Source organism: Pseudomonas sp. RT6P73 (assembly GCF_054897715.1).
Genome location: NZ_JBUBUV010000002.1, coordinates 794,755 through 1,710,327, shown reverse-complemented (window position 1 = coordinate 1,710,327; position 915,573 = coordinate 794,755). Strand labels below are relative to the sequence as shown.

Genomic DNA, 915,573 nt, shown 5'->3' with positions numbered 1-915,573 from the left:
TGAGAGGCCCAGCGAAATTCGGTCGAGCGCCGCAGCTCATCAAAGGCCGCCGTATCGAGGTTGAAGAAATACGGCTGTGCCTTGGGGTCTTCCGGTTGGATGATCAGCAGGTGCGGAAACGGCTTCACCGCCTCCGGTGCCGGTGTCTGATCCGTGGCAAAAGCCCCCGTGGGCACGATGTTGGCCAGCGACGGACTGACCTTGCCGGCGATCTTGTTGATCGCCGTTGCGGCCTTACCCGCCTGCTCCTTTAACACGCCCATGCGTTCATCAATTTGCGACAGCGCCCGGGTGGCCTTGTTGTAGGTGGCCACCACTTGCCCGACTTTGGCCTGAGCCGCATTTACCCCGCGCATGACGCGCTGAAGCTTGGCCCCAACCGCTGGACCGACAAAGGGCAAACCCTCCAGCTCGGAAGCCGCGCCGGTGATTTCCCCGATCGCGCCATTCACCGGTCCCAGCATGCCGTCCAGGCTGCGCCGCCCGGTTTCCCCTGCCGTGGCCAGAAACTTCAGCCCGGACTGTAATTGCTGCAATGCAGTCTTTTCCTGATCAGACATACGCCCTCCTGATTAAACGTGCGGCGCGTCGTAGAGCTTGCTGCTCTCTACGCGCTGGGCAATGTCGCGTTGATGCTGATCGAGGAATGGCTTGAGCTGGGCGTATAGCTGCGCGCCGTCCTTCACATCGCCGTTGACCGTCAACGAAAACGGCGCCTGAATATCCACCTTCGATTCAATTTTTGGCGCCTCTTTCGCCGCCATCGGCTTCACCAACGCCCCCGCCGCTGCATCCGCACTGGCCGGCGGCAACATCATGGCTTTAGCGGCTTCACCTGGCTGCGGTGCGGGATCTTCCAAGCCCGAGCGAATGACCTTGGGCCGACGCAACTCAGAGCCCGGAAAGCGCACCTTGTTGGCAAAGTGCGGCAGCAACATGGCGTCTTTCGAATTGAGGTCACGCGGGTCATATGACACCGGTGGTGATGCCGGGGTGAGCGCTTCGGGCGCCAGCGCGATTGGTGGCGACGCAATGCCCTTGCCGGGATTCGCCATCATTAAAGGCCCGGTCACCGGCGGCGCGAACGACTGGGCGATGCTGCCCAGCACCGGCGGAATGTCCTTACCGGCGCTGGTCATCATCAGCGGGCCCGCCGCCGGCATCCGCTTCAGCTCATCATCGGTGCCAAACATCGACTTACCAACCACGCCGCCCAGGGCGTCACCGCCCATGTAGCCGAGGTAACCGCCGATCAAACCGCCGATGATGTTACCAATCACCGGCACGGCGGTACCGATCGCCGCACCCGCGGCTGCGCCGGCCAACGTGCCCGCCAGCCCACCCGCAGCTTGGCCATAGCCTTCGGCTTTTTCGTCCTGCGTCACCGCATTGTCATAGGTGTCCTTGGCTTTCAAACCGGCCTCAACGACCGCGAAGATTGCCGGACCTTTCACCCCCGTCGCCACGGTCCGCCCGAAACTTCCGGCAGAACGTCCGACTGCACTGGCGGCGCTGGAGGCATTGGCCGTGCCGCCTTTACCACCCCGGACGCCCTTCTTGCCTTTCTTGTCGCGTTTGCCGTCGTCGTCCAGATCGCCGGCATCCAGAACACTGCCCCCACCGCCACCGCCCACCACAATGACCTTTTGCGGGATGTTCGGATTACCCATCAGCGAACCGCGCCCGAGGTTCATCAAACCCTTGGCAATCTTGAAGGTACTCATGGCGCTCTGAAAGGCGATTACGGCCGCGACGGCCGCGCCGATCCCCGTCACCACCTTGGGCGATTCATCCGACAGTTTGCTCAGCCCTTGGGTGACGTAGGTCAACCCGTCCGCCACCTTGTCCGTGACTGGGCGGAACGCGTCGCCGATCGCCCGCATGGCCTCATCCATGCCTTGCGCCATTTCCGACCACTTCTGCGCCGAAGACTGCCGGCGTTCCTCCAGGTTCTTATCCAGGATTCCCGTGGCGTTGGCCGAGTCCTTTTTCAGTTGGTTGTAAAGGTCCTTGTTCTGCATGTAAGCGGTCAACGCCGCCTTGACCTGCATGTCGGCGAACAGATCGCCGGTACGCAAAGCCTGCTCAAGGGACGCAATCATGGCCTTGGCTTTTTCCGGATCGGCCTCCTTGCTGATCTTGGCCGTGGCTTCGGCCATGGCGGCGGCCTTCTTCGGATCGGTTGCCGCGATGTATTTTTGGGCCAGCTCGAAGCTGGATTCCAGGGTTGATTTGCCGTTCTGCAGGCCGGTGTTCATCGACGCCTGATAGTCGATACCGGCCTTTTTGTAGGCTTCGACTGTGTCGCCAGAACCGATCTTACCCATCCAGTTCTTGAGGTTGTTGGCCGCTTCGTCGGCGCCGCCGGCTGTCTTCATCTGCACCTGAAGCATTGAGCCCAGTTGGCTCACCGCATCCATGCCGGTGATATTCAGAGCGCCCATATTCGCCAGCAACTCGGGAAACCAGCGCGCCATGTCGGCGGCTTCAAAACTGCCCGCCTGCCCTTGGTAGGCGATCGCCTCCAGCGCCTTCTGCATCTGCGCCGGATCGGTGATTTTGGCGTTCTGCCCCAAGGCGTTGATCATGCGCGCCGTTTCGCCACCGTCCGAGCCCTGCCCCACGGCAAACTTGGCCGCTGTCGGGGCGTACTGAAGGGCCTTGTCCAGCTCCATGCCGGCACCCACCAGGGCATTGACCACCTCGGCCACCTGATTGCGCGCCATGCCCGTGTCCCGCGACGTGTCGATAATCTTCTTCGACAGCTGCGTTTCTTCGGGCTTGTTGGCAATGTTCGACTTGATCGCGATGTCGCGAATGATCGCGCCATAGTCCGCGCTGACCTTGGTCGGAATCGCCATCGCCGCCGTGGCGGCCGCCGCCTGACCGACACTGCTTTTCAGTTGCTGTTTGCCTTCACCGATTTGCTGGTGACCTTTGGCTTTCATCTCAGCCTTGTGTGCCGCCTGCCCCATCGCCGCATAGGCTTTGGTCAGATTGCGAACTTCCACGCCTTCTTTCTTCAGGATATTGAGATTGCGCTCAAGCTGCTTTTGCAACGCCGAGGCGTTTTTCTCACCCGCCAAATGCGCCTTACGCCATTCATCGCGCAGACGCATGGTGTCGCCGATGGTCTTTTCCAGCACCCGGGCTTTTTTGCCTTCGGCCTCCAGCTGCTTGATGCGACTGGTCACATCCTTGAACGCGGCTCCCACCGAGGAGTTGACCGCCCCGCCAATGACCAGGCCGAGCGCGAGTTTATTCGCCATGTGCGTGCCCTATACGTCGGGTAGAACAAAGGTGGCTCAATCCGTGAGCCACCACACCATCTGGTTAAACGGCATTTCCGTGATCTCGGCAGCGGAGAACCCCGTCTCCCGTGCCAAGCGTCGAGCCGCCATGTTCAGCGTGGCGGCGTTAAACGTCGTCCTCGCCGACCAGGCGAAAATAGCCGGCCTGCAAACGCAGGTAATCGACGTATTTCAGCGACAACAGCTCGGCTTCGGTGGCGGTTAGCAAGCTGCAGAACAGGTTCATTTCCATCTTTTCATAATCGCCATTAGCGGCCGCCTTGGCCGCATTAACGTCTCGCAAACACGGCGCACGCATCATCAACTTGTCGGTGGCAACACCGCTGAAATTGGCCTGATGCCGCAACGTGACAGTGACACCGTCATCGTCGATTTTCAGGAACGTCGGTACGGCTTTTTCTTGAGTTACTTGAGTCATGTGCTTTGTCCTTAAAGGCCGAGGGCCGAGCGTTCTGCGGCCAGTTGATCCACACCATCGATCACTTGAATCATGTTGATCGGGTCAATTTCGTACATCACGCGTCCGTCGATCTCGAGCTTGTAGTAAACGAGCTTGATCGCGTGTTTGATTTCCGCCTTGTCGGCCGGCTTCCAGTCGCCCATGTCGACCTCTTTGATACCGCCGCGCATCGTCACCACGGCAGGCGTGATCACGCCCTTTAAGCCCCGGAAGGCGGCCCGAAACACCACGTTGCACGCCGTCTGATCCGCCAGGCCGAAGTACTTCAACGATTCACGGCGCACGCCGTTGGTGGTGAATGCCGCCTCGAGCTTTTCCAGCCCCATGGCCATCTCGATCGGAGCCGACATCCCGCCGCCCTGATAGTCGTCATTTTTCTGAGTCAGCTTGGGCAGCGACAGGGTTGGCACGTCACCGGCAAAACTCACGCCGTCGACAAACGCGGCGCAGTTGGAGAGAACTTGAGGAATCATTGAGCGGCCCCCTTAGGCGGTTTCAAGAACTTCGGTCAGCCATTCGTTGGTGACTTCAATGAGGAAATTCGGGTTTTCTGCCGGCGGCACGTCGGTGAAGCGGATGCGCCAGTAAATTTTGCCCTGCTCGATTTGGCTGGCCGTGTTCATTTCCTTGTCTGCATAGACATCGAAGTTGATCACCGCACCGGCGTTTTTCTGGTCGCGCATGAACGCCTGTAGACCCTCGGTCACGTCCTGCACGTAGGTCTTGGTGATCGAGCGGTCGACCGCCCATTTGTGCCCGGCCTGGATCGCATCCATCAAGATGTCGCAGGTCCGCACCCGGGTGACGAACGCCCATTTCGGATCGCTGGACAGCGTGCGGTTGCCCCATAAGCGGTAACCGCCGTCCCGCAGAATCGTCGAGATTTTTGCGTTATTCAGCAGGTTGGCCCGGCAGGTTTCGTCGCCGTCCAGATACTCGATCGGGCGCGTGGTGCCGGTGATGCCGACGAACTCTTTGTTCGACGGTGACGCCCAGTAGCCGTAATTCGCGTCGGTCCAGGCGAAGAGCCCGGCGACCCATGCGGATGCCGGCGCATCGACCGTCGCGCTGGTGACGGTGTCCCAAAACTTGACGCCAGGGTCGACCAGGTAAAGGCGTTTGCTGCCGAACTCCAGGGCGTACGCCATGGCCGCCTCATCGGTGGTGTTCGGGCCGTCGATGATGGCGATCGCACGCAGCTTGCCCGCCAACGCATCCATGGCGGTCGCTACGGCTTGGGTCGACGAGTGCCCCGGGGCGATCACCAGTTTGGGTTGGGCGTTGTGTTTGCTCTTGCCGTCGAGCAGTGCTTGCAGGCCGGTACGCTGGCCAGAGGCCAGAACGCCGCCGATGATGGCAGACGTCTGCAGCGCGGGATCTTCAAGCTTGGGCACGCCGATCGCGACGATCACCGCCTTGGCGCGCACATAGATCGCTGCTGCCGCCTTGGCCATAGCGGAGTCAGCGCCAAACGCGGCAATGGCTTCGCGTTCGGACGTGAGCAACACCAGCTCGCCGGCCTTGGCCGTACCGCCGCCGAGTAAGCCCGGGGTGAAGGTGTCGCACAGGCCAATGATCGACGACGACGGCAGCGAAATGGTGCGCGCGCCGGTGTCGATCAGCGTGGTGGTGACGCCGTGAAAAAAGCCACTCATAAGGGTCAATCTCCAGAAACGAAAAAGCCCCGCACAAGCGAGGCTGTCAGGGTGGTTCGTGTTACGCGTTGCGGAAAAGAAAACGCCCCGTCAGTGCGGGGCGTTTATTTGGGCTCTACGGGAGCAGGCACAGACAACCCTTCAGGCCATCCCTCGTTGAGCATGTCAGCGCTGTATGTTCCCGCCTCAATTGCCCGCAACAATGCCAACTCACGGTCAAAACAAGCTTGAACATGCGCACGCACCGCGTTAGCGATTGCGAGAATCTGCACCGCCCCAATCTCGACAAACCCATTGGCAGTTTTGAAGTTGCAGCGATAGTCCGGGTCGATAAGTGCAGAGAGTCCGGCGCTGGCAATCAACGCCTGACTGTCACGCGTTGATTCGATGGCCAGCCCGTCGATGATGAAACCAGCCGCCTCATGCTCAAATCGGGTTCGTGCGATCAACTGCACGACGTCTTGCTCGATGTCTGGCAATGGCTGCTTGGCAATTGTCCCAGCAGCGTCAATCGTCCATTGCCCATCTGTTTCCTGTGTCAGCCTTAACCACAAAGCCTCATCCACGACCGTTGCATCTGCCGGAATCGCATGAACGCCTTCAATTAGGCGATGGTTTAGGGTGCCATCCTGATTGAACGTTACGAATTTGTCGGACACGTTCACTGCCCTCAGTTGCCAATGGTGATAAAGCCGAGCGAAATTGCCGAGCCGTTGTAGTTGTTTTGAAACTCGATCTTGTCTCGGCCAATGGGACGCATGCCGAAACCCGTGGTGTAGTTAGTGGTCATCCCCAACGTTGTGCTCTGACAGACCCCCACGAAATAGTTATTCGGGAAAGGAATGGGCAAGGCGTAGACCGCTGTCGAGCTCGCAGTGATCGGGGCGACCCCCCATTGAACAATCCAGCCGCCCAAAAAAGTCGGAAAGATGATGTAGCCATTCGTAGCCTTGAGAAACTGGAAGCCCCAACGCATTTTTTTAGGCGTTACATAGGAAGTATCTTCAGTACCCGCATCCACTTCAGGTTGCGTCGACCGACGAACCACGCCAGCAAGAACTGCCGTGGCCGGCTTCACGAACTTCTCGATGGCCTGGACCACCCTCAACATGGTCATAGCGCGGGTGTTGTCGAAATTCGTTTCCACATCGACATCTTCCTGCGTTGCCGAAGCAACGCCGTAACCCGCTAGCGTTGTGGCTTTGTCCGCTTTGCTTCCCGGGGTGAAATTTCCCGAGTGCCACAGATTCCGCCACGAACCATATGCTCCAGGCAGCGCTCGCCTGAAAGCGACCGAGTCCGAGGCAAGGTCATAGGACAGCGTGAAACCGTAATCGCTAATCGCGTGATGAAACGCACCGGACCCGGAAAACCCCAGCGGTAGATTTGGCGTGTTCGAAGCAGGGAAATTATACAAGCCTGACTTGGTCAGACCGTTGTAATCACTCCCTGCAATCGTGGTCGCAAATCCATCAGTGATGCCATAACCGGCGAGTGTGGTTGGATTGCTGCCGCTTTGAACAACACCCCGCTCATTGATCGTTACTTTTGTGAAAGTGCCTGCCGTTTTGTTCGGCGGCAACACTGAAATAATCGCTGTATCGACGTAGCTTCGAGTCGCCAAAACAATCGACGGATCGATTTTTAGCGTGATATTGCCGCTGTTCGTGACAATGAAATTCATGCGCACGATTTGCGTGCGACCCGAGCCCTGCGACAGGATCGGTTTGAAGCTCGGCGCGCAGTTGGCCACCGCCACCATGTCGCCGTCCGCGTCGTACAGGGCGATTTCGCGTATCCAGCGCCCGCCTTCATCGGCTGGAATGACCTGCTCGGCGATGATCACCGCCGGATTGACCGGATCAATCTTGAGCTGATTCAACGGTCGGCGGCGCCATTCGTTGATCAGTTTGGTTTGCGAGGCGTTGGGGATCGGGTCGGTATTGTTGGCATCACCCAAGCCCATTTCGGTGATCTTCCAGGGAATACCGAGCGCGTCGGCGTTCGCCTGTTTGGCCATCCCCACGTTCGTGAGGATCGCAAAGAACTGCGAATTCGCATCAATCATAATAAACGTCCAGGGTGTCTATGGAATGTTCGCGGCCGACCACGCCGAAGCGTCCTGTGACCTCGATGTCACGCATCACCGGCGGGTACACGTCGATTTCATCGCCCTCGTAGAGGGACACCGCAATGTTCAAATGCCCTTCAGTTTCGAGACTGATCGCCAACCCCGTGAGGTGCCGCGTGACGGGCTTGGCGTCGTCAATCAGGCGTTCCAGCTCCTGATACATTTCTTCGGTGATGCCGGTGTCCAGCACGCCCACCTTCAGCACAAAGGTGCCCGGGGGGCCTTCCGGCACCGCGTTAAACCACTCGATGATTTCAATCAGGTAACCCAAAGGCTCGACCACCCGGCGCAACGCGCCGATGGTCCCTTTGTGGGCATGGATGTAATAAGACGCCTTGATGGCTGCGCGCTTGGTTGCCTCTTTCCATCTTGGGTCCCAGCGATCGACCGACCACGCCCACGCCAGATGCGGTAGCAGATGCACCGGACAGGTATCGGCGTTGTACAGGGTGCGCAGTGGGATAATGGTTCGCTCAAAAAACGCCCGCTCCAGGGCGCGCTCCAGTTGCGTGCTATTGCTCGGCAGCAGGCTGTTCATGTCACCCCCGCCAGTTTCACGTCATACCCCACGCAATAAGCCGCCTGCGCCTTGGTTGGTACCAGATCCACCCACCCGATCAGCTCGACCCGGGAAACGCCGGCGACGTGCAACTGAGCGTCCACCCCCGAGCGTGCGACCTCGACCCCCAAGCGCTTACGCGGGTTGATCCACGCAGCCAAGCGCCGGATGGCTTCGGTCAAGCTGGCATCACCCTCGGGCCCCGCGCCTGTCATGTGCAAAATGGCGTCAATGCGATAGTCGATAATCTGCGCGCCCTGCACCGTGACCCGATCACACACCGGCCGCACATCTTCATCATTGAGCGCCGCCTTGACCGTGGCCAGCAGCTCGGCACTGGCCTCCCCTTTACCCTCGGAACTCAACACCGTAACCGTGGCGTAGCAAGGCGCCGGACTTTCGGCCGTGGCGTCCATCACCAAACCCGAGGCGTTGCGTGCATGCAGGATGTAGCTGTTACGCGGGCCGGCCGTGGTCAATCCCTCAAAAGCCAACTGGATGCGCTCGCGAAACGGGTCGTCCTGTTCCTTGACTTCCGGCACCGGTGGCACCGCCGCCAGGTCCTCGGCCTGAATCACCAGGCGTTGTAAATTGACGTTAGCGCCCAGGTGATCAAGGTCACTGTCGATCGCGTGGGCCAACAGCAACGCCTTGCCGGCATCGTTGACCCGGGCACGGTTACCCACCTTCTGATAGGCCGCCACCTCCAACAACTTAACCACCGGATCACTCTCAAGCAGCGCATTCCAGTTGTCGCCCATGTAGCTGCGAAACGTGCCCAGCCCTTCTTCGTAGGTGTCCTCAAAGTCCAGACCTTCCAGCACGTCCGGCGCCGGCAACGCCGTCAGATCCACGATGCTCATACGCTCACCTCAAACAGAAAACGGTCGCCGAGGTATTCGCCGGCAATGCTCAGGTCGATTTTTCCGCCCAGCAACGAGATAGCGCGGACACGCTCCAGCTTTACGCGCGGCTCCCAACGCCCTATCGCCCGGACCGCCTCGGCTTGCACTGAGCTTTTCCAGCCCTCGTTAACCGGCATGTCGACATATAAGGGGAGATTGCTGCCGTACTCGGGTCGGTGTCGGCGACTGCCCACCCGTGTGCCCAAGATGTCTGCGATCGACTGTCGCAAATGCTCGATGCCGGAAATGGGTTGGCCGGTGTGGCGATCCATTCCGATCATCTAGCTCACTCCCTAAACGGTTCGAATTCTTCGTTGGCTTTCAGGAAGGTCAGAGCCTCACTATCGGACGTTGCGACTTCCACCAGCCCTTTGGCCACCGGCAACGTACGGCCGGTTTTGGGGATGATCAGCGTCCGCGACGTATAGACCTTGTCGCGAAATTTCAGCCGTAGCTCTGGTACCGGGGTAGCGATTGGTTGCTCATCGCTGACAGGGTTGTCGGTGGTCTTGGCCATGATTCCTCCAGGCATAAAAAAGCCCGCACTTGGCGGGTTGTCGTGGGATGAACAATTAATGCGTGTGGTGATTGCTGTTACCACCGGCGTCGAGGATCGCGCCGGCACTGGTGATGCCCTTCGTGACGTGTAACGCGCCGTCGATGGTCACCGCTGCTTTCAGGTTGATGTTCCCGGTCGTTACGTTTACGGCGCTGTCGGTCACCACCACTTCGGTGGCGGCGACCTTGATCGTCACCGTCCCCGTCGGCAAAGTGATCGTGTAAGACTTGGCCTGCCAGTCGTAGACCAGCGAGCCGCCGTCATCAAATCGCCAAACCTCGACATGGTCGCGGTTATCCGGTGGCGCGCCGGCATTTCCGTACAACCCCGGGATAAAGGTGCCCATGCCGGCCTGTCCGCTGGGGTTAAACAACACCCCTTGCTCACCAAGGCTCGGGACGCGCCAGTGCCGTGCCTTCCCCGCTGCCAGGCTGTGCCAACGCACCCAGGCGCTCGTCCATTCGCCATTCGACACTCGCACTGCCGGGGCAACCAAGTCGACGCCGACCACCGCACACGGCATCAGCATGGCCGCGATCATGCGGTCATGCTCGGCGCTCGCGTAACTCACGGCAGGTCCTCAGGTTTGAAAAATTCGGCTTTAACATCATCGTTGATACCCAGCATCAGCGTGCCCGGTGGCTCGTCTGGCCATGGCCACTCCTCGGCGCCCAGGTAGATTTGGTGAGTCCATTCCACCAACCAGACCACGTAGCCATCCAGCTCTGGCTTGGTCCAATCCTGCATCGCCTGGACGAACACGGCCGGCTCAACCTCAAGCCCCCAGGTTTGCAAGCGCAGCAACACCGCCAACTGCGCCGCCAAATGCGCGGCTTGCTGGCAATGCTGTGGCCGTATCGGGTCGACGATAATCCGCGCCTCGAACTTGCAAATAACGGTTGTCTGACCCGTGCCAATGTCGAGGCCGGGCTCCATCTCGGCCATTTCGATGAACACCGCTGGCAGTGCAATGCGATCCTTGATATTTGGCCAAGCCGTCACCGCGTGGACACCGGGGAGATGGGCCAGCATCTGCTGTTCAATCGCCCGATAAAGCTGGTCGAGACTAAAAAGCTCATCAGGCATTGACCGTCCCCTTCAGGTACTTTTGCAGCTCGAAGTTGAACTCCTGCTGCAGGATTTCCAGTAAGCGCGCGTCGGCGCGTTTGACCCAGCTGTCGAAGTGCGGACGGGCTTGCTCCAGCGAGACCTTGGCTTTGGCCAGAGGAAAGCGATCGCCATTTTCTGCGACCCACCCCGAACTGGCGCCCCGCCCCGTCGACACTGTGCTGTCGGGATAATCCTCCGCGTTGAAGTGTTTGCTCGCGGTGCGGATCCAGATGTCGGGCTTGTTGCCATAGACCTTCTTGAGAAAGGCGCCCTGGTACCGCCGACCCGCGACCGACACACCGCTGCCAGACTGCCGCGCTCGGCCGATCCGGCTGGACTCGATGGCGTTCAAGCCGAACCACAATTTGCCGCTGGTGGCCCCGCCGGATACCGGGTAGCTACGCAAACGCTGCCGAACCGCCGCAACGGCGATACGCTCTTGCCGACTCACCGCCCGGGCGATGTGCGTGCGCAGCCAACCCAGCGTTTTGTTGATCGCTCGGCGCTGAGCCGCGGCGGCTGCTTTCGGCACCTGCTTGGCAAACTCCTCGAACGCTTGTAGATCTGCGGTCGAGGACTGGATGGAAAGCATCCCGCCACCGGCCGAGGGTTTGAAGTAGCTGCCAACACTCATGCGCGCATCCTCAGGATCAAGGCGACCAGACCGTCGCCGCTGGGCTCCAACTGCAGCAAGTCGTAGTCGCCACCGCCATCCAGCGCGGGCAGATCGATGCTGACCAGCATCCCTTGCTGCAAACCGTCCGAGTCGCTGACGCGGATCTCGAACCGGGGCTCTCGCAACCCGGTGTTGAGCTTGCCGAACTGGGGCTGCAGCCAGGGCGCCGCGAACATGCCCAACACGGGCTCCGCTCGGCCTTCGATTCGGGCGCTGTCGCCCAGGGTTTCGAACACCACCGCGTCGACGTCGGCAATCAGATCGCGAAAGCTCACGGTCAGAGCTCCAGCAGGATCTGTGCGCGAGGTCGAGTGCAGAGGTGCAGCGGGTTGGACTGTGCTTCACCGGCCATGCCTTTGTTGAACGGCAGCGGCTCGATCATGCTGTAGTACGGAATGCCCTGGGTGTTGACCGTCTCCATGTAGTCAGCAGGAGCAAACACCGAGATGTACAGATCGGGCACACCTTCAGGGACCAGCAACGCCTTGTCGTCGTGGACGAAAGACACACCGGCCACTTTGCCACGGTAGCGTTCCCAAGTGATGCCGCCAAACTCGAAACTTTCCCGGGCATCACCACGCAATGCTGCAGCTTGAAGCGTGCCTTCATAGGTCTTAACGACCGCCTTATGAGTGACCAGCTTGCTCCAGAAGTTCTTGCCGCAGAAGGCACGAGAGCTGGTACTGGTCACGCTGCCCAAAGCATCTTCTTGCATATCCAGTGCTTCGAGGCATTTAACCCGCAGCTCCGTGCTTTGATCATTCAAACCCATAGGCAGCTTTTGCCGCTGCACACCAAAGCGATCATAAAGGTCCAGCAGCACCGTCGAACCATCGGCATCAAGGATCAAACCGTTGAGTGCGCCCATGCGCTGAAACTCGTGCGTGGCGTCCAACTGGCGGCGCGCTTTAGCCAAGCGGGCATTGACCACGTCTTGTACCGCCTGCAGCTCGGTGCGAGTACCGAAGGCGCGAATACCTTGGATCTCGTCGGCCTTGATGGTGAAGCGCTCCGGCAGGTGGACGGTGTTGAACGGGATCAGGTTGCGCTTGCTGGCACCAACCACCAGGCCAGAGCTGCCCCGCTCACCGGCAGGCACCAGCGCCAGTGTGTCGCCGTCCTTTTCGATCTGTACGGTCAGGGTGGTGACACCTTCCTCGCGGAACAGTCCCAGTGCACTGATGCGTCCCGGCAGATAGGGTTGATCGTTGAGTGCCGCAGTCAGCGCGGTAACGGTAAACGCTTCGTCGTCAAAAATGGCGATCTCGGCCATGGGTTCTCTCCAGATATGAAAAACCCCGCTCAAGGCGGGGCGGATAAACGTGTCTGATGGTCTTAGCGGACAATCAGAAAATGGGTGGCCAGTTCTTTTTCAGCATCAGGGTCAAGCCCGGTCAAATGCACTTCGCTGACTTCAGCCATGCGCACGACGGCGCGTCCCCGGCGCACGATGTCCGACTCCCCCAGCGGCCCGAAGAGAATCGCGACGGCGGTCTGGGTGCCATCTTCGGCGGTCGGGTGGTAAGGCGCGAATTCACGCGTGGCCGTGACCAGACCGAGGATCTGCCCCGGGTTCAGCGCAGGACCAGCGGCGACGTTGATCGTTTCCCGCGAAATGCTCCCCGCGCCTTCGGACAGGAGAAATTCACCCGCGTGGATCGGCTCTTTTTTGATGGTCATTGTCTTGCTCCTTTTGCGCCGTGCGCGGTGCCAGATTGAGCGGCTTGTCGAGCAGCCCAGATCGAGGTGGGATCAGGTTGTTTGGCCAGCACCTTGGGTGCCGGGTCAATGTCCAGCGGTAGGCTGTTGTCGATTTCAAAGCCCTTACCGCTGCTGACGATCTTGTCGAACAGGCGCGCTCGAACCGCCGCAACATCCAGCCCCGCCGCGACGTACTCGGCACTGAACTCCGGCAAGCGCGCCGCCACGCACAGGTCATTCACGGCTTTGGCACGAGCCAAGCCAGCCAGGACGATTTCTTCGCTTTCCAGCTGGGTCGAGTTGAGCAGCGGTTCGACCAGGTTGCTGATACCCGCCGCCGTACAGCGCTGGGTGATCATCAGTGCCAACTTGGCCGAATCGACCACCGGCGGTACCAGCGGCGGCTCGTCAGGATCTAACTCCGGATCCTGCTCGGGTGGCTCGTCCAGCTGTGCCAGCAACTCAGCCGGCGCATGTTGATAACGCTGCAGCACGCTGCCTTGACCGAGACAGGCCTTGACCTTGACCCCGTCGCCGACTTCATCGGCCAAGCCCAAGGCCACGGCTTCATTCGCCGTCAGCCAGGTTTCAGCGGCAACCAACCGGCGCAGCTCGACCTCATCGATGTCGGGCGCCTTGGCCTTGTAGGCCGCGATGATTGCTTCCATGGTTTGGTCGAGCACGTCGGCCACCTTACGGAAGTCCTCGGCATCCCCAGCCGCATAGGTCCAAGGGTTATGGATCATCAACATGGCGTTGGACGCGATCACAACCTTATGCGCGCCGCACACCGCCACGCTGGCCGCACTGGCGGCCAATGCATCCACGCGGCCTGTGCAGCGCTCACCCAACCGTGACAGCGCGTTATGCATGGCGAGGCCGTCGAACAGATCGCCACCGATGCTGTTGAAGGCCGCGATCACCGGTGAGATACCGTCGTCCATAGCGCGCAGATCCTGCACGAACTGATTGGCCGTGATGCCCCAGCCGCCAATCTCGCCATAGACGAAGACTTCAATAACCCGCTCAGCGGCTTCGCCACTGGCCTGCACCGCGTACCAAGTTTTGTCCTGCAGCTGGACCTGTTTGCCAGCCCGGTTATAAACGCGCGGTCGCGCTTTCTTGCTCATGGTTGCTCCTTGTCGTCGAGCAGCTCGACGGCTTCAAGGGTTGTGTAGTTGAGGCCGAGCTTCGTGGCTCGGGCCAGGTCGGCGGCGTTTTCTGCGTCAACGGTTTCCGCGTCGTAGCCGGTGCGCAGGACCATCTCGCTGCGCGAAGCGAAGCCCGATTGCACTTCCATCCGCCGCGCCTGTACGTCCTGCACCGGCTGGATGTAGGCCCAACCTTGTGGCACCCAACGAGTCCGTAGGTAATGGCGTCGACGCTGTGCGTAGTCGTCCAGCACGAGGACTCCGGATAACACGGCCATGTCCATCCATGCCGCCCGGACTGGCCGGCAGAGTTGGTGGACATAGACGCTGAATTGCAGCTGTTCCAGGCGGCGCCGAAACTCGTTGAGCACCACTCGAAGCGCCCGGTCGTTAACCTCGCGCATGTCGCCAGTGAGGATCTCGTACGGCGTGCCCGTTCCCGCCGCAGCAGCCATCAGCTGCTGCCGCATGAAGTCCGGGTAGTTATTGCCGGCATCCGGTGGTTTGGAGAACTCAACCTCTTCACCTGGCCCCAGCTCCTGCATGGTGCCGGGCTCCAGCGCGACCATCGGCGTGAAACCGTCGCGGTCGTGATCCAAAAGCTGACCGGTGACTGGATCCCGGGGTGTATGCCCTGAGTCCGGCGCGGGACGACTGATGAAGCCGGCGAACAAGTTGGCCACCTCTTGGCGAAACAACACCGCGTCGTCGTAGTTGTCGAGACTGCGCAGGCGTTTCAGCACCGGCGACAAACGCGGTACGCCGCGTAATTGGCCGGGTTCGACCGGTTCGAAAATGTGCAGCACCTGAGAAGCCGGCACCCGCACCAACTGGTTGTAACCGGCGTTCAGCGACGATGCATCGCGCGGGTGCGACAGGTACATCCAGTACGCCACCCGCTTGCCGTCGGGGGTGAACTCGATCCCGGCGCGGACGATGTTGCCGGTTTTGGTGGTTTCGAATTTGTCATGCGGCACGAACTCCGGCGCGAGTATCTGGAGCTGCAGCGGAACGGCGAGACCTTCATCCAGGCTGCGCGGTCGCAAGCGCACAAAACATTCACCCGAGGTTTCCACCGTGCGAGCCGCCAACGCCTGCTGGCCATAGAAGTCGGTGCGCTCGTCGGCGTCCGATTCATCGACCCAATCGTCCCAGAGTTCCTGCAGCAGTTTGCGCAGGGCTTCGTCGTCGGTTTTTGGCCTCGGCGTGATGCCCGTGCCGATCAGGTTACTGACGCGTTTGTCGATCACGTTGAAGGCGTACGGATCGTTACGAACCGCTGCCCGGGAACGCGACCGCAAGTTACGCAGTGCCGGGGTGTTGATGCTGTTGATCCCGTTGTCGGGAGCATCCCAGCCAGTGGATCGGCGGCCCTCTCCGGCGCCTTCGTAACTGGCCTTGATGTTCGACGGCAGCAAGAATCCGTTACGGGTGAGCGTCGGATAGTGGCGGGCCATTAGACTCCTTTGCCTCCGTGGTACAGCCTGACCACCCGCGAGCGCGGCCCGGCAGCATTGATCAGTGACGAACGAATCTCTTCGCGCGCCTTGAGCAGTTCGTCGACGGTGCGGTACTCGACGGTGCGGTCGGTGTAGCGCACGGTTTTTTCACCGCGAGCAATGGCCGCCTCAACCGCGTCGAGGTGCTTCTGGGTAAATGACATATCAGCGTCTCTTCAGATAACCACTGGTGGAGCTGCGGCGTTGAGGTAGTGTTGCTGCGGGTCGTGATTGCACGACCGGGGCAGCGAGTTGCGGTGCCGGTTGCGGTGGTGCAGCTGGTGTCGCATGTCCGGTGTTGCTGATGCGTTCGCCTTGAACAGGTTTGATGCCGAGCGCTTCGTCAAACAATCCCGACTGCGCCAGGGACTGACGCACCCGCTCCCAGTCGTGTTCCTTGTATCGGTTAAGACCCAGGTAATGCGCCATGGCCAGGCAATACACCATCAGGTCAAGGGCTTCGTTGCGCTCGGCCTTGCCCTTGACCCACTCGATGCGCTTGTGGCCCCGGATGTAGCGCGCAACCTTGCGCTCTGCGACGCACTGGTCGAAGAAGTCGTCTGGCAGGTCATTGGCAAAGTGCAGCGCACCCGGCCCCGACTCGAATGGGTAGCGGTTGTAGATCCAGTCCTTGGCCGTGTCGGTACCGACGAACCACAGCTCGGCGCCGTTGCGTTCGGTCTGCCCTTTCCAGGTCACGTCCACCATCGACGGCCGCTGGGCAATGACCGGCTTGCCGGGTTTGCTCGCGCCCTTGATGGCGAACACGTTGCGCCAGCGACGGACGCGGCAGAACTGGTAGACCTCATCGGTGTGGTGCCCGCCGGAGTCGACGGCCACCGCGAGAATGCCGAGGCCAACGCCACACGGATGGCGGTATTTGGCCTTGAGCAATTCGTCGAGTGCCGCCCAGGTGCGTTCGTCTGCGGGGTCGCCCGCGACCACCTGAAAGTCGATGACCCAGCGCTCCATGCCGACGCCCCAGCCCATGGCCATAAACTCCAGACGATTGGCCTGAACGTCGACGGCCCCGGTGATCATCAGCACTGCTGCCGGCATTGAGCCAAGGCTGTAACTCTCCAGCCGCGCCCGTTTGCGCAGGGTGTCGGCCTTGGTTTGCTCTTGTGCGCTGTCCCAAACCTTCGCCAGACGGGTGTTGTAGAACACCTGCATGGGCTCCAGATCGCCTTTGGCCTGGGCCTTTTTGGCTTTCTCGAATTGCTTGGCCAGCGACTTCCAGTCCATCCAGCCCAGCGGCGAATACAAGGCGTTGAGGTGGAAGCCCACCGTCTCGCCGTCACCCTCGGCATGGGCGCGCCATTCGCCTTTGGCGAGCATCTCGCCCTTGTGGTACTCCTCGATCAGCACGTCACACTCAGGCCCGGCGCACTCGTAGTGCACCACGCTGTAGTCTTTCGAGTAGTGAAGGCGCTCCCATTCCAGTGTTTGCATGTGCCCGCAGGTCGGGCATGGCACGTAGTAGTAACGCTGGTCACTGCCTTCAAACAGATCGGAGATCCGCGAGGCGCCCTTGATCGTCGGCGAACTGGAGAAGTAGAACTTGGCGTTACGGCCGAAGGTGCTGCCCCGGGTTTCCGCCAACTCGATGGGGTCGCCCTCCTCGCCAATGTCCACTTCCCAGCGGTCGATCTCATCGCCGTACACGTAGCGCGCCGACAGCTCCGACAGGTTGGCCGCAGAGCCGGCGGTGGTGACGTACAGCGAACCACCCTCGAACTCTTTGGTGTCCATGGTGTTTCGCGAGTCCCGCGAGCGGCTGGACGCGACACGCTCACGCAACACTGGCGTGGCCTTGATGGTCTTGCCGATCCGCGATGACACCCGCTTGGCCAGGCCCAGGCTCGGCAGCAGGGTCAGGATGTTGGACGGCGCCATGTGGATCAGGCCGCCGATCCAGTTCAAGGCAATCTGGGTTTTCATTAGCTGCGAGGCCACCATGGTGACCACGCGTTTGCAGGGGTGAGCTGGCGACAGGCAGCGCATCGGCTCGCGGGCATACGGCGTACGCGAGGTGCGGTATTGGCCGGGCTCAGCGGCGCCGGTGTCACGCGGGATGCGCATGTACTCGTCGGCCCACTCATCGACCCAGACGTCAGGGTCAGGATGCAGCCCTCGGAAATACGCCTCGCGGTACACCTCTGCACCGTCAGGAATTTCCGTAGGCATGGGTTTAACTCGTGGTCAGGGCGTGTTCAAGATCGGCCGAGGACAAGCGCTCTGCATCCTCAAGCGAGCGACGGATAGCCGCCGTCAGGTGCTTTTCGATTTGCCAGGGGTCGGTCATGACGGCGAGCTCTGGCGCTAACTGCGGAGGCATGCCCAGCAGTTGATCGCGCAGAAGGCGGCCGGCGTTATAGGCGCCCATTTCGACGGCTTCACGCTCGACTAAAACGCCTTGTTGTTTGAGAAAGTTGTCGCGTTCTTGCAGCGCCAAGTAGTGCTCTCGAAGCGCGCGAGACTTCTGGAAGTCCGCCACCTCTGCGATTTGCGGCACCGCAGGTTCTTCGACGGCTATTTGGGCCTCGCGCTCCAAGCGAATCCGCTCATGCCGCTCGGCAACACCTGCTTTGCTTGGGTCCGCCGTCTTGGCGAGCAGCGCCTCAGTCGCCTCCAACTCAATTTTTTTGCCATCCTCAGCCAGGACCAACCGGTCCTGATTGGCCAACTTGGAAACATACGATTTGGCCCACCCTCGCCGTGCTGCAAACTCCGCTTTGCTGATTACAGTCATGATGGAATGTCCTGTTCACCTAATGAATACGGGGAGTTCACCTGTTCACCCCAGTTCACTAAGCTGGTGAACTGTCCGCTAACACTTTCCCGCGGGTTTCCGACCCCGTACCCCTCGGATAACCCCAGGGTCCCCGGCGGTTTTCGGCGCCCCGGATCGGTGCATCACCCCTGTTCACCGTTGGCGGGCGGCACTTCGCAGATGCCCAGCCGCTTGGCGGCCCAGCGTTCGTAAAGACCAATGGCAACATCGGCACCGGCCATCGCCGTCAGACAACCCAATGCGCCCGCCGTCCAGATCGACATCCCGGCTGCGATCATCAGCATCATCGCCGACACGCCGCAAACAATGCAGGCACCGGATCGCAGTGCCAGGCGCCGTAACAATGCCCAGCCTCTCGCCCCGTCTTTGTCTGCCCGCCACATCTCCCCCGACACACCGCCGACCAGAGCCAGGACGATCACTAACCAGATCGGCATCTCTGCCAGCGCTTGCTGCTCGTTCGTCATCGCCCTACCCCATAAACGCAAAAACCCGGCGCAATGGCCGGGTTTGGTGTGTGGTGCCTGCCGCTCTCTGCGGTCGCACCTATCGAAGATGACTACTTTTTACAGGTGGATTTTACTGGCAGCAACCCCACTTTAATGCCACCCGGTGAATATGTGGGTTACACGGGGTGAACGCCTAGCGAATGTCGGTGAATACACCCACTCGGCTATCTGCTCTTTTTGCGATGTCCTGCCTGTCCCACCATCACGAATCGAAGTAGGGCACTTGAGAGCCCCGCAATACGGGGCTCCGCCCTACTGTCCTACCTTATTTAACTCTTTCTCCCGTAAAGAGAGAAAACTAAAAACACGCGTGCGCGCCACAGGCGCAAATGCTCGCCCGCTACGCTCACATATGCGAGGGGATGATAAAAAGGTAGGACGGTTGGACAGCCCAAGCGTTGCTTGGCCTGTGGCTGTCCTACCTTGAAAAAGTAAGGTCGGACGCAGCCGGACAGTAGGACATCGATCAGCGGAGAACAGCCCCAGGTCACGCGGCCTTCCCCATTAACATGCCCTCAATGTAAACATGTGCCTCATGCAGACGCAAATAGTAAGTCCGTGCGCTGCACCCGCAATACAGCATCTTTTGTGAGAGAAAACTGTCGTGGTTACAGTAATGCTCGCGCACGATCACCGAAAGCTGCGGTGGCAAATGCTTGTTCACAATCAGCTCGATATCCGCCGACTCATCCAACAACACCCGACTACCCCGAGTCCCCCGTATCAGCTCACCCTTACATTCCATCAGCATGGCAATCATGTTGCCGCCGCTTGATCCGCCCAGGCCAACCGTCACGGGCGAATGCAGATCCTCAGCCCAAAGCTTGAGCATTTCATCAATGCGTTTAATCAAAGCAAGGCTCCTCTACCGCTTCCTGCTGCAAGGCAGAGGCACGCCCCCAGGTCGTAGGCTTCTGGTACGCCCATTGCCGGATACCACTTTTAGGCAATGCCGCTAGCCGCTTCTTACGCCAACCAAGACGATGCATGATCGCTCCGACACGCATCTGCTCAGGCTTGCCCCAATGGCCGTAATCAAGCTTGAGTGCCTGACTCAACAGCTCGTTGCCCGTTGTGGTCTCGCCAATCTGAGACTCCTCCAGCCAGCTCAAGATTGGTCCCTCCCATTCATCAGTCACAAAGCGCTCGTCCTGAGCCTCAGAGAACATCTGTTCCTCGTCCTTGGTAACCCACCAGATATCGCCAGCCTCATAACAAAACATCGCCTCTGCCCAAAGCTGGTCGCGGATCTCCCGAAGCTTCGCCAAGTCTACCTTGGTGCAGTAAACCGGCCAGTAACGGCGGTTACCGGTGGCGTCCTTCAGATACTCCTCTTGGTTCGTCGTGCCCACGAACACACACTGGCGTGGCACGTCGTTTGTTCTTCGGCCGTAGCTCTCGCGATAGGTATCGGTGGATGCAGAAAAGAACTGCTTGGCCTTGGTACTTTCGGCCTTGTTGAAGCTATCCAACTCTCCTAACTCGACAATCCACTTGCCACGGATAGCCTGAAAACTGTCTTTGTCACCAAGGGCAAACGGCGTATCCATAAACCAGTCGCCACCGAGAATACCCATAGCCGTGGACTTACCTTCGCCTTGCCCGCCCTCAAGAATCATCACGGAGTCAGCCTTGCAGCCCGGTCGCATAACTCGGGCCACTGCCGAGATCGGCCAACGCTTGGCAACCTTGGCCGAGTACTCGTTTGCCTGGACGCCCATGACATCGGTCAACCATCTCTCCAGACGCGGAACCCGATCCCACTCAAGCTTTTCCAGATACTCACGAACCGGGTGAAACGCATTGTCGTGTGCTACCACACTGACCGCCTCGATCACATGAGACGCCTTCACCCGCAAGTTGTATTGCTGGGCGAGCCACTTCATGACACGCATATCATCAATGTCTGCCCAGTCACCGACACCGCCGCCGTAAGGAGCCGCCCTTAGTTTGACTATCTTCGAACTGAAGACACTGAAACCAATGACGCCCCGCCAGCGCTCGTCATTACCAAGGATCAACTCAACGTTCTGCATGTGCGCGATCAACGCACCATTTTCCGTGCGGGCCAATTGGTCTTTCCAGCCACCTGCTGCCGGTGGTTTGACCACCGCCAACACCTGACGCCGGACCGCCTCCAAGCCTTCTGCAATGTGCAGATCGTTGAAGTCCGTCCACTTGTCTTCCCGCTGACCGGAGAAGGTCGGCGCAACCACCTGGCCGCCGACGATCAAGGCGGCGTTGTTCGCCTTCTCTTCACCGGGGTTCCAGGCATCACCATTGGCGCGTTTCGTCCTCCAGTCATCATCCCGGCAAACGATCAGCGGGCAACCCGGAAAGCGCTCACGCATGGCCTTGCACACTACCAACAGATTGCCCGCATCGAAGGCGATCGCTACCGTCAGCGAGGTCGCCATATGCAGGCTGGCGCCCGTGGCGTAGCCCTCACACACCAACACCGGCTCCCCCGGCTCAGGGTGAGGCCCGATCAGGTGAAAGGCGCCCTCTTTCGACATCCCGTAAGGCCAGTAGGATTTATCCCGACCGGTGTCTTCCTGCTTAGCCGGAAAGACCACCTGCAGGCCAACCATCTGGTCTCGCACGTTGCACATTGGCACTAAAAACGCGCCAGTGCGCGGCGCGTAGCGAACACCAAAACCGACGATCTGCTTTCGGTCCAGATAGTCGCTACGCCCCTTCTCAGGCATGCGTTTGAACAGCCCCGCCGCCCGATTCGCCGCTCGACGTGCCGCGTTGGCCGCAATCTCGGCGGCGCGACGTTTGGCGTCCTCTTGGCGAGCGCGCATAACCTCACGCTCTTCAGGCGACATCCGCCCCGCCTTCACTTTGATCTTCTGCGTTTCGCCCGAACGCCAGTCACCGAAGCTGCCAAAGATCAGCGTCTCGTCTTTCTCTGTGCGATGTTCATGGACTACGTACCAACCGTTCTTTTCCTTGCCCTTATCCTGAGTAGTCTTGCAGCGAGTCAGCTTGCCAAAAATCAGCGGCTGATCAGGCTCAAGGCCGTAATCTGCGAATTGCCCCAATACCTCATCGAGCATGACGGGCCTCCCGTGATTCTTCGATCGATTGGCAAGGTACGCACTGCGAACAACCGGGCTGCGCTAAGCGACGGTCTTCCGGTATAGGGTCATCACAACCTTCACAGAACAGAAATGAATGCGCCGCCGAGGCGGGCTTGGCGGCGTTACGTGCAGCGAGTGCCTGATCAAGACGCTCCTGCACCAGGTCGTTAGCGAAATCAGCAATATCAGCCACGGTCGACACCCCGCGTTGTTTGATTAACGTAGGTGGCGCGGTTGAACATCCCCAACAACCCTTGAATACCGCGAAATACCTGAAGGCGAATCGCGGCCAGCTCGTGGTCCGTTACCACCCCGTCGCCGATGCTCTTGGCCCATGTCTCAGCCAAGTCCGCGACCTGCCGAAAATACTCAGCAATGCCAGTGGTCAAGGTTTCAGGCATGTCGTTGGTGTACGCCTCGGCCAGCTCCTGCCAAGTCGTATCCCCGACCAGCGCATGCACTGCATCGAGAATGCGGCGGTCCTTGGTCAGCTCCAGGATCTCGCCGAATTCCTGAATGTTCACCGTGTGGCTGGGATGGGTTGGAGACAGCTTGTGCTGCAGCGTGGTGGCGTTTCTGCCGGTGGTGGCGGCAATTGCAGCGGCGCCGCCGGGATAGTCCCGAGCAGCATGGTAAAGCGCTAAATCGAGCGGCAGGATTTCCCGCTGCGCCCGTTCTACAGAACTCAGAGCGATTCGGCTCATGGCATTAAATCCTTAAGGTTGCCAGTGCCGCGCGACATGCAGTGGTGGTACATTTGCCGCGTGGCTTGAAAGGGCCCAAACGCCGGCTAGATCTTTCGGATCAACACCGGCACCGTGCCGAGGCGAACGATCCATCGTTCACCCCTGGCGCAACAGCTGCCCAATCTGTGGTGGAAAAGGCAGCAACACCAAGGCATCCGTGCCTTGGAAAGCGCGGTAAAGAAAGGTGGTTAGCATGTGGTGTGCCCGCCCATCTTTATCGCGACCCGACAGCGCTGTGGTGGTGCGTGCCGGGAGGAACCGGGCGGCCTTTGGGCCGCCTTTTTTCTAAGCTACTTTCTGTATATCCATCTCAGGCGGGAACACATCATCTAGCGAACAGCTGGCGCCAAGCCGGTTCAGAGCCGCAGTGATGGCCCGACATTCAGCAAGGCCGGCAGTGCGCCGTCCAGACTCATAATTGCTTATCCGCGTCTGTGTCCAACCTAGAGCCAAAACCAAGTCTCGCTGCTTGATCCCCGCCTTCTCCCGATGGCTAGCAATCCTATTCATTACAGGCCTCCAATGACTGGGAGGAACAATAAACACAGATCGTGATTTTTGCAACACGCAAAGTGCGAAAAAAACATTTCAATGCGTGGTAAAAATGCCTCATGAACACACTCGGCACGCGAATCAGAACACTCAGGAAAGCCAAAGGCATGAGCCAGAAGGATCTGGCCCTTGCCTGTGGTTGGGAATCACAGTCTCGTATTGGTAATTACGAAAAAGACGCACGCCAGCCCAATTTGGGGGATCTTGGGAAGATCGCGACTGCGCTAGATGTTTCGTTCAATGAGCTCGTCAAGGATGTTACGGGTCCTCTGCCTCACATATTTACAGATGCATTAGGAAACACGTACGACATAACCTCCCCCCCTATATTAAGGGCTCAACGAAACGATGGCTTGAGCTCTGTGGGAATGGCTAAAACAGGAAGTGTCCCAGTGGTAGGAACCGCACAGCTCGGCAATGAGGGATATTTTGAGGCTCTTGATTTTCCACCAGGTCACGGCGATGGATATCTAAACATCTACAGCGATGACCCGGATGCTTACGGTCTGAAGGTTACCGGTGACAGCATGCTTCCTAGGATCAAAAATGGTGAATACGTCCTGATCGAACCGAACAAAAGCTACTTCAGCGGAGATGAGGTCGTGGTGAGGACTACCTCAGGACGAACGATGATTAAAGAATTCATCTATCTGAGGGATGGCATGTACCGTTTTGACAGTGTAAATGCCGAACACTCCCCAATTCACATCTCAGCAATTGAAGTGATGGAGATTCACTTAGTCGGTGGGATCTTGAAATCCTCACGATTTCTACACACTTCGTGATTTTTTAATCACGATACGTGTTGACACGACAAAGCACATTGCGTGATATTTGCCTCACTCTTCCACCACAGAGCGAGGCAACACCATGCACACCACAGCAACCCTGCACGTCCACCCAGCGTGCGCCAGCGACCCAAAACTGATCAAGCAGCTGCAATCCACCACCGGCTGCTTGGTCATTCTCCACAACAAAAAACCTAAGCTCGTCGCAAAAAGCTACCAGCCCGCCCCTTTCGATCCGAACGGCGGAGGGTATGCAGCATGAGCAAGTACAAACTCGACAACCGCACCCTGCAACTGCTCAACGCTCAGGTCAACCTGACCGAGACCTTCAACCACACGCTGAGGTCGATGCCTAAGCGCGAGGCTCTGTCGTTTCGCCTGAAAGTTGAACGCAACACATCCGACACCCTTTTCACCGTTGAACTGGGCAGCGAACGCCACACGCTGACCTTGAAGAACGAAAAAAAGATGCACCTCAAGCTGGCCGAATTCATCGAAGAGATCGTCAATGGCCCCTTCGACCCCAGCAACGCCGCCGGACTGTTGAACCTCCCCCACGCCAACCGTCAATACGCTCGTTTCGACACTGCGCACAAGCAGCGGGTATTCGAGCTGGTGCGCACTGGTGGTGTGGTGAGCCTCGAGATGGGTTTTGAGCTGCCTCTCCATGTCGCATTGCATCGCACTCAAACCCGCTCTGGTGTGACCACGATCATGAGCATCGGCGAGAAAAGGCCGCGCACCAAATGCTTCACCGTGTACGGAAGCGATGTCGAGATCTACGAGAAAGTGTCCGAGTCCATCAACCACCTGGCTGCGGCAGCAACTCCTGCCGCACACGCTGCTTGAGGGGGTGTCATGGAACGCACACTCGCCCAAGCCGCAAAACACCTCGGTATGACTCGGCCCAAACTGATCGACCTCATGCGGGCAAAAGGTCTGCTCAATAACCGGAACCTACCCGCCTACCCGACCCGCGATCGCGAATACCTGCGGGTCAAGGACAGCAACTGGTACCACGAAACCGCCGGCATGCAGTACAGCCAGTCAACCCGCGTCAAACAACCCGGCATTCGCTGGCTGGCCGATCAACTGGGGCTGGATCTACCCGCCATCCCGGTAAACCACCGTGACGTGGCCTAGGGAGTACGCCCGCCAGATCGTCGCCATGCGCACACGCGAGGAGCGCAATGCCGCGCTCCTCGAAGTGCCGGAACATCTGCGGGAGCTGACCAAATGCCACTGCCTGAACGCATGGAATCACCCAAAAAGGAGAAAGCCGCATGAACAACAACCTGATTGATCAATACCTCATCGAGCTGCTGCGTATCCCGGCAGAGCAACGCACTCAGGAAAACATCGCCGAAACAATCAACCGTATCGGGTCCGCCGCCCAGCTTGATGCTTCCCCCTTGAGCCAGATCCACCAGGAGCACGCAAAACTGGTGGCCATTGTCGAGTTCCTGGCAGCAGAGCTGGGTATACAGCGGCACGACACTTCGCTCTGGATCCGTGAAGGTCATACGCAATCTCTTAGCGCAATTTTGAGTGACGCTGAAGGCCAGTACTTGATGGGCTTCGGCGAAACGGCAGAAGAAGTGCTCAAAGATTTGCACACGGTCGCTAGGAACAAGGACGCCGCATGAAGGACCTCAGCCAAAACCCATTGCGACTGATGCCCGCACCGGAAATGGCAACCGTCGAGCTACTGTACCGCACCTTCGGTGACGTGCTGATCCCGCTGGAAAAAGTCCGCGAGCAGTACTTCCGCAACCTCAACGAGCAATCGTTCGTGGCCGAGATCAATAGCGGCCGGATCCAGCTACCCATCACCACGCTGGACACCAGCCGCAAGGCGCCGAAGTACGCGCACATACGGCATGTCGCTTCGCTGATCGACATCCGCGCCTACAAGGCCGACGAAGAGATGCTGCGACCGCAGGACAATTCAACCGAGTAAGACACCTGACCCAACGGCTGCCACCACCAGCCTACGACACCACCAGGAGCACACCACATGACTGCAATTCAAATCTGCGCATTGATCGGCCTCATCATCGGCGCCGCCCTTCTCTACTGGACCGGCTACCGAGGCGGCCTGCTCGATGGCCGCATCGAGGGAATCGATGAAGGCAAAGCCATCCAACAATCCGACAACTCGGAAGCCATCCGTAACTTGGAGCACTCGCTACTTCAAGTACGCGCTGACCGCCTGCAACTGTACGGTCACTACGAGCGTGCACTGGCGGCCTCAAAACTGGGAGAGCAGGAGCGTCAATCTCTACTGGCCATCGCTGAAAAACTCAGGATCGCCGCCGAGACATTCAGCGCCTTCCGCAGCGGCAAAAAACTCGAACGCGATTCACTCGTCCTGCGCGATCAAGCGCTCTCCATGGCTGCCCTGCTAGAGCCAGCAACGCAGGAGGATGCGGCATGAATCGCGCTCCTCAAATGTTGCGCCTGACACCACAGGCAGCCGGCGCGTTGCAACAGCAGTGCACCAAAGCCACCACCGAGTTGCTGGAACTGACGCGCTTTCGCAAAGAGTTCGACCGGCAACTGGTCGCACTGGTCGGCATCGACGCCCTGCGCAAACTGAACAAAGACACCACGAACGCCCTGCTACTGGCAGACCTGGTCGAGGAGGCAGCATGAGCCAGATTTCTCACCACCATCGCAACACGGCTCACGCTTCACCAGCGCCTGATGGACTAACTCGCTATCGAACTCCGGAGCAAAGCGGCACGAAAATGGACCAGCACACCAACCAAACATCGACCGTTTTGCTCTGCAACTCCGATAGCGTCGACACACAAGAAACAAACAGCCTCTGCTGCGCAGCAGCAGGCATTATTGCCCCTATCAGCGCCACTGCCGAGGCGCTTATACCCCTCGAAAAGCTGCGCGAGGCAGCCACACCCGATGCAACGCTAATCGCTCAAATTCGCCCGCCCGCGCAGCTTGTCGAGGGGTATAAGCCCTTTTTGTGCAACGAGAGCCCCACTGAGCAGTCTGTGTTCGAACCGATTCAGATTGATGAGCGCGCAGAGTTCGAGAGGGAGTTTCCAGTGCCTGAAGGGCTGCGGTACTGCGGACTACGCGGGACGTACATTTGCACATCAGGTACGAACACATCCGACGCGTTCGCTCGCGAGCATTACGCGTATAGAGCGGGCTTTACTGGATGGTTGCGCCGATCTTGGAAGCGAAACGTATTGGATGCTGTGAGACCTGTCCAAGTCCATCTGGCGACGAAGAAATGCCAGGAGGAAGCATGAACACACTTTTTTTACTTATGGCCCAGTACGATGGCCAGGCAGTGATCCCACTGAGTCGTGTTTGCGCCGATTATATGTTTTTGACGGTCGAGAAATTCAAACTGAAATGTTTGTCGGGCGAGATAGACATACCGATTGTTCGTCTAGGCGCTAACAGTCAAAAAGCAGCTCTTGGCATCCATTTAAAAGACTTGGCAGACTACATCGACAGGCAGCGTGAGAAAGCTGCCATCGAGCAAAACAAATTAATGGGACGTGCTGCCTAAATCAAACGAACGGGGCCATTTTGGCCCCATTTTACTTAAACCCTACAACGATCAGAAATAACCGAGTATCAGATCATTTGCTTCTGCTCGCGTTGTATTTCTGACTGCCAATCCACTCTAGGATCCCCCCAGGCACTAGCAGTTCGTATTTAGCTCGGGATCCACCGGTGTATAACGCACAAATTTTCCTGTCGTACCCTAGAACATCTCCAGGCTTGATTACGCTTAACAAATCTGGAGCAAGCATGACCGAATCAAATTCGGCATTTTTTACATTTCCTACCATGCCCAATTGATAACCGCTAGGAGAGACATCATCGAGTAACAATAAAGAAATTTTAAGCTTATCTAAATCATACCCTCTAACCAACATTGCCTCAATTTTCTCAAACACTCCATTATTTATTTGAGCCTGCGCCAACGACTCCCAGGAAGTGTGAAAGAATAAAATTCTATGCTTGGGTTGCACACCACGATGAAACAGATTTATGCAATCCGTCATAAAATCGACAAACTCCTGCTTCGATCCGTGCAACAAAGCGAAACGCAGGCCCGCGTGAGACAGGCGTTGAAACCATTCGAACATCCCCCACTCCGAATCAACTAGAATTGTCGACGGCCTGTCAGGCACCTTGCCAACATCATAATAAACCACTTTAGTTCCATCATTGCTGCCGCCTTCAAAGGGCAGTTTAATTTTCGTTGGATGAGCATCAATCAAAGGATTTAAGATATTCTCCACATTCTTCCCAGCCCTCACGGAGAGTGTGATATCCCGCTGACGTATATTTTTAGACCGTTTAAATACAGGACCATTGATACACTGATATTCATCCCCCAAGGTTATGACTGCCTGAGGACTCCGATCAAGAATTTTAAGTATCGGACGAGAAAGATCATGACTCTCATCTACAATTACATGAGCAAATCTTTCAGGTATAACTTCCTCAGTTAACGACAAGTACTTAATTAAGTGATAACCCCGCACTGGAAATTTCACTTCGTAAACGGGAGGAGATATCGTCGCCTCCCAAATTCTTTCCGCATATTGAACAAGAACAGCCACATCAGCTAAAGTGACATCTTCCTTAATGTAAGGAAGGTGCCACTTGGCTATATATTTATCCCCACTTTGGCAGTACTTTTTTACAGCTCGCCTGCAAATCGCCGTAACCCTAGCGGGAGTTATCACCCCAACAGACCCTATATTCAAGACCCGTGTTACATCAGAATCTCTCAGATTAAGGTAGTCATCCGCCGCCTTTACAAGATGTGGACGTTTCGTTACCAGTAGCTCCATCGCCAACATCATGAATGTCCTTGCAACAATATGCCCCTGTTGCAAACGATAGGTTAGCTGGTACAGCTGAGCCTGGGTTTGTGCGAGCACCAACGTTGTGTATGGATCCATAAATTTTGCCAACGAAGAGATCAGATACGTTTTCCCAGTCCCGGCGTAACCCTGAATATGAATCGACTCATCTTTCTCCGCTAAAAAGGACCGAACGATAAGATCCTGCGGGGCACTTAATACCAACAGCTTGCCCTTAGGCGTCTCGACTTCCGCCTTAAATGCGGCGACTTTTTTATAGTGACGAGTTCGATACTCGAAATCCCAACTACCATCACCCAACAAATATTCACCCGCATCCACATCATCTTGGGACAACAATTCCAGTCCCGTCTCGCGCAACACATCCAAACCAGAACTCAACTTTTTCACGTCGAATAACCGCTGTACTTCCTGCTCTAAATTTCCGCCACCCTGCTTTTGCCTAACCCCCCAAGCAACCAGATTAGCTAAAAGCCGTTCAGCGGGAAAAACCATACTCCTCCCCTGATCAAAATTCGTAAGATGTTGAATCATCAGGACCGCAGCAATTTCCGCATCAGTCAAAACTTTTAACATATCAAAGGCAGCGTTGGATGCGACTAAAGCATTGGCTTTTTGCTCGCTCAGCGGGATATACAACTTATCTTCGGCACCACTTGAAAATTTACGCATCATCATCCCCACTAAACAATCAACAAAAGCAGCCAACAAGCCACAGCGCACATCAAAAACCAGACCTACTTAAAAATTGTATTTAGCGTCCCTGCGACCACTTCTTCAGTAACGCGCAGCGGCCTACGAGCATCAGTCAACAGCTTGAGCGCATTAATACGGAACGCCACAAGTGTTTTCGGGGCATCGAAGAAAATTCGCATCTCCGTGACAATTTCTGCGTACAACACTCGATTACAAAGCTGATCATCCAGGTAAATGGGTCCATGCCCACGACTTTTAAAATCTAATTTTTCCTGAAGGTGTGAGAAATAACTTAAAAATATCTGACGCGGCATCAGTAAACTCGAAGCAAACGACCTCGCCTGCCACTCCAAGCTGTTCGAACCATTAATAGATGTGCTGGGCTTCAGCCGAATATCCACATGCGAATCATAAACAACTCCTGACTCCATGAACCGGCCATGGTCCAGAGCGGCATGACCAATACAATGGGCCAGCGCCAAACGCTGCACATCTAAACTTCTGCCCACTGTAAATATAGTCACGACTGAGGTACTAAAATCGATACTTCCTAATGCTGTCGAAACGTCATTGGAAAAGATGACGCGCAGGCCCGACTCTACCTCTAGCGTCGAGCACACCTCCTCAAGACTAACTCGATCATCACGAAACCGGACGCGACGATATGATTCGTTCTCAATAAAATCCGGATCAAGAAAGGGAACAGGAATGCTTACGAGTTTTTTATTTTTCTTACGCTTTTTATCTTTTGCCCCAAGCTTCTTCATGACGCCCCCTTCTCCATGCCTCGATTAGCTGCTCAGTGGCCCATATTAAGCAAAAATACAAAAGCTGCTTCGTCTTCGTAGCTATACATCAACCAGCGTTGATCCTGTCCACCCATTTCCATCCAGCATAGGGATCACCTCGTCCTCGCAGATGTGTATACCGACGCAACGAGTTCCAATCCCGATGCCCTGAAACACTCGACACCCTCGGGATGTCCCAGTCCATCTCAAACAGTCGACTGACCCCTTCGTGTCGCAGGTCATGGAAATGCAGGTCTTCAATGCCTAGCATCGGGCAGGCCCGCGTGAAGGACGCTGACACTGATCTGGCATTGTAGGGAAAGATCTCCTTTTCCGTCTTGGGCATGGACTGCAGGATCGCCCAGGCCTCATCCGGCAGATGGCACCACACGTTGTTGCCGATCTTCTGCCCGGGGTTTTTCATATCCCGCACCAGGACAGCCTGACGGGACTCGTCCAAGTCCTCCCAGAGAATCCGCGTGATCTCTTCCTGCCGGCGGGTTGAGAAGAGCGCGAAGGCAATCAGCTTGGGCATGTCGATCTGGGCTTTGCGGCGCGCCTGCATCTCGAAGAAGTGCCCCATGAGCTTATCCAACTCTTCCAAGGTCGGCCGACGGTTGCGCTCTTTGCTCTTGCTGACCATGCCCAGCTTGCGCAACACCTTGCGCGCATCCGACATGGCCAGCGGGTCGACCTCATAACCCCACGCTGGTCGCGCCACCGATAGCACCGCGCCCAGGTGCGACAGATCGTTGCCGACCGTCTGCGCCTGGACGCCACCGCCCTCCTTGCTCATCCGCCATTGCGCGAATTCCACCAGCTTCTGACTGGTCAGCGCCGAGTCGTCGAGCTCGCCCAGCCAGGTGTCCTTGATCGCGCTCAGTGTCGCGCTCTTGGTCTTACCCAGCGGCCGGATCTTCTCGTATTCCTCCAGGTACTGCTCGATCATTTTCCTGATCGTCACACCCTTGCGGTTAGCGCGCTCAATGGCACCCGGTTCCGCCAGCTCCGTTTCCCGACGCTTGATCCAGGCCTGGGCCACCTGCTTGCGGTCGAAGGTTTGGCTTTCCTGATAAACTGTCTTCCCGTCCCGATTGATCCGTATTTGCGCCGTATAGGCCGTCGAGTTGTCCTTGCGCTTGCGTGATGTGATCGTGCCCATTTCCAGTTGCTACATTGCTGAAGTCGATTGCTACATTGTAGCAACCGACCTCGAAAAACAAGGAAAAATGGGTAAAAACCGCTGTATAAAAGATCAGTATCAATGAACTTCGAAAAACCTAAAGCGCCCGTAAACATTAGCCACACCCGTCCTGAGCCGTCCCGCCGCTTCAGTGTGGCCCCGATGATGGATTGGACTGATAGACATTGTCGATTTTTCCTACGCCTACTCTCCAAACACGCCCTCCTCTACACCGAAATGGTCACCACCGGCGCGCTCCTCAACGGCGATCACGAGCGCTTCCTCCGTCACAACGAAGCCGAACACCCGCTCGCCTTGCAACTCGGTGGCAGTGTTCCGTTGGACCTGGCCGCATGCGCCCGTATGGCCCAGGACCATGGTTATGACGAGGTGAATCTGAATGTCGGCTGCCCGAGTGATCGGGTGCAGAACAATATGATCGGCGCGTGCCTGATGGGGCATCCGCAGTTGGTGGCGGATTGTGTGAAGGCGATGCGTGATGCGGTGTCGATTCCGGTGACGGTGAAGCACCGCATAGGGATTAATGGGCGGGACAGTTACGAGGAGTTGTGTGATTTCGTCGGCACGGTTCGCGATGCCGGGTGCACGAGTTTTACGGTGCATGCGCGGATTGCGATTCTTGAGGGGTTGTCGCCGAAGGAGAACCGCGACATTCCGCCCCTGCGCTATGACGTGGCGGCGCAGTTGAAGGCGGATTTTCCGGAGTTGGAGATTATTCTTAACGGCGGGATCAAGACGCTGGAGGCGTGTCACGCGCATTTGCAGACGTTTGACGGTGTGATGTTGGGTCGTGAGGCGTATCACAATCCTTATGTGATGGCTGAGGTGGATCAGCAGCTGTTCGGCAGTACGGCGCCGGTGATCAGCCGCGCCGAGGCGCTGGCGCAGTTGCGGCCTTATATAGCGGCGCATATTGAGGCGGGCGGATCTATGCACCATATCACCCGGCATGTGCTAGGCCTGGGCACCGGGTTTCCGGGGGCGCGCAAGTTTCGGCAGTTGTTGTCAGTGGATATTCACAAGGCTAAAGAGCCTTTGGTGTTGCTGGATCAAGCAGCGGAGTTGCTTGAGGGCCGTTAACGGTCGCTTGGTTGAACCTGTGGTCTGATTTGGCATCGTATTTACCGATACCCGCGCCCCTCCTTTCAAACATCCGTTTCCCGGTTGTTGCCACCGGGGCCACCGATACGTACATGCGCCCTTGAGTGGCTGTCAGCGCTCGGGTAATGTCATTAGACCCATAGGACAGAGCACGCCCATGACTTCCAAGCTGGAACAACTCAAACAAATGACCACCGTAGTTGCCGACACCGGCGACTTCGAAGCTATCGCTCGCGTAAAACCCGTCGACGCTACCACCAACCCTTCCCTGCTGCTGAAAGCGGCGGCCATTCCCGGTTATGCCGAGTTGCTGAACGCCTGCGTTCACGACTGCAAGGGCGATGTGGGCCTGGCCAGCGACCGATTTGGCGTAGCGGTAGGCCAAGAGATTTTGAAGGTTGTACCAGGCCGTATTTCCACTGAAGTGGACGCGCGCCTTTCATTCGACACTGACGCCGTATTGAAGCGTGCGCACCGTCTGATCGAGCTGTACGACAAGGCCGGCATTGGCCGCGACCGCGTGCTGATCAAGATTGCCTCCACCTGGGAAGGCATCCGCGCCGCCGAGAAGCTTGAAAAGGAAGGCATCCAGACCAACCTGACGCTGCTGTTCTCGTTTGCTCAGGCTGCGGCCTGTGCTGACGCCGGCGTGTTCCTGATTTCGCCGTTTGTAGGCCGCATCTACGACTGGTACAAGAAAGCCAACGGCAACGACTACACCGGCGCGGATGATCCGGGCGTGCAGTCAGTGACGCGCATCTACAACTACTACAAGGCCAATGACTACAAGACTGTGGTCATGGGTGCGAGCTTCCGTAACCTGAATCAGATCGAGCAGTTGGCTGGGTGTGATCGCCTGACCATCAGCCCGGACCTGCTGGAGAAGCTGGCGGCGGACACTGGCAAGCTGGAACGCAAACTGGCCCCGGGTCATGCCGGTGAAGCACGTCTGAGCCTGAATGAAGCGCAGTTCCGTTGGTTGTCCAACGAGGATGCGATGGCGACGGAGAAACTGGCTGAGGGTATTCGTCAGTTCGCTCGCGACCAGGAAAAGCTCGAGGCACTGCTGCAAGCCAAGCTCTGATTCAGTAAGAGCAAACGCAAAAAGGGCGAACCCTTACAGGTTCGCCCTTTTTTGCGCGCGGTCGCTTATGGAGTCAGTGACGCTCTAGCGCATTCACCAGATCATGAAACGCTTCACGATTGGAGTCGTTCAGGCCCATGAGGATTTTGTGTGCCTCGAGCACTTTGATCCGCACGACTTCTTCGGACTGATCCTGGTCTGGCAGGTCGGTCAGGCATTCAGGGCACGGGATCGGGCGGTCAACGATGTTGAACACTTGCTCGAAACCCATGGACTGCAGCAGACGGGTGATGTCTTCGTGGGTGGTGACGACGGTCGGCAGCAGGCCGACTTTTTGCCGCGACAGGATCGACAGTTTGGCCAGAAGGCCAAGGGTGGTGCTGTCGATGCTGCGGGTTTCGGTCAGGTCGATCACGATCGCATTGAAGTTCAACGCGGTGAAGATCCGCTCAATAGTCGCATCCAACGCCGAACACAGGGTCAGGCGAACTTCACCGACGAACTTCAGGACGAAGGTGCCATCCTGCTCGGCGAACTGGATTCTACCGGTACTCATTAAAGATTCCTGCTCAACACCAACAGGGCGATATCATCCGGCATCTCCCCTAGCGTGGCCAATCCAAAAACCTGCCGCAGACCATCCAGGCTGCCGCCCGCTGCCTTGACCCGTTGGGGCAAAGCCGCTTCTTTTTCTTTGAGTGTAGGCTCTGGCAAAAGGTCCAGAATGCCGTCGGACATCAGCGTCAGGCTGAACGTCGGCGGCAACTCCAGCACGTGGTCTTCATAGGTGGCTTCATTGAAGAGGCCTACCGGCAGACCGCGCCCTTCCAGATAACGAACACTGTCTGGCGTGTACAACACAGGCAACGGCAAATGACCACCGATGCTATAGGTCAACAAACCTGTCTCCTCGTCGATGACTCCACCGACCATTGTGACGTGTTTACCCAGCTTACAACTGATCAGGCCTCGGTTGATATGACCAAGGACCTCTGAAGGCTTGAATTCTGGCAATGTGCCGCTGCGCTTGGATTCAAACAGCAAGCGCGTGGTCATGAACTTCAGCAGCACGGTAACGAAGGCTGAAGAGGCGCCATGACCGGAAACGTCCGCCAAGTAGAAGGCTACCCGACGCTCGTCGACCCGAAAGTAGTCCACGAAATCACCCGACAGGTACAGCGACGGGATGATCTGGTGCGCAAACTGGAACTCATCGATGGTCCAGGGACTGACCGGCAGCATGTTCATCTGCACCTGGCGACCGGCGTTCTGGTCTTCCTGGAGCAGGTTCAGGCTGGCGGCAAGCTCTCGGTTGGCCTTTTCCAGCTTCTCGCGGTAGCGCTGGTTTTCCAGCAGCAGACGCGCGCGATCCAGGGCCCGGCGCACAGAATGCTCGAGCACAGCCAGATCTTCGAGAGGCTTGATCAGGTAATCCGCCGCGCCCAAGCGCAAGGCCTCGACTGCGTCGTTCATCACGCCGGCACCCGAAACCACGATCACCGGGGTTTGCGGCGACAGCTCGGTGACCTGGCGAATGAGTTCGAGTCCGCCCATCTGCGGCATACGCAGATCGCAGATGACCAAGTCGGGCTTGTCTTGCTCGAATACCTGAAGACCCTGCTGGCCATTGCTGGCCTGCAGGACACTGAAACCACTGTCTTCCAAGTAGGCCGCGAGGCTCGCGCGCACTACTTCGTCATCATCGATTATCAGCAGCGTGGCACTGGTTTTTGGCATGTGGGCAAACGGCGCCAGAATTAGGTTGGCGTAGCAGGCAGGGGTATTGTCCCGGCTCACACTACTGGATTCGCTTTCTAGCCTCTCTACTGCACCGTTTTCGAGCGTTTGCCCTACACACAGGTACACCAGAGGTGCCCTTCTAAGGCGCAGACGGTACTCCCATCCGCGGGGCGTTTCAAGCTCACGCCGATGGTCGCTTGACGTCTTTACTTGTTAAATCACCGGGAGTTATAAGAACAGGCAAAACCGTAACCCAATGGAAGGATGAAGCCCATGAGCCAAACCGATCGGGACTACAGCGAAAAGCGCGATTTTATCCGCATGCGGGTCGATGCCGATGTGTCGCTGATTCACGAAGGCGATGAGGTGCCAGCCGTCTGCATCGACCTTTCCAGCAGTGGTATGCAGGTTGAGGCACCCCGCCTGTTCAAGGTCGGTGACCGGATCAGCGTGCGCATCGATTCCGATCACGCAGCGCTCAAAGGGCTTGAGGCCGACACCGAAGTGGTATGGGTGAAAGAACAGGACGGTGGCAGTCAGAAACTCGGGCTTACAATCTTGAAGATGAAATAAGGCCGGATCCAAACGAAAGAAGGCGGCCGATTGGCCGCCTTCTTCGTTTTACCGCTCGAGATCAAAAATCGTCTTCGACCTGGCCGTCTTTGACTTTGAACTCGCGGTTCTGCAAGTACGCATTGCGGATGAAGGTGTACTTGTCGCCGCTGATCAACTTCTCGCTCGACAGCAGGCTGGCGCGGGTGTCGACGATATTCAGGCCGAAGACCGAGTTACGCACCGGCACGTCGTTGATGTAGCGGTACGGGCCGGTGTAGCCGTCGACGTACTTGGATGGAGCATCACGCAACGTGCTTGGACCCAACAGCGGCAGCATGACGTACGGGCCGCTGCCCACGCCCCAGTAACCGAGCGTCTGGCCGAAGTCTTCGTCGCTACGATTCAGGCCCATTTGGGTGCCGACATCGAAGAAGCCCAGCAGGCCGAAGGTGGTGTTGAAGATCAGACGGGCAGTGTCTACGCCCGCGGCAGCAGGTTTGACCTGCAAAACGTTGTTGGCAAGGTTGGTGACGTCACCGACGTTGCGGAACATGTTGTGAATGCCGTCTTCCAGGAACTGCGGCGTCACGAACTCATAGCCTTGAGCGATTGGCTTCAGGGCGTAAGTGTCGACGAAGTCGTTGAACTGGAAGATAGGACGGTTGACGCTTTCCCAAGGGTCGTCTTCCGTGGCAGCCTGGGCTGCGAACGGAACCAGCAACACGCTGGCACACACACAAAGCTGAGCTAGACGATTGCTCCAGCGCATAGAAAACTCCTTGGATTGTACTGGCGAGGGCGCTTGGCCCAGGCGATAAGCTGGCTAGTATAAGACGGAAAAGCCGATTTAGGGCAGCCTCGCACGTGATGGCCTACGGATGCTTCGTCCTGATTGAGAGCACTTCACATCAGTGTCACTCAACTGTCACCGGCGGCGCATAGCCTTGTCACTATTTCAGGGACGTTGATATGCCGCACGCCGAAGCCTTGCCCCTCGCTGCACACAGCCTGACCGCCGTACTGTTCGGGCTCAGTGGTTGCCTGGTGGATTTCGGCGCCCGGATGCGCCAGCTCGATACTCACACGCCCGAGCATGCCGAGGTCACGCCCGGCGCGCTGGACAGTCTGAACAGCCTGCAACGCCAGCAGATTCCTTGCGCCTGGCTCGACGAGTTGCCCCCGGCCGTCAGCCATTCCCTGGCCGGCGCCCTGCCTGCATGGATCAAACCCTCGCAACACCCCGCAACAATCAATCCATGGCCGGCCCCGAACGCTTGCTGGCAAGCCTTGATGGCGTTGAATGTCGAACAACTCGATGGTTGCGTGCTGGTCAGCGGCGAACCGCGATTGCTGCAATCGGGATTGAATGCCGGGCTGTGGACGATCGGCCTGGCGTCATGCGGCTCGCTCTGCGGGTTGGCGCCCAGCGAATGGCAGGCTTTGAGCCAAAAGGAACGCGAACACCTGCGCGGCAAAGCGACGGTGCAGTTGTTTGGTCTGGGGGTGCATTCGGTGATCGATCATCTGGGCGAACTGGATACCTGCCTCGCCGACATCAGCCTGCGTCGACTCAAGGGCGAAAAACCCTGACCGCCGCCTCACGCCTATGAAGGCATGCAGGTTCAGCTGGAGTGGATTAATCTAAAGGCAAGCCATAGACCTTTGGCGCTCTGCTGCGGTCTATGCCAGTGCCTATCGATAAAAGGAAGAACGCCATGCCTGCCCGCGAACTGCAACAACAGCTCAATACTCTGCGCGAGCAATTGGAACAGAATCCACCGCTGACCGAAGCCGAGCGCGAAGACCTGCACGCGCTGATGCAACAGATCGAACTTGAGCTTGAACTTGAAACCAAAACCCAGGACACCAACCTCGCCGACAATGTGAACCTGGCCGTCGAGCGCTTCGAAATTGAACACCCTACCCTCGCCGGTACCTTGCGCAACATCGTGCAAGCTCTGGGCAACATGGGGATCTGAACCCGCCAGATGCAAAAAAGCCCTGCTATCGCTAGCGGGGCTTTTTCATATCTACGCCTTGAAATCAATCACCCTGTTGGAGCGAGCCTGCTCGCGATGGCTGAGTGTCAGTCAACATCAATATTGGATGTACTGACCTCATCGCGAGCAGGCTCGCTCCTACAGGGGGTAATTTATTGACGGACCAGGCGGTGGTTCGGCAGTTGCACGGTTTCGGTGCTGCGATACGGGTTGATGTCCAACCCACCGCGTCGCACATACCGTGCATAAACCGTCAACTTCTCCGGTTTCAACAACCGCTGCAAGTCGAGAAAAATCCGCTCCACGCACTGTTCATGGAAGTCCGAGTGCTGACGGAAGCTCACGATGTACTCCAGCAAACTCGCGTGATCCAGCGCCGCGCCACGGTATTCCACCGCCACGCTGCCCCAGTCCGGCTGGCTGGTGACCGGGCAGTTGGATTTGAGCAAATGGCTGTGCACGCTCTCTTCCACAATGCGCGAATCATCGCAACGCAGCAGTTCCGGACGCGGATGCTCGTAGTTGCTGACGCTGATCTCCAGGTCATCGATGCATACACCCGGCAACGCCACGACGCCTTCGGCTTCAACCTCCTTGAGGCTGCGGATCCGCACGCCAACCGGCTTGCCGGCAGCGGCCGAGAGGTCTTTCACCAACGTTGACTCAAGGGTCGCGGTGTCGGCAAACGGCGTCTGGTTCAACGAGTTCAGGTACAGCTTGAACGACTTCGATTCGATAATGTTCGGCGAATCCGCCGGGATGCTGAATTCGCCAATCGCCACCACCGGCTTGCCCGACGGCAACAACCACGACAGCTCGAAGCAGTTCCAGAAATCCACACCCTTATAAGGCAGGGTCTCAGCCGTCAGGCCCAACTCGGCCCATTTCGCTGTGCGCGGGATCGGGAACAGCAACGACGGCGTATAGGTGGCGATGTATTCGCTGGATTTGCCCAGCGGCGAGTGTTCGGCTGCGGGATGCATGGCGGAAACCTGACTGAAGAATCAGCGGATTCTACCAGCCTTTGCGTCCGCCTTAGAGTGCTTACTGACTGACAGTCAGTTTGCCGACCATGCCCGCCTGGTAATGGCCGGGAATGTTGCAGGCAAATTCCAGGTTGGTGGCCTTGGTAAAGGTCCAGGTCAGCTCGGCGGTTTTTCCCGGTTCGACGAGGACGCTGTTCGGGTCATCGTGTTTCATCATCCCTTGATCCATGCCAGCCATCGAACTGTGGTCCATTTCCTTCATACCTGTAGGCGTGAGCATGCCGCTCTGCTGCATTTTCAACATTTCCTGCTGATGTTTGGCATGCATCGCCGCATCACCCAAGTTGAATTCGTGCAACAGCTGACCTTTATTCACCAGTACAAAACGAACCGTCTCACCGGCTTTGATATCGATCGCCTTGGGCGTGAACGACATATCGCCCATCACAATCTCTACATTGCGAGTCGCCTTGGCCGCCGGGACCGGTTGGCCGAAATCATAGGTATGCGCCGGCGATGCCCACACCGGCGAGCTCAGTGCCAACAAACAGGCGGCCAGCACCAGAGGTTTGCGCAAAAACATAGTCGTACTCCAACAAGATAAGGTTCAGCCTGTGGAAAACTCTAAACTGTCACCACTGCCCGCAACCTGACAGCCAGATTACAACTTTGTCAGGTTGACCTGTATTTACGCTGCCCACGGTATAAAGCGTTCGTTCCATTTGCCTCGAGTTGCCCATGAAGCTGCTGATCGTCGAAGACCAACCGAAAACCGGCCACTACTTGCGCCAGGGCCTGACCGAGGCTGGTTTCAACACCGAGCTGGTGGCCGACGGCAACACCGGCCAACAACTGGCATTGAGCGGTGATTACGCGCTGTTGATCCTCGATGTGATGCTGCCCGGTCGTGATGGTTGGCAAATTCTGCAAGCGGTACGCGGTGCCGGTCTGGATACGCCGGTACTTTTTCTGACGGCGCGAGATGCGGTGGAGGACAGAGTCCACGGCCTCGAACTCGGTGCCGACGATTACCTGGTCAAGCCGTTCGCCTTTTCCGAATTGCTGGCGCGGGTCCGCAGTCTGTTGCGACGCGGTAGCGCTTCGCCTCAGGAAACCAGCCTTGCACTTGCCGACTTGCGCCTGGACTTGATCCGCCGCCGGGTGGAACGCAGTGGTCAGCGTATCGACCTGACCGCCAAGGAGTTCGCCCTGCTGGAATTGCTCCTGCGGCGCCAGGGCGAAGTGTTGCCCAAATCACTGATCGCCTCCCAGGTCTGGGACATGAATTTCGATAGCGACACTAATGTCATCGAGGTCGCGATCCGCCGATTGCGCCTGAAGATCGACGATGAATTCCCTAACAAGCTGATTCATACCGTGCGCGGGATGGGTTATGTCCTTGAAGAGCGCCCTGCCTGATGCGTCGACTTTCACTGAGCAGTCGCCTGGCGCTGCTGTTTGCAGCCTGTACTGCTGTGGTTTCATTGTTTGCCGGGGTGTTGTTCAGTCGCGCCAGTGAGGCGCACTTCATCGAGCTCGATCAGCAGTTGCTGGACGGTAAGTTGATCGGTTTGCGCCGGGCGCTGCACGACGTCCGGTCGAGTGAAGGCGAAGTCAAACTGGCAGATGAACTGAGCCGGCAGGCGGATCTGTCGCTGCGGATCACCGGCAGCGATGGCCAGCGCTGGTATGACAGTTCGACGCGCCTGCCGGAAAAGCTCCCGCGAAAACCCGGCTTATCCACGTTGAACGACCACGGCACCGATTATCGCTTGCTGAATGCGCCACTGTTTGTCGATCGGCCTGACTCACCGCAGCTGACCTTGCTGCTGGACATCACCCATCACCAGCACTTTCTGCAACGCATGCAGCGCCTGATCTGGCTGACCGTCGGCTTGTCGGCCCTGGCCACCGCTTTACTTGGTGCGTGGGCGGCGCGCAGTGGCTTACGCCCGTTGCGGCGCATGAGTGCGGTCGCCAGCGGCGTTTCGGCGCAATCGCTCAATGCCCGGCTGCCCGAAGAGAATATGCCGTCGGAACTCACCGAATTGGCCCACAGCTTCAACGCCATGCTCGGACGCCTGGACGACTCTTTTCAGCGGCTCTCGGCCTTCTCTGCCGACATTGCCCACGAACTGCGCACGCCGCTGTCGAATCTGCTGACCCACACCCAGGTCACCCTCACCCGCCCTCGGCCTATCGAGGATTACCGCGAAGCGTTGCACAGCAACCTCGAAGAGCTGCAATGGATGGCGCAACTGGTCAACGACATGTTGTACCTGGCCAAGGCGGACCATGGGTTGCTGACGCCCAAGCGCGAATCCCTGGAACTGGCAGAGGAAGCGGATGTGTTGCTGGAGTTTTTTGCACCGCTGGCTGAAGACGCCCGGGTGACGTTGAGCCGTGAGGGCAGCGGACGGATGGAGGGTGACCGCAGCATGTTGCGTCGGGCGCTGTCCAATTTGCTGGATAACGCGTTGCGGTTTACGCCCGCGGATGGAGAGGTGCGGGTGCGGATTGTTGATCAGGTCAACGGCTTGAGCTTGACGGTTGAGAACAGTGGGAACGGGATTGACGGCGCGTTGCTGCCGCGATTGTTTGACCGGTTTTATCGGGCCGATCCGGCACGTCAGGAAGGTAGCAATGAGCATGCGGGGTTGGGATTGGCGATTACCCAGTCGATCATCCGTGCCCATGGTGGGCAGATTCGGTGTGAATCGGATAACGGGTGGACGCGGTTTGTGATTGAGTTGCCGAAGGGGGATTGAGGCCAGCAGGACCTGCCTCATCGCGAGCAGGCTCGCTCCCACATTGGATCTGAGTCGCTCACAAATATTGTGATCGCTGAAGATCAAGTGTGGGAGCGAGCCTGCTCGCGATGACGGTCTATCGGTTTACGAATACCGCAACGCGTGAGCCGGCTCGATCTTCGCCGCACGCCAGGCCGGGTACACCGTCGCCAGGAAGCTCAGGATGAAACCTGCCGAGCAGATCAACAACACATCCCCACCCTGCAATTCCGACGGCAAGTTGCTGACGAAATACACGTCGGAACTGAAAATGTGCTGGCCACTGACCCGCTCCATCCAGCCCACCAGCTCACTGACGTTCAATGCCGCAATCACGCCGAGCACACCACCGATCAAGGTGCCGACAATCCCGATCACCGTGCCCTGCACCATGAAAATCGCCATGATCTGTCGGGGTGTAGCGCCGATGGTGCGCAGGATCGCGATGTCCGCGCCCTTGTCATTCACCACCATAATCAGGGTGGCGATGATGTTGAACGCCGCCACGGCGACGATCATCAGCAACAGCAGGCCGATCATGGTTTTTTCCATCTTCATCGCGCTGAACAGACTGCCCTGGGTGTGGGTCCAGTCGTCAGCCTTGTAAGCAGTGCCCAGCCCGCCAGCAATATCGCTGGAGACCTTCGGCGCCGCATACAAATCCTTCACCGCCAGACGCACGCTCTGTACCTGGTTCGGCTCCCAGTGCTGCATCTGCGCGGCATCGGCGACGTGGATCAGCGCCATCGAGCCATCCAGCTCGGCACCGACCTTGAACACGCCGACCACATTCAGCCGCTGCATGCGCGGGGTAATACCGCCCGGTGCGGTGCTGACTTCCGGCACGATGAGGGTGATCTTGTCACCGACATTCAGGCGGAAACGCCGCGCGGTGATCTCGCCGATCACCACGCCGAACTCGCCCGGCTTCAATGCATCGAGACGACCCTGAACGATGTGCTGGGCAACGATCGACACTTTGCCTTCCTGCGCCGGGTCGATGCCGCTGACCTGAATCGGCTGCATCGTGCCTTTATAGGAGAGCATGCCTTCCATCTCGGTGAACGGCACGGCGGCGGTGACTTCCGGATTTTTCATCGCTGCGGCGGCAACGGGCTGCCAGTCGTCGATCGGGTTCACGCCGACGATGGTCGCGTGCGGCACCATGCCGAGGATGCGCGAGCTCATTTCGCGCTGGAAGCCGTTCATCACCGACAGCACCACGATCATCGCCAGCACGCCGAGGGCGAGGCCGATCATCGAGGTCATCGAGATGAAGGAAACAAAGCGATTGCGGCGCTTGGCGCGGGTATAGCGCATGCCGATAAAGATCGATAACGGTCTGAACATTCGCTGGGGCACCGTATAAAAATAAAAGACCCGGCGTACGCTTCAGTACGCCGGGTTTTGGTCAATCAGATGGGCGTCAGGCAACCTTCCTGCAGATGCAGGACGCGATCCATCTGGCGAGCCAGGTTCATGTCGTGAGTCACCACCAGGAACGCCGTGCGCATCGAGGTGCTGAGTTCCAGCATCAAATCCTGAATGCCCTGGGCGGTGTGGGAGTCGAGGTTGCCGGTCGGCTCGTCGAGCATCACCAGCCCGGGCTTGTTCACCAGGGCGCGGGCGATGGCCACACGCTGACGTTCGCCGCCGGACAGTTCGGACGGTTTGTGCTCCAGGCGATGACCCAGCCCTACCCGCTCCAGCAACGCGGTCGCACGCTGACGCGCTTCCGGTATCGCGGTTTTGCCGATCAGCAGCGGCATGCAGACGTTTTCCAGCGCGGTGAACTCAGGCAGCAAATGGTGGAACTGGTAGACGAAACCCAGCGACCGGTTGCGCAGCAGGCCGCGATTCTTCTCGCTCAGGGCCGACAGCTCTTCGCCGTCGAGCCAGACGCTGCCCTTGGTTGGCGTATCGAGACCGCCCAACAGGTTGAGCAAGGTACTTTTGCCCGAACCCGAGGTGCCGACGATCGCCACGCGCTCACCCGGATGCAATTCCAGTTGCAGACCGGCCAGCACTTCTACCGACTCCGGGCCTTCCTCGTAGGATTTGCCCAGGTTGCGGCAGCTCAAGATTGCTTTATCACTCATACCCAACTCACTCATAACGTAGCGCCTCCGCAGGCTGGGTGCGCGCGGCACGCCAGGCTGGATACAGGGTGGCGAGGAAACTCAGGACCAACGCGGCGGCGCAGACCATCAACACGTCCTGGCTCTGCACTTGCGACGGCAGGTAATCGATGAAGTACACGTCGGCGTTCAGGAACTTGTGGCCGATCAGCCCTTCGAGGGCGGAGATCGCGGCGCTGACGTTCAGCGCGGCGAAGATCCCGACCACCGCGCCGATCAGCGTACCGATCACGCCGATGACGGTGCCCTGGACCATGAAGATGGCCATGATCTGCCCCGGCGTGGAGCCCAGGGTGCGCAGAATCGCGATATCGCCCTTCTTGTCATTCACCACCATCACCAGCGTGGAAATGATGTTGAAGGCCGCGACGGCGACGATCAGCAGCAACAGCAGGCCGATCATGGCTTTTTCCATGCGGATCGCCTGATACAGGTTGCCGTGGGTGCGCGTCCAGTCGCGGGCGTAGAAATGGTCTTCACCGAGTTGCTGGGCGATATTCCACGCCGTGCGCGGGGCCTGGAACAGATCTTCGAACTTCAGGCGGATGCCCTGGACCTGATCCGGCTTCCAGCGATGCAGCTTCGCCAGATCCTGCAGGTTGGTGACGCCCAGATACCCGTCGATCTCACCGGCGCCGACATGGAAGATGCCGACCACGGTAAAGCGTTTCATGCGCGGGAACATCCCGGCCGGGGTGACGGTGACTTCCGGCGCCACGAACGTCAGCTTGTCGCCAATGGCCGCGCCGAGCTTGGCTGCGGCCTTGTCGCCGATAACGATGCCGAAACTGCCCGGCGTGAGGTCGTCGAGTTTGCCCTGCTGCATGAAGTTATCAATGATCGAGACCTGGCGTTCCAGCGCAGGGTCGATGGCATTGAGCAGGACCTTGGAGACCTTGCCGTTGTTGGTCAGCAACCCCTGCATCTGGGTGAACGGCGCAACGGCCGTCACCTGCGGGTTCTGCTTGACCTTGGCGGCCAGGCTTTGCCAGTCGCTGATCGGCTCACTGGACTCGATGGTCGCGTGGGGCACCATGCCCAGCACGCGGGTGCGCATCTCATGATCGAAGCCATTCATGACCGAAAGCACGACGATCATCACGACCACGCCGAGGGCGAGTCCGATCATCGAGGTCAGGGAAATGAATGACACAAAATGATTGCGACGCTTTGCACGGGTATAACGCGTGCCAATAAATACGAAGAGAGGTCTGAACATGTCGGGGCTTGTTCGGAGGGAAAAGGAACGTCCTTGTGGCGGGGGTCGATAACCAGCTTTACACTCAGACCACCGCCGCTACCATGGGTTCGCCATGTCGACATTAGATGAAGAAGATCGCCGCGAATACTACCGTATCGAGGACACGATCGCACTGGAAATTCGGCCCCTGTCCGCTCCCGAAGCCGCAGGCCAGGAAGTGTTGCAGGATGCTTCCCCACTGTTCAACTTGCTCAGCGAACTGCACCTGAGTGAATTCGAGTCGCAACACCTGCTGCGCCAGATCAGTGAGCGCGACCGCAACCTCGCCGCATTCCTGAAATCCCAGAACAAACGCATCGATCTGCTGAGCCAGGTGATCGCCATCACCGTACTCGGGCAGATCGGCGAGCCGCAGCCGGTGATCATTTCCGAAGGCGGCATCGACTTTCAGTACCCGACCCCCATCGCCGTGGGCGCGCACCTGTCGGTCAAACTGGTACTGATGCCGCAGGCCCTCGGTCTGTTGCTGCGGGCCAAGGTCACGCATTGCGATCGCAAGGCTGGCGCCTACGACGTCGGCACCGAGTTCCAATACCCGACCGATGCCCAGCGCCAATTGCTGGCCCGCTACATTTTGCAGAAGCAGGCCCAGGAACGACGTCTGGCCCGCGAAAACGAATCAGGCATTTAAATTAAGGAAGAACCGTGACCCTCATCTACGGCCATCGCGGCGCCAAGGGCGAAGCACCGGAAAACACGCTGACCAGTTTTCAGCACTGCCTCGAGCACGGCGTACGCCGCTGCGAACTGGACCTGCACCTGTCCATGGACAACGAGTTGATGGTCATCCATGACCCGACGCTCAAGCGCACCACCGACCGGCGCGGCAAGGTCGTCGAGCACACCGCAAAGGACCTGGTGACCTACGACGCGCGCAAGGGTGGCCCGGGCTGGATCAAGCCCTGCCCGATTCCAACGCTGGAAGAATTGTTCGAGAAGTGCGATTTCGAGCATTGGCAGCTGGAAGTCAAAAGCGCCTCACGCACCCGCGCCGCGACGACCGTGCTGGCGATTCGTGAAATGGCTCAGCGCTTCGGCCTGCTCGACAAGGTCACGATCACGTCCAGCTCACGTGAAGTATTGAAAGCCGCACTGGACCTGGTGCCGGACGTGTCCCGCGGTCTGGTGGCCGAGTACGCGTGGCTCGACCCGCTGAAGGTCGCGCAAAGTTATGGCTGTGAGATTCTGGCGCTGAACTGGACCCTGTGTACGCCGGAACGCCTGCAGAAGGCGCAGCGTCAGGGGCTGCATGTGTCGGTGTGGACAGTCAACGAGCCCGCGCTGATGCGCAGACTCGCCGACTTCGGCGTTGACAGCCTGATTACAGACTTTCCCGGTTTGGCCAGCGCCACCCTCGAGAATTGCTGAAATCGGTCTCCCCGGCCGGCTCAGGCCACCGGCCGGAGCCACTCAAAAAAGCCGGTTGAGGCCGTCGTACGCTGCTACCCGATAGGCTTCGGCCATGGTCGGGTAGTTGAACGTCGTGTTGACGAAGTACTTCAGCGTGTTCAATTCACCCGGCTGGCTCATGATCGCCTGACCGATGTGCACGATCTCCGACGCCTGATAACCGAAGCAGTGAACGCCCAGCACTTCCAGGGTCTCGCGGTGGAACAGGATTTTCAGCATGCCCTGAGGCTCGCCGGCAATCTGTGCACGCGCCATGCTCTTGAAGAACGCCTTGCCCACTTCGTACGGCACCTTGGCCTGAGTCAGCTCCTGCTCGTTCTTGCCGATCGAGCTGATCTCCGGAATGGTGTAGATGCCGGTCGGCACATCGTTGACGAAGCGCCAGCTGTTGTTATCAACGATGCTGCCAGCGGCCGAACGACCCTGGTCATGCGCGGCACTGGCCAGGCTCGGCCAGCCGATCACGTCACCGGCACCGTAAATGTTCGGTACGCAGGTGCGATAGGCTTCGTCGACTTCGATCTGGCCACGGCTGTTGACCTTGACGCCGATGTTTTCCAGACCCAGTTGATCGGTGTTGCCAGTACGGCCGTTGCACCAGAGCAAGGCATCGGCCTTGATCTTCTTGCCGGACTTGAGGTGCAGGATCACGCCGTTGTCCACGCCTTCGACGCGGTCGTAGTCTTCGTTATGGCGAACCGTGATGTTGTTGTTGCTGAAGTGGTAGCTCAAGGCCTGGGAAATTTCCGAGTCCAGGAAGCTCAGCAACTGACCGCGGTTGTCCACCAGCTCAACCAGTACACCAAGGCCACTGAAGATCGACGCGTATTCGCAACCGATCACGCCAGCGCCGTAAACGATGAGTTTGCGCGGGGTGTGGCCGAGGCTGAGGATGGTGTCGCTATCGTAGATACGCGGGTGATGGAAATCGATGTCCGCCGGGCGATAAGGACGCGAGCCGGTGGCGATGATGATGTGCTTGGCCACCAGTTTTTCGACCACGCCGTTGGCGCAGACCACTTCGATGGTTTGCTCGTCGGCGAAGCTGCCGGTGCCGAAGAACACGTCGACACGGTTACGGGCGTAGTAGCCGGTGCGCGAGGCGACTTGTTTGGAAATGACTTTTTCGGCGCTTTTCAGCACGTCCGGGAACGAGAACCAGCGCGGCTCACCAATGGCCCGGAACATCGGGTTGGTGTTGAACTGCATGATCTGCCGGACCGAGTGACGCAGTGCCTTGGACGGGATGGTGCCCAGGTGGGTGCAGTTGCCGCCGACCTGGCGACGGCTATCGACCATCGCCACCTTGCGCCCTGCTTTGGCGGCGTTCATTGCCGCGCCTTCTCCCGCCGGGCCGGAACCCAGCACCACCACGTCGTAGTTGTAGACAGCCATGCATACTCCTCAGAACAGGCCGCGGCGCCCTCGGCACCTGCGGCTAAATCACGCCGATCTGCGGCGTGAAGGAACAATTTGGGGCCAGTGCAGAACCCGGACACAGTCTATAGAAGCGTCAACGCCGGGCACATTAACCCTTGGTCGCGTCGTAGGCTAGTTTTGCCTGCACTACAACGCCAGCCTTCAATGCGCGAATCGCTGCAATCATTCGGTTTTGCCGCCACTGAGGCGCTCAAAAGCCTGATTGGTTCGTGTGACGAAACCTGTATCGGCACGAATCACAAAAAATGCGCCGATATCGTGTTTTTCTGCGTAGTCCCAACCGCGCTCCGGGCCGAGAATCAGCAACAGCGTCGATAAGCCATCGGCCATTAACGCTGAAGGATTAATCACCGTGACTGACGCCAGTGTGTGTGAGACCGGCGCACCGGTGCGGGCATCGAAGGTGTGGGAATAGCGCTTGCCGCCCTGCTGGAAATAATTGCGGTAGTCGCCGGAGGTGGACAGGCCGTAGCCGTCGACCGCGATGATTTTTTGCGCCACTTGCTGGTCGTCACGAGGCTCCTCCAACGCGATCTTCCAGGCCGAGCCGTCGAGTTTTTTACCCGCAGCCTTTAGCTCGCCGGTGACTTCGGCCAGGAAGTTGTGGATACCCAGCGCTTCGAGTTTTTCGGCAATGGCGTCGACGGCGTAACCGGCGGCGATGCTGTTGAAGTCGACTTCGACGGCGGCGTCCTTGCACAACTGATCGCGATCGATGCGCAGATGTTGGTAACCCACCCGCTGGCGTACTTCGGCGAGCGCCTGGGCAGCGGGGACTTTTTCCTCGCGGGCCTGCGGACCGAAACCCCAGAGGTTGAGCAGCGGTTCGACCGTCAGGTCGTAGGAGCCTTCGCTTTGTTCCGAGAGCTGCTCACCGACGCGGACGAGCTTGAGGATCGACGCGGGCATTTTCTGACAGCGATTGGCCGGGAGATCGTTGAAAACCTCGATGTCCGAGTCGCTGCGGTAGGTGGACATTTGCTGGTCAATGTCGGCGAGGATCTTTTCGACCTGCGCCTGGACTTCTTCTGGAGCAGGAAGACCGGTGCTGTGCACGTATTTGATTGAATAAGTACTGCCCATGGTCGGGCCGTCGAAGCGCTCCAGGCTGTCGCCGTTGCCACAACCGGACAAAACGCCGGCCAGCACCACAAGTCCACTCCACCGTCCAGTTAACAAATCTTCATCCTCCCTCAAAACCGCGCCCGCCATTATGGGCCTCAGAGCGCATGGGAGCGAGGGCTGCCAGTGCCCGTCAGAAAGACGCAAAACCTGTGGGAGCGAGCCTGCTCGCGATGGCATAGGGTCAATCAGCATTGATGTTGACTGGCACACCGCTATCGCCGGCAAGCCGATCTCGCTCCCACAGGTCGAGCGTTTCAAGCAAGATTTACCAGCGTGAGTACCTACACATGTCTTCCAATACGGGCAAAGGCAAAGCGATTTTTCGCGTTGTCAGCGGTAACTTTCTCGAAATGTTCGACTTTATGGTCTACGGCTTTTACGCCACGGCCATCGCTAAAACCTTCTTCCCTGCCGGCAGCGCTTTCGCCTCCCTGATGTTGTCGCTGGCCACGTTCGGTGCCGGCTTCCTGATGCGTCCTTTGGGGGCGATTTTCCTCGGTGCCTACATCGACCGTCATGGTCGCCGCAAAGGCCTGATCATCACCTTGGCGATGATGGCGGCCGGTACGGTGCTGATCGCTTGCGTGCCGGGTTACGCCACCCTCGGCGTCGCCGCGCCACTGCTCGTATTGTTCGGCCGCCTGCTGCAAGGCTTCTCGGCCGGCGTGGAACTGGGCGGTGTGTCGGTGTACCTGGCGGAGATCTCCACGCCGGGTCGCAAAGGCTTCTTTGTCAGTTGGCAATCCGCCAGCCAGCAAGCCGCGGTGGTGTTCGCCGGCCTGCTGGGCGTCGGCTTGAACCACTGGCTCAGCCCCGAAGAAATGGGTGACTGGGGCTGGCGCGTGCCGTTCCTGATCGGCTGCATGATTGTGCCGGTGATCTTCGTGATCCGTCGCTCACTAGAAGAAACGCCGGAGTTCCAGGCGCGCAAACACCGCCCGACCCTGCGGGACGTCGTCCGCTCGATCAGTCAGAACTTTGGCATCGTCATCGCCGGCATGGCGCTGGTCGTGATGACCACCGTTTCGTTCTACCTGATCACCGCCTACACCCCGACCTTCGGCAAAGCCGAACTGCACCTGTCGGATCTGGATGCGTTGCTGGTGACGGTGTGCATCGGCCTGTCGAACTTCTTCTGGCTGCCGGTGATGGGTTCCGTGTCCGACAGGATCGGACGTAAACCCCTACTCCTGGCGGCGACCATTCTGGCGATCCTCACGGCCTACCCTGCCTTGTCATGGCTGGTGGCGAACCCGAGTTTCAGCCATTTGCTGATCGTCGAGTTGTGGCTGTCATTCCTGTATGGCTCATACAACGGCGCCATGGTTGTGGCGCTGACCGAGATCATGCCGGTGGAAGTGCGTACGACTGGTTTCTCGTTGGCCTACAGCCTGGCGACGGCAACGTTCGGCGGGTTTACACCGGCGGCTTGCACATACCTGATCCACGTACTGGACAACAAGGCTGCGCCGGGGATCTGGCTCAGTGGCGCGGCGGTGTTGGGGTTGATTGCGACGCTGGTGTTGTTCAAAGGCAATCGGCATGAACTGCGGACTGCGCAAGCAGCGGTAGTCGGCGGCGCCTGACAGATCGCCATCGCTAGCAGGCTAGCTCCCACACTAGATCTGTGGCGCTCACAAGCCCCTGTGGGAGCTAGCCTGCTAGCGATGAGGCCGGTGCAGGCAACAAAGATCCAACAGACACACAAATAAAAACGCCCCGACCAAAGTCGGGGCGTTTTCATGTGCAGCTAAGGCTTAGCGCGGGAATGCTGGCGGGTTTACACCGGCCATGTCTTCCATCACGCGAACCACCTGGCAGCTGTAACCGAATTCGTTGTCGTACCAAACGTACAGAACAACGCGGTTGTCTTGGGTGATGGTTGCTTCAGCATCCACAACGCCTGCGTGGCGCGAGCCAACGAAGTCGGTGGAAACCACTTCCTGCGAGTTGACGTAGTCGATTTGCTTATGCAGATCGGAGTGCAACGCCATGTAGCGCAGGTAATCGTTCATCTCTTCACGGGTGGCGGCTTTCTCAAGGTTCAGGTTGAGAATGGCCATCGACACGTTTGGCGTCGGAACGCGGATCGCGTTACCGGTCAGCTTGCCAGCCAGTTCAGGCAGCGCCTTGGCGGCAGCGGTGGCAGCACCGGTCTCGGTGATCACCATGTTCAACGCGGCGCTACGGCCACGGCGATCGCCTTTGTGGAAGTTGTCGATCAGGTTCTGGTCGTTGGTGTACGAGTGAACCGTTTCAACGTGACCATTGATGATGCCGAACTTGTCGTTGACGGCTTTCAGCACCGGCACGATAGCGTTGGTGGTGCAGGAAGCGGCGGAAACGATCTTGTCATCAGCGGTGATTTCACCGTGGTTGATGCCGTGAACGATGTTCTTCAGCTTGCCTTTACCCGGCGCGGTCAGAACAACGCGATCGATACCCGGGCAAGCCAGGTGTTGACCCAGGCCGTCGGCGTCACGCCATACGCCGGTGTTGTCCACCAGCAGCGCGTCTTTGATGCCGTACTGGGTGTAATCCACTTCAGTCGGGTTCTTCGCGTAGATAACCTGGATCAGGTTGCCGTTGGCGGTGATGGTGTTGTTGGCTTCATCAATGGTGATGGTGCCATCGAACGGACCATGAACCGAGTCACGACGCAGCAGGCTTGCACGCTTGACCAGATCGTTCTCGGCGCCCTTGCGGACAACGATGGCGCGCAGACGCAGGCCGTCGCCACCACCGGTTTTCTCGATCAGGATGCGCGCCAGCAGACGACCGATACGACCGAAGCCGTACAGGACAACGTCGGTGCCTTTACGAGCGGCAACGTTTTGCTGACCAACGACGTCAGCCAGTTCTTCGCGGACGAACTGCTCGGCAGTACGGCCATTGCCTTCGGCCTTGAACTTGACCGCAAGCTTGCCCAGGTCAACCGAAGCGGCGCCGAGCTTGAGCTCGCTCATCGCCTTGAGCAGCGGGAATGTTTCGTGGACGGACAATTCGCTGTCATCGGACTGACGATGACGAGCAAAGCGGTGAGCTTTGAGAATCGCAATGACTGAACGATTGATCAGGCTGCGGCCATAGATCGAGCTCACCACGTTGTTATTGCGGTAGAGCTGACCGATAAGCGGAATCATCGCTTCTGCGAGTGCTTCACGGTCGATCCATTCACCAAGACACTGGTCGGGCTTCTGAGTCACGGGAACCTTCCACATGTAGGGGCAGAAAAAAGGGGCTACATTATGCCGCCGAGTGCCTCCCGTAGCAATGCGCGCCTGTCGTGCGATCCGGAACAAATTCCCGTTCAAAAAAATCACGCACTGCCGCAGCCCAGTAAAACCGCAGCTTTCAGCGCAGTCAATTTTTTGGAGATACCGCTGTCTTATCCGTAACCCTCCGTAACACTCGGTCGTTTTGCCACTACATAATCATCAAATTTCAGCAAAAAACCGGCGGATTTTGTCTTTACCACTACATTTCGCCAAACCGGCGTAATAGACACATCTGCAACTGACAGGCGGCACCCGGGGCCGCTACAATTACCGACTTTGTCGCAACGCTTGGAGCTCAACCTTCCGTGCCCGTTCTGCGTCTACCGCTTCTCCCTGCCGCGGCAGGTAAACAGCACTGGGGCAACCTGCCCGGTGCCGCCCTGAGCCTGGCCATCGCCGAGGCTGCCAGCGCTGCCAAGCGCTTTACCCTGCTGCTGACCGCCGACAGCCAAAGTGCCGAACGGCTGGAACAGGAGCTGAGTTTCTTCGCCCCGGATTTGCCCGTGCTGCATTTCCCGGACTGGGAAACCCTGCCCTACGATCTGTTTTCGCCACACCAGGACATCATTTCCCAGCGCATCGCGGCCCTGTACAGGTTGCCGGAGCTGAGTCATGGCGTATTGGTCGTGCCGATCACCACGGCGCTGCACCGCCTCGCGCCAACCAAATTCCTGCTCGGCAGCAGCCTGGTGCTGGACGTTGGCCAGAAGCTCGACGTCGAGCAGATGCGCACCCGACTGGAAGCCAGCGGCTATCGCTACGTCGACACGGTGTACGAGCACGGCGAATTCACCGTCCGCGGCTCGTTGATCGATCTGTTCCCGATGGGCAGCAAACTGCCTTTCCGTATCGACTTGTTCGACGACGAAATCGAGACGCTGCGTACCTTCGATCCGGAAAACCAGCGCTCCATCGACAAGGTCGACACCGTTCGCCTGCTGCCCGCGCGGGAATTCCCGCTGCAGAAAGACGCCGTCACCCGCTTCAAGGCACGCTTTCGTGAGCGTTTCGATGTCGACTTCCGTCGCTGCCCGATCTTCCAGGATTTGAGCAGCGGGATTACACCGGCCGGTATCGAGTACTACCTGCCGCTGTTCTTCGATGAAACCTCCACCCTGTTCGATTACCTGCCCCAGGACACCCAAGTGTTTTCCCTGCCGGGCATCGAGCAGGCCGCAGAGAACTTCTGGAACGATGTGCGTAATCGTTATGAAGAGCGCCGCGTCGATCCTTCCCGTCCTTTATTGCCACCGGCCGAACTGTTCCTGCCGGTGGAAGATTGCTTTGCACGCCTGAAGAGCTGGCCACGGGTGGTTGCCAGTCAACAGGACGTGGAAACCGGCGTCGGCCGCGAGCGCTTCCCGGCGCGAGAGCTGCCGAACCTGGCCATCGAAGCCAAGGCCACTCAACCGTTGGCGGCGCTGGCCGGTTTCCTCGACGAGTTCCCCGGACGCGTACTGTTTACCGCCGAGTCCGCAGGCCGTCGAGAAGTGCTGCTGGAGTTGCTCGAACGACTGAAGCTGCGACCGAAAACCGTCGACAGTTGGCCGGATTTCGTCGCGAGCAAGGAGCGCCTGGCGATCACCATCGCGCCGCTCGACGAAGGTCTGGTACTCGACAACCCAGCCCTGGCGCTGGTTGCCGAAAGCCCGTTGTTCGGTCAGCGCGTGATGCAGCGTCGTCGCCGCGAAAAACGCACCGACGCCAACAACGATGCAGTCATCAAGAACCTTACCGAGCTGCGCGAAGGTGCGCCGGTGGTGCATATCGATCACGGCGTCGGTCGCTACCTCGGGCTCGCGACCCTGGAAATCGACGATCAGGCCGCCGAGTTCTTGACCCTGCAATACGCCGAAGGGGCCAAGCTTTACGTGCCCGTGGCCAACCTGCACCTGATCGCCCGTTACACCGGCAGCGACGATGCATTGGCCCCGCTGCACCGCCTCGGCTCCGAAACCTGGCAGAAAGCCAAACGCAAAGCCGCCGAACAGGTGCGCGACGTGGCGGCGGAATTGCTCGACATCTATGCCCGTCGCGCCGCTCGCGAAGGTTACGCGTTCGAAGATCCGAAAGCCGATTACGCGACCTTCAGCGCCGGTTTCCCGTTCGAAGAAACCCCGGACCAGCAAACCACCATCGATGCCGTGCGCGCCGACATGCTTGCGCCAAAACCGATGGATCGCCTGGTTTGCGGCGATGTGGGTTTCGGCAAGACCGAAGTGGCCATGCGTGCAGCGTTCATTGCGGTACACGGCGGTCGTCAGGTGGCGATCCTGGTGCCGACCACCCTCCTCGCCCAGCAGCATTACAACAGCTTCCGCGACCGCTTCGCCGACTGGCCAGTGAGCGTGGAAGTGATGAGCCGTTTCAAGTCGACCAAGGAAGTGAACGCCGCGGTTGCGGACCTCGCCGAAGGCAAGATCGACATCGTCATCGGCACGCACAAGCTGCTGCAAGACGACGTGAAGATCAAAAACCTCGGGCTGGTGATCATCGACGAAGAGCACCGTTTTGGTGTCCGCCAGAAAGAACAGCTCAAGGCCCTGCGCAGTGAAGTCGACATTCTCACCCTGACCGCCACGCCGATTCCGCGCACGCTGAACATGGCAGTGTCGGGCATGCGCGACCTGTCGATCATCGCCACGCCGCCGGCCCGTCGCCTGTCGGTGCGAACCTTCGTCATGGAGCAGAACAAGAGCACGGTCAAAGAGGCCCTGCTTCGCGAGTTGCTGCGTGGCGGTCAGGTCTATTACCTGCACAACGACGTGAAGACCATCGAGAAATGTGCCGCCGACCTCGCCGAACTGGTACCGGAAGCACGGATCGGCATCGGCCACGGGCAGATGCGTGAACGCGATCTCGAACAGGTGATGAGCGACTTCTACCACAAGCGTTTCAACGTGCTGATCGCCTCGACCATCATCGAGACCGGCATCGACGTGCCGAGCGCCAACACCATAATCATCGAGCGTGCCGACAAATTCGGCCTCGCGCAGTTGCACCAGCTGCGCGGCCGGGTTGGTCGCAGTCACCACCAGGCTTATGCGTACCTGCTGACCCCGCCACGCCAGCAAATCACCCCGGACGCGGAAAAGCGCCTGGAAGCGATCGCCAACACCCAGGACCTCGGCGCGGGTTTCGTGCTTGCCACCAACGACCTGGAAATTCGTGGCGCCGGTGAATTGTTGGGCGACGGTCAAAGCGGTCAGATTCAGGCCGTCGGTTTCACCCTGTACATGGAAATGCTCGAACGTGCGGTGAAATCGATCCGCAAGGGCGAACAACCGAACCTCGATCAGCCGCTAGGCGGTGGCCCGGAAGTCAACCTGCGTGTCCCGGCGTTGATTCCCGAAGCCTACTTGCCGGACGTGCATGCCCGACTGATTCTCTACAAACGCATTGCCTCGGCCACCGATGAGGAAGGCCTCAAGGACCTGCAAGTGGAGATGATCGACCGCTTCGGCCTGCTGCCGGAGCCGACCAAGAACCTGATGCGCATCACGGCGTTGAAGCTGCAAGCCGAATTGCTGGGCATCAAGAAAGTCGACGGTGGCCCGCAAGGCGGCCGGATCGAGTTCGCGGCGCAGACGCCGGTCGACCCGCTGACCCTGATCAAACTGATCCAGGGCCAGCCCAAACGCTACAAATTCGAAGGTGCCACGATGTTTAAGTTCATGGTCCCGATGGAAAGCCCGCAAGAGCGCTTTAATACTGTAGAGGCGCTGCTTGAGTGCCTCATTCCTAAAACTGCTTGAAGGACGCCGCATGCGCCTGTTTCGTTTACTGACCTTGCTGACCACCCTGGTCGCCCCTACGGCCTTTGCCGATGACCTGTATCAGATTGAAATGATTCTGGTCCGCCAGAACGCTGTGCCTGCCATTGTCAGCAAAGCCGCACCCGAAGACTGGGCTGCCGGCGCCCAGCGCATCAACCCCGACAGCCTGCGCACGCCGAGCCTGAATGGTGAAGTGGAAAAGCTGACCGCCAGCAACGAATACACCGTTTTGCTGCACAAGGCCTGGCAGCAGACCCTCGGCGAAGAAGCCAGCAAAATCGCAATCAGCGACGGCACGGAGCAGTTCGGCCAGTTCCCGATCGAGGGCACCTTGAGCCTGAAGCTGGGGCGCTTCACGGATGTGGATGCGGACTTTTGGGTCAACCAGATCGACGCCAACGGCATGGTCACTGCCAGCGAACGCCTGAAGCAGGAAAGCCACACCAAAAACGGCCAGCTGAACTTCCTCGACAACGGCCATTTGGGGATGTTGATCAAGATCACTTCGTTGACCGCCCCGGCACCTCGGCCAGTCCCCGATGAAATTCCGGACTGATTGAAGTCCTTATGTCTGCGACCCTGAGCAAACCCCTGGCACCTTCCTGGGTCAGCCGATTCAAGGAACAGAGCCTGGAGCGTGGCCGTCGCTACGCACTGGAGAACCGCGTCAGGATCGTCGAGGCCGGCGACGCCACGATCATCGCCGCCTGCGAAGGCTCTGGCGGTAACGTTTACCGTCAGACCATTCGCCTTCGTGAGTCAGCCAAAGCGACCTTGCTGATGGTCGATGCCACGTGCACCTGCCCGGTTCACGCCAACTGCAAACATTGCGCGGCGGTGCTGCTTAAGGTGCAGGAAACCCTCGCCTATCCTGCCGCCGCGCAAGACGCCGAATTGCTGGAAAAACTTCAGGCTGTGCTGGAAAACCGCAGCCCGAAGGCCCCGCCCCAAGTCCTTGTGGATAACGTGCAACCGGTGCCGCGCCTGTGGCTGGCGAGTATCGAGTTCAGCGCCTTCGAACCGCGCAACGGCAAGATGCAGCGCTACATCCAGCATCGTGCGGCGCTGTCTTTCAGCTACCTGGACGAATACGTCTGCGGACAGAAAAACGCCGACGTCCTGATTCGGCAAGAAACCCAGACACTGCGGATAAAACGCCACCCGGAAGTCGAACAGGCCTACAGGGAGCAGTTGCGAATCCTCGGCTTTAAAATCGCCACCCGCCAGAGCAAAGCCTTGCCGGAAAGTGCCGGCGATCTGTATGAGATGGTCAACGACAGCGCCTGGCTGACCTTCACCCTCAATGAGCTGCCGAAGTTGCGCACCCAGGGCTGGGAGTTGCAGATCGATGAGGCATTCGGTTTCGACCTGACCGCCGTGGATGACTGGTACGCCACTGTCGAGCAAGCGCCGGAACGCGACTGGTTTGATCTGGAACTGGGGATCATCGTCAATGGCGAGCGCCTGAGTCTGCTGCCGATCCTGTTGAACCTGATGCGTTCCCACACCGAAATCCTCAATCCGGAACGCCTCGCCCGACGTCGCGACGACGAACTGATCCTGGTGAACATTCCCAACCGCCCGAATTCCGAATACGGCCCCTTGCAGGTCGCCCTGCCCTTCGGTCGGTTGAAACCGGTACTGGCAACCCTCGGCGAGTTCTACCTGCAAGAGCCCGGCGAAACCAAGCTGCGCCTGAGCAAGGCCGACGCCACGCGCCTGAATCCGCTGGAAGGCATGCCGCTGCTTTGGGAAGGTGGCGAGCAGATCCGCACGTTTGCCCAGCGCCTGCGGGACATCAAGGACTACACCGCGACGGCCCCCGAAGGCTTGAACGCAACCTTGCGCCCGTATCAGCTGGAAGGCTTGAGCTGGATGCAGTCGTTGCGGCAACTGGAAGTCGGCGGGATTCTCGCGGACGACATGGGCCTGGGTAAAACCCTACAGACACTGGCGCATATTCTCAGTGAGAAAAACGCCGGACGCCTCGATCGGCCGTGCATGGTGGTGATGCCCACCAGCCTGATCCCGAACTGGCTCGACGAAGCCGCGCACTTCACGCCGCAACTCAAAGTGCTGGCGTTGTATGGCGCCAGTCGCAAAAAGCATTTTGATCACCTGGCCGATTACGACCTGGTCCTGACCACCTATGCGCTGCTGCCCAAGGACGTCGAACGCCTGGCGGCGCAGCCTCTGCATGTGCTGGTTCTGGATGAAGCGCAGTACATCAAGAACCCCAACAGCAAGGCTGCTCAGGCGGCCCGTGAGTTGAATGCGCGTCAGCGTCTGTGCCTGAGTGGCACGCCGCTGGAAAACCACTTGGGTGAACTGTGGTCGCTGTTTCACTTCCTGTTGCCTGGCTGGCTCGGCGACGTAAAAAGCTTCAATCGCGATTACCGCGTGCCGATCGAAAAGCGCGCCAGCGAAGTCAGGCTTCAGCACCTCAATGGGCGGATAAAACCGTTCTTGCTGCGCAGGACCAAGGAGCAGGTGGCGACGGAATTGCCACCGAAGACCGAAATCATCCATTGGGTCGAGCTCAACGAAGCCCAGCGCGACGTGTATGAAACCATGCGCCTGGCGATGGACAAGAAAGTCCGCGACGAGATCACTCGCAAAGGCGTGGCGCGCAGCCAGATCATCATTCTTGAAGCACTGCTGAAGCTTCGCCAAGTGTGCTGCGATTTACGCCTGGTCAACGATGCCGTGCTGCCGACTCGCGGCAGCACTTCGGGCAAGCTCGACAGCTTGATGGAGATGCTGGATGAGTTGTTTGAGGAAGGTCGGCGGATTTTGCTGTTTTCGCAGTTCACGTCGATGTTGGCGCTGATCGAGGTCGAACTGAAGAAACGCGGCGTTGAATATGCGTTGCTGACGGGACAGACCCGTGACCGACGGGCGCCGGTGAAAGACTTCCAGAGCGGCAAGCGTCAGATCTTTCTGATCAGCTTGAAGGCCGGTGGTGTCGGCTTGAACCTGACCGAGGCGGATACGGTGATCCACTACGATCCGTGGTGGAACCCGGCGACGGAAAATCAGGCGACTGACCGGGCGTATCGCATTGGGCAAGAGAAGCCGGTATTCGTCTACAAGATGATTGCCCGAGGCACGGTGGAAGAAAAGATTCAGCACCTGCAAAAGGAAAAATCCGACTTGGCGGCGGGCGTGCTGGATGGGCGCAAGACTGGGGACTGGAAGTTGCAGAGCGATGATATAGAAGCGTTGTTTGCGCCGTTGCCGGATAAGCTGGAAAAGCGCTGAGATCTGCGGCGCCCGGTAGATCGCTTTCGCGGGCAAGCCTCGCTCCTACAGATTTCATTTTGATCGCAAATACCGCGATCGACTCTAAACCAGTAGGAGCGAGGCTTGCCCGCGAAGGGATCGACTCGATCTCACTGAAGACATCAGGACTTAAGATTGGGCAGCGGCGCAAACAGCGCCTCGATATCACTCTGCTCAAGCTTCCAGCCGCCAGTCGTCCCACCTTCAAGCACCGCCCCGGCCAGCGCAGCCTTCTCCAGCTGCAGTGCCTGTATTTTTTCTTCCACCGTGCCACGGGCTATCAACTTGTAGACGAACACGGGTTTGTTTTGCCCGATCCTGTAGGCCCGGTCAGTCGCCTGGTTTTCGACCGCGGGGTTCCACCACGGATCGAAATGGATAACCGTATCCGCAGCCGTCAGGTTCAGACCTGTGCCGCCAGCCTTCAAACTAATCAGAAACAGCGGCACTTTACCGCTCTGAAAATCCTTGACCGGTGTGCGCCGATCCGTTGTCTCACCCGTCAACAACGAGTAGCCCAGACCACGTTGCTGCAACTCTTCCTCAATCAAGGCGAGCATCGAAGTGAACTGTGAAAACAGCAAAACCTTACGGCCTTCGCTGAGCAGCTCTTCCAGCATCTCCATCAAGCTGACCAGTTTTCCGCTACCAGAACGAAGGGCCTTGGCGGTGAGCGGCGTTTTGATCAGCCGCAGATCGCAGCACACCTGACGCAGCTTAAGCAACGCATCGAGGATGATGATTTGACTGCGCCCGACACCACTGCGGGCAATTTCGTCGCGAACCTTCTTGTCCATCGCCACGCGCACGGTTTCATACACATCCCGTTGTCCATCGCTGAGATCAACCCAATGCACAATCTCGGTTTTCGGCGGTAATTCGGTTGCCACCTGATCTTTCTTGCGACGTAGCAAAAAGGGTTTTATCCGGGCCGTCAGGTGTTGCATCCGCTCGGTGTTACCGTGCTTTTCAATCGGCGTGCGGTAGTCGCGGTTGAAGGTTTTGCTGTCGCCAAGCCAGCCGGGCAGCAAAAAGTGAAATTGCGACCACAACTCGCCGAGGTGGTTTTCCAGCGGGGTGCCGGACAGGCACAATCGCTGGCGTGCCTGGAGGTCGCGGGCTGCCTGAGCAGCTTTGCTGACCGGGTTCTTGATGTTCTGCGCTTCATCGAGAATCAGCACACTCCATTCCTGAGGCTGCAATACCTCCAGGTCCCGAGGCAGCAATGCGTAGGTGGTCAACACCAAGTCGTATTCGGCAAGGCGGGCAAAGTCTTTTTGCCGCGCGGCGCCATGCAGCGCCAGTACCTTGAGCTGCGGAGCAAAGCGCAATGACTCGTCGAGCCAGTTGGGGATCAGGCTGGTGGGCATCACGGCAAGTGCCGGACGATCAAGCCGCCCAGCCTGCTTTTCCGTTAGCAGATGAGCCAGGGTTTGCAGGGTTTTCCCCAAGCCCATGTCGTCGCCGAGGATGCCGCCAACCTCCAGTTCGCGAAGGGTCTGCATCCAGTTCAGCCCTTCAAGCTGATACGGTCGCAGTGTCGCTTTCAAACCCTCGGGCGCCGATACATGAGTATGGTTCGACTCACGCAGACGCTTTGCAAAACTGCGCAGTCGTTCACCGCCCTGCCAAATTAGCGGGATGCCTTCCAGCGCACTGAGGCGCGCGGCATCCGGCAAACTCAAACGCAATGAATCGCCTTGATGCGTCCCCAGGTACAACTCGCCCAGGGTAACCATCAGCGGTTTGATCCGACCATAGGGCAGCGCGACTTTGCCATGGGGTTTGGCACCGAAACGCCCATCACCCAGTCCAATCAGCAACAGTTCGTCATCGTTGCGTTGGGCCAGGCTTGCGGGATCCATCAACTGTGGCTGGCTACGCAGCAGATGCAGCAATATCGGCAGCAGGCTGTGACGTTCGCCGTTGACGACGATACCCAGTTGCAGATCGAACCACTGGTGCCCCGATCCTTCCTCGACTTGCGCATACCACTCTTCTACAGGCTGCACGTTGAAGTGAAAGTTATCGCTGATATCGATCAGCCAGTTTTTCTCCCTCAGCGCCGGTACTCCGTCTTGCGCAAAGGCAAGCCAGGTTGCGTCATCCGCCAGGGTGAACATTTCGCCGGGACGGTCCAGGCTGCTTTTGCGTGTGGCCTTTTTAAAACCGTGCTTTTGCAGGGCTTGGCGCAAGGCTTTTTCGGCGACGAGGTTGCGCTGGATGCGCTGGGTTTCAGTCCCCGAAAGGATCAACACCTCCGGGTTTCTATCCGACGTCGGATGGCCGTTGTAGGTGAACACCAATGCGGCGCGATGCTCTGGCTCATGCTGCCAGCGGACGTAACGCTTGCCACTGGCGAGAGTCAGGTGAACCTGAGGGAAAACGCCGTCAATGACCCGCTCCGTCAGTGTGTGAGGCGGCGGCGCAACTTGAGTTGCCGCCCTCATCCGATGACTGAACTGCATGGCCTGACGCGCCGGAATATCCGGGACCAACGAGAGGTGACACGCCAGTTTTTCATCCATCTCGCTGAACAGTGGCCCTACTTGCAGCCGCTCGCGATCCAGATAATACAAGGGCTCCAGGGCCAGGATCGTTTCCACTGGGGCTGAGTCACTGCCCCATTGCGGGCGAAAACTGCCATTGGCTTGTTCGGCCCACGCAAATTGACCCGTTCTTCTCATTCCCGGCGTCAAGGGTTGTGGCTGTTCGAGATCGAGGAAAAGGCGCGAGGTTCGCAACAACATTTCGATGAGTTCGGCGCCACTGCTGCCTTCCAGGGGGTAGCCGGAGTAATAGGCGTGGTGAGAGTGAACGGCGACTAACAGCCTGGCGATTCGAAGGTCGAGCTCGGTCAGGTAACCGGGCTGGCGTATCAGCGTGTCCGACAGCGAGTACATCGACTTGATGTCTTGCAAACGGCCGTCCTTGAGCTGACGCGCCTTGAAAATCTCCAGCGTCCATTTCCCGACGGTGGGCGTGGCCCTGAGTTTGTAAAACAGGCGCGTACTCGTCACCTGCGACGGTTCATCGGGGGGATTGCTTGCGGATGGAATACCGGCGAGCCAGCGCTCCAGCTCACTATTCAGGTGAACGGAAGCTGTACTGTCATCCACCGCCACAGGAAGGTCTTGCAGGTGATAGATAACGGTTGCGCAATGTTTGCAATCGATCACAACGGGGCATGAGCAGTTGCAGTCCAGCTCAAAAGTACCGTTGGCATCTTCGACCAGCTCAATGTGCTGTTCGTAGACGTTACCTTGGGAGCCCCTGCAGGTCGCACGAACCAACACATCATCAAGTTCGAGGATTTTTACCCGATGCTCAGGGGCATATCTGCGCGCCTTATCCAGAGCGCGATGACTGAATGCCTCCGCCCACGGCAGCTGTTGAAGTTGCTCGATGATTGTCGACATACACTCAATGCTTTTGATAATGAATGATGGTGGCGTACAACCTAGCCTTTTAACACCCGCGCCAACGTCGACTTGACCTTCCCCATCCCGTCCTGCAACGCTTGCTCGATCTCGGCCATGGTGATCACCGCCGTGGACTTGCCCGCTGCCGGGTTCACCACCAGCGCCAGACACGCATAATCCAGCTCCAGCTCACGCGCCAATGCCGCTTCCGGCATGCCGGTCATGCCGACGATGTCGCAGCCATCACGTTCCAGTCGCGCGATTTCAGCGACGGTTTCCAGGCGTGGCCCTTGGGTACAGGCGTACACACCATGACCGCTATAACCGACACCTTCAGCCGCCAATGCCGCGATCAATTGCTGACGCATTGATTCGCTGTAGGGATAGCTGAAGTCGATGTGGGTCACGTGTTCCAGGTCATCGGCGAAATAGGTGTGTTCGCGACCGCTGGTGTAGTCGATCAGTTGATGCGGCACGCAGAAGTGTCCAGTGCCCATCGCGGCATGGATTCCGCCCACGGCGTTGACCGCGAGGATCGCTTCGGCACCGGCCTGTTTCAGCGCCCAGAGGTTGGCGCGGTAGTTCACCTGATGCGGCGGAAAACGGTGCGGGTGACCGTGACGGGCGAGGAACAGCACTTCCTTACCGGCGTATTCACCGATCTGCACGTCGGCCGAAGGCGGGCCATAGGGCGTATCCACCGCCAGTGACTGACGAATGCTCAGACCTTCGAGTTGAGTCAGGCCGGTGCCACCGATAATCGCGTAAACCGTCATAACGAAAAGTCCTTATTCAATCAGTTGAGCTTCTTTGAGCGCGCCTACAGCTGCAAGCCAGCGAGGGTCTTGGCGATATTCGATGTTGGCGTACGACTGACCGCGCATCCGCGCAATGCGCTCGGACGGCTTGACCTTCAAACGCTGGGCGGCGCTCAAGGCCAGCTCCGCAGCAGCGCGGTCGTTGCACACCAGCCCCATGTCGCAACCGGCGGTCAGCGCGGCTTCGATACGGCTGGCCGCATCGCCAACCACGTGGGCGCCGGCCATGGACAGGTCGTCGCTGAAGATCACGCCATCGAATTGCAGCTCGCCGCGCAGTATGTCCTGCAACCAGCGGCGGGAAAAGCCGGCGGGCTGGGAATCGACTTGCGGGTAGATAACGTGAGCCGGCATGACGGCGGCCAGCTGCTTGCTCAATTTGGCGAACGGCACCAGGTCGTTGGCACGGATTTCATCGAGGCTGCGTTCGTCGTTCGGGATCGCGACGTGCGAATCCGCCTCGGCCCAACCGTGACCGGGGAAATGCTTGCCGGTGGCGGCCATGCCGGCGCTGTTCATGCCGCGAATGAATGCGCCGGCGAGCAGCGCTGCGCGCTCTGGGTCACCCTCGAACGAACGGGTACCGACGACGGCGCTGCGCTGGTAATCCAGGTCCAGCACCGGGGCGAAGCTCAGATCGAGGCCGACGGCCAGCACTTCGGTGGCCATGATCCAGCCGCATTGCTCGGCCAGATACTCGGCGTTCGGGTTGTCAGCGATGGCGCGCATGGCCGGCAATCGGACGAAGCCTTGGCGTAGACGCTGAACACGACCGCCCTCCTGATCCACCGCCAGCAGCAGATCGGGACGAATGGCGCGGATCGCGGCGCTCAGCTCGCGTACCTGGCGCGGGTTTTCGATGTTACGGGCGAAAATGATCAGGCCGCCCACTTCGGGCTGACGCAACAATTGGCGATCTTCGGCCGTCAGCCAGGTACCGGCGACGTCCACCATCAACGAGCCTTGCAGGCCAGCAGTCATAGAGATTCCTTGATAACGAAAAACCCGGCTCGCGTGAATGCGCCGCCTTGGGCTGTGCCCGGCAGGTCGGCGATATCAATGGGGAGCAGGTTCAGAACGAGAGTCGGCATGGGCGGCTAGCTTAGCGGATGTCAGCCGCCGCGCCCACCCGTGCGGTGTTAAACCTTGGCGGCAGCTGGGGCCGACTTGCTGCGCGGACGCAATTGCGCGGTGGCCATGGCCGCGTCGGTGACGCCGGTTTCGGCACGCATGCCCGCGGCCAGGAATGGCACCATCAGGCGCATCACTTGTTCAATGGATGTGTTGACGCCGAAATCGGTCTCGGCAATGGCCCGCAGCGCCTTGATCCCCGACATGCTGAACGCCGCGGCGCCGAGCATGAAATGCACGCGCCAGAACAACTCGATCGGCGGAATGCGCGGCGCGGCTTCGTTGACCAGCATCATGTAGCGACGGAACACTTTGCCGTACATGTCTTCCAGATAACGACGCAGGTGGCCCTGACTCTGACTAAAAGCCAGCCCCAGCAAACGCATGAAGATGGACAAATCGTTGCCGCTGCGAGGCTGCACGACGAGAGCCTGCTCAACGAGAATTTCGAGCAACTCTTCAAGGGTCGGCTTGTTTTCAGGCTTGGACTGACGCCGCTCCAGCTCTTTATCAAGGCTCAGGCAAAACGGCCCGAGAAAGCGCGAGAAGACAGCCTGGATCAGCGCCTTCTTCGAACCGAAGTGATAATTGACCGCCGCCAGATTGACCCCAGCCTTGCTGGTGATCAGACGCAACGAGGTTTCGGCGAAACCTTTTTCCGCGAACAACTGCTCGGCAGCATCAAGAATGCGTTCAACGGTTTCCGACTGGGCCATGGCTACTCCGCCTGACAAACACTTGTTTGAAACATACGTTTCAGCCTGTGCATTGTCAAGCTTGCCGGTTCGTTTTGGGAATGGTCGGTCAGCTATTTAACCATACAACGGCGACGCTTTAATCAGCAGGCTGATTGACCGTCCAGCGGCCTGCCAAAAAAGGGGCATTGCCAAGACCGTTTCACTGTATATAATCCCAGTCACTGTATAAAAAGACAGAGCGATCAATATGCTAAAGCTGACGCCACGCCAAGCAGAGATTCTGGCCTTCATCAAACGCTGCCTCGAAGACAACGGCTACCCGCCGACCCGTGCGGAAATCGCTCAGGAACTGGGTTTCAAGTCGCCCAACGCGGCGGAAGAACACCTAAAGGCGCTGGCCCGCAAGGGTGCGATCGAGATGACACCGGGCGCTTCCCGCGGCATCCGCATCCCAGGCTTCGAAGCCAAGGCCGACGATTCCACCCTGCCGATCATTGGCCGAGTGGCTGCCGGGGCGCCGATTCTGGCCCAGCAGCACATCGAGGAGTCCTGCAACATCAACCCCGCGTTCTTCCATCCGCGCGCTGACTATTTGCTGCGCGTTCATGGCATGAGCATGAAGGACGTCGGCATTTTCGACGGCGACCTGCTGGCCGTCCACACCACCCGGGAAGCCCGCAACGGCCAGATCGTCGTGGCGCGGATCGGTGACGAAGTGACCGTCAAGCGCTTCAAGCGCGATGGCAGCAAGGTTTGGTTGATTGCCGAAAACCCTGAATTCGCCCCTATCGAAGTCAACCTGAAAGATCAGGAACTGGTGATCGAAGGCTTGAGTGTCGGCGTCATTCGCCGCTAAAGGAGGCTTTATGCAGTTCCCACACACATCACAGCAAGCCCAACTGCCGTTGTTCGAGGCGTTCATGGTGCAACCGATGGCACCGATCCTGAAAGACGTGGTCGAGTCGCCCTGGGGCGCCGAGCCCGAAGTTTTCAGCGAGCTTTCACTGCGTGGTGCGGCCGGGAACTGCCTGAACCTTTTGGCGCCGATTCTCCGGGAACTGAGTCAGGATCAGGACGCGCGGTGGCTGACACTGATCGCCCCGCCCGCCAGCCTGACTCAGGCGTGGTTGCGAGACGCCGGCCTTAACCGCGAACGCATCCTGCTGCTGCAACCTCGCGGCACTCAAAGTGCTCAGCAGTTGACCTGCGAAGCCTTGCGCCTGGGCCGCAGCCACACGGTTGTCAGCTGGCTCAACCCTTTGAACACAAACTCACGGCAACAGTTGATCAGCGCAGCCCGTACCGGGGATGCGCAAAGCCTGAATATTCGCTTGGATTAACGTGTAAACAATGCGCGCAATAAATAGCGCGGGGCTTCTCAATGGATAGAGAAGCCGGATCGTAGCTATATCAGCAGAAAGCGACGAATGGGATCAGTGGAGGACCCGCGAACTCTCATCGGTATTGAATTCGCCTTCAACCAGGCGCCCTGCCATTTGAACACCGACGCTCAACATCGCCTTGGCGACTTCCACGTGCTGGCCCTGCAGGAAAGCCTTGGCATCCTCGGAGAAATCCAAAGTAACCAGAGAACCTTCGTCCTCGGCCCTGCGCAGCTCGATTCGGCCGTCTGGTAACTCGACAATTTCTAGAAAGGACGTTGGCATAAAGGTCTGTTCTCCACGAAAGGCGGGGATTATATAGGCATCGGCCAGGCTTCGCTCGGTAACTTGACCAGCAGCGCTTTTAATCGCACCGCCGGGCCTCAGTCGATCAGCACTCGTTCAAGCCTTCGCGAAACCGGATTGCCAGCGCTTTCAAATTCTGACGCCAGCTCTCCAACTCTTCGCGACTCAACTCCTCAGGCGCCTCTTCTTCATCCAGGTTAACCGCCAGAATGAGCGGCTGGGTCACGTCACCTTTTGGCTTGTGCGGAGCGCGAGGCGGTTGAAACATCGCTGCGTGAGCAGCCAGCAGCTTGGCTAGCCAGGTTTCCCGATTCTGAGCCAACTCGACCATCTCAGCCATCTCCGGGATGGCGATGGCTTCCAGCACTTCGCGAGTCAGCAGCATCTCTGCCCGAGGCGCATTGGCCTGAGGCAAACGGTAGAAGCCGGCAATTTCATGGCACAGCCCCAGCAACGCACCGTACAGGTGGAACAACGCCGACTCGCGCTCGGCCTGAATCAGCGCCAGGGAATTCATCGCCCGCCCCTCTTCGGCTCTGGCGAGCGCTTCCAGCGACAGGCCGGCGAAATAGATCTTCTGGTTGGTACGGGTATAGAGTTCGTGGGCCATGACGGCAGCCTCCACAACGAAATAATTGCTTAACGCAGGTCAGACAGTGTCGTGGATCAGCCGATCTGACCGCAAGCACAAAACAAAAAGGCCGCATGAAAACCCGAGGGTTGTCATGCGGCCTTTTGTGTACAGCCTCTTTTACGCTTTGGCTGCCGGACGCTTGTCTTCAACCGTCCATTTGCCGCCGTCGTAGTACGCCTTCCAGCCAGTCGGCTTACCGTCGACTTCAGTCTGCACGTACTGCTCTTTGGTCTTGCGGCTATAACGGATTACAGCAGGCAGGCCGTCCGGGTCTTTCTTCGGTGCTTCACAGAGGAAGTGGTACTTCGGATCGATCTCATCCTTGTGCGGCACAATTTCGATGACCAGCGGAGCACGCGTCTCGCGGTTTTTCGGGAATTGGCTGGCCGCCAGGAACAGGCCGGAAGCACCGTCACGCAGAATGTAGGTGTCGTTGACCTTTTCGCATTTCAGCTCAGGCATCTTCACCGGGTCCATCTTCGGCGGCGCCGCGTCACCGCTTTTCAGCAGCTTGCGGGTGTTCTTGCACGTTGCGTTGGTGCAACCGAAAAACTTGCCGAAACGGCCGGTCTTGAGCTGCATCTCGCTGCCACACTTGTCGCATTCCAGGCTTGGACCTTCGTAGCCCTTGATGCGATAGGTGCCCTCTTCGATTTCATAGCCTGCGCAATCCGGGTTGTTACCGCAGATGTGCAGCTTGCGTTTCTCATCCAGCAGGTAAGCGTCCATCGCCGTGCTGCAGATCGGGCAGCGGTGCTTGCCGCGCAGCACCAGGGATTCCGACTCGCCTTCATCGTCCGCAGCGATTTCGTCGCCAGGCACCAGGTTGACGGTGGCCTTGCAGCGTTCTTTCGGCGGCAGGCTGTAACCCGAGCAACCCAGGAACACGCCGGTCGATGCGGTACGAATCTGCATCGGACGACCGCACAACACGCACGGAATGTCTGTCATCACCGGTTGGTTGGCGCGCATACCGCCTTCGGCGCTTTCGGCTACTTCGAGCTTCTTCTTGAAGTCGCCGTAGAACTCGTCGAGCACGTTTTTCCAATCGCGTTCGCCCTGAGCCACGTCATCGAGGTTCTCTTCCATGCCGGCGGTGAAGCCGTAGTCCATCAGATTGGAGAAACTCTCGGCCAGACGCTCGGTAACGATGTCGCCCATCTTTTCCGAGTAGAAACGACGGTTGTGCAGTGCTACGTAGCCACGGTCCTGGATGGTCGAAATGATCGCCGCGTAGGTCGAAGGACGACCAATACCGCGTTTTTCCATTTCTTTAACCAGGCTCGCTTCCGAGTAACGCGCAGGTGGCTTGGTGAAGTGCTGGGTCGGATCAAGCTTGATCAGCTTCATCGCGTCGCCCTGGGCCATGTCCGGCAGCACGTCGTCATCGCCTGGCTTGGCGATTTGCGGCATGACGCGGGTGTAACCGTCGAACTTCAGGATGCGGCCCTTGGCCCGCAGCTCGAAATCGCCGGCACCGACGGTGACCGTGGTCGACAGGTATTGGGCCGGCAGCATCTGGCAAGCGAGGAACTGGCGCCAGATCAGCTCGTAGAGCCGCTCTGCATCACGCTCCATGCCCGATAGCTTGCTTGGCTCGGTGTTGGCGTCAGACGGACGAATCGCTTCGTGAGCCTCTTGTGCACCTTCCTTGCTGCTGTAGACATTCGGGTTTTCCGGCAGGTACTTCTTGCCGAACTCGCCTTCAATATAAGTGCGCGCCATCGTCACGGCATCGGCCGAGAGGTTGGTGGAATCGGTACGCATATAAGTGATGTAGCCGGCTTCGTATAAACGCTGGGCCATCATCATGGTTTTCTTCACGCCGAAGCCCAGGCGGTTACTGGCAGCCTGTTGCAGGGTGGAGGTGATGAACGGTGCCGATGGCTTGCTGCTGGTCGGTTTATCTTCGCGCTTGACGATGCTGTAGCTGGAAGCCTTGAGCTTCTCCAGCGCGGCCATGGCTTGGGTTTCGTTGAGCGGCTTGAATGCCTCGCCTTTCTCACGCGCCACGTCGAAGCACACGGTTGCGCCCTTGGCGGTGCCGAGGTCGGCGTGGACTTCCCAGTATTCTTCTGGGTTGAACGCGCGAATTTCACGTTCACGCTCAACGACCAGTTTTACCGCGACCGATTGCACGCGACCGGCGGACAGGCCACGGGCGACCTTGGCCCACAGCAGCGGCGAAACCATGTAACCCACGACGCGGTCGAGGAAACGACGCGCCTGTTGGGCGTTGACACGGTCAATGTCCAGCTCGCCGGGTTTGGAGAAGGCTTCCTGGATCGCTTTCTTGGTGATTTCGTTGAACACTACGCGCTTGTAGCGGCTGTCGTCACCACCGATGGCTTCGCGCAGGTGCCAGGCAATGGCTTCCCCCTCGCGATCCAAGTCGGTTGCGAGATAGATGGTGTCAGCATCTTTGGCGAGCCGGCGCAGCTCTTCGATGACCTTTTCCTTGCCCGGGAGGATCTCGTACTTGGCTTTCCAGCCATGATCGGGATCGACACCCATGCGCGAAACCAGCTGCTTGCGCGCCTTCTCTTTCGGCGTGAGCACCGGACCTTCACCCGCGGCGGCCTTGCCGCGCTTGGCGGCAGGCTCTTTGCTGGCGCTAGCCGAACCGCTGGTGGGCAGGTCTCGGATATGGCCGATACTCGACTTCACCACGTATTGGTTACCCAGATACTTGTTGATGGTCTTGGCCTTAGCCGGGGATTCCACAATGACCAGCGATTTGCCCATGGATCAGAAAATTCCTGAATTCTAGAAGTGAAAGGCGGTTGGCGCCTGACGCGGCACCGCTATATATAGTGGCTACAAGGTGAGGTCAAGCGCAGGGTCTTGCGCGCACTCAGCTTACGGCTTGGAAAAAAGGCTCGGTTCGGCTTGCACCAAAGCAAAGCGCGGCACCTGTTCGCCGTCAACCTCGACCGACTCCAGGAACATGCTCAAGGGACGCACCCAAAAGCCGTAATCGCCATACAGGGCTTGGTAGAAGACCACTTCTTCTTCGGTTTCCGAATGCCGCGCGATACTGAATACGCGGTACTGCGGACCTTTGTAATGCTGGTAGAGCCCAGGTTGTATCGGCATGGTTTGGCCCTCACTCAAATCTTTTAAAAATAAAAACAAAAAAAATTCAGAAAAACAAAAACCGGGGCACTTGGCCCCGGCTTCCATCAGCGAAACGCTTAAACGCGTTCGAAGACGGTGGAGATGCCTTGGCCGAGACCAATGCACATGGTGGCTACCCCGAAGGTGCCGCCATTCTGCTTCATCACGTTCAGCAAAGTGCCGGAGATACGGGCACCGGAGCAACCGAACGGGTGACCCAGGGCGATCGCGCCGCCGTGCAGGTTAACCTTCTCGTTCATCTTGTCGAGTACTTTCAGATCTTTCAGCACTGGCAGGGCCTGTGCAGCGAAAGCTTCGTTGAGCTCGAAGAAGTCGATATCGTTAATGCCAAGGCCCGCACGCTTCAGTGCTTTTTGAGTGGCCGGTACTGGACCATAGCCCATGATTGCCGGGTCCACACCTGCCACTGCCATCGAGCGGATAACCGCCAACGGCTGGATGCCCAGGTCCTGCGCACGCTGCGCCGACATCACGATCATGCACGAAGCACCGTCGGTGATCTGCGACGAAGTACCGGCCGTAACGGTGCCGCCCTTCGGGTTAAACGCTGGCTTCAGAGCCGCCAGGCTTTCCAGGGTGGTTTCCGGACGAATGGTTTCGTCGTAGTCGAACAGTTTCAGGAAACCGTTCTCGTCGTAGCCCTGCATCGGGATGATTTCGTCTTTGAACTTGCCTTCCAGGGTCGCCTTGTGAGCGAGCTGGTGGGAGCGCACGCCGAAAGCGTCCTGTTGTTCGCGAGTGATGCCGTGCATTTTGCCCAGCATTTCAGCGGTCAGGCCCATCATGCCCGAGGCTTTAGCCGCGTACAGCGACATATGCGGGTTCGGATCGACACCGTGCATCATGCTCACGTGGCCCATGTGCTCGACGCCGCCGACGACGAACACGTCACCGTTGCCGGTCATGATCGCTTGCGCAGCAGTGTGCAAAGCGCTCATCGACGAACCACACAAACGGCTGACGGTCTGGCCGGCAGCAGTGTGCGGGATCTGCGTCATCAGCGACGCCATGCGCGCGATGTTCCAGCCCTGCTCCAGGGTCTGGTTTACACAGCCCCAGATCACGTCCTCGACTTCGCTCGGGTCAACCTTGACGTTGCGCTCCAGCAATTTGCTGATCAGGTGCGCCGACATGTCTTCGGCGCGGGTGTTGCGGTGCATGCCGCCCTTGGAGCGGCCCATCGGAGTACGACCGAAGTCGACAATCACGACGTCTCTTGGATTCAAGCTCATAAAATTTCACTCTCGCTCAAAAGTTGGGACGCTTAACCGAAGAACCGTTGGCCGGTTTTGGCCATTTCACGCAGTTTTGCGGTCGGGTGGTACAGCGCGCCCAAATCAGCGTACTGGTCAGCCAGGGCAACGAACTCGGCAACACCGATCGAATCGATGTAGCGCAGCGCACCGCCACGGAATGGAGGGAAACCAATACCGTAGACCAGACCCATGTCGGCTTCGGCGGCAGTTTCGACAATGCCGTCTTCCAGGCAACGCACGGTTTCCAGGCACAGCGGGATCATCATCCAGTTGATGATGTCTTCGTCAGTGACTTCGCGCTGCTCGTAAACGATCGGCTTGAGCACTTCCAGCACCGACGGGTCGGCCACTTTCTTTTGCTTGCCCTTCTTGTCGGTCTCGTAAGCGTAGAAACCCTTGCCGTTCTTCTGGCCCAGGCGCTTGGCTTCGTAGAGCACGTCGATAGCCGAACGGCGATCGTCTTTCATACGGTCCGGGAAGCCTTCAGCCATGACGTCACGACCGTGGTGGCCGGTGTCGATGCCGACCACGTCCATCAGGTATGCCGGGCCCATCGGCCAGCCGAATTTTTCCATGATCTTGTCGATACGGACGAAATCCACACCGGCGCTGACCAGCTTGGCGAAACCGCCGAAGTACGGGAACAGGACGCGGTTGACCAGGAAGCCCGGGCAGTCGTTGACGACGATCGGGTTCTTGCCCATTTTCTTGGCGTAGGCAACGGTGGTGGCGACGGCCTGCTCGCTGGACTTCTCGCCACGAATCACTTCAACCAGCGGCATCATGTGCACCGGGTTGAAGAAGTGCATGCCGACGAAGTTTTCCGGACGCTTGAGGGCTTTGGCCAGCAAGGTAATGGAGATGGTCGAGGTGTTGGACGCGAGGATGGTGTCCTCTTTGACCTTGTCTTCGACTTCGGCCAGTACGGCTTGCTTGACCTTCGGGTTCTCGACGACGGCTTCAACGACCAGGTCAACGTGACCGAAATCGCCGTAGGACAGGGTCGGACGAATGCCGTTAAGCACTTCAGCCATTTTCGCCGGGGTCATGCGACCTTTATCAACGCGGCCGACCAGCAGCTTGGCGGCTTCAGCCAGGCCCTGCTCGATACCGTGTTCGTTGATGTCCTTCATCAGGATCGGCGTGCCTTTGGAAGCCGACTGATAAGCGATGCCGCCACCCATGATGCCAGCGCCCAGTACGGCAGCCTGCTTCACGTCGCGAGCGATTTCGTCGTAGGCCTTGGCCTTTTTCTTCAGCTCCTGATCGTTCAGGAACAGACCGATCAAGCTCTGCGCGGCAGAGGTCTTGGCCAGTTTGACGAAACCGGCGGCTTCGATTTCCAGCGCCTTGTCACGACCGAAGTTCGCGGCTTTCTGGATGGTCTTGATCGCTTCAACCGGTGCCGGATAGTTCGGACCCGCTTGACCTGCCACGAAACCTTTGGCGGTTTCGAAGGCCATCATTTGTTCGATCGCGTTCAGTTTCAGCTTTTCCAGCTTCGGCTGACGCTTGGCCTTGTAGTCAAATTCGCCGGAGATGGCGCGCTTGATCAGCTCCAGGGCCGCTTCCTGCAGTTTCTCAGGTGCAACCACGGCATCGACGGCGCCCACTTTCAGCGCGTCTTCAGGACGGTTTTCCTTGCCGGCGGCAATCCACTCGATGGCGTTGTCGGCACCGATCAGGCGCGGCAGACGCACGGTACCGCCGAAGCCTGGGTAGATGCCCAGTTTGACTTCCGGCAGGCCGATCTTGGCCTTGGTGGACATGACGCGGTAGTCCGCCGCCAGGCACATTTCCAGACCGCCACCCAGAGCGATGCCGTTGATCGCGGCGACAGTCGGGACGTTGAGGTCTTCGAAATCGCTGAAAATCTTGTTGGCTTCCAGGTTGCCAGCAACAAGCTCTGCATCAGGCAGCTTGAAGTTCTCGACAAATTCGGTGATGTCGGCGCCGACGATGAAGACGTCCTTGCCACTGCTGACGATCACACCCTTGATCGAAGCATCTGCCTTGATGGTGTCTACGGCCTGACGCAGCTCGTTCAGGGTTAGACGGTTGAACTTGTTAACGGACTCACCCTTGAGGTCGAATTTCAATTCGACGATGCCACTTTCAAGAGCCTTAACCGTGATGGCTTTACCTTCGTAAATCATCAACTGATCTCCACGATATGGAAGCTGAACAGTACACGTCGGACGCAGGCGAATGGCTCGGCAGGACGCTTATCGTCGATGCTAACGCCAATCCACCCGGCACACCCGCCAACGCGATAGTCGGGATTCTGTAGGAGCGGTCTGAAATACAAACGCTCAATTCATACGCCCGTTTGATTTGGGTACGCCACCTTCACGGAATTTCCGACAATTGTCAATCGCCCAAAATACGGGTGGAAACGCGACTTTGCGGTCACTTCCGTACTGCGAAGATCTTCAACACGCATCTGCATGTGAGTCCATTCATAGGATCAATAGTTAGAAAAGTCGCCCTAATTCGCTGCAGCCTTTGTTTAAAAGGCTACGCTGGCGGGAACTTGAGAAAAAAATATGAACGCTTTTGGCGAACGCCCGGCGTAAGATCGGCGGCACAAAGAATTACCGGCCTGCCTGGCCAACCCCGGCCCGATGATGATGTCGGGCTTTTTATTGCCTGTCTGTCGGAGATTTCGCGCCATTGCAGCGCGAAATGTCCGTGAATCATGCCAGCGCTTTCAGCACTGCATCGATGTCCTGCAAAATCGTCGCCTCGCCCTTCTCGCCCCAATACAGGGTGATCATCTGTTTGTCCGCCTCGACTTTGTAGACGTTGGCCGGCAATTTTTCGAAATGATTGAGCAGCAAACGATCTTCGCAAACTTCCTGCCACTGGTTCACCCAAACACCCGGCGACTTTTGCCAATAACTCCAGCACGCCGGCTGATTGCCACGGCGCGGCCGATGGTACTGGGCGCAAGGGCTCGGTGGCTCCTGGCTCAGCCAGTGCGGCCACTCCTGGGGCGCAAGCTGCATGGCCAATCCGATACGGCGCGCCTCCATGCGCAAGGCCATGCGCCCGCTCTGTCCACGGGACGGCCGCAACCACGCCAGCGGACTCAGTACCACCAGCAGGATTGACACCACTATCCAGACCGTCATATCTGTACTCCCGATTCTTGATGAGCGCTTTGAGTCACTTTGGAACCAATGCGCTTGAAACCAGCCATACTTACCAATATTGCAATCCTCAGGAGGAGCACCTCATGCCCTACAACCACATTCTGGTCGCTGTAGATCTAACCGAAGAGTGCGACCCTGTAATCCACCGCGCTCGCGAGCTGTCGGTGAGCAACGGAGCGAAATTATCCCTGGTCCACATCGTCGAGCCGATGGCCATGGCCTTTGGCGGCGACGTCCCCATGGACCTGTCACAACTGCAACAGCAGCAGTTCGATCAGGCCAAGGAACGCCTGGACCGACTGATCGTGAAGTATCCGGAGCTCTCCAAAGAATACAGCCACCTGACTTACGGCCAGCCGCGCCAGGAGATCCACCACCTGGCCAAGGAACAGACCTGCGACCTGATCGTGGTGGGCAGCCATGGCCGCCACGGCCTGGCATTGCTGCTGGGCTCGACGGCCAATGACGTGCTGCACGGTGCGCCTTGCGATGTGCTCGCGGTGCGCCTGCAAAACAAAAGCTGACAACACTTTTCCAATGTGGGAGTGAGCCTGCTCGCGATTACGATGTAACAGTCGACAATTTGTTGAATGTTCAACCGCAATCGCGAGCAGGCTCGCTCCCACAGGGGCTTTGCGACAACTCCGGATTGCATTTCATACGAAAAGCCCGGCGTTCATCACTGAACGCCGGGCTTTTTTATTGCAGGATCAATCAGGCATCCAGCTCGGCCCAACGCTCGACCATCACGTCGTGCTCAGCCTGCAACTGCTCAAGCTGAGCGATCACGGCAGCGGTCTCGGCCGCAGGACGCTGATAGAAACCGGCATCGGCCATTTGGGCCTCCACGGTAGCGATCTGCTGTTCCATGGCTTCGATCTGAGCCGGCAACATCTCCAGCTCACGCTGCAACTTGTAGCTGAGCTTCTTCTTCGACACTGGTGCTTCGACTGCCGCAGCAACCGGTGCCGCTTCGGCCGTCACGACCGCAGAGGTCAGGTCGGCTTTGCCGGACTTGCTCTCGGTCACGCCCAGCAGGCGCGGCGAGCCGCCCTGACGCAGCCAGTCCTGGTAACCACCGACGTATTCGCGAACCTTGCCTTCACCTTCAAAGACCAGGGTGCTGGTGACCACGTTGTCGAGGAATGCCCGGTCGTGACTGACCATCAGCACGGTGCCGTTAAAGGTCAGCAAGACTTCTTCCAGCAGCTCAAGGGTTTCGACGTCGAGGTCGTTGGTCGGTTCGTCGAGGACCAGCAAGTTCGCCGGTTTGCTGAACAGTTTGGCCAGCAACAGACGCGCACGCTCACCACCCGATAGCGCCTTGACCGGCGTGCGGGCACGCTGCGGGCTGAACAGGAAGTCGCCAAGGTAGCTCAGCACGTGGCGGCTTTGACCATCGATATCGATGAAGTCGCGACCTTCGGCCACGTTGTCGATCACGGTCTTTTCCAGATCCAGCTGATGGCGCAACTGGTCGAAGTAGGCCACGTCGATGCGCGTGCCTTCTTCCACTGTGCCGCTGGTTGGCTGCAGACCGCTGAGCATCAGCTTGAGCAGTGTGGTTTTACCGGTACCGTTGGCGCCCAGCAGACCAATACGGTCGCCGCGCGTCAGGACCATCGAGAAATCCTTGATCAGGAACGGGCCACCCGGGTGAGCAAAGCTCACGTTCTCGAGGACCATCACCTGCTTGCCGGACTTGTCGGCGGTATCCAACTGAATGTTGGCCTTGCCGGTGCGCTCGCGACGTTCGCTACGCTCGACGCGCAGGGCTTTCAATGCGCGCACGCGGCCTTCGTTACGGGTGCGACGGGCCTTGATGCCTTGGCGGATCCAGACTTCTTCCTGAGCGAGCTTTTTGTCGAACAGCGCATTGGCCGTTTCTTCAGCGGCCAGTGAGGCTTCTTTGTGCACGAGGAAACTGGCGTAGTCGCCGTTCCAGTCGATCAGGCCGCCGCGATCCAGTTCCAGAATGCGGGTCGCGAGGTTCTGCAGGAATGAACGGTCGTGCGTGATGAACAGCACGGCGCCCTGGAAATCCTTAAGCGCTTCTTCAAGCCAGGCAATTGCACCGATGTCCAGGTGGTTGGTCGGTTCGTCGAGCAGCAGCAGGTCAGGTTCGGAAACCAGGGCCTGGGCCAGCAGGACGCGACGACGCCAGCCGCCGGACAATTCGGCGAGGGTCTTGTCGGCCGGCAACTGCAGACGGCTCAAGGTGCTGTCGACCAGTTGCTGCAAACGCCAGCCGTCGCGGGCTTCGAGGTCGTGCTGGACGTGCATCAGCTTGTCCAGGTCGGCGTCGGTGACGATGTTCTGGCTCAGGTGGTGATACTGCGCGAGCAGCTCGCCGACACCGTCCAGGCCTTCGGCCACTACGTCGAACACGGTCCGCTCGTCGGCTACCGGCAATTCTTGCGGCAATTCGCCAATCTTGAGGCCGGGTGCACGCCAAACTGAGCCCTCGTCGGGCTTCTGGTCGCCCTTGACGAGCTTCATCATGCTGGACTTGCCAGTGCCGTTGCGGCCGATGATGCACACCCGCTCACCACGGGCGATCTGCCAGGACACCTTGTCCAACAACGGCATAGCGCCGAAAGCAAGGGACACATCGCTGAATTTGAGCAGGGTCATGAGCTTCTCCAAAAACCGGGCGCGCATTCTACCTGACTTGAGGCTTCAGAAGGCCGGCAATTTCAATGTCGAAGCACTCTGCATGACAATTGTTGCGAACTTGTGCAGAGAGGCCGGCAAAGCTTTCGCCCGTTGCTGGCAAAAGGCTAAGCTACAAACAATTCAGTGCAGGTTAAGCCTGCACTTGTCGTGATTTCTCTGCCCGGACGTCTCATGCGCAGTCGCCTTTTCAGTCTTTTATCTTGCTTGCTTCTTTCTGCCACTGCCGTTCAAACCGCCCAGGCGGTGGACCTTTCCACCCAGCGTCAATATTACGATGAAGCCAAGCGCGCCTTGGCCAAGGGCGATACCGGCCCTTACTTTCGTTATAGCCAGGCCCTCAGCGATTATCCGCTGGAGCCGTATCTGGCCTATGACGAACTGACCGCGCGCCTGAAAACCGCCAGCAATGCCGAGATCGAAAAATTCCTCGCCGAACACGGTGACCTGCCCCAGGCCAACTGGATGAAATTGCGCTGGTTGCGCTGGCTGGCGGATCGCGGCGACTGGGCGACCTTCGTCAAATACTACGACCCCAAGCTCAACTTCACCGAGCTGGACTGCCTGAATGCGCAATACCAGATCGGTCATAACCAGAAAACCGAAGGCTACGCCAACGCCAACAAACTCTGGCTGACCGGCAAATCCCAACCCGCCGCCTGCGACGCGCTGTTCGGGCAATGGGCCGCCGAAGGTCAACTGACCGAGCAAAAACGTTGGGAACGCACCAAGCTCGCCGCCCAGGCGCGTAACTATCCGCTGGCGAACAGCTTGGTCAACGGCCTGACCACCCTCGCCCCTCGCGGTCGTTTGCTGGTGGATGTGGCGCAAAAACCTGAACTGCTGAACCAGCCATCGCGCTTTACCCCGGCCGACGAACCGATGTCCGACGTGGTCAGCCTCGGCCTGCGCCGCCTGGCCCGCCAGGACCCCGACAAGGCCATGGCCCTGCTCGACGGCTATGCCAGCAGCATGCACTTCTCCCGCGATGAAAAAGTGGCGATCGCCCGTGAAATCGGGTTGACCCTCGCCAAACGCTTCGATCCTCGCGCGCTGGACATGATGACCAGGTACGACCCGGAACTGCGTGACAACACCGTCTCCGAATGGCGTATGCGCCTGCTGTTGCGTCTGGCCCGCTGGGACGATGCCTATCAGCTGACTCGCCGCTTGCCGCAGGATCTGGCGACCACCAACCGCTGGCGCTACTGGCAGGCCCGCAGCCTGGAACTGGCGCAACCTCAGAACCCGGAAGCGCAAACGCTCTACAAGAACCTTGCTCGCGAGCGCGATTTCTACGGTTTCCTCGCTGCCGATCGTTCGCAATCAGCTTACTCGTTGAACAACAAACCCTTGGTCCTGAGCCAGGCGCTGATCAACAAGGTGCGCAATACGCCAGGGGTTCGTCGCGCCCTGGAATTCCACGCCCGTGGGCAGATCGTCGACGGTCGTCGCGAGTGGTACCACGTCAGCCGTCACTTCAGCCGTGACGAAATGGTCGCCCAGGCGAAACTGGCCTACGACCTGAAATGGTATTTCCCGGCGATCCGCACCATCAGCCAGGCGCAATACTGGGACGATCTGGATATCCGCTTCCCGATGGCCCACCGCGAAACCCTGGTGCGTGAGGCCAAGGTCCGCGGCCTGCATTCGAGCTGGGTGTTCGCCATTACCCGCCAGGAAAGCGCCTTCATGGCCGACGCCCGTTCCGGCGTCGGCGCCAGCGGCCTGATGCAGCTGATGCCCGGCACCGCCAAGGAAACCGCGCGCAAGTTCAGCATCCCGCTGGCCTCGCCGCAGCAAGTGTTCGACCCGGACAAGAACATCCAGCTCGGCGCCGCTTACCTGAGCCAGGTCCACAGCCAGTTCAACGGCAACCGCGTCCTCGCCTCCGCCGCCTACAACGCCGGCCCCGGCCGTGTGCGCCAGTGGCTGCGCGGCGCTGACCATCTAAGCTTCGACGTGTGGGTGGAAAGCATCCCGTTCGACGAAACCCGCCAGTACGTGCAGAACGTGCTGTCGTACTCGGTGATCTACGGCCAGAAGCTCAACTCGCCGCAGCCGCTGGTGGATTGGCATGAGCGGTACTTCGACGATCAGTGATTGTGGTTTGACGCGCTAAAAAAATGCCCGCATTGAGAAATGCGGGCATTTTTCATGATGTTCAAACAGCTACGTCGAGTCAGTAACGCACCGCCGTTCGTTCGCCAAGCTCGGTCAGACGATACCTTTGAACCGGACTGCGAGGGGAATCGGGGTCAGTCATTTCAATTAAGCCGACAGTTAACGCAGGCTTGAGATAGTTGGCCCTGAAGGTCGCCTTGTGAGCTAGCCCAACCTCCGCCATCAGATCGTTAACCTTGAGTGGAGCACTTCCCCGCAGAGCAATTAGCAGTTTCGCTACTTGGTCGGTTACTTGGTCGGTCATAGGTTCGCTACGGGCCGCCTCGCCAAGAGCAACGCTCAACGCTTGCAGCATGAACTCGACAAAAGGCGTTGATTCAGCCAATTGATCCGCTGCAGACAACGCAGCGTAATAGGTGTCCTGCTGCTCTCGAATCACCGCCTCGACTGGCAGATAAGCCAACACCGGCCGCCACTGACTGAGTATCAAGGTTTGCCAGAGTCGCCCCATACGCCCATTTCCGTCGGCGAAGGGATGAATAAACTCGAACTCGTAATGGAACACGCAGCTGACGATCAAAGGGTGCCAATCTGAATCGCTGAGCCACGCCAGCAAATCGTCCATCAAGTGCGCAACGCGACTCGGCGGCGGTGCCATGTGGACTAATCTTTCGCCACGGTAAATACCTACACCCGCTCGGCGAAACTGTCTGCAATCGTCAATCAATCCGCCCATCAGCAACTCGTGCGCCCTTAGCAGGTCGGACCGGCTACTTGACCGCCACTCGGGCATGGCTTCATAAGCCGCAAATGCGTTACGCACTTCCTGGATTTCTCGCGGCAGGCCGAGGACCCGGCGCCCCGCCAGAACTGCGGTGACCTGTTCAATGCTAAGGGTGTTGTTCTCGATCGCCAAAGAAGCCTGAATCGTACGAATTCGATTACTGCGACGTCGTTGAGGCGCCTGTAGGCGTTCGTCCACAGCCGTCAGCTGACCGATTTGTTCGCTGATCTCGGCGATCAACGCCAACATTCTGGTGGTCAGGGTCAACGGTGGTTGATAACGGCTCATATCCTCATCCAGGCTCGCAACTGAGGCCGACATAATGCCCGAACCTTGCAGCATTCAGCAGCTCTCATTCATGCCGCTTCGTGCCCATCACTAAACTGCAATGCCGCCAACCGCGCATACAGCGCATTGCTCGCAATCAACTCCTGATGCGTCCCCACAGCCACCAGTTTTCCTTGATCCATCACCGCGATCCGGTCGGCATTTTTCACCGTGGCCAAACGGTGGGCGATGACCAGGGTGGTGCGGTTTTTCATCAGGCTCGGCAGGGCTTGCTGGATCAGGTGTTCGCTCTGCGCATCGAGGGCGCTGGTGGCCTCGTCGAGCAACAGGATGGGCGCGTCCACCAGCAGCGCCCGGGCGATGGCCAGGCGTTGGCGCTGGCCGCCGGACAACCCGAGGCCGCCGTCGCCCAGGTGGGTCTGGTAGCCGTTGGGCATTTGCTCGATGAAGTCGTGTGCGTAAGCGATTTTTGCCGCTTCCTGGACCTGCGCCAGCGTCGCCGTCGGATTGCCGTAGCGGATGTTCTCTTCGATGCTGCCGAAGAACAGCGCCGGATTTTGCGAGACCAACGCGAAGCAGCGACGCAGGTCGAGAGGATCGAGCAGGGTCAGCGGCACGCCATCGAGCAGGATCTGTCCCGAGGCGGGATCGTAAAAACGCAGCAGCAGGTCATAGACGGTGGATTTACCGGCACCGGACGGACCGACCAGGGCGAGGGTTTCGCCCGCATTGATGGTCAGACTCAAGCCATCCACGGCATAGCTTTCTGGACGCGACGGGTAGGAAAAGCGCACGTCTTGCAGCGCCAGATCGCCCTTCACCCGATCAGGCAAGGTGACCAAACCTGAGGTTGGCGCCTGGATGATGTTTTCCGAGCGCAGCAATTCGGCAATCCGCTCGGCCGCACCCGCCGCTCGCTGCAACTCGCCGATCACTTCGCTCAACGTGCCGAAGGCGCTGCCGACGATCAGGCTGTAGAAGACGAACGCCGCCAGTTCACCTGCCGAGATTCGTCCGGCGATCACGTCCATGCCGCCGACCCACAGCATCACGCCAACCGCGCCCAACACCAGCACGATCACCAGCGTAATCAGCCAGGCCCGTTGGAAAATGCGTTTGCGCGACGTGTTGAACGCCTCCTCCACCGTCACGGCGAAGCGCTGCTCGTCCTGGACCTGATGGTTGTAGGCCTGCACGGTTTTGATCTGGCCGAGGGTTTCGGAGACGTAGCTGCCAATGTCGGCAATGCGGTCCTGACTCAGGCGCGACAGGCTGCGTACCCGGCGGCCGAAAATCAGGATCGGCGCGATCACCAGCGGCAACGCCACGACCACGATGCTGGTGAGTTTGGGGTTGGTGATAAACAGTAAGACGATCCCGCCGATCACCATCAGCAAATTGCGCAGAAACAGCGACAACGAAGAACCGATCACCGATTGCAGCAACGTGGTATCGGCGGTCAGCCGTGACTGGATCTCGGAGCTGCGATTGTCTTCATAGAAACCCGGATGCAGATAAACCAGGTGGTTGAACACTTGCTTGCGGATGTCCGCGACCACGCGCTCGCCGATCCACGACACCAGATAAAAGCGCGCAAAGGTGCCAACCGCCAATCCGACCACCAGTAACATGAACAGGCCGATGGTCTGGTTGAGCAAATGCGCCGATTGGGTCATGAACCCCTGATCCACCAACAAGCGAATGCCCTGCCCCATCGACAACGTGATGCCAGCAGTGACGATCAGGGCGAGCAAGGCGCCGAAGGCTGGCCAGCGATAAGGTGCAAGAAAACGACTGGTCAGGCGAATCGCGCGGCGGTGACGGGCAGAGAGCATCGGGTTATCCAGAACGCAATTGATGGGGCCAGCCTATACCGCTTAAGTGGGGTGGAACTCTGTAAATCACAATGAGTCAGGTTAATTATGACCACAACGACTAGCGCCTAGACGCTATTGGTCTAAAGTCCGGGTAGCAACACCGCAGTATTTCTGGTGGACTGATATTGCCGCCCAGGAGAGATCGCAGGGAGTTGTCACAGCCCGGTCACCTGGCGGTTTTAAAGTAGGTACACAACCTGATGAGGAGACAGGCCATGTCCTTGCAAAACAGCAGCGAAGACAAAATTGAAGTGATCCGCACGCAGCCAAACCAGTCTCTGGGTTGCTCGATTATTGATAAGGATGGGCGCGAAGTACCGATCACTGAAAGCATGATCCAGGAAGCCTGCAGCGAACTGGAACAGCGATTGGTCAAGCCTGCCGAACAAAAGTGATATAGCCACCGTCTTCTTGACCCGGCCTTGATGGCCGGGTTTTTTATGGGTGCTTATCCGGGAATTGCGGTGCAGCTATTCGCGGGCAAGCCTCGCTCCTACAGGTCGTGCGTCAATTTCGGAGTCGCGTTCATCCTGTAGGAGCGAGGCTTGCCCGCGAAAGGGCCGACTCGGTCTCTAAACTGCCGTTGCACCCAACGCCGCCACTATCTTCAACAACTCAGGCGAACTCCCCTCAATCCGCACCGTCAACCCGTCAATCTCCCGCCGCTGCGGATAATGTTTGCGCAACGCATCAAACGCCGCACGCTGCTCGCTCACATTGCCTACAAGGCTGCGTCGGAAATCCGCATCGTCCCGGCGTGGGTCGTACACACCGCGGCAAATCATCGCCAGCGCCCAGGCCGGATTGCTTTCAGCATTCAGGGTCACTTGCGACAACCACGGCGCCGGCAGCAAATCGCTCAAGCTGACCAGGGCCGGTTGCCCGATAAAGTCGCAATACGCCTGATAGATCTGCGCTGTCCCTCGCTGCTTGCCATCGAGGCTGTAGCCGGCAATGTGCGGCGTCGCCAGCACGCAGAGTTCGGCCAGCGCCACATCGACTTCAGGCTCGCCTTCCCAGACGTCGAGTACCGCTTGCAGGTCTTCGCGCTGCAACAACACCTGGCGCAAAGCGGCGTTGTCCACCACCGGGCCACGACTGGCGTTGATCAGCCAGGTGCCCGGCTTGAGTTGGCTCAAACGACTTTTATCGAACAGATGCCAGGTCGATTGTGAGCCGTGTTTCTTCAAAGGGGTGTGCAGACTGATGACGTCGCACTGCTCGACGATCTGTTCGAGGCTGACGTAATCGCCACCTTCTGCGGCTTGCCTTGGCGGATCACAGACCAGCACGTTCCAGCCCAGGCCTTTCAAGACGTTGACCAGTCGACCGCCGACTTCGCCGGCACCGACCACGCCGTAAGTGCGTTGAGTCAGGTCAGCGCCTTCGATTTCGGCCAGGGTCAGCAGACTGCCAAGCACGTAGTCGACCACGCCCCGGGCATTGCAGCCGGGCGCGCTGGACCAGGTAATGCCGGCCTGCTGAAAGTAATCCAGATCCAAGTGATCCGTGCCGATGGTGCAGGTGCCGACAAAGCGCACCTTGCTGCCTTCGAGCAACGCGCGATTGACGTTGGTCACCGATCGCACCAGAAGCACATCGGCCTGCTCGACGGTGGCGCGGTCGATGGAACGTCCCGGCACCCGGCGGATTTCGCCGAACCCTTCGAAGAAGGCATCGAGCAGCGGGATATTTTCGTCGGCAACAATCAGCATGGCAGGCTCCTTTGGCGGATCGGCAGTGTAGGCGTAGATGACCATTGCGGGCCAGCGGGCATTGAACTCCCTTGTAGCAGCTGCCGAGCTGCGCGAGGCTGCGTCCGGCGACGCAGTCGTCGTAAACCCTGCAAACGCGGTTTCCTGACACTCCGCAGGGGATGATTTCACGACGACTTCGTCGCCGGACGCAGCCTCGCGCAGCTCGGCAGCTGCTACATGGTTGAGTCGCCACAGGAAATGTCGTCACGTTCGAAAACCGATTACAAATAGGTAACACAGGACTTTTCCTGACCACTGCGTCAAGGCGTAGAATGCGCCGCCTCGTGCATCAAAATCTTTGGACGTTTCGCCCTTGAATTCCGTGACTGACCGCCCCGCCGCTACTTCCCTCTCACGCCCGGCCCGGGTTCGCCTGGAGCTGAAAAACCTGCTCGGCCTGGCGCTGCCGATCATGATCGCGCAACTGGCGACCACCGCCATGGGCTTCGTCGATGCGGTGATGGCGGGTCGGGTCGGCCCGCGCGATCTGGCGGCCGTGGCGCTCGGCAACTCGATCTGGGTTCCGGTGTTTCTGTTGATGACCGGCACCTTGCTGGCCACCACCCCGAAAGTCGCCCAGCGCTTCGGTGCCGGCACCCACAGCGAGATCGGTCCGATCGTGCGTCAGGCGTTATGGCTGGCCTTGGTGGTGGGTTTGATGGCAACCGGCATGCTGTTCAGTGCCGAACCGATCCTGCACATAATGAAGGTCGATCCCGAACTGATCGGCCCGTGCATGCAATACCTGCACGGCATCGCCAGCGGCCTGCCCGCCGTCGCCTTCTACCATGTGCTGCGTTGCTTCAGTGACGGACTGGGGCGTACGCGTCCGGCGATGGTCCTCGGCCTGTGCGGGTTGGCGCTGAATATCCCGCTGAACTACATCTTCATCTATGGGCACTTCGGTGTGCCGGCCATGGGCGGTGTCGGTTGCGGCTGGGCCACGGCGATTGTGATGTGGGTGATGGCGCTGGGCATGGTCGGCTGGGAACGCTGGGCTCCGGCGTATCAGTCGAGCCAGTTGTTCAGCCGTTTCGACTGGCCGCAATGGTCGGTGATCAAACGCCTGCTGGGCATCGGCCTGCCGATCGGCATCGCGGTGTTCGCCGAGTCGAGCATCTTCGCCGTGATCGCCCTGCTGATCGGCAGCCTCGGCGCCACTGTGGTTGCAGGACACCAGATCGCCCTGAACTTCAGCTCGCTGGTGTTCATGATCCCCTACTCCCTCGGCATGGCCGTGACCGTGCGGGTCGGCCAGGCGCTCGGTCGCCAGGAACCGCGTGAAGCGCGCTTCGCCGCCGGTGTCGGCATGGGCACGGCGCTGGCGTATGCGTGCATTTCAGCGAGCATGATGCTGTTGCTGCGCGAACACATTGCAACGATCTACACCGCCGACCCGACGGTGATTCAGGTCGCGGCGATGCTGATTGTGTATTCGGCGCTGTTCCAGTTTTCCGACGCAATCCAGGTCACTGCGGCCGGCGCACTGCGCGGTTATCAGGACACTCGGGTGACGATGATCCTGACGCTGTTCGCCTATTGGGGGATCGGTTTGCCGGTGGGTTACGCGCTGGGCCTGACCGACTGGTTCGGCACGCCGAGCGGCCCGAGCGGGCTGTGGCAGGGTTTGATCGTGGGCTTGAGTTGCGCGGCGTTGATGCTGTCGATCCGCCTGACGCGCAGTGCACGCAAACGGATCCGCAACGGGCTGAGTTGACCCTGTGGGAGCCAGCCTGCTGGCGATTGCGGTGATTCAGTCAACAATGATGTTGAGTTTGAATCAGCCATCGCCAGCAGGCTGGCTCCCACAGTAGTTTTTTGTGGGTCAATCGGACTTCTTGCGGATCCAGTAGAGGTAGGCGCCTGCCTCTTCGTGCTGCGCAACCAGTTCATGGTCAAGAAACACGCAGAACTTGGGAATGTCGCGACGGGTCGACGGGTCGGTCGCGATCACCTTGAGCAGGCCGCCGGGTGCCAGGTCTCGGATGTGCTGGTGCAGCATCATCACCGGTTCCGGGCAGTTGAGGCCGGTGGCGTCGAGGGTGCCGTCTACCGGCGTATCAAGCATTTCACTCATGATTCACTCCTGAAACTGGCCGGCATTGTCGCGCATTGCCGGGTGTTCGGTCATCTGTTGCGTGCATCACCCCCGCCCCTGTAGGAGCGAGGCTTGCCCGCGAAGGCCGCGCTGCGGTGTATCTGTAGGACCGAGGTGTGGCCTTCGCGGGCAAGCCTCGCTCCTACAGGGGCCTAATGCTTTATCGGGATTTTGTTTTTTTCACATCAATCCGGCGCAAGTGGCAGGTTACTTCTTCACGGTCGTGATACAGCTGTTTACAGCCGATCTCGACCCGAATCCCGCGCTCCTTGAACCCCTCGGCAATGCGCTCCAGCAAGCGTTTCACTTCGGCGTAACGCTGTTTCATCGGCAACTTCAGGTTGACCACCGCTTCGCGGCAATGGCCCTCGCCAATCCACTCTTCCAGCATTGCGGCGTTGCGCGCCGGTTTCTCGACGATGTCGCAGACCATCCAGTCCACCGGCTGCCGGGGCTTGAAGGTGAAACCGTCGGCCATCAAGTGCTGCACCAGACCGGTGTCCATCAGGCTTTCGGCCATCGGACCGTTGTCGATCGCGGTCACCAGCATGCCACGGTTGACCAGTTGCCAGGTCCAGCCGCCGGGTGCGGCTCCGAGGTCGACCCCGGTCATGTCGCTGTGCAAGCGCTCATCCCACTGATCGCGAGGGATGAAGTGGTGCCACGCCTCTTCCAGCTTCAGCGTCGAACGACTTGGCGCTTCGCGGGGAAACTTCAGCCGCGGAATGCCCATCGGCCACATCGCCGAGTTGTTGGACTCGGCCAGGCCCATGAACACTTCACGGCCGCTTTTGAAGGTCAGCAGCAGGCGCGGTTTGTGCGCGTCTTCCACCAACTTGCCGGCCGCCATCAGCGCTTTGCGCAGGTGGCCTTCGAATTTCTTGCAGAAGTTCGACAGTTCCTTGCCATCGTTGGTGTCGACCATTTCCAGCCACAGGCTGCCGCACAGCGGGAAGTCCGCCATGTGGGCGAGGATCACGCTGATACGGTCGGTTTCCGGCAGGTCGATGAAGATCCCGCGGGCCCATTGGCGTGGAAAGATCAGCTCGGCGAAACGCTGGCCGCGCATCAGGCGCTCGGCGCCGTCTTCTTCGGTGCAGATGAATTCGGCGCAGGCGCTGGCGGTCTTGGCCTTGGCATAACCGGCCACATTCAGCCGTGCGGCGTGTTCGGAAATCTCGGAACAGACTTCGCCTTCGAAGCCCGGCCGGCAATGCATAAAGAGGGTGTTCATTCTTACTCCTGGGCAGTTGGCGAAGAATTCAGCCACTGCGCGATGCCCAGGCTTGCGTTGAAGCAAAGCCTGTCACGAAAACCGGCGCATGATAGCCGAGTTCGCAACCTTGGACTTGGCCATAGAGTCCAGTTATTAGCTTTAACGAATGAACAGGGCTAGGTTAAGGGCTCTGTCTGTCCCGTCAGTCCGTAGCCGTGCGGACCCAAAGGAGTCATTTCAATGCCGTCCCTCGATAGCCTGAAAACCCTTAAAACTTTAGAAATCGACGACAAGACCTATCACTATTTCAGCTTGCCGGATGCCGCCAAAAGCCTCGGCGATCTGGACAAGCTGCCCATGTCGTTGAAAGTGCTGCTGGAAAACCTGCTGCGCTGGGAAGATGAAAAAACCGTCACCGGCGCCGACCTTCGGGCGATTGCCGCCTGGCTCAAGGAGCGTCGCTCAGACCGCGAAATTCAATACCGTCCCGCGCGGGTATTAATGCAGGACTTTACCGGCGTTCCCGCCGTGGTCGACCTGGCCGCCATGCGCGCCGCCATGGCCAAGGCCGGCGGCGACCCGCAGCGTATCAATCCGCTGTCGCCGGTGGATCTGGTGATCGACCACTCGGTGATGGTCGACAAATTTGGCAGTTCCAGCGCCTTCGAACAGAACGTCGACATCGAAATGCAGCGTAACGGCGAGCGTTACGCGTTCCTGCGATGGGGCCAGAGCGCCTTCGACAACTTCAGCGTGGTGCCGCCGGGCACGGGCATTTGCCACCAGGTCAATCTGGAATATCTGGGCCGCACGGTCTGGACCAAGGACGAGGACGGCCGCACCTACGCCTTCCCGGACACCCTGGTCGGCACCGACTCCCACACCACCATGATCAACGGCCTCGGCGTGCTTGGCTGGGGTGTCGGCGGGATTGAAGCGGAAGCAGCGATGCTGGGCCAGCCGGTGTCGATGCTGATCCCGGAAGTGATCGGCTTCAAACTCACCGGCAAGCTAAAGGAAGGCATCACCGCCACCGACCTGGTGCTGACCGTCACGCAGATGTTGCGCAAGAAAGGCGTGGTCGGAAAATTCGTCGAGTTCTACGGTGACGGCCTCGCCGATCTACCGCTGGCCGACCGCGCGACCATTGCCAACATGGCCCCTGAGTACGGCGCCACTTGCGGCTTTTTCCCGGTGGACGACATCACCCTGGAGTATCTGCGGCTGTCCGGTCGCCCACTTGAAACCGTGAAACTGGTCGAGGCCTACAGTAAAGCCCAGGGTCTGTGGCGCCTGCCGGGCCAGGAACCGGTGTTCACCGACACCCTGGCGCTGGACATGGGCAGCGTCGAAGCCAGCCTGGCCGGGCCGAAACGCCCACAGGACCGGGTCTCGCTGCCGAATGTCGCGCAAGCGTTCAGTGACTTCATCGACCTGCAATTCAAACCCACCAGCAAGGAAGTCGGTCGCCTGGAAAGCGAAGGCGGTGGTGGCGTCGCGGTGGGCAATGCCGATCTGGCCGGTGAAGCTGATTACGAATACGACGGCCAGGTGTATCGTCTGAAAAACGGCGCGGTGGTGATCGCCGCGATCACGTCCTGCACCAACACCTCCAACCCAAGCGTGATGATGGCCGCCGGGCTGGTGGCGAAAAAAGCCGTGGAGAAAGGCCTCAAGCGCAAACCGTGGGTCAAGAGTTCCCTGGCCCCCGGCTCGAAAGTGGTCACCGACTACTACAAGGCTGCCGGCCTGACCCAATACCTCGATGAACTGGGTTTTGCCTTGGTCGGCTACGGCTGCACCACCTGCATCGGCAACTCCGGGCCCTTGCCGGAACCGATCGAAAAAGCCATTCAGGCTGCCGACCTGACCGTCGCCTCGGTGCTGTCGGGTAACCGTAACTTTGAAGGCCGGGTGCATCCGCTGGTGAAAACCAACTGGCTCGCCTCCCCGCCGCTGGTCGTGGCCTATGCGCTGGCGGGTACGGTGCGGACCGACATCAGCAGCGAGCCATTGGGCAACGACAAGAACGGCAATCCTGTGTACTTGCGGGACATCTGGCCGAGTACCCAAGAGATTGCCGACGCCGTGAATCAGGTCAACACCGCCATGTTCCACAAGGAATACGCCGAAGTGTTTGCCGGCGACGAGCAATGGCAAGCGATTGAAGTGCCGCAAGCGGCGACGTATGTCTGGCAGGACGATTCGACTTACATCCAGCATCCGCCATTCTTCGATGAAATCGGCGGGCCACCGCCCGTGGTCAAGGACGTCGCCGGCGCCAGGGTCCTCGCGCTCCTCGGCGACTCGGTGACCACCGACCACATCTCCCCCGCCGGCAACATCAAGGCTGACAGCCCGGCCGGTCATTACCTGCGCGAGAAAGGCGTGGAACCGCGTGACTTCAACTCCTACGGTTCGCGTCGCGGCAACCACGAAGTGATGATGCGCGGCACCTTTGCCAATATCCGCATCCGCAACGAGATGCTCAGCGGCGAAGAAGGCGGCAACACGATCTACATTCCGACCGGGGAAAGGATGCCGATCTACGACGCCGCCATGCGTTATCAAGCCTCTGGCACGCCGCTGGTGGTGATCGCCGGGCAAGAATACGGCACCGGCTCGAGCCGCGACTGGGCGGCCAAGGGCACCAATCTGCTGGGAGTGAAGGCGGTGATCGCTGAAAGCTTCGAGCGGATTCACCGCTCCAACCTGGTGGGCATGGGCGTGCTGCCGTTGCAGTTCAAGCTGGATCAGAACCGCAAAAGCCTGAACCTGACCGGCAAGGAAACGCTGGACATCCTGGGTTTGACCGGCGTGGAGTTGACGCCGCGGATGAACCTGACACTCATCATCACCCGCGAGGATGGCAGCCGCGAGAAAGTCGAGGTGTTGTGCCGGATCGATACGCTCAATGAAGTCGAGTACTTCAAGTCAGGGGGGATTTTGCATTACGTGTTGCGGCAGTTGATTGCGTCGTAACCGCCTGCTGATACAGACACCGCCTTCGGGCGGTGTTTTTGTTTGGGCCTGTTTATAATCGCGCCCCGCAAACACTGCACACTTTGTGGCGAGGGAGCTTGCTCCCGCTCGACTGCGAGCAGTCGGAAATCAAGCCGATGCGATCTGACTGAAGTTTCGGGTCACCGGGTTTGGGGCTGCTTCGCACCCCAGCGGGAGCAAGCTCCCTCGCCACAAAAGCTCTTCAGCCTCAAAGGACTAATTTATGCTCGCCCTGCCATGGACTTACCTGGCCCTTCTCTCCCTCGGCTACGCCCTCGCCCTGACCTACGGCCAACTCGGCTGGCTGGCCGGCATCTCCGTCGCGCTGCTGCTGGTCGCCGGTTTCGCGGTCCGTCAGCAAAAGATTCCCGTCGCTCGCTACCTCGGCCACGCCGTGTTCATCATCCTGGCCCTGGCCCTGGCGATGCACTGGCTGCCAGGTTTCTACAACGGTCGCGGCATCGATCCGCAACGCTTCACCGACGATGCCGTGCCGTTTTCCATGTATCTGAATCAGGACAAACCCCTGATCGGCTTCTGGCTGTTACTGGTGTGCCCGTGGATTGTCGGCCGGCGTTCCCTGCGCCTTTCAGCTTATGCCACAGCACTCGCCCTGACTTTGAGCGCCGTCTTGGCTTTGGGCGGCGCACTTGTGCTGGGTGTGATCAGTTGGGCACCGAAGTGGCCGGATCAAGCCGGGTTGTGGGTGCTGAACAATCTGCTGCTGGTGACGCTGGTGGAGGAAGCGCTGTTTCGTGGTTACATCCAGGGCGGTCTGAGCCGGCACTTCAAACACCTGCCCTACGGTGAAAACCTGGCGTTGCTGCTCGCATCGCTGCTGTTCGGCCTGGTGCATGTGGGGGCGGGTTGGCACTGGGTGCTGCTGGCGGGTCTGGCAGGTGTCGGCTATGGTCTGGCCTACCGTTTTGGCGGTTTGGGGGCGGCCATCGCCACCCACTTCGGCCTGAACCTGCTGCATTTCGCACTGTTCACTTACCCGATGCTCGCCGGCTGATGCAATGGCCGTTTTGCGACGCGCCGCTGATTATTGAAAAATAATTTCAATAAAATCCTGACGCCGCCGACAACCTCTCAAAGCCTTGCGGATTGAAAAAGCCATGCGTAACAACCAGCCCACCACACAACGCGAACGGACCTTCCCGGCTCAGCAACGGTTGATTTCCACCACCGATGCCAAGGGCGTGATCACCTACTGCAACGACGCCTTCGTCGAAATCAGCGGGTTTTCTCGTGAGGAGCTGATCCGTGCGCCGCATAACCTGGTCCGTCACCCCGACGTCCCGGCCGCGGTGTTCGCGCACATGTGGGGCACACTGAAACAAGGCTTGCCATGGATGGGCATTGTCAAGAATCGCTGCAAGACCGGTGACCACTACTGGGTTAACGCCTATGTCACACCGGTTTTCGAAGGCAATCAGGTCGTCGGTTACGAATCGGTGCGGGTCAAACCCACCGCCGAGCAGATCCGCCGTGCCGAAGCGCTCTACCAACGCATCAACCAAGGCAAGTCGGCCGTACCTTCGACAGACAAATGGTTGCCGGTGCTTCAGGACTGGCTGCCGTTCATTTTGGTCAGCCAGCTGAGCTTCATGATCGGCGCATCCCTTAACTCCCAGTGGGGCTTCGCCCTCGCCGCCGGTCTTTCGGTGCCCCTGGGCCTGTTGGGACTGAGCTGGCAACAGCGTGGCCTCAAGCGCTTGCTGCGCCTGGCCGAGCAAACCACTTCTGACCCGCTGATCGCGCAGATGTACACCGACAGTCGCGGCGCTCAAGCGCGTCTGGAAATGTCGATCCTCAGCCAGGAAGCCCGCCTGAAAACCTGCCTGACCCGCCTGCAGGACACCGCCGAGCACCTGACCGAGCAAGCGAAGCAGTCCGACGCCCTGGCCCACAACAGTTCCACGGGCCTGGAACGTCAACGGGTCGAAACCGAGCAAGTGGCCACCGCCGTCAATCAGATGGCCGCCACCACGCAGGAAGTCGCCAGCCACGTACAGCGCACCGCCGACGCCACTCAGGAAGCCAATCGCCTGACCGGTCGCGGTCGCGACATCGCCGGGGAAACCCGCGAAGCCATCCAGCGCTTGTCGGTGGTGGTCGGTGAAACCGGCCTGACCGTGACCCAACTGGCCAAGGACAGCGACGAAATCGGCGGCGTGGTCGATGTAATCAAAGGCATCGCCGACCAGACCAACCTGCTGGCCCTCAACGCTGCTATCGAAGCCGCGCGTGCCGGCGAGATGGGCCGTGGTTTTGCGGTGGTGGCTGACGAAGTGCGCCAACTGGCACAACGCACCAGCGAATCCACCGGGCAGATTCACGCCCTGATCGCCAAGCTGCAACAGACCGCCAGCACCGCGGTGCAAACCATGGAAGCCGGGCATCGCCAGGCGGAAGAAGGCGTGGCGCGGGTATTGGAAGCGGATCAGGCGCTGGTGGGGATCAGCGAAGCGGTGGCCAACATCACCGACATGACCACCCAGATCGCTGCCGCGACCGAAGAGCAAAGTGCGGTGGCTGAAGAGATCAGCCGCAACATCAGCAACATCTCGCAACTGGCGGATCAGACTTCGGAACAGGCGCAGCATTCGGCGTTGTTGAGTGAAGAGCTGACGAAGACGGCGAATACGCAGTATTCGTTGGTGGAGCGGTTTAACCGCTGATTGAATTGGTAATGCAAAAAACCCGGATAGCGAGAGCTTCCGGGTTTTTTATTGTGGCTCACCGCGTGACTACACATAGGGGCGCCATGCCCTACAAGCACGCCAGAATCCGCTGACTGGTGCACTTTTTGGGTCCGCTCTATCGTTTGCCGGTAGAAACCCAATCCCTTAAGCTGGTCAGCATGAATACATCTCCTTTGGAGGCTCCGATGGCCACCACCAGAAAGATCGACAAGCCGGTCAAAAAAGTCGTTCGCGATGAACTGACTTTTCTTGATGTCCGGCAAGCCGCGCGTGATGGGCAGAAAGCGTTCGATAAATATGTGATCACTGGCAAGCTACCCATAACAAAGTAGCCATAGATGCCAGCCGTCAAAATCTCTGCGCTTTTTGAACAAATCAGCAATTGGAAAAACTTCGCCGCTCATTTTTATAACTACAAAGTGTGCGGTGAACTGCCCGCTATTTTCGGACGAGACGAACGACTCGACCTCAGCGATATGCACCACATCCACCTGGCCAGCACCCAAGCGATCCAGGCACGATGGGCAAAAATAGACCGCCAGTATTATCGAACCGCCCTGGTTGACGATCCTGACAACGACTTCTGGCTTATCTACGCCTACGACGCTTTCCGGGATGAATACCTTTTGCTGACGATCACTGGCCCGGATGCCCATAACCGGAGTGAGTGGGGCTCATTCCTGCGCACCGTGCATTGCGAGATTGTTGAGCCATGGGTTGTGGGAAAAGTCATCTACCTGGACCTCGATGACTTCTGACCAACAGGCTGGCCAGTTCTCGGAACACGCATTGAGTGGGGTGATAACAAAAAAACCAGATAGTGAAAGCTATCCGGTTTTTTTGTTTTTGATTTGGCGTTATTCGCGGTTACTGCGGCAAACGGAGCCTGTCCAGCAGTCGATTCACCAGCAGCTCGTTCAACATAATCAGTTGTTGCAGCGCCAGCAGCGGCTTGCGCTCCGGGCCTCTCACCGAGTTGGCGATATTGCCGGCCATGGCGTTGGCTGACGACAGTGATTCACTGGCTTCGACGAGCAGCGTTTCGTCATCGAGCGTGGGATCGACCATGTAGATGGGGCGGGCCTTGGGCGGAAAGTACTTCGGAATTTCAGTGCCGAGGTAAAAGTCGAGTGCGCGGTCGGCGGCTTCTTTTGTCTTTTGAGACTCAAGCTCGGGGTCGTGGGGGATTGGGTCGACTTCTGGTGGGTTTGGTGTGGCTTTGAACATATATGAAGCTCCGTATCGAAAAATAGGAGCCATCACCCTCGCTACCAAACGGCGGGTGGCGGCCATGCGCGGGTTGGTAGACCGGTCGAATACGGAACCCGGCGCTCACGAATGAGCCCCACGCATGCCCACCATATAAAACTGAGCCGCAAAAAAGAGGCTGCATAAGGTGATGCCATACGACCGTAAACGAGCGGGCTACCAAACCCGATCACTGTTTTTCAGTGACAGGGAAACGATATAGCCCGCCCCATAGCCGTGTAAGCCGGGGGATTCTGGTGTAGGCGTAGGCAACGACGCAAGGTGTTGTAGCCCTTATGGCGTAACGGTTCGTGTACTTTAAACGTACTTACCGGAGCAATTTAATCAAGGTCAGAATCAAGCCAAGCGCTCCGATTCTGGCCTTTTCTTGGAAAAGAGCATTCACTAGGGAGCGTCTCTGAGCAGCCGTTACCGCAGCAACGGATATGTACCCAAACGAAAACCGTGTTGCAGCTGACATCCTCCCCCCTCACCCCAGCCCTCTCCCTCCAAGGGGGCGAGGGGGAAAGGGAGCCGATCTCCATGCGGTTCAGAATTTTGGTGAAGCCTTGAGAAACCCAGCAACCTTCTCCGCCGCCGAAGCCAAATGCTGCTCATGCGTAAACCCAGAAACCTTGAGCGGCTTCAAATCATGATCCCCTGCCCCCAACCAAAACACCTCAATCCCCGGCGATAACGAATACCCCTCAACCGCCTCCCGATTACCGAGAGCATCCCGCTCGCCTTGCACGATCAATGTCCGAGTCTGCAAAGAAGCCAAATGCTCGACCCGAGGTTTCTCCGGCTTACCGACCGCATAAAACGGATAACCCAGACACAGTAGCGCGTCCACTTGCAGCTCATCCGCCAAAAGACTGGCCATCCGCCCGCCCATGGACTTGCCGCCAATGGCCAAACGCCCAGTGACATGGCGTCGCACCACGGCATACACCTCACGCCAGCATTCCAAAAGTTTCGGTGCCGGATTCGGTGGACGCTTGCCCCCATCCACACGCCGTTGCGCCATGTACGGAAACTCGAAGCGCAGCACGTTGACGCCTTGACCGGCAAGGCGTTCAGCCATGTCGTTCATCCAGCCGCTGTCCATCGGTGCGCCGGCACCGTGGGCGAGGATCAGGGTTACCGATGCAGGTCCTGAGGCGGCATTCCATAACCATCCATGATCCCGCACACACCGCGCCCATTGATCCCCGTCAATACTGGCCTTGTGCTGTTTGTCCATGCTTGCCTCGCTTTTAGTCTGCCTATAACTCCAGGCGAAGGACGCGCAGCCTTTTTGTTGCAAGCGTGCTCACTTCGGCTGAACCGTGGATGGGGAACCATGAACACTTCTATCAGTACCGCCTACAACTACAAGGTGGTCCGCCAATTCGCCATTATGACGGTGGTGTGGGGCATCGTCGGCATGGGGCTCGGGGTTTTTCTCGCGGCCCAATTGGTCTGGCCGGAACTCAACTTCGATTTGCCGTGGACCAGTTTCGGCCGGTTGCGCCCGCTGCACACCAACGCCGTGATTTTCGCTTTCGGCGGTTGCGCCCTGTTCGCCAGTTCGTTGTACTCCGTACAAAGGACGTGCCAGACCCGCTTATTTGCTCCCGCAGTTGCCGCCTTCTGCTTCTGGGGCTGGCAAGTGGTGATCCTGCTGGCGGCCATCAGCCTGCCGTTGGGTTACACCAGCTCCAAGGAATACGCCGAGCTGGAATGGCCGATCGACATCCTGATCACCATCGTCTGGGTCGCCTACGCCATCGTGTTCTTCGGCACATTGGCCAAGCGCAAGACCAAGCACATCTACGTCGGCAACTGGTTCTTCGGTGCGTTCATCATCACCGTGGCGATTTTGCACATCGTCAACAACGTTGAATTGCCGGTGAGTTTCACCAAGTCCTACTCGGTGTACGCCGGTGCGACCGATGCCATGGTCCAGTGGTGGTACGGCCACAACGCCGTAGGCTTTTTCCTCACCGCCGGTTTCCTCGGGATGATGTACTACTTCGTGCCGAAACAGGCCGAGCGTCCGGTGTATTCCTATCGCTTATCCATCGTGCACTTTTGGGCGCTGATCACCCTGTACATCTGGGCCGGCCCGCACCACTTGCACTACACCGCGTTGCCGGACTGGGCGCAGTCGCTGGGCATGGTGATGTCGCTGATCCTGCTGGCACCGAGCTGGGGCGGAATGATCAACGGGATGATGACGCTCTCGGGCGCCTGGCATAAGTTGCGCAGCGACCCGATCCTGCGCTTCCTCGTGGTGTCCCTGGCGTTCTACGGCATGTCGACCTTCGAAGGGCCGATGATGGCCATCAAGACGGTCAACGCCCTCTCCCACTACACCGACTGGACCATCGGCCACGTTCATGCCGGAGCACTCGGCTGGGTGGCGATGATTTCCATCGGCGCGCTGTACCACATGATCCCGAAAATCTTCGGTCGCCCGCAGATGCACAGCATCGGCCTGATCAACGCGCACTTCTGGCTCGCCACCATCGGCACCGTGCTGTACATCGCGTCCATGTGGGTCAACGGCATCGCCCAGGGCCTCATGTGGCGCGCAGTCAACGAAGACGGCACGCTGACCTACTCCTTCGTCGAAACCCTGGTGGCCAGCCACCCAGGCTTCGTCGTGCGTCTGGTAGGCGGTGCGATCTTCCTCAGCGGCATGTTCCTGATGGCTTACAACACCTGGCGCACCGTGCGGGCCTCGCAGCCTGCCGAAGTCGCCGCTGCCGCGCAGATGGCCTGAGGAGTCCGCCATGAAACACGAAACAATCGAGAAAAACGTCGGCCTGCTGTTGCTGCTGATGGTGCTGGCCGTGAGCATCGGCGGTCTGACCCAGATCGTCCCGCTGTTCTTCCAGGACGTGACCAATAAACCGGTGGAAGGCATGAAGCCCTACACCGCGTTGCAACTGGAAGGTCGCGACATTTACATCCGCGAAGGCTGCGTCGGTTGCCACTCGCAGATGATCCGGCCGTTTCGCGCCGAGACCGAACGTTATGGGCACTACTCGGTGGCCGGTGAAAGTGTCTGGGATCACCCGTTTCTCTGGGGTTCCAAGCGCACCGGACCGGACCTGGCCCGGGTCGGCGGTCGTTATTCCGAAGACTGGCACCGCGCGCACTTGTACAACCCGCGCAACGTCGTGCCCGAGTCGAAGATGCCTGCCTACCCATGGCTGGTCACGCAGGCGGTCGACAGCAGCCACACCGAAACCAAGATCAAGGCCATGCGCACCCTGGGCGTGCCGTACACCGACGACGACATCGCCGGCAGCGTGGCCTCGCTCAAGGGCAAGACCGAAATGGACGCATTGGTCGCCTACCTGCAAGTGCTCGGCACTGCGATCAAGAGCAAGAGGTGAGCCATGGTCTTTGAGATGAGCAGTGGAATGATCCGCGGCCTCGGCACGGTCGTGGTGTTCGTGGCCTTCGTCGGCCTGACCCTGTGGGTGTTCAACAGCAAGCGCGGCCCGGAATTCGCCGAAGCGCGCCTGTTGCCGTTCGCCGACGAACCGCAACCCGACAGCACCCAAGAACCTGCAACAACAAGGAGTACCCGGCCATGACCACCTTCTGGAGTACGTGGATCTGCGTACTGACCATCGGCAGCCTGATCGGCCTGACCTGGCTGCTGATCGGCACCCGCAAGGGCGAAACCAAGGGCAGCGTCGACCAGACCATGGGCCACAGCTTCGACGGCATCGAGGAGTACGACAATCCGCTGCCGCAGTGGTGGTTCATGCTGTTCGCCGGCACGCTGGTGTTTGCCGTGGGTTACCTGATTCTTTATCCGGGCCTGGGCAACTGGAAAGGCGTTCTACCGGGTTACGAGGATGGCTGGACCGGCGTCCACGAATGGGAAAAGGAGATGAACAAGGCCGACGCCAGGTTCGGGCCGATCTTCGCCAAATTTGCCGCCATGCCCGTGGAAGAAGTGGCCAATGACCCGCAAGCGCTGAAAATGGGTGGTCGTCTGTTCGCGTCCAACTGCTCGGTGTGCCACGGCTCGGATGCCAAGGGTGCCTTCGGCTTCCCGAACCTGGCCGACAGCAACTGGCGCTGGGGCGGCGATGCCGAGATGATCAAGACCACGATCATGGGCGGTCGCATGGCGGCAATGCCGGCCTGGGGTGAAATCCTCGGTGATGTCGGCGTGAAGAACGTGGCCGCGTATGTGCGTCATGAACTGGCCGGCCTGCCATTGCCGGCAGACAGCACCGCCGATCTGCACGCCGGACAGCAAGCGTTCAGCACCACCTGCGTAGCCTGTCATGGGGCAAACGGCCAGGGCACTGAAGCCATGGGCGCGCCGAATCTGACGCAACCAGCCGGATTTATCTACGGTACAAGCCTGGCGCAGTTGCAACAGACCATTCGTCATGGCCGCCAGGGCCATATGCCGGCACAGAATGAATTGCTCGGCAACGACAAGGTGCAATTGCTCGCCGCCTACGTGTACAGCTTGTCGCACGGTCTGAGCACCGAGCGCTTGCAAGCCGAAGGCAAACGCGAATAAATCTCGACCGCTCTACTGCCGCATTCTCCCGGATGCGGCAGTTCCCTGCCTCTTTGCGACCAAGTGTCGCACCCCTCCGCTGGTCCTCCTTTCGATTCCCCGGATTCGGGTCTAAGCTTGTTCCGGTGCGAACTGGCATGAGCCGGTTCCAGGTCGACTCAACCCGATGTGTTCGACGAATCTGCTCGATGACAGGCCGCAAAGGCTGGTAGATACCGGCTGTCGTGCCAATTGCCATCGATCACCTGATCGTTGTGTTTGAACACACCCCGTAACAACTGACCTGACCCCCTCACCCTTTTCGTTCGCTGCGACATTTTGTCCAAGGCCGATTTTGTCCTTACGCGGCGCATGGAAAGGCCGCAGAATCAGCTTTTGAAAGCATTGACCCAGGTCATGGCGCGTTGCAATGACCCCCCGCTTTCTACATACTTGCGGCCGATTTTTACTCCTAATAAAACACCCAAACCGTGGAACCTTAGAATGAGCACAGCAATCAGTCCGACTGCTTATAACTATAAGGTAGTCCGCCAGTTCGCCATCATGACGGTGGTCTGGGGGATCCTTGGCATGGGGCTTGGTGTCTTCATCGCCTCGCAACTGGTCTGGCCGGAGTTGAACTTCGGTCTGGAATGGACGAGCTTTGGACGCCTGCGCCCGTTGCACACCAACCTGGTGATTTTCGCCTTCGGTGGTTGTGCACTGTTTGCCACTTCTTATTACGTCGTGCAGCGAACCTGCCAAACGCGACTGATTTCCGACAGCCTCGCCGCCTTCCACTTCTGGGGATGGCAAGCGGTGATCATCGGCGCAATCGTTACCTTGCCGCTGGGTTACACCACCACCAAGGAATACGCGGAACTGGAATGGCCCCTGGCTATTCTGCTGGCCATTGTCTGGGTCACCTACGGTCTGGTGTTCTTCGGCACCATCGTCAAGCGCAAGACCAAGCACATCTATGTGGGTAACTGGTTCTACGGCGCCTTCATCGTCGTGACGGCGATGCTGCACATCGTCAACCACATGTCACTGCCGGTCAGCCTGTTCAAGTCCTACTCTGCCTACTCGGGTGCGACTGACGCGATGATTCAGTGGTGGTACGGTCACAACGCGGTCGGTTTCTTCCTGACCACGGGCTTCCTGGGGATGATGTACTACTTCGTTCCAAAGCAGGCCGAGCGTCCGATCTACTCCTATCGCCTGTCGATCGTGCACTTCTGGGCGCTGATCACCCTGTACATCTGGGCCGGTCCGCACCACCTGCACTACACCGCACTGCCAGACTGGGCTCAGTCCCTGGGCATGGCGATGTCGATCATCCTGCTGGCTCCGAGCTGGGGCGGCATGATCAACGGCATGATGACCCTGTCGGGCGCCTGGCATAAGCTGCGCACCGACCCGATCCTGCGCTTCCTCGTGGTATCGCTGGCGTTCTACGGCATGTCGACCTTCGAAGGTCCGATGATGGCCATCAAGACCGTGAACTCGCTGTCGCACTACACCGACTGGACCATCGGCCACGTACACGCCGGTGCCTTGGGCTGGGTAGCGATGATCTCGATCGGTGCCATCTACCACATGATCCCGAAACTGTTCGGTCGCGCGCAGATGCACAGCATCGGCCTGATCAACGCGCACTTCTGGCTCGCGACCATCGGTACCGTTCTGTACATCGCTTCGATGTGGGTCAACGGCATCACCCAGGGTCTGATGTGGCGTGCAATCAACGACGACGGCACCCTCACCTACTCGTTCGTCGAAGCCCTGCAAGCCAGCCACCCTGGTTTCATCGTTCGCGCCCTGGGCGGTGCGTTCTTTGCCAGCGGCATGCTGTTCATGGCCTACAACGTATGGCGCACCGTACGTGCCTCGAACCCGGCTGAAGCTGAAGCCGCCGCTCAGATTGCTGTAGTTGGAGCTCACTGATGAAGCATGAAGCAGTCGAGAAGAACATTGGCCTGCTGGCCTTCTTCATGGTTATCGCCGTCAGCATCGGCGGCCTGACCCAGATCGTTCCGCTGTTTTTCCAGGACGTCACCAACAAGCCGGTCGAAGGCATGAAGCCTCGTACCGCCCTTGAAGTCGAAGGACGTGACGTCTATATCGCCAACGGTTGTGTCGGCTGCCACTCGCAGATGATCCGCCCGTTCCGTGCTGAAACCGAACGTTACGGCCACTACTCGGTGGCCGGTGAAAGCGTCTGGGACCACCCGTTCCTGTGGGGTTCCAAGCGTACCGGTCCGGACCTGGCCCGTGTCGGCGGTCGTTACTCCGATGACTGGCAGCGTGCGCATTTGTACAACCCGCGCAACGTAGTGCCTGAGTCGAAAATGCCGGCCTACCCGTTCCTCGTGGAAAACAAGCTCGACGGCAAAGACACCGCCAAGAAACTGGAAGTCTTGCGCACGCTCGGCGTCCCTTACACCGACGAAGACATCGCCGGCGCCAAGGATGCTGTGAAGGGCAAAACCGAAATGGACGCGCTGGTGGCCTATCTGCAAGGCCTGGGCACCATCATCAAAAGCAAACGGTGATTTAGATGGATATCGGGATGATTCGTGGCCTGGGCACCGTTGTTGTGATGGTGGCCTTCATCGGACTGGCGCTGTGGGTGTTCAGCCCCAAGCGCAAGTCGGAGTTTGAAGACGCGACCTTGCTGCCTTTCGCGGATGATCCCGAAGCCATCAAGCACGTCGAGCAAGCTTCTAGGAGTAACAAAGAATGACTACGTTCTGGAGTCTGTACGTCACAGTCCTCAGTCTCGGCACCATCTTCGCCCTGACCTGGCTGCTGCTGTCCACCCGCAAGGGCCAGCGCGCCGAGCAGACAGAGGAAACGGTTGGCCACTCCTTCGACGGGATCGAGGAGTACGACAACCCACTGCCGAAATGGTGGTTCATGCTGTTCGTGGGCACCATCATCTTCGCCCTGGGCTACCTGGTGTTGTACCCGGGCCTGGGTAACTGGAAAGGCCTGTTGCCGGGTTACAACTACCTGGACAACGAGAAGCAGACTACGTTCGCCAACGGCCAGACTGGCTGGACCGGCGTTCACGAGTGGGAAAAGGAAATGGCCAAGTCGGACGCCAAGTTCGGTCCGATCTTCGCCAAGTTCGCTTCCATGCCGATTGAAGAAGTCGCCAAGGACCCGCAAGCCCTGAAGATGGGTGGCCGCCTGTTCGCCTCCAACTGCTCGGTCTGCCACGGCTCCGACGCCAAGGGCGCTTATGGCTTCCCGAACCTGACCGACGCCGACTGGCGCTGGGGCGGTGAGGCAGAAACCATCAAGACCACCATCATGGGTGGCCGTCACGCGGTCATGCCGGCGTGGGCTGACGTGATCGGCGAGCAAGGCGTTGCCGACGTTGCTTCGTTCGTGCTGACCAACCTCGATGGCCGCAAAATGCCGGAAAGCACCAAGGCCGATCCGGTGGCCGGCCAGAAGCTGTTCGCCGCCAACTGCGCGGTGTGCCACGGTCCGGAAGGCAAAGGCACTCCAGCGATGGGCGCCCCTGACCTGACTCACCCGGCAGCGTTCATCTACGGTTCGAGCTTCGCCCAACTGCAGCAGACCATCCGTTACGGCCGTCAGGGCCAGATGCCTGCGCAAGAACAGCTGCAAGGCAACGACAAGGTTCACCTGCTGGCCGCTTACGTCTACAGCCTCTCTCACGGTGAGAAAGCGCCGGCGGAAGACGCTCAGTAAGGCACTTGCTGCAACGCAACAATAAAGGCCCCGCCAGTTCAATGGCGGGGCCTTTTTTTCATCCTCGAAAACAATATTTAACGCACGGGAACCGTTTCGATTTCCTGCTGCTCAGACCACTTGTTGTTCTTCACCAGATTGACCGTCAAGCTTTTCCAGTCTTCCGAGAAGCGGGTGGTTACGTATGTCTGGGCTGAGGCCCCGCCACTGAGAAAGACCGGAACATCACCAAAATACTTCCACTTGTTGTAATCCCACCATTCACCGCCATCCCGATGAAAATGCCCGGCAAACACCGCAGTGACCTTATAGTCCTGAATCAGGGTTCTGAACCTGTCAATCTGCTCGTCGCTGCCCTTCCAGTCATCAGGTTTGTGCATGTTCAGCATAATGATCCTGCCCTGCTGGCGGGCCTGCTTCAGATCCCGTTCGAGCCAGTCCAGGGCGTCAGTGATGGTGTAACGGGTCGGAACGCCCCAATTCCAGGCAGTAAACTCGGTGCTGTATGTCGGCTCGTTATTTAACTGCACCAGGTGCACTAACCCGAAGTTCGTTGAGTACGCCAGACTGCCACGCACGTTATTGACGATCGTCCCCTCTTTATTGACGTTCAAGTCCATCGAAGTCGGACGCGTGGCATAGTGCGCCATAAAATCCACGACACTGCCCGCCGCACAACTATTTAAAAAACAATCATCGACGTTGTTCTGATAGTCATGATTACCCAACCCGTAGTCGTATTCCTTCTGCAGGTGCTTATCAAGGACTGGCTTAATATAAGAACGCTGCCATCCGTGTCCGAACGCCGTCATATCCCCATTGATCATGACAGGTACTTTAGCGGCGCCGCCATTGGAGGCTCTGAAAGTTGCAATATCGGAATATTGGGCATCGATCAGAACTTTAGACTGCTTTTCCTGTTCACTGTCGGATTCCGGCAAGCCCAAATCGGTGGCTTCGGTCCAAGGATATTGGGGGTCCGAGGCAAAGACCAAATATTGCGGAGTAAAATGATCTGCCGCATTGGCGGATGTAAACAAGACAAAGAGCGCTGCGCCAAAACAGTGTTTGGCCATTATTAGTAATCGCATTTGAATTCCATTTCATTGTTGATAAAAGCAATGAGCTTTCTTAAAGAAGCATCAAATTTGCACGACAACGCTATAACAACGACAACACTAAAACAAACTTAAAATTCAACCAGATCGATAGCACATGTTACGACTCAACCCCCTCTTAAAAGACAACTAACAACTTAATAAAAAAGTTACAACTTCTCGAATATTCAACCCCACGATCGGCGCGTCGATCACGTGACCCGTGCACTCAGTCATTCCTTTGACCGTTCGGGTGTCGACCGCGTCAAAAACGTCCATACTTCACAAGTCAATTGATCTGAATCACGTTTTGTTACATCTGCTACACCATTCATGATTTTCCACCAACGCGACCAAAGGTCGCACCCGTTCGCTGGCGCTACCGGCGTATCATTGCGCCACTGCAACACCTCTTTTTGACCGCGGTCGGCATGTACTGACCGGGGCATTTTTCCACTGCCGTGGGATGCAATGATGAGCAATCAGATTCCGGTACACGACGTCACACCGCCCGCCAAAGACGCGAACAACAGCGTCGACCTCTACGCCTCTCGGGAAAAAATCTACACCCGCGCCTTCACCGGCTTGTTCCGTAACCTGCGGATGATGGGCGGTGCCGGGTTGTTTCTGCTGTATTTCGGCACGGTCTGGCTGAACTGGGGCGGTCATCAAGCCGTCTGGTGGAACCTGCCGGAGCGTAAATTCTTCATCTTCGGTGCGACCTTCTGGCCTCAGGACTTCATCCTGCTCTCAGGCATTTTGATCGTCAGCGCCTTCGGCCTGTTCTTCATTACCGTGTATGCCGGTCGAGTGTGGTGCGGTTATACCTGCCCGCAGAGCGTCTGGACGTGGATTTACATGTGGTGCGAAAAGGTCACCGAAGGCGACCGCAACCAGCGCATCAAGCTCGACAAGGCGCCAATGAGCGCCAACAAATTCCTGCGTAAACTCAGCAAGCACTCGATGTGGCTGTTGATCGGCTTCGTCACCGGCATGACCTTCGTTGGCTACTTCTCGCCCATTCGTGAACTGACGATCGATTTTTTCACCGGCGAGGCGGATGGCTGGTCGTACTTCTGGGTCGGTTTCTTCACCTTGGCCACCTACGGCAACGCTGGCTGGTTGCGCGAGCAAGTGTGCATTTACATGTGCCCGTATGCGCGGTTCCAGAGCGTGATGTTCGACAAAGACACACTGATCGTTTCCTACGATCCGCGCCGCGGGGAAAGCCGTGGCCCGCGCAAGAAAGGCATCGACTACAAGGCCCAGGGCCTGGGCGATTGCATTGATTGCACCATGTGCGTCCAAGTCTGCCCGACCGGTATCGACATTCGCGACGGTCTGCAGATCGAATGCATCGGCTGCGCGGCGTGTATCGATGCCTGCGACAGCATCATGGACAAAATGGACTACCCCCGCGGGTTGATCAGCTACACCACCGAGCACAACCTGTCCGGGCAAAAAACCCATAAACTGCGCCCGCGCCTGATCGGCTATGCGGTGGTGCTGTTGGCGATGATGGGCTTGCTGGCGGGTGCTTTTTTCATGCGTTCGCTGGTCGGTTTCGACGTCAGCAAGGACCGCGTGCTGTACCGCGAGAACGCCGAAGGCAGGATCGAGAACGTCTACAGCCTGAAGATCATGAACAAGGACCAGCGCGACCATACCTACGTGCTGGAAGCCTCCGGTTTGCCGGACCTGAAGCTGCAAGGCAAGCGCGAAATCAAAGTCGCCGCCGGGGAGATTTTCAGTCAGCCGGTCGAACTGTCGATCGCACCGGAAAAACTGCCGTCGAGCACCAACGAGGTGATATTCATCCTCAAGGATGCCGACGACGACAGCGTCCACGTTGAAGCCAAGAGCCGATTCATCGGCCCACAAATTCGTTGAGAGAAGTGATCATGCCCGCAGCAAACGCCGCAAGCCCTTGGTACAAGCATCTTTGGCCGTGGATCATCATCGCCATCCTGGCCTGTTCCGTGACCCTGACCTTGTCCATGGTGACGATCGCGGTGAACAACCCGGATAACCTGGTCAACGACAACTACTACGAGGCCGGCAAAGGCATCAACCGCTCTCTCGACCGTGAGCTGCTGGCCCAGACCCTGTTACTGCGAGCCAGCGTTCACCTGGATGACGTGACCGGCGAAGTCGACTTGCGCCTGAGCGGCAACAGCCAACCGAAAACCCTTGAGCTGAACCTGATCTCGCCAACCCAGCCGGAGAAGGATCGCAAGATCACCCTGGCCCGCAGTGAAACCGAACAGGGCCGCTATATCGGTCAGTTGAGTGACAAGATTGAAGGCCGTCGCTTCGTCGAATTGCTGGGCACTCAGGACGACCACATCTGGCGCATGTTCGAAGAAGAGCTGGTCAGCCATGACAAGGAATTGCTGCTGGGTGATGAACCGCTGCAAGGCGCCGAAGACCTGAAGAAGTAATTTCCGGTGAATACGGTCAACTGTGGCGAGGGAGCTTGCTCCCGCTGGGGTGCGAAGCGCCCCTGAAACCAGCAAACCGATTCTTTCAGGCATCGCGAGTTCGCAATAGCGACTGCTTCGCAGCCGAACGGGAGCAAGCTCCCTCGCCACAATGGTTCTCATGGCAACAGACATGACCACGCCAACCCCCTGCTACCACTGCGCCCTGCCCGTCCCGGCCGGCAGCCGCTTCACCGCCGCCGTCCTCGGTGAAACCCGTGAGTTCTGCTGCCCGGGTTGTCAGGCCGTGGCTGAAGCGATCGTGGCCGGTGGGCTGGAAAGCTATTACCAGCATCGCAGCGAGTCATCGGCCAACCCCGAAGCCTTGCCGGTGCAGTTGGTGGATGAGTTGGCGCTCTACGACCGTGTCGACGTGCAAAAGCCCTTCGTGCGCCACGACGGTGAACTCGCCGAAACCACCCTGTTGATGGAAGGTATCAGCTGCGCCGCTTGCGGCTGGCTGATCGAGAAACACCTGCGCGCCTTGCCGGCGGTGGCCGAGGCTCGGTTGAACCTGTCCAACCATCGCCTTCATGTGCGTTGGGCCGACGCGCAATTGCCGTTGAGCCAGGTGCTCAGCGAATTGCGCCACATCGGTTACGCCGCGCACCCGTATCAAGCCGACCGCGCCAGTGAACAACTGGCCAGCGAAAACCGTCTGGCCTTGCGCCAACTCGGTGTCGCCGGGCTGCTGTGGTTCCAGGCGATGATGGCGACTATGGCCACCTGGCCGGAATTCAACATCGACCTGAGCCCCGAGCTGCACACCATCCTGCGCTGGGTCGCGCTGTTCCTCACCACGCCGATCGTGTTCTACAGCTGTGCGCCGTTCTTCAAAGGGGCGATGCGCGATTTGCGCACCCGCCACCTGACCATGGATGTGTCGGTGTCCCTGGCAATCGGCAGTGCCTACATCGCCGGGATCTGGACCTCGATCACCGGCGTCGGCGAGCTGTATTTCGATGCCGTGGGAATGTTTGCGCTGTTCCTTCTCGCCGGGCGTTACCTGGAACGCCGCGCACGGGAACGCACGGCCGCCGCTACCGCACAGCTTGTAAACCTGTTGCCTGCTTCGTGCCTGCGCTTGAGTGCCGACGGCCAGAGCGAGCGGATCCTGCTCAGCGAACTGCGCGTCGGCGATCAAGTGCTGGTGCATCCGGGTGCGATCCTGCCGGCCGACGGCAAGATCCTCGATGGCCAATCGAGCATCGACGAATCGTTGCTGACCGGCGAGTACCTGCCGCAGCCGCGCACGCAGGGTGATGCGGTCACCGCCGGCACCCTGAACGTCGAAGGCGCGTTGACCGTGGAAGTACTGGCACTGGGTCAGGACACGCGGCTGTCAGCCATCGTCCGCCTGCTGGACCGCGCCCAGGCCGAGAAGCCACGCTTGGCGGAAATCGCCGACCGTGCCGCGCAATGGTTCCTGTTGCTCACGCTGATCGCATCCGCCTGCATCGGCCTGTTGTGGTGGGAACTGGATTCGTCGCGAGCCTTCTGGATTGTCCTGGCGATGCTCGTTGCGACGTGCCCGTGCGCCTTGTCGCTGGCCACGCCGACCGCGCTCACCGCCGCCACCGGCACCCTGCACAAGCTCGGCTTGCTGCTGACGCGCGGTCATGTGCTGGAAGGTCTGAACCAGATCGACACGGTGATTTTCGACAAGACCGGCACGTTGACGGAAGGTCGTCTGGCCTTGCGTTCGATTCGTCCTCTCGGCGCGCTCGATAGCGATCAATGCCTGGGTCTCGCCGCAGCCCTGGAAAACCGTTCCGAACATCCGATCGCCCGTGCATTTGGCCGGGCGCCGCTTGCGGCCGAAGAAGTTCTCAGCACGCCGGGGCTTGGCCTTGAAGGCCTGGTCGGCACGCAACGCTTGCGTATCGGCCAGCCGGGTTTTGTCTGCGGACTCAGTGGCGCCGCTGTACCGGTGATGCCCGACGAAGCGGGCCAATGGTTGCTGCTCGGCGACAGCCAAGGGCCACTGGCGTGGTTTGTCCTCGATGACCGTTTGCGCGCCGATGCACCGGCGCTATTGGAAGCCTGCAAAGCCCTTGGCTGGCGCACATTGCTGCTGTCGGGCGATACCTCGCCGATGGTCGCCAGCGTGGCCGCCGAGCTGGGCATCGACGAAGCCCGGGGCGGGTTGCGTCCGGACGATAAATTGCAGGTCCTGCAACAGCTGCACAAGGAAGGCCGCAAGGTGTTGATGCTCGGTGACGGGGTCAACGACGTGCCGGTGCTGGCCGCCGCCGACATCAGCGTAGCGATGGGCTCGGCCACCGATCTGGCGAAAACCAGCGCCGATGCGGTGTTGCTGTCGAACCGTCTCGATGCGCTGGTGCAAGCCTTCAGCCTGGCACGGCGCACTCGTCGGGTAATCATCGAGAACCTGCTGTGGGCCGGGCTGTACAATGGCCTCATGTTGCCGTTCGCCGCCCTCGGCTGGATCACGCCGGTATGGGCCGCGGTCGGCATGTCCATCAGTTCGTTGACCGTGGTGTTGAACGCCCTGCGCCTGACTCGCCTGCCGAGCGCGCCTGCTGCCCGCACCACGCCAGAAACCCGCCCGCTGCCGGCCTGAGCCGCGCGGGCATGGAGTCCAGATGCCAGCTCTCTACGTGATGATCCCGGCCGCGCTGCTGATCGTGGCCATCGCTGTCTATATCTTCTTCTGGGCGGTCGACAGCGGTCAGTACGACGACCTCGACGGCCCGGCCCACAGCATTCTGTTCGACGACCAGGACCCGAACCACAAGGCCGCGGTCGACGAAGCCAGCGGCCATCCGGCCAAACCGGACGACAAGGCACCTCCGCATGCTTGAGTTGGCGCCCCTGCTTGTGTCTGCGGTGATTCTCGGCCTGCTCGGCGGCGGGCATTGCCTGGGCATGTGCGGCGGCTTGATGGGCGCGTTGACCCTGGCGATTCCCAAGGAACAACGCAGCCGCCGCTTTCGCCTGCTGCTGGCCTACAACCTGGGGCGAATTCTCAGCTATGCGACGGCCGGACTTCTGATCGGCCTGGCGGGTTGGGCAGTGGCCAACAGCCCGGCGGCGATGTTCATGCGGGTGATCGCCGGCCTGCTGCTGATCGCCATGGGCCTGTACCTCGCCGGCTGGTGGAGCGGCCTTACCCGCATCGAAAGCCTCGGTCGCGGCCTGTGGCGGCATATTCAGCCGGTTGCCAACAAACTGCTGCCGGTGTCGAGCCTGCCCCGCGCGCTGCTGCTGGGCGCGCTGTGGGGGTGGTTGCCGTGCGGGTTGGTTTACAGCACGTTGCTGTGGGCGGCGAGCCAGGGCAATGCGCTGGACAGTGCGTTGCTGATGCTCGCGTTCGGGCTCGGCACCTGGCCGGTGCTGCTGGCCACCGGGCTGGCGGCCGAACGGGTCACGGCGTTGTTGCGCAAACGTAGTGTGCGGATGACCGGTGGGTTGCTGGTGATGCTGTTCGGCATCTGGACGTTGCCGGGGCCGCATCAGCATTGGCTCATGGGGCATTAGATCGGCGACACGGCCTTGTAGCAGCTGCCGAGCCTGCGAGGCTGCGTTCGGCGGCGCAGCCGTCGTGAAATCAGACTGTGCGGTGTTTCAGGTGAATTTGATACTCAGGGTTTACGACGGCTGCGCCGCCGAACGCAGCCTCGCAGGCTCGGCAGCTGCTACAGAGTGATGTTTGGTAATGACACCCGTTGATGCAAATCAAGATGCCCCAGCGTCGCACCCCCTAGACTCGCTGACACTGCCAGCCTATCCGGGGGAATGCCCGCATGATGCTCGACGCCATTCGTTGGGACACCGATCTGATCCGCCGTTACGACCTGGCGGGGCCGCGCTACACCTCTTACCCGACCGCGGTGCAATTCGACGGACAGGTCGGCACATTTGACCTGTTCCACGCCCTGCGCGACAGCCGCAAGGCCCTGCGCCCATTGTCGCTGTACGTCCATGTGCCGTTCTGCGCGAACATTTGCTACTACTGCGCCTGCAACAAAGTCATCACCAAAGACCGTGGCCGCGCCCTGCCCTATTTGCAGCGCCTTGAGCAGGAAATTCAGCTGATCGCCTGCCACCTCGACCCGGCGCAAAAGGTCGAACAACTGCACTTCGGCGGCGGCACCCCGACCTTTCTCAGTCACGACGAACTGCGCCAGTTGATGGCGCAGTTACGCAAGCATTTCAACCTGCTGGACGACGATTCCGGCGACTACGGCATCGAGATCGACCCACGCGAAGCCGATTGGTCGACCATGGGCCTGCTCCGTGAACTGGGCTTCAATCGCGTCAGCATTGGCCTGCAAGACCTCGATCCCGCAGTGCAACGGGCGGTCAATCGCCTGCAAAGCCTGGAAGAAACCCGCGCCGTGATCGACGCCGCCCGGACCCTGCAATTTCGCTCGATCAACATCGACCTGATCTACGGCCTGCCGAAGCAGACACCGGACAACTTCGCCCGCACCGTCGACGAAGTCATCGCGCTGCAACCGGACCGGCTCTCGGTGTTCAACTACGCGCACCTGCCGGAACGCTTCATGCCGCAACGGCGAATCAACGGCAACGAACTGCCGACGCCCGCGCAGAAGCTGGAAATGCTCCAGCGCACCATCGAACAGCTGACCGCTGCCGGTTACCGCTACATCGGCATGGACCACTTTGCCCTCCCCGACGACGAGCTGGCGATTGCCCAGGAAGAATCGACCCTGCAGCGTAACTTTCAGGGCTACACCACTCACGGGCATTGCGATTTGATCGGCTTGGGGGTGTCGGCCATCAGTCAGATCGGCGATCTCTACTGCCAGAACAACAGCGACCTGAACCAGTACCAGAACGCCCTCGCCGTCGCGCAGCTAGCGACCAGCCGCGGCCTGATATGCAACGCCGACGACCGCGTGCGGCGGGCAGTGATCCAGCAGTTGATCTGTACGTTCACCCTGGAGTTCGCGGACATCGAACAAGCCTTCAACATCGATTTTCGCGGTTACTTCGGTGAACTGTGGCCTCAGCTACTGACCATGGCCGATGACGGTTTGATCAGCCTCGACAACGAGCGGATCAACGTACTGCCCGCCGGTCGCTTGCTGGTGCGCTCGGTGTGCATGGTGTTCGATGCCTATTTGCAACAGCACAATCACCAGCGGTTTTCCCGGGTGATCTGATGGCCGTGAAACAGGTTTCTTGCACGATTGCGGATGCTAGCCTGACGGCCGCCGAGCGCGGCCTTTTATCGTCATGCGACAAAAACGGCACAAACTGGCCTGAATGTCCTCCCGTGAGTTACCCTTACGGCTTATGTGTGTTTTCCCACAAGGATTGAAGAAATGTCCGAGCCAGTAAAACTGCGCGCTCACAGCCAGGCCCATTGCAAGGATTGCAGCCTGGCCCCCCTCTGCTTGCCACTTTCTTTGAATCTGGAAGACATGGATGCGCTGGACGAGATCGTCAAACGGGGTCGCCCGCTTAAAAAAGGCGAGTTCCTGTTCCGCCAGGGTGACACCTTCGATTCCGTCTATGCAGTACGCTCCGGCGCCCTCAAGACCTTCAGCCTGAGCGATGGCGGTGAAGAACAGCTCACCGGTTTCCACTTGCCGAGCGAACTGGTCGGCCTGTCGGGCATGGACACCGAAAAGCACCCGGTCTCGGCGCAAGCCCTGGAAACCACGTCGGTGTGTGAAATCCCCTTCGAACGCCTCGATGAACTGGCCCTGCAACTGCCGCAACTGCGCCGTCAGCTGATGCGTGTCATGAGCCGAGAGATTCGCGACGATCAACAAATGATGTTGCTGCTGTCGAAGAAAACCGCCGACGAGCGCATTGCCACGTTTCTGGTCAACCTCTCGGCACGTTTCCGCGCCCGGGGTTTCTCGGCCAACCAGTTCCGCCTGAGCATGTCGCGCAACGAAATCGGCAATTACCTGGGCCTGGCGGTGGAAACCGTGTCCCGGGTGTTCACGCGCTTCCAGCAAAACGAGCTGATCGCGGCCGAGGGCAAGGAAATCCATATCCTCGACCCGATCCAGCTGTGCGCACTGGCCGGTGGATCGCTCGAAGGCTGACGGCAACAATTGCGGCTGAGCGAAACGGTTCAGCCGCCGTTATACTGCGACGTTTGCAGCCTGCCAGGATTCTTCGACCATGGCCTTCGACGCCTTTGACATCAAATCCCTGATCCGCCCCGTGATCGACTTCCCCAAGCCCGGCGTGATCTTTCGCGACATCACACCGTTGTTCCAGTCGCCTACGGCCTTGCGCCTGGTGATGGACAGCTTCGCCCATCGTTATGTCGAGGCGGATTTCACGCATTTCGGCGCGATGGATGCCCGTGGCTTCCTGATCGGCTCGGTGCTGGCGTATCAGTTGAACAAGCCGTTGGTGCTGTTTCGCAAGCAAGGCAAACTGCCGGCCGACGTGCTGGCCGAGGGTTATGCCACCGAGTACGGCGAAGCCTTTCTCGAAGTGCACGCTGACAGCCTGTGCGAAGGCGATTCAGTGGTGATGTTTGATGATTTGATCGCCACCGGCGGTACGCTGATCGCCGCGGCGAACCTGATTCGGCGCATGGGCGCGCGGGTTCATGAAGCGGCGGCGATTATTGATCTGCCGGAGCTGGGTGGGTCGCAGCGGCTGAACGATATGGGAATTGCTACGTTTTGCCTGACGCAGTTTGCGTTGAGCGAGAAGTAAGCAACGCCCTCACTGACGCCATCGCGGGCAAGCCTCGCTCCTACACGATCAGGGTCGTGTCGGATATTCGGCTTCGACCGAAAACCGTAGGAGCGAGGCTTGCCCGCGAAGGCGTAAGCCGACACACCGTAAGACTCAAAGCCCCATTTGCTTACTGATAATCTCGTTCATCACTTCCCGCGTCCCACCGCCGATCGACAGAATTCGGTTATCCCGATACAGCCGCTCCACCAGACTCTCGCGCATGTAACCGAGGCCGCCGAGGATCTGCACCGCATCCGTCGTAATCCGGTCAGCCGTGTCGGTCGCAAAATTCTTCGCCATGGAAATCTCCTTGATCACGCTCTGCCCCGCCGCCATTTTCGCCGCTTGACGGTAAGTGAACTCCCGTGACACCTCCAACGCCGTGGCCATTTCCGCGAGGCGGTGTTTAAGCACCTGGAACTTGCCGATGGGTTTGCCAAAGGCTTCGCGCTGACGCGCCCATTTCAGGCTTTCCTCCAGCGCCAGCTGCGCCGTCATGTTGGCCATCAGCGCCAACGCCAGGCGTTCGCTCTGGAAGTTGCCCATGATGCAGGCAAATCCCATGTTCTCGGCGCCGATCAGATTTCCCACAGGCACCCGACAATCATCGAAGAACAGTTCGGCCGTGTCCGATGCCCACCAGCCCATTTTCTTCAACTGACGGCCGACGGTGAAACCGGGCGTGCTCTTTTCGACCAGCAGCAGACTGATGCCACCGAATCCTGGTTCACCCGTGCGCACCGCAACGGTGTAGAAGTCCGCGCGGATACCACTGGTGATAAAGGTTTTGCTGCCGCTGACCCGGTAAAAGTCGCCGTCACGCACAGCGCGGGTTTGCAGGTTGGCCACATCGGAACCGCCGCTCGGTTCGGTGACGGCCAGGGCGCTGATCTTCTCGCCGGCCAGCACTTGCGGCACGACACGATCACGGACTTCAGGCCTGGCCCACTTGAGAATCGGCGGCAGGCCGATGTCCAGCGAACCGAGGCCCGCCACCAGACCGCCGGAGCCACAGCGCATCAGCTCTTCGCTGGCAGCGACCTTAGCGAACAGATCACCTTCGTGGCTGCCACCGAGGGATTCGGGATAACCAATCCCCAGAATCCCCGCCGCACCGGCCTTGAGGTAGAGCTCGCGGGGAAAGCTTTCAGCTTCTTCCCACTGATCAATGTCCGGAAGAATCTCACGCTCGACGAAACGTCTGACGCTGTCGCGGACCAATTGGTGGCTGGGATCGAAGTATTCCTGAAAGGCAGGCATCGGCGAGCTCCACTGAAGGTTCAGCGAAGTTAACCGAGCGCTTGCTTGGTTTTCAATAGAATTGTGTGAATCAGATGGACCGAGGCGCGGCCTTCGCGGGCAAGCCTCGCTCCTACAGGGACTGGGGTCATCACAGATTTCTAATCAACACCGGACACTGTGGGAGCGGGCTTGCCCGCGATGGCGTCAGTTCAAGCACTACAAGGTTATCGGCTTACGCCCCGCAAACGAATGCGCCAACGTCCCGCCATCAACCAGTTCCAGCTCACCCCCCAACGGCACACCGTGGGCGATACGCGAAGCTATCAAACCTTTATTGCTCAGCAACTGCGCGATGTAATGCGCCGTCGCCTCACCTTCCACGGTCGGGTTGGTGGCCAGAATCACTTCAGTGAACGTGCCCGCCTCTTCAATCCGCGCCAACAGCTGCGGAATACCAATGGCCTCCGGCCCCAGCCCGTCGAGCGGCGAGAGATGGCCCTTGAGCACAAAGTAGCGACCACGGAAACCGGTCTGCTCCACGGCGTACACATCCATCGGACCTTCCACCACGCAAAGCAAGGTGTCGTCACGGCGGGTATCTGAACATTGCGGGCAGAGGTCGTCTTCGGTCAGCGTGCGGCATAACCGGCAATGGCCCACCCCTTCCATGGCCTGGCTCAGTGCCGAAGCCAGTCGCAAACCACCGCTGCGATCACGCTCAAGCAGTTGCAGCGCCATGCGCTGGGCAGTTTTCTGACCGACACCCGGCAAAATTCGCAGGGCGTCGATCAGTTGGCGAATCAAAGGGCTGAAGCTCATGGGGAAACGTCCGACAAAACAACGAGACGCGGTTTATACCCGCGCCTCTGTTTAGCGTCAATTACTCAGTCCTGAGCGACCCGAACCACCAGTTTGCCAAAGTTGCGTCCTTCCAGCAGACCGATGAAGGCTTCGGGGGCATTCTCAAGGCCATCGACCACGTCTTCGCGGAACTTGACCTTGCCGTCTCGCACCCACGGCGCCATGGCGCTGACGAACTCCGGCTGACGATCACCGTAGTCGTCGAACACGATAAAGCCCTGGATTCGTACACGCTTGGTCAGCAACGTACGCTGCAATTGCGGCAGGCGATCCGGACCGGTCGGTGCTTCGTGGGCGTTGTAGCCAGCGATGAGACCACAGAGTGGAATCCGCGCCTTGGCATTGAGCAGCGGCACCACCGCGTCGAACACCTTGCCGCCGACGTTCTCGTAGTAAATATCGATACCCTCGGAGCACGCCTGAGCCAGTTCCTCGGCAAAGTTCGGGCTCTTGTGGTCGACGCAGGCATCAAATCCCAATTCCTCCACCACGTAGCGGCATTTTTCCGCGCTGCCCGCCACGCCAACCACGCGCAAGCCCTTGATCTTCGCCACCTGGCCGACCACCGAACCCACCGCGCCCGAAGCGGCCGCGACCACCAGGGTTTCGCCGGCGTTGGGCTGGCCGATGTCCATCAGGCCCATGTACGCGGTCATGCCCGGCATGCCCAGCACACCCAGGGCCATTGACGGGGTCGGCAAACCGCTCGGCACCGGAATGATGTTGCGGCCATCGCTGATGCTGTGGCTCTGCCAGCCGGTGGCGCCTACCACCAGGTCGCCTTCGTGGAACTTCGGATTCAGCGAGCGCTCGACGCGGCTGACAGCGCCACCGGTCATCACCTCGCCGATTTCTACCGGCGCGGCGTAGGACGGCGCGTCACTCATGCGACCACGCATGTAGGGGTCCAGCGACAGGTATTGAGTCTTGAGCAGGATCTCACCGTCAGTCAGATCCGGCAGTGCTTCCCGTTCCAGGCGAAAATTCTCCGGCGTCGGCGCGCCTGTGGGCCGGGACGCCAGGACGATACGTTGGTTGAGGGTCAATGCGTCTGGCATGTGAGCGTCTCCTGTGATCGATGAATTCGGCGGTATAGGGGAGCAGACCTTTGTGGTGGTGTGGCGTTCGATGTTTCGTCAGCTTTACCGATGTGACTTCTTCGCGGGCAAGCCTCGCTCCCACAGGTCACCGTTGCCTCTGTAGGAGCGAGGCTTGCCCGCGAAGGCTGCCTCACTGGCGCTACACTTCCAAAAGGCAGAAACAAAAATGCCAGGCGCGATGCCTGGCATTTTTTTGTAGCTCATCCGACGCGCTTTGGCGAATCAGAACGGCAGCTTCATCCCCGGTGGCAGTTGCATGCCAGCGGTCATGTTGCCCATCTTGTCCTGGCTGTTGGCTTCGATCTTGCGCACGGCGTCGTTGACGGCGGCAGCGAACACCGCTTCCAGCATCTCTTTGTCGTCTTCGCTCAGGCCTTCAACCAGGCTTGGGTCGATGGTCACGCGCTTGACGTCGTGACGACCGGTCATCACCACGGTGACCATATCGCCGCCGGCTTTACCGGTGACTTCGGCGTTGGCCAGTTCTTCCTGCATCTTGGCCATTTTTTCCTGCATCTGCTGCGCCTGCTTCATCAGGCCGGCCATGCCACCTTTCATCATGGTAATCACCTCAAAAGTACTTGGATTTAAACAGCGCCCGGCCCTTGGGGCCGAACGCCTTCAGTTATTAGCCCTGACTGACCAGAGCTTCGACAGGTTCAATAGTATCGTTACGGACCACCGCACCGAACTGCTGCATCATTTGCTGGATGAACGGATCACCATGGATCGACTCCTCCGCTTCGCGCTGACGGTTGACGCGGCGCCGGGACGCGGCCTGGGCCGGGGTTTCCTGCTCAGGCTTGATCAGCTCCATGGTCAGGGTCAGCGTACGCCCGTGAAACTGGTTCAACGCATCGTTGAGACGACGTTGCTGGGTCGCGTTGAACAAGGCGCTGTGGGCCGGGTCCAGGTGCAACAGCCAGTTGTCGCCATCGACAGCGATCAGGGTGCAGTTGGCGGCGATGCTGCCGGTCATGCCCGAGATCGGCAATTTCGGGAACAGCTCCAGCCATTGCAAGGCCAGACCGGTGGCGGGCATGGCGGCCGGCTCAGGCTCGGGTTCCGGCGCGGGTTCGGCGGCGTGTTCGCTGGCCAGTTCATCGAGGTAGCTGTAGGCCGAATCCATGTCCGGCTCGATGTAATCTTCGTCCAGCGGCGGCTCGTCATCCAGGTCCACGCCCGGCGTGGCGGCGTCGACGTCGGCCACCGACGGCTCCGGGATCGGCGCTGCGGCCCACTCCGGCGCGTCCGGCACCACGCTGTCTGGCGTCGGCAACGGCATGGGCGGCAGATCGGGTTGTTCGCTGGCGGTTTCCAGAACTGGCTCGACGGCGGGTTTCTGGACGGGCTCCGGCTCGACTGGGTCATTCCACGGCAGGTCGACCACTGCTTCGATCGCGACAGGCTCAACCACAGGCTCGGCCACGACAACGGGCGCAACCGGTTCAGGCTCTGGAGCAGGAACTGCCGCAGCGACGGGTTCAGGCACAGGCGCAGGGGCAACGGGGGCAATTGCCGCAGCGACTACCGGCGCCGCAACCGGCGCGGCAGCCACTGAATTTGCGGAATCAACTGTGGCCTGGCTGATCCCCACTGGCTTTAGCGGTTGCCTCGGGGCGTCCGCGGTGTCCGCCGGTCGGAACGCGAGCATCCGCAGCAAGACCATTTCGAAGCCACCACGGGGGTCTGGCGCCAGCGGCAAGTCGCGGCGGCCGATAAGGCCCATCTGGTAATAGAACTGCACATCTTCTGCCGGCAGTGCGTGGGCGAGTGCCAGCACCCGATCGCGGTCGCCTTGACCGTTGTCGACGCCTTCAGGCAACGCCTGGGCGATGGCGACACGGTGCAGCACGTTGAGAATTTCCGAGAGCACGCCGTTCCAGTCCGGGCCTTGTTCTGCCAAATGGCGAACGGCTTCGAGCAAGGCCTTGGCGTCGCTTTCGATCAGCGAATGCAGAACGTCGTAGACCTGACCGTGATCGAGCGTGCCGAGCATTGCCCGCACGTCGGCGGCCATGACCTTGCCTTCACCGAAGGCAATGGCCTGGTCGGTCAGGCTCATGGCGTCACGCATCGAGCCGTCGGCGGCGCGGCCGAGCAGCCACAGTGCATCGTCTTCGAACGGTACGTTCTCGACGCCCAGCACGTGGGTCAAATGCTCGACCACGCGCTCAGGCGTCATGTTCTTCAGGGAGAACTGCAGGCATCGCGACAGAATGGTTGCAGGAAGTTTCTGCGGATCGGTCGTCGCCAGGATGAACTTGACGTAGGGCGGCGGCTCTTCGAGGGTTTTCAACAGCGCATTGAAGGAATGGCTGGAGAGCATGTGCACTTCGTCGATCAGGTAAACCTTGAAGCGCCCGCGGCTCGGCGCGTATTGCACGTTATCCAGCAGCTCGCGGGTGTCCTCGACCTTGGTCCGGCTCGCGGCGTCGATCTCGATCAGGTCGACAAAGCGGCCCTCGTCGATTTCGCGGCACACCGAACACTCGCCGCAGGGGGTCGAAGTGATACCTGTTTCACAGTTCAGGCATTTGGCGATGATGCGCGCGATGGTGGTCTTGCCGACCCCGCGCGTCCCGGTGAACAGGTACGCGTGGTGCAGCCGCTGGCTGTCCAAGGCATTGATCAGAGCCTTGAGCACATGGGTCTGGCCGACCATTTCGCGGAACGAGCGCGGACGCCATTTACGTGCAAGAACCTGATAACTCATCGAAAACCGTCGCAACGAAGGAACAGAAGCGGCTAATGCTAGCGGAGCAAGGCCAAAATTGCATCCGGTGCGCTCGTCTAATCTGGCTAAGATGCACTTTGTGGGGCTTTTATCGGCTCAGGTTTGCGACGTACCGGAGTGTTTATGCGTTTTGCTTTGGGGGCACTGCTGTGGATAAGCCTGAACGTCGCCGCCGCCGAAGCGCCGCTAGGTTTCGTGGTGCCGACAGTTGGGCGATGCCGATGGTGCAGCTGGAGCGCGGGCAAGTGACCCAGGGCATCCTGTTCGACGTGATGCTCAGCCTCGCGACCGAGGTCGGCGTGCCGGAAACAAATCTTCTGATCAACACTGGCCCCATGTGGGAGCGGGCTTGCTCGCGAAAGCGGTGTATCAGTCGACATCAATGCTGAATGACACACCGCCTTCGCGAGCAGGCTCACTCCCACAGGGTCCAGCGGTGACCACAAGAATTCAGCCAACCTGATCCAGCACTCGCCATTGCAGCGGCGCGACAAACCCCGCGACCCACTCGGGCACTTCGGCGGGAGGCATCGGCCGGGCGATGAAATAGCCTTGGGCAACTTCACACCCCAGTCGCAACAGCAGCTCCCCGTGCTCGACACTTTGCAGCCCTTCGGCAATCACCTGCCGGCCAAACGCTCGGGCCAGTCCGATCACCGCCGTGGTCAGCGCCAGATCATCGTGATCATCCAGAATATCGCGCACAAACGATTTATCGATCTTGATGGTTTGCGTGCGCAAGCGTTTGAGGTAGCTCAGCGACGAATAGCCGGTGCCAAAGTCGCCCAGTGAAAACTGCACCCCCAGTTCCTGACAGGCCTGCAGACAGGCACTGACGTGCTGGATATTTTCGATTGCCACCGACTCGACGATCTCCAGGTCGAGCATCTGTGGCGCAACGTCGGCATGCCGGGCGAGGACGTGCCTGAGGCGGTCGACGAAATCTGCGCGCTGAAAATGCCGTGCCGCGATATTAATGCTGATCGGCCAGCCCTGCCCCTCCTGCTGCCATTGGCGCAACTGCGTCAGCACCTGATCGATCACCCATTCGCCGATGTCGACGATCAGATCCGTCTCTTCCACCAGCGGCAGAAACTCCCGGGCCGGCACCAGGCCATTTTGCGGATGCTCCCAGCGCAACAGCGCCTCGAAGCCGACCACCACGCCAAGACGCATGTTGACCTTGGGCTGGAAATGCAGACGCAACTCATCCGCGGCCAGCGCCTGACGCACTCGCTCGACCGTCTGGTGAGTGGCCTTGACCTCCTGATCCCTGGACACGTCGAACAGATGGAATCGGTTGCGACCGCGCTGCTTGGCCACGTACATGGCCTGATCGGCGTGACGCAGCAGGGTTTCGGCATCTTCATTATCGAGGGGAAACAGCGTGACGCCGATGCTGGCGAACACATTGATGTCCTTGCCATGCAAGGTGTACGGCGCCGAGATCGCCCCCAGCACCCGGTTCAGCGCCGCGCGCAATTCCGGCAGATCCCGTACGTAACGCAGCACCAGCACGAATTCGTCGCCGGCCAACCGCGCCACCACATCTTCGCCCCGCACGATGTGGCGTAATCGCTTGGCCACTTCCACCAGCAATTGATCGCCACTGGCGTGGCCGTAGCCGTCGTTGACCGCTTTGAACCCGTCGAGGTCGAGCATGCAGACGGCGAGCGGAATGTTTTCCTGCCGGGAGAATTCCAGCGCCTGGTCCAGCAGGTCCGAGAGGAACGCGCGATTGGGCAGCCCGGTCAACACGTCATGCCCGACCCGCCATTGCAGGGAATGTAATAACTGGCGTTTTTCGCTGATGTCGAAACGAATCGACAGGTAGCGATCAACCCGTCCGGTGGCGTCATTGATTACCGGCACCATGGTGCTTTCGACCCAGTACAGGCTGCCGTCCTTGGCGCGATTACAAATATCGCCCTTCCAGACGTTGCCCAGCGCGATGGTGCGCCACATGCCTGCGAAGAAATCAGCGGTGTGCACGCCGGAATTGAGGAGACGATGGTTCTGCCCGAGCAACTCATCGCGGCTATAGCCGGACACGGCGCAGAACTGATCGTTGACGTGGGTGATCCGGCCGCTCAGGTCGGTCTCGGAAAAAATGGCGGCGGCATCCACGGCCCTGCGGTATTTCTCATCCATGAATCAGGCTCGCTGTCGCTAGCGGTGGGACTGCGCAAACACGTTTTCACTCCATGACCCGCATTTGATGACTTCGCGGAACCGAAGATCGGCTAGTCTCAAAAACCTCGTGCAAGGCTGCCAAGGGAGCGCAATGCTGGCGGTTTCGCATCGCCCATTTTCTCGAAACAGGTCACCAAACACCCCTTATTGGCGGCGATTCTACGAAACGCATCACATTTTGCAAAGCAAGGTGATGGATCATGCAGTTGTCTAATGCAAAAATCTATCGTTAAGTTCTTGATTCTAAATGGGAATTGAGCGATGCAAATTTCAAGTTTGGGTCCAGCCATCCGACGCTACCGTAAGGTCGCGGGGCTTACTCAGGCTGAACTCGGCGAAAAAACCGGTTTTGACCCCAAAACCATCAGCCGCTTTGAAACCGGAACCTACACCCCCAGCGTTGAAGCCTTGTTCCTGCTTGCCGAGGTGCTGGACGTAAAGCTGAAAGCCTTTTTCGCGGATTCAGGCGATGAAGATGAACAGCGGGCGTATCTGTTCGGCGTCATTCACAAAGCCACCCCGAAGGATCTGGGAAAGCTGATTGCAGCGGTTGACCAGGCCTTGTCCAAGCCTTAGTGCCATAAATAAAGAACAATGCCGGAAATGAAAAAGGAGGCCGACGTGTCTGATATGACACATCGGCCTCCTTTCTTATGCTCATTCTGAAAATCGGAAACGGCAAAAAACCGCCTGGAACAAGCCCCATGGCAGCACGACAAATAAATATTTTCAGACAGATAACGCGAAAGAGGATTCGCGGTGCGTTATGGAGGCAACCCCACCAGCCACACCCCGGCACACAATGTTCCCGCTGTGGCTGCTTCCTTCCGGATCATGCCTAGGTCGCATGCAAGCATGCTCGGGAATCGTTGCAGACTATATGGTGTAAGGGTTTCAGGCTTTTGAGGTTGCCAAATTTCTAACGTGCAAACTAGCTGCACGGCAGTCAGAAAATCAGAGGTGCAGTCAGCATTGTTCCACTTTGCTGTTCCACTCTGGTGTTCCACTTATGACCTATATCGTCCGCCGCCAATCGGTCTATTACCTAAACCTTCGACTGCCCAAACGCCTGTTTCCGAACCGTCACACCTTGCGCATGTGCTTGAACATTCGCGAACGTCAGAGCGCCTTATTCGTCGCTGCGTCCCTTGCCCAGCAGGTGCTTGGACACCTATCCGAACACCCCCTGACAGACATCCCGACGCTGCGTAAGCTGTGTTCCGAATGGCGAGATAAATGCCCTGCTCCACCCTCAATGCATCGCCCACACCACCCCATAGCCAAGCCTGCGAAATCAATCGCTGATGGTCCGGCTTTGTCTACCCTGTCCAAGCTCTATATAGAAGAGGGAAAACGCGGCGGTACATGGCGAGAGGTCAGCACACACGAAGTTGAACGCTCATTACGAGATTTGCTTGAGCTGATGGGCGACATGCCGGCTTCTGTGTTCGACGTGCACCAAGCTCGACTGTTGAAAGATCGTCTCAGCCGTTGTCCTCAATACTTTGCACTGTTGCCTCAGTTCAAGGGCAAGACGTTGATGCAGGTGATCGACTTCGGCGGGACGTACAAAACCATCACCGCCGTGACCGTGAACAACCGTCTACGCAAGCTCTCGGCATTCATGAATTGGTGCAAGTCGAATGGTTACGTTGCCGAGAATCCATTGATGGGACTCAAGGTGATGACGGGCTCAGCTAAGGAAGCCCGACTGTCTTTTGAACAACATGACCTGAGCACCCTTCTCAATCTGGATGCGCTCAAGGCTGAGGCTTGCAAGCATCCATGGCGGTACTGGCTACCACTACTCGGTCGCTTGACTGGAATGCGATTGGAAGAAATTTGTCAGTTGCACGTTGCTGATTTCATCACGCTACAGGGAATCGACTGTATTAGGATCGACGATAGTCACGAATCCCAGAAACTTAAAAACAGCAGCAGTCGCCGGACCTTACCAATCCACCCCACGTTGATTCGGCTCGGACTGCTCGATTATGTGCAAATTCAGCGTACTCAAAACTCAGATCGTTTATTCCCAGAGCTGGAACCTGTACGTGGAAAACTAGGGCACGCACCGTCAAAATGGTTTAGTCGTTATCGGATAAAAATGGGCATTACCGATCCCAAGAAAACCTTCCATAGCTTTCGTCACACAATGATTGATGATCTTCGGGACGCCGGTGTCCAAGATTCGTTGATCAAGCGTATAGCTGGTCACGAAGATTCTGCCGTTACCTTCGGTGTGTACGGCAGCCGTATCCCGATCAAAGCAATGGTCGATGCACTGGGACATCTTTCGCTACCCAACTCCTCAATTTTGACTTTGAAGAATACAGTTGAAGAAAGTGTCACTTTAGTTGAGACGCATCTTGACAAATGAGAATCATTCATGATACCATTGCTCTTATGTGGAGTTGTATAGCATCACTTTTTATTGAATTGTCGGCACTACGGAGTATTGCAATCTATTGTCCTTCCTTCTCTAGCTCGTAAGCTTGTTATCCTCCACATCCCGAACGCTCTAATAAACCCATAATCTTAACCGGTTATGGGTTTATTTTTATCTGCTGCAAACACTTTTAACACTTCCTAATCATCTTCCACTATCAGAGGTAATCCTATGAAGCACTGCCGTGCGTGTAACATTCAATTAATCAAAAAGCGAAGTCATGCAACAACCTGCTCAAACAAATGCCGAAACAAACTTTGGAGACAATCACATATCAAGATGATACCCATCAAGCTTATGGCCAGCTTCGAACACTATGCACTATTTATGAAAGCTGCTGCTGATCGTGGCGTAACAGTAGATCGATACCTGCATGATCGTATCGCTCAAACTTTGGAGTGTTCGCAATGAAGGTCTTTCTGAATGAACAGGCTGTATTCCAACTGGAAGAACTTATGCGTCGTGCGGGCCATACAAATTATCAACACTGCCTACAGGTTTTGATTAGCACGACCAGCAACAACATCCGGCGCAGTGACGCGAAGAAAAAAGCAACAAACATCTAACACCCATTAATCCTAAATACTTTCACCAAAGTCAGAGGATACAACCATACAATAAAGGAAAACCAATGAGTAACTTCATAGTCGTACATAAACCTTCACAACTCATTCGGAGGGTGATAACCAGCCCAACACCACCAGCTACAGATAATGACCATAGTTTCATTGAAGCCTCAATCATTGTACTCAATCACTATTACAAACTTCACAAGAAGGCTCTGGTTAAAGGTGTGCAGGTGAGTGCTGGTGAACTGATGGATAGTTGTTCAAGCTTCATGGAGCGAATCAGCGCTGGTCGTGCTGGTAAAGTCCAGCTTGTTACCACGCGCATTCGTAAAGAGTGTGTACCCGTACCACCATCACCAGATGATCGTGAGACAACCATTCGTGATTGGATACATCAAAATCCTAACGCCGGCGTACATGATCTATCTGACTTGTTTCTTACTGGTACTGTGGTTGCGTCAGCATACCTAAACAAGTATCGATAGCACCTCCTGTAGTGCGTTAATACCCCCTCAATAAACCGCCACCCTGGGCTACCCCCTAGGTTGCCACTTTTGCACGTCTGCGCGCCTTGATTTATGTAGGTTGAAATTGCGATTTTGACCATACCGCAGCTTAGTTAAACACCAACAAACCACCAAAGGAAAACAACACATGAATACCGTGAAAGAACTCACAACACCAATGCTTGAGCGTCACCTAGCAGTGATTCAAACCAAGCATTACATTCATTTGCAACAGTCAGCAATTGCTACTGGTGACAAAGTTGAATATCGCAGAACCACCGATATTATCGACCATTTGACAACTGAGTACGGTGTATCTGCATTGCATCAAGCTCAGGATGAATTGCTATGAGTGCCAGTCTTGACTACTTCAGTCGTGGACTCACAAGGGCATTTGAACGACGCAAGATGCAACAACAAACAAACCAACATGCACAGACTGTACAGAAGGTTGATAGTGATGCAATCAGCACCACCACATCAATCAGTGATGAACAATACAAACAAACCATAGTAAACAAAATGATAGCCCTCATCCACAAGCAAAGGAACCAGCACAATGACTAACAAAACAAATGAACGTATCACCATCTCAGGTACAGCGCCTAAGTATGATGAACAAGAGCTAAAGCAACACCAAGCAGAACGTCATGCTGAATACCACACCAGTCGTGAAAGTCACACACATGTATTCGGTGAGCTTCCATATGACTTCTTAACCAAAGTTATCGAACTTTCTAATCATGGTTATGAACTAAGCAATAAGTTCCCAATCACCTTTGCACAAATGTCATACCATGCGTTCATGCGAAAACCGGAAAACGTAATCCAAGCTGATTTGGAAGTCATCGACGCTCAAACTAAACAGTCATATGTAGCATGGTTGGAATCTGAAAGAGAAAGCTTCAAGCAGAAGCTTACTGAACAGTTATTGCAGGCTGCTGCCTTGAAAGAGAAAAAGAAAGAGCAAGATAGGGAAGCCAAACTCTTGCGTGAGATTCAAGCAGAAGTGGATGCGACATTTGCGGACCTTGTGATCCCGGATTGATTACAGGGTAAACGTGATCCAGTGGCCGACGGCGACTACACCAGCGGCGGCGACACCATCCTGTGAATCTCCATAGCGCGTTTTGAGACCTTTCCTCATGCAACCGATCCAACGATGGCCCGGCAGATTACCCAATCTGTACGGGGCTTTTGGGTTGCTGAGATTTGCCACTGATGGCAAAAATCAAAAAAATTAATTCTAGAGAAGTCTTGCTTGTCAAGCTTTTTCTTGACGAGTGGTCGTTTTTCCTGTATAACCCTTGGCTCAATCAGAACGCGCAACACCTCGATGTGATCATTAGTCGATCCCGGCTCAGTGCATCATGTGGAATTTTTACGCGTGCGATTCACCCACACCAACTGGCAATACCCGAGGTAACGCCTATTGAAATGAACTGAACAGGAGAACCACTATGAGCAATACGCTACTACTCGCAACAACTCTTATCCACATCGATGGACTGGTGATCAATCGTGACACTGGCGAAATCTACGGCTATGACAACAAGTCTTCTGCATACGCTGGACGAATTGACTACCAGCACGAGCTTAACGCCTGCCGTAGTGTTGATGACCTGAGCGCGCTCCTGAAGCTTGTAGACCGCCGCAAGCTGCCACCACATACGCTGCATTGCCTTACCGACGCCCAGGATCATGCCCACGGTGAATGGCGACGAACAGGGACGGATTGTCGTATCACGATTCCCATGACGCGCATTTTGACGAAACTTCATGATCTGGTTCTGTACCGTAACGTGATCATCATGACTCAAGTTGACTTGGCGAAATCGCTTGGAACGGTAGAGTCAAATCTGATGAAAAAGCTGAAGCCCCTGATTGATAGCAATATGGTGCGCGTCTCCACATCTCGTACAGGCACAGGCGATATCCGCAGTGGTGAGATCAAGCTGACGATCAACCCTCGACTGATTTTTCGGGGAGGCGATTTCAGGCAGAAGCAGTACATAAAGCATTGGTATTACTCCGCTGGATACCTGCATACGGGCGCTCTTCGCCCTTTCAGTGTGGACGAATGTCTCGCCATAGCCGCGTAGCTTCACGTAACTTTTTTTAAAAAATTACGCAAGAAATGCCCTGCAAGTCTTTAAATTCAAGGGGGTCGAGAAAGTCCTATTATATATAGAGAGTGAAGCTCGACGTGCACTGCACGGACGGGTGAACCTCTTGTCCAAAGCGTAAGCTTTGAATAGGATATTCTCCGGTATTTACCGGAGGCAAAGTGTTACTGAGACAGGAAAGAAGAGAGGGGATAAAACCCCTCAAAACAAAAAGCATGATCTTGAAGAACAACTATTCTGTCGTACCGACAGAGAATATATTCTGAGTAAACTCAGGAGAAGATCAACAGCGGGTGGGCTTCGCTACTCCACCTCTTTAAAAGCATTCGCATTCGCTCACTGCTATCATCTCTTTGTATGTAGAGTTAATAACTTCTAAAGAATACTACTGATTGACAATCAGGTGTCAAGCCTCCTGTGTGTCACACACAGAAATACAACTGGTGATCATTCAGGAAGAGGAACCAAACACCAGACATCCCCTTCCACCGTTGACGGCGAATCCAGCAACTTCAACCATCTCATCAAACCCTTGATACCTAACCAGTGTCAGGTTTTTTTGTAGCTGAGATATTTACAACTTAAACATTCGTACAACACACAGTTGTCACTGGTATCAAACAGGTGGTCGTTATCAGGAATTGTATCAGGCCATCACTACTCACATTCAGTTCCGATTGGAAGACCAACATGGTCGCAAACACTGATTTTCTATGGACTCAGTGAACTATTGGTTTAAACACTGTTGCAGCTTTATCTGCAATATCGTTTGGGTTGAATGCAATTTGGTGGAAATCAGAAAAATAACCCAGAGTCAGTCGACGCCGGTTGATCATCCATCACAAACCATTGCACAACCGCCATTGCAATGTCGTCACAGGTTGTTGAACGTTGTTACACCTTATTAGGGCGAAACCCTCGATACACCCAGCGAAGTATTAAGCCAGCTCCGTATACCGCTAGACAGCAGCCCAACCAAATCGCAAATAACAGCGCAACCTGCTCGGCCTGTTTCCACGGTAAGTTCGCCAACTCATTTTTGTAGCCATCCTCGGCGTGTCGAATGGCAGACTTCACCTCGTCCACAGTGCGAAGGTGGTCTGTTCGTGCTGAATAAAGTATTCCCGGAACGGCATCATTGTTGGGGTGTTGTAAATCTTTGATCTTGGCCTGATAGCTCACCATCAATTGATCGTGGTAGTCCTGAACATCATCTGCCCTACTGATCCTGTCCACGCCGAATGCAATGACAACGACTGCCAGAGTCCCGCTGCCCAGCACCCACAACCGTTGCCAACCATTCATCCCGTTTTCCTTGTCGTGCAGTTCAAACCATTATCCATGATGGCACACGGTTGACCTGGAGCGAACGTACTATGGCTAGCTGACGTTAAATGAGGTTCACCACAAACCGGCGGTGCTTACCGCTACAGGGCGTTAGCGTTAACCATAACTGGTTTGTCGATCTCACCACAGATGCCACCACACCATCATTCAGTGCATCTCAGCAACAGTTGCACATTCACAACAGATTCCCTCGGCGCCAGCAAGTCATGTCGAAGCAAACCACTGTGTCATTACGGGTGTACATCAGGCACCACAGCATAGCTGTACATAAAATATCCAAAACAACCCCTAAAAGAAGGTGAATACTGTTGTTGACACACCCTGCGTGACACAGCAAAATGTGACACATCCTAAATGATACACAGGGGGCTTCAACATGTTTCTCCGTGCATACCTTCGGGCATCAACCTCTGGGCAAGATGCCAGCCGTGCCAAAGCAGCCCTTGTATCGTTCGCTGCTGACAATGGTCATAAAATTGCAGCCTTCTACATAGAGAACGAATCAGGCACGAAGCTGGAACGTCCTGAGTTGTTCCGTCTGTTGGAAGACAGTCATGAAGGCGACGTGCTGCTGATTGAACAAGTCGACAGACTCTCCCGCTTGTCTCCTGATGACTGGGCAACACTGAAAGCTAAGATCGCAGCCAAGAAAGTGACAGTGGTATCCCTCGATCTGAGCACCAGTCACGCAGCATTGAAACCAACCGAAGGTATGAACGACTTCACGAAGGGAATGATTGCAGCGGTCAATGGTATGTTGCTCGACATGCTGGCTGTAGTCGCCCGTAAGGACTATGAAGACCGTCGTCGTCGTCAGGCTGAAGGTATCGAGAAGGCGAAGCAGGAAGGTACGTACAAAGGTCGTCAGGTGGACACAGAACTGCGTAACCGCATCACAACACTGCTGAATGACGGCAAGAGTATTCGTACAGTTGCTGGCCTGCTGGAATGCAGCACAACCACAGTCCAAAAGGTGAAAGCTTTTCTCGCTCACAGGAACAACTACAAAGCCGGGTGAGGCAATGCATTCCCACTCGGTTAAAGCCTTCCATACGCAATCCTACGCAGTCTCAGGGGGATTCTGATAAAGCTGGACGGGGTAACCTTCCCTGAAACGGTTATCGGTTAAACCCAGGTCCTCAATATCTAGATGAACAGGGATTTTCATCAACTGAACATACGTATTCGGCTGGAAATCGAAACTCCAAAATAGGGGGATTGGAATTTCAGGTAAAAGCGGTGGCATTGATACAAATACAGCACCACCTTTCATTGATTTTGTCACTCGACTCAATGACTTTCGACTTCTACTATTTTGTACTAAGCCATTACGAGCGTTGATTGAAATTCTTTGAGAACTTTAACGACTTCGGAAGCGCACACGAATTCGTTGGTCCCTTCCGGGTCTCCAGCAGCACCGCGCCTAACCACACCAACAACATGTTGATTGGAATTGATTAATGGCCCTCCGCTATTTCCGCTATAGAGTACCTTGTCAACACTGCCGCACTCAATGGTAGACCTGACATACTTGTTGTCGACCGCAGCCCAGAACCGACATACATCAGTAGACCCAACTTTTAAGTTGGGGAAGCCTAATACGGAAACTTTGTCTTCTATTGCGACTTGCAAAGTTTCTTCCAGCCGGAAAAACTCAAATTTTTCATCCGGCTGATCTATGGATACAATAGCCAAATCACGATGCTTGTCAAAGAACAACGCCTTTGCTGCATATTTTTTTGCCCTGTCATTTACTCGGTAAACTATACAGTCATCAAACCAAACTTCGTCACAATTATGCGTATTGCCATATTCGACATCCGAGTCGATATCTAAATTCAACTTGTAGTTGAACGCATGCGCGCACGTGATCATTATATTGTTTTCAAGCATGAATCCTGTTGCTTGAGTTGACCACTTTTCATTTTCAATAACCCAGCAACGGCGTATATTTAGTTGGTTATGCTTCATTCCGGCATCTTCATAGACTTCTATCAACTTTGCCAGAGGAACTTTATATGGGGTTTCAAGTTGATTGAATCGCATTGCAAGTCGTCGATAAACGGGAGAATCTACACCTTTAACTTGATGGATAAATAACAGTCGACCAAAAACGTGCGCAGATAACTCAGTAGATGCCTCAGGCGACTTCGCTTTATGGATTAGATTTGCATTATCTACGCCAAGAATCGAAAGCGAATGAATCATGGCTGAAGTTGTACGTATGTATCGTCGATCAGTATTTACTTTCTGATTAACGACCAAACCAGTAACTACCTGTTTTTCGTCTCGTCGCTGAAGCCTGACTTTTTTAGGGTTTATGGTAAACCCTTTTTTTGAAATAATCTCGCTGAGCACGGTGCCAACTGATACTACGTGATGTGTTTTACCACCATCATTATCACCTAGCACTACAATATCTTCTGGCAAATATTGCATAGGAACATAAAAAGAAAAAGTAATATCATCTGCATATCTTGTGTAACTAGCTTTGTGCCTCTTGGCAAGAGTGCGCAACTGCGTATCTAGAGACGCGCAAATCATATTAGATATAACAGGCGAGCAGGGTGATCCTTGCGGAAGCTTTCCATCAACAGTTGCCAAGTGCGCAATAACTGTCGCAGTTTCCGGCGTTAAATTATAAGGTTGACTTATAAGCATGGCTCGCACGCGAGCAAAGGTTATAGAAGGAAAAAAATCCTTCAAATCTATATTGAATACGAAATTCTTGCGCGTATGAAAAGATGCATTGCGAACAATTGATGACTTGCTTAAAAACGCAGTAGCGCGGGGATTGGGCTTGTAGAGAAACGAAAGTTGGCGGGCCAGCCTTTTTTGAAGAACTTTTAATTGATTATCGGGTGCCAAAATCTGTCGTTTACCACCGCCTTTTTTAGGAATGGCGAACGCACTATAATGACCTACGACGCTTCTAGTGTAGTATAAATACTTAATCTTCGGATAGGTCGTACCAAGAATATTGGCCAGATCATCTACATCAGAGTCGCTAGTCAGTCTCAAACTCTCGTCGACTAAAGAGCCCTCGTCCATATTTCACCCTATTCACTTTGAGTTATCCATTCAGCGAACCATTAGCAGAACACTGAGCAGTTGCTTGTAGCATTGTTCCTTATGGTCGCATTTAATTCAACCAAGTTTAATCCCGGACGAGGGCAATCAGACGTTAGCATGAAAGCTTCAGCAAATCTAGAACTACAGAACTACCGGTAGAAAAGATTTCACTCTCGCAGAAGTCGCCACGTCGCTCCAGCGATCAGGAGCACGATGGCGTTGCTCCACCTAAGATGTTCCGGAACGACAGTGGGCCGAGACTACAGAGCACAACCCAGCCTTGAGACCCTACAACAGCTAGCACAGAGGCGACTGAACCATTTCTATATAATATATTGCTCGGTAGTCCGCCGCTGGGTTCTAGCTTGTAAACCAAACATTCTCCCTCCCGTTGTACCCATAATATTTATCTTTGAAAGCTGCAATACCTGCAACATATTGAGAAAGCATCAAGACAACATCACTATTCTGAGGAATATCATCCTCATCAAATAAATCTAGAAAATCCATTGACGCTTCTCCGACCAAAACCTCGCGCACGCGCTCAAGAAGCCTATTAACAATTTTCACCTTCCCTTTACTGAGAGCCGCCTCAGGCTTTTTCTTACTCAACTCCTTAAACTCTTCGTACATTGATTGCAACAGCGGCTTGGTAACTTCGTACAGTTCCGCCTGCTGAATTCTGATCGTCAACTCACCTTTTTTCATAATCAATCCTTAAGGTTTTTTGGTTTTACGGTGCGAATCCATATATGGCCTTTCTCATCACCTACTTCCCCTGGAGCCGCTTCCAGTCGCCAACTCCATCCACCATTGCGGAGAGCGACATTGTCTGCACGCAGCTTTTCAAAACATTGGATATATTGAGCGAGAATAAAAACCACATCACTATTCTGGGGAATGTCATCCACATCAAAGACTTCAAAATCTAGAAACGGTCTATACCTATCAGTTAAAAACACGTTACTTTCTGCTAACAATGAATTAACAAACTTCAATTTAAATTTATTCAGAGCATCGTTTGGACTCTTCTTTGAAAGAACGGACAACTCCTCATACGTACTGATTAATTGACCAGAGAGCTTTTCAAATACATCCACGTCTTTTCTATTCATAAATACTCACTTCAAGATGGGCATGCACGTCGAAATTCGATATATTTTTTCTTCAAAACATCTAGGGGGCTACGCTGCTTACTTTCGTACAGTGCAACCATTAAAGTTAGGTCGGCGTCAGTAACGGCGATAATGCACTTTCTCTGCGCTGACCATAAATCGATGGTATTTTGAAACATTACTTTGGGGAGATCATTCCTAGTTAAAAACACACCGAAAGACCCAAAGCCTCCTTGCAAATATCGATTCAGCTGGTTTATATGATCACGTTCTATTTTCGCAACGTTTTTCATTTCAAATACCAATTGCCTACTACCGAACTCCGAAAAAACCTCGTCTAAAAAATCCACATCTCTATTATTATAGAATACCAAGTCCCTCACATGTCTGCCGGACTCAGTTCTGCTTTGCTCTACCGCAAAATCCAGATTAGGGTAAAACAATGAGGCGAGGAGCTCAGAGCAGAGTTTTTCGTACCTCCAATCAGCACCATCCTCCTTACCTGATTTTAGTTTAAGTATTTCGTCTAGTTTCCTTTTTGCTGACAATACAGGTATCTGGCTAAACAAAGGATCATTAACACAGTCCGCTGACTGCCTAACTCTATTTGCTACGTAATCTTCGACCACACCATAATTGTCTCGATTGTAATTTAAAACCTGAACACGCTCGACAGCTTCGCCCGGATTAAAAATTTCATCACGAGGGCAATATGACTGGAAATAATTATCGTAATTTATCCACGGCGAAAAGCGAAGCCACCTCTTCGGAGTAAATATTATTGGCTCTTTTGTCTCAGGATTGACAGGCAAATAAACTTTTTGATTAACCAAGAGCTTATTCTCTCTGTAACCGTATATCGAATCAAGAACCACCCCCTCCAAAGGTATACCATGAACTTCACACTGAGACACCGTGTAATCAATTAGAAACGACTTGATGAAATTACAAGCTATATCACTCACCCGATCTTTTGAAACGCCACTCACATACAACTGAATAACTTCAAAATGCGTAAAACCAAACTTACTATAGCTTTCAATTCGTGAAAATAAATTAAGTACCTCTTGAGCATAGCTTCTACCCAAACGTACCCCGCGCCTATTTTTTGAAACTCCCAATCCAACCTCAGGACACTCTGAGATGTTAATTAACAGCTCTAAAGCTTCTGTTTCCTTGCCTTTCTTCAAAAGGAAGTTTAGGTGATTAAATGAGTTTACAATGGTTGTATGTAGTGATTGATCCTGCAGCGAAGGAGACTTCCACAGCAAAAACGGATCAATATAGAGAGGAATATCTTCATCAAAAAACTGAATAGCAAAATCTAATTCGGACTGCCCCTTGTAAATTCCATGATAATCCGTCAAACGTGGCCTCAACATAAACACCCCGAGCTCATTCCAACCTATACTTCCTAAAGGCAACATACTTCGTAAATCCAAACTTTATGTATGGCTTCCCATTACTCGCTTGAAACGCAACACCCACCACAATAAAATCAGCGCCTTGCAACTCATCAACATCCTTCAATCGAAAATCCTCAATGAGCTGATCTTCCAGCTCATCATCATCAATCAAAATACTTGGCTCACTTTTATAGTTACCACAGTTCAGCCAAAGAACTCCATTCTGTCGATTGACATTATTTATTCTTCCCCAAAATATTTTTGGCTCACCTAGAGGTGCGACTGATATATTGCTCTGTGAAATTATATGATCTACAAGCAGCCCCTCAAGGACAACCCTCCCGCCATCCGCAACCATTCTTACAAGTTTATCAGAGCTTGGGAAATCGGGGTCACGACCAAGGCTTGTCAGTATTTGTCGAAGTGACTTGTTTTCTGGGTAATCACCAACGCTTGAATACTTTCTAGTAACACCCCAATTAGATTCTTTCTTCGATTTTGACTGAGGCACAGCGACATCAATGGTTTGCTTACGCTGCTTATCTAAATCTATATTAATTGCAGATAAAGCACCTGGAGATGCAACACCATCATCATCTGGAATTAGGGTTATCTTATTACCACACCCATCGATATGGTGGGCTGCGAAGCAGGGCGCCCGATAATACTTTTCAGTCGTAAATCCTTTAACAAACCACGATTTTTCTTGGCAAATATCGCACGCAATATTGCCCCGATAAAGCTCAGGATTTTGTTGATACAACAGAACGGTACATTCCGTTTGATCTGGCACGTAACAAACGTATTCCACTTAGCCATCCCCGCCAAATGACGCCAGAGGCGTTCAAATTGTTACTTAAGCGGGATATGCAAATCCCTGCATAGCGCAAGGTTAACAGCTACACAGTGAAAGCGATATGCCATCGCCAGCGACGGTAGGAGGAATCTTCGATGAAAGGATAGGGTTAGTCTGAGTCGTGGGTTAGCATGTTCAGAGGTGCACCACTTAGGTGTACTTAAACGCTGTTCCACTTCAAGATTTTTTGCTGATAAATCCTTGTAAAATCAAGGACTTAGAGATAGGAGGCAACCCCACCAGCCACACCCCGGCACACAATGTTCCCGCTGTGGCTGCTTCCTTCCGGATCTGACCAGGTTCACGGGTAATCGTTGCGGGGGGACCGATGGGGTCACCATAACGACGCTCACCTGACGGCGAGCCGCGCCATTGTACCTATCTGAGACGAAGTTACAACCGTTCGATCCAGATTAAAAATATGAATCAGGTCAAGGACATGCACAGGACGCGAAACTCCACTGTCCGTAGCAGCTGTCGAGCCTGCGAGGCTGCGTTCGGCTGCGCAGCAGTCGTAAAATCAGGCAGCGCGGTTTTGCAGGTAAACCGCGAACACCGGATTTGCGACTGCTGCGCAGCCGAACGCAGCCTCGCAGGCTCGACAGCTGCTACAAATGGACGTGGGCGGCTACAGGTCTTGAAGCACCTCATCCGCCCTGCCGCCCTCTTGCTGGATCACCAGGTGGATGAAGTGCAGCTTGGCAATCACTGCCGGCGGCAGGACGAACGGGTAGAAATCCGGCTGGCCCATGCTGCGTGACAGTTCATTGAGCATGCCGGCCAGTTCGATCCATGCGTTGACGAACGACAGGAACGCCGCGCCGCCGGGATGCTGTGGATCGTAGAGCGTCTCAGACGGAAACGGCTGGTAGTCGAAATCCATCTCCCTCGCGCTCATGCCAAACCCCAGTGCCGTGTCCACCGCGTCCATCATGTGCAGGTAATGCGCCCAGGTTTCCGCCCAGTCTTCCCAAGGATGCATGGTGGCGTAGGCGCTGACGCACTGTTGCTGCCAGTCGAGCGGCGCACCTTGCTGGTAATGGCGCTCCATAGCGTCGGCGTAGCTGACACGCTCATCGCCGAACAGGCTGCGGAACGGTTCCAACCAGTGACTATTGGCGATCAACCGGTCCCAGTAGTAATGCCCGACCTCATGCCGAAAATGCCCGAGCAGCGTGCGATAAGGCTCGTGCATTTGCACCCGGACCTTTTCGCGGTGAGCGTCGTCGGCCTCCTTGATATCGAGGGTGATCAGACCGTTGGCGTGCCCCGTGGTCGGCGGCTTGCCTTCAAGGTCGACTCCAATGAAGTCGAAGGCCAGGCCGGCCTGTTCGTCGACGGTTTTGGGAATCACCTGCAAACCCAGGCTGATCAGCTGTGCGACCAGACGACGCTTGGCGGTTTCGACCTTGCGCCAGCGGTCATGGTTTTCGGCAATCGACAGGTCCGGGATGGTGCGATTCAGGCTACAGGCGATGCACAACGCATCGTGGTCATTGGCCGGCAGCAGCCAATTGCACGCAGCGGGAGAGTCGAGGTTGGCGCAGCGCCGGAACAGACCGGCTTCGGGATCGGCGTCGAGCAGCCAGGTGTCCGCCTGCATGCCTGGCTGCAGCGAGGACAGGCGGCTCTGCTCCGGCTGATAACCCAGCGCTGCCGAACAGGTCAGGCACTGGCTGTTGCGAAAGAACAGCGACTGCCCGCAGCGGCAATGCCAGACCTTGCTGTTGCGCGAACTTTCGCCCACGAAGGGCGCGGCGATGCGTGAGCTGAGCTGTTCGAAGAAACGGTACATGGCGATCTCTCCCTGGGGCTTGCCAAGACTAGATCATTCCCCAGCGAAGATCGTTCCCACGAGAACACCTGTGTGCATTGCTTTTGTGGCGAGGGGGCTTGCCCCCGTTGGCGGCGAAGCCGCCCCAAAATCGCTGGCGCGGCATGCCTGAAAGAATGACGTTTGCGGTTTTGGGGGCCGCTGCGCGACCCAACGGGGGCAAGCCCCCTCACCACAGAAGAGCTTCTTGGACACAGAATTAGTGTCAGACCGAGATGCCGTGTTTTTTCAGGAAATCGACGAACGCTTCTTCATCGAGAACCTTCAGCCCTAACTCATTAGCCTTGGCCAGCTTCGAACCTGCACCCGGCCCAGCCACCACGCAATGGGTCTTGGCCGATACCGAACCCGCCACCTTGGCACCGAGGCTTTCGAGTTTGTCCTTGGCGATATCGCGGCTCATCAATTCCAGCGAACCGGTCAGCACCCAGGTCTGGCCAGCCAGAGGCAGGCCTTCGACGACTTTCTTCTCGCTCTGCCAATGCATGCCGAAATCGCACAGCTGCTTCTCGGCGGCCTCAGCAATCTGGCGATTTTCTGCCACTGCAAAAAACTCGCGAACCGAATTGGCCTGTTTCTCCGGCAATGCTTGACGCATGTCCAGCCAGTCTGCTTCGAACACCCCTTCCAGCGAACCAAACTTGTCCGCCAACTTCTGCGCCCCGCCCGGCCCGACTGAAGGAATGTGCAGCTTGTCGAGGAAACCGCCCAGCGTGGTGCTGGCGGCGAACTCGGCCCCCAGCTCGCCCTGATCCTGAATCTGCAAACCGTGCTTGAGCAGATCCGCAATCACCTGTTGGTTATGCGCATCTTCAAAGAAGCTGTGAATCTCGTGAGCCACTTCCAGGCCGACATCCGGCAAGTATGTCAGCACTTGCGGCAACGCCTGCTGAACCCGCTCCAGCGAGCCGAGAGAACGAGCCAGCACCTTGGCCGTCTCTTCGCCGACATCTGGAATCCCAAGGGCGTAGACGAACCGCGCAAGACTCGGCCGCTTGCTGTCTTCAATGGCGCCGAGCAGGTTCTTGCTCGACAACTCGGCAAAGCCTTCCAGATCGACGATTTGCTCGAACGTCAGGGCGTACAGATCGGCCGGCGAATTCACCAGCCCTTCGTCCACCAACTGCTCGACGCTCTTCTCGCCCAGGCCTTCAATGTCCATCGCGCGGCGGGAGACGAAGTGGATGATCGCCTGCTTGAGTTGCGCACCGCAGGCCAGTCGACCGACGCAGCGATACACCGCGCCTTCGCTGACCGTCTCGCGACCCTTGCTGCGTTTGACCAGCTGCGTGCGCTCGACATGCGAGCCGCAGACCGGGCACTTCTCGGGAATCTGCACCGCACGCGCGTCGTCCGGACGGCGCTCCATGACCACCTGCACCACTTGCGGAATCACGTCACCTGCGCGGCGAATGATCACGGTGTCGCCGATCATCAAGCCCAGACGCGCCACTTCGTCCATGTTGTGCAACGTCGCATTGGCCACGGTGACGCCGGCAACCTTGACCGGTTTCAAGCGCGCCACGGGCGTCACGGCACCTGTACGGCCGACCTGGAATTCCACGTCGAACAGTTCGGTGAGTTCTTCCATGGCCGGGAATTTGTGGGCAATCGCCCAGCGCGGTTCGCGAGCACGGAAACCCAGTTCACGCTGGGACGCGATGCTGTTGACCTTGAACACCACGCCATCGATTTCATAGGCCAGACCGTTGCGGCGCTCACCGATGTCGCGGTAGTAATCCAGGCATTCATCAATGCCGTGCGCCAGTTTCAGCTCGCGACTGATCGGCATGCCCCACGCCTGGAGCTGCTTGAGATTACCGATGTGGGTGTCGGCAATATCCGCCGAAATCTGGCCGATGCCGTAGCAGCAGAATTCCAGCGGACGGTTGGCGGTGATCTTCGAATCGAGCTGGCGCAAGCTACCGGCCGCCGCGTTACGCGGGTTGGCGAAGGTCTTGCCGCCGACCTCCAGTTGCGTGGCGTTCAGGCGTTCGAAACCGGCCTTGGACATGAACACTTCGCCGCGCACTTCCAGGGTCGCCGGCCAGCCGCTGCCTTGCAGCTTGAGCGGGATATTGCGCACGGTGCGTACGTTGACGCTGATGTCTTCGCCGGTGGTGCCGTCGCCGCGCGTTGCGCCGCGTACCAATACGCCGTCCTGATAAAGCAGGCTGACCGCCAGGCCATCAAGCTTCGGTTCGCAGCTGTATTCCACCGCCGCGCCGCCGCCAAACAAGTCGCCGGCCGGCAGGTCGAGGCCTTCAGTCACCCGCCGATCGAACTCGCGCATGTCGGTTTCTTCGAAGGCGTTGCCGAGGCTGAGCATCGGCACTTCATGACGCACCTGAGTGAACGCCGACAGCGCCGCGCTGCCGACACGCTGGGTCGGCGAGTCGCTGGTGATCAGCTCCGGATTGGCCGCTTCGAGGGCCTTGAGCTCGTGGAACAACCGATCGTATTCGACGTCCGGAATGCTCGGCTCATCCAGCACGTGATAGCGGTAGTTGTGCTGATCCAGCTCAGCGCGCAGCTCTAGAATGCGGGTTTTGGCGGCGGTCATGGGTGTTCTCTCATAAAGCAAAAGAGCAGCCGAGGCTGCTCAATCTGTAAGTACGACGTAGATTCATTGTAGGAGCCAGGCTTGCCGGCGAAGGCGTATTTAAGATCGCCTTCGCCGGCAAGCCTGGCTCCTACAGGGGCGGGAGTCGCGTCAAGATCCCCCACTGGTCGCCAATATCAGCGCTTCTGGGTCAGGGCGCGACGTTCGAATTCAACGATGCGCTGACGGTAGTGTTCAATCGTCTGGGCGGTCAACACGCTGCGCTGGTCGTCTTTCAGTTCGCCGTTCAGCTCTTGGGACAGTTTGCGCGCTGCGGCCACCATCACGTCGAACGCTTGCTTCGGATGACGCGGGCCTGGCAGGCCGAGGAAGAAGCTCACCGCTGGCGTGCTGAAGTGGTCGATGTCGTCCAGATCGAAGATGCCCGGCTTGACCGCATTGGCCATGGAGAACAGGACTTCACCGTTGCCAGCCATGCTTTCGTGGCGATGGAAAATATCCATCTCGCCGAAGCGCAGACCGCTTTCCAGAATGTTCTGCAACAACGCCGGGCCTTTGAAGCCGGCCGCGTCGCGGCAGATCACGCTGATCACCAGCACTTCTTCGGCTTGTGGTTGTTCCTTGTCGTTGACCGAAGGCGAAGCCTTGGTGTCATCCGGGAAATCGTCGTCGCGACTGCTGAAGCTCGGGCCGCCGTCGAGGTCCAGGCTGAGGTTCATGTCGCCCTGGGACGGTTCGCCGTGGCCACGCTTGCCGCGCTTGGAACCCGATTCACGCGGTTCACGGGCAGGCATGCTCACCGACGGCAGATCGTGCTCGTCCAGTTGCGGTTCTTTATGATTATCCAGCACGCGGGGCGGGCCCAGCAGCTCGGCGCTGGTGTCCTCGTCCGGCAGGTTGGACAAATTTCGGTCAAGACGGAATTTCAGTTTTCCCTTGCCGCCGCGCATGCGACGCCAGCCATCGAAAAGAATACCGGCAATGACAATAATGCCGATGACGATCAGCCACTCGCGCAGACCGATTTCCATGTAATCCCGTGCCTCTATAAAAAATGCTGAAAAATAAGGGGTTTACAACTCGCAAACCGCTTTAAAACGTGGCGCCAACTCTATGTTCTGACAGGCGTTTTGCCCACGTATACGAAAAATTGACATTAAACTAGCACGACCAAAGGCTTCGCAGCTACAAGCTTTAAGCTCCAAGCTGCAAGCCGCGTCACTTGCAGCTTGAAACTTGTGGCTCGCAGCTGGCCGCTAGGCCTCGACCATTGCCATCGCCTCCTCGACATCCACTGCCACCAGACGCGAGCAACCCGGTTCGTGCATCGTCACACCCATCAGTTGATCAGCCATTTCCATGGCGATCTTGTTGTGGGTGATATAGATGAACTGCACCGTCTGCGACATCTCTTTGACCAGCCGTGCGTAGCGTCCAACGTTAGCGTCATCCAATGGCGCATCAACTTCATCGAGCATGCAAAACGGCGCTGGATTCAACTTGAAGATGGCAAACACCAAGGCCAGTGCGGTCAGGGCTTTTTCGCCACCGGAGAGCAAATGGATGGTGCTGTTCTTCTTTCCTGGCGGCTGCGCCATGATCGTTACCCCTGTATCGAGTAGATCTTCGCCCGTCAGTTCCAAATACGCGCGTCCTCCGCCGAAAACTTTTGGGAATAACGCCTGTAAACCGCCATTGATCTGATCAAAGGTATCTTTGAAACGGTTTCGGGTTTCCTTGTCGATTTTGCGAATCACGTTTTCAAGCGTGTCCAGCGCTTCCACCAGATCGTCGTTCTGCGCATCCAGATAACGTTTACGCTCGGATTGTTGCGTGTATTCGTCGATGGCCGCCAGGTTGATCGCACCGAGGCGCTGAATGCGCGCGGCAATGCGTTCGAGTTCTTCTTCGGCATCCTTCTCGCTGGCCTCAGCGGTCAGCGTGGCGAGCACGCCGTGCAGGTCGTAGCCGTCTTCCAGCAACTGATCTTCAAGGGTCTTGCGGCGCACGGTCAGGGCTTGCCATTCCATGCGCTGGGTTTCCATCTGCCCGCGAATCAACTGCGATTGCTGCTCGGCCTGGTTGCGACGTTTTTCCGCATCACGCAATTCACGGTCAGCGTCTTCCAGAGCGATCTGCGCCGTCTTGAGTTCTTCGTCGACGGTCATGCGTTTGTCGAGCAACTCTTCGAGTTTCAGGCGCAATTCTTCCAGCGGTGCTTCGCCCTCCTCCAGATTGAGGCTCAGCTGTTCGCGTTTCTCGGTCAGGCGCTCGGACTGCATCTCCAGTCGTTCCAGCGCCTGCCGCGTGGAGTCGTGTTGCGCTTTGAGCGAGCCCAGACGCACGGCCAATTGATGCGCGTGATCCTTGTGTTGCCGGGCTTCCTGGCGCACCCGATCAAGTCGCTCGCGCAGGCTGTCGCGCTGGGCCAGCAGCAACTCGCGTTGCTCGGTGTCCAGCGCCATGGCATCGAGGGCTTCCTGCAATTGCAGGCGCGCTTCGCCGATGTTTTCGTGCTCCAGCGTACGCTGCTCGGCCAGCTCGGTGAGCTCTTCATCGAGCCGCGTCCGGCGCAATGTCAGTTGTTCAACCTTGGCTTTGCCGGCAGACAACTGGGCTTTCAATTCGCCTTGCTGACGCGCTTCGTCTTGCAGCAAACGACGCAAGTGTTCGCGACCGTTTTCCTGCTGACGCTGCTGCGCCCGGAGATTCTGAAGTTGGGTTTCCAGGGTTTCGACCGTGGCCTCGCGCTCTTCGCGCTCGATGCTCAGACGCTGGATTTCCTGACCGCGGGCGAGCACGCCGCTCTCTGCTTCACTGGCCCGACGGACACGTAGAAAGTGTCGACCCACCCAATAGCCGTCGCGGCTGATCAAGCTCTGGCCGGCGGTCAGCTGGCTGCGCAGGGCCAAGGCCTGTTCGAGGTTCTCAACTGGCTTGACCTGCCCCAACCAGGGCGACAGATCGATCTGCGCTTCGACTTTATCGAGCAGGCTGCCGGGCACGCGCACGCCATCGCTCGCCGGGCTGAGCAAACGCAAATCGCCCTGGGCAAAACCGGCCAGGTCGAAATCGCCGAAGTCATCCACCAGCACCGCTTGTAGATCAGCGCCGAGTACGGTTTCCACCGCCAGCTCCCAACCCGCTTCAACCTTCAGGCCTTCGGCCAGACGCGGGCGATCCGCCAAGTGCTGTTCGCGCAGCCATTCAGCGGTGCCGGTGCCTGGATCGAGCGCGGCTTGCTGCAAAGCTTCAAGAGAGGCGAGACGACCATTGAGGCGCTGCAAATCGCCCTGGGCCTGCTGCTGATTTTGCAGGGCCAGCTGCAATTCCTGACGCAGTTGCTCAAGGCGTTCGACCTGGGCTTCTTCGCTGGCCTGCAGATCTTCTAGGGTCGCTTCGCTCGCGGCCAGTTGCTCGCTGAGCTCCATGATCGCTGCATCTTCCGGGTCCGCCGACAGCAAGGCGCGCTCTTCACCGAGACGTTTCTGACGGTCGGCCAAACGCTCCATGCTGGTTTCGAGTTGCTGAATGCGTGACTGCTGAACTTCGGACTGGCGACGCGGCTCGGCGGCCGTGAGATTGAACGTGTCCCACTGCTCCTGCCAGGCATGCATGGTGGTTTCGGATTCTTCCAGCGCGGCGGCGGCTTCTTCGGCGGCGGCGCTGGTGACTTCCTGCTCCGGCGTGAGCAAGTCGAGCTCTTCGCCGAGGGTCAGCAGCAACGTGCGGTCGTGGCCCAGGTGCGATTCGGTTTCCAGACGCGCGCGCTCGGCTTCTTTTAGATCATCCTGCAACTGGCGCAAGCGCTGCTGACCGTGCTGGATGCTCTGCTCGACCCGGGCGATGTCGCCGCCGACCGAATAGAAGCGTCCCTGCACCAGATTGAAGCGCTCTGACAGGTCATGGTGCCCGTCACGGAAGCGTTCGATGCTCGCGTCGGCGTTACGTTGCTCGGCGACCAAGGCTTCGAAGGTGACTTCCTGATTACCGATGATCGCTTCGCGCTGCCCGACCTGTTCGTTCAACGCCTGCCAGCGCAGGGCCGACAGCTGGGCCTTGAGCTGACGCTCTTCGCCTTTGTATTCCTGATACTTTTTGGCAGCCTCGGCCTGGCGGTGCAAACGTTCCAGCTGACGCTCGAGCTCGTCGCGCAGGTCGGTCAGGCGGGCCAGGTTTTCGTGGGTGCGGCGAATGCGGTTTTCGGTCTCGCGCCGACGCTCCTTGTACTTGGAGATGCCGGCCGCTTCTTCGATAAAGTTGCGCAAGTCTTCGGGCTTGGACTCGATCAGCTTGGAGATCATCCCCTGCTCGATGATCGAATAGCTGCGCGGGCCCAGGCCGGTACCCAGAAAAATGTCGGTGATATCACGACGACGGCATTTGGTGCCGTTGAGGTAGTAGGTGGTCTGGCTGTCGCGAGTCACTTTGCGGCGAATGGAAATTTCCGCGTAGGCGGCGTATTCGCCGAGCAGGGTGCCGTCGGAGTTATCGAACACCAACTCGATACTGGCCTGGCTCACTGGCTTACGGCTGGTGGAGCCGTTGAAGATGACGTCGGTCATCGACTCGCCGCGCAGGTTCTTGGCCGAACTTTCGCCCATCACCCAGCGAACGGCGTCGATGATGTTCGACTTGCCGCAGCCATTGGGCCCGACCACCGCCGCCATGTTGCTGGGGAAGTTCACCGTGGTCGGGTCGACGAAGGATTTGAATCCTGCCAGTTTTATGCACTTGAGCCGCACGCTTAAGCGTCCGTCAGGGCAGAAACCACCAGATCGCAGCTGCGCTGGGCATAGGCCGTCAGCACTTCGCGGATCTGCGGAAAGTCACGGGCCAGCACGGCGGCGAGCAAACGTTCGAACAATTCGAGGAACTCGCTCATCGACGCCTTGCGCTGATCCAGGGCGAGGAAATACGCACGGCTCATGGCCGGCTGCAAGTTCTCGACGGTTTCCTGCAAGTACGGATTGTTGGCGAACGGATACGCGGCGCGCATCACGTTGAAGCTGTCATCGACGAAGGTGCGGATGTCCTGACGCTCGTAGCTGGCGGCCAGGCGCTGCTGAATCTGCACGAACGGCGCCATATCGGCCTGGACTTGCCAGCCTTTGGCGACGGCATTGCCGAGCAGAATGTACAGCTCGCTCATCAGCGTGCACAGGCTCTGCACCTTGTGGGCGGTGAGCTCGGTCACGTGGGCACCGCGTCGCGGCAGGATCGCGATCAGGTGGCGGCGCTCGAGGATCAGCAAGGCCTCACGGACCGAACCGCGGCTGACATTGAGGGCCAGCGTGACCTTCTGTTCCTGGATGCGCTCCCCGGGCTTCATTTCGCCACGAATGATGCGTTCGGCGAGGTGGTGAGCGATTTGCTCGGCGAGGCTGTCCGGCGCCTTGAACGTCATGGTTGTCCTTCAAACTCTTCGATCTGCACAAGCGGCGCAGTGTAGCGCACATGAAGGGTCATGGCGGAGTGCCCACTCAGCGGTTTTTGGCACGAATCAAGCAAAAAGCAGGCTAACCCGCGAGGGTCAATAATGAAGGGACGAGTCGTTGATCGACAAAACGTGTTTTCCTGACCTTTAAGTCAGAAAATCATTGACCACAAAGTCAGACCTGATAAATTCGGTCCAAGTCTGTTAACAACAATAATGAGTCTGCGAGGCCTTCCGTGATCCAGTTTTTACTAAACCAGGAACTCCGTAGCGAGCACGCCCTGGACCCAAACCTGACCGTGCTCAATTATCTGCGCGACCATGTGGGCAAACCCGGCACCAAAGAAGGCTGCGCCAGCGGTGACTGTGGCGCCTGCACCGTGGTGGTCGGCGAGCTGCAAACGGATGACGATGGCCGCGAACACATTCGCTATCGCAGCCTCAACTCGTGCCTGACGTTCGTTTCGTCGTTGCATGGCAAACAACTGATCAGCGTCGAAGACCTCAAGCACAAAGGCGAACTGCACAGCGTGCAGAAAGCCATGGTCGAGTGCCACGGCTCGCAATGCGGCTTCTGCACCCCGGGTTTCGTGATGTCGCTGTTCGCATTGCAAAAAAACAGCGATGAGCCCGATGCTCACAAGGCCCACGAAGCGCTGGCCGGCAACCTCTGCCGCTGCACCGGCTATCGACCGATCCTGGCCGCCGCCGAACAATCCTGCTGCGGCAAGCAAACGGATCAGTTCGATGCTCGCGAAGCCGACACCATCGCTCGCCTGAAAGCCATCGCCCCTACCGACATCGGCGAACTCAACAGTGGCGACAAGCGCTGCCTGGTGCCGCTGACCGTGGCCGATCTGGCCGACCTCTACGACGCTTATCCACAGGCCCGGCTGCTGGCCGGTGGTACGGATCTGGCGCTGGAAGTCACCCAGTTTCATCGCGCGTTGCCGGTGATGATCTACGTCGGCAACGTCGCTGAGATGAAGCGCATCGAACGCTTCGACGACCGCCTGGAAATCGGCGCCGCAACCGCCCTCTCCGATTGCTACGAAGCCTTGAAAACCGAATACCCGGACTTCGGCGAATTGCTGCAACGCTTCGCGTCCTTGCAGATCCGCAACCAGGGCACCCTCGGCGGCAACATCGGCAACGCCTCGCCGATCGGTGACTCGCCACCGCTGCTGATCGCGTTGGGCGCGCAGATCGTTTTGTGCAAAGGCGAAACCCGCCGGACCCTGGCCCTGGAAGATTACTTCATCGATTACCGGGTCACCGCGCGTCAGGAAAGCGAGTTCATCGAGAAGATCATCGTGCCCCGCGCCAGCGCCGAACAACTGTTCCGTGCGTACAAGGTTTCCAAGCGTCTGGACGATGATATTTCCGCGGTCTGCGCGGCATTCAACCTGCGCATCGACAACGGTGTCATCGCCGACGCCCGCGTGGCATTCGGCGGCATGGCCGCGATCCCGAAACGCGCCAATAACTGCGAAACCGTGTTGCTCGGCGCGCCGTTCAACAATGCCACCGTCGAACGCGCCTGCGCCGCACTGGCCGAAGATTTCACGCCGCTCTCGGACTTCCGCGCCAGCAAGGAATATCGCCTGCTCAGCGCGCAGAACCTGCTGCGCAAATACTTCATCGAACTGCAAACGCCGCACATCGAGACCCGGGTGACCGCTTATGTCTAACCATCACGCCGTAGAGAAGACCCAGGCCGAACTGGCTGAACTGTTCGCCAAGGACCTGACCACCGGTGTCGGCCGCAGCGTCAAGCACGACAGCGCCGCCAAGCATGTGTCCGGCGAAGCGCAGTACATTGACGACCGGCTGGAATTCCCCAATCAGCTGCACGTTTACGCACGCCTGTCGGACCGCGCCCACGCGAAAATCATCAGCATCGACACCAAGCCGTGCTACGCCTTCGAAGGCGTGCGCATAGCCATCACCCACGAAGACGTGCCGGGCCTGAAAGACATCGGCCCGTTGCTGCCGGGCGATCCTTTGCTCGCCATCGATGATGTGCAGTTCGTCGGTCAACCGGTACTGGCCGTTGCCGCAAAAGACCTGGAAACCGCACGCAAAGCCGCCATGGCCGCGATCATCGAATATGAAGATCTGGAGCCAGTGCTCGACGTGGTCGAAGCCCTGCGCAAACGCCATTTCGTGCTCGACAGCCACACCCATCAGCGCGGCGATTCGGCCGGCGCATTGGCGACTGCCGAACATCGCATTCAAGGCACGCTGCACATTGGCGGCCAGGAACACTTCTACCTCGAAACCCAGATCTCTTCGGTGATGCCGACCGAAGACGGCGGCATGATCGTCTATTGCTCGACGCAGAACCCGACTGAAGTGCAGAAACTGGTGGCCGAAGTTCTGGACGTGTCGATGAACAAAATCGTCGTCGACATGCGCCGCATGGGCGGTGGTTTCGGTGGCAAGGAAACCCAGGCCGCAAGCCCGGCGTGCCTGTGCGCAGTCATCGCCCACCTCACCGGCCAGCCGACCAAGATGCGCTTGCCGCGCGTTGAAGACATGCTGATGACCGGCAAGCGCCACCCGTTCTATGTCGAATACGACGTGGGCTTCGACAGCACCGGTCGTCTGCACGGTATCGCGCTGGAGCTGGCCGGTAACTGCGGTTGCTCGCCGGACTTGTCGGCCTCGATTGTCGACCGTGCAATGTTCCACGCCGACAACTCATACTACCTGGGCGATGCGACCATCAACGGTCATCGCTGCAAGACCAACACTGCGTCGAACACCGCGTACCGGGGTTTCGGCGGCCCGCAAGGCATGGTCGCCATCGAAGAAGTGATGGACGCGATCGCCCGTCATCTGGCCCTCGACCCACTGGCGGTGCGCAAGGCCAACTACTACGGCAAGACTGAGCGCAACGTCACCCATTATTACCAGACCGTCGAGCACAACATGCTCGAGGAAATGACCGCCGAACTGGAAGAAAGCAGCCAGTACGCCGAGCGCCGCGAAGCGATCCGTCGCTACAACGCCAACAGCCCGATCCTGAAAAAAGGCCTGGCGCTGACCCCGGTGAAATTCGGTATTTCCTTCACCGCCAGCTTCCTCAACCAGGCCGGCGCGCTGGTCCACGTCTACACCGACGGCAGCATCCACCTGAACCATGGCGGCACTGAAATGGGCCAGGGTTTGAACACCAAGGTTGCGCAGGTCGTGGCCGAAGTGTTCCAGGTCGAAATGGACCGTGTGCAGATCACCGCGACCAACACCGACAAGGTGCCAAACACCTCGCCGACCGCTGCTTCCAGCGGCGCCGACCTGAACGGCAAAGCTGCACAGAACGCGGCTGAGATCATCAAGAAACGCCTCGTGGAATTCGCCGCGCGGCAGTACAAGGTCAGCGAAGAAGATGTCGAATTCCACAACGGCCACGTGCGGGTTCGCGATCACATCCTGACCTTCGAAGCGCTGATCCAGCAGGCGTATTTCGCTCAGGTTTCGCTGTCGAGCACCGGGTTCTACAAGACCCCGAAAATCTTTTACGACCGCAGTCAGGCCCGTGGCCGGCCGTTCTACTACTACGCCTTCGGTGCAGCCTGTTGCGAGGTGATCATCGACACCCTGACCGGCGAGTACAAGATGCTGCGTACCGACATCCTCCACGACGTCGGCGACTCGCTGAACCCAGCCATCGACATCGGCCAGGTCGAGGGCGGTTTCATCCAGGGCATGGGGTGGCTGACCATGGAAGAACTGGTGTGGAACAACAAAGGCAAACTGATGACCAACGGCCCGGCCAGCTACAAGATCCCGGCCGTGGCGGACATGCCGCTGGACCTGCGGGTGAAGCTGGTGGAAAACCGCAAGAACCCGGAAGACACGGTGTTCCATTCCAAGGCCGTGGGTGAACCACCGTTCATGCTGGGCATCGCGTCGTGGTGTGCGATCAAGGATGCGGTGGCAAGCCTGGGCGACTACAAGCATCAGCCGAACATCGATGCGCCGGCGACGCCGGAGCGGGTGTTGTGGGGGTGTGAGCAGATGCGGCAGTTGAAGGCGGCCAAGGCCGTTGAGGCTGAGCCGGAGTTGGCTTCGCTCTGATACCGAGGCGCGGCCAATCGCTAGCAGGCTAGCTCCCACATTTGGAATGCATTCCCCTGTGGGAGCTAGCCTGCTAGCGATGAGGCCCGAACAGACAACAGAGATGTTGAGGTGAATATGTACAACTGGATCGACGCCCTCGCCGACCTGCAATCCCAGGGTGAGCCCTGCGTGTTGGTGACCATCATCGAAGAGCTCGGCTCAACGCCGCGCAATGCCGGTTCGAAAATGGTCATCAGCGCCACCCAGGCCTTCGACACCATCGGTGGCGGGCACCTGGAATACAAAGCCATGCAGATCGGCCGCGAGATGCTCGCCAGCGGCAAGCAGGACACCCATCTGGAGCGCTTCAGCCTCGGCGCCAGCCTGGGACAGTGCTGCGGCGGCGTGACCGTTTTGCTGTTCGAACCGATGGGCCAGGTCCAGGCGCAGATCGCCGTGTTCGGTGCCGGCCATGTCGGTCGCGCATTGGTGCCGCTGCTCGCCAGCCTGCCCTGCCGGGTGCGCTGGATCGACTCGCGGGAAGCGGAATTCCCCGAACAGATCCCCCACGGCGTGCGCAAAATCGTCGCCGAAGAACCGGTGGATGAAATCGACAACCTGCCCGCCGGCAGCTATTGCATCGTCATGACCCACAACCACCAGCTCGACCTCGAACTCACCGCTGCGATCCTCAAGCGCAACGACTTCGCCTACTTCGGGCTGATCGGTTCGAAGACCAAACGGGTGAAGTTCGAACACCGCTTGCGTGACCGTGGTTTCGACAGCGCCGTGCTGCAACGCATGCGCTGCCCGATGGGCATAGGCGAAGTCAAAGGCAAGTTGCCTGTGGAAATCGCCATCTCCATCGCCGGCGAAATCATCGCCACCTATAACGCCAGTTTCGGCCAGCAAACTGCCAGCGCCGGATCATCGATCGCCAAACTGCTGCCTGCTTCACGCCGCAGCCAAGCCACGAATTGAGAAATTTTATGCCTCTGACTCGCAAAGCCTACCGCGCCGCCATCCTGCACAGCATCGCCGACCCTGCCGAAGTGGGTATCGAAGCCTCCTATGAGTATTTCGAAGACGGCTTGCTGGTGGTTGATAACGGCCAGATCAGCGCCCTCGGCCACGCCAGCGAATTGCTGCCGACCCTGCCGGCCGACATCGAAATCACTCATTATCAGGATGCGCTGATCACGCCGGGCTTCATCGATACCCACATTCACTTGCCGCAAACCGGCATGGTCGGCGCCTACGGCGAGCAGCTGCTGGACTGGCTCAACACTTACACTTTCCCTTGCGAAAGCCAGTTCGCCGACAAGGCTCATGCCGATGAAGTCGCGGACATTTTCATCAAGGAACTGCTGCGTAACGGCACCACCACTGCCTTGGTGTTCGGCAGCGTGCACCCACAATCGGTGAACTCGTTCTTCGAAGCCGCCGAACAGCTGGACCTGCGGATGATCGCCGGCAAGGTGATGATGGACCGCAACGCGCCGGACTACCTGACCGACACCGCCGAATCGAGCTACGTGGAAAGCAAGGCGCTGATCGAGCGCTGGCACGGCAAGGGCCGCCTGCATTATGCGGTCACCCCGCGCTTCGCCCCGACCAGCACCCCGGAACAACTGACCCTCGCCGGCCAGTTGCTCAGCGAATACCCGGACCTGTACATGCAGACCCACATCAGCGAAAACCTGAAGGAAGTCGAGTGGGTCAAGGAGCTGTTCCCTGAGCGCAAGGGCTATCTGGACGTCTACGATCACTACCAATTGCTGGGCGAACGCTCGGTGTTCGCCCACGGCGTGCACCTGTGCGACGACGAATGCGCGCGGCTGGCGGAAACCGGCTCGGCCATCGCGTTCTGCCCGACTTCCAACTTCTTCCTCGGCAGCGGCCTGTTCAACCTGCCGATGGCCGAGAAGCACAAACTCAATGTCGGTCTGGGCACAGACGTCGGCGGTGGTACCAGTTTCTCGCTGCTGCAAACCTTGAACGAAGCCTACAAAGTCATGCAAATGCAAGGTGCGCGCCTGAGCCCGTTCAAATCGCTGTACCTGGCGACCCTCGGCGGTGCGCGTGCGTTGCGTCTCGAAGACAAGATCGGCACGCTTAAACCGGGCACCGACGCTGACTTCCTGGTGCTGGATTACAACGCCACGCCGTTGCTGAGTTATCGCTTGAAGCAGGCCAATAACATTGCCGAGACGTTGTTTGTGTTGATGACGCTGGGGGATGACCGGACGGTTTTACAGACGTATGCGGCGGGGAATCAGGTGCATCAGCGCTAATTATTTCGGGCATAAAAAATCCCCCGGTGGTGTTCAGCCCCGGGGGATTTTTGTTGCCGGTCAGATCGCTATCGCTGGAAGGCCAGCTCCCACAGTTTTGGGGATATACAGCAGATAGTGTGGACTCCACAAATCACTGTGGGAGCTGGCCTGCCAGCGATTGGGGCACCTCGGTCCATCAGATTTTCGCTGATGAACGCCCCGGCTTCTTGGTTTGCAACAAATGCGAAAACACCGCATGCAAATCATCCGACGCGCTTTCTTCGTCGAGGTTGAGTTTGCTGTCGATGTGATCCATGTGGTGCATCATCAGGTTCACCGCCAACTCACCGTTACGCGCTTCGATGGCGTCGATCAGCTGGGTGTGTTCGTCGTAGGAACAGTGGGAACGGTTGCCGCTTTCGTACTGGGCAATGATCAACGAAGTCTGGGACACCAGGCTGCGCTGGAAGCTGATCAGCGGCGCATTCTTCGCCGCTTCGGCCAGTTTCAGGTGGAATTCGCCCGACAGACGAATGCCGGCACCGCGATCGCCACGGGAGAAGCTGTCGCGCTCGTCGTTGACCATCTGCCGCAACTCGGCAATCTGCTCGGCGGTGGCGTGCAGAACCGCCAGTTCAGTGATCGCGCGCTCTACCAGACGCCGCGCCAGAAATACCTGCCGCGCCTCTTCGACACTGGGGCTGGCGACAACGGCGCCGCGATTCGGACGCAGCAGCACGACGCCTTCATGGGCCAGGCGCGACAGCGCGCGGCGAATGATGGTGCGACTGACCCCGAAAATTTCCCCCAGCGCTTCTTCGCTCAACTTGGTGCCGGGCGCCAGACGCTGTTCGAGGATGGCCTCGAAGATATGCGCGTAGACAATATCGTCCTGGGTACCGCTGCGGCCGGCTTTGCCTGCTCGCGGTTGTTTCTTTAGGGGCTGCAACTGTTCGTTCATGGGCACTCGAGTCGGGAGAACTGCGGCGAATTGACCGTGACTGTAATACGGCACAGTGGGTCGCTGGCAAGTATCGCGTAAAAAACACCGCGATTGTACACAATGGATGGTGGCAACACGACTGTACGGCTGTTTGTCGCTTCTGCTGTATCGCAACGGTTGGTTACTTTTGAGTTTAGGCTTGATCGCAGAATCCGCAGGCTGAACACGACTTCCTGTAGGAGCGAAGCTTGCTCGCGAAGGCGTCGTATCAGTCAACGTAGATATCGACTGACACGACGCCTTCGCGAGCAAGCTTCGCTCCTACAAGGTTAAGCGTTGCTTCGACATCTTCATCTGTATAAGGAACACCGCTGTCATGAACGACGCCACGCACACGCAGCTCCGCCCGCTGGCCGATACCTCACCGTCCGCCATTGTCGCCGGGTTCATCGCGATGATGACCGGCTACACCAGCTCCCTGGTCCTGATGTTTCAGGCCGGACAAGCGGCGGGCCTGACCAGCGGGCAGATTTCATCGTGGATCTGGGCGATCTCGATTGGCATGGCGGTGTGCTCGATCGGCCTGTCCCTGCGATATCGCACGCCAATCACCATCGCCTGGTCGACCCCCGGCGCGGCGTTGTTGATCACAAGCCTGGGCGGCGTGACCTACGGCGAAGCCATCGGCGCCTACATTACCTGCGCAGTGCTAGTGACCATTTGCGGCCTGACCGGCAGCTTCGAACGCCTGGTGAAAAAGATTCCGGCGTCATTGGCCGCAGCGTTGCTGGCGGGGATTCTGTTCAAGATCGGCAGCGAAATCTTCGTCGCCGCCCAGCACCGTACCGGGCTGGTGCTTGGGATGTTCTTCACTTATCTGCTGGTCAAGCGCCTGTCGCCACGTTATGCCGTGCTCGCGGCGCTGCTGATCGGCACGGCGCTGTCGGGGTTCATGGGTTTGCTGGACTTCAGCGGTTTCCATCTGGAAGTGGCGACGCCGGTCTGGACCACGCCGCACTTCTCCCTGGCCGCGACCATCAGCATCGGTATTCCGCTGTTTGTGGTGGCGATGACCTCGCAAAACATGCCCGGCATCGCCGTATTGCGCGCCGACGGCTACACCGTGCCGGCCTCGCCGCTGATCACCACCACCGGCATCGCCTCGCTGCTGCTGGCGCCGTTCGGCTCCCACGGAATCAACCTGGCGGCCATCAGCGCGGCGATCTGCACCGGGCCGCATGCCCATGAAGATCGTAACAAGCGCTACACGGCGGCGGTCTGGTGCGGGATTTTCTACGGGATTGCCGGGGTGTTCGGCGCGACGCTGGCGGCGTTGTTTGCGGCGCTGCCTAAAGAGTTGGTGCTGTCGATTGCGGCGCTGGCGCTGTTCGGCTCGATCATCAATGGCCTGAGCATTGCCATGACCGAAGTGAAGGAACGTGAGGCGGCGTTGATCACCTTTATGGTCACGGCGTCGGGGCTGACACTGTTTTCCATTGGTTCGGCGTTTTGGGGGATTGTCGCGGGGGTGTTGACGCTGGTGATTCTGAATTGGCGTAAGGCCTGAAAAACGCAGCCTCGTTTCACTCGACAGCTGCTACAAGGAGTGCGATCCCCTGTAGCAGCTGTCGAGTGCAACGAGGCTGCGAGCTTCTGATCTTCCGGACATAAAAAAACGGCGACCCTTGGGTCGCCGCTTCTTTTATGACATCAAGCTACCGGATTGATCGGCTTTTCCGGGTACCAGACGTCGATCAGCGGGCTGACGGTTGCTTCGGTCAGTTCGCTGCGGCCTTTGAGCCAGGCTTCAACAGCAGCGCGCTGCTCTTCGGACACCGAGCCACGCTTCTGCAGGCAAACCAGACCGAAGTCGTCGCCGCCAACATAGCCCAGACCGTTGGCTTCCATGGCTTCTTTCAGGAACGCGTCGAGGAAAGCATCAATGGCTTCATCAGCCAAATCTTCTTTGAAATCCAGGTTCAGCTCGAAACCCAGCTCTTGAAATTCATCGACGCACAGTTTTTTGCGCAGACGCTGGGAACGGTTAGTCGCCATTGGAACAATCCTCATAAGTAATAACGGGCGGCACTTTAGCAGTTTAAGGCGCTGATTGCCCGTCTCTCGGCAGCTCTACAGTTACCGCCGGTAAAAAAATTGCGGATTAGAGGGCCACGGCAAGGCACAAGCCGTTACACCTTGGGGCATAATGCCGACACTTTCATGACCACTGAGGGAATTTATTTTCATGCCCTCGTCTTTTTTCCCCTCGAATGTAGGGTTTTATTTCACATGATCAAATCTTTGCGTCCATTGCTGCTGGCCGGTTTCCTTCTCCCCCTGGCCTTCTCCGTTTCCGCCGCCTCCATCAACACCGGCCTGTCACCCAACGTCGAAAAAGCCCTCAAGGCCAGCAAGCTTCCGGACAGCGCCCTGTCGCTGGTGATGATTCCGCTGAACGGCCCGGGCACCCCGACCGTTTACAACGCTGACGTGTCGGTCAACCCGGCCTCGACCATGAAGCTGGTGACCACCTATGCCGCGCTGGAAATGCTCGGCCCGAACCATCAGTGGAAAACCGAGTTCTACACCGACGGCACCCTCAGCGGCGGCATTCTCAACGGTAACCTCTACCTCAAGGGTGGCGGCGATCCGAAGCTGAACATGGAAAAACTCTGGTTGCTGATGCGCGACCTCCGGGCCAACGGTGTGACGCAAGTCACCGGCGATCTGGTGCTGGACCGCAATTTCTTCGTGCAACCGCAACTGCCGGAATTCAACGATGACGGTAATGACGAAAACAAACCGTTCCTGGTCAAACCCGACTCGCTGCTGGTCAACCTCAAGGCCCTGCGCTTTGTCGCGCGCAACGACAACGGCCGGGTCCTGGTGTCGGTGGAACCGCCGATTGCCAGCATCAACATCGAGAACCAGGTCAAAGCGATCAATTCCAAGCAATGCACCGGTGGCGTGCGCTACAACCCGGTGACCCAGCCCGATGGCAGCGTGACCGTGACGGTCGGTGGCCAGTTGGGCGATGGCTGCAGCTCGCAGACCTATCTGTCGCTGCTTGACCACGCGACCTACACCGCCGGTGCCGTACGCGCGATCTGGAAAGAACTGGGCGGCAGCATCCAGGGCAGGGATCGTCTGGCGCCGACGCCGAGCAACGCCAAGGTGCTGGCGCGGGCCTACTCGCCGGATCTGGCGGAAATCATTCGCGACATCAACAAATACAGTAACAACACCATGGCTCAGCAGTTGTTTCTGAGCCTGGGCCAGAAATTCCGCACCGACGCCGACGGTGACGACGCCAAGGCCGCTCAGCGTGTGGTGCGTCAATGGCTGGCGAAGAAAGGCATCACCGCGCCGCATCTGGTGATGGAAAACGGCTCCGGCCTGTCCCGCGCCGAACGTGTGAGTGCCCGTGAAATGGCGGCGATGCTGCAAGCCGCGTGGCGCAGCCCGTACTCCGCCGAGTTCATCAGTTCGATGCCGATTGCCGGTACCGACGGCACCATGCGCAAACGCTTGAAAACCACCGCGATGCGCGGCGAAGCCCACGTCAAGACCGGCACCCTGAACACCGTGCGCGCGATCTCCGGCTTCAGCCGAGACGTCAATGGCAACACCTGGGCGGTGGTGGCCATCCTCAACGACAAGGCCCCGTTTGGCGCATCGTCGGTACTGGATCAGGTGCTGCTGGACCTGTATCGCCAGCCGAAAGTGCCGGAAACGGCTTCGGTGCTCTAACCCAAATCCAAAGAACCCCATAGATCCAAATGTGGGAGCGAGCCTGCTCGCGATAGCGGTATGACAGTCAACATCAACGTTGAATGTCAGGCCCTCATCGCGAGCAGGCTCGCTCCCACAGGGTTTTGCATGCGACTTTAAAAAACACCCGCTCCCACAAGGGTTTTGCAGGTGGCTTTAGCTGGTTTGCGGCTCGACCCGATCCCGTCCCGCCTGCTTCGCCGCGTAAACGCCCGAATCCGCCCGCAGCAACAGCGCGTCCGCGCCCTCTCCGACTCGCCAACTGGCAATCCCGAAACTCGCGGTCACGGTCCCCACGCCTTCGATCGGTGAACTGCGCAATCCTTGCCACAGCTGCAAGGCCAGTACGTGAGCCTGTTCGCCGTCGATGTCCGGGCACAGCACCATGAATTCCTCGCCCCCCAGGCGACAGAACACGTCGGTACGGCGCAGGCGAAGACTGATGCGCTCGCACACGACCTGCAACACCCGATCGCCTACGGCATGGCCATGCAGGTCGTTGATGCGTTTGAAGTGGTCGATGTCGAGCATGATCACCGACAACTCGCCACCACCGCGCTCGACCCGGGCCATTTCGGTGGTCAGCCGCTCTTGAAAATAGCGGCGGTTGTGGATCCCGGTCAGAGAGTCGGTGATCGACAGCGCCCGCAGCTCTTCTTCCACCCGTTTCAGATCGGAAATATCGGAAATGTAGCCATGCCAGAGCACGCCGCCGCCAGGCAGTTCCTCCGGGGTCGCCTCGCCGCGAACCCAGCGCAGGCCGCGCTGAGGCAGTTGCACGCGGTATTCCTCGCGCCACGGGCTGAGCGTATCCGCCGACGCGCGGATCGAGGCCCGCACACGAGTCGTGTCCTGCGGATGAATCCGCGTGAAAATCGCTTCCGCGTTGAACAGCAGCACGTCCGGCTCGAGTTCGTAGATCTCACGGATCCCGTCGCTGGCGTAGATCACGCTGAAGCGACCGTCGAATTCCATCTTGAATTGATAAATGCCACCGGGCACATGAGCGCTGAGTTTTTTCAGTAACAGGTCGCGCGCGGCCAGGGCTTCGTGAACGCGCTTGCGTTCGGTGATGTCGATGCAGACCGCCAGGTGCCCGACCCACAGGCCTTGCTCGTCGAGTACCGGAGTCGCGAGCATATTCACCGTCAGATGGCTGCCATCCTGACGGACCAGCGTCCACTCCCGCGCTTCGTGACCACCTTCTTCTCCGCCTTCGACCAACATCGCCTGACAGGTCGGAATCGGCTTGCCATACCGCGCACTCAACTCCGCCGAGCGTGCGACCAGCTCGCGGGGAAAGTGCAGGTTTTCCAGGGTCATGCGCCCCACCACTTCAGCGCTGGAGTAACCCAACATTTGCTCGGCCCCGGCGTTGAAGGTGCTGATGACGCCACGCAGGTCGGTGGCAATGATCGCCACTTGAGTCGCGGCATTCAGCACGCCGCGCAACTGGCCGTGAGTGCCGCGCAATTCCTGCTCGCGGTCGTGCAACTCCTGGGTGCGCTGCTCGACCATCCTCAGCGCACGCTGGCGCTGGCTGACCAGCACGTAGAGCAACGCACTGAGTAGCACACTGAGCAAGCTCCCGAGCACCACCAGACTGGTCACCGAGGAATGGTTGGCTTGCAGAAACGCTTCGCTGGGCTGGATGTCGACTTGATAGTCGTGGTCGGCCAGACGCAGCAGGCGTGTCGCGGACAATTCGCTGGCAGCAGGTGAGTTATAGGACTCGTAAAGCACTTCGTGCTGATCGTCGGTGGACAGGTCGAGGATGCGCACCGAGAGATAGTCATAAGTGGACTCCGGCAACCCGTCCGCCAGCAGCTGACGCATGCTGATCACCGCCATGACATAACCGTAGGGCTTTGTGGTCGCCGTGGCCGCCGTGGACGCGTCACTCTGGCGCTTGACCGGCGCCACCAGCAGCACACCCCGCGCATAGGCCGGCTCGATGCCGACCAGATGCATCGGTTGCGAGACGGCCATGCTGCCCGAACTGTCGGCCCGATCAAGGGTGGCGCGGCGCAACGGCTGGGCGAACAAGTCGTACCCTAGCGGCGAGCCGAGCCGGCTTCGGGTCTGGCTGTAAAGCACCGCCACGTACTCATCCCGTTCGGCGGCCAATTGCAATTGGCCGTCGGCATTAAGCTCACGAAGGGTGAAGTCGCTGAAACCCTCTTCGCGCACCTTGCGCTCGAACGCCGCCCGCTCATCACGGGTCACCCGCGCAGCGAATGAATACGCCTCGGTGCGGTGCAGCAACGGTTGGGTATAGCCGTCGAACTCCTCGCGGGAGACCGACTGGGAATTGGCGAAGAATCGGCGCAGCCCGTCGAGGCGCTGCTCCTGATCTTCGAAACGTTCTTCGATACGGCTGTAACGTTCACTGGCGAGCAGCTGGAAGCGTTGCCGTAATTGATGGTGAAACAGATTCAGTGTCGACCAGGCCAGCAACCCGGTCAGAATCCCGCCGACGAGCAATACCAGCAGCGCGATCAGCCAGGCCGAGACATCTTCACTGATAAAACCCAGGATCTTGGGGCGCACGGCGTGAAACGACATAAACGCAACTCAAAACGCCAGTGCGGGAAAGCCCATTGGCCATGCGTTGAGTTATAGCTATTAGCCATCAATTTGACCAGCACAGAAAGAAGCCAAGAGCCTTTAAAAATCAAGGCTCTGTGGATCCAATCATTTATCTGTCAACGGGCCGTGATTTTCCAGGCACGGTGGATCTTGCCATTACGGGCGAAATCCGGATCGATGGTCTGGGCGGTGATTTCTTCAACGGCATAACGCTCGGTGAGGTTTTCCTCGAGCGTGAATTTGCGGAAGTTGTTGGAGAAGTACAACACGCCACCCGGCGCCAGGCGCGCCATGGCCAGGTCGATCAACTGCACCTGGTCGCGCTGCACGTCGAAGATCCCTTCCATGCGCTTGGAGTTGGAGAACGTCGGCGGGTCGATGAAGATCAGGTCGTATTCGTCACGGCAGGCATCGAGCCACGCCATCACGTCACCCTGCTCCAGACGGTTCTTGTCCGAGAAACCGTTCAGCGACAGGTTGCGACGCGCCCAGTCCAGGTAGGTTTTCGACAGGTCGACGCTGGTGGTGCTGCGTGCGCCGCCCTTGGCCGCGTGAACACTGGCGGTCGCGGTGTAGCTATACAGATTGAGGAAGCGTTTGCCGGCCGCCTCTTTCTGGATACGCATGCGCATTGGACGGTGGTCGAGGAACAGCCCGGTGTCGAGATAGTCAGTGAGGTTGACCAGCAGCTTCACGCCACCTTCGTTGACCTCGACGAACTTGCCCTGCGCCGCTTGGCGTTCGTATTGCTTGGTGCCGCTCTGACGCTCGCGGCGCTTGACCACCACGCGGCTCTTGTCGATGTTCAACGCCTGCGGAATGGCCGCCAGGGCGTCAAACATGCGCGCCGAGGCTTTTTCCGGGTCGATGGATTTCGGCGCGGCGTATTCCTGGACGTGGACCCAATCCTGATACAGATCGATGGCCATGGAATATTCCGGCATGTCGGCATCGTAGACGCGGTAGCAGTCGATGCCTTCACGCTTGACCCACTTGCCCAGGGCCTTGAGGTTCTTTTGCAGACGGTTGGCAAACATCTGCCCGCCTTCGCTCAAGCGCGGTTGCTCGATCACCGGAGCGGGTGCCGCGGCCGGTTTGATCGGGTTACCGTTTTTGTTGTACTGGCGTTCCTGCGGCTCGTTCGGCGCCTGATCGTACTCCGCCTGCTCGCGCTCGACCTGACGCTGTTCCGGGGTGCGACGCTCGCCAGTGACGAATTGGTCCGGGGTGACTTTGATCAGCAGCAGTTTGCACGGCAAGGCGCCGTTCCAGAACGAATACTGTTTGTGGCTGCGGATGCCCATGCGCTTGCCCAGGTCCGGCGCGCCGGTGAACACCGCCGCTTCCCAGTTCAGGCAAGCCTGACGCAGACGCTCGCCAAGGTTCTGGTAGAGGTAGAGCAAGCTCGCCTCGTCGCCCAGACGCTCGCCGTACGGCGGGTTGCAGATCACCAGGCCTTTCTGGTTCTGGTCCGGACGCGGCTCGAACGTGCCGACTTCGCCCTGGTAGATCTTGATCCACTCGCTCAGGCCCGCACGCTCGACGTTGTTGCGGCCCGGTTGAATCAGGCGCGGGTCGGCTTCGTAACCACGAATCCACAGCGGTGGCTTGGCCAGACCGGCGGCGGCGCGTTCGGTCGCTTCTTCGTGGAGCTTTTTCCACAGCGCCGGGACGTGACCGAGCCAGGCGGTGAAGCCCCACTGCTCGCGACGCAGGTTCGGCGCCATGTCGGCGGCGATCATCGCCGCTTCGACGAGGAACGTACCAACACCGCACATCGGGTCAGCCAGGGCGCCGCCATCGGCCGCAATGCGTGGCCAGCCGGAACGGATCAGGATCGCAGCCGCGAGGTTTTCCTTCAGCGGCGCCGCGCCCTGCTGCAAGCGATAACCGCGCTGGTGCAGGCTGTGGCCGGAGAGGTCGAGGGAGAGGATCGCTTCGCCACGGTCCAGACGCAGGTGAATGCGCAGGTCCGGGTTGAGCTTGTCGATGGACGGACGGTCGCCTTGCGGGGTGCGCAGTTTGTCGACGATGGCGTCTTTGACTTTCAGGGCGCCGAAGTGAGTGTTGTCGATGCCCGAACCGTGGCCGCTGAATTCGACGGCCAGGGTGCCGTCGTTGAGCATGTGGTCTTGCCACTCGATGTCGAGCACGCCGTGGTACAGGTCTTCGGCGTCCTTCATCGGGAAACGCTTGAGCACCAGCAACACCCGGTTCGCCAGACGCGACCACAGGCACAGGCGATAAGCGGTTTCCATGGTGGCCATGCCACGCACGGCCGAAGTGTGCTCACGCGCTTCTTCAAGGCCAAGCCCGACGGCTTCCTCGATGAGCAGGCCTTCAAGGCCTTTGGGGCAAGTGAGGAAGATTTCGAATTGATCGGACATTGGAATTTCAAAGCCTTTAGCTAAGTGAACCGGCAACGCATTGCCGGCCCGGTTTTCAATCAGGCGCTTTTCTAAAAGAGCGCCCGCGTGGCACGAAGGTGTGCCGTCCCACCCGTGCTGCTCAGGTTAGAAGAGCTTAGATGCACGGGCAGATAAAAAAGTTAATGCAACAAAATGTCATAAGTCGACCCTTCGTCGAATAGTCCTCCTGCTCAACAGGAGCCATTCTCACTAAAGGATTAACCCCATCATCCTGCGGGGGGCCGATCATACAGGGCTTTGGCCAATAAACATGGGACAAACATCGCGTTACTTATGGCCTTAGCATCTTTCTGGTTACGTTCTTATGACAAAACGATCATTCCCTCGATGTGACGCATTGGTTAGAACTCAACACAGGTTGACGTCGCAACGGCGTCAACACCTTGGCTCGCGACGCCGGCAGCGAGCCCCAACGGCAGAAGTTTTTCTGCCAGACCTCAATTGAGGTCGACGCGATAAATACAGTCAACAAGTGAGGGCAACACCCTATGAGAAGACTTAAGCGTGATCCGTTGGAAAGAGCATTTTTGCGCGGATATCAATATGGCGTTGGTGGCAAATCCCGTGAGCTTTGCCCATTTACTCTACCGTCGGTACGTCAAGCCTGGATTAACGGCTGGCGAGAAGGACGCGGCGACAACTGGGACGGTATGACCGGCACTGCGGGAATCCATAGACTCAACGAACTTCACGCCGTCGGCTAACACAGGGCACAACACTCCGACACGACAATCTGATTACGAAACGACTTACCACGCACGCCCCATCCGGGCGGCGGGCTCCGGCCCAGGGGCTCCTTCGAGGAGCCCTTTTTTATGCCTGCTTTTTGCCGAAACGCAATTCCCTTGTAGCAGCTGCCGAGCCTGCGAGGCTGCGTTCGGCTGCGAAGCAGTCGTAAAATCAAGCACCGCGGTCTTGCTCATACACCGTGCATGCAGGGTTTACGACTGCTTCGCAGCCGAACGCAGCCTCGCGGTGCTCGGCAGCTGCTACAAGTCAGCGTAGGGCGGCGATAGCGTCGACGGACTCGCGAATCAACGCCGGGCCTTTGTAGATGAAGCCGGAGTAGAGCTGCACCAGGCTCGCACCCGCGGCGATTTTCTCGGCCGCGTGCTTGCCTTCGGTGATGCCGCCCACAGCGATGATTGGCAACCGACCGGCCAGTTCGGCGGCCAATACCTTCACGGTGTGGGTGCTCTTGTCGCGAACCGGAGCGCCGGACAGACCGCCCGCCTCGTCACCGTGCTCCATGCCTTCAACGCCCACACGGCTCAGGGTGGTGTTGGTGGCAATCACCGCGTCCATCCCGGTTTCGATCAACGCCTGCGCGACCTGCGCGGTTTCTTCGTCGGTCATGTCCGGCGCGATCTTGATCGCCAGCGGGACATGTTTGCCGTGGCGCAACGCCAGTTCTGCGCGACGGGTCGCCAGATCGGCGAGCAATTGCTTGAGCGAATCGCCGAATTGCAGGCTGCGCAGCCCCGGGGTGTTCGGCGAGCTGACGTTGACCGTCACGTAGCTGGCGTGGGCGTAGACCTTGTCCAGGCAGATCAGGTAGTCGTCGACCGCGCGCTCAACCGGTGTATCAAAGTTCTTGCCGATGTTGATGCCCAGCACGCCTTTGTACTTGGCCGCCGCCACGCGGGCCAGCAGGTGATCGACGCCGAGGTTGTTGAAACCCATGCGGTTGATGATCGCTTCGGCATCCGGCAGACGGAAAATCCGTGGTTTCGGATTGCCCGGCTGCGGACGCGGGGTGATGGTGCCGATTTCGACAAAGCCGAAACCCAGCTGGGCGAAACCGTCGATGGCCGCGCCGTTCTTGTCCAGACCGGCCGCCAAACCTACCGGGTTCGGAAACTCCAGCCCCATGACGTTCACCGGCATTTTCGCCGGTGCCTTGCACAGCAAGCCGTTGAGGCCCAAACGCCCGCCCGCGCCGATCAGGTCCAGGGACAGATCGTGGGAGGTTTCCGGGGAAAGTTTGAACAACAGCTGACGGGCCAGGGTGTACATGGGTGGTTTTGACTCGAATGGCGGCGAAATGAGGCGGCGATTATAGCCGGGCATCGCGGTCGCAAGCGAGGTGCGCAACAAAATCGGCGGGCGATGGCATATGCCTTGCACCAGCAAAGGCATCAGCACTCATGCCAACGACGGGATGAGTCGAAAGACAAAGGCGTCGTCACTTGGCCTTGCCCTGGCAAGCAGCCCGGTACGGCGCTTTTTTTTGGAAGGTGTTTAGCCATGAATGAAACCACAGCGGGCCCGTTGGCCTGGGTCAATGGCAGCGATGCCCCGGAAAAGACCGAAATCAATCTTGGCTTCATGGCCCTGAGTGACTGCGCCTCGGTGGTGGTCGCGGCCACGCAGGGTTTTGCGCAGCCTTACGGCCTGACCCTGAACCTCAAGCGCCAGTCGTCCTGGGCCAACCTGCGGGACAAACTGGTCAGCGGCGAACTCGACGCCGCCCACAGCCTGTACGGTCTGATTTACGCCGTGCACCTGGGCATCGGCGGCGTGGCGCCGACCGACATGGCGGTGCTCATGGGCCTGAACCAGAACGGCCAGAGCATCAATCTTTCTCACGGCTTGCAAGCGTTGGGGGTGACCAGTCCTGAAGCACTGGACCGGCACGTGCACCAAAGTCGCCCAAAACTGACCTTCGCCCAGACATTTCCCACCGGCACCCACGCCATGTGGCTGTATTACTGGCTGGCGAGCCAGGGCATCCATCCGTTGCAGGACGTCGACAGTGTGGTGGTGCCACCGCCGCAAATGGTCGCGCACCTGCAAGCCGGGCGCATCGATGGCTTCTGCGTTGGCGAGCCGTGGTCCGCCAGCGCGGTGAAGCAGAATCTGGGCTTCACGATGGCGACAAGCCAGACCATCTGGCCCGATCACCCGGAAAAAGTCCTCGGTTGCACCCGCACCTTTGTCGAGCAATACCCCAACACCGCCCGGGCGCTGGTGATGGCGATCCTCGAAGCCAGTCGCTTCATCGAGGAAAACAGCGAAAACCGTCGCAGCACCGCGAAGCTGTTGAGCGCCCCCGAATACCTCGATGCGCCGCTCGATTGCATCGAACCGCGCTTGCTCGGCGACTACGCCGACGGCCTCGGCAATCGCTGGCAGGACCCGCACGCACTGCGCTTCCATGCGGACGGTGAGGTCAACCTGCCGTACTTGTCCGACGGCATGTGGTTCATGACCCAGTTCCGCCGCTGGGGTTTGTTGCGCGACGACCCGGACTACCTCGGCGTGGCCCGTCAGGTCCAGCAACTAGACGTGTACCGTGAGGCCGCCAGCGCAGTCGGTGTTGTCGCCCAAGGTCAGGACATGCGCAGTAGCCAGTTGATCGACGGCAAAATCTGGGACGGCTCCGACCCGACCGGCTATGCGCGCAGTTTCAAGCTGCACGCCATGAGCGACAGCTCACCCCTTCTCGCCAGCCGCTGACAGGAGACTGCGAACATGTTGCGTATCCTGCTGATCAACGACACCGCGAAGAAAGTCGGTCGCCTGAAAGCCGCCCTGACCGAAGCCGGGTTCGAGGTAATCGACGAATCAGGCCTGACCATCGACCTGCCCGCGCGCGTCGAAACGGTGCGTCCGGACGTGATCCTGATCGATACCGAGTCACCGAGCCGCGATGTGATGGAGCAAGTGGTGCTCGTGAGCCGCGATCAGCCGCGGCCGATTGTGATGTTTACCGACGAACACGACCCCGATGTGATGCGCCAGGCGATCAAGTCCGGGGTCAGTGCCTACATCGTCGAAGGCATTCACGCACAACGCTTGCAGCCGATTCTCGACGTGGCTATGGCCCGCTTTGAAAGCGACCAGGCCCTGCGCGCCCAGCTCAACGCCCGCGACCAGCAACTGGCCGAGCGCAAGCGCATCGAGCTGGCCAAGGGGCTGCTGATGAAAATGAAGGACTGCAACGAGGAAGAGGCCTACACCCTGATGCGCCGCCAGGCCATGAGCCGCCAGCAGAAGCTGATTCAGGTGGCGGAGCAGATTATTGCCATGAGTGAGTTGCTTGGCTGAAGGACGCCTTCGCGGGCAAGCCTCGCTCCTACAAGAGTAAGCGCAATACTTGTAGGAGCGAGGCTTGCCCGCGAACCGCCGCGACTCGGTCTCCGACTGTTGGCACAGATCTGGCTACGTAATCCACACAGGTAACCAACGGCGGTTGCCCCACCTACGACAAAGACGTCGCTCACCTCATTTGCCCAAGGCGAATCGGGTGGCGGCGTTTTTTCGTTTTGGCCCCGGAGATCGGGGCCGGTGGTGCGGCCGAGGCGGCGCCCCACCTGCAAGCTCCTGACTCCTTCTCGAGACTCCCTACAGCTGAGGTGCGCGATGAATTCAAGCTTCTGGAAATCCGGTCACAAGCCGACGTTGTTCGCAGCGTTCCTCTATTTCGACCTGAGTTTCATGGTCTGGTACCTGCTCGGCCCCTTGGCGGTGCAGATCGCCGCCGACCTGCACCTGACCACCCAACAGCGCGGGCTGGTGGTGGCCACGCCGATTCTGGCCGGTGCCGTGCTGCGCTTTGTCATGGGCTTGCTGGCTGATCGCCTGTCGCCGAAAACCGCCGGGCTGATCGGCCAGGTGATCGTTATCTGTGCGCTGTTCGGTGCCTGGAAACTCGGCATCCACAGCTACGAGCAAGCGCTGGTGCTGGGCCTGTTCCTCGGCATGGCCGGTGCGTCGTTCGCCGTCGCACTGCCGCTGGCGTCGCAATGGTATCCGCCGCAGCATCAAGGCAAAGCCCTGGGCATCGCCGGTGCAGGCAACTCGGGCACCGTGCTCGCCGCATTGATCGCCCCGGTGCTGGCGGCCGCAGTTGGCTGGAGCAACGTGTTCGGTTTCGCCCTGATCCCCCTGATCCTGACCATCATCGTTTTCGCCTGGCTGGCCAAAAACGCCCCTGAGCGGCCGAAAGCCAAGTCCATGTCCGACTACTTGAAGGCATTGGGCGACCGCGACAGTTGGTGGTTCATGTTTTTCTACAGCGTGACCTTCGGCGGCTTCATCGGCCTGGCCAGCGCCCTGCCCGGCTACTTCAACGACCAATACGGCCTGAGCCCGGTGACCGCCGGCTACTACACCGCGGCCTGCGTGTTCGGCGGCAGCCTGATGCGTCCATTGGGCGGCGCGCTGGCCGACCGTTTCGGCGGGATTCGCACGTTGCTGGGGATGTATACGGTCGCAGCGGTCTGCATCGCGGCGGTGGGTTTCAACCTGCCAAGTTCCTACGCGGCACTGGCGCTCTTCGTCTGCACCATGCTCGGTTTGGGTGCAGGTAACGGTGCGGTTTTCCAACTGGTCCCGCAGCGTTTTCGTCGGGAGATCGGCGTGATGACCGGGTTGATCGGTATGGCCGGCGGCATCGGTGGTTTCGCCCTGGCGGCAGGCATGGGCGCGATCAAGCAAAGCACCGGCAGCTATCAACTGGCCTTGTGGTTGTTCGCCAGCCTCGGCGTGCTCGCCTGGTTCGGCCTGCACGGGGTGAAACGTCGCTGGAGAACCACCTGGGGTTCGGCCGCTGTGACTGCTGCCCGGGTCTGAGGCCTTAATGAGCCTGCAACTGAGCTTTGCCGAAGCGAGCGCCATCGGCCCTCGCGAGGAGAATCAGGACGCCCTGCGCCTGGTCACTCCGGCCCCGGCGCTGGCGGCGAGCAAGGGATACCTGTTCGCCATCGCCGACGGGGTCAGCCAGTGCGCCGACGGCGGGCTCGCCGCCCGTTCGACCTTGCAGGCCCTGGCGCTGGACTATTACGCCACCCCGGAAACCTGGGGTGTCGCACAGGCGCTGGACCGCCTGCTGTTGGCGCAAAATCGCTGGCTGCAGGCCAATGGCGGTGGGCAACCGCTACTCACAACGGTCAGTGCCTTGGTCATGCGCGGTAGGCGTTTTACCCTGGCCCATGTGGGCGATTGCCGGGTTTATCGCTGGCACGCCGACACCTTGCAACGAGTCAGCGAGGATCACGTCTGGGACCAACCGGGCATGCAGCATGTGCTCAAACGGGCGCTGGGGCTCGATCAGCATTTGGTCCTGGATTTTCTCGATGGCGAGTTGCGGTTAAACGAAAGCTTCGTGCTGCTCAGCGACGGTATCTGGGCAGTCTTGGGCGACACCGCCATTGCGGCGATTCTGCGCGATCAACCGGACCTGCACAGTGCCGCGCAAACCCTGGTCAGCGCAGCGCATTTGGCTGGTAGCCAGGACAATGCCAGCGCCCTGCTGGTGCGGGTCGATGCCCTCGGTGAAACGAGCATTGGCGATGCGTTGATTCATTTGCAGCAATGGCCGCTTCCACCCGCACTGAAACCGGGTCAGGTGTTCGAGGGTTGGCAGGTCGAAGGGATTCTCGGCCAGAGCCAGCAATCGTTGCTCTACCGGGTTCGCGACAGCCACCAACAACCCTGGCTGCTGAAAACCTTGCCCGCTGCGCTGCGCGACGATCACCTGGCCGGGCAGGCGTTGCTGTCGGAGGAATGGTTTCTCAAACGCGTGGCCGGACGGCATTTCCCTGAAGTCCATGCCGCCAGTCAACGTCAGCATTTGTACTACGTGATGCGCGAATATTCCGGTTCTACCCTGGCGGCCCTGCACGAACAGGTCGCTGCGCTGCCGCTGGCGCAATGGCAGGATTTGGCCGAGCGCCTGTTGAAAGCCGTCGGCATGCTGCATCGCCGGCAGATCCTTCATCGCGACATCAAGCCGGAGAACCTGTTGCTGGGCGACGACGGCGAATTGCGCCTGCTGGATTTCGGTCTCGCCTACTGCCCCGGTCTGTCCGAAGATCAGCCCACGGCCCTGCCCGGAACACCGAGCTATATCGCGCCGGAAGCCTTTCGCGGTGACGCACCGACGCCGCAGCAGGACTTGTATGCCGTCGGCGTGACCCTGTATTTCCTGCTGACCGGGCATTATCCCTACGGCGAAATCGAAGCCTTCCAGCGTCCACGGTTTGGTGTGCCCGTCAGTGCCAGCCGCTACCGCCCCGACCTGCCGGACTGGATCGCCCAAAGCCTGGAGCGTGCGGTGGCGGTGGATCCGGGTCAGCGCTTTGAAACGGCGGAAGAATGGTTGCTGCTGCTGGAACAGGGTGAGCGGCGAAGTTTGAGTGTGCGGCCCAGACCGTTGCTGGAGCGCGAGCCGTTGAAGGTGTGGCGGACGTTGGCGCTGGTGATGTTGGTGGTGAATCTGGTGCTGCTGGTTGTGCTATTTCATGGCTAGCGTCGAACCCTTGTAGCAGCTGGCGAAGCCTGCGTTCGGCTGCGGAGCAGTCGTAAAACCCTGCCTGCACGTTGTAACTGTCACACCGCAGCGCCTGAAATCGCGACTGCTGCGCAGCCGAACGCAGGCTCCGCCAGCTGCTACAGAAACCGCGCCAATTGCGGGCGACGTGCATTGAATCGGTGCAAAAGCGTTCCCATCAAATGCCGAGACCACGATAAAACCCTACAAATCCGGGAACCTGAAGCACTTGGCACAACCACTGCATTACCTCTCCCAACAGACATAAAGCCCAGCCTTCAACGACGAAGGATGCGCTTCCCGAGAGAACGGGACCAGGACAAAGGCGTCCTCGCTAGGCAACTAGCGGGACGCCTTTTTTTGTTTGCGCAAAATTTGTCGAGCAAGACCTGAAAGCCTTGATGAGGCGGGTCCGAGCTCCCCGGAGAACCTGATGAAAAAATTGAAACTGGTGATGATCGGCAACGGCATGGCCGGGGTCCGTACCCTTGAAGAACTGCTCAAGCTGAGCAATGAGCTGTACGACATCACCGTCTTCGGCGCCGAACCCCATACCAACTACAACCGCATCCTGCTGTCGCCGGTCCTGGCCGGTGAGCACACTTTTGAAGAGATCGTGCTCAACGATCTCGACTGGTACCTGGACAACAGCATCAAGTTACTGCTCAACCGCAAAGTGGTGGAGATCGACCGGGTCAAACGCCGCGTCATCGCCGAAGACGGTACCGAGGCCGAATACGATCGCCTGCTGATCGCCACCGGCTCGACTCCGTTCATCCTGCCGATTCCCGGCAACACCTTGCAGGGCGTGATCGGCTATCGCGACATCGCCGACACCCAGGTCATGATCAACACCGCGAAAACCCACAAGCACGCCGTGGTGATCGGTGGCGGCCTGCTCGGCCTCGAAGCCGCAAACGGCCTGATGCTGCGCGGCATGCACGTCACCGTGGTGCACATCGGCGAGTGGTTGCTGGAGCGGCAACTGGATAAAACCAGTGGTCAACTCCTGCAAACCGCCCTGGAAGCCCGCGGCCTGCATTTTCGCCTGAGCGAACAGACTCAGGCCCTGCACGACGCCGGCAACGGCCGGGTCGGTTCGGTTGAATTCAAGTACGGCGACATCATCCCCGCCGACCTGGTGGTGATGGCCGCCGGTATTCGCCCAAGCACCGAACTGGCAGAAAAATCCGGCATCCCCTGCAATCGCGGGATTCTGGTCAATGACACGATGCAAACCTACGACCCTCGGGTCTATGCCATCGGTGAATGCGCCAACCATCGTGGCACCGCCTACGGTCTGGTCGCGCCGCTGTTCGAACAGGCCAAGGTCTGCGCCAACCACCTCGCGCAACTGGGCTTCGCCACCTACAAGGGCTCGGTGACGTCGACCAAACTGAAAGTCACCGGCATCGACCTGTTTTCCGCCGGCGACTTCATGGGCGGCGAAGGCACCGAGACCATCACCCTCTCCGACCCGATCGGCGGGATCTACAAAAAACTGGTGATCAAAGATGACGTGCTGGTCGGCGCCTGTCTGTATGGCGATACGGAAGATGGCGGTTGGTATTTCCGGCAAATCCGTGAGAATCACGCCATCGGCGAGATCCGTGATCACCTGATGTTTGGCAGCTCTTCGTTTATGGAGCAGGCCCTCGGAGACGCAGGACACTCAGGCCGGGAAGCAAGCTGATGAACCAGATCACCGCTTCCACCTGCTGCTACTGCGGGGTCGGCTGCGGCGTGCTGATCGAGCATGACGGCGAGCGCATCCTCGGCGTCAGCGGCGACCCGAGCCACCCGGCCAACTTCGGTAAGTTGTGCAGCAAAGGCTCTACCCTGCACCTGACGGGCGACTTGACCGCGCGAGCGTTGTACCCCGAATTGCGCCTTGGCAAAGGCCTGGCTCGCAGCCGCACCGACTGGGACACAGCCCTCGACCATGCGACCCATGTCTTCGCGCAAACCATCGCCGAACACGGCCCGGACAGCGTGGCGTTCTATATTTCCGGGCAGTTGCTGACCGAGGACTATTACGCCTTCAACAAACTGGCGCGAGCGCTGGTGGGCACCAACAACATCGACAGCAATTCGCGGCTGTGCATGTCGTCTGCGGTGGTCGGCTACAAACGCAGCCTGGGGGCCGATGCACCACCGTGCAGCTACGAAGACCTGGAGTTGAGCGACTGCGTGATGATCGTCGGCAGTAACATGGCCTACGCCCACCCGGTACTTTTTCGTCGCCTGGAAGAAGCCAGATCCCGCCGCCCGCAGATGAAAGTCATCGTCGTTGACCCACGTCGTACCGACACCTGCGATTTGGCTGACCTGCACCTGGCGATTCTTCCCGGGACCGATGTCGCTTTGTTCCATGGGATTCTGCACCTGCTGCTGTGGGAAGACTGGATCGACCGCGACTTCATCCAGGCTCACACCGAAGGCCTGGCCGAGCTGAAGAACCTGGTGCGCGATTACACGCCGAAAATGGTGTCGCAGCTGTGCGGGATCAGCGTCGAGCAATTGCAGGAGTGCGCCGAATGGGTCGGCACCTCCAAGAGTTTCCTGTCGCTGTGGTGCATGGGGTTGAACCAGTCCACTGCCGGCAGCGCGAAAAACAGTGCGCTGATCAATCTGCACCTGGCCACCGGGCAAATCGGCCGTCCCGGTGCAGGACCTTTCTCCCTGACCGGCCAGCCAAATGCCATGGGCGGACGGGAAACCGGCAGTCTGTCAAACCTGCTGCCGGGCCATCGCGAAGCGGCCAATGCCGAGCATCGCGCGGAAGTGGCGGCCTATTGGGGCGTTGATCACCTGCCCGAACACACCGGGCTCACCGCGATCGAGCTGTTTGAGCAGGTTCGTAGCGGAAAAATCAAAGCCCTGTGGATCGCCTGCACCAACCCTGCGCAATCGCTGCCGGACCAGACTGCCGTGCGCGCCGCACTGGAAGCCTGCCCGTTCGTGGTGTTGCAGGAAGCCTTTCGCACCACCGAAACCGCCGCGTTCGCCGACCTGCTATTGCCCGCCGCCAGTTGGGGCGAAAAAGACGGCACGGTGACCAACTCCGAACGGCGCATTTCCCACGTTCGCCGAGCCATCGTCGCACCCGGTGAAGCACGCGCCGACTGGGCGATCACGGTGGATTTCGCACAACGCCTGGAAAAACATCTGCGCCCCGGGCAAAACAGCCTGTTTGCCTTTGAAACGCCAGCGCAGGTTTTCGACGAATACAAACACCTGACCCGAGGGCGTGATCTAGACCTTTCCGGCATCAGCCACGAGCTGATCGACCGCCTCGGCCCACAGCAATGGCCCTTCCCCATTGGCGCCAGCAAAGGCACCGCCCGCCTGTATCTGGACGGTATTTTCCCGACCGCCAGCGGACGCGCTCAGTTTGTGGCTGATCCGTATCGCGCGGCCAAAGAACAACGCGACGCACGCTTTCCTCTGACCTTGATCACCGGGCGTCTACGCGATCAATGGCACGGCATGAGCCGCACCGGCACCGCCGCGCAGCTGTTCGGTCACGTCAGCGAAGCCGTGTTGAGCCTGCACCTGGATGAACTGCGTCGGCATCGCTTGCAACCCGGCGACTTGATTAGCCTGAAAAGTCGTCGCGGCGCGGTGATCGTGCCGGTCACCAGCGACGAAAGCGTACGGCCCGGCCAGGCCTTTCTGCCGATGCATTTTGGTGATCGCTTTCTCAAGGGCGGCGTGAATACCCTCACCCTGCCCGCCTTCGATCCACTCTCGAAACAACCGGAACTCAAACACAGCGGCGTGCGACTCGAGCCCGTGCAACTGCCTTGGAAGCTATTCGCTTTGATAGAGGGCAATGTTCAACAGCATTTTGAGACGCTACGACCGCTCTGTGAGGCGTTTTCCTACGCCAGCCTCAGCCTGATCGGCCGCGAGCGCCCTGCACTGCTGATACGCGCTGCCAGCGCCATCGCGCCTGACGCGCAACTGCTGCGTGACATCGATCAATGCCTGGGGCTCTACGAAGGCCCAGTACTGGCCTACGACGACCCACGGCGCTCCATCGGCAAACGCGTGCGGATCGAGAACGGCCGGATCACCGCGATTCGCCTGGCCGGCGAAACCCTCGCCCAGCACTGGCTGCAAAACCTTTGGCTTGAGGGGCGCGCCGACAAACAACTGCGGCGCTGGCTGCTGGCGCCGCTGAGCGCGCCACCGGGCAACGCTGGAACAGTGGCAGCAGGCTCAAAAACCCTGTGCAACTGCAAAAACGTCAGCCAAAGCGCGGTCTGTGCAGGCATTAGCCGTGGCCTGGACTTGCAGGGCCTGAAACAAGAATTGGGCTGCGGCACGCAATGCGGCTCCTGCGTACCAGAAATCAAGCGTCTGCTGGCTGCCACCGCGCAGCCAATCGCCGTCATCTCGTAAGGAAAAACACGATGAGCGCAAAAGTCTGGCTGGTGGGTGCGGGTCCCGGCGACCCGGAATTACTGACCCTCAAGGCGGTTCGGGCGTTAAGAGAAGCGGATGTGGTGCTGATCGACGATCTGGTCAATGACGCGGTGCTCGAGCATTGCCCCGGCGCGCGGATTATTCCCGTGGGCAAGCGCGGCGGGTGTCGCTCTACGCCTCAAGCCTTCATTCATCGCCTGATGCTGCGTTATGCCCGCCATGGCAAATGCGTGGTGCGGCTCAAGGGTGGAGATCCATGCATCTTCGGCCGCGGTGGTGAGGAAGCGCAGTGGCTGCGCGAGCGCGGTGTTGAAGTCGAACTGGTCAACGGCATCACTGCCGGGCTGGCGGGTGCGACCCAATGCGATATTCCATTGACCCTCAGGGGCGTTGCCCGCGGCGTGACGCTGGTCACCGCCCACACTCAGGATGGCAGCAGCCTGAACTGGCAGGCCCTGGCCCAAGGTGGCACGACACTGGTGGTTTACATGGGCGTGGCGAAGCTGAGCGAGATTCGTGAGCAACTGCTGGCTGGGGGGATGGCGGCGAATACGCCGGTGGCCATGATTGAAAACGCTTCCCTGCCGCACCAACGGGAATGTCGGAGCGATCTGGCGGCAATGGAAGGAGCTGCTCACAGCTTCGAACTCAAAAGCCCTGCCATTCTGGTGATTGGAACCGTAGCAGCTCGTGCAACACCGACCCTGTGGGAGCGCGGCTTGCCCGCGATGGCGGCCGATCAATCAGCTTGAATCTCCCTGACTCACCCTCCCTCACCAAATCGCAGACAAAGAAAAGCCCGGCCTAAGCCGGGCTTTTCTCAGAGCTGCAACTAATTACTTAGCGTTAGCTTCAACCTGCGCTTCTACGCGACGGTTTACAGCGCGACCAGCGTCAGTTTTGTTGTCAGCAACTGGGCGGGTTTCGCCGTAGCCAACAGACTGAACGCGGGACGATTCAACACCGTACTGGTTGGTCAGAACTTGCTTAACGGCGTTTGCACGACGCTCGGACAGTTTCTGGTTGTAAGCGTCAGGACCGACGGAGTCAGTGTGACCTTCAACAGTGGTGCTGGTGGATGGGTACTGTTTCATGAAATCAGCGAGGTTTTTGATGTCGCCGTAGCTGTTAGGCTTGACTACCGACTTGTCGAAGTCGAATTTCACGTCCAGCTCAACACGAACAACTTCAGCAACTGCTGGGCAGCCATCAGCGTCAACAGTTACGTTGGCTGGGGTGTCCGGGCACTTGTCAACGTTGTCGCACACGCCATCGTTGTCGCTGTCGGAGCAGACTTCAGCTGGTGCTGGAACTGGAGCAGCAGCAGGCTTGGAGCCGCCACCGAAGTTCACACCGATACCGACGCTTGGAGCCCACTCGGTGTCGCCCTGGTCGATGTTGTATTGAGCTTCAACGCCAGCACGGGCGTAGAAGTTGTCGGTGAAGTACAGTTTTGCACCGCCGCCAACGTTGGCGAAGGTGGAACGGTTACGACCGTTCGAACCGTTCTGACCGATGCTCTGATCGGAGAAACCAGCCGATACGTACGGACGCAGCATGTCGCCTGGGTTGTTGAAGTGGTACAGAGCGTCCAGAGCGGTGTTAGCACCCTTGATGTTACGACCGTCGTCGGAACGCACGTTGTGCACTTCGTCGTAAGCCAGACGCAGTTCAACGTCGTCGGTCAGGAAGTAACCGATCGAACCGCCGAACAGGTTGCCGTTGTTCTTGAAGTTACGAGCGCTGTCGAATTGTTCTTTCTTAGCGAAGCCTTCGATTTCAACTGCGCCTTGGCCTTGTGCCAGAGCGCCGAACGAAGTGGCAGCAATAAGAGAACCAATGGCCAAGCCCAAGGTGTTTTTCAGTTTCATCCGTTAAATCCCCATCTGGTGATTGTGAAGCAGTCCCGCAAACCGGGGGACAACTCGGCGGCAAGTCTATCAGAACTTGCCTACACGTAAGAGATATTTGCGCCGAACTAAGTTTCAGCAATGCCTGCAAATTTCTCACGCAATTTATCTAGAGCACGTTTGTACCGCATTTTTGTCGCACTCAAACCCATGTGCATGATGTCTGCGATCTCCTGAAATTCCAGCTCTGCGACAAATCGTAGCACCAGAATTTCACGGTCAATCGGGTTCACATACACCAGCCAGCGATCAAGTCCAGCCTTGTCCTCGGGTTTCGGCATCTTTTCTTCAGACGCTTCCTCGAGGGGGTCCAGACTCAAAGCGTCCATCAAGCGACGCTTTCGCCGTTCTTTCCGATACTGCGTGATGCATTCGTTGTACGTGATGCTGTAGAGCCACGTCTTGAACTTCGATTTGCCCTCGAAGTTCTTCAGGCCATACAGCACCTTCAACATCACTTCCTGACAGACATCGTCTGCGTCGCGATCGTTCCCCAGATATCGTGCACAGACGTTAAATAATGTTCGTTGGTAACGCCGCATCAGTTCTTCATAGGCGCGTGTTACGTGAAACAGCTCGGTATGCGAGCGCGCGACCAACTCCTCATCAGAGAGCTCGCGGGGGTCGTAGCGCGTGGAGAGCGATTGAGCTTTATTCAAAACAAGTCGGGCCGACAGTCAGGTCAATGTCCGCCGCCACCCTTACAGGGCACTTTGCGGCGGCATACATTAGCAGGGATTGCCGGGTTAGCGGCTACTCACATGCTGCTCCAGGAGGATCCGATTGGAGAGAGAGACTAGCTCACCCTCATCGGTCAGCAATGTGGTTTTAACCGTGCCGATCTCTTCGATCTGACCTTCGACCTCGCCAACACGCACTTGTTGCCCAACCTGATACAACTCACGCACATAGATTCCCGCAAGAATCTGACCGGCAATTTCCCGGCTTCCCAATCCCATTGCCAGCGCAACCGCCAGACCAACGGTAATCAAAACAATCACAATCACGTGGTTGAGCAGGTCAGTCTTGACCTCCAACTGGCTGATTGCGACCGAAATACTGATGATAATCACCAGGCCCTGGGCAATTCGCCCCAGGCCCGCAGCATAATCCAGCCCTACACCCTCTGCGGCACCACGCACCAGCCCGTTGGCCAGTTGCGCCAGCAACACACCCACCAGCAGCACCAGCGCGGCACCAAATACTTTCGGCAAATACAGCGCAAGCATGTCCAGCGTAGCCGAAACTCGCTCAAGTCCAAGGGATTCTGCGGCAGAAACCAGAAAAATCAGCAGAACGAACCAATAGACAATCTTGCCAATCAGGGTAGAGATCGGCACCTGCAGGCCAGCCCGGGACAGCAATTTAGTCAGACCGGTGCCACCCATCAGTCGATCAAGACCCAGCTTGGCGAGCAACTTGGACAACAAAGTGTCCAAAAGTTTCGCAACGACGAAACCCAACAGCAACACGACCAGCGCGCCGAACAGGTTCGGAATGAAATTTGCCACCTTTGTCCACAACGCAGTCATTGCAGTGACGAGGCTCTGAGTCCAGAGATCAAGTTCCATATTCAATCAGCCTTATCAGCGGTGCGAACGGTAGGTTTACGGTGACGGGATACCGGCGAGACGTGGGCCGAGCCGTTGTTGAGGGCAATCATCAGCGCGGGCAACCAGCGGCCCAGCAGGCTGAACAGATCGCCGGCGCCGACCTGGCGGTTGGCGGTTTTCAGGACACGCCCAAGGCACGCATCGTCGTCACGGGTGGACGGCGAGGCGTTCAGCATGTCGCGCAAAGACTGTTCAAACGGATCGTGCATACGCACCTCTCGTGATGTCTGTGAAAGACGCGGTCAAATTTGCCCGGGTCACATGACTCATCGTCACACCCAGCGCAAACGTCGAAATAACCACCACTGCCCGAGCGCCACGCAGACCATCATCAGGCAGGCGATCAGGAAGCCATAAGGGCTTGCCGAGAACGGAATGCCGCCGACATTGATGCCCAAAAGCCCGGCCAGAAAACTCATCGGCAAAAAGATCCCGGTGATGATTCCGAAGCGGTACATCGTGCGGTTCATGCGCACGCTCAAACGCCTGTCTTCGGCCTCAAGCACCAGCCCCACCCGCTCCCGGGTCAATTCCAGCTCCTCGAGATAACGGGTCAGGCTGTTGTTCAATTCGTTCCAGTAATCGCCGTCGTCTTCGACGAACCAGGGCATTTTTATCCGCGTGAGCTGACCGAAAATATCCCGCTGCGGAGCCAGGAAACGTTTCAGCGCAGCAGCCCTTCGACGGATCTGCAAAATGGCGCCGTGCTCGGGTGTATACCGTTCGTCGGCATCCAGCTTTTCTTCTTCCTCATCGACCACTTCCGAGAGGCAACTGACCAGATCCTGCACCTTGTTGGTGAGGTACTGAGCCATATAAAGGATGAGCTCGGACGCGGTTTTCGGCCCTTTGCCATCGGCCAGCTGCACCAGCAACTCATCGGTGGCGCGCAATGGACGCAGACGCAGTGAAATGACGCGCTGGGCGGAGGCGAAAATTCGCACCGAAACCATGTCCTCCGGTTCCGCGCCCGGGTTCAGGTTGACCCCACGCAGAAACAGCAGCAATTCGGAGTCCGGCAGCGGCAGAAGGCGCGGTCGGGTGTTCTCTTCGAGCAGCAAGTCACAGCTGAACTCACTCAAGCCGCTGGATGTGCGCAGCCAGGTGCGGGTCTGCGGGTGACTGCGATCCCAGTGCAGCCACAGGCTTTCATGGGCCTGCAGCTGCAAGTCATCGAGTTCAGTCCGGGCTATCGAACGCGCGCCGCCTTTACCATCCAGCACCAGGGCATGCACCAGCCCCCACTGCGCGTTTTCTTCCTCGAACATCCTCACCCCTTGGTTTGGTACGGCGCTTTATTCAGGCATCTTCAGCGGGCTTGGCGAGATGATCACGCCGTTGTTATCCGCATAAATGTAGTGGCCTGGATGGAAGGTAACGCCCGCAAAAGTCACTGCGACGTTGAGATCGCCGATACCGCGCTTGTCGGTCTTCATCGGGTGGCTGGCCAGGGCCTGAACGCCCAGGTCAGTTTGTGCAATGACATCGACGTCGCGGATGCAACCGTAGATCACCAGCCCTTCCCAACCGTTTTTCGCGGCTTTCTCGGCGATCATGTCGCCCAGCAGCGCGCGACGCAGGGAACCGCCACCATCGACCACCAAAACCTTGCCATTCCCCTTGAGCTCGGCTTGTTCCTTGACCAACGAGTTGTCTTCGAAGCACTTGATGGTCACGATTTCGCCGCCGAATGAGTCACGGCCACCGAAATTGCTGAACATCGGTTCCAGCACTTGCACCAGCTCCGGATAGGCGTCGCACAGGTCAGGCGTGAGGTAATGGTTCATCGAGAAACTCCTGTAAAGAGGAAGACAATCGAGGATGTCGCAAAGTGACCGGAACAGCTCAATGCGTCATATCTTAGCGGCAAGCCGATCAGAGCGAAATGCCCTTGTTAGAGCATCAGGCTCAGACTGCCGCAGACAAATCCGGCTTTTCTCCCAGCAAAGGCGTTTGCTGGTCGGCCAGCCAACGCGCCACCAACGGCCAGACTTCCGCTTGAGCGGCTTTGCTGACGAGCATTTCCACGTGACCGAAATTATCGCCAAAGCCCTGCTCGCGGCCAAGGTTGATAAATTGCTTGTGCTCGGAACCCACTTGATCGAACAGCTTGCGGCACGCCCACGCTGGATCCTGATGATCGCCGACGGCGCTCACGGTCAGCACTGGCAATTGAACCTCGGCCAATCCCGCCCACCAGTCCTTTTCCGCATCGCCGAAGCGCCCGAACAGGCCATACCAGCGCATGCTTTCCAGGGCCAGGCCAATCGGCTCGTCCTCCGGGCCGCGCTTGAGCCGTGAACCGGACAGCTGGGCGAAGCGCTTGAGAATGAAGCGCCCGCCCCACTCCACCGGTGGAATCTTCAACGGCCAGTAGGTGCGGCTGACCTGCGTACCGAAAAACGCCGCAGACGCGACGACAGGCTCGCCGATGTATTCCCCACCCAGCGCCGCCGCCAGCGTGATGCCGCCCAGCGAGTGACCGATCCAGTGCGGGACCTGGCCGCTCTGCTCGCGCACAAAGGCGCCAATGGCCGGCAGATCGTAACGGGCGTAGTCGGAAACGCGGTTCTTGCGATAGTTCTGATTGCGCTGGGACAGGCCGTGGCCGCGCATTTCGGGAATCCATACATCGAATCCCAGACGCGTCAGGTAGGCGCCCAGCCCAAGCCCTTTCGGGGAGAACCAGAACCGGCGATTGGAAAAGCTGCCGTGCAACAGAATCACCGGCACGCCACCGTGCGCAGGCTCGTCCGCCATGCCCAAACGGGTCACGGCCAACTCCACAGTGCCATCAGGACTGTTGCCGGGTTTCAAACGATAGACATCTTCGCTCAGATCGCCGCGCCGCTCGGCGCTGATCAGGGCGACAGGAAATAGGTTGCTGCTGCTTTGCATAATGCTCTTGCACAAAAAAGGGCGGCATCCAGAGGAGCCCGCCCTACTTGAATCTTAAAGCCCCAGCCACTAAGCCGGCCGGGGCTTCACTCACACCATCAAGCCGGCGCTTGACCTTCAGCCAGGAAGAACCAGGTTTCCAGTACGGAATCAGGGTTCAGCGAAACGCTTTCGATGCCCTGTTCCATGAGCCATTTGGCCAGATCAGGGTGGTCCGAAGGGCCCTGACCGCAAATGCCGATGTACTTGCCAGCCTTGTTGCAAGCGGCAATGGCGTTGGCCAGCAGCTTCTTGACCGCCGGATTACGCTCGTCGAACAGGTGAGCGATGATCCCGGAGTCACGGTCCAGGCCCAGCGTCAGCTGAGTCAGGTCGTTGGAGCCGATGGAGAAACCGTCGAAGAACTCAAGGAATTCTTCAGCGAGGATCGCGTTGGAAGGCAGTTCGCACATCATGATGATGCGCAGACCGTTCTCGCCGCGGGCCAGGCCATTTTCGGCCAACAGATCGATCACCTGGCTCGCTTCGCCCAGGGTACGGACGAACGGCACCATGATTTCAACGTTGGTCAGGCCCATCTCGTTGCGCACGCGCTTGATCGCACGGCACTCGAGCTCGAAGCAGTCACGGAACGCTTCGCTGATGTAACGCGAGGCGCCACGGAAGCCCAGCATCGGGTTCTCTTCTTCCGGCTCGTAGAGTTTGCCGCCGATCAGGTTCGCGTATTCGTTGGACTTGAAGTCCGACAGACGCACGATGACTTTTTTCGGGGTGAACGCAGCGGCCAGGGTGCTGATGCCTTCAACCAGCTTCTCGACGTAGAAGCCGACCGGATCGTCGTAACCGGCAATGCGCTTGTCGACGCTGTCCTTGATTTCCTGCGGCAGACCGTCGTAGTTCAACAGCGCTTTAGGGTGGACACCGATCATGCGGTTGATGATGAATTCCAGACGGGCCAGGCCCACACCGGCGTTCGGCAGTTGCGCGAAGTCGAATGCACGGTCCGGGTTGCCGACGTTCATCATGATCTTGAACGGCAGATCAGGCATGGCGTCCACGGAGTTTTTCTTGATGTCGAAGCCCAGTTCGCCTTCGAAGATGTAACCGGTGTCGCCTTCAGCACACGACACGGTCACGCCCTGGCCGTCTTTCAACAGCTGGGTGGCGTTGCCGCAACCGACCACGGCCGGGATGCCCAGTTCGCGAGCGATGATCGCCGCGTGGCAGGTACGACCGCCACGGTTGGTGACGATGGCGCTGGCGCGCTTCATCACCGGTTCCCAGTCCGGGTCGGTCATGTCGGAAACCAGTACGTCGCCTGGCTGGACCTTGTCCATCTCGGACACGTCCTTGATGATGCGGACCTTGCCGGCGCCGATGCGCTGGCCGATGGCGCGACCTTCAACCAGCACGGTGCCGGTTTCTTTCAACAGGTAGCGTTCCATGACGTTGGCCGAGGTACGGCTCTTCACGGTTTCAGGACGGGCCTGAACGATGTAGAGCTTGCCGTCGTCGCCGTCTTTGGCCCATTCGATGTCCATCGGGCACTTGTAGTGCTTCTCGATGATCATCGCTTGCTTGGCCAGTTCGCTGACTTCGGCGTCGCTCAGGCAGAACCGTGCGCGATCAGCCTTGTCCACGTCGATGGTCTTGACCGATTTACCGGCCGTGGCGACTTCGCCGTAGATCATCTTGATGGCTTTGCTGCCCAGGTTACGCCGCAGGATCGCCGGACGACCGGCTGCCAGCGTGCCTTTGTGGACGTAGAACTCATCCGGGTTCACCGCGCCTTGTACGACGGTTTCACCCAGGCCGTAGGCGCCGGTGATGAACACCACGTCACGGAAGCCCGATTCGGTATCGAGGGTGAACATCACGCCGGCGGTGCCGGTTTCGGAGCGGACCATGCGCTGCACGCCAGCCGACAGGGCTACCAGCTTGTGGTCGAAGCCCTGGTGGACGCGGTAGGAAATCGCGCGGTCGTTGAACAGGGAGGCGAACACCTCTTTGGCGGCGCGAATGACGTTTTCGACACCACGGATGTTCAGGAAAGTTTCCTGCTGACCGGCGAAGGAAGCGTCCGGCAGGTCTTCGGCGGTAGCGGAAGAGCGCACGGCCACGGCCATGTCAGGGTTGCCGGCCGACAGCGTGGCGAACGCAGTGCGGATCTCGGCGTTGAGCTTCTCGGGGAATTCGGCTTCCATGATCCATTGACGGATCTGGGCGCCGGTCTTGGCCAGGGCGTTGACATCGTCGACGTCCAGGGCGTCGAGGGCCGCATGGATCTGATCGTTCAGGCCGCTCAGTTCCAGAAAATCACGATAAGCCTGAGCTGTCGTGGCGAAGCCACCGGGCACCGATACACCGGCACCTGCAAGGTTACTGATCATCTCGCCCAGGGATGCGTTCTTGCCCCCTACGTGCTCTACATCATGGACGCCGAGCTTATCGAGGGAAACTACGTACTCTACCAAGGTGATCTCTCCACTAACTGTGTTGGAAAAGCTCAGAAGCCGGCAGCTCGGGGGAGCATTTGCCAGCTGTATGGCCGGGACCTGGAAAATAAGTGAGAATGCGGGCCACTGGCGGCCGGCAAATCGCGCCTATCATATCCAAGAATGATCATTAGCTTAAGGCCCAAGGTGCAAATGAAACGATCTGCTTTCTTTATTTCCGACGGCACCGGCATCACAGCCGAAACCCTCGGCCAAAGCCTCCTGGCGCAGTTCGAAAACATTACCTTCAGCAAATTCACGCGTCCGTACATCGACAACGTGGATAAAGCACGGGCCATGGTACAACAAATCAACAAAGCCGCCGAAACCGACGGCTTCCGGCCGATTATCTTTGACACCATCGTCAATCAAGACATCCGTGAGATCCTCGCAACGTCCAATGGTTTCATGATCGACATTTTCTCGACCTTCCTGGCGCCGCTTGAACAGGAACTGACCGAGCATTCTTCTTACACCGTCGGTAAGTCTCACTCGATCGGCGGCAACTCCAACTACATGGAACGCATCGAGGCGGTGAACTTCGCCCTCGACAACGACGACGGTGCGCGCACGCATTATTACGACAAGGCCGACCTGATCCTGGTGGGCGTGTCGCGTTGTGGTAAGACGCCGACGTGCCTGTACATGGCCATGCAATTCGGCATCCGCGCGGCCAACTACCCGCTGACCGAAGACGACATGGAGCGCCTGCAACTGCCAAACGCCCTGCGCGCCCACCAGCACAAGCTGTTCGGCCTGACCATCGACCCGGACCGCCTCACCGCCATCCGCAACGAACGCAAGCCCAATAGCCGCTACTCGAGCTACGCCCAGTGCGAGTTCGAAGTGCGCGAAGTGGAGAACCTGTTTCGTCGGGAGAACATCCCGAACATCAATTCCACGCATTTTTCCGTGGAAGAGATTTCGGCGAAGATTCTGGTGGAGAAAGGGGTTGAGCGGCGGTTCAAGTAGTTCTGCGCAGCCTGTCAGGCCGCCATCGCGGGCAAGCCACGCTCCCACAGTGATCTTCAGTGAACACAACATTTGTGTACGACGGAAATCCCTGTGGGAGCGTGGCTTGCCCGCGATGAACGATTACACGGTCTCTGTTAATGCCCCAACCAGCGCATCAAACCCGCGCAATAGCAACCGATCATCCCCCGCCGAATTACACACACTCGCCCGAATAAACTGCGGCACCACTACATGCCCGACCGCAAACGCCTCCGCGGTGGCCACCAGATAATTGTTCTGCTTAAGCTCCGCAGCAATCTGCGACGCCCGCCACGGTTCGGGCACTTCGATCCAGAAGTGTGGGCTATGGGGATGAGTCTTGTATCCGACCTCTTCTAACACTGGGCTGACCAAACGCTTGCGGCGGCTGATTTCGACAATCTGCTGCCCCAGCAACTGCTCGGCTATCCCGTTTTCGATCCATGCGGTCGCCAGTTCCATCGACAGTGGACTGGCCATCCAGCACGTCCCGCGCAGCGCAGCACTCAGTCGCCCGATCAACGGCAGCGGCGCGTGCAGGTAACCGACCCTTAAACCGGCGGAAACCGCCTTGCTCAGGCTGCCGATCAGCACTGAGCGCTCAGGGGCAAAGTGACTCACGGGCAATGGGCGCTGCTGCGCCAGCACGGCGTGGGCTTCGTCTTCGATGATCAGCAGATTGTGCTGGCGACAGACTTCTGCAATCGCCTCGCGCCGTGGGACCGACATCACCGCCGCCGTAGGATTCTGGATGGTTGGCGTGCAGTACACCGCTGATACCCGATGATGCTGGCAAACGTCCGACAGCGCATCGGGCAGCAATCCTTCGTCATCCATCCCGACACCGATCAGCTTTATGCCGAGCATGCGTGCAACGCTGATCAGCCCTGGGTAGGTCAAATGCTCGGTCACTAACGTGTCGCCGGGTTTGAGCAGCGCCATCAACACGCAGAGCAACCCGTGCTGGCCGCCGTTGACGCAAATGACCTGCTCGACGTTCGGCACGAATGCCTGGTGCCGCAGCCAATCGGCGCCTGCCACCCGGTGACGGAGGAGCCCGCCATCGGCGGTATAACCGCTGATCATCTGCAAGGTGCGCGGGTCGCCGGCCAAGGCCTGCAGACTCTGACTCAGAAAGACGGCTTCCTGCCCCGGAATCGGCTGATTCCGACTCATATCGAAGTAAGGCTGTGGCTCGTCGCTGACATTGCGGAAGCCAGAATCGCGCGGCCGTTCCATCCCGCGCTGACGCACATAAGTGCCATCTCCTACACGAGCCACGACCAACCCTACCCGCTCGAGCTCGCCATACGCCCGGCTGATGGTGCCGATGGTCACGCCCAGGCTGTCCGCCAACAAACGATGGGGCGGCAGTTTGCTGCCCGGCTCGATCAAGCCTTCGCCGATGCTTTTTTCGAGGGCTTCGGCCAGGCGTTTGTACTTCACGCCGCGCCCATGGGCCAAGCCTTCGCGCAGGATTGACACCGTGGCAATACTTACTTTGACAGTCATTTCCATCCCGAATAGCGTGCTGAAAACAGGTTCAATCAGGGATAGACCTATTTGGTAAACAGGTCAATTCCGACGACGAAGGAGCACGCTCATGTCCATGGCCCTCACCGCCAATTCAATTATCCGAAAACCCTGGCTGGCGGGACTGGTGACCAGCGCGTTGTTCCTGATCGTTTGCCTGAGTTGGGGCACCACATGGCTGGGCATCAAGATTGCCGTCGAAAGTGTGCCGCCGCTGACTGCCGCCGGCCTGCGTTTTCTGATCGCCTTTCCGCTGTTTTTGAGCTTCGCCCTGCTGCGTCGAGAGCCGCTGCTGTTTCCCCGGCAAAGTCGCTGGTTTTTCGTGTTCGTCACGCTGTCGTATTTCAGCCTGCCGTATTACTTGCTCAACTACGGCGAGATGCACGTTTCCTCCGGCCTGACCGCGCTGCTGTTCAGCTGCATGCCGGTGTTCATCCTGATTTTTTCAGCAGTGTTGTTGCGGGAGAAAATCTATCCCTCGCAAGTGATCGGCATCGCCATTGGTTTCGGCAGTCTGTTCATGATTATCCGCAGCCAGGGCTTGCACCTGGACCACGCCGAATTCTTCGGGGTGCTGGCGATACTGACGGCGGCGGTGATGCATGCGCTGTGTTACGTGATTACCAAGAAGCAAGGCAATGCGATCAGCGTGATTACTTACAACACGCTGCCCATCGGCCTGGCCGGTTTGATGCTGTTCGTGGCGGGGCTGCGCTTTGAAGCGCCGGTGTTCGATGACATCACCGCCCGCTCGTGGGGGGCCCTGCTGTATCTGGGGCTGGTGGCGTCGGTGGGCGGGTTTATCGTTTACTTTTTGCTGCTCAAGCGACTGAGCCCGATCATTCTGTCGTTCGTGTTTATTATTTTTCCGGTGTTTGCGGTGGTTATTGGGGCTTGGTACGAGGGGCAGAATCTGAGCCGGGAGTTGATGATTTACTCGGCGGTGTTGCTGGCGGGATTTGCCATAACCAAATTACCCGTCGAAAAATGGCGCAAGACCTGAACACGTCCCCTTGCAGGAGCCAGGCTTGCCGGCGAAGGCGTACTTGAGGACGCCTTCGCCGGCAAGTCGGATCGCCGCACCGCTGGCTCCTACAGGATCGGGGTCAGATCACGAATAGGTCGACAAAACGATTCACCGGCGTGGCTTCAAGCGCAGCCTGATCCTTGCACAACGCAAAAATCTCGGCACTTCGCTGCGCTGTGAATCGTGTCGCCAGGTTGGCCTTGAACTTGTCCTCCAACAGCGGAATGCCATCGGTGCGGCGACGGCGATGGCCGATCGGATACTCGACCACCACGTTGTCAGTAATGGAGCCGTCCTTGAAGAACACCTGCACCGCGTTGGCAATCGAGCGTTTGTCGGGTTCCAGGTATTCGCGGGTATAACGCGGGTCTTCAACGATGACCATTTTCTCGCGCAGCACGTCGATGATCGGATGCGCCGCGTGGAAATCATCTTCGTATTGCTCGGCCACCAGATTGCCAAACGCCAGCGGCACGGCAGTCATGTACTGAATGCAATGGTCACGGTCGGCAGCATTGGCCAACGGGCCGACCTTTGAAATGATCCGGATCGCCGATTCGTGGGTGGTGATGACGATTCTGTCGATTTCATGCAGGCGATTTCTGACTTGCGGGTGCAGGGTCACTGCCGCTTCGCAGGCGGTTTGCGCGTGGAATTCGGCGGGGAAACTGATTTTGAACAACACGTTTTCCATCACGTAGCTGCCGTAGGTGAGGGAGAAGCTGAACGCGCGTTTGTCTTCGGACTTGAGCGCCAGATCGTTGTTGGTGTGGCTGAACAACACGTCGTAGAAACCCCACTGCTTGGCGGTCAGCACACCGGGAATACCCATCTCGCCGCGCATCGCAATGTCTGCCAGGCGCACGCCCCGGCTGGACGCATCGCCCGCTGCCCAGGATTTGCGCGACCCGGCATTCGGCGCATGCCGATACGTGCGCAGCGCCTGGCCGTCGGCAAAGGCGTGGGATAACGCCGACAGCAACTGCTCGCGATTGGCGCCCATGAGTTTGGCGGTCACGGCGGTTGAGGCGACTTTCACCAGAATGACGTGATCGAGTCCTACACGATTGAAGGAGTTTTCCAGTGCGATCACGCCTTGAATCTCGTGGGCCATGATCATGGCTTCGAGCACAGCGCGAATGGTCAGCGGCGCATCGCCGTTGGCCAGGCGCTTTTGCGAGAGGTGGTCGGCCACCGCGAGAATGCCGCCGAGGTTATCGGACGGATGACCCCATTCGGCGGCGAGCCAGGTGTCGTTGTAATCGAGCCAACGCACGATGCAACCGATGTCCCACGCCGCTTTGACGGGGTCGAGACGGAAACGGGTGCCGGGGACACGCGCACCGAACGGGACGACGGTGCCTTCGACGATCGGGCCAAGGTGTTTGGTGCATTCGGGAAAGCGCAGGGCCAGCAGGCCACAGCCGAGGGTGTCGATCAGGCAGTTGCGGGCGGTGTCCAGCGCTTCTTGGGATTCGATTTTGAAGTTGAGGACGTAATCGGCGATGTCCTGCAGGACGGCGTCGTAGTCGGGGCGGTTGTTCAGGTCGACGTTGGCGCTCATGTTCGATTCACTCTTGAAGTGGTTCGTTGATGGGACCTCGGTTCAGGGAGCAATCTCAGTGGGTTACTGATTTCTTATTTTGGAATACGCCCCTGTAGGAGCCAGGCTTGCCGGCGAAGGCGATCTTGAAGACGCCTTCGCCGGCAAGCCTGGCTCCTACAGGGGATGGTGTCAGTCAGAAAGAATCACCCGGCACGCGCACGAACCCTTCCATCAACACCCGCGCACTGCGGCTCATGATGGCTTTGTTCACGGTCCATTCGCCGCTCACCTGGCTGGCCTCGGCCCCCACACGCAACGTGCCGGACGGATGTCCGAAGCGCACCGCGTTACGTTCAATGCCACCTGCCGCGAGGTTGACCAAGGTGCCGGAAATCGCTGCAGCAGTACCGATTGCAACCGCCGCCGTGCCCATCATCGCGTGGTGCAATTTACCCATCGACAACGCGCGCACCAGCAGGTCGACATCACCCGCCGCAATCGCCTTGCCACTGGACGCCACGTAGTCCGCTGGCTTGGCCACAAAGGCAACCTTGGGCGTGTGCTGACGCTTGGCCGCTTCGTCCAGGTCCTTGATCAAACCCATGCGCAAGGCGCCATAAGCACGGATGGTCTCGAACATCAGCAAGGCTTTCGGATCGCCATTGATCGCGCCCTGCAACTCGGTACCGGTGTAACCGATGTCTTCTGCGTTAACAAAAATCGTCGGGATGCCGGCATTGATCATGGTCGCCTTGAAGGTGCCGACACCAGGCACTTCGAGGTCATCCACCAGGTTGCCGGTGGGGAACATCGAACCACCGCCGCCCTCTTCTTCCGCTGCCGGGTCCATGAATTCGACTTGCACTTCGGCAGCGGGAAAGGTCACGCCGTCGAGTTCGAAATCACCGGTTTCCTGCACTTCACCATTGGTGATCGGCACGTGGGCGATGATGGTCTTGCCGATGTTGGCCTGCCACACGCGCACCACGGCAATGCCGTTCTGCGGGATGCGGCTGGCATCGACCAGACCATTGCTGATGGCGAACGAACCGACCGCTGCCGACAGGTTGCCGCAGTTGCCGCTCCAGTCGACGAAAGGCTTGTCGATCGAGACCTGGCCGAACAAGTAATCGACGTCGTGATCCGCCTTGATGCTTTTCGACAGGATCACGGTTTTGCTGGTGCTGGACGTCGCGCCACCCATGCCGTCGATTTGCTTGTCGTACGGGTCGGGGCTGCCGATCACCCGCAGCAACAAGGCATCGCGTGCGGGGCCGGGAACCTGTGCTGCTTCGGGCAAATCCTTCAGGCTGAAAAACACGCCTTTGCTGGTGCCGCCGCGCATGTAGGTGGCGGGGATTTTGATCTGAGGTACGTGAGCCATTGGTGCTCCTTCAAAGCGGGCAAGGGACATGGAATCCCCTGCCCGCACATCGTGTTTTAGACAGCGACTGCCGACTCTTCGAGGAAGTCCTGCGCGAAGCGCTGCAACACGCCACCGGCCTCGTAGATCGACACTTCTTCGGCGGTGTCGAGGCGGCAGGTCACCGGAACTTCGACGCGTTCGCCATTCTTGCGATTGATCACCAGCGTCAGTTCGGCGCGCGGCGTGCGCTCACCGATCACGTCGTAGGTTTCGCTGCCGTCGATGGCCAGGGTGTGACGGTCGGTGCCCGGTTTGAACTCCAGCGGCAACACGCCCATACCCACCAGGTTGGTGCGGTGAATGCGCTCGAAACCTTCGGCCGCAATCGCTTCCACACCCGCCAGACGCACACCTTTGGCCGCCCAGTCGCGGGACGAACCCTGACCGTAGTCGGCGCCGGCAATGATGATGAGCGGCTGCTTGCGTTCCATGTAGGTTTCGATGGCTTCCCACATGCGCATGACTTGGCCTTCCGGCTCGACACGAGCCAGCGAGCCCTGCTTGACCTTGCCGTTTTCCTGAACCATTTCGTTGAACAGTTTCGGGTTGGCGAAAGTCGCGCGTTGCGCGGTCAGGTGGTCACCGCGGTGCGTGGCGTAAGAGTTGAAGTCCTCTTCCGGCAAGCCCATTTTCGCCAGGTACTCGCCAGCGGCGCTGTCGAGCATGATCGCGTTCGACGGCGACAGGTGATCGGTGGTGATGTTGTCCGGCAGCACCGCCAGCGGGCGCATGCCCTTGAGCGGACGTGCGCCAGCCAAGGCGCCTTCCCAGTACGGCGGACGGCGGATGTAGGTGCTCATTTCGCGCCAGTCGTACAGCGGCGTGACTTTCGGGCCGGTGTCTTCGTGTATGGCGAACATCGGAATGTAGACCTGACGGAACTGCTCCGGCTTGACCGAGGCTTTCACCACCGCGTCGATTTCTTCGTCGCTCGGCCAGATGTCTTTCAGGCGGATTTCCTTGCCATCGACCACGCCCAGCACATCTTTTTCGATGTCGAAACGGATGGTTCCGGCGATGGCGTAAGCCACGACCAACGGTGGCGAAGCCAGGAACGCGTTCTTGGCGTACGGGTGAATCCGGCCGTCGAAGTTGCGGTTACCGGAAAGCACGGCGGTGGCGTACAGGTCGCGGTCGATGATCTCTTGCTGGATCACCGGGTCCAGTGCGCCGGACATGCCGTTGCAGGTGGTGCAGGCAAAAGCGACGATGCCGAAGCCGAGTTGCTCCAGTTCGCTGGTGAGGCCGGCTTCGTCGAGGTACAGCGCGACAGTTTTCGAACCTGGCGCCAGGGACGATTTCACCCACGGTTTACGGGTCAGCCCGAGCTTGTTGGCATTGCGCGCCAGCAGGCCGGCGGCGATGACGTTGCGCGGGTTGCTGGTGTTGGTGCAACTGGTGATGGCGGCGATGATCACCGCGCCGTCCGGCATCTGGCCGGGCACTTCGGTCCACTGACCGGAGATGCCTTGGGCGGCGAGATCCGAGGTCGCAACGCGAGCGTGCGGGTTGCTCGGACCGGCCATGTTGCGCACAACCGAGGACAGGTTGAAGGTCAAGCCACGCTCGTATTGCGCATTCTTCAAACTGTCAGCCCACAGACCTGTGGTCTTGGCGTAGTGCTCGACCAACTGCACCTGCTCGTCTTCCCGGCCGGTGAGTTTGAGGTAGTCGATGGTTTGCTGATCGATGTAAAACATCGCCGCCGTGGCGCCGTACTCCGGGGCCATGTTGGAGATGGTTGCGCGGTCGCCGAGGGTCAGCGCGGCGGCGCCTTCGCCGAAGAACTCCAGCCATGCGCCGACAACTTTTTGCTTGCGCAGGAACTCGGTCAGCGCCAGCACCATGTCGGTGGCGGTGATGCCCGGTTGCAGCTTGCCGGTCAGTTCAACGCCGACGCTTTCCGGCAGGCGCATCCACGACGCGCGGCCGAGCATCACGCTTTCAGCTTCCAGACCCCCGACACCGATGGCAATCACGCCCAGCGCATCGACGTGCGGAGTGTGGCTGTCGGTGCCGACGCAGGTGTCAGGGAACGCCACACCGTCGCGCACCTGGATCACCGGGGACATTTTCTCCAGATTGATCTGGTGCATGATCCCGTTGCCCGGTGGAATCACATCAACGTTTTTGAAGGCCTTTTTGGTCCAGTTGATGAAGTGGAAACGGTCTTCGTTGCGACGGTCTTCGATGGCGCGGTTCTTCTCGAACGCCTCCGGATCGAAACCACCGCGCTCGACGGCCAGGGAGTGGTCGACGATCAACTGCGTCGGCACCACCGGATTCACTTGCGCGGGGTCGCCACCTTGCAGGGCGATCGCGTCACGCAGGCCGGCGAGGTCGACCAGAGCGGTCTGGCCGAGAATGTCGTGGCACACCACGCGGGCCGGGAACCACGGGAAGTCGAGGTCGCGTTTGCGTTCGATGAATTGCTTCAGGGATTCGGTGAGCGTGGCCGGGTCGCAGCGACGCACCAGGTTTTCCGCCAGCACGCGGGAGGTGTACGGCAGAGTGTCGTAGGCGCCGGGCTGGATGGCCTCGACAGCCGCGCGGACGTCGAAGTAATCCAGATGGCTGCCGGGCAGCGGTTTGCGGAATTCAGTGTTCATCGTCAGGACTCGGTCACGGTGGTTACAAAAGGTGGGGCCACTGCTGCTGAAGTGAACACAATCCTGTAGGAGCGAAGCTTGCTCGCGAAAGCGGTATGTCAGCCGACATCAATGTTGAATGTCAGTGCGTCTTCGCGAGCAAGCTTCGCTCCTACAGGGGGCTTGGTTCATTCAGCACCACCGCCCTCACCATTCAGCGTTGTTCGATTGGCACGAACTTGCGCTGTTCGACGCCGACGTACTCGGCGCTCGGGCGGATGATGCGGTTGTTGGCACGTTGTTCGAACACGTGGGCCGCCCAGCCGGTCAGGCGCGAGCAGACGAAGATCGGTGTGAACAACTTGGTCGGAATGCCCATGAAGTGGTACGTCGACGCATGGTAGAAGTCGGCGTTCGGGAACAGTTTTTTCTGCTCCCACATGGTCTTGTCGATGGCTTCGGAAACCGGGAACAACACCGTGTCGCCCACTTCTTCAGCGAGTTTTTTCGACCAGCCCTTGATCACTTCGTTACGCGGATCGTTGTCCTTATAGATCGCGTGACCGAAGCCCATGATCTTGTCCTTGCGCTCGAGCATGCCGAGGGTGCCTTTGATCGCCTCTTCCGGCGAGCTGAAGCGCTCGATCATTTCCATCGCCGCTTCGTTGGCGCCGCCGTGCAGCGGACCGCGCAGCGAACCGATGGCCGCCGTGACGCAGGAATACATGTCCGACAGCGTCGACGCGCAAACCCGTGCGGTGAAGGTCGAGGCGTTGAACTCGTGTTCCGCGTAGAGGATCAGCGAAACGTTCATCACTTTGACGTGCAACTCGCTCGGCTTCTTGTCGTGCAGCAGGTGCAGGAAGTGGCCGCCGATGGATTGCTCGTCGCTCACGCAGCTGATGCGTTTGCCGTCGTGGCTGAAGCGATACCAGTAGCACATGATCGCCGGGAACGCGGCCAGCAAACGGTCAGTCACGTCGTGTTGTTCGGAGAAATCTTTCTCCGGTTCGATATTGCCCAGGAACGAGCAACCGGTGCGCATCACGTCCATCGGGTGGGCGTCGGCGGGGATGCGTTCCAGCACTTCTTTCAGCGCTTGCGGCAGGTCGCGCAGCTTGCTCAATTTGCTCACGTAAGCGGCGAGTTGTGCCTTGGTCGGCAGTTCGCCGTAAAGCAGCAGGTAAGCCACTTCTTCGAATTGCGCGTCAGCCGCCAGTTCGCGAACGTCGTAGCCGCGATAGGTCAGGCCGGCGCCCGACTGGCCCACGGTGGACAGAGCGGTTTGCCCGGCAACCTGGCCACGGAGCCCGGCGCCACTGAGTACTTTTGCTTCGGCCATTGCTGTCTCCAGTTTTCTTGAATTTGTTAGGGAATCTGCAATTTCTAAACGGTTATCTTCTTTGCGTAGCAGCTGTCGAGCCTGCGAGGCTGCGTCCGGCTGCGCAGCAGTCGTAAAACCTGCCTACGCGGTGTATCTGAAAGACCGAATCGCTTGGTTTTGCGAGTCCTGCGGCCTCGAACGCAGCCTCGCAGGCTCGGCAGCTGCTACATCAATGCATCCATTTACAAAGGTTCGTTCGTCGTTATTTCTTCGCGGCAAACAACGCATCGAGCTTCTGCTCGAAGGTGTGGTAGTCGATGCGATCGTAAAGCTCCATGCGGGTTTGCATGGTGTCGATGACGTTCTGTTGCGTGCCGTCGCGGCGGATCGCGGTGTAGACGTTTTCCGCCGCCTTGTTCATCGCGCGGAACGCGGACAATGGGTATAGCACCAGCGACACGTCGGCAGCGGCAAGTTGATCGGTGGTGTACAGCGGGGTCGCGCCGAATTCGGTGATGTTGGCCAGGATCGGCGCTTTCACGCGGTTGGCGAACAGCTTGTACATGTCCAGTTCGGTGATGGCTTCCGGGAAGATCATGTCGGCGCCGGCCTCGATGCACGCCGCGGCGCGATCCAGGGCGGATTCCAGACCTTCCACCGCCAGCGCATCGGTGCGGGCCATGATCACGAAGCTGTCATCGGTGCGCGCGTCCACCGCTGCCTTGATCCGGTCGACCATTTCCTGCAGCGACACGATCTCTTTATTAGGACGGTGACCGCAGCGCTTGGCGCCAACCTGGTCTTCGATGTGAATCGCCGCTGCGCCGAACTTGATCATCGACTTGACGGTGCGCGCGACGTTGAACGCCGAGGAACCGAAACCGGTGTCCACGTCCACCAGCAGCGGCAGGTCGCACACGTCGGTAATGCGGCGGACGTCGGTCAGCACGTCATCCAGGCCGGTAATGCCCAGGTCCGGCACGCCGAGGGAGCCGGCAGCCACCCCGCCCCCCGACAGGTAAATAGCCTTGAAACCGGCGCGTTTGGCCAGCAGCGCGTGGTTGGCGTTGATCGCGCCGACCACTTGCAGCGGATGTTCGCTGGCGACCGCATCGCGGAAACGCTGGCCTGGAGTGCTCTTGTTGGAACTCATGACTCACCTCGTTCAGTGGCTGTCTGGTTAGCGCCGTCCTGGTAATGACGGGCAATATTGCGTTTGGAGGCGCCGATGTGGCGGCGCATCAACAACTCGGCTAGCTCACCGTCACGGTCGGCGATGGCGTCGAGAATTCGGTGGTGCTCGGCAAAGGCCTGGTGCGGGCGATTGGGCGTGGTGGAAAACTGGATGCGGTACATGCGCACCAGCTGATACAGCTCGCCGCACAGCATTTGCGTCAGGGTGCGGTTGCCGCTGCCCTGGATGATCCGGTAGTGGAAGTCGAAGTCGCCTTCCTGCTGGTAATAGCCTTTGCCTGCCTGAAACGCCTCATCGCGCTCGTGGGTTTCGAGGACCCGGCGCAGTTCGTCGATTTCTTCGACGGTCATGCGCTCGGCCGCCAGACGGCAGGCCATGCCTTCGAGGGATTCGCGAATCTCGTAGAGCTCCAGCAGCTCGGCATGGCTCAGCGAAACTACCCGCGCCCCGACGTGCGGTACACGGACCAGCAAGCGCTGGCCTTCCAGACGATGGATCGCCTCGCGCAGCGGTCCGCGGCTGATGCCATAGGTGCGGGCCAGTTCCGGCTCGGAGATCTTGCTGCCCGGGGCGATTTCGCCTTTGACGATGGCCGCCTGAATGCGGCGGAAGACGTTTTCGGACAGCGTCTCCGAATCGTCTTGCGTAACCATCGGGGGATCGAGTTGATCCAGCATATTGTCGACACCTTGAAAGCTGATGCGGCAAAAACTAGCGAAAACAGGCGCAACAGTCAAAGAATAAATAGATAGTGTCGACAATCGTCTAATAACCGACTGCACTACAACAAAGCAGCCCTCTGTTTATAGCCCCCTGCCAGCGCTGGCGCCATAAACCCACCGTGCTAGAATGCCGGCCGCATTTGTTTGTGACATCTGCACTGCTTGTCATAAATAGTTGATAGGCATACGAGGGAGCTTGCGCAGCGATGCCAGGGCCTTGAATCGAAGTACGGACCGCTGCGCACCAGGATTTATGAGACTCAAGCCCTTCCCCACCTTCCTTTATCTTCTTTGCCTGCCCGGTTTTGCCGCGGCGGGGGAAAAGACCGTGTACGGCCTCAACGAATACGCTTCCCTGAACGGCATCGACCTGGAAGTCGCCGCCAAACTCGACACCGGGGCGAAAACAGCGTCCTTGAGTGCCCGCGATATCAAGCGCTTCAAACGCAATGGCGAGTCCTGGGTGCGCTTCTATCTGGCCATCGACACCGCGCATTCGCACCCCATCGAACGGCCACTGGCCCGCGTCAGCAAGATCAAGCGTCGTGCTGGCGACTACGACCCGGATGAAGGCAAAAAATACACCGCCCGTCCGGTGATTGAGCTGGATATCTGCATGGGTTCGGCTTTACGCAGCATCGAAGTGAACTTGACTGACCGAAGTGCCTTCCAATATCCACTCTTGATCGGCTCCGAAGCGCTGAAACGCTTCGACGCGCTGGTCGACCCCAGTCTTAAATACGCTGCTGGCAAACCCGCCTGCGCCACCGACGCACATACCGCAGAGTAATTCCAATGCGCGCTCTTACCCTCCATCTGAAAATGCTGATCGCCATCCTGGTGGTCCTGGGCATTTCAGTTACGGCCTATCAGATTTTCGTGCTCGGCATTCCCGTGACCGAAGACGCCACCGACGACCTGTGGAACATCGACGCCAAGGTCGAGTTCGTCGCCAGTGCCAAAGACCCGGTCAAGATCCAGATGTTCGTGCCGCCGCTGAGCCGCGATTACGTCAGCCTCAACGAAAGCTTCATTTCCAATAACTACGGCGTGGCCGTGAACCGCGTCGACGGCAACCGCAAGGTGACCTGGTCGGCACGCCGGGCCAAGGGCAATCAAACCCTTTATTACCGTCTGGTGCTGACCAAGCGCTACACCGGCGAAAAATCCAAGGTCAAAGGCCCGACCTTCCGCGACAGCATCGCCGTCGAAGGCGCGGAGAAGATCGCCGCCGAAGCCCTGCTCGCGCCGATCCGCCAACATTCGGCCGACGTCGAAACCTTCATCGGCGAAGCCATCAAGCGTGTCAACAATCTCAACGACGACAACGTGAAGCTGTTGCTGGGCGGCGATCCGTCCCCCGGACACAAAGCGAAAATCGTCGAGCTGGTGCTGTCCATCGCCCACGTACCGGTGGAAAAGGTCCACACCATTCGTCTGGTGGCCGACCAGCCACAAACGCCGGAACTCTGGCTGCGCAGCTTCAATGGCGCTGACTGGCTGTACTTCAACCCGGAAACCGGTGAGCAAGGCCTGCCGACCGACCGCCTGCTGTGGTGGACCGGCGACGAAAACCTGATCACCGTCGATGGCGGCAAGAAAGCCAACGTGACGTTCAGCCTTAACAACAGCGAAATGAACGCCATTCGCCTGGCCAAGCTGACCGACGAAAACACTGACGCCAACTTCCTCGAATACTCGCTGTACGGTTTGCCGCTGCAAACCCAGCAGACCTTCATGATCATGGTGATGATCCCGATCGGCGTGCTGGTGATCCTGATCCTGCGCAACCTGATCGGCCTGCAGACCCTCGGCACCTTTACCCCGGTGCTGATCGCGCTCGCCTTCCGCGAAACCCAGCTTGGCTTCGGTATCGTGCTGTTTACGGTCATTACGGCGCTGGGGCTATCACTGCGTTCCTACCTTGAACACTTGAAGTTGCAGATGCTGCCGAGGCTGTCAGTGGTGCTGACCTTTGTGGTGGTGTTGATCGCGGCGATCAGCCTGTTCAGCCATAAACTCGGGCTGGAACGCGGGTTGTCGGTGGCGCTGTTCCCGATGGTGATTCTGACCATGACCATCGAACGGCTGTCGATTACCTGGGAAGAACGCGGTTCCGGGCATGCCATGAAAGTGGCCATCGGTACGCTGTTCGCCGCCTCCCTGGCGCACCTGATCATGAGCGTTCCGGAGCTGGTGTACTTCGTGTTCACCTTCCCGGCAATCCTGCTGATCCTGGTGGGCTTCATGCTGGCGATGGGTCGTTATCGCGGTTACCGCCTGACCGAGCTGGTGCGTTTCAAGGCTTTCCTGAAGAAGGCTGACGCCTGATGTTCGGCTTCTGGAAGACCTGGAAGGCCCTGGAAGCCCGGGGCATCATGGGGATCAATCGGCGTAACGCGGACTACGTGCTCAAGTACAACAAGCGCAGCCTGTACCCGATTGTCGATGACAAGATCATCACCAAGGAGCGCGCGATCAAGGCCGGCATTCACGTGCCGGAGCTGTACGGCGTAATCTCCACCGAGAAGGAAATCGATAACCTCGACAAGATCATCGGTGAGCGCAACGACTTCGTGATCAAACCGGCCCAGGGCGCGGGCGGCGACGGCATCATTGTGGTTGCCGACCGTTTCGAGGGCCGCTATCGCACGGTGTCCGGCAAGATCATCAGTCATGAGGAAATCGAGCACCATGTCTCCAGCATCCTCACCGGCCTGTATTCCCTGGGCGGTCACCGCGACCGCGCACTGATCGAATACCGGGTGATCCCGGACCAGATCTTCAAAAGCATCAGCTACGAAGGCGTGCCGGACATCCGCATCATCGTGCTGATGGGCTACCCGGTGATGGCCATGCTGCGCTTGCCGACGCGCCAGTCCGGCGGCAAGGCCAACCTGCACCAGGGCGCCATCGGCGTCGGCGTCGACCTCGCGACCGGTCAGACTCTGCGTGGCACTTGGCTGAACAACATCATCACCAAACACCCGGACACCACCAATGCGGTGGACGGCGTGCAACTGCCCTACTGGGACGGCTTCATGAAACTCGCTGCCGGCTGTTATGAGCTATGCGGTCTGGGTTACATCGGTGTCGACATGGTGCTGGACCAGGAAAAAGGCCCGCTGATTCTTGAACTCAATGCCCGGCCCGGGTTGAACATTCAGATTGCCAATGACTGCGGGCTGACGCTGCGCACCCATGCGGTTGAAGCGCGGCTGGAAGAGTTGAAGGCGCGCGGGGTTGTTGAGACGGTTCAGGAGCGGGTTGAGTTTGTTCAGGAGATGTTTGGGCATATTCCTGCGGTTGAGGGTTGATCCGGAACCGAGTCGCCCGCATCGCTAGCAGGCTAGCTCCCACAGTGGATCTGTGTCGCACTGAAGATCAAATGTGGGAGCTAGCCTGCTAGCGATGACTGACTCCCAGTCACCACAGCCCCCAACCCTGCCGCCAATCTGCCAATCCCCGACATCCCCTCTAGGAGCAAATCCTGCAGAGGACTACAATCGCCACCCCGCCTCGATGGCTGATCTGCCCCGCCCATGTTGACCTGTTCCGTACACCCGCTGCCCTATCGCGCCAACCCCGCCGAGTACTTCGCGGCGATTCGTCATGCCCCCGGCGCCGTGCTGCTCGACAGCGGACGGCCAACCGCTGATCGCGGGCGTTATGACCTGCTCAGCGCCTGGCCGCAGGAGCAGTTGGCGATGCTATCGGACGAGAGCGGCCTGCATTTCCTGCAGCGCCTTCGCGACAATCTAACGCGACTCGGTGAAGCGGCCGTTCCCAATGAACTGCCCTTCGCCGGTGGCCTGATCGGTTACCTGAGTTATGACTTCGGCCGGCACCTGGAACATCTGCCGAGCCAGGCGCAGGACGACCTGCAACTGCCGGATGCGCGTTTCGGGCTGTACGACTGGGCACTGATCAGCGATCACCACTTGGCAACCAGTCAACTGGTGTTCCATCCGACGCTGATCGACAGCGAACGCCAGCGCCTGATCGCTTTGTTCAGTCAGGCTTCGGCTGCACCGATCGAGCCGTTCACGCTGAAAGCGCCGATGAAAGCCGACCTGAGCGCCGATGAATATCGCCACGCCCTGGAACGCATTCAGCAATACATCCAGGCTGGGGATTGCTATCAGGTCAACTTCGCCCAGCGCTTCCGGGCTGAGTGCCAAGGTGATCCGTGGGCTGCGTATGTCGCGCTGCGGGCCGCGTGCCCGACACCGTTTTCCGGTTTTCAGAGCCTGCCCGACGGCGGCGCTGTGTTGAGCCTGTCTCCTGAGCGCTTCGTCAAAGTCAGCGAACGTCACGTGGAAACCCGCCCGATCAAAGGCACCCGCCCGCGGGGCTCGACCGCCGCCGAAGACGCGGCAAATGCCGCCGAACTGCTGGCCAGCCCCAAGGACCGCGCGGAAAACCTGATGATCGTCGACCTCCTGCGCAACGACCTCGGCCGCACCTGCCGTATCGGTTCTGTGCGGGTGCCGGAGTTGTTCAGTCTGGAAAGCTATCCGAATGTGCATCACCTGGTGAGCAGCGTGACCGGCGAACTGGCGGATGACCGGGACGCCCTGGACCTGATCGCCGGCAGTTTTCCGGGTGGCTCGATTACCGGTGCACCGAAGATTCGTGCCATGCAGATTATTGATGAGCTGGAGCCGACGCGGCGTGGGTTGTACTGCGGTTCGTTGCTGTACCTGGACGTGCGCGGCGAGATGGATAGCTCCATCGCAATTCGCAGTTTGCTGGTCAAGGATGGGCAGGTGTGCTGCTGGGGCGGTGGCGGGATTGTCGCGGACTCGGAGTGGCAGGCGGAGTATCAGGAATCGATCACCAAGGTGAAGGTTTTGCTCGATACCCTGCAAAACCTCTAAAAGCTTCGCGGGCAAGCCTCGCTCCTACAGGACCGCGTAAGCCCTTGTAGGAGCGAGGCTTGCCCGCGAAGGCATCAGTCCAGACGACTAAAGGCTCAAAGCCCGATTCGAAGCCTTGATGAACTCCTGCTTCAAATCCTCAAAGCTGTGCACCGCTGGAAATTGCGGAAACTCGCGAATCACGTTATCCGGGGCATGAAACAGAATCCCTGCATCCGCCTCACCCAGCATCGTGGTGTCGTTGTAGGAATCCCCCGCCGCAATCACCCGGTAGTAAAGGCTCTTGAACGCCAGAACCGACTGACGCTTCGGATCTTTCTGACGCAACTGATAGCTCGTCACCCGACCCGAATCGTCGGTAATCAGGCGATGACAAAGCAACGTCGGAAACCCCAGCTGACGCATCAGCGGCTGGGAAAACTCGTAGAAGGTGTCCGACAGAATCACCACCTGAAACCGCTCACGCAGCCAGTTGACGAACTCGATGGCGCCGTCCAGCGGCTTCAGCGTGGCGATCACTTCCTGAATGTCGGTGAGTTTCAAGCCGTGTTCGTCGAGAATCCGCAGGCGCTGCTTCATCAGCACGTCGTAGTCGGGAATGTCCCGGGTGGTCGCCCTCAGGGATTCAATACCGGTTTTTTCAGCGAACGCGATCCAGATTTCCGGGACCAGCACACCTTCGAGATCCAGACAGGCAATTTCCACAAGACACTCCCATTTGTATTGATTATTGAGTCGAGCGAGTAAAAGGACTGCCGAACTCTAGCGACTCAGGCTGCCCCGCGCAACGCAGAGGGCGCGCCAGCCGCTGCAGGATTTTGTTACCATCAGCCCTATATAGAGCGCCCAGCGCCACCGACCTGTAGGAAGCCGCCCTGATGAGCCCATCGTTCGATGTCGTGGAACTCGCCACGACCTATGCCAACAAGTCCGCCCAGGACATCCTGAAACTCGCGTTCGCCGAGTTTGGCGATGACCTGTGGATATCTTTCAGCGGCGCCGAAGACGTGGTGCTGGTAGACATGGCCTGGAAGCTGAACAAGAACGTCAAAGTGTTCAGCCTCGACACCGGCCGTTTGCATCCAGAGACCTACCGATTCATCGATCAGGTGCGCGAGCACTACAAGATCGACATCGAACTGGTGTCACCGGACTACACGAAACTTGAACCGTTCGTGAAGGAAAAAGGCCTGTTCAGTTTCTACAAGGACGGTCATGGCGAGTGCTGCGGCATTCGCAAGATCGAACCGCTGCGCCGCAAGCTGTCGAGCGTGACCGCCTGGGCCACCGGCCAGCGTCGGGACCAGAGCCCGGGCACCCGCAGTGCCGTGGCGGTGATGGAAATCGACACCGCGTTTTCCACACCGGAACGCACCCTCTACAAGTTCAACCCGCTGGCGCAGATGACCAGCGAAGAGATCTGGGGTTACATCCGCATGCTCGAGCTGCCGTACAACAGCCTGCATGAACGCGGCTTCATCAGCATTGGCTGCGAACCGTGCACCCGCCCGGTGCTACCGAACCAGCATGAGCGTGAAGGCCGCTGGTGGTGGGAAGAAGCGACGCAGAAAGAATGCGGGTTGCATGCGGGGAATATCATCAGCAAATCGAAGGCCTGACCCCCGCCTGGCGAAATTCATTGTAGGAGCCGGCTTGCTGGCGAAAGCGGTCTTCCAGTCGATGAATCGTTTGACTGACCCACTGCAATCGCCAGCAAGCCGGCTCCTACAGGTTTCATTTAAAGTCGACTAAATGTGTACACACGAATGTCACCATAGGTGTCATTTGTGTGTGCACTTTTAGTTTCTTCGCCCCAAAAAGTTACATCCTCCTTTCCAGACTTCCTCAGTCGCGCTTTCCCACAGCCTTGACCGAATAATAAATACCTGTTCAGCCGGTCAATTTATATCGCTTTTTTTTCAGTCACTTATCTCTTCTCAATAACAAAACGAAATTAACCCTGAGTTTCATAGGCACGTAACTGGCATGGATCTGGCTTAAGTGCATACATGTTTTGTATACAATAACCTCAAAACATACACACACTTAGATCCGCAAGCCTGAAGCGCCCTATCCCGTACAGGCTGCAGATGCCCCGTAACCAATGATGCTTATTGCCCGCGACGAGGATTTGTCGAGCCCACGCTCATGCACAGTCATCGCGACACCAAGCTCGGAGCCTGCCGGAATGCGTACTAGCCTCTCCAATAACAACATCGCGCTGGATCTGCCCTCCTTATCACCTACAGCTCACGATCAAACCTTTCAAGAACACGTGGTGCTCAGCCCTCGCCTGCACAACAAGGACCTGGCCCCGACCAAAGCCGAAGGTCGACGCTGGGGCCGTTACAGCATTTTCGCCCTGTGGACCAATGACGTTCACAACATCGCCAACTACTCCTTCGCCATCGGGCTGTATGCGCTGGGCCTGGGTGGCTGGCAGATTCTGTTGTCCCTGGGGATCGGCGCGGCGCTGGTGTATTGCTTCATGAACCTCTCCGGCTACATGGGACAAAAGACCGGCGTGCCGTTTCCTGTCATCAGCCGGATCAGTTTCGGCATCCACGGGGCACAGATTCCTGCATTGATTCGCGCTGTTATCGCCATCGCCTGGTTCGGCATTCAGACGTACCTGGCGTCCGTGGTGTTTCGCGTACTACTGACGGCGGTGCACCCCGGATTCGCCGAGTACGACCATAATTCGATTCTTGGCCTGTCGAGTCTCGGCTGGGTGTGCTTCGTGGCGATCTGGCTGGTGCAACTGGGCATCCTCGCCTACGGCATGGAAATGGTGCGGCGCTATGAAGCCTTCGCCGGCCCCGTGATTCTGCTGACCGTCGCCGCTCTCGCCGGGTGGATGTACACCCAGGCCAATGCGACCATCGCCTGGTCGATTCGCGAACCGCTGACGGGCGGCGAGATGTGGCGCAACATCTTTGCCGGCGGTGCGCTGTGGCTGGCGATCTACGGCACGTTGATCCTCAACTTCTGCGACTTCGCCCGCTCCTCGCCCTGCCGCAAAACCATCAAGGTCGGAAATTTCTGGGGCCTGCCGGTGAATATTCTGGTGTTCGCGGCCATCACGGTCCTGCTCTGCGGCGCGCAGTTCCAGATCAATGGCCGGATCATCGAAAGCCCGACTGAAATCATCGCGTCGATCCCCAACACCTTCTTCCTGGTGCTTGGCTGCCTGGCCTTCCTGATCGTCACCGTGGCGGTGAACATCATGGCCAACTTCGTCGCCCCGGCCTTCGTGCTCAGCAACCTGGCGCCCAAGTACCTGACCTTCCGCCGCGCCGGGCTGATCAGCGCGACCATTGCGGTGTTGATCCTGCCGTGGAACCTCTACAACAGCCCGTTGGTGATTGTGTATTTCCTGTCCGGCCTCGGCGCCCTGCTCGGGCCGTTGTACGGCGTGATCATGGTCGACTACTGGCTTGTACGAAAAGGCCAGGTCAACGTGCCGCAGTTGTACAGCGAAGATCCCAACGGCGCTTATTACTACAGCCGCGGGGTCAATTTACGCGCCGTAGCGGCATTCATTCCTGCAGCGTTGATCGCCATCGTCCTGGCGCTGGTGCCGGGTTTCGACAGCGTGTCGCCCTTCTCCTGGCTGATTGGTGCCGGGATTGCCGGGATGCTCTATCTGATCATCGCCAAGCGGCAGCCCCATTACGCCGACGTCAGCGGAGAAGCGATCGCGGTCGACAACGTCAGCCACTAATCCATTGGCGGCCCGCAGCGTCGGGCCGCAGACCCAACCCGCAATAAGGACTTCTCATGCGAATTCTCGTGGTCAACGTCAACACCACCGAATCCATCACCCAGGCCATCGCCCGTTCCGCACAGGCAGTGGCCGCGCCGGGTACGGAAATCATTGGCCTGACGCCCTACTTCGGCGCCGACTCCATCGAAGGCAATTTCGAAAGCTACCTTGCCGCCATCGCCGTGATGGACCGGGTGATGTCTTACGACCAACCCTTCGATGCCGTGATCCAGGCCGGTTACGGCGAGCACGGTCGCGAAGGCTTGCAGGAATTGCTCAACGTACCGGTGGTGGACATCACCGATGCGGCGGCCAGTACGGCTATGTTTCTTGGCCATGCCTACTCGGTGGTTACCACGCTGGACCGCACCGTGCCGCTGATCGAGGATCGCCTCAAACTGTCTGGACTTTGGGACCGCTGCGCGTCGGTGCGAGCCAGTGGCCTGGCGGTGCTGGAGCTGGAATCCGATCCGCAACGGGCGCTGGAAGCGATTGTTCGTCAGGCGGAACTGGCGGTGCTGGAAGACAAGGCTGAAGTGATTTGCCTGGGCTGCGGCGGGATGGCCGGGCTGGATGAACAGATTCGCCAGCGCACTGGCGTGCCGGTGGTGGATGGTGTGACGGCGGCGGTGACGATTGCCGAGTCGCTGGTGCGGTTGGGGTTGTCGACGTCGAAAGTGCGGACTTATGCGACGCCCCGGCCGAAGAACATTATTGGCTGGCCGGGGCGGTTTGGCAGGTAGACCGCGTTATCGTTTTTCGCGGGCAAGCCTCGCTCCTACAATGAATCTGTGTCGGTCACAAATCTCCTGTGGGAGCGTGGCTTGCCCGCGAAGGCAGCGACTCGGTTTTGAGGCTGGCTCAAACCGCACTAAACCGCTGCCCCAACCCCCGCTCCGCAAACTGTTCAATAATGAAATCCACAAACGCCCGGGTCTTGCCCGGCAGCAGCTTGTGTTCCGCGTAATAGATAGAAATATTGCCGTCATCGACATACCAGTCCGGCAACACCCGTTGCAACGTCCCGGCCTCCAGATACCCCGCAGCAAACGGCATGCTCACCAATGCAATGCCCAACCCTTGTACCGCCGTCGCACACGCCGCCTCCGAATCGCTCATGGTCATTCGCGCCTTGAGCGTCAGCGGGTTGTATTGCTGAGTACGACTGGTCAATTGCCAGGAACGCACACGACCGGTCTGCGGAGACCGAATCAGGATGCCTTCGTGATACTTGAGATCATCCGGCTCGACGATCACCTCATGCCTCGCCAGATACTCGGCTGACGCCACCAACACCCGATGCGCCGGAGTCAGCTTGCGCGCCACCACGCCCTGCGGCAGCTCGAATCCCCCACCGATCGCCGCATCGAAACCCTGGGCAATCAAATCGACCTGACGGTTATCGAAATGCCAGTCCGGGTTGATCGCCGGAAAACGCCGCAGAAATTCGCCAAGCAACGGCACGACATATAAACGCCCGAACACTGTGCCCATGCTGACCTTCAGGGTTCCCGCCGGCCTGCCTTCGGCGCTGGCGAGGTTGGCCACCGCATTTTGAATCGTGTGCAGGCTGGAACTGACTTCGCCGAGAAACAGATGACCGGCCTCAGTCAGCGTCAGGCTGCGAGTGCTGCGCTGGAACAGCCGCACACCGAGCCGGGCCTCAAGCTTTGCAACACTTTTGCCCACCGCTGCCGGGGTCAGGCTCAAGCGTCGTGCGGCTTCGGCGAAACTGCCAACCTCGGCGCTGCGCACGAAGCATTCGATACTGCTGAAGGTTTCCATAGGCGCCACTATAAACTTCTGGTTTACACAGACTATCGCAATTACCGTCTACACAGCGTGCAATCCTGAATCGATACTAGGCTCCATCAACCGAGACATTCGCCTCGGGACTTCGGAGATCGATATGACTACTCAGAACCTCAGCGGTAAAGTGGCTTTGATTCAAGGCGGGTCCCGCGGCATCGGCGCCGCCATTGTCAAACGCCTGGCCGCTGAAGGCGCGACCGTTGCCTTCACCTACGTCAGCTCCACGGCCAAAGCCGAAGAACTGCAAAACAGCATCACCGGCAACGGCGGCAAAGCCCTCGCCATCAAGGCTGACAGCGCCGACGCCGAGGCCATCCGCAACGCCGTGGCCGCCACCGTAAAAGCCTTTGGTCGCCTGGACATTCTGGTCAACAACGCTGGCGTGCTGGCCGTTGCACCGCTGGAGGATTTCAAACTCGAAGATTTCGACCAGACACTGGCCATCAACGTGCGCAGCGTATTCATCGCCACCCAGGCCGCCGCCAAACACATGACTGAAGGCGGTCGCATCATCAACATCGGCAGCACCAACGCCGACCGCATGCCCTTCGCCGGTGGCGGCCCGTATGCCATGAGCAAATCGGCACTGGTCGGCCTGACCAAAGGCCTGGCCCGCGACCTCGGTCCACGCGGCATCACCATCAACAATGTGCAACCAGGCCCGGTCGACACCGACATGAACCCGGCCAGTGGTGACTTCGCCGAAAGCCTGATCCCGCTGATGGCAGTGGGCCGTTACGGCAAAGCCGAAGAAATCGCCAGCTTCGTTGCGTATCTGGTCGGGCCGGAAGCCGGTTACATCACAGGTGCAAGCTTGACCATCGACGGCGGTTTTGGCGCCTGATGCGGTCAGTCAACGCAAAATAACATGTGGGAGCGAGCGTGCTCGCGAAGACGGAGTGTCAGGCAACATTGATGTTGTCTGACACTCTCTTTCGCGAGCTGGCTCGCTCCTACAATTTCTATATCAAACCCACTCGAGGGCTGGCAAACCACAAGCACTCGGCTTAAACGCCTTCAACGTACGAAGAATCCCATCGGCGTGTGCGTACTTTTCGTCAGCCATCGCCGCGTCGGGAATCGCAATCGCCGTCATCCCCGCCGCTTTCGCCGCGGTCACACCGAACGGCGAATCTTCGAACACCAGGCAATCTTCAGGCGCAACGCCCAGGCGCCGCGCCGCCGTAAGGAAGATGTCCGGCGCCGGTTTCGCCGCGCCCACTTCAGGGTCATCGGCCGTCACGATGAAATCGAACAGCGCGAACCAGTCGCGGTGCAAAGTAGTTTTCTGGCCGAACGACTGCCGCGAAGAACTGGTGCCGACCGCGATCGGGATGTTATTGGCTTTCAAGTGCCGGACCAGTTCCTCGGCGCCGGGCATCGCCAACGCTCGCGGAAAACGCTCGCGCATCAGCGGTTCGCGAATCACCAGAAATTCTTCGGCGGTGATGGGCAACTCCAGTGCCTCGACCACATAGCGCGCCAGATCACCCGCGCCACGGCCGATGATGTTCTGTTTGATGCTCCAGTCGAAGACTCGACCGTAGCGCGCAGCAATCATGGACGTGACCTCGGTATAAATGCCCTCGGTGTCCAGCAGCAAGCCGTCCATATCGAAAATCACGGCCTTGATCGGGCCGAACTCATTCAGCGGTGCATTCATCGCATCTGATCCGTTTTCTAATGACATCCCAGAGGCGGCTCAGGTGCGGCCGGGTCCGTGATCGATTAAAGGATTCAGCAGCATAGCGAGCGCGGCTGCCATCGAGCAACGGGCAATCCCTCATAGATACAAAAGTGCTCGCTGTCATTTAGCGATTTTCCCTACATAAAACGCCTCCTTTCCCGACTTCTTTACCCGTTGATCCCAAGCAAAGTCTCACGCTCAATCTTGATCTGCGCGAGGGACTGCGAATGTTCGTACCTGACAAGGTACTGGCCTTGAATAACGCCATCGGCCTGCTGGTAGTCGCCGCCATGGACCCCGAGCAGCCGGACGTCGAAGCGCTGCTCAGTGACTTTCGACTTTGCCTCAATGATTACGACGCCTGGGCTGAAAGTTTCTGGACCGGCAAGGCGCTGGGTATCGAGCAGGTGTTCAAGGTTGGTCACGACGTTCGCCTGGTCGCGCCGAAAAACTCCACTACGCCTGTCAGTTCGACCGTCGCCGCGTGCCCGGCAGCCGGTCCCCTGACGCTGGTGCACATGTTCGACGCGGCGCGGTTCGTGCCGATCGGCAATACCCCGGTGATGCTTGAGCCCTTGAACGCTGACGGTACGTTCGGCGAGCCGGTTTATGACGAGATCGGCCCCAGCGGCATCCTCGAAATCCCCGAGTGCGAGCGCAGCCTGCGTTATCGCATCACCTTCTTTCCTAATGTTTCCGCTGAGCATGTCAAAGCGCTCTACGCCTCTTATCAAGGCGTCATCAGCGACCTGGAAGGCTGGCTGCGTAATGAGTGGAGCACCGAATTCGAACCCTTGTGGGCCGAGTTCGCCGAGGCCGGTTTCACCAAACGCTACGGCCTGCTGCAACAGGCCGACTGGCGCGGTTTCGAGAACTCGCTGAACGGGCTGTGGGATGACGTGAAGCAAATCTACGAGCTGATCACGGACCTGCAAGCCAACAGTGAAAAGCTTCTTGAATACCTGACCGAAACTGAACTTGAAACGCTGTTGAAGGCTTCGGCTGAATCTGTCGCCAATCTGTTGCTGGTGTTGAGTGATGAGCCGTTGATGTTCATTCATCTGGCGGCGATCACCAGTTGGCTGCGAATGTTGCCACCGCAATTCATCGCCGAAGTTGTGGCAGAGATTCGTACTGGAATATTGATCGGCTTCCTGCTGGCGCGCTTCACAGGTCCTTCTGGACTAACGCTCGGTATCAGCGCCAAGGTGCTGGACAAGGTCAAATCCGACCGCGCGCGCAACTGGCTGGCCGCCGCTAGCCTGAGGCTGGCCGGGCTTGGCGCCAAGTCCGACCTGACGACCCACGCGGGCGTACTCAAACCCCTCGCGGTCAATGCCCGAAATACTCCGCTGAACCCCGCACCCGCCGTGCCGTTGCAGATCACTGCGGGCACTGGGCCGGTTTTGCTGGTGCAGAATCCGGTCGCCATCGCTCGCGACAAATCCGCGGCCATGACCCGATTGGGCCGGCAGGAACACCGTGACGACGCTCCCGATCAAGCGAAAAACCCCAACGGCGACAGCGCCGATTGCGCACCACTGACCTGCACCAACGGTTGCCCGGTGTCGATGGTCACCGGCGAAGAATTGCTGACACTCGACGATGGTTCGCTTAACGGCCTGCTGCCTTTTGCATTTACTCGGATGTACCGAACCAGCGCCGTAGAAACGGATTGCGGGCTGGGTTGGGGTTGGAGTCATTCTCTGGCGCATCGGCTGGAACTGGACGCAGAACACGTCGTCTGGACCGACCATGAAAACCGTCGTACGACGTTTCCACTGCCCGGCTTCTCGCGTCCGGCGATTCATAACAGCTTGTCCCGCGCGGCCATTTATCTCGGACATAAACCGGAGGAGCTGATTCTTGCACTGGCCGGTGAAACGGCGCGGTTTTATCACTTTGTGAATGGTCGGCTGACGACCATCAGTGATGCTTACGACAACCGGCTGCACATCACCCGCGACCGCCAGGACCGCATTCAACGCATCGACAACGGAGCAGGCCGTTCACTGCTGTTGCGTTACGAGCGCAGGCACATCGTTACCGTCGAGTATCAGTCGTTTCATCCCGCCGAGGGATTGGGGGACGCCTGGCGTACAGAGCAAACGCTGATTGCTTACCGCTACGACGCCCGTCATCGCCTGATCGAAGCGACCAATGCTGCCGGCGAAAGCGAGCGGTACGACTACGACGATCAACACGTCATTCTCCAGCGGCAACTGGCCGGTGGGGCCAGTTTCTTTTGGGAGTGGGAAAGGTCCGGCAAAGCCGCCAGATGCGTCAGGCACTGGGCGACTTTTTCGCAGATGAACACGCGCTATGTCTGGGATGACGACGGTGGAGTGTTGGTCAAGCACGTCGATGGCAGCGAAGAAGTTTATGTCCATGACGATAAGGCGCGATTGGTGCGTCGGGTTGGGCCGGAGGGTGGCGAGCATCTCAAGGCGTACAACCAAAAAGGGCAGTTAATTGCCGAGCAAGGGCCGCTTGGGGCGATTACTCAGTACCGCTACGACGAGATGGGTCGGCTGATTGCGCTGATTCCTCCTGAAGAAGAGCCAACGTCCTACGAATACCGCAACGGTTTCTTGCACGCGCAGTATCACGGCAAAGCGGTGTGGAAGTATCAACGTAACGCGCAAGGCGATGTCACCGAGGCCATCGATCCCGACGGCCACATCACTCACTACCACTACGATGCTCAAGGACGGCTGCTGTCTATCCGTTATCCGGACACCAGCCGTCATGTGTTCGTGTGGGACGCAATCGGGCAACTGGTCGAAGAGACATTGCCGGACGGCAGTCAGCGGCGTTTTTCCTACGATGTATTGGGCCGGCAGATTAGCCGTCAGGACGAGCATGGCGCCGTCACTCACCACCAATGGGACGCCGTTGGCCGACTGAATCAAACGATTCTTCCCACAGGCGCCAGCCGCGCGTTCAGCTACAACGCCTACGGCAAGATCACCGCAGAACGCGATGAACTGGGGCGCGTCACCCGTTTTGAATACGACAACGACCTGCACCTGGTCAGCCGCCGGATCAATCCCGACGGCACGCAGCTGCGATATCGCTACGACAACGCACTGCTGCTACTGACGGAAATTGAAAACGAATCCGGCGAACGCTATCGACTGGACTACACGCCTGGCGGATTGATCCGACAGGAAACCGGCTTCGATGGTCGACGCACGGAGTATGCCTACGACCTCAACGGCCATCTGCTGGAAAAAACCGAATTCGGCGATGACGGCTCGCAGCTGTTCACGAGTTACCAACGGGATACGGCCGGACGACTGCTGGTCAAAAACCTGCCCGACGGCGTCAACGTCGAGTATCGCTATGACAGCCTTGGCCGATTGGCCAGCGTCGATGACGGCCACGACCATCCGTTGGAGTTCGAGTACGACCAGCAGAATCGCCTGAATACCGAGCATCAAGGTTGGGGCACGTTGCGCTATGCCTACGACGCCTGCGGCAAGCTCAACCATCTGCGTCTGCCGGACAACAGCAAACTCGACTATCACCACGCCAAGGGCGGAGTGCTGACAGCCATCGATCTAAACGGCACACGCCTTACAAGCCACACGTACAAGGCCGGCCGAGAGTTTCAGCGTCAGCAAGGCATGTTGCTCAACCAATATGACTACGACGAACAAGGCCGGCTGAAAGCCCACGCCATCAGCCAGCACCATCAGCCACTGTATCGCCGCGACTATGCCTACAGCGCCAACGGCAATCTCGAACACATCGCCGACACACGCCATGGCCAACGCAGTTATCAATACGATCCGCTCGACCGACTGATCCGCGTCCGCCACTCCCGCGACCAGCAGCCCGAAAGCTTTGCCCATGATCCGGCGGGCAACCTGTTGATGCAGGACCGACCCGGCCCGACCACGGTCAAAGGCAATCGCCTGCTGATGCAAGGCGATCGCCACTTCGACTACGACGCCTTCGGCAACCTGGTCCGCGAGCGCCGCGGCACCGCACAAAAAATCGTCACCGAATACCGCTACGACTGCCAGCATCGATTAGTCGGCGTCACGCTCCCGAACGGCAACACCGCCAGCTACCGCTACGACGCCTTCGGCCGCCGCATCAGCAAAACCGTTGACGGCAAAACCACCGAATTCTTCTGGCAAGGCGACCACCTCGTCGCCGAACACAGCCAGGATCACCACCGCAGCTACCTCTACGAACCCGGCACCTTCCGCCCGCTGGCCATGCTCGACGGCAAAGGCCCTCGCCAGGCCTGCCCGTTCTACTACCAACTCGACCACCTCGGGACACCGCAAGAACTCACCGACTACAGCGGCGATATTATCTGGGCTGCCCAGTACACGGCGTATGGCCGCCTGACCCGACTAAACCGCGATACGCATCAGGTTCTGGATCAGCCGTTGAGGTTTCAGGGGCAGTATTACGATGCGGAAACGGGGCTGCACTACAACCGGCATCGGTATTACAACCCGGATGTGGGGCGGTATCTGACACCGGATCCGAGTAAGTTGGCGGGTGGGTTAAACGGGTATCAGTACACGCGCAATCCGACGGGGTGGGTTGATCCGTTGGGGTTGAGTGAGTGCCCGGGGGCGGATGGGTGTAAGAGGCCTTCGTTTGGGGATGAGGATCCGGCGGGGAAGGTTAAGGTTGATGAGGGGGAGCCCAGCACTCCATCCCCTAAACCAAAAAATCGTTATTTATATCGCGGCGATTCACGGGAGCCTTGGGAGATATTTGAGGCTGGCTTTGAGCCTCTGGGAGACAGCATGGACCTCTATTTGCACGCATTGGACAATCGAAGCCCTCCCAGCTTCTTTGTCAGCACTTCGACCTCGGAAAAGGAAGCTATAAAATTCGCAACGGGCTACGGATATGAAGACGGCTTCGTCTACGTAATAAAAAATATTCGCGGGATCGATGTGAATAAAAAACTCGGCATTATTTCGCCACATAGAGGTGAGGTTGAAATAGCTTTGCCTGGAGGAGTAGACAGTCGAGATATTCTCGGTGTCACCCCCGTGAACGCCGATGGCACCTACAAGGGCTACTCAACCCCTAACCCCCGCAGGAAGTGATCATGAACAAAACAATAGAAATATCCATAAACACCTGCGGAGTAAGTGAGAAAGTTTCTATCGAATGCGACCGAAAAAATCTGACTTTAGTTTTCACTATGAAAAACGGCTTGAGAAAAACATACACGGCTCACGATCTTTTCGAATGCTTTGGGCTTTTACGCGCCGACTTTCCAGAAATAAAATTTCTGTGCAAAGGAGCCAAACTCAACGTGTATCCCTCGCGCATGGCATCACAAATGGCTGGCGGCATAGTGGCTTATGAACTTCATTTGGGACAGCCAACTGAAACTGAAGACGTGGTTAACATCTTCGACTTTGAAGAAAAAGACATCACAAGCGACATTCAACAACAAAGAGATTTCTATAAGCACTGGCTTGAATCTTTACCCCATTAGCAGGGGGCGCTAAGGATCATAAAGATCAACGCGGACCTCACTGACAAAGCCCAGTTCGAACTGGGCTCATCTTCCGTGAGGAACTCGGATTAACCACCCGAACCACCAGTCCCCCCACCAGCAGCACCCGTCCCTCCTCCCGCGCTCCCCGAACTCCCACCGCTCCCACCTCCACTCATTCCAGATCCACCAGAACTACCGGATCCTCCAGACCCACTCCCAGAACCACTCCCCGTCGAATTTCCACCACTCATCGACCCGCTTCCCGCCCCCGGGCTGGTGCTACTCCCTTTTGCATCGCCGGCATTCCCTCTGCCAATGGAACCAGGCTGCAGCTCCTTTCCATCTCTAGAACCGGCATTCATTTCACTGGATGGCGGCATCCCGCCCTTATCGACCGGGGCGTCATTGCCGGAAGATTGAGCAAGCGCCGCCATGGAACTGACCGACAACACGCCGCTCACCGTCAGGGCCATCAATTTTGACCTGATCATGGTGCATCTCCTTTAAAAAGGTGCGTACCTGATTTTGGGCGGCGTTCGCTTTTTAAAGGTGCCGCTCAATCGACGAATGGTTCTCAGCTCGGCTCACCGGACGCGTCGTTACCCGCAATGTCCGGATCTTCGGGTGTAGCCTCGACATCGCCACGCTTCACATCATCAGCCGGCAGTTGTTCAACCGCAGCGTCGTCGTCAGGCGGACGTTGATCGCGACTCAAGGAATCGGTGGGCGAAGGCAGCGGATATTCAGGGGTATCGTCGACATCGTCGACTTTCGGATCAGCGTTCATAAGCACCTCACGAAGGGCCTGAAAAGCAGGCCCTGAAATTTCGAGGGCTGGGTAATCCTTGCGTTCGATCAGAGAGACGATCGGTCGATGGCGTCACAACGCCGGTCAATCTTCGTCCTCTTCTTCATACTCGAGGTTTCCCACATCGCCGGCGTCATCGGAATCATTGAGCGGCACCGTTGCGTCATCCATCAACGAGCCCGGATCTTCGTTACCCGGGTCATTAATGAACGGAAGCCCACTCGGGCCTTTTTCTTCCTTGCCTTCGGTTTCAGGAGTCATGGCAGCTCTCACAACGTTTGGGGTGTATGACGTTCGAGGCGGCCGGTGACCAAACGTTCCGGAGTCCTGCAGGCAGATACGAAAAACCCGGCCTGAGCCGGGTTTCTGATCTCACTGATGTGGAATTAGTGATGTTTATTCTTGTGCTTGTTTTTGTGCTTATGCTTGTGACCGCCACCGGAATGAGACTTGCCGCTGTCGGTGCCCAGGTTGTTGCCTATCGCACCACCCGCTGCGCCGCCCAGACCTGCGCCAATGGTCGAGCCGGTAGAACCGCCGAGGCTATTGCCGATCACCGAGCCGCCCGCCGAACCTAACCCGCCGCCGATGGCCGCTTCTGTCCGGCTGCCCTTGGGAGCGCCAACTGCGCTACCGGCGGCGCCGCCAACACCCGCGCCAATCGCTGCGCCTGTGCTGCCGCCCATTTGCTGACCCACAACGTTGCCCAGTGCACCGCCAATACCACCGCCAACTGCCGCAGTGCCGTCACCGGCAGCCATTGCACCTTGAGCGACCAAAAGTCCCAGAAACAACGTGGACAATGTCAAACGCATGATATGAACCTCAAATTCCGCATCGGGGGTAAGAGTACGCGTTGCGGATGGGCGTGAGTCTAGCACCTGCACTCACTGAATCCGGCCAGCGATGTAGGTTGGACAGCTATAAATTCGAACCACGTGAAAAAGAAACATCCAGATACGAAAAGCCCGGCATTTAACCGGGCTCTTCGATCCGATCGATCAGGATCAGTGACGCTTGTGACCTTTGGCCAGATTGCTGCCCACGCCGCCGCCCAATGCGCCGCCCAAGCCTGCGCCGATGGTCGAACCGGTCTTGCCGCCCAGGCTGTTGCCGATCACCGAACCACCGGCCGCGCCGACACCACCACCAATGGCCGCTTTGGTGCGGCTGCCTTTACGTGCTGCCACCGCACTGCCAGCAGCGCCGGCAACACCTGCGCCGATTGCCGCGCCGGTGCTGCCGCCCATGCTCTGGCCGACCACGTTACCCAACGCACCACCCAGACCACCACCGAGCGCAGCAGTGCCATCACCCGCAGCCATTGCACCTTGAGTCACCAGAAGTCCCAGAACCAGAGCAGGCAGTGTTAAACGCATGACGAAAAACCTCAAAAATAGGGGAAACCGAAAAGTCGGGGATTGAATGCTTTCGAGGAGGAAACGTCCACACAAAATCCGCTCCAACCTCGCAATTGGCGACGGTTGGACAGCTTTTATGGAAAAGGTTTTATGACAGGCAAAAAAAAGCCCGCTGGGGAACGGGCCAGGTACTGCTTTCTAACGGATGAGCTGAGACTACGTAGCCAGGTGTGAAAAGTTTGTGAAAAACCACCAACATAAAAATTATCGTTTGTCTGTAGACCATTTCCGGGGTGTTGAGCCCCCTCTAAAAATAAAAAACCCCACTCATTGGCGGGGTTTGTCCGGTTGATCATTATTTCGTGGGCGGCAACACTTTGGGCCTGAATTTCGACTTGAACACTTTCTTCGCTGCGGACTTAGCTTTGCTGGTCTCAAGCAGATCTTCACCGAAGCCCGCCACATACTCCGTCTGGCCACACTGCACGCAATTGTTGATTGGAAACTCTGCCCCGTCGTCTTCGATATACGGATCAGCCATAGCCCTTCCCCTCTCAAAGCGGGATCGATACCGGCAAGCCCTATTGCCTGAAAAATATCGACCACCAAGGCTTTTGAGACTAGCCGGTCATTACCGGACTTGTAATTCAGATTTCCGCATGCCCGACGAATGGACCACGCCGCTTTCTACAAAACCCACTGGCGAATAAACAGGCCCATTGCCTCACTCACCTCAGTTTGACCGCCGTCCCGGTCACAAACACCACCACCATCCCGCCCTTGCCGGCCGGCATGCTGATCTCAAAATCGAGTCCGACCACTGCATCCGCCTGAAGCGCCCGCGCCCGCTCCTTGATCTCGTCGGTCGCCTGAATCCGCGCTTCCTTCAACGCCCGCTCCAGCGTCTGAGAACGTCCACCGAAAAAGTCCCGCATACCGGCGAACATGTCGCGGATGACGTTGACACCCTGCACCGACTCGGCGCTGACGATGTCCAGGTAGGCGGTGATTTGGCGGCCTTCAATGGCGTGGGTTGTGGTGGTGATCATGGGGATTCCTTCTTCATTTAGGCACGCATTATTCCTCGGCAGCCAATCGTTGAAAACAAAGAGCCCAGCAACGGTTGGGCTTCGAAACTCGGGTATCGCTTCCTCAGGCATGATTAAAAATCAGAACGCCTTTATTTGAGCCGGAACCTTAAAGAAGCTTGATCAACACCGTTGTAATAGTTGCCACCGTGCCAATCAGTCCAGTCGCAACAGCCACCGGATACCAAAAAGTCTCACGGGTCATCTTGCCGGCCTCGGCGTTCAGCTTGCGCTGCTCAGCCATCAACTTGACGATTTCCACATGAACCTTTTCCAGCTCTGCCTGCTTCATGGTCATTTCCTGCATAAACTTACGTATGTCCATTCCGGATAATGGGGGGACGCCATATGCGCTGCCCTTTGATTCATTTTGTACCCTGGAGGCACAAAACGAATACCCCTCCCCGAGATGGTTCATGTGAGGTGCTTGGACCTATGGAAGCACCTAAACGCCTAGCGTTCCTGCATGACTTCCCACACGCATCTCACTATTCCTACATCATTTTCAGAAGCGACTTCGCTAATTCGCCCGAGCCAACAACGTTGCCATGACTGAAATCCTAACCCCAGAAACCACAAAACCCCTGACTTCTCTCGAAATCAGGGGTTCTGGTTACATCGAATTTGGCGGTGAAGGAGAGATTCGAACTCTCGATACAATTTCTTGTATACACACTTTCCAGGCGTGCTCCTTAAGCCACTCGGACACTTCACCGTATCTCGTCAAACATGTTCTGTCTGTCGAGGCGCGCTAATGTAGTCGAAAGCTTTTCTGATGGCAAACTTTTTTTGCAGAATTTTCATGCGCTTAGCGTTTTAGTCCTTCCTGTCGGTTCCGGGTGATGGCAAACCTGCCAATCTCCGGCTCCGCGCCCTCTTCTATAAGGAGGGGAATGCGCGGCGGGTGTGGCGGGCTACGCTTGCCCGGCGGGGAAAGGGTGACTCGCGGGTCAGTCACGGCGCTTTACCTGGCCTGCGGCGGTGGGTAACGTCTGCCCTAACTTTCATACAAGGAATAGCGTCATGAGTGAGTTGATTTCCTACCATCTCGAAGACGGTATCGCGACCCTGACCTTGAGTAATGGCAAGGTCAATGCCATCTCCCCGGACGTGATTGCTGCGTTTAATGCTGCGCTGGATCAGGCCGTGACTGATCGTGCGGTGGTGATCATTACCGGGACGCCGGGGATTCTGTCCGGCGGTTATGACTTGAAGGTGATGACCTCCGGCCCTAAAGAAGCAGTCTCGCTGGTGACGGCCGGCTCGACGCTGGCCCGCCGCCTGTTGTCGCACCCGTTCCCGGTGATCGTGGCGTGCCCTGGGCATGCGGTGGCCAAGGGAGCTTTCCTGCTGTTGTCGGCGGATTACCGCATCGGTGTCGATGGCCCCTTCAGCATTGGTCTGAACGAAGTGCAAATCGGCATGACCATGCACCACGCCGGTATCGAGATCGCACGTGATCGTCTGCGCAAGTCGGCGTTCCACCGCTCCGTCATCAACGGTGAGATGTTTAATCCACAGAGCGCCGTGGATGCCGGTTTCCTCGACGTGGTGGTGTCGGCCGAGGAGCTGCAAGGCGCGGCCCTGGCGGCAGCGCGTCAATTGAAGAAGATCAACATGACCGCGCACAAGAACACCAAGCTGAAAGTGCGCAAGGCGCTGCTCGAGACGCTGGACAACGCGATCATTCTGGATCAGGAACACATGGGTTAAACCCAAATAGGCTGCTGCGAAAAGCCCGACCGTCGTGTCGGGCTTTTTCATGCACACACCGTTGAAAATCCAACAACCGCTCTAGGACGCGTCTGACCCACAAGTCGGAAACATGCGCACAAACATCGTCTATCTCCTACCTCTATAGCGGCAATTGCCGAATACAGTGCACATCCGTACACTGCGCCACCTTTTGTCCCGGTGGGGCCTGTAAATGCTCTTCGTGTTTCGTATGTTATTGATGGGGCTGCACTTTATTCTGGCCGGTGTGCTTGGGGTGATTCTGGGCCTGTGTCGTCCGTTCAACCCGGACAACAGCCGTTTGTGCGCACGCCTGTATGCGTGGCCGGCGATGTGTATTTTGCGTTTACGGGTCAAGGCCGATGTCGGGCCGTTGATGGATAAACCTGAGAGCTGCGTGATCATCGCCAACCACCAGTCCAACTACGATCTGTTTGTATTCGGTAATGTGGTGCCCCGCCGCACCGTGTGCATCGGCAAGAAGAGCCTGAAGTGGGTGCCGCTGTTCGGGCAGTTGTTCTGGCTGGCCGGCAATGTGTTGATCGATCGCGGCAACGCGCACAAGGCGCGCCAGTCGATGCTGACCACAACGCGCACGTTGCAGCATGAAGACACCTCGATCTGGGTCTTCCCTGAAGGTACGCGCAACCTCGGTGAAGAGCTGCTGCCGTTCAAGAAAGGCGCGTTCCAGATGGCGATCGCCGCGGGCGTGCCGATCGTGCCGGTGTGTGTCAGCAGCTACGTTAAACACATGCGATTGAACCGCTGGCGCAGTGGGAAAATTCTGATCCGCTCGCTGCCGGCAATTCCTACGGCGGGATTGAGCCTGGACGACATGCCCCAGCTGATCGCCCAATGCCGCGAACAGATGCGCGAGTGCATCGAGTCGATGGACCGGCAACTGCAGGCCGCGTAAAAAGAAACCCGCCTCGTGCGGGTTTTATTTTGCCCGCGAACTCTACAGATTTCACTGACTCTCAAGCAGCAGACAAGGCTAAGCTGAACGCTGCCTGCCACTGCCACCTGCAAATAAGAAGTGAACCTGAATCATGGGTAGAGTTGTCGCTGCTGCGGTTTATAGCGCCGGTAAAAAAGTTTCCAATATTACCCTCGACGAAGGCGCTGCCTGGGCTGCAAAGCCTGGCCACTTTGTCTGGATCGGCCTTGAAGAGCCGAACGCCCTGGAGCTGGCGAACCTGCAACGCCAGTTCAACCTGCACGAACTGGCCATTGAAGACGCCCTGGAAAAACACAGCCGACCGAAGCTCGAAACCTTCGGCGACGCCTTGTTTATCGTCACGTATTCGCCGATCCGGCACGAAGGCAAACTGGAGTTCATCGAGACTCATATCTTTGCCGGCAACGGCTACATCATTACCGCGCGCAATGGTCACTCGGCGTCCTACGCCCTTGTCCGACAGCGCTGTGAGGCGCGCCCGATTCTGCTGGAGCACGGGGAAGATTTCGTACTCTATGCCATCCTCGATTTTGTGATTGAAAACTACCAGCCCATGGGCGAAGCGATCCATGCGGAGATCGATGAACTGGAACGCAACGTGCTGTGCAGCGCGCTGAATGAACATGACATCCAGAAGCTGCATGGCCTGCGCCGGGACGTATTGCGCCTGCGCCGTTATGCGGCGCCGATGGTGGAGATCAGTGAGGAACTGCAGAAGCTGAGCTTTCCGTTTATCGACAAAAACATGCGCCCGTATTTCCGCGATGTGCAAATTCACGTAGCGCGGCAGATGGAGGATCTGACGACCCTGGCGGATATTGCCAGCCAGACCATTGAAGTCGGGGTGTTGCTGGAAGCATCACGGCAGAGCGTGGTGCAGCGCAAGTTTGCGGCGTGGGCAGCGATTCTGGCGTTCCCGACGGCGGTGGCGGGGATTTATGGGATGAACTTCCAGAACATGCCGGAGTTGACCTGGCACTACGGGTATTTCGGGGTGTTGGGGTTTATTGGGGTGGGGTGTGTGAGCTTGTGGGTGAGTTTCAAGAGGTCGGGTTGGCTTTGAAACGCTTTTGTGGCGAGGGAGCTTGCTCCCGCTGGGCAACGAAGTGGCCCCAACAGGCCTGCTACGCAGTCCAGCGGGAGCAAGCTCCCTCGCCACAACTTCACTGCAAGGTTTTAAACCGCTTTAGCTTCTGGTTTGTGCGCCACGAAACGCATCATCCACTCCGCAACGGTCGCGCCATGGTGCTCTTGCTCAAGGCTCGCCACGCCTTTGGTATAAATTTGCTCGCCCAACGCTTGCTGACGAATCTCCAGCAGCGCTCGCGAGTAATCGTGAATGAATTCCGGATGCCCCTGGAAGCACAGCACCTGATCGTTGATGTGGTACGCGGCGAACGGGCAGAAATCGCTCGAGGCAATGACCGTGGCGTTTTCCGGTAGCGACGTCACCTGGTCCTGGTGGCTGATCAACAACGTCAGCTCCTCACGCACCGGACTCATCCACGGCGCCTTGGCCGCCATTTTGTAGCTGTGAGTGCCAACGCCCCAGCCTTGGGTCGCACGTTCGCTCTTGCCACCCAACAGCAGCGCCAGCAGCTGGTGGCCGAAGCACACGCCCAGCAGTTTGTCGCCACGCTTGTAGCGGTCCAGCAGGTAAGTTCTAAGGGTTTCAATCCATGGGTCAGTGCCGAAGGAATCGGCCTTGCTGCCGGTGACGAGGTAAGCATCGAAGGTCAGGTCATCACTCGGGTACTCGCCCTGCATCACGTTGTACACGGTGAACTCGGCAGCGATGGGTTGCTGCGAAAACAGATGCTGGAACATCTGCCCGTAACCCTGATACTGGTCGACCAGTTCCGGACGCAGGATGTCGGTTTCCAGAATGCAGATGCGTAACGACATAAAAAATACCTGACACGTGATGGGAATAATGCACACCCCAGAGCCTGCCTCGAAACACCGTGACAAGGCAAGCCCCGGAAGGCGTCATATGTCCCTTAGAAGGCCTCCCCTTTGGCGGCTTTCTCCAGCAATAGCGCCGGCGGCGCAAAACGTTCGCCATACTGCTGGGCCAGGTACTGGGCGCGGGCGACGAAGTCTTTCACGCCGTACTGGTTGATGAATTGCAGCGCCCCACCGGTCCAGGCCGCGAAGCCGATACCGAAGACTGAGCCAATGTTGGCGTCCGCCGTCGAGGTCAGCACGCCCTCCTCCACGCAACGCACGGTTTCGATGGCTTGCACAAACAGCAGGCGATCGCGCACATCCTTAGGCGAAATCTGCCCGTCGACTTTCTCGAAACGGCTTTTGAGCTCGGGCCACAGATGTTTCTGGCCACCGGCCGGATACTCGTAGAAACCGCCTCCTGCGGCTTTACCGGGCCGTTTGTATTCATTGAGCAGCAAGTCAATCACGGCGAACGCCGGGTGCTCAATCAGCGGTTTCCCTTCTGCTTGCAGGTCTTTGGCGGTTTGCTGGCGGATATGGCTCATCAGGCTGAGGGAAACTTCGTCGGAGATCGCCAGAGGCCCGATCGGCATGCCGGCCTTGCGCGCCTCAGTCTCGATCATCGGCGCGCTCACGCCTTCGCCGAGCATGGCGATGCCTTCGTTGGTGAAGGTGCCGAATACTCGCGAAGTGAAGAAGCCGCGACTGTCGTTGACCACAATCGGGGTTTTCTTGATTTGCAGGACGAAATCGAACCCGCGCACCAGGGTTTCGTCGCTGGTGTTGGTGCCTTTGATGATTTCCACCAGCGGCATTTTCTCCACCGGGCTGAAGAAATGCAGGCCGATGAATTTGGTATGATCCGGCACGGCAGTGGCCAGGCCGCTGATCGGCAAGGTCGAGGTGTTGGAGGCAATCACGGCGGCCGGGCCGACGACTTTCTGCGCCGCCGAGGAGACTTTGGCTTTCAGCTCGCGATCTTCGAACACCGCTTCAATGATCAGATCGCAACCGGCCAGGTCCGCATCGCTTTCGGTGGTGTGGATCCGCGCCAGAATCGCCTCTCGCTGTTCCGGGACCATCTGGCCGCGAGCGACTTTCTTGTCCAGCAACGCCGCCGAGTGCGCCTTGCCCTTCTCCGCTGCCGCGAGGCTGATGTCCTTGAGCACCACGTCGATGCCGGCCGAGGCGCTGACAAACGCGATGCCGGCCCCCATCATCCCGGCGCCGAGCACGCCGACTTTCTGCGTGACGTAAGGTGCAAAACCCTGGGGACGCGATCCGCCGGCATTGATCTCATTGAGCTGGAACCAGAACGTGCCGATCAGGTTTTTCGAGATTTGGCCGGTGGCCAGTTCCGTGAAGTAGCGGGTTTCGATCAGGTGCGCGGTATCGAAATCCACCTGAGCACCTTCAACCGCCGCGCACAGAATCTTCTCCGGCGCCGGCATGCAACCCTGGGTTTTGCTGCGCAGGATCGACGGTGCGATGGCGAGCATCTGCGCGACTTTCGGGTTCGACGGCGTGCCGCCGGGAATCTGATAACCCTTCACGTCCCAACGCTGTACAGCCGTCGGGTTGGCCATAATCCATGCCCGCGCTTTGCTCAGCAGTTCATCGCGATCCGCTGCCAGTTCATCGATCAAACCCGCTTGCAACGCCTGCTGCGGCCGAACTTTCTTGCCTTCGAGCAGGTACGGCAAAGCCTTTTCAATGCCCAGCATGCGCACCATGCGCACCACCCCGCCGCCACCCGGCAGCAAGCCAAGGGTGACTTCTGGCAGGCCGAGTTGCACGGATGGGTTGTCCAGCGCGACGCGGTGATGGCAGGCGAGACAGATTTCCCAGCCACCGCCCAACGCCGCGCCATTGATCGCGGCCACCACCGGTTTGCCGAGGGTTTCCAGTGTGCGCAACTGGCCCTTGAGCGTCAGGACCATGTCGTAAAAAGCTTTGGCTTCGGGTTTGCCGACCTTGATCAGTTCATTGAGGTCGCCGCCGGCAAAAAACGTTTTCTTGCCCGAGGTGATGATCACGCCGGCAATGCTGTCCTTCTCGGCCACCAGTCGGGCGACGCAGGCGGCCATCGCCTCGCGATAGACCGCGTTCATGGTGTTGGCGCTCTGGCCCGGCATGTCGATGGTCAGGACGACGATCTGGTCCTGACCTTTTTCGTAACGAATGGCTTCGGTCATGTCACTTGTTCCTTAAGGTCGGGGCTCAGAGGCGTTCGATGATGGTGGCAATGCCCATGCCGCCGCCGACACACAGGGTCGCGAGGCCATAGCGCAGGCGTCGGGTTTCCAGTTCATCGAGCAGCGTGCCGAGAATCGCGCAGCCGGTAGCGCCCAGCGGGTGGCCCATGGCGATGGAGCCGCCGTTGACGTTGACCTTGTCCGGGTCGATGGCCATGTCCTTGATGAATTTCAGCACCACCGAGGCGAAGGCTTCGTTGACCTCGAACAGGTCGATGTCTTCGACCCGCAGCCCGGCCTTGGCCAGTGCTTTGCGAGTGGCCGGCGCCGGGCCGGTGAGCATGATGGTCGGATCGGTGCTGGTGACGGCTGTGGCGACAATTCGCGCCCGTGGTTGCAGACCCAGCGCCCGGCCCTTGGCCTCGGAACCGATCAACATCAGGGCGGCGCCATCGACAATGCCGGAGCTGTTGCCCGGAGTGTGGACGTGGTTGATTCGCTCCACCTGGCTGTAAACCCGCAATGCGGTGGCGTCGAAGCCCATTAGCCCCATCATCTCGAAGCTCGGCTTGAGTTTGCCCAGGCCTTCCAGGGTGGACTCGGCGCGGATGAACTCATCGTGATCGAGCAGGATGATGCCGTTCTGATCCTGCACCGGCACCAGCGACTTGTTGAACGAACCGTTCGCCCGGGCCCGCGCTGCTTTTTGCTGGGAATGCAGCGCGTAGGCATCGACGTCCTGGCGGCTGAAGCCCTCAATCGTGGCGATCAGGTCGGCGCCGACGCCTTGCGGGGTGAAATGACTGTGCAGATTGGTTTCCGGGTCCAGCGCCCAAGGGCCACCGTCGCTGCCCATGGGTACGCGGGACATGGATTCGACGCCGCCGACCACCACCAGGTCTTCGAAGCCGGAGCGGACTTTCATCGCCCCGAGGTTCACGGCTTCGAGCCCCGAGGCGCAGAAGCGATTGATCTGCACGCCAGACACGCTGACGTCCCAATCGGCGACTTGTGCAGCGGTCTTGGCGATATCCGAGCCCTGATCGCCGATCGGCGTGACACAACCGAGCACCACGTCATCGACCTGACTGGTGTCCAGCGACGTGCGCTGCTGCAACGCCGTGAGCAGCCCGGCCACCAGGTTCACCGGTTTGACACTGTGCAGGGCGCCATCGGCCTTGCCTTTGCCACGGGGCGTGCGTAACGCGTCGAAAATCAAAGCTTGGGTCATGACGTCCTCGAACCTGGGCGGTGAGTAAATACTGAGCTTCCACCTTAGGCCGAGCCGCCATGGATTCAATGACCGCAGTGCTCACTGGCGTTGACGGACACGCTCAGACGGACGGTCGTTCGCGCCTGGATTAACCGTTTCACGTCACCAAGCTGTCTAGCAAACGGGCGCCCAAGAAGCTGGCAATAGGCCTCATGCCTTTTTTAAAGCTTTAAGTGAGAAGACCATACGAAATGGATCTAAACCAAGCGTGACGCGGGCTCTAAGGTGAACATGTACGAAGTTGTCGTCGGGTTTTGCCGAGGCACTCGTCTTACAGGAAGTTCAGCGCTCTGCCGTCATGGAGATATGCAGGCAGGCATCAGGAAATAACAAAAAAGGCGGTCAAGCCATGTTCAAGCATTCGAAAGTACGTCAAGCCGGGCTCATTCTTTTCGCCACTACGCTGTTGTTGATTTTGCCGAACCTGACCAAGGTGATCGGCTAGTCGGTATTCAAATAATACGGCGTCAGGTTTTTACATCGCCCTCTTAAAAATGTGACTGGCTCGCTACCCGGGCCAGCGTGGGTGTGCCAACCTTTGCGGCACTTCCACGACATGGACGGCGATCATTTTGAAAACGCTCCTTCTGTTCGGGGCCTTGCTGCTCAGCACGCCCTTGTATGCCGCTCAGCTGAACCTCGAGCTGGGTGCGAGCAGTCGCACCTGGCAGACAGAGGAGCTGCTTAAGCACCCCCACATCCAGACCATCACCATCAACGACGACGTTTCCTACAAGCGGGACATGAGTTATCGCGCGGTTCCATTGGCGGCGTTATTGACTGGCATCAAGCCTGAAGATCATTTGCAAGCCGTGGCTTTGGACGGGTTTGCCGCAGAGTTGTCGGCGGCGCCGTTGCTGAACGCCAAGGGTGCGCGCGCCTGGCTGGCGATTGAAGACCCGGCCAAGCCGTGGCCTGCGTTATCCGAAGGCAAACCGGGTGCCGGGCCGTTTTATCTGGTGTGGGTCGATCCGCAAGCCGGCAACATCAGCCCTGAGCAATGGCCCTTCCAAGTGGCGAGTATCAAGCGCATGGCGCCCGTCGCCGAGCGCTTCCCTGCCCTGCTGCCTGATCCTGCCCTGAAGGCGGATGACCCGGTGAATAAAGGCTTTGCGCTGTTTCAGAAGAATTGCCTGGCTTGTCATCGACTCAATGGTGCCGGAGATGCGCAGTTCGGGCCGGATTTGAACATTCCGTTTAACCCGACCGAGTACTTTGGGGCGGATTTCCTGAAGCGCTACATTCGGGATCCGCAGAGCTTGCGGCAATGGCCTCAGGCGAAGATGCCGGGGTTTGCTGCGACGGTTTTGCCGGATGGGGATCTGGAAATGCTGGTGGGGTATTTGAAGCATATGGCCGGGCGCAAGGTTAAGCCCTGACCCCATTTCCCCTTGTAGGAGCGAGGCTTGCCCGCGAATGCGTAGTGTCATTCACATTGATGTCGACTGACACTACGCATTCGCGGGCAAGCCTCGCTCCTACAGGGGTTATGTGGTGTTGCGGTTATTGCTGCTGTACGGAGATAACTGGCGCAGGCATCGGCGTCGGCGACACAAACACTTTCGCATGCATCTGCTCGCACCCGCCGCCCCGACGCATCCCCCGCACCGGGCAGGCATCCAGATAATCCAGGCCCACCGCCAGTTTCAAATGCCGCTCCGGCCGGGCCAGTTCATTGGTCACATCAAAGCTGTACCACGCGTCATCGAGCCAGGCTTCGGCCCAGGCGTGACTGGCCAGGTGTTCGCTGTTCTCGCTGTACAAATACCCCGACACGTAACGCGACGGAATGCCGAGGCTGCGGGCACAGGCGAGGAACGCATGGGTGTGGTCCTGACAGACGCCTGAACGCCCGGCGAAGGCCTGGGCCGCACTGGTGTCGACTTCGGTGGAGCCCGGTGTGTAGGTCATGTGCGAATTCAGGCCATGCATCAAGTCGATCAGCGCCGTGCGATCCCGGCGTTTTTTGCACTCCTTCTCGGCGAACGCACGCAAAGCTTCGTCAGCTTCGGTCAGGCGCGTGAAGCGCAGGAACGGCAGCGCCGACTGGCTCTCATGCTCGGCTTCACGCAGTTCGTCGATGTCCACCTGGCCACGGGCACCGATGATGATCGCCTCGTGCGGCTCATCCATGGTCAATACATGGAGAATGTTGCCGAACGGATCGAGTTGCGCGCGCACCGGGCGTGGCAGGTCGAGTTGCCAGCTGAGCACGTGCTGACGCTCGCTGTCGTGGGGTGTCAGCCGCAAGTACTGGATGCTCGCCCGCACCTGATCTTCGTAGTGATAGGTGGTTTCGTGGCTAATGGAAAGTCTCATGCAGCCTCCAGGTAGGAACTGTGAATGGCGTTACCCAACTGGCGCACCAGCGGGATGAATTCAGTCAGCCAGGCGTGCAGGCCTTCGTCGAGAATTTCGTTGATGCCGGTGTAGCGCAGGCGCGCGTCCATCTCCGCCGCCAGACGTTGCGCAGGACGGCCATTGGCCCCCGGCAGTTGGGCGAGGATCTGGTCGATTTCTTCGGTGCAGGCCCTTAACGAACGGGGAACGTCAGCGCGTAGTAACAACAATTCGGCCACATGCCGGGCGCCGGGTGCGTCGCGATAGATCTCGGTGTACGCCTCGAAAGACGACAACGCCCTTAACAAAGCGCTCCACTGGTAATACGCGTGAGCCGTGCCATCGCTGACCGCTTCGGCCTGGTCGCCGGCCATTTCGTAACGGGCATCGAGCAGGCGCAACGTGTTGTCGGCCCGTTCGATAAACGTTCCCAGGCGAATGAAGCGGAACGCATCGTTACGCATGATCGTGCCGTAGGACGCGCCACGGAACAGGTGCGAACGTTCCTTGATCCACTCGCAAAAGCGGCTCATGCCGTAGCGACTCAAGCCCTGTTCGGCGATTCCGCGAATTTCCAGCCACGTGGCGTTGATGTTTTCCCACATGTCGGCGGTGATTCGCCCACGCACTGCATGAGCACTGGCCCGCGCCGAGCCGAGGCAGCTGTAGATGCTTGCCGGGTTGGCCGCGTCCAGGGCAAAGAAATGCAGCAGCCGTTCGGCGTGCAAGTCACCGTGGCGCTCCAGGTAATCATCCAGGGTGCCGGTGATCAGCAGCGGCATGGCCAGTTCGTGCAGACCGTCACCGCGACCATCCTGCGGCATCAGTGACAGCGAATAACTGATGTCGAGCATCCGTGCGAGGTTTTCCGCCCGCTCCAGGTAACGCGACATCCAATACAAATCCGAGGCAGTTCTACTTAACATGGCAAGCTTCCTTCAATCCTCGACCACCCAGGTGTCCTTGGTTCCGCCGCCCTGTGAGGAATTCACCACCAGGGAGCCTTCACGCAGGGCGACACGGGTCAAACCGCCGGGCACAACCCGGGTTTCGCGGCCAGACAACACAAACGGACGCAGGTCGATGTGGCGCGGCGCGATGCCGTTTTCGACAAAGGTCGGACAGGTCGACAGGGACAACGTCGGTTGCGCGATATACGCGTGAGGCTTGGCTTTGATCCGCGCGCGGAACGACTCGATTTCCGCCGCCGTCGCCGCCGGCCCCACCAGCATTCCGTAACCGCCGGAGCCCTGGGTTTCCTTGACCACCAGGTCTGGAAGATTGGCCAGTACGTGGGACAGTTCAGAAGGATTGCGACACTGGAACGTCGGCACGTTCTTCAGGATCGGTTCTTCGTCGAGATAGAAACGGATCATGTCCGTGACAAACGGATACACCGACTTGTCGTCCGCAACCCCGGTGCCGATGGCATTCGCCAGCACCACATTGCCGGAGCGATAAGACGACAGCAGCCCTGGAACGCCGAGCATCGAGTCCGGGTTGAACGCCAGCGGATCGAGGAACGCATCGTCGAGGCGACGGTAGATCACGTCGACGGCTTTTGGTCCGTCCGTGGTGCGCATGAACACCTTGTCGTCACGCACGAACAGGTCTGCGCCTTCCACCAGCTCAACGCCCATCTCCCGCGCCAGGAAGGCATGCTCGAAAAACGCGCTGTTGAAGCGACCCGGCGTCAGCACCACCACGCTCGGGTTATCGATCGGGCTGGAGCTTTTCAGGGTGTCGAGCAGCAGGTTCGGATAATGGTCGATCGGTGCGATGCGCTGGGCCGAGAACAACTCGGGAAACAGCCGCATCATCATCTTGCGGTCTTCGAGCATATAGCTCACGCCGCTGGGAGTACGAAGGTTGTCTTCGAGCACGTAGTACGTGCCGTCACCATCGCGCACCAGATCGACACCGGAGATGTGCGAATAGATATCGCGGTGCAGATCCAGCCCTTGCATCGCCAACTGGTATTGCTCGTTGGCCAGCACTTGCTCGGCCGGGATGATGCCGGCCTTGATGATGCGCTGCTCGTGGTAGAGGTCGGCGAGGAACATGTTCAACGCCTTGACCCGCTGGATACAGCCGCGCTCGACGATCCGCCATTCACTGGCGGGGATGCTGCGCGGGATGGTATCGAAAGGAATCAGGCGCTCTGTGCCCTGCTCGTCCCCGTAGAGCGTGAAGGTAATCCCGGCACGATGGAACAGCAGATCGGCCTCGCGTCGCCGTTGTGCCAAGAGCTCGTCAGGCGTCTCGGCCAGCCAACGGGCAAACTCCCGATAATGCGGGCGGACCTGGCCGCCGGCATCGTACATCTCATCAAAATAGGTGCGGATCATGCCGTACTCCTTGTCACCCGGACATCCAGGCCTTCGCAAGGCCCGTGCCATCGGCAGAAACGCTTTGTTATCAACCAGTTGGATAATGAAGCCGTTTGCACCGCACCAATCCTGTGCAGCAAACGCTCCAAGCTGATCGCCCCCGCTTCATTGCAAGGCGACGTTGTCGCCTATCACCAGCATAGTCAGAGTTGATTTCACTGCCCGGGAGTCGATGCGGATAATCCGCGCATCCGCTGCAAAACCTGACCGAACTTCCCTTTAGCCGCCTGCTCAGGCGGTTTTTTTTGCGCCGGATTCTTGTTTCAGGGTTTTGCCGAGGGGGCTTTTCTGATCGCCACCAACGAAAACGGCCAACCCGAAGGCCAGCCGTTGCTGAGCGTTGTCACTGTTCATAAGGTTATGCGAGTAGCCCTCGTACCTCCTGCTTGACGCCCCATCCTTCGATGATGCCGCCCAGAGGCTCGACCACTGCCTCGAAGTCCTGCTCGAAGTCGCCGATGCCGCCATAGGTGGCGTACATCACTTTGCTCAACTCCAGATTCCACGCGCCGTCATCGCGCACGCTGATCTGCGCATTCAAGGATTCACCACGGAAATGCCCTGCCGCCCTGCGTGCCCGCTCCTCGTCCGGGAAAATGGCGTAGAACTCGATGGGGTGGAATCGTGAAAAGTCGAAACCGCCTTCTTTCATGCGGCGCAGCACGCTGCTGCTGATGTCTTCTTGATAGGCTGTGCTCATGAAACGTCCCCCTCATATTGATGGATAGACTTTCCGTATTCCCGGCACTCGCAACCGATTGGTGCGAGCGATGCGGCAACCACGTTGCCGGTGGGAAGCAAGCATGTAGCTGACAAGACCAGACCTTAGCGATCCGTTCGCTGATCTCGATTGCAGAGTAGCCCCAAGACAGAGGCGCTGCCAAGGCCTGGATAGGATTGAGACAGGAGATATTCAGATTGGCGTGATGCCGAGGATTTGTATGCTGTTCTGGGTCTTGAGACTTTTGACGCTTGCGTCGGCGGTTCGCCCTTCCAGATCATTCAGATCCAGCTCGGCGGCAACAGGAAAAAGACGTTCCTTGAGGAGTTTTGCGGCTTTCTCGTTATCCGGGCACTCCTCGCACTCGAAGACTTCATCGACTGTTTCACCGTGATCATCCACGAAAGTGATTTTCCACTTTTGCATCAGTGCCTCCTCGAACAAACCCGCAAATGGGCTTACAACCATCTGGACTTTTGGCCTGACTGATCGTTCCCACGGATTACCGCCCGCTGCATGAAAAACACAGGACCTGTAGGAGCGAAGCTTGCTCGCGAAAGCGGTGTTTCAGTCGACATGTGTATTGACTGAATTACCGCTTTCGCGAGCAAGCTTCGCTCCTACAGGGGGTATGAGTACAGTTTAGTCGTTGCTTGGCTTGTTCACCGCTTGCAGCACGTATTGCGGCAAGGCGAAGGCGCCGATGTGGATTTCCGGATTGTAGTAGCGGGTGATGATGCCGCTGCCGGCGAAGCGTTGCTGCAAGGTTTCACGGGACAACTTGCGATAGGCGGTGTTGGTCGCGCCCCAGGCAAAGGTCATCGAGCCACCGATATAGGTTGGCACGGCGGCCTGATAGAAGTGCCAGTCCGGGAACAGGCTGCGCAAGCGACCTGCGGTGGTTTTGACTTCTTCGATCTGCATGAACGGGGTGCCATTCTGGGTCACCAGGATGCCGCCTTCGTTCAGGCAGCGACGGCAGGCCTGGTAGAAGTTTTCCGAGAACAGCACTTCACCCGGACCGATCGGGTCGGTGGAGTCGGAAATGATCACGTCGAACTTTTCGGTGGTGGTGGCGACGAAACGCATGCCGTCGTCGATCACCAGGTTCAGGCGTGGATCGTCGAACGCACCTTTGGAGTGATTCGGCAGGAATTCCTTGCACATCTCGACCACGGTGCCATCGATCTCGACCATGGTGATGTGCTCGACGCTGCGGTGCTTGGCCACTTCACGCAGCATGCCGCCGTCGCCGCCACCGATGATCAGCACGCGCTTGGCGGTGCCGTGCGCCAGGATCGGCACGTGGGTGAGCATCTCGTGGTAGATGAATTCGTCGGCTTCGGTGGTCTGGATCACGCCGTCCAGCGCCATGACCCGGCCCATGCGCGGGTTTTCGAAAATCACCAGGTGCTGGTGTTCGGTGCGCACTTCGTGCAGCAGTTTTTCCATGCGAAAACGCTGGCCGTAGCCTTCGTAGAGGGTTTCCAGGTAGTCGCTGGTGGTGATGTTGCTCATGGGAAGTGCTCCGATGAATGCGGTGGCAACGGACGGTTACCCGCCCATGATGGCCAATCGAGCGGCTCGATTGACCGGGAAAGGCGCGCATTCTACGTTGCGGAAGATGACAGGTCGAACGTCACTTGATGACACAACACAATCCCCTGTGGGAGCTAGCCTGCTAGCGATAGCGGAGTGTCAGTCAGTAAAGTTGTGGCTGACACTCCGCTATCGCTAGCAGGCTAGCTCCCACAGGGGAAAAGTGATGGCTTTGAGTGCGTGCTCAGACTCGGACATTACCCCGTGGCCCGGCGATAGCCCAGATGATCAGGCCCAGGACCGGCAGCAGCAGGATCAGCAGCACCCAGACGATTTTCATCCCTGTGCTGGCGCCACTTTTCAGCACGTTGATGATTGCCCAGATATCCAGGGCAAGAATAATCAGGCCAATCAGACCGTTGAACGTGGAACCCATGGTGTTGCTCCCTAAGAGTGGTATGCACTCTTAGGATAGCCGGGCCTTGCGAGGGTTCCGCTTTTTAAACGTGGACCGCAATTTTCAGGGCTTCGAGCGATGGCGCGGCGGTGATACCCACCTCGGCGCACAACTCGAGCACGCGCGGCAGGTCGTTGCCGTAGACCAGCACCACTTGCAGTTCGTCGTCGAGCAGCTGGCTGAAGTTCATCAGCGTGTAACCGCCGTTTTCCTTGCTCATGCTGCCCATCTGCACCTGAATCCGATTGAGCGCGGTCAGGGCTTCGGTCTTGGCCAGTTGCTTGGGTTTGATGTTGAAATCAACACCCGGGCCGAACGAGGCGACGATCTGGGCGAACAGGTCTACGTAAGTGTCGGCCTGGAACAGCACGGTTTCCGGGAGGCTGCCGACAACGACCCACTCGCCCAGGGGAATCGGGAAGGAGTCGTCGTAGTTAATATCCGGATTGGCCGTCAGAAAAGCCTCGGGATCGGCGTAGGCCTGAGCCGCTTCATCAGCGACTTTCAGGATTTCGTCATCGCTCATGCACCCGGAGCTGATTTTGCTGATGAGTTCGACGAGTGCGGCTTTCATGGGGCGGATCCTGTAGCGAGTGAATTTTGAGGGCGCGAAGGATAGCGTAATTTGCCAAAAAAAATCTTTTTGTAGGAGCGAGGCTTGCCCGCGAAGGCGTAGTGTCAGTCAACATCAACGTGAATGACACTACGCCTTCGCGGGCAAGCCTCGCTCCTACAGGGTTACGCCAGCAATTTCTCTAATTGCGCAGTGGTATCGACGGCGCCCAAGGTCTTCGCGGCATCCAGCGCAGTGACGCCATTGGCATCCTTGGCTTTCGGATCGGCGCCTTTGCTGATCAGGTAGTCGACGATTTCAACGCGGTTGAACATCGCCGCCATCATCAGCGCCGTACGACCATCGAAAGACGAACCTTCCACCTGCGCCCCACCTTCAACCAACGCCTTGACCACCGCCAGGTCGCCCTTGAACGCGGCGCCGGCAATCGGGCTCTGGCCGTTGTCGTTGCGGATTTCCGGGTCGGCCTTGTGTTCCAGCAGCACTTTTACCGTCTCCACATGACCGTGGTAGGCGGCGAGCATCAGCAAGGTGTCGCCCTTGTGGTTACGCAGGTTCGGCGGCAGGCCTTTGGTCAGCAACGCAGCCATCATGGCCGCATCGCCCTCGCGCGCCTTGTTGAATACCTGTTCGGCAAATTCAGCGGCTTCTTCGGGGGTCATCTGGCGGCTTTGGTCTGACATCGGGAACTCCACTTTCTGTCATTCGGGAAAGCCGACAGTTTCCCGAGCAGCCCCGAGGCTGTCACTTCTTTTTTCTCAAGAGTCGCCATAGCGACATTCAATAGCGGTACTTGCCGCCGTGAATATCCGCCAACACCTGATCGGTAACTTGCACGTAAGTCTGGGTGCCGGGCAGCCAGGCGTAGATCGGATCATCACCGGTTTTGCCGGGGTCGAAGGCTTCGTCCTTGAGGCGGGTCTTCTGATATTTGAAGGTTCCGGTGGTTTCCATTTTCACTTTCACCCGCAGGAAAAGCGGCACCGCATACGCAGGCATTTGCTGGCGGGCAAAGTCCAGCAGTTCGCTGAAGTCCAGCGTCGCCAAGGATTCCGCCGGCGTGATCGCGGCCATGCCGGCACGCCCGTTGGTGTTCTGAATTTCGACGCCGTACGCGACGGCTTCAGAAATATTCGGGTGTTGCAGAAGAATGTTCTCGACCTCGGTGGTCGAGACGTTTTCACCCTTCCAGCGGTAGGTGTCACCCAACCGATCAACAAATTGGGCATGGCCGAAACCAATATTGCGCAGCAGATCGCCCGTGTTGAAGTAACGGTCGCCCTTGGTGAACACGTCGTGGAGCACGACCTTTTCGGTCTTCTGCGGATCGGTGTAACCGTCCAGTGGCGCCTTGTCGTCGATTCTCGCCAACAACAGGCCCTGCTCGCCTTTGGCGACTTTGCGCATGAAACCTTTGGCATTACGCATCGGCAAGCCACTGTCGTGGTCGTAGGCCACCAGCTCCCAGGCCATCAGGGAAAAACCAATGGTGTTGTCGAAATTCAGGATGTTCGTAAAGCCGATGTTGCCGTCGCTGGCGGCGTACAGCTCGCAAATGTGATCAACCGCAAATCGCGTCTTGAACTCGCGCCATGCGCCGGGACGCAGGCCATTGCCGATCATCTTGGTCACGCGGTGTTTGCTGTCGTCGGCAGCGGGCGGTTGATCCACCAGGTAGCGGCATAACTCACCGACGTAGCCGAGGGTGGTCGCCTGGTATTTGCGCACGTCATTCCAGAACTGGCTGGCGCTGAACTTGCGGCGGATGGCAAATCCTGCGGCGCCGCTGATCGCCGAGCCCCAACAGACGCAGAGCCCGGTTGCGTGGTAGAGCGGCAGGGTGCAATAGACGACGTCCTGCGGCTGCATGTTCAGGGCGATCTGGCCGAAACTCGCCGAGCTGCGCATCCAGCGACCGTGTTTGAAAACCCCCGCCTTGGGCAATCCGGTGGTGCCTGAGGTGTAGATATAGAAACAAGGGTCGTCGAAAAAAACCTGCTGGCTGCTGGCCGGATTCTCACTGGACGCCTGGGCGCTGGCGCTCATCAGGTTGATGAAACCGTCGGGCGCGTTGCCGGGACGACGGTAGGTGTCTTGATCGGCGACGAACCAGGTGCGCGTCGGTTCGATCGACACCCGTTCGCGGACCGCGCTGAACGCCGGGACCAGTTCTTCGCCAACAATAATCGCCGCAGGCGCCACCAGGTTCAGGCTGTGGGCCAGGGTGTCGCGGGTTTGCGAGGTATTGAGCAAGGCACTGATCGCGCCGACCTTGGCCACTGCCAATATCGTCACCAGCAGTTCCGGACGGTTCTCTAGAAACACCGCCACCACATCACCCTTTCGGATGCCTTCGGCGATCAGGTGATGGGCAATGCGATTGGCCCACTGGTTGACCTGTGAATAACTCAGCGCGACGTCACCCTGCAGCAACGCGGGGCCATCGGGATTGCGCAAGGTCGCTTGTTCGAAGGTCCAGCCGAGGCCACACGCTTGAGTCGGGTCCTTGACGTTGGCGACTTTCATGCCCTTCACCACGCGAGGAATGGCTTTGGCAATGGAAGGCAGTTTGCGGAGCATCATGCCCCAGGTGATCGTGTCGCTCATGCTTGCTCCCGTTCGATCTTTTTATTGTCGGGCGGCGGTCTATGGGTCCGAAAATACGTCAGCGGTTCTTGAGCTGTACACGCGGTTTTTGAAATGATTTGTATCCGCGCTCCGAGCATTCGAGATCGCGATCCTCAGCGGGTGTAATTGGTTCCATCGAATCGTGGCCGACCACGCAAAATGCAGGATGCACGATGGCCATTCATGCAGATTGCACGAAAGCAAAAAATCACCGCAAACATAACTTATTGATTTATAAAGACTTTAAAAATATCAGGTGCTGGCACAATCACTGCAACTACCTCTCCATGCTTGCCAATCAAGTGCAAACGGAGCTGATAGACATGAGCCTGATCCAAGAAAAATTTACCTCCCTGTTCTCCAACTTCGAAGTGAACACCCAGTCGCGTCCAGACGGTGGCATTCTGCTGACCCTGCGCAGCACCGAAGGCAAAGTGTTCAAGCGTTCGATTTCCTACCAGCAATTGCATGCCGGCGATCAACTGTCGTGGGTGATCAGTGCGATTCGCCGTGACCTGGCTGAACAGGCCAGCGAACTGCCGCAGATCTCCATGCTGCAAAGCCAGCAACGGTTTGCTCTGCCGACTTATCATTCGGCGTGAACCTTGTTGTTGTGTAAATAAATACGCTGCAAAACAAACAGGCCGTGAGAGCTTTCGCTTCACGGCCTGTTGTGTTTCTGAACCACACCGATCCCGCCCTTGTAGGAGCGAAGCTTGCTCGCGAAGGCGGTGTGTCAGACGAAATTAATGCTGATTGACACGCCGCCTTCGCGAGCAAGCTTCGCTCCTACAGGTTATGGGCGTCGTGGCTTAGAAAGTAGAGGGATCAATCCGCGCGAAACTGTCGACGGTCACATGCCCCGCCAACTCCCCGCCCTCTCGGGCCAGCCCGCACGTTGCCATGCCGGCCGCGCGCGCCGCGTCCAGTTCTTCGACGATATCGGACAGGAACACAATTTGCGCAGCTTCCACCCCAATGGCCTGAGTGATGCGCTCGTAAGACTGCGCTTCACGCTTGGGTCCCGACGTGGTGTCGAAGTAGCCGCTGAACAGCGGCGACAAATCCCCCGCTTCCGAGCAGCCGAAGATAAGCTTTTGCGCCTGGATCGAGCCCGAGGAATAAACAAACAGTTTGAAACCGTCCTGATGCCAGCGCTTGAGCGCTTCAACGGCGTCGGGGTAAACGTGGCCTTTCAACTGCCCGGCCTGATAGCCCTGCTCCCAGACCATGCCTTGCAACGCTTTCAACGGCGTGGCCTTGCGGTCTTCGGCGATCCAGCCCAGCAGGATCTCGATCACCCGCTCAACGTCAGCGCCCGGCTCGTTGCTGTCTCGGCGCACGGCGGCCAGTTGCTCGGCCACATCGGCGCGCCCGGCGTGCTGGCGAACGAAGTCCGGCAGGTGTTTGGCGGCGTACGGAAACAGCACGTCGAACACAAAACTCACCGCGCTGGTGGTGCCTTCGATGTCGGTGAGAATCGCTTTGATCGGCATCGGCTCAGTCCTCAAGACGCGGGAAGCGGTTGGCGATGTCTTCGCCGGTGAACTTGGCCACCCAGCCTTCAGGGTTGTTGAACAGACGGATCGCGACGAAATGCGGATGCTCGCCCATGTCAAACCAGTGCGGCGTGCCGGCCGGCACCGAGATCAGGTCGTTCTTTTCGCACAGCACGGCGTAGACGTAATCGTCGATGTGCAGGGTGAACAGCCCACGGCCGGCGACGAAAAATCGTACTTCGTCTTCGCCATGACGGTGTTCGTCGAGGAACTTGGCACGCAGTTCGGCTTTTTGCGGGTGATCGCTGTTCAGGCTGATCACGTCGACGGTAACGTAACCGCGTTCGGTCATCAGCTTGTCGATTTGCTCCTGATACGCGGCGATCACTTCTTCCTGACTGGCGCCGGGCTGGATTTTCGCCGTGGCTTGCCAGCGGTCGAAACGCACGCCCTGCTCGGCCAGGGTCGAGGCGATGTCTTCGAAATGGGTCAGCACCTTGTTCGGAATGTCAGGGCTTGAGACGTGGTAAACGGACAGGCTGCTCATCAGGGCAACTCCTTAACGGTTCATGCTTTATGGTTCAAGAGTGAGCGCATCTTCAACTCGCACTCGAACAAAAATTCAAACGCCTCGATCTGCCGCAGTGCGTCGCTCATGCGCGCGCCCCAGGTGTAGAGGCCGTGGCCGCGAATCAGGTAGCCGACGCAATCGGGATGGGCTTCAAGCCAAGGCTGCACCTTGGCGGCGAGACGCGCAATGTTCTGATCGTTGTCGAAAATCGGCACGCGCACCCGGGATTCGTGGGTCGAGACGCCGCTGAAGGCTTTTTGCAGTTCGTAGTCTTCGAACTCGATGAAATCTTCGGGCGTGAGGCGCGACAGCACCGTGGCGTTTACCGAATGGGTGTGCAGCACCGCGCCGATCTCCGGGCGCCAGCTGTAGAGCTGGGTGTGCAGCAGGGTTTCGGCGGACGGTTTTTTGCCCGGCTCCAGGCTGTTGCCCGACAAGTCGGTGGCCAGCACATCATCCGGACCCAACTGGCCTTTGTGCTTGCCGGACACGGTCAGCAGCGCTTCGGTCGGCGACAGGCGGGTCGAGTAGTTGCTGCTGGTGGCCGGCGACCAGCCGCGGCCATACAGAAAAAGCCCGGCGTCGATGATTTCCTGGGCGAGGTGTTCACGGGTGAGGCTCATGGCCTGTCCTCTTGCATTCGTGTGGCAATGATAACGGCAGCCGCCAGGGCTGCGAGGCTTGCAATACTAAAGGTGAACGTGGCCCCGAGGGCGTTCCAGCTGTAGCCGGAATACAACGCGCCCAATGCGCCACCAGTGCCGGCGAGTGCGGCGTAAAGCGCCTGGCCCTGACCTTGCTGACGCGCACCGAAGCTACGTTGCACGAACTGGATGGCAGCGGCGTGAAAGCTGCCGAACGTTGCGGCGTGCAGCACTTGCGCAAACAGCAGTACCCAGAGGAACTCGGCCAGCGAACCCAGCAGTAACCAGCGCACGGCCGCCAGCAGGAAACTCGCCAGCAGCACCCGACGCACCGAGAAGCGTGCGAGGATTTTGCTCATGGCCAGGAACATCAGGACTTCGGCGACCACGCCGACCGCCCAGAGCATGCCGATCACGCCTCGACTGTAACCGAGCCGTTCAAGGTGCAGCGTCAAAAAGGTGTAATAAGGCCCGTGGCTCACTTGCATCAGCGCCACGCAGCCGTAAAACGCCAACACACCGGGATTGCGCAATTGCCTGAGAAACCCGTCTCCGGCAATTCGCTCGCCCTGCACCGGTTGAGCGTTGGGCACCCACAGGCTGCTGACGACAATGCCGGCCATGATCAGCACCAGCGCCACCGGATAAATGTCGAGGCTCAGCCATTCGAACATCCGGCCGAGCGCGACCACGGTGATGATGAAACCGATGGAACCCCAGAGGCGAATCTGACTGTAGCGCGACGTCTGCCCTTTCAAGTGCGCCAGGGTGATGACTTCAAACTGCGGCAACACCGCGTGCCAGAAAAACGCATGCAGGGCCATGACCATCGCCAGCCAGGCGTACGTCTTGCTGACGAAAATCAGCGAAAACGTCAGCAGCGTGCAGACGGCACCGAAGCGCACGATGGCCAGGCGTCGGCCGGTGTAGTCGCCGAGCCAGCCCCAGATATTCGGTGCCACGCAGCGCATCAACATCGGGATCGCCACCAACTCGCCGATGCGCGCGCTGGAAAAGCCCAGGTGATCGAAGTACAGCGCCAGAAACGGCGCTGTCGAACCGAGCAAGGCGAAATAGAACAGATAGAAACTGGAAAGCCGCCAGTACGGGAGCGCCGCCAACGTCGTCAGACCTTGGCGGCTGTGAGATCAGCCATTAAAGCTGACCCAGCACCGGCGTGCTCACGCGCACGTCGGCATTCTGCCCGCGATGACGCAACAGGTGATCCATCAGCACAATGGCCATCATCGCTTCGGCGATCGGCGTGGCGCGGATGCCGACGCACGGGTCGTGACGGCCCTTGGTGACCACCTCCACCGGGTTGCCATGAATGTCGATGGAACGGCCCGGCGTGGTAATGCTCGACGTTGGCTTGAGGGCCAGGTGCGCAACGATCGGCTGACCGGACGAGATGCCGCCCAAAATGCCACCGGCGTTGTTGCTGAGAAAACCTTCCGGGGTCATTTCGTCGCGGTGTTCGGTGCCGCGCTGGGCGACGCTGGCGAAACCGGCGCCGATTTCCACGCCTTTGACCGCGTTGATGCTCATCAGCGCATGGGCCAGTTCAGCGTCGAGGCGGTCGAAGATCGGCTCGCCGAGGCCCGGCATCACGCCTTCGGCGACGACGGTGATCTTCGCGCCGACCGAATCCTGATCACGGCGCAGCTGGTCCATATAGGCTTCCAGCTCCGGCACCTTGTCCGGATCAGGACTGAAGAATGCATTCTCTTCCACCGAATCCCAGGTCTTGAACGGGATTTCGATCGGGCCGAGCTGGCTCATGTAGCCGCGAATGACGATGCCTTGGGTGGCCAGGTATTTCTTGGCAATCGCGCCGGCGGCCACACGCATGGCAGTTTCACGGGCGGAGCTGCGTCCGCCGCCGCGGTAATCGCGCTCACCGTATTTGTGGTGATAGGTGTAGTCGGCGTGGGCCGGGCGGAACAGATCCTTGATCGCCGAGTAGTCCTTGGACTTCTGGTCGGTGTTGCGGATCAACAGGCCGATGGAGCAACCGGTGGTGCGACCTTCGAACACGCCGGAGAGGATTTCGACTTCGTCGGCTTCCTGGCGTTGCGTCGTGTGGCGGCTGGTGCCGGGCTTGCGGCGGTCCAGATCGCGCTGCAGATCCTCAAGGGAAATCTCCAGCCCCGGCGGGCAGCCGTCGACAATGGCGACCAACGCCGGACCATGGCTTTCGCCCGCGGTGGTGACAGTGAACAGCTTGCCGTAGGTATTGCCGGACATGCAGGACGCTCCGTGAAATGAACCTGAATACGTAATGCGCGCCAGTATACGCAGGCTACCCAAGTAGTTCATCCTCGAACCTTATGGGTGCCTGCGAGTCCAACCGGCATCTTTGTGAATGATGGCGTGATGATGCTGCGAGTTCTAGCCTTGAGCCTTACTCTGTTTACCGGCTTTGCCCAGGCCACTGTCCTGCAACGCCCGATCACGTTGGATACCGGCACCGGGGAGCTTTTCGGCTCTTTACTGTTGCCGAAATCCGACAATCCCGTGCCGGTTGTCCTGATCATTTCCGGCTCCGGTCCTACGGATCGTGACGGAAACAACCCCGACGGCGGACGTAACGACAGCCTCAAGCGGCTGGCCTGGGTGCTGGCCAAACACAACATCGCCAGCGTGCGTTATGACAAGCGCGGCGTGGCGGCGAGCCTCGCGGCCACGCCGGACGAACGCAATCTGTCGGTAGAAGCCTACGTGTCCGACGCCGAGGCCTGGGGCCGCAAGCTCAAAAGCGATCCGCGTTTTGGCCCGCTGATCCTTTTGGGCCACAGCGAAGGCGCCTTGATCGCCAGCCTCGCGGCGCCCAGCGTCGATGCCGCAGCGGTCATCTCCATGTCCGGCAGCGCCCGGCCGATCGATGAGGTGTTGCGTCAACAATTGAGCAATCGCCTGCCACCGCCTCTGATGCTGCGCAGCAATGAACTAATCGACAGCCTCAAGGCCGGCCACACCGACGACAATGTGCCGCCACAGTTGCAGGTGATTTTCCGCCCGAGCGTGCAGCCTTACCTGATTTCGTTGTTCCGCCAGGACCCGGCAGCGGCGTTCGCCAAATTGAAGATGCCGGCGCTGATCATCCAGGGCAGCAACGACATCCAGGTCGGCGTCGGTGACGCCAGGATGCTCAAGGCGGCCAAACCGGACGCCGAACTGGCGCTGATCGAAGGCATGAACCACGTTATGCGCATCGTGCCCAACGACGTGAAACGGCAAATGGCTTCTTACAAGGATCCGCAATTGCCATTGGCTGCCGAACTCGGCGCGCGAATCCTCGGGTTTATTGACGGACTTCGCGCCAGTTAAGCCGGAGTTACCCTCCAGTCTTTAAAAAAACGGCCGATAAGCCTTTGTCGCCAGCGCTATGACTGGCGACAAGCAGAGCTTGGACAGGATCTCGCCGTTATGACTGATACCCAGACTTCACCCGACACGACTGCTGAAAAAGACGCACCGCCAGCGGTCGAGCTGCCGTGGGCGGATGTCCATGTCGAGCACCACAAAATGCTCCGTCTGGCACCGCTGCAAACTGACCGCAATACCGGTGGGCGGCCATTGCGCTTTGTCGAATTCGGTTACGCCGATCGCACCAGCAAGGAACACAGCCTGATGCGCATGAGCATCAAGCTGCCGGGCCAGCGCGTGCGCAAAGAGCAGAATCATCTGGACGTGTGGGTCAATCACACCACCAAACGTGTGCATTTCGAGCCAGAAAGCGGCTTGCAGATTGAACCGATGAACCGTGGGATCGGCCGGTTCATGGCCGCTCAAGGGATCACCTGGGCGAAAAAGCGTTGGCCCGGCTACACCGTCGACGGCACCGATCTGAATAATAAAGATGCGTTGAACGAAGACACCCGCCTGCGTCGCGATCACTTTCTGAAAGTGCATGGTTTTGAGGTGGTCTACGCCGACGCCCAGCATTTGAAAGGCAGCGTCAAAGAAGTAAAGGTCGAAGACCTGGTGGGTGACTGGAACACCGAAAAGCTGCAACTGGTGGAAATCCTCGAAGCCGCGCAGATGCTTCAGCAGGCCGAGCAGAATCTGGCCGAGCAGGAAGTGAAGCTGAAGAAGCACGAAGAGAAGGTCAGCAAGTACAAGCGTGAAGACGCCGGGCTGCGTTTCACCATTACGTGTCTGGTGGCGTTTGCGGTGTTTCAGGCGGGGTTGTTGATCTGGATTGCTACGCACCGGTAAAGGTCTGAGACCGTGGCGCGGCCTTCGCGGGCAAGCCTCGCTCCCACAGGTTTTGTGTGTGCCGCATCATTGGGGCACGACACATAACCTGTAGGAGCGAGCGGTGCGGCGACCCGACTTGCCCGCGAAGGCTTTCTAACGTCAGACGCGGGAAGCGAACAGCGCCTGATGATCGCGGCACTGCTCCGCGGTCAGCATGAACACACCATGCCCGCCGCGCTCGAAATCGAGCCAGGCGAAGTCGACTTCCGGGTACAGCGACTCGACGTGAACCTGGCTGTTGCCCACTTCAACCATCAGCAAGCCCTTCTCGGTCAAATGATCCGCCGCTTCGGCGAGCATCCGTCGCACCAGGTTCAAACCATCATCACCGCAGGCCAGGCCCAACTCAGGCTCGTGTTGATATTCGTCCGGCATGTCGGCGAAATCTTCCGCATCGACGTAAGGCGGGTTCGACACGATCAGGTCGAAACGCTGACCCGGCAGACCATCAAACCCATCACCCTGAACCGTGTAGACCCGCTCATCGACGCCATGGCGCTCGATGTTCTGGTTGGCCACTTCCAGCGCTTCGAACGACAGATCCGCCAGTACCACTTCGGCGTTCTGGAACTCGTAGGCACAGGCGATACCGATGCAACCGGAACCGGTGCACAGGTCGAGAATCCGCGCAGGTTCGGCGCCCAGCCATGGCTCGAAACGTTTTTCGATCAGCTCGCCAATCGGTGAACGCGGGATCAGCACGCGCTCGTCGACGATGAACGACATGCCGCAAAACCACGCTTCGCCCAACAGGTAAGCGGTCGGAATGCGTTCTTCGATGCGACGCTTGAGCAGGCGTTGGAGGTTGACCAACTCGTCTTCTTCCAGATTGCAGTCTAGGTAGCTGTCGGCGATTTCCCACGGCAAGTGCAAGGCACCCAACACCAGTTGACGGGCTTCGTCCCAGGCGTTGTCGGTCCCATGGCCGAAAAACAGATCCTCCCCATGGAAGCGGCTGACGGCCCAACGGATATGGTCGCGCAGGGTACGAAGACGGGAAGTGATCACGGGGGCAGACTCCAGAAAAAACGACTGGCGATTCTAACAGCCAAAACGCGCCACGACGACGCAGGAAAACAGCGGATCAGATGTAGGACACATCCATTTTTACCGTTGGCTATTGAACAAAACCTCCATCTTGACAAGGCTGCACGCCAACAACGACGGCGTCTACGATAGTAGCGATTCACAGAACCGCTCAGCCAGAGGACAATGTCGCAAAAGCCCCACTCCAAGGAGCCCCAGAATGTCCGTTCCAAAAACGATGTTTCAACTCAGCGGCCGCGGTTACGCAGCAGCCAATCTGGGTCATGCGACCCTTGTCATCATCGATGCCCAGAAAGAATACCTCAGCGGCCCGCTGGCCCTGAGCGGCATGGATGCTGCCGTCGCGAACATCAAGCAACTGGTGGCCGCTGCCCGTGCAGCCGGTCGTCCGATCGTGCATGTGCGTCATCTCGGCACCGTCGGCGGGCTGTTCGATCCACAGGGTGAACGCGGTGAGTTCATCCCGGGCCTGGAGCCACAAACGGACGAAACCATCATCGGCAAACTGCTGCCGAGCGCGTTTCACGGCACCCAATTGTACGATCGACTACAAGAACTCGGCTCCCTGGACCTGATCGTGTGCGGTTTCATGAGCCACTCCAGCGTCAGCACTACCGTGCGTGCAGCGAAAAACCTGGGCTTTCGCTGCACCCTGGTCGAAGACGCCTGCGCGACTCGCGATTTGCCCTACAAGGGTGGCGTACTGACTGCCGAGCACGTTCAACAGACCGAAATGGCGATCATGGCGGACAACTTCGCCACCCTAGCGCTCACTCACGAACTGATCTGATCGGCCTCAAAGAGCGGTCAATACCGCCGCTCATCCGCAAAAGCCTCTCATATGCTGCAATTGACTTAGCCTCAGGAACAACCCGGACAACTCCCGGTCGAAGGGCCGATACCCATTGAGGAAGGTCGGAATGAAGTTATCCGATGGTTTTGATGCACGCCGCTTGCGGCCCAAGGGCCAACGCAATTGGCGTTTTCGATTCGGCGCAGCCTTTGCTGCCTTGCTGGCGACGTGCGGTGTGTTGCTCGCAATGGCCGGTGCCGCCAGCCTGCTGGGCCGTCCCCCGGCCCTGGGCGAGTTGAACGCCAGCCCGCTCGGCTCGGCGATCATTCTGGCGGTGGGCCTGTTCATGCTTTATATCGGTGTGTGGTTGTGGCGTCGCTGCCGTCGCCGTTCGCGCCAGTCGCGAGAGCTGAACATGTCCCCGCACCTGATGAAAAAACACGATTGAATTAAAGGCCCGGCATTTTGGCGGGCCTCAATTGTTATGGATAGCGCCTCGACTTGGGTAAACTGGCCGCCCTTCGCGGAGGCTGACATGCAAGACGACGATTTTTCCCTGTTCAAAAGTGCGATCCAAGGCGTCAAGCCGATCAAGCATGATCGCGCCGAAACCGGTAAACCCAAGGCCGACCGCGCGCAAATCGCCAAGCTGCGCCAAGCCGCGACCATTCGCACCGATGCCACCACCGTTGATGGTCTGTCTGATCAGTTCGTCATCGATGTCGGTCCGGAAGACGAGTTGATGTGGGCCCGTGACGGTGTTCAGGAAAGCCAGATGCGCAAGCTCAAGATCGGACAGATTCCGTTCGAAGGCAGCCTCGACCTGCATGGCATGACCGTGGAAAAAGCCCGGGAAACGCTCTGGGCGTTTCTGGCCGAAGCGACCAAATTCGAAATCCGCTGCGTGCGCGTCACCCACGGCAAAGCCGTGCGTCTGGACGGCAAGCGACCGATGATCAAAAGCCACGTCAACACGTGGTTGCGTCAGCATTCCCAGGTGCTCGGCTTCACCTCGTGCCAACCGAAACACGGCGGTGCCGGCGCGGTTTATGTGATGCTCAAACGAACCATGATGGAAGGTCGCGACGAGTAAAGCTGTCGCTTCACGCTTGCAGCGCCGTGTTTGCCACCGTACCCTTGCCCTTTGCGAAAATCCCCACAGGTAGTTTCATGTCCCTGGAACAGAATTACACGGCCATCCTTGGTCAACTTGGCGAGGACGTCTCCCGCGAGGGCCTGCTCGACACGCCAAAGCGTGCCGCCAAAGCCATGCAGTACCTTTGCCGCGGCTATGAACAGACACTGGAAGAAGTCACCAACGGTGCCTTGTTCAGCTCCGACAACAGCGAAATGGTGCTGGTCAAGGACATCGAGCTCTACTCGTTGTGCGAACACCACCTGTTGCCGTTTATCGGCAAGGCGCACGTCGCGTACATCCCGAGCGGCAAAGTGCTGGGCCTGTCGAAAGTCGCGCGGATCGTCGATATGTACGCTCGCCGCCTGCAGATCCAGGAAAACCTCAGTCGCCAGATCGCCGATGCGGTCCAGCAAGTCACCGGTGCCCTGGGCGTTGCGGTGGTGATCGAGGCCAAGCACATGTGCATGATGATGCGCGGTGTGGAGAAACAGAATTCGTCGATGATCACATCGGTGATGCTGGGTGAGTTCCGCGAAAACGCGGCGACCCGCAGCGAGTTTCTCAGCCTGATCAAGTAATTCGCTACACGAAGAAAACCGGCATTCATCGCCGGTTTTTTTTCGCCTGTGAAAAATCAGGTAAGCTGCGCGCCTTCCGTTCGCCCTGTGAGGCTTATTCCGTGTTCGTAAAAGCGCTTCGTGTCGGCCTTGGCCAACTGATCATCTTCATCGACTTCATCACCCGCCCTGGCAAGAAGCAGCGCCCCGCCGCCGCCCAGGCTCAGGTTGAAACGGCCGCCAAGGACCTGACGCTGTATCAGTTCCACGCTTGCCCGTTCTGCGTGAAAACCCGCCGCACCCTGCGTCGCCTGAATGTGCCGGTGGCGTTGCGCGATGCGAAGAACAACGAACAGGATCGCCAGACCCTGCTGGAGCAAGGCGGCAAGATCAAGGTTCCGTGCCTGCGCATTGAAGAGAATGGGCAGACCACCTGGATGTATGAGTCCAAGGTGATTATCGATTATCTGGATAAGCGGTTCGCTGCGGCCTGATTCATTTGGGTTGTTTGATCTGCCGCCATCGCGAGCAGGCTCGCTCCCACAGGGGTTGAGGTGTTTACAAACCTGTGGGAGCGGGCTTGCCCGCGATGAGGCCCGCACCAACACTGCAAATCCCGAACAGAAAAAAACCGGCCGATCGCCGGTTTTTTTTCGCCCGCACAACGGCGATAGCGCCCTCGCGAAAGCATCTGTCTCGGCGATATATCCCTATTGCCAAACTTTTCGTCTACAAAATCAAAAACATTATTTGCTTTATTTGTATACAAAAGCATAATCCACTTCGTGCGAGTTTCTGACCAGCCGGTCAACAAATTCGCAAGTGCCTCAAAGGGCCGCTGCCACCCTCATGGGTCCGGCCCTGGAAATAACAATAAAACTCTTGAGGAGTATTCGCTGTGGAAAGCCGCAAATCCGAAGCCCCGACGCTGGAACTCTCGCCGCCGTTACGCAATGGCTTGCTTGAACGCATCTTCAAACTCAGCTTGCATGGCACCACGGTGAAGACCGAGCTGATTGCCGGTCTGACAACCTTCATCACCATGGCCTACATCATCTTCGTCAACCCCAACATCATGGCCGACGCCGGGATCGATCACGGCGCCGCGTTCGTCGCGACCTGCATCGCTGCGGCCCTGGGCTGCCTGTTGATGGGCCTTTACGCGAACTGGCCGGTCGGCCTGGCACCGGGCATGGGCTTGAACGCGTTCTTCACCTACACCGTGGTCGGCACCATGGGCTACAACTGGGAAACCGCCCTTGGCGCGGTGTTTGTTTCCGGTGTGTTGTTTATGTTCCTGACCTTTTCGCGGATTCGCGAATGGCTGCTCAACAGTATTCCTGTGAGTTTGCGTTATGCCATGGGCGCCGGCGTGGGTCTGTTCCTAGGGTTGATCGGCCTCAAAACCGCGGGCATCGTCGTCGATAGCCCGGCCACCCTGATCAAGCTCGGCTCCCTGCGCGAGCCCGGCCCGCTGCTGGCTGCCATCTGCTTCCTGATGATCGCCGTACTCAGCTACCACAAAGTGTTCGGTGCGATTCTCATCAGCATCATCACCGTTACCCTCGCGGGCTGGGGCCTGGGCCTTGTCCACTACGAAGGCATCATGTCTGCCCCGCCAAGTCTGGCGCCGACCTGGATGGCCATGAACGTCGCGGGCGTGTTCAACGTCAGCATGATCAGCGTGGTGCTGGCCTTCCTCTTTGTGCACATGTTCGACACCGCCGGCACCCTGATGGGCGTCGCCCAGCGCGCCAACCTGGTAAACGCTGACGGCCGGATCGAAAACCTCTCCCGCGCCATGAAAGCCGACAGTGCTTCCAGCGTGTTTGGTGCGGTGGTCGGCGTTCCTCCAGTAACGAGTTACGTGGAAAGTGCCGCTGGCGTAGCAGCGGGTGGTCGGACTGGTCTTACCGCCGTGACCGTAGGTGTGCTATTTATTGCCGCCATGTTCTTTGCCCCGCTGGCCGGCATGATTCCCGCTTACGCCACCGCCGGCGCCCTGATTTATGTGGCAATGCTGATGATGGGTGGCATGGCGCACATCGAGTGGGACGAAGCGACCGATAGCATTCCGGCGATCGTTACCGCGATCATGATGCCGCTGACCTTTTCGGTCGCCGATGGCATCGCGCTGGGCTTTATCACTTACGTGGTGCTGAAGGCCTTCACCGGTAAGCACAAGGAAATTTCCGTCAGTCTGTGGGTGCTGTGCGCGATCTTCATCGCCAAGTTTATTTTCTTGTAAGCCGTCTACGTTTCAAAAACAGTGTTTCAAAACAGCCTCACCCCGTCGGGTGGGGCTTTTGCACAAATGGAGGAAAGTGATGAGTCTGGAAACCTGGCTGCTGTTCAGCGGCGCTGCGCTGGTGGTGATCCTGATCCCGGGGCCCCTGTCTTTGCTGATGATCAGCAACAGTCTGAATTACGGTTTGCGCCGTTCCTATCCAGCGTTCCTGGGTGGCGTGATTGCCTCGATCTGCTTGCTCAGTGCCTCGGCGTTGGGTCTGGGTGCCCTGCTTCTGGCATCGGAACAGCTGTTCAGCGCACTGAAAATCGTCGGCGCGCTGTACCTGTTCTACCTCGCCTGGCAGAGCTGGCAGCAATCACGACTGCCATCGGTGGGCGCTGAAGTGCCCCAGGCGGCGCCGGTGCCGCGCTTTCGGGCACTGTTCGGGCGTGCGTTCGTGTTAGGCGCGAGCAATCCGAAGGATATTTTGTTTTTTGCTGCCTTCCTGCCGCAGTTTCTCAGTGCCGAGCAACCGTTCCTGCCGCAGTTGCTGGTGATGATTGCGACCTGGACCGTGCTGGATCTGTTGTGCAAGTTGGCTTATGGGCTAGGTGCTCATGGTGCAGCGAAGTATCTGCGCAGTGGCAAGGGACAAAGTTGGTTTAACAGGGTGAGCGCAGGACTCTTCAGTGGAGCTGGCGCTGCCTCATTACTCAGCAATCACTAGTCGGATCGCATTAATCCACCAAGCTACATATCAATATGGCTTTATTAACACCACGACTAAGAATTGTTTGCCAAGGATGGCAACAATTCACCCCTACTTCGCAACAACCCGCAACACGCGATATAAATATATATATTTGTCGTTTCAGAACTCCCCCTAACATGGCGCTGCGACTTCGCACACAACGCCTGGACAAGGAAGTTCTTATGGCAATCGTTTTCCAAACACCCGACACCGATCACTATAATGCCGTCGAAGTAACGGACATTGATCTGCATGCCAATGAGTACTCACTGTCTACAATTGATTTCGAAAAGGAAAGCATTCCCTCCGCCCCTCAAGATACAAACGCCAATAAAAACCAGCTGAGCGTTATAGATGACCTTTTCGGACCGATGAAGATAGGCTCTCATTCGATTACCCGACGGGCACTTGATGCACTGGGCGCGAGATTAAATGGTCAACGGCTGAATGGGCAAAATACTTTTTTCCGCCATCCCAAGCGGTCTTTTGTCAATTCCTTGCAACTTGACCCTTTGTATATTGAAGCCCGCATGCGCTCTACCGGAACAAAAGACGATTACGCGCTACCTGCATTACTGTTTGAGATGGCGTCGCAACGCCCGCTAAATGCTCCGCCCCTGCTAAGTGACATACCTGATACGTTTTCCGATCCTGAACAGTACCGACAAAAACTGGACAAGCTTCTGAAATCAGCACAGAAGCTTGATATACGCCACGCGCACTTGCACAAAGATACACCTCAATGGGTGAACCGAATCAAGAGTAGCAGCATGATCAGCATGGGCGCAGGGCTTCAGGCCTTTGGAATTTATAGCGGTCTGCGCGGATTGCAAGATGCGATTGCACGAAAAGATCACGGCGAAGTTGTATTCAATAGCCTCAGCATTTCAGCAGAAGTTACTTCGCTAGCCGTGGAAGTTGCGGTAACAAAACAAGCAAAATACATGATCGAGGCAGGGCAGAAAGCCTACAAGGATTTCGCCAAAACCAGCTTCGGCGTTCGGTTAGGCCGTGGTGCGGGTCTGATCGCAAGTGCCCTGACACTGCCCTTCGACGTTATCTCCGCGGTTAAATCCTTTAACAGTGCAGCGGCGACATCAGGCAAAGAAGCCATGGATCACTATGTTGCCGCCGGCTTGAGTGTGACCAGCGCGGCAATGACGTTGATATTGGGTGCCGCTGCGTTGGCCGGCTTCTCCTTTATCGGGCCAATTGGGCTGGCAGCGGGACTTCTTTTAGTCGCGGGCTCTCAGGTTTATGCGGCGGTACGCGTCGTCGACGATATCGATGATTACATCGAACTCACCACCCATGAACGCCTGCGTACAGGCTGGTTCGCCTTTTGGGGAATAAGTCCCGACGAAAACATCCAGACGCGCCACGCGATTGCCAAATCAACCGTTGAACATTCGAGGTTGTTGCAAGCGACCGCCAGAAAATTACTGGCAGGCAAGTTAAAGGACAGCACAGAGGTCATTGTAAACGGCAATTTTCAGGTAGAGCTCAAGCCGACTCAAGTACCCAGCTTCGATTGGGATGCCCAGCAATACACTTACAAAACCGTCCCGAAACCCTATGTCATTGACAATAACGACACTATTGATGCCCGCGACGGAGTGACCGCGGACATGCCCGGCGCGGAATTTGGAACGCCAGGCGAGAACAAAGGCGCGGTATGGTTTATTGGGGGCGGAAACGACACCATTATTGGCATCGAAAAAAAGCCAAACAGATTCTATTACAGCGCCGGTATCAAACATCTTACCGGGGGGGAAAAAGACGATGAATTCGTCTTCGAAGGTGCCGCCGAACTCCTGAAAAACGGCCCAAAAGACTCTCTACCCACTACATTGAAAGGTGGTATGGGCAACGACACGTTAATAGTCAGCGGTAGCTACCCCGACCGTAACAGACAACGATTTGGATATTTCATCGATTTGAACGATGGGCGGCTTTCTATCATCACCCACGACCAGACCAACGACAGCCGCTGGAACTATCGACACACGCTTTTAGAGGACATTGAAAACGCAGAAACCCTGGCCGGCGCGGAAAACAAGGTCATCGGTACAGACGGCCCGAACATCATCAAGTCTCGGGGTCGCGACACCATAGAGGCGGGCGCCGGGGATGACAAAATCTATCTTTTGAACAATGTAGGCTCGGCCTCCGGTGGCCCAGGAAAGGATCACTATGCTGTGGCCCATAAATCCGGCAGCGTATTTATTACTGAGGATGGTGCAGACGAGAGCGTCATTGCGCTTGATTGGAGAATGGATCTGATCAGAAGCTGGAAGATAGAAGAACAGGCGCTGGTCATCACCTCAGGATTTGACCTCGACGACCTCAGCGAAAGGAATGTCTACATCAAGGGCGTCTACAAAACTGTCAACAACCAACGACAACTACAAAATAAAAAACTGACTTTCATCACAAAGGATGGGTTTCATTTGATGCCTGAACTCCCTGAATCTATTGAGAGCAATGACCCGCTTGACGTTGAAACAGTTGTCACCCAACAGGGTACAACCCAAAACCCGATCATATGCTACAACGGGGTATCCACCATCCCGCATGACAAAGACACGAGCTACTGTATTTCACGACTCAATGAACATACAACACTTAAAGTAAAACAACGCAGCACAAGTACTCTGACCACTCTTCACATGGATTATGCCAGTCATGAACTGACACGAGTCGAGGCTTACTACAACATAGACCTGATGCGCCAACGTAATTTCGACCGCATCATGTATAAAGAATGCGGCATGACTTTTCACTTTGGCCGTAAGCGGTTGACTATCAAGAATCTGGCCAGCTCGATCTGGAGCGGGGACCAAAGAATCACTAGTCGGCTGACACGTCCCGACAAAATACTGAACCAGCATTTAATCCTGATCATGAACGATGGCGTTTCTTATCGGATCAACCAGCCCTCCTTGCCCGACACAGTATTTTCAAACGATCAGTTCGAGATAAACGGCCCGATGGAGCATACCAGCGAGGTGCCATTGCCGCTCAAGGCCAGAGATGGACAGCATATTTACCGCCAACCCTTCGACAATGACGCTCATAAGTTAGGCACCCGAGAGCAATGCGTCAAACTCATCTCTTACCCTGAGCAAACCGCTATTGAGAACCTGGTCGGTGACGGCTCAACTTACCTGGTTCACCTTAGCGCCGAAATGACGCTAAGCATTTCAACGCCAGGTGCTCGTGCGAACGCGACCATCAAATCACAGTCCGCGTCTACCTGGGAATTCGACGCAACGGGCCTCGCTTACACCAGAATAAAACTGGTGGACAATCGTCTGCAGATTGGACACACCGTTATTCATCTTCCGATTTACAACAACCCACAAGACTTGACTGATCAAATACGTGTCATCACTCCCTTCGGTGTTGTTTACAAAGCCGATCTTGATTTTGACGAAGTCTACCTTGACTCGCTGGATGGCAGGCACTTTAAAGGCCAACTCCTGAACGAAGAAGCAATAACATCGGAAATGACATCATTAGAAATGGAAGACATCGCTGTTCGGAATATAGCAATGAAGGATGGTACTGCCGGCACGCTTTCTTACAACCTGCCTTCACGTCGCTGGCTACTTGATACCGACAAGTCCCGCACCGTCCTTTACGCCGACCTGGTACCACTGAGTCGCTGCGCGCACCAGCTGAAACATTGCTATGCATTGATGGAGTCTGGCGCCACTACCACCCCACCCGTGAGCGCCGCCAATCTGCGAATACTTTTAGACACCTGCAAAATCTTATAAAACAAAGTCAATGAGTCACTGCCCTTAATCTCACGATCAAGCAGAAGTGTCTTGTAGCAAATACCGCCTCACCCTATAAATATTTATTGCACTTCAGAATCCAGCTTAACCAAAACTGAACACTGTGATCTCCGGGGCCGTGCGCCCTCACGCGCCCTGCTTTCACCCAGCAACTTTTTCGTCTTCTTCAGGAGCACTTCCTGATTTGGATATTCACCAGATTACTTATCGGAACGACTGTCATGGCTAAGCCACCCAAGAAAGTTTCCAGCCCCAATACGCCTGGCACTTCATCAACACTTCCCAGACCCTCCCCCGAGGATGACGTGCTCAGGACCCACCCTCCCGGCCGTCCTGACATGCCTGTGCGTGGAGGAGATCCAACCACGGGCATTCCAACCCCCGCTACATCGGCAGGCAACATGCCTGATCAACGACCCGTTGTTGTTACTAACATGCCTGTGCGCACCTCCGCCCCCTTCGCGCAGCCCGATAATCTGGTGTCCTGGCCCCGTGAACACGTTGATCAACTGATTCGAATCGCAGACACGGGGCTCTTCATGAGCAAGGAGCAAGCGTTGTATGCCGATATTGAAAAAGCCGGCATTGGCAGAGTGGAAACCAACGCAAATGGAGATTACCGAGTCCATTTTCCTTTTGCGCCTGAGCATCCGGATCCAGTCCTGAGAAAAGTCAAAGACAAGCCCTTATGGCAACCCTTGCCGTCCACTCCAGACTTGCGAGCATGGGTTTCAAGCGTGACCGCTCCGGCAATCGTTGCGCCTGTCCATATCATTAAGAATCCGGTCGTTATTAATAAACTACCGGCCGCCAACGAGCTCGGAATACGCTGGCACAACCTGCGAAGTTATGTCGATTTGATATTCGAGGGCACCGTTCAAGTCGGCAAAAACACGAATGGCGATTACCAGGCGACCTTCGGCCAGGAATGGACGCCGTCCGGCCCCGTACTCGAGAGGATTGAACTGACACCGTTCTGGCGCCGCAAAACCCCAACGGCTGCAGTCACGGAAACCGACAATCTGTCCGTTCATCAACCGTCATCAGTCAACGAACAGGCCGAACCGGGCCCGAGCAAGCGTCAGCGCCTTGAGGAAAACGAAGAGCAGACAGGCGCAAGCGCACCGGCAGAGCAGATTATCACTCTCTATCCAACCCACCCGGCCAATGCAAACCCGTACCTGTGGATATCATGGGGCAAGGTCAACAAACCCGTTGCCAATGAATTCATTCAGATTGGCGAACTTCATTATCAAACTGTACCCGAGGGGAACACAGCACCACGAGTCGTGAACTACCTTCAGCATCCCGAGTTCCCACCCTCTCGCTTCGACATGTTCGAACAGATGCTGCACTCCAAACCATGGTTGCAACCTGTTCCGGCCGTTCTGAATAGCGATGGCAAATGGACAGTGAACAGTAGTCGTCGCCTGTTTCAAAAACCGATGACGCAATCCGTTGTGGAGGTGTTCCCGGATTTTTCACCGGTCACAGCGCGTGCTGTTGCCAAGCGGTTATTTGAACATTCGGGGAATTCCGAAGTGATCGCCCGTGATGGCTTGTATACCACCGCACTTACCCTTGATCACTGGAAGGAACGGGCAGGCATCTTTGATGCGCGATTCGAGAACCCGATTGATTTACTGCCTGTCGCTTCACGCGTGGACCCCGAAGGAATAGTTATTTCCATGGTGCCTCCTACCTTTGGCGAGCCGTTGCGCAGGCTTGACTTCCTCCCAAGACATTTCCAGATGGAATGGGACAACTTTGTCTCTAATCGCTCTGACTACAACCTCAAACGTTTAGTCAGCACGGTGTTGATCCGCAGCGGATACGAAGTGTTTCCCTTATTGCATGAGCACCGAAGTCCCAAGCTGGTCTTCAAACGTGCAGATCACGACAAGGTTTATTTTCTGAAGCTCGGAATTGCAGAGAGAAATGCAATCAGAACAAACCCTTCTCCCGCACCGGAACTTGCCGACCCTTCATTAGTTTCACAGGTGGGCAATCATGCCCTGCAAGCACTTGTGACCGCCAACCAGCAGAACAACGTTGGATGGCTACTAGGCGGGGTTCAAACATCCCCAACAGGATGGAGCTCCGTTTTTATTATCAGAGAGCGTTGATACCGGTCATTTTCATTTACCGGCTTCACCTTGAAGTTACAAACAAATAAAACTATTCAGGAATATGACCCATGGCCAGACCACCAAAAAGAACTTCAACCTCTACTACACCTGACACTTCGGCGACACCTTCAAGGCCTTCGTCAGGAGAAAATCGGGTACGGGGCGATCACACTGCAACAGTCGGCCGACCTCTGGGAGACGGAGCGCCTGTTTCCGACACGAATATATCAAGTACGTCACCCGATATCGTCCCTCGTCAGCCTATCGTCGTCACCAACATGCCGGTTAACGCTACAAGCGCCGCCGAGATTGCTGCCAATATGATTTCCTGGCCTCGAAGCGAGGTGGATCAACTCTTCAGGATCGACGAAACCGGGCTTTTCATGAGTAGCCGACAACAGCTTTACGCTGATATTGGACCGGAAGGTATTTATATGATCAGAGCAAACGCGAAAGGCGATTACCAAGTCCCCTTCCCTTTTGCGCGTGGCCAGGCAGGGCCGATCCTCAGAAAAATTCCTGGCCAGCCCCAGTGGAGAATCGTCCGGGAGGGCCTGGTTCCGACGGTAACTGCACCGACGAGGCCGGAAACACTGGAGATCATTCCCCGACATTTAGCCGACAAGCTGACCCAACCCGATGCAAACGGCATCCGCTACGACAAGCTGAAGAGAACCTATGTCGACCTGGCGGAAGAAGGCGCCATCATGGTCCGCAAAAATGCAGACGGGGACTATCAGGCGACCTCAGCGATCGAATTGATCCCTTCGGGCCCGGTTCTCGAAAGCATTGAAGGAATGACGCTATGGCAACGTAAAGCCCCCATCAACCCAGGCTCAGGCGAAAGCCCCAAAATGGCCGGCCATCAGCCGCCACCAGACGCTGAAGATGCCGGTCCCGGCGCAAGCAAGCGCCCTCGCCGGGATGAAAATGTCGATGCTCCCGAGGCAGTTACCCACCCTAATGCTGCCAACTTGAATAGAAACCCCTATTTGTGGGCATCCTGGGGCAAAACGACCCAACCTGACTCGGTGGAATCCGTACAGATTGGCCAGCTCCATTACCACATCGTGCCAAAGGGGCCGCTGGCCGATCAGCTACCCATCGTTTTCCTTCAACACCCGGAATTTGCGCCCTCCCGCTTCGAGATTTTCGAACGCATGTTGCACGAAGCACCTTCGTTGCAGCCTGTAGCCACCAGCCACCACGCCGGCACGAATACTCGCAAAGTTGACGGTGCAATTCGTCTCTTCGAGAAAACACTCACACACCATGTCGCGGATGCATTCAGGGGTTTCACCGAGCCCACAGCCCGTGCCGTTGCCAAGCGATTATTTGAGCTTTCCAGCGGATCGGAGGAAATAAACGGCAGCGGTCTCGCCCGCATGATGCAAACCTTTCGCCACTGGGAAGGCAAATCGACCACCGGCGTGCCTGGGCTCGGCGACCCGCTGGATATATTGCCTGTCGCTTTCGGCAGTGAAGGTCCCCGGAGGATAGTCCCTTTGCACGCTCCGGACTCCCAGGTGCCCTTACAGCAATTGAACTTCAAACCCGAGAGTGCTCCGGCCTGGCAGCTTTACACAGAGCGGCCTAACGAACCGGGCCGACTTCCATTACTGCTCGCCTCGATACTGGGTCACAGCAACTACAATGTCTTCCTTCCTGCAAACGTGGACAACCTCAAACTCCCCCCACCAACGCTGGTATTTAACAGACCCAATCACAAAAAGGTCTATTTTCTGAAACTGGGGCGTGTGGAGACTGACGCAATTGAAATCAAGCCACCGCGCGTCCCGGAACTCGCAGACCCTTCGCTGAGAGCACGAATTGGCACCGAAGCTCACCAATTACTGCTAGCCGCTGACGCGCGTGGCGATGTGGTATGGCTCATGGGCGGCGTCCAGCACCTGCCCGGTGGAAGTCCTTCTATTTTCATCATCAAGGAACGCTGACAGAGAAACGTGTACACCTCGCCGCCCGCTGGCGAGGTGCAACCCAACGCACTGGCTCAAACTCGAAGCAAAAAAAAGCCCGCAGTGTGAGCGGGCAAAAGACCAAAGAAGCTATATGCGCAGTCGCTTCCAGGTTGAGGCAGCTGCTTGGGGGATCAACTGCCGCGGTACGTGGAATAGCTGTACGGCGAAATCAGCAACGGCACATGGTAGTGATCCTGTTCCGCAGAGATGCCGAACCGCAGCACCACCACATCCAGGAACGCAGGTGTAGGCAGCTGAACGCCACGGGCGCGGTAGTAATCGCCCGCATGAAACTGAACCTGATAGACCCCGGAACGGTAGTCATCGCCTTGCAGCAGCGGTGCATCGACACGGCCGTCGCTGTTGGTGATCGCGCTGGCGACCAATTCCAGCTGCGAGCCTTCAACGCGGTACAACTCGACCTTGATCGAGCTGCCCGGGCAACCGTGTGCAGCGTCCAAAACGTGTGTAGTCAAACGTCCCATTGATTCTGCGCGTCTGCCTGCGCGGAGCAGTCAGACCTCGCGCCTCCCGAAGTCAGTTGAAAAGGAGACCGCACCGATTCGGAGCACGAAACGCTGCGGCGAGCGACTGATTAAGACACTTTTCAGAAAAATTGTACACAATAAAAACGACATTTTTCCAGCAAGCGTCACCATTCAAGGATTCCCGGCAAATCTGACGCCAAACCATATTATCAGCGGACCTTCCATCCATTAGCTGACCAACTGGGCAGGTTTCTTGCAATAACATGTGAAGATGACAGTTCATCAAAAATGCAAAAATTCAGGCTTACAAAGCGGATATAAAGTTGTATACAATCAGCCCATCGCTGTGACGCCAGCCTGTCTTCCCACTTCCAGGCACGCCACACAATCTGTCAACGAATAAGAAGGAAGACTGCAGTGAGCGCTGACTACCCACGCGACCTGATCGGTTACGGCAGTAACCCTCCTCACCCACACTGGCCGGGCAACGCCCGTATCGCCCTGTCGTTCGTGCTCAATTACGAAGAAGGCGGTGAGCGCAACATCCTGCACGGCGACAAAGAATCCGAAGCCTTCCTCTCGGAGATGGTCTCGGCGCAGCCGCTGCAGGGCGAACGCAACATGAGCATGGAATCCCTTTACGAGTATGGCAGCCGCGCCGGTGTCTGGCGGATTCTGAAACTGTTCAAGGAATTCGACATCCCGCTGACCATCTTCGCCGTGGCCATGGCCGCCCAGCGCCACCCGGACGTGATCCGCGCGATGGTCGATGCTGGCCACGAAATCTGCAGCCACGGCTACCGCTGGATCGACTATCAGTACATGGATGAAGCGCAGGAACGCGAGCACATGCTCGAAGCCATCCGCATCCTCACCGAAATCACCGGTGAACGCCCGTTGGGCTGGTACACCGGCCGCACCGGCCCGAATACCCGCCGGCTGGTGATGGAAGAAGGCGGTTTCCTCTACGACTGCGACACCTACGACGATGACCTGCCCTACTGGGAACCGAACAACCCGACCGGCAAGCCGCACCTGGTGATCCCGTACACACTGGACACCAACGACATGCGTTTCACCCAGGTCCAGGGTTTCAACAAGGGCGACGATTTCTTTGAATACCTGAAAGATGCGTTTGACGTGCTGTATGCCGAAGGCACCGAAGCACCGAAGATGCTGTCGATCGGCCTGCATTGCCGCCTGATCGGCCGTCCGGCGCGTCTGGCCTCGCTCAAACGCTTTATCGAATACGCTAAAAGTCATGAACAGGTGTGGTTCAGCCGTCGCGTCGACATCGCTCGCCACTGGCACGAAACCCACCCGTACCAAGGGGCCGCAAAATGAGCCGCTTTCAAACCCTGCAACCGTCGACCCTGAACCGCGACGCGTTTGTCGCTGCTTTCGCCGACATCTACGAACATTCGCCATGGGTGGCCGAAAAGGCCTTCGACCTGGGCCAGGACACCTCGATCGACGAGATCGAAACCCTGCACCAGCGCATGAGCGACATCCTGTTGAGCGCCGATCACGAAAGCCAACTGGCCCTGATCAACGCTCACCCGGACCTGGCCGGCAAAGCCGCCGTCCAGGGCCAACTAACCGAAGCCAGCACCAATGAACAGGCTGGCGCCGGTATTCACCAATGCACGGCCGAAGAGTTTTCTCGCTTCACCGAGCTGAACGACGCCTACAAAGCCAAGTTCAAGTTTCCCTTCATCATGGCGGTAAAAGGCAGCAACCGGCATCAGATCCTCGCGGCGTTCGAAACGCGCATTCACAATTTGGCGGATACCGAATTCAAATGCGCGCTGGCGGAGATCAACAAGATCGCCCTGTTCCGATTACTGACCCTATAGCGAGCCTGGCCCGAGTGCTTTAAAACGCGAAGAGTACCCAGGGCCCTGCAAGCATCCCAAGCCAACTTATTAAAGGCAGACAAGAAGAATGAAAGCTTACGCCGTACCTTTCGAGAAGTTCGTCAACCTGGCCGACGCCCGCCTGGGCACCAAAATCATCTCGGTCACCGATGACTGGTTCGCTGATGCCAACCGCCTGTTCCAGCCGACCCCGGCTGTGTGGAAGGAGGGCGTGTTCGATGACAACGGCAAGTGGATGGACGGCTGGGAGTCGCGCCGCAAGCGCTTCGAAGGCTACGACAGCGCCGTGATCCGCCTGGGCGTACCGGGTTCGATCAAAGGCGTGGACATCGACACTTCATTCTTCACCGGCAACTTCCCGCCATCGGCTTCCCTGGAAGCCTGCTTCCTGGCCTCCGGCGAGCCGGACGAAAACACCCTGTGGACTGAAGTGCTGTCGGCCGTCGAGCTGCAAGGCAACAGCCACCACTACCACGAAATCAGCAACGACCAATCGTTCAGCCACTTGCGCTTCAACATCTATCCGGATGGTGGCGTGGCCCGTCTGCGTGTCTACGGCATTCCGTTCCGCGACTGGTCCGCTGTCGGCGACAACGAGCAAGTTGACCTGGCCGCAGCGCTCAACGGTGGCCGCGCCCTCGCCTGCTCCGACGAACACTTCGGGCGCATGAGCAACATCCTCAACCCGGGCCGTGGCATCAACATGGGCGACGGCTGGGAAACCGCGCGTCGTCGCACGCCGGGCAATGATTGGGTGATCGTGGCACTGGGGCATGCCGGCGAGATCGAGAAAGTCATCGTCGACACCCTGCACTTCAAGGGCAACTACCCGGACACGTGCTCAATCCAGGGCGCGTTCGTGAAGGGCGGCACCGACAGCCAGATCGAAACCCAATCGCTGTTCTGGCGCGAATTGCTGCCAGCGCAGAAACTGGAAATGCACGCCGAACACACCTTCGCCGAGCAGATCAAGGCGCTGGGTCCGATCACCCACATTCGCCTGAACGTGTTCCCGGATGGTGGTGTGAGCCGCCTGCGCGTTCTTGGCAAGGTCGCTAAGTAAGCGGTGAACCCAATCGCTAGCAGGCTAGCTCCCACAGGGGAATGCATTCCAAATGTGGGAGCTAGCCTGCTAGCGATAGCAATAGAACAAACAACACAGAACTCAAGGTAAGAAGACCAGCATGCGCACACTGACGATTGAACCGCTGACCAAAGAAGCCTTCGCCCCTTTCGGTGACGTGATCGAAACCGACGGCAGCGATCACTTCATGATCAACAACGGTTCGACCATGCGCTTTCACAAACTGGCAACGGTGCAAACCGCCACGCCAGAGGACAACGCGATCATCAGCATTTTCCGCGCCGACGCGCAGGACATGCCGCTGACCGTCTGCATGCTGGAGCGTCACCCGCTGGGCAGCCAGGCTTTCATTCCGCTGCTCGGCAACCCCTTTCTGATCGTGGTCGCGCCACTTGGCGATGAACCTGTATCAGGCTTGGTCCGCGCCTTCGTCACCAACGGCAGGCAGGGCATTAATTACCATCGCGGCGTTTGGCACCATCCGGTGCTGACGATCGAAAAGCGGGATGACTTCCTGGTGGTTGATCGCAGTGGCACAGGCAATAACTGCGATGAGCATTTTTTCAAAGAGGATGAGCGTTTGATCCTTGCCCCCCACCAATAAGAGAAGGTCTGATCACTCGACAACAGAGTGACAGGCGAGAGGTAAAGACTGTGGAAGCACATCTGTTGGAATGGCTGAACCTGAGCGTGCGCTGGGTTCACATGATTACTGGCGTGGCCTGGATCGGTGCGTCGTTCTATTTCGTCTGGCTGGAAAACAACCTCAATCGGGTCAACCCGAAAAGTGGTCTGGCGGGCGATCTGTGGGCGATCCACGGCGGCGGTATCTATCACCTGGAAAAATACAAACTGGCTCCACCGACCATGCCGGACAACCTGCACTGGTTCAAATGGGAAGCCTACTTCACCTGGCTGTCGGGGATCGCGCTGCTATGCGTGGTGTTCTACTCCAACCCGACGCTGTACCTGCTGGCACCCGGCAGCAGCCTGACCGGCCCTGAAGGGGTCGCACTGGGCATTGCCTCGTTGTTCGTCGGCTGGTTCGTCTACTCCTTCCTCTGCGACTCGGCCCTGGGCAAACGCCCTGCCCTGCTCGGTTTCATCCTGTTCGTGCTGATCATTGGCGCCGCTTACGGCTTCAGCAAAGTGTTCAGCGGTCGTGGTGCGTACCTGCACGTCGGCGCGATCATCGGCACCATCATGGTCGGCAACGTGTTCCGCATCATCATGCCGGCGCAGCGCGCACTGGTGGCGGCGATTGCAGAGAACCGCACACCGGATCCGGCGCTGCCGGCCAAAGGCCTGTTGCGTTCGCGGCACAACAACTACTTCACCTTGCCGGTGCTGTTCATCATGATCAGCAACCACTTCCCGAGCACCTACGGCAGCCAATACAACTGGCTGATCCTGGCCGGGATCGCGGTGCTGGCGGTGTTGGTGCGTCACTACTTCAACACCCGTCACGACAGCCACAAATTTGCCTGGACCCTGCCCGTCGCCGCCGTTGGCATGATCTGCCTGGCTTACGTGACCGGTCCGGCGCAAATGCCAAGTGCACCTGAAGTGGCCAAGGCTCCTGGCACCATCGAGTACGAGCCGTTGCCGGAAACCGCCGTCGGTGGCGGTGCCAAACCTGCCGCTGCGAAACCTGCTGAAGCACCGGTTCAGGCGTCGAACGCCGGCCCGAGTTTCGACAAGGTGCACAGCGTGATCCAGGAACGCTGCTCGGTCTGCCATTCGGCCAAACCGACCAGCCCGCTGTTCAGCGCCGCACCGGGCGGTGTGATGTTCGACACCCCCGAGCAGATCCGCCAGAACGCGGCGCGCATCCAGGCTCAAGCCGTCACCACCCAGATCATGCCACTGGGCAACATCACCCAGATGACCCAGCAGGAACGTGACCTGATCGGCGCGTGGATTGTTCAGGGAGCTCCCACCAACTAACCGTTGAAAAGCTTCGCGGGCAAGCCTCGCTCCTACAGGATTTGTGTTGACCTTGTAGGAGCGAGGCTTGCCCGCGAACGGCCGCGCCGCGGTCAACCCTGATGCAAAAATCACAAGAATAAAAAAGATCCGAGGTGTTGCATGTCCGAGCTATCCGAAGCGCGCATCCCCGACGCACCCGCTATTCAGCGTTTGCCCCTTTTGCAACTGATCCTGGTGGGTCTGCAACACGTTCTGCTGATGTACGGCGGAGCCATCGCGGTGCCGCTGATCATCGGGCAGGCCGCCGGCCTGAGTCGTGAAGAAATCGCCTTCCTGATCAACGCCGACCTGCTGGTGGCCGGGATCGCCACCATCGTGCAATCGCTCGGTATCGGCCCGATGGGCATCCGTATGCCGGTGATGATGGGCGCCAGTTTCGCTGCGGTCGGCAGCATGGTCGCCATGGCCGGCATGCCGGGTATCGGCCTGCAAGGGATCTTCGGCGCGACCATCGCTGCCGGTTTCTTCGGCATGATCATCGCCCCGTTCATGTCCAAAGTCGTACGCTTCTTCCCGCCACTGGTGACCGGCACGGTCATCACCTCGATCGGTTTGTCGCTGTTCCCCGTGGCCGTCAACTGGGCAGGCGGCGGTGCTGGCGCCACTCAATTCGGTTCGCCGATTTACCTGGCCATCGCCGCGCTGGTGTTGGCTACCATCCTGTTGGTCCACCGCTTCATGCGCGGGTTCTGGGTCAATATTTCAGTGCTGATCGGCATGTGCCTGGGCTACGTGATTTGCGGGCTGATCGGCATGGTCGACCTCAGCGGCATGGCTCAGGCGCCCTGGGTGCAGATCGTCACCCCGCTGCATTTCGGCATGCCAAAATTTGAACTCGCACCGATCCTTTCCATGTGCCTGGTGGTCGTGATTATCTTCGTCGAGTCCACCGGGATGTTCCTCGCGCTGGGCAAAATCACCGGCCAGGAAGTCTGCCCACGCATGCTGCGCCGCGGCTTGCTCTGTGATGCCGGCGCCTCGTTCTTCGCCGGTTTCTTCAACACCTTCACCCACTCTTCGTTCGCGCAGAACATCGGCCTGGTGCAGATGACTGGCGTGCGTTGCCGCTCGGTGACCATCGTCGCCGGTGGTTTGCTGGTGGTGCTGAGCCTGTTGCCGAAAGCGGCGTTTCTGGTGGCGTCGATCCCGCCAGCGGTACTGGGCGGCGCGGCGATTGCGATGTTCGGCATGGTGGCCGCGACCGGGATCAAGATTCTTCAGGAAGCCGACATCGGCGACCGTCGCAACCAGTTGCTGGTGGCGGTGAGCATCGGCATGGGCCTGATTCCGGTAGTGCGCCCGGAGTTCTTCGCGCACCTGCCGTTGTGGATGAGTCCGATCACCCACAGCGGCATTGCAATGGCGACGTTGAGTGCGCTGTCGCTGAATTTGCTGTTCAACATTCTTGGCGGCCGCGAACGCGCGGCGATCAACGACTGCCACGCACACCCCCACTAAGACAGAACGCAAACCCTGTAGGAGCCGGCTTGCTGGCGAAGCGGTGGGTCAGACGACATCAATGTTGGATGTTCTGACCTCATCGCCAGCAAGCCGCTCCTACAGGGTAGGGATACCTGCGCCTTGAAAAATAAAAACAAGAGGGAGCAACAGATGATTCGGACACAGAAAAACATGCTGTTGGGCGGTAGTCTTCTGGCTGCAAGCCAAGCCTTGGCCGGCGATTTATTGCTGTGGCAGACCAACAGCCTGAGCTATCTGTATGGCAAGGATTTCGCGGTCAACCCGTCGATCCAGCAGACGATAACCTTTGAGCACGCCGACCGCTGGAAGTACGGCGACAACTTCCTGTTCGTCGACAGCAATTACTACAACGGCGAAAAAGACCGGAACAAAGGGGTTCACGCCTATTACGGCGAGTTCAGCCCTCGCCTCTCCTTCGGCAAAATCCTCGACCGGCGTTTCGAGTTCGGCCCGATCAAGGACGTGTTGCTGGCGATGACCTACGAGAATGGCGAGGACGACACCGAGGCCTACCTGATCGGCCCCGGTTTCGATCTCAAAGTTCCGGGCTTCAACTTTTTCACCTTGAACTTCTACTATCGCCAGACCGAAGGCTCGCGCTCCGGCGATGACGTCTGGCAGATCACGCCGGCCTGGTCCTACAGCCTGCCATTGGGCAACTCGAGCCTGTTGATCGACGGCTACATCGACTGGGTCGTGGATAACGACCAGAACTCACAGGGCACCTACCACGCCAACCTGCATATCAACCCGCAGATAAAGTACGACCTGGGTAAAGCCATGGGCTGGCGGGAGAAACAGGTTTACGTCGGCGTCGAGTACAGCTACTGGAAAGACAAGTACGGCATTGAAAACAACGGCAACTTCGACACCAATGAAAACACCACCAGCCTGCTGGTAAAGGTGCACTTTTAAGATGGCCCGCAACCGTGCTCCACACCTGTCGTCGGTGCGCTGTTGCGGGGCACTTGAGACATGGCCAAGGAGTCAGTATTCTCCGCGGCCGCCTGAATCCGCTTTAAAAAAAAGCCCGGATTTAATTCCTGACCAGAAAGCCAACTTATCCCGGCTCTGCACGGTACCAAGGCACTCCAAAACCCCTCTCAATCGACTGTTCTTGAGCAGCCGAGCGGGAGTTTTTTGGCTTTTCGAAAGCCTTGGCTCAGCTCTTGCTAACAGCATTAAAGCTGACCGGATGGATGAATTTTTACAGCTACAGAAAAAGGCGCCACACCAGAGCGTCGACCTTAGAAAAATAACGTGGAACACCTACTTTTTGGGAGCAACCGAATGAAACGTACGTGCACTAGCCTGATGCTGGCGGGATCGTTACTGGCCGGGGGCCAGGCAATGGCCGGCGACTTGCTGCAATGGCAGAACAACAGCCTGACTTACTTGTATGGCAAGGACTTCCAGGTCAACCCGCGCATTCAGCAGACGGTGACTTTCGAACACGCCGATGGCTGGAAATACGGTGACAACTTCTTCTTCATCGACAAGATCTTCTACAACGGCAAGGAAGACGCCTTCGCCGGTGAGAACACCTACTACGGCGAATTCAGTCCGCGCCTGTCGTTCGGCAAGATCTTCGACCAGAAACTCGAATTCGGCCCGATCAAAGACGTGCTGCTGGCCATGACGTATGAGTTCGGTGAAGACGATACCGAGTCCTACCTGATCGGTCCTGGTTTCGACCTGGCAATTCCAGGTTTCGACTACTTCCAGCTGAACTTCTACAACCGTCACACCGAAGGCGACCGTCCGGGTGATGATATCTGGCAAATCACACCGGTCTGGTCCTACACCATTCCCGTTGGCGATTCGAACATCCTGATCGACGGCTTCATGGACTGGGTGGTCGACAACGACGTCAACAAAAAAGGCGAATATCACGCCAACCTGCACTTCAATCCGCAGGTCAAATACGACCTGGGCAAGGCACTTAGCCTGGGCGAAAAGCAGTTGTACGTCGGTGTCGAGTATGACTACTGGAAAAACAAGTACGGCATCGAAGACAGCCAGGGGTTCAAGACAGATCAGAGCGTGACCAGCTTCCTGGTCAAGGTTCACTTCTGATCCGGCGGCGTCTGTAAGGACGCCATCGCTAGCAGGCTAGCTCCCACAGTTGATCTTCGTCGCGCGAATATCCCCTGTGGGAGCTAGCCTGCTAGCGATGGCAACGCCGCCGACCTCAGGCCGAAACCACAGACTCCTCCAACCCAAGAAACCGGCACAACTCCCCACGCTTGGCCAACGCATCCCGCCGCCCCAGATCAATCAATTCGCTGCAATACCCCGCCTCGAACAGCAGATAACTCAACACCCCCGCCCCACTCGTCTTGGTCGCCCCCGGCCCACGCAAAAACAGGCGCAACGCCGCCGGCAATTCCTGCCGATGCCGCGCTGCAATCTCATCGATCGGCTGACTCGGCGAAATCACCAACACTTCCACCGGTGCCACACCCAACGCGCGCGCCGGCGTGCCATCGGGCAGCAAGCGACTGAACTGATTCAGACGCTGCAACAACTCGATGTCACTTTCCAGGCTGTCAATGAACGTACTGTTGAGCATGTGCCCGCCGATCTGCGCCAGGGTCGGCTGCTGACCGGTGTAGGCGCGTTGCAGCGGCTGCTCTGGGTCAACCCCGCGCGGATTGCCGCTGACGCCCACCACCAGCACTCGGCTGGCGCCCAGGTGCAGGGCCGGGCTGATCGGTGCTGATTGGCGCACCGCGCCGTCGCCGAAATACTCTTCGCCGATTTTCACCGGCGCGAACAACAGCGGAATCGCTGAACTGGCCAGTAAATGATCGACGGTCAATTGCGTAGGGACGCCGATCCGTCGATGGCGCAACCAGGCATCGATGGTGCCGCCGCCCTGGTAGAACGTGACGGCCTGCCCGGATTCGTAACCGAACGCCGTGACCGCCACCGCCTGCAACTGCTTTTGGGCGATGGCCTCGGCGATGCCGTTCATGTGCAGTTTGTCGTTGAGCAATCCGCGCAGCGGCGAACTGTTGAGCAAGGCCACCGGAACCTGTGCCCCGATGCCCAGCAAACTGTGGCTGACAAAACGGCTGGCCTGGCTGATCACGCCAGGCCAGTCGCTGCGCAACACCAGATGACTGCGAAAGCCCTGCCAAAACGCGGTGAGGCGCTCGATCGCGCCACGAAAGTCCATCGCCCCGCTGGCGAGGCTGACCGCGTTGATCGCCCCGGCCGAGGTGCCGACAATCACCGGGAACGGGTTCGCAGCGCCCAGCGGCAGCAACTCGGCAATCGCCGCCAGCACGCCCACCTGATACGCCGCCCGAGCCCCGCCGCCGGAAAGAATCAACCCTGTTACCGGTTCAGCAGGACTCATCGCAACACTCCATGGTGCTTATAGGGATGGGTGACTCAGGCGCGTTTCTTGTACAACTTTGGCTCGCCCGGTGGACGGCTCTTGAAGCGGCGATGGGCCCAGAGGTATTGCTCCGGACACTCGCGCAGGGCGCCTTCGACCCACTGATTGATCCGCAGGCAATCAGCCTCTTCGGTCTCGCCGGGGAAACCTTCGAGCGGCGGGTGGATCATCAATCGATAACCGCTGCCGTCCGCCAGGCGCTCCTGGGTGAACGGCACCACCAGCGCCTTGCCCAGCCGGGCAAACTTGCTGGTGGCGGTGACCGTCGCGGCCTGAATCCCGAACAGCGGCACAAAAATGCTTTGCTTGGCGCCGTAGTCCTGATCCGGTGCGTACCAGATCGCCCGACCGGCCCGCAGCAGTTTGAGCATGCCGCGCACGTCGTCGCGCTCTACCGCCAGCGAATCGAGGTTGTGCCGCTCGCGGCCCCGGCGCTGGATGTAATCGAACAGCGGGTTCTTGTGTTCGCGGTACATGCCGTCGATGGTGTGCTGCTGTCCCAACAGCGCCGCGCCGATTTCCAGCGTGGTGAAATGCACCGCCATCAGGATCACGCCCTTGCCTTCGCGCTGGGCTTTTTTCAGATGTTCCAGCCCTTCGACATGGGCCAGCTTCGCCAGACGCTGACGCGACCACCACCAGCTCATGGCCATTTCAAAGAAAGCGATGCCGGTGGAGGCAAAGTTTTCCTTGAGCAGGCGCTTGCGCTCGGCAGCGGTTTTTTCAGGGAAACACAGCTCAAGATTGCGCTTGGCAATGCGCCGTCGGTCGCCGGCCAGCCGATACATCAGTGAACCGAGCAGGCGGCCGATGAACAGCAACGCCGGATACGGCAACTGAACAATCAGCCACAACAGCCCCAAGCCACACCACAGCGGCCAGAAACGCGGCATAAGAAATGTTTTTCGAAAACGCGGGCGATCCATTAAAGGTTCCGGAAAGACAATGGCCGCGCATTCTACATCGTTCGACCCGGCTTGCGGCTTGCGGGCGTTCTCGTTATAAGTCTCGGCACTTTTAGTGACAAGCCGTTGTATGCCGACCATGAGCCAAACCGAACCGCAAGACCAGGATCCCGTGTTCCAGTTGAAGGGCAGCATGCTCGCCATTACGGTGCTGGAGCTGGCCCGCAACGACCTCGAGAGCCTTGATCGGCAACTGGCCGCCAAGGTCGCCCAGGCGCCTAATTTCTTCAGCAACGCACCGCTGGTGCTGGCCCTGGACAAACTCCCGGCCAGCGAAGGCGCCGTCGATCTGCCGGGCCTGATGCGCGTGTGCCGCCAGCATGGCCTGCGCACCCTGGCGATCCGTGCCAGCCGCATCGAAGACATCGCGGCCGCCATTGCGGTCGATTTGCCGGTGCTGCCGCCGTCCGGCGCCCGTGAGCGCCCTTTGGACCCGCTCGAAGGCGTCGTCAAGAAAAAGCCGGAAAAACCGCCCGAGCCGACCATCAAACCGACGAAAATCATCACGTCGCCCGTACGGGGCGGCCAGCAGATTTATGCCCAGGGCTGCGATCTGGTGGTGATCTCCTCGGTCAGCCCGGGTGCGGAACTTCTCGCTGATGGGAACATCCATGTATACGGCCCGATGCGCGGTCGCGTGTTGGCCGGGGTCAAAGGCGACACGAAAGCCAGGATTTTCTGTCAGCAGATGAGCGCTGAACTGGTTTCCATCGCCGGTCACTACAAGGTTTCCGAGGATTTGCGTCGCGACCCTTTATGGGGCGCGGGCGTGCAAGTCAGCCTGTCAGGCGACGTGTTGAACATCATTCGGCTTTAACGGATACTGCCGCATTTTCCAAGCATCTCTAAAACGTAGCGAAAACGGCTCAAACGAAGTAGGAAAAAGGCCAAACGCAGTGTTTATCGCTGTTCTGGACCGGATTCCAGCCAAGGCTGTCCGACTGCAGTAGTTTTTCAAGAGATGTTTTTCAGGGGCTAAAAGTCCTTTTTCCTTAGGGGTGAAACACCTTGGCCAAGATTCTAGTGGTTACATCCGGCAAGGGTGGTGTGGGTAAGACCACCACCAGCGCCGCTATCGGTACCGGCCTCGCTCTGCGCGGCCACAAAACAGTTATCGTCGACTTCGACGTCGGTTTGCGTAACCTCGACCTGATCATGGGTTGCGAGCGCCGCGTGGTGTATGACTTCGTCAACGTGGTCAACGGCGAAGCCAACCTGCAACAAGCCCTGATCAAAGACAAACGCCTGGAAAACCTCTACGTCCTGGCCGCCAGTCAGACCCGCGACAAAGACGCGCTGACCGTGGAAGGCGTTGAAAAAGTCCTGATGGCGTTGAAAGAAGACTTCGAATACGTGGTCTGCGACTCCCCTGCCGGCATCGAGAAAGGCGCCCACCTGGCCATGTACTTCGCTGATGAAGCGATTATCGTGACCAACCCGGAAGTGTCCTCGGTACGTGACTCGGACCGCATGCTGGGCCTGCTGGCCAGCAAATCGCGCCGCGCCGAGAAAGGCGAAGACCCGATCAAGGAACACCTGCTGCTGACCCGCTACAATCCGCAACGTGTCAGCGATGGCGAGATGCTGGGCGTCGAAGACGTCAAGGAAATCCTGGCGGTCGCCCTGCTGGGTGTCATTCCGGAATCCCAAGCGGTACTCAAGGCTTCCAACTCGGGCGTGCCCGTGATTCTCGACGACCAGAGCGACGCCGGTCAGGCGTACAGCGATGCGGTCGATCGTCTGCTGGGCAAAACCGTGGAACATCGTTTTCTCGATGTGACGAAGAAAGGCTTCTTCGAGCGCCTGTTTGGAGGTAGATAATGAATCTTTTCGACTTCTTTCGTGCCAGCAAAAAGGTCAGCACCGCGTCGGTAGCGAAAGAGCGTCTACAGATCATCGTGGCGCATGAACGCGGCCAGCGCAGTACGCCGGACTACCTGCCAGCCTTGCAGAAGGAACTGGTGGAAGTGATCCGCAAGTACGTCAATATCGGGTCCGACGACGTGCACGTTGCGCTGGAAAACCAGGGCAGCTGCTCGATTCTGGAACTCAATATCACCCTGCCGGATCGCTAGTCGATCCAGCGGGAGCCACGGCGGCTCAGGCTCTTACGCATTGCGTAGGAGCGAAGCTTGCTCGCGAAGCAGGCAACTCGGTGTATCTGATAGACCGAGGTGATGCGTTCGCGAGCAAGCTTCGCTCCTACGGGTGCAGGGGCCTGAGTCGCCGTTGGCGTTTGTTACGAGGCTGTTTTAATGCCGTTGTCCAATATCCGCATCATCCATCAGGACGCCGCCGTACTGGTGGTGGATAAACCGACCTTGCTGCTCTCTGTCCCTGGCCGGGCCGATGACAACAAGGACTGCCTGATCACCCGCCTGCAAGAAAACGGCTACCCGGAAGCGCGAATCGTCCATCGCCTGGATTGGGAAACGTCCGGCATCATCCTGTTGGCCCGTGACCCGGACACTCATCGCGAGTTGTCTCGGCAATTTCACGACCGCGAAACCGAAAAAGCCTACACCGCCCTGTGCTGGGGACAACCGGAACTGGACAGCGGCAGCATCGACCTGCCCTTGCGCTACGATCCGCCGACCAAGCCACGCCATGTGGTGGACCACGAGTTCGGCAAACACGCCCTGACCTTCTGGCGAGTGCTGGAACGGTGTGGCGACTGGTGCCGCGTCGAACTGACGCCGATAACCGGCCGCTCCCATCAGTTGCGCGTGCACATGCTTTCCATCGGCCACCCGCTGTTGGGTGACGGGCTCTACGCCCATGAGCAAGCCCTGGCCGCCTGGCCACGACTGTGCCTGCACGCCAGCATGCTCAGCTTCACCCATCCGCAAACCGGTGAACGCTTGCGCTTCGAATGCCCGGCACCGTTTTAAGCACTGCCTGACACGCAGTCGCCTGCTTTAGCAAAAGGATACCCATCCCGATGAGTAGTACCGAATTCCTGGCAACACCCGTCAAAAAAACCAGACACCAATTGCTTTACCTGATCTATGGCAACCAGGACGTTTACCGGCGCGAAGCAAAGTTCAGTATTTTGACCGCGCTGTCTCATGCGAAGAACGGCAATCTCCCGAGCATCAGAATCCTCACGGATCGGCCTCAGGACTACGCCGGCTGGCCGGTCGAAACGGTCACCCTGACCCAGGAAACCCTGACCCTGTGGCAAGGCGAAAACGGCTATCACCATCGACGCAAGGCCTGCGCGATGGCCGCCGGTCTCACGCTTGCGGAAAAAACCCTGTTCGTCGATACCGACACGCTGTTCACCAGCGACCCGAATCTGATCTTCAAACAGATTCAGCCGCAGCACTACTTGATGGATCGTTTCGAGTACGACTGGCAGGACGTGTGCGAACGTCCCGACTATGTGAAGCTCGGCGGTTGCCTGCATGCTCACGGCATCACAGCGGACAACGGTTTCAAGCTATACAACAGCGGCTTGTGTGGCTTGACCGACCGCGACACCGCCCTGCTCGAAGAGTCGATCAAATTCATCGACGAATGGACCCGGGACGGCTTCGATATTCACACCATCGAGCAGATCGCCCTGTCGTTCGCGATGCGTGACAAACCGGTTTATGAAGCCAAAAAATACATCTATCACTACTTCGCGGAAAAACGCTTTTTCCATGCGATGCAGGCGTATTTCTTCTCTCAGCATGGCGAGCAGTTCAGCCAAGAGCTAGTCGAACTGTGCCGGGACGTGCCGCGCGTCAAACCCTTCCCTTCGGCCTGGAAGCGACTGAAAATCAAATGGAAGCTGCGCAACCAGAGTGGCGCCATGCGAAAGGTCGGCCGCGATCTGCTCTACGGCAGCGCGGCGCCCGATCACCCGTACTACACGGCATGCCGACACGAATGGTGGGAATGTGCCTCGCGGGAGATTCTTCGTTGGGACCAGTCTCGTCAGAAAAAGCTGCTGGAGACTCATCAGAACGCCTGGCCCCGGCAACTGCCCAAGCCCGAGAAGCCTGAAGATGAGCGGATCATCATGACGTACCTGAAGAAGCGGGTAGCGGCTGCCAGCTGACGTGACCGGTTCACGTCATGCCCAAAGGCCCGAGCCAATACGTTAAACTCCCGCCCACTGCTGTCTGGAGCTTCTTATGCGCGAAGAGTTGAACCAAGGCCTGATCGACTTCCTCAAGGCCTCCCCTACCCCGTTCCATGCCACTGCCAGCCTTGTTCAGCGCCTGGAAGCGGCGGGTTTTGTGCGCCTTGACGAGCGCGAGCCCTGGGCCACCGAAGCCAACGGTCGTTACTACGTCACCCGTAACGACTCCTCCATCGTTGCGATCAAGATGGGGCGTCATTCGCCGCTGCATGGCGGTATTCGCTTGGTCGGCGCCCATACCGACAGCCCCTGCCTGCGGGTCAAACCCCAGCCTGAACTGCAGCGCCAGGGTTTCTGGCAACTGGGCGTCGAAGTCTATGGCGGCGCGCTGCTGGCGCCGTGGTTTGACCGCGACTTGTCCCTGGCCGGCCGCGTGACGTTCCGCCGTGACGGCAAGGTCGAGAGCCAGCTGATCGACTTCAAGGCGCCGATCGCCACCATCCCGAACCTGGCGATCCACCTCAATCGTGAAGCCAACATGGGCTGGGCCATCAACGCGCAGACCGAACTGCCGCCGATCCTCGCGCAATTTGCCGGTGACGAGCGCGTGGACTTCCGCGCCGTGCTCACCAATCAGCTTGCGCTCGAGCATGGCTTGAATGCCGACGTGGTGCTCGATTACGAGCTGAGTTTCTACGACACCCAAAGCGCTGCCGTTATCGGCCTGCATGGCGACTTCATCGCTGGCGCGCGCCTGGACAACTTGCTGTCGTGCTATGCCGGCCTGCAAGCCTTACTGACCGCTGAAACCGACGAAACCTGCGTGCTGGTCTGCAACGACCACGAAGAAGTCGGTTCCTGCTCGGCCTGCGGCGCCGATGGCCCGATGCTTGAGCAAACGTTGCGTCGCCTGTTGCCCGAAGGTGACGAGTTCGTGCGCACCATTCAAAAATCCTTGCTGGTCTCCGCCGACAACGCCCACGGCGTGCACCCCAACTATGCGGAAAAGCACGACGCCAACCACGGCCCGAAACTTAACGCCGGCCCGGTGATCAAGGTCAACAGCAACCAGCGCTACGCCACCAACAGCGAAACCGCCGGGTTCTTCCGCCATCTGTGCATGGCCGAAGAAGTACCGGTGCAAAGCTTCGTGGTGCGCAGCGACATGGGCTGCGGCTCGACCATCGGCCCGATCACCGCCAGCCACCTGGGCGTGCGCACCGTGGACATCGGCCTGCCGACGTTCGCCATGCACTCGATCCGCGAACTGTGCGGCAGCCATGACCTGGCCCACCTGGTCAAAGTGCTGAGCGCGTTCTACGCCTGCCAGGAATTGCCGTAAACCCTGACCCAACGACCAACCTGTGGCGAGGGGATTTATCCCCGTTCGACCGCGCAGCGGTCGCAAAGCCAGCGAATGCGGTCTGTCTGAAAGATCGCGGTGCTGGTTTTGGGGCCGCTGCGCAGCCCAACGGGGATAAATCCCCTCGCCACAAAAAGCTTTCTCGCCACACATACTGCGTTTTATGTGTGGCTCATCTCTGACCCACATCACCACCGGTCGCCCAAAAGCCACCTAGACTTAATCCATACCCTTCGACAAGGCAGTCGCCCATGATCTCGATGTCTGCATTTCACGCCATGCTGATCCCCATTCTTGCCGGGATGATCCTGCTGGCAATCGGCTTCAATTTCCGCGACAAAAACGCCGGCGTCTTCGCCATGTGGATCGGCATGCTGACGATCCTCGCCACCGTGGTGTTCAAGATCCTCGCCAAACTCAACGAATAAATCCTCCCCCTTGGCTCGCATTGATTTAGGCGGGCTCGTACACTCGGCCGATCTGTTCATCCCAAGGTTGACCGCCTAGTGTTCGCTCGTCTTTTCGCCCTGCCGTGTTTCTTCCTTGTCTGCCTGATGACGCTGTTGCCGATGGCGCCTGCCCAGGCAGTCGGCCTGCCGGGCTTGCTCAACAGCTCGGCAAAAACCCAGCCCGAGGCGCAAGAACCGCTGGGGCAGTCGCTGGACGAAGTCATCAAGTCGCTGGAGAACGATCAGCAGCGCACCAAACTGCTGGCGGATCTGAAGAAGCTGCGCGACGTCACCAAAAAGGCTCAGCCGACCGCGGAACAAGGCGTACTTGGCCTGATCGGCGGCACGCTGGCCAACTTCGAAAAACAATTTTCCGGGGCCGGCAGCCCCCTCACGCGCTGGTCCGAAGAGTTTGAACTGGCCCAGGACGAACTCGTGGCGCTGATGCTGCCAGCCAGCGAGTGGCTACCGATCATCTTTGCCTTCGCCATGATTCTGATGGTCTGGAGCCTGCTGGCCGCGGCGCTGATTTGGGTCGGTCACCGGGTGCGCATGCGTTTCGGCCTGACCGAAGAACTGCCGCAACACCCCAAGGCCCTCGACATGTTGCGCTTCGCCCTGCGCAAACTCGGGCCGTGGCTGATTGCCTTGGTCATTACGGTCTACATGAGCTACGCCCTGCCCTCGTCACTGGGTAAAAGCCTGGCCATGGTGCTGGCCTATGCGCTGGTGGTCGGCACCTGTTTCTCGGCGATCTGCGTGATAGCGTTTTCCCTGCTCGACGGCCCGCATCGCCACCGTGCCTTGTACATCCTGCGGCACCAAGCCTTCCGGCCGTTGTGGCTGATCGGCAGTTTCGCCGCGTTCGGTGAGGCGCTGAGCGACCCGCGCCTGGTCACCAGCCTTGGCAGTCATCTGGCTCACACCGCTGCGACCATCGCCAACGTGCTGGCTGCGCTGTCCACCGGGTTGTTCATCCTGCGCTTCCGTCGGCCGATCGCTCACCTGATCCGCAACCAGCCGTTGTCCCGACGCCTGACGCGCCGCGCTCTCAGCGACACCATCGATATTCTCGGCACCTTCTGGTACGTGCCAGCCCTGGTGTTGGTAGCCATCTCGCTGTTCGCCACATTTGTCTCGGCCGGTGACACCAGCACCGCACTGCGCCAGGCGCTGATCTGCACCGTGTTGCTGGTGTTGTGCATGGTCATCAACGGTCTGGTTCGCCGTCATTCGCTGAAACCGCAACGCGGTGTAAAGCGTCATGCGCTGTATTCGGAGCGCCTGAAAAGCTTCTTCTACACCCTCGCCCACCTCGTGGTGTGGCTGGTCTTCATCGAACTGGGCCTGCGTGTCTGGGGTATGTCGCTGATCGCGTTCACCGAAGGCGAAGGCCATGAAGTCAGCGTCAAACTGTTCAGCCTCGCCGGCACGCTGATCTTTGCCTGGCTGACCTGGATCCTCAGCGACACCGCGGTGCACCACGCCCTCACCCGCTCGCGCAAAGGCCTGGCCAACGCCCGTGCGCAGACCATGATGCCGCTGATCCGCAACGTGCTGTTCGTGGCGATTTTCATCATTGCGCTGATCGTCGCGCTGGCGAACATGGGCATGAACGTCACGCCACTGCTGGCGGGTGCCGGTGTGATCGGTCTGGCCATCGGTTTCGGTGCACAGTCGCTGGTCGCGGACTTGATCACCGGCCTGTTCATCATCATCGAAGACTCCCTGGCCATCGACGACTACGTGGACGTCGGCGGCCACCTGGGCACCGTTGAAGGCCTGACCATTCGCACCGTTCGCCTGCGGGACATCGATGGCATCGTGCATACCATTCCGTTCAGCGAAATCAAAAGCATCAAGAACTACTCCCGGGAATTCGGCTACGCGATCTTCCGGGTGGCGGTGCCTTCCAACATGGACATCGACGAGGCGATCAAACTGATGCGCGAGGTCGGCCAGAAGATGCGTACCGACCCACTGCAACGACGCAATATCTGGTCGCCGCTGGAGATCCAGGGCGTCGAAAGCTTCGAGTCCGGCAATGCGATTCTGCGTGCCCGGTTCAAGACTGCACCGATCAAACAGTGGGAAGTTTCACGGGCGTTCAATTTGTCGCTGAAGCGGCATCTGGATGAGGCCGGGATGGACCTGGCGACGCCGCGGATGAGTGTGCAGGTGATTACGGCCGGTGGTGGGCCGCAGAAAGAGTAAAAGCCCTTGTAGGAGCGAGGCTTGCCCGCGAAGACGGACTATCAGCCAACATCTTTATTGAATGTAAGTCCCCCTTCGCGGGCAAGCCTCGCTCCTACAGAAGATCAGTAACTCAAACCACATCCACCCCGACATGAATCGCATCATGCCGCCAAAACTCCAGGTCACAGTCGATCAGCCGCTCATGCTGATCGTAATTGACCCGGGCGATCCGCAACCCCGGGCTCCCCACCGACACCCGTAACGCCGCCGCCGCGTCCACCGACAAGGCTGTCGGCACGATCTCGAAACGCACCCGACCGTAGTGCAAGTCGTAATGCCTGGCGTACAGCTCGGTGATCGACTGATTCAGATCGAAATCGAGAATCCCCGGAAAATACTGCGGATTCAGGTAGTGCTCCACGTACAACACCAGCCGCTCATCAATGCGCCGCGCCCGGCAAATCTGGATCACGCTGGACAACGCCGGCAACTGCAACCACGCACAAACCGCCGCCGACGCCGGTTGCAACCGTGCCGAAATCACCTCGGTCGACGGCACCCGCCCCTGAGCGCTGACCATCGCGTGAAAGTGACTGCGCTGCATCAGGTTGTAAGCCAGACGCGGTGGCGAGACGAACCAGCCCCGGCGCTCCTCGCGATAAATCTGCCCTTGAGCCTCCAGTTGCAACAAAGCTTCACGCACGGTGATCCGCGTGGTACCGAACAACTCACTGAGCTTGCGCTCGGCCGGCAGTTTGCTCCCGGGCGCCAACAGGCCATGGTCGAGCTGTTCTTGCAGAACCTGCCCGATGGCTGTCACCGCTTTAGTGGTCTCGATGCGCATCAACGTTACCTATCTGGACTAGACCAGCACTGTTTCGGGGCAGAACCGGGATTCAAACCGGCTCCATCAACTCCCTGCAAGCCTAGGCACTGCTTATGACTGGCAGATGACAAAGTTGCCGAACGGTTGCGCCAGACGCCTGCAAATTCACGGCCAAGTCCTTTCGTATCAGCCCTTTAGCCATGGTCTACGCTTACCCGGAAGCCTGAGCATTACCGTTTAAGAGATGTAGGCCGACCGATCGTCGACATCAAAATGTCATCAGCGGCGCCTAAATTGGCTCAGGTATTGCTGACCTAGACCAACACAACCGCAATCGCAGCGTTGAAAACGCCCAAAGGAGCTTCGGATGAAAAAGCTTTTCCTGGCATCACTGTTAGGCTCGACCATTGCCATGTGCACCGCCGCCATGGCCGCTGATGATTTGAAAACCCTGGAAGCCGCTGCGAAAGCGGAAGGCGCGGTCAATAGCGTCGGCATGCCCGATGACTGGGCCAACTGGAAAGGCACCTGGGAAGACCTGGCCAAGACGTACGGTCTGAAACACATCGACACCGACATGAGTTCGGCGCAGGAAATCGCCAAGTTCGCCGCCGAGAAAGACAACGCCAGCGCCGACATCGGCGACGTTGGCGCAGCCTTCGGCCCAATTGCGGTCAAACAAGGCGTGGTGCAACCCTACAAGCCAAGCACCTGGGACCAGGTCCCGGACTGGGCCAAGGACAAGGACGGCAACTGGGCCCTGGCGTACACCGGCACCATCGCGTTCATCGTCAACAAAAAGCTGTTGCACGGCTCCGAAGCCCCGACCAAATGGGCTGATCTGAAAACCGGTAAATACAAGGTTTCCATCGGTGACGTCAGCACCGCCGCCCAGGCCGCCAACGGTGTACTGGCCGCGGCACTGGCCAACGGTGGCGACGAGAAGAACCTGCAGCCAGCGCTGTTGCTGTTCGCAGATATTGCCAAGCAGGGTCGCCTGTCCATGGCCAACCCGACCATCGCCACGATGGAAAAAGGTGAAATCGAAGTCGGCGTGGTCTGGGACTTCAACGGCCTGAGCTACAAGGCCAAGATGGCCAACCCGGATGACTACGTGGTGCTGATTCCATCCGATGGCTCGGTGATTTCCGGCTACACCACCATCATCAACAAATACGCGAAGAACCCGAACGCCGCCAAGCTGACTCGCGAATACATCTTCAGCGATGCCGGCCAGATCAACCTGGCGAAAGGCAACGCCCGTCCGATCCGTGCCGAGCACATCAAGCTGCCGGCTGACGTCCAGGCCAAGCTGCTGCCGAACGAGCAGTACAAAAAGGTCACGCCGATCAAAGACGCGGATGCATGGGAAAAGACTTCCAAGGCCTTGCCGCAGAAGTGGAACGAAGAAGTCCTCGTCGAAATGAAGTAATGCTTCATCTGTAGGAGCGAAGCTTGCTCGCGAAGGCGGACAGTCAGCCAACATCATTGTTGGATGTAAATCCCTCTTCGCGAGCAAGCTTCGCTCCTACAGGTTTCGCTGAAATCCAATGTTTCGCGGAGTTTTGCCCCTATGAAGCACAACGTCATCCTTGTCGTGCTCGACGGCCTCAACTTTGAGGTCGCGCGCCACGCCATGGGGCACCTGCAGGCTTATGTTGGCGCTGGACGCGCGGCGCTCTACAAACTGGAGTGCGAACTGCCGGCACTGTCCCGACCGCTTTACGAATGTATCCTCACCGGCGTTCCGCCCATCGAGAGCGGCATCGTCCACAACAACGTCTCGCGCCTGTCCAACCAGCGCAGCATTTATCACTACGCCACGGATGCCGGCCTGACGACTGCCGCCGCGGCCTATCACTGGGTCAGCGAGTTGTACAACCGCTCGCCGTTCGTGGCTGCCCGGGATCGTCACACCGACGACCGCAACCTGCCGATCCAGCACGGGCACTTCTACTGGAACGATCACTACCCGGATTCGCACCTGTTCGCCGACGCCGAAAACCTGCGCCTGCGCCACGCGCCGAACTTCTTGTTGATCCACCCCATGAACATCGACGACGCCGGGCACAAGCACGGCCTCGACACCCCGCAATACCGCAACAGCGCCCGCTCGGCAGACATTATCCTGGCCGATTACCTGCAAGGCTGGCTCGACGCCGGTTATCAGGTGCTGGTGACCGCCGACCACGGCATGAACAACGACCGCTCCCACAACGGCCTGCTGCCGGAAGAACGCGAAGTGCCGCTGTTTGTCCTCGGTGATGCTTTCAGCCTCAACCCCGGCGCGGCGCCAAAACAGACGGAAATCTGCGGCACTGTCTGCGAACTGCTGGGCGTGGCCCACGACAAACCTGTCTGCCGGGAGCTGCTCAAGTGAATTCCATGACCCGTGGCAAGTGGCTGGCAGCGTTGTGCCTGGTGCCTTTCGCCCTGTTCTTTATCGTGTTCGAGATCGCCCCGCTGGTGTGGGTGATGATCAACAGCCTGCAATCAGAAGAGTTCGGCTGGGGCGTGGCCAACTTCACCAAGATCTTCAATTCGAAGTTCTATTTGCAGGCGATCCAGTACAGCCTTGAGATCAGCTTCTGGTCCAGCGTGTTCGGGATCATCATCGCGGTGCTCGGCGCCTATTCCCTGCGCCGGGTCGACTCGAAATTGCGTAACTTCGTGAATGCTTTCGCCAACATGACCAGCAACTTCGCCGGTGTGCCCCTGGCCTTCGCCTTCATCATTCTGTTGGGCTTCAACGGCAGTTTCACCATCATGCTCAAACAGGCCGGGATCATTCAGGACTTCAACCTGTACTCGAAAACCGGGCTGATCATTCTCTACACCTACTTCCAGATTCCATTGGGCGTGCTGCTGCTCTACCCGGCTTTCGACGCCTTGCGCGAAGACTGGCGTGAGTCCGCCCAATTGCTCGGCGCCAACGGCTGGCAATTCTGGCGCCACATCGGTTTGCCGGTGCTGACGCCTGCGCTGCTCGGCACCTTCGTGATCTTGCTGGCCAACGCCCTTGGCGCCTACGCCACGGTCTACGCGTTGACCACCGGCAACTTCAACGTGCTACCGATCCGCATCGCGGCGATGGTCTCCGGCGACATTTCCCTTGATCCGAACCTGGCCAGCGCCCTGGCCGTGGTGCTCGTGGCGTTGATGACCCTGGTGACCATCGTGCATCAGCTGCTGTTGAAGAGGAGCTACCATGTCTCGCGCTGAACTGGGCCCCGTCGGTGTCTATCACCGGGTGGTGGTGTATGTGCTGTTTGCCATTCTGTTATTGCCGCTGGCCGGGACATTGATCTACTCGATCTCCAGCAGTTGGTCGGCGACCATTCTGCCCAGCGGCTTTACCTTCAAGTGGTACATCCAGCTGTGGAGCGATCCGCGCTTTCTGCATGCCTTCGGTCAGTCGTTGCTGGTGTGCGTCGGCGCGTTGATTCTGTCGGTGGTGCTGATTCTGCCGCTGCTGTTCGTGGTGCATTACCACTTCCCCAAACTTGATGCGCTGATGAACATCCTGATCCTGCTGCCCTTCGCGGTGCCGCCGGTGGTTTCCTCGGTGGGCCTGTTGCAGCTCTACGGTTCCGGGCCGTTTGCGATGGTCGGGACGCCGTGGATTCTGATTGGCTGCTACTTCACCATCGCACTGCCGTTCATGTACCGGGCGATCACCAACAATCTGCAAGCGATCAACCTGCGCGACTTGATGGACTCCGCTCAGTTGCTGGGCACCAGCACTTGGCAAGCTGCATTCCTGGTGGTGCTACCGAACCTGCGCAAGGGTTTGATGGTGGCGTTGCTGTTGTCGTTCTCGTTCCTGTTCGGTGAGTTTGTCTTCGCCAACATCCTGGTCGGCACCCGCTACGAAACCCTGCAGGTCTACCTCAACAACATGCGTAACAGCAGCGGCCACTTCACCAGTGCGCTGGTGATCTCCTACTTCTTCTTTGTGCTGGTTCTGACCTGGGCGGCCAATATCTTGAACAAGGACAAAAGCGAATGAGCTATGTCAGCGTCCAACACCTGCAGAAAAACTATGCAGGCACCACGGTGTTCAGCGACATCAACTGCGAAATCCAGAAAGGCGAATTCGTTACCCTCCTCGGCCCGTCCGGTTGCGGCAAGTCCACGCTGTTGCGTTGCATCGCCGGCCTGACCTCGGTGGATGGCGGCAAGATTCTGCTCGATGGTGTCGACATCGTGCCATTGAGCCCGCAGAAACGCGGGATCGGCATGGTCTTCCAGAGTTACGCGCTGTTCCCGAACATGACCGTGGAACAGAACATCGCCTTCGGCTTGCGCATGCAGAAGGTCAACGCCGACGACAGCCACAAGCGCGTCGCCGAAGTGTTGAAACTGGTGGAGTTGAACGACTTCGCCGCGCGTTATCCGCATCAACTGTCGGGCGGCCAGTGCCAGCGGGTGGCCCTCGCCCGCTCATTGGTCACCCGGCCACGGCTGTTGTTGCTGGATGAACCGCTGTCGGCACTCGATGCGCGTATTCGCAAGCACCTGCGCGAACAGATCCGTCAGATCCAGCGCGAACTCGGCCTGACCACGATCTTCGTCACACACGATCAGGAAGAAGCGCTGACCATGTCTGACCGGATTTTCCTGATGAATCAGGGAAAGATCGTACAGAGCGGCGACGCCGAAACCCTTTACACCGCGCCCGTGGATGTTTTTGCTGCGGGCTTTATCGGCAACTACAACCTGCTGGACGCCGACAGCGCCTCGAAACTGCTGCAGCGGCCGATCAACCACCGCATTGCAATTCGCCCGGAAGCCATCGAACTGAGCCTCAATGGCGAACTCGACGCGCAAATCCGCAGCCACAGTTTGCTGGGAAACGTGATTCGTTATCGGGTCGAAGCCCGGGGCGTGGAATTGGTGGTGGATGTGCTGAACCGCTCGGCGGCCGATCTGCATCCCGATGGCCAGCGCCTGGCACTTTCCATCGATCCGACCGCCCTGTGTGAGGTAGCTTGAAAGCAGCGGCAAGCTTCAAGCCATAGGCTTCAAGTTGTAGACTGCTGAGCACCTCAATCCACTCTTGCAGCTTTTAGCTTGAAGCTTGAAGCTGTTCTCGAAGAGAACCCCACTGATGGCCCTGGCAATTTTTGATCTGGACGAAACCCTGATTCACGGCGACTGCGCCACCCTCTGGAGCGAGCAAATGGGCCGCCTGGGCTGGGTCGATCCCGAGTCGTTCATGCGTCAGAACAACGAACTGATGGACGCCTACAGTCACGGAAAACTAAGGATGGAGGACTACATGACCTTCAGCCTGGAGCCGATGATCGGGCGCACACCGCAAGAGGTCGACCATCTGGTCGGGCCTTGGGTGGAAGACTATATCGAGCCGATCATTTTCAGTGACGCCACCAAAGCTATCGCGGCCCACCGCAAGGCCGGTGACCGGATCCTGGTGATCTCGGCGTCGGGCACGCACCTGGTGAAGCCGATTGCCGAGCGCCTGGGCATCGACGAGATACTCGGCATCGAGCTGGAAGTGGCGCACGGGGTGTATAGCGGCCACACCGTCGGCACCCTGACCTACCGCGAAGGCAAGATCGTTCGGTTGCTGGAATGGCTGGATGCGGAAGAGGAAAACCTGGAAGGGGCGAGTTTCTATTCCGACTCACGCAACGATTTGCCGCTGCTGTTGAAGGTGGACTTCCCACACGTGGTGAACCCGGATCCGGTGCTGCTTGAGCATGCCGAAAAGGCCGGCTGGCCGATCCATCTCTGGAAATAACCCAAATCCCCTGTGGGAGCGAGCCTGCTCGCGATGAACGATGACGCGGTTAACCTGACACACCGCGCCGCCTGAATCGCGAGCAGGCTCGCTCCTACAAGGATTGCGCCGTACCTGTGGGAGCGTGGCTTGCCCGCGACGAACGATGACGCGGTTTACCTGACACACCGAGTCGCCGGCATCGCGGGCAAGCCACGCTCCCACAAGGGCTGTGTTTAGCCGCGGATCAAGTCATGCTTGGGTCAATCACCAAAACCAACTTCCCCGCCACCTTGTTACTCGCCAACTCCGCAAACGCCGCTTCTGCATCCTTGATCGGGAATGTCTTCGCCAGTTGCGGACTCAACCGCCCTTCAGCAAACAATGGCCACACATGCTGGCTCAAATCACTGAACAAATCGGCCTTGAACTGCTCATCGCGACTGCGCAAGGTCGAACCCAGCAGTTGCACGCGCTTGGCCAGGACTTGCGCCAGATCCAGCTTCGCTTCACGACCACCCATCAAGCCAATCAGCACCCACCGACCATCCTGAGCCAGCATCTTCAGATTCAGCGCGGCGTAGTTGCCACCGACCGGATCGAGAATCACGTCAAACGGCCCCAGATCACGCAGGCTGTCCAGGTCGCCAGTGCGCACAACACCGCCCTGCGCACCCAACGCTTCGCAATAAGCCAGACGCTCGGCGGAACCGACGCTGACCCAGCACGGGTTGCCAAAAGCCTTGCACAGCTGAATGGCAGCTGAACCGATTCCACTTGCTCCGGCGTGCAGGAGAACTTTCTCACCCGGTTTGAGCGCAGCCAGTTGAAACAAATTCAGCCAAACGGTTGCATACACTTCCGGCAACGCCGCGGCCTCGGCCAGGGACAAACCTTCCGGGACCGGCAGCACGTGCCGTCCGTCGACAACTACCTCCTCGGCCATCCCGCCCCCGGCCAGCAAGGCGCAGACCCGATCGCCAACCTGCCAGGACGAGCCCGGGCCGACCTCGCTGATCACCCCCGAACACTCAAGACCCAGTACCTGACTGGCTCCCGGCGGTGGCGGATAAAGCCCTGCTTTCTGTAACAAATCGGCGCGATTGAGGCCCGCTGCCGCCACTCGAATACGAACTTGTCCTACATCGCATGTAGGACTGGGCTCTTCAACCCACTCCACTTGACCTTCCACGCCTTGCAATGCCTTCACAGTGCCTCCATAGTGAGTCTGGACTGAGCCCGTAGCTGTAGCGCCGGGCTTTCTTGCATTATGCGACCGGCCCCTGTGGAACCGGCGACTTCAAAGACGGCCTAATATGCGTGATCAATTGTCCCCGCGTCGAATCAGCATGAAGCATTTTTTCCCCAGCACCGCCCTAGCCCTATTCATTGGTATCGGCCTGTTGCCGATGTCGAGCAATGCATTCGCAGCCAATAGCTGGGACAAGCTTCAGCCTGATCGTGACGAAGTGATCGCCAGCCTGAACGTCGTCGAACTGCTCAAGCGCCATCACTACAGCAAGCCGCCGCTCGATGACGCGCGCTCGGTGATCATCTACGACAGCTACCTCAAGCTGCTGGATCCGTCGCGCAGCTACTTCATGGCCAGCGACATTGCCGAATTCGACAAGTGGAAAACCCAGTTCGACGACTTCCTCAAAAGCGGCGACCTGAACGCCGGGTTCACCATCTACAAGCGCTACCTGGACCGTGTCAAAGCGCGTCTGGACTTTGCTCTTGCCGAGCTGAACAAGGGCGTCGATAAAATCGACTTCAACGCCAAGGAAACCTTGCTGATCGATCGCAAAGACGCCCCTTGGCTCAAGTCCACTGCCGAACTCGACGACCTGTGGCGCAAACGCGTCAAGGACGAAGTCTTGCGGCAGAAGATTGCGGGCAAGGACTCCAAGCAGATTCAGGAAACCCTGACCAAGCGTTACAAGAACCAGTTGGCGCGCCTGGACCAGACCCGTGCGGAAGACATCTTCCAGGCGTACATCAACACCTTCGCCATGTCCTACGACCCGCACACCAACTATCTGTCGCCAGATAACGCGGAAAACTTCGACATCAACATGAGCCTGTCCCTCGAGGGCATCGGCGCCGTGTTGCAGAGCGATAACGACCAGGTGAAAGTCGTGCGTCTGGTGCCTGCCGGTCCGGCCGACAAGACCAAACTGGTTGCACCGGCCGACAAGATCATCGGCGTTGCCCAAGGCAACAAAGAGATGGTCGACGTGGTCGGCTGGCGTCTGGACGAAGTGGTCAAGCTGATCCGTGGTCCGAAAGGCACCGTGGTGCGCCTGGAAGTGATTCCGGCCAGCAATGCGCCGAACGACCAGACCTCCAAGATCGTGCCGATCACCCGTGAAGCGGTGAAGCTCGAAGACCAGGCCGTGAAGAAGTCGGTCCTCAACCTGAAACAGGATGGCAAGGACTACAAGCTCGGCGTCATCGAGATCCCGGCCTTCTACCTCGACTTCAAGGCTTTCCGCGCTGGCGATCCGGACTACAAGAGCACCACTCGCGACGTCAAGAAACTGCTGACCGAGTTGCAGAAAGAAAAAGTCGACGGAGTGGTCATCGACTTGCGCAACAACGGCGGCGGCTCCTTGCAGGAAGCCACCGAGCTGACCAGCCTGTTCATCGACAAAGGTCCGACCGTGCTGGTGCGTAACGCCGATGGCCGGGTCGATGTGCTGGAAGATGAAAACCCGGGCGCGTTCTACAAAGGCCCGATGGCGTTGCTGGTCAACCGCTTGTCCGCCTCGGCTTCGGAGATTTTTGCCGGCGCCATGCAGGACTACCACCGCGCGCTGATCATCGGCGGCCAGACCTTCGGTAAAGGCACCGTGCAGACCATTCAGCCGCTGAACCATGGCGAACTGAAACTGACCCTGGCCAAGTTCTACCGGGTTTCCGGCCAGAGCACCCAGCATCAGGGCGTACTGCCGGACATCGATTACCCGTCGATCATCGACACCAAGGAAATCGGCGAAAGCGCCCTGCCGGAAGCCATGCCGTGGGACACCATCCGTGCTGCCATCAAGCCGGCGGTCGACCCGTTCAAACCGTACATCGCGCAGCTTAAATCCGAGCATGACGTACGCTCGGCCAAAGACGCGGAGTTTGTGTTCATCCGCGACAAGCTGGCCCTGGCCCAGAAGCTGATGGCGGAAAAAACCGTCAGCCTCAATGAAGCTGATCGTCGTGCGCAACACGCCGATATCGAATCCAAGCAACTGGTCATGGAAAACATCCGTCGCAAGGCCAAGGGCGAAGAGCCGCTCAAAGAGCTGAAGAAAGAAGACGAAGACGCGATCGCGGCCGAGCCGGACAAGACCAAGCCAGAAGACGATGCCTATTTGAGCGAGACCGGGCGGATTCTGCTGGACTACTTGAAACTCAACACCGCGGTAGCCAAGCACTAAGTGGTTACAGCAAGATGATGGCAATTTAATGCTGACGCTCTCCGGAGCGTCATCATACAGTCATCATTCTGTCGTGAAATACAGGACTGGGAGCCCTCTTGAACAAGAGTGTGCTCCCAGTCCTTTTTTTATCGCCAGAGATTGCCATGACCACGACAGAACAGCTGAGTGCCTTGAGTTCCATACTGGCTCAAAGCGGCTTGCACAGCCTGTTCCAGCCGATCATTTCCCTCTCCGAGCGACGTATTGTCGGCTACGAAGCCCTCACCCGCGGCCCCTCGAACAGTCCGCTGCACTCCCCCATCGCGTTGTTTGCAGTCGCCCGCCAGGCCGGTCGCTTAAGCGAATTGGAGATTGCCTGCCGTGAAAGTGCTTGCCGACGCTTCAATGAGCAGCAGTTGCCGGGCAAACTGTTTCTCAACGTCTCTCCGGAATCCCTGCTGGAAGCCGCTCACCAACCGGGACGGACTCTGCAATTGCTGCAGGACTTCGGCATACCGCCGAGTCAGGTGGTGATCGAACTCACCGAACAGACCCCCACCGACGATTTCCAGTTACTGCAAAACGCCCTGCATCACTACCGGGCGATGGGGTTTTCCATTGCGCTGGATGATCTGGGCGCCGGCTACTCAAGCTTGCGATTGTGGTCTGAACTGCGTCCGGACTATGTGAAGATCGACCGGCACTTCATCGACGGCATTCATCAGGACGCGCTTAAGCGTGAGTTCGTCGGTTCGATCCTGCAAATCGCCAAGGCCTCACGGGCGCAGGTGATCGCCGAAGGTATCGAACTGCCGGAAGAGCTCGCGGTGTTGACCGAGATGGGCGTCGATCTGGTGCAAGGCTATTTGCTGTGTCGGCCCCAAGAGCATCCACCTCGCGATGCCCGAGCCTTGATGCCCAAACACGACAGCAACGCCGTGGCGCTGAATGACGAAGGCAGCGACCTCAGCGCCTTGCTCAACGACCAACCGGCTGTGCACCGGAACACACCGACAGCCACGGTGCTGGAAGCCTTCCGCCGCCAGGCCAACCTGAACTCACTGGCGGTGCTCGACGAGCAAGGCCATCCTTGCGGCATCGTCCATCGGCATTCGCTCTCGGACGCATTGCTCAAGCCCTTTGCGACCGACCTGTTTGCCCGCAAGCCCATCAGCCGCCTGATGAACGACGATTTTCTTGCCGTGGAAATGAGCCAGTCGCTGCAACAGGTCAGTCGCTTGATCACCAGTCGTGCGCGGCAGCGCATTGAAGAAGATTTCATCATCACCCTCAACGGCGGTTATCTGGGATTGGGCCGGGTGATCGATGTACTCAAACTGATTACCGAACTGAAAATCCAGCAAGCTCGCTACGCCAACCCGCTGACCCTGTTGCCGGGCAACGTGCCCATCCAGCAATGCCTGACGCGCCTGCTGCAACAGGAGCGGGAATCGGTGATCTGCTACGTCGACATCGACAGTTTCAAACCCTTCAACGACATCTACGGCTACGGCCGTGGGGACGAAGTCCTGCTGTGCCTGGCGCAATGTCTGAACGATCGCGTCGACCCGTCCCGCGACTTCGTCGGCCATATCGGCGGTGATGACTTCCTCCTGGTGCTCGGCCCGGAAGACTGGCGCAAACGTTTGAACCAGCTGCTGGACGACTTCCAGAGCCAGTGCCGACGCTTCTACCGCAGCGAACACCTGGAAGCCGGCTGCTTTATCGCACCGAATCGCCAGGGCGTGCGCCAGGAGTTTCCGTTGCTGTCATTGTCGATCGGCGTGGTGCATTTGCATCCACAGGCCTGTGGACAACTCGATGCGAGCCAATTGGCTGAGATGGCTTCGCAGGCCAAACATCACGCGAAGAACGTGCCGGGGTATAGCGTGCATGTGATTGATAGTCTGGTGGTGCCGGGGCGAGAGGATGAGTTGCTGTCAGGGCATCGTTGATTGAACTGACGCCTTCGCAGGCAAGCCTCGCTCCTACACTGGGTTTGTACAGTTCGGAGTTATTGTGAACGACACAGAACCCGTGTAGGAGCGAGGCTTGCCCGCGAAGAGGCCCGACCAGACAACCAAAATCTCTGGAATTAATCCGCTTCTGACCTCGCCCCCAACCGCCGCCCAACCACATCCAGCACATCACAGCCATCGCGCAACGGAATGGCGCACAGCAACGCAAAATCGCTGAGAATCATGGAATCGCACTCAATCGAACCACGCATGGAAAGGTTTTCCAGTACTTGGGTGACCGCCCGGATTCGGTAGCGGGCAGCGTCGGTCAAAATATCGAGCGGGGCGTGGGTGTCGACGAACAAGGTGGGCATATCGCAGCAATTACTGGTCAGCGCCATGAAGCGATCTTTTGGATGGGAAACCGGTTTTTCGTAGGGTGGATCAGGATGTAGTGTTGGCATTTGAGACCTTCCGATGACAATGGGAGCTGCCAAAAACCTTCCTACAGGCTTGGGTGGCAGCTATACGCGGGGTAGGAATACCGAGCATCGGAGACTCGACCACGCCGAAGCGTGCCCGCGCATAGCCGCCGCAACAGATTTTACGGACGCACATTGATGGCCGCAAACCCGGTTTCGACGCTGACGCTATACCGATGCTGAAAGGGTTCCTACACCCCACCACTGAGTTTTCAGTGACCATCAAAGGCTATCGGGTGAACTCTGTTCTCACCAGTTCATGAAAGCCGCCACAACTCGAAGGAAATCTCCGATGGATTTACACAGCAATAAACGCGCAGCACTTTGCGGGTGATCAATCAGGAAAGAAGCCAGCAAAGGACGAAGTTGGCGTAGGGCAATTCCCTAATTCGTCGCCACAAATAAACGAACCGTCAGAAACGCAAACGTGGCGGGAGGTTTCCCTCACGCCACGTTCATTTGTCGAACAGCTATGTATTTATTTCGCCGAATCGCGAGACGCCAGTTCTTTCAGTTTCATCTCAGCCAACGGATGCCCCGCCTTCGCCGCAATTGCCCAAAACCGCGTCGCTTCAGTCGGATCCGGCGCCTTGCTCGGCGTCCCCGCCAAACTGATCACGCCCACCTGATACGCCGCTTTGCCATCCCCCGCCAACGCCGCCAGGCGCAGCAATCGGACGCCTTCCTCACGAGCCCCAAGGCCGACGCCGCGAAAGGTCAGGATGTGGCCATAGAAGCTTTGCGCGCCGACGTCACCCAGGTTGGCCATGCGGGCGAACTGGCCTTCGAGCCAGCTCCAGCCACGGGGCTGTCGCACGAACCACGACCAGTGAAACAACCGGCGGGCCAGCCAGTAACCGGCCCGTGCCTTGAGCTTTAGAAACACTCAGGCCTCCGCCGATTCCGGGTACTCGTATTCGAACACGCGCACCACTTCCGAGGCGTGCCACGAGGCGGCAGCAACACCGTCGGACGGCCCGGAGAAACGCCCCAGACGTTCGACGCATTCGAAGAAACCGGTGCGTGGCAGGCGACTGGCGCCCTGGCTGATCACCAGCGAGCTGCGCAACGGCTGCTCGGCCTTGGCGTCCAGCGCAGCCAGATGCTCCAGCGCAGCGGTGAGGGTTTGCATGGCCGGCGTGGGCAACTGCAAACGTTCCAGCAAGGCTCGATAGGTCAGCAGATGGCGCTGGCGGCGGGCCTGATCCAGCTCACCCAGCAACCCGTCCCAATGTTGACGACTGATGCGTACGCTCACGATTCATCCCTCCACCCTGGCACCGTCAGTTCCCAGGCCAGGCTGCGGCGAATCGCAGCGTCGGGCAGACGCTCGCCACTTTCGATCAAGGCCAGATAAGACGGGCTGATGCCTACCGTGCGGGCGAGCGCCTCAATGGCGATGCCCTTCCCTTCGCGCAAACTGCGTAGTTGATCCAGACCTGGAAGAATCTGGTCTGGTGATGCTGCGTGACGCACCGGCTTATCGGGTGCCGGTTGTTCGTTGATGCCTGCTGCTTTCAGTAGAGCCTGATACTGAGCCCACGGCAAAACCGCGTATTCGGGCTCGCCTTCGCGTGTGATTATCTGAATATCCATGACTTCCCCGTAGGACAACGACACTTAGCGAGTCGGCACTTTTCCCTAGAAGTGTAATCCTAACAGCGGCCACGGTCGCGGGGGGTATGAATATAAGGACGATCCTCAATCAATTCAGGTTTTTTTCGGTCCCTGAAGCTGTAGTTGCTCGGGGGTATCGGGGAGGCGCTCGGCCACCGCGAGCTTCTCCGGCAACTGGCGATTGCGCCAGGCACGGAAGGCATTGAGTTCGTCGTCGAGGACTTTCATCAGCCAGGCCAGCACGGCGATGTCATCGAGCATGCCGAACATCGGGATGAAGTCCGGAATCGCATCCACCGGGCTTAGGAAGTACATCAGGCCGGCAACCACCGAGATCAGCGCCTTCGGGCTGATGGCGCGGTACTCGCCGCGCCAGTAGGCCAGGCACAGTGCCTGCAACAGGCGAAAATCGTCCTTGAGTTTGCCCAACCGGTTGCCTTGGCTGGCACCTTTGCTGGCGACGGCGAACAACAGGGTCGGCAAACGTCCACGGGCAAGCAGGCGTCCGGCGAGTGGCAGGAAACGAGCGAAACTCCAGGGTGCTTTCATCATTCCTCCCGCTGAAATGTTATCCACACAAATTGTGGATAACCTTGTGAACAGAGCCATTTTTCACGGCTGAAAGCCCCGTTTCATAAGGGCTCAACTCAGATCGGGCGTTTTTTACTCACATAAAAAAACCCAAGATTTCATTGACTTGGCGCGTCGGCGCGGATAGCACGGCGTCCTCAATGGCTATGACTGCAACGTACAGCATCCGTTCGCTTTGTTTACCCTTGCTGAACGCCAGATGCAACAACGCCCCGCATAAAGCGAGGCGTTGTTTTTAAAGCAGACGCTGATTACTTGGCGGCGTCTTCTTTTGCTGGATCCTTGATCGCCAGCAGTTCCAGGTCGAATACCAGCACCGAGTTGGCTGGAATCGCCGGGCTTGGGCTTTGGGCGCCGTAGGCCAGTTCGCTAGGGATGTACAGTTTGTACTTCTCGCCAACGTGCATCAGTTGCAGGCCTTCGACCCAACCCGGAATCACGCCGCTAACCGGCAGATCGATCGGGCTGCCACGCTCGACGGAGCTGTCAAAGGTAGTGCCGTTGGTCAGCTTGCCGGTGTAGTGAACAGTCACTACGTCGGTCGGCTTAGGCTGTGCGCCATCAGCTTTCTTGACCACTTCGTATTGCAGGCCCGAAGCAGTGGTGGTTACACCGGCTTTCTTGGCGTTGTCTTCGAGGAATTTCTTGCCGGCGGAGGCCGACTCTTCGCTCATTTTGGCCATACGCTCTTCAGCACGCTTCTGCAGTGCTGCGAAGGCTTCGACCAGTTCGTCATCTTTCAGCTTCTGTTCTTTCTTGCCGACGGCATCTTCGATGCCTTGGGCTACGGCTTTGGAGTCCAGGTCATCCATGCCTTCCTGAGCCAGGCTCTTGCCCATGTTCAGGCCAATCCCGTAGGAAGCTTTTTGCGCCGGGGTTTTCAGCTCTACGCTGGTCTGCGAATCACAACCCGCAAGTACCAGGCTAACCAGGGCCACCGCCGCCGCCAACCGATGCTGTTTCATGCTATTTCCTTGTTCATGCGCCTAAAGGGCAATCGAGTAAAGCCGCGAGCTTATCAGGCGGCCACGACCAATGGCTACCGGCATGAGAGCAGGAAACTTCTGATAAGTTCAGGTGTTTTAACGCATTTCGGGATTGGAATGATGAAGCTTCTGTCATCTTGGGCTCACAGAGACGGGTGCCGGATCCCACAACATCTGGCGTAATGGCCACTTGCCGCACCCCGGATCCTGAGGCATAAGAGAGCTACAAATCGACAAGGATGTTTATCTTGCGTCTCTTATTCCGCCTGCTGGTGCTGTTCGCTGTGCTGTTGGGGCTGGGCCTGGCCGTTGTTCTGTATTACGTCGCCAACCCGAAACTGCCGACTTGGTCCCCCGCACAAAAGGTGCGTTATCTGGAGCAGTGGAGCGCCGCCGACCGCCAGGCTTACTACTTCACCCCCCAGGGCACTCAGGTCAAAGGCTTGCGCTATGACTGGTTCAAGGAACTCGAACTGCCCTTCTCGGAACAACGATTCGCCGCCCCCGAGTATCTCGCGCGCTTTGGTTTTCTGATCGATCCCGGGCAGAAAGCCACGCCAAACAACCCTGGCAACTTGCCCGTGGGTTTTGCCCGCCATCAAAACCCTGGCAGCCAGGACGAATACCTCGACATCACCTGTGCCGCCTGCCACACCGGTGAATTGCGTTTCAACGGCCAGGGCGTGCGCATCGACGGAGGTTCGGCGCAGCACGTCCTGCCTTCCAGTGTTCCTACACTGCGCGGCGGCAGTTTCGGACAGGCGCTGGTAGCCAGTCTGGCCTCGACGTACTACAACCCTTGGAAATTCGAACGCTTCGCCCGCAACGTGCTGGGCGAGGACTACGACGCCCGGCACCAACAACTGCGCAAAGACTTCAAAACCTCTCTGAATACCTTCGTGAAGGTGGCCTGGAACGATACCCATCGCGGGCTCTACCCGACCGAGGAAGGCCCCGGCCGAACCGACGCGTTTGGCCGTATCGCCAACGCCACCTTCGGCGACGCGATTTCAGCCGATAATTACCGCGTAGCGAATGCCCCGGTGGACTACCCGCAATTGTGGGACATGTGGACCTTTGACTGGGTGCAATGGAACGGTTCGGCGCAGCAACCGATGGCGCGCAACATTGGCGAGGCGCTGGGCGTCGGCGCGACCCTGAATTTCTTCGACGCCAACGGCCAACCGCTTAAAGGTGACGAGCGCTATCCGTCGAGTGTCCGCTTGCGCGACCTGCACCAGATCGAACAATCCCTGCAACGGCTCAAACCACCGGCCTGGCCGGAAGACGTGCTGGGCACTGTCAACAAGCCCCTGGCCGTTAAAGGTCGCGAATTGTTCAGCGAAAACTGCGCCGGTTGCCACGTGCCTCGATCGGTTCAAACCAATGGCCGCTGGGTGCAACATCTGAAAATGCTGCCGGTGGAATACATCGGCACAGACCCGGGCGCGGCCAATAACATTGCCGACCATCGCTTCGACCTCAGCGCCTTGCAATGGGACCCGGCGGAACTGGCGAAACTGGATGTGCAGTTGCAGCCGCCGCCCACTGAACCGCTGGACATGAGCAAACTCTCGTCAGCCAAAGGCCTGGCCTATGTCACCGCGTTCGTAGGAAACAGGGCCTACCGCGAGGCGAAAATCCCCGAGGCCGAGCGCCCGGACATGGATGGCTTCGGCCTGCCGATTGGTGTGCGCGAACTGCGCGCCTACAAGGCCCGCCCATTGGCCGGCGTCTGGGCGACGGCGCCGTTTCTGCACAACGGTTCGGTGCCGAGCATTTATCAACTGCTCTCGCCCCAGGATGAACGCGCAACGACCTTCTACAAAGGCACGTTCGAGTACGACCCCAGGCACCTGGGTTATCGCACCGAGGCCTTCACCAATGGCTTCAAGTTCGACACGCGCATCACCGGCAATTACAACAGCGGCCACGAATTCCGGGCCGGCAAGCGTGGCAACGGCGTCATCGGTCGCCTGCTGCAACCGGAGGAGCGCTGGGCGCTGCTGGAGTACCTGAAAGTGTTGGGCGGCCCGTTGGAGGCACAATTGCCATGAGCAGACTCTGGATCTGGTTTGGCGCCTTTCTCGGCAGAGTCCTGCTTTGCTTGTTCGGCTTGGGATTGCTGGGTTGGGCACTGGCCACGGCGTGGTTTGCCTGGCAGCACCGTGGACCGGTCTCGCCTGAGGAACTGATCCCGAACGGCGAAGCGGCGATGACTCAGGACATCATTCAGACGGCCGTGCGCATCGTCGATCAGCACCGCGAAAGCACCCGCTACCTGCGCGATGCGCATGCCAAGGCGCACGGCTGTGTGAAGGCCGAAGTCCAGGTGTTGCCGGATCTGGCGAATGAGCTGCGTCAGGGCGTGTTCAGTCAACCCGGCAAAACCTGGCAAGCGACGATGCGACTGTCCAACGGCAATGCCTATCCACAGTTCGACAGTATTCGCGATGCCCGGGGCATGGCGATCAAGCTGCTCGATGTGCCCGGCAAACAACTGCTCACCGATCAACAAAGCCGCGGCGAACAGGACTTCGTGATGTTCAGCCACCCGAATTTCTTCGTCAGCGATGTCGCCGAATACCGTCAGAATGTGGCTGCGCAGGCCGATGGCAAGAAGCTGACGGCGTTTTTCCCCGGCTGGGATCCGCGCACGTGGCAGGTTCGTCATCTGTTTATTGCCTTGGCGACACTCTCCCCTGCTCCGGAAAGTCCGACGCAGACGACTTACTTTTCGGTTTCGCCCTACAAGTTTGGTGAAGCCAACGCCAAATTCCGGGTCATGCCGGACCCCGACAGCTGCCCGGCCTACACGTTGCCGGCGCAGAACCAGAAGCTGCCAAATTTTTTGCGCAATGCGCTGAACCAGCAATTGTCGACGGATCGGGTGCCCGCGTGCTTCGTCTTGCAGATCCAGAAGCAGGATCCCGGCAAATACATGCCGATCGAGGACACAAGTATTGAATGGAAGGAAAAGGATGCACCGTTCGAAACCGTGGCACGGATCAAGCTGCCCGCCCAGGACTTCGATACGCCGACGCTGAACCTGCAATGCGACAACCAGTCGTTCAATCCGTGGTTCGGGCTTGAGGCCCATCGACCGATTGGCGGCATCAACCGCCTGCGCAAAGCGGTGTATGAAGCGGTCAGCGATTACCGCCACAGCCGTAACGCCGAGCAATGAGAAGCGGGCAGAAGTAAAAAACGACTCGACGATCAACACACTTCAGCGCAAACCGCATACGTGTAGCAGCTGGCGAAGCCTGCGTTCGGCTGCGTAGCAGTCGTAAAACCACACAACGCGGTGCGTCAGATCCATCCGGGGCTCAGGGTTTACGACTGCTGCGCAGCCGAACGCAGGCTTCGCCAGCTGCTACAGATCGCGTGATGGCGCAATTCGCTTTTCATGGATAGTCGGCAAAAAGCCAAATCCCGGACAGCAAAAAGCCCGCATAAGCGGGCTTTCTGTGTGGTGACCTGGCGTTCAGCGTTCCAGGTTACCGAATATGGCGCAGCGGACGGGACTCGAACCCGCGACCCCCGGCGTGACAGGCCGGTATTCTAACCGACTGAACTACCGCTGCGCGTAGCGTTGAAAGTAAATGGTGGGTGATGACGGGATCGAACCGCCGACATTCTGCTTGTAAGGCAGACGCTCTCCCAGTTGAGCTAATCACCCTTTACCTTCGTTGCGGGGCGCATTGTGCCACAGATTTTCATAAAGTGTTGATTTAATTGAATAATTTTTCAAATAAATCTGAAAATCGGTAAAACGACACGACCTGCAGGAACAACGTACAAACTTTGGGCAGAAAAAAACCCGCGTTAGCGGGCTTTTCCGTGGTGACCTGGCGTTCAGCGTTCCAGATTACCGAATATGGCGCAGCGGACGGGACTCGAACCCGCGACCCCCGGCGTGACAGGCCGGTATTCTAACCGACTGAACTACCGCTGCGCGTAACACTAAAGCGAATGGTGGGTGATGACGGGATCGAACCGCCGACATTCTGCTTGTAAGGCAGACGCTCTCCCAGCTGAGCTAATCACCCTTCACTTTCGGTGTGGCGCGCATTCTACGGAGCGCCCCAACCTCTGGCAAGCACTTTTTTAAATAATTTTTGCAGGCCTTCCAAAGGCTTAGAGAAGGGTTGGCCTATGGCTTCGCTAAGAGAATAATGCCCCCCTTTGTATAAAGGAGAGACTCGCCCCATGTGGTTCAAAAACCTGCTTATCTATCGCCTGACCCAAGATCTGCCTTTTGATGCCGAGGCGTTGGAAACTGCACTGGCCACCAAACTGGCGCGTCCATGTGCAAGCCAGGAGTTGACCACCTACGGTTTCGTCGCGCCATTCGGCAAAGGCGAAGATGCACCCCTGGTGCACGTCAGCGGCGACTTCCTGCTGATCGCCGCGCGTAAAGAAGAGCGCATCTTGCCGGGCAGCGTCGTGCGTGACGCCGTGAAGGAAAAGGTCGAAGAGATCGAAGCCGAACAAATGCGCAAGGTCTACAAAAAGGAACGCGACCAGATCAAGGATGAAATCATCCAGGCGTTCCTGCCGCGTGCCTTTATCCGTCGTTCGTCGACCTTCGCGGCCATTGCGCCGAAACAGGGTCTGATCCTGGTCAACTCGGCCAGCCCGAAACGTGCCGAAGACCTGCTGTCCACCTTGCGTGAAGTGATCGGCACCCTGCCGGTACGTCCACTGACCGTTAAAATGTCGCCGACCGCGACCATGACTGAATGGGTCACCACCCAGAAAGCCGCGGACGACTTCTTTGTACTGGACGAGTGCGAACTGCGCGACACCCACGAAGACGGCGGCATCGTGCGTTGCAAGCGTCAGGACCTGACCAGCGAAGAGATTCAGCTGCACTTGAGCACCGGCAAAGTGGTGACTCAGCTGTCGCTGGCCTGGCAAGACAAGCTGTCTTTCGTCCTCGACGACAAGATGGTGGTCAAGCGCCTGAAGTTCGAAGACCTGCTGCAAGACCAGGCAGAACAGGACGGTGGCGAAGAAGCCCTCGGCCAGCTGGACGCCAGCTTCACCCTGATGATGCTGACCTTCGGCGATTTCCTGCCGGCGCTGGTTGAAGCGTTGGGCAGTGAAGAGCTTCCGCAAGGGATCTAAAGTCTTGTGATTACTACTGTGGGAGCGAGCCTGCTCGCGATGGCGGAGTGTCAGTCAACATCAATGTTGAATGTCAGTCCCTCATCGCGAGCAGGCTCACTCCCACATTGTTTTTGTGGTGTTCAATAAAATAAGGATCAGCCCGTGCGCGCCCTCGCTGCATTGAGTCGCTTTGTCGGCAACACCTTCGCTTATTGGGTACTGATTTTCGCGGTCGTGGCGTTCTTGCAGCCGACGTGGTTCATTGGCCTGAAAGGCGCGATCGTGCCGTTGCTGGGCCTGGTGATGTTCGGCATGGGCCTGACCCTCAAACTCGAAGACTTCGCCGAAGTCGCTCGCCATCCGTGGCGCGTGGCGCTGGGCGTGGTTGCACATTTCGTAATCATGCCCGGCGTGGCGTGGTTGCTCTGCCAGGCGTTCAACCTGCCACCGGAAATCGCCGTCGGCGTGATTCTGGTCGGCTGTTGCCCAAGTGGCACCTCGTCGAACGTGATGACCTGGCTGGCGCGCGGCGACCTGGCACTGTCGGTGGCCATCGCCGCCGTCACCACCCTCCTCGCTCCGCTGCTGACACCCGCGCTGATCTGGCTGCTGGCCTCGGCGTGGTTGCCGGTGTCCTTCATGGAGCTGTTCTGGTCGATCCTGCAAGTGGTGCTGTTGCCAATTGTGCTTGGCGTGGTTGCTCAGCGCCTGTTGGGCGATCGGGTTCGCCATGCAGTGGAGGTGTTGCCACTGATTTCCGTGGTGAGCATCGTGATCATCGTCACCGCCGTGGTGGCCGCCAGCCAGGCGAAGATCGCCGAATCCGGCCTGCTGATCATGGCCGTGGTGATGTTGCACAACAGCTTCGGTTATCTGCTGGGCTACTTCACCGGGCGCCTGTTCAAGTTGCCGCTGGCCCAGCGCAAATCCCTGGCACTGGAAGTCGGCATGCAGAATTCCGGCTTGGGCGCCGCGTTGGCCAGTGCGCACTTCTCGCCATTGGCGGCAGTGCCTAGCGCGCTGTTCAGCGTATGGCACAACATTTCAGGGGCGTTGCTCTCGACGTATTTCCGCCGCATGAGCGAGAAACAAGATCGGGAAATCGCGGCTCAACAAGCGGCCGAGTAATCCGAAAACTTGATCCTCGGGTTAATGATGGGCACTCTATTGCGCAACGCGAGGACGACCTCGCGGCTCGATCGAGTCATTAATCTGGGGACGACCCCGTCAATCGATGGAGGTCTTTCATGTCCTGGATCATTCTGTTTTTCGCCGGCCTGTTCGAAGTCGGCTGGGCCGTCGGCCTGAAATACACCGACGGTTTCAGCCGCCCTCTCCCGACCGCATTGACCGTTGCCGCCATGGTCATCAGCCTTGGCTTGCTCGGCCTTGCCATGAAGGAATTGCCGCTGGGCACGGCCTATGCGATCTGGACGGGCGTGGGCGCCGTGGGCACGGTCATCGCCGGGATCATTCTGTTTGGTGAATCCATGGCACTGTTCAGGCTGGCCAGTGTGGCGTTGATTATTGCCGGGTTGATTGGGCTCAAGGTCAGCGCCTGACCTTAAGATCGCCTTCGCGGGCAAGCCTCGCTCCTACAGGGAACTATTAACCCTGTAGGAGCGAGGCTTGCCCGCGAAGAGGCCCTCAAAGTCACTGACTATCTAACTGTGCCGCGCAAATCCCCGACCATCGCCTGCAACGCTGCAGGCTCCGCCACCTCAACCGCCACCGCCGGCCCCGCCACCAACGTCACCCGCGACCACAACCGACGAAACAGCCCCTTGCCCGGATCGCGGCTGAAGAAACTCCCCCACAACCCTTGCAACGCCAGCGGAATCACCGGCACCGGTGTCTCTTCGAGAATCCGCACCAGGCCACCCTTGAACTCGCTCATCTCCCCGTCGGCGGTCAACTTGCCTTCAGGGAAGATGCACACCAGCTCACCGTCCTTCAGATATTGGGCAATCCGCGTGAAGGCCTTTTCGTAGATTTGAATGTCTTCCTGGCGCCCTGCGATCGGAATCGTCCCGGCCGTGCGAAAGATAAAGTTCAGCACCGGCAGGTTGTAGATCTTGTAGTACATGACAAAGCGAATCGGCCGACGCACCGCGCCGCCAATCAGCAACGCGTCGACAAACGACACGTGATTGCAGACCAGCAATGCCGCGCCTTCATCCGGGATCAAGTCGAGGTTGCGATGCTCCACGCGGTACATGGAATGGCTGAGCAGCCAGATCATGAAGCGCATGGTGAACTCGGGGACGATGCTGAAGATGTAGGCGTTGACGCCGATGTTCAGCAGCGACACCACCAGAAACAGCTGCGGGATCGACAGTTCGACCATGCTCAGCAGGACGATCGAGACAATCGCCGACACCACCATAAACAGTGCGTTGAGAATGTTGTTGGCGGCAATCACCCGCGCCCGCTCGTTCTCCGGGGTGCGCGACTGAATCAGCGCGTACAGCGGCACAATGTAGAAACCACCGAAAATCCCCAGCCCCAGAATGTCGATCAGCACCAGCCAGGTGTGGCCAAACCCAAGGATTTCGATCCAGCCATGGCCGTCAACGCTGTCTGGAATACCGCCGGAATGCCACCACAGCAGCAAACCAAATACCGTCAACCCGAACGAACCGAACGGCACCAGGCCGATCTCGACTTTGCGTCCGGAGAGTTTCTCGCAGAGCATCGAGCCCAGCGCGATACCCACCGAGAACACCGTCAGAATCAGCGTCACCACCGTCTCGTCGCCGTGCATCCATTCCTTGGCATAGGCCGGGATCTGCGTCAGATAAATCGCCCCGACAAACCAGAACCACGAGTTGCCGACGATGGAACGCGACACCGCAGGCGTTTGCCCCAGGCCCAGTTTCAAGGTGGCCCAGGATTGGCTGAAGATGTTCCAGTTCAGGCGCATGTTCGGCGATGAGGCCGCCGCCCGGGGAATGCTGCGGCTGGCCAGGTAGCCGAGCACCGCGATACCGATGATCGCGGTGGAAACGATGGGCGCGTAATGACTGGACGACATCATGATCCCGGCGCCGATGGTCCCCGCGAGGATCGCCAGAAACGTGCCCATTTCCACCAGCCCGTTACCGCCCACCAGCTCTTCTTCACGCAAGGCCTGGGGCAGGATCGAGTATTTCACTGGCCCGAACAGCGCCGAGTGCGTGCCCATGGCGAACAGCGCCACCAGCATCAGCGACAGGTGATCGAACAGGAAACCGACCGCGCCGACCGCCATGATGGCGATTTCCCCGAGCTTGATCAGACGAATCAGCGCGTCCTTGGCGAACTTTTCCCCGAACTGCCCGGCCAGTGCCGAGAACAGAAAGAACGGCAGGATAAACAGCAACGCGCACAGGTTGACCCAGATCGAACGGTCACCCTCAATCGTCAGCTTGTACAGAATGGCGAGGATCAACGACTGTTTGAAGATGTTGTCGTTGAACGCCCCGAGGGACTGCGTAATAAAGAATGGCAGGAAGCGCCGGGTGCGAAGCAAGGTGAACTGTGAGGGGTGGCTCATCTTCCATGTGTCCCTGATGTTGGGTAAAGAGTGGCGTGGCGGTTTTTATTGGAATGTCGAACGTCGATCCAGGCCACACATTACCTAATCTTTGCCGGTTATTTCTTTAATCCTGCAATGCACGGCGAGACAAACAACTCGCCCCGCCACGCGCCCTGCACCGTGCGTAGGGAGACGATCAGCCACATCACCGCCAGCATCGCCACCAGCACGCAGCCAAAGACACTGAAAAACGTCAGGCTCAAGGTGCTGCCCAGTTTCAACGTCGTCAGAGAGTAGACACCCAGCGGGAAGGTAAAGCCCCACCAGCCAAGGTTGAACGGGATACCGTCGCGCAGGTAACGCACGGTAATCAGCACCGCCATCAGCATCCACCAGAAGCCGAATCCCCACAGCGTGATCCCGGCCACCAGGCCCAACCCGGCGGCAATTTCACCTATGCCCGGCAGGCCGTTGGCCGCGAAGATGGCCGGCGCGTCGGCGCCCAGCAGCAACATACCCAACGCCCCGGTGCCGATCGGGCCCAGCGCCAGCCAGCTGGAGGCGGCCATGTTTTCGTGAGGCAGTTTATGCAGCGCCATGCGCAACAACAGAATCGTCAGAATGCTGAACGCCACCGGGAGGGAAAAGGCCCAGAGTACGTAGCTGGTCGTCAGCACCACCAGTTGCGAATGGGCATCGGCCAGGTGCGGTGCCAGCAAACCACCGCTGGCGGCGGCCACTTCCGCCGCGACTACAGGCAACAGCCAGACCGCTGTCATCTGGTCGATGCTGTGTTCCTGACGGGTGAACATCATGTAGGGAATCAGCACGCCGCAGGCCACAGACATGGCCACATCGAGCCACCACAGCACTTCGGCGACATGAATCACACCGTCGCCCCAGCGCGGCAAGCCGAACACCAGGAAACCGTTGATGATGGTCGCCAACCCCATGGGGATGGTGCCGAAAAACATCGAGACCGTGGAGTGGCCGAAAATCCGTCGCGCCTCATCGAAGAACATCATCCAGCGTGCCGCGTACGCTGCGGTGAACAATACAAACAGGCAGATATTGAGCAGCCAGAGACCTTCGGCCACCGCGTGCAGACCGGGTATGGCGACGGGCAATTGCGCCAGCGCCAATGCCAGCACGCCGGTCCCCATGGTTGCGGCGAACCAGTTGGGCGTGAATTGGCGAATGGCCTCCAGCGGGTGTTGCAAATGGCTGAACGGTTTGAAACCGGGGGTGGTGTTGGGGCATGTCATGGTGAATTCCTCTTCCTCTTGTGAGGTGGAATTCATGGTAGATCTCAATCGAATATCTATATAACGGGTAATATCTCTAACTGTTATCTGTTTTACAGATATAGCGTCAAACGCTGCCTTCAGTCTCGATCACCAGGATCCTCGCCGCGCCTAGCGGATGGGCGACGTGTTCGGTGCCGACAGACGCATAAAAGATATCGCCCACGTCCAGCAGCGCTTCCTTCTCGACGCCCTCTTCGCGGTAGCGCATCTGCACCTGACCATCGAGCACGACGAACACTTCCTGCCCATCGTTGACGTGCCATTTATACGGCTGGTCGGTCCAGTGCAAACGGGTGGTGATGCCGTTCATGTTGGCGATCTCCAGGGCGCCCCAGGCACGGTCAGCGGTGAAGGATTTGCTGTGGATAATCTTCATGGAGCGGTCCGTCGAAAGAAGTGGCGGTGCCAAGGCTAGCGGTCATCGAACATCGACACCAGAGACTTTGACCGGCTGCTGACGCATCAGCGCGAGCAGAGCGCCGACCGACAGGACAATCAGCACCGCGCCATAGCCATCGGTCGTGGTCACCAGACCAAAGGCTCGCGTCAGATTCCCCGCCAGCAACGACGGCAAGCAGAACGCCAGATAACTGAGTACATAAAACGCCGACATCAACCCGGCCCGTTCGTGAGGCAGCGCCATCGGCACCACGCTGCGCAACGAGCCGAGGAAACTGGCGCCGAAACCGCAACCGGCGACCAGCGTCCCGATGAAAAACAGCGGCAGGCTGGCGCTGTGGACCGCCAGTAAAATCAGCGCCACCCCCACGGGCAGAATGCTCGCGCCGACCCGCAAGACTTTATCGGCCGGACGACTGCGCAAGGTGTAGATCATCAACGCGCCGGTGACGGTCAGCACCGCCACTGTCGCCCCGCCAATCAGATTCGACGTCGATCCGGTGGCCGTCCGCACAAGGGACGGAGCGAGGGACGCGTAGAAACCACCGAGCGCCCACGCGGCGGTGTTGATCGGCAGCACCAGCCACAACGCACGCCGCGCCTGGATGGGCACATGCAGGGTCGGACGCAGCGATGCCAACGCACCACGTTGCGCACTGACGCTTTCCGGCAGACGCCAGACGTACAGCGCCTGCAACCCGAACAGCGCGAGCAGCACCCAAAAGGTCAATTGCAGCGGCAGCGGCGCGAACTCGGCCAACAACCCGCAGCCCATGGCGCCAACCGCCATGCCGAGCAGCGGCGCAACGCTATTGACCAGCGGCCCTTGCTGGCGATCGGTGTCCAGCAGCGCGGCACCCAACGCCGCCGTGGCCATCCCGGTTGCAAAGCCCTGAAGCACTCGGGCGCAGATCAACCACGCAACGCTGTCGGCATTGATAAACAACAGCATGGCCAGCATGTTGAGCAGCACAGCGGTGAAGATCACCGGTTTGCGTCCCAGGTAATCCGAGAGCGAACCGACCGTGAGCAACGCCGCGAGCAAGCTGATGGCGTACACGCCGAAAATCAGGGTCAGGGTCGCTGCCGAAAATTGCAGGTGTTCCTGATACAAGTGATACAGAGGCGTCGGCGCAGTGGAAGCGGCGAGAAAACTCAGTAAAGTGATCGCCAGAAACCACAGGCTGGAACGGTTTGATATCGAACTGGACATGCGCACACTCCGCAAAAGCTAATTTATTGCTTTTGCGGAGTGTGCTACCGGCCAGCGCTTAAAGCAAATTCTTTGTGTTAAGGTCCGCCGTATGGCTATTAAAGAAGGTTTACGCCCGGGCGGTCGAAGCGCCCGGGTGCAAGAGTCGATTCATTCGGCTGTCCGCGATCTGCTTGAAGAGCAGGACCGCTCGACCGTGACCGTGCCGCAAATTGCTGCGCGCGCGGGGGTTACACCGTCGACCATCTATCGGCGCTGGGGGGATTTGTCGACGCTGCTGGCCGACGTCGCTCTAGCTCGACTTCGCCCGGAAAGCGAACCGGCCAACACCGGCAGCTTGCACGGTGATGTGCGGGCCTGGGCGGAGCAGTATCTGGACGAGATGAATTCCGAACCCGGCCGCAACATGCTGCGCGACGTGCAATGCAGCACCACACCGGTCTATTGCGCGACAATCATCGGCGGGCAGTTGCAGACGATTCTGGATCGTTACCCGGATGAGCCGAAGCCGAGTGTCGACCGATTGATCAACCTCGTGGCGGCACCCACGGTGTTTCGTATCCTGTTTTCGGCGGCGCCGCTGGAGGTTGAGGAGTTGCATCGGTTGATCGAGATTGCGTTGAGTCAGTGAGGCCGCCTTCGCGGGCAAGCCACGCTCCCACAGGTTCTGCGTAGTTCACTTAATCGGCGAACGACACAAAACCTGTAGGAGCGAGGCTTGCCCGCGAAGAGGCCCGCCCAAACACCAAAGATCCAGCAGACAAACACCCTGCGACACCCCACCGCGCCACGACCTTGGTCGACACTGACTAACCCCGGCCATCGTGCGAGACTGTCTGACCGGGCGGGAGTCCCGGGTGTCTTTTGTCGGGAGTTCCCATGCCGTTGTCCAGCGGGCTGATCGCCGCCGTCGCCCTGGCCTATATGGCCATCATGTTCGCCATCGCCTTTTACGGTGACCGGCGCAGCACGCCGTTGCCGCCGCGAGTGCGCGCGTGGGTGTACAGCCTGTCGTTGGCGGTCTATTGCACCAGCTGGACCTTCTTTGGCGCAGTCGGCCAGGCCGCCGAACAACTCTGGTCTTTCCTGCCGATCTACCTCGGGCCGATCCTGCTGCTGGTTTGCGCGCCGTGGGTCCTGCAAAAAATGGTGATGATCAGCAAGCAAGAGAACATCACCTCCATCGCCGACTTCATCGCCGCCCGCTACGGCAAATCCCAGTCGCTGGCGGTGGTGGTGGCGCTGATCTGCCTGGTGGGCGTGCTGCCCTACATCGCACTGCAACTCAAGGGCATCGTCCTCGGGGTGAACTTGCTGATCGGCGCCGGTGCCGATGCCATGGGCACCCGCGCGCAGGACACGGCGCTGATCGTGTCGCTGGTGTTGGCGCTGTTCACCATTGTCTTCGGTACCCGCAACCTCGACGCCACGGAACACCACCGCGGCATGGTGCTGGCGATTGCCTTCGAATCGCTGGTCAAGCTGTTCGCGTTTCTCGCGGTCGGCGCGTTCGTGACCTACGGCCTGTACGACGGATTTGAAGACCTGTTCGACCAAGCCATGCTCGCCCCGCGCTTGGAGGAGTACTGGAAGGAAACCATCAACTGGCCGTCGATGGTGGTGCAGACCGGCGTGGCGATGATGGCGATCATCTGCCTGCCCCGGCAGTTCCACGTGACGGTGGTGGAAAACATCGACCCTCAGGATCTGCGCCTGGCGAAATGGGTGTTCCCTGCTTACCTGGCGCTGGCGGCGTTGTTTGTCGTACCGATCGCCCTCGCCGGTCAGATGCTGCTGCCCAGCTCAGTACTGCCGGACTCTTTCGTCATCAGCCTGCCCTTGGCCCAAGCCCACCCGGCCCTGGCGATGCTGGCCTTTATCGGCGGTGCTTCGGCGGCGACCGGCATGGTGATCGTCGCCAGCGTCGCGCTGTCGACCATGGTCTCCAACGACATGTTGCTGCCGTGGTTGCTGCGCCGAAACAACGCTGAGCGGCCGTTCGAAGTGTTCCGCCAGTGGATGTTGTCGGTGCGCCGGGTCAGCATCGTGGTGATTCTGTTACTGGCTTACGTCAGTTATCGCCTGCTCGGCTCCACTGCGAGCCTGGCGACCATCGGCCAGATCGCCTTTGCCGCTGTGACCCAACTGGCCCCGGCCATGCTCGGCGCGCTGTACTGGAAACAGGCCAACCGCCGGGGCGTATTCGCCGGTCTCGCCGCCGGGACATTCCTCTGGTTCTACACCCTGATTCTGCCGATCGCGGCCCACAGCCTCGGTTTGTCCTTGAGCAGTTTCCCGGGTCTGGCCTGGTTGCACAACAACCCGCTGAAACTGCCGCTCACCCCGCTGACACAAGGCGTGGTGTTGTCGCTGGCGGCCAACTTCACGTTGTTCGCCTGGGTATCGGTACTGTCACGTACGAGGGTTTCGGAGCACTGGCAGGCCGGTCGTTTCATCGGCCAGGAAATCAGCGCTCGCCCCAGCGCCCGCTCGATGCTGGCGGTGCAGATCGACGATTTGCTGCAACTGGCCGCCCGCTTCGTTGGTGAAGAACGGGCGCGGCAGAGCTTCATTCGTTTTGCCTACCGCCAAGGCAAAGGCTTCAACCCGAACCAGAACGCCGACGGTGAATGGATCGCCCATACCGAACGCTTGCTGGCCGGTGTACTAGGCGCTTCGTCGACGCGGGCGGTGGTAAAAGCCGCCATCGAAGGTCGGGAAATGCAGCTGGAGGATGTAGTCCGCATCGCCGACGAAGCCTCGGAAGTGCTGCAGTTCAACCGCGCCCTGTTGCAAGGCGCTATCGAAAACATCACCCAGGGCATCAGCGTGGTCGACCAATCGCTGAAACTGGTGGCCTGGAACCGGCGCTATCTGGAACTGTTCAATTACCCGGATGGGCTGATCAGGCTTGGCCGACCGATTGCCGACATCATTCGCTACAACGCCGAGCGCGGACTGTGCGGCCCCGGCGAAGCCGAAGTGCACGTCGCCCGCCGCTTGCACTGGATGCGTCAGGGGCGCGCCCACACCTCTGAAAGACTTTTCCCCAACGGGCGTGTGATCGAGCTGATCGGCAACCCGATGCCCGGCGGCGGTTTCGTCATGAGTTTCACCGACATCACCGCGTTCCGCGAAGCCGAGCAGGCGCTGACCGAAGCCAACGAAGGCCTGGAGCAGCGGGTCACCGCACGGACCCACGAACTGTCACAACTCAACGTTGCCCTGACCGAAGCCAAGGGCACCGCGGAATCGGCCAACCAGTCGAAAACCCGCTTTCTGGCGGCGGTCAGCCATGACTTGATGCAACCGCTGAATGCCGCACGCTTGTTCTCCGCCGCCCTCTCCCATCAAGACGATGGCCTGTCCAGCGAGGCGCAGAAACTGGTGCATCACCTGGACAGTTCACTGCGCTCGGCCGAGGACCTGATCAGCGACCTGCTGGACATTTCCCGCCTGGAAAACGGCAAGATCAACCCGGATCCCAAACCCTTTGTGCTTAACGAGCTGTTCGATGCGCTCGGCGCCGAGTTCAAGGCACTGGCTCAGGAGCAAGGGCTGAAATTCCGTGTTCGGGGCAGCACGTTGCGGATCGACAGCGACATCAAACTGCTGCGCCGGATCTTGCAGAATTTCCTGACCAACGCCTTCCGCTACGCCAAGGGGCCGGTGCTGCTCGGCGTGCGGCGGCGCAAGGGCGAGTTGTGCCTGGAGGTCTGGGACCGTGGGCCGGGGATTCCGGAAGACAAACAGCAGGTGATTTTCGAAGAATTCAAACGCCTCGACAGCCACCAGACGCGCGCCGAGAAAGGCCTGGGCCTGGGGCTGGCGATTGCCGATGGGCTGTGTCGCGTGTTGGGTCACACCTTGCGCGTTCGGTCCTGGCCGGGGCGTGGCAGCGTGTTCAGTGTCAGCGTACCGCTGGCGCGGGCACAGACTGTGGCGCCGGCCAAGGTCAGCGAGCTCAATGGCCATGTGTTGAGCGGCGCACAGGTGCTGTGTATCGATAACGAAGACAGCATCCTGATCGGCATGAACAGCCTGCTGACACGTTGGGGTTGCCAGGTCTGGACCGCGCGCAACCGCGATGAATGCGCGGCGCTATTGAGCGACGGTGTGCGTCCGCAGTTGGCGCTGGTGGATTACCACCTGGACCATGGCGAGACCGGGACCGAGTTGATGGCTTGGTTGCGCACCCAACTTGGGGAACCGGTGCCGGGGGTGGTGATCAGTGCCGATGGCCGGCCGGAAACGGTGGCCCAAGTGCATGCGGCGGGCCTGGAGTACCTGGCAAAACCGGTGAAACCGGCGGCGTTGCGGGCGTTGTTGAGTAGGCATTTGCCGTTGTAGCGCGATCTTTCTGACCACCCAAAACCTGTGGCGAGGGAGCTTGCTCCCGCTCGGCTGCGCAGCAGTCGTCAATCAGGCAGCGCGGCCCACCTGAGAGTCATCGTGGCAGCACTGGGGCTGCTTTGCAGCCCAACGGGAGCAAGCTCCCTCGCCACAGAAGTGAGTGGTTTATTCAGGCAACTCAGCCAATCCATCGACATCAGTCATCGCTCGCTCCAACAGATCAGCCGGCAAGCTCTTGCTGGCTCGCGCCCCCAGCAACTTCAACTGCTCACTGCGACTGACCAGGTTGCCGCGCCCTTCTGTCAGCTTATTGCGCGCTGAACTGTAGGCCTTGTCCAGTTGCTGCAAGCGATTGCCGACTTCGTCCAGGTCCTGGATGAACAACACAAACTTGTCGTACAGCCATCCGGCGCGCTCGGCGATTTCCCGGGCGTTCTGGCTCTGGCGCTCCTGCTTCCACAAGCTGTCGATGACTCGCAGGGTCGCCAGCAACGTGGTCGGGCTGACGATGACGATGTTGCGGTCGAAGGCCTCCTGAAACAGTGTCGGCTCAGCTTGCAGGGCAGCGGAAAACGCCGCTTCGATCGGCACGAAGAGCAAGACAAAATCCAGGCTGTGCAAGCCGTCGAGTCGCTTGTAATCCTTGCCCGACAGGCCTTTGACGTGATTGCGCAGCGACAGCACGTGCTGCTTGATGGCGATCTGGCCGATGGCATCGTCTTCGGCCGCCACGTACTGCTGATAGGCCGTGAGGCTGACTTTGGAGTCGACCACCACTTGCTTGTCGCCCGGTAGATAAATGATCACGTCCGGCTGGAAACGCTCACCGTCCGGGCCCTTGAGCGTGACTTGGGTCTGGTACTCGCGGCCCTTCTCCAGCCCGGCGTGTTCAAGCACGCGCTCAAGAATCAGCTCGCCCCAGTTGCCTTGGGTTTTCTGCCCTTTCAAAGCGCGGGTGAGGTTGGTGGCTTCGTCGCTCAGACGCAGGTTCAGCTGCTGCAGGCGTTCCAGCTCTTTGGCCAGAGAAAACCGTTCGCGGGCTTCAGCCTGATAGCTTTCCTCGACACGTTTTTCGAAAGACTGGATGCGCTCCTTCAAAGGATCGAGCAACTGACCGAGACGCTGCTGGCTGGTTTCGGCGAAACGCTGCTCACGCTCGTCGAAGATCTTGCCCGCCAGTTCGGCGAACTGTGCTCGCAGCTCGTCTCGCGAGCCTTGCAGGTCGTTGAGGCGTTGCTGATGGCTGTCCTGCTGCTCACGCAGTTCGGCGTTGAGCGAGGCCGCCTGGGCGTCCAGGCGCCGCAGCTCGGCTTCTTTGCCGGCGCGTTCGATGTTCCAGGCGTGAGACGCGTCGCGGGCGTCGTCGCGCTCGATCTGCAGCAGTTCAATTTCTCGGCGCATGGCGGCCATGTCTGCCTGCTTGGCGGCGTTGGCTTGGCCCAGATCACCGATTTCATCGCGACAGGTTTCAAGCTGGGCATTCAAGCCGTCCTGCGCCAGTTGCGACATGGCCAGACGCTCTTCCAGCATGGCCACCTCGGCTTGCCCCGCGCTCGCACGGCGCTGGATTTGCCAGGCCAGTACCAGCAATGGCAGTGCAGCGCCCGCCAGACCAAGCAAAATGCTGGTCAAGTCCATAGCCATAGCGACTCCTGCCGATGAGATAAAGCTTGAAGGTTAACCAAGGCGTCAGAACTTGGACAGCTCAGTCTTCGACCAAGCCCAGTTCCTGCAGGGCGCGCCGATCGCCTGCTCGCGCGGCTTGGCGCAACAGGTCCTGGCCAATGCGGCGATCCCGGGCATTGCCGCATTCGCGGCACATCAGCTGGCCGAGACGACTTTGCGCGGCCACCACACCTTCACGGGCAGGCTGTTTGAGCAAACGCCCGGCGAAGTGTTTGACGTTGGTGTTTTCACCCAGGCGCGGGCTGTCCAGCAACCACTCCGCCACGCGCATCGAAAAGCGTTTGGGAGGGGTAACACCGGGAGGTGTGGAGGTGGCAGAAACTGATACGGAGCGAAACTTCATAAAACACTGTGGGGCAGATCGGAAGGCGCGCCACTCTACTCTTTTTTTCTTACAGGTAAAGCCTAAAAAAACCCGGCACGCCCGTCCTAGAGCAAGCGCTCGGGACAATCCACAGAAGCTGTGGATAACTCAGTGGACAACCGCCCTTGAACTCTCGCAAAGCCCAGTGGAATGGGGCTCGCAGTCAAACTGACGATTTTTTCACCAGTAAAAAAAAGCGATGTTTTTCATTGACTTAAATTTTCAATACAGGCACCCACTGTGGTCGGGGCGCGGATGACAGTCCGGTTACAGTCTGCGCAACTTATGTGCACAAGTACCTTCGTGGCAGTTATATCGATGCGCTTTTTCGGAGAGTTTTTTCGGAGCGTTTCTGGGGATAACCTTGGCAAACCCTTGTCCCAGGCTTGTGCCGGACCGACGACCAGTGGTCGGAAAATGGCCGAATAGGGAGCGAGATTGCAGGGCTCCGGAATTATTTTTCCTTCGCGCTTCCCTTCGCCGACTCGATCCGTTAGTATCCGCGGCGTTAGTACCAAGCTGAAAGTCAATTCTGGTCGAACAAATCCTCCCGGTCAGCCTTCCAAAAGGAAGCCTCCACCGAACAAGCGGGATCGACCACCTCGATGGTTTCCAGGTAAACCTTACGCCAACACAGCCTTTGAATCGAAAGCAAAGGGTGTTGCGAAGCTCACTTACTCTGACCGAACCAGCCTGCAAATTGATCAGGATCTTCACCCCGGGCCCAGAACCTTTGCCCTTGATGTGTTGCCTGCCCTCCTAAGTACCTACCTGCCAGCCCAAGCGCGCAAATTATCAGCGCTTCAAACTGGCTGCTTTGTTCCAGTCGGGTTCTTCGATCGACCAATGGTGGTCGTCGTCACTGGAACGTTTTAATTTTGCACGGCTCTTATCCGTGTCGCTTGTAGGAACACCCATTTAATGACTACTCAAATCCACACCCAGGATGCCATTCGCACCCTAACCAACGCTTTTGCACCAATGAATTGCCTGATCATGGCCGCTCGCAAAGGCTGCTTCAGCTTTACTCTGGTCAACGAACACGGCATCGCTCGTCACAGCGAACGCCTGTACCCCGATCAATACTCCAGCGCAGAACCGCTGCAGGCAGTGATCGAGCGTACCCGTCAGGCACTGGTTGCCTGACACGCCGGAAAAGCTGAAAACCTCAAAAGCCCTGCTCAAAAAGCGGGGCTTTTTATTGCCCTATATTTCTCATCGCGCGGCCTGTGGCTAAGCACTAACGGGTATAACGGTTATAACTGGAAGCCGGAAATATTTTAAAAACAGTCCTTTACAGCGCGAATATGACACTACACTTCAACTCAAGCGGCTTGTTCCGCTTCCGGCGAGCCTGATTCGATTCACCCGCTGCCAACGCTCCCTTCAGGTATCGCCGACCACTTCATGTTCCGAGGGCTTTATGGGTATCGCTGCCAGCGAACTGTGCCGTTATGTGATCCGCCCGACTTTGATTTACCTAGGGCGCCATAGCGCAACTGCCGAATCCCTGCTGCTGGGTATCGCCGCCAGCCAGTCTGCCCTTGGTTCCGCCCTGCATGACCGCCGTGGACACGGCCTGTACCGAATTGCCGAACCCCGCCACCAGGCTCTCTGGGATCACTATCTGGCATTGGACCCGGAGCGCGCGAGCCTCGTGCGCGGCCTGGCCAGTCAGCATGCCTTTCTCAGCGGGCCGCACCTGGAATTGACCGTCAACCTGCGTTACGCCACTGCCATCGCCTGGCTGCTGGTAGAAGAACAGAACACTCCCCTCCCCGCCGCGGATGACTTGTTGGGTATGGCCCGAATCTGGCGCCAGACTTTTCAGCCTCAAGGACGCCTGCGCGACTTTACCTACGCCTGGCAAACCTGTGTTTCATCAATGAATCAGGTCGCCTGCTGACCCACCGGTTTCCAAAGATCCTGTAACGGGTCGCGAATTCGGTCGGATTGTCCTACAAAACCGCTCTAACTCAAGCCATACAGCCTATAGCGCTGGGACGAAAATGTTGGTAATTTTCGCCCCGGTGATCACCAGGAGTTCTAATAATGAAAAAAGTAATGCTCAAAACCACCATTAGCCTCGCCGTTGCCATGGCATCCACCCAAATCTTCGCAAGTGGCTTTGCCCTCAACGAACAAAGCATCAGCGGGATGGGAACAGGTTTTGCCGGGCGATCTTCCTCTGCCGACGACGCATCCACCATTGCTGGCAACCCTGCCGGCATGTCTCGCCTCAAGCGCGAACAAGTGACCGGCGGTGTTGCATTCATCGACGCGCACACTGACATCAGTGACGCCAGCTCCAGTCCGAATGGCGGTTCCAACAAAGGTGACATGGTCCCTTTCATGGGCGTGCCTATGGGCTACTACGTCAAGCCAATCGATGACCATTGGGCAGTCGGTTTCGGCGTCTACGCTCCATTCGGCCTGGTGACCGACTACGAGAAAGGCTTTGCCGGCCGTTACTTCGGCAGCAAGAGCGAAGTCAGGATCGTCACCCTGCAACCGACTGTGAGCTACGCCTTCAACGACAAGGTCTCCATCGGTTTCGGCCCAACCATCAATCGCATCGACGGCAAGCTGGAATCGAACCTGTCGCTGGTGCAGGGCCCAGCGGATGGCGAAGTCAAGATCAAGGGTGACGACACCGCTCTTGGCTACAACATCGGCATCATGGTTCAAGCCCTCGAAAGCACTCGCCTTGGCCTGACCTATCACTCGAAAGTGAAGTACAAGCTCGACGGTGACACCAAGGTCAACTACGGCCTGCTTGGCGCACTGGGGCAGAACCCAAACCAGAAGTTCGACGCTTCGCTGGACATCACCACACCTGAGTCGGTGGACTTTTCGGTCACTCACCTGCTGAACGACCAGTGGACCCTCTACGCAGGCAGCACCTGGACTCGCTGGAGCCGCCTGAAAGAAATCACCGTTGAGAACAGTGGCGTTCCTGCTGCTCTGAACAGCCGGCTTGGTACCATCACCGAAGAGCAGAACTGGCATGACACCTGGGCTCACGCCATTGGTGCTTCGTATAAGGTGAACAAGCAATGGGTCCTGCGCACCGGTTTCTCCGTGGATCAGGCTCCGACCAATAACGAAAACCGTTCCCCACGCATCCCGACTGGCGATCGCAAGATTTTCAGCCTGGGCGCTGGCTGGAGCCCGACCGACGACCTGACCATCGACGTTGCGTACTCGTACCTGGTCGAAGAGTCGGTAAAGGTCAACAATAGCAACGGCCGCCAGACCTACAGCGCCAAGTATGAAAACTCGGCGAACGGTTTCGGTGTCGGCGCGACCTACCGCTTCTGATTCACGGCGCGCCTGAATCCCTCGCCGCCTGAATTGAAAAAGCCCCGCGCTCTTGTACAGAGGCGGGGCTTTTTAGTGGGCGTCAATCAGGGTTGCGAGGCCAGGGCTTTTTCCACCGCGGCGATGAACTCGGGATCGTCGGGCTTGGTCAGGCTGGAGAAATTGGCAATGACCTTGCCCTTGCGATCGACCACGTATTTATAGAAATTCCACTTCGGCGCGCTGGTCTGTTTGGCGAGAACCTTGAACAAGTGGGTCGCGTCGTCACCGCGGACTTTCTGCGGCTCGGTCATGTTGAACGTCACGCCGTAGTTCACGTAGCAGACCTTGGCAGTCTCTTCGCCATCCTTGGACTCTTGCTTGAAGTCATTGGACGGAACGCCGATCACCTCCAGCCCCTGATCCTTGTAGCGCTGATTCAGCGCCTCAAGGCTTTTGAACTGTGGGGCAAAGCCACAGAAGCTTGCGGTATTGACCACCACCAGCGGTTTACCCTCAAACCGTTGGCACAGGTCGATGGATTCCTTTGCGCGCAACTTGGGCAACGAGCCCTGCAACAGTTCCGGGCACTCGGCCGCCTGTGCCAATCCGGTAAACGCCATCAGCAACGCGGGGACTGCAATCCAGCGCATCAGCATGTCGGTGCATCCTTGATCAATGGTCACAAACGAAGTTACTCGCCCACGCGTGTTTCTAGCAAGCACCCATGCCCAACTGCATCAGCGCCAGCCCGCCCTGATGCCATCCCCACCATGCCAACGCCAGCAGCAAGGCGCCGACAGCGGCGACGGCTATTCGCGGCCAGAGACTGTTCATATCACACTCATTCGGGTTTGCAGGCGCGCAACCGGCTGCTCACGCACCGGCCAGTTCAGGGCGGCGGCCAACAGGCTCAAGAGAATCGCCACTTGCCAGATCAAGTCATAGCTCCCGGTTCGGTCATACACCACCCCACCCAACCAGCCGCCGAGGAACGAACCGAGCTGGTGGAAGAGGAACACAATCCCACCGAGCATGGACAGATTTCGCACACCGAACAAGGTCGCCACTGTGCCGTTGGTCAACGGCACGGTCGACAGCCACAGAAAGCCCATGGCCATGCCGAACAGGTACGCGGTGGTGGTGGTGACCGGCGCCCACAGGAACAGCGTAATCACCACCGCCCGCAGCAGGTATAAACCGGTGAGCAAGCGCGGTTTGGACATGCGACCGCCAAGCCATCCTGCGGTGTACGTGCCGAAGATATTGAACAACCCGATCAGCGCCAGCACCGTGGTGCCCACCGTGGCCGGAAGGTGCTGATCCACCAGATACGCCGGCAAATGCACGCCGATGAACACCACCTGGAAACCGCAGACAAAAAAGCCGAACGCCAACAGCCAGAACCCCGAATGTGAGCAGGCTTCGTGCAGCGCTTCGGAGAGGGTTTGTTCGTGGCCGAGGACCGGCAGCGGTTTGTCCTTGAGCATGCTTACCAGCGGGATGATCAGCGCCACCAGCAGGCCCAACACCAGCAAGGCCGCGGACCAGCCCAGCCAGCCGATCAACCCCAGCGTACCGGGCAACATCGCAAACTGACCAAACGAACCGGCGGCGCTGGCGATGCCCATGCCCATGCTGCGTTTCTCCGCTGGCACGGCACGACCGACCACGCCGAGGATCACAGAGAACGAAGTGCCCGACAGGCCGATGCCGATCAACAGACCGGCACTGAGGGACAAGGTCACCGCCGAGTCGGACAAGCCCATGAACACCAGGCCCAAGGCGTACAGCACACCGCCGACCAGCACCACTTTCGCCGCACCAAAGCGGTCAGCCAGCGCACCGGTGAACGGCTGCGCGAGGCCCCAGATCAGGTTCTGCAAGGCGATGGCAAATGCAAACGTCTCACGACCCCAACCGAACTCGGCACTCATAGGTGCCAGAAACAGGCCGAAGCCGTGTCTCACGCCCAAAGACAATGCCAGGATCAGCGCACTCCCCACCAATACCCAACCGCACGTACGCCACATCGAGGTCATTCTTATTCTCCGGTAGCGGGTATATACCCGCTTAAGATCGGAAAAACCGGCATCACGCCAGTTCGTCCAGCAGTCGCAACAAGGTTTCGCGTTTTTCGGCACCCAGACGATCGACCAATCGCTGCTGCGCCGCCTCCCACGCAGGCAAGGCCGCGGCCAGGCGATCTGCACCCGCCTCGGTTAGCCGGACGATGCGATTACGCATGTCCTCGCCCTCGACCAGCGTGACCAGGCCCTCACCTTCCAGCACCCGAAGATTGCGCCCCAGGGTGCTACGGTCCAGGCCCATGGCTTCGGCCAGGGTGGAAATACTTGGTTCATTCAGGCGCTGCAGATTGCACAGCAAAGAATACTGGGCAACGTTGATCCCGAAGCCGTCGAGAGCGCCGTCGTAATGCCTGCTGACGCCACGGGCGGCGCGACGCAGGTTGATGCATAAACATTGAGAGTCGAGCATGGTGCGTGTATATACCCGCGGTTAAATGAATGCAAATTTTTGACACATATTACCGTAGGCGCGAGCGGGCGGCGTTCCGACTTGCCCGCGAAGAACGAAAATGCGGTTTGGCAGACAAAACGCGTCGCGCCCTTCGCGGGCAAGTCGGATCGCCGCCCGCTCGCTCCTACAGAATCAGGGCAACGCTCACCAGCACCGCCATCTCCATCAACTCCAGCATCGCTCCGGCCGTGTCCCCCGTCGTGCCGCCCAATCGCCGCAGCATCACCTGCCGCAACCAAACGAACATCACCCCCGCCAGCAAAAGCGCCCAGACACCGCTGACTCCAGCGATCAAAACGCAAGCCAACGCACTGACCGCCAACACCTGCTTGCCCGCAGCGCGCGGTAAATGATCCGCCAGCGCCTGCCCCAACCCGCCGGCACGCACATACGGTGTGGTCAGGAACAATCCCAGCATCGCGCCGCGGCCAATCAGCGGAACGATGATCAGCACTAAGCCATGCTGCTGCTCGATCAACGCCAGCAACGCGGCGAATTTGAGCAGCAACACCAGCACCAGCGTCACCACCGCAATCGGCCCACTGCGCGGGTCTTTCATGATGGTCAACGTGCGCTCGCGGTCGCCGAAACCACCGAGCCAGGCGTCGGCGCTATCGGCCAGGCCATCCAAGTGCAACGCGCCGCTGAGCAAGACCCAAACCGTCAGCAACAACGCGGCGTGGAGCAACAGCGGCGTGCCGAGCAGCAGCCAGTTCAGTGCCCATAAAAGTGCACCGAACAGCAGCCCGACCAGCGGATAAAACAGCAGCGACCGACCCAGTTCCTGAGGTGCGGGCATGCCGGGCAGACGAATCGGCAAGCTGCTGAGAAATTGCAGGGCGATCCAGAAGGGCAACATGGTCAGATCGCTTCCTTGAGAATGACGCCTGACTCGACGCGCAACGAAAACAGCGAGCCATGGCCGACTTCGACATTCAGCAACTGCTCACGCGGCAACCCCCGCGCCTGAGCCAGCAATAAACGCATGACGCCACCATGGCTGATCAGCAAGATCCGTTCACCTGCATACGCCGCGTGCAGACACCCCACCGCCCTCAGCACCCGCGTCGAAAAATCCTCGACCGGCTCACCCTCAGGCGGCGTAAAGGAATAAGGATCGGCCCAGAACAGACCCAGCCCCTCGGCGTCAGTCTCCATCAGCGCCGCCGCGCTCTGCCCTTCCCAGGCACCGAAGTGCAGCTCTTGCAGATTTTTGTCCAGATGCACTGGCAGCCCCAGCTGAGCACCGAGCTCATCGGCAAACCGCGCACAACGTTGCAACGGCGAACTGATCAAGCGATCCCACGGCCCTTGCTCGACCACCGCCGCGCGCATCTGCTCCCAGCCCTTGGCGGTCAGTGCATCATCGAGGCTGCCGCGCAAACCGCCACCGAGCTCGGTTTCGCCATGGCGCAGAAGATCCAGACGCAACGTCATGCCGGACGATCCGCCACTGCGGCTTCGGCGAAGGTTGCCATTTGCCCGTGAAGATCGCAGGCCAGACGCAGCAACGGCACGGCCAACGCGGCGCCGCTGCCCTCGCCCAGACGCAGACCGAGGTCCAGCAGCGGCTCGGCACTGAGGGTTTCCAGCACATGACGATGGCCCGGCTCGGCACCGCGATGGCCGAACAACAGCCACTCACGGCAGTCAGGATTCAAGCGCACTGCCACCAACGCGGCGACGCTGCAAATAAAGCCGTCCACCAGCACCGCAACGCCTTCCTGGGCACACGCCAGATACGCGCCGACCAGCGCCGCAATCTCAAAACCGCCGAGGTTGAACAGGGTTTGCAATGCATCACCACGCTGAGCGCCATGCAATGCCAGGGCACGTTCGATGACCTGGGCTTTATGGCTGACACCTGCCGCGTCCAAACCGGTACCCGGCCCGGCCAAATGCACCACCGGGCAGTCGAGCAAGGCACAGGCCAGCGCGCTGGCCGCGGTGGTGTTGCCGATGCCCATCTCGCCGCCGATAAACAACTGCGCACCGGCGGTGACCGCACGCTGCACGCTGTCGCGACCGGCCTGCAAGGCGAGTTCGCCCTGGACCTGCGTCATGGCCGGGCCTTCCACGAAGTTGGCAGTGCCCGCACCGATATTGAGGTGACGCACGCCCGGCAGGTTCAACGATGGCGTCACCGTGCCGAGGTCGACCACTTCCAGCGAAGCGCCGAGCTGGCGCGCCAACACACTGATCGCCGCGCCACCGCTGACAAAGTTATGCAGCATCTGCCCGGTGACTTCCTGAGGAAATGCCGACACGCCCTCTGCAACCACACCATGGTCACCGGCAAAAATGGCAATCCACAGCTGCTCAAGACTTGGTTTGACCTGCCCCTGCAGCCCCGCCAATTGCACGGCCACCGATTCGAGTCGGCCGAGAGAACCGGCGGGTTTGGTCAGCTGCTGCTGACGCGCCTGCGCCTGTTCGACGGCTTGAACGTCGATCGGCTTGCACGGGTTCAGCCACCAGGATTGAGTCATAACGCGGGTCCTTTCAAAGTCAGGGGCAGGCCGGCGACGGTCAGGACGACACGTTGGCAGCGCTCGGCCAGGGCTTGATGCAGCCAACCGGCTTCATCGACATAGCGGCGAGTCAATTCGCCCAGCGGCACGACACCCATTCCGGTCTCGTTGCTGACAAAAATGATTTCACCCGGCAAAGAAGCCAGGCAGTCCAGCAGGGCTTCGCGTTCTGCGTTGAGGCGTTCGGCGTCGTCGAGCAACAGCAGATTGGTCATCCACAGGGTCAGGCAATCCACCAGCAGGCAACGGTCGGCGCGGGCGTTTTCGCGCAATACGCGGGCGAGTTCGACCGGTTCCTCGATCAATGCCCATTCAGCCGGACGACGGGCGCGGTGATGGGCGACACGCTCGTTCATTTCACCGTCCAGCGGTTGGCTGGTGGCGATGTAGGTGACCTGAAGCCGGCTGTCTGTCGCGAGTTTTTCAGCGAGGCGACTTTTGCCGGAACGGGCGCCGCCGAGGATCAGTTGGAGCATGGTTCATTCCTTAAATCATTGGTGAGGCGCCTGGCCTCATCGCGGGCAAGCCCGCTCCCACAGGTTCCGTGGATGGACCAAAAATCTGTGAACAGCCTCGATCCTTGTGGGAGCGGGCTTGCCCGCGATGAGGCCGGTACAGCCACCTCAAATCCCACAGAGCTCACGCAACAACGCGGTATCCAAATGCTTCTCCACCAGATCCGCCAACCGCTCGATATCGCGCTCGCGCAACCCGTGGTAATCCACTTCCTGCACATCCTGCAAACCCGCCCAGCGCAGCAGCGCACTGCACGCTGCCGGGGATTCAAACAGGCCATGCAGGTAGGTGCCGAAAATCTGCCCGTCAACACTTTGCGCGCCATCGCAGCGACCATCGTCGAGCTGCACGGCAGCGTTTTCCAGCGCCGGCCCGGTGGTCACTCCGGCGTGGATTTCATAGCCGCTGACCTCGGCATCTTCCAGCTCCAGACGGCCGCGCACATTGCGCAATTGCTTCTCTTCTTCGAGCTGTGTTTCGAACGCCAGCAAGCCCAGACCGGCACTGGACCCCGACGCGCCTTCGAGGCCCAGCGGGTCATGCACCTGCTCACCGAGCATTTGCAGACCGCCGCAAATCCCCAGTACTTTTCCGCCATAACGCAGATGACGACTGATGGCCGTGTCCCAGCCATTGGCGCGCAAATACGCGAGGTCGCTGCGCACGCTTTTTGAGCCGGGAAGAATGATCAGGTCGGCCGGAGGAATCGCCTGGCCAGGGCCGATGAATTGCAGGTCCACTTGCGGATGCAGGCGCAGCGGATCGAAATCGGTGTGGTTGCTGATGCGCGGCAACACCGGCACTACCACTTTCAGCACGCGCTCGACCTTGTCGGTCTGGCGCTGATCGATACCGTCCTCGGCTTCGAGGTGCAGATCCATCACATACGGCAGAACGCCGATCACCGGTTTGCCGGTGCGGGCTTCCAGCCAATCGAGGCCGGGTTGCAACAAGGCGATGTCACCGCGAAAACGGTTGATGATAAAGCCTTTGACCCGCGCCTGTTCGGTGGGCGACAGCAATTCCAGCGTGCCCACCAAATGCGCAAACACCCCGCCGCGATTGATGTCGGCGATCAGCACCACCGGGCAATCCACCGCTTCGGCAAAACCCATGTTGGCGATGTCGCCGGCACGCAGATTGATCTCAGCCGGCGAGCCTGCGCCTTCGACCATCACCACCGGGTAGGCCGCGCTCAATCGTTCATGAGAGGCCAACACCGCTTGCATGGCGATGGCTTTGTAGTCGTGATAGGCAACCGCGTTCATCGTCGTGACCGCGCGACCATGAATGATCACTTGGGCGCCGGTATCGCTGTTGGGTTTGAGCAACACCGGATTCATGTCGGTGTGCGGCTCAAGGTTGGCCGCCTGGGCCTGCACTGCCTGGGCGCGGCCGATCTCGCCGCCATCGGCGGTCACGGCACTGTTGAGCGCCATGTTCTGCGGTTTGAACGGCACGACGCGCACGCCTTGACGGACAACCCAGCGACACAACGCCGTCACCAGCGTGCTTTTACCGGCGTCGGATGTGGTGCCTTGCACCATTAGCGTGGTCATTGCGATTCCTTGACGTAGGCTTGAAGCGCTTGCTCGAGACGCAGCCAGTCGGCTTCATCCGCAGGCAGACCGAAACGCACGCTGCTGTTGTGGGCGAACAACCGCAGCAAGATGCCACGTTGTGCCATGAACTCGTGAAGCGCTTCGGCACGCTCGGTGATCAGCCATTGAAACAACGCGCAGCCACCCTGCGGCTGCAAACCATACTGCCCGAGCAAAAGCGCCAGGCGTTCGCTGGCCGCTTCGCTGCGCACCCGCTGCCTGGCGTGGCCTTCGGTGTCAAGCAAACAGGCTTGGCCCAACACCCGTGTCGGCCCACTGACCGCCCAAGGCCCCACCTGCTCGGCGAGCAATTTGAGCAGCTTGCGCTCAGCCAGCACAAAGCCCAGCCGCACACCGGCCAGGCCAAAAAATTTGCCGAACGAACGCAACACGATCAAGCCGACCTGATGGGCAAATGGCGCCACGCTCAACTGCGGCGTGTTGTCCATGAACGCCTCGTCGACCACCAGCCAGCCACCGCGCGAGGCCAACCGGGCATGCCAGTCGAGCAGACGGCTCGGGGGCAGGCTCAGGCCCGTCGGGTTGTTCGGATTGACCACCACCAGCACGTCGAGGCTGTCGATATAGAAGTCGACTTCCTGCTCCAGCACTTCGCGCACGATGTAGCCATTGCGCCGCCAGGCTTGCGCGTGTTCGGCGTAACACGGCGACAGCACGCCGACCTTGCCGGCCCGACGCAAACGCGGCAGCAATTGGATGGCCATTTGCGAACCGGCGACCGGCAGCACCTGGGCCGCGCCGTAATAGTCGCAAGCCGCTTGCTCCAGACCGTCATCGGTTTCCGGCAAGCGCGCCCAGGCCCGCAGCGGGATGTCCGGGATCGGGAATGGCCACGGCGCGAGGCCGCTGGACAGGTCCAGCCAATCGGCTTCGGCAATGCCGTATTCGAGCGCCGCCTTACGCAAGCGGCCACCGTGCTCAAGCATAGAATTCAGCTCCCACGCAGAGAATCAGCAGCCATAACCATACCCCGCGCTGGACCAATTGCCAGCCGCGGTCGATGGAGTCGGCGTCCGCTGGCACGCCTTCGCCCAGTTGCGGACGCTGATGCAGTTCACCGTGATAGATCGCCGCCCCGCCCAACTCGACGCCGAGCGCACCGGCACCGGCCGCCATCACCGGCCCGGCGTTTGGGCTGTCCCAGGTCGGGCCCTGGGTGCGCCAGCATTTCAACGCCAGTCGGGTTTTGCCCAGCAGCGCGTAGGTCAACGCCACCAGGCGCGCAGGAATGTAGTTGAGGACATCGTCGATCTTCGCCGCGGCCCAGCCGAAACGTTCGAAGCGCTCGTTGCGATAACCCCACATGGCATCGAGGGTATTACTCAAACGGTAGAGCACCACGCCGGGCGCGCCGGCCACGGCAAACCAGAACAGCGCGGCGAACACCGCATCGCTGCCGTTCTCCAGGACTGATTCGGTGGCAGCGCGGGCGACTTCGGTTTTATCCAGTTCGCTGGTCTGACGGCTGACCAGATAGCCCACGCGTATGCGCGCTTCAATCAGATCATCACTGCGCAGGGCCTTGGCCACCGGTTCGACGTGCTCACCGAGGCTGCGCATGCCGAGGGCGCAGTAGAGCGCGAGAATCTCGACAATCCAGCCGACATAAGGCGCCCAGGAAAACGCCGTGGCCAGCAAGGTCAGCGGCAACACCGCAATCACCCAGGCAGTGACGCCATGACTGCGCCAGCCACGCCCCTCACCATTGAAACGTTGCTCGATGCGCTCGGCAAAACGGCCGAACGCCACCAGCGGATGCCAGCGTTTGGGTTCACCCAGCAGCGCGTCCAGCGCAACCGCGGCGACACTCAATAACGCCACACTCATTGACTCACTCCCCAATAATTTTCATACAGCAACTCACTGAGCGGACGCACCTGCGCCCACCCTTCGAGTACCAGCATCGGCGCCGGATAGAATTCCTTGACCGGGCCGAGACAGAGAACCGCCAATGGCTTGGCCCCGGGCGGCAAACCCAGCAGATCTGCCAACGCTTGCGGCTCGAACAGCGACACCCAGCCCATGCCCAGACCTTCGGCGCGGGCGGCCAGCCAGAGGTTCTGGATCGCGCAGGACAGCGACGCCATGTCCATTTCCGGCAAGGTGCGACGACCGAAGATGTGGCGCTCGCGATCATCCATCAGCGCGGCGACCAACACCTCGGCGCAGTCGTTGATGCCTTCGACCTTGAGCTTCATGAATTCGTCGGTGCGCTCGCCGAGGGCTTCGGCGGTGCGGATGCGTTCTTCTTCCACCAGTTGCTGGATCTTGTCGCGCAGTGTGCGGTCGCTGATGCGAATGAATCGCCAGGGTTGCATCAGGCCGACGCTGGGGGCCTGATGGGCGGCTTCGAGCAGGCGTCGCAGTAACTCGGGCTCGACGGTGCCGCCGCTGAAGTGGCGCATGTCGCGGCGTTCGCCGATGGCTCGATAAACTGCGTCGCGTTCGGCCTGGCTGAATGCGTTGTCAGTCATGGCCTCTTCGCGAGCAGGCTCGCTCCCACATTAGATGGAGCTCTGCCTGACGAAACGCGGTCCCCTGTAGGAGTGAGCCTGCTCGCGATGGCGGCCTCCCGGTCAGGCGCAAACAATGCGGCTACAGCAGTGGGATTGGACGGAAAATAAAAGTGCACATAAGAAGCCGTCATCCGCCCCTCACGATAAACCGCCTCTGCCCCGCGCCCGCCATTCGGACTGAGCCCACGAGCAATCGGCTCAAGCTCGGTGCTGGTCAGCGAATGGTGATAGGTGTGCCCGCGCAACGAACCTTCCGGTAACTCAACCGCTTGCAATGCCAGCGCCGCCAGACGCTTTTGCATCACCGCATCACCCGCCAGCAAACCGACCAATTCAGCGCGAATGCCTTCGACGTCGGTCAACGAATCAAGCAGGTACAACATCCCGCCACACTCGGCCAACAACGGTTTGCCGTCGGCATGATGGGCGCGGATCGCAATGAGCATCGAGGTGTTCTGTGACAGCGCCACGTGGTGCAGCTCCGGATAACCGCCCGGGAGATAAAGGCTGTCCGCCTCTGGCAAATCAGCATCGCGGATTGGCGAGAAAAACAGCAGTTCGGCGCCCATGGCCCGCAGCAAATCCAGGCTCGCACCGTAGGTGAAAGCGAACGCCTCATCACGGGCCACTGCGATTCGCACGCCGGCCAGCAAAGGCTCTGCGACGATCATTTCAGGCGCCGCGAATTCCACGGGCGGCGGCAGCGCCACATCGCAACTGCTGGCCAGCGATTCGGCCGCTGCATCGAGGCGCAGATCGAGATCGTTCAACTCGCTGGCCTGGACCAGACCGAGATGGCGACTCGGCAGTTCAATCCCGGTCTCGCGCGACAACGCGCCGTACCAGCGCAAGCCTTCGGTCAGGCTGCCTTCGAGCAACTGCGCGTGCCGCAACGTGCCCACACGGTTGGCCAACACACCGGCAAACGGCAAGTCCGGCTGATACTTCGCCAACCCCAACGCCAGCGCACCAAAAGTCTGCGCCATCGCCGTACCGTCGATCACACCGAGCACCGGCACACCGAAGTGCCGCGCCAGGTCAGCGCTGGACGGCGTGCCGTCGAACAGCCCCATGACGCCTTCGATGAGAATCAGGTCGGCTTCACCGGCGGCTTCCCACAACAGACGACGACTTTCCTGCTCGCCGACCATCCACATGTCCAGTTGATACACCGGCGCACCGCTGGCGCGCTCGAGAATCATCGGGTCGAGAAAGTCCGGGCCGCACTTGAATACGCGAACCTTGCGCCCCTGATTGCGATGCAAACGGGCAAGCGCGGCGGTGACGGTGGTCTTGCCCTGACCGGAGGCCGGCGCGGCGATCAATACCGCCGGGCAATGACGTGGTTGACTCACAACTCGACGCCTTTTTGCGCTTTGATCCCGGCCTGGAACGCGTGCTTGATCACGCCCATTTCGGTGACCGTATCGGCCAGCTCGATCATCTCCGGCTTGGCGCCGCGACCGGTGACCACCACGTGTTGCATCGGCGGACGCGCCTGCAAGTCAGTGAGCACTTGATCGAGGTCGAGGTAACCGTGCTTGAGGGCGATGTTCAGTTCATCGAGCACCACCAGACCGATCGACGGATCGCGCAGCAGTTCGCGGGACACTTCCCAAGCAGCTTCGGCGGCGGCGATGTCACGCTGGCGGTCCTGGGTTTCCCAGGTGAAGCCCTCGCCCATCACATGAAAGCGTACTTGCTCAGGGAAGCGGCGGAAGAACAACTCTTCACCCGTGCTGTTGCGCCCCTTGATGAACTGCACCACGCCGCACTGCATGCCGTGGCCCATGGACCGGGCAAGCATGCCGAAGGCCGAGCTGCTCTTGCCTTTGCCGTTGCCGGTCAGTACCAGCAGCAGGCCGCACTCATTCGGCGAGTTGGCGATGCGTTCGTCGATCACGGCTTTTTTGCGCTGCATGCGCGCCAGATGGCGTTCGTCACGATCAGGGGAATCAGTCATGGGGGAGCTCTCCGTTGAGGCTGGATAACGGCGGGCAGGCACAAGAATAGACGGCAAGAAGCCTGGCATCGCCCACCGTGATGCCGTTGGATGAATCAGGCCGGTCTCCGGGCTCATGAGCGGCTTGCGCCGGACTGCGCGCCTTCCCATGTCGACGTAGACACAGTGGCTCAAGGCGCAATCTTTACTCATTTACCGTTGCGGGGGCAGCGCCGGGATCGTGACGTTTCGTCGCGTGAAGATAGTCACTCACCGGCTTCCCTGTTTCACTCTGTCGACCTTCGCCACAGAGCACCTGAAACAAGCCGCGAAGGTTAGAGGGTTGGGGGTGGAGCGTCAATTGAAGACAAAGCGCGGGCGAGCGATATACTGCCGCCGGTCAATTTACTGACCCCCAACTTGCACCACACTGTCAGCAGTGATATCAAAGCGCCACAACCCAACATCACAATTACAAAGGGTGAGCAACATGCAAGGCATGATCATCAGCAATCCGAAGCTGGAATTCCTGCGACCGGTGCTGGAACGCTGGTTTGACTGTATCGACCGCTACAATGCGGTGCGCGGCGATAACGACACGCCTTACTGGTACGACGAAAAAGCCAACATCGGCTTACTCTCCGCCGCGGCCTGGATGGCGGAAATGGTCACGCTGCAACAAACCACCACGCGCAAGCAAAACGAAGAAGGCGAACGCAACGGCCGCGCCGATCTGTTTATCGCCTCCGCCGAAGAACGCGCCTACCTTCAGACCACTCAACGCTGGCCGCGGGTCAATAGCCTGAACCTGACTCAGGCGCTGCAAGACATCACCAGCGCTGCCAAACGCATCAGCTACGCCAGCGACCTGAAACTCGGCTGCCTGTTCGTTGCGCCACAAAAGGCCCAACAGAGCGCGACGCCGGAAGAACTTCAGGACATGGTCGACGACCTGCAAAAGGAACACAGCTGCGCCGTGGCCTGGTATTTCCCGTACGCCTATCGCAAGTTGCGCAACGAAGCCGGCAACTACCACCCCGGCATCGCCGTGCTGTTCAAGGAAGCCCGCGGCTGACCGGTTGAACCATCGCGCGTCAAATCTTCTCTATGATTAAGTCAATGCATTCATAGGGAAGATCCGCATGCGCAAGCCCCAGCTCGTTCTCCTCATCGCGCTCGCCGGAGGGCTCGCCGCCTGTGGTGAAACCTCCAGCTTGCAAGTCTCCGACGGCACCGGCCCGTCACCCAAGCTGCCAGAACCCAACAAAACCCTGATCCCGACGGTGAATATCGCCCCGGCGATCGGCTGGCCGGAGGGCGCGAAACCCACCCCTGCGGCGGGCACTCAAGTGGCGGCATTTGCCGAAGGGCTCGATCACCCGCGCTGGCTGTATGTGCTGCCCAACGGCGATGTATTGGTGGCCGAAACCAACGCGCCACCGAAACCCGATGACGGCAAAGGCGTTAAAGGCTGGGTCATGAAGAAAGTCATGGGGCGTGCCGGCGCCGGCGTCCCCAGCCCGAATCGCATCACGCTGCTGCGGGACAAGGACCACGACGGCATCGCCGAAACCCGCACGGTGTTCCTGGAAAACCTCAATTCGCCCTTCGGCATGACGCTGGTCGGCAATGACCTGTACGTAGCCGACACTGATCGCTTGCTGCGCTTTCACTATGAAAATGGCGACACGGCGATCAAGTCGCCGCCGAGCAAGGTGGTCGATTTGCCGGGTGGCACGCTGAATCACCACTGGACCAAAAACGTCATTGCCAGCAAGGACGGGAGCAAGCTTTACGTCACGGTAGGCTCCAACAGCAACGTCGGCGAAAACGGCCTGGATCAGGAAGAAGGTCGCGCGGCGATCTGGGAAGTGGATCGCGCCACCGGCAATCACCGGATCTTCGCCTCGGGGATTCGCAATCCAAACGGTCTGGCCTGGGAACCTCAGACCGGCGCCCTGTGGACGGCGGTCAATGAGCGGGACGAAATCGGCAGCGATCTGGTGCCGGACTACATCACCTCAGTGAAGGACGGCGGATTTTACGGCTGGCCCTTCAGCTATTACGGCCAGCACGTCGATATTCGCGTCGAGCCGCAAAATCCGGACCTGGTGGCCAAGGCCATTGCGCCGGACTACGCAGTTGGCCCGCATACCGCGTCGCTGGGCCTGTCGTTTGCCGAGGGCAACACACTGCCAGCGCAATTCAAGGAAGGTGCCTTCATCGGCCAGCACGGCTCGTGGAACCGAAAGCCGCACAGTGGTTATAAAGTGATTTTCGTCCCGTTCAGCGCAGGCAAGCCGACCGGGCAACCGGTTGATGTGCTCACAGGTTTCCTCAATGCGGATGAGAAAGCCATGGGCCGGCCTGTGGGCGTGGTGATTGATCAGCAGGGAGGTTTGCTGGTGGCCGATGATGTGGGGAACAAGGTGTGGCGGGTGTCGACCGCGAAGTAACTGCAACAGCCCCCCTTGTAGGAGCGAGGCTTGCCCGCGAAGGCTCTAGGTCAGGCAACATCAATGTTGGATGTGCCGACGCCTTCGCGGGCAAGCCTCGCTCCTACAAGGGGGGCGTTTAGCGTTTGCGGCACAGAGTTAAACCATCTCCTAGCGGCAACAACGACAAATCCACCCGCGAGTCATCCTTCAAGGCGCGATTGAGCGCCTGGATGGCTCGGGTGTCTGCGCTTTCGGGATTGCGCTCAAGCACCCGCCCGCTCCACAGCGTGTTATCGAACACCGCCAGTCCGCCGACGCGCAGCAGACGCAGTGCATGCTCCAGATAGCCCGGGTAGTTGGACTTGTCGGCATCAATGAAGATCAGGTCGAATTGCCCCGGCTGATCCAGCTGAGCCAGGGTTTCCAGCGCAGGCGCCAGACGCAGATCGATGCGATTGGCGAGGCCCGCCTCCTGCCAGTAACGGTGTGCGATAGCGTTGTAGTCACCGGGGATATCACAGCAGATCAGCGAACCGTCCTCCGGCAACGCAGCAGCCATGCACAAGGCGCTGTAACCGGTGAACGTGCCGACTTCCAGCAAGCGTTTTGCGCCAGTGAGTTTGACCAATAACGCGAGGAACTGCCCCTGCTCCGGCGCCACCTGCCAGCGAGCCATGGGCAGCGCCTGGGTTTCGTCGCGCAAGCGCTTGAGCAGCGGCGTTTCCCTCAGGGAAACGTCGAGCAGGTATTGATACAGGGAATCGTCGAGATTAAGTGTGCGGGCGGTCATGACGACCTCTGCGAACTAGGGATTACGCGCCAAGTGCTCTGGCTGCAGAACACGCTTGGCGCTCAGATAAGCCTTCTGCCAGTAAGCCTTGGACAAGCTGTCGAGCTTCACCGTGCCGCCAGTGGCTGGCGCGTGGACGAAGCGGCCTTCGCCGACGTAGATCCCGGCATGGCTGACCTGGGAGCCGCCATTGGTGGCGAAGAAGATCAAGTCACCGGTCTGCAGGCCTTCCTTGCCGACGCTGGCCGCTTGCATGCTGATCATTTCGCGGGTGGTACGCGGCAGGGAAATACCGGTGACATCACGGTAGACGTAACCGATCAGGCCGCTGCAATCAAAGCCCGAATCCGGCGTGTTACCGCCCCAACGATACGGCGTACCAACCAGGCCGAGCGCGCGGAACAGCACGTCTTCTGCCTCGGGGGAAAAGGGTTGCGGGTTACCGAAAACAATGGGGGCGCGAACCACCGGCGCGGGGGGCGGTGTGCGACTGGCGCAAGCGCTAAGCAGGGCTGCGAAGAGCATGATGGTGAGGCGGGCCGACATCGTCATTTGCAGAACATCCTGATCTGGCTGCGGCTTTTTCTGCCGGGAAGACAGAAAAGAAAACCGCCTGCGCAGGACGCAGGCGGTTTGCCATCAATAATAGATCTGGATTCTAGCGGCTATCGGCCAAACTTCAAGTAAGACTTTAAGTTCGCCTTACAAACTGTCCGCCTACTACGTTGCGCGGAGGCGTTTTGTCGCCACTGACGTGGCGACAGGCTGAAGATTTACTTGCGGGCGGTGACCACGGTCGGGGCCATCGCGAGTGCGCGCTTGGCTTCGATGAAGGTCTTGCTCCAGTAGCTGTCGCCCAGGCTATCGACCCGAACACCACCGCTTTTGCGGCTGCTGGAGTGGATGAACTGGTTGTCGCCCAGGTAGATCCCGGCGTGACTGACACGACCGCGACGACCATTGGTGGCGAAGAACAGCAGGTCACCCGGCTTCAGCGCGCTGCGAGCCACCAGCGGAGCGTTCACGTTGATCATCTCGCGAGTAGAGCGCGGCAGGTTCATGCCGGCTTCTTCACGAAACAGATAACCGATGAAACCGCTGCAGTCGAAGCCAGCCTCGGAGGTGCCACCGAAACGGTAACGGGTACCGATCAGGGACATGCCACGTTCGAGGATGCTGTCTGCCAGAACCGGAAGCTGGTACGACTTGCCATCGGCGAAGTTTGCCAGTTCTTTATCGGTGGCCACGCTGTCCTGGTAAAGATCTTCCTGGAAAAGAACGGAAGTAGACTGGGCGGTAACTGAATTCTTGACCTGCTGTTGTTGCTCTTGCTGGGTCACTGGGGAGTGGGCAGCGCAACCGAACAACAAGGTGACGAGTGCGAGAGGCACGAGGGGTGCGAAGCGCTTTAGCATGGGCACGACCGTGGCTGATAGTTATAAAAGAAGCCGCGACTATGCCCGCTATCATCCTCATTTGCAAATTCAATCGAACTTTATGTGACTTCCCGGTTCCGCGTTTACATCTAAGCGCTTAAGCCCCTTTTAGACGCCTGCGCAGCCTACAACTTGTAGGAAAGCGGATTTTCTGACGCCTGAAATATGCCAAAACCCCTGCCAGGCTTGAGCTTTACCAGCCTAATGTTTCTTTCAGGAAAGGAATCGTCAGCTTGCGCTGAGCTTGAAGGGAGGCCTGATCGAGGCGTTCAAGCAGCTCGAAAAGCGCGCTCATGCTGCGGGTGCCGCGAGTCAAAATGAAATGCCCGACTTCATCGGTCAAGTGCAGGCCGCGACGGGAAGCACGCAGTTGCAACGCGCGTAATTTGTCTTCGTCGGAGAGCGGACGCATCTGAAAGATCAGCGCCAACGTCAGACGGGATTTGAGGTCCGCCAGCTTCACCGGCAGTTCACGCGGGGATGTCGACGCGGCAATCAACAGGCGTCGACCGCTGTCACGCAAACGATTGAACAGATGGAACAGCGCCTCTTCCCAATCCGCCCGACCGGCCACCGCCTGCAAATCATCCAGGCAGACCAGTTCGTATTGTTCGAGGTTGTCGAGGATGGAAATGCCGCGATCCAGCAGCTCGGCCAACGGCAGATACACCGCCGGCTCCCCCAGTTGCTCGAAGCGCAGGCAGGCTGCCTGCAACAAGTGCGTACGCCCTACCCCGTCCTTGCCCCAGAGATAAATCAGGCTTTCGGTCCAGCCGGCGTCGGCTTCGCATAGCCGCTCGACATAGCCGAGTGCAGCGGCATTGGCGCCTGGGTAGTAATTGATAAAGGTAGCGTCATCACGCAGACGCACACCTAGGGGCAGCTGAATCGGTTTCATGCTGACTGAACAGTTCCAAAGGAACCGTTAGTGGCCTCTGTGTAAAGTTTGCGAAGTTTATACCCGTGAGGCGGGTCGCACAATGCGACAGACCACAAGCAAAATCAAAGGTTTGCGTTAACGCCCTGGTTTTATGACAGTTTCTTTGGCGGCGCATGTGACAGCAGCGCGGGGGAAACGGGCCAACCCGGCATGAAACCAGGTCGCCCGCCGTGAGACATCAACGCCCCTTATAGTTCAGGTTCGTCGACACCGCTGTAGATATCTGAATCTTTATATAAATCATGCACATGGCGCACCAGCACCATGATCACCGCCGCCACTGGCAACGCCAGCAACACGCCGGTAAAGCCGAACAGCTCGCCCCCGGCCAGAATGGCGAAGATCACCGCCACCGGGTGCAGACCGATACGATCGCCCACCAGCAAGGGCGTCAACACCATGCCTTCCAGCGCCTGCCCGACCATGAACACGGCGACGATACCGACCATGGGATACAGATCGCCACCAAACTGAAACAGGCCGGCCACCAACGCCGCACCGATCCCGATCACAAAGCCCATGTACGGCACAATCGCCGCCAAACCGGCAATCATGCCGATCAACAACCCCAGCTCCAGTCCTATCAACATCAGGCCCGCCGAGTAGATCACCCCTAGCGCCACCATCACCAGCAACTGCCCGCGCACGAATGCACCCAGCACTTCATGGCATTCGCCGGCGAGGGTCACGACGCGCTCTTCGTTTTCACGGGGCAGCAGGCTGCGGACCTTGGCCATCATCACGTCCCAGTCCCGCAGCAGGTAGAAACTCACGACCGGAATCAGCACCAGGTTCGCCAGCCAGCCAATCAACGCCAGCCCGGAAGCCGTCGCCTGGCTCAGCACCACCCCGACAATGTCGGTGGTCTGGCCCATGTGTTCGCTGATCGCGGCCTTGAGCTTGTCGAACTTCCAGAAATTATCCGACAGCCCAAATTTCGATTGCGCCCATGGCAGTGCGGTGTGCTGCAGCCAGTCGAGCATCTGCGGCGCCAGCTCATACAAGCGAAACAGTTGCTTGGCGAGCATCGGCACCAACACCAGCAACAATGTCGTGAAGATCAAGGTGAACAACGCGAACACCGCCACCACGCCCCAGGTGCGTGACAGGCCAGCCCTTTCCAGCCGATCCACCAGCGGATCGAACAGATAGGCCAGCAGCAACGCCACCAGAAAGGGCGTCAGGATCGGATGCAACAACCAGACAAACACGCAGAGCAGAACCACCCCACCCAACCAGAACCAACGCCGCGTATCGGCCATGTACCACTCCATATGCATCTATATAAAGAAAGAAAACCTTACCAACGGAATCGCAGCTGCGGCACCCGTGCCGGAGTTGGTGCAATCACAGTCGCCGAACCATCGGCCACTGGTTGCACAGGGGCTACCGGAGCTGGCGCCTCACCCGCCGGCACCTCTTGCAACTTCGCCAGGGACAGCTGCGAGCGTAACTGCTCGGGGCTGCCATTGACCCGATAGAGAATGCGCTCGCCGTCGACACTTTGCAGGCGCGCCCCAAAAGGCTCCAGCAAGCGCCCGAGGGCGGCGTAGCGTTCCAGGTTCATGCCCTGCACTTCCAGCAATTGTTCGCCCGAAGCGCCGGGCTTCACGACAAACCGCGGCGCCAGACGCTCACTGACGGCCAGCATCACTGCATCAGCCACAGCGGCCTGGTCCGCGCCCTGCACGCTGCCCGCCTCCTTCTTGTCGCCCAGCCATAAATTCCACTTGGCCTGCCACTGGCCGCCCTCTTCACGGGCATGCACCGCGAGCAAGCCGTCAGCGTTGTAACGGTCCGATGCACCGCGCAGTGGCGCTGCATCCGTGCCTTCAAGATTCGGCGCCGTAGCGACCAGTTGCTCACTCAGGTCGGCCAACGGCAGACGCAATGGCAGACCACGGTGTTGGGCCGCGCGACGCAACGGCGCGGCGCTGGCCTGGCCATCACCCACCAGGCTCGAACCCTCGGCGGAGTCGTTCAACCACCAGCTCAGGATCGACGGCCGATTAGCCCCCCACAAAGACAACCCGGCGCGGCGCAAAGCCTGTTCGGTGGTGCCCGGGTCGAAATCGACCTTCAGTACTTCCGGCGGGCCAGCGTCGAAACCGTATTGGCTGATGATCTGTTGCGGGTCTTTGCGCAGCGCCGCCAACCCCGGACTTTGCGCAGCCTTGGGATCACCGGTCAGGCGCAGTACCAGCGTATCGAGCGCGCGCTGGGTCGCCTGATTGCGCTCCTCCGCCGACTGACTGCTGACAGGCTCGCGCACTTGATATAGGCCTTTGACGGTTTCGGCATGACTCGCCAGGCTGACCAGTGACAAACAGCCTGCAAATAAAAATCTGGAAAAAAAACGCATGGAAGATTCCTGACGACAAGAGCGGCTGGAACAGACCGCATGAAGATGATCGAGCAAGGCTGTGACCACGCCCCTGCGCAAAACATTCACCACGATCTGACTAAGTTTTCGCACTGTCATAACGATAGACGGTTAATCGCGATACCTTATACAGCCATCGGGGACGCGACCAACACGGGCAATAACGGTTTTTTTCGGCCGATATGCCCCTGCCGTCGGCGTGAGGATGGCCGCTGCCCCTCAAGCCTGATAAAATCGCGCGCCTTCGCAGACCGGCAACAGCCGGGCAGTGTCGGAATAGCGCGCAAGGCTCTCGCCTACGCCGTTTCGGCGGCCCCACTGGACTCGGTCGTTACCCCTGAATCCCCCCTAAAGGCCTGGATCATGAGCAAGCAACCCTCCCTGAGCTACAAGGACGCCGGTGTAGACATCGACGCCGGTGAAGCATTGGTCGAACGCATCAAGAGCGTCGCCAAGCGCACTGCGCGCCCGGAAGTCATGGGCGGCCTGGGCGGTTTCGGCGCCCTCTGCGAAATCCCGGCCGGCTACAAGCAGCCTGTACTGGTTTCCGGCACCGACGGCGTGGGCACCAAGCTGCGCCTGGCACTGAACCTGAACAAGCACGACAGCATCGGCATCGACCTGGTGGCCATGTGCGTGAACGACCTCGTGGTCTGCGGCGCCGAGCCGCTGTTCTTCCTCGACTACTACGCCACCGGCAAGCTCAACGTCGAAACCGCGACCCAGGTCGTGACCGGCATTGGCGCTGGCTGTGAATTGTCCGGCTGTTCCCTGGTCGGCGGCGAAACCGCTGAAATGCCTGGCATGTACGAAGGCGAAGACTACGACCTGGCCGGCTTCTGCGTCGGCGTCGTGGAAAAATCCGAAATCATCGACGGTTCGAAAGTCGCTGCCGGCGATGCCCTGCTCGCCCTGCCGTCTTCCGGCCCGCACTCCAACGGCTACTCGCTGATCCGCAAGATCATCGAAGTGTCCGGTGCCGACATCGAAAACATCCAGCTCGACGGCAAACCGCTGACCGACCTGCTGATGGCCCCGACCCGCATCTACGTGAAGCCGTTGCTCAAGCTGATCAAGGACACCGGCGCTGTCAAAGCCATGGCCCACATCACCGGTGGCGGCCTGCTGGACAACATCCCGCGCGTTCTGCCAAAAGGCGCTCAGGCCGTGGTTGACGTGGCGAGCTGGACCCGTCCTGCGGTATTCGACTGGCTGCAAGAGAAAGGCAACGTCGACGAAAACGAAATGCACCGCGTGCTGAACTGCGGCGTGGGCATGGTCATCTGCGTGGCTCAAGAGCACGTCGAGACTGCGCTGAACGTTCTGCGTGAAGCCGGCGAGCAGCCTTGGGTCATCGGTCAGATCGCCACCGCTGCCGAAGGCGCGGCTCAGGTTGAACTGAAGAACCTCAAGGCTCATTGATGTCCCAGACCTGTGATGTGGTGGTGCTGTTGTCCGGCACCGGCAGTAACTTGCAGGCCTTGATCGACAGCACGCGGACCGGCGACAGCCCGGTCCGCATCGCCGCGGTGATTTCCAACCGCGCCGATGCTTACGGCCTGCAACGCGCCAGGGACGCGGGTATCGACACCCGCTCCCTGGATCACAAGGCTTTCGAAGGCCGCGAAGCCTTCGATGCCGCGTTGATCGAACTGATCGACGCCTTCAACCCCAAACTCGTGGTACTGGCCGGTTTCATGCGCATTCTCAGCGCTGACTTCGTGCGCCACTACGCAGGTCGCCTGCTTAACATCCATCCCTCGCTGCTGCCCAAATACAAAGGGTTACACACTCATCAGCGCGCGCTGGAGGCCGGCGACACGGAACACGGCTGCTCCGTGCACTTCGTCACCGAGGAACTCGATGGCGGACCACTGGTCGTACAGGCAGTAATACCGGTAGAGTTGCACGATTCGCCGCAGAGTCTGGCGCAGCGAGTCCACGTTCAGGAACACCTGATTTACCCGATGGCCGTACGCTGGTTTGCCGAAGGTCGTTTATCGCTCGGTGAACAAGGTGCTTTACTGGATGGAAAGCTACTCGCGGCCAGCGGCCACTTGATTCGAAACTAGGAGATTTTATGCGTCGCGCCCTGCTCTTCGCTTGCGCTCTGCTTGCACTGCCATTTGCGCAGGCTGCAGAACTTCAACCTTTCTCCGCCAGCTACACCGCCGACTGGAAACAGCTGCCCATGAGCGGCACGGCTGAACGCAGCCTGACCAAGCAAGCCAACGGCGTCTGGAAGCTCAGCTTCAAGGCATCGATGATGATCGCCAGCCTGACTGAAGAAAGCACCCTGACCCTGGACAAGGACACCTTGCTGCCTCAGTCCTACCACTTCGAACGCGGTGGTCTGGGCAAAGCCAAGAAAGCCGACCTGGACTTCGACTGGACCACCAAAATGGTCACCGGCACCGATCGTGGTGACGCGGTCAAGATCCCGCTCAACCGTGGCATGGTCGACAAATCCACCTATCAGCTTGCTCTTCAGCACGATGTGGCTGCCGGCAAAAAAAGCATGAGCTATCAGGTTGTCGATGATGGCGAAGTCGATACCTATGACTTCCGCGTGCTGGGTTCGGAAAAAGTCGACACCAAGGCTGGCCAGATCGATGCGATCAAGGTCGAGCGCGTGCGCGACCCGACACAAAGCAAGCGCACCACCGTCCTGTGGTTCGCCAAGGACTGGGATTACTTGCTGGTTCGCCTGCAACAGGTCGAAACCGACGGCAAGGAGTACAACATCATGCTCCTCGACGGCAAGGTCAACGGCAAGACTGTCAAAGGCAGCTGATCCGGATCGACACGAAAATCCGGAATCCATCAAGGATTCCGGATTTTTTTATGCCTGCTGAAAGTTAAATCCGCGCCAGCGCCTGGGCCAGGTCGGCGCGCAGGTCTTCGACGTCCTCAACCCCCACCGACAAACGCACCAGCGCATCGCCGATCCCGAGTTGCGCGCGGGTGTCTGCCGGGATGGTGGCGTGGGTCATGATCGCCGGGTGCTCGATCAGGCTTTCCACCCCGCCCAGGCTTTCGGCCAAGGCGAAGATCTGCACACTTTCAAGGAAACGTCTGGCGCCGGCCAGGTCGCTGTTCAGGTCGAGGGAAATCATCCCGCCGAATCCACGCATCTGCTGCCGGGCCAATTCGTGCTGCGGGTGCGACGGCAGGCCCGGATAGTAAACGCGCGCCACTTGCGGCTGACGCTCCAGCCATTGCGCCAGCTCCAGCGCGTTGCTGCAGTGACGTTCCATGCGCAGCGCCAGTGTCTTCACGCCGCGCAGGGTGAGGAACGCGTCGAACGGCCCGGCGATAGCGCCCACCGCGTTTTGCAAAAAGCCCAGGCGCTCGGCCAGTTCCGCGTTCTGCCCGACCACCGCGATGCCGCCGATCACGTCAGAGTGGCCGTTCAGGTACTTGGTCGTCGAGTGCACCACGACATCGAAACCCAGCTCCAGCGGGCGCTGTATCCACGGGCTGGCGAAGGTGTTGTCGGCCACGCAGAGGATGCCGCGCTCGCGGCAGATGCGCGCGATGGCGGCGAGATCAGAAAGGCGCAGCAAGGGATTGCTCGGCGTCTCGACACAGACCATCCGCGTGTCGTCCTGCAACGCCGCTTCGAAGGCCGACAGGTCGGTCAGGTCGACGTAGCTGAAACGATGCCCGGCACTGCGCTGACGCACCTTGTCGAACAGTCGGAACGTGCCGCCGTACAGATCGTTGCCGGAGACGATGTGCGCGTTAGCGTCGAGCAGTTCCAGTATGGTGGAAATCGCCGCCAGTCCGGAGGCAAAGGCAAACGCCCGGGTCCCGCCTTCAAGGTCCGCCACGCAACGCTCCAGCGCAAAACGCGTCGGGTTGTGCGAGCGCCCGTAGTCGAAGCCCTTGTGTACGCCGGGGCTCTGCTGCAAGTACGTGGAGTTGGCATAAATCGGCGGCATCAGCGCCCCGGTGGAAGGATCCGGCGTCTGTCCGGCATGGATCACACGGGTGCCGAAGGCGCGTGGCGCGCCGGTTTCATCGTGCTGACTCATGTAAGGGATCTCCGTAAATGATTGAGCATGTCGACTCGCGTAATCAAGCCGTGGAAGCCCGAGGCGTCGGCGATGATCGCCACCAGCCCGCGATCGAGCTCCGCCTGCAGTTCGGCCAGACTCGCGCCAGCCGGCAGGGTTTGCAACTTGTCAGTCATTGCGCTGGCCACGGGCCTGCGCAAGTGCGAAGCGTCTTCGTGCACGCCCAGCAGAATATCGGACTCGTCGATCACGCCGATCAGCCGCTTTCCGCCCTCCAGAACCGGCAGTTGTGACACATCCGCCAGGCGCATGCGCTGGAAGGCGGTAAGCAGCGTGTCGTCGGGGCCGACGCTGATCACTCGGCCATCCTCGAAGCGCCGTGCGATCAGGTCACGCAGATCGCCGTAACGCTTGTATTGCAGCAGGCCCTGATCGTTCATCCACTGGTCGTTGTAGACCTTCGACAGGTAACGGGTGCCGGTGTCGCAGACGAAGCTGACCACCCGTTTCGGCTCGGTTTGCTCGCGACAGTAGCGCAGCGCCGCCGCCAGCAAGGTGCCGGTCGAGGAACCGCCAAGAATGCCTTCGGCGCGCAGCAGTTGGCGGGCATGATCGAAGCTTTCCTCGTCGCTGATCGAATAGGCATGGCGCACACTGGAAAGGTCGGCAATCGACGGAATGAAGTCTTCACCGATGCCTTCCACCGCCCATGATCCTGCCTTCCCAAGGGTGCCACTGCGACTGTACTCGGCCATCACCGAGCCGACCGGGTCGGCCAGCACCATTTCCAGGTTCGGCTGCACGCGCTGGAAGAAGCGGGTCAGCCCGGTCAGCGTCCCGGCCGAGCCTACGCCGACAACGATGGCGTCCAGATCATGCTGGGTCTGCGCCCAGATCTCCGGCGCGGTGCTGCACTCGTGGGCCAGCGGGTTGGCCGGGTTGTTGAACTGGTCGGCGAAGAAGGCGTCGGGAATCTCCTGCGCCAACCGCGCCGCCACATCCTGATAGTAATCGGGATGGCCCTTGCCGACGTCGGACCGGGTGATGTGCACCTCGGCGCCCATCGCCTTCAAGTGCAAGACCTTCTCGGTGGACATTTTGTCCGGCACCACCAGCACCACTCGATAGCCTTTGGCACGACCGACCAGGGCCAGGCCCAGGCCGGTGTTACCAGCGGTGGCCTCGACGATGGTGCCGCCAGGTTGCAGACGGCCATCGCGTTCGGCGGCGTCAATCATCGCCAGACCGATGCGATCCTTGATCGAGCCGCCAGGGTTCTGTGATTCGAGTTTGAGAAAAAGGGTGCACGGGCCGGTATCAAAGCGGCTGACGCGCACCAGCGGCGTATTGCCGATCAGTTCAAGCACGGCAGGGCGGGAGTCGTTTGGCATGTCGTAACCTCGCTGCGAGAATCCGCACTGGATGGACAGCGACTTGCGGCGAGTCATCGCGCCAGTCGCCAGTAATGCCTCGCAAGGAACATAGGCAGGGATTGCCTCATTCGCAACCGTGCGCAGCCAATCGGTAGTCTGGTCGCCCTAACGGTTACGCGGCAGGATCGCCAGGAAATTGTCCCGCGCAACTTTCCTCGCAACCGCCTCAGGCAGGGCGTCGAGAAACGGATCGAAGCTGCGCATTTCCTTACCGAGCTTGTTGAAACGTCCCACCACATCAGAGCCGAGCATGAAGCGATCCGGGAAGCGTTCCACCAGCTTCAACCACGCGTCGGAAGGCTTGCCCTGCTCATCCAGCAGGTAAGGCGTCAGCATGCTCCAGGACAGGTCGATGAACAGGTTGGGGTAAGCCTCGAGCATTCGGGTCAGGGTCGGCAATAGAAAATCCAGCCGAGTCTGATGCCGATGGACCTCGGCGCTGGTGCCCGCGTGAGCCCAAATGAATCGCGTGTGCGGGTGATTACGCAGCGGCTCCTCGACTTCCGACAGGTACAGCGGATTTTTCTCACGCTTGGAGGTGATGTTGGAGTGCAGCATCACCGGCAAGTCGTTCTCGGCCGCCAGGTGATAAATCCGCGTCATCGCTTCGTTGTTGGCCCGTGGCGTATCGCCGGAGGTCAGCGCGGTCAGGTCATCGTGCCGAGTAAACACTTCGCCGATCCCCTGCCACAGCCCAGGATTGAGGTCGAGCATGCGCTGAATGTGCGCCGCGGAGTTTTTGTCGTTGGGATTGAAGCCCGACAGGAACGGGTGAAAGCGCTGACGCTGTGCAGGCGTCAGTTTGTTCACCGCTGCCGCGACGATCACATCCGTCGCGCTGTACCAATAGGCATCGGCGTCATCACCGGCGTAATAGCGCGGGCGTTTGGGTTCGTCTTCGTGCCATTTCTTCGCCACCGGGATACCGGAAATCATCACATGCTCAATGGAGTTGTAGTCCATGGCCTTGAGCAATGCCGGCATGCCCGCCGTTTCCTGGAAGAAGTCCACGTAATGCAGGTGCGCATCGCTGTAGGCGTATTCGCGTGCATTGGCGACAGCACTGGACAACACCAGCAAACAGGCAAGGCTCAAACGAAACAAGGGCACGGGCATTCTCCGGGGGCAGGAAACACGTAGACCTCCGCACACTCGAGACGGTTCATCCTGTAAGAAAGTGGAACGCGCGTCGGTAGGAATGCTCTATACCTTCAAGGTCTTTTTTGATCGAATGACTTTTTAGCCTGGGAGGCTCCCCATGACCGTTACCGTCAATACCGTTTCCGCCGAAGGTTTTCGCCACAGCGTCCAGATCGATGACCACGAACTCTTTGCCGATGTGCCAACCACCTCTGGCGGCGAAGGCACGGCCCCTGAGCCACATGATTACTTCGACGCTGCCCTGGGTGCCTGCAAGGCCCTGACATTGAAGATGTACGCCAAGAAGAAAGACATCCCGCTGACCGGCGTCACCGTTGAAGTCAAACGTGACAACAGCGAAGAGCAGAAAGGCAAATATGCCCTGCACGTCAAACTGACCCTCAAGGGTGTGCTCACCGACGCTCAGCGCGACGAGCTGCACCGCGTGGCCGACCGTTGCCCGGTACACAAACTGATGACCAGCACTGAAGTGAGTATCGAAACCCATCTGTCCGAAGGTGCCTTCAGCCAATAGCAGCAAGGGCTGCGCAAGCGGGTTATGCTCCACGCGTCACCCGCTCAGCCTGGAATGCACCATGAACACTCCGCTCGTGATCCGCCCTCGCGCCGAAGATGTCGAAGGCCAGCCGATTCTGCGCCCGCTGCCGTCAGCCAAATGCCGTAGCGTCGGGCCTTTCGTATTTTTCGACCACATGCTCGAAACCCCTTATCCGGCGGGTAAAGGCATGAACATCCGTCAGCATCCGCACATTGGCTTGTCCACCCTCACCTATTTGTTCGTAGGAAAAATCCAGCACAAGGACAGTCTCGGTTCCGACCAGGTGGTGGACGCCGGTGATGTCAGCTGGATGACGGCGGGCAGCGCGATCGCCCATGTCGAGCGCACGCCTGAGGCGTTGAAGGACACGGGCTTCACGATGCACGGTTTGCAGGTTTGGCTCGCATCCCCCAAGGAGCATGAACAGGGGCCGGGCCACTACAGCCATCACCCGGCGGCGACGTTGCCGGTCAGCGATAACCTTGGCGTGAAGATCCGGATGATTGCCGGGTCAGGCTTTTGCCTGGAATCGCCGGTGCCGGTGCTTTCTCCTACGCTGTATGCGGAATTGAACCTGCAAACGGCAACCACCTTGCTGATTCCGACCGAGCATGAAGAGCGGGCGCTGTATGTGCTCAGTGGCGAAGCACAGCTGGATGGCGAACTGCTGGAACCGCATGCGCTGGTGGTGTTGCCGGCCGGAGAGGAAATGACGCTGTTCGCCGAGAGCGACTGTCATGCGGTGTTGTTTGGCGGGGCACCGCTGGACGGGCCGCGGCGGATCAACTGGAATTTTGTGGCGAGCGATCCGGCGGCGATCGATGAAGCGCGGCGACGCTGGGCGGCTGGGGATTGGCCGACGGTGCCGGGGGAAAGTGAGCGGATCGAATTGCCGCGGTAGATAGCGTCGGGGTTAAGAGTTATGGCTGGCTGAAAAATCACCCCTCACCCCAGCCCTCTCCCCACGGGGGAGAGGGGAAAGGGAGCCGATCTCCATAGCTTTTAGTTCCTGAGTTCGACTCTATTTCCCCGGTCTCAAAATATCTACAGACCCCCTCGGTCAGTCCCCTCTCCCTCCGGGAGAGGGTTAGGGTGAGGGTGCTTTTCGCTTTTAGCCTTTAAACACTTCATCCAGCAAATTATGCATCGAGGCAAACGCACGCCCCGCCGTCTTCGCGTCATACATCATCTTCCCCGGCACATTGGCATGCGGGTCGGTAAACGAATGCACCGCGCCACCGTAGCTCAGCAGTTGCCAATCCACGCCCGCCGCATTCATTTCCTCTTCAAACGCCGGCAATTGCTCTTTCGGCACCAGTGGGTCGGATGCGCCGTGCAGCACCAGCACCGAACCCTCGATGTTTTTCGCATCATTGACGTTCGGCGTATCCAGTGTGCCATGGAACGAAACCGTCGCTTTTACCGGCGCGCCCGTGCGAGCCAGTTCCAGCGCGCAGCAACCGCCGAAGCAGAAACCGAAGGTCGCCAGCTTCGAGGTATCAACCGCCGCCTCGCCCTGCCCTTGCAACTGGTCGAACGCCGCCTGCATGCGCTTGCGCAGCAACGCGCGGTCGTTTTTCAGCGGCATCATCGCCGCGCCCGCCTCGTCGCCGTTCTGCGGACGTACCGCCTGACCATACAGATCCGCAATCAGCACCACATAACCCTTGGTCGCCACCGATTTCGCGATCTCCTCGGCACCGGCACTGACGCCCATCCAGTTCGGCGCCATCAACAGACCGGGGCGCGGGCCTTTGTGGTCGGCATCGAACGCCAGACGGCTTTCATACGGCTGGCCATCAATCTGATAAGCGACAGAACGAACAGTGATTTGGCTCATGACTAACTCCCAGTAAAAGACACCAGAATGAAAAAACCCGCCGAAGCGGGTTTTTGTACAACTCAGTTAAACCGACAGTTCAACCAGCAGCTTGTTGAGGCGGCGCACATACGCGGCCGGGTCTTTCAAGCTGTCGCCGGCCGCCAGGGCCGCCTGATCGAAGAGAATGTGCGACAGGTCGCCGAAGCGCTCGTCGCTCTGCTCGTTGTCGAGTTTCTCGATCAGCGGGTGAGCCGGGTTGAATTCGAAGATCGGCTTCGAATCCGGAACCTTTTGACCGCTGGCTTCGAGGATCTGACGCATCTGCATGCCCAGGTCCTGCTCGCCGATGGCCAGGATCGCCGGGGAATCGGTCAGACGGTGGGAAACCCGTACTTCAGCAACAGAGTCGCCCAGTGCAGTTTTCAGACGCTCAACCAGGCCTTCTTTGGACTTGGCGACTTCTTCCGCGGCTTTCTTGTCCTCTTCCGAGTCCAGGTTGCCCAGGTCCAGGTCACCGCGCGCCACGTCGACAAAGCTCTTGCCGTCGAAGTCGCTGAGGTAGCTCATCAGCCACTCGTCGATGCGGTCGGTCAGCAGCAGCACTTCGATGCCTTTCTTGCGGAAGACTTCCAGGTGCGGGCTGTTTTTGACTTGCGCGTAGGTTTCGCCGGTCAGGTAGTAAATCTTGTCCTGACCTTCCTTGGCGCGAGCCAGGTACTCGGTCAGACCCACCACTTGCTCGCCTTCATCACCGTTGGTCGATGCGAAACGCAGCAGGCCAGCGATTTTTTCTTTGTTGGCGAAGTCTTCTGCCGGGCCTTCTTTCATGACCTGGCCGAAGTTTTTCCAGAAGCCTTTGTATTGCTCAGGCTCGTTCTTCGCCAGTTTTTCCAGCATGTCCAGAACGCGCTTGGTCAGCGCCGACTTCATGGAGTCGATGATCGGGTCTTTCTGCAGGATTTCCCGCGACACGTTCAGCGACAGGTCGTTGGAATCGACCACGCCTTTGATGAAGCGCAGGTACAGCGGCAGGAACGACTCGGCCTGATCCATGACGAATACGCGCTGTACGTACAGTTTCAGGCCTTTCGGCGCTTCACGCTGGTACAGATCGAACGGAGCACGGGTCGGCACGTACAGCAGCGAGCTGTATTCGAGCTTGCCTTCGACCTTGTTGTGGCTCCAGCTCAGCGGATTTTCGTAATCGTGAGCGATGTGTTTGTAGAACTCCTGGTATTCCTCGTCCTTGATCTCGGTGCGAGGACGGGTCCACAGGGCGCTGGCGCGGTTGACGGTTTCCCATTCAACGGCTGGCGTCTCTTCGCCTTCGACGGCTGCCACTTCTTTCGGCAACTCGATCGGCAATGCGATGTGGTCGGAGTACTTCTTGATAATGTTGCGCAGACGCCAGCCATCGGCGAATTCGTCTTCACCGGACTTCAGGTGCAGGACGATACGGGTGCCGCGCTCGGCTTTCTCAACGGTGGCAACTTCAAAATCGCCTTCACCCTTGGACGACCAGTGCACGCCTTCGCTGGCGGCAGCACCGGCACGGCGGCTGAACACGTCGACTTTATCGGCGACGATGAACGCCGAGTAGAAACCGACACCGAACTGACCGATCAGGTGCGAGTCTTTCTTCTGATCGCCAGACAGGTGTTTCATGAAGTCAGCAGTGCCGGATTTGGCGATCGTGCCCAGGTGGGTGATCGCGTCTTCACGGCTCATGCCGATGCCGTTGTCTTCGAGGGTGACGGTTTTGGCGTCCTTGTCGAAGCTCACACGGATTTTCAGTTCGGCGCCACCTTCCAGCAGTTCAGGCTTGGACAGGGCTTCGAAACGTAATTTGTCGACAGCGTCAGAGGCGTTCGAGATCAATTCGCGAAGGAAAATTTCCTTGTTGGAATACAGCGAATGGATCATGAGGTGCAGCAGTTGCTTCACCTCGGTCTGGAAGCCCAGGGTTTCCTTTTGAGTTTCCACACTCATGGTCATCAAACTCCAATCAGATGGCAGTGGCCGCGACCTTCAGGGTCGACGGCGGGTTGTCATCAGAGTTTGGGGCTGAGTTCAGGATTTCAAGGGCTCTTCAATTTTGAAATGGGCCCGGGCCGTGGCAATCGGTTCGGCTTCGGTGGTTTGCCAGGCCGTAATCGCTACGTTTGCGACGCGCCGGCCCTGGCGGCAGACCTGACATTTGGCCCAGGTATCGCGAAACTGCCCGGTTCGCAGGTAATCGAGAGAAAAGTCGATGATCTTCGGCACACCGGGCGAACCGGTGAAAATCAGCAGGTGCAGCGCTGCGCACAGTTCCATGAAACCGGCAATTACCCCACCATGGATCGCGGGCAGTAAAGGGTTACCAATGTTGTCCTTGTTGGTCGGCAGGCGGAACAGCAGCTCATCCCCGACACGGGAACACTCGACACCGATCAGTTTGGCGTAGGGAAGCAGATGCAGCAGCGAGGCGTAGTCCCCCTGCTCATGGGCCTGCTGAAGTTGCTCCTTGAAAGTGTCAGTCATTTCGCACCTCCGGCGATTGCACCGCCAAAACCCTTGGCGCCTTTGATGGCTTTGCCCATGCGCATGAACGTGCCGACGACATGAGCGATGGGCTGCTCGGGATCGTCCTGGTAGGCAAAGCCCCGAGCGAAGATCACGTCGGTGGTCACCCGGTAGCATTGGGCGAAACCGTAGACATCCTTATGGGGCTCGGCGGCGTGCATGTAGTCGATGCGCAGATCGAGGGTCGGACAGACTTCGAATTCGGGCAGGACGCAGAGGGTCGACATGCCGCACGCGGTGTCCATCAGGGTGGTGAGCGCCCCGCCATGGATCACCCCGGTCTGCGGGTTACCGACAATTTGCGGGCTGTACGGCAGGATGACCGTCAGTCCGTCGTTGCTGGCGCTGTGAACGCGCAAACCCAGTACCTGACAATGCCTGAGCGCCGAAAGAAATCGCGTCGCGCGCTCAAAAACGGGGTTTTCGGCCATGTGATATACACTCTTCTTAGTATTCGGAGATCGTATTCAGCGTATTCGTAAAAGTTCCCGCGGGAATAATCTTATATATCTGAACGAATTGAGGAACTTAACCCTATTGGCCGTGCTCGAAAGGCCAGTAGATATTTTCCATAAGGAGATACACCCCATGCGTAAGACTTTAGCTATTGCCTTGATGTTGACCGCTTCCCTCGGTCTCGCTGCCTGCGATAAAAAATCCGAGGACAAAGCTCAAGATGCAGCCAAACATGCTGAGCAAGCTCAGCAAGACATGAGCAAAGCTCAGGATAAAGTGAACGACGCTGCGAAAGAAAACGCCGAAGCCGCCAAAGCTCAGGCTGAATCGGAAGCAGCGGCAGCAAAAGAAGCACCTAAAAACTAAAGCAGTTTTTAGCGTGATAAAGAAAACCCGCCAAGTGCGGGTTTTCTTTTGCCTGTAATTTGCCCCCGCTAGAGCAAAATAGTTCTAAAAGTCGGACTAATCATCAGCAGCAACGAACACACTAATCCGACGAACCACACCAGACTCCGCTGCCAGGCAAGATCAGCCCAATAGCACAGCAAATAAATGATTCGGGTAATCACAAAGATGATTGCCAGCGAATCGATCAGCCACCCCGCCGTTTGCGTGGTGTGCGCCATCAATACCCCCACCGCAAATAATATGAACGCCTCGAAGCAGTTCTGATGAGCCGCCACCGCACGGGCGCCGAAGCCTGTGAGTTGCGCTTGTTGCTGACGCGGCAGGTGATTGTTGTAACCGCCCTGCTCGCTCATGGCTTTGGCCACTGGAATCTTTGCCACGTAAATCAACAATGCGCTGATAAACACACACCAGAACGGAACACTCATCAAGCGGCCTCTTTATTGGCTTCGGGCAATGGCGCCTCTGTAGGGGTATAGACCATCACATCGAGAACGTCGGAATGGAACTCCCGGCGATACAACACCAGCACCACGCCCGCACTCATCAACATGAACAGCCACGGGCTGACGAACCAGGCCAGCATGGTCATGCCGAAGTAGTAAGAGCGCAGGCCAAAGTTGAACTGGTTGGCGGCCATCGAGATCACCCGGGCCGCGCGGGCCGCGAAGGCCTTGCGCTCTTGTTCGGACACGTGGCGCTCACCAATCATCGGTGCCGAGCCAATCAGAATCGCGGCGAAGTTGTACTGGCGCATGCACCAGCTGAACGTAAAGAATGCATAGACAAACACCAGCGCCAGGCACAGCAACTTGATTTCCGACATGCCCTGCGACGCCTGCTGCACCATCGGAATATCTGCCAGCAACGACACGGCCCGCTCGGACGCGCCAAGTACCGTGAGAATACCGGCCAGGATAATCAGTGTGCTGGACGCGAAGAACGAGGCGTTGCGCTCCAGGTTGCCGACCACGCTGGCGTCTGCGATGCGGTTGTCCCGCAGCAACATGCGGCGCATCCAGTCTTCGCGGTACAGGTGCAGCACACTGGCCAGGCACGCGGTGTCGCGGCCCTTCCACGAGGCATACCGGGTGTAACCGCCCCAGCAAATGACAAACCAGACGGCGGCGAGGAGGTGGATGATGTTGGCGTGGATGAACGACATGCAGGTCCTTGTGATGTAGATGCGGAGTACCTGGCCCCTGTGGGAGCGAGCCTGCTCGCGATAGCAGAATCACATTCAATAGAGATAGTGAATGATCTACCGCAATCGCGAGCAGGCTCGCTCCCACAGGGGATTTGCAGTGCTTCGACGTTAGCTGACAAAAAAAGACACTGCATCACGCCCATAAAAAATGCCCCGTATCGATTGATACGGGGCATTTCTGTAGATGCTCAAGACCCGCTTGTGGCGAGTCGTGAAACCGCTTAAGCCAGCGCTTCTTCGCGCTTGCCCAGCAAACGGTCGCAAACCACCGCGACCACCAGGGTCATGACCGATGGCACCAACCACGCCAGTCCCTGCTCGCTCAGCGGCAGATGGGACAGCTGAGTCGGCATCCAGTCCGCCAGACCCGCGCCCTTGAGCGCATCGATCAGGCCGAAAATGAACGACACCAGCATCACCGGGCCAACGATGCGGCCCTGCTCATGCCAGAAGTCTTTGCAGAAGCTCAGCGCCACCAGGGCGATGCACGGCGGGTAAATCGCCGTCAGTACCGGGATCGAGAACGCAATCAGCTTGGTGAGGCCCAGATTGGACACAAACAGCGAGAACACCGCCAGGATGATGACCAATGTCTTGTAAGACAACGGCAACACACGGCTGAAGTACTCGGCGCAGGCGCAGGTCAGGCCGACAGCCGTCACCAGGCAAGCCAGCGAGATCAGCACGGCAAGGAAACCACTGCCCAACGAACCGAAGGTGTGCTGAACGTAAGCGTGCAAAACCGCCGCGCCATTAGTAGCACCGGCCGCCACTTCATGGCTGCCGGAACCGAGACGGAACAGGCTGACGTACACCAGCGCCAGGCCCACGCCGGCAATCAGACCGGCAATGATCGCGTAACGGGTGATCAGCACCGGCGATTCGACACCACGGGAGCGGATCGCGTTGACGATGACGATGCCGAACACCAGTGCGCCGAGGGTATCCATGGTCAGGTAACCATTGATGAAACCCTGGGAGAATGGTGCCGCCACGTACTCAGGGGTGGCCACGCCGATGTCGCCGGCAGGCAACGCGAACGCGGCAATGCCGAGTGCGGCCAGGGCGATGATCTTCAGGGGTGCGAGGAAACGTCCTACGGTATCCAGCAAACGGCCCGGATAGAGCGAAATGAAGAACACCAGCAGGAAGTACACCGAGCTGTAGAGGAACAGCGCGAGCGGGCTCTCGCCGGTCAGCGGCGCCAGACCCACTTCGAACGACACGGTCGCGGTGCGCGGCGTGGCGAACAGCGGGCCAACGGCGAGGTAGCACGCGGCGGCCAGCAAACCACCGGCTATTTTGCCGATCGGGCTGCTCAACGCATCCATCGCACCACCGACCTTGGCCAGTGCCACCACGGTGATGACTGGAAGACCGACCGCGGTGATCAGAAAGCCCAGCGCCGCCATCCAGACATTGGGTCCGGACTGCAAACCGACGATAGGCGGGAAGATGATGTTGCCAGCCCCGACAAACAGGGCAAATGTCATAAAACCAAGTGCCAGGATGTCCTGACCTTTCAAAACTTTCATTAAGGAAATATCCACACTACTGAATCGGAATTTAGAGAGGGATTTCCCTTGTGGGTGAGGGAAATGCTGTCGGTCCGTATAGGACTGACCCTTTAGCGCGTTGCTTCCTTGTGGGCCGCTGACGCAAAAATGGCTGCTAGCCTAACGAATTTGCCCGACAAACGCACTGTTAAGGGGCGATCTATCCGATACGCGACATTTCTGTGTCGCGTTTTTGCATGTTAATGGTTGTCGCCTGTAAGTAAGTCTTCGCGGGCAAGCCTCGCTCCTACGGGTTTATGGCGTATGGGTAAGGAGCGCTCGACACAAAGTCTGTAGGAGCGAGGCTTGCCCGCGAAGAGGCCCGCACGGCAAAAACAAACCCCGGAAACGACAAAGGCCACCCGAAGGTGGCCTTTGTTTGGTGAAGCGTCAGCTAAGCGCGAGGCTTATTTGATCGCCCAACCGGTCAGCTCGGACAAAGCCTTGCCGATGTCTGCCAGCGAACGCACGGTTTTAACGCCTGCGTCTTCCAGGGCAGCAAACTTCTCGTCTGCAGTGCCTTTGCCGCCAGAGATGATTGCGCCAGCATGGCCCATGCGCTTGCCCGCAGGGGCAGTCACACCAGCGATGTAGGAAACAACCGGCTTGGTCACGTGTGCCTTGATGTAGGCAGCCGCTTCTTCTTCAGCCGAACCGCCGATCTCGCCGATCATGACGATCGCTTCGGTCTTCGGGTCTTCCTGGAACAGCTTCAGGATGTCGATGAAGTTCGAACCCGGAATCGGGTCACCGCCGATGCCGACGCAAGTCGACTGACCGAAACCGGCGTCAGTGGTCTGCTTCACAGCTTCGTAGGTCAGGGTGCCGGAACGGGAAACGATACCGACCTTGCCTGGCAAGTGAATGTGACCTGGCATGATGCCGATCTTGCATTCGCCTGGAGTGATCACGCCTGGGCAGTTAGGACCGATCAGGACTACGCCCAGCTCGTCGCACTTGACCTTGGCATCCAGCATGTCCAGGGTAGGAATGCCTTCAGTGATGCAAACGATCAGCTTGATGCCGCCGAAAGCTGCTTCCAGGATCGAATCTTTGCAGAAAGGAGCCGGAACGTAGATCACGCTGGCGGTAGCGCCAGTGGCAGCTACAGCGTCTTTCACGGTGTTGAACACTGGCAGACCCAGGTGCTCGGTGCCGCCTTTGCCAGGAGTTACACCACCAACCATCTTGGTGCCGTATTCGATGGCTTGCTGGGTGTGGAAACTACCTTGCGAACCGGTAATACCCTGGCAGATAACTTTGGTGTCTTTATTGATCAGGACGCTCATTATTTGCCCTCCGCAGCTTTAACGACTTGTTGAGCAGCGTCGGTCAGGCTGGTAGCAGCGATGATGTTCAAACCGCTTTCTGCCAGTACTTTAGCGCCCAGCTCAGCGTTGTTGCCTTCAAGGCGAACAACAACCGGGATTTTCACGCCGACTTCTTTCACTGCACCGATGATGCCTTCGGCAATCATGTCGCAACGAACGATGCCGCCGAAGATGTTGACCAATACTGCAGCGACGTTAGTGTCGGACAGGATGATCTTGAACGCTTCGGTAACGCGTTCTTTGGTAGCACCGCCGCCCACGTCGAGGAAGTTGGCTGGTTTGCCGCCATGCAGGTTGACGATGTCCATGGTACCCATGGCCAGGCCAGCACCGTTGACCATGCAACCGATGTTGCCTTCCAGTGCTACGTAGTTCAGTTCGAACTTGGCAGCGTGCGCTTCGCGCGGATCGTCTTGCGACGGATCGTGGAAAGTCTTCAGCTTAGGCTGACGGTACATGGCGTTGGCGTCGATGTTGATCTTGGCGTCGAGGCAATGCAGATCGCCGTCAGCCTTGATCACCAGCGGGTTCACTTCCAGCAGAGCCAGGTCGTGATCCTTGAACAGCTTGGCCAGACCTACGAAGATCTTGGCGAACTGAGCAACTTGCTTGCCTTCCAGACCCAGCTGGAATGCCAGCTCGCGACCCTGGAATGGCTGAGCGCCCACCAGTGGATCGATAGTGGCTTTCAGAATTTTTTCTGGAGTGTCGTGAGCGATTTTCTCGATGTCCACGCCACCTTCGGTGGAAGCCATGAACACGATGCGACGGCTCGAACGGTCAACGACAGCGCCCAGGTACAGCTCTTTAGCGATATCAGTGCACGATTCAACCAGGATCTTGGTGACTGGCTGACCATTGGCATCAGTCTGGTAAGTCACCAGACGCTTGCCCAACCACTGTTGAGCGAATGCTTTGGCGTCTTCTTTGCTGCGAACCAGCTTGACGCCGCCCGCTTTACCGCGACCACCTGCGTGAACCTGGGCTTTGACAACCCACTCGGTCCCGCCGATTTTGTCGCACGCTTCTGCTGCTGCTTCCGGGGTGTCTACGGCGAAACCCTGGGATACTGGCAGGCCGTATTCAGCGAAGAGCTGCTTACCCTGATACTCGTGAAGATTCATGCTTATTACCGTCTTCGTTAGGTACTGCGCATTCGGTGCTGCACTTGTTCAAGTGCCGCACCACCTGTGACTGCTGCTCGCGTAGCCTTTCCGGTCAACCGGTGCAACTACGCGAGACTGCGTCCAGCGGATATTCCGCGGTGAGTCTTGCATGCAAGGCTCACGACGGGCCATTCCGCCGTGGTTTCTTATTGTCTTAACGCTTCTTGCGGTTGGCGATGTGAATGGCGCCGCCATTCACTGCCAGAGCTGCTTCGTGCAAGGCTTCAGACAGGGTCGGATGGGAGAAAACCATCATGCCCAAGTCTTCAGCGCTGGTGCCGAATTCCATACCTATTGCGCCCTGCTGAACCAGTTCTGCAGCGCTCGGGCCAATCACGTGGACGCCCAATACGCGGTCAGTCTTGGCATCGGCAATGACTTTCACGAAACCGCCGGTGTCGTTGGCTGCCATGGCACGGCCGCTGGCTGCGAACGGGAAGGTGCCAACGTTAACTTCAACGCCTTCAGCCTTCAAGACCTGCTCGGTTTTGCCGACCCACGCGATTTCCGGGTGAGTATAAATAACAGAAGGGATCAGGTCATAGTTGATTTGGGCTTTGTGGCCCTTGATGCGCTCAACCACCATGATGCCTTCTTCGGACGCCTTGTGCGCCAGCATCATGCCGCGAACCACGTCACCGATCGCGTAAACGCCCGGTACGCTGGTGGCGCACTGGTCATCAACGAATACGAAACCGCGCTCGTCGATGTTCACACCGCTGTCGGCAGCCAACAGTTCGGTGGTCACTGGACGGCGACCAACGGCAACGATCAGCTTGTCAAACGTGATGTTCTGTTCGCCATTGGCATCGGTGTAGTTCACGACAACTTCGTTGCCGTTCACTTTGGAACCGGTGACGCGAGCGCCCAGCTTGATGTCCAGACCTTGTTTGGTCAGGGTTTTGTAGGCTTCTTTAGAAACGGCGTCGTCAGCGGCTGGCAGGAACTTCTCCAGTGCTTCCAGGACAACCACTTCCGAACCCAGACGCGACCAGACCGAACCCAGTTCCAGACCGATCACGCCAGCGCCGATAACGCCCAGACGTTTTGGAACCGATTGGAATTCCAGCGCGCCGGTCGAATCGACGATCACGTTCTGGTCAACCGGAGCCGGTGGAATGTCGATCGGACGCGAGCCCGACGCCAGAATCACGTTCTCGGCTTCGATGATTTCAACGGTGCCGTCTGGCTTGGTCAGTTCAACTTTCTTGCCGGCCAGCAGTTTGCCGTGGCCTTGCAGGGAAGTGACGCCGTTAGCCTTGAACAGGGTGGCAACGCCAGAGGTCAGGCCTTTGACGATGTTGGCTTTACGGCCAACCATTGCTGCCACGTCCATGGTCACGCCAGCGTGATTGATACCGTGGATCGCGAAGCCTTCTTTGGCTTCCTTGTATTTCCAGGAGCTGTCCAGCAGCGCCTTGGATGGAATGCAGCCGACGTTCAGGCAAGTACCGCCGAGGGCCAGTTTGCCTTCCTTGTCGGTGTATTTCTCGATGCAGGCAGTGGAGAGGCCCAGTTGCGCTGCTTTAATGGCAGCCACGTAACCGCCAGGGCCCGCGCCAATCACTACCACGTCGAATTTCTGAGTCATAAAAAAGGTTCCCTTTTAGCAGCAAGCTTCAAGCCGCGAGCTGCAAGTTGAAGCCCATGCGCAGGCTTGCGCTTGGGGCTTGAAACTTGCAGCTTGCAGCTGCTTTTTAGATATCCAGCAGCAAACGAGCCGGGTCTTCCAGCAGGTTCTTGATGGTAACCAGGAAGGTCACAGCTTCTTTGCCATCGATCAGACGGTGATCGTAGGACAGCGCCAGGTACATCATCGGACGGATAACGACCTGACCGTTGATCGCCATAGGACGCTGCAGAATGTTGTGCATGCCCAGGATGGCCGCTTGCGGCGGGTTGACGATCGGGGTCGACATCATCGAACCGAAGGTACCACCGTTGGTGATGGTGAACGTGCCGCCGGTCATTTCGTCCATCGACAGTTTGCCGTCACGAGCCTTCTTGCCGAAGGTGGCGATGCCGCCTTCGATTTCAGCCAGGCTCATCAGTTCGGCGTTACGCAGAACCGGTACAACCAGGCCGCGGTCGCTGGAAACAGCTACACCAACGTCGGCATAGCCGTGGTAAACGATGTCGGCACCGTCGATCGACGCGTTGACAGCCGGGAAGCGTTTCAGCGCTTCGGTGGCCGCTTTCACGAAGAACGACATGAAGCCCAGGCGTACGCCGTTGTGGGACTTCTCGAACAGGTCCTTGTACTTCGAACGCAGGGCCATGACTTCGGTCATGTCGACTTCGTTGAAGGTGGTCAGCATCGCCATGTTCGACTGAGCTTCAACCAGGCGCTTGGCCACGGTAGCGCGAACGCGGGTCATCGGAACGCGCTTCTCGATGCGGTCGCCAGCGGCGAACACAGGAGCAGCGGCAGCCGGAGCAGCAGCCTTGGCAGGCGCAGCAGCCGGAGCGGCTTTCTTGGCAGCAACGGCTGCAACCACGTCTTCCTTGGTCACACGACCGCCTTTGCCAGTGCCGGCAACGGAAGCGATGTTGATACCGTTTTCTTCAGCCAGCTTGCGAGCAGCCGGTGCAGCAACAGGATCGTCTTCGCCTTCAGCGGCTGGAGCAGCAGCTTGTGCAGCCGCCGGAGCAGCGGCAGCAGCGGCAGCAGCTGGAGCAGCAGCAGCGCCGCCCGCTTCGATGGAGCCCAGGACTTCGTCGGACAGAACGGTGTCGCCTTCGTTCTTGACGATAGCGCCCAGCACGCCGTCAGCGGTGGCCAACACTTCCAGTACGACTTTGTCGGTTTCGATGTCGACGATCAGATCATCGCGCTTGACGGCGTCGCCCGGCTTTTTGTGCCAGGTGGCAACGGTGCCATCGGCAACCGATTCCGGGAAAGTGGGGGCTTTGATTTCGATAGCCATTATCTGTGAGTCCTTAAATTCGGTTTCAGGTGCGCGAAGGCGTTAAACAGTAAAGGCGTCTTGCAGCAGTTTTTCCTGCTGCTCAGCGTGCATCGATGCATAACCACAAGCAGGTGCAGCAGAAGCATCACGGCCGGCGTACTCGAGGACGAGCGCCTTGTTGTGATTGCCCACGATGCGGCGCATGTGATGCTGGCTGCAGTACCAGGCACCCTGGTTCATCGGCTCTTCCTGACACCAAACGATATGTTTGAGGTTGGTGTACGGAGCCAGGACTTCGTTCAAGTCGTCCTCAGGGAATGGGTACAGCTGCTCGATACGCACGATGGCGATGTCATCACGACCTTCGGCACGGCGTTTTTCCAGCAGGTCGTAGTAGACCTTGCCGCTACACAGAACAACGCGCTCGACCTTTTTCGGGTCCAGTGCATCGATTTCCGGGATAACGGTCTGGAACGAACCTTCGGCCAGATCTTCCAGGGTCGAGATGGCCAGCTTGTGACGCAGCAGCGACTTCGGAGTCAGAACGATCAATGGCTTGCGCAGCGGGCGAATCACCTGACGACGCAGCAAGTGGTAGATCTGAGCCGGCGTAGTCGGTACCGCCACCTGAATGTTGTGCTCGGCGCACAGCTGCAGGTAACGCTCCAGACGCGCCGACGAGTGCTCCGGCCCCTGACCTTCGTAACCGTGCGGCAGCAGCATGGTCAGACCGCAGAGACGGCCCCACTTGTGCTCGCCACTGGTGATGAACTGGTCGATAACCACCTGGGCACCGTTGGCGAAGTCGCCGAACTGGGCTTCCCAGATCACCAGCGCCTCAGGCGTGGTGGTCGAGTAACCGTATTCGAACGCCAGCACGGCTTCTTCGGACAGGAACGAATCGTACAGGTCGAAACGTGGCTGGCCCTTGTACAGGTTTTGCAGCGGGACGTAGGTACCCGCGTCTTTCTGGTTGTGCAGGACAGCGTGACGGTGCGAGAACGTACCGCGACCGATGTCCTGACCCGTCATGCGAATCGGGTGACCTTCGAACGCCAGGGTCGCGTACGCCATGGTTTCGGCGTAACCCCAGTTGATCGGCAGGCCGCCGGCTTGCATCTTCTGACGGTCTTCGTAGATTTTCGAGACCTGGCGCTGAACCACGAAGCCTTCCGGAATTTCCAGCAGCTTGGCGGACAGTTCCTGCAAGGTTTTCAGATCGAAACGCGTGTCGTGACGCGCGGTCCAGGCGTGGCCCAGGTACGGACGCCAGTCCACGAACAACTCTTTGTTCGGCTCTTTGACCAGGCTTTTTACAACATGCAGACCATTGTCCAGCGCGTTGCGGTATTCATCGACTTTCGCCTGAACACGCTCAACGTCCAGCACACCGCTCTGAGTCAGGCGATCGGCATACAGTTCACGGGTGGTGCGCTGTTTGGTGATCTGCTGATACATGATCGGCTGGGTGCCGCTTGGCTCGTCGGCCTCGTTGTGGCCACGACGACGGTAGCAGACCAGGTCGATCACCACGTCACGCTTGAACTGCATGCGGTAGTCGATGGCCAGCTGGGTCACGAACAATACGGCTTCCGGATCATCACCATTCACATGGAGGATCGGCGCCTGGATCATTTTCGCAACGTCGGTCGCGTACTCGGTGGAGCGCGAGTCCAGCGGGTTGCTGATGGTGAAACCAACCTGGTTGTTGATCACGATGTGCACGGTGCCGCCGGTCTTGAAACCGCGGGTCTGCGACATCTGGAAGGTTTCCATCACCACGCCCTGACCGGCGAATGCCGCGTCACCGTGGATGGAGATCGGCAGAACTTTCTCGCCGGTAGGGTCGTTACGACGATCCTGACGGGCGCGAACCGACCCCTCGACCACTGGAGATACGATTTCCAGGTGGGACGGGTTGAAGGCCATCGCGAGGTGAACTTCACCGCCGGTGGTCATGACGTTGGACGAGAAGCCCTGGTGATATTTAACGTCACCCGAACCCAGCTCGACCTTCTTCTTGCCTTCGAACTCGTCGAACAGCTCGCGCGGGTTCTTGCCGAAGGTGTTGACCAGCACGTTCAGACGGCCACGGTGGGCCATGCCGATAACGATTTCCTTGGTGCCGTAGGAACCGGAACGCTGGATCAACTCGTCGAGCATCGGAATCAGGCTCTCGCCGCCTTCCAGGCCGAAACGCTTGGTGCCCGGGTATTTGGTGCCCAGGTATTTTTCCAGGCCTTCACCGGCAGTAACGCGCTCAAGCAAGTGACTCTTGATGTCGGCGGAGTACGTCGGACGACCACGCACGCTTTCCAGACGCTGCTGGAACCACTGGCGCTGCTCGGAATCGGTGATGTGCGTAAATTCAGCGCCGATGGTGCGGCAATATGTCTGCTGCAACGCTTCGTGAATTTCGCGTAGGCTCGCCTCCTCTTTGCCGATGAACAGGTCGCCGGCACGGAAGGTCGTATCAAGATCGGCATTGGTCAAGCCGTAATGATTGATCGACAGGTCTGCAGGTGCAGGACGCTGCCACAGCCCCAGCGGGTCAAGCTGGGCTGCCTGGTGGCCACGCATACGGTAGGCCTGGATCAATCGCAGCACTTCAACTTGCTTCTTCTCGTGCTCACTGCTCACGCTCCCGGCGGAAACCGGTTGGGCGCGGCGCTGGTTCTTTGCCAGCAAGACGAAATGATCGCGAATTGTGGAGTGCGAAACATCGGTGGCAGTGTTGCCGTCAGCCGGCAACTTCTGGAAGTAGGTGCGCCACTCTTCTGGCACAGCGTTAGGGTCGTGCAGGTAGAGCTCGTAGAGCTCTTCCACATAGGCAGCGTTACTACCGGATAGGTAGGCGCTGTTCCACATGCGCTGCATCACGCTTTCTTGCATGCTTGGTCACCCTCGGTTAGGGGAACACCACCGGCGTCGACACCGAGCAAACTTGCAGAAGTCCGAATGCAGCGACTAAAACAAGCCACTTAGGATCACGCTGATAGTCCGGGTACCAGCCCGGATGCCCCTGCTTGTCTCATTTCTTCAAAATAAGAGCCGCAGCTTTATAAGCTGCTGCTCAGGTTAAAACTACGGCGCCGGTTGAAGCCTGCGCCGTAGCATCTACGGGTACAGCGGTCCTGCCTTTACAGCTGAATCACACGCCGCTTTGCAGCAGCATGTTACGTACGTGACCGATGGCCTTAGTCGGGTTCAGGCCTTTCGGACAGACGTTGACGCAGTTCATGATCCCGCGGCAGCGGAATACGCTGAACGGATCATCCAGCGAAGCCAGACGCTCGGCAGTCTTGGTGTCGCGGCTGTCTGCCAGGAAGCGGTACGCTTGCAGCAGAGCAGCTGGACCCAGGAACTTGTCCGGGTTCCACCAGAAGGACGGGCAAGAGGTCGAGCAGCAAGCGCACAGGATGCACTCGTACAGACCGTCGAGTTTTTCACGCTCTTCCGGGGTCTGCAGACGTTCGATGGCCGGAGCCGGCGTGTCGTTCTGCAGGTATGGCTTAACCTTCTCGTATTGCTTGTAGAAGATGCTCATATCGACGACCAGGTCACGGATAACCGGCAAACCTGGCAGCGGACGAACGATCAGCTTGTTACCTTTTACGACAGCGGACAGCGGTGTGACGCACGCCAGACCGTTTTTGCCGTTGATGTTCATGCCGTCGGAACCGCAAACACCTTCACGGCAAGAGCGACGATAGGAGAAACCTTCGTCCTGCTCTTTGATCAGGGCCAGCACGTCCAGCACCATCAGGTCTTTACCACCGGTATCGACCTGGAATTCCTGCATGAACGGCGCAGCGTCCTGATCAGGGTTGTAGCGATAAACACTGACTTGCAACATGGCGGCCACCCTTAATAAGTCCGAATCTTAGGTTCAAAAGTCGGAACAGTCTTCGGCGAGAAGTTCACAGCACGCTTGGTCACGCGCTTGTCACCCGGGAAGTACAGGGTGTGGCACAGCCAGTTTTCGTCGTCGCGATCTTCGTAGTCTTCACGGGCGTGAGCGCCGCGGGACTCTTTGCGGATCTCTGCAGCGATGGCGGTGGCTTCGGCCACTTCCAGCAGGTTCTGCAGTTCCAGGGCTTCGATTCGAGCGGTGTTGAACGCCTGGCTCTTGTCGTTGATCTTGACGTTGGCGATACGGCCACGCAGATCAGCCAGCTGAGCAATACCCTTCTGCATGTATTCGCCGGTACGGAATACACCGAAGTAGTTCTGCATGCAGCTTTGCAGCTCTTTACGCAGGGTGGCAACGTCTTCGCCTTCGGTACGCGAGTTCAGGCCATCGAGACGTGCCAGGGCAGCATCGATGTCGGACTGGCGAGGACGGGCGTAATCAACGCCTTCTTTCAGGGTCTGCTCCAGGAACAGACCGGCCGCACGGCCGAATACCACCAGGTCGAGCAGCGAGTTGCCGCCCAGACGGTTGGCACCGTGAACCGATACGCACGCCACTTCGCCCACTGCGAACAGACCAGGAATGATCTGGTCGACGCCGTCGGCGTCCTGGGTGATTGCCTGACCATGAATGTTGGTGGCAACGCCGCCCATCATATAGTGGCAGGTTGGAACGACCGGAATCGGCGCCACGGCTGGATCGACGTGGGCGAAAGTCTTGGACAGTTCCATGATGCCTGGCAGACGGCTGTGCAGAACTTCTTCACCGAGGTGATCGAGTTTCAGCATTACGTGGTCGCCATCCGGACCGCAACCGTTGCCGGCGATGATTTCTTTAACCATCGAGCGAGCAACAACGTCACGACCAGCCAGGTCTTTGGCGTTCGGAGCATAACGCTCCATGAAACGCTCGCCGTGCTTGTTGATCAGGTAACCGCCTTCACCGCGGCAGCCTTCAGTAACCAGTACACCAGCGCCGGCGATGCCGGTCGGGTGGAACTGCCACATTTCGATGTCTTGTACCGGCACGCCAGCACGCAGAGCCATGCCGACGCCGTCACCGGTGTTGATCAGGGCATTGGTGGTGGACGAGTAGATACGACCTGCACCGCCGGTCGCCAATACGGTGGCGTTAGCGCGGACGTAGGAAGTTTCGCCGGTTTCGATGCAGATGACGATCATGCCGACAAAGGCACCGTCTTCGTTCTTCACCAGGTCGACGCCGTAGTATTCGTTGAGGAATACGGTGCCGGCCTTGAGGTTAGCCTGGTACAAAGTGTGCAGCAGAGCATGACCGGTACGGTCGGCAGCGGCGCACGTACGTGCAGCCTGGCCACCTTTACCGAAGTCTTTCGACTGACCGCCGAACGGACGCTGATAAATGCGGCCCTGTTCGGTACGGGAGAACGGCAAGCCCATGTGCTCGAGTTCGAAAACCGCTTCCGGCCCTACGGAACACATGTATTCGATAGCGTCCTGGTCACCGATATAGTCGGAACCTTTGACGGTATCGTACATGTGCCAGCGCCAGTCATCGTTCGGATCTGCCGAAGCGATGGCGCAGGTGATGCCACCCTGGGCGGATACAGTGTGCGAACGAGTCGGGAAAACCTTGGTAACTACGGCAGTCTTGTGACCACCTTGTGCCAGCTGCAGCGCAGCGCGCATGCCAGCACCGCCGCCGCCAATGATGATGGCGTCGAACGAAAGCGTATTAACGGTAGTAGACATGAATCAGATACCCCAGAGAATCTGCACACCCCAGACGAAGTAAGCGAACATCGCAACGCCGCATACCGCCTGGAAAAGGAAACGTATTGCAGTCGCGGACTTGCCGAACGCCATTGGCGTCAGGTAGTCGGTCGCGATGGTCCACATGCCGACCCAGGCGTGAGCGCCGAGGGCAACGAGAGCCAGGAGACTGAAAATACGCATCCAGTTGCTTGCGAACAGTTCATGCCATTGGGCGTAGCCGATGCCTGGGTTGGCGACGACGTATCCGATCAGGAAAATGAAGTAAGCCGCGAGAACGACCGCAGACACACGTTGTGCCATCCAGTCATAGAGGCCCGAACGCGACAGGTTCGTGACGTTAGTTACCATATCCAAACTCCTGCCAGAACGATTACCACCACGGAAACGGCGATAACGATTTTCGAGCCCAGTTTGCCGCCTTCAAGCGACTCGCCGATGCCCATGTCCATGATCAAGTGGCGCACACCGGCAACCAGGTGATACAGCAAGGCGGACAGGATGCCCCATGTCACTAGCTTGGCTAGCGGACTGGTCAGACACGCTTTCACCTGGCCGAAGCCTTCTTCCGAGTCGAGCGACTTGTCCAATGCATAAAGCATGATGGCCAGGCTGACAAAGAGGATGATTCCGGAGATTCGGTGAAGAATGGACGTGTAAGCAGTGACTGGGAGTTTGATGGTCCTTAGGTCTAGGTTTACAGGTCGTTGGCTATTCACGGCTTTTTTTCACACTGAAGAGCCCCTAACAATCAGGGCAAAGTTGTTGGGGAGTGCACTGGTCAGGTACCCACCACCCAGGGAGTGCGACCCCCAATAAAGCAGGCCCAAAAGCCCCTGGCGGTCGGAGGCCGAGTATAGACAGTTAGGCTACTAATGACAACGCGTTCACCTTCCCCTAATAGCTCATTGCACAAGTTGGATAAAAGGCGTAAATGGCAGTCAATTTCGAGGAAAAAGTCCAGTTAAAGCCTTCTGGAGCAAGACTTTAGGCAAATTGACATTCGAATTTATCTCACTATAGTGGTGCGGGCCCTGCGTGGGGGGTCTGTCTGATGATTTCAAGCATAAATAGGAGGCCACATGGCTGACAAAAAAGCGCAGTTGATCATCGAGGGCGCAGCCCCCGTCGAGCTGCCCATTTTAACCGGCACCGTTGGTCCCGATGTTATCGACGTTCGGGGCCTGACGGCCACGGGCCGTTTCACCTTTGACCCTGGTTTCATGTCGACAGCTTCCTGCGAGTCGAAGATCACCTATATCGACGGCGACAACGGCATTCTGCTGCACCGCGGTTACCCGATCGAACAGCTGGCTGAAAAGTCGGACTACCTGGAAACCTGCTATCTGCTGCTCAACGGCGAATTGCCGACCGCAGAACAGAAGGCCCAGTTCGTCAGCACCGTAAAGAACCACACCATGGTTCACGAGCAGCTGAAGACCTTCTTCAACGGCTTCCGTCGCGACGCCCACCCAATGGCCGTCATGTGCGGCGTAGTCGGCGCCCTCTCGGCCTTCTACCACGACTCCCTGGACATCAATAACCCGCAGCATCGCGAAATTTCCGCGATCCGCCTGGTTGCCAAGATGCCGACCCTGGCAGCGATGGTTTACAAGTACTCCATGGGCCAACCCATGATGTACCCGCGCAACGACCTGACGTACGCGGAAAACTTCCTGCACATGATGTTCAACACCCCGTGCGAGATCAAACCGATCAGCCCGGTACTCGCCAAGGCCATGGACCGGATCTTCATCCTCCATGCCGACCACGAGCAGAACGCATCGACGTCCACCGTACGCCTGGCCGGTTCTTCGGGTGCCAACCCGTTCGCCTGTATCGCCGCCGGCATCGCTGCACTGTGGGGCCCTGCCCACGGCGGCGCGAACGAAGCTGTTCTGACCATGCTCGATGAAATTGGCGATGTTTCGAACATCGACAAGTACATCGCCAAGGCCAAGGACAAGAACGATCCGTTCAAACTGATGGGCTTCGGTCACCGGGTTTACAAAAACCGCGACCCACGCGCTACCGTCATGAAGCAGACTTGCGACGAAGTACTGAAGGAACTGGGCATCAAGCACGACAAGCAACTCGAACTGGCCATGCGCCTGGAAGAGATCGCCCTGACCGACCCGTACTTCATCGAACGCTCGCTGTACCCGAACGTCGACTTCTACTCGGGGATCATCCTCAAGGCGATCGGCATTCCAACCAGCATGTTCACCGTGATCTTCGCCCTGGCGCGGACTGTCGGCTGGATCTCCCACTGGAAAGAAATGCTCTCCAGCCCGTACAAGATTGGCCGTCCGCGCCAGTTGTACACCGGCTACGAGTCGCGTGACATTACCAAGCTGGAAGACCGCAAATAAGACCTGTCTTGCGATAACGTCTTAAGTTTTACCGGGAACGGCCTCTATTTATATAGAGGCCGTTTTTGTTTGTGTGGCCTTTGAAGTCTCAGCGGCCTGAGGGCCGACTGGGTTTTTGGGATTTGGGATTTGTGTACATATCCGTTTCTGCGGTAACGGCGGCTGGCGGTTTCGCTCTTACAGCGAGTCCCTTTTTCAAACGCCAAAAAGGAACCAAAAGGCTTCGCCCCGGCGTACGGCGCCTCGCTGAGGCTCCGCGTTCCCTCGCTACGGTGTCCATCAGGGGGCATCGCCTACGGTCTGCTTCGCGACGACCTCCTCTCGATGTGTGCGGCTTCGCCGCACGGCGCTACGCGCCTAACCCCCTGATGAACACCTACGCTCGGCCTGCCGAAGGGGCGAGAGATCAAGATCAACGTCAAAAGCCAAAGCCAAAGCCAAAGCCAAAGCCAAAGTCAAAGCCAAAGCCAAAGCCAAAGCCAAAGCCAAAGCCAAAGCCAAAGCCAAAGCCAAAGCCAAAGCCAAAGCCAAAGCCAAAGCCAAGCATCCTCACACCCAAGGAGCGAGCCTGCTCGCGATGGCGGTACTTCGATCAACATTGCTTTGCCTGACACACCGCCATCGCGAGCAGGCTCACTCCCACAGTGGATTGATGTACACCTGCAAGAAATCGGTCGGCTGTCAGGCCGCCTTCGCGGGCAAGCCTCGCTCCTACAAAAGCATGCAGAGCAGCGTACGGCTTTTGCTCTTCACCACTCATCAGGCCGAGCGTTAGCTCGCCTTCAGCTTTTGATCTACCCGCCCCTTTCGGGAGGCTGAGTGGAGGTGTTCATCCGGGGAGTGGCGCGCAGCGCCGTTCGACGCAGTCGAACACGCTGCATGTAGGTGCAGCGAAGCCAACCGGAGGGCAGTGTCCCCGGATGGATACCGGAGCGAAGGTACACCGAGCCTAGGCGAGGGGCCGGACGCTCGGGGCGAGCGTTTTTTTGCTTACTTTTTTTAGGCGCTTGTAAAAAAAGTGAGTCGCCGTAAGGGCGAAACCGCCAGCCGCCGTTATCGCAGGAATGGATATGTACCCGGAAAGCAAGAACATGGTCGGCTATCAGGCCGCCATCGCTGGCAGGCCAGCTCCCACAGAGTCAAAGCAACGCAAAAAAAAAATGCCCCGATCTCTCGACCGGGGCATTTCTGTTTAACGCAACTTACACAGACAAACTTGAAGCCTTAGTGAGAAACCGCCCCACTCGCCCCCAACCCGGTCTGCGAACGAACAAACTGCGGGAAGAACAGCGCGCGCTCTTTAACGCCAGCCGCGGACTTGTCAGTGATCGAGAAGAACCAGATCCCGACAAACGCAATGGCCATCGAGAACAACGCCGGGTACTCATACGGGAAGATAGCCTTCTCGTGATGCAGAATCTGCACCCAAATGGTTGGCCCAAGCACCATCAAACCAACCGCACTCACCAGACCCAACCAGCCACCGATCATCGCACCGCGAGTGGTCAGCTTCTTCCAGTACATGGAAAGCAGCAGCACCGGGAAGTTACAGCTCGCCGCGATGGAGAACGCCAGGCCCACCATGAACGCGATGTTCTGGCTTTCGAACAGAATGCCCAGGCCGATCGCCAGCACCGCCAAAGCGATGGTGGTGATTTTCGAGACACGGATCTCGTCCTTCTCGTTGGCCTTGCCTTTCTTGATCACGCTGGCATACAGGTCATGAGACACCGCCGAAGCACCAGCCAGAGTCAAACCGGCAACCACTGCCAGAATGGTCGCGAACGCTACCGCCGAGATGAAGCCAAGGAAAATGCTGCCACCCACCGCGTTGGCCAGGTGCACCGCCGCCATGTTGTTACCGCCCAACAGCGCGCCAGCCGCATCTTTAAAGGCCGGATTGGTGCTGACCAGCAGGATCGCGCCGAAGCCGATGATGAAGGTCAGGATGTAGAAGTAGCCAATGAAGCCGGTTGCATACAGCACGCTCTTGCGAGCTTCCTTCGCGTCACTCACGGTGAAGAAGCGCATCAGGATATGCGGCAGGCCAGCGGTACCGAACATCAGTGCCAGCCCCAAGGAGAACGCGGAGACCGGATCTTTCACCAGACCGCCCGGGCTCATGATTGCTTCGCCTTTGGCGTGAACCTTGATCGCCTCGGAGAACAGCGTGTTGAAGTCAAAGTTGACGTGCTTCATCACCATCAGCGCCATGAATGAGGCACCGGACAGCAACAGCACGGCCTTGATGATCTGCACCCAAGTGGTCGCCAGCATGCCGCCGAACAGCACGTACATGCACATCAGGACGCCGACCAGGATCACCGCTACGTGGTAATCCAGACCGAACAGCAACTGGATCAGCTTGCCGGCCCCGACCATTTGCGCGATCAGGTAGAACGCCACCACCACCAGCGAACCGCAAGCGGACAGCGAGCGAATCTGGGTTTGCCCAAGGCGGTAGGACGCCACATCGGCAAAGGTGTACTTACCCAGGTTACGCAGGCGCTCGGCGATCAGGAACAGAATGATCGGCCAGCCCACCAGGAAGCCGATCGAGTAGATCAGGCCATCGTAGCCGGAAGTGAACACCAGGGCGGAAATACCCAGGAAAGACGCCGCGGACATGTAGTCACCGGCAATCGCCAGACCATTCTGGAAACCGGTGATCTTGCCGCCGGCCGCATAGTAGTCGGCCGCCGAGTTATTTTTCTTGGAGGCCCAGTAGGTGATATACAAAGTCGCGCCGACGAAAGCCACGAACATCAGAATCGCGGCGACGTTCAACGGTTGTTTCTGAACGGCGCCGGTCAGGGCCTCAGCCGCCCAGGCACCCGGTGCGAATGCTGCAACACTCAATAAAGCCAATAGACGCCGGATCATTGCTGAGCCTCCTTGAGAATCAGATTGTTCAGGTCGTCGAATTCGCCATTGGCGCGTCGTACGTAGATTGCAGTCAGGACAAAGGCCGACAGAATCAGCCCGACACCAATCGGTATCCCCCAGGTAATCGAAGATTCGGGGCTGATTTTCGCCCCCAGAATATGCGGCCCGTAAGCAATCAAAAGGATGAATCCGGAGTAAAGCCCAAGCATGATCGCTGAAAGAATCCAGGCGAACTTTTCTCGCTTACTAACCAGCTCCTTGAAGCGCGGGCTGTTTTGAATCGAGAGGTAAATGCTGTCGTTCATTGTTTTTATCCTCGCAGCACAGATTAAAGTTGGAACGTTATCCACTCTATGCGGCTGCGGAACAGGTTCCAGACGACCTTAGTATTAGAACGACATGACAGAATCGCCAATGTTCGGTATTGAGTGATTTCTGTAGGAGCCAGCGGTGCGACGATTCGACTTGCCGGCGAAGGCGCCCTCTTGATCGCCTTCGCCGGCAAGCCTGGCTCCTACAAAAAAACAAAAGGCCCCTCGGCTTTTACACCGAGGGGCCTTTGAGAGGTGCTGACTAGAGCCGTCAGCTCAAATCATTTGATCCAGTCTGCAACGCGTTCCGGGTGTTTGGCCACCCAGTCCTTGGCAGCGGCTTCAGGCTTGGCGCCATCTTGAATCGCCAACATCACTTCGCCGATTTCGTCTTTCGACGCCCACTGGAAGTTCTTCAGGAACTTGGCCACTTCCGGTGCTTTGGTTGCCAGTTCTTTGCTACCGATGTTGTTCACGGTTTCAGCCGCGCCATAAACGCCTTTCGGGTCGTCCAGGAAGCGCAGTTTCCACTTGGCGAACATCCAGTGCGGCACCCAACCGGTCACAGCGATGGATTCGTTTTTCTTCTCGGCACGGGTCAGCTCGGCAATCATGCCGGCGCCGGAACTGGCCTTGAGTTGATATCCGGTCAGGTCGTAATCCTTGATTGCCTGCTCGGTTTTGAGCATCACGCCCGAACCGGCGTCGATGCCGACGATGCGTTTCTTGAAGGTGTCGTCAGTTTTCAGATCGTCAATGGTTTTGGCCTTGACGTACTCCGGCACGATCAAGCCGATTTTTGCATCCTTGAAGTTCGGACCGTAATCGACGACTTGATCCTTGTTCTTGGTCCAGTATTCGCCGTGGGTCACCGGCAGCCAGGCGGACAACATGGCGTCGAGTTTACCTGTGGCCACGCCCTGCCACATGATCCCGGTGGCGACGGCTTGCAGTTTCACGTCATAACCCAGCTTCTGCTTGATCACTTCGGCGGCCACATGCGTGGTCGCGACGCTGTCGGACCAACCGTCAACGTAACCGATGCTCAGGGTTTTGCTCTCGGCATTGGCCATAGTGGAGCCAATCGCAAGCACCAGAGCGGCACCGGCGCCTAAAAGTCGTCGCATCTTCATCGTTACTTCCCCGAAAGTGCTGCGCTCGACGGGTGCCGAGTCGCGTCAACGTATTGTTATGGTGCACAGCGCCCCCATCACGCCCACCGCAAACTCGTTCGAACATCAGCGTGATTTATCTATGAGAGCACTGATGCGTCGATAATCAACCTGACGCCAACCGGAACCTGTGCTGTCAGCGACCTCAAGGCATCGAGAAACGACATCAGAACGCCATTAATCACGACCACCTCGGATGCGCCGGCCGATCCGCCCGAACTTTGCATGTCAAAATCATGCAAGGCCCCTAGCGCGGGGCAAATGCAGGTAACATGCGCGGCTTTGCTCCCAGACGGCCTGACCATGCCCGCGACATCCCGCTTTCCTTTACTGGCTTATCTCTTCGCGTGTCTGCTGGGGCTGTTTACCCTTGGCGGCTTCTGGTATGGCATCGGCAAACCGGTGATTCTGCCGGACGTCGCGAGTGCGACGCACAAGCTGCAATGCGCCTCCTACACCCCGTTCGACAAGGACCAGTCACCGTACGACGTGCCGTTCAAGTTGCGCCCCGAGCGCATGGACGCTGACCTCGCGCTGCTGGCCAAAAGCTTCGAGTGCATCCGCACTTATTCCATGACCGGCCTCGAGGCGGTGCCCGCTCTGGCGCGCAAGCATGGTCTGAAGTTGATGATCGGCGCCTGGGTCAATAGCAACCCGGTGGACACCGAGAAAGAAGTCGACCTGCTGATCGCCTCGGCCAACGCCAACGCGGACGTGGTGACCTCGGTGATCGTCGGCAACGAAACCCTGCTGCGCAAGGAAGTGACGGGGGCGCAGTTGGCGAAGCTGATCAACAAAGTCAAAAGCCAGGTCAAGCAGCCGGTCACTTACGCGGACGTCTGGGAGTTTTGGCTCAAGCACCCGGAAATCGCCCCGGCGGTGGATTTCCTGACCATCCATTTGCTGCCGTACTGGGAAGATGATCCCTCGAATATCGACGCCGCGTTGCAGCATGTGGCTGAAGTGCGTCAGGTGTTCGGCAACAAATTCGCACCTAAAGACGTGGTGATTGGCGAAACCGGCTGGCCGAGTGAAGGCCGTCAGCGCGAAACCGCCCTGCCGAGCCGGGTCAATGAAGCCAAATTCATCCGTGGTTTTGTCATCATGGCCGAGCAGCAAGGCTGGCATTACAACCTGATCGAAGCCTTCGACCAGCCATGGAAACGCGCCAGCGAAGGTGCGGTCGGCGGTTACTGGGGGCTGTTCGATGCCGATCGTCAGGACAAAGGCGTGCTGGCCGGCCCGGTGTCGAACGTGCCGTACTGGGCGCAGTGGCTGGCCGTTGGCGGTTTGATCTTCCTTGGCACGCTGATGCTCGGCGGGCGTGTACGCACCACGCGCGCTGCCTTGGTGCTGCCGCTGCTCGGCGCACTGGCGGCTTGCTCGATTGGCGCCTGGGGCGATCTGGCGCGTGTCACCACGCGTTTTGCCAGTGAATGGTTATGGGTGGCGTTGCTGACGGGTTTGAACCTGTCGGTGCTGGCCCACGCTGCGCTGACGCTGAGCGCTCGCACCGGTTGGCGTGAGCGGGCGTTCAATGCATTGGAACGGCGAGCGGGCTGGCTGGTTGCTGCGGCCGGTTTTGCGGCGGCGGTGATGATGCTGGAGCTGGTGTTCGATCCACGCTATCGCAGCTTCCCGAGTGTCGCCTTCATACTGCCAGCGCTGGTTTACCTGTGCCGTCCGGTGAGCGTGCCGCGTCGTGAAATCGCCCTGCTGACCTTCATCATCGGCGCCGGCATTGCGCCGCAGCTGTATCAAGAAGGATTGCAGAACCAGCAGGCCTGGGGTTGGGCGCTGGTGAGTGCGTTGATGGTGGCGGCGTTGTGGCGCAGTTTGCGGGTTCGTAAGGCCTGATCTTCAGCGAAGCTCCTGGCCTCTTCGCGGGCAAGCCTCGCGCCTACAAGTATTGAGTCGTTCATCAATTTCATGAACGACTCAATACTTGTAGGAGCGAGGCTCGCCCGCGAAGACGGACTATCAGGCGCTATGGGATGCCCGAACCAGACGCAAAGCGGCAATCACCACCGCAAACACCGCCAACGTCGTGTTGTACAACGCCAGCGCCGGAAACCCGAACACCAGCGCCAGCACCGCCAGCCACCACCCGGCCCGGCCCGGCACCACAAAACCGATGATCGCGGCGGCCAATGCGGCGAAGCCCAACACCTTGAAGTGAATCATCAAGCCCAGGTTCGAACGAATCTGGCATTCCCAGCGGCTCGCCTCGTCCACGCAGAGGCCAACCCATTGCGCATCCTCCATAAAGCCATAACGCGCGCCATAACTGGCGGCCAGCCATAACGGCAAAAGAACGAGTAGCAGAATCACGGGAAGACGGCGGGACATGAAGCACTCCAATAAACGAAAACGGCGGCCAGCTTAATCGCCCGACAGCGGTAAGCAAACGCGCGTAGCAGATAATTGGTCACGAAATAGCTGCAAAGTGTATCGTCCAGCTACTATTGATCCGAAATTAGCCTGATTGGTGCCGCAGCATGGCACTTTGGCGCAAACCCCGTGGTCATAGCCTGCGAACTTCATTCGGCACCTTCCTCTAAGGGATCTAGTCATGCTCCGTTCCTTGCGCTTCGCCGCCCTGTTTGGCGGCCTTATTTTGAGTGCGTCCGCACTGGCGGTCGATATCGACGCCGCCAGTTATGGCTACCCCTTGACCAACCCGTTCGAGGCGACCATCGCCACGACTCCGCCAGACCTGCGTCCGGAGTTGCCGCTGGACGACGACATCGATCAGCAGACACGCAGCGTGACTCTGCGCCCGGAGCGTGCATTTGAACTGCCGGACAACTTCTGGCCGGTCAAAAAGCTGACTTACCGCATCGCCACGCAAGACAAGGCGGCCCCGCTGATCTTCCTGATCGCCGGTACCGGTGCGCGTTATGACAGCAGCCTCAACGAATACCTGAAAAAGCTCTACTACAAGGCCGGCTATCACGTGGTGCAATTGTCGTCGCCCACCAGTTTCGACTTTATGAGCGCGGCCTCACGCTTTGCCACCCCCGGTATCACCAAGGAAGACGCCGAAGACATGTACCGGGTGATGCAGGCCGTGCGGGCGCAAAACCCGAAAGTCGCCGTCACCGATTACTACCTGACCGGCTACAGCCTGGGTGCGCTGGACGCAGCATTCGTCGCACACCTGGACGAAACCCGCCGCAGCTTCAACTTCAAGAAAGTCTTGCTGCTCAACCCGCCGGTCAACCTCTACACCTCGATCACCAACCTGGACAAGCTGGTCCAGACCGAGGTCAAGGGCATCAACAACAGCACCACTTTCTACGAACTGGTGCTGAACAAACTGACCCGCTACTTCCAGCAAAAAGGCTACATCGACCTCAACGATGCCCTGCTCTACGACTTCCAGCAGTCCAAGCAGCACCTGACCAACGAACAGATGGCCATGCTGATCGGCACCTCGTTCCGCTTCTCGGCGGCCGACATTGCTTTCACCTCGGACCTGATCAACCGTCGTGGCCTGATCACCCCGCCGAAAACCCCGATCACCGAAGGCACCAGCCTCACGCCGTACCTCAAGCGTGCGCTGCAGTGCGATTTCGACTGCTACATCACCGAACAAGTGATCCCGATGTGGCGTGCACGAACCGATGGCGGGAGCCTGCTGCAACTGATCGATCAGGCCAGCCTGTACGCCTTGAAGGATTACCTGCATGACAGCCCGAAAATCGCTGTCATGCACAACGCCGACGACGTGATCCTCGGCCCGGGTGACCTCGGCTTCCTGCGCAAGACCTTCGGCGACCGTTTGACCGTTTATCCACTGGGCGGCCATTGCGGCAACCTTAACTACCGCGTCAACAGCGACGCCATGCTGGAGTTTTTCCGTGGCTAAATACCTCCTGCTTATCGCTGCGTTACTCTGTGCAGGCGTCGCCAATGCCGACAACAGCAAGGCCAACGCACCGGTTGTGGTCGACACTGACGGCTTCAAAGAGCCGCTGACTAAACTCAAGTTCAACCCGGGGCTGGATCAGCGCGAGTTCGAACGCTCGACGCTCAATGCGCTGAACGTCTACGACCCGCTGGAAGAGTGGAACCGCCGGGTTTATCACTTCAACTATCGCTTCGACCAATGGGTGTTCCTGCCGGTGGTCGACGGTTATCGCTACATCACCCCGAGTTTCCTGCGCACCGGCGTCAGCAACTTCTTCAATAACATCGGCGATGTGCCAAACCTGATGAACAGCCTGCTGCAGTTCAAAGGCAAGCGTTCGATGGAAACCACCGCGCGCCTGCTGCTCAACACCACCGTCGGCATCGCCGGCCTGTGGGACCCGGCCACCGCCATGGGCCTGCCACGTCAGGCCGAAGACTTCGGTCAGACTCTCGGCTTCTACGGTGTACCGGGCGGCGCCTACTTCGTGTTGCCGATCCTCGGCCCGTCGAACATCCGCGACACCGGCGGCCTGGTGGTGGACTTCAGCGCCGAATCGGCGATCAACTTCCTGAACGTCTCCGAAGTCAGCTCCAACCATCCTGAGGTCTGGGCCCTGCGCGGCGTCGACAAGCGCTACCAGAACAGCTTCCGCTACGGCCAGCTGAACTCGCCGTTCGAGTACGAGAAAGTGCGTTACGTTTATACCGAGTCGCGCAAGTTGCAGATCGCCGAGTAATTCATCGGCCACAAAAAAGGCCATTCGATGCAGATCGAATGGCCTGATCGTTTCCACGCTCTGCGTGGGAATGCAGCCCGTGACGCTCTGCGTCACATCTGGAAGCGGACGCAGAGCGTCCAATTGAGGCATTCCCACGCAGAGCGTGGGAACGATCAACCTCTGAGGGTTTTCCAGATTTTGCTTGCTACCATGACGCCGGCCAACACCACCGCACCCGCCACAATCCCCGCCACCGCATTCAGCAACGTCGGCACGATAAACCCGGCACCGCCCGCCCCTGCGCTAACGCTTTCAATCCAGTGATGAACCACCGGCACGCCATGGGTCAGAATCCCGCCGCCCACCAGAAACATCGCCGCCGTACCAATCACCGACAGGCTTTTCATCATGTACGGCGCCGCACGCAGAATCCCGCCGCCGATGCTTTTGGCCATCTGCCCGGGCTTCTGGGTCAGCCACAGGCCGAGATCATCGAGTTTGACGATGCCCGCCACCAGGCCATAGACACCGACGGTCATGACGATGGCGATGCCTGACAACACGATGACTTGCTGAGTCAACGACGCACCTGCCACGGTGCCGAGGGTGATGGCGATGATTTCCGCCGACAGAATGAAGTCAGTGCGGATGGCGCCCTTGATCTTGTCCTGCTCGAACGCCACCAGATCAACCGCCGGATCGGCCACCGCCTCGACCAGTTCAGCATGCTCGGCCTGGTCTTCAGCCTTGCTGTGCAGGAATTTGTGGGCGAGTTTCTCGAAACCTTCGAAGCACAGATACGCGCCGCCGATCATCAACAACGGCGTGACTAGCCAGGGAATGAATGCGCTGATGGCCAGGGCTGACGGCACCAGGATCAGTTTGTTGAGAAACGAGCCCTTGGCCACCGCCCATACGACCGGGATTTCCCGCTCGGCACGTACGCCGCTGACCTGCTGGGCGTTGAGCGCGAGATCGTCGCCGAGCACGCCGGCGGTCTTCTTCGCGGCCATTTTGGTCATCAACGCCACATCGTCGAGAACCGCGGCAATGTCGTCAATCAGCAACAGCAAACTGCTTCCTGCCATGAATCAGGTGTCCTTCTGGTATGAATGCCGCGCAGCATAGCGCGACCGAGCGCCACACGGGGCATTCTTGAGCGCCGCGCGAGCCCGGTGCTACCATGCGCAACCGCCAGAACAGGCAAGGAACCCCCTGGTTTATGAGCACTATCCGCGAGCGCAACAAAGAATTGATCCTGCGTGCCGCCAGTGAAGAATTTGCGGACAAGGGCTTCGCTGCGACCAAAACCAGTGACATCGCAGCCAAGGCGGGACTGCCCAAGCCCAACGTCTATTACTATTTCAAATCCAAGGAAAACCTCTACCGCGAGGTCCTGGAAAGCATCATCGAACCCATCCTGCAGGCCTCGACGCCGTTCAACGCCGACGGTGTGCCCAGCGAAGTGCTGAGCGGCTACATCCGCTCGAAAATCCGCATCTCCCGCGACCTGCCCTTCGCCTCCAAGGTGTTCGCCAGCGAAATCATGCACGGCGCCCCGCACCTGAGCGCCGACCTGGTCGAACAGCTCAACGGCCAGGCCAGGCACAACATCGACTGCATCCAGACCTGGATCGACCGCGGGCAAATCGCCCCGATTGATCCTAACCACCTGATGTTCAGCATTTGGGCCGCGACCCAGACGTATGCCGACTTTGACTGGCAGATCACTGCCATCACTGGCAAGGCCAAGCTGGATGAAGAGGATTATGAAGCGGCGGCGCAGACGATTATTCGGTTGGTGCTGAAGGGGTGTGAGCCGGATCGCTAGACCGAGTGGACCCAATCGCGGGCAAGCCCGCTCCCACAAGGATCCAGGGTGTTCACAAATTTTGTGTCCACCCACAAACACTGTGGGAGCGGGCTTGCCCGTGATGGCGGCAACTCGGAGCTTGATCAAAGCCAAATAGCATCCCACAGCGGATAGTCGCCCAGACGTTCAACGAGCCCTGCCCGCAATGGGTTAGCGACAACATACCGAGCCAGCTTCACCAAATCCTCTTCCCGCCTCAATGCTCTGTCGTGATAGCCCTGCTGCCAAAGTGGTCCACTCCTGCTGCTGGAAAGATTCACCTCGCGAGTACTCAATGACTTGGTTTGACGCATCAGATTGCTGAGCGAACATTTCTCCAATTCGACCAGCCAGTGGAAGTGATCAGGCATCACAACCCATGCCAGTGAGTTCACCATCCCCAGGTTTTGTGCTCGGCGAAACTGATGAACAACCAATCTACCCAAAGCGAAATCAGCAAAAACAGGCTTGCGGTCAAGTGTATTGGTGGTCAACAAATAGATTCGATTGGGTTCGGCGTAGCGCCCCATCCGCAGGCGATGTGAAGCAGGTAAATCAGGCATTCCTTTGCCTCTCTCATCATGAATTCATGAGAAGCCTAGACATGTGACTGCCAGAGAGCGGGACAGACTTTTAGCTGGATGTGTCTGATAAATAGTCATCGCGGGCAAGCCCGCTCCCACAAGGATCGCTGAAGTGCACAGATTTTGTGTGCACTCGCAAATCATGTGGGAGCGGGCTTGCCCGCGATAGCAATGGATCAGTCGATACAAGATCAAGCACTCACCCCAGCATCCGCCCGCAACCCCACCGCCTCAATCGCACTGATCGCACACTGCTCGTCTACATCCGACAGATCCCCGCTGATCCCTACCGCCCCCAGCACGTTCCCGTCCTGATCCCGAATCAACACACCACCCGGTGCCGGCACGACGCTGCCCTGCCCCAGGCTGTTTAACGCAGCAAAAAAGGCCGGGCGTTGTTGGGCGTCCAGTGCCAGCAGGCGTGAACCCTTGCCGAGGGCGATGGCGCCCCAGGCTTTGCCGATGGCGACCTGCGGGCGCAGCAGGCTGGCGCCGTCTTCGCGTTGCAGGGAAATCAAGTGCCCGCCGGCATCCAGGACCGCGATGGTCAATGGAGCCGCGGAGATTGCACGCCCTGCGCAAATGGCCTGATTGATCAGGTTGACTGCAACTTTCAAGGTTAAAGCGCTCATGGTGCCGTCCTCATTTTGTTATAGGGAAAGCCAGTGGACTGCGTGTTTGTGCCGCGCGCTTGTGCCGCAGTCCGATGCAACAAATAGAACACAATGAGTTATTTTTTTGTATACAATAATTCTCGAAAAGCGCCACATGCGACGAAAAGCCACAGCGGCACGGGCTTCCGACGAATGAAACAGTCGCTTGAGAAAATGGATTGACCTGCGCCGTCCGCCGTGAATACACTCTGCGCAAAGCCACTTGTATACAATTACAAAACGTAAGAGGCACAAAACAATGAGCAAAATGAGAGCAATCGAAGCCGCCGTTCTGGTGATGCGCCGTGAAGGGGTTGATACCGCTTTTGGCATCCCGGGCGCCGCGATCAACCCGCTGTACAACGCCTTGCAGAAGGTCGGTGGCATCGATCACGTCCTCGCGCGCCACGTTGAAGGTGCCTCGCACATGGCCGAGGGCTACACCCGCACCAAGGCCGGCAACATCGGCGTGTGCATCGGCACTTCCGGCCCGGCCGGTACCGACATGGTCACCGGGCTCTACAGCGCCTCGGCCGATTCGATCCCGATTCTGTGCATCACCGGGCAAGCCCCCCGCGCCCGTATGCACAAGGAAGACTTCCAGGCCGTCGACATCACCACCATCGTCAAGCCAGTGACCAAGTGGGCAACCACTGTCATGGAGCCGGGCCAGGTGCCGTACGCGTTCCAGAAAGCCTTCTATGAAATGCGCTCCGGCCGTCCAGGCCCGGTGCTGATCGACCTGCCGTTCGACGTGCAGATGGCCGAGATCGAATTCGACATCGACGCCTACGAGCCACTGCCGCTGGCCAAGCCGACCGCTAACCGCGTGCAAATCGAGAAGGCCCTGGCCATGCTCGATCAGGCCGAGCGCCCATTGCTGGTTGCCGGTGGCGGCATCATCAATGCCGACGCCAGCGAGTTGCTGGTGGAGTTCGCCGAGCTGACCGGCATTCCGGTTATTCCGACCCTGATGGGTTGGGGCACGATTCCGGACGATCACCCGCTGATGGTCGGCATGGTTGGCTTGCAGACGTCGCACCGTTACGGCAACGCCACCCTGCTGAAGTCCGACGTGGTCTTGGGCGTCGGTAACCGTTGGGCCAACCGTCACACCGGTTCGATCGACGTGTACACCGAAGGCCGCAAGTTCATTCACGTCGACATCGAGCCGACGCAAATCGGCCGCGTATTCAACCCGGACCTGGGCATCGTCTCCGACGCCGCTGCCGCGCTGACCGTGTTCATCGAAGTCGCTCGCGAATGGCAAGCCGCCGGCAAGCTGAAAAACCGTAGCGCCTGGCTGCAAGACTGCCAGCAGCGTAAAGCCAGCCTGCAGCGCAAGACTCACTTCGATAACGTGCCGGTCAAGCCGCAACGGGTTTACGAAGAGATGAACCAGGTGTTCGGCAAAGACACCTGCTACGTCAGCACCATCGGTCTGTCGCAGATTGCCGGCGCGCAGTTCCTGCACGTCTACAAGCCGCGTCACTGGATCAACTGCGGCCAGGCCGGCCCGTTGGGCTGGACCATTCCGGCGGCGCTGGGCGTGGTCAAGGCCGATCCGACCCGCAAGGTCGTGGCGCTGTCGGGCGACTATGATTTCCAGTTCATGATCGAAGAGTTGGCGGTGGGCGCGCAGTTCAAGCTGCCGTACATCCACGTTGTGGTAAACAACTCGTACCTGGGGCTGATCCGTCAGGCTCAGCGCGGTTTCGACATGGACTACTGCGTGCAGCTGTCCTTCGATAACCTCAACGCTCCGGAACTCAACGGTTACGGTGTCGACCACGTCGCGGTCGCCGAAGGCCTCGGCTGCAAGGCGCTGCGTGTGTTCGAACCGGGTCAGATCCAGCCCGCCCTGCGCAAAGCCCAAGAGCTGATCGAAGAGTTCAAGGTGCCGGTGATCGTCGAGATTATTCTGGAGCGCGTCACCAACATTTCCATGGGCACCGAGATCAACGCCGTCAACGAATTCGAAGACCTGGCGCTGGTCGGCAACGATGCGCCAACGGCGATTTCGTTGCTTGATTAAGATGACCTGAAACCTGTAGCAGCTGCCGAGGCACGAGGCTGCGTTGGGCTGCGAAGCGGCCCCCGACGGCGGTCCTTCGGACACGCAACGCAGCCTCGTTCCTCGGCAGCTGCTACAGGACCTATTTTTACGGGAGACCACCATGCCGCGTTTCGCAGCCAACCTGTCCATGCTGTTCACTGAGCAGGATTTTCTTGCCCGTTTCGAAGCGGCCGCCAAGGCCGGCTTCAGTGGTGTCGAATACCTGTTCCCTTACGACTTCAGCTCCGCCGAGATCAAGGCCAAGCTCGATGCCAACGGTCTGACCCAAGTGCTGTTCAACCTGCCGGCCGGTGACTGGGCCAAGGGCGAACGCGGTATCGCTTGTCTGCCGGACCGTGTCGAAGAATTCCGCGCCGGTGTCGATCTGGCGATCGCTTACGCGCAAGTGCTGGGCAACACCCAGGTCAATTGCCTGGCGGGTATCCGTCCACAAGGCGTCGACGATGCCACCGTGGAAAAAACCTTCGTCGCCAACCTCAAGTACGCCGCCGACAAGCTGCAAGCGGCGGGCATCAAGCTGGTGATGGAAGCGATCAACACCCGCGACATCCCGGGTTTCTACCTGAACAACACGGCGCAAGCCCTGTCGATTCGTGAGCAGGTCGGCAGCGCCAACCTGTTCCTGCAATACGACATCTACCACATGCAAATCATGGAGGGCGACCTGGCCCGCACTCTGCAATCGCACCTGGGCGAGATCAACCACGTGCAGCTGGCGGACAACCCAGGGCGCAACGAACCAGGCACCGGTGAAATCAACTACCGCTTCCTGTTCGAACACCTCGACCGCATTGGTTATCAGGGTTGGGTGGGTTGCGAATACAAGCCGCTGACCACCACTGAAGCGGGTTTGGGCTGGCTGAAAACCCATAACGCGATCTGATCTGACACCGCGTCATCGTTCTTCGCGGGCAAGCCTCGCTCCTACAGGATCAGGTTGATACGCAATTGGGCGACCGACACATACCCGTAGGAGCGAGGCTTGCCCGCGAAGGCGTCCTCGCTGACACCCACGAATTTTGCGAACAGAGCAATAAAAACAAGAGGAATTTCTCATGGCTAAAATCGGATTTATTGGCACCGGCATCATGGGCCACCCAATGGCGTTGAACCTGCAGAAAGCCGGTCACAGCTTGTTCCTGTCGGCGCACCACGACGCCGCGCCTGCCGATCTGATCGCCGGTGGCGCCGTCGCGCTGGCGAACCCGAAAGAAGTCGCCCAGGAAGCAGAAGTCATCATCATCATGGTGCCGGATACCCCACAGGTCGACGACGTGCTGTTCCGCGCCGACGGCGTTGCGGCCGGCGTGGGCAAAGGCAAAATCGTCATCGACATGAGCTCGATCTCGCCGACCGCCACCAAAGCCTTCGCGGCCAAGGTCAACGAAAAAGGCGCGCAGTACCTCGACGCGCCAGTGTCTGGCGGCGAAGTCGGGGCCAAGGCTGCGAGCCTGAGCATCATGGTCGGTGGCGACGCCGACGCCTTCGAACGCGCACTGCCGCTGTTCCAGGCGATGGGCAAGAACATCACCCTGGTCGGCGGCAACGGCGACGGTCAAACCGCGAAAGTGGCGAACCAGATCATCGTCGCGCTGAACATCCAGGCCGTGGCCGAAGCCCTGCTGTTCGCTTCAAAAAACGGTGCCGATCCAGCCAAGGTGCGTGAAGCGCTGATGGGCGGTTTCGCCTCGTCGAAGATCCTCGAAGTGCACGGCGAGCGCATGATCAAAGGCACCTTCGACCCAGGTTTCCGCATCAGCCTGCACCAGAAGGACCTCAACCTGGCTCTGGCCGGCGCGCGCGAGTTGGGCATCAACCTGCCGAACACCGCCAATACCCAGCAAGTGTTCAGCACCTGCGCGGCCATCGGTGGCAGCAACTGGGACCACTCGGCGCTGATCAAAGGCCTGGAACACATGGCGAATTTCTCGATTCGCGATAAATAACAACCGCACCCGCCCTCTGTAGGAGCGAGGCTTGCCCGCGAAGGCGTCCTTGAATGCGCCAAAAGCTTCGCGGGCAAGCCTCGCTCCTACAGAGGGCGATGCAAGGCCCGATATCCCCAATAACAAGAAATCCGGGAGCCCGCCATGTCGGTCAATCCGCAACAATTCCTGCGCGAGCTGTTTGCCACAGCCATCGACGCGGCCCATCCGCAGCAAGTCCTCGAAGCCCATTTGCCCAAAGATCGCAGCGGTCGGGTGATCGTCATTGGCGCCGGCAAAGCCGCAGCCGCCATGGCTCAGGTTGTCGAGCGTTGCTGGCAGGGTGAAGTGTCCGGGCTGGTGGTGACGCGTTACGGTCACGGCGCCCCCTGCGAAAAAATCGAAGTCGTCGAAGCCGCTCACCCGGTGCCTGACGCGGCCGGTCAAGCCGTCGCCAAGCGTGTATTTGAACTGGTCAGCAACCTGACTGAAGACGACCGCGTGATCTTCCTGCTCTCGGGCGGCGGTTCTGCGCTGCTGGCATTGCCGGCGGCCGGCATCACCCTGGCCGACAAGCAATCGATCAACAAAGCGCTGCTCAAATCCGGCGCCACCATCGGCGAAATGAATTGCGTGCGCAAACACCTCTCGGCGATCAAGGGCGGCCGCCTCGGCAAGGCCTGCTGGCCGGCCACTGTTTACACCTATGCGATTTCCGATGTGCCGGGCGACCTCGCCACGGTCATCGCCTCCGGCCCCACCGTGGCCGACCCGAGCACTTCGGCCGAAGCCCTGGCGATTCTCAAACGCTACGGCATCGACGTTCCGGCCTCGGTGCGCAACTGGCTGCAGAGCCCGGAATCGGAGACGGTCAAACCCGGCGATTCGAGCCTGGCGCGCAGCTATTTCCAGTTGATCGCCCGTCCCCAGCAATCGCTTGAAGCGGCCGCGGTGAAAGCCCGTCAGGCCGGTTTCAGCCCGCTTATCCTCGGTGACCTGGAAGGCGAATCCCGCGAAGTGGCCAAAGTTCATGCCGGTATCGCCCGACAGGTCGTGCTCCACGGTCAGCCGCTGGCAGCGCCTTGCGTGATCCTCTCGGGCGGCGAAACCACCGTTACCGTACGCGGCAATGGCCGTGGCGGACGCAACGCCGAATTCCTGCTCAGCCTCACCGACAGCCTCAAAGGCCTGCCCGGCGTCTACGCCCTGGCCGGTGACACCGACGGCATCGACGGCTCCGAAGACAACGCCGGCGCCATCATGACCCCGGACAGCTACGCCCGCGCCGCCGCCCTCGGTTTGAGCGCCAGCGACGAGTTGGACAACAACAATGGCTACGGTTATTTCGAGGCGCTGGACGCACTGATCGTCACCGAGCCGACCCGCACCAACGTCAACGACTTCCGCGCCATCCTGATCCTCGAGAGCCCAAAAAATGACGCCTGACAAGAAGGTTAAAATCCTCGCCACCCTCGGCCCTGCCACCGACGGGATCGACGACATCCGTGAGCTGGTGCAGGCCGGGGTCAACATTTTTCGCCTGAACTTCAGCCACGGCGATCACGCCGACCACGCTCAGCGTTATCAGTGGATTCGTGAAGTCGAGCGCCAGCTGAATTACCCGCTGGGCATTCTGATGGACCTGCAAGGCCCGAAACTTCGGGTCGGCAAGTTCGCCGAAGGCAAAGTGCAACTGCATCGCGGCCAGGCCTTGCGCCTGGACCTCGACCCGACGCCGGGTGATCAGCGCCGGGTCAATCTGCCTCACCCGGAAATCATCGCCGCGCTGGAACCCGGCATGGACCTGCTGCTGGACGACGGCAAGCTGCGCCTTCGCGTGGTCACCAAGTACGCCGACGCGATCGACACCACTGTGCTTAACGGCGGTGAGCTCTCGGATCGCAAAGGTGTGAACGTGCCGCAAGCGGTGCTGGAGTTGAGCCCGCTGACCGCCAAGGATCGTCGTGACTTGAGTTTTGGTCTGGAGCTGGGTGTGGACTGGGTCGCGCTGTCGTTCGTGCAGCGTCCGGAAGACATCCGCGAAGCCCGCGAACTGATCGGCGACAAAGCGTTTTTGATGGCCAAGATCGAGAAGCCATCGGCGGTGACTCAGCTGCGGGAAATCGCCGAATTGAGCGACGCGATCATGGTCGCTCGCGGTGACCTCGGCGTGGAAGTGCCGGCCGAAAGCGTGCCGCAGATCCAGAAAAACATCATCAGCCTCTGCCGCGAACTCGGCAAACCGGTGGTGGTGGCCACGCAGATGCTCGAATCGATGCGCTTCTCCCCTGCTCCGACCCGCGCCGAAGTCACTGATGTAGCCAATGCCGTGGCCGAAGGGGCCGATGCGGTGATGCTGTCGGCGGAAACCGCGTCCGGCGAGTACCCGCTGGAAGCCGTGCAGATGATGAGCAAGATCATTCGCCAGGTGGAAAACGGTCCGGATTATCAGGCGCAACTGGACGTGAGCCGGCCGAAGGCTGAGGCGACTGTTTCTGATGCGATCAGTTGCGCGATCCGCCGCATCAGCAATGTGCTGCCGGTGGCGGTGCTGGTCAATTACAGCGAGTCGGGGACGTCGAGTCTGCGTGCGGCGCGGGAACGGCCGACAGTGCCGATCCTGAACCTGACGCCAAACCTGCAGACCGCGCGCCGCTTGACCGTGGCGTGGGGCGTGCATTCGGTGGTCAATGACCGGCTGCGGCAGGTGGATGAAGTGTGCTCGACAGCGCTGGAAATTGCGCAGGCGCAAGGGATGGCGCAGCGCGGGGATACTTTATTGATCACGGCGGGTGTGCCGTTTGGGCAGCCGGGGTCGACTAACTCGTTGCGTATCGAGACATTGATCTAGAGCGCCCATTCCGGCCTCTTCGCGGGCAAGCCTCGCTCCTACAGGGACAGAGTATCCCTGTAGGAGCGAGGCTTGCCCGCGAAGAACGATGACACGGTCTTCCTGACACATTGAACTAAAATGCCTGCCAACCACTTCAACACCCACTGCCCCGATTGGGCGACTGCCCTGCTCAACGGCTTCAGCCAGATCTTCCTCCAGCGCCATCCGCTGTGCGGTCTGCTGTGCCTGTTGGCGATTCTTTTCACCGCGCCCACCCTGCTCGGCGGTGCGCTGCTGGGCGGTGTCGCCGGGCTGCTCACCGCGCAACGACGCGGTTATGCCAAGGCCGATCGTCAGGCCGGGCTGTTCAGTTACAACGGTGTTTTGCTTGGTCTGCTGCTGAGCCTCTATTTCCCCTGGTCCGCGCTGTTGCCGCCGCTGATCATCGCTGCGGGTGGACTGAGTGCGATGCTCACTCAACAGTGGCTCAAACGCGTCCGGGTCAGCCAGTACCTGCCGGCCTATACCGCGCCCTTCGTGGGGCTGGGCTGGTTGCTGCTGTGCTTCGCCACGCCCTCGACCAATGCGCACTTGATCGAAATCACTACGCTGAACATGCTCGCCGCCCCCCTGAAAGGCCTCGGCCAGGTGATGTTCCTCGGTCACCCGTTGGCCGGCGCGATGATTGCCGCAGGTTTACTGATCGCTGATCGCCGTGCATTCTGCTGGGCGTTGTTGGCGTCTGTCGCGGGCATGGGCTGGAGCCTGCTGCATCACGACTTCTATACCGCGTTGATCGGCCTCGGTGGCTATAACGCTGTACTCGCCGCCCTCGCCTTCAGTTCGCAGCGCCAGCAGCCCTGGCTGCCGTGGCTGCCGCTCATCGGTATTGCATCAGCGCTGCTGCTGACCCCGGTGTTTGCCGCCATCGGTCTGCCAACGCTGACGGCGCCGTTCATCCTCTCCTGCTGGCTTATTCGCACGGTTGTTCAAATGCTCGGCAAGACCCCTGTCGCCCGTACGCCTTGCACTCTGGAGGAGAATCAACCTAGGCTTCGCTGATCATTGGTTCAGGCGGTATCCATGGACAGCAGCAAAAACTGGCGTGAAGAGCTTTACGTCATGGTTTTCCAGAGCGACACCAAGGCCGGGCGGCGCTTCGACGGCATCTTGCTGTTGATCATCCTCGCCAGCATCGTGATCGTGATGCTCGACAGCATCGACACGGTCCACAAGAACTACGCCGACGTGCTGGCGTACATCGAGTGGGGTTTCACCATCATCTTCGCCATCGAATATGGCTTGCGTCTGTACTGCTCGCCCAAGCCGTTGCGCTATGCGTTCAGCTTTTATGGGCTGGTGGATTTGCTGGCGATCGTGCCCGGCATCCTGGCGCTGTATTACGCCGATGCGCAGTACCTGCTGATTATCCGGATCATTCGGATGCTGCGGATTTTCCGCGTGCTCAAGCTCAGCCCGTACCTCAAGCAAGCCAACTATTTGATGTCGGCGCTGCGCGGCAGCAAGCAGAAGATCGTGGTGTTTCTGGTCAGCGTCTGCACGCTGGTGACGGTGTTCGGCACGCTGATGTACGTGATCGAAGGCCCGGAACACGGCTTCACCAGCATTCCCAAAGGCATCTACTGGGCGATCGTCACGTTGACCACGGTGGGCTTCGGCGACATCGTGCCCAAGACGCCGCTGGGCCAGGTGGTTTCGTCGCTGGTGATGATCACCGGTTACTCGATCATCGCCGTGCCCACCGGAATTTTCACCGCCGAACTGGCCAATGCCATGCGCGGTGAACAGCTGCAACACGACTGCCCGGTGTGCAAGAAAAACAGCCATGAACATGGGGCGGCGTTCTGCTCCCGTTGCGGCAATGCATTGTTTAAGAAACTGGAATAAGCAAAGTGCTTTTTAATCTTTAAAGGCCTATGCAAGCCCGGCTATAGTCCCTGGCAAATTGCCTCACTTTTTATATAAAAACTTTCGAACAAGGACTGCGCAGTGAAAAAACTCTTTGGCGCCTCACTTCTGGCCGCTGGCCTGGCACTGACCAGCGTGGCCCAGGCCGCACCGACCCTGCTCAACGTTTCCTACGACGTGATGCGAGATTTCTACAAGGACTACAACACTGCGTTCCAGAAACACTGGCAAGCCGAACACAACGAAAACATCACCCTGCAGATGTCCTTTGGCGGCTCCAGCAAACAGGCGCGTTCGGTGATCGATGGCCTGCCGGCTGACGTTATCACCATGAACATGGCCACCGACATCAATGCCCTGGCAGACAACGGCAAACTGGTCCCGGACAACTGGGTCACCCGCCTGCCGAACAACAGCGCGCCGTTCACCTCGGCCACTGTGTTCATCGTGCGCAAAGGCAACCCGAAAGCCCTGAAAGACTGGCCAGACCTGCTCAAGGACGGCGTACAAGTGATCGTGCCGAACCCGAAGACCTCGGGTAACGGTCGCTACACCTACCTGTCCGCCTGGGGTTATGTGCTGAAAAACGGCGGTGACGAGAACAAGGCCAAAGACTTCGTCGGCAAGCTATTCAAGCAAGCGCCGGTGCTGGATACCGGGGGCCGTGCAGCCACCACCACGTTCATGACCAACCAGCTCGGTGACGTGCTGGTGACCTTCGAAAACGAAGCGGAAATGATTGCCCGTGAGTTTGGTCGCGATCAGTTTGAAGTGATCTACCCAAGCGTCTCCGCTGAAGCCGAGCCGCCGGTATCGGTGGTCGACAAAACCGTCGACAAGAAAGGCACCCGCGCGGCGGCCGAGGAATACCTGAAGTACCTGTGGTCACCGGAAGGTCAGGAAATTGCAGCGGCCAACTACCTGCGTCCACGTGATCCGGCGGTGCTGGCCAAGTACACCGATCGTTTCCCGAAAGTGGATTTTCTGTCGGTGGAGAAGACCTTTGGCGACTGGCGGACGGTGCAGAAGACCCACTTCAATGATGGTGGGGTTTTTGATCAGATTTACACCGGTCAGTAATTCCTGAGCTGAATGAAAAAGGCGACCTGCAGAGGTCGCCTTTTTTGTGGGTTTTCTGCGATCACAGATTCCTCATACGACATTAATCCTGTGGGAGCGGGCTTGCCCGCGATGACGGCGGCACATCCAACATTGATGTGATTGATAAATCGCCATCGCGGGCAAGCCCGCTCCCACAGGTTTTGGACAGGCCATTACATCGGTGGGGTGACGCCATCCTTGCCCGCCGAGATCGATTGCGCCGTCAGCGTCCCGTCCGCCCCTTGGGTAACAAACGTCACGATCTTCACGCCCACCTTCAGCAAGCTGCGATCCCCCGGCATCAGGTTCACGATCGGCACATCCTCCGGCACCAGAATCTTCTGCTGCCCGCCCTTGTAGTTGACGGTCAACACCCGGCCGTTGCTGACCACCAGATCGCCCACGCTGCCATTGGTCATGCTGCTGCCCTTGACCAGATCAAACGGCCGATGCCCGTCACCGCTGCCCGCCAGCTCCGGTGGAAAGACGTGGACTTCCAGTGCCTTCAAGGTGCCGTCGTCTTGTGGAATGGCCGCCGAGCCGATATAGCTGCCCGGTTTGATGTCTTCGATATTGGCCAGGGTAACGGCGCGGACCTTGGTGTCGTTGGTCAGCTTAATCACCACGTTTTCGCCGGTGTTGACGTGGACTTTCAATACGTCGGGACTGACGCCGGTGATCTCACCGCGCACGCCGATGCGCATGCCCGGCGCATCGGCGGCTTGGGCGATACCTGCCGTGAACAAGCCAACCAGGGTTACAACTGACGCGCCGCGAATAAGGTGACGAAACATCGCATTCATGGAAGTGCCTTCCGGTAAGGAAACGTGAAGAGAGAACATAAGCACGCTATCGAACAGGATGTAAGTGAATGTATCATCGGAGCTCAATATTTTGACGCAAGGTTCGTCGATGGACATCACTCAGGTCCGTCACTCATTCCGCAAAGGAATGATTGCTATCACTCCAATCCCACTTCTGCCGAATTCGATACCTCTTTAGCCTGCGCGCATTCCCTTCTGTTCAGCGAGACATGTTATGAACCCAGCGACTCAGGTGCCTCACGGTGCCGCGACAATGACCAAAGGCATGGTGATGCTGTTCGCCTTCTGCTGTGGCGCCATTGTGGCCAACATCTACTACGCCCAGCCGATCATCGGCCTGATCGCCCCGGACATCGGCCTGACCAGCACCATGGCCAGCCTGATCGTTTCGCTGACCCAGATCGGTTACGCGTTGGGTCTGTTTTTCCTGGTGCCGCTGGGTGATCTGCTGGAAAACCGCCGGCTGATGATCATCACCACGGTGGTGGCGATTGCCAGCCTGTTGGGCGCGGCGTTCACCGATCAGCCGAATGTGTTTTTGCTGATCTCGTTGCTGGTGGGTTTTAGTTCGGTGTCGGTGCAGATCCTGATTCCACTGGCCGCGCACCTCGCGCCGGAAGAGTCACGCGGTCGGGTGGTCGGCGGGATCATGGGCGGTTTGCTGCTGGGGATTCTGTTGGCGCGGCCGGTGTCCAGTGTCGTGGCTGACCACTTCGGCTGGCGCGCGATGTTTGTGATCGCTGCGGTGTTGATGGCAGCAATCAGCCTGGTGCTGGCGCTGACGATTCCCAAGCGCCAGCCCGACCACAGCGCTACTTATGGCCAGTTGCTCGGTTCTCTGTGGACGCTGTTGCGCCAACAACCGGTGTTGCGTCAGCGGGCGTTTTACCAGGGCTGCATGTTCGCCACGTTCAGCCTGTTCTGGACCGCCGTGCCGCTGGAACTGGCGCGTAATCATGGCCTGTCGCAAACCCAGATCGCGATCTTCGCCCTGGTCGGTGCCATCGGTGCGATCGCCGCGCCGATTGCCGGTCGACTGGCCGACGCTGGCCACACCCGCATCGCTTCGCTGCTGGCCCTGCTGTTCGCCAGCCTCAGCTTCCTGCCGGCGTTCATCCATCCGGTCTACAGCGTCATCGGCCTCGCGGTCACTGGCGTGGTGCTCGACTTCTGCGTGCAGATGAACATGGTCCTCGGCCAACGCGCGGTCTACGCCCTCGACGCCAAAAGCCGCAGCCGTTTGAATGCGTTGTACATGACCAGCATCTTCATCGGCGGCGCCTTTGGTTCGTCGGTGGCCAGCGCGGTGTATGAGCATGGCGGCTGGTTGTGGATCGTGATTGTGGGCAGTGCATTTGCGCTGTTGGCGTTGTTGCAGTTTTTGAGAGTTTCGACGAAGGCTTCGCTGGCGACGGCATAAGGCGTCAAAAGCTTCGCGGGCAAGCCACGCTCCTACAGGACCGAGGTCGCCTGCGATTGCTATGTGACTGACACTCAGTACCGGACCAACTTCTCCATCGCCGCATCGGCCAGAAAAGAAGAGCGACTTTTGACATTGTGCTCGCGCACATAACGATCAATACGCTGAATCACATAGCCAGGCAGCGTCACGTTGACCTTCTCGGTTTTGCCCATGTACGACGAGATATCCAGCTCCAGCATTCCCCATCCCATGTCGGCGAAGTCCGGATTTGCACGGTGGGTGGCTGCTGAAGTGGGCATCGGAATCAACTCTCCGTCAGCTGCTATCTCTTGAAGCATGATGTGAGCAACCTCGACCGCTGCGTTGTAAGCATCTTCAAACGTATCCCCGGCCGTAACAGCGCCCGGAATATCGGGGATCTGAATACCGATAGCGGTGTTTTCGTCTCCCCACTCGATACAGATTGGATATTGCATTATGGATCTCCTGCATTGCTGGCTCCCGGGCAGTACAGCCCGGCTCGCCTCCTGATGCTCTTGACCGTCCCGATCGGCAAATCCTTCTTCGGATGAGGGACGGGTATCGTGTACGGGTTGTATCGGTGTTTGAAGATATGATGACTGCCGGCAATCCGATCCAGTACCCATCCTGCGTCCTCCAACTCCTTGATCAATAGCCTGCTCTGCACCAATAGCCTCCTTGCTCAGGCTCAAACAAAAGTAACCCTAGAGTTATCTTTACTCAAGCACAAAAATCCGCATTACGACGCTCGGTTGTTTTACAGAGTGTGATTCAAGCATCCTCACTTGGCCGATACCGGCGCGTTTTGGGATCCGTCAGGCTGGCCTGATTCGTTACGCCGAGGCCAACCCGGATTACACTCAGCGTCCAGAGCCTGAAGCGATGCTGGATGCGATTCGCGGCTGCCCCGTTCACATGCCGCCTGCCTCGGCGGCATGTTCTTTCAAGGAGTTTGCAATGACCCGACGTACCTTTCTCATTACCGGTGCCAGCAAAGGCATCGGCCGGGCAGTGGCCGAGCATCTGGACCGCGCGGGGCATCGGGTGGTCGGGATTGCCCGGACGCCTGACCTGACGTTCCCCGGGATCCTGTTTCCGCTGGATTTGAGCGACAGGGCACTGACCCAGGAAGTGCTGGCGGATCTGGCCAGGACTTACGAATTTGATGGACTGGTGAATAACGTCGGCCTGGTTCGTCCGCAAGTGCTGGGCGAAATCGACCTCGATTCCTTTGATGACGTGATGCGGGTCAACCTGCATTCGGCGTTGCAGGCCACTCAGGCATTGCTGCCGAACATGCGCACCAAGGGCTGGGGTCGGGTGGTGAATATTTCCAGTTTAACCGTCCTCGGGATCACCCAACGCACGGCGTACGCGGCGGCCAAAGCGGCGCTGATCAGCTTCACGCGTTCCTGGGCGCTGGAACTGGCGCAAACCGGCGTGACCGTAAACGCCGTGGCGCCAGGGCCGACTGAAACCGAGCTGTTTCGCACCAACAACCCGCCGGGCAGCGAAGGTGAGGCGCGTTATCTGGCGGGTGTGCCGATGGGGCGCTTGGGGCAGCCAAATGAGATCGCGGCGGCGATTGCGTTTTTGCTGTCCGAGCAGAGCGGGTTTATCACCGGGCAAACATTGTTTGTCGACGGCGGCTCTTCAATCGGCAAAGCCGCGTTCTAACCAACAACACACATCCCCTGTGGGAGCTAGCCTGCTAGCGATGGCGGACCGTCAGTCACATTAATGTTGGATGTGCCGCCATCATCGCGAGCAGGCTCGCTCCTACAGTTTGATCTTCACAAGGACTTGAGATGGACCGCCTCGGCGCAATGGAAACCTTCGTCTACGTGGTGGAAACCGGCTCGTTTTCCGCCGCTGCGAGGCGCCTGAATATCGGCCAGCCCGCCGTGTCGAAAACCATTGCGCAACTGGAAGCGCGTCTCGCGGTTCGACTGCTGTTGCGCTCGACTCGTGGCCTGACGCCCACCGAAGCCGGGCTGGCCTTTTTCGAACGTGCCAAGCGCGCCATCGAAGAAGCTGACGAGGCCGACAATGCCGCGCGCGGTGCCGCCAGTGGTCTTACCGGAAACCTGCGGATCTGTGCCGCAGTGACCTTCGGCCGACTGCACATCGTTCCGCACCTCGGACCGTTTCTCGATCAAAACCCGGACCTGAACATCGACCTGATGCTCGACGACCGCAACGTCAATCTGGTCGAAGAAGGCGTCGACATCGCCCTTCGCCTGGGCGCCCAGAGCGACTCCGCCCTCACCGCTCGCAAAATCGCCGAATGCCGGCGCGTGGTGCTGGGCACGCCCGCCTATTTCGAAAAACACGGCGAGCCCACCTGCCCGGCTGATCTGAGTAAACATCAGGCAGTCGCCTACAGCTTGGGCGGTGGTGCCAACTGGCAGTTTCGCAACGGGACAGATGAGCAGTCAGTCATCATCAGCGGCCGACTCCGCGTCAACGCCGCCGAAGGTCTGCGTGCCGCTGTACTCGCCCATCAAGGGCTGACCCTGGCATCGGAATGGATGTTTGCGCCAGAGTTGTCCAGCGGTGCGGTCAGGGAAGTGATGAAGGGCTGGACGTTGCCGAACCAGGCCCTGTGGGCGGTATTTCCCTCGGGCAGAATGGCCAGCGCGAAGGCTCGGGCGTTTGTGGAATATGTGCAGCGGATGCTGGCAAAAGAGGCCTGACGTTTCGATTATTTCGTTTATTGCGATTTTCGAATAATTCGAATAGCCTGCCAGCTTCGATTATTCAGAATACTGGAAACCGCCATGTCGCCTGTCATCCACCCGCCGATCACCTTGCCTATGGAGCGCGAAGTACAAGCAGCCATCGAGGGGCAGCGTGCTTTGGCGGCCTGCCTCGCCACACAATTCGACACTCAACACATCCAGATTTTCGACGAGCAGAACGAAGCTCACCGTGTCGAACTCCCTACCTCGGCCCTGCGGTTGCTTGTCGACATTCTGGCGGAGCTCGCCGCAGGCAACGCCGTCAAAGTGGTCCCGGTTCACGCTGAACTCACCACCCAGGAAGCAGCGGACCTACTCAACGTCTCACGCCCGCACCTGATCAAACTACTGGAGTCCGGCGACTTGTCCTACCACAAAACCGGCAAGCACCGACGTGTGCGTTTTGCCGATTTGATGGACTATAAAAACCGGCGCGACACCGCCAGCGAGCAAGCAATGACGCTTCTCGCCGAGCAGGCACAAGCGTTAAGGACAGGATACGAGTGAGGAATTCTTCTTTTACCGCTGTATATGACGCCTGTGTGCTGTACCCCGCTCCCTTGAGGGATTTTCTGATGTGGCTCGCGCTCTCAGGGCGTTTCAGAGCGAAATGGTCTTTAGAGATACACAACGAGTGGAAACGTAATCTGCTTAAAAACCGCCCGGACCTGACCGCAGAACAACTGAATCGCACGTCCGACCTGATGGACCAGGCGTTACCCGACGCATGTGTAACGGGTTACGAAGACCTGATTGAAGGATTAACGCTGCCCGACATTGATGATCGACATGTGCTGGCGGTCGCCATTCGTTGTAACGCCAGCGTCATCGTCACTTTCAATCAAAAAGACTTTCCCTGTGCAGCGCTGGGCTCTTTCGGTATCGAGGCTCAGCATCCTGACGAGTTCGTCGGTAACCTCTTCGGCCTGGATCCTGCAGCAGTGGTCGCGGCGGCGCAGCGCCAACGACAGCAGTTGAAGATGCCGCCAATGAATGTCAGCACTTATCTTGATCTTCTGCTGCGCCAAGGCCTGATTCAGTCGAGCAAAGCGTTGACTCACTATCAGGCCATTCTCTAAATGCCGTTCGCTCCCGACCGCACAGCGTCCAACCTCTAGAGCTCACACCCATCAAACCCAACCCTGACATTCCCCGGCAACTCGCTGCCATGCTCAAGCAACCACGCATCCAGCGTATGCCCGACATGGGTCAACACCGCTAACGCCGGTTGCAAGTCTTCAATGCAACGCAATGCAAGGTTCAGGTCGTTGTGATTACGGGGCACCTGCGGTTGCGGTGGCATTGAGCAGTCGAGCACCAGCAGGTCCAGCGGTTCACGTTGCAACCGGTCTGTAGTGGCGGACGGCAGACCTACGGTGTCGGTCAGGTAAGCGATCCGTCGCTCTTCTCCCTCGAACAGGTAACCCAGGGTCGGTTTTGAATGTTGCAGCGGTAACGCCGTGACGCTGAGTGTGCCGAACTGGCGGGTTTCAAAGTGGCCGAATGGCTGGCTGAAATCGAGGATGCCGGGGTGTTTGTAGAGGTCGGCCAGGCCTTCCGGGTCTACCGGTCCATGCACCGGAATCACCATGCCCTGGCCCCAGCGCAAATGCAGCAGCCCTTGGGCGTGATCAGCGTGGTAGTGGGTCTGGAAAATGCCGTTGAAGCTGCGGGGCGCGAAGCGTTCGGTCAGGTCGGGCAAGCCGCTGTCGATCAGCCAGCGCTGATCGCCGCATTCGATCAGCGCGCTGCACGGGCGACGCCGGCGGCGTTCATCGTTGCGAGCCAGGTCGCAGGCCGCGCACTCGCAGCCGTAGACAGGGACCTGTCGGGCGTCGCCGGTGCCCAGTAAGGTCAGGCGCATACCGCGTGTCCGTCGATGCAGGCCAGCAGATGTTCGACCGTGTGCTCCAGCGGCCCGGAGTTGTTGATCACAGACAACGCCGGATCGTGCTCGGCGAGCACCCGTTCGCTGAAACGGGCATTGCGTGCCAGCCGCCCGGCAATCTCGGTGACGGACTCACGCCCCCGTGCCAGCAATCGCTGGTGCAGTGCGGCTTGATCGACGGTTAGCAACAGCACGAGCACGTTTGGATAGCGCTGGCGGGTTTGCGCCAGATGACCGCGCGAGCCGTTGACCAGCACGTCATGCCCCGCCGCCAGCCAATCGTCGATTTCCCGGGGAATGCCGTATGCCAGGCCATTGGCGCGCCAGCACAGGGCAAACCCGCCCTGAGCCTCCAGCGTTGCGAACTCATCAAGGCTCACGCCTTGGGCCGCTTCCCCCACGGCTTCCGCCGAGCGGGTGATGACTCGCCGCACGATGCGACAGCCGCGTTCGGCCAACCGCGTTCGCGCGGCATCCAGCAGGCTGTCCTTGCCCGAACCTGAAGGTCCGATGAGATAGATCAACCTGCCCGCCATCAAAACACCCTCTTCGCTTGCCGCCAGACTTGTTGGACCACCGGCAATCCGTCCTGGCTCCTCGCTTGTACCAGGTCCGCGCGCAAACCCGGTGCAATTTCGCCGCGATCGCTCAGCCCCGCCGCTCTGGCCGGGGCCAGCGTGACCATGCGCACCGCCTGAGGCAGATCGCAGTGGTTTTCGAGGGCCGCCAGCGCAAACGCCGCTTGCAGCAGACTGGCCGGATAGTAGTCGCTGGACAGGATATCCAGCAGCCCTTCAGCCGCCAGGTCGGCGGCGGCCACGTTACCCGAGTGGGAACCGCCGCGCACAATGTTCGGCGCGCCCATCAGCACCTTCATGCCGTTGTGCTGGCTGCCGCGCGCCGCCTCGACCGTGGTCGGGAATTCGGCGATGGTCATGCCGTAGCGCGAGGACTCTTCGACATGGGCCAGGGTCGCGTCGTCGTGGCTGGCCACCGACAAACCAAGGGCCAGGCAATGCTCGACAATCGCCGCGCGATAACGGGTGCTGTATTCGCGGGAGTTAGCCTTCTGCAGAACGATGAATTCATCCATCTGCGTGGTCGTCAGGTGGTATTTGCCCATGTAGTACTCACGGTACTTGGCTTCCAGCACAAACTGACGCTGGCCCGGCGAGTGGTCCATCACCGACACCAGTTGCACCAGCGGATGCTCCACCAGGTCACGGAACACACTCAGCGTGTCCGGATGGCACAGCTCGCAACGCAAGTGCAGGCGGTGTTCGGCGCGGGTCAGCCCGGCGTCGGAGGCGCTGGAAATCGCCTCGAGCATCGCCGGCAATTTCTGCATGCGATTGCCCTTGGGGTTCACGTCACCGATGGACACGGCGTCGAACACCGTGGTGATACCGGCGGCGATGATCTGCGCATCGTGGCTGAGCACCGCCGAACGCGATGGCCAGTCCACGCCGGGGCGCGGGGTCATGTGTCGTTCCAGGTTGTCGGTGTGCAACTCCACCAGGCCCGGCAGCAGGTAATCGCCGTTGAGGTCCTGGGCCTGAGGCAAGCGGCTCGGGCCTTCAGCGATGTCGGCGATCAAGCCGTCGCGCAGCATCACGGTGCCGAGGAACACGCGGTCAGCGGTGACCAGGCGGGCATTGCTGAGGATCTGTTCAGCGGACATTGGCGTATTCCTCGTGGTTTGCGGCGGCTGGGGTCATGTCGAGATGGCGATCGGCAACCGCCTCGCGGGCGGTGCGGTCGTGGAAGATGCCGATCAGCGCGGCGCCTGCCGCTTTCGCTTCGTTCATCAGTTCCAACACCACTTGGCGATTGGTGTCATCCAGCGATGCCGTCGGTTCGTCGAGCAACATCACCGGCCACGCCACCATGAAACCGCGGGCGATGTTGACCCGTTGCTGCTCACCACCGGAGAAGGTGCCGGGGGCCAATTGCCAGAGACGTTGCGGAATGTTCAAGCGGCTGAGCAACAACTCGGCGCGCGATTGCGCCAGGTGTTTTGACCAGCCACGGGCCAGGGCCGGCTCCATCACCACGTCCAGGCACGCCACGCGCGGGATTACCCGCAAGAACTGACTGACGTAACCCAGCGTCCGCTGGCGCACCTGAAGAATGTCCCGCGGCGCGGCGCCCACCAGCTCCAGCCAGTGACCGTCGTGCTGCACGCGGATGCTGCCGCCCGCCGGCAGGTAATTGCCATACAGGGTGCGCAGCAAGGTGCTTTTGCCGGCACCGGACTGGCCATGCAACACCAGGCATTCACCGCCCGCCACACTGAAATCCACCCCTTGCAGCACGTTCAGGACCACGCCGTGCTGCTGATGCAGGGTGAAGGTTTTCGAGAGGTCACGGACCTCGATCAAGGTATTCATTGCTCGAATTTCCACAGAGGGGCGGGACGTCACGGCTGCAACACCGAAGACACCAGCAGTTGCGAATAAGGGTGCTGCGGGTCGTCGAGGATCTGGTCGGTCAACCCGGTTTCCACCACCTGCGAGCGCCGCATCACCATCAACCGATCCGCCAGCAACCGGGCCACGGCCAGGTCATGGGTGACGATCACCACGGCCAGGTCCAGCTCACGCACCAACCCGCGCAGCAAATCGAGCAACCGCGCCTGCACCGACACGTCGAGGCCACCGGTCGGTTCGTCCATGAACACCAGCCTGGGGCTCGACACCAGATTGCGGGCGATTTGCAGCCGTTGCTGCATGCCGCCGGAGAAGGTCCGGGGCAAGTCGTCGATACGCAGCGGATCGATTTCCACCTGGCTCAGCCAGTCGATCCCCGCCCCGCGCAGTTGCTGGTAATTGCGCACGCCCTGGGCCATTAAGCGTTCGCCGATGTTGGCGCCGGCGGAAACGCCCATGCGCAAACCATCGCGAGGATTCTGTTCGACGAAGCCCCATTCGGTGCGCAACAAAGTCCGGCGTTCGGCTTCGCTGGCGCTGTACAGGTCGATCCATTCGCCCTGTTTGTCGCGGTAGCCGATGCTGCCGCGCTGGGGCGGCAGACGACCGCTGAGCAACGAGAGCAAGGTCGATTTGCCCGAACCGGACTCGCCGACAATCCCCAGCACCTCGCCGGGATACAGGTCGAAACTGACGCCCTGGCAACCCTTCTCCGGGCCGTACAGCAACGACAGGTCGCGCACTTGCAGCAAAGGTTCGGTGGACACGGACAGATCGTTTTTCAGCGCCTGGTTCATTGGCCCTGCTCCTGCTGGCTGACGCGCTGGGCGCAGTAATAGGTGTCGGAGCAGACGAAGCTCTGGGTGCCGGCGTCGTCGAGAATCAACTCGTCGAGGAACGATTCACGGCTGCCGCAGATGGCGCAGCACTCCTCCCACTTCTGCGCTTCAAAGGGATGATCTTCGAAGTCGAGACTGGTGACCCGGGTGTACGGCGGCACCGCGTACAAGCGCTTCTCCCGACCCGCACCGAACAACATCAGCGCCGGGCTCATGTCGAGCTTCGGATTATCGAATTTGGGAATTGGCGAGGGGTCCATCACGTAACGCTCATCCACCATCACCGGGTACGCGTAAGCGGTGGCGATGTGGCCGAAGGTGGCGATGTCCTCGTAGAGTTTGACGTGCATCACCCCGTAATCATTGAGCGCGTGCATGGTCCGGGTCTCGGTTTCCGACGGTTCGATAAAACGCAGCGGCTCGGGGATCGGCACCTGATACACCATGATCTGATCGGCGTGCAGTGGCGTTTCCGGGATGCGGTGGCGGGTCTGGATTACCGTCGCGTCCGGGGTGCTTTCGGTGGTCGCGACGCCAGCAGTGCGGGCGAAGAAGCGACGGATCGACACCGCGTTGGTGGTGTCGTCCGCGCCTTGGTCGATGACTTTGAGCACGTCATCGGCACCGAGAATCGCCGCGGTCAATTGCATGCCGCCGGTGCCCCAGCCGTAAGGCAACGGCATCTCGCGCCCACCGAACGGCACCTGGTAACCGGGGATCGCCACGGCCTTGAGCAAGGCGCGGCGGATCATGCGTTTGGTCTGCTCATCGAGGTAGGCGAAGTTGTACGCCGCATCGCGCTCCGGCGCCCGGCCCTTCATGGGGTTGCTCAGGTCATTCATGGCTGTGGCCCTCGGCCGGCTTGCGCAGTTTGCGGATCAACTCCAGTTCGGCCTGGAAATCCACGTAGTGCGGCAGTTTGAGGTGGGAAACGAAGCCTGCGGCCTCGACGTTGTCGCAGTGCATCAGCACGAATTCCTCCTGCTGCGCCGGGGACACGATTTCTTCGTTGAACTCCTCGGCCCGCAGTGCGCGGTCGACCAGCGCCATGCCCATGGCCTTGCGCTCGGCATGCCCGAACGCCAGGCCGTACCCGCGGGTGAACTGCGCCAGCTCGGTGGCAGAGCCGACGAACTGGTTGACCATCTCGCACTCGGTCACTTCGATGCTGCCCAGGCAGACAGGGAAACCGAGCTCTTCCGGATCAATCCAGACCTCCACATCACCGATGCGAATTTCCCCGGCGAACGGATGATTGCGGCCATAGCCGCGTTGGGTGGAATACCCCAGCGCCAGCAGAAAACCTTCATCACCCCGCGCCAGTGCCTGCAAGCGCTGGGCACGGCTGGCGGGCAGTTCCAGCGGGTCGCGGGTGATGTCGGCGACGCTGTCGCAATTGTCAGACTCGTTCTTGATCAAGCCTTCCTTGGCCAACAAACCGAGGACCCGTGGGCAGGGTTCGAGGCTGGCGCTCGGGGCCGTTTGCGGTCCCGGGTATTCGCCTTCGGCGAGCAGCGCAAAGTCGAGCAGACGGTGGGTGTAATCGAAGGTCGGCCCCAGCAACTGCCCGCCCGGCACGTCCTTGAAGGTCGCGGACAGACGCCGGCTGAGCTGCATGTCTGAGGTGTCGATCGGCAGGCTCGGGCTGAAACGCGGCAATGTGGTGCGATAAGCGCGCAACAGGAAAATCGCCTCGACCAGATCCCCCGCCGCTTGCTTGATCGCCAGCGCGGCCAATTCCTCGTCGTACAACGAGCCTTCGCTCATCACCCGAGCCACCGCCAGCGGCAGTTGCTGACGGATCTGCTCGACGCCGAGTTCAGTGACCGAGGTGTCGCCCCGGCGCTTTTTCGCCAGCAGACGGTGGGCATTGTCAATGGCCTGTTCGCCACCTTTGACGGCTACGTACATCAGGCAAGCTCCTCTGCTGTGCGAGCGACCCGCGTGCTGCGCGGCAGGCCGATAAAGTCGTGACCGGCGGCGAAAAACAGATCGAGCCCCCGGGGAAATTCGTTGCGCTGTTCACGCTCGCACCAGAAACCCTCGGCCACCGGCAGATTGACCCGGTGCTCGGTCTGAATGCCCGGCCCGCGCCAAGCCAGCCCTGCCCCGGCGTCGAGGTTCGGCAGCTGAACCAGCAACGTGCAGGACTGATCGGGGTAACGGTCATTGCCATGCTCAAAGCCGCTGAGATCCAGCAACTCCTCGGCGCCGAGCAAGGCAAACCGCGCGGTGTCCCGATGCAGGGTCAGCGGGCAACCGCAGTGGAAGGCCAGGTTGGCGCGGATCACCGGCGTGTCGAAAGTTGGCGCCAACCACAGCGGCGTGTCGCCATCGAGCAAGGCCAGGCACAAGGCGTACGTGGCGGGCGCCAACCCTTCCAGGCTTGGCGTGGTGTGCAAGGTCTGGATCAATCCGGGGCCGGCCAGCGCCTTGAGTGCGGCACGAAAACCGCGCTGGGCATCCAGCACCGGGTCGGAAAACGCCGGTTGCAACAACGGTGCGCTCATCAGCTTTCTCCTCGCACGAGGGTGAAGAATTCGACTTTGGTGGCGGCGGTTTCCGCCTCTTTCTGCGCCCGACGCTCCGCTTGGGCGTTGGCCAGCGGCGTGATCACTTGATCGAGCCAATGGCGTTGTTGCGCCCCCTGTAAATGCGCGTCGGCCAGGGCTGCCAACTCGGCGTGGCCCTTGTCGCGACCGGCCAGGTAGCTGTAACCGGTCCGGCCATCGGCCAGGCGCACCACGCAACGGGTCACGCTCATTTCGCCGACGTTGAACGGCGCGCCGTTGCCGCCCATGCGACCACGGACCAGGGTCATGCCGATTTCCGGGGCGCGGATCCATTGGTACTCGACGTCGCGCAACGCGGCTTCGTGGGGCTGCAATTCGCTGCGACGGGCGCGGGCCAGCACGCCGATCCAGTGCTGCCGCGCAGCGTTGGGAGCAGGGTTCATCGTTGAGTTCTCCATCAGGTGACGACCTGGTACTGGAAGCGATCCGAACGGCTGGTGGACTGGGCCAGCTCCACCGGACGGCCGTCGCGATCGCGGGAAAGGGTGAACACGCTCAGCGCCGGCAAATGCCGGGGCATCATCAGCAACGCGGCTTCTTCGCGGCTGGGCAACCGGGCGCCGATCAGGCTCAGGGTGCGGGTCAGCGGCATGTCCCGTTCGCTCAAGTACTGGCGCAGGGAACCGCCGGTGTAGTCCGCCAGCAACAGCGCATGACTGGCGCAGTAGCGATGGCGGATCAGGCTGACCGGTTGGTGATCGAGCTTGCGCAGGGTCTGCAATTCGATCATTGGCGCCATCTCGGCCAGACCGAGGTGTTGCGCCTCTTCACGGCTGGCGAAGCAGTAACGGCGCTTGAGCAGCACCGCTTCGACGCCCAACCCCTGGGCCGACAACGACTGGCTGTAGGCACTGTCAGCGGCCATCGGATAAATCAACGGCCGCTCCAGCACCTGCGTGCCTTTGCCCTGGCGGCGCAACAAGCTGCCTTCGAACACCAGCTCATCGATGGCGCGGCGCAAGGTATGGCGGTTGACCCCGAAACGCTCGGCCAACTGCACTTCCGCCGGGAGGAAATCCCCGGCCTGATAATCGGCCAGCTCGCGACGCAGGATGTCAGCCAGTTCGCGGTACACCGGCTCATCTTGTCTAGACAACTGCATGCTTAAAAAAAGCGCCCACGGGCACCCCTCCGAAATTCAGATGAACTGCTTGCGCAGGCGTTGCGACAGGATGTCGATCAGGCTCACCACGACGATGATCACCAGCAAAACGGCGCACGTTTGAACAAACTGAAAGGCGCGGATGTTCTCCCACAGAATCACCCCGATTCCGCCGGCACCGACCATGCCCACCACCGTCGCCGAGCGCACGTTGGCCTCGAAGCGGTACAGCGCGTACGACACCCACAACGGCATCACTTGCGGAATCACCCCGTAGATCACTTCTTGCAGGGCGCTGGCACCGGTGGCGCGAACCCCTTCCACCGGGCCCGGATCAATGGCCTCGACCGCTTCGGCGAATAGCTTGGCGAGCACGCCGGTGGTGCTGATCCACAGCGCCAGCACGCCAGCGAACGGCCCCAAACCGACCGCCACCACAAACAACATGGCGAAAACCATTTCGTTGATCGAACGGAAGGCGTCCATCACCCGGCGCAGTGGCTGGTGGATCCACCAGGGGGTGATGTTTTCCGAGCAGAGAATGCCCAGCGGCACCGAGCAGACAATTGCCAACACCGTGCCCCACAGGGCGATTTGTACGGTGACGATCATTTCCTTGAGGTAGGAGCGCCATTCATGGAAGTCGGGCGGGAAGAAATCAGCGGCGAAGGTCGCCATGTTTCCCGAGTCGCGGTACAGCGCCATCGGGTTCATCTCGGCGCCGTGCCAGGCCCAGGCCAACAAGACCAGGAACAGGCCCCAACCGGCGTACTGCGGCCAAGTGCGCTTGCCGACAGCTTCAGCGTGCAGAGTGGTCATAAGGTTTCTCTGAAAAGTAGCTCAAAAGTGGCGCGACACATCATTAATGCCTGGCCCAAATCCCTGTAGGAGTGAGCCTGCTCGCGATGGCGGTGTGTCAGTCCACATCGATGTTGCATGTGCCACCGCTATCGCGAGCAGGCTCGCTCCCACATGGACCGCGCCAAGGATTAACCGGCGTTGGCTGCGGTCTTTTTGTCGCTGGTCTTCTCAAGCAAGGTCAGACGCTCCTGCAGCTTCGCCAGCTCGGCATCGATCTCGGCCAGACGCTTGGCCTTGTCCGCCGCCTCCAGCTTGTCGTCGGCGCTGATCGTGGTGCGCTGCTTGAACAGTTCAAGCTGACGGATCGGCAGCAACTGGTCGTCGCTGGACTTCAGGAACTTGCCCAGCTGCATGCCCTTGAGCACCGCCTTCTCGGAGTCGGTGTCGCCGTAGCTGAAGATGAAATCGCGGATCTTGGTCTTCTCGCTGTCGCTCAGGGCCTTGCTCCACACCAGCGGGTCGGCCGGGATCAGCGGCGACTTCCAGATCACCTTGAGCAGGGCTGCCTTGTCCGGCTGGGTGACTTCCAAGCGATCCCAGCTTTCAGTGTTGAAAGTCGCCACATCCAGTTGCCCCTTGGCCACGCTCAGAGCGTTGACCTCATGGCTGGAGTTGAGGGTGCGCTTGAACGCGGTGGCGGCATCGACGTGGTTCTTGGCGAACACGTAGTAGCCCGGCACCAGGTAGCCCGACGTGGAGTTCGGGTCGCCGTTGCCGAAGGTCAGGTTCTTGGCGTTCTTGAGCATGTCGTCAACGGAGTTGATCGGGCTGTCCTTGCGCACGATCAGCACGCTCCAGTAACCGGCGGCACCGTTGGCAGCCGCGGTCTGGGCGAAGATCTCACCGTTGGAACGGTCAACCGCTTCCATCGCGGCCTTGTTGCCCAGCCAGGCGACGTCGACCTTGTTGAAGCGCATGCCCTGAATCAGGCCGGCATAGTCGGAAGCGAAGGTGGCGTTGATTTTCAGGCCGGTTTTCTTCTGCATGTCGTCGAGAAACGGCTGCCAGATACTCTTCAGGTTCTGCGAAGACTCCGTGGACATGATGCCGAAGTTGATGGCTTTTTCTTCTGCCTGGGCAGTGCCCAGCACACAAGTTGCGAGCAGTGCTGCGCCAGCAAAGACGCGACCGATACGGTTCAACATGGAATGGATTCCTGAGGGTGCGTAATGGGGATGATGGAGGTGTTCACACGCGAGCCAGCACCAACCGGGGCGCGGGTTCGGTGCGGCGGGTCTGGTCGGAAAACATCAGGCTGGTGTCGATGTCGGCACCGTACAAATCATTGAGGAACTGGCTGCTCAGATCAGCGGCGAGGCCGTCGAAATGAATCCGTCCGCCCTTGAGCGCGACGGCACGCGGGCAATAGCGCGTGGCGTAATCGACTTGATGCAGGGTCACCACCACGGTCTTGCCGTCGCGACGGTTGATGTCGGCGAGGATTTCCATGACCTTGCGCGCCGATTCCGGGTCCAGGGAGGCGATCGGTTCATCGGCCAGGATCACTTCGGCGCGTTGTGTCAGTGCCCGGGCGATTGCCACGCGCTGCTGCTGGCCGCCGGACAAGGTGGACGCGCGCTGCGCCGCCAGATCGGCCAGGCCGACACGGTCCAGCGACTCGAGGGCAAACTGCTTTTCCTGGGCATTGAACAGGTTCAAATTGCCGCGCCAGCGCGGCATGCGGCCCAGGCAACCGAGCAGCACGTTATCGAGCACGCTCAGGCGGTTGACCAGGTTGAACTGCTGGAAGATGTAGCCAATGTCGGCGCGCAGTCGACGAACCTTGCCATTGAGCCGCCCGGACGCCTGCACTTCGCGCCCCAGCACCTTGACGCTGCCGCCGTTGTTGCGATCGCAACAGGCCAGGCCCGCGAGGTGCCGCAGCAAGGTGGACTTGCCTGAGCCGGATGCGCCAATCAGCGCGACCATCTCACCGGTTGCGATGGTGAGTTCGAGGTCGACCAGTGCGGTCTTGCGCGCAAAGGTCTTGTTCAGATGATCGACATGGATAGCTGCGTTCATGGGCTTCTCTGTCTGGTTGAACAGCCGTCCCTGGCCGCTTTGAAGTTCAACCGACTTTAGGCACGGGCTGTGTCAGCCCTATGACTTGCACAAGTCGCTGGCTTAACCATTTGATGAAGGTTTTGTGAAAGGTTGAGCAGGTGGGGTTACCGCTGGACCTGTAGGAGTGAGCCTGCTCGCGAAAGCGGGGTGTCGGGGTAGGTAAGTTTTGATGGTGTACATATCCGTTTCTGCGGTAACGGCAGCTATTGGTTCCGCCCTTACGGCGGGTCACTTGGAAAAGCGCCAAGTAACCAAACGCTCTTGCCCCTGACGTTCGGTGCCTCGCTGTGGCTCGGCACCGTACGTCAGGGGCGAAAGCGTTTGGTTACTTGGGGTCGGGCCGCGCAGGCGCTTCCAAGTGACCCGCCGTAAGGGCGGAACCAATAGAAGCCGTTACCGGAGAAACGGATATGTACACCCTCAAAAAACATGTTGCCTGAAACATCGCCATCGCAGGCAAGCCAGCTCCCACAAGAAAACGGGGACATTCGCAAAATCTTCGTCACCCCTGAGGCCGCCTTCGCGAGCAGGCTCACTCCCACAAGGCCCAACGGTGAGCCCATCACTTTTCCTGCGCCCACAAAAAAGGCGACCCCGAAGGCCGCCTTGTTCTGCGCTGACAGTTACTCCCCGAATTGCCGTCCCAACCCACCCGGCACGCCATGGATATTGGTCTCTTCCCATGGCCCGTTCGGGCTGATCGCCCGGCTCCAGCCATTGTTCCAGCGGTAGTAGGTGCGCTGGCGGTAGAAAGTGTTGGGTTGATCATCAAGCACATAAACGCCGAGCTTGGCATCCCAATGGCTATTCCCACCCGGTGGCGGCGCGAAGCTGGCGGAGGTGCGTGGCAGCGGCTTGGCGGGCTTGGCCGGGATACTCGGCTTGCCCGGAGCAGGCGTCGTAGACGGTGTAGGCCTTGGCTGCGACGGCGGGATCGGTGGCGGAGTTGGCTGCTCAGGTGGCCGCTGGACCGCACAAGCGCTTAACCCCAAAACCAGGCTGAGCAGGGTGATACGAGCGATGGCGGTCATGGTGGCTTTCCTGTTATTTGTCCGGACTGTCGATGGTCAATTTTTGCGCCGCAGTGGTACTGCTGGCCAGAGGCTGGCTACGACCGATCCATTCGCCGGCAGTCGGTTGGCCGGCGCGGGAGATGCGCGCAACCAGTTGGACTTCAGGGAAGTTCGACAGTTTCAACTGCGGCATCATTGCGTCGGCATCGCCCAGTTCCACGGTGGCCGGCAAGTCGGCGACGGTCAGACGCTTGGCGGCCAGCGGTGCCGGTGGACCTGAGGTGGCGCGGGCGAAAATGAACACACTGTCGCCGGGCTGGACCTTGGCTTTGAGCTCAGGCGCCAGATCGACGGTGACTTTAAGCTTCGCTGCCGCTTTGGCCGCTGGGGCCTGGGCAACTTTGCCACCGCTGGCTTCAAGCTTTTCGGTCGCCCGGGTAATCCCGCCTTGCAGCGCCGCACGGGAACTGTCTTCCGGCGGCAATTGCGCCAACAGACGATTCCAGTAGTCGATGGCGTCCTGGTAACGCTGGCTTTCAAACGCCGCGATACCCAGCAGCCCTAGGCTGGTGACCTCTTTCGGATCGGCTTTCAGCGCTTCGTCAGTCAGTGCCTGAATCTTGTCCGACCATTTTTTGCCATCGGCGAAGTACTGGGCCTGAGCCCATTGGCCGAGCAGTTCCGGCTGACGACCGGCCAGGTTCACCGTGCGCTCGAAGATCTTCGCCGCGTCGCCAGGACGATCCTGAGCCATGTACGTGCGACCGAGGAAGTACAAGCCTTCAGCCGAATCCGGTTGAGCCGCGACCGCGCGTTCCAGGCGCTGGGTCATCTCTTCCATCGACTGCGGCGCCTGGGAGAATTCACGGGTCAGTTCGACTTTGTCACTGGCGCCGAAATGCAGGTACAAGCCAAGGCCCAGGACCGGCACCAGAATCGCCGCCAGCAAGGGCCACGGTTTGCCCAGGCGGGACACGCGCGGCGCCTCGACGTCTTCGGTGTCGGCGAGCAACTCACGGGCCGCTTCGGCGCGACCGGTTTCCAGTTGCGCAGCGTTGAGCACGCCCTCTTCCTGCTCGGTTTGCAACTCGGCCACGCGCTCTTGATACAGCGCGACGTTCAGGGCAGTACGATCCTCTTCAAGCTGCGCGCGACGGCCGCGCAAAACAGGAATCAGCAGAAAACTCAGGGCAACCAGAAGTAGCAGACCTGCAGCGAGCCAGAAATCAATCATTCTTGGTTTTATCCAACAGGTGGTCGAGGCGCTCGCGCTCCTCGGCAGAAAGCTCGTCCTGGGTGTCAGTGCGTTGCACGCGACGACGGCGGACGATCACGGCGATGATCACAAAACCGCCCAGCAGCAGGCCGGCGGGGCCGAACCAGAGCAAGGCGGTCTTGGCGTTCAGAGCGGGTTTGTAGCGGACGAAATCGCCGTAGCGATCGACCATGAAGTCGATGATCTGCTGATTGTCCTTGCCCTCGCCCAGCATGCGGAAAATCTCTTTGCGCAGGTCGGCGGCAATCGGGGCGTTGGAATCGGCGATGTCCTGATTCTGGCACTTGGGGCAACGCAGCTCTTTGGTCAGCTCGCGAAAACGCTCGCGATCGCCTTCTTTGGCGAACTCATAGGTGTCGATGGCCGCGTGCGCCACGCCGGCCATGCTCAAACCCAATACAAAAGCGGCTATCCAGCGTTTCATGGCTTGGCCTCATCCACCAGCGCCTGATACCTGGCCGCCAGTTTTTCGCGCCAGACTTGCTCGTCGATCACCCCGACGTACTTGTCGCGGATGATGCCTTTGGCGTCGATGAAAAAGGTTTCCGGTGCGCCGTACACACCGAGATTCAGGCCCAGCGAGCCTTCCGCATCACTGATGCCCAACTGGTAAGGGTTGTGGAATTCCACCAGCCACTTCTTCGCGTCGGCGTTGACGTCTTTGTAGTTGATGCCATAAATCGTCACGCCCTGCTGGGCCAGTTTGTTCAGGACCGGATGCTCGACCTTGCAGGCGATGCACCAGGTGGCCCACACATTGACCAGCGCCGGTTTACCGAGAATGTCGGCCTTGGTCAGGGTCTTGTCGCCTTCCACGGTCGGCAGGGAAAACGCCGGGAACGGCTTGCCGATCATCGCCGAAGGCAACTCGGCCGGGTCCAGGTACAACCCGCGATACAGGAAAACAGCCACCACCAGAAAAATCGCCAGTGGCAACAGCATTAACCAACGTCTCATGCCGTGGCTCCCGTCATGCCCAGTGCTTCACGCACGCGGCTTTTCACCTTGACCCGATAACGACGATCCAGCGCCGCCAGCAAACCACCGAAACCTGTGAGCAGCCCGCCGAACCAGATCCAGCGCACGAACGGTTTGACGTGCACGCGCACTGCCCAGGCGCCATCGCCCAGCGGTTCGCCGAGCGCAACGTAAATGTCACGGGTAAACCCGGCGTCGATCCCGGCTTCGGTCATCACCGAGTTCTGCACGGTATAGAGACGTTTTTCCGGGTGCAGCACGCTGACTTCCTTGCCGTCACGGATCACCCGGACGGTGCCCTTGTCGGAGGTGAAGTTCGGGCCTTCGTAGTGCTTGGCGCCTTCGAACACGAAGTGATAACCGGCCAGGTCCATTGACTCGCCCGGCGCCAGGCGCAAATCGCGCTCGGCACTGTTCTGGCTCGACAGCACTACGCCGAGGGCGCAAATCGCGATGCCCAAGTGCGCGATCTGCATGCCCCAGTAGCTGCGGGTCAGGGTCGGCAGGCCTTTGATCAGGCCTTTGTGGCGAGTCTTGTCGAAGATGTCACGCACGCCAGCCAACAGCACCCAGGCCGCGAGCATGAACGTGGCGATCACCGCCCAGTTGAAATCGCCGTACGCGACGCCGGCCACCACGGCCAATGCGGCGCTGCCGAGCAACACCGGGGTCAGCATGTTGAACAGCCATTTGACCGGGGTGTCTTTCCAGCGCACCAGCATGCCAACGGCCATCACCACCATCAGCAACGCCATCAACGGAATGAACAGCGCGTTGAAGTACGGCGGGCCGACCGACAGCTTGGCGCCGGTCATCGCATCGAGAATCAGCGGGTACAAGGTGCCGAGCAGGATCATCGACGCCGCCACCACCAGCACCAGGTTATTGCCCAGCAGCAGGGTTTCCCGGGACCACAGGTTGAAGCCGACGTGGCTCTTCACCACCGGGGCGCGCAGGGCGAACAGCGTCAGCGAACCGCCGACCACGAACAGCAGGAAAATCAGGATGAACACGCCGCGCTCGGGGTCGGAGGCAAAGGCGTGGACCGAGGTCAGCACACCGGAACGCACGAGGAAGGTCCCGAGCAAGCTCAACGAGAAAGCAGCGATGGCCAGCAACACGGTCCAGCTCTTGAACACGCCACGTTTTTCCGTGACTGCCAATGAGTGAATCAGCGCCGTACCCACCAGCCAAGGCATGAAGGATGCGTTTTCCACCGGGTCCCAGAACCACCAGCCGCCCCAGCCGAGTTCGTAGTAAGCCCACCACGAACCGAGCGTGATGCCGATACCGAGGAAGGCCCAGGCGACGATGGTCCACGGACGCGACCAGCGCGCCCACGCCGCATCAAGACGACCGCCCATCAGCGCCGCAATGGCGAAGGCGAAGGCCACCGAGAAACCGACGTAACCCATGTACAGCATTGGCGGGTGAACGATCAGGCCGATGTCTTGCAGCAGCGGATTGAGGTCCGCGCCGTCGCCGGGCACTTGCGGCAGGATGCGCTTGAACGGGTTAGAGGTGAGGATCAGAAACAGCAGGAAACCGGTGCTGATCATGCCCATCACGGCCAGCACGCGGGCCAGCATCACTTGCGGCAACTGCCGGGAGAACACCGACACCGCAAAGGTCCAACCGCCGAGGATCAAGGCCCAGAGCAGCAACGAACCTTCGTGAGCGCCCCACACCGCGCTGAACTTGTAGTACCACGGCAAGGCGCTGTTGGAGTTGCTGGCCACGTAGGCGACGGAGAAATCGTCGGCCATGAACGCGTACGTCAGGCAACCGAAGGCGAACAGCAAAAAGGTGAACTGGCCCCAGGCGGCCGGTTGGGCCAGGCTCATCCACAAACGGTCGCCGCGCCAGGCGCCGAGCAACGGCACGATGGCCTGAACCAGCGCGAAACACAGCGCCAGGATCATGGCCAGGTGGCCGAGTTCAGGAATAAACAGTCCGGATGTCATCGATCAACCCTCCTTCGCGGGCGTTGGAGCAGATTGACCGCTGTCTTTCAAAGCCTTGGTCACTTCTGGCGGCATGTACTTTTCATCGTGCTTGGCCAGCACTTCGTCGGCCACCACCACGCCGTCGGCGTTGAGTTTGCCCAGCGCCACGATGCCCTGCCCTTCGCGGAACAGGTCCGGCAAGATGCCGCGATAGCTGATGGTCACGGATTTTTTGAAGTCGGTGACGATGAATTTCACGTCCAGCGAGTCGCCGGAACGTTGCAGCGAACCTTTCTCGACCATGCCGCCAGCGCGAATGCGCGTGTCTTGCGGGGCTTCGCCGTTGGCGATCTGGGTCGGGGTGTAAAACAGATTGATGTTCTGCTGCAGGGCGCTCAGGGCCAGGCCGACGGCTGCGCCGACACCCACCAGGATCGCGAGAATGATGATAAGACGCTTTTTGCGCAGCGGATTCACTTGCCGTTCTCCCGGCGCAAACGACGCGCCTCTTGTTGCAGATACCGCTTGCGGGCCAGGATCGGCGCCGCCACGTTGAGGGCCAGCACCGCCAGGCAGATGCCATAGGCTGACCAGACATACAGGGCGTGATGGCCCATGGCGAGGAAGTCGCCGAATGAAGCAAAACTCATCGAACGGCCTCCAGACTGTTCTGCACTTCTGCTTTCACCCAGCTCGCCCGGGCTTCGCGCTTGAGCACTTCAAGGCGCATGCGCAGCAGCAGCACCGCGCCGAAGAAACAGTAGAAACCCAGCACCGTCAGCAGCAGTGGCAGCCACATCTCGACCGGCATTGCCGGTTTTTCGGTGAGGGTGAAGGTCGCGCCCTGGTGCAGGGTGTTCCACCACTCCACCGAGTATTTGATGATCGGGATGTTGATCACGCCGACAATCGCCAGGACCGCACAGGCCTTGGCCGCGCTGTCACGATTGCTGATCGCGTTGCCCAGCGCAATGAGACCGAAGTACAGAAACAGCAGAATAAGCATGGACGTAAGTCGTGCATCCCAGACCCACCACGAGCCCCAGGTCGGTTTGCCCCAGATCGCGCCGGTGACCAGCGCCACGGCGGTCATCCACGCACCGATGGGCGCCGCGCATTGCAGGGCGACGTCGGCCAGTTTCATTTTCCAGACCAGCCCGACGATGCCGCACACCGCCAGCATGACGTAGACGGACTGCGCCAGCATGGCGGCAGGAACGTGGATATAGATGATGCGAAAGCTGTTGCCTTGCTGATAGTCAGGCGGTGCGAAGGCCAGGCCCCAGACGACACCGACGCCGATCAGCAGCAACGCGGCGATGCTCAGCCACGGCAGCAGTTTGCCACTGATGCCGTAAAACCATTTGGGCGAGCCGAGCTTATGAAACCAGGTCCAGTTCATTACTGTTTCCATCACGGTTGCTCTTGGCTATCAAGAGCCAAGGGTCTGCCTTTCTTCAAAAAGAAGTGATCAAATTTTGACCAGGCCTCATTATTATTCGCCGACGCTGATCTTCAGGCCAGCAGCTATTGCAAACGGTGTCAGGGTTATCGCCAGGGCGGTCAGGCTACCAAGCCACAAGAGATAACCGGTCGCCGGCATGCCCTGCAAGGCCGCCTGCAAGGCGCCACTGCCGAGAATCAATACCGGGATGTACAGCGGCAGAATCAGCAGTGCCAGCAACAGGCCGCCACGTTTCAATCCCACCGTCAGGGCTGCGCCCACCGCACCGAGCAGGCTCAGCACCGGTGTACCCAGCAATAAAGAAAGCAGCAACACCGGCAGACAGGCGGTTGGCAAACCGAGCATCAACGCCAGCAGTGGAGCGAGCAAAACCAGTGCCAGGCCAGAGAAGGCCCAGTGTGCCAGTACCTTGGCCAAAACCAGAAGAGGCAGGGGGTGCGACGAAAGGACCCACTGTTCAAGCGATCCGTCTTCGAAATCACTGCGGAAAAGCCCGTCCAGCGAGAGCAAGACCGATAAAAGGGCCGCGACCCAGACCAGTCCCGGAGACAAGGTTTGCAACAATTGAGACTCGGGGCCGACCGCCAAAGGGAACAGCGAAACCACGATCGCGAAAAATACCAGCGGATTCGCCAGTTCCGCAGGACGACGGAACAGCAGGCGGGCCTCACGGGCGACCAACAGGCCGAAAACACTCATACGGCCCACTTCCCCAGATCGATATCGCGATAGCTGGCCGGCATCCGGCTCAGCGTGTGGTGAGTGGTGAGCACCACCATGCCGCCGCGCTCGCAGTGGGCGGCCAGGTGCTCTTCGAGTTGCGCCACGCCTTGTTTGTCGAGCGCGGTGAACGGCTCATCGAGGATCCACAGTGGCGGGCTTTCCAGGTACAAGCGCGCCAATGCCACACGGCGCTTCTGCCCGGCAGACAACGTGTGACAGGGAACATCCTCGAAGCCGCGCAGTCCGACATCAGCCAGCGCTTGCCAGATCGCCTCGTGGGAGGCTGGTTGATGCAGGGCGCAGAGCCAGATCAGGTTCTCCTCTGGCGTCAGCAGATCCTTGATGCCGGCGGCATGCCCGATCCACAGCAGGTTGCGCGCCAGTTCAAGGCGCTGATCGTTCAGCGGCTGGCCATTGAGCAGCACTTGACCGGCGGTCGGCTGCATCAGGCCGCACAACAGGCGCAGCAGGCTGGTTTTGCCGCTGCCGTTAGGGCCGCTGATTTGCAACATTTCGCCACTGGCCAGTCTCAATTCGAGATTTTCGAAGAGCAGCCGAAGGTCTCGCTCACAAGCGAGGGCAACGGTTTGCAGGACAGGACTGGTCAAGAGATCACGGGCCTTTTGCGGTTCAAGTCGGCGGCGGTGCGGCCGCTAAAGAGGTGCAGCATAGATGCATTGGCGGCTTGTTCTAGAGAGCTGCGTCAAACAAATGCAATGTTTTCGCCACTCCCCGAAAGACGGGCGGCATTATACATGCCATGCCCTACTCTAAAGAGTGCATTTTCCTCAGGTTGTGACCGCGTATGACAGGCGAAATGAACATCCTCCCGCTACCGCAGACCACCCCCGCGACTTCGCGGCCATTGGTGGTGAGTGGCGATCTGCTCAAGCTGCTGACGCCGATGGAGGGCCTGATCACTCCTGGCCAGACCGCCAAGGCTGAAGTGCTGTCGCTCAAGCAGGCGGATCAGAGCTTTCAACTGTTGCTCAAAGTCACCCTCGAGAGCGGTCGCCAGACCACAGTCCAGGCCACCAGCAACCAGCCACTGCCCCAAGGCACCACCCTGGCGATCACTCAACCGTCAGCGAGCAACCTGGCGATCACGGTGCAGCAGGCCATTGCTTCCAGCGTCGCCACCCTCACCCGCATCGACACCGCACAATTGCCGGTCGGGACACTGTTGCAGGGCAAAGTGCTGACCTCGCAGGTTTTACCGCAGGTGCCGGGACAGCCGACGGTGTTTCGCTCGATGGTCACCCTGCTGAACACCGCGTTGAGTGGCAGCACCCTGAGCATCGAGAGCCCTACGCCGCTGCGTATCGGTACCTTGTTGAGTGCCTTGGTACAGGACACGCAAACCTTGAAGTTCGTGCCGCTGAGCAATCGTCAGGAGCAGTTGGCGGTCACCCAGCAATTGGTCAGTCAGCAGAGCCGTCAAGGCTCGCTGGATGGCTTGATCAAAGTCCTGCAAAACCTGCCGCCGTCGGATCAGACGTCCAGCGACCTGCGCGTTGCCGTGGAAAAACTGCTGGCCGGTTTGCCGGACGTTCAGCAACTGAGTACCCCGAAAGGTTTGGCTCAGGCGCTGGCCAATAGCGGTGTGTTCCTCGAAGCGAAACTGCTGACCGGGCAAAACCCGACACTGGCGCCCGACATGAAGGGCGATCTGCTCAAGCTAATCGCGCAACTGACACCAGGATTGCCGGCCAACACCAATCTCAACGCGATCCTTGCGGCCAACACGCTGGTCCAGTCCATGCCGAGCTTCGTGCGCAGCGCACTCGGCATGCTCGGCCAGGTCAGCGCCAAACCGTTGCCCACCAGTTTCCCGCTGCCCGAACGGCTGCTGCAAAGCCAGGACGGTGAAAACGATCTGGAGCATTTGCTGCGTCTGGCCGCGGCGGCGGTTTCGCGCCTGCAGAGCCATCAATTGTCGAGCCTTGAGCAAACCGGCGTCACTGACGATGGACGGCTGCTCAGCACCTGGCAGCTGGAAATCCCGATGCGCAACCTGCAGGACATCGTGCCGTTGCAGGTCAAATTCCAGCGCGAAGAAGCGCCCGAAAAAGAACAACCGCACGAACGCCGAGACGAACGCGAGCCGAAACAGCAACTGTGGCGCGTGGACCTGGCGTTCGACATGGAGCCGCTGGGCCCGTTGCAGATTCAAGCGCAACTGATCAGAGGCAGCCTGTCCAGCCAGCTCTGGGCCGAACGCCCGTACACCGCCAGCCTGATCGAAAGCAATCTGGCTGCGCTGCGCCAGCGCCTGCTGGATTCCGGACTGAACGTCGGCGATCTGGATTGCCACCTCGGCACGCCACCGCAAGGCCCGCAAACCCGCCTCGAACAACGCTGGGTCGACGAAACCGCATGAGAAACCCCAACACCCCACGCCAGGCCATCGCCCTCAAATACGACGGCAGCCACGCCCCTACCCTCACGGCCAAAGGTGACGAAGAACTGGCCGAAGCCATTCTGAAAATTGCCCGCGATTATGAAGTGCCTATCTACGAAAACGCCGAACTGGTGAAGCTGCTGGCGCGGATGGAACTGGGGGAGAGTATTCCGGAGGAGTTGTACCGCACCATTGCCGAGATTATCGCTTTTGCGTGGAATCTGAAGGGCAAGTTTCCGGCGGGGCATGATCCGGAGGCGGGGATGGTCGAGAAGGATGTCACTGAGCGCGGCGAAGACTATTAGTTGAGCTTTACCATTCGTCAGGACTGTCAGATCTGACAGTAGGCAAGCCTTTTCAGGTTGGGCCATAAATCTCCATCAGCGCCCCCGTGCTGAACTGGAGTTCCATATGACCACATCTTCGAATTCGGAAAAAAACAAACCAGAAATGCTGGCTCTCAGACCGCTCCTCGTAGGAGGCCTCGTGCAGCCGATTGACGGTGACGAAGGCTACGATGGCGGAGTGGGAAGAGCTGCCTTCGAACAAAACCTGCGAATAACCGTTCCGGCCTGGCAAATGCAACTGGGAGACGAGTGCAGGTTGTATTGGCGCAACGTATCTGACCCGATAAGAGTGGCGATAATCGATACGGCGGACAAACTGAACAAGGATGTCATATTCACCCTGACGGGGCCGGAAATCCTTGATGGCCCAACAAGAACGTTTTATACCGTCACGGCGAAAAATCAGTCACCCGAACATTCACCTGAGTTAAAGCTGCTGGTCAAACGTACCTATCCCGGCGGCGAACTTGTCTACCCCGAACCTGACGGCCATCCCGAGCTGCGTTATCGATTCGAACCGGACGTATCGGACGGGATTGATCAGGACATGGTCAATAACGGTATACGTCTGCTTGTCAGCTCGTATCCCAATGTCACTATTTTTGACCGCATCATTGCGCGCTGGGGTGTTTCGGAAGAGGCCACTTTGTATCCCGTGACACAGCGCAACGTAGATGACCCGACCAATCATCCAATTGAGGTCTTCTTCAGCAAAGCGCTGATCGAGCGTGCAGGCAAAGGTACCCACTCAGTTACCTTCCAGGTTATCGACCGCTGCGGCAATTACCCCCACCCCAACGCACCATGGGCAATCCCCACCAAAGTCACCGTAAACATCGGCGACAATAAAAGGCTTCCACCACCCAGCTTAAAAGGGGAGGACCAAGGGGGAATCGTGGACCCTACCTTCCTGACGGATATAACAGTCAAAGTCCCAATAGAAGGGTTAAACCCTGACGACATTGTCCGGGTTAACTGGCAGGGGCGGATAAACCGGGAAACGTCTGAAAAAACCTATTCTGGAGGCGAAACACTCAATTTCCCCATTCCGCTCGAATGGGCGAGGGAAAGCGATGAAAGAGAGGTAACCATCGTCTACAAGGTCCGAGGCGCTGGCCCTGAGCGCCCATCCGAGCCCAAGTCCGTAAACATAAAAACCACCATTGATCCCAAGCAGCCAAAGGTTCTTGAGGCTTATGGAGCCTTGGGTGATCGCTTGAAAATGGCTGATATTTATTACGCACCCCATGTCACGATCGAGGTGCCGCAGTATCTCGGAATGGCAATCGGACAAACCATTCGTGCCCGTTGGGCTTCCGAAAGACATGTCTATGACAGCGCGATTACCACCGTTCAAAGGGTTGGACCCATGAGGTTCAAAGTTCCACGTCTGGAAGTCATTGATGCCATCGGCACGAAGGTTCCTGTCAGTTACACCGTGCGTAATTTTCCCAAAGGCCCACTCCACCGATCCAAGGCACTGCCATTGGCGGTGGACCCTCAGGCGTTCGATCTGACCGCTCCAAGGCTGACCGCTGACCGGACCAGGGTCACCGTTCGATACCCAGGAATGACCACCGGTTATCACGCGCGGGTACGAATCACCGGAGTAGAGACGCGCGAAACAGCATGGCAAGAACTAAATACAGACATGACGGCCGAGTTCTTGATTCCTCGTACATGGATAGACGAAAACGAAGGGAAACCCGTGCTAATCAATTACAGCGTCAATCAGTCAAGAGTTGATGAAAACAGCCAGTTCTCCAAGGTTTTGAGAGTATTCCTGTGATGCACCCGTAACAACATGCCCCCCACGCATTTTGTTGTACGTGGGCCTATCAATATGGAGATGTACAACGATGAATACTGTCCAGAATTTTATTGATCCCATTGCACCGAAAGTTCTCGAAGCTTATGGCCCAGCTGGAAACCGCTTAAACTTCAACGATATTTATTACAATGAATATGTCACTGTTCAGGTTCCACGCTACAGTGGCATGGCCAAGGGGCATACTGTGCGCGTTCGGTGGGTAACGGGACGTCATAGACATGACACTGAAACCCTGACTATTGATGTGCCAGAACCGCAAAACTTCAAGATCCCCCGCCTGGAGGTCATTGACGCCATCGACAGCTTGGTAACGATCAATTACTCCATTCGTACCGCCATGGGCGCCCCGCTTATTCCATCCAAATCGTTGACGCTTGAGGTGGACCCTCAAGACTTCGAATTAGTTGAGCCCAGGCTTTCGGATGACAGAAAAAGAGTTACCGTAAAATACTTCGGCATGACAACCGGGTATACCGCTCGAGTCCGCTGGCATGGAGTGATCACGCATGACACTGCAATCAAGCCCATCCTTAATGACTCGTCGATACCATTCGATATTCCCGAGACATGGGTCTTGGAAAACCGCGGAAGATCCGTATGGATCAACTACAGTATTCATCGTTCGGGCACGAGCGATAACTTAATGTTCTCGCAACTACTAAAAGTTACTTTATAACCGCGAAACCACACTAGAAGACAAAAAGAATAAACGACAAGCCAGCCCCGACTACGTGGCTTGTCGTTATAACTACTTATTGCAGCCCCACAATCTGATCACCAGCACCAAATACAAGTACAAGTACAAGTACAAGTACAAGTACAAGTACAAGCTCACCTGAAGCCATCAGGCTTGGCATTTAAAATTTTACTTCCAAATTTCCGACTGCTCTTGTTCATAAAAACTAAAAGCTGTCGCTGCACCGTCAACCAATGTAACCCGTATAACGGGCAGCAAATCGCCCGTCACATTGAAATAGTCCTTCTGGGCGTACTGCGCCCCTTCCATTCCGACTGCCCGTGTCTGTTTGTACAGGTAGAAAAATGCTGCTATCGGCAGTTGTTTTGGGATTCCTCTGGGCCAGGTTTTCAACATGACTTCGTTGTGATAGGGACGCTCTTCTATTGGTCGCTCAAAGTTATTCCGCGCTTCCAGACTTAGAGCAAACTGTTTTCTTTCTCCGGTAAACCCACATTGGTTCATATTCCTAGCTGAGAAATAACCAGAGCCGCCCACAGATCGGTAATGCTTCTTCCACGCCTCTAACGTCGTCACGACAATCTCCGGACAGGCGCGACTAGTCACTGGATAATTTCCATTAGGACCGCAACCGCCATTTGTTGGACGGCTGGAGGTATTGCCATCAGATGGGTATGAACAAAGCAAGGGCGTTGAGTAGGCCCCTAATCGTTCAGCAGTATCAAAATTTTTAAAAATGAAACCTTGAGTTTCATTCCAAACAAGAATTTCCGTTCCCAAGTCCTTGCGTAAATATGAGAATGACACCCCACCCATTTTTATCGAGTTGTCACTAGGGTCCCATGCATGATATGCAGGCTTGGTCCCGGTTACTCGAAGGATTACGCCACTGCAATAGTAAGCCGCTCGCCCCTGACAGTCTTTCGATACGAGTGAATACTTCGCGTTTAACCGATCAGCCGCCGCTTGGCCATACACTTGATCCGTAATCGTAAAAGTGAATACATTATTATCTGCAGCCCCCAAGTTTAACTTACTATGGGAACGTACAATGACGTGTAGTCAACGGCCCGAAGCAACATACCTGAACAATAATAAGCCGGCGCGCCATTCGGACACTGTGCAACGAGACTCGTGTACTTATTGTTCAAATTCGTGACCAGAGCCTGTCCGGACATCGCTTGAACTTGTGTAACGTAACACATCATTAAAATGATCAATGCTCTCATCTGGGCAGATCCTCTAGAGATAATCAATCTCAAGTCTCCACTGCCACACGCATTCAATTCTACTGTCAGAAATAACAGTACCGACGAACGGCACACCAGACTATCTGTCGTTGCTCAATCATTCAGTAACCAGATGAGAGATGTTTACGTCAGCACCCAATGCAAAAAAGATAGCAGCCTTCGTCAGCGTCTACATGGGTTTGTGTACACCAGTAGGCGCTGCCGAAGGCTGCGATCTTTGCACTTACTTGCCGCTTGCTGTTTAAAGCTTCTAGACGCTCTTATGCAACTTGCGCATCAACTCCGCCTCAGCCTGGGTCAACCCGCAAGACTGAGTCAGTTCATCAACGGTAGCTCCCATCCCGACCAGGCGCGCTGCCTGGGCAAACGACAGGCTCGACGGATCGCGCTGTTCCAGCTGCGCCAGTTTGTCCGGCAAGGGGCTGACGACGGCGCGCAGTTCGTGCAGGTCTTCACCCATGCGCACGTTGCCGCTTTGATAGTCGTCGACGCGCTTGGCCAGGTCCTTGATGCGCTGATCGCGCAACGCATCACCCTGGGCCTGTTGCGCGGCAATTTGCCGTTGAGCGCGAATGTACGCCAGGAACATTGCCAGCGTGCCTGCCCAGAAAAGGAACAGGACAATGACCGCTACCTCAAGAATCAATCAGATGTTCTCCAGGTCCGACCATTCTTCTTCGCTCATCATCTTGTCCAGTTCGACCAGGATCAGCAGTTCGTTGTTCTTGTTGCACACGCCTTGGATGAACTTGGCGGATTCTTCGTTACCGACGTTTGGCGCGGTTTCGATTTCCGACTGACGCAGGTAAACCACTTCGGCCACGCTGTCGACCATGATCCCGACCACTTGCTTGTCGGCTTCGATGATGACGATACGGGTGTTGTCGCTGATCTCGGCATTCATCAGGCCGAAGCGCTGACGGGTGTCGATCACGGTAACCACGTTACCGCGCAGGTTGATGATGCCCAGCACGTAGCTCGGAGCACCCGGGACCGGGGCGATTTCGGTGTAACGCAGGACTTCCTGAACGCGCATCACGTTGATGCCGTAGGTTTCATTGTCCAGTTTGAAGGTTACCCATTGCAGGATCGGATCTTCGGAACCCTTTGCATTCGTCGCGTGATTACTCATACCTGACCCCTCGAAAAACCGCTTCTGGCGGTGTGTGTTCTGTTGGCGGCATTCAACAATGCCGTCGCGTACTTGTTATGTCGGCAGCTATGTCGGTTTGTGTAGCGGCTTGCTGCTGCTCATGTGCTTAGCCCCGCCGCTGGCGATCAACTCGGCCAGGGCGGAAACGTCCAGCAATGCACACATGTGCTCAATCACCGTGCCGGCGAGCCATGGCCGCTGACCTCGATGACTTCTCCATTTGATTTCGTTCGGGTCCAGGCGCAACGAGCGGCTGACCTGATGCACCGCCAGCCCCCACTCGTAGCCCTGAACCGAAATAACGTATTGCAGGCCCTGACGGAAATCGTCGCGGTAACGGTCGGGCATGACCCAGCGCGCGGTATCAAGGACTTTCAGGTTGCCGGCCTGACTCGGCAGGATCCCGAGGAACCATTCCGGCTGACCGAACAGCGGCGTCAGCTCGTGACCGGCCAGGGAGTAAATCGAGCCCAGGCACACAAGCGGCACTGCCAGGGTCAACCCGGCGACATCGAACAGCAGGCATTCGAACGGCTCCGCAGCCCACGCCGGGCGACCGTCTGTTTCCACCGGTGGCGGCGTGTTGCTCGGTGGCAGATGGACTTCGACCAGCGGCGGCACCAGGGTTTGCAGCAGCGGTGCGAGGGTCGAGACCGGCGCCAGAATCGGCGCCGGCGCTTCTTCGATCACCACCGGGGCTTTTGCGACAGGAGCAGCTACTGGCGCTACGACAGGCACGGCAGCGACAACCGGCTTCTGCGCATCACGCGCCTGCTCTTCGAGCACCGCAGCCTGGAACTCGTCCAGTGCCGCTTCGACCTCGACCTTTTCAACGAACTCAATGACTGCAGCCACCGCTCCGACTTCCAGCGGCAACTCTTCAGTCGCCTCCATCAGCAAGCTGTCCAGATAAGACTGGAGCGCCAGTTGCGGACGCGAGGTGATTTTTACCGGCCGATTCATGCGCACACCGCCCTTGTAGGAGCGAGCGGTGCGGCGATCCGACTTGCCCGCGAAGAACGATGACGCGGTTTAACGGTTAAGACCGGGGTGCGGCCTTCGCGGGCAAGCCTCGCTCCTACAGGGACTGTGTTCATCTCACGCCACCTGCGGGACAAGTTGTGCCGCCAGCAACTGCTTGAGCAGTGCGCGATACGCCAGCACCCCGCGGCTCTTGCCGTCGAATTGCGAAGGCGTCAGCCCTGCCCGGCTCGCATCCCGCAGGCGCGTGTCGATCGGTATGTAGCCTTGCCAGATTTCTTCCGGGTATTTGTCGCGCAGCACGCGAAGGGTCCCGAGAGACGCCTGGGTACGGCGGTCGAACAGGGTCGGAATGATGGTGAACGGCAACGCCACTTTGCGTGAGCGGTTGATCATCGCCAGGGTGTTGACCATGCGCTCCAGGCCTTTGACGGCCAGGTGTTCGGTCTGCACCGGGATCACCAACTGCTGGGCCGCCGCCAAGGCATTGACCATCAGCACGCCGAGCAACGGCGGGCTGTCGATGACGGCGTAATCGAAGTCCTGCCACAGCTGCGCCAGGCTCTTGGCAATCACCAGGCCCAGGCCACTCTGGCCCGGAGACTGGCGCTCAAGCGTGGCCAGAGCGGTACTCGACGGCAACAGCGAAATGCGTTCATCACTGGTCGGCAGCAGCAATTGACCGGGCAAGCCTTGCGGCACACTGCCCTTGTGCAGGAACAGGTCGTAGCTGCTGTGTTCCAGGCTGTCGGGGTCGTAGCCGAAGTAGCTGGTCATGGAGCCGTGCGGATCGAGATCGACCACGACCACGCGCTTGCCCGCCTCGGCCAGTAAACCGGCTAAAGCGATAGAGGAAGTGGTTTTACCAACACCACCCTTTTGATTGGCAACGGCCCAGACTCTCATTCGGATTGTTCCTCCCGGCCGACATGATCGACCGAGAAATAGCTCAACGTGTTAATGCAGGCGACGGAGAATTGACGGCGCTCTCTCGTACCGGCGACTTGACTGGGGTCGGTGCAGTTTGTGTGCCAGCACGCTTCAACGCGGCATCCGGTTGCGCATGGGCGGTTCCGGTACCGGTGAGGCTGCGGCGTACATCGAGATTGCGTGACACCACCAGCACGACGCGACGGTTACGTGCCCGGCCCTCAGCAGTGGCGTTATTGGCCACCGGCTGGAATTCGCCGTAACCCACCGACGCCAGACGGCCAGGGTTCACGCCCTGCATCGCCAGCATGCGCACGATGCTCGCCGAGCGGGCCGAGGACAGCTCCCAGTTCGTCGGGTATTGCGCGGTGCGGATCGGTTGATCGTCGGTAAAGCCTTCGACGTGAATCGGGTTGTCGAACGGCTTCAGAATGCCGGCAACCTTGTCGATGATGCTGAACGCCATGTCGCTGGGCATGGCGTCGCCGCTGCCGAACAACAGGCTGGAATTGAGCTCGATCTCGACCCACAACTCGTTGCCGCGCACGGTCATCTGGTTGGACTTGATCAAGTCGCCGAACGCCGCGCTGATGTCATCGGCGATACTTTTCAGCGGATCGCTGGCCCCGGCAACACCCGCGTCGACCTGCTCGCTGTCCTTGACCAAGGGCTTGGCGGGGGTCACGGTCTGCGGCCGTTCTTCACCGATCGGAATCGGCTTGAGCGAGCGATCGGCATCCGCAAAGACCCCGATCAACGCTTGCGAGATGACTTTGTACTTGCCCTCGTTGATCGAAGAAATCGAGTACATGACCACGAAGAATGCGAACAGCAACGTGATGAAGTCGGCGTAGGAAACGAGCCAGCGTTCATGGTTTACATGTTCTTCAGGTTGCCTGCGACGTGCCATGGTCCATGTCTCCCATCAATCCATGAAGCCCTGAAGCTTCAACTCAATAGAGCGAGGGTTTTCACCCTCGGCGATCGACAGGATCCCTTCCAGCAACATTTCGCGATAACGCGACTGGCGCAAGGCCACGGACTTGAGCTTGGCGGCAATCGGCAGCAACACCAGGTTGGCACTGGCCACGCCGTAGATAGTGGCGACGAACGCGACGGCAATGCCGCTGCCCAGTTGCGTCGGGTCGGCCAGGTTGCCCATGACATGGATCAGGCCCATCACCGCACCGATGATGCCGATGGTCGGCGCGTAGCCGCCCATGCTTTCAAAGACTTTCGCCGCTTCAATGTCGCGGGATTCCTGGGTGTAGAAATCCACTTCCAGAATGCTGCGAATCGCTTCCGGCTCGGCGCCGTCCACCAGCAGTTGCAGGCCTTTGCGCGAGTAGCTGTCAGGTTCGGCATCGGCCACCCCTTCCAGACCGAGCAAACCTTCCTTGCGAGCGGTCAGGCTCCAGTTCACCACGCGATCAATGCCGCCGGCCAGGTCGACGCGAGGCGGGAACAGAATCCAGCCAATGATTTGCATGGCGCGCTTGAAGGCGCTCATCGGCGATTGCAGCAACGCCGCGCCGATGGTCCCACCGAGTACGATCAGCGCCGCCGGGCCGTTGGCCAAAGCGCCGAGGTGACCGCCTTCAAGGTAGTTGCCGCCAATGATGGCGACAAACGCCATGATGATCCCGATAAGGCTTAAAACATCCATCAGATACACGCCTCGACCAAGTGCCTGCCAATATCGTCCAGACCGTAGATCGCGTCGGCGAGGTCGGCTTTGACGATGGCCATCGGCATGCCGTAAATCACGCAGCTCGCTTCATCCTGAGCCCAGATCGCACTGCCGCCCTGCTTGAGCAGGCGCGCGCCTTCACGACCGTCGGCGCCCATGCCGGTCAGTACGACCGCCAGAACTTTGTCGCCGTAGGACTTGGCGGCCGAACCGAAGGTGATGTCCACGCACGGTTTGTAGTTCAGACGCTCGTCACCCGGGAGGATTTTCACCGCGCCACGGCCATCGATCATCATTTGTTTGCCACCCGGTGCCAGCAGCGCCAGGCCCGGACGCAGGATGTCGCCATCCTCGGCTTCCTTGACGCTGATGCGGCAGAGCTTGTCCAGACGTTCGGCGAAGGCCTTGGTGAACGCGGCCGGCATGTGCTGGATCAACACGATCGGGGCCGGGAAGTTGGCCGGCAACTGGGTCAACACCCGCTGCAGGGCAACCGGACCGCCCGTGGACGTGCCGATGGCCACCAGTTTGTAGGCTTTGCGTTTCGGCGCGGGCGACGACGGGCCGGCCGATGCAGGGGCGTGGGTACGCGCCGGAATCGGTGCCGGCGCCGGACGCGCAGGTGCGCTGCCGTAACTGCTGACGCTCGAAGGCGCAGGCGTCAGGGCTGGCGCGGCGACCGGGGCCGGTGCGCTGTAGGTGTTGGCACGACGGTTACTGCGCGAAATGCTGAGAATCTTCTCGCACAGCAGTTGTTTGACCTTCTCCGGGTTACGAGAGATGTCTTCGAAATTCTTCGGCAGGAAATCCACCGCGCCGGCATCCAGCGCATCGAGGGTTACCCGAGCACCTTCATGAGTCAGCGAGGAGAACATCAATACCGGGGTCGGGCAGCGCTGCATGATATGCCGCACGGCCGTGATGCCATCCATCATTGGCATCTCGTAGTCCATGGTGATCACGTCTGGCTTGAGGGCCAGCGCCTGATCGATCGCCTCTTTTCCGTTGGTCGCCGTACCGACGACCTGGATATTCGGATCCGCTGAAAGAATTTCCGAGACGCGGCGGCGGAAAAACCCCGAATCGTCCACCACCAGGACTTTGACTGCCATAAACACTCCGTTAGACGGAGCGAGGCTCAGTCGCCCCGCTCCACCAGAATCAAATACGCCGTGCGGCGTAACGCTTGAGCATGCTCGGAACATCGAGAATCAGCGCAATGCGACCGTCACCGGTAATGGTGGCGCCCGACATGCCCGGGGTTCCCTGGAGCATTTTGCCCAATGGCTTGATGACCACTTCTTCCTGGCCCACCAACTGGTCGACGACGAAGCCGATCCGCTGAGTGCCCACCGAAAGGATCACCACATGGCCTTCGCGCTGCTCTTCGTGAGCGGCGGAGCTGACCAGCCAGCGCTTGAGGTAGAACAATGGCAGTGCCTTGTCCCGCACGATCACCACTTCCTGGCCGTCCACCACGTTGGTGCGCGACAGGTCGAGGTGGAAGATCTCGTTGACGTTCACCAGCGGGAACGCGAACGCCTGGTTGCCGAGCATGACCATCAGCGTCGGCATGATCGCCAGGGTCAACGGGACCTTGATGACGATCTTCGAGCCTTTGCCTTTGGTCGAGTAGATATTGATGGTGCCGTTGAGCTGGGCGATCTTGGTTTTCACCACGTCCATACCCACGCCACGACCCGACACGTCGGAGATCTCGGTCTTGGTCGAGAACCCCGGGGCGAAGATCAGGTTGAAACAGTCGGACTCGCTGAGGCGGTCTGCCGCATCTTTGTCCATCAAGCCTTTCTTCACAGCAATGCCGCGCAGAACATCAGCGTCCATGCCCTTGCCGTCATCGGAGATGGACAGCAGGATGTGGTCGCCTTCCTGTTCGGCGGACAAAATCACTTTGCCGCTGCGTGGCTTGCCCATCGCTTCGCGTTCGGCCGGCTCTTCGATACCGTGGTCGACCGAGTTGCGCACCAAGTGGACCAGCGGGTCGGCCAAGGCCTCGACGAGGTTCTTGTCGAGGTCGGTTTCTTCGCCGACCAGCTCCAGGTTGATCTCTTTCTTGAGCTGGCGAGCCAGGTCGCGAACCAGGCGCGGGAAGCGCCCGAAGACTTTCTTGATCGGTTGCATCCGGGTCTTCATGACCGCGGTTTGCAGGTCGGCCGTAACCACGTCGAGGTTCGACACGGCCTTGGACATGGCTTCGTCGCCGCTGTTGAGGCCCAGACGGACCAAGCGGTTACGCACCAGAACCAGTTCGCCGACCATGTTCATGATTTCGTCGAGACGCGCGGTATCAACCCGCACGGTGGTCTCGGCTTCACTGGCCGGTTTTTCCGGTGGTGGAGCGGACGGTGCACGGGCCGGAGCCGGTGCTGCAGCAGCAGCTGGCTTCGGCGCTTCGGCTTTCGGCTCGGGCGCTTTGGCAACCGGTTTCGGTGCAGCAACCTTGGCGGCTGGAGCTGCAACCGCAGCACCTGTGCCGACTTCGGTGAACTTGCCTTTACCGTGCAATTCGTCGAGCAGTGATTCGAACTCGTGATCGGAGATCAGATCGCCGCCGGCCGCTTTAGCGGTTGGCCCAGCCGGCGCAGGTACGGCAGCAATGGCCGATTCCAGCGCATCGATAGCAAAGTTGCCCTTGCCGTGCAGCTGATCGAGCAGTGCTTCGAATTCGTCGTCGGTGATGTCGGAGCTGTCGCCTGCCGCTTTCGGGGCAGCCGGTGCAGCAGGCGCTGCCACTGCGTCGACGGCGAACTGGCCTTTGCCGTGCAGTTGATCGAGCAACGACTCGAACTCGGCATCGGTGATTTCGTCGCCGGCCGCCGAATCGGCGGCAGCCACTGGAGCAACTGTCGGCGCTTCGGCTTGAGCCTTGACGGCGTTCAGCGAGTCCAGCAGTTGTTCAAATTCGTTATCGGTGATGTCGCCCGATTCTTCAGCAGCTGGTGCTTCGACCACTTCAGCAACCGGTGCGGTTTCATCAGCCGTTTGCGGCTCGGCCAGACGGGCCAGTGCCGCCAGCAATTCAGGCGTGGCAGCCGTAATCGGGCTGCGTTCGCGCACTTCGGTGAACATGCTGTTCACTGCGTCCAGCGCTTCGAGAACCACGTCCATCAGTTCCGAGTCGACGCGACGTTCACCCTTGCGCAGGATGTCGAACACGTTCTCGGCGATGTGACAGCACTCCACCAGCTCATTGAGCTGGAGGAAGCCGGCGCCCCCTTTTACAGTGTGAAAACCGCGAAAAATTGCATTGAGCAAATCCGCATCATCCGGGCGGCTTTCAAGCTCGACCAGCTGTTCGGACAGTTGCTCTAGAATCTCGCCGGCCTCAACCAGGAAATCCTGAAGGATCTCTTCATCGGCGCCGAAGCTCATTAAGGGGGTGCTCCTACAGGTCTAAAAACCTAAAAAACCTAAAATGCTAAAACTCTAAAATCCTAGGCTGGATAACAAATCGTCCACATCGTCCTGACCGGACACAACGTCTTCTCTTTTATCGGCATGAATCTGCGGACCTTCACCCTGAGAGAGATGTTTTTGCGGATCTTTTTCAGCGAGCATCGCATCACGGTCATGTTCGATACCCGCAAAGCGGTCTACCTGACTGGCCATGAGCACGAGCTTGAGCAGGTTGCTTTCAACTTCGGTGACCAATTGGGTCACGCGTTTGATCACCTGACCGGTGAGGTCCTGGTAATCCTGGGCCAGCAAAATGTCGTTAAGGTTGCTCGACACCGTGCGATTGTCTTCGCTGCTGCGCGTCAGGAAACCGTCGACGCGCCGGGCCAGCTCACGGAACTCTTCAGCTCCGACTTCGCGACGCATGAACCGCCCCCAATCCGTGCTCAACGCCTGGGCTTCTTCGCTCAGGCTGTTGACCAGCGGCGTGGAATTCTCCACCAAGTCCATGGTGCGGTTGGCAGCGGCCTCGGTCAGCTTGACCACATACCCCAGGCGCTCGGTGGCGTCCGTGATCTGGGACACTTCCTCGGCTTGCGGCATGTTCGGGTCAATCTGGAAATTGACGATCGCGCTATGCAGCTCGCGAGTGAGCTTGCCCACTTCCTGATACAGGCCGCGGTCACGGGTCTGATTGAGCTCATGGATCAGTTGCACAGCGTCGCCGAACCTGCCTTTTTCAAGGCTTTCGACCAGTTCGACCGCGTGTTTTTTCAGGGTCGATTCAAAATCGCCCAGTGAAGATTCTTTATGCTCCATAGCTCCCCCGTGGCGCAGTGGATCAACCGATGCGTTCGAAAATCTTCTCGATTTTTTCTTTCAACGCCTGGGCCGTGAAGGGTTTGACCACATAGCCGTTAACACCGGCCTGGGCCGCTTCGATGATCTGCTCGCGCTTGGCTTCAGCGGTCACCATCAACACCGGCAGGTGTTTGAGCTTTTCATCGGCGCGCACGTGGCGCAGCAGATCGATACCGGTCATGCCAGGCATGTTCCAGTCCGTTACCAGAAAGTCGATGCTCCCGCTGTTGAGAACCGGAATGGCAGTAGTGCCATCGTCGGCCTCGACCGTGTTGGTGAACCCAAGGTCACGCAACAGGTTTTTTATGATCCGCCGCATCGTTGAGAAGTCATCAACGATGAGGATTTTCATGTTCTTGTCCAATTCGACCTCCAAGCAGTCTTAAACGCGCCCAGCACCTGGACGCGCCATTTCAATCAATCCGGCAATGCACTCGATGACTGTCTGGAGCACAACAGATCGCGACCGGTGCAGTTCAACACCACACCGGCCTCGTTCGCAGTGTCCCCACACTGCCTTCAGCGCGCTCGCCACTCCCCCAAACGCCCCCGCAAACGGGCCGCGCACTGGCTGTGTAACTGGCTGACCCGAGATTCGCTGACCCCCAGGACCTCACCGATTTCCTTGAGGTTCAGCTCTTCGTCGTAGTACAGCGCCAACACCAGTCGCTCACGCTCCGGCAAATTGGCAATCGCGTCCGCCAGCGCTGCCTGGAAGCGTTCATCTTCCAGATCGCGTGACGGCTCGAGATGAGCACTCGCGCCATCCTCGTGCAGCCCTTCGTGTTCGCCGTCCTGCAACAGATCGTCGAAACTGAATAACCGGCTGCCCAGGGTGTCGTTCAAAATCCCGTAATAATCGTCGAGACTCAATTGGAGTTCGGCCGCAACCTCATGATCTTTAGCGTCACGACCGGTTTTAGCTTCAATCGAGCGAATTGCGTCGCTGACCATACGGGTATTGCGGTGAACCGAACGTGGCGCCCAGTCCCCCTTGCGTACTTCATCGAGCATCGCGCCACGGATTCGAATGCCCGCGTACGTCTCGAAACTCGCGCCTTTGCTGGCGTCATATTTGGTCGATACTTCAAGCAGGCCGATCATCCCGGCCTGGATCAGGTCTTCAACCTGAACACTGGCTGGCAGACGGGCCAGCAAGTGGTAAGCAATGCGTTTGACCAGTGGCGCGTAACGCTCGATCAGCTCGTACTGCGCGTCACGTGCCGACTTCTTGTAGAGGTTGTAGCCACTGGCTGTCATAGGACGGGTCCTGCGGTCTGTTGCACGAGGCGCTCGACGAAAAACTCCAGGTGCCCACGCGGGTTGGCAGGCAGCGGCCAAGTGTCGACCTTCTGCGCGATCGCCTTGAACGCCAGGGCGCACTTGGAACGCGGGAACGCTTCGTAGACTGCACGCTGCTTCTGCACGGCCTTGCGCACGCTTTCGTCGTAAGGCACCGCACCGACGTATTGTAGGGCGACGTCGAGGAAGCGATCAGTGACCTTGGTCAACTTGGCGAACAGGTTGCGACCTTCCTGCGGGCTCTGGGCCATGTTCGCCAGGACGCGGAAGCGGTTCATGCCGTAGTCGCGGTTCAGCAGTTTGATCAGCGCGTAGGCATCCGTGATCGAGGTCGGCTCGTCGCACACCACCAGCAAGACTTCTTGCGCTGCGCGAACGAAACTGACTACCGAGTCACCAATACCCGCAGCGGTGTCGATCACCAATACGTCAAGGTTGTCGCCGATATCGCTGAACGCCTGGATCAGGCCGGCGTGTTGAGCCGGGCTCAGATGAACCATGCTCTGCGTGCCGGACGCGGCCGGGACGATGCGAATACCGCCGGGCCCCTGCAACAGAACGTCGCGCAGCTCACAGCGGCCTTCGATCACGTCGGCCAGGGTACGTTTGGGTGTCAGCCCCAACAGGACGTCGACGTTCGCCAGCCCCAGATCGGCGTCCAGCAGCATGACGCGCCGGCCGAGTTCAGCTAGAGCCAGGGACAAGTTCACTGACACGTTAGTCTTCCCGACGCCACCTTTGCCGCCGGTCACCGCGATCACCTGTACGGGATGCATGCTGCCCATGTTATTTCTTTACCTTGTCTTGCATAGACGGAGGCCACATTACTGGCTGCGCGTTCATGAACTGAACAATGCATGGCAGACCATCGATGTAGGTACAAAAACTGTTCATTAGTACCTCAGCCAACCTGCTTGGTCGGGCTGTGGTAAATATCAGCGAACATGTCAGCCATGGCTTCTTCGCTGGGTTCTTCTTGCATTTGCACGCTTACGGCGCGACTGACCAACTGATGACGACGCGGCAGATGCAAATCATCCGGAATCCGCGGGCCATCGGTCAGATAGGCCACCGGCAATTCATGACTGATCGCCAAGCTTAATACTTCGCCCAGGCTTGCCGTTTCATCCAGTTTAGTCAGGATGCAGCCAGCGAGCCCGCAGCGCTTGTAACTGTGATAAGCGGCAGTTAGAACCTGTTTCTGGCTGGTGGTTGCCAACACCAGATAATTTTTTGACTTGATGCCACGTCCGGCCAGGCTTTCGAGCTGCATGCGAAGTGCCGGATCGCTGGCCTGAAGGCCCGCGGTATCGATCAGCACCACGCGTTTGCGCAGCAAGGGATCCAGCGCCTGCACCAGCGATTGCCCCGGATCGACGTGAGTTACCGACACGTTGAGGATCCGGCCCAGGGTCTTCAATTGCTCCTGAGCACCGATACGGTAGCTGTCCATGCTCACCAGCGCGATGTTTTGCGCGCCATATTTAAGCACGTAGCGGGCCGCGAGCTTGGCCAGGGTGGTGGTCTTGCCCATGCCGGCAGGGCCGACCATAGCAATCACGCCGCCCTCTTCCAGTGGCTCGACTTCCGGTGTAACGATCATCCGCGCCAGGTGCGCCAGCAACATGCGCCAGGCCTGACGGGGTTCTTCAATGTCGGTAATCATCGCCAGCAAGTCGCGGGACAACGGGCCGGACAGGCCGATGCGTTGCAGGCGACGCCAGAGGTTGGCCTGGGCCGGGCGGCTGCCTTGCAGCTGATTCCAGGCCAGGGAGCCGAGTTGCACTTCCATCAGTTCGCGCAGGCTGTTGAGCTCGAAACGCATCGAGTCAAATGCCCTTGGGTCCACGCCGCCAGCGGCGGGTGCCGGGGCTGCAGCGGAGCGACGAGGTTCGGCATACGTCGGCTCGATCAACGGCTCGGCGGCGGTCAATGGCAGGCCGGCGAACAACTGGCGATTGGTGGTATTGTCGCCTTCGGTTTCGCCTTCGCCACGCAGGCTCAACTCGGCCTGGGCGGTGACGATCCGCGACTGGGTCTTGCGCAGCTCATCCTCGAGTTCCATGTTCGGAACACGCGGGGCCAGCGCTGACAATTTGTAATCCAGGGCAGCCGTCAGCTCGACACCACCGGCGATCCGGCGATTGCCGATAATGGCGGCATCAGCGCCCAGCTCATCACGAACCAGTTTCATGGCCTGACGCATATCGGCGGCGAAAAAACGCTTAACTTGCATAAACCACTACCTCAGCCGTTGGGCCCTACTGTCGCAACGATGGTCACTTGCTTGTTGTCAGGGATTTCCTGGTAAGCCAACACATGCAAACCCGGGACTGCCAGTCGGCCGAATCGCGAAAGCATCGCGCGAACCGGACCGGCCACCAGCAGTATCACCGGTTGACCTTGCATTTCCTGACGCTGCGCCGCATCGATCAACGAGCGTTGCAGTTTCTCAGCCATGCTTGGCTCCAGCAGCACGCCCTCTTCCGAGCCTTGTCCTGCCTTCTGAAGACTATTGAGCAATATCTGTTCCAACCTTGGCTCCAGAGTGATAACTGGTAGCTCGGAGTCAGTCCCTACAATGCTTTGGACGATTGCACGGGATACGCCGACGCGCACCGCGGCCACCAGAGCGGCAGTATCTTGACTCTTGGCGGCATTGTTGGCGATGGCCTCGGCGATGCTGCGAATGTCGCGCACTGGCACCTGTTCAGCCAACAAAGCCTGCAACACCTTGAGCAGTTGCGAAAGCGACACCACGCCCGGCACCAGCTCTTCGGCCAGTTTCGGCGAGCTTTTGGCCAGCAATTGCATGAGTTGCTGGACTTCTTCGTGACCGATCAGTTCGCTGGAGTGCTTGTACAGAATCTGGTTCAAGTGGGTCGCCACGACCGTACTGGCATCGACCACGGTGTAACCGAGGGATTGCGCCTGGGCACGCTGGCTGATTTCGATCCAGACCGCCTCCAGGCCAAAAGCCGGATCTTTGGCGGTTATGCCATTGAGCGTGCCGTAGACCTGCCCCGGGTTGATCGCCAGTTCGCGATCCGGATAAATCTCGGCTTCAGCCAGGATCACGCCCATCAACGTGAGGCGATAGGCACTCGGCGCCAGGTCGAGGTTGTCACGGATATGCACAGTCGGCATCAGGAAGCCCAGGTCCTGGGACAGCTTCTTGCGCACGCCCTTGATCCGCGCGAGCAACTGACCGCCCTGGTTGCGATCCACCAGCGGAATCAGGCGATAGCCGACTTCCAGGCCAATCATGTCGATCGGCGTCACGTCGTCCCAGCCCAGCTCCTTGGTTTCCATGGCGCGGGCCGGCGATGGCAGCAACTCTTGCTGACGCTTGACCTCTTGCAGGGCCTGAACCTTGACCACATTCTGCTTCTTCCAGAACAGGTACGCACCACCAGCGGCCACGGCCGCCATGCTGAGAAAGGAGAAGTGCGGCATGCCGGGCACCAGGCCCATCACTGCCATCAAACCCGCCGCCACGGCCAACGCTTTCGGCGAGGCGAACATCTGGCGATTGATCTGCTTGCCCATGTCTTCCGAACCGGAAGCACGGGTCACCATGATCGCCGCCGCTGTCGACAACAGCAGTGATGGCAATTGCGCCACCAAACCGTCACCGATAGTCAGAAGTGCATAAACCCGGCCGGCATCGCCGAAGGTCATGCCGTGCTGGAAGATACCGACCGCCATGCCGCCGATCAGGTTGATGAACAGAATCAGCAGACCGGCGATGGCGTCACCGCGCACGAATTTGCTGGCACCGTCCATGGAGCCGTAGAACTCGGCTTCCTGGGCGACTTCCGTCCGGCGCAGCTTGGCCTGGTTCTGGTCGATCAGGCCGGCGTTCAAATCGGCGTCGATCGCCATTTGTTTGCCGGGCATCGCATCGAGGGTGAAACGCGCGCTCACTTCGGAAATCCGCCCGGCACCCTTGGTCACTACGACGAAGTTGATGATCATCAAAATCGCGAAGACCACGATACCGACCACGTAGTTACCGCCGATCACCACCTCACCGAAGGCCTGGATCACCTTGCCGGCTGAGGCGTGACCGTCCTGACCGTGGAGCATCACCACCCGCGTGGAGGCCACGTTCAACGCCAGCCGCAGCAGCGTCGCCACCAATAGAATGGTCGGAAACACCGCGAAATCCAGCGGTCGCAAGGCATAGACGCAGACCAGCAACACCACGATCGACAAGGCAATGTTGAAGGTGAAGAACACGTCCAGCAGGAACGGTGGGATCGGCAACATCATCATTGCCAGCATGACCAGCAGCAACAACGGCACACCCAGGTTGCCCCGACTTAAGTCGGCAACGTTTGTGCGGGCACTGTTGAGTAACTGAGAGCGATCCACCGGTTTTCCCCGTTCCTTTAAAGCAAACTTTTGACGCCTGAAGCAGGCGCAGGGCGGCTACTGCAAGAAACCTTCCAACTTTTGCAGAGGTGGGAAATAGAGGGGTTTATGGCGCTTTTGGAAGCAACTGCCCGGGCCGTGTTCAACTCGATCCGCGCTAGGGCATAGCAGTCGTCAAAGCTTTGCGAGGACTGCGACCGAGCGCGACACCCGGTCGAACGCAGCCTCGCAAGCGGCTCCACGTGCAATGGACCTGATATAGGGATCAACCTGCGGTGTAAATTTGCTCTTTGTTAATTTCGCCAAACTCGAGCTTGCTGCCAATCATGTAACGCGTGCCTTTGAGCATTTTCAGCCCGTCTTGATCGACCCACTTCTCTTCGGCATATCCAAGCACCACCGCTGTGGCAGGCGCCACCACTGTTGCAGGCGGCACCGCTGTGACAGGGTCTACAAACTCGCCTTCCAAAAGATTCAGCGCCCATTCAAAAGGAATGACCGGCAAATCTTCTACAACGATCGGACGCTTGTCTTCCCAACGGAAATCCATTCGGGCAGTGATGTGAAGCTGATCATCGATGATTTCGAATTGGGGCTTGCCATATCGCCGCTCCAGCCCACCCGTGGACCATTGATTCATGTAGTAACCAGGATGCCTAAACACATTAAACAGATTTTCTTTGTTACCGATATCTCCGGCAGCATCGAAAAAATAATTGTAGGAATAGTGGTAAGCGAAACTGGTCAGTTCAGGCCGAATAGCATTGATCGGATTATTCAAATAGCCCGGAATGTATTGGTTGGCCATTTGCACGAAGTTCGTGAAATCCAGGCTCATTTTGAATGTAACGGTGTAACCGATCGCCCACTCGGCCGGTTTTTCTTCCAGCCTGCCCGAAACAAACTTCAACTCCATGCCATGAAGTTTTCGATATAGACGCTCTGTCATGATTGTTCCCTCTAGAACTGACGCAAACACCCATCCCTGGCGCTCCAATCGAATGATCAGAACCTCCACTGCAAGGACATTGATCGGGAGAATTCCCACGGGTATGACAGCGCGAGAGGACGCTGGCTGTCTACTGTCAGAACTAACAGGTGCGGAATACTTTCAGACAAACGGCAAACATGACTTCTAATGCCAATGCTGACCGTCGGTCGGGATTTAGTGCACACCTGTAAGATCTGACAGTAGACATCGCAGCTTTTGAATGTTTGATTAGATGCTCACTTAATCCAATCCCCGAGATGGAATTCATGAATATCAAATCCTCCGTCGAATATCTTGAAGACTTCAACGACATGGAAAATAAACTATATCAGGAGAACTCTGGATTCTCCCGATCAGCCATGGGGTTCTACTTACTCCCCAGGGCAGATGGTAAAGCAGCAATGGAAATTAGAAGTTTCTCTTCAGGCGATGAGAATCTTAATGGAAAGGTATTGCAGCTTTTCTTCGGGCGTCTTGAAATAACGTTCAACAGCAGCGCATCACACTTCAGTTTTTGGTTTATCAATGCTTTAAAAGGTTTTACCGTTTTTGCTTATGACACGAAAGGTAACTTAATTGAGAGAATTGAAAGCCCTGGGAACGATCACGACAACTCTTCTAAAGAATTTAAATTCGAACACACTGATATAAAGAAAATCGCAATAGTTGATCCGGATGGAGAGAATATGTTTATTGACCATATCCTATTGAAACGCTGAGTTATAACCTTGATGCGGGGCGATACCTATTACTCAGGAATCGCGCCGCAAATCAGGCGGGATCGGCAAGTCATCCTTGAGCGGATCCGGACGCTTGCCCTTGCCCGCTCGGTATTGGCGGATCTGGTAGACGTAGGCCAGTACCTGAGCGACCGCCAGATACAACCCACCGGGGATTTCCTGCTCCAGCTCCGTGGAGTAGTAGATCGAACGCGCCAGGGCCGGCGATTCGAGCAGCAGTACATTGTTGGCCACGGCGATCTCACGAATCTTCAAGGCGAGGAAGTCACTGCCCTTGGCCAGCAACACCGGCGCACTGCCCTTGTCGGGATCGTACTTGAGGGCGACGGCATAGTGAGTCGGGTTGGTAATGACCACGTCGGCTTCGGGGATGGCCGCCATCATCCGGCGCTGGGACATCTCGCGCTGCAACTGGCGAATGCGCTGTTTGACCTCCGGCTTCCCTTCCTGATCCTTGTGCTCGTCGCGCACTTCCTGCTTGGTCATCAGCAGTTTCTTATGGCTTTCCCACAGCTGCACCGGCACGTCGACGGCAGCGATGATGATCAGCCCGCACGCCATCCACAAGGTACTCCAGCCCACCACTTGCAGACTGTGAATGATCGCCATGTCCAACGGCTCGTGCGCGATGCGCATCAGGTCGTCGATGTCGGAAGACAACACCGCCAGCGCCACGAACAGCACGATGAAAAACTTCGCCAAGGCCTTGAGCAGTTCGACCAGCGCCTTGCCCGAGAACATCCGCTTCAGCCCCGCGCCAGGGTTCATGCGACTGAATTTCGGCGCCATCGAGCTCGCTGCAAACAGCCAGCCACCCAGAGAAATCGGGCCGATCAAAGCGGCCAGCAACAAGGTGATCATCACCGGTTGAACCGACAACAGGGCAATCAGCCCCGAGTGCATCAGGAAGGTGCCCATGTTGCGCTGATCCAGAATCACTTCCCGCGACAGCGTGAAGTTCATCCGCATCAGTTCCATCAGGTCTTGCGCCAAGGCACCGCCAAAAATCAGCAGCGCGCCAGCGCCGGCGAGCATGACCGCCAGGGTGTTGAGTTCCTTGGAGCGCGCGACCTCACCCTTGTCCCTGGAGTCCTTTTTACGTTTCTCCGTGGGGTCTTCTGTTTTGTCCTGACCGCTTTCGCTCTCAGCCATGACTCAGCGCGCCCGTGCCAGTTCGCGTAAAAACTGCAAGGCCTCGGAGGCCAGCGGTTGATACTGATTGATGATGTCCGCCAGACCGACCCAGACGATGAACAGCCCGAGCACCAGGGTCAGCGGAAAACCGATGGAAAAGATGTTCAGCTGCGGCGCGGCCCGGGTCATTACGCCGAAGGCAATGTTGACCACCAGCAGCGCCGTGACTGCCGGCAGTACCAGCAACAACGCAGCACCGAGAACCCAACCGAGCTTGCCGGCCAGCTCCCAATAATGATTGACCATCAAGCCACTGCCGACCGGCATGGTGGTAAAGCTTTCCGCGAGAACTTCCAAGACCACCAAATGGCCGTTCATGGACAGGAACAACAGCGTCACCAGCATGGTGAAGAACTGCCCGATCACCGCCACCGAGACACCGTTGGTAGGGTCGACCATCGACGCGAAACCCATGCCCATCTGAATGGAGACGATCTGCCCCGCCACCACGAACGCCTGGAAGAACAACTGCAAGGAAAAACCCAGCACCGCGCCGATGAGGATCTGCTCGGCAATCAGCAGCAGCGCACTCAAATCCAGCGCATTGATCGGCGGCATCGGCGGCAGCCCCGGCGCAATCACCAGGGTGATCGCCAGCGCGAAGTACAACCGCACGCGCTTGGGCACCAGGGTCGTGCCGAACACCGGCATGACCATCAGCAACGCACCGACGCGAAACAGCGGCAACATGAACGTCGCCACCCATGTACTGATCTGGGTATCGGTCAGCTGCAGCAGCGACGACATGGTTTAGCCGATAACCTGGGGAATGCTGCCGTACAGCTGCAGGATGTATTCCATGAACGTCTGCACCATCCACGGGCCGGCGACGATCAGCGTCACCAGCATGACCAGCAGGCGCGGCAGGAAGCTCAGGGTCTGTTCGTTGATCTGCGTGGCGGCCTGGAACATCGCCACCAGCAGGCCCACCAGCAGACTCGGTATCACCAGCACGGCGACCATCATGGTGGTCAGCCACAGCGCTTCGCGGAAGATGTCTACCGCTACTTCCGGCGTCATGGCGACACACCGCCGAAGCTGCTCGCCAGGGTGCCGATGATCAACGCCCAGCCATCCACCAGCACGAACAGCATGATCTTGAACGGCAGGGAAATGATCAGCGGCGAGAGCATCATCATACCCATGGCCATCAGCACACTGGCCACGACCAGGTCGATGATCAGGAACGGAATGAAGATCATAAAGCCGATCTGGAACGCGGTTTTAAGCTCCGAGGTCACGAAGGCCGGCACCAGAATGGTCAGCGGCGCCTGATCCGGTGAGGCAATGTCGGTACGCTTGGACAGGCGCATGAACAGCTCAAGATCGCTGCTGCGCGTCTGCGCCAGCATGAAGTCCTTGATCGGCACCTGGGCCTTGGCCACGGCATCCTGAGCGGTGAGTTTCTCCGCCAGATACGGTTGCAAGGCGTCCTGATTCACCCGGTCGAACACCGGCGCCATGATGAACAGGGTCAGGAACAGCGCCATGCCGGTAAGGATCTGGTTCGACGGCGTCTGCTGCAGACCCAGGGCCTGGCGCAGGATCGAGAAGACAATGATGATCCGGGTGAAACTGGTCATCAGCATGACGAACGCCGGGATGAAACTCAGCGCGGTCATGATCAGCAGGATTTGCAGGCTGACCGAGTATTCCTGAGCGCCGGCGGCGTTGGTGCCCAGGGTGATCGCCGGGATCGATAACGGATCGGCGGCGAACGCCAGCGGCGCGGCCAGCATCAGGGCCAGCGTCAAGACGATGCGTAACGCACCCATTACTTCTTATCCTTCTGATCCTTGCCGAGTATCTTCAACAGATGCTGGGCGAACTCCGGAGTCGCTTTCTCAGTGGTGGTCGGCACTTCAATCGGCTCTTTAAGCACATGCAGCGCGGTGATGGTGCCGGGGCTCAGGCCAAGCAGAATCTGCTCGTTGCCGACTTGCACCAGCATCAAACGGTCACGCGGGCCCAGTGCGCGGGAACCGATCAGCTCGATCACCTGGCCTTTGCCAGCCGGCCCGGCCTGCTGGACCCGGCGCAACAACCAGGCGAGGAAGAAGATCAACCCCAGCACCAGCAGCAAGCCGAACACCAACTGCGTCAATTGCCCGGCCACACCGCTACTGGCCGCTGGCGCCGCAGCGGCCGTTGCAGCCGTGGCCACAGGTTCGGCTGCCAGAACACTGAACGGCAACGCAAGCAGAAGCCCTAGAACCTTTTTCACTTAGCGCAGCTTCTTGATACGTTCGCTTGGGCTGATCACGTCAGTCAGGCGGATGCCGAACTTCTCGTTGACCACGACCACTTCGCCGTGGGCGATCAGGGTACCGTTGACCAGCACGTCCAGCGGCTCACCAGCCAGGCGATCCAGCTCGATCACCGAACCCTGGTTGAGTTGCAGCAGGTTGCGGATGTTGATGTCGGTGCTGCCCACTTCCATGGAAATCGACACCGGGATGTCGAGGATCACGTCGAGGTTCGGACCGTCCAGGGTGACCGGATCGTTGTTCTTCGGCACGCTGCCGAACTCTTCCATCGCCAGACGGTTGGACGGCGAGCTGGCGGCGTCGGCAGCCAGCAAGGCGTCGATGTCGTCCTGGCCGGCATCACCGGTTTCTTCCAGGGCGGCGGCCCATTCGTCAGCCAGTGCCTGGTCGTCCTGGGCGTTCATATCGTCGTTCATCATGTGTCCTCGGCGGGCAACTGCTCAATCAAGAGCAGCCAATTAATAGGGGGTTGGAGCGCCGGTCAGCGGCGCTCGATCGGCTCGATCACCTGCAACGCGAGGTTGCCTTTGTGCGAGCCCATCTTGACCTTGAAGGCCGGCACGCCGTTGGCGCGCATGATCATTTCTTCCGGCATCTCGACCGGGATCACATCCCCCGGCTGCATGTGCAGGATGTCGCGCAAGCGCAACTGGCGACGGGCAACCGTGGCACCAATCGGCACGTCGACGTCCAGCACGTCCTGGCGCAGGGCGTTGACCCAACGCTCGTCCTGATCGTCCAGGTCCGACTGGAAGCCGGCGTCGAGCATTTCGCGCACCGGCTCGATCATCGAGTACGGCATGGTCACGTGCAGGTCGCCGCCACCGCCATCGAGTTCGATGTGGAAAGTCGAGACCACCACCGCTTCGCTCGGGCCGACGATGTTGGCCATGGCCGGGTTCACTTCCGAGTTGATGTACTCGAAGTTCACTTCCATGATCGCCTGCCAGGCTTCCTTCAAATCGACGAAGGCCTGCTCCAGCACCATGCGCACGACGCGCAGCTCAGTGGGGGTGAATTCACGCCCTTCGATCTTGGCGTGACGGCCGTCGCCGCCGAAGAAGTTGTCCACCAGCTTGAACACCAGTTTGGCGTCGAGGATGAACAGCGCGGTGCCACGCAATGGCTTGATCTTGACCAGGTTGAGGCTGGTCGGCACGTACAGCGAGTGCACGTATTCGCCGAACTTCATCACCTGCACACCACCGACGGCAACGTCCGCCGAGCGGCGCAGCATGTTGAACATGCTGATGCGGGTGTAGCGGGCGAAACGCTCGTTGATCATCTCCAGGGTCGGCATGCGTCCGCGGACGATGCGATCCTGGCTGGTCAGGTCGTAGCTTTTGACGCTGCCGGGTTCAGCAACGTTATCGGTCTGTACCAGACCATCGTCGACGCCATGCAACAGCGCATCGATCTCATCCTGGGACAGCAGGTCCTGCACGGCCATGTCGTGTTCCTACTGCAGTACGAAATTAGTAAAAAGCAGCTGTTCGATAACCACTTTGCCGAGTTCTTTCTGCGCCACTTCCTGGACGCTGGCCGTGGCCTTCTGACGCAACATCTCCTGGCCGACCGGGGTCGCCAGCGCGGCAAAATCCTGGCCGGAGAACAGCATGACCAGGTTATTGCGGATGACCGGCATGTGCACTTTGAGCGCTTCCAGATCAGCCTGATTACGGCCTTGCATGGTGATGCTCACCTGCATGTAGCGCTGGCGGCCACTCACGTTGTAGTTGGCCACGAACGCCGGGGCCATAGCCTCGAAAATCGCTGGTTGCTTGCCGACCACTGCGGTTTCAGCGGCGGCGGGCTTGCTCTGGGCGCTGTGCATGAAGAACCAGGTCGCCCCCACGGACATGCCGATCGCCAGCAGCAGGGCCACCACGATCACAATGATCAGCTTGATCTTGCCTTTGGTTGCGGGGTCTTTTACTACTGCGTCGCTCTTCGCCATGCCAATAATCCGTCACTATTCGGGTTTTCACAGTCGCACGGCAAGGCAAGAGCAAGTGTTATGCCAGAAGTGTCTGGGAGGCTTTAGTCGGAGCGCTACAAACCCCTGTGGGAGCGAGCCTGCTCGCGATGAGGTCATAACATTCAACATCTGCGTTGACTGTTACTCCGCTATCGCGAGCAGGCTCGCTCCCACAGGGGGGGTGTTCGATCAGGCGTAGTAGTCGACGGCGCTGGAGCCGATCACGCTGGTAGCGGTTACCGCTACCTCAGCCACGCTTGGCGCGACCTCTTCATCCATGGCATCAAGACGACCACCATTGGCGCTGGTCCGACCGCCCTGCCCCTGTTGAGCCTGATCCTGCCCCTGACCTTGCCAGCCACGAGACTGGTCGGACACGTTGACGTCGACCTGCCCCATGCCCTGCTGGGTGAACATGTCACGCAGTCGATGCATCTGGCTATCCAGCGCTTCGCGAACGCTTGGATGGGCGCTCATGAAAGTGACTTGGGTCTGCTGGTCCGGAACCATGTTCACGCGGATATCGAGACGCCCCAGCTCAGCCGGTTGCAACTGGATGTCGGCCGCCTTGAGGTTGACGCTGGAGAGGTACATGACGCGGTTGACTACTTCCTCGGTCCAGCCACTCTGATGCATGGCGATCGGCTGGTTCACCGGCAAGGCGTTGGCGGTTTTCGGGGTGGCCGCCTGGGTCAGTGCCGCCAGACGGTTGGCGAAGTCATCGACACGGGTATCGCTGCTGGCGGAGGTCAAATCCTTGAGACCGCTGTCGATCAGACCGCTGAAGGCTTTCTCGCCGCCCTGGCTGGTGCTGTCCTTGTCGGCTTGCACATCGAGCATGCTCGCCATGCCGGCGGCAAAGTTCTGCGCCGTCGTCAGCTCACCGTCAGCCTGGGTTTGGGCTGGCGTGGCTTTTGGCTGGGACTGGCTGCTGGCTGATACGTGACCGCTTTGCTCCATGGCCATGCGCACGGCGGGCAGCGCGTCGAGCGGATCCGCTTCGGGATCGAAATCGCTATCGGTGACGGGCGCTGCTTGCGCGGTCGCGGCAACGACCGCGGCGGCGGCAACCGGCGCTTCAACCTGTGGCGCTGCGCTCGTGAAAACGGGCGCAGTGGTTTGCGCGACCGGCACGGCCACCAACGGCTGCACCGCCTGCATCAACGCAGGATCAAGGGCCGGGTCAAGGGCCGGGTCAAGGGCCGGGTCAAGGGCCGGATCGAGGCCCGGAGCAACAGGCGACGTATCGACCACCGGCGTTTCGCTGGCCTCGGGCTGGTCGTCGCTGGCAGTGGCGTCGTCGGTCGGCGCCGGTTTATCGGCGGGCAAGGATTTGCCGCTATCGGCAACCGCAGGTTCTGCGGCGGCAGACTTATCACTGCTGACATCCGGTTTGCCGGCGCCTTGCGCAGCACTGTCGGCCGCAGGCTTGGTCGATTTATCAGCGACCACAGAAGGCTTGTTCTGGGCTTGATCGGCGTAAACATCAGCGAAGCTGGGCGCCTTGTCCCCTGGCTCAGCGGCCGGCGCCGGGGTATTGGCGGAGGCGGCTTGAGTCTTGACCGTCGCGACGGCCTGAAGAAGCGAATTGGGGGTAACGGGCATAAAACGGTCTCCGCTGCACTGGGATCGTAGGTACAGTTGAGTGAGAAGACTGCAAAGGTCGAGCCAGGTTGGCTCGACAGGTGCCAAAAGCGCCGGACGGTCGCTTTATTCAGTCAAAGAGCGCTGTCGTTCCGCTTCATACAGCGGTCGGACAATGGCGAATTCACCGTCGATTTCGCCGACCAGTTTTTCAATGCCTGCGAGGCTTTTTTCCTTAGCGCGCTGCTCAAGCTCATGACACAGCTCGGCCAGGCGAATGGCGCCCATATTGCTGCTGCTGCCCTTGAAGCTATGGGCGGCATTCATGAGTTGCGCGGCATTTTCGGCTTGGCGCAAGACGCGCAAGCGGTCTTCGGAGTCGGCGATGAAGGTCTCCAGCAACGTCGGATACTCATCCTCCATGACTTCCTGCAACGCGCTCAGCACGTCGCGGTCCAGATGTGTGTCAGCCACTTGCTCACTCCTTGATCAAGAATGGGTGAATTATGCCAGAGCCTCCCAGAAAAACTCCACGCATGCGCTTCGACCATCGTCGGACCAGCTCGCGCTACGGCTCAATTGACGGATCAGACTGACGCCGCGCCCCGACAGACGGCCGCCATCGACAGGACGCTCCATCACCCGCGCCACATCAAAGCCCTTGCCGCTGTCCTCCACGCGCACAATCAGGCTCCCGCCCTTGCCAGTCGGCACGACCTGCAAATGCACCCGCACATAGCCGTCGTGCAACGCCTCCAGCCGCTCATTGCGCGCTTGATAATAGCGTGCGAACCCCGAAGCATCACGTTTGAGGCTTGAATCCAGACCGAGCACGCCGTGCTCCAGGGCATTGGAATAAAGCTCTGCCAACACGCTGTAGAGCGCGCCACTCTGAGCCCGCAGGCCGTGGACCTCAAGCAGCAATTGCAAAAGATACGGCAGTGGATTGAAGCGTTTGAGGGTCGCGGCGCGAAACTCGAAACTCACCGACCAGTCCAGCGGACAGGACTGGCCGCTGTCGGAATACACCGGCGCCGGCGGGGTCAGTTGCGCAGCCTCCAGCAGACTGACCTCGACCATGCTCACGTCATCGCGCGCCTCGCCACGAAAATCCCGCAGCGCCTGCTCGATCTCCTCGAACAGCGTGTCCGGCTGGCGATTGGCCGCAAACACCCGCTGCAACCGCTCCACCCCAAACAACTGCTCGTTGGCATCGCAGGTATCGATGACCCCGTCGGACAGCAGGAACACCCGATCGCCGACGGCCATCGGAAACACTTCGGTGCGGTCATTGAAGGTTTGCGGGCTCAGCACCCCCAGCGGCAAGTGCCGCGCCGGCAGCGGCGTCCGTTTACCGCAGGCGATGCTGTGCAAGTACCCGTCCGGCATCCCCCCGTTCCAGACTTCCACCGAGCGTCGCTGAAAGCTCAGGCACAGCAAGGTGGCGCAGCAGAACATGTCCACCGGCAGGATGCGTTTCAGTTTGGCGTTCATCTCGCGCAGGGTTTCGGCCAGGCCGTAACCCTTGGCGGTCATGCCATAGAAGACTTCCGCCAGGGGCATGGCGCCTACGGCGGCCGGCAAACCGTGACCGGTGAAATCACCCAGCATCACGTGCATGTCGCCGGCCGGGGTGAACGCCGCGAGCAGCAGGTCGCCGTTGAACAGCGCATAAGGGGATTGCAGGTAGCGGATGTTCGGCGCACTCAGGCAGCCAGAGTGCGCCACCTTGTCGAACACAGCCTTGGCCACCCGCTGCTCGTTGAGCAAGTAATCATGATGCCTGGCGATCAAGTCACGTTGCTGCAACACCGTGGCCTGCAACCGACGCAAGCGGTCCATGGCCTTGATCTTGGCGGCGAGGATCACCTGGTTGTAGGGCTTTGCCAGAAAATCGTCGCCACCGGCCTCCAGACAACGGGCCAGGGCTTCGCTTTCGGTCAGCGAGGTCAGGAAGATGATCGGCACCAGGGTTTCCCCCGCCAACGCCTTGATCTGGCGTGCCGCTTCGAAACCGTCCATCACCGGCATCATCGCGTCCATCAGCACCAGGTGCGGCCGTTGCTCGCGAAACGCTTCGACCGCTTCGGCACCGTTGGCGGCCGTCAGCACTTCATGGCCCTGGCGCCGGACGATCGTCGACAACAGCATGCGATCGGCCGCGCTGTCTTCGGCGATGAGAATCGTCAGCGATTCAAGCGACGGCTGCATGGCGGTCATGCAACGTCGAAGATTTGTTCGAAATTGGAGATGGCGAGAATCTTGCGCACATCGGCGTTGGCGTTGGTCAACGTGATTTCAGCATTCTCGCCGCCGGCGTGATCACGCAACAGCAAGAGCATGCCGAGTGCGGAACTGTCGAGGTAGGTAGCCTCTTTGAGGTTCACTTCGTAGGATTCGGGTTTTTTCTCGAGGTTTTCGTAAGAATTACGAAATTCTTGATGCTTGCCGAAATCGAATCTTCCCTTGATCGAAATCGTCAGCTTTTGCCCATCCTGGGAGATTTCTGTAACGACTGACATTTTTAGCGGCTTCCTTGTCATGGGGGAACGTACGTGTACAAGGTTTAGCACTTGGTGAGGATGGCAGCAACCGGGAAGTGCTCTCCAACAGGGTCAGAAACCGAGGTTTGATACCTGCCGCTCGTCGCTACTGTCAGATCTGACAGTAGGCAAAGATGATACCGGCCGCCTCTAATCGGACCCGCATTAACGATTAATCACTTTCGCAAGCGAGGCTGCCGGTTATGTCAAACGAAACGATGAACTTCAGAATTCCTTTTCTAAAAAATACTCAATCCCCCAACCATGTAACGAAAGCTGAATTCGACAGCGGCAAAGTAGCAGTCATGGCGAAGTTTAAAGTCGAGCCAAACGATAAAGTGACTTTCCACATCAGCGGAGCGAACGGTGCCGAATACTCGAGGGACGCGTATGCGTCGCCTGGTGGCGTTTCGAGCGGTGAGGTCGGCGTCAAACTTGACGACGCTCATGACCACCAACTGATCGGAACAAATGCTGCCCTGTATTACACCGTCCGCAGAAACGGTATCGAGCAAGGTCAGTCTGCTGAATTCCGATTCAGCGTAGAAGCCTAGTAACGCGCTAACAGTGCTTGTCCATTGCAAGAAAACGCGCCCGACAAGGCATGATCCTCAATACGGATCATGCCGCGGCAACCGCTGGGACAACTCGTCCAGCAGCTTCTGCTCGCGCTTGTCTTCCAGCTGCCGCGCCTCGTCCATGTAGCGCTGTACAAGTTTTCGCAGGCCTTCGACCCGGGCAAACGCCTGCTGCCAGGAATCGCGCGCCTTGTTCAGGTTGTTCTGGTGCCAGTTCAGGCTTTGGCGCTGCTGATCGATGGCGGTGCCCAGTTGCGCAAGAAAGCCCTGATAGCCGAGCAACCACTGGCCGGAAACGCCCGTGCTGCCGCGCACGATCCATTGTTCCTGGTATTCGAGGCGGAAGTTTTCGAGGTCGGCGAGCTTGCTTTCCGCCACACGAACCTGGCCCTGGAAGTGACCGAGGCGCATGACCGCGGTTTTTTCGGCCTTTTCGGCCATTTCCACCACGGGTGCCAGGCGTGCCGCACGGCTCAGGGCCATGGCCGGTTAGCCGCCCGCTGCCGGGGCGAAGATCGAGGCGAGGTGGTTTTCGCTGGCGCCCATGCCGATGTTGTCGTTCAAGCCCTGGCGCAGATAAGTGGTCATGGCCGGCTGCAGGGAAATCGCGACGTCGGTTTCCCGATCACCGCCCGGCACGTAGGCGCCGACGCTGATCAAGTCGCGGCTCTGCTGATAGCGCGACCAATATTGCTTGAACATTTGCGCGCGCGCCATGTGCTCGGGGCTGACCACCGACGGCATGACCCGGCTGATGGAGGCTTCGATATCGATGGCCGGGTAATGACCTTCTTCCGCCAGCCGTCGGGACAGCACGATGTGCCCGTCGAGCACGCCTCGGGCCGAGTCGGCAATCGGGTCCTGCTGGTCATCACCTTCGGACAATACGGTGTAGAACGCGGTGATCGAGCCACCGCCCTTCTCGGCGTTACCGGCCCGCTCCACCAGTTTCGGCAACTTGGCGAATACCGAAGGCGGATAGCCTTTGGTCGCAGGTGGTTCGCCGATGGCCAAGGCGATTTCCCGCTGGGCCTGGGCGAAACGGGTCAGCGAATCCATGAGCAACAGGACGTTCTTGCCCTTGTCGCGAAAATACTCGGCGATGCGCGTGCAGTACATGGCGGCACGCAGACGCATCAGCGGCGCATCGTCCGCAGGCGAGGCGACGACGACCGAACGCTTGAGCCCTTCTTCACCGAGGATGTGCTCGATGAATTCTTTAACCTCACGACCCCGCTCACCGATCAGCCCGACGACGATAATGTCGGCCTCGGTAAAGCGGGTCATCATGCCCAGCAGCACGGATTTACCGACGCCGGTACCGGCGAACAGCCCGAGCCGCTGACCGCGACCCACCGTCAACAAACCGTTGATGGTACGAATACCCACGTCCAGCGGCTCGCTGATCGGTTCGCGCTTGAGCGGGTTGATGGTCGGGCCGTCCATCGGCACCCAGTCTTCGGCCTTCATGCCGCCCTTGCCGTCCAGCGCACGACCGGCGCCGTCAAGCACCCGTCCGAGCATGCTCATGCCCATCGGCAAGCGGCCGGTGTCCGCCATAGGAACCACGCGGGCACCGGGCGCAATGCCGGCGACGCTGCCCACGGGCATCAGGAATACCTTGCTGCCGGAGAAGCCCATGACTTCGGCTTCGACCTGCACCGGGTGATAACTGTCGTCGTTGATGACCATGCAGCGGCTGCCCATGGCGGCGCGCAAACCTTCGGCTTCGAGGGTCAGGCCGACCATGCGCAGCAGACGGCCTTCGAGGATCGGTGCGCCGGCAAGCTCCGTGGCCTCGGCGTAACTGCCGAGGCGCTTGGCGAAGCTGGTGCGATCAAGGCGCATCGGGTTCGTCCAGTGTCGGCTCGACCGCAGCGACCGCAGGCTTTTCGTCGACCGGCAGTTCCAGGCTCAGATCCGGCGCAGCCGGGTGCAAGGCCTGGTCATGCAACTGATCGAACAGCTTGGCCATGACCTGGGCAACGCGGGTTTCAACGGTGGCGTCGATGCGACTGTGTTCGGTCTCGACCCGGCAACCGCCGGGTAGCAGTGACTCGTCCTCGACGATGCGCCAGGTTTCTTCATGGCGCTCGCGCAGGGCTTTGACCTGTTCGAAATCTTGCGGGTTGATGTACAGCCGCACATTGCCCACGCCCAACGGCAAGAGCTTGAGGGCTTCACGCATGACGTGTTCGATTTGCGTCGAGTCGATGGCCAGTTCGCGCTGAATCACCTGTTTGGTGATGTGCTGCACGAGGTCGACCAGGGACTTTTCGATCTGCGTGTCTTGCTCGGCAATAGGCTCGAACAGGTTGGCCATCAGCTGTTCAAGGCCGGCGATCTTCGGCGCCAGCGCCGCGTCGGCTTCCTGGCGAACCTTGAGCGTGGTGCTGTGGAAACCCTCTTTCTCGCCCACGGCGAAACCTTCGTTGTAGGCTTCCTGGCGAATCGCTTCGAGTTCTTCGAGGGTCAGTGGCTGGACTTCATCCAGCGGCACCTCTTCCATTTCCGGTGGTTCGGGCTCGGGTTCCGGCTCGGGTTCCGGCACAAAAGGATCGAAGCTGGGCAACGCCCAGACGTCGAAACCGGCGACGTCCTTGCCTCGGATCAGGTCGGTCTGGGACTCATCATGTTTGGACGACATAGTGACCTTAGATCATCTCTTCGCCGCCCTTCCCGCCGAGAACGATTTCTCCGGCTTCGGCCATACGGCGGGCAATGGTGAGGATTTCTTTCTGCGCGGTTTCCACGTCGCTGACACGCACCGGGCCTTTGGCCTCGAGGTCGTCGCGCAACAGTTCGGCCGCTCGTTTGGACATGTTCTTGAAGATCTTTTCCTTGACGCCTTCGTCCGAACCCTTGAGGGCCAGCACCAGCACGTCGGAGGACACTTCACGCAGCAACGCCTGAATCCCGCGGTCGTCGACATCGGACAGGTTGTTGAACACGAACATGAGGTCTTCGATCTGACCGGACAGGTCTTCGTCGACTTCGCGAATCGAATCCATCAGTTGGCCTTCGATCGAGCTGTCGAGGAAGTTCATGATGTCGGCCGCACGCTTGATGCCACCCAGGGTGGTGCGCGAGGCATTCGAGTTGCCGGAGAACTGCTTCTCGAGAATCTGGTTGAGTTCTTTCAGGGCCGCTGGCTGCACGGTGTTCAGCGAGGAGACCCGCAGAATGATGTCCAGACGCACCTTGTGGTCGAAGTTGCCGAGCACTTCACCGGCCTGATCCGGGTCGAGGTACGCCACCACGATCGCCTGGATCTGTGGGTGCTCGTAACGGATCACGTCGGCGACGGCGCGCGGTTCCATCCACTTCAGGCTGTCGAGGCCGCTGGTGTTGCCGCCCAGCAGGATGCGATCGATCAGGCCGTTGGCCTTGTCTTCGCCCAGTGCCTGGGTGAGCATTTTGCGCACGTAGTCATCGGAACCGACGCCCAGGCTGGTCTGGTCGCCGACGATGTCGACGAACTCGCTCATGACCTGCTCGACCTGCTCGCGGTGCACGTTGCCCATCTGGGCCATCGCCACACCCACACGCTGGACCTCTTTAGGCCCCATGTGGCGCAACACTTGGGCAGCATCGGTCGAACCCAGGGACAGCAGCAGAATCGCGGCTTTGTCGACCTTGGTCAGTTTGGCGGCAACGGCTCGGTTATCACTCATCTGCGTTAATCCACTCTTTCACGACCTGGGCCACGCGACCCGGATCTTCTGCCACCAGACTCTTGATTGCATTCAACTGTGCGTCATAGCCTTCGCTCGGGCTCGGCAGCAGGATGCTTTGCGGGCCACCGAGGCTGACGCGGTCGTTGGCCAGTTCGCCGTCCAGGCCGCCCATGCCACCGAGTTCCACGTCGCTGCCGATGCCGGCCAGCTGCTTGCCTTTGCCGCCACCGGTGATGTTGTTGAGCACCGGACGCAGCACACCGAACACCAGCACCAGGATGAACAAGACACCCAGCACTTGCTTGACGATGTCCCAGAACCACGGCTGGGAGTAGAACGGAATATCGGCAATCACTTCACCGCGCTCGGCGGAGAACGGCATGTTGATCACGCTGACGCTGTCACCACGGCTGGCGTCGAAACCGACGGCGTCCTGCACCAGGCGAGTGAAGCGCGCCAATTCATCGGCACTCCACGGCGCGCGAGTGGTTTCACCATTCGCGGCGTTGATCTTGACCTGGTCATCCACGACCACCGACACCGACAGGCGATTCAAACGACCCTGCTGTTGCTTGGTGTGGCTAATCGAGCGGTCGAGTTCGAAGTTCTTGGTGGATTGTTGACGCTTGTCCGCCGGGTATGGCGCCAGCATCGGCTGACCAGTGGCCGGGTCCATGATTTGTTGACCGTTGGCATCGATCAACGGCTGGCCTGGCTGCACCATGCCGGCCGCTGCGGTGCTGCCACCGGTGGTTTGCGGCGCGGAGGCTGGCGATGGCGGCTGGTTGCTCAAGGCACCCGGCACACCTTGCGGGCCATTGCTGGCGGTACGTTGTTCGTTGACCGACTGCTCGCTGCGCAACGCCGGCTGATCCGGGTTGAACTGCTCGGAGGTCGACTCGACGGCACTGAAGTCCACGTCGGCCGAGACTTCGGCTTTATAGCGGTCGTTGCCCAGCACCGGTTGCAGGATGTTGTGTACGCGCTGGGTCAGCATGGTTTCCATGCGACGGCTGTAATCGAACTGCTTGCCGGCCATGGTCAGTTCGGAATTTTCCGCCTGATCCGACAGCAGGTTGCCCTTCTGGTCGACCACGGTGATCTGGGATTTGCTGAGCTCGGGAACGCTGGTCGCGACCAGGTTGATGATCGCCACCACCTGACCCGGCTCCAGCGAACGGCCGGAATACAGTTCAACCAGAACCGAAGCGCTTGGCTTGCGTTCGTCACGCACGAACACCGAACTCTTCGGAATCGCCAGGTGCACGCGGGCACCCTTGACGTTGTTCAGGCTGGAAATGGTGCGAGCCAGTTCACCTTCGAGGCCGCGACGATAACGGGTCGCTTCCATGAACTGGCTGGTCCCCAGGCCCTGGTCCTTGTCGAGGATCTCAAAACCGATGTTGCCATCGCTGGGAGTGACACCAGCGCCCGCGAGCTTGAGCCGCGCACGGGACAGGTCTTCGGCCTTGACCAGCAAGGCACCGGAGTTGGGTTCGACGTTGTAGGGAATGTCAGCGGCGGCCAGGGTTTCCATGACCTGCTTGGCGTCCATACCGGCAAGACTGCCGTACAGAGGCCGGTAATCCGGTTGCTGCGACCACAGCACTACGGCAAAACCAATCGCCACGCTCGCAGCCAGGCCGACCAACAGGCCCACCTGACGCAACATGGTCATCTCGGAGAGGTTTTCCAGGAAGGACAACCCGAACAGCGGCGGTTTGCCGTCTATTGGAGTGGCCTTGGCCGGAACGTTATCGGCGATTGCTTCTGCCATGACTCAATTCGTCCTTAAACCGGCATCTGCATGATGTCTTGGTATGCCTGAACCAGCTTGTTGCGCACTTGGGTCAACGCCTGAAAAGACACGCTGGCCTTCTGCGAGGAAATCATTACATCCGTCAGGTCGACGCCACTTTTGCCGATCTCGAAGGCACTGGCCAACTGACTGGACGCCTGCTGGGTGTCGTTCACTTTATTGACGGCCTGACCGAGCATGTCGGAAAAGCTGCTGCCACCCAGTTCAGGGACTGCGGCAGTCGATTTAGGCGCAGACATGGCATCCATTTGCATGGAACGCATGTCGAGCATCAACCGATTAAATTCAATACCTTGGCTCATCGTCTACTCTCGTTGGCGACCCGCAATTTTTTGACACTCACTCGGCGGGTAGTGAGGTGTTAGCAACAAGGGTGCCAGCTCCGTGGCCACTCTGAACAAAAGCCCATCCTTGGCCCTCATTCCAAACTTTCAAGCCGTAACACGACCTGTAGCAGCTGCCGAGCAGCGCGAGGCTGCGTTCGGCTGCGCAGCAGTCGTAAAGTTTGAACACTCAGTCTTTCTGAAACACCGCGCTGACTGATTTCACGACTGCTGCGTCCGAACGCGGCCCGAGCCGAACGCAGGCTTCGCCAGCTGCTACAAAAATCGAATCAAGTGGCGAACAAATAAGCTTCCACATCCATTCCGGCGTCGCGCATCTGCGCCAGTTTGTAGCGCAGGGTGCGCGGGCTGATGCCCAATCGCTCGGCGGCTTCCTTGCGGCGGCCGCGTTCGGTGCGCAAGGTGTCGATGATCATCTGGAATTCACGGCGGCGCAGGTCATCGCCCAACGCCCCGGCCGATTCAGCCTCGACCTCCACCGCACGCGCCGGCGCCAATGTCGGCAACGGTGCACAGGCCACCGGCCCGGACAGGCAGAAATCCTGAGGCTGGATCAAACCACCCTGCTGCAAAATCAAGGCGCGCTGGATCGCGTTGTCCAGCTCACGCACGTTGCCCGGCCATGGATAACCGACCAGGCACGCCTGCGCCTCGGGCGACAGTTTCGCCGCGGCATGCTTCATTTTATTGACGTGTTTGGCCAACAGACGCTCGGCCAGCGGCAGGATGTCGGCGGTGCGCTCGCGCAACGGACGCCAGGCCAGCGGAAACACCGACAACCGATAGAAAAGGTCTTCACGAAACCGCCCCGCCGCCACTTCACCGGACAGATCACGGTTGGTGGTCGCCACGACCCGAATGTCCAGGGTGATCGGCTTGCGTGCGCCGACCCGTTCGACTTCGCGCTCCTGCAACACACGCAGCAACTTGGCCTGGAGCCCAAGAGGCATTTCAGAAATTTCGTCGAGCAGGATGGTTCCGCCATCGGCCTGCTCGAACTTGCCTGCCTGCGCCGCGATGGCGCCGGTGAACGAACCTTTTTCGTGACCGAACAAAGTGGCTTCGAGCATGTTGTCGGGGATCGCCGCGCAGTTGATCGCAATGAACGGCTGACTGGCGCGATGGGAGTGCTGATGGATGTAGCGCGCCAGGACCTCCTTACCGGTCCCGGACTCGCCGGAGATCAACACCGTCGAATCGCTGCGTGCGACCCGTGCAGCCAGTTCCAGCAATTGCACGCTGGCCGGCTCGAAGGCGATCGGCCCTTCGCTCTCGGTCGCCCCGAGCGCGCCCAAGGCGTGCCGCGCCACCAGGTCGAGCAAGGCTTTGGGCTCGAACGGCTTGACCAGATAATCCGCCGCACCCTGGCGCATCGCATCGACGGCCCGCTCGACGGCGCCGTGAGCGGTCATCAGCAACACCGGCAATTGCGGCTGGCGCGCTCGCAGCAAAGCGAGCAGTTGATGGCCGTCCATGCCCGGCATGTTGACGTCGCTGATCACCAGGCTGAACGCCTCATTGCCGACTGTCGCCAGCGCTTCTTCCGCCGAACCGACTGCGGTGTAATCGTGCCCCGCGAGCAGCAGCGTATCGGCCAGTGCTTCGCGTAGCGCGCGGTCGTCCTCGACCAGCAGAACCTTGATTGCCATGTCCTTCACTCCGCTCCCTGAGCGTTGGGCTGTTCACCGGAAAAAAGCGGCAGGATGACCTGCGCACAGGTGCCGCGACCCGGCCGCGAGCGCAACTGCAATTCTCCCTGATGAGCACGGGCCACGGCCTTGACCACGGTCAGGCCCAGGCCGGTCCCGGTAGTTTTAGTGGTGAAAAACGGCTCGCCCAGGCGCGCCAGCACTTTGCCGTCGATACCGCTGCCGCTGTCACTGACACACACGCGCAGAGTGTTTTCACGGGCATAGAAATGCACCTTCAATCGGGCATCGCCAGCACTGGCCTGAATCGCGTTCTCGATCAGATTGAGAATCGCGCCGACCAGGGTGTCGCGGTTGCACAGCAACTCACCGGCATGACTGTCGCACTGCCAGCGAATCGGCAGGTCCTGAACATGGGTCAGCGCCGCCGATTGCAGCGACTGCATCAGCTGCTTGGGCGTGACACGGTCAGTCAACGGCAACTCGCCGCGAGCGAACACCAACATGTCGCGGACCTGATGCTCCAGCTCATGCAAACGCTCTTTCAGGCGCCCGGCGAAACGCTGTTGCGTGGCGACCGGCAATTCCTGCTCAGTCAAATGACTGGCGTAGAGCAAGGCGGCGGACAGTGGCGTACGAATTTGATGGGCCAACGAAGCGACCATGCGACCGAGGGACGACAGGCGTTCGTGACGGGCCAGTTGATCTTGCAGATGGCGGGTCTCAGTCAGGTCGTTGAGCAACACCAACTGCCCAGGCTCGGCATCCAGCGAGCGAGTGGCGATCGACAGACGCCGACCGTCCTTGAGGGAGATTTCGTGACCGTCGTCTTCGCGGGGTGCAAAGCAGCGCGCAATGACATGGCGCCAGAGTTCGCCTTCGAGGGGCAGACCGAGCAACTCGCAGGCCGCCGGGTTGGCCTCGCGCACGATACCTTGGGCATCGATGACGATGACGCCGCCGGGCAACAGATCGAGGAGGTTTTGCAGACGGTTGGCCAGGCGTTCTTTTTCCGCCAGCTCTTGCATGCGCTGAGCACTGACCACCGCCAGCTCGCCCTTTAGCTCGGTGACCCGGGCTTCAAGCATGCTATAGGAATCGGTCAACTGGCTCGACATCTGGTTGAACAGCGAGAACGCCTGCTCAAGGCCAAGCCGGCTTGCCTGCTCTACGGACGACGGTTGCCCCGAAACATCTGGGACAGGAGACATCTGGGCGGCTTGGGGCATCGTGCTCTCTCGCTTGGCTGACCGTCAGTTAAACGGAACGTTGCGAGGGCTGTAGCAATACCCGTGCCTAAAAAAAACCGCCTACAAATGAACGACTTGAAAAACAGGCGTCAATCATCCGCCTGTTCATCACCGTCGCGACGGCTCATGCCGTACTTGCGCATCTTTTCCACCAGCGTGGTACGACGGATACGCAGGCGTTCTGCAGCGCGGGCCACGATGCCGTTGGCATCATCCAGCGCCTGCTGAATCAGCCCCTGCTCCAGACCACCGAGGTAATCTTTCAAGTCGAGGCCTTCCGGCGGCAGCAGGGCGTTGGCGGTGAAGTCCGGGGTATGACCGTTGATGGCCACTCGTTCTTCAAGGTCGCTGCGCAGGCTGTCGACCAGTTGCTCGTCTTCATCATCGACGTAACGGAATTTCTTCGGCAATTCGACCACGCCGATCACCCCGTACGGGTGCATGATCGCCATGCGCTCCACCAGGTTGGCGAGTTCGCGAACGTTGCCCGGCCAGCCGTGACGGCACAGCGACATGATCGCCGCCGAGTTGAAGCGGATCGAACCGCGCTTCTCGTGCTCCATGCGCGAGATCAACTCGTTCATCAGCAACGGGATGTCTTCGACACGTTCGCGCAGCGGCGCCATCTCGATCGGGAACACGTTCAGGCGGTAGTACAAGTCTTCGCGGAAGGTGCCGATCTCGATCATGCTTTCGAGATTCTTGTGCGTCGCCGCAATGATGCGCACATCGACGCTTTGGGTCTTGTTGCTGCCCACGCGCTCGAAGGTGCGCTCCTGCAATACGCGCAGCAACTTGACCTGCATCGGCAGCGGCATGTCGCCGATTTCGTCAAGGAACAGGGTGCCGCCGTTGGCCAGTTCGAAACGCCCGGCGCGACTGGTGATGGCGCCGGTGAAGGCGCCCTTCTCGTGGCCGAACAATTCGCTTTCCAGCAACTCGGCCGGGATCGCCCCGCAGTTGACGGGAACGAACGGCGCGTCACGGCGCTTGGAGTGGTAATGCAGGTTGCGCGCGACCACTTCCTTGCCGGTGCCGGACTCGCCCAGGATCAGCACACTGGCGTCGGTGTCGGCCACTTGCTGCATCATCTGACGGACGTGCTGGATCGCCCGGCTGGTGCCGACAAGGCTGCGGAAAAGGTTGGGTTCGCGATGACGACCGCGCTCGCGGGCCTGGTCATACATCTCGCGATAGACCTGGGCACGGTGCAGCGAGTCGAGCAATTTGCTGTAGCTGGGCGGCATTTCGAGGGTCGAAAGCACTCGGCGACGCTGGTCTTCAGGCAAGTCAACGGAAGAATTATCACCCATTAACAAAACCGGAAGGAACTCATCCCAGGTGGCGAGTGTCTTTAACAAGCCCGGAAGTGCGCCAGGCGCATTGACCGTCCCGATGAGGACACAGATCACTTCACGACTTGATGACAATGAGCCGACCGCCTGCTGCCAGTCATGGCTGCCGCAGGGTAAATTTTCTTCACCGAGAAAATTTAGAATCACCGCCAAGTCGCGGCGGCGGACGCTATCGTCATCAATCAGCAGAATTTTGGTTTCACGCCACATGCAATAGCAACTTCCCTAGTCAACTCAATGCCCAAAATGAGGGGGCAAGCTAGACGCTTGCAGACACGTTATGCCTGTAGACGCCTGAAATCTGGAACCAGCCACTAGTTAAGTCAAAAAACCGTGCACAGTCAAATTTATGGCGCACTATGTTTGGATTAACTGAGGGTTAATTAACCAAACAGATGGTAAACCTTTGCCGCGTTCTGTGCTTGATGGATCTGCGACATCTCGTCGACTATCGCCTGCCTCTCCCCCGTCGCCGCCTCCAGAAGCTGCTTGTACACCCCCAGCAACTCCTCAAGATTGTCGCGCAACGCGGCTTCGTCCACCGAAGCTTCACTCAAGACGTCTTCCATGCAGGAACGGCACGCCAGGTCCAACTCACCGATGGCCTCCCAGTTTCGCTCGGCCAATGCACCGACCAGGGCGTCGCGGGTGTGTTCGATTCGCTGCAATACAAGACTCATGGTGATCTCCTTAAAACTGCGGACCCGGTGCGGCAATTCCATCCCAACCGTCTTTGACAGTACGAAGCAAATCAGCGACTTCGTCGAGAATCTTCGGATCGGTCTTGATGTTGGCTTCGGCCAGACGCTTCATCATGTAGGCGTACAGATTGTCCAGCTCACCGACCGTTTCGACGGAATTCTCGAGGTCCAGGCCTTCACGCAAACCACCGATGATGCCGATGGCCTTGCCGATCAGAACACCCTTGTTCGGGATGTCCTTGCGCTCCATCGCGCCTTTGGCCTGGGCGATACGATCAAGACCGCCTTCCATCAGCATCTGCACCAGACGATGCGGGCTGGCTTCAGAAGTTTGCGCTTGAGCGCCAATCTTCTGGTATTGGCGAAGGGCTAACATTGGATTCATGTTGTACCTCATCAAAATTCTGTAGTTCGTCTAACCAGTGTATCGACGACGCGTCAAAAAACTTTAGATTCAAATGCAAAAAGCCCGGAGCGCTTGAAAACGCTGCCGGGCTTTTGGCGTTGTGCGTGTTACGAGTTCTTCTGCTGCGCAGTCATCGCCTCAAACATCGAGGTAATGTTGTTGGCGGTCGCTTTCAACTTACCAACGAGTGTATCCATGTCGTTGTACTTTTTAGTCAGTACAGCGGTCAGGTTCTCGATCCGGCGGTCCAGCGCCCCCTGATCTTCGGCCAGTTTGGTTTTGGCCTTATTCAGGCTGGTGGTGCGGGTATCCAGAATACCACCGGTATCGGTGTACGGCTTGATCACATTGTTCATGCGCTCGAGCAGACCGTTGGTACCGGTAAACAGGGTCTGAACCTCGCCACCGAGCTTCTTGTCATTCATGGCCGCGGTGAACTTGGCAGTGTCGAAGTTCAGTGCGCCGGTTTTCTGGTCAGTGTTGATCCCCAATTGCGAGAGCACGGTCAGCTTGTCGCCGGCACCGGCCGTGGTCAAGGGGCCACGCAGGGCAGACAGAATCGCACGCGGCATCGCATCACCGGTCAGCGCGGCAGGGACGGTCGGCTTGCCATCGTCGTCCAGGGACGGTTTGGTCAAGGACGTCACTGCGGTGGCCACGGCGTTGTAGGCATCGACAAACTTCTGGATCGAAGCCTTCAGGCCATCGTTGTTGCCGGCGACGGTTACGGTGGTGGTGTCCACGGACAGCAAGGTCATGGACAACCCGGAAACGTTACTCACGGTGTTGGAAGGACTGCTCATGGCCAAGCCATCAACGCTGTAGAGCGCATCCACAGGAAGTTCACCGATGGCGCCCGAAGACGTTGCAGTCGGCGTGGCCGCCATTTTCACCGTGCCGTCCATGTCCAGACCGGCAATACCGCTGACCTTGAGCTCGGACCCGGCACCCGTGGTGCTGGAACCCAGCACCAGACGCGAACCGAAACTGTCGGTCACGATGTTGGCGCTGAGACCACTGCCCTGGTACGAAGTGTTGATGGAGTCACGAACCTGTTGCAGGGTGGCACCCGCCGCAACGTTAACGGTGTAGGACTTGGCGCCCTGATTGATCGTCAGGGTGCCTGACGGGACCGGGCTGGTTGGACCACCGGCGAAGGCAGCACTGGCCACTTTCGAGCTGGTGGCCAATTTAGTGACGGCGACGGTGTAAGTGCCGGCGACCGCGGAGTTGTTTGCGGTGGCGGTTACCACTTTGGCGTTGGCAGTGGTCGCAGCAAAACCCGTGAACTGAGGGGATGTCGCGTTACCCAGATCCTTGAGCGCCGTCTGGAATGTAGCCAGCAGCGACTTCAATGTACCGACCCCGGAAATACTCGCCGAGTTGGTGGCGGTCCCACGGTCGATCTGACCTTGCTTGGCCGCTTTGTCAGCGTTCACCAAAGCTTTGACGATAGCACCGGTATCAAGGCCTGAACCTAAACCTGTGCCCGGTAAAATTGGACTTGCCATGTGTAACTCCCTTCAGTGTGTCGCCGGCCTTTTGACCACTACAACGCCCAAAAGAACATAGCAACAAAATTCGTGCCAGTTATCAGGCTTTAGCGCTGAACAACAGGCTGCTTGCATCATTCAAACTATTGGCCAGTTTCAGGACTTCTTCGTTGGGGATCTGACGGACCACCTCACCGGATTCACTGGCAATCACTTTTACAACAACCTGGCCTGAAGGCTCATCAATCGAGAACTCCAGATTGCGCTTGACCGACTGAACGAACTTTTCAATTTCTTGAACAGCCATTTTCAATTTGTCCTGCTCGGTTTGTGCGCTCTTGCGCACCTCCTTGACGTCGACCACTTTCGCGGGCTCCGCTCGAGGCTTTTCCGCAGGCGTCTCAGCAACCGGGGTTGCGTGCTTCGCCGTCGGATAAGACAAGTTCAGCTTCACGCTCATATCCATGTCCATCACCTCTAAAAGTAAAAAAGCGAGAGGGCACGACCAGCGCACACCCCTCGCCAAAACTCAATCAGCTATTACTGAAGCAGTTTCAGTACAGCGGATGGCAGTTGGTTGGCCTGAGCCAGAACTGCGGTGGAAGCTTGTTGCAGAGTTTGTTGCTTGGTCAGCTGGGCAGTTTCAGCAGCGAAGTCGGTATCTTGTACGCGACCACGAGCAGCTTCAGCGTTCTCGTTGATGTTTTGCAGGTTGGAGATGGTGCTGGTCAGACGGTTTTGTGCAGCACCGAGGTCAGCACGACTGGCGTTGATTGTTGCCAGAGCCGCGTCGATACGGGTCACAGCAGCGGTGAACGAAGCCTGAGCGGTAGCCGAGCTGTTACCAGTGATCTGCAGGGCAGCCGAGTTAACGGACAAGGTAGTAGCGTCGAAGCCGCTGGCCAGAGTCAGAGTGATCTGGTTGGAGGTACCGCTGTTGGAACCAACCTGGAAGGTCATGGTGCCAGCGGTGCCGTCGATCAGGTTTTTGCCGTTCAGGTTGGTCGACTGAGCGATACGAGTCACTTCGTCCGACAGAGCCATGAACTCTTTGTTCAGAGCGACGCGGTCTGCAGTGCCGTTCGAGTCGTTTCGTGCCTGAACTGCCAGTTCACGCATACGCTGCAGAATGTTGGTCGATTCCTGCATCGCGCCTTCAGCGGTCTGAGCGATCGAGATACCGTCGTTGGCGTTTTTGATCGCCATGTTCTGACCGCGGATTTGCGCAGTCATACGGGTAGCGATTTGCAGGCCGGCGGCGTCGTCTTTAGCGCTGTTGATTTTCAGGCCGGAAGACAGACGAGACATCGAAGTCGACAGAGCGTCGGAAGCACGGTTGAGGTTCTTCTGAACGTTCAACGATGTGACGTTGGTGTTTACTGTTAAAGCCATGACGAATTCCTCGTTGGTTGGGTACTGCGGCTTCCGGCCCTGGCAACCGCCGGGTATGGCCTAGAGAACCTTCGTAATAGTTATCGTCGCCAACGCAACTTGCTTTAGGGGATTTTCAAAAATATTTGCCATCACGTTGCCACCCCCCGGAAATCAAGGGGTTGGCGGCATCCGGCAGCGAAAAAATGACGTCAGTGAAATGTCGGCGGCAGGTTGGCGAGGATTCGCCGGCACCGACTGAAGATAAATTGCTTAAACGGACAGACACTCGGTGAGCATCTCGACCAGCTCATATTCCAGGTAATCAGCCAGTGCGAGCCAGTTCTGCGCCTCCTGACACGTGAACATTTCGCCGAGCAAAAATGCCCACTGCTGCCGAGCCTCCAGCGATCTCGAATCGAACGTCGGGTGTACGGCTGCGACCAACTCGGCCATCGCCAGCCCGGCTTCCACATCACGTCCCAGACGGAACAAGGCTGCACATTGCTGCGCTTCGACGACGAAGGTTTCAAGCACGATCATGACGCAAACTCCGGATGAAAAACCGTGCCGGCGATCATCGCCCCTGCGCGACTGCTGTTATAGAAGCGCACCTGCGGATGGCCCGCGATAAAACGCTCCAGCTCACACAGGTAGCTGCGGAAGTTGAGCTGAGTCTTGATGCGCTGACCGTGACCGTCCAGCACCCAGTGCCTGGCAGCGCCCAGTTGCGGCCCCAGATCACCATCGCTCCAGCCGGCGTGGGTCTTGTCGCCCGGAAACGCGAAGTCGGCGCCGAACAGCGTGATCTGCGCCGCGCCCATCTTCACCGCTAGGTCCGCCGCCGGATGAATCACGCTGCCGCCGACATACAGCTCGCCCCTGGGCAATTGCCGACGCAGCAGCTGGTAGATCGGGCTCGCGGAGTAACCGACATGGCGCGGTCCCTGCCACGCTTCAATCACCACCGGATCCAGCATGGGCATGTACACCAGCGTGATATCGGCCGTGCCTTCAGACGGCAAGTGCCGGTCGCAAATGCGTTGGTCGATGCTGACGACAATGTCGGGACGAATGCCGTGCTTGAGCAACGGACGATAGGCCGTGTCGACACAGATGAACAACGGTCGCTCCGCTTCATTGCGAATCGCGCGCAGGGCCGCGAAGTGCTGTTCCAGGCTTGGCCCGGTGGCGATGACAAACACCTCCTGCCCCGGCTGCGAACCGAACAACTCGGCCACGTCGCGATCGGCCTGCACCCACTTGAGGCTGGCCTGCAAGCGCTCGATAACCTCAGGCGCTTGCGGGTCGAACTCACGATTATTGAACGTCAGGTGGGTTTCGCTGATCAGGCGATCCCGGATCTTCGCGTTGAAATCGTCGGCCAGCACCAGCTCGGAGGGCACGGCAAAAAACGGCAGCTGGATTTCTCCCAGATCGCCGGCATACAGCAGCTCGACCCGCGGATCGCTGAGCCACGCGTGCTGATCGAGCAGTTGCAGCACCAGGGCAAACACGGCGCCGTTGAGGATGTGCACGTACAACCGCTCAACACCGGCACGTTGCAACAACTCCATCTGCAGATCGCCGAGCCCGGTGCCGTAGACATGCACCACCGGGCTGTCGGCCGGCAAGCTGTCGGCCTGAAGCACGGCCTCACGGCTGCGATCATGGCGACTGGTCAGCTGAATGCCGTTGATGCTCAACGTCGACCCCAGGCCTTCCACCAGGTCAGCCTGCAACAGGCTCGCGTCTTCAATCAGCAAACGCACAGCCAACGCCGGCCAGCGTTGCTGGATGACGTCGACGTTGTGCTCAAAGAACTCGCTCATGGAGCCTCGCTTTTTGTTCGGGCAAAAAAATAGCGCTCAAGATTACACCTTGAGCGCTTTTTTTGTGTCTGGCTTTCTTTGACTAAAGCACCGGGTTCAAGGGCGATAGAGGATCGCCGAGCCCCAGGACAGGCCAACGCCGAAACCGCTCAGCGCGACGCGCTTCCAGTTGGAGTCCAGTACGTGTTTTTCCAATAGCAACGGAATGCTCGAAGACACGGTGTTGCCGGTCTCGACCATGTCCTTGATGAACTTCTCCGGTTCACCTTCGAAGCGGCGCGCCACGGCGTCGACAATCGCTGCGCTGCCCTGGTGAATACAGAAGGCATCGATATCGTCAGCGGTCAGTTGCGAGTCGGCCAGCAGCTCATGCAAATGCGCCGGGACTTTGAGCAGCGCAAAGTTGAACACCTGACGACCGTTCATGTAGAACACGCCGTCGGTGACTTTCAGGTGCGGCGCACCGGAACCGTCGGTGCCGAACTTGGCTTTGCCCAGCTGCCAAGGCGCGTTTTCACCCATCCAGGTTGCGGTGGCGGCGTCGCCGAAAAGCATCGTGGTGTTGCGGTCTTCCGGGTCGACGATCTTCGAATAAGGGTCGGCGGTGATCAGCAAACCGTTCTTCAAGCCGGCGGCTTCCATGAAGCCCTTGATCGCGTAGATGCCATAAACGTAGCCGGAGCAGCCCAGGGAAATATCGAACGCAGCCACGGTGGTCGGCAGGCCGAGTTTGTCCTGAACGATGGCTGCGGTGTGGGGCAGGCCTTCTTCGTCACCGTTCTGGGTGACGACGATCAGTACGTCGATGGATTCGCGTTTCAGATCAGGATTGTTGGCGAACAGCGCGTTGGCTGCTTCAACACAAAGGTCCGAAGTTTCCTGCCCGGCGTCTTTGCGCGGCAGGAAGGCCGAACCGATTTTCCCCAGGATGAACTCTTCATCCTTTTCGAATTTTGCACCTTGTGCGTAATTGTCCACGCCGGCTACAGGAACGTAGCTCGCAATGCTTTTTATGCCAATCATTACGGCTTCCCAATAATAAACAGCCCAATACCACCGCTCGCAATGATTCGAGGGGCGCCGACAAACAGAGAAAAACGTCGCCCCCATCGAGGCGACTGCGGGAAGAATAAAAGGCTATCACTGGGCCAAACAAAGACCAGGCGCCACCTTCCCGATTAATACAATACAGTGAAGATGCGCGTTATGACTCGCAGGTCACGCTATTTTGCCGAAACAGACCGACAACGCGTTATTCGACCAACGACCAGTCCAGCGGGGTTCCACGCTTGATGGCGTGGCGGGCGCGGCGGCCCAGAAGACTTTCAGCGTGTTTGGGCGCCAGCCCCAGGCCAGGACGGATGGCCCGCAGATTGACGACGGTAAACGGCTCGCCGGCTGCCATGTCTTGCGTGACATACAGCGAGCGTCGGTACACCAGCGACTTGCGCTCCGCTTCGGTGACGCCGTAATGCACCTGGCCCATGGCTTGCCAGGCACGCTCGGTTTCGATCACCAAGCTTTCGAGTTCGGCCGGTTCCAGGGAGAAACTGGCGTCGACACCACCGGCCGAACGGTCGAGGGTGAAGTGTTTTTCCACTACCGTCGCTCCCAGCGCTACCGCCGCCACGGACACGCCGACACCCATGGAGTGATCGGACAGCCCGACTTCGCAGCCAAACAATTCACGCAAGTGAGGAATCGTGCGCACGTTGCTGTTGGCCGGGGTCGCCGGGTAGGTGCTGGTGCATTTGAGCAGCACCAAGTCCTTGCACCCCGCCTCACGGGCAGCGCGCACGGTTTCATCGAGCTCGGCGATGCTGGCCATGCCGGTGGAGATGATCAATGGCTTGCCGGTGGCGGCGACCCGGCGAATCAGCGGCAGGTCGGTGTTTTCGAAACTGGCGATCTTGTAGGCCGGCACGTCCAGGCGCTCGAGGAAGTCGACGGCGCTGTCATCGAACGGCGTGGAGAACGCCAGCATGCCCAGTTCTTTGGCCCGGGCGAAAATCGGTGCGTGCCATTCCCACGGCGTATGCGCTTTCTCGTATAACGCGTACAACGAGGTTCCGGCCCACAGACTGTTGGGGTCCTTGATGAAGAACTCGCCCTCGGACAGGTCCAGGGTCATGGTGTCTGCGGTGTAGGTTTGCAGCTTCAAGGCATGCGCGCCGGCCCTGGCCGCGGCTTCGACGATTTGAAGCGCCATGTCCAGCGACTGGTTATGGTTGCCACTCATCTCGGCGATGATGAACGGTGGCGCGTCGGCACCGATTGAGCGGTTGCCGATCTTGAAACTAGTCATTGCTGTAATCCTTCAATACGCGCGTGAACGCGCAAGCACTCTGAGTGAAACCGGCTTCGCGAAATACCTTCAGCGACGGCTGGTTGGCCGGCAATACCTGAGCGGTGATGGCGGTCAGTTGCGGCCAGTGGGTCGTGACAAACGCCTCGCCGCGGGTCAGCAACGCCCTGCCCCAACCCAGGCCGATGCGATCTTCGAACAGATAAATCGAGACTTCGGCTTCAACGCCGCGCAAGTCATAACGCAGCACACCCACCGGACCGTCATCGGCCTCGGCGATCAGCAGCAAGCGCTGCTCATTGTTCAAACTGGAGGTCAGCCAGCTTTGATGCGACGCCCATTCAATCGCCCCGGTCTCCAGCGACCAGCGCCGCACCGCCTCGGCATTGCGCCCATCGAACAGAAGCTGCGCATCGTCTGCGGTCGCGGGGCGGATCTGCAACACCGCACCGGCCAAGGCGGCCGCCACTCGCTGCGCGCCGCGGCCATCGACCAGTTGCCGCGAATGTTCGGCCAGGCTCTGGCGTACCCCCTGATTACCCGCGACAAAACCGATGGCTTGGCGCAGTTGTTCGACGCTCACCTGCTCACGAGTGCCCAGATAAACATGTGCGCCCGAAGCCGCCATGACCTCGCCGTTGGCCTGCTGATTATTCGAAACCGCAATACAAATCGTCGGCAAGCCCATGGCCGCCCGCTCCCAACTGGTGCCGCCACCGGCGCCGACAAACAGGTCGGCCTCGGTCATCAGCCGGTAGAAGTCGCTGACAAAACTGTGCAAACGCCAGTTCGGGCGATTCGCTGCCATGGCCTGCATCGTGTCCCAGGCCGGGTTGTCGGCACCGGCAACGAAATCGACTTCCAGCGCATCGAAATCCGCCATCGCCAGCATCGCGTGGTGAGTCTGCATCGCCGCATCGAAGCCGCCGAAATTCACCAGCACCCGCTTGGCTTTAGGCCTGATCGGTATCGCCGGGCAGCGGAACTCATCGCGCAGCATCGCGAAACGAGGGCCGAGCAAGGTTTGGCAATCGGATTTGAGCAGCGAGGCGTAGGCCTGCGGTGTGCCGGACAAGTTTTGATTGAGCAACAAATCGACGCTGTACTGGCGGGTGGCAAGGTCATCCACCGCAGCGATCCGTGGTGCCCAGCGCCGTGCCGCGTTCTGCCAGTGATGGTCGAGGCCATAGTGGTCGACGACGATCCAGTCGAACGCCGGATGGTTTTCCAACGCGTGCGCCAACGCGTCGATGTCCGCCTGCCACGGCAGCATGGATTCGATGGCTTGCTGCGGGTCTTCATCGGGATAGCGCTCTGGCAACGCGAAGGTTTCGAAACCTTCGGCCGCCAGCGCGTCCAGACGATGCCCCGGCAGCAGCCGACAGGCAAAGGCCACGTGCGAGCCCTGCTTGCGCAAGGTTCTGGCCAGGGGCAACAAGCGAGCGATATGCCCGCTGCCAATGGTCGGCGACGCGTCGGAACGAATCAGTACCCTCATTGCAATTCACCGCCGGCCTTCAGCGCGGCGTACAGGTATTCAGCGCGCTTCCAGTCTTCGGGAGTGTCGATGTCCTGCACCAGATGCCGCGGCAGAATCACCGGCAGGCTCGCCGGGGAAAACAACACATCACCGCGCAACCAGGCCTCGCTGCGCCCCCAGTAGAACTGACCGGCGTCTTGGAAGGCTTCGGCCAGATCCTGCGAGCGAGTGTTGCGAAATTCCGGGTACAACGATGTCAGTGCGCCCTGCTCGTCGAGGGTCAAGGCACGCTGCACGGGAAAGCCGAAACCGGCCACGGAAAACGCGAAGGATTTATCCGGGTGCTGCTCCAGCAATTCAAATCCCTGACGCAGAAACCGCGCCTGCAACAGCGGCGCGGTGGCGTAGAGGCAGCAGGCATAGTCGAACGCCGAAAGCTCATTCAAGGCATGCACCATCACCGCAGCGGTGCCGGTGAAATCGTCGGCCAACGACGCCGGACGCATGAACGGCACCTCAGCACCATGCGCCCGCGCGAGCTCGGCGATTTCTTCATCGTCGGTGCTGACGACTACCAGATCGAACAGCTGCGAATCCAGCGCCGTACGGATCGAGCGGACGATCATCGGCACGCCGTCGAACGGCTTGAGGTTCTTGCGCGGTATGCGTTTGCTGCCGCCCCGGGCCGGGATAACGGCCACGCTACTCACAGCCGACTCTCCGTCACCCGACGATAAATCATGATGTTCAACCGAGAATTCGCCTCAAATGTTCCACCACTTCTTCCTGCTCTTCATCCGTCAGATCCGGGTACAACGGCAAGCTGATGGCCTCGGAAAAGTAACGTTCGGCCTGCGGAAAGTCGCCATCCTTGAAACCCTGCTCACGGTAATACGGCTGCAAATGCACCGGAATGTAATGCAGGTTCACACCCAACCCGGCAGCCCGCAACGCTTCGAACACCTGGGTCTGGTTGAGCTTGACCTGCGCCAACTGCAACCGAACCACGTACAGGTGCCAGGCCGACTCTGTACCCGACTGAACCCCCGGTAATGTCACCGGGATACCGGCCAGCAGTGTTTCATAACGCGCAGCCAGTTGACGACGCCGGGCGACAAACGCATCGAGCCGCGCCATTTGCGACAGGCCCAACGCAGCATGCAGATCGGTCATGCGGTAATTGAAGCCCAGTTCCAATTGCTGGTAGTACCACAACCCCGTGTCCGGCACGTTCATCTGCGCCGGATCACCGGTAATGCCGTGGCTGCGCAAGCGCCGCAAACGGTCGGCGAACTCCGGGCGATTGGTCAGCACCATGCCACCCTCGGCGCTGGTAATGATCTTGACCGGGTGAAAGCTGAAAATCGTCATTGCAGCGTACTGGCCACAACCGACTGGCCGACCGAGATACGAGGCACCCACCGCATGGGAGGCGTCTTCGATCAAGGTGAAACCATAGCGTTCGGACAACTGCGAGATCGTACGCATGTCGCAACTCTGCCCGGCGAACGCGACCGCCACCACCACTTTGGGCAGCTTGCCGGCGGCTTCGGCGATCTCGAGTTTCTCGGCGAGTAACCGAGCATCCAGGTTCAAGGTATGCGGGTCGATGTCGACGAAATCGACGTCGGCGCCACAGTAGCGACCGCAGTTGGCGGAGGCGACAAAAGTGTTGGGACTGGTCCAGAGGTAATCGCCCGGCCCAAGTCCTGCGACCAGGCAGGCAATGTGCAACGCCGCCGTGGCGTTGCATACCGCTACCGCATATTCAGCCTGGCAGTGTTCGGCCAGGGCTTTTTCAAAGCGCTCGATCGTCGGTCCCTGGGTCAGCCAGGGCGAGTTGAGCACTGCCATGACGGCGTCAATGTCCGACTGATCGATGTTCTGTCGGCCGTAGGGAATCCGGTACGGCATCATGACCGTGACTCAACACAATGCCCAACCAACGGGCAGACACAAGTGTCCTTGAACTTCATTTTGCCGTTGCACATGTGTTGAGTCCTTTTGCTGATCTGACAGCTTAAGCGAGCAACTGCGCCCAGTTCACACTGGAAGCGTCGCCGAGGGTAAAGCCCTTGCCGGTCAAGGCCAGGTTCTGGTTGTAAGCCGAATCCTGGGCGAAACGCGCTTGCCACTTGTCTTGCAGGGCTGCGGCGGTTTGCGGCGCGTCAGGCAACAGGCCCGGGTGCAGCATTTGCGCCTGCGGGCACCAGACAATCAGGTAACCGGCGTCGGCAGCCTTCAGGCACAGATCGATGTCAGCGAAGGCCTCGTCGAAATGCTCTTCGTCCAGACCGCCGACGGCTTCATAAAGGTCTTTGCGAACCATCATGCAAGCCCCGGACACTGCCGAGTAGTTCTGCTCCACCTGATGACCGTTCATGTAGCCTTTGGCATCTTTGCGCTCACCGATAAACACCGAGCCCAGTACACCGTTAAGGCCCAGTACCAGACCGGCCTGAGTGGTGACACCACGGAAGTCCATCAGCTTGGCGCCGACAATCCCGACTTCCGGACGCTGAGCCTGGTTGAGCAGACTATCGAGCCAGTTGGAGTTGACCACTTCGACGTCGGCCGACATCAGCACCACGTAGTCGCCCTTGGCTTCACGCACGGCAACGTTGTACAGCGCCGAGGCGCTCAGACGCTTGCCGGTCCGCAGGATGCGCAGGCGATCGCCCTTGCCTTCCAGGCTGGCCAACCAAGTGGCGAGTTCTTCGGACTGACTGTGGTTATCGGCAATCAGGATTTCATGCTGCTGATAACGGGTACGTTGCAGCACGCTGACCACGGCGCGTTGCAGCGACTCGAAATTGTCCTGGCTGTGCAGGATGATCGACACTTTCGGGCGCTTGGCGTGCTGGTAGTCGATCTGCCAGGTTTGCGGCAGCTCGGAGCTGACCTGGCCGCGGTAGCCGCGGGCCGTCAGGGAACGGGTCAGGGTCTGACGCTCGTGAGGGTTTGCCTCGGTGGACGGGGCGTTGCAGATCAGCAGCGGCTCGGCCAGATGTGCGAGACCACCCAAACCGCCGTCTTCGATCAGGCGCAGCACCAAATCAAATTCCAGCGCCGACGCGTATTCAGTCGAATAACCACCGGCCTCGGCCAATACGTCACGCTGAATCAGCCAGTGACGGGCCATCAGCGACGGCACGCTTTGCAGCAGATCGAGGTTGACGCCCGGACGGAAGACTTCGCTCAGGGAACCGTTTTCCTGACGCTGGATTTCGTCCATGGCCACCGCACGTACGCCTTCGGCGCCTTGCAATTCGAGGCTGGCACGCAGCAGGCCGCTGGCGGTGAACTGATCACCGGCCTCGGCCAGCACCAGCCAGTCGACGGTGGACTGGGTCACGCTCTGGTTGATGCGGTCAACGTAGTTGGTGGTGGTGACTTTGACGAAGTGCACGGTGTCACGCGGTGTTGTGGTTGCCGGCAAATCTCCGGTGGTGAACACCACCAGCTTGAACGCCTTGCAGTGGCCACTGACCAGGCTGTCGAAGGTGGCCTGCAACTTGACCATGTCGGCATCCAGGTCCAGCAACAGAATGCCGAATTGTGGACCGCCGTTGTGTTTGGCCAGGTGCGCGTTGATCGACTTGAGCTGCTTGGCATCCGGGTTGCGCGCGTCGATCCAGCTCAGCAGGCGACCGGAAGGCATGTTCTCGAACAACGACTGTTCGTCTTGTGCCGGCACCGACGCCAGGCGCTTGGCCCAGGCTTGCAGCTTGACGCCTTCTTCCTCTTCTTCGGTGCCCTGCAACGACTCGGCCAGACGCGCAACCACGGTGCGGTTGAACGCATAGAGGCTCAGTGCTTCCCACAAACGAGCACGCAGGGTGCGGTCGTTGTCATTAGGGTGAACGCGCATCAGCTCATGCTGCTTGAGCAAAATGCCTTCCAGTTCCTGCAACTGCAATTTGCCGGCGGGCAGGGTGTGCAGGAGGAATTCGAACTCGGTCAGCAGATCGAACACCGGCTGGTTGTAGAACGGCATTTCGACGAACTGTTGCTGACCAAACAGGCGCACCGGCTCTTTGCCCGCCCCGTGCCAGGTCGATGTGAAAATCATCGTCCCCTGCAACGAACGCAGGTTAGTCAGGCAGTCGGCCATGGTGGCGAAGCTGTCCAGCGCCACTTGCTTGCCCTCGGCCAGCGTCTTGTGGCTCATGCCGGTGGGCAACGAAGCCAGAAACTCGGCGAAGCGCTCGCGGTCGGCCACGGTTTTCGCGTCTTTAAGCGTCAACACCGTCAGCACGTTGGTGTTGTGCTCCGAGGCACCGTAGGGAATTTCCCGCACAGCGAACGGGATCGGCAGAATTCGTGCCTTGGCCCGTGCGAGCATGTAATAGGCATGGCCGATTTCCTGCCACTCGAAGCTGGTGCCTGGCAGCAGCGCGTTGTGCCAGTCTTGCAGCAGCTCGGTGCGGCTGACCGCATAGAACGGCGGCAGGAAGTGACCCATGAATTGTGTCAGGCGATCTTCGGCTTTATCCGAGCAATAATCTTCCGGTCCCTTGCGGTCGCGACGGAAGTAATTCACTTCCGTGGCGCGGGCCAGGTACATGATTCCGTAACCGTGGGCCATGCCGTAGTCGGCGTTGTCTTCGAGGAATTCCAGCGACTCGGTGACCGCATCGTGCAACAGGAAATCGTCATCGGCCGCCAGCACCATGTACGGCGTGGTCACCTGATTCACGCCATACGCGAGTTTTTCCTGCAACCCGGTGTAGGTGAACTGCGGCAGGTGCCGGTAATCGACCATCGGGTAATCCCGGGTGATGTCATCATCGCTTTTGAGCGAAGAATCCAGAACCAGAATCGTGCAGGGATAGCTGCTGTAATACTGCAAGGTACGCCGCAGGTAGGCGTTGCGGTTGTGGGAAATCACCACCACCGTCAACCGTTCATTCAGCGGTGCCACATCGTTACGAGCAGTGTTTAGAACGCGCATATCTCTATCCCCACAACCGGCCAAGCGCCGAGAACCCAGATTCAATAATGATTAACGAACGCGACGCAGGTAGCCGTCCGGCGCCACGGTGATCAGCAGCTTGTTCTGCAACTGACGGTCGATTTCGAAGTCAGCGTTTTCTTCCAGGTATTTCCACACGGCGGTCTTCGGGTTATCGCCCGGGCCCCATGGACGATCCGGGAAGAAGTCGGCCGGCATGTCTTCAACCACGGTGTCCATCACCACGCAGTAGCTGTCGACCGACACCAGTGGTGCGTACAGGCGCAGCTCTTCCAGCACGTGGTCATGGGTGTGGTTGGAATCCAGTACCAGAATGACTTTCTTGCCTTCGGCCGCCGCACGCACTTGCTCGGCGATGGCCGCGTCGATGCTCGAACCTTCGATCATTTTGATGCGCTTGCTCATCGGGTGGCTTTCGATGGCTTCGCGGTTGTGCGGGCGAATGTCGAGGTCGATACCCAGTACTTCGCCGTGACCTTGCAGCTCCAGCAACGAGGCGTAGTAGATGATCGAGCCGCCGTGGGCGATGCCGCATTCGATCACCAGGTCGGGTTTGACCTGCCAGATGATTTCCTGCATCGCCATCATGTCTTGCGGCAACTGAATGATCGGACGGCCCATCCACGAGAAGTGGTAGCTGTACTTGTGCTTGGCCGACTGGTTGAAGAAATCCTGGGCCAGGCCGGTGAGTTTCTGGTCGTCGCCCTGTGCCGCGATTTCTGCCTGGCACTCGGCTTCGAAGGCTGTATTGATGGTGTTGTCGGTCATTTTTCTAATCTCAATAGTCACTGGAACGAAGCGCTGTCGACGGCGTGATAGACGTAGCGTCCATCGGTCATCCGCTTGATTTCTTCGAGGTAGTTGGAGTTCATCACAAACAGGTTGGCGCCTTCGGGCAACGCATCCATGGCCTCTTGCGGCGAGGACACCCGCACGCCACTGAGGGGCAGATACCGACCCTGTTTGGCCGGATTGATATCCACCACGCGATCCACCGCCACACCGGCCCGTTGCAGGAACAGCGAATAGATCACGCCTTTGGATGACGCGCCCCAGATCGCCGAACCTTGTTCGGGCGCGGCTTGAATGATCTGCACCGCTCGCTCGAGGCTGCTGGTGAAACCTGGCGGCAACTCAAGGCGTGGCACCGGTTGGTCCGGGGTCAGGCGCAAGGTCGCCAGGTCCGCCACGATGTACAGGTATTGGCCACCGAACAGGTGACCTGCCTCGTGCACCGTGCCGAACATCCGGCGCAGGTCATCGAGGCGGAAGTAATTGACGTGCTCGTAGAACAGGTCGAACCAGGCACGATGCTCCAGAATCCAGTCGAAGCACGGCACTTCGATGTAGATCTGCCCGCCCTGATTGGCGTCGGCCATTTCGGCGAGGAAACTTACCGGGTCCTGAATGTGTTCCAGCACATGGCGCAGCACAATGGCGTCCGCCGCCAGGCCCAGGCCACGAGTGAACGGCGCCTTGATCACATCGGCGCTGCTGCCTTCGTAGGCCGGGTCGATGCCGGTGATGGCGTAACCCAGGCTTTTCAGCAGCTCCAGAAAGTAGCCTTTGCCGCAGCCGACTTCGATCAGTTCCTGACCCTTGAAGTGGCGGGCAATGATGCCTTCGACATCGCTCAAGTGCTTCTGGAACTGGCCCGAGTGCGCTTGCTCATTCTGGTAGTCAGCGTCGTAGCTGAGCTTGTCGGCATCGAAGGCCTGGTTGAAGATCAACCCGCTCTTTTCGTCCTGCACCAGGACCATGTCGGCGCACGCCGAAGCTTTCGCAGACGCGGGGTCGGCAAAGGTGCGGTTCTGCAACACCGGCAGGTCGGCGACCCGATACAACTCATGCCTCATGCTCTGCTCCCAGTAGCTGTTGCAAACGGTCCGCCACGCCCCAGAATGCCATCGGCTCGTGGGTCGGGTATGGGTAGTGACCGAGGTTCAAACGGATCGCTGCGCCGCGTTCCCGCAGTCGCTGCTCGACCAGCGCCCGCACCGATACCGGTTGGCCGCTGGAACAATTGATTACGCCGTCGAAATCACGGTTTTGCACGATGGCGGCGAGGTAGCCGGCGGCCGTCTCGATGGCCAGGTAATCGCGCAACTGTTCGCCGGCCGACATGTTGAAACTGTCGTCACCGGCATCGATGGCCCGGTCCAGCGCCGCCAGCAAACTGTTCGGGTTCTGCCCCTCGCCGTGCAGGTAGAACAGCCGTGCCCATTGCAGGGTGAATGGCTGAATCCGCTGCAGGTTTTCGAGGAACAGACGCAGAGTATTTTTTGCCAGCCCATAAGGATTGCCCGGCTGCGGTGTGGTCTGTTCGCTGAGCGGACCACTCTGCAGGCCGTATTCAAAACAGGTCCCGGTGACCAGCACTTGCGATACACCCGCCTCGACCGCGCCCTTGATGAACCGGTAATCGGCCATCAGGTTGTGCTCGAAGTGAAACAGCGCCTGATAGTTCGGCAACCCTGGCCAGGCCAGATGCGCCAAGGCATCAACGCCATCGGTCAGCGCGGCGATGTTCACATCGTCGGCGTGAATATCCGCCGCGATGAACTCCACGGCATTGATCCACGGCATGTTTGCTGCGGTCTCGGCGTTGCGCGCCACGGCACGGACTTCGCAGCCACGGGCGAGCAAGGCCTCGACAAGATGCCTGCCGACGAACCCGGTCGCCCCGGTGACCAGAACCTTCACAGAACGGTCAACTCAGGCACGGCGATGACAAAGCGCCCGTCCCACTCGCGCACCTGGGCCAGTTGCTGACTGACTTCGTGCAGCAGGTTCCACGGCAGCACCAGCACGTAATCCGGTTTTTCCAGCTCGATCTGCGCCGGCGAAACAATCGGTATGCGACTGCCCGGCAGGTACTTGCCCTGCTTGTGCGGGTTGGCGTCGGCGACCCAGGCCAACAGGTCCGGTTTGACGCCTGCGAAGTTGAGCAAGGTGTTGCCCTTGGCCGCGGCGCCGTAACCGACCACGCGCTTGCCGTCAGCTTTCGCCTGCAACAGGAAACGCAGCAGTTCGTGCTTGATGCGTTCGGCGGCGGGCGCGAGGGTCGCGTAGTACTCGGGGGTTTTCACCCCGGCGGCGAGTTCGGCTTGCAGCTGCTGCGCAACGGCTGGCTGCACGTCGCGTCGCACACCATCGGCACGCTGGACGAAGACCCGCAGCGAACCGCCGTGGGTCGACAACTGACTGACGTCGAACACTTCCAGACCGTTGCGCTCGCACAGCGTTTGCACCGCGGTCAGCGACAGGTAGGAATAGTGCTCGTGATACAGCGTGTCGAACTGCTGCCCGGCCATCAGGGTCAGCAACTGCGGAAACTCAAACGTCGCCACGCCGGTCGGCTTCAGCAACGTCGCGAAACCGCCGAGGAAATCATTGATGTCCGGCACATGGGCCAGCACGTTGTTGGCCGCCATCAGGTCGGCGGACCAACCGTCGGCGATCAACTGCGAAGCCGTGTCGCGGCCGAAGAACAGCTCGCGGATTTCCAGGCCTTTTTCCCGCGCCGCTTGCGCGGTGCTGCGGGTCGGCTCGACGCCCAGGCAAGGGATGCCGCGTCCGGCCACGTACTGCAACAGGTAACCGTCGTTGGCGGCGATTTCCACCACGCGGCTATCGCCGGTCAGGCCGAAGCGCTCGACCATCTCGGCCACGTACTTATCGGCATGGGCCAGCCAGGTGCTGGAGAACGAACTGAAATAGGCATACTCGGCGTCGAACAGGCTGTCGGCGCTGGTGTAATCCTCGGTCTGCACCAGCCAGCACTGCTGACATACCGCCACCTTCAGCGGCACCCATTGCTCGGCTTGCTCCAGCTGATCGGCGTGCACATAGGCGTTGGACGGCGGCGAGGTGCCGAGATCGATCAGCGGCAAGGCCAGAGAAGTCCCGCAACCACGGCAGTTCATACGCGTACTCCAGCGAAGTGTTCATCGAGCAAGGGATGGCTGGAATCCCTGGCCGACAGATTATTGACAGGCAACGGCCAGGCAATCGCCAGCCGTGGATCGTTCACACTCAAACCACCCTCATGCGCAGGCGTGTAATCCGCGCTGTGCAGGTAGAGCAATTCGGCGTCGTCGGTCAGGGTCTGAAAGCCATGGGCGAACCCGGCCGGGATCAACAGGCTGCGTCCATCGCCGGCGCGCAGGTGTTCGGCATGCCAGTGCAGGAAGGTCTCGGAGTCGGGGCGCAAATCCACCGCCACGTCCCAGACTTCACCGCGCAGGCAGGTGATCAGCTTGGCTTCCGGCGCTCTGGCGTTCTGGTAATGCAGACCACGCACACTGCCGCGCTCGCGGGTGCAGGAATGGTTGATCTGACGGATATGAAACGGTTGCCCGAAGGCGCTGAGGCTGCCTTCACAGAACAGCCGCGCAAAGTGCCCGCGCTCATCTTCGAAGCGTTTGTGCTGCACGCTGAACAACCCGGCGAGCGGCAATGGTTTCAACAGAAACTCGCTCACAGCGCGCCTCGGTACAGGTTCAACTGGCTCAGGGTGATGGCGCGCATGTCGTCGCCGTTTTGCCACGCCAAGTGCCAGTCGAGGGTCTGGGTCAGGCACTGCTGCAACGACCAGCGCGGTTGCCAGGCCAACAGTTGACGGGCGCGGCTGCTGTCCAGGCGCAGCAGACCGGCCTCATGCAAATCACTCGGCTCGATACGCAGGCCGCGCGCTTGCGGCCAGCGGCTGGCAAGCAATTCGACGACTTCGCCGACGCTGCACATGTCCGCTTCGCTCGGACCGAAGTTCCACGCACCGGCAAATTCGGGACCTTTTTCGTAGAGCCCGGCGGCCAGTTGCAGGTAACCGGCCAGCGGCTCCAGCGCGTGCTGCCACGGACGCACGGCTTGCGGGTAGCGCAGGGTCACGGGTTCGTCGGCGGACCAGGCTTTCAACACATCCGGAATCAAACGTTCCGGGGCAAAATCACCACCGCCCAAGACGTTGCCGGCACGCGCCGTGGCCAAAGCCAAGCCGTGTTCGGCATACTTTTCAGCCGGGAAGAACGAAGCGGCGTAAGACTGTGCCAACAACTCGCAGCAAGCTTTGCTGCTGCTGTACGGATCGTGTCCACCGAGGGCTTCGTTTTCACGGTACGGCCACAGCCATTCCTGGTTGGCGTAAACCTTATCGGTGGTCACCAGCACGCAGGCGCGCACGCCGCCGACCTGGCGGATCGCTTCAAGCAGGTTGAGGGTGCCCATGACGTTGCTGGAGTAAGTCCCCAGCGGGTCGCGATAACCTTCGCGCACCAGCGGCTGAGCCGCCAGGTGCAGGACGATTTCTGGCTGGGTCTCGGCGATCAGCTCCAGCAACGCGCCGAGGTCACGCAGATCGCCGCGTTGATCGTTGATGCCTTCGTGCACCCGCGCCAGCTCGAACAGACTCGGCTCGGTCGACGGGTCGAGCGAAAAACCGCTGACCTCGGCGCCCAGGCTTTGCAGCCACAACGTCAGCCAGCTGCCTTTGAAGCCGGTATGGCCAGTCAGCAGAACCCGCTTGCCGCGCCAGAACTCCGGGCTCAGTCCCATTGTTTCCATGGGGCCTCCCCGCTCAGCCACAGTTGCTCAAGGTGGTTTTTGTCGCGCAGGGTGTCCATCGGATGCCAGAAACCGTCGTGCTGGAAGGCTTGCAGTTGCTGTTCGCTGGCCAGCGCGGCCAACGGCTCGGCCTCCCAGGAGGTCTGATCGTCGGCGATGTACGGCAGCACTTTTGGCGACAGCACGAAGAAACCACCATTGATCCAGCCACCATCACCACGTGGTTTTTCAATGAAGCCTTTGACGCTGTCACCGTCGCGCTCCAGGGCGCCGTAACGGCCCGGTGGCTGCACGGCGGTCACGGTCGCGAGCTTGCCGTGGGTCAGGTGGAAGTCCACCAACGCGCCAATGTTGAGGTCCGAGACGCCGTCGCCGTAGGTGAAGCAGAACGCTTGTTCGCCTTCCAGGTAACGGGCGGCGCGACGCAGGCGGCCACCGGTCATGGTGTCTTCGCCGGTGTCGATCAGGGTCACGCGCCACGGTTCGCTGTAGTTCTGGTGAACGTCCATGCGGTTGTTGCACATGTCGAAGGTGACGTCGGAGGTGTGCAGGAAATAGTTGGCGAAGAAATCCTTGATCGCGTAGCCCTTGTAGCCAAGGCAGATCACGAAGTCGTGAATCCCGTGGGCGGAGTACTGTTTCATAATGTGCCAAAGAATTGGCTTGCCGCCGATTTCGATCATTGGCTTGGGCTTGAGGTGCGACTCTTCGCTGATCCGCGTACCGAGACCACCTGCCAGAATTACTGCCTTCATCGCTGTCCTCTTGCTCTTCGCGCGGCCCTGCCTCCCCCGCGAGGGGTCGGTGAACCGTCAGATGCACATCATTTACCCGCAGCCACTGGGGCCTTCACGCGTTTTGAGGTGAAGGTTTTATGGCGATATGCGGGGGACTTGCAGGAAGTGAGCCAATTGCTCGGGGTGGGTGACTGACGGGAAGTTAGAGCTTTCTAGAGGCGGGAGGTGAGCTTGGGATTTGGGATTTGGGATTTGGGTACATATCCGTTTCTGCGGTAACGGCTACTTATGGTTTCGCTCTTACAGCGACTCCCTTTGGCAAACGCCCCAAAGGAAGCAAAGGTCTTCGCCCCGGCGTACGGCGCCTCGCTAAGGCTCCGCGTTCCCTCGCTACGGTGTCCATCAGGGGGCGTCGCCTACGGTCTGCTTCGCGACGACCTCCTCTCGATGTGTGCGGCTTCGCCGCACGGCGCTTCGCGCCTAACCCCCTGATGAACACCTACGCTCGGCCTGCCGAAGGGGCGAGAGATCAAAAGCAGAATCAAGATCAAAAGCCAAAGCCAAAGCCAAAGCCAAAGCCAAAGCCAAAGCCAAAGCCAAAGCCAAAGCCAAAGCCAAAGCCAAAGCCAAAGCCAAAGCCAAAGCCAAAGCCAAAGCCAAAGCCAAAGCCAAAGCCAAAGCCAAAGCCAAAGCCAAAGCCAAAGCCAAAGCCAAAGCCAAAGCCAAAGCCAAAGCCAAAGCCAAAGCCAAAGCCAAAGCCAAAGCCAAAGCCAAAAGGATCGTAGCCTTCGGGAAGCTTGCGTACATCCGCAAGTACAGGTCGCTACCAGACCGCCTTCGCGGGCAAGCCTCGCTCCTACAAAAGCAAGCAGAGCAGCGTACGGCTTTTGCTCTTCACCACTCATCAGGCCGAGCGTTAGCTCGCCTTCAGCTTTTGATCTTGATCCACCCGCCCCTTTCGGGAGGCTGAGTGGAGGTGTTCATCCGGGGAGTGGCGCGCAGCGCCGTTCGACGCAGTCGAACACGCTGCATGTAGGTGCAGCGAAGCCAACCGGAGGGCAGTGTCCCCGGATGGATACCGGAGCGAAGGTACACCGAGCCTAGGCGAGGGGCCGGACGCTCGGGGCGAGCCTTTTTTTGCTTACTTTTTTTTGGCGTTTGAAAAAAAAGTGAGTCGCCGTAAGGGCGAAACCATAAGCCGCCGTTACCGAAGAAACGGATATGTACACCGAACAAACGGTTTGTACACGGAACAAACAATCAGTCCGGCAACCACCCCCAAAGCCAATGCTGCAAATTATCCCCACGCAACATAAAGTCCCGATGCACCGCCTCCCGCAACTGATCCCCCATGCGATAACTGGCATCCGGATCAGCCAGGTGCATACGAATCGCCTGCAACCACTCCTCAGTACTGTTACTCAGAACCTTGGTACACGGCAGGAACCCGTCATAAGCACGGGTATCAGTACAAATAACCGGATACCCGCAAGCCCCATATTCCAGCAACCGCAAATTACTTTTGCAGTCGTTGAAGATATGAAACTCCAACGGCGCCAACGCCAAATCAAGATTCAGGCTCGCCAATTTGTACGGGTAACTCTGCAAATCGATGGTGCCATAGAACTCATGAACGTACGGGCGCAACGCATCCGGACACATGCCAAAGAAGACCCAATCCACCTCATTGGCCAGCTCGCGAACCACATCGGCAATGATTTCCAAGTCGCCGGTGTGACTGGTGCCACCGCCCCAGCCAACCCGTGGTTTTTTCGAGGTACGGCGCTGACTGCTCAGCGTCAACCATGGCTCCGGCGGCAGCATGTTGGGCACCACGCGAATATCGCTGTGCATGCTCGACAACACATCGGCCAACGACGGAGTGGTCACCACCACGCGGTCGCACTGGGCAATGCCCTCACGCAACAACTGCTCGGTGTTGATCGGCTTGTTGCGAGCGTGGCTGTTCTTTTTCGGCGTGCTGACAATGTAGTCGTCCAGCTCGAAAATACGCAGGGCATTGGAGTACTTCTTCATCCGCAGAATGTCGGCCGCCGAGCCTTCACCATAGCGCCCCTGCAAAATAATGGTGTCAGGCGACAAGCGCTCGATTTCCACGCTCGACGGCGACTCGTAAGCCACACGCGAAATGACCCGCCCGGCCGCCTCAAGCTCAGCCAAAGGCGCTGTCACACGGTAATGCCCGATCGCCGACTCGTTGACCGGTAACCCGAGAATCACCGGGAGATCGCGATGGCAGAACGGGTTCCAGTTGTTGCGCAGCGAAGGCTCCAGACTGAAGCTCGACACCCCGAGCGTCAGCGCCGGATTGTAGGCCGGATCACGGGCTATTTTCGGCAACCACTTTTTGTAGAAGGTTTCCTGCTCAAGCATCTGCGCAGACACATTGTCCTGCGACGCTGCTGGTGATGTGTGCTCCCCCATCACCACACTTGCGAAAGGTGTCCAGACGATCAGATAACCGTTTTTATCCGCTTTGAGGCAGAGATCAGCAGCGCCGAGCTCCAGGCTGAACTCGGCGTCATCCAACTGACCCAGGCTGTCGAACACTTCTTTGCGCACCATCAGGCAATCACTGCTGACAGCGCTCCAGTTCTGCACCACTTGCAGACGCTGCATGTAGCCGCGAGCACTGACATGCTCGCCCAGAAACGGCGAACTGGCAGGTCCGGCCAGCCCCAGAACCAAACCGGCAGAGACAATCGCACCGTTGGCACTCAGCAGGCGTGCACCCACTACGCCGACTTCCGGACGTTGAGCGTGGTTGAGCAGTTCGGTGAGCCAGTCGCCCGCGCAGATCACGCTGCGCGGGCTAAGCGTCAACAAGTACTCGCCACGCGCATGGCTGGCAGCGAAGTTGACGATGGCCGCCTCGCCGGTACGCCCGTCAAAATGCAGCACTCGCAACATGGCGGCGCCCAGTTGAGACATCGCTTCCAGCCACTCGGCCATCGCCGAATCGCCGCGCCCTTCATCCACAATCAGGATTTCGTATTCGGTGTATGAGGTCTGTTCGATCAGGCTTTCGGTGCAGCGCTGCAAGGCGGCCAGCGATGTGCCCGCCGCAATGATGATCGAGACCACAGGCCGATGAGCATGCAGGTAATCGATGCGTTTGAGCAGCGGCAACTCGCAGTCGCGAATCCGGTGCTCAAGACCGATGCGAGTCAGGTGCGCGCTGACCAGCGCCTCGCTGCCCTCGATCACTTCCGGCAACGACAGCCAATCGGCGAAGGTCTGCGTCGACTCCACCTGGATCTCGGCAATGTGCTCAATGGTGTGCAACCCGGCCTCTTCTACCAGCCGCCAGAGCAAATCCTGCGGCGCCAATTCGCCATGAGCTGAATCGAAACCACCCACCGTCAAAAAGCGCTCGCGCTCGAACGCCAGAGTGCGCCCGACGTACGGGTAGGAACGCATGAGGTCGAGATTGAAGCCTGGCTTGAACACCGGATCGGCGGACTCACCCTCCAGCAGCGCACCCTCATCGCTGTAAGCGCAAAGCATGCCCGGAGTGCCGGCAATGCGCTCCGCCAGCACCAGCAGCGACGACTCACGCAACGTGTCACCCGCGCGCAGCAAATAGAACCAATGCGCGCCTTCAAGCGCAGGCACCACGGCATTGAGCTGGTGCGACCAGTTGTCCTCAAGCGGCAACTGCAGCACGTTATCGGCACCATCGCAGTCGCCGTTCGATAGCACTACCACCGCTTGCGGTGCGTACAGTTGAGTGGCGAGGCTGGCCAGGGTGGCGTTCAGGGCGACGCTATCGGACGCGGTGTCGATGATGATCGGCACCAGGTTCGGACGCACGGCCCAGCGGCTGATCGTTTCCGGCATGTGCCGCGTTTCCGCCGAAGTGAAATGACGACTCGCCAGCCACTCTCGGTAGAAATCGGCATAGCTGTCGCTCTGCCCACCGACTCGGCCATTGACCACGGTGTTGCGGCCGCCCAGTACGCGCACCACGCACAACTCTTGCCACTGACGAGGCTCATCCGCCGCCTTGTTCAAATCAACCGTGCGCACCCAACCCGAGGCCGGTGCCGACTCCCCTCCTCGCGTGGTGAGCATCTGAATCAACCATTCCAGTTCCTGCGCGGCGGCGCGGACCATTTCCGACGTTTTGCTCAGACGTTCCGGGTACAGACGTTCGGTGCTCAGCACCGTATTCAGCATCGCCATATTGCCGCGTCGCAGCAGGCACACGAATAAAGCGAAATCGAGCATCGCGACAAAGCCGCAACTTTCCTGAACCAGCGCAGGCAACAGCTCCAGCACATCGGCACGGCGCATCAGGGTCGAGCTGAAGTTGCCGATGAAATTCTTTGGCGTGCCCTCGAAAATAGCCAACATGTCATCGCCCTTGAGCAATGCATCGCCAGGCGAGAACAGGCAGTTATCGAGCCTTGGCGGCAGGATGAAGTTCCCGGCATCGCTGAACATGCGCAGGCCGCAAACGAGCGTGACCTCGGGATGATCGATCAGCGCTCGTGCCTGCACCTCGATGCTCGGCGCAAACAGGCGATCGTCGTCGCACAGCACTTTGATGAACGTGCCCCTGGCTTCTTTGACACAGCGCAGCACGTTATTTTGCAGGCCCAGGCGCTTCGGGTTACGCAGGTAACGAACAGGGTGCACAGGGTCGGCAAACGACTGGACGATGTCGCGAATCTCGTCGGTGGACGAATCGTCACAGATGACGATCTCGACGTTCTCATAGGTTTGAGCGAGCGAACTTTCCAGCGCCTGACTGAAGAAGCGCGGGTTGAAGGCGGGAATGACGATACTGACTAGAGGGTGTTGATTCACGGCGAAACTCTCGAGCGGCGAACCCCTGCCCTTTCGGGCAGAGGCTTCGGAACCGCTTAGGAAAAGACGGTTGGCAGCTCGACAGGCACAGCCTCAGATCTTGTTGAACAAGCCCAACTGAGCAATCTTGCTGAAGGCCAGTTGCGACGCTTGCAACATGGTTGTTTGCAACGTCAGGCGAGTCATCACTTCGGCCGGATCGGAATCGCGGATCGACGACTGCGTCTGGGCGTTGGCCAGGACCAGGCTCTGGTTGGTTTCGCTCTGGGTATCCAGGGCTGAACCGCGACCACCCACCGAACTCAACGCACTGGACAACTGATCGCTGCCGCTCGCCAGGTTGCCGAGGCCCGAGGCCAGCGAAGCTTGCAGCTTCTGGTTCAGGATCGGGTTGTTATTGGTTGGCGTATTCAGCGCGGTTTTCAGCTGGCTCACGGTGTCCAGAATGTTCTGGGTTTCGTGAGTGTTGACGGCCACGTTGAACTGATCGCCTGCCCCCGGTGTACCGGTCAGGTTGAAGCTCACGCCCGAGGCGGTCGCAACGCCGGCCACCACGGTACCCGAAGACACCGGTTTGCTATCGGCCGTCAGCGGTGCTGCGTACAAATCGAATGCGGTGGCACTGGTGAATTTCATCACCGCCGCACCGGTCGGGAAACTGGCGTGGTAAGCCACCGGGTTGGTGATGCTGCTGCCAGTGACTTGAGTCGCCGTCGGGTTGCCCGGACTACGGGTCGCCGTAAAGGTGTCAGGCTTGGCCGCCAGGGTAAAGCTGTGGCCCGGCAGCACGGTGGCGGCGGTATCGCCGGCCGCCAGATTGATGTTCAGGTTCAGTTCGACACCGCGGAACGACACGTTCTGCCCCGCTTTGGTGGCCGGGTTGAAAACACCGCCCTGACTGGCTTCGGCGGTCACGTCATTACCGCCCGAATCGGTAATTTTCAACTGAGTGCCGCTGATGAAATCGATGGTGTACGGCTCGCCTGCACGGAACTTGCTGTTGTAGGTGACGCTTGATGACACCTGACCATTGGACAGGACCACCCGACCATCATCCACCGCCGGTGCGGTCATGGTGACCTGGCTGCGACTGGTGTTGATGGCCTGCTGGAATACTGCCCAACCGGTGCTGTTGGTCGCCATCGACATGGTGTCACCGATCGCCAGGTCGAGGGTCACCTGATCACCGTTGTAGCTGTAGGTGCCATCGGCGTTGCGCGTGAACGGCACGGTATCGCCCTTGGAACCGGCAAAGATGTACTTGCCGTTCTCGTCCTGGCTGTTCATCAGGCTCAACAACTGCTCTTCGATCTGTCCCAACTCCGAAGCGTTGGCCTGACGGTCGGCGTCGGTGTAACCGGCGTTGCCGGCACCGACCGCCAGCTCCTGGGCGCGCTGCAGTACGTTAGTGATGCTGGTCATCACCGACTCGGTCTGACCCAGGGTCGCCTTGAGGGTGTTGGTGTTGGCCTTGTACTGATCGAGCATCGATGCCTGTTGACCCAATTGCAGCAGGCGCGAGGCACCGACCGGATCATCGGCCGCGGTGTTGACGCGAACCAGGCTGCTGGACTCTTCGGTGCTTTTGACCGCGTTGGCGAAGTTCTTCTGATAGTTCGCGGCAGAGGACTCGTAAAACTGGCTGGTAGAAATGCGCATGGGCTACGACTCCTTAAAGACTGTTGATCAGTGTGCTGAAGATTTCCTGCGCAGCCTTGATGATCTGCGAAGAGGCGGTGTAGTACTGCTGATATTTGACCAGGTTGCCGGTTTCCTCATCGAGGTTGACATCGGACAGCGAGTCACGAGCACCTTTGGCGTTAGCCAGGATGGCGCCGGTTGCGGCGCTGTCGAGCTTGCCCTGAGCGGCTTTAGCGCCCACACCTTCGACCAGTTTGCCGTAGGCGTCGGTCAGGGAAATGCCTTTGCTGGCGCTCCCGGTGTCCACGACCTGCTTGGTCTGCAAGCCGGCCAGTGCGGTGCCGTTGCGGTTGTCCATCGTGCCTGGCTGCGCAACGTTGATGTCGATCGCGCTACCAGTGCCCGGCGAACCGGCCACGGTCATGTCGAAGGTCGCGGTACGCTGCACGGCCGGCGGCCCCGGATCCATGATCGGCGCACCCGTGGCATCCTTGAGCGGTATGCTCAGGCTCAGGGTGTTGTTCTGGTTTGGCTTGATGGTGCCGGTGCTGATCTGCACACCTTTGGCATCCAGCAATTGGTAAGTCTGGCTAGTGCCGTCGGCCGATGGCGAACCGAAAACCACTTTGACCGGCGTCGAGTTCTTGATGCCATTCTGGATCGCCGTGGTAGTGGCGGCATCGTAAATATCAAACTTCGTGGTCAGGGTCGGTTGACCGCTGGACGAGATGGTCAAGGTCCCGCTGCCGCCCGGAACAATGGCCGCGTTCAAGGGCGCAGCGATGGCCAGACGTTTGCTGTCGGTCATCTCGGTCTTGATGTTCGCCGCCGCGTTGCGGGTCGGGGTGATCTTGAACGTGTCGCCCGCAGCGGCGGTGCCGCCGGTCAGCTTCAACGAGAAACCATCGATCACCGGCGGCGGCGTGGTCAGGGTGCTGAAAGCGCCCATGGACGTGCCTTCCGGCAGACGCTGCACGGTGTAGTCGGTGCCGGTAGTGAAGGTGACCTTGTAGTCGTTGATCGTCAGCTTGCCGCTGTCCGCGATGGTCACATCGAAGTTGCCTGAACCGGCGCTGTTGCCGACGGTGGCAACACTGCGGTTGGCCATCTGCGCGGCACTGTTGATGCTGTTGAACAGGTTCGAGCCGAACGCACCGTTCTTGTCGATACCCTGGGCCTGGAGGCCGTTCATCTGATCAGCGACAACCAGGGCCACGCGGCCCAGTTCGTTCATGGCCGGGTCCAGCACCGTGTTGCGATAACGCAGCAGGCCGCCCATTTCGCCACCGGTCATCACCGAGGTGATGTCGACGGTGCTGCCGTTGCGATCGAGCTGAATGGCCATACGCGAAGGATCGTTTTGGCTCGGCACCACTGACAGGCTACTGACGGTGCCGCCAATGACCAGCGGCTGGCCGCTGCCCAGGTAAATATCGAGGTTACCGTCGCGCTCGACGACCTGCGCACCGGTGAAGGTGGAGAGCTGACGCACGGTTTCGTTACGTGCATCGAGCAACTCGTTCGGCATGCCGCCAGACTTGGAAACTTCGGAAATCTTCTGGTTCAACTGCGCCACGGTGTCGGCGAGTTTGTTGACCCGATCGGCCATGTTCGTCAAGTTGCCGTTGATGCTCGCGTTCTGCTGGGTCAACTGGCTGGACACTGAGTTGAAACGGTTGCTCAAGGCCTGGGCATCGCTCAGCAGCAGTTGACGCGACGCGTCGTCCCCCGGCTTGGCGTTGACGTTCTGCACCGAGGCGAAAAACTTGGTCAGGGCGCCATTGAGGCCGGTGCCGCTGTCCGAGAGCAAGGCGTCGAGCGGGCTGACCTGCCCGGCGTACGCGGCCGCATCGCTGTTGAGCGAGGTGGTGGTCTGCAATTGCGCATCGAGGTAGCTGTTGTAGACGCGGCGTACATCGGCCAGGGTCGTGCCACTGCCGATGTAGACATTGCCGAACTGATTCGAGGCTTTGGTACTCTGCACGGTTTGCTGGCGTGAGTAACCGGCGGTGTCGGCGTTGGCAATGTTATTGCCGGTAGTCATCAACGAGGATTGGCCAGCGGCCAGACCCGACATCCCGATATTGAGCAAACTCATGGTTCAGACCTTATGCCTTGTGCCTATAGAGGCGTAGTGGAAGCGCCCGCCGCAGCGTAGTTTTGGTAACTCGTCATCTGCTTGGCTATCTGCGAAATCTTGCTTGCGTAGGCCGGGTCAGTTGCATAACCGGCTTTCTGCAGCTCGCGTACAAACTGTTCTGGGTTATCGGCAGACTTCAGAACATCTTGATAGCGATTATTGGTTTGCAGCAAAGTCACCAGGTCATGGAAGCTGTCTTTATACGAGTCGTAGGAACGGAACTCGGCCGTCTCCTTGACCATCTCGCCATTCCTGAATTCGCTGGTGATCGCGCGCGCCGATTCACCCTTCCAGTTGCTGCTGGCTTTTATGCCAAACAGGTTGTGGCTGCTGCTGCCATCCTGGGCACGCATGACCGATTTGCCCCAACCGGTTTCCAGGGCAGCCTGGGCCACCAGGTAACGCGGATCGACACCGATACGGTCGGCGGCTTCCTTGGCCATCGGCAGCATGGTGTTGACGAATTCGTCGGCGGAGCTGAAGGCTTTCTTCGGCGGTGCCAGTGGAATCTGCGCCATCGCACGACCGTAGACCTGCAGGCGTCCGCTGGATTTGTTATCGGTTGGCGAAGGCAGCCAGTCACCATTGAACAGCGGCCCGGCACCGGTCACTACCGGAGTCGCGGCGCGCTCAGGCAGCAGGGTTTTGTTCGGGGTTGTCGCTACGGCGGTCGTTGCCGAAGGCACCAGACCGGCGAGCAAGCGATCGGCCAGTTTCGGTGGCAAGGCCAGACGGCGCTGATTGATCAGCTCCATGTCATTGCGATGCGTACCCTCGCCTGCCGGCGCTTTTACCGAACGCGACGCCCACAACGGACGCTGACCATTGAGCCGCGACAGCGGACCGTCGGTGGCCACGGTGCCCGCGGCAATCGGCGTCGGCACCGCGGCTTTCGCCGCTTCCTGCTTGGCGGCGGACAAGGCCGCAGCCTCGCCCGGCGCCAGCGGTTTGTTCTTCGACATCTGGCGCATCAGCACATCTGCCAGACCAATACCGCCGCCTTCGCGGGACATGGAAACGGCCAACTGCTGGTCGTACATTTCCTGGTATTGCTTGGCCGCCGGGGTGTTGAGCGGGTTGTCCTTGCCCAGCGCTTCGGTGGCCGAGCGCATGGACTTGAGCATTTCACCGAGGAACAACGATTCGAATTCCTGCGCAACCTTGCGCATGTTCGCGTCACTGTCCTTGTCGCCGACCTTGAGCTGGTTCAAGCGATTCAAGTCCGAATAGGAACCCGAATCGTTGCTGCTGACACCCAGACCGCCCTTGCGCATATCCATGGTCGCCGTCCTCAGATCACGATCAGGTCGGCTTGCAACGCGCCGGCCTGTTTCAGTGCTTCAAGGATCGCCATCAAGTCACCCGGCGCCGCGCCGACCTGGTTCACCGCACGCACGATTTCGTCGAGGGTGGTGCCCGGGCCGAACTTGAACATCGGCTTGGCTTCTTGCTGAGCGTTAACCCGCGAGCGTGGCACGACGGCAGTCTGGCCATTGGACAGAGGGCCGGGCTGGCTGACGATCGGGTCTTCGGTGATGGTCACTGTCAGGCTGCCGTGAGTCACGGCTGCCGGTGAAACCTTGACGTTCTGGCCGATCACGATGGTGCCGGTCCGCGAGTTGATGATGACTTTCGCCACCGCCTGACCCGGGTCGACTTCAAGGTTCTCGAGGATCGACAAATAGTCGACGCGCTGGCTTGGATCGAGTGGCGCGCTGACCCGAATCGAACCGCCGTCGATGGCCTGGGCAACGCCAGGGCCGAGCATGTCGTTGATCTTGTCGACGATGCGCTTGGCGGTGGTGAAGTCCGAACGGTTGAGGTTCAGGGTCAGGCTGTTGCCCTGGTTGAAACCGCTCGGCACCGAACGCTCGACCGATGCACCACCGGGAATACGACCGGCCGACGGAACGTTGACGGTGATCTTCGAACCGTCGCGACCTTCAGCATCAAAACCGCCGACCACCAGGTTGCCCTGGGCGATCGCGTAGACGTTGCCGTCGATACCCTTGAGCGGCGTTAGCAGCAAGGTGCCACCACGCAGGCTCTTGGAATTACCGATCGAAGCAACAGTGATGTCGACCTGTTGACCTGGCTTGGCGAACGCCGGCAGATCAGCACTGATCGACACGGCGGCGACGTTCTTCAGCTGCACGTTACCCGAACCCGGCGGCACCTTGATGCCGAACTGCGAGAGCATGTTGTTGAAGGTCTGCAGGGTGAACGGGGTTTGCGTCGTCTGGTCGCCGGTGCCGTTAAGCCCGACCACCAGGCCGTAGCCGATCAATTGGTTGGAACGCACGCCGGAAATACTGGCGATGTCCTTCAGCCGCTCGGCTTGCGCGTTGAACGCAGCGGACAGCATCAGCGCGGCCACCATCAGGTGTTTAAGATTCAACGTAGCCACCTAGAAAGGGAACAGCGGGCTGAGGAAGAAACGGTCGAACCAGCCTGGCTGACTCGCATCGGCAAACGCACCGGTGCCCGAGTAGGTGATGCGTGCATCGGCGACGCGGGTCGACGACACGGTGTTGTCGGTGGCGATGTCATCGGAGCGCACCATGCCGGCAATCCGCACCAGCTCATCGCCGGTGTTAAGCGTCAGCCACTTCTCGCCGCGCACGGCGATGATGCCGTTGGGCAACACATCAGCGACGGTCACGGTGATCGAGCCGGTCAGGCTGTTGCTCTGCCCGGACTTGCTGTCGCCCTTGGTCGCGCGATCACCTTCGTAACCGACATCCAGGCTCAGGCTGCCGCTGCCCACTGGGTCACTGGTGCTCAGGCCACCGCCGAAAAACGAACTCAGGCCGATGTCGGTCTTGCTGTTCTTGTCAATTTGCGAGTTGGCGTTTTTGCTGGCCTGGGTGCGCTCGTTCAGGGTGATGGTGATGATGTCACCGACCCGGAACGCCTTGCGGTCGCTGTACAGGTTCTGTTCAAAACCGGCCTGATAGATCGAGCCGTTATTGGCGGCAGCCGGCAACGGCGTACGCGGCAACACCGGGGCGTAGTAAGGGTCATTGGGCTTGGGCGGCGGAGCGACGCAGCCCGCGAGCACGACGACCCCACTCAGTGCCAGAACAGATACAAAGCGATTCATGACCCTACCTCACGGTGTTGCAGGCGACCTCATGGTCGCCTCATAGACTGATTACAGATTCTGCGTTACGAACGAGAGCATCTGGTCGGCGGTGGAGATCACCTTGGAGTTCATCTCGTAGGCACGCTGAGTGGTGATCATGTTGACCATCTCTTCAACGGTGCTGACGTTGGACGTTTCCAGGGTGTTCTGCAGCGTGGTACCGAAACCGTTCAGGCCCGGCGTACCGACTTGCGGCGCGCCGCTGGCTGCGGTTTCCAGGAACAGGTTGTTACCCACGGCTTGCAGACCGGCCGGGTTGATGAAGTCGGCGGTCTGCAGGTTGCCGATCACCTGGTTGGCCGGGTTACCCGGAACGGTGATGGACACAGTGCCGTCGCGACCGACCGTGAAGGTCTGCGCGTCGTTGGGAATGACGATGGCCGGTTCCAGGGCGAAGCCGCTGGCGTTGACGATCTGACCGTTGGAGTCAAGATGGAACGTGCCGTCACGGGTGTAGGACGTGGTTCCGTCCGGTTGCAGAATCTGGAAGAAACCGCGACCGTCGACGGCCAGGTCGAGTGGCTGTTCGGTGGTTTGCAGGCTGCCGGCAGTGAAGTTTTTCTGGGTGCCGACGATGCGCACACCGGTACCCACTTGCAGACCCGACGGCAGTTCGCTGTCCTGGGTCGACTGGGCGCCTGGCTGGCGTTTGATCTGATAGAGCAAGTCCTGGAACTCGGCGCGGTCACGTTTGAAACCCGTGGTCGACACGTTGGCCAGGTTGTTGGAAATGGTCGTCAGGTTAGTGTCCTGGGCGGACAGACCTGTTTTGGCAACCCATAGAGCCGGAAGCATTCGATTCTCCTCGTGCGCCTGTTTTACGGCGCGACGTTCTGATAATTAGCTGATCTGCAAGACCCGAGCCATGGCCTGGTCATCGTCTTTGGCGGTGTTCATCATCTTGATGTGCAGCTCGAACTGCTTCGACAAGGCCAGCACCGAGGTCATCTCTTCCACGGCGTTGACGTTGCTCGACTCAAGGAACCCGGACACCAGTTTGACGCCCGCATCGGCTTGCGCCGGCTTGCCGTCCTTGGTGTGGATCGAACCGTCCAGGCCTTTGGTCATGTTCTTCAGGTCAGGGTTGACCAGTTTGATGCGGTCGACTTCAGCCATTACGCGCGGGCCTTCGCCCATCGCACGGATGCTGATGGTGCCGTCTTCGCCCACTTCGATTTGCTGCTCGGGCGGCACGGCGATCGGCCCGCCATTGCCCATCACCGGCATACCGTTGCCGGCCCGCAGCACGCCCAGGGCGTCCACGTTCAGGCTGCCGGTGCGCACGTAGCTTTCAGCGCCATCGGGGGTCTGCACGGCGATCCAGCCATTGCCTTGCACTGCGACGTCGAGGTCGCGACCGGTTTCAACCAGCGAACCTGGAGAGAAGTCGGTGGCCGGACGCTCGGTCATGGCAAATGCACGCGCCGGAAAGCTGTCACCAAACACCGGCATCGAACGGGCCTGTTCCAGGTCCTTCTGAAAACCGTTGGTGGAGATGTTTGCCAGGTTGTTGGCATGAGCCTTCTGCGCCAGTGCATTCTGGCTGGCGCCGGTCATTGCCACATAAAGGTACTTATCCACACTCTTTCCTCTGCATGCCGGACGTTTGCCGCCCACCGCTGTACTGCTGAGCGATAAGCAATTTGCAGACCAACTTTCTTTTGACGGCGCGAGGCCCGGCAAACAAAGGACTTGAGGGGTTTTACGGGGATTGGGGAAATGTATCGGAGACGAAAAACCGGCGGTGTTATGCCGCTAACGGCAAGTGTCGACCTCTTGGGCTCAACGAAACCCTTGTAGCAGCTGTCGAGCACCGCGAGGCAGCGTTCGGCGGCGAAGTCGTCGTAAAACCATCCAGTGCGGTGTATCAGGAAAACCTTGCATGCCGGGTTTGCGACGGCTTCGCCGCCGAACGCTGCCTCGCGGTGCTCGACAGCTGCTACAGGGATCTATGCGTTACAGGGATCTAGGTGTTGCCGGGGTCTTTACCGACTTCGTACTCACGCAATTTATTGGCAATGGTCGTATGGGAAACCCCCAGGCGCTTGCCCAGCTGCCGACTGCTCGGATGCTCGGAATACAGCCGCTCCAGCACCGCTTTCTCAAAGCGCCCGACGATCGCATCCAGACCACCCTCGAGGGAGAAATCGCCAAGCGGCTGACGCACGCCGTAATCCGGCAAGCGAATGTGCTCGGCCTTCACGGTCCCGCCCTCGCACAGGGAAACCGCCTGGAACAACACGTTCTCCAACTGCCGGACATTGCCCGGCCAGTGGTAATGACTCAGCCGCTCCATCGCCGCCGGCGCCAGCTTCGGCAGCGGGCAACCGATCTGCCGACTGGCCTGATCGAGGAAGTGTTCTACCAATGGCGTCAAACCGTCGAGGCATTCACGCAGGGGTGGGATGTGCAGCGACAGCACGTTCAAGCGGTGATACAAATCCTGGCGAAACTCACCGCGCGCGCACAATTCGGACAAGTCCACTTGCGTCGCGCAGATCACCCGCACATCCAGATAAACCTCTTCATCACTGCCTACACGGCGGAAGCAACCGTCCTGTAGGAAGCGCAGCAATTTCACCTGCAAGCGCGGGCTCATTTCCCCGACGCCATCGAGAAACAGCGTACCGCCCGCCGTCAGTTCCAGCAGCCCGAGCTTGCCTTCGGCCCGCGCGCCCTCGAAGGCTCCGGGGCCGTAGCCGAACAACTCGGTCTCGGCCATCGATTCCGGCAAACCGGCGCAGTTGAGTGCCATCAACGGTGATTGACCGCGAGGGCTCGCCAAGTGACAGGCACGCGCCAACAACTCTTTACCGGTGCCGGTTTCGCCTTCTATCAAGAGCGGCGCATCCAGCGGCGCCATGCGTCGGGCTTCGCGCACTACAGCCGCCATGACCTTGGAGCTTTGGAAGATGCTGTCGAACCCGCGCAGTTCCTGCTTGCGCACGTTATAAATGCGCTCGCCCACCCGATCAGCACGGTGCAACGTCAACACCGCGCCCGCCATGGCTTCGCTGTCGTCATGCTCTGATTGCAGCGGCGCGATGTCGGCGAGAAACACGTCGCCCTTGACCTTGACCCGCAAACCATTGATCCGCGACTTGTTGGCGCGCACCAGTTCCGGCAAGTCGAAATCCTCGGCATACCGCGACAACGGAATCCCCGGCACCTCATCCACCCGCACGCCCAACAACTGCGCTGCCGCACGGTTGGCCGCGACGATGGAGCCGCCCATGTCGATCGACAGCACCGGAAACTCCAATGCGCCGAGCAAAGCATTGAGCTCCATGTGCCGACGCTCGCTGGGCATCAGCCCTACACGCTTGACGCCAAACACCCCGGCAATCGACTCGAATTTCGGACGCAATGCCTGGAACTGAATGTTGATCAGGTTCGGGCAATGCAGGTAGATCGCGTTGCCATGCTCACCGCCGACCTCGCCGCGAGCAACGTTGATCCCGTACTCGACCAGCAAGTTGAGAATGTCGCGCAGAATGCCGATGCGGTTCTGGCAGTGGACTTTGATACGCATATAAAAGGCCTGAAAAGCGGTGAATGGGTTTAATGCCTGAGATACCCCCTGTGGGAGCGAGCCTGCTCGCGATGAGGGAGTGTCAGGCGACATTAATTTTCCTGACCCACCGCTATCGTCGGAACGCCGCCCGGAGCAAGCTCGCTCCCACAGGGGTATGTGCGGTGTCTCGGCCCTATTTATTTGCCGAGGCACGCAGATAGTCGTCAAGATTATGTGACACCTGTGCGCCGTTTCAAACCCGCAAATCTCAATAGCTGCGCGATAGGCGCCAAACCGTAACGAATACTTTACGAAAAACGACGAATTCTCCTACACATTCTTGCGCTCACCTGCTGCATCACCGCACGCCTTGGAGTATTTCTAAGTCCATAGCAGCACATAACAAGAACGAATTCCCCTAGCAGGAGAGCAGCATGAAGCAGACGCAATACGTGGCTCGCGAGCCCGATGCGCAAGGTTTTATCGACTACCCCGCTGAAGAACACGCGGTGTGGAACACGCTGATTACTCGCCAACTGAAAGTGATCGAGGGGCGTGCGTGCCAGGAATACCTGGACGGTATCGAAAAACTCGGTCTGCCCCACGACCGCATTCCGCAACTGGGCGAGATCAACAAAGTCCTCGGTGAAACCACCGGCTGGCAAGTTGCCCGCGTCCCGGCGCTGATCCCCTTCCAGACCTTTTTCGAATTGCTGGCCAACAAGCAGTTTCCGGTGGCGACGTTTATTCGTACCCGCGAAGAGCTGGATTACCTGCAAGAGCCGGACATTTTCCACGAGATCTTTGGCCACTGCCCGCTGCTGACCAACCCCTGGTTCGCCGAATTTACCCACACCTACGGCAAACTCGGCCTACAGGCCACCAAGGAAGAACGCGTGTACCTGGCGCGTCTGTACTGGATGACCATCGAGTTTGGCCTGGTCGATACGCCAGAAGGCTTGCGCATTTACGGCGGCGGCATTCTCTCTTCGCCGAAAGAAACCGTTTACTGCCTGTCGGACGAACCTGAGCATCAGCCGTTCGATCCGCTGGAATGCATGCGCACGCCGTACCGCATTGACATCCTGCAACCGCTGTACTTTGTCCTGCCGAACCTCAAGCGTCTGTTTGATGTGGCTCATGAAGACATCATGAGCATGGTCAAACAAGGTATGCAGCTGGGTTTGCACGCGCCTAAATTTCCGCCCAAAAAAGCCGCGTGATCCGCAGCTTTTAGAATCAAGTGAGCCTGTCAGAAACCGACGCTTTGGTTTAGCGTGGGGGAACTGACGGCCGATTTCCAATAATTAGATTTCAGGAACTCATCATGTCCACATTGAACCAAGCCCATTGCGAAGCCTGCCAGGCCGGCGCTCCCCAGGTCAGCGACGAAGAACTGCCGGTATTGATCAAGCAGATCCCGGACTGGAACATCGAAGTGCGCGACAGCGTGATGCAGCTGGAAAAAGTCTTTCTGTTCAAGAATTTCAAACACGCTCTGGCGTTCACCAACGCGGTCGGTGAAATCTCCGAGGCCGAAGGTCACCACCCGGGCCTGCTGACCGAATGGGGCAAAGTCACCGTGACCTGGTGGAGCCACTCCATCAAGGGCCTGCACCGCAACGATTTCATCATGGCCGCACGCACTGACGACGTGGCCAAGGACGCTGAGGGCCGCAAATAATGCATTTCGACGCCATAGGTCGAGTTCCCGGCGACCCGATTCTCGGCCTGATGGAGGCCTATGCGCAGGACCCTAACCCGCGCAAATTCGACCTTGGCGTGGGCGTCTATAAAGATGCCCAGGGCCTGACACCGATTCCCCAGTCCGTGAAGCTCGCCGAGCAGCGCCTGGTGGATCGCCAGACCACCAAGACCTACATCGGTGGTCACGGCGAACCGGCATTTGGCAAGGCGATCAATGAGCTGGTGCTTGGCGCCGATTCCCCGCTGATCGCCGAACAACGGGCCGGCGCTACCCAGACGCCGGGCGGCACCGGCGCGCTGCGCCTGAGTGCGGATTTCATCGCCCAGTGCCTGCCGGGTCGTGGCGTGTGGCTGAGCAACCCGACCTGGCCGATCCACGAAACCATCTTCGCGGCCGCCGGGGTCAAGGTCAGTCATTACCCATACGTCGGCAGCGACAACCGCCTCGACGTCGAAGCCATGCTGGCAGTCCTCAAGGATGCGCCGAAGGGCGATGTGGTGTTGCTGCACGCCTGCTGTCACAACCCGACCGGTTTCGATCTGTCCCATGACGACTGGCGCCGCGTGCTGGACGTGGTGCGCAGTCGCGATCTGGTGCCGCTGATCGACTTCGCCTACCAGGGTTTCGGCGATGGCCTGGAACAGGATGCGTGGTCGACACGGCTGTTCGCTGCCGAGTTGCCAGAAGTGCTGATCACCAGCTCCTGCTCGAAGAACTTCGGCCTGTACCGTGATCGCACCGGCGCACTGATTGTTTGTGCGAAAACCGCTGAGAAGCTGGTGGATATCCGCAGCCAACTGGCCAACATCGCCCGCAACCTGTGGTCGACGCCACCGGATCACGGCGCTGCCGTGGTGGCGACGATCCTTGGCGATCCAGAGCTGAAAAGCCTCTGGGCCGACGAGGTGGAGGCCATGCGTTTGCGCATTGCCCAACTGCGCAGCGGCCTGGTGGAAGCACTTCAACCGCATGGTTTGCGTGAACGCTTTGCGCATATTGGTGTGCAACGCGGGATGTTTTCTTACACCGGGTTGTCGCCGGATCAGGTTAAACAGCTGCGCGATCACCATAGCGTTTACATGGTGGGCACCGGCCGGGCGAACGTGGCCGGGATCGACGCGACACGTCTGGATCTGCTGGCCGAGGCGATTGCCGAAGTCTGCAAATAACCTCAAACCCTACACATCCCCTGTGGGAGTGAGCCTTTGTGGCGAGGGGGTTTACCCCCGTTGGACTGCGCCGCAGTCCCATTTCTGGGGCCGCTTCGCGACCCAACGGGGGTAAACCACCTCGCCACAAAGGCTCACTCCCACATTGTTTTGTGTCGCCCACACTGACCTGTCTAGACAACTCCATCCGTCGAAACAAATGGATATAAAAGTCTTTTTGTCATTTCTCCTGCTGTATCCTGCCCAAGCTTTTTAAAAGCGCGGATCTACCAGATCTATCAACAGACTTTGCGAGGAGCGCGAAACATGCACGAGATCCCTAATCTCCCCTTCCCAAGCCTGCACGAAACTGAGCAGACAACCCCGCAACAAGCCGGTGCCCAACAGCCCGAGCCGAAAGAAGCCACTGAACGCCGCCAGGCCGACAGCGAAGACTGAAACACCTGCAATGCCAGACCGTGTGGAAAGCGCTAACATGCGCTTTCCACACCGCCTGAACCCCGAGCTCCACACCATGACCGATGAATTCAGCGAGACCCAAGCCAGCGTCCTGATCGGCACCGCCGAGAAGATGATCGAGATCTGGAATCGCCTGTCCCCCGAGAAACAAGCCGCGTTGCTCGCCCGTTTCGGCAGCGAAGAAAACGCTTTGGCCGCCCTGGTCACGACGCAATTGGTTGCCCCGGCAAAACCCGAATAACCCCGCCCGGCAAATAGTTTTACTTTTCCACGCCCCGCGGCCGCTCGCGCCGCTATCATAAGCAGCCTATCTATCCTGCTTTCCCGTGGACCTTTACCCATGTCTGAAAACCAGCGCCCCCTGGCGGTCACGCTGCAAGTCGTTTCCATCGTTCTCTTTACCTTCATCGGCTACCTGAACATCGGCATTCCCCTCGCCGTATTGCCCGGCTACGTCCACAGCGACCTCGGCTTCGGCGCCGTGGTCGCCGGGCTGGTGATCAGCGTGCAATACCTGGCCACCCTGCTCAGCCGGCCATACGCCGGGAAAATCATCGACAACAAGGGCAGCAAACTCGCCGTCATGTACGGCCTCGCCGGCTGCGGTTTGAGTGGCGTGTTCATGCTGATTTCGGCCTGGACCCAGAGCCTGCCGATGCTGAGCCTGATCAGCCTGTTGATCGGCCGCCTGGTGCTCGGCAGCGCGGAAAGCCTGGTCGGCTCGGGCTCGATCGGCTGGGGCATCGGCCGGGTCGGCGCCGCGAACACCGCCAAAGTCATCTCCTGGAACGGCATCGCCAGCTATGGCGCACTGGCAGTCGGCGCGCCGTTGGGCGTGCTGCTGGTCAGTCAATTGGGCTTGTGGAGCATGGGCGTGAGCATCGTGCTGCTGGCCTTCCTCGGCCTGGCGCTGGCCTGGCCGAAAACCGCCGCGCCGATTGTGGTCGGTGAACGGCTGCCGTTCATGCACGTGCTGGGACGGGTGCTGCCCCATGGTTGCGGCCTGGCCTTGGGCTCGATCGGATTCGGCACCATCGCCACCTTCATCACGCTGTATTACGCCACGCAACATTGGGACAACGCGGTGCTGTGCCTGAGCCTGTTCGGCGCCAGCTTCATCGGCGCGCGGCTGCTGTTCGGCAACCTGATCAACCGCCTCGGCGGTTTTCGTGTGGCGATTGTTTGCCTGTCGGTGGAAACCCTGGGTTTATTGCTGCTGTGGCTGGCGCCGGATGCTCACTGGGCATTGGCTGGTGCAGCATTGAGCGGTTTCGGCTTCTCGCTGGTGTTCCCGGCGTTGGGCGTGGAAGCGGTCAACCTGGTGCCCGCCTCCAGTCGCGGTGCGGCAGTCGGGGCTTATTCATTGTTCATCGATTTGTCGCTGGGGATCACCGGGCCAGTGGCCGGTGCGATTGCCGCCGGGTTTGGTTTCGCTTCGATCTTTCTGTTTGCCGCGATTGCCGCGTTGAGCGGTTTGGCGCTTAGTGTTTATCTGTACCGGCAGGCGCCAAAGCATCGTGAAGAACGATACACGCGCTAGAAATCGATCTTGCCGCGTCCGGCCTTGATGCTGCCGCGCTTGGTCTTGGACTCCAGCCGACGCTTCTTAGAGCCGAGGGTCGGCTTGGTCGGGCGACGTTTTTTCTCGACCTTGGTGGCGCTGAGAATCAACTCGGTCAGCCGCTCCAGCGCATCGGCGCGATTGGCTTCCTGCGTGCGGTATTGCTGGGCCTTGATGATCAACACCCCTTCGCTGGTGATGCGACTGTCCCGCAGCGCCAGCAGCCGCTCCTTGTAGAACTCGGGCAAGGACGAGGCCGGAATGTCGAAGCGCAAGTGCACGGCGCTGGAGACCTTATTGACGTTCTGCCCACCAGCGCCTTGTGCGCGAATGGCCGTCAACTCGATCTCGGCATCCGGCAGATGCACATTGTTGGAAATCACCAGCATGGAAAAGCGTCCGATATCAGGACCGCCAGAATACCCTGTAGGAGCGAGGCTTGCCCGCGAAGAACGATAACGCGGTTTGCCTGATGAACCGAGGCGTCTGCTTCGCGGGCAAGTCGGATCGCCGCATCGCTCGCTCCTACAGGTTTTGCGTTGCTCACAAAAAAACCCGGCACATTGGCCGGGTTTGTTGTTTCTGCGTGCTGCGCTTATTTCGCGTTTGCCGCCTGCAACGCATGCTGAGCACTGCGCTTGTTTTTGATGCCGTAGCAAACCCACATGAACGCAACCCACACCGGAATCGCATACACCGAGATCTGGATGCCCGGGATCAACAGCATCACGCCGAGGATGAACACCACGAACGCCAGGCAGATGTAGTTCCCGTACGGGTACCACAGGGCCTTGAACAGCGGCGTTTGCCTGGTCTTGTCCATGTGCTGACGGAACTTGAAGTGCGAGAAGCTGATCATCGCCCAGTTGATCACCAGGGTGGCAACCACCAGCGACATCAACAACTCCAGCGCGTTCTGCGGGACGAGGTAGTTCAGCAACACTGCGATCAACGTCACCGCCGCCGACGCGAGGATCGAGCGCACCGGCACGCCGCGCTTGTCGATTTTCGCCAGAGCTTTCGGCGCGTCGCCCTGCTCGGCCATGCCCAGCAGCATGCGGCTGTTGCAGTAGGTGCCGCTGTTGTATACCGACAGCGCCGCGGTCAGGACCACGAAGTTGAGGATGTGCGCGGCGGTGTTGCTGCCAAGCATCGAGAACACTTGCACGAACGGGCTGCCGCTGTAGGAATCACCCGACGCGTTCAGGGTCGCCAACAGGCTGTCCCACGGCGTCAGCGACAGCAGAATGACCAGTGCACCGATGTAGAAAATCAGGATCCGGTAGATCACCTGGTTGATGGCTTTCGGGATCACGGTTTTCGGTTTGTCGGCTTCTGCTGCGGTGAAACCGAGCATCTCCAGGCCGCCGAAGGAGAACATGATGATCGCCATGGCCATCACCAGACCGCTGACACCGTTCGGGAAGAAGCCGCCGTGGGCCCACAGGTTGGTCACCGAGGCTTGCGGGCCGCCATGGCCGCTGACCAGCAGGTAACTGCCGAGCGCGATCATGCCGACGATCGCCACAACCTTGATGATCGCGAACCAGAACTCGGCTTCGCCAAAGACTTTGACGTTGGCCAGGTTGATCAGGTTGATCAAGACGAAGAAACCGGCGGCCGAGACCCAGGTCGGAATGTCCGGCGCCCAGTAGTGGATGTATTTGCCGACCGCGGTCAGCTCCGACATGCCCACCAGGATGTACAGAATCCAGCAGTTCCAGCCCGACAGGAAGCCGGCGAAACCGCCCCAGTATTTGTGGGCGAAGTGGCTGAAGGAACCGGCAACCGGCTCTTCGACAATCATTTCGCCGAGCTGGCGCATGATCATGAAAGCAATGAAGCCGCAGATGGCATAGCCGAGGATCATCGACGGGCCGGCTGATTTCAGCACGCCGGCCGAGCCCAGGAACAGCCCGGTACCGATCGCGCCACCGAGGGCGATCAGTTGAATATGGCGATTTTTCAGGCCGCGTTTCAGCTCGCCTGAATGCGAGGTTTGTCCACTCATGAAAAGGGTCTCACGCAAGGTTTGATGATGTTCGTTAGACGTAGCTGCTCGGTTGCGATTTCAAGCAGCGCCGATCAAACCCCAGAGAAGGCAAAAGGAGTTCAGCGTTTTTACAACGGTCATGCGTCACCTGTTTGTTTTTATCTGTGACGAAATCGAACCCGACACGCTTGTGGCGCGGCGGAGTGAACAAGGCGGATAGCCTTGAGGTTTGCGCAGATGCGCAGGAGGTCACAGTTAAAACGCGGCGCATTGTACACCTGTAACCCCCTGCTGCCAGACACCGCTGGATCAGCGCGTCGTTTGCCGGGATTGCCTGTGTCCGCCCCGAGGGTCTCGGGCGGCTGCAAAAATAGGGTCAGACCTTTGCGGGTCTTCGATAAGGACGACGGAAAAATCGCCCCTTGGGGAGAAGTGGAGATGAGTCACGGCGTACATTGCGCCTCCTTCTTGTTATGCACCTGCACGACAGGCATGGGGCGCATCTCACCCTTCCAGCGCCGCTGAAACAAGCGGGCCAGAGCGCTGCAGGGTCAGTGAATGGCATGTTTGCGGCAGGTTTTCCTTACACCCCTTCCGCAAGCGTCAATCCAAGGGCTTTCAGGCGCTATTCCGTCAGCTTTTCTTTACAAGCTGTAACGCATATTTTCCAAATCAGATCAATCCGTAGGACGACTGCAAATTGACGGTAGGAAGCTTCCTAAGGAAAAGGTCGAGTTAGTTTTTTGTTTTTTATCGATAAAAGCCTCGTTAAAAAACAGAATAAAAAGTTCAAATAAATCTAATTTGATTATCTTTTTGCAATTTAAAAACCTCTGGACTAGGTTTGCAGCGACTTGCCGAGACGCATCGACCGGCAAGTTGGCGGGTTATTCAATGACTGAAAAACGCGCCGCCGCACTTACCGAAAAAGTCATCTAGGAGATTCACAATGCAAGCACTTGAAAAAGACTTGGAAACTGAACTGCAACTGGACGATTGGTTTGAAGCACCGACCCATGAAGCCGCCGTTGAAATGATGCAAGCCGATGCGGTCGTTCCGTTCGGCACGGCGATGTGGCCGTTGTAAGACACCCCGGCAGGCATGATCCGGCCGGTTGTGCCTGCCACTTTTCTCGGTTTGTCAGGGAGGACTACATGGATAAGCAACGCGCCATTTCGCATTTCCTTTACTACCTCGAACACCACCCTGCCCTTGCCGGCATCAATCCGGCGAAGGTTTTGCTCGGCCACACCGCTGATTACGAGGCACTGACCGGCGCCATCGCCGAACAGGCCGGTGACAACCAGCCCTTCCGTTTCAGCGCCATGCGCCTGGACCTCGAACCCACCGAAAGGCTGGCCCAGGCAATTGCCGACAGCGATCTGTACATTTTCTTCTACGACTCTTCCACCCTGCCCAATCCTCGCCCCGACGGCCCGGAGTTTGTCCGCGCGCTGCAAGGCGTGATGGCCGAGAACTGGAAGAAGTCGCTGCTGTTCAAGGATTACGGCGATTACTTCTACGACACTTTCAGTGTTACCCCGCAGCGGATTGCTGGGCTGAACAGCCACTTGATCCAGCGCATGTCCCACGCGACAACGTTAAGTTTCAAAGATGATCACGGCTCGTGGTTCGAAACGCCGATGCATAGCATCAAGAAGTGGACCGACATCAACGGTGTCGGCAACTTTGATTTGGCGCCCGGTGAAATTGCGACGCACAGCGAAGCGATAAACGGCCAGGTGAAGTTCATGGGGACTTTCCTCAGCACCATTCCATTTGCCCGCAAGTACGGAGTGCTGGAGTCACCGCTGGAGTTGTGGATCGAGAACTCGACCATCCGCAAGATCGCCACAGATGTGCCGGGGCTGGAACATGACTTCAACAAGTACCTGGAGGCCAATCCGTCGAATCGGCGCATTGAGGAGTTGGGGATTGGCACCAACGAAGGCGTGAAGAGTTTGTATGCGCGCAATGCCGGGTTCGAGGAGCGCCATTGCGGGCTGCATTTGGGGTTGGGTGGTGGGGCCAAGGGCAGCCATCATCTGGACTTGATCTTCTCCAGTGGCGTGTTGGCGCTGGATGATGAGCCGGTGTTTGATGGGCGGTTTGTGTTTTAGCTCTGGGTTCTGTGGTGATGCAGCCGACGCCTTCGCGGGCAAGCCTCGCTCCTACAGGTACGGCGGCGCCCTTGTAGGAGCGAGGCTTGCCCGCGAAGGCGTCCGAACAATCACCACAGAGCCAAAGGCAGACCAAAAAAAAACGCCAACCCGAAGGTTGGCGTTTTTTATGGGGCGCTTACCGCTTACTCAGGCTTGCGACGACCAAAGCCCGGACGCTGGCCCGAACCGGCTGGCGCACCGCGACGTTTGCCCGATGGCGCGTCCTTGTCGACCAGCACGATGCCTGGACGCTTCTTCGCCGGAGCCTTGGCTGGGCGCTTGGTGTCGGAAGGACGGTCTGCCACTGGCGTACCGCGACCCGACTCACCACGAGACTCGCCACGACCGGCTGGAGCACCGCGATCGCTACGACCGCCGGACGGAGCACCACGGCCTTCGCCACGCTCGGTGCGACCGTTGGCCGGACGTGGCGTGCGTGGACCGCGCTCGCCATCAGCGCGTGGCGCTGCTGGTTTGCGGGCTGGGCGCTCGCCTTCGATATGCGGTTCACGAGTATCACGTGGAGTAGCCGCGGTCTGGTTGCCGATGGCTGGACGCAACGAACGCACGCGCTCGGTCTTGCCCATTGGACGCGACGATTTACGCTGCATGCGGTCGAGCTTGTCTTTGCTCTTGGCGTTCATCTGCGGCATGGCCACAGGCGTCAGGCCGACTTCAGCACTCAGAATGTCGACTTCGTACTGGCTCATTTCGCGCCAGCGCCCCATCGGCAAGTCGGAGTTGAGGAACACCGGACCGAAACGCACGCGCTTCAGACGGCTGACCACCAGGCCCTGGGATTCCCACAGACGACGAACTTCGCGGTTGCGACCTTCCATCACCACGCAGTGATACCAGTGGTTAAAACCTTCGCCACCTGGAGCCTGCTTGATGTCGGTGAACTTGGCCGGGCCGTCTTCGAGGACGACGCCTGCTTTCAGACGCTCGATCATTTCGTCATCGACTTCACCACGCACACGTACCGCGTATTCACGGTCCATCTCGTAGGACGGGTGCATCAGGCGGTTGGCCAGCTCACCGTCGGTGGTGAACATCAGCAATCCAGTGGTGTTGATGTCCAGACGACCGATGTTGATCCAGCGACCTTCTTTCGGGCGTGGCATCTTGTCGAACACGGTCGGACGGCCTTCCGGATCAAGGCGGGTGCAGATTTCGCCGTCCGGCTTGTTGTACATGATCACGCGGCGTACCGACTCGGCGGCTTCTTCGCGCTTGATCACCTTGCCATCAATGGTGATGGCGTCGTGCATGTCGACGCGCTGCCCGAGGGTGGCGTCTTTGCCATTGACCTTGATGCGGCCGTGGCTGATCCAGGCTTCTACGTCACGGCGCGAGCCGACGCCAATACGGGCGAGGACTTTCTGCAGTTTTTCGCCTGCTGGGCCGATTTCCTGGTCGTCTTTCTGGTCGTTGATACTCATCTGGGCACCTCCCGGTGTGGTCTGTTCAGGCGGCCCTGAATTGAGCGTCCTGAAGCGATGTAAATCTAGTCACTTGGCGTAGGGATCGCCGAAGGGTCGCGAATCATACGCTCATGGGAGCGTTTGCGCATCAGAGACTAGCTGATGATTGCCTGCTTATTTGCTTTTGCGCCGAACGGCGCCGCCGAGTTTGATCAACCGTAGCGAGGCTTCAGCCAGGACGGTGCGCTTGTCGGTCTTGTCGAGTTTCTTCCAGGCCTTGATCTCGCGCTTGCTGCGCCCGCAGCCGAGGCAGATGTCGTCGGTGAACTTGCAGACGCTGATGCAGGGGTCTTTGGTAGAACTCATCAAATACTCCAGCCAACACAAAACCCCTGTGGGAGCTAGCCTGCTAGCGATGAGGGAGTTTCAGTCGACATCATTGTTGCCTGACACTCCCTCATCGCTAGCAGGCTAGCTCCCACAGGGGGGCCTTCTTTGCCTACGGGATTTGGATCAGTCGTCGAATTCGCGGCGTTCGGCCTCGATCGCTTCGGCGAGGGCCCGGGCTTCGGCTTCTTCGTCGGTCAACTCGGGCTCGGGTTTCGGCTGTTCGAGCGCGGCGACGGCGGCCAGGAGTTTTTCGCGCGCTTCGGCCACACCCAGCACGTCATCTTCCAGCTCTTCTTCGACTGTGGCTTCGGGCTCGACCTGAAGTTCAACTTCGATCTCGGGCTCCGGCTGATCCAGCACCTCTTCAGATTCCACCACCGCGCTATCGCGCAGAATGTCATCAAAGTCAGTCTTGATCCCCTCCTCCATGGTGTCCAGTTCCAGCAACAGCGTATGGAAACTGGTTTCTTCCTTGGGCTCTTCCGGCTCGGCGCTGGCGTCCGCCAGTTCTTGCAGACTGGCCGGCACCGGTGCGTCGTCGAAGTCGAGTACCGGGTCAGGCTCCATCTCTCGCAGTTCTGCCAGGGGTGGCAAATCGTCGAGGTTTTTCAGGTTGAAGTGATCGAGAAACGCTTTGGTGGTGGCGAACATCGCCGGTTTGCCGGGCACATCGCGGTATCCGACGATGCGGATCCACTCGCGCTCCAGCAAGGTTTTGACGATGTGACTGTTGACCGCCACGCCCCGCACGTCTTCGATCTCGCCCCGGGTGATCGGCTGGCGATAGGCGATCAGGGCTATGGTTTCGAGCATGGCGCGCGAGTAGCGCTGCGGACGTTCTTCCCACAAACGGCCTACCCACGGCGAGAACTTTTCGCGGATCTGCAGGCGATACCCGGAGGCCACTTCCTTCAGCTCGAAGGCGCGGCCGTCGCAGGACTTGGCGAGAATCGTCAGGGCTTTCTTGAAGACCGGCGGTTCCGGCCGCTCGCCCTCTTCGAAGAGTTCGAACAGGCGTTCAAGCGATTGCGGTTTTCCCGAGGCCAACAGAAAGGCTTCAAGCAGTGGCGCCAGCTCGCGGGGTTCAGTCAGGTTCATGATTCAACTCGTTATTCGGCTCGGGCTCGCACGTGGATCGCCGCGAACGGCTCATTCTGCACCAGCTCGACCAAAGATTCCTTGACCAGTTCGAGGATCGCCATAAAGGTCACCACCACCCCCAGACGTCCCTCTTCAGCGGTGAACAGCTCGACAAAGGGCACGAAACCGCCGCCCTTGAGCCGTTCCAGCACATCGCTCATGCGTTCGCGGGTGGACAGCGCCTCGCGGCTGACCTGGTGGCTTTCGAACATGTCGCCACGGCGCAGGACCTCGGCCATCGACAGCAATATTTCCGAAAGTCGCACGTCCGGCAACAACTTGCGCGCCCGGGCTTCCGGGGCGTCGAGCTTGGGCACCACCACGTCGCGGCCGACCCGGCTCAGGCCATCGATACCTTCAGCGGCGGCCTTGAAACGCTCGTACTCCTGCAAGCGGCGGATCAGTTCGGCGCGCGGGTCGTCTTCTTCGTCTTCGATGGTTTCGGCGCGCGGCAGCAGCATCCGCGACTTGATCTCGGCCAGCATCGCCGCCATCACCAGGTACTCGGCGGCCAGCTCCAGGCGCACCGACTGCATCAACTCGACATAGCCCATGTACTGGCGGGTGATTTCCGCCACCGGGATGTCGAGGATGTTGATGTTCTGTTTGCGGATCAGGTACAGCAGCAGGTCGAGGGGCCCTTCGAAGGCTTCGAGGAACACCTCGAGCGCATCCGGCGGGATGTACAGGTCCAGCGGCATTTCCATGACCGCCTGGCCATAGACCATGGCGAAGGGCAGCTCTTGCTGGGCTCCGGCCTGACTGTCGACAACGGGTTCTACTGCAGACATCTACGCCTCGGCCATGAACGGCGCAGGATCGCCGCAACCAACGCGGATCACTTCCGGTTCGCCGTCGGCGAGGTTGATCACGGTGGACGCCTTGATCCCGCCGAAACCGCCGTCGATGATCAGGTCGACCTGATGCTCAAGCAACTGGCGCATTTCGTAAGGATCGCTCATCGGGTCGGTTTCGCCGGGCATGATCAGGGTCACGCTCATCAGCGGCTCGCCGAGTTCCTCCAGCAGCGCCAGGGCAATTGGATGGCTCGGCACCCGCAGGCCGATGGTGCGTTTTTTCGGGTGCAACAACAGCCGCGGGACTTCGCGGGTGGCATTGAGAATGAAGGTGTAAGGCCCCGGCAGGTGCGCTTTGAGCAGGCGGAAGGTGCCGGTGTCGATCTTGGCGAACAGCCCCAGTTGCGACAGGTCGCTGCAAATCAGGGCGAAGTTATGCTTGTCATCCAGTCCGCGCAAACGGCGTACGCGCTCCACGGCAACCTTGTCGCCGATCTGGCAACCAATGGCGTAGGACGAGTCTGTGGGATAAATCACCACCCCGCCTTTGCGGATGATCTCGACAGCCTGTTTGATCAGGCGCGCTTGCGGGTTTTCCGGATGAATCTGGAAAAATTGACTCACATTCTCTACCTGTTCAGACGACGGCAATAATTGGGTCATGTTTGAATCGACACCACAGTGGTGGCAGATCCTCCGGAAGCGGGCGGTATTCGCCGATCTCGGACCAGCCTCCAGGGCCATGAAAATCACTGCCGGCGCTGACCAGCAGACCGAACTCACGGGCAAGAATCGCCAGGCTGCCCACTTGCTCGGCGGGCTGATGGCCATTGACCACTTCAATGGCGTGGCCCCCGGCTTGAATATAGTCAGAAATCAGCCGGCGACGCTTGCTGCGAGTGAAATCGTAGTGCCACGGATGCGCCAGGCTGACCCAGGCCTTCGCAGCGCGAAGGGTTTCGACCGTGTCTTCCAGGGTCGGCCAGTGCTGCTTGACGTCGCCCAGCTTGCCGGCGCCCAGCCATTTACGGAACGCTTCGGCGCGATCCTTGACGAAACCTTCTCGCACCATCCAGTCGGCGAAGTGCGGACGGGCCGGCGCATTGCCGCTGTCGCCCAGCTCCTGCTGGACGGCCCGGGCACCTTCGAGCGCTCCCGGCATACCTTTCAACGCCAGCTTGCGGCTTATTTCTTCGGACCGTAACCAGCGTCCATCGTGCAATTTGGCGATTGCCTCGACCAACGGCGCAGCATTTACATCAAATCCGTAGCCGAGCACATGAATGGTCGCGCCGCCCCAGGTGCAGGACAATTCGACGCCATTGACCAGTTGCATCCCCAGCGCCGTCGCCGCATTGCGGGCCTCATCGAGGCCCTCGAGGGTGTCGTGATCGGTCAAGGCCAGGATTCGCACGCCTTTCTCGAACGCACGCGCCACCAGGACAGCAGGCGCGAGAGCGCCATCGGAGGCGGTGCTATGGCAGTGCAAATCGACATTCACGGGGATGTGTTACCTCAAATCAGCTGGCGCTATCGCGCGCCCATATGTTTGTTATTATGCCGCCACATCCTGCTTCTGGCTGCCACTGTGAAACAATTCATCGATTTCATCCCGCTCCTGCTGTTTTTCATCGTTTTCAAAATCGATCCACGGGTCGTCGACATCGGCGGTCATCAACTGACTGTAGGCGGTATTTACAGCGCCACCGCGATGCTGATCATCAGCTCCCTGGTGGTTTACGGCGCGCTGTTCATCAAGCAGCGCAAGCTGGAGAAGAGCCAGTGGCTGACCCTTATCGCCTGCCTGGTCTTCGGTAGCCTGACCCTGGCGTTCCACAGCGAGACCTTCCTGAAGTGGAAAGCACCGGTGGTCAACTGGCTGTTCGCCCTCGCGTTCATTGGCAGTCACTTCATCGGTGATCAACTGCTGATCAAGCGCATCATGGGCCACGCACTGACCCTGCCGGACCAGGTCTGGACGCGTCTGAACATCGCCTGGATCGGCTTTTTCCTGTTTTGCGGTGCCGCCAACCTGTTCGTCGCGTTCACGTTCCAGAGCTACTGGGTCGACTTCAAAGTCTTCGGCAGCCTGGGCATGACGCTGCTGTTCCTGGTCGCACAGGGCATTTATTTGTCCCGCCACCTGCACGACGCCGATACCACCACGCCAAAAACCGAGGACTGACATGCTTTACGCAATCATTGCCACAGACGTCGCCAACTCCCTGGAAGCCCGCCTGGCCGCACGGCCTGCCCACCTTGAGCGCCTGCAAGTGCTCAAGGGCGAAGGCCGTATCGTATTGGCCGGCCCGCACCCGGCGGTCGACAGCAATGATCCGGGCGCTGCAGGTTTCACCGGCAGCCTGATCGTCGCCGAGTTCGATTCCCTGAGCGCCGCCCAGGCCTGGGCCGATGCCGATCCGTACATCGCCGCAGGCGTCTACGCCAACGTTTCGGTCAAGCCGTTCAAGCAAGTCCTCCCGTAAATTCCCATTGCGCGGTGAACCTTGTCGGTTCATCGCGCGCTCAACGCTCATTATTCTCGTTCAGCGGCCGACAACCTGCCCAATACTCGTATTGGAATCAGGAGTGGCGATGCGCAAAGGTCCGTTGTGTCTGATGTTGGTGACGTTGTCGATGGTGGCCCCTGCCCATGGTGAAGAAAGCGCCGAGGGCGGCAGTTCGACGCCGCTGTCGCTGAGCGCCGGCAGCCAGATCACCGAGTTGCAGCAGCGCTTGAAGGCAAGTGAGCAGCAACGAGAAGAACTGAGCAAACAACTGCAAAATACCGATAGCGAACGCGAAAGCGCTCAGCTGAGCCGGTTGCGCCAAGAGAATCAGCGCCTCAAGCTGCAACTCAAGGAAGCCCAGGCCAGCAACCCGCTGCCGCGTCTGCTGACTGATCAGCAGCAATGGTTCGTAATCGGTGGCGGAGTTGCGCTATTGGCCCTGCTCTGCGGTATCTTCGCCAGTGGTGCCACCAGAAAACGTCGGCAATGGCTAAATTGAGTGAGTGATGAGCGAGCTGTTATTAATTGATGATGACCAGGAGCTGTGCGAGCTCCTGAGCAGTTGGCTGAGCCAGGAAGGCTTTCAGGTCCGTGCCTGTCACGATGGCCAGAGTGCTCGCCGTGCGCTGGCCGAAACCTCCCCTGCCGCCGTGGTGCTGGACGTGATGCTGCCGGACGGCAGCGGTCTGGAATTGCTCAAGCAATTGCGCAGCGACCATCCGGACCTGCCGGTGCTGATGCTTTCTGCGCGTGGCGAACCGCTGGACCGCATCCTCGGCCTGGAACTTGGCGCTGACGATTACCTGGCCAAGCCGTGCGACCCACGGGAACTGACAGCCCGTCTGCGCGCCGTATTGCGCCGCAGTCATCCGGCGGCGGTGTCCAGCCAGCTCGAACTGGGCGACCTGTGCTTCAGCCCGGTGCGCGGCGTGGTCAGCATCGACGAACAGGAATTTACCCTCACCGTCTCCGAAAGCCGCCTGCTTGAAGCCCTGCTCAAGCAACCCGGCGAGCCGCTGGACAAGCAGGAACTGGCGCAAATCGCCCTCGGCCGCAAGCTGACCCTGTACGACCGCAGCCTGGACATGCACGTCAGCAACCTGCGCAAAAAAATCGGCCCGCACCCCGACGGCCGCCCGCGCATCGTTGCCCTGCGTAGCCGCGGCTATTACTACAGCCTCTAATCCCCTGTAATTGGATGGACTCGCCCAAGCCGAGGCTGCGTTCGTCTCTGTAGCAGCTGTCGAGCCCTAGCGAGGCTGCGTTCGGCTGCGAAGCAGTCGTGAAATCAGACGATGCGTTTGTTCAGGTAAACCGCGTTTTCAGGTTTTACGACTGCTACGCAGCCGAACGCAGCCTCGCTGGGGCTCGACAGCTGCTACAACGGTCGTGTTTCGTCAGGGGTATGGATTTGTCAGTTCGGCCAGAACTCGTCTTTACCGAAGCTTTACGCTCCGCTGACCGCCGCTGACCTTGATCTCCGTAATCTGAACTCATCCGGAACGTACCGGGAACGAGACAAGGAGATTCACCATGCGCAAGACTCTTATCGCTCTGATGTTCGCTGCCGCCCTGCCGACCGTTGCCATGGCCATGCCTGAAGGTGCCGGCCCGATGGGTGGCTCGATGGACGGCTCGCGCCACGGCGGTCAGATGCACGGCATGCACGGCAAAGGTCCGTACAGCCAACTGGACCTGAGCCGCGAACAGCGCGAGCAGATCCGCAAAATCATGGGCGAGCAGATGCACGAGCGTAAGCAAGTGGTCGAGAAGTACCTGGAGAAACTCTCGCCGGCCGACCAGAAAGCCATGAAAGATGAAATGGCCGCCAACCACAAAAAAGCTGAAGCCGATGTCCGTGGCCTGCTGAAACCGGATCAACAGAAGAAATTCGACGAGATCCAGAAGAAGAAGGCTGAGCGACGCGCCGAATGGGCCGAGTTCAAGGCGTGGAAAGCGCAACAACCGCAAAAAGCGCAATAATGCGTTAACCCCGGACCCGACGGCTAACCCCGTTGGGTCTGTCTCCACCCAGTTCATTGTGGGAGCGAGCCTGCTCGCGATGGCGTCCTTTCAGTCACGTTGATGTTGAATGTGCCGACGCTATCGCGAGCAGGCTCGCTCCCACATTAATTTGTGTCTGTCTGAGGATTTTCTGTGCGCTCATTGTTCTGGCGTATCCTGGCCAGCTTCTGGCTGGCCATCGCTCTGGTTGCAGGGCTTTCGATTCTGCTCGGGCATATGCTCAACCAGGACGCGTGGATTCTCAGTCGCCACCCGGGCCTCAACAACCTGGCCGAACAGTGGACGCAAACCTACGAAGCCCAGGGTGAGGAAGCGGCCCAGGACATTCTGGAACAGCGCAAGCGCCAGTATCACATCGACGTTCAGGTGCTCAACGAAAGCGGCGACCCGGTGGTACGCGGCACCTTCCCCCGGCGTGCGGCAGCCTTCGAAGCGCGGCAGAACAACGACGATCGCCGCCTGCCGTGGCGGCGTCTGACCGCGGAATACACCAGCGAGAAAACCGGCGATACCTACCTGCTGATCTATCGTATTGCGCACCCGGAACTGGACTCATGGCACCGTGAAAGCCTGCTCTGGCCGTTGAGCGCGCTGGGCATTGCGCTGGTGGTGCTGACCCTGTTCAGCCTGTTTGTGACCCTGTCTATCACCCGACCGCTGAACCGCTTGCGCGGCGCGGTGCATGACCTAGGGCAAACCACCTATCAGCAGAACAGCCTGGTGAAACTGGCCAACCGTCGCGACGAATTTGGTGTGCTGGCCAACGATTTCAACCGCATGGGCGCGCGTCTGCAAAGTCTGATCGGCAGCCAGCGGCAATTGCTGCGCGACGTGTCCCATGAACTGCGTTCACCGCTGGCGCGACTGCGCATTGCCTTGGCGCTGGCCGAACGTGCCACTCCCGAAGAACGGGAAAAACTCGCGCCACGCTTGACCCGTGAGTGCGATCGACTCGAAGCGCTGATCAGCGAAATCCTGGTGCTGGCGCGGGTCGATGCCGACAACGCCAGCGCTGAAGACGTGGATCTGAACGCGTTGCTCAATACGTTGCAAAAGGATGCGCAATTGGGTTCGCCGGAGCAGATCGTTCACCTCGACGCAGAACCGCAACTGAACCTCAAAGGCTGGCCAACGATGATCGAGCGTGCCGTCGACAATCTGCTGCGCAACGCGCAGCGATTCAACCCGCAGGGGCAGTCGATTGAAATGCAGGCGGTGCGCCAGGGTGAGCGGATTGTGGTCATCGTCAGGGACCATGGGCCCGGTGTCGACGCCGAGCATTTGACTCAACTGGGTGAGCCGTTCTATCGGGCGCCGGGGCAGACCGCGGCCGGGCATGGCTTGGGATTGGCCATTGCGCGGCGCGCGGCAGAACGCCATGGCGGGAGTCTGGTGCTGGCGAATCACCCGCAGGGCGGGTTCATCGCCAGCCTTGAATTACCGCTGGTGCCTGGGGCTGTTGTTCAGCCTTAAAAGCTTCGCGGGCAAGCCTCGCTCCTACAGGTTTTATGCCGATCAGGTGGCACGACGTATAACCCTGTAGGAGCGAGGCTTGCCCGCGAAGCATTTGATCTTAAGGTTTAGAGGGCCAGGCGCTGACGAATTCAGCCAGGTCAACCTTCTCCGCCACGCGCGGCACTTTCTGCGGCGTTCCGAGGTACAGGAAGGCAATCACCTCCTCCCCCTCCGCCAGCCCCAACCCCTTGGCCACATGTGCCGAATAGGCCAGCTCACCCGTGCGCCACACCGCGCCAATGCCTTGCGCGTAAGCAGCCAGCAGAATCCCGTGAGCCGCACACCCTGCCGCCAGCAATTGCTCGGATTTCGGGTATTTGACGTGGTCCTGCAACCGCGCAATCACCACAACCACCAGCGGCGCGCGCAGTGGACCGTTACGCGCCTTGTCCAGCGCTGCCTCGGACACTTCGCTGTCTTGCAGTTTCGCCGCTTCGGCCAGCAACTCGCCCATTTGCTCGCGCGCTGCACCTTCGACTGTCAGGAAGCGCCAAGGCTGCAAGTGGCCGTGGTCCGGCGCACGCATTGCGGCAGAAAACAGCACTTCGCGCTGCGCTGCGGTGGGGGCCGGTTCGAGCAGTCGTGGAACGGAAACACGGTTGAGCAAAGCGTCGAGAGCCTGCATCGGCCACCTCCTGAAAAATGTGTTTGGCTATTCTAGCGGTAACCACCTCAGGAGTGCCGGTTTACATAGCAACGCCCACGGGTAGAATGGCGCCCTTCCTACTTTCAGCCAGAGCGGACTTCATGGCGTTGCCGACCTTACGTCTCATTGGTTTCATCATCGGCCTCTTCCTGATCACGCTGGCCATCGCCATGGTCGTGCCCATGGCGACGCTGGTGATTTTCGAACGCACGGGCGATCTGCCGTCGTTCCTCTGGGCGAGCATGATCACCTTTGTCGCCGGCCTCGCGCTGGTCATCCCCGGTCGCCCGGAACACGTTCACCTGCGTCCGCGAGACATGTACCTGCTGACCGTCAGCAGCTGGCTGGTGGTGTGCATTTTCGCCGCGCTGCCGTTTCTGCTGACCCAGCACATCAGCTACACCGACTCGTTCTTCGAAAGCATGTCCGGCATCACCGCCACCGGGGCGACGGTGCTCACCGGCCTGGACACCATGTCCCCCGGCATCCTGATGTGGCGTTCATTGCTGCACTGGATCGGCGGTATTGGCTTTATCGGCATGGCGGTAGCGATTCTGCCACTGCTGCGCATCGGTGGCATGCGACTGTTTCAGACCGAGTCGTCGGACCGTTCTGAAAAAGTCATGCCCCGTTCGCACATGGTGGCGCGTTTGATCGTTGCGGCCTACGTCGGCATCACCATTTTCGGCAGCCTGGCATTCTGGTGGGCCGGGATGAGCCTGTTCGATGCAATCAACCACGCGATGTCGGCGATCTCCACCGGAGGTTTTTCAACGTCCGACCAGTCTCTGGCCAAGTGGCCGGAGCCTGCAGTGCATTGGGTGGCGATCGTCATCATGATTCTTGGTGCCCTGCCGTTCACCCTCTATGTAGCGACCTTGCGCGGTAACCGCAGGGCCCTTATCAAGGATCAGCAGGTTCAAGGTTTGCTTGGCATGTTGCTGGTGACCTGGCTGGTGCTCGGCACTTGGTACTGGTGGACCACCCAACTGCATTGGCTCGATGCGTTGCGGCATGTAGCGCTGAACGTGACCTCGGTCGTCACGACGACAGGATTTGCACTGGGGGACTACAGCCTGTGGGGAAATTTCTCACTGATGCTGTTTTTCTATCTGGGGTTTGTCGGGGGCTGCTCGGGTTCGACGGCCGGCGGGATCAAGATTTTCCGCTTCCAGGTCGCCTACATCCTGCTCAAGGCCAACCTTAACCAATTGATTCACCCGCGCGCGGTGATCAAGCAGAAGTACAACGGCCACCGTCTTGACGAAGAGATCGTGCGTTCGATCCTGACCTTTTCGTTCTTCTTCGCCATCACCATCTGCGTGATTGCGTTGTTGCTGTCGCTGCTCGGCGTGGACTGGATGACCGCCCTGACCGGCGCCGCCAGCACCGTGTCCGGTGTCGGTCCGGGCCTGGGCGAGACCATCGGCCCGGCGGGCAACTTCGCTACCCTGCCGGACGCCGCCAAGTGGATTCTCTCGTTCGGCATGCTGCTGGGCCGACTGGAGATCATTACGGTGTTTGTTCTGTGTATTCCTGCTTTCTGGCGGCACTGACAACCGCAGGCGTTTCCAACAACCGCGCCCGGTACTCGCCGGGCGTCGAGTCGAACCAGCGCCTGAAGGCGCGGAAGAAGTTGCTCGGATCGGCAAATCCCAACAGGTAGGCAATCTCCAGCAAGGTCATGCTGGGCTGCGCCAGGTATTGCTCGGCCAGCTCACGTCGCGTGTCATCCAGCAACGTTTGAAAACTCGTGCCTTCTTCCTGCAAGCGTCGCTGCAAGGTGCGCTGCGACAAGTGCAGGGTCTGCGCCACCGTCTCGCGTTTGGGCTCGCCCTGGGGCAGCAAACGGCACAGCACCTGCCGCGCCTTGTGGGTCACGCGGCTCTCGGAAAACCGCGCCAGGTATTCGCCGGCAAACCGGTCATGCAACAGCGCCATCGCCTCGTTGGCCGTCGGCAGCGGAGCCTCCATGTCGGCACGTTCGAAGATCAGGGCGTCGTAAGGTGCGTTGAACACCAGCGGCGCGTGGAAGGCCAGTTTGTAAGGTTCGAGATCGGCGGGCTGATCGCCCTCCAACAGCACTTTGCGCGGTTGCAGGGTGCGACCGGTCAACCAGCCGCACAGCGCCAGCGCACAAGCCAGCGACGCTTCGGCGCTCTGTCGGGTCGGAGGCAAGTGATCGCCATGCACCGTCAGAATCAGCGCATAACCTTCATCCAGCAGTCGGAAACTCAGGTCAGCACTTTCGGCAATGATCCGCTGATAACGCACCAGTCTCTGAAAGCCTTCGGCCAGGGTCTGGCTGGACATCAGGGCGTAGCCGGCCACATGGAAGGAGGCCGGTCGCACCACCTTGCCCATGTTCAGGCCAATCGCCGGGTTGCCGGACAGCTCGACCGCTTGCTGCCACAGTCGTGTCATGGAATCTTGCGGGAAGCGCGCATCCGGATCGTCCAGTGACGCGTAGTCGAGCCCCAGCTGCTTGAACAGAACCCGGCAATCCAGGCCGTCCATCTCCAGTGCTTTGACAATCCCCATCGCCCAGCTTGCAGAAGTCGTTCGTTCGCTCATGGCGTCTACTTACTATTTTGTGAGCCGTCTACCGCGGCAAATTTGCGAAGGATACTAAAGTGGCGCCTATTGTCACTGGCTGATGCCAATGATCACTCTAGACTTAAATAGGCTACCCGCCGAACAACTTGCAATCAGAACAACAAGCACAGAGATCGCAGTCGTGGAAAACATCAGACGTTTCAACAGTTTCGCTGAGTTTTACCCTTATTACCTCAGTGAACACAGCAACAGCACCTGTCGACGATTGCATTTTGTCGGTACCAGCCTGGTCATCTTCATCCTGGCGCTGACCATCGGCAAAGGCGCCTGGTTGATGTTGCTGGCCTTGCCGCTGGCGGGTTACAGCTTCGCCTGGATCGGGCATTTCTTCTTCGAGAAGAACCGTCCTGCCACGTTCCAGCATCCTCTTTATAGCCTGCTCGGCGACTTTGTCATGTACCGCGACATGATTCTGGGTCGCGTGCCGTTCTAGGCTCCATTGGCCACAAATGCGTCCAAAGTCGCCAGTGCGATGTTGGATCCAAGTCCTACACTCAAGACATCCCTTTCGATTAGAACAAGAGGATAGCTGATGAACGCCAACGCACGATTCACCCACATGCAGGATGGCACGCAGGAAGACTGGGCGATCATCGCCGCAGACTTCAGTGCCTACGCCAGGCAGTTGCCGTCACGAATTGTGGCGCACCTGAAATTGCTGGAGGGTGATTTTGGCGGCTTCCCGGTGGATCGACTGACCCACTCCTTGCAGACCGCCAGCCGTGCCTGGCGCGATGGCCGTGATGAAGAATATGTGGTCTGCGCGCTGCTACACGACATCGGCGACACGCTGGGTTCCTACAACCACCCGGACATTGCCGCGGCGATCCTCAAGCCGTTCGTCAGTGCCGAGAATCTGTGGATGGTGGAGAAGCACGGGATATTCCAGGGGTATTACTTCTTTCATCACCTGGGGATGGATCGGCATTTGCGCGAGCAATTCAGCGGGCATCCGCAGTATCAGGCGACCATCGAGTTCTGTGCCAAATACGATGCGGCGGCGTTTGATCCGGCTTACGAGACGTTACCGTTGAGTTTCTTTGAGCCGATGATGGAGCGGTTGTTTGCGCATCCGAAGCATTCGATCTACAAGGCGGCGATGGCAGAACATTCGCCAGCCTGACAGATCCGGAGTGTCTGGGCGGGCCTCTTCGCGGGCAAGCCTCGCTCCTACAGATTTCGCAGTGTTTAAAAGTTATGGGGTAATCCAGTAGGAGCGAGGCTTGCCCGCGAAGGCGTCGGACCTGCCTACGCCGGCTCTGCGATTTTAATGGCCTTCAACTCAGCCTCCCGCGCCTGGGCATCCGCCAACCGGTACAACTCGATCGACCCGTCCCAATGCTCGATCAACGCCGTGCACGACTCCACCCAATCCCCGCAATTGAGGTAATCCACCCCGCCGACCTTGCGAATCTCGGCATGGTGGATGTGCCCGCACACCACCCCATGCAACTCGCGCTTGACGCACTCGTGGGCGATAGCCTCTTCAAAATCACTGATGAAGCTGACCGCCGTTTTCACCTTGTGCTTGAGGTAGGCCGACAACGACCAGTAGCCGTAGCCATAACGGGCGCGCCAGTGATTCAGCCAGCGGTTGAGGGTCAGAGTGAACTCGTAGGCCGAGTCGCCGAGAAAGGCCAGCCAGCGGTGATACCGGGTGATCACGTCGAACTGATCGCCATGAATCACCAGCAGATGCCGGCCATCGGCGGTCACGTGTACTGCTTCGTCCACCAGTTGGATATTGCCCAGAATCAGCTTCGAATAGCGCCGCAGGAATTCGTCGTGATTACCGGTGACGTAGATCACCTCGGTGCCGCGCTTGCTCATGGTCAGCAGGCGGCGAATCACGTTGGTGTGCGCCTGAGGCCAGTACATGCCGCTGCGCAGTTTCCAGCCGTCGATGATGTCGCCCACCAGGTAGACCTTGTCCGCGTGGTAGCCCTTGAGGAACTGCGACAAGTGTTCGGCCTGGCAGTCCCGGGTGCCCAAATGCACATCGGAAATCCACAAGGTCCGCACACGTTGCTTACGGCTGGGTTTGGCGAGCTCGGCGCTGGTCATGGACAACCCTCTGGGCAAGTTTTGGCAACTTTGCCTCAATCCGGTTAATTGCCCATGACAACCGCGAGTCAGTCCTGTGACAACGCCCGGCCGGTGTAGACTGGCCGCATCTTGACCAGGAGACCTGCGATGAGACCGATCCTCACGCTGCGCCAATACACCAAGGACCTGATCGTCCACAGCCACGACCACGCGCAACTGGTGTTCGGGCTGTCGGGTGCGCTGGACTTCGAGGTGGGCGGGCAAGGCAGTCAGGTGATTCAGCAGAGTTTCGTGGTGGTGCCGTCGGGTTTCCACCACGCTTGCGGCAGCAGCAATGGCAGCCGTTGCCTGGTACTGGATGTGCCGAGCGATCAATGGGTTTCGCAGTCCCTTGGCGATCACGCCGACGCCAGCCGCCGGTTGCTCGACAACGCCGGTCGCTTGCCGCTGGATGCCGGACAAAGCCAATTGGTCAGTTGGCTGGCGGGCAGCCAGGTCAGTGACCCGTTGATTGCCCAGCAAGGCGCGGTGCTGTTATTGGCCAGCCTCAATAACGCCAAGCCTGAGGTGGTCGGGGGGCGGCGTCTGCCGTACGCGGCGCTGAATGCGCACATCGATCAGTACGCGGCTTATCCGCTGCAAGTCGCCGATCTGGCACGCGTTGCCGGGCTGTCCGGCGCCCGGTTGCATGCGCGGTTTGTCGCTGAGTGCGGGCAGACGCCGATGGATTACATCCGCAGTCGGCGGCTGCATAGTGCGGTGGGACTGCTGCGCGATTCACCCTTGCCGATCGGCGAGATTGCCAGTCGGGTCGGTTACAGTTCTCAGAGTGCATTTGCCGCGGCGGTGCTGCGTGAGTTTGGTACGACCCCGGGCAAACTGCGGCGCGAGGCTGGCGACAAAAGTCGATAGTTTGCCGACAGACTCGCTGGCGTGTATGCGGTCAAATGTGTAGCAGCTGGCGAAGCCTGCGTTCGGCTGCGTAGCAGTCGTAAACCCTGAATCCCGGATTTAACTGAAAGACCGCGTTGCCTGATTTTACGACTGCTCCGCAGCCGAACGCAGGCTTCGCCAGCTGCTACAGGGGCGGTGGTGTCTGTCGTCCCGCGTCAATCCAGCAAATCAAGGAATGCAATGACTCCCCGTACCGCCCTTGGCGCCCTGCATATCGGCGCACTGATGTTTGGCCTGACCGGTGTGTTCGGCAAACTCGCTGCCGCCTCGCCCGCCGTCATCGTTTTTGGCCGGGCTGCATTTGCCGTCCTCGCCCTGGCGGTGTTCGCGCGGTTCGCCAGCAATACGCGCTGGCAGAAACTCGAAGCGGTGGACTGGCGCCGCCTGCTGCTCAGCGGTTTGTTGCTGGCCGGGCATTGGGTGAGTTTTTTCATTGCGGTGAAAGTGGCCGGTGTGGCAATCGCAACCCTGGGTTTCGCCAGCTTCCCGGCGTTTACCGTGATCCTCGAAGGGCTGATATTCCGTGAGCGGATCCGCGCCAATGAAATTCTGTTGGTGGTGCTGGTGAGTGTCGGGCTGGTGCTGGTCACGCCTGACTTCGATCTGGCGAGTGGCGCCACCACTGGCCTGCTCTGGGCAGTCGGTTCAGGTTTGCTGTTCGCCCTGCTGTCGCTGACCAACCGCGCCAGCTCCGGAAGAATCCCGCCGGTGCAAGCTGCGCTGTGTCAGAACGTGGTGGTCGGGTTGTGCCTGCTGCCAATGGCGGCGCCGCAGTTGAGCGAAGTCCGCGCCATCGACTGGCTGTGGATCGGTTTGCTCGGGGTGTTCTGCACCGGCGTCGCTCACAGCTTGTTTGTCGCCAGCCTGGCGGTGATCAAGGCGCGCACGGCCGCCGTGGTGTTCGCCCTGGAGCCGGTGTACGGCATCACCATGGCCTGGCTGTTGTTCGATGAAAACCCGACGCTGCGCATGTTGATCGGCGGCGCATTGATCATCGTCGCAATCGTGGTCTCCAGCAGACTGTCCGGTTCAAGCAAAAAGACCGTGGCAGCCGAAGCCGCGTCTCACTGAGTGCGGTCGTTGTGGCCGAGGTCGCGGTCAGGGTCGATCTGATCGCGGACCCGCTGCTTGAGCACCTTGGCCTCCGGGAAACCGCCGTCGGCCTTGCGCTCCCAGATCTGCACATCGTCACAGAAAATATGGAAAACCCCACCGGTGCCGGGCACCAGCGACACCTTGCCCAGGTCGTCGCCAAAGGTGCTGAGCAGTTCCTGGGCCAGCCAGGCCGCACGCAACAGCCACTGGCATTGCGTGCAATAGGTGATGATGATTTCCGGTTTGCGCGTGGTCATGATGGGCAAAACTCCTGAGCCTGAGGGCGCCGCTATAGTAGAGGCTCAGCGGATTCCGGCCAACAGGCTCCGGGCGGTCTGCTTGAGCGGCTCATCGCCTTCCTTCAGCAACTCGTTGAGCAGTTCGATGGCGTTGTCCAGATCGCCGTCATCGATGCAGGTTTGGGCTTGTTCCAGTTTGTCGGCGCTGGTTGACTCGGCCGGCTCCAGGCTAAGGGGTTCAAGTTCCAGCGTAGGGCCGGCATCGCTGAATTCGTCGAGAAAGTCGTCATCCAGTGACTGGGAATCCGGTTCTGCAACCCACTCAAGCTCCGGTTCGTCCAACGTCGGCTCTTCAGACACCTCGATTACATGGGGCAACACGTGCAGGTTTGAGGTGAACGCGGGCTCTACAGCTTTAGGTGATTCGTCTGAAGATTTAGCCTTGTCGAAAGGGCTGACCAGGTCCCAGCTGGAGTCCATGGATAGGTCATCCAGGTTCAACTGGAACTCGTCGGCAGGTGCTGCTTCTTGCACGGGGGTAATGACTGCTGCGGCTGCAATCGGTGCCGCATTGCTCAGTTTCGGGTGGCGGGCACGGATGTCCTGAAGCTTCTGTACGTCGAACCCATCGTCACGCAGGCTTTTTTCCTGTGCGTCATAGGCCGGTACGTCGCCTTGTTTACCCAGGACTTCCAGCAGTTGCATGGCCAGATCCGTGCGCTGCGGTTCCTTGGCCAACGCTTCTCGCAACAAGCCGACTGCTTCGGAAAAACGGCCATAGGCCAGGTAAATACCGACCCCTTCCAGCACATCGCCCGTTGGCGTTTCTTCACCATGTTCGGCAACGGCTTTCATTATGGGTTGTTGCACCGACGGTCGCGCCGGACGATCAAGCATCGGCTCCTGTCGCGCAGGTGCAACGGGCGAAGACTCAGGCAATGCCTGAAGCTGCTGTCGTTGACGTCGAACAAACAGCCCCAGCAGCACCAAAGCGATCAGCGCCAGTAAGCCGATGATCAGCGGCCAATGGCTAGCTTCGGGTTCTTCAACGACGACGGGGGCAGGCGTTACCGCTACCGGCGGCGGCTGTTCGACCTCCGCCAGTTGGGTTTGCAGCTCGGTCACCTGTTTTTTCTGGCCAGCGATCTGCTCGTCCTGTACCTGAAGCTTCGTATTCAGCTCATCGATGGTTTTTTGCAGCTGCTGGTTTTGCAGCACGCTGGCGGCCAGTTGTTCGGCAACAGGATCGGGCACAGGCGCAGCAGGCTGAACGGCGGCAGGCGCTGGCGCGGGTTTCTTCGCCGCGGGTGCCGGTGCAGTGGCCGGTTTGACACTCGGGAATGGAGAGTTTTGTGGGCTGGCGACGGGTTCGTCATCGACCGGTACGATCCCCGGTGAACCCGGTGGATCGATCAGCACCGTGTACTCGCGCAGCAAACGGCCGTTGGGCTGATTGAGCTGCACCAGGAAATTCAGGAAGGGTTCATTGACCGGTTTGTTGGAGGTCACCCGGATCAGGCTGCGGTTGCCCCGCAGGACCGGCGTGAACTTCAGGTCGTTGAGGAAGAACACCCGATCGACGCCGGAGCGGGTGAATTCTTCCGCCGTCGCCAGGCTGACCGAGAGCTCGCCCTCCTCCAGCCCACCGACATCCTGCAAGGCGATGTCGGCACGCAACGGCTGATTCAACGCGGAATGAAGGGTAATCTCGCCCAATCCCAGCGCAGGGGCCAATGCCGAGTAAGTGACAGCACCACCGACCAGTAGCAGCCTGGCGCAACACCGCAATACAACGTGCCAACTCTCGAGCATGAGCATCCCTTAGATAACCAGAACCAACTTGTACGCGTTCGCACATCCGGTACGAACACGATATTGCCTAGTAGTTCTTTATAGTCTGCCCAACGGGGTATCTCAAAAAGCTGACGCGCGGTTATGCCTCAAGATTTTTCCAGGTTAGCCAGAATGTGCCCGTGGACACGCATGCAGATCTTTAAATCCGCCTCGTCGACGCCGTCGAACAGTTCGCGGCGCAGTTGATGGGCAATGGTTTCAATTTGTTCGATCAGAGGACGGGCCGGGGCACAGAGGACGATTTTTTTCGCCCGGCGGTCTTCCAGCACCGATTGGCGCTGGACCAGGCCCTGGGTTTCCAGGCTGTCGAGCAACCGGGCCAGGGTCGGCCCTTCGACGCCGACGCTTTGCGCCAGTTCACGTTGGGTCGGTGCTTCTTCAAAGCGCGCCAGGTGCAGCAGCACCAGCCAGCGTGCCTGGGACAGACCCAGGCCAGCCAGACGGCGATCCAGTTCGGCACGCCAGCCGCGGGACATCTGGGCCAGTTGCATGCCAAAACGGTGTTGATCGGTTAACGGCATAAAACACTCATGATTAGACTGAAATAGAGAAAAACTAATTATTAGTCAGCTAAGCATGGCGTTTGGCTTGAGGCAAGGTTCGGTCTGTAGTGAATCGTTACATCACTGTAACAAGTCATTTAAACCTCAAATTCGGATTGCAGTGCCGCTCGAACACAATACAGGACACCTTCCGGCACTCGCCCGGCAAACAGCGCGGCAATCTCCGCCACCGGCGGCAACTCGCCCTCGCCATCCAGGAAGGCATCCTGGACCTCACCCATCAACTCTTCGGGCAGGTCCAGCGCTTGCTCCAGCGACAACTGCTGCTTGCCGATCGCTTCGGCGAGCATGGTGTAGACATTCTTTTCCGAGCATTGCAGCTGACCGGCGATCTGCATTGGCGTCATGCCTGCGCGAGCCAGGGTGATCAGCTCGTGGCGCACATCGGCGACGACTTTCGGTGCCTCGACCTGTCCGCCCAGCACTTCGAGGAAGGCCTCGCCATAACGTTCGAGCTTGCGCGCGCCGACGCCGCTGACCGTGGCCATTTCCGCCAGCGAGGTCGGCTGGCTGCGGAGCATTTCCAGCAGTGTCGAGTCGGGGAAGATGACGTATGGAGGCACCCCGTGTTCTTCGGCGAGTTTGCGACGCAAGGCGCGCAAGGCTTCCCACTGTTCGCGTTCCTCGCCGCGAACCAGTTGGCTCGCCTGGCTCTTGCTGCTTTTGGCGGTGGTTTGCGGCTTGAGGTCGCGGCGCAGTTCCAGGGTCACTTCGCCCTTGAGCAGCGGCCGGCACGTGTCGCTCAGGCGCAGGCCGCCGTAGCCTTCGAGGTCAATGTCGGCCAGACCTCGGGCCACCAACTGGCGAAACAGGGAGCGCCATTCACTCTCGCCCATTGCCTTGCCTACGCCGTACACCGACAAATGTTGATGGCCAAAGCTGCGGACCTTTTCGTTGTCCTTGCCCAGCAGCACGTCCACCAGATGTCCCACGCCATAACGCTGGCCGGTGCGGTAAATCGCCGAGAGCGCCTGACGGGCCGGCTCGGTGGCGTCCCAGGTTTGCACGCCATCGACGCAGTTGTCGCAATGGCCGCACGGCTCAGGCATGTCTTCGTCGAAGTAGGCCAGCAGGGTTTGCCGACGGCAGCGGGTTTCTTCACAGAGCGAGAGCATGGCGTCGAGCTTGTGCTGCTCCAGACGTTTGTGGCGCTCGTCGCCTTCTGAGTTTTGCAGCATCTGCTTGAGCATCACCACGTCTTGCAGGCCGTAAGCCATCCAGGCATCCGCCGGCAAGCCATCACGGCCGCCGCGACCGGTTTCCTGGTAGTACGCCTCAAGGGATTTCGGCAAATCGAGGTGAGCGACAAAGCGCACGTTGGGCTTGTCGATGCCCATGCCGAACGCCACGGTGGCGACCATGATCAGGCCTTCCTCGTTGAGGAAGCGCTTCTGGTGATGGGCCCGGGTATCGTTGGGCAAACCGGCGTGGTACGGCAGCGCCGGGAAGCCTTGCTCGCTGAGGAACACCGCGACTTCGTCGACTTTCTTGCGCGACAGGCAATAGACAATGCCGGCATCACTGCGCCGCTCGGCGAGGAACGCCAGCAATTGCTTGCGCGGCTGCTCCTTGGGCACGATGCGGTAGAAAATGTTTGGACGGTCGAAACTCGACAGGAAGCGCTCGGCGTTCTGCAGATGCAGACGATCGACGATTTCTTCGCGGGTGCGCTTGTCGGCCGTGGCCGTCAGGGCAATGCGCGGGACGTTGGGGAACAGTTCCGCCAACTGGCCCAGTTGCAGGTATTCACGGCGGAAGTCATGACCCCATTGGGACACGCAATGCGCTTCGTCGATGGCGAACAGGGCGATTTCAAGACTTTGCAGGAAGGCCAGCATCCGTGGCTGGACCAGACGCTCGGGCGCCAGATACAGCATTTTCACTTCGCCGCGTTTGATCCGTGCCGCCAGATCGCGCTGCTGCTCGGCGCTCAGCGTGGAGTTCAATGCGGCGGCAGCGACGCCGAGCTCTTCGAGGGTCGCGACCTGATCGTCCATCAGCGCGATCAGCGGCGACACCACCACCGCCAGGCCTTCGCGCAGCAGCGCCGGGACCTGGAAGCACAAGGATTTGCCGCCACCGGTAGGCATCAGCACCAGGGCGTCGCCGCCACTGGCCACGCGCTCAATGATTGCACCCTGGCGGCCACGGAAACTGTCGTAGCCGAAGATGTCCTTGAGGACGCGTTGAGCCTGTTCGAGCATAAAAACTCCAAAAATCACAAAAACATCCCTGCAAGGCTGGTTCAGAACCACACAGGCTGCACTGACAAATCGTAAGTGCGCATTGCATGACGCTTCACATTCCAGCCATGACGCCAGCAGGGCATCACAAAACGCGCGAGTATACCCGAGGCCTGCCCGCCAAAGGGCACCGCTGAGAAGACACACGAACGTCAATGCACCGCAAAACCTGTGGGAGCGAGCCTGCTCGCGATGGCGGCGTGTCAGGCGATAAACGTATTGGATGTACCGGCCTCATCGCGAGCAGGCTCGCTCCCACAGGGATTGCGGTGTTTGCGAGGTCCCAGGGGGGCAAATATGCCGCGCGGCTGGCCTGAGCGCTCAAGAAGGCCTAGAATTCCCGCATCTGTTAATTCCCCAAGGTAGCCCTTTAATGTCCTTCGCTGAGCAACTAACCCGTTTGCAAGTCTTCCTCGACGCCGACGAACTGCATGACGAGGCGCTGGACTACGTGGCCGCCCACGGCTACCTCACTGCGCTTTCGATCTGCTCCGAAGAAGTTCCGGATCGTGAATGGATCGACGCCCTCTTCGCCGAAGAGCCGCATTACGCCGACGACACCGAGCGTGAAGCGATCGAATCCACCCTGCTGGCCCTCAAGGCTCACATCGCGCGCCAACTGGCGTCCGATGAAGAGTTCGAGCTGCCTTGCGACCTGGACCTGGGCGAAGAGCCGGACGATTCCGACCTGCGCGGCTGGTGCATCGGTTTCATGGAAGGCGTGTTCCTGCGCGAAGCGGCCTGGTTCGAAACCGCCGAAGACGAAGTCAGCGAAATGCTGCTGCCGATCATGGTCGGTTCGGGTCTGTTCGACGAACAGCCTGAGTTCGAAGACATCGCCAAAGACGCCAACCTGATGGACGACATGATCGTGCAGATCCCGGAAGCCCTGACTGCGCTGTACCTGCTGTGCCAGGCGCCAGACGAAAAACCGGCGATCCTCAAGCCACGTCACCACTAAGGTTTTGCCTATGGACAACCCCATAGGCAACCGCTCCCTGATGTTGCGTTACGTGCTGCTGGCCATCGGCTGGCTGAGCGTAGCGCTGGGGGTGATCGGGATTTTTCTGCCAGTGTTGCCCACCACGCCTTTCCTGCTGTTGGCGGCCGCCTGCTTCGCCCGCAGTTCGCCACGCTTTTATCAGTGGCTGGTGGGGCATCCACGACTTGGCCCGTGGATTCGCGACTACCTCGACGGCAACGGCATACCGCTCAAGGGCAAGGTCTACGCGATCGGCCTGATGTGGGTGAGCATCCTGTTCTCCTGCTACCTGGTGCCCCTGCTGTGGGCGCGGGGGTTCATGCTGACCAGCGCGGTGCTGGTGACGATCTACATCCTCAAACAGAAAACCCTGCGCAAGTCCTGAAACCATCACGGTCCCTTGTAGCAGCTGGCGAAGCCTGCGTTCGGCTGCGCAGCAGTCGTGAAATCAGGCACCGCGGTCTTTCAGTTAAACCCGGGATTCAGGGTTTACGACTGCTTCGCAGCCGAACGCAGGCTTCGCCAGCTGCTACAGGTCCACGTGCCCCGACAATTTGTCCTGCCTCGCTGAAAACACCGCCTAGACTTCAGTCATCTGCACCCGAGCAGCCAGACATGTCCCGTCGCCGGCGTAGTCCAGGAGGGTCAACGCTCCGACTTCGGCTCGGCGGATGGCTGCTGTTGGCCAGTTTTCTGCTGACGGGGCTGGGCAGTGTCTGGGCCGACTGGGACTTTGCGCAGATCCTGCAAATTGCCGAAAAGCGCTACGGCCCGCTCGGCCCCGCTCAAGGAAGAATCGAGGCCTGGAATCAAATGCTCAAAGGCGAACTCAACCAACCCGAGCGCGAGCAACTGAACGCGGTCAATCGCTTTTTCAATCAACAGCTGAGTTTTCAGGACGACACGCGCATCTGGCGTCAGACCGATTACTGGGCCACGCCAGAAGAATCGCTGATCAAGGGCGCCGCCGACTGCGAAGACTACGCCCTGGCGAAATATTTCAGCCTGCGCCAACTCGGGATTCCCAGCGAAAAGCTGCGCATCACCTACGTCAAAGCCCTGAACCAGAACCAGGCTCACATGGTGCTGACCTTCTACAGCAGCCCGACGGCCGAACCGCTGGTGCTCGACAACCTGATCGGCGAGATCCGCCCCGCCTCCCAGCGCAAAGACCTGTTGCCGGTCTACGCCTTCAACGCCGAAGGCCTGTACTTGCCGGGCACCAATGGCGGCAAACGCAGCAGCGACTCGAAAAAACTGTCGCGTTGGCAGGACGTGTTGAAAAAGATGCAAGCCGAAGGGTTCGCCGTGGGCGAAGGCTAGCCGCCATCGCAAGGAGCGTTTTATGTCACTGCGCAAACAGTTGTTTCTCGCCATTTGCCTGTTCTTGCTGGTGGCCTTCAGTGGCAGTTTTTTTGTCAGCCTGGAAAGCTCTCGCGAACAGATGCTCGGCCAGTTGCGCTCCCACGCCCAGGACGCCGCCACCGCGCTGGGCCTGTCGCTGACCGCGCAAATCGACGACCCGGCGATGACCGAATTGATGGTCAGCTCGATTTTCGACAGCGGCTATTTCCGCAGCATCCGCGTCGTCAATATCGTTGATGCAAAATTGCTGGTGGAGCGCAGTACACCGGCGCAAATCGAAGGCGTGCCCAGCTGGTTTGTGAGTCTGGTCAACCTGCGTCCGGAAGGTGGCGATGCGCTGATCATGCGCGGCTGGGAACAAGTCGCGCGGGTCGAAGTGCTGAGCAATCCGCAGTTCGCCCTGGCCAAACTCTGGGACAGCACACTCGGCAGCCTGATCTGGCTGTTGATCTGCGGACTGCTCAGCACCGTGTTCGGTGGATGGTTGCTACGTCGACAACTGCGTCCACTCGACAAGATGGTCAGACAGGCCGAAGCCATCAGCAAACGCGAGTTTCTGAGCCTGCCAAAACTGCCAAGGACACCTGAATTGAGACGTGTGGTGCTGGCCATGAACCAGATGGTCGAAAAGCTCCAGGCACTATTCTCCGAAGAGGCCACGCGCAGCGAAAAACTGCGCGCCGAGTCCTATCAGGACAGCCTCACGGGCCTGGCCAATCGACGCTTGCTGGATGAACAACTGGCCGACCATCTGCTGGTCTCCGAGCAAAGCAGCGACGGGCATCTGATGATGCTACGGATCAACGACCTGATCGGCCTCAACCAACGCCTGGGCGGTCAGCGCACCGATGGGCTGATCAGCGCCGTCGGCGACTTGCTCAAGCGTCTGACGCAAATGCCGGAACGGCGCACCTGGCTGGCGGCGCGCAATCGTGGTGGCGAATTCAGCCTGCTGACACCGGGCCTGGACAGCACCGAAGCGGCCCGCCTCGCCTCGGAAATCAGCGCCACGCTGGAAAATCTGCGCCTGACCGGCGCCAGCGATTGCATGCCGGTGGCGCACCTGGGTGTGGTTGCCTATCAGCCCGGCGAACCCGCCAGCAACGTCCTGTTGCGCCTCGATCAAGCGCTCGCCCAGGCTCAGCAACATCCCGAGCGGCCGTGGGTGCATCTGGCTCGTTCAGATACCTCGATGAACCACACCCAGCACGACTGGCGCACCTGGATCGACGATGCGCTGACCCACGGCAAAATGCAGCTGTATTTCCAACCCGTCGTGCAATGCGCCGACACCAGCCAGGTGCTGCACCACAAAGTCCTCGCGCGCCTGCTCGACCCGCAGGGCGAGGCGATTGCCGCCGGGCATTTCCTGCCGTGGATCGAGCGTCTCGGCTGGTCGGCACGGTTCGACCTGGCGATGCTCGAAGCCACCCTCGACTACCTTGTCGTCAACCGTTGGCCCTTGGCACTAAGCCTGTCCGGCAGCACCTTGCGCGATCAAACGCAGCTGAAGCAAATCATCGACATGCTCGAATCACTGCCCGAACTGGCGCCCCTGCTGACACTGGAAATCGACGAACGCCAACTGCCGCCGCCGGAAGAATTACAGCGCCTGAGCCACAGCCTGCTCGACACCGGCTACCGCATCGGTTTGCAGCACTTTGGCGGCAGCTTCAGCCAGATCGGCAACCTGACGCAGCTGGGATTGGCGTATTTGAAAATCGATGGGGCGTACATCCGTCACATTGATGAGCAGCGTGACAAGCGGCTGTTTATCGATGCGATTTACCGGGCGACCAACAGCATTGATTTGCCGTTGATTGCTGAGATGGTCGAGACCAAGGGGGAGCTGGAGGTGATTCGGGAATTGGGGTTGTTTGGGGTGATGGGACGGTTGATCGGGCCGCCGGAACCGATGTAGTCCGACACAAATTCAATCCCGACACAGCATGACCGCTTGTCGGAAATCAGGGCTTACCTGTTATTTCTGACAGTAGCCAACCGCATTGCTCAACACCTTAAATGAATCCGTCGCCCAACCCCCTCGACTGGAGTCATCGCCATGCTCGTCCAACCCGCTCGTGCTCGCTCCACGCTTGTCCTGCTGGAGCCAGAAATCCCTGATCGCACACAACAACAGCTGCCTTCTGGCGAATGGGGCATCAACCGTGCCGCCGCGTTGGGTGTACACCCGGAAAAGGGCTTGCAGGTCTACATATTGGCTTGGGCGGCCATGGGGATCGGCGACAAGGTCGAGCTGTTGTTCAATGACGGCGTGGTGGATCAACACACCATCACGCAAGCAACCGAGGTGGGCGAACGCGTGACGTTATGGGTGCCGCCACGCCATTGGCTGACGGGTTCCCACACGCTGGCTTACCGGGTCACCCGGTTCAATCAGGGCGCCGAGACCTTCTCCCCGCCGCTTAAGCTCTACGCCAAAATGGAGATTCCTGCGGGCCAGGACACGGAGGATGAAGAAGGCAATCACTCGAACCTGTACATGTTCATCGCACCGGAAATCGTCAATGGCGGGGTAGACAAGGACATCGCCGAGGAAGGGGTAACCGTCACCATTCGAGCCAGAACCGGCACCGGCATTCCTTATCCGAACGCGGCGGTGGGCGATGTCATCCGATTGAGCTGGGGTGGAGTGCTCAAGGAGTCCGATCCGCTCACCCCTGGGCAGATCACCGACCCGGAAAACAATCCGATCGAGATCGTTATCGATAAAGCCACCATCGAGGAAGCGGGCGACACTGGTGATTCCAAACTGGCGGTCACCTTCATCGTTCGCGATCAGGTAGGCAACTATGCGGAGGACTGGTGCAAGGAAACCCGAATCGAGGTGTCGACCGACACCAATCTTCTAGGCGCTCCTGTCGCTAAGGACGCGGTGAACAACGTCCTTGATATAAATAAACAGGGCAACAAAGATATTACGATTGAGGTCTGGGTTAAAACTCCCGACTTCCAATCCGGCGACGAGGTAGTCGTCACATTAAGCGGTACCACGCAGGACGGGGAATCTCTCGAGTTTTCTACACCGCCACAAATTCTCACCAATTTTCCGCACACTTACGATTTCCTGCTGTCCAGCGCCGATGTCCGAAAACTCACAAAAACCCAGGTAAAAATCTCCTACCGCGTGAAGCGCGGCGGCACGCCACCGCTTCGCTCAAAGGGGCAGTTCGTCCGCATCATCGGTGAAGCCAAACACTTGGCGGCGCCCATTCCTGAAGATGTAAAAGACGACGCCATCGATCCGGAATTGCCCTACACCCGCATCGAGATCCCTTTCGATCCAATCTTCGAAGCGGGCATGGCAATCGAGTTGATCTGGTTCGGTACCCGCCCGGACGACAGCAGCTACATCCCGAATCTGGAGTGGCTCTTTCTGGACCAGGGCATCATCGACGCCGGTGTGAATTTCTTTATCACGGTGGAAGGCAAGCACCTCAAAATGCTCGAAGGTGGCAAGCTGAAGCTGTCTTATAACCTGCTGTGGGACGAAAATAGCGAAATCGTAAAGAGGGGATCCCTGTTTGCTGCGTTGTTGAACGTTGGCGAGCCTATGTTTGAACTGGATCAAGTGCGTATCCTCGGTGAAGAGAATGGGAAATGGGACCCCAACAACCTGCCTGGCGGCGCAGGCAAAGCGACCGCCCCCCGGTCAATGAATCCGACCAAGCCCGGGGATATCTTTACTTTCGAATTTGACGGTAAGATTACCGGCACCGAGGAATTTCCAATCAATATCAATGCCGTGAACAAGGACAAGGAGATCCCCCTCACCCTGACTCCTGCGTTTTTAGCCCGTCACATCGAACCGAACCGCGGAAAAAAAATGGTGGCCCGCTACAAGATCTGGCGTGAGGAGGATAAAAAATTCAGTTATGCAAAACCGTTGGAGATGATCATCGGCGAAACACAGGATGATCGGCTGAGCCCGGCCAAAGTGAAGGAAGCACGGGATAACGTGCTCGACCCCGTCAATGCGCCGGACGGGGCCACCGTCGAGATCGCGGCCAATCGTCCCGAGAACGCCGGCGATCACTTTTACATGAGCTGGAAATCGGAAGACGGGAAAGTCGTGCACACCGATGACAAGGCAATCACCGGTAATGAGAAAGGTAAACCGGTCGAGTTCACCGTCCCGCTCAAAACCGTTCAAGACAGCCTGAACCAGAAGGTCACCATCAGCTATCGGGTCGAACTGTTCGAAGGTGGTTTAGCCCTCGGGGAGGATTACGAGCTGCGGGTAGAGACACAAGCGTTCAAATTGCCCGTCGCCTCCTTCAAGGAAGCAACAGGCGCGCAGAAAGACCAGATCAATCCTGACAATGTCTACCCGAGTGGCGCGACAGTCGTCATCGAGGCAACCGCTCAACTGAAGACCGATGATGAAATCATCGTGACGGTGGAGGGTACAACCACCAAGACATACCCGCACACGGTGCTGTCGACAGAGGCCGGCAAAGAGTTGGCGTCCATCAAAGTGCCGCATGCCTTTATCAATGAAAACGACGGCAAAAGCATCGCCCTGACCTACATCGTCAACCGCAAAATCGGCGGTACGGATGGCCCGTCTGATCCTGTGGTGTACGACGTTCGCAAAGTCATTGGTTCAGGCACCCTGAAGGTCATGGGCGCGCGCTTCAACCGCAGCACTTACCGGGCGTCCAGTGCCTCGCGCGTACTCAGCGCATTCAACGCCACCACCGGCCAACCGCTGCAGGCCCAGTGGAAGTATCCCTCCGAGACTGAATGGGTGACCGCCGCCACCAAGCGCGATACACACCCGCAAGAACCACTGCAGGTTCGCACGGCCGATGATCAGATCACGCTTAATCCGGCGAACATTATCGGTAACGGTATCGACACCACCGTCACCGGCCTGGCGGCTGTCGTCGCTCATCGCGATGTCGGTGACGTCGTCGGCTGGGGCAACGCGGCGTATGGCGCCAGTATCCCTTCAACCATTATCACCATGGACGATATTGTTGAAGTGAGCTGCACACGCAGTGCCTATGCCGGGCGTCGAGTCAATGGCGCGGTGGTTGTGTGGGGGACTGCGACCGAAGGTGGAAGCATGGCTGGCGTAGATCCGCTCGGTTTTGCCAGGGTCGTCGGTAATGCCACCGTGTTCGCCGGTTTGAAAGACACAGGACACGTCGTTGCCTGGGGTGTTGCGACCGATGGAGGCGTGGTACCCGCACCTATCGCTGCGCTGAATGATGTCGATGACGTCGTCGCCGCCGGGCAGGCGTTTGCCCTTCTGAGGGCAACCGGTCATGTGAGGGCCTGGGGACTTGCCGCCAATGGTGCAACCGTGCCGGACGATATCGCCGGGCTCACGGACATCAAGACACTCATCGGCAGCTTTGGCGCTTTTGCAGCGCATCGCGGCAACGGCAGGATCGTGGCGTGGGGCAACAAAACTTACGGCGCAGAAGTGCCGGCGGACATTGCTTCGATGACCGACATCATCGAGCTGAGCTGTGCCAATGCTCAAGCCTTTACCGCAAGACGAGCTACCGGCCAGGTCGTGGCCTGGGGCACCGCCGATTACGGTGGCACTATTGATGAGTTGATTAAGGGCCTGACGGATATCGTTGAAGTCAGCTCGACCTGGCGTGCGTTCGCGGCACGTCGTGCCAACGGTCATGTCGTGGCATGGGGACGTGCGGCGGAAGGCGGTTTGGTGCCGTCAGACATCGCTGGGATGGACGACATTGTCCAGGTAGTCGGTACCTCTCAGGCGTTTGCAGCCTTGCGCAAAAACGGCACGGTGGTGGCGTGGGGAGATGCGACGGTGGGGGGCGATACGACACCGGTGGTCAGCGAGTTGACAAACGTGCGTGCGCTCTACGACAACACCCATGGCTTCATTGCCCTGACCTCCGATGGTCGCGTAGTGACCTGGGGCCACGCTGCCGGCGGCGGCGACAGCAGCGCGGTGCAAGACCGGTTGCGGGGCAAGGTCTCTTATCAGGCGAGTGCCGTGTCACGGGGTCGGGCGCTAACGGCCAGCCGTTGGGCGCAGCTGAACGAGAAGCCGCAAGCCCTGCAAAAATAACCTTCCTCCCTCCTCCCCCACTCTCGGCGCTCTGAAAGGAGCGTCGACTTCTCCGAGGGTGACACTATGTCCGCTGTCGAAATAACGCTGCAAAAATCCTCCGTGGACGAAGCGCCCAACGGAGTCCTGGACCTGGAGACGGTCTCCGACAAAGGTGCAACGGTCCGCATCAAACCCTATGACGGCATGGCCTTTCGTGACCACGTCTACCTCTACGTCGGCGACCATTACGTCAACGACATTCCGATCAGCGCAAGTGCCGTGGGCAAAGACGTGGTGTTCACCGTTGCCGCCGAAGAGTTTGTCGCCGACAGCGAAAACATTGTGCAGATTCGCTATGAAGTGCAGTTCTATCAGGGGACGCGTGAAAAATCGCTGGTGCTGGACCTGGAGCTCAAGAGCAACTTTGAAAGCGACGCCAGCCTGGACCTGAGTGCAGAAAACTATGTGGTGTCGGTCAGTAAACCACCCGCGACGACGCCCACGTTTGCACGCACAACCAGAGAGGCCAATTGGGGATCAGCGCCCTATCGTTACAGCAGCAGCCTTCCAGAGATTGCCAGCGTCGATGAACACTCCGGCGAAGTCACTGCGCTGCGCAATGGCGAATGCACGATTACCGCCACCGACAGCCAACATCAGGCGCGCAGCTACACACTGATAATTAAGGGGATCCAGGAATTGTCATGGTTGAGCTTTGGCGCGGATTGGGCCCGCATGAGCGAGCTCTGCACTGTCGCCAAACTGCAACCAGTCACCCTCGCGCAGATCAGACGGCTATGGAGCCTGTACCAATGGAGCGGCGGAACTGTCGCCGCCTACCTTGGATGGTTGCCCTACCCGGTATGGACGGCCGACGTGCTGGGCGCCGGCACGGCCTACGCCTATGACCTGAACGGTTTGAATGATCATGACAACGCCCAAGGACATGACATGAAACTGTACATGCAGATCGTCGGTGTCTCTCAAACCTGAGCGACGCAGTCAAACACTGACACAAGGAGAGCGTCATGGGGACTGTCCTGTCGCGGGCCAGACAGCTGCTGTTTACGTTGCTGCTCGTCAGCAGCGCAAGCCACGCCATCACCGGCCCGGAAGTCGCGCAACTACTCAACAACCGCTACAAAAACACCACGGCCGAATGCGCCGGTGACAACCCCGCCTATTTCTGCAGCGGCGTATTGCTGCTCCCAAGCCAGGGGCCGGACGAGTTCTGGAAACCCGATGCCCCCTCGACGACCCTTGGCGCACGAAGTGTTGCCTACGTGCGGGCCGACCTCGACACTCGCACGCTGCCGCAAAAAAACGGTGCGGTGTTCAGCGATCAGTTCACCGCCATCGGTTGGGGTAAACCGTTGGATGTGCTCTGCGCCTACCCGTTCGAATTCCCGGTCCAGGGCACGCGCCCCGGCTTCGGTTGTGGCTGGACTGCTGCCACCAAAAATACCCAGGACGTCAGTTCTTGCACGGCGCTGGGCGTGACGGACGCACCAGGCTGGCTTACGCACTTTGGGCAACAGGGCAATCAGCCCGCCAGGCAATGTTCCTTGAGCAGTCGTGACCCCGCGCAGTTCATGGCCAGCCTCATCGCCCACCAAAGTCTTGCTGCCGACTGGTCGGCCAGACCCACCTTGCTGCAAGTCAAAAACGGCGACGCTCAAGTGCCCAGACAGTTGCCCCTGCAAGGTCTGTTTTATGACGTGACACAAACCGGCTCATTGCTGGGTGCACAGAAAGATCAGCGCGATTATTTCAGCGCCACCGGCGACTGGTTGCCGATCCTGCGCATGGACCTGACGCAGGCACCTGATGCGGTGTTTGGTTTTAATCAGCAGGATCAGTTGTACATCGGCTATCAAGTGGCGTCTGGGTTGAATGCGCGGTTTGCCGACACTTCGTCGACCTGCCAGAACGAACAATCCGCAGATCATTGCAATGGAGTGCTGATAAGGGGCGCGAATGCATCTGCCAGTTTTCATGCCTGGAACCCAAGCGAAAATTCAGAAGGTCGTAATGGTGTTTCGTTTTCATATGTCAGAGCGGATGTAGGTACCACAAAACTGGCGGGTACTCAGGGCTTTATATTCAAAGAGTCGTTTGCCCCTGCCAGTCATCCGGTGACGCTGCGCTGCTCCTATCCGGCCAATGCAGGGACAGCCTCCATTCCTGACAGCTGCCGAGCAAGCTGCGAGTCTCTAGGCGTGACGACCGTTGCCGCGTGGCAAGCCAAATACGCCAACAATCCTGGCTCCAGTTGCGCCTTCGGCATGGGCCAGGCCGCGTTCCAGCTCAGTATCGCCGTACGCTCTCACTTCACTAATCCAGCCGCAAAACTGAACTGGAACGAAATAATCATCGCCGCATGGCCCCAAGACATCCCAAAACAACTGCCACTTGAAGCCTTCTTTTACCTATCAGAAAACGCCGCTGGTTTAGCTAATGCCCAGTTCATACAACGCGATTATTTCCAGCAAACCGCCCGTTTCCTGCCTGTCGTGCGCGTGAACCTCGCCGCCGCCGACGGGCGTCCTTTCACGTTTGAGACACAGGATCAGACCGTTCAGGGCACATCGATGGCCATGTTGGTCAACGCCATAACGCCTCGTTCACCCAGATCATTACAGGACGAGTAACGGTCATGCGTAGAGGCAAATTGCTGTTCAGTCTTCTGGTGGTGTCGCTGCTGTTTGCACAAACCACCCTGGCCATCACCGGCCCGGAAGTCGCGCAACTGCTCAACAGCCGCTACAGAAACACCACGGCCGAATGCGCGGGCGACAACCCCGCCTATTTCTGCAGCGGCGTATTGCTGCTCCCAAGCCAGGGGCCGGGCGAGTTCTGGACACCCGACGCGCCATCGACGACCCTGGGCGCCCGAAGTTTTGCCTATGTGCGGGCCGACCTCGATACCCGCACGCTGACGCAAAAACACGGGGCGGTGTTCAGCGATCAGTTCACCGCCATCGGCTGGGGCAAACCGCTGGAGGTGCTCTGCGTCTATCCGTTCGACTTTCCGGTCCAGGGCACGCGCCCCGACTTCGGTTGTGGCTGGACCGCTGCCGCCAAAAATACCCAGGACGTCAGTTCTTGCACGGCGCTGGGCGTAACGGACGCACCAGGCTGGCTCGCGCACTTCGGGCAACAAGGCAATCAACCCGCCGGGCAATGCTCCTTGAGCAGTCGCGACCCTGCGCAGTTCCTGGCCAGCCTGACCGTGCATCAAAATCTCGATGCCGACTGGTCGGCCAGCCCTACCCTGCTGCAAGTCAAAATCGGGGACGTTGAAGCGCCCAGACAACTGCCCCTGCAAGGCCTGTTTTATGACGTGACACAAACCGGCTCATTGCTGGGTGCACAGAAAGATCAACGCGATTATTTCACCGCCACCGGCGACTGGTTGCCGATCCTGCGCATGAACCTGACACAGGCGCCTGATGCGGTGTTTGGTTTCAATCAGCAGGATCAGTTGTATGTCGGCTATGCGGTGGCCGCTGAATTGAACGCAAGGTCCATTGGTAAAGCCACCTCGTGTCGTGGGAACACTGCCTCTCACTTTTGCACCGGTGTTTTGATTCGCACCACGGATGTTTCCCCCGCCTTCCACTCCTGGAATCCAAGCGATAGCTCCATAAGAGGGAATGGGGTTTCGTTTACCTACATCAGGGATAGCGCGCTGATCACCAAAGTCTACAAACCCCAGGGCTTCATCATTCGCGAGTCCTTTGCGCCGTCCGGCAAAGCATTGACAGTGCGTTGCCTGTACCCCTTCGATGCCGGCACTGGCGGTTCGGCGGATATCTGCAGAACGCATGGCGGTCAATGCGACGAGCTTGGCATTACGACCAGAGAGAGCTGGGTGGCGCGTTATGCAAGCAGTCCGACCCGCACCTGCGCGTTCAACGCCAATGCTGAAGAGTTTCAGTTGGCCACCACTGTACGCCCCGATGCCACAGACCCGTTGGGCTGGAATGAACTCATCATGGCTGCCTGGACGACGGACAATCCCGAACAGCTGCCGCTGGAAGCCATCACCATTAACACCCCCTCCCATATAGCGGGCGACGGGGTAGCCGGCGCTCGATACATACAACGTGACTACTTTCTGGAAACTGGACGTTTTGTACCCATCGTTCGAGTGTTTTTCAGCGCGGCACCCGGGTCAATTTTCTCCTATGACCCGCAGGATCAAACCGTTGACGACACGACCATGACAATGCTGAGCAATGCCATTCCTTTCTTGCCTGGCTCGTTACGTGATGATTAATCAAAGGCGGAAAAAGACGCCGTTGTTCCATGCTCTGTGGTGGCTGTTGCTCTTTGCAGGAAGCGCTCAAGCCATCACCGGCCCGGAAGTCGCGCAACTGCTCAACAGCCGCTACAAAAACACCACGGCCGAATGCGCCGGTGACAACCCCGCCTATTTCTGCAGCGGCGTATTGCTGATCCCAAGCCTGGGGCCGGACGAGTTCTGGAAACCCGATGCCCCCTCGACGACCCTGGGCGCCCGAAGTTTCGCCTATGTGCGGGCCGACCTCGATACCCGCACGCTGACGCAAAAACACGGGGCGGTGTTCAGCGATCAGTTCACCGCCATCGGCTGGGGTAAACCGTTGGAGGTGCTCTGCGCCTACCCGTTCGAGTTCCCGGTCCAGAGCACGCGACCCGACTTCGGTTGTGGCTGGACCGCGGCAGCCAAAAGCATGCAGGACGTCAGCTCCTGCGCGGCGCTGGGCGTGACTGACGCACCAGGCTGGCTCGCGCACTTCGGGCAACAGGGCAATGAGCCCACCGGGCAATGCTCCTTGAGCAGTCGTGCCCCCGCACAGTTCATGTCCAGCCTCATCGCCCATCAAAATCTCGATGCCGACTGGGCGGCCAGACCCAACATGCTGCAAGTCAAAATCGGGGACGTTGAAACGCCCGAACAGTTGCCCCTGCAAGGCCTGTTTTATGACGTGACACAAACCGGCTCATTGCTGGGGGCACAGAAAGATCAGCGCGATTATTTCACCGCCACCGGCGACTGGTTGCCGATTCTGCGCATGGACTTGAAACAGGCGCCTGATGCGGTGTTTGGTTTCAATCAACAGGATCAGTTGTATGTCGGTTATCAAGTCGCGGCGCGGCTTAATGCGCGTTATGCCGATACATCCATGGGGTGTCGTGGGGATAGTGCAGCGTACAACTGCAATGGAGTGCTGATACGCACCACTGATGCATCGCCGGACTTTCACGCCTGGAACCCTAGCAATGGCTCCATCGAGCGGGACGGCGTTTCTTTTTCGTATCTGCGCGCAGACATTCATCTCCCCATTCTGGCCTGGGCCAAGAATCAGGGGTTGATCATGAAAGAGCTGGCTGCGCCAACGCCCTACCCACTGACCTTGCGCTGCTCCTTCCCTTTTGACGGGGCTACGTTCTATCGAAGCAATAGCTGCAACGAACACTCAAGTCAAACCGGGGTGAGCCGTCCCTGCGATGAACAGGGCATCGCGGATATCGCAACCTGGGTCAAGCACATGTATTCACTCACCAGCCGATATTACGGATGTAGTTTGAAAGGCGATCAAGCCCAATTCGCCATGAGCATCGAAGCTCGCTCCCATCTCACTGAAGCTGACCAAAGGGTACACAACGAGGTCATCATCGCCCACTGGCCGCAGAACATACCGACACAGCTTCCCCTTGAGGCCTTTTTCTACGTCGCCGCAAACGGGTTACCCAACGCTCAGTTTTTCCAAAGGGATTACTTCCAGCAAACCGGCCGTTACCTGCCTGTCGTGAAGGTAAGTTTGAACGCTTCAGGGGATTATGTTTTTACCTTTATCCCCGAGGATCAAACCGTTCAGGGCACATCGACGGGGATGTTGCTCAAAGCGATTTCTCCTCGTTCAGCGAAGCGAGCAAAAGGGGGTGCATTTTTTTATCCGATAAAAGACAAGCGAACGAATCTATTTATCCGTCCGAGACCATTGGTCGGAAACAACCACCTACCTGTTATTTTTGACAGTAGCCAACACCCTCGCTTCACACCTTAAATGACCCCGTCGCCCAGCCCATCCGACAGGAGTCATCACCATGCTCGTGCAACCGCGCCCCTCCGTTTCCATGCTGCTGCGAGAACCGGAAATCCCCGGCAGTCCCGAGCAGCCATTACCCACCGGTGAACGGGCGATCAATCGGGCAGCCGCCCTGGACAACTTTCCCGACCATGGTCTGAAAGTCTACGTCCCGGTCTGGTCGGCGATGGGCAAAGGCGACAAGGTCGAGCTGTTGTTCAACGGCCTGGTGGTCGACCAGCACACCCTCACGCAAGACACCGAAATCGGTGAGCGCGTGACTTTGTGGGTGGCGCCCAAGCATTGGCTGACGGGGTTCCACACGCTGGCTTACCGGGTGACCCGTTTCAATCAGGGCCCCGAGACGTTTGCGCCGGCGCTCAAGCTCTACGCCAAGCTGGAAATCCCCGCCGGCCAGGATCTGGACCCGGAAGAAGGCAGCCACTCGAACTTGTTCATGTTCATCGACCCGGTGATCGTCGAGGGCATCGTCGACAAGGACATCGCCAAGGACGGAGTATCCGTCATCATTCGCGCCGAGTCCGGGACCGGCGTGCCGTATCCGGACGCGGCAGTGGGCGATGTCATCGTGCTGAGCTGGGGCGGTGTGTACGTGGAGTCCGCGCCGTTGACCGCCGAGCAGATCAGTGATTCGGTTAATTATCCGATCGAGATCCTCGTCGACGAAGCCACCATTCTGTTGGCCGGCGACACCGCCAGCACCGGGCTGGCGGTCACCTTCCGGGTGCGCGACGTGGTGCACAACTACTCGGAGGACTGGTGCAAGGCCACGCGGCTGGTGGTCATGACCGGCACCGATCTGCTGGACGCGCCGATCGTCAAGGAGGCGAGAAACAACATCCTTGACCTCGATGCGCTGGGCGAGCAATCCATCACGGTCCAGGTCTGGGCCAAAAAGGCGGAGTTCCAGCTGGGCGACATTATTGTCCTGAAAATGCGCGGCACCACGGTCGACGGCGAGGCAGTGGCAATCACCGCGCCGCCGCAGACGATCGACAACCTGCCGCATACCTACGAATTCACCCTGTCCAACGCCGACGTGCGCCAACTGGCGAAAACCCAGGTGATCTTTACCTACCACGTGGAACGCCCCGGCACACCCGAGCCCTTGCCGTCCAAGGGTCAATTCGTCACCTTCATCGGCGAACCGAAACGCTTGGCCGCGCCCTGTGCCGAAGATGAGCAAAACGGCGCGGTTGACCCGGATTTGCTTTTCCCCCGCGTGCGGATCCCGTTCGACCTGATCATGCAGATGGGCATGGCCATCGAGCTGATCTGGTTTGGCACCCGCCCGGATACCAGCACCTATACCCCTGAGCTGGAGTGGTACTTTCTCAGCCAGGAGGAAATCGAGGCCGGGAAAGATTTCTTCATCACGGTGGACGGCAAACACCTGAAACCCTCGAAGGCGGCACGCTGGTCCTGTCGTACAACCTGCTCAGCGAAGGCCAAAACGGCGAGATCGTGCGGCGCGAGTCACTGCCCGCGGCGCTGCTGGAGGTGGGCGAGCAGCTGGCTGAATTGGTCAGAGCCATTGTGTTGGGTGAAAAGAACGGAATGCTGGAGACCTTGGAACTGCCCCACGGCGCCAGCCAAGCGACCGTGCTGAACCCGGCGGTCAGACCGACCAAGGCTGGGGACAAGGTGTTTTGCACGGTGACCGGCGAGGTCAGTGGTGAGGTAGAGCTCTCGATCGACATCACCAGAATCTCGGAGGGTAAGGACGTTCACTTCACGCTCAATGCCAAGTTTGTCAGGGATCACTTTGAGCCGAATCGCGGCAAGAAGGTGACGGTGCGTTACCGGATCTGGCGGGCGACGGAGAAGGAGATGAGTTATTCGGAGGTGTTGGAGTTTGTGATCGGGACGGCGTTGGAGCTGAAGTCGCCGAGAGTGAAAGAAGCCGACGACACCCGCCTCGAACCGTTGAACTCCCAGACCCATCTCACAGCCATCGTCGACTATGACGGCATGCAGATCGGCGACCAAATAATCGCCATCTGGACTGGTGCTGACGGCACGCTCCCCGAGGGTTCGCACACCACAGAAGCGTGGTGGGTGGTCACGCTCGGGCCGCAGGAAGTTCCGTTGGTGACCACGGTGATCGCCTTCAGCCTGGGCAAAACGGTGACGGTGAAGTACACGGTGATTCGCGGCAGCGGCAGCCCAGTGCAATCGGCCACCCTGACGTTATCGGTGTTGCCGCTGCCGGACAGCGTACTCGTCAAGCCATTGATCCTTCAGGCCGCGAACAATGGCGAAGGGGCCGAGCTCGACGTCAGCCAGCTGACGGCTAACGCCGTGATTCGGGTAAACGACTGGCCGTACATTGCGCTGAAACAGTTCGTCTGGTTGCGGGTGGAAGGCACCAACAACGACGACAGCGCCTATTCCCAGACGTTCTGGCAGCCACCTCGCTCGCAAACCAACCCCAGCTGGATCGACCAGGGCTATTACACGCATCCGATTCCGCTCGATGAGTTGCAAAATCTTAAAGACGGGAGTGTGCTGAAAGTATCGTTCAAGGCTGGGTTAAGTGGCAGCCCGGTTGAGGATGACGCGGTGTCGTTTCAGGTGCGTGCTTATACGATCAAGGCGTTGAATGATGTGAAGCCTGAGATCACCACTGTGACCGATTCCAAGGGGGTTGAGATTCCTGAAGGCGAGGTCACGTTTGATACCAGCGTGAAGTTGACTGGTAAGGCCAGCAACGGGCAGGAAGTGGAGATTTTCGATGGCACCACCTCCAAGGACGAAACCACGGCGAACGCATCGACCGGGATCTGGGAATTGTGGGTATTGGAGAACGCTGTAGGTTCTCACAACTTTACCGCCAAGGCATTGTATGGGGTGGGGCAGAGTTCGGACAATCGGACCTTGATCGTTGCCGTGGATGAAAAGCCTGTCATTGCCTCTGTGACCGATTCGAGGGGGGAGGAGATTCTTGACACTGGAACCACCTTCGATAACAGCGTGATGTTGAAAGGCACGGCGGCCAAGAGACAGAAAGTACAAATCTATGATGGACCGACGACTGTTGGCGCACCTGTAGATGTTAACCCAAACGATAGTGAATGGACTTTGCCAATAAAACTTCTGACAAACGGCCCTCACACTTTTACAACCAAGGCACTTTATGGTATCGGCCTGATCTCTGAAAAGCGAACCATGACGCTAATGGTGGCTCCTGCCCAGGAGAATTTTGATGCTCAACCAAATTTGATTATTCAGCCAGGCAAGTCAGTTGATATTGGTAGCATGGTTATTACTAACGTTTCGGGATCTGGAATAGTTTTAATTGATCCGATACGTTTTGCGTATCCAGGACAATTAGAAAGACAGACTTTAGTTATGAGTGGTGTAGTTACTATTCTTCGGATTGATCTGAAATCAAACTATTCTGAAGTCGATTTCTGGTACACAGATGTCGACACGGAAAATAAAGCAAAAGCAGTTTTTTACGGAGTTTACGGTAAGTTGGGTGAAAGACCGCTTTCAACCCATCTGCCACTACGCGCGTACCAAATGAATTTTAAACACGAAGGAATTGTACGATTAGAGATTGAGAGTTCTATGTCGAATGTTATCTATTTGGACAATTTCAGTCTTAAGGTTTAGATGAAAACCAAGAAGATACGACTTATTTAATCCCCACTCAGGGGGGGGGCAAAAAAGGGCAATAAAGGGGACGTATTTATTTACTGTCAATTTTGCGCCACCTCCGTAAGGTGGGAAGGCCGTACAGATGACTCTCAGCTCTATTACGCGTCTTGGCCTTCATAACTGACCTGAAATGGAGAAATAAACGGAGATGTTTAACCAACATCTCCGAACACTCTCCCAAGCTAAACATCGACTCCGTTGCCTTTGACTGCGCCAGTATCCACGGCTATGACGTGCCTCTTCTGTGCAGCGCAAACCGGCTCGGTACTCAGTACTCTGACGCCGACCATTCATCTGAAATCAGCCCCTACCTGTCAGATCTGACAGTAGCCAACACCCTCGCTTCACACCTTAAATGACCCCGTCGCCCAGCCCATTCGACAGGAGTCATCACCATGCTCGTGCAACCCCGCCACTCCGTTTCCATGCTGCTGCGAGAACCGGAAATCCCCGGCAGTCCCGAGCAGCCGTTACCCACCGGTGAACGGGCCATCAACCGCGCAGCCGCCCTCGACAACTTCCCCGCCAATGGCCTGAAAGTCTACGTCCCGGTCTGGTCGGCGATGGGCAAAGGCGACAAGGTCGAGCTGTTGTTCAACGGCTTGGTGGTCGACCAGCACACCCTCACGCAAGACACCGAAATCGGCGAGCGCGTGACCTTGTGGGTGGCACCTAAGCATTGGCTGACCGGGCCGCATACGCTGGCTTACCGGGTGACCCGTTTCAATCAGGGCCCCGAGACGTTTGCACCGGCGCTCAAGCTCTACGCCAAGCTGGAAATCCCCGCCGGCCAGGATCTGGACCCGGAAGAAGGCAGCCACTCGAACCTGTTCATGTTCATCGAACCGGCCATTGTCGAGGGCATCATCGACAAGGAGATCGCCGAGGACGGCGTGTTCATCATCATTCGCGCCGAGTCCGGGACCGGCGCGCCGTATCCGGAAGCGGCGGTGGGTGATGTCATCGTGCTGAGCTGGGGCGGTGTGTACGTGGAGTCCGCGCCGTTGACCGCCGAGCAGATCAACGACCCGGACAAACATCCGATCGTGATCCACATCGACAAAGCCACCATTCTGTTGGCCGGCGACACCGACAGCACCGGGTTGGCGGTCACCTTCCATGTGCGCGACGTGGTGCACAACTACTCGGAGGACTGGTGCAAGGCCACGCGGCTGGTGGTCATGACCGGCACCGATCTGCTGGACGCGCCGATCGTCAAGGAGGCGAGAAACAACATCCTTGACCTCGATGCGCTGGGCGAGCAATCCATCACGGTCCAGGTCTGGGCCAAAAAGGCGGAGTTCCAGCTGGGCGATATTATTGTCCTGAAAATGCGCGGCACCACGGTCGACGGCGAGGCAGTGGCAATCACCGCGCCGCCGCAGACGATCGACAACCTGCCGCATACCTACGAATTCACCCTGTCCAACGCCGACGTGCGCCAACTGGCGAAAACCCAGGTGATCTTTACCTACTACGTGGAGCGCCCCGGCACGCCCGACCCTTTGCCGTCCAAGGGTCAATTCGTCACCTTCATCGGCGAACCGAAACGCTTGGCCGCGCCCTGTGCCGAAGATGAGCAAAACGGCGGGATTGACCCGGACTTGGCTTACCCCCGCGTGCGGATCCCGTTCGACCTGATCATGCAGATGGGCATGGCCATCGAGCTGATCTGGTTCGGTACCCGCCCCGACAAGAGCACCTATACCCCTGAGCTAGAGTGGTACTTTCTCAGCCAGGAGGAAATCGAGGCCGGGGAAGATTTCTTTATCACGGTGGAGGGCAAACACCTGAAAACCCTCGAAGGCGGCACGCTGGTCCTGTCGTACAACCTGCTCAGCGAAGGCCCGAACGGCGAGATCGTGCGGCGCGAGTCACTGCCCGCGGCGCTGCTGGAGGTGGGCGAGCAGCTGGCTGAATTGGTCAGAGCCATTGTGTTGGGTGAAAAGAACGGAATGCTGGAGACCTTGGAACTGCCCCACGGCGCCAGCCAAGCGACCGTGCTGAACCCGGCGGTCAGACCGACCAAGGCTGGGGACAAGGTGTTTTGCACGGTGACCGGCGAGGTCAGTGGTGAGGTAGAGCTCTCGATCGACATCACCAGAATCTCGGAGGGTAAGGACGTTCACTTCACGCTCAATGCCAAGTTTGTCAGGGATCACTTTGAGCCGAATCGCGGCAAGAAGGTGACGGTGCGTTACCGGATCTGGCGGGCGACGGAGAAGGAGATGAGTTATTCGGAGGTGTTGGAGTTTGTGATCGGGACGGCGCTGGAGCTGAAGTCGCCGAGTGTGAAAGAAGCCGACGGCACCAGCCTCAACCCCATCGACGCCCAAGACACCCTGACCATCCGAGTACCGGTCAACGCTGACCTTCTGCCGGATGACCGCGTCATCGTCCACTGGGCAGGTGCTGAAGAAACCCCGGCCGAAGGCTCATTTACCTCACCGGCCACGCTCGTCAGCGCCGGACTGGACATCAGTATTCCCAACACCGTGGTCGCCTTTAACCTATGCAAGTCGGTGACGGTTACGTATAGCGTAATTATTGGTAGCACGGCACCGAAACCTTCGATGCCACTCTCCTTGAGCGTGCAATCGATTGCTAACGGCGACCCGAATCTTCGGCCCGCGACCATCGACGGCTTCTCAGGCGACGAAATTGATGTCACTCAATTGGCCGATAACGCGTGCACTCGTGTGTCGCCATGGCCGTTGATCGCAGTGAATCAGAAGATGTGGTTACGCTACACGGGAATAAACAAGGATGATTCGGTGTTCAGCGAGGTGACTTATGCAGGGGAGGCACTGGTCGGTGAGGCGGTCATCGAGGGGCCTCATCCTCCTGCACCTGTGGACAAGCTGCGGGGGTTGAAGGAAGGCTCGAATCTGGAGATCGAATTCAAAGTGAGCCTGGACGGCAATGCCGATGAGGGTAAGTCTGTAACCTTTATGCTGCGTACTTATATGGTCTCCAATAGCAGCTTTCGTGTCCTCTACGTACGTGAAAAGACAAACGACGATACCGGTCAGCTTTTACCAGAAGGCGGCACTACAGCTGCTCGCACTGTGACCACTTGGCTTTTTGTCCCAGGAGCCACAGGATTAATCGATTTATTCACTTGGAAAAACAATGAATCTGCCAGTCATCACCCCGAAGTCCGACCCACAGACCTTCTTGGTGTATACAAAATAGACATATGGTGGAGTGGTAGCCGGCCACAAAAAAACTCTTACCAATTTTCACAATCCAAAACCGGACCCCGAACGACCCCGAGAACCTTGACGTTCATATAGGAGAGTGGAGGAAACGCGGGAGGAAAAGGGGACGCATCTATTTATCTGCCCTGTCGCGTGGCTGATTCCTGAGGAAAAGGGGACGCATCTATTTATCTGCCCTGTCGCGTGGCTGATTCCTGGCAGGTAATTAAACGAAGGTGTTTAACACACATCTCCAGACATTCTCTCAGGCTACACATCCTTGCGCCGTTGCCTACGACTGCGCCAGAATCCGCCGGCTTGTGCGCCTTGGGCCTGGGTTTTATCGTTACCCCGTCGCTGAAGAACAGCGATCGGGTTTGGTAGCCCGGGTTTCTAGTCGCAAAGCATTGCCTTTTGCTGAGATCTTTCGTCTCGTCTTTTATGGTGGTCATGCGCAGGGCATCTTCGGGTGCGCCGTTTTCCTAGAGCCCGGTCTACCAACCTGCGTATGGCCTCCACCCATCGTTTGGTAGCGAGGGTGATGGCTCCTTTTAAGTGCTTTAGGAGTTTCATCTATGTTCAAACCAACACCAAACCCACCAGAAGCGGACGACGTTTCCCCCTACGAAACCGCCGATTCCAAAAAACTAAACGACGCCGCCGAGCGAGCGCTCGACTTCCACTTCCCGTCGAATGCCGACATCAAAGCCACCCCGCGAACCCGCAGTACCCTGTTTTCCGTGGACCCAGAGGCCACGACCGAAACCCTGGCGGTTTATCTGGTCGAGACGCTGGCCTCGGTCGATGTGATGGTGCATCAGTTGGTGGATCATCTGGAGGGTGAGTCGCGTTATGCGCTTTTGGGCATTTCGAACAGCATCATGGTGGCGGAGATTGCGGCGAATCGGGTGCTGGATAACGTTGATCCGAAGCTAGCCAGTTAAACCGCGTCATCGTTCATCGCGAGCAGGCTCGCTCCTGCATTTGGACTGTGTTGATCACAATATCGGTGTACGGCGCCGGTTTTGATGTGGGCGACCTTGCTTGCGCTGCGTAAAACAAGAAACGGCCAACCCTGGCCGTTTTTTTCGCCTACCGTTTGTCGAAAACCCCTGCCTACCTGTTATTTCTGACAGTAGCCAGCGCGCCTTTCATCGGGCCCAATCAACCATCAACTGTCCCCCTCCCCCAGTGGCGAACCTTCGCCAAGGAGTTTTTGATGGCCGCTTCGGGTCTGTTCCTGTTTCGTCCTTCAGGGTCTGTCATCGCCCCATTGCAAAACAGGCCGCTGCTGATTGCCGGCGCGGTCGAGCCAATTGTGGACGGTGACGCCGGCATCAACATCAGTGTGGTAGAGGACCATCCGGACGGTGTGTTGTGCGCCGTCAACAAATACAGCCCTCCGGTGCAGGCGGGCGATCAGATTGATGTGTACTGGGACGGCGAAAAGATCTTCCACAAGGAAGTCCAGCCAGAAGAAGTCGACAATGACTTCCTGTTCTTTTTCCTGCCTGTCGCGCTCATGGTTCCCGGTTGGGTGGAACAGGTTTATTACGTGCTCACTCGCCAGGGCGAGACCGTGCCGGACGACCCGTCGGCGGCGTTGCGGGTGCTGGTGAAGCTCGACAGGCCGGGGGGGCCCGACAAAGAACCTCAGTGTGGCTGGCACTCCGAACTGCATATAGCGCAACTGCCCCGGGATGCGATCGAAAACGGTATCGATGCGGAGTGGGCCAAAAATGGTGTCCCTGTCACGATCCCCATCTACCCGGGGATTCATCGATACGACGTGATCATCCTGCACTGGGGCAGCGTCCGAATCCCCCACACCGTCACCGCGCAACAGGCCGCTGGCGAAGACCCCATCATTATCCTGGTGGATCAGGACGCCATTCTCGCCGGCGGTGACAGCGCGGCGTTGACGGTTCGGTACTTTCCTCACGACCAGGTGTGGAACTGGGCAGCCAAGCACTCAAAAGGCACGGCCGTTCTGGTCGACGCCGGTGCCTGGCGCCTGGAATCACCGATCATCAACAATGCCGTGAACGGTGTCATCACCCTCAAGGATCTGAACCAGGAAGACGTCACCGTCCTGGTCAAGATTACAATCAACGATTACGATCTCGGCGACACGGTGAAGATGACCTGGATCGGCACTCCCGCCGTCGGCAAGCCGTTGATCTACACCCAATCGCGAGTCGTGGACAACATCCCGACCCACCTCGAATTCAAGGTGCCCTACGCCCAGGTGCGCGCAATCGCCATGGGGACGGCCGATGCGTCCTATGTGTTGACCAAGCTGGATAACTCGCGCCCCCTGTCGTCCAAACGCGAATTCGCCGATGTCATTGGCGATGTTTCGATCCTCCCCGCCCCCCGCGTTGAGCAAGTGGTGGGCGCCACGCTGGAACCCGACAACGAATATGCAACGGTGTGCATCAGTTATCCCGGCATGGCAAGCGGTGACTACCTCAACCTGATCTGGCTGGGCACCCAGGCCAACGGTCAGACGTATCTGCACGAAGAGCAACACACCGTCAGCTCAGGAGAGGCCGCCGACAAACTCGTGATGTTCTATGTCGACGGTCAACACATCGCGGTCCTGGACAAGGGCTCGCTGGACCTGTCCTACCGCGTCTCCAACGACGCCGCGGCGCTATATGGCATCAGCGAATCGGAGCGTTTGCTGCTCAAGGTCGAACAACTGCGCGCCACGCTACCGGTGGCCGTTGTGCTGGAAGCCGACCCACCGGACGTGCTCGATCCTTCAAAGGTTTTCCACAACGTGAATGTCAGGGTCGATTACCTCGGCACGCTCCCGGGTGACATTCTGACCTGCCACTGGAGCGGCAACGGGCCTTTTGGCAGCACCACCAATTGGGTGCCGATCACCACCGTGAGTGCCGGCAAACCGGTGACGTTCAGAGTGGCGGCCGAGTTCGTTACGGCCAACATCGGTAAATACGTCAAGGTGCGTTACACCGTGAAGCGGGCGGCTACGGGGTTGTACAGTTATTCGGTGACGTTGAACTTGCTGGTCGCAGCATTGATCGCACCAACCCTGGATACAGTCACCGATTCCAAAGGCCTGATCTCCCAGGGCGGCATCACGTTCGACAGGTCGGTGACCGTTACTGGCTCGGCCAGCCCCGATCAGAAAATCCGGCTGCTCGATGGCGCCACGGCGCTGGACGAAGCCACCGCCGACAGGAATGGCGACTGGACTCTGGTCGTAAATGAATTGACTGCCAAGGCGTACAGCCTCAAGGCATTGGCGTTGTATGGCAACGGTGAAGAGTCCCCGCCACGCACCTTTACCGTGGCGGTGGCGGTCACACCGACCATTGACTCGGTCACCGATTCCAAAGGGCCGGTCGCCCAGGGCGGCATCACCTTCGACAGGTCGGTGACCGTTACCGGCAAGGCCAGTCCCGATCAGAAAATCCGGCTGCTCGATAGCGCCACGGCGCTGGACGAAGCCACCGCCGACAGGAATGGCGACTGGACTCTGGTCGTGAATGAATTGACTACCAAGGCGTACAGCCTCAAGGCATTGGCGTTGTATGGCAACGGTGAAGAGTCCCCGCCGCGCACCTTTACCGTGGCGGTGGCGGTCACACCGACCATTGACTCGGTCACCGATTCCAAAGGGCCGGTCGCCCAGGGCGGCATCACCTTCGACAGGTCGGTGACCGTTACCGGCAAGGCCAGTCCCAATCAGAAAGTCCGGTTGCGCGACAGCACCACGACGTTGGGTGAACCCATCGCCAATGATTCCGGCACCTGGACTCAAGTTGTCAGTGCATTGACGGTCAAGGGTTACAGCCTCAAGGCGTTGGCGCTGTATGGCAACGGTGAAGAGTCCCCGCCGCGCACCTTTACCGTGGCGGTGGCGGTCCAACCGACCATTGACTCGGTCACCGATTCCAAAGGGCCGGTCGCCCAGGGCGGCATCACCTTCGACAGGTCGGTGACCGTTACCGGCAAGGCCAGTCCCGATCAGAAAATCCGGCTGCTCGATGGCGCCACGGCGCTGGACGAAGCCATCGCCAATGATTCCGGCACCTGGACTCAAGTTGTCAGTGCATTGACGGTCAAGGGTTACAGCCTCAAGGCGTTGGCGCTGTATGGCAACGGTGAAGAGTCCCCGCCGCGCACCTTTACCGTGGCGGTGGCGGTCCAACCGACCATTGACTCGGTCACCGATTCCAAAGGGCCGGTCGCCCAGGGCGGCATCACCTTCGACAGGTCGGTGACCGTTACCGGCAAGGCCAGTCCCAATCAGAAAGTCCGGTTGCGCGACAGCACCACGACGTTGGGTGAACCCATCGCCAATGATTCCGGCACCTGGACTCAAGTTGTCAGTGCATTGACGGTCAAGGGTTACAGCCTCAAGGCGTTGGCGCTGTATGGCAACGGTGAAGAGTCCCCGCCGCGCACCTTTACCGTGGCGGTGGCGGTCCAACCGACCATTGACTCGGTCACCGATTCCAAAGGGCCGGTCGCCCAGGGCGGCATCACCTTCGACAGGTCGGTGACCGTTACCGGCAAGGCCAGTCCCAATCAGAAAGTCCGGTTGCGCGACAGCACCACGGCGTTGGGTGAACCCATCGCCAATGATTCCGGCACCTGGACTCAAGTTGTCAGTGCATTGACGGTCAAGGGTTACAGCCTCAAGGCGTTGGCGCTGTATGGCAACGGTGAAGAGTCCCCGCCGCGCACCTTTACCGTGGCGGTGGCGGTCCAACCGACCATTGACTCGGTCACCGATTCCAAAGGGCCGGTCGCCCAGGGCGGCATCACCTTCGACAGGTCGGTGACCGTTACCGGCAAGGCCAGTCCCAATCAGAAAGTCCGGTTGCGCGACAGCACCACGGCGTTGGGTGAACCCATCGCCAATGATTCCGGCACCTGGACTCAAGTTGTCAGTGCATTGACGGTCAAGGGTTACAGCCTCAAGGCGTTGGCGTTGTATGGCGACGGGGATGAGTCCACCCCGCCACGCACTTTCACAGTTGAGTCCTGGGTAGATTCAGTAACAGACTTCACCAATGGCACTTCCGGCAATTGGTTAAAAGGACCTGCAGGTTATCAAGGCAGGGTAACCGGGGGAATGTTTCGCAATCTAACAACGGCGGTCTCAGGACACTCGGGTGTGTTATTTAGCCAAACATTTAGACTCATAACTGGAAAGACTTATTCGTTCAGTTATCAAGCTCGCAACCACTCTCCTCAACCAGAAAATGTGGCTCCGTCTTTTTCGGTCCGTTTCGCATCTGGCCAATCGATTCTGCCGGTTTATAACGTTCCCCGCACAAATCTATGGTACACACAAACCAACAACTTCACGGTCACTCAGAGCGGCAACCATCAACTGCAAATAATAAGTCACCAGGATCGAGGTGGCAACGGCGGTTCCGATGGAGGAAATGATTATGATATAGACAATATCATTGTTCGCTTAGTTGGCTAAGCTAACGAATCCGTACATAACGCTTACGCACTTATTCAAGCGACACCCCCCCAGAAAATGACATATAAAAAAACACCGCATACCCCAAAGTAGAAGCGGTGTTTTATTGTCAAGCTTCAAACTTTCACCTACCAGTTATACCGCACCCCAAAGTTAACCCTCCAAGGCATCTCAATGTGCTCGCCCTTCTCATAATTGAAATCAACATGCCCCTGCAGCGTCTCGGAGAGCGCCACCGCTACCCCCGCCCCGAATTCGGCACGGTAGCCCGACAGGTCGTTGTTGAACACGTTGTTGTTGACCTGCACTTCGTTGTTTTTGGCAAATTCATAACCCGCCGCGGCACTGATATAAGGCTGTACCACCTTGCCGTTGCCAAAGTCGAAATCGCGCCCGAAGGTGCTGCCGACCTTGCCCTGCATCGAGCGGGCTCGATCGCCGTCGGCGTCCATGCCGTTGTCCAGGTTGTAGTGTTTTCCCTGGATCACGACAGACGAGAATCGGGTGAACGGTTCGATGAAGAATCCATTGCCGAACTTGATGTGCCGACCGAATTCAGCCCAGCCGCCAAGGCCGGAGTTGTCGTAGTCGCCCTCGGCGCGGGAACCGTCGCTCAGGCCGACTTTTGACTCGTTGCGGAAGTGGTTGAACTTCAGCGCTGCATCGAAGTAGTAACCGGAGGCAGCGTCAAGCCAGGTTATGTAGGGTCCGACGTAGTAGCTCTCGACGGTGCCGGAGGTGCCGTAATCAAGGTTCAGATCGGACTTGCTGTACCCCGCCATTAAGCCCAGAAACCATTGGCTCTCAGCCAGTCTCGCGTCCGCCCCCAGGGAAAAACCTTTTTGGGTTTGCTGATAGGCCACGCCCGAGCCGTCGGCCACGTTGTATTGGCTGCCGAAAGTGCGCACCCAGGCGCCCGACCGGCCGCCGTTGAATCGCAGTTCGCCCATGCGGCTGCGTAGCGATGCATCTTCAGTATGAACGACAGAGATCGGCGTATTGAACAGGGCCAGTATCGCACGCGCACCCGGGCTGACCGTTTGGGTCACAGGGTCCAGATACCAGTCGGTGGCCCCGCTTTCATTCGTCAAGCTTTTCAGCAAATAGGACCAGGTCCCCTGATCCGCCCTGCCGCTGACCAGCGAGAATTGCGCATCACCCGCCTCGGTGTGCACCAGGGTCAATTGCCCGGGCGACACGGCGTCCAGCCCGGAGGCCGCAACCGACAGACCGAATTGGCCTGTGGCCACGCCCGTAACATTCAGGAAGTCGTGCTTGCCTGTGGCGAAGTCGCCCTTCATCACAAATACACTGGCGTCGGTACCTGAACTGGCGAGCGTTCCGACGTTCAGCTGGTAGAACGTATTCGGAGCATCGGCCGCACCGAAGCTGACCGTGCCGCCATTCATGGCCAGTGCGCCGACAGTGTCGTTGTGGGTCAGGGTCCAGTTCGAACCGCTGTTGATGGTCACGCCGTCGACTTTATCGAGGCTGCCGGTGAACTGTGAATTGTTTTGCAGGGTGACCCTGGCTGAGGAGGCGTCATCGGCCAGCACTACGTCGCCGAACATATGACCTGAATTGAAGACGAGGTTGGCAACGCTGCCGCCGTCAATGTTCACGTTGCCGTTAAGTACGCTGTTGTCCACCTCGACGTTTGCCGTGGAGGCATCCTGTATGTCGAGCAAATTGCCGTTTCCGGCGAGTAGAGTGGAATTGTTCAATATCCCTATGCCGGCCGTAGCGCCAGCGTCCACGAGGATCGCCGAGCCGGTCAGTGCTTGTACCAAGGCAGAGTCGAGTACAAGCCTTGGCCCCTCCCCCACACTCTCCACATCAGCACGCATTCGAACACCGACTGCATCGGCCAAGATCCTGCCACCGGACACTCTTACATCAGCACCGAAAGAACTGATTCCAACGCCGTTTTGTGCCGTAGCGGTGACTTGTGTATCGGTCAATTCGACCAGGCTGCCACCGCCGGTTTCAATCCCGGCCCTACCTCCCGTGATTTGACTGCCGACTATCACCGCGTGGGATCCCGTGGCCGTTCCCGATTCACGATTGACCAACATCCCCACACGGTCACCGGTGACTATCGCATTGGTCAGGTTACCGTTGGCATTGGTTATCGACACCCCGGCATTACCAAGGCGTCCTGCATACGTCCCCCCCTCCGCATTAAAGGTTGCATCGCTCTGGATTAATACTTCGAATGTGCTCGCCCCGTTGGAATTCAATACTGCGCCATTGCGTGCGCGATAGTTATCGGAGGTTGTTGTCTGATCGATATCCAGGGTTTCACCTGCTTCAATCGGCGTTAACGCAAAGGCTGCGGGGCTTGCCAGAAAAAATGGAGGTAGAGTCAACAACGTAAGTGCGCAAGTTAGCCTATGCAATGGGGATACATAAAACTGGTTTTTCATGGACAACTTCCCTCAAGTGTTTAAGCCAGACATGCCCGGGATAATTACATCGGAGGCATAAGAAATTTTAAGCGCAAGGGTATGAGATAAAAAGGGAGCCGTCTGTAGGATTAATCCTTGAATGAATAAGGAAACCCCCACAAACGGATTAGAGAAAAATATAGCCGAAACAGAATTATTTATTTATTTAATGACCGCACAATGGCATTCATATTTGACAGCAACTGAGGGTTTCAGGTGTTGCCCCTCCACCCTCAGCCAGGCTCTACACAGTTGTATTTACTAGGTTCCGGGGCAGTAATTTTGATCAATATCAATCATGATAACTCGCTCTAAGTGTGCACCTGACGGGTGATCGCGACCATCGATTGTCGTTGTATAAGTAATCTCCCCATCACCATCCTTGATAGGTTTAAGAGCCGTATTAAATGGCAAATAAACTTCAAACCCATCGACATGCTCATTACCCTCCAACGTCTTGATGATTAAAAAATCTTCCACAGGAGTCGGTAGGGTCGGTGCCGAATTAAAGGTATTTCCCTTCCAGGTGAAGTTCAATACCAGACCAGCTTTCAACGGTTCTCCCCCCTCCACTCTGACAATAGCGGCTTTACCCACCACTGGGATATCCCGAAGCGAACTGCATCCCAACAGAATCCTGCCACTATCGGTAGTATGAAGATGCATGAGTCTGGGATTTTTGAGGATGACAGGGAAGATATAAACATCCACGTCCTGACGCTGAGAAGGGTTTTCATTGGCACCATTTGCAAGGTTGGTAATGACGTAATGAACTTTAAATATCCCATTTTTTGTGGCTTCGAAAATGCTCGATGCGATTTTGAAGTCCATCAGGTCACCAGAGGCTTCATCACCACGAACCGTATAAAGTCCGTCGTCTCCAGGTACCGCCACTCCATTCCAATACAAGCGAACCAGATCCCCAAGTTTTCGCTCGTCATAGATAGGCACAGTCACTGTTGCGGGCTGCCCCTTATCCCCCTCAAGCAGTGTGTTGTCTTCCGCAGTAACAGCGCCTTTCACCGTCACCGCAACCAGATTCGGATTGCCGTTTTCTGGATCCGGATCAGGATCTACAGGGCCTGCAATGCTCACGTTGACATCAACCAACGTACCCAATGGCTCTCGATGAATATCGCCGGCACGGTCAATCTCATAAGATACTGGTACACCTGTCTGAACATCTCCTCCGGCTGCCACATCAACAAACGATACGTCGACAATAACTGCTACGGTGCCATCTGTATCTTTCAGCGGCTGCGCCTTGCCATTCCAAAATACCCTGGCCTTGTCACCCGCCAGGCCATTAGAGAAGGCTGGAATGGTGACTCCAACGGAGGGAATCGCATCCGCACGATCAACCAGCCCATCAAGCGCTGCAGGTACCACCGGAGGCTGCAAACCACTGGGAACGGGGGTTAGCTGAATCGTCAGATTGGTTTCTGCAGAAACAGGGCCGATATTTCCAGTGCGATCTTCATACCTGAAATAGAAAATATTTGCGCCCTGTGCTCCGTTCTCGATTGAAGCCTTCGGTATTGGGATAGTGATTGGCACGGTAAAGTCGTCGGTAACGGGAAAACTACCGATTTCTACAGCAGGGTTACTTTTACCGTAATAGCCTCTGACTATATCTCCGTTCTTTACGTCTTCCGGCGAAGCAATAGTCATTTTAACCCCGCCTTCGGCGTCTAAGTATTCTTTCGTAACAACGCCACCGATAATTTCTGCAGGCGGCAACGCCTCAGCACCTGGATTACCATGATTAGGGGCAGTTGTATCGATGTAGAAACTTGATGTAGGCGAGTACGTTGTAATACTCCCATAGACGATAGCGAAGCCTAATTTAAAGGGCCCTGGAGTTGCCGTGTGCAAAGCAGGCAATGTCATTGTAAAATCGGTCGGAACTGGTACTGGAAGCTCAATCCAGCTCGAAACTGGCACCCTATCTCTTGTTAAAGCAATGTCACAGTCTTTAGGTCGAGCCCCTTCCGGAATCTCCACTCGTGCAAATTCCACGATACAATCCAGCCCCTGCCGAGCCAGCTGCAACCTTTTAACTTCATCCCCGGGTATTGACGGCAATAAACCGAACACTTCCGGAGCTAAACTTTCGGCAGCGAGACTACGCCGAAATGCTTTCATTTTTTCACGAGCAAGCTCTGCCGCTGATAGATTTTTTTCGAAGTTTGACATTATTCTTCTCCTGATTAACAAGCGGGGTCGGGCGACCCACCACACTACTTTCAACGAGCCAACATGAATTTTAAATAAACTCATCAACTAAATATTTCATAGCAAAACATCAACAATGCATCAGTTGTCCTGACACAGATCTTTCTCCGGAGAACACACCTCACCACTGGGCATCGTCCGATTGATAATGACAAAATCTTTCTTGGAAGTACCGATGATTAATCCAAGCCTTTGCAATTTGTAATACACCAACCCTGAGCCGTTATTTACCATCGGCGCAATCAATGTTTCGTAATCTGCGACCACAATATCAATATCTTTAAACAACAAAGACGCTGAAACCTCGTGGGGAATTTCCGCGTACGTTCCTTCAATTGGATCAGTGCCATTGACACCTTTGCATCCTTGCCAAACCAACAACAGCGTATCGCCAGGCTGAAAACGTGGATCGTGGGCAATTCTGACAGTCACCCCCTCCCACAATCTCGGCCTTGCACAACAGTGCAGAACGACGCCCTTGCCTGCATGAGGGAACGTGGGCTCCTTGAGGTTTTCAATTAACTCAATCGCGACCCTCACGTAAGTTGGTAAAGACTGCTGCTGGTTAACCCCGTTGCTGGTGGTGTAATGAACCGGTAACGCCAGATTCTGTTTATCCGTCTTGATGACATCCCACGGCACGGTGAACTCAATAGGTTTACCCGTTGTGTCACCTGCTTGAACTTCATATTCAGCGACTGGCCCGGGGTAATTGCCCCAATAGAGTTTGAGCAATTCCAACGGTTTGGGATTGTCATACAGCGCCAGATTGACTGTGGCTGGAAGTTCATTATCAACCGTGAGCAAGGTATTGAGGATGGATGAGTTCTGCCCCCACACTTCCACTTTAGCCAGATCTTCATTGACCAATGCCGGCGCATTGGCGTGATCCTGCCCGGCCACCCTCAGGTCAACAGCGACCGTGATGTCCGGTGAGGGCGATCCATAGGTCGCGCCTTGCCGAATCTTGTAGTAGACCTTCGCTCGCAACGGCCCGTCCCCTTTGGCTTGCAGCGTCGGCCAGGGCACCGGAGCCTTGAGAGGAAAGCGCGCGGGATCTACCGGGATTTCGATGAGCGCCGTGTCATCCCAGAAAATAGCTACCCACTGCGACGGGTCGGCAGAGTCGAACTCATCAATCTCCACTCGAACACCGTCACGGGCCTGCTGACGATCAACCAATCCTCTGGGTGACAGCGGAACCCTGGGTGGTCGCAACTGGCCAGGGGCGGGTGTCAGGTCTACCTGAATGTCCGCCAGACTGGATCTGGGACCGGTATTCCCGGCCCGGTCTCTAAGCCAGTAATACAGGAATCGCTTTCCTTCACCCCAAGGGCGAATTTCATCGGCGTAAACGGTGATCAGCAATCGGTTGTTGTCGATATCTTCCTGACTGAACTCCTGCTCGCGGATCGGTTGTTCGCTGTCGGGCGGGGATTCTCGATCCGTCCAGAAGTACACCGCACGGTCTCCTGCGATGACATCGTCGTACCAGGGCACGTCAACAATCACCTGACCATGTTCGGTCAAGTAGAGCTCGGTAATCGTGCCGCCCAACTCGACAGGGAACACCACCGCATCGGGTTTGCTACCGAAGTTGGGAGGTGTGTTGTCGATGGTCAGTTTTTTTCTAAGCGACTCTGTCGGATTAGCTTCTGAAACAGAGACCCTGACGGCTACCTCGTAAACTCCGGCAGACAGGTATTCGCGAGGAACATGGAGTGTTTGCGGGAATTCGATAGGCGTGTCGTTGGGATAAAACTGATCATGAACACGCCTGAATGCAGTCCCCGCGGGCATGAATCCAAGCTCGACCCAATCCGATTCGTCGGGCCCGACTCCTTGCCTGAATTCGGTGAACGTAACGGCCAATGCCGTGCCCAGCGCTGACCTTGGCAACAGCCCATTCGGGTCATTCTGATCAATCACCGCCGGCACTTTCGGCGCCTCATCAATGGCACCAAACGATGAAGGCAAGTCCTTGGACTCAGGCAGATCGTTAGCTTGATCGGGCGATACCATGGCGAGCCTTCCCTGACTGAGAATACGTGGGCAGCGCGCCTTGAGATGAACTCGCGCTTAACGTGACGGCTTCATTTAATGCCTGCTTTCAGTGACTGGCTACTGTCAGAAATTACAGGTTTTGCTACCGTTCGTCGGAGATTGGTACTTCGCTCAGGGGTAACTGAGGGGACGCAACTTTTCATATGGATAGAGAAATAAACAGCGCTGTTTAAAAGACATCTTCTGACACTGACTCCGACTACACATCCTTGCGCCGTTACCTACGACTGCGCCAGAATCCGCCGGCTTGTGTGCCTTGGCCCCTCGCTCTATCGTTTCCGTGTCGTTGCAAATGCAGCGATCGGGTTTAGCAGCTCGGTAAATATCAAGGCACGCAATGTCCCCTCTGATCGGTCGGCTTTTGCCTCCTGATTGGCGTTTTGGTGACTGTGCGTGGGGCACTTCGGTGCGCCGGGTTCCTTGATCCCTGGTCTGCTAACCCGCGTACAGTCGCCACCCTTTTCGTTAGCAGCGATGCGTGGCGGCCTCATTGATCAGGGAGTTTCACCATGTTCAAAATCACACCCAACCCACCCGAAACCGACGACGTTTCCCCGTACGAAACCACCGATTCCAAAAAGCTCAACCAAGCCGCCGACCGCGCCCTCGATTACTACCTCAAACCGGTCATTCCCAAAGACACCCCGCGCAAACCGAGCACGATTTACTCCATTGCTCCCGACACCAACGACGAAACCTTGCTGGTCAACGCCTGCGAAACCCTGGCGTCGGCGAGTGTGATGCTGAGTAATTTCGCGGGGTTGATGGAGGGCTCGCATCGCAATACGGTGCTGGGGATTCAGCAGGTGGTGATGCTGGGGGAGTTGGCGGTGAATCGGATGCTGGATAATTTTGTTCCGCAGGCCTAGCGAAGAAGCTGAGGCGAACGCTTTCCTGTGCCTAGGGGGCTTTCCTGTGGCGAGGGGGCTCGCCCCCGTTCGGCGGCGAAGCCGTCGTAAAACCGGTTTGTGCGGTGTGCCTGAAAACTCGCGATAGCAGGTTTTGGGGCTGCTTCGCAGCCCAACGGGGGCAAGCCCCCTCGCCACAACAGCCCTTCAGGCAACAGGTTTTGCGGTGGTCTTTTGGGCCTCTTCGCGAGCAAGCTCGCTCCCACAGTTCATCTATGTTGTTCGCATAATTTGTGTTCACTGAAGATCGAATGTGGGAGCGAGCTTGCTCCGGGCGGCGATCCGACGATGGCGATGCTACAGACAACAAAAAACCCGCCATTCCTTCAACAGGAATGACGGGTTTGTCGTTTCAGATTTCAGGTCACACGGTATCCACCTTCAACGAATGGTCATTCAACATGCCATTGATGATGGTCGCCGTATCGTGACCACCCGCCACCACCCCGCCCGCTCCCGGCGTGACGCCGTAGTGGCTGGCCAGGTTGACGCCGGCCAGGTCGATGGTCTGGTTCGGTGCCGCGCCGGCCATGGCGCTGACGTCGATGCTGGTCAGTACCGAGGCGCCGCTGCCGATGACTTTGAAGTGCAGGTAGTCATCCAGCGACGCGGCGGTGTTGTTTTCGCCTTGCAGCAGTTGCGACAGGTCCAGCTTGTCGGTGCCGGGGGTGAAGTCGGTGACAAGGTCGTGGCCGCTGTTGCCTTTGAGCCACTGGAAGGTGTCGGCCCCTGCCCCGCCGGTGAGGGTGTTGTTGCCCAGGCCGCCGATCAGGAAATCGTCGCCGCCACCGCCCTTGAGTATGTCGTCGCCCAAACCGCCGGTGATGACGTTGCTCAGGTTATCGCCCGTGAGCAAGTCGTTGAAGTTGGAGCCGGTGAGGTTTTCGACTGCGGTCAAGGTATCGGTGCCGGCGCCGCCGGTGTTTTGCGCGGTGGCCACGCTCAGGTCGACCGTGACCCCGGCGGTGGCGTGGGCGTAACTCACGGTGTCGGTGCCGGTGCCGCCGTCGAGCAGGTCGTTGCCGGTGCCGCTGAACAGCAAGTCATTGCCGGCGCCGCCGTGCAGTTCGTTGTTGCCGTTACCGGCGCTGAGCACGTCGTTGCCGTCGCCGGCATTGAGGACGTTGTTGCCGGTGCCCGCCACCAACACATCGTCGCCTGCCGTGCCGGTGAGGGTGTGGCCACCCTGATAGCTGATGGTCACGGCCGCGCTGTCACTGCCGCCATGACTGTCATTGGCGGTGTAGATGCCGTGGGCGTCCGGGGCGATGTCGTGGCCCCCGGCGTAGTTGAGGGTCATGGTCAGCTGGTAGTTTTCCGCGTTGTTCACGCCGCTGCCGCTGGTGTTGGTGATGTTGGTGATGTGGATCTGATAGGTCCCGTCCGCCGACGCGGTGAGGGTTTGCCCGTCCGCGAGGGTGATCCACGCCCCCCCGTTGAGCGAGTACTCCATGGCGATGTGACCACCCGCCAGGTTGTGGTCCAGATTGAGGGTTTCGCCCTGTTTCAGGTTGACGGTAATCCGGTCCTCATCGTTGGCGTTGCCGGTGGTGACCCCGCCCAGATAACCACTGACCACCAGCACCGCCGTCATGGTTGCCGCGTTCGCCGTAAAGGCGCTGCGCACATTTGCCAGGACCTGGTTAGCGTTGTTGTTGCCGGTTGAGGAGAAGTTGATCGCCCCGGTGCCGGTGAAGTCGGCGCTTCTGGAAATCCAGCCTGTGTTGAACGTGGTGGGTGACGCCGTCAGCGGATCGCCATTGGCATCGGTGTCGTTGGCCAGTAGCAACTCGCCCGGCACCACGACGCTGCCCGAGAGCACGTTGGTAATGATGTGGTCATCGACCGCCACCGGCGCCGCGTTCGGAATGACTTTGACCGTCAGCGTGGAGCTCGCCAGGTCGCCATCGTTGTCGCTGGCGGTGAAGCCGATTTTTTCGGTGATCACCACCGACGTGGTTTTTTGCGAGGTGTAGGTGTACTCGCCGGTGTCGAGGTTCACCACCAGGGTGCCGCCATTGTTGGTGGCGATGCTGATGGAGTTGTTCACCGTGTTGAACGTGCCGTGGTTGGCGCCGCCACTGAAGTTCAGTGCTCCCTGATTGCTGTTGCCTTTGGGATCGTAGGTGTACGTCGTACCGTCGACCACGAGGGTTTTGATGAAGCCGCCATCGGCGCCGAACGTACCGCCCTCCAGCAAGGTACCCGTGACCGGCGCACCGACCACTGTGCCCGATAGCACCGAGTTGAGTTGGTTGAGATCGGTCACCACCACCGCGTTGGTGTTGGTGTGCGTGCTGCCGTCATAGGCCAGCGGATCGAGGTTGGCGTTGCTCACGCCATTGCCCAGGCCAATCGCGTAGTTCTTGATGCTGTTGGCATCGAGGAAGGCTTTGAGCGCGGTTTCATCCGCAGTGCCGATGTCGCCTTCGTTGGGTTTGCCGTCGGAGAAGAAGTAGCCGACGTTCTGCGCCCCGGTCAGTTTGCCCGAGGTGTTGAACGCGGTTTGCATGGTGGCGACGGCCGCGTCGTAGTTGGTGCCACCGCCGGCAGTCAGGCCGGAGATGATCGACTTGGCGGTCGCTACATCAACCCAGATCGATGTCTTGTCGGTGGCGTTGCTGCTGAACGTGACGATCTGCACTTTCACATCGCCCAGGTCGTCGTACTTGTCGAGCAAGGCACTGATCGCCTGCTTGGCCAGCGCCAACCGCGACAACCCGGGTACGCCCGAAGCGTCGGCCATACTGCCGGAGACGTCGATCACCAGCAGCAGGTTGGAATCGATCTCGACCGCGGCGACCGAACGATCGGCAGCGACCGCTTTGGGCACGTCATCGACGATGTTCACCACGATGGTGCTGGTGGTGCTGTTACCGGAGGCATCCGTGGCTTTGTAGGTGAAGCTTTCGCTCAGGGTGTTGGCCCCGTCGTTGGCGTTCGGCGACGTTTTCGGTGCCGAGGTCAGGGTGTAGGTGTAGGTGCCGTTGGGGTTAAGCAGCATTTGCCCGTACGCCCCGGTGGCGCTGCCGACCAGGGTGTAAGTGATGGCGCCACTCGCGCCGGTGACGGAACCCACCAGGGTGCCAGTCGCCGTTTCGCCGGTGTTGCCGGGTTCGCTGCCGGTGACGTTACCAGCGGCCAGATCCAGCCCGTCCTTGGTCAAGTCCAGCGCTTTCTCGTAGACGGTCACGTCGGTATCGGTGACCGCTTTGATGCAGCTGTTCGACACATCGATGGTGATGGTGGTGGTGCTTTCATCGCCATCGGCATCGCGCACGGTGTAGGTGAACGTGTCCGTGGCACCCGCCCCACTCACGGCGTTTGGATTGCTGTGATAAACCGCGTTGCCGTTGGCATCCAGGGTCAGGTAGCCGTAGGTGCCGTTGATGTTCGAGCCCAGGCCGCCGATGGCCGAGGACGACGTGTCCGAACCTGCGCGCACGCCGACCACTGCGCCGCCGGGTGCCGCGCCGTCGGCGCCCTTGATGTCGTTGTCCAGCACGTTGCCGCTGACCGTGCCGCCTTCAACCACGCTCGCCGTATCCGCTTTGGCGGCCGGCAAATCATCGACGATGTTGACGTTGATCTGACCTGTCGCGGTGCTGCCGTCGGTGTCCGTCGCCACGACGTTGAAGTTCTCGGTAATGCTATTGGCGCCGTTGGCGGTTGGATGGGTTTCGTTATCCGCCAGGGTGTAGCTGTAACTGACCACGCCGGTGGCCGGGTTGTAACCGGTGATGGTCAGCGTGCTGCCGAGTGGTGTGACCACCGATTGCGGGAAGCCTGCCGCCACACCACCGGTGACCAGCGCAATGCCGCCCACGGTCAGGGTTTGCAGACCATCCATCGCGGTCACGGTGAAGGTGCCGCTTTGGGTCAGGGCCGGGGTATTGGGGCTGGTGCCGTCGCTGAGGTTTTTCTCGTAGACGGTCAGTTCACCACCGTACACATCGAGGCCGTTGAGGGTGACCGGGTCGTTGTTGTTGTGGATGTTCAGCACCAGGTTGGCGGTGCTGGTATCGCCGTCGGCATCGGTAAGGGTGTAGGCAAACGTTTCGGTGCCGTTGCCGCCGCCGTGCAGGTTTTTGAAGTCCGCATCATTAGTGTTCAGCGTGTAGGTGTACGTGCCGTTGGCGTTGAGCACCAGGGTGCCGTAAGTCCCGGTGAAGGTGCCTGGAGTCACAGGCCCGACGTTCGGCCCGGTGGCGACGTGGTCCGCGCCTTGAACGTCGTTGGTCAGAACGTTGCCGTTGAGCGTCTGCACAGTCTCCGATGCGGTGCCGGTGTTGCTGTCGTTAACGGCTTTTGGCACGTCATCGACGATCTTCACCACGATGGTGCTGGTGGTGCTGTTGCCCAGCGAATCAGTGGCCTTGTAGGTGAAGCTTTCGGTCAGCGAATTCGCACCGTCGTTGGCATGCGGCGTGGTGGTCGCTGGCGACGTCAGGGTGTAAGTGTACGTGCCGTTCGGGTTGAGCTGGAGCTGGCCAAAGTTGCCCGTGGCGCTGCCGACCAGGGTGTAAGTGATCGCGCCGGTCGCACCGGTCACCGAGCCGACCAGCGTGCCCTTAGCGGTTTCGCCGGTGCTGGTGGGGTCGCTGCCGATGACCGTACCCGCCGCCAGGTCTTGCCCGTCCTTGGTCAGGTCCAGGGCTTTTTCGTAGACGGTCACGTCGGTATCGCGGGACGCGACGATGCAGCTGTTGGACACGTCGATGGTGACGGTGGTGGTGCTTTCGTCACCATCGGCATCGCGCACGGTGTAGGTGAACACGTCGGTCGCGCCCGGGCCGTTCACCGCATTCGGATTGCTGTGATAGGTCGCGTTGCCGTTGGCATCCAGCGTCAGGTAACCGTAGGTGCCGTTGATGTTGGTGCCCAGGCCACCGATGGCCGAGGTCGACGTGTCCGAGCCTGCGCGCACGCCAATCACGGCGCCGCTGAGCGCCGGGCCGTCGGCACCGCCGATGTCGTTATCCAGCACGTTGCCCGAGATCGTCGCGCCTTCCGCAACCGAAGCGTAGTCCGCGTGGGCGGTGGGCAGGTCATCGACGATGTTGACGTTGATCTGGCCCGACGCGGTGCTGCCGTCGGTGTCCGTCGCCACCACATTGAAGTTCTCGGTGAGGCTGTTGGCGCCGTTGGCGGTTGGATGGGTTTCATTATCGGCCAGGGTGTAGCTGTAGCTGATCACGCCGGTGGCCGGGTTGTAGCCGGTGATGGTCAGTGTGCTGCCCAACGGCGTGACGATCGATTGCGGGAAGCCTGCGGCCACGCCACCGGTCACCACGTTGATTCCGCCCACGGTCAGGATTTGCAGGCCATCGAGCGCCGTCACGGTGAAGGTGCCGCTCTGGGTCAGGGCGGGCGTGTTCGGGCTGGTGCCGTCGCTGAGGTTTTTCTCGTAGACGGTGAGTTCGCCGCCGTTAACGTCGAGGCCGTTGAGGGTCACCGGGTCGTCGTTGTTGTGGATGTTCAGCACGAGGTTGGCAGTGCTGGTATCGCCGTCGGCATCGGTGAGGGTGTAGGTGAAGGTTTCAGTGCCGTTGCCATTGCCGTGCAGGGCTTTGAAATCTGCATCGCTGGTGTTGAGGGTGTAGGTGTACGTGCCGTTGGCGTTCAGCACCAGGGTGCCGTAAGTCCCGGTGAAGGTGCCGGGGGTGATCGGCCCGGCACTTGGGCCAGTCGGCACGCGGTCGGCGCCTTGCACGTCGTTGGTCAACACGTTGCCGTTGAGGGTCAGCAGGGTTTCCGAAGCGGTACCGGCGTTGCTGTCATTCACGGCTTGCGGCAGGTCGTCGACGATGTTGACGTCGAGATTGCCGTTGGCGGTGGTGCCGTTGTCATCCACCACGGTCACCGCAAATTGCTCGGAAAGGCTATTGGCACCGTTGGCGGTCGGATGCGATTCGTTATCGGCGAGGGTGTAGCTGTAACTGACCACGCCGGTCGCGCTGTTGAACCCGGTGATGGTCAGCGTGCTGCCGAGCGGCGTGACGATCGATTGCGGGAAGCCTGCGGAGACACCGCCGACCACCACGTTGATACCGCCGATACTGAGAGTTTGCACACCGTCGAGTGCGGTGATGGTGAAGGTGCCGTTTTGGGTCAACGCTGGTGCATCGGGGCTGCTGCCGTCGCTGAGGTTTTTCTCGTAGACGACAAGTTCGCCGCCTTCGACGTTGAGGCCGCCAATCGTGACCGGGTCATCGTTGTTATGGATTTCCAGCACCAGGGTCGCGGTGCTGGTATCGCCGTCGGCATCGGTGAGGGTGTAGGTGAAATTCTCGGTGCCATTGCCACTACCGTGCAGCGCTTTGAAATCTGCATCGCTGGTGTTGAGGGTATAGGTGTACGTGCCGTTGGCGTTCAGCACCAGGGTGCCGTAAGTCCCGGCGAAGGTGCCGGGCGTGATCGGGCCGGCGTTTTCGCCGATGGTCACGCGGTCGGCGCCTTGCACGTCGTTGCTCAGCACGTTGCCGTTGAGGGTCAACAGGGTTTCCGAGGCAGTGCCGGCATTGCTGTCATCGACCGCTTTGGGCAGGTCGTCGGCGATGTTCACGTCGAGATTGCCGTTGGCGGTGGTGCCGTTGTCATCCACAACCGTGACGGCGAATTGCTCGGAGATGCCGTTGGCGCCATTCGCGGTCGGATGCGCTTCGTTATCGACCAGGGTGTAGCTGTAACTGACCACGCCGGTTGCGCTGTTGAACCCGGTGATGGTCAGCGTGCTGCCGAGCGGCGTGACGATCGATTGCGGAAAGCCTGCGGAGACGCCGCCGACCACCACGTTGATCCCGCCAACGCTCAAGGTTTGCACACCGTCGAGCGCGGTGATGGTGAAGGTGCCGCTCTGGGTCAGCGCCGGCGCATCGGGGCTGCTGCCGTCGCTGAGGTTTTTCTCATAGACGACGAGTTCGCCGCCTCCGACATTGAGGCCGCCAATCGTGACCGGGTCATCGTTGTTGTGGATCTCCAGCACCAGGTTGGCGGTGCTGGTGTCGCCATCGGCATCCGTCAGGGTGTAGGTGAAGGTTTCGGTGCCGCTGCCGCCGCCGTGCAGTGCTTTGAAATCGGCGTCGCTGGTGTTCAGCGTGTAGGTGTAAGTGCCGTTGGGATTGAGCACCAGGGTGCCATATGTCCCGGTGAACGTGCCGCCAATGATCGGCCCGCTGTTGGGGCCGGTGGGAATGCGGTCAGCGCCCTGCGAGTCGTTGGGCAGCACGTTGCCGGTCAGGGTCAGCAGGGTTTCCGAAGCGGTATTGGCGTTGCTGTCATCGACCGCTTTGGGCACGTCGTCTTTGATGTTGACGTCCAGGGTGCCGGTGGCGGTATCGCCATTTGAATCACCGGCAACGACGGTGAACTGTTCGCTGAGGTTGTTGGCACCCTCGCCGGCCGAATGGGTGTCGTTGCCGACCAGGGTGTAGCTGTAACTGACAACGCCAGTGGCCGGGTTGTAACCGGTGACCGTCAGGGTGTTGCCGAGTTGCGTGGTGATCGACTGCGGGAAGCCGGCGGCCACCCCGCCGGTGATCACGTTGATGCCGCCGATGCTCAGGCTGGTCAGCCCGTCTGGCGCGGACACGGTGAAGGTGCCGTTCTGAATCAACGCGCCCGGATTGCTGGCAGAACCGTCGGCGAGATTGGCTTCGTTGAGGGTCAGTTCGCCCCCTGCCACCGACAGGCCCGCGAGGGTGACCGGGTTGTTCGGCAAGACGCCTGTACCTCCTGAACCGGCACCGTTGTCGCCGTTGTCCGGGTCACCGGCCAGACGTTCCAGCGGAAATTCGGGAATGCCGTTGAAACCCGCAGTGGGGAAGCCAATGACGGGATCGACCCGCCCGCCCACTTCTTCGAGCATGACGAAACTGTGGCCACCGCCCGCCGCCCCACCGGGTGCGCCGGTTGGAGCAGCTCCGGCCGCCGTGGCTTCAGCCGTTTGAGTCGGGTCATCACCGGCAGCGATAGCTTTTTGCAGTTGCTCGACATCGGTCAGTTGCGCCTGAGTAGGCGTCACTGCTTCAGCGGTATCTACATGGGGCGCCTGGTGCGCCAGTAGCTGGGAGGTCATTTGCAGGCTGCTGCCGCGCCCGAGGGTCAGCTCCTGGCCATTTTGCAGACGCACGGCCACCGCGCCTTCGGACCCGGTGATCAATTGGTCGCCAGCGAACAATCGATCGCCCTCGACCAGCGCACGTCGGGTGCCACCGCTTTCCGCGAACACCTGACCAATGACTTTACTGACGATACCGATGAGCGTTGCCATGTGCATTTCCTCCGCTGCCAACCGCTGTCGGCACCCTGTTTGTGCGAAGAACGTGCTCATGGTTGAAGCAGGTTGGCCTGGCGGATCGCCTGCGGGGCGCTTTTACCTGAGTAAGCCGCTGCCCCGGCGTTCTTCTCGCCAAGCGTGTCGCTCGCAGGGGACGTGTCCGGTTTGGTAAAACCCCATTGCTATCAATAACCTTGGGGACCCAATCACCGTCAAATCGCCCTGCGAGCAATGCGTAACGATTTTGAACCTATGCAGTGACAAAAAAATGTCACCTCAAAACCGTTTCGCTTCCCTCCCCTCCAGCACTTCTCCGCCCTATGTCGATAAGTGGATGGAACTTTCCTCAAACCCTAGAATGCTCCAAGAGCTCCGAAATCAAGGGCTTTCAGAGTGAACAATGTGCTGGATTTCGCAGAGCGCATAAGTTTATTTTGGAATAAACGTTATGAAAAAAATTTCTTAGCTACGCTCTAGAATGTTCTTAGCTACGTTGTTACAAGCATGAAACGGTTTTGCCTATAAATGCCGTCAAATAATTGGCGACTTATAAAGAACCATCAGGAATCAGGGAGATGTACCCATGCGCGTTTTAACCCCCCTATGCAGCGCAGTTCTGCTGGCGATGGCCTGCACATCCCAGGCGCAAGCCATATCGTTGACCGAGGCGATCCAGAGCACCATCGCAACCCACCCGGAACTGGCGTCGCGGGTGGACAGCCGTCTCTCGGCCGATGAGCAAGTGAAAGTCGCCAAAGGGGGCTTTTATCCATCGGTGGACCTGAACGCCGCCTACGGGCGCGGGTACAGCGATAACACCAACACACGGGCGTTCGGCAATCACCACACCGAAATCCTCACCTACACCCAGTCGGAGCTGCGCATGCGGCAGATGCTGTTCGACGGTTTCAACACCGCGAACGAAGTCGAACGCACCAAAGGCGTGGTCAACTCCCGGGCTTATTACGCGCAAGGCACCGCTCAGGACTTGGCATTGCGCACCATCGAGGTCTACCTCGAAGTGCTCAAGCGCCGCGAACTGGTGACCCTGGCCACGAACAACCTGCAGGCTCACTTGCGGGTCAACGACCAGATCGGCCTGCGCACCCAGCGTGGCGTCGGCAGCAACGCCGACTCCGACCAATCCGGCGCGCGCCGGGCATTGGCGCAAAACAACCTCGATACCGCCGAGGTCGATCTGGCGGATGCCGAGTCGAATTTCGCCGCCGTTGTGGGGCGCCTGCCCGATGAACTCGAAACGCCGCCGTCGATCCGCGGCGAATTGCCCGCCAGCCTGCCGGAAGCCCAGCAGAGCATGGTGGAAAACAACCCGTACCTGAAATCCGCCCAGGCGGACGTGCAATCGGCCGAGAGCCAGTACGAAGTCGCCAAGTCGCCGTTCTACCCACGCTTCGACGCCGAAGCGGCGGTGGGCGCGAACAACAACGTGCAAGGCGATGAAGGTCACGACAACGAATGGCGCGTGGGCGTGGTGATGAACTACAACCTGTTCCGCGGCGGCAGCGACAAGGCGCGCCTGCAGTCCGATGCGCACCAGATCAACCAGGCGATGGACATCCGCAACAACGCCTTGCGCCAACTCAACGAGAACATCCACCTGGCCTGGAACGCCATGGTCAATGCCAAGAAACAAACCCCGACTGCCCGCGAATACGCCGACACCAGCAAACGCGTGCGCGTGGCGTATCAGGACCAGTTCGGCCTCGGCCAACGTACCCTGCTCGACTTGCTCGACAGTGAAAACGAGCTCTACAACGCCAATCGCCGCTACACCGAAGTGCGCTACACCGAGGAGTACTCGATGTACCGCGTGCTGGCGAACATGGGCCAGTTGCTGAGCAAACAACGGGTGGTACTGCCCGCCGATGCGATCGCCTCCACCGAAGTGAAAAACGAAGCCCGTTTGCCTGAACTGAAGTAGGCCTGTGGAGAGATCAATTTGACCAGCATGGAACCCGGCAACACCGGTGTCGATCCGCGCCTGAGCTTCGATGACCCGCTTCTGGACGGTCTGTTGATCCTCTGCAAACTCCACGACGCGACGGTCAGTCGCGCCAGCCTGAGCGCCGGGCTGCCACTGAACAAGCAGCGCTTGAGCCTGGACCTGCTGCCGCGCGCAGCAGCCCGGGCCAGCCTGCAAGCGCGGGTGCTGCGCCGCGAACTGGCGGACATTTCCGCGCTCAACCTGCCGGTGATGCTGATCCTCAACAACGGCCGCACCGCCATCCTGCGACGCTTCGGCGAGGACGGTCGGTTGCTGATTCTGCCCAGCGAAGCGGACGGCGGTGAACAATGGGTCAGCCGGGAAGAGCTGGCCGAAAATTACAGTGGCCAGGCGTTGTTCGCCCGGCCACGCCACGAACTCGAAGACTTGCGCTCGCCGCTGGTGCCGCGCGTGGAGGCCTGGTTTCGCGACACCTTGAAGCTGTCGAAATGGCTGTACAGCGATGCGATTCTGGCGAGTTTCCTGATCAACCTACTGGGGTTGATGGTGCCGCTGTTCGTCATGCAAACCTACGATCGCGTGGTGCCGAACCAGGCCACGTCGACCTTGTGGGTGCTCTCGATCGGCTTGCTGATCGGCACCGGTTTCGAGCTGGTGCTGCGGGTCGTGCGCGCGCACTTGCTGGACACCGCCGGGAAGAAGACCGATGTGATTCTTTCCGCGACCTTGTTCGAACGCATCACCGGCATGGCGATGAAGGCGCGGCCGGCGACCATCGGTGGTTTCGCCCAGAGCATCCATGACTTTCAGGGCCTGCGCGAATTCCTCACCGCCGTCACCCTGACCAGCCTGATCGACCTGCCCTTTGCCGTGCTGATGCTGGTGGTGATCGGCCTGCTCGGCGGCTGGCTGGTGGTGATTCCGCTGCTCGCTTTTCCGATCACGATCATTTTTGCGATGGTGATCCAGGTGCGCCTGCGCGACACCGTGCAGAAAAGCCTGAGCCTCGGCGCCGAACGCCAGGCCCTGCTGATCGAAACCCTCGGCGGCCTGGAAACCCTGAAAGCGTGCAGCGCCGAAAGCGAGCGCCAGCACAAATGGGAAAGCACCCACGGCGCCCTCACCCGCCTCGACAGCCATGCGCGCAACCTCTCGGCGCTGGCCACCAACGGCACGCTGTTCATCCAGCAATTCTCCGGCATGGCGACCATCGTCGCCGGGGTCTACAGCATCATCGCCGGCAACCTCAGCGTCGGTGCGCTGGTGGCGACCTACATGCTCGGCAGCCGCGTGCTCGCGCCTTTGGGACAAATCGCCGGTTTGATCACCCGCTACCAGCAAGCGCAACTGACCATGAAAAGCACCGATGCGCTGATGTCCTTGCCGCAAGAGCGCGACGCCAATCAGCGGCCGCTGGAGCGCACACAACTGCAAGGTGCACTAGACGTCAGTGGTGTGACCTTCCATTACAACGGCCAGAACGCCCCGGCCCTGGCCAACGTCAGCTTCAGCGTCAAACCTGGCGAGCGGATCGGCATCATCGGTCGCAGCGGCTCGGGCAAAAGCACCCTGGCGCGATTGGTGATGGGGTTCTATGCGCCGGAAGAAGGACAACTGCTGCTCGATGGGCTGGACCTGCGGCAACTCGATGTCGCCGACCTGCGCCAGCAAATCGGTTACGTCGCCCACGACCTGCCGCTGCTCGCTGGCAGCCTGCGCGACAACCTGACCCTTGGCGCCCGTTACATCAGCGATTCACGGATGCTCGAAGTCGCCGAACTGACCGGTGTTACCGAGCTGGCGCGTCAGCATCCCCAAGGTTTCGACCGGCCCGTTGGCGAACGCGGGCAGTTGCTGTCCGGCGGTCAACGTCAGGCGGTGCTGCTGGCGCGGGCCTTGTTGCTGGATCCGCCGATCATGCTGCTCGACGAACCCACCAGCGCCATGGACAACAGCAGCGAAGACGTTTTGCGGCAGAAACTCCACGGCTGGGTGCAGGGCAAGACCTTGCTGCTGGTGACCCACCGCACCTCGATGCTCAGCCTGGTGGATCGGCTGCTGGTGCTGGACAACGGGCGGATCGTTGCCGACGGTCCGAAAGAAGCGGTCATCGATGCACTGCGCAAGGGCCGTGTCGGCTCTGCGGCTGTCTAGGAGCTACCCATGGCCCGTTCATCATCAGACAAGTCGCGAGACCGGGGCTACTTCGGCAGTTTCGGCAAAACCGCAGAAAGCGAATTCATGCCGGAAACCGCCGGCGCCTCGCTGCAGGATTCGCCGCGCTGGTCGCGGATTACCGTGTGGCTGGCCGCTGCGTTGCTGATTACAGCGCTGGTCTGGGCCAAGTTTGCGGTTCTGCAGGAAGTCACCATGGGCGAAGGCAAGGCGATCCCGTCGAGCAAGGTCCAGGTGATCCAGAACCTTGAGGGCGGCATCGTCACCGAGATCTTCGTGCGCGAAGGGCAAATGGTGAACAAGGGCGACACGTTGCTGCGCCTGGACGACACGCGTTTTCTGTCGAACAAGGGCGAGAGCGAAGCGGATCGTTATGCGTTGACCGCGCAGGTCGAACGCCTGTCGGCCGAAGCGGAAGGCCGGCCGTTCAAGCTGTCGCCTGAAGTGATTGCCAAGGCCCCGCAAGTGGCCGAGGACGAGCGCTCGCTGTACGAACAACGCCAGCGCCGACTGGCCAGTGAGCAACGGACGCTGACTGAACAACTGCGGCAAAAGACTCAGGAACTGGCGGAATTCCGCTCCAAGCAAGGGCAGTTCAGTTCGAGCCTGGCGTTGCTGCAACAAGAGATGAACATGTCCGCGCCGCTGGTGGGCACGGGAGCGGTTTCACCGGTGGAAATCCTGCGGCTCAAACGCAGCGCGGTAGAGATTCGCGGCTCGCTGAACGCCACGACACTGGCGATTCCCCGGGCGGAATCGGCGATCAACGAGATCAAAAGCAAGATTGATGAATCGGAACAATCCTTCCGTTCGGACGCGGCGAAAGAGCTGAATGAAAAACGCACCGACCTGTCGAAAATCACAGCGTCGAGTATCGCCATCGATGACCGCGTAACCCGCACCACCGTGGTGTCGCCGGTGCACGGGATTATCAAAGTGCTGAAGGTCAATACCATCGGCGGCGTGGTTCAACCCGGCAGCGACATGGTGGAAATCGTGCCCATTGAAGACAACCTGCTGATCGAAGCCAAGGTGCGGCCGCAAGACGTGGCGTTCCTGCACCCGGGACAGAAAGCGATGGTCAAGTTCAGTGCGTACGACTACACGATTTATGGCGGGTTGACTGCCAAGCTGGAGTTGATTGGTGCGGACACGATTACTGATGACAAGGGCAACAGCTTTTATCTGATTCAGGTGAGGACGGACAAAAACCACTTGGGCGGGGATGTGAAGCCGTTGCTGATTATTCCGGGGATGGTGGCGACCGTCGATATCATCACCGGGGAGAAAAGTGTGCTGGATTACTTGCTGAAACCGGTGCTTAAAGCCCGGACAGAGGCGATGCGGGAACGCTAAATTCGGCCGGAATCTTCATTGACGGTGCAATGGCTATCGCTAGCAGGCTAGCTCCCACAGGGAACCTGGAGTGAACACATGTTTGTATTCACAACTGATCAAATGTGGGAGCTAGCCTGCTAGCGATGGGGCCAGTACTGACAATACTTATCTGTCGCCATGATTGCGCTGGAAGGTCTCCTCCCCCATCGCCGCAATCTGCCCCTCGATCAACGCCTCGAACGGTTTCAACAACGGTTCGAAACTGACAGGCGCTTCCAGCGTCTGCAACGCCTGCACAATCGCTTCCACCGTCGACAACGCCCCCGGCCCCGGGGCCTTGCGCAGTCGATATCTCGACACCCCACCCTCCGCCAACGTCACCCTCGGCAACGCCGCCAGCAACGGATTGAGGTGAAGCATCTTGCGCGCCTTGCGCCAGGTGCCGTCCGGGACGACCAGCAACAGTGGCTGGTCATTCGCGGTGTACGCCTGCAACGGCTGCGCATCGTCGGCAGGAAACAACAACCGCGCCTGATACCCCGGCGGGTTCAACAGCGCCGGCAAATCCTCGAACACCTCGCCCACAATCAACTCGGCATTCTTCAAGCCCAACGCGGCCAGTCGCGCCGTGTTCAGCGCATGGTTCACTTCGCTCGGATGCTGCAACAGCAACACCCGGGTGCGGCTGTCGAGGCTCGGGATCAACGGGCACAAGCAATGGGTTTGTGGGCGCAGGCAGCGCGGACAGTGGATTCTGGACATGTTCTCAGGCCTGGTTCAGTTGTGCTTTAAGCAGATCGCGGAAGGTCTGGATCAGCGGCTCACGGCTGCGGCCACGGCGCACAATCATCGAGAACGGCGCCTGATAACCAAAAGTAGCGGGCAGCAATACTCGCAAATCGCCCTTGTCCGCCCAAGCCTGGGCGTAGTGCTCCGGCAGGTAACCGATGTAGGCGCCGGACAGCACCAGAATCAGCTGGGCCTCCATACTTTCCACGGTGGCGGCGCTGTGCTTGAAACCGTGGCGGGCCAGTTCGGCCTGGCTCCAGTAACCACGACCGACCATGCGCTGCTGGGTGATGACTTGCTCGGGGATGCGCCGCTCGGTGAACAGCGGATGACGGCTGCTGCAATACAGCCAGTGTTGTTCGCGGTAGAGCGGCATGTAGACCAGACCGCTCATGCGCGTGGAAAAGGCGCCGATGGCCAAGTCGAGACGGTTGTCCTGTACGCCGAGTTGCAATTCGTAAGGGCTCATGACCGAGAGGTGCAAATGCACGGCCGGGTGTTCCTGGCTGTAGGCGCCGATGGCTTCGGCGAACGGCAAGGCCTTGTCGCTGACGGTGGAGTCGATCACCCCCAGGTTGAGGGTGCCGCGCAGTTCGCCCTTCAACGCCGCCGCGTATTGCTCGAAGCCTTCGAGCTCGCCAAGCAGGCGCAGGGTTTCCTGATGAAACAGTTCGCCCTTGCTGGTCAGGCTGAAACCACCGCGACCGCGATGGCAGAGCACCAGGCCAAGGGCGGCTTCGAGCTGGCTCATGTAGGTGCTGATGGCCGAGGTCGAGAGGTTGAGCTCTTGCTGGGCGTTGGCGAACCCCTGATGCCGGACCACGCTGACGAAAATGCGCAGGAGTTTCAGGTCGGGTAAAGCGTTGGCCATGGGGGGCTCCAGCAGAAAACTTCAAACGTAGAAATCGTATAGCAACTGTCGAGCACCGTTCGGCCTTGTAGCAGCTGTCGAGCACCGCGAGGCAGCGTTCGGCTGCGCAGCAGTCGTAAAACCTGAGCCCAAGGTTCTCCTGAAAAACCGCGGCGCATGACTTTACGACTGCTGCGCAGCCGAACGCTGCCTCGCGGTGCTCGACAGCTGCTACAGAATCGAGTGCAGGCTCGGACGCTGCTACATGAGCTTTGTGAGTCTATCGCCGTCATCGCCATTAGTTTAGAAAAATCTGAACTAAGTATTTGCCCGTAGCGATTCTTCCCGGCCACTACATTTCGCAGAATCGGCCCCCAACGGTGCCCGTACCTCCCTGGAGCGGCGTAACCGACATAAATAAAACAACGACGATGAGGCCTTACCCGTGGACAAGATTCTTCACCAACCACTGGGCGGCAACGAAATGCCGCGCTTCGGCGGCATCGCCACCATGATGCGACTCCCCCATTTGCCTACCGCTGCCGGCCTGGATGCTGCTTTCGTCGGCGTTCCGCTGGACATCGGCACCTCACTGCGCCCCGGCACCCGTTTCGGACCTCGCGAAATCCGCGCTGAATCGGTGATGATCCGCCCATACAACATGGCCACCGGCGCTGCACCGTTCGACTCGCTGTCGGTTGCCGACATCGGCGACGTGGCGATCAACACGTTCAACCTGTTGGACGCCGTACGGATCATCGAAGAATCCTACGACGCCATCCTCGAACACAACGTGATCCCCCTGACCTTGGGCGGCGACCACACCATCACCCTGCCGATCCTGCGTGCGATTCATAAGAAGCACGGCAAGGTCGGCCTGGTGCACATCGACGCTCACGCCGATGTGAACGATCACATGTTCGGCGAGAAAGTCGCCCACGGCACCACCTTCCGTCGCGCAGCCGAAGAAGGCCTGATCGACTGCGATCGCGTGGTGCAAATCGGCTTGCGCGCTCAGGGTTACACCTCCGAAGACTTCAACTGGAGCCGTAAACAGGGCTTCCGTGTGGTTCAGGCTGAAGAGTGCTGGCACAAATCCCTGGCCCCGCTGATGGCCGAAGTTCGCGAAAAAGTCGGCGGCGGTCCGGTGTACCTGACTTTTGACATCGACGGCATCGACCCAGCCTGGGCCCCAGGCACCGGCACCCCGGAAATTGGTGGTCTGACGACCATTCAGGCGATTGAGATCATTCGCGGCTGCCAAGGCCTGGACCTGATCGGCTGCGATCTGGTAGAAGTCTCGCCCGCTTACGACACCACCGGCAACACCTCGCTGCTGGCCGCCAACTTGCTGTACGAAATGCTCTGCGTACTACCTGGTGTGGCCCACCGCTGAGGATCGGTCATGAACGAACGCGATCAGGTTTTGAAAGCCGCCGCCGATCTGGTGGCAGCCTTCGCCCGTAACGATCGCGAAGCCTACTTCGGCGCGTTCAGCGCCGACGCCAGCTTCGTGTTCTACACCCTCGAGCAGCCCCTGCTGTCGCGCGATGCCTATCAGGCGTTGTGGGACACCTGGCGCGCCGAGGATGGCTTCGAGGTGCTTGCGTGCACGTCAAGCAACGCCTTCGTCAGCCTGCAGGGTGACATGGCGATTTTCATCCATGACGTGGCCACCGAGCTGCGCATGCAAGGGGAGCAACACTTCAGCCAGGAGCGCGAGACGATTGTTTTCAAGAAACAAGCGTCTGGCCTAGAACAACAAGGCCTATGGCTGGCCTGCCACGAACATTTGTCCGCGATGCCGGAAGGGCTGCCACCCCCTTAGCCAAACAGGTGACGCTCACACACGATGAGCGCGCCTTTATGATCGGAGCTGATCATGAATAACAACAACAAAGACCAAAGCCTTACGCACATTGAAACCTACGGGGTCGAACAGATCCCGGACAACGAACGCACCGCTGGTCCGACGGATTTGTTCCGGATGATCTTCGGCGGTTCCAACACCTTTGCCACCGCCGTGCTCGGCAGTTTCCCAGTGCTGTTCGGTCTGTCTTTTCAGGCCGGCGTCTGGGCGATTGTGCTCGGTGTATTGCTGGGCTCGCTGATCCTCGCGCCAATGGGCCTGTTCGGTCCGATCAATGGCACCAACAACGCCGTGTCTTCCGGTGCGCACTTCGGCGTGCACGGGCGGATCGTCGGTTCGTTCCTGTCGCTGTTGACCGCCATCGCCTTCTTCTCGCTCTCGGTGTGGAGTTCGGGTGATGCGCTGATCGGTGGCGCCAAACGCCTGATCGGCCTGCCGGAAACCGACCTGACCCTGGGCCTGGCCTACGGTCTGTTCGCGATTCTGGTGCTGACGGTGTGCATCTATGGCTTCCGTTTCCTGTTGTGGGTCAACAAGATCGCCGTGTGGAGCGCCAGCCTGTTGTTTCTGCTGGGCATCTTCGCGTTCGCCGGGCCGTTCGATGTGAACTACGCCGGCACCGTGAGCATGGGGCAACCGGGGTTCTGGGCGGCCTTCATCGGCGCTGCACTGGTGGCGATGAGCAACCCGATTTCCTTCGGTGCGTTCCTCGGTGACTGGTCGCGCTACATCCCGCGTAACACCTCCAAGCGCCGGATCATGGCCGCCGTAGTGATCTCGCAGATCGCCACGTTCATCCCGTTCCTGTTCGGCCTCGCCACCGCCACCATCGTAGCGATCAAGGCACCGGACTACATCGCGGCCAACAACTACGTCGGCGGTCTGCTGGCGGTATCGCCAAGCTGGTTCTTCCTGCCGGTGTGCCTGATTGCGGTGATCGGCGGCATGTCCACCGGCACCACTTCGCTCTATGGCACCGGGCTGGACATGTCCAGCGTGTTCCCTCGGGTGCTGTCGCGGGTCAAGGCGACGTTGCTGATCGGGGTGATGTCGATTGCCTTCATCTTCATCGGGCGCTTTGCGGCGAACCTGGTGCAGAGCGTTTCGACTTTCGCCGTACTGATCATCACCTGCACCACCCCGTGGATGGTGATCATGATCATCGGTCTGCTGGTGCGTCGCGGCTTCTATTGCCCGGATGACCTGCAAGTGTTCACCCGCGGCGAGAAAGGCGGCCGCTACTGGTTCACCCACGGCTGGAACTGGCGTGGGCTGGGCGCCTGGATCCCGAGTGCACTGGTGGGTTTGTGCTTTGTAAACCTGCCGGGGCAATTCGTTGGCCCGCTGGGTGAACTGGCGGGAGGCATCGACATCAGCCTGCCGGTGACCCTCGGCCTGGCGTCGCTGGTGTACCTGACGCTGCTGAGCCTGTTCCCGGAACCGGCCGCGGTGTTCGGGCCGGGTGATGCACGCAGCAAGGGCACGGATTCGCACGGTAAACCGGCGATGCGACAAGCTGCCTGATTCAACGCATTACCTGTGGTGACGCATTACCTGTAGGAGCGAGGCTTGCCCGCGAAGAACGATGACGCGGTCTGCCTGACTGTCCGCGGCGCTCCTTTCGCGGGCAAGCCTCGCTCCTACAAGGAATGGGTATTTCCACAGGGATTGATTTCAGCCTCACCATAAAAAAGACAATCGGAGACACGCCATCATGGCTTTGGATTTATTCGTCGTACTCATCTACGCCGCCGCGATGCTGATACTCGGCTACTACGGCATGCGCAAGGCCAAGACCAACGAAGACTTTTTGGTCGCCGGTCGTAACCTCGGCCCGAGCCTGTACATGGGCACCATGGCCGCCACCGTTCTGGGCGGCGCCTCTACCGTCGGCACCGTGCGCCTGGGCTACGTCCATGGCATCTCCGGTTTCTGGCTGTGCGCGGCCCTCGGTTGCGGGATCGTGGCGCTGAACCTGTTCCTCGCCAAACCGTTGCTGAAACTGAAGATCTACACCGTTACCCAGGTGCTGGAAAAACGCTACAACCCGATGGCCCGCTCCGCGAGCGCGGTGATCATGCTGGCGTATGCGCTGATGATCGGCGTGGTCTCGATCCTGGCCATTGGCACCGTGCTGCAAGTGCTCTTCGACTTGCCGTTCTGGCTGTCGGTATTGGTCGGCGGTGGCGTGGTGGTGATTTATTCGGCGATCGGCGGCATGTGGTCCCTGACCCTGACCGACATCGTCCAGTTCGTGATCAAGACTGTGGGCCTGATGTTCATCCTGCTGCCAATCTGCCTGTACCGCGTCGGTGGTTGGGATGAGTTGGTGTTGAAGCTGCCGGCAACCGCCTTCAGCTTCACCACGATTGGCTGGGACACCATCATCACCTACTTCATGATCTACTTCTTCGGGATCCTGATCGGCCAGGACATCTGGCAGCGTGTGTTCACCGTCAGAAGCGCCAAAGTGGCTCAGGTCGCCGGTACATTCGCAGGCTTCTACTGCATCCTTTACGGACTGGCCTGCGCCCTGATCGGCATGGCCGCTCATGTGCTGATCCCGGACCTGGACAACGTCAACAACGCCTTCGCCGCCATCGTCAAACTGTCCCTGCCGGACGGTATCCGTGGCCTGGTAATCGCTGCGGCACTGGCCGCCATGATGTCCACCGCCAGCGCTGGCCTGCTCGCCGCCGCCACCACCCTGACCGAAGACCTGCTGCCGAAACTGCGCGGCGGTAAACAGTCGAGCCTGGGCGTCAACCGCCTGTTCACTCTGCTGACCGGCCTTGTGGTGCTGGGTATCGCACTGGTGGTGAACGACGTGATCAGCGCCCTGACCCTGGCCTACAACCTGCTGGTGGGCGGCATGCTGATCCCGCTGATCGGGGCAATCTTCTGGAAACGCGCAACCACTGCCGGCGCTATCGCCAGCATGGGCATGGGCTTTGCCACCGCGCTGCTGTTCATGTTCAAGGACGGTATGGACGCCAACACCCCGATCTACTACAGCCTCGGCGTGGGTCTGGTGAGTTTCGTGGTGGTCAGCTTGCTGTCCCCTCGTCCGGCAACGGTGGCCAGCGCCGCCTAAGCTGAACATAACGACTTGATGCTTTCTTCGACGGGTGTGGCGTCGGTTGCCACACCCGTTTTTTTTCGTCTGAAGGAAACTGCTTATGAAGATCGTCAGCCGCGATCAGTGGTTCGAAGTCAAACAGCTCAGCGACGGCATTCGGCTGATTCACGAGCCTTACATCCGGCCCTTCTATCGCTGCAACCTCTGGCACATTCAGGGCCGCGACAAGGACGTGCTGCTGGACAGCGGCTCCGGGCTGGTGAGCCTGCGCGAACAACTGCCGTGGATCACCGAGCGGCCGCTGGTGGCGGTGGCCAGTCATTGCCATTTCGACCACATTGCCGGTCATCACGAATTTTCGGAACGGCTGGTGCATCCGGCCGAGGCCGACATCCTGGCGGCACCTGACGGCGAAAACGATTTGAGCCGGGCATTTGTCGGTGACGACATGTTCGAGGCGCATCCGGACTGCCCGCTGTGCTACGCCGAATACCGGGTCAAAGCCGCACCGGCCACGGGAATGATTGAAGAAGGCGACGTGCTGGATCTGGGCAACCGCGTGCTGCACGTGCTGCACACACCGGGGCATTCACCGGGTGGCATCAGCCTGTATGAAGCCGCGACCGAGACCCTGTTCAGCGGCGACATCATCTACGACGGTCCGCTGATCGAAGACGCCTACCACTCCAATCTCGACGACTACGCCCGCAGCCTGCAACGCTTGCGCCGGTTGCCGATCCGCACGGTACACGGCGGGCATTTCGGGAGTTTTTCCGGGGAACATTTGCGCACGATGATTGACGAGTGGCAGCGCTCACACGCCTGAAGCCTGCTGTACTCAAGCGCAGGGACAACAACAATAACGCCCTCGAAGAACCATCATGAAAAGAGCTGCCGTTCGTGCCGCCGTGCATCGCTACATCAGCCGCCTGCTGGAGGGTCAGAATGACTTCGACGACAACGCCAGCCTGGCGCAGTTGGGATTGGATAAACAGGATATCGAAGATCTGATCTTCCATCTGGAGGATGAACTGGGGTTGACGGCGTTTACGGCGGAAGAAGACCGGATGCTCAAGGACGCCAGGACGGTGAATGACTTGAGTCGGTTTTTGATGGAGATTGGGCGGGATTGAATCCGCCCACAATCTTGAATTCGCCTGTTTCCCTGTAGCAGCTGTCGAGCACCGCGAGGCAGCGTTCGGTTCGGGCTGCGTTCAGACGAAGCAGTCGTCAACCCTGTTTGCAAGATTTGCCTGACACACCGCGTCGTCTGATTCACGACTGCTTCGCAGCCGAACGCTGCCTCGCGGTGCTCGACAGCTGCTACAACAACAGCAGCAGCGTTGCGATTACCGCCGGCGCTGCTGGCGTCGACGCTGTTCGTCGTCAGTGCGAATAGGCACAGGTTGCAGAGGCGGTTCAATCAAACCGAGTGCAACACCCAGATCGTGCAGCCAGTTTTGGATTTTCTCTTTCATGGTGCCCCTTCAGGGTAGTGCCGAGCGACCGGAATTCTGTGGCCCCTTCGCACTGATAATAGTCCGAAGTCCTACTCATTGCTCGCCCAAATCCGCAATGATCTGTTACTGAATTGATCAAAATACCTGACCGATAGTTCAAGCTATCGCCGAAGCCTGAATCGGCGCAGACGGATAGACCGCCTGTTGCTGCTCAATCCACGCGTTCAGGTTGGCCCCGACCATGCCCTTGCGCCACATCAACCAGGTCGTCGCGCGGGCAAACGGCTCCGCCAATGGGTGCACCGCCACGCTTTCGCGGCCCGGCAGGCTGGCAAGCATCGACTCCGACATCAGCGCCACGCCCGAGCCGGCAATCACACACGCCAGCATGCCCGGATAGGACTCAATCTCCATCGCCCGGCCCATGGCCGCGTGATCATGGGCAAACCAGGCTTCCAGACGCATCCGGTACGAACAGCCCTGACGAAAGGTAAACACCGACCGTCCTTCCACATCCAGGGCGTTGCGTACCGGCGGGTGATCGGCCTCGCTGATCAGCACCAGCCGCTCGTCGCATAACGGCACACCGTCCAGACCCGCCAGCTCCAGCGGACCGTCCACCAGCGCTGCATCGAGACGACCGGTGAGCAAGCCTTCAAGTAATTCGCCACTGGGCCCGGACTGCACTTGCAGGTTCACCGCCGGGTAAGTGCGGTGATAACGCGCCAACAACCCCGGCAGATGAATCGCCGCCGTGCTGTACATGGTGCCCAGCACGAAGTCCCCGGCTGGTTGCCCGCCCTGCACCGCCGCCTGGGCTTCGTCGTGCAGATTGAACAGCTTGGCGGTGTAGTCCAACAAGACTTTTCCCGCAGGCGACAACTGCAAACGCTGACGCTCACGGACGAAGAGTTCTACGCCGAGCTGTTCTTCAAGTTGTTTAAGCCGCGTCGACAGGTTCGAGGGTACCCGATGCAAACGTTCGGCAGCTCGGGTGATCGAGCCTTCCTGCGCCACGGCCTGGAAGATTCGCAACTGGCTGAATTCCACGATCTTCTCCAAATCAGAACAAGTTACTCACTATTATTCATTTTTAAAGAAAGTCAATCAGTCCTAGCCTGACGGTCATTGATCCATTGCCGGAACCCAAACCATGTCTGCGCTGATTCGCTTACTCGCCAGTTTTATTGCCCTGATGATGGCCATGGGCATTGGGCGCTTCGCCCTCACGCCGCAAATGCCGCACTTGCTCAGTGAAGGTCAGATCGACCTGACCGCCGCCGGTCTGATTGCCGCCGCCAACTACCTCGGCTACTTCGTCGGTGCCGTGGATGCCATGTTCTCACGCCGGCCCGAACAGGTCCGCCGGCGACTGCTGGGTGGTTTGTGGCTGTGTGTGCTGCTGACACTGGCGTCGTTCTGGGCCAACGGATTCTGGTCGCACCTGGTGCTTAGATTCGGTACCGGCGTGGCCAGCGCCTGGGTGCTGGTGATGATTACGGCGTTGAGCCAGCCACTGGCAGCCGCCGCCGGTCGCCCGCGCCTTGGCGCCTTGGTGTTCGCCGGACCGGGTTTGGGGATTTTTCTGACAGGGTTGTTGGCCTTGGGCTCGCACCTGATGGGGCAGACTTCTGCAACCTTGTGGCTGGTCTATGCCGGTGTCGCACTGGTGATGCTGCTGGGGATTCTGCCGTTTTTGCCGCAATCGACCGTGACAGTCGTTGCAGCACCGAGTGCAGCGACGTCTAGCCATCAAGGCATTGGCCGTTTAGGGGTGATCTACGGGTTGTACGGGTTGGGCTACATCATCCCCGCCACTTTCCTTTCGCAAATGGCCAGCGCACAGTTTCATGGCCAATGGCAGGCCGACCTGTTCTGGCCGTGCTTCGGCCTGGCGTCGGCCATCGGGGTGGTACTGGTCAGTCTGCGTCGACCCCATCCGAATGGCACTCGCCACTGGCTGATTGCGACCTTATGGCTCCAGGCCGCCGGCGTCTTCGCCTGCCTGTTGGGCAGCGGCCCGGGTCTGGCACTGGGAGTGATTCTTTGCGGCACGCCGTTCCTGGCCTGCATGCAACTGGTGATGCAACGTTCCCGGGAACTGGCGCCCCACGCCACCCAACGCAACGCCGGGCTGCTGACGGCGTGCTTCGCCGTGGGTCAACTCGCCGGACCGTTGCTGGCAGCTATGAGCAGCCATTTCAGTGGCGGTTTGCAGCCTGCTCTGGTGATTGCCGGCAGCGGATTACTTGTGGCCGGCGGGCTGTTGTTGCGGCCGGTCAGTGCTGCCCAAGGGCTCTGCGCAAACGACGGCGCACCCACCGCTCAGCGCTGACAAACGTGATGCCCAGCAGCACCAGCACGGCACCGATGACGAAGTTCATGCTCAGTTCTTCACCCAGCAACACGACGCCGAACGTGACACCAAACAGCGGCGTCATGAACGAAAACACCGCCAGGTTCGCGGCCAGGTAACGGCGCAACAGCCAGAACCACGTCAGGTAGCTGAAGAACGACACGACCAATCCCTGGAACAGCACACTCGCCACCGCCACGGTGGTCAGGCTGACGTGGGTCACCTGGCCGCTGAGGATCGCGATCAGCAACAGCCCGACGAAGCCAACGATCAGTTGATAAAACAGGGTCAGCGTGACGGGGGCTTCCGACAATCGCGAGGCACGGACCACCACCGTAGTCGCGCCCCAGGATGCGCCGGCCAACACGCCCAACGCATCGCCCATCAACATGCGGTGATCGAGGTTGTCCCAGGACACGCCGCCGGCAAACGCGATGGCGATTCCGACGAAGGCGAGGAAAATCCCCAGCCACTGGACGGGTCTCAGACGTTCACTCGGCAACAGCCAGTGCACGCCCAGCGCGGTAAAAATCGGCGCGGTGTAAAGGAACACCGACATGTGTGCGGCCGTGGTCAGTTGCAAGCCTTCGGAAATGAAGAAGAACTCCAGGCCAAACAGCGCACCCGCCAGCAAGCCGCCACGCCAGGTGCTACTGACCTGGTCCCAGCCACCTTTCCAGCAGATCAACAATCCTACGAGCAATGCAGAAATACCCGACCGCCCCGCTGCTTGCATGACCGGCGCGATATCGGGCGCCGCCCATTTGATCATCACCTGCTGCACACCCCAGATCAGGCACAACCCGATCATTACTTGCAGGGCAAACCCATCGGCGCTACGCCGGGGGGCGCTCACCGGAAGACCTCGACAACACACAACATGGCAGTGACCCAACCGTAAAAACAAAGCCCCGGCCTGCTTGCAGAACAAACAGTACCGGGGCGAAAAATGAGGCTGTCGATTATTAACCAAACGGCCAGAAAATGCCGCCTCGGGTCGACCTTAAATACGCACGACAACAATCAACTGTAGGAGCGAGCCTGCTCGCGATGACGTCATTGCAACCACGGAGATCACCGCGCCTTGCACGCAGCCCAATACCCAACGCTACATGCAACACACGTGGCAAAAGCGCCCCACGCCATATCCATCAATGCCAACTGAGACGACCACCCCTTCAACGTCGCCCAGTTGCTCAAGTCGTACGTGCCGTACGCAACCAATCCCAACAGGGCACCCAAACGGGCAGCACGCCGCCAGGTATTCGCTGGCAACACCACGAACACCACACAACCGAATACATAGAGAAGATAGAACACCGCTGCCGGGGCCAGCAGCGGTTGGTCGAGCATCAGCGAACCGAGCAGCGCCCGATACGTGGGCGCCATCAGCACGCCGAGCCAGAGGCCGTCGAGCACGAGAAACGCGAGCAAGGTGCCCGTGTATGCAAACAGCGCTTTTTTCATAGCCGCCCAACCCCATGTATTTGTCCTACATGGGGCTGGAGCGAGGTCAGCTTAGTTCAATGCGATCCGCATGAATGACGATCTGGCCATTCTTGTACAGTGCACCGATGGCCTTCTTGAAGTTGCCTTTGCTGACACCAAACATGCTGGTGATCACCGCCGGGTCGCTCTTGTCGCTGACCGGCAGGCTGCCGTTGTTGTCACGCAACTTGGCGAGGATCTTCGAGTTGAGGCTGGTGGCCGCTTCTTCGCCAACCGGTTGCAGGCTCAGGCTGATCTTGCCGTCGGCACGGACTTCTTTGATAAAGCCCTTCTCTTCCTTGCCGGCGCGCATGAACTTGAAGATTTCGTTCTTGTGGATCAGGCCCCAGTGCTTGTTGTTGATGATTGCCTTGAAGCCCATGTCGGTCGCTTCGGCCACCAGCAAATCAACTTCCTGGCCTGGGGTGTAGTTGGCCGTGGTTTTGTCGAGGTAGCGGTCCAGGCGCGCCGTCGCGGTGATGCGGCGGGTGTGTTTGTCGAGGTAGACGTGCACCACGACATACTCGCCTGCCGTCATCTGGCGCTTTTCTTCGGAGTACGGCAGCAGCAGATCCTTCGGCAGACCCCAATCCAGGAAAACACCGATGCTGTTGACTTCAACGACTTTCAAACTGGCGAATTCACCGACCTGAACTTTCGGCGTTTCGGTAGTTGCGATGAGTTTGTCATCGCTGTCCAGATAAACAAAAACGTTGAGCCAATCTTCATCTTCGCTGGGAATATCTTTGGGAATATAACGATTAGGCAGGAGGATTTCGCCGTCCGCGCCACCGTCAAGATATAAACCGAAGTTAGTGTGTTTAACCACTTGCAAACTGTTGTAGCGCCCGACTAAAGCCATTTCCAATACCCTCATTGCGTGGGCGGCATTCTACCCGTTTTTGCGACCAACGTTTCTGTGGCCAGCCCGGTGACACCAGAAATTCTTCTGAAGGCCTTCATTTTCCTGGGCTCCGCCTCAGGCCTTTGGCCGCTCGTCAGGCCAAACGGGTGATTGCCATCCCTGCCAGCGCATCATAAATCCGTGTTTTTCAACCGTCGTTCTTAGTTAAAACAGCAGCTTAGGGGCGTATTTCGAATAATAACTTGTGCGTCATTACGCCCCTATGATGTGTATTTTGAGGGGATATTTGCCAAGCAATTGTCAAGTATTTCCTGTACGATGCTTGGCCAAGTTAATTTTCTACAGGTTAATGGCCGCCATGCGTGTAAAAGCATCCAACAGCAAAGCAAAGCCAGCTCCAGCCGTTGAAACCAGCGAATCGATCAACAACCAGATTGCTGCGTTCCTCAAATCCGGCGGCGAGATCCAGCAAATTGCCAAAGGCGTCAGCGGCCAGACGTTCGGCCCGTCCAAGCAGATCACTTTGGGCAAGAAGTAACTCTCCCCCAAAGATCCGCCGCATCACCTGGTCCGTAAGCGCTTTGAGCTTCGAAGCGCTTGGACTGGAACCTCCCCGCAACACCCCGCCAAATACACCCATATTTCAAAAATCGACGAACGGCCTTCAATGCCGAGCATTCGCCGGTATGCTTGCACACGTCTAGATCAAGCGTTTCAGTAGGTTTTCGTTCCTGCTCCCCGCTGTCATGGAGTGACGCATGCTCAAACCCTCCTGTTTATTGCTCGGCACCCTGCTGTCGTGTTCGGTCGCCAACGCGCAAATCTTCCAGCGTGAATTGGGCGACTTCGATCTCAAACTCGGCACCACCCCCAGCCGCAGCATGGCCCAGGGGCTGGTCAAGCCTTCCAGCACCGGTTCGTTCCACGGTGGCCTCGACCTGAGCCATGACAGTGGTTTTTACGTGGGCCAGTGGGCGCCGAGCATGGGGTTAACGCAGGGAGCCAAACTCGAAGTCGACTCCTACATGGGCTTTAAACAGCCTTTCGATAATACCCTCGGGTACGAAGTCGGCCTGATCCGTTACAGCTATCCGAAAGTGGACACCCTCGACAGCCAGGAGTTGTTCGGCGGCCTGACCTTTCTGGGCAGCCGCTTCGGCGCCGCGTTCAGCAACGACCCGGACAAACAGAACAGCACCGTCTTCGCCGACCTGGGCGGTAATCAACCGTTCGGCATCGGGATCAGCATGAAATACACCACCCACCAGCTCAACACGCCGGCATCCGTCGACGGTGGGTATATCGGCAGTTTCACCGATTGGTCAGTGCAGCTTTCCCGGCCGTTCATGGGCGTCGACCTCGACCTGATCTACAGCGATTCAAGCCTCAGCGGCAGCGACTGCTCCGCCTATTCCGGGCACAACAGCCAATGCGACGGGCTGGTCACCCTCAAGGCCGAGCGCGCCTTCTATTGATCGGCTGAACTGCCGGGCACATTTTGCGTTCACATAAGAATCCACTCAAGAAGCCAGACCTTCGCAAGGACTCGCCCATGTCGCGCTGGTTAAAGTATCTCGCCGTCATCATCACCCTCAGTCTCGCCCTTGGCGCCTGTAGCCGCGTGGGCCTGGCCTACCGCAACCTCGACGTGATCATTCCGTGGACGCTCAGCGACTACCTGGACATGAACGGCGAACAGAAAGGCTGGTTCAACGAGCGCCTCCAGGAACACTTGAGCTGGCACTGCACTACACAATTGCCGGGCTATCTCGACTGGCTGGACCGCTTGCAGACCATGGTCGAGACCAATCAAGTCACCGAAGCCGCGCTGCAAACCCGCACTCAGGAAGCCAAAGCTGCGATTGCCCAGACCGCCCGGGAAATCACGCCCTCGGCGATCGAGCTGTTGCAGGGGCTAGATGAAAAGCAAGTCGCGGAAATGAACGACGCCTTCGCCAAGGATCAACGCAAACGCCAGGAGGATTATGTTAAACCGTCTCTTGACCAGCAGATCAAGCAGCGCGCCGAGCGCATGGAAAAGCGCCTGAATGACTGGCTGGGTCCGCTCAGCCCGACCCAGCAACAACGGGTAGTGGCCTGGTCGAACGCCTTGGGTGACCAGAACACCCAATGGATCGCCAACCGTGTCCATTGGCAGAAACAGTTCAGTGCGGCGGTTGCGCAGCGCCAGAGTCCGCAATTCCCACAGCGAATCGAGACGCTTCTGGTGAATAGAGAGAGTTTATGGACGCCGGCGTACCGTCAGGCCTACGCCAACACCGAAGCACAGGCACGAGGATTGATGGTGGATCTGATGGCCGAGAGCACGCCGGCTCAGCGCCAGCGGCTGTTGAAAAAGATCGAAGGGGTGCGCAAGGACTTCAACGATTTGAAATGCCTGAAAGCTGCACAGAAAGGCTAAGCCCAACACAAATCAAAATGTGGGAGTGAGCCTGCTCGCGAATGCGGAGTATCAGACAACGACGATGTCGAATGACACTCCGCAATCGCGAGCAGGTCGAATCGTCGCACCGTCACTCCCACATTAGTTATCGGTGGTCTTCAGGCTATCTGCGCCTTCGATGCCACCTCATCAAACGTCACTTCATCCAGCGCATCTTCCTGCTCATCCAACACCTGGCGCGGATGGTCATTACCCGGAATGCTGCTGTCGATCAGACTCAACAAACTCGAGCCCCGCGCCGTCAAAATGTAATTGGAGCCGGTGCCGCCCTGCTCTTCGGGCCGAGGCTCGATATATCCGCGCTCCAGCAGTAATTTTTCGTACTCCCCGGCCACCGCTTTCAGGTGATCCAGGTTCTCAGTCTCTTCGCCTTCCGACGCTTTCTCCGCCGCATACTGCTCGGCATACGGTCGCGGCGTAAAACTGGCCTCACCGTGTTGCACTTCGTGCAGCAAGCGTTCGATCAAATCCCAGTTGTAAGTTGTCATCCTGATTCAACCTCCAAAGCCTGTGAGTGAGATGGCCTTCTTAAGTTGTGACCGGCACCGCGCGCAGCCGTTCAGCCGAGTTTTTTGCAGCTATCGACCGACGGCATGTCGAATTGAGCGTAGGTCAAACGACTAGGCTGTGTAAGTCACCTCCCAGCATTGCGAAGGAGAAAACCTGATGAACGTTCAGAATCATCCCGTCGTGTCCCGCGAAGAATGGCTCGCCGCCCGCAAACAACACTTGGCCAACGAAAAAGCCTTCACCAAAGAACGAGACAAACTCAGCGCCGAACGCCGCGCCCTGCCCTGGGTGAAAATCGACAAGGACTACCACTTCCAAGGTCCCCACGGCGAACTGAAACTCGCCGACCTGTTCGGCGGCCGCAGCCAATTGGTCATCTACCACTTCATGTTCGCCGCCGGATGGGACGAAGGCTGTCCCGGCTGCTCGTTCCTGTCCGACCACATCGACGGCGCCAACCAGCATCTGGCCCATCACGATGTCGCCGTGGTGGCGGTTTCCCACGCACCGTTCGCCGAATTCCAAGCCTTCAAACGGCGCATGGGCTGGAAATTCGACTGGGTGTCGTCAGAAGGCTGCGACTTCAACTACGACTTCGGCGTCACCGCCCGAGCCGAAGACGTCGCTGCCGGCAAGGCCACCTACAACTACGAAAAATCCGACGGCGCCGAAGAAGAACTTCCCGGCCTCAGCGTGTTTTATCGCAATGAAGCGGGCGACATCTTCCACACCTATTCCACCTATGCCCGAGGCCTCGACATGTTGGTCGGGGCCTATAACTACCTCGACCTCATGCCCAAGGGGCGCAATGAAGAGCAGATCATGGAATGGGTGAAGCATCATGATCGGTATGACGACGAGCCCTCAGCGGGCTGCTGCCATGGGGGATAGGACTCAGAGCCCGAATCGTGGCCGTCGCGAGCAAGCCCGCTCCGGCCGCGGTGGTGATTCAGACGTTCAATCCAGCGCCTTCACCCCGATCCTCCTCCTGAACAGCGGCAATGCAAACAACACAAACAGCGCAGCCGCAGCAGACAGCGCCAATGGCAAACCGTGGGCGCTGGTTGTCATTGCTGCGCCGCTTACCAGAGGTCCGAGCAAACTGCCTACACCCCATAAGAACCCGGCGCTGGCATTCGCCGTGACCAGATCCGGCCCCTTGAACCCTTCGCCGATCAGGATGATCGCCAGGGTGTAGACACCGCCAGCGACCGCCCCGAGCACCACCAGGCTGGGCCAGAGCAAGAAGGGATAGTTCATCAGCCACGGCAGGCATACACCGATTGCCAGAGAAAGCACACCGCACCCCAAGTAGATTATCGGCCTGGCGACGTTGTCCGAGAGCCAGCCCAGCGGGAACTGGAAGGCTGCGTCACCGAGCAGAATCACCGTCACCATGAGCGCGGCGAACTTGATGGCGTAGCCGTGATCGGCGGCGTAAACCGGAAACATCGACAGGATGACGCTATCGAAAAACGAGAAAAAAATGATGCCCATACACAGCGCCGGCGCCACTTGAATGAAGCCCAGCACCGAGAACGTCTTGTTTTCGGAGTGTCCGAGATAGCCCGCCTGTCTGGGCAAGGTGAACCAGATCACCCCTAGCGCCAAAAGATGACCGGCAATCACCACACCGATCACCTGGGGTCCAGCGGTGCCGAACAGAGCCACCATCCCCGGTCCGAGTAGCTGGAAAACCGTAAAGCAGGTGGTGTAAATCGCGACAACCCGGCCCCTGTGGGAATCCTCGGCGATCTCATTCACCCAGGACTCCCCCAGAATAATGATGATCCCCGCCGCCAGCCCCATCACCAGCCTGGCCAAGGCCAGGCAATACACTGTCGAGGCGAAGACCTCGACGGCGGCCACACTCAGGACCGACAGCGTGAAACAACCCAAATAAATATGTCGACGGCTCAGTCGCTGGCAGATCCAGTCCACCATAAAGGCCGATAGCATCATGCCGGCCGCCGGTAAGGCAGACATCACGCCGATATGCACGTTCGACGCGCCCGCCTGGTACAGGCGCAACGCGACCACTGGCACGGTCGAACCGATACACAACCCGACAATGGAAACGCCGAGTACCAGCGCCGCCAACAATAATTTATTCATTCATCACACCTCAGGTTCACTGCCCGTCGATACCCGGCCCACTCACGTTCAAACCGCCACGAGATGCTCGTGGATGTCCCGTTGTGGCAACGTCGGTTTGGCAATCCGCTCGCCGTTGACGTACAGGCAGGACGCCGCGACCCCATACCCGCCGTAAGGGTTGTAACCCTTCTCCACGACATGCAGGTCGGTGTTGTTCAGCACCGTATTCGCGTCATGTTTGCCGGACGCCACCAGGCCGTCGATGTAGCCGCTGCTGCCAAACAACGACACGTACATGGAGTTGGGTGCATAGAGTGGGTGTTCGAAATAGCCCGCCAGCTCCCCGTCTTCGGCATAAGGTTGAACAAAGAACACCGGGGCAAAGAACTCTTTGTAGTTGCCGCCCAGCGACAATGGCCGCTCGAACACGGTCGGACGAATCAATCCGCTGATCGGATTGATCTCGCCGCCATACGTGCAGTGTTCGCGATACTCCTTAAACATCTTCACCACTTTCAACGTGTGGTCAGGGTCGCTGTTAGGCCCGACGATGTTCTCTTTGCGTGCGTAATCACCCACATAGTCCTCGCACTTGTGCAGCTCTTCGCGCAACCGACGGATGAACTCAACGTAGACCTGCCGATGTACCAGGATACTGTTGGGACCGGCGCAATCCTGCCCCTGGTTGTACAACACCACCCGCAGCGCACTTTCGATAGCGGTGTCGATCGATGCATCAGCCGACACCACCAACGGGTTATGGCCCGCCCCGTTGAGAATGAACAAGGTGCGCTTGAGGTAGGATTTTCTGACCTTGGTCGCGTTTTCCGGCGTGCCGGTAAAAATGACCACATCGGAAAGCGCTGCGGTCTGGCTGACGAACGCCTCTTTGTCGGCAAAAGAGACATTCAGGTTCGGAAAGAAACGCTCCAGCTGCAACGACTCCAGCAACTTCCGATAGTGCGCGTGCATCGCCGTCGGCGGCCGAAGCCAGGCTGAATCGGCCAGCAATGAAGGAATAATGCCAAAACAAGTCGTGGCATAGATCGGCTGATTGAGCGGCAAGTAACTGGTGACGCAACGCACCCTGCGTTCAAAGAACGGCCTGTTAAGCTCCAGGCTCTCAAGAAACTCGACACACCGCTCAATCTCATCCACCGCCACGTTGTAGCACTCGAACCCCGAAAGACTCTCGGCAATCGCCTCACTGTTGCTTCGAAGATGCTGTGCAAACGCTGCGGCACGGACTTTGACCTCTTCGAAATCGATGGTTTCCAGCACTCGTCCGGCCTCTCGCGGCAGATCGATCGTGGTCATCGGGCGCGGGTCCTCGGAAGACTCGGTAGTGGCTGGACTGACCTGAACATCGCTCATGGTTTCACTCTCCCTGTGTTGAACTGCCTGTTTGATCCGTGATTCGAGTTCCGCACAAAACGCCTGAACACCGAGACGATTGATATACCCGTGCAGTCGCGGCCCGCTTTCCTCGCCGAACAGACAGGCGTAAAGCATCCGGTAAGCAGCGCTGTGACAGGAAACGCCAACCTGATCGAAGACTTGCGTGATCTGTTCGCGAGTAACCGGACTTTGGTGAACCGTCAGTTGTTTGAACTGCTCTGAAATCCGATACAGCACCGACTCCCCATACTCGTTGAGCAGCCGCGGCTGGAAACGTGGGGCAACCCGTTCCTGGTAGTAGGTAAAAGCTTTCTGTACCACGTCGGTAAAGGCGTCATCCGCCACGATGTCTTGCCGGGTTTTGTCGTGTTGCAACAGGTAGTGGTAAGCCGCATCAATGTCACCTGGATGGCACGCGGTAAAGATGTTCAGCATCCGCTGGTAGGTAGTGCAACGCTTGCCATGGGTCGGTGGACGATGGAAATAACCGACGGGGTTGTCATCGTCTCCCTCGACCATGCGCGCATGGTCTGCTCGGTAATCGTCATATGCCTTGATCGATACCTGTGGGTGGAAACGAGTGGTGCGATAAGGGTTGTTGAACATGAAATGCTGCAACGCTCCCTCGGGCATGTACTTGCTGACTTGCTCCAGGGAAAACCCGTTGCCTTTGCTTTTGGATATTTTCTTGCCGGCGATGTCGGTAAACAGCCCGTACTTCATCAGAATCGGTGCTCGCACATCCAGTACCTGGCAGATGTCGCGCACCGTATTCGCCGAGTCAGTCAAATCTTCGCCATGCATCTCAAAAGCAGTATTGCGGTGAATCAGGCGCATTGCCCAATCGGCCTTCCATTGCAACTTGCAGTGACCGTCCAACACTGACGTGGTGATGTCTTCGCCAATCGGCTCGTCGGCGTAGTACTCCTGGGACGTGATGCTGTACTCCTCGCCTGGCCGGTTGATCAACAGGTCCGGCGGAATCTGATAGACAATCTCCCCGCGCTGCAGATCAACGTGCCGAACCACCAGATGCTCGATGACCCGCCCGGAAAAACGCGAAACAGGCATGAACATGCTGTAGCTCTTTCTACGGGTAATCCCCAGGCGTGAGGCCACAACCTGATTGATCGCCTCCATTCGAGAGAGAAACTGTCTGATGGTCGAGTTGTAGAAACCGGATCGATAGAGCGCGCTGTTTTCAACTAATTGATAGTCCAGCTCATAGGGCATCAGCGCCTGATCAAGTCGGGCGTTAATGCCTGCCGATAGACTTCCCGCCTGCTCGAAAGGGTCGGGGATATCGCACAACGGCAACCCCAGACAACCTTGCAAGAGCTGCGGTTGAGGGAATGTACCCGGTACTTTTCTCAGCGCGTCCAGATCGTCGGAAACAATAATCAGCCGAGTTTCTTTATCGGATATTTTCTCGAATGCTGTTCTTACGATGCTGACGCGCAACACCTCACACAACGTTCCGATATGGGGAAGCCCGGAGGGTCCGAAACCCGCGCCAAACGCGACAACCCCATTGTGGTCGGCAGTTTTTTCCTGAATTTGCCGAGCAAGACTCTTCCACCACATGCAGTGAACTCCCTGTTTGATGCATCAAAAGACCCGCCCCACCCAAGAGGACGTCCCGTTAAAAAGGCTCAGGCAATCGCTGACAGACAGGGCAAAGCACCCGGCCAGGTATCAGGAAGGCAATAGGTTCGATAACGACTTAGCGTTTTTGGGGGGGAGGAGAGAACGTAAAGGCGAACAAAATGCTGCGACGACGACTGTTCGCAACATGGCTATCGAAAAGGGCGACATCCGGGCGGACACGCACAATGAATCGATGTGGACTCAGTACGGAAGGAGACATGAAAGTATCAATAACCAGATATTCGCGAACGCGTTTACCAACGCACTCGCCGTGTTCTATTACAGGCAGGCAATAAAACGGTTCTTGTCGCCCACCAACCCTTGTAAAAATGAAGCGTCCTGTCTGGTACTGATGTGTGCCGTCGTCCCTCAACCTTGAGAAATGACTGACACGATCAACGGAAATAGCCTACGTGAACCGCTGATCAGAAATCAATCCCCGGGTGGCATCCTTACGAAACAAAGCCACAAGGTTCCACTGTTCTGGTGATTGCATCGATTGCCTGACTGCAGCTGGGGACGCTCCCTTCAGTGTTTTATCGCAACGAAGCCGGCGAATCCTCCACACCTGCTCCACCTATGCCCAGGCCAGGGCCGCAATGAAGAGGAGATCATGGAATGGGTGCAGCACCACGACAAACAGGAAGACAAGACGTCCTCCAGTTGCCGGCATGGAGATAGTGCGCGCTAAAACACGTAACAACTTTCAGGCCGCAGGGTCTCGAACCGCCACGACCGGATCACGCCATCGGCTGTGGTGTACACCGAATAGTTGCAATTGAACAGCCAGTTGAAGAAGTAGCGATTGCCGTCGCCCTCGACCACTCGCTCGTAGCGGTGTTCGTGATTGTTCGGAGACCACAACATGAGCCTACAGCGAACATCGCAAGGGCTGTTTTCGAGGTCGGGCATTGGCTGCCCTACCAGGCTGTTGGCGCTATCGATCCATGCTGAACGAGAGGGTCCGCAAGCTGACAGTGCCAGGGAAAGTACCATCAACACTGATTTAGGAAGCATGTCCGATCCTTGGGCACAGAAAAAGGAGGGAGAGACTAAGCATCCACGAAAACTCAGTCAATCGACCATTGCGCCGCTGAACTTTTGCCATGCTTCACCCCTCAACCGGATAACCCGCCTTAACCCGGACTGAGGCTCACTTATGAAAACCCTGCTGAAACTCACCCTCGCCACCACCCTCACCTGCGCCCTCCCCGCGTGGGCCTGCACCCCTGAAGAAGCCACCGCCAAGCGCGAACAACTGGCCAAGGAAGTGACCAGGCTCACGGAACAGAATCCGGCCAAGGCCAAGGAGATCAATGCCGAGTTGCAGAAGATGGATCTGGGCACCGCCAGCGCGGACTTGCCGGACAAATGCCAATTGATTGATCAGCGGTTGAAAGAGCTGAAGACGGCGGATAAAAAGGCCGAGAGCTGAACCAGGAATTGCAGCCTCCGGTAATTCCTACCCAAGAATGACGGTTCCTCCGGCGCTGCCAAAAGCGCCGTTCTTTCGTTCTGGAATTTGCACTAGCGCATTTAATTATTTGCACAAACGCATATATCTACCTAAGGTTACCTCGAGCCCGGATCGGAGCCGGCCATCCAGCATGGCAAACCGCACTCGCCGATCGCTCAGCAACACCGCTGCACCCCCACTAGCTGGACGCTAGCTTTCACTCATGGAGGATTGAAAAAATGTTAACCACTGAAGCAACGCAATTCACCGGCGAAACCCTGCCAAGGTGCCTGACCGGTCATCTGCTCAACCCGCAACTGTCCGATGGCAAACCAGCTGCACCACTTAGCGCACTGGCTGCTGCCAGCCTGAACTTCACGATGCAGAAACAAACCCAGACCAACTGGTGTTGGGCAGCCGTTTCCGCCTCGGTCGGCAACTATTACGGCACCGGGTCCTGGACCCAATGCGGCGTTGCCACCACCGCGCTGGACCGCAATTGCTGCAATCAACCTGGGCCGTGCAACGTGTATGGCTATCTGGATACAGCCCTGACGATTACCCGCAGTTTCAACGGCATGAATCAGGGGTCGCTGCAGATGTCGGCCATCCAGAACCAGATCAACATGGGCCGACCGATTGGTTTGCGCTGTGCCTGGTACGGTGGTGGTGCGCACTTCCTGACGATCTATGGCACCAACGGTAACTACGTGCTGGTTGCGGACTCGATCTACGGCTACTCGACCCGCGCGTTGAACTCGTTCCCCGGTTCTTACAACGGCGGCGGCAACTGGACCAACACTTACTTCACCGTTAAAAACTAGGAGGGCGACATCATGCAACTGACTTATCCAAAGGCGCCTTCCAACGGCGTGCAGACATTGCGTCCGGCGCTTCAAGCCGCCCTGCAAACCCAAGGCTTCGGCGTCAGTCGCCAGTTTGCCAATGCCACACCCGGCAAGATCAGCCTCAGCGAGGCTTACCGTGGCTACTCGCTCAGCCTGGAGGACGTGAGCCAAGGCAAAGGCCTGAAAGACGCCAAAGTTGGCGATTGGCATTACCTGGTGTTTTCCGATGGTGTGACGATTGCCGATGCGCAACTGGCCGATGTCCGTGGCCATGTCGAGTTCTCTTCGCTGAACTACGGGGCCATGGCGGCCGCTACGGTCGGTGCGTTGAAACTCGCGGAACAGTCGCCACAACTGCAGGGTAAAACCGTTGAGCTGCGGGTGCTGTTTGTTTCGGCATTGCACTTGGTGGCGATCTGGCTGCATGCAGGCGATAGCGACGTGCTGATCCCGATTGAGCCGACCCCCAGGGAACTGGCGGTCACTCAGTTGTACAGCGAAGCCGCCCTGCTCGCTCTGCTCAAACCGAAGGCTGATCAAGCCAAACAACGCTTTGATGCGGACACCCGTGGGCTGTTGGGGAGCTGACAAACGCTGGACCTAAAAAAACCCGGACACTGTCCGGGTTTTTTATTGGATCGCTACGGCGCTTTATTCAGCAGCCGGCGCTTCCGGCTTGCGGCGCTTGAGCGGCGCCATACCGTCCTTGCTGACCAGCGACAGGGCGTCGGTCTTCGGGCGGTTGGCGATTTTGCGTTTGGTCGGGGCCTTGGCGCCGGTTTTCTTCTTGTCGCCCTTGGCGTCGACTTTTTTCTTCTTCACGCCGACAGCTTTGCCCGAGGCCTTGACCTTTTTCGGTCCGCCGTAGGTGCCTTTGACTTCCTTGATGGTGCGGCGCTCGAAGCTCTGCTTGAGGTAGCGCTCGACGCTCGACATCAGGTTCCAGTCGCCGTGGCAGATCAGCGAGATGGCCAGGCCATCGTTACCGGCGCGGCCGGTGCGACCGATACGGTGAACGTATTCGTCGCCGCTGCGCGGCATGTCGAAGTTGATCACCAGGTCCAGGCCTTCCACGTCGAGGCCGCGGGCGGCGACGTCGGTGGCGACGAGGATTTTCACGCCGCCCTGCTTCAAGCGATCGATCGCCAGTTTGCGATCTTTCTGGTCTTTGTCGCCGTGCAGCACGAACGCTTTGTATTCCTGCGCCACCAGACGACCGTAAATGCGGTCGGCCATGGCCCGGGTGTTGGTGAACACGATGGCCTTCTGGTAGGTCTCGTTGGCCAGCAGCCAGTTCACGATCTGTTCTTTGTGCTGGTTGTGGTCAGCGGTGATGATCTGCTGACGGGTGGTCGCATTCAGATCGCTGACGTTGTTCAGCTGCAAGTGTTCTGGATTGTTCAGAACCTTGGCAACCATCTCACGCAAACCCGAACCACCGGTGGTGGCCGAGAACAGCATGGTCTGCTGACGGTTGGTGCACTCTTCGACCAGACGCTGCACGTCTTCGGCAAAGCCCATGTCAAGCATGCGGTCGGCTTCGTCGAGCACCAGCACTTCAACTTCTTTCAAGTCGAGGTTGCCGGCGTTCAGTTGCTCGATCATCCGGCCCGGCGTACCGATCAGGATGTCCGGCACCTTGCGCAGCATGGCGGCCTGAACCTTGAAGTCTTCACCGCCGGTGATCAGGCCGGACTTGATGAATGTGAACTGCGCGAAGCGCTCGACTTCCTTGATGGTCTGCTGGGCCAGCTCACGGGTCGGCAGCAGGATCAGGGTCTTGATGCTGACGCGGACTTTCGCCGGGCCGATCAGACGGTTGAGGATCGGCAAAACGAATGCAGCGGTTTTGCCGCTACCGGTTTGCGCTGTCACCCGCAGGTCACGCCCTTGGAGCGCCAGCGGAATAGCCGCTGCTTGCACAGGCGTTGGCTCGACAAATTTAAGCTCGGCCACGGCTTTGAGCAGGCGTTCGTGCAGGGCGAATTGGGAAAACACGGGTGCTACCTCGAAGAAATACAAAAAAACAGCTGCATAGGGTAACGGTTTCGAGCGCCGAGGCCGAGTTTCTTTATGCAAACGGCGGTAAACAGTGGCTTTTTTGTTGCCTGATTTGTCTCAAAACGTCATGCAAAGCGTCTTAGATGCTCTAATCGCCCCGTCGCGTCCTACAGAAGAACCGTTTTCGCCCATGGATATCAAACAGCTCTGGCTCAACGTCCAAGACCTCTGGGGTGCCCTCGATCAGCACCCGCTCCTGCATTCCAGCCTGGCGCTGATCCTGCTGCTGGTGGTGGCGCTGGCCCTCGGACGAGTGGCGCGCTACCTCATTATTCACGCGACCAAAATGCTTGGTCGCCAACCGGCCCTGCACTGGATAAACGACTTTCGGCATAACAAAGTCTTTCATCGCCTGGCGCAAATGACCCCGTCGCTGGTGATCCAGTTCGGCCTGTACCTGGTGCCGGAGCTGAGCAAGACCAGCCTGATTTTCCTCGGCAATGTCGCACTGGCGTTCACCATTCTGTTCCTGGTGCTGTCGGTCAGCGCCCTGCTCAGCGCCTTGCTGGACATCTACGCCCGCACCGAACACGCCCGCACCCGGTCGATCAAAGGCTACGTACAGCTGGCGAAAATGGTCTTGTACGTGTTTGGCGCGATCATCATTGTCGCCACGCTGATCGACCGCTCGCCACTGTTGCTGCTGTCGGGTCTGGGCGCCATGTCGGCGGTGATTCTGTTGGTCTACAAGGACACGCTGCTGTCGTTCGTCGCCAGCGTGCAGCTGACCAGCAACGACATGCTGCGGGTCGGCGACTGGATCGAGATGCCGCAAGTGGGTGCCGATGGCGATGTGGTCGACATCACGCTGCACACGGTGAAAGTGCAGAACTTCGACAAGACCATCGTTTCGATCCCGACCTGGCGCCTGATGTCCGAATCGTTCAAGAACTGGCGCGGCATGCAGCAGTCCGGCGGACGGCGTATCAAGCGCAGTCTGTTCATCGATGCCAGCGGCGTGCGATTCATTCGCGATGACGAAGAGCAGAAGTTGTCGCAGGTGCATCTGCTGACCGATTACATCAGCCGCAAACAGGCCGAACTCAAGGCCTGGAACGAGGCTCAGGGCAACGTCGCGTCGATGTCGGCCAACCGTCGGCGGATGACCAACATCGGGACTTTCCGGGCCTATGCGTTGGCGTATCTGAAGAGTCACCCGGAGGTCCAGCCGAACATGACCTGCATGGTCCGTCAGATGCAAACCACCGCGCAGGGCATTCCGCTGGAAATCTACTGCTTCACCCGCACCACCGCGTGGGCGGATTACGAGCGGATTCAGGGGGATATTTTCGATTACATGCTGGCGGTGTTGCCGGAGTTTGGGTTGAGTCTGTATCAGCAGCCGAGTGGTGGGGATTTGCGGGCAGGGTTACTCCCAGCCATGTTAGGCGCGAGCCACATTCCCGAGCCTGAAAAGCACATCATGTAGCCACACATTTCCCTTGTGGGAGCGGGCTTGCTCGCGATGGCAGTGTGTCAGCCGACATCAATGTTTCTGACACACTGCCATCGCGAGCAAACCGGGGTTAGTGTCCGACTGCCGATCGACGCACACCCAACCGACTGATCCAAACCACCAGCAGAATTACCGCCCCAGTTCCTCATGCTGATTCCAGATCAACAAATTGATCAGAAGGTATAAACCTTACTCAGAACGAGACAAGTACTAGATCCCCCCTTTAACTTGAGCAAATCAAATTCCGATTTCGAATCGCGGTGGTACAAGTTTCTTCCCACGCCATTCTTCAGTGAGAACTACGCCAGGAATGTTTCCCCAAACCTCATCATCAGCATGATCTAAAACGATAATCTGCAAGCGGCCATCGGCAGAGTTGACCGCTTCAGCCAATGCCACAAACACCTTTCTCACTGCCTTACGATCCTCATCGTCCAATTCAGCGTCTTGTTCAACCTCTTGGGTTGCGCGCTTCACAGGGAAATAGACTTGGCTAGGCTGGTCAAAAACCAATAGGTGGGGAACAGGGTGCTCGAGATCTTTGTTACGCATAAACAGCTTCTGCAGGGCCAACATCATCGCAACGTGATACGCAAGCCAGTTGGCACCGCTACCAATCTCCCATAAGAAATCCTCGCGCCCGTCATGGCGTACCTTTACGGCAAGCTCCTTGATTGACAGCCATAATCTCGCGCTCTTCCACTCTGCATCCAAGTTAGGAGTGATTTTGCTGCAGTATTCGCTAATGATGCCAAGTATCTCTCTGGTCTTTTCGCGAACGGCATCAACAGATATTTTATGTTCAAGCTCGGCAATTTTTTTCTGCAGCGTGTCCAACTTGTCCTTGAGCCCATTGTCCGAATGAGCAACTTGATAGGTGTTGACCGCTTCCTGAAGCCGACCAAGGTAACGATCAATATCCGTCAACCTGAGCGCCTTCCCCTTGGCTTGGGTATCCAACAGTTCAATAGCCTTGATTTCAGCTCTGATAGATTCGAGTTCCTCAGAGTCCGATCGCCAAGAGTTTCGCAGCCGCACCAACTCGCTCTCTACAGAAGCCGAAACTTCAGGTGTTTCACGGGCTAGCCTTTCGATAGCAGCCAGCGCTTCGCACAACTCATCCAGCTCTTGAGACGCTGATAATGAATGGGACCCCAATATATTCGGGGCTTCTGCACCCACCAGTCCTCTCAACCAGGTCGACAGTGATAGCCGCTCCTTTATTGTCCCAAGTGACTTCATGTATGCGTCGGCATCATTCTTGATTTGGGTAAGCTCCTTTAGCTTCTGACGCCCCACATACATATTCGTCGCAATGAGCTCCTCGCGCTTTTTAAGCTCTCCAATTACATCGATTGATGCCTGCACACCCTCCACGGTTTGACTGGCGTCACGAGAGCTCTTGTTTAAGATCGACTTGAGCTGCTCAATAGCGGCGGCCCAATCTTCGGAAAGCTGTGAGGTATTTTCTACAAGTCCATATTCACGTGCCTGGTAAAACCAGCTGCGGGACTCTGCGCGCCAACGCGAAGAGGCTTCATACAACGCTTTCAGTTCGTTCTGGAGCTGTTTGGCTTGCCGCTGGAGATCCTTGAGCTCCCACGTGGTCAGTAGTGTCTCAGAGTTAACAGCGCCCAAAATGAAGGGAAATATTTCCTTGAGCTTGTCCCGGTGCTGGGAAGTATCGGCCTTGTAGAATAGGACATCCGGATTGGCCACGATATTTTGTGGTTGAAAAGTGAACGCCATGAGATCCCGAAAACCAGGACGAGTTTTGAAGCCGTAAGCTGCGTCTCCTTGAAAGCCCATATTGGGTAGTCCAGAGAGCCTGTTCAGGATGTCTTTTACCCCGGACCGATTGGTGTTTTTCTTCGATATCTTCGACGGAACAGTTAGACTCTCCCCCTCAAGGATAAACATCTCATCGGTTGATTTTTGGTTGCCAGGCTCAGCTCTGGCCAACAGTTTCAGCCCTTCGCCCGTTTCAATCAGAATTCCAAACCAGGCACACGTTAGTCGAATGGTGCCAACAGGAATTGCGCATCCCTCCGAGCCCAAGCAGTAATCAATAATCGGAATTACAGCTGACTTTCCCGCCTTTGAAGAACCGCTGATAACATTAACAACACCCGGAACAAAATCAACCTCGCGAAGTTCTCCACCGTTTTTCGGCCACAAAATAAGCTTTATAATTTGTAATTTCATTAAAATTCTATCCTTAGAGCAGCCTGGACTTCCTGAATATTCAACGCACTGCACCACACACCTAGTTTTGCTGACAGCTTAGCAAGTACCTTGATTTCATCAACTACGCCACGAGGTAGGTTCTTGATACTACTATCGACCAAAGCACAGGAATGATCGAGAGTTAGCAGACCGCATTCAACAGCAATAGACAGGCTAGACAGAGAGGAGTCACGCAACTTCAACATACGATGCTGAATTGCGAATAACTCCTCTTGCGTTTTGGAAAATTTCGCAGCAAATAGCCGTATACCAGAAGATTCTTGAGTAGAGGATATCTGGAGCCTTAAGTGTTCACTCAACAAGATGGGCAAAACTATAAACAGCAGCGGAAGCGACGGACACCGCCCCCCGCACCCACGCTTATAACCTTCTACAAACTTCCACAACAGTACTGCGCCGAGCGCCGGGTTCTGTACTAGATACACTTCATCTGTCGATCTCTTCGGGGTATATTCGCCCGTTCCCATATCAACCAGCCTTAGCATTTAACGGCCAAAAAATTTTAATTCACCGACACGCAACAATACGCGAGAACCGATAAGTTACTCATCCAGAATATCTTGATATCTAGGGTGCCATCCGATAATTCTTTCGTTTGAGCACAACTGATAAGTCCCATGCACAAAAAAATCAGGAGAATCAACATCATTTAATTTAATTTTTGCATCCATACATCTCATGTATAACAGTTGCCCTCGATCTAGTTCGGGAGACGTTGAAAACTGCATACGAGTTTCTTTGTCCAGAAACTTCCATTTCGTGATAAGCCTTTTTTGAAAATCTGAAAACTCGTCTCCATACACCAGACCTTTTTTTGCCCACCATACTTTGTTAGCCTTGGCTTGCAAGAAGTCAGACATTGCTTGGGTTTGATTCTCATCTTCAAAATCGATGAGCGCGAGCTGCTTCATCATTGTGAGCGCAGTAGGGCGATGCTTCTCAATTTCTTCAACTGATGGGGGAGGCAGGGTATATCGAAGCAAATGGTTAAACGGAAGCCGAGTGGTGAATACAGAAAGCCAGTCCCGGAATTGGGAGCGTGGAATGACTGGGTACTTTCCTTCTTCTATTAGCGCGTCGGTAGTATTCTTGACCCAACCAATCGCCGCATGGCACGTATCCTCTAGAAGGATGTCGGGAACAGTAATCGACAAGTAGTCTGAAATTCTTTCTATGAGGTCACTGTTACCTACTTCAAGCTCAAAATTGCTGACTAGCTCGACGAGATTTTTCGGAGCAAAACTCAAGAATTTTTCGATGTATTGCTTACAACCTGCCGGCTGTTCTATGGCGTAGGCTTGTCGTATTTCCCCTACGACCTTTTCGATCTGGGCTTCCGTATGCGCGAAACTCAAATCTTCCGCGTACTCGCCCTTCTTCTTCTGAACGACATACAATCGAAAACGAGTTTTCTTCAGATCGATCAAGCCCGCATCAATTGCATCAATCCAGTTCGAAAATGTCTTCCAAAGATCTGCAGACCAGTTGGAGATCGGATTAGTGACCAAACCGCTTTTGATCTGCTCCACCATGGCGCGATCATCGGGCAACGCAATATCGACATCGTCGAGCACTTCAATTGCTACAAACGAACCCCGCGGAGCCTGCAAGAGATGCAAGCACATCCGCGTGGGCTGAATGGAGTAGCCAAGGTAAGACCCTGGTGCACTAGATTTAACGGATTTGGTCTGCATTCCTTGCCTCATTTCCTCAGGCCCCATCGTTTGGCCGAATGGTTTCGTCCACCGTAAGCTGCGTAGGGAGCTCAAATTGCGCTTGGTAGACTGGTAGTTCCAAGTGGCCAGTATCGTATCGCATCGAACCAGTTGAAGGAATTGCTCGAATGGGTGCGGACCAGGTACGAAGTTGATTCAGCGCACGAAGGTGTCAGTCGGGTCCAGAACTCCGGTCGCGCTTGCGGTAATTAGGGAGCATCCACAGCACGCTTAAGTGATCGTACCAACCTAACTCTGACTTTGGCATGCCGAATCTCCAACAAGATTTACCGTGCGACTCGCGGTCGGCGTACACCCAACCGACTGATCCAAACCGCCATCAGAATCACCGATCCACCAAAAAACAACCGCCCCAGCTCTTCATGCTGATTCCAGATCAGCAGATTGATCAGCAACCCCACCGGCACATGCAGGTTGTTCATCACCGCCAGCGTCCCGCCATTCACCAGGCACGCGCCCTTGTTCCACCAGTACAACCCCAACGCGGTCGAGACCAGGCCGAGGAACACCAGCACGCCCCACTGCAACGGTGCTTCGGGCAGGAAGTTCTGTTTGCCGAACATCAGGAACGCCGGCAATGCCACCGCCAGTGCGCCCAAGTAGAAGTAACCGAAGCGTCGGTAATGCGGCAGATCGCTCGGATGGCGCGCCACCAGATGCTTATAAAGGACCTGCCCGGCGGCGTAGGTGAAGTTGGCCAGTTGCAGCAGCAAGAAGCCCATGAAGAAATCCGGGGTGATCCGGTCGTAACGAATCACTGCCGCGCCGAGCACCGCCACCAGTGCCGCCACCAGCGCCCACGGATTGAAGCGCCGGTTCAGGGCATCTTCGATCAGGGTGACGTGCAGCGGTGTGAGGATGGTGAACAGCAGCACTTCCGGCACCGTCAGCACCCGGAAGCTCAGGTACAGACAGACGTACGTCACGCCGAATTGCAACGCGCCGATCAACAGCATGCCGCGCATGAACGCCGGTTCCACCGAACGCCAGCGCGTCAACGGAATGAACACCAGCCCCGCCAACAACACGCGCACCAGCACCGCAAAATAACTGTCGACGTGACCGGCCAGGTATTCGCCGATCAGACTGAAGGAAAACGCCTGGATCAGCGTGACAAAAAGTAGATAGCCCATGCTCGCCTCGTTTCGAATGGCGGCGACGATAGCGGTTTTTGTCCCTCACCGCGAATTGCCGATCCCACACAAAAACCTGTGGGAGCGGGCTTGCCCGCGATGGCGTTGTGTCAGGCAGCATTGAATCGACTGATACACCGCATTCGCGGGCAAGCCCGCTCCCACAGGTTTATGTGTATGCCCGATAAATCCCGGGCAAAAAAAAGCCCGATCTCGCTAAAGCGTTCAATCGGGCGACAGCACTCAGGAGCAACAAGTGCAAAGGGAGGTTCGATGCGCGTAAAGCCTTGAAGGGGTTGCGCCAGGCCACTTGAACATCAAGGGATTATCTGGCGATTAAAGCCTCAAGCCACCTGGGAAAGCCTGGCGTTGGCCTGGTTCAGGCCTTTCTCCTGGAAGTCACCGCCCAGGTTCATGCCCTCGGCGTGAATGAAAGTCACGTCGTGAATCCCGATGAACCCCATCACCTGACGCAGGTACGGTTCCTGGTGATCGGCTGTGCTACCGGCATAGATCCCGCCGCGAGCGGTCAGCACGTAGGCGCGCTTGCCGCTGAGCAAACCTTGTGGGCCGGTTTCGGTGTACTTGAAGGTCACGCCGGCACGCAGCACATGGTCGAGCCAGGCTTTAAGGGTGCTCGGGATGGCGAAGTTGTACATCGGCGCGGCCATGACCAGCACGTCGGCGGCCAGCAGTTCGTCGGTCAATTGGTTGGAGCGTTCCAGGGATATCTGTTCGATGTCGCTGCGCTGTTCGGCAGGTTTCATCCAGCCGCCCAGCAGATTGATGTCCAGGTGCGGTACCGGGTTGACGGCGAGGTCACGCACGGTGATCTGGTCGTTCGGATGCGCGGCTTTCCACTGACTGATGAAGGTCTGGGTCAACTGGCGGGAAACCGAGTCTTGCTGACGGGCGCTGCTTTCGATGATCAGAACGCGTGACATGGGATGTAGGCTCCATCTGAGAATGCTGTAAGGCGATGGAGTGAAGGTTAAACAGAGTCATATCGATGAAAAAGCGCAAATAACTGCTATAACCCATCAATAAATTCGTTTATAAGCTGAGCATACTTACTCTGTAGGAGCGAGGCTTGCCCGCGAAGGAGCCGTGTCGTTCAACATCGATGCCGACTGACACACCGCCTTCGCGGGCAAGCCTCGCTCCTACAGGGTTTGATGTCATTTGGGGGTACAGGTCAGGTTTATTCGCATCTTGATAATGGTGCGGGTGAACTTGGCGGTGGCATTTTTGTGTTTGCCGGCGGCCACTTCAATAGAGCGGGTGCGCGGCGCTTCCGGGCCATTGTTGAAAACCACCTTACAGATCGCATCGGTGCTGCCGTAGTTGTTGACCTGAATGGAGGCAATGTCGTTATCCGTGTCGAAGGCGTTGTAGTCGATGCTCAAGCCATTCAGTTGCTTTGTGACATCAATCGGATAAGCAAACGCCGTCAGCGGCAACATCGCCAGCAACACACAACAGAATTTTTTCATTCAGCAGTCTCCAATAAGGACTGCCAGCTTAGGACAAGAGGAGCTATTCATGAAAGCGCCCCGCGTGACCCTTGATCAATGGCGAACCTTACAAGCCGTGGTCGACCACGGTGGTTTCGCCCAGGCCGCCGAAGCGCTGCACCGCTCGCAATCGTCGGTGAGCTACACCGTGGCGCGTATGCAGGACCAACTCGGCGTACCGCTGTTGCGCATCGACGGCCGCAAAGCGGTGCTGACCGAAGCCGGGGGCGTGTTGTTGCGTCGCTCGCGACAACTGGTGAAACAGGCCAGCCAGCTCGAAGACCTGGCCCACCACATGGAGCAAGGCTGGGAAGCGGAGGTGCGGCTGGTGGTCGATGCTGCTTACCCAAGTGCCCGCCTCGTCCGCGCGTTGACCGCGTTCATGCCACAGAGCCGTGGCTGCCGGGTGCGTCTGCGCGAAGAAGTGCTGTCGGGTGTGGAGGAAGTCCTGCTTGAAGGCGTGGCCGACCTGGCGATCACCGGTTTCAGTATTCCGGGCTATCTGGGTGCGGAGTTGAGTGACGTCGAATTCGTCGCTGTCGCCCACCCCGAACACCCACTGCATCGTCTGAACCGCGAACTGAACTTCCAGGATCTGGAAACTCAGATGCAAGTGGTGATCCGCGACTCCGGTCGCCAGCAACCACGCGACGTCGGCTGGCTCGGCGCCGAACAGCGCTGGACCGTCGGCAGCCTAGCCACCGCGGCGACTTTTGTCAGCAGCGGCCTGGGTTTCGCGTGGTTACCCCGGCACATGATCGAACGCGAACTCAGGGAAGGCACGCTCAAGCTGCTACCGTTGGACCAGGGCGGCAGCCGCAACCCGAGCTTCTATCTGTATTCGAACAAGGACAAACCCCTGGGCCCGGCGACGCAGATTCTGATCGAGCTACTGCGCACCTTCGACACCGCGCCGCTGGATGCGCCATTCGCCGCCCCTGAACAAGCCTGATATGGAGTATCCGCATGGCCTATTTCGAACATGAAGGTTGCAACCTGCACTATGAGGAATACGGCCACGGCACGCCGTTGCTGCTGGTCCATGGGCTGGGTTCCAGCACCTTGGACTGGGAAAAGCAGATTCCGGCGCTGTCCGCCCGATACCGCGTGATCGTTCCGGATGTGCGCGGTCACGGTCGCTCCGACAAACCCCGGGAGCGCTACAGCATTGCCGGGTTCAGCGCCGACCTGGTTGCCCTGATGGAACACCTGAACCTCGGCCCCACGCATTACGTGGGCCTGTCCATGGGCGGCATGATCGGTTTTCAACTGGCCGTGGACCAGCCGCAGATGCTCAAAAGCCTGTGCATCGTCAACAGCGCGCCCGAGGTCAAACTGCGCAGCCGCGACGATTATTGGCAGTGGTTCAAGCGCTGGAGCCTGATGCGTGCCCTCAGTCTGGGCACCATCGGCAAGGCCCTGGGCGCCAAGCTGTTCCCCAAACCCGAACAAGCTGATTTGCGCCAAAAGATGGCTGAGCGCTGGGCAAAAAACGACAAACATGCTTATCTCGCCAGCTTCGATGCCATCGTTGGCTGGGGCGTTCAGGAACGACTTTCGAAGGTCGCCTGTCCAACCCTCATCGTCACCGCCGACCGCGATTACACGCCGGTCTCGCTGAAGGAAACCTACGTAAAACTGCTGCCTGATGCGCGGCTGGTGGTGATCGCCAATTCGCGCCACGCCACCCCGCTGGATCAACCCGAACGCTTCAACCAAACCCTGCTCGAGTTTCTCACCGCAGTCGACACCACCTCACTCAGGATCACTGACCCATGCTGAAAAAAATCGCCCTCGTCGCCGGCTCCGTTCTGTTTGCCGCCAACCTGATGGCCGCAACGCCCGTCGCCAAGGCGCCGCACGTGTTGCTGGAAACCACCAACGGCCAGATCGAAATCGAACTGGACGCGGTCAAGGCGCCAATCAGTACCAAGAACTTCGTTGATTACGTCAACAGCGGCTTCTACAACAACACGATTTTCCACCGTGTGATTCCTGGGTTCATGGTCCAGGGCGGTGGTTTCACTCAACAAATGCAGCAAAAAGAAACCAAGGCGCCGATCAAGAACGAGTCCAAGAACGGCTTGCATAACGTACGTGGCACGCTGTCCATGGCCCGAACCTCGAACCCGGATTCGGCCACCAGCCAGTTTTTCATCAACGTAAAAGACAACGACTTCCTGGACCAGGGCGATGGCTATGCCGTGTTCGGTAAAGTCGTCAAAGGCATGGACGTGGTGGATGTCATCGTCAACTCCCAGACCACCACAAAAGGCGGCATGAAAGACGTGCCGGCCGACCCTGTGTTCATCAAGTCCGCCAAAGTTATCGACTAATCTGCACAGGAGTGCTTGAGCGGCTGCCGGTATCCGGCGCCGCTCATATCGTTTAAAGGAGAGCCCGCACGCGGGCGGAGAACAAATGCTTTATCGCCGTTTTGAACAACTGATCGACGTCTTCCGTGACGCCCCGACGGCGGCTCCGCCCGACCGTGTTTTCCCCTTCTATACCTATTACCTGAAGCAGGTCTGGCCGAGTTTTGCTGCCCTGCTGACCGTCGGCCTGTTCGGCGCGCTGATCGAAGTCGCACTGTTTAGCTACCTGAGTCGCATCATCGACCTGGCCCAGGGCACGCCGAACGTCAATTTCTTCAAGGAACACGGCGTCGAACTGGCCTGGATGGCCGTGGTGGCGCTGATCCTGCGCCCGGTGTTCGTGGGCCTGCATGACCTGCTGGTGCATCAGACCCTGAGCCCCAGCATGACCAGCATGATCCGCTGGCAGAACCACAGTTATGTGCTCAAACAGAGCCTGAATTTCTTCCAGAACGACTTCGCCGGGCGTATCGCCCAACGCATCATGCAGACCGGCAACTCATTGCGCGATTCGGCCGTGCAAGCAGTGGACGCGCTGTGGCACGTGCTGATCTACGCGATCAGTTCCCTGGTGCTGTTCGCCGAAGCCGACTGGCGCCTGATGATCCCGCTGCTGAGCTGGATCGCCGCGTACATCGGTGCGCTCTGCTACTTCGTGCCACGGGTCAAGGAGCGCTCGGTGGTGTCATCGGATGCCCGTTCCAAACTCATGGGCCGCATTGTCGACGGCTACACCAACATCACCACGCTGAAGCTGTTCGCCCACACTAATTTCGAACAGCAATACGCCAGGGAAGCCATCGAAGAACAGACGGTGAAAGCCCAACTGGCCGGCCGCGTGGTCACCAGCATGGACGTGGTCATCACCAGCATGAACGGCTTGCTGATCGTCACCACCACCGGTCTGGCCCTGTGGCTGTGGACGCAGTCGCTGATCAGCGTGGGGGCGATTGCATTGGCTACAGGCCTGGTGATCCGCATCGTCAACATGTCCGGCTGGATCATGTGGGTGGTCACCGGCATCTTCGAAAACATCGGCATGGTCCAGGACGGTTTGCAGACCATTTCACAACCGGTCAGCGTCACCGATCGCGATCAGGCCAAACCGCTGACCGTCGCCCGTGGCGAAGTGCGCTTCGAGCACGTGGATTTTCACTACGGCAAGAAGAGCGGGATCATTGGCGACCTCAACCTGACGATCAAGCCCGGTGAGAAAATCGGATTGATCGGACCGTCCGGCGCGGGCAAATCGACCCTGGTCAACCTGCTGCTGCGCCTCTATGACGTGCAGGGCGGGCGAATCCTCATCGATGGGCAGAATATCGCCGAAGTCGGCCAGGAAAGCCTGCGCGAGTGCATCGGCATGATCACCCAGGACACTTCGCTGCTGCACCGCTCGATCCGCGACAATTTGCTGTATGGCAAACCTGACGCCACCGACGCTGAACTCTGGGAAGCGGTGCACAAGGCGCGCGCGGATGAGTTCATTCCGTTGCTGTCGGACGCTGAAGGCCGTACCGGTTTCGACGCGCATGTCGGTGAACGCGGGGTGAAACTTTCCGGTGGCCAGCGTCAGCGGATTGCGATTGCCCGAGTGCTGCTCAAGGACGCACCGATCCTGATCATGGACGAGGCGACCTCGGCGCTGGACTCGGAAGTTGAAGCGGCGATCCAGGAAAGTCTCGAAACCCTGATGCAGGGCAAAACCGTGATCGCCATTGCCCACCGACTCTCGACCATCGCCCGGATGGATCGGCTGGTGGTGCTGGAAAAAGGCAAGATCGCCGAAACCGGCACCCACGCCGAACTGCTGGCGCATGGTGGGTTGTATGCGCGACTGTGGCAGCACCAGACGGGTGGGTTTGTCGGTATCGACTGACCACTCCCGAGCTGATCATTCCCACGCTCCGCGTGGGAATGCCTCAAGGGACGCGGAGCGTCCAGTGACGCGGAGCGTCACGGGCTGCATTCCCACGCAGAGCGTGGGAACGATCAGCCCCCACCTACCCGCTGGAAATCCGCAAAAACCCTGCTGTACTCAGCCAAGGTTCTGGAGATGAGCCTGTCGTAAACCTGCAGGATGCATCACGCGATACAGTCTCGATAGGTCGCCTATCAAGGACGCTCTCATGTCTCTGTTCAAACGTTCAGTCACTGAGTTGTTAGGTACGTTCTGGCTGGTATTGGGAGGTTGCGGCAGTGCGGTGCTCGCCGCGTCTTCTCCCCTTGGGATCGGGATGTTGGGTGTGGCCATCGCGTTTGGTCTCACCGTGTTGACCATGGCGTTCGCCATTGGCCATATTTCCGGCTGTCACCTCAACCCTGCCGTCTCCGTCGGCCTGTGCGTCGGCGGCCGGTTTCCGGCCCGGGAGTTGCCCGCGTACATCATCGCCCAGGTGATTGGCGGCATTATCGCCGCCGCGCTGATCTACTACATCGCCAGCGGCAAGGAAGGCTTCGATCTCTCCGCCGGCCTGGCCTCCAACGGCTACGGCGAACACTCCCCCGGCAAATACTCAATGGCCGCAGGTTTTGTCTGTGAACTGGTGATGACCGCTATGTTCGTGCTGATCATCCTCGGCGCCACCGACAAACGCGCGCCTGCCGGGCTGGCACCGATTGCCATCGGCCTGGCCTTGACGCTGATTCACTTGATCTCGATTCCCGTGACTAACACTTCGGTCAACCCGGCCCGTAGCACCGGTCCGGCATTGATAGTCGGCGGCTGGGCCATCGCGCAGTTGTGGATGTTCTGGGTGGCACCGCTGATCGGCGCGGTGATGGGCGGCGTAACGTATCAATGGTTAGGCAAGGAACAGAGTTAACGCTTAAGCGTGACGTGAGGATCTGATTGGCCGAAAGTGCAAATATGGTCCTCATGTTCTTCTTGTTGTGTTTTCAATGACTGAAGCAGTGCCAGAACAAACAGATACAAACCCCTTCTTACACCACTGCAAAAACCAAGATACTCTTTCTGCGCAACAAAATGACCCACCTATAAATACATATCGTCAGTAAAACCAATTAGCAAAGGATTGCTATGAACAACTTCAAATCAGCACTCATTCTTATCCCCCTGAGCCTTGGATTTTTTCAGGGCAATGTTTATGCAATGGATATCAAGGATCACATTAGAATCGAGAATGCGAAAATTGAATTTGAATTCAATTGTACGGTGAGCGGTACGATCGACGGAAAGGAGTCGGTTTATACGGCCAATACCCAGGAAGCAGCGAAGGCCCTTGCCATGGCGAAATCCGTAAAAAGCGACGTGCAATGCGTAAAACCCAAGTATCAGTACAGTTGTTTCCTCCCCGAAAACAAGAATATTCCGCTGTCCGGTTCGATCACTTATCCTTACTGGTCGAACAGCCCGACCCTCAGTGAGTTTAAAAAATCTGAAACCGGCAAGAAACTTCGCGGTTGTCAGGCGCCATGGTGGTAACTGCGTCGTACGTATAAGACAACTTGGTGTTTGAATACCAATCAATAAGGCCCTTCATTAAAGGGCTTTATTGTAAATAACGCGATTATCAACCCTGACGATAAGGCAGTGCCGCAAAGGCTTGCTCTGCGTAAGCCAGCACGCCAACCCTTTCCTGCTCCAGAAAGTCCTTCACCGCCGCTTTCAATCCCGGGTGACGCAGGTAATGCCAGGAATGCGTGATCACCGGCTCAAACCCGCGAATCAACTTGTGTTCACCCTGGGCGCCGGCATCAAAACGCTGGAAGCCATTGGCAATCGCGTAGTCCATGCCCTGGTAGAAGCAGGTCTCGAAATGCAGTCGGTCGAACTCCGCCAGGCAGCCCCAGTAACGCCCATAAAAACTATCGCCGCCCACCAGGCTGAAGGCCATGGCCACGGGTCGTGAGCCTTGCTTGGCCAGCACCACGCGAATCGATTCGGGCATGCGCTCGGCCAGCAAACTGAAAAATTCCCGCGTCAGATACGGCGCTTGCCGACGTACCGCGTAGGTATTGGCGTAACAGGCATAGACAAAATCCCACTGCGCCTGATCCAGTTGCCTGCCGTCAAGCCATTCGAACTCGATACCCTGCCCCGCCACTTGCTCGCGCTCTTTGCGCATCTGCTTGCGTTTGCGCGAACTGAGAACGTCGAGGAAGTCCTGAAAATCCCGATAACCGCGATTCTGCCAGTGGTACTGACAGCCAATCCGCTGCAACCAGCCGGGTTGTTCGGCTAATGCGGCGTCGGTGAAAGGGTCCGTGAAGTTGATGTGAGCGCTGGAGAGTTCTTCGATCTCCAGGTAACCCGTCAGGCTCTTCAGTAGCTCGAACCCGTCCTCGACACTCCGCGCCAGTAACCGCGGCCCGCTGACCGGGCTGAACGGCACGGCGGTCAACAGCTTGGGGTAGTAGTCGATGCCGGCACGCTCGCAGGCATCGGCCCAGGCGTGATCGAACACGTATTCGCCGTAGGAATGCCACTTGCGATAACTAGGCAACGCAGCGATCAGCCGGCCCTCTTCGATGTGCAACAGGTGCTCGGGTTGCCAGCCGGAATGAGGACCGAGACTGCCACTGTCTTCCAATGCGCTGAGAAAGGCATGGCGCAGGAACGGCTGATTGTCCGGCACCAGGGCATCCCACGTGTGCGGACCAATATCGGACAGGCTTTCCAGACGTTGCAGCGGCATCGACACCCTCTCTACTTCTTCGCGTAACAGCCTGGCGAGTATCGCCTATCGCCAGCCATTGCACATCCGTCAAAAACCGCCGACAGGGCTCTGGATCAAAAGTTCAGACAGTCTTTGTATCGTCATCGCAACGCCATCACTTTGCCACTGCTCTGTCATAAACGATCGCGATACTGGCGCCAGTTTTTAGAGCGTCGGGTTCTACCCGGCCACTGTTTCCGTCCATCAATGGTCGGTTGTGTCCCGGATGGCTCAGTCATCCCCTTACATCTTCGGAGATTGATATGCGTCTTGCTTCCACGAAAACTGCGGCGGCCCTGTGTGGCGGACTGCTGCTGGCCATGAGTGTTCCGGCCAGCGCCGCAGTCGACGCCAAACTGCTCGACATGCTTAAGGCAAACGGCTCGATTACCAACGCGCAATACGGCGAACTGCAAGCCGAGCTGGCCAGGGATCAGAAAGACCAGCAAATCGCCCGTCAGGCTCAGCAAGAGACCAACGAGCAGATCGCAGCAACCGCGAAGAAAACCAATGAACTGAGCACCTTCGACCAGAAACTGGCCTGGGCCGCCAAGACCCAATTCAAGGGCGACGTGCGTTTCCGTCAGGAGACGGTCAAGAACGATGGCGTTTCCAACAACCGCGACCAGGATCGTCAGCGCATTCGTGCCCGCCTGGGTGCCTACACCGAAATCAACCCGCAAGTCGACACCGGTATCCGTATCGCCACCGGGAACAACGACGACGCACGTTCCACCAACCAGAGCCTGGACAACTACTTCGACAAGAAGTCGATCTGGCTGGACCAGGGTTACGTCGACTACCATCCGGGTTTCGCCAAAAACCTGCACATCGTTGGCGGCAAGATGCCACAGCAATGGGTGAGCATGGGCGACATCATCTGGGATAGCGACATCAGCCCGGAAGGCCTGGCCCTCACCTACAAATACCCGCTGGGCGCCAGCACCGAACTGTTCGGTAGCGCCGGCCACTACACCCTCAAGGACAACGTCGACGGCGACGGCGTGCAGTTCAAGCACGACTTGCGTCTGTACGCCGGCCAGTTGGGCGCGCGCTTCGCCCTCACCGACAACCTGAAACTGACCCTGGGTGGCAGCGTCTACGGCTACGACAACGACGACGACATCACCGCGGGCGGCACCAGCATTCCATCCGTGCTGGCCACCAACGGCAACACCCCGAACGAACAGTTCAAATTGTATGAAGGATTTGGTCAGATCGACATCACCGGCCTGCCACTGCCGCTCTCGTTCTACGGTCAGTACGTCAATAACCAAGATGCCAGCAACGATCAGGACTCTGCCTGGTTGGCCGGTATCAAGACCAAGATTTACGGTTTCGCCGTGGACTACAACTATCGCGACGTACAGCGAAACGCCGTGGTCGGCGCCTTCACCGACTCCGACTTCGCCAACGGTTTCACCGGTTCGCGTGGCAGCAAGTTGAAAGTAAGCTACGAGCTGGACAAGAACTTCGCCGTGGGTGCGACGTACTTAATGGCTAACTCTGACTTCACCAACGCCACGATCAGAGATTCGGACATCAACACCCTGCAACTGGACGCCGAAGCCAAGTTCTAAGCAGTACCGCTCCACGCCTCAGGTCATGGATGCCTGAGGCGCTTTACAGTCTGGCGTGGATGGATCGATCCCCATCATCCGTTCGATGCATCCACGCCGGCCTGCTTCTCTTCCCCGCGCTGACTCCACGACGCTACGGAATGTCCTTGCGACGCTCCGCAGCAAGACGCTCAGCGAGTGCATCGACCTGCGGCACTTCCTCCTCCGGCAAGACGCGCAACGTCGCCTGCATCAGCCGCATCTGACGAATGAACCGCCGACAATTGGGGCAGAACATTAAATGATGCCGCACCATCAACTTCTCCCGAAAGCTCAACTGGCCATCGAGATAGTCACTGGAACGTGCCACTTGCTCCTTACAGGTCAGCATTCACCGGTTTCCTCAAAGTGCTCTACGGTCGCAAAGACCTTCAACCGTGCCCGATGCAGCAGCACGCGAACATTGGAGAGCGAGATTTCCAGAAGATTACAGATTTCTTCCAGCTCCAGGCCCTGACGTTCGCGAAGTAACAGAACACTGCGTTGCAATTGCGGCAAGCTTAGCAAGGTGTGTTCAAGGCATTCGCGCAGCTCGTTTTGGGTGAGCAACGCTTCCGGGGTGTCCTGATGCCAGGCAAACGGCGCCACCAGCCAATGCCCGTCTGCGGCGGAAAAACGGTCGTCATCAACGGTGCCATGCGGCGATGGAAGGTCATCGAGCAGCACTTCACGACGGTTTTGTTTGTAGCGACCTTTTGCCGAGTTTGCGGTGATGGTCAGCAACCAGGTCTTGAGGCTCGAACGCGCCTCAAACTTGCTCAGATGGCGCACGACTGACAGCCACGCGTCCTGCACCACTTCGTCGGCATGCCGACTACCTACGATCGCATAAGCCACCGCACGCATCGGGCTCTGATAAGTGCTGACCAGCTCTTTGAAAGCCTGTTGCTCACCTGCCAGCAAGCGTTCCAGCAGTTGCGCGTCGTCAGCCGCCATTCACACATCCCCTTGTCCTGACCTCGAAAAATGAGTCGGCAGGACTCGCCGTAGGCAACGTCCTGCTGTCATTTCCGAAAATTACAGCGTCCTGACTGTTTCGAATGTAGGAAAAGCCGCCGCAAACCAGAGGAAAGAACGACAGCCATCCACCTCAACGCTTGCGCAAAATCACGCTACCAATCGAGTAACCCGCGCCGAACGAGCTGAGCACGGCCAGGGAACCGGCGGCCAGATCATCCTGATGCTTGTGAAACGAAATCACCGACCCGGCGGAGCTGGTGTTGGCGTAGGTATCGAGAATCACCGGGGCTTCTTCTTCGGTGGCTTCACGGCCCAGCAGTTTCTTGACGATCAGGTGATTCATGCTGAGGTTGGCCTGGTGCAACCAGAAGCGCTTCACGTCGCTGATGTTGAGCTTGTTCTCTTCCAGGTGCGTAGCGATCAGCTCGGCCACCATCGGGCAGACGTCGCGGAACACCTTGCGGCCTTCCTGCACGAACAGTTTGTCCTTGGCACCGATGCCCTCTTCCGCCGCGCGGTTGAGGAAACCGAAGTTGTTGCGGATGTTGTTGGAGAACTTGGTCAGCAGCTTGGTGCTGACCACGTCGAACTGATACTTGGACGTCGCCAGGTCGGCACGTTCGATGATCACCGCGGTGGCCGCGTCGCCGAAGATGAAGTGGCTGTCACGGTCGCGGAAGTTCAGGTGACCGGTGCAGACTTCCGGGTTGACCATCAGGATCGCCCGGGCCTGGCCCAGTTGCACACTGTTGGCGGCCGCCTGAATGCCGAACGTCGCCGACGAGCAGGCAACGTTCATGTCGAAACCGAAACCCTGGATGCCCAGCGCTTCCTGGACTTCGATGGCGATGGCCGGGTAGGCGCGCTGCAAGTTGGAGCAGGCGACAATCACGCCGTCGATGTCGGCGGCGGTTTTGCCGGCACGCTGCAAGGCTTGTTCGGCTGCGCCGATGGCCATCTGGCAAAGCACCGACCACTCGTCATTCGAACGTTCTGGCAGGCGTGGCGCCATGCGTTGCGGGTCGAGGATGCCGTCCTTGTCCATGACAAAGCGGCTTTTGATGCCGGACGCTTTTTCGATGAACGCAGCGCTGGATTCGGTCAACGCTTCGACTTCGCCACGGGCGATGGCGTCGGCGTTGTCGGCGTTGAATTGCGCGACGTAAGCGTTGAAAGACTGCACCAGCTCTTCATTGGAGATGCTGTTGGCCGGGGTGTACAGGCCGGTGCCGCTGATGACGACGTTATGCATGGTCGTTTCTCTAATCTGTTCAGGCAGAAAGCGTTGGCACCGACGTACCAACACATAAAGGGTCTGTTCCCGTCACGGGAAGCACACCTGGCATCGCTTTATTCCGTACCGCCCGAACCTTGAGAGGCTCAAAACCGCAGGACCGGCGTTTATAGGCGCGAAGTTTGCCATAAACATTGGGTTTTGGCCCCTCTTTGCTGGATGAAGCACCTCCTGACACAACACCTTACCTGTGGGAGCGGGCTTGCCCGCGATGAGGCCAGCACATCCAACATCTATGTCGAATGGCCGGCCGCCATCGCGGGCAAGCCCGCTCCCACAGGGTATTGCGCAAAGCCTCGGGTTTACGGTTCGACCAGGGTCCATTGCTTGTTCAGGCGCTTGTCGGAGATCGGCACTTTGGTCCCCAATTGCTGGGCGAACAGCGAAACCCGGTATTCCTCCAGCCACCAGCGATAAAGCTCCAGCTGCGGATCGCGTTTGCCTTCCTGGGCGTGCTTGTTGGCGCGGATCTGGTATTGGGCCCAGAGACCGGACAATTCGCCACTCCAGACCCGGTCCCTCTGTACCTGAGCGCCGATTTTCTCGAAGCGTTGCTCGACCGCTTTCAGGTAACGCGGCAGTTCCTTGAGCCACTGCATCGGCGTTTCCCGGACAAACCCCGGATACACCAAATGGCTGAGCTGCTGCTTGATGTCGTTCAGGGCCACGGCTTGTGCCAGATCAATCTTGCCCTTGAAGCGTTTTTGCAGGCCGTGCCAGAGCTTGAGAATCTCCAGCGTCAGTTTCGCCAGACGCTCGGCGTGCTCGGTCCAGCCTCCGCGTTTGCGCTCGGCCAACGCTGCCAGCCCCGCACCATCACGCGGCAACGGGTCTTCGCCGTCGAGAATGCAGCTGTCGAGACTGGCCAGCAGAATGTCTTCCACCAGACTGTCGATACGCCCCATGTCGCGGTACATCAGGCCCAGTTCGGTCATCCCCGGTAACTTGCCGCGCAGGAACTTCGCCGGCTCAGCCAGTTGCTGCATCAACAACCGCTGCAACGCGCGGCGATGCTGGAACTCGGCCTCGGCCGGGGTCGAGAAACGCCCTTCCTTGACCGTGCCGCTCTCTTCCACCAGCGCCGGATACACCGTCATCGACAGCCCGGCGATCTTCTGTTGAGTCTTTTGCGCCACCGCTGCGAAGACTTTCGCCTCCACCGGCTGCTGGCTTTTCGCGGTTTGCGGCACGGCCAATGCGGCCTGACTGGCCTCGGCAAAACGTGCGGTCAGCTCGGCCAGATCTCGCCCTTCGCCGAGGAACTTGCCCTGGCCATCGACGATTTCCAGGTTCATCCGCAGATGGCTTTCGACCTGTTGCTCCGCTTCCGCCCAGGCTTCATCGCTGACCCGCGCGCCCGTCATGCGCAACAGTTCGCGGCCCAACGCCTGAGGCAACGAGCCGTCAGCGAAGGTCATGCGCTGCAATGCGGCTTTGACGAAGTCCGGCACCGGCACGAAATTCTTGCGCAGGGCCTTGGGCAGGTTGCGTACCAGCGCAATGCATTTGGCCTCGATCACGCCGGGCACCAGCCATTCCAGACGTTCCGGCGGCAACATCGGCAACAGCGGCGCCGGCACACGCAGGGTTACGCCATCGCGCGGGTGGTTCGGCTCGAAGTGGTAACTGAGGGCCAATTCCAGATCGCCGATGTGCAAGGTGTCCGGGTAATGCAGGGCGGTGACTTCGCTGGCCTCGCGGGCCAGCACGTCTTCTTCGCGCATGATCAACAGCTGCGGGTCTTTCTGGCTTGTGACCCGATACCAGCTGTCGAAGGTCGCCGTCTGGTGGATCTCCGCTGGCAATCGCGCATCGTAGAACGCGAACAGGGTTTCTTCGTCGGCCAGAATGTCGCGACGACGGGCCTTGGCTTCCAGTTCGTCGAGCTGTTCCAGCAGCTGCTGGTTGGCCGTCAGGCACTTGGCCTTGGATTGAATCTCGCCGCGCACCAGGCCTTCGCGAATGAAAAACTCACGGGACACCACCGGATCGATCGGCCCGTAATGCACCGGCCGGCGACCGACCACGATCAGCCCGAACAGCGTGATCTGCTCGAAGGCCACGACCTGACCGCGCTTCTTCTCCCAGTGCGGTTCGAAGTGGTTTTTCTTGATCAGGTGCCCGGCCAGCGGCTCGATCCAGTCGGAGTCGATCTTGGCCACCATCCGCGCGTAGAGCTTGGTGGTTTCCACCAGCTCGGCGGTCATCAGCCATTGCGGACGCTTCTTGCCCAACCCGGATGACGGGTGAATCCAGAAACGCCGCTGACGAGCCCCGAGGTAGTCGCCTTCATCGGTTTTCTGACCGATCTGGCTGAGCAGGCCCGAGAGCACGGCTTTGTGCAATTTCGGGTAGTCCGCCGGCTCTTTGTTGAGGCTCAACTGCATGTCGCGGCAGATCAGGCTCAACTGACGGTGAGAATCGCGCCATTCGCGCAGGCGCAGGTAATTGAGGAAATTCTTGCGGCACCAGTTGCGCAGCGGGCTCGCCGTCAGCGCCTGGCGCTGCTCTTCAAAGCCACGCCACAGATTGACCAGCCCGGCGAAATCCGAGTCCACGTCTTTCCATTGTGCGTGGGCCTGATCCGCCGCTTGCTGACGCTCTGGCGGACGCTCGCGCGGGTCTTGAATCGACATGGCACTGGCGACGATCAGCACTTCTTGAAGGCTGCCAAGTTTCGCCGCTTCCAGCAACATGCGGCCCATGCGCGGGTCCACCGGAAGGCGCGCCAACTGACGGCCGAGCGGGGTCAGCTGGCTATTGCGATCCACCGCCGAGAGTTCTTGAAGCAGGTTGAAACCGTCGCTGATGGCCTTGCCATCCGGCGGTTCGATAAACGGGAAATCGGTGATCTCGCCGAGGCGCAGATGCAGCATCTGCAGGATCACCGCCGCGAGGTTGGTCCGCAGGATTTCCGGGTCGGTAAATTCCGGACGACCGATGAAATCTTCTTCGCCGTACAGGCGGATGCAAATGCCCGGTTCGACCCGTCCGCAACGACCTTTACGCTGATTGGCGCTGGCCTGGGAAATGGCTTCGATGGGCAAGCGCTGGACCTTGGCGCGGTAGCTGTAACGGCTGATGCGCGCGGTGCCGCTGTCGATCACGTAACGAATGCCCGGCACGGTCAACGAAGTTTCTGCGACGTTGGTCGCCAGCACCACGCGACGGCCCGGGTGCGACTGGAAAATCCGCTGCTGTTCGGCCGGCGACAACCGTGCGTACAGCGGCAGAATTTCGGTGTGTTTGAGCTGGGCTTTGCGCAGCATGTCAGCGGCGTCGCGAATCTCGCGCTCGCCGGGCAGGAACACCAGCACATCGCCAGGGCTCTTGCGCTCGCTGCGTTCGAACGCGGCGATTTCATCGAGGGTTGCGAGGATCGCCTGATCCACGGTCAAGTCATCCTCGACGCGGTTGCCCTCCTCGTCCTGCTCCAGGGTCAGCGGGCGATACCAGGTTTCTACCGGGAAGGTGCGGCCGGAGACTTCGACAATCGGCGCATCGTCGAAGTGCTTGGAGAAGCGCTCCAGGTCGATGGTCGCCGAGGTGATGATGACTTTCAGATCCGGACGGCGCGGCAGCAGGGTTTTCAGGTAACCGAGCAGGAAGTCGATGTTGAGGCTGCGTTCGTGGGCTTCGTCGACGATGATCGTGTCGTAGCGTTCGAGGTAGCGGTCGTTCTGGGTTTCCGCCAGCAGGATGCCGTCGGTCATCAGCTTGATCAGGGTGTTGGAATCGCTCTGGTCTTCGAACCGCACCTGATAGCCGACCAGCGCGCCCAACGGCGTCGCCAGTTCCTCGGCAACGCGGCTGGCCACGCTGCGCGCAGCGATTCGACGTGGCTGGGTGTGGCCGATCAGGCCATGCTGGCCGCGACCGATTTCCAGGCAGATTTTCGGCAACTGGGTGGTTTTACCCGAACCGGTTTCGCCGGCGATGATCAGCACCTGATGCTTGAGCAGCGCTTCCTTGATTTCGTCGCGCTTGGCGGCGATCGGCAAACTGTCGTCGTAACGAATCACCGGCAGGCTGGCACGCCGCGCCAGCACCTGGTCACAGGACGCCTGCATGCGTGTCACCCACTGGGCCAGCTTGGCCTCGTCAGGTTTCTTGCGCAGCTCAAGCAACTGCCGCCGCAGCCGGTGGCGGTCGGCGAGCATGGCGTGATCGAGGTTTTTCAGCAGTTTGTCGATGGAAGGCGATTCGTCAGTCATCAGGTACGCAAAAGTCGTCTAGTGGCGCAGGGGGGCGATTGTCGCAGATTTAAAGGACGAACGAGATCCCTTGTAGCCGCAGCCGAGCCTGTGTAGCAGCTGTCGAGCCCCAGCGAGGCTGCGTTCGGCGTGAAGCAGTCGTCAATCAAGTCACTTTGGTTTACCTGAAACACCGCATTGGCTGATTTGACGACTGCTTCGCAGCCGAACGCAGCCTCGCTGGGGCTCGACAGCTGCTACGGAGTCGGGCGATTTCGACTATTCGTTATCGAGGCCTTTGCGGCGGTACGGGAACACATCGATGACCTTCCCGGCGCGAATGGATTCCTGAAGGCTTTTCCAGTAATCGGCGTTGTACAACTCACCATGCAACTGGTCAAACAGCTTCCTTTGCCCGGAATCGGCAAACAGGAACGGCGGAAACTCTTCGGGAAACACATCCAGCGGCCCGATCGAGTACCACGGCTCGGACGCCATCTCGTCTTCCGGTGTGCGCGGCTGCGGGATGTGACGGAAGTTGGCCTCCGTCAGGAAACAAATCTCGTCATAGTCATAAAACACCACGCGACCGTGCCGGGTGACGCCGAAGTTCTTCAACAGCATGTCGCCGGGAAAGATGTTCGCCGCCGCCAGTTGCTTGATCGCCAGACCGTAATCCTCCAGCGCCTCGCGCACCTGCGCCTCGTTGGCGTTTTCCAGGTACAGGTTCAGGGGCGTCATCCGCCGTTCGGTCCAGCAGTGACGGATCAGCACCGTGTCGCCTTCCACCGACACCGTGGACGCGGCCACCTCAAGCAGTTCTTCCAGGCACGCCGGGTCGAACTTGCTCAACGGGAAGCGAAAATCGGCGAATTCCTGGGTATCGGCCATGCGCCCGACGCGGTCGACGCTTTTCACCAAACGGTATTTTTCGATCACCGTGGCGCGGTCGACGTTTTTCGACGGCGAGAAACGGTCCTTGATGATTTTGAAGACGGTGTTGAAGCCCGGCAGCGTAAACACGCTCATCACCATGCCGCGCACACCGGGGGCCATGATGAACTGGTCGTCGGTGCTGGCCAGGTGATTGATCAGCGCCCGGTAGAACTCGGACTTGCCGTGCTTGTAGAAACCAATCGAGGTGTACAGCTCGGCGATGTGTTTGCCCGGCAGGATCCGCCGCAGGAAACCGATGAACTCCGCCGGCACCGGCACATCCACCATGAAATACGAACGGGTGAACGAGAAGATGATCGACACGTCCGCTTCATCGGTGATCAGCGCATCGATCTGGATACCGCGACCTTCGAGGTGCAGCAGCGGAATCGCCAGCGGCCATTGCTCGTCAGCGGTGTAGATGCGTCCCACCAGATACGCGCCCTTGTTGCGGTAGAGCACCGAGGAAAACAGTTCGACGCTCAACTCCGGGTCCTTGCACACCCAGTCCGGCAGGTTCTCACGCAGTTGGGCTTCGAGGCGGCACAGGTCGCCGGCCAGATCGGCGTAATCCTCACTGAAGCTGTAATCGGCAAAAATGCTCGCGAGCATGCCGGACAACTGGCCCTGAGGCTTGTAGGTTCGGGTTTGCGCAGCCCGGGCACGGCGCAGGCTTGGCCGGGTGGTGTGGATGAACATGCAGCCGTCGCTGATCAAGTCATGGCTGAACAGCCCGCAGAAAATCGAGTTGTACCAGGTCTCGGACAGTTCATCGTCGAAGCGCAGGTCGATCAGGGTGATGTAAGCGCTTTTGACCAGCGGCCAGCAACTGACGTCCAGTGTGTTGGCGTCAAACGCGATCCGCAGCCGTTCCACCGTTTCGCTGACTTTCTCTTCGTACAGATTGATCCGCGCGGCCGAGGCGACCTGCGCCTCCTGCCACAGGGCCTGCTCGAAGCGGGCCCGGGCGCCGTCGGTGATCTGGCGGAAATGCTCGCGGTAATCGTCAAAGCCATCGAGGATCATTCGGGCGATGTCGGCGGCTGGCCATTGCTGCGGCATGGTGAGACCTCTGCGGGAATTCGGGAGCCCTGAGCTTAGCCAGTGAACCGGGTGCAGGAGAAGCGTAATTTTCGGCTCGGGTTAAATGCTCGTTTTTCGGTTGCCATGGATAAGGCGCTCGGCAACACTCTCGTCCTCATCAAGGAAGGAATGCACCGTGAGCCCTGTCGATATTTTCCGTTTACTGTCGCTGGCAGCGATCTGGGGTGCGAGCTTTCTGTTCATGCGCATCATCGCCCCCGTGATTGGCACAATCCCCACGGCCTTTTTCCGCGTGTCGATTGCTGCCACAGGCTTGCTGGTGATCCTCGGGCTGATGCGTATCAGCTGGGATTTCAAAGGCAAACTGAAGACGGTGATGCTGCTTGGCGTGATCAACTCCGGGATTCCTGCGACGCTCTATTCCGTGGCCGCCCAAGTGTTGCCGGCCGGCTATTCGGCGATTTTCAACGCCACCACGCCATTGATGGGCGTGTTGATCGGCGGCCTGTTTTTCCATGAAAGACTGACCGTTGCCAAGCTTGGCGGGGTGTTCCTCGGGCTGCTTGGCGTGGGTGTCCTTACCCGTGCTGGTCCGGTGGCGTTCGACATGGAGTTGCTGATGGGCGCCGTTGCCTGCCTGCTCGCCACCACCTGTTATGGCTTTGCCGGATTCCTGGCCCGCCGCTGGCTTGATCACGCGGGCGGTCTCGACAGCCGTCTTTCGGCGCTGGGCAGCATGCTTGGTGCGACGCTGTTTTTATTGCCGTTGTTCGGCTACAGCGTGATCAGCCAGCCACCGGCAAGCTGGGGCGGCTGGAATGTCTGGTTGTCGTTGCTTGGGTTGGGGCTGGTGTGTACCGCGCTTGCGTACATCATTTACTTCCGTCTGCTCAGCTCGATCGGGCCGGTGAGGTCAATGACCACCACCTTCCTGATCCCGCCGTTCGGGGTGTTGTGGGGAGCGCTGTTGCTGGATGAGCCGTTGTCGATGGCGCATATCTATGGCGGGGTGTTGATTGCGGCGGCGTTGTGGTTGGTGTTGAAGCCTTCGGTGGTGAAGGCTGCAGGGGTGGCGGCCAAGTAGATTTTTGGTGAGGCTGATGACGTCATCGCGAGCAAGCTCACTCCCACAGGATTAGGTACTGATCACAAAATCTGTGCACGACACCAATCACTGTGGGAGTGAGCCTGCTCGCGATGGCGCCAGCCCAGGCGCTACAAAGCCGACTGACTCACTTCCCCATCCACCAACCGCCGAATCCCAGCGGATTGGCGTTCTGCAACGCCTCGGGCAGCAGTGCATCCGGATAATTCTGGAAGCAAACCGGCCGCAAAAACCGGTCAATCGCCAACGTCCCGACCGACGTCCCCCGCGAATCCGACGTCGCTGGATACGGCCCGCCATGCACCATCGCCTCACACACCTCGACCCCGGCGTCTGGCTGTGCATGCACGTCACTTCGGCCAGCGTCACGTGGGAGGTCACGCGCGAGCGTCTATAGCTTATCTGCCCGGCGTGGGCCAAATAAAAAAGGCCCGGAGCAATGCTCCAGGCCTTATCGTTTTTACGCTGTTTTACGGAACACGAAGACCAGACTGATGATGCCCAGTATGCTCAATGCCGCCAGCCGATTACCAAAAATCAGGTAGCCCATCACCGTCATAAAAAAACCGCTCTCAAGGAGCGGTTTTCTATTGCATCCAGTTACCCAAACAACCAATACCCCAACAACGTCAGTACCACCACCGCCAGCACCGGCCGCAGCATGCGGTATGCCTTGGGGTTACGACGCTTCCAGCGTTTGACCACGCCGCTGACCTTGTCGCTGGAGCTCTTGCTCCAGGCATAAACCTGGTTAATCCCGCCAACCCGTTCATCTTCAAGATTCTGAGGCGCGGTGGCACGACCGAGCAAGCCGCTGATCCAGCGATTGATCCGGATCATCACGCGATTGCTCAGCGGTCGTTCGATGTCGCAGAACAGAATGACTCGGGGTCTCTCGGTTTCGTTCTTGACCCAATGCACGTAGGTCTCATCGAACATCACATCCTCGCCATCGCGCCAGGCGTAAACCTGACCGTCGACGAAGATCCGGCAATCATCAGAGTTCGGCGTCGACAGCCCCAGGTGATAACGCAGGGAACCGGCAAACGGGTCGCGGTGTGGATTGAGGTGACTTCCGCCTGGCAGCAACGCGAACATTGCGCCCTTGATGTTGGGAATGCTGCTGACCAAGGCCACGGTTTTCGGGCACAAGGTTTCGGCTGATGGCAGGGGTTTGTCGTACCACTTGAGGTAGAAGCGTTTCCAGCCTTTCTTGAAGAACGAACCGAAACCGGCATCGTTGTTCTTTTCGGCGGCGCAAATGTAACCCTCGTCGAACAGGTGCATGGCTTCGTCGCGGATGATTTCCCAGTTGTCCTTGAGCACGTCCAGTTCCGGGAATTTGCTGCGATCCAGATAGGGTTTGGACGGCACGCCGGAGAACAGGTACATCAAGGCGTTGTAAGGTGCGAACAGGGCCGAGTGATTGACGAACTGCCGCAGAACCGGCAATCGCGCCTTGCCGCGCAAATGCACAAAGAGGGTGCTGCCCAGGAATAGCAGCAACACTGACGCTTTCGCGGCAAAGGAAAAGGTCATCTACGGCTCCTTGAGATTAGGCTCTTCGCACAACGCCATTTACCCGACGTGGCAGCCGGCCATGATAAACATTACCGGCCTCGGGAAAAACCCGCAAAACTCGACATTCAGTATTAAGGTTTGTGCAATAAAGCACTTATTAACATAAGGTTCCTGAACGGGGGCTGACGTGAATCAGCCCTCTCAAAACAAGATCAAAAAGTCGCAGGCTGCTCCTACTGCTGATTTTCCGCCTCGGTAAACAGATCGCTGAACAGCATGCTCGACAGGTAGCGCTCACCGGAATCCGGCAGGATCACCACGATGGTCTTGCCCTGCATTTCCGGCGTTTCGGCCAGACGCACCGCCACCGCCATCGCGGCGCCACAGGAAATACCGCACAAAATCCCTTCTTCCTGCATCAGGCGCAAGGCCATAGCCTTGGATTCGTCGTCGCTGACCAACTCAACCCGATCGACCATCGACAAGTCCAGATTCTTCGGGACAAAACCGGCACCGATCCCCTGGATTTTGTGCGGGCTAGGCTTGATCTCTTCACCGGCAATGGCCTGGGTGATCACAGGTGACACGACCGGTTCCACTGCTACCGAGATAATCGGTTTGCCCTGGGTATTCTTGATATACCGCGAAACGCCGGTAATGGTTCCGCCGGTTCCGACGCCCGCTACCAGCACATCGACCGCGCCGTCGGTATCGTTCCAGATTTCCGGGCCGGTAGTTTTTTCGTGAATGGCCGGGTTGGCCGGGTTGTCGAACTGCGCCGGCATGAAGTACTTGGCCGGGTCGCTGGCAAGAATCTCGGCAGCCTTCTCGATGGCGCCCTTCATGCCTTTGGCCGGTTCGGTCAGCACCAGTTCGGCGCCCAGTGCCTTGAGGACCTTGCGTCGCTCAATGCTCATCGACGCCGGCATGGTCAGCATCAATTTGTAACCACGGGCAGCGGCAACGAACGCCAGGCCAATACCGGTATTACCCGACGTCGGTTCGATGATGGTCATGCCAGACTTTAGTTTGCCGGAGCTTTCGGCGTCCCAGATCATGCTCGCGCCGATCCGGCACTTGACCGAATAACCCGGGTTGCGCCCTTCGATCTTGGCCAGGATAGTCACACCGCGCGGGGCAATCCGGTTGATCTGCACCAATGGCGTATTGCCAATGGAATGGGCGTTGTCAGCGTAAATACGGCTCATGGCTGGGTCCTTGTACAGCGTTGAATAAGCTCCCAAAGGTATGCCTGTTGCCGGTGGTCGTCCAGTCAGGTCGAACGTCCGGTGACCGCCGCAGTCAATGGTTTTACATCGCCAGAGATTTGCCGTCATGAAACGTCGATACAGTTGGCCCCTGTGGACCCTCGCCGGCCTCGTTGTGCTGCTGATTGCCCTGCACATCGCCCTGCCGTACCTGGTGCGCGACTACTTGAACGACAAGCTGGCGGACATGGGCGATTACCGGGGTCAGGTGACCGACGTGGACCTGGCCCTGTGGCGCGGCGCCTACAAAATCAACGGACTGAAGATCGTCAAGGTCGACGGCAAGGTGCCGGTACCTTTCGTCAATGCGCCGCTGATCGACCTTTCTGTCAGTTGGCACTCACTCTGGTCCGACCGCGCAGTGGTGGCCGAGGTGCAGTTCTTCAACCCCGAGGTGAACTTCGTCGACGGTGGCGCCAACAAAAAAAACTCCCAGACCGGTCAAGGCACCGACTGGCGCGCACAGCTGAGCAAACTGGCGCCGTTCACCTTTAACGAAATACGCATCTACGACGGCAAGATCACCTTTCGAAACTTCAATTCCAAGCCCCCCGTCAACATGAACGCCACCCAGGTCAACGCCAGCCTTTACAACCTGACCAACGTGGTCGATACCGAAGGCAAGCGCGACGCCCGCTTTGAAGGCAAGGCGCTGTTACTTGGCCACGCGCCACTGGAGACAACGGCAACCTTCGACCCGTTAAGTAACTTTGAAGACTTCGAGTTCCGCCTGCGGGCCCGGGACATCGAACTCAAACGCATGAACGACTTCGCCTCGGCCTACGGCAAGTTCGACTTCAACGCCGGTCACGGCGATGTGGTGATCGAAGCGCAAGCCAAAAAAGCCAAACTCACCGGCTACATCAAACCGCTGCTGAAAGATGTCGACGTGTTCAACTGGCAGCAGGATGTGGAAAACAAGGACAAGGGACTTTTCCGCTCAATCTGGGAAGCCATCGTCGGGGGCTCCGAAACCGTGCTGAAAAACCAGGGCAAGAACCAGTTTGCCACTCGGGTAGAACTGAGCGGCAATGTGCATCGACAAGATATCAGCGCGTTTCAGGCGTTTTTGCAGATTTTACGCAATGGCTTTGTTCAGGCGTTCAATGCCCGGTATGAGCGGCCGAAGCCGGAGGCTGGTTAAGGTTTGCGCGTAATGGTGTAGCGCCCGGTTTCTTCGGCTGCCCGCATCGGGCTCGCTTGCTGCTGCAGGAAATCCCACCCCAGACAGGCCAGCGCCAATGATCGGGGTACTGCTTCACGCCCACTGCTATAGCGCGTGATACTGCGGGCGCTAACCCCCAACGCTTCAGCCGCCTGATTGAGCGGCAACCCGGTACGGGCACGCCAATCGATAAAGATCCGGGTGTTCTCATCCGATGCGTTTTGCGCGAGAGCATCCAGATACAGAGTGTCGGCGCCGATCTGAATGTCCTGCTCCGGCCACTCGACGCTCCAGCCATCATCGCCTGACATTGCACTTTCAAATGCGCCAGCCTCCAGTAATGGCTGCAATCCTGGATAGGCGTGCAAGTCGCGACTCAAATCGAGGGTCAGTTGCTGACCGTCGATAAAGGTCAGCGCCAAACGGTAGTCCGGCAACACCTGTACAGCCGACAGCCGTGGTCGTTTCATGGGTAACATCGTTTCCAGTCCTCCAGCAATGCACCTGATGGGCCCTGACCCACTCCAGTGCTTCCTTGATAATCAGCGGCGGTGCCTTGCCCACCATCACTTCGACGGTTTCCAGGCTCAACATGACATCCAGCCCGCCACCCGTCAGGTGAACATGGGGCGGTGGATGATCCTTCTCGCGCAACTGAATGCGGTACGTATCGCGAAATCGATATTTAGTAGACATGCCGGGCAAGCTATCGCCAAAATGGCGATAGCTCAATACTGGCCAGCCGCCGAGACTGAGTCAAGATGTGACGCCCCATTCAGAGACTGAATAAGCCGTCTGCGTTCACAGTCGACCGGGCAGCGCGTTATAGTCGGGTACTACACTTATTGCGCCCCGCCCTGCCCCGTTCAGGTCGGCGTTACCGTTCGAGGATTAGCAGATGAAGTTCGAAGGCACCCAGGCCTACGTCGCCACCGATGACCTGAAGCTGGCGGTCAACGCCGCCATTACCCTGGAGCGTCCACTGCTGGTCAAGGGCGAGCCGGGCACCGGCAAAACCATGCTCGCCGAACAACTGGCCGAATCCTTCGGCGCCAAGTTGATCACCTGGCACATCAAGTCCACGACCAAGGCGCATCAGGGCCTGTACGAGTACGATGCGGTCAGTCGCTTGCGTGACTCGCAGCTGGGCACGGAAAAGGTCCATGACGTTCGCAACTACCTGAAAAAGGGCAAGCTCTGGGAAGCCTTCGAGTCCGAAGAGCGGGTTATCCTGCTGATCGACGAAATCGACAAGGCTGACATCGAGTTCCCCAACGACCTGCTGCAAGAGCTCGACAAGATGGAGTTCTACGTTTACGAGATCGACGAGACCATCAAGGCCAAGAAACGCCCGATCATCATCATTACCTCCAACAACGAGAAAGAGCTGCCGGACGCTTTCCTGCGCCGCTGCTTCTTCCACTACATCGCGTTCCCCGATCGCGTGACGCTGCAGAAGATCGTCGACGTGCACTACCCGAACATCAAGAAAGACCTGGTCAGCGAAGCGCTGGACGTGTTCTTCGACGTGCGCAAGGTCCCGGGCCTGAAGAAAAAGCCATCGACCTCCGAACTGGTGGACTGGCTGAAACTGCTGATGGCCGACAACATCGGCGAAGCGGTATTGCGCGAACGCGATCCGACCAAAGCGATTCCGCCACTGGCAGGCGCCTTGGTGAAGAACGAACAGGACGTTCAGTTGCTGGAGCGTCTGGCGTTCATGAGCCGTCGCGGCACCCGCTAAGAGGCTGATCGCCATGCTGCTCAACCTGTTCAATGAAATGCGCGCAGCCAAGGTGCCGGTCTCGGTGCGTGAGCTGCTGGACCTGATCAATGCGCTGAAACAGCGCGTGACCTTCGCCGACATGGACGAGTTCTATTACCTGTCCCGGGCGATTCTGGTGAAGGACGAACGGCATTTCGACAAGTTCGACCGCGCGTTCGGCGCCTACTTCAATGGCCTGGAAAAACTCGACGATCACCTTCAGGCGTTGATTCCTGAAGATTGGCTGCGCAAGGAATTCGAGCGCTCCCTGACCGAAGAAGAGCGGGCGGCGATCCAGTCCCTCGGCGGCCTGGACAAGCTGATCGAAGAGTTCAAGAAACGCCTTGAAGAACAGAAAGAACGCCACGCCGGCGGCAACAAGTGGATCGGCACCGGCGGCACCAGCCCGTTCGGCTCCGGCGGTTTCAACCCGGAAGGCATTCGGGTCGGCGATGCCGGCAAGCGCCAGGGCAAAGCGGTCAAGGTGTGGGATCAGCGCGAGTACAAGAACCTCGACGATTCGGTGGAGCTGGGCACGCGCAACATCAAGGTTGCCCTGCGGCGCTTGCGCAAATTCGCCCGTCAGGGTGCGGCGGAAGAGCTGGACATCGATGGCACCATCGACCACACCGCGCGCGATGCCGGCCTGCTGAATATCCAGATGCGGCCGGAGCGGCGCAACACCGTCAAGCTGTTGCTGTTGTTCGACATCGGCGGCTCGATGGACGCTCACGTGAAGATTTGCGAAGAGTTGTTCTCGGCCTGCAAAACCGAGTTCAAGCACCTGGAGTACTTCTACTTCCACAACTTCATTTATGAATCGGTGTGGAAGAACAACATGCGCCGCACTTCCGAGCGCACGTCGACCCAGGACCTGCTGCACAAGTACGGCGCCGACTACAAAGTGATCTTCATTGGCGATGCTGCGATGGCGCCATACGAAATCACCCAGGCCGGCGGCAGCGTCGAACACTGGAACGAAGAAGCCGGGTATGTGTGGATGCAGCGGTTCATGGAGAAGTACAAGAAGGTCATCTGGATCAACCCGTATCCGAAAGATACGTGGGGCTATACGTCCTCAACCAACATTGTGCGGGACTTGATTGATGACCAGATGTACCCGCTGACGTTGCGGGGGCTTGAAGAAGGGATGCGGTTTCTTTCCAAATAGAGATCTGCGTTGCCTGCAAGGCAGCCTTCGCGGGCAAGCCTCGCTCCTACAGGTTTCGGTGTTCGTGCGTCGTGCACCAACCCTGTAGGAGCGAGGCTTGCCCGCGAAGCTTTTAGCGGTCTGAAAATCGGCGCAAATACTTGACCTGCTCCCGATGCGCAACATCCTGCACCACCGGCCGCAACCGCACCTTCGCCCCTGGCAAGCACTGCGCCAGCCGTGCCAGCGCCAACGGCGTCAACGCCCCCAATCGCGGATAACCACCAATGGTCTGCCGATCATTGAGCAACACAATCGGCTGCCCATCCGGCGGTACCTGGACCGCGCCGAGGGGGATACCTTCGGAAATCATCGGTTTGCCCTGGTATTGCAATGCCGTTCCCAGCAAGCGAATGCCCATGCGGTCGGCACGGCTGTCGAGGGTCCAGACACTGTTGAAAGCGTCGAACAGACTTTGCCCGCTGAACTCACCGATCTGCGCGCCAAGGACCACATCCAGGGGCGAATCGACTTTGAAATCGGGCCGGTGCTCCATCGGCAACTCCCTCAGCAGCAATAGCGCACTCCCGCGATAGCTCAACGCCGCGTCTTTGGCCAAAGGCCGGCCCATTCCATCCAGACCGCCGAGTTCTTCACGAACCACCGTCGCGCTGCTGCCCAACACCTTCGGCGCCTCAAACCCGCCCGGTGCCGCCAGATAAGCCCGCGCCCCGAGCAGCGGCTGAGTGAACTGCAATCGCTGGCCTTTGTTCAGTCGGAAACTGCGCCATGGCGCCAGTGCCTCACCATCCACCTGCGCGCCCAGATCCGCCCCGGCCAACGCCAACACACAATCTTCCTCGGCCACGACGCTGAATCCGCCGAGGGTGATTTCAATCACCGGCGTATCCAGCCCGTTACCCAGCAGCCAGTTGGCCCACGACATCGAGCGCCAATCCAGTCCGCCGCCCTGGGTCACGCCCAGATGCCGCACGCCGAAACGGCCAGCGTCCTGCAACAGGCACAGCGGCGTACTCGCCTCAATCAATAGATGGCTCATGCCTGGGCCTCCAATGGCGTGTCGTCACCGCCCAGGTTGATGAACTCGGCATGACTGACCGCTTCAAAGCGCACGGTGTCACCCGGTTGCATCAGGCTGTAGCCGTCGCGCTCGCGGTCGAACAATTTGGCCGGCGTTCGGCCGATCAGATTCCAGCCGCCGGGGGAAACCACCGGGTAGGCGGCGGTTTGCCGCTCGGCGATGCCGACGCTGCCGGCGGCAACCTTTTTGCGCGGCGTATTCAGGCGCGGCGCGGCGAGTGCTTCCTCCACCAGCCCCATGAAGGCGAACCCCGGTGCAAAGCCCAAGGCGAACACCTGATACTCGCGCTCACTGTGACGACGGATCACCTCCTCCACCGTCAGCCCGCTGCGCTGCGACAACAGGCTCAACTCCGGGCCGACGCTCAAGTCATACCAGACCGGCAGCACATGGCATTTGCCGCTGGTGCGGGCGTTGGGTGACAGATCGATCAGCGCTTCGGCGATCAGTTCCCGGGCCTGGGCCGGACTTAATGCGGTCAGATCGTAATGCACCATCAAGGTCGTATAGGACGGCACCAGATCAATCAGATGCCCGGCGAACGCAGCGCGCAGGTTTTCGCTGGCCGCCAGCATCCACGGCATGTTGGCTTCGGCAATTTCATCGAACAGACGCACCATCAGGCAATCCAGCGCCACCACCTCAACCCGCGGTTTCATGGTGCGCTCTGCTGATCAAGGGCTTCACGAATCCGGCGCACGGCCGCCACCGAACTGGCGTTGTCGCCGTGGACGCAAAGGGTGTTGGCCTGTAGATGCAAGGCGCTGCCGTCGCTGGCGGTGAGGTTGTCGCCACGGGCGATGGTCAGCGCTTGCTCGATGATTCGCTCGGGATCGTGGTGCACCGCCCCCGGCAGTTGCCGCGAAACCAACATGCCGGCATTGTCGTAGGCGCGATCGGCAAAGGCTTCGAACCACAGGGTCACGCCGTATTCATCACCCAGTTGCTGCGCGGCACTGTTGTCGCGAGTGGCCATCAGCATCAGCGGCAGGGTCCGGTCATACGCCGCCACGGCCTGAAGCACCGCGCGCAATTGCGCCGGGTTGGCCATCATGTCGTTGTACATCGCGCCGTGGGGTTTGACGTAACTCAACCGCCCGCCCTGGGCCCGGCAAATGCCGTCGAGGGCGCCGATCTGGTAATGCAGAATGTCCTGAAGTTCCTGGGCGGCGTAGGCCATGGAACGGCGGCCGAAACCGACCAGATCCTGATAGGCCGGGTGCGCGCCGATCTGCACGCCGTTGCTCAGGGCCAGGCTGACGGTCTTGCGCATGATGCTCGGGTCGCCGGCATGGAAGCCGCAGGCGATGTTGGCGCAATCGATGAAGGGCATGACCTCGGCGTCCAGACCCATGGTCCAGTTGCCGAAACTCTCGCCGATGTCGCAGTTCAATAGCAGGCGGCTCACGGTGAACACTCCTGTAGGCATTTTCTTTTTTTCTGTGGGGCAGTTGCCCGCAGATTATCAGTTGCTGGCGTTTTGTTATTGGGCGTCGAGTTGCTTGCCGCGGGTTTCCGGCAGGCTCAACGCTGCAAGGATCACCACCCCGTAGGAAACCGCCGCAAAGGCCCCGATGCCTACGCTCAATGGCACCTTCTGGCTCATCAAGCCGATCAGCAGCGGGAACAATGCCGCCAGTGCCCGACCAATGTTGTAGCAAAAGCCCTGCCCCGAACCGCGAATCCGTGTCGGAAACAACTCGGTCAAAAACGCACCCATGCCACTGAAAATCCCTGAGGCGAAGAAGCCCAGCGGGAAGCCCAGCCACAACATCACGCCGTTACTGACCGGCAATTGGGTGTAGAGCAACACGATGGTGAATGAGCCGACGGCGAACAGGATGAAGTTCTTTTTACGGCCGAGAATGTCAGTCAAATACGCGCTGATGACGTAGCCGACGTAGGAACCAACGATCACCATCGCCAGATAACCGCCCGTGCCGAGTACGCTCAATCCGCGCTCGTTCTTCAGAAAAGTCGGCAGCCAGGACGTGATCGCGTAGTAACCGCCCAGTGCGCCAGTGGTCAGCACCGACGCGCGAATCGTGGTGAACAGGATGCCGGGGGCGAAGATCTCGTAGAACTTCGCCGCGTTACCGGGTTCCTGTTTGGCCTTGGCTTCGCGGTAGATTTCCGGGTCCTTGACCAGTCGACGGACGAAAATCACGAAAATCGCCGGCACGATGCCAAGGATGAACAACGCGCGCCAGGCATCTTCCGGCGGCAACACCGAAAACAGCAGCGCATAGAGAATCGCCGTCAGCCCCCAACCCAACGCCCAGCCCGATTGCACCATGCCCACTGCTTTGCCGCGGTCCTTGGCGCGAATCACTTCGCCCATCAGCACCGCGCCGGCGGTCCACTCACCGCCAAAGCCGAAGCCCATCAGGGTGCGGCTGATCAACAGTTGCTCGTAGTTTTGCGCGAAGCCGCAGAGGAAGGTGAAGAAGGCGAACCACAGCACCGTCAGTTGCAAGGTGCGCACGCGGCCGATGCGGTCCGACAGAATGCCTGCCACCCACCCGCCGATGGCTGAAGCAATGAGGGTGCTGGTGTGAATCAGCCCGGCCTCGCCGGTGGTGATGCCCCACATGGCAATCAGAGTCGGCACCACGAAGCTGAGCATCTGGGTGTCCATGCCGTCCAGGCCATAGCCGATCTTGCAGCTCCAGAAGGTGCGGCGCTCTTGCTGATTGATGTTGCGGTACCAGTCGAAAGGTCCCGGACGAGCCGTGGCTTTCGGGATGGCGGTAGTGTCGGGCGCACTCATGGCGAATCTCCGTGCAAATTTTATTGGTATTGTTCTGAGCCCCGACGACGCCTATCGTGGGAACCGGATGGCCTGATTTTTGGGCGCCGGGGCCCGTTGCGTCCAACTAATAAAAACCCGCCCTAGACATAAGAATTCTTTATCCCCGAGCAGATCCCATGAATTTGAAGTTTCTCGAGACCTTCGTCTGGGTCGCCCGACTCAAGAGTTTTCGCCTGACGGCAGACAAGCTCTTCACCACCCAGGCGTCGATTTCCAGTCGCATCGCGGTGCTCGAAGGCGAGCTCGGGGTGAAGTTGTTTTTGCGTGATTCGCGGGGCGTGAGCCTGACGCCCGAAGGCTTGAAAGTGCTCGAACACGCCGAGCAAATGATGGACACCATGCAGGCCCTCAAGCAGTCGATCGAGACGCGCTCAAGCAAGGTCGGACGCGTGCGGATCGGCGTGATGGACACGGTGATCCACACCTGGCTGAGCCCGCTGGTGGCACAGATGATGGATCATTACCCGCTGGTGGAAATAGAGCTGGTGGCCGATACGGCGCTCAACCTCTGCGATCAGCTGCAAAAAGGCTTTCTCGATCTGATCCTGCAAACCGACCTGGTGCGCCAGGAAAGCGTGCGCAGCCTGGAGCTGGCGAGCCATCCGATGGGCTGGATTGTCGCCAGCAACTCGATCTACAACCGCAAGTATTCAGGCGTTGCCGATCTGGCTCGCGAGCGGATCATTACCTACTCGAAAAACTCACATCCGCATCAGGACATTCTGAGCCTGATGCAGGCTAACGGGGTGATGACGCCCCGGCTGAACTGCGTGAATTCGGTGTCGGCGATTACCCGGCTGCTGCGCGACGGATTCGGAATTGGCGCGTTGCCGCCGGTCTTGGTGGCCGAGGAGCTGGCGCGGGGGGAGTTGACCTTGCTGGCTATTGACCAACAGCTGCCGAATTTGCAGGTCGTGGTGTCTTGGCGGGTGGGCGTGGAATGGGTCGAGGAGATTGTGGCGTTGTGTCAAAAGGTGCTGGAGGGGTATGCGCGCAAGGTGGGCGAAGGCTACATCACCCTGGCGCGCTGAGTTTTTGCTTGTGTAGCAGCTGTCGAGCACCGCGAGGCAGCGTTCGGCGGCGAAGCCGTCGCAAACCCGGCATGCAGGGTTTTCCTGATACACCGCGGGGGCTGGTTTTACGACGGCTTCGCCGCCGAACGCTGCCTCGCGGTGCTCGACAGCTGCTACAGGTGTCCGCGATGCGCCTTACAACCCGCGCACATCCCGGTCTTCGATCGGCCGGCTCTGGCGCAGGCGTTTGCCGCCCAGTACCACCCAGTCGATAAGACGGAACAGGCACTCGATGCCGAAGGACAACAGCAACGCGCCGCTCATGCCCCAGATCATCGCTTCCGGCGTCAGCAGGATCTGGTAGCTGTAGCCATTCCAGGTTTCCTTGCGAATATCCGGATCAGCCGCCAGCGCAACCTGCAGGACGCGGATGTACCAAGGGCCCTGCATCGCATGGAACTGTTTATCGAGCGCCACCTGACGGGTGAGCAGGGTGCTCAGGCTGTCGGCGTCGCTGCGAAAAATCGGGTCTTCGCTGGCACGGTAATGGGCGACCAGCGCCTGCATATCGCCCTTGAAGAACTGATTGGCCGTACCCTGAAAACCGCTCAAGCCGGTCTGCGCCTCAATCAGATGCGCTTCGACACGCTTGGCGTAATCGTTGATGAACCCCGGCACCTGGACACCGATCAACAGGCCCGCCGCAAACAACACCAGCCGTAGATAACTGAGCAACATCGGGTGAGATCCTTATTCGGTCTTGCCCTGGCTGACGCATTCGCCGCGTCGCCAGAGGCTCCATTGGCCCGGTTCGTAGCGGGTCCAGGTTTCGTTTTCGGTCAGGGGTTCGGTGGCGATCACCGTGACCACATCGTTGGGCGTGGTTTCGGCCTGGAAATCGACGATCACATCGACATCCTTCAACCGCGCCGGGCCGAACGGCGCGCGACGGGTGATCTGGGCCAATTTGGTCGAGCAATAGCAGAACAGCCAGTCGCCGTCGCTCAGCAGGCAGTTGAACACGCCTTTGCTGCGGTATTCGGCGCAAGCGGCAACCAGGTCCGGCAGCAACGCTTCGATCTCCACTGGTTCCGGAAACGCTGCGCGCACACGGTTGAGTAGATCGCAGAACGCCGCTTCGCTGTCGGTGTCGCCGACGGGGCGGTAAAAGCTTTTGATCGGTTCAAAATCCGCAAGCTGACCGTTGTGGGCGAAACACCAGTTGCGGCCCCACAGTTCGCGTACGAAAGGGTGCGTGTTGGACAGGCAGACCTTGCCGACGTTGGCCTGGCGAATGTGCCCGATCACCACTTCACTTTTGATCGGATAGCGCTGCACCAGGTTTGCCACTTCGGACTCGCAACTCGCCGCCGGGTCCTGAAACAGCCGCAGGCCACGGCCCTCGTAGAAGGCGATGCCCCAACCGTCACGGTGCGGACCGGTACGACCGCCGCGCTGCATCAGCCCGGTGAAGCTGAACACGATATCGGTCGGCACATTGGCGCTCATGCCCAATAACTCACACATGCTCGGATTCTCGCTTCAATGCCGGATTACAAACGCGGTTCGACCCGCAATCGCTGAGGGTTGCTCGGCACTGGCGGACGACCATAACGATCATCGCCGGCACCGCCGAACGGATGATCGTCGTCAGGATCGTCGGCCCGGGCAGCGGCCTTGGCGGCAGCCGCCTGTTCCTTGCGAGCGTTGGAGGCGCGTTCGAGCGGGAAGCGGATCGCCACGTAAACCAGGTAAATGCCGAAGGCGATCATGCCGTACATGAACAGATCGGAAACCGCCCGCCAGGCATTGTTGCCCACCTTGAACAGCAGATCGAGCGCGGTGATTGCGATGGCCGGGGCCACTTTTTCCTTCACCGGGTCGATAATGGTCGGGCTGAACAGCAGCACCGCAACCAGCAGCCTTAGCGGTTCGCGCAGCCAACGCCACATCCAGCGGGTGATGCGCATCCACACCAACAGGCAGCCTAAAGCGGCAAAGGCGTAGAGGCCCCAAGCGATCAGATAGTCGTTCTCGGTCATGGTGTCCATGGCAAGGCAGGCAAAGAGGCGCTTATAGTAACGACTTTTCGCCCGTCAGGCGTAATCCATGTGGGAGCGAACTGTGGCGAGGGAGCTTGCTCCCGTTCGGCTGCGAAGCAGTCGCAGAGCTTTTGGGGTCGCTTCGCAACCCAGCGGGAGCAAGCTCCCTCGCCACAAAGGCTCGCTCCCACAGGATCAGCAGAGGCATCAAGATTTGCATATTGCCTGCGAAGCCCTCTATTCCGCACATTGTTCGAGAGTCCTTCATGCCCTTATCCGCCAACGTCACCAGCGCCCCGATTGCCCACAAGGCTGACGGCCCTGACCCGTATGCCTGGCTGCAGGAGCGCGACACCGACGCGGTGCTCGACTACCTCAAGGCTGAAAACAGCTATCAAGAGGCGCAAACCGCCGATCAGGCCGCGCTGCGCGAAACCCTGTTCGAGGAGATCAAGGGCCGGATTCTCGAAACCGACCTGTCACTGCCCTCCCCTTGGGGTCCGTACCTGTATTACACGCGCACCACCGCCGGTGACGAATACGCCCGCCACTACCGCTGCCCACGTCCGGCCGATGACAGCCTGCTGCTCGACGAAGGCCAGGAACAGCTGCTGCTGGACCCGAACGAACTGGCCAACGGCGGTTTCTTTTCTCTGGGTGCGTTCAGCATCAGCCCGGACCATCAGCGCCTGGCCTACAGCATCGACGCCACGGGCGATGAGATTTACACGCTGTTCGTGAAGGAATTATCCAGCGGCCGCGTCAGCGAACTGGAATTTCAGGATTGCGACGGCAGCATGACCTGGGCCAACGACAGCCTGACCCTGTTTTTCGGCGAACTGGACGACACCCACCGCCCGCACAAACTGTTGCGCTATCGACTGGACGGCACGGCGGCCGAAGAAGTGTTCAACGAGCCGGACGGACGATTCTTCCTGCATTGCTACCGCTCCAGTTCCGAACAGCAATTGCTGCTGTCGCTGGGCAGCAAGACCACCAGCGAAGTCTGGGTCCTTGACGCCTCGCAGCCGCAGCAGGCCTTTACCTGCCTGGCGCCACGGGTTGAAGACCATGAATACGACGTCGACCACGGCACGCTGAACGGTGAATGGGCCTGGTTCATTCGCACTAACCGCGACGGCATCAACTTTGCCCTGTATACCGCCGTCGATACCGGCGTGGCGCCCAACGAGGCCGACTGGCAGAACCTGATCCCCCACAGCGACACCACGATGATCGAGGGCATGAGCCTGAACGTCGGTGCAATGACCCTGAGCTTGCGGGTCGGCGGCTTGCCGGTGATTGAAGTCCACCCGCAAGACCTGCCGAGCTACCGTGTGCAACTGCCAGATGCGGCGTACAGCCTGCATGTGCAGAACAGCCTGGAGTTTGTCAGCGACAGGATCCGCCTGCGTTACGAGGCATTGAACCGTCCGGCGCAGATCCGTCAGCTTGAACTGGACAGTGGCGAGCAGAAAGTCCTCAAGGAAACCCCGGTGCTTGGCCCCTTCGACGCCGACGCTTACGTCAGCCAGCGCCTGTGGGCGACGGCACCCGACGGCACGCAAGTGCCGATCAGCCTCGTGGTCAAACGCGAAGCACTCGGTCAGCCGACGCCACTGTATCTCTACGGCTACGGCGCTTACGGCGAAAGCCTCGACCCGTGGTTCTCCCACGCCCGCCTGAGTTTGCTGGATCGCGGCGTGGCGTTTGCCATCGCCCATGTGCGTGGCGGCGGTGAACTGGGCGAAGCCTGGTATCGCGCCGGCAAGCAGGAGCACAAGCACAACACCTTCAGCGACTTTATCGCCTGTGCCGAACACCTGATCGACAACGGTTTCACCACGTCGCAGCAATTGGCAATCAGCGGCGGCAGTGCCGGTGGTTTGCTGATCGGCGCGGTGCTCAATCAGCGTCCGGAGCTGTTCGGCGCGGCCATTGCCGAGGTGCCGTTCGTCGACGTACTCAACACCATGCTCGACCCGGACCTGCCACTGACCGTCACGGAATACGACGAGTGGGGCAATCCTGAAGAGCCGGAAGTCTATGATCGGATCAAGGCCTACGCCCCGTACGAAAACGTCACCGCGCAAGCCTATCCGGCGACCCTGGTGATCGCCGGCTACAACGACAGTCGCGTGCAGTACTGGGAAGCGGCGAAATGGGTAGCGAAACTGCGCGCAACCAAAACCGACACCCATCCCCTGCTGCTCAAGACTGAATTGGGCGCCGGGCATGGCGGGATGAGCGGTCGTTATCAAGGATTGCGTGACGTAGCACTCGAATACGCATTTGTTTTCAAGGTTTTGGGGATTGCCTGAGGAACTTGGCCCGGCGTGTCGGTCTTAAATCCTGTACGCCGCCCGCCCTTGTAGGAGCGAGGCTTGCCCGCGAAGGCATTTTCACAGCCAACATTGATGTTGGATGTTACGGCCTCTTCGCGGGCAAGCCTCGCTCCTACAAGGGATTCGGACCGGAACCAGACACAAAAAAAAGACCGTGCCGACATGTCAGAACCGACCTTACTGAATAACGAAATCCGCGACTGGCTGATGGACTGCGGCCTGTTCGATCAACTGCTGCCTGCGGACTTCGCCGCTGCCTCCGGCTACTTCAGCATCAGCACCATCCCCGAAGGCGAAGAGATTTTCCATGAGGGCGATGCCGGCAGCTTCATGTGCATCATCCACACCGGCCAGGTGTCGGTGCAGAAGACCAACGGCGACGGGCAATTGGTGACCATGGCCACCTTGCGCAGCGGCCGGTCGTTCGGCGAAATGGCCGTGCTCGATGGCGAACGCCGCTCGGCCAGTTGCGTCGCCGCCAGCAACTGCCAGCTGCTGAACCTGGGCAAGGACTCTCTGGAAAAGATGATCAACGACGCGCCTAAAATCGCCGCCAAGATCATCCGCGCCCTCGCCGTCGCCCTCTCCAAACGCCTGCGCATGGCCGACGGGCAACTGCTTTCGCAGCAGGTTTAACCGCCGGGCGACTTGGTCTTTGTGCTGTTTGGCTCAAGGCCCGGTACCGGTTGATCCTTGACCGGTGGACTGGGCATGTCGATCGGCACCAGCGGTGGACCGCCACTACCAGGCCCGGTCCGGGGCGCAGTGGACGGGGTGATTTGCGGGTACGGCGTCGGGGTTGCGGTGCCGGGCGAACCGGGCATCGGCGCCGGGCTGATCGGAACGGGTTGCAACTGCTGGGCCTGCACTGCAGTTATCGAGAGCGCGGCCGAGGCAATGACCGTTAGAATGGTGCGCTTCATCAATGGCTCCGTTGGCCTTGTTGTCATTGGCAGGCTACTCCCAACTGCCTCTGTTTGCCTTCCCCCAATTTGAGATTTCCATGAAACGTTTCGTTCTGCTCGACACCGCCCCTATCCCTGAAAACGGCGGCGCCTTGTGCCTGTTCGAGTATGGCGAGGATTTCGTCATCAAGATCCAGGGCGGCGACGGCGGGCAGTTGATGAACACCCGCATGCACGGCTCCGAAGATGCCCTGGCCGAGATCCCGTGCCGCAAGGTGGCCGGCCGGCCGAGTTCGCGGGTGCTGATCGGCGGCCTTGGCATGGGCTTCACCCTCGCCTCGGCCCTCAAGCATCTGGGCAAGACTGCTGAAGTGGTGGTCGCCGAACTGGTGCCTGGGGTGGTGGAGTGGAATCGCGGGCCGCTGGGGGAGAAAGCCGGCAACCCGCTGCTCGACCCGCGCACCGTGATCCGCATGGAAGACGTGGCCAAAGTGCTGCAAGCCGAGCCACAAGGTTTCGACGCCATCATGCTCGACGTCGACAACGGTCCCGAAGGCCTGACCCAAAGGGCCAACAGCTGGCTTTACTCCGCCGGTGGCCTGAGCGCCTGCGCCAAGGCCCTGCGGCCCAAAGGCGTGCTGGCGGTGTGGTCGGCGAGTGCCGACAAGCAATTTTCCGACAAATTGAAGAAAGCCGGTTTCAAGGCCGAGGAAGTCCAGGTCTTTGCCCACGGCAACAAAGGCACCCGCCACACCATCTGGATTGCCGAGAAGCTCAAGGGCTGAGCTAAACTCCGTTCATAACCGTCATTAGTCTTTTACAAAGGTGAACCCATGAGTTCGTCAACACCTCCGACCAACACGTCGAAACTGGACCGCATCCTTGCCGACAATCAGCGTGACAAGGAAATGGGTTACCGCGACAAGGCCCTGAAGATGTACCCGCACGTGTGCGGCCGCTGCGCCCGCGAGTTCTCCGGCAAGCGCCTGAGCGAACTGACCGTGCACCACCGCGACCACAACCACGACAACAACCCGCAGGACGGCTCGAACTGGGAATTGTTGTGCCTGTATTGCCACGACAACGAACACTCGCGGTATACCGACCAGCAGTATTTTCACGAAGGCTCGCTGAGCACGCCGAAAATCGCCAAGGCCACGCATAACCCGTTTGCGGCGTTGGCCGGCCTGATGAAAAAAGACGACTGAAGATCTTCATTGCCTGACCCGACCCCATCGCTAGCAGGCTAGCTCCCACAGGGGATCTTCTGTGCACATAAGTATTTGTGAACGCCCAAGATCCAATGTGGGAGATCTTCAGTGCCTGACCCGGCCCCATCGCCAGCAGGCTAGCTCCCACAGGGGATCTTCTGCGCACATAAATATTTGTGAACGCCCAAGATCCAATGTGGGAGATCTTCAGTGCCTGACCCGACCCCATCGCCAGCAGGCTAGCTCCCACAGGGGATCTTCTGTGCACATAAGTATTTGTGAACGCCCAAGATCCAATGTGGGAGCTAGCCTGCTAGCGATAGCAATTGTTCAGACACCACAAGTCTCCAAACCGAACACCCCTCCCCCAATCCCCGTATAATCGCCGTTTTTTCCCCGAAGGCACCCCGCTCGTGGCAGACAAACGGTACAGCTGCATTGGTTTGTATAACCCCAAATCACCGGAAAACGTCGGTTCGGTGATGCGCGCCGCCGGCTGCTATGGCGTGGCGTCCGTGTTCTACACCGGCAAGCGCTATGAACGCGCCGCCGACTTCGTGACCGACACCAAGCGCGTCCACTACGACATCCCGCTGATCGGCATCGACGATTTGAAGAAAATCCTGCCATTGGGCTGTGTGCCCGTCGCGGTGGAGCTGGTCGAAGGCGCTCGTTCGCTCCCCGAATACACCCACCCGGACCGCGCGCTGTACATCTTCGGCCCGGAAGACGGCTCGCTGGATCAAGAGATTCGCGACTGGTGCGAAGACGTGGTCTACATCCCTACCACCGGTTGCATGAACCTGGCCGCCACCGTCAACGTCGTGCTCTACGACCGCATGTCCAAGGGACTCAATACTCGTTCCGGAGCAAAATTCCGCTGAATCGCCGCACATTCGATGGAACAAGCCGCCCGCTCCGGCAGTCAGCTTAACTATCTATTGTTGAAGCAGTCATTCCTGCCTGGAGACAGATCATGAGCGAACTCAAACGCGTAGAACGCATCGAATCCACCCCGTTCCAGACTCATTCCGAACAGAACGTCCACGGCTGGGAACGCGTCGGCTCCCTCGCCGGTGGCGTGCTGATGATGGGCAAGGGCCTGCGTCGCGGCGGTTTTTTCGGGTTGATTCAAGTGGCGATCGGCGGTGTCGCGCTGGCTCGCGGGATTACCGGGCACAGCTCGGCGAAAAGTCTGCTGGAGAAAAGCCGTCAGGACATGAACAACGTTCGGGCGAAGATCGAGCGGGCCGGGGAAGAATTGAGCAAGTTGAAGGCGAATGCCGAGGCGGCGACCAATACCGCTACGGTGACGGGCAATGATTCGTTGAAGTCGCCTAAAACCGGGGTTTGATCCGGAAGATGTGTTGAGGCTAACGGCCTCTTCGCGGGCAAGCCTCGCTCCTACACTGGTCTTGTGTACGACACCGATCAAGTAGGAGCGAGGCTTGCCCGCGATGGCGGTGCTACTGAAGTAACTCGGTATCAAGGACTTTGGAAGACTCGCCAATTACGCTTTCCGCGAGCTGCACAAATTCCTTGGTATCCACGCTCTCCAGATGCATCGCCCCACGCAACACATCATCTAGCGACCGTTTGTTGCGCGTCTTCAAGCGAATCTCGCGATCCAGCTCCTGCAGTAACAGCACCGCTTTCGACACCTGCGCCGGGCTCACCTGTTCGCCACGCAACGTGGTGACTTTCTGGCTGTCCTTGATCAACTTCCCGTGCAAACTTTCATAGCGCTCATCACTCATGCCTCCGGCGCGGCGCACCAGTTCGATGGCGTAGTACTCGGCAAACCCTTCGCTGATCCAGTCGCTGCGCTGCTTGTCGTTGATCCGCGCGAACACCTGCGCCAGTTCACGCACCAACGCGCTGGTACCGCTTTCGCTGACCAGCGGCAGACGTGCATTCAGATAGATCGATTCACGTGCGGCCAGGCTCCCACGCCACATCGGGTCATTGGCGCCGACGATCAACAGCTTGGTGGGATGACGCGGGAACACCGCTTGAACCTGCGGCCAGACAAAAGTCAGCAGCGTCAGCACGTCCATGCGGCGCATGCCCTGCCCTCGGGGCGAGGCGACGGTGACTTCGGTTTCTCCCAGCCGCGTGCGACGACTGCCGAGGTGGCCGGCGAGCATCCAGCCTGTGGGCCGGTCGAACAGTCGAGAGACGTTATCGATGCGGAATTTGTTCTTGCCGATTCGCGGCCAGGCGGTTTCGACGCTTTTCCAGCCGCTGGGCAATTCGAATTCAAGGCGTGACACCAGCTCGATACCGTCCTGCTGATCGAGTTTGGCCGGTGGCACCAGGTCGTCGCCGCGCATCAACGCCCAGGTCGGGGTCATGCGCGTATCGAAGCTGCCGCTTTTGCGCCCGTGGCTGATGCGCACGCGGTAGGTCAGGCTGGCCTTGTCAGTGGCCGGACGCCAAACCCCGCGCGTCTGCTTGCCCGGCGTGAGCTGCCATTCGCCGTCGGCCTTGAAGTCGCTGTAGTGGCTGCCGTCGCCCAGATCAAAATCCAGACTGCGCACCGCCGAGCCCTGGGCCAGCGTCAGTCGCACTTCGGCCTGATCGCTTTGCGGCAACAGGCGCACGTGGTAATCCAGATCGACCTTCTTCGCCGCCCACACGGACGAACTCAGCGCCAATAACCCAACGGTCAACGCCAGCCGCAATCCCACAGCCATACACACTCCTTTGTAAAACTAGCCTGCCCGGAAAATCAGGTGATCTTCCCAATCATCTTCGTCCACGCTGCCTTCGGCGAGCATGCGCCCGGACTGGGAAATACGTTCGTGGTGCACCGCATCGCGATCACCGCACACCAGGTGATGCCAGAGTGGCAGGTCCTTGCCTTCGCTGACCAGGCGATAACCGCAGGTCGGCGGCAGCCATTTGAACTCGTCAGCCTTGCCCGGGGTGAGCTGGATGCAATCGGGGACGAAGTCTCGGCGGTTCGGGTAGTCGGTGCACTGGCAGGTGTTCAGGTCCAGCAGTTTGCAGGCGATGCGCGTGTAATAGACGGAGTTGTCGTCTTCATCTTCGAGCTTTTGCAGGCAGCACAGGCCACAGCCGTCGCACAGCGATTCCCATTCCTGTGGATCGAGTTGATCGAGGGTTTTGCGTATCCAGAACGGTTCGACGTTGGCGGCCATGGTTCGAGCATCGACATCAGGTAGTGAAAAGGCCGCCAGTCTAGTGCCAAGGCCCTTGCGGGCCAAGCATTGGCGACTGCCGGTAGAACGGGGCTTGTCAGTTATTGCGCCGCCACGTAGCTTTGCCAGTCGCAAGGAGCCATGCCCAAATGCCATTAACGCTCAACCGCGTTGCATTCAGGTGAACTGCCCGGCTCTCGAAAACCTTAGCGCTCAGCTCAACTGCGCCCGCAGGTTTCAGACGACCCTCACTTTCAGACAAAGCAAGGAATCTCTTGATGAGTGCAAATCCACGCGTTGCCGATTATGCGATCCACCCTCAGTTCACCGATCGCTGGTCGCCCCGTGCCTTCACCGGCGAAACCATTGCCGAAGAAACCTTGCTGAGCTTCTTCGAAGCCGCTCGCTGGGCGCCATCGGCCTACAACTCGCAGCCTTGGCGGTTTCTATACGCGCGTCGCGACACGCCGAACTGGGAGCGCTTTCTGGGCCTGCTGAATGAATTCAACCGCGGCTGGGCGCAACACGCTTCAGCACTGGTGATTGTGATCTCGAAAACCACCTTCGCCGTACCCGGCGCCACCGAAGAAACCCCGGCCCTGTGGCACACCTTCGACACCGGTTCGGCCTGGGGCCACCTGGCGCTGCAAGCAAGCATCAGCGGCTGGCACACCCACGGGATGGCCGGTTTCGATCAGGACCTGACCCGCAAGGAGCTGAACATTCCTGAAGGTTACGCACTGCACGCAGCGGTGGCCGTGGGCAAACTGGGCGATAAAGCGACGCTGGCCGATTACCTGCAAGCACGCGAAGAGCCAAGCCCGCGCCGCCCGCTGAGCGAACTGGCCGCCGAAGGCGACTTCACCCTCTAAGCCACACCATAGAACCAATGTGGGAGCGAGCCTGCTCGCGATGAGGCCGGCACATTCAACATCAATGTTGACTGACACACCGCCATCGCGAGCAGGCTCGCTCCCACAGTTGATTTCTGGTGTTCTCACAATAGTGGATTCACCGCAGATCCCAATGTGGGAGCGAGCCTGCTCGCGATGAGGCCGTCACATTCAACATCAACGTTGATTGCCACATCGCCATCGCGAGCAGGCTCGCTCCCACAGGGTTTGCACACTATTCGAGTGAGCGGTGGTTTCAGTAGCCGCGGTTGAAGTCGACTTCCCCGCGCAACGCCTCACCTGCCTGATACGCCCGCAGGTTTTCAACAAACAGGTTCACCATCATCGATGGCGAGGTCGGTGCCGAGCTGTGCCCGGTCAGCAGCAAGCCCCAAGCTGTCCAGAACGGATGACGCTGTGGCAGCGGTTCCTGGCGGCAGACGTCGATCACCGCGCCAGCCAGATGCCCTTCTTTCAAGGCTTCCACCAGGTCCGCGTCGACTACGGCCACGCCACGCCCGACGTTGATGAACAACCCGGTCGGCTTGAACTGCTTGAACAGCGCCGCATCGTACAAGTCGTGGGTATTTGGAGTGTTGGGCAGCAGATTGATGACGAAATCCACTTCACCGACCAGGCGCGGCAAGTCTGCCAGCGCGCCGACTTCAACAAACGGCGCCTGCTCGCGGGCTTCGCTGGCGATGCCATACAACTCGACGCCAAACGGCACGAGGAACTGCGCCACGGTCTGGCCGATGTCACCGGTGCCGACGATCAACACTTTGCGCCCCGCCAGGCTTTGGCCCTGGCGACTGTCCCACTTGCGCTCGACCTGGCTGACCAGCCGCGCCAGCACTTCGCGCTCGTGGCCGAGCATGTAGGTCAGGACGTATTCGGCCATGACCTGACCAAAAATCCCTACCGCACGCGTCAGGCGATAATCGCGGCGCAAACCGTCGGCCAGCAGCGGCGTAATGCCGGCCCATGTCGATTGCAGCCATTGTGGCTGGTGGCCCTGGCGCAACAGGTTCGCCAACAGGTCCGGCTGACCCAGCCAGATCGGGCAGTCGGCCGCCTGGCTGGCCAATTCTGCGGAGTCGCCGCTGGTCAGCACTTCCAGGTCAGGCGCAGCCTGACGCAACAGTTGGGCGTACACAGGGTGGTCGTGTTCAGCAATCAGAACGCGCATGGTTCAAACCTTTCGAAAACAGTGCAGACGGCCGCCGACGGAGTATCGCTCCGTCGCCCTGGCCATCGCCAAAATCATTCCAGTGTTTCACACAGACTCTGAACAGAGCCTGTCTGCCGATCACATCGGGTCGTTGCGTCGCAGCAATTCTTCCGGCAAGTGTTCGATGTATTCGTCTTCGGCCGGTGGCATTTGCAGGTGGTAGCCCTGCTTCTCAAGGTTTTCCAGGACCACGGTGATGTCCTCGCGCGACAGTTTGCGCTCGGGGGTCAGCACCAGATCGAAAGCATGATGAGGTTTGCCAAAGGCGGCCATCAGACTTTCCGGGACGCGCTCCAGTGCATCGCTTTTGAGCACATAGAGGTACATCTCGTTTTTCTTCAGGCTTCGGTAGATGGAGCAAATACGTTTCAAGGCTGTTCTCCGGCGGTGGCCAGGCTGTCGAGCAGCGCCTGGCCCATCAATTCGCGGCGCCAGCCACGCAGCGAATCAGGCAATTGGTAAGGACCGTTGGGGTAGCCGCTCTTGAGCAGCGCTTCCAGGGTTTTCTTGCGCAGCATCAGCTCCGGCGCAATGTTCAGGCGCTCGGCTTCGGCCTGGCCGATCGCACGCAGCTGTTTGACCAGGGTGGCGGCGTCTACCGGCAACGGCTCCGGCACGGCGGGCGGCCATTGATCTGGCGACACACTGCCAGAGCGCTTGATCAGATCAAGCAGAAATTCGCCGTCCTGACGCACGGTACGCGGGTGCATGTCTTCGATTTTCGCCAGCGCACCGAGGTTGTCGGGTTGCGTGCGGGCCAACGGCCACAGCGAATGCTCACGCACGATGCGATTGCGCGGCAGGTCACGGGCGCGGGCCTCGCGTTCACGCCAGGCGCAGAGTTCACGCAACACGGCAAGCTGTGCGCGGGAGAGTTTCCAGGCCAGTTTGGCTTCGCGATAGACCTCGTACGGATCGATCTCGCGGCGCAAGTTGGCCACCAGCTCGGCGCCGTCCTCCAGGACCCAGTTGTACTTGTCGTCAGAAAGCTTCGGACGCAGCTGTACGAAAACTTCCGCCAGGTGCAAGGCATCTTCGGCGGCGTAGCTGATCTGGGTCTCGGAAAGCGGACGTTGCAGCCAGTCGGAACGGGTCTCGCCCTTGGGCAGGTCGATGCCGAGCACTTCCTGCACCAGTCGCGAGTAACCCATCGAGAAACCGAGGTTCAGGTAGGCGGCGGCCAGTTGCGTATCGAACAGCGGCGCCGGCAGGCTGCCGGTCAGGCGAAGCAACACTTCGAGGTCTTCGCTGCACGCGTGGACAACTTTGACCACGGCCGGGTTTTCCAGCAACGCGGCCAGGGGCTGCCAGTTGTCGATGGTCAGCGGGTCAATCAGGTAAGCGCGTACGCCATCGCCGATCTGCAGCAGGCCTGCGATCGGATAAAAGGTGTCGACCCGCATGAATTCGGTGTCGAGGGCAACGAATGGCAGCTGCTGCCACTCGGCGCAAAACTGACCGAGGCTATCGTTGTCGCGAATCCAGTGAATATCGATGGCCACACGGCTCTCCCTTGAAGAATGGCGCGCAGTATATATCGCCCCCGGCGATTTCCGCGCATCCACTGAACAAGAGCTTTAGCGAAAAGACCTGCCAGACGGCAAGAAATGTCTGACAAGCGGAGGTTAACTGGTCTTACGCAGCACGTAGACCCGCATCCGTGCACAACCGGGCAGAAAGTCCTGGTGACTGAGCAAGCGAAAACCCGCTTGCCTGAATTCGGCTTCAACCTCCGCCTTGTCTGCCAGCTGCCGGGGGTTAGTGCCCGCTGCGCTTGGTCGGTGGAGCTTGAAATGCGCGGCGACCCGTACCGCCACAATCACGGTATCGCGACTCACACGGTGAAACTCTTTAAGCAGGGCCAACCGATGGTCCGGGCTGACGATGTGTTGAAACAGTTGCATGCAAAAAATGCTGTCGACCGCGTTCGCCGACAACCCGAGGGTGAAGGCCGAACTCTGGAACGTCTTGATCCGCTGGAGCAGGCTCTGCGAATGGTGAGTCTGTGCGTGATTGAGCATGTCCTGCGAATGATCGGACGCGAGAATCACACGGTTCGCGTGCTCGGCCAACACCGGCCAGTAACGCCCGGCGCCACAGGCCACATCAAGCATCAGGCCCGGCTCGCCGGCGACCTTGAGCGCGTTACGCACCAACTGCTCATCGCGCCAGAAGGTCAAGCGCCCCGCCAGGCCACGCGGTCGCGGCTGAAGGCAGACGCGGCTGTGTTCCTGATCGTAGCGCCGGGCGAACTCAAGCTCGATGGCGGATGGGGGCTGCGCGGACATGTGCAATGGCTCTTGTAGGAATAGGTACCGGCCGCAGGTTAACCACCGGTACGTGAAAAAAAGGTCGAAACGCTTACTCTTTGGCCAACACACCGTCGATCACCGCCCCGCGGCAACCGGCGAACATGTCCAGATCCTGGTTGTAGACCTTGCTGTTGACCTCCAGCAGACCGAGCATCGAATGGAACAGGTTGTCCTGGCTCAGGGGCTTGTCTCGGCTCAGTTGCAGGCAATGGGTGTCCACCGAGAACGACTTTTGGTAGCTGTCGGAGAACCACGCCAGCATCGCAACATGCTTTTGCTGATCCGGCGCCAGCATGTAAGGCGTGCCGTGGAGGAACAGGTTGTATTCGCCCAGGGATTCGCCGTGATCCGACAGATACAGCATGGCGGTATCGACTTTGTCCTGGTTGCTGCGTAACAGATCGATCAGGGTCGACAGCACGTGGTCGGTATACACCAGCGTGTTGTCGTAGCCATTGACGATGCTTTCGCGGCTGCAATTGTTCAGTGCGTTACTTTCACAGACGGGCGTGAAGCGCTCGTACTCTTTCGGGTAGCGCTTGAAGTATTCCGGGCCATGGCTGCCCATCTGGTGCAGGACCAGCACGGTGTCTTTATCCAGCGTGTCGATGAAGTGCTGCAAACCTTGCAGGAGAATTTCGTCGCGGCATTCACTGTTGGCGCACAGCACCGGGTCCTTGAGATTGCTGACATCGTCGAGGGTGACCCGGTCGCAAGTGCCTTTACAGCCCGATTGATTGTCACGCCAGATCACCTCCAGACCGGCGCGCTTGAGCACGTCCAGCAGGCCCTCTTCATTCTTCGCCTTGCCAGCGTTGTAATTCTTGCGGCCCATGTTCGAGAACATGCACGGCACCGACACGGCCGTTTCCGTACCGCAGGAATGCACATCGGTGAACGCAATCAGGCCGGCTTCCTTGTCCAGTTTGGGCGTGGTGTCGCGGTCGTAACCGAGGATGCCGAAGTTCTCGGCCCGGGCACTTTCGCCGACCACCAGCACCGTCAGGGATTTACGGCCGTGGGTTTGCCAGGCGGGATTTCGCTGGGCATCTTCACCGACCTTGACGAAGGGCTGGCGGGCGGAGACGACTTGCTCACGCAGGTAACCGAACGCCGCACCGATGTAGTTACTCGGCACCACCATCAGGCGCAGTTCATGGTGATTGCGAAACAACGAGGACAGGCCCTGATAGTTCACCAGCGCGACGCCACCGATGACCGCAACCGACGCGACACTCACCAGCGCCTTACTTAGTAATTCACGGTGCCAGCGGCGATAATTAACCGGAACCTTCCACAACAGCCAGGAGGGAAAAGCACCCAGCAAAAGGATATAAACGAAGAACTTCAATGATAGTAAGTCCCGCACTTCCGTCGCGTTGGTTTGTGCAAAGTTGCGTAACATGCCGGTGTCCATCAGAACACCGTATTGACTCATGAAGTACGCCACGCCAGCGCTGATCATAAAGATCAGGATCAAGACCGGTTTCATCACGCGGCGAAACGCTAGAAGGGTCAGTACAATGTTGAAGGCCGCCAGAATCATCACGCCGAACGCGATGCGCAGGACGATGCCTTTACCGTCCGTAGCGGTGATATCAAAAAGGTGCTGCCAGAGCACTAAGTTAAAGCCCGTCAGAAGAAAGGCGCTGGCAATCAGTGTCACCCATTCCGGGCGCACGGGTTTGAACTTCAACATGATGATTGGCTGTTCCTGAAAAGAAGTGCCCTCGGTAAATGTGAAAATTTCATTTACCGTGACAGCTCTAACTTTAGGCAGCCAACCATCAATTTTTTGTGAAAAAGAAGCCAACGATTAGTTGGCTTCTGTTGTTAGATCGATACTTTTAACTTATTTGAGAATGGTTCAGCTTTTGTTCAGGCCTGATGCAAGTACCAACGCCAGTCCTGCTCTCCGACTTCACCCATGAACTGCCGATACTCGGCGCGCTTCACCGCCAGGTACACGCCGAGGAATTCACCGCCGAACGCCTCCCGCGCCCATGTCGAACCTTCCAGCGCCCGCAACGTGGTCAGCCAATCGGTTGGCAACAACTCCGTGGCCTGGGCGTAACCATTGCCTTCCACGGGTGCGCCCGGGTCGAGTTGTTCGCGAATGCCGCGATGGATGCCGGCCAGAATCGCCGCGGCCGCCAGATACGGGTTGGCGTCGGCGCCGCAGATACGGTGCTCGATGTGCCGAGAGAATGCCGGCCCCCCGGGAACTCGCAAACTCACGGTGCGGTTGTCGATGCCCCAAGTCGCTGCAAGCGGCGCGTAGCTGTTGGTCTGGAATCGGCGATAGGAGTTGGCGTTCGGGCAGAACAGCAATAACGAATCGAGCAAGGTACTGAGCATGCCGCCGACTGCTTGTTTGAGCAGCGGCGTACCGTCCGCAGACTCACTGGCGAAAAGGTTGTTGCCGTCCTTGTCCGCCAGGCTGACATGCATGTGCATGCCGGTGCCCGCCAGGTCATCGAACGGTTTGGCCATAAAGCAGGCGGCCATCCCGTGTTTGTGCGCGACGCCTTTGACCAGCCGTTTGTAGCGCACCGCTTCGTCCATCGCCTGCAGGGCGTCGGTGCGATGTTCGAGGGTGATTTCCACCTGCCCCGGTGCGTACTCGGAAATCGCCGTGCGCGCCGGGATGCCCTGCAATTTGCAGGCACTGTAGAGATCCGCCAGAAACGGCTCGATCTGCTCCAGCTCACGCAAACCGTAGACTTGCGTCGAGCGCGGTCGCCCACCATCGACGTCCCGCGCCGGTTGCGGTCGACCGTTGCTGTCGCGCTGCTGATCGAGCAAATAGAACTCCAGCTCCGCCGCCATCACCGGGTAATAACCGTCGGCCTGCAAGCCTTCGATCACCTTCGCCAGCAGGTGCCGAGGGTCGGCAATCGTTGCGGGCATGCCTTCCTTCGGATGCATGCTGACCTGCACCGCCGCCGTCGGGATCAACCGCCATGGCATGCGCGTCAAGCTGCCGCTGATCGGGTACGCCCGGCAATCAATGTCGCCGACATCCCAGACCAGGCCTGAGTTTTCTACGTCATCGCCGTTGATGGTCAAGCCAAGAATGGTGCTCGGCAGCGGCCGGCCGCTTTCGTACACCGCCAGCAGTTCATCGCGATGCAGCAATTTGCCCCGAGGCACGCCGTTGTTGTCGAGGATGAACAACTCGAACATCTCGATATCCGGGTTCTGTTCCAGAAAGGTCAGGGCTTCTTGCTTCGTGGCGAAGGAGGTCGTGGCACTGCTCATGGGAGTTCTCTTGTTTCCGCGTCAGGCAAACGCGCAGGCGTTGCCGGTTTGATCCCGGCGTACAGCGCGGGACCTGTAAGAACAATCAACGGGAAATGCAGGAATCCGGTGGGCGCGCGTGGCGACAGTGCCAGAGCGCCCAGAAGGCTAGTTCTGAAGGGAGTGCGACGGGGCAACCGTCCATAGAAATGACCGCAGGAAACAGATGAGCAGCAGCGTCACACGGGCGGTCAGGTCGTTAAATCGGGATTTGAAGAACTTTGGGTGTGGATGGACTAAACAATCATGCGTGACTCACCCACCATCCCTGTGGGAGCGGGCTTGTGTGGTGAGGGGATTTATCCCCGTTGGGCTGCGAAGCGGCCCCGAATCGAACACTGCGGTGTATCAGATACACCGCAAGCAATGGATTTACGACTGCTTCGCAGCCGAACGGGGATAAATCCCCTCGCCACAAAGGCTCGCTCCTGCAAGGGGTCTGTGTTGCGGCAGAGGTATTTAATTTTTAAATACCGCTGCGGACTATCTGATTTGCGACCCCCAGCCCCTCGCGCGCCTAATCGGCCATTGATTATTCAAGGTCCTATTGATGGAAAACGTTCGCGCAACTTCCCGCCCTGCCCTCTGGCTGATGGTCAGCATTATCCTCGTCGCCCTGAACCTGCGGCCCTCGATGGCGGCCGTCGGGCCGTTGCTGTCGGCCATTCGCGGGGACATCCCGCTGAGTTTCAGCCTGGCCTCGCTGCTGACCATGCTGCCCGTCATGGCCATGGGGCTGGCGATGTTTTTTGGCCTGAGCGTCAGTCAACGCCTGGGTGAACAGCGCACGGTGCTGATATCGCTACTGATCATTGGCCTGGCCACAGTGTCGCGGCTGTTCGTGGACTCGTCAGTCGAACTGATCGTCAGCGCCATGCTGGCCGGCATCGGTATTGCGCTGATCCAGGCATTGATGCCGGCGCTGATCAAGTCCCGCTTCAGCGACAACGTTGCCGTATGCATGGGGCTCTACGTGACGTCGATCATGGGCGGTGCGGCGATCGCAGCATCGTTTGCGCCCCTGGTGATGACCCGCACCGGCAGTTGGCGCGAGGGGCTGGCAATCTGGGCGGTGCTGGCGCTGGTGGCGTTGCTGTTCTGGAGCATCGGGCGTGCGGGAACATCGACGACAACGGCAGCAGCATCCCGCAACACATCGTTCTTCACAAATTCCCGCGCCTGGTTACTCGCAATCTTCTTCGGTTTGGGCACCGCGTCCTACACCTGTGTGCTGGCCTGGTTGGCGCCGTACTACGTGGAAAAGGGCTGGAGCGAACAAAATGCCGGTTTGCTGCTGGGCTTTTTGACGGCCATGGAAGTGTTGTCCGGGCTGGTAACCCCCGCCATCGCCAACCGCTGCCGTGACCGGCGCCTGGTGCTGGTGGTGTTGCTGGCGCTGATCATGGCTGGTTTCTGCGGGCTGATCCTCAGCCCGCAACACTTCAGTCTGCTCTGGCCGTGCCTGCTGGGACTGGGCATTGGCGGCCTGTTCCCGATGAGCCTGATTGTGTCGCTGGATCACCTCGACAACCCGCAACGCGCTGGAGGGCTGACGGCCTTCGTACAAGGCATCGGCTACCTGATCGCCGGCCTATCACCGCTGATGGCCGGGATGTTGCGCGATCAATCGGGCAGTTTCGAATGGGCCTGGTGGTGCCTGACCGGGGTCATGGCGCTGATGATCCTGATGGCCCTGCGCTTCGATCCGCGGCATTACGCCCGACACATTCACTGACCTCGAAGCCCACCCTGAAATCCTCCGGGTGCAGCGCCGTTCAGGGGTAAAGGCCTTCGGCCCTGTTTTGTGGGATTAAATTCACACGTCGTGTTCGTAACATTTTCTGTCCCACAACTGACCGTGAAACGTCCTACAGGGCATTCTCCTGGCACCATCGTTCCGTTAGGATCATTCGCACACGTTTGCGCACAGTCAGCGCAAGGAGCACAGCGAGACGGAACGGATGCTGAACAGTAACTTGCTTAGAAAGCTCGATATGCAGGACCTCATGGTGTTTGTCGCCGTGTATGAGCAAAGCAGCGTCACCGGTGTGTCGGAGGCGCTCTGCGTCAGCCAGTCCACCGTGAGTTACTGCCTGAAAAAATTGCGCACCAGTTTTGAAGACGAGTTATTCATCAATACCCGCACGGGTATGCGCCCCACGTACAAAGCCAGCACCATGTACACGCATGTGCTGAAGATCCTCGAAAGCATCAACCTCTGCCACGCCGGCGCCCAGGCCTTCGATCCGACCTTGCAACCGGTCACGTTCAATATCTGCGCACCGGAATACTTCGAGCAGTTGATCCTGCCGCGCCTGTTGAAAAGCTTTGATTTTGCCGACCTGCCGGTGATGGTCAACATGCACAAGTTTGAAACCGATATCCCGACCGAAGATCTGCGTGATGGCAGCCTCGACCTAGTGATTTGCTTCGGCCCGCATTTTCATCGCAGCCACACCGACTTCAAATCCCGGCTGTTACTGGAAGATGATCTGGTCTGCGTCTTCGACAAACGCGCCACGCCACTGGAACCGCGTTTAAGCCTGAAAGCCTTTGTCGAACGCCGGCATGTGTTTCCGACGCCGTGGAAGTCCACCACCAACATGGTCGATGGCTGGCTGGCGCAACAGGCGCACAAACGGCAGATCGTTGCGCGTTCCAACAGCTACAGTGCGGCGCTGAAAATGATCACCGGCACCGACTTCATCCTGACGTTGCCCCGTCGCATCCAGCAATTGCTGGCCAACGAGGCGATCTTCAATCACTGCGAAGCGCCCAACGGCTTGCCGGGTTTCACCCTGGACATGCTGTGGAGTCAAAGCGTCGACCAGGACAGCGCCAACACCTGGTTGCGCGAGCAAGTGATCAAGGCCTGCGCCGAGCAGGAAATGGCCTGAAACTCAGTGGCCGATGGCCGTCTTGGTGTAGGACTCCCGATCGATGTCGAGGATCTCTACGCACAACTGGACTTCAATCCCTGTCGGCCATTCACACAACTCTTGCACCACGGCCAGCAGGCTTTCGGACAACTGCTGTTTGATCTGCGGCGAGCGACCGCTCAGCAGCGCCAGCTTCACGTGCACAAACGCCCGCTCCCCCATTGTCGTGCCGACCTTGAAAGTCTCGACTTTCACCGCGCGGCTCTTGATGTCGAACTCGGCAGCAAACTGACCGGAAGCCACCAACGCATTGTTGAGTCGAATCAACGCCACGTCAGCGTTCAGTTCGGGCAGGTTGGCGGTGTATTCCATGTGCAGGTGGGGCATGGGTGGCTCCTGATTAAATGGCAGTACTCAAAAAAGGATGTCGGCGTTAGCTGTACATCTACTTGGATTTCCCAATGACCCGTACTGTACTAGTGTTTCCAGATCAGGTCTGAAATTAGAAGTGCGCCGTTAATTGATCATGACGCTGAACCAGAAAGCGTCCTCTCCAGCAGTGAGGAGGTAACCCGAAAATAAACTGATTCAAGGATCGAACACCATGAACCGTCTTTATGCCTCAATGGCCCTGTCTGTTGTTTCTCTCTGCGCTCACGCCCTGGACACAGGTGAAGAAAGCATGGAAGGAGCGCCTAGCGCAAAATTTGACTACCTCGCCTATGCCATCACTTGGCAGCCAACGTTTTGCCTTTTGAAGCCCACCACTGCGGGTTGCGGCAAACCGAATAACGTCTTCTACACCCACGGCATCTGGGCTTATTACAACAGCACTGACCAATCGGCCAATCGTCACCCTTCCTTTTGTATCAACTCAGCGGGGTGCGGTCCGACTGAGACGGTTTGCGAACTGTCGGATACAGACCAGAAGCTGGCACAGGCCGAACACGGGTTTTCTGAAATTGTCACCGAATCGCCCGAATACCTGATGAAACACGAATGGAAAAAACATGGCACTTGCTATGGAACCAGCCAAATTCAATATTTCAAGGACTTTGTCAATTTGCGTAGCGCGGTCAACTACAGTCCGGATTTCAACCAGTTTCAGGGCAAATCCCTGGATCTGGACAAACTAAAAACGCTGTTTCCGAGCAACACCTCATTTCGGTGCGCCAGCCACGGTGGAAAACAGTATCTATTCGAGGTGTTTTTTCTGATTGATCGGCAGGGGCAGCCGTACACCGAGGATCAAAAGCTGCAAATAGGCGAAAAGTGTCAGTCACGGGACATCCATATTCCGGTGGCTTGATCACTAAACTATCGCTCCGAATGAGTCAGCGACCCTGCGTTGGCAAATGTCAAATCGGCGACTCAAGACGCTCACTCATGAACGCCTCCAACCGCGCGCGCAACCAGCGTTCGGCCGGATCGGTATCGACATGACTGAGCCAGACCATGGACAAGTCCAGCGTCGGGGTCTTGAACGGAAAGGGCTCCTTGAACAGTTGCCCTGAGGCCGCCATCGCCTCGGCGGCGTAATCCGGCAGGCTGGCGATCAGGTCGGTGCCGGCGAGCAGGGCCGGCAACGAACTGTATTGCGGCACCGACAGCACGACCTGACGCGTACGGCCGATCTCCGCCAGCCATTCATCGGCATAGCCGCTGACGTTGGCGGTGTGCGACACCAACACGTGCGGGCGGGCGCAATATTCATCAAGGGTCAGCGGGGTGTCCGAGGCATCGGCGCGCAAAATGCTCGGCTGGATGTGCCGCAACAACTTGCGCTTGGCGTTGGCCGGCAAGCCGCGAGTCTGGCTGATGCCGACCGTGATATCGCCGGAGGCCAGCAAGTCGGGAATGCGCCAGTAATCGACATGCTGAACCACGAACACCACCTTCGGCGCCTCCTGGCGCAAGGCGCGCAGCAGCGGTGGCAACAGGCCGAACTCGACATCGTCCGACAGCCCGATGCGAAAGGTCATGGTGCTGCTGGCCGGATCAAAATCGTGGGTCAGGCTCAGGGCCACCGATAACGAATCCAGCGCCGGCGACAGGTGCAGAATGATTTCCTCGGCCCGCGCCGTCGGTTCCATGCGATGGCCGACCCGGATGAACAGCGGATCATTGAACATCGTCCGCAGGCGATTGAGCGCGGCACTGATGGTCGGCTGGCCGAGAAACAGCTTCTCCGCCACCCGCGTGACATTGCGCTCGAGCATCAACGTTTCGAACACCACCATCAGGTTGATGTCAGCCTTGCGCAGTTCGTTGCGATTCATTCCTTGCCCCCGTTCTTCAACACTTCAGGCAGTGTAAAAAGGCGCGACGGGGGCGTCTACGGGCGTCGGCCCTCAATTGACCGTCAGGGTCTTCAAGCCGAATGCGAGTTGTCGGGCGTCCTCGCCTATTCCGAACTGTTTCGGGCTGACGGCGTCGGCGAACTGCATGTGCAAACTCAATACACCCTGACTCGACACCCGTTCTTGCATTTCGGTGGTGAGGCGCACATCGATAATATTTCCATCGGCCTGCTGAAGTTGGGTAGTCATGGCCGCAATGCCGTTGATGCTGATGACAACACGTTGGCCAGCATGCCCGGGAGGGAGAAACGCCGTGGCCTCCAGACGCAAGGAATGCACGGGCACCGGCACCCGGAACATGACGTCGGCGTCGGGACCTTCGGACCAGGTGCCCCAGAGTTCGGAATCGGACCAGCCCCTGGCCAGAAACGCCCTCCCCTTGCTGCCGTAGTTGAACAGCGCTTTTTGTCCGGTTTCAAGGGAAGGGATCAGCTCGAGCGGGTTAGCTGGCGTATTCATCTGCAAGCAAGCGCCGCATTGTTTCCATCCCGGTGCAAGCACCGTAAATCCGTCAATCCGGGTAAACAGATCCTTTTGGGTATCGACGTTCATCGCAGCCTGAAGCAGCGCACGCTCATCCAGCAGGTACAACGTGTCGGCATCATACTTTCCAGATGCCATTAACCCAGCAGTCTCCAGGTCGGCGCGTTTCCAATTGGCAGTATCCATTCGCCCCAGGTAAACCGCATTCGTTGCCATGCCATGGGCGCCGGCAAAATCAGCCACCGACATCCAGTGCGCGGACAGATTCTGTGGAACGATCCAGCGAATGTTCTGGTAATGGGCCGCCGCGCTTTCCCAGAACGGATCGACCATGGGCGACGCCCACTTCGAAGCAGGTTCAACCATCAATTGCTTGCGAACGGCCACCCAGCCGGCGTGAGTGTCCAGCACCTGAATCAGTAGCGCCAGTGACAGCAAGCTCACAGCGGTGCGTGGTGTATTGGCGCGAATCACCAGGAAAATGATGGCGAAGATAATCGCGTAGTACACCGGCCAAAACATTCGCCCCGAGGCGCGGAAGATGTTGGCGATGGAAATCACCACCGGCGGCAGCGCATAAGTGAACTCCAGCAAGCCCAGCGCCACATGGTTTGAAATCGCGAAAACCGTCAGCCCCACCAGCGCCAGCAGTAAAAAGGGGCGCCGCCCCAGTTGTTGCCTGAAGCCGGTATTGCCTTGAAGTAAACCGACCACCGCACAGATGCCCAGCGTGATCAGCCCAAGTCCCAGATAGGCAAACCCTTCGCCGTCACCGAACCCTTGGACGCCGGGCAGATCCTTCAGTAAATAGGACCAGTTCCCCGGATCGATCAGTGACAGCAGGTTCATGGCGTACGTGCCAAACCCATCGGATATCGCGCTGTCACCGCCCACCGAAAAATACCCTGCCTGCCAACAGCAAAAGCTGACCAACGAAAACAGCACGATGAATTCGGTTAACGCCGACCGTGGCGTCAGTTTTTTCCTGGACCAACCGGCAGCGAGATTGGCAATCCAGATCACTGCAACCATTGCCAGAAAGTACGCGTGGACTAACGCGGCCGCCGCCAGCAACGCCCCCCATTTCAGTTGTCGACGCTGCAGTTGCGGATGCAGCCCCAGGTACAACGAGGCCAGAATAAGAAAGTGCCCGCCCAAGGACAAATGAAAGGGCATGCGCATGAGCATCGGCGGAACAAAAAGGAACAACGCCGTACTCACGGCCCGTACACCCACGTGCGAAGTCACCAGCCCGACCAGTTTCCAGGCGAACCACGCCTGCAGGACGAAGCAGGTCAGGAACCAGAGGCCGAAGTACTGAAAAGGCATCGGTAACAGCGAGGCGAACGGTTTGAACAAGAAGGCCAGCAGCGGATTGGAATCAGAAAAAATGATGCCATTGCCCAGTTCAAGCCCGTAGGACGGATTGAGCCCGATGGGAAAACTCCAGGGTGACTGCCGGAAAAACACCCAGCCCAAGTAATGCGTCGCCGGGTCACCGTTGCCCAGCCACGCAATGTTGAGCGGGTTCAGCGCCCTGGGCCCGACGACGAGGAAAAAGGCCACAACACCAATCAACAGGGGCACCAGGTTGAGCGGCAGGCGTTTAGCGAAATCCTTCATCGATACGTCCAGAAGTTATGCAATACAAAGGTGAAGGCCGGAATGGTCAGCGCTACCGCGCCGATCCCCAGCAAATAATGCAGCCCGGCCATTTGCGCGGCCCAGGCCACCAACATCGCCAACAGGAAACCGGCAACGGAAACCATCATGAAGCGCAGCAGCGTTCGCCCATGCAATCGGGCGGAAAAGCTCCAGGTGGAATTGATCAGGTAAGACACCACGGTCGCCACGGCAAACGCCGCGCCGTTGGCCAAGGGTGGCAGAGGCGACACGTAGTTGATGAACAACACGGCCACCAGCGCGTGCAGGGCCGTGACGAACAAACCGGTGACGGCAAAACGCAGCCCACGCTGGATCAAGGCGGATTTTTCGGCTGATGTCACGGTTTTTGCGCCAGGACAAATACCGTCAACCCGGCCAGGCGATTCGCGCCCATGAATGGCAGTTCGACGCTGCAGAGTGTCTTCAAAATCGTATTCACCAACGGATGGTGCTGCTTGAGCTGCGAGCGCGGCGGCGAGGGTTGCGCACCGTTGGGCAGCAATCGCAGGGTGGCGGCAATCGGGAACACCAGACCGAAATAGTACGCCCCCTGCTTCACGGTCAAACCAGCATCCCGAGCCACCGTTTCCAGCTGCGGCAAGGTATAGCGACGCTTGTGTTCGAGGAAGTCATCGTGCCCGCTCCAGAGAAACTGGAACGCCGGCACCGTCATCAGGAAACGGCTGCCGGAAGGGACTTTATCGACGTAAGCCTTGAGCAGTCCGACGTCGTCATCGACATGTTCCAGCACGTCCATCAGCAGCACCAGATCGGCGTCCACCGAGTCGATGCCGCGGCGGTAATGCACCGGTTTACCGGCGGTTGTGGCATCCGAATCGGCGTCGTAACTGATGTCGACACACCATGCTTCACCGGCCGCGGAATGCGTCAGCAAATGGTGGGAAAAGAACCCGGAGCCTGCGCCCACGTCGAGAATATTTTTGAACGGCGTGTTGCCCAACATGCGCGTCGTGGCCGCCGCTTTGGAGGCGTAATACCAATGCTGGTCGATGCTTGAACCGAGGATGTCGGTTTCCTTGAGATCCATGGTTCAGTCCTTGGGGTCATAGACACGCCGCACCAGATACACCGGTCGGCGTTTTGACTCGATGTAGGTCCGGCCGAGGTATTCACCCAGCACGCCGATGCCGATCAATTGCAGACCGCCGAGAAAAGTGACGGCGACCATCAGCGAGGCATAACCCGGCAGATCGACACCGGAGATCAGGGTGCGCAAGATGATAAAAATGGCGAACGAAAAAGAGATCAGCGACACGATCAGCCCCAGATACGTCCAGATGCGCAGCGGCTCCGTGCTGAAACTGGTGATGCCTTCCAGCGCGAAGTTCCACAAGCGCCAGCCGTTGAACTTGCTCGCGCCTGCCACTCGTTCAAGGCGCTCGTAATTCACGTAGGTGGTACGAAACCCGACCCAGGCAAACAAGCCTTTCATGAAGCGCCGGGACTCGGGCAAGGTTTGCAAGGCGTCCACCACACAGCGGTCCATCAGCCGAAAATCGCCGACGTTTTCCGGAAGGTGTTGCTCAGCGATTTTGTTGTGCAGGCGATAAAACCAGTTGGCCGAGGTTTGCTTGGCCCAGGAGTCGGTCTTGCGACTCACACGATGGCCCAGCACCACTTCATAACCTTCACGCCAGCGGGCGATCATTTCGAGGATGACTTCAGGCGGGTCCTGCAAATCGACATCGATAGGCACCATCACCTGGCCGGTGGCGGTCTGCAAGCCTGCGGTCAGGGCCGCTTCCTTGCCGAAATTGCGGCTCAGATCGACAACGCGAATGCGCGGATCGGTCTGTTGACGCTCCAAAAGCAGGTCGAGCGTGGTGTCGGTGCTGCCGTCGTTGACGAACACCATTTCCAGACTGACCAACGTTTCTTCCTTGAAGACGTCAGTGATCCGCGCGATGAACAAATCAATGGTCGCCGCTTCATTGAATACCGGTATCACGAGCGAAAGCTGCAGATGCCCGGCCAGTTGCGTTCCGTGCTGATGAGTCAATTGATTGCTCTTTTTTATAGTGATTTTTCTACAATCCGAGGTCGCCGACCGCTGCTCGACGCCGTAAGCCGTGTCGTATTAAGCAGGACCCAGGGAGGTGATGCAAGGGCGAAACTGCGGGGTTTTTGGCCATTCGCGCCGGCCCGGTTGCGTTGGCTGAAATATTTTCAAATGCCTGGAAACAAATGCCTGATGGTCAAAAAAACCAGCTCCGCTAGGCTTGCCCCCGATGCGTCACACAGGTTGTCGCAATTACCCATCGCATGGAGCGAGCAGAATGTATTTCGAGATTTACAGGCAATCCAAAGGCACGCCAAGCACCGGCAAAGGACAATGGCGCTGGCGCTTGAGGGCGGGTAACCACGAGACGATCGCCAGTGGTGAGTCGTACGTGAACAAGGCGGATTGCCTGCATGCCATCGGGTTGATCAAAGGGGTTGAGGGTGAGACGCCGGTGAAGGAGATCTAAACCTGAGGCCAATGCCGAAACTGTTCGGGTGCTGTGAACAGCTTCGGCATGTTTCCGTTTTTTATGTTGAAACCACTGGCCCCATCGCGGGCTTGCCCGCGATGGGGCCCGAAAGTTCACCATCCAACTCTTGGCCAAAGCCCCCTTCAACCAGGCAACGGATACAACCCATCATCAAACTGCGACAACCGCGGAAACTGCATCGGCTGATCATCACTCAGGTGTTCCAGACGCTGCTGATAACTCTGCAGGAAATCCTTGCGAGCCTCGTCACTGATATACGGCACATGCCAGGCCACGAACGGTTCCAGCACGTCAAACCCGACATAGGCCAACGTGCCGCGCAGGATAGGCCGCAACATGTCTTCCAGCGGACCGTGGATCGCGCCATCACCGAACATATGCTCGCGGCCGCCCAAGGTGATGGAAACCAACGCCTTCTTGCCGCTCAATCCACCCTGGTCGTAAAAGCGCTTGCCGCCGTAGCAGATCCCCGACACCAGCACCCGATCAATCCAGCCCTTGAGGATGGCAGGGGTCGAGAACCAGAAAATCGGGAAGTTCAGAATCAGCAAGTCAGCCCACAACAGTTTGTCGAGTTCCTGCTGGATGTCCGGCGCCAGCGACTGGCTCTTCACACCCAGGCGTTGCTCCAGCGCATACACCAGGTACTCGGGGTTTTCCCGCGATGAAAAGTCATTGGCGCTGGCCACCGGGTTCCAGTTCATCGCATACAGGTCGCTGACCTGGACTTCATGCCCCTGGGCCTCCAGTGTCGCTACCGCCTGGTCACGCAGGGCGGTGGTGAAGGATTTCGGCTCCGGGTGAGCGTGGACAATCAGAACTTTCATGGCAATTCCCTAGACGTTTACAGGTTTTGAGTTTGATGGCGATAACGCTGCACGTCACACTTGAATCGCCTTCACTTCGACGAACTCGTTGAGCCCTTCTTCCCCCCATTCCCGGCCATTGCCCGACTGTTTGTAGCCACCGAACGGCGCCTGATAATTGAACGCCGCGCCGTTGAGAAAGCACTGTCCGGCGCGCAACTGACGCCCAAGGTGCAAGGCGCGCTCGGTGCTGGCGGCCCAGACGCCGCTGGACAAGCCGAACGGCGAATCGTTGGCGATCTGAATCGCTTGCGCTTCATCGGTGTAAGGAATCAGGCACAGCACCGGACCGAAGATTTCTTCCTGGGCGATGCGCATGCGGTTGTCGACATCGGCGAACAGCGTCGGGCTGACGTAGTAACCGCGCTCGAATGCGTGCGCCGTATCGCCGCCACGCAGCAGTCGCGCGCCTTCCTGTTGACCGACCTGAATGTAGTCACGCACGGTGCGCCGTTGTGCCGCCGAACACATCGGCCCGAGGAAACTCTGCGGGTCCAGTGGATCGCCCATGCGCAGGCTTTGGGTTTCGGCAATGGCCAGTTCCACGGCCTCGGCGTAACGACTGGCAGGCAGCAACATGCGGGTCAACGCGGTGCAGGTCTGCCCGGAGTTGATCATCACGTCCTGCACGCCGTAGCGCACCGCGGCCGCCAGGTCTGCGTCCTCGGCAATCAACAATGCCGACTTGCCGCCCAGTTCCAGGCACACGCGCTTCACCGAAGGCGCCGCCGCTTGCGCCACGCGAACCCCGGCGCCGGTGGAACCGGTGAACGAGACCATGTCCACGTCGGGGTGTTTGGCCAGTGCTTCGCCGACCTTCGAACCCGGTCCGCTGACCAGGTTGAATACCCCGGCGGGCAAGCCAATGGCTTCAATCATTTGCGCCAGCAAAAAGGCGTGCAGCGGCGTTTCCTGACTAGGCTTGACCACCACGGTACAGCCGGCGGCCAGCGCCGGAGCGAGCTTGCCGATGAGTTGATGCAGCGGATAATTCCACGGGTTGATGAAGGCGCACACACCGACCGCCTCGCGGATAACCAGCGAATTGCCGACCTCGCGCACTTCATCCATCAAGCCGGCGAGTTCGACGTATTGCTCCAGGCCGATAATGGGCCCGTCGACCTGCACCGACCGACACCATTGCACCGGCATCCCCAGCTCAGTGGTGATGACGGCGGCCATTTCATCGGCCCGAGCACTTAACTGATCAGCGAGTGCGCGCAAGAAACCGGCACGAACGCTCGAGGGCGTGCGCGACCATGGACCGAACGCCCGGCGCGCGGCAGCCACCGCGTTGTCGACATCCCGCTCATCGCCCAGCGGCACCGTACCTGCGACTTCTTCAGTGGCCGGGTTGATCACCTCGGCAATGCCGTGCCCCGAAGGGGTTTGCCAGCGGCCATCGATAAACAGCGTCTTGTGGTTATGCATAGACTTGGGCTTCCATCAGTTCAGTGGCGCAACGGGTGATTCGTTGGCAAGCGTCACGCAAGGGTTCTGCGCCCAACACCAGCCCCAGACGGATATGCCCGGCGGCGCTCGGACCGAAGGCTTCACCGGCCAGGACCGAGACGCCATGACGGTCGAGCAAGCGGTCGGCAAACGCCTGTGCGGTGAGCCCGGTGTCGCGGACATCGACCATCACGAACATCCCGCCATCGGGTTTCAAGGCACGCACGCCGGGGCAGTCGGCCAGGCATTCGCAGACCAGATCGCGACGTTGGCGATAGGCTTCGCGCATCGCTTCCAGTTCCGGCAGGTTGCTTTCCAGCGCGACGACGGCGGCGTCCTGCACGAAATCCGGCAAACCGTAGAGCATGCACAGCGCGAGGTTTTCCAGGTGCGCGGCCAGCGCCGGTGGCGTGATCGACCAGCCGATGCGCCAGCCGGTCATGGCATGGGATTTCGACAAACTGTTCAGCGTCGCGGTGCGCTCGGCCATGCCCGGCAGAGTGGCCGGGCTAATGTGTTCGCCGTTGAACAGCAGCTCGCTGTAGACCTCATCGGAAATCAGCCACAGGTCGTGGGTGATGCACAGCTGCGCCAACGCCTGCCACGTGCCGCGCGACAAACTTGCGCCGGACGGGTTGTGTGGGCTGTTGAGCACCAGCGCCCGAGTGCGCGGCGTGATGCGGGCCGCGACGTCTTCGGGCAACACCCGAAAGCCGTTTTCCGAGCGCGCTGGCACCGGAATCACCACCGCGCCACAGGCACCGAACACCGCTTCGTAAGTCACGTACATCGGTTCGGCGACGATGACTTCATCGCCCGGATTGAGCACGCACTGCGCCACGCAGAACAACGCGCATTGCGCCCCGGCGAGCACAGTGACCTGATCCGCCGAGACCTGTTGGCCTCTGCGTTTCCCGTAGTGTTTAGCGATGCTTTCACGCAGTGCGCGTTTGCCGCGCACGTCGGCGTAGTGGGTGTTGCCGGACAACAGGCTGTCGATGGCAGCCTGCACAATCGGCACCGGCGTGTCGAAATCCGGATCGCCGACTGACAGCAGCAAAATGTCTTCACCCTGTTCCAGCAGCGCCAGTGCGCGGTAATGAATACCCCAGGCGGCAGCACCGTCACCGGTGATACGTTGAGTCAGGTCGGAAAAGCGCATGACGGTATCCTTTTAAAAATGGAGTCAGAGCGCGCACGCATGCTTGAGTTCAATCAGGGTCACGCCGTTGCGCTTGAAGCCGTGGCGCAAATCGGTTTGCAGCTCGGCCAGGCTCTGCGGCTCGCTTACGGTGCAACCGAACGCGCGACCAAGGGCGGCAAAGTCCGGGTTGCGCGGCAGCACGCCGATCGGTTCGATATCCAGCCCGAGCATGTCGTCACGGATCTGCCCCAGCGCGTCGTTGTTCCAGAGCAGCACCACCAGCGGGCTGTCGAGCTCTTCAACGGCGGTGGCCAGTTCTTGCGCGGTGTAGAGAAAACCGCCGTCGCCGACCAGCACCAGCCCTGGCCGCTGCGGTGCACCAAACTTGGCGCCGATGCCCGCCGGCAAGCCATAACCCAACGTGCCGTAACCGGTCGGATGCAACCAGCTGCGTGGCGCCAGGCTGTTAAAGGCGTAGTTGCCGGTGTAGGCCAGCTGGGTCATGTCGGTGCTGATGAAAGCATCGTCCGGCAGCTCGGCGGCAATCCGTTCGAGAATCGCCTGGTGGATCGACTGCAACGGGCCGTGGCTGTTTTGCACCGCTTCACGCAGTGCTGCGACGGACGCAATCGCGGCAGTGGCATCGCGCCTGGCGGGTGACAGACGTTCGAGCAATGCGGCGAGGGTGTGTTGCGCATCGCCTTGCAGCGCCACCGCGCAGGGGTAGAAATCGTTGAACTTGCGCGGGTCGATGTCGACGCGCAGCAGTTCGGCATTCAGTGGCAGACGCTCGCGCCAGAAATCGGTGTCGGCCATTTCGGTGCCGACGGCCAGCACCACGTCGGCCTCGGCGATCAGTTGCCAGCCCGGCTCTACGCACAGGGTCGAGCCGGCATTCAGCGGGGCATCCGGCGGCAACAGGCCTTTGCCGGCAACGCTGGTGAACAACGGCGCGGCGAGTCGGGTGCTGAGTTCATGCACGTGCTGCTGCGCGTTCAAGGCGCCACCGCCGGCGATGATCATCGGCCGCTTGGCGTTTTGCAGCTTGGCCACGGCCTGATCCAGCGCAGTGGCTGCCGGTACGCCACGGCTTGGGCGACGCACCACTTCATTGCTCCAGTCGCGGGCGACTTTTGCCGACAGGACGTCGAGCGGCACGGAGATGTGCACCGGGCGCGGACGTTCACTGTCGAACACCGCGTAGGCACGGGCGATCAATTCAGGCAGGTCTTCGGCACTGAGCGCCACCGCCGAGAACGCGGTGATCGGCGCGGTGATTGCGCGCTGGTCCTGGGTTTCGTGCAGGCACCCCCAGCCTTTACCGAGGCTGGCCGTATGGTTGACGCTGGAAATCACCAGCATCGGAATCGAGTCGGCATACGCCTGGCCGATGCCGGTCGCAGCGTTGGTCACGCCCGGCCCGGTGATGATGAAACACACGCCCGGTTTGCCGCTGACCCGCGCGTAGCCGTCGGCCATGAAACTGGCGCCTTGCTCGTGGCGCGTCAGCACGTGACGAATGCCGCTGCCGGGCAAGCCGCGATACAACTCCAGCGTGTGCACACCGGGAATGCCGAACACGGTGTCGACGCCGTAGTTGGCCAGAAGACGCACCAGGGCCTGGCCGCCGGTCAATGTTGTGCTTTGCATGTTCACTTCCTCACTCGTGGCCGAGGCGAATCAACGCATCGACCGCAGTCGTGCCATCGGCACCGACCAACAATGGGTTCACATCGAGTTCCAGCAACTGCCCGGCGTTCTCGCAGGCGTAATCGGCCACCGCACGAATCGCCGCCACCAACGCGTCCAGATCCGCCGCTTCGCGACCACGAAAACCTTGCAACAACGGGGCACTGCGCAGGCTCAACAACGCTTGGCGGATGGCGCCATCGGTGGTCGGCAGCAGCAGGCTGCGGCTGTCCTTGAGCAGCTCCACCAGAATCCCGCCCGCACCGATGACCAGGGCCAGGCCGAAGTCGTTTTCGCGTTTGATGCCGACGATCAATTCCGCCAAGGGTGGCGCGGCCATCGGTTCCAGCAGCACCTGATCGAACGGCACCTGCGGCGCGTAATCGGCAATGCTCGCGCGCATTTTTTCCAGTGCGGCGCTCAGGGCCCCGGCGTCCTTGAGGTTCAACGCCACGGCGCCGGCTTCGGTTTTGTGCGGCAGTTGGGCACTGACCGCTTTCAATACCAGCGGATAACCGAGCGCGTTGGCGTCATTCAATGCGTTGTCCGGGGTGCTCAATACACCGTTCGGCGTCGGCAGGCCAAAGGCGCGCAAGGCTTTTTTGGAATCCCATTCATTGAGCAAGCGACCTTCACCTTCCAGCGCCTGCGGGCAGTGCAGCACCTGCGCCGATTCACCGAGCGCCAGCAGCGCCTGGCGATTACGTTGATAGCCCGCAATCCGGCCCCATGCGGCCAGCCCGTCTTCCACGCCTTGCAACGCCGATACGCCTTGGGCATGCAGACGTTCGCGAGCGTGGGCCGGCAGCAATTCCGGGAACGCCGAGGTGACAAAACCGGTCTTGCCGTGGCGGACCAGCGCGGCGCAATACAGCTCCAGCAGCAGGTCGCATTCCTTGCGTTCGCCGGTGAACTCCGCCGGGTAATCGAGCACCAGCATCGCCGCATCGGCTTCGGTGCGCAGAGCACTGTCAAGCATGCGGTTCAAGGCTTCGCCGTCGCCCCAGATCGCCGTGGTGAAATCCAGCGGATTGACCAGGTTGGCGTAGCTTGGCAGCACTTGGGCCAGCTCTTCACGCTGAGCCTCATCGAGTTTCGGCAAGGTCAAATCGTTGCGTTCGGCGTAGTCGGCAATCAGCCCGGCATCGCCCCCCGAACAGGCCAACGCGATCAGGCTGTTGCCCGTCGGCAGCTTGCCGCACGCCGCCGCTTTCAGGGTTTCGACAAAACTCACCGGGCCACTGACGCGGATCACGCCGAGGCGCGCAAACAGGCTGTCGTACAGCGCATCGGAACCGGACAGTGAGCTGGTGTGACTGAGCGCCAGTTCGGCACCGATCTGCGACACGCCGGTTTTCAGGGCGATGATCGGAATGCCTTTCTCCAAGGCCTTGTGCGCGGCGCGGGCGAAACCCGGGACGTTTTTCAGGCCTTCGAGGTGCAAGCCGATGGCGGTGACGCGCGGCTCGTCGAGCAGCACGTCCATCAATTCGGCGACGCCCAGTTGCGCCTGATTGCCGACCGAGGCCATGTAGGCCACCGGCAGCGAGCGGTCGCTCATCGATACGTTGTAAGCAAAGTTGCCGCTTTGGGTCAGGACGGCGACGCCCTTCTCCACCGGTTTGCCGCCATGGGCCACCGGCCACAGCGCGGAGCTGTGCAGGTAGTCGAGCAAGCCGTAGCAGTTGGGGCCGAGCAAGGCCATGTTGCCGGCCGCCTGGAGCAACTGCTGCTGCAAGGCCTGGCCCTCGGCGCCGGTTTCGGCGAACCCGGAGGCGTAGCAGATCGCACCGCCCGCGCCCTTGGCGGCCAGTTCGGCGACGCAGGTCAGGGTCAACTCGCGGTTGGTCGCGATGAACACCGCATCCGGGCCGCACGGCAGATCGGCGATGCTGCGCACACACGGCACGCCTTCAAGGGTGTCGTGCTGCGGATTGACCAGCCACATCTCGCCAAGGTAGCCACCTTCGGCGCAGCGCTTGAGCGCGCGGGCCATGCTGCGACCACCGACAAACGCCAGGTGGCGCGGTGCGAGCAAGCGTTTGAGGTTGTCACGAATCGTTTGCGACATAGCCATTCTCCGGGCGGATCAGCGCAACAGTGGCCGCAGCAATTCGCGGGAAATGATGTGACGCTGGATCTCCGAAGTGCCTTCCCAGACACGCTCGATCCGCGCGTTACGCCAGATGCGTTCCACCGGGCATTCATCCATCAGGCCCATGCCGCCAAAAATCTGCACCGCCTCATCGGCGACCTTGCCGAGCACTTCACTGGCGAACAATTTGGCCATGCCGGCCTCGCCATCGGTCATGGTGCCCTGGTCCATTTTCCAGGCGGTGTGCAAGGTCAGCAGTTCGGCAGCGCGGATCTGCGTGACCATGTCGGCGAGCTTGAACGAGATGCCCTGATAGGTGCCGATCGGCTGGCCGAACTGCTTGCGATCCGCCGCCCATTGCAGCGACACGTCGAGCGCGCGTTGTGCTTGGCCGACGCAGTTGGCGGCGACCATCACCCGCCCGGCGGTAAGCCAGGCGTTGGCCACGTCCCAACCCTTGCCGACTTCGCCCAGCACCTTATTGGCGGGTACGCGGCAGTCGTCGAAGAACATTTCAAAGGTGTGGTAACCGCGGTTACTCACACACTTGGGACCACGGCGAATGGTCATGCCCGGCGTGTCGCGATCGACCAGGAACGAGGTCACGGCGTTGCGTTTGCGGCCGTTGTGCTCGTAGGTGTCGGTGACGGCGAAAACGATGGCGAAATCGGCGTGCCCGGCGTGGCTAATGAAGTGCTTGCTGCCATTGAGAACGAAGTCATCGCCATCGCGCACGGCGCGGGTCTTGATCGCGTTGGCATCGGAACCGGCACCCGGTTCGGTCAGCGCGAAGCAGTCGATCTTTTCGCCCTGGATGCACGGCAGCAGGTAGTCGTTGATCTGCTCGCCGGTGCAGGCCATGAGGATTTTCGACGGCCGCGCGACGAACACATGCAGCGCCCATGACACCTTGGACAGTTCACGCTCGATCAGTGCCTGGGACAGGTAATCGAGGCCGCCACCGCCCACTTCTTCCGGCATGTTGAAGGCATAGAAACCCGCCGCAATCGCCTTGCCACGAATCTGTGCCGCCAACTCGGGGGAGACTTCGTCGGCGCGGTCGACCGCTTCCTCATGAGGCAGCAGTTCCTTGGCGACAAAGCTGCGTACCGCGTCCACCAACATTTCTTGTTCTTGGGTCAGTTGGAAATTCATGGGGCTACCTGTTGTTCATGTGCTGAGTAGGTGTACGGGCAAACCACCGGGCTTATTCGCCGCTGAAGTGGGCCGGGCGTTTTTCGATGGCAGCGCGCAAGGCTTCAGCGCCGTCCTTGCTGCGACCGCAGAGCAGGCCGGCGGCGAGCTCGGCTTGCAGTTGCTCCGGGAGGCTGCGTTGGGCGCCTTCGCGCATGAGTTTTTTGGTCTGGGCGAATGCGAACGTCGGGCCGTTGGCCAGGCGCGTGGCCAACTCAGTGGTCACGTCGTGCAGTTGGTCATCGGTGCAGACTTCGCCGACAAGGCCGGCGGCCAAGGCACGCTCGGCGCTCCACATTTCGTCGAGGAACAGCAGGCGTTTGGCTTGTTCAGTGCCGATCAGGCGTGGCAAATGCCAACTGGCCCCGGCGTCCGGCGAGTAGGCCATGCTGGTGTAGCCGGCCTTGAACCGTGCCGATTGCCCAGCGATGCGCAGGTCGCAGCACAGCGTCAGGTCCATTCCGGCACCGACGGCCGTGCCGTTGATCGCAGCGATGGTTGGTTTTTCGAGGCTGTACAAACGGCTCATCAGCGCGTGGGCGGTTTCGGTCCAGCCGTAGCTTTCGAGTGCGCCACGGGCCTCGGCTTCGGCCCACTCGGCGAGGTCGGCACCGGCGCAGAAACTGCGGCCGCTGCCAGTCAACACAACGACTCGAACGGAGGGATCGGCGTTGAACTCATCGAGCAAGGCGTGCAGGTTTTTCAGGGTTGGGATGTCCAGCGCATTGCGCTGATCGGGGCGATCGAGGGTGATCCAGGCCACGCCGGCTTTTACCTGGCAGAGCAGCGAAATGTGAGTAGTCATGCGAATCCTCGAATTATTGTGTTTGGCCTGAGGTGATGCGACTGAGGCCATACTAAACGAGTGTTCAGTAAGACGGCAATTGGCGAGGAAATTGGCTGTAACAGCCTCATTTACTTAGTAAGTAATTGTTTTTACTGGGTTAATTTCTTAGATCCGATCTTGCAGCGGCTGCGCTGTTACAACTTTGAACAACTGCGTGCGGTATCGCCGATTTACAGCCCACCGCAAACAACTGTGGGAGCGAGCCTGCTCGCGATAGCGGCTTCACATTCAACATCTCTGCTGACTGATCGACCGCTATCGCGAGCAGGCTCGCTCCCACAGGGAATACGCCTTGAATCAAAGATTTATACGGTTGGCAAGCTCGGCGCCAGCACCGCCTGGCGCTTGCGTTGAGTCAGGAAATACGCGGCGTAACACACCGCGATGAACCCGAAGCCCCAATACAACGAAGGACGTTGCGTCTCATCCAGTGCCAGGAACACGAACAGCGAGCAGCACAACGCAATGCACGTCAGCGGCAGCAGCGGGAACCACGGCGCGCGGTATTTCAAATCGCTGAGCTTGTCGCCATCACGCAGGTAAGCCTTGCGGAATTTGTACTGCGCCAATGCGATAACGATCCAAGTCACCGTGCCCGACATACCACTCACCGCCATCAGCACCATGAACAGCGTGTCCGCCGCGACGAAACTGGTCATCAACGACACCAGCGCGAAGCACAGGGTGATGCTCAGCGCCCGCAACGGCACGCCGCGTTTGCTCAACGGCGACAGGCTTTTCGGCGCCATGCCGGTTTTCGACATCGCCCACAGAATCCGTGTCGAGGCATACAGTCCGGAGTTACCCACCGACAGAATCGCCGTGAGGATCACGAAGTTCATCAGGTCCGCAGCGTAAGGAATGCCGACCATGTCGAACACCTGCACGAACGGACTTTCCATCAACCCGGCCTGCTGCCACGGCACGATCGCCGACAGCACTACGATCGCCAGCACATAGAAAATCAACACGCGAAACACCACGTTGCGAACGGCGCGCGGGATGCTTTTTTCCGGCTGATCGGTTTCGCCGGCGGCCACGCCCATGATCTCGCAGCCCTGGAAGGCGTAGACCACGGTCATCATCACTGCGAACACAGCGGACAAGCCGTTGGGGAACAGCGAGTCGCCAATCAGGTTGCTCATCATCGGTGCCGGTGCGCCGCTGCTGAGCGGGATCGCACCGAAGATCACCAGCACGCCGACCACGATAAAGCCGAGAATCGCCGCGACCTTGATCCCGGAGAACCAGTATTCCGCTTCACCAAAAGCACGCGTCGCCAACGCATTCAGGCCGAACAGCACCACCACGAACAGCGCCGACCAATACCAGATCGGAATGGTCGGGAACCAGCGCTCCATCAGCATGCCTGCCGCCGTGAATTCCAGGCCCACGGTCGTCGCCCAACTCATCCAGTACACCCAGCCGATCATGAACCCGGTGGCCGGCCCGATGAATTTGGTCGCATGGGTTTGAAAAGAGCCGGAGACTGGCATTTGTACGGACAGTTCGCCCAGGCAAACCATCACCAGGTACATCAGGAAACCGGCGACCAGGTAGGCCAGGATCGCCCCCACCGGCCCGCCCTGATTGATCGTCAAGCCAGAGCCCATAAATAGTCCGGTGCCAATCACGCCGCCCAGCGACAACATGAAAATGTGCCGGCTCTTCAGGGCGCGGGTCAGATGGATGCCGTTGCGTTCGGTAGTTTCATTCATGGTCTGCGCCTCAGTACTGGATGAGGTGCGCGCCACGGCGCAAGGAAGGATGAGCTTTACGGCGGTTCATTATTATTATCTCCAATAAGCTTCGAAGACCGCGCTGTGGCGGTTGTCTCGATTATTGGAAGACCATGTAAGCTCACGTTGACCGTAAGGATCGAAGTTGTAAAAAGACGTAACAAACTTGTACGTCAGGTGTGCAGCAGGTCGGTCAACGTCTGTTGCGAATGCCGCAATTGCGCATGAACCTGCGGCGCCAGTGTCCGCAACCGTGATTCGTCGTTGACCAGCGCGGCCTCTTCCAGCGCGCGCAGCACGTTGGCCAATGCACGAAAGCCCAATGAATCGCTGCTGCCGGCCAGGCGGTGCGCCAGATGAGCGACTTCGGTGCAATCGTCGGCCTCGATCGCTTCCGTGAGTGCCTCGCGATGCTGATTGACCGAATCGCGCAACACCGCCAGTAGGCCCAGAAGTTTCTGTTCACCGAGCAAAGTGCGGTGAGTGTCCAGCAGCGGCCAATCCATCGCTTCGTCATCAGGCTGCGGCGCGGGTGCGGGTGAGTGCCCGGCCAGCGCCTGACGCAGATTGTCGAGCTTCAGCGGTTTGGCGAGAATGCCGTCCATCCCGGCATCCAGATAACCGCGCACCAGCGCCGGTTGCACGCTGGCGGTCAGGGCGAAGATTCGGCAGTGGCGGTTCGGGCCTTCGGTGCGGCGGATCAGTGTGCATGTCTCGACGCCACTGATGCCCGGTAGGTGCACATCGAGCAGGATCAAATCGAACACCTGCCCGGCGCATTGCGTCAGCGCTTGTTCGCCGTCTTCGGCGAGCCAGACTTGATGCCCGTCCCGTTGCAGCAAGCCGCTGACGACATCCCGGTTCAGCGCCACGTCCTCGACCACCAGAATCTTCAGCGCATGGCCGGGCTCGTGATGCATTGTCAGTTCGGCAAACCCGGTAGACGCCGGTTGCAACGTCATCTCGAACCAGAAACAACTGCCCCGCCCGACTTCACTTTCAACGCCAATCCGTCCGCCCAACTGCTCCACCAGATGTTTGCAAATGGCCAACCCTAGCCCGGTGCCACCGAAGCGTTGTGCCACTTCCTCGCTGGCCTGGGTGAAGCGCTCGAATATCTTCTCCTGCACCGCCGGAGCAATGCCGATGCCGTTGTCCGTCACACTCACGCGCAGCCGTTGCCCGGCCTGTTCCGGGATCGGATCCAGCAGCACGACCTCGACTTTAACCTCTCCGCCCTCGGTGAACTTGATCGCGTTGGCCAGCAAGTTGCTCAATACCTGACGCAAGAATTGTTCGGCGCCGTGATGCCGGTCAGCGACCTGCGGATCCATCCGGCAGTGCAGTATCGTGTCGTTGCTCAGCGCGCGCGGCTCCAGCAGCGTCAGCACCTCATCCAACAACTGCCGGAGCGAAAAATCCACCGGCTCCGGGTGGCTGACACCTTCTTCCAGCCGAGCGAAATACAGCACTTCATTGAGAATCGACAGCAACCCTTCGCCCGCCTTGTACAACGCATCCAGACGCTTACTGTCTCGCTCATCCAGACTCGCGCCGCGCAGCAATTCGGCCATGCCGAGGATGCCGTTGAGCGGGGTGCGCAACTCGTGGCTCATGGTCGCCAGGAATCGCGATTTCGCGAGGTTGGCCGCCTCGGCTTCGTCCTTGGCACGCATCAGGCTGGCGGTGCGGCGCTCGACCATCCGGAACAGTTCATCGCGGTTGTCTTGCAGGGCCAGCCGATCGCTTTCCCGGCGGTCGATGTCACTGACAATGGCCCGGCGCATGTCGTCCAGCGCATAGGCGACGGTGTCGATCTCATCCCGATGGGCGCTGCGGCGCTTGTCCAGGTGCATCGGCTCGTACCAGTCACCGGCGGCGATGCGCCGTGCAAACTCGGCCATGACTTTCAGGTGTCGGGTCACCAGGCGGTAGAACAACCACGACAGCGCCACCGCCAGCCCGCACAGAAACACGCTCATCCACAGCAAACTGGTCAAACCGGTGGCATACAGACGCTGATACACAGCGCCCAGATCGGTGCTGACTTCCAGCTGCCCGAGATGCCGGACAGGCCCGGACGGCGGTTGATAGTCCAGTTGAAAACGCTCGATGCGCAGCGGCCCTGTCGGGTTCGGATTGCCTTGCAGCAAATCGAAATCCGCGCTGGTCAGACGAACCCGCGCCACGTCGGAAAAATCCACCAGTCCGCGTAGCTGCACATTCAATTGGCCCTCGTTCAAGTCCCAGAGACTGCGCTCCAGGCTGGCCAGATACCCGGCGCGAATCAGCTCCATGCGCGAATCGATCTCGCGCATCTCGCGACGGTATTCGAAGTACAACTGCACGGAACTGGCCAACACGGTGAAGCACAGGCTGAACAACAGAATGAACAGCAGCAGACGCCGCAGCAGCCCACCGGGGCGGGCCCGGATCATTTCGTATCGACCGGCAGTTTGATCATGTCGCGGTAGGTGACCTGGCTTTCGTGGAGTAAACGATCGACCTCCCCCGAGTCGACCAGGCGCTTCAACTGCGCATCGATTTCAGGCATGCGGCCGGCCAGCGCTGAATGGCGCGACACGGCCACCCGCAGATAATCCACGCCAAAGGAATTGGGCAACGCAACGATGTCTTGTGCCCCTGGCAGGGTCTCGACACGCATCTGCCCGGTGCGCCGCTCCGAGACGATGAAGTCGATGCGACCGCGAATCAGTTTTCCGAAGTTTTGACTGCTGTCAGAGACCATTTCGATGTTCTGGTGCTCGGCGACGAAGCGGTCGAACACCACGCCGTAACTTTCACCGAACAACAAGCCGCCGCGGTAATTGGCCAAGTCCTCCAGGCGCTCGATGTTCACCGGGTGCTGACGATTGATGAACACGGCGACTTCTTCGCGCAACACCGGCACCGTCGAAAAGACCATGCTCTGCTCACGCTCCGCGGTGCTATACATCAGCACCACATCGACCCGGCCTTCGGCGGCGTCCCGCACGCAGCGATTCCAGTTGTCCAGCTCGACGATTTCGACTTCGTAGCCCAGCTCTCCAAAGAGTTCTTTCACCACGCCGGGAGCAACGCCGCGCACCTGTTTGCCGTCGCTCCAGGAAATCGGGGGGTAGACCGGGTAGTCGCAATAGCGGATTTTTTCCGCCGCCATCGCGCTGCCGGCGAGCAACGCCAACAGCAAGCAGAACAGGCGCGGCATCGTGTTCAGGCTGCCACGCTGGCGGTGAACAGATAACCGGCGCCGTGGATGGTGATGATCAATTGCGGCTCGGACGGGTCATCGTGCAACTTGCGTCGCAGGCGTCCGACGAGCACGTCGATGGAGCGATCGTTGGGCACCCATTCGCGGTTGCGAATCTGATCCATCAGCTGATCGCGGCTCAGGGTGTGGCCGCTGTTGCGCAGGAATACGCTGAGCAATTGATACTCGCCGTGAGTCAGCAAGGTTTCGCTGCCGGTGTCGTCGATCAACCGGCGGCGATCTGTATCCAGTGCCCAGGCGGCGAACTGTTTGACCGGTCGCGAAAGGGGTGCAACCGGTTTAGGCGTATGGGCATGACGCACCCGGCGTATCAGGTTCTTCGCCCGGGACACCAGTTCGCGTGGGTTGAGGGGTTTGATCACATAATCATCGGCGCCGCACTCAAGGCCGACGATGCGGTCGATTTCATCGTTGCGCCCGGTGATCAGAATGATCCCGACTTCCGAACGGACCCGCAGCTCCCGGGTCAGGGTCAGGCCGTCCTTGCCGGGCAAGCGGATATCGAGCATCACCAGATCGACCGTCTGGGTTGCCAGAAAGGTTTCGGCCAGCTCCGCGGTAGCGGCGCAATGCACCTCGTAACCTTCCTGGCTCAAGTAAGCCTGCAGCAGTTCGCGAATCAACGGATCGTCATCGACGATCAATACCCGAGGAGTCATCGCATGGTGTCCTGCGTGCGCCCGAAGGCGTGTTTCTTATTAGAGTTTTTTCCTGCACCGACGCCTGAGAGTACCCATTGCTGAACGATCGATCAACAGCCCGTCGTCTGCAAACAAAAACGCTGACGTCCACCCGCCTGCAAACCATCGACCCACGCTTCGCAAATCTGCATGCCCTGTTCAGGCGTAAAGGTTCCAGGGTTGAGTCCTGACTCCAGCCACAAGCCGTCGAGCAAGGCGCTGAGGCCGATAGCCGCCAGATCGGCGTCGAAGTTTTCCCAGCCCTCCTCCTGCGCCAGCTCGGTCAACGCCTTGCGCAAAATGCCGCGATACTCGCCATAGGAATGTTCGTGCGCAAGGTTGATCGCCTCTGCAGTCTTGACCGCGCCCCAGAAGGCCAGCCAGGCGTCGAGCAGTTGCGGGTCGAGCAATTCAGCGGAAAACGAACCGCGGAAGAACGCTGACAGACGCTCGCGGGCATTGGGCGCCGCCTGTTCCATGGCAGCGCGCAGCAACCCCATGACCCGCCCGGTCACTGCCAGGTAAGCCTCGGCGACCAGTTCGTCCTTGCCGGAATAGTGATGGCTGATCAGCCCGACCGAGACACCGGCCTCGGCAGAGATTTTGCGAATGGAGGCGCCCTGAAAGCCGTGGCGCTTGAGGCACACGAGCGTGGCCTCGATAAGATTGGTTTTGCGCAGCTCTGGCGCCATTCTGGAGAATCGGACTTCCTGAGTCATGGGGCGACGTTCCTGGAGGCGAGGGTTGAGCCCTGAATGAGCCGTTCGCGAGCTGAACGACTGTACAGCAACAACCCTCGCCTACTCCAGATGTTGAAGCTTTTTACAGACCGGGCAGCACATCAGAAGGAACAATCGCACCGCCCTTCATCACGACCGGTGTTTTCTCCAGTATCGAAATATCAGCGATCGGATCACCGTCGACCGCGATCATGTCGGCGAATCGACCCGAACTGACGGCGCCAACGTCCGCCTGCCAATTGAGCAGATCAGCGGCGACGACGGTGGCGGACTGGATCGCCTGCATCGGCGTCATGCCGTACTTCACCATGTAGGCAAACTGTTTTGCGTTGGTGCCAATCGGATAAACGCCGGCATCGGTGCCGTAGGCGATTTTCACCCCGGCCTTGACCGCTTTACGGAATGCCTGGCGCTGTACGTCGGTTGTTTCAGTGTTCTTGCGCAAGTAACTCTCAGGCCAGTTTTCCTTGCGACCTACTTCATCGATGTAGTCACCGTTGTAAATATCCATGACCAGATAAGTGCCGTTGTCTTTCGCCAACTTGATGCCTTCATCATCCAGTAGCGAAGCATGTTCAACGGATCTGACACCTGCGCGAATAGCGGCCTTGATACCTTCCGCACCATGGGCATGGACGGTGGCATAGCTTTTATGAACCTTGGCTTCCTGTACCACGGCGCGCATTTCTTCTTCAGTCATTTCCATTTGACCCGGTTCAGTACCTTCGGCCAGTACGGAGCCCGTGCCCATCATCTTGATGGTGTCTACGCCATGCTGGAACAGATAACGGGTCTTCAACTTGGCGTCATTGGCATCACGGTAAACGCCGACGCGCATATCCGCCGGAATCTCCACGCCCGGGGCGAACCCGGTCACTTCGCCACCACCGCCCGCTACGGTGATGTAAGCCCCGACGACGTTCATCCGTGGCCCCAGCACCCGATTCGCGTTGATTGCATCACGCAGTGCGACGTCGGTGAAGGCTCGATAAGTGCCCAGGTCATGCACGGTTGTAAAACCCGCACGCAGCGTTTGATAAGCGTGTTTCGCGCCCATGAGCGCGACATCCTGAGGGGAATGCAGGAGCGGCTCAGCCACGTTGTTGGTCATGTCCCAATCGGAGATATGCGTGTGCATATCAATCAGACCCGGCAGAACCGTCTTGGCGGACCAATCGATCACTTTGCTATCGGCTGGCGGAGCACTCCACGGTTCCACGGCAACGATGCGCTCACCGTCAATCTTGATGCGCTGGTCGGTCAGTACTTTGCCTTTCTCGACGTCCACTAAACGGCCGGCATGGACGTACACGGTCTCTGCATGAGCGGACAGCGCCAATGAGGAAAGTGTTACCGCTAACGCAATACATGTGATCGGAATGTTTTTCATGTGAAGCCTCTTGTTTTTATTGGATTCAGATGTGCACATCAAAAAAGATCGAACGGGTACTGGGTGATAATTCGCACCTGTTTGACACTGTCACCCGTAAATTGGAAGTCCGCATAACGCACACGAACCGACAGATTCTTCAGAGGTCCTCTTTCAACGACGGTCTTGAGATCGACATCACGTTCAATCTGCTTATCGGAACCGGAGAAGTAAGTGTACAAACCGTCGGGATCAACTTGCTTATTGTCTATATCGAAACCGTAAACATAACGGACACCTAAAGTAGTCCGCACAAAGCCGTTACTTCCAAAGTCGTATTGATAACCCAGGCCCACCGACTGTTCACCCGGACCGTTGAAGTCTCCGTACTGGGACGAGTTGGCCAGATAGATGGAGTCCATGTAAGTGCCGTCCGCGGCCATCAAGTAATCAAACGGTTCATCGCCGTGGATTTTTTGATACGACAGGGTGACCGTATGCGGGCCCGCGGCGTAGGCCGTCGCCAGCGACCAGGCGGTGACGTTGATGTCACCAGCCAGGGATTGCCCTTCATCGAGCGAGCGGTACAGGTTGAAGTCGACATTCAGCGTTTGTTCGGAGGGCAGCGCAAAGGTGTAGTTGGCATTTATGTAGTACTGGTGCCACAAGTCCTCTGTCCGAGACACGTAGAAGCCGACACTGCCTTCTTCCACTGGCTGGTACGTCAGGCCGGCGTAATCGACATTGCCCCCTTTCACCCCGGCGTAGCCGGCATAGAAATCGCCGTCATGGTCCGTACTGGCAGAGCCTTTGTTGGAGAAGAAGTGCCCGGCATCGAAACTGACTTTTTCGATGTCAGTGCTCAGCAACTGGATGCCTCTTGTGGTCACCGGCATCAAGCGCGAGTCGGGGGTGGCAAGTACCGGGTTATATGGCCGCAGATCGCCATACTGGATAATCGTATTCGACCACTTCATTTTTACCGAAGTATTCAATGTCGACGATTCTGTTCTTTCACCGTCTCCCTCTGCGGGAAACATACCCGACCCCACGGTCCCACGCCCACCGTCAAGTTTATAAGCAGTATCGACACTGGCATCGACACCAAAGCCGATAAGGCCTTGAGTAAAACCTGACTTGTAGTCCAACAGAAACCCCTGCCCCCAACCTCGTGCATCGGGATAGCCGGAAAGGGAGTTTCGATTGAAATACATGTTTCTGGCAAGCAGAGTGGCCGAACTGTCTTCAATAAAACCGCCAGCAGTCTCTTCTGCCTGGGCTTTCATATAACTTCCGGACACCGAAATAACAGCGACACCTAACAGGGAATGCAGCTTCATGTAGACCTCAGGGCTTTTGATTATTATTGTTTTCTGTCACGCCTCTACAACCACAATGTTAAGCAGACTGATCTTGTAATGAACAGTTTTAAGATGTGGAGATTTGATCAGCATATGTAAGTCAAGTAACCGGTTGTAAAGGGCGAATTACATGTCGCTCGACGCGCCACACAATAGCGATAAACCCGTTTCAGCCTCTTCGGCCCACCCGTCAGGCGTGGCCTGCTCAAATCCACATCCAGTAAAAAAATCAGTTGATTTTTTACTGCTGGTAAATTCATATAGAAAAATAACAACGCCAAAAACCGGCCTTTCGGCTTCAGCCTGCCTGGAGTAACTGCACCATGTCGACCGCTTCCCGTGCCTTCGCGCACCTGTTCGAACCCTTGCAACTGCGTGGCAAACGCCTGAAAAACCGCATCATGTCCAGCGGTCACGACACCTCGATGCCCACCGACAACCTGGTCAACGAGCAACTGATCGCCTACCACACCGCGCGGGCCGAAGGTGGTGTCGGGCTGATCGTGTTGCAAGTGGCCGGCGTGCATGACAGCGCCCGGTACACCTCGCACGTGCTGATGGCCACCGACGACGCTTGCATCGAGGGTTATCGAACGATCGCTGAGCGTTGTCATGCGCATGGCACCGTGGTGCTGTCACAAATCTTCCATCCGGGTCGGGAAATCATGGAGTCCAGCGATGGCTTGCTGGCTGTCGCTTACTCCCCTTCGGCGGTGCCCAACGAGCGGTTTCGGGTGATGCCTCGGGCGCTGGATCAAGCGATGATCGACGAGATTGTCGCCGGTTACGGCGCCGCCGCCCGACGCCTGTATCAGGCCGGAATAGACGGCGTGGAAGTGGTCGCCAGCCATGGTTACCTGCCGGCGCAGTTCATCAATCCGCGGGTCAACCGACGCACCGATGGCTACAACGGCGAACTGGAACAGCGCCTGCGTTTCCTGCGCGAAGTGATCGCGGCGGTGCGCGCCAACACCGATGAACACTTCATCATCGGCCTGCGTATTTCCGCCGATGAACGCGATCCCGAAGGGCTGACCGAGGATGAATCCCTGGCTGCCGTGCAATCCCTGCAACCGCTTCTGGATTACGTGCACATCGTCGCCGGCACTTCGGCGTCATTAGGCGGCGCGGTGCACATCGTGCCGCCGATGGCGATCGAAGCCGCTTATCTGGCCGAGGAAGCCGGAACGTTCAAAGCCGGGCTGTCGATTCCACTGTTTGTCACCGGGCGTATCAACCAACCGCAGGAAGCCGAACTGATCCTCGCGCGTGGCCAGGCCGATGTGTGCGGCATGACCCGTGCGCTGATCTGCGACCCGCAAATGCCCAACAAAACCGACAGCGGCCACGTCGAGGATGTGCGCGCCTGCATCGCCTGTAACCAGGCGTGCATCGGCCACTTCCACAAAGGCCTGCCGATTTCCTGCATCCAGCACCCGGAAACCGGACGCGAACTGATCTTCGGCCAGCGGCGACCCACAGCCCTTCGCAAACGCATCATGATCGCCGGCGGCGGCCCGGCCGGGATGAAAGCCGCCGCCGTGGCTGCCCAGCGTGGACATGACGTGACCCTTTACGAAGCCAGTTCGCAACTCGGTGGCCAGGTCTTGCTGGCGCAATTGCTACCGCGACGCGCCGAATTCGGCGGCGCCAGCACCAACCTGCAACGCGAAATGGAACTGGCCGGCGTGCGCGTCGTACGCAACACACGCGTCGACAGGGCGCTGGTCGAACGCGAACGCCCGGACATGGTGATCGTCGCCACCGGCGCCGAACCGTATTGGCCAGCGTTCGAACGCGGCGGTGAGCTGCAAGTCGTCGACGCCTGGCAAGTGCTGCGCGATGAGGTGCAAATCGGCCGCTCCGTGGTGGTCGTCGACTGGCGCGCCGACTGGATCGGCCCCGGCATCGCCGAACGTCTGGTACGCGCCGGGCACCAGGTTCAACTGGCCGTCAACGGCACCCACTGCGGCGAAAACCTGCCGTTGTACGTACGTGATCAACTGGCCGGCGAACTGCACAAACTCGGCATCCCGATCACCCCCTACGCCCGCCTGTACGGCTGCGACGACAACACCGTCTACCTGCAACACACCGCCAGCGGCGAACCGATGCTCTTCGAAAACATCGACACATTGGTACTCTGCCAGGGCCATCAACCCGTCGATACCCTTGGCGCCGAATTGCAGGGCTTGGTGGAGTTTCGTCGCATTGGCGACTGCCTCGCCCCGCGCACCGCCGAAGAAGCCATCTACGAAGGTTTGAAAGTCGCCTGGGAGCTTTGAGGCTGTTTTATACTCCGGGGCTTTTACACATCACCCCGGTTTGGAGCACGCCATGAGCAACAGCAGCAAGATGCCGCCTGCCGGCAGCGCGCCCACACAGGACAGCGCCACGGCAGAACCGCAGTTTCTCGGCACACGGATTCGTGGGTTGCGTAAACGTCGGGGCATGACCTTGGCGGAATTGGCGCAGATGAGCGAGCTGACGGCGGGATACATCAGCCAGCTGGAACGGAATCTGGCTTATCCGTCCATTCCTGCGCTGTTCAATATCGCTCGTAGTCTGGGGGTGACCATTCAGTGGTTCTTTGCCAGCGAGGGCAATACGGCGCCTGAAGATAACGGTGTCGTAGTGCGCAAGAACACTCGGATGAGCGTGCATTATGAAGACGGGATTGTGGATCAGCTGCTGACGCCGCAGCCGAATCGACAGCTGGAGATGCTGCATTCACGGTTTCCGCCTGGGACTTACAGTCAGCAGAGTTACAGCCATGAAGGGGAAGAGGCTGGGTATTTGCTGTCGGGAAGTTTTGAGTTGTGGGTGGGGGAGCGGTATTTCCAGCTGAGCGAGGGGGATAGTTTCAGCTTTTCGAGCCAGGAGCCACATCGGTATGGGAACCCTGGGGAGGTGGATGCTGTGGTGATCTGGGTGATTACGCCGCCTTCGTTTTGACGGTTCAGCAGCTGTCTCTTCGCGTGATAAATTCAGGTGGCACGACCACTGCACAAAAGCCAGCGCCTGGCCTAATGCCCGTCAGTTAAGCCGTAACGCGGTCTTTGTAGCAGCTGGCGAAGCCTTCGCCAGCTGCTACAAAATTGCGTTGCCTCAGAAATTGCTTAACTGATCGGCATTAGGCGACTGGCCGGTTTTTTTTGCGCATTCGTTTACAACCACCCGAACCCTTTTCCCATGACTGCCGCCAAACCCAGCGCGGCAGTAATCAAGGCGCCAAACAGTAATCGAAAATCCGTTCGAGCGTCTTTCCGCTGCTCACGAAAATCTATGCGAAGGTCACCCAGATCACGCCGGACGTATTCGATATGCGTTTCAAGTTTGGATACACGCGGTTCCAATGGGTTTTCTCCTGGAGGACCTGGTGGTCTTCGTCCATGATCTTCTCCGCCACTCCTTTTGTTGCCTGGGAAGCGGTCGGGGTAATGCTCATCAAGGTTTACCAGCACAAAAGGCTCACTCATCGCAGACCTCCAGCGCAACGGCTTTGGTGCCGTCTTCGACGACGATATCCGCCAGCACATTGAGCGAATGCAGGCGAATAAATCCGCAATACTTGCAGTTGAGCATCACTGCCGGCGTACCGGACCGTAGATATTCGTTGCCACACGCCCAAGGCAACCCTACGCCTGTTGCTCCGGCCTGGAGTGGCAGTTCCCATTCATCATGCTCACAGAACGGGCACTCGGTGTTCTTTATCCGCTGTTTGAAAATGTTGGCCAACCGCCCGGTGTCCAGATGAAGATCCCTGGGCTTTGACTTGCCTCGTGACACCCCAGTCTGATCATCACCCTGAAAACCATCTTCACTGCTGCTGTACATCGCTACCTCCTCCTTGAGGGAATAAATCATCGATTAACCGATCAACCAGAAGATGGTGCGTAACGTCCAGCCACCTGCTCGACCGCGAAGTCATTACTGATGCCTTCGCTGAAAACCGAATATACCTTCGATCAATCTCGGACGTATCCGCGTACGAAGTAGGAGGATTCGCTTGTTTGTGTCAGCCCGGAATTTTGCGTGTGAGATTTGTCCACGCGGTTCTTATTCGAAGCTGACCAGCGTCAGGGTCACAGGTTTCTTAGATGAGTGGGGTCTTCAGTTGGAAAGGTCAGTGGCCGCTCCGGCGTTGCCCCGGCATCGCTTTCAGGTTTTGCTTGAGGTCTGGAAATGATCGGGGCTACCAGTCTGATCACACCCCTTTCAATCAGTGAAAGAAGTCCAAAAATAATGAAACCAAAAATCAACCCGACAACCAGAATGCTCAGTGGGTGAATTTGCACGGCGTCGGCGCTTTCCAGCATGTAGAGAAAAGCCTGAACCGCGACGGCCACGCAGGCCGCAAGGGCTGCTATCAGCTTGATAATCAACCAAAGCCGCCGCCATCTGTTCATGCTCTTCCCCGCTATCCGGTGATTCAGCTCTTTATTGCATGATAGCTAATGAGCTTGATTCAGAGTGATTCCGCACAGCATTGCTGTAATCTTCGACGCGATGGCCGAGTTCCTCTCCCCTAAAAAAACTGAAACCACAGAAACGAAAGAGCCCCGTCACTTTTCAGTTACGAGGCTTTTTAATGTATTGCTGAGTACCGTGTGTAGCGCTACGGAGCCGCATCAACAATCGCCTGCAGGATCGGCTCGATGCTGATTAGCATGGGGGTACCACCCCTGATATCTGGTTCGCTCAGGGATTGAAATCCCAGCGATTCATAATATGAAACGGCGTTCGGTGCCGCGTCCAGATACAGGCCCTTGATAGGCACCTCTTTGTGGACCTTAACCGCTTGGATGAATGTGTGCCTCAAAATTTCCTGACCGATTCCAAGCCCCTGATATCGACGATCCACACCAAACATCACCATCCTCACGACGGGCAGCTGAGACGGCAAGTTCGACTTTTTGATAGTGGCTTTCGCAAGCGCCTTGTCAATGTGACCCAGCGTGAGCGTACCAAAGCCGACGACTTCTCCCAACGAATTGATCGCACCAATGCCCCGGATGTTCTCGCTCTTTAAGGCACGCTTCAAACCGCTCTTATAGTACTCATTCATCATGACAAGCCCACAATCGAAATCTTTCAGATAGTGGTAAGACTCAATACGAGCTTGCAAATTGTTATCAATTTCATAAGCCGGAATCGCTTTTGTCCCCATGCTTCCCTCTCATCAGGTTCAGTAGCCCAAGCGTTGGAGCCGTATCCTCATTAAGGATCTCCAGAGCTCGGGCATAGGCTTGTTCCGACATCTCGATACGTCGATGTTTTTCCATCACCTCCTCCGCCTTCTCGAAAGCAGAGGAAATAATGAACGAGGTCATATCAAGCCCCGAGATTGAAGCGGCCTTACGGATGAACTCTTTAGCGACATCCGTGGTTTTGAGTTCAAGCCGAGCATTTTTTGGTGCTTTGAGTATTTCGTTAATTTCTAACATAGGGTGTACCCGTTTTCGGAGAGTGTGTTCCCTTACTGAGTGTCATTTTGTTGCTTTCCACGCCTCAGAAACATGAGTGATTTCAAAGTCTCAGCTCACTCCCAGGCAATGGAATGAGCGCCAACCAATGTACGGATGCTAGCCGTACGCAGCGAGAGATGTCAAATACCACCCGTACAATAACCGTACACCCCTACACGGTCACATTTTTCAAACACCAGAAACGAAAAAACCCCGTAGCTTATTCAGCTACGGGGCTTTTTCTATGTAATGGCGGAGAGATAGGGATTCGAACCCTAGGTACCGGTGAAGGTACAACGGATTTCGAATCCGTCCCATTCGGCCACTCTGGCATCTCTCCAACGGCGCGCATCATAACAACACTTTCGCCGGAAGCGAACCCCCTAAGCGAAATTTTTCCGTGCTATCAGATGCTTGCGTCGATTAAAGCGGTACGCCCAGACGATTGGCAACTTCTTCATAGGCTTCGATGACGTCACCGAGGCCCTGACGGAAGCGGTCCTTGTCCATTTTCTTGCCGGTGGCCTTGTCCCACAGACGGCAGCCGTCCGGGCTGAATTCGTCGCCCAGGACGATGGAGCCGTCGGAGAAGACGCCGAATTCAAGTTTGAAGTCGACCAGCAGCAGGCCGGCGTCGTCGAACAGTTTGCTCAGGACTTCGTTGACCTTGAGCGACAGTTCTTTCATGCGAACCAGTTGCTCGGCGGTGCCCCAACCGAAGGCCACGACGTGGGATTCGTTGATGAACGGGTCGCCCTTGGCGTCGTCCTTCAGGAACAATTCGAAGGTGTAAGGGTTGAGCTTCATGCCTTCTTCGACGCCCAGGCGCTTGACCAGGCTGCCAGCGGCGTAGTTACGCACGACGCACTCGACCGGGATCATGTCGAGTTTTTTCACCAGGCATTCGTTGTCGCCCAGCAGTTTGTCGAATTGGGTCGGCACGCCGGCGGCTTCGAGTTTCTGCATGATGAAGGCGTTGAACTTGTTGTTCACCATGCCTTTGCGGTCGAGCTGTTCGATGCGCTTGCCGTCGAACGCCGAGGTGTCGTTGCGAAACAGCAGGATCAAGCGGTCAGCGTCGTCGGTCTTGAAAACCGATTTGGCTTTGCCGCGGTAGAGTTCTTCACGTTTTTCCATGATGGGCTCCGCTTGCTAAGTAGGTGGGCTAGGCGATGTGTCGCCAGTCGAGCCCTGAATCTTGATCGGCCAGTTGCAGCCAGTCCGGGTCGCACCCGAGGGTGTCGACAAAACATTGCCGGGCCAGCTGCGGCAGGTTGTTCTTGCTGCTCAGATGGGCGAGGACCAGGTGTTGCAGGCCTTGCCAGCCCAACTCAGACACCAGGAATGCCGCCTGGTGGTTGTTCAAATGTCCCAGTTCACCGCCCACCCGCTGCTTCAAGAAGTACGGGTAGTGACCGCGAGCGAGCATGTCACGGCAATGGTTGGACTCGATCATCAACGCATCGAGGTCCCGATAGCCATCCAGCACCTTATTGCAATACGAACCCAGGTCGGTCAGCAGGCCGAAGCGCCGCTCACCGTCGCTGAAGACGTACTGCGTCGGTTCCTGTGCATCGTGGGCCACGGCAATGACGCCGATGCTCAGTGCGCCGATCTGCAGTTGCTCGCCGCCGGCCAGAAGGCCAGCCGGTTCAAGCGGTTTGCGCATCCCGCGCAGGGTGCCGCGACTGAGGTAGACAGGCAGATTGTAGCGCCGAGACAGCAAACCCACGCCATGCACGTGGTCAGCATGTTCGTGGGTCACGAGTATCGCGCTCAGCTGCGCAGGGTTCACACCCAGGCGCAGCAGGCGTTTTTCGGTTTCCCGCAGGGAGAAACCACAATCCACCAGTACATACGTGTCAGCGCTGGCTATCAGCGTGCCGTTCCCTTGGCTACCGCTGCCGAGAACGGCAAAACGCATGTGATCAGCCCAGGTTGTCCTGAATCACGCTCAACACTTTGCGCGCCACTTCTGCCGGCGCCACGGTGTTGATGTTTTTCTCGACGGTGACCTGGACGTTGTCGCCAACCTTGCTCAGGCGAACCTGATAACGCTCGGCACGGGCTTCAACTTCTTCCTTGCTCGGCGCGCTGCCGAACAGGCTGCTGAAGAAACCAGGCTTCTCGTCTTTCTTCTCGGCTTTTTCGGAAAGGTTGATGTAGTACAGGCCCAGGCTGCGGTTGATGTCTTCAACGCGCCATTCGCCCTGTTCCAGCGCACGACCGACGCTCGACCAGGCTCGATCCAGGTCATTGCCGACGTTCAGAACCGGGTTGCCGCTGCCGTCTTCGCTCAGGCTGACACGACTTGGCGTATCGAAATCACGCGAAGCCAGCATGGAGACCGAACCGCCCTTCTCCGAGATGCGGCTCATGCTTGCGAGCATGTCGTCGACCAGTGCCGCGTCCAGGCCAGTGTTGACCGAACGGTTGGTGAATGCCACGTCGGCTGTGCTGCCGGCAGGACGTTCGGCGCTGACCACGTAGACTTCGCTGGTGTTGCGCTGCACGCCCGGCTCGATACGCACCCGAACACGGGTTTCGCTGTCAGTGCTGACACCGGCGGCGCTCAGGCGCTTGGCCATCGCTGCCGACAGTTCGTCGGAATGCTGCCAGGTGGTGGTGAATTCGCCGGTTTGCGGCTTCTGTTCATCCAGACGGAAACCGTTGTCCTGGAAAAACTGCACAGCCACTGGCCAGACTTCGGCAGGTGGGTTCTGGGCGACGATCCAGCGCGAATCACCGGTCTTCTGCAGGGAGTAGGCGCTGGCGTCGGCCCCAGCCGTCAACGGCTGTGGACGCGGCACGATGTACTCGCCCTTCGCGGTGTCATCGGCCACGTTGCGCGGGATCGGCAGCAGCGGATCCAGACGTTTGGCGGTGCTGACATCCGTTGGCAATTGCATAGGTGCAGTCTGTTGCGCTTCCAGGTAATCGCTACCACGGTCACGGAAATAACCTTCCGGGCCCCAGACCCATCCACAGCCACTAGTGCTGGAGATAATCAAGGCAAGTGCGGAAAGTCCGGCCAATCGCTTCATGCGTAGTGCTTCCTCAATTAAACCAGTACGCCGGACTGGCGCATGGCCTGCCGCAGCGGTTCGTGACAGGCAGCGCTGAGCCAGGTGAGCGGCAGACGGATACCGTCCGGCATCAAGCCCATTTCATGCAGAGCCCATTTCACGGGGATAGGGTTGGATTCGATAAACAGGGTTTTATTGAGCGGCATCAGCTTTTCGTGAATCGCGCGGGCCGTAACGGCGTCGCCTTTCAGGGCAGCGTTGCACAGGTCGCTCATGTCGCGCGGGGCGACGTTGGCGGTGACTGAAATATTGCCTTTGCCGCCGAGCAGGATCAGTTCGACTGCGGTGGCGTCGTCACCGGACAGCACCACGAAGTCTTTGCTGACGCCGTCGATGATGGCTTTGGCACGGGTCAGGTCGCCGGTGGCTTCCTTGATGCCGATGATGTTTTTCACGGTCGACAGGCGGATCACGGTTTCGGTCAGCATGTCGCAGGCCGTACGGCCCGGCACGTTGTAAAGAATCTGCGGGATGTCGACGGCTTCGGCGATGGTCTTGAAGTGCTGGTACAAGCCTTCCTGAGTCGGCTTGTTGTAGTACGGCGTGACCAGCAGGCAAGCATCGGCGCCAGCAGTCTTCGCATTGGTGGTCAGCTCGATGGCTTCGCGCGTCGAGTTGGCGCCGGTACCGGCGATCACCGGAATGCGCCCAGCCACTTGCTTCACCACGTAACGAATCACTTCGATGTGCTCGTTCACGTCAAGGGTGGCCGATTCGCCTGTAGTACCGACCGCCACGATCGCGTGGGTGCCGTTCTGCAGGTGAAAGTCCACCAGTTTGCTCAGGCTGTCCCAGTCGAGACGACCTTGTGCATCCATGGGTGTGACCAGTGCCACCATACTGCCCGCAATCATGCAACCGCTCCTGCCGGAAAAAGAGAGCGGTAATGGTACTGGCGCCAAGATGCTTGTACAAGCAAAGTACTGCGCTGCCGCCATTCCCCTTGGCGCTGCTTTTCGCTACCCTTCAGACTTTGATCGGTACTGATAAGCTCGTACGCCGGGTTTCAGCCTCCATTTTCGGCATCACAAGCCCCGATCCAGCGTTGCCACCCCTCGCTCTTGCCTTGATGGAGCACGTTGCAACCTTCGGCCCGGGTTTTCTGAATTCGCATCCGCAGGCTCGCCCCCGGTAGTAAAAGCCCGTAAAAGTATCGACCGCTCATCGCTTTAGGAATGCTGCATGTCCACCCCCACAGTTCGCGAACAATTCCTTGTCATCAGTGCCCTCGGCGCCAACCCCATGGAGCTGACTAACGTCCTGTGCCGCGCCAGCCATGAAAACCGCTGCGCCGTGGTCACCTCTCGCCTGACCCGTCATGGCGAGTGCAGCGCGTTGATCCTCGAGATCTCCGGCAGCTGGGACGCCCTGGCGCGCCTGGAAGGCAGCCTTTCGGGCCTCGCCAAGAAGCACGCATTCACCGTTAACGTGGTGCGTAGCGCGGCGCTGGAGAATCGTCCTCAGGCCTTGCCTTACGTCGCTTATGTCAGCTCGGCCTATCGCTCGGACATCATCAACGAGCTGTGCCAGTTCTTCATGGACCACAACGTCGAGCTGGAAAACCTGACTTGCGACACGTATCAGGCGCCGCAAACCGGTGGCACCATGCTCAACGCTACGTTTACCGTGACGCTGCCGGCCGGCGTGCAGATCAGTTGGCTGCGCGATCAGTTCCTGGATTTCGCCGACGCGCTGAACCTGGACGCGCTGATCGAACCGTGGCGCCCACAAAACCCAATGTAAGGAAGCTTTCATGGCCGTTGCCATCGACCAACCGGTTGCCGACTTCGAAGCACCCGCCACCAATGGACAGACCGTCAGCCTCGCCGGCCTTAAAGGCAAGCAAGTGGTGATTTACTTCTATCCGAAGGACAGCACGCCGGGCTGCACCACTCAGGGTCAGGGCTTTCGCGATCAACTGGACGCCTTTAAAGCGGCCAATACGGAAGTGTTCGGCGTGTCGCGCGACAGCCTGAAATCCCACGAAAACTTCAAGGCCAAGCAGGCGTTCACCTTTGAGCTGATCAGCGACAAGGAAGAAGCGCTGTGCCAGTTGTTTGATGTGATCAAGCTGAAAAAGCTGTATGGCAAGGAGTACATGGGCGTTGATCGCAGCACGTTCCTGATTGATAAGGACGGTGTGCTGCGTCAGGAATGGCGCGGCGTGAAGGTGCCGGGGCATGTGGATGCGGTGTTGGCTGCGGCTCAGGCGTTGAACAAGGCCTGATTTCTTCGGCGTCTGTTCGGGCGCCTTCGCGGGCAAGCCTCGCTCCTACAAGTTAGCGGCGTTCATCGACTTGTAGGAGCGAGCGGTGCGGCGATCCGACTTGCCCGCGAAGAGGCCCTCAAGGCGAACAGTTAAAGCAACGGCGCCACCACCGGCTCCTTCCGAGGCCACGCATCCAGCACAGCCTTGAACAGCGTCGCCAGCGGAATCGCAAAGAACACACCCCAAAACCCCCACAACCCCCCAAACAACAACACCGCGCAGATAATCGCCACCGGATGCAGATTGACCGCTTCCGAGAACAACAGCGGCACCAGCACATTACCGTCCAGGACCTGGATAATCCCGTAGACCGCCATCAGATAGATGAACTGGTCACTCCAGCCCCACTGGAACAGCGCAATCAGCAGCACCGGCACGGTCACCACCACCGCTCCGACATACGGCACCACCACCGACACGCCCACCAGCAACGCCAGCAGCGCCGAATAGTTGAGCCCCAAAACAACGAAACCGATGTAGGTCGCGCCACCGCAAATGACGATCTCGATGCCTTTGCCGCGAATGTAGTTGGCAATCTGCCGGTTCATTTCGTGGGCGACCCGGGTAATCAGCGCCCGTTCACGCGGCAGATAACCGCGCACCCACTGGCCGATCATCTCGCGGTCCTTGAGGAAGAAGAACACCAGGATCGGCACCAGCACCAGATAGATCATGATGTTCACCAGCAACGGCAGGCTCGACAGCGAGAACGTCAGCGCCCACTGACCGAACTTGCCGATCTCGCCCCGCGCCACTTCGATGGCCTGCAACACTTGCTCGTCAGATACCAGGTGCGGATAACGCTCGGGCAGCAGCAACAGCAGCGATTGCCACTTGGCAAGCATGCCGGGCAGTTCATTGAACAGCGTGATCAACTGATGCCAGAGCAACGGCACCACGACAACAATGAACACCAGCAATACGCCCATGAACAACGCGAAAACCAGCCCCACCGCTACCCCGCCGGGCATGCGCAGGCGTTCGAGGGTAACGACCAGGCCTTGCATCAGATACGCCAACACCATCCCGGCCAGCACCGGCGCGAGCATGCCGCCCAAGGTGAGTACGGCGGTAAAGGCCAGAAACAGCAGCACCGCCAGCACCACGGCTTCTTCGTCGGAAAAGTAGCGCTGAATCCAGTCGCGTAACACCTTGAACATCAATAATCCTTAGAAACGAACGCAGCAGGTTTCAGGCTTTTTTCAGCCAGTAGCGGTAAACACCCGCCTCATCTTCTTCGCGAAGCAGCGTATGACCGGCCAATCGGGCAAAGGTGCGAAAGTCGCGCTGGGAACCCGCATCGGTGGCGATCACCTTGAGTACCGCGCCACTGGCCATTCGATTGAGCTCCAGCTTGGCCTTGAGCAACGGCAAAGGGCAATTCAGGCCACTGGCGTCCAGCTCGGCGTCATGGGCTACAGCGTCGGTCATTACATCGCTCCGGGTCAGGTGGTGGAGTTGCCTAGAATATCTGGTCCCAAGCCAAGTGTCCGGCTACAGTAAGGTCTTTGTCGACTAAGGCTTTGTGCATGACTTTTTTGCGCCCTACCCTGCTGACGCTCGCTTGCCTGCTCGCCTCACCGGGCTTCGCCGACGACCTGCCGTCACTCGGTGACGCCAGTTCTGCCATTGTCTCGCCGCAACAGGAATATCAATTGGGTCGTGCGTGGCTGGCACTGTTGCGCAGCCAGGTCTCGCAGCTCAACGATCCACAGCTCAAGGATTACGTCGAATCCAGCGTTTACCGACTGGTGGAAACCAGCCAGGTCAATGACCGGCGCCTGGAGTTCATCCTGATCAACAGCCCGCAGCTCAACGCCTTTGCGGCGCCGGGCGGGATTGTCGGGGTCAACGGCGGTCTGTTCCTCAATGCGCAAACCGAGGGCGAATACGCTTCGGTACTGGCGCACGAATTGGCTCACTTGTCGCAGCGCCACTTTGCCCGTGGCGTTGAAGCCCAACAGCGCATGCAAGTACCGATGATGGCTGCCCTGCTGGCCGGGATCGTCATTGCGGCTGCCGGTGCCGGTGACGCCGGGATCGCGGCGATTGCGGGCACTCAGGCGGCGGCGATTCAGGAACAGCGCCGCTTCTCGCGCCAGAACGAACAGGAAGCCGACCGCATCGGCATCCTCAATCTGGAAAAGGCCGGTTACGACCCACGGTCGATGCCGACCATGTTCGAGCGGTTGATGCGTCAGTATCGCTTTGACGCCAAGCCGCCGGAATTCCTCCTGACTCACCCGGTGACCGAATCGCGGATCGCCGACACCCGCAACCGCGCCGAGCAGGCCAAACCAGGCGGCGTCGAAGACACCATGCGGTATCAGTTGATTCGTGCACGCGTTCAGCTGGTCTATGAAGAAACCCCTGGCCTGGGCGCCAAGCGTTTCCGCGCGCAACTCGATGAAAACCCGAAAAACGACGTCGCCCGGTATGGCTTGGCGATCGCCCAGATCAAGGGCGGCCAGTTGAACGAGGCTCGCGAGAATCTCAAGCTGCTGCTGGCCAAATCACCGAACGAGATCATCTACAACCTGGCGCAGGTCGACCTGGACATCACCAACAATCGTCTGCCCGATGCTCAAACACGGGTTGACCGGATGCTGACCCAGTACCCTGGCAACTATCCGCTGAACCAGGTGCGTGTCGATCTGCTTCTGAAACAAAACCGCGCCGCCGATGCCGAGAAGGCGCTTGAAGGGCTGCTCAAGTCGCGCCCGGACGATCCGGACGTGTGGTATCAGGTGGCCGAGACGCGCGGCCTGTCAGGCAACATCATCGGCCTGCATCAGGCTCGCGCGGAGTACTTCGCCCTGGTGGGCGACTATCGTCAGGCTATTCAACAACTGGACTTCGCCAAGCGCAAGGCCGGCACCAACTTCCCGTTGTCGTCGCGTATCGACGCCCGCCAGCGTGAGTTGATGGAGCAGGAGCGCATGGTCAAGGACATGATGGGCTGACCCGCTTCGGTAATACAAAAGCTTCAGGCACAAAAAAACCGCCTCTTTCGAGGCGGTTTTTTATTCAGCCGACAACCGGTTTATTCAGCCAGTTTGAAGGTGATGAAGCTGGCACGACCTTGACGCAGAACCCGCATGGACACCGAACGATTCTTCGGCAGTGCCTTGGCGATTTCAGCGAACTCTTTGCTGTCGTTGATTGCCTGGTTGTTCAGGTGAGTGATCACATCATTTGGCTGCAAGCCGATGAGCGATGCAGGACCGTCCTGAACTTCCTTGATCACCACACCACCTTTGAGGTCGTAGGTTTTCTTCTGCTCAGCGGTCAGATCAGCGACTGCAACACCCAGACGATTGCTGTTGGTTTCAGCACCGGACTTGAGTTTCGAGTCCAGCTCTTTGCCTTCGTCAGGGATCGCGCCAACTGTCAGCTCGACATTCTTGCGCTTGCCGTCACGAATCACTTCAAGTTTGGCCTTCTCGCCTTCTTTCAGTGCGCCCACCAAGTGCGGCAGATCGGCGGACATGACGATCGGTTGACCGTTCATGCTCAGGATCACGTCGCCGACTTGCAGATCACCCTTGGCAGCCGGGCCATCTTCCTGGATCTGGGCCACCAGAGCACCGGCCGGCTTCTCAAGACCGAACGACTCGGCCAGATCCTTGTTCACTTCCTGAATCACGACACCCAACCAGCCACGGCTAACTTTGCCGCCACTTTTCAGCTGATTTGAAACGTCCATGGCCACATCGATAGGGATCGCGAACGATACGCCCATGAAGCCACCGGAACGGGTGTAGATCTGCGAGTTGATCCCGACCACTTCACCGGCCAGATTGAACAGCGGGCCGCCTGAGTTACCCGGGTTGATGGGCACGTCAGTCTGGATGAACGGCACATAATTTTCGTTCGGCAGGCTTCGACCGACAGCGCTGACGATGCCCTGGGTCACGGTATGGTCGAAACCGAACGGCGAGCCGATCGCCACGACCCATTGGCCGGCCTTCAGGTCCTGAGATTTGCCCAGCTTCAGGACTGGCAGATCCTTGCCTTCGATTTTCAGCAACGCCACGTCGGAACGTGGATCGGTGCCAACCAGCTTGGCTTTCAACTCACTGCGGTCGGAGAGACGGACGAGAATTTCGTCGGCATCGGCGATCACGTGGTTGTTGGTCAGGATGTAGCCGTCAGGCGAAATGATGAAACCCGAACCCAGGGACTGCGCTTCACGCTGGCGATCACCGCGAGGCGAGCGTGGCTGCTGCGGCATACCCCGCTCGAAGAATTCGCGTAGCGCGGGTGGCAAGCCTTCCAGGTCGGGCATCTGACCGGACACTTTGCGGTCCGGCAGCTTTTGCGTAGTACTGATGTTTACCACCGCGGGCGAGGCCTGCTCGACCAGTTGGGTGAAGTCAGGCAATTCGACTGCTTGAGCAGTGACCGCCTGACCGAGCACCAGCACGGTGGCAAAAATGGAAAGATAAGACTTCAAGCGTGGTATCGACATACGGCTCCCGTTACGACGAGCATGGTTAAGCGATATGGAGCAAGGAACACCGGGAAAGATACGCCGGTATTATTGTTCCGGGAACAACAAAACAAGGCCAGAGCCGTGAGGCTCTGACCTATAGAAAAATTCAGGTTTTTTTGCAAATTGAAATGCTCACCAAACATTTCGGCATCAGCTCACTACTTGGTTGTAGTGGCATCGGTGCGCATGGACAGCGCAATCCGTTCAGCAGTACCAATCGGGATCTCGCCAACCACAGTCACCATCATCTCGCCTTGAGGGGTGGTCAAGCGTCGAGAAACAGCAACGGTTGGGCCTAACTGGGTGCGGGTGTCGGTGACTGTCGCACCGTTCAACGGCTCGAGGAATACCGAGAAACGCGCCAGACCATCGTCGTACATCAGACTGTTGACCTGGGTTTTTGTCTCTGGATCCTTGCGGGCGCTGCTGCTGGTCAACTCGAAACCGGGTGGAAGCCAGTCAGAATGCCAAGCCTGGGCGGTCTTGACCGCGGAAGCCTTGTCACCATCGAGGGTGACCGCCTTGCAATCGTCGCCGGCCTTCAAGTCGCTTTCCGACGGCACGCTGGCAGTGTCCAATTGAGTGAACTGGAAACGTTCCAGTAACTGCCCTTTGTCATTGAGTAACAATGACTTCAGCGGCAAGCCGGTTTCCTTATCAAGGTGAAGCTCAAAACCGTAGCGATGCTGATCACGCGGCTTCAGTGAAACAATCACTGCCGCACGCCCAGCCACACGCGACTTGCCAATGACGGCAAGGTCATACCAATTTTTCAGCTTTTGTGGATCGAGTGCACGAGCTGCGGAGTTGGGTGAGTCCCCAAGCCCTGCTATCAGAAGGCCACTGACGCATTGAGTATGCCCATCAATGCGCACGACTTCCTGTGCTGAGCCGTCGAGCTGGAGTAAACGCTCGCGGACCTTGCCGTCCTGGACGCGGTGCCAGATGTTATGGGTAGAAAAGCTACCGTTACGCTCGTAAACGAAAGTGCCGTGAAAGCTTTGCTGTTGCTCGGCCTGACCAAGACGGGTCAACCAGTCCTGGGCTTCATCGGCGTGGGCTGGAACAACAAACCAGCCACCGAGCAGAAGCGAAAGTAGAGGTATGGCGCGCATGATCCTCCTTAACGGTTTTCCAGGCTTGCTGCACGAGCGTAAGGCAGAGCGCTCTCAGTACCTTTCAGTGCTGCCTGTTGAGCATGTTGGCGCAAGTAGCCTGGCAGACGCTGATCGTGCCAGCCTGGTTGACCTTGCAATACGCCGTTGGCCATAGGGCCAGTGGCTTCCGAACTCTCATTATAGCCTGCCAAAACAGCTGGACCCTTGACCTGAGGAACGGCCAATCCCGGCTGAGTGGATTGCTGAGCGAGTTCGACACCAGCGATCTCGTCCTGGTTGTACAGACGCACACCTGCCAGCACGGCAACGGTCACCGAAGCAGCGACAGCCAGACGACCCAGGCTGCGCCATGGACCACGGGAGGCTTTTGCCGGTACGGCTTCGTCGGCCAGAGCAGCAGAAACTGCCGCGGCAATGTCCAGACGTGGAAGCAGCAGATCCTTGTGCATAACTGCCCGAGCGATCTGATAACGAGCCCAAGTTTCACGGGTTTCAACATCGTCGAAGGCATTTAATACCCGACGCAATTCCAGTTCGTCCGCTTCGTTATCCATCACTGCGGACAGCGATTCCTGCAGGGCTTCACGACTCATGGCGTTCCTCTCTTGGCTATCGCCGCTGTCTCAGTTTTCCTGCAACAACGGCTGCAGGGCTTTATCGATGGCCTCCCGAGCGCGGAAAATCCGGGAGCGCACGGTACCCACCGGACATTGCATGACCGCCGCAATGTCCTCGTAACTCAGACCATCGAATTCACGTAAAGTTAAAGCCGTACGCAAATCTTCTGGCAGTTGCTGAATGGTTCGATGGACGGTGCCTTCGATCTCATCCCGCAGCAATGCACGCTCTGGCGACTCGAGATCCTTGAGGCCATGATCGCCATCGTAGAACTCTGCATCTTCGGAACTGACATCGCTATCCGGCGGCCGGCGGCCGCGTGAAACCAGATAATTCTTCGCCGTGTTGATGGCGATGCGGTAAAGCCACGTATAAAACGCGCTATCTCCGCGAAAATTTCCAAGTGCGCGGTAGGCCTTGATAAAGGCTTCCTGTGCCACATCCTGGGCTTCATGGGTGTCGTGCACGAAACGCACGATCAACCCGAGAATTTTGTGCTGGTATTTCAGCACTAGCAGATCGAAAGCTCGCTTGTCGCCGCGTTGAACGCGCTCGACGAGCTGCTGATCCTCTTCCTGGGTTAGCATGAACTCTCCTCGATAAGCTCGGAGGAGGCTTGCATAACTAAACAACCAGACTTGCAAACATAGACTCGGGCTTTTCGCAAAAGTTCTCCCCCTCCAAGCAAGTTTCCTGCGGGCTCTGATTTGGCACGCACGAAAAGCGCAGCTCGGCATGACCCGGCTGCGCGAATAATCTTGTCGTCGGATTCACTGGCAAGGACCAAACCGCACGTCCCGTCCTGAAACCGACACTGTCCATATTTTCAGGCACCGTCTATTGATCTTGGGCCTTTGGCAAAAGTTCCAAATATTTATAGCCGGACGAAAGGGACATTGTGCAACCGTGAATAGAAAAATACTGTTAAATCGACGATACAGTCGCCTTGTCGCCGAACCGGCCGAAAAAGCATCCGACGAAGCGTAAAGCATTTTCCGTCACAGTAGTTTCACAATGCCATATGCGCTCGGGTATTGTGCCGCTCCCCCCCTCTATATACTAGTGGGCTGTGTGGCCGCCTTGACTCGCCGTTCCAGGAGTCTTGCGCCAACCCCGACCCGGGTCGCTTTGAGCGGAATCCTGAAATGAGCCAACAGTTTCAACACGATGTTCTGGTCATTGGCAGCGGCGCTGCCGGTTTGAGCCTTGCGCTGACCTTGCCCGGTCATTTGCGCATCGCCGTACTGAGCAAAGGCGACCTCGCCAACGGCTCGACATTTTGGGCCCAGGGCGGCGTCGCTGCCGTTCTGGACGACACCGATACTGTCGAATCCCACGTCGACGACACCCTTAATGCCGGCGGTGGCCTTTGCCACGAAGACGCTGTGCGCTTTACCGTCGAGCACAGTAAAGAAGCCATTCAATGGCTGATCGACCAAGGTGTGCCATTCACTCGCGACGAACAGTCCGGCACCGAAGACGGTGGATTCGAATTTCACCTGACCCGCGAAGGCGGTCACAGTCATCGACGTATCATTCACGCCGCCGATGCCACGGGTGCGGCTATTTTCAGAACCTTGCTCGCCCAGGCAACACAAAGACCGAACATCGAACTGCTGGAACAGCGGGTTGCGGTCGATCTGATCACCGAAAAACGCCTGGGCCTCGAAGGCGATCGCTGTCTCGGCGCCTACGTCCTCAATCGCAGCACCGGCGAAGTCGACACCTACGGCGCGCGATTCGTGATCCTCGCATCCGGCGGCGCGGCAAAGGTCTACCTCTATACCAGCAACCCCGACGGCGCCTGCGGTGACGGCATCGCGATGGCGTGGCGTTCAGGCTGCCGAGTGGCAAACCTGGAGTTCAACCAGTTCCACCCGACCTGCCTATATCACCCGCAAGCCAAGAGCTTCCTGATCACTGAAGCGCTGCGCGGCGAAGGTGCGCACCTGAAGCTGCCCAACGGTGAGCGCTTCATGCATCGCTTCGACCCGCGTGCCGAACTCGCACCCCGGGACATCGTCGCCCGCGCCATCGACCATGAGATGAAACGCCTGGGTGTCGACTGCGTCTATCTGGACATCAGCCACAAGCCCGAAGCATTTATCAAGAGCCACTTCCCGACGGTGTATGAACGCTGTCTCGAGTTTTCCATCGACATCACCAAGCAACCGATCCCGGTGGTTCCAGCAGCGCACTACACCTGCGGTGGCGTGATGGTCGATCAGAACGGTCGCACCGACGTGCCGGGGCTGTATGCCATCGGCGAAACCAGCTTCACCGGCCTGCACGGCGCCAACCGCATGGCCAGCAATTCGCTGCTGGAGTGCTTCGTTTACGCCCGTTCGGCGGCGGCGGACATACTGGAACAGTTGCCGCAGGTTTCGATTCCGATCGCCCTGCCCGTCTGGGATGCGAGCCAGGTCACCGATTCCGACGAAGACGTGATCATTGCGCACAACTGGGATGAACTGCGGCGATTCATGTGGGACTACGTCGGCATCGTGCGCACAAACAAGCGCCTGCAACGCGCGCAGCACCGCGTGCGGCTGCTGCTGGACGAGATTGACGAGTTCTACAGCAACTATAAGGTCAGTCGGGATTTAATCGAGTTGCGCAATCTGGCCCAAGTGGCGGAGCTGATGATTCGGTCAGCCATGGAGCGCAAGGAAAGTCGCGGCCTGCATTACACCCTCGACTACCCGAATATGCTGCCGGTCGCGATGGACACTATTCTGGTGCCGCCCACCTACGTCGACTAAATGTGAGCCTCACCCGCAGGCGTCGGTGCAAATCGGCGGCCTGCGAATCGTGGGGAACGCAGATCGACCTGACTCGGCGTTCGTCCCGCAATCGAAAACGCAGGACCACCACCATTGGCAACGCCAGGCTGTCTGGTCGCAGCTGCACGGGCTGCCAACCTGAGGCCTGACTCCACAACTGCCAGCCATCGGCATCGCGACGCAAGCCGCGGAATGCCTGTGGATGTGTCAGCGAAATCTGTCGCGGCAACAACCAGAATCCGTGAATCACACACAGCGTCATGCCAAGCAGACTGGCCCAGAGCGGAATAGAAAGAAGAAGCAATGAACCCAGCGCGAACAGCTGGGCCACAAGATACGCCGCCAGCAACTGCCGCGAGGCATGCCAGCGGCATTCGAACGCATTACTTGGGCTGGACACGATCCAGGATCATGCGAACCATTCGCTGAAGCTCCGGATCCTCCGATTCGGCGCGTTCCATGAACCAGCCGAACATGTCCTGATCTTCGCATTCGAGCAGCTTGCGGTAGCAATCGCGGTCGACGTCGTTGAGATGCGGGTAGACCTCTTTCACGAACGGCACCAGCAATACGTCAAGCTCGAGCATGCCGCGGCGGCTGTGCCAGTAGAGGCGATTCAGTTCAACATCTTCGACCATGGAGCGCTCCTCAAATAGGCGGCAAGTATACAGCCCCGAGCCCGGTCGAACACTCGGCTTTGGTCGGGCGCCATCGATCCTTTGTGAACTACCCATTTCGAGAGCGCCCCCTTATGATGTCCCCCAGACTCTTTACCCTGCGATGACCCATGGCCGATTCTGCTTTTTTCTGCACCCTGTCCCATGAAGGCGTTCTTGCAGTCCGCGGCGCGGACGCCAGCAAATTCCTGCAAGGCCAATTGACCTGCAACCTCAATTACCTGAGCGACGCCCAGGCCAGTCTCGGTGCCCGCTGCACGCAGAAAGGCCGGATGCAATCAAGTTTCCGCATCGTGCTGGAAGGTGACGGCGTTCTGCTGGCGATGGCCACCGAACTGCTCGAACCGCAGTTGGCAGACCTGAAAAAGTACGCCGTGTTCTCCAAATCCAAACTGACCGATGAAAGCGCCGCCTGGGTCCGTTTCGGCCTCGATCATGGCGATGCCGCACTGAGCAGCCTGGGTCTTGAGTTACCGGCAGACACCGACAGCGTCGTGCGCCATGAAGGTCTGATCGCCATTCGCGTCTCGCCGGATCGCGCGGAACTGTGGGTCGCGGCTGACAAGGTCGACGTCACCAAGGGCAAGTTGACCGCCCTGCTGGCCAAAGGCAATCTGAATCAATGGCTGTTGGGCCAGATCCGCGCAGGGATCGGCCAGGTCATGCCAAGCACCCGCGAGTTGTTCATTCCGCAGATGCTGAACTTGCAAGCCGTCGGTGGCGTGAGTTTCAAAAAGGGTTGCTACACCGGCCAGGAAATCGTCGCGCGCATGCAGTACCTGGGCAAACTCAAGCGCCGCTTGTATCGCCTGACACTGGATGCCAGCGCATTACCCGAACCCGGCACGCAATTGTTTTCCCCGTCCCACGGCAGCTCTATCGGTGAAGTGGTGCTGGCCGCCAACGCCGGGCAAAACATTGAACTCCTGGCCGTGCTGCAAGCCGAAGCAGCAGAAGGTGGCGATTTACATCTGGGCACCCTCGAAGGGCCAGCCCTGCACCTGCTCGACCTGCCTTATCAACTGGATCGCGATCGCGAAATCCAGCGTTAACCGCAGCACTTGTTGCAACACCCTAGAGAAAAGAAATGAGCGAGCTGGCGGATAAGGTCCAACAGGATTTGGTTGAGGCCATCGATAACGATGACCTGGTTCTGCCAACGTTACCGGAAGTGGCCCTGCAGATTCGCAAGGCCGCTGAAGATCCGGAGGTTAGTGTCAGCGCCCTGAGTAAAGTGATCGGCCGTGATACGGCGTTGTCGGCGCGCCTGATCAAAGTGGTCAATAGCCCGCTGCTGCGCGCGACTCAGGAAGTGACTGACCTGCACACGGCCATCACACGGCTGGGCGTCAACTACAGCAGTAATCTGGCGATCGGCCTGGTGATGGAACAGATTTTCCACGCCCGTTCTGAAGTGGTGGAGCAGAAAATGCGCGATGTCTGGCGTAAAAGCCTGGAAATCGCCGGGGTCAGCTATGCGCTGTGCCGCAGTTACACGCAACTCAAACCTGACCAGGCAGCCCTTGGCGGACTGGTGCATCAGATTGGCGTACTGCCGATCCTGACCTACGCCGAAGACCATTATGAATTGCTGGCTGACCCGGTCAGCCTCAACCATGTCATCGACCGCATTCATCCCTTGATCGGCGACAAGCTGCTCAGGGTCTGGGAATTTCCGGAAATGCTGGTGCAGTTGCCGGGGTTGTATCTGGATTTCAAGCGCCAGTCCGAGCGGGTCGATTATGTCGATCTGGTTCAGGTGGCCAGCCTTTATTGCCACAAGGACACCGACCACCCGCTGGCCCGCATCGACGCGTTCAGTGTGCCGGCCTTCAAGAAACTGGGGATTAATCCAGAGAACGAGGCAATGTGCCGGGATCTGGAAGAGTCGCGGTCGATGTTTTACTAGCCGAGACCGCGGCGCTTCCATCGCGAGCAGGCTCGCTCCCACAGGGGATCTTCGGTGTTTGTGAGATCCAGGGTGGGAGCGAGCCGGCTCCGGGCGGCGTTCCGACGATGGGGCCATATCAAACACCATCATTCTCCGGCAATAAAACTCACCCGCACCTTCAACCCCGCCTGTTCACCATCGTGCAGGCTGATCTGCGCCAGGTGCGCGCGACAAATCTCACCGACGATCGCCAGTCCGAGCCCAGACCCGGCCACCTGCTGATTACGTCGGTAAAAGCGCTCGAACACCCGATCCCGTTCATTAACGGGAATCCCCGGCCCGTCGTCCTCGACCTCCAGCACCGCCGGCGCCGTGACCCGCAAAATCACATTGCCGCCCGGCGGGGTGTGCGCGAGGGCGTTGTCCACCAGATTGCTCAGCAGCTCGTTCAACAGCGTCGGCTCACCGCGCAGCCACACCGGTTCGTCCGCCTCCAGCGCCAGGGCTACGCCGCGTGCATGGGCCAACGGCGCCATGGCCATGCCCAGTTCGCGCGCCAACTGACTCAGGTCCAACAACTGCGCGCCACCCTCGGCAATTGACCGGGCCCCGTTCTCTACCCGCGCCAGCGAAAGCAATTGATTGGCCAGGTGAGTCAAGCGATCGGTGCCTTGGGCAGCGGTTTCCAGGGTGCTGCGCCAGGTTTGCGGTTCGTTTGAACGCAGGCCCAGTTCGAGTCGCGCCTTGAGCGCCGCCAACGGCGTACGCAGTTCATGGGCGGCATCGGCGATGAACTGCGCCTGCCGCTCGAACTGCCCGCGCAGGCGCTCGGTAAAGTGATTGAGCGCGCGCACCAGCGGCCACAACTCGTGCTGCACTTCCACCAACGGCAAGGGCCGCAAGTCATCGGACTGACGTTCTTCCACCGCCGTGCGCAAGCGTTCCAGCGGACGCAACGCCGCGCTGACCGCAAACCACACCATCAGCAACGCACCGACCGCCAGCATGCCCAAACGCAGCAAGGTGTCCGCCGCCAGACTGCGGGCCATGGCGACCCGAGCCTCGTCGGTTTCTGCCACGCGGATTTCCGCCATGCCATTCATGTTCGGCTCGCTCACGGGCTTGAGCAGGCTCACTACGCGTACGTTTTGCCCTCGGTATTGGGCGTTATAGAAGCGTGCCAGTGCCGGATAGTCATCGGTACGCGGCGTTCCCGGAGGCGGCGGCGGGAGGTTTTCGTAACCGGAAATCAGCTTCTGATTGATGTCGTTGACCAGGTAAAAAATTCGCCCGGCACTGTCGTAGGCGAAGGTGTCGAGGGCCACGTAAGGCACGTCGGCGCTGAGGCTGCCATCGCGCTGGGACACGCCGGCGGCGATGGTCCGCGCCGACGCCAGCAGGGTCCGGTCATAAGCCGTGTCAGCGGCTTCGCGACCATTCCAGTACGCACTCAAACCACTGGCGAGCATTAACACCACCAACAACAGCGCGAGGTTCCACAACAACCGCCAGCGCAGGCTGCTGGGCTTATGCATCGCGGCCTTCCAGCAAATAACCGAGGCCGCGGAAGGTCACGATGGCAACCGGTTGGCCGTCTAGCTTTTTGCGCAGGCGGTGGACGTAGATTTCGATGGCATCCGGGCTGGCTTCTTCATCCAGGCCAAACACTTGGGAGGCCAGTTGCTCTTTGCTCATCACCCGACCAGGCCGGGCGATCAACGCTTCGAGTACCGCCTGTTCGCGGGAGGTCAGGGTCAGCAATTCTTCACCGAGGGTGAAGCGCCGAGTGTCCAGGTCATAGGCCAGCACACCGCAGCGTTGCTGGCGTTCACCGCCCAGCACACTGCGCCGCAACAAGGCTTTGACCCGTGCTTCAAGCTCGGTCAGTTCGAAAGGTTTGGCCAGGTAATCGTCGGCGCCGAGGTTGAGCCCGTGAACCCGATCCTTGACATCGCTGCGAGCGGTCAGCATCAGCACCGGCAAATTTTTGCCCCGGGCTCGCAGGCGCGCCAGCACTTCGAAACCATCCATGCGCGGCAAGCCCACATCGAGGATCGCGACCGCGTATTCCTCGCTGCTCAAGGCCAGGTCGGCCGCCACGCCGTCGTGCAGCACATCCACGGTGAGCCCGGTGCTTTTGAGCGCCTGGGCGACACTTTCGGCGAGCTGCAGATGGTCTTCGACGAGCAGGACACGCATGGATCTTTACCTCATTCAGGGATGGTCGACGCCATTCTTTGGCGCGGAGTTTACAGCCGCATCAGCCACTGTGAAGCCTGAACACCGCGAAAGTCTGCTGAAAGGTTAGCGAAAGGTTAGCCCGTTAGAGTCCAGCCACGGACAGTTTCGACTGCCGTCGCTACGCACATAGCGATACGAAAAACGCCTCGAAGCGTTTTCGCCAAATAAGAACAATAAAACGGAGTACTTCACGATGCTGTCTATGCAGCCTCAGGCTCGCCCGCCTGTTCGTTTCTCTCGCCTCAGCCACACCGCCCTTGCCAGTGCCGCCGCCTTCGCCGGCTTTTCGCCGTTGAGCCAGGCTGCCTTCTTCGAAGACAGTACGGCAACCCTCGAAACCCGCAACATGTATTTCAACCGTGATTTTCGCGACGGCACCAGTGCCCAGCAATCAAAGCGGGACGAATGGGCTCAGGGGTTCATGCTCAATCTGCAATCGGGTTACACCGACGGCACCGTGGGGTTCGGTGTCGATGCGTTGGGCATGCTCGGCGTCAAACTCGACTCGAGTCCCGACCGCACGGGCACCGGCCTGCTGCCGACCCACGATGACGGTCGCGCGGCGGATGAATATTCCAAGCTGGGCCTGACCGGCAAAGTGAAAATCTCGGCCACGGAACTGAAAATCGGCAGCCTGATTCCGGAGCTTCCGATCCTCAAGCCCAACGACGGGCGTATCCTGCCACAGACGTTTGAAGGCGGCCTGTTGACCTCCAAAGAGATCAAGAACCTGACCTTCACCGGCGGGCGCCTGGAGAAAGCCAAGGACCGCGACAGCACCGATTTCGAGGACATTGCCCTCAACAACAAGAACAGCCGTTTCGCCGGCACCGCGGCCGGTAAACACTTCGACTTTGGCGGCGTGGACTACAAGTTCACCGACAAGATCACCGGCAGCTACCACTTTGCGCAACTCGATGAAGTCTATAACCAGCACTTCCTCGGCATGGTGGCATCGGAAAAGTTTGGCCCCGGCACTGTCGGCACAGACCTGCGTCTGGCCATCAGCGACGATCAGGGCGCAGCCCGTGGCGGCAAGATCGACAACAAATCCCTCAACGGTCTGGTGAGCTATGCTCTGAGCGGGCATAAATTCAGTGCCGGTTATCAGCACATGTCCGGCGACAGCGCGTTCCCGTACGTTGATGGCAGCGATCCGTACCTTGTCAACTTCGTGCAGATCAACGACTTTGCCGGCGCCGAAGAACGCTCCTGGCAGGCGCGCTACGACTTTGACTTTGCCAGGCTCGGCATTCCCGGCCTGAGCTTCATGAGCCGTTACCTCAGCGGTGACAACATCAAGCTCAAGAACGGCGACGAAGGCAAAGAGTGGGAGCGCAACACCGAGATCAAATATGTTGTACAAAGCGGCGCCCTCAAGGACGTTGCCGTACGCCTGCGTAATGCCACCTACCGTTCCAACTACTCCGCTCGCGATGCCGATGAAGTGCGTCTGCTGGTGAGCTATAGCGTTGCCCTTTGGTAATTCAGTACGTCCATAACAAAAACTCTTAAGGAGACAAAGATGAACTTATCACTGCGTAAATTTGCTCTAGCCGCCAGCTGCATGCTGTTCGCCGGCCATCTGATGGCCGAGCCAAAACGCCCTGAATGCATCGCCCCAGCCTCGCCAGGCGGCGGTTTCGACCTGACCTGCAAACTGGCGCAAAGCGCGCTGGTGAACGAAAAACTGCTGACCAAGCCGATGCGCGTGACCTACATGCCCGGCGGTGTCGGCGCGGTGGCGTACAACGCGGTGGTTGCTCAACGTCCGGCGGATGCCGGCACGCTGGTAGCGTGGTCCAGCGGTTCGCTGCTGAACCTGGCCCAGGGAAAATTCGGTCGTTTCGATGAAACCAACGTTCGCTGGCTGGCGGCGGTTGGAACAAGCTATGGCGCCATCGCGGTGAAAAGCGACTCGCCTTACAAGTCCCTGGACGATCTGGTCCAGGCGCTGAAGAAAGACCCGAGCAAAGTGGTGATCGGCTCCGGCGGCACCGTCGGCAGCCAGGACTGGATGCAGACCGCGCTGATCGCCAAGGCCGCCGGGATCAACCCGCGCGACCTGCGTTACGTCGCCCTCGAAGGCGGCGGTGAAATCGCCACCGCCCTGCTCGGCGGTCACATCCAGGTCGGCAGCACCGACATTTCCGACTCCATGCCGCACATCCAGAGCGGTGACATGCGCTTGCTCGCCGTGTTCTCCGAGAAGCGTCTGGACGAGCCGGAAATGAAAGACATCCCGACCGCCAAAGAGCAAGGCTACGACATCGTCTGGCCAGTGGTTCGCGGTTTCTACCTCGGGCCAAAGGTCAGCGACGAAGACTACGCCTGGTGGAAAGAGGCCTTCGACAAACTGCTGGCGTCCGAAGACTTCGCCAAGCTGCGCGATCAGCGTGAGCTCTTCCCGTTCGCCATGACCGGCCCGGAGCTGGACACCTACGTGAAGAAGCAGGTTGCGGACTACAAAGTGCTGGCCAAAGAGTTCGGCCTGATCCAGTGATCGCCTCTGTCTAGCGGCCACGGTCCCGTTTCGCGGGGCCGTGGCACAGGAGTTTCCCATGCTCTTACAACGCATTTTTGCTTCGGTGCTGTTGCTGGCCTGTCTCAGCCTGGTGCTGATGGCCTGGCCTTACCAGGCACCTTTTTCCTACGAACCGATCGGACCACGGGCCTTCCCTCTGTTGATGTTGGGGCTGATGGGTTTGGGGCTGGTTTACATGGTGTATCGCCCCTCGCCCATCAAACACACCGATGAAGATCCGCCGATGGATCGCGAAACCCTGACCAAGATTGGCCTTTGCGTCGTGTTACTGCTGATCTTCGCCGGCCTGTTCGAACCCTTGGGCTTCATCCTCAGCAGCCTGCTGATTGGCATTCCGATGGCACGCCTGTACGGCGGACGCTGGTTGCCGAGCGTGGTGATCATCAGCCTGATGAGTATCGGTCTGTACCTGCTGTTCGACAAAGTCATGGACGTGCCACTGCCTCTGGGCCTGCTCGACGTTCTGGAGAACTGATATGGATACGCTTGGTTATTTGAGTCACGGCTTTGGCGTCGCACTGACCCCTTACAACCTGGTGACCGCACTCAGCGGCACGCTGATCGGCACCGTCGTCGGCCTGCTCCCCGGCCTGGGTCCGATCAACGGCGTGGCGTTGCTGATCCCGATCGCCTTCGCCCTCGGCCTGCCACCGGAGTCGGCGTTGATCCTGCTGGCCGCGGTTTATCTGGGTTGCGAGTACGGCGGCCGGATCAGTTCGATTCTGCTGAACATTCCGGGCGAAGCCTCCACCGTGATGACCACCCTCGATGGCTACCCGATGGCCCGTCAGGGGATGGCAGGGGTTGCGTTATCGCTTTCGGCGTGGAGTTCGTTCATCGGCGCCTTCATTGCGACCTGCGGGATGGTGGTGTTCGCACCGATTCTGGCGAAATGGGCGATTGCCTTCGGTCCGGCGGAATATTTCGTACTGATGGTGTTCGCGATTGTCTGCCTCGGCGGCATGGCGGGTGATCGACCACTGAAAACGTTTATTGCGGCGTTGATCGGACTGTTCCTGTCCACCGTCGGCATCGATGCCAACAGCGGTGTCTATCGCTTCACCGGCGACAACATTCACCTGACCGACGGCATTCAGTTTGTGGTGCTGGTACTGGGCCTGTTCTCCATCAGCGAAATCCTCTTGCTGCTGGAAAAAACCCACCGAGGCCAGGAAGCGTTCAAAGCCACCGGTCGCATGATGTTCAACTTCAAGGAAGCGGCTTCGGTGTTCTGGGTGAACATGCGTTGCGGTGTACTCGGGTTCATCATGGGCGTGCTGCCGGGGGCCGGGGCGACTCTGGCCAGTGCCGTGGCCTACATGACCGAGAAACGTATCGCTGGCCCTAGCGGAAAATTTGGACAAGGCGACAAGCGTGGTCTCGCCGCTCCGGAAACCGCCATCGGCGCTGAAGCCTGCGGCGCTCTGGTGCCGATGCTGACGCTGGGCGTTCCGGGTTCGGGCACGACGGCGGTGATGATCGGCGCACTGTCGCTGTACAACATCACCCCTGGCCCTCTGCTGTTTCAACAGCAACCTGACATCGTCTGGGGCCTGATCGCGTCGTTGTTCATCGCCAACATCATGCTGGTGATCCTCAACATCCCGATGATCCGCATCTTCACCCGCATCCTCGCCGTACCGAACTGGGCGCTGGTGCCAATGATCGCGATCATTACCGCCATCGGCGTTTTCGCGGTGCATGCCACCACCTTCGATCTGTTCCTGATGATCGGCATCGGCATCTTCGGCTACATTCTGCGCAAGCTCGACTTTCCGCTGTCGCCCGTTCTGCTGGGCTTCATCCTCGGAGGCTTGATGGAACAGAATCTGCGCCGCGCCTTATCGATCTCCAACGGGTCGCTGGAAATACTCTGGTCGAGCGGGATCACTATGGGTGTGTGGGCGTTGATCGCGGTGATGTTGTTGGTGCCGATCCTGCGGATCTGGCGCAAACGTTCGGCTGCTCGTCGCGCGGTCGCCGATGCTTGATCGAACACCCTTCAAAACCTGGTGGGGTACGCCGCTGGTCGGCGCGCTAGGGCGGTTACCTCGCCAGTCTGGTCGGCTGGCCGCTGCCGTGGATGGTCGGCTCGTTACTGGCGATCATCCTGGTGCGCTGCCTGACACCCTGGCAATTGGCGGAAATCCCTGGCGGCCGCAAGTGCGGCCAGTGGGTTGTCGGCATCGGCATCGGCCTGCACTTCACCCCGGTGGTGATGGAGCAGGTGTTGAGTCACTTCGGCCTGATCTTCTTCGGTGCGTTGATCACCAGCCTGTCCGCCGTGGTCGGGGTCTGGTTGATGCGGCGCACCGGGGAGGATCGCGCCACCGCGTTCTTTTCCAGCATGCCCGGCGGCTCCGGGGAGATGGTCAACCTCGGCGCGCGCAACGGCGCGGTGCTCAGCCGCGTGGCGGCGGGGCAAAGTTTGCGGGTGCTGGTGGTGGTGCTGTGTGTGCCGGCGGCGTTCAAATACTTGTTGGGCTACGGCGCACCGATCTTGCATCCAACCGCCGTCAATGGGTGGTGGCTGGCCCTTCTATTCCCGGCAGGCGCTTTGGCGGCCTGGCTCTGGGAACGTCTGCGTCAACCCAATCCGTGGCTGTTCGGGCCGTTGTTGGTGAGTGCAGCGGTGAGTATTGGCTGGGACCTGCACATCGGTTTGCCCAACGGTGGCAGCCAGATCGGCCAATGGCTGATCGGCAGCGGGTTGGGCTGTCACTTCAATCGGCAGTTTTTCCGGCGGGCACCTTCATTCATGGGGCGGACCTTGATCGGCACGGTGTTGACCATGTTGATCGCCACAGCGGCGGCGCTGGGATTGAGTGCACTGACCCATCTGGATCTGCGTTCGCTGACGTTGGGCATGATGCCCGGCGGCATTGCAGAGATGAGCCTGACGGCAGAAACCCTGCAATTGTCCGTACCGCTGGTGACGGCGATGCAGGTGATGCGGCTGTTGTTTGTGCTGTTTCTGGCGGAGCCGTTGTTCAGGTATTGGAATCGCGAGCCGGAACAACCCTGACCCGATCCCTGTGGCGAGGGGGCTTGCCCCCGTTGGGTCGCGAAGCGGCCCCTGCATTCTCCCAGTAAAACCGAATCTGCAGGATTTACGACTGCTGCGCAGCCGAACGGGGGCAAGCCCCCTCGCCACAAAAGCCCGCGAAGCTTTTAGACTGGCGGCAACCGCCATTCGATCGGCGTTTCGCCATTCTGCTCAAGATACTTGTTGGTCCGGCTGAAATGCCCGCACCCCAGAAAACCTCGATAGGCAGACAGCGGTGACGGATGCACCGAGGTCAGCACCAAGTGCTTGGTGGCATCGATGAGTTTCTGCTTGCTCTGGGCATGCGCCCCCCACAGCATGAACACTAGATGCGGTTGCTGTTGGCTGACCACTTCAATGATCCGATCGGTAAAAAACTGCCAGCCCTTGTCCTTGTGCGCGTTGGCGTTGGCGCGCTCCACGGTCATGGTGGTATTGAGCATCAACACGCCCTGATCCGCCCAGCTCTGCAGATAGCCGTGGCTGGGGATGTCGATGTTGAGGTCGCGTTTCAACTCTTTATAGATGTTCACCAGCGACGGCGGCGCCGGCACGCCCGGTTGCACCGAGAAGCACAGCCCGTGAGCCTGTCCCGGGCCGTGATAAGGGTCCTGACCGAGGATGACAACCTTGACCTTGTCCAGTGGTGTGGAGTTAAGTGCGTTGAAAATCATCGGTCCCGGAGGATAGATTTCCTTGCCCGCCGCGCGCTCCTGTTGCAGGAAATTACGCAACTCTGCCATGTAGGGCTGGTCGAATTCGGCACGCAGTGCCTCCTTCCAGCTCGGTTCGAGTTTGATACGGTCATCAGCAGTCATGGTTACATCCGGCAAAAACAATGGGGCGAACCCTAGGAAAGCCCATCACGCTTGTCAATTGATCTGACGCAGATCCGGCACTTTCCTGTACAGCGATCATACTGAACGCTCAATTTCCCTATCGAGGTCACGATGAATCTGCACTTCGAAGAACTCACCGGCACCGACGGCGCGCGCATCGGCGTCGCCAGCCTGGATGCCGAAAAGTCCCTCAACGCCCTCTCCTTGCCGATGATCAACGCCCTGCGTGATCAGATGGACGCGTGGGCCAAGGATCCACAAATTGTCTGCGTTCTGCTGCGCGGTAACGGCGCCAAGGCCTTTTGCGCCGGCGGCGAAGTGCGCAGCCTGGTGGAAGCCTGTCGCGCTCATCCGGGGGAAGTGCCGCCCTTGGCCGCGCACTTCTTTGCGGCGGAATATCGCCTGGACTTCAATCTGCACACGTACCCCAAACCGCTGATCTGCTGGGGCCATGGTTATGTGCTGGGCGGTGGCATGGGGTTGCTGCAAGGGGCAAGCATCCGGATTGTCACGCCGAGCAGCCGTCTGGCGATGCCGGAGATCAGTATTGGTCTGTACCCGGACGTTGGCGCCAGTTGGTTTCTGTCACGCCTGCCCGGCAAGCTCGGGTTATTTCTGGGGCTGACCGGTGCGCACATGAACGGTCGTGATGCGATCGACCTGGACCTGGCAGATCGTTTCCTGCTCGATGAACAGCAAGAAGAGCTGATCCAAGGCTTGCTGCAATTGAATTGGCAGGAACAGACGCCGATGCAGCTCAACAGTCTGCTCAAGGCCTTGCAGCAGGAAGCCGTCGCCCAAATGCCTGAAGCCCAGTGGCTGCCTCGGCGCCAGCAAATCGATGAGTTGCTGGATGTCAGCGATGTGCGCTGCGCCTGGAAAGCCATCAGTCATCTGCGCGACCATACGGATCTGCTGTTCAGCCGCGCTGCGAAAACCATGACTGAAGGCTCGCCGCTAACCGCTCATCTGGTGTGGGAACAGATCGCCCGCGCCCGGCACATGTCGCTGGCTCAAGTGTTCCTGATGGAATACACGATGAGCCTCAACTGTTGCCGTCATCCGGAATTCAGCGAGGGGGTGCGGGCGCGGTTGATCGACAAGGATCAGAAACCGCATTGGCACTGGCCGGACATCAACAATGTGCCGGATGCGGTGGTGGAAGCGCACTTTCATAAAGTCTGGGAAGGTAGGCATCCGTTGGCAGATCTGTCGGAATACTAAACAACTGTGGGAGCGAGCCTGCTCGCGATGGCGGAATGTCAGTCAACTCATTGTTGAATGACACACCGCCATCGCGAGCAGGCTCGCTCCCACAGGTATTGCGTTTAACTGGTTTTAGCGGTGGCCGCCTCGGCCATTGTGATCACCGCGACGACCGTCATGGTCGCCTCTCCCGCCGTGATTGTTGCGTCCGCCATGGCCACGGTTGTCATTGTTCCAACCCCCGCGGTTCCGCCCGTCCCAACCATGGGCCCGGTAGTCGCCCCGTTGCGACTGGTAGTAACGGGGGGCCGGTTGATAAACCCGCGGCTGGTGGTAATACCGCGGTGTTGGCTGGTAATACCGCGCAGGGGGCGCGTAATACCGGCGTGGCTGCGTGTAATAACCCCCGCCACCTGAATAATAAGGGCCGCCGCCGGAATAATAGGCTGGCGCTGGCGAGGTATAGACCTCGGAACTGTAGTAGCTGCCTCCTCCATCGGAATAGGGCACGCACGCACCAAGAGACAATCCCAATACTGCAATCAGAAGAATTCGGTGGACCTGTTTTCGACAGAGCATGGCGGCCTCCTGGACCGCGAGTGAGCCACACCAGCGACGCTGGCAGGCGACAGTCAATTAATCGGTGACTGTCGAAAGATCAGACATCGATTTCGAAATCTGGTGCGTCCTTGAAACAGATTGAAACAAGTCGCCGATGAAAGGTTTTTCATCTATTCACCCGCTGATTAGTGGTGGCCACCGCGATATCCACCGCCGTAATAACGGGGCCCGTGCCCTCCCCAATGGTAGTAGCGATAGCCACCATAAAAGCGCGGGCTGTAGTAATAGCGCGGGCCGGAATAGTAGGAATAAGGTGAATAGCCGGGGTAGTAATAAGGCGCTGAATACACATCGTAGCCACCGGCGTAGTAATAGCAGCCGGACAACCCCAGACCGAGAACAACGGCGAACAACAGTCGACGAAACATGGCGGCCTCCTGAAAGACCACAACCGGAACAGGCCGGCTGACACTCTTTTTGACTGGCAACATTGCGCCGAGTGCCAAGCGGCTCGGACCTTCAGATCAGCGGCTAGCCCGATCCATTGCGGTGCGCCCACGCACCATCACAAGGCAACGCCGCCGCCTCTCCCCAAGGCGCTAACTGCGTAATCCCCCACGCTAGAGCCCTCAAGCCAACTTGGCACGGCTCTCGCTTTAGCAAACCCGTGCAGGAGTCATCACAGGTTCGCGGCACCACAATTTGCAATGGCTGACTAGGGTTCCGGCTCGCTAAGGCGAGTGGCTGGTCCGAGAGTTGGCGACCTCCAGTTGAGGTTACACGGCGGGACAAAAGCCCGGGAGACAAGCCACCGTTCGCGGTGCCGCGTTGACTCCTGCCCGCCCTTGATCAACTGGAGAGCCACCCATGCTCAAGCTTCGTTTACCCGCCCTGCTCGCCGCTGCTTTCGCAGCCCTCGTGAGCGTCTCGTCCCAGGCTGCGCAAAAAGACCACTTCAGCGTCTGCTGGACCATCTACGCCGGCTGGATGCCATGGGAATATGCCGGCAGCCAAGGCATCGTCGACAAATGGGCGAAGAAGTACGGTATCAAGATCGATGTGGTGCAGCTCAACGACTACGTCGAATCCATCAATCAGTACACCGCCGGCCAATTCGACGGTTGCACCATGACCAACATGGACGCGTTGACCATTCCGGCGGCCGGTGGCGTCGACAGCACCGCGCTGATCGTCAGCGACTTCTCCAACGGTAACGATGGCATCGTGCTCAAGGGCGACGGCAAGAACGTCACCGACCTCAAGGGCATGGACGTCAATCTGGTCGAGCTGTCCGTCTCCCATTACCTGCTGGCTCGGGCGCTGGATTCGGTCGATCTCACCGAGAAAGACCTCAAAGTCGTGAACACCTCCGACGCCGACATCTCGGCCGCCTTCAACACCGATCAGGTCAACGCCGTCACCACCTGGAACCCGATGCTATCCGACATCAAGGCCAAGCCTGCGGTGACCGAAGTCTTCAACTCCAGCCAGATCCCCGGCGAAATCATGGACATGATGGTGGTCAACAGCGCCACCCTCAAAGACAACCCGGCCCTGGGCAAAGCGCTGACCGGCGCCTGGTTCGAAGTGGTCGCGTTGATGAACGCGAAAAACGCCGCCAGCAAAACCGCGCTGGAACACATGGCCAAAGCCTCGGGCACCGACCTGGCCGGTTTCCAGTCGCAACTCGACACCACCAAATTGTTCGCCACGCCCAAGGAAGCCCTGGACTTCTCCACCAGCAAGCAGCTGCCGGAAACCATGCGCAAAGTCGCCGAGTTCTCGTTCCAGCACGGCTTGCTCGGTGAAGGCGCCAAGGACACCAGCGCGGTCGGCATGGCCTTCGCCAATGGCGTGACCAGCGGCGACAAGACCAACCTCAAGCTGCGCTTCGACCCGACCTACGTGCAGATGGCCGCTGACGCCAAGCTGTAAACCGGAGGACTGGCCATGCGCCTGATCAATCGCCACCCGGATCGCCCGAGTCGCCTGCTGTTGGTGATCCTGCCGTTCGCCCTGGTGCTGTTCGCCTACTTCATGGGCTCGGCCGAGCGGCTGACGGACAACCCCAACGACAAGCTGCTGCCAAGTGCCGTGCAGATGACCGACGCGGTGAAACGCCTGGCCTTCACCGCCGACACGCGCACCGGTGAATACCTGCTGTGGCAAGACACCGCGTCCAGTCTGCGCCGCCTGGCCATCGGCCTCGGCATCAGCGCATTGGCCGGGTTGTGCCTGGGCATCGCCGCCGGGACGTTGCCGCTGTTTGGCGCACCGTTGTCGCCGTTGCTGACGGTGCTGTCGATGGTGCCGCCGCTGGCGATTCTGCCGATTCTGTTCATCGTCTTCGGACTGGGGGAATTGTCGAAAGTGATGCTGATCGTAATCGGCATCACCCCGTGCCTGGCGCGAGACCTGGAACAGCGTGCCCGGGAAATTCCGGTCGAGTTGCTGATCAAGGCCCAGACCCTCGGCGCCTCAACCTGGACCCTGATGCTGCGAGTGGTGCTGCCGCAACTGATGCCGCGACTGCTGATCTCGCTGCGGTTGATGCTGGGTTCGGCGTGGTTGTTCCTGATCGCCGCCGAAGCTATCGCGTCTACCGACGGCCTCGGCTACCGGATTTTCCTGGTGCGCCGTTACCTGGCGATGGACGTGATTTTGCCCTACGTGGTGTGGATCACCCTGCTCGCCTGGTTGATGGATTGGGGCCTGAAGCGCCTGACTCAGCGTGCTTTCCCTTGGTACGAAGGAGCCCGCGCATGAGCTTCATCACGGTAAAAAACGTCTGGCAGCAATACGCCGATCAGGTGGTGCTCGAAGGGTTGAACCTGAGCGTCAACGAAGGTGAGTTCTGCACCTTGGTCGGCGCGTCGGGTTGCGGTAAATCGACCTTCTTGCGGCTGCTGCTTGGCCAGGAACGCGCCAGTCGCGGCGAGATTCTGCTCGATGGCCAGGCCCTGGCCGGTGAACCGGATTCGAGCCGTGGCGTGGTGTTCCAGCGTTACTCGGTGTTCCCGCACCTGACCGTGCTCGACAACGTCGCCCTCGGCCTGGAACTGCCGCGCTCGCCGTTACTCGGGCGCTTGTTCGGCAGTGCCAAACGCGATGCGCGGGAACAGGCCTCGGTGCTGCTGCACAAAGTCGGCCTCGGCCACTCGCTGGACAAGTACCCGGCGCAGCTTTCCGGCGGCATGCAACAACGCCTGGCCATTGCCCAGGCGCTGATCATGAAACCCCGTGTGTTGCTGCTCGACGAACCCTTCGGCGCGCTCGATCCGGGCATCCGCAAAGACATGCACGGCTTGCTGCTGGAGCTGTGGCGCGAGACGCAACTGACGGTGTTCATGGTCACCCATGACCTGTCCGAAGGTTTCAGCCTCGGCACTCGCCTGCTGGTGTTCGACAAGGTCCGCGTCGACCCGCACGCCCCCGGCGCCTATGGCGCGCGCATCACCTACGACATCCCTTTGAACAGCGACCGCCGCGCCCATCGTGCCGCCGTCGACGCCCTGCCGGCTGAATTGGCAGGCACGCTTCGCACCGCTTAAGAGGACTTTGCACATGACTGATTCGACTCAACTCTTCCCGCCATTCGCCGAAGAAATGCTCCCCGGTGGCGGCCATCGTTCTTTCGTGCTGAAACGCGGCCAACTGTTGCGCCTGACCGACCTGCGCGGCGGCGCCAACGTCAGCCTGACGCTGCTCAATGCCAATGAAAAAACCGAGCGTCTGAACCTGCCCGACAGCCTCAAATGCCAACACACCGCCAAGCTCACCAGCGGCCATTGTCTGTACTCGGACATGGGCCGAGTACTCGCCGCCATCACCGCCGACACTTGCGGCTGGAGCGACAGCCTTGGCGGCGTGCTCTGCGCTGAAGAGGTCGCGGAAAAATACGGTGCCGGGCGCTATCAGGAACTGCGCAACGGCTACTTTCGCAACGGCACCGACAACCTGTTGGTGGAATTGGGCAAGTGGGGGTTGGGCCTGTCGGATCTGCTGATGACCCTCAACCTGTTCAGCCGCGTGAACGTCGATGAGGCCGGGCGTTTCCACTTTGTCGAAGGCAACTCGAAGGCTGGCGACTACATCGAGTTGTACGCGCCGATGGACACGCTGGTGGTGCTGACCGCGCTGCAACACCCGATGGACCCATCGCCGGACTACGCACCGAAACCCTTGAAGTTGAGCTGGATGAACGCCGACGCCAGCATTGCCGAACACTGCCGCACCTCGCGCCCGGAAAACGAGCGCGGCTTCATCAACACCGACCGCCTGTTCGCCTGAGGATCGCTGCCATGTCACTTGCAATCGCTACCGCTCAAAAGCATCCAGAAACAGCGGTCTACCGCGCGACCATCCCGGCCGGCGAACCGTGGCTGATGGAAATCAAGACCGGCCAGACCCTGCGCATCCTCGACCTGGAAGGTAACCAGGCCGTCGACACTTTGTTCTACAGCGTTGCCAATCCCAAGGAACGCTACGACGTGCAGCGCACGTTGCGCCGGCAGAACAGCGTCTACCTGAGCACCGGCAGCGTGCTGTATTCCAACCTCGGCAAGCCGATGCTGACCATCGTCGCCGACACTTGCGGGCGTCACGACACCCTCGGCGGCGCCTGCGCGCAAGAGAGCAACACCGTGCGTTACGCCTTGGAGAAACGCTACATGCACAGCTGCCGCGACAACTACCTGCGCGCCTGCGTTCATGACGGGCGACTGGGCAAAGGTGACATCGGCCCGAACATCAACTTCTTCATGAACGTGCCAGTGACTGCCGACGGCGGGCTGACTTTTGAAGACGGGATTTCGGCACCGGGCAAATACGTCGACCTGCGGGCCGAGATGGACGTGATCGTGCTGATCTCCAACTGCCCGCAACTGAACAACCCGTGCAACGCCTACAACCCGACCCCTGCGGAGCTTTTGGTATGGAACTGAAAATAGTGCGGTTGCGGCGGTGGTTGTTTGCCCTGTGCCAGGCCCGTTCGGGCCAGTGCCTCAAACCCCCAAAGCACCACTGAACCCTGTGGGAGCGGGCTTGCCCGCGATAGCGGTATGTCAGTCGACATCAATGTTGAAAGTGCCGGCCCCATCGCGGGCAAGCCCGCTCCCACAGGTTCAGTGGTGTTCTGAAGAGTTGTGATTTTGCCGTCGGGGACGACCCCGGCGCTTATCGAAAAACTGCGGGACGGCCCGCATCCCCTCCGGGGTCTATGCCATGTTCGAAAAAATCCTGATTGCCAACCGTGGCGCCATTGCCTGCCGCATCCTGCGCACCCTGCGTGACGTGCAGGTCAAAGGCGTTGCCGTTTACTCCGAAGCCGATGCCGCGAGCCTGCACATCCTGCAAGCCGATGAAGCCCACAGCCTCGGTGAAGGCGCAGCCGCCGGCACTTACCTGGCCGTCGACAAAATCCTCGCCATCGCCAAAGCCACCGGCGCCACGGCGATCCACCCCGGCTACGGTTTTCTCTCGGAAAACGCCGCGTTCGCCGAAGCCTGCGAAGCCGCCGACATCGCCTTCATCGGCCCGACGCCAGAGCAACTGCGTGTGTTCGGCCTCAAGCACACCGCGCGCGCCCTGGCCAAGCAACACGGCGTGCCGATGCTCGAGGGTACCGAACTGCTCGACAGCCTCGACGCGGCGCTCATCGCTGGCGAACAGGTCGGCTACCCGGTGATGCTCAAAAGCACCGCTGGCGGCGGTGGCATCGGCATGCGCGTGTGCCGCAGCGCGGCCGAGTTGAGCGACTCTTTCGAAGCGGTCAAACGCCTCGGCCAGAACAACTTCAGCGATGCCGGGGTGTTCATCGAGAAGTACATCCAGCGCGCCCGTCATCTGGAAGTTCAGGTGTTTGGCGACGGTCGCGGCGACGTGATTGCCCTCGGCGTACGCGACTGCTCGGTGCAACGGCGCAACCAGAAAGTCCTCGAAGAAACCCCGGCGCCGAACCTGCCCGAAGGCATGGCTGAAGAACTCTGCACAGCGGCGATCAAACTGGCAAAAGCAGTGGACTACCGCAGCGCCGGTACCGTGGAATTCGTCTTCGACAGTGAGGCTCAGCGTTTCTACTTTCTCGAAGTGAACACCCGTTTGCAGGTGGAGCACGGCGTTACCGAGCAAGTGTGGGGCGTCGATCTGGTGCGCTGGATGGTGGAACTGGCGGCCGGTGATTTGCCGCCATTGAATGAGTTGAGCCAAGGCTTGAAAGCCGACGGCCATGCGATTCAGGCCAGGCTGTATGCCGAAGATCCGGGCCGCGATTTTCAGCCGAGCCCAGGCTTGCTGACCGCCGTGAACTTCCCTGCCGCCGATGGCAAACGGCTGCGCATCGACACGTGGGTCGAGGCCGGTTGCGAGATCCCGCCGTACTTCGACCCGATGATCGCCAAGGTCATCAGTTGGGCACCGACTCGTGAAGAGGCCGCTGCCGATCTGCATCGGGCGCTGGGTGACAGCCTGCTCTACGGCGTGGAAACCAACCGCGATTTCCTGCGGCAAATTCTGCTCGATGCACCGTTCGCCAGCGGCCAGCCATGGACCCGTTGCCTGGAAGGTCTGGTGTATCAGGCCAACACGTTTGAAGTGCTCAGCGCCGGCACCCAGACCAGCGTTCAGGATTATCCCGGTCGACTCGGTTACTGGGCGGTGGGCGTGCCGCCATCGGGGCCGATGGACAGTCGCGCGTTACGTCTGGGCAATCTTCTGCTGGGTAATGATGAAGGTGCCGCTGCGCTGGAAATCACCATGAGCGGGCCGTTGCTGCGCTTCAATTGCGATGCGGTGGTGGCGGTCACTGGCGCGGTGATTCCGCTGACGCTGAACGGTGAAACTGTTGCGATGAACACGGCGCTGCTGATTCCGGCCGGCGCCACTCTAAGCCTCGGCACGATTGCCGGTGCTGGCGCTCGCAGCTACCTGTGCCTGCGTGGCGGCTTGCAGGTGCCGGATTATCTGGGCAGCAAAAGCACGTTCACCCTCGGACAGTTTGGTGGGCATGGCGGTCGTGCGTTGCGTGCCGGGGACGTGTTGCATGTGCCTGCGTTGATTGATCGTGGCGTCGGTCAACAACTGGACCACGTCGCCGATTTACCCGCAGTGCGGAAGGTCCGGGTGATCTATGGTCCCCACGGTGCACCGGAATATTTCACCGAAAACTACGTCGGCACCTTCTTTGCGACCCAGTGGGAAGTGCATTTCAACTCCAGCCGTACCGGCGTGCGATTGATCGGGCCGAAGCCGGAATGGGTGCGTGCCGATGGGGGTGAGGCCGGGCTGCATCCGTCGAATATTCATGACAATCCGTATGCCATTGGGGCGGTGGATTTCACCGGGGACATGCCCGTAATCCTCGGTCCCGATGGCCCGAGCCTCGGCGGGTTTGTTTGCCCGGTGACGGTGATCGAGGCGGATCTTTGGCAGCTGGGCCAACTCAAGGCTGGGGACAAAGTGCAGTTCCTCCCGGTCGATCTCAAGACCGCCCGCAACCTCGCCCTGAAATGGAATACCCCCTGTGGGAGCTGGCCTGCCAGCGATGGGGACCGACCAGACACCGCATCATCTTCATCGCTGGCAGGCCAGCTCCCACAGGGGGTTGTGTCGCCTGTGGTGCTGGATTTGGGTCAGGGGGATACGCGGCTCGTTGCGAGGTTGTCGGGTGACACTCATCTGCTACTAGAAATCGGCGCCCCGGAACTCGACCTCGTCCTGCGCTTCCGCGCCCATGCCCTGATGCAAGCCCTGGAAAGCAAACACCTGCACGGCGTCATCGACCTCACCCCAGGCATCCGCTCGCTGCAAGTGCACTACCAGCCCGAGCAACTGCCGCTGGCCGATCTGCTCGGTATCGTCGCCGGCGAATGGGACGCCGTGTGCGCCGCCAAAGACTTGCAAGTGCCCTCGCGCATCGTGCATTTGCCGTTGTCCTGGGACGATCCGGCCTGTCAGTTGGCAATCGAGAAATACATGACCACCGTGCGCAAGGACGCACCGTGGTGCCCGAGCAATCTGGAGTTCATCCGCCGCATCAACGACCTGCCGAACCTCGACGAAGTGCAGCGCACGGTGTTCGACGCGAGCTATCTGGTGATGGGTTTGGGTGATGTCTACCTCGGTGCACCGGTCGCCACCCCGCTCGATCCGCGCCATCGACTGGTCACCACCAAGTACAACCCGGCCCGTACCTGGACTGCGGAAAACTCGGTGGGCATCGGTGGCGCCTACATGTGCGTGTACGGCATGGAAGGCCCCGGCGGTTATCAGTTTGTCGGGCGCACGTTGCAGATGTGGAATCGCTACCGCGAAGTCGCCGCGTTCGACGGCAAACCGTGGCTGCTGCGCTTTTTCGACCAGATCCGTTTCTATCCGGTGAGCGCCGATGAACTGCTGCGCATCCGCCGGGACTTCCCGCTCGGGCGCTTCGATTTGAACATCGAAAACAGCCAGCTGAACCTCGCGGATTACCAGGCCTTTCTGACAAAAGAAGCCGAGACCATCGCCGCGTTTCGCGATCAGCAACAAGGCGCGTTCAACGCCGAGCGCGAGCGCTGGATCGCCAGCGGCCAGGCGCATTTCGACAGCGAAGAACCGGCCCCGGAAGTGGCCGAAGACGCACCGCTGGCCAACGGTGAAATGAGCGTCGACAGCCACATTGCCGGCAACCTCTGGCAGGTTCAGGTCGAGACCGGCAGCCGCGTCGCCGCCGGTGACGTGCTGGTGATTCTGGAGTCGATGAAGATGGAAATTCCGCTGCTCGCACCCATGGCCGGCGTGGTGCGCGAGATCCGCGTGCAACCGGGTTCGGCGGTGCGCGCCGGACAGCGCGTCGTGGTGCTGGAACTCGACTGAACCCATTTAGAAAAGGAATGACGCCATGAATATCAATCTGCAACTCGACGCCCTGCGCAGCGCTTATCGCCTCGGCAACATCACGCCCCGTCAATTGCTGCTGGGCCTGCGCGATAAAGCCGCGGCACTGAACCCGGATTATCACCTGTTCATCCATTTGCTTAGTGTTGAAGAACTGGAACCGTACATCGCCGCGCTCGACGGCCGCGACCTCGACAGCCTGCCGCTGTTTGGTGTGCCGTTTGCGATCAAGGACAACATCGACCTGGCGGGTATTCCCACCACCGCAGCGTGCCCGACGTTTGCTTATGTGCCGCAACACTCGGCGACCATCGTCGAGCAGTTGCTGGCGCTGGGCGCGATTCCGCTGGGCAAGACCAATCTTGATCAGTTTGCCACCGGCCTCAATGGCAGTCGCTCGCCGTATGGCGCATGCCCGAACAGCGTATTGCCGGAGTATCCGTCGGGCGGTTCCAGCGCCGGATCTTCGCTGGCGGTAGCGCTGGGCGTGGCGAGTTTTTCGTTGGGCACCGACACGGCGGGATCGGGACGTGTCCCGGCGGCGCTGAACAATCTGGTCGGGTTGAAAGCCACCAAAGGGTTGATCTCCACGGCGGGTGTGGTGCCGGCCTGTCGCACACTTGATTGCGTAACGACGTTCACCGCGACGGCTCGGGAGGCAAGTCAGTTGCTGGCGCTCACCGCGCACCTCGACCCGCGAGATGAATACAGCCGCCGCAACCCGCTGTGGAATGACGGCTCGGCGTTCGGCACGCCGCGTCCTTTCCGTTTCGGCGTACCGCGTGCGCAGGATCTGGAATTCTTCGGCTGCCCTGAAGGGCCGTTGTTGTTCGGTGATGCCATCGATCAGCTCAAGGCTTTGGGAGGTGAAGCGGTGGAACTGAATCTGTCGCCATTCCTTGAAGCGGCGCGGCTGCTGTATGAAGGACCGTGGGTGGCGGAGCGCTACAGCGTGGCGGGCGAGTTGATGGAGCAGAATCCTGAAGCCGTATTGCCGGTGATTCGCGCGGTGCTGACCAAGGCGCCGGCGGTGAATGGCGTGCAGACGTTCCGTGCCCAGTATCGGCTGCAAGCCCTGAAAGCGCTGTGCGATCAAGCCCTGGAAAATCTTGATTGCGTCGTCACCCCCACTATCGGCCGCCCCGTTACCCTGGCGGAACTGGAAGCCGAACCAGTACTGCGCAATTCAGAACTGGGTTACTACACCAACTTCATGAACCTGCTCGATTACGCAGCCGTCGCTGTGCCCAGTGGTTTTATGGGCAATGGTTTGCCGTGGGGGGTGACCGTGTTTGGCCGGGCGTTTACCGATCAGTATTTGTTGGGTGTGGCGGATGCTCTGCAACGCCGTTCGGCTGAGCCTGCACCGACGACTGTCGCTCGCCATGATCGCGCACGACTGGTGGTGTGTGGCGCGCATCTGGATGGGTTGGCGCTGAACTGGCAATTGAAGAAGCGCGGGGCTCGGCTGGTCGAGACGACGTTCAGTTCGCCGGACTATCAACTGTATGCGTTGGCCGGTGGCCCGCCGTTTCGTCCGGGGATGGTGCGGGTGAAGGACGGTGGTGTGGCGATTGCGGTGGAGGTTTGGGAGTTGCCGAGCAGTGAGTTGGGCTCGTTTTTGACCGGGATTGCGGCGCCGCTGGGGTTGGGCAAGGTGCAACTGGCGGACGGACGTTGGGAGAGTGGGTTTATTTGTGAGGGGTATGGGTTGGAGGGGGCAGCCAATATCAGTCATTTGGGTGGATGGCGTGCGTATCTGAAAAATATGCGGTGATCTCTCGATTCGCGGGCAAGTCGGATCGCCGCACCGCTCGCTCCTACAGGTTTTGTGTTGTTCGCGTGATTGCGGGGGGACACAAAATACCTGTAGGAGCGAGGCTTGCCCGCGAAGGCGTCAGCGCAGACGCCACAACGCTTGATCTGTGCCGATTCACCTGACAAATGCAGAAGTCATTTCCCCGCAGTGCCATTAGAATGCCTGCCATCGGGTCACTGCCAACGGAATCGTCATGCCGCTTCGCTCGCCGCTGTATTCGCAACGATCGTTGGTCCTCACGCTTATCGCGTTGCTGGGTGCAGGCTTTCTCGCGACCTCTTTCCTCAGTTACTACGCCTCGCGAGCCTCCATCCGCGACAGCATCGTCAACACCGAACTGCCCCTGACGTCGGACACGGTCTACTCGGAAATCCAGAAAGACCTCGTCAGACCAATCCTGATTTCCTCGATGATGTCCCGCGACACCTTCATGCGTGACTGGGTGGTAAACGGCGAGCAAGACCCCGAGAAAATGACCCGCTACCTCAACGAGGTCATGACCCACTACGGCGCCTACACGGCATTTTTCGTCTCCAACACCAGCCTCACCTACTACCACGCCAAAGGCGTGCTCAAACAGGTCAAGTCCACTGAACCCCGCGATGCCTGGTACTTCCGCGTGCGCGACATGGCCGATCCCTACGAGATCAACGTCGACCCGGACCTTGCCAACAAGGACAACCAGACTTTCTTCATCAACTACAAGGTTTACGACTACAACAACCGATTCATTGGCGCTGCGGGTGTCGGTCTGACGGTCGATGCGGTGATCAAGCTGATCGACAAATACCAGCAGCGATACCAGCGCAGCGTGTACTTCGTCGACAACTTCGGCCGACTGGTGCTCACCGGCGCCGACGGTGGCCCGCAAGGCGCGCGCATCGGCCAGAAACTCGGCGCGCTTGAGAACATGAAGGACCTGGTCAGCCAGCTGCCAAAACCCCACAGCGGCAGCTACGAATATTCCGTCCACGGCCAGGGCCATTTTCTCAACGTGCGCTTCATTCCGGAGCTGAACTGGTACTTGTTCGTCGACAAGCGTGAAGACGGCGCCCTCAGTGAAATCCGCCAGTCGCTGTACCTCAACCTGCTGATCTGCCTGCTCGTCACGCTGATCGTGCTGGCCCTGCTCAACCGCGTGATCAAGCGCTACCAGGGCAAGATCCAGGCGCAGGCGACGCTCGACAGCCTGACCGAACTGCCGAATCGCCGTGGCTTCGATCTCCTGGCAGCGCAAGCCATGCACGAGGCCCAGCGCGAGCCCAAGCCGCTGACCGCGTTGTTGCTGGATCTGGATCACTTCAAGGCCTTGAACGACACCTACGGTCACCTGGCCGGCGATCAGGTGCTGATCGGCTTCGCCCGGGATCTGGAGAGTTGCCTGCGGCACTCCGACATCGTCTGCCGCTGGGGTGGCGAAGAGTTTATCGTGCTGCTCAAGGACACCGACGGTGAGACCGGTCTAATGATCGCCGAGAAAATTCGTCAACATGTCGAGCAACAGCGTTATGCCTACAACGATCAGGCCTTGAAGCTGACAGTCAGCATTGGCCTCACGACGCTGCAACCGGATGAAACCTTGCACACCCTGCTCTCCAGGGCCGATCATGCGATGTATCGGGCCAAGCAATCCGGCCGTAACCGAACCTGCATGGAAATGCCTCACACCAGTTATGCATAGCCCTACATGAACAAACCTGAATTCTGTCCGGCCTGCGGCGCCTCCAACGCTTGCACCCTGGCCGACCCGCGAACCGTTGATCAAGCGTGCTGGTGCTTTGGTGTCAGTATCGACCCGGCGGTGCTCGAAGCGCTGCCGGCCGAACTGCGCGACAAATCCTGCTTGTGCCCGCGTTGTGCCGAGGTCGAGGCGCAGCTATAAGCAAGCGTCCCGCCGATCACGTAAGATACGCGCCCCTTTTCCAACTGAACCCCAGCCATGCGCGTTGACCGTTTCCTCAGCAACCTGCCGCGCTTCAACCGTAAGCAGGTGCGCCTGTTGCTGGTGGAAAAGCGCGTACGGGTCGACGGAAAAATCGTCAGCGACCCGCATGCCGAGGTACTGGAATTCAGCCGAGTCGAAGTTGATGACGAAGTGCTGCAAGTCGGCAAGCCCGCACGCTACTTCATGCTGCACAAACCGCCCGGCTGCGTCAGCGCCACCCGCGACCCGGCGCACCCGACCGTACTCGACCTGATCCATGAGCCGGACCGCGATGACTTGCACATCGCCGGTCGCCTGGATTTCAACACCACCGGCCTGATGCTGATCACCAACGACGGTAGCTGGTCGCGGCGCCTGACCCAACCGCAGACCAAACTGCCCAAGGTCTATTACGTCGAGACCGAGCAGGAGATTGGCCCGGAATACGCATTGAAATTCACTGAAGGGTTGTACTTCGCTTTCGAAGACCTCACCACGCAACCGGCCGAGCTGATCGTGCTAGGGCCGACATCGGCGCGTCTGAGCATCGTCGAGGGCCGTTATCACCAGGTGAAGCGAATGTTCGGCCACTTCGACAACAAGGTGCTGCGCCTGCACCGCGAACGCATGGGCCCGCTGGTGCTCGACAGTGCGCTGAAACCGGGCGAGTACCGGGCATTACGCACCGAAGAGATCCATTTGATCTAAGCAGCCTACCGCTGAGCAGAAGTTGTCGAACAATTTACGAAAGGCACTTGCGCGATCACGTGACCCCTGCTTGAATCAGGACGTCGGCCGAAATGTGACCGATGAGTCACAACATACTTCAAAGTAACTTTTTGCCGGTTAGAGAACCCTCAGGTTCCGCCTCAGACCGACAGACTGCCCGCCAATAATAATACCCGTCGACCTGCTGTACGGATCGACATGGGCCTCCAAATTCAAGGCGTATGCCTACCTGTCACAAAGCTCGTGCAATCTCATTTGCGCGCATACCCGCTTGCTTGGAGTCTGATGACATGAGGCCAGAAATCGCTGTGCTGGATATACAGGGTCAGTATCGGGTTTACACGGAGTTCTATCGCGCAGACGCCGCAGAGAAGACCATTATTCTGGTCAACGGCTCGATGGCCACGACTGCGTCGTTTGCACAAACCGTGAAAAATCTTCATCCACAGTTCAATGTGGTCTGCTACGACCAACCTTACGCGGGCAAGTCAAAAGCCCACAACCTGCATGAGAAATTGCTGACCAAGGAAGTCGAAGGGCAGATCCTCCTGGAGCTGATCGACCACTTCGGCGCCGAACACGTGCTGTCGTTTTCCTGGGGTGGCGCCGCAACCCTGGTCGCCCTGGCCCAACAGCCACGGCGCATCGAAAAAGCCGTGATCAGTTCGTTCTCCCCGGAGATCAACGCGCACATGCTCGACTACCTCGAGCGCGGCGTTGACTACCTCGGCAGCCGTGACGGCGACCGGGTCGGCAACCTGGTCAACAGCACCATCGGCAAACACCTGCCGACGCTGTTCAAGCGCTTCAACTATCGCCATGTCAGCAGCCTGGCCGAGCATGAATACGGGCAGATGCACTTCCACATCAGCGATCTGCTTAACAGCGATCGCCAGTGCTTCCTCAAAGCCGCAGAGAAAATCAACGTGCCAGTGCTGTTCATGAACGGCGAATGGGACGAATACACCGCCGCCGATGGCGCCCGGTTGTTCGCCAACCACGTGCAAAACGCCACCTTCAGCACCCTTCAGGCCACCGGCCACTTTCTCGACATGGAGCACAAAGCTGCCTGCCGAGACAGCCGCGACGCGTTGCTGGGCTTCCTGAAACCGGCACAACACGCAAGCCGACCGCGCTACCACTACGTCCAGGACCAACATGCACTGGCCATCTGAAACAGCGTCGTCGCGAGCAAGCCCCGCCTTACAGTGTTAAACGCATTCCTGTAGGAGCGAGGCTTGCCCGCGAACGACCGTTCACCTGCGCTAAACGCATCGCGCGCAAAGAAAAACTTCATTTCCACGCGCACATCTGGTACAAAGTCAGCCGCTCTGAGCGGGTGTCGTATAATGGCATTACTCCAGCTTCCCAAGCTGATAACGAGGGTTCGATTCCCTTCACCCGCTCCAATCGAATTTTGGTCTCACGTGGTGTTTTGACGGGGGATGCAGGTAAAAAAAACCGGCCTTGATGGCCGGTTTTTTTGTGTCTGGGATTTGTGTTTCATCGCGAAAATTAACGTTTTCGCACAAAAATGGTGTTTTTGTTAGCGTTTTACTTGCCCCGGTAACGGAATTGTCGGCACCCGTTGCCCAAGATGAACAGATCAACGCGGAGACCGTGGAATGAACCGTAAGCTAATTCTCAACCAAGAAGACCTGAACGCTGCATTTGCTCGTGTGGAGAAGCTGTGGGGGCAGGCATTGGGTCGCGTGAAGGTGAAGATCTGGAAACTCTGGCGCTGCTCATCGAAAAGTACGAAGACGAGCATCACCCGATGCCGCCGTCCGATCCGATTGAGGCTCTTAAATTCCGTGTGCATCAGCAAGGCCTGGCTCGTTGAGAACAGGATTTAGTAAACCGCTGATTTTTTCATCCTGAATGATCAATCAACTCCTGCCATCACCTGTCGAAAACCCATTCGCTAGTGGCACGAAAGTGGCCAATTATCGAAAAGGCAAGGTCCTACACTACGGTGGGAATTGTCCGTAGACTTGCGCATTGCTGCGCTGTTGTCACGAGGCCTATAGTCCGTTCCGCGCCCAAATGGCGTATTGGGTTTGGCGACTCGATGACAACGATTCAGAAGCACTCCGAGCTTTTTCGGAGCTTTTTCTGACTGCACTTTACTGCGCTTTTTTTGGTAGCTGTGCGTGGGAGACTTTCGGGTCTGCCGGTTTCACCGTTGTCCGGTTCGCCAACCCGCGTACAGCTGCCACCCTAATTGTTTGGCGACGATTGAGTGGCAGGTCTTCCACCTACTAACGGTAACTACTCATGAACGAATACATGGCTTTAACCAGTAACGCCGACGACCTTCCCTCCCTGTTCGTCAACACCACCCAACCGCTGCATTCCCTGCTCAGCACCGCCAGCTACAGAATCCGGGCTGTCACGCAGCTTCTTGAAAACCTCGCGATGCGAGGCGACATTACGTCTGACGCGGTGATCCTCAGCGACTTTGCATTGCTGTGCTGCGTGCCTTTGCGCGACGGTTGTGATGTGCTGGACGTCATCGCTCGACGCATGGATGCGGAATAGTTTTGACGTGAGATTAGGGCGCCTTTTGGGCGTCCTTTGCGTTTATAGCGCCAGCAACTGGTCTAAGGGAGGGCAGTGAATATGCTTTATCCGATTGCAATTTCAATGGGCGATGACAAGCATGCATGGGGTGTGGAAATCCCGGATGTCCCAGGTTGTTTTTCGGCGGGGAAAGATCTGGACGATGCGATGGCCATGGCGCGTGAAGCCATTGAGGGGCATTTCGAAATACTGGATGAAAACGGCTTGCCGATTCCACCTGCCGGCAAAGTCACCCTGCATAGAGCGAATCCGAAGTACGCGGGATGTGTCTGGGAAGTGGTGGAGATCAACTTGACCAAGTACTTCGCGAAACCTACTAGCATCGACGTATGAGGCAGCTATGGATTGCAAATTCCGATCAGTTCAGCCGCAACCCTGTGGGAGCGAGCTTGCTCGCGATAGCGGACTGGCAGTCAATACAGCTGTTGAATGTTAAACCGTCATCGCGAGCAAGCTCGCTCCCACATAGATTGCGGTGTTCCGCCAATTATCTGTTCGGCATTAACCGTATAGCCGCTTTTTTGAAATGAACCTCGCTTACAAATCCCCAACGCTCATCCCGTTTCCCCTACCCGCTGAACCCGCTAGCATTTCCCTATCTTCAACCACCCTCCCCCCTGCGCGGCCATCGACGAAGACGCGTCATCACTCTCCGAGGGAACCCAATCGGCCGCACATCAGGTGCCGCCCATGAACGATCTCAACAGAGCCTTCCAAACATGACTCAAAACATCTACGACGACCCGGAATTTTTCGAGGGCTACAGCCAGATTGCCCGTTCCATCGGCGGTCTCGACGCAGCGCCCGAATGGCCTTCGCTCAAAGCAATGCTGCCTCTCATGAAAGGCCTGAAGGTGGTCGACCTAGGCTGCGGTTACGGGTGGTTCTGTCGCTGGGCCAGTGAACACGGTGCCGATAGTGTGCTCGGTCTGGACGTTTCGGAAAAAATGCTGGAGCAGGCACGCAGGACGACGTCGCAAACCAATATCCAATACGCCCGTGCCGACCTGGAACAACTCGATCTGCCCGCAGCCAGTTTTGATCTGGCATACAGCTCTCTGGCGCTGCACTACATCAAAGATCTTCCAGGTCTGTTCGCCAAAATCCACGCAGCCCTTAAACCCGGTTCACGCTTCGTATTTTCCATCGAACACCCAATCTTCATGGCCCCGCGTAATCCGGGCTGGCTGATTGATAGCGAAGGGAACAAACGCTGGCCGGTGGACAGTTATCAAATGGAAGGCGAGCGGGTGACGAACTGGCTGGCCGAAGGCGTGATCAAGCAGCACCGCACTATCGGCACGTTGCTCAATTCGCTGATTGGCGCAGGTTTCAGCATCCAGCAGGTCAACGAATGGGGCCCGACCGATGCTGAGGTGGCGGTACAACCGGCCCTGGCCGAAGAGCGGGAGCGGCCGATGATGATGCTGGTCGGCGTTCAGCGCTGAGGGCGACGCCGGGTATTCGTAATGTTTGCGTATGGATTCCTGCAAGCCAGTAAAGAAACAGTAGCGCTGCGTGGGACCTGACCACAGAACCTTTATTGTGTCAGCTCACACATCGCCAAGAGATCAACATGGACAATTCAGAGTTGGGGATCATGATCATTACGATGATCGGGTTGTTCGGCTTTGCTTCGTTTATTTTTGAGTACCTGAGTGCCAGGCGAAGGGACAGATAACGCTCAGCGTGATCCGTCCCTTTTTGCATTAACGCGTCGCGACGATAAACAACCGCGGAAACGGTAACAGCACCGAACCATCGCTCAGTGCCGGATAAGCCTGCTCGATGGCGGCGTGATACTGCTCGAGGTATTGCGCTTTTTCCTCGTCATCCAGCGCTTCGAGAAACGGCCGCAAGCCGCTGCCCTTGAACCACTCGACCACGCCCGACGCACCGCCCGCGAGCGGGTGATGGTAGGTGGTGCGCCACACGTCGACCCGCGCACAATGCGGTCGCAGCATCGAGTAGTACTCGCTGGCGCTCGCCATTTCCGTGCGTTGACCGGCGGCGTCCGCCAACTTGCTGGCCCACGGCCCATCGGCAGCGACTTCGCGCATCAGGCGATGGGACGGCTCGTTGAGATTGTCAGGCATCTGAATGGCTAGGCTGCCGCCTTGGGTCAGTCGGGCGGCCAGCGAAGGCAATAACGTCGCGTGATCGGGCACCCACTGCAACACCGCGTTGGCAAAAATCACATCGAACGGACCCGTTTCGTTCCAGGTATCGATGTCAGCCGTGTCGAATTGCAACTGCGGCAAGCGCTTGCGGGCGGCCTCGATCATATCGGTCGAACTGTCCAGGCCACGCACCGTGGCATCGGCGAAGCGCTCCACCAGCAACTCGGTCGAATTGCCGGGACCGCAACCGATGTCGATGGCTGAGCGCGCGTCCACCGGCGGGATCGCCGCGAGCAAGTCACGGGCCGGGCGGGTGCGTTCATCTTCAAAAGCGACGTATTGTTTGGCGGACCAACTCATTGCGTTCTCCTGTCGGTGCGTTGTTGTGGGCAGCGGCGCACAAGCGGTTCGCTACGATACCCCGACCGGTGCGCCCTGCCCTATCCGACCTATGGCGAAAGATGTCAGTTGACCCCCTCATCGAGTGAAACAGCAAAATTTGCCCCCCTTTCCAGCCATGCTCCTGCCTGGCCCACTGATCTTGTAGCAGGTCATTTCTGTCTATTGCCTGAACTTGCATCACTTGGCGTCGGTGGAGCAAAGCGGTTTTGAATGAGCTGTTTTTTATCGCCAAATCATCGGAAGTCATAACTATATCGACCGCTCGTCGAACATGCAGTCCAGCAATTTTGACAGCCTCTGTTTCGCATCTATAGTCCTAATCGCGGCCGTCGGAAGGAACCCGACTTATCAGTTTGCACGCAGGGAGCAAGGCCAACTTATCTCCCGTGATCGGTGGGTTCCGCCCGTAGTGTTTTCGCAACGGCCGCAAGGCAAGCAAGCGATGCTGTGCCTGGAAAGATGCCAGGCGCTCACTATGAACAAGGAGCTTTACTATGTCTCGAGTCACGGATGTTCTTGTTTCAATCGACACTGAAACCATTCTGAAAAACTACCCAAACATCAGCAAAAATCCCGACTCGCCGACGTTAATCGACGTCAACCATGTGTACATGGTGACCAACCGGGACAACGTGATAAATGGCCAGGCCGGTGGTGAACTGAATTTGAAAGCTCAGGTGGGCGACCTGATTCGCTGGCGTGAAACCAGCCTTTCGCAGAGCTTCGAGACAGCAGTGATTTTCTACAAATTCATTGGCAACGTCGGCAACGAATTGATATCTACACCCACGCCACGTAAGGCTACAGCCTGCGTTGCCGTTCCCAACACCAGCAAGCCGTCGGTGCCGAGCTGCCAGAAAGTCGATAACCATTACTGGTCTTCCGAAACCCTGTCGTGCGGCAGCGTGACCTACCACTTCCACTTCCTGATCGTGGATCGCGATTGCAAGATTGTCGGCTGCTGTTCGTGGGATCCGTTCATTACCATCCGTAACTGACGATGGTCTGGCCCCTTGGCAACGAGGGGTCTGCCGAGTTCGTTGCCGCCTCGACAGGAACAGGATGTCTTGCATGAACCGAAGCGGCTACCGTTTTGCGTCAACATCATGAAAGGAATCCATGATGACTTCCGAACCGATCAAATCCCCTTCGTCCAGTGTTGCGACCGCCCACAATGTGTTGCTGGTTGTCGATGCCGAGTCTCTGCTTTCACGCTATCCAGAACCCAGTCTTGAGCCCGAAAATCCGACGTCTATTGCCGACGGCTTCATCTTCGCCATCAACGGATCTACGACGCCACAAAGTACAATAAATGACAGCTCAATTACGCTAACCCTCGGCACCGGATCGACTTTCCATATTCGCAGCAGAACCGTCAGCTTGCTCGCTGAACACAGCGTGATGTTTTACGGGATGTCGGTAGGCGATGCCGGCGTACTTTCGACGCCTGAATTGTTGGTGAAGGAAAACCTGACCGTGCCTGCGCCCGATCCTGAAAATCCGACCGAACCGGGCAGCCACACGGCCGATGATCATTATTGGCAGTGCACGCAATTGGGCGCGGGGGTTGAGGCGTGTGAGCTGAACTTCATGCTGATTGATAAAAGCTGCGAGGCGTTGGGGTACTTCCGCTGGGCAGTTGATGTGAAGTTGACGGACTGACCCCGTATCAGGATTTTTCCTGTCAGATAAGTCGAAGCGATCGGTAGCCGCTGGCGAAGCCTGCGTTCGGCTGCGCAGCAGTCGTAAAACCTGAATTTGTGGTTTTCCTGAAACACCGCACTGTTTGACTTCACGACTGCTGCGCAGCCGAACGCAGGCTTCGCCAGCTGCTACAAAATTCCGTCGAGACTAAATGTAAGTAGAATTTTCATCCCGCCCGCGCTGTCACAAATTCAGGCGCATCCCTATAAGGAACACGGCAATGAAATTCGCAAAAATCTCGCAGAAACTCGCCCTCTGGGCCGGCAGTCCCAAGACGTTCATGGGGGCTCTGATTCTGATTGCGCTATGGGGAATGAGCGGGCCGATTTTTGATTACAACGACACTTGGCAACTGATCATCAACACCTCAACCACCATCATCACGTTCCTGATGGTGTTCCTGATCCAGAACACGCAAAACCGCGACACCGACATCCTGCACTTGAAAATCGATGAGTTGCTGCGGGTGAACAAGGAGGCGCAGAACGCGATGCTGGGGCTTGAGGCACTGGACCTCAAGCAACTCGAGGCGCTGCGTAAACACTATCGCGCTATGGGCGAAAAAGACGTGCATGGCCTGGCGGGGCTGGCGGCTTCGAACAAGCGCAAACAGGATTTGAATGAGTGCTGAGCACAAACAAAACGGCGCGTGATGTGAATCACGCGCCGTTTGCTTTGAACGTCGTCAAACGCAATTGTTATCGACCGGCTTGAAGTGCCCTGGCCATCTGCAGATGGTTTTGCAATTTTGGCAGTGTTTCTTCAGCGAAAGCTTTGATTTCCGGCACGTCGGTGGTCTGTGCGGTTTGCTGAAGTTGCTCGATGGCTTCCTGGGTGGTTTTCACCTGACTGGCGGCGTAGGCCTGGTCGAAAGTCGCGCCGTCCTTCACTTCCGGCATCAAGGCTTTGGCCTTGTCGACCACTTCTTCCCGTGGTGCAACCGGCAAATCCAGTTGTTTGGCGATCTTCGCCAAATGCTGATTGGCGGTCGTACGGTCATTGATGACCACGATGGTGTAGTCCTTGACCTCTTTGGATTCGGTTTTCTGATGCGCCAGTCGACTGGCTTCGATGTCGGCCATGCCTTTGGCCGACGCATCGTTGATGAATTCGGCGGGCGACTGGGCGAAGGCACTGTTGGCAAACAGGCCCAGCAACGTGACAAAACTGGCAGTGCGTAATCGGGTGGCCATCCGGCTCATGGTCGCGCCCTCCTTCTGAAAAAATTCAAGCGGGAGCTTTCGCCCCCGCCTCTCAATCAAAACTACCTTGCGACTACTTCGACTTCTGATCACCTTTGCGGCCCATATCGGGCTTAACAGGCTCTTTATCGACAGTCGTAGTGGTAGTTTTCCCACCTTTGCGACCGGCTTCAGACGCCTTGGTTCGATCGTTGGCGAAGTTTCCCGAGTTCGAGTTTCTTGAATTAGGCATGATTCTCTACCTCTTGGTGATGATCGCGGCGAGCAGGAGCCCGCATAGAATCTGAATTTCGATCCCCACAAAGGTTTAGAAAAGTTGAAATCGTCGCGACGAACGGTGGCAGATTTTTCAGGCCCCGAGGCGCTGGTGATGTTGGCGCTTGGCGGCGTACATGGCCTCATCGGCATGCCGGAACAGCTGCTTTTCTTCGGTGCCGTGCTCGGGGTAATGCGCGACGCCGATACTCGGCTGAATGTTCACGCTATGCCCGTCCAGGCGCAGGGGTTGAGCCAGAACCTGACGGATTTTTCCCGCCACGCGCTCAGCGTCTTCCGACGCGTGGATGCTGTGCAACAACACCACGAATTCATCCCCACCGATGCGCGCTACCGTGTCGGTCTCGCGCACGCAGCCCTTGAGCCGATTGGCGACCACTTGCAACAGCATGTCGCCGACCGCATGACCGTGGGTGTCGTTGACTTCCTTGAAGCGGTCGAGGTCGACGTACAACAGCGCCATTCGTCCGGAGTCTGCGCGGGCCAGCGCCAGAGAGTCTTTGAGCCGGTCGCGCAGCAACTCCCGGTTGGGCAGTTGAGTCAGTTGGTCGTATTGGGCCATGCGTTGCAATCGGGCATGCAATTGCTTGCGCTCGATCGCGGTCGCGACCTGGGCGCAGACGTATTGCAGCAATTCCTTGTCTTGCTCGGTGTAACGCTCGCCACCGGGTACGCTTTTGACGATCAGCGCGCCGATGGTGCCGTTTTGCGAGTTCAACGGCACACCCAGCCAGCAAGGCGAATCCGGCCCGGCGACCAGCGCTTCAAAACCTTCTGGCGGAGTGTCCTGGTCCGGGGTCAGCAAAATCGGCTGGCCGCTGCGAATCACTTCGGCGCAGAGGCGTCCGGTCATGGTTCCGGGCTGCTCGGGTTGCAGTTCGTGGTCGTCGACGTGATAGGGGAAATTCAGCTGTGCGCAGTGTTCATCGTACAGCGCCACGGAGAAATTCAGCGCCGGCAGCCATTCGCCGATGATCAAATGAATACGCTTGAACAACGCCAGCAAATCTTCCGCTGCATGGGCCGCTTCGGAGATCGCATACAACGCCGCTTGCCGTGACTCGGCCTGCTTGCGCTCGGTGATGTCCCGGGCCACGGCGATGCGCAGTTGATCGACTTCAGACCAGCGCGCCGACCACAGGATATGCACCACCGCCCCGTCCTTGCGCAGGTAGCGGTTCTCGAAGTTGAGCTTGGGTTCGCCGCCCATGATCTCGCGTGCGGCGTCGAGGGTGCGCTGCCGGTCAGCGGGATGCACCAGATCGATCATCGGCTGGCCGATCAGTTCGTCGGGGGTGTAGCCGAAAATACGCTCGCAGGCCGCGCTGACAAATACGAAGCGACCTTGTTTATCCACCGCACAGACGGCGTCCAGCAAGAGATCGATGTAGCTCGCCAACGGCGCGGAATTTCTGGTTGCCATGGTGCGTTGAGGGTGTCCGGACAATGCAGCAAAAAAGAACCCTCCCTGACCGATCAGTACAACTGACGCATCCGTGCGCTCAAGCCTTGTTCGTCACCAGCCCCGGCAGTGCATGAGCGAGGGCGTTAATGGCAAAACCGATAAACATCACTCCGCACAACCGGGTGATCGCCAGTTCATGGCGTTGATACAAGGTGCGAACCTGCCGTGCACCAACAATGCCAATGAGGATAGCGTAGGCCATGAGGCCACCGATAAAGCTCAGGGCAATCAACCACGGCAACATTGACCAGTGCAGCAATTCCGCGCGGCTGGACAGCAGCGCAGTGAACGTCGCCACTGCCACGGGGTAAGCCTTCGGATTGGTCAGGCCGAACAGAATGCCGTGCCAAAAGGGCTGGCGAGCCGGGCCTTGAGGGGCATCAGCACTGCTGCGCTTCGCCCGTATGGCGCGCAAACCGAGCCAAAACAGGTACAGACCGCTGAGCACGCCCAACACATCGAACGCCGTGCTGCCGATTTCCCGTGCGCCAACAATGGCGATCAACGCCGTGCTGCACCAGACCACATCCCCCAGCAAATGCCCGCAGAGAAACCCCGCCCCTGCTCGTCGACCCCGCGCCGCGCCGATCCCGAACACCGCCAATACGCCCGGCCCCGGTGTGATGCCGTAAATAAAACCCGAGGCGAGAACGGCCATGAGCAGCGATGGGGTCATGGGAAATCCTTTTGAACTATTTGGTGAATGGGCGCAAGTCTATATCAGGTCCCGGGAATTTCGACTGACTGATCGTCGAAGAACTTCATCCCCGCATACGGCCGCTCGCGACAGGCTGCCAGCCGCGACGCCAGGTCGCCGACGTGGGCTTCGAGCTTGTGGCCGTCCGGGTCGAGGAAATAGAAGGACGCGCCTTCGCTGTGGTTGTCGCGCCATTCTTGTACGTTGGCGGACCGCAGGTGTTCGACGAACACGGGGAAATCCGTTGCGCTGATAGTGAAGGCGTAGTGCGTGTAGTCGGCGACAGGGGCCGGATTGCGCAGCGGGTCAACGGACAGACAAAGCCACAATCCCGGTAATGAAAGGTAGGCGCCGGTGTTCCATGAAGCTTCGAGGCGCAGCTGCAGCAGATCTCGATAGAACGCCACGCTGCGGTTCAGGTCTGTGACAGCGAGGGTCAGGTGGTTGAGGCTGGTAAGCATATTGTCAGTAATCTTTGCGCTCTTCAGGCACGACGTAGTGTTCGCTATCCTAGCTCAGCGTGACCTGTTTTTTCAGGTCGCTGGTTTTGGAAACACATAAACGATTTCAGCAGCGCACGATCCCCGGATCGAAGTATCCGAAACGCCAATTGTTACGCCAGACGAACGGGCTAGCATCTCCCCCTGTACGACGATGTAGTATGTTGTATTACAAACCACTACATCGAGACCGCCATGTCCGTCATGTCTTTGCGCTTGCCAGACGAAATCGCCGATACCCTCTCCAATCTTTCCAAAGCCACTGGCCGTAGCAAGTCATTTCTTGCCCTGGATGCACTGCGTGAATACCTCGCCCGGGAAGCCTGGCAAATCGAGGAAATTCAAAAAGCTCTGCAGGAAGCCGACGCAGGAGACTTCGCATCACCCGAGGAAGTAAACGCAATCGCCGATAAGTGGAGTGCCAATGCGCATTGAGTGGTTGCGTACCGCATTGAAAAATCTGGATGAGGAAGCCGCTTATATAGCAATTGAGAATCCGAAAGCCGCAGCAGACTTCGTCCAAGCTATCCTCGCCAGCGTCGATCACCTTGCTCGTTTCCCGGCAACCGGCCGCGAAGGCCGTTTGCCCGGCACCCGCGAATGGGTCTTGCCAGATCAACCTTATCTGATTCCCTATCGGGTTCGCCAAGGACGCCTTCAGGTATTAAGGGTCTTCCATACCAGACGTCTTCCGCCTGCCAATTGGTAAACACTTCAAAAATCAGGGCTCTGGATAGAACGTCATTCTTGCCTAATCCCCTCCCCAATCCGCCCATTCAACCAGTTCAACGCCTGATCCCCACCCCGCCGCTTGTGCCAGACCAACACAAACGTAAACGACGGAATATGAAACGGCGGCGGAACGACGATCAACGAGCGTTCATCAATCTCGCGCAGCCCACGTGAAGCAACGGTGAGAATCAGGTCCGTGTCGCTGATGAACTCCGGGGCAACGCTCCAGTGCGGCAGGCTGATCGCGACGCGACGGCGCTCACGCAGTGCCGTCAGGGCTCGCTCGATTTCCGGGGTGCCGCTGCCGCGCATTTCCAGCAGGACGTGTGGCCGGGCGAGGTAGGTCGGTAAGTCGAGTACGCCATTGGCGGGCAAGCTGTTGCGGTCCAGGAGGCAGGCGTAGTGTTCTTCGAACAGCGGGGTGCTGCGCAGTTCGTTGGGCAACTCCGGAAATACCCCGACTGCAACGTCGATGTCGCCGTTGAGTACTGCGTCGAGCATGCTTTCGCGGCTGGCGTGGCTGATTTGCAGGTCGATGCCCGGCGCTTCCCGGCGCAACGTCCGAACCAGCCCTGGCAGGACGATGGCGGCGCCGTAGTCGGACATCGCCAGACGAAACGTGCGCTTGGCCGTGGCCGGGTCGAAGGCGTTCGGCGCCAGCAGTGATTGCACTTGCGCAAGTGCTTCGGCCAAGGGTGCGATCAACTCCAGGGCTCGCGGGGTGGGCACGAGCGTGGCGCCAGCGCGTACCAGCAGCGGATCGCCAAGCAGATCGCGCAATCGCCCCAGGGCGTGACTGACCGCGGGCTGACTCAGGTGCAGACGCTGCGCCGCCCGCGTGACGTGCTGCTCGCTGAGCAACGCGTCGAGGATCACCAGCAAGTTGAGGTCGATACGCCGAAGATCATTCATCTGATGCATGTTCTGCATAGCAATTTGGAATTTAAATCTGCGCGACGAATACTCTAGAGTCCAGCAAAACCTGTTGGAGAATGATCATGAGTACGTTGCATTGGGCCGGGCTGTTGCTGCTGGCCGTGGTTGCCGGGGCGGTGGTGCCGTTTCAGAGTGCGATCAACGCCAACCTCACGCGTGGATTGGGCCACCCGTTGTGGGCGACGCTCGCGTCGTTATTGGTAAGTATCGTGGTGTTGTTGCCGATTATTTTAGCGATGCGCTTGCCGCTGCCGTCGCTGGCGTTCATCACCAAAGCGCCGCTGTGGATGTGGGCGGGGGGTGCGTTCGGGGTGTGTTTTATTTCGTTGGCGCTGATGCTGCTGCCCAAGCTTGGGGCGTCGGGGTTTATTGCGTTGGCGCTGGCGGGCCAGGTGGTGGCTTCGCTGGTGCTGGATCACTTCGGGTTGTTTGGGTTGGTGGAACGGCAGATGACGTTGCCGCGGGTGGTTGGGGCGGTGTTGTTGATGGCGGGGGTGGCGTTGATTCAGTTCAGTGCTGCGCCAACCAAAGCGCTGATCGCGACATCCTGATCGTTCCCACGCTCTGCGTGGCAACGCCTCTAAGGACGCTCCGCGTCCAGTGACGCGGAGCGTCACGGGCTGCATTCCCACGCAGAGCGTGGGAATGATCATCACCTTGGGATCGCAGCTTCGCCGGCCTCTGCAAGGATGCGTGGTCGATGCAGGGACCAGCGTAGCCTGCGAAACGCTTAGAACTTGTCGAGCGTACGCAGCTTCTGCGGCAACCCCCACAGCAGCAGCGCAACGGCGATCAGCGCGCAGACAGCAATGACATACAGCGCCGGGGTGGTGCTGCCGGTCAGGTCCTTGATTCGTCCGACCATGACCGGGCTGACGATGCCGCCGAACTGGCCGAGGGTATTGATCACCGCGATCCCGCCGGCCGCCCCTGCGCCGGCGCCGGCCAGCAGTTTTGGCGGTAGGGTCCAGAAGCTCGGAATGGAGGCGATGATGCCGGCACCGAGTAAGCCCAGCGCGACAATCAGGAAGGTCGTGTGGTTGGCGAAGATCCCCGCACAGAAGAACCCCACCGCGCCCACCGCCACCAGACCTGCAACAAACTTGCGTCGCTCACCGGTCGAGTCGGACAGCCGTCCGATCACCACCATGCTGATGGCGCCGCAGACGTACGGGATGGCGGTCAGCAGCCCGATCATCACCGGGCTCTCGGTGCCGGCACTGCGGATCAGCTGCGGTGCCCAGAAATTCAAGCCGTAGGACGCCACCTGAATCAGGAAGTAGATCAGCCCCAGGGTCAGGAAACCCGGGATCCGCAGCGCGGCGAGCAGCGAGCCGCCACTCTTGTGCGGTTCATGGTGAGCAATGCGGCTGGCCAGCAGGGTTTTCTCCGACGGCGTCAGCCAATGGGCGTCTTCGATGCGGTCCTTGAGCAAGGTCAGCACCAGCAAGCCGAGACCGATGCAAGGCACGCCGCCCAGCAAAAACAGCCAATGCCAGCCGCGCATATCCATAAAGCCGTCGAGGTGTTGCAACACCAGCCCGGAGAACGGTGCACCGACCAGACCGGCAAATGCCGACGACAGGAACAGCATCGAGGTGATGCGCCCGCGATAGTGCTGCGGGAACCATAGCGTCAGGTAATACAGGACTCCCGGCGCAAAGCCGGCTTCCATCGCGCCGATCACGAAGCGCAGCGCGTAGAACTGCCATTCGCTGTTGACGAAGACCATGGCGGCGGTGGCGAGGCCCCAGGACATCATGATCCGGGCGATCCAGCGTCGGGCGCCGACCTTGTACAGCATCATGTTGCTCGGCACTTCGAAGATCACGTAACCGACCACGAACAACCCGGCGCCGAGGCCGTAAGCGGTGTCGCTCAGGCTCAGGTCGGTCTGCAGCTGGAACTTGGCGAAGCTGATGTTGATGCGATCGAAGAAGGCGAACAGGTAGCAGACCATGATCAGCGGCATCAGGCGCCAGGCGACCTTGCTGACCAGGGCTTTTTCTTCGTCGTGGCTAACGGACGGGCTCGCGCCCGCCTCCAGTACATTGAGGCTCATGGTGCTTTCTCCAGGCGGACTTCCCGTGGGTGTCCGATTGTTTTTGTTGTCTGGTTTAGTAGGACTGTATGGACGCTTTTACTGTGGGAGTGAGCCTGCTCGCGATGACTGAGTCATTTCCGACATCGCATTGACTGACCCACCGCTATCGCGAGCAGGCTCACTCCCACAGGGTTTTGTATGGGGTCAGGACGGGGTCGGGTGCAGGTCGCAATTGCGGCCAGCCTTGGCCAGTTGACCGGGCACTTCGTGGCCCAGCAGCGCGGGTAATCCTCGGGACAACTTCAGTATCAGCGGCAGATCAATGCCGGTATGAATGCCGATTTCATCACACAGGTTGACCAGGTCTTCGGTGCAAATATTGCCCGAAGCGCCCGGCGCGAACGGGCAACCGCCGAGTCCGCCGAGGGCTGCGTCGAAGCGTCGGGCGCCGGCCTCGTAGGCGGCCAGCACGTTGCACAAACCGAGGCCGCGGGTGTTATGGAAATGCAGGGTCAGATCCGCTGGCGAAACCCGCTGCAAGACCCGCCGCACCAGACGATCCACCTGCCGCGGATTGGCCATGCCGGTGGTGTCGGCCAACGTGATGCCCTGGATGCCGAGTTCCTGATAGGCCTCGACGATTTGCAGCACGCGATCCTCATCGATCTTGCCTTCGAACGGGCAGCCGAAGGTGGTGGCGATGCTGCCGTTGAGTCGCACCTGCGTGCCACCGACGTATTGCACGATCTCGCCGAACGCCGCCAACGAGGCTTCACAACGCATGCGCATGTTGGCCAGGTTATGGGTCTGGCTGGCGGACATCACCAGATTCAGCTCGTCGGCCCTTGTCGCCAACGCCCGTTGCGCGCCTTTGAGGTTGGGGATCAACGCGACGTAGATCACCCCCGGTTGCCGGGCGATGCCCTTGAACACCAGCTCACCATCGCGCAGCGCCGGAATGGCCTTGGGCGACACGAACGAGCCAGCCTCGATACGGCTGAAACCGGCCAGCGACAGCTGATCGATCAAGGCAATCTTGTCGACGGTTTCGACCCAGGTCGGCTCGATCTGCAAGCCGTCGCGGGGGGAGACTTCCTGAACGATCAGGGTCTCGGAAAAATCAGTGATCATTGCACCACCCCTTCAGCTTTCAGGCGTTCGATGTCCAGCTCCGTAAGGCCCAGGCCCGCAAGGATACCGTCGGTGTGTTGGCCTAATGCAGGCCCGGACCAGTTCACGCCGCCGGGGGTTTCGGACATTTTCGGCACGATGCCCGGCATCTTTACCGTGGCGCCGCCCGGCAGGTCGGCGCTAAGCAGCATGCCCCGCGCCTGATAGTGCGGATCGGCGACGATGTCGGCCACCGAGTAGATGCGTCCGGCCGGCACTTCGGCGGCTTCCAGCGCCGACAACACTTCATCGATCGGCAGGCTGCTGGTCCAATGAGTGATCGCCGCATCGAGCACGTTACTTTTCAATGCGCGGCCATCGTTATGAGCAAACTCCGGCGCATCGGCCAGATCGCGACGACCGACCACTTCCATCAGACGCTTGTAGATCGGGTCGCTGTTGCCGGCAATCACCACGTAGGCGCCGTCGGCCGTCAGGTAAGTGTTGGACGGCGCGATGCCCGGCAAGGCGCCGCCGCTGCGCTCACGCACATGGCCGAGCATGTCGTACTCCGGCACCAGGCTTTCCATGACGTTGAACACGCTTTCGGCGAGCGACACATCGACCACTTGCCCGCCGCCCTGCCCGGTCTTGACCCGCAGCAACGACATCAAGGCGCCGATCACCGCGTGCAAGGACGCCAGGGAATCGCCGAGGCTGACACCGACCCGTGCTGGCGGCGAACCGGGGGTGCCGGTGGTATAACGGATGCCGCCCATGGCCTCGCCGATGGCACCGAAACCCGGACGGTCGCGATACGGGCCGGTCTGGCCGTAACCGGAAATGCGCACCAGCGTCAGGTTGGGGTTGAGGGCGTGCAACACGTCCCAGCCCAGGCCGAGTTTTTCCAAAGCGCCTGGCCGCAGGTTTTCGATCAGTACGTCGGCACTGGTCGCCAATTGCTTGACCAGCTCGATGCCTTCGGCGGATTTAAGGTTGAGCGCCAGGGACTTCTTGTTTCGCGATTGCAGGTACCACCACAGCGAGGTGCCTTCGTGCAGCTTGCGCCACTTGCGCAGCGGGTCACCCTGGCCCATGGCTTCGATCTTGATCACTTCGGCGCCGAACTCGGCGAGCATGCGCGCAGCGAACGGCGCGGCGATCAGCGTGCCGATCTCGATCACTTTGATTGCACTCAAGGGGGCAGTCATCGCGGGGTACCTCTTGTTGTTCTTGGAATATGAGCCAAGGCTAGAGGACCAGGGGGCGATGAATCCAACCTTCAGTTGGCAACGTTCGTTCGCGAAACGCGAACGCTCTGAAATTTTCGCGACCTTGAGGCCGCCATCGCGGGCAAGCCCGCTCCCACAGGGGATTTGTGAACGCCGCAGAACACTGTGGGAGCGGGCTTGCCCGCGATGAGGCCGGCCCTATCAACGAAAATTTCAGGCCTGCCCACGCAACTGCTCAAACAACATCCGGCTCACCGGCGACAACGCCGCTTCATCACGCACCACCAGAATGAGCGCCCGATCCGACCAGTCATCCGTCAACGGCACCGCCTGCAACCCCAACGCCCGGCCAAACAATTCATAGGCCTTTTGCGGCAGGATGCCGATGCCCATGTTGGCCTGAACCATCCGGCACATCGCGTCAAAACCCGGCACATGAATCCGCAACCGCAGCACCTTTCCCGCCTTGCGCGCCGCCGCGTGGGTGCGCATGTTGATCGAGCTGGCGGAATGCAGCCCGACGTAATCGCTGCCCAGCGTATCGGCGAATTCCAGGCTGGAACGACTGGCCAACGGATGATCGGGCAGCATCAACACCACCAGTTTGTCCTGGCGATAAAACACGCTGTGCAGACCTTTGACGTCGCTGTCACTGGAACAGATCCCAAGGTCCGCCACACCGTCCAGCACGCCCTGAATCACCCCACTGCTGGGACGTTCTTCGAGGTCGGTCTTGACTTGGGGATGACGCTCGGAAAAATCCCGCAGGTCTTCGGGCAAAAACTGAATGATCGCCGACAAGTTGGCGAGCATCCGCACATAACCGCGTACCCCGTGGCTGTGCTCGCCCAGTTCGAGACCCATTTTCTCGACGTTGAACAACATCTGCCGGGCATGGTGCAGCAGGGTTTCGCCGGCCGGGGTCAGGGTCATGCCTTTGGCCTGGCGCACGAACAGGCTGATGCCCAGCGCCTCTTCCAATTCCATCAGTCGCTTGCTGGCCGCCGACACCGCGATCGCTTCGCGGGTCGCGGCACGGGTCAGGGTGCCTTCTTCGTGGACGGCGACAAACAGCTGGAGGGTGATCAGGTCGAGGCGGCGGATCAGGCTTTTTTGCAGCATGGAGGGCTCGATGGCTTCAGTTCGGCGAGTCGGCAGGATAGCCCGGTTTTGGCTCGCAACATCACACGCCATTGCCCTACACCCGAATTTCATTGGCCGATCACGACGGGAGATCGCTGAAAAAGTCGCGTGAATTCATGTAGCTTTACGCACCCACGCCAGGGACGTTGTTTACTGAAACCCAAGGAAGACTCAATGAAGAGCAGCACCCTCCTCGTCACCTGCAGCACGGTGTTTCTCGCCCAGCTGGGCATGAGCATCTACCTGCCGGCGCTGCCGGACATTGCCCGGGATCTATCCGCCGATGCCTCGCAGGTGTCCTGGGGCTTGGCGGTGTACCTGATCGGCATGGCGCTGCCGATGTTGTTCTGGGGCAGCCTGGGTCAGCGCATTGGCCGAAAACCGGTGTTGCTCGCCGCACTCGGCATCTACGGGTTGGGTAACCTGGCCCTGCCCTTGGGTCAGACGCTTGAGTCGTTCCTGTTGTGGCGACTGATTCAGGGGATTGGCGCCAGCGGAATTTCGGTCATGGCGCGGGTGCTGATCCGCGACAGTTTCCGCGGTGACCTGCTGGCCAAGGCGCTGTCCTGGATATCGATTTCCTTCGTGGTGGCGCTGGGTATCGGCCAGTACCTGGGGTCGATCATTCAGGTGGCGCTGGGCTGGCCGGCGATTTTCTATCTGTTGGGTGGCGTGAGTCTGTTGATGGCGCTGATCGTGGCGCGTGTCAGGTTTCCGCTGCTGGCTGAAGACAATGTTCTGCCGTCCGCCTGGCCCAGTTACTGGCGCATTCTGCGTGATCGGGCCTTCCTGCTGCCGGCCCTCGCCGGCGGCCTCGGTTATGGGGTGATCATCGCGTTCAACACGGCGGCGCCGCTGATTCTGCAAGGCCCGTTCAACTGGTCGGCCGTGGAATACGGGCTGTTGGGCTGGCCGATCAGCGCGGCGTATTTTCTGGGGGCGTTGGGGGTCAATGCCTTCGTGCTGCGCACCGGTCGACGCTGGCTGATGACGGTGGGCGTGTGGCTGGTGTTGGGCGGCAGCGCGGTGATGTTGCTGGGGAGCATTGCGGGCACATCCGTTGCGCTGCTGTTCTGGTTGCCGTACTGCCTTGCGGTATTCGGGCAGTCTTTGAACTACCCGATCAGTCTGGCCCTGGCCAATGACGGCTCGCCGGTCGGCGGGGCTTATGCGATGGCGTTGAGCGGTTTCATTCACCAACTGATGGCCGCCGTCATCGGCGCGATTGCCAGCCTGATTGCAAGCCAGCAGGCATGGCCACTGTCCCTGTTTTGCACCTTGCTGGCCTTGGGCGCGATGCTCTGCGTGATGCTCGCGCCCGGCCGTCAGACCGATTAGAACGCGTTGCGGAAAATCTCCTCGATCTGGCGCTGATCCGCGACCCGTGGATTGGTCAGGCCGCAGGCGTCTTTCAGCGCATTGATGGCGAGCGTCGGGATGTCGTTGAGCTTGGCGCCGAGCTCACGCAAACCGGCGGGAATTTCCACGTCTCTGGACAAGCTGCGGATCGCGACGATGGCTGCCTGAGCCCCCTCTTCCGGGCTGACACCACGGGTATCGGCGCCCATCGCGTGGGCCACATCAGTCAGGCGCGAGGCGCACACCTGCGCATTGAAACTTTGTACGTGGGGCAGCAACACCGCGTTGCACACACCATGAGGCAGGTCGTAGAACCCGCCCAACTGGTGAGCCATGGCGTGGACATACCCCAGGGATGCGTTATTGAACGCCATGCCAGCGAGGAACTGCGCGTAGGCCATGTTTTCCCGTGCGGCCATGTCGCTGCCGTCGCGCACGGCCAGGCGCAGGTTGTTGCTGATCAGCGTGATCGCCTTCAGTGCGCAGGCATCGGTGATCGGGTTGGCCGCGGTGGACACGTAGGCTTCGATGGCGTGAGTCAGTGCGTCCATGCCAGTGGCAGCGGTCAGGCCCTTGGGCATGGCGACCATCAGCGCCGGGTCGTTGACCGACAACAGCGGCGTGACGTTGCGGTCGACGATGGCCATTTTCACGTGGCGCGATTCGTCGGTGATGATGCAAAAACGGGTCATCTCGCTGGCCGTGCCGGCGGTGGTGTTGATCGCGATCAGCGGCAGTTGCGGCTGGGTGGAGCGGTCGACACCTTCGTAGTCGCGGATCTGCCCGCCGTTGGTCGCACACAACGCAATGCCCTTGGCGCAGTCGTGGGGTGAACCGCCACCGAGGGACACCACGAAATCGCAGAGACTTTCCTTGAGCAGGCCCAGGCCACTCTCGACGTTGGCGATGCTCGGGTTCGGTTTGGCGCCGTCGAAGATCACCGAGTCGATGTCCTGCATCGCCAGTTTCTCGGCAATCATCTTCGCTACGCCGGCCTTGGCCAGCCCGGCGTCGGTGACGATCAGTGCCTTGCGAAAGCCGTACTTGCCAATGGCATCCATGGCTTCGTCCAGGCAATCGTTGCCCATGATGTTCACGGCGGGAATGAAAAACGTGCTGCTCATGAGCGTGTCTCCTGGCGGGGCCGAACCAGCAATGCCGATTCAGCGGGTACCCACAGGATCGACCTATCGGTTACGCAGTAACTTGATCTGGCTCAAGTCCCGGTCGTGATAAAGTCGCCGCCCATCAGACCCTTTGCTTTGAGACTTTGAACCGCAATGACCGATTTCCAGGATGTTGATGCCCAACTTGAAGACTGGAACGCCTTGCGCGCCACCGCCTCGTTCAGCGGTTTGCTGGTGGGCAATGGCGCCAGCCGCGCGGTGTGGGACGACTTCGGCTACGACTCGCTGTTCGAAAACGCCCGCACCGTTGAAGAAAAACCCCTGAGCCAGTCCGAGCTGAGCGTATTCGACGCCATGCAGACCCGCAGTTTCGAGCAGGTGCTGAGCGCGCTGAAAACCACCAGCCGGGTCAACAAGGCCCTGGCCGTCAGCTCCGCCGCGCCACGCAATCGTTACTACGCGATAAAGGAAGCGCTGATCAACACGGTTCACGCGGTCCACATTCCGTGGCGACTGGTGGTACCTGCGACCCTGGCGACCATCAGTCAGGAACTGGGCAGTTATCGGACGGTGTTCACCACTAACTACGACTTGCTGAATTATTGGGCGATTCAGCATCAGCCGGATGCGATCACCGACCTGTTCCAGGGTGCCGAACCGGGTTTTGATTTGAGCGCCACGGCGACCGATAAAACCCGTTTGCTGTACCTGCATGGCGGTCTGCATCTGGTGCGCAATCAGGACGGCACGGCGCGCAAACTGATGTCGACCGAGGGCACGTTGCTGGGCAGTTTTGCGATCAACAATACGATCAAGACGCTGGATGACGTGCCGCTGTTTGTGAATGAAGGGCCGAGCGCGGACAAGCTCAAGACCATTCGCAGTTCGGATTACTTGTCGTTTTGCTACGACCAGTTATTGAGCCATGGCGATGGGTTGTGCCTGTTTGGTCATGCCCTGGGCGAGCAGGACAGCCACATTATCCATGCGTTGCGCCAGGCGAAACCCAAGGTGGTCGCGATCTCGATCTACCCGCGCAGTAAGGCGTTTATCCAGCATCAGAAGCGGCATTACGCGAAGGTGTTTGAGGGGACGGGGTCAGAGCTGCGGTTTTTTGATTCGAAGACGCATGCGCTTGGCAGCCCGAAGCTGACAGTTCCCGTCGAGGTCTGAAGCGAACACCTGTGGCGAGGGGGCTTGCCCCCGTTGGGTCGCGCAGCGGCCCCCTGCATTCTTTCAGCAAAATCCCGCCGGCAAGTTTTACGACTGCTTCGCAGCCGAACGGGGGCAAGCCCCCTCGCCACAACAGCCCGGTTAACTCATTCCTCGGCGCTATGCACCACCACCAGCAACTGCGCCTGCACCTCCCCCACTGACCGGATCCGGTGCGGCTTCTGCGCATTGAAGTGCAGCGCATCCCCCCGATTGAGCAGCACGCGCTCGTTCATGAAGTCCACTTCCACCTGCCCTTCGTGGACGAATAGAAACTCTTCCCCCAGATGTTCCTTGAAGGTTTTGTCGGCGAATTCGTTCGGCGGATAAATCATGAACGGCAGCAGGCTGCGCTCGCTGACCTGATGGGCCAGCACCGCGTAGCCGGGGCTTTCATCGTTGGCCGCCAGGGACTGGCGTTCGTCGCTGCGCACCAGGCTGTAGCTGTCGAGGCTGATGTTGTCTTCGGAGAACAACTCCTCGACCTTCACGTTCAGCGCCTTGGCCAGTTTCAGGGCGGCAGCGATCGACGGGGTATTCAGCCCACGCTCGACTTTCGACAGGTAGCTCTTGGTCATGCCGGATTTTTCGGCCAAGGCCTCCAGCGTCACACCAAGTTTTTTTCTCAGTAATTTCAAACGGATAGACATGAAGAACGATTAATCCATCAAGGAGGCGACGATTTGTCCTTGCCAATGACACAAAGTGTCATATAGCCTTTGTTGTGTCATTTGCATGAAACCACCCAAGGACACCGATATGGCCAAGACCTTAGCACTACCCAAAGAGCAACTGGTCAAGCAAGCGTTGACCCAGATGCAAAACACCCTGGCGGATAATACGTGGACCGACCGGCAAAAGCTGGCCCTGACCTGCCGGATTCTGTTCGAGAATGGTCACGACTCCGGCCTGGCCGGGCAAATCACAGCCCGTGGCCCTCAACCGGGCACTTACTACACTCAACAACTGGGCCTGGGTTTCGACGAGATCACCGCGAGCAATCTGCTGCTGGTCAACGAAGACCTGGAAGTGCTTGAAGGCCACGGCATGCCCAACCCGGCCAACCGTTTCCACAGTTGGGTGTACCGCGCCCGGCCCGACGTGAACTGCATCATCCACACGCACCCGACTCACGTCGCGGCGCTGTCGATGCTCGAAGTGCCGCTGCAGATTTCCCACATGGACCTCTGCCCGCTCTACGACGATTGCGCGTTCCTTGAAGGCTGGCCGGGTGTGCCGGTGGGCAACGAAGAAGGTGATTTGATCGCCGGTGCACTGGGCGACAAACGCGCGATTCTGCTTTCGCACCACGGCCAGTTGTCCACCGGCACGACCATCGAAGAAGCCTGTGTCATCGCTCAATTGATCGAGCGTGCGGCGAAGCTGCAACTGCTGGCGATGAGTGCCGGGACGATCAAGCCGATCCTGCCGGAACTGGGCCGCGAAGCCCATGACTGGATCTCGAAACCCAAGCGCCACGGCGCTGCGTTCAACTACTACGCCCGGCAGAACCTGCGTCAACACGCCGATTGCCTGAACTGAACCCACTCATTTTCTGAAGGAGACACAGCATGTCGACCCCAACCATTCACGGCATCATCGGCTACACCATCACCCCCTTCACCGCCAATGGCGAAGGCGTCGATCTCGACGCGCTCGGGCGTTCCATCGACCGTTTGATCGACGGTGGCGTCCACGCCATCGCACCGCTGGGCAGCACCGGCGAAGGCGCTTACCTGAGCGACGCCGAGTGGGATCAGGTCAGCGAATTCAGCATCAAGCATGTGGCCAAACGCGTGCCGACCATCGTCAGCGTGTCCGACCTGACCACCGCCAAAGCCGTGCGCCGCGCGCGTTTCGCCGAAGCCCACGGGGCTGATGTGGTGATGGTGCTGCCGACGTCCTACTGGAAACTCAGCGAAGCGGAAATCCTCGCCCACTACCGCGCCATCGGCGAGAGCATCGGCGTGCCGATCATGCTCTACAACAACCCGGCCACCAGCGGCACCGACATGTCGGTGGACCTGATCCTGCGGATCGTCAATGCCGTGGAAAACGTGACCATGGTCAAGGAGAGCACCGGCGACATCCAGCGCATGCACAAGCTGCAACTGTTGGGCGAAGGCCAGGTGCCGTTCTACAACGGCTGCAATCCGCTGGCGCTGGAAGCCTTTGCCGCCGGTGCGAAAGGCTGGTGCACGGCCGCGCCGAACCTGATCCCGCAGCTCAATCTCGATTTGTATGAAGCGGTATTGGCCAACGACCTGGGCAAGGCGCGGGAGTTGTTCTATCGCCAGTTGCCGGTGCTGGACTTCATCCTCAAGGGTGGCTTGCCGGCGACGATCAAGGCCGGTTTGCGCGCGACTGGGCTGGAGGTGGGCGATCCGCGGTTGCCGGTGTTTCCACTCGGTGAGGCTGGCGTTGGTCAGTTGCAAGAGTTGTTGAAAGCCTTGCGCTGATCTCAAGCACACACAAAACCAATGTGGGAGCTAGCCTGCTAGCGATAGCGGCCAGACATTCAACATCTTCGTCGAATGTTAAGCAGCCATCGCTAGCAGGCTAGCTCCCACAATGGATTTGTATTGGGTTTAAAGGTGTGCTCAGAGCACCGGCAAAGTCTTGTCCTTGATCACGGTGGTCGGCCCATTGACCTTGACGCTGGCGATGCCTTTATCCATCGCGCCAGCGGACGCATAAGCCTCGCTGCTGCCAATGATTTCGTGGTTGCCGGCCTTGAGGTTGAAGTAAGGATGGCCATCCTTGGTGGTTTTCTTTTCGTAGCGTTCATCCAGCGGGCTGTTCTTCTGCACCGAAGCAATGCCGTTGTCGGCAGCGCCGCGAGTGGTGTACAGCTCGCTGGTCAGAATGGTTTCGGCGTTGGCGGCCTTCAGTACAAACTTGAACTGACCGTTGCTGCTTTTGCTCACTTCGTACCATCCGGACATGCTCTTTCTCCTTGGCAATTGAGAGGTTTTGCGCTTCAGAGTAAAGACCACGCCGGGATTTCTGTCGCCTGTACCGACCTCTTCGCGGGCAAGCCTCGCTCCTACAGGTTTTGCGTCTTCCTTGTAGGAGCGAGGCTTGCCCGCGAAAGCGGTCTGCGCTATTTCACCACCGCCCGCACCACCGACAACTCCGGCGCAGCCACCCGCCGCTGACTCAAATACCGCGTACAACTCACCCGCAAAAACGAGGCGAAATTCACCACCTCGCCGCGGTAGTCCATCACCTCTTCATACAGCTTGGCGATCAACTGGTTGGTGGTCATGCCGTCGACCCCGGCGATTTCACTGAGGATGTCCCAGAACTGATTCTCCAGCCGCAGGGTGGTGACCACCCCGCAGATGCGCAGCGAGCGGGAGCGCGATTCGTAGAGAATCGGATCGGCTTTGACGTAGAGCTCGCACATGAAAAGTCCCTCGTTACAGCGTGATTTTGGTGCCCAGCAACCCGAGGAAACCGGCGAGCCAGCTCGGGTGCGCCGGCCAGGCTGGCGCAGTGGCCAGATTGCCTTGTACGTGACCTTCCGTCACCGGGATATCGATGAACGTACCGCCCGCCAGGCGTACTTCCGGGGCACAGGCGGGGTAGGCGCTGCACTCGCGACCTTCGAGAATCCCCGCTGCCGCCAGCAATTGCGCACCGTGACACACGGCGGCGATCGGCTTGCCAGCCTTGTCGAATGCGCGCACCAGCTCCAGGACTTTTTCGTTCAGGCGCAGGTATTCCGGCGCACGACCGCCGGGGATCAGCAGCGCGTCGTAGTCGGCTTCAGCGACTTTGGCGAAATCGAAGTTCAGGGCGAACAAGTGGCCGGGTTTTTCGCTGTAGGTCTGATCGCCTTCGAAGTCATGAATCGCCGTGCGCACGGTCTGGCCAGCGGATTTGTCCGGGCAAACGGCATGCACCGTGTGGCCGACCATCAGCAGCGCCTGGAAGGGCACCATCACTTCGTAGTCTTCGACGTAATCGCCGACCAGCATCAGGATTTTCTTGGCAGCCATGGGGAGGACTCCTCTGGGAAATACGTAGGAGTATTCAAGGTAGTCCTTATCCAGGAGGTCGGGTAATAACCAGCTACTACGGACAATGAGCTTTTGTGGCGAGGGAGCTTGCTCCCGCTGGGCTGCGAAGCGGCCCCTGCATTCTTCCCAGAGAATCAGGTCTTCAGGTTTACGACTGCTGCGCAGCCGAACGGGAGCAAGCTCCCTCGCCACAAGGATCGCGCTCAACTGTACGGATATTTCTGTTCCCAGCTGTAAGCGCCAAAACCATTGGTTTATGGCTAGATGAATACACATCCAATCCCCTTAGATTCTGGTCCCCCATCATGTCCTCGCGCGAAAACACCGGCATGGCCCTCGGCCTGCTGGGCGTTGTGATCTTCAGCCTCACCCTGCCCTTCACGCGGATCGTCGTGCAGGAACTCCATCCGCTGCTCAACGGTTTGGGCCGGGCGCTGTTTGCGGCGGTTCCGGCGGCGATGCTGTTGCTGTGGCGCCGGGAAAAATGGCCCACCTGGAAACAGGTCAAAGGCCTGACTCTGGTGATCGCGGGGGTGATCCTCGGCTTCCCGGTGTTGTCGGCCTGGGCGATGCAAACCTTGCCGGCCTCCCACGGAGCACTGGTCAACGGTTTGCAGCCGCTGTGCGTCGCGCTATACGCCGCGTGGCTTTCCCATGAACGACCGTCAAAAGCCTTCTGGGCCTGCGCTGCGCTCGGCAGTGCGTTGGTGCTGGGTTATGCGCTGATCAGCGGGGCTGGCAGCATTCAGGCCGGTGATTTGCTGATGCTCGGGGCGATTGCCGTGGGCGGGCTGGGTTATGCCGAGGGCGGCCGGTTGGCCAAAGAGATGGGTGGCTGGCAGGTGATCTGCTGGGCGCTGGTGCTGTCGACACCGTTGTTGATCGGGCCGGTGGTGTATTTGGCGCTGCAACACCAGGGCGAGATTTCGGCCAAGACCTGGTGGGCGTTTGGTTATGTTTCGCTGTTTTCGCAATTCATCGGGTTCTTTGCCTGGTACGCCGGGCTGGCGATGGGCGGCATTGCCCGGGTCAGTCAGATCCAGCTGTTGCAGATCTTCTTCACCATCGCGTTTTCGGCGTTGTTCTTTGGTGAACACATCGAGCCGATCACCTGGCTATTTGCCGCCGGGGTGATTGTGACGGTGATGCTGGGTCGCAAGACCGCCATCAAACCAAGTGTGGGAGCGAGCCTGCTCGCGAAGGGGCCGTAAAATTCAACATTTATGCTGAATGTAAAGCCGCCATCGCTAGCAGGCTAGCTCCCACAGGATCGCAGGGGGTCAGAGGTAACCGTCGGCTCGCAGCAGGGTTTCGAGGCAATGTTCGGTGATCTGGTAGAAATCCTTAAGTTCCTGGATCTTCACCAACAGCTGGGTCGGGTCTACCGGCTCAGCGCGTTTGACCGCCAGAATCATTTTGTTCTTGTTGGTGTGGTCCAGTGAGATGAACTCGAAGACCTTGGTCTCGTAACCGCAAGCCTCAAGGAACAACGCACGCAAACTGTCGGTGACCATTTCCGCTTGCTGGCCCAGATGCAGACCGTATTGCAGCATCGGCTTGAGCAGCGCCGGGCTCTGGATTTGCAGGCGGATCTGTTTGTGGCAGCACGGCGAGCACATGATGATCGAGGCGCCGGAACGGATGCCGGTGTGGATCGCATAGTCGGTGGCGATGTCGCAGGCGTGCAGCGCGATCATCACGTCCAGCTCGCTCGGCGCGACGCTGCGCACGTCACCGCACTTGAACACCAGCCCCGGATGCTCGAGCTTCGCGGCGGCGGCATTGCACAGGTTGACCATTTCTTCGCGCAGCTCGACGCCGGTCACCACGCCGTCGGCCTTCAAGGTGTTGCGCAGGTAGTCGTGGATCGCGAAGGTCAGGTAACCCTTGCCCGACCCGAAATCCGCCACCTGCACCGGCTTGTCCAGCGCCAGGGGCGAGGTGGTCAGCGCATGGCTGAAGACTTCGATGAACTTGTTGATCTGCTTCCACTTGCGCGACATCGCTGGGATCAGCTCGTGTTTGCTGTTCGTCACACCGAGGTCGGCGAGGAACGGCCGGCTCAGGTCGAGGAAGCGGTTCTTCTCACGGTTGTGCTCGGCGGACGGCACTTCGCGCAATTGCTGGGGTTTGCTCTTGAACAGCGAAGACTTGCCCTTTTTGCTGTATTCGAGCTGGGCTTCGTCAGTCAGAGACAGCAAATGCGCATTTTTGAACGAAGACGGCAATAGCGCGGCGAGGGTCGCCACGCCCTCGATAATTGGCAGGTTTTTGGTGATGTCGCGGGTCTTGTAGCGGTAGACGAAGGACAGGCAGGGCTGATCCTTGACCGTCAGCTGCTTGATGATCAGCCGTTGCAGATCCGCTTCGGTGCCGACGTACTTGGCCAGCACGAGCTTGATGAGGGCATTCTGGTCGAGGCTGGTTTGCAGCAGATCGATGAACTGGGCGTGGTGATCCGGCGCGAGGCTGGCGGGAGTGGCGGTGACAGACATGGAAAAAACGGCCTCGGGCGGAGCGAATCGGGAATGGCGGGTATTTTAGGGGGGATGGCATGCGAGGGCACGGCTAATTTCCCGAACGGTGCTATCTGTAGCAGCTGGCGAAGCCTGCGTTCGGCTGCGAAGCAGTCGTTAAATCAGCACACGCGGTGCATCAGGAAGACCGTGAATACCGGATTTACGACTGCTTCGCAGCCGAACGCAGGCTTCGCCAGCTGCTACAGGGAATGCGTCGTTGCTGAGATTCAGCCCAACACCACCAACCGATTCGGCAACTCATTCCTCACATGCGTCACCGGCACATGCACCTTGAGCAATTCGCCACAGGCCTCCACGCACGTCACAAACCCCTGCAACGTCTGCCCCTGCTTCACCTGTTGCGTAAACGCCGCAACAATTGCGTCCCAGTTCTTGTTGTCCAGCCGTTTGGAAATCCCTTCATCCACCAGAATCTCCACATACCGCTCGGCTTCGCAGACGAAAATCAGCATCCCGGTGCTGCCCACCGTGTGGTGCAGGTTCTGCTCCAGAAACTGCCGACGCGCCAGGTTGGAGGCGCGCCAATGGCGCACCGAACGCGGGATCAGGTGGGTGGTGACTTTCGGAATACGGAACACCAGGCACAGCACGATGAAACTGATCCATTGCACCAGCAGCAGGCTGTGCATCGTCAGCCAGCCGGTCAGGTAATGCACGACCCCCGGCACCACCAGCGCCAGCAGGCTGGCCCACAGCAGCGGGATGTACGCATAGTCGTCGGCGCGGGCCGCGAGCACGGTCACCAGTTCGGCATCGGTGTCGCGCTCGACCCGGGCAATCGCCTCGGCGACTTTGCGTTGTTCGTGTTCAGTCAGTAATGCCATGTTTAACAGTGCTCGCTCATTATTATTCTCACCAGCCGCCCGACGAACCGCCGCCCCCGAAACTGCCACCGCCGCCGCTGAAGCCCCCGCCTCCACCGCCGCCGCCAAAACCTCCACCGCCGAAGCCGCCACCCGAGCTTCCTCGGCCACCGCCACCACCGCTGGGCATGATCCCGAGCATCTGGCAGACGAAAATCGTCAGGATGAACAGCATCACCAGAAACACGAACACGCCCGGATGGCGGGACAGGAAATCGTCGCCCTCATTACCGCGCGGCTCGTAGACCGTCGACGGCTCATCCAGCGGACTGCCGCCCAACACCACCAGCATCGCGGCAACCCCATCGCTGATGCCTTTGCTGAAGTTGCCGGTCTTGAACGCTGGCGTGATCACCTGGTTGATGATCACCGAACTCTGCGCATCGGTCAGGCGATCTTCCAGGCCGTAACCGACTTCAATGCGCAATTTACGATCATCGCGCGCGACAATCAGCAACGCGCCAGTGTTTTTGTCCTTCTCGCCGATGCCCCAGTAGCGTCCCAGCTGATAACCGAAGTCTGCGATATCGGTGCCCTGCAGGTCCGGCACCGTCACCACGACCAATTGCTCGCCGGTGGCTTTTTCATGGGCCTGGAGTTGTTGCGTCAGCTGCTCGCGCACCGACGGTTCGATCATCTGGGCGTTATCGACCACCCGCCCGGTCAGTTGCGGAAACTTCAACTCGGCCTGGGCCGTCAGGGTAAACACCCACAGCAACAGCACCAGGCCCACTTTCAACACGCGCATTGGCAACCTCATCCGTGGTGATGCTTCGAACCCGTCCCGGTGCTTACTGGAACTTCACTTCAGGTGCTTTTTCAGCATTGGGGCTGGTGGCCTCGAAGGTTTCACGGATCGGCAAATCGCTGTACATCACGGTGTGCCACAGGCGACCCGGAAAGGTGCGGATTTCGGTGTTGTATTTCTGCACCGCGAGGATAAAGTCGCGACGCGCCACGGCAATGCGGTTCTCGGTGCCTTCGAGCTGCGATTGCAAGGCGAGGAAATTCTGGTTGGCCTTGAGGTCCGGGTAACGCTCGGACACCACCATCAAACGGCTCAAGGCACCGGTCAACTGGTCCTGCGCCTGCTGGAACTGCTTGAGTTTTTCCGGGTTATCCAGGGTGCTGGCATCCACCTGAATCGACGTCGCCTTGGCCCGGGCTTCGATCACCGCGGTCAGGGTTTCTTCTTCATGTCTGGCGTAGCCCTTGACGGTTTCCACCAGGTTGGGGATCAGGTCAGCGCGGCGCTGGTACTGGTTCTGCACCTGACCCCAGGCGGACTTGGCCTGCTCGTCGAGGGTCGGAATGTTGTTGATGCCGCAGCCGGCCAGCAACGTGGTCAGCAACATCAAGGCTGCAACCTGCAGGCTCGACCGATAGTGGTGTCGTACATTCATCTGGTTGACGCTCCCTTGCACATTCCGTTGAAAAACAACCCGCGACCTTCTGAGCGGTGTCTTGGGGCATAATCTGCCGCCACCACTGGATTGCATCGAGCCAATGGGCTAAAAGATGCCCCAGCGCTAAAACACTACAGAAGTGTGCTGCATTTACCTGAACAACAATAGTCGCTCCCTAAATTTTGGCTGACCGGCGCGTATTCACTGCCGTTTAGGCTTTAGAGAAAACCATTCATGAAGAACCTGTGTTTGCTGGGCCTGCTCGTCAGCCTGGCCAGTCATACCGTATTGGCCGCCACGACGCCCACACCTCTGGAAAACAAGGACGCATTCATCAGCAACCTGATGAAGCAAATGACCCTCGATGAAAAGATCGGCCAGTTACGCCTGATCAGCATCGGCCCGGAAATGCCTCGGGAGATGATCCGCAAGGAAATCGCGGCGGGCAACATCGGTGGCACGTTCAACTCGATCACGCGCCCGGAAAACCGTCCGATGCAGGACGCGGCCATGCGCAGCCGGTTGAAAATCCCGATGTTCTTCGCCTATGACGTGATCCACGGTCATCGCACGATTTTCCCGATCCCGATCGCCCTGGCCTCGAGCTGGGACATGGACGCCATCGGCCTGTCCGGGCGCATCGCCGCCAAGGAAGCCGCGTCGGACGGCCTCGACATCACCTTCGCGCCGATGGTCGACATCTCCCGCGACCCGCGTTGGGGCCGGACTTCCGAAGGCTTCGGCGAAGACACGTACCTGGTGTCGCGCATTGCCGGCGTCATGGTCCGGGCCTTCCAGGGCACCGGCGCGAACGCAGCCGACAGCATCATGGCCAGCGTCAAGCACTTTGCCTTGTACGGCGCGGTCGAGGGCGGTCGCGACTACAACGTCGTCGACATGAGCCCGGTCAAAATGTACCAGGACTACCTGCCACCGTACCGCGCCGCCATCGACGCCGGTGCTGGCGGGGTGATGGTCGCGTTGAACTCGATCAACGGCGTGCCGGCCACCGCCGACACCTGGCTGATGAACGACCTGCTGCGCAAGCAATGGGGCTTCAAAGGCCTGGCCGTCAGCGACCACGGGGCGATTTTCGAGCTGATCAAGCACGGTGTTGCTCGCGATGGCCGCGAAGCAGCGAAGCTGGCGATCAAGGCCGGCATCCACATGAGCATGAACGACACGCTCTACGGCAAAGAACTGCCAGGGCTGCTGAAGGCCGGTGAGATCCAGCAGAGCGACATCGACAACGCCGTGCGTGCGGTGCTCGACGCCAAGTACGACATGGGCCTGTTCAAGGACCCGTACCTGCGCATCGGCAAGGCTGAAGATGATCCGGCCGACACTAACGCCGACAGCCGCCTGCACCGTGCCGAGGCTCGCGACGTTGCGCGCCGCAGCCTGGTGTTGCTGAAGAATCAGGGCGAAACTTTGCCGCTGAAGAAAACTGCGAAGATCGTCTTGGTCGGTCCATTGGCCAAGGCACCGATCGACATGATGGGCAGTTGGGCCGCCAACGGTCGCCCTGCGCAATCGGTGACGCTGTTCGACGGCATGACCAACGCACTGGGCGCGCAATCGACGCTGATCTACGCCCGCGGCGCCAACATCACCAGTGACAAGAAAGCCCTCGATTACCTGAACTTCCTCAACTTCGATGCGCCGGAAGTGGTGGACGATCCGCGTTCGGCCCAAGTGCTGATCGACGAAGCGGTGAAAGCCGCCAAGGACGCTGATGTCGTCGTCGCAGCGGTCGGCGAGTCCCGTGGCATGTCCCATGAATCCTCGAGCCGTACCGACCTGAACATCCCGGCCAACCAGCGCGACTTGATCAAGGCCCTGAAGGCAACCGGCAAACCGCTGGTGCTGGTATTGATGAACGGACGTCCGCTGTCGATTCTCGAAGAGAAGGAACAGGCTGACGCGATTCTGGAAACCTGGTTCAGCGGCACCGAAGGCGGCAACGCCATCGCCGACGTGCTGTTTGGCGACTACAACCCGTCGGGCAAACTGCCGATCACCTTCCCGCGTTCGGTGGGCCAGATTCCGACCTACTACAACCACCTGAGCATTGGCCGGCCGTTCACACCGGGCAAACCGGGCAACTACACCTCGCAGTATTTCGATGACACCACCGGCCCGCTGTTCCCGTTCGGTTTCGGCCTGAGCTACACCGATTTCAGCCTGAGCGACATGGCCTTGTCGTCGACCACGCTGAACAAGACCGGCAAGCTCGACGCCAGCGTGATGGTGAAAAACACCGGCAAGCGTGACGGCGAAACCGTGGTGCAGCTGTACATCCAGGACGTGACCGGCTCGATGATCCGCCCAGTCAAGGAACTGAAGAACTTCCAGAAAGTGATGTTGAAAGCCGGCGAACAGAAAGTCGTGCACTTCACCATCACCGAGGATGACTTGAAGTTCTACAACGCCCAGCTCAAGTACGCGGCAGAACCGGGCAAGTTCAACGTGCAGATCGGCCTGGATTCCCAGGACGTGACGCAGCAGAGCTTTGAACTCCTGTAACACCTGACACACCGCAATAAAACTGTGGGAGCGAGCCTGCTCGCGATGAGGTCATAACATTCAGCATCTCTATTGAATGTTAAGCCGCCATCGCGAGCAGGCTCGCTCCCACAGTGGTTTTAAGTGTGACGACTATCCGCGGCGATCCAGCAGATTCACCACCAACCGATCCACCCATCCCCAAACCCTTTGCTTGACCCGCCGCCACAGCGGCCGGCGTTGCCATTCCTCCAGGCTGACCTCCAGGCTTTGCGCAAAGTCCTTCTCGAAACTCGTCACCACTGCTGCCGTCAGCCCCGGGTCCAGCGCCTCAAGGTTGGCTTCCAGATTGAAACGCAGGTTCCAGTGATCGAAATTGCACGAGCCGATGCTCACCCAGTCATCGATGAGCACCATTTTCAGGTGCAGGAAACACGGCTGATATTCGAAGACCTTCACCCCGGCCTTGAGTAGTCGCGGGTAGTAGCGGTGCCCGGCGTAGCGCACCGACGGGTGATCGGTGCGCGGTCCGGTCAGCAGCAGGCGCACGTCGACGCCTCGGCTGGCGGCCCTGCGCAACGAGCGGCGGACTTTCCAGGTCGGCAGGAAATACGGCGTGGCCAACCAGATCCGCCGCTGGCCGCTGTTCAGCGCACGAATCAGCGATTGCAGGATGTCGCGGTGCTGGCGGGCGTCGGCATACGCCACGCGCCCCATGCCCTCACCTGTGGACGGTACGCGCGGCAATCGCGGCAAGCCGAAATGCGAGGCAGGTTTCCAGGCGCGGCGATGGCGGTTGGCGATCCATTGCCGATCGAACAGCAGCTGCCAGTCGATGACCAAGGGACCGGTGATTTCCACCATCACCTCGTGCCATTCGCTGGTGTCTTCGCCAGGCGTCCAGAACTCATCCGTGACGCCCGTGCCGCCCACCACAGCCATGCTCTGATCCACCAGCAACAGCTTGCGGTGATCTCGGTAAAAGTTACCCACCCAGCGCCGCCAGCTCAGGCGATTGTAGAAACGCAGCTCCACGCCCGCGGCCATCAGACGCTGGCGCAAGGTCAGGGTGAACGCGAGACTGCCATAGTCATCGAACAGGCAGCGCACGCGCACGCCGCGCTCGGCCGCTTGCACCAGCGCTTGCACCATGGCCTCGGCGCAGGCCCCCGCCTCCACCAGGTACAGCTCCAGTTCGACCTGTTCTTCAGCGCGGGCAATCGCGACCAACATGCGCGGAAAAAACTGCGGACCGTCGATCAGCAGTTCGAAGTGGTTGCCTGCACGCCAGGGAAAGATTGCACCGGCCATGTCAGCGCGCCGTGAAAATCAGTACCGCACCCACCGGCACCGACAGGCTGATGGCCGACAAACCGGCGACCTTGCGCAAACTTTCCAGGCCCGGTGCCAGATCGAAGTCTTCGGCATTGATGATAAGCGGCTCAAGGGTCACCACCTGGAAGCGCCGGTCATCGAGACGGGTCGCCAGCAGTTCAGCGTTGTATTCGTGGGTTTTCCCGTGAAGGTTGACGGTCAGCGGCAAGCGCAGCTCCAGTTGGGCACCGGGCGCGAGGTCGTTGATCGGGCGCAGATCAATCTGCGCGGTGATCAGTGCTTCGGGGAAGGTCTGGATCTCGAACAGCTCCTTGCGCATGCGCTCGTCACGCAGCGGGATGCCGCTGTTCACCGACTCCATCTCGACTTCCACCTCGGCCAGGCCTTTGGGACTGACCTTGCCATGCAACACCAGAAAGCGCTGCACTTCGGAGATGTTGGCGTTTTTGGTGCTGATGAACGACAGCCGCGAGGACTCGCCGTCGAGGTACCAATTGGCCTGGGCCGACAGCGAGGCGCCGGCCAGCAGCAGGAAGGCGAGGGTTTTGGAGAGGGACCGCTTGAACATAAAGACTCGTGAGGGGAAATAAACCTGAGCGAACCTTAACCGCCCTGAGGCGGGTTGCAAACTCTAATGCCACCGAACTTGAGCCAATGACATATTCCTGTGGTGATGGGCTGTTGTGGCGAGGGGGTTTACCCCCGTTCGGCTGCGAAGCAGTCGTAAAACCTGAAAACACGGTCTGACTGATAAATCGAATGGGGCCGCTTCGCGACCCAACGGGGGTAAACCCCCTCGCCACAACAGCCCTACACCACAAGAAATTTCAGTGCACTCAGGGTTGCAGGCGGCAGCCTTGGCGTTCGCCGATCCATTGGGCGCTGTTGCTGCGGCCCATGCCGCTGACGGTCACGCGTTTGCTGGCGGGGTCATCGGTAAAGCCGCTGGTGGGCAGCCACTGTTTCGTATAGCTGTGGCAGTACTCGGTTTGATTGCCCATCACGTACCGGCACGAGCAATATTCCTTGGCGGTGTAAGCGCTGATGATGTCCGGGAACGCCCACAGCGCCACCCGCTCTTGCCAGACCCAGCCGAGCAAGGCGACCAGCAATACCAGCAACAGCGTGAGGAAGGGTCGGCGACGTACAAAACGGCGGCGGTTCATGGCTGCACCTTCCCGGCAAATGCCTTGAGCGCGAGCTTGAGCAATTCGTTGTGCCGGTAGCGCTCGTCGCGGTCATCGCCGTAACGCACGATCACCAGTTTTTCGCTGGGGATCACGTACATCGCCTGGCCCCAATGGCCCAGTGCGGTAAAGGTATCGGCGGGCGCATCGGGCCAGGGTCGGGCGGCGCCGTCCACTGCGCGGTTGAGCCACCAATGACCGCCGGGAACCGCATCGTCCTGAGTGGCTTGATAGTGAGCGAAGGGTTCGCGGCTGAAGGCGACCCAGTCTTTGGGCAGCAGTTGTCGATCACCCCAGCGACCGTCGCGCGCCATCAGCAGACCGACTCGCGCCAGGTCTCGGGCGGTGAGGTAGGCATAAGAGGACGCGACGAAAGTGCCCGTGGCATCGGTTTCCCACACGGCGTGACGAATCCCCAGCGGCTCGAACAGCGCCGTCCATGGATAGTCGGGATAACGTACCGGGCCGACGATGTTTTTCAGCGCCGCAGACAGCAGGTTGCTGTCACCGCTGGAGTACCGAAAAGCCTGACCGGGCCTGGCGTATTCATCGTGGTCGGCGGTGAATGCCGCCATGTCTTGATGACCCCGGGTGTAAAGCATGGCCACCACCGAGGACTTCAATGGGGCGTATTCGTAGTCTTCCTGCCAGTCCAGGCCTGAAGCCCAGTGCAGCAGGTCGGCCAGGGTGATCGCCGGGTGTTTTTCCAGCGGCGGATAAAACTTCAGCGCTGGATCCTGAAGTTTGAACAGGCCTTCGCCGTAGGCCACACCGAGAACCGTCGCCATCAGGCTTTTGCTGATGGACCAAGTCAGGTGCGGCGTGTCGGCCGTGGTCGGGCCGGCGTAGCGTTCGTAGATCAATTGACCGTCACGGATCACCAGCAAGGCGTCGGTGCGGATGCCTTGTCGGGTAGCGTCGTCGCGGGGCGGGAAGGCGTAAGTTTCCAGGGCCTGAAGTGCTGGGCCGGTGACTTTCGGCGCCGTCGACCATTGCTCGGCGGGCCAGTTTTCGGCATGGGCCGTGAGGCTGAGCAGCAGCATGAAGATCAGGGACAAGCCTTTGAACATGGCGGGGGCTCGGAGGGGTGGGCTGGGTGAGCCTAGTCGAGGTTGATGACAGTTCAGGGATTTGTGCTGCAAGGGAGGCCGCCTTCGCGGGCAAGCCTCGCTCCTACATGGTATAGCGAACTCCTGTAGGAGCGAGGCTTGCCCGCGAAGAGGCACGTCAGATCGCCGCCAACGCCTTGGCCAACCGCTTACCTCTGGCCCCCGCCGCCAAATCCATCACCGCCTGATCACGCAGCCACATCGCCGCCCAATGTGGCGGGCCATCGGCCAGTGCCTGATTGATCTCAACCTTGAGCCCGTCGAATTGCGCAAACAATCCCCCCAGCACGATATGCCCGGCCAGATTATTCGGCGCTTGCCGGCTGACTTCCGCGCACCCGGCCAACAGCGCCAGCAATCGCAAAAGCAAGCTTTGTGGCCAGTCACTGTCCTGACCGACGCCATACAGCCACGCCGTCATCGCGCTCAGCACATAAATGTCTTCCAGCGTGCGGAACGGTTTGACGTAGGCATCCCAGCCATCCCCCGCGAGCAATTCGCACTGGGCGTTGTCCAGAAACAACCGGCCGTGGCTGATGTCCGGCATCAGCGGGATCGCCGGGAGCTTTTCCAGGCGCACGCCCGGTTCATCGGGATAGACCACCGCCAGACTCAGGCGCGGACTTTCGCCGGGCGCCTCACTGCGAGCGGCGATCAGCAGCCAGTCGGCCGCATCGCCAGCGGTGACGAAATCCTTGCGCCCACTCACGCGTAAATCACCCAGGCGAGTCTGCATGTCCGCCACCCGCAGGCTGCGCTGTTCGGTGACACACAACGCACCGAGGCTCAGCGGCGCGCTCGGCCAAAGCACGCGCAACGCCGCCTGATACCCCACCAGAAACGCCAGCCCCGGCGTCGCCATCAACCGCCCGCCGACCACCGCCAGTTCGAAGGGCGTGACCGTGCCCAACGTGTGCAACAAGGTCGCGAACCCCTCCGCCAGGTCCGGGTTGGCGGGCAGGCGATCGCGGCGATTCAGCAGGTTTTGCCAGGGCATAAGAGGCTCCTTGTGGGCTGTCATATAAGCATCACCAAAGCTTCATGGCGATGACACCGGGGCTACATAGCCTGACTTTGCACAACACGGCTGCATAAAGAAAGTCGATCGGCTTGCAACCCAAGACGGGTGAACAGCCCGCACGGAGATTCCCAATGACTCAGATCGCCCGCATCAGCGACACCGGCAATGAACGCCGCCTGCAAGCCGAACGCCTGGTGGGCGCCGAGGCATTGCAGGAAGCCCAGGCCTTGCGCTTCAACGTCTTCAGCGGCGAGTTCAACGCCAAGCTCAAAGGCGCGGAACTGGGTCTGGACATGGACGACTATGATGTTCACTGCGCCCACATCGGCGTGCGTGACTTGAACACTGGACGCCTGGTGGCGACCACCCGCTTGCTCGATCACACGGCGGCCAGCAGCCTGGGCAAGTTCTACAGTGAAGAAGAATTCAGCCTGCATGGCCTGGTGCATTTGAAGGGCCCGATCCTGGAAATCGGTCGCACTTGCGTCGACCCGGCTTATCGCAACGGCGGCACCATCGCGGTGCTCTGGGGTGAACTGGCCGAAGTGCTGAATCAGGGCGGTTACAGCTATTTGATGGGTTGCGCGAGCATTCCGATGCAGGACGGCGGGATTCAGGCCCACGCGATCATGCAGCGCCTGCGTGAACGCTACCTGTGCACCGAACACCTGCGGGCCGAGCCGAAGAAACCCTTGCCGGTGCTGGACATCCCGTCCAACGTGATCGCCGAAATGCCGCCGCTGCTCAAGGCCTATATGCGTCTTGGCGCGAAGATCTGCGGCGAGCCGTGCTGGGACGAAGATTTCCAGGTCGCCGACGTGTTTATCCTGCTCAAGCGCGACGAGCTCTGCCCGCGTTATGCCAAGCACTTCAAGGCGGCGGTCTGATGAGCCGTTTGCGCGTGTACGCGCGGATTGCGCGAGTGCTGGTGGTGGTCGCGCTGGGTTTGAGCATGGCCAGTGTATTCGGGCTGCTCGAGCGCTTGGGGATTGCCCATTCGATGGTCCGCCGCCAGCGCTGGTCGCGATTTTTCATGGCGCGGTTGAGCAACGCCCTGCCCTTTCGTGTGACGGTTCACGGGAAACTGCCGAAAGAGCCGATGCTGTGGGTCAGCAATCACGTGTCGTGGACCGACATTCCGTTGCTGGGCATGCTCACGCCGATGTCGTTCCTGTCCAAGGCCGAGGTCCGCACGTGGCCGGTGGCCGGTTGGTTGGCAGCCAAGGCCGGCAGCCTGTTTATCCGTCGCGGGTCGGGTGACAGCCAGCTGATTCGCAAACAGATGACGCGCCACCTCGCGCAGGAACATCCGCTGCTGATGTTCCCGGAAGGCACCACCACCAATGGACGTTCGTTGCGCACGTTTCATGGCCGTTTGTTGTCAGCGGCGATTGACTCGGAAGTGAAGCTGCAACCCGTGGCGATCCGTTATCTGCGTGACGGCGAACTAGACTCGCTGGCGCCGTTCATTGGCGATGATGATTTGCTGTCGCACCTGATGCGTCTGTTCGCCAATGATCGCGGGGAAGTGGAAATTCAAGTGCTCAAGCCGATCGCTTGCGAAGGTCGTGAACGGGCGGCGCTGGCGTTCGAGGCGCAGCAGGCGGTGCAGAAGGCGTTGTTCGGGGCGATTCCGGAAACCCAGCAAGCCCCGATGCGCCCCGCCATCGCGGCCTGACAGGATCTCTGATTCAACAGAGAAACCTGTGGGAGCGAGCTTGCTCGCGATAGCTATCTACCAGTCACCATCAATGCTGACTGCTATGGCCTCATCGCGAGCAAGCTCGCTCCCACATTGATTCGGGCAAAGTCCTGCAGCTGCGGATAGAACAACCTGAAGTCATCACTCAACGGCTCATACAACACCCGCAACTCCTGCATCGCCCCCGCCAGTTCCTCAGGCCGGGTCAACCGCCGCGAAATCCCCCGCAGCACCTGCTCCAGCACCTCGAATTCCTGATAAGAACCCAGCCAGTCATGCGCCACCATGTGCGGCGCGATCCTCGCCAGCCGTTCCGGCAATTGCGGCTCGGCCGACAGCACCCGATACACATCCGAAGTGAACCGCTCCAGTGGCTGGTCCGAGTAGAGCGTCCAGTCTCGCGCTAGGCAGTGGTCGAAAAACACGTCGAGCACGATCCCGGCGTAACGCCGGCGCGTGATGGAAAACCGCGACAACGAGGTATCCACCAACGGATGACGGTCGGTGAAAACGTCGATGCTGCGATGCAGCTGGATGGCCGCTTCGATCTCCGGGTCGAACTGCCCTTGCAGCCGTCCCTTGACGAAATCGCCATACAGACTGCCGAGCAATTGACCGGGGCGCTGGCCACCGAGGTGAAGATGTGCGAGATAATTCATGGGCGCAGCTTAGCACTGCGCCTTTATATCTTTACACCCAGCGTATCGTTATAACCCGATATACCGATTTATGCGGTCATCAGACCAAAATCATATTGGTATATCGCGAAGTAGCGATTTAAAGTTCGCCTCATCGCGATACAGCGTTTTACTCATCACGAGCCCAAGCCCATGACCATCGACCTCGACGAAATAATAAAAGCCCTGGCACACCCAGTACGCCGAGACATCCTCACCTGGCTGAAAGATCCCAAAACCCAGTTCCCGGAACAGATCCACAACCACGAGTACGGCATCTGCGCCGGACAGATCGATCAACGCTGCGGCCTGTCGCAGTCGACCGTGTCCGCCCATCTGGCGACCTTGCAACGTGCGGGACTGATCAGCAGCCAGAAAGCCGGTCAATGGCATTTCTTCAAACGCAACGAGGACGTGATCCAGGCGTTCCTCGCGGCCATCGTCAAGGAGCTCAGCGCTCCGACAAGGAATTAAACAATGCCCCTCTCGCTCCTCATTCTGGCCTTGAGCGCCTTCGCCATCGGCACCACCGAGTTCGTCATCATGGGCCTGCTGCCCGATGTGGCGGCGGACCTTGGCGTGTCGATTCCCGGCGCGGGCTGGCTGGTGACCGGTTACGCCCTGGGCGTGGCCATCGGTGCGCCGTTCATGGCACTGGCCACTGCCAAATTACCGCGCAAGGCTGCACTGGTAGCGTTGATGGGCATTTTCATCATCGGCAACCTGCTCTGTGCGATGGCGACCGATTACAACGTGCTGATGTTTGCCCGTGTGGTCACGGCCCTCTGCCACGGTGCGTTCTTCGGCATCGGTTCGGTGGTGGCGGCAGGTCTGGTTCCGGCGAACAAACGCGCATCGGCCGTGGCCTTGATGTTCACCGGCCTGACCCTGGCCAACGTGCTCGGCGTCCCGCTGGGCACCGCGCTCGGTCAGGAAGCCGGCTGGCGTTCGACCTTCTGGGCAGTGACCGTCATCGGCGTGATCGCGTTGATCGGCCTGATCCGCTTCCTTCCGGCCAAGCGCGATGAAGAGAAACTCGACATGCGCGCCGAGCTGCGCGCCCTCAAAGGCGCCGGGATCTGGCTGTCGTTGAGCATGACTGCGTTGTTCGCCGCGTCCGTATTCACCCTGTTCACCTATGTCGCCCCGCTGCTCGGCGATGTCACCGGCGTCTCGCCCAAAGGCGTGACCTGGACCCTGATGCTCATCGGCCTGGGCCTGACCGTCGGCAACATCATCGGCGGCAAGCTGGCAGACAAAGGCATGGCCGCGACGCTGATCGGTGTCTTCATCTCGATGGCCGTGATCTCGACCGTACTGACCTGGACCAGCGTCGCGCTGATCCCTGCCGAAATCACCCTGTTCCTCTGGGCCACCGCGTGCTTCGCCGCCGTGCCCGCCCTGCAAGTGAACGTGGTGACCTACGGCAAGGCCGCACCGAACCTGGTGTCAACCCTGAACATCGGCGCTTTCAACATTGGCAACGCCTTGGGTGCCTGGGTCGGCGGCAGCGTCATCGCCCACGGCTTCGGCCTGACCAGCGTGCCTCTCGCGGCAGCAGCACTGGCGGTACTCGCCCTGCTGGTGACCCTGATTACTTTCCGTCAGAGCGGTAATCCCGAACTGGCTCCTGCGACTAACTGATACCTCACGAGGGTTGTACTGAAATGACGACTATTTTCGATCCAATCAAACTGGGCGACATCGAGCTGGCCAACCGCATCATCATGGCGCCGCTGACCCGCTGCCGCGCCGACGAAGGCCGTGTGCCGAACGCGCTGATGGCCGAATACTACGTTCAACGCGCCTCGGCCGGCTTGATCCTCAGCGAGGCCACGTCGGTCACGCCGATGGGCGTCGGCTACCCGGACACCCCGGGTATCTGGTCCAACGATCAGGTACGTGGCTGGGCCAACGTGACCAAAGCGATCCACGGTGCCGGCGGCAAGATTTTCCTGCAACTGTGGCACGTGGGCCGGGTTTCCCACGAGTCGTACCTGAACGGCGAAGCGCCGATCGCACCGAGTGCCATCCAGCCTAAGGGTCACGTCAGCCTGGTTCGTCCTTTGGCCGACTACCCGACGCCGCGTGCTCTGGAAACCGCTGAACTCGCCGACATCGTCGACGCCTACCGCACCGGTGCCGAAAACGCCAAGGCCGCCGGTTTTGACGGCGTGGAAATCCACGGTGCCAACGGTTACCTGCTCGATCAGTTCCTGCAAAGCAGCACCAACCAGCGCACAGACAACTACGGTGGCTCCCTGGAAAACCGTGCGCGCCTGCTGCTGGAAGTGACCGACGCCGCGATCGAAGTCTGGGGCGCTGGCCGCGTCGGTGTGCACTTGGCACCGCGTGCCGACTCCCATGACATGGGCGACGACAACCTGGCCGAGACGTTCACCTACGTCGCTCGCGAACTGGGCAAACGTGGCATCGCTTTTATCTGCTCCCGTGAGAAAGAAGCCGGCGACAGCCTTGGCCCACAACTCAAAGAAGCCTTCGGCGGCCCGTACATCGTCAACGAACGCTTCACCAAGGACAGCGCCAACGCCTGGCTGGCCAGCGGCAAGGCCGATGCGGTCGCCTTCGGCGTGCCGTTCATTGCCAACCCGGACCTGCCGGCGCGCTTGAAGGCTGATGCGCCGCTGAACGAAGCGCGTCCTGAGCTGTTCTACGCCAAGGGCCCGGTCGGCTACATCGACTATCCAGTGATGTAAGCGTCATCCTTGAAAAGCAAAAGCCCCGACTCTAAAGAGCCGGGGCTTTTTATTGCGCCGGAGTTGCTCACACGGCTTCACACATTCGACACAAAATCCCTACAAAATACGGAGTTCGCTACCTTTCATCCTGGCGAGCGTGCGTATATAAAAGCACCCCATTGCAACAAGGCGAGCATTGAAGGTATCAACGCCCGCCTTTATGGTTGACATCACCGGATCCAGTTACGCATTTTGTTTATTTGCGCAGGCTGGGGCTCAAGCGCAGCATGTCCAACCCTGTATTGACCCAACGCTCGGCTTCGGTGTGCAGTTGAAAACTGTCGGGGGCCAATAGCCACTGATACAGCATGCCATCGATGTACGCGTGGAGGCTGATAGCCGCGCGGGCCGCGTCGAGGTCCTCGGGCATTTGCCCCCGATTCACTGCATTACTCAGGGCCAGGGCGATTCGCACGTTGCAATCGAGGCTGACCTCACGACGCTGTTGGCGCAGGTCGCACATTTCATCGGTGAATTCGCACTTATGAAACAAAATCTCATTGATGCGTCGGGTTTTCGGGTCCAGGGCAACTTGATGAAACAAATGAATCAGCAGTTTGCGCATGCAGCCCAGCGGATCGAGTTCATCTTCACTTTCACTGGCCCTGGCCATTTCATCCAGCGGCTCTTTCAAGCTATCCAGCATGGCCTGCACCAGATCCGCCTTGTTGCTGAAATGCCAGTAGATGGCTCCGCGAGTCACGCCGGCCAGGGTTGCGATGTCCGCCAACGTCGTACGCGCCACGCCCCTTTCATAAAAGGCTTTCTCTGCCGCTTCCAGAATCTGGCTGCGGGTTTCCTGAGCTTCCTCTTTGGTACGACGGACCATGGCAGTAAAACCTCAATCAGGATGCTTCAGCGATGTCTGAACAGCCGCTGAACAAAAGTGGGGCGAGCGCTCTCGGGTCTCGTCCCCGGCTTACAATTCGAACCTTTGACGGGCGTTGGTAACAGGGTGGATACGCAGTCAAGGTGTTTACAAACAACCATGAACGTAAGTATATTCCTTAGCAAGCTACTTATCCACCCGGCACTCATTTTTTACCCTTCCACATTTTCTAGTGCGTTTCTTGCGCGCCTGACCCGAGGATTTTCATGCAATTCAAGCCAGCTGTTACCGCTCTGGTCGCCGCCGTCGCCCTCGCATCACTGCTCAGCGGATGCAAAAAGGAAGAAGCGGCACCCGCCGCACCGCCTCCTCAGGTCGGCGTGGTTACCCTGCAACCTCAAGCCTTCACCCTGACGTCCGAACTCCCGGGTCGCACCAGCGCGTTCCGCATCGCCGAAGTTCGCCCACAGGTCAACGGCATCATCCTCAAGCGTCTGTTCAAGGAAGGCGGCGACGTCAAGGCCGGCCAGCAGCTGTATCAGATCGATCCGTCGGTCTATGACGCTACGCTGAAAAGCGCCGAAGCCAACCTGCAACAGACGAAATCGATCTCTGATCGCTACAAGCAGCTGGTCAACGAACAGGCTGTCAGCCGTCAGGAATACGACACGGCCGTGGCCAACCGCATGCAATCGGAAGCCGCGCTGCAAACCGCTCAGATCAATGTGCGCTACACCAAGGTCTACGCGCCGATTTCCGGCCGCATCGGCCGCTCCAATGTGACTGAAGGCGCGCTAGTTACCAGCGGCCAGGCGGACGCCATGGCCGTCATTCAGCAACTGGACCCGATCTATGTCGACGTCACCCAGTCCTCCGTGGAGCTGCTTGAACTGCGCCGAGAACTGGAAAGCGGTCGCCTGCAAAAGGCCGGTGAAACCGCAGCAGCGGTCAAGCTGACCCTGGAAGACGGCAGCCAGTACAAACAGGAAGGCAAGCTCGAGTTCTCCGAAGTCTCGGTTGACCAGACCACCGGCTCCGTTACCCTGCGTGCGGTGTTCCCCAACCCTGATCACACCTTGCTGCCCGGCATGTTCGTTCACGCCCAGTTGCAGGCCGGTGTAAACAGCGCAGCAATTCTGGCACCGCAACAAGGTGTGACCCGCGACCTCAAAGGCACACCGACCGCACTGGTCGTGGGAGCCGACAACAAGGTTGAACTGCGTCAGCTCAAGGCCAGCCGCACTGTCGGCAGCCAATGGCTGATCGAAGATGGCCTGAAGGCCGGCGATCGCCTGATCACCGAAGGACTGCAATTCGTCAAACCTGGCATCGAAGTCAAAGCCAGTGAAGCGACTAACGTTGGCGCAAAGAACCCGGCCCCCGCACAGGCAGCTGATAAGGCTTCCAGCGGCAAAGGGGAGTAAACCATGTCCAAATTTTTTATCGACCGTCCGATTTTCGCCTGGGTAATTGCCCTGGTGATCATGCTGGTCGGGGCACTATCGATTCTCAAACTCCCGATCAACCAATACCCGAGCATTGCGCCTCCGGCGATCGCCATTTCCGTGGCCTACCCGGGCGCTTCCGCGCAAACCGTGCAGGACACCGTGGTTCAGGTGATCGAACAGCAGCTCAACGGTATCGACAACCTGCGTTATGTGTCCTCGGAAAGTAACTCCGACGGCACCATGACCATCACCGCGACCTTCGAGCAAGGCACCAACTCCGATACCGCGCAGGTTCAAGTCCAGAACAAACTGAACCTGGCCACCCCGCTGCTGCCGCAAGAAGTGCAGCAACAGGGTATCCGCGTGACCAAGGCAGTGAAGAACTTCCTGTTGGTAATCGGCGTGGTCTCGCGTGACGGCAGCATGACCAAGGACGACCTGTCCAACTACATCGTGTCCAACATGCAGGATCCGATTTCGCGGACAGCCGGCGTGGGCGACTTCCAGGTGTTTGGCTCCCAGTACGCCATGCGTATCTGGCTCGACCCGGCCAAGTTGAACAACTTCAACCTGACCCCGATCGACGTCAAAACCGCCATCGCCGCGCAAAACGTCCAGGTATCGTCCGGCCAGCTCGGCGGCCTGCCTGCCCTGCCCGGCACCCAGCTGAACGCGACGATCATCGGCAAGACCCGCCTGCAGACCGCTGAGCAATTCGACAAAATCCTGCTCAAAGTCAACAAGGACGGCTCCCAGGTTCGCTTGAGAGATGTCGCCGACGTCGGCCTGGGTGGCGAGAACTACAGCATCAACGCCCAGTTCAACGGCGCCCCGGCTTCCGGCCTGGCGGTGAAACTGGCCAACGGCGCCAACGCCCTCGACACTGCCAAAGCCCTGCGCAAGACCATCGACACCCTCAAGCCGTTCTTCCCGGAAGGCATGGAAGTGGTGTTCCCGTACGACACCACGCCGGTGGTGACCGAGTCCATCAAGGGTGTGGTTGAAACCCTGGTCGAAGCGATCGTGCTGGTGTTCCTGGTGATGTTCCTGTTCCTGCAAAACTTCCGCGCCACCGTCATCACCACGATGACCGTACCGGTGGTATTGCTGGGTACATTCGGGATCCTCGCGGCGTTCGGTTTCAGCATCAACACCCTGACCATGTTCGGTATGGTGCTGGCCATCGGCTTGCTGGTGGACGATGCCATCGTGGTGGTGGAAAACGTCGAACGGGTCATGAGTGAAGAAGGCCTGTCACCCAAGGAGGCCACCAAGAAATCCATGGGGCAGATCCAGGGGGCACTGGTGGGTATTGCGCTGGTGCTGTCGGCGGTACTGCTGCCGATGGCGTTCTTCAGCGGCTCCACGGGTGTGATCTACAAGCAGTTCTCGATCACCATCGTTTCGGCGATGGCGCTGTCGGTGATGGTCGCACTGATCTTCACGCCGGCACTTTGCGCCACCATGCTCAAGGCGATTCCGAAAGGCGAGCACGGCACTCCGAAACGCGGCTTCTTCGGCTGGTTCAACCGCAATTTCGACCGTGGCGTACGCAGCTACGAGCGAGGCGTGGGCAACATGCTCACGCACAAAGCGCCGTACCTGCTGGCTTACCTCATCATCGTGGTCGGCATGATCTGGCTGTTCACCCGCATTCCAACGGCGTTCCTGCCGGAAGAAGACCAGGGTGTACTGTTCGCCCAGGTGCAGACCCCGGCCGGTTCTACGGCCCAGCGTACCCAGGTGGTCGTGGACCAGATGCGTGAATACCTGCTGCGTCCCGGCAAGGATGGCGGTGAAGGCGATGCGGTGAACTCGGTGTTTACCGTGACCGGCTTCAACTTCGCCGGCCGTGGCCAGAGTTCGGGTATGGCGTTCATCATGATGAAGCCGTGGGAAGAACGTAACGCCGACAACAACGTGTTCAAAGTCGCGGCCCGTGCCCAACAGCACTTCTTCACCTTCCGCGACGCCATGGTGTTTGCGTTCGCGCCACCGGCAGTACTGGAACTGGGTAACGCCACCGGTTTCGACGTGTTCCTGCAAGACCGCGCCGGTATCGGTCACGAAAAGCTGATGGCTGCCCGTAACCAGTTCCTCGGCATGGCGGCGCAAAGCAAAGTGCTGACGCAAGTGCGCCCGAACGGTCTGAACGACGAGCCGCAATACCAGCTGGAAATCGACGACGAGAAGGCCAGTGCGCTGGGCATTACCATTGCCGACATCAACAACACCCTGTCGATTGCCCTGGGCAGTAGCTATGTGAACGACTTCATCGACCGTGGTCGGGTGAAGAAGGTTTACGTGCAAGGCCAGCCGGGTGCGCGCATGAGCCCTGAAGACCTGAAGAAGTGGTACGTGCGTAACAGCGCCGGGACCATGGTGCCGTTCACCGCGTTCGCCAAGGGTGAGTGGATCTACGGTTCGCCGAAACTGGCCCGTTACAACGGCGTCGAAGCGGTGGAAATCCTCGGTTCCCCGGCGCCTGGCTATTCCACCGGCGAAGCGATGGCCGAAGTCGAAGCCCTCGCCCAGAAACTGCCGGCGGGTGTGGGTATTTCCTGGACCGGTCTGTCGTACGAGGAGCGTCTGTCGGGCTCGCAAGCTCCGGCGCTGTACGCATTGTCGTTGCTGATGGTGTTCCTGTGCCTGGCGGCGCTGTACGAAAGCTGGTCGATTCCGATCGCGGTGATGTTGGTGGTGCCGCTGGGGATCATCGGTGCGCTGCTGGCGACCAGCCTGCGCGGCCTGTCCAACGACGTTTACTTCCAGGTGGGCCTGTTGACAACCATCGGTCTGGCAGCGAAAAACGCCATTCTGATTGTCGAGTTCGCCAAGGAACTTCATGAGCAAGGGCGTAGCCTGCGCGAAGCGGCGATCGAAGCATGCCGGATGCGTTTGCGACCGATCATCATGACCTCGCTCGCCTTCGTCCTCGGCGTGGTACCGCTGGCGATTTCCACGGGCGCAGGTTCCGGTAGCCAACATGCCATCGGTACGGGCGTCATTGGCGGTATGATCACCGCCACGGTCCTGGCGATCTTTTGGGTCCCACTGTTCTTCGTCACCGTGTCATCCATTGGCCAGCGCAAAATCGCCGACCAGGACGACGCTATTGAACCTTCTAAAGAGGCTGGCCAATGAGCAAGTCGCTACTCTCCATCGCAGTTGCCGCCTTCGTGCTGAGCGGCTGCTCGCTGATTCCCGATTATCAGCAGCCTGAAGCACCGGTGGCGGCCCAATACCCGCAAGGTCCGGCGTACTCGTCGGCCCAGGCGCCGAACCAGGCGGCTGCGGAACAGGGCTGGAAGCAGTTTTTCCATGACCCGGCCCTGCAACAGCTGATCCAGGTCTCGCTGGAAAACAACCGTGACCTGCGTGTCGCGGCCCTGAACATCGACGCGTTCGCGGCTCAGTACCGTATCCAGCGTGCCGATCTGTTCCCGGCTGTTTCGGCCAATGGCACCGGCACTCGTCAGCGCGTTCCAGCACGTGCCTCGCAGACGGGCGAAGCGGGTATCACCAGTTCCTACTCCGCCACGGTCGGCATCAGCGCTTATGAACTCGACCTGTTCGGTCGGGTTCGCAGCCTCAGCGAAGAAGCCCTGCAAAAGTACTTCGCCACGGAAGAAGGTCGTCGCAGCACGCAGATCAGCCTGGTGGCCAGCGTGGCCAACGCCTACCTGACCTGGCAGGCCGACAAGGAACTGCTGAAGCTGACCCAGGACACCCTCGGTGCGTTCGAGGAGAGCTACAAGCTCACCGCGCGCAGCAACGAAGTGGGTGTCGCCTCGGCCCTGGACCTGGCCCAGTCGCGCACCTCGGTGGAAAACGCCCGGGCGCAATTGGCCAGGTACACCCGTCAGGTCGCGCAGGACGAAAACAGCCTGGTGCTGCTGCTCGGCACCGGCATCCCGGCCAATCTGCAAGCCGCCAAGCCACTGGCTGACGATTTGCTGAGCGACGTCCCGGCCGGCCTGCCATCGGACTTGCTGCAACGTCGTCCGGATATCCTCCAGGCCGAGTACAACCTGAAAGCGGCCAACGCCAACATCGGCGCGGCACGGGCGGCGTTCTTCCCGAGCATCAGCCTGACGGCCAATGCCGGCACCTTGAGCCCGGACCTGTCGGGTCTGTTCAAGGGCGGTTCGGGCACCTGGCTGTTCTCGCCGCAGATCAACCTGCCGATCTTCAACGCCGGCAGCCTGCGCGCCAGCCTGGATTACTCGAAAATCCAGAAAGACATCGGCGTGGCGAACTACGAGAAGTCCATTCAAACGGCCTTCCAGGAAGTCGCCGACGGCCTGGCCGCCCGCCAGACCTACACCGATCAGTTGCAGGCGCAGCGTGATTTCGTCACCGCCAACCAGGACTACTACCGTCTGGCCGAGCGTCGCTACCGCATTGGTGTCGACAGCAACCTGACCTTCCTTGACGCCCAGCGTCAGCTGTTCAGTGCGCAACAAGTGCTGATCACGGATCGTCTGGCGCAGCTGGTCAGTGCGGTCAATCTGTACAAGGCACTGGGTGGTGGCTGGAACGAGCAGACGGCGAAAGTCGAACCGCTGAAAGAAGAAGCGCCGAAGATGAGAATGTTTTGACAGCGCTGCTTTAAACATGAAGCCCACCTTTTGGTGGGCTTTTTGTTGGCTGCGGGAAAAGGTGTGGTGTCAGTAATGGCCTCTTCGCGGGCAAGCCTCGCTCCTACAGTATTCGCGTCGAACTCATATTCCATGAGCCCCGCACAAACCGTAGGAGCGAGGCTTGCCCGCGAAGAGGCCAGCCCAGACAACACAAAACCTCAAGCCAACATACGTTCGATAACCGCCCAAAACCCGCTTTCCCCGATTGAACCACCCCGTCCATCCCCCGCACCATTCGTCGCACAAGACCAATAAATCAGGTTCGACACCATGCCCCCGCGCCCTGCCCTGTCCGGCTGATCCCGCTCCCGTTTTTCATCCATTTGAATCTTTGTCTGCAACCCCAGCGTTGCGGCACCGAACCGTTTCATCCCTAACAATTAGAGAGACCCGAGCCCATGACGCCTTCCACCACGCAGTATTACTTCCCAAGCCTGATCGCCATCGCTCTGGCCGGTGCGGCCCTGCCCGCCATGGCCGAGGAATCGGGTTTTGTCGAAGGCGCCAGGGTCAACCTGAACCTGCGCAATTTCTACATCAACCGCAACTTCACCAACCCGACCAAGGCCCAGGGCAAGGCAGAAGAGTGGACGCAAAGTTTCATCCTCGACGCCAAGTCCGGCTTCACCCAGGGCACCGTCGGGTTCGGCATGGACGTGCTGGGTTTGTACTCGGTGAAGCTCGACGGCGGTAAAGGCACGGGCGGGACGCAGTTGCTGCCGCTGGATCACGACGGTCGTCCGGCGGACAACTTCGGTCGTACCAACGTTGCGTTCAAGGCCAGGTTGTCGCAGACCGAAGTCAAGGTAGGCGAATGGATGCCGGTGCTGCCGATCCTGCGCTCGGACGACGGTCGCTCCCTGCCGCAAACCTTTCGTGGCGGCCAGATCACCTCGAAAGAAATCGCCGGCCTGACGCTCTATGGTGGGCAGTTCCGCGCCAACAGCCCGCGCGACGACAGCAGCATGAGTGACCTGTCGATGACCGGAAAACCGTCCTTCACCTCCGATCGCTTCAACTTCCAGGGCGGCGAATACGCTTTTAACGACAAGCGCACCCAGATCGGCCTGTGGAATGCCGAACTCAAGGACATCTACAGCCAGCAATACGTGAACCTGATTCACAGCCAGCCCATCGGCGACTGGACGCTGGGCGCCAACCTGGGTTTCTTCTATGGCAAGGATGACGGCAGCGCCCGGGCCGGCGATCTGGACAACAAGACCTGGTCGGGCCTGTTCTCGGCCAAGTACGGCGGCCACACCTTTTACGTCGGCCTGCAAAAGCTCACCGGCGACAGCGCCTGGATGCGTGTCAACGGCACCAGCGGCGGCACCCTGGCCAACGACAGCTACAACGCCAGTTATGACAACGCCCGGGAAAAATCCTGGCAGCTGCGTCACGACTACAACTTCGTCGCCCTCGGCATCCCCGGCCTGACCCTGATGAACCGCTACATCAGCGGCGACAACGTGCACACCGGCACCATCACCGACGGCAAGGAATGGGGTCGCGAAAGTGAACTGGGCTACACGGTGCAGAGCGGCGCGCTCAAGGACCTCAACGTCAAATGGCGCAACTCGACCCTTCGCAGGGACTTCAGCAATAACGAGTTCGACGAGAATCGGTTGATCGTCAGCTATCCGATCAGTTTGTTGTAACCGAACCCGGGCAGCGGACGAAGTTAAAGGCCGCTGCCTGTACCACCTGTCGGCTTGACTGGCGTTTTGCGAGTTGGCAGATACAGTCAAAAAGTGTGTCTAATTCTCCAGCCCTGATGTAGGAGCCCCTGTTTTCTTCCGTTATCTCCGGATGCTGTACGCGAAGCTGCCATGACCGCGGAGGTCAGGTATGAGCAAGCGAATAGTTATCGTCGGTGGCGGCGTAGGTGGAACCATGTTGGCCAATCAGCTGGCCTGCAAGCTGTATTCGGAAATCCTGCGCGGCGAAGTCTCGATCATACTGCTGTCCAATTCCCCCGATCACTTCTATAAACCTGCGTTCATGTACGTGGCGTTCAACCTGTTTTTCCAGGAAGAACTCAAGCGCCCCGAGCGTTCACTGTTGCGTCCGGAAATCGAGTTCAAAGTTGAAGAAGTGACACGTTTTGATTTCCCCGGGCAACGCCTGAAAACCCGTAGCGGCAAAGTTTACGACTATGATTTTCTGGTCATCGCCACAGGCTGCGTACCGGCCCCGGAACGCATCGAAGGCTTGAAAGAAGCCGGCGATCATTTCTATCAGTACGAGCCCGCCAAGCAACTGGCGCAAAAATTAAGCACCATCGAACAAGGCCGCATCTTCATTACCGTGTCCTTCCCGAAAACGCCCAACGTCCCGCATCAATGCGGTATCGCGCCTGTCGAAACCACCTTGATGCTCGATGATTTCCTTCGGCGTCGTGGCGTGCGAGACAAGGTGGAAATCATCTACACCTACCCGACCACGGCTCAACTAATGCGTAACTGCCTGTTCCTGCAACGGCCGACGGGGGAGATTCTGCCGAGTATTTTCGAGCAGAAAAATATCCGTTTTCAACGCGGCTTCACTCTGAAGCGGGTCGATCCGGATAAAAAAATTGCGTACTCCGAAGAAGGTGACGAGCAATCTTTTGACATTCTGATGGCGACACCACCGATCAGGGCCGTGGACGCCGTGCTGGAGTCCGGAGCCTCCCAAGCTTGCAACAACGAGGGCTGGTTGCCCACCAACCACGAAACTCTGCAGGTCTACGGTCTGGACGGCGTCTACGTGATCGGTGACAGCTGCGACCTGCCTGTCAGCAAGGCCGGAGGCGCCTGCCATAACCAGGCCCCTGTAATCGTCAACAACATCGCCGGCGAAATTCGTCTGGGCACCACCATCGCCGTTTACGACGGAAGCGTTCAGGCGGTGGCGCAGATGGGGCTGTATGCCGGAATGCCGCTCAGATACGACTACTGCCACGATGTCCTGCCAACCCCGCCCACCAAACTCGGTGGGTTACTCAGAAACGGATTCAATCGCGGACTGTACTGGGCTGTCGCCCGCGGAATGCTTTGACCCTGCACAGGGAAAGGATGAATCGTCATGGACCTGGTAAATGAATCAATCGCACCCGCCATCAGCCCTGGATTAAACGCACTGATGGAAAAGCTGAAACCGTTGATTGACGGTGGTCGGCTGGACAACCTCGTGGACCTGCTTTCTCTGGTCAGCGACCTCGTCGACCTGCTGGATCCGCCCATGGTGGAAAAGCTTGCTCAGCTTTTCGAGAACGCAACAGCTGCCACCTTTAGCGTCAGCAACGCCGTACGCATGGCAAAAGCCGATAGCGCAGCAAACGAGCAGCCCCCCGGCTTTTATCAACTGCTGAAATTGTTGCGCGAACCTGATACCCGACGAGGTGTGGGGTTTGCACTCAAAACCCTCAACGTCATTGGAAGACAGCTCTGAACTGCCAGAGAGGACAACCTCATGAGCACCAAACTGCAAACTGCAAGGAATGTCCCCGCTGACTGGGACGCCAAGGCCTACCAGCAATTCTCGCGACTTCGACAACGACCGGTGAACGAGCTACTCGACCGAGTTGACCTCGAAAACCCCAAGCGCATCTACGACCTCGGATGTGGCACCGGCATCGGGACGCAAGCTCTGTTCAAGCGCTGGCCCCGCGCGCGCCTGGTAGGTGTCGACAGTTCTGAGCAGATGCTTGGGGAGGCCAGATGCTTACCGATCAAGGCGCAGTGGAAACAGTGCGATCTACAGAACTGGCAACCGGAGCAACCCGCCGACCTGCTCTTTGCCGCCGCCGTGCTGCACTTCATCGATGATCACGAACAATTGCTGCCGCGTTTGCTCGGTTATCTCAACCCGGGCGGTTGTCTGGCCGCGCACATGCCCGACTGGCGGGATGCGCTGTGGTATCAATTGATGCTCGACACCCTCAACGATGGCGGTTCCGACGGTAAACCGCTCGGTTCTCCGCAATTGCGCGAGACGATGGCTGCGCGGCCGTTGCTGTCGTTGGAAAATTACTACCGGTTGCTTTCACCGCTCACCCGGACGCTGGATATCTGGGAAACCGAGCAGTTGCAGGTGGTCGATGGCAAATCGCCGATTTATGACTGGATCAAAGTCTCGGCTTTGCGAGCGGTGATGCAAGGTTTGAAGGATGACGCCCAGGCGCGGTTCATTTATCACTTCATGATGCGGGTGCATGCGCATTACCCCCAAGAAAGTGATGGGCATACGCTGTTTCCGTTCAAGCGGATCTTCTTTGTCGCCACGGTTTGATTGATCGCGAAGTGGTTATCCAGCCAATTGATGTATCAAGCCCATCACCGCTTTCGCGGGCAAGCCACGCTCTCACAGGACCGCGGTGAACGTCTGTTTCGTGTTCACCGAGGACCTGTGGGAGCGTGGCTTGCCCGCGAAGGCGTCAGTTCAAACAATACAAAACCCGAAGATCAATCTCGGGATTCGACGCCAAGCTCATCCCAAACCGACTCCGCCAAATGAAACGTCGCATTGGCCGCCGGGATGCCGCAGTAGATCGCGCTCTGCATGATCACTTCCTTGATCTCGCCGCGGGTCACGCCGTTGTTGGCGGCGGCGCGCAGGTGCAGTTTGAGTTCTTCGTTGCGGTTCATGCCGATCAGCATGGCGATGGTGATCAGGCTGCGGGTATGACGCGCCAAGCCCGGACGGGTCCAGATGTCACCCCACGCATGGCGGGTGATCATTTCCTGGAACTCCGAGTTGAACTCGGTCAGCGCATTCAGGCTGCGGTCGACATGGGCATCGCCGAGCACCGCGCGACGGACGTTCAGGCCCTCGTCGTAACGTTGTTTCTCGTCCACAACAATCCCCTTAATGAGCCAACAGAAACGCCAGCACACGGTCGTTGAAATCAGCCCCGGCCTGGACGTTGGACAGGTGCGCGGCATAAAACTCGGCGTACTCGGCGCCTTGCACATGCTCCTGAATAAAGTGCCCGCCGGACGGCGGCGTCACCGCGTCTTCGGTGCCGGCGATGACCAGCAGCGGCACCTTGATCGAGGTCAGCTGTTCACGGAAGTCGGCATCACGCACGGCGGCACAATTGGCGGCATAACCTTCAGGCGACGTGGCCGCGAGCATGTCGGTAATCTTGTTCGCGGCAGCAGGATTCGCCTCGGCAAAATCTGCGGTGAACCAGCGCGCAATCGACGCATCGCGCAAGGCGACCATGGCGGCCGGACCGTCACGCAGCACGGTTTCGATCCGTGGATTCCACACCGACGGATCGCCGATTTTCGCGGCGGTGTTGCACACCACCAGCTTGTTCAATCGATCGCCGGCATTGATGCCCAACCACTGACCGATCAAACCACCCATGGACAGACCGCAAAAATGTGCGCGCTCGATGTGCAACGCATCCAGCAGCGCCAGCACGTCGCGGCCCAGTTGCTCGATGTTGTACGGCCCCGGCGTGACCAGCGATTTGCCGTGGCCACGGGTGTCAAAACGCAGCACTCGGAAATGCTCGGAGAACGCTGCGATTTGCGCGTCCCACATATGCAGATCAGTGCCCAGCGAGTTGGACAGCACCAGCACCGGCGCATTCGCCGGGCCATCAAGTTGGTAGTGCAGTTCGCCCTCGGCGAGTTGTACGAAAGCCACAGCAATCTCCTTCAGGCAGTCAACGCAATATGTTCAGCCACCGCTCGCTCGACCCAGGTATGGGCCTGACCGAGGTAGTGGGCGGGGTCCAGCAGACGATCGAGTTCAACGGTAGAAAGCTCAGCGGTCACTTGCGGCTCGTCGCCGAGTACCGCTCGCAGATGACGTTGTTCAGCCACCGCACGTTTGCAGCATTGCTCAAGCAAATGGTGCGCGGTGTCGCGCCCAACCCGTTGGGCGAGGACGATGCTTACCGCTTCGGCGAGCACCAGGCCTTGGGTCAGGTCGAGGTTGCGGCTCATGCGCTCCGCGTCCACTTCCAGCCCATCCGCCACCAGCAGCGCTTGCTTGAGGCTGCCGGACACCAGGCAGCAAATCTCTGGCAGGGTTTCCCATTCGGCATGCCACAGGCCCAGGCTGCGTTCGTGTTCCTGAGGCATGGCGCTGAACAGGGTCGAGAGCAAACCCGGAACGCGCGTCGCCGCACCGATCAGCACCGCAGCGCCCACGGGGTTGCGTTTGTGCGGCATGGTCGAGGAACCGCCCTTGCCCGGTGCCGACGGCTCAAACACTTCGCCGGCTTCGGTCTGCATCAACAGACTGATATCGCGGCCGAGTTTGCCGAGGCTGCCGGCGATCAAACCGAGTACCGCGCCGAACTCCACCAGGCGATCACGCTGGGTGTGCCAGGGTTGGTCCGGCAACGTCAGTTGCAGTTCACCGGCCAAGGCTTCGGCAATCGGCATCGCCTGTTCGCCGAGGGCCGCGAGTGTTCCGGAGGCGCCGCCGAATTGCAGCACCAGCAGGCGCGGTTTGAGTTCTCGCAAACGCTGACGGCTGCGGGTTATGGCGCCCAGCCAACCGGCGATTTTCATGCCGAGGGTGACGGGCGTTGCGTGCTGCAACCAGGTCCGTCCCGCCAGCGGAGTGCTGACGTAGCGCCGGGCTTGGGTCGAGAGGATTTCGCCCAGTTGCGCCAGATCGCTTTCGATCAATTCCAGTGCGTGGCGCAGTTGCAGCACCAGCCCCGTGTCCATCACGTCCTGACTGGTTGCGCCCAGATGCACGTAGCGTTCGGCTTCGGCATCGTGGGCCGCGATCTGTTTACCCAACGCCTTGACCAACGGAATCGCCGAGTTGCCCGCCGAGGCAATCGCCTCGCCGAGGGCGGCGAAGTCGTAATGCCCGGCCCGACAGGCGGCTTCGATCGAGGCGACAGCCGTCTGCGGAATCAAGCCAACCCGCGCCTCGGCCCGCGCCAATGCCGCTTCGAAATCAAGCATGGCCTGAACCCGGCCCTGATCGCAGAACACGTCACGCATATCGCGGGCAGTGAAATAGGCATCGAACAATTGATTGCCCGGTCGCTGGTTCATAAGCAGTCCCTTAAGGCGTGGGCCAGTCCAGCCCATGCAGATGGATCAAAGGTCGTGGTGCAAGTACTTCGCCTGTTTCGGCAAGCGCAGGCTGAACAAGAACGCCACCGCCATCATCACCGTCACGTACCAGTAGAAGGAGTTTTCCATGCCCACGGCTTTAAGGCTCAGGGCGACGTATTCCGCCGAGCCGCCGAAGATCGCGTTGGCCACCGCATAGGCCAGGCCGACACCCAGTGCGCGCACTTCCGGCGGGAACATTTCGGCTTTGACCAGGCCACTGATGGATGTGTAGAAACTGACGATCGCCAGCGCCACGGTAATCAGCACAAAGGCCAGAAACGGACTGCTGACACTTTTCAGGCTCAGCAGGATCGGCACGGTGCACAGCGTCCCCAATGCACCGAACCAGAGCATCGAGTTACGTCGGCCTATCTTGTCCGCGAGCATGCCGAACAGCGGCTGCATGCACATATAAAGGAACAGCGCGCCGGTCATGATGTAACTGGCGGTCTTGGCGTGCATGCCAGCGGTGTTTACCAGGTACTTCTGCATGTACGTGGTGAAAGTGTAGAAAATCAGCGAGCCACCGGCGGTGTAACCGAGCACAGTGATGAATGCTGCTTTGTGGTCGCGAAACAACGCGCGGATGCTCCCGGCGTCCTTGTTCTCGCGCATTTCCTTGCTGGTGGTTTCTTTCAGAGAACGACGCAGAAACAGCGAAATCAATGCCGCCACCGCACCGACCACAAACGGGATCCGCCAGCCGTAGGCACGCAGGTCATCTTCGGTGAGGAACTGTTGCAGGACCACCACCAGCGACACCGCCAGCAACTGCCCGCCAATCAGCGTAACGTACTGGAACGAGGCGAAGAAACCGCGCTGGCCCTTGAGGGCGACTTCGCTCATGTAGGTCGCGGTGGTGCCGTACTCCCCGCCCACCGACAGGCCCTGGAGCAAGCGGGCGAACAGCAGCATGATCGGCGCCCAGACGCCGATGTCCTTATAGGTCGGCAGGCACGCGATGAGCAACGAACCGAAGCACATCATCAGAATCGAGATCAACATCGAATTCTTGCGCCCATGCTTGTCCGCGACACGGCCAAAAATCCAGCCGCCAATCGGTCGCATCAGGAACCCGGCCGCGAACACGCCAGCGGTATTGACCAGCTGCACGGTGGGGTTGTCGGACGGGAAAAAGGCTGGCGCGAAATAGATCGCGCAAAAGGCGTAGACGTAGAAGTCGAACCATTCGACGAGGTTGCCGGACGAAGCGCCAACAATTGCGAAGATCCGCTTACTGCGCTCTTCGCCCGTGTAGTGCGCTGGAATAGCGGTGGGGGTTGTCATTGTTTTTCACTCAATGGGGACGGTGAGAGTCTAGACACACTTTGCAACAGTCCCGTTCCGCAGGAACATTCTGTGGCGCACTTTAGGACGCCTTCGCGGGCAAGCCTCGCTCCTACGGGTTTTGCGTTGACCATCCATTTTGTGACCGGCTCAAAACCCGTAGGAGCGAGGCTTGCCCGCGAAGGTCACAAGCCAACTCAGTAATCGAAGAACACCGTCTCGGCATCGGTGCCCTGAAGGATGACATTCCACTGATAAACACCGGACGCATCCTTCTTCGCCAGCAAGGTACTGCGGCGCTCAGCCGGCACGCATTCCAGCAGCGGGTCGTCGACGTTGGCCGGTTCGCCCTCAAAGTAAATCCGTGTCAGCAAGTGCTTCACCAACCCGCGAGCAAACACCAGCACCACCAGGTGCGGCGCCTGGGTCGAGCCCTTCAGGCCTTCCACCGTTCCAGGCTTGATGGTCGTGAACCGGAAACGCCCTTCGGCATCCACCGGCACCCGGCCAAAGCCTTCGAAGTTCGGGTCCAGGGGTTTGGCCTGATCGTCTTCGGGGTGGTCGTATTTGCCGGCGGCGTTGGCCTGCCAGACTTCCAGCATCGCGTCGTTGACGAAATCGCCGTTGCCGTCAACGACTTGCCCGGTGATCGCCACGCGCTCACCGAGGGTTTGTTCAACGGTCAGGTCTTCACGGTTCAGCCAGGTCAGGCCGATGTGGTAATACGGTCCGACGGTGTGGGACGTGGTCGCGTTCAGCGTCATCTTATTTCTCCATCGGCGTGGCTTCGCGACCACGCAAGACGATGTCCCAGCGATAACCGAGGGCATAGGAAGGGATGGTTTTTTCCAGATCGAACGTGGCGATCAAACGCTCTTTGGCACTGGTATCGGGGACGCAGTTGTAGATCGGGTCATAAGCCAGCAACGGGTCGCCGGGGAAATACATCTGCGTGACCAGCCGCGTCAGAATGCTCGGCCCGAACAGCGAGAAATGGATATGCGCCGGGCGCCAGGCATTGTGATGGTTGCCCCACGGGTAAGCGCCGGGCTTGATGGTCTGGAACTGGTACCCGCCATCGGCATCGGTCACGGTGCGGCCGGTGCCGGTGAAGTTCGGGTCCAGCGGCGCGTCGTGCAGGTCGCGGGCATGGTTGTAGCGACCGGCGGCATTGGCCTGCCAGATCTCCACCAGAATCCCCGGCACCGGCAAACCGTCTTCATCCAGCACGCGGCCGTGGATGATGATGCGCTCACCCAACGGTTCGCCCGCGTGTTGCACCGTCAGGTCGTTGTCCTTCTCGTTAATACGCTCGGCGCCGATGGTCGGGCCGGTGATTTCCGACAACGAATGAGGCAAAAACACCAACGGCTTGGACGGCGCACGACGGTTGGTGGATTGATAAGTCGGGTGCAGGTAGTCCGGCTGGGTGCCTTCCTGCGGGCGACGGTAACCAGGCTTGTCAGTCATTTCGCTTTCCTCTGTTCTTATTGTCACGGCTGCGCGTCAGACGCGTTCGATGGCCAGGGCCAGACCCTGGCCGACGCCGACGCACATGGTCGCCAGACCTTTTTTGCCACCGGTCTTTTCCAATTGATGCAACGCGGTCAGCACCAGACGCGCACCGCTCATGCCCAACGGATGGCCCAGGGCAATGGCGCCACCGTTCGGATTGACCTGGGCCGCGTCGTCCGCAATACCCAGTTCGCGTAACACCGCCAGACCCTGGCTGGCGAAGGCTTCATTGAGCTCGATCACGTCGAAATCGCTGACGGCCAGACCCAGGCGTTCAGTCAGTTTGCGCACCGCCGGGACCGGGCCGATGCCCATGACACGCGGTGCGACACCGGCGCTCGCCATGCCCAGCACTTTGGCGCGAGCGGTCAGGCCGTTTTTCTTCACCGCCTCGGCGGAGGCCAGAATCAACGCTGCCGCACCGTCGTTCACTCCCGAAGCATTGCCGGCGGTGACGGTTTTCTCAGGGCCATTGACCGGTTTCAGTTTGGCCAGGGTTTCCAGCGTGGTGTCGGCACGTGGATGCTCATCCTGGCTGACGACGGTTTCACCCTTCTTGTGGGCAATGCGCACTTCAACAATTTCTTCAGCGAAAAATCCTGCAGCCTGCGCGGCGGCTGTGCGCTGCTGGCTGCGCAGGGCGAAAGCGTCCTGATCCTCGCGGGAGACTTCGTAATCGTCGGCCACGTTGTCGGCGGTATGCGGCATTGCATCGACGCCGTATTGGGCTTTCATCAACGGGTTGATGAAGCGCCAACCGATGGTGGTGTCTTCCAGCTTCATATTTCGCGAGAACGCCGCATCGGCCTTGCCCATCACGAACGGCGCGCGGGACATCGACTCGACGCCGCCGGCAATCGCCAGCTCCATTTCACCGCTGGCGATGGCGCGGAAGGCGGTGCCGATGGCGTCCATGCCCGAAGCGCACAGGCGATTGAGCGTGACGCCGGGAATGCTTTCCGGCAGCCCGGCCAGCAGCAGCGCCATGCGTGCGACGTTACGGTTGTCTTCGCCGGCCTGGTTGGCACAGCCGAGGAACACCTCGTCCACTGCCGTCCAGTCCACCGACGGGTTGCGCTCCATCAAGGCCTTGATCGGCACGGCGGCGAGGTCGTCAGCACGAACCGCCGACAAGCCACCACCGAAACGGCCGATGGGGGTGCGAATCGCATCGCAGATATAAACGTCGCGCATCACGCTTCTCCGGGTGCTTGGCCGTGGGCGGCGGCGGTGCGGGCTTCCAGATCCCTGAGCGCCTTCAATTCAACGTCGGTGGGCTCGGCGGTGTGTTCAACCGTGTCTGCGAAACGAATCGCCCAACCAGTGGCGGCAATCACTTGTTCGCGGGGCACGCCCGGATGCAGCGCGGTGACCACGAATTCATGGGTATCCGCTTCCGGTTCCATGATGCACAGGTCGGTGATGATGCCGACCGGACCTGCGCCCGGCAGACCGAGACGCTTGCGTGAATCGCCGCCCTCGCCGTGGCCGACCGAGGTGATGAAGTCGAGCTTGTCGACGAAGGAACGCGCCGATTGCTTGAGGATAATCAGAACGCTTTTCGCCGAACCGGCAATCTCCGGCGCACCGCCGGCACCCGGCAGGCGGACTTTCGGCTGGTGGTAGTCACCGACCACCGTGGTGTTGATGTTGCCGAAACGGTCGACCTGCGCGGCGCCGAGAAAACCGACGTCGATGCGCCCGCCCTGCAGCCAATAGCGAAAAATCTCACCGGTCGGAACGACGGTGTCGGCGGTTTCCGCCAGTTCGCCGTCACCAATCGACAGCGGCAGCACGCTCGGCTTGGCACCGATCGGACCCGATTCGTAGATCAGGACCACATCGGGCGAAGACGTCAGTCGCGCCAAATTGGCGGCTTTCGACGGCAGGCCGATGCCGACAAAGCACACCGAACCGTTCTTCAAGCGGCGGGCGGCGGCGACGGTCATCATTTCATTGGTGGTGTAAGTCATTACTTGGCCTCCGAAGCAGCGACCAGCTTGGCCTGGAACTCGCTGAAGTCAGCGCAGCCGTGGATGTATTCGTTGATCCACGCGGTGAAGGTTTCACGGTCGCGGGCAATCGGGTCCCAGGCCTGGTAGAAACGGTTGTCACGCTCGTTGTAACCGTGGGCGTAGGACGGATGCGCGCCGCCGGGGACGTGGCAGACCGCGCTCAGTGCCCAGGTCGGCAGCACACAGGAGTTCATCGGTGCGTTGAGGTCGTCGACGATTTCTTCGACGGTGACGATGCAGCGTTTGGCGGCGAGCGCGGCTTCTTTCTGCACGCCGAGAATGCCCCACAGCAGCACGTTGCCTTTGCGGTCAGCCTTCTGCGCGTGAATCACGGTGATGTCCGGACGCACAGACGGCACGGCTGCCAATACTTCGCCGGTGAACGGGCAGGTGACGGTTTTGATCAGCGGGTTGACCTTCGGCAAGTCGGAACCGGCGTAGGCACGCAGTACCGCGAACGGTAGGCCGGAAGCACCAGCGACGTAGGCATTGGCCAGGTCGGCGTGGCTGTGTTCTTCGATTTCCAGCGCGTGGGGCCACTGCTTCTCGACGGCGTCACGCAGACGGTGCAGCGAACCGACACCCGGGTTGCCACCCCAAGAGAAGATCAACTTGCGAGCACAACCGGCGCCGATCAACTGGTCGTAGATCAGGTCAGGCGTCATCCGCACCAGCGTCAGATCTTTCTTGCCCTGGCGAATGATTTCGTGACCCGCCGCCGTAGGGATCAGGTGAGTGAAGCCTTCGAGCGCGACGGTATCGCCGTCGTTGACGAATTGCTTCACCGCGTCGTGCAGCGAAAGGATTTCAGCCATGGGGCAGGCTCCCGTTTTGTTATGAACCGACAGTGGTAGAAAAAGGCGCGAGGTTCAGCGCCGGAATGCCTGAAGGTTAAGCCTGTGCAAAACGTCAAACAATCCGATAATCGACTGAGTGTTCGTTTATCGAACAGATTGTTGTCTCGCTACCGATCCAAAAAGCTTCGCGGGCAAGCCTCGCTCCTACAGGGTTTGCGTTGGTCATCCATTTTGTGCCCGGCACAAACCCTGTAGGAGCGAGGCTTGCCCGCGAAGAGGCCATCAAATTCACTGAAGATTCTGAACCCTACCCTCAGGTCGCATCCGCATGACTGACCATGCCCTTGATCACCACCGCCGTGGTCGCCAACGCCGCCGGAATCACCAGCGCCGTCAGCACTTGCTCAAAGTTCCAGCCCAACCCCAGCAGCGTTGCCCCCATCCACGCCCCGAGAATCGCGCCGAACCGGCCAATCCCCAGCATCCACGACACCCCGGTGGCGCGCCCTTGGGTCGGATAAAACCGCGCCGCCAGCGAAGGCATCGCCGATTGCGCACCGTTGACGCACATCCCCGCCACCAGCACCAACGTCGCCAACAGCGTGATGTTGCCCAGGCTCTGCCCCACCGCGTAGGCAAACACCCCGGCCATCAAGTAGAAAATGCCGATGACCTTGTGCGGATTGAACCGGTCCATCGCCCAGCCCACGCCCACTGCGCTCAACACCCCGCCAAACTGGAACAGCGCGCCAATGAACGCCGCTTGCTCCATGCTCGCGCCGCTGTCACGCATCAGCGTCGGCAGCCAACTGGTCAGCAGATAAACGATCACCAGACCCATGAAGTAGGTCAGCCACAACAACAAAGTGCCGGTGCTGTAGGTGCCAGAGAAGATCACCGCGAACACATTGCGCGCCTTCACGGTTTTCTGTTCCGGCACGCTGAAGCTCGACGCCTGAGCGACGACGACCGGATCGATCGGCGCGAGGGTCTTGCGCACTTTGTCGGTGCCACGGTTGCGCACGACCAGATAGCGCGCCGATTCCGGCAGCCAGAACAGCAATACGACGGCGAGGATCAACGGCAGAATCCCGCCGATCAGCAGCAGACTGTGCCAGCCGAAGGCAGGAATCAGCTTGGCCGAAATAAACCCGCCACCGGCCATGCCGAGGTTGAAGCCGCAGAACATGCTGGTCACCAGCAGGGATTTTTTGCGCTCCGGGGTGTATTCCGACAACAGCGTGGTGGCGTTCGGCATCCCGGCGCCAAGGCCCAGGCCGGTGAGGAAGCGCAGCACCAGCAATTGATCGACGTTGGTGCTGTACGCCGATGCCAGGCTGAAAGCGCCGAACAACAGCACCGCGCCGACCAGTACGACTTTTCGCCCAAAGCGGTCAGCCAATGGGCCGGAGCCCAGTGCGCCGAAGACCATGCCGATCAGCGCCGCACTCATCACCGGGCCGAGACTGGCGCGGTCGATACCCCAATCCTGCGACAAGGCAGGCGCGATGAAGCCCATGGCCGCGGTGTCGAGGCCATCGAGGAAGACAATCAGGAAACACAGGATCACCACTCGCCACTGATAGCGCGAGATGGGTTGAGCATTGATGAAGGACTGCACGTCGAGGCAGTTTCCTACAGCAGACTGAGGCTGGTTCATTATTTTTATTCCACGCAAGAACGCAGTCGGACAGGTGCCAGCCTTGGGCTGGCGCTGCCGCGACAGTAATGAACCTGGGGAAACAGCGTCAATTCGATAAACGCGACTCTGTGCGTTTATCGAACAGCTTAGGCGAACAGCTGGGCGCTGAGGTCGCGACTGGCACTCAGCAAGCCCGGCAAGAAACGTTGCTCCAGCTCGTTGCGGCTGACCCGTCCGGCGTGGGTACTGACGTTAAGCGCCGCCACCACTTGGCCGGAAGCGTCGTACACCGGCACGGCAATCGAGCGCAGGCCTTGCTCCAGTTCCTGATCGACGATGCACCAGCCTTGTTGCCGCACTTCCTGTAAACATTCGAGCAACGCCTCGGGGGTGTGCAAGGTTCGGCTGGTCTTGGCCTGGAACTCCGCATGGTCGAGGTATTCGCGCAGCGAAGTGTCGTCCAGTGCCGCGAGAAGAATCCTGCCCATGGACGTGCAATACGCCGGCAACCGCCCGCCCACCGACAGGTCGACGGAAATCAGGCGCTGGGTGGTCGCCGAGCGAGCGATGTACAAAATGTCGTCGCCCTCCAGCGTGGCCATGTTGCAGGCCTCGTGAAGCTGCTCGCTCATGCGGTCCAGATACGGCTGGGCGGACACCGCCAAAGGCGTCGAAGACAGGTACGCATGGCCGAGCGTCAGCACTTTGGGCAGCAGCGAATAGGTGCGACCGTCCGTGGTGGCGTAGCCGAGTTTGATCAGGGTGTGCAGGCAACGTCGCACGGCGGCGCGGGGAATTTCGGTGCGGTGACTGATCTGGGCAATGGTCAGGTGTCGCTTGCGCTCCTGGAACGCTTGAACCACCGCCAGGCCACGGGCCAGGGACGTCATGAAATCCGGGTCACCGGTCAGGGCCTGGATTCGCTTGGCGGGCGAGGCCACGATCGGCGGCGCCACTGAAGCGAAGGAATTGCGCATTTGATCGTTCATATCAGGTCCTTTTCCTACACGGATCAGCGGCTATTACAAGCGGCATCGGGTCCCGCGCACAAGCCATAGGCCGCAAGATTGGGCGATTATCGAACCATCGACCGATAATCGCAATCGGCACCACGGGCAATGCCAACCTGCCCGTGCTGATTTTCACAGTGCCCGCTACATGCTTTTATTCTTGTTGGGTCGCTGGCTTAAAGGAACGATGTAAGGGGGTAAACTTGTTCGACTTTATGGCGTCAGAAACACATCGTTGCAATGTGACATCATCGCAGCCCTAGTTACCGATGAAAGTTACGAGTAACAAAACAATCACACAGGTAGAACTACTTTTAACTCTCAAGAGATAGTGTTCTTCGGATCGACCGCTATAATGCACCTCAGTGGCGAAGCGGTTTTTACGTGCCGATTCCACTATTCGGCAGCCCGGTATTCTATCGTCGCTGTCTGCAGCAAGCGCTTGACGCTCATTTCATATGCTCCGCCAGCGCGCTCGCTGAAACAGGTAACTGATGCTACGTCAGCTGTTTTTCTCTGGTGCCGTGGCCGCCTGCAACATGGAAGTATTGTTCGCACGCCGTAAAAAACGATGCCTTTGTCGGGCATTGTCCTTTCGACGAGTGTGGTCAATGGATCCATGCAGCGCGTTTCACCAGAATTTATCTCAACTCATACAGGTAGCACTGTGACGAAAGACGAACTGCGCGCGGAACTTGAGCGCCAGGAACAACGTTACAAGGAAGTTTACGGCGGGGAAGTCACCACCTACGCCGCTCAGCCCGAACCCGAACGCAAGCCTTGGCGTAAACGCGCCACCGTTCAGGATCAGGCATTCACCCAGGAATTGCAGAAGATGGAAAAGGAACTCAAAGCCGAAGAGCCATGATCACCCCGGCCTGAATCCTTTCAAGGGTCTGCATCGGCACCTGCTAAAAGCGGGGTGTTCTGATGATGCCTTTCGCGCCCGCTACAAGCGGGCAGCGGCCACCTAACCCTATGGATGAGGCTAATGGCACATGCCTGACCCTCTTCTCAGATATTTCACACAAGCGTTAAAGCCTCTCGACCTCACGAGAGAAACCCTTGTGGCTGCGGCCTTTTCATCTGAATTCAATGACTTGCGAAACCCGGTGAAAAGCTGGGGGATAGGCTATCGTCACAAACTAATTCGTTGAAGAATGTTACCGATGAGCACCTAGTGCATCGATTAGCAGTCTTTTCTGGCATAATCGCGCCCCCTTACGACCGGGTCAGAAAACCTTCATGATCGATTTATTCAGCGGACTGGATGCTTGGGTGCTTGTGAGCCTCTTGCTCGCCCTGGCCTTTGTCCTCGCCTTCGAGTTCATCAACGGCTTTCATGACACCGCTAACGCGGTGGCCACCGTTATCTACACCAAAGCCATGCCGCCTCATCTGGCGGTGTTCTTTTCCGGTGTGTTCAACTTCCTCGGCGTGCTGCTGGGCGGTGTCGGCGTGGCGTATGCCATCGTTCACCTGCTGCCGGTAGAGCTGCTGATCAATGTGAACACCGGTCACGGACTGGCCATGGTGTTCTCGCTGCTCGCCGCCGCCATCACCTGGAACCTGGGCACCTGGTACTTCGGTATCCCGGCTTCCAGCTCCCATACGCTGATCGGTTCGATCCTCGGTGTTGGCTTGGCCAACGCGTTGATCAACGAAATTCCGTTGGCCGATGGTGTGAACTGGCAGAAAGCGATCGATATCGGAGCCTCCCTGGTGTTCTCGCCGATGGCGGGTTTCCTGGTCGCAGCCCTGATATTGATCGGCCTTAAATGGTGGCGTCCGCTGTCGAAGATGCACAAGACGCCGGAACAGCGCCGCAAGATCGATGACAAGAAACACCCGCCGTTCTGGAACCGCTTGGTGCTGGTGATTTCGGCGATGGCCGTGAGCTTTGTGCACGGCTCCAACGATGGCCAGAAAGGTATCGGCCTGATCATGCTGGTGCTGATCGGTATCGTGCCGGCGCAGTTCGTGCTCGACCTGGGCAGCACGACTTACCAGATCGAACGGACTCGCGATGCGACCTTGCACCTGAGCCAGTTCTACAAGCGCAATGCCGACACCCTGGGCGAATACCTGGCCCTGGGCAAAAGCGTGGAAGGCGATCTGCCGGAGAAATTCCGTTGCAACCCGCAACAGACCGAACCGACTATCACCGCCCTCCTCGGCACCCTTAAAGGTGTTGCGGATTACCACTCGCTGACGCCGGATAGCCGCATCGAAGTACGTCGCTACCTGCTCTGCCTGGACGACACGGCGAAGAAAGTCGGTAAGCTGCCTGGCCTCGCTGCCCGTGAAAAGGCTGACCTGAACAAGCTGCGCAAAGACCTGACCACCACCACCGAATACGCCCCGTTCTGGGTGATCCTGGCGGTCGCCCTGGCCCTCGGCCTGGGCACCATGGTCGGCTGGAAACGCGTGGTACTGACCATCGGCGAGAAAATCGGCAAGCAGGGCATGACTTACTCCCAAGGCATGTCGGCACAGATCACTACGGCGAGCCTGATCGGCCTGGCCAACATCTTCAGCCTCCCGGTTTCCACCACCCACGTCCTGTCCTCAGGCGTGGCCGGCACCATGGTCGCCAACAAAAGCGGCCTGCAAGGCGGCACCGTCAGAACCATCCTGTTGGCCTGGGTCCTGACCCTGCCAGCGACTGTGACCCTGTCGGCCGGCCTGTTCTGGCTGGCGTCGAAGGCACTGGGTAGCTGATACATCGCTGCGATAAAAAGGCGCGCTCCGTGAGGTTCGCGCCTTTTTTATGGCCGGCATTTCGGCACTCCCGGTCTAATGAAAGAGATGGGTTGGCCATGTGGACGCTATCGCGAGCAGGCTCGCTCCCACAGTGGAATGAGGTTTACCCGCAAGAGACTGGTCGGCTGGCAGGCCGCCATCGCAGGCAAGCCAGCTCCCACAATGAATGATGTGTGCCTGCAAGAGACTGGTCGGCTGTCAGGCCGCCATCGCGAGCAAGCTCGCTCCCACAGTGGATCGGTGTACACCGTTCGCTTCTCACCACTCAATAGGCCGAGCGTTAGCTCGCCTGCAGCTCTTGATCTGGCTTTTGATTTTGATCTGCCCGCCCCGTCGGGAGGCTGAGTGGAGGCGTTCATCTGGGGGGTGGGCGCGTAGCGCCGTGCGGCGAAGCCGCACACATCGAGAGGAGGTCGAAGCGAAGCCGACCGGAGGCGATGCCCCCAGATGAATGCCGGAGCGAAGGAACGCCGAGCCTAGGCGAGGGGCCGGACGCTGGGGCGAAGACTTTTGGTTACTTTTTGTCGTTTGAAAAAGTGACTCGCTGTAAGAGCGAAACCATAAGCAGCCGTTACCGCAGGAATGGATATGTAAACCTGAAAGAACATGGTCGGCTACCAGGCCGCCATCGCGAGCAGGCTCACTCCTACAGTTCGACGGTGTACATCAGTAAAAAGCGCAGGCAAAAAAAAGGGCAACCGAAGTTGCCCAAAATGCCTTGCGTGCTCATTACATCCAGAAAGAACTACGGTTTACGCTTATGCGAATCCTTCCAGATAAAAAATCCGAACCCTGCGAAAAACAGAACCATGAGGCCGACTGTCAGCACTCCGGCGATCACCACGTTATCGAAAAACATGACGGCTCTCCTGCACTTGCCCTGTTGCGATAGGACTAAGTTAACCAATCAGGCAGAAGAGAAAATTGACCGGGATCAATGTCGCCCGAGACAGGGCGTAAAGGAGGGGGAATAACTGACCTGCATCAAAGGATGCAGGGTGTTTCAGCGCTTTTTCGGCTTGTTCTTCGGCTTCTTCTTGGCTTTACCCAGCGGCATCGCCTGCTCAAACGCCTGACGCACTTCATTCAGACGCTTTTCATTAAGGTCATGAACCCGTTTGGCGCGTTCAGAGTTAAGGTCAATCAGCTTGTCATCTTGGCTCATGGTGCTCAGTACATCGTATGGCAGGGTTTTAGCAATAATGCGGTCTCGCAGCAGCGCTGACCAGCCACAACCTCAAATCTGGATATCGACCCACAGCCCCTGGCGCGGCTGATCTTCCATCAACGGTGCCACCGGCACGGTATTGTCGGCATTGAGCTCGACGCCCGGAACCGCCAGATGCTCCTCCGGATCTTCATCGGCTTCACGGCGACGCCGTTCCCGCTCCTGCTTGCGACGCTGTTCCTCGCGCAGCTGAAAAGCGGCTTCCTCGGGATCACGCTGTTGCAGGTCGATGGTGCTTTCGTTGGAGCTTTCCTGCACCGGCACCACAGGCGGAATGTCCGGGCGCTGGCGGATCGGGTCCTGCTGTGAAGTGATCGGCACGGCACTCAAGGGGAGCATCGGTGGCAGCATAATTATCAGTCTCCTGTCAGCAGGCTGTCGGCTGCGGGGATGGCGACTTGAGCCATCGGTCGCAAACTGTGACCGGTTTGGCACCGATTGGTGCCCCAGCCGGCAAGCATCGCATCGCTGGGCTAACGTAAGACTGCGAGTTTTTATGAGAGTCCTTTGGCCCTGAAGCCCTCATTCCGTTAAGATAGCCCGCTTTTTCAAGGTGGGAGTCAGGCAGCATGGCGCAGCAGTATCAACCGGGGCAACGCTGGATCAGTGACAGCGAAGCCGAGCTGGGTTTAGGCACCGTTCTGGCACAGGACGGCCGCTTGTTGACCGTGCTCTATCCGGCCACTGGCGAGACTCGCCAGTACGCGCTACGGAATGCGCCCCTCACCCGCGTGCGATTTTCGCCGGGTGACTCGATCACTCACTTCGAAGGCTGGAAACTGACCGTCCAGGAAGTCGATGACGTCGACGGCCTGCTGGTCTACCACGGCCTCAACGCGCAGAACGAAGTGGTCACCCTGCCGGAAACCCAGCTGTCGAACTTCATTCAGTTCCGACTGGCCAGCGACCGTTTGTTCGCCGGGCAGATCGACCCACTGGCCTGGTTCTCCCTGCGCTACAACACCCTGGAACACACCAGCCGCCAGTTGCAATCCTCGCTCTGGGGCCTGGGCGGCGTGCGTGCGCAGCCGATTGCGCACCAGCTGCACATCGCCCGTGAAGTCGCCGACCGCATTGCGCCGCGGGTTCTGCTGGCGGACGAAGTGGGCCTGGGTAAAACCATCGAAGCCGGCCTGGTGATCCACCGCCAACTGCTGTCGGGCCGCGCCAACCGCGTGCTGATCCTGGTGCCGGAGAACCTGCAGCACCAGTGGCTGGTCGAGATGCGCCGCCGCTTCAACCTGCAAGTCGCGCTGTTCGACGAAGAACGCTTCATCGAAAGCGATGCCGCCAACCCGTTCGAAGACACCCAGCTTGCGCTGGTTGCACTTGAGTGGCTGGTGGGCGACGAGAAAGCCCAGGACGCGCTGTTCGCTGCCGGCTGGGACCTGCTGGTCGTCGACGAAGCGCATCACCTGGTGTGGCACGAAGAAAAGGCCAGCCCCGAATACTCGCTCGTCGAGCAACTTGCCGAAGTCATTCCCGGCGTGTTGCTGCTGACCGCCACCCCGGAACAACTGGGCCAGGACAGCCACTTCGCGCGTCTGCGCCTGCTTGACCCGAACCGTTTCCATGACCTGCACGCCTTCCGTGCCGAGAGCGAAAACTATCGCCCGGTAGCTGAAGCCGTTCAGGAGCTGCTGGACAAGGGGCGCCTGTCGCCCGAAGCGCACAAGACCATTCACGGTTTCCTCGGCAACGAAGGCGAAGCCTTGCTGGCGGCAGTTAACGATGGCGATATCGAAGCCAGCGCCCGCCTGGTCCGCGAACTGCTGGACCGCCACGGCACCGGCCGCGTGCTGTTTCGAAACACCCGCGCCGCCGTGCAGGGTTTCCCGGAGCGCAAACTGCATCCGTATCCGTTGCCGTGCCCGGACGAATACCTTGAACTGCCGCTGGGCGATCATGCCGAGCTGTACCCGGAAGTCAGCTTCCAGGCCCAGCCGGACGCCAACGAAGAAGAACGCTGGTGGAAATTCGACCCGCGCGTCGAATGGCTGATCGATCAACTGAAGATGCTCAAGCGCACCAAAGTGCTGGTGATCTGCGCCCACGCCGAAACTGCCATGGACCTGGAAGACGCCCTGCGCGTGCGTTCCGGGATTCCGGCCACGGTGTTCCACGAAGGCATGAACATCCTTGAGCGTGACCGCGCTGCCGCTTATTTCGCCGACGAAGAGTTCGGTGCGCAGGTTCTGATCTGCTCGGAAATCGGCAGTGAAGGTCGCAACTTCCAGTTCTCGCACCACCTGGTGCTGTTCGATCTGCCATCGCACCCGGACCTGCTGGAGCAGCGTATCGGTCGTCTGGACCGGATCGGCCAGAAGCACATCATCGAACTGCACGTGCCGTACCTGGAAACCAGCCCGCAAGAGCGCCTGTTCCAGTGGTACCACGAAGCGCTGAACGCGTTCCTCAACACCTGCCCGACCGGCAACGCCTTGCAGCATCAGTTCGGCCCGCGCCTGCTGCCGCTGCTGGAAAATGCCGACGATGGCGAGTGGCAAGCGCTGATCGACGAGGCCCGCGCCGAGCGTGAGCGTCTGGAAGCCGAGTTGCACACCGGCCGTGACCGTTTGCTGGAGCTCAACTCCGGCGGCGCTGGCGAAGGTGATGCGCTGGTCGAGGACATCTTTGAGCAAGACGATCAGTTTGCCCTGCCGATCTACATGGAAACCCTGTTCGACGCCTTCGGTATCGACAGCGAAGACCATTCGGAAAACGCCCTGATCCTCAAGCCGAGCGAAAAAATGCTCGACGCCAGCTTCCCGCTGGGCGACGACGAAGGCGTGACCATCACTTACGACCGTAACCAGGCGCTGTCTCGCGAAGACATGCAGTTCATCACCTGGGAGCACCCGATGGTGCAGGGCGGCATGGACCTGGTGCTGTCCGGTTCCATGGGCAACACCGCCGTAGCGCTGATCAAGAACAAGGCGCTGAAACCTGGCACCGTGTTGCTGGAACTGCTCTACGTCAGCGAAGTGGTTGCGCCGCGCTCACTGCAATTGGGCCGTTACCTGCCGCCGGCCGCCCTGCGCTGCCTGCTCGACACCAATGGCAATGACTTGTCGGCCCGGGTGTCGTTCGAGACCTTGAACGACCAACTGGAAAGCGTGCCCCGTGCCAGCGCCAACAAGTTCATCCAGGCCCAGCGCGATCAGCTGACGCCACGGATCAACGCGGGCGAAGAAAAAATCTTCCCGCGCCACGCCGAGCGGGTTGCCGAAGCGCAACGTCGTCTGGCGGCCGATACCGACGAAGAACTGGCGCGCCTGACCGCGTTGCAAGCGGTCAATCCGACCGTGCGTGACAGTGAGCTGGTCGCACTGCGCAAGCAACGCGAACAAGGCCTGGCCATGCTCGACAAGGCTGCGCTGCGACTGGAAGCGATTCGGGTGTTGGTGGCGGGTTAAACCGCCCTGCTCCACCGCTGAAAACAAGAAGGCCCGCAGTGACGCGGGCCTTTTTTATTGCCTGAAATTTGATGCAGTGATGCTGATGGCCGCATCGCTAGCAGGCTAGCTCCCACAGGGGATTTGTTAACGCTGTAGATCCAATGTGGGAGCCAGCCTGCTGGCGATAGCGATTATGCAGTCGCCACTGCAACATCAGGTTCACCCACAGCGACCAACCCGTCCTTCATCCGCTTGGCATCCCGAACAAAACACCGCGAAGCCAAAAACAGAAATACCATGGTGAAAAACAGCGCCACCGGGATCAGATACATCGCGTCATGCAACCCGACCGCCTTAAACGCCTCGGTCATCTGCTCGACGCCCGCGGCGGCCATGGCCGTATGCGCAAAGTGGTCGGACAAACCGCCCACCACCACCGGCCCCAACCCGCCGCCCAGCAAGTACAACCCGGCAAAGAACAGCGCCATCGCCGTGGCGCGCAAGCGCGGTTCAACCACGTCCTGAATCGCCGTGTAAACGCAGGTATAGAAGTTGTAAGCGAACAGCCATCCCACACTGAATATCGCGACGAATACCCCTATCTCGATCCGCCCGGCATGCAGCGCCCACGCGGTGCACACGGTCGAGATGATCAGGCTGAACGCGGCAAACAGCAGTCGCCCATTGGCCACCCGCTGGTGAATCTTGTCGGCGACCCAGCCACCGAGCGTCAACCCGAACAACCCGGTCACGCCGACGATTACCCCGGTCGCCACCGCGGCTTCCTGCAACGGCATCAGGAAGTAGCGCTGCAGCATCGGCACCAGAAACGAGTTGCAGGCATAGGTGGCAAAGTTGAAGCACAGCCCCGCCATCACCAGCCACAGGAAGGTCGGCACCGCCAACACGCGACGGATCGGCCGGTCGACGCGTTCCTGGGAGACTTGCACGCTCTCCGCGGCGCCGCGCTTCGGCTCCTTGATGTAGAACATGAAAATCGCCAGGATCAGCCCCGGCACCGCCGCAATGAAGAACGGCGCACGCCAGCTGTCGAAAGCCTTGACCATGGCGCCAATGGTGAAGAACGCCAGCAGCAGCCCCAGCGGCAGGCCGAGCATGAAAATGCCCATTGCCCGCGCGCGACGGTGAGCCGGAAACAGATCGCCGATCAGCGAGTTGGCCGCCGGTGCGTAACTGGCTTCGCCAATGCCGACGCCCATGCGCACGATCAGGAACGCCCAGAAATTGCCCACCAGCCCGTTGACCGCCGTCAGGCCGCTCCACGCTGCCAGGCCCCAGCCCATCAGTTTGCTGCGCGAACCGGTATCGGCCATTCGCCCCAGCGGCAGGCCGGCAATCGCATAAACGATGGTGAATGCAGTACCGATGATGCCCAGCTGAAAGTCGCTGAGGTGCCATTCCATGCGGATCGGTTCGATGATGATGGCCGGGATGGTGCGATCGAAGAAGTTGAACAGGTTGGCCAGGAACAGCAGGAACAGAATGCGCCAGGCATTCGCCGCTTGGGTCGAGTTCTGCATGGGGTCCGTCTCTTTTATTGTTATTGGGGCCTCGCTGTCCCCGGAACTTTCAATCTAGTCAGGTCCGTCGGAGCTGTCTGTAATTATTCGTAATGCTGATACCAACCCATGGCGCAACGCCCCACCTGTGGGAGCTAGCCTGCTAGCGATGACGGAGTGTCAGTCGACATCATCGGTGCATGACACACTGCAATCGCTAGCAGGCTAGCTCCCACAAGGGATTTTGCAAGGCTGGTATTTCTTGCCATTGGTCGCATAAAAAATACTTTTGCGCCCCCTTCCCAAGTCCAGCGCGAAGCCTAGAATAGCGGCCTTGTCTGCCCCACCGTGTCCCCCATCCCTCCTTTGATTATCGCCCATGTCCGAAGCCAGTCCGTGTCTGAATTGCGGTGCCTGCTGTTCTCATTTTCGCGTGTCTTTTTTCTGGGGTGAATGCACCTCGGCCGGGGGAACGGTGCCTGACGACCTTGTCGCGCCCATCAGCCCCAGCCGGGTGGCCATGCTGGGCACCGACTGCAAACCCACTCGCTGTGTCGGGCTGGTCGGCGAAGTCGGCAGCACGGTTCAGTGCTCGATTTACGACAAGCGCTCCAGCACCTGCCGTGAGTTCGACGCCTCCTGGGCCAATGGCGAGGCTAACGTGGATTGCGATGCGGCACGGGCAGCGTTCGGGCTGCCGGCCCTGCAACCGGAATTCGAGTTCCCTTATGAGCAGATCGCCTAAGGCTCTGCACACGTAATTGCAAAATTATAAGCAGCAATGTGCCACTACCGTTTGCACTCTTTGTATGACCTCTATACTCCAACACATTCGCCAGGGTTCATGGTGTCGGCTGGATAGATACGGGGCGTCCGATGGAGTGGCCTGCTTTATATTTCACGACCCAACTGCCAGAGACCGGCCAGGTCATACTCAATTGCGCCCATAACCCCTTTCTGGTGTTGCTGGCTTATGTGGTCGCCTGTGCGACCGGCTTCGCCACACTGGACATCACCGAACGGGTCGGCCATGCCGAAAAACCCGCGTCTCAACGTCTCTGGCGCTGGGTCGGGGCCGGGTGTCTGGCGGGCGGTATCTGGGCCATGCACTTCATCAGCATGCTGGCGTTCCAGGCGCCGGTCGAAATTCACTACCAGATGCCCATCACCCTGATCTCGCTGTTATTCGCGTTGACCGCCTCGTGGCTGGCGATGCACACCCTCAGCCATCCTCATGTGAATTTCTGGCAAACCCTGCGGGCCGCGGTGTGGATCGGCCTGGGTATTGCGACCATGCACTACGTAGGGATGGCCGCCATGCAATCGAATGCGACGGCTTATTACGACCCCGGCCTGTTCGCCCTCTCCATCGTGATCGCGATTGGCGCCAGCCTGGCCGCCCTGCTGATTTCCCGTCACCTGCGCGAAGGCAGCGGCGTGGCTCATCAACTGCTCAAGTACACCGCCAGCCTGGTGCTCGGGGCCGGCATCGTCAGCATGCATTTCACCGGCATGGCAGCGCTCAACCTGGTGCTTCCCATCGATAGCCTCCAGCCGCTGCCTGGCGACAACAACCACCTGCAACTGGGATTGACGGTGGCGATGATGACGTTGCTGATCATCGGCAGCAGCATCAGCGCGGCACTGGCCGACAAGAAGCTACAACACAAGGATTGCGACCTGCAGCGGGTCAACACCCTGCTCGGCCAACTGGATCAGGCACGCCTGTCGCTGCAACAGGTGGCGCACTACGACGCGCTGACCAACCTGATCAACCGCCGTGGCTTCAACCAGATTTTCTCCGAAAAACTGCTCGAGAAGACTAACGAAGGCGGCATGCTGGCGGTGATATTCCTCGATATCGACCACTTCAAGCGGATCAACGACAGCCTTGGCCATGACGCTGGCGACGAATTGCTCAAAGTTCTGGCCAGCCATATCAAAAGCTCGGTACGCAGCCACGACGAGGTGGTTTCGCGCTTCGGCGGGGACGAGTTCTGCATCCTCATCGGCCTGAATGACCGTGAAGAAGCGCGGCACCTGGCCCAGCGCATCATGCTGAAAATGAAAGAGCCCATCGAGCTGGCGGGCCGCAGTATGGTCATGACCACCAGCATCGGCATCAGCGTTTTTCCGCAGGATGGTACGACCTGCGAGGAGCTGCTGAAAAACGCCGACCTGGCGCTGTACCAGTCCAAGGGCAGCGGGCGCAACGGGCTGCAATTTTTCAGTCCGCACATGAAAACCCGTGCCACGCTGGAGCTGCAACTCGAAGAAGAACTGCGGCACGCCTTGCGCAATGACGACGGATTGATCCTCTATTACCAACCGATCTATGAGCTGAAAACCGGGCAAGTCACCAAACTCGAAGCGCTGATTCGCTGGCAACACCCGGTTCACGGATTGCTGGCACCGGATCGATTCATTGCCATTGCCGAGGCCAACGGCCTGATTGCCGAACTGGACAACTGGGTGTTGCGCAAGGCCTGCGAGGATCTTGGCGAGCTGTCTCGTCAGGGCCGTGAAGATCTCAAGATCGCCGTGAATTGCTCGCCGCTGAACCTCGCCCGCGAGGATCTGGCCGATGAAATCGAAAACGCCCTGCGCATCGCCGGGGTGGCGCCGCACCGGCTGGAGCTGGAGGTGACTGAAAACGCGCTGATGGGCAACCTCGCCAACACCCTGGTGCTGCTCAAGCAAATCCGCTCCCTCGGTGTGTCGCTGTCGATCGACGACTTCGGCACGGGTTATTCATCCCTGGCCTACCTCAAGCGCTTGCCGCTGAACACACTGAAAATCGACCGCTCGTTCATCCAGGACGTCCCCAAGGCCACCCAAGACATGGAGATCGTCCACGCCATTATCATCATGGCCCACACCCTGCATTTACAGGTCATCAGCGAGGGCGTCGAAACGTCCGAGCAATATGACTTTCTCGAACGCCAGGGCTGCGATTTCGTTCAGGGCCATCTGCTCAGCCGTCCGGTGCCTATGGCCGAGTTGCATGCGGTACTGGAGGACATCAATCAGCGCAAACACGCACGCAGTGTCAGTCCTCTGAGCCTGGCGTGCGGTACAACTGCACTAACGTCGACGGATCCTTTTCCAAAAAGCCCTGGCCCCCATGCAGGCGCATCAGTTGTGCGGCCAATCCGCTGATCGGCGTGGCCGAACCCTGTTCGCGGGAGAATTTCACCGCGGTGTCGAGGTCCTTGAGCAGCGTGCGCACGTGCCACTTCACCGGTTCGAAACGACTCTCGGCCATTTGCGGAGCGAGGATCTGCAACGGTCTTGAATCGGCGAACCCTCCCGCCAGCGCGTCGGCGATCAGGCTGGCATCAACCCCGGAGCGCTCGGCCAGCGCCACCACTTCAGCAATCACCAGCGCATTGCAGGCCACGATCATCTGATTGCAGGCCTTGGTCACCTGCCCGGCACCGACTCCGCCCATGTGAGTCACCCGTTGACCGAGGTTCAGCAGCACCGGCCGGACTCGCTCAAGGTCTGCCGCTTCGCCGCCAACCATGATCGCCAGGCTGCCGGCCTCGGCGCCGACGACCCCGCCGGACACCGGAGCGTCGAGCCAGCGCATGCCGCATTGGCTGACAAGCGCCGACGCCATGTCCCGCGTCGCGGTAGGTTCCAGACTGGAAAAATCCACCAGCAACTGGCCACTTTTCGCCCCCTCGGCAATGCCGGCCGGGCCGAAAACCACCTCGCGCACCACCGCCGTGTCCGCCAGGCACACCATTACCACTTCGGCGTGCTGACCCAGTTCGGCCGCTGTCGCCACTTGCCGTGCGCCGGCCTCGACCAACGCTGCGCACTTGGCCGGATTGCGATTCCATACCGTCAGCGGATACCCCGCCGCCAACAGGCGGCGGCACATGGGCAAGCCCATCAGGCCGATTCCGGCAAAACTCAACGAAGGTAGGGTTGACATCATTTAGCCTTCTTTTGATTAAAGATCGCCGAATATTGGCCGATTCATCATGACTAAGGAAAGGATTCCCCCGAGCGATGCTCAGGCTTTGACCCTGACGCTTGGGCAAAATACGCGCTAAAAAAGTCGCGAGATCCTATTCCGTGAAGGTTCGACGACACCGTGTCGCCGAGCTAACCAGCCCAGGTACATGGCGCCCAATGACTTCTAAAAATAATCCGGCCACTACGGTTTCCGATCTGACACTGAGCCCCGCAGCGAACAGCCCCTCATCGTCGAAGCCATTGATCCCGTCGCGTCCGCTGGCCAGTCAGCAATACCTGTATTTCACCGAAACCAACACCGACCGCATCCTCGATAACCTCGATGGCCTGCGCGACATGGTGTTCCCGCGCCCACCGCACCTGGAAGGCGACAACGAACAGCACAACGACCAGGAATTCCCCTCGGTGTGCCTGATCGGCCTGGGACGTTGCGGATCGAACATTGCGCTGGACGTCGCGGAGCTGGTGTACAACGCCCGCAAGTTTTACCTCAACGAATTCAACAACGAAGACCGTCTGTCGCCGGACAAGCGCTACGCCGAAAAGGGTTACAGCCCGGCGCAGTGGATCCGCAACAACCTGCGCCTGGGGCCAAACAAAGCCACCAAACCGGTGTTCCTGGTCGAGCCGCTGGTGATGCTCGGTGACCTGGACAAAGACATCGCCGGTCGCATTCGTTTCTCGCGCAAGGGCGAAAAAAGCGGCTTCCTGCGCGACTACAGCAAAATGAAGATCATGGACTTGTCGGAAGTCCACGCCGGTGGCGCCGGTAACGCGCCGATCCTAGGCCAGTACCTGGCCAAGATCATCCTGAACAAGGACACCCAGCGTTTCTCCAGCCCTGACTGGAAAATGATTCACTCGTACCTGATCGACAGCTGCGGCATCAAGGCCAACCAGTCGCGCCTGTATTTCTCGATCTTCAGTGCCGGCGGCGGTACCGGTTCGGGCATGGCCTCGGAGTTCGGCCTGGCCCAGCAGCACTCGTACATGAACAAGACGTTCGACACCAAGCCGATGGATGAACACGACGGCAAAAGCGGTCACTCCTTCGTCTTCGAGCCGATCTTCACCAGCGGCATTTGCGTACTGCCGAACATTTCCGATCACCGCAGTGAAATGTCCGAGGCGCTGCACATCAACGCCGGTCGCCTGCTGTGCAAATACCTGTCGGAAGAGTGGGACTTCTCCTACAACTTCGCCAACGAAGACAGCAGCGAAGCCAGTGTCATGGGTCGTATCCGCCCATGGAACGCCATGATGCTGATCTCCAACGACATCATGCGTTATGCCGAAGAAAGCGATGACGGCAACATTCAGAACATCGACGTCAACGCGATGGAAAAGCACGCCAACCAATACATCTCGCAGCAGATCTTCAACATTCTGACGGCGCAGGCGGTCACGACTGACTACGACCAGAACTATTTCCGTCGTGCCGGCATCGACATCGGCGAAACCATTCGCCTCGACGCCAACGACCTGTTCATGAGCCTGGCCGGCCCGGTGGCGATTGCCTACGCCGAGTCCGTGGTGCCGGAAACCCCGCCGCCGAGCAGCGACAAGTTCAAGGTGTTCGAGAAAGAGCCGCAGCGCCTGAACATCGACGACTTGTTCTTCCGCTCCATCGACCTGCCGCACTTCAACAAAGTGACCCAGGCGATCGAAGGCATCAGCCTGTTGCCGATCGAGTCCAAGCGCTACCGCGCCTCGCTGGAGCAGTACAAGAATTCCGGTTACGACGCGGCCGCGTTGCACGACCTGCACTTCTTCAAGAACTGCTCGTCGGTGGTGTCGATTGTTTCGCTGCCCAAAGACTACAAGCTGTCCTACATGGACCTGAACCGGTTGAAGACCCACCTCAACAGCCTGTTCCCGAACACCACGCTCAAGCGTTATGCGCTGGTGATCGGCGCGTCGGCCAACTTGTCGTTGACCACCCTGATCGCCAAGAGCCCGTGCCTGTCGGACGACTTCCTGACGCTGATCGTGGCGTTCATCAAGCGCTGCTTCGCGAAGAACCCGTATCGCTTCGACGACACGCTGGATAACTCGATCCTGGACTTCATCATCAATGAAGACTTCGACGAAGACCTGATCGACGACTTGCTCAATGAGTTCGAGAACCCGGCGAAGATCCTCGACACCAACTGGTACGCGATCAAGCCGATGTACGAGAAGAAGTACCGCGAGCTGATCAACGACAAGGACAAGTTTGTCTCGATCAACGACATTCGTTTGTCGCGTGATTGCGTGAAGAAGGCGATCAAGTACCTGCGTGAGATCTACCGTCACCGGATTGGCAAGACCAAGGTTATTTCGTTGAATAACCATACTGGCAAGACGTTTACCGTCTGACCTGACACCGCGTCGCGGCGGATCGCTGGCAAGCCAGCTCCCACAGATTTTGTGTCGATCACAAATGCTGTATTCGACACGGACACTGTGGGAGCTGGCTTGCCAGCGATGACGGCTTCACATTCAACACAAATTCCAACATCCAGAAACAATTAAGCAGCCAATCGGCTGCTCAATAAACTGTTCCCGTTACGTTTACGTCACCCTCGCCAAGACCCTTCTGTGGCCTTTCTCTACGGCAACGTGCCATCACGCTACTCACCTACACACTTTTGGTCGCCGAACAGACGCACCAAGAAGGTGCAGATAGTCAGCTCGTCGCCCTTTCCTGGATCAGAATCCACGGTGAAACCACCACTGCCCACAACTCGGGGTCACGTTCAAAAAGATCCAGCGCCCGTGTTTCAGACAGCTTGGCGACCGTGTCGGCGGCCAGCCAGGCAGCCACTTTCTCGCCTTCATCCGTTGCCACGGCTTCGGCGGCGGCGATCAAATCCAGGCCGGGGTCGACCCACAATAGGGCACCCTTGGCGAAGAAGGGCTCCAACTCCTTCCACGTAATAGATGCGGTTTCACCAAGCAGCTTGGCATAGAGGGTGCTAGGTTCTTGATTCATGGGCGCTGTCCGGAAATGAAATCGACGCGAATGATAACGTCGGTGGTCTGGCAGAAAAACCCGGATGCAATTGAGTCACCGAAAGAAAAGAGCAGGAAAGCCAGGGAATGCAGCTGTATCAAGCAATTAGCCAGCTAACATCCCGCCGCTATTTTGTCTTTTTCTTTCAATAAAGCGACACCCTCTGGTTTTGCCCCCTGGCGCCAGCTTCCCAGGCTAACAATTGGCGCTCTACACTGTACCGGTACAGTTGCCGGGGGCATTTTCCGGAGGATATCGAAGATATCTGACCCGGTTCTGTTGCTACGGCGCCAGGACTATAAAAACTACAACAGTAAGAGTGGAGCACTATGACTAAGGCTACTAAGCAGATTTCCAAACTGTTTGCCGCTATGGTTCTGGCCGGGGTTGCCAGCCATTCGTTCGCAGCTGACACCATCAAGATCGGCATCGCCGGCCCTAAAACCGGTCCTGTAGCCCAATACGGCGACATGCAGTTCAGTGGCGCCAAAATGGCCATCGAACAGATCAACGCCAAAGGCGGCGTAGACGGCAAGCAACTGGTCGCCGTTGAATACGATGACGCCTGTGATCCAAAACAAGCGGTAGCGGTCGCGAACAAAGTCGTCAACGACGGCGTCAAGTTCGTGGTCGGTCACCTGTGCTCCAGCTCCACTCAACCGGCTTCGGACATTTACGAAGACGAAGGCGTGATCATGATCACCCCGGCTGCCACCAGCCCGGACATCACCGCCCGTGGTTACAAAATGGTGTTCCGCACCATCGGTCTGGACAGCGCCCAGGGCCCTGCCGCCGGTAACTACATCGCCGACTTCGTAAAACCGAAAATCGTTGCTGTTCTGCACGACAAACAGCAATACGGTGAAGGCATCGCCACCGCCGTTAAAACCACACTGGAAGGCAAAGGCGTCAAGGTTGCCGTGTTCGAAGGCATCAACGCCGGCGACAAAGACTTCTCTTCGATGATCGCCAAGCTCAAGCAAGCCAACGTTGACTTCGTCTACTACGGCGGCTACCACCCGGAGCTGGGTCTGATCCTGCGTCAAGCCCAGGAAAAAGGCCTGAAAGCCAAGTTCATGGGTCCGGAAGGCGTGGGTAACGACTCCATTTCGCAGATCGCCAAAGACGCTTCCGAAGGTCTGCTGGTAACCCTGCCGAAATCCTTCGACCAGGATCCGGCCAACATCGCCCTGGCTGACGCGTTCAAAGCGAAGAAAGAAGATCCGAGCGGTCCGTTCGTGTTCCCGGCCTACTCGGCTGTGACCGTGATTGCCGACGGCATCAAGGCTGCCAAGTCCGAAGACACTGCCAAAGTGGCTGCTGCCATCCACGCAGGCACCTTCAAGACGCCTACCGGCGACTTGGCCTTCGACGACAAGGGCGACCTGAAAGACTTCAAATTTGTGGTTTACGAGTGGCACTTCGGCAAACCAAAAACTGAAGCCAAGCCTCAGTAAGGCCTTGCCTGACTGACTGCCAATAAAGCCCACGGCGTGCCGTGGGCTTTGTTTTACGAACGTATTGGGCCGCGCTGGCGTGATCCGCCAGTCTCCCCACCTGAAAATCTCAAAACCGTCATCAGCGGTTCGCTGGCAAACCTCGCGTTCGAAGTGGATGCAGATCCACGGGGCTCGAGCGGGAAAATGACTCCACCAGTGAAATGCGTATCAGGTTTTTAGGAGCGCTGTAATGCCTGACATCTATCACTTCTTCCAACAGCTGGTTAATGGTCTGACCATTGGCAGTACGTATGCCCTGATCGCCATCGGCTATACGATGGTTTACGGCATCATTGGAATGATCAACTTCGCCCACGGCGAGGTGTACATGATCGGCTCCTACGTGGCGTTCATCGCCATCGCCGGGCTGACCATGATGGGACTCGACAGTGTTCCGCTGTTGATGACCGCCGCTTTCCTCGCGACCATCGTCGTGACCAGTGCCTACGGTTACAGCATCGAACGGATCGCCTACCGCCCCCTGCGCGGCAGCAACCGTCTGATCCCGCTGATTTCCGCCATCGGCATGTCGATCTTCCTGCAGAACACGGTTCTGCTGGCGCAAGACTCCAAGGACAAATCCATCCCCAACCTGATTCCAGGCAACATTGCCTTCGGGCCAGGTGGCGCACATGAAGTGCTGATTTCCTACATGCAAATCGTGGTGTTCGTGGTGACGTTGCTCGCCATGCTCGGCCTGACGCTGTTCATCTCCCGCTCTCGCCTGGGTCGCGCCTGCCGCGCCTGCGCCGAAGACATCAAGATGGCCAACCTGCTGGGTATCAACACCAACAACATCATCGCCCTGACCTTCGTCATCGGTGCCGCCCTGGCGGCCATCGCGGCCGTGCTGTTGAGCATGCAATACGGCGTGATCAACCCGAACGCCGGTTTCCTCGTCGGCCTCAAGGCCTTCACCGCCGCAGTACTGGGCGGTATCGGCAGCATCCCCGGCGCCATGCTCGGCGGGCTGGTGCTCGGTGTCGCGGAAGCCTTCGGTGCCGATATCTTCGGCGACCAGTACAAGGACGTTGTGGCGTTCGGCCTGCTGGTTCTGGTGTTGTTGTTCCGGCCAACCGGCCTGCTGGGCCGTCCGGAGGTTGAGAAAGTATGACTAGGAATCTTAAACAGGCGTTGTTCAGCGCCTTGCTGGTGTGGGCGGTTGCCTACCCGGTACTGGGTCTGAAGCTGACCATCGTCGGCATCAACCTCGAAGTCCATGGCACCAGCAATGCAACGCTGATCACCATCGCTGTATGCTCGGTGCTGATGTTCCTGCGTGTGCTGTTCGATCAGCAGATCAGCTCGGCCTGGCGCTCGTCGCCAAACATGCCGCTGATCCCGGCCAAGGCCAGTAACTTCCTGACCCTGCCGAGCACCCAGCGCTGGTTCATCATCGCGTTGATCGCCGGTGCCCTGGTCTGGCCGTTCTTCGGCTCTCGCGGCGCGGTGGACATTGCCACCCTGGTGCTGATCTACGTGATGCTGGGCCTGGGCCTGAACATCGTGGTCGGCCTCGCCGGTCTGCTCGACCTGGGTTACGTCGGTTTCTATGCCGTCGGTGCCTACAGTTATGCGCTGCTGTCGCACTACTACGGCCTGAGCTTCTGGATCTGCCTGCCGATCGCCGGCCTGATGGCGGCCACGTTCGGCTTCCTGCTCGGCTTCCCGGTACTGCGTCTGCGCGGTGACTACCTGGCGATCGTGACCCTGGGCTTCGGTGAAATCATCCGTCTGTTCCTGCGTAACCTGACCGATCTCACCGGCGGCCCGAACGGCATCAGCAACATCGAGAAGCCGACGTTCTTCGGCCTGACCTTCGAACGCAAAGCGGCCGAAGGCATGCAGACGTTCCACGAGTACTTCGGCATCGCTTACAACTCGATCAACAAGGTGATTTTCCTGTACCTGGTTGCGCTGTTGCTGGCCCTCGGCGCGTTGTTCGTCATCAACCGTTTGCTGCGCATGCCGATCGGCCGTGCCTGGGAAGCGTTGCGTGAAGACGAAATCGCCTGCCGTGCGCTGGGGCTCAACCCTACGGTCATCAAGTTGTCGGCCTTCACCCTGGGCGCCAGCTTCGCCGGTTTTGCCGGCAGCTTTTTCGCTGCCCGTCAGGGCCTGGTGACACCGGAGTCGTTCACCTTCATCGAGTCGGCGATCATTCTCGCCATCGTCGTATTGGGTGGCATGGGCTCGCAGTTGGGCGTGATCCTCGCTGCCGTGGTGATGATCCTGCTGCCGGAAATGATGCGTGAATTCAGTGAGTACCGCATGTTGATGTTCGGCGCCTTGATGGTGCTGATGATGATCTGGCGTCCTCAAGGCCTGCTGCCCATGCAACGTCCTCACATGGAGCTGCGCAAATGAGCCGCGAGATCCTTAAAGTCGAAAATCTGAGCATGCGCTTCGGCGGCTTGCTGGCGGTCAACGGCGTAGCCCTGACCGTGAAAGAAAAACAGGTAGTTGCGTTGATCGGCCCTAACGGCGCCGGCAAGACCACGGTGTTCAACTGCCTGACCGGTTTCTACAAGCCGAGCGGCGGCAGCATCCTGCTGGACGGCGAGCCGATCGAAGGCCTGCCCGGCCACAAGATCGCCCTCAAAGGCGTGGTGCGGACCTTCCAGAACGTGCGGTTGTTCAAGGACATGACCGCGGTCGAGAACCTCTTGATTGCGCAGCACCGTCACCTGAACACCAACTTCCTGTCCGGCCTGTTCAAGACCCCGTCGTTCCGCAAAAGCGAACGCGAGGCCATGGAATTCGCCGAGTTCTGGCTGGACAAGGTCAACCTCACGCAGTTCGCCAACCGTCCGGCCGGCACCCTGGCCTACGGTCAGCAACGTCGCCTGGAAATCGCCCGCTGCATGATGACCCGCCCGCGGATCCTCATGCTCGACGAACCGGCCGCCGGCCTGAACCCGAAGGAAACCGAGGACCTGAAGGCGCTGATCAGCATGCTGCGTGAAGAGCACAACGTCACCGTGCTGCTGATCGAACACGACATGAAACTGGTCATGAGCATTTCCGACCACATCGTCGTAATCAACCAGGGCACGCCTCTGGCCGACGGTACGCCGGAACAGATCCGCGACAATCCTGAAGTGATCAAAGCCTACCTGGGGGAAGCGTAAATGCTGCAATTCGAAAACGTTTCCACCTTCTACGGCAAGATCCAGGCGCTGCACAGCGTCAACGTCGAAGTCCGCCAAGGCGAGATCGTGACCCTGATCGGCGCCAACGGTGCCGGCAAGTCGACCCTGCTGATGACCCTCTGCGGTTCGCCGCAAGCCCATAGCGGCAGCATCCGCTACATGGGTGAAGAGCTCGTCGGCCAGGACTCGTCGCAGATCATGCGTAAAAGCATTGCGGTGGTGCCGGAAGGTCGTCGGGTGTTTGCCCGTCTGACTGTGGAAGAGAACCTGTCCATGGGCGGATTCTTTACCAACAAGGGCGATTATCAGGAGCAGATGGACAAGGTTCTCGGACTTTTCCCACGCCTGAAAGAACGCTTTGCCCAACGCGGCGGCACCATGTCCGGCGGCGAACAGCAAATGCTCGCCATCGGCCGTGCGCTGATGAGCAAACCCAAACTGCTGCTGCTCGACGAGCCATCGTTGGGCCTGGCACCGATCATCATCCAGCAGATCTTCGACATCATCGAACAGCTGCGCAAGGATGGCGTGACCGTGTTCCTGGTAGAGCAGAACGCCAACCAGGCGCTGAAAATTGCCGACCGTGCGTACGTTCTGGAGAACGGCCGGGTGGTGATGACAGGCACTGGTGAAGCACTGCTGACTGATCCGAAAGTGCGCGAGGCGTATCTGGGTGGTTGAGTCTTTGCGGTAAACAAAAAACGGCCTTCGGGCCGTTTTTTTATTGCGAATAATCTGCCGATACGTGGGGTATCGGCATCCGAAAAGTCTCAGTACGGATTACAGTGCTGCGCTACAGCCGTGGCTTGGTCTACGTAAGGGCGCGCCGGCTCAAGATTCCACTCGTCCTTGTTCCTGACTGGCTTGCCGTCAACGGTTGCAGCCAGATGACAAACCATTTGCCGGCGCAGTGATCCGCCATTGACGCTGTACTGCCGCCATTGCTCATCGTCTTTATGCTTGTTGTACAGCTCGGCAAACATTCTGTCGGTCTGATCATCCTTGATAGCGCGGCCGCAAGCGGTAGGCACCACAGAGAGCGACCAGATGTTCGGCCCGAGTTTCGGATCGGGACGTTGTACCCAAGTGCTTGATTCGATGTACTTGTCACAGAATTGTTGCGTCGGCGGCGACGAGGTTTTGACGCACGAGAAACTCGCCTTGCTGACCGGGGTCCTGGGGAAATCAATCTTGACGATGTTGCGATCCTTGCCAGTCCTGGCTTTATAGTCACGCTGATTGGCCAAGGCATCGTCCAAACCACGTTGATCGCTGTAAAAAAACGCCAGGATCGGTAGCTCGTCGTCTTTAGGGTTGCCCAGACGTAACTCTGTCTGGGTTTGAAACTCACGACTATTGATGACTTTCCGCGCCCCCATGAAGTTGCGAAAGGCGTCTACCCGATCTTTGCTGCTCATGGGATTGCGCATATTGAAGCCGCACTGCAACTGGTCCTGCTTTCTGTCGTTGTTGAATCGGGTGAAATGAGCGACCCAGGCATTCGCGTCACGGATAGGTGGCGCCATGGCCTGGCATACGGCCTCGGCCTGGGCGGTGTTTTTGTTGTTTCCACAGCCTCGGTCATCTCGAAAGTCGGTCCAGGCGTCGTTAGGGAACGCACAGTAGACATGCACCGGCGTCTCGGGATCGCGTATCAGATCTCTCGGAGTGATGATGTAGCCATTCTGAGTGCTCATCCCAGGATCTTCATAGCTGATGCTATCGACACGCATATAGGAGACGGCAAAAGTACCCAGCTCTTTGGCTTTCGGGCTTGGATTCCATACATCCCATTTCTGCCCCTTTGCCGGGTCGGCCCGGTGAGTACCCCTGATCATCAATCCCGAACAGTCCGACGCTGGATCCTCCCGGCAACTATCGACTGTTTTGTTGTACAACGTTTCAACCTTTTTCAGTGTCTCTTCGCATGACTCGGCTTGGGCCCATGTCGTTTGCAAGAGCAACGCAAACATGACAATTGGAGCGATCCTGTTCAGACGTTTTTTCATGGCTTGCATCTCCTTGATTAGCCAAAACACACTTTCAACGCGGGACCGGGTTGCAACCTGCGGCCCGAGTCTCGCTGTCCGACAACGCAGGCCTGAAAGGCTCGAGATTCCAGGGCGTCTTGTTGCGGTAATTGGCCAGGACGCAGCTCAATTGCTGGCGCATGCTGCCAACTGATTTTTCATTGTCACGCCAGTTGCTATCCGCGCCCTTGAGGGCGAGCAGTTGGTCGTACAGAGCCCCTACCTGCTCGTTGGGCAAGGCTCGACCCGCCGCCGTGGGCACTACGCTCAAGGTCCATTCATCCTTGCTGGTGCCGGGGTCGTAACGCTTGGTCCAATCAGCAGAGGTGATGTATTGCGGCGCCGGAACCGGCAGTGGATTGCAACCTGCCCTGGCCGCTTCCTGGGGACTGACATTGGGGCGAAAAGGCTCCAGGTTCCATTCGGTCTTGGCCGGATAGTTCTGGATCAGACAGCTCAGTTGCTGGCGCATGCTGCCCGATGACTTCTCGTTGTCGCGCCACTGGCTATCAGCCCCACGCAGCTCGGACAGTTCCTTGTACAAGGCGTCCTGGTCGCTGGCCTGAATCGCCTTGCCCGGGGCGCTGGGTGTGACCTTGAGGGACCATTCGTTTTTCTTGCTGCCCGGGTCGTAACGCTCGACCCAGGTCGCGGAAGCGATGTACTTGGGCGCGGGTACGACCGGCGCGGGCTCTGCCCCGCCGGCAACCGTCAGGTCTATCGCCTGGTCGGCGGCGACATAGCTGAAACGCTGCTCCGCCGGCTTGGTGAAATCCAGCCGCAGGATCGGCACGCTGTAGCCCTGGGCCTGGAGTTTCTTCTGGAAGTTGCGCGCGCTGGTCAGGCCATCCTCCGGTTTCGGTGGTGCCTGGTCACCGCGGGTGGCGAAGTTCTGCGTACTGTTGACGTTGTAGATGAAGGCATCGATGTATTTCATGTTTTCGCTGCCGTCGTTGGTTGCCGAGGCATTCTTCAACATGAACTCGTTGACCTGGCCACTGAAGGCGAAGGGGTCCTTGTTGGTGGTGTTCGGCCGGGACTCGTGAACCTGGATCATGGCGTTCCAGTCGCCGGGTTTTTCCGCGTTCCAGGAGCACTGGCTTTGTTGGATCGGTCCCTTGAACAGTCCGGTGTATTTCTGGGTCCATTGCTCGGCGGTGTTCACCCCGGCTTCCGCGCAGGTGCCGTAGGCGACGGTGGAGTTGCGGTTGTTCATCACGCCTTGGGCCGCTCGCGGAGGTTCGCGACTGTCGAAAAAGCCGCAGCCATACCACTTGCGCTCCGGTCCGGTACCGCCATCGAAGGCGTAGATGCAGGCGAAGCCCTGCTCCTTGACCGGCAGGTTCAACGCCGCAGCATCTGTTGGATTTCGCAGGACTAAACCAGCCGGATGAATGAGGATTTGGGTGCTCAGATCCTTGCGGATCCATGACCAGGAAGTCGCGCCGATCTTGATTGCGTAGGGGCTGTAGTCCCAGGGGTTGAAGGGCCCGTCGTTGACCATGCGCAAGGTCACGCCGCTGCAGTAGTAGTGACCGCGCGCGGCACCGGTATCGGGTTCCTGGCAAGCGTCCTTGAGGGTGTTGTAGTTGTGGTTGATGCGCTTGAGCGTGTCCAGGGGATGGAGCAGCGGCTGGGCGGCAACTGTACAGAACACCAGAGGCAGAGTGCAGGCCAAGGCAAAAGACCGACGCACGGCTGCGTACATTGCCGACCTCAAGGTCTGCCTTTCGGTGGCAAGAGAGCAGCGCTCGCCAACTGCAAGCTTCAACTTCCACGGTAATTGCAAACCCGAGTCTGCTTGTTCGTCCGTCATGAAGCACCGTCCTTGGCGAAGAGACCCATGAGATTGGGCCGTTCAGGTACCTATGGAACACCCTCGCCAGGCGGTTGGCTACTGTCAGAAGTTACAGGTAAGCGCTGTATTGCGACGAACGGTCGCTGGTTATTTGAGCCCGTTTATTGATCACGCACCCCACACAAAGCATGGGAATGATCAGTGCAGTAAAAAAGTTTGAGCGCGGCTGTAACGCATCGCGATGACCTTTCTCTAGAGGGGTAAGCCAGCACAAACATGGCTTACCAAAACTCAAACAACGGAGAAACATCATGACTGCTACCACCCGCACCCTGTCCGCCACCGCCCTCGTTCTGGCCCTTGGTTCTGCGCTGAGCATGGCCGCTGTCTCCACCGTCCAGGCCGCCGAAAACAGCAACATGGAAAAATGTTTCGGCGTGGCTATGAAAGGTCATAACGATTGCGCAGCTGGCGCTGGCACCACGTGCGCAGGCACCGCGAAAACCGACTTCCAGCCCAACGCCTGGAAACTGGTTCCGAAAGGCACCTGCGCCACCACCGAAAGCAAGACCTCGCCGACCGGTTTCGGTCAGATGGAAGCCTTCAAAGCCAAAGCCTGATCCGCCTCCCAGCCTGAGTGTCGACCATGAACAATTCACCGTTCGGGCTGCCGCCCCGCGCCGGGCTGGGGCTCAAGACCGGGCACTTTCGTGAAGTGCTCGGTGCACAACCGGACATCGGTTTCTTCGAAGTCCACGCCGAAAACTACATGGTGGCCGGCGGCCCTTTTCATCACTATCTGGGGTTGATCCGTGAGCAGTATCCGCTGTCGCTGCATGGCGTTGGCCTGTCCATCGGTGCCGAAGGTCCGCTGGACCTTCAACACCTGCAACGCCTTGCCGAGCTGATCGAGCGCTATCAACCCCACTCCTTTTCCGAACACCTGGCCTGGTCCAGCCATGGCCCGGTGTTCCTCAATGACCTGCTGCCGCTGGCCTACGACAACGCCACGCTGAACCGCGTCTGCGAACACATCGATCAGGTGCAGACCACGCTCAAGCGCCCAATGCTGCTGGAGAATCCGGCGACGTACCTGGCGTTCAAGCGCTCGACGATCGATGAGGCCGACTTCATAAGCGAAGTCATTCGCCGCACCGGTTGCGGGTTGTTGCTGGACGTGAACAACGTCTACGTATCGTGCATCAATCATCAACGCGATCCTTTGGCCTACATCGACGCCCTGCCCCTTCGCGCCGTCGGTGAGATTCATCTGGCCGGATTTGCCGAAGACACCGACAGCCTCGGTGACCGTCTGCTGATCGACGATCACGGCGCGCCTATCGATAACGCCGTGTGGGCGCTGTACGTGCGTGTGCTGGAGCGCGTCGGTCCGATGGCGACGCTGATCGAACGCGACAACCAACTGCCCGCCTTTAGCGTGCTGCACGCCGAAGCGCGTCAGGCCGATGAGTTGTTGCTGTGCGCCGAGGTCCGGTCATGAGCAATCACGCCGATTTCGCGGCCGCCCTGCTCGATCCGGAACAGTCCTGCCCCGATGGATTATTCAGTGCCAATGGCGCCGATCCGGCCAGCCGTTTTGCGGTGTATCGCAACAATGTGCAGAGCTCGCTGATCAACGCACTTGCGGACAGTTACCCCGTGGTTTTGCAATTGGTTGGCGAAGAGTTCTTCCGCGCCATGGCCGGGATTTATGTGCAAAGCACCCCGCCCCGCTGCCCTTTGATGAATGGCTACGGCGATGATTTCGCAGCCTTCATCGAAGGCTTTGCGCCCGCCGCCAGCGTGCCTTATCTAGCCGATGTCGGCCGATTGGAGCGCCTGCGAGTCATGGCCTATCACGCGGCCGATGCGCAACCCGTGGACCATGAGCAGATCGCCGCAGCGCTCGCCGATCCGCAGGCCCTGAGCGAGCTCACCGTCGAACTTCACCCCTCCCTCAACCTGTTGAATTCAGCCTGTGCCGTGGTCGCGATCTGGGCTGCGCATCAACAGGACGCGACGCTGGCAGGAATTGATCTGAACCACGGACAGCACGCGTTGGTGCTGCGTAACGGTCTGGAGGTTGAGGTATTTGCCATCGATCAGGGTGCCAGCGCATTCATTCAGAACCTGCAAAACGGCCAGTCACTGATGCAGGCGCTGGAAGGAGCCCCGGCCTTCGACCTTAGCCAAACCCTGGCGCTGCTGATCAGCCGCAACGCCTTCACTCGTTTACACAACAACAAGGTATCGCCATGAACACCCGGTCTGAATCACAGAACCCCATCGCCCGCGCCATCGCGTTACTGGAGATGATCCCCCACAGCCTGATCGCCTTTATCGCGCGCTTCTCCATCGCCGCGGTGTTCTGGAAGTCCGGGCAAACCAAAGTCGAAGGCCTGGCCATCGACCTGTTTGACGGCTCCTTCCAGCTGGGCGTGCCACATCTGGCGGACTCGACCATCCCGCTATTCCAGAGTGAGTACCACGTGCCATTGCTGTCCCCGGAACTGGCGGCGCACCTGGCAGCCTTCGCCGAGCATTTCTTCCCTACGCTGATCCTGATCGGCTTCGCCACGCGGTTCTCGGCGCTGGCCCTGCTGGGCATGACCCTGACCATTCAATTGTTCGTGTACCCCGATGCTTATCCGACCCATGGCACTTGGGCTGCAGTGCTGCTGTACCTGATGGCCACCGGGCCGGGCAAGTTGTCGATCGATCACCTGATCGCCCGACATTTCGCCCGCTAACGCAGCCCCATGTAGCAGCTGCCGAAGGCTGCGTTCGAACGCGAAGCGGTCGCGAAATCCGGAAATGCGGTTTACCTGACAGACCGCAGCGACTGATTTCACGTCTGCTGCGCAGCCGAACGCAGCCTTCGGCAGCTGCTACAAAGTCAGTGCGAAGTCAAAGGCGCGCCAACGCCTCGCCGCTACGTTTGAACCAGCCAATCAGATAATCCGCCAACACTTGAGTGCGTTTCGGCAGCCCGCCCTGATACGGATGCACCAGGTACATCGGCATGCTCCGCGTCTGATAATCGCGCAGGAGCCAGCGCAATCGTCCGTCAGCCAATTCCGCTTGCAGCAGGTAAGAAGGCAACCGCGCAATGCCGGCGCCGGCCAGTGCCGCTTTTTTCAGCAGGTTGTAGTGATTGCTGGCAAACGGCCCCGAGACCCGCACCCGCAGCAATTCGTGCTGCTGGTGATAAAGCCATTCTTCGCGACCACTGTAATGGCTGTTGAGCAGGCAGCGATGCTCGGCCAACGCCTGGGGCGTCTGCGGCTCACCGTACTGTTCGAGATACGCCGGGCTGGCGCAGGTCATTTCGTGCCAGGCAAGCAGCGGTCGGGCAACCAGGCGCTCGTCATTACTGACATCAGAGCGAACCGCCAGATCAAACCCGTCGCGGGACAAATCACGGTAGCTGTTGCTCAGGTCCAACTCGATCTGCACGTCTGGATACTTACGGGAAAACTCCAGCAACAAGCCATCGAAGAACGTTTCCCCCAGCGATACCGGAACCGTCATGCGCACCGGCCCGGCCATGTCGTCCTTCAGACGCGCCAATGCCTGACGCGCCTTCTCGACTTGTACCACCAGCGCCTGAGCTTGCGGCAACAGCGCCGCGCCTGCCGCCGTCAAACTCAAACGGCGGGTAGTGCGCTGCAGTAAAACCACCGAGAACCGTGTTTCCAGCAGGCTGATGCGCTTGGACAACTGCCCCTTGCTGCAACCCAATTGTTGCGCCGCCAAGGTGAAACTGCCCGCTTCGATCAACACCGCGAACGCCGCCAGATCATCCATCTCGCTCATGGATTGTTTCCATTTGAAAACCAAAGGTTGCCTATTAGCGCGCTTATCAACGGAAAAAACCACTCTAGACTGCAACCTCGTTCAACCACTTCGAGGAACAGCACGATGAAAATTCTTTTGATAGGCGCAGGCGGCACCATCGGTTCAGCGGTCGACAAGGAGCTGTCCCAGCGTCACGACATCATCCGCATCGGCCGTAACAGCGGCGATTTCAACGTGGATATCAGCGACAGCGCCTCGATCCGCAAACTGTTCGAGAAAACCGGCAAGTTCGACGCCCTGGTCTGCGCTGCCGGTAACGTCACCTTCGCGCCGCTGGATGAAATGAGCGAAGAGAGTTTTGCGCTGGGCCTGAAAGACAAGCTGATGGGTCAGGTCAATCTGCTGCTGATCGGCCGTGAATTCGCCAATGACGGCGCCTCGTTCACCTTCACCACCGGCGTGCTCAGCCACGACCCGATTCGCAGCGGCGCCTCGGCGGCATTGGTCAATGGCGCGCTGGACAGTTTCGTTCGTGCGGCAGCCATCGAACTGCCTCGCGGCCTGCGGGTGAACTCGATCAGCCCCAACGTTCTGGTCGAAGCCATGGGCAGCTACGCGCCGTACTTCCGTGGCTACAAGCCGGTTCCCGCAGCAGATGTGGCATTGGCCTACGCCAAAAGCGTAGAGGGCCTACAGACCGGCCAGACCTTTCACGTCGGCTGATACACCACCCTCACTGTAGGAGCGAAGCTTGCTCGCGAAAGCGATGGGTCATTCACGACGATGCTGGATGTACTGGCCCCTTCGCGAGCAAGCTTTGCTCCTACAGGAGATCATCGCCGGGGTTGTGATGAACGGTCAGGCTGCGTAACGTGGCGGCACTTGTCTGGAGTGCCAAAGATGCGTGTTGCCCGTTCCTTAGTCCTTGTTGCCCTGCTTCCGTTGTTCGCCGCCTGCCAGTTGCTGGATGGCCCGCGTGAAAATGCCTCCCACGTGGGCCAGACCCGCATGCAGGGTCAGTTGACGGCGGCGGACGGCAAGTTGCTGTTCCAGCCGTGCAATGAGCAGCGCAGTTATGTGGTCAATGACACCGGCGGCACCAGCGTCCTGCAAGAGGCTGCGTCCCTCGCCGATGCTCAGGGCAAGCTGTTCGCCGATGTGCGTGGGAACATCGTTGCCGATAGCCGCCTGGACCTGGAGCAGCTGTACCGCGTCGAACGCTCGGGCACCGCGTGCGATGATCCCAATTTCAAACTGCTGATCCTGCGCGCCGCCGGCCACTCGCCCGAGTGGAACGTCAAGGTCAGTGGCAAAGGCATGGTCATCGACCGAGCCGGTCAGCCACCTCTGGCGGTGCCGTACGTTGAAGAACAGCTGGGCGATGGCCGTTTCAATCTCAGCACCGAAGCCAATAACCAGCACATCGAACTGTGGGTCGCGCCGCAACGTTGCGTCGACAGCACCACCGGCAGCGTCCAGCACATGAGCGCCGAGCTGCGCATCGATGGTCAGGTGCAACGCGGCTGTGGGTATTTCGGCGGCGCGCGTAACGACTGATCGTTTTTGCCTCACGGGACCGGCGTTTGGGGCTTATAATCGCCGCCTTCAAACGCCTTGGCGCAGTTGTGCGCCCCGCGAACCGGATCCTGTCATGTTACGAATCACTGAACTCAAGCTGCCGATCGACCATCCCGAAGAAGACCTGCGCCCTGCCATCGTGCAGCGCCTGGGCATCGCCAGCGATGACCTGCTCGATTTCACCTTGTTCAAGCGCAGCTACGATGCGCGAAAAAAGTCCTCTGAACTGTGCTTCATCTACACCATCGACCTCAACGTTCGCGATGAGGCCGCGGTGCTGCACTCGTTCGCCGATGACCGTAACGTCAACGTGGCGCCGGATGTCAGCTACAAGGTTGTCGGTCAGGCGCCGGCTGATCTTGAGCACCGTCCTGTTGTTGTGGGTTTCGGTCCGTGCGGGATTTTCGCCGGGCTGCTGCTCGCGCAGATGGGCTTCAAGCCGATCATCCTCGAACGCGGCACCGAAGTGCGTCAGCGCACTAAAGACACCTGGGGCCTGTGGCGTAAAAGCGTGCTCAACCCGGAATCCAATGTGCAATTTGGTGAAGGCGGCGCGGGAACGTTCTCCGACGGCAAGCTCTACAGCCAGATCAAAGACCCGAAATTCATCGGCCGCAAAGTCCTGCACGAGTTCGTCAAGGCCGGCGCACCGGAAGAAATCCTCTACGTCAGCAAACCGCACATCGGTACGTTCCGCCTGACCGGCGTTGTGGAGAACATGCGTGAGCAGATTCGTGCGCTGGGCGGCGAAGTACGCTTCCAGCAGCGGGTCACCGACGTGTTGATCGAGGACGGCCAACTGGTCGGCGTCGAGCTCAATGGCGGCGAACAGATCCATTCCAAACACGTAATTCTCGCCTTGGGCCACAGCGCCCGGGACACCTTCCGTATGCTCCACGGCCGTGGCGTGTTCATGGAAGCCAAGCCGTTCTCGGTGGGTTTCCGCATTGAACACCCGCAGTCGCTGATCGACCGCGCGCGCCTGGGCAAATACGCCGGCCACCCGAAACTCGGAGCCGCCGACTACAAACTGGTGCACCACGCCAAGAACGGCCGTTCGGTCTACAGCTTCTGCATGTGCCCGGGCGGCACCGTGGTGGCGGCGACGTCCGAGCCGGGCCGCGTGGTCACCAACGGCATGAGCCAATACTCGCGTAACGAGCGCAACGCCAACTCCGGGATCGTCGTCGGGATAACCCCGGAAGTCGATTACCCGGGCGGCCCGCTGGCGGGCATCGAGTTGCAGGAACGCCTGGAATCCCACGCCTTTGTACTGGGCGGCAGCAACTACGAAGCGCCAGCGCAATTGGTTGGCGATTTTATTGCGGGCAAGCCGTCCACCGAGTTGGGCAGCGTTGAACCGTCCTACAAACCAGGGGTTGCCTTGGGTGATCTGGCGCTGGCTCTGCCCGCGTTCGCGATTGAAGCGATTCGTGAAGCACTGCCCGCATTCGAGAAGCAGATTCGCGGCTACTCGCTGCACGACGCCGTGTTGACCGGGATCGAGACACGCACCTCGTCGCCGCTGCGGATTACCCGTAACGAGTCGATGCAGAGCCTGAACGTGAAGGGGTTGTTCCCGGCGGGTGAAGGCGCGGGTTATGCGGGCGGGATTCTGTCGGCGGGTGTCGACGGGATTCGGATTGCGGAAGCGGTTGCCCGCGACATCCTCGGCCTCGAGGCCTGATCGGCATTTCCTGAAACACCAAGAAACCCTGTAGGAGCGAGGCTTGCCCGCGAAGAAGTTGACGCAGTCTTCCTGAAAGACCGCATTATCGTTCTTCGCGGGCAAGCCTCGCTCCTACAAGGTCAGCGACTTAGATATTGGCGCGCAAAACGGTATCCGGCAACAGCTCACCACGCTCTACACTCGCCGCCACTACATCCATCAACCCACTCAACTCATACCCCTGGGCCTTGAGCCATTCCTGATCGTAATAGCTGGTCTCATAACGCTCGCCGCCATCACACAGAATCGCCACGATCGACCCCGACTCCCCCGCCGCTGCCATCTGCCCCGCCGCCATCAAGGCGCCAATCAGGTTGGTCCCGCTCGATCCGCCGACACGACGACCCAAATGCTGCGCCAGGTAATGCATGGCCGCCAGCGACAACGCGTCCGGTACCTTGACCATCGCGTCGATCACCTTGGGCAGGAACGACGCCTCGACCCGTGGCCGGCCAATGCCTTCAATCCGCGAGCCGTGATCCAGTCGCAAGCTGGCATCACCGGTCCTGTAGAAATCGAAGAACACCGAACGCTCGGCATCGGCGCACAACACGCGGGTGCAATGCTGGCGATAACGCACGTATCGACCGAGGGTCGCGGTGGTGCCGCCGGTGCCGGGGCTGGAAATCAGCCAGCTCGGTTCCGGATGCCGTTCGAAACGCATTTGCTGGAAGATCGATTCGGCGATGTTGTTGTTCGCCCGCCAGTCGGTGGCGCGTTCGGCGTAGGTGAACTGGTCGATGAAGTGGCCGTCGTGCTCGCGGGCCAGACGCTCGGACTCGGCGTAGATCTGCGTCGGATCGTCGACCAGATGACTCTTGCCGCCGTAAAAGGCGATCTGCGCGATTTTCTCTTTGGACGTGGTCGCCGGCATCACCGCAATGAACGGCAACCCCAGCAACCTGGCGAAGTAGGCCTCGGAAATCGCCGTCGAACCACTGGACGCTTCAATCACCGGAGCGCCAGGTTTGAGCCAGCCGTTACACAACGCATAGAGGAACAACGAGCGCGCCAAGCGGTGTTTGAGGCTGCCGGTGGGGTGGCTGGACTCATCCTTGAAATACAACTCGATGCCCGGGAAACCCGGGAGCGGCAAGGGGATCAGGTGGGTGTCGGCGCTGCGCTGGAAGTCGGCTTCGATGATCCGGATGGCTTCGCGGGCCCACTGTCGGTTGTCGCTCATGATGGTTTTCTCGTTGAATCAGGCAAGAGTCGGCCTTGTCGCAAGGCTCAACCAATAAGCTTAGGAAAAATCCCACGCCACGCACAGATACAGCTGAGGCCCAATACGTCTGGCAACTGCTAGGCTCAGGTCCGTGCCGGCCCTTCGCGTTGTAACGGCATATAACAAAAAAGAATATAACTTTTGTTTTAACAACTAACGGTACGGGTTAGGGTGTGCCACCTTTTTGTTTTTCGATGGAGAGCGACCTTGCCTCTGCGTAGCACTTTCACGCGTTTCTTTCAGTTGGAAGCTGCCAGCGGTCTGTTATTGATCGCTGCGGCAGCCCTGGCTTTGATCATCAACAACTCCCCGTTGTCGTGGCTTTACAGCAGTTTTCTGGACACGCCGGTGGTGGCGCAGGTCGGTGCGCTGCAAATCGCCAAACCGGCGCTGCTGTGGATCAACGACGGCCTGATGGCCCTGTTCTTCCTGCTGATCGGCCTGGAAGTGAAGCGCGAAGTCCTCGACGGTCAGCTGTCGAAACCTTCGCAAATCGTCCTGCCCGGCGCGGCAGCGATTGGCGGCATGGTCGTTCCGGCGCTGCTCTACTGGTTTTTGAATCGCGACGACCCGGCCGCCCTGAGTGGCTGGGCCATCCCGATGGCCACCGACATCGCCTTCGCCCTCGGCGTCCTCGCCCTGCTGGGCAAGCGCGTGCCGGTGTCGCTGAAACTGTTCCTGATGACCCTCGCGATCATCGACGACCTCGGCGCCATCATCGTCATTGCGATCTTCTATTCCGGCACGCTGTCGACCCTTTCCCTGGCATTGGCCGCAACTTGCATCGTCGCGCTGATCGCGATGAACCGGCTCGGCGTGGTCAAGCTTGGGCCGTACATGATCATCGGTTTGATCCTCTGGGTCTGCGTGCTCAAGAGCGGTGTCCACGCGACGCTGGCCGGTGTGACCCTGGCGTTCTGCATTCCATTGCGCACGAAAAACGCCGAACCGTCGCCGCTGCTGGCCCTCGAACACGCCCTGCATCCCTGGGTGGCCTACGGCATCCTGCCGCTGTTCGCCTTCGCCAACGCCGGCCTGTCCTTGAGCGGCGTGACCATGGAAAGCTTCACCCACCCTGTGCCGATGGGCATCGCCGTTGGCCTGTTGCTGGGCAAGACGCTCGGTGTGTTCGGCCTGACCTGGCTGGCCGTGAAAATCGGCATCGCCGCCCTGCCCCAAGGTGCCAACTGGGGTCAGGTGCTGGGTGTGGCGATCCTCTGCGGGATCGGCTTTACCATGAGCCTGTTTGTCGGCTCCCTGGCCTTCGTGCCCGGCGCCAGTGAATACGCAGGGATGGACCGGATGGGCATTTTGACCGGTTCGATTCTCGCGGCCTTGATCGGTTATGCGGTGACGGCGGCAGCGAGTCGCAAGCGCACCGCGCTGCAGTCCTGAGTGATAGAGAACACTCTTAACGACATTCAGGATTCGTCCTACAGCCACGATTAGCCCCGTTCGTTAACGTCGCACAGTCCCTTTCTGGGGGCTGCCGACGTACGAACGCAAGGAAGATCAGTGGCTGGCAACAAGGAAATCCCCAGGGTTAAAAACCCGCCGTCCGGCGACGGACATTACGTCACTCACCGCTTCATGACGGCCACCGAACTGGCCGAACGGGACGCCCGACAAAACGCTTACGATGCGATGCTCGCCAGGCAAGACGCCTTCGAGCGCAGCCGTGAGGTCGTCGCAAAAAAGAACGAATCCGTTCGTGCCGGATGCGTCTTCGCCAAGTCCTGCAGGCTGCCGGACGCCATCATCGATTACTCGAATCCTTCGGGCATGGTGCCCACCGACAGCCTCAAGGATTACGGCGAAGTCGCCTGGCTCGGCGCCCGTGAAGCAGACGATGCCGGGCTGCTGAATCTCGAAACCATCAGCGGCAGTACCGTCTCGCTTGGCATTGGCCGACTTGCACTGAGTGCCCCGGCGCTCGCTGTTCCGGTCGCCGCAATCGGCGTTGCCGGGGCCACCGCATTGGCCACTGTGGTCGCGCTGTTCTGGACGCCAAGCCTGGGCGACAGTGCGCTCTATACCGAAGATCAGTTGCGCGCCTTGAAACAGGCCAGGACTCGCGTTCGTCTACAGGTTGAGCAACAGGCTGACGGCCGTCTCAAGGGGTATGGCTTCTACACCGGCAAGAACCGCGGTTGGGAATTGGTTGATGTTGTGCAGTTCACGTTGCGCGGCAGCCAGCAGGTGGCGGATCTGGGGGATGGGTTTGAGCTGATCTGGACACCGGCTGTGGATGGTTCAGACATTCTCGGGATTCCAGCGCTGGAGGCTGCACCGCAAGCGCCGCATATTTGGGTGTATCCGCCTACGCCAGCGGCAGACGGGATTATTGTGAATCCGGTGTATCCGCCTGAGTACAAGGATTTCATTCTTGTGTTTCCGGTGGGTTCGGGGATAAAGCCGGTTTACATTGTTGTCAACGTCCGAAATGGAGATCACGAATACTACCCGCCACCTGAAGTACTTCCCGCCTACCCAGATGCGAAGGTCGCGAGTCGTAAAACACCAGTTTTAGGTGGCGGAGCGCTTCGTAAACGATGGAAAACGGCAAAAGGGCTAATTTTGGAATGGGACTCTATGCATGGTGCGATCGAGATGTATGACGCTAGAGGCAAACACATCGGGGAGTTCGATCCAAATACAGGTGAGCAGACGCCTAAATCAAAAAACAAAAAGTCCAAGAAGAAGGTAAGGAGGGTTGAACCTTGAGATATCTAGTAGAAGCTTTTGACAAAAAAACGGAATTCCAAGCCTTTGTCATTGAGCTACCACACGGTTGCGATGAGCAAGTCAAAACCATCATGGGCTGGACTGAAGATCAGCAAGGCTGGGAAGGCTATAACCTTTCCCAGATGCAACTATCAGCGATCGAACGACTGATAGGAAAGTCCATCCACGACACGGACCATTACTTCCAACTTACGTGCAACGTGTGATGCAACAGATACCCCCGACATCCTCAAGAAATACTTATGGGACGACGATGGGATTAAAACTAAGGCTGGAATGGTTTGACAAGCCAACGGAAAATTTTCAGGGCGAGGAGTTCTCTGATGATCTGGGCGATGATGAATCAGTACTCAATGCCCTCGGAATCCCTGTAGAGAACAACATCAACAACGGAGGTTTTAATGTTGGTAGCCAATGGGTCGCCATCATCCAGCCTTACTTTCGCCACACGATTGAAATCACCGATTCGGACTACCAAATCTCTTTTGACTACCGCGAAAATTGGTAATCGAACAAGTACGCTGGCGGCAATGGGTAAAGGCAGCAGACACAAAAAACCCCAACCAGTCACCCGGTCGGGGTTTTCTTTTACCGCTCGTTCCCGCTTAGTGCGAAACGCGGCTAGTCCCATCTACAGTAGCAATCCGCACCCGCTCGCCCACACGGAACACTTCATTCTCCTGAACCTGCTGCACATAGGCGCGCATGCTGCCGTCGTCTTCGCGAACGGTGATTTCGACGCCCTGTGTGCGGGTCAGGCCTTCTTCGGTGGCCGAACCGAGCAGGCCGCCAGCGACGGCGCCGATGACCGCTGCGACAATACTGCCTTTACCGCCGCCGATGGCGCTACCGCCGACACCGCCGACCACTGCGCCCGCTGCGCCGCCAATCGGGGTCTTGGTGCCTTCGATTTTCACCGGACGCAGGGATTCGATGGTGCCCATGCGAACGGTCTGCACACGACGCGCTTCGTCACGGGAGTAGGAGTCACCGGTCAGGCTCGATTGGCAGCCGGTGAGCAACATCGCCATCGTGGAAAAGGAAGCAACCAGCAGAACAGACTTACGCATAGCATCAACTCCAAAGGACAGGTATTCATTAAACTCCGCTGCATGACGCCTGTCACGGCATCGCACGGATAAAATTGGTTTCATTCAGGCCCGGTACAGGGGCCTCAGAACTCACCACACAGTAGCGGCAAATTGAAAAATCTGCGCCACCGACCCAAGGATTTTCATGGATTACTTCATCATTGTTGTCACCACTGTCGCCGGTTTGTACTTCCACGGGTGGCTGTACGTGCGGATCAAACGCTGGATGGACCGCGATCTGGCGTTGGCACTGGCGGGTAAGGACGAGCAGAAAAAAGCGTTCATGCTCGAGCAACTGGCAAGTGCTCAGGCGCAGAAGATCAAGCGCCGGGACCTGCCCAGTGGCTTGAAGCCGCTGCGGCGGGCTATCCCGATCGGTAGACTGCTTAAGGTGCCAGACGTTCAAGAATCCAGTCGGCGCCTTGCTGACGGTAGTTGAGGCGATCGTGCAGGCGGCTCGAACGGCCTTGCCAGAACTCGATGCGCTCGGGTAGCAAGCGGTAACCGCCCCAGTGTTCCGGGCAGTGCGGTTGAGTGTCGCTGAAACGTTGCTCGGTGTTTTTGAGCAGCGCTTCCAGTTCAGCGCGATCGGCAATCACTCGGCTCTGGGGCGAAGCCCAGGCACCGAGACGACTGCCCAGCGGGCGGACCTGAAAATAGGCGTCGGACTCTTCAGCCGTGACCTTCACCACCTGCCCTTCAATGCGCACCTGACGCTCCAGGGTCGGCCAGAAAAACGTCATGGCGGCGAACGGGTTCGCCGCCAGATGCTGGCCTTTGGCGCTGTCGTAGTTGGTGAAGAAGGTGAAGCCCTCCTCGTCCAGGCCCTTGAGCAGCAGAATGCGGCAATGCGGCCGACCGTCCTGATCGACCGTGGCCAGGGTCATGGCATTGGCCTCCACCGGCGGTTGCTCGGTTTTCACCGCGTCGGCAAACCACTGATGGAACAGCCCGAACGGCTCGGCCGGGGCTTGCGCCTCGGTCAGGCCATCACGGGTGTAGTCGCGACGCATATCAGCCAGGCCCTGGGTCATGGCGCATTCCTTTTGGTTAACGAATTACTTTTTGTCTGCATCGGCGGCAACGACTTTCTTGTCAGCCGCTGCGGCTTTGGCTGGCGCCGTTTTTTTCGCAGGTGTTGCCGTTTTAGCCGGTGTTTTCTTCGCTGGAGCCTTGGCCGCTTTCTTGGCCGGGGCTTTTTTCGCGGCAGGTACATCCGCTTTCTTCGCGGCTGGCGCAGGAGTAACCGGCTTGACCACTGGCTTGACGTCTTGGGCAGCAACCAACTTCACTGGCGCCGGAGCCGGCATGTTGTACTTGCTCAGCAACGCGACCATGGTGTTTTGCGGAGTGACCAGCAATTCCACACGACGGTTCAAGGCACGACCTTCATTGCTGTCGTTGGCAGCACGCGGAGCTTCGCCACCCATGCCGCGCAGCATCAGACGATCACGCTGTAAACCGCTGAGGCGGAAGATCGCGGCCACGGCCTGGGCACGCTCCTGGCTCAATTTCACGTTGGCCGGTGCGGCGCCCGAGGTATCGCTGTGGCCGAGCACCAGCACGGCAGTCTTTGGATCGACTTCAAGGATTTTCGCGACGCGAGTGAACGGGCCGAGGGTCACCGGCAGCAACATGGCTGGACGGTCCGGGTTGAACGAGCCCTCTACCGGAGCGATAACCACCAACACGTTTTCACGGCGCTCAAGTTTCAGGTTGCTGTCCTTGATCGCGTCGCGCAGGCGCGGCTCGTAATCGTCGAGCCAGGCCTGGGTGACTTTAGGATCCGGCATCGGCACGGCTTTGGCGGTCGGTTGTTCTTTACCACCGAACGGCCACCACCATTTGCCACCGGCATCGGCTTCAGCCTTGGCGACTTCGACAGCTTTGGCTTCAGGCTTTGCTTCAGGTTTTACTTCTGGCTTTTTGTCGACCGCTTCGTCGGAACCGAACGGCCAGTACCATGGGCTGGAGCTTTCAGCCTTGGCCACTGGAGCGGTGACGGCAGGCTTCAGCGGTGCGGGAGCCGGAGTCGGGGCCGGGGCGGAATCTTTAGCGGCGACTTTGTCGGAGGAGCCGAACGGCCACCAGCTGCTGCCATCCGAATCACTTTGTGGAGTCTGTGCACAACCGGTGATAGCGACGCACAGGGCCAAGGCAAGGGTGGTTTTATTGAATGACATTGGATATCCACAAAAATGAAATCATAAAAAATCAGGCCGGCATGACCCGGATAAACAGACGCTTGGAAACCATAAAGGCCTTCGGGTTCCGGCCCTGGGGCCCGTGAGTGCGTTTTACAGACAAGTGGCCAGTACTCGCGCAAGTTTCTGCGCGCGTGGATCCATCAAGACGTACGGCCCCAGGGTATTTGTCACAAAACCGAAGGCCACATCGTGTTCCGGGTCAGCAAAACCGATGGAGCCGCCAGCGCCCGGATGGCCGAATGCCCGCGGGCCGAGGCCGTAGGTCGCATTCGGAACATCCGGTTGATCGAGCATGCAACCCAGGCCAAAACGGGTCCGGGTCAATAAAGTCTTGTCTTCGCCAAGGCTGTGTTCGCGGGTCAGCTCCTCGAGCATTTCGCTTTCCAGCAGGCTGCCGTCGAGCAGTCCGGCGTAGAAACCAGCGAGGCTACGGGCGTTACCGTGGCCATTGGCGGCCGGTTGTTGCATCCGGCGCCATTCGGGTTTGTTGGTGCTGGTCATGATCGACGGCGGGTTGGTGAAGGCCCGGGTGGTCATGGCGGTCGGTTCACGCATGGTCACTTGCAGCAAACGCTGGGCCGCGGCATCGCCGACATTGCCCTTGCCACGGGCGATGTGCGCCACGCGGTGGAACTCTTCGTCCGCCAGGCCAACGTGAAAATCCAGCCCCAGAGGCTTCGCGACCCGTGCCACAATCGATGCACCCGGTCCACGACCGTCGACACGACGCAGCAACTCGCCCACCAGCCAGCCGTAGGTGATCGCCGCGTACCCGTGGCCTTCACCCGGTGCCCACCACGGCGTTTCAGCGGCCAGGGCATCGACCATGGTGTACCAGTCGTAAAGCGCTTCGGGCGCCAGCAACTCGCGCAGCGCCGGCAGACCGGCCTGATGGCAGAGCAACTGGCGCAAGGTGACGGATTCTTTGCCGGCGGCGGCAAATTCGGGCCAGTAGCGAACCACCGGGGCATCCAGTTGCAGCTTGCCTTCGGCCACCAATTGCAGGGCCGTGACCGCGGTAAAGGTCTTGGTGCAGGAGAACAGGTTGGCGATGGTGTCGCTGTGCCAGGCTTCAAGGCCATCCTTGTCGGCGGTACCGGCCCAGAGGTCGAGGACGGTTTCGCCACCGACCCGGATGCACAATGCCGCGCCACGTTCCTGAGGATCGTCGAACAGCGCCGCGAAAGCTTCGCGTACCGCTTCGAACTTAAGCTCGTAATGACCCTGAATCTGCACCCGCAACTCCCCGAATTCTATAAAGTGGCCCGCATTGTTCCAGCCCTTGGGGGATTTGGGAACAGGTGCGGGCTGGGCGGTCGGTGCCCGTGGATTGGATCAGAAACTTGTTGTGCCTTTGAAGCCGCCTTCGCGGGCAAGCCTCGCTCCTACGGATCGCATGGACCTGTAGGAGCGAGGCTTGCCCGCGAAGAACGATATCGCGGTCCAGCAGGACTCAGTGGCCATTGGCGGAATGCCCGCCCGCATGACCCGCACCCTGCCCCGCACCTTTGCCGGCGTCAGCTTTCCTGCCACCCTCGCCTTCATGGCTGGCTTTTTCTGCTTCAGCCCTGGCCTTCTCCGCCTCTTTACCCAACTGATCGACGGTCGCCAGGTTGCTCTTGCGCACGCTATCGACGAAGCCCTGGAATGGCAGATCGGTAATGCCCACCAGGCCAAAGTGACCGTTCTCGCCATCCAGCAGGCGGCCGGTCACCGGTTGATCGAGGTACTGGAACCAGTGCACTCCGACAATCGACGGTTCGCTCAGCGCTTGCTTGAGGAAGTTGGCATACGCCGGCCCACGGTCTTCTTCCTTGGCCAATTGCGTTACGCCGCCCCAGAACGGGCCGCGATCGGTGGAGCCGAAATTGAACTCGGTGATCAGCACCGGTTTGTCCAGGCTGCGCAACTTGGCGAAGTCATAGCCGTCCTGCGGTTGCAGGGTGTACATGTTGAAGCTCACCACATCGCAATACTGCGCGCAGGACTCCACGGCTTCCGGGGTGCTGATGGCGAAGCGACCGCCCAGCAACAGCTGATTCGGCGCGTGCCACTTGAGGGAATCGGAGAGGGTTTTGAAGTAGGTATCGGCAAAGACCTTCTGGAAGTATTTGAAGTCGGCCTCGATTTCCGGGTGTTCGGCGCTCGGCAGCGGCGGCACGAAGCCCGGGTCTTCCATCAGTTCCCACGCAGGCAGGTCGATGCCCCACGCCTTGGAAAGGCCGGCCTGGTTGCGGTACTTGTCGCGCAACTGCTTGAGGAAAGCACGTTTGGCCGGCACGTCGGTGGTCATTTTCAAGGTGCCATACGCCAACGCGTAACGGGCTTTCGGATCGTCGCCGGGGCCGGCCCAGGCCAGTTCGTTGTCGGCGAAGTAGCCGATCAGCCATGGATCGTCGCGATGGTCCCGAGCGGCGATGGCCACGGCCCGTTCGGTGGCCATGGCGAAACGCGGGTCAAACGGGTCGGGCATACCGCCCCACCAATCGGTGCCGGTGCTGATGCTGGCGTAATCGCCGACGATCGACAGCGGCAAGGTGTATGGAACACGGTCAGCATTGGCCAGCGCCGGGGCGCTCCAGTTGCCGACGGTGTTGAAACCCCAGGCTTGCAGGCGATCCAGGGTTTGACTGGCCCAGCGTTTTTCATCAACCACCGCTTTGCAGGGTTCGGCGGGGGCTTGCTCAACGGCTTTCGCGACGGTGGCTTCGACCGCGCCGGTCTTGGCGGCTTCGGCGACGCCGGATTCGGCAGTCGTCGCCGCGTCAGGTTGCACGGCAGCCTTATCGGCCGTGGCCTCGACCGCGTCAGCCTTGGCCGCTTCGGCGACACCTGCCTTGGTGTCGCTGCCCAGCGCGCAAGGTTCGCCATACAGGCGCTGCAAGTTAGCGCCATAGAAGTCGTACCAGCGACCGACGTTGTAGCCACGGCCCTGATCGACGCCGTTGCCGCCACGGTTGTCGCCTTCGCCATAATGGCTGGCCATCGGTTCGTCTGGTTTTGGCAGGGATTCAAACATCCACTCGCGGCCGGCGATGTAGGTCTGGTTGACGTCCGGGGTCACGGTGTTGACTCCGAGCGAATAGAACGGATGCCCTTCCGGGGTCACCAGGTACCAGCGACCGTCACGCTTTTCAGTGCGGAAAAAACCGCTGGCCTTGAACGCCGGGCCTTTGTTCAAGCCGCCGAACTTGTCCAGGGACAACTTCTGGCGCTCGGCGAGCCAAGTGTTGGTTTGTTGTTGCTCCTTGGCGGCGGCGCTTTTCAGTTGCTCATCGCTACCGACCTTCTCCGGCCATTTGGCCCGGGTCGATTGACCGTAGGCGTCCACCAGGCCGCCATAGGCAGCCTTGGTCACCGCTTCACCGTCCTGCACGCCGAAGCGCTCAAGCAAAATGCTTTGGGCCACTTTCGGCTGATCCATCGACAACGTGACCGACACCACCTGGCTGCGATCCAACTCACCGGCGCTGCTGGCCAGCAAAACGCGTTGGCCGTCAAAGGTCATCGGCATCGGCGGCCCGGCCTTCATGCCCTGGCTCAGCGGCGAACTCGGTTGCAGCGGCACCAGCAAGGTCTGCGCCGGTCCGGCCGGCAAATCGACACGACTGATCAGCGTCTTGCCATCGTTGCTCTGGATTTTCACGTACAGGGTCACGGCCCAGTCCATCGCGCTCTGGATCCGCAAGCTCATCACGCCTGACTGCGACCAGTCCCAGGCACCGGTTTGCGGGGTCAGACGCAAGTTCGGTTGCGCCACCGGGTTGAACGTCACCCGACGCAACACTTCGCCTTCGGCCGTTTGTTCCGCATTGGATTGCGGCAGGCTGGCATCCTGAGTCGCCACCTGGACCACATCGGCGGGGCGCACAAAGTTGAACAGCGTCTGTTGGCCGGCAGGGGCTGCCAGCAAAGGGGCTGAGAAGATCAAGGCAAATACAGCGGGCAACGAACGGCGAATCATAGGAACGTGGTTCTCCCTAACGACCAAATGGGCCAATGGAAAAGCGGTGGCTGAAAGATAGACAACGCGGCGGGCTAAAAAGCCCACCGGTGTTTCAGGAAATTTCGCGACGGAAGGGCGGCAATGCGTTGAGGATCGCTTTGCCGTAACGCTGGGTGACCAGACGCCGATCCAGCAGGGTGATAGTGCCCCGGTCTTCTTCGGTACGCAGCAAGCGACCGCAGGCCTGGACCAGTTTCAGCGAGGCATCCGGCACGGAGATTTCCATGAATGGATTGCCGCCACGGGCTTCGATCCATTCGGCAAGCGCCGCTTCGACCGGATCGTCGGGCACCGAGAACGGAATCTTCGCGATCACCACGTGCTCGCAATACGCACCGGGCAAGTCGACCCCTTCAGCAAAACTCGCCAGACCGAACAGCACGCTGGAGTCTCCGCCATCGACCCGTGCCTTGTGCTTGTTCAGGGTTTCCTGTTTCGACAGGTTGCCTTGGATGAACACTTGCTTGCGCCAGTCGCGGTCCAGGCCGTCGAACACGTCCTGCATCTGTTTGCGCGAGGAGAACAGCACCAGGGTGCCGCGCGAACCTTCGACCAGTTGCGGCAGATCACGGATGATCGCCGCGGTGTGCGCCGGTGCATCACGGGGATCGGCTTTCAGGTCCGGCACCCGCAGCACCCCCGCATCGGCATGATGGAACGGGCTCGGGACCACGGCGGTCACGGCTTTTTTCGGCAGGCCGGCGCGCATGCGGAAACGGTCGAAGGTGCCGAGTGCGGTCAGGGTTGCCGAGGTCACCAGCGCGCCGTAAGCCACGTTCCACAGATTGCGCCGGAGCATTTCCGCCGCGAGGATCGGGCTGGCGTTAACCTCAATGTCGAACAGCGAACCACTTTCGGCCAGGGTCAGCCAACGGGCCATGGGTGGGTTGTCTTCCGGGTCTTCAGCGGTGAACGCGACCCACAATTCCCAGTTGCCAGAAGAACGCGACAACAGGCTGCCGAACAGCGGATACCACTCTTCGGCCTGGTTGCTGGCGATGCCAATGTTGACCTCGCCGTCCATGCCTTCCTTGAGCAGTTCGGTGAGCCGGGTGAACAGGTCGGTCAGACGGGCAAAGCCCTTTTTCAGCTCGATGCCCATTTCACGCATGTGCTCGGGAATCACCCCGCCGACAAAGCGATGACGCGGCCGCTCGCGGCCTTCAACGTCTTCACCGGGTTTGAAATCGGCGGCCTGCTCGCAGGCGGTGAACATGAATTGCTGCTGGGTCTTGATCTCGCGGGCCAGTTCCGGCACTTGTTCGATCAACTTGCCCAGGTCGCCGGGCAGCGGATGCTGGGCCAGCAGCTTGGTGAGGTTCTTGGCGGTGGTTTCCAGCCAATCGGCGGTGGAACGCAGGCGCGTGTAGTGGGCGAAGTGGCCGATGGCCTTGTCCGGCAGGTGGTGGCCTTCGTCGAACACGTAGATGGTGTCGCGCGGGTCCGGCAGCACGGCGCCGCCGCCCAGGGCCAGATCGGCCAGGACCATGTCGTGGTTGGTGACGATCACGTCAACCTTGCCCATGCCTTCGCGGGCCTTGTAGAAGGCGCACTGGCCGAAGTTCGGGCAATGACGATTGGTGCACTGACTGTGATCGGTGGTCAGGCGCGCCCAGTCGGCATCTTCCAGCGCGGTGGACCAACTGTCGCGGTCGCCGTCCCATTTATTGCCGGCGAGCTTCTCGATCATGCTGGTGAACAGCTTTTGACTGGCCTCGTCGACCTCGATCTTGAAACCTTCTTCCTCGAACAGCTGTGCCGTGGCGGTTTGCGCGTGACCTTCCTGCAGCAACATGTCGAGCTTGGACAGGCACATGTAGCGCCCGCGGCCCTTGGCCAGGGCGAAGCTGAAATTCAGCCCGCTGTTGCGCATCAGGTCGGGCAAATCCTTGTAGACGATCTGCTCTTGCAGGGCCACGGTGGCCGTGGCGATCACCAGGCGTTTGCCGGCGGCCTTGGCGGTAGGGATCGCCGCCAGGCTGTAGGCCACGGTTTTACCGGTACCGGTGCCGGCTTCCACCGCGACAATCGCGGGGTCGCCACTGCGCCGGCCTTCGTCGTCGGTGTCGATGTCACCGAGGACTTTGGCAATTTCGGCGATCATCAGGCGTTGGCCGTAGCGCGGTTTCAGGCTCTTGGCCTCAAGAAAACGCGAGTAGGCGCCCTGGATCGTGGTTTTGAGTTCGGTGCTGATCATGGATTGTCGGGCGCAAAAAACGCTGGATAAATTTTCAGTGGTTCGGATCGGCCGCTATCATACCCCGCTAATTAATCCCGCGCAGAACGGAGTACCTCAATGACACCTTTTGGCATCGTTTACACCCTGCATGTCCTGTCCGCCCTGGTGTGGGTCGGCGGCATGTTTTTCGCCTGGATGGTCTTGCGGCCCGCGGCGATGAAGGCCCTGGAAGGTCCCGCTCGGTTGAAGCTGTGGGTGGAAGTATTTCAAGGTTTTTTCCGCTGGGTCTGGATCGCGGTGGTGCTGTTGCCGATCAGCGGGGTGGGCATGATTCATCTGCAATACGCCGGGTTTGAGGCCGCGCCGCGGTATGTGCAGGTGATGATGGGGTTGTACGTGGTGATGACGGCGCTGTTCATCCGGATTCAGGCGTTGCTGCTGCCGGAGTTGCGCACGGCGGTGGCGGCGCAGGATTGGCCGACCGGGGCCGCGACGCTTGGGAAGATTCGCAAATTGGTGGGGATCAATCTGATTGTCGGGTTGGTGCTGGTGGCGATTGCTTCGGCTCGGCCGATGTTCTAAAAGCTTCGCGGGCAAGCCTCGCTCCTACAGGTTCTGTGGTCTGTCACGACTCAAAACCTGTAGGAGCGAGGCTTGCCCGCGAAGGCGATCTAATAGATCACCACAGGAACACCTTACAACCGCTGAACCGTCACCGAACCCGCTGCCCCGGCAGGCCCGGGCTGTCCATCAACACCAGGGCGGCCGCTTTTTCCGCCATCGGCCTCGTAAACGAGGCAACCCTTGGCCTTGCCACCGGCACCTGGTTTACCGCCAGGCCCTGCAACGCCACCGGCACCGCCCGCCACCTGAACCTTGATCTGTTCCACCGGATAATCACGTGGTACTTCCAGCCTGACCAGCGCACCGGGCGCGCCCGGCTGACCATCACTGCCATTGCTGCCATCGGCACCGCGCCCCGCCTGGCCCCAGGTGCAACCCGGTGCCTGACCGTTGGCCCCGTCGAGTCCCACAAAACCTGGCGCGCCCGCGCCACCGCGAGCGTCTACCGACAACTGCGGCGCAGTCAGTGCCTTGATCTGCAAATTCAGGTTGCGCCCCGATCGGGCAGCCTTGAGGTAAGTCCCCGGCGCCCCGCGCGCCGTGATCTGGCTACCTTCGGACAACTTGGCACGGCTGACTTTCAATTCCAGAGCCTGTTCACTCGGCACGATGGCAATCCGCGCCTCACGACCCAGATGCAATTCGCCGACGGTCACTTCGGTGACGTTCGAGGGAATCAACAAGGTGCCGTAATCGGCGACTTCCAGTCGTTCCAGCTGCAAGGTGCTGGCGGTGTTGGGCAGGCGCATCAACGAATTGGTTTCGACACTGACCACCTGAGCGCAGGCCAATGGGCTGATGAGAGCGGCGAGCAGACAGAGTTTACGCATGGGAAGCCTTCGATGCGGGCGGAGCCGGGAGGGTTTGCAGGTGGAATACGCCGAAAAACAGGATCTTCAAGCGATCACGCCAAGGGTGGGCGCGACCTCTGAGGCTGCGGAAACAGAACACCGCCTCCAGCAGATGAAGTGACGCCAACACACCGCCGGCCAGATCGACCAACTGGTGCAGCGGATTGACAAACGGCATCAGCAGATTGACCAGCACCACCAGCCAGAACAGCAGGGTCAACAACTTCCCCAGCCCCCAGATCACCTTCATACGCCCCCCGTTGATAATTATTCTTTGCGCGCACAGTAACGGCATCCGCGAGGGATAAGCCAGAGGGCAACAGAAAATTCTTCATGAAGGCCGCCGAATGGCCGTCAGATCAATCGAAATATCGTCCGACGGCTCTAAATCGGGGTTTAGCGATTAATGTGCAATTCCACCCGACGGTTTTTCGCGCGTCCTTCATCCGTATCGTTGTCGGCCACCGGCTGGCTTTCGCCCTTGCCTTCACTGGTGAGTTTGTTCGGCGCCAGGCCTTGGCTCAACAGATAGGCGGCCACGCTGCTGGCGCGGCGCTCCGAGAGTGCCTGGTTGTATTCATCCGACCCCACGCTGTCGGTATGGCCGATCACCTTGATGCTCACCACATCGGCGTTTTGCAGTTTGTCCATCAGCGAATCCAGCTGGCTCTGCGCGGAGGCACTCAGGTCAGACTGGTTGAAGGCAAACAGCACGTCGCTGGGCAGGGTAATGACTTCGGGTTGCGCAACTTCGACAGGTTTCACGCTGGCCGGATACTGCGGCAGTGGACAACCATGATGTTCGACAGGCGTGTTGGCGGGTGTATCAGGGCAACGATCACGTCGATCGAAGACACCGTCGTCGTCCTCATCGCCGTCCTGGGCATAACAGATCAAGCCACCGGTCAAGATACCGAGCGCTGCTCCACCGCCTGCCCAGCCGGCACTTTCAATTGCGCCCAAGCCTCCGCCGACCAGTCCGCCGATGACGCTGCAGATTGGCCAGGTACGTTGATTGAGGGGGGCAGTGCCATCGCTGTGGGTTGCGCAACCGGTCAACAGGCTGCCTATTAGCAGAACCGGCAAGACGGTCCGTGTGAGAACGCTCATATGAAAAGCTCCTGTGTCACCGGCCCATACCGGTTACACAGGAGTAAAGACCCGCATCCGCGACTGCACAAGCCGCGGAGCGGATGGGGCTTAGCGGTTGATTTTGATTTCCGTGCGACGGTTCTGCGCGCGACCGTCAGCAGTCTTGTTATCGGCAACCGGCTGGCTTTCACCGGCACCGGCCACAGACACGAAGCTGCTGCGTGGCACACCTTGGGAAATCAGGTACTCCACCACCGAGTGAGCACGCTTATCCGACAGTTTCTGGTTGTAGGCATCACTGCCCACGCTGTCGGTGTGACCGGTCACAGTCAATTGAGCGGTGGAGGCTTCCTGTTTCAGGCGCGTGGCGATTGTGTTGAGTACCTCTTTATCGGAAGGAGTCAGTGTGGCTTTGTCGAACTGGAAGTGAACATCGCGAATGACAATGACTTCTTCCTTGACCACCACGGCTTCTTCGACCACTGGCGCAGGCACCGGTGGAGGGCAACCGTCCGCATCGACTTTCACGCCTCTAGGCGTACCCGGGCACTTGTCGCGACTGTCCGGCACACCATCGCCGTCTTCATCGCCATCGCCATGCACCCAGCAATACGCCGCCACCGTACCGCCGACGACCAGCGCACCATACCCCGCCCATGCCGAGCTCTCGGTCGCACCGAGACCCGCACCGATGACACCGCCGACCGCCGCACAGGTCGGCCAGTCGGTTTTCTGCAAACCTGCGCAACCAGTCAACACACTGGTTAGCAGAACCAAGGGTAATGCTGTCCGAACTATGCTCATCTAGTTTTCTCCTGAGGGATCGGCTTGAAACCGATTCAGGGAGTAAAGACCGGAGTTTTAATCTCCGCCAGCAATAGGCTATTGCTGTTTTGCCCCGTGTTCACGGTAGTTCGCCGATTTTGCGGGAAACCCGCTCTAGGCCCGGACGTTCGGGCAGGCTAGTCTTGATGCTCTGATTGAGGATCTCTGATGATTGCAGGTATTTCTTCGCGCACGCCGCAGCAGGCGTTGGCCGCTTTGCTTGATCGATACGCCCCTGCGCGTCTGTTATTGATCGGCGCCAGCGAGTTTCCCGCGCTTGAGGCATTCAAGCTTGCGCACCCCGACAGCTGCGTGGCGCATGCAGAACCTGGCGAGTTGCCTGCCGAGCTGGCGGCGCGTCGGTTTGATCTGGCGCTGGTGGTCGATTGCCTCGAACACTTGCCCAAGCGCGAAGGTCTGAACTTATTAGGTGGCATTCGTAATTTGAACGCCAGTCGCATCGCGGTACTGGCGGACTTGCAGGCGAGCGGTTGGCAGGAGACGGATTTTTTCTCCCTGGCCTTGCAAGCCAGTGAACGTTTCCAGCGCGACGAACAAGTGCTGACGCTGTTCACCTACGATCTGCTTGACTATAAACAGGTGCCCGACTGGCTCAACTCGCGGTTCTGGGCCAATCCGGAAAACTTCGGGAAATATTGGTGGTAATGCAATGAGTACATCCATTTGCCCTTGCGGCAGCGGCACCCTGCTCGACGCCTGCTGCGGCCATTACCATGCCGGGCATCCGGCGCCGTGTGCCGAAGCCTTGATGCGCTCGCGCTACAGCGCCTATGTGCTGGGGTTGATCGATTATCTGGTGAGCACCACCCTGCCCGCACAACAGGCCGGCCTGGATCGTCAGTCCATCAGCGACTGGAGTGCGCAAAGCACCTGGCTGGGTCTTGAGGTGGAAAGCTCCGAGGTATTTGGCGGTCAGCCGGAACACGCGTTCGTCACGTTCACCGCGCGCTGGCATGACGGTGGCGGTGAACACAGCCACCGCGAGCGCTCCTCGTTCGTGCAGAACACCGGGCACTGGTACTTCATCGACCCCACCGTGCAACTCAAGGCCGGACGCAACGATGCCTGCCCGTGCGCCAGCGGGCAGAAATTCAAGAAGTGTTGTTCGGGGTATTTCGGCAGTTGAGGGAACCCCTGTAGCAGCTGGCGGAGCCTGCGTTCGGCTGCGTAGCAGTCGTGAAATCAGGCAGCGCGGTTTCTCAGGCAGACCGAGTCAGCAGGATTTACGACTGCTTCGCAGCCGGACGCAGGCTTCGCCAGCTGCTACAAGGAGACGTCACCATGACTACCCAGCAGCGCGTGTTACAGACGTTCACCTTGCTCCTGTTTCTCGGGCTCGGCGGCTGCGCGTCCTGGTTCGGTGACGATCTGCCGGATCCGCAAGTGCATCTGGTGAAGGTCGAAGTGGTCCGGGCCAAGTTGATGGAGCAGAAATTCATCCTGCATTTTCGCGTCGACAACCCCAACGACAGCGACCTCACGGTGCGCGGCCTCGAATACCGCATTCACCTGGGCGACATGCTGCTGGCCGAAGGCGAGCATGAACACTGGTTCACCGTCGGCCCCAAACGCAGTGCCTATTTCAAGGTGCCGATCCGCACCAATCTGTGGCCCAAGGTGCGGGATGTGGTGAAAATGCTGAAAAAACCCGACCAGCCCATCCCCTATCGTCTGGAAGGTGAAATGGAAACCGGTTTATTCATCGCGCATTACGTGCACCTTGCGCGCAATGGCGTGATAATCCCCGCCGATTTAATTCCGGAGAAAACCCGATGACCCAGCAACCCCATGTCCATGGCCCTGACTGCAACCACGATCATGACCATCACGACCACCATGATCACGACCATGGCCATGTCCACGGCCCGAACTGCGGCCACGCCCATCAGGAACCGGTGCGCAACGCCCTGAAAGACGTCGGCCGCAACGACCCTTGCCCTTGCGGCAATGGCAAGAAATTCAAGAAGTGCCACGGCGCTTGATGCTTCGGGCGAAGATTTTTTTCGCCTGTTGAATCGATATCGCGAGCAGGCTCGCTCCCACAGTTGAATTGCGTGAGACCCGATTCTGGAGTCACCCCAAAACCCCTGTGGGAGCGAGCTTGCTCGCGATGACGTCGGCACATTCACTATCAATTTGTCAGTTACACCGCCATCGCGAGCAAGCTCGCTCCCACAGGGATTTCAATCAGCCTTCAAAATTTGTGTGCTGCTGATGACCGTCGCATATTCCCCATGCAAATTCCCCAGCGACATCGCATGCACTTCTTCAGCTGAGTGCGCATTGCCAAAATAATCAGCCTTGTCGAACGTAAAGCACGCATCCTCCGCAACCCACACCTCGAACCCCAGATTCCCGGCCGTTCGCGCCGTGGACTCCACCGAGTTGTTGGTCGCAACGCCAACAATGATCACCTGCTTGATCCCCGCTTCGCGCAAACCCGCCTCCAGCCCCGTCGCACAAAACGCATCCGGCACCTGTTTGGAAATCAACTGCTCGCCGGCCAATGGCTGGAAACGTTGCTGAATCTCCACACCCGATTGCTGCGGCCAAAACACTGAATCCGGTGAGCGGGACAGGTGCTGCACATGAATCACCGGCCGCCCGGTTTGCCGCCAATGACCCAACAAATCGAGAATTCTCTCTTCGGCCTGAAGATTATTTCGGCGCCCGAGCCTGGGCTGCAGGATGCCTTTTTGTTGGTCGATGATGATCAGTGCTGCGTTGGTCTTGAGCTCCATGCCGACTTTTCTCACACGCGGTCATTGAATTTCACGCACTTCAGCATCACCTCCTCTTACAGGCAAGCCATCGAACGCAAACAGGACGACCTGATGCCCACGGTCGCTGTCCGACCCTGTCAACGTCTCTTGATGTGGAGTACTTCATGATCGACCTGTATTACTGGACCACCCCCAACGGCCACAAGATCTCGATTTTCCTGGAAGAAGCCGGCCTGCCGTACAACGTGCATCCGATCAACATCAGCCAGAACGAGCAGTTCCAGCCTCACTTTCTGAAAATTTCCCCGAACAACAGAATCCCGGCCATCGTCGACAATGAGCCAGTCGATGGCGGCGAACCGTTGTCGGTGTTCGAGTCGGGGGCGATTTTGCTGTACCTGGCGGAGAAGACCGGCAAGTTCCTGCCCAAAGACCTGCGCGGCCGTCAGCAAGCGTTGCAGTGGTTGTTCTGGCAGATGGGCGGCCTGGGACCGATGGCCGGGCAAAATCATCACTTCAGCCAGTTTGCGCCGGAGAAAATCCCTTACGCGATCAAGCGCTATATCGATGAAACGGCTCGCCTCTATGGGGTCCTCGACAAACAGCTGGCCGATAAAGACTTCGTCGCCGGCAGTGAATACAGCATTGCCGACATGGCGATTTACCCGTGGATCGTTTCCCACAAGTGGCAGAGCCAGAACCTGGAAGACTTCCCCAACGTGCTGCGCTGGTTCAACCACATCCAGAACCGTCCGGCGACCGTAAAGGCCTATGCCCTGGCGGCCAAGGTCAACCCACCAAAACCCTGAGGTCACTGCCGGTCTTGGTTAATGTGCTTAATGTGGCGAGGGGGCTTGCCCCCGTTCGGCTGCGAAGCAGTCGCCAATCAGACACCGAGGTCCATCAGGAGGATCACCGTGGATGGTTTTAGGACCGCTTCGCGCTCCAACGGGGGCAAGCCCCCTCGCCACAGGTGAAGAAATAACCCCGCCGCCGCTTGCGCGCCCTCCTCCTGCTCTCTAACGTAGCGCCTTTATTGCGCCTCTACCCCCGCAGGAGCTTTGCCATGGCCTCGCCAGCCCTTACACATTTTCTTCCCCGGTTCGGCGTTGCCGCGGCAGTGGCCGGTGTTTTGAGCCTGACCGGTTGTCAGACCTGGAACACCCAGGACACCCTCCCGCCGACCACCGGCGTACAGCCGCTCAAGGGCCTGGCGCAGAACGTTTCGGTGCGCCGCAATGCCATGGGCATGCCGCTGATCGAAAGCAACAGCTTCCACGACGCCCTGTTCGCCCTCGGCTACGTGCACGCCAGCGACCGCATCACGCAAATGGTCACCCTGCGCCTGTTGGCCCAGGGCCGTTTGTCGGAGATGTCCGGTTCGGACCTGCTGGACGCCGACCGCTACATGCGCGCCGTCAACCTGAAGAAAAGCGCCAGCGAGCTGTACAAGGCGTCTTCGCCACGTCTCAAGCGCTTCTTCGAAGTCTATGCGCGCGGCGTCAACGCCTACCTGTTCCGCTTCCGCGACAAGTTGCCGGCCGATCTCATGGCCACCGGTTACAAGCCTGAATACTGGCAACCGGAAGATTCGGCGCTGATTTTCTGCCTGCTGAACTTCAGCCAGTCCGCCAACCTGCCGGAAGAAATCGCCGCGCTGATGCTGGCCCAGACCGTCACCACCGACAAACTCGGGTGGCTGACGCCGTCCGCTCCCGACGAAAAACTGCCGCTGGGCGAAGCCGAAAAACTTCAGGGCATCAAGCTCAACGGAGCCATCCCGGGTCTGGCTGAAGTCAGCAAAGCCACCGCACAACTGTCCGACCTGAATCTGTTGGGCGCCACCTCATCGAACAACTGGGCCATCGGCCCGCAACGCAGCCGCAGCGGCAAAAGCCTGCTGGCCAGCGATAGCCATGCCCCGTTGGGCGTGCCGTCGTTGTTCAGCTACGTGCAGATTCGCGCGCCGAAATACCAGGCCTCTGGCGTGACGATCGCCGGTCTGCCTATGGTGCTTGGCGGTTTCAACGGCAAAGTGGCGTGGAGCATGACCTCGGTCATGGGCGACAACCAGGACCTGTTCCTGGAAAAAATCAAACGCCAGGGCAACGGCCTCACGTATGAAGTCGGCGGCAAATGGCAGCCAGCGATCGTGCGTAACGAAACCTACTTCGTCAAAGGCCAGCGGCCGATTCGCGAAGTCGTCTACGAAACCCGCCACGGCCCGCTGCTCAACAGCGCCCAGGGCACGACACTGGCCAATGGTTTCGGCCTGGCCTTGCAGACGCCGAACTTAACGGACGACAAAACCCTGGACGCGTTTTTCGACTTGTCCCGGGCCCAGAGCGTCGAGAAAGCCTCGGACGCCAGTCGTGAAATCCGCGCCATCGCCCTTAACCTGGTGTTCGCCGACGCCAGCAACATCGGCTGGCAAGTCACCGGGCGTTACCCGAACCGTCGCGAAGGCGAAGGCCTGCTGCCGTCGCCGGGCTGGGAAGGTCGTTACGATTGGGACGGTTACGCCGACCCGATGCTCCATCCGTATGACCAGGACCCGGCCCAAGGCTGGCTCGGCACCGCCAACCAGCGGGTCATTCCCCACGGTTACGGCATGCAGCTGTCCAACTCCTGGTCGGCACCGGAGCGTGGCGAACGCCTGGCCGAACTGGCGGGTGTGGGCAAACACGACACGCGCAGCGTGATCGCGATGCAATACGACCAGACCACGACGTTCGCCGCCAAACTGAAAAAAATGTTTGAAGCCCCGGGCATGTCCCAGCCGCTCAAGCAGGCCATCGAAGCGCTGCCGATTGCCGATCGCGGCAAGGCCCGTGAGGCCTACACCCGCTTGATGGCGTTCGACGGCAAACTCAGCCCGACCTCAGCGGATGCGGCAATCTACGAGCTGTTCTTGCAGGAAAGCACCAAGCAAATCTTCCTCGACGAACTGGGCCCGGAAAGCAGCCCGGCGTGGAAAGCCTTTATCGCCAACGGTAAGTTGTCCTACGCGGCACAGGCCGATCACCTGCTGGGCCGTGAGGACAGTCCGTTCTGGGATGACACTCGCACACCGCAGAAAGAAGACAAACCGGCGATCCTCGCCCGCAGTCTGGCGGCGGCGATCAGCGCCGGTGACAGCCAGTTGGGTGGCGATCACAAAGCCTGGCAGTGGGGCAAATTGCACCGCTATGAATGGAAGAATGCCGGCGGCCAGACCGTTCGCGGTCCGTCGGCGGCAGGAGGCGATCACACGACGCTGAACACCGCGGCGTTCATCTGGGGTCAGGACTTCAACACCACGCTGGCGCCGGCCATGCGCTTTATCGTTGATTTCAGCCAGGCGGAACCGTTGATGGGGCAAAACAGCACCGGCCAGTCCGGCAACCCGGCGAGCCCGAATTACCTCGACAGCATTGATCCATGGTTGAAGGGGCAATACATGAGCCTGCCGATGCAACCGCAGAACTTTGACAAGGTATACGGGAACAAGCGGTTGACCCTGACACCCGGCAAGTAAGAGTCACACCCGACCTAATGTGGGCTAACCCCTGTGGGAGCGAGCCTGCTCGCGATGAGGCCATGTCAGCCACCACTTTTAGTGACTGACACACCGCTATCGCGAGCAGGCTCGCTCCCACAGGGGGTATATCTCACCCGTGCTGATCGTTCCCACGCTCTGCGTGGGAATGCAGCCCGTGTGCTCCGCGTCACTGGACGCGGAGCGTCCCTTGAGGCGTTACCACGCGGAGCGTGGGAACAATCATCAAGCTTCAAAAAATCAATAGAACTTCTGCCTTCGCGCAAACCTCATAGCTAACAAGTCCCCCCATTTTGGTAACAACATGGATCTTGTTATCGCGCGTCCTGAAGGTTTGTACTGCGCCGCCGGCGATTTCTATATCGACCCGTGGCGGCCGGTCGAGCGTTCAGTCATCACGCATGCTCACGGCGATCATGCCCGCACCGGCAACCAGCATTATCTGGCGGCGGCCCCGGGCGAAGGGATTTTGCGTGCGCGATTGGGCCAGGACATCAACCTGCAAACGCTGCATTACGGCGAGCGCTTGCAGCACCAAGGCGTCACCCTGAGTTTTCACCCCGCCGGCCATGTCCTCGGCTCCGCCCAGGTGCGCCTGGAATACGGCGGTGAAGTCTGGGTTGCCTCGGGGGATTACAAGATCGAACCCGACGGCACCTGCGCGCCGTTCGAACCTGTGCGTTGCCATACCTTCATCACTGAGTCGACCTTCGGACTGCCGATTTATCGCTGGCAACCCCAGGCGCAGATCTTTGCCGAGATCAATCAGTGGTGGCAGGCCAATGCCGCCGTCGACAAAACCAGCGTGCTGTTCTGCTATTCCTTCGGCAAGGCCCAGCGGATTCTCCACGGTATCGACGCCAGTCTCGGCCCCATTTTGGTGCATGGCGCGGTGGAACCGTTGAACCGGGTGTATCGCGAGAGCGGCGTTTACATTCCGCCGACGATCTATGCCGGTGACGTGCAAAAGAGCGACCCGATGATGCGCAAGGCGCTGGTCATCGCCCCGCCCTCGGCGGGCGCCAGCACCTGGATGCGCCGGTTTGGCGATTACAGCGATGGCTTCGCCAGCGGCTGGATGCGCTTGCGCGGTACGCGGCGCAGACGCGGCGTGGACCGTGGCTTTGTCTTGTCCGACCACGCCGACTGGCCCGGCCTGCTCTGGGCCATCGAACAAACCGGCGCCGAACGGGTGATGGTCACCCACGGTTCGGTCGGCGTGCTGGTGCGGCATCTGCGCGAACAGGGCCTTGATGCCATGGGTTTCAGCACCGAATACGGCGACGATGAGGAAGACAACGCCGCCGTTGAAACCGACAGCGCCGAGGTAGCGTCATGAAGGCCTTCGCCGAGCTGTACGCCGAACTCGACGCCACCACGTCAAGCAACGCCAAACTGGCCGCCATGCAGGCCTACTTTGCCCAGGCTGCCCCCGAAGACGCCGCGTGGGCAGTGTACTTTTTGTCCGGCGGGCGACCTCGGCAGTTGGTGCCGGTACGCGTGCTGCGTGAGCTGGCCGTCGAGGTTTCCGGCCTTGAACCATGGCTGTTCGAAGAAAGTTACCAAGCGGTCGGCGATATGGCGGAAACCATTTCGCTGGTCCTGCCCGAGGCCCTGCACAGTTCCACCGACGGGCTGGCGGTATGGATTGAAGACAAACTGCTGCCCCTGCGCGGTGAATCTCCGGAAGTCCTTGCTAAGCGATTGCCCGCGCTCTGGGCGCAACTGGACCGCCACAGCCTGATGCTCTGCATCAAGCTCATTACCGGCAGTTTCCGCGTCGGCGTCTCCAAGCTGCTGGTGACCCGTGCCCTGGCGGCCATGGCCGGGCTCGACAGCAAACGGGTGGCCCAAAGGTTGGTCGGTTACACCGACTTGTCCAATCGTCCGAACGCGGCCAGTTATCTGAAATTGATCGCAGCCGAATCCTCCGATGAACACTCCCAACGCGGTGGCCAGCCTTACCCGTTTTTCCTGGCCCATGCCTTGGCGCAGCCGGTCGAGCAATTCGAAAACGTGCTCGGCCCGGCGAGCCAGTGGCAAGTGGAATGGAAGTGGGATGGGATTCGTGCCCAAGTGGTCAAGCGTGACGGGCGACTGTGGATCTGGTCGCGCGGCGAAGAACTGGTGACCGAGCGCTTTCCCGAACTCGACAGCCTGTTGCACGGCCTGCCTGACGGTACGGTGATCGACGGTGAAGTCGTCGCCTGGAAAACCACTCGACCGAACACCGAAGACGCCTTTGACCCACAATCGCCGGCCTCTCCAGCGGTGCTGCCGTTCGCACTGTTGCAGCAGCGGATCGGCCGCAAAACCCTGGACAAGAAAATTCTCGACGAAGTGCCGGTGGTGGTCCTCGCCTACGACTTGCTGGAATGGCAAGGCGAGGACTGGCGCAGTCAGCCTCAGGCCAGGCGCCGCGCTCAACTGGATGAACTCGTGGCGACCTGCAACAACCCGGTGTTACTCGCCTCACCGGTGCTCACCGGCGAAGACTGGTTCGACCTCGCCAGACAACGCGAAGCCTCTCGCAGCCTCGGCGTCGAAGGCATGATGCTCAAGGCCCGGGATGCGCTATATGGCGTCGGCCGGACCAAGGACATGGGCGTCTGGTGGAAATGGAAAGTCGACCCTTTCAGCGTCGATGCGGTGCTGATTTATGCACAGCGCGGCCACGGTCGCCGGGCGAATCTCTACAGTGATTACACCTTCGCAGTCTGGGACGGCCCACCCGACGCCAGCGAACGAACGCTGGTGCCGTTCGCCAAAGCCTATTCGGGGCTGACCGACGAAGAAATGCGCCAGGTCGACAGCATTGTGCGCAAGACCACGGTGGAGAAATTCGGGCCGGTAAGCAGTGTGAAACCGAGCCTGGTGTTTGAGCTGGGGTTTGAGGGCATTGCCCTGTCGAAACGGCACAAGAGCGGTATTGCCGTGCGGTTTCCGAGGATGTTGAGGTGGCGACAGGACAAGTCGGTTGAGGAGGCTGACAACCTCGCAACCCTGCAAGATTTGCTGGGCTAACCCGATTCCCTTGTAGGAGTGAGCCTGCTCGCGATAGCGGTTCATCAGGTAACACTTTACTGACTGACACTCCGCTATCGCGAGCAGGCTCACTCCTACAGGGATTTGTGCCATCCTGAACCAAGATGGTGCAGCAATTTTCCGACGCCCGATTTCGTGCACAAATCCCCGATTGGCATTTCTTGAATCACCTTTTAAAACGCTTGTTCGGGACTCTGGTTCGGAAATTGCTACTTTCATCAGGTCTTACGCTTTCCAGTAACAATAATTCTGCGCCACAAGCGCTCATATTGGTTCTTAGGGATTGAATAATGAAAAAAGCATTGCTGACCCTTTCTGCACTGGCGTTGTGCATGGCTGCTGGCTCCGCCATGGCAAAGGAATACAAAGAACTGCGTTTTGGCGTTGACCCTTCCTATGCGCCATTCGAGTCGAAAGCGGCCGACGGCAGCCTGGTAGGCTTCGACATCGATCTGGGGAACGCGATCTGCGCCGAGCTGAAGGTCAAGTGCAAATGGGTCGAAAGCGATTTCGACGGCATGATTCCGGGCCTGAAGGCCAATAAATTCGACGGCGTGATCTCTTCGATGACCGTCACCCCGGCTCGCGAAAAAGTCATCGACTTCTCCAGCGAGCTGTTCTCCGGTCCAACCGCTTACGTGTTCAAGAAGGGTTCCGGCCTGAGCGAAGACGTCGCTTCGCTGAAGGGCAAGACCGTTGGCTACGAGCAAGGCACCATCCAGGAAGCCTACGCCAAGGCTGTGCTGGACAAGGCAGGCGTGAAAACCCAGGCCTATCAGAACCAGGATCAGGTGTATTCCGACCTGATGTCCGGCCGTCTCGATGCAGCTATTCAGGACATGCTGCAAGCCGAACTGGGCTTCTTGAAGTCGCCTAAAGGCGAAGGCTACGAAGTCAGCAAGCCGGTTGACAGCGAATTGCTGCCAGCCAAAACAGCTATCGGTATCTCTAAAGGTAACAAAGACCTCAAGGCACTTTTGGATAAAGGTATCAAAGCGTTACACGACGATGGCACCTACGCCACCATTCAGAAGAAACACTTTGGCGATCTGAATCTGTACAGCGGCAAATAATGCCCGGCGCCCATCTCGCGATGGGCGCTTTTTTTATCCGATCAGGTTGCTGATTTATGTTCGAAAACCTCTTACAAAATCTGGGGCTCTCAGCCTTCAGCCTCAAGGGCTTCGGTCCGTTGCTGATGGAAGGCACCTGGATGACCATCAAATTATCGGCGTTGTCGCTGCTGGTGGCCGTATTGCTCGGCCTGCTCGGCGCCACCGCCAAGCTGTCAAAAGTCAAACTGGTGCGGGTTCCGGCCCAGATCTACACCACGCTGATTCGCGGCGTGCCGGACCTGGTGCTGATGCTGCTGATTTTCTATAGCCTGCAAACCTGGTTGACGTCGTTCACCGATTTCATGGAATGGGAATACATCGAGATCAACCCGTTCAGTGCCGGGGTCATCACCCTGGGCTTCATTTATGGTGCGTATTTCACCGAAACCTTCCGTGGCGCGATTCTCTCGGTGCCTCGGGGTCAGGTCGAAGCCGCTACCGCTTATGGCCTTAAACGCGGCCAGCGTTTTCGAATCGTGGTGTTCCCGCAAATGATGCGTTTCGCCCTGCCGGGGATCGGTAACAACTGGATGGTGATGCTCAAGGCCACCGCACTGGTCTCGATCATCGGCCTGGCCGACCTGGTCAAGGCAGCCCAGGACGCCGGTAAAAGCACCTATCAGCTGTTTTACTTCCTGGTGCTTGCCGCGCTGATTTACCTGCTGATCACCAGCGCCTCCAACTTCGTCCTGCGCTGGCTCGAACGCCGCTACGCCGCCGGTTCCCGGGAGGCGGTACGATGATCGAACTCCTGCAGGAATACTGGAAACCCTTCCTCTATACCGACGGTTACAACATCACCGGCCTGGCCATGACCATGTGGCTGTTGACCGCCTCGATCGTCATCGGTTTCCTGGTGTCGATTCCGCTGTCCATCGCCCGGGTCTCGCCGCACTTCTACGTTCGCTGGCCGGTGCAGTTCTACACGTACCTGTTCCGCGGCACGCCGCTGTATATCCAGCTGCTGATTTGCTACACCGGTATCTACAGCCTGGCCGCCGTGCGCGCCCAGCCGGTGCTGGATGCGTTCTTTCGCGACGCGATGAACTGCACGATCCTGGCGTTCGCCCTGAACACCTGCGCCTACACCACGGAGATTTTCGCCGGGGCGATCCGCAGCATGAACCACGGTGAAGTCGAAGCGGCCAAGGCCTATGGCCTGACAGGCTGGAAGCTGTATGCCTACGTGATCATGCCGTCAGCCCTGCGTCGCTCGTTGCCTTATTACAGCAACGAAGTGATTTTGATGCTGCACTCGACCACCGTGGCGTTCACCGCGACCATCCCGGACATCCTGAAAGTCGCTCGGGACGCCAACTCGGCGACCTTCCTGACCTTCCAGTCGTTCGGTATTGCCGCGCTGATTTACCTGACCATTACCTTTGCGCTGGTCGGCCTGTTCCGCCTCGCTGAACGCCGATGGCTGGCCTTCCTCGGGCCGACCCACTAGGACTTGCAAATGCGCCACCAAACACACGACCTGTTGGCCCCGCTGCCGGGGACTGCACGACAGATTCACAGCTTCCATTTCGGCCCATCGGCGGCCAAAGGCAAAATCTATATCCAGTCGTCCCTGCACGCCGATGAAATGCCCGGCATGCTGGTGGCCTGGCACCTCAAGCAGCGCCTGGCGGAACTTGAAGCCGCCGGCCGCCTGCGCAGCGAAATCGTGCTCGTGCCAGTGGCCAACCCGGTTGGCCTGGAACAGGTGCTGATGGATGTCCCGCTAGGCCGCTACGAGCTGGAAAGCGGGCAGAACTTCAATCGCTGGTTCGTCGATTTGAGCGAAGCGGTGGGCAACGAGATCGAAGGCCAGCTGGGCGATGACCCGCAGCGCAACCTCGAGACCATTCGCGCCACTCTGCGCAATGCGCTGGCCCGGCAAACTGCCAGCACTCAGCTGCAATCCCAGCGCCTGACCCTGCAACGACTGGCCTGCGATGCGGACATGGTGCTGGACCTGCACTGCGATTTCGAAGCGGTCGCTCACCTTTACACCACCCCCGAAGCCTGGCCGCAGGTCGAGCCTTTGGCGCGGTACATCGGTGCTGAAGCGAGCCTGCTGGCGACCGACTCCGGCGGTCAGTCGTTCGATGAATGCTTCACCCTGCTCTGGTGGCAGTTGAAAGAGCGCTTCGGCGAACAGTTCAACATTCCGCTCGGCAGCCTCTCGGTCACCGTCGAACTGCGTGGCCAGGGCGACGTCAATCACCCGTTGGCCAGCCTCGATTGCCAGGCGCTGATCGATTACCTGATTCACTTCGGCGCCATTGCCGGCCAACCGGCGCCATTGCCCGAGCTGCCCTACCCCGCCACGCCGTTGGCCGGGGTCGAGCCGGTGTCGACACCGGTGGGTGGCCTGCTGGTGTTCACCGCGCTGCCGGGGGAATACCTCGAAGCCGGGCAACTGATCGCCGAAATCATCGACCCGATCGCTGATCGCGTCACCCCTATTCATTGCACCGCCGCCGGCCTGATGTACGCCCGCTCGCTGCGGCGCATGGCCACTGCCGGCATGGTGATCGCGCACGTCGCGGGCACCGAAGCCTACCGCAGCGGCTACCTACTTTCGCCTTGAGGATGCATGCCCCATGTACAAACTGACCATCGAAGGCCTGCATAAAAGCTATGGCGATCATCATGTGCTCAAAGGCGTTTCACTCAAGGCCAACACCGGCGATGTCATCAGCCTGATCGGCGCCAGCGGCTCGGGCAAAAGTACCTTTCTGCGCTGCATCAACTTTCTCGAACAACCCAACGATGGCGCCATGACCCTGGACGGCCAGAACATCCGCATGATCAAGGATCGCCACGGCATGCACGTGGCCAACCCCGATGAACTGCAAAAGATCCGCACGCGCCTGGCAATGGTGTTCCAGCACTTCAACCTGTGGAGCCACATGACCGTGCTGGAAAACATCACCATGGCGCCGCGCCGGGTGCTGGGTTGCAGCAAAGAGGAAGCCGAAGACCGCGCACGGCGTTATCTCGACAAGGTCGGGCTGGCGGCGCGCGTGGCGGATCAATACCCCGCGTTTCTTTCCGGTGGTCAGCAGCAACGCGTGGCGATTGCGCGGGCATTGGCCATGGAGCCGGAAGTCATGCTGTTCGACGAACCGACGTCGGCACTCGACCCGGAACTGGTGGGTGAAGTGCTCAGAGTGATTCAGGGCCTGGCTGAAGAAGGCCGGACCATGATCATGGTGACTCACGAAATGAGCTTCGCCCGCAAAGTGTCGAGCCAGGTGTTGTTTCTGCATCAGGGCCTGGTCGAGGAAGAAGGCGCGCCGGAAGACGTGCTGGGCAATCCGAAGAGCGAACGCTTGAAGCAGTTCCTGAGCGGCAACCTCAAATAACACTCCCCCCTTTGTAGGAGCCGGCTTGCTGGCGATGGTGTGTCAGTCGACAACAATGCGTCTGACACACCATCGCCAGCAAGCCGGCTCCTACAGGATCACGTTTCTTCATTAAACCTTTGCCCTTGCGCCGCGGTCACTGAAAGAAGACTTTCAGAGCGCACATCGCCGGCATGGGATCTTCCACCGACTACGCAAAACAATGGTTCAGCGCCCGCGACTGGAAGCCATTCGTCTTTCAGAAGCAAGTGTGGACGGCCGTCAAACGCGGTGACTCCGGGTTGCTGCACGCCAGCACGGGTGCCGGTAAAACCTATGCGGTCTGGTTTGCCGCGCTCAATCGCTTCGCCTCCTCTTTCGTTCCCGTTGAAACACCCCGCAAACGAAAACCAGTCGCCCAACCGCTGACAGTGCTGTGGATAACCCCGATGCGTGCACTGGCGGCGGATACGGCGCGTGCACTGGAGACGCCCCTGCACGACCTGCAAATCCCGTGGAGCGTCGGCCTGCGCACCGGCGACACCAGCAGCAGTGAAAGGGCCCGTCAAAGCCGACGTTTGCCCACCACACTCATCACCACCCCCGAAAGCCTCACCCTGATGCTCGCCCGCGCCGATGCGCAAACCGCTCTATCGACCTTGCGCATGGTGGTTGTCGACGAATGGCACGAACTGCTCGGCAACAAGCGCGGCGTGCAGCTGCAACTGGCCCTCGCCCGTTTGCGCCGGTGGAATCCGGATCTGATCGTGTGGGGCGTTTCCGCGACGCTGGGTAATCAGGCCCACGCCGAACAGGTATTGATCCCACAGGGTGGCGGCATCAGCGTTCAAGGCCAGACGTCCAAGGAACTGCGGGTCGACACGTTGCTGCCGCCCGCCATCGAGCGATTTCCATGGGCCGGGCACATTGGCTTGAAGATGTTGCCGCAGGTCGTCGCCGAAATAGAGTCCAGTCCGAGCAGCCTGGTGTTCACCAACACCCGTGCACAATCCGAGATCTGGTATCAGGCCTTGCTGGAGGCTCGCCCCGATTGGGCCGGACTGATCGCCTTGCATCACAGCTCACTGTCACGGGACACCCGCGACTGGGTCGAGCGAGCGCTGAAGGAAGGTCAACTCAAAGCAGTGGTCTGTACCTCAAGCCTGGACCTGGGGGTGGATTTCCTGCCGGTGGAACGGGTGCTGCAAATCGGTTCGGCCAAAGGTGTGGCGCGCCTGATGCAGCGGGCCGGGCGGTCCGGTCATGCGCCGGGGCGTGTGTCACGGGTGACGCTGGTGCCGACCCACAGCCTGGAGGTGATCGAAGCGGCGGCGGCTCAAGACGCCGTGGCGCAACGCCGTATCGAGCCCCGCGAGTCGCCGCATAAACCGCTGGATGTGCTGGTTCAGCACCTGGTCAGCATGGCCTTGGGCGGTGGGTTTATGCCCGACGAGTTGTATGAAGAAGTCCGTGGCGCCTGGGCTTATCGAGACCTCACGGCGGAGGATTGGACCTGGGCGCTGGCGTTCGTACGCCACGGAGGGCTTTCCCTGACAGCCTATCCGGATTATCGCCGGGTCGAGCCTGACGAGCATGGCGTCTGGCGCGTACCGGATGCGCGACTGGCCCGTCGACATCGCATGAGCATCGGCACCATCATCAGCGACGCGAGCATTCAGCTGAAGTTCTGGAGCAAGGGTGGTGGCGGCAAGCAGCTGGGCAGTGTCGAGGAAGGATTTATTGCGCGACTCAAACCGGGCGACGGCTTTCTGTTCGCGGGGCGCCTGCTGGAGTTGGTGCGAGTGGAAAACATGACCGCTTACGTTAAACGCAGCACCGCGAAGAAAGCCGCGGTGCCGCGCTGGAATGGCGGGCGGATGCCCCTTTCCAACGAACTGGCACAGGCGGTGGTCGCGCGTTTCAGTGCGGCGGAGCAAGGAGAGTTCATCGGCCCGGAGATGCGCGCGCTGCGTCCACTTTTAGAGGTACAAAAACGCTGGTCCGGGCTGCCAACCTCCAATACTTTGCTGGCCGAAGCACTGAAATCCCGCGAAGGCTGGCACTTGTTCCTTTATCCCTTTGCCGGGCGCCAAGTGCATCTGGGACTGGCAAGTTTGCTGGCGTGGCGGGTCAGCCAGCAGCAGGCGGTGACGTTTTCCATTGCGGTCAACGATTACGGGCTGGAATTGCTCAGCGCTACTTACGTGGACTGGTCGCAGGTTTTGAACCCCGGGCTGTTGAGCCCCGAGCGTTTATTGGAAGACGTGCTCGCCAGTTTGAATGCCGGTGAACTCGCGCTGCGCCGCTTTCGGGAAATCGCGCGTATTGCCGGGCTGGTGTTTGCCGGCTACCCCGGCGCACCGAAAAGCACACGGCAGGTTCAAGCTTCCAGTGGGCTGTTCTTCGAAGTGTTCAAACAGTACGACGCCGGGAATCTGTTGCTGACTCAGGCCGGGGAAGAAGTCTTACGGGAAGAACTGGATATTCATCGTCTGGAACAGACGTTGGCGCGCATCAATCAGCTGAAACTGAACCTGCATCAGATCAAACGTCCTACACCGCTGGGGTTTCCACTGTTGGTGGAGCGCATGCGGGAAAGCATGAGCTCGGAAAAACTCACGGACCGTATCCGACGCATGGTCACCGACCTTGAGAAAACCGCCGAAACCGGAAAAACCTGATGAGTACGCCCTATCCCGTGCGACTGGCCGGCGAAGAACTGTGGCTGCTGCCGGAAAAAGCCATTTACTGGCCGGCACAACAAGCGCTGCTGATTGCCGATGTGCATTTTGGCAAAGCGGCGGCGTATCGAAGCCTTGGACAGCCGGTGCCCCATGGCACCACCGCCAGCAATATCGCTGTGCTGGACGGGTTATCGGCCGCCCTGCCCTGCCGTCAGCTGATTTTCCTCGGGGATTTCCTGCACGGGCCTGGCTCCCATGCTACCGGCACGTTAAGCGCACTGGCAGAGTGGCGAGCGCGGCACTCTGATCTGGCGATGACGCTGATCCGCGGCAACCACGACAAACGCGCCGGGGACCCGCCAGCCTCGTTAAACATTCGTGTGGTGCCCGAGCCGTTGTTGCTCGGACCGTTCGCCTTGCAACATGAGCCCGATCCGCATCCGCACCGGCATGTGCTCGCCGGGCATGTGCATCCGGTCTATCGGCTGAACGGCAGAGGTCGACAGCGTCTGCGACTGGCGTGTTTCAGATTGGGGGAGGACATCAGCCTGCTACCGGCCTTCGGCGCGTTTACCGGCGGGTATCAGGTCGATCGGGACGACAGCTGCAGGATATTTGTCATCGGCGACAACGAAATATGGCCAGTCAGCTGAATTCCGCCCCACAACCTGTAGGAGCGAAGCTTGCTCGCGAAGGCGGTGTGGCAGCCAAAACATTCTTATTTGACACACCGCCTTCGCGAGCAAGCTTCGCTCCTACAGGCTACTCGCAATCAGGCTACAGGCGCGGGAGGCGGCTCATCCGGCAGGGTGGGCTCACCGGGCTCTGTAGGTTGTTCGTTGGGGGTATCAGGATCAGGCTGGCCGGGGATGCCCCCCGCCATGCTGATGGGTGGATGTGCCAACAAGGACCAGGCCAGGACGCCAACCTGATTGGGCTCAAGCCTTGCCAGTTCGGCACTTATTCGCGGATCGATCTTCATAAAGCACTCCTGAGCAATGGCCCCGTCCGCTGTACGCGAACCGGGCAGTACACCCAATAGAGTGTCTACCCGCTCAAGAATTCCCGCCACCTGCCAGATGAATCGATCAGGTGCGCGGCAGGGTCACGCCGCGTTGGCCCTGATACTTGCCGCCACGGTCCTTATAGGACACTTCGCACTCTTCGTCGGATTCAAGGAACAGCATCTGCGCCACGCCTTCATTGGCATAGATTTTCGCCGGCAGGTTTGTTGTGTTCGAGAATTCCAGGGTCACGTGCCCCTCCCACTCAGGCTCAAGCGGGGTAACGTTGACGATGATGCCGCAGCGGGCGTAGGTGCTTTTGCCCAGGCAGATGGTCAATACGTTGCGCGGAATACGGAAGTATTCGACGGTGCTGGCCAGGGCGAAAGAGTTCGGCGGGATGATGCAGACATCGCTGTGGATGTCGACGAAGCTGCCGGCATCGAAATTTTTCGGGTCGACAATGGCCGAATTAATGTTGGTGAACACCTTGAAATGACTCGTGCAACGAACGTCGTAGCCGTAACTCGAAACGCCGTAGGAGATCACACGGTTATCGTCGCTGCCGCGCACCTGGCGCTCGACGAACGGCTCGATCATGCCGTGTTCCTGCGCCATGCGGCGAATCCACTTGTCCGATTTGATGCTCATGGCGGGTGTCCTGAATAGCGAGGTGGAAAAATTCTGTCCGGCATCTTACCGGGCGCGCGCTCCGGGTTCAAAGTCCAGGGCACAATTCTCGCCGATCCCCCGTGATAACTGGGCCTTCGTCGGAATCCGATGCACCGTCAGTCATGAAAACAGAGAAACCTTCGTCGGAAGGATTGGCACGTTCCGGAAAAAGGGTTAAGGTGGCGCCACTGTGCTGCTTGTGTCACTGAGAATCTCTACACGATATGTTGAATTTCGATCCAACCATCTACAAGAATTTTTCCTGCTCTTTGCACTCAGTCTCGGCCAGGGTTCTTCCTGCGTCGCAGTTATCTTTGTTCAAGGAGTTACACCATGTCTAATCGCCAAACTGGTACCGTTAAGTGGTTCAACGATGAAAAAGGCTTCGGCTTCATCACTCCACAATCCGGTGACGACCTGTTCGTTCACTTCAAAGCTATCCAATCCGACGGCTTCAAAAGCCTGAAAGAAGGCCAACAGGTTTCTTTCATCGCTACCCGCGGTCAGAAAGGCATGCAAGCTGAAGAAGTTCAAGTTATCTAACTTGTACTTGCTTTAGTAAAAAGCCCCGCCCTCAAAAGCGGGGCTTTTTTGTGCCTGTCTGTTTTGCAGGCAAAAAAAATCGCAGCCCATGGCTGCGATTTTTTGCGCCTTACCAGGTCACGCCAAACCCTGCGGTGTAACGTGTCTTTTCCAGATCGGCATCGTCGGTGCCGCTGATAACGTCTCGCTCGGCCTTCAGGTTAAGCGACGCCCACTCGGTGACCTTGTAACGCAGCCCGACCTCGGCATCCAGCGCATAATCCGCCACGCCCGACAGCGGCTTGCCCACCTCGCCGTTGGTGAAGAACTCGACCTGCTTGCCAATCAGGTAGCGGTTGTAGTCCCACTTCATGGCCAGGGAATAGAAGTTTTCCTTGCCGCCGTCTGCGTACTGATAATCCGTGCGGTTGAACAGCGACCCCAAGGAGAACGCACCCAGTTCGTCGTCCCAGAACTGGTAACCCGGACCGGTACCCACGGTGCGCTGACGGGAGAGGTCTTCAACCTTGTCGCGCTTATAGACTGCGCGCCCCTGCCAGAACCATTTCTCGGTCAGGAAGCGATCGAGCGAGTATTCGCCTCGCCAGTTATCAGTGGTGACCACGTCATCCTGGAATTCGCGGTTGTACTCGCCTTCCGCCGTGTGCCGCCATCTACCATGGCGCGCAGAGGTCTTGAAGTCGATGTCGTAATCGTCGGTGTCTTTCTCGGCCCGCTGATAATCCAGCGCCATGTCGACATTGCCCTTCCACACCAGGTCTTCGACCACTGGCTTGGGCTTGAGAATCTGCTGGATACTGGCCAGCTCGACCGTCTTCGGCGCCTCGCCGTTTTCCAGCGTCACCTTGCCGTCGTCTGCCGCATGCAGCGACTTGGCCCTCTCGCCGGTGTAGGCATCCTGCTTGACCAGCAGCTCCTGATCACTTTCCAGTGTCTTGACCTGTTTCCAGTCGATCGGGACCGCACCGGCGTACTCGGTCTGGATCAGCAATTTACCGCCATCGAACAGCGTGATCTTGCCGCTCAATTTGTCACCGTTCTTCAACCAGACGGTATCGGCGAGCAACGGCGTGGAGGCGCTGAGGACAGCGAGGCACAGCAGGGTTCTGGACACCATAAGCAATTACAGGCTCAAGTTTGCGAAAAAAAGTCGGCATTATCCCTGAGAATAAAACCCTAGCAAGGACTGACCCGACTATTTCTATTGAGTTCATTTCTCAGTCACTGATCGAGGATTTACCCTACAGACGGTAATCCACTGTAGGAGCGAGCCTGCTCGCGATAAACTCAAGATCGACGCGTTTTCCCAGATAGCTCGCGTTATCGTTAACGACCATCGCCGGCAAGCCGGTCTCGCTCCTACAGGGATCCCGGATGTGACCGATACCGATGCAGAAATCGAAAGTGCCGCGCAAATCCGACGCACGGCGCTCTACCTGACCCTCGCGCAGGTGCCCGAAGGCAAAGTGGTGAGCTATGGTCAACTCGCCGAGCTGGCGGGGTTGGGCCGGGCCGCGCGCTGGGTGGGCCGCACATTGAGCCAACTGCCCGGCGACACCAAATTGCCATGGCACCGCGTGCTCGGTGCCGGCGGTCGGATCAGCCTGCCCGTGGGCAGTCCTTCAGGGGACGAGCAGCGCGCGCGATTGCGCTCCGAAGGTGTCAGTATCCTGAACAATCGTGTTGATATTCAGCGCCATGGCTGGCGCCCGGTAGAGCACAGCGGTTAGAGTGCGCGCTTTGTTTCCGTAATTCTTGAGGCAGACTCCAGCCCATGCCCCGTAAAACCTGGCGCGCCGCGCTCGCCGCCTATGCCAGCCCCTCGACGCTTGTGTTGTTGTTGCTTGGTTTCGCCGCCGGCCTGCCCTACATGCTGGTGTTTTCGACGCTTTCCGTCTGGCTGCGTGAGGCCGGTGTGGCCCGCGAAACCATCGGCTATGCAAGCCTGATCGGTTTGGCCTATGCCTTTAAATGGGTCTGGTCCCCGCTGCTCGACCAATGGCGCCTGCCATTTCTCGGCAAGCTCGGTCGACGACGCTCCTGGCTGGTACTGTCCCAGGCGCTGGTGATCCTTGGCTTGATCGGGATGGGTTTCTGCGACCCGCAAAAGCATTTGTCCTGGCTGATCGCCATCGCGGTGGTCGTCGCCTTCGCCTCGGCGACGCAAGACATTGCGGTTGACGCTTATCGCCTGGAAATCGCCGACGACACTCGCCAGGCTGCGCTCGCTGCCAGCTATATGTCTGGCTATCGGATCGCCGCCCTGCTGGCGACGGCCGGCGCGCTGTTCTTCGCTGAAGGCTTCGGCTCCACCGGTTTCAACTACAAGCATTCGGCGTGGGCCGGCACCTACATCCTGTTTGGCGCCCTGATGATCCCGGCGCTGCTGACGACGTTGTTCATGCGCGAACCGCCCGTACCCCTGCGCACTCAACTTCAGGCCGGGCGCTACAGCTTTATGCATCAACTGATGTCGGTGTTCGTGCTGATCGTGCTGCTGGTGTCCGTACCGGCCATGTTCACCCAGCTCTACAACACAGACTTCGCCAGCGTATTGTTCGAAGGCGTGAGCCTGCTCGACCTGTTGCTCGAAGATCGCGCCTTCCTGCGGGCCATCCTCTACACCACGCTCACGTTTATGTGCCTGTCGGCCATGGGCCGCCGCGGCCTGGCGCCAGTGCTGACGCCAATCAACGACTTCATTCTGCGTTACCGCTGGCAGGCGTTCCTGTTGCTCGGGCTGATCGCCACCTACCGCATGTCCGATACGGTCATGGGCGTGATGGCCAACGTGTTTTACATCGACCAGGGCTTTACCAAGGATCAGATCGCCAGCGTCAGCAAAATCTTCGGTTTGATCATGACCCTGGTCGGCGCCGGCATGGGCGGCCTGCTGATCGTGCGTTTCGGCATCCTGCCGATCCTGCTGATCGGCGGCATTGCGTCGGCCGGCACTAACCTGCTGTTCCTGATGCTCGCCGACATGGGCGCCAACCTGAACATGCTGATCCTGACCATTTCCCTGGACAACTTCAGCTCGGGCCTGGCGACGTCGGCGTTCGTCGCTTACCTGTCGAGCCTGACCAACCTCAAGTTCTCGGCCACCCAGTACGCCCTGCTCAGCTCGATCATGCTCCTGCTGCCACGCCTGATTGGCGGCTATTCAGGGGTCATGGTGGAGAAATTCGGTTACCACAACTTCTTCCTGATCACGGCGCTGTTGGGCGTTCCGACCCTATTGTTGATCGCCTTGCACTGGTACCAGGAGAGCCGCCGCGCAGGTCCGACGCCGACACCAGAGCCGGTGCCGACCCAGGTCGCGGAAGAATCGTAGGACATTTCGCAGAGGGCGCGGCGATTCCCGCCCTCCTGCCACACCGCCGACCGCACGCCTGTACGCCAGCGGATCTCGCCCGTACAATGCTCCGTCATTTCTCGTCATCAGCAACCGACAACGGCCAACCATGCGCACCAGTCAATTTTTGCTCGCCACACAGAAAGAAACGCCTTCCGACGCGGTCGTCATCAGCCATCAGCTGATGCTGCGCGCCGGCATGATCCGTAAACTCGCCTCGGGCCTCTACACTTGGCTGCCGATGGGCTTGCGAGTGATGCGCAAGGTCGAAGCCGTCGTTCGTGAAGAAATGAACGCCGCGGGCTCTCTCGAAGTGTTGATGCCGAGCACCCAACCGGCTGAGTTGTGGCAGGAATCCGGTCGCTGGGAAGAGTACGGCCCTGAATTGCTGCGCTTCAAGGATCGTCACGGTCGCGACTTCTGTGCCGGCCCGACTCACGAAGAAGTCATCACCGACCTGATGCGCAACGAGTTGAGCAGCTACAAACAGCTGCCGATCAACCTGTACCAGATCCAGACCAAATTCCGTGACGAAATCCGCCCACGCTTCGGTTTGATGCGCGGCCGCGAATTCATCATGAAGGACGCCTACTCCTTCCACGCTGATCAGCCTTCGCTGCAGGTCACCTACGACCGCATGCACCAGGCGTATTGCAACGTGTTCACCCGTCTGGGCCTGAAATTCCGTCCTGTAGAAGCCGACAACGGCTCCATCGGCGGCGCCGGTTCCCACGAGTTCCACGTGCTGGCCGAATCCGGCGAAGACGATATCGTCTTCAGCAACGGTTCCGACTACGCCGCGAACATCGAGAAAGCCGAAGCCGTACCGCGCGAAACCTCTCGCGCCGCACCGTCTGAAGAGCTGCGCCTGGTCGACACCCCGAATGCAAAGACCATTGCGCAACTGGTCGAAGGCTTCAACCTGCCGATCGAAAAGACCATCAAGACCCTCGTCGTTCACGCTGAAGAGCAAGGCAAGCTGATTGCCCTGATCATCCGTGGCGACCACGAACTGAACGAAATCAAGGCCGCCAACCAGCCAGGCGTTGCCAGCCCGTTGGTCATGGCTTCCGAAAGCGAACTGCGCGACGCCATTGGCGCCGGTGCCGGTTCTCTCGGCCCGTTGAACCTGCCGCTGCCGATCATCATCGACCGTTCCGTCGAGCTGATGAGCGACTTCGGTATCGGTGCCAACATCGACGACAAGCACTACTTCGGCGTGAACTGGGAGCGTGATCTGCCGGTTCCGACCGTTGCCGACCTGCGTAACGTTGTTGCCGGCGACCCAAGCCCGGATGGCAAGGGCACCCTGGAAATCAAGCGCGGCATCGAAGTCGGACACATCTTCCAGCTGGGCAACAAGTACAGCAAGGCGATGAAGTGCGAAGTGCTGGGCGAGAACGGCAAGCCGGTTACCCTGGAAATGGGTTGCTATGGCATCGGCGTTTCCCGCGTGGTGGCTGCGGCCATCGAACAGGGCAACGACGACAAGGGAATCATCTGGAGCGACACACTGGCTCCATTCCAGATCGCCCTGGTACCGCTGCGCTACGAAACCGAACAGGTTCGCGAAGCCACCGACAAGCTGTATGCAGAATTGACTGCCGCCGGCTTCGAAGTACTGCTGGACGACCGCGACAAGAAAACCAGCCCGGGCATCAAGTTCGCGGACATGGAGCTGATTGGCATTCCTCACCGGATCGTGGTCAGTGACCGCGGCCTCGCCGAAGGCAATCTGGAATACAAGAGCCGTACCGAACCTGAAGCGCAAGCGCTGCCGGTTGCTGACGTGCTGTCTTTCCTCCAGGCCCGTATCCGCCGCTGACACCAGATAGAGAAGTCATGTTCAAGCGAAACACCTTAGGCCTCGGTGGTGCCGCCCTGTGCGGCACCCTGCTGGTCAGCGGCTGTGCCAATCACATGTCGCAACGCAGCGAGCACGAGGAACGTGTCGAGCGCAAATTGCTCGATCACAGCCTGCAGATCGATGTCGGTGAGCCCAAGGTGCTTGAGCTGCCGCAACGGCGGGTGAAAATCCACGAGCAGAAGACGTTCGAAGTCACCGAATTCGAAGTTACGCGCCACTACGATCGCTACACGCCTTACCAACCTTGGCGCGAGGTCTACGAGATTCCGCTGGGCGCGGTGGCGGTGGTGGGCGGTGTCGGTGCGAATGTGGTCAACGTGTTCACCCTCGGCAACCTGCCGGACAGCGTCACCAAGGATTGGCTGAGCTACGGTTTTGCCGGGCTCAACCCGTTCATGAACGCGCAGTCCAACGGCCGGGCGCAGCAGAACCTGGCAGGCATCGACGAAGTCCAGCTCGACAAACGCACCGAATACTCGAGCCTGCCCTGGAGCGAGCGCCCGGTTGTGGTGAAAGCCGGCAAGGAAACGTTCGAGCTGAGCACCGACAAAAACGGTGTTTTACGCATTAACCTGCTGGACAGCCCGTTCGCCGAACATGACATCAATCATCTGAGCCGACTGCTGATCAGTGTCGAAGACGGTCAGGACGATGTGCACACCGACTCGTCCCTGGCGGTCAGCAGTGGCTTGCGCGGCAAACTGCTCGAAGCCCATGGCCTGATTTATGACGACCTCGAAGACGACGAAGTGAGCCAGTGGGTACACCGGGTCAAACGTCTGTCGGAACTGGGTCTGGAAGAAGAAGCCAGCGAGCTGGAACAAAGCCTGATCGAACTGACCCGCAATGATCCAGAGTTGCAGACCGAATTCCTCAAGTCATTGACCAAGGATGCCGGACGACTGGTGGCGGATCCGGGACCAAATTAAAGGCAAAAGCTTCGCGGGCAAGCCTCGCTCCTACAAGGAATATTCGTTACCTGTAGGAGCGAGGCTTGCCCGCGAAGAGGCCACCATATTCACCGCAAATCTACCGCTCAAACAACTCCATCTGCTCAAACCCACCGCGCAAATCCTCCAGCCTGACCCCGACCCCCAACAACCGCACCGGTTTCCCGCCGCGATTGAACGCCTGGGTCAGCAACAACTGATAACTGCCCAAATCCCGCCCTGCCCCGGCCTGTTCCAGCGTCGTCTGGGTAAAGTCATGGAATTTCACTTTGACGAACGGCTTGCCCGGCCGGTAGCTGCTGTCGATCCGCGCCATGCGGCCGGCCAGGGTTTCCAGCAGCTCGGGTAATTTATCCAGGCAGCTCACCAGATCCGGCAGGTCCACGTCGTAGGTGTTTTCGACACTGATCGACTGCCGACGGCTGTCGTTGTGGACCAAACGCTCGTCGATCCCACGGGCCAGGCTCCAGAGTCGCTCGCCGAAACTGCCGAATTCACGCACCAGCGCCAACTTGTCCCACTGGCGCAGATGCGAGCAATCGACAATGCCGAGTTTGCCCAGTTTGTCAGCGGTGACTTTGCCCACGCCGTGCAGCTTGCTCACGGGCAAACCGCTGACAAAGTCTTCTACCTGATCCGGCGTGATGACAAACAACCCGTTGGGTTTCTTCCAGTCACTGGCGATCTTGGCCAGAAACTTGTTCGGCGCGACGCCGGCCGAGACCGTGATGTGCAACTGATTGGAGACTCGTCGGCGAATGTCCTGGGCGATGCGCGTGGCGCTGCCACCGAAATGCGCACAGTCCGACACGTCGAGGTAAGCCTCGTCGAGGGAAAGTGGCTCGATCAGGTCGGTGTAATCGCGAAAGATCGTGTGAATTTCCTTCGACGCTTCTCTATAGGCGTCCATGCGCGGCTTGACGATGGTCAGGTCCGGGCACAGTTTCAGGGCATGCCCGGAAGACATCGCCGAGCGAACGCCATAGGCCCGCGCTTCATAGTTACAGGTAGCGATCACCCCGCGCCGATCCGCCGAACCACCCACCGCCAAGGGTTTACCTGCCAGACGCGGGTCGTCACGCATCTCGATGGCAGCGTAGAAGCAGTCACAATCGACGTGGATGATTTTTCGCTGGGTCATATAAAAGCGGTGTTCATGGTGTAGAAATGGAGTCATGGCGTGCCGGATCGGCAGTATCTCACTGACACCTGTATATAGCACCAGTAGTCTGAATCTTCTTCCACGCTCGTAGGAAAAGGAACCGGTGAATTTATTTTCTCAATCGAAAAGGCCCACTCGATAGAGCTGAAAGCCTTGCCATACCTGACCCGCAGCCGTTCGTCCAAGCCAAAATCCCGGCTAAGCGATTGAACCAGAAGAGGTTTTATCAGGATTGAAGGTTGACAGCCCGGCGATCCTCTGTAGAATGCCGACACACAGACGCGGGATGGAGCAGTCTGGTAGCTCGTCGGGCTCATAACCCGAAGGTCGTCGGTTCAAATCCGGCTCCCGCAACCAAACATCAAAAAAGGCTACTCGAAAGAGTGGCCTTTTTTGTGCGCGTCTGTTTTGTGCTCTTCTATACTTACCAGAGGGAGAAATCGTTCTGATTCCGAAACTTAAGTCTGCCCTGCGACCGTTTGCCGCTTATTTACGCTTATTTGACCCGGTTCCAGATTAACGGTTGACACACAGGCGTATCTCTATAGAATGCCGCCACACAGACGCGGGATGGAGCAGTCTGGTAGCTCGTCGGGCTCATAACCCGAAGGTCGTCGGTTCAAATCCGGCTCCCGCAACCAAACATCAAAAAAGGCTACTCGAAAGAGTGGCCTTTTTTGTATCTGTTGAAAAAGTCCTTTCGCAACAATGACCTGTCACTGTGTAGAGAAGCGTTCGGGATCACCAAGGCTGTGGGTTCACACCATGCTGAATCGCAGACAGAACCCTCTACGACCAATGAGATGCCATCGCCGATAACCGGTGAGAGGCGTTAATATTTGTGATTATTTTTTTCTACAGGGATTGGTAACTTGGCTGGATACCTCCATCCTGTCGCGCACAATCCAAGAGGTGATTGATGCGCGCCAACTCGTCTGATCCACAAGACACCGTCACAGCGACACAACCGATCAAGGCCGAGCGTCTGCGCCTGCTGGATCTGGTCAGCAAGTACCGCCAGCCCATCGGCCTGGCGGTCACTCTGCTGTTGTTCGCTATCGCGCTGATTGCCTGTCGTCATCTGCTGAGCGAACTCGATCTGTACGCTTTGCATGACTCGATCCTGGAAGTACCGAAACCGGCGTTGCTGGGTGCATTGGGTGCAACCGTGGTCGGCTTCATCATTTTGCTGGGGTACGAATGGTCGGCCAGCCGCTACGCGCGCGTGACACTCGCGCCGCGCATCCTGGCGCTGGGCGGATTCACTGCCTTTGCCATCGGCAACGCCATTGGTCTGTCGATGCTCTCGGGAGGCTCGGTCCGCTACCGTTTATATGCACGTCATGGCTTGGGGGCTTCAGAAGTCGCCCACATGACGCTGTTCGCCAGCCTTTCACTTGGTTGCGCCTTGCCGCCACTTGCGGCTCTGGCAACCCTCAGCAACCTGCCTGCCGCCTCGGCTGCCCTTGGACTGTCCGAGGGTTTGCTGGGTGGAGTTGCAGCGGCCGTTTTGCTGCTCTTCAGCGTATTGGCCATCGGCATCTATCGACGTCGTCTTCCGGAACAGCCTTCCAAGGACAACTTGCTGGTCAAGGTCGGACGCCGCACCTTGCGCCTCCCCGGCCGGCGCCTGACATTCCTGCAACTGATCATCACCGCCCTGGACGTGGCCGCCGCCGCGACCGTGCTCTATTTGTTGCTGCCGGAAGCGCCACCCTTCGGTGCATTCCTGCTCGTGTACCTGCTGGCCCTGGCCGCCGGCGTGCTCAGCCATGTGCCCGGCGGTGTCGGCGTATTTGAAGCGATCCTGCTGGCCGCCTTCGCCGACACGCTAGGCGCCGCCCCACTGGCCGCCGCGCTGCTGCTCTATCGCCTGATCTATGTCGTGCTGCCACTGCTGGTGGCGTGCGTATTCCTGCTGATCAACGAAGGCCAACGGCTGTTTCAGTCGCGCCAGTCCCTGCGGGCCGCTTCCGGTCTGGCGGCGCCGATTCTGGCGGTGCTGGTGTTCCTGTCCGGCGTGGTGCTGCTGTTCTCCGGCGTGACACCGGAAATCGACACCCGCCTGGAACACATCGGCTTTCTGATTCCTCATCGACTGGTCGACGCTTCGCACTTCGGCGCCAGTCTGATCGGCGTGCTGTGCCTGCTGCTGGCGCAAGGTCTGCGTCGTCGGCTGTCCGCCGCGTGGATGCTGACCACCATTCTATTGCTGGTCGGCGCCCTGCTCTCTCTGCTCAAGGGCTTTGACTGGGAAGAAGCCTGCCTGATGACCCTGACGGCGAGCCTGCTGGGGGTTTTCCGGCGTTCTTTCTATCGCCCGAGCCGTCTGACCGAACTGCCGTTCTCGCCGCTCTATCTGGTGTCCAGCCTGTGCGTACTCGGCGCGTCGATCTGGTTGCTGCTGTTTGCCTATCAAGACGTTCCGTACAGCCATCAACTCTGGTGGCAATTCACCCTCGATGCCGATGCCCCGCGTGGTTTGCGCTCATTGTTGGGCGCCGCCGTGCTGTTGGTGGTGGTGTCCTTGACCTGGCTGCTGCGCACCGCGCGTCCGGTGATTCACTTGCCGACGCCAGATGAGCTGGACCGTGCGGTAAAGATCCTGATGGCCTCCGCGCAACCGGACGGTGGCCTGGCCCTGACCGGTGACAAGGCGCTGCTGTTTCACCCCAACGACGAGGCGTTCCTGATGTACGCCCGCCGTGGCCGCAGCCTGGTGGCCTTGTACGACCCGATCGGCCCGACCCAGCAACGGGCGGAAATGATCTGGCAGTTCCGCGACCTCTGCGACATCCACCACGCCCGCCCCGTGTTCTATCAAGTCCGTGCCGAGAACCTGCCGTACTACATGGACATCGGCCTGACCGCGATCAAGCTCGGCGAAGAAGCCCGGGTCGATCTTCAACGCTTTGATCTCGAAGCCAAGGGCAAAGAGATGAAAGACCTGCGCTACACCTGGAATCGCGGCACCCGCGATGGCCTGTCGCTGGAGATCTTTGAACCGGGCCATGCGCCGATGGATGAGCTCAAGGTGATTTCCGATGCCTGGCTGACCGGCAAGAACGTACGTGAGAAAGGCTTCTCGCTCGGCCGCTTCAGCGACGACTACCTCAAGCATTTCCGGGTCGCAGTGATTCGTTTCGAAGGACGCCCGGTGGCGTTCGCCAACCTGCTTGAGACTTACGGCCATGACCTGGCCAGCCTCGACCTGATGCGCGCGCACCCGGAAGCCCCCAAGCTGACCATGGAGTTCATGATGGTCGGCCTGATCCAACATTATAAAAATCATGGATACGCGCGCTTCAGCCTGGGCATGGTGCCGCTGTCGGGGTTGCAACCCCGGCGTGGCGCACCGCTGACCCAGCGTCTGGGCTCGATGGTTTTCCGCCGTGGTGAGCAGCTCTACAACTTCCAAGGCTTGCGCCGCTTCAAAGACAAATTCCAGCCTGACTGGGAACCCCGTTATATGGCCGTGCCCGCCGGACTCGATCCGCTGGTTGCCCTGGCCGATACTGCTGCCCTGATTGCGGGCGGCTTGACTGGATTGGTGAAACGCTGATGATTCAACGCTCCTTGCGGTACGTACTGGGCACACTGGTAGTGCTGGCCCTGATTCTCGGTGGCGGTTACTGGTACCTGAAACGCCCGGCACCCGAACCGACCCTCAAACAGCTGAGGCCGGCCGATGGCGCGGCGATGACCCGCGTCATCCCTGGCAACACGCCACGCGCCCAGGTGTTGGTGGCGGTCAATGAAGACCAGAAACTCAGCGACAAACAATTGATGACCCTGAGCCGCACCGGCTCGGCGCAGATTGTTCAGGTGATTCTGCCTAAAGACTGCCTGCTGCAAAGCCGCGCCCTGCAATCGGGCCTGCGCGAACTCAAAGGCCCGGCGACCCTGGTCAGCGGCATCGGCCCTGGCGCCGTGCTCGCGTGGCGCTGGTTGTCCGAGCAAAAGGACGAAAAGGCTCAAGCTGTCTCCGTCGACCTGGCCCTGGAAAAACCCGGCTGCACTCACCTGCTGCCAAAAAGCGCCGCTCACGGTCACTGGCTGGTGGCCTGGAACGACAACCCGGACGACACCAGCGCCGGCTTCGTGCGCGATCAACCCAACGCCGAAACCAGCATCAGCGACTACGACATCAACCTGCCGCAAGTACTGAACAACGAACTGCGCAAGCTCCTCGTCGGTGGCGATAAAGCCGCTGGCGGTCTGCAGATCCCGGTGGTCGAAGTCCTGGCCGGCCAAGCCAAAGACACCGTGACCCTGTTCCTGTCCGGTGACGGCGGCTGGCGCGATCTGGACCGCGACGTCGCGGGCGAGATGGCGAAGATCGGCTACCCGGTGGTCGGCATCGACACCCTGCGCTACTACTGGCAGCACAAGAGCCCGGAGCAAAGCGCCCTGGACCTGGCCGAGCTGATGCAACACTACCGGCAAAAATGGGGCACCAAGCGCTTCATCCTGACCGGTTACTCGTTCGGCGCCGACGTCCTGCCAGCGATCTACAACCGCCTGGAACCGGCAGAACAGCAACGCGTCGACGCAATCATCCTGCTCGCCTTCGCCCGCACCGGCAGCTTCGAAATCGAAGTCGAAGGCTGGCTCGGCAACGCCGGCAAAGAAGCCGCCACCGGCCCGGAAATGGCCAAGCTGCCACCGGAGAAAGTGGTGTGCATCTACGGTGAAGAAGAAGTCGACGAAAGTGGCTGCACCGACAAGAGCGCCGTGGGCGAAGCGATGAAACTGCCTGGCGGCCACCATTTCGACGAGAACTACCCGGCGCTGGCAAAGCGCTTGGTGGACATCATCGAGAAGCGCCAGGCCAAGGGTGAGACGGCTCAGGAGTGATCTGAGGCCTGCCCACGAAAAAGCCCCCGCAGCCGTTTGGTTGCGGGGGCTTTTTCATATTTACCTATTCAACTAAGCACCGTAGATCCCTGTGGGAGCGGGCTTGCCCGCGATAGCGGTATGTCTGTCACATCAATGTCGGATCTGCCGCCGTCATCGCGGGCAAGCCCGCTCCCACAGGATCTGCGTATCGCCTGAGCAGATGCGTCTACCGCCCTCGATACTGGCTCTTAGTCTTTCCTGGCGTACCGTGCCCGCATATCGTCGTGACTGATTACCTTGGCTTGATCAAAACCGGTCAATCGCCCCGTAGCCGCTGCTTCAACGCGAAGATCCTTAAGCTCGTCGAACATTTCCTGATAGGCATCGACATTGATTATGACTGCTACTGGCCGATTATCTTTGAAAATGACCAGGCGCTCAGTGGCACGGCTGGAGATCTCGTTGAGTCTCGCACTGAAGCCCCTGACCAATGCAGTCATCGATATTGCTTGGTCATCACGCTCAAATGATGCCGTCACATTCACCTCTCTTCACAATCGTGCAAATTTTTGAGCACGCTGTTCAACGTATCGTTTACTTAAGGTGTCGCAATATCGGATGACGCCCGCAGACCTTGTAGGCAAACTCCGAATCTTGCGTTTGGGCACTTTGCCGCCTTGTTGCGTTTTTCTTCGACGGGATACTCTCCGGACGTCGCTGACCTTTCAGCGATCGGGCTTGGAAACCCGACGAGCGAATTGCAACAACGTGCCCAACATGACTGCGGACCTTTACGGCTGCGATCTTGTGTCATGGTGGCTGTGCGTGGGACGTCTTCGGACGTGCCGGTTTCCTAAGCTCCCGGTTTTCCAACCTGCGCACAGCTGCCACCCATTCGCTTGGAAACGAACGTGGCAGCTCCTCAAGCTTAGGGAATAGACATGTCCAAAATAGATACGACCGCGATTTCAGAATTAAAAACCATCGGCTTCACCCCGCTCATCTACTGCTCAGACCAGGCGTTATTCAACGTCCGCGCCGGCGTCCCCATCGTTCAAGCATTGTCACCAGCCTCCGATCTGCTGTTCCTCGCCAAATCATTTAGCGAAGATGCCGCCTACGCAAAAGACACCGACCGTCATGCCTGGGCTGCTCACTATCTGACGGCGATGGGTAAGGCTGTGATTGATGATGTGGTGAAGGTGCTGACGCCGCGACCGGCCCGGACGAAGACCGAATCTGAAGAAGAGCTGCCCGAAAGCCAGTAACACCGCAAATCCCTGTGGGAGCGAGCTTGCTCGCGATGATGGCGGCAGATCCGACATTGATGTGACAGACATACCGCTATCGCGGGCAAGCCCGCTCCCACAGGGTGCTTTGTTGGATTGGGATCAAATGCCCGTCAATAAAAAGCCCCCGCTGCCGCACTGGCAACGGGGGCTTTTTGCAGAGGCTTACATCTCTACCTGTGTACCCAACTCAATCACCCGGTTCAGCGGCAGATTGAAGAAGCGCAAATTGCCGTTGGCATTCTTCAACATGAACGCAAACAACGCCTCGCGCCAGCGGGCCATGCCTTCGAGTTTGGAGGCGATCACCGTCTCGCGGCTGAGGAAGTAGGTGGTGCGCATCGGGCTGAAGTCGAGGTCATCGAGATGACACAGCTTCAGCGCTTGCGGCACATCCGGTTCGTCGACGAAGCCAAAGTGCAGAATCACGCGGAAGAACCCTTCACCGTGGGATTCAACCTCGAAGCGCCGTGTCGGCGGTACCCGTGGGATGTCTTCGTAGACCACGGTCAGCAGCACCACTTGCTCGTGCAATACCTGGTTATGCAGCAGGTTGTGCAACAACGCGTGGGGCACGGCGTCCGGGCGAGCGGTGAGGAACACGGCGGTGCCCTGGACCCGATGCGGCGGTTGCACGGCGATACTGCTGATGAATATCGGCAGCGGCAGCCCGCCCTCGTCCATGCGTTCCACCAGCAGCTGTTTGCCGCGCTTCCAGGTGGTCATCAATACAAACAGCGCGATACCGGCGATCACCGGGAACGCACCACCCTGAAAGATTTTCGGCACGTTGGCGGCGAAGTACAGACCGTCCACCAGCAGGAAACCGAGCAACAACGGCACCGCGAGGATCGGAGGCCATTTCCACAGTAGCAATATCACCGCCGAGACCAGGATGGTGGTCATCAACATGGTCCCGGTCACCGCCACCCCGTAAGCAGAGGCCAGGGCGCCGGAGGATTCGAAGCCGATCACCAACAGGATCACGCCGACCATCAGCGCCCAGTTCACCGCGCCAATATAGATCTGGCCTTGTTCGGCACTGGAGGTGTGCTGGATGTGCATGCGCGGAATGTAACCGAGCTGGATTGCCTGACGGGTCAGGGAGAACGCGCCGGAAATCACCGCTTGCGAGGCAATCACCGTGGCCAGGGTCGACAAACCGACCAACGGGATCAACGCCCAGCTCGGCGCCAACAGGTAGAACGGGTTGCGAGCGGCTTCCGGATTACCGAGCAGCAAGGCGCCCTGACCGAAGTAGTTCAGCACCAGCGCCGGCAGCACGAGGATGAACCAGGCGCGAGCAATCGGCTTGCGACCGAAGTGGCCCATGTCGGCGTACAACGCTTCGGCGCCGGTCAGTGCCAGCACCACCGCGCCGAGGATGGCTACGCCCATGCCCGGGTGCACGATGAAGAAGCGCACGCCCCAGACCGGATTCATCGCTTGCAACACTTCCGGGTGCTGCAGGATGCCGTAGACACCCAGTGCACCCAACACCAGGAACCAGGTGACCATGATCGGCCCGAACAGAATGCCGATGCGCGCGGTACCGTGGCTCTGGATCAGGAACAGCGCCACCAGCACGACCAGCGACAACGGCACCACCCAATGGTCGATGCCATCGAATGCCAGCCCCAGGCCTTCAATTGCCGAGAGTACGGAAATCGCCGGCGTGATCATGCTGTCGCCGTAAAATAGCGCCGCACCGATCAGCCCGCAGACCACCAGGAAAATGCGCAGCTTCGGATGCCCGGCCGCGGCCCGCCGAGCCAGGGCGGTCAAGGCCATGATCCCGCCTTCGCCCTGGTTGTCGGCACGCAGCACGAACAGCACATATTTGATTGAGACAACCCATATCAGCGACCAGAAAATCAGCGCCAGAATCCCGAACACGCCGTCATGGTCGACCGGTACACCATAGTGACCGGAAAACACTTCTTTGAGGGTGTACAGCGGGCTCGTGCCGATATCGCCATAAACCACCCCGACCGCTGCGACCAGCATGCCGATCGGCTTCGCCGCCGAATGCTCGGCTCCCGCCGCCTGACTACTTGCCTGACCCATCCACCACTCCTACTACCCAGACCGGACTTCTTTGAAAGAAGCACTATGCTTTGAAACGCAGCATGCGCTGTTTTACATGACGTTACAGACGTTTTATTGACTGTAAGAAATCGGTAAAGCGTAACGGCGCGAAGCATAGCGCAGCACTCGTCGTATTTCCCTGCATAAAGCTGGTCAAGTGCGCCTCTCATCGCTAGAATTGCGCACTTTTTGATCAGAGGCGCAGCAAAGCGCCCGTTTGTCGCCTTGCCGCTCACGGCTGGAGGCGTCACAAATACCGAGGTTAGACATGTCCACCACTCCTGCGCCGGCCAATCCAAAGGTTGGCTTCGTATCCCTGGGTTGCCCCAAAGCACTGGTCGACTCCGAGCGCATCCTTACCCAGTTGCGCATGGAAGGTTACGACGTTGTGTCCACCTACCAGGACGCCGACGTCGTGGTGGTCAACACCTGCGGTTTCATCGATTCGGCCAAGGCTGAATCTTTGGAAGTGATTGGCGAAGCCATCAAGGAAAACGGCAAGGTCATCGTGACCGGCTGCATGGGCGTCGAAGAAGGCAACATTCGCAAGATTCACCCAAGCGTGCTGGCCGTGACCGGTCCGCAACAATACGAGCAAGTGGTCAACGCCGTGCACGACGCCGTGCCGCCGCGTCAGGATCACAACCCGCTGATCGACCTGGTGCCGCCGCAAGGCATCAAGCTGACCCCGCGCCACTACGCGTACCTGAAGATTTCCGAAGGCTGCAACCACAGCTGCAGCTTCTGCATCATCCCGTCGATGCGCGGCAAACTGGTCAGCCGTCCGGTCGGTGATGTGCTCGACGAGGCCCAGCGCCTGATCAAGGCCGGCGTCAAAGAGCTGTTGGTGATCTCGCAAGACACTAGCGCCTACGGCGTCGACGTGAAATACCGCACCGGGTTCTGGAACGGCGCGCCGGTGAAAACCCGCATGACCGAACTCTGCGAAGCCCTGAGCACCCTCGGCGTCTGGGTGCGTCTGCACTACGTTTACCCGTACCCGCACGTCGACGAGCTGATCCCGCTGATGGCCGCCGGGAAAATCCTGCCGTACCTGGACATCCCGTTCCAGCACGCCAGCCCGAAAGTCCTGAAGTCGATGAAACGCCCGGCCTTCGAAGACAAGACCCTGGCGCGGATCAAGAACTGGCGCGAAATCTGCCCGGACCTGATCATCCGCTCGACGTTCATCGTCGGCTTCCCCGGCGAAACCGAAGAAGACTTCCAGTACCTGCTGAACTGGCTGACCGAAGCCCAGCTCGACCGCGTCGGCTGCTTCCAGTACTCGCCGGTTGATGGCGCTCCGGCCAACGATATGGACCTGGAAGTCGTTCCGGACGACGTCAAGCAAGACCGTTGGGACCGCTTCATGGCGCACCAGCAGGCCATCAGCTCGGCGCGTCTGCAAATGCGTGTTGGCCGTGAAATCGAAGTGCTGGTCGATGAAGTCGACGAGCAAGGCGCCGTTGGCCGCTGCTTCTTCGATGCCCCGGAAATCGACGGCAACGTGTTCATCGACAACGGCAGCAACCTGAAGCCGGGCGACAAGGTCTGGTGCAAAGTGACCGACGCCGACGAATACGACCTGTGGGCTGAACAGATCTAAACGCAAAAAATACGAAAAGCCCTGCTCTCTTGACGAGATGCGGGGCTTTTTTACGTCTATCGTTTTGTGAGGAAAGGATTCTCGACACTCACAGGAAAAGGGGCATCCGGCCATGCGCAAACATTCGGTCATCCACACGCCGAAACAGAGCGACTACGTAGAACTCACGCAAGTCTGGGAAGCCTCGGTGCGCGCCACCCACGACTTTCTGCCGGACAGCTACATTGAATTGCTGAAGAACCTGGTGCTGACCCGCTACCTCGACGCGGTGATGCTGATCTGCACCAGGGACTCGCGCCAGCGCATCACCGGGTTTGCCGGGGTGGCGGCGGGCAAGATCGAAATGCTCTTTATCGACCCGACCCACCGCGGCCAGGGTTTGGGCAAGCAGTTGCTGCGCTATGCCATGGAACACTTGAACGCCGATGAACTGGACGTCAACGAGCAGAACCCGCAGGCGCTGGGGTTCTACTTCAAGCAAGGGTTCGAGGTGATTGGGCGTTCGGAGGTCGATGGCATGGGGCAGCCTTATCCGCTGTTGCACATGCGGCTGCGCCAAACACAACAACGGACACGCAATGGCTGACCTGTAGGAGCCGGCTTGCTGGCGATGGCATCACCGCGGTGCATCTCAAAGACCGAGGAGATGCCATCGCCAGCAAGCCGGCTCCTACAAAAAAGCTTCCTGCGCAAATGGAGCCGGGATTAACCGGCGCCACGCAGGTACAATGCCCACCCCTTTTTTGTTACGGCCCTGTCATGACTGACCCGATTCGTCTCTCCAAACGCCTCATCGAACTCGTCGGCTGTTCCCGTCGGGAGGCTGAGCTGTTCATCGAGGGCGGCTGGGTCACCGTGGACGGCGAAGTCATCGATGAGCCGCAATTCAAGGTCGACACCCAGAAAGTCGAGCTCGATCCAGAGGCCAAGGCCACTGCACCGGAGCCGGTGACCATCCTGCTGAACGTGCCCGTGGGCATGGACGCGGAAACGGCGATGGCGACCATCAGCGCCGAAACCCTGAGCGAAGAACACCGCTTCAGCAAACGTCCGCTCAAGGGCCACTTCCTGCGCCTGACCGCCAGCACGGACTTGCAGGCCAACGCCAGCGGTCTGCTGGTGTTCACCCAGGACTGGAAGATCCTGCGCAAGCTCACCGCCGATTCCGCCAAGATCGAACAAGAATATGTCGTCGAGGTAGAAGGCGACATGGTGGCTCACGGCCTCAACCGCCTGAACCACGGCCTGACCTACAAAGGTAAGGAGCTGCCGCCGGTCAAGGCCAGTTGGCAGAACGAGAACCGCCTGCGTTTTGCGATGAAGAACCCGCAACCGGGCGTGATCGCCCTGTTTTGCCAGGCCGTTGGCCTGAAGGTCGTCGCCATCCGCCGCATCCGCATCGGCGGCGTGTCCATCGGCAAAGTGCCGCTGGGGCAATGGCGTTACCTGTCCGGCAAAGAGAAGTTCTAAGACTTTTCACGCCGCCACACATTTCGGCGCCGCTGTTTATGCGGCGCCCACTGCTGAATATCAGGATTGCACACCATGATTCATAACGACGTACTGCGCAGCGTGCGCTACATGCTCGACATCAGCGACAAGAAAGTCATCGAGATCATCAAGCTCGGCGGCATGGACGTGGCCCTGGAAGACCTGGTGACGTACCTCGACAAGAAAGAGGAAGACGAGGAAGGCTTCGTACGCTGCCCGGACGAAGTCATGGCGCATTTCCTCGACGGCCTGGTGACCTTCAAGCGCGGCAAGGACGAGAGCCGTCCGCCGCAGCCGATCGAAGTGCCGGTGACCAACAACATCATCCTGAAGAAACTGCGTGTGGCTTTCGAACTGAAAGAAGACGACATGCACGCGATCCTCAAGGCATCCGAGTTCCCGGTGTCCAAGCCTGAGCTGAGCGCCTTGTTCCGCAAGTTCGGCCACACCAACTACCGCCCATGCGGCGATCAGCTGCTGCGCAACTTCCTCAAGGGGCTCACTCTTCGAGTGAGAGCGTAAAAGAAGCTGCAAGCTGCAAGCCACAAGGGGATTACCTCTAGCTTGTAGCTTGTAGCTGGGCCGAATGGCCCTTCATTCCTCGCAAAAATAGTGGCTCCGCTTCTGGCGGCTGACGACTAGGGTGTATTGACCCTCAGCTCTCAGGATTCGCCATGCACCCGTACTTTTCCCTGCAAGGCCGCACCGCTCTGGTGACCGGCGGCACCCGTGGTATCGGCAAAATGATCGCCAAGGCTTATGTCGAGGCCGGCGCCACCGTGTACGTCTGCGCGCGGGATGCCGAAGCCTGTCAACAAACGGCTGATGAATTGAGCACCTTCGGGACTTGCCACGGTGTGGCGGCCAACCTGGCCAATGAAGAAGGCGTGTTGCAACTCTCCACGCGGCTGGGTGAACAGATTCCTCATCTGGACATTCTGGTGAACAACGCCGGCACCACGTGGGGCGCTCCGCTGGAAAGCTACCCGGTCAAGGGCTGGGAGAAGGTCATGCAGCTCAACGTGACCTCGGTGTTCAACTGCATCCAGCAGTTTTTGCCACTGCTGCGCAAGGCCGGCTCCGAAGCCAATCCGGCGCGGATCATCAACATCGGTTCGGTGGCGGGGATTTCTTCCTTTGGCGAACAGGCTTACGCCTACGGACCGAGCAAGGCCGCCCTGCATCAACTGTCGCGGATTCTCGCGCGGGAGCTGGTGAGTCAACACATCAACGTCAACGTGATTGCGCCGGGGCGTTTCCCGAGCAAGATGACGCAGCACATTGGTAATGATGAGCAGGCGCTGGCGGAGGATACGGCGTTGATTCCGATGAAACGCTGGGGTAGGGAGGAAGAGATGGCGGCGTTGGCGATCAGTCTGGCGAGTACGGCCGGGGCTTATATGACCGGGAATATCATCCCGCTGGATGGTGGGTTCAGTCTCTGAGATTCGCGGTGCGGCCATCGCGGGCAAGCCACGCTCCCACAGGGTTATCGAGCGTACACAAATTTTTTGTACGCCATAAATCCTGTGGGAGCGTGGCTTGCCCGCGATGACGGACTCACAGGCACCACCGGTTCAAAGGTCGATCGGGTTATCATTCCCGCCCTGATACCGCCTCGACCCAAACCTATGACTTACACCGTCTCCCCCATCGGCTTCGTGCACTCCTGCTTCAAGGAGAAATTCGCCATCCCGCGCCAGCCGCAACTGGCCCCGGCCGCGCGTGGCGTGCTGGAGCTGGTGGCGCCGTTCGATCAGGGCGATGCGGTGCAGGGGCTGGAGCAGGTGAGCCACGTCTGGCTGCTGTTCCTGTTTCATCAGGCCCTGGAAGAAAAACCACGCCTGAAAGTCCGCCCTCCTCGCCTGGGCGGCAACAAATCCATCGGCGTGTTCGCCACCCGGGCGACGCATCGGCCCAATGGCATCGGTCAATCCGTGGTGAAGCTGGACAAGGTCGAGGCCAATCGGCTGTGGATATCAGGAATCGACCTACTCGACGGCACGCCGATTCTCGACATCAAACCGTACGTGCCCTACGCAGACATCATCGACACAGCCTCCAATAGCATCGCCAGCGCCGCGCCGCAGCTGATTCCCGTGCAGTGGACGGATTCAGCGCTGCAACAGGCTCATGGCCATGCTCAGCGTCTTGGCGAGCCTTTGGTCGAGCTGATCGAGCAATGCCTGGCGCAAGATCCACGGCCCGCGTACCAAACACCAAAACCGGAACGAGAATACGGCGCGCAATTCTGGGACCTGGATGTGCGCTGGCATTACCCCGAGGCGGGCGTAATCCGCGTTCTGGAAGTCATCCCCGCCACCAACCTGTAGGAGCTGTCGAGTGAAACGAGGCTGCGATCTTTTGATGTTGCTTTTAAAAACAAGATCAAAAGATCGCAGCCTCGTTTCACTCGACAGCTCCTACAAGGTTTGCGTCAGGCATAAAAAAGCCCCCATTGCCTTCACAGGCAATGGGGGCTTTTGGGTGATGCGTTGTGCTTACTTCTCGACGAACGCTCGCTCGATCAGGTAGTCACCCGGCTCGCGCATCCGCGGCGAAACTTTCAGGCCGAAGCTGTTCAACACTTCGCTGGTCTCGTCGAGCATGCTCGGGCTGCCGCACAACATGGCGCGGTCGTCCTGCGGGTTGATCGGTGGCAGACCGATGTCGCTGAACAGCTTGCCGCTGCGCATCAGGTCGGTCAGGCGACCTTCGTTCTCGAACGGCTCGCGGGTCACGGTCGGGTAGTAGATCAACTTGTCACGCAGCGCCTCGCCGAAGAACTCGTTCTGCGGCAAGTGCTCGGTGATGAACTCGCGGTAAGCGACTTCGTTGACGTAACGTACGCCGTGGCACAGGATCACTTTTTCGAAACGCTCGTAGGTTTCCGGGTCCTGGATGACGCTCATGAACGGCGCCAGACCGGTACCGGTGCTGAGCAGGTACAAATGTTTGCCAGGCTTCAAGTCATCCAGCACCAGCGTGCCGGTAGGCTTTTTGCTGATGATGATCTCGTCGCCTTCCTTCAGATGCTGCAACTGGGAAGTCAGCGGGCCATCAGGCACCTTGATGCTGAAGAACTCGAGATGCTCTTCCCAGTTCGGGCTGGCAATCGAGTAAGCGCGCATGAGCGGCCGGCCGTTGGGCTGTTGCAGGCCGATCATCACGAACTGACCGTTCTCGAAGCGCAGGCCCGGGTCGCGGGTGCACTTGAAGCTGAACAGAGTGTCGTTCCAGTGATGAACACTGAGGACACGCTCGTGGTTCATGTTGCTCATGTACGTGGGACTCCTGGAGATTTTGCCTGCGCCGCTGATGTGCGCAATTGCATCGCATTCTAATGGCAGCGACAATATCTGTTAAATGGATTATTAAGATAAGGGTTATCGGTTATATAGATATGCGATTTACTCTCCGTCAACTTCAAGTATTCGTCGCCGTCGCCCAGCAGGAAAGCGTATCCCGTGCTGCGGGTCTGCTCAACCTTTCGCAATCGGCGGCAAGCACCTCGATCACCGAGCTAGAGCGCCAGTCCAGCTGTCAGCTGTTCGACCGCGCCGGCAAACGGCTGAGCCTCAACGCCCTTGGTAAACAGTTATTGCCGCAAGCGGTGGCCCTGCTCGACCAGGCCAAGGAAATCGAAGACCTGCTCAATGGCAAGTCCGGTTTCGGCTCTCTGGCGGTCGGCGCGACCCTGACCATCGGCAATTACCTGGCCACCTTGCTGATCGGCAGCTTCATGCAGCGCCATCCCGAAAGCCAGGTGAAGCTGCACGTGCAGAACACTGCCAACATCGTGCAGCAAGTTGCGCATTATGAAATTGATCTGGGTCTGATCGAAGGCGACTGCAGCCATCCGGACATCGAAGTGCAGAGCTGGGTCGAGGATGAGCTGGTGGTGTTCTGCGCGCCGCAGCATCCGTTGGCCAAGCGTGGCAGTGCGACCATGGAAGAACTGACCCACGAGGCCTGGATTCTGCGGGAACAAGGTTCTGGCACGCGGCTGACCTTTGACCAGGCCATGCGTCATCATCGCAGCGCGCTGAATATCCGTCTGGAACTGGAACACACCGAAGCGATCAAGCGCGCGGTGGAATCAGGCTTGGGGATTGGCTGCATTTCGCGCCTGGCGCTGCGCGATGCATTTCGCCGCGGCAGTCTGGTGCCGGTGGAGACACCGGATCTGGACCTGGCGCGGCAGTTCTATTTCATCTGGCACAAACAGAAATATCAGACGTCGGCGATGCGCGAATTCCTCGACCTGTGCCGCGCCTTCACCGCCGGGGTTCAGCGCAGCGACGAGATCGTGCTGCCCACCATCGCTTAAAGCAGAATCACCGCCCACACCAGCGCGATCATGCTCAACGCCACGAACTGAGCGGCGCTGCCCATGTCCTTGGCGTTCTTGGACAGCGGGTGCAATTCAAGGGAAATGCGGTCGATGGCCGCTTCCACTGCCGAATTCAGCAACTCGACGATCAACGCCAACAGGCAGACCGCGATCAGCAACGCCTGCTCGACACGGCTGACGTTCAAAAAGAACGACAGCGGGATCAGGATGACGTTGAGCAACACCAGTTGCCGAAAAGCCGCTTCGCCGGTGAAGGCTGCGCGCAGGCCGTCCAGCGAATAGCCGGAAGCGTTGAGGATGCGTTTGAGGCCGGTTTGGCCTTTGAATGGCGACATAGAGTAGGCAACTGACCAAAAAGGAATGGGAAAGCTAGATCAACCAAAGTCAAAAAAGCGTGAACCGGCCAACTCTTAGTGGCTCGAAATTGACTCAAGTTGTTGCAAGAGCAGCGCAGCCTGGGTGCGAGTGCGCACATTCAGCTTACGGAATATAGCCGTGACATGCGCCTTGATGGTCGCTTCGGAAACGCTCAACTCGTAAGCGATCTGCTTGTTCAGCAACCCCTCACAGACCATGGTCAGCACCCGGAACTGCTGCGGCGTCAGGCTGGCAAGGCCTTCACTGGCCGCCTTGGCTTCAGCGGAAACGCTCACGGCTTCGAACGCCTGCGGCGGCCAGAACACATCACCATCAAGCACCGCACGGACGGCTTTCTGGATGACGCTCAGGTCACTGGACTTGGGGATGAAGCCGCTGGCACCGAATTCACGGGATTTCACCATGATCGAAGCCTCTTCCTGGGCCGACACCATGACCACCGGAATCTGCGGGTACTGACCGCGGAGCAGCACCAGCCCGGAAAAACCGTAGGCTCCCGGCATGTTGAGGTCCAGTAGCACCAGATCCCAATCAGATTTTTCGTCCAGTCGGGTTTCCAGCTCGGCAATGCTCGCCACTTCCACCAGACGGACATCCGGACCCAGGCCCAGGGTCAACGCTTGATGCAGGGCGCTACGAAAAAGAGGGTGGTCATCGGCGATCAGGATTTCGTATGTGGCCATTTTTCTAATGATCCTGTTTTTCTAACAACTCAAGGCACAGCCACGGAGCTGCACCAACAGGGCACGTTCAACGCCAATCACGTGGCTATCACGTAAAGAATACGGCGTATCAAACTTTGGCCGCGCCCCAATCGGCGCCAAGCATGCCCAGCGAAACCGGGGTGGTCAAGGTGCATGGCCGGTACAGTTCTTTGCAGTATGGGCGACAATCAGCAGATGCCCGGAGCCGTGTTCTGCACGAAAGGCATCAGTTCGGTGTGGGCTGGCGTTGCAACGTTCATGTCCAGCTGGTGTTTCGCGTCCAGGTAATGCTGGCTGAACACATCGAAATAAGCGTCCAGTGCCGATGCCGCCTCGGTATCGCCCGCAAGATCCAGACATAAAGCCGCCACTTCGGCGGTGCACAAATGCTCGCTGCGGGTCGACCGACGCAACCGGTACCGCGACAGTTTCTCGGGCAGCAGGCTCAGGATCGGCAGGCGATCAAAATACGGGCTCTTGCGGAAGATCTTCCGGGCTTCGGTCCAGGTTGCGTCGAGCAGAATGAACAATGGCCGCTTGGTGCTATCGGCTTCGACGGTGTTCGTCACGCGCTCAGGCTCGACGTATTCACCCGGAAAGACAAGATACGGCTGCCATTGCGGGTCGGCCAGCAGCGCCAGCAACTGCGGATCAGTTTCGGTGCGTGACCAGATAAAGGCATGGTTGTCGCGCACCACGTCGGCGATCAGCCAACCGGTGTTGCTCGGTTTGAACACTTCTTTGTTGGTCATGATGAGGCACACGCCAGAGCGGGCCTCGACCTGCGGGCGCCAGGCGCACAGGCAGTGACTCTCGATCACACGGCAGGCACGGCAACGCGGTGCCCTCCAGCCACGGGCCTGAATCGGCTTGATGCCCTCCTCCTCTCGCTCGTCGCGCAAGCGGGCGACGGCGTTTGCAGCAAAGGGTGGGGTTACAGGGCTCATCGCAGGCAGCACCGGTGGGGAAAGAAAATCGACACGAAGAACACTCGACAGGGCACAAAGACGCGGCAGTTTATCAGAGCAACCGGCGCAAGCCTGTACCGTCCAGGCCTCGTCCCCTATAATTCGCCGCCACTGAACGCACAGTCATGTGACGGGTCGAACCACCAGTCACTGAACCAGGAGAGTTTCATGCTGCGCCTTATCGTTCCCACCGCTGCCATTTTGCTGGCCTCGTCTTTCAGCGCTCAGGCTGCGTCCTTGAGTGAGCAGAATCTCAACCGAGAGCTGCGAAACGTCGCCGCTCAAAGCAGTGCTGGCACTCCACGGGCGATCAACGAAGACATTCTTGATCAGGGCTACACCGTCGAAGGCAACACGCTGATCAATCATCTGAGCGTACAAAGCAGCCACGCCAACAAGATGCGTGCCGACCCCAAAGCCGTGTATTTCCAGCTGGGCGCCTCTGTGTGCAACAACCCATCGTTCCGCAAACTGATGGCCAAGGGCGCGGTCATGCGTTACGACTTCACTGAGGTGAAGACCAACCGCTCAGTCGGTTCCGCCAGCTATCAGGAATCGGATTGCCCGAAAGCGGGCCCGGCCAAGAAGAAGTAATCATCGGGAATTGGCGCGCCGCTGTTCATCCTCGGCGCGCAGTTCTGCCACCAACGCCTGCAAATAACGCGAACGCCGCTCCGCGCCTTCCAGACGCCGGCAGCACTCCTCTTCGAGACTCAAATGATGGGTCTCGGCCGATGACTTCAGTAATCGATACAGTTGCGTATCGATCTCCAGAATGACTCTGGCCATGGTGTCCAGCCTCCCTGCACCTCGCCCTGTTTGAGCGAAAAATCCTTGAACCGCTTGGACCGTGCGTCCTGCCTTTGACGCAAAGTTGTCGTGTCACGCCTGTAACTTAGTAAATCAGAGCGCTGAGCCCGTGGCTGGCGTTCTGACGAACGGTGAATTCACCTTGCAAATCGTCAATAAGCGGTTGCCAGGAAAGACTTAACGGCGCAATGATCAAGTCAGCGAGAATCTCTGTAAGGGTCTAGATTCAGAGTGTTCACGATCACTTTTCAGGGCAGGAAAGGGGCTGCCCGTCGCGTGCCTTGTTGTGCGAACGTTTCTTTCATCCAAGGGAAAAACAGAGCCTGTATGGACGACTCGAACCGAGTCGGGTGGAGCGCCCAGGCATGGGCTTGGGCAGACAGCGACACATGAGGTGTCGCGGCGCTGACGACTGTTTTGTCGGTGCCAAGGGTTCTGTGCAGAAGGAGAAGTGAATGCCTTACCAACCGAATGACCTCCTGAGCCGTCATTTCGAAGAAAGCGGCCACGACCTCATCAGCAAGGTCGAAGAGCAACTCAACCTGGTTTCACCCAATAGCCCCAACATCCCGATTTACCGCGACATGATCCTGACCGTGCTGCGCATGGCCCAGGAAGATCACAACCGCTGGAATGCCAAGATCACCCTTCAAGCCCTGCGCGAACTGGAGCATGCCTTCCGCGCGCTCGAGCAGTTCAGGGGGCGGCGCAAGGTCACTGTTTTTGGCTCGGCGCGCACACCGATCGAACACCCGCTGTATGGCCTGGCCCGGGAACTCGGCGCCGCGCTGGCGCGCTCGGACCTGATGGTCATCACCGGTGCCGGTGGCGGCATCATGGCGGCGGCCCATGAAGGTGCCGGCCTGGAACACAGTCTGGGGTTCAATATCACCCTGCCCTTCGAGCAGCATGCCAACCCCACCGTTCAAGGCACCGCCAACCTGCTGCCCTTCCACTTCTTCTTTACCCGCAAGCTGTTCTTCGTCAAAGAGGCCGATGCGCTGGTCTTGTGTCCAGGTGGTTTCGGCACCCTGGATGAAGCGCTCGAAGTGCTGACGTTGATTCAGACCGGTAAAAGTCCGCTGGTGCCTGTCGTGCTGCTGGACGCGCCGGGCGGCACGTTCTGGCAAGGCGCGCTGGACTTCATTCACCATCAACTGGAGGAAAACCGCTACATCCTGCCGACCGACATGAAGCTGGTGAGCCTGGTCTACAGCGCCGAAGAAGCGGTAGAGCAGATCAATCAGTTCTATGGCAACTTCCACTCCAGTCGCTGGCTCAAGCATCAGTTCGTGATCCGCATGAACCACAAGCTCAGCGACCAGGCACTCGAAGACATGCAGGAAGCGTTCGCCGATCTGTGCCTGAGCGACCACTTTCATCAGCATGCCTATAACGGCGAGGAGCACGATGAAGCGCAGTTCAGTCATCTGGCGCGACTGGCCTTCAACTTCAACGCCAGGGATCATGGCCGCCTGCGAGAACTGGTGGACTACATCAACCTGCCGGAAAACTGGGCCGATACCAAACCCAAGGCGCAACAGCGCACGCGAGAGCCTTCCAAGGTGACGTGAGGCAAAATCGAGGCAAAAAAAAACGGCCCGCTATCGAAATAGCGGGCCGTTTTTATTAATCATCCGTTCCCCGACCGCTGAACAAGCGGCCGATCATTTCCATGGAGTATCCCCGATAACTCAGGAAACGCCCTTGCTTGGCGCGTTCCCGGACGTCTATCGGCAAATGCCCGGCAAATTTGCGCCGCCAGGTCTCTTCCAGTTGCTCCTGCCAGTTGATACCGCTCTCGCGCAGGGCGAGTTCGATGTCGTTACGTTGCAGGCCGCGCTGGCTCAGTTCTTCGCGAATACGCAAAGGTCCGTAGCCGGAACGAGCACGGTAGGAGACGAAGCTTTCGAGGTAACGGGATTCGGACAGCAGGCCCTCTTCCGTCAAGCGGTCGAGTGCTGTGTCAATCATTTCAGGGAGAGCGCCGCGCTGACGCAGTTTACGCGTCAGCTCGACTCGACCGTGCTCGCGTCGTGCGAGCAGGTCCATGGCGGTTCGCCGCACCGCGACGAGTGTATCGAGTACGGCGGTCATCGGATCAATCAGATATCAGCATCAGCCAAGTCATCAGCCGTCTCTTTGACTGGCGATGCTTTGACGTCCGGCGCTGGAGTCAGCAACTTGTCACGCAGTTGCTTCTCGAGCTTGGTGGCGATTTCCGGATTGTCTGCCAGAAACTTGGCCGAGTTAGCCTTGCCCTGACCGATCTTGGTGCCTTCATAGGCATACCACGCGCCGGACTTCTCAACGAAACCGTGCAGCACGCCCAGGTCGATCATCTCGCCGTTGAGGTAGATGCCCTTGCCGTAAAGAATCTGGAACTCGGCCTGACGGAACGGCGAAGCCACCTTGTTCTTCACAACTTTAACGCGGGTTTCGCTACCGACGACTTCATCACCTTCTTTCACCGCGCCAGTACGACGGATGTCCAGACGAACCGAGGCGTAGAACTTCAGTGCGTTACCACCGGTGGTGGTTTCCGGGCTGCCGAACATCACGCCGATCTTCATGCGGATCTGGTTGATGAAGATCACCAGGCAGTTGGCGTTCTTGATGTTACCGGTGATTTTACGCAGCGCCTGGGACATCAGACGGGCTTGCAGGCCCACGTGCATATCGCCCATTTCGCCTTCGATTTCAGCCTTCGGAACCAGGGCCGCCACGGAGTCGACGATGATCACGTCAACTGCGTTGGAACGCACCAGCATGTCGGTGATTTCCAAGGCTTGCTCGCCGGTGTCCGGCTGGGAAACCAGCAGGTCGTCGACGTTGACGCCCAGTTTGCCGGCGTATTCAGGATCGAGGGCGTGTTCGGCGTCGACGAATGCGCAGGTCGCGCCGGCTTTTTGAGCCTGGGCGATCACCGACAGTGTCAGCGTGGTTTTACCGGAGGATTCAGGACCGTAGATTTCAACGATACGGCCTTTTGGCAGACCGCCAATGCCGAGCGCGATGTCCAGACCCAGAGAGCCAGTGGAGATAGCCGGGATCGCCTGACGGTCCTGATCGCCCATACGCATTACGGCACCCTTGCCGAATTGACGTTCGATCTGACCCAGGGCCGCAGCCAAGGCTTTCTTCTTGTTGTCGTCCATTAAAGTCCTCACGTAATCAATAAGGCCTGACGGCCAACACCTGTATAAGTAGCCAGTATTATTCCACAGCGTTTCAGGATCGCCTACCCCTGATTTGAGATTTCTCCAGCGGCATGACGCAGCAGCCCCTCTAGCGCGGCCTTAACCGTTTGTCGGCGGACCTCATCGCGGTTACCGGCGAAGTGCTGCACCTCGCTGAACACCTGCTCACCGACGCCCCAAGCCAGCCAGACCGTGCCGACCGGTTTGTTCGGCGAACCTCCATCCGGGCCGGCTACACCGCTGACCGCCACGGCAAAATGCGCCCGGCTTTTTTCCTGGGCGCCGCGAACCATCGCCTCGACCACCTCGCGGCTGACCGCGCCCACCGTAGGGAACAATTCGGAAGGAACGTTCAACTGCTCGATTTTCTGCCGATTGGAATACGTCACATAACCGGCCTCGAACCACGCCGAGCTCCCGGGAATGCGAGTGATCGCCTCCGAGATCCCACCGCCGGTACAGGACTCGGCAGCCGTAACGTGGGCATTCAGAACCTGCAAGCGCCTGCCAAGTTCAGCGGCCAGTTGAGTGATTTCTTTCACGGTCATCTCCTGAGCGAGCGGAATGAGCACTACCGTACACGAGCAGGTTGCGCTTGCAAGGCACGGGATCGATCAAAATGTTAGCGAGCAACGGCTCTGACGTAGGCCTGACAGGCCTGCAAAGCAATCAGTCCGCTGTCGCCGGCGTCGGTGATGGCGATAATTCGTTGAGCATGCGCCGGGTCAAGTCGGGCGCGTACGGCGCCATGATCCATGCCGCCGGTGCTGGGGGAGGCTGGCACTGAGTTGCCTGAGGCGGCGTCGCCGGCATCGAGGAGGACTGACAGGCGCAGATCAGCAGTGGCAAGACGGTCGCGCAGGCGACCTTGATCACGTTGGGCATCGCTAAGCGCTCGGTAATGGGTTTGTTCGCTGGCCGACAGACGCTGCTCCAGCGCCAGGCGTTTGTCCTGCTCGGCCTTTTGCTGCGTTGCGGCGGCCAGTGTCAGTTGATTGAGTGCCTCGGCGTACAGCCTGGCCTGCTCCGCGAGTTGGCGGCCGTACCGCCAATCCTGAAAGTGCCAAGCCAGCGCCGCCGAGCCACCCGTCAACACCGCCAGTAACACAACAAGGCCAATTGCCCGGCAAGAAAACGGCATCAGACCGAAGGCTGACATAGCACCGCCCTCGCCCGCGCCCACAGTTGCAGACGATCTTGCAGGCCGTTAAGCCCACCGTTGATGCGGCGGGTGATGCTGTTGAACTGATCGCGGTCGGCCAGTTCGTTCAGGCCGTTCTGCTCCCAGAACCAGGCGGCTGATTCGGCGGCCCATTGGGGTTGTTCCAACAGTTCAGGCAGCGACAGCAGACGTTCATCGCCAAACAGGCCGAGGCTGCACTGGCGATAGTTGTTGTGCCCGGTAATCTGGATCAGGCCCCGACCGCGGTATTTCTGCCCATCACCGTCGGCTTGCGGCGTGTTGCCCAAACGCAAGGCCAAGGTGCCGGTGTCGTATTTGCTCAGGTATTGGTTGCTGCCCAACTCCCGAACGTACTGCAACTGCCCGGACTCATGACCGACTTGCGCGAGGAACGCGGCGATGCGTTTCGGGGTATTGATATTGCGGTGGATCATGGCGCTATTGAGGGCAGAAATAAAAACGCCCGCTTGGGAGCGGGCGTTGGGGAAAATTTGTTGTAACTGCGCTGAAGTGAGAGACATGGGTCATGTTCCATTGGCCGTCGTTTTTAACCAGACAGGCGCCAGGGGTTTGCTGAAGTCTTTTGGAAAGTTGGCCATCGAGGGCCAGTCGCGCAGATCCTGCCGGTAATCCAGCAGTTCATGATATTGATCACTGCTCAAGGTCATCGGAGTGCCCGCCGCTTGTTCATCGCGATCACGGTCGACCAGCCATTGGCTGGCAGACAACTCTTGATCTCGCAAGGCTCGAGCAACCGTTGCTGGTTCGGGTTTCGCCTCCGGAGCACCCAGCATCGCAGGCAGCGGCACACCACCGCTCGCCAGCCATTGCTGATATTCATCCCAGAAACGGTGATGAAGGGGAACGGTTGCCCCGTCAGGCAGACGGATGACAGTGTCCGGGTCTTTAGTAAGTTGATAGTTCATAAGAAAATGCTCCCTAAAGTTCGGCGTCGGCGGTGGCCTGGATGTAGTAAGTCTGAGTGATCAGCCCGATATCGGAGTTGTCAACCCAGACACCGCGAGTCGAAACCCCGATCGTCCGTGCATTAGCCGACGAGACTTCATCACTTCCCGAACGCCATTGCCCAGCACTCCCCTTCGGTGTGGTGGCATACAAACCGAGACTTGGAATAGCTCTCTTTTCAACCTTGAAAGTCCACTGAGCCAAGGGCTGTGAGGCGAACCCCGTTTGTCCCTGTTTCACTGTGGATAACAGTGCACCGTAGGGACCTATCAAGCTTCCGGGCGCGACATCCTGACTGTAGGTTTTTTCGTAATAACGCTGGCACATCATCAACTCATCGCCAGGGCTACGGAGCTCGAACGGCGTTGACACTCGCCCCTCTTCCAACTGGATCTGCGCCAGGTCTATGACTTGCAAAACATTCAACGGCAGGTCGAAGGACAGCCGCAGAAAGTCATTACCACTACTTCCTAGTGTCTTACCTGCCAAGGACGGTACTTGAATTGTCGCACTGTATCGGGACCACGAAGTCTTGAGTTGAAAGCTGCCCACCGGCGTCACCGTATCCACGCTACCGCCAACACCGAAATACTGTGCGACTGTCACATTGATCTGACGCGCCGTGTCGGCCTTGGCCCAGAACGTCAGCGTCGCGGTTTTTCCCGCCAGGGTCCTGACCGATTCGATCGCCTGGGAGATTTTATGTACGCTGGCGCCAACTCCCGCGGTGATTTGTTGCCAACGCATAAAGTAACGGGGTTCATTGGGTACCTCGGTCTGACCCAATGCAAAATTCTGCCTGGAAACATTCACCCCGGCGTTCCCGTTCCAGTCGCAACGAAAACGGTCAGCGATATAGGCCCCGGTGTAAGGTCCCAAGTTGGCTGTCCCACGCTGCCAGATATCGAAGTTGCCGTTAATCAGAAGGTTTTTGCGATAAACCTGCACAGGAAAATTCTGTTGCGGGTCGAGTTTCGCCAACTCCTTAATGGCCAGGCTCAACTGATCCGTCTGATTTTCGGAAGGCATCAGTCCGGCAGCAGTGATGGTGTTGGTAATTTCCTGGGTGACGGCATTGCCCCAAGTGGCAGGAATCAGGGAACCGGGGGTTCCGGCAATCGGGTTCTCATCGACAAATTGACCGTTGACCAGCCCCGCGCTGGTTACGCTTCTTGGATAGTCCATCTTATCTACTCTGGTTATGGGGAAAACTTACAATCACCGGTTCGAACCTGGAACCTGCGGCCAGCCGATGTCTGTCGGAAAGCCGGGTTGCCGTTCAAGACGATTCAACTCAACGCTGTAGAGCTTCCACTCCATCAATGCCAGTTGCTCATCATGAGTCGCGTCGCCAATATCTTCGGCATATTGAAGAGGGGCTATGCGCAGGACCGCCTCACGAAGCAGGGCGTCGCGTTTGGCCAGCACCTGATTACTGAAATCCGCCAACCGCGCCTGTTCGTTAAGTTCCCAGGTGTTAGCACGCCAGATATAAAACTCTCCAGGCCAGGGAGCAGTGGTAAAGGTGTCGGGCAACTCCCCAAGTTCATTCCAGATCTGCTGGGCTCCACCCTCTTTGCGATACACCAGACCACGCCGGTCAATCACTTCGCGCGGAACGTTATTGATCAACACCCAGGTACGCCCTTGTTCCGCTGGAGGTAATTCAAATGGAAGTTCCACGGCATTACTGGGTAGTTGAATGCCAATACCTGGCGTCACAAAAAACTCGACAGGCCCGGACAAGGCGCCCGTGTTATCAATCAGATAATTAAACATGGACACCTCAGATGAGTTTGATGCGGCCGGGATAGGCGATGTTGCGTGGTCGGGATTTGAAGACATAGAGCAAGGTGCCCGCAGGGTCCATCTGATAGCTGGTTCCGGCTGGATAGATCGGGCCACCATTGAAGAGTGAGCCTGCGTATTGAGGCTCCTCACGGGTGTCGGCACCGATGGAGGTAAGGCTGTCACTCCATCGCGACCCTACCGCACCGCCACCATTTGAACCCATGGCATAGGAATGCGCGGTTCCGGGCTGGAAGGCCCCCATGACGCGCCCGGTATCTACGCCACGCCCTTCGTCCAAGACCCTTAGAAACTCCCCTCGACCTTCAGGACCACGGAACGTCAACGCACCATCGCCACTGGTCCACTTGCCTTCGTTGCCCACTCGAGCGGCTTCGGTGCCGAGCATTCCCGATTGTTGTGCGTGATCCCACAACCACGGCCATTGCGCACGATTCATGACCGTACCGTTGAGCGCCCCATAGCCGCCAGGGCTGAGCAGCGTGGTCGTCTCGAAAAACGGGCGACCCAACGGCGTGTTGTCAAACCGCCCCACTGGCCACCAACTGCCGGCGCCATCGCTACGCAGCTGCCACCAGTCGCCGCCGCCCATCAACACCAAGAACGTGTAACCGGTCGTAGATAGATGGGTATGAAACCGGATTCGATCCGTGCCGGCAGCCTGAATAACCAGACGGTTGCCGCTGTTGTCCACGCGTCGAACAATGACGTCGCGAACACCCATGGCCCCGTTGGCCGGCGGAAGCGTGATGGTGGCAGCGCCGGGGCTGGCGTCAATCAACACCAAACCGAGTTCTTCTGGCGCCAGCATCTTCGATGCGGCTAGCCGGGTGACCATAGAACGCATCGGGCTGCTCACGCCGATGATCGACTGGATGGCTTTGAGCAACTGGCCGTTGTCCGATTCTGAGGGTGCCATTCCCGCGCCAGCAACCACCCCCAGAATCTCTTGCGTAACCGAATTGCCCCAGACCGCCGGAATCAGCGATCCAGGCGTACCGGCCACCGGATTCTCGTCGACAAATCGACCATTCACCAGTCCGATACTGGGGATGCTTTTTGGATAATCCATCGTTCTGCTCCCTGTAATAAACGCCTGCACTGCCATTGGCACAACGGCACTGCAGGCAATGTTTGAATAAAAAAAACGCCCACGGGTGAGTGGGCGTTGGGTACATCGGATATTTCGAACGAACTAGCCAGCGAGGTCGCTCGCCACGTTGCGAATCGCGGCAATCGCGTCATCACTGACTTGATTGGCGAGATCGGTTTTACCTTTGGCGATATGAACTTTGATTTGTTCTTTTGCCTTCAAGCGAAGCGTTCGAAGTGTCAGCAGTCGCTCGTTGAATTGAACAGCCTTGGCAATTATCTGATCCGCCGCCTGTTTGGCAGTGCGACCTTTGACGACCCAGGCAGACACCGAGAGCGGCACCGCTTTTTTCGGGTAGCCTTCTTCCACGAAGGCTTGGGCTTCAGCGGCAGCTTGTGTGTATTCCATTGCCTTGAGCGGATCACCAGCAAGAACATTGCGCGCATAGTCCGCCGCCGCATCAACTCTGGCACACAGGCGTTCGATATCCTGTTGTTCCATTAGCGCGACTTTCGAAGCGTCCGGTACCCACTTTTCTCCATCCCATGCGTGCGCAACAGAAGGTTGCGGGGGACGAAGTCCGTCCTCGAATTGATGAAGTTCTTGAATGACGTTCATCGAATCAGCTCCCAGGAAAAACTGATATTGACGGCGGCACTGAAATTGACCGCGATACCCGAAACATAGTCAGTCACGGGATGGTTCTTGATGCCCATGCTGAACAGCAGTTCATCGCTGACGGCACTGGTCGAACCCAATGTGTGTTCCGCCTGATAGGACTGCCACAACGAGCGTAATTGCGAATGTTCAAAACTTGCGGTCAGGGTAGTAACCGTTACATCGTTGACAAAGTTATTGGTGAAAATCGTACACGGCATTGGCGTTGTCCAACCGCCGTCATGGTTGGAGCTGGTCGTCAGCGCCGGTGAGAGGAAGCAGTAGTTGGCACCCACCCAACCCGCCTGAGCAAAAGCTACACCGGAGATATCCGTCGCCGAGGGCGTCGGGTTGCCAACGATCAGGCGTGCCGAACGCGCATGGGGATCGAGAGGTAGATAAATGGCGCCTGTGCCATTTACGGTTTGCGTCCAGGTGAGTCGCGAACGGTTGTAGATCGGGAACACTGATGGCACCGATCCAGGTGTGCTGCTAATGATCCAGGCGAGACACATGTCCAGCGGTGTCGATTGAAAACCGCCTCCCCCCGCCGCATCTGGCGTGCCTTTCAAGGAAGCGGGGGCAAGGTCATACAGACTGCCACGCTGGGTGTAGAACTTGAGCACACCTCCCACCACCTGAGCCCTTAAAAAATACCAGGCACTCGGCAACATCTCCGCACTGCTCCAGGCCTGAGTGGTAAACGTGCGCGACCGTCCCAACTGCCCCGCCACCACTTCCTGGCCCAGACTGACCAACACCCCGGACGGAATCGACACCTTCCCGCCGCTGGTAGACGCCGCCATCGGAGTCACCGACAGTCGCCCGTCCGCTGTAGCCACAGTGGGTGTCGGCAGCGAGCCAATCGGCAATGCGCAATCCAGATTCCAGCCCTTGGCCGAAACGCTCTGAATGGCTTGCAGCAACTGGTCATACTTCGTCTCGTCCGGAGTCAGGTCCCCGGCCTTGATCACATTCACAATCTCCTGCGTCACCCCATTACCCCAGCTTGCCGGAATCAACGACCCCGGCGTCCCGGTCACCGGGTTCTCATCGATGAACTTACCGTCCACCAACCCGGCGCTGGGCACTTTCGTTGGAAAATCCATCTCACTACTCCCTAGTCATAATTGATGTGCACCTTGGTATGCGCCGGTGCGCTGCGATGGATCAGGCATTCCAGGGCCGAGCCCGGATTCATGCCAAACCGCTCGCCCCAGTAACTGGCGCCGAAACGCCGGCCCAGTAGCAAGCGGCCGCCGGTGTTCAGCGTCCACATGAACTGCGCTTCCCAGGTGCCCCAGTGCGCCGCACCGAAACGCGATCGGCCCATGCGTGGGGCTTCGAGTTCGGTGATGGTGGCGTTCGGGTAGCCCTGGCTTTTGGCGATCTCAAGGTAGTAGCCGACCGCCTGGCTGCCGACCGCCAACAGCCGACGACGCACGGCGAGACGACGATCCTCGAACAGTGGCGTGGCACCCAGACACGGGTCGGGCAGGTTCATCACCCTCTCCCAGTCCGGCACCAGTTCACTGACGCCAGCCGGGTCCATTTCGTTGAGCAGATCGGCGGCGCGGGCGTCGAGTCGGGCCAGTTCCTGGGCGATACCGTCCAGCACATTCTCCAGTTCCGGAACCCGCTCGGGGTCCCAGGCGGGGCCGCTGGGCAGCAGACTGCGCAGTTGCGCATGGTATTGCGCGGCGGTTCTCATGCCTGCCATATGCACACCCCGAAGGTCAGCAACTGGTTACTGTCTGCGATGATGTCGGTGGTAGGCGAGATGAGTGTGTGGTCGTTTTCGCCAGTGGCGCTGCTGATGGCTTCACGGATGTGACTGATCAGCAAAGCCTCGCCAAGGCCGGCCTCGCGGTTGTGCAAGTCACGCAATTGCGCTTCGACGGAAGCACGCACAGCGCTGGTGTCCGGCGTCAGGCTGATGGTGTATGTGACCGGCACTTGCACCGGCGGCAGCACGTGTAACTCTGCCGTGACCGGTCGCAATGGTTCGATGTAGGCCTGCACGGCTGCCAGTTGCGCGGCATTCGGTACCGGTTGCGGATCGTCGTCGCGCATGATGTACAGGTTGACGATGCCCAGCTTCGCGTAGGTGCTGCGGCACCAGGCACGGGTCACGCCGGGGCATTCCAGGGCCCAGGTTTCATAGTCTTGCGCCGAGCCGCCGTGAGGGATGATCCGATACGAACTGATCACCCGGGAGCGCAGCGATTCCAGGCTTTCCCGGGCGACACCGCCGATCAGGCCCGGCGCCAGCACCGTGAAGCTGTTACCGACAATCCCCAGGATCGGCTGCACCGGAATCAGCGTCAGGCCGGCATCGGCATTACCCAGGCTACCAGCGTCGAGCGCTGCGATGGTCGTGCTGTTGAGGCCATTGCTGGTGGTGCGCGAAGCGGTCACTTTGTAGGTGCGACCGTCGCTCGACTGCAGCAGTGTGTCGACGTCCAGCACGGCGCCGGCGCTGGCGGTAAAGCTGACGTTGCCGCTGGCAGCTTGCGCGGCTTTGCGCGGCTGGTTCAGACGCAGGGCGGCGATCCGCTCCAGGGTCGATTCCTCGGCCTTGTCCGGGAGGATCTGCTCGGCGATCCAGTCGAGATAGCCATACAAACCATAAGCGGCGCCACCGAGGGTACGGGCCAGCACTTGCGCATCGGACTGGCGCAGCGAATCGCCGGCCAGGTCGCTTTGGGTGCGCTTGATCAGCACCGGCAGCGAAGGGGTTTCAAACGGCATAGATCACCTGCCAACTGTTTTCAGGGTTGATGTCCAGGCGCTCGCCGTCGGCCAGGGTCAGGACCGTGCGCAGGTTCAGGCGCTGGGCGTCGAGGCGTTCGCTGATGATGTCGATGGCGCTGCAATGGCCGTCGTCGATCAGCCATTGCAAGGCTTCGCGGGCATAGAACTCGGCGTCCATCTGCGTTTGCCGGGTCAGCTTGACCCGGCGCAGCAGCCACAGCCGCGAGCCGATACGGTCGTCGGCAACGGTGGGAAAGGTGTCGCCCCACCAGCCGAAGCGTTCCTCGTCATCGAGGGCATCGTCATCGGCGGCGCGGCGCCAGGTGAACAGGCTGATCAGCACCGAGCGGATCAGGGCGGCGTGGAGGTTCTGGCTGATAAACATCACTGACCTCCCGCCGGCACGCCGGTCTGGCCGTTGCCTGCCTGAACGCCGACATGCACGTGTTTGATCTGGCTGATGCCGCCCGCGACCTGGTCGCCCTGGGACACGATCTTGCCGGTCTGGGTCAGGGTCGGGGTGTCGATGTTCACCGCGGTGCTGGCGCGGATGTTCAGGGTCGCGGTCTGGATGTCGATGATCCGCCCGCGCTTGAAGTGGATCTTGTCGCCTTCGTCGGTGTAGATCGCCACCTCACCGGCGGCCAGGGACTGGAGACGATAGCGGCGGTCGGCGACCACCAGGACGATGGCGTGGGAACGATCACCACCCAGAAACGTGGCGATGCCCTCGGCGCCGGCCAGTGGGTTGCTGGTGAAACCGTAGGGTTCGAAGTGCTCCATGTCATCGTTCACTTCGCCGGCGGTGAGGCGCATTTGCAGCGATTGCAGCTTGGATGCCGAATTGGCGAGCACGACAGTGCCGCGCGCCAGGAGGCGTGTCAGTAGGCTCATTGGGTTTCCTTTAAATCAGGACCGATGCAGACCAACGTGGGAGCGAGCCTGCTCGCGAAAGCGGCCTGCCAGTCGATATCGTCGGTTAATGTGAGGCCGTCTTCGCGAGCAGGCTCGCTCCCACACTGGCCTGTGTCGTTCATAGCATTCGCACACACAGGAGTTCCCGTTCCCACAGGTACAGCGTCAGGCTGAAGTTTTCCTGGGTGGCTCGGGATTGGCGTCGAAGGTGTGCGGCGGGGCGATTTGCAGGGTGGTGACCGAGCCTTGTGCCGACAGTGAATAAGTCACTTTGGAGATCAGCATGTCGTCATCAAATCCGAGCACCGGGTCCTTGACCCGCACCAGGGTGTTGTGACGCCATAAATCACCGTTGGACTGGCGCCAACCCTGCACCTGATAGGTGGTCGCCAGCGCCCTGCCCATACGGGTGGTGCTTTCCCAGGTGGCCCGCTGCTGCGCCAGTTCGAACGTCAGTTGCGTGCCTTCGTTGATCACGGTGGTGCGCCGACGCTTGAAGCTCAGGTCAGCCGCGACCGCTTCAACTTCGCTGACGGCCGTCCCGCTCTTCGTGTCTGTCCCTTTTTGCTGACCGATCACCCGATATTCGGAAAACACCTGGCTGTAATCCATCGGCGCGTTGGCCGAGAGAATGTTCTTGCCCAGTTCCAGTACATCGCTGGCCCGCCCACCGCTGCCCGGCCGGGCCAGCACCAACCGACCCTGGGCATCATCAGTGGAAAACACCCGGAACAGCGACAGCAAGCGGTCGATGGATTGAAACACCGTTTCCCCCGGCACAATGGTGTGACTGCTAAGCCGGGAGGTTTCGGGGATTTCGCTGACCACGTACACGCTGTAGTTCATTGCCAGCGCTTCGACGATGCTCAGCAAGGACTGGCCGTGCCATTGGTTCGGACGGTTGGTTGCCGCGCAATCCACCAGGTCCTGGGTGTTCGAGCTGCCTTCGATGCTCAGGCTGATTTGCTGCCCGTCATAGCTGATGGGCGCCTTGAACACGTAACCGGTGAGCACCAGATCCTTGCCGATTCGCACCTCGCAACTGTCCCCGGCCTTGATCCGCTGATCCACGGTCTGCCCCGGCCATTGCCAGGTGATGTCGAGTTTGAAGGTGCGGAACTGACGCTCCAGGTCCGCACTGATGTCCACACTTTTCCAGCCACCGTATTCCATCCCGCCGACGGTCAGCGTGACGCGATTATCCAGCTCGCTCATGGCTCACTCCCCGGAGACTTTCACTGCGTTCGGCAAAAAACCCGGATGGGAAATACCGTTGCTTTGGGTCACTTCAGTGACCCGTGTCGCATCGGTAAATTGCTTGTAGGCCACGACCAGGGCTGGAAGGCTTTCCTGGAATGCCTTGCTGACCTGTCGCACTCCAGACGACGCCACCGCTTTGAGGTGTGCGATCAATGCCTGTTTTACATCGTCGATGGCTTGGTAGTGCGCAGGCCCCGCCTTGTCCAGCATCGGGTTGATCGCTGCGACCAGCGCCTTTTGCAACACTTGCAGATCGTTGATGACCGGCACTTCCTGACGGCTGACCGGTTGCATCGCCTGATGCTCCAGCGAGGGTGTCGACGGTGTCTTCACCGGCTTTGTGGCCACCGGCATCGAGGCCACCCATTGCGCCACTTTGACCAACAGCGTGTCCTGCACCAGATCCGCCATGGCTTGTGCGGCGGCGGTGGTGTCCTTGCCGGTGGTGAGCTTCGGCGCGTCTGCCTTGCGAATGGCTTCGAGCTGTTGGGAGACGTCGGCAATCACGCCACGATAACCCTCCTTCGCGAAGTCCTTGAGCGACTTGATGTCGCCCAGCAGTCCCTTGAATTCCGCCGCCACTTCCTTGGGCAACTCCTTGACTGCCTTGACCAGTTCGGTGATCTGGCGGTATTGCTCGATCAGCGGTTTGAGCTGTTCCTTGATGACCTCAAAAACGCCGGTGAGGCTGTTGCGCAGATTGGCGATGCCGATCCGGGCGGCCTTGATCAGGGTCATCACCTGCTCAAAACGCGCCACTGCCGAGCCCAGCAGGGTGTCGGCTTTCGCCAGCAGCACCTTTTGCGTACTGACCGTCGCGGTCGGAAACGGCAGCGGTTCATCGGGGTAAAACTTCAGCGTAAAGGTCACCAACCCGCCGTCCTGGCGGGTGTGGGTCATATCGCATTCGCCGACTTTGACCTGCAGCCGTCCCAGCCACGGATGGACCAGTTCCCCCCGGCCCTGCTCCAGCGCCTTGAGCAGTTTGTCGCGCTGCTCCAGGCAATCGGGGCCGACAATGAATGCCGTCAGGTCGTGAATCTTCGCCTGCCGGCCAAGATTCTCGAAAAACGGCAGGTCTCGCTGCGGGTACTCGTGCAACTGGCCCTTTTTGCCGACCGGGGTTTTCGTCTGATCGACCCAGAAACCGACACCTCGAAAGGACGCCGGCAATAAACGGTCACGCCAGTTCATTGGAACCTCCAAGCGAAAGTGAGCGGTAACCGATACGCGAGTTGAGCGTCAGCCCCGGTTGATTGGTTTGCGGTTGAGCGGTGCGCAGGCCGGCCGGCGCGTTTTCGAAGCGCACGGTCAGGCCGCCTTCGAGTTGCGTGCGGTTATTGGCGGCGCTTTGTTGAATCAGGGCGCTGGAGTGTTGTGGCAGGTTGCCGGGCAATCCCGACGAGGCGTGCGGGGCATCAATGTCTTTACCGAAGAACGAAGGGGCTGGGGCCTGGCCTTTCTCGCCGTCAGCACCCGGCTGGCCGGTGATCCTCGCGACCAAGCCGCCAACGCCGCCGCCCAGCAGATTTTTGATCGGCCCGATAAGGCTCTGGAGTTTTGTCCACAGCTCATTGAACCAACCCAAAATCGGCTCCCAGGCTTGCTTGATCGCTTCCATCGGCGACTGACCGAACAGCGAACCGAACGTATCCAGAATCGGTTGCACATCAGCAGTCAACGATGTCCACAGACCGGAAAAGTAACCCTTCAAGCCCTCCCAGGCAGCGGTCACCCTTTCAACCGGCGAACCACTGAACAAACCGCGAAAACCGTCCATAAACGCTGTCGCCGATGCGCGAAGCACATCCCACAGCGCGGAAAACACTCCCGCCAGCGGCTGCCACAGGCCTTCGATCATCGCCGAAGGAGAGAAGGAGAATGCCGATCCAAGCGCCTCATATCCTGCTGTTGTTTTTGCCGCAACACTGTTCCAGAAATCGGTCACAACGCCGCCTGCCGAATTCCAGACCCCGGCCATCACCTCTTTCGGCGACCAGTTGAATCGGGATTTGAGTGCCTCATATACGGCCGACGTTTTCGCCGTAGCGCTGTTCCAGAAATCGGTCACAACGCTGCCAGCCGACTTCCAGATCCCAGCCATCACTTCTCTCGGTGACCAGTTGAATCGGGATTTAAGTGCCTCATATACGGCCACCGTTTTCACCGTCGCACGGTCAAAGAAATCGGTTACCCCACCACTGGCTGAAGACCAGTTTTCACCTAACGTCGCCTGGAGTTTTCCGAAGCGCTCGGTGGTCCCTGTGACGACGCTGCTGGCGCCAGCGAAAAAGTCCGCTTTGATGCCCTCCCAAGCTGTGCGGGCAGAAGTCCCGATCCGATCCAGGGTTTGCGACATGCCCGTGCCAAGCTTGTTCCAGCTTTGTTTGATCGTCGAAATCCCGACATCGGTATCGGCGCTGATGGATGTCCAGAGCCCGGAAAAGAATCCTGAGATCGATGCCCAGTTATCGATGATCAAACGCGCACCAATCACTATGATCGCGACGGCTGCGGCAATGGCAGCGGCAATCAGGCCGATCGGCGATGTCAAGATACCCATCACCGTCGCAAACCCCATTGCAGCGACGGTCACCACGGTGAACGCCACCGCAGCCGCCGCCAAACCTTCTACCAGGTAGGGATTATTCGCTGCGAACTGGCCGATGGCGGTCACTACCGGTGTGAGTGCGGTGACAATGCCATTGACCGCCGGGAGCAACGCCTGACCGATCTTCAGCGAGATGTCGTCGAGGGATTTGTTGAATTTTGCAAGGTTGGCAGAGGTTTCCCCCGAGACCACCTTGGGCACTTTCAGCCCCTTGAGGGCCATGGCTTTTTTTGCCAGCTCATCCTGAGCCGCAATAGCTTTTTTAATGCCGTCCTGGAACGGCTTCAACAACCCGCCGCCGGAGATAAAACCGGAGAGGTCCAGCGGTTTGAGACCGCTGTCCTCCATGCTTTTCTTGAATGCTGCGACTTTGCCCCGAATCCCTTTCAGCTCGGCGTCCAGTTTCTTGGCGCCCTGCATCACCACGATCATGTTCACCGTGGCCAGGATATTCGTCTGGCTCATGTTTATCTGTGTGTTCGCCATCACTGCACCTGCTGCATCGCATTGATCCGTTGCGCGTGCTCCAGGGATTCCCGGAGCACATCCAGTGGCCTGGCCATCATCTGTTCGGGGTCAACCTTCCAGAACCAGGCCAGGTCATAGGCGACTGCGATCAGGTCGGTGATGGCTCCGACGCCGCACTCATGAAAAAACTCGCGACGGCCCAGCTCAACGCGTTGAGATCAGCCAGGTCCAACTGGTTGACCGACGACGGCGGGATGCCGGCGCAGACCGCGATGTATTTGGCCGCAACGTCCATGTCCAGGCTGACTTCTTCGCTCTTGTCGATCTTGTACGGCAGCGCCTTGATCGCTCGAACTTCCTGCACCGTCGGACGGCGCAGGTTGAGTTCGGTCAAGGGCTCGCCGTGGGCTTCAATCGCAACCTGAAGCTTCACGGCGCCGCTCATTGCCAGGTCCCCTTCACACCGTTGAAGACCAGCGAGATCGAGGCGTCGTCACCCTTGGATGCCGGTTCATCGACGAGGTAGGCGCCGGCCAGCACGTAGACTTTGCCGTTGCTGAATTCGCAGGTGACGGTCATGTCGACGCCAGCCACCAGCTGCTTGAGCGGGAAGTCCGGGGTGTGCAGCGCGGTCACTTTGAACGACGGCGCAATGTCGGTTTCCTTGTAGAAACCCGGTACGACGGTTTCGCGTTTGGTGGACATCAGTGGCGCTTCGCAGCCGCCATTGATGGTCAGTTGAGCGCCATCCACTTTGACGTAGCAGGTGCCCGCAATCAGTTGACCCATGGTGTTTCTCCCTTCAAATAAAAAGCCCACGCGGGGTGGGCTGAAATCACACAGTCAAGGCAGCGATCACGCCGCGTCGTCGTACTGCAGACGGAATTGGTTGAGCAACGCGAACACGCGCAGGCCGTTGATGTAATCCGGCGGGAACAGCACGTTGACCCGGCTCGGGTCCTGCACATCGCGCTCGACGATCAGGTGCTGGGCGAACAGCTCGGCGTTTTCCACGTGGCCTTCCAGTTCGAGCTTGGCGTACTGGGCGATCAGCTCCCCGCGGATGGTGCTCGGGGTGACGATCGGCTGGCCGGCGCCAAAACGGGTGCCGTCGGAAGCCAGTTTGTGGCGACCGTACTTGCTGGTGATCACGCTTTGCAGGCGGCGCACGATAAACGCCGACTGGTGCATGGTTTCGCTGTCCAGGTAGGAGTTGTCCGCCTGGCCGTAAGCGTTCTTCTGATAGGTGGTAATCGAACGCTGAATGCGCACGTACCCGCCTTCGTAGTAGGCGGTGGCGATGCCGTAGTTAAGCAGCGACTGACGCTCAGTCAGGGTAAAACGTTCGCTCGCCGGGGCCGGGTCGAGACCTGGCAGGCTACCGCTTTGAGTCGGACGACTGGCATCGGCGGAAATGAATACCGACGTGCGCGCAGCCAGTGCAGCGGCTTGAACCCAGAACGGTTGCGGTACGCCCGGCTCCAGCGCCTGAAGGGTCATGTGCTGATCGTTACGCGCCTGGCCAGCGGCGACCAAAGTACCAATGGTGCCGCGCTTGGCACTGTAGACGTGACCGAACAATTGCTTGGCCCAGGACCAGCGACCGGTGCTGTCATCCATGACGGCTTGCCAGGTGTTGAGGGTCGACAAGTCCGACCACGGCATGCAGATGAACTCGAACGGTTCGTCGCCCAGCGCGGCCACGGCGGCAACCTGATCCGGCACACCGGCGCCGCCAGTCATGGCGGTGACCGCCGAGGTCAGGCCGGTCGGGGTTTCTTCGCCATTGCTCTTGCCCAGGCGATTGAATTGCAGGCTGATGTCGTTGCCGCTGTCGCCAGTCCATTTGGCACTCAGGGTCACGACACCTTCGACCGCAGCGGCAGTGACCGGCAGATCAGCGGCGGCGTTGATTTTCAGCGCCAGCGCGGTGGCTGCTTGAACCGCTGTGTTACCGCTGACAATGGCCGCTTGAACACGAACACCACCGACGTACAGGTTGAGCACACCGCTTTGGGTGGCCGCGCCGGTGAGGGTCAGCACGCCTTTGGCGATACTGCCTTCAGTGTTGTGCAGCGGCAGGCACCAGATCTCGCCGACCGGATCGGTCTTGCGGAACGTCTCGTACATCGAAGCCAGCATCGAGCCTTGGCCGCCGATGCTTTTTGCCAGTGCCACGCTGGACACCAGCACCAGTTTGCCGACGTCGGCCGGCGCCATGTTGTCGTTGACCTGAGCGACGATCAAACGGCGCATGGCCGACGACGCGCTATTGGCTGCCGAGTTGTCCATCTCGGCGTAGAACAGCGGAACACGAATGTCCGCGGGGATGTTGCTGAATCCGATCGCCATTATTTGGCTCCCTGTGGTTTTGCCGCTTTCACGGCTTTGATAGTGATATCGCCATCGGCCAGACGTCGACGCCACCAGGCGTTGTCCGACACTTCACGGCCCTCGAGGGGCAACAGATCGCCCGCTTCCGGGTCGGGCACGGCACGGCCTGGGGCCGGCAGCACGGTGATACGTTTGCTCATGGGGTTACGTCTCCAGAGAAAGTCAGTTCCAGGCGCCCGTCGGGCCCCGGGCGTTTCAGATTGGGGTCTGCCGGGTCGATCGCATCGACCCGCACGGTGACCCCGGTAAAGGACGACAAGCCGTCCAGTTCACGTTCGTGCCAGCTTTCCGCAGGCTGGCCGGGCAGATTGCGGCCGAGCTGGAACTCGGTATAAAAGCGCAGGCGATACAGCGCACGGCTGCTGTTGATGGAAACCAGTTCGCCGCCGTCGTATGCGATGGCGTCGTAGTCGCTGCCGGGTTTGAAACCCACCAGCGCGCGCCACAGTTCGGCCCGCAGGTCGTGCATCAGATCCAGCGCTTTTGTAGCGTCCGTGGTGTCGAGCACCAGGGTGACTTCGAAGCGGTCGCGGATCGGTTGCAGGGCCAGGTTTTGCGCCACGCTTTGGCTCGCCACATCGGCGATCGGTACGACGTAGGCGCAAGGGGTTTGCAGCGGGTTGTCGGCTTGCAGGGTGGTGAGATCGATGCCAGCGGCCACGCGATTGACGAGGGTTGGGCAGTGATCGCGTAATTGCGAAATCAGTGGAGTGATCTTCATGGGTTGTCACCGGGCATAAAAAACCCGCTGAGGGGCGGGTTTGATTCAAAGGTACTGGCCATGGGAAACCCGCGTCCTTGCAGGTCGGATGCCGGTCGGGGCGCCACTGTTCGCCAATCCATTGGTCTTGGGTTTCAGTGATCCTGGCTTGTGTCGCGCGGCGGCACTTCGCAAACGCCAATCCGCTTCGCGGCCCAGCGCTCGTAAAGACCGATCGCGACGTCCGCGCCGGCCATCGCTGTCAAGCAGCCAAATGCGCAAGCGGCCCAGATCGACACGCCGGCGGCGTACAGCAGCATGATGGCCGAGACCCCGCACACCACGCAGGCCCCGGAACGCAGGGCAAGTCGCCGCAGCAACGACCAGCCGCGAGCGCCCTCCTTGTCGGCACGCCACATCTCGCCGGACACCCCGCCCACCAGGGCGAGCACGATGACCAGCCAGATCGGCATGTCCAGCAACGCTTGTTGCTCGTTTGTCATGTCACGCCTCCCGGGGTGATGGATGAGTAATGTGTGGTTCTTTCAAACGGTGTCTCTTGGGTGTTGAAGGTAGGTAGGCATTCCAAAAAGCCCGGAGCGTTCCGGGCTTTTCAGTAATGCGGTCCTGCTGACTTTTCGGCGCTACTGGCGCGGTACGAGTCCATTCAAATTGTTTTTCCGACCGCGGTCCCTGCCCGCCGGATAACTGTTTCTGGTGCTTTACGCTGCACACCCGGGTCAGTTGCCAACCCTCTGAACCGTTGAGGCCGGTTCATCGCTGCCTTTGTGGTGGAACTAAAGAACTTCGTTTCGAGCTGCTTTGTTGAGCGGCTTGAGACAAGAATATGCATGGATGCATATACAGTCAATGCATAAACGCATTTATTTATGCACAGCAAATGCACTGACGCATGAACACCCCATAAATAAAGGCGCTGACGGTTTTTGGCAGGCGAAAAAAAACCCGCTCTCGGGCGGGTTTTAGCGGACAGCGGTGAGGTTAACGGGCGTACATGCCCCACCAGAAAACGTGACCGAGGATGACGATTTGCTCTTCCTGGACTTCCTGGAAGGTGTAGTCCTCGTCCGGGTGTTCATCGCGATTGAAGCTGCGCAGGCGAATGCCGGTGGGCAAGCGATAAAGCTGTTTCACCCGCAACTGGCCGTTGTGGTTGATGGCATACAGGTCGCCATCAATAATGTCGCCAATCCCGCACTTGCCCGCATTCACGCCAACGGTGGCGCCATCGCGCAGCACCGGCAACATGCTGTTGCCGCGCACCGTCACGCATTTCGCCTGATCAAACTGCACACCGTTGTGGCGCAGACTGCGCTTGCCGAAGCGCAGGCTAGAGCGCTCGCTCTCTTCGATGACGAATCTTCCTGATCCAGCAGCCAATTCAACCTCGCGAAGAAAGGGGACCGACACCTCGTCATCATCGACGGGCGTATCGTCGTCCCACAGACTTATGTCCTTGAGTTCGGAATGCAATTCATCGCGTCCGGTATTGGCGGTGGACGCAACATCCGCGCGCCCCCGCAACTGATCGGTGCTCACGGCGAAGTACTCGGCGATCTTCGAAATGTGTTTATCCGAAGGATCGACGATCTTCCCGCTGAGGATCCGCGAGAGAGTGGATTGAGGCACGCCGGTGCGACGGTGAAGCTCCGTGGGGGAGATCCCGTGCTGATCGAGCAGCGCTCTTAGGACGGTAGAAACATTGCGTTTTTGCATAACGGGCATAGTGCTTGAACTTTTTTTGGAAGACAAATGCTGTTTTGCATAAAACGTGCATAGCCAGCAGAAAGGTGCAGCATGGCTTTCATGCCTGCGTCCGGCAGACTGCTCATGTTAACCTTGCGCCCATCGCGGAAGAGCCGGGCCGATGTCCCTCCTTTGCCCTACACCTTTCAACGAATTTGCCTGATATCCGATGAATAAAGCACTGTCCGATCTGTCCTCACACACGCCGATGATGCAGCAGTACTAACGGAGACGGCTTACAGGTCACGTATTTCAAGGGTATGCATTTGCGACTGTCTAAAACCCTAACCTGACTTAGGCGCCTTTCGGGCCAATGAAACCGGGGAAGGTCGAGGTAGTTTTAGACAGCGTTTCAGGCCTTTCCGGATCCTTTAGCGCCATTGCAGAGGGTCAATTGCCGTATCAAAGCCTGGGATGCCGCATAGAAATCAATCAAGGCCTTTAGAATCAAGGCCTTGAGCTACAAATCGACCACAAAAAGCAGCACCTTTTGCGACTCTTTAGAACCCAATAAACATTGGCCCAAACGGTTGCGTTTTGGGGAAGAATATCCACAGAAGAAATCCCACCTCCGGCGTCCTGCCGACCGAATACCAATCCAAACCCCTACTGCTCGTCGCTTCATCCTCGCCCGAATGCCGCGCCTCGATTACTGTATATCCAAACAGTATCAATAAGGCATAACCGTGGACCCCCTCGAAATTGAAGACACCAGCGACTGGCTTGGCTGCCCCACTGAGCTTGAGACCTGCCGCTACTTCCTGCGCATGACCGAGAACGAGGTGCAGGAACTGACCCTGCAATTGCGCAAAGCCCGCGAAGACATCTTCGGCATAGTGCAAATGCATGGTGAGGTCTCGAAGGAATGCGGGGCGCTGCGTGTCGAACTGTTGAAGGTCAAGGCCGATCTCGCAGATTCAAACCGTAGAGCCACCGATATTGAGACGAAAAGCAACTGGGAGCTGATGGCCAACAGCAGGCACATCAGCGAACTCACCCTCAGGATCCGCAAACTGTCCGGCGAGAAGCCATTCGAAAGCCCTTTCCCCCTTCAGCGGGACACCTCCGACACTTGAGCCTGATACCCGGCTGGAGTCACGGCACATCCTTGAAGAAGGCGTGACCACCAAGTCTCAATGTCTGCTTGGCCTTCGCGGCCCAGGCCGGCGCCTTCTTCATGGCGATGGCGTAATAGTGCGTGGCACCGCCAGTGGGATCCGACACTTTGCCGTCGATCACCTGGTCAGCAGCAATCCGTGCCTGGGCAAGCTCCCGGAACGGAATCGCTTTGGCCCCGCTCAGATAGGCGAAGTTTGGGTCGTTCTTGTTCCAGCAACTGAACTGGTACGGCGCCTGGCATACGCCGGCATAGCCATCCCCCCACCACGACTTGGTCTTGCCATCGTTCACGCGGTTACGAATCGTCCAGGCCACGGCAATCTGCCCGGCGAGGCTTTCACCGCGGGCTTCACCGCACAGCGTGCGTGCGAGGATGTCGCGGTCTTTCTCGATGACGGTCATACTTTTCTCCAGGCAAAAAAAATCCCGCTCGGTGGCGGGTTGCGTTGCACTGCGGTGGCGCGTTAGATCAGGTCGGCAGCCACAGTTTGCGGGTCCGCCACGATTACCGGCACCACTGGCTCAATGGGCCAAATCGGAGCGGCGTACCAGGTCGACTGGGTTGTCACTTTTCCAAGATCGAATTTGTATTTTTTCCAGGCCTTGACATTGATCAGCAGGGCGGCCTGCTCCGCCTCGTCCTCTGCGGTCGCTTCGCCGATATCGATACCAAAGCCGATCGTATCGATGCGCTCCTGAATACGGGCAATTTGTGCCAAAGCCTTGGAATTTCTCGCGGTCAATTCTGTTTTTGCAACGGCCAGTTGCGCGGCGTGGGCGGCGGCGTCCTTCATGGCCTTGGTGATGAGTTGGGACCAGTCGATATTCATGCTTCAAGCTCCACTTCGCGGCCAAGGTCGTGACTTTGCTCCCAGCTCTCCTGCTCTTCGGACTGCTGAGCAGCTACCACCTCGTCCGGCAGTGGTGGTGGGAAAACTACCAGTCCATCCGGCACGTTCTCCAACGGTACGGGGAACGCCTGTTGGGGGCTGTAGTTCAAAGGATTGGGGAGCCATAACGCGAGAATTAATTCCCCATCGATTCTGTCGACATCCCCTGCAAACCATTGAGAATTAATCGCCGCTCTTGGGAGTGTGGCACCGTCGCCCACAAGTGAAAAGTCGAAGCTTTCGCCATTCACCGTAAGAACATCGCCCGCCTTCATAACTTCCAGCGTGTCATCCCGGCGCTGCGGAACAAGTACAATTTTCATATCTCAGTCCCTTATGGGTTAAACCATTTACCTAGCGCAAAAACGTTCACGCCGAAAGAGTTGGAGCCTGTCGTGCCCGATGACGCGGCAAACCAAGCATCAATTGTTCCAGGAGTTGGAGCAACTGCGATGGTGCACCAAGCTGCCCGGGCTGAGACATTGCCGTCGCGAACTTGTGTATATAGAAGTGGGCTCACGGCAAATGTAACTGGCAGTCCCGCCGTTACTTGCACGAAACGGACACCAGTACCGGCAGTCCATGTCAGTGATCCTAATTGTATATACTGGGAGCTGACCATTAGCCCGTTAGCAAACTTCCAATATTCTCCGATTGCATTTGACCCGTACTCCATTAGTGCCCCGGTAGGAGCACCTCCGGATTGGGATACTGTTCCGATTATTGCGGCCACTGCCGCAGACCCTAGCCCAAGACCGCTACGAGCTGAACCCTGTGTGTTACCGCCCGTGCCTCCTTGGGCAACGCTGAGTGCAGTCGTCAAACCGCTAAGCGCTGTGATGTCAAGGTTTGCACCAGATTTCGCAGCGCCCAACCCTGCGCGAGCCGAAGCCTGATCAGCCCCACCTGTACCGCCTTTGTTGACAGGAAGAATGTCGTAGTTGCCGGTCGTGCCGAGTGCGGCGAGCTTCTGGCCGTAGGTGTTGACTAACGATCTCAGCGCATCGGCTGAATCCTTCACGTAGCCTTGCATTGGGGCCAGCGCGTAGATGCCGGCTGCATTGGTTACGCCTTGATACGGCGGCGAGATCGACATCGCGGTATCACTGGCGATGTTGCCCACTTCATACCAACCACCGTCCGGCCCCCGAAAGGCGTCACCCACTCGGCTATTCGCGATAAAAGCTGTTCCAGTGCCAATGACGGCATTGGAATTTAGGGTGACAGAAACCGTCCCGGCTTTATACCAAGGCATAAATGAATCCCTATAAGAATTTGTTTAAGCAGTAATTTTTGAGAAGATGGCTGGTAAGAAAAAGACAATCGGGTTGCTCAAGGCAGTAGTAGTAAACCAAAGTTGAGATTGGGCGAAGTCATATGTAATGCCAGTGGTCCGTCCAATATTGTCACCGGACAACATTCGCATACCCGCGTTATTAATCATCAAATATTCATCGGCCGACGAACTGAATGGTGATGAATACCAGTTGGTATAAAATCCTTGCGCATCCTGTGTAGACTTTACATACGTCCAACTCTGAAAAAACCTTGTGAATACTGCTGATGGTGTGCCGCTATCAAACAGAAGCTTACTGGCGCCGTCCCAAAGCCTCATGCCGAACGCCGCGGTGGCCGTTGCAGCGAATCCACCTACAAAGTATTTCCCTGTCGGGGCATAAGTTGCAGGACCGGTGATGGTCATCCCGGTCCAGTTTCCCGGTGCTCCCGAAATTCTGCAGCCAATGGTGACAAGACCTCCATTGTTATCTGGCCTTAAGAATATAAGCGGAGGCTCTTGGGTTGTTATTGCGGGACTGAAGGACACGCCCGCACTCCCCGCCCCTCCCGAATACCTTCCCGACTGAAGAACACACAGTCTCGCGTATTCCGAGTCAATGGAAACCACACCTCTATCGTTGACAACCGAGAGTCCGAATCCCGCCATCAGTACCACCTCATGACAATCAGCCTCATTGTGCTGTGAGAAAACTTCAGCCCGGCGTAACCATTGATGTAGTTCCTGACGTAGACGGTGCCGTCGGTCATTTCTGTTTCGAGCTGGCGGTCGTCGTCGGCGGCTACTCCGATCGGGAGAACAATGGCCACCGCGTTACTGGTGTTGCAGCCGGGCACCGAAAATTGCTGAGTGCTTTTCCCTCCCGCGCCCGCAAACGAAACAACCGATGACAGCACGATCCTCCAAGTTGCCGTATCAGTGTTGAACTGAAGTATTCCGTCAGCACCCCAGGTCCGCATTCCAAAACTCATGCGTTTAGATCCCCCAGCTGCACGCGCTTGACACCGTTGGCGTCGTAAACCTTCAGCGCGTTGTTTGTCATGGTCATTCGGCCAGCACCCGCAACGTTGCCGTTGATTTCGAACACCCCAGCCTTCGTCAGGCGCCAACCGGTGGAACCGGCAACGTAGTTGTCAGACTGCAAGGTGTCGCCGATCTTGAGCATGTTGATCGAACCGTTCTCGATGAACGCGGAGCGGATAAACACCTGGCCGCCGGTCACTGCAAATGGCGAGGACAGCGTGCCATTGATGCCGTTGACCACCGCGAAGGTGTCGGCGCTTACCAGAAAAGTGCTTTGCAAACCTGCCGGCCCGTTCTCGATGCCGAGGCCGATACCCGCTGCGACGTACTGTCCCTGCGCGTTGACCTGCATTTTCACCGACCACATCGTCGACAACTTGCCGCTTGTGTCTGCATAAGCCGTAGCGGTCTGTTGAATAGCCGCAGTGTTTTGCTGGATCGCTGAACCGTTTTGTCCAATGGTGACGCTGAGCTGATCGATCTTGGTAGACGTCGCCGAGTTGTTCGTCGCAACCACCTGCTCAAGCGTGGTGAGGTTTGCAGCATTCTGACCAACCTTTGCGTCTAGGGTGGTCGTGATTTGTGCCATCGCTTCGTTTTCTGAAGCCCTGACCTTTTCCTCTCTGGCGATCGCCGCAGTGCTGGTCCAGCCTTTCAGAGCATCGGCCAGATCCCCTTCCCCGTTGTCGTCTCTGTAGGAGGCGCGCAACGCTTGGAAAGCGGTCGCCTGAGCCGTGACCATACCATCGAGCTCGGTGATATCCGCGGTGTTGAAGGCCACCTGCTCCGCCAGTCCATTCGCCGTTTCAATAGACTTCCCGATATCCAGCCAGTAAGCCAGATTCGGTGGTGGAGTATCGAGCGGCACCGCTTGAGTAGCTTGATACAAACGCTGCCCCATTCGCACCATGTCTTCATCGACATAGGTCTTAGATGGGTCGTACAGGAGGATGTCGTCGAGCGCGTCGATCTGTTCCTGAAGGCCGGGGATTTTGTTGATCTCGTCCAGCAGGTCCTGGCCAAGTTCCGTCTCGCCAATCTGGCCGGCGATCATTTCCAAGATGGCCGAGACGTCAGAGCTCGACTGGCCCATGACCCCAAGCCCGATTGGATAGAACGGACCGATGTTGCCGGTACGGTCGACCAACCGCGCCCAGAAGAAGAACGTCACGCCGGCCCGAAGGCCTTGCATTGAGTACTCTTTCTGCGGATAGGCCAGATCTGCCAGCTTGGTGGCCGCCTCCAGACTGGTCGATGCCCCGTACCAGATCTCCGTGCGCTGGGTATCCTCGGCACCAGCCGGGAACCCCCACTTGAGATTGATGCCGAACAACAGCGGTGTGGCGATGAGGTGAGCAACAGATGGTGGAAGGCCAGTTTTGCCGAGCAAGTCGGTCAGCACAGAGTTGGTTGGGATGGATGAAACATTCATCGCACTGACCGCCCGCACCCTGGCCAAGTATTGGCCGGAGTAAATCCCTCGTACATCCACGGCCAACTCGCCCGTGCGCGGAACCTTGATCCACTCCCGCGCGCCCCAGCGCCATTCGACGTCATACCCGACAGCACCGGGCGCGGCGTCCCAGGCAATAGTCATGTTGGTGACGGCAATGCCCTGCTCGATCACGACGTGCTGACTGAGCAGTACCCGCGCCGGCGCCTCTTGTGTCCCGATCGGAATCCCACTAATCGGACGCGTATCTACAACAGCGCCGAAGTCGATTGCATCGAACTTGCTCGGTTCGTGCTGGATCGCCTCGATCTGGAACTGATGCCACTCCGGCCGCGTGACGTTACGCACATAGAACTGCATCACCTTCAGATCGTCAAAGTCGATCACCCAGCCACACTCAGCCTCCGGCACTTCGCTGTAATCAGCCATGACCGTGACAGCGCGACCGGCAAACGACTTAATGACGCGCCCTTCGGATTTCCCGCTTGGCAGGTTCAACAGCAGGCGGGCTCCGGTGGGAATCTCTAGGTCACGATCCAGCGTAATTACCCGGCCGTTCACCGACGAGATGCGCCCGCCATTCGCGCGGCCGGCCAGCATTGGGTCACCAACAGCGATCACCTGGCCCGGCTTGGGAATGTGTCCGTCCAGCCCGACGCGGAAGGTACCGCCCCGGGTTTGCAGTTGTTCGGTCAACAGCGCCCACTGGCCAGCGCGCTGGGCCTGACCCAACGAGGTACATCCAAAAGCATCGACGGCAAGCTCCCGCACGGAGCCCAGTTCGCTCAGCGCTTCGTCGTCAAACACCGGTTCTTTGTCAGTTTCAAAGCCCTGTCCAGGGTTGTCCCACGAAACCATGGCGTTGGTGTGCCGATCGCGCCAACGCGTGCCGTCGTACTGGATGGCTCCGTTGTTGAGGATCTGCGCCGGGCTATAGCTGAATACCGGGTCGCCGGGCATATCGGCATTGACGACTACCTGGCTTCCGTCCCAATAGGCCATGCCGTGGAAAATCGAGGCCAGGTCCTGCAGCACCGCGTAGGCTTCGGCCTGCTTCTGAAAGTACAGGTTGCAGGTAAAGCGTGGTTCATGCCCGCCTTTACCGTCCGGCACCATCTGGTCGCAATACTGGGCGATCCGGTACAGCGACCAGCGATCCACCATCGTTGCATCAATTCGCTCACCGAGCCCGTAATACGGGTGCAGCACCAGGTCATAAAAGACCCAGGCCGGGTTGTTCGTATACGCCTCTTTGAACGTTCCGTCCCAAACGCCATTGCTGGTGCCGGCGCCGCCGGTGGCATAGGTTCGGGTTTCAGGGTTGTAGTTGGTCGGAACGCGCACGATGCGACCGCGCATCAATACCGCGATCTTGGCGATATCGCCGCCGAACTGCTGGGCGTCGTATTCAATGCAGCCAACCGACGTCAGCGGGTATTCCTGGTCGCTGTCAACAACCTCGGCAACGGCCTCCACAACCATGCCGTCCTGCACCAGCGAGCTGTTCGCTTCCGGTGTAAGGCGTCGGGCCCGGACCGTCCAGCTACTGCCCTCTGGCAACTCAAGACGGTGCGACCGCTCGTACTTGGTGATGTTTTTCCGATCGACAAACGAGGTCAGGACCTGGACATAGGGGCCGTTGTCGGTGGAGATGTCTACGGCATAGTCGATGCGCACGCCGTTGATGTTGCCGCTCGAGTCCTGGCTCTGAAGCTGCGGCCAACTGAAGCGAAGACGCAGTGCATCGATCATTGCGTTGTTGATCGTGTGCAGCCAAGGCGCCGTGGTCAGCAGCTCTTGGCCCACGGCGATTTCGTTGCTCGACTCGGACACGCCCGCAAGGCGAGCTTGATTAAGTTCGCCGGATCGGAACTGCCATTTCACGCCTGGATAATTGATGGTCCCGTCCGGAGCCTGAATAGGCGTGCCATCCAATCGCACGGACTGCAGGCCATTCACAGGCCCGACGATCGGACCCCAGCTCCAGAGGTAAACGATGCGGGCAGTGGCGATCGAAGGGACGCTATTGGTAGCGATGCTCGGCTGTTTCTGCTTTGCCTGGCCACCCTTTGCGCCCGTCACCGACCGGCGTTTCTTCGCTACTGCGCCCATTCAGGGATCTCCATAAATGCAAAAACCCGCCGAAGCGGGTTGTGGGTGTTTCCGAGGATCAGATGTTGTCTTGCGTGTAGATGCCGCCAGATTCTACGGCCCCGCCGATCTCCCGCTCGCCGTAGAGCAACGGGTAGGGGTTGCCCTGGGCGATGGTGGTGACGGCGCTGCCAAAGCCATAGCTCGGGTTGTTACCGTCCTCATTCTTGTCACTGGTATTGGCCTTGGTCGTCGGAGACAGCATCTGCACCACACCGCCCAAGCCAACTGCGGCGCCGGCGGCCAGCAGGCCCATACCCAGCGTAGAAGTCGTACCGCCTGTGAACAGTCCGGCGACTACCAGGGCCACGCCAAGCAATGTCTGAAACATGCCCGCCTGCTTGCTCCCTTGAATGATCGGCATGATGCGGATCGCACTTGGCCCTGCCGACTTGAGATCGAGTTCCTGTTCGCCGACGTTTCGTTCGTCAATGAACACTGCGAACACCAGCCCTCGTTCTTCGGCGCTGCGCAGGAACTGCTCGAAGCCCGGCTTCATGTTGCACAGCGCGCTCATCGCGTCGCGGAAGCCGTACAGGTCGAGCAAGTACTCGCGGCCAAAGCGCTTACCCAGCACGCCGCCCAGCTTGATGGTCGTCATTGTCATGGGCGGTAGTCCTTATGCCTCAGTATCAGTTTCACCCGGCTGGCCTGCGACCAACCGAAGATTTCACGCCCGGCCAGGCGACCCGCCATGTGGTGGTAGATAAATGGCCCGGAGCCACCCAAGGTGGCTGCGGGCTCACTAATCAGCGCGGGCTCATCGCCCAGGTAGATCGCGGCGTGGTTAGGGTGGAAGCAGTTCTGGCCCGGGGTTGGGATTTGCAACACCAGCATGTCCCCGCGCTGGGCCGTTTCAACCTGGTAGAAACCCGCGTCCTTGAAGTTGTCTTCATAAAGGCTCGGCCCTTGCTCGTCCTCCCACCACAGGTCATGGCGCTCAAAGTTTGGCAGCTGCAGCCCTGCCTCTCGGGCATACCAGTCGCGGCAAGCGGCCCAGCAATCCAGAAGGCCATGGGAGAAGTCCCGCCCCAGCAGCGGCGCCTGAAACCCGGCCGGTTTGAACCACTCGAACTCACCGCCAGGCCAGCCCACGATGCCCCAGGGCAGTTCGTGCAGTTCGCAACTGACGCGATCGGCCATGCTCGGCGACGGCGCTTTGTCAGGATGGCTGTGAATGATTGCAACGACGGCTCCGAGATCTTCTGCGGCCGCCAGGTCGCGCTCATCGATCTGGAAATTCTCCCGGGCGGTCTTCGCTTTGTTGCCGCAAGGGACATAAATGCGGCCTGACTCAGTGCTGACCAACACACCGCACGCCTCGGCGGGGTAATCACGCTCGGCGTGAGCACGGATCTCTGCCTGCAATTTTTGATTGATCCGCATGATTACCTCGAAGATGCGATCAGGCTCGCGCCCATGGATCCGCCAAATCGGCGGGTGTTGCCGCGAAGCTTGCAGCTACTCCACCAACCGCCACAGCGATCAAGTGCCGGGTTGTCCGTGGGCTCATTCTTTTTCGTGAACATCGCGGCGCCCATGTAAGCGCACGCCTCGCCCCGGTAGCCGCCCCGGCAAGCCCAGCGGCACAGCTTGGTGATCTGCTGCGCTGGCAACATCTGCCCTTCCATGTCCGTTGGACCGGACAGGTCGAACGTCAGCGATTCGAATGATTCAGCAGTCTTCTGCTCGATATACCAGAGGTTGATCTTGCTCTGGTTGCTGGCAGTGGGATTGCCGTCGGGGAAGTTGGCTGCGTCCAGAAAGTGGCGGAACGTTTCGATGACGCGGACCTTGGCGCCAGCCAGGTCCCGGAACTGCAAGCACAGCGCAGTCAGCGCGCCACGCACACCGCCCAGTTCGTTTGCCACCTGCAAGGTGGGCGAAGCCGGCCGGCCATCACCGCGGATATCGAACCCCTTCGCTGTGATCTGGAGAGGGGAATACAGCTGTCCCTGCCAGATGATGTCGCCTTCTTGCGCATGACCGTGGAAGCGCCACAAATTCGCGCCCAGGCGCGTGGCGTCGAGCTCGAATAGGCGGATCTGGTTACCCGGCTCAAGTTTTTGGATGTCTGCGTTGTAATTCATAAGGCTCCAAAAACGACAAACCCCGCACTAGGCGGGGCTCAACAATTGTAAAAGATCAGGGTCGGAATACTTGTTTGAAGGTGACACTGAGGGCGAACAGACCTGCCCCCTGCGCATTTAGCTTGTAACCGTTTGCGCTGTATCGGCCCTGGATTCCTCCAGGCGGCGTCCACAAGAATGACTTGTATCCCTCGTGACGATCGAGAAAATCTCGAACGCCCATAAGGTCATCCCCTGGGACCATCTGCCCGACAACACCGATATCCCAAGACTGCGACTTGGTGTTGATGCCTACCCCGCCAGCCTGGGTGTATCCGTCTCCAAAGTCGTTTTCCCAAGTGCGCTGGCTGACACCGCCGTTGGCACCAATGCGTGTGCAATATCCAAAAGTCTCAGCCATTACACACGCCTCCAGAGCACACCGCCCTGCTGGGTTTCCCGAGTGATGATCCGGATCACGTCAGCTGTGAACGCCTTGCTCATTGCTTCTCCCTGCTGCTGAGCCTGTTGATCACTCACGCCGCTCTGGGCTTGGACTGTGATCGGTGCACTGATGCTGATCGAGGCACCCCCTCCACCTGTGGACGGGGCGTTCATTCGATCGAGCGTGCGATCCAACTTGGCACTGGTTTCGGCAGTCGTTACCCGCTCACCCTTCTGCAATAGCCAGGTGCCCGTCTCCGGAACAGCGTCGATACCGTCGTGCGCCATGCCAGCCAGTGCCGCACTTGCGACCCCCGCAACCATGGGCGCCGTGGCTGCAGCGGCAGCGGCAGCAGCTGCTGGAGCCGCGGCAGGACCAATGATAGGAATTGCAGCCGTCGAGGCGAATGCCGCGAGGCTGGCTTGAAAGGCGGTTGCCTGCGCGTTGGCAACCAATGCCGGTACTGCACTCGCTTGAGTGGCCTTGCCCACCAGCAGCTGCACACCTTGATAGATCAGCCACTGGGCCGCCATGTCCGTTAGCGCGTTGAGCGTTGACTTGGCGAAATTCGCTACGAGGTCCCCGAGCGCATCGCCCGCATTCTCTGCACCACTTGCTACATCAGCCAGAAAGTTGCCGAGCCCGTCAGTGGCATCATCCAGAATGGAAGCCGTTACATCGGCAGCCTGTGAGGTGTAGTCCTGAGCCTCATCGACATAGTTTTGCCAAGCATCGCTCACCCCGTCCATCCAGTTGGATTGGGCAATATCGATGTTCGCGTAATACTCCTGCTGCAACTCCAGGCGCTCTGAAAGAGCGTCCTTGAGCATCCCTGTTTCCGTTTCGTACAGGCTCGCGCTGATATCGCCAGCATTGAATTGCTTTTGCAGATCGGCCATCTGCGCGTTGAAATCTTGCTGAATGGCCAGGTCTTGCTGAAGCCGTTCACGGGCTTTATCACCCATGCCGGCGCCAGCCAGTTCACTATCAAATCCGGATTTGGTGGTGGCGTTGGCCGCCTTCAGATTGGCGAGATAGGTGGCCGACTTGGCCTCATCCTCGTTCGCCAGCTTGAGCTTTTCCAGAACATCAAGTTCTGCCGCCAGGCTCTCCAAACGCTTTTGTTGCTGAGCATTGATTCCAACCAGCTTTCCCGAGGCAATCTCAAACCGGAGCTTATCGATTTCAGCGGCTTTCTTCCGGGCATCGGTAGAGGTGTTGATCAGGACGATCTGCCGCTGAAGGTCCGTTTCGGCGCTACTGAATGTGTCGTTTAACTTTTTGGCAGCGCTTTCGGCGTCTTGTGCAGCCTTCTTCGCCTTTTCGAGGGCTTTGGGGTCAATGCCGCTGCCGGCTCCTGGCGCAATGGAACTCGTTGTCGCAGCAACCTCGGCAGCCGCTTTTTTGGCGTTCTGGACATAGTCCTTAAACTTATCACCCGCGAGCGGAGCAGTAAGGCTTTCATCGATGCTCGCGGCCGCTTGTGCGGCGATGCTGAAGTTTATCGACGCTTCATCTCGAAGGCGTGCGCTGTCTGCAATGAATTGGTCAGCTGTTTCACCAATAGTTATGCTGGAGAGGCCTGAAGCCAGGCTGCTCATAAGCGAAGACATATGAGCTACGGCAGTCGCGTAGAGCCCCACAAGAGTGTTCCCGAGGATTTCAAATACGCGAACAACGCCATCCCCTGCGTTTACTACAAACGCTGAGGTTTCCACCAACTTGTTACCCAGATCGCCTACGGCACCGCTCAAACCGCCGGCGTCCTTTGCCGATTGATTTACGTCTTTTGAAAACTGAGCAAGCACCGGCAGAAACTCAGCGGCCAGCATGGTCTTGCCGGACGTGATGTACTGGCCAAGACCTTGCATCTCAATGCCGAACTGCTTCGCGGCGGCAATGGTTTTCTCGTCCATCACCACGCCGGCTTCCAAGGCGGCTTGGCCAAGCTCGTCGAACGCCTTTCCACTATTTCGAAGCAGTGGTACAAGTGCAGTCGAATCGTTGGCAATAGCCTCCATGTAGAAGGTCATTTCTTTCTGGTTGACGTTGGCCTTTTCAAGACTTGTAACGTATAGCGCCAACGCATCTTTGCTATTCAGCTTCTTGAAACTCTCAGCAGTTACTCCAACTTTCGGTGCAATGTTTTCAAAAAAATCCTTCAACTCACCACCGCCGGTGCTCGCAAAATCCCCCATCTTATCGTTGGTGTCTTTGAAAATGTCCGACAACTTGTCCTGCTCTACTCCAACGCTTTTAGCGCCTGCCGCGTACTTCTGGAACTCAGTGGTGCCAAGACCAGCAAGTGCTGCTTGGTTTGAAATTTCCTTCGCTACGCTGGCCGAGTGAACAACGAGTGCGGTAAGTACCGCAGGGATGCTACCGATAGCAGTACCAACACCCTTAGCCAGGCTGTCAAAGGATTTGCTGATTTCTGCATTTCGCTTCTTCGCTTCCTGGCTAGCCTTGTCGAGCGGTCCGGTGAAAGCACCGATCTTGGCGATCAAGTCCAGCGTCAGTGTTCCTAATGATCTGCTGGACATCTATTTTCTCCAGACAAAAAAAAGCCCGCTCAGTGCGGGCTTACAAGTTTGGTTTTATCTATTTGGCGGGGCATTTAGTATTCCATGTTTTCTCGAAGTTCTGGACTTGTCCAAACATAAGAACTTCTTTTGAAGCAACATCGAACATGAACGCTTTTTCCCCTGAATATCCACCAAGTGAATTTTTTGCATTCACATAGCCACATATCGTGCCCGCACGGTTTACCACCTCACCGAAACGGACTGAATCAGGATCCTTCATTTGTTCCGTCACCGCGTTCTTGGCGGTAATTATTTCAAGTTGTCGCAGCCTTCCCTGCTCAGCACGAGCCGAATCTTCCGGCGTCATCTTTGCAACACTAGACGGGGAGCTTTTATTTGTCACCGAGTTAGAAACAAAGTTTATAACTAACAACGCAAAGCAGCCCCCAACAACCCAAGTTAATACACTTGTTTTGCGTCGAGGCTTCGCACCGCAGGATGGGCATGCGGATGCACTGGTTGAAATCAAAGATTGGCATTCCCTGCACTTAGCTAGCGCCATGTCGAGTTCCCTCCGTAAAAGTGGGAACTCTACCATGTCATGACCACACCTCCATCGCCTCATCAAGGCCCAGCTCACGCTCCCGCTCATGGGGGATAAAGTCCGTGATCTTGAAGCCGCCGTCCTTGCTGTGCCGGTTGGCATAAATCGCCGACAACAGCGCGACACTTCGCTCAATCCGCAAGCCCATGTTCAGCGAACCGCGATCCCTGCGGTATATGGCCCAACGGTTGAACTCAAGAAGACTCACTCTTTCCTGGGCTTCCGCGACCGTGGCGCCGAGCGTGATGGCGATTTCGTGCCAGAGCTCTTCAAGTCCGGTGAGCTCTTCGTCTTTCCCAGGTTGTTCACCTCGAAGATTGCCGCCAGCAATGCGACGGTCAGGCGGCCATCCAAAGCGCCGCGCTCAGGATCTGCGGCACCTGTGATGTCCCCTACGGCAAATACCGGGCTGCCGTCTTCGTCACACACGCTGGCCGCGATTCTGCCAGCAAGGCTGTCATGCTTACCGTTCAAGGCTGTGACGTCGCTGATTGCAGCCTGGTATCCGAGGGGTCGGATAAATACGGTGGCCTTGAGCTCGTCGTCACCCTGCATCCAGGTGATTTCCTTCTCCACCGGCCGGCCCGTAAAGGCGCCGACCGATTTCAAGCTTTCGAGTGTAAGTTTCATTCGAGCCCCTTAAACAGTGGTCTTACGAATCCAGGCAGAACCACCAGAGCGCTGAATAGTCGCAGCGGTACTCACCACGGCATTGGCAGCGAAATCGAACGGGAAGTCCGAGACGTAACCGCGAAAGGTGAACCAAGTGCGCGTCTCGGGCAATTCAAAGGCATCGGCATCCACTGTCGGTGCGGCGGTGCCGTCGGACCAGCCCACCGCCCAATCGATGGTGGTATCACCGTTCGCTTCGGAAAGCTGGTGCAGGCGAATATGGCTCGCGTTGTTCGGATCAGCGTTCACAGTCAGAGATGCTTGGCCCGGTGTGCGCAAACCTTTCTTGTAGCTACGCTCCTGGTCTTCCAAGCAGGTATCTTCGATCTGGTCAGCCGGTGCACCACCGGGGCTGAACGCAGTTGCGCATTCAATGGCCAGCACAGTTTTGGGGCCGGTACCGGACAGCGGCGGGACGAGTGCGTAGATTTGGGTTCCTTGGGAAAGGATCGACATGGCGTTCTCCAAATGTCGGGCATAAAAAAACCCGCACATGGCGGGCTTGGGATTGAGGTTTTGCTATCTGGGTACAAGCCAGTCGATGTCGAAGCTAGACCGGTAAAGGTTTGTTTCTGCGTCCTTGCTCTCTCCACCCCAGCGGACGACGTTGGCCTTCAACTCAATGGCATGAGCGATGGCGTCGGTGACCGATCGGGCAGAGGTTCCGGTTACGCCGTACACGTCAACCTGCAGCGTGAACCCGTCCAAGTCAGGACGCCCGGCCAGATAATTCTCCGGGCTGCCGGTGATCAATTGCCATACGGCATATGGTTTGACCACGCTTTCTGGCGCCTCGCCGAATGGATACAGCCGATGTGGCGTTACGCCGAGCAGTGCCTGAACGCCGGCGTCAGCCGCGCACACGGCGAAGATTGGTGCTGTTGGCATCAGCTACTCCCGGAGCCCTTGGCCGCGCGCTTGATCGCACGGTCAATGGCCTTCTCGTATTCGGTTATGAATGTGTTCGTTGCTTCGCTGATGTTGTCCGCTAGAGCTTTCCGCGCGAACGGTTGAGCACGCATGTTCACGGTGCCGAACTCAATCAAGCGCCAGTGAGGTGTCGGCGAGTTGGCGGAGGTGTCCCCGCCGTTTTTGAGGATGGCGCCATGCAGAACGCCGACCCTGAACCCAAGATCGCCGGACGCCTTGAAAAGCTTGCCGTTCCAGCGGAGCGCCACGTTCGCCGCGATTGATCGACCGGTTTCAGGATCATCAATTCGCTGCGCGCCCTCTTTCATCTTGTCGGCGACCAGTTGCGCCGCCTTGCGAAGCGACGACCGGCCTCCTTTGCGCTTCATGTCGTAGCTGATGGATTCGAGTTTCCCAACCAGCGAGTCAATGCCGGTCAGGCTGTACTCGACATCAGCCATCGTTCACTCC

At 59.1% G+C, this 915,573-nt stretch carries 848 protein-coding genes, 9 tRNA genes, 1 other RNA gene, 12 pseudogenes and 2 riboswitches (2 of these 872 cut by a window edge); of the genes and pseudogenes, 357 read left to right on the top strand and 513 right to left on the bottom strand.

Annotated features, from left to right (window positions below; translation table 11 throughout):
• The 28 genes from ACYZT6_RS08350 to ACYZT6_RS08215 form a co-directional block, all read right to left on the bottom strand.
• A protein-coding gene (locus ACYZT6_RS08350; protein ID WP_462026467.1) for a phage tail protein crosses the window boundary here: on the bottom strand, positions 1 to 560 show its 5' portion. Its footprint begins 301 nt before the window's first position; the window shows 560 of its 861 coding nt (coding positions 1–560); its start codon is at positions 558 to 560; its stop codon lies off the left edge, out of view.
• A gap of 12 nt (positions 561 to 572) precedes the next feature.
• The gene (locus ACYZT6_RS08345; RefSeq protein WP_462026465.1) at positions 573 to 3,269 is read right to left on the bottom strand and encodes a phage tail tape measure protein; all 2,697 of its coding nucleotides are present in this window, start codon (positions 3,267 to 3,269) and stop codon (positions 573 to 575) included.
• A 148-nt stretch (positions 3,270 to 3,417) separates the two neighbouring features.
• The gene (locus ACYZT6_RS08340) at positions 3,418 to 3,729 is read right to left on the bottom strand and encodes a phage tail assembly protein (RefSeq protein WP_462026464.1); all 312 of its coding nucleotides are present in this window, start codon (positions 3,727 to 3,729) and stop codon (positions 3,418 to 3,420) included.
• 11 nt (positions 3,730 to 3,740) lie between these two features.
• The gene (locus tag ACYZT6_RS08335) at positions 3,741 to 4,244 is read right to left on the bottom strand and encodes a phage major tail tube protein (RefSeq protein WP_462026463.1); all 504 of its coding nucleotides are present in this window, start codon (positions 4,242 to 4,244) and stop codon (positions 3,741 to 3,743) included.
• A gap of 12 nt (positions 4,245 to 4,256) precedes the next feature.
• Positions 4,257 to 5,426 (bottom strand): phage tail sheath subtilisin-like domain-containing protein, encoded by a 1,170-nt coding sequence (locus ACYZT6_RS08330; protein WP_462026462.1) that lies wholly within the window; start codon positions 5,424 to 5,426, stop codon positions 4,257 to 4,259.
• 104 nt (positions 5,427 to 5,530) lie between these two features.
• Positions 5,531 to 6,085 (bottom strand): DUF4376 domain-containing protein, encoded by a 555-nt coding sequence (locus ACYZT6_RS08325; RefSeq protein WP_462026461.1) that lies wholly within the window; start codon positions 6,083 to 6,085, stop codon positions 5,531 to 5,533.
• 11 nt (positions 6,086 to 6,096) lie between these two features.
• On the bottom strand, positions 6,097 to 7,494 hold the full coding sequence (locus tag ACYZT6_RS08320) for a phage tail protein (protein WP_462026460.1): 1,398 nt from the start codon (positions 7,492 to 7,494) through the stop codon (positions 6,097 to 6,099).
• On the bottom strand, positions 7,487 to 8,095 hold the full coding sequence (locus ACYZT6_RS08315; protein WP_462026459.1) for a phage tail protein I: 609 nt from the start codon (positions 8,093 to 8,095) through the stop codon (positions 7,487 to 7,489). Before ACYZT6_RS08315 ends, ACYZT6_RS08320 begins: the two co-directional genes overlap by 8 nt.
• Entirely contained in the window at positions 8,092 to 8,979 is an 888-nt protein-coding gene (locus ACYZT6_RS08310; protein ID WP_462026458.1) for a baseplate assembly protein, read from the bottom strand. The genes ACYZT6_RS08315 and ACYZT6_RS08310 overlap by 4 nt, the downstream gene beginning before the upstream one ends.
• Positions 8,976 to 9,302, bottom strand: a complete 327-nt coding sequence (locus ACYZT6_RS08305; protein ID WP_462026457.1) for a GPW/gp25 family protein — start codon at positions 9,300 to 9,302, stop codon at positions 8,976 to 8,978. Before ACYZT6_RS08305 ends, ACYZT6_RS08310 begins: the two co-directional genes overlap by 4 nt.
• 5 nt (positions 9,303 to 9,307) lie before the next feature.
• The gene (locus ACYZT6_RS08300) at positions 9,308 to 9,538 is read right to left on the bottom strand and encodes a hypothetical protein (protein WP_462026456.1); all 231 of its coding nucleotides are present in this window, start codon (positions 9,536 to 9,538) and stop codon (positions 9,308 to 9,310) included.
• Between the two features lie 55 nt (positions 9,539 to 9,593).
• Positions 9,594 to 10,151, bottom strand: coding sequence for a phage baseplate assembly protein V (locus ACYZT6_RS08295; RefSeq protein WP_462026455.1), 558 nt, complete (start codon positions 10,149 to 10,151; stop codon positions 9,594 to 9,596).
• A complete protein-coding gene (locus ACYZT6_RS08290) occupies positions 10,148 to 10,666 on the bottom strand; it encodes a hypothetical protein (RefSeq protein ID WP_462026454.1) in 519 nt (172 codons plus the stop codon). The genes ACYZT6_RS08295 and ACYZT6_RS08290 overlap by 4 nt, the downstream gene beginning before the upstream one ends.
• The gene (locus tag ACYZT6_RS08285) at positions 10,659 to 11,324 is read right to left on the bottom strand and encodes a hypothetical protein (RefSeq protein ID WP_462026453.1); all 666 of its coding nucleotides are present in this window, start codon (positions 11,322 to 11,324) and stop codon (positions 10,659 to 10,661) included. The genes ACYZT6_RS08290 and ACYZT6_RS08285 overlap by 8 nt, the downstream gene beginning before the upstream one ends.
• Positions 11,321 to 11,641 carry a head-tail joining protein gene (locus tag ACYZT6_RS08280; RefSeq protein WP_462026452.1) on the bottom strand — a complete coding sequence of 107 codons (321 nt, stop codon included), beginning with the start codon at positions 11,639 to 11,641 and terminating at the stop codon, positions 11,321 to 11,323. Before ACYZT6_RS08280 ends, ACYZT6_RS08285 begins: the two co-directional genes overlap by 4 nt.
• A 2-nt stretch (positions 11,642 to 11,643) precedes the next feature.
• Positions 11,644 to 12,639, bottom strand: coding sequence for a major capsid protein (locus ACYZT6_RS08275; RefSeq protein ID WP_462026451.1), 996 nt, complete (start codon positions 12,637 to 12,639; stop codon positions 11,644 to 11,646).
• A 62-nt stretch (positions 12,640 to 12,701) separates the two neighbouring features.
• Positions 12,702 to 13,046, bottom strand: a complete 345-nt coding sequence (locus ACYZT6_RS08270; RefSeq protein WP_462026450.1) for a head decoration protein — start codon at positions 13,044 to 13,046, stop codon at positions 12,702 to 12,704.
• A complete protein-coding gene (locus tag ACYZT6_RS08265) occupies positions 13,043 to 14,197 on the bottom strand; it encodes a head maturation protease, ClpP-related (RefSeq protein WP_462026449.1) in 1,155 nt (384 codons plus the stop codon). The genes ACYZT6_RS08270 and ACYZT6_RS08265 overlap by 4 nt, the downstream gene beginning before the upstream one ends.
• A complete protein-coding gene (locus ACYZT6_RS08260) occupies positions 14,194 to 15,675 on the bottom strand; it encodes a phage portal protein (RefSeq protein ID WP_462026448.1) in 1,482 nt (493 codons plus the stop codon). Before ACYZT6_RS08260 ends, ACYZT6_RS08265 begins: the two co-directional genes overlap by 4 nt.
• Positions 15,675 to 15,881: a phage head-tail joining protein gene (locus tag ACYZT6_RS08255; RefSeq protein ID WP_462026447.1), complete on the bottom strand. Its 207-nt coding sequence runs from the start codon at positions 15,879 to 15,881 to the stop codon at positions 15,675 to 15,677. Before ACYZT6_RS08255 ends, ACYZT6_RS08260 begins: the two co-directional genes overlap by 1 nt.
• 1 nt (position 15,882) lies before the next feature.
• On the bottom strand, positions 15,883 to 17,904 hold the full coding sequence (locus ACYZT6_RS08250) for a phage terminase large subunit family protein (RefSeq protein WP_462026446.1): 2,022 nt from the start codon (positions 17,902 to 17,904) through the stop codon (positions 15,883 to 15,885).
• A 4-nt stretch (positions 17,905 to 17,908) separates the two neighbouring features.
• Positions 17,909 to 18,469: a terminase small subunit gene (locus ACYZT6_RS08245; RefSeq protein WP_462026445.1), complete on the bottom strand. Its 561-nt coding sequence runs from the start codon at positions 18,467 to 18,469 to the stop codon at positions 17,909 to 17,911.
• Between the two features lie 164 nt (positions 18,470 to 18,633).
• Positions 18,634 to 18,978, bottom strand: a complete 345-nt coding sequence (locus tag ACYZT6_RS08240; RefSeq protein ID WP_462026444.1) for a phage holin family protein — start codon at positions 18,976 to 18,978, stop codon at positions 18,634 to 18,636.
• A 529-nt stretch (positions 18,979 to 19,507) separates the two neighbouring features.
• Positions 19,508 to 19,873, bottom strand: coding sequence for a PA0613 family protein (locus ACYZT6_RS08235; protein WP_462026443.1), 366 nt, complete (start codon positions 19,871 to 19,873; stop codon positions 19,508 to 19,510).
• Positions 19,866 to 22,082: a VapE domain-containing protein gene (locus ACYZT6_RS08230; RefSeq protein WP_462026442.1), complete on the bottom strand. Its 2,217-nt coding sequence runs from the start codon at positions 22,080 to 22,082 to the stop codon at positions 19,866 to 19,868. The genes ACYZT6_RS08235 and ACYZT6_RS08230 overlap by 8 nt, the downstream gene beginning before the upstream one ends.
• Entirely contained in the window at positions 22,072 to 22,299 is a 228-nt protein-coding gene (locus tag ACYZT6_RS08225) for a TraR/DksA family transcriptional regulator (RefSeq protein WP_462026441.1), read from the bottom strand. The genes ACYZT6_RS08230 and ACYZT6_RS08225 overlap by 11 nt, the downstream gene beginning before the upstream one ends.
• Positions 22,292 to 22,810, bottom strand: coding sequence for a phage regulatory CII family protein (locus ACYZT6_RS08220; RefSeq protein WP_059181269.1), 519 nt, complete (start codon positions 22,808 to 22,810; stop codon positions 22,292 to 22,294). Before ACYZT6_RS08220 ends, ACYZT6_RS08225 begins: the two co-directional genes overlap by 8 nt.
• A gap of 327 nt (positions 22,811 to 23,137) precedes the next feature.
• Positions 23,138 to 23,362: a helix-turn-helix transcriptional regulator gene (locus ACYZT6_RS08215; RefSeq protein WP_462026440.1), complete on the bottom strand. Its 225-nt coding sequence runs from the start codon at positions 23,360 to 23,362 to the stop codon at positions 23,138 to 23,140.
• Positions 23,363 to 23,463: 101 nt separating this feature from the next.
• On the opposite strand from ACYZT6_RS08215, the gene ACYZT6_RS08210 reads away from it, so the two are divergent.
• The 10 genes from ACYZT6_RS08210 (at position 23,464) to ACYZT6_RS08165 (ending at position 27,736) form a co-directional block, all read left to right on the top strand.
• Positions 23,464 to 24,189, top strand: a complete 726-nt coding sequence (locus tag ACYZT6_RS08210; protein ID WP_462026439.1) for an XRE family transcriptional regulator — start codon at positions 23,464 to 23,466, stop codon at positions 24,187 to 24,189.
• Positions 24,190 to 24,274: 85 nt separating this feature from the next.
• Positions 24,275 to 24,454, top strand: coding sequence for a hypothetical protein (locus ACYZT6_RS08205; RefSeq protein ID WP_462026437.1), 180 nt, complete (start codon positions 24,275 to 24,277; stop codon positions 24,452 to 24,454).
• Positions 24,451 to 25,041: a hypothetical protein gene (locus ACYZT6_RS08200; RefSeq protein WP_462026435.1), complete on the top strand. Its 591-nt coding sequence runs from the start codon at positions 24,451 to 24,453 to the stop codon at positions 25,039 to 25,041. The genes ACYZT6_RS08205 and ACYZT6_RS08200 overlap by 4 nt, the downstream gene beginning before the upstream one ends.
• Positions 25,042 to 25,050: 9 nt before the next feature.
• Positions 25,051 to 25,335: a phage antirepressor KilAC domain-containing protein gene (locus tag ACYZT6_RS08195; protein ID WP_462026434.1), complete on the top strand. Its 285-nt coding sequence runs from the start codon at positions 25,051 to 25,053 to the stop codon at positions 25,333 to 25,335.
• Between the two features lie 140 nt (positions 25,336 to 25,475).
• Positions 25,476 to 25,838, top strand: a complete 363-nt coding sequence (locus ACYZT6_RS08190) for a hypothetical protein (protein WP_462026433.1) — start codon at positions 25,476 to 25,478, stop codon at positions 25,836 to 25,838.
• Positions 25,835 to 26,152 carry a pyocin activator PrtN family protein gene (locus ACYZT6_RS08185; protein WP_462026432.1) on the top strand — a complete coding sequence of 106 codons (318 nt, stop codon included), beginning with the start codon at positions 25,835 to 25,837 and terminating at the stop codon, positions 26,150 to 26,152. The genes ACYZT6_RS08190 and ACYZT6_RS08185 overlap by 4 nt, the downstream gene beginning before the upstream one ends.
• Positions 26,153 to 26,209: 57 nt before the next feature.
• Entirely contained in the window at positions 26,210 to 26,629 is a 420-nt protein-coding gene (locus ACYZT6_RS08180) for a hypothetical protein (protein ID WP_462026431.1), read from the top strand.
• On the top strand, positions 26,626 to 26,847 hold the full coding sequence (locus ACYZT6_RS08175; RefSeq protein ID WP_462026430.1) for a hypothetical protein: 222 nt from the start codon (positions 26,626 to 26,628) through the stop codon (positions 26,845 to 26,847). Before ACYZT6_RS08180 ends, ACYZT6_RS08175 begins: the two co-directional genes overlap by 4 nt.
• Positions 26,844 to 27,470, top strand: a complete 627-nt coding sequence (locus tag ACYZT6_RS08170) for a hypothetical protein (RefSeq protein ID WP_462026429.1) — start codon at positions 26,844 to 26,846, stop codon at positions 27,468 to 27,470. The genes ACYZT6_RS08175 and ACYZT6_RS08170 overlap by 4 nt, the downstream gene beginning before the upstream one ends.
• The gene (locus tag ACYZT6_RS08165) at positions 27,467 to 27,736 is read left to right on the top strand and encodes a pyocin activator PrtN family protein (RefSeq protein ID WP_071550928.1); all 270 of its coding nucleotides are present in this window, start codon (positions 27,467 to 27,469) and stop codon (positions 27,734 to 27,736) included. Before ACYZT6_RS08170 ends, ACYZT6_RS08165 begins: the two co-directional genes overlap by 4 nt.
• A 73-nt stretch (positions 27,737 to 27,809) precedes the next feature.
• Here ACYZT6_RS08165 and ACYZT6_RS08160 read toward each other — a convergent pair whose 3' ends face one another.
• The 3 genes from ACYZT6_RS08160 to ACYZT6_RS08150 form a co-directional block, all read right to left on the bottom strand.
• A complete protein-coding gene (locus ACYZT6_RS08160) occupies positions 27,810 to 29,780 on the bottom strand; it encodes a helicase (protein ID WP_462026428.1) in 1,971 nt (656 codons plus the stop codon).
• 26 nt (positions 29,781 to 29,806) lie between these two features.
• Positions 29,807 to 30,532, bottom strand: a complete 726-nt coding sequence (locus ACYZT6_RS08155) for an ImmA/IrrE family metallo-endopeptidase (RefSeq protein WP_462026427.1) — start codon at positions 30,530 to 30,532, stop codon at positions 29,807 to 29,809.
• 88 nt (positions 30,533 to 30,620) lie between these two features.
• Positions 30,621 to 31,715, bottom strand: a complete 1,095-nt coding sequence (locus ACYZT6_RS08150) for a site-specific integrase (RefSeq protein ID WP_462026426.1) — start codon at positions 31,713 to 31,715, stop codon at positions 30,621 to 30,623.
• 102 nt (positions 31,716 to 31,817) lie between these two features.
• Here ACYZT6_RS08150 and dusA point away from each other — a divergent pair, with 102 nt between their 5' ends.
• Positions 31,818 to 32,837 carry a tRNA dihydrouridine(20/20a) synthase DusA gene (gene dusA, locus ACYZT6_RS08145; RefSeq protein WP_462026425.1) on the top strand — a complete coding sequence of 340 codons (1,020 nt, stop codon included), beginning with the start codon at positions 31,818 to 31,820 and terminating at the stop codon, positions 32,835 to 32,837.
• A 178-nt stretch (positions 32,838 to 33,015) separates the two neighbouring features.
• Positions 33,016 to 33,942: a transaldolase gene (gene tal / locus ACYZT6_RS08140; protein WP_109629027.1), complete on the top strand. Its 927-nt coding sequence runs from the start codon at positions 33,016 to 33,018 to the stop codon at positions 33,940 to 33,942.
• Between the two features lie 73 nt (positions 33,943 to 34,015).
• Here the strand turns inward: tal and rssC are convergent, their stop codons facing one another.
• The gene (gene rssC, locus ACYZT6_RS08135; RefSeq protein ID WP_007935262.1) at positions 34,016 to 34,498 is read right to left on the bottom strand and encodes an anti-sigma factor antagonist RssC; all 483 of its coding nucleotides are present in this window, start codon (positions 34,496 to 34,498) and stop codon (positions 34,016 to 34,018) included.
• Positions 34,498 to 35,679 carry a two-component system response regulator RssB gene (gene rssB, locus ACYZT6_RS08130; protein WP_010456296.1) on the bottom strand — a complete coding sequence of 394 codons (1,182 nt, stop codon included), beginning with the start codon at positions 35,677 to 35,679 and terminating at the stop codon, positions 34,498 to 34,500. The genes rssC and rssB overlap by 1 nt, the downstream gene beginning before the upstream one ends.
• 276 nt (positions 35,680 to 35,955) lie before the next feature.
• Here rssB and ACYZT6_RS08125 point away from each other — a divergent pair, with 276 nt between their 5' ends.
• Positions 35,956 to 36,255: a PilZ domain-containing protein gene (locus ACYZT6_RS08125; RefSeq protein ID WP_438661898.1), complete on the top strand. Its 300-nt coding sequence runs from the start codon at positions 35,956 to 35,958 to the stop codon at positions 36,253 to 36,255.
• 61 nt (positions 36,256 to 36,316) lie between these two features.
• Here ACYZT6_RS08125 and ACYZT6_RS08120 read toward each other — a convergent pair whose 3' ends face one another.
• Positions 36,317 to 37,006, bottom strand: coding sequence for an MlaA family lipoprotein (locus tag ACYZT6_RS08120; protein WP_461958043.1), 690 nt, complete (start codon positions 37,004 to 37,006; stop codon positions 36,317 to 36,319).
• Positions 37,007 to 37,206: 200 nt separating this feature from the next.
• Between ACYZT6_RS08120 and ACYZT6_RS08115 the strand changes: the two genes are divergently transcribed.
• Together ACYZT6_RS08115 and ACYZT6_RS08110 are read left to right on the top strand one after the other, a co-directional pair.
• On the top strand, positions 37,207 to 37,827 hold the full coding sequence (locus tag ACYZT6_RS08115) for an HAD family phosphatase (protein WP_462026424.1): 621 nt from the start codon (positions 37,207 to 37,209) through the stop codon (positions 37,825 to 37,827).
• A 125-nt stretch (positions 37,828 to 37,952) separates the two neighbouring features.
• The gene (locus ACYZT6_RS08110) at positions 37,953 to 38,216 is read left to right on the top strand and encodes a DUF4404 family protein (RefSeq protein ID WP_094471546.1); all 264 of its coding nucleotides are present in this window, start codon (positions 37,953 to 37,955) and stop codon (positions 38,214 to 38,216) included.
• Positions 38,217 to 38,389: 173 nt separating this feature from the next.
• On the opposite strand, the gene queF is transcribed toward ACYZT6_RS08110, so the two are convergent.
• Both queF and copI read right to left on the bottom strand, forming a co-directional pair.
• The gene (queF, locus tag ACYZT6_RS08105) at positions 38,390 to 39,220 is read right to left on the bottom strand and encodes an NADPH-dependent 7-cyano-7-deazaguanine reductase QueF (protein WP_462026423.1); all 831 of its coding nucleotides are present in this window, start codon (positions 39,218 to 39,220) and stop codon (positions 38,390 to 38,392) included.
• Positions 39,221 to 39,281: 61 nt separating this feature from the next.
• Complete coding sequence (gene copI, locus ACYZT6_RS08100) at positions 39,282 to 39,806, bottom strand: copper-resistant cuproprotein CopI (protein ID WP_462026422.1); 525 nt, start codon at positions 39,804 to 39,806, stop codon at positions 39,282 to 39,284.
• A 155-nt stretch (positions 39,807 to 39,961) separates the two neighbouring features.
• Between copI and ACYZT6_RS08095 the strand changes: the two genes are divergently transcribed.
• Together ACYZT6_RS08095 and ACYZT6_RS08090 are read left to right on the top strand one after the other, a co-directional pair.
• Positions 39,962 to 40,642, top strand: a complete 681-nt coding sequence (locus ACYZT6_RS08095) for a heavy metal response regulator transcription factor (RefSeq protein ID WP_462026421.1) — start codon at positions 39,962 to 39,964, stop codon at positions 40,640 to 40,642.
• Positions 40,642 to 41,991 carry a heavy metal sensor histidine kinase gene (locus ACYZT6_RS08090; RefSeq protein ID WP_462026420.1) on the top strand — a complete coding sequence of 450 codons (1,350 nt, stop codon included), beginning with the start codon at positions 40,642 to 40,644 and terminating at the stop codon, positions 41,989 to 41,991. The genes ACYZT6_RS08095 and ACYZT6_RS08090 overlap by 1 nt, the downstream gene beginning before the upstream one ends.
• A 126-nt stretch (positions 41,992 to 42,117) precedes the next feature.
• Here the strand turns inward: ACYZT6_RS08090 and ACYZT6_RS08085 are convergent, their stop codons facing one another.
• The 3 genes from ACYZT6_RS08085 to ACYZT6_RS08075 form a co-directional block, all read right to left on the bottom strand.
• A complete protein-coding gene (locus ACYZT6_RS08085) occupies positions 42,118 to 43,362 on the bottom strand; it encodes a lipoprotein-releasing ABC transporter permease subunit (RefSeq protein ID WP_461980636.1) in 1,245 nt (414 codons plus the stop codon).
• 65 nt (positions 43,363 to 43,427) lie between these two features.
• Entirely contained in the window at positions 43,428 to 44,111 is a 684-nt protein-coding gene (gene lolD / locus ACYZT6_RS08080) for a lipoprotein-releasing ABC transporter ATP-binding protein LolD (protein WP_167360488.1), read from the bottom strand.
• A 7-nt stretch (positions 44,112 to 44,118) separates the two neighbouring features.
• Positions 44,119 to 45,369 (bottom strand): lipoprotein-releasing ABC transporter permease subunit, encoded by a 1,251-nt coding sequence (locus tag ACYZT6_RS08075; protein WP_462026419.1) that lies wholly within the window; start codon positions 45,367 to 45,369, stop codon positions 44,119 to 44,121.
• Positions 45,370 to 45,463: 94 nt separating this feature from the next.
• Between ACYZT6_RS08075 and ACYZT6_RS08070 the strand changes: the two genes are divergently transcribed.
• Both ACYZT6_RS08070 and ACYZT6_RS08065 read left to right on the top strand, forming a co-directional pair.
• Positions 45,464 to 46,042, top strand: coding sequence for a PilZ domain-containing protein (locus tag ACYZT6_RS08070; protein WP_462026418.1), 579 nt, complete (start codon positions 45,464 to 45,466; stop codon positions 46,040 to 46,042).
• A gap of 14 nt (positions 46,043 to 46,056) precedes the next feature.
• Complete coding sequence (locus tag ACYZT6_RS08065; RefSeq protein ID WP_462026417.1) at positions 46,057 to 46,779, top strand: glycerophosphodiester phosphodiesterase; 723 nt, start codon at positions 46,057 to 46,059, stop codon at positions 46,777 to 46,779.
• A 42-nt stretch (positions 46,780 to 46,821) separates the two neighbouring features.
• Here the strand turns inward: ACYZT6_RS08065 and sthA are convergent, their stop codons facing one another.
• Both sthA and ACYZT6_RS08055 read right to left on the bottom strand, forming a co-directional pair.
• Entirely contained in the window at positions 46,822 to 48,216 is a 1,395-nt protein-coding gene (gene sthA / locus ACYZT6_RS08060) for a Si-specific NAD(P)(+) transhydrogenase (protein ID WP_007907752.1), read from the bottom strand.
• Between the two features lie 207 nt (positions 48,217 to 48,423).
• Positions 48,424 to 49,473, bottom strand: coding sequence for an FAD:protein FMN transferase (locus ACYZT6_RS08055; protein WP_462026416.1), 1,050 nt, complete (start codon positions 49,471 to 49,473; stop codon positions 48,424 to 48,426).
• A 200-nt stretch (positions 49,474 to 49,673) separates the two neighbouring features.
• On the opposite strand from ACYZT6_RS08055, the gene tcuC reads away from it, so the two are divergent.
• Positions 49,674 to 50,972 (top strand): tricarballylate/proton symporter TcuC, encoded by a 1,299-nt coding sequence (gene tcuC, locus ACYZT6_RS08050; protein WP_462026415.1) that lies wholly within the window; start codon positions 49,674 to 49,676, stop codon positions 50,970 to 50,972.
• A gap of 171 nt (positions 50,973 to 51,143) precedes the next feature.
• On the opposite strand, the gene ACYZT6_RS08045 is transcribed toward tcuC, so the two are convergent.
• Complete coding sequence (locus tag ACYZT6_RS08045; RefSeq protein WP_109628993.1) at positions 51,144 to 52,607, bottom strand: glyceraldehyde-3-phosphate dehydrogenase; 1,464 nt, start codon at positions 52,605 to 52,607, stop codon at positions 51,144 to 51,146.
• 362 nt (positions 52,608 to 52,969) lie between these two features.
• Here ACYZT6_RS08045 and mfd point away from each other — a divergent pair, with 362 nt between their 5' ends.
• Genes mfd through ACYZT6_RS08030 form a run of 3 tightly spaced genes read left to right on the top strand, consistent with a single transcriptional unit; the run spans position 52,970 to position 59,701 of the window.
• Entirely contained in the window at positions 52,970 to 56,419 is a 3,450-nt protein-coding gene (gene mfd / locus ACYZT6_RS08040; RefSeq protein WP_462026414.1) for a transcription-repair coupling factor, read from the top strand.
• Between the two features lie 10 nt (positions 56,420 to 56,429).
• A complete protein-coding gene (locus ACYZT6_RS08035) occupies positions 56,430 to 56,996 on the top strand; it encodes a CsiV family protein (protein ID WP_462026413.1) in 567 nt (188 codons plus the stop codon).
• Positions 56,997 to 57,007: 11 nt separating this feature from the next.
• Entirely contained in the window at positions 57,008 to 59,701 is a 2,694-nt protein-coding gene (locus ACYZT6_RS08030) for an SNF2-related protein (RefSeq protein WP_462026412.1), read from the top strand.
• Between the two features lie 143 nt (positions 59,702 to 59,844).
• Here the strand turns inward: ACYZT6_RS08030 and ACYZT6_RS08025 are convergent, their stop codons facing one another.
• The 4 genes from ACYZT6_RS08025 to ACYZT6_RS08010 form a co-directional block, all read right to left on the bottom strand.
• Positions 59,845 to 63,141: a DEAD/DEAH box helicase gene (locus ACYZT6_RS08025; RefSeq protein WP_462026411.1), complete on the bottom strand. Its 3,297-nt coding sequence runs from the start codon at positions 63,139 to 63,141 to the stop codon at positions 59,845 to 59,847.
• A 41-nt stretch (positions 63,142 to 63,182) separates the two neighbouring features.
• On the bottom strand, positions 63,183 to 63,920 hold the full coding sequence (locus ACYZT6_RS08020) for an S-methyl-5'-thioinosine phosphorylase (protein ID WP_462026410.1): 738 nt from the start codon (positions 63,918 to 63,920) through the stop codon (positions 63,183 to 63,185).
• Between the two features lie 12 nt (positions 63,921 to 63,932).
• Positions 63,933 to 64,943, bottom strand: a complete 1,011-nt coding sequence (nagZ, locus tag ACYZT6_RS08015; protein WP_462026409.1) for a beta-N-acetylhexosaminidase — start codon at positions 64,941 to 64,943, stop codon at positions 63,933 to 63,935.
• Positions 64,944 to 65,101: 158 nt separating this feature from the next.
• Positions 65,102 to 65,809 (bottom strand): TetR/AcrR family transcriptional regulator, encoded by a 708-nt coding sequence (locus tag ACYZT6_RS08010; protein WP_131059947.1) that lies wholly within the window; start codon positions 65,807 to 65,809, stop codon positions 65,102 to 65,104.
• A 229-nt stretch (positions 65,810 to 66,038) separates the two neighbouring features.
• Here ACYZT6_RS08010 and lexA point away from each other — a divergent pair, with 229 nt between their 5' ends.
• Positions 66,039 to 66,647 (top strand): transcriptional repressor LexA, encoded by a 609-nt coding sequence (lexA, locus tag ACYZT6_RS08005; RefSeq protein WP_046026989.1) that lies wholly within the window; start codon positions 66,039 to 66,041, stop codon positions 66,645 to 66,647.
• Between the two features lie 10 nt (positions 66,648 to 66,657).
• Positions 66,658 to 67,131: an SOS-induced cell division inhibitor SulA gene (sulA, locus tag ACYZT6_RS08000; protein ID WP_462026408.1), complete on the top strand. Its 474-nt coding sequence runs from the start codon at positions 66,658 to 66,660 to the stop codon at positions 67,129 to 67,131.
• A 93-nt stretch (positions 67,132 to 67,224) separates the two neighbouring features.
• On the opposite strand, the gene ACYZT6_RS07995 is transcribed toward sulA, so the two are convergent.
• The 7 genes from ACYZT6_RS07995 to ACYZT6_RS07965 form a co-directional block, all read right to left on the bottom strand.
• Positions 67,225 to 67,458 (bottom strand): hypothetical protein, encoded by a 234-nt coding sequence (locus ACYZT6_RS07995; protein ID WP_010456352.1) that lies wholly within the window; start codon positions 67,456 to 67,458, stop codon positions 67,225 to 67,227.
• Positions 67,459 to 67,564: 106 nt separating this feature from the next.
• A complete protein-coding gene (locus ACYZT6_RS07990) occupies positions 67,565 to 68,089 on the bottom strand; it encodes a DUF6586 family protein (protein ID WP_462026407.1) in 525 nt (174 codons plus the stop codon).
• Between the two features lie 141 nt (positions 68,090 to 68,230).
• On the bottom strand, positions 68,231 to 70,858 hold the full coding sequence (gene topA / locus ACYZT6_RS07985) for a type I DNA topoisomerase (protein ID WP_462026406.1): 2,628 nt from the start codon (positions 70,856 to 70,858) through the stop codon (positions 68,231 to 68,233).
• Between the two features lie 114 nt (positions 70,859 to 70,972).
• Entirely contained in the window at positions 70,973 to 71,209 is a 237-nt protein-coding gene (locus ACYZT6_RS07980) for a DUF1653 domain-containing protein (RefSeq protein ID WP_046047845.1), read from the bottom strand.
• 98 nt (positions 71,210 to 71,307) lie between these two features.
• The gene (fadA, locus tag ACYZT6_RS07975) at positions 71,308 to 72,483 is read right to left on the bottom strand and encodes an acetyl-CoA C-acyltransferase FadA (protein WP_461958021.1); all 1,176 of its coding nucleotides are present in this window, start codon (positions 72,481 to 72,483) and stop codon (positions 71,308 to 71,310) included.
• A gap of 32 nt (positions 72,484 to 72,515) precedes the next feature.
• Complete coding sequence (gene fadB, locus ACYZT6_RS07970; protein WP_462026405.1) at positions 72,516 to 74,663, bottom strand: fatty acid oxidation complex subunit alpha FadB; 2,148 nt, start codon at positions 74,661 to 74,663, stop codon at positions 72,516 to 72,518.
• 540 nt (positions 74,664 to 75,203) lie between these two features.
• The gene (locus tag ACYZT6_RS07965) at positions 75,204 to 75,641 is read right to left on the bottom strand and encodes a hypothetical protein (RefSeq protein ID WP_462026404.1); all 438 of its coding nucleotides are present in this window, start codon (positions 75,639 to 75,641) and stop codon (positions 75,204 to 75,206) included.
• A gap of 104 nt (positions 75,642 to 75,745) precedes the next feature.
• Between ACYZT6_RS07965 and ACYZT6_RS07960 the strand changes: the two genes are divergently transcribed.
• The gene (locus ACYZT6_RS07960) at positions 75,746 to 76,186 is read left to right on the top strand and encodes a universal stress protein (protein ID WP_008028495.1); all 441 of its coding nucleotides are present in this window, start codon (positions 75,746 to 75,748) and stop codon (positions 76,184 to 76,186) included.
• Positions 76,187 to 76,376: 190 nt separating this feature from the next.
• Here the strand turns inward: ACYZT6_RS07960 and ACYZT6_RS07955 are convergent, their stop codons facing one another.
• On the bottom strand, positions 76,377 to 78,296 hold the full coding sequence (locus ACYZT6_RS07955) for an ATP-binding cassette domain-containing protein (RefSeq protein ID WP_462026403.1): 1,920 nt from the start codon (positions 78,294 to 78,296) through the stop codon (positions 76,377 to 76,379).
• A 213-nt stretch (positions 78,297 to 78,509) separates the two neighbouring features.
• Between ACYZT6_RS07955 and ACYZT6_RS07950 the strand changes: the two genes are divergently transcribed.
• Positions 78,510 to 80,438: a transglycosylase SLT domain-containing protein gene (locus ACYZT6_RS07950; RefSeq protein ID WP_462026402.1), complete on the top strand. Its 1,929-nt coding sequence runs from the start codon at positions 78,510 to 78,512 to the stop codon at positions 80,436 to 80,438.
• A gap of 79 nt (positions 80,439 to 80,517) precedes the next feature.
• Here ACYZT6_RS07950 and ACYZT6_RS07945 read toward each other — a convergent pair whose 3' ends face one another.
• Complete coding sequence (locus ACYZT6_RS07945) at positions 80,518 to 81,531, bottom strand: Fic family protein (protein WP_462029918.1); 1,014 nt, start codon at positions 81,529 to 81,531, stop codon at positions 80,518 to 80,520.
• 68 nt (positions 81,532 to 81,599) lie between these two features.
• A complete protein-coding gene (locus ACYZT6_RS07940) occupies positions 81,600 to 83,366 on the bottom strand; it encodes an ABC transporter transmembrane domain-containing protein (RefSeq protein WP_462026401.1) in 1,767 nt (588 codons plus the stop codon).
• Positions 83,367 to 83,623: 257 nt separating this feature from the next.
• Here ACYZT6_RS07940 and ACYZT6_RS07935 point away from each other — a divergent pair, with 257 nt between their 5' ends.
• A complete protein-coding gene (locus ACYZT6_RS07935; RefSeq protein ID WP_462026400.1) occupies positions 83,624 to 83,803 on the top strand; it encodes a PA1571 family protein in 180 nt (59 codons plus the stop codon).
• Positions 83,804 to 83,980: 177 nt separating this feature from the next.
• Here ACYZT6_RS07935 and pdxB read toward each other — a convergent pair whose 3' ends face one another.
• Positions 83,981 to 85,123, bottom strand: a complete 1,143-nt coding sequence (gene pdxB / locus ACYZT6_RS07930; protein ID WP_462026399.1) for a 4-phosphoerythronate dehydrogenase PdxB — start codon at positions 85,121 to 85,123, stop codon at positions 83,981 to 83,983.
• A gap of 355 nt (positions 85,124 to 85,478) precedes the next feature.
• Here pdxB and ACYZT6_RS07925 point away from each other — a divergent pair, with 355 nt between their 5' ends.
• Positions 85,479 to 86,882: an MATE family efflux transporter gene (locus ACYZT6_RS07925; protein WP_462026398.1), complete on the top strand. Its 1,404-nt coding sequence runs from the start codon at positions 85,479 to 85,481 to the stop codon at positions 86,880 to 86,882.
• Positions 86,883 to 86,990: 108 nt separating this feature from the next.
• Here ACYZT6_RS07925 and tusA read toward each other — a convergent pair whose 3' ends face one another.
• Positions 86,991 to 87,242 carry a sulfurtransferase TusA gene (tusA, locus tag ACYZT6_RS07920; protein ID WP_462026397.1) on the bottom strand — a complete coding sequence of 84 codons (252 nt, stop codon included), beginning with the start codon at positions 87,240 to 87,242 and terminating at the stop codon, positions 86,991 to 86,993.
• A 181-nt stretch (positions 87,243 to 87,423) separates the two neighbouring features.
• Positions 87,424 to 88,497, bottom strand: a complete 1,074-nt coding sequence (gene rlmM / locus ACYZT6_RS07915; RefSeq protein ID WP_462026396.1) for a 23S rRNA (cytidine(2498)-2'-O)-methyltransferase RlmM — start codon at positions 88,495 to 88,497, stop codon at positions 87,424 to 87,426.
• Positions 88,498 to 88,719: 222 nt separating this feature from the next.
• On the opposite strand from rlmM, the gene acnA reads away from it, so the two are divergent.
• The 5 genes from acnA to ACYZT6_RS07890 all read left to right on the top strand — a co-directional run bounded on the left by acnA (position 88,720) and on the right by ACYZT6_RS07890 (position 94,948).
• Positions 88,720 to 91,461 (top strand): aconitate hydratase AcnA, encoded by a 2,742-nt coding sequence (gene acnA / locus ACYZT6_RS07910; RefSeq protein ID WP_462026395.1) that lies wholly within the window; start codon positions 88,720 to 88,722, stop codon positions 91,459 to 91,461.
• Positions 91,462 to 91,705: 244 nt separating this feature from the next.
• Positions 91,706 to 92,497, top strand: coding sequence for a lysostaphin resistance A-like protein (locus ACYZT6_RS07905; protein ID WP_462026394.1), 792 nt, complete (start codon positions 91,706 to 91,708; stop codon positions 92,495 to 92,497).
• A 103-nt stretch (positions 92,498 to 92,600) separates the two neighbouring features.
• Positions 92,601 to 94,166 carry a methyl-accepting chemotaxis protein gene (locus tag ACYZT6_RS07900; protein ID WP_462026393.1) on the top strand — a complete coding sequence of 522 codons (1,566 nt, stop codon included), beginning with the start codon at positions 92,601 to 92,603 and terminating at the stop codon, positions 94,164 to 94,166.
• A gap of 128 nt (positions 94,167 to 94,294) precedes the next feature.
• Complete coding sequence (locus tag ACYZT6_RS07895) at positions 94,295 to 94,522, top strand: hypothetical protein (protein ID WP_462026392.1); 228 nt, start codon at positions 94,295 to 94,297, stop codon at positions 94,520 to 94,522.
• Between the two features lie 6 nt (positions 94,523 to 94,528).
• The gene (locus tag ACYZT6_RS07890) at positions 94,529 to 94,948 is read left to right on the top strand and encodes a type II toxin-antitoxin system YafO family toxin (RefSeq protein WP_461958005.1); all 420 of its coding nucleotides are present in this window, start codon (positions 94,529 to 94,531) and stop codon (positions 94,946 to 94,948) included.
• Positions 94,949 to 95,057: 109 nt separating this feature from the next.
• On the opposite strand, the gene ACYZT6_RS07885 is transcribed toward ACYZT6_RS07890, so the two are convergent.
• Together ACYZT6_RS07885 and ACYZT6_RS07880 are read right to left on the bottom strand one after the other, a co-directional pair.
• On the bottom strand, positions 95,058 to 95,417 hold the full coding sequence (locus tag ACYZT6_RS07885) for a DUF6124 family protein (protein WP_462026391.1): 360 nt from the start codon (positions 95,415 to 95,417) through the stop codon (positions 95,058 to 95,060).
• A gap of 571 nt (positions 95,418 to 95,988) precedes the next feature.
• Positions 95,989 to 96,681: an alpha/beta family hydrolase gene (locus ACYZT6_RS07880; protein WP_462026390.1), complete on the bottom strand. Its 693-nt coding sequence runs from the start codon at positions 96,679 to 96,681 to the stop codon at positions 95,989 to 95,991.
• A 99-nt stretch (positions 96,682 to 96,780) separates the two neighbouring features.
• On the opposite strand from ACYZT6_RS07880, the gene ccoN (ACYZT6_RS07875) reads away from it, so the two are divergent.
• From ccoN (ACYZT6_RS07875) to ccoP (ACYZT6_RS07840), 8 genes are all read left to right on the top strand, one after another.
• Positions 96,781 to 98,205: a cytochrome-c oxidase, cbb3-type subunit I gene (gene ccoN / locus ACYZT6_RS07875; RefSeq protein WP_462026389.1), complete on the top strand. Its 1,425-nt coding sequence runs from the start codon at positions 96,781 to 96,783 to the stop codon at positions 98,203 to 98,205.
• A gap of 10 nt (positions 98,206 to 98,215) precedes the next feature.
• Positions 98,216 to 98,824: a cytochrome-c oxidase, cbb3-type subunit II gene (gene ccoO / locus ACYZT6_RS07870; protein WP_462026388.1), complete on the top strand. Its 609-nt coding sequence runs from the start codon at positions 98,216 to 98,218 to the stop codon at positions 98,822 to 98,824.
• Positions 98,825 to 98,827: 3 nt separating this feature from the next.
• Positions 98,828 to 99,028 (top strand): cbb3-type cytochrome oxidase subunit 3, encoded by a 201-nt coding sequence (locus ACYZT6_RS07865; RefSeq protein ID WP_462026387.1) that lies wholly within the window; start codon positions 98,828 to 98,830, stop codon positions 99,026 to 99,028.
• A complete protein-coding gene (ccoP, locus tag ACYZT6_RS07860; RefSeq protein WP_462026386.1) occupies positions 99,025 to 99,978 on the top strand; it encodes a cytochrome-c oxidase, cbb3-type subunit III in 954 nt (317 codons plus the stop codon). The genes ACYZT6_RS07865 and ccoP (ACYZT6_RS07860) overlap by 4 nt, the downstream gene beginning before the upstream one ends.
• Positions 99,979 to 100,461: 483 nt before the next feature.
• Complete coding sequence (gene ccoN / locus ACYZT6_RS07855; RefSeq protein WP_462026385.1) at positions 100,462 to 101,904, top strand: cytochrome-c oxidase, cbb3-type subunit I; 1,443 nt, start codon at positions 100,462 to 100,464, stop codon at positions 101,902 to 101,904.
• The gene (gene ccoO / locus ACYZT6_RS07850; protein ID WP_131059970.1) at positions 101,904 to 102,512 is read left to right on the top strand and encodes a cytochrome-c oxidase, cbb3-type subunit II; all 609 of its coding nucleotides are present in this window, start codon (positions 101,904 to 101,906) and stop codon (positions 102,510 to 102,512) included. The genes ccoN (ACYZT6_RS07855) and ccoO (ACYZT6_RS07850) overlap by 1 nt, the downstream gene beginning before the upstream one ends.
• Positions 102,513 to 102,517: 5 nt before the next feature.
• Positions 102,518 to 102,703 (top strand): CcoQ/FixQ family Cbb3-type cytochrome c oxidase assembly chaperone, encoded by a 186-nt coding sequence (locus ACYZT6_RS07845; RefSeq protein WP_003175465.1) that lies wholly within the window; start codon positions 102,518 to 102,520, stop codon positions 102,701 to 102,703.
• Positions 102,700 to 103,683 carry a cytochrome-c oxidase, cbb3-type subunit III gene (gene ccoP / locus ACYZT6_RS07840; RefSeq protein WP_462026384.1) on the top strand — a complete coding sequence of 328 codons (984 nt, stop codon included), beginning with the start codon at positions 102,700 to 102,702 and terminating at the stop codon, positions 103,681 to 103,683. The genes ACYZT6_RS07845 and ccoP (ACYZT6_RS07840) overlap by 4 nt, the downstream gene beginning before the upstream one ends.
• A 77-nt stretch (positions 103,684 to 103,760) precedes the next feature.
• On the opposite strand, the gene ACYZT6_RS07835 is transcribed toward ccoP (ACYZT6_RS07840), so the two are convergent.
• The gene (locus ACYZT6_RS07835) at positions 103,761 to 104,774 is read right to left on the bottom strand and encodes a metallophosphoesterase family protein (RefSeq protein WP_462026383.1); all 1,014 of its coding nucleotides are present in this window, start codon (positions 104,772 to 104,774) and stop codon (positions 103,761 to 103,763) included.
• A 480-nt stretch (positions 104,775 to 105,254) separates the two neighbouring features.
• Between ACYZT6_RS07835 and ccoG the strand changes: the two genes are divergently transcribed.
• From ccoG to ACYZT6_RS07795, 8 genes are all read left to right on the top strand, one after another.
• Positions 105,255 to 106,670 (top strand): cytochrome c oxidase accessory protein CcoG, encoded by a 1,416-nt coding sequence (gene ccoG, locus ACYZT6_RS07830; RefSeq protein WP_462026382.1) that lies wholly within the window; start codon positions 105,255 to 105,257, stop codon positions 106,668 to 106,670.
• 11 nt (positions 106,671 to 106,681) lie between these two features.
• Positions 106,682 to 107,221: a FixH family protein gene (locus ACYZT6_RS07825; RefSeq protein ID WP_462026381.1), complete on the top strand. Its 540-nt coding sequence runs from the start codon at positions 106,682 to 106,684 to the stop codon at positions 107,219 to 107,221.
• Positions 107,222 to 107,393: 172 nt separating this feature from the next.
• Complete coding sequence (locus ACYZT6_RS07820; RefSeq protein ID WP_462026380.1) at positions 107,394 to 109,844, top strand: heavy metal translocating P-type ATPase; 2,451 nt, start codon at positions 107,394 to 107,396, stop codon at positions 109,842 to 109,844.
• 22 nt (positions 109,845 to 109,866) lie between these two features.
• Complete coding sequence (gene ccoS / locus ACYZT6_RS07815; RefSeq protein WP_462026379.1) at positions 109,867 to 110,085, top strand: cbb3-type cytochrome oxidase assembly protein CcoS; 219 nt, start codon at positions 109,867 to 109,869, stop codon at positions 110,083 to 110,085.
• Entirely contained in the window at positions 110,078 to 110,761 is a 684-nt protein-coding gene (locus tag ACYZT6_RS07810; RefSeq protein WP_172791389.1) for a sulfite exporter TauE/SafE family protein, read from the top strand. Before ccoS ends, ACYZT6_RS07810 begins: the two co-directional genes overlap by 8 nt.
• Before the next feature lie 269 nt (positions 110,762 to 111,030).
• Complete coding sequence (gene hemN, locus ACYZT6_RS07805) at positions 111,031 to 112,413, top strand: oxygen-independent coproporphyrinogen III oxidase (RefSeq protein ID WP_462029917.1); 1,383 nt, start codon at positions 111,031 to 111,033, stop codon at positions 112,411 to 112,413.
• Positions 112,414 to 112,575: 162 nt separating this feature from the next.
• Positions 112,576 to 113,310 (top strand): fumarate/nitrate reduction transcriptional regulator Fnr, encoded by a 735-nt coding sequence (fnr, locus tag ACYZT6_RS07800; RefSeq protein WP_090182045.1) that lies wholly within the window; start codon positions 112,576 to 112,578, stop codon positions 113,308 to 113,310.
• Positions 113,311 to 113,389: 79 nt separating this feature from the next.
• Positions 113,390 to 113,938: an adenine phosphoribosyltransferase gene (locus ACYZT6_RS07795; protein ID WP_462026378.1), complete on the top strand. Its 549-nt coding sequence runs from the start codon at positions 113,390 to 113,392 to the stop codon at positions 113,936 to 113,938.
• A gap of 135 nt (positions 113,939 to 114,073) precedes the next feature.
• On the opposite strand, the gene ACYZT6_RS07790 is transcribed toward ACYZT6_RS07795, so the two are convergent.
• The 5 genes from ACYZT6_RS07790 to dnaX form a co-directional block, all read right to left on the bottom strand.
• Positions 114,074 to 115,222, bottom strand: coding sequence for an acyl-CoA dehydrogenase family protein (locus ACYZT6_RS07790; protein WP_462026377.1), 1,149 nt, complete (start codon positions 115,220 to 115,222; stop codon positions 114,074 to 114,076).
• 198 nt (positions 115,223 to 115,420) lie between these two features.
• A complete protein-coding gene (gene recR, locus ACYZT6_RS07785) occupies positions 115,421 to 116,023 on the bottom strand; it encodes a recombination mediator RecR (RefSeq protein WP_462026376.1) in 603 nt (200 codons plus the stop codon).
• Positions 116,024 to 116,088: 65 nt separating this feature from the next.
• Positions 116,089 to 117,123 (bottom strand): NADP-dependent oxidoreductase, encoded by a 1,035-nt coding sequence (locus ACYZT6_RS07780; protein ID WP_462026375.1) that lies wholly within the window; start codon positions 117,121 to 117,123, stop codon positions 116,089 to 116,091.
• A gap of 264 nt (positions 117,124 to 117,387) precedes the next feature.
• Positions 117,388 to 117,726 carry a YbaB/EbfC family nucleoid-associated protein gene (locus tag ACYZT6_RS07775; protein WP_109628912.1) on the bottom strand — a complete coding sequence of 113 codons (339 nt, stop codon included), beginning with the start codon at positions 117,724 to 117,726 and terminating at the stop codon, positions 117,388 to 117,390.
• Between the two features lie 67 nt (positions 117,727 to 117,793).
• On the bottom strand, positions 117,794 to 119,881 hold the full coding sequence (gene dnaX, locus ACYZT6_RS07770; protein WP_462026374.1) for a DNA polymerase III subunit gamma/tau: 2,088 nt from the start codon (positions 119,879 to 119,881) through the stop codon (positions 117,794 to 117,796).
• A 144-nt stretch (positions 119,882 to 120,025) separates the two neighbouring features.
• Between dnaX and ACYZT6_RS07765 the strand changes: the two are divergent.
• Positions 120,026 to 120,207 (top strand): annotated as a pseudogene (locus ACYZT6_RS07765) (amino acid ABC transporter substrate-binding protein); the annotation flags it as partial.
• Positions 120,208 to 120,352: 145 nt separating this feature from the next.
• Here the strand turns inward: ACYZT6_RS07765 and ACYZT6_RS07760 are convergent.
• A complete protein-coding gene (locus ACYZT6_RS07760; RefSeq protein WP_462026373.1) occupies positions 120,353 to 122,053 on the bottom strand; it encodes a putative bifunctional diguanylate cyclase/phosphodiesterase in 1,701 nt (566 codons plus the stop codon).
• 303 nt (positions 122,054 to 122,356) lie between these two features.
• Between ACYZT6_RS07760 and ACYZT6_RS07755 the strand changes: the two genes are divergently transcribed.
• The 8 genes from ACYZT6_RS07755 to ACYZT6_RS07720 all read left to right on the top strand — a co-directional run bounded on the left by ACYZT6_RS07755 (position 122,357) and on the right by ACYZT6_RS07720 (position 127,721).
• Positions 122,357 to 122,671, top strand: coding sequence for a helix-turn-helix domain-containing protein (locus tag ACYZT6_RS07755; RefSeq protein ID WP_462026372.1), 315 nt, complete (start codon positions 122,357 to 122,359; stop codon positions 122,669 to 122,671).
• A 433-nt stretch (positions 122,672 to 123,104) separates the two neighbouring features.
• Positions 123,105 to 124,475 (top strand): site-specific integrase, encoded by a 1,371-nt coding sequence (locus ACYZT6_RS07750; RefSeq protein ID WP_462026371.1) that lies wholly within the window; start codon positions 123,105 to 123,107, stop codon positions 124,473 to 124,475.
• 476 nt (positions 124,476 to 124,951) lie between these two features.
• Entirely contained in the window at positions 124,952 to 125,110 is a 159-nt protein-coding gene (locus ACYZT6_RS07745; protein ID WP_462026370.1) for a hypothetical protein, read from the top strand.
• 65 nt (positions 125,111 to 125,175) lie between these two features.
• Positions 125,176 to 125,598 (top strand): hypothetical protein, encoded by a 423-nt coding sequence (locus ACYZT6_RS07740; RefSeq protein WP_462026369.1) that lies wholly within the window; start codon positions 125,176 to 125,178, stop codon positions 125,596 to 125,598.
• A 169-nt stretch (positions 125,599 to 125,767) separates the two neighbouring features.
• Positions 125,768 to 125,971 carry a hypothetical protein gene (locus ACYZT6_RS07735; RefSeq protein ID WP_462026368.1) on the top strand — a complete coding sequence of 68 codons (204 nt, stop codon included), beginning with the start codon at positions 125,768 to 125,770 and terminating at the stop codon, positions 125,969 to 125,971.
• On the top strand, positions 125,968 to 126,186 hold the full coding sequence (locus ACYZT6_RS07730) for a hypothetical protein (protein ID WP_462026367.1): 219 nt from the start codon (positions 125,968 to 125,970) through the stop codon (positions 126,184 to 126,186). Before ACYZT6_RS07735 ends, ACYZT6_RS07730 begins: the two co-directional genes overlap by 4 nt.
• Positions 126,179 to 126,667: a hypothetical protein gene (locus tag ACYZT6_RS07725; RefSeq protein ID WP_462026366.1), complete on the top strand. Its 489-nt coding sequence runs from the start codon at positions 126,179 to 126,181 to the stop codon at positions 126,665 to 126,667. The genes ACYZT6_RS07730 and ACYZT6_RS07725 overlap by 8 nt, the downstream gene beginning before the upstream one ends.
• Before the next feature lie 412 nt (positions 126,668 to 127,079).
• A complete protein-coding gene (locus tag ACYZT6_RS07720) occupies positions 127,080 to 127,721 on the top strand; it encodes a replication/maintenance protein RepL (protein WP_462026365.1) in 642 nt (213 codons plus the stop codon).
• Positions 127,722 to 128,639: 918 nt separating this feature from the next.
• Here the strand turns inward: ACYZT6_RS07720 and ACYZT6_RS07715 are convergent.
• Complete coding sequence (locus ACYZT6_RS07715) at positions 128,640 to 129,050, bottom strand: hypothetical protein (protein WP_462026364.1); 411 nt, start codon at positions 129,048 to 129,050, stop codon at positions 128,640 to 128,642.
• Between the two features lie 418 nt (positions 129,051 to 129,468).
• On the opposite strand from ACYZT6_RS07715, the gene ACYZT6_RS07710 reads away from it, so the two are divergent.
• Positions 129,469 to 130,110: a recombinase family protein gene (locus ACYZT6_RS07710; RefSeq protein WP_462026363.1), complete on the top strand. Its 642-nt coding sequence runs from the start codon at positions 129,469 to 129,471 to the stop codon at positions 130,108 to 130,110.
• A gap of 302 nt (positions 130,111 to 130,412) precedes the next feature.
• Here ACYZT6_RS07710 and ACYZT6_RS07705 read toward each other — a convergent pair whose 3' ends face one another.
• From ACYZT6_RS07705 to ACYZT6_RS07655, 11 genes are all read right to left on the bottom strand, one after another.
• The gene (locus tag ACYZT6_RS07705) at positions 130,413 to 132,143 is read right to left on the bottom strand and encodes a reverse transcriptase domain-containing protein (protein WP_462026362.1); all 1,731 of its coding nucleotides are present in this window, start codon (positions 132,141 to 132,143) and stop codon (positions 130,413 to 130,415) included.
• Positions 132,144 to 132,524: 381 nt separating this feature from the next.
• Positions 132,525 to 132,872 carry a hypothetical protein gene (locus ACYZT6_RS07700; RefSeq protein WP_462026361.1) on the bottom strand — a complete coding sequence of 116 codons (348 nt, stop codon included), beginning with the start codon at positions 132,870 to 132,872 and terminating at the stop codon, positions 132,525 to 132,527.
• A 2-nt stretch (positions 132,873 to 132,874) separates the two neighbouring features.
• Positions 132,875 to 133,279, bottom strand: coding sequence for a hypothetical protein (locus tag ACYZT6_RS07695; RefSeq protein ID WP_122674653.1), 405 nt, complete (start codon positions 133,277 to 133,279; stop codon positions 132,875 to 132,877).
• 11 nt (positions 133,280 to 133,290) lie between these two features.
• The gene (locus ACYZT6_RS07690; protein ID WP_462026360.1) at positions 133,291 to 134,706 is read right to left on the bottom strand and encodes a hypothetical protein; all 1,416 of its coding nucleotides are present in this window, start codon (positions 134,704 to 134,706) and stop codon (positions 133,291 to 133,293) included.
• Positions 134,675 to 135,478: a hypothetical protein gene (locus tag ACYZT6_RS07685; protein WP_462026359.1), complete on the bottom strand. Its 804-nt coding sequence runs from the start codon at positions 135,476 to 135,478 to the stop codon at positions 134,675 to 134,677. The genes ACYZT6_RS07690 and ACYZT6_RS07685 overlap by 32 nt, the downstream gene beginning before the upstream one ends.
• Positions 135,479 to 135,775: 297 nt before the next feature.
• Positions 135,776 to 135,872: signal recognition particle sRNA small type (ffs, locus tag ACYZT6_RS07680), an RNA gene on the bottom strand.
• A 297-nt stretch (positions 135,873 to 136,169) separates the two neighbouring features.
• A complete protein-coding gene (locus ACYZT6_RS07675; RefSeq protein ID WP_462026358.1) occupies positions 136,170 to 137,336 on the bottom strand; it encodes a zinc-binding metallopeptidase family protein in 1,167 nt (388 codons plus the stop codon).
• 244 nt (positions 137,337 to 137,580) lie between these two features.
• Positions 137,581 to 139,938: an NAD-dependent DNA ligase LigA gene (gene ligA / locus ACYZT6_RS07670; protein WP_462026357.1), complete on the bottom strand. Its 2,358-nt coding sequence runs from the start codon at positions 139,936 to 139,938 to the stop codon at positions 137,581 to 137,583.
• Positions 139,939 to 140,114: 176 nt separating this feature from the next.
• A complete protein-coding gene (zipA, locus tag ACYZT6_RS07665) occupies positions 140,115 to 140,969 on the bottom strand; it encodes a cell division protein ZipA (RefSeq protein WP_462026356.1) in 855 nt (284 codons plus the stop codon).
• Positions 140,970 to 141,194: 225 nt separating this feature from the next.
• On the bottom strand, positions 141,195 to 144,683 hold the full coding sequence (gene smc / locus ACYZT6_RS07660) for a chromosome segregation protein SMC (protein ID WP_462026355.1): 3,489 nt from the start codon (positions 144,681 to 144,683) through the stop codon (positions 141,195 to 141,197).
• Positions 144,684 to 144,685: 2 nt separating this feature from the next.
• Complete coding sequence (locus ACYZT6_RS07655) at positions 144,686 to 145,345, bottom strand: GntR family transcriptional regulator (protein ID WP_461957980.1); 660 nt, start codon at positions 145,343 to 145,345, stop codon at positions 144,686 to 144,688.
• Between the two features lie 266 nt (positions 145,346 to 145,611).
• Here ACYZT6_RS07655 and xdhA point away from each other — a divergent pair, with 266 nt between their 5' ends.
• The 4 genes from xdhA (at position 145,612) to guaD (ending at position 151,734) form a co-directional block, all read left to right on the top strand.
• Positions 145,612 to 147,066 carry a xanthine dehydrogenase small subunit gene (gene xdhA, locus ACYZT6_RS07650; RefSeq protein ID WP_462026354.1) on the top strand — a complete coding sequence of 485 codons (1,455 nt, stop codon included), beginning with the start codon at positions 145,612 to 145,614 and terminating at the stop codon, positions 147,064 to 147,066.
• Positions 147,059 to 149,458 carry a xanthine dehydrogenase molybdopterin binding subunit gene (gene xdhB, locus ACYZT6_RS07645; protein WP_462026353.1) on the top strand — a complete coding sequence of 800 codons (2,400 nt, stop codon included), beginning with the start codon at positions 147,059 to 147,061 and terminating at the stop codon, positions 149,456 to 149,458. The genes xdhA and xdhB overlap by 8 nt, the downstream gene beginning before the upstream one ends.
• A 117-nt stretch (positions 149,459 to 149,575) precedes the next feature.
• Positions 149,576 to 150,421, top strand: coding sequence for a xanthine dehydrogenase accessory protein XdhC (gene xdhC / locus ACYZT6_RS07640; protein WP_462026352.1), 846 nt, complete (start codon positions 149,576 to 149,578; stop codon positions 150,419 to 150,421).
• Positions 150,422 to 150,429: 8 nt separating this feature from the next.
• Complete coding sequence (gene guaD / locus ACYZT6_RS07635) at positions 150,430 to 151,734, top strand: guanine deaminase (RefSeq protein WP_461980514.1); 1,305 nt, start codon at positions 150,430 to 150,432, stop codon at positions 151,732 to 151,734.
• Between the two features lie 178 nt (positions 151,735 to 151,912).
• On the opposite strand, the gene ACYZT6_RS07630 is transcribed toward guaD, so the two are convergent.
• Entirely contained in the window at positions 151,913 to 152,677 is a 765-nt protein-coding gene (locus tag ACYZT6_RS07630; protein ID WP_462026351.1) for a GntR family transcriptional regulator, read from the bottom strand.
• A gap of 358 nt (positions 152,678 to 153,035) precedes the next feature.
• On the opposite strand from ACYZT6_RS07630, the gene ACYZT6_RS07625 reads away from it, so the two are divergent.
• A complete protein-coding gene (locus ACYZT6_RS07625) occupies positions 153,036 to 154,226 on the top strand; it encodes a benzoate/H(+) symporter BenE family transporter (RefSeq protein WP_462026350.1) in 1,191 nt (396 codons plus the stop codon).
• A gap of 143 nt (positions 154,227 to 154,369) precedes the next feature.
• On the opposite strand, the gene ACYZT6_RS07620 is transcribed toward ACYZT6_RS07625, so the two are convergent.
• Positions 154,370 to 154,714: a YggL family protein gene (locus ACYZT6_RS07620; protein ID WP_007896965.1), complete on the bottom strand. Its 345-nt coding sequence runs from the start codon at positions 154,712 to 154,714 to the stop codon at positions 154,370 to 154,372.
• Positions 154,715 to 154,948: 234 nt separating this feature from the next.
• Between ACYZT6_RS07620 and dacB the strand changes: the two genes are divergently transcribed.
• The gene (dacB, locus tag ACYZT6_RS07615; protein ID WP_462026349.1) at positions 154,949 to 156,409 is read left to right on the top strand and encodes a D-alanyl-D-alanine carboxypeptidase/D-alanyl-D-alanine endopeptidase; all 1,461 of its coding nucleotides are present in this window, start codon (positions 154,949 to 154,951) and stop codon (positions 156,407 to 156,409) included.
• 177 nt (positions 156,410 to 156,586) lie between these two features.
• Here the strand turns inward: dacB and ACYZT6_RS07610 are convergent, their stop codons facing one another.
• A complete protein-coding gene (locus tag ACYZT6_RS07610; protein WP_462026348.1) occupies positions 156,587 to 158,995 on the bottom strand; it encodes a sensor domain-containing diguanylate cyclase in 2,409 nt (802 codons plus the stop codon).
• A 140-nt stretch (positions 158,996 to 159,135) separates the two neighbouring features.
• Positions 159,136 to 161,406 carry a bifunctional 23S rRNA (guanine(2069)-N(7))-methyltransferase RlmK/23S rRNA (guanine(2445)-N(2))-methyltransferase RlmL gene (gene rlmKL / locus ACYZT6_RS07605; protein WP_462026347.1) on the bottom strand — a complete coding sequence of 757 codons (2,271 nt, stop codon included), beginning with the start codon at positions 161,404 to 161,406 and terminating at the stop codon, positions 159,136 to 159,138.
• A gap of 530 nt (positions 161,407 to 161,936) precedes the next feature.
• On the opposite strand from rlmKL, the gene rmf reads away from it, so the two are divergent.
• Positions 161,937 to 162,152, top strand: a complete 216-nt coding sequence (gene rmf / locus ACYZT6_RS07600; RefSeq protein ID WP_003223300.1) for a ribosome modulation factor — start codon at positions 161,937 to 161,939, stop codon at positions 162,150 to 162,152.
• Positions 162,153 to 162,444: 292 nt separating this feature from the next.
• Here the strand turns inward: rmf and ACYZT6_RS07595 are convergent, their stop codons facing one another.
• Positions 162,445 to 163,464: a quinone-dependent dihydroorotate dehydrogenase gene (locus tag ACYZT6_RS07595; protein ID WP_131060000.1), complete on the bottom strand. Its 1,020-nt coding sequence runs from the start codon at positions 163,462 to 163,464 to the stop codon at positions 162,445 to 162,447.
• Positions 163,465 to 163,695: 231 nt separating this feature from the next.
• Here ACYZT6_RS07595 and ACYZT6_RS07590 point away from each other — a divergent pair, with 231 nt between their 5' ends.
• The 7 genes and pseudogenes from ACYZT6_RS07590 to cobA all read left to right on the top strand — a co-directional run bounded on the left by ACYZT6_RS07590 (position 163,696) and on the right by cobA (position 173,907).
• Positions 163,696 to 164,907, top strand: a complete 1,212-nt coding sequence (locus ACYZT6_RS07590) for a CmpA/NrtA family ABC transporter substrate-binding protein (protein ID WP_462026346.1) — start codon at positions 163,696 to 163,698, stop codon at positions 164,905 to 164,907.
• Positions 164,908 to 164,922: 15 nt separating this feature from the next.
• Positions 164,923 to 165,498 carry an ANTAR domain-containing response regulator gene (locus ACYZT6_RS07585; protein WP_008146285.1) on the top strand — a complete coding sequence of 192 codons (576 nt, stop codon included), beginning with the start codon at positions 164,923 to 164,925 and terminating at the stop codon, positions 165,496 to 165,498.
• 315 nt (positions 165,499 to 165,813) lie between these two features.
• Entirely contained in the window at positions 165,814 to 167,025 is a 1,212-nt protein-coding gene (locus tag ACYZT6_RS07580; RefSeq protein ID WP_131060002.1) for a nitrate/nitrite transporter, read from the top strand.
• Between the two features lie 7 nt (positions 167,026 to 167,032).
• Positions 167,033 to 168,703, top strand: coding sequence for a protein kinase domain-containing protein (locus ACYZT6_RS07575; RefSeq protein ID WP_462026345.1), 1,671 nt, complete (start codon positions 167,033 to 167,035; stop codon positions 168,701 to 168,703).
• A gap of 454 nt (positions 168,704 to 169,157) precedes the next feature.
• Positions 169,158 to 170,414 (top strand): annotated as a pseudogene (locus ACYZT6_RS07570) (NAD(P)/FAD-dependent oxidoreductase); the annotation flags it as partial.
• Positions 170,415 to 170,416: 2 nt separating this feature from the next.
• A complete protein-coding gene (locus tag ACYZT6_RS07565) occupies positions 170,417 to 173,131 on the top strand; it encodes a nitrate reductase (RefSeq protein WP_462026344.1) in 2,715 nt (904 codons plus the stop codon).
• An 11-nt stretch (positions 173,132 to 173,142) separates the two neighbouring features.
• The gene (gene cobA, locus ACYZT6_RS07560; RefSeq protein ID WP_462026343.1) at positions 173,143 to 173,907 is read left to right on the top strand and encodes a uroporphyrinogen-III C-methyltransferase; all 765 of its coding nucleotides are present in this window, start codon (positions 173,143 to 173,145) and stop codon (positions 173,905 to 173,907) included.
• A gap of 84 nt (positions 173,908 to 173,991) precedes the next feature.
• Here the strand turns inward: cobA and ACYZT6_RS07555 are convergent, their stop codons facing one another.
• The 8 genes from ACYZT6_RS07555 to ppsA form a co-directional block, all read right to left on the bottom strand.
• A complete protein-coding gene (locus ACYZT6_RS07555) occupies positions 173,992 to 175,026 on the bottom strand; it encodes an OmpA family protein (protein ID WP_462026342.1) in 1,035 nt (344 codons plus the stop codon).
• Positions 175,027 to 175,133: 107 nt separating this feature from the next.
• Positions 175,134 to 175,724, bottom strand: coding sequence for an RNA polymerase sigma factor SigX (gene sigX, locus ACYZT6_RS07550; RefSeq protein ID WP_461988078.1), 591 nt, complete (start codon positions 175,722 to 175,724; stop codon positions 175,134 to 175,136).
• An 87-nt stretch (positions 175,725 to 175,811) separates the two neighbouring features.
• The gene (locus ACYZT6_RS07545; RefSeq protein ID WP_008027407.1) at positions 175,812 to 176,636 is read right to left on the bottom strand and encodes a mechanosensitive ion channel family protein; all 825 of its coding nucleotides are present in this window, start codon (positions 176,634 to 176,636) and stop codon (positions 175,812 to 175,814) included.
• 2 nt (positions 176,637 to 176,638) lie between these two features.
• The gene (locus ACYZT6_RS07540; protein WP_007944521.1) at positions 176,639 to 176,887 is read right to left on the bottom strand and encodes a hypothetical protein; all 249 of its coding nucleotides are present in this window, start codon (positions 176,885 to 176,887) and stop codon (positions 176,639 to 176,641) included.
• 63 nt (positions 176,888 to 176,950) lie between these two features.
• Positions 176,951 to 177,946: a zinc transporter ZntB gene (locus ACYZT6_RS07535; protein ID WP_462026341.1), complete on the bottom strand. Its 996-nt coding sequence runs from the start codon at positions 177,944 to 177,946 to the stop codon at positions 176,951 to 176,953.
• Between the two features lie 27 nt (positions 177,947 to 177,973).
• Positions 177,974 to 178,465, bottom strand: a complete 492-nt coding sequence (rraA, locus tag ACYZT6_RS07530; protein ID WP_027922555.1) for a ribonuclease E activity regulator RraA — start codon at positions 178,463 to 178,465, stop codon at positions 177,974 to 177,976.
• 121 nt (positions 178,466 to 178,586) lie between these two features.
• Entirely contained in the window at positions 178,587 to 179,576 is a 990-nt protein-coding gene (locus ACYZT6_RS07525) for an alpha/beta fold hydrolase (protein WP_462026340.1), read from the bottom strand.
• Between the two features lie 98 nt (positions 179,577 to 179,674).
• On the bottom strand, positions 179,675 to 182,050 hold the full coding sequence (gene ppsA, locus ACYZT6_RS07520; RefSeq protein WP_461957963.1) for a phosphoenolpyruvate synthase: 2,376 nt from the start codon (positions 182,048 to 182,050) through the stop codon (positions 179,675 to 179,677).
• Between the two features lie 174 nt (positions 182,051 to 182,224).
• On the opposite strand from ppsA, the gene ppsR reads away from it, so the two are divergent.
• Positions 182,225 to 183,043: a posphoenolpyruvate synthetase regulatory kinase/phosphorylase PpsR gene (gene ppsR / locus ACYZT6_RS07515; RefSeq protein ID WP_438660850.1), complete on the top strand. Its 819-nt coding sequence runs from the start codon at positions 182,225 to 182,227 to the stop codon at positions 183,041 to 183,043.
• 123 nt (positions 183,044 to 183,166) lie between these two features.
• On the opposite strand, the gene ACYZT6_RS07510 is transcribed toward ppsR, so the two are convergent.
• On the bottom strand, positions 183,167 to 184,576 hold the full coding sequence (locus ACYZT6_RS07510) for an aminotransferase-like domain-containing protein (protein ID WP_462026338.1): 1,410 nt from the start codon (positions 184,574 to 184,576) through the stop codon (positions 183,167 to 183,169).
• A 136-nt stretch (positions 184,577 to 184,712) separates the two neighbouring features.
• Here ACYZT6_RS07510 and ACYZT6_RS07505 point away from each other — a divergent pair, with 136 nt between their 5' ends.
• Positions 184,713 to 185,600, top strand: a complete 888-nt coding sequence (locus ACYZT6_RS07505; protein WP_462029916.1) for a DMT family transporter — start codon at positions 184,713 to 184,715, stop codon at positions 185,598 to 185,600.
• A 103-nt stretch (positions 185,601 to 185,703) separates the two neighbouring features.
• Here ACYZT6_RS07505 and prpD read toward each other — a convergent pair whose 3' ends face one another.
• From prpD to ACYZT6_RS07475, 6 genes are all read right to left on the bottom strand, one after another.
• Complete coding sequence (prpD, locus tag ACYZT6_RS07500; RefSeq protein ID WP_462026337.1) at positions 185,704 to 187,188, bottom strand: 2-methylcitrate dehydratase; 1,485 nt, start codon at positions 187,186 to 187,188, stop codon at positions 185,704 to 185,706.
• A 175-nt stretch (positions 187,189 to 187,363) separates the two neighbouring features.
• On the bottom strand, positions 187,364 to 188,554 hold the full coding sequence (gene prpF, locus ACYZT6_RS07495; RefSeq protein WP_462026336.1) for a 2-methylaconitate cis-trans isomerase PrpF: 1,191 nt from the start codon (positions 188,552 to 188,554) through the stop codon (positions 187,364 to 187,366).
• A 56-nt stretch (positions 188,555 to 188,610) separates the two neighbouring features.
• Positions 188,611 to 191,205, bottom strand: coding sequence for a Fe/S-dependent 2-methylisocitrate dehydratase AcnD (acnD, locus tag ACYZT6_RS07490; RefSeq protein ID WP_462026335.1), 2,595 nt, complete (start codon positions 191,203 to 191,205; stop codon positions 188,611 to 188,613).
• A gap of 193 nt (positions 191,206 to 191,398) precedes the next feature.
• Positions 191,399 to 192,526 (bottom strand): bifunctional 2-methylcitrate synthase/citrate synthase, encoded by a 1,128-nt coding sequence (gene prpC, locus ACYZT6_RS07485; protein ID WP_462026334.1) that lies wholly within the window; start codon positions 192,524 to 192,526, stop codon positions 191,399 to 191,401.
• 244 nt (positions 192,527 to 192,770) lie between these two features.
• Positions 192,771 to 193,661, bottom strand: a complete 891-nt coding sequence (gene prpB, locus ACYZT6_RS07480; protein ID WP_462026333.1) for a methylisocitrate lyase — start codon at positions 193,659 to 193,661, stop codon at positions 192,771 to 192,773.
• A complete protein-coding gene (locus tag ACYZT6_RS07475; protein ID WP_462026332.1) occupies positions 193,658 to 194,380 on the bottom strand; it encodes a GntR family transcriptional regulator in 723 nt (240 codons plus the stop codon). The genes prpB and ACYZT6_RS07475 overlap by 4 nt, the downstream gene beginning before the upstream one ends.
• A gap of 298 nt (positions 194,381 to 194,678) precedes the next feature.
• Between ACYZT6_RS07475 and rloA the strand changes: the two genes are divergently transcribed.
• The 4 genes from rloA (at position 194,679) to pabB (ending at position 199,305) form a co-directional block, all read left to right on the top strand.
• Complete coding sequence (gene rloA / locus ACYZT6_RS07470) at positions 194,679 to 195,215, top strand: retropepsin-like aspartic peptidase RloA (protein WP_462026331.1); 537 nt, start codon at positions 194,679 to 194,681, stop codon at positions 195,213 to 195,215.
• A gap of 5 nt (positions 195,216 to 195,220) precedes the next feature.
• The gene (rloB, locus tag ACYZT6_RS07465) at positions 195,221 to 196,756 is read left to right on the top strand and encodes an osmotic stress tolerance membrane protein RloB (RefSeq protein ID WP_462026330.1); all 1,536 of its coding nucleotides are present in this window, start codon (positions 195,221 to 195,223) and stop codon (positions 196,754 to 196,756) included.
• On the top strand, positions 196,756 to 197,742 hold the full coding sequence (locus tag ACYZT6_RS07460; protein ID WP_462026329.1) for an alpha-L-glutamate ligase-like protein: 987 nt from the start codon (positions 196,756 to 196,758) through the stop codon (positions 197,740 to 197,742). The genes rloB and ACYZT6_RS07460 overlap by 1 nt, the downstream gene beginning before the upstream one ends.
• Positions 197,743 to 197,967: 225 nt before the next feature.
• On the top strand, positions 197,968 to 199,305 hold the full coding sequence (gene pabB, locus ACYZT6_RS07455) for an aminodeoxychorismate synthase component I (protein ID WP_462026328.1): 1,338 nt from the start codon (positions 197,968 to 197,970) through the stop codon (positions 199,303 to 199,305).
• Positions 199,306 to 199,392: 87 nt separating this feature from the next.
• On the opposite strand, the gene thrH is transcribed toward pabB, so the two are convergent.
• Positions 199,393 to 200,010, bottom strand: coding sequence for a bifunctional phosphoserine phosphatase/homoserine phosphotransferase ThrH (gene thrH, locus ACYZT6_RS07450; RefSeq protein ID WP_109628821.1), 618 nt, complete (start codon positions 200,008 to 200,010; stop codon positions 199,393 to 199,395).
• A 173-nt stretch (positions 200,011 to 200,183) separates the two neighbouring features.
• On the opposite strand from thrH, the gene ACYZT6_RS07445 reads away from it, so the two are divergent.
• The 3 genes from ACYZT6_RS07445 to ACYZT6_RS07435 all read left to right on the top strand — a co-directional run bounded on the left by ACYZT6_RS07445 (position 200,184) and on the right by ACYZT6_RS07435 (position 203,814).
• Positions 200,184 to 200,924, top strand: coding sequence for a phosphoadenylyl-sulfate reductase (locus tag ACYZT6_RS07445; RefSeq protein ID WP_131062981.1), 741 nt, complete (start codon positions 200,184 to 200,186; stop codon positions 200,922 to 200,924).
• Positions 200,925 to 201,493: 569 nt separating this feature from the next.
• A complete protein-coding gene (locus ACYZT6_RS07440) occupies positions 201,494 to 203,029 on the top strand; it encodes an NCS1 family nucleobase:cation symporter-1 (protein ID WP_462026327.1) in 1,536 nt (511 codons plus the stop codon).
• 56 nt (positions 203,030 to 203,085) lie between these two features.
• Complete coding sequence (locus tag ACYZT6_RS07435) at positions 203,086 to 203,814, top strand: aspartate/glutamate racemase family protein (RefSeq protein ID WP_462026326.1); 729 nt, start codon at positions 203,086 to 203,088, stop codon at positions 203,812 to 203,814.
• 118 nt (positions 203,815 to 203,932) lie between these two features.
• Here the strand turns inward: ACYZT6_RS07435 and ACYZT6_RS07430 are convergent, their stop codons facing one another.
• The gene (locus tag ACYZT6_RS07430; protein WP_462026325.1) at positions 203,933 to 204,856 is read right to left on the bottom strand and encodes a LysR family transcriptional regulator; all 924 of its coding nucleotides are present in this window, start codon (positions 204,854 to 204,856) and stop codon (positions 203,933 to 203,935) included.
• A 124-nt stretch (positions 204,857 to 204,980) separates the two neighbouring features.
• Here ACYZT6_RS07430 and ACYZT6_RS07425 point away from each other — a divergent pair, with 124 nt between their 5' ends.
• Positions 204,981 to 205,727, top strand: coding sequence for a 3-oxoacyl-ACP reductase family protein (locus tag ACYZT6_RS07425; protein WP_462026324.1), 747 nt, complete (start codon positions 204,981 to 204,983; stop codon positions 205,725 to 205,727).
• A gap of 123 nt (positions 205,728 to 205,850) precedes the next feature.
• On the opposite strand, the gene ACYZT6_RS07420 is transcribed toward ACYZT6_RS07425, so the two are convergent.
• Positions 205,851 to 206,546, bottom strand: coding sequence for an HAD-IA family hydrolase (locus ACYZT6_RS07420; RefSeq protein ID WP_462026323.1), 696 nt, complete (start codon positions 206,544 to 206,546; stop codon positions 205,851 to 205,853).
• A gap of 251 nt (positions 206,547 to 206,797) precedes the next feature.
• Here ACYZT6_RS07420 and ACYZT6_RS07415 point away from each other — a divergent pair, with 251 nt between their 5' ends.
• Together ACYZT6_RS07415 and ACYZT6_RS07410 are read left to right on the top strand one after the other, a co-directional pair.
• Positions 206,798 to 211,654, top strand: coding sequence for an RHS repeat-associated core domain-containing protein (locus ACYZT6_RS07415; protein WP_462026322.1), 4,857 nt, complete (start codon positions 206,798 to 206,800; stop codon positions 211,652 to 211,654).
• A 2-nt stretch (positions 211,655 to 211,656) separates the two neighbouring features.
• Positions 211,657 to 212,052, top strand: a complete 396-nt coding sequence (locus ACYZT6_RS07410) for a hypothetical protein (protein ID WP_462026321.1) — start codon at positions 211,657 to 211,659, stop codon at positions 212,050 to 212,052.
• A 577-nt stretch (positions 212,053 to 212,629) separates the two neighbouring features.
• Here the strand turns inward: ACYZT6_RS07410 and ACYZT6_RS07405 are convergent.
• The 8 genes from ACYZT6_RS07405 to ACYZT6_RS07370 all read right to left on the bottom strand — a co-directional run bounded on the left by ACYZT6_RS07405 (position 212,630) and on the right by ACYZT6_RS07370 (position 216,027).
• Positions 212,630 to 212,842 carry a hypothetical protein gene (locus ACYZT6_RS07405; RefSeq protein WP_462026320.1) on the bottom strand — a complete coding sequence of 71 codons (213 nt, stop codon included), beginning with the start codon at positions 212,840 to 212,842 and terminating at the stop codon, positions 212,630 to 212,632.
• Positions 212,843 to 212,947: 105 nt separating this feature from the next.
• Positions 212,948 to 213,124, bottom strand: a complete 177-nt coding sequence (locus ACYZT6_RS07400; protein ID WP_461957944.1) for a hypothetical protein — start codon at positions 213,122 to 213,124, stop codon at positions 212,948 to 212,950.
• Positions 213,125 to 213,249: 125 nt separating this feature from the next.
• Positions 213,250 to 213,678, bottom strand: a complete 429-nt coding sequence (locus ACYZT6_RS07395; protein WP_462026319.1) for a glycine zipper domain-containing protein — start codon at positions 213,676 to 213,678, stop codon at positions 213,250 to 213,252.
• A gap of 192 nt (positions 213,679 to 213,870) precedes the next feature.
• Entirely contained in the window at positions 213,871 to 214,242 is a 372-nt protein-coding gene (locus tag ACYZT6_RS07390; protein ID WP_461957942.1) for a bacteriocin, read from the bottom strand.
• Positions 214,243 to 214,579: 337 nt separating this feature from the next.
• Positions 214,580 to 214,765, bottom strand: coding sequence for a hypothetical protein (locus ACYZT6_RS07385; protein WP_462026318.1), 186 nt, complete (start codon positions 214,763 to 214,765; stop codon positions 214,580 to 214,582).
• A gap of 187 nt (positions 214,766 to 214,952) precedes the next feature.
• Complete coding sequence (locus tag ACYZT6_RS07380) at positions 214,953 to 215,273, bottom strand: YbjQ family protein (RefSeq protein ID WP_192226200.1); 321 nt, start codon at positions 215,271 to 215,273, stop codon at positions 214,953 to 214,955.
• Between the two features lie 148 nt (positions 215,274 to 215,421).
• Entirely contained in the window at positions 215,422 to 215,604 is a 183-nt protein-coding gene (locus ACYZT6_RS07375) for a hypothetical protein (protein ID WP_109635988.1), read from the bottom strand.
• A 333-nt stretch (positions 215,605 to 215,937) separates the two neighbouring features.
• Positions 215,938 to 216,027, bottom strand: a tRNA-Ser gene (locus ACYZT6_RS07370).
• Between the two features lie 308 nt (positions 216,028 to 216,335).
• On the opposite strand from ACYZT6_RS07370, the gene ACYZT6_RS07365 reads away from it, so the two are divergent.
• The 3 genes from ACYZT6_RS07365 (at position 216,336) to ACYZT6_RS07355 (ending at position 219,067) form a co-directional block, all read left to right on the top strand.
• Positions 216,336 to 217,025: a crotonase/enoyl-CoA hydratase family protein gene (locus ACYZT6_RS07365; RefSeq protein ID WP_462026317.1), complete on the top strand. Its 690-nt coding sequence runs from the start codon at positions 216,336 to 216,338 to the stop codon at positions 217,023 to 217,025.
• Positions 217,026 to 217,239: 214 nt separating this feature from the next.
• On the top strand, positions 217,240 to 217,962 hold the full coding sequence (locus ACYZT6_RS07360) for a lysophospholipid acyltransferase family protein (RefSeq protein WP_462026316.1): 723 nt from the start codon (positions 217,240 to 217,242) through the stop codon (positions 217,960 to 217,962).
• A 133-nt stretch (positions 217,963 to 218,095) separates the two neighbouring features.
• Entirely contained in the window at positions 218,096 to 219,067 is a 972-nt protein-coding gene (locus ACYZT6_RS07355; RefSeq protein ID WP_462026315.1) for a magnesium and cobalt transport protein CorA, read from the top strand.
• Positions 219,068 to 219,180: 113 nt separating this feature from the next.
• On the opposite strand, the gene ACYZT6_RS07350 is transcribed toward ACYZT6_RS07355, so the two are convergent.
• The 3 genes from ACYZT6_RS07350 to ACYZT6_RS07340 form a co-directional block, all read right to left on the bottom strand.
• Complete coding sequence (locus tag ACYZT6_RS07350; RefSeq protein WP_462026314.1) at positions 219,181 to 219,909, bottom strand: amidotransferase; 729 nt, start codon at positions 219,907 to 219,909, stop codon at positions 219,181 to 219,183.
• Positions 219,910 to 220,004: 95 nt separating this feature from the next.
• Entirely contained in the window at positions 220,005 to 222,149 is a 2,145-nt protein-coding gene (locus tag ACYZT6_RS07345) for a 3-hydroxyacyl-CoA dehydrogenase NAD-binding domain-containing protein (RefSeq protein ID WP_462026313.1), read from the bottom strand.
• 25 nt (positions 222,150 to 222,174) lie between these two features.
• Positions 222,175 to 223,380: an acetyl-CoA C-acetyltransferase gene (locus ACYZT6_RS07340; RefSeq protein ID WP_462026312.1), complete on the bottom strand. Its 1,206-nt coding sequence runs from the start codon at positions 223,378 to 223,380 to the stop codon at positions 222,175 to 222,177.
• A gap of 598 nt (positions 223,381 to 223,978) precedes the next feature.
• On the opposite strand from ACYZT6_RS07340, the pseudogene ACYZT6_RS07335 reads away from it, so the two are divergent.
• Positions 223,979 to 224,801, top strand: a pseudogene (locus ACYZT6_RS07335) (c-type cytochrome).
• Positions 224,802 to 224,925: 124 nt separating this feature from the next.
• Here the strand turns inward: ACYZT6_RS07335 and ACYZT6_RS07330 are convergent.
• The 10 genes from ACYZT6_RS07330 to ACYZT6_RS07285 form a co-directional block, all read right to left on the bottom strand.
• A complete protein-coding gene (locus tag ACYZT6_RS07330; RefSeq protein WP_219095559.1) occupies positions 224,926 to 225,741 on the bottom strand; it encodes a transglutaminase family protein in 816 nt (271 codons plus the stop codon).
• On the bottom strand, positions 225,738 to 226,688 hold the full coding sequence (locus ACYZT6_RS07325; protein ID WP_131062458.1) for an alpha-E domain-containing protein: 951 nt from the start codon (positions 226,686 to 226,688) through the stop codon (positions 225,738 to 225,740). Before ACYZT6_RS07325 ends, ACYZT6_RS07330 begins: the two co-directional genes overlap by 4 nt.
• 12 nt (positions 226,689 to 226,700) lie before the next feature.
• The gene (locus ACYZT6_RS07320) at positions 226,701 to 228,110 is read right to left on the bottom strand and encodes a circularly permuted type 2 ATP-grasp protein (RefSeq protein WP_017337349.1); all 1,410 of its coding nucleotides are present in this window, start codon (positions 228,108 to 228,110) and stop codon (positions 226,701 to 226,703) included.
• 400 nt (positions 228,111 to 228,510) lie between these two features.
• Entirely contained in the window at positions 228,511 to 228,852 is a 342-nt protein-coding gene (locus ACYZT6_RS07315; protein WP_462026311.1) for a ribonuclease E inhibitor RraB, read from the bottom strand.
• A gap of 213 nt (positions 228,853 to 229,065) precedes the next feature.
• Entirely contained in the window at positions 229,066 to 229,299 is a 234-nt protein-coding gene (locus ACYZT6_RS07310) for a hypothetical protein (RefSeq protein WP_462026310.1), read from the bottom strand.
• A gap of 216 nt (positions 229,300 to 229,515) precedes the next feature.
• Positions 229,516 to 230,391, bottom strand: a complete 876-nt coding sequence (gene speE / locus ACYZT6_RS07305; protein ID WP_461957931.1) for a polyamine aminopropyltransferase — start codon at positions 230,389 to 230,391, stop codon at positions 229,516 to 229,518.
• Between the two features lie 265 nt (positions 230,392 to 230,656).
• Positions 230,657 to 230,848 carry a PLDc N-terminal domain-containing protein gene (locus tag ACYZT6_RS07300; RefSeq protein WP_462026309.1) on the bottom strand — a complete coding sequence of 64 codons (192 nt, stop codon included), beginning with the start codon at positions 230,846 to 230,848 and terminating at the stop codon, positions 230,657 to 230,659.
• Positions 230,849 to 230,912: 64 nt separating this feature from the next.
• A complete protein-coding gene (locus tag ACYZT6_RS07295) occupies positions 230,913 to 231,443 on the bottom strand; it encodes a hypothetical protein (RefSeq protein ID WP_462026308.1) in 531 nt (176 codons plus the stop codon).
• Between the two features lie 164 nt (positions 231,444 to 231,607).
• A complete protein-coding gene (locus tag ACYZT6_RS07290; protein WP_403100834.1) occupies positions 231,608 to 232,126 on the bottom strand; it encodes an ankyrin repeat domain-containing protein in 519 nt (172 codons plus the stop codon).
• Between the two features lie 97 nt (positions 232,127 to 232,223).
• A complete protein-coding gene (locus ACYZT6_RS07285) occupies positions 232,224 to 234,050 on the bottom strand; it encodes a long-chain-acyl-CoA synthetase (protein ID WP_462026307.1) in 1,827 nt (608 codons plus the stop codon).
• A gap of 344 nt (positions 234,051 to 234,394) precedes the next feature.
• Here ACYZT6_RS07285 and ACYZT6_RS07280 point away from each other — a divergent pair, with 344 nt between their 5' ends.
• Positions 234,395 to 234,673 (top strand): DUF3509 domain-containing protein, encoded by a 279-nt coding sequence (locus tag ACYZT6_RS07280; protein ID WP_131062449.1) that lies wholly within the window; start codon positions 234,395 to 234,397, stop codon positions 234,671 to 234,673.
• 210 nt (positions 234,674 to 234,883) lie between these two features.
• Here the strand turns inward: ACYZT6_RS07280 and mtnC are convergent, their stop codons facing one another.
• Genes mtnC through aroC form a run of 5 tightly spaced genes read right to left on the bottom strand, consistent with a single transcriptional unit; the run spans position 234,884 to position 239,032 of the window.
• On the bottom strand, positions 234,884 to 235,567 hold the full coding sequence (gene mtnC, locus ACYZT6_RS07275) for an acireductone synthase (RefSeq protein ID WP_462026306.1): 684 nt from the start codon (positions 235,565 to 235,567) through the stop codon (positions 234,884 to 234,886).
• Positions 235,568 to 235,571: 4 nt separating this feature from the next.
• A complete protein-coding gene (locus tag ACYZT6_RS07270; protein WP_462026305.1) occupies positions 235,572 to 236,117 on the bottom strand; it encodes a 1,2-dihydroxy-3-keto-5-methylthiopentene dioxygenase in 546 nt (181 codons plus the stop codon).
• Between the two features lie 20 nt (positions 236,118 to 236,137).
• Entirely contained in the window at positions 236,138 to 236,764 is a 627-nt protein-coding gene (locus ACYZT6_RS07265) for a methylthioribulose 1-phosphate dehydratase (protein ID WP_462026304.1), read from the bottom strand.
• The gene (locus ACYZT6_RS07260) at positions 236,761 to 237,906 is read right to left on the bottom strand and encodes an MFS transporter (protein ID WP_131062472.1); all 1,146 of its coding nucleotides are present in this window, start codon (positions 237,904 to 237,906) and stop codon (positions 236,761 to 236,763) included. The genes ACYZT6_RS07265 and ACYZT6_RS07260 overlap by 4 nt, the downstream gene beginning before the upstream one ends.
• Positions 237,907 to 237,940: 34 nt before the next feature.
• On the bottom strand, positions 237,941 to 239,032 hold the full coding sequence (gene aroC / locus ACYZT6_RS07255) for a chorismate synthase (RefSeq protein ID WP_131062445.1): 1,092 nt from the start codon (positions 239,030 to 239,032) through the stop codon (positions 237,941 to 237,943).
• A gap of 129 nt (positions 239,033 to 239,161) precedes the next feature.
• On the opposite strand from aroC, the gene ACYZT6_RS07250 reads away from it, so the two are divergent.
• On the top strand, positions 239,162 to 240,115 hold the full coding sequence (locus ACYZT6_RS07250) for an alpha/beta hydrolase (RefSeq protein WP_462026303.1): 954 nt from the start codon (positions 239,162 to 239,164) through the stop codon (positions 240,113 to 240,115).
• Positions 240,116 to 240,214: 99 nt separating this feature from the next.
• A complete protein-coding gene (locus ACYZT6_RS07245) occupies positions 240,215 to 241,006 on the top strand; it encodes a hypothetical protein (RefSeq protein ID WP_462026302.1) in 792 nt (263 codons plus the stop codon).
• A 141-nt stretch (positions 241,007 to 241,147) separates the two neighbouring features.
• Here ACYZT6_RS07245 and prmB read toward each other — a convergent pair whose 3' ends face one another.
• Positions 241,148 to 242,056, bottom strand: a complete 909-nt coding sequence (gene prmB, locus ACYZT6_RS07240; protein ID WP_462026301.1) for a 50S ribosomal protein L3 N(5)-glutamine methyltransferase — start codon at positions 242,054 to 242,056, stop codon at positions 241,148 to 241,150.
• A 238-nt stretch (positions 242,057 to 242,294) separates the two neighbouring features.
• Between prmB and ACYZT6_RS07235 the strand changes: the two genes are divergently transcribed.
• The 10 genes from ACYZT6_RS07235 to ACYZT6_RS07190 all read left to right on the top strand — a co-directional run bounded on the left by ACYZT6_RS07235 (position 242,295) and on the right by ACYZT6_RS07190 (position 255,451).
• A complete protein-coding gene (locus tag ACYZT6_RS07235) occupies positions 242,295 to 242,885 on the top strand; it encodes a cysteine hydrolase family protein (protein ID WP_462026300.1) in 591 nt (196 codons plus the stop codon).
• 130 nt (positions 242,886 to 243,015) lie between these two features.
• Positions 243,016 to 243,336 carry a hypothetical protein gene (locus ACYZT6_RS07230; RefSeq protein WP_462026299.1) on the top strand — a complete coding sequence of 107 codons (321 nt, stop codon included), beginning with the start codon at positions 243,016 to 243,018 and terminating at the stop codon, positions 243,334 to 243,336.
• 87 nt (positions 243,337 to 243,423) lie between these two features.
• Positions 243,424 to 243,981 carry a Smr/MutS family protein gene (locus ACYZT6_RS07225; RefSeq protein WP_462026298.1) on the top strand — a complete coding sequence of 186 codons (558 nt, stop codon included), beginning with the start codon at positions 243,424 to 243,426 and terminating at the stop codon, positions 243,979 to 243,981.
• Positions 243,982 to 244,058: 77 nt separating this feature from the next.
• On the top strand, positions 244,059 to 244,604 hold the full coding sequence (gene folE, locus ACYZT6_RS07220; protein WP_003204506.1) for a GTP cyclohydrolase I FolE: 546 nt from the start codon (positions 244,059 to 244,061) through the stop codon (positions 244,602 to 244,604).
• 101 nt (positions 244,605 to 244,705) lie between these two features.
• The gene (locus ACYZT6_RS07215) at positions 244,706 to 245,077 is read left to right on the top strand and encodes a glutathione S-transferase N-terminal domain-containing protein (protein ID WP_046047502.1); all 372 of its coding nucleotides are present in this window, start codon (positions 244,706 to 244,708) and stop codon (positions 245,075 to 245,077) included.
• Positions 245,078 to 245,481: 404 nt separating this feature from the next.
• Positions 245,482 to 246,831 carry an NCS2 family permease gene (locus ACYZT6_RS07210; RefSeq protein ID WP_042932677.1) on the top strand — a complete coding sequence of 450 codons (1,350 nt, stop codon included), beginning with the start codon at positions 245,482 to 245,484 and terminating at the stop codon, positions 246,829 to 246,831.
• A gap of 79 nt (positions 246,832 to 246,910) precedes the next feature.
• Positions 246,911 to 247,540 carry a LysE family translocator gene (locus ACYZT6_RS07205; protein WP_462026297.1) on the top strand — a complete coding sequence of 210 codons (630 nt, stop codon included), beginning with the start codon at positions 246,911 to 246,913 and terminating at the stop codon, positions 247,538 to 247,540.
• A 206-nt stretch (positions 247,541 to 247,746) separates the two neighbouring features.
• Positions 247,747 to 251,346, top strand: a complete 3,600-nt coding sequence (locus ACYZT6_RS07200) for a calcium-binding protein (protein ID WP_462026296.1) — start codon at positions 247,747 to 247,749, stop codon at positions 251,344 to 251,346.
• Positions 251,347 to 251,906: 560 nt separating this feature from the next.
• A complete protein-coding gene (locus tag ACYZT6_RS07195) occupies positions 251,907 to 253,493 on the top strand; it encodes a hypothetical protein (RefSeq protein WP_462026295.1) in 1,587 nt (528 codons plus the stop codon).
• Between the two features lie 281 nt (positions 253,494 to 253,774).
• A complete protein-coding gene (locus ACYZT6_RS07190; protein WP_462026294.1) occupies positions 253,775 to 255,451 on the top strand; it encodes a hypothetical protein in 1,677 nt (558 codons plus the stop codon).
• 155 nt (positions 255,452 to 255,606) lie between these two features.
• On the opposite strand, the gene uraH is transcribed toward ACYZT6_RS07190, so the two are convergent.
• On the bottom strand, positions 255,607 to 255,960 hold the full coding sequence (gene uraH, locus ACYZT6_RS07185) for a hydroxyisourate hydrolase (protein ID WP_123409019.1): 354 nt from the start codon (positions 255,958 to 255,960) through the stop codon (positions 255,607 to 255,609).
• 420 nt (positions 255,961 to 256,380) lie between these two features.
• Between uraH and puuE the strand changes: the two genes are divergently transcribed.
• The 8 genes from puuE (at position 256,381) to ACYZT6_RS07145 (ending at position 264,471) form a co-directional block, all read left to right on the top strand.
• On the top strand, positions 256,381 to 257,307 hold the full coding sequence (gene puuE, locus ACYZT6_RS07180; RefSeq protein ID WP_462026293.1) for an allantoinase PuuE: 927 nt from the start codon (positions 256,381 to 256,383) through the stop codon (positions 257,305 to 257,307).
• Complete coding sequence (gene uraD / locus ACYZT6_RS07175; protein ID WP_462026292.1) at positions 257,304 to 257,819, top strand: 2-oxo-4-hydroxy-4-carboxy-5-ureidoimidazoline decarboxylase; 516 nt, start codon at positions 257,304 to 257,306, stop codon at positions 257,817 to 257,819. The genes puuE and uraD overlap by 4 nt, the downstream gene beginning before the upstream one ends.
• Positions 257,820 to 257,907: 88 nt before the next feature.
• A complete protein-coding gene (gene alc, locus ACYZT6_RS07170; protein WP_462026291.1) occupies positions 257,908 to 258,903 on the top strand; it encodes an allantoicase in 996 nt (331 codons plus the stop codon).
• 121 nt (positions 258,904 to 259,024) lie between these two features.
• On the top strand, positions 259,025 to 259,528 hold the full coding sequence (locus ACYZT6_RS07165; protein ID WP_109628737.1) for an ureidoglycolate lyase: 504 nt from the start codon (positions 259,025 to 259,027) through the stop codon (positions 259,526 to 259,528).
• Between the two features lie 50 nt (positions 259,529 to 259,578).
• Entirely contained in the window at positions 259,579 to 260,871 is a 1,293-nt protein-coding gene (locus ACYZT6_RS07160; protein WP_462026290.1) for a urate hydroxylase PuuD, read from the top strand.
• 141 nt (positions 260,872 to 261,012) lie between these two features.
• Positions 261,013 to 262,371 carry a nucleobase:cation symporter-2 family protein gene (locus ACYZT6_RS07155; protein WP_462026289.1) on the top strand — a complete coding sequence of 453 codons (1,359 nt, stop codon included), beginning with the start codon at positions 261,013 to 261,015 and terminating at the stop codon, positions 262,369 to 262,371.
• A gap of 153 nt (positions 262,372 to 262,524) precedes the next feature.
• On the top strand, positions 262,525 to 263,310 hold the full coding sequence (locus ACYZT6_RS07150) for an outer membrane protein OmpK (protein ID WP_462026288.1): 786 nt from the start codon (positions 262,525 to 262,527) through the stop codon (positions 263,308 to 263,310).
• Positions 263,311 to 263,685: 375 nt separating this feature from the next.
• A complete protein-coding gene (locus tag ACYZT6_RS07145) occupies positions 263,686 to 264,471 on the top strand; it encodes an outer membrane protein OmpK (protein ID WP_462026287.1) in 786 nt (261 codons plus the stop codon).
• Between the two features lie 115 nt (positions 264,472 to 264,586).
• Here the strand turns inward: ACYZT6_RS07145 and ACYZT6_RS07140 are convergent, their stop codons facing one another.
• Complete coding sequence (locus tag ACYZT6_RS07140; protein ID WP_462026286.1) at positions 264,587 to 265,759, bottom strand: patatin-like phospholipase family protein; 1,173 nt, start codon at positions 265,757 to 265,759, stop codon at positions 264,587 to 264,589.
• 35 nt (positions 265,760 to 265,794) lie between these two features.
• Positions 265,795 to 266,727, bottom strand: a complete 933-nt coding sequence (locus tag ACYZT6_RS07135) for a lipid A biosynthesis lauroyl acyltransferase (RefSeq protein WP_462026285.1) — start codon at positions 266,725 to 266,727, stop codon at positions 265,795 to 265,797.
• A 118-nt stretch (positions 266,728 to 266,845) separates the two neighbouring features.
• Between ACYZT6_RS07135 and minC the strand changes: the two genes are divergently transcribed.
• From minC to ACYZT6_RS07095, 8 genes are all read left to right on the top strand, one after another.
• Positions 266,846 to 267,583: a septum site-determining protein MinC gene (gene minC, locus ACYZT6_RS07130; RefSeq protein ID WP_461957906.1), complete on the top strand. Its 738-nt coding sequence runs from the start codon at positions 266,846 to 266,848 to the stop codon at positions 267,581 to 267,583.
• Positions 267,584 to 267,774: 191 nt separating this feature from the next.
• Positions 267,775 to 268,587 (top strand): septum site-determining protein MinD, encoded by an 813-nt coding sequence (gene minD / locus ACYZT6_RS07125; RefSeq protein ID WP_129436963.1) that lies wholly within the window; start codon positions 267,775 to 267,777, stop codon positions 268,585 to 268,587.
• Positions 268,587 to 268,841 (top strand): cell division topological specificity factor MinE, encoded by a 255-nt coding sequence (minE, locus tag ACYZT6_RS07120; protein WP_007898843.1) that lies wholly within the window; start codon positions 268,587 to 268,589, stop codon positions 268,839 to 268,841. Before minD ends, minE begins: the two co-directional genes overlap by 1 nt.
• A 180-nt stretch (positions 268,842 to 269,021) precedes the next feature.
• Complete coding sequence (locus tag ACYZT6_RS07115) at positions 269,022 to 269,657, top strand: RluA family pseudouridine synthase (RefSeq protein ID WP_030131660.1); 636 nt, start codon at positions 269,022 to 269,024, stop codon at positions 269,655 to 269,657.
• 50 nt (positions 269,658 to 269,707) lie between these two features.
• Positions 269,708 to 270,814, top strand: a complete 1,107-nt coding sequence (locus ACYZT6_RS07110) for a hypothetical protein (RefSeq protein ID WP_462026284.1) — start codon at positions 269,708 to 269,710, stop codon at positions 270,812 to 270,814.
• Between the two features lie 76 nt (positions 270,815 to 270,890).
• Positions 270,891 to 272,180 carry a M18 family aminopeptidase gene (locus ACYZT6_RS07105; RefSeq protein WP_462026283.1) on the top strand — a complete coding sequence of 430 codons (1,290 nt, stop codon included), beginning with the start codon at positions 270,891 to 270,893 and terminating at the stop codon, positions 272,178 to 272,180.
• Between the two features lie 272 nt (positions 272,181 to 272,452).
• Entirely contained in the window at positions 272,453 to 272,629 is a 177-nt protein-coding gene (locus ACYZT6_RS07100) for a hypothetical protein (protein WP_165557498.1), read from the top strand.
• Between the two features lie 78 nt (positions 272,630 to 272,707).
• Entirely contained in the window at positions 272,708 to 274,864 is a 2,157-nt protein-coding gene (locus tag ACYZT6_RS07095; RefSeq protein WP_462026282.1) for a mechanosensitive ion channel family protein, read from the top strand.
• Between the two features lie 112 nt (positions 274,865 to 274,976).
• On the opposite strand, the gene ACYZT6_RS07090 is transcribed toward ACYZT6_RS07095, so the two are convergent.
• Positions 274,977 to 275,690: a UTRA domain-containing protein gene (locus ACYZT6_RS07090; RefSeq protein ID WP_010456716.1), complete on the bottom strand. Its 714-nt coding sequence runs from the start codon at positions 275,688 to 275,690 to the stop codon at positions 274,977 to 274,979.
• Between the two features lie 349 nt (positions 275,691 to 276,039).
• Here ACYZT6_RS07090 and ACYZT6_RS07085 point away from each other — a divergent pair, with 349 nt between their 5' ends.
• The 6 genes from ACYZT6_RS07085 (at position 276,040) to ACYZT6_RS07060 (ending at position 281,436) form a co-directional block, all read left to right on the top strand.
• Complete coding sequence (locus tag ACYZT6_RS07085) at positions 276,040 to 277,104, top strand: ABC transporter substrate-binding protein (protein WP_462026281.1); 1,065 nt, start codon at positions 276,040 to 276,042, stop codon at positions 277,102 to 277,104.
• Between the two features lie 141 nt (positions 277,105 to 277,245).
• Positions 277,246 to 278,052 carry an alkaline phosphatase family protein gene (locus tag ACYZT6_RS07080; protein ID WP_462026280.1) on the top strand — a complete coding sequence of 269 codons (807 nt, stop codon included), beginning with the start codon at positions 277,246 to 277,248 and terminating at the stop codon, positions 278,050 to 278,052.
• A 5-nt stretch (positions 278,053 to 278,057) separates the two neighbouring features.
• On the top strand, positions 278,058 to 278,894 hold the full coding sequence (locus ACYZT6_RS07075) for an ABC transporter permease (RefSeq protein WP_165557531.1): 837 nt from the start codon (positions 278,058 to 278,060) through the stop codon (positions 278,892 to 278,894).
• Positions 278,881 to 279,681 (top strand): ABC transporter permease, encoded by an 801-nt coding sequence (locus ACYZT6_RS07070; RefSeq protein ID WP_462026279.1) that lies wholly within the window; start codon positions 278,881 to 278,883, stop codon positions 279,679 to 279,681. Before ACYZT6_RS07075 ends, ACYZT6_RS07070 begins: the two co-directional genes overlap by 14 nt.
• The gene (locus ACYZT6_RS07065) at positions 279,678 to 280,667 is read left to right on the top strand and encodes an ABC transporter ATP-binding protein (protein ID WP_462026278.1); all 990 of its coding nucleotides are present in this window, start codon (positions 279,678 to 279,680) and stop codon (positions 280,665 to 280,667) included. The genes ACYZT6_RS07070 and ACYZT6_RS07065 overlap by 4 nt, the downstream gene beginning before the upstream one ends.
• A gap of 115 nt (positions 280,668 to 280,782) precedes the next feature.
• On the top strand, positions 280,783 to 281,436 hold the full coding sequence (locus ACYZT6_RS07060; protein WP_462026277.1) for an HAD family hydrolase: 654 nt from the start codon (positions 280,783 to 280,785) through the stop codon (positions 281,434 to 281,436).
• Positions 281,437 to 281,662: 226 nt separating this feature from the next.
• Here the strand turns inward: ACYZT6_RS07060 and ACYZT6_RS07055 are convergent, their stop codons facing one another.
• A complete protein-coding gene (locus ACYZT6_RS07055; protein WP_462026276.1) occupies positions 281,663 to 282,625 on the bottom strand; it encodes a zinc-binding dehydrogenase in 963 nt (320 codons plus the stop codon).
• 139 nt (positions 282,626 to 282,764) lie between these two features.
• Here ACYZT6_RS07055 and ACYZT6_RS07050 point away from each other — a divergent pair, with 139 nt between their 5' ends.
• Both ACYZT6_RS07050 and ACYZT6_RS07045 read left to right on the top strand, forming a co-directional pair.
• On the top strand, positions 282,765 to 284,846 hold the full coding sequence (locus ACYZT6_RS07050) for a carboxy terminal-processing peptidase (RefSeq protein ID WP_462026275.1): 2,082 nt from the start codon (positions 282,765 to 282,767) through the stop codon (positions 284,844 to 284,846).
• A gap of 146 nt (positions 284,847 to 284,992) precedes the next feature.
• On the top strand, positions 284,993 to 286,783 hold the full coding sequence (locus tag ACYZT6_RS07045; RefSeq protein ID WP_462026274.1) for a bifunctional diguanylate cyclase/phosphodiesterase: 1,791 nt from the start codon (positions 284,993 to 284,995) through the stop codon (positions 286,781 to 286,783).
• A 140-nt stretch (positions 286,784 to 286,923) separates the two neighbouring features.
• Here ACYZT6_RS07045 and ACYZT6_RS07040 read toward each other — a convergent pair whose 3' ends face one another.
• The 6 genes from ACYZT6_RS07040 to ACYZT6_RS07015 all read right to left on the bottom strand — a co-directional run bounded on the left by ACYZT6_RS07040 (position 286,924) and on the right by ACYZT6_RS07015 (position 290,441).
• Positions 286,924 to 287,250 carry a hypothetical protein gene (locus ACYZT6_RS07040; protein ID WP_462026273.1) on the bottom strand — a complete coding sequence of 109 codons (327 nt, stop codon included), beginning with the start codon at positions 287,248 to 287,250 and terminating at the stop codon, positions 286,924 to 286,926.
• A 496-nt stretch (positions 287,251 to 287,746) separates the two neighbouring features.
• Positions 287,747 to 288,154, bottom strand: coding sequence for an SEL1-like repeat protein (locus tag ACYZT6_RS07035; protein WP_462026272.1), 408 nt, complete (start codon positions 288,152 to 288,154; stop codon positions 287,747 to 287,749).
• Positions 288,155 to 288,526 (bottom strand): hypothetical protein, encoded by a 372-nt coding sequence (locus ACYZT6_RS07030; protein ID WP_003223109.1) that lies wholly within the window; start codon positions 288,524 to 288,526, stop codon positions 288,155 to 288,157.
• Positions 288,523 to 288,864, bottom strand: coding sequence for a helix-turn-helix domain-containing protein (locus ACYZT6_RS07025; protein ID WP_462026271.1), 342 nt, complete (start codon positions 288,862 to 288,864; stop codon positions 288,523 to 288,525). Before ACYZT6_RS07025 ends, ACYZT6_RS07030 begins: the two co-directional genes overlap by 4 nt.
• A 114-nt stretch (positions 288,865 to 288,978) precedes the next feature.
• Complete coding sequence (locus ACYZT6_RS07020; RefSeq protein ID WP_462026270.1) at positions 288,979 to 289,434, bottom strand: YkvA family protein; 456 nt, start codon at positions 289,432 to 289,434, stop codon at positions 288,979 to 288,981.
• A 293-nt stretch (positions 289,435 to 289,727) separates the two neighbouring features.
• Complete coding sequence (locus ACYZT6_RS07015; protein ID WP_461980347.1) at positions 289,728 to 290,441, bottom strand: FKBP-type peptidyl-prolyl cis-trans isomerase; 714 nt, start codon at positions 290,439 to 290,441, stop codon at positions 289,728 to 289,730.
• Positions 290,442 to 290,710: 269 nt separating this feature from the next.
• Here ACYZT6_RS07015 and ACYZT6_RS07010 point away from each other — a divergent pair, with 269 nt between their 5' ends.
• Together ACYZT6_RS07010 and ACYZT6_RS07005 are read left to right on the top strand one after the other, a co-directional pair.
• Positions 290,711 to 292,519, top strand: a complete 1,809-nt coding sequence (locus ACYZT6_RS07010; protein ID WP_462026269.1) for a di-heme-cytochrome C peroxidase — start codon at positions 290,711 to 290,713, stop codon at positions 292,517 to 292,519.
• A complete protein-coding gene (locus ACYZT6_RS07005; RefSeq protein WP_462026268.1) occupies positions 292,516 to 293,649 on the top strand; it encodes a catalase family protein in 1,134 nt (377 codons plus the stop codon). Before ACYZT6_RS07010 ends, ACYZT6_RS07005 begins: the two co-directional genes overlap by 4 nt.
• A 323-nt stretch (positions 293,650 to 293,972) precedes the next feature.
• Here ACYZT6_RS07005 and ACYZT6_RS07000 read toward each other — a convergent pair.
• From ACYZT6_RS07000 to ACYZT6_RS06985, 4 genes are all read right to left on the bottom strand, one after another.
• A tRNA-Asp gene (locus ACYZT6_RS07000) sits at positions 293,973 to 294,049 on the bottom strand.
• 19 nt (positions 294,050 to 294,068) lie between these two features.
• Positions 294,069 to 294,144: transfer RNA gene (locus tag ACYZT6_RS06995), tRNA-Val, on the bottom strand.
• 199 nt (positions 294,145 to 294,343) lie between these two features.
• Positions 294,344 to 294,420: transfer RNA gene (locus tag ACYZT6_RS06990), tRNA-Asp, on the bottom strand.
• A gap of 18 nt (positions 294,421 to 294,438) precedes the next feature.
• A tRNA-Val gene (locus ACYZT6_RS06985) sits at positions 294,439 to 294,514 on the bottom strand.
• Positions 294,515 to 294,674: 160 nt separating this feature from the next.
• On the opposite strand from ACYZT6_RS06985, the gene rdgC reads away from it, so the two are divergent.
• From rdgC to sugE, 3 genes are all read left to right on the top strand, one after another.
• On the top strand, positions 294,675 to 295,595 hold the full coding sequence (gene rdgC, locus ACYZT6_RS06980) for a recombination-associated protein RdgC (RefSeq protein WP_462026267.1): 921 nt from the start codon (positions 294,675 to 294,677) through the stop codon (positions 295,593 to 295,595).
• Between the two features lie 144 nt (positions 295,596 to 295,739).
• Positions 295,740 to 296,705, top strand: coding sequence for a bile acid:sodium symporter family protein (locus tag ACYZT6_RS06975; protein WP_462026266.1), 966 nt, complete (start codon positions 295,740 to 295,742; stop codon positions 296,703 to 296,705).
• A gap of 119 nt (positions 296,706 to 296,824) precedes the next feature.
• Positions 296,825 to 297,139: a quaternary ammonium compound efflux SMR transporter SugE gene (gene sugE, locus ACYZT6_RS06970; protein ID WP_462026265.1), complete on the top strand. Its 315-nt coding sequence runs from the start codon at positions 296,825 to 296,827 to the stop codon at positions 297,137 to 297,139.
• A gap of 98 nt (positions 297,140 to 297,237) precedes the next feature.
• Here the strand turns inward: sugE and ACYZT6_RS06965 are convergent, their stop codons facing one another.
• The 4 genes from ACYZT6_RS06965 to ACYZT6_RS06950 all read right to left on the bottom strand — a co-directional run bounded on the left by ACYZT6_RS06965 (position 297,238) and on the right by ACYZT6_RS06950 (position 302,013).
• Positions 297,238 to 299,112, bottom strand: coding sequence for an MFS transporter (locus tag ACYZT6_RS06965; RefSeq protein ID WP_462026264.1), 1,875 nt, complete (start codon positions 299,110 to 299,112; stop codon positions 297,238 to 297,240).
• A gap of 98 nt (positions 299,113 to 299,210) precedes the next feature.
• On the bottom strand, positions 299,211 to 300,359 hold the full coding sequence (locus ACYZT6_RS06960; RefSeq protein ID WP_462026263.1) for a TDT family transporter: 1,149 nt from the start codon (positions 300,357 to 300,359) through the stop codon (positions 299,211 to 299,213).
• Between the two features lie 106 nt (positions 300,360 to 300,465).
• Entirely contained in the window at positions 300,466 to 300,777 is a 312-nt protein-coding gene (locus ACYZT6_RS06955; protein WP_462026262.1) for a cupin domain-containing protein, read from the bottom strand.
• Between the two features lie 42 nt (positions 300,778 to 300,819).
• A complete protein-coding gene (locus ACYZT6_RS06950) occupies positions 300,820 to 302,013 on the bottom strand; it encodes an MFS transporter (RefSeq protein ID WP_462026261.1) in 1,194 nt (397 codons plus the stop codon).
• A 91-nt stretch (positions 302,014 to 302,104) separates the two neighbouring features.
• Between ACYZT6_RS06950 and ACYZT6_RS06945 the strand changes: the two genes are divergently transcribed.
• Entirely contained in the window at positions 302,105 to 302,644 is a 540-nt protein-coding gene (locus ACYZT6_RS06945; protein WP_462026260.1) for a TetR/AcrR family transcriptional regulator, read from the top strand.
• Between the two features lie 248 nt (positions 302,645 to 302,892).
• Positions 302,893 to 306,363: a hybrid sensor histidine kinase/response regulator gene (locus ACYZT6_RS06940; protein ID WP_462026259.1), complete on the top strand. Its 3,471-nt coding sequence runs from the start codon at positions 302,893 to 302,895 to the stop codon at positions 306,361 to 306,363.
• Between the two features lie 168 nt (positions 306,364 to 306,531).
• Here the strand turns inward: ACYZT6_RS06940 and ACYZT6_RS06935 are convergent, their stop codons facing one another.
• Both ACYZT6_RS06935 and ACYZT6_RS06930 read right to left on the bottom strand, forming a co-directional pair.
• Positions 306,532 to 307,896, bottom strand: coding sequence for a DNA recombination protein RmuC (locus tag ACYZT6_RS06935; protein ID WP_462029915.1), 1,365 nt, complete (start codon positions 307,894 to 307,896; stop codon positions 306,532 to 306,534).
• Between the two features lie 175 nt (positions 307,897 to 308,071).
• Complete coding sequence (locus ACYZT6_RS06930; RefSeq protein ID WP_109628672.1) at positions 308,072 to 308,395, bottom strand: SEL1-like repeat protein; 324 nt, start codon at positions 308,393 to 308,395, stop codon at positions 308,072 to 308,074.
• A gap of 942 nt (positions 308,396 to 309,337) precedes the next feature.
• Here ACYZT6_RS06930 and ACYZT6_RS06925 point away from each other — a divergent pair.
• From ACYZT6_RS06925 to ACYZT6_RS06915, 3 genes are all read left to right on the top strand, one after another.
• Entirely contained in the window at positions 309,338 to 309,562 is a 225-nt protein-coding gene (locus ACYZT6_RS06925) for a hypothetical protein (protein ID WP_008031832.1), read from the top strand.
• Positions 309,563 to 309,839: 277 nt separating this feature from the next.
• Positions 309,840 to 310,322, top strand: coding sequence for a hypothetical protein (locus ACYZT6_RS06920; protein ID WP_462026258.1), 483 nt, complete (start codon positions 309,840 to 309,842; stop codon positions 310,320 to 310,322).
• Positions 310,323 to 310,468: 146 nt separating this feature from the next.
• Positions 310,469 to 311,737 carry an OmpP1/FadL family transporter gene (locus ACYZT6_RS06915; protein ID WP_462026257.1) on the top strand — a complete coding sequence of 423 codons (1,269 nt, stop codon included), beginning with the start codon at positions 310,469 to 310,471 and terminating at the stop codon, positions 311,735 to 311,737.
• A gap of 86 nt (positions 311,738 to 311,823) precedes the next feature.
• Here the strand turns inward: ACYZT6_RS06915 and ACYZT6_RS06910 are convergent, their stop codons facing one another.
• From ACYZT6_RS06910 to cobO, 14 genes are all read right to left on the bottom strand, one after another.
• Positions 311,824 to 312,375 carry a glutathione peroxidase gene (locus ACYZT6_RS06910; protein WP_462026256.1) on the bottom strand — a complete coding sequence of 184 codons (552 nt, stop codon included), beginning with the start codon at positions 312,373 to 312,375 and terminating at the stop codon, positions 311,824 to 311,826.
• 55 nt (positions 312,376 to 312,430) lie between these two features.
• On the bottom strand, positions 312,431 to 312,553 hold the full coding sequence (locus tag ACYZT6_RS06905) for a hypothetical protein (RefSeq protein ID WP_256597486.1): 123 nt from the start codon (positions 312,551 to 312,553) through the stop codon (positions 312,431 to 312,433).
• On the bottom strand, positions 312,550 to 313,758 hold the full coding sequence (locus tag ACYZT6_RS06900) for an MFS transporter (RefSeq protein WP_462026255.1): 1,209 nt from the start codon (positions 313,756 to 313,758) through the stop codon (positions 312,550 to 312,552). The genes ACYZT6_RS06905 and ACYZT6_RS06900 overlap by 4 nt, the downstream gene beginning before the upstream one ends.
• Positions 313,759 to 313,810: 52 nt before the next feature.
• Positions 313,811 to 314,215 carry a MarR family winged helix-turn-helix transcriptional regulator gene (locus ACYZT6_RS06895; RefSeq protein WP_131062190.1) on the bottom strand — a complete coding sequence of 135 codons (405 nt, stop codon included), beginning with the start codon at positions 314,213 to 314,215 and terminating at the stop codon, positions 313,811 to 313,813.
• Between the two features lie 166 nt (positions 314,216 to 314,381).
• On the bottom strand, positions 314,382 to 315,116 hold the full coding sequence (locus tag ACYZT6_RS06890; RefSeq protein WP_462026254.1) for an adenosylcobinamide-GDP ribazoletransferase: 735 nt from the start codon (positions 315,114 to 315,116) through the stop codon (positions 314,382 to 314,384).
• A gap of 2 nt (positions 315,117 to 315,118) precedes the next feature.
• Complete coding sequence (cobC, locus tag ACYZT6_RS06885) at positions 315,119 to 315,694, bottom strand: alpha-ribazole phosphatase family protein (RefSeq protein ID WP_462026253.1); 576 nt, start codon at positions 315,692 to 315,694, stop codon at positions 315,119 to 315,121.
• Positions 315,691 to 316,746 carry a nicotinate-nucleotide--dimethylbenzimidazole phosphoribosyltransferase gene (cobT, locus tag ACYZT6_RS06880; RefSeq protein WP_462026252.1) on the bottom strand — a complete coding sequence of 352 codons (1,056 nt, stop codon included), beginning with the start codon at positions 316,744 to 316,746 and terminating at the stop codon, positions 315,691 to 315,693. The genes cobC and cobT overlap by 4 nt, the downstream gene beginning before the upstream one ends.
• Positions 316,743 to 317,264, bottom strand: a complete 522-nt coding sequence (cobU, locus tag ACYZT6_RS06875) for a bifunctional adenosylcobinamide kinase/adenosylcobinamide-phosphate guanylyltransferase (RefSeq protein ID WP_462026251.1) — start codon at positions 317,262 to 317,264, stop codon at positions 316,743 to 316,745. Before cobU ends, cobT begins: the two co-directional genes overlap by 4 nt.
• Before the next feature lie 147 nt (positions 317,265 to 317,411).
• Entirely contained in the window at positions 317,412 to 318,863 is a 1,452-nt protein-coding gene (locus ACYZT6_RS06870) for a cobyric acid synthase (protein ID WP_462026250.1), read from the bottom strand.
• Positions 318,860 to 319,852: a threonine-phosphate decarboxylase CobD gene (gene cobD, locus ACYZT6_RS06865; RefSeq protein WP_462026249.1), complete on the bottom strand. Its 993-nt coding sequence runs from the start codon at positions 319,850 to 319,852 to the stop codon at positions 318,860 to 318,862. Before cobD ends, ACYZT6_RS06870 begins: the two co-directional genes overlap by 4 nt.
• Positions 319,845 to 320,753 (bottom strand): adenosylcobinamide-phosphate synthase CbiB, encoded by a 909-nt coding sequence (gene cbiB / locus ACYZT6_RS06860; RefSeq protein ID WP_462026248.1) that lies wholly within the window; start codon positions 320,751 to 320,753, stop codon positions 319,845 to 319,847. Before cbiB ends, cobD begins: the two co-directional genes overlap by 8 nt.
• Entirely contained in the window at positions 320,750 to 321,400 is a 651-nt protein-coding gene (bluB, locus tag ACYZT6_RS06855; RefSeq protein ID WP_462026247.1) for a 5,6-dimethylbenzimidazole synthase, read from the bottom strand. The genes cbiB and bluB overlap by 4 nt, the downstream gene beginning before the upstream one ends.
• Positions 321,397 to 322,797, bottom strand: coding sequence for a cobyrinate a,c-diamide synthase (locus ACYZT6_RS06850; RefSeq protein ID WP_462026246.1), 1,401 nt, complete (start codon positions 322,795 to 322,797; stop codon positions 321,397 to 321,399). Before ACYZT6_RS06850 ends, bluB begins: the two co-directional genes overlap by 4 nt.
• Positions 322,794 to 323,405: a cob(I)yrinic acid a,c-diamide adenosyltransferase gene (cobO, locus tag ACYZT6_RS06845; protein WP_131062200.1), complete on the bottom strand. Its 612-nt coding sequence runs from the start codon at positions 323,403 to 323,405 to the stop codon at positions 322,794 to 322,796. Before cobO ends, ACYZT6_RS06850 begins: the two co-directional genes overlap by 4 nt.
• An 81-nt stretch (positions 323,406 to 323,486) precedes the next feature.
• A riboswitch (cobalamin riboswitch) is annotated at positions 323,487 to 323,719 on the bottom strand.
• A 155-nt stretch (positions 323,720 to 323,874) separates the two neighbouring features.
• Here cobO and ACYZT6_RS06840 point away from each other — a divergent pair.
• Both ACYZT6_RS06840 and ACYZT6_RS06835 read left to right on the top strand, forming a co-directional pair.
• Positions 323,875 to 324,459 carry a hypothetical protein gene (locus tag ACYZT6_RS06840; RefSeq protein WP_462026245.1) on the top strand — a complete coding sequence of 195 codons (585 nt, stop codon included), beginning with the start codon at positions 323,875 to 323,877 and terminating at the stop codon, positions 324,457 to 324,459.
• A 67-nt stretch (positions 324,460 to 324,526) separates the two neighbouring features.
• The gene (locus tag ACYZT6_RS06835) at positions 324,527 to 325,840 is read left to right on the top strand and encodes a PQQ-dependent sugar dehydrogenase (RefSeq protein WP_462026244.1); all 1,314 of its coding nucleotides are present in this window, start codon (positions 324,527 to 324,529) and stop codon (positions 325,838 to 325,840) included.
• Between the two features lie 118 nt (positions 325,841 to 325,958).
• On the opposite strand, the gene ACYZT6_RS06830 is transcribed toward ACYZT6_RS06835, so the two are convergent.
• The 6 genes from ACYZT6_RS06830 to ACYZT6_RS06805 form a co-directional block, all read right to left on the bottom strand.
• On the bottom strand, positions 325,959 to 326,612 hold the full coding sequence (locus ACYZT6_RS06830; RefSeq protein ID WP_462026243.1) for a class I SAM-dependent methyltransferase: 654 nt from the start codon (positions 326,610 to 326,612) through the stop codon (positions 325,959 to 325,961).
• A gap of 15 nt (positions 326,613 to 326,627) precedes the next feature.
• A complete protein-coding gene (locus ACYZT6_RS06825) occupies positions 326,628 to 327,164 on the bottom strand; it encodes a C40 family peptidase (protein WP_109628654.1) in 537 nt (178 codons plus the stop codon).
• 221 nt (positions 327,165 to 327,385) lie between these two features.
• Positions 327,386 to 328,027: a C40 family peptidase gene (locus tag ACYZT6_RS06820; protein WP_462026242.1), complete on the bottom strand. Its 642-nt coding sequence runs from the start codon at positions 328,025 to 328,027 to the stop codon at positions 327,386 to 327,388.
• A gap of 214 nt (positions 328,028 to 328,241) precedes the next feature.
• A complete protein-coding gene (hda, locus tag ACYZT6_RS06815; RefSeq protein WP_010456804.1) occupies positions 328,242 to 328,946 on the bottom strand; it encodes a DnaA regulatory inactivator Hda in 705 nt (234 codons plus the stop codon).
• Positions 328,947 to 329,176: 230 nt separating this feature from the next.
• Positions 329,177 to 330,250, bottom strand: coding sequence for an AI-2E family transporter (locus ACYZT6_RS06810; protein ID WP_462026241.1), 1,074 nt, complete (start codon positions 330,248 to 330,250; stop codon positions 329,177 to 329,179).
• Between the two features lie 38 nt (positions 330,251 to 330,288).
• The gene (locus tag ACYZT6_RS06805) at positions 330,289 to 331,350 is read right to left on the bottom strand and encodes a DUF2066 domain-containing protein (RefSeq protein WP_462026240.1); all 1,062 of its coding nucleotides are present in this window, start codon (positions 331,348 to 331,350) and stop codon (positions 330,289 to 330,291) included.
• Positions 331,351 to 331,734: 384 nt separating this feature from the next.
• Between ACYZT6_RS06805 and purM the strand changes: the two genes are divergently transcribed.
• Genes purM through ACYZT6_RS06790 form a run of 3 tightly spaced genes read left to right on the top strand, consistent with a single transcriptional unit; the run spans position 331,735 to position 334,165 of the window.
• Entirely contained in the window at positions 331,735 to 332,793 is a 1,059-nt protein-coding gene (gene purM, locus ACYZT6_RS06800; protein WP_010456810.1) for a phosphoribosylformylglycinamidine cyclo-ligase, read from the top strand.
• Positions 332,793 to 333,443 carry a phosphoribosylglycinamide formyltransferase gene (purN, locus tag ACYZT6_RS06795; RefSeq protein WP_077749781.1) on the top strand — a complete coding sequence of 217 codons (651 nt, stop codon included), beginning with the start codon at positions 332,793 to 332,795 and terminating at the stop codon, positions 333,441 to 333,443. Before purM ends, purN begins: the two co-directional genes overlap by 1 nt.
• Positions 333,444 to 333,451: 8 nt before the next feature.
• On the top strand, positions 333,452 to 334,165 hold the full coding sequence (locus ACYZT6_RS06790) for a DUF3108 domain-containing protein (protein WP_462026239.1): 714 nt from the start codon (positions 333,452 to 333,454) through the stop codon (positions 334,163 to 334,165).
• Positions 334,166 to 334,229: 64 nt separating this feature from the next.
• Here the strand turns inward: ACYZT6_RS06790 and ACYZT6_RS06785 are convergent, their stop codons facing one another.
• The 3 genes from ACYZT6_RS06785 to ACYZT6_RS06775 form a co-directional block, all read right to left on the bottom strand.
• Positions 334,230 to 335,408: a trans-sulfuration enzyme family protein gene (locus tag ACYZT6_RS06785; RefSeq protein ID WP_462026238.1), complete on the bottom strand. Its 1,179-nt coding sequence runs from the start codon at positions 335,406 to 335,408 to the stop codon at positions 334,230 to 334,232.
• Positions 335,405 to 336,781 carry a pyridoxal-phosphate dependent enzyme gene (locus tag ACYZT6_RS06780; RefSeq protein WP_462026237.1) on the bottom strand — a complete coding sequence of 459 codons (1,377 nt, stop codon included), beginning with the start codon at positions 336,779 to 336,781 and terminating at the stop codon, positions 335,405 to 335,407. The genes ACYZT6_RS06785 and ACYZT6_RS06780 overlap by 4 nt, the downstream gene beginning before the upstream one ends.
• Before the next feature lie 147 nt (positions 336,782 to 336,928).
• Positions 336,929 to 337,939: an amidohydrolase family protein gene (locus tag ACYZT6_RS06775; RefSeq protein ID WP_462026236.1), complete on the bottom strand. Its 1,011-nt coding sequence runs from the start codon at positions 337,937 to 337,939 to the stop codon at positions 336,929 to 336,931.
• 142 nt (positions 337,940 to 338,081) lie between these two features.
• On the opposite strand from ACYZT6_RS06775, the gene ACYZT6_RS06770 reads away from it, so the two are divergent.
• Positions 338,082 to 338,498: an OsmC family protein gene (locus ACYZT6_RS06770; protein WP_219095619.1), complete on the top strand. Its 417-nt coding sequence runs from the start codon at positions 338,082 to 338,084 to the stop codon at positions 338,496 to 338,498.
• A gap of 61 nt (positions 338,499 to 338,559) precedes the next feature.
• The gene (locus ACYZT6_RS06765; protein ID WP_462026235.1) at positions 338,560 to 339,423 is read left to right on the top strand and encodes a pirin family protein; all 864 of its coding nucleotides are present in this window, start codon (positions 338,560 to 338,562) and stop codon (positions 339,421 to 339,423) included.
• 210 nt (positions 339,424 to 339,633) lie between these two features.
• On the opposite strand, the gene ACYZT6_RS06760 is transcribed toward ACYZT6_RS06765, so the two are convergent.
• The 4 genes from ACYZT6_RS06760 to ACYZT6_RS06745 form a co-directional block, all read right to left on the bottom strand.
• Entirely contained in the window at positions 339,634 to 340,362 is a 729-nt protein-coding gene (locus ACYZT6_RS06760) for a dienelactone hydrolase family protein (protein WP_462026234.1), read from the bottom strand.
• Between the two features lie 66 nt (positions 340,363 to 340,428).
• Complete coding sequence (htpG, locus tag ACYZT6_RS06755) at positions 340,429 to 342,333, bottom strand: molecular chaperone HtpG (RefSeq protein ID WP_462026233.1); 1,905 nt, start codon at positions 342,331 to 342,333, stop codon at positions 340,429 to 340,431.
• Positions 342,334 to 342,414: 81 nt separating this feature from the next.
• The gene (locus ACYZT6_RS06750; RefSeq protein WP_462026232.1) at positions 342,415 to 342,867 is read right to left on the bottom strand and encodes a PaaI family thioesterase; all 453 of its coding nucleotides are present in this window, start codon (positions 342,865 to 342,867) and stop codon (positions 342,415 to 342,417) included.
• Positions 342,864 to 343,340, bottom strand: a complete 477-nt coding sequence (locus tag ACYZT6_RS06745; RefSeq protein WP_462026231.1) for a PaaI family thioesterase — start codon at positions 343,338 to 343,340, stop codon at positions 342,864 to 342,866. Before ACYZT6_RS06745 ends, ACYZT6_RS06750 begins: the two co-directional genes overlap by 4 nt.
• 157 nt (positions 343,341 to 343,497) lie before the next feature.
• On the opposite strand from ACYZT6_RS06745, the gene ACYZT6_RS06740 reads away from it, so the two are divergent.
• The gene (locus tag ACYZT6_RS06740) at positions 343,498 to 343,731 is read left to right on the top strand and encodes a hypothetical protein (RefSeq protein WP_462026230.1); all 234 of its coding nucleotides are present in this window, start codon (positions 343,498 to 343,500) and stop codon (positions 343,729 to 343,731) included.
• Between the two features lie 68 nt (positions 343,732 to 343,799).
• Here the strand turns inward: ACYZT6_RS06740 and ACYZT6_RS06735 are convergent, their stop codons facing one another.
• The 12 genes from ACYZT6_RS06735 to sdhC all read right to left on the bottom strand — a co-directional run bounded on the left by ACYZT6_RS06735 (position 343,800) and on the right by sdhC (position 358,325).
• Entirely contained in the window at positions 343,800 to 344,201 is a 402-nt protein-coding gene (locus tag ACYZT6_RS06735) for an MAPEG family protein (protein WP_462026229.1), read from the bottom strand.
• A complete protein-coding gene (locus ACYZT6_RS06730) occupies positions 344,201 to 344,938 on the bottom strand; it encodes a DUF599 domain-containing protein (protein WP_462026228.1) in 738 nt (245 codons plus the stop codon). The genes ACYZT6_RS06735 and ACYZT6_RS06730 overlap by 1 nt, the downstream gene beginning before the upstream one ends.
• A 263-nt stretch (positions 344,939 to 345,201) precedes the next feature.
• Entirely contained in the window at positions 345,202 to 346,515 is a 1,314-nt protein-coding gene (brnQ, locus tag ACYZT6_RS06725; RefSeq protein WP_438660788.1) for a branched-chain amino acid transport system II carrier protein, read from the bottom strand.
• 428 nt (positions 346,516 to 346,943) lie between these two features.
• Entirely contained in the window at positions 346,944 to 347,825 is an 882-nt protein-coding gene (sucD, locus tag ACYZT6_RS06720; RefSeq protein WP_008148605.1) for a succinate--CoA ligase subunit alpha, read from the bottom strand.
• Complete coding sequence (gene sucC / locus ACYZT6_RS06715; RefSeq protein ID WP_008148602.1) at positions 347,825 to 348,991, bottom strand: ADP-forming succinate--CoA ligase subunit beta; 1,167 nt, start codon at positions 348,989 to 348,991, stop codon at positions 347,825 to 347,827. Before sucC ends, sucD begins: the two co-directional genes overlap by 1 nt.
• Before the next feature lie 196 nt (positions 348,992 to 349,187).
• Complete coding sequence (gene lpdA / locus ACYZT6_RS06710) at positions 349,188 to 350,624, bottom strand: dihydrolipoyl dehydrogenase (RefSeq protein WP_095130080.1); 1,437 nt, start codon at positions 350,622 to 350,624, stop codon at positions 349,188 to 349,190.
• Between the two features lie 106 nt (positions 350,625 to 350,730).
• Positions 350,731 to 351,960 (bottom strand): 2-oxoglutarate dehydrogenase complex dihydrolipoyllysine-residue succinyltransferase, encoded by a 1,230-nt coding sequence (gene odhB, locus ACYZT6_RS06705; RefSeq protein ID WP_462026227.1) that lies wholly within the window; start codon positions 351,958 to 351,960, stop codon positions 350,731 to 350,733.
• A gap of 42 nt (positions 351,961 to 352,002) precedes the next feature.
• Positions 352,003 to 354,834: a 2-oxoglutarate dehydrogenase E1 component gene (locus tag ACYZT6_RS06700; protein WP_462026226.1), complete on the bottom strand. Its 2,832-nt coding sequence runs from the start codon at positions 354,832 to 354,834 to the stop codon at positions 352,003 to 352,005.
• A 259-nt stretch (positions 354,835 to 355,093) separates the two neighbouring features.
• Complete coding sequence (locus ACYZT6_RS06695) at positions 355,094 to 355,798, bottom strand: succinate dehydrogenase iron-sulfur subunit (protein ID WP_462026225.1); 705 nt, start codon at positions 355,796 to 355,798, stop codon at positions 355,094 to 355,096.
• An 11-nt stretch (positions 355,799 to 355,809) separates the two neighbouring features.
• Entirely contained in the window at positions 355,810 to 357,585 is a 1,776-nt protein-coding gene (gene sdhA / locus ACYZT6_RS06690; protein ID WP_008032662.1) for a succinate dehydrogenase flavoprotein subunit, read from the bottom strand.
• Positions 357,586 to 357,588: 3 nt separating this feature from the next.
• Entirely contained in the window at positions 357,589 to 357,957 is a 369-nt protein-coding gene (sdhD, locus tag ACYZT6_RS06685) for a succinate dehydrogenase, hydrophobic membrane anchor protein (RefSeq protein WP_007945134.1), read from the bottom strand.
• On the bottom strand, positions 357,951 to 358,325 hold the full coding sequence (sdhC, locus tag ACYZT6_RS06680) for a succinate dehydrogenase, cytochrome b556 subunit (RefSeq protein ID WP_461957847.1): 375 nt from the start codon (positions 358,323 to 358,325) through the stop codon (positions 357,951 to 357,953). Before sdhC ends, sdhD begins: the two co-directional genes overlap by 7 nt.
• A gap of 363 nt (positions 358,326 to 358,688) precedes the next feature.
• On the opposite strand from sdhC, the gene gltA reads away from it, so the two are divergent.
• A complete protein-coding gene (gene gltA, locus ACYZT6_RS06675) occupies positions 358,689 to 359,978 on the top strand; it encodes a citrate synthase (RefSeq protein WP_010456856.1) in 1,290 nt (429 codons plus the stop codon).
• Between the two features lie 418 nt (positions 359,979 to 360,396).
• On the opposite strand, the gene ACYZT6_RS06670 is transcribed toward gltA, so the two are convergent.
• From ACYZT6_RS06670 to ACYZT6_RS06655, 4 genes are all read right to left on the bottom strand, one after another.
• Positions 360,397 to 360,525: a hypothetical protein gene (locus ACYZT6_RS06670; RefSeq protein ID WP_462026224.1), complete on the bottom strand. Its 129-nt coding sequence runs from the start codon at positions 360,523 to 360,525 to the stop codon at positions 360,397 to 360,399.
• A 677-nt stretch (positions 360,526 to 361,202) separates the two neighbouring features.
• Positions 361,203 to 362,861: a cation acetate symporter gene (locus ACYZT6_RS06665; protein ID WP_462026223.1), complete on the bottom strand. Its 1,659-nt coding sequence runs from the start codon at positions 362,859 to 362,861 to the stop codon at positions 361,203 to 361,205.
• On the bottom strand, positions 362,858 to 363,169 hold the full coding sequence (locus ACYZT6_RS06660; protein ID WP_131061562.1) for a DUF485 domain-containing protein: 312 nt from the start codon (positions 363,167 to 363,169) through the stop codon (positions 362,858 to 362,860). The genes ACYZT6_RS06665 and ACYZT6_RS06660 overlap by 4 nt, the downstream gene beginning before the upstream one ends.
• Positions 363,170 to 363,456: 287 nt before the next feature.
• The gene (locus ACYZT6_RS06655; protein WP_109628631.1) at positions 363,457 to 364,308 is read right to left on the bottom strand and encodes a glycine betaine ABC transporter substrate-binding protein; all 852 of its coding nucleotides are present in this window, start codon (positions 364,306 to 364,308) and stop codon (positions 363,457 to 363,459) included.
• 300 nt (positions 364,309 to 364,608) lie between these two features.
• Between ACYZT6_RS06655 and ACYZT6_RS06650 the strand changes: the two genes are divergently transcribed.
• A complete protein-coding gene (locus ACYZT6_RS06650; RefSeq protein ID WP_462026222.1) occupies positions 364,609 to 366,204 on the top strand; it encodes a glycoside hydrolase family 17 protein in 1,596 nt (531 codons plus the stop codon).
• 123 nt (positions 366,205 to 366,327) lie between these two features.
• Here ACYZT6_RS06650 and ACYZT6_RS06645 read toward each other — a convergent pair whose 3' ends face one another.
• Positions 366,328 to 366,696, bottom strand: a complete 369-nt coding sequence (locus ACYZT6_RS06645; RefSeq protein WP_462026221.1) for a hypothetical protein — start codon at positions 366,694 to 366,696, stop codon at positions 366,328 to 366,330.
• A 223-nt stretch (positions 366,697 to 366,919) separates the two neighbouring features.
• On the opposite strand from ACYZT6_RS06645, the gene ACYZT6_RS06640 reads away from it, so the two are divergent.
• Positions 366,920 to 368,218, top strand: coding sequence for a serine/threonine protein kinase (locus tag ACYZT6_RS06640; RefSeq protein WP_462026220.1), 1,299 nt, complete (start codon positions 366,920 to 366,922; stop codon positions 368,216 to 368,218).
• Positions 368,211 to 368,999 carry an MlaA family lipoprotein gene (locus ACYZT6_RS06635; RefSeq protein ID WP_462026219.1) on the top strand — a complete coding sequence of 263 codons (789 nt, stop codon included), beginning with the start codon at positions 368,211 to 368,213 and terminating at the stop codon, positions 368,997 to 368,999. Before ACYZT6_RS06640 ends, ACYZT6_RS06635 begins: the two co-directional genes overlap by 8 nt.
• Before the next feature lie 155 nt (positions 369,000 to 369,154).
• Here the strand turns inward: ACYZT6_RS06635 and ACYZT6_RS06630 are convergent, their stop codons facing one another.
• Positions 369,155 to 370,069, bottom strand: coding sequence for a DUF808 domain-containing protein (locus ACYZT6_RS06630; protein ID WP_462026218.1), 915 nt, complete (start codon positions 370,067 to 370,069; stop codon positions 369,155 to 369,157).
• A 134-nt stretch (positions 370,070 to 370,203) separates the two neighbouring features.
• Here ACYZT6_RS06630 and ACYZT6_RS06625 point away from each other — a divergent pair, with 134 nt between their 5' ends.
• On the top strand, positions 370,204 to 370,812 hold the full coding sequence (locus tag ACYZT6_RS06625) for a TetR/AcrR family transcriptional regulator (protein WP_438662594.1): 609 nt from the start codon (positions 370,204 to 370,206) through the stop codon (positions 370,810 to 370,812).
• Positions 370,813 to 370,937: 125 nt separating this feature from the next.
• Here ACYZT6_RS06625 and ACYZT6_RS06620 read toward each other — a convergent pair whose 3' ends face one another.
• Both ACYZT6_RS06620 and ACYZT6_RS06615 read right to left on the bottom strand, forming a co-directional pair.
• Complete coding sequence (locus ACYZT6_RS06620) at positions 370,938 to 371,396, bottom strand: REP-associated tyrosine transposase (protein WP_462026217.1); 459 nt, start codon at positions 371,394 to 371,396, stop codon at positions 370,938 to 370,940.
• Between the two features lie 212 nt (positions 371,397 to 371,608).
• Complete coding sequence (locus tag ACYZT6_RS06615; protein ID WP_462026216.1) at positions 371,609 to 372,049, bottom strand: GlcG/HbpS family heme-binding protein; 441 nt, start codon at positions 372,047 to 372,049, stop codon at positions 371,609 to 371,611.
• Between the two features lie 280 nt (positions 372,050 to 372,329).
• On the opposite strand from ACYZT6_RS06615, the gene gcl reads away from it, so the two are divergent.
• From gcl to ACYZT6_RS06575, 8 genes are all read left to right on the top strand, one after another.
• Positions 372,330 to 374,105, top strand: coding sequence for a glyoxylate carboligase (gene gcl, locus ACYZT6_RS06610; protein ID WP_462026215.1), 1,776 nt, complete (start codon positions 372,330 to 372,332; stop codon positions 374,103 to 374,105).
• Between the two features lie 142 nt (positions 374,106 to 374,247).
• Positions 374,248 to 375,030: a hydroxypyruvate isomerase gene (hyi, locus tag ACYZT6_RS06605; RefSeq protein ID WP_008026777.1), complete on the top strand. Its 783-nt coding sequence runs from the start codon at positions 374,248 to 374,250 to the stop codon at positions 375,028 to 375,030.
• Positions 375,031 to 375,202: 172 nt separating this feature from the next.
• Positions 375,203 to 376,093 (top strand): 2-hydroxy-3-oxopropionate reductase, encoded by an 891-nt coding sequence (locus tag ACYZT6_RS06600; protein WP_462026214.1) that lies wholly within the window; start codon positions 375,203 to 375,205, stop codon positions 376,091 to 376,093.
• 144 nt (positions 376,094 to 376,237) lie between these two features.
• Entirely contained in the window at positions 376,238 to 377,518 is a 1,281-nt protein-coding gene (locus ACYZT6_RS06595; protein ID WP_462026213.1) for a glycerate kinase type-2 family protein, read from the top strand.
• Positions 377,508 to 378,923 (top strand): pyruvate kinase, encoded by a 1,416-nt coding sequence (gene pyk / locus ACYZT6_RS06590; RefSeq protein WP_010456886.1) that lies wholly within the window; start codon positions 377,508 to 377,510, stop codon positions 378,921 to 378,923. Before ACYZT6_RS06595 ends, pyk begins: the two co-directional genes overlap by 11 nt.
• Before the next feature lie 120 nt (positions 378,924 to 379,043).
• Positions 379,044 to 379,967 carry an urea transporter gene (locus ACYZT6_RS06585; protein WP_462026212.1) on the top strand — a complete coding sequence of 308 codons (924 nt, stop codon included), beginning with the start codon at positions 379,044 to 379,046 and terminating at the stop codon, positions 379,965 to 379,967.
• A 21-nt stretch (positions 379,968 to 379,988) separates the two neighbouring features.
• Positions 379,989 to 380,813, top strand: a complete 825-nt coding sequence (locus ACYZT6_RS06580) for an ion transporter (protein WP_462026211.1) — start codon at positions 379,989 to 379,991, stop codon at positions 380,811 to 380,813.
• 102 nt (positions 380,814 to 380,915) lie between these two features.
• Positions 380,916 to 381,914, top strand: a complete 999-nt coding sequence (locus tag ACYZT6_RS06575) for a sulfate ABC transporter substrate-binding protein (RefSeq protein ID WP_462026210.1) — start codon at positions 380,916 to 380,918, stop codon at positions 381,912 to 381,914.
• 194 nt (positions 381,915 to 382,108) lie between these two features.
• Here the strand turns inward: ACYZT6_RS06575 and ACYZT6_RS06570 are convergent, their stop codons facing one another.
• A complete protein-coding gene (locus ACYZT6_RS06570) occupies positions 382,109 to 382,738 on the bottom strand; it encodes a hypothetical protein (RefSeq protein ID WP_462026209.1) in 630 nt (209 codons plus the stop codon).
• Positions 382,739 to 382,973: 235 nt separating this feature from the next.
• On the opposite strand from ACYZT6_RS06570, the gene ACYZT6_RS06565 reads away from it, so the two are divergent.
• Positions 382,974 to 384,179 carry an MFS transporter gene (locus tag ACYZT6_RS06565; protein WP_462026208.1) on the top strand — a complete coding sequence of 402 codons (1,206 nt, stop codon included), beginning with the start codon at positions 382,974 to 382,976 and terminating at the stop codon, positions 384,177 to 384,179.
• 74 nt (positions 384,180 to 384,253) lie between these two features.
• Here ACYZT6_RS06565 and ACYZT6_RS06560 read toward each other — a convergent pair whose 3' ends face one another.
• Positions 384,254 to 384,658, bottom strand: a complete 405-nt coding sequence (locus tag ACYZT6_RS06560; protein ID WP_461957828.1) for a type II toxin-antitoxin system HicB family antitoxin — start codon at positions 384,656 to 384,658, stop codon at positions 384,254 to 384,256.
• A complete protein-coding gene (locus ACYZT6_RS06555; RefSeq protein ID WP_461957827.1) occupies positions 384,658 to 384,870 on the bottom strand; it encodes a type II toxin-antitoxin system HicA family toxin in 213 nt (70 codons plus the stop codon). Before ACYZT6_RS06555 ends, ACYZT6_RS06560 begins: the two co-directional genes overlap by 1 nt.
• A gap of 290 nt (positions 384,871 to 385,160) precedes the next feature.
• Here ACYZT6_RS06555 and ACYZT6_RS06550 point away from each other — a divergent pair, with 290 nt between their 5' ends.
• From ACYZT6_RS06550 to ACYZT6_RS06535, 4 genes are all read left to right on the top strand, one after another.
• A complete protein-coding gene (locus ACYZT6_RS06550) occupies positions 385,161 to 385,880 on the top strand; it encodes an SDR family oxidoreductase (RefSeq protein ID WP_462026207.1) in 720 nt (239 codons plus the stop codon).
• A 131-nt stretch (positions 385,881 to 386,011) separates the two neighbouring features.
• Positions 386,012 to 386,899: a LysR family transcriptional regulator gene (locus ACYZT6_RS06545; protein ID WP_462026206.1), complete on the top strand. Its 888-nt coding sequence runs from the start codon at positions 386,012 to 386,014 to the stop codon at positions 386,897 to 386,899.
• A gap of 84 nt (positions 386,900 to 386,983) precedes the next feature.
• Positions 386,984 to 387,451: a helix-turn-helix domain-containing protein gene (locus ACYZT6_RS06540; RefSeq protein WP_462026205.1), complete on the top strand. Its 468-nt coding sequence runs from the start codon at positions 386,984 to 386,986 to the stop codon at positions 387,449 to 387,451.
• Positions 387,448 to 388,023, top strand: a complete 576-nt coding sequence (locus ACYZT6_RS06535; protein ID WP_462026204.1) for a PIN domain-containing protein — start codon at positions 387,448 to 387,450, stop codon at positions 388,021 to 388,023. The genes ACYZT6_RS06540 and ACYZT6_RS06535 overlap by 4 nt, the downstream gene beginning before the upstream one ends.
• A 35-nt stretch (positions 388,024 to 388,058) precedes the next feature.
• Here ACYZT6_RS06535 and phnP read toward each other — a convergent pair whose 3' ends face one another.
• From phnP to ccmA, 23 genes are all read right to left on the bottom strand, one after another.
• Positions 388,059 to 388,808 carry a phosphonate metabolism protein PhnP gene (gene phnP, locus ACYZT6_RS06530; protein ID WP_462026203.1) on the bottom strand — a complete coding sequence of 250 codons (750 nt, stop codon included), beginning with the start codon at positions 388,806 to 388,808 and terminating at the stop codon, positions 388,059 to 388,061.
• On the bottom strand, positions 388,799 to 389,368 hold the full coding sequence (gene phnN / locus ACYZT6_RS06525) for a phosphonate metabolism protein/1,5-bisphosphokinase (PRPP-forming) PhnN (RefSeq protein ID WP_462026202.1): 570 nt from the start codon (positions 389,366 to 389,368) through the stop codon (positions 388,799 to 388,801). The genes phnP and phnN overlap by 10 nt, the downstream gene beginning before the upstream one ends.
• Entirely contained in the window at positions 389,368 to 390,513 is a 1,146-nt protein-coding gene (locus ACYZT6_RS06520) for an alpha-D-ribose 1-methylphosphonate 5-triphosphate diphosphatase (RefSeq protein ID WP_462026201.1), read from the bottom strand. The genes phnN and ACYZT6_RS06520 overlap by 1 nt, the downstream gene beginning before the upstream one ends.
• Complete coding sequence (gene phnL / locus ACYZT6_RS06515; protein ID WP_462026200.1) at positions 390,503 to 391,222, bottom strand: phosphonate C-P lyase system protein PhnL; 720 nt, start codon at positions 391,220 to 391,222, stop codon at positions 390,503 to 390,505. The genes ACYZT6_RS06520 and phnL overlap by 11 nt, the downstream gene beginning before the upstream one ends.
• Positions 391,223 to 391,251: 29 nt before the next feature.
• Positions 391,252 to 392,058: a phosphonate C-P lyase system protein PhnK gene (gene phnK, locus ACYZT6_RS06510; RefSeq protein ID WP_462026199.1), complete on the bottom strand. Its 807-nt coding sequence runs from the start codon at positions 392,056 to 392,058 to the stop codon at positions 391,252 to 391,254.
• Entirely contained in the window at positions 392,055 to 392,921 is an 867-nt protein-coding gene (locus ACYZT6_RS06505; RefSeq protein WP_462029914.1) for an alpha-D-ribose 1-methylphosphonate 5-phosphate C-P-lyase PhnJ, read from the bottom strand. Before ACYZT6_RS06505 ends, phnK begins: the two co-directional genes overlap by 4 nt.
• Before the next feature lie 13 nt (positions 392,922 to 392,934).
• Positions 392,935 to 394,011, bottom strand: coding sequence for a carbon-phosphorus lyase complex subunit (locus ACYZT6_RS06500; protein WP_462026198.1), 1,077 nt, complete (start codon positions 394,009 to 394,011; stop codon positions 392,935 to 392,937).
• Positions 394,011 to 394,610 (bottom strand): phosphonate C-P lyase system protein PhnH, encoded by a 600-nt coding sequence (gene phnH / locus ACYZT6_RS06495; protein ID WP_462026197.1) that lies wholly within the window; start codon positions 394,608 to 394,610, stop codon positions 394,011 to 394,013. The genes ACYZT6_RS06500 and phnH overlap by 1 nt, the downstream gene beginning before the upstream one ends.
• Positions 394,610 to 395,056, bottom strand: coding sequence for a phosphonate C-P lyase system protein PhnG (gene phnG, locus ACYZT6_RS06490; RefSeq protein ID WP_462026196.1), 447 nt, complete (start codon positions 395,054 to 395,056; stop codon positions 394,610 to 394,612). The genes phnH and phnG overlap by 1 nt, the downstream gene beginning before the upstream one ends.
• 14 nt (positions 395,057 to 395,070) lie before the next feature.
• On the bottom strand, positions 395,071 to 395,775 hold the full coding sequence (gene phnF, locus ACYZT6_RS06485) for a phosphonate metabolism transcriptional regulator PhnF (RefSeq protein ID WP_462026195.1): 705 nt from the start codon (positions 395,773 to 395,775) through the stop codon (positions 395,071 to 395,073).
• 36 nt (positions 395,776 to 395,811) lie between these two features.
• The gene (phnE, locus tag ACYZT6_RS06480; protein WP_212626853.1) at positions 395,812 to 396,594 is read right to left on the bottom strand and encodes a phosphonate ABC transporter, permease protein PhnE; all 783 of its coding nucleotides are present in this window, start codon (positions 396,592 to 396,594) and stop codon (positions 395,812 to 395,814) included.
• Between the two features lie 170 nt (positions 396,595 to 396,764).
• Positions 396,765 to 397,781, bottom strand: a complete 1,017-nt coding sequence (gene phnD, locus ACYZT6_RS06475) for a phosphonate ABC transporter substrate-binding protein (RefSeq protein ID WP_462026194.1) — start codon at positions 397,779 to 397,781, stop codon at positions 396,765 to 396,767.
• A 43-nt stretch (positions 397,782 to 397,824) separates the two neighbouring features.
• A complete protein-coding gene (gene phnC, locus ACYZT6_RS06470; protein WP_462026193.1) occupies positions 397,825 to 398,658 on the bottom strand; it encodes a phosphonate ABC transporter ATP-binding protein in 834 nt (277 codons plus the stop codon).
• 665 nt (positions 398,659 to 399,323) lie between these two features.
• On the bottom strand, positions 399,324 to 399,731 hold the full coding sequence (locus ACYZT6_RS06465) for a hypothetical protein (protein ID WP_462026192.1): 408 nt from the start codon (positions 399,729 to 399,731) through the stop codon (positions 399,324 to 399,326).
• Positions 399,732 to 399,744: 13 nt separating this feature from the next.
• The gene (gene ccmI, locus ACYZT6_RS06460) at positions 399,745 to 400,947 is read right to left on the bottom strand and encodes a c-type cytochrome biogenesis protein CcmI (RefSeq protein ID WP_462026191.1); all 1,203 of its coding nucleotides are present in this window, start codon (positions 400,945 to 400,947) and stop codon (positions 399,745 to 399,747) included.
• Positions 400,940 to 401,413: a cytochrome c-type biogenesis protein gene (locus ACYZT6_RS06455; RefSeq protein WP_462026190.1), complete on the bottom strand. Its 474-nt coding sequence runs from the start codon at positions 401,411 to 401,413 to the stop codon at positions 400,940 to 400,942. The genes ccmI and ACYZT6_RS06455 overlap by 8 nt, the downstream gene beginning before the upstream one ends.
• Positions 401,410 to 401,946, bottom strand: a complete 537-nt coding sequence (locus tag ACYZT6_RS06450) for a DsbE family thiol:disulfide interchange protein (RefSeq protein ID WP_462026189.1) — start codon at positions 401,944 to 401,946, stop codon at positions 401,410 to 401,412. Before ACYZT6_RS06450 ends, ACYZT6_RS06455 begins: the two co-directional genes overlap by 4 nt.
• Complete coding sequence (locus ACYZT6_RS06445; protein WP_462026188.1) at positions 401,943 to 403,931, bottom strand: heme lyase CcmF/NrfE family subunit; 1,989 nt, start codon at positions 403,929 to 403,931, stop codon at positions 401,943 to 401,945. The genes ACYZT6_RS06450 and ACYZT6_RS06445 overlap by 4 nt, the downstream gene beginning before the upstream one ends.
• A gap of 3 nt (positions 403,932 to 403,934) precedes the next feature.
• Positions 403,935 to 404,390 (bottom strand): cytochrome c maturation protein CcmE, encoded by a 456-nt coding sequence (gene ccmE / locus ACYZT6_RS06440; protein ID WP_095127755.1) that lies wholly within the window; start codon positions 404,388 to 404,390, stop codon positions 403,935 to 403,937.
• Positions 404,387 to 404,563 carry a heme exporter protein CcmD gene (ccmD, locus tag ACYZT6_RS06435; protein ID WP_008145547.1) on the bottom strand — a complete coding sequence of 59 codons (177 nt, stop codon included), beginning with the start codon at positions 404,561 to 404,563 and terminating at the stop codon, positions 404,387 to 404,389. Before ccmD ends, ccmE begins: the two co-directional genes overlap by 4 nt.
• Positions 404,560 to 405,315, bottom strand: a complete 756-nt coding sequence (locus ACYZT6_RS06430) for a heme ABC transporter permease (RefSeq protein WP_462029913.1) — start codon at positions 405,313 to 405,315, stop codon at positions 404,560 to 404,562. The genes ccmD and ACYZT6_RS06430 overlap by 4 nt, the downstream gene beginning before the upstream one ends.
• A gap of 93 nt (positions 405,316 to 405,408) precedes the next feature.
• Complete coding sequence (gene ccmB / locus ACYZT6_RS06425; protein ID WP_090188533.1) at positions 405,409 to 406,077, bottom strand: heme exporter protein CcmB; 669 nt, start codon at positions 406,075 to 406,077, stop codon at positions 405,409 to 405,411.
• The gene (ccmA, locus tag ACYZT6_RS06420) at positions 406,074 to 406,709 is read right to left on the bottom strand and encodes a cytochrome c biogenesis heme-transporting ATPase CcmA (protein WP_462026187.1); all 636 of its coding nucleotides are present in this window, start codon (positions 406,707 to 406,709) and stop codon (positions 406,074 to 406,076) included. The genes ccmB and ccmA overlap by 4 nt, the downstream gene beginning before the upstream one ends.
• Before the next feature lie 197 nt (positions 406,710 to 406,906).
• Here ccmA and fliK point away from each other — a divergent pair, with 197 nt between their 5' ends.
• The 4 genes from fliK to ACYZT6_RS06400 all read left to right on the top strand — a co-directional run bounded on the left by fliK (position 406,907) and on the right by ACYZT6_RS06400 (position 411,356).
• Entirely contained in the window at positions 406,907 to 408,481 is a 1,575-nt protein-coding gene (fliK, locus tag ACYZT6_RS06415; protein WP_462026186.1) for a flagellar hook-length control protein FliK, read from the top strand.
• Positions 408,478 to 408,807 carry an EscU/YscU/HrcU family type III secretion system export apparatus switch protein gene (locus ACYZT6_RS06410; protein ID WP_462026185.1) on the top strand — a complete coding sequence of 110 codons (330 nt, stop codon included), beginning with the start codon at positions 408,478 to 408,480 and terminating at the stop codon, positions 408,805 to 408,807. Before fliK ends, ACYZT6_RS06410 begins: the two co-directional genes overlap by 4 nt.
• Positions 408,808 to 408,913: 106 nt before the next feature.
• The gene (locus ACYZT6_RS06405) at positions 408,914 to 410,638 is read left to right on the top strand and encodes a hypothetical protein (RefSeq protein WP_462026184.1); all 1,725 of its coding nucleotides are present in this window, start codon (positions 408,914 to 408,916) and stop codon (positions 410,636 to 410,638) included.
• Positions 410,639 to 410,708: 70 nt separating this feature from the next.
• Positions 410,709 to 411,356, top strand: coding sequence for a hypothetical protein (locus ACYZT6_RS06400; protein WP_462026183.1), 648 nt, complete (start codon positions 410,709 to 410,711; stop codon positions 411,354 to 411,356).
• A gap of 189 nt (positions 411,357 to 411,545) precedes the next feature.
• Here ACYZT6_RS06400 and ACYZT6_RS06395 read toward each other — a convergent pair whose 3' ends face one another.
• The 16 genes from ACYZT6_RS06395 to ACYZT6_RS06320 form a co-directional block, all read right to left on the bottom strand.
• Positions 411,546 to 412,403: a hypothetical protein gene (locus tag ACYZT6_RS06395; protein ID WP_462026182.1), complete on the bottom strand. Its 858-nt coding sequence runs from the start codon at positions 412,401 to 412,403 to the stop codon at positions 411,546 to 411,548.
• A 474-nt stretch (positions 412,404 to 412,877) separates the two neighbouring features.
• Positions 412,878 to 413,273, bottom strand: a complete 396-nt coding sequence (locus ACYZT6_RS06390; RefSeq protein ID WP_462026181.1) for a DUF2802 domain-containing protein — start codon at positions 413,271 to 413,273, stop codon at positions 412,878 to 412,880.
• Positions 413,274 to 413,759 carry a chemotaxis protein CheW gene (locus tag ACYZT6_RS06385; RefSeq protein WP_059407544.1) on the bottom strand — a complete coding sequence of 162 codons (486 nt, stop codon included), beginning with the start codon at positions 413,757 to 413,759 and terminating at the stop codon, positions 413,274 to 413,276. It lies immediately after the preceding gene.
• An 87-nt stretch (positions 413,760 to 413,846) separates the two neighbouring features.
• Positions 413,847 to 414,743 (bottom strand): CheW domain-containing protein, encoded by an 897-nt coding sequence (locus ACYZT6_RS06380; RefSeq protein ID WP_462026180.1) that lies wholly within the window; start codon positions 414,741 to 414,743, stop codon positions 413,847 to 413,849.
• Between the two features lie 135 nt (positions 414,744 to 414,878).
• Positions 414,879 to 415,667: a ParA family protein gene (locus ACYZT6_RS06375; RefSeq protein WP_462026179.1), complete on the bottom strand. Its 789-nt coding sequence runs from the start codon at positions 415,665 to 415,667 to the stop codon at positions 414,879 to 414,881.
• Positions 415,668 to 415,710: 43 nt separating this feature from the next.
• The gene (motD, locus tag ACYZT6_RS06370) at positions 415,711 to 416,601 is read right to left on the bottom strand and encodes a flagellar motor protein MotD (RefSeq protein ID WP_462026178.1); all 891 of its coding nucleotides are present in this window, start codon (positions 416,599 to 416,601) and stop codon (positions 415,711 to 415,713) included.
• A gap of 15 nt (positions 416,602 to 416,616) precedes the next feature.
• Positions 416,617 to 417,357, bottom strand: coding sequence for a flagellar motor protein (locus tag ACYZT6_RS06365; RefSeq protein ID WP_131061601.1), 741 nt, complete (start codon positions 417,355 to 417,357; stop codon positions 416,617 to 416,619).
• Positions 417,357 to 418,493 carry a protein-glutamate methylesterase/protein-glutamine glutaminase gene (locus ACYZT6_RS06360; RefSeq protein ID WP_462026177.1) on the bottom strand — a complete coding sequence of 379 codons (1,137 nt, stop codon included), beginning with the start codon at positions 418,491 to 418,493 and terminating at the stop codon, positions 417,357 to 417,359. Before ACYZT6_RS06360 ends, ACYZT6_RS06365 begins: the two co-directional genes overlap by 1 nt.
• Before the next feature lie 49 nt (positions 418,494 to 418,542).
• Entirely contained in the window at positions 418,543 to 420,774 is a 2,232-nt protein-coding gene (locus ACYZT6_RS06355) for a chemotaxis protein CheA (protein ID WP_462026176.1), read from the bottom strand.
• Positions 420,775 to 420,828: 54 nt separating this feature from the next.
• Complete coding sequence (locus tag ACYZT6_RS06350; protein ID WP_461980260.1) at positions 420,829 to 421,617, bottom strand: protein phosphatase CheZ; 789 nt, start codon at positions 421,615 to 421,617, stop codon at positions 420,829 to 420,831.
• 22 nt (positions 421,618 to 421,639) lie between these two features.
• Positions 421,640 to 422,011 carry a chemotaxis response regulator CheY gene (locus ACYZT6_RS06345; RefSeq protein WP_003183998.1) on the bottom strand — a complete coding sequence of 124 codons (372 nt, stop codon included), beginning with the start codon at positions 422,009 to 422,011 and terminating at the stop codon, positions 421,640 to 421,642.
• Positions 422,012 to 422,178: 167 nt separating this feature from the next.
• Entirely contained in the window at positions 422,179 to 422,919 is a 741-nt protein-coding gene (gene fliA / locus ACYZT6_RS06340; protein WP_007894214.1) for an RNA polymerase sigma factor FliA, read from the bottom strand.
• Positions 422,916 to 423,746, bottom strand: coding sequence for a flagellar synthesis regulator FleN (fleN, locus tag ACYZT6_RS06335; RefSeq protein ID WP_003222917.1), 831 nt, complete (start codon positions 423,744 to 423,746; stop codon positions 422,916 to 422,918). The genes fliA and fleN overlap by 4 nt, the downstream gene beginning before the upstream one ends.
• A gap of 116 nt (positions 423,747 to 423,862) precedes the next feature.
• Complete coding sequence (gene flhF, locus ACYZT6_RS06330; protein ID WP_462026175.1) at positions 423,863 to 425,197, bottom strand: flagellar biosynthesis protein FlhF; 1,335 nt, start codon at positions 425,195 to 425,197, stop codon at positions 423,863 to 423,865.
• 11 nt (positions 425,198 to 425,208) lie between these two features.
• Complete coding sequence (flhA, locus tag ACYZT6_RS06325; RefSeq protein WP_462026174.1) at positions 425,209 to 427,338, bottom strand: flagellar biosynthesis protein FlhA; 2,130 nt, start codon at positions 427,336 to 427,338, stop codon at positions 425,209 to 425,211.
• A gap of 265 nt (positions 427,339 to 427,603) precedes the next feature.
• Entirely contained in the window at positions 427,604 to 428,287 is a 684-nt protein-coding gene (locus ACYZT6_RS06320) for a hypothetical protein (RefSeq protein WP_462026173.1), read from the bottom strand.
• Between the two features lie 308 nt (positions 428,288 to 428,595).
• Here ACYZT6_RS06320 and ACYZT6_RS06315 point away from each other — a divergent pair, with 308 nt between their 5' ends.
• Entirely contained in the window at positions 428,596 to 429,048 is a 453-nt protein-coding gene (locus tag ACYZT6_RS06315) for a hypothetical protein (protein ID WP_462026172.1), read from the top strand.
• Between the two features lie 33 nt (positions 429,049 to 429,081).
• Here ACYZT6_RS06315 and flhB read toward each other — a convergent pair whose 3' ends face one another.
• The 12 genes from flhB to ACYZT6_RS06255 form a co-directional block, all read right to left on the bottom strand.
• Entirely contained in the window at positions 429,082 to 430,221 is a 1,140-nt protein-coding gene (gene flhB / locus ACYZT6_RS06310; protein WP_462026171.1) for a flagellar biosynthesis protein FlhB, read from the bottom strand.
• Positions 430,222 to 430,224: 3 nt separating this feature from the next.
• Positions 430,225 to 431,010, bottom strand: coding sequence for a flagellar biosynthetic protein FliR (fliR, locus tag ACYZT6_RS06305; protein WP_462026170.1), 786 nt, complete (start codon positions 431,008 to 431,010; stop codon positions 430,225 to 430,227).
• A gap of 3 nt (positions 431,011 to 431,013) precedes the next feature.
• Positions 431,014 to 431,283: a flagellar biosynthesis protein FliQ gene (gene fliQ / locus ACYZT6_RS06300; RefSeq protein WP_219095676.1), complete on the bottom strand. Its 270-nt coding sequence runs from the start codon at positions 431,281 to 431,283 to the stop codon at positions 431,014 to 431,016.
• Complete coding sequence (gene fliP / locus ACYZT6_RS06295; RefSeq protein WP_462021813.1) at positions 431,280 to 432,038, bottom strand: flagellar type III secretion system pore protein FliP; 759 nt, start codon at positions 432,036 to 432,038, stop codon at positions 431,280 to 431,282. The genes fliQ and fliP overlap by 4 nt, the downstream gene beginning before the upstream one ends.
• The gene (gene fliO, locus ACYZT6_RS06290; protein ID WP_462026169.1) at positions 432,038 to 432,487 is read right to left on the bottom strand and encodes a flagellar biosynthetic protein FliO; all 450 of its coding nucleotides are present in this window, start codon (positions 432,485 to 432,487) and stop codon (positions 432,038 to 432,040) included. Before fliO ends, fliP begins: the two co-directional genes overlap by 1 nt.
• Positions 432,488 to 432,946: a flagellar motor switch protein FliN gene (gene fliN / locus ACYZT6_RS06285; protein ID WP_462026168.1), complete on the bottom strand. Its 459-nt coding sequence runs from the start codon at positions 432,944 to 432,946 to the stop codon at positions 432,488 to 432,490.
• A 65-nt stretch (positions 432,947 to 433,011) separates the two neighbouring features.
• Positions 433,012 to 433,980, bottom strand: a complete 969-nt coding sequence (fliM, locus tag ACYZT6_RS06280; protein WP_438662292.1) for a flagellar motor switch protein FliM — start codon at positions 433,978 to 433,980, stop codon at positions 433,012 to 433,014.
• 9 nt (positions 433,981 to 433,989) lie between these two features.
• Positions 433,990 to 434,487: a flagellar basal body-associated protein FliL gene (gene fliL, locus ACYZT6_RS06275; RefSeq protein WP_462026167.1), complete on the bottom strand. Its 498-nt coding sequence runs from the start codon at positions 434,485 to 434,487 to the stop codon at positions 433,990 to 433,992.
• A gap of 210 nt (positions 434,488 to 434,697) precedes the next feature.
• On the bottom strand, positions 434,698 to 436,113 hold the full coding sequence (locus ACYZT6_RS06270) for a flagellar hook-length control protein FliK (protein ID WP_462026166.1): 1,416 nt from the start codon (positions 436,111 to 436,113) through the stop codon (positions 434,698 to 434,700).
• A 105-nt stretch (positions 436,114 to 436,218) separates the two neighbouring features.
• Positions 436,219 to 436,566: an Hpt domain-containing protein gene (locus tag ACYZT6_RS06265; protein WP_462026165.1), complete on the bottom strand. Its 348-nt coding sequence runs from the start codon at positions 436,564 to 436,566 to the stop codon at positions 436,219 to 436,221.
• 30 nt (positions 436,567 to 436,596) lie between these two features.
• On the bottom strand, positions 436,597 to 438,303 hold the full coding sequence (locus tag ACYZT6_RS06260) for an ATP-binding SpoIIE family protein phosphatase (RefSeq protein ID WP_462029912.1): 1,707 nt from the start codon (positions 438,301 to 438,303) through the stop codon (positions 436,597 to 436,599).
• Positions 438,304 to 438,308: 5 nt separating this feature from the next.
• On the bottom strand, positions 438,309 to 438,614 hold the full coding sequence (locus ACYZT6_RS06255) for an STAS domain-containing protein (RefSeq protein WP_462026164.1): 306 nt from the start codon (positions 438,612 to 438,614) through the stop codon (positions 438,309 to 438,311).
• A gap of 224 nt (positions 438,615 to 438,838) precedes the next feature.
• Here ACYZT6_RS06255 and ACYZT6_RS06250 point away from each other — a divergent pair, with 224 nt between their 5' ends.
• Positions 438,839 to 439,189, top strand: coding sequence for a hypothetical protein (locus ACYZT6_RS06250; protein WP_462026163.1), 351 nt, complete (start codon positions 438,839 to 438,841; stop codon positions 439,187 to 439,189).
• A gap of 57 nt (positions 439,190 to 439,246) precedes the next feature.
• Here ACYZT6_RS06250 and fliJ read toward each other — a convergent pair whose 3' ends face one another.
• The 39 genes from fliJ to ACYZT6_RS06055 all read right to left on the bottom strand — a co-directional run bounded on the left by fliJ (position 439,247) and on the right by ACYZT6_RS06055 (position 485,460).
• Positions 439,247 to 439,696 carry a flagellar export protein FliJ gene (gene fliJ, locus ACYZT6_RS06245; protein ID WP_461957797.1) on the bottom strand — a complete coding sequence of 150 codons (450 nt, stop codon included), beginning with the start codon at positions 439,694 to 439,696 and terminating at the stop codon, positions 439,247 to 439,249.
• A 6-nt stretch (positions 439,697 to 439,702) separates the two neighbouring features.
• Complete coding sequence (fliI, locus tag ACYZT6_RS06240) at positions 439,703 to 441,061, bottom strand: flagellar protein export ATPase FliI (protein ID WP_462026162.1); 1,359 nt, start codon at positions 441,059 to 441,061, stop codon at positions 439,703 to 439,705.
• Positions 441,051 to 441,860, bottom strand: a complete 810-nt coding sequence (gene fliH / locus ACYZT6_RS06235) for a flagellar assembly protein FliH (RefSeq protein WP_462026161.1) — start codon at positions 441,858 to 441,860, stop codon at positions 441,051 to 441,053. The genes fliI and fliH overlap by 11 nt, the downstream gene beginning before the upstream one ends.
• Positions 441,861 to 441,867: 7 nt before the next feature.
• A complete protein-coding gene (gene fliG / locus ACYZT6_RS06230) occupies positions 441,868 to 442,887 on the bottom strand; it encodes a flagellar motor switch protein FliG (protein ID WP_007894195.1) in 1,020 nt (339 codons plus the stop codon).
• A complete protein-coding gene (gene fliF, locus ACYZT6_RS06225) occupies positions 442,880 to 444,667 on the bottom strand; it encodes a flagellar basal-body MS-ring/collar protein FliF (RefSeq protein WP_462026160.1) in 1,788 nt (595 codons plus the stop codon). The genes fliG and fliF overlap by 8 nt, the downstream gene beginning before the upstream one ends.
• Before the next feature lie 14 nt (positions 444,668 to 444,681).
• The gene (gene fliE / locus ACYZT6_RS06220; protein WP_010456962.1) at positions 444,682 to 445,011 is read right to left on the bottom strand and encodes a flagellar hook-basal body complex protein FliE; all 330 of its coding nucleotides are present in this window, start codon (positions 445,009 to 445,011) and stop codon (positions 444,682 to 444,684) included.
• Between the two features lie 311 nt (positions 445,012 to 445,322).
• The gene (locus ACYZT6_RS06215; RefSeq protein ID WP_462026159.1) at positions 445,323 to 446,702 is read right to left on the bottom strand and encodes a sigma-54-dependent transcriptional regulator; all 1,380 of its coding nucleotides are present in this window, start codon (positions 446,700 to 446,702) and stop codon (positions 445,323 to 445,325) included.
• 5 nt (positions 446,703 to 446,707) lie between these two features.
• Positions 446,708 to 447,931 carry a sensor histidine kinase gene (locus ACYZT6_RS06210; RefSeq protein WP_462026158.1) on the bottom strand — a complete coding sequence of 408 codons (1,224 nt, stop codon included), beginning with the start codon at positions 447,929 to 447,931 and terminating at the stop codon, positions 446,708 to 446,710.
• A 110-nt stretch (positions 447,932 to 448,041) separates the two neighbouring features.
• Positions 448,042 to 449,517, bottom strand: a complete 1,476-nt coding sequence (locus tag ACYZT6_RS06205) for a sigma-54 dependent transcriptional regulator (protein WP_131061623.1) — start codon at positions 449,515 to 449,517, stop codon at positions 448,042 to 448,044.
• Positions 449,518 to 449,690: 173 nt separating this feature from the next.
• Positions 449,691 to 449,987, bottom strand: coding sequence for a hypothetical protein (locus tag ACYZT6_RS06200; RefSeq protein WP_008044601.1), 297 nt, complete (start codon positions 449,985 to 449,987; stop codon positions 449,691 to 449,693).
• 10 nt (positions 449,988 to 449,997) lie between these two features.
• On the bottom strand, positions 449,998 to 450,393 hold the full coding sequence (gene fliS, locus ACYZT6_RS06195) for a flagellar export chaperone FliS (RefSeq protein WP_462026157.1): 396 nt from the start codon (positions 450,391 to 450,393) through the stop codon (positions 449,998 to 450,000).
• 128 nt (positions 450,394 to 450,521) lie between these two features.
• Positions 450,522 to 451,925, bottom strand: a complete 1,404-nt coding sequence (gene fliD, locus ACYZT6_RS06190; protein WP_462026156.1) for a flagellar filament capping protein FliD — start codon at positions 451,923 to 451,925, stop codon at positions 450,522 to 450,524.
• Positions 451,926 to 452,007: 82 nt separating this feature from the next.
• On the bottom strand, positions 452,008 to 452,373 hold the full coding sequence (locus ACYZT6_RS06185) for a flagellar protein FlaG (protein ID WP_462026155.1): 366 nt from the start codon (positions 452,371 to 452,373) through the stop codon (positions 452,008 to 452,010).
• A 74-nt stretch (positions 452,374 to 452,447) separates the two neighbouring features.
• A complete protein-coding gene (locus ACYZT6_RS06180) occupies positions 452,448 to 453,299 on the bottom strand; it encodes a flagellin domain-containing protein (protein ID WP_462026154.1) in 852 nt (283 codons plus the stop codon).
• Positions 453,300 to 453,551: 252 nt separating this feature from the next.
• A complete protein-coding gene (locus tag ACYZT6_RS06175; RefSeq protein WP_462026153.1) occupies positions 453,552 to 453,821 on the bottom strand; it encodes a hypothetical protein in 270 nt (89 codons plus the stop codon).
• Positions 453,818 to 455,110: a motility associated factor glycosyltransferase family protein gene (locus tag ACYZT6_RS06170; RefSeq protein WP_462026152.1), complete on the bottom strand. Its 1,293-nt coding sequence runs from the start codon at positions 455,108 to 455,110 to the stop codon at positions 453,818 to 453,820. The genes ACYZT6_RS06175 and ACYZT6_RS06170 overlap by 4 nt, the downstream gene beginning before the upstream one ends.
• A 96-nt stretch (positions 455,111 to 455,206) precedes the next feature.
• Entirely contained in the window at positions 455,207 to 456,133 is a 927-nt protein-coding gene (locus ACYZT6_RS06165) for a ketoacyl-ACP synthase III (RefSeq protein WP_462026151.1), read from the bottom strand.
• A gap of 229 nt (positions 456,134 to 456,362) precedes the next feature.
• The gene (gene pseI / locus ACYZT6_RS06160) at positions 456,363 to 457,415 is read right to left on the bottom strand and encodes a pseudaminic acid synthase (RefSeq protein ID WP_462026150.1); all 1,053 of its coding nucleotides are present in this window, start codon (positions 457,413 to 457,415) and stop codon (positions 456,363 to 456,365) included.
• Positions 457,408 to 458,913, bottom strand: a complete 1,506-nt coding sequence (gene pseG, locus ACYZT6_RS06155; RefSeq protein ID WP_462026149.1) for a UDP-2,4-diacetamido-2,4,6-trideoxy-beta-L-altropyranose hydrolase — start codon at positions 458,911 to 458,913, stop codon at positions 457,408 to 457,410. The genes pseI and pseG overlap by 8 nt, the downstream gene beginning before the upstream one ends.
• The gene (pseF, locus tag ACYZT6_RS06150) at positions 458,910 to 459,605 is read right to left on the bottom strand and encodes a pseudaminic acid cytidylyltransferase (RefSeq protein ID WP_462026148.1); all 696 of its coding nucleotides are present in this window, start codon (positions 459,603 to 459,605) and stop codon (positions 458,910 to 458,912) included. Before pseF ends, pseG begins: the two co-directional genes overlap by 4 nt.
• A gap of 37 nt (positions 459,606 to 459,642) precedes the next feature.
• Entirely contained in the window at positions 459,643 to 460,812 is a 1,170-nt protein-coding gene (pseC, locus tag ACYZT6_RS06145; RefSeq protein ID WP_462026147.1) for a UDP-4-amino-4,6-dideoxy-N-acetyl-beta-L-altrosamine transaminase, read from the bottom strand.
• Between the two features lie 103 nt (positions 460,813 to 460,915).
• Positions 460,916 to 463,849 carry a TIGR00180 family glycosyltransferase gene (locus ACYZT6_RS06140; RefSeq protein ID WP_462026146.1) on the bottom strand — a complete coding sequence of 978 codons (2,934 nt, stop codon included), beginning with the start codon at positions 463,847 to 463,849 and terminating at the stop codon, positions 460,916 to 460,918.
• Between the two features lie 51 nt (positions 463,850 to 463,900).
• Positions 463,901 to 464,638: a cephalosporin hydroxylase family protein gene (locus ACYZT6_RS06135; RefSeq protein WP_094471212.1), complete on the bottom strand. Its 738-nt coding sequence runs from the start codon at positions 464,636 to 464,638 to the stop codon at positions 463,901 to 463,903.
• Between the two features lie 17 nt (positions 464,639 to 464,655).
• Positions 464,656 to 465,726 (bottom strand): class I SAM-dependent methyltransferase, encoded by a 1,071-nt coding sequence (locus ACYZT6_RS06130; protein WP_462026145.1) that lies wholly within the window; start codon positions 465,724 to 465,726, stop codon positions 464,656 to 464,658.
• Positions 465,716 to 466,573, bottom strand: a complete 858-nt coding sequence (locus tag ACYZT6_RS06125) for an NAD-dependent epimerase/dehydratase family protein (protein ID WP_462026144.1) — start codon at positions 466,571 to 466,573, stop codon at positions 465,716 to 465,718. Before ACYZT6_RS06125 ends, ACYZT6_RS06130 begins: the two co-directional genes overlap by 11 nt.
• Positions 466,570 to 467,796 carry a methyltransferase domain-containing protein gene (locus ACYZT6_RS06120; RefSeq protein WP_462026143.1) on the bottom strand — a complete coding sequence of 409 codons (1,227 nt, stop codon included), beginning with the start codon at positions 467,794 to 467,796 and terminating at the stop codon, positions 466,570 to 466,572. The genes ACYZT6_RS06125 and ACYZT6_RS06120 overlap by 4 nt, the downstream gene beginning before the upstream one ends.
• Positions 467,793 to 468,353 carry a dTDP-4-dehydrorhamnose 3,5-epimerase family protein gene (locus ACYZT6_RS06115; protein ID WP_462026142.1) on the bottom strand — a complete coding sequence of 187 codons (561 nt, stop codon included), beginning with the start codon at positions 468,351 to 468,353 and terminating at the stop codon, positions 467,793 to 467,795. Before ACYZT6_RS06115 ends, ACYZT6_RS06120 begins: the two co-directional genes overlap by 4 nt.
• Positions 468,350 to 469,432, bottom strand: coding sequence for a CDP-glucose 4,6-dehydratase (rfbG, locus tag ACYZT6_RS06110; protein ID WP_462026141.1), 1,083 nt, complete (start codon positions 469,430 to 469,432; stop codon positions 468,350 to 468,352). The genes ACYZT6_RS06115 and rfbG overlap by 4 nt, the downstream gene beginning before the upstream one ends.
• The gene (gene rfbF / locus ACYZT6_RS06105) at positions 469,414 to 470,187 is read right to left on the bottom strand and encodes a glucose-1-phosphate cytidylyltransferase (RefSeq protein ID WP_438662263.1); all 774 of its coding nucleotides are present in this window, start codon (positions 470,185 to 470,187) and stop codon (positions 469,414 to 469,416) included. The genes rfbG and rfbF overlap by 19 nt, the downstream gene beginning before the upstream one ends.
• Before the next feature lie 462 nt (positions 470,188 to 470,649).
• The gene (locus ACYZT6_RS06100; RefSeq protein ID WP_462026140.1) at positions 470,650 to 470,976 is read right to left on the bottom strand and encodes a hypothetical protein; all 327 of its coding nucleotides are present in this window, start codon (positions 470,974 to 470,976) and stop codon (positions 470,650 to 470,652) included.
• A 453-nt stretch (positions 470,977 to 471,429) separates the two neighbouring features.
• Entirely contained in the window at positions 471,430 to 475,002 is a 3,573-nt protein-coding gene (locus tag ACYZT6_RS06095; protein ID WP_462026139.1) for a glycosyltransferase, read from the bottom strand.
• 93 nt (positions 475,003 to 475,095) lie between these two features.
• Positions 475,096 to 476,661: a flagellar hook-associated protein 3 gene (locus ACYZT6_RS06090; protein ID WP_462026138.1), complete on the bottom strand. Its 1,566-nt coding sequence runs from the start codon at positions 476,659 to 476,661 to the stop codon at positions 475,096 to 475,098.
• Positions 476,662 to 476,674: 13 nt separating this feature from the next.
• Positions 476,675 to 478,741, bottom strand: coding sequence for a flagellar hook-associated protein FlgK (gene flgK / locus ACYZT6_RS06085; RefSeq protein ID WP_462026137.1), 2,067 nt, complete (start codon positions 478,739 to 478,741; stop codon positions 476,675 to 476,677).
• 23 nt (positions 478,742 to 478,764) lie between these two features.
• Positions 478,765 to 480,063, bottom strand: a complete 1,299-nt coding sequence (gene flgJ, locus ACYZT6_RS06080; protein WP_462026136.1) for a flagellar assembly peptidoglycan hydrolase FlgJ — start codon at positions 480,061 to 480,063, stop codon at positions 478,765 to 478,767.
• 11 nt (positions 480,064 to 480,074) lie between these two features.
• Positions 480,075 to 481,163: a flagellar basal body P-ring protein FlgI gene (locus ACYZT6_RS06075; protein WP_219097715.1), complete on the bottom strand. Its 1,089-nt coding sequence runs from the start codon at positions 481,161 to 481,163 to the stop codon at positions 480,075 to 480,077.
• A gap of 27 nt (positions 481,164 to 481,190) precedes the next feature.
• A complete protein-coding gene (gene flgH / locus ACYZT6_RS06070; protein WP_403099363.1) occupies positions 481,191 to 481,886 on the bottom strand; it encodes a flagellar basal body L-ring protein FlgH in 696 nt (231 codons plus the stop codon).
• 51 nt (positions 481,887 to 481,937) lie between these two features.
• On the bottom strand, positions 481,938 to 482,723 hold the full coding sequence (gene flgG, locus ACYZT6_RS06065) for a flagellar basal-body rod protein FlgG (RefSeq protein ID WP_027922324.1): 786 nt from the start codon (positions 482,721 to 482,723) through the stop codon (positions 481,938 to 481,940).
• A gap of 45 nt (positions 482,724 to 482,768) precedes the next feature.
• Entirely contained in the window at positions 482,769 to 483,509 is a 741-nt protein-coding gene (locus ACYZT6_RS06060) for a flagellar basal body rod protein FlgF (protein ID WP_010457018.1), read from the bottom strand.
• A gap of 385 nt (positions 483,510 to 483,894) precedes the next feature.
• Positions 483,895 to 485,460, bottom strand: a complete 1,566-nt coding sequence (locus ACYZT6_RS06055; RefSeq protein ID WP_462026135.1) for a sigma-54-dependent transcriptional regulator — start codon at positions 485,458 to 485,460, stop codon at positions 483,895 to 483,897.
• Positions 485,461 to 485,876: 416 nt separating this feature from the next.
• Here ACYZT6_RS06055 and phhA point away from each other — a divergent pair, with 416 nt between their 5' ends.
• The 6 genes from phhA to ACYZT6_RS06025 all read left to right on the top strand — a co-directional run bounded on the left by phhA (position 485,877) and on the right by ACYZT6_RS06025 (position 490,318).
• Positions 485,877 to 486,665, top strand: a complete 789-nt coding sequence (gene phhA / locus ACYZT6_RS06050) for a phenylalanine 4-monooxygenase (RefSeq protein WP_461980223.1) — start codon at positions 485,877 to 485,879, stop codon at positions 486,663 to 486,665.
• A gap of 104 nt (positions 486,666 to 486,769) precedes the next feature.
• Positions 486,770 to 487,126, top strand: a complete 357-nt coding sequence (locus ACYZT6_RS06045) for a 4a-hydroxytetrahydrobiopterin dehydratase (protein WP_123509107.1) — start codon at positions 486,770 to 486,772, stop codon at positions 487,124 to 487,126.
• Positions 487,126 to 488,319: an amino acid aminotransferase gene (locus ACYZT6_RS06040; RefSeq protein WP_462026134.1), complete on the top strand. Its 1,194-nt coding sequence runs from the start codon at positions 487,126 to 487,128 to the stop codon at positions 488,317 to 488,319. The genes ACYZT6_RS06045 and ACYZT6_RS06040 overlap by 1 nt, the downstream gene beginning before the upstream one ends.
• Positions 488,320 to 488,625: 306 nt before the next feature.
• A complete protein-coding gene (locus ACYZT6_RS06035) occupies positions 488,626 to 488,757 on the top strand; it encodes a hypothetical protein (protein ID WP_017337149.1) in 132 nt (43 codons plus the stop codon).
• Between the two features lie 76 nt (positions 488,758 to 488,833).
• The gene (locus tag ACYZT6_RS06030) at positions 488,834 to 489,019 is read left to right on the top strand and encodes a hypothetical protein (protein ID WP_462029911.1); all 186 of its coding nucleotides are present in this window, start codon (positions 488,834 to 488,836) and stop codon (positions 489,017 to 489,019) included.
• A gap of 99 nt (positions 489,020 to 489,118) precedes the next feature.
• Positions 489,119 to 490,318, top strand: coding sequence for an MFS transporter (locus tag ACYZT6_RS06025; RefSeq protein ID WP_462026133.1), 1,200 nt, complete (start codon positions 489,119 to 489,121; stop codon positions 490,316 to 490,318).
• On the opposite strand, the gene arfB is transcribed toward ACYZT6_RS06025, so the two are convergent.
• The gene (gene arfB / locus ACYZT6_RS06020) at positions 490,315 to 490,728 is read right to left on the bottom strand and encodes an alternative ribosome rescue aminoacyl-tRNA hydrolase ArfB (RefSeq protein ID WP_123364512.1); all 414 of its coding nucleotides are present in this window, start codon (positions 490,726 to 490,728) and stop codon (positions 490,315 to 490,317) included. The genes ACYZT6_RS06025 and arfB overlap by 4 nt on opposite strands.
• A 206-nt stretch (positions 490,729 to 490,934) precedes the next feature.
• Positions 490,935 to 492,350: an amino acid permease gene (locus ACYZT6_RS06015; protein WP_462026132.1), complete on the bottom strand. Its 1,416-nt coding sequence runs from the start codon at positions 492,348 to 492,350 to the stop codon at positions 490,935 to 490,937.
• Between the two features lie 931 nt (positions 492,351 to 493,281).
• Between ACYZT6_RS06015 and ACYZT6_RS06010 the strand changes: the two genes are divergently transcribed.
• Both ACYZT6_RS06010 and ACYZT6_RS06005 read left to right on the top strand, forming a co-directional pair.
• Positions 493,282 to 493,419 carry a hypothetical protein gene (locus ACYZT6_RS06010; protein WP_010461921.1) on the top strand — a complete coding sequence of 46 codons (138 nt, stop codon included), beginning with the start codon at positions 493,282 to 493,284 and terminating at the stop codon, positions 493,417 to 493,419.
• A 68-nt stretch (positions 493,420 to 493,487) separates the two neighbouring features.
• Positions 493,488 to 494,453 (top strand): leucyl aminopeptidase, encoded by a 966-nt coding sequence (locus tag ACYZT6_RS06005; protein WP_462026131.1) that lies wholly within the window; start codon positions 493,488 to 493,490, stop codon positions 494,451 to 494,453.
• Between the two features lie 185 nt (positions 494,454 to 494,638).
• Here ACYZT6_RS06005 and rluB read toward each other — a convergent pair whose 3' ends face one another.
• From rluB to ACYZT6_RS05975, 6 genes are all read right to left on the bottom strand, one after another.
• A complete protein-coding gene (gene rluB, locus ACYZT6_RS06000) occupies positions 494,639 to 495,937 on the bottom strand; it encodes a 23S rRNA pseudouridine(2605) synthase RluB (protein WP_008156114.1) in 1,299 nt (432 codons plus the stop codon).
• Positions 495,938 to 496,093: 156 nt separating this feature from the next.
• Complete coding sequence (locus tag ACYZT6_RS05995) at positions 496,094 to 496,285, bottom strand: DUF1289 domain-containing protein (RefSeq protein WP_461980217.1); 192 nt, start codon at positions 496,283 to 496,285, stop codon at positions 496,094 to 496,096.
• Between the two features lie 147 nt (positions 496,286 to 496,432).
• A complete protein-coding gene (gene scpB / locus ACYZT6_RS05990; protein ID WP_462026130.1) occupies positions 496,433 to 497,407 on the bottom strand; it encodes an SMC-Scp complex subunit ScpB in 975 nt (324 codons plus the stop codon).
• An 11-nt stretch (positions 497,408 to 497,418) separates the two neighbouring features.
• Positions 497,419 to 498,240: a segregation and condensation protein A gene (locus ACYZT6_RS05985; protein ID WP_461957756.1), complete on the bottom strand. Its 822-nt coding sequence runs from the start codon at positions 498,238 to 498,240 to the stop codon at positions 497,419 to 497,421.
• Complete coding sequence (locus ACYZT6_RS05980) at positions 498,241 to 498,870, bottom strand: L-threonylcarbamoyladenylate synthase (RefSeq protein ID WP_462026129.1); 630 nt, start codon at positions 498,868 to 498,870, stop codon at positions 498,241 to 498,243. It abuts the gene before it with no gap.
• A gap of 13 nt (positions 498,871 to 498,883) precedes the next feature.
• A complete protein-coding gene (locus ACYZT6_RS05975) occupies positions 498,884 to 499,747 on the bottom strand; it encodes a PHP domain-containing protein (protein ID WP_462026128.1) in 864 nt (287 codons plus the stop codon).
• An 87-nt stretch (positions 499,748 to 499,834) separates the two neighbouring features.
• Between ACYZT6_RS05975 and ACYZT6_RS05970 the strand changes: the two genes are divergently transcribed.
• The 6 genes from ACYZT6_RS05970 to ACYZT6_RS05945 all read left to right on the top strand — a co-directional run bounded on the left by ACYZT6_RS05970 (position 499,835) and on the right by ACYZT6_RS05945 (position 504,254).
• A complete protein-coding gene (locus ACYZT6_RS05970) occupies positions 499,835 to 500,431 on the top strand; it encodes a septation protein A (protein WP_462026127.1) in 597 nt (198 codons plus the stop codon).
• A gap of 1 nt (position 500,432) precedes the next feature.
• Complete coding sequence (locus ACYZT6_RS05965; RefSeq protein ID WP_008156126.1) at positions 500,433 to 500,732, top strand: YciI family protein; 300 nt, start codon at positions 500,433 to 500,435, stop codon at positions 500,730 to 500,732.
• Between the two features lie 109 nt (positions 500,733 to 500,841).
• Entirely contained in the window at positions 500,842 to 501,255 is a 414-nt protein-coding gene (locus tag ACYZT6_RS05960; protein WP_461957753.1) for a translation initiation factor 2, read from the top strand.
• A 7-nt stretch (positions 501,256 to 501,262) separates the two neighbouring features.
• Positions 501,263 to 501,940 (top strand): response regulator transcription factor, encoded by a 678-nt coding sequence (locus ACYZT6_RS05955; protein WP_027922300.1) that lies wholly within the window; start codon positions 501,263 to 501,265, stop codon positions 501,938 to 501,940.
• 349 nt (positions 501,941 to 502,289) lie between these two features.
• Entirely contained in the window at positions 502,290 to 502,739 is a 450-nt protein-coding gene (locus ACYZT6_RS05950; protein ID WP_462026126.1) for a Spy/CpxP family protein refolding chaperone, read from the top strand.
• A gap of 174 nt (positions 502,740 to 502,913) precedes the next feature.
• On the top strand, positions 502,914 to 504,254 hold the full coding sequence (locus ACYZT6_RS05945; protein ID WP_462026125.1) for a sensor histidine kinase: 1,341 nt from the start codon (positions 502,914 to 502,916) through the stop codon (positions 504,252 to 504,254).
• A gap of 100 nt (positions 504,255 to 504,354) precedes the next feature.
• Here the strand turns inward: ACYZT6_RS05945 and ACYZT6_RS05940 are convergent, their stop codons facing one another.
• Positions 504,355 to 504,921, bottom strand: a complete 567-nt coding sequence (locus ACYZT6_RS05940) for a nitroreductase family protein (RefSeq protein WP_462026124.1) — start codon at positions 504,919 to 504,921, stop codon at positions 504,355 to 504,357.
• Between the two features lie 122 nt (positions 504,922 to 505,043).
• Here ACYZT6_RS05940 and ACYZT6_RS05935 point away from each other — a divergent pair, with 122 nt between their 5' ends.
• Positions 505,044 to 506,498: a TrkH family potassium uptake protein gene (locus ACYZT6_RS05935; protein WP_462026123.1), complete on the top strand. Its 1,455-nt coding sequence runs from the start codon at positions 505,044 to 505,046 to the stop codon at positions 506,496 to 506,498.
• Here ACYZT6_RS05935 and ACYZT6_RS05930 read toward each other — a convergent pair.
• Positions 506,455 to 507,516, bottom strand: a complete 1,062-nt coding sequence (locus ACYZT6_RS05930; RefSeq protein ID WP_462026122.1) for an AraC family transcriptional regulator — start codon at positions 507,514 to 507,516, stop codon at positions 506,455 to 506,457. The genes ACYZT6_RS05935 and ACYZT6_RS05930 overlap by 44 nt on opposite strands.
• Positions 507,517 to 507,679: 163 nt before the next feature.
• Between ACYZT6_RS05930 and ACYZT6_RS05925 the strand changes: the two genes are divergently transcribed.
• Together ACYZT6_RS05925 and ACYZT6_RS05920 are read left to right on the top strand one after the other, a co-directional pair.
• Positions 507,680 to 507,991 carry an Mpo1-like protein gene (locus ACYZT6_RS05925; RefSeq protein ID WP_131062531.1) on the top strand — a complete coding sequence of 104 codons (312 nt, stop codon included), beginning with the start codon at positions 507,680 to 507,682 and terminating at the stop codon, positions 507,989 to 507,991.
• A gap of 99 nt (positions 507,992 to 508,090) precedes the next feature.
• Entirely contained in the window at positions 508,091 to 508,681 is a 591-nt protein-coding gene (locus ACYZT6_RS05920; RefSeq protein WP_462026121.1) for an HD domain-containing protein, read from the top strand.
• A gap of 125 nt (positions 508,682 to 508,806) precedes the next feature.
• Here ACYZT6_RS05920 and ACYZT6_RS05915 read toward each other — a convergent pair whose 3' ends face one another.
• Positions 508,807 to 509,622, bottom strand: coding sequence for a UDP-2,3-diacylglucosamine diphosphatase (locus ACYZT6_RS05915; RefSeq protein ID WP_461957746.1), 816 nt, complete (start codon positions 509,620 to 509,622; stop codon positions 508,807 to 508,809).
• 129 nt (positions 509,623 to 509,751) lie between these two features.
• On the opposite strand from ACYZT6_RS05915, the gene ACYZT6_RS05910 reads away from it, so the two are divergent.
• Both ACYZT6_RS05910 and ACYZT6_RS05905 read left to right on the top strand, forming a co-directional pair.
• Positions 509,752 to 510,516, top strand: a complete 765-nt coding sequence (locus tag ACYZT6_RS05910) for a helix-turn-helix transcriptional regulator (protein ID WP_462026120.1) — start codon at positions 509,752 to 509,754, stop codon at positions 510,514 to 510,516.
• 222 nt (positions 510,517 to 510,738) lie between these two features.
• Positions 510,739 to 511,629, top strand: coding sequence for a DMT family transporter (locus tag ACYZT6_RS05905; protein ID WP_462026119.1), 891 nt, complete (start codon positions 510,739 to 510,741; stop codon positions 511,627 to 511,629).
• Here ACYZT6_RS05905 and ACYZT6_RS05900 read toward each other — a convergent pair.
• The 4 genes from ACYZT6_RS05900 to recQ all read right to left on the bottom strand — a co-directional run bounded on the left by ACYZT6_RS05900 (position 511,623) and on the right by recQ (position 516,513).
• A complete protein-coding gene (locus ACYZT6_RS05900) occupies positions 511,623 to 511,910 on the bottom strand; it encodes an Rdx family protein (protein WP_461957743.1) in 288 nt (95 codons plus the stop codon). The two genes, ACYZT6_RS05905 and ACYZT6_RS05900, sit on opposite strands and share 7 nt — an antisense overlap.
• A gap of 45 nt (positions 511,911 to 511,955) precedes the next feature.
• Positions 511,956 to 513,704: a FimV/HubP family polar landmark protein gene (locus ACYZT6_RS05895; protein ID WP_462026118.1), complete on the bottom strand. Its 1,749-nt coding sequence runs from the start codon at positions 513,702 to 513,704 to the stop codon at positions 511,956 to 511,958.
• A gap of 128 nt (positions 513,705 to 513,832) precedes the next feature.
• A complete protein-coding gene (locus tag ACYZT6_RS05890; protein WP_462026117.1) occupies positions 513,833 to 514,267 on the bottom strand; it encodes a MarR family transcriptional regulator in 435 nt (144 codons plus the stop codon).
• 119 nt (positions 514,268 to 514,386) lie between these two features.
• Positions 514,387 to 516,513: a DNA helicase RecQ gene (gene recQ / locus ACYZT6_RS05885; protein WP_462026116.1), complete on the bottom strand. Its 2,127-nt coding sequence runs from the start codon at positions 516,511 to 516,513 to the stop codon at positions 514,387 to 514,389.
• Between the two features lie 412 nt (positions 516,514 to 516,925).
• Between recQ and ACYZT6_RS05880 the strand changes: the two genes are divergently transcribed.
• The 13 genes from ACYZT6_RS05880 (at position 516,926) to ACYZT6_RS05820 (ending at position 543,394) form a co-directional block, all read left to right on the top strand.
• The gene (locus ACYZT6_RS05880; protein ID WP_010461974.1) at positions 516,926 to 517,513 is read left to right on the top strand and encodes a UPF0149 family protein; all 588 of its coding nucleotides are present in this window, start codon (positions 516,926 to 516,928) and stop codon (positions 517,511 to 517,513) included.
• Positions 517,514 to 517,523: 10 nt separating this feature from the next.
• Positions 517,524 to 517,919 (top strand): YbaN family protein, encoded by a 396-nt coding sequence (locus ACYZT6_RS05875; RefSeq protein WP_462026115.1) that lies wholly within the window; start codon positions 517,524 to 517,526, stop codon positions 517,917 to 517,919.
• Between the two features lie 230 nt (positions 517,920 to 518,149).
• The gene (lapG, locus tag ACYZT6_RS05870; protein ID WP_462026114.1) at positions 518,150 to 518,857 is read left to right on the top strand and encodes a cysteine protease LapG; all 708 of its coding nucleotides are present in this window, start codon (positions 518,150 to 518,152) and stop codon (positions 518,855 to 518,857) included.
• A gap of 22 nt (positions 518,858 to 518,879) precedes the next feature.
• Positions 518,880 to 520,820 (top strand): cyclic di-GMP receptor LapD, encoded by a 1,941-nt coding sequence (gene lapD, locus ACYZT6_RS05865; RefSeq protein WP_462026113.1) that lies wholly within the window; start codon positions 518,880 to 518,882, stop codon positions 520,818 to 520,820.
• Between the two features lie 141 nt (positions 520,821 to 520,961).
• A complete protein-coding gene (locus ACYZT6_RS05860) occupies positions 520,962 to 524,978 on the top strand; it encodes an RCC1 domain-containing protein (protein WP_462026112.1) in 4,017 nt (1,338 codons plus the stop codon).
• A gap of 66 nt (positions 524,979 to 525,044) precedes the next feature.
• Positions 525,045 to 525,953 carry an Ig-like domain-containing protein gene (locus tag ACYZT6_RS05855; protein WP_462026111.1) on the top strand — a complete coding sequence of 303 codons (909 nt, stop codon included), beginning with the start codon at positions 525,045 to 525,047 and terminating at the stop codon, positions 525,951 to 525,953.
• A gap of 35 nt (positions 525,954 to 525,988) precedes the next feature.
• Positions 525,989 to 527,611, top strand: a complete 1,623-nt coding sequence (locus ACYZT6_RS05850) for a hypothetical protein (protein WP_462026110.1) — start codon at positions 525,989 to 525,991, stop codon at positions 527,609 to 527,611.
• A gap of 5 nt (positions 527,612 to 527,616) precedes the next feature.
• Positions 527,617 to 529,242, top strand: coding sequence for a hypothetical protein (locus ACYZT6_RS05845; protein WP_462026109.1), 1,626 nt, complete (start codon positions 527,617 to 527,619; stop codon positions 529,240 to 529,242).
• Positions 529,235 to 531,016 carry a hypothetical protein gene (locus tag ACYZT6_RS05840; RefSeq protein ID WP_462029910.1) on the top strand — a complete coding sequence of 594 codons (1,782 nt, stop codon included), beginning with the start codon at positions 529,235 to 529,237 and terminating at the stop codon, positions 531,014 to 531,016. The genes ACYZT6_RS05845 and ACYZT6_RS05840 overlap by 8 nt, the downstream gene beginning before the upstream one ends.
• A 1,506-nt stretch (positions 531,017 to 532,522) precedes the next feature.
• Positions 532,523 to 534,676, top strand: coding sequence for a hypothetical protein (locus tag ACYZT6_RS05835; protein WP_462026108.1), 2,154 nt, complete (start codon positions 532,523 to 532,525; stop codon positions 534,674 to 534,676).
• A gap of 440 nt (positions 534,677 to 535,116) precedes the next feature.
• On the top strand, positions 535,117 to 538,017 hold the full coding sequence (locus ACYZT6_RS05830; RefSeq protein ID WP_462026107.1) for a hypothetical protein: 2,901 nt from the start codon (positions 535,117 to 535,119) through the stop codon (positions 538,015 to 538,017).
• A gap of 479 nt (positions 538,018 to 538,496) precedes the next feature.
• Positions 538,497 to 538,865, top strand: a complete 369-nt coding sequence (locus ACYZT6_RS05825; protein ID WP_462026106.1) for a DUF6124 family protein — start codon at positions 538,497 to 538,499, stop codon at positions 538,863 to 538,865.
• A gap of 275 nt (positions 538,866 to 539,140) precedes the next feature.
• Positions 539,141 to 543,394 carry a hypothetical protein gene (locus ACYZT6_RS05820; RefSeq protein WP_462026105.1) on the top strand — a complete coding sequence of 1,418 codons (4,254 nt, stop codon included), beginning with the start codon at positions 539,141 to 539,143 and terminating at the stop codon, positions 543,392 to 543,394.
• A 128-nt stretch (positions 543,395 to 543,522) separates the two neighbouring features.
• Here the strand turns inward: ACYZT6_RS05820 and ACYZT6_RS05815 are convergent, their stop codons facing one another.
• The 3 genes from ACYZT6_RS05815 to ACYZT6_RS05805 all read right to left on the bottom strand — a co-directional run bounded on the left by ACYZT6_RS05815 (position 543,523) and on the right by ACYZT6_RS05805 (position 550,098).
• The gene (locus ACYZT6_RS05815) at positions 543,523 to 545,820 is read right to left on the bottom strand and encodes an autotransporter outer membrane beta-barrel domain-containing protein (RefSeq protein ID WP_462026104.1); all 2,298 of its coding nucleotides are present in this window, start codon (positions 545,818 to 545,820) and stop codon (positions 543,523 to 543,525) included.
• Between the two features lie 282 nt (positions 545,821 to 546,102).
• Entirely contained in the window at positions 546,103 to 548,037 is a 1,935-nt protein-coding gene (locus ACYZT6_RS05810) for a hypothetical protein (protein ID WP_462026103.1), read from the bottom strand.
• Positions 548,038 to 548,157: 120 nt separating this feature from the next.
• Positions 548,158 to 550,098, bottom strand: a complete 1,941-nt coding sequence (locus tag ACYZT6_RS05805) for a hypothetical protein (protein WP_462026102.1) — start codon at positions 550,096 to 550,098, stop codon at positions 548,158 to 548,160.
• A 551-nt stretch (positions 550,099 to 550,649) separates the two neighbouring features.
• Here ACYZT6_RS05805 and ACYZT6_RS05800 point away from each other — a divergent pair.
• On the top strand, positions 550,650 to 551,009 hold the full coding sequence (locus ACYZT6_RS05800) for a DUF6124 family protein (RefSeq protein WP_462026101.1): 360 nt from the start codon (positions 550,650 to 550,652) through the stop codon (positions 551,007 to 551,009).
• A 403-nt stretch (positions 551,010 to 551,412) separates the two neighbouring features.
• On the opposite strand, the gene ACYZT6_RS05795 is transcribed toward ACYZT6_RS05800, so the two are convergent.
• The gene (locus ACYZT6_RS05795) at positions 551,413 to 559,320 is read right to left on the bottom strand and encodes a retention module-containing protein (RefSeq protein WP_462026100.1); all 7,908 of its coding nucleotides are present in this window, start codon (positions 559,318 to 559,320) and stop codon (positions 551,413 to 551,415) included.
• Positions 559,321 to 559,909: 589 nt separating this feature from the next.
• On the opposite strand from ACYZT6_RS05795, the gene ACYZT6_RS05790 reads away from it, so the two are divergent.
• The 3 genes from ACYZT6_RS05790 to ACYZT6_RS05780 are packed head-to-tail and all read left to right on the top strand — an operon-like array spanning position 559,910 to position 564,823.
• Complete coding sequence (locus tag ACYZT6_RS05790) at positions 559,910 to 561,268, top strand: TolC family outer membrane protein (protein WP_462026099.1); 1,359 nt, start codon at positions 559,910 to 559,912, stop codon at positions 561,266 to 561,268.
• A gap of 18 nt (positions 561,269 to 561,286) precedes the next feature.
• A complete protein-coding gene (locus tag ACYZT6_RS05785) occupies positions 561,287 to 563,446 on the top strand; it encodes a type I secretion system permease/ATPase (RefSeq protein ID WP_462026098.1) in 2,160 nt (719 codons plus the stop codon).
• Positions 563,447 to 563,455: 9 nt separating this feature from the next.
• On the top strand, positions 563,456 to 564,823 hold the full coding sequence (locus tag ACYZT6_RS05780; RefSeq protein ID WP_462026097.1) for an HlyD family type I secretion periplasmic adaptor subunit: 1,368 nt from the start codon (positions 563,456 to 563,458) through the stop codon (positions 564,821 to 564,823).
• Positions 564,824 to 564,970: 147 nt separating this feature from the next.
• Here the strand turns inward: ACYZT6_RS05780 and ACYZT6_RS05775 are convergent, their stop codons facing one another.
• Both ACYZT6_RS05775 and ACYZT6_RS05770 read right to left on the bottom strand, forming a co-directional pair.
• Entirely contained in the window at positions 564,971 to 565,567 is a 597-nt protein-coding gene (locus tag ACYZT6_RS05775) for a tRNA-uridine aminocarboxypropyltransferase (RefSeq protein WP_462026096.1), read from the bottom strand.
• Between the two features lie 4 nt (positions 565,568 to 565,571).
• Positions 565,572 to 566,465, bottom strand: a complete 894-nt coding sequence (locus ACYZT6_RS05770; protein WP_007945995.1) for a LysR family transcriptional regulator — start codon at positions 566,463 to 566,465, stop codon at positions 565,572 to 565,574.
• 424 nt (positions 566,466 to 566,889) lie between these two features.
• Between ACYZT6_RS05770 and speB the strand changes: the two genes are divergently transcribed.
• The 6 genes from speB to ACYZT6_RS05740 all read left to right on the top strand — a co-directional run bounded on the left by speB (position 566,890) and on the right by ACYZT6_RS05740 (position 572,526).
• Positions 566,890 to 567,840: an agmatinase gene (gene speB, locus ACYZT6_RS05765; RefSeq protein ID WP_010462004.1), complete on the top strand. Its 951-nt coding sequence runs from the start codon at positions 566,890 to 566,892 to the stop codon at positions 567,838 to 567,840.
• A gap of 9 nt (positions 567,841 to 567,849) precedes the next feature.
• Positions 567,850 to 568,272, top strand: coding sequence for a YybH family protein (locus ACYZT6_RS05760; protein WP_462026095.1), 423 nt, complete (start codon positions 567,850 to 567,852; stop codon positions 568,270 to 568,272).
• A gap of 54 nt (positions 568,273 to 568,326) precedes the next feature.
• On the top strand, positions 568,327 to 569,838 hold the full coding sequence (locus ACYZT6_RS05755) for a purine-cytosine permease family protein (RefSeq protein ID WP_462026094.1): 1,512 nt from the start codon (positions 568,327 to 568,329) through the stop codon (positions 569,836 to 569,838).
• Between the two features lie 190 nt (positions 569,839 to 570,028).
• Positions 570,029 to 571,408, top strand: a complete 1,380-nt coding sequence (locus ACYZT6_RS05750) for a sodium:solute symporter family protein (RefSeq protein ID WP_462026093.1) — start codon at positions 570,029 to 570,031, stop codon at positions 571,406 to 571,408.
• A gap of 85 nt (positions 571,409 to 571,493) precedes the next feature.
• Positions 571,494 to 572,219: an MBL fold metallo-hydrolase gene (locus tag ACYZT6_RS05745; protein ID WP_462026092.1), complete on the top strand. Its 726-nt coding sequence runs from the start codon at positions 571,494 to 571,496 to the stop codon at positions 572,217 to 572,219.
• Positions 572,220 to 572,274: 55 nt separating this feature from the next.
• On the top strand, positions 572,275 to 572,526 hold the full coding sequence (locus ACYZT6_RS05740; RefSeq protein ID WP_462026091.1) for an acyl carrier protein: 252 nt from the start codon (positions 572,275 to 572,277) through the stop codon (positions 572,524 to 572,526).
• A gap of 216 nt (positions 572,527 to 572,742) precedes the next feature.
• On the opposite strand, the gene ACYZT6_RS05735 is transcribed toward ACYZT6_RS05740, so the two are convergent.
• Positions 572,743 to 572,871, bottom strand: coding sequence for a PA1414 family protein (locus tag ACYZT6_RS05735; protein ID WP_007914492.1), 129 nt, complete (start codon positions 572,869 to 572,871; stop codon positions 572,743 to 572,745).
• Between the two features lie 138 nt (positions 572,872 to 573,009).
• Positions 573,010 to 573,903: a putrescine utilization regulator PtrR gene (ptrR, locus tag ACYZT6_RS05730; protein ID WP_462026090.1), complete on the bottom strand. Its 894-nt coding sequence runs from the start codon at positions 573,901 to 573,903 to the stop codon at positions 573,010 to 573,012.
• A 103-nt stretch (positions 573,904 to 574,006) separates the two neighbouring features.
• Between ptrR and ACYZT6_RS05725 the strand changes: the two genes are divergently transcribed.
• Positions 574,007 to 575,188, top strand: coding sequence for an MFS transporter (locus ACYZT6_RS05725; protein ID WP_462026089.1), 1,182 nt, complete (start codon positions 574,007 to 574,009; stop codon positions 575,186 to 575,188).
• On the opposite strand, the gene ACYZT6_RS05720 is transcribed toward ACYZT6_RS05725, so the two are convergent.
• The 3 genes from ACYZT6_RS05720 to ACYZT6_RS05710 form a co-directional block, all read right to left on the bottom strand.
• A complete protein-coding gene (locus ACYZT6_RS05720; protein WP_462026088.1) occupies positions 575,133 to 576,065 on the bottom strand; it encodes a DMT family transporter in 933 nt (310 codons plus the stop codon). The two genes, ACYZT6_RS05725 and ACYZT6_RS05720, sit on opposite strands and share 56 nt — an antisense overlap.
• Before the next feature lie 218 nt (positions 576,066 to 576,283).
• Positions 576,284 to 576,676, bottom strand: a complete 393-nt coding sequence (locus ACYZT6_RS05715) for a DUF2177 family protein (protein ID WP_462026087.1) — start codon at positions 576,674 to 576,676, stop codon at positions 576,284 to 576,286.
• 46 nt (positions 576,677 to 576,722) lie between these two features.
• Positions 576,723 to 577,559 carry a CvfB family protein gene (locus tag ACYZT6_RS05710; protein WP_462026086.1) on the bottom strand — a complete coding sequence of 279 codons (837 nt, stop codon included), beginning with the start codon at positions 577,557 to 577,559 and terminating at the stop codon, positions 576,723 to 576,725.
• Positions 577,560 to 577,911: 352 nt separating this feature from the next.
• On the opposite strand from ACYZT6_RS05710, the gene ACYZT6_RS05705 reads away from it, so the two are divergent.
• The 3 genes from ACYZT6_RS05705 (at position 577,912) to ACYZT6_RS05695 (ending at position 579,984) form a co-directional block, all read left to right on the top strand.
• On the top strand, positions 577,912 to 578,100 hold the full coding sequence (locus tag ACYZT6_RS05705) for a hypothetical protein (protein WP_017337097.1): 189 nt from the start codon (positions 577,912 to 577,914) through the stop codon (positions 578,098 to 578,100).
• Between the two features lie 220 nt (positions 578,101 to 578,320).
• Positions 578,321 to 579,037: a TorF family putative porin gene (locus ACYZT6_RS05700; protein ID WP_462026085.1), complete on the top strand. Its 717-nt coding sequence runs from the start codon at positions 578,321 to 578,323 to the stop codon at positions 579,035 to 579,037.
• 77 nt (positions 579,038 to 579,114) lie between these two features.
• Complete coding sequence (locus ACYZT6_RS05695; RefSeq protein ID WP_462026084.1) at positions 579,115 to 579,984, top strand: DUF6279 family lipoprotein; 870 nt, start codon at positions 579,115 to 579,117, stop codon at positions 579,982 to 579,984.
• A 140-nt stretch (positions 579,985 to 580,124) separates the two neighbouring features.
• Here the strand turns inward: ACYZT6_RS05695 and ACYZT6_RS05690 are convergent, their stop codons facing one another.
• Positions 580,125 to 580,514, bottom strand: a complete 390-nt coding sequence (locus ACYZT6_RS05690; protein WP_462026083.1) for a transcriptional regulator — start codon at positions 580,512 to 580,514, stop codon at positions 580,125 to 580,127.
• A gap of 178 nt (positions 580,515 to 580,692) precedes the next feature.
• Between ACYZT6_RS05690 and ACYZT6_RS05685 the strand changes: the two genes are divergently transcribed.
• Entirely contained in the window at positions 580,693 to 581,427 is a 735-nt protein-coding gene (locus ACYZT6_RS05685; RefSeq protein WP_462026082.1) for a DUF899 domain-containing protein, read from the top strand.
• A 66-nt stretch (positions 581,428 to 581,493) separates the two neighbouring features.
• Here the strand turns inward: ACYZT6_RS05685 and ACYZT6_RS05680 are convergent, their stop codons facing one another.
• A complete protein-coding gene (locus ACYZT6_RS05680; protein ID WP_462026081.1) occupies positions 581,494 to 582,651 on the bottom strand; it encodes an MFS transporter in 1,158 nt (385 codons plus the stop codon).
• 48 nt (positions 582,652 to 582,699) lie between these two features.
• Complete coding sequence (locus ACYZT6_RS05675; RefSeq protein ID WP_462026080.1) at positions 582,700 to 585,615, bottom strand: aldehyde dehydrogenase family protein; 2,916 nt, start codon at positions 585,613 to 585,615, stop codon at positions 582,700 to 582,702.
• Between the two features lie 591 nt (positions 585,616 to 586,206).
• On the opposite strand from ACYZT6_RS05675, the pseudogene ACYZT6_RS05670 reads away from it, so the two are divergent.
• Positions 586,207 to 586,369: pseudogene (locus tag ACYZT6_RS05670) on the top strand (DUF899 domain-containing protein); the annotation flags it as partial.
• Here ACYZT6_RS05670 and ACYZT6_RS05665 read toward each other — a convergent pair.
• Positions 586,366 to 586,545: a hypothetical protein gene (locus ACYZT6_RS05665; RefSeq protein ID WP_462026079.1), complete on the bottom strand. Its 180-nt coding sequence runs from the start codon at positions 586,543 to 586,545 to the stop codon at positions 586,366 to 586,368. The pseudogene ACYZT6_RS05670 and the gene ACYZT6_RS05665 overlap by 4 nt on opposite strands.
• A gap of 292 nt (positions 586,546 to 586,837) precedes the next feature.
• Between ACYZT6_RS05665 and ACYZT6_RS05660 the strand changes: the two genes are divergently transcribed.
• From ACYZT6_RS05660 to ACYZT6_RS05650, 3 genes are all read left to right on the top strand, one after another.
• Positions 586,838 to 587,113 carry a hypothetical protein gene (locus ACYZT6_RS05660; protein ID WP_462026078.1) on the top strand — a complete coding sequence of 92 codons (276 nt, stop codon included), beginning with the start codon at positions 586,838 to 586,840 and terminating at the stop codon, positions 587,111 to 587,113.
• A 260-nt stretch (positions 587,114 to 587,373) separates the two neighbouring features.
• Entirely contained in the window at positions 587,374 to 587,958 is a 585-nt protein-coding gene (locus ACYZT6_RS05655) for a papain-like cysteine protease family protein (protein ID WP_462026077.1), read from the top strand.
• Positions 587,959 to 587,970: 12 nt separating this feature from the next.
• Positions 587,971 to 588,570, top strand: coding sequence for a hypothetical protein (locus ACYZT6_RS05650; RefSeq protein WP_462026076.1), 600 nt, complete (start codon positions 587,971 to 587,973; stop codon positions 588,568 to 588,570).
• 63 nt (positions 588,571 to 588,633) lie between these two features.
• On the opposite strand, the gene ACYZT6_RS05645 is transcribed toward ACYZT6_RS05650, so the two are convergent.
• Positions 588,634 to 589,980 (bottom strand): DEAD/DEAH box helicase, encoded by a 1,347-nt coding sequence (locus tag ACYZT6_RS05645; RefSeq protein ID WP_008153197.1) that lies wholly within the window; start codon positions 589,978 to 589,980, stop codon positions 588,634 to 588,636.
• 193 nt (positions 589,981 to 590,173) lie between these two features.
• Here ACYZT6_RS05645 and ACYZT6_RS05640 point away from each other — a divergent pair, with 193 nt between their 5' ends.
• Positions 590,174 to 591,472 (top strand): mechanosensitive ion channel family protein, encoded by a 1,299-nt coding sequence (locus ACYZT6_RS05640; RefSeq protein ID WP_462026075.1) that lies wholly within the window; start codon positions 590,174 to 590,176, stop codon positions 591,470 to 591,472.
• A 264-nt stretch (positions 591,473 to 591,736) separates the two neighbouring features.
• Here the strand turns inward: ACYZT6_RS05640 and ACYZT6_RS05635 are convergent, their stop codons facing one another.
• The 6 genes from ACYZT6_RS05635 to ACYZT6_RS05610 form a co-directional block, all read right to left on the bottom strand.
• Positions 591,737 to 593,704, bottom strand: coding sequence for a DUF3732 domain-containing protein (locus ACYZT6_RS05635; RefSeq protein WP_462026074.1), 1,968 nt, complete (start codon positions 593,702 to 593,704; stop codon positions 591,737 to 591,739).
• The gene (locus ACYZT6_RS05630) at positions 593,704 to 594,213 is read right to left on the bottom strand and encodes a three component ABC system middle component (protein WP_462026073.1); all 510 of its coding nucleotides are present in this window, start codon (positions 594,211 to 594,213) and stop codon (positions 593,704 to 593,706) included. Before ACYZT6_RS05630 ends, ACYZT6_RS05635 begins: the two co-directional genes overlap by 1 nt.
• Before the next feature lie 75 nt (positions 594,214 to 594,288).
• The gene (locus ACYZT6_RS05625) at positions 594,289 to 595,440 is read right to left on the bottom strand and encodes an ABC-three component system protein (protein ID WP_462026072.1); all 1,152 of its coding nucleotides are present in this window, start codon (positions 595,438 to 595,440) and stop codon (positions 594,289 to 594,291) included.
• Positions 595,441 to 595,748: 308 nt separating this feature from the next.
• Positions 595,749 to 596,615 carry a carboxylate/amino acid/amine transporter gene (locus ACYZT6_RS05620; protein WP_462026071.1) on the bottom strand — a complete coding sequence of 289 codons (867 nt, stop codon included), beginning with the start codon at positions 596,613 to 596,615 and terminating at the stop codon, positions 595,749 to 595,751.
• A gap of 344 nt (positions 596,616 to 596,959) precedes the next feature.
• Complete coding sequence (locus ACYZT6_RS05615; RefSeq protein ID WP_462026070.1) at positions 596,960 to 597,559, bottom strand: FMN-dependent NADH-azoreductase; 600 nt, start codon at positions 597,557 to 597,559, stop codon at positions 596,960 to 596,962.
• Between the two features lie 234 nt (positions 597,560 to 597,793).
• Positions 597,794 to 598,108 carry a 3-phosphoglycerate kinase gene (locus ACYZT6_RS05610; protein WP_462026069.1) on the bottom strand — a complete coding sequence of 105 codons (315 nt, stop codon included), beginning with the start codon at positions 598,106 to 598,108 and terminating at the stop codon, positions 597,794 to 597,796.
• A gap of 49 nt (positions 598,109 to 598,157) precedes the next feature.
• On the opposite strand from ACYZT6_RS05610, the gene ACYZT6_RS05605 reads away from it, so the two are divergent.
• The 6 genes and pseudogenes from ACYZT6_RS05605 to ACYZT6_RS05580 all read left to right on the top strand — a co-directional run bounded on the left by ACYZT6_RS05605 (position 598,158) and on the right by ACYZT6_RS05580 (position 603,949).
• Positions 598,158 to 599,081: a LysR family transcriptional regulator gene (locus ACYZT6_RS05605; RefSeq protein WP_131060451.1), complete on the top strand. Its 924-nt coding sequence runs from the start codon at positions 598,158 to 598,160 to the stop codon at positions 599,079 to 599,081.
• A 14-nt stretch (positions 599,082 to 599,095) separates the two neighbouring features.
• Positions 599,096 to 599,901 (top strand): annotated as a pseudogene (locus ACYZT6_RS05600) (alpha/beta fold hydrolase).
• Positions 599,902 to 599,904: 3 nt separating this feature from the next.
• Positions 599,905 to 600,465 carry a peptidylprolyl isomerase gene (locus ACYZT6_RS05595; protein WP_462026068.1) on the top strand — a complete coding sequence of 187 codons (561 nt, stop codon included), beginning with the start codon at positions 599,905 to 599,907 and terminating at the stop codon, positions 600,463 to 600,465.
• Between the two features lie 85 nt (positions 600,466 to 600,550).
• A complete protein-coding gene (locus ACYZT6_RS05590; RefSeq protein ID WP_462026067.1) occupies positions 600,551 to 602,383 on the top strand; it encodes an ABC transporter ATP-binding protein in 1,833 nt (610 codons plus the stop codon).
• Positions 602,384 to 602,633: 250 nt separating this feature from the next.
• Positions 602,634 to 603,329 (top strand): aquaporin Z, encoded by a 696-nt coding sequence (aqpZ, locus tag ACYZT6_RS05585; protein WP_462026066.1) that lies wholly within the window; start codon positions 602,634 to 602,636, stop codon positions 603,327 to 603,329.
• Positions 603,330 to 603,544: 215 nt separating this feature from the next.
• Positions 603,545 to 603,949, top strand: coding sequence for a hypothetical protein (locus ACYZT6_RS05580; protein WP_462026065.1), 405 nt, complete (start codon positions 603,545 to 603,547; stop codon positions 603,947 to 603,949).
• Between the two features lie 88 nt (positions 603,950 to 604,037).
• Here ACYZT6_RS05580 and ACYZT6_RS05575 read toward each other — a convergent pair whose 3' ends face one another.
• Positions 604,038 to 605,162 carry a GNAT family N-acetyltransferase gene (locus ACYZT6_RS05575; protein WP_462026064.1) on the bottom strand — a complete coding sequence of 375 codons (1,125 nt, stop codon included), beginning with the start codon at positions 605,160 to 605,162 and terminating at the stop codon, positions 604,038 to 604,040.
• Positions 605,163 to 605,446: 284 nt separating this feature from the next.
• Between ACYZT6_RS05575 and ACYZT6_RS05570 the strand changes: the two genes are divergently transcribed.
• Positions 605,447 to 606,763: a putative porin gene (locus ACYZT6_RS05570; protein WP_462026063.1), complete on the top strand. Its 1,317-nt coding sequence runs from the start codon at positions 605,447 to 605,449 to the stop codon at positions 606,761 to 606,763.
• Between the two features lie 133 nt (positions 606,764 to 606,896).
• On the opposite strand, the gene ACYZT6_RS05565 is transcribed toward ACYZT6_RS05570, so the two are convergent.
• The 5 genes from ACYZT6_RS05565 to aceK form a co-directional block, all read right to left on the bottom strand.
• Positions 606,897 to 607,133: an anti-sigma factor family protein gene (locus ACYZT6_RS05565; protein ID WP_462026062.1), complete on the bottom strand. Its 237-nt coding sequence runs from the start codon at positions 607,131 to 607,133 to the stop codon at positions 606,897 to 606,899.
• On the bottom strand, positions 607,127 to 607,738 hold the full coding sequence (locus tag ACYZT6_RS05560) for an RNA polymerase sigma factor (protein ID WP_462026060.1): 612 nt from the start codon (positions 607,736 to 607,738) through the stop codon (positions 607,127 to 607,129). The genes ACYZT6_RS05565 and ACYZT6_RS05560 overlap by 7 nt, the downstream gene beginning before the upstream one ends.
• A 154-nt stretch (positions 607,739 to 607,892) precedes the next feature.
• Complete coding sequence (locus tag ACYZT6_RS05555; RefSeq protein WP_462026059.1) at positions 607,893 to 609,014, bottom strand: beta-ketoacyl-ACP synthase III; 1,122 nt, start codon at positions 609,012 to 609,014, stop codon at positions 607,893 to 607,895.
• 344 nt (positions 609,015 to 609,358) lie between these two features.
• Positions 609,359 to 613,270 carry an ATP-dependent RNA helicase HrpA gene (gene hrpA / locus ACYZT6_RS05550; RefSeq protein ID WP_462026058.1) on the bottom strand — a complete coding sequence of 1,304 codons (3,912 nt, stop codon included), beginning with the start codon at positions 613,268 to 613,270 and terminating at the stop codon, positions 609,359 to 609,361.
• Positions 613,271 to 613,528: 258 nt separating this feature from the next.
• Positions 613,529 to 615,247, bottom strand: a complete 1,719-nt coding sequence (gene aceK, locus ACYZT6_RS05545) for a bifunctional isocitrate dehydrogenase kinase/phosphatase (RefSeq protein ID WP_462026057.1) — start codon at positions 615,245 to 615,247, stop codon at positions 613,529 to 613,531.
• A 157-nt stretch (positions 615,248 to 615,404) separates the two neighbouring features.
• On the opposite strand from aceK, the gene ACYZT6_RS05540 reads away from it, so the two are divergent.
• Positions 615,405 to 616,313, top strand: coding sequence for a DMT family transporter (locus ACYZT6_RS05540; RefSeq protein WP_462026056.1), 909 nt, complete (start codon positions 615,405 to 615,407; stop codon positions 616,311 to 616,313).
• A 131-nt stretch (positions 616,314 to 616,444) separates the two neighbouring features.
• Here the strand turns inward: ACYZT6_RS05540 and ACYZT6_RS05535 are convergent.
• From ACYZT6_RS05535 to cysK, 4 genes and pseudogenes are all read right to left on the bottom strand, one after another.
• Positions 616,445 to 616,665, bottom strand: a pseudogene (locus tag ACYZT6_RS05535) (aldehyde dehydrogenase (NADP(+))); the annotation flags it as partial.
• Positions 616,666 to 616,794: 129 nt separating this feature from the next.
• A pseudogene (locus tag ACYZT6_RS05530) lies at positions 616,795 to 616,887 on the bottom strand (EamA family transporter); the annotation flags it as partial.
• A gap of 47 nt (positions 616,888 to 616,934) precedes the next feature.
• Positions 616,935 to 617,873 carry an aspartyl/asparaginyl beta-hydroxylase domain-containing protein gene (locus ACYZT6_RS05525; protein WP_462026055.1) on the bottom strand — a complete coding sequence of 313 codons (939 nt, stop codon included), beginning with the start codon at positions 617,871 to 617,873 and terminating at the stop codon, positions 616,935 to 616,937.
• A gap of 215 nt (positions 617,874 to 618,088) precedes the next feature.
• Positions 618,089 to 619,063: a cysteine synthase A gene (gene cysK / locus ACYZT6_RS05520; protein WP_462026054.1), complete on the bottom strand. Its 975-nt coding sequence runs from the start codon at positions 619,061 to 619,063 to the stop codon at positions 618,089 to 618,091.
• 127 nt (positions 619,064 to 619,190) lie between these two features.
• On the opposite strand from cysK, the gene ACYZT6_RS05515 reads away from it, so the two are divergent.
• A complete protein-coding gene (locus ACYZT6_RS05515; RefSeq protein WP_461957688.1) occupies positions 619,191 to 620,267 on the top strand; it encodes a DUF748 domain-containing protein in 1,077 nt (358 codons plus the stop codon).
• Here ACYZT6_RS05515 and ACYZT6_RS05510 read toward each other — a convergent pair.
• Both ACYZT6_RS05510 and ACYZT6_RS05505 read right to left on the bottom strand, forming a co-directional pair.
• The gene (locus ACYZT6_RS05510) at positions 620,264 to 620,767 is read right to left on the bottom strand and encodes a DUF2442 domain-containing protein (protein WP_462026053.1); all 504 of its coding nucleotides are present in this window, start codon (positions 620,765 to 620,767) and stop codon (positions 620,264 to 620,266) included. The two genes, ACYZT6_RS05515 and ACYZT6_RS05510, sit on opposite strands and share 4 nt — an antisense overlap.
• Positions 620,755 to 620,984, bottom strand: a pseudogene (locus ACYZT6_RS05505) (DUF4160 domain-containing protein). Before ACYZT6_RS05505 ends, ACYZT6_RS05510 begins: the two are co-directional and overlap by 13 nt.
• 202 nt (positions 620,985 to 621,186) lie before the next feature.
• Here ACYZT6_RS05505 and ACYZT6_RS05500 point away from each other — a divergent pair.
• Positions 621,187 to 622,032, top strand: a complete 846-nt coding sequence (locus tag ACYZT6_RS05500; RefSeq protein WP_010462104.1) for an AAA family ATPase — start codon at positions 621,187 to 621,189, stop codon at positions 622,030 to 622,032.
• A 13-nt stretch (positions 622,033 to 622,045) separates the two neighbouring features.
• Entirely contained in the window at positions 622,046 to 623,224 is a 1,179-nt protein-coding gene (locus ACYZT6_RS05495; RefSeq protein ID WP_077749161.1) for a vWA domain-containing protein, read from the top strand.
• 112 nt (positions 623,225 to 623,336) lie between these two features.
• Here ACYZT6_RS05495 and ACYZT6_RS05490 read toward each other — a convergent pair whose 3' ends face one another.
• From ACYZT6_RS05490 to ACYZT6_RS05475, 4 genes are all read right to left on the bottom strand, one after another.
• Positions 623,337 to 624,263: a 5-oxoprolinase subunit C family protein gene (locus ACYZT6_RS05490; protein WP_462026052.1), complete on the bottom strand. Its 927-nt coding sequence runs from the start codon at positions 624,261 to 624,263 to the stop codon at positions 623,337 to 623,339.
• Positions 624,260 to 624,964 carry a 5-oxoprolinase subunit PxpB gene (pxpB, locus tag ACYZT6_RS05485; RefSeq protein ID WP_462026051.1) on the bottom strand — a complete coding sequence of 235 codons (705 nt, stop codon included), beginning with the start codon at positions 624,962 to 624,964 and terminating at the stop codon, positions 624,260 to 624,262. The genes ACYZT6_RS05490 and pxpB overlap by 4 nt, the downstream gene beginning before the upstream one ends.
• Positions 624,961 to 625,713, bottom strand: a complete 753-nt coding sequence (locus ACYZT6_RS05480) for a 5-oxoprolinase subunit PxpA (protein ID WP_462026050.1) — start codon at positions 625,711 to 625,713, stop codon at positions 624,961 to 624,963. Before ACYZT6_RS05480 ends, pxpB begins: the two co-directional genes overlap by 4 nt.
• A gap of 75 nt (positions 625,714 to 625,788) precedes the next feature.
• Positions 625,789 to 627,075 carry an MFS transporter gene (locus ACYZT6_RS05475; RefSeq protein ID WP_462026049.1) on the bottom strand — a complete coding sequence of 429 codons (1,287 nt, stop codon included), beginning with the start codon at positions 627,073 to 627,075 and terminating at the stop codon, positions 625,789 to 625,791.
• Positions 627,076 to 627,233: 158 nt separating this feature from the next.
• Between ACYZT6_RS05475 and ACYZT6_RS05470 the strand changes: the two genes are divergently transcribed.
• Positions 627,234 to 628,148 carry a LysR family transcriptional regulator gene (locus ACYZT6_RS05470; protein ID WP_462026048.1) on the top strand — a complete coding sequence of 305 codons (915 nt, stop codon included), beginning with the start codon at positions 627,234 to 627,236 and terminating at the stop codon, positions 628,146 to 628,148.
• A 177-nt stretch (positions 628,149 to 628,325) separates the two neighbouring features.
• On the opposite strand, the gene ACYZT6_RS05465 is transcribed toward ACYZT6_RS05470, so the two are convergent.
• The 3 genes from ACYZT6_RS05465 to ACYZT6_RS05455 are packed head-to-tail and all read right to left on the bottom strand — an operon-like array spanning position 628,326 to position 630,181.
• A complete protein-coding gene (locus tag ACYZT6_RS05465; RefSeq protein WP_462026047.1) occupies positions 628,326 to 628,868 on the bottom strand; it encodes a DUF2937 family protein in 543 nt (180 codons plus the stop codon).
• A 12-nt stretch (positions 628,869 to 628,880) separates the two neighbouring features.
• Positions 628,881 to 629,657, bottom strand: a complete 777-nt coding sequence (locus ACYZT6_RS05460) for a class II glutamine amidotransferase (protein WP_149657144.1) — start codon at positions 629,655 to 629,657, stop codon at positions 628,881 to 628,883.
• A gap of 26 nt (positions 629,658 to 629,683) precedes the next feature.
• Entirely contained in the window at positions 629,684 to 630,181 is a 498-nt protein-coding gene (locus ACYZT6_RS05455; RefSeq protein ID WP_462026046.1) for an MFS transporter, read from the bottom strand.
• Positions 630,182 to 630,438: 257 nt separating this feature from the next.
• On the opposite strand from ACYZT6_RS05455, the gene ACYZT6_RS05450 reads away from it, so the two are divergent.
• Both ACYZT6_RS05450 and ACYZT6_RS05445 read left to right on the top strand, forming a co-directional pair.
• The gene (locus ACYZT6_RS05450; protein WP_462026045.1) at positions 630,439 to 632,493 is read left to right on the top strand and encodes a S9 family peptidase; all 2,055 of its coding nucleotides are present in this window, start codon (positions 630,439 to 630,441) and stop codon (positions 632,491 to 632,493) included.
• 186 nt (positions 632,494 to 632,679) lie between these two features.
• A complete protein-coding gene (locus ACYZT6_RS05445) occupies positions 632,680 to 633,153 on the top strand; it encodes a cyclic nucleotide-binding domain-containing protein (protein ID WP_461984791.1) in 474 nt (157 codons plus the stop codon).
• Here ACYZT6_RS05445 and ACYZT6_RS05440 read toward each other — a convergent pair.
• Positions 633,150 to 633,440: a hypothetical protein gene (locus ACYZT6_RS05440; RefSeq protein WP_462026044.1), complete on the bottom strand. Its 291-nt coding sequence runs from the start codon at positions 633,438 to 633,440 to the stop codon at positions 633,150 to 633,152. The two genes, ACYZT6_RS05445 and ACYZT6_RS05440, sit on opposite strands and share 4 nt — an antisense overlap.
• 80 nt (positions 633,441 to 633,520) lie before the next feature.
• Between ACYZT6_RS05440 and ACYZT6_RS05435 the strand changes: the two genes are divergently transcribed.
• The 4 genes from ACYZT6_RS05435 to ACYZT6_RS05420 all read left to right on the top strand — a co-directional run bounded on the left by ACYZT6_RS05435 (position 633,521) and on the right by ACYZT6_RS05420 (position 635,987).
• A complete protein-coding gene (locus tag ACYZT6_RS05435) occupies positions 633,521 to 634,207 on the top strand; it encodes a spermidine synthase (protein ID WP_462026043.1) in 687 nt (228 codons plus the stop codon).
• Positions 634,208 to 634,255: 48 nt separating this feature from the next.
• Positions 634,256 to 634,630, top strand: a complete 375-nt coding sequence (locus ACYZT6_RS05430; RefSeq protein ID WP_461980127.1) for a YajD family HNH nuclease — start codon at positions 634,256 to 634,258, stop codon at positions 634,628 to 634,630.
• Positions 634,631 to 635,046: 416 nt separating this feature from the next.
• Complete coding sequence (locus tag ACYZT6_RS05425) at positions 635,047 to 635,517, top strand: RNA methyltransferase (protein WP_131060415.1); 471 nt, start codon at positions 635,047 to 635,049, stop codon at positions 635,515 to 635,517.
• Positions 635,518 to 635,609: 92 nt separating this feature from the next.
• Positions 635,610 to 635,987 carry a YgaP family membrane protein gene (locus tag ACYZT6_RS05420; RefSeq protein ID WP_462026042.1) on the top strand — a complete coding sequence of 126 codons (378 nt, stop codon included), beginning with the start codon at positions 635,610 to 635,612 and terminating at the stop codon, positions 635,985 to 635,987.
• Positions 635,988 to 636,099: 112 nt separating this feature from the next.
• Here ACYZT6_RS05420 and ACYZT6_RS05415 read toward each other — a convergent pair whose 3' ends face one another.
• Positions 636,100 to 637,329: a hypothetical protein gene (locus ACYZT6_RS05415; RefSeq protein WP_462026041.1), complete on the bottom strand. Its 1,230-nt coding sequence runs from the start codon at positions 637,327 to 637,329 to the stop codon at positions 636,100 to 636,102.
• Positions 637,330 to 637,347: 18 nt separating this feature from the next.
• A complete protein-coding gene (locus ACYZT6_RS05410) occupies positions 637,348 to 637,797 on the bottom strand; it encodes a YcgN family cysteine cluster protein (protein ID WP_462026040.1) in 450 nt (149 codons plus the stop codon).
• A gap of 278 nt (positions 637,798 to 638,075) precedes the next feature.
• Between ACYZT6_RS05410 and ACYZT6_RS05405 the strand changes: the two genes are divergently transcribed.
• Complete coding sequence (locus ACYZT6_RS05405; RefSeq protein WP_131060411.1) at positions 638,076 to 638,669, top strand: nitroreductase family protein; 594 nt, start codon at positions 638,076 to 638,078, stop codon at positions 638,667 to 638,669.
• Positions 638,670 to 638,946: 277 nt separating this feature from the next.
• On the opposite strand, the gene ACYZT6_RS05400 is transcribed toward ACYZT6_RS05405, so the two are convergent.
• The 6 genes from ACYZT6_RS05400 to ACYZT6_RS05375 form a co-directional block, all read right to left on the bottom strand.
• Positions 638,947 to 639,879: a D-2-hydroxyacid dehydrogenase gene (locus tag ACYZT6_RS05400; protein WP_462026039.1), complete on the bottom strand. Its 933-nt coding sequence runs from the start codon at positions 639,877 to 639,879 to the stop codon at positions 638,947 to 638,949.
• Between the two features lie 120 nt (positions 639,880 to 639,999).
• On the bottom strand, positions 640,000 to 640,293 hold the full coding sequence (locus ACYZT6_RS05395; RefSeq protein ID WP_007898694.1) for a YcgL domain-containing protein: 294 nt from the start codon (positions 640,291 to 640,293) through the stop codon (positions 640,000 to 640,002).
• A complete protein-coding gene (gene rnd / locus ACYZT6_RS05390; RefSeq protein WP_462026038.1) occupies positions 640,290 to 641,423 on the bottom strand; it encodes a ribonuclease D in 1,134 nt (377 codons plus the stop codon). The genes ACYZT6_RS05395 and rnd overlap by 4 nt, the downstream gene beginning before the upstream one ends.
• Before the next feature lie 123 nt (positions 641,424 to 641,546).
• Positions 641,547 to 642,209 (bottom strand): class I SAM-dependent methyltransferase, encoded by a 663-nt coding sequence (locus ACYZT6_RS05385; RefSeq protein WP_462026037.1) that lies wholly within the window; start codon positions 642,207 to 642,209, stop codon positions 641,547 to 641,549.
• Positions 642,210 to 642,282: 73 nt separating this feature from the next.
• Positions 642,283 to 643,932 (bottom strand): phosphoethanolamine transferase, encoded by a 1,650-nt coding sequence (locus tag ACYZT6_RS05380; RefSeq protein ID WP_462026036.1) that lies wholly within the window; start codon positions 643,930 to 643,932, stop codon positions 642,283 to 642,285.
• A 179-nt stretch (positions 643,933 to 644,111) separates the two neighbouring features.
• Complete coding sequence (locus ACYZT6_RS05375) at positions 644,112 to 645,494, bottom strand: glutamine synthetase family protein (RefSeq protein ID WP_462026035.1); 1,383 nt, start codon at positions 645,492 to 645,494, stop codon at positions 644,112 to 644,114.
• A 589-nt stretch (positions 645,495 to 646,083) separates the two neighbouring features.
• On the opposite strand from ACYZT6_RS05375, the gene ACYZT6_RS05370 reads away from it, so the two are divergent.
• Both ACYZT6_RS05370 and ACYZT6_RS05365 read left to right on the top strand, forming a co-directional pair.
• Complete coding sequence (locus ACYZT6_RS05370; protein ID WP_462026034.1) at positions 646,084 to 647,268, top strand: cyanate transporter; 1,185 nt, start codon at positions 646,084 to 646,086, stop codon at positions 647,266 to 647,268.
• A gap of 226 nt (positions 647,269 to 647,494) precedes the next feature.
• A complete protein-coding gene (locus tag ACYZT6_RS05365) occupies positions 647,495 to 648,430 on the top strand; it encodes a LysR family transcriptional regulator (protein WP_462026033.1) in 936 nt (311 codons plus the stop codon).
• A gap of 3 nt (positions 648,431 to 648,433) precedes the next feature.
• On the opposite strand, the gene ACYZT6_RS05360 is transcribed toward ACYZT6_RS05365, so the two are convergent.
• A complete protein-coding gene (locus ACYZT6_RS05360; protein WP_462026032.1) occupies positions 648,434 to 648,799 on the bottom strand; it encodes a 5-carboxymethyl-2-hydroxymuconate Delta-isomerase in 366 nt (121 codons plus the stop codon).
• A 217-nt stretch (positions 648,800 to 649,016) separates the two neighbouring features.
• Between ACYZT6_RS05360 and ACYZT6_RS05355 the strand changes: the two genes are divergently transcribed.
• Entirely contained in the window at positions 649,017 to 649,721 is a 705-nt protein-coding gene (locus ACYZT6_RS05355) for a ribonuclease T2 family protein (RefSeq protein WP_462026031.1), read from the top strand.
• A 49-nt stretch (positions 649,722 to 649,770) separates the two neighbouring features.
• Here ACYZT6_RS05355 and ACYZT6_RS05350 read toward each other — a convergent pair whose 3' ends face one another.
• From ACYZT6_RS05350 to ACYZT6_RS05330, 5 genes are all read right to left on the bottom strand, one after another.
• Positions 649,771 to 650,691: a LysR family transcriptional regulator gene (locus ACYZT6_RS05350; protein ID WP_462026030.1), complete on the bottom strand. Its 921-nt coding sequence runs from the start codon at positions 650,689 to 650,691 to the stop codon at positions 649,771 to 649,773.
• A 72-nt stretch (positions 650,692 to 650,763) separates the two neighbouring features.
• Positions 650,764 to 652,878: a DUF6311 domain-containing protein gene (locus tag ACYZT6_RS05345; protein ID WP_462026029.1), complete on the bottom strand. Its 2,115-nt coding sequence runs from the start codon at positions 652,876 to 652,878 to the stop codon at positions 650,764 to 650,766.
• On the bottom strand, positions 652,875 to 653,261 hold the full coding sequence (locus ACYZT6_RS05340) for a GtrA family protein (RefSeq protein ID WP_462026028.1): 387 nt from the start codon (positions 653,259 to 653,261) through the stop codon (positions 652,875 to 652,877). Before ACYZT6_RS05340 ends, ACYZT6_RS05345 begins: the two co-directional genes overlap by 4 nt.
• A complete protein-coding gene (locus ACYZT6_RS05335) occupies positions 653,258 to 653,968 on the bottom strand; it encodes a class I SAM-dependent methyltransferase (protein WP_462026027.1) in 711 nt (236 codons plus the stop codon). Before ACYZT6_RS05335 ends, ACYZT6_RS05340 begins: the two co-directional genes overlap by 4 nt.
• Before the next feature lie 3 nt (positions 653,969 to 653,971).
• A complete protein-coding gene (locus ACYZT6_RS05330) occupies positions 653,972 to 654,940 on the bottom strand; it encodes a glycosyltransferase family 2 protein (protein ID WP_462026026.1) in 969 nt (322 codons plus the stop codon).
• A gap of 277 nt (positions 654,941 to 655,217) precedes the next feature.
• Between ACYZT6_RS05330 and ACYZT6_RS05325 the strand changes: the two genes are divergently transcribed.
• Entirely contained in the window at positions 655,218 to 655,409 is a 192-nt protein-coding gene (locus tag ACYZT6_RS05325; protein ID WP_010462174.1) for a YegP family protein, read from the top strand.
• A 146-nt stretch (positions 655,410 to 655,555) separates the two neighbouring features.
• Here the strand turns inward: ACYZT6_RS05325 and ACYZT6_RS05320 are convergent, their stop codons facing one another.
• The 14 genes from ACYZT6_RS05320 to ACYZT6_RS05255 form a co-directional block, all read right to left on the bottom strand.
• Positions 655,556 to 656,260 (bottom strand): NAD(P)H-dependent oxidoreductase, encoded by a 705-nt coding sequence (locus tag ACYZT6_RS05320; protein WP_462026025.1) that lies wholly within the window; start codon positions 656,258 to 656,260, stop codon positions 655,556 to 655,558.
• A 54-nt stretch (positions 656,261 to 656,314) separates the two neighbouring features.
• Entirely contained in the window at positions 656,315 to 657,730 is a 1,416-nt protein-coding gene (locus tag ACYZT6_RS05315) for an aldehyde dehydrogenase family protein (protein ID WP_462026024.1), read from the bottom strand.
• Positions 657,723 to 658,913 carry a pyridoxal phosphate-dependent aminotransferase gene (locus tag ACYZT6_RS05310; protein WP_462026023.1) on the bottom strand — a complete coding sequence of 397 codons (1,191 nt, stop codon included), beginning with the start codon at positions 658,911 to 658,913 and terminating at the stop codon, positions 657,723 to 657,725. The genes ACYZT6_RS05315 and ACYZT6_RS05310 overlap by 8 nt, the downstream gene beginning before the upstream one ends.
• Before the next feature lie 24 nt (positions 658,914 to 658,937).
• Positions 658,938 to 660,545: a 5-guanidino-2-oxopentanoate decarboxylase gene (locus ACYZT6_RS05305; protein WP_462026022.1), complete on the bottom strand. Its 1,608-nt coding sequence runs from the start codon at positions 660,543 to 660,545 to the stop codon at positions 658,938 to 658,940.
• A gap of 10 nt (positions 660,546 to 660,555) precedes the next feature.
• The gene (locus ACYZT6_RS05300; RefSeq protein ID WP_462026021.1) at positions 660,556 to 662,655 is read right to left on the bottom strand and encodes an acetate--CoA ligase family protein; all 2,100 of its coding nucleotides are present in this window, start codon (positions 662,653 to 662,655) and stop codon (positions 660,556 to 660,558) included.
• A gap of 18 nt (positions 662,656 to 662,673) precedes the next feature.
• Positions 662,674 to 663,834, bottom strand: coding sequence for an acyl-CoA dehydrogenase family protein (locus tag ACYZT6_RS05295; protein WP_462026020.1), 1,161 nt, complete (start codon positions 663,832 to 663,834; stop codon positions 662,674 to 662,676).
• A gap of 52 nt (positions 663,835 to 663,886) precedes the next feature.
• Positions 663,887 to 664,678: an enoyl-CoA hydratase/isomerase family protein gene (locus ACYZT6_RS05290; RefSeq protein WP_462026019.1), complete on the bottom strand. Its 792-nt coding sequence runs from the start codon at positions 664,676 to 664,678 to the stop codon at positions 663,887 to 663,889.
• Positions 664,679 to 665,025: 347 nt separating this feature from the next.
• Positions 665,026 to 666,438 carry an amino acid permease gene (locus ACYZT6_RS05285; RefSeq protein ID WP_462026018.1) on the bottom strand — a complete coding sequence of 471 codons (1,413 nt, stop codon included), beginning with the start codon at positions 666,436 to 666,438 and terminating at the stop codon, positions 665,026 to 665,028.
• A gap of 194 nt (positions 666,439 to 666,632) precedes the next feature.
• Complete coding sequence (locus ACYZT6_RS05280; RefSeq protein WP_462026017.1) at positions 666,633 to 668,897, bottom strand: ATP-binding protein; 2,265 nt, start codon at positions 668,895 to 668,897, stop codon at positions 666,633 to 666,635.
• Positions 668,894 to 669,667 (bottom strand): substrate-binding periplasmic protein, encoded by a 774-nt coding sequence (locus ACYZT6_RS05275; RefSeq protein ID WP_462026016.1) that lies wholly within the window; start codon positions 669,665 to 669,667, stop codon positions 668,894 to 668,896. Before ACYZT6_RS05275 ends, ACYZT6_RS05280 begins: the two co-directional genes overlap by 4 nt.
• A gap of 5 nt (positions 669,668 to 669,672) precedes the next feature.
• The gene (locus tag ACYZT6_RS05270) at positions 669,673 to 670,389 is read right to left on the bottom strand and encodes a response regulator (protein ID WP_462026015.1); all 717 of its coding nucleotides are present in this window, start codon (positions 670,387 to 670,389) and stop codon (positions 669,673 to 669,675) included.
• Between the two features lie 92 nt (positions 670,390 to 670,481).
• The gene (locus ACYZT6_RS05265; RefSeq protein WP_462026014.1) at positions 670,482 to 671,129 is read right to left on the bottom strand and encodes a TetR family transcriptional regulator C-terminal domain-containing protein; all 648 of its coding nucleotides are present in this window, start codon (positions 671,127 to 671,129) and stop codon (positions 670,482 to 670,484) included.
• Positions 671,130 to 671,232: 103 nt separating this feature from the next.
• Entirely contained in the window at positions 671,233 to 672,540 is a 1,308-nt protein-coding gene (locus tag ACYZT6_RS05260) for a Xaa-Pro dipeptidase (RefSeq protein WP_462026013.1), read from the bottom strand.
• A gap of 38 nt (positions 672,541 to 672,578) precedes the next feature.
• A complete protein-coding gene (locus ACYZT6_RS05255; protein WP_462026012.1) occupies positions 672,579 to 673,859 on the bottom strand; it encodes an OprD family outer membrane porin in 1,281 nt (426 codons plus the stop codon).
• Positions 673,860 to 674,203: 344 nt separating this feature from the next.
• Between ACYZT6_RS05255 and ACYZT6_RS05250 the strand changes: the two genes are divergently transcribed.
• On the top strand, positions 674,204 to 676,165 hold the full coding sequence (locus ACYZT6_RS05250) for an oxidoreductase (RefSeq protein WP_462026011.1): 1,962 nt from the start codon (positions 674,204 to 674,206) through the stop codon (positions 676,163 to 676,165).
• A 70-nt stretch (positions 676,166 to 676,235) separates the two neighbouring features.
• Positions 676,236 to 676,835 (top strand): cupin domain-containing protein, encoded by a 600-nt coding sequence (locus ACYZT6_RS05245; protein ID WP_462029909.1) that lies wholly within the window; start codon positions 676,236 to 676,238, stop codon positions 676,833 to 676,835.
• Positions 676,836 to 677,047: 212 nt separating this feature from the next.
• On the opposite strand, the gene ACYZT6_RS05240 is transcribed toward ACYZT6_RS05245, so the two are convergent.
• From ACYZT6_RS05240 to dapA, 10 genes are all read right to left on the bottom strand, one after another.
• Positions 677,048 to 677,359 carry a hypothetical protein gene (locus ACYZT6_RS05240; RefSeq protein ID WP_462026010.1) on the bottom strand — a complete coding sequence of 104 codons (312 nt, stop codon included), beginning with the start codon at positions 677,357 to 677,359 and terminating at the stop codon, positions 677,048 to 677,050.
• Positions 677,352 to 677,747 carry a hypothetical protein gene (locus ACYZT6_RS05235; protein ID WP_462026009.1) on the bottom strand — a complete coding sequence of 132 codons (396 nt, stop codon included), beginning with the start codon at positions 677,745 to 677,747 and terminating at the stop codon, positions 677,352 to 677,354. The genes ACYZT6_RS05240 and ACYZT6_RS05235 overlap by 8 nt, the downstream gene beginning before the upstream one ends.
• A gap of 218 nt (positions 677,748 to 677,965) precedes the next feature.
• The gene (locus ACYZT6_RS05230) at positions 677,966 to 678,289 is read right to left on the bottom strand and encodes a hypothetical protein (RefSeq protein ID WP_462026008.1); all 324 of its coding nucleotides are present in this window, start codon (positions 678,287 to 678,289) and stop codon (positions 677,966 to 677,968) included.
• Positions 678,290 to 678,498: 209 nt separating this feature from the next.
• The gene (locus tag ACYZT6_RS05225) at positions 678,499 to 679,050 is read right to left on the bottom strand and encodes a GNAT family N-acetyltransferase (protein ID WP_462026007.1); all 552 of its coding nucleotides are present in this window, start codon (positions 679,048 to 679,050) and stop codon (positions 678,499 to 678,501) included.
• Positions 679,022 to 679,327, bottom strand: coding sequence for a type II toxin-antitoxin system TacA family antitoxin (locus ACYZT6_RS05220; RefSeq protein ID WP_461957644.1), 306 nt, complete (start codon positions 679,325 to 679,327; stop codon positions 679,022 to 679,024). Before ACYZT6_RS05220 ends, ACYZT6_RS05225 begins: the two co-directional genes overlap by 29 nt.
• A gap of 271 nt (positions 679,328 to 679,598) precedes the next feature.
• Positions 679,599 to 679,688 (bottom strand) — tRNA-Ser (locus ACYZT6_RS05215).
• An 83-nt stretch (positions 679,689 to 679,771) separates the two neighbouring features.
• Positions 679,772 to 680,485: a phosphoribosylaminoimidazolesuccinocarboxamide synthase gene (gene purC / locus ACYZT6_RS05210; RefSeq protein WP_008034929.1), complete on the bottom strand. Its 714-nt coding sequence runs from the start codon at positions 680,483 to 680,485 to the stop codon at positions 679,772 to 679,774.
• Positions 680,486 to 680,513: 28 nt separating this feature from the next.
• Positions 680,514 to 681,272: an MBL fold metallo-hydrolase gene (locus ACYZT6_RS05205; RefSeq protein ID WP_462026006.1), complete on the bottom strand. Its 759-nt coding sequence runs from the start codon at positions 681,270 to 681,272 to the stop codon at positions 680,514 to 680,516.
• A 4-nt stretch (positions 681,273 to 681,276) separates the two neighbouring features.
• Positions 681,277 to 682,392: an outer membrane protein assembly factor BamC gene (gene bamC / locus ACYZT6_RS05200; protein ID WP_462026005.1), complete on the bottom strand. Its 1,116-nt coding sequence runs from the start codon at positions 682,390 to 682,392 to the stop codon at positions 681,277 to 681,279.
• Between the two features lie 17 nt (positions 682,393 to 682,409).
• Entirely contained in the window at positions 682,410 to 683,288 is an 879-nt protein-coding gene (gene dapA, locus ACYZT6_RS05195) for a 4-hydroxy-tetrahydrodipicolinate synthase (protein WP_462026004.1), read from the bottom strand.
• Positions 683,289 to 683,616: 328 nt separating this feature from the next.
• Here dapA and ACYZT6_RS05190 point away from each other — a divergent pair, with 328 nt between their 5' ends.
• Both ACYZT6_RS05190 and ACYZT6_RS05185 read left to right on the top strand, forming a co-directional pair.
• Entirely contained in the window at positions 683,617 to 684,177 is a 561-nt protein-coding gene (locus tag ACYZT6_RS05190; protein WP_109628402.1) for a glycine cleavage system transcriptional repressor, read from the top strand.
• Positions 684,178 to 684,187: 10 nt separating this feature from the next.
• Positions 684,188 to 684,661: a peroxiredoxin gene (locus tag ACYZT6_RS05185; RefSeq protein ID WP_010462257.1), complete on the top strand. Its 474-nt coding sequence runs from the start codon at positions 684,188 to 684,190 to the stop codon at positions 684,659 to 684,661.
• A 131-nt stretch (positions 684,662 to 684,792) separates the two neighbouring features.
• On the opposite strand, the gene ACYZT6_RS05180 is transcribed toward ACYZT6_RS05185, so the two are convergent.
• Entirely contained in the window at positions 684,793 to 685,863 is a 1,071-nt protein-coding gene (locus tag ACYZT6_RS05180) for an AI-2E family transporter (protein ID WP_462026003.1), read from the bottom strand.
• Between the two features lie 31 nt (positions 685,864 to 685,894).
• Positions 685,895 to 686,134 (bottom strand): sulfurtransferase TusA family protein, encoded by a 240-nt coding sequence (locus ACYZT6_RS05175; RefSeq protein WP_028621876.1) that lies wholly within the window; start codon positions 686,132 to 686,134, stop codon positions 685,895 to 685,897.
• A 98-nt stretch (positions 686,135 to 686,232) separates the two neighbouring features.
• On the opposite strand from ACYZT6_RS05175, the gene ACYZT6_RS05170 reads away from it, so the two are divergent.
• On the top strand, positions 686,233 to 687,666 hold the full coding sequence (locus ACYZT6_RS05170; RefSeq protein ID WP_403098978.1) for a M48 family metalloprotease: 1,434 nt from the start codon (positions 686,233 to 686,235) through the stop codon (positions 687,664 to 687,666).
• An 80-nt stretch (positions 687,667 to 687,746) separates the two neighbouring features.
• Here ACYZT6_RS05170 and ACYZT6_RS05165 read toward each other — a convergent pair whose 3' ends face one another.
• From ACYZT6_RS05165 to rpoE, 4 genes are all read right to left on the bottom strand, one after another.
• On the bottom strand, positions 687,747 to 689,174 hold the full coding sequence (locus ACYZT6_RS05165) for a DegQ family serine endoprotease (RefSeq protein ID WP_462026002.1): 1,428 nt from the start codon (positions 689,172 to 689,174) through the stop codon (positions 687,747 to 687,749).
• Positions 689,175 to 689,356: 182 nt separating this feature from the next.
• Positions 689,357 to 690,313 (bottom strand): MucB/RseB C-terminal domain-containing protein, encoded by a 957-nt coding sequence (locus ACYZT6_RS05160; RefSeq protein ID WP_462026001.1) that lies wholly within the window; start codon positions 690,311 to 690,313, stop codon positions 689,357 to 689,359.
• A gap of 8 nt (positions 690,314 to 690,321) precedes the next feature.
• Positions 690,322 to 690,909: a sigma-E factor negative regulatory protein gene (locus tag ACYZT6_RS05155; protein WP_403098970.1), complete on the bottom strand. Its 588-nt coding sequence runs from the start codon at positions 690,907 to 690,909 to the stop codon at positions 690,322 to 690,324.
• A 30-nt stretch (positions 690,910 to 690,939) separates the two neighbouring features.
• The gene (rpoE, locus tag ACYZT6_RS05150) at positions 690,940 to 691,521 is read right to left on the bottom strand and encodes an RNA polymerase sigma factor RpoE (protein WP_007944079.1); all 582 of its coding nucleotides are present in this window, start codon (positions 691,519 to 691,521) and stop codon (positions 690,940 to 690,942) included.
• A 558-nt stretch (positions 691,522 to 692,079) separates the two neighbouring features.
• Here rpoE and nadB point away from each other — a divergent pair.
• Positions 692,080 to 693,696: an L-aspartate oxidase gene (gene nadB, locus ACYZT6_RS05145; protein WP_462026000.1), complete on the top strand. Its 1,617-nt coding sequence runs from the start codon at positions 692,080 to 692,082 to the stop codon at positions 693,694 to 693,696.
• On the opposite strand, the gene ACYZT6_RS05140 is transcribed toward nadB, so the two are convergent.
• The gene (locus ACYZT6_RS05140; RefSeq protein WP_462025999.1) at positions 693,665 to 694,117 is read right to left on the bottom strand and encodes a protein YgfX; all 453 of its coding nucleotides are present in this window, start codon (positions 694,115 to 694,117) and stop codon (positions 693,665 to 693,667) included. The two genes, nadB and ACYZT6_RS05140, sit on opposite strands and share 32 nt — an antisense overlap.
• A complete protein-coding gene (locus ACYZT6_RS05135) occupies positions 694,101 to 694,355 on the bottom strand; it encodes an FAD assembly factor SdhE (RefSeq protein WP_007944081.1) in 255 nt (84 codons plus the stop codon). Before ACYZT6_RS05135 ends, ACYZT6_RS05140 begins: the two co-directional genes overlap by 17 nt.
• Before the next feature lie 149 nt (positions 694,356 to 694,504).
• Between ACYZT6_RS05135 and ygfZ the strand changes: the two genes are divergently transcribed.
• Both ygfZ and ACYZT6_RS05125 read left to right on the top strand, forming a co-directional pair.
• A complete protein-coding gene (ygfZ, locus tag ACYZT6_RS05130; RefSeq protein ID WP_462025998.1) occupies positions 694,505 to 695,446 on the top strand; it encodes a CAF17-like 4Fe-4S cluster assembly/insertion protein YgfZ in 942 nt (313 codons plus the stop codon).
• 35 nt (positions 695,447 to 695,481) lie between these two features.
• Positions 695,482 to 696,303, top strand: coding sequence for an HDOD domain-containing protein (locus ACYZT6_RS05125; protein WP_462025997.1), 822 nt, complete (start codon positions 695,482 to 695,484; stop codon positions 696,301 to 696,303).
• A 128-nt stretch (positions 696,304 to 696,431) separates the two neighbouring features.
• On the opposite strand, the gene ACYZT6_RS05120 is transcribed toward ACYZT6_RS05125, so the two are convergent.
• Together ACYZT6_RS05120 and ACYZT6_RS05115 are read right to left on the bottom strand one after the other, a co-directional pair.
• Complete coding sequence (locus tag ACYZT6_RS05120) at positions 696,432 to 697,820, bottom strand: sensor histidine kinase (RefSeq protein WP_462025996.1); 1,389 nt, start codon at positions 697,818 to 697,820, stop codon at positions 696,432 to 696,434.
• Positions 697,813 to 698,484, bottom strand: coding sequence for a response regulator (locus tag ACYZT6_RS05115; RefSeq protein WP_462025995.1), 672 nt, complete (start codon positions 698,482 to 698,484; stop codon positions 697,813 to 697,815). The genes ACYZT6_RS05120 and ACYZT6_RS05115 overlap by 8 nt, the downstream gene beginning before the upstream one ends.
• A gap of 235 nt (positions 698,485 to 698,719) precedes the next feature.
• Between ACYZT6_RS05115 and ACYZT6_RS05110 the strand changes: the two genes are divergently transcribed.
• The 5 genes and pseudogenes from ACYZT6_RS05110 to ACYZT6_RS05090 all read left to right on the top strand — a co-directional run bounded on the left by ACYZT6_RS05110 (position 698,720) and on the right by ACYZT6_RS05090 (position 704,096).
• Positions 698,720 to 700,012, top strand: coding sequence for an OprD family porin (locus ACYZT6_RS05110; RefSeq protein ID WP_462025994.1), 1,293 nt, complete (start codon positions 698,720 to 698,722; stop codon positions 700,010 to 700,012).
• A 39-nt stretch (positions 700,013 to 700,051) separates the two neighbouring features.
• The gene (locus ACYZT6_RS05105; protein WP_462025993.1) at positions 700,052 to 701,029 is read left to right on the top strand and encodes a Bug family tripartite tricarboxylate transporter substrate binding protein; all 978 of its coding nucleotides are present in this window, start codon (positions 700,052 to 700,054) and stop codon (positions 701,027 to 701,029) included.
• 58 nt (positions 701,030 to 701,087) lie between these two features.
• A complete protein-coding gene (locus ACYZT6_RS05100) occupies positions 701,088 to 701,546 on the top strand; it encodes a tripartite tricarboxylate transporter TctB family protein (RefSeq protein WP_462025992.1) in 459 nt (152 codons plus the stop codon).
• 1 nt (position 701,547) lies between these two features.
• On the top strand, positions 701,548 to 703,062 hold the full coding sequence (locus ACYZT6_RS05095) for a tripartite tricarboxylate transporter permease (RefSeq protein ID WP_462025991.1): 1,515 nt from the start codon (positions 701,548 to 701,550) through the stop codon (positions 703,060 to 703,062).
• Positions 703,055 to 704,096 (top strand): annotated as a pseudogene (locus tag ACYZT6_RS05090) (AbrB family transcriptional regulator). The gene ACYZT6_RS05095 and the pseudogene ACYZT6_RS05090 overlap by 8 nt, the downstream one beginning before the upstream one ends.
• Before the next feature lie 146 nt (positions 704,097 to 704,242).
• On the opposite strand, the gene ung reads toward ACYZT6_RS05090, so the two are convergent.
• Positions 704,243 to 704,935 (bottom strand): uracil-DNA glycosylase, encoded by a 693-nt coding sequence (ung, locus tag ACYZT6_RS05085; RefSeq protein WP_462025990.1) that lies wholly within the window; start codon positions 704,933 to 704,935, stop codon positions 704,243 to 704,245.
• Positions 704,936 to 705,067: 132 nt separating this feature from the next.
• On the opposite strand from ung, the gene ACYZT6_RS05080 reads away from it, so the two are divergent.
• Complete coding sequence (locus tag ACYZT6_RS05080; protein ID WP_462025989.1) at positions 705,068 to 706,180, top strand: enoyl-CoA hydratase/isomerase family protein; 1,113 nt, start codon at positions 705,068 to 705,070, stop codon at positions 706,178 to 706,180.
• Positions 706,181 to 706,294: 114 nt separating this feature from the next.
• Here ACYZT6_RS05080 and ACYZT6_RS05075 read toward each other — a convergent pair whose 3' ends face one another.
• Together ACYZT6_RS05075 and ACYZT6_RS05070 are read right to left on the bottom strand one after the other, a co-directional pair.
• The gene (locus ACYZT6_RS05075; RefSeq protein ID WP_462025988.1) at positions 706,295 to 706,741 is read right to left on the bottom strand and encodes a hypothetical protein; all 447 of its coding nucleotides are present in this window, start codon (positions 706,739 to 706,741) and stop codon (positions 706,295 to 706,297) included.
• A gap of 167 nt (positions 706,742 to 706,908) precedes the next feature.
• Entirely contained in the window at positions 706,909 to 707,151 is a 243-nt protein-coding gene (locus ACYZT6_RS05070) for a hypothetical protein (RefSeq protein WP_462025987.1), read from the bottom strand.
• Between the two features lie 276 nt (positions 707,152 to 707,427).
• Positions 707,428 to 707,528, top strand: a riboswitch (guanidine-I (ykkC/yxkD leader).
• 62 nt (positions 707,529 to 707,590) lie between these two features.
• Between ACYZT6_RS05070 and ACYZT6_RS05065 the strand changes: the two genes are divergently transcribed.
• The 16 genes and pseudogenes from ACYZT6_RS05065 (at position 707,591) to ACYZT6_RS04990 (ending at position 724,100) form a co-directional block, all read left to right on the top strand.
• Positions 707,591 to 708,658 (top strand): putative urea ABC transporter substrate-binding protein, encoded by a 1,068-nt coding sequence (locus ACYZT6_RS05065; protein WP_462025986.1) that lies wholly within the window; start codon positions 707,591 to 707,593, stop codon positions 708,656 to 708,658.
• A 15-nt stretch (positions 708,659 to 708,673) separates the two neighbouring features.
• Positions 708,674 to 709,489: an ABC transporter permease gene (locus ACYZT6_RS05060; protein WP_462025985.1), complete on the top strand. Its 816-nt coding sequence runs from the start codon at positions 708,674 to 708,676 to the stop codon at positions 709,487 to 709,489.
• Positions 709,486 to 710,274, top strand: a complete 789-nt coding sequence (locus tag ACYZT6_RS05055) for an ABC transporter ATP-binding protein (RefSeq protein WP_462025983.1) — start codon at positions 709,486 to 709,488, stop codon at positions 710,272 to 710,274. The genes ACYZT6_RS05060 and ACYZT6_RS05055 overlap by 4 nt, the downstream gene beginning before the upstream one ends.
• A gap of 13 nt (positions 710,275 to 710,287) precedes the next feature.
• Positions 710,288 to 711,013 carry an urea amidolyase associated protein UAAP1 gene (locus tag ACYZT6_RS05050; RefSeq protein ID WP_462025982.1) on the top strand — a complete coding sequence of 242 codons (726 nt, stop codon included), beginning with the start codon at positions 710,288 to 710,290 and terminating at the stop codon, positions 711,011 to 711,013.
• 11 nt (positions 711,014 to 711,024) lie between these two features.
• The gene (locus ACYZT6_RS05045; protein ID WP_462025981.1) at positions 711,025 to 711,666 is read left to right on the top strand and encodes an urea amidolyase associated protein UAAP2; all 642 of its coding nucleotides are present in this window, start codon (positions 711,025 to 711,027) and stop codon (positions 711,664 to 711,666) included.
• Between the two features lie 280 nt (positions 711,667 to 711,946).
• Positions 711,947 to 715,576: an urea carboxylase gene (uca, locus tag ACYZT6_RS05040; RefSeq protein ID WP_462025980.1), complete on the top strand. Its 3,630-nt coding sequence runs from the start codon at positions 711,947 to 711,949 to the stop codon at positions 715,574 to 715,576.
• A gap of 25 nt (positions 715,577 to 715,601) precedes the next feature.
• Positions 715,602 to 717,374 (top strand): allophanate hydrolase, encoded by a 1,773-nt coding sequence (atzF, locus tag ACYZT6_RS05035; protein WP_462025979.1) that lies wholly within the window; start codon positions 715,602 to 715,604, stop codon positions 717,372 to 717,374.
• 235 nt (positions 717,375 to 717,609) lie between these two features.
• Complete coding sequence (locus ACYZT6_RS05030; RefSeq protein WP_462025978.1) at positions 717,610 to 719,097, top strand: sensor domain-containing diguanylate cyclase; 1,488 nt, start codon at positions 717,610 to 717,612, stop codon at positions 719,095 to 719,097.
• Positions 719,098 to 719,103: 6 nt separating this feature from the next.
• Complete coding sequence (locus ACYZT6_RS05025) at positions 719,104 to 719,298, top strand: cysteine-rich CWC family protein (protein ID WP_461957603.1); 195 nt, start codon at positions 719,104 to 719,106, stop codon at positions 719,296 to 719,298.
• Positions 719,299 to 719,355: 57 nt separating this feature from the next.
• Positions 719,356 to 720,048: a pseudouridine synthase gene (locus ACYZT6_RS05020; RefSeq protein ID WP_462025977.1), complete on the top strand. Its 693-nt coding sequence runs from the start codon at positions 719,356 to 719,358 to the stop codon at positions 720,046 to 720,048.
• 311 nt (positions 720,049 to 720,359) lie between these two features.
• Positions 720,360 to 721,244, top strand: coding sequence for an alpha/beta fold hydrolase (locus ACYZT6_RS05015; protein WP_131063203.1), 885 nt, complete (start codon positions 720,360 to 720,362; stop codon positions 721,242 to 721,244).
• A 160-nt stretch (positions 721,245 to 721,404) separates the two neighbouring features.
• Positions 721,405 to 721,478: transfer RNA gene (locus tag ACYZT6_RS05010), tRNA-Gly, on the top strand.
• 216 nt (positions 721,479 to 721,694) lie between these two features.
• Positions 721,695 to 721,903 (top strand): annotated as a pseudogene (locus tag ACYZT6_RS05005) (helix-turn-helix domain-containing protein); the annotation flags it as partial.
• A gap of 443 nt (positions 721,904 to 722,346) precedes the next feature.
• Positions 722,347 to 722,610, top strand: a complete 264-nt coding sequence (locus ACYZT6_RS05000; protein WP_438660528.1) for a short-chain dehydrogenase — start codon at positions 722,347 to 722,349, stop codon at positions 722,608 to 722,610.
• An 81-nt stretch (positions 722,611 to 722,691) separates the two neighbouring features.
• Positions 722,692 to 722,982 (top strand): annotated as a pseudogene (locus ACYZT6_RS04995) (type II toxin-antitoxin system HicB family antitoxin); the annotation flags it as partial.
• A 389-nt stretch (positions 722,983 to 723,371) separates the two neighbouring features.
• Positions 723,372 to 724,100 (top strand): class I SAM-dependent methyltransferase, encoded by a 729-nt coding sequence (locus tag ACYZT6_RS04990; protein ID WP_462025976.1) that lies wholly within the window; start codon positions 723,372 to 723,374, stop codon positions 724,098 to 724,100.
• A gap of 261 nt (positions 724,101 to 724,361) precedes the next feature.
• On the opposite strand, the gene tam is transcribed toward ACYZT6_RS04990, so the two are convergent.
• Positions 724,362 to 725,132, bottom strand: a complete 771-nt coding sequence (tam, locus tag ACYZT6_RS04985; RefSeq protein WP_462025975.1) for a trans-aconitate 2-methyltransferase — start codon at positions 725,130 to 725,132, stop codon at positions 724,362 to 724,364.
• Positions 725,133 to 725,668: 536 nt separating this feature from the next.
• On the opposite strand from tam, the gene ACYZT6_RS04980 reads away from it, so the two are divergent.
• The 3 genes from ACYZT6_RS04980 (at position 725,669) to ACYZT6_RS04970 (ending at position 727,509) form a co-directional block, all read left to right on the top strand.
• The gene (locus ACYZT6_RS04980; protein ID WP_462025974.1) at positions 725,669 to 726,172 is read left to right on the top strand and encodes an inclusion body family protein; all 504 of its coding nucleotides are present in this window, start codon (positions 725,669 to 725,671) and stop codon (positions 726,170 to 726,172) included.
• Positions 726,173 to 726,296: 124 nt separating this feature from the next.
• The gene (locus tag ACYZT6_RS04975) at positions 726,297 to 726,836 is read left to right on the top strand and encodes an AidA/PixA family protein (RefSeq protein WP_462025973.1); all 540 of its coding nucleotides are present in this window, start codon (positions 726,297 to 726,299) and stop codon (positions 726,834 to 726,836) included.
• A gap of 262 nt (positions 726,837 to 727,098) precedes the next feature.
• Complete coding sequence (locus ACYZT6_RS04970; protein ID WP_462025972.1) at positions 727,099 to 727,509, top strand: low affinity iron permease family protein; 411 nt, start codon at positions 727,099 to 727,101, stop codon at positions 727,507 to 727,509.
• Positions 727,510 to 727,576: 67 nt separating this feature from the next.
• Here the strand turns inward: ACYZT6_RS04970 and ACYZT6_RS04965 are convergent, their stop codons facing one another.
• The 5 genes from ACYZT6_RS04965 to fos form a co-directional block, all read right to left on the bottom strand.
• Complete coding sequence (locus ACYZT6_RS04965) at positions 727,577 to 728,080, bottom strand: DUF4142 domain-containing protein (RefSeq protein WP_462025971.1); 504 nt, start codon at positions 728,078 to 728,080, stop codon at positions 727,577 to 727,579.
• A gap of 73 nt (positions 728,081 to 728,153) precedes the next feature.
• Entirely contained in the window at positions 728,154 to 728,312 is a 159-nt protein-coding gene (locus ACYZT6_RS04960) for a KGG domain-containing protein (RefSeq protein WP_462025970.1), read from the bottom strand.
• Between the two features lie 117 nt (positions 728,313 to 728,429).
• Positions 728,430 to 729,779 (bottom strand): sensor domain-containing protein, encoded by a 1,350-nt coding sequence (locus ACYZT6_RS04955; protein WP_462025969.1) that lies wholly within the window; start codon positions 729,777 to 729,779, stop codon positions 728,430 to 728,432.
• Between the two features lie 79 nt (positions 729,780 to 729,858).
• Positions 729,859 to 730,497, bottom strand: coding sequence for a LysE family translocator (locus ACYZT6_RS04950; RefSeq protein WP_462025968.1), 639 nt, complete (start codon positions 730,495 to 730,497; stop codon positions 729,859 to 729,861).
• 44 nt (positions 730,498 to 730,541) lie between these two features.
• Positions 730,542 to 730,979 (bottom strand): fosfomycin resistance glutathione transferase, encoded by a 438-nt coding sequence (gene fos, locus ACYZT6_RS04945; protein WP_462025967.1) that lies wholly within the window; start codon positions 730,977 to 730,979, stop codon positions 730,542 to 730,544.
• A 234-nt stretch (positions 730,980 to 731,213) separates the two neighbouring features.
• Here fos and ACYZT6_RS04940 point away from each other — a divergent pair, with 234 nt between their 5' ends.
• On the top strand, positions 731,214 to 731,453 hold the full coding sequence (locus tag ACYZT6_RS04940; protein ID WP_462025966.1) for a CopG family ribbon-helix-helix protein: 240 nt from the start codon (positions 731,214 to 731,216) through the stop codon (positions 731,451 to 731,453).
• Positions 731,443 to 731,727 carry a type II toxin-antitoxin system RelE/ParE family toxin gene (locus tag ACYZT6_RS04935; RefSeq protein ID WP_462025965.1) on the top strand — a complete coding sequence of 95 codons (285 nt, stop codon included), beginning with the start codon at positions 731,443 to 731,445 and terminating at the stop codon, positions 731,725 to 731,727. Before ACYZT6_RS04940 ends, ACYZT6_RS04935 begins: the two co-directional genes overlap by 11 nt.
• 32 nt (positions 731,728 to 731,759) lie before the next feature.
• Here the strand turns inward: ACYZT6_RS04935 and ACYZT6_RS04930 are convergent, their stop codons facing one another.
• Positions 731,760 to 732,671, bottom strand: a complete 912-nt coding sequence (locus ACYZT6_RS04930; protein ID WP_462025964.1) for a LysR substrate-binding domain-containing protein — start codon at positions 732,669 to 732,671, stop codon at positions 731,760 to 731,762.
• A gap of 77 nt (positions 732,672 to 732,748) precedes the next feature.
• On the opposite strand from ACYZT6_RS04930, the gene ACYZT6_RS04925 reads away from it, so the two are divergent.
• The gene (locus ACYZT6_RS04925) at positions 732,749 to 733,237 is read left to right on the top strand and encodes a DMT family transporter (RefSeq protein WP_462025963.1); all 489 of its coding nucleotides are present in this window, start codon (positions 732,749 to 732,751) and stop codon (positions 733,235 to 733,237) included.
• Positions 733,238 to 733,416: 179 nt separating this feature from the next.
• On the opposite strand, the gene ACYZT6_RS04920 is transcribed toward ACYZT6_RS04925, so the two are convergent.
• From ACYZT6_RS04920 to ACYZT6_RS04905, 4 genes are all read right to left on the bottom strand, one after another.
• Positions 733,417 to 734,748 (bottom strand): MFS transporter, encoded by a 1,332-nt coding sequence (locus tag ACYZT6_RS04920; protein WP_462025962.1) that lies wholly within the window; start codon positions 734,746 to 734,748, stop codon positions 733,417 to 733,419.
• 186 nt (positions 734,749 to 734,934) lie between these two features.
• The gene (locus tag ACYZT6_RS04915) at positions 734,935 to 735,861 is read right to left on the bottom strand and encodes a hydroxymethylglutaryl-CoA lyase (protein ID WP_462025961.1); all 927 of its coding nucleotides are present in this window, start codon (positions 735,859 to 735,861) and stop codon (positions 734,935 to 734,937) included.
• Positions 735,858 to 737,051: a CaiB/BaiF CoA transferase family protein gene (locus tag ACYZT6_RS04910; protein WP_462025960.1), complete on the bottom strand. Its 1,194-nt coding sequence runs from the start codon at positions 737,049 to 737,051 to the stop codon at positions 735,858 to 735,860. Before ACYZT6_RS04910 ends, ACYZT6_RS04915 begins: the two co-directional genes overlap by 4 nt.
• Positions 737,052 to 737,285: 234 nt before the next feature.
• Positions 737,286 to 738,194, bottom strand: coding sequence for a LysR family transcriptional regulator (locus ACYZT6_RS04905; protein WP_462025959.1), 909 nt, complete (start codon positions 738,192 to 738,194; stop codon positions 737,286 to 737,288).
• 195 nt (positions 738,195 to 738,389) lie between these two features.
• On the opposite strand from ACYZT6_RS04905, the gene ACYZT6_RS04900 reads away from it, so the two are divergent.
• Positions 738,390 to 739,553, top strand: coding sequence for a multidrug effflux MFS transporter (locus tag ACYZT6_RS04900; RefSeq protein ID WP_462025958.1), 1,164 nt, complete (start codon positions 738,390 to 738,392; stop codon positions 739,551 to 739,553).
• Here ACYZT6_RS04900 and yiaY read toward each other — a convergent pair.
• Positions 739,550 to 740,698, bottom strand: a complete 1,149-nt coding sequence (yiaY, locus tag ACYZT6_RS04895; protein ID WP_462025957.1) for an L-threonine dehydrogenase — start codon at positions 740,696 to 740,698, stop codon at positions 739,550 to 739,552. The genes ACYZT6_RS04900 and yiaY overlap by 4 nt on opposite strands.
• A gap of 156 nt (positions 740,699 to 740,854) precedes the next feature.
• On the opposite strand from yiaY, the gene ACYZT6_RS04890 reads away from it, so the two are divergent.
• Entirely contained in the window at positions 740,855 to 741,874 is a 1,020-nt protein-coding gene (locus tag ACYZT6_RS04890; protein WP_131059335.1) for a DUF4917 family protein, read from the top strand.
• A gap of 146 nt (positions 741,875 to 742,020) precedes the next feature.
• On the opposite strand, the gene ACYZT6_RS04885 is transcribed toward ACYZT6_RS04890, so the two are convergent.
• Positions 742,021 to 742,563, bottom strand: a complete 543-nt coding sequence (locus ACYZT6_RS04885; protein ID WP_462025956.1) for a helix-turn-helix domain-containing protein — start codon at positions 742,561 to 742,563, stop codon at positions 742,021 to 742,023.
• A gap of 109 nt (positions 742,564 to 742,672) precedes the next feature.
• On the opposite strand from ACYZT6_RS04885, the gene ACYZT6_RS04880 reads away from it, so the two are divergent.
• Positions 742,673 to 743,455 (top strand): aldolase, encoded by a 783-nt coding sequence (locus ACYZT6_RS04880; protein ID WP_109628350.1) that lies wholly within the window; start codon positions 742,673 to 742,675, stop codon positions 743,453 to 743,455.
• A 29-nt stretch (positions 743,456 to 743,484) separates the two neighbouring features.
• Positions 743,485 to 744,372 (top strand): dihydrodipicolinate synthase family protein, encoded by an 888-nt coding sequence (locus ACYZT6_RS04875; protein WP_462025955.1) that lies wholly within the window; start codon positions 743,485 to 743,487, stop codon positions 744,370 to 744,372.
• 141 nt (positions 744,373 to 744,513) lie between these two features.
• Here ACYZT6_RS04875 and ACYZT6_RS04870 read toward each other — a convergent pair whose 3' ends face one another.
• The 3 genes from ACYZT6_RS04870 to ACYZT6_RS04860 all read right to left on the bottom strand — a co-directional run bounded on the left by ACYZT6_RS04870 (position 744,514) and on the right by ACYZT6_RS04860 (position 745,917).
• Positions 744,514 to 744,858: a YegP family protein gene (locus ACYZT6_RS04870; protein WP_462025954.1), complete on the bottom strand. Its 345-nt coding sequence runs from the start codon at positions 744,856 to 744,858 to the stop codon at positions 744,514 to 744,516.
• 158 nt (positions 744,859 to 745,016) lie between these two features.
• Complete coding sequence (locus tag ACYZT6_RS04865; RefSeq protein ID WP_462025953.1) at positions 745,017 to 745,322, bottom strand: ribbon-helix-helix domain-containing protein; 306 nt, start codon at positions 745,320 to 745,322, stop codon at positions 745,017 to 745,019.
• A 13-nt stretch (positions 745,323 to 745,335) separates the two neighbouring features.
• A complete protein-coding gene (locus ACYZT6_RS04860; protein ID WP_192420596.1) occupies positions 745,336 to 745,917 on the bottom strand; it encodes a DJ-1/PfpI family protein in 582 nt (193 codons plus the stop codon).
• Positions 745,918 to 746,243: 326 nt separating this feature from the next.
• Between ACYZT6_RS04860 and ACYZT6_RS04855 the strand changes: the two genes are divergently transcribed.
• Positions 746,244 to 747,149: a DMT family transporter gene (locus ACYZT6_RS04855; protein ID WP_462025952.1), complete on the top strand. Its 906-nt coding sequence runs from the start codon at positions 746,244 to 746,246 to the stop codon at positions 747,147 to 747,149.
• Between the two features lie 69 nt (positions 747,150 to 747,218).
• On the opposite strand, the gene ACYZT6_RS04850 is transcribed toward ACYZT6_RS04855, so the two are convergent.
• The 4 genes from ACYZT6_RS04850 to ACYZT6_RS04835 form a co-directional block, all read right to left on the bottom strand.
• Positions 747,219 to 748,433, bottom strand: a complete 1,215-nt coding sequence (locus tag ACYZT6_RS04850; RefSeq protein ID WP_462025951.1) for a class I SAM-dependent methyltransferase — start codon at positions 748,431 to 748,433, stop codon at positions 747,219 to 747,221.
• 251 nt (positions 748,434 to 748,684) lie between these two features.
• A complete protein-coding gene (locus ACYZT6_RS04845) occupies positions 748,685 to 749,302 on the bottom strand; it encodes a TPM domain-containing protein (protein WP_109628344.1) in 618 nt (205 codons plus the stop codon).
• A gap of 28 nt (positions 749,303 to 749,330) precedes the next feature.
• Positions 749,331 to 750,089, bottom strand: a complete 759-nt coding sequence (locus ACYZT6_RS04840) for a TPM domain-containing protein (RefSeq protein ID WP_462025950.1) — start codon at positions 750,087 to 750,089, stop codon at positions 749,331 to 749,333.
• A 43-nt stretch (positions 750,090 to 750,132) separates the two neighbouring features.
• Entirely contained in the window at positions 750,133 to 750,744 is a 612-nt protein-coding gene (locus ACYZT6_RS04835; protein WP_462025949.1) for a LemA family protein, read from the bottom strand.
• A 237-nt stretch (positions 750,745 to 750,981) separates the two neighbouring features.
• On the opposite strand from ACYZT6_RS04835, the gene bglX reads away from it, so the two are divergent.
• Complete coding sequence (gene bglX, locus ACYZT6_RS04830; protein WP_462025948.1) at positions 750,982 to 753,273, top strand: beta-glucosidase BglX; 2,292 nt, start codon at positions 750,982 to 750,984, stop codon at positions 753,271 to 753,273.
• A gap of 132 nt (positions 753,274 to 753,405) precedes the next feature.
• On the opposite strand, the gene ACYZT6_RS04825 is transcribed toward bglX, so the two are convergent.
• The 5 genes from ACYZT6_RS04825 to ACYZT6_RS04805 all read right to left on the bottom strand — a co-directional run bounded on the left by ACYZT6_RS04825 (position 753,406) and on the right by ACYZT6_RS04805 (position 757,880).
• Positions 753,406 to 754,563 carry a phospholipase D-like domain-containing protein gene (locus ACYZT6_RS04825; RefSeq protein WP_462025947.1) on the bottom strand — a complete coding sequence of 386 codons (1,158 nt, stop codon included), beginning with the start codon at positions 754,561 to 754,563 and terminating at the stop codon, positions 753,406 to 753,408.
• A gap of 1 nt (position 754,564) precedes the next feature.
• Positions 754,565 to 755,155 carry a YceI family protein gene (locus ACYZT6_RS04820; protein WP_462025946.1) on the bottom strand — a complete coding sequence of 197 codons (591 nt, stop codon included), beginning with the start codon at positions 755,153 to 755,155 and terminating at the stop codon, positions 754,565 to 754,567.
• A 268-nt stretch (positions 755,156 to 755,423) separates the two neighbouring features.
• Positions 755,424 to 755,753 carry an amidase gene (locus ACYZT6_RS04815; protein WP_462025945.1) on the bottom strand — a complete coding sequence of 110 codons (330 nt, stop codon included), beginning with the start codon at positions 755,751 to 755,753 and terminating at the stop codon, positions 755,424 to 755,426.
• On the bottom strand, positions 755,750 to 756,844 hold the full coding sequence (locus ACYZT6_RS04810; RefSeq protein WP_462025944.1) for a serine hydrolase domain-containing protein: 1,095 nt from the start codon (positions 756,842 to 756,844) through the stop codon (positions 755,750 to 755,752). Before ACYZT6_RS04810 ends, ACYZT6_RS04815 begins: the two co-directional genes overlap by 4 nt.
• Before the next feature lie 157 nt (positions 756,845 to 757,001).
• Positions 757,002 to 757,880, bottom strand: a complete 879-nt coding sequence (locus ACYZT6_RS04805; RefSeq protein ID WP_462025943.1) for an acyl-CoA dehydrogenase middle domain-containing protein — start codon at positions 757,878 to 757,880, stop codon at positions 757,002 to 757,004.
• Between the two features lie 155 nt (positions 757,881 to 758,035).
• Here ACYZT6_RS04805 and olsB point away from each other — a divergent pair, with 155 nt between their 5' ends.
• Entirely contained in the window at positions 758,036 to 758,791 is a 756-nt protein-coding gene (gene olsB / locus ACYZT6_RS04800) for an L-ornithine N(alpha)-acyltransferase (protein WP_208671639.1), read from the top strand.
• Entirely contained in the window at positions 758,791 to 759,582 is a 792-nt protein-coding gene (locus ACYZT6_RS04795) for a lysophospholipid acyltransferase family protein (RefSeq protein WP_462025942.1), read from the top strand. The genes olsB and ACYZT6_RS04795 overlap by 1 nt, the downstream gene beginning before the upstream one ends.
• Before the next feature lie 83 nt (positions 759,583 to 759,665).
• Here ACYZT6_RS04795 and ACYZT6_RS04790 read toward each other — a convergent pair whose 3' ends face one another.
• Positions 759,666 to 760,265, bottom strand: a complete 600-nt coding sequence (locus ACYZT6_RS04790) for an acyl carrier protein phosphodiesterase (RefSeq protein WP_462025941.1) — start codon at positions 760,263 to 760,265, stop codon at positions 759,666 to 759,668.
• Positions 760,266 to 760,436: 171 nt separating this feature from the next.
• Between ACYZT6_RS04790 and ACYZT6_RS04785 the strand changes: the two genes are divergently transcribed.
• The 3 genes from ACYZT6_RS04785 to ACYZT6_RS04775 are packed head-to-tail and all read left to right on the top strand — an operon-like array spanning position 760,437 to position 763,000.
• Positions 760,437 to 760,757, top strand: coding sequence for an ArsR/SmtB family transcription factor (locus tag ACYZT6_RS04785; RefSeq protein WP_462025940.1), 321 nt, complete (start codon positions 760,437 to 760,439; stop codon positions 760,755 to 760,757).
• A gap of 3 nt (positions 760,758 to 760,760) precedes the next feature.
• The gene (locus tag ACYZT6_RS04780; RefSeq protein ID WP_462025939.1) at positions 760,761 to 761,927 is read left to right on the top strand and encodes an MFS transporter; all 1,167 of its coding nucleotides are present in this window, start codon (positions 760,761 to 760,763) and stop codon (positions 761,925 to 761,927) included.
• 23 nt (positions 761,928 to 761,950) lie between these two features.
• Positions 761,951 to 763,000 carry an alkene reductase gene (locus ACYZT6_RS04775; protein WP_462025938.1) on the top strand — a complete coding sequence of 350 codons (1,050 nt, stop codon included), beginning with the start codon at positions 761,951 to 761,953 and terminating at the stop codon, positions 762,998 to 763,000.
• A gap of 238 nt (positions 763,001 to 763,238) precedes the next feature.
• On the opposite strand, the gene emhR is transcribed toward ACYZT6_RS04775, so the two are convergent.
• Positions 763,239 to 763,871: an efflux system transcriptional repressor EmhR gene (gene emhR, locus ACYZT6_RS04770; protein ID WP_462025937.1), complete on the bottom strand. Its 633-nt coding sequence runs from the start codon at positions 763,869 to 763,871 to the stop codon at positions 763,239 to 763,241.
• A 266-nt stretch (positions 763,872 to 764,137) separates the two neighbouring features.
• Here emhR and emhA point away from each other — a divergent pair, with 266 nt between their 5' ends.
• The 7 genes from emhA to ACYZT6_RS04735 all read left to right on the top strand — a co-directional run bounded on the left by emhA (position 764,138) and on the right by ACYZT6_RS04735 (position 774,234).
• A complete protein-coding gene (emhA, locus tag ACYZT6_RS04765; RefSeq protein WP_462025936.1) occupies positions 764,138 to 765,295 on the top strand; it encodes an efflux RND transporter periplasmic adaptor subunit EmhA in 1,158 nt (385 codons plus the stop codon).
• 3 nt (positions 765,296 to 765,298) lie between these two features.
• Positions 765,299 to 768,463, top strand: a complete 3,165-nt coding sequence (gene emhB / locus ACYZT6_RS04760; RefSeq protein ID WP_462025935.1) for an efflux RND transporter permease subunit EmhB — start codon at positions 765,299 to 765,301, stop codon at positions 768,461 to 768,463.
• On the top strand, positions 768,460 to 769,920 hold the full coding sequence (gene emhC, locus ACYZT6_RS04755; protein WP_462025934.1) for an efflux RND transporter outer membrane subunit EmhC: 1,461 nt from the start codon (positions 768,460 to 768,462) through the stop codon (positions 769,918 to 769,920). Before emhB ends, emhC begins: the two co-directional genes overlap by 4 nt.
• Before the next feature lie 440 nt (positions 769,921 to 770,360).
• Complete coding sequence (locus tag ACYZT6_RS04750; RefSeq protein ID WP_462025933.1) at positions 770,361 to 771,620, top strand: OprD family porin; 1,260 nt, start codon at positions 770,361 to 770,363, stop codon at positions 771,618 to 771,620.
• Positions 771,621 to 771,810: 190 nt separating this feature from the next.
• A complete protein-coding gene (locus ACYZT6_RS04745; protein ID WP_462025932.1) occupies positions 771,811 to 773,001 on the top strand; it encodes an NAD(P)/FAD-dependent oxidoreductase in 1,191 nt (396 codons plus the stop codon).
• Positions 773,002 to 773,028: 27 nt separating this feature from the next.
• On the top strand, positions 773,029 to 773,394 hold the full coding sequence (locus ACYZT6_RS04740) for a helical membrane plugin domain-containing protein (RefSeq protein WP_462025931.1): 366 nt from the start codon (positions 773,029 to 773,031) through the stop codon (positions 773,392 to 773,394).
• A gap of 21 nt (positions 773,395 to 773,415) precedes the next feature.
• Positions 773,416 to 774,234 carry a methyltransferase domain-containing protein gene (locus ACYZT6_RS04735; RefSeq protein WP_462025930.1) on the top strand — a complete coding sequence of 273 codons (819 nt, stop codon included), beginning with the start codon at positions 773,416 to 773,418 and terminating at the stop codon, positions 774,232 to 774,234.
• Positions 774,235 to 774,407: 173 nt separating this feature from the next.
• Here ACYZT6_RS04735 and pcaC read toward each other — a convergent pair whose 3' ends face one another.
• From pcaC to pcaR, 11 genes are all read right to left on the bottom strand, one after another.
• Positions 774,408 to 774,800 carry a 4-carboxymuconolactone decarboxylase gene (gene pcaC / locus ACYZT6_RS04730; protein WP_462025929.1) on the bottom strand — a complete coding sequence of 131 codons (393 nt, stop codon included), beginning with the start codon at positions 774,798 to 774,800 and terminating at the stop codon, positions 774,408 to 774,410.
• A gap of 10 nt (positions 774,801 to 774,810) precedes the next feature.
• The gene (gene pcaD / locus ACYZT6_RS04725) at positions 774,811 to 775,602 is read right to left on the bottom strand and encodes a 3-oxoadipate enol-lactonase (protein ID WP_462025928.1); all 792 of its coding nucleotides are present in this window, start codon (positions 775,600 to 775,602) and stop codon (positions 774,811 to 774,813) included.
• An 11-nt stretch (positions 775,603 to 775,613) separates the two neighbouring features.
• A complete protein-coding gene (locus ACYZT6_RS04720) occupies positions 775,614 to 776,978 on the bottom strand; it encodes a 3-carboxy-cis,cis-muconate cycloisomerase (protein ID WP_462025927.1) in 1,365 nt (454 codons plus the stop codon).
• 45 nt (positions 776,979 to 777,023) lie between these two features.
• On the bottom strand, positions 777,024 to 778,328 hold the full coding sequence (locus ACYZT6_RS04715) for an MFS family transporter (protein WP_462025926.1): 1,305 nt from the start codon (positions 778,326 to 778,328) through the stop codon (positions 777,024 to 777,026).
• 197 nt (positions 778,329 to 778,525) lie between these two features.
• The gene (gene pcaG, locus ACYZT6_RS04710; protein WP_462025925.1) at positions 778,526 to 779,092 is read right to left on the bottom strand and encodes a protocatechuate 3,4-dioxygenase subunit alpha; all 567 of its coding nucleotides are present in this window, start codon (positions 779,090 to 779,092) and stop codon (positions 778,526 to 778,528) included.
• A 1-nt stretch (position 779,093) separates the two neighbouring features.
• Entirely contained in the window at positions 779,094 to 779,798 is a 705-nt protein-coding gene (pcaH, locus tag ACYZT6_RS04705) for a protocatechuate 3,4-dioxygenase subunit beta (RefSeq protein ID WP_462025924.1), read from the bottom strand.
• A 36-nt stretch (positions 779,799 to 779,834) separates the two neighbouring features.
• Positions 779,835 to 781,040, bottom strand: a complete 1,206-nt coding sequence (pcaF, locus tag ACYZT6_RS04700) for a 3-oxoadipyl-CoA thiolase (protein ID WP_462025923.1) — start codon at positions 781,038 to 781,040, stop codon at positions 779,835 to 779,837.
• Positions 781,037 to 781,816 (bottom strand): CoA-transferase subunit beta, encoded by a 780-nt coding sequence (locus ACYZT6_RS04695; RefSeq protein ID WP_462025922.1) that lies wholly within the window; start codon positions 781,814 to 781,816, stop codon positions 781,037 to 781,039. The genes pcaF and ACYZT6_RS04695 overlap by 4 nt, the downstream gene beginning before the upstream one ends.
• Complete coding sequence (locus tag ACYZT6_RS04690) at positions 781,816 to 782,673, bottom strand: CoA transferase subunit A (protein WP_462025921.1); 858 nt, start codon at positions 782,671 to 782,673, stop codon at positions 781,816 to 781,818. The genes ACYZT6_RS04695 and ACYZT6_RS04690 overlap by 1 nt, the downstream gene beginning before the upstream one ends.
• A gap of 295 nt (positions 782,674 to 782,968) precedes the next feature.
• On the bottom strand, positions 782,969 to 784,315 hold the full coding sequence (locus ACYZT6_RS04685) for an aromatic acid/H+ symport family MFS transporter (RefSeq protein ID WP_462025920.1): 1,347 nt from the start codon (positions 784,313 to 784,315) through the stop codon (positions 782,969 to 782,971).
• A gap of 128 nt (positions 784,316 to 784,443) precedes the next feature.
• Positions 784,444 to 785,286, bottom strand: coding sequence for a pca regulon transcriptional regulator PcaR (gene pcaR / locus ACYZT6_RS04680; RefSeq protein ID WP_010462552.1), 843 nt, complete (start codon positions 785,284 to 785,286; stop codon positions 784,444 to 784,446).
• 688 nt (positions 785,287 to 785,974) lie between these two features.
• Here pcaR and ACYZT6_RS04675 point away from each other — a divergent pair.
• On the top strand, positions 785,975 to 786,175 hold the full coding sequence (locus ACYZT6_RS04675; RefSeq protein WP_007935837.1) for a hypothetical protein: 201 nt from the start codon (positions 785,975 to 785,977) through the stop codon (positions 786,173 to 786,175).
• Positions 786,176 to 786,552: 377 nt separating this feature from the next.
• Positions 786,553 to 788,028, top strand: a complete 1,476-nt coding sequence (locus tag ACYZT6_RS04670) for an inorganic phosphate transporter (protein ID WP_462025919.1) — start codon at positions 786,553 to 786,555, stop codon at positions 788,026 to 788,028.
• A gap of 787 nt (positions 788,029 to 788,815) precedes the next feature.
• On the opposite strand, the gene ccoM is transcribed toward ACYZT6_RS04670, so the two are convergent.
• The 3 genes from ccoM to ACYZT6_RS04655 form a co-directional block, all read right to left on the bottom strand.
• A complete protein-coding gene (gene ccoM / locus ACYZT6_RS04665; protein WP_010462558.1) occupies positions 788,816 to 788,929 on the bottom strand; it encodes a cytochrome c oxidase subunit CcoM in 114 nt (37 codons plus the stop codon).
• 144 nt (positions 788,930 to 789,073) lie between these two features.
• Positions 789,074 to 789,235, bottom strand: coding sequence for a hypothetical protein (locus ACYZT6_RS04660; protein ID WP_007935839.1), 162 nt, complete (start codon positions 789,233 to 789,235; stop codon positions 789,074 to 789,076).
• 72 nt (positions 789,236 to 789,307) lie between these two features.
• Complete coding sequence (locus ACYZT6_RS04655; RefSeq protein WP_403098763.1) at positions 789,308 to 789,649, bottom strand: aspartate-semialdehyde dehydrogenase; 342 nt, start codon at positions 789,647 to 789,649, stop codon at positions 789,308 to 789,310.
• A 218-nt stretch (positions 789,650 to 789,867) separates the two neighbouring features.
• Between ACYZT6_RS04655 and rapA the strand changes: the two genes are divergently transcribed.
• Entirely contained in the window at positions 789,868 to 792,714 is a 2,847-nt protein-coding gene (gene rapA, locus ACYZT6_RS04650; protein WP_462025918.1) for an RNA polymerase-associated protein RapA, read from the top strand.
• Positions 792,715 to 792,887: 173 nt separating this feature from the next.
• On the opposite strand, the gene ACYZT6_RS04645 is transcribed toward rapA, so the two are convergent.
• On the bottom strand, positions 792,888 to 794,237 hold the full coding sequence (locus ACYZT6_RS04645; protein WP_462025917.1) for a spinster family MFS transporter: 1,350 nt from the start codon (positions 794,235 to 794,237) through the stop codon (positions 792,888 to 792,890).
• Between the two features lie 358 nt (positions 794,238 to 794,595).
• Here ACYZT6_RS04645 and ACYZT6_RS04640 point away from each other — a divergent pair, with 358 nt between their 5' ends.
• Both ACYZT6_RS04640 and ACYZT6_RS04635 read left to right on the top strand, forming a co-directional pair.
• Positions 794,596 to 794,961, top strand: a complete 366-nt coding sequence (locus tag ACYZT6_RS04640) for a YkgJ family cysteine cluster protein (RefSeq protein WP_462025916.1) — start codon at positions 794,596 to 794,598, stop codon at positions 794,959 to 794,961.
• A gap of 131 nt (positions 794,962 to 795,092) precedes the next feature.
• Positions 795,093 to 797,375: a putative bifunctional diguanylate cyclase/phosphodiesterase gene (locus ACYZT6_RS04635; protein ID WP_462025915.1), complete on the top strand. Its 2,283-nt coding sequence runs from the start codon at positions 795,093 to 795,095 to the stop codon at positions 797,373 to 797,375.
• Here the strand turns inward: ACYZT6_RS04635 and ACYZT6_RS04630 are convergent.
• Positions 797,266 to 798,162: an NAD(P)-dependent oxidoreductase gene (locus tag ACYZT6_RS04630; RefSeq protein ID WP_462025914.1), complete on the bottom strand. Its 897-nt coding sequence runs from the start codon at positions 798,160 to 798,162 to the stop codon at positions 797,266 to 797,268. The genes ACYZT6_RS04635 and ACYZT6_RS04630 overlap by 110 nt on opposite strands.
• 197 nt (positions 798,163 to 798,359) lie before the next feature.
• On the opposite strand from ACYZT6_RS04630, the gene ACYZT6_RS04625 reads away from it, so the two are divergent.
• Positions 798,360 to 800,561: a hypothetical protein gene (locus tag ACYZT6_RS04625; RefSeq protein ID WP_461980010.1), complete on the top strand. Its 2,202-nt coding sequence runs from the start codon at positions 798,360 to 798,362 to the stop codon at positions 800,559 to 800,561.
• Between the two features lie 310 nt (positions 800,562 to 800,871).
• Here the strand turns inward: ACYZT6_RS04625 and ACYZT6_RS04620 are convergent, their stop codons facing one another.
• On the bottom strand, positions 800,872 to 801,177 hold the full coding sequence (locus ACYZT6_RS04620; RefSeq protein WP_462025913.1) for a DUF2288 domain-containing protein: 306 nt from the start codon (positions 801,175 to 801,177) through the stop codon (positions 800,872 to 800,874).
• Between the two features lie 350 nt (positions 801,178 to 801,527).
• On the opposite strand from ACYZT6_RS04620, the gene ACYZT6_RS04615 reads away from it, so the two are divergent.
• From ACYZT6_RS04615 to ACYZT6_RS04595, 5 genes are all read left to right on the top strand, one after another.
• The gene (locus tag ACYZT6_RS04615) at positions 801,528 to 802,655 is read left to right on the top strand and encodes a branched-chain amino acid ABC transporter substrate-binding protein (protein WP_462025912.1); all 1,128 of its coding nucleotides are present in this window, start codon (positions 801,528 to 801,530) and stop codon (positions 802,653 to 802,655) included.
• A gap of 232 nt (positions 802,656 to 802,887) precedes the next feature.
• On the top strand, positions 802,888 to 803,811 hold the full coding sequence (gene livH, locus ACYZT6_RS04610; RefSeq protein ID WP_219096865.1) for a high-affinity branched-chain amino acid ABC transporter permease LivH: 924 nt from the start codon (positions 802,888 to 802,890) through the stop codon (positions 803,809 to 803,811).
• Entirely contained in the window at positions 803,808 to 805,064 is a 1,257-nt protein-coding gene (locus tag ACYZT6_RS04605; protein ID WP_462025911.1) for a high-affinity branched-chain amino acid ABC transporter permease LivM, read from the top strand. The genes livH and ACYZT6_RS04605 overlap by 4 nt, the downstream gene beginning before the upstream one ends.
• Positions 805,061 to 805,828 carry a high-affinity branched-chain amino acid ABC transporter ATP-binding protein LivG gene (livG, locus tag ACYZT6_RS04600; RefSeq protein WP_461957529.1) on the top strand — a complete coding sequence of 256 codons (768 nt, stop codon included), beginning with the start codon at positions 805,061 to 805,063 and terminating at the stop codon, positions 805,826 to 805,828. Before ACYZT6_RS04605 ends, livG begins: the two co-directional genes overlap by 4 nt.
• On the top strand, positions 805,829 to 806,530 hold the full coding sequence (locus tag ACYZT6_RS04595; protein WP_083374874.1) for an ABC transporter ATP-binding protein: 702 nt from the start codon (positions 805,829 to 805,831) through the stop codon (positions 806,528 to 806,530).
• A gap of 89 nt (positions 806,531 to 806,619) precedes the next feature.
• Here the strand turns inward: ACYZT6_RS04595 and ACYZT6_RS04590 are convergent, their stop codons facing one another.
• Entirely contained in the window at positions 806,620 to 807,858 is a 1,239-nt protein-coding gene (locus ACYZT6_RS04590; protein WP_462025910.1) for a DUF2599 domain-containing protein, read from the bottom strand.
• 34 nt (positions 807,859 to 807,892) lie between these two features.
• Entirely contained in the window at positions 807,893 to 809,695 is a 1,803-nt protein-coding gene (locus ACYZT6_RS04585; RefSeq protein ID WP_462025909.1) for a DUF2599 domain-containing protein, read from the bottom strand.
• A gap of 293 nt (positions 809,696 to 809,988) precedes the next feature.
• Here ACYZT6_RS04585 and ACYZT6_RS04580 point away from each other — a divergent pair, with 293 nt between their 5' ends.
• The 4 genes from ACYZT6_RS04580 to ACYZT6_RS04565 are packed head-to-tail and all read left to right on the top strand — an operon-like array spanning position 809,989 to position 812,427.
• Positions 809,989 to 810,297 carry a BufA1 family periplasmic bufferin-type metallophore gene (locus ACYZT6_RS04580; protein WP_462025908.1) on the top strand — a complete coding sequence of 103 codons (309 nt, stop codon included), beginning with the start codon at positions 809,989 to 809,991 and terminating at the stop codon, positions 810,295 to 810,297.
• Between the two features lie 26 nt (positions 810,298 to 810,323).
• Positions 810,324 to 811,178 carry an MNIO family bufferin maturase gene (gene bufB / locus ACYZT6_RS04575; RefSeq protein WP_462025907.1) on the top strand — a complete coding sequence of 285 codons (855 nt, stop codon included), beginning with the start codon at positions 810,324 to 810,326 and terminating at the stop codon, positions 811,176 to 811,178.
• On the top strand, positions 811,175 to 811,936 hold the full coding sequence (locus ACYZT6_RS04570) for an HvfC/BufC N-terminal domain-containing protein (RefSeq protein WP_462025906.1): 762 nt from the start codon (positions 811,175 to 811,177) through the stop codon (positions 811,934 to 811,936). Before bufB ends, ACYZT6_RS04570 begins: the two co-directional genes overlap by 4 nt.
• Positions 811,933 to 812,427, top strand: coding sequence for a DoxX family protein (locus ACYZT6_RS04565; RefSeq protein WP_462025905.1), 495 nt, complete (start codon positions 811,933 to 811,935; stop codon positions 812,425 to 812,427). The genes ACYZT6_RS04570 and ACYZT6_RS04565 overlap by 4 nt, the downstream gene beginning before the upstream one ends.
• A gap of 157 nt (positions 812,428 to 812,584) precedes the next feature.
• Here ACYZT6_RS04565 and ACYZT6_RS04560 read toward each other — a convergent pair whose 3' ends face one another.
• A complete protein-coding gene (locus ACYZT6_RS04560; protein ID WP_462025904.1) occupies positions 812,585 to 813,493 on the bottom strand; it encodes a LysR family transcriptional regulator in 909 nt (302 codons plus the stop codon).
• Positions 813,494 to 813,598: 105 nt separating this feature from the next.
• On the opposite strand from ACYZT6_RS04560, the gene ACYZT6_RS04555 reads away from it, so the two are divergent.
• The 3 genes from ACYZT6_RS04555 (at position 813,599) to ACYZT6_RS04545 (ending at position 816,740) form a co-directional block, all read left to right on the top strand.
• Positions 813,599 to 814,198 (top strand): short chain dehydrogenase, encoded by a 600-nt coding sequence (locus ACYZT6_RS04555; RefSeq protein WP_462025903.1) that lies wholly within the window; start codon positions 813,599 to 813,601, stop codon positions 814,196 to 814,198.
• 177 nt (positions 814,199 to 814,375) lie between these two features.
• Positions 814,376 to 815,032, top strand: coding sequence for a COG3650 family protein (locus ACYZT6_RS04550; protein WP_462025902.1), 657 nt, complete (start codon positions 814,376 to 814,378; stop codon positions 815,030 to 815,032).
• 94 nt (positions 815,033 to 815,126) lie between these two features.
• Positions 815,127 to 816,740 (top strand): NAD(P)/FAD-dependent oxidoreductase, encoded by a 1,614-nt coding sequence (locus ACYZT6_RS04545; protein ID WP_462025901.1) that lies wholly within the window; start codon positions 815,127 to 815,129, stop codon positions 816,738 to 816,740.
• A 130-nt stretch (positions 816,741 to 816,870) separates the two neighbouring features.
• Here ACYZT6_RS04545 and ACYZT6_RS04540 read toward each other — a convergent pair whose 3' ends face one another.
• The gene (locus ACYZT6_RS04540) at positions 816,871 to 817,968 is read right to left on the bottom strand and encodes a PLP-dependent cysteine synthase family protein (RefSeq protein WP_462029908.1); all 1,098 of its coding nucleotides are present in this window, start codon (positions 817,966 to 817,968) and stop codon (positions 816,871 to 816,873) included.
• 246 nt (positions 817,969 to 818,214) lie between these two features.
• Between ACYZT6_RS04540 and nhaA the strand changes: the two genes are divergently transcribed.
• From nhaA to ACYZT6_RS04520, 4 genes are all read left to right on the top strand, one after another.
• Positions 818,215 to 819,402 carry a Na+/H+ antiporter NhaA gene (gene nhaA, locus ACYZT6_RS04535; protein ID WP_462025900.1) on the top strand — a complete coding sequence of 396 codons (1,188 nt, stop codon included), beginning with the start codon at positions 818,215 to 818,217 and terminating at the stop codon, positions 819,400 to 819,402.
• Between the two features lie 120 nt (positions 819,403 to 819,522).
• A complete protein-coding gene (locus ACYZT6_RS04530; protein ID WP_462025899.1) occupies positions 819,523 to 820,731 on the top strand; it encodes a colicin E3/pyocin S6 family cytotoxin in 1,209 nt (402 codons plus the stop codon).
• Positions 820,728 to 820,958, top strand: a complete 231-nt coding sequence (locus tag ACYZT6_RS04525; RefSeq protein ID WP_462025898.1) for a DUF7683 domain-containing protein — start codon at positions 820,728 to 820,730, stop codon at positions 820,956 to 820,958. Before ACYZT6_RS04530 ends, ACYZT6_RS04525 begins: the two co-directional genes overlap by 4 nt.
• A gap of 47 nt (positions 820,959 to 821,005) precedes the next feature.
• The gene (locus tag ACYZT6_RS04520) at positions 821,006 to 821,260 is read left to right on the top strand and encodes a colicin E3-like toxin immunity protein (protein WP_462025897.1); all 255 of its coding nucleotides are present in this window, start codon (positions 821,006 to 821,008) and stop codon (positions 821,258 to 821,260) included.
• Between the two features lie 97 nt (positions 821,261 to 821,357).
• Here the strand turns inward: ACYZT6_RS04520 and ACYZT6_RS04515 are convergent, their stop codons facing one another.
• Positions 821,358 to 821,822 (bottom strand): outer membrane lipoprotein, encoded by a 465-nt coding sequence (locus ACYZT6_RS04515; RefSeq protein WP_084321772.1) that lies wholly within the window; start codon positions 821,820 to 821,822, stop codon positions 821,358 to 821,360.
• Positions 821,823 to 821,988: 166 nt separating this feature from the next.
• Here ACYZT6_RS04515 and ACYZT6_RS04510 point away from each other — a divergent pair.
• Positions 821,989 to 822,224, top strand: a pseudogene (locus ACYZT6_RS04510) (hypothetical protein).
• 5 nt (positions 822,225 to 822,229) lie between these two features.
• Here ACYZT6_RS04510 and pdxH read toward each other — a convergent pair.
• From pdxH to dinG, 5 genes are all read right to left on the bottom strand, one after another.
• Entirely contained in the window at positions 822,230 to 822,877 is a 648-nt protein-coding gene (gene pdxH, locus ACYZT6_RS04505; RefSeq protein WP_462025896.1) for a pyridoxamine 5'-phosphate oxidase, read from the bottom strand.
• Positions 822,878 to 822,901: 24 nt separating this feature from the next.
• Positions 822,902 to 824,026 (bottom strand): OmpA family protein, encoded by a 1,125-nt coding sequence (locus tag ACYZT6_RS04500; protein WP_462025895.1) that lies wholly within the window; start codon positions 824,024 to 824,026, stop codon positions 822,902 to 822,904.
• 114 nt (positions 824,027 to 824,140) lie between these two features.
• Entirely contained in the window at positions 824,141 to 825,286 is a 1,146-nt protein-coding gene (locus ACYZT6_RS04495) for a serine hydrolase domain-containing protein (RefSeq protein ID WP_462025894.1), read from the bottom strand.
• A gap of 217 nt (positions 825,287 to 825,503) precedes the next feature.
• On the bottom strand, positions 825,504 to 828,014 hold the full coding sequence (locus ACYZT6_RS04490) for a beta-galactosidase (RefSeq protein WP_462025893.1): 2,511 nt from the start codon (positions 828,012 to 828,014) through the stop codon (positions 825,504 to 825,506).
• A 94-nt stretch (positions 828,015 to 828,108) separates the two neighbouring features.
• Positions 828,109 to 830,253 carry an ATP-dependent DNA helicase DinG gene (gene dinG / locus ACYZT6_RS04485; RefSeq protein ID WP_223512269.1) on the bottom strand — a complete coding sequence of 715 codons (2,145 nt, stop codon included), beginning with the start codon at positions 830,251 to 830,253 and terminating at the stop codon, positions 828,109 to 828,111.
• Between the two features lie 99 nt (positions 830,254 to 830,352).
• Here dinG and ACYZT6_RS04480 point away from each other — a divergent pair, with 99 nt between their 5' ends.
• Positions 830,353 to 830,817: a CopD family protein gene (locus ACYZT6_RS04480; RefSeq protein ID WP_462025892.1), complete on the top strand. Its 465-nt coding sequence runs from the start codon at positions 830,353 to 830,355 to the stop codon at positions 830,815 to 830,817.
• A 113-nt stretch (positions 830,818 to 830,930) separates the two neighbouring features.
• Here the strand turns inward: ACYZT6_RS04480 and ACYZT6_RS04475 are convergent, their stop codons facing one another.
• The 4 genes from ACYZT6_RS04475 to ACYZT6_RS04460 all read right to left on the bottom strand — a co-directional run bounded on the left by ACYZT6_RS04475 (position 830,931) and on the right by ACYZT6_RS04460 (position 833,606).
• Positions 830,931 to 831,689 (bottom strand): collagen-like triple helix repeat-containing protein, encoded by a 759-nt coding sequence (locus tag ACYZT6_RS04475; protein WP_462025891.1) that lies wholly within the window; start codon positions 831,687 to 831,689, stop codon positions 830,931 to 830,933.
• Positions 831,682 to 831,960 carry a DUF1145 domain-containing protein gene (locus ACYZT6_RS04470; protein ID WP_462025890.1) on the bottom strand — a complete coding sequence of 93 codons (279 nt, stop codon included), beginning with the start codon at positions 831,958 to 831,960 and terminating at the stop codon, positions 831,682 to 831,684. The genes ACYZT6_RS04475 and ACYZT6_RS04470 overlap by 8 nt, the downstream gene beginning before the upstream one ends.
• A gap of 146 nt (positions 831,961 to 832,106) precedes the next feature.
• Positions 832,107 to 832,820: an OmpA family protein gene (locus ACYZT6_RS04465; RefSeq protein WP_462025889.1), complete on the bottom strand. Its 714-nt coding sequence runs from the start codon at positions 832,818 to 832,820 to the stop codon at positions 832,107 to 832,109.
• A gap of 90 nt (positions 832,821 to 832,910) precedes the next feature.
• Positions 832,911 to 833,606, bottom strand: a complete 696-nt coding sequence (locus ACYZT6_RS04460; RefSeq protein ID WP_462025888.1) for an OmpA family protein — start codon at positions 833,604 to 833,606, stop codon at positions 832,911 to 832,913.
• Positions 833,607 to 833,795: 189 nt separating this feature from the next.
• Here ACYZT6_RS04460 and ACYZT6_RS04455 point away from each other — a divergent pair, with 189 nt between their 5' ends.
• From ACYZT6_RS04455 to ACYZT6_RS04440, 4 genes are all read left to right on the top strand, one after another.
• Positions 833,796 to 834,293: a DUF6231 family protein gene (locus tag ACYZT6_RS04455; RefSeq protein ID WP_462025887.1), complete on the top strand. Its 498-nt coding sequence runs from the start codon at positions 833,796 to 833,798 to the stop codon at positions 834,291 to 834,293.
• Between the two features lie 4 nt (positions 834,294 to 834,297).
• Positions 834,298 to 834,774, top strand: coding sequence for a YchJ family protein (locus tag ACYZT6_RS04450; protein WP_462025886.1), 477 nt, complete (start codon positions 834,298 to 834,300; stop codon positions 834,772 to 834,774).
• Positions 834,775 to 834,929: 155 nt separating this feature from the next.
• Complete coding sequence (locus ACYZT6_RS04445) at positions 834,930 to 835,424, top strand: LEA/WHy family protein (protein ID WP_462025885.1); 495 nt, start codon at positions 834,930 to 834,932, stop codon at positions 835,422 to 835,424.
• Complete coding sequence (locus tag ACYZT6_RS04440; protein ID WP_007906737.1) at positions 835,421 to 835,630, top strand: SEC-C metal-binding domain-containing protein; 210 nt, start codon at positions 835,421 to 835,423, stop codon at positions 835,628 to 835,630. The genes ACYZT6_RS04445 and ACYZT6_RS04440 overlap by 4 nt, the downstream gene beginning before the upstream one ends.
• Positions 835,631 to 835,831: 201 nt before the next feature.
• On the opposite strand, the gene ACYZT6_RS04435 is transcribed toward ACYZT6_RS04440, so the two are convergent.
• Positions 835,832 to 836,389: a cysteine hydrolase family protein gene (locus ACYZT6_RS04435; protein WP_462029907.1), complete on the bottom strand. Its 558-nt coding sequence runs from the start codon at positions 836,387 to 836,389 to the stop codon at positions 835,832 to 835,834.
• Positions 836,390 to 836,535: 146 nt separating this feature from the next.
• On the opposite strand from ACYZT6_RS04435, the gene ACYZT6_RS04430 reads away from it, so the two are divergent.
• From ACYZT6_RS04430 to pdeM, 11 genes are all read left to right on the top strand, one after another.
• The gene (locus tag ACYZT6_RS04430) at positions 836,536 to 837,180 is read left to right on the top strand and encodes a glutathione binding-like protein (protein WP_462025884.1); all 645 of its coding nucleotides are present in this window, start codon (positions 836,536 to 836,538) and stop codon (positions 837,178 to 837,180) included.
• Positions 837,181 to 837,437: 257 nt separating this feature from the next.
• The gene (locus tag ACYZT6_RS04425; RefSeq protein WP_462025883.1) at positions 837,438 to 839,888 is read left to right on the top strand and encodes a penicillin acylase family protein; all 2,451 of its coding nucleotides are present in this window, start codon (positions 837,438 to 837,440) and stop codon (positions 839,886 to 839,888) included.
• A 325-nt stretch (positions 839,889 to 840,213) separates the two neighbouring features.
• Entirely contained in the window at positions 840,214 to 841,248 is a 1,035-nt protein-coding gene (locus ACYZT6_RS04420) for a ligase-associated DNA damage response exonuclease (RefSeq protein ID WP_462025882.1), read from the top strand.
• Positions 841,245 to 842,933: an ATP-dependent DNA ligase gene (locus ACYZT6_RS04415; RefSeq protein WP_462025881.1), complete on the top strand. Its 1,689-nt coding sequence runs from the start codon at positions 841,245 to 841,247 to the stop codon at positions 842,931 to 842,933. Before ACYZT6_RS04420 ends, ACYZT6_RS04415 begins: the two co-directional genes overlap by 4 nt.
• Positions 842,934 to 843,244: 311 nt before the next feature.
• Positions 843,245 to 844,027: a transporter substrate-binding domain-containing protein gene (locus ACYZT6_RS04410; protein WP_462025880.1), complete on the top strand. Its 783-nt coding sequence runs from the start codon at positions 843,245 to 843,247 to the stop codon at positions 844,025 to 844,027.
• A 56-nt stretch (positions 844,028 to 844,083) separates the two neighbouring features.
• Complete coding sequence (locus ACYZT6_RS04405; RefSeq protein WP_131059231.1) at positions 844,084 to 844,812, top strand: ABC transporter permease; 729 nt, start codon at positions 844,084 to 844,086, stop codon at positions 844,810 to 844,812.
• Positions 844,809 to 845,519, top strand: a complete 711-nt coding sequence (locus ACYZT6_RS04400) for an ABC transporter permease (protein WP_462025879.1) — start codon at positions 844,809 to 844,811, stop codon at positions 845,517 to 845,519. The genes ACYZT6_RS04405 and ACYZT6_RS04400 overlap by 4 nt, the downstream gene beginning before the upstream one ends.
• Before the next feature lie 9 nt (positions 845,520 to 845,528).
• On the top strand, positions 845,529 to 846,647 hold the full coding sequence (locus ACYZT6_RS04395; RefSeq protein ID WP_462025878.1) for a succinylglutamate desuccinylase/aspartoacylase family protein: 1,119 nt from the start codon (positions 845,529 to 845,531) through the stop codon (positions 846,645 to 846,647).
• A 13-nt stretch (positions 846,648 to 846,660) separates the two neighbouring features.
• Complete coding sequence (locus ACYZT6_RS04390; protein ID WP_462025877.1) at positions 846,661 to 847,425, top strand: ABC transporter ATP-binding protein; 765 nt, start codon at positions 846,661 to 846,663, stop codon at positions 847,423 to 847,425.
• A gap of 173 nt (positions 847,426 to 847,598) precedes the next feature.
• A complete protein-coding gene (locus ACYZT6_RS04385) occupies positions 847,599 to 850,085 on the top strand; it encodes a ligase-associated DNA damage response DEXH box helicase (RefSeq protein ID WP_462025876.1) in 2,487 nt (828 codons plus the stop codon).
• The gene (gene pdeM, locus ACYZT6_RS04380) at positions 850,085 to 850,741 is read left to right on the top strand and encodes a ligase-associated DNA damage response endonuclease PdeM (protein WP_462025875.1); all 657 of its coding nucleotides are present in this window, start codon (positions 850,085 to 850,087) and stop codon (positions 850,739 to 850,741) included. Before ACYZT6_RS04385 ends, pdeM begins: the two co-directional genes overlap by 1 nt.
• 119 nt (positions 850,742 to 850,860) lie before the next feature.
• Here pdeM and ACYZT6_RS04375 read toward each other — a convergent pair whose 3' ends face one another.
• Both ACYZT6_RS04375 and dcd read right to left on the bottom strand, forming a co-directional pair.
• Positions 850,861 to 851,070: a hypothetical protein gene (locus tag ACYZT6_RS04375; RefSeq protein ID WP_017336784.1), complete on the bottom strand. Its 210-nt coding sequence runs from the start codon at positions 851,068 to 851,070 to the stop codon at positions 850,861 to 850,863.
• A gap of 106 nt (positions 851,071 to 851,176) precedes the next feature.
• Complete coding sequence (dcd, locus tag ACYZT6_RS04370) at positions 851,177 to 851,743, bottom strand: dCTP deaminase (protein ID WP_010462661.1); 567 nt, start codon at positions 851,741 to 851,743, stop codon at positions 851,177 to 851,179.
• A gap of 354 nt (positions 851,744 to 852,097) precedes the next feature.
• Between dcd and ACYZT6_RS04365 the strand changes: the two genes are divergently transcribed.
• Positions 852,098 to 852,307 (top strand): cold-shock protein, encoded by a 210-nt coding sequence (locus ACYZT6_RS04365; protein ID WP_002554837.1) that lies wholly within the window; start codon positions 852,098 to 852,100, stop codon positions 852,305 to 852,307.
• Positions 852,308 to 852,416: 109 nt separating this feature from the next.
• Here ACYZT6_RS04365 and ACYZT6_RS04360 read toward each other — a convergent pair whose 3' ends face one another.
• On the bottom strand, positions 852,417 to 853,424 hold the full coding sequence (locus tag ACYZT6_RS04360) for a DUF481 domain-containing protein (protein ID WP_462025874.1): 1,008 nt from the start codon (positions 853,422 to 853,424) through the stop codon (positions 852,417 to 852,419).
• Positions 853,425 to 853,683: 259 nt separating this feature from the next.
• Between ACYZT6_RS04360 and ACYZT6_RS04355 the strand changes: the two genes are divergently transcribed.
• The 4 genes from ACYZT6_RS04355 (at position 853,684) to ACYZT6_RS04340 (ending at position 858,458) form a co-directional block, all read left to right on the top strand.
• Positions 853,684 to 854,037: an MGMT family protein gene (locus ACYZT6_RS04355; RefSeq protein ID WP_462025873.1), complete on the top strand. Its 354-nt coding sequence runs from the start codon at positions 853,684 to 853,686 to the stop codon at positions 854,035 to 854,037.
• A gap of 44 nt (positions 854,038 to 854,081) precedes the next feature.
• Complete coding sequence (locus ACYZT6_RS04350) at positions 854,082 to 855,641, top strand: AmpG family muropeptide MFS transporter (protein WP_462025872.1); 1,560 nt, start codon at positions 854,082 to 854,084, stop codon at positions 855,639 to 855,641.
• Between the two features lie 130 nt (positions 855,642 to 855,771).
• Positions 855,772 to 857,487 carry a proline--tRNA ligase gene (locus ACYZT6_RS04345; RefSeq protein WP_462025871.1) on the top strand — a complete coding sequence of 572 codons (1,716 nt, stop codon included), beginning with the start codon at positions 855,772 to 855,774 and terminating at the stop codon, positions 857,485 to 857,487.
• A 17-nt stretch (positions 857,488 to 857,504) separates the two neighbouring features.
• The gene (locus tag ACYZT6_RS04340) at positions 857,505 to 858,458 is read left to right on the top strand and encodes a hypothetical protein (RefSeq protein ID WP_462025870.1); all 954 of its coding nucleotides are present in this window, start codon (positions 857,505 to 857,507) and stop codon (positions 858,456 to 858,458) included.
• Positions 858,459 to 858,558: 100 nt separating this feature from the next.
• Here the strand turns inward: ACYZT6_RS04340 and dinB are convergent, their stop codons facing one another.
• Positions 858,559 to 859,620: a DNA polymerase IV gene (dinB, locus tag ACYZT6_RS04335; RefSeq protein WP_462025869.1), complete on the bottom strand. Its 1,062-nt coding sequence runs from the start codon at positions 859,618 to 859,620 to the stop codon at positions 858,559 to 858,561.
• A 301-nt stretch (positions 859,621 to 859,921) separates the two neighbouring features.
• Between dinB and ACYZT6_RS04330 the strand changes: the two genes are divergently transcribed.
• From ACYZT6_RS04330 to ACYZT6_RS04315, 4 genes are all read left to right on the top strand, one after another.
• Positions 859,922 to 859,998: transfer RNA gene (locus ACYZT6_RS04330), tRNA-Met, on the top strand.
• A gap of 207 nt (positions 859,999 to 860,205) precedes the next feature.
• A tRNA-Met gene (locus ACYZT6_RS04325) sits at positions 860,206 to 860,282 on the top strand.
• Positions 860,283 to 860,560: 278 nt separating this feature from the next.
• On the top strand, positions 860,561 to 863,203 hold the full coding sequence (mprF, locus tag ACYZT6_RS04320) for a bifunctional lysylphosphatidylglycerol flippase/synthetase MprF (protein WP_462025868.1): 2,643 nt from the start codon (positions 860,561 to 860,563) through the stop codon (positions 863,201 to 863,203).
• On the top strand, positions 863,203 to 864,498 hold the full coding sequence (locus ACYZT6_RS04315) for a virulence factor family protein (protein WP_462025867.1): 1,296 nt from the start codon (positions 863,203 to 863,205) through the stop codon (positions 864,496 to 864,498). The genes mprF and ACYZT6_RS04315 overlap by 1 nt, the downstream gene beginning before the upstream one ends.
• A gap of 230 nt (positions 864,499 to 864,728) precedes the next feature.
• On the opposite strand, the gene ACYZT6_RS04310 is transcribed toward ACYZT6_RS04315, so the two are convergent.
• Positions 864,729 to 865,019 carry a type II toxin-antitoxin system Phd/YefM family antitoxin gene (locus tag ACYZT6_RS04310; protein ID WP_462025866.1) on the bottom strand — a complete coding sequence of 97 codons (291 nt, stop codon included), beginning with the start codon at positions 865,017 to 865,019 and terminating at the stop codon, positions 864,729 to 864,731.
• A gap of 402 nt (positions 865,020 to 865,421) precedes the next feature.
• On the opposite strand from ACYZT6_RS04310, the gene ACYZT6_RS04305 reads away from it, so the two are divergent.
• Positions 865,422 to 865,748 (top strand): DUF3077 domain-containing protein, encoded by a 327-nt coding sequence (locus tag ACYZT6_RS04305; protein ID WP_462025865.1) that lies wholly within the window; start codon positions 865,422 to 865,424, stop codon positions 865,746 to 865,748.
• 186 nt (positions 865,749 to 865,934) lie between these two features.
• On the opposite strand, the gene ACYZT6_RS04300 is transcribed toward ACYZT6_RS04305, so the two are convergent.
• Positions 865,935 to 867,836 (bottom strand): potassium transporter Kup, encoded by a 1,902-nt coding sequence (locus tag ACYZT6_RS04300; protein WP_461979963.1) that lies wholly within the window; start codon positions 867,834 to 867,836, stop codon positions 865,935 to 865,937.
• A gap of 289 nt (positions 867,837 to 868,125) precedes the next feature.
• Between ACYZT6_RS04300 and rimO the strand changes: the two genes are divergently transcribed.
• The 6 genes from rimO (at position 868,126) to tsaA (ending at position 873,287) form a co-directional block, all read left to right on the top strand.
• Positions 868,126 to 869,463, top strand: coding sequence for a 30S ribosomal protein S12 methylthiotransferase RimO (rimO, locus tag ACYZT6_RS04295; protein ID WP_462025864.1), 1,338 nt, complete (start codon positions 868,126 to 868,128; stop codon positions 869,461 to 869,463).
• A gap of 112 nt (positions 869,464 to 869,575) precedes the next feature.
• The gene (locus tag ACYZT6_RS04290; protein ID WP_462025863.1) at positions 869,576 to 870,049 is read left to right on the top strand and encodes a GNAT family N-acetyltransferase; all 474 of its coding nucleotides are present in this window, start codon (positions 869,576 to 869,578) and stop codon (positions 870,047 to 870,049) included.
• A 173-nt stretch (positions 870,050 to 870,222) separates the two neighbouring features.
• Positions 870,223 to 870,933 carry an rRNA pseudouridine synthase gene (locus ACYZT6_RS04285; protein WP_010462687.1) on the top strand — a complete coding sequence of 237 codons (711 nt, stop codon included), beginning with the start codon at positions 870,223 to 870,225 and terminating at the stop codon, positions 870,931 to 870,933.
• Between the two features lie 75 nt (positions 870,934 to 871,008).
• Entirely contained in the window at positions 871,009 to 871,476 is a 468-nt protein-coding gene (locus ACYZT6_RS04280) for a YehS family protein (protein ID WP_462025862.1), read from the top strand.
• Between the two features lie 152 nt (positions 871,477 to 871,628).
• Entirely contained in the window at positions 871,629 to 872,399 is a 771-nt protein-coding gene (locus ACYZT6_RS04275; RefSeq protein WP_462025861.1) for an SDR family oxidoreductase, read from the top strand.
• Between the two features lie 186 nt (positions 872,400 to 872,585).
• The gene (gene tsaA / locus ACYZT6_RS04270; protein ID WP_462025860.1) at positions 872,586 to 873,287 is read left to right on the top strand and encodes a tRNA (N6-threonylcarbamoyladenosine(37)-N6)-methyltransferase TrmO; all 702 of its coding nucleotides are present in this window, start codon (positions 872,586 to 872,588) and stop codon (positions 873,285 to 873,287) included.
• Between the two features lie 168 nt (positions 873,288 to 873,455).
• Here the strand turns inward: tsaA and fpr are convergent, their stop codons facing one another.
• Positions 873,456 to 874,235, bottom strand: a complete 780-nt coding sequence (gene fpr / locus ACYZT6_RS04265) for a ferredoxin-NADP reductase (RefSeq protein WP_003443014.1) — start codon at positions 874,233 to 874,235, stop codon at positions 873,456 to 873,458.
• 122 nt (positions 874,236 to 874,357) lie between these two features.
• Here fpr and ACYZT6_RS04260 point away from each other — a divergent pair, with 122 nt between their 5' ends.
• Positions 874,358 to 875,284 carry a LysR family transcriptional regulator gene (locus ACYZT6_RS04260; protein WP_401357356.1) on the top strand — a complete coding sequence of 309 codons (927 nt, stop codon included), beginning with the start codon at positions 874,358 to 874,360 and terminating at the stop codon, positions 875,282 to 875,284.
• Here ACYZT6_RS04260 and ACYZT6_RS04255 read toward each other — a convergent pair.
• The 3 genes from ACYZT6_RS04255 to ACYZT6_RS04245 form a co-directional block, all read right to left on the bottom strand.
• Entirely contained in the window at positions 875,281 to 875,643 is a 363-nt protein-coding gene (locus tag ACYZT6_RS04255) for a diacylglycerol kinase (protein ID WP_008010143.1), read from the bottom strand. The genes ACYZT6_RS04260 and ACYZT6_RS04255 overlap by 4 nt on opposite strands.
• Before the next feature lie 75 nt (positions 875,644 to 875,718).
• Positions 875,719 to 876,369: a response regulator transcription factor ErdR gene (gene erdR / locus ACYZT6_RS04250; RefSeq protein ID WP_010462704.1), complete on the bottom strand. Its 651-nt coding sequence runs from the start codon at positions 876,367 to 876,369 to the stop codon at positions 875,719 to 875,721.
• A 209-nt stretch (positions 876,370 to 876,578) separates the two neighbouring features.
• Positions 876,579 to 877,337, bottom strand: coding sequence for a tRNA-uridine aminocarboxypropyltransferase (locus ACYZT6_RS04245; protein ID WP_462025859.1), 759 nt, complete (start codon positions 877,335 to 877,337; stop codon positions 876,579 to 876,581).
• A gap of 189 nt (positions 877,338 to 877,526) precedes the next feature.
• On the opposite strand from ACYZT6_RS04245, the gene ACYZT6_RS04240 reads away from it, so the two are divergent.
• Positions 877,527 to 877,952 (top strand): PA3611 family quorum-sensing-regulated virulence factor, encoded by a 426-nt coding sequence (locus tag ACYZT6_RS04240; RefSeq protein WP_462025858.1) that lies wholly within the window; start codon positions 877,527 to 877,529, stop codon positions 877,950 to 877,952.
• Here ACYZT6_RS04240 and ACYZT6_RS04235 read toward each other — a convergent pair whose 3' ends face one another.
• Positions 877,953 to 878,147, bottom strand: coding sequence for a hypothetical protein (locus tag ACYZT6_RS04235; RefSeq protein WP_462025857.1), 195 nt, complete (start codon positions 878,145 to 878,147; stop codon positions 877,953 to 877,955).
• A gap of 476 nt (positions 878,148 to 878,623) precedes the next feature.
• Between ACYZT6_RS04235 and ACYZT6_RS04230 the strand changes: the two genes are divergently transcribed.
• The gene (locus ACYZT6_RS04230; protein WP_462025856.1) at positions 878,624 to 879,742 is read left to right on the top strand and encodes an LOG family protein; all 1,119 of its coding nucleotides are present in this window, start codon (positions 878,624 to 878,626) and stop codon (positions 879,740 to 879,742) included.
• A 55-nt stretch (positions 879,743 to 879,797) separates the two neighbouring features.
• Here the strand turns inward: ACYZT6_RS04230 and recX are convergent, their stop codons facing one another.
• The 25 genes from recX to ACYZT6_RS04105 all read right to left on the bottom strand — a co-directional run bounded on the left by recX (position 879,798) and on the right by ACYZT6_RS04105 (position 899,915).
• Entirely contained in the window at positions 879,798 to 880,265 is a 468-nt protein-coding gene (gene recX, locus ACYZT6_RS04225) for a recombination regulator RecX (RefSeq protein WP_462025855.1), read from the bottom strand.
• An 8-nt stretch (positions 880,266 to 880,273) separates the two neighbouring features.
• On the bottom strand, positions 880,274 to 881,326 hold the full coding sequence (gene recA, locus ACYZT6_RS04220) for a recombinase RecA (protein ID WP_282376924.1): 1,053 nt from the start codon (positions 881,324 to 881,326) through the stop codon (positions 880,274 to 880,276).
• An 83-nt stretch (positions 881,327 to 881,409) separates the two neighbouring features.
• The gene (locus tag ACYZT6_RS04215; protein ID WP_462025854.1) at positions 881,410 to 881,910 is read right to left on the bottom strand and encodes a CinA family protein; all 501 of its coding nucleotides are present in this window, start codon (positions 881,908 to 881,910) and stop codon (positions 881,410 to 881,412) included.
• Positions 881,911 to 881,990: 80 nt separating this feature from the next.
• Positions 881,991 to 882,527: a lysis protein gene (locus ACYZT6_RS04210; protein WP_462025853.1), complete on the bottom strand. Its 537-nt coding sequence runs from the start codon at positions 882,525 to 882,527 to the stop codon at positions 881,991 to 881,993.
• A complete protein-coding gene (locus ACYZT6_RS04205) occupies positions 882,509 to 883,072 on the bottom strand; it encodes a glycoside hydrolase family 19 protein (protein WP_462025852.1) in 564 nt (187 codons plus the stop codon). The genes ACYZT6_RS04210 and ACYZT6_RS04205 overlap by 19 nt, the downstream gene beginning before the upstream one ends.
• A gap of 3 nt (positions 883,073 to 883,075) precedes the next feature.
• Positions 883,076 to 883,477: a phage tail assembly chaperone gene (locus tag ACYZT6_RS04200; RefSeq protein ID WP_462025851.1), complete on the bottom strand. Its 402-nt coding sequence runs from the start codon at positions 883,475 to 883,477 to the stop codon at positions 883,076 to 883,078.
• Positions 883,478 to 883,490: 13 nt separating this feature from the next.
• Complete coding sequence (locus ACYZT6_RS04195; RefSeq protein ID WP_462025850.1) at positions 883,491 to 884,702, bottom strand: carbohydrate-binding protein CenC; 1,212 nt, start codon at positions 884,700 to 884,702, stop codon at positions 883,491 to 883,493.
• A 33-nt stretch (positions 884,703 to 884,735) separates the two neighbouring features.
• Positions 884,736 to 885,296 (bottom strand): tail fiber assembly protein, encoded by a 561-nt coding sequence (locus ACYZT6_RS04190; RefSeq protein ID WP_462025849.1) that lies wholly within the window; start codon positions 885,294 to 885,296, stop codon positions 884,736 to 884,738.
• A gap of 7 nt (positions 885,297 to 885,303) precedes the next feature.
• On the bottom strand, positions 885,304 to 886,398 hold the full coding sequence (locus tag ACYZT6_RS04185) for a phage tail protein (RefSeq protein ID WP_462025848.1): 1,095 nt from the start codon (positions 886,396 to 886,398) through the stop codon (positions 885,304 to 885,306).
• 123 nt (positions 886,399 to 886,521) lie between these two features.
• On the bottom strand, positions 886,522 to 887,037 hold the full coding sequence (locus tag ACYZT6_RS04180) for a phage tail protein (RefSeq protein ID WP_462025847.1): 516 nt from the start codon (positions 887,035 to 887,037) through the stop codon (positions 886,522 to 886,524).
• Positions 887,034 to 888,185 (bottom strand): phage tail protein, encoded by a 1,152-nt coding sequence (locus ACYZT6_RS04175; RefSeq protein ID WP_462025846.1) that lies wholly within the window; start codon positions 888,183 to 888,185, stop codon positions 887,034 to 887,036. The genes ACYZT6_RS04180 and ACYZT6_RS04175 overlap by 4 nt, the downstream gene beginning before the upstream one ends.
• Positions 888,186 to 888,196: 11 nt before the next feature.
• Entirely contained in the window at positions 888,197 to 888,796 is a 600-nt protein-coding gene (locus ACYZT6_RS04170) for a YmfQ family protein (RefSeq protein ID WP_462025845.1), read from the bottom strand.
• On the bottom strand, positions 888,784 to 889,827 hold the full coding sequence (locus ACYZT6_RS04165) for a baseplate J/gp47 family protein (protein ID WP_462025844.1): 1,044 nt from the start codon (positions 889,825 to 889,827) through the stop codon (positions 888,784 to 888,786). The genes ACYZT6_RS04170 and ACYZT6_RS04165 overlap by 13 nt, the downstream gene beginning before the upstream one ends.
• Positions 889,817 to 890,215: a phage GP46 family protein gene (locus ACYZT6_RS04160; RefSeq protein ID WP_462025843.1), complete on the bottom strand. Its 399-nt coding sequence runs from the start codon at positions 890,213 to 890,215 to the stop codon at positions 889,817 to 889,819. Before ACYZT6_RS04160 ends, ACYZT6_RS04165 begins: the two co-directional genes overlap by 11 nt.
• On the bottom strand, positions 890,215 to 890,724 hold the full coding sequence (locus ACYZT6_RS04155) for a phage baseplate assembly protein V (RefSeq protein WP_462025842.1): 510 nt from the start codon (positions 890,722 to 890,724) through the stop codon (positions 890,215 to 890,217). Before ACYZT6_RS04155 ends, ACYZT6_RS04160 begins: the two co-directional genes overlap by 1 nt.
• Before the next feature lie 186 nt (positions 890,725 to 890,910).
• On the bottom strand, positions 890,911 to 891,960 hold the full coding sequence (locus tag ACYZT6_RS04150) for a phage baseplate assembly protein (protein WP_462025841.1): 1,050 nt from the start codon (positions 891,958 to 891,960) through the stop codon (positions 890,911 to 890,913).
• A gap of 3 nt (positions 891,961 to 891,963) precedes the next feature.
• Complete coding sequence (locus ACYZT6_RS04145; protein WP_462025840.1) at positions 891,964 to 893,199, bottom strand: DNA circularization protein; 1,236 nt, start codon at positions 893,197 to 893,199, stop codon at positions 891,964 to 891,966.
• Positions 893,186 to 895,102, bottom strand: coding sequence for a phage tail protein (locus ACYZT6_RS04140; RefSeq protein WP_462025839.1), 1,917 nt, complete (start codon positions 895,100 to 895,102; stop codon positions 893,186 to 893,188). The genes ACYZT6_RS04145 and ACYZT6_RS04140 overlap by 14 nt, the downstream gene beginning before the upstream one ends.
• A gap of 130 nt (positions 895,103 to 895,232) precedes the next feature.
• Positions 895,233 to 895,529: a phage tail assembly protein gene (locus ACYZT6_RS04135; protein ID WP_054047093.1), complete on the bottom strand. Its 297-nt coding sequence runs from the start codon at positions 895,527 to 895,529 to the stop codon at positions 895,233 to 895,235.
• Positions 895,526 to 895,873, bottom strand: coding sequence for a phage tail tube protein (locus tag ACYZT6_RS04130; RefSeq protein ID WP_123511965.1), 348 nt, complete (start codon positions 895,871 to 895,873; stop codon positions 895,526 to 895,528). Before ACYZT6_RS04130 ends, ACYZT6_RS04135 begins: the two co-directional genes overlap by 4 nt.
• A 66-nt stretch (positions 895,874 to 895,939) precedes the next feature.
• A complete protein-coding gene (locus ACYZT6_RS04125; protein ID WP_462025838.1) occupies positions 895,940 to 897,436 on the bottom strand; it encodes a phage tail sheath subtilisin-like domain-containing protein in 1,497 nt (498 codons plus the stop codon).
• Positions 897,436 to 897,618, bottom strand: a complete 183-nt coding sequence (locus ACYZT6_RS04120; RefSeq protein ID WP_462025837.1) for a DUF2635 domain-containing protein — start codon at positions 897,616 to 897,618, stop codon at positions 897,436 to 897,438. Before ACYZT6_RS04120 ends, ACYZT6_RS04125 begins: the two co-directional genes overlap by 1 nt.
• Positions 897,615 to 898,199: a phage tail terminator protein gene (locus tag ACYZT6_RS04115; RefSeq protein ID WP_462025836.1), complete on the bottom strand. Its 585-nt coding sequence runs from the start codon at positions 898,197 to 898,199 to the stop codon at positions 897,615 to 897,617. The genes ACYZT6_RS04120 and ACYZT6_RS04115 overlap by 4 nt, the downstream gene beginning before the upstream one ends.
• A gap of 134 nt (positions 898,200 to 898,333) precedes the next feature.
• Positions 898,334 to 898,681 (bottom strand): phage holin family protein, encoded by a 348-nt coding sequence (locus ACYZT6_RS04110; protein WP_462025835.1) that lies wholly within the window; start codon positions 898,679 to 898,681, stop codon positions 898,334 to 898,336.
• A 499-nt stretch (positions 898,682 to 899,180) separates the two neighbouring features.
• The gene (locus ACYZT6_RS04105) at positions 899,181 to 899,915 is read right to left on the bottom strand and encodes an XRE family transcriptional regulator (RefSeq protein ID WP_462029906.1); all 735 of its coding nucleotides are present in this window, start codon (positions 899,913 to 899,915) and stop codon (positions 899,181 to 899,183) included.
• Positions 899,916 to 900,631: 716 nt separating this feature from the next.
• On the opposite strand from ACYZT6_RS04105, the gene ACYZT6_RS04100 reads away from it, so the two are divergent.
• Positions 900,632 to 901,021 (top strand): hypothetical protein, encoded by a 390-nt coding sequence (locus tag ACYZT6_RS04100; RefSeq protein WP_462025834.1) that lies wholly within the window; start codon positions 900,632 to 900,634, stop codon positions 901,019 to 901,021.
• Positions 901,022 to 901,040: 19 nt separating this feature from the next.
• On the opposite strand, the gene ACYZT6_RS04095 is transcribed toward ACYZT6_RS04100, so the two are convergent.
• The 19 genes from ACYZT6_RS04095 to ACYZT6_RS04005 all read right to left on the bottom strand — a co-directional run.
• On the bottom strand, positions 901,041 to 901,466 hold the full coding sequence (locus ACYZT6_RS04095) for a cell wall hydrolase (protein WP_462025833.1): 426 nt from the start codon (positions 901,464 to 901,466) through the stop codon (positions 901,041 to 901,043).
• 62 nt (positions 901,467 to 901,528) lie between these two features.
• Complete coding sequence (locus tag ACYZT6_RS04090) at positions 901,529 to 901,894, bottom strand: phage tail protein (protein WP_462025832.1); 366 nt, start codon at positions 901,892 to 901,894, stop codon at positions 901,529 to 901,531.
• Complete coding sequence (locus tag ACYZT6_RS04085; RefSeq protein ID WP_462025831.1) at positions 901,891 to 902,277, bottom strand: hypothetical protein; 387 nt, start codon at positions 902,275 to 902,277, stop codon at positions 901,891 to 901,893. Before ACYZT6_RS04085 ends, ACYZT6_RS04090 begins: the two co-directional genes overlap by 4 nt.
• 11 nt (positions 902,278 to 902,288) lie before the next feature.
• Complete coding sequence (locus tag ACYZT6_RS04080; protein WP_462025830.1) at positions 902,289 to 903,209, bottom strand: phage tail protein; 921 nt, start codon at positions 903,207 to 903,209, stop codon at positions 902,289 to 902,291.
• Between the two features lie 24 nt (positions 903,210 to 903,233).
• The gene (locus tag ACYZT6_RS04075) at positions 903,234 to 903,656 is read right to left on the bottom strand and encodes a hypothetical protein (protein WP_462025829.1); all 423 of its coding nucleotides are present in this window, start codon (positions 903,654 to 903,656) and stop codon (positions 903,234 to 903,236) included.
• A 242-nt stretch (positions 903,657 to 903,898) separates the two neighbouring features.
• Positions 903,899 to 904,222 carry a hypothetical protein gene (locus tag ACYZT6_RS04070; protein ID WP_462025828.1) on the bottom strand — a complete coding sequence of 108 codons (324 nt, stop codon included), beginning with the start codon at positions 904,220 to 904,222 and terminating at the stop codon, positions 903,899 to 903,901.
• Positions 904,219 to 907,839 carry a TipJ family phage tail tip protein gene (locus ACYZT6_RS04065; RefSeq protein ID WP_462025827.1) on the bottom strand — a complete coding sequence of 1,207 codons (3,621 nt, stop codon included), beginning with the start codon at positions 907,837 to 907,839 and terminating at the stop codon, positions 904,219 to 904,221. Before ACYZT6_RS04065 ends, ACYZT6_RS04070 begins: the two co-directional genes overlap by 4 nt.
• 58 nt (positions 907,840 to 907,897) lie before the next feature.
• Complete coding sequence (locus tag ACYZT6_RS04060; protein ID WP_462025826.1) at positions 907,898 to 908,485, bottom strand: tail assembly protein; 588 nt, start codon at positions 908,483 to 908,485, stop codon at positions 907,898 to 907,900.
• Positions 908,482 to 909,264, bottom strand: a complete 783-nt coding sequence (locus ACYZT6_RS04055; RefSeq protein ID WP_462025825.1) for a C40 family peptidase — start codon at positions 909,262 to 909,264, stop codon at positions 908,482 to 908,484. The genes ACYZT6_RS04060 and ACYZT6_RS04055 overlap by 4 nt, the downstream gene beginning before the upstream one ends.
• Positions 909,265 to 909,266: 2 nt before the next feature.
• A complete protein-coding gene (locus ACYZT6_RS04050; protein ID WP_462025824.1) occupies positions 909,267 to 909,968 on the bottom strand; it encodes a phage minor tail protein L in 702 nt (233 codons plus the stop codon).
• A 55-nt stretch (positions 909,969 to 910,023) separates the two neighbouring features.
• On the bottom strand, positions 910,024 to 910,368 hold the full coding sequence (locus ACYZT6_RS04045; RefSeq protein WP_462025823.1) for a phage tail protein: 345 nt from the start codon (positions 910,366 to 910,368) through the stop codon (positions 910,024 to 910,026).
• Positions 910,368 to 912,935, bottom strand: a complete 2,568-nt coding sequence (locus ACYZT6_RS04040; protein ID WP_462025822.1) for a phage tail tape measure protein — start codon at positions 912,933 to 912,935, stop codon at positions 910,368 to 910,370. The genes ACYZT6_RS04045 and ACYZT6_RS04040 overlap by 1 nt, the downstream gene beginning before the upstream one ends.
• A gap of 58 nt (positions 912,936 to 912,993) precedes the next feature.
• Entirely contained in the window at positions 912,994 to 913,479 is a 486-nt protein-coding gene (locus tag ACYZT6_RS04035; protein WP_462025821.1) for a hypothetical protein, read from the bottom strand.
• A gap of 37 nt (positions 913,480 to 913,516) precedes the next feature.
• Complete coding sequence (locus ACYZT6_RS04030) at positions 913,517 to 913,729, bottom strand: phage tail assembly protein T (RefSeq protein ID WP_462025820.1); 213 nt, start codon at positions 913,727 to 913,729, stop codon at positions 913,517 to 913,519.
• Entirely contained in the window at positions 913,726 to 914,151 is a 426-nt protein-coding gene (locus ACYZT6_RS04025; protein WP_462025819.1) for a phage tail assembly chaperone family protein, TAC, read from the bottom strand. Before ACYZT6_RS04025 ends, ACYZT6_RS04030 begins: the two co-directional genes overlap by 4 nt.
• Positions 914,152 to 914,160: 9 nt before the next feature.
• A complete protein-coding gene (locus ACYZT6_RS04020; RefSeq protein WP_462025818.1) occupies positions 914,161 to 914,649 on the bottom strand; it encodes a phage tail tube protein in 489 nt (162 codons plus the stop codon).
• A 63-nt stretch (positions 914,650 to 914,712) separates the two neighbouring features.
• Complete coding sequence (locus ACYZT6_RS04015; RefSeq protein WP_462025817.1) at positions 914,713 to 915,081, bottom strand: DUF3168 domain-containing protein; 369 nt, start codon at positions 915,079 to 915,081, stop codon at positions 914,713 to 914,715.
• Complete coding sequence (locus ACYZT6_RS04010; RefSeq protein WP_462025816.1) at positions 915,081 to 915,563, bottom strand: HK97-gp10 family putative phage morphogenesis protein; 483 nt, start codon at positions 915,561 to 915,563, stop codon at positions 915,081 to 915,083. The genes ACYZT6_RS04015 and ACYZT6_RS04010 overlap by 1 nt, the downstream gene beginning before the upstream one ends.
• Positions 915,556 to 915,573: the 3' end of a phage head closure protein gene (locus ACYZT6_RS04005; RefSeq protein ID WP_462025815.1), read on the bottom strand. 321 nt of this gene lie beyond the right edge of the window; 18 of the gene's 339 nt are visible here — the last part of the coding sequence; its start codon lies off the right edge, out of view — the gene reads right to left on this strand; its stop codon occupies positions 915,556 to 915,558. The genes ACYZT6_RS04010 and ACYZT6_RS04005 overlap by 8 nt, the downstream gene beginning before the upstream one ends.

Coding starts and splice junctions, on each gene's coding strand:
- ACYZT6_RS05930 (WP_462026122.1), bottom strand. CDS start 507,516: ATGAGCGAACGAACGACTTCTGCAAGCTGGGCGATGGGGATTGTCAAA.
- zipA (WP_462026356.1), bottom strand. CDS start 140,969: ATGGAAATCGGTCTGCGCGAGTGGCTGATCGTCATCGGCATTATTGTC.
- ACYZT6_RS08035 (WP_462026413.1), top strand. CDS start 56,430: ATGCGCCTGTTTCGTTTACTGACCTTGCTGACCACCCTGGTCGCCCCT.
- ACYZT6_RS05080 (WP_462025989.1), top strand. CDS start 705,068: ATGAATCTGCACTTCGAAGAACTCACCGGCACCGACGGCGCGCGCATC.
- ACYZT6_RS05435 (WP_462026043.1), top strand. CDS start 633,521: ATGAAACGTTTCGTTCTGCTCGACACCGCCCCTATCCCTGAAAACGGC.
- yiaY (WP_462025957.1), bottom strand. CDS start 740,698: ATGAGCAGCACGTTTTTCATTCCCGCCGTGAACATCATGGGCAACGAT.
- ACYZT6_RS04190 (WP_462025849.1), bottom strand. CDS start 885,296: ATGTTTAATTATCTGATTGATAACACGGGCGCCTTGTCCGGGCCTGTC.
- dinG (WP_223512269.1), bottom strand. CDS start 830,253: ATGATCAGCACCGAACTCAAAACCACGATCCAGGGCGCCTACTCGCGT.
- ACYZT6_RS07190 (WP_462026294.1), top strand. CDS start 253,775: ATGCCGGTTAACGCTACAAGCGCCGCCGAGATTGCTGCCAATATGATT.
- ACYZT6_RS04045 (WP_462025823.1), bottom strand. CDS start 910,368: ATGGCTGAGACTTTTGGATATTGCACACGCATTGGTGCCAACGGCGGT.
- speE (WP_461957931.1), bottom strand. CDS start 230,391: ATGAGCAACATCACCACCAGCGACTACCTGGAAACCCTCTACGAAGGC.
- pseC (WP_462026147.1), bottom strand. CDS start 460,812: ATGATGCCGTACCGGATTCCCTACGGCCGACAGAACATCGATCAGTCG.
- ACYZT6_RS04560 (WP_462025904.1), bottom strand. CDS start 813,493: ATGAGCGAGATGGATGATCTGGCGGCGTTCGCGGTGTTGATCGAAGCG.
- ACYZT6_RS07475 (WP_462026332.1), bottom strand. CDS start 194,380: ATGCTGGATCAACTCGATCCCCCGATGGTTACGCAAGACGATTCGGAG.
- ACYZT6_RS05650 (WP_462026076.1), top strand. CDS start 587,971: ATGCAACTGACTTATCCAAAGGCGCCTTCCAACGGCGTGCAGACATTG.
- ACYZT6_RS04590 (WP_462025910.1), bottom strand. CDS start 807,858: ATGAAAAAACGTCTGAACAGGATCGCTCCAATTGTCATGTTTGCGTTG.
- ACYZT6_RS05365 (WP_462026033.1), top strand. CDS start 647,495: ATGCTGAACAGTAACTTGCTTAGAAAGCTCGATATGCAGGACCTCATG.
- ACYZT6_RS04035 (WP_462025821.1), bottom strand. CDS start 913,479: ATGGCGCTAGCTAAGTGCAGGGAATGCCAATCTTTGATTTCAACCAGT.
- pseG (WP_462026149.1), bottom strand. CDS start 458,913: ATGAGGGTACTGATTCGTTCCGACGCGTCGCCGACCATTGGCAGCGGG.
- ACYZT6_RS05255 (WP_462026012.1), bottom strand. CDS start 673,859: ATGAAGCTGCATTCCCTGTTAGGTGTCGCTGTTATTTCGGTGTCCGGA.
- fliP (WP_462021813.1), bottom strand. CDS start 432,038: ATGGGTGCGTTACGCATCGTCTTGACGCTGGCCCTGATGCTGGCCGCG.
- lpdA (WP_095130080.1), bottom strand. CDS start 350,624: ATGACTCAGAAATTCGACGTGGTAGTGATTGGCGCGGGCCCTGGCGGT.
- ACYZT6_RS04305 (WP_462025865.1), top strand. CDS start 865,422: ATGTCCAAAATAGATACGACCGCGATTTCAGAATTAAAAACCATCGGC.
- ACYZT6_RS07695 (WP_122674653.1), bottom strand. CDS start 133,279: ATGAATAGAAAAGACGTGGATGTATTTGAAAAGCTCTCTGGTCAATTA.
- ACYZT6_RS04015 (WP_462025817.1), bottom strand. CDS start 915,081: ATGCCAACAGCACCAATCTTCGCCGTGTGCGCGGCTGACGCCGGCGTT.
- ACYZT6_RS07150 (WP_462026288.1), top strand. CDS start 262,525: ATGATTCGGACACAGAAAAACATGCTGTTGGGCGGTAGTCTTCTGGCT.
- hda (WP_010456804.1), bottom strand. CDS start 328,946: ATGAAACCGATTCAGCTGCCCCTAGGTGTGCGTCTGCGTGATGACGCT.
- ACYZT6_RS06135 (WP_094471212.1), bottom strand. CDS start 464,638: ATGACCGACAACACCATCAATACAGCCTTCGAAGCCGAGTGCCAGGCA.
- ACYZT6_RS04120 (WP_462025837.1), bottom strand. CDS start 897,618: ATGAGCAAACGTATCACCGTGCTGCCGGCCCCAGGCCGTGCCGTGCCC.
- fliI (WP_462026162.1), bottom strand. CDS start 441,061: ATGCGCCTTGATCGCACCAGCTTCGCCAAGCGCCTCGGCAGTTACGCC.
- flgJ (WP_462026136.1), bottom strand. CDS start 480,063: ATGGATATGCGCAAGGGCGGTCTGGGTGTCAGCAGCAACGATTCGGGT.
- ACYZT6_RS07630 (WP_462026351.1), bottom strand. CDS start 152,677: ATGAACGAACAGTTGCAGCCCCTAAAGAAACAACCGCGAGCAGGCAAA.
- ACYZT6_RS07795 (WP_462026378.1), top strand. CDS start 113,390: ATGGCCTTCGACGCCTTTGACATCAAATCCCTGATCCGCCCCGTGATC.
- hemN (WP_462029917.1), top strand. CDS start 111,031: ATGCTCGACGCCATTCGTTGGGACACCGATCTGATCCGCCGTTACGAC.
- flgH (WP_403099363.1), bottom strand. CDS start 481,886: ATGAATCGCTTTGTATCTGTTCTGGCACTGAGTGGGGTCGTCGTGCTC.
- rmf (WP_003223300.1), top strand. CDS start 161,937: ATGAGAAGACTTAAGCGTGATCCGTTGGAAAGAGCATTTTTGCGCGGA.
- ACYZT6_RS07085 (WP_462026281.1), top strand. CDS start 276,040: ATGAAAAAGCTTTTCCTGGCATCACTGTTAGGCTCGACCATTGCCATG.
- ACYZT6_RS05030 (WP_462025978.1), top strand. CDS start 717,610: ATGCCGCTTCGCTCGCCGCTGTATTCGCAACGATCGTTGGTCCTCACG.
- ACYZT6_RS05095 (WP_462025991.1), top strand. CDS start 701,548: ATGGATACGCTTGGTTATTTGAGTCACGGCTTTGGCGTCGCACTGACC.
- ACYZT6_RS05950 (WP_462026126.1), top strand. CDS start 502,290: ATGCGCAAGACTCTTATCGCTCTGATGTTCGCTGCCGCCCTGCCGACC.
- sucC (WP_008148602.1), bottom strand. CDS start 348,991: ATGAATCTTCACGAGTATCAGGGTAAGCAGCTCTTCGCTGAATACGGC.
- ACYZT6_RS05070 (WP_462025987.1), bottom strand. CDS start 707,151: ATGTTTCGTCGACTGTTGTTCGCCGTTGTTCTCGGTCTGGGGTTGTCC.
- ACYZT6_RS05440 (WP_462026044.1), bottom strand. CDS start 633,440: ATGAAGCGCACCATTCTAACGGTCATTGCCTCGGCCGCGCTCTCGATA.
- ACYZT6_RS07225 (WP_462026298.1), top strand. CDS start 243,424: ATGCAAGACGACGATTTTTCCCTGTTCAAAAGTGCGATCCAAGGCGTC.
- ACYZT6_RS06825 (WP_109628654.1), bottom strand. CDS start 327,164: ATGACGATGTCGGCCCGCCTCACCATCATGCTCTTCGCAGCCCTGCTT.
- ACYZT6_RS04315 (WP_462025867.1), top strand. CDS start 863,203: ATGATTCAACGCTCCTTGCGGTACGTACTGGGCACACTGGTAGTGCTG.
- fpr (WP_003443014.1), bottom strand. CDS start 874,235: ATGAGCAACATGAACCACGAGCGTGTCCTCAGTGTTCATCACTGGAAC.
- ACYZT6_RS07740 (WP_462026369.1), top strand. CDS start 125,176: ATGAGTAACTTCATAGTCGTACATAAACCTTCACAACTCATTCGGAGG.
- ACYZT6_RS07890 (WP_461958005.1), top strand. CDS start 94,529: ATGCCAGCCGTCAAAATCTCTGCGCTTTTTGAACAAATCAGCAATTGG.
- flgK (WP_462026137.1), bottom strand. CDS start 478,741: ATGAGTTTGCTCAATATCGGGATGTCGGGTCTGGCCGCTGGCCAATCC.
- pcaH (WP_462025924.1), bottom strand. CDS start 779,798: ATGACTGACAAGCCTGGTTACCGTCGCCCGCAGGAAGGCACCCAGCCG.
- ACYZT6_RS05280 (WP_462026017.1), bottom strand. CDS start 668,897: ATGATCCGGGCCCGCCCCGGTGGGCTGCTGCGGCGTCTGCTGCTGTTC.
- ACYZT6_RS04415 (WP_462025881.1), top strand. CDS start 841,245: ATGAAGGCCTTCGCCGAGCTGTACGCCGAACTCGACGCCACCACGTCA.
- ACYZT6_RS07880 (WP_462026390.1), bottom strand. CDS start 96,681: ATGGACAAACAGCACAAGGCCAGTATTGACGGGGATCAATGGGCGCGG.
- ACYZT6_RS06255 (WP_462026164.1), bottom strand. CDS start 438,614: ATGTCAGTCGTTACAGAAATCTCCCAGGATGGGCAAAAGCTGACGATT.
- ACYZT6_RS07330 (WP_219095559.1), bottom strand. CDS start 225,741: ATGAGACTTTCCATTAGCCACGAAACCACCTATCACTACGAAGATCAG.
- ACYZT6_RS07005 (WP_462026268.1), top strand. CDS start 292,516: ATGAGCAGACTCTGGATCTGGTTTGGCGCCTTTCTCGGCAGAGTCCTG.
- ACYZT6_RS04195 (WP_462025850.1), bottom strand. CDS start 884,702: ATGGACTATCCAAGAAGCGTAACCAGCGCGGGGCTGGTCAACGGTCAA.
- ACYZT6_RS04775 (WP_462025938.1), top strand. CDS start 761,951: ATGACGACTATTTTCGATCCAATCAAACTGGGCGACATCGAGCTGGCC.
- ACYZT6_RS04410 (WP_462025880.1), top strand. CDS start 843,245: ATGAAAAAAGCATTGCTGACCCTTTCTGCACTGGCGTTGTGCATGGCT.
- ACYZT6_RS06950 (WP_462026261.1), bottom strand. CDS start 302,013: ATGTCCAGTTCGATATCAAACCGTTCCAGCCTGTGGTTTCTGGCGATC.
- ACYZT6_RS05165 (WP_462026002.1), bottom strand. CDS start 689,174: ATGTCGATACCACGCTTGAAGTCTTATCTTTCCATTTTTGCCACCGTG.
- ACYZT6_RS04350 (WP_462025872.1), top strand. CDS start 854,082: ATGCCCCGTAAAACCTGGCGCGCCGCGCTCGCCGCCTATGCCAGCCCC.
- ACYZT6_RS07525 (WP_462026340.1), bottom strand. CDS start 179,576: ATGCAAAGCAGCAGCAACCTATTTCCTGTCGCCCTGATCAGCGCCGAG.
- ACYZT6_RS04640 (WP_462025916.1), top strand. CDS start 794,596: ATGTCCGAAGCCAGTCCGTGTCTGAATTGCGGTGCCTGCTGTTCTCAT.
- ACYZT6_RS06200 (WP_008044601.1), bottom strand. CDS start 449,987: ATGAGTCTTGTATTGCAGCGAATCGAACACACCCGCGACGCCCTGGTC.
- ACYZT6_RS07720 (WP_462026365.1), top strand. CDS start 127,080: ATGAGCAATACGCTACTACTCGCAACAACTCTTATCCACATCGATGGA.
- ACYZT6_RS04280 (WP_462025862.1), top strand. CDS start 871,009: ATGATTCATAACGACGTACTGCGCAGCGTGCGCTACATGCTCGACATC.
- ACYZT6_RS06140 (WP_462026146.1), bottom strand. CDS start 463,849: ATGCGCGTTCTAAACACTGCTCGTAACGATGTGGCACCGCTGAATGAA.
- ACYZT6_RS06915 (WP_462026257.1), top strand. CDS start 310,469: ATGAAAAAAGTAATGCTCAAAACCACCATTAGCCTCGCCGTTGCCATG.
- ACYZT6_RS05335 (WP_462026027.1), bottom strand. CDS start 653,968: ATGGATCTCAAGGAAACCGACATCCTCGGTTCAAGCATCGACCAGCAT.
- ACYZT6_RS05680 (WP_462026081.1), bottom strand. CDS start 582,651: ATGAATAAATTATTGTTGGCGGCGCTGGTACTCGGCGTTTCCATTGTC.
- rraA (WP_027922555.1), bottom strand. CDS start 178,465: ATGAACCATTACCTCACGCCTGACCTGTGCGACGCCTATCCGGAGCTG.
- ACYZT6_RS04605 (WP_462025911.1), top strand. CDS start 803,808: ATGACTAGGAATCTTAAACAGGCGTTGTTCAGCGCCTTGCTGGTGTGG.
- ACYZT6_RS05635 (WP_462026074.1), bottom strand. CDS start 593,704: ATGAAATTACAAATTATAAAGCTTATTTTGTGGCCGAAAAACGGTGGA.
- ACYZT6_RS04695 (WP_462025922.1), bottom strand. CDS start 781,816: ATGACTTACACCACCAATGAAATGATGACCGTCGCCGCCGCCCGCCGC.
- fliF (WP_462026160.1), bottom strand. CDS start 444,667: ATGGCAGAAGCAATCGCCGATAACGTTCCGGCCAAGGCCACTCCAATA.
- ACYZT6_RS04910 (WP_462025960.1), bottom strand. CDS start 737,051: ATGACTGCCCCCTTGAGTGCAATCAAAGTGATCGAGATCGGCACGCTG.
- ACYZT6_RS05160 (WP_462026001.1), bottom strand. CDS start 690,313: ATGCGCGCCATACCTCTACTTTCGCTTCTGCTCGGTGGCTGGTTTGTT.
- ACYZT6_RS07995 (WP_010456352.1), bottom strand. CDS start 67,458: ATGCCAACGTCCTTTCTAGAAATTGTCGAGTTACCAGACGGCCGAATC.
- ccmD (WP_008145547.1), bottom strand. CDS start 404,563: ATGAGTTTTGCTTCATTCGGCGACTTCCTCGCCATGGGCCATCACGCC.
- lapG (WP_462026114.1), top strand. CDS start 518,150: ATGTCCCGTCGCCGGCGTAGTCCAGGAGGGTCAACGCTCCGACTTCGG.
- ACYZT6_RS04435 (WP_462029907.1), bottom strand. CDS start 836,389: ATGGAGCTCAAGACCAACGCAGCACTGATCATCATCGACCAACAAAAA.
- ACYZT6_RS06955 (WP_462026262.1), bottom strand. CDS start 300,777: ATGAAGATTATCCACAGCAAATCCTTCACCGCTGACCGTGCCTGGGGC.
- ACYZT6_RS04545 (WP_462025901.1), top strand. CDS start 815,127: ATGTTACGAATCACTGAACTCAAGCTGCCGATCGACCATCCCGAAGAA.
- ACYZT6_RS04470 (WP_462025890.1), bottom strand. CDS start 831,960: ATGAAGGTGATCTGGGGGCTGGGGAAGTTGTTGACCCTGCTGTTCTGG.
- ACYZT6_RS05470 (WP_462026048.1), top strand. CDS start 627,234: ATGAATTTGAAGTTTCTCGAGACCTTCGTCTGGGTCGCCCGACTCAAG.
- ACYZT6_RS05375 (WP_462026035.1), bottom strand. CDS start 645,494: ATGAGCAGTGCCACGACCTCCTTCGCCACGAAGCAAGAAGCCCTGACC.
- ACYZT6_RS04020 (WP_462025818.1), bottom strand. CDS start 914,649: ATGTCGATCCTTTCCCAAGGAACCCAAATCTACGCACTCGTCCCGCCG.
- ACYZT6_RS08340 (WP_462026464.1), bottom strand. CDS start 3,729: ATGACTCAAGTAACTCAAGAAAAAGCCGTACCGACGTTCCTGAAAATC.
- ACYZT6_RS05675 (WP_462026080.1), bottom strand. CDS start 585,615: ATGTGGTGGAAGAGTCTTGCTCGGCAAATTCAGGAAAAAACTGCCGAC.
- ACYZT6_RS04630 (WP_462025914.1), bottom strand. CDS start 798,162: ATGATGTCAACCCTACCTTCGTTGAGTTTTGCCGGAATCGGCCTGATG.
- ACYZT6_RS08075 (WP_462026419.1), bottom strand. CDS start 45,369: ATGTTCAGACCTCTCTTCGTATTTATTGGCACGCGTTATACCCGTGCA.
- ACYZT6_RS06700 (WP_462026226.1), bottom strand. CDS start 354,834: ATGCAAGAAAGCGTGATGCAGCGCATGTGGAACAGCGCCTACCTATCC.
- ACYZT6_RS04685 (WP_462025920.1), bottom strand. CDS start 784,315: ATGAACCAGCCTCAGTCTGCTGTAGGAAACTGCCTCGACGTGCAGTCC.
- ACYZT6_RS05175 (WP_028621876.1), bottom strand. CDS start 686,134: ATGACCGACGCTGTAGCCCATGACGCCGAGCTGGACGCCAGTGGCCTG.
- ACYZT6_RS06520 (WP_462026201.1), bottom strand. CDS start 390,513: ATGTCCGCTGAACAGATCCTCAGCAATGCCCGCCTGGTCACCGCTGAC.
- ACYZT6_RS04750 (WP_462025933.1), top strand. CDS start 770,361: ATGACGCCTTCCACCACGCAGTATTACTTCCCAAGCCTGATCGCCATC.
- ACYZT6_RS08345 (WP_462026465.1), bottom strand. CDS start 3,269: ATGGCGAATAAACTCGCGCTCGGCCTGGTCATTGGCGGGGCGGTCAAC.
- ACYZT6_RS06670 (WP_462026224.1), bottom strand. CDS start 360,525: ATGCTTGGCTTTGGCTTTGGCTTTGGCTTTGGCTTTGGCTTTGGCTTT.
- ACYZT6_RS04430 (WP_462025884.1), top strand. CDS start 836,536: ATGATCGACCTGTATTACTGGACCACCCCCAACGGCCACAAGATCTCG.
- ACYZT6_RS04915 (WP_462025961.1), bottom strand. CDS start 735,861: ATGATCACTGATTTTTCCGAGACCCTGATCGTTCAGGAAGTCTCCCCC.
- ACYZT6_RS05450 (WP_462026045.1), top strand. CDS start 630,439: ATGCCCTTATCCGCCAACGTCACCAGCGCCCCGATTGCCCACAAGGCT.
- ACYZT6_RS07415 (WP_462026322.1), top strand. CDS start 206,798: ATGTTCGTACCTGACAAGGTACTGGCCTTGAATAACGCCATCGGCCTG.
- ACYZT6_RS04060 (WP_462025826.1), bottom strand. CDS start 908,485: ATGACAATGACGACCATCAAGCTGGGCGGCGTGCTGGGTAAGCGCTTT.
- ACYZT6_RS05230 (WP_462026008.1), bottom strand. CDS start 678,289: ATGAACAGATGGCGGCGGCTTTGGTTGATTATCAAGCTGATAGCAGCC.
- ACYZT6_RS05155 (WP_403098970.1), bottom strand. CDS start 690,909: ATGAGTCGTGAAGCCCTGCAGGAATCGCTGTCCGCAGTGATGGATAAC.
- ACYZT6_RS07675 (WP_462026358.1), bottom strand. CDS start 137,336: ATGTACCGTTTCTTCGAACAGCTCAGCTCACGCATCGCCGCGCCCTTC.
- ACYZT6_RS06595 (WP_462026213.1), top strand. CDS start 376,238: ATGTCGGTCAATCCGCAACAATTCCTGCGCGAGCTGTTTGCCACAGCC.
- ACYZT6_RS06775 (WP_462026236.1), bottom strand. CDS start 337,939: ATGCCCGTGCCCTTGTTTCGTTTGAGCCTTGCCTGTTTGCTGGTGTTG.
- fleN (WP_003222917.1), bottom strand. CDS start 423,746: ATGGGCAGCATGCATCCCGTACAGGTGATCGCGGTGACCGGCGGCAAA.
- pcaG (WP_462025925.1), bottom strand. CDS start 779,092: ATGACGCTGAACGCGACCACGTCCCACACCGTCGGACCGTATTACCAC.
- ACYZT6_RS05420 (WP_462026042.1), top strand. CDS start 635,610: ATGAGCGAACTCAAACGCGTAGAACGCATCGAATCCACCCCGTTCCAG.
- ACYZT6_RS05235 (WP_462026009.1), bottom strand. CDS start 677,747: ATGATTTATTCCCTCAAGGAGGAGGTAGCGATGTACAGCAGCAGTGAA.
- ACYZT6_RS06410 (WP_462026185.1), top strand. CDS start 408,478: ATGAGAAACCCCAACACCCCACGCCAGGCCATCGCCCTCAAATACGAC.
- ACYZT6_RS05900 (WP_461957743.1), bottom strand. CDS start 511,910: ATGACCACGCGCAAACCGGAAATCATCATCACCTATTGCACGCAATGC.
- ACYZT6_RS04500 (WP_462025895.1), bottom strand. CDS start 824,026: ATGTCATTCAATAAAACCACCCTTGCCTTGGCCCTGTGCGTCGCTATC.
- ACYZT6_RS07730 (WP_462026367.1), top strand. CDS start 125,968: ATGAGTGCCAGTCTTGACTACTTCAGTCGTGGACTCACAAGGGCATTT.
- ACYZT6_RS07285 (WP_462026307.1), bottom strand. CDS start 234,050: ATGAGCGACACGATCACCTGGGGCATGATGCTCCGCAAACTGCCTTCC.
- fliM (WP_438662292.1), bottom strand. CDS start 433,980: ATGGCCGTGCAGGACCTGCTGTCCCAGGATGAGATCGATGCGCTGTTG.
- ACYZT6_RS04615 (WP_462025912.1), top strand. CDS start 801,528: ATGACTAAGGCTACTAAGCAGATTTCCAAACTGTTTGCCGCTATGGTT.
- ACYZT6_RS08125 (WP_438661898.1), top strand. CDS start 35,956: ATGAGCCAAACCGATCGGGACTACAGCGAAAAGCGCGATTTTATCCGC.
- ACYZT6_RS04670 (WP_462025919.1), top strand. CDS start 786,553: ATGATCGATTTATTCAGCGGACTGGATGCTTGGGTGCTTGTGAGCCTC.
- topA (WP_462026406.1), bottom strand. CDS start 70,858: ATGGGCAAATCGCTGGTCATTGTGGAATCCCCGGCTAAGGCCAAGACC.
- ACYZT6_RS05965 (WP_008156126.1), top strand. CDS start 500,433: ATGCTTTACGCAATCATTGCCACAGACGTCGCCAACTCCCTGGAAGCC.
- ACYZT6_RS06735 (WP_462026229.1), bottom strand. CDS start 344,201: ATGAGTGTTCCGTTCTGGTGTGTGTTTATCAGCGCATTGTTGATTTAC.
- ACYZT6_RS05895 (WP_462026118.1), bottom strand. CDS start 513,704: ATGCTCGAGAGTTGGCACGTTGTATTGCGGTGTTGCGCCAGGCTGCTA.
- ACYZT6_RS07265 (WP_462026304.1), bottom strand. CDS start 236,764: ATGAGCCTCACCCGTGAACACCTCGCCCAGGAAATCATCGACGCCGGG.
- ACYZT6_RS07385 (WP_462026318.1), bottom strand. CDS start 214,765: ATGGCTGATCCGTATATCGAAGACGACGGGGCAGAGTTTCCAATCAAC.
- fliR (WP_462026170.1), bottom strand. CDS start 431,010: ATGTCGTCGCTGCTGCAGCTGACCGATACCCAGATCAGTACATGGGTG.
- ACYZT6_RS04340 (WP_462025870.1), top strand. CDS start 857,505: ATGTTCAAGCGAAACACCTTAGGCCTCGGTGGTGCCGCCCTGTGCGGC.
- ACYZT6_RS05575 (WP_462026064.1), bottom strand. CDS start 605,162: ATGCCGCTGCAACGTCTGGAAAGCCTGTCCGATATTGGTCCGCACACG.
- rluB (WP_008156114.1), bottom strand. CDS start 495,937: ATGAGTATCAACGACCAGAAAGACGACCAGGAAATCGGCCCAGCAGGC.
- phnN (WP_462026202.1), bottom strand. CDS start 389,368: ATGGCGGGCAGGTTGATCTATCTCATCGGACCTTCAGGTTCGGGCAAG.
- ACYZT6_RS07135 (WP_462026285.1), bottom strand. CDS start 266,727: ATGGATCGCCCGCGTTTTCGAAAAACATTTCTTATGCCGCGTTTCTGG.
- ccmB (WP_090188533.1), bottom strand. CDS start 406,077: ATGAGTGTTTTCGGCCTGTTGGTCGCCCGTGAGGCCCGCCTGCTGTTC.
- ACYZT6_RS07460 (WP_462026329.1), top strand. CDS start 196,756: ATGTTCGGCTTCTGGAAGACCTGGAAGGCCCTGGAAGCCCGGGGCATC.
- ACYZT6_RS07745 (WP_462026370.1), top strand. CDS start 124,952: ATGAAGGTCTTTCTGAATGAACAGGCTGTATTCCAACTGGAAGAACTT.
- ACYZT6_RS07290 (WP_403100834.1), bottom strand. CDS start 232,126: ATGTCAGACCAAAGCCGCCAGATGACCCCCGAAGAAGCCGCTGAATTT.
- ACYZT6_RS04400 (WP_462025879.1), top strand. CDS start 844,809: ATGATCGAACTCCTGCAGGAATACTGGAAACCCTTCCTCTATACCGAC.
- ACYZT6_RS07700 (WP_462026361.1), bottom strand. CDS start 132,872: ATGAAAAAAGGTGAGTTGACGATCAGAATTCAGCAGGCGGAACTGTAC.
- ACYZT6_RS04555 (WP_462025903.1), top strand. CDS start 813,599: ATGAAAATTCTTTTGATAGGCGCAGGCGGCACCATCGGTTCAGCGGTC.
- mprF (WP_462025868.1), top strand. CDS start 860,561: ATGCGCGCCAACTCGTCTGATCCACAAGACACCGTCACAGCGACACAA.
- ACYZT6_RS05320 (WP_462026025.1), bottom strand. CDS start 656,260: ATGAAAGTTCTGATTGTCCACGCTCACCCGGAGCCGAAATCCTTCACC.
- ccoP (WP_462026384.1), top strand. CDS start 102,700: ATGACTACGTTCTGGAGTCTGTACGTCACAGTCCTCAGTCTCGGCACC.
- rimO (WP_462025864.1), top strand. CDS start 868,126: ATGTCCACCACTCCTGCGCCGGCCAATCCAAAGGTTGGCTTCGTATCC.
- pabB (WP_462026328.1), top strand. CDS start 197,968: ATGTTGACCTGTTCCGTACACCCGCTGCCCTATCGCGCCAACCCCGCC.
- ACYZT6_RS05750 (WP_462026093.1), top strand. CDS start 570,029: ATGGCTTTGGATTTATTCGTCGTACTCATCTACGCCGCCGCGATGCTG.
- fliD (WP_462026156.1), bottom strand. CDS start 451,925: ATGGCAAGTCCAATTTTACCGGGCACAGGTTTAGGTTCAGGCCTTGAT.
- ACYZT6_RS08190 (WP_462026433.1), top strand. CDS start 25,476: ATGAACAACAACCTGATTGATCAATACCTCATCGAGCTGCTGCGTATC.
- ACYZT6_RS05780 (WP_462026097.1), top strand. CDS start 563,456: ATGGCCCGTTCATCATCAGACAAGTCGCGAGACCGGGGCTACTTCGGC.
- guaD (WP_461980514.1), top strand. CDS start 150,430: ATGCCTCTGACTCGCAAAGCCTACCGCGCCGCCATCCTGCACAGCATC.
- aroC (WP_131062445.1), bottom strand. CDS start 239,032: ATGTCCGGCAATACCTACGGCAAGCTGTTCACTGTCACCACCGCGGGC.
- pdeM (WP_462025875.1), top strand. CDS start 850,085: ATGAGTACGCCCTATCCCGTGCGACTGGCCGGCGAAGAACTGTGGCTG.
- ACYZT6_RS06760 (WP_462026234.1), bottom strand. CDS start 340,362: ATGAGCCAAATCACTGTTCGTTCTGTCGCTTATCAGATTGATGGCCAG.
- ACYZT6_RS05295 (WP_462026020.1), bottom strand. CDS start 663,834: ATGAATTTCCAACTGACCCAAGAACAAGAAATGTTGGTGGACGCGGTA.
- ACYZT6_RS05755 (WP_462026094.1), top strand. CDS start 568,327: ATGAATAACAACAACAAAGACCAAAGCCTTACGCACATTGAAACCTAC.
- ACYZT6_RS06315 (WP_462026172.1), top strand. CDS start 428,596: ATGAATATCAAATCCTCCGTCGAATATCTTGAAGACTTCAACGACATG.
- ACYZT6_RS08115 (WP_462026424.1), top strand. CDS start 37,207: ATGCCGCACGCCGAAGCCTTGCCCCTCGCTGCACACAGCCTGACCGCC.
- flhF (WP_462026175.1), bottom strand. CDS start 425,197: ATGCAAGTTAAGCGTTTTTTCGCCGCCGATATGCGTCAGGCCATGAAA.
- bglX (WP_462025948.1), top strand. CDS start 750,982: ATGAAGAACCTGTGTTTGCTGGGCCTGCTCGTCAGCCTGGCCAGTCAT.
- ACYZT6_RS04885 (WP_462025956.1), bottom strand. CDS start 742,563: ATGTCTATCCGTTTGAAATTACTGAGAAAAAAACTTGGTGTGACGCTG.
- ACYZT6_RS04365 (WP_002554837.1), top strand. CDS start 852,098: ATGTCTAATCGCCAAACTGGTACCGTTAAGTGGTTCAACGATGAAAAA.
- copI (WP_462026422.1), bottom strand. CDS start 39,806: ATGTTTTTGCGCAAACCTCTGGTGCTGGCCGCCTGTTTGTTGGCACTG.
- ACYZT6_RS06730 (WP_462026228.1), bottom strand. CDS start 344,938: ATGTCGTTCATCCACGCCAACATCATCCACCTCCTCGCCGCCGTCTGG.
- ACYZT6_RS05245 (WP_462029909.1), top strand. CDS start 676,236: ATGCCGCCTGCCGGCAGCGCGCCCACACAGGACAGCGCCACGGCAGAA.
- ACYZT6_RS04460 (WP_462025888.1), bottom strand. CDS start 833,606: ATGAGCATAGTTCGGACAGCATTACCCTTGGTTCTGCTAACCAGTGTG.
- ACYZT6_RS04880 (WP_109628350.1), top strand. CDS start 742,673: ATGGCCAAGACCTTAGCACTACCCAAAGAGCAACTGGTCAAGCAAGCG.
- ccoO (WP_131059970.1), top strand. CDS start 101,904: ATGAAGCATGAAGCAGTCGAGAAGAACATTGGCCTGCTGGCCTTCTTC.
- ACYZT6_RS04405 (WP_131059231.1), top strand. CDS start 844,084: ATGTTCGAAAACCTCTTACAAAATCTGGGGCTCTCAGCCTTCAGCCTC.
- ACYZT6_RS08265 (WP_462026449.1), bottom strand. CDS start 14,197: ATGAGCAAGAAAGCGCGACCGCGCGTTTATAACCGGGCTGGCAAACAG.
- ACYZT6_RS08305 (WP_462026457.1), bottom strand. CDS start 9,302: ATGATCGGAATGGATCGCCACACCGGCCAACCCATTTCCGGCATCGAG.
- ACYZT6_RS05445 (WP_461984791.1), top strand. CDS start 632,680: ATGTCAGAACCGACCTTACTGAATAACGAAATCCGCGACTGGCTGATG.
- ppsR (WP_438660850.1), top strand. CDS start 182,225: ATGAAACGATCTGCTTTCTTTATTTCCGACGGCACCGGCATCACAGCC.
- scpB (WP_462026130.1), bottom strand. CDS start 497,407: ATGAACCTGACTGAACCCCGCGAGCTGGCGCCACTGCTTGAAGCCTTT.
- ACYZT6_RS07790 (WP_462026377.1), bottom strand. CDS start 115,222: ATGCCTGCCTTTCAGGAATACTTCGATCCCAGCCACCAATTGGTCCGC.
- ACYZT6_RS04825 (WP_462025947.1), bottom strand. CDS start 754,563: ATGGCCGGTGCAATCTTTCCCTGGCGTGCAGGCAACCACTTCGAACTG.
- ACYZT6_RS07105 (WP_462026283.1), top strand. CDS start 270,891: ATGCGCGAAGAGTTGAACCAAGGCCTGATCGACTTCCTCAAGGCCTCC.
- ACYZT6_RS06655 (WP_109628631.1), bottom strand. CDS start 364,308: ATGAAGATGCGACGACTTTTAGGCGCCGGTGCCGCTCTGGTGCTTGCG.
- ACYZT6_RS04185 (WP_462025848.1), bottom strand. CDS start 886,398: ATGGATTATCCAAAAAGCATCCCCAGTATCGGACTGGTGAATGGTCGA.
- ACYZT6_RS04920 (WP_462025962.1), bottom strand. CDS start 734,748: ATGAGCCTCAATGTACTGGAGGCGGGCGCGAGCCCGTCCGTTAGCCAC.
- ACYZT6_RS07990 (WP_462026407.1), bottom strand. CDS start 68,089: ATGGCCCACGAACTCTATACCCGTACCAACCAGAAGATCTATTTCGCC.
- ACYZT6_RS04480 (WP_462025892.1), top strand. CDS start 830,353: ATGACACCTTTTGGCATCGTTTACACCCTGCATGTCCTGTCCGCCCTG.
- ACYZT6_RS07705 (WP_462026362.1), bottom strand. CDS start 132,143: ATGGACGAGGGCTCTTTAGTCGACGAGAGTTTGAGACTGACTAGCGAC.
- ACYZT6_RS06900 (WP_462026255.1), bottom strand. CDS start 313,758: ATGACCTCGATGTGGCGTACGTGCGGTTGGGTATTGGTGGGGAGTGCG.
- ACYZT6_RS05815 (WP_462026104.1), bottom strand. CDS start 545,820: ATGAAAAACCAGTTTTATGTATCCCCATTGCATAGGCTAACTTGCGCA.
- ACYZT6_RS06820 (WP_462026242.1), bottom strand. CDS start 328,027: ATGCTAAAGCGCTTCGCACCCCTCGTGCCTCTCGCACTCGTCACCTTG.
- emhB (WP_462025935.1), top strand. CDS start 765,299: ATGTCCAAATTTTTTATCGACCGTCCGATTTTCGCCTGGGTAATTGCC.
- ACYZT6_RS05995 (WP_461980217.1), bottom strand. CDS start 496,285: ATGAGTTCTACCAAAGACCCCTGCATCAGCGTCTGCAAGTTCACCGAC.
- sucD (WP_008148605.1), bottom strand. CDS start 347,825: ATGAGCGTCCTGATCAATAAAGACACCAAAGTTATCTGCCAGGGTATT.
- phnK (WP_462026199.1), bottom strand. CDS start 392,058: ATGAACCAGGCGCTGAAAAACGATCTGTCCGTGTCCACCGAACCTTTG.
- ACYZT6_RS04300 (WP_461979963.1), bottom strand. CDS start 867,836: ATGGGTCAGGCAAGTAGTCAGGCGGCGGGAGCCGAGCATTCGGCGGCG.
- ACYZT6_RS07110 (WP_462026284.1), top strand. CDS start 269,708: ATGAGTAGTACCGAATTCCTGGCAACACCCGTCAAAAAAACCAGACAC.
- ACYZT6_RS07565 (WP_462026344.1), top strand. CDS start 170,417: ATGAACCAGATCACCGCTTCCACCTGCTGCTACTGCGGGGTCGGCTGC.
- ACYZT6_RS06170 (WP_462026152.1), bottom strand. CDS start 455,110: ATGAGCGAGTTCTTTGAGCACAACGTCGACGTCATCCAGCAACGCTGG.
- ACYZT6_RS07205 (WP_462026297.1), top strand. CDS start 246,911: ATGAGTCTGGAAACCTGGCTGCTGTTCAGCGGCGCTGCGCTGGTGGTG.
- ACYZT6_RS05345 (WP_462026029.1), bottom strand. CDS start 652,878: ATGAAGGATTTCGCTAAACGCCTGCCGCTCAACCTGGTGCCCCTGTTG.
- ACYZT6_RS07980 (WP_046047845.1), bottom strand. CDS start 71,209: ATGCCGATACAACCTGGGCTCTACCAGCATTACAAAGGTCCGCAGTAC.
- ACYZT6_RS06770 (WP_219095619.1), top strand. CDS start 338,082: ATGACCGTTACCGTCAATACCGTTTCCGCCGAAGGTTTTCGCCACAGC.
- ACYZT6_RS08195 (WP_462026434.1), top strand. CDS start 25,051: ATGGAACGCACACTCGCCCAAGCCGCAAAACACCTCGGTATGACTCGG.
- ACYZT6_RS06345 (WP_003183998.1), bottom strand. CDS start 422,011: ATGAAAATCCTCATCGTTGATGACTTCTCAACGATGCGGCGGATCATA.
- ACYZT6_RS04940 (WP_462025966.1), top strand. CDS start 731,214: ATGTCCGTCATGTCTTTGCGCTTGCCAGACGAAATCGCCGATACCCTC.
- ACYZT6_RS05985 (WP_461957756.1), bottom strand. CDS start 498,240: ATGTCTGCAGTAGAACCCGTTGTCGACAGTCAGGCCGGAGCCCAGCAA.
- ACYZT6_RS06005 (WP_462026131.1), top strand. CDS start 493,488: ATGGATAAGCAACGCGCCATTTCGCATTTCCTTTACTACCTCGAACAC.
- ACYZT6_RS07235 (WP_462026300.1), top strand. CDS start 242,295: ATGTCCGTTCCAAAAACGATGTTTCAACTCAGCGGCCGCGGTTACGCA.
- ACYZT6_RS06895 (WP_131062190.1), bottom strand. CDS start 314,215: ATGCTCGACTCTCAATGTTTATGCATCAACCTGCGTCGCGCCGCCCGT.
- ACYZT6_RS04085 (WP_462025831.1), bottom strand. CDS start 902,277: ATGAAAATTGTACTTGTTCCGCAGCGCCGGGATGACACGCTGGAAGTT.
- ACYZT6_RS06925 (WP_008031832.1), top strand. CDS start 309,338: ATGACTACTCAAATCCACACCCAGGATGCCATTCGCACCCTAACCAAC.
- ACYZT6_RS04080 (WP_462025830.1), bottom strand. CDS start 903,209: ATGCCTTGGTATAAAGCCGGGACGGTTTCTGTCACCCTAAATTCCAAT.
- ACYZT6_RS06640 (WP_462026220.1), top strand. CDS start 366,920: ATGCTCCGTTCCTTGCGCTTCGCCGCCCTGTTTGGCGGCCTTATTTTG.
- ACYZT6_RS06055 (WP_462026135.1), bottom strand. CDS start 485,460: ATGCGTATCAAAGTCCACTGCCAGAACCGCATCGGCATTCTGCGCGAC.
- ACYZT6_RS07445 (WP_131062981.1), top strand. CDS start 200,184: ATGAGCCCATCGTTCGATGTCGTGGAACTCGCCACGACCTATGCCAAC.
- ACYZT6_RS04375 (WP_017336784.1), bottom strand. CDS start 851,070: ATGAAGATCGATCCGCGAATAAGTGCCGAACTGGCAAGGCTTGAGCCC.
- ACYZT6_RS06965 (WP_462026264.1), bottom strand. CDS start 299,112: ATGAGCCACCCCTCACAGTTCACCTTGCTTCGCACCCGGCGCTTCCTG.
- ACYZT6_RS05790 (WP_462026099.1), top strand. CDS start 559,910: ATGCGCGTTTTAACCCCCCTATGCAGCGCAGTTCTGCTGGCGATGGCC.
- ACYZT6_RS05620 (WP_462026071.1), bottom strand. CDS start 596,615: ATGGGCTATCTACTTTTTGTCACGCTGATCCAGGCGTTTTCCTTCAGT.
- ACYZT6_RS07230 (WP_462026299.1), top strand. CDS start 243,016: ATGAAGTTATCCGATGGTTTTGATGCACGCCGCTTGCGGCCCAAGGGC.
- ACYZT6_RS08230 (WP_462026442.1), bottom strand. CDS start 22,082: ATGCTCGATGAGGTATTGGGGCAATTCGCAGATTACGGCCTTGAGCCT.
- ACYZT6_RS08175 (WP_462026430.1), top strand. CDS start 26,626: ATGAATCGCGCTCCTCAAATGTTGCGCCTGACACCACAGGCAGCCGGC.
- ACYZT6_RS07820 (WP_462026380.1), top strand. CDS start 107,394: ATGACCACGCCAACCCCCTGCTACCACTGCGCCCTGCCCGTCCCGGCC.
- ACYZT6_RS07555 (WP_462026342.1), bottom strand. CDS start 175,026: ATGAAACTGAAAAACACCTTGGGCTTGGCCATTGGTTCTCTTATTGCT.
- ACYZT6_RS05110 (WP_462025994.1), top strand. CDS start 698,720: ATGCTGTCTATGCAGCCTCAGGCTCGCCCGCCTGTTCGTTTCTCTCGC.
- ACYZT6_RS06130 (WP_462026145.1), bottom strand. CDS start 465,726: ATGAGGCATGAGTTGTATCGGGTCGCCGACCTGCCGGTGTTGCAGAAC.
- ACYZT6_RS05415 (WP_462026041.1), bottom strand. CDS start 637,329: ATGGCTGTGGGATTGCGGCTGGCGTTGACCGTTGGGTTATTGGCGCTG.
- ACYZT6_RS05185 (WP_010462257.1), top strand. CDS start 684,188: ATGGCCGTTGCCATCGACCAACCGGTTGCCGACTTCGAAGCACCCGCC.
- ACYZT6_RS04145 (WP_462025840.1), bottom strand. CDS start 893,199: ATGAACTGGCGTGACCGTTTATTGCCGGCGTCCTTTCGAGGTGTCGGT.
- ACYZT6_RS08335 (WP_462026463.1), bottom strand. CDS start 4,244: ATGATTCCTCAAGTTCTCTCCAACTGCGCCGCGTTTGTCGACGGCGTG.
- fadB (WP_462026405.1), bottom strand. CDS start 74,663: ATGATTTACGAAGGTAAAGCCATCACGGTTAAGGCTCTTGAAAGTGGC.
- ACYZT6_RS07950 (WP_462026402.1), top strand. CDS start 78,510: ATGCGCAGTCGCCTTTTCAGTCTTTTATCTTGCTTGCTTCTTTCTGCC.
- cobC (WP_462026253.1), bottom strand. CDS start 315,694: ATGACGTTGCGTCTGGATCTTCTGCGCCATGGCGAAACCGAGCTCGGT.
- ACYZT6_RS04040 (WP_462025822.1), bottom strand. CDS start 912,935: ATGTCCAGCAGATCATTAGGAACACTGACGCTGGACTTGATCGCCAAG.
- ACYZT6_RS07270 (WP_462026305.1), bottom strand. CDS start 236,117: ATGAGCAGCCTGTCCGTTTACCACGTCTCAAGCCCTGACATTCCGAAC.
- ACYZT6_RS06835 (WP_462026244.1), top strand. CDS start 324,527: ATGCGCAAGCCCCAGCTCGTTCTCCTCATCGCGCTCGCCGGAGGGCTC.
- ACYZT6_RS04975 (WP_462025973.1), top strand. CDS start 726,297: ATGACTTCCGAACCGATCAAATCCCCTTCGTCCAGTGTTGCGACCGCC.
- ACYZT6_RS06805 (WP_462026240.1), bottom strand. CDS start 331,350: ATGCGTTTTTTTTCCAGATTTTTATTTGCAGGCTGTTTGTCACTGGTC.
- ACYZT6_RS06165 (WP_462026151.1), bottom strand. CDS start 456,133: ATGATTGGCATAAAAAGCATTGCGAGCTACGTTCCTGTAGCCGGCGTG.
- rloB (WP_462026330.1), top strand. CDS start 195,221: ATGCGCGCTCTTACCCTCCATCTGAAAATGCTGATCGCCATCCTGGTG.
- ACYZT6_RS08120 (WP_461958043.1), bottom strand. CDS start 37,006: ATGCGCTGGAGCAATCGTCTAGCTCAGCTTTGTGTGTGTGCCAGCGTG.
- ACYZT6_RS06505 (WP_462029914.1), bottom strand. CDS start 392,921: ATGAAGGGCCGGGCGCCGGAGCGCGATGCGGCGTACAACTTCGCCTAC.
- ACYZT6_RS07420 (WP_462026323.1), bottom strand. CDS start 206,546: ATGAATGCACCGCTGAATGAGTTCGGCCCGATCAAGGCCGTGATTTTC.
- ACYZT6_RS05840 (WP_462029910.1), top strand. CDS start 529,235: ATGATTAATCAAAGGCGGAAAAAGACGCCGTTGTTCCATGCTCTGTGG.
- tcuC (WP_462026415.1), top strand. CDS start 49,674: ATGTCTTCCAATACGGGCAAAGGCAAAGCGATTTTTCGCGTTGTCAGC.
- ACYZT6_RS08155 (WP_462026427.1), bottom strand. CDS start 30,532: ATGAAGAAGCTTGGGGCAAAAGATAAAAAGCGTAAGAAAAATAAAAAA.
- ACYZT6_RS05820 (WP_462026105.1), top strand. CDS start 539,141: ATGGCCGCTTCGGGTCTGTTCCTGTTTCGTCCTTCAGGGTCTGTCATC.
- ACYZT6_RS05290 (WP_462026019.1), bottom strand. CDS start 664,678: ATGACTACTCACATTTCGCTGCTCTGCCAGGTAAAAGCCGGCGTGGCC.
- ACYZT6_RS05860 (WP_462026112.1), top strand. CDS start 520,962: ATGCTCGTCCAACCCGCTCGTGCTCGCTCCACGCTTGTCCTGCTGGAG.
- ACYZT6_RS07750 (WP_462026371.1), top strand. CDS start 123,105: ATGACCTATATCGTCCGCCGCCAATCGGTCTATTACCTAAACCTTCGA.
- xdhC (WP_462026352.1), top strand. CDS start 149,576: ATGTACAACTGGATCGACGCCCTCGCCGACCTGCAATCCCAGGGTGAG.
- rfbF (WP_438662263.1), bottom strand. CDS start 470,187: ATGAAGGCAGTAATTCTGGCAGGTGGTCTCGGTACGCGGATCAGCGAA.
- ACYZT6_RS08310 (WP_462026458.1), bottom strand. CDS start 8,979: ATGAGCATCGTGGATCTGACGGCGTTGCCGGCGCCGGACGTGCTGGAA.
- ACYZT6_RS04150 (WP_462025841.1), bottom strand. CDS start 891,960: ATGAGCGAGCTGGATAATCGCGTCACGCTGACCGTCGGCGGGATGGAA.
- ACYZT6_RS04980 (WP_462025974.1), top strand. CDS start 725,669: ATGTCTCGAGTCACGGATGTTCTTGTTTCAATCGACACTGAAACCATT.
- ACYZT6_RS06840 (WP_462026245.1), top strand. CDS start 323,875: ATGCAAGGCATGATCATCAGCAATCCGAAGCTGGAATTCCTGCGACCG.
- ACYZT6_RS05525 (WP_462026055.1), bottom strand. CDS start 617,873: ATGACCTTTTCCTTTGCCGCGAAAGCGTCAGTGTTGCTGCTATTCCTG.
- ACYZT6_RS05055 (WP_462025983.1), top strand. CDS start 709,486: ATGAGCTTCATCACGGTAAAAAACGTCTGGCAGCAATACGCCGATCAG.
- ACYZT6_RS06365 (WP_131061601.1), bottom strand. CDS start 417,357: ATGGATGTTTTAAGCCTTATCGGGATCATCATGGCGTTTGTCGCCATC.
- ACYZT6_RS08165 (WP_071550928.1), top strand. CDS start 27,467: ATGAACACACTTTTTTTACTTATGGCCCAGTACGATGGCCAGGCAGTG.
- ACYZT6_RS05500 (WP_010462104.1), top strand. CDS start 621,187: ATGAAGTTCGAAGGCACCCAGGCCTACGTCGCCACCGATGACCTGAAG.
- ACYZT6_RS07295 (WP_462026308.1), bottom strand. CDS start 231,443: ATGAAAGCCGCACTCGTCGAACTCATCAGCAAAATCAGCTCCGGGTGC.
- ACYZT6_RS08020 (WP_462026410.1), bottom strand. CDS start 63,920: ATGACGGTTTACGCGATTATCGGTGGCACCGGCCTGACTCAACTCGAA.
- ACYZT6_RS07060 (WP_462026277.1), top strand. CDS start 280,783: ATGGCCCTGGCAATTTTTGATCTGGACGAAACCCTGATTCACGGCGAC.
- ccoN (WP_462026385.1), top strand. CDS start 100,462: ATGAGCACAGCAATCAGTCCGACTGCTTATAACTATAAGGTAGTCCGC.
- motD (WP_462026178.1), bottom strand. CDS start 416,601: ATGGCACGTCGCAGGCAACCTGAAGAACATGTAAACCATGAACGCTGG.
- ACYZT6_RS06550 (WP_462026207.1), top strand. CDS start 385,161: ATGACCCGACGTACCTTTCTCATTACCGGTGCCAGCAAAGGCATCGGC.
- ACYZT6_RS07320 (WP_017337349.1), bottom strand. CDS start 228,110: ATGATCCGCACCTATTTTGATGAGATGTACGATGCCGGCGGCCAGGTC.
- ACYZT6_RS04285 (WP_010462687.1), top strand. CDS start 870,223: ATGACTGACCCGATTCGTCTCTCCAAACGCCTCATCGAACTCGTCGGC.
- ACYZT6_RS06665 (WP_462026223.1), bottom strand. CDS start 362,861: ATGATCCGGCGTCTATTGGCTTTATTGAGTGTTGCAGCATTCGCACCG.
- fliH (WP_462026161.1), bottom strand. CDS start 441,860: ATGTCGTCCAAACATGATGAGTCCCAGACCGACCTGATCCGAGGCAAG.
- ACYZT6_RS05400 (WP_462026039.1), bottom strand. CDS start 639,879: ATGCGCGTTCTGATTGCTGAACACGACCACCCTGTGTACGCCCAACTG.
- ACYZT6_RS04455 (WP_462025887.1), top strand. CDS start 833,796: ATGATTGCAGGTATTTCTTCGCGCACGCCGCAGCAGGCGTTGGCCGCT.
- ACYZT6_RS07935 (WP_462026400.1), top strand. CDS start 83,624: ATGTCCTTGCAAAACAGCAGCGAAGACAAAATTGAAGTGATCCGCACG.
- fliG (WP_007894195.1), bottom strand. CDS start 442,887: ATGAGTGATAACCGAGCCGTTGCCGCCAAACTGACCAAGGTCGACAAA.
- ACYZT6_RS08320 (WP_462026460.1), bottom strand. CDS start 7,494: ATGATTGATGCGAATTCGCAGTTCTTTGCGATCCTCACGAACGTGGGG.
- ACYZT6_RS06175 (WP_462026153.1), bottom strand. CDS start 453,821: ATGATCGTGCTTGAAACCTTCGTCGTCGAAGCGCAGCAATGTGCAGCC.
- ACYZT6_RS05910 (WP_462026120.1), top strand. CDS start 509,752: ATGAGACCGATCCTCACGCTGCGCCAATACACCAAGGACCTGATCGTC.
- fliA (WP_007894214.1), bottom strand. CDS start 422,919: ATGACAGCCAGTGGCTACAACCTCTACAAGAAGTCGGCACGTGACGCG.
- ACYZT6_RS04785 (WP_462025940.1), top strand. CDS start 760,437: ATGACCATCGACCTCGACGAAATAATAAAAGCCCTGGCACACCCAGTA.
- ACYZT6_RS07070 (WP_462026279.1), top strand. CDS start 278,881: ATGTCTCGCGCTGAACTGGGCCCCGTCGGTGTCTATCACCGGGTGGTG.
- ACYZT6_RS07015 (WP_461980347.1), bottom strand. CDS start 290,441: ATGAAACAGCATCGGTTGGCGGCGGCGGTGGCCCTGGTTAGCCTGGTA.
- cysK (WP_462026054.1), bottom strand. CDS start 619,063: ATGAGCCGTATTTACGCTGACAACGCCCATTCCATTGGCAATACGCCA.
- ACYZT6_RS06650 (WP_462026222.1), top strand. CDS start 364,609: ATGCAGGTAACATGCGCGGCTTTGCTCCCAGACGGCCTGACCATGCCC.
- ACYZT6_RS04050 (WP_462025824.1), bottom strand. CDS start 909,968: ATGAATTACAACGCAGACATCCAAAAACTTGAGCCGGGTAACCAGATC.
- phnE (WP_212626853.1), bottom strand. CDS start 396,594: ATGACCACTCTGCACGCTGAAGCTGTCGGCAAGCGCACTTGGCCGCAG.
- ACYZT6_RS06430 (WP_462029913.1), bottom strand. CDS start 405,315: ATGAACTGGACCTGGTTTCATAAGCTCGGCTCGCCCAAATGGTTTTAC.
- phnC (WP_462026193.1), bottom strand. CDS start 398,658: ATGAACGCAGCTATCCATGTCGATCATCTGAACAAGACCTTTGCGCGC.
- rpoE (WP_007944079.1), bottom strand. CDS start 691,521: ATGCTAACCCAGGAAGAGGATCAGCAGCTCGTCGAGCGCGTTCAACGC.
- ACYZT6_RS04425 (WP_462025883.1), top strand. CDS start 837,438: ATGGCCTCGCCAGCCCTTACACATTTTCTTCCCCGGTTCGGCGTTGCC.
- ACYZT6_RS06120 (WP_462026143.1), bottom strand. CDS start 467,796: ATGAACTGCCGTGGTTGCGGGACTTCTCTGGCCTTGCCGCTGATCGAT.
- ACYZT6_RS07280 (WP_131062449.1), top strand. CDS start 234,395: ATGAGCCTGATCCAAGAAAAATTTACCTCCCTGTTCTCCAACTTCGAA.
- ACYZT6_RS08055 (WP_462026416.1), bottom strand. CDS start 49,473: ATGGCGGGCGCGGTTTTGAGGGAGGATGAAGATTTGTTAACTGGACGG.
- ACYZT6_RS05050 (WP_462025982.1), top strand. CDS start 710,288: ATGACTGATTCGACTCAACTCTTCCCGCCATTCGCCGAAGAAATGCTC.
- livH (WP_219096865.1), top strand. CDS start 802,888: ATGCCTGACATCTATCACTTCTTCCAACAGCTGGTTAATGGTCTGACC.
- ACYZT6_RS07040 (WP_462026273.1), bottom strand. CDS start 287,250: ATGCCAACACTACATCCTGATCCACCCTACGAAAAACCGGTTTCCCAT.
- ACYZT6_RS07090 (WP_010456716.1), bottom strand. CDS start 275,690: ATGCGCATCGAGACCACTAAAGCGGTGACAGCCATCGGGCAGGTTCTG.
- ACYZT6_RS04345 (WP_462025871.1), top strand. CDS start 855,772: ATGCGCACCAGTCAATTTTTGCTCGCCACACAGAAAGAAACGCCTTCC.
- phnG (WP_462026196.1), bottom strand. CDS start 395,056: ATGAACCCTGCTCCCAACGCTGCGCGGCAGCACTGGATCGGCGTGCTG.
- ACYZT6_RS05560 (WP_462026060.1), bottom strand. CDS start 607,738: ATGGCGGCTGACGACGCGCAACTGCTGGAACGCTTGCTGGCAGGTGAG.
- ACYZT6_RS07425 (WP_462026324.1), top strand. CDS start 204,981: ATGACTACTCAGAACCTCAGCGGTAAAGTGGCTTTGATTCAAGGCGGG.
- ACYZT6_RS05855 (WP_462026111.1), top strand. CDS start 525,045: ATGTCCGCTGTCGAAATAACGCTGCAAAAATCCTCCGTGGACGAAGCG.
- ACYZT6_RS05940 (WP_462026124.1), bottom strand. CDS start 504,921: ATGCAGGCTCTCGACGCTTTGCTCAACCGTGTTTCCGTTCCACGACTG.
- ACYZT6_RS05380 (WP_462026036.1), bottom strand. CDS start 643,932: ATGTTGAAGTTCAAACCCGTGCGCCCGGAATGGGTGACACTGATTGCC.
- ACYZT6_RS05960 (WP_461957753.1), top strand. CDS start 500,842: ATGCGCAAAGGTCCGTTGTGTCTGATGTTGGTGACGTTGTCGATGGTG.
- ligA (WP_462026357.1), bottom strand. CDS start 139,938: ATGACCGCCGCCAAAACCCGCATTCTAGAGCTGCGCGCTGAGCTGGAT.
- sdhA (WP_008032662.1), bottom strand. CDS start 357,585: ATGTCTACTACCGTTAATACGCTTTCGTTCGACGCCATCATCATTGGC.
- uraD (WP_462026292.1), top strand. CDS start 257,304: ATGAGCCGCTTTCAAACCCTGCAACCGTCGACCCTGAACCGCGACGCG.
- uca (WP_462025980.1), top strand. CDS start 711,947: ATGTTCGAAAAAATCCTGATTGCCAACCGTGGCGCCATTGCCTGCCGC.
- ACYZT6_RS05825 (WP_462026106.1), top strand. CDS start 538,497: ATGTTCAAACCAACACCAAACCCACCAGAAGCGGACGACGTTTCCCCC.
- ACYZT6_RS06620 (WP_462026217.1), bottom strand. CDS start 371,396: ATGCCTGATTTACCTGCTTCACATCGCCTGCGGATGGGGCGCTACGCC.
- lapD (WP_462026113.1), top strand. CDS start 518,880: ATGTCACTGCGCAAACAGTTGTTTCTCGCCATTTGCCTGTTCTTGCTG.
- ACYZT6_RS04490 (WP_462025893.1), bottom strand. CDS start 828,014: ATGATTCGCCGTTCGTTGCCCGCTGTATTTGCCTTGATCTTCTCAGCC.
- ACYZT6_RS04970 (WP_462025972.1), top strand. CDS start 727,099: ATGAAATTCGCAAAAATCTCGCAGAAACTCGCCCTCTGGGCCGGCAGT.
- ACYZT6_RS07245 (WP_462026302.1), top strand. CDS start 240,215: ATGACTGATACCCAGACTTCACCCGACACGACTGCTGAAAAAGACGCA.
- ACYZT6_RS07300 (WP_462026309.1), bottom strand. CDS start 230,848: ATGGGTTCCACGTTCAACGGTCTGATTGGCCTGATTATTCTTGCCCTG.
- bluB (WP_462026247.1), bottom strand. CDS start 321,400: ATGACTGACAACGCATTCAGCCAGGCCGAACGCGACGCAGTTTATCGA.
- ACYZT6_RS04260 (WP_401357356.1), top strand. CDS start 874,358: ATGCGATTTACTCTCCGTCAACTTCAAGTATTCGTCGCCGTCGCCCAG.
- ACYZT6_RS04245 (WP_462025859.1), bottom strand. CDS start 877,337: ATGAGCCCTGTAACCCCACCCTTTGCTGCAAACGCCGTCGCCCGCTTG.
- ACYZT6_RS05000 (WP_438660528.1), top strand. CDS start 722,347: ATGAACGAATACATGGCTTTAACCAGTAACGCCGACGACCTTCCCTCC.
- ACYZT6_RS06765 (WP_462026235.1), top strand. CDS start 338,560: ATGAACACTCCGCTCGTGATCCGCCCTCGCGCCGAAGATGTCGAAGGC.
- ACYZT6_RS04855 (WP_462025952.1), top strand. CDS start 746,244: ATGTCCTCGCGCGAAAACACCGGCATGGCCCTCGGCCTGCTGGGCGTT.
- flgG (WP_027922324.1), bottom strand. CDS start 482,723: ATGCTTCCGGCTCTATGGGTTGCCAAAACAGGTCTGTCCGCCCAGGAC.
- ACYZT6_RS04815 (WP_462025945.1), bottom strand. CDS start 755,753: ATGAACCGCCGCCGTTTTGTACGTCGCCGACCCTTCCTCACGCTGTTG.
- ACYZT6_RS06090 (WP_462026138.1), bottom strand. CDS start 476,661: ATGCGCATTTCTACCAGCCAGTTTTACGAGTCCTCTGCCGCGAACTAT.
- ACYZT6_RS06785 (WP_462026238.1), bottom strand. CDS start 335,408: ATGAGTCAGCACGATGAAACCGGCGCGCCACGCGCCTTCGGCACCCGT.
- ACYZT6_RS04210 (WP_462025853.1), bottom strand. CDS start 882,527: ATGTCAGCCTTCGGTCTGATGCCGTTTTCTTGCCGGGCAATTGGCCTT.
- ACYZT6_RS05275 (WP_462026016.1), bottom strand. CDS start 669,667: ATGCCGCGCCTGTTCTGCTTGCTGTTGGCGTTGCTCGCCGGCAGCGCG.
- ACYZT6_RS07140 (WP_462026286.1), bottom strand. CDS start 265,759: ATGAGTCCTGCTGAACCGGTAACAGGGTTGATTCTTTCCGGCGGCGGG.
- ACYZT6_RS06645 (WP_462026221.1), bottom strand. CDS start 366,696: ATGTCCCGCCGTCTTCCCGTGATTCTGCTACTCGTTCTTTTGCCGTTA.
- ccoN (WP_462026389.1), top strand. CDS start 96,781: ATGAACACTTCTATCAGTACCGCCTACAACTACAAGGTGGTCCGCCAA.
- ACYZT6_RS07945 (WP_462029918.1), bottom strand. CDS start 81,531: ATGAGCCGTTATCAACCACCGTTGACCCTGACCACCAGAATGTTGGCG.
- emhC (WP_462025934.1), top strand. CDS start 768,460: ATGAGCAAGTCGCTACTCTCCATCGCAGTTGCCGCCTTCGTGCTGAGC.
- ACYZT6_RS05260 (WP_462026013.1), bottom strand. CDS start 672,540: ATGAAAAACATTCCGATCACATGTATTGCGTTAGCGGTAACACTTTCC.
- sthA (WP_007907752.1), bottom strand. CDS start 48,216: ATGGCTGTCTACAACTACGACGTGGTGGTGCTGGGTTCCGGCCCGGCG.
- ACYZT6_RS06320 (WP_462026173.1), bottom strand. CDS start 428,287: ATGACAGAGCGTCTATATCGAAAACTTCATGGCATGGAGTTGAAGTTT.
- ACYZT6_RS06075 (WP_219097715.1), bottom strand. CDS start 481,163: ATGGTGGCCGCGCTGATGCTGTCCGCTGCGTTCAACGCGCAAGCCGAG.
- ACYZT6_RS06445 (WP_462026188.1), bottom strand. CDS start 403,931: ATGACATCCGGACTGTTTATTCCTGAACTCGGCCACCTGGCCATGATC.
- ACYZT6_RS04515 (WP_084321772.1), bottom strand. CDS start 821,822: ATGCGTAAGTCTGTTCTGCTGGTTGCTTCCTTTTCCACGATGGCGATG.
- ACYZT6_RS05705 (WP_017337097.1), top strand. CDS start 577,912: ATGGCCGCCATGCGTGTAAAAGCATCCAACAGCAAAGCAAAGCCAGCT.
- ACYZT6_RS07620 (WP_007896965.1), bottom strand. CDS start 154,714: ATGGCGACTAACCGTTCCCAGCGTCTGCGCAAAAAACTGTGCGTCGAT.
- ACYZT6_RS07835 (WP_462026383.1), bottom strand. CDS start 104,774: ATGCGATTACTAATAATGGCCAAACACTGTTTTGGCGCAGCGCTCTTT.
- ACYZT6_RS07310 (WP_462026310.1), bottom strand. CDS start 229,299: ATGCAAAAGTGGAAAATCACTTTCGTGGATGATCACGGTGAAACAGTC.
- mtnC (WP_462026306.1), bottom strand. CDS start 235,567: ATGCCGATCAAAGCGATTCTCACCGACATCGAAGGCACCACCAGCGCG.
- flhB (WP_462026171.1), bottom strand. CDS start 430,221: ATGGCTGAGAGCGAAAGCGGTCAGGACAAAACAGAAGACCCCACGGAG.
- ACYZT6_RS05745 (WP_462026092.1), top strand. CDS start 571,494: ATGAAGATCGTCAGCCGCGATCAGTGGTTCGAAGTCAAACAGCTCAGC.
- ACYZT6_RS04840 (WP_462025950.1), bottom strand. CDS start 750,089: ATGCGCGTGTTGAAAGTGGGCCTGGTGCTGTTGCTGTGGGTGTTTACC.
- ACYZT6_RS07345 (WP_462026313.1), bottom strand. CDS start 222,149: ATGACCGAAGCCATTCGTTACGAAAAAGGTCAGGACCAGATCGTCGTC.
- rssC (WP_007935262.1), bottom strand. CDS start 34,498: ATGAGTACCGGTAGAATCCAGTTCGCCGAGCAGGATGGCACCTTCGTC.
- ACYZT6_RS07410 (WP_462026321.1), top strand. CDS start 211,657: ATGAACAAAACAATAGAAATATCCATAAACACCTGCGGAGTAAGTGAG.
- folE (WP_003204506.1), top strand. CDS start 244,059: ATGTCCCTGGAACAGAATTACACGGCCATCCTTGGTCAACTTGGCGAG.
- ACYZT6_RS06615 (WP_462026216.1), bottom strand. CDS start 372,049: ATGAGCGCTTTAACCTTGAAAGTTGCAGTCAACCTGATCAATCAGGCC.
- ACYZT6_RS07195 (WP_462026295.1), top strand. CDS start 251,907: ATGAGCAAGGAGCAAGCGTTGTATGCCGATATTGAAAAAGCCGGCATT.
- ACYZT6_RS08025 (WP_462026411.1), bottom strand. CDS start 63,141: ATGTCGACAATCATCGAGCAACTTCAACAGCTGCCGTGGGCGGAGGCA.
- ACYZT6_RS04390 (WP_462025877.1), top strand. CDS start 846,661: ATGTACAAACTGACCATCGAAGGCCTGCATAAAAGCTATGGCGATCAT.
- rlmKL (WP_462026347.1), bottom strand. CDS start 161,406: ATGTCCGATCAATTCGAAATCTTCCTCACTTGCCCCAAAGGCCTTGAA.
- pyk (WP_010456886.1), top strand. CDS start 377,508: ATGACGCCTGACAAGAAGGTTAAAATCCTCGCCACCCTCGGCCCTGCC.
- ACYZT6_RS07760 (WP_462026373.1), bottom strand. CDS start 122,053: ATGGATGAGAAATACCGCAGGGCCGTGGATGCCGCCGCCATTTTTTCC.
- ACYZT6_RS07050 (WP_462026275.1), top strand. CDS start 282,765: ATGAAGCATTTTTTCCCCAGCACCGCCCTAGCCCTATTCATTGGTATC.
- ACYZT6_RS05360 (WP_462026032.1), bottom strand. CDS start 648,799: ATGCCCCACCTGCACATGGAATACACCGCCAACCTGCCCGAACTGAAC.
- ACYZT6_RS06935 (WP_462029915.1), bottom strand. CDS start 307,896: ATGCTGGAAGAGCGTCTGGCCATGTCGCAACTGGCGCAGGACGGCTTG.
- ACYZT6_RS04850 (WP_462025951.1), bottom strand. CDS start 748,433: ATGTCTGTCACCGCCACTCCCGCCAGCCTCGCGCCGGATCACCACGCC.
- ACYZT6_RS08185 (WP_462026432.1), top strand. CDS start 25,835: ATGAAGGACCTCAGCCAAAACCCATTGCGACTGATGCCCGCACCGGAA.
- ACYZT6_RS04140 (WP_462025839.1), bottom strand. CDS start 895,102: ATGGCGAACACACAGATAAACATGAGCCAGACGAATATCCTGGCCACG.
- ACYZT6_RS04635 (WP_462025915.1), top strand. CDS start 795,093: ATGGAGTGGCCTGCTTTATATTTCACGACCCAACTGCCAGAGACCGGC.
- ACYZT6_RS05770 (WP_007945995.1), bottom strand. CDS start 566,465: ATGGCCAACGCTTTACCCGACCTGAAACTCCTGCGCATTTTCGTCAGC.
- ACYZT6_RS04385 (WP_462025876.1), top strand. CDS start 847,599: ATGGGATCTTCCACCGACTACGCAAAACAATGGTTCAGCGCCCGCGAC.
- ACYZT6_RS05630 (WP_462026073.1), bottom strand. CDS start 594,213: ATGGGAACGGGCGAATATACCCCGAAGAGATCGACAGATGAAGTGTAT.
- ACYZT6_RS04170 (WP_462025845.1), bottom strand. CDS start 888,796: ATGGCAGGCATGAGAACCGCCGCGCAATACCATGCGCAACTGCGCAGT.
- ACYZT6_RS04870 (WP_462025954.1), bottom strand. CDS start 744,858: ATGTCCGGATGGTACGAAGTGAGCAAAAGCAGCAACGGTCAGTTCAAG.
- cbiB (WP_462026248.1), bottom strand. CDS start 320,753: ATGAGTGTGGCGTTATTGAGTGTCGCCGCGGTTGCGCTGGACGCGCTG.
- ACYZT6_RS05225 (WP_462026007.1), bottom strand. CDS start 679,050: ATGGGGACAAAAGCGATTCCGGCTTATGAAATTGATAACAATTTGCAA.
- ACYZT6_RS04595 (WP_083374874.1), top strand. CDS start 805,829: ATGCTGCAATTCGAAAACGTTTCCACCTTCTACGGCAAGATCCAGGCG.
- ACYZT6_RS05610 (WP_462026069.1), bottom strand. CDS start 598,108: ATGAAAAAATTCTGTTGTGTGTTGCTGGCGATGTTGCCGCTGACGGCG.
- ACYZT6_RS05430 (WP_461980127.1), top strand. CDS start 634,256: ATGAGTTCGTCAACACCTCCGACCAACACGTCGAAACTGGACCGCATC.
- ACYZT6_RS07250 (WP_462026303.1), top strand. CDS start 239,162: ATGATGCTGCGAGTTCTAGCCTTGAGCCTTACTCTGTTTACCGGCTTT.
- hyi (WP_008026777.1), top strand. CDS start 374,248: ATGCCGCGTTTCGCAGCCAACCTGTCCATGCTGTTCACTGAGCAGGAT.
- sdhD (WP_007945134.1), bottom strand. CDS start 357,957: ATGGTAACTAACGTCACGAACCTGTCGCGTTCGGGCCTCTATGACTGG.
- ACYZT6_RS05305 (WP_462026022.1), bottom strand. CDS start 660,545: ATGCAAAGCACAACATTGACCGGCGGCCAGGCCCTGGTGCGTCTTCTG.
- prpF (WP_462026336.1), bottom strand. CDS start 188,554: ATGGCTCACGTACCTCAGATCAAAATCCCCGCCACCTACATGCGCGGC.
- ACYZT6_RS07340 (WP_462026312.1), bottom strand. CDS start 223,380: ATGACCCAAGCTTTGATTTTCGACGCGTTACGCACGCCCCGTGGCAAA.
- purC (WP_008034929.1), bottom strand. CDS start 680,485: ATGGAAAAACGTGAAGAACTCTACCGCGGCAAAGCCAAATCGGTTTTC.
- ACYZT6_RS07380 (WP_192226200.1), bottom strand. CDS start 215,273: ATGATCACCACCACAACCCACGCCATTGAAGGCCGCCAAATCACCGCC.
- ACYZT6_RS05170 (WP_403098978.1), top strand. CDS start 686,233: ATGACTTTTTTGCGCCCTACCCTGCTGACGCTCGCTTGCCTGCTCGCC.
- ACYZT6_RS05760 (WP_462026095.1), top strand. CDS start 567,850: ATGAACGAACGCGATCAGGTTTTGAAAGCCGCCGCCGATCTGGTGGCA.
- ACYZT6_RS04625 (WP_461980010.1), top strand. CDS start 798,360: ATGACTTCTAAAAATAATCCGGCCACTACGGTTTCCGATCTGACACTG.
- ACYZT6_RS05775 (WP_462026096.1), bottom strand. CDS start 565,567: ATGTCCAGAATCCACTGTCCGCGCTGCCTGCGCCCACAAACCCATTGC.
- ACYZT6_RS04795 (WP_462025942.1), top strand. CDS start 758,791: ATGAGCCGTTTGCGCGTGTACGCGCGGATTGCGCGAGTGCTGGTGGTG.
- ACYZT6_RS06455 (WP_462026190.1), bottom strand. CDS start 401,413: ATGAAACGCTGGATAGCCGCTTTTGTATTGGGTTTGAGCATGGCCGGC.
- ACYZT6_RS06870 (WP_462026250.1), bottom strand. CDS start 318,863: ATGACCACGCTAATGGTGCAAGGCACCACATCCGACGCCGGTAAAAGC.
- ACYZT6_RS07100 (WP_165557498.1), top strand. CDS start 272,453: ATGATCTCGATGTCTGCATTTCACGCCATGCTGATCCCCATTCTTGCC.
- cobT (WP_462026252.1), bottom strand. CDS start 316,746: ATGACTCAATCCTGGTGGCTGAACCCGTGCAAGCCGATCGACGTTCAA.
- ACYZT6_RS07360 (WP_462026316.1), top strand. CDS start 217,240: ATGCTCTTCGTGTTTCGTATGTTATTGATGGGGCTGCACTTTATTCTG.
- ACYZT6_RS05410 (WP_462026040.1), bottom strand. CDS start 637,797: ATGGCCGCCAACGTCGAACCGTTCTGGATACGCAAAACCCTCGATCAA.
- ACYZT6_RS05590 (WP_462026067.1), top strand. CDS start 600,551: ATGCTTTATCGCCGTTTTGAACAACTGATCGACGTCTTCCGTGACGCC.
- ACYZT6_RS05515 (WP_461957688.1), top strand. CDS start 619,191: ATGAAACGTCGATACAGTTGGCCCCTGTGGACCCTCGCCGGCCTCGTT.
- ACYZT6_RS05460 (WP_149657144.1), bottom strand. CDS start 629,657: ATGTGTGAGTTATTGGGCATGAGCGCCAATGTGCCGACCGATATCGTG.
- ACYZT6_RS05045 (WP_462025981.1), top strand. CDS start 711,025: ATGTCACTTGCAATCGCTACCGCTCAAAAGCATCCAGAAACAGCGGTC.
- lolD (WP_167360488.1), bottom strand. CDS start 44,111: ATGAGTGATAAAGCAATCTTGAGCTGCCGCAACCTGGGCAAATCCTAC.
- rapA (WP_462025918.1), top strand. CDS start 789,868: ATGGCGCAGCAGTATCAACCGGGGCAACGCTGGATCAGTGACAGCGAA.
- rlmM (WP_462026396.1), bottom strand. CDS start 88,497: ATGAACACCCTCTTTATGCATTGCCGGCCGGGCTTCGAAGGCGAAGTC.
- ACYZT6_RS05300 (WP_462026021.1), bottom strand. CDS start 662,655: ATGTCGCAAACGATTCGTGACAACCTCAAACGCTTGCTCGCACCGCGC.
- ACYZT6_RS05105 (WP_462025993.1), top strand. CDS start 700,052: ATGAACTTATCACTGCGTAAATTTGCTCTAGCCGCCAGCTGCATGCTG.
- ACYZT6_RS05805 (WP_462026102.1), bottom strand. CDS start 550,098: ATGGTATCGCCCGATCAAGCTAACGATCTGCCTGAGTCCAAGGACTTG.
- ACYZT6_RS07390 (WP_461957942.1), bottom strand. CDS start 214,242: ATGCGTTTAACACTGCCTGCTCTGGTTCTGGGACTTCTGGTGACTCAA.
- ACYZT6_RS06375 (WP_462026179.1), bottom strand. CDS start 415,667: ATGAGAGTCTGGGCCGTTGCCAATCAAAAGGGTGGTGTTGGTAAAACC.
- ACYZT6_RS06210 (WP_462026158.1), bottom strand. CDS start 447,931: ATGCCCCAAGCCGCCCAGATGTCTCCTGTCCCAGATGTTTCGGGGCAA.
- ACYZT6_RS07655 (WP_461957980.1), bottom strand. CDS start 145,345: ATGACGTTCAAGGCGCCGGACAGCCTCGCCGAGCAAATCGCTCACCAC.
- ACYZT6_RS05655 (WP_462026077.1), top strand. CDS start 587,374: ATGTTAACCACTGAAGCAACGCAATTCACCGGCGAAACCCTGCCAAGG.
- ccoP (WP_462026386.1), top strand. CDS start 99,025: ATGACCACCTTCTGGAGTACGTGGATCTGCGTACTGACCATCGGCAGC.
- ACYZT6_RS07585 (WP_008146285.1), top strand. CDS start 164,923: ATGTTGCGTATCCTGCTGATCAACGACACCGCGAAGAAAGTCGGTCGC.
- livG (WP_461957529.1), top strand. CDS start 805,061: ATGAGCCGCGAGATCCTTAAAGTCGAAAATCTGAGCATGCGCTTCGGC.
- ACYZT6_RS07430 (WP_462026325.1), bottom strand. CDS start 204,856: ATGGAAACCTTCAGCAGTATCGAATGCTTCGTGCGCAGCGCCGAGGTT.
- ACYZT6_RS06465 (WP_462026192.1), bottom strand. CDS start 399,731: ATGACCGCCATCGCTCGTATCACCCTGCTCAGCCTGGTTTTGGGGTTA.
- ACYZT6_RS04175 (WP_462025846.1), bottom strand. CDS start 888,185: ATGGATTTTCCAACGAAAGTGCCCAGCGCCGGGTTGGTGGACGGTAAG.
- ACYZT6_RS06250 (WP_462026163.1), top strand. CDS start 438,839: ATGTCAAACGAAACGATGAACTTCAGAATTCCTTTTCTAAAAAATACT.
- ccoS (WP_462026379.1), top strand. CDS start 109,867: ATGCCAGCTCTCTACGTGATGATCCCGGCCGCGCTGCTGATCGTGGCC.
- ACYZT6_RS07355 (WP_462026315.1), top strand. CDS start 218,096: ATGGGTAGAGTTGTCGCTGCTGCGGTTTATAGCGCCGGTAAAAAAGTT.
- ACYZT6_RS06790 (WP_462026239.1), top strand. CDS start 333,452: ATGCGTCGCGCCCTGCTCTTCGCTTGCGCTCTGCTTGCACTGCCATTT.
- ACYZT6_RS05580 (WP_462026065.1), top strand. CDS start 603,545: ATGAACAACTTCAAATCAGCACTCATTCTTATCCCCCTGAGCCTTGGA.
- ACYZT6_RS05125 (WP_462025997.1), top strand. CDS start 695,482: ATGAGCGAGCTGGCGGATAAGGTCCAACAGGATTTGGTTGAGGCCATC.
- ACYZT6_RS08045 (WP_109628993.1), bottom strand. CDS start 52,607: ATGTGGAAGGTTCCCGTGACTCAGAAGCCCGACCAGTGTCTTGGTGAA.
- ACYZT6_RS07325 (WP_131062458.1), bottom strand. CDS start 226,688: ATGTTAAGTAGAACTGCCTCGGATTTGTATTGGATGTCGCGTTACCTG.
- ACYZT6_RS04790 (WP_462025941.1), bottom strand. CDS start 760,265: ATGAATTATCTCGCACATCTTCACCTCGGTGGCCAGCGCCCCGGTCAA.
- ACYZT6_RS05810 (WP_462026103.1), bottom strand. CDS start 548,037: ATGTCAAACTTCGAAAAAAATCTATCAGCGGCAGAGCTTGCTCGTGAA.
- rssB (WP_010456296.1), bottom strand. CDS start 35,679: ATGCCAAAAACCAGTGCCACGCTGCTGATAATCGATGATGACGAAGTA.
- ACYZT6_RS06260 (WP_462029912.1), bottom strand. CDS start 438,303: ATGCAGCCGTCGCTTGAATCGCTGACGATTCTCATCGCCGAAGACAGC.
- ACYZT6_RS05935 (WP_462026123.1), top strand. CDS start 505,044: ATGGCGTTGCCGACCTTACGTCTCATTGGTTTCATCATCGGCCTCTTC.
- ACYZT6_RS04395 (WP_462025878.1), top strand. CDS start 845,529: ATGCGCCACCAAACACACGACCTGTTGGCCCCGCTGCCGGGGACTGCA.
- recX (WP_462025855.1), bottom strand. CDS start 880,265: ATGACCGCCGTACTCGATACACTCGTCGCGGTGCGGCGAACCGCCATG.
- ACYZT6_RS05795 (WP_462026100.1), bottom strand. CDS start 559,320: ATGGCAACGCTCATCGGTATCGTCAGTAAAGTCATTGGTCAGGTGTTC.
- ACYZT6_RS05475 (WP_462026049.1), bottom strand. CDS start 627,075: ATGAGTGCGCCCGACACTACCGCCATCCCGAAAGCCACGGCTCGTCCG.
- ACYZT6_RS05355 (WP_462026031.1), top strand. CDS start 649,017: ATGAACCGTCTTTATGCCTCAATGGCCCTGTCTGTTGTTTCTCTCTGC.
- ACYZT6_RS05250 (WP_462026011.1), top strand. CDS start 674,204: ATGTCGACCGCTTCCCGTGCCTTCGCGCACCTGTTCGAACCCTTGCAA.
- ACYZT6_RS05955 (WP_027922300.1), top strand. CDS start 501,263: ATGAGCGAGCTGTTATTAATTGATGATGACCAGGAGCTGTGCGAGCTC.
- bufB (WP_462025907.1), top strand. CDS start 810,324: ATGAACAATTCACCGTTCGGGCTGCCGCCCCGCGCCGGGCTGGGGCTC.
- ACYZT6_RS07145 (WP_462026287.1), top strand. CDS start 263,686: ATGAAACGTACGTGCACTAGCCTGATGCTGGCGGGATCGTTACTGGCC.
- purN (WP_077749781.1), top strand. CDS start 332,793: ATGTCCCAGACCTGTGATGTGGTGGTGCTGTTGTCCGGCACCGGCAGT.
- xdhB (WP_462026353.1), top strand. CDS start 147,059: ATGTCTAACCATCACGCCGTAGAGAAGACCCAGGCCGAACTGGCTGAA.
- ACYZT6_RS07155 (WP_462026289.1), top strand. CDS start 261,013: ATGTCCGAGCTATCCGAAGCGCGCATCCCCGACGCACCCGCTATTCAG.
- ACYZT6_RS04835 (WP_462025949.1), bottom strand. CDS start 750,744: ATGAATGTACGACACCACTATCGGTCGAGCCTGCAGGTTGCAGCCTTG.
- recA (WP_282376924.1), bottom strand. CDS start 881,326: ATGGACGACAACAAGAAGAAAGCCTTGGCTGCGGCCCTGGGTCAGATC.
- ACYZT6_RS07075 (WP_165557531.1), top strand. CDS start 278,058: ATGACCCGTGGCAAGTGGCTGGCAGCGTTGTGCCTGGTGCCTTTCGCC.
- ACYZT6_RS07810 (WP_172791389.1), top strand. CDS start 110,078: ATGCTTGAGTTGGCGCCCCTGCTTGTGTCTGCGGTGATTCTCGGCCTG.
- ACYZT6_RS04935 (WP_462025965.1), top strand. CDS start 731,443: ATGCGCATTGAGTGGTTGCGTACCGCATTGAAAAATCTGGATGAGGAA.
- ACYZT6_RS05385 (WP_462026037.1), bottom strand. CDS start 642,209: ATGTCCGCGCAGCCCCCATCCGCCATCGAGCTTGAGTTCGCCCGGCGC.
- ACYZT6_RS07440 (WP_462026327.1), top strand. CDS start 201,494: ATGCGTACTAGCCTCTCCAATAACAACATCGCGCTGGATCTGCCCTCC.
- ACYZT6_RS06380 (WP_462026180.1), bottom strand. CDS start 414,743: ATGAATCGGCCGGTAAAAATCACCTCGCGTCCGCAACTGGCGCTCCAG.
- ACYZT6_RS07735 (WP_462026368.1), top strand. CDS start 125,768: ATGAATACCGTGAAAGAACTCACAACACCAATGCTTGAGCGTCACCTA.
- ACYZT6_RS05490 (WP_462026052.1), bottom strand. CDS start 624,263: ATGAGCCATCTATTGATTGAGGCGAGTACGCCGCTGTGCCTGTTGCAG.
- fnr (WP_090182045.1), top strand. CDS start 112,576: ATGTCCGAGCCAGTAAAACTGCGCGCTCACAGCCAGGCCCATTGCAAG.
- tal (WP_109629027.1), top strand. CDS start 33,016: ATGACTTCCAAGCTGGAACAACTCAAACAAATGACCACCGTAGTTGCC.
- prpC (WP_462026334.1), bottom strand. CDS start 192,526: ATGGCCGAAGCAAAAGTACTCAGTGGCGCCGGGCTCCGTGGCCAGGTT.
- ACYZT6_RS06035 (WP_017337149.1), top strand. CDS start 488,626: ATGCACGAGATCCCTAATCTCCCCTTCCCAAGCCTGCACGAAACTGAG.
- ACYZT6_RS06270 (WP_462026166.1), bottom strand. CDS start 436,113: ATGCCCGTTACCCCCAATTCGCTTCTTCAGGCCGTCGCGACGGTCAAG.
- ACYZT6_RS05640 (WP_462026075.1), top strand. CDS start 590,174: ATGGATATCAAACAGCTCTGGCTCAACGTCCAAGACCTCTGGGGTGCC.
- ACYZT6_RS05120 (WP_462025996.1), bottom strand. CDS start 697,820: ATGCATAAGCCCAGCAGCCTGCGCTGGCGGTTGTTGTGGAACCTCGCG.
- ACYZT6_RS08030 (WP_462026412.1), top strand. CDS start 57,008: ATGTCTGCGACCCTGAGCAAACCCCTGGCACCTTCCTGGGTCAGCCGA.
- ACYZT6_RS07865 (WP_462026387.1), top strand. CDS start 98,828: ATGGTCTTTGAGATGAGCAGTGGAATGATCCGCGGCCTCGGCACGGTC.
- ACYZT6_RS06660 (WP_131061562.1), bottom strand. CDS start 363,169: ATGAACGACAGCATTTACCTCTCGATTCAAAACAGCCCGCGCTTCAAG.
- ACYZT6_RS07045 (WP_462026274.1), top strand. CDS start 284,993: ATGACCACGACAGAACAGCTGAGTGCCTTGAGTTCCATACTGGCTCAA.
- ACYZT6_RS08090 (WP_462026420.1), top strand. CDS start 40,642: ATGCGTCGACTTTCACTGAGCAGTCGCCTGGCGCTGCTGTTTGCAGCC.
- ACYZT6_RS07715 (WP_462026364.1), bottom strand. CDS start 129,050: ATGAATGGTTGGCAACGGTTGTGGGTGCTGGGCAGCGGGACTCTGGCA.
- ACYZT6_RS04275 (WP_462025861.1), top strand. CDS start 871,629: ATGCACCCGTACTTTTCCCTGCAAGGCCGCACCGCTCTGGTGACCGGC.
- ACYZT6_RS05135 (WP_007944081.1), bottom strand. CDS start 694,355: ATGGTCGAAGATGTTGAACTGAATCGCCTCTACTGGCACAGCCGCCGC.
- ACYZT6_RS05455 (WP_462026046.1), bottom strand. CDS start 630,181: ATGGACACCATGACCGAGAACGACTATCTGATCGCTTGGGGCCTCTAC.
- ACYZT6_RS04205 (WP_462025852.1), bottom strand. CDS start 883,072: ATGTCTCTCACTTCAGCGCAGTTACAACAAATTTTCCCCAACGCCCGC.
- ACYZT6_RS07775 (WP_109628912.1), bottom strand. CDS start 117,726: ATGATGAAAGGTGGCATGGCCGGCCTGATGAAGCAGGCGCAGCAGATG.
- ACYZT6_RS04090 (WP_462025832.1), bottom strand. CDS start 901,894: ATGAATATCGACTGGTCCCAACTCATCACCAAGGCCATGAAGGACGCC.
- ACYZT6_RS04620 (WP_462025913.1), bottom strand. CDS start 801,177: ATGAATCAAGAACCTAGCACCCTCTATGCCAAGCTGCTTGGTGAAACC.
- ACYZT6_RS05710 (WP_462026086.1), bottom strand. CDS start 577,559: ATGGCTTTAGTCGGGCGCTACAACAGTTTGCAAGTGGTTAAACACACT.
- ACYZT6_RS08255 (WP_462026447.1), bottom strand. CDS start 15,881: ATGTCATTTACCCAGAAGCACCTCGACGCGGTTGAGGCGGCCATTGCT.
- ccoG (WP_462026382.1), top strand. CDS start 105,255: ATGAGCAATCAGATTCCGGTACACGACGTCACACCGCCCGCCAAAGAC.
- phnP (WP_462026203.1), bottom strand. CDS start 388,808: ATGCGCCTGACCTTACTGGGCACCGGCGACGCCCGACAGGTCCCTGTC.
- alc (WP_462026291.1), top strand. CDS start 257,908: ATGAAAGCTTACGCCGTACCTTTCGAGAAGTTCGTCAACCTGGCCGAC.
- tam (WP_462025975.1), bottom strand. CDS start 725,132: ATGAGTTGGTCCGCCAAACAATACGTCGCTTTTGAAGATGAACGCACC.
- fliK (WP_462026186.1), top strand. CDS start 406,907: ATGACAGGCGAAATGAACATCCTCCCGCTACCGCAGACCACCCCCGCG.
- ACYZT6_RS04135 (WP_054047093.1), bottom strand. CDS start 895,529: ATGAGCGGCGCCGTGAAGCTTCAGGTTGCGATTGAAGCCCACGGCGAG.
- ACYZT6_RS08260 (WP_462026448.1), bottom strand. CDS start 15,675: ATGGCCCGCCACTATCCGACGCTCACCCGTAACGGATTCTTGCTGCCG.
- ACYZT6_RS06810 (WP_462026241.1), bottom strand. CDS start 330,250: ATGGCCGATACGCGGCGTTGGTTCTGGTTGGGTGGGGTGGTTCTGCTC.
- ACYZT6_RS06945 (WP_462026260.1), top strand. CDS start 302,105: ATGGCTATTAAAGAAGGTTTACGCCCGGGCGGTCGAAGCGCCCGGGTG.
- ACYZT6_RS05850 (WP_462026110.1), top strand. CDS start 525,989: ATGGGGACTGTCCTGTCGCGGGCCAGACAGCTGCTGTTTACGTTGCTG.
- ACYZT6_RS05875 (WP_462026115.1), top strand. CDS start 517,524: ATGGACAACCCCATAGGCAACCGCTCCCTGATGTTGCGTTACGTGCTG.
- ACYZT6_RS04115 (WP_462025836.1), bottom strand. CDS start 898,199: ATGAAGATCACTCCACTGATTTCGCAATTACGCGATCACTGCCCAACC.
- ACYZT6_RS06695 (WP_462026225.1), bottom strand. CDS start 355,798: ATGTTGCAAGTCAGTGTTTATCGCTACAACCCTGATCAGGACGCTGCG.
- pdxH (WP_462025896.1), bottom strand. CDS start 822,877: ATGACCCAGGGCCTGGCTGATATGCGTCGCGACTACACCCGTGATGGC.
- ACYZT6_RS07885 (WP_462026391.1), bottom strand. CDS start 95,417: ATGTTCAAAGCCACACCAAACCCACCAGAAGTCGACCCAATCCCCCAC.
- ACYZT6_RS08210 (WP_462026439.1), top strand. CDS start 23,464: ATGAACACACTCGGCACGCGAATCAGAACACTCAGGAAAGCCAAAGGC.
- bamC (WP_462026005.1), bottom strand. CDS start 682,392: ATGAAGCGATTGGCCGGACTTTCCGCACTTGCCTTGATTATCTCCAGC.
- ACYZT6_RS04585 (WP_462025909.1), bottom strand. CDS start 809,695: ATGACGGACGAACAAGCAGACTCGGGTTTGCAATTACCGTGGAAGTTG.
- ACYZT6_RS07725 (WP_462026366.1), top strand. CDS start 126,179: ATGACTAACAAAACAAATGAACGTATCACCATCTCAGGTACAGCGCCT.
- ACYZT6_RS04055 (WP_462025825.1), bottom strand. CDS start 909,264: ATGCGGATCAATCAAAAATTGCAGGCAGAGATCCGTGCTCACGCCGAG.
- ACYZT6_RS04780 (WP_462025939.1), top strand. CDS start 760,761: ATGCCCCTCTCGCTCCTCATTCTGGCCTTGAGCGCCTTCGCCATCGGC.
- ACYZT6_RS07825 (WP_462026381.1), top strand. CDS start 106,682: ATGCCCGCAGCAAACGCCGCAAGCCCTTGGTACAAGCATCTTTGGCCG.
- ACYZT6_RS06585 (WP_462026212.1), top strand. CDS start 379,044: ATGCCTGCCAACCACTTCAACACCCACTGCCCCGATTGGGCGACTGCC.
- ACYZT6_RS04230 (WP_462025856.1), top strand. CDS start 878,624: ATGCCTTACCAACCGAATGACCTCCTGAGCCGTCATTTCGAAGAAAGC.
- ACYZT6_RS05350 (WP_462026030.1), bottom strand. CDS start 650,691: ATGAATCGCAACGAACTGCGCAAGGCTGACATCAACCTGATGGTGGTG.
- ACYZT6_RS08110 (WP_094471546.1), top strand. CDS start 37,953: ATGCCTGCCCGCGAACTGCAACAACAGCTCAATACTCTGCGCGAGCAA.
- ACYZT6_RS04440 (WP_007906737.1), top strand. CDS start 835,421: ATGACCCAGCAACCCCATGTCCATGGCCCTGACTGCAACCACGATCAT.
- ACYZT6_RS05240 (WP_462026010.1), bottom strand. CDS start 677,359: ATGAGTGAGCCTTTTGTGCTGGTAAACCTTGATGAGCATTACCCCGAC.
- hrpA (WP_462026058.1), bottom strand. CDS start 613,270: ATGACTGACGAATCGCCTTCCATCGACAAACTGCTGAAAAACCTCGAT.
- ACYZT6_RS05715 (WP_462026087.1), bottom strand. CDS start 576,676: ATGAAAAAAGCGCTGTTTGCATACACGGGCACCTTGCTCGCGTTTCTC.
- ACYZT6_RS07575 (WP_462026345.1), top strand. CDS start 167,033: ATGAGCCTGCAACTGAGCTTTGCCGAAGCGAGCGCCATCGGCCCTCGC.
- recQ (WP_462026116.1), bottom strand. CDS start 516,513: ATGCTCGAACAGGCTCAACGCGTCCTCAAGGACATCTTCGGCTACGAC.
- ACYZT6_RS08330 (WP_462026462.1), bottom strand. CDS start 5,426: ATGAGTGGCTTTTTTCACGGCGTCACCACCACGCTGATCGACACCGGC.
- gltA (WP_010456856.1), top strand. CDS start 358,689: ATGGCTGACAAAAAAGCGCAGTTGATCATCGAGGGCGCAGCCCCCGTC.
- ACYZT6_RS04125 (WP_462025838.1), bottom strand. CDS start 897,436: ATGGCGATCGGATTCAGCAACATCCCCGCGGACATTCGTGTTCCGCTG.
- ACYZT6_RS06450 (WP_462026189.1), bottom strand. CDS start 401,946: ATGAGACGTTGGTTAATGCTGTTGCCACTGGCGATTTTTCTGGTGGTG.
- ACYZT6_RS06030 (WP_462029911.1), top strand. CDS start 488,834: ATGACCGATGAATTCAGCGAGACCCAAGCCAGCGTCCTGATCGGCACC.
- ACYZT6_RS04095 (WP_462025833.1), bottom strand. CDS start 901,466: ATGACCGTCATCGAGAAAGACCGCGACATCCTCGCACGCACGCTGTGC.
- ACYZT6_RS06910 (WP_462026256.1), bottom strand. CDS start 312,375: ATGCTGATGCGCTGGATTGCAGTCCCCGCGTTGCTGATGGCGTTTACC.
- ACYZT6_RS05220 (WP_461957644.1), bottom strand. CDS start 679,327: ATGTTAGAAATTAACGAAATACTCAAAGCACCAAAAAATGCTCGGCTT.
- ACYZT6_RS08070 (WP_462026418.1), top strand. CDS start 45,464: ATGTCGACATTAGATGAAGAAGATCGCCGCGAATACTACCGTATCGAG.
- ACYZT6_RS06385 (WP_059407544.1), bottom strand. CDS start 413,759: ATGAGTAATCACGCGACGAATGCAAAGGGTTCCGAAGATCCGATCCTG.
- ACYZT6_RS06015 (WP_462026132.1), bottom strand. CDS start 492,350: ATGAGTGGACAAACCTCGCATTCAGGCGAGCTGAAACGCGGCCTGAAA.
- ACYZT6_RS05615 (WP_462026070.1), bottom strand. CDS start 597,559: ATGTCACGCGTTCTGATCATCGAAAGCAGCGCCCGTCAGCAAGACTCG.
- pdxB (WP_462026399.1), bottom strand. CDS start 85,123: ATGCTGATTGTTGCCGACGAAAATATCCCGCTGCTCGATGCCTTCTTC.
- ACYZT6_RS05315 (WP_462026024.1), bottom strand. CDS start 657,730: ATGCATAACCACAAGACGCTGTTTATCGATGGCCGCTGGCAAACCCCT.
- ACYZT6_RS07755 (WP_462026372.1), top strand. CDS start 122,357: ATGCAAATTTCAAGTTTGGGTCCAGCCATCCGACGCTACCGTAAGGTC.
- ACYZT6_RS04735 (WP_462025930.1), top strand. CDS start 773,416: ATGAGCACCAAACTGCAAACTGCAAGGAATGTCCCCGCTGACTGGGAC.
- ACYZT6_RS07960 (WP_008028495.1), top strand. CDS start 75,746: ATGCCCTACAACCACATTCTGGTCGCTGTAGATCTAACCGAAGAGTGC.
- ACYZT6_RS04445 (WP_462025885.1), top strand. CDS start 834,930: ATGACTACCCAGCAGCGCGTGTTACAGACGTTCACCTTGCTCCTGTTT.
- ACYZT6_RS05605 (WP_131060451.1), top strand. CDS start 598,158: ATGAAAGCGCCCCGCGTGACCCTTGATCAATGGCGAACCTTACAAGCC.
- ACYZT6_RS06600 (WP_462026214.1), top strand. CDS start 375,203: ATGGCTAAAATCGGATTTATTGGCACCGGCATCATGGGCCACCCAATG.
- ACYZT6_RS05690 (WP_462026083.1), bottom strand. CDS start 580,514: ATGACAACTTACAACTGGGATTTGATCGAACGCTTGCTGCACGAAGTG.
- ACYZT6_RS05465 (WP_462026047.1), bottom strand. CDS start 628,868: ATGTTGCTCAGTTATCTACGGCTGGTGTTGTTTGCGGCGGGCCTGTTG.
- ACYZT6_RS05270 (WP_462026015.1), bottom strand. CDS start 670,389: ATGACTCCTCGGGTATTGATCGTCGATGACGATCCGTTGATTCGCGAA.
- ACYZT6_RS06100 (WP_462026140.1), bottom strand. CDS start 470,976: ATGTACGCAAGCTTCCCGAAGGCTACGATCCTTTTGGCTTTGGCTTTG.
- ACYZT6_RS05735 (WP_007914492.1), bottom strand. CDS start 572,871: ATGAAAGAGAAAATCCAAAACTGGCTGCACGATCTGGGTGTTGCACTC.
- tusA (WP_462026397.1), bottom strand. CDS start 87,242: ATGAGTGAAATGCTTGATACGCCGGTAGACGGCACCCTCGACGCCACC.
- dacB (WP_462026349.1), top strand. CDS start 154,949: ATGATCAAATCTTTGCGTCCATTGCTGCTGGCCGGTTTCCTTCTCCCC.
- ACYZT6_RS05625 (WP_462026072.1), bottom strand. CDS start 595,440: ATGCAGACCAAATCCGTTAAATCTAGTGCACCAGGGTCTTACCTTGGC.
- ACYZT6_RS06830 (WP_462026243.1), bottom strand. CDS start 326,612: ATGACCGCCCGCACACTTAATCTCGACGATTCCCTGTATCAATACCTG.
- pcaR (WP_010462552.1), bottom strand. CDS start 785,286: ATGAACGATCAAATGCGCAATTCCTTCGCTTCAGTGGCGCCGCCGATC.
- ACYZT6_RS08315 (WP_462026459.1), bottom strand. CDS start 8,095: ATGAACAGCCTGCTGCCGAGCAATAGCACGCAACTGGAGCGCGCCCTG.
- sulA (WP_462026408.1), top strand. CDS start 66,658: ATGCAGTTCCCACACACATCACAGCAAGCCCAACTGCCGTTGTTCGAG.
- prpB (WP_462026333.1), bottom strand. CDS start 193,661: ATGAGTTCCAACAAGAGCACTCCAGGCCAGCGTTTCCGCGATGCGGTC.
- ACYZT6_RS05905 (WP_462026119.1), top strand. CDS start 510,739: ATGACTCCCCGTACCGCCCTTGGCGCCCTGCATATCGGCGCACTGATG.
- ACYZT6_RS04075 (WP_462025829.1), bottom strand. CDS start 903,656: ATGACCATCACCGGTCCTGCAACTTATGCCCCGACAGGGAAATACTTT.
- ACYZT6_RS05370 (WP_462026034.1), top strand. CDS start 646,084: ATGGAAAACGTTCGCGCAACTTCCCGCCCTGCCCTCTGGCTGATGGTC.
- ACYZT6_RS05800 (WP_462026101.1), top strand. CDS start 550,650: ATGTTCAAAATCACACCCAACCCACCCGAAACCGACGACGTTTCCCCG.
- ACYZT6_RS04550 (WP_462025902.1), top strand. CDS start 814,376: ATGCGTGTTGCCCGTTCCTTAGTCCTTGTTGCCCTGCTTCCGTTGTTC.
- acnD (WP_462026335.1), bottom strand. CDS start 191,205: ATGAACACTGAATTCCGCAAACCGCTGCCCGGCAGCCATCTGGATTAC.
- ACYZT6_RS07540 (WP_007944521.1), bottom strand. CDS start 176,887: ATGCACGATCCGTTTGAACAGTCTTTGCGCGACATGCTGAACGCCTCG.
- ACYZT6_RS06215 (WP_462026159.1), bottom strand. CDS start 446,702: ATGGCAATCAAGGTTCTGCTGGTCGAGGACGACCGCGCGCTACGCGAA.
- fliS (WP_462026157.1), bottom strand. CDS start 450,393: ATGAATCCAATGTTAGCCCTTCGCCAATACCAGAAGATTGGCGCTCAA.
- ACYZT6_RS06630 (WP_462026218.1), bottom strand. CDS start 370,069: ATGGCAGGAAGCAGTTTGCTGTTGCTGATTGACGACATTGCCGCGGTT.
- ACYZT6_RS08010 (WP_131059947.1), bottom strand. CDS start 65,809: ATGGCCCAGTCGGAAACCGTTGAACGCATTCTTGATGCTGCCGAGCAG.
- ACYZT6_RS08200 (WP_462026435.1), top strand. CDS start 24,451: ATGAGCAAGTACAAACTCGACAACCGCACCCTGCAACTGCTCAACGCT.
- ACYZT6_RS04900 (WP_462025958.1), top strand. CDS start 738,390: ATGAAGAGCAGCACCCTCCTCGTCACCTGCAGCACGGTGTTTCTCGCC.
- ACYZT6_RS04155 (WP_462025842.1), bottom strand. CDS start 890,724: ATGAGCCTACTGACACGCCTCCTGGCGCGCGGCACTGTCGTGCTCGCC.
- ACYZT6_RS05695 (WP_462026084.1), top strand. CDS start 579,115: ATGTCGCGCTGGTTAAAGTATCTCGCCGTCATCATCACCCTCAGTCTC.
- ACYZT6_RS07905 (WP_462026394.1), top strand. CDS start 91,706: ATGCTCGCCCTGCCATGGACTTACCTGGCCCTTCTCTCCCTCGGCTAC.
- ACYZT6_RS07115 (WP_030131660.1), top strand. CDS start 269,022: ATGCCGTTGTCCAATATCCGCATCATCCATCAGGACGCCGCCGTACTG.
- ACYZT6_RS04240 (WP_462025858.1), top strand. CDS start 877,527: ATGCTGCGCCTTATCGTTCCCACCGCTGCCATTTTGCTGGCCTCGTCT.
- ACYZT6_RS05285 (WP_462026018.1), bottom strand. CDS start 666,438: ATGAATGAAACTACCGAACGCAACGGCATCCATCTGACCCGCGCCCTG.
- ACYZT6_RS06780 (WP_462026237.1), bottom strand. CDS start 336,781: ATGCCAAACGACTCCCGCCCTGCCGTGCTTGAACTGATCGGCAATACG.
- cobO (WP_131062200.1), bottom strand. CDS start 323,405: ATGACTGATTCCCCTGATCGTGACGAACGCCATCTGGCGCGCATGCAG.
- ACYZT6_RS08180 (WP_462026431.1), top strand. CDS start 26,210: ATGACTGCAATTCAAATCTGCGCATTGATCGGCCTCATCATCGGCGCC.
- ACYZT6_RS07545 (WP_008027407.1), bottom strand. CDS start 176,636: ATGGAACTTGATCTCTGGACTCAGAGCCTCGTCACTGCAATGACTGCG.
- cobU (WP_462026251.1), bottom strand. CDS start 317,264: ATGCTCCAACTGATCCTCGGCGGCGCCCGTTCCGGCAAAAGTCGCCTC.
- ACYZT6_RS08245 (WP_462026445.1), bottom strand. CDS start 18,469: ATGACTGTAATCAGCAAAGCGGAGTTTGCAGCACGGCGAGGGTGGGCC.
- ACYZT6_RS05830 (WP_462026107.1), top strand. CDS start 535,117: ATGCTCGTGCAACCCCGCCACTCCGTTTCCATGCTGCTGCGAGAACCG.
- dnaX (WP_462026374.1), bottom strand. CDS start 119,881: ATGAGTTATCAGGTTCTTGCACGTAAATGGCGTCCGCGCTCGTTCCGC.
- ACYZT6_RS05725 (WP_462026089.1), top strand. CDS start 574,007: ATGTCTGCGCTGATTCGCTTACTCGCCAGTTTTATTGCCCTGATGATG.
- dcd (WP_010462661.1), bottom strand. CDS start 851,743: ATGAGCATCAAATCGGACAAGTGGATTCGCCGCATGGCGCAGGAACAC.
- ACYZT6_RS04290 (WP_462025863.1), top strand. CDS start 869,576: ATGCGCAAACATTCGGTCATCCACACGCCGAAACAGAGCGACTACGTA.
- ACYZT6_RS05565 (WP_462026062.1), bottom strand. CDS start 607,133: ATGCTGACCTGTAAGGAGCAAGTGGCACGTTCCAGTGACTATCTCGAT.
- phnD (WP_462026194.1), bottom strand. CDS start 397,781: ATGTTGAACCGTATCGGTCGCGTCTTTGCTGGCGCAGCACTGCTCGCA.
- ACYZT6_RS07590 (WP_462026346.1), top strand. CDS start 163,696: ATGAATGAAACCACAGCGGGCCCGTTGGCCTGGGTCAATGGCAGCGAT.
- ACYZT6_RS08240 (WP_462026444.1), bottom strand. CDS start 18,978: ATGACGAACGAGCAGCAAGCGCTGGCAGAGATGCCGATCTGGTTAGTG.
- ACYZT6_RS05180 (WP_462026003.1), bottom strand. CDS start 685,863: ATGTTCAAGGTGTTACGCGACTGGATTCAGCGCTACTTTTCCGACGAA.
- ACYZT6_RS06565 (WP_462026208.1), top strand. CDS start 382,974: ATGAACCCAGCGACTCAGGTGCCTCACGGTGCCGCGACAATGACCAAA.
- ACYZT6_RS04010 (WP_462025816.1), bottom strand. CDS start 915,563: ATGGCTGATGTCGAGTACAGCCTGACCGGCATTGACTCGCTGGTTGGG.
- cobA (WP_462026343.1), top strand. CDS start 173,143: ATGAGCGCAAAAGTCTGGCTGGTGGGTGCGGGTCCCGGCGACCCGGAA.
- ACYZT6_RS04805 (WP_462025943.1), bottom strand. CDS start 757,880: ATGCCCTGGCAAAACCTGCTGAATCGCCGCGATCGCCTGCCCGCCAAC.
- ACYZT6_RS04110 (WP_462025835.1), bottom strand. CDS start 898,681: ATGACAAACGAGCAACAAGCGTTGCTGGACATGCCGATCTGGCTGGTC.
- ACYZT6_RS04820 (WP_462025946.1), bottom strand. CDS start 755,155: ATGTTCAAGCGGTCCCTCTCCAAAACCCTCGCCTTCCTGCTGCTGGCC.
- ACYZT6_RS04065 (WP_462025827.1), bottom strand. CDS start 907,839: ATGGGCGCAGTAGCGAAGAAACGCCGGTCGGTGACGGGCGCAAAGGGT.
- ACYZT6_RS04905 (WP_462025959.1), bottom strand. CDS start 738,194: ATGCTGCAAAAAAGCCTGATCCGCCGCCTCGACCTGATCACCCTCCAG.
- ACYZT6_RS06500 (WP_462026198.1), bottom strand. CDS start 394,011: ATGTACGTAGCCGTCAAAGGTGGCGAACAGGCCATTGACAATGCCCAC.
- ACYZT6_RS08275 (WP_462026451.1), bottom strand. CDS start 12,639: ATGGCCGAGATCGCCATTTTTGACGACGAAGCGTTTACCGTTACCGCG.
- ACYZT6_RS05890 (WP_462026117.1), bottom strand. CDS start 514,267: ATGCCGTTAACCGATCAACACCGTTTTGGCATGCAACTGGCCCAGATG.
- ACYZT6_RS04655 (WP_403098763.1), bottom strand. CDS start 789,649: ATGCTGCCACCGATGCTCCCCTTGAGTGCCGTGCCGATCACTTCACAG.
- minC (WP_461957906.1), top strand. CDS start 266,846: ATGAGCCAAACCGAACCGCAAGACCAGGATCCCGTGTTCCAGTTGAAG.
- ACYZT6_RS05685 (WP_462026082.1), top strand. CDS start 580,693: ATGAACGTTCAGAATCATCCCGTCGTGTCCCGCGAAGAATGGCTCGCC.
- ACYZT6_RS04025 (WP_462025819.1), bottom strand. CDS start 914,151: ATGAAACTTACACTCGAAAGCTTGAAATCGGTCGGCGCCTTTACGGGC.
- fadA (WP_461958021.1), bottom strand. CDS start 72,483: ATGAGCTTGAATCCAAGAGACGTCGTGATTGTCGACTTCGGTCGTACT.
- ACYZT6_RS04580 (WP_462025908.1), top strand. CDS start 809,989: ATGACTGCTACCACCCGCACCCTGTCCGCCACCGCCCTCGTTCTGGCC.
- recR (WP_462026376.1), bottom strand. CDS start 116,023: ATGAGCTTCAGCCCTTTGATTCGCCAACTGATCGACGCCCTGCGAATT.
- fliE (WP_010456962.1), bottom strand. CDS start 445,011: ATGAGCCAAGGTATTGAATTTAATCGGTTGATGCTCGACATGCGTTCC.
- ccoM (WP_010462558.1), bottom strand. CDS start 788,929: ATGTTTTTCGATAACGTGGTGATCGCCGGAGTGCTGACAGTCGGCCTC.
- ACYZT6_RS04520 (WP_462025897.1), top strand. CDS start 821,006: ATGGGATTAAAACTAAGGCTGGAATGGTTTGACAAGCCAACGGAAAAT.
- brnQ (WP_438660788.1), bottom strand. CDS start 346,515: ATGAAAGTTTTGAAAGGTCAGGACATCCTGGCACTTGGTTTTATGACA.
- ACYZT6_RS05265 (WP_462026014.1), bottom strand. CDS start 671,129: ATGACTCAGGAAGTCCGATTCTCCAGAATGGCGCCAGAGCTGCGCAAA.
- ACYZT6_RS07510 (WP_462026338.1), bottom strand. CDS start 184,576: ATGACTGTCAAAGTAAGTATTGCCACGGTGTCAATCCTGCGCGAAGGC.
- minE (WP_007898843.1), top strand. CDS start 268,587: ATGAATCTTTTCGACTTCTTTCGTGCCAGCAAAAAGGTCAGCACCGCG.
- ACYZT6_RS06010 (WP_010461921.1), top strand. CDS start 493,282: ATGCAAGCACTTGAAAAAGACTTGGAAACTGAACTGCAACTGGACGAT.
- ACYZT6_RS04960 (WP_462025970.1), bottom strand. CDS start 728,312: ATGCCTAATTCAAGAAACTCGAACTCGGGAAACTTCGCCAACGATCGA.
- ACYZT6_RS07395 (WP_462026319.1), bottom strand. CDS start 213,678: ATGCGTTTGACATTGTCCACGTTGTTTCTGGGACTTTTGGTCGCTCAA.
- ACYZT6_RS05190 (WP_109628402.1), top strand. CDS start 683,617: ATGTCCACCCCCACAGTTCGCGAACAATTCCTTGTCATCAGTGCCCTC.
- ACYZT6_RS04860 (WP_192420596.1), bottom strand. CDS start 745,917: ATGGCTGCCAAGAAAATCCTGATGCTGGTCGGCGATTACGTCGAAGAC.
- dinB (WP_462025869.1), bottom strand. CDS start 859,620: ATGACCCAGCGAAAAATCATCCACGTCGATTGTGACTGCTTCTACGCT.
- ACYZT6_RS07400 (WP_461957944.1), bottom strand. CDS start 213,124: ATGACTCCTGAAACCGAAGGCAAGGAAGAAAAAGGCCCGAGTGGGCTT.
- ACYZT6_RS07025 (WP_462026271.1), bottom strand. CDS start 288,864: ATGGATATTCAGATAATCACACGCGAAGGCGAGCCCGAATACGCGGTT.
- rfbG (WP_462026141.1), bottom strand. CDS start 469,432: ATGGAAACAATGGGACTGAGCCCGGAGTTCTGGCGCGGCAAGCGGGTT.
- ACYZT6_RS04420 (WP_462025882.1), top strand. CDS start 840,214: ATGGATCTTGTTATCGCGCGTCCTGAAGGTTTGTACTGCGCCGCCGGC.
- rloA (WP_462026331.1), top strand. CDS start 194,679: ATGAGACTCAAGCCCTTCCCCACCTTCCTTTATCTTCTTTGCCTGCCC.
- fos (WP_462025967.1), bottom strand. CDS start 730,979: ATGCTTACCAGCCTCAACCACCTGACCCTCGCTGTCACAGACCTGAAC.
- ACYZT6_RS04865 (WP_462025953.1), bottom strand. CDS start 745,322: ATGTGCGAGCTCTACGTCAAAGCCGATCCGATTCTCTACGAATCGCGC.
- ACYZT6_RS04890 (WP_131059335.1), top strand. CDS start 740,855: ATGACCGATTTCCAGGATGTTGATGCCCAACTTGAAGACTGGAACGCC.
- ACYZT6_RS05700 (WP_462026085.1), top strand. CDS start 578,321: ATGCTCAAACCCTCCTGTTTATTGCTCGGCACCCTGCTGTCGTGTTCG.
- ACYZT6_RS07845 (WP_003175465.1), top strand. CDS start 102,518: ATGGATATCGGGATGATTCGTGGCCTGGGCACCGTTGTTGTGATGGTG.
- ACYZT6_RS06350 (WP_461980260.1), bottom strand. CDS start 421,617: ATGGAGCATAAAGAATCTTCACTGGGCGATTTTGAATCGACCCTGAAA.
- ACYZT6_RS06180 (WP_462026154.1), bottom strand. CDS start 453,299: ATGGCTTTAACAGTAAACACCAACGTCACATCGTTGAACGTTCAGAAG.
- ACYZT6_RS06025 (WP_462026133.1), top strand. CDS start 489,119: ATGTCTGAAAACCAGCGCCCCCTGGCGGTCACGCTGCAAGTCGTTTCC.
- ACYZT6_RS05115 (WP_462025995.1), bottom strand. CDS start 698,484: ATGCGTGTCCTGCTCGTCGAAGACCATCTGCAGCTCGCCGAAAGTGTC.
- ACYZT6_RS04180 (WP_462025847.1), bottom strand. CDS start 887,037: ATGAACGTCATTCAAGAACTTCATCAATTCGAGGACGGACTTCGTCCC.
- phnL (WP_462026200.1), bottom strand. CDS start 391,222: ATGAATACCTTGATCGAGGTCCGTGACCTCTCGAAAACCTTCACCCTG.
- pseI (WP_462026150.1), bottom strand. CDS start 457,415: ATGACTAGTTTCAAGATCGGCAACCGCTCAATCGGTGCCGACGCGCCA.
- ACYZT6_RS07435 (WP_462026326.1), top strand. CDS start 203,086: ATGCGAATTCTCGTGGTCAACGTCAACACCACCGAATCCATCACCCAG.
- ACYZT6_RS04715 (WP_462025926.1), bottom strand. CDS start 778,328: ATGACAACCCCCACCGCTATTCCAGCGCACTACACGGGCGAAGAGCGC.
- ACYZT6_RS05065 (WP_462025986.1), top strand. CDS start 707,591: ATGCTCAAGCTTCGTTTACCCGCCCTGCTCGCCGCTGCTTTCGCAGCC.
- ACYZT6_RS05880 (WP_010461974.1), top strand. CDS start 516,926: ATGTCCTTCGCTGAGCAACTAACCCGTTTGCAAGTCTTCCTCGACGCC.
- ACYZT6_RS04645 (WP_462025917.1), bottom strand. CDS start 794,237: ATGCAGAACTCGACCCAAGCGGCGAATGCCTGGCGCATTCTGTTCCTG.
- ACYZT6_RS08150 (WP_462026426.1), bottom strand. CDS start 31,715: ATGGGCACGATCACATCACGCAAGCGCAAGGACAACTCGACGGCCTAT.
- ACYZT6_RS07595 (WP_131060000.1), bottom strand. CDS start 163,464: ATGTACACCCTGGCCCGTCAGCTGTTGTTCAAACTTTCCCCGGAAACC.
- ACYZT6_RS07365 (WP_462026317.1), top strand. CDS start 216,336: ATGAGTGAGTTGATTTCCTACCATCTCGAAGACGGTATCGCGACCCTG.
- ACYZT6_RS06185 (WP_462026155.1), bottom strand. CDS start 452,373: ATGGATATGAGCGTGAAGCTGAACTTGTCTTATCCGACGGCGAAGCAC.
- tsaA (WP_462025860.1), top strand. CDS start 872,586: ATGACTTACACCGTCTCCCCCATCGGCTTCGTGCACTCCTGCTTCAAG.
- ACYZT6_RS05405 (WP_131060411.1), top strand. CDS start 638,076: ATGAGTGCAAATCCACGCGTTGCCGATTATGCGATCCACCCTCAGTTC.
- ACYZT6_RS08290 (WP_462026454.1), bottom strand. CDS start 10,666: ATGCCTGATGAGCTTTTTAGTCTCGACCAGCTTTATCGGGCGATTGAA.
- phhA (WP_461980223.1), top strand. CDS start 485,877: ATGAAGCAGACGCAATACGTGGCTCGCGAGCCCGATGCGCAAGGTTTT.
- ACYZT6_RS06740 (WP_462026230.1), top strand. CDS start 343,498: ATGCGTAAGACTTTAGCTATTGCCTTGATGTTGACCGCTTCCCTCGGT.
- ACYZT6_RS07580 (WP_131060002.1), top strand. CDS start 165,814: ATGAATTCAAGCTTCTGGAAATCCGGTCACAAGCCGACGTTGTTCGCA.
- queF (WP_462026423.1), bottom strand. CDS start 39,220: ATGCATCCCGCAGCCGAACACTCGCCGCTGGGCAAATCCAGCGAATAC.
- ACYZT6_RS06355 (WP_462026176.1), bottom strand. CDS start 420,774: ATGAGCTTCGGCGCCGATGAAGAGATCCTTCAGGATTTCCTGGTTGAG.
- emhR (WP_462025937.1), bottom strand. CDS start 763,871: ATGGTCCGTCGTACCAAAGAGGAAGCTCAGGAAACCCGCAGCCAGATT.
- ACYZT6_RS07940 (WP_462026401.1), bottom strand. CDS start 83,366: ATGCTCTCTGCCCGTCACCGCCGCGCGATTCGCCTGACCAGTCGTTTT.
- rdgC (WP_462026267.1), top strand. CDS start 294,675: ATGTGGTTCAAAAACCTGCTTATCTATCGCCTGACCCAAGATCTGCCT.
- acnA (WP_462026395.1), top strand. CDS start 88,720: ATGCCGTCCCTCGATAGCCTGAAAACCCTTAAAACTTTAGAAATCGAC.
- ACYZT6_RS06205 (WP_131061623.1), bottom strand. CDS start 449,517: ATGTGGCGTGAAACCAAAATTCTGCTGATTGATGACGATAGCGTCCGC.
- ygfZ (WP_462025998.1), top strand. CDS start 694,505: ATGGCCGATTCTGCTTTTTTCTGCACCCTGTCCCATGAAGGCGTTCTT.
- ACYZT6_RS05060 (WP_462025985.1), top strand. CDS start 708,674: ATGCGCCTGATCAATCGCCACCCGGATCGCCCGAGTCGCCTGCTGTTG.
- ACYZT6_RS04925 (WP_462025963.1), top strand. CDS start 732,749: ATGAGTACGTTGCATTGGGCCGGGCTGTTGCTGCTGGCCGTGGTTGCC.
- ACYZT6_RS05205 (WP_462026006.1), bottom strand. CDS start 681,272: ATGCGTTTTGCCGTTCTCGGCAGCGGTAGCCAAGGGAACGGCACGCTG.
- ACYZT6_RS06360 (WP_462026177.1), bottom strand. CDS start 418,493: ATGGCAGTCAAAGTCCTGGTGGTGGACGATTCGGGGTTTTTCCGCCGC.
- ACYZT6_RS06920 (WP_462026258.1), top strand. CDS start 309,840: ATGGGTATCGCTGCCAGCGAACTGTGCCGTTATGTGATCCGCCCGACT.
- ACYZT6_RS04565 (WP_462025905.1), top strand. CDS start 811,933: ATGAACACCCGGTCTGAATCACAGAACCCCATCGCCCGCGCCATCGCG.
- ACYZT6_RS05845 (WP_462026109.1), top strand. CDS start 527,617: ATGCGTAGAGGCAAATTGCTGTTCAGTCTTCTGGTGGTGTCGCTGCTG.
- ACYZT6_RS06570 (WP_462026209.1), bottom strand. CDS start 382,738: ATGAATGCGATGTTTCGTCACCTTATTCGCGGCGCGTCAGTTGTAACC.
- pxpB (WP_462026051.1), bottom strand. CDS start 624,964: ATGAAACCGCGGGTTGAGGTGGTGGCGCTGGATTGCCTGATGGTGCGT.
- ACYZT6_RS07610 (WP_462026348.1), bottom strand. CDS start 158,995: ATGTCGTTTCACGCCGTGCGCCCCAAGATCCTGGGTTTTATCAGTGAA.
- ACYZT6_RS04810 (WP_462025944.1), bottom strand. CDS start 756,844: ATGTTCAAAGGCTTGTCCCTGATCTTCATGCTGCTGCTCAGCCTCACG.
- nadB (WP_462026000.1), top strand. CDS start 692,080: ATGAGCCAACAGTTTCAACACGATGTTCTGGTCATTGGCAGCGGCGCT.
- arfB (WP_123364512.1), bottom strand. CDS start 490,728: ATGCTGGTGATTTCCAACAATGTGCATCTGCCGGATGCCGAGATCGAG.
- ACYZT6_RS04660 (WP_007935839.1), bottom strand. CDS start 789,235: ATGAGCCAAGATGACAAGCTGATTGACCTTAACTCTGAACGCGCCAAA.
- ACYZT6_RS05025 (WP_461957603.1), top strand. CDS start 719,104: ATGAACAAACCTGAATTCTGTCCGGCCTGCGGCGCCTCCAACGCTTGC.
- erdR (WP_010462704.1), bottom strand. CDS start 876,369: ATGGCCACATACGAAATCCTGATCGCCGATGACCACCCTCTTTTTCGT.
- lexA (WP_046026989.1), top strand. CDS start 66,039: ATGCTAAAGCTGACGCCACGCCAAGCAGAGATTCTGGCCTTCATCAAA.
- ACYZT6_RS04720 (WP_462025927.1), bottom strand. CDS start 776,978: ATGAACCAGCGACCGGGCAATCAATTGTTCGATGCCTATTTCACTGCC.
- ACYZT6_RS05595 (WP_462026068.1), top strand. CDS start 599,905: ATGCTGAAAAAAATCGCCCTCGTCGCCGGCTCCGTTCTGTTTGCCGCC.
- ACYZT6_RS08300 (WP_462026456.1), bottom strand. CDS start 9,538: ATGGCCAAGACCACCGACAACCCTGTCAGCGATGAGCAACCAATCGCT.
- ACYZT6_RS04845 (WP_109628344.1), bottom strand. CDS start 749,302: ATGGCATTACTGACTGAACACGAACAACGCAAAGTCGCCGAGGCGATT.
- htpG (WP_462026233.1), bottom strand. CDS start 342,333: ATGAGTGTGGAAACTCAAAAGGAAACCCTGGGCTTCCAGACCGAGGTG.
- fliJ (WP_461957797.1), bottom strand. CDS start 439,696: ATGGCCCTGAGCCGTGCGGCACGCCTGGCACCCGTGGTGGAAATGGCC.
- ACYZT6_RS06560 (WP_461957828.1), bottom strand. CDS start 384,658: ATGCAATATCCAATCTGTATCGAGTGGGGAGACGAAAACACCGCTATC.
- ACYZT6_RS04745 (WP_462025932.1), top strand. CDS start 771,811: ATGAGCAAGCGAATAGTTATCGTCGGTGGCGGCGTAGGTGGAACCATG.
- ACYZT6_RS07375 (WP_109635988.1), bottom strand. CDS start 215,604: ATGAAGCAGGCAGAGCTGGAAAAGGTTCATGTGGAAATCGTCAAGTTG.
- ACYZT6_RS05555 (WP_462026059.1), bottom strand. CDS start 609,014: ATGCATAACGTCGTCATCAGCGGCACCGGCCTGTACACCCCGGCCAAC.
- ACYZT6_RS04690 (WP_462025921.1), bottom strand. CDS start 782,673: ATGGCTGAAATCCTTTCGCTGCACGACGCGGTGAAGCAATTCGTCAAC.
- fliL (WP_462026167.1), bottom strand. CDS start 434,487: ATGGCGAAGAGCGACGCAGTAGTAAAAGACCCCGCAACCAAAGGCAAG.
- prpD (WP_462026337.1), bottom strand. CDS start 187,188: ATGAGCGCCAACGTCGACCTGAACAACCGCCCCGACTACGACGCCGTC.
- ACYZT6_RS06905 (WP_256597486.1), bottom strand. CDS start 312,553: ATGAACAGTCTCTGGCCGCGAATAGCCGTCGCCGCTGTCGGCGCCTTG.
- ACYZT6_RS07165 (WP_109628737.1), top strand. CDS start 259,025: ATGCGCACACTGACGATTGAACCGCTGACCAAAGAAGCCTTCGCCCCT.
- ACYZT6_RS04740 (WP_462025931.1), top strand. CDS start 773,029: ATGGACCTGGTAAATGAATCAATCGCACCCGCCATCAGCCCTGGATTA.
- cobD (WP_462026249.1), bottom strand. CDS start 319,852: ATGCTTGAGCACGGTGGCCGCTTGCGTAAGGCGGCGCTCGAATACGGC.
- ACYZT6_RS04965 (WP_462025971.1), bottom strand. CDS start 728,080: ATGAGCCGGATGGCCACCCGATTACGCACTGCCAGTTTTGTCACGTTG.
- ACYZT6_RS06890 (WP_462026254.1), bottom strand. CDS start 315,116: ATGTTGCCCTTCTGGATCGCCCTGCAATTTCTCAGCAGCTTGCCGATT.
- ACYZT6_RS05570 (WP_462026063.1), top strand. CDS start 605,447: ATGCGTCTTGCTTCCACGAAAACTGCGGCGGCCCTGTGTGGCGGACTG.
- ACYZT6_RS06745 (WP_462026231.1), bottom strand. CDS start 343,340: ATGGCCGAAAACCCCGTTTTTGAGCGCGCGACGCGATTTCTTTCGGCG.
- ACYZT6_RS06750 (WP_462026232.1), bottom strand. CDS start 342,867: ATGACTGACACTTTCAAGGAGCAACTTCAGCAGGCCCATGAGCAGGGG.
- odhB (WP_462026227.1), bottom strand. CDS start 351,960: ATGGCTATCGAAATCAAAGCCCCCACTTTCCCGGAATCGGTTGCCGAT.
- ACYZT6_RS07535 (WP_462026341.1), bottom strand. CDS start 177,946: ATGTTCGAGGAAGAAAACGCGCAGTGGGGGCTGGTGCATGCCCTGGTG.
- purM (WP_010456810.1), top strand. CDS start 331,735: ATGAGCAAGCAACCCTCCCTGAGCTACAAGGACGCCGGTGTAGACATC.
- ACYZT6_RS04950 (WP_462025968.1), bottom strand. CDS start 730,497: ATGACCCCATCGCTGCTCATGGCCGTTCTCGCCTCGGGTTTTATTTAC.
- ACYZT6_RS08270 (WP_462026450.1), bottom strand. CDS start 13,046: ATGACCATCAAAAAAGAGCCGATCCACGCGGGTGAATTTCTCCTGTCC.
- ACYZT6_RS06045 (WP_123509107.1), top strand. CDS start 486,770: ATGTCCACATTGAACCAAGCCCATTGCGAAGCCTGCCAGGCCGGCGCT.
- ACYZT6_RS04570 (WP_462025906.1), top strand. CDS start 811,175: ATGAGCAATCACGCCGATTTCGCGGCCGCCCTGCTCGATCCGGAACAG.
- ccoO (WP_462026388.1), top strand. CDS start 98,216: ATGAAACACGAAACAATCGAGAAAAACGTCGGCCTGCTGTTGCTGCTG.
- ACYZT6_RS06400 (WP_462026183.1), top strand. CDS start 410,709: ATGAATACTGTCCAGAATTTTATTGATCCCATTGCACCGAAAGTTCTC.
- ACYZT6_RS05915 (WP_461957746.1), bottom strand. CDS start 509,622: ATGACCAGCGCCGAGCTCGCCAAACCCAGCCGTAAGCAACGTGTGCGG.
- ccmI (WP_462026191.1), bottom strand. CDS start 400,947: ATGATTGATTTCTGGCTCGCTGCAGGTCTGCTACTTCTGGTTGCCCTG.
- gcl (WP_462026215.1), top strand. CDS start 372,330: ATGAGCAAAATGAGAGCAATCGAAGCCGCCGTTCTGGTGATGCGCCGT.
- ung (WP_462025990.1), bottom strand. CDS start 704,935: ATGACTGCTGATGACCGTATCAAACTCGAACCGAGCTGGAAGGAGGCA.
- dapA (WP_462026004.1), bottom strand. CDS start 683,288: ATGATTGCGGGCAGTATGGTGGCACTGGTCACACCCATGGATGCACAA.
- ACYZT6_RS04360 (WP_462025874.1), bottom strand. CDS start 853,424: ATGGTGTCCAGAACCCTGCTGTGCCTCGCTGTCCTCAGCGCCTCCACG.
- ACYZT6_RS07080 (WP_462026280.1), top strand. CDS start 277,246: ATGAAGCACAACGTCATCCTTGTCGTGCTCGACGGCCTCAACTTTGAG.
- ACYZT6_RS04955 (WP_462025969.1), bottom strand. CDS start 729,779: ATGGCAACCAGAAATTCCGCGCCGTTGGCGAGCTACATCGATCTCTTG.
- ACYZT6_RS08250 (WP_462026446.1), bottom strand. CDS start 17,904: ATGCCTACGGAAATTCCTGACGGTGCAGAGGTGTACCGCGAGGCGTAT.
- ACYZT6_RS07625 (WP_462026350.1), top strand. CDS start 153,036: ATGAACGACGCCACGCACACGCAGCTCCGCCCGCTGGCCGATACCTCA.
- ACYZT6_RS07900 (WP_462026393.1), top strand. CDS start 92,601: ATGCGTAACAACCAGCCCACCACACAACGCGAACGGACCTTCCCGGCT.
- ACYZT6_RS05020 (WP_462025977.1), top strand. CDS start 719,356: ATGCGCGTTGACCGTTTCCTCAGCAACCTGCCGCGCTTCAACCGTAAG.
- sugE (WP_462026265.1), top strand. CDS start 296,825: ATGTCCTGGATCATTCTGTTTTTCGCCGGCCTGTTCGAAGTCGGCTGG.
- ACYZT6_RS07780 (WP_462026375.1), bottom strand. CDS start 117,123: ATGCCAGACGCATTGACCCTCAACCAACGTATCGTCCTGGCGTCCCGG.
- ACYZT6_RS04990 (WP_462025976.1), top strand. CDS start 723,372: ATGACTCAAAACATCTACGACGACCCGGAATTTTTCGAGGGCTACAGC.
- ACYZT6_RS05665 (WP_462026079.1), bottom strand. CDS start 586,545: ATGTTGTGGTCTCCGAACAATCACGAACACCGCTACGAGCGAGTGGTC.
- ACYZT6_RS05740 (WP_462026091.1), top strand. CDS start 572,275: ATGAAAAGAGCTGCCGTTCGTGCCGCCGTGCATCGCTACATCAGCCGC.
- ACYZT6_RS07065 (WP_462026278.1), top strand. CDS start 279,678: ATGAGCTATGTCAGCGTCCAACACCTGCAGAAAAACTATGCAGGCACC.
- ACYZT6_RS07020 (WP_462026270.1), bottom strand. CDS start 289,434: ATGAAAGCACCCTGGAGTTTCGCTCGTTTCCTGCCACTCGCCGGACGC.
- ACYZT6_RS06625 (WP_438662594.1), top strand. CDS start 370,204: ATGAGCACTATCCGCGAGCGCAACAAAGAATTGATCCTGCGTGCCGCC.
- fliQ (WP_219095676.1), bottom strand. CDS start 431,283: ATGACGCCGGAAGTAGCGGTAGACATCTTCCGCGAAGCGCTGTGGCTG.
- dusA (WP_462026425.1), top strand. CDS start 31,818: ATGAACTTCGAAAAACCTAAAGCGCCCGTAAACATTAGCCACACCCGT.
- nagZ (WP_462026409.1), bottom strand. CDS start 64,943: ATGACTGCTGGCCTGCAAGGCTCGTTGATGGTGGACGTCGCCGGTACC.
- atzF (WP_462025979.1), top strand. CDS start 715,602: ATGAATATCAATCTGCAACTCGACGCCCTGCGCAGCGCTTATCGCCTC.
- ACYZT6_RS08285 (WP_462026453.1), bottom strand. CDS start 11,324: ATGAGTGTTGGCAGCTACTTCAAACCCTCGGCCGGTGGCGGGATGCTT.
- ACYZT6_RS04255 (WP_008010143.1), bottom strand. CDS start 875,643: ATGTCGCCATTCAAAGGCCAAACCGGCCTCAAACGCATCCTCAACGCT.
- ACYZT6_RS04070 (WP_462025828.1), bottom strand. CDS start 904,222: ATGAGTTTTGGAATGCGGACCTGGGGTGCTGACGGAATACTTCAGTTC.
- ACYZT6_RS04130 (WP_123511965.1), bottom strand. CDS start 895,873: ATGGGTCAACTGATTGCGGGCACCTGCTACGTCAAAGTGGATGGCGCT.
- ACYZT6_RS04105 (WP_462029906.1), bottom strand. CDS start 899,915: ATGCAAAAACGCAATGTTTCTACCGTCCTAAGAGCGCTGCTCGATCAG.
- emhA (WP_462025936.1), top strand. CDS start 764,138: ATGCAATTCAAGCCAGCTGTTACCGCTCTGGTCGCCGCCGTCGCCCTC.
- aceK (WP_462026057.1), bottom strand. CDS start 615,247: ATGCCGCAGCAATGGCCAGCCGCCGACATCGCCCGAATGATCCTCGAT.
- ACYZT6_RS07955 (WP_462026403.1), bottom strand. CDS start 78,296: ATGACCCTGCTCAAATTCAGCGATGTGTCCCTTGCTTTCGGCGCTATG.
- ACYZT6_RS06960 (WP_462026263.1), bottom strand. CDS start 300,359: ATGACATGCCCCAACACCACCCCCGGTTTCAAACCGTTCAGCCATTTG.
- ACYZT6_RS05510 (WP_462026053.1), bottom strand. CDS start 620,767: ATGTTACCCATGAAACGACCACGGCTGTCGGCTGTACAGGTGTTGCCG.
- ACYZT6_RS08095 (WP_462026421.1), top strand. CDS start 39,962: ATGAAGCTGCTGATCGTCGAAGACCAACCGAAAACCGGCCACTACTTG.
- ACYZT6_RS04200 (WP_462025851.1), bottom strand. CDS start 883,477: ATGAACTATCAACTTACTAAAGACCCGGACACTGTCATCCGTCTGCCT.
- ACYZT6_RS08170 (WP_462026429.1), top strand. CDS start 26,844: ATGAGCCAGATTTCTCACCACCATCGCAACACGGCTCACGCTTCACCA.
- ACYZT6_RS06040 (WP_462026134.1), top strand. CDS start 487,126: ATGCATTTCGACGCCATAGGTCGAGTTCCCGGCGACCCGATTCTCGGC.
- olsB (WP_208671639.1), top strand. CDS start 758,036: ATGACTCAGATCGCCCGCATCAGCGACACCGGCAATGAACGCCGCCTG.
- ACYZT6_RS08215 (WP_462026440.1), bottom strand. CDS start 23,362: ATGAATAGGATTGCTAGCCATCGGGAGAAGGCGGGGATCAAGCAGCGA.
- ACYZT6_RS07200 (WP_462026296.1), top strand. CDS start 247,747: ATGGCAATCGTTTTCCAAACACCCGACACCGATCACTATAATGCCGTC.
- ACYZT6_RS05310 (WP_462026023.1), bottom strand. CDS start 658,913: ATGCGCTTTTCCGACCTGACTCAACGTATCACCGGTGACGGTGCTGCC.
- ACYZT6_RS05015 (WP_131063203.1), top strand. CDS start 720,360: ATGAGGCCAGAAATCGCTGTGCTGGATATACAGGGTCAGTATCGGGTT.
- ACYZT6_RS07405 (WP_462026320.1), bottom strand. CDS start 212,842: ATGAACGCTGATCCGAAAGTCGACGATGTCGACGATACCCCTGAATAT.
- ACYZT6_RS05920 (WP_462026121.1), top strand. CDS start 508,091: ATGAACGCCAACGCACGATTCACCCACATGCAGGATGGCACGCAGGAA.
- ACYZT6_RS06930 (WP_109628672.1), bottom strand. CDS start 308,395: ATGAAGTTTCGCTCCGTATCAGTTTCTGCCACCTCCACACCTCCCGGT.
- phnH (WP_462026197.1), bottom strand. CDS start 394,610: ATGAGCGCACCGTTGTTGCAACCGGCGTTTTCCGACCCGGTGCTGGAT.
- ACYZT6_RS04465 (WP_462025889.1), bottom strand. CDS start 832,820: ATGAGCGTTCTCACACGGACCGTCTTGCCGGTTCTGCTAATAGGCAGC.
- ACYZT6_RS04475 (WP_462025891.1), bottom strand. CDS start 831,689: ATGCGTAAACTCTGTCTGCTCGCCGCTCTCATCAGCCCATTGGCCTGC.
- ACYZT6_RS05100 (WP_462025992.1), top strand. CDS start 701,088: ATGCTCTTACAACGCATTTTTGCTTCGGTGCTGTTGCTGGCCTGTCTC.
- ACYZT6_RS08220 (WP_059181269.1), bottom strand. CDS start 22,810: ATGAGCCGAATCGCTCTGAGTTCTGTAGAACGGGCGCAGCGGGAAATC.
- ACYZT6_RS06580 (WP_462026211.1), top strand. CDS start 379,989: ATGGACAGCAGCAAAAACTGGCGTGAAGAGCTTTACGTCATGGTTTTC.
- ACYZT6_RS06540 (WP_462026205.1), top strand. CDS start 386,984: ATGTCGCCTGTCATCCACCCGCCGATCACCTTGCCTATGGAGCGCGAA.
- ACYZT6_RS07690 (WP_462026360.1), bottom strand. CDS start 134,706: ATGTTGCCTTTAGGAAGTATAGGTTGGAATGAGCTCGGGGTGTTTATG.
- ACYZT6_RS04165 (WP_462025844.1), bottom strand. CDS start 889,827: ATGCCGTTTGAAACCCCTTCGCTGCCGGTGCTGATCAAGCGCACCCAA.
- ACYZT6_RS05495 (WP_077749161.1), top strand. CDS start 622,046: ATGCTGCTCAACCTGTTCAATGAAATGCGCGCAGCCAAGGTGCCGGTC.
- ACYZT6_RS07315 (WP_462026311.1), bottom strand. CDS start 228,852: ATGAGCACAGCCTATCAAGAAGACATCAGCAGCAGCGTGCTGCGCCGC.
- fliN (WP_462026168.1), bottom strand. CDS start 432,946: ATGAACGACGATATGAACGCCCAGGACGACCAGGCACTGGCTGACGAA.
- aqpZ (WP_462026066.1), top strand. CDS start 602,634: ATGTCTCTGTTCAAACGTTCAGTCACTGAGTTGTTAGGTACGTTCTGG.
- ACYZT6_RS04450 (WP_462025886.1), top strand. CDS start 834,298: ATGAGTACATCCATTTGCCCTTGCGGCAGCGGCACCCTGCTCGACGCC.
- ACYZT6_RS04235 (WP_462025857.1), bottom strand. CDS start 878,147: ATGGCCAGAGTCATTCTGGAGATCGATACGCAACTGTATCGATTACTG.
- ACYZT6_RS08085 (WP_461980636.1), bottom strand. CDS start 43,362: ATGTTCAGACCGTTATCGATCTTTATCGGCATGCGCTATACCCGCGCC.
- ACYZT6_RS08205 (WP_462026437.1), top strand. CDS start 24,275: ATGCACACCACAGCAACCCTGCACGTCCACCCAGCGTGCGCCAGCGAC.
- ACYZT6_RS07350 (WP_462026314.1), bottom strand. CDS start 219,909: ATGTCGTTACGCATCTGCATTCTGGAAACCGACATCCTGCGTCCGGAA.
- phnF (WP_462026195.1), bottom strand. CDS start 395,775: ATGCAGTTGTCTAGACAAGATGAGCCGGTGTACCGCGAACTGGCTGAC.
- ACYZT6_RS04930 (WP_462025964.1), bottom strand. CDS start 732,671: ATGCATCAGATGAATGATCTTCGGCGTATCGACCTCAACTTGCTGGTG.
- uraH (WP_123409019.1), bottom strand. CDS start 255,960: ATGGGACGTTTGACTACACACGTTTTGGACGCTGCACACGGTTGCCCG.
- ACYZT6_RS06405 (WP_462026184.1), top strand. CDS start 408,914: ATGACCACATCTTCGAATTCGGAAAAAAACAAACCAGAAATGCTGGCT.
- ACYZT6_RS05660 (WP_462026078.1), top strand. CDS start 586,838: ATGAAAACCCTGCTGAAACTCACCCTCGCCACCACCCTCACCTGCGCC.
- ACYZT6_RS04160 (WP_462025843.1), bottom strand. CDS start 890,215: ATGTTTATCAGCCAGAACCTCCACGCCGCCCTGATCCGCTCGGTGCTG.
- ACYZT6_RS05075 (WP_462025988.1), bottom strand. CDS start 706,741: ATGCTCTGTCGAAAACAGGTCCACCGAATTCTTCTGATTGCAGTATTG.
- ACYZT6_RS07965 (WP_462026404.1), bottom strand. CDS start 75,641: ATGACGGTCTGGATAGTGGTGTCAATCCTGCTGGTGGTACTGAGTCCG.
- ACYZT6_RS07710 (WP_462026363.1), top strand. CDS start 129,469: ATGTTTCTCCGTGCATACCTTCGGGCATCAACCTCTGGGCAAGATGCC.
- ACYZT6_RS06545 (WP_462026206.1), top strand. CDS start 386,012: ATGGACCGCCTCGGCGCAATGGAAACCTTCGTCTACGTGGTGGAAACC.
- ACYZT6_RS05325 (WP_010462174.1), top strand. CDS start 655,218: ATGTATTTCGAGATTTACAGGCAATCCAAAGGCACGCCAAGCACCGGC.
- ACYZT6_RS04875 (WP_462025955.1), top strand. CDS start 743,485: ATGTCGACCCCAACCATTCACGGCATCATCGGCTACACCATCACCCCC.
- ACYZT6_RS06940 (WP_462026259.1), top strand. CDS start 302,893: ATGCCGTTGTCCAGCGGGCTGATCGCCGCCGTCGCCCTGGCCTATATG.